Source organism: Idiomarina sp. HB, from assembly GCF_048059115.1.
GTDB classification, from domain to species: Bacteria; Pseudomonadota; Gammaproteobacteria; order Enterobacterales; family Alteromonadaceae; genus Idiomarina; species Idiomarina abyssalis.
On the sequence record NZ_JAYLVU010000002.1, the window covers coordinates 1 to 754,974 of the forward strand.

700 protein-coding genes, 7 tRNA genes, 1 rRNA gene, 1 other RNA gene and 1 riboswitch are annotated in these 754,974 nt (G+C 47.8%); of the genes, 446 read left to right on the plus strand and 263 right to left on the minus strand.

The features are described from left to right. Positions 1-70: ribosomal RNA gene (locus tag VBY75_RS05740) — 16S ribosomal RNA — on the minus strand; the annotation flags it as partial. A gap of 476 nt (positions 71-546) precedes the next feature. Between VBY75_RS05740 and VBY75_RS05745 the strand changes: the two genes are divergently transcribed. Then, positions 547-1,095, plus strand: coding sequence for a gamma carbonic anhydrase family protein (locus tag VBY75_RS05745; protein WP_054489059.1), 549 nt, complete (start codon positions 547-549; stop codon positions 1,093-1,095). A gap of 1 nt (position 1,096) precedes the next feature. Here the strand turns inward: VBY75_RS05745 and VBY75_RS05750 are convergent, their stop codons facing one another. The 3 genes from VBY75_RS05750 to VBY75_RS05760 are packed head-to-tail and all read right to left on the minus strand — an operon-like array spanning position 1,097 to position 6,202. Next, complete coding sequence (locus tag VBY75_RS05750; RefSeq protein WP_416512170.1) at positions 1,097-4,198, minus strand: error-prone DNA polymerase; 3,102 nt, start codon at positions 4,196-4,198, stop codon at positions 1,097-1,099. 1 nt (position 4,199) lies between these two features. Next, complete coding sequence (locus tag VBY75_RS05755; protein ID WP_416511492.1) at positions 4,200-5,603, minus strand: Y-family DNA polymerase; 1,404 nt, start codon at positions 5,601-5,603, stop codon at positions 4,200-4,202. Then, positions 5,603-6,202 carry an ImuA family protein gene (locus VBY75_RS05760; RefSeq protein WP_416511494.1) on the minus strand — a complete coding sequence of 200 codons (600 nt, stop codon included), beginning with the start codon at positions 6,200-6,202 and terminating at the stop codon, positions 5,603-5,605. The genes VBY75_RS05755 and VBY75_RS05760 overlap by 1 nt, the downstream gene beginning before the upstream one ends. A 116-nt stretch (positions 6,203-6,318) precedes the next feature. On the opposite strand from VBY75_RS05760, the gene VBY75_RS05765 reads away from it, so the two are divergent. Together VBY75_RS05765 and VBY75_RS05770 are read left to right on the plus strand one after the other, a co-directional pair. Continuing rightward, positions 6,319-7,230 (plus strand): acyltransferase, encoded by a 912-nt coding sequence (locus VBY75_RS05765; protein WP_199493884.1) that lies wholly within the window; start codon positions 6,319-6,321, stop codon positions 7,228-7,230. A gap of 12 nt (positions 7,231-7,242) precedes the next feature. Further along, complete coding sequence (locus VBY75_RS05770) at positions 7,243-8,478, plus strand: mechanosensitive ion channel family protein (protein WP_054489049.1); 1,236 nt, start codon at positions 7,243-7,245, stop codon at positions 8,476-8,478. 1 nt (position 8,479) lies between these two features. Here VBY75_RS05770 and VBY75_RS05775 read toward each other — a convergent pair whose 3' ends face one another. The 6 genes from VBY75_RS05775 to VBY75_RS05800 all read right to left on the minus strand — a co-directional run bounded on the left by VBY75_RS05775 (position 8,480) and on the right by VBY75_RS05800 (position 14,124). Further along, entirely contained in the window at positions 8,480-9,097 is a 618-nt protein-coding gene (locus VBY75_RS05775; protein WP_199493885.1) for a thiol:disulfide interchange protein DsbA/DsbL, read from the minus strand. 12 nt (positions 9,098-9,109) lie between these two features. Next, positions 9,110-10,114, minus strand: coding sequence for a serine/threonine protein kinase (locus VBY75_RS05780; protein WP_054489045.1), 1,005 nt, complete (start codon positions 10,112-10,114; stop codon positions 9,110-9,112). Beyond that, the gene (ccoG, locus tag VBY75_RS05785; RefSeq protein WP_278356492.1) at positions 10,107-11,537 is read right to left on the minus strand and encodes a cytochrome c oxidase accessory protein CcoG; all 1,431 of its coding nucleotides are present in this window, start codon (positions 11,535-11,537) and stop codon (positions 10,107-10,109) included. The genes VBY75_RS05780 and ccoG overlap by 8 nt, the downstream gene beginning before the upstream one ends. A gap of 66 nt (positions 11,538-11,603) precedes the next feature. Beyond that, on the minus strand, positions 11,604-12,836 hold the full coding sequence (locus VBY75_RS05790) for a Zn-dependent hydrolase (protein ID WP_278358106.1): 1,233 nt from the start codon (positions 12,834-12,836) through the stop codon (positions 11,604-11,606). Between the two features lie 130 nt (positions 12,837-12,966). Next, a complete protein-coding gene (locus VBY75_RS05795; RefSeq protein WP_199493889.1) occupies positions 12,967-13,494 on the minus strand; it encodes a carboxymuconolactone decarboxylase family protein in 528 nt (175 codons plus the stop codon). Positions 13,495-13,578: 84 nt separating this feature from the next. Beyond that, on the minus strand, positions 13,579-14,124 hold the full coding sequence (locus VBY75_RS05800; protein WP_011235799.1) for a peroxiredoxin: 546 nt from the start codon (positions 14,122-14,124) through the stop codon (positions 13,579-13,581). Between the two features lie 144 nt (positions 14,125-14,268). On the opposite strand from VBY75_RS05800, the gene VBY75_RS05805 reads away from it, so the two are divergent. After that, the gene (locus tag VBY75_RS05805; protein WP_199493890.1) at positions 14,269-15,183 is read left to right on the plus strand and encodes a hydrogen peroxide-inducible genes activator; all 915 of its coding nucleotides are present in this window, start codon (positions 14,269-14,271) and stop codon (positions 15,181-15,183) included. Here VBY75_RS05805 and VBY75_RS05810 read toward each other — a convergent pair. Beyond that, on the minus strand, positions 15,180-16,691 hold the full coding sequence (locus VBY75_RS05810) for an FMN-binding glutamate synthase family protein (protein ID WP_199493891.1): 1,512 nt from the start codon (positions 16,689-16,691) through the stop codon (positions 15,180-15,182). The genes VBY75_RS05805 and VBY75_RS05810 overlap by 4 nt on opposite strands. 130 nt (positions 16,692-16,821) lie before the next feature. Here VBY75_RS05810 and VBY75_RS05815 point away from each other — a divergent pair, with 130 nt between their 5' ends. Both VBY75_RS05815 and VBY75_RS05820 read left to right on the plus strand, forming a co-directional pair. Continuing rightward, the gene (locus tag VBY75_RS05815; protein WP_416511500.1) at positions 16,822-17,955 is read left to right on the plus strand and encodes a PQQ-dependent sugar dehydrogenase; all 1,134 of its coding nucleotides are present in this window, start codon (positions 16,822-16,824) and stop codon (positions 17,953-17,955) included. A gap of 2 nt (positions 17,956-17,957) precedes the next feature. Continuing rightward, a complete protein-coding gene (locus VBY75_RS05820; RefSeq protein ID WP_416511502.1) occupies positions 17,958-19,991 on the plus strand; it encodes a TonB-dependent receptor family protein in 2,034 nt (677 codons plus the stop codon). Positions 19,992-19,997: 6 nt separating this feature from the next. Here the strand turns inward: VBY75_RS05820 and VBY75_RS05825 are convergent, their stop codons facing one another. The 3 genes from VBY75_RS05825 to VBY75_RS05835 form a co-directional block, all read right to left on the minus strand. After that, a complete protein-coding gene (locus tag VBY75_RS05825; protein WP_054489027.1) occupies positions 19,998-20,684 on the minus strand; it encodes a type 1 glutamine amidotransferase domain-containing protein in 687 nt (228 codons plus the stop codon). Between the two features lie 63 nt (positions 20,685-20,747). Then, positions 20,748-22,088 (minus strand): sigma-54-dependent transcriptional regulator, encoded by a 1,341-nt coding sequence (locus VBY75_RS05830; RefSeq protein WP_416511504.1) that lies wholly within the window; start codon positions 22,086-22,088, stop codon positions 20,748-20,750. Then, a complete protein-coding gene (locus tag VBY75_RS05835) occupies positions 22,085-23,572 on the minus strand; it encodes a sensor histidine kinase (RefSeq protein WP_273023608.1) in 1,488 nt (495 codons plus the stop codon). The genes VBY75_RS05830 and VBY75_RS05835 overlap by 4 nt, the downstream gene beginning before the upstream one ends. Before the next feature lie 169 nt (positions 23,573-23,741). Between VBY75_RS05835 and VBY75_RS05840 the strand changes: the two genes are divergently transcribed. From VBY75_RS05840 to VBY75_RS05850, 3 genes are all read left to right on the plus strand, one after another. Further along, on the plus strand, positions 23,742-24,116 hold the full coding sequence (locus VBY75_RS05840) for a DUF4168 domain-containing protein (protein ID WP_416511507.1): 375 nt from the start codon (positions 23,742-23,744) through the stop codon (positions 24,114-24,116). A gap of 228 nt (positions 24,117-24,344) precedes the next feature. Continuing rightward, positions 24,345-26,915 carry a TonB-dependent receptor gene (locus VBY75_RS05845; protein ID WP_416511509.1) on the plus strand — a complete coding sequence of 857 codons (2,571 nt, stop codon included), beginning with the start codon at positions 24,345-24,347 and terminating at the stop codon, positions 26,913-26,915. A gap of 126 nt (positions 26,916-27,041) precedes the next feature. Continuing rightward, positions 27,042-28,700: an acetolactate synthase large subunit gene (locus VBY75_RS05850; protein ID WP_054489018.1), complete on the plus strand. Its 1,659-nt coding sequence runs from the start codon at positions 27,042-27,044 to the stop codon at positions 28,698-28,700. Here the strand turns inward: VBY75_RS05850 and VBY75_RS05855 are convergent. Continuing rightward, positions 28,697-29,269 carry a glutathione S-transferase family protein gene (locus tag VBY75_RS05855; protein ID WP_199493896.1) on the minus strand — a complete coding sequence of 191 codons (573 nt, stop codon included), beginning with the start codon at positions 29,267-29,269 and terminating at the stop codon, positions 28,697-28,699. The genes VBY75_RS05850 and VBY75_RS05855 overlap by 4 nt on opposite strands. Before the next feature lie 12 nt (positions 29,270-29,281). Continuing rightward, a complete protein-coding gene (locus tag VBY75_RS05860; RefSeq protein ID WP_416511512.1) occupies positions 29,282-30,160 on the minus strand; it encodes a cation diffusion facilitator family transporter in 879 nt (292 codons plus the stop codon). 190 nt (positions 30,161-30,350) lie between these two features. Here VBY75_RS05860 and VBY75_RS05865 point away from each other — a divergent pair, with 190 nt between their 5' ends. Continuing rightward, complete coding sequence (locus VBY75_RS05865; protein ID WP_199493897.1) at positions 30,351-31,487, plus strand: hypothetical protein; 1,137 nt, start codon at positions 30,351-30,353, stop codon at positions 31,485-31,487. A 6-nt stretch (positions 31,488-31,493) separates the two neighbouring features. Then, the gene (locus tag VBY75_RS05870; RefSeq protein ID WP_199493898.1) at positions 31,494-31,892 is read left to right on the plus strand and encodes a phosphate ABC transporter substrate-binding protein; all 399 of its coding nucleotides are present in this window, start codon (positions 31,494-31,496) and stop codon (positions 31,890-31,892) included. A 38-nt stretch (positions 31,893-31,930) separates the two neighbouring features. Here VBY75_RS05870 and VBY75_RS05875 read toward each other — a convergent pair whose 3' ends face one another. From VBY75_RS05875 to VBY75_RS05895, 5 genes are all read right to left on the minus strand, one after another. Continuing rightward, complete coding sequence (locus tag VBY75_RS05875; protein ID WP_199493899.1) at positions 31,931-32,872, minus strand: GGDEF domain-containing protein; 942 nt, start codon at positions 32,870-32,872, stop codon at positions 31,931-31,933. Continuing rightward, complete coding sequence (locus VBY75_RS05880; protein ID WP_416511515.1) at positions 32,865-33,857, minus strand: response regulator; 993 nt, start codon at positions 33,855-33,857, stop codon at positions 32,865-32,867. Before VBY75_RS05880 ends, VBY75_RS05875 begins: the two co-directional genes overlap by 8 nt. A gap of 41 nt (positions 33,858-33,898) precedes the next feature. Further along, the gene (locus VBY75_RS05885; protein WP_278358496.1) at positions 33,899-35,113 is read right to left on the minus strand and encodes a permease; all 1,215 of its coding nucleotides are present in this window, start codon (positions 35,111-35,113) and stop codon (positions 33,899-33,901) included. 514 nt (positions 35,114-35,627) lie between these two features. Further along, complete coding sequence (locus VBY75_RS05890; protein ID WP_416511517.1) at positions 35,628-36,197, minus strand: DUF4377 domain-containing protein; 570 nt, start codon at positions 36,195-36,197, stop codon at positions 35,628-35,630. A 52-nt stretch (positions 36,198-36,249) separates the two neighbouring features. Further along, a complete protein-coding gene (locus VBY75_RS05895; protein WP_271332015.1) occupies positions 36,250-36,762 on the minus strand; it encodes a DUF6174 domain-containing protein in 513 nt (170 codons plus the stop codon). 163 nt (positions 36,763-36,925) lie between these two features. Between VBY75_RS05895 and VBY75_RS05900 the strand changes: the two genes are divergently transcribed. Next, positions 36,926-37,666 carry a hypothetical protein gene (locus VBY75_RS05900; protein ID WP_271332016.1) on the plus strand — a complete coding sequence of 247 codons (741 nt, stop codon included), beginning with the start codon at positions 36,926-36,928 and terminating at the stop codon, positions 37,664-37,666. A gap of 517 nt (positions 37,667-38,183) precedes the next feature. After that, positions 38,184-38,438, plus strand: coding sequence for a hypothetical protein (locus tag VBY75_RS05905; protein ID WP_271332017.1), 255 nt, complete (start codon positions 38,184-38,186; stop codon positions 38,436-38,438). 58 nt (positions 38,439-38,496) lie between these two features. On the opposite strand, the gene glmS is transcribed toward VBY75_RS05905, so the two are convergent. The 16 genes from glmS to VBY75_RS05985 all read right to left on the minus strand — a co-directional run bounded on the left by glmS (position 38,497) and on the right by VBY75_RS05985 (position 54,012). Next, positions 38,497-40,329, minus strand: coding sequence for a glutamine--fructose-6-phosphate transaminase (isomerizing) (gene glmS, locus VBY75_RS05910; RefSeq protein WP_224798513.1), 1,833 nt, complete (start codon positions 40,327-40,329; stop codon positions 38,497-38,499). Positions 40,330-40,332: 3 nt separating this feature from the next. Beyond that, positions 40,333-41,703, minus strand: a complete 1,371-nt coding sequence (gene glmU, locus VBY75_RS05915; protein ID WP_224798514.1) for a bifunctional UDP-N-acetylglucosamine diphosphorylase/glucosamine-1-phosphate N-acetyltransferase GlmU — start codon at positions 41,701-41,703, stop codon at positions 40,333-40,335. A gap of 122 nt (positions 41,704-41,825) precedes the next feature. Further along, positions 41,826-42,242 (minus strand): F0F1 ATP synthase subunit epsilon, encoded by a 417-nt coding sequence (locus VBY75_RS05920; protein ID WP_271332019.1) that lies wholly within the window; start codon positions 42,240-42,242, stop codon positions 41,826-41,828. A gap of 17 nt (positions 42,243-42,259) precedes the next feature. Beyond that, positions 42,260-43,645, minus strand: a complete 1,386-nt coding sequence (gene atpD / locus VBY75_RS05925) for a F0F1 ATP synthase subunit beta (protein ID WP_054488985.1) — start codon at positions 43,643-43,645, stop codon at positions 42,260-42,262. A gap of 42 nt (positions 43,646-43,687) precedes the next feature. Then, on the minus strand, positions 43,688-44,551 hold the full coding sequence (gene atpG / locus VBY75_RS05930) for a F0F1 ATP synthase subunit gamma (RefSeq protein WP_054488982.1): 864 nt from the start codon (positions 44,549-44,551) through the stop codon (positions 43,688-43,690). Positions 44,552-44,605: 54 nt separating this feature from the next. Next, entirely contained in the window at positions 44,606-46,147 is a 1,542-nt protein-coding gene (atpA, locus tag VBY75_RS05935) for a F0F1 ATP synthase subunit alpha (RefSeq protein WP_054488980.1), read from the minus strand. Between the two features lie 14 nt (positions 46,148-46,161). Continuing rightward, on the minus strand, positions 46,162-46,695 hold the full coding sequence (gene atpH, locus VBY75_RS05940) for a F0F1 ATP synthase subunit delta (protein ID WP_054488978.1): 534 nt from the start codon (positions 46,693-46,695) through the stop codon (positions 46,162-46,164). A gap of 17 nt (positions 46,696-46,712) precedes the next feature. Beyond that, positions 46,713-47,183, minus strand: coding sequence for a F0F1 ATP synthase subunit B (atpF, locus tag VBY75_RS05945; RefSeq protein ID WP_054488976.1), 471 nt, complete (start codon positions 47,181-47,183; stop codon positions 46,713-46,715). Positions 47,184-47,220: 37 nt separating this feature from the next. After that, on the minus strand, positions 47,221-47,478 hold the full coding sequence (gene atpE, locus VBY75_RS05950; protein ID WP_011235847.1) for a F0F1 ATP synthase subunit C: 258 nt from the start codon (positions 47,476-47,478) through the stop codon (positions 47,221-47,223). Positions 47,479-47,543: 65 nt separating this feature from the next. After that, a complete protein-coding gene (atpB, locus tag VBY75_RS05955) occupies positions 47,544-48,341 on the minus strand; it encodes a F0F1 ATP synthase subunit A (protein WP_222236057.1) in 798 nt (265 codons plus the stop codon). A 12-nt stretch (positions 48,342-48,353) separates the two neighbouring features. Then, on the minus strand, positions 48,354-48,740 hold the full coding sequence (locus VBY75_RS05960) for an ATP synthase subunit I (protein ID WP_054488972.1): 387 nt from the start codon (positions 48,738-48,740) through the stop codon (positions 48,354-48,356). A 168-nt stretch (positions 48,741-48,908) separates the two neighbouring features. Beyond that, a complete protein-coding gene (locus tag VBY75_RS05965) occupies positions 48,909-49,784 on the minus strand; it encodes a ParB/RepB/Spo0J family partition protein (RefSeq protein ID WP_054488970.1) in 876 nt (291 codons plus the stop codon). Between the two features lie 19 nt (positions 49,785-49,803). Then, positions 49,804-50,595, minus strand: coding sequence for a ParA family protein (locus VBY75_RS05970; protein ID WP_054488968.1), 792 nt, complete (start codon positions 50,593-50,595; stop codon positions 49,804-49,806). Between the two features lie 48 nt (positions 50,596-50,643). Then, entirely contained in the window at positions 50,644-51,264 is a 621-nt protein-coding gene (rsmG, locus tag VBY75_RS05975) for a 16S rRNA (guanine(527)-N(7))-methyltransferase RsmG (RefSeq protein ID WP_222236058.1), read from the minus strand. 9 nt (positions 51,265-51,273) lie between these two features. After that, entirely contained in the window at positions 51,274-53,169 is a 1,896-nt protein-coding gene (gene mnmG / locus VBY75_RS05980) for a tRNA uridine-5-carboxymethylaminomethyl(34) synthesis enzyme MnmG (RefSeq protein ID WP_054488964.1), read from the minus strand. Positions 53,170-53,562: 393 nt separating this feature from the next. Then, complete coding sequence (locus tag VBY75_RS05985) at positions 53,563-54,012, minus strand: flavodoxin domain-containing protein (RefSeq protein WP_054488962.1); 450 nt, start codon at positions 54,010-54,012, stop codon at positions 53,563-53,565. 58 nt (positions 54,013-54,070) lie between these two features. On the opposite strand from VBY75_RS05985, the gene VBY75_RS05990 reads away from it, so the two are divergent. After that, a complete protein-coding gene (locus tag VBY75_RS05990) occupies positions 54,071-54,565 on the plus strand; it encodes a beta-lactamase hydrolase domain-containing protein (protein ID WP_222236060.1) in 495 nt (164 codons plus the stop codon). Between the two features lie 41 nt (positions 54,566-54,606). Here the strand turns inward: VBY75_RS05990 and gloA are convergent, their stop codons facing one another. Continuing rightward, positions 54,607-55,161, minus strand: a complete 555-nt coding sequence (gloA, locus tag VBY75_RS05995; RefSeq protein ID WP_222236062.1) for a lactoylglutathione lyase — start codon at positions 55,159-55,161, stop codon at positions 54,607-54,609. Between the two features lie 75 nt (positions 55,162-55,236). Here gloA and VBY75_RS06000 point away from each other — a divergent pair, with 75 nt between their 5' ends. Continuing rightward, positions 55,237-55,482: a GIY-YIG nuclease family protein gene (locus VBY75_RS06000; RefSeq protein ID WP_222236064.1), complete on the plus strand. Its 246-nt coding sequence runs from the start codon at positions 55,237-55,239 to the stop codon at positions 55,480-55,482. On the opposite strand, the gene VBY75_RS06005 is transcribed toward VBY75_RS06000, so the two are convergent. The 6 genes from VBY75_RS06005 to rpmH are packed head-to-tail and all read right to left on the minus strand — an operon-like array spanning position 55,471 to position 61,048. Beyond that, the gene (locus tag VBY75_RS06005; RefSeq protein WP_416511528.1) at positions 55,471-57,150 is read right to left on the minus strand and encodes an FUSC family protein; all 1,680 of its coding nucleotides are present in this window, start codon (positions 57,148-57,150) and stop codon (positions 55,471-55,473) included. The genes VBY75_RS06000 and VBY75_RS06005 overlap by 12 nt on opposite strands. Before the next feature lie 36 nt (positions 57,151-57,186). Then, positions 57,187-58,563 (minus strand): tRNA uridine-5-carboxymethylaminomethyl(34) synthesis GTPase MnmE, encoded by a 1,377-nt coding sequence (gene mnmE / locus VBY75_RS06010; protein WP_222237034.1) that lies wholly within the window; start codon positions 58,561-58,563, stop codon positions 57,187-57,189. Between the two features lie 56 nt (positions 58,564-58,619). Continuing rightward, positions 58,620-60,284 (minus strand): membrane protein insertase YidC, encoded by a 1,665-nt coding sequence (yidC, locus tag VBY75_RS06015; RefSeq protein WP_416511530.1) that lies wholly within the window; start codon positions 60,282-60,284, stop codon positions 58,620-58,622. Then, positions 60,281-60,592, minus strand: a complete 312-nt coding sequence (gene yidD, locus VBY75_RS06020) for a membrane protein insertion efficiency factor YidD (protein ID WP_278358502.1) — start codon at positions 60,590-60,592, stop codon at positions 60,281-60,283. Before yidD ends, yidC begins: the two co-directional genes overlap by 4 nt. After that, entirely contained in the window at positions 60,544-60,921 is a 378-nt protein-coding gene (gene rnpA / locus VBY75_RS06025; protein ID WP_011235862.1) for a ribonuclease P protein component, read from the minus strand. The genes yidD and rnpA overlap by 49 nt, the downstream gene beginning before the upstream one ends. Further along, positions 60,914-61,048 carry a 50S ribosomal protein L34 gene (rpmH, locus tag VBY75_RS06030; protein ID WP_054488948.1) on the minus strand — a complete coding sequence of 45 codons (135 nt, stop codon included), beginning with the start codon at positions 61,046-61,048 and terminating at the stop codon, positions 60,914-60,916. Before rpmH ends, rnpA begins: the two co-directional genes overlap by 8 nt. Before the next feature lie 404 nt (positions 61,049-61,452). On the opposite strand from rpmH, the gene dnaA reads away from it, so the two are divergent. The 4 genes from dnaA to gyrB are packed head-to-tail and all read left to right on the plus strand — an operon-like array spanning position 61,453 to position 67,462. Continuing rightward, positions 61,453-62,817, plus strand: coding sequence for a chromosomal replication initiator protein DnaA (gene dnaA, locus VBY75_RS06035; RefSeq protein WP_199493922.1), 1,365 nt, complete (start codon positions 61,453-61,455; stop codon positions 62,815-62,817). A gap of 30 nt (positions 62,818-62,847) precedes the next feature. Next, positions 62,848-63,951, plus strand: a complete 1,104-nt coding sequence (gene dnaN / locus VBY75_RS06040; RefSeq protein WP_199493923.1) for a DNA polymerase III subunit beta — start codon at positions 62,848-62,850, stop codon at positions 63,949-63,951. A 13-nt stretch (positions 63,952-63,964) separates the two neighbouring features. After that, the gene (gene recF / locus VBY75_RS06045) at positions 63,965-65,029 is read left to right on the plus strand and encodes a DNA replication/repair protein RecF (RefSeq protein ID WP_222236073.1); all 1,065 of its coding nucleotides are present in this window, start codon (positions 63,965-63,967) and stop codon (positions 65,027-65,029) included. A 15-nt stretch (positions 65,030-65,044) separates the two neighbouring features. Continuing rightward, entirely contained in the window at positions 65,045-67,462 is a 2,418-nt protein-coding gene (gyrB, locus tag VBY75_RS06050) for a DNA topoisomerase (ATP-hydrolyzing) subunit B (protein ID WP_054488940.1), read from the plus strand. A gap of 81 nt (positions 67,463-67,543) precedes the next feature. Here the strand turns inward: gyrB and glyS are convergent, their stop codons facing one another. Next, a complete protein-coding gene (gene glyS / locus VBY75_RS06055) occupies positions 67,544-69,610 on the minus strand; it encodes a glycine--tRNA ligase subunit beta (protein WP_416511535.1) in 2,067 nt (688 codons plus the stop codon). 13 nt (positions 69,611-69,623) lie between these two features. Further along, positions 69,624-70,544 (minus strand): glycine--tRNA ligase subunit alpha, encoded by a 921-nt coding sequence (glyQ, locus tag VBY75_RS06060; RefSeq protein WP_416511537.1) that lies wholly within the window; start codon positions 70,542-70,544, stop codon positions 69,624-69,626. A gap of 93 nt (positions 70,545-70,637) precedes the next feature. Here glyQ and VBY75_RS06065 point away from each other — a divergent pair, with 93 nt between their 5' ends. Together VBY75_RS06065 and VBY75_RS06070 are read left to right on the plus strand one after the other, a co-directional pair. Further along, entirely contained in the window at positions 70,638-71,237 is a 600-nt protein-coding gene (locus tag VBY75_RS06065) for a DNA-3-methyladenine glycosylase I (RefSeq protein ID WP_054488936.1), read from the plus strand. Positions 71,238-71,253: 16 nt separating this feature from the next. Next, entirely contained in the window at positions 71,254-71,745 is a 492-nt protein-coding gene (locus VBY75_RS06070; RefSeq protein WP_222236075.1) for a GNAT family N-acetyltransferase, read from the plus strand. A gap of 18 nt (positions 71,746-71,763) precedes the next feature. On the opposite strand, the gene tusA is transcribed toward VBY75_RS06070, so the two are convergent. From tusA to fadB, 3 genes are all read right to left on the minus strand, one after another. Beyond that, positions 71,764-72,003: a sulfurtransferase TusA gene (gene tusA / locus VBY75_RS06075; protein WP_416511540.1), complete on the minus strand. Its 240-nt coding sequence runs from the start codon at positions 72,001-72,003 to the stop codon at positions 71,764-71,766. 270 nt (positions 72,004-72,273) lie between these two features. Next, the gene (fadA, locus tag VBY75_RS06080) at positions 72,274-73,437 is read right to left on the minus strand and encodes an acetyl-CoA C-acyltransferase FadA (RefSeq protein WP_222236079.1); all 1,164 of its coding nucleotides are present in this window, start codon (positions 73,435-73,437) and stop codon (positions 72,274-72,276) included. Between the two features lie 20 nt (positions 73,438-73,457). Then, complete coding sequence (gene fadB, locus VBY75_RS06085; RefSeq protein WP_416511542.1) at positions 73,458-75,614, minus strand: fatty acid oxidation complex subunit alpha FadB; 2,157 nt, start codon at positions 75,612-75,614, stop codon at positions 73,458-73,460. Positions 75,615-75,749: 135 nt separating this feature from the next. Here fadB and VBY75_RS06090 point away from each other — a divergent pair, with 135 nt between their 5' ends. Genes VBY75_RS06090 through VBY75_RS06100 form a run of 3 tightly spaced genes read left to right on the plus strand, consistent with a single transcriptional unit; the run spans position 75,750 to position 79,679 of the window. Beyond that, the gene (locus VBY75_RS06090) at positions 75,750-77,699 is read left to right on the plus strand and encodes a transglycosylase SLT domain-containing protein (RefSeq protein WP_271332029.1); all 1,950 of its coding nucleotides are present in this window, start codon (positions 75,750-75,752) and stop codon (positions 77,697-77,699) included. 11 nt (positions 77,700-77,710) lie between these two features. Then, positions 77,711-79,069: a Xaa-Pro dipeptidase gene (pepQ, locus tag VBY75_RS06095; protein ID WP_416511545.1), complete on the plus strand. Its 1,359-nt coding sequence runs from the start codon at positions 77,711-77,713 to the stop codon at positions 79,067-79,069. Then, positions 79,062-79,679 carry a YigZ family protein gene (locus tag VBY75_RS06100; protein ID WP_416511547.1) on the plus strand — a complete coding sequence of 206 codons (618 nt, stop codon included), beginning with the start codon at positions 79,062-79,064 and terminating at the stop codon, positions 79,677-79,679. The genes pepQ and VBY75_RS06100 overlap by 8 nt, the downstream gene beginning before the upstream one ends. On the opposite strand, the gene trkA is transcribed toward VBY75_RS06100, so the two are convergent. The 4 genes from trkA to def are packed head-to-tail and all read right to left on the minus strand — an operon-like array spanning position 79,676 to position 83,848. Beyond that, the gene (gene trkA, locus VBY75_RS06105; RefSeq protein ID WP_054488924.1) at positions 79,676-81,052 is read right to left on the minus strand and encodes a Trk system potassium transporter TrkA; all 1,377 of its coding nucleotides are present in this window, start codon (positions 81,050-81,052) and stop codon (positions 79,676-79,678) included. The genes VBY75_RS06100 and trkA overlap by 4 nt on opposite strands. Next, positions 81,049-82,377, minus strand: coding sequence for a 16S rRNA (cytosine(967)-C(5))-methyltransferase RsmB (gene rsmB, locus VBY75_RS06110; RefSeq protein WP_416511549.1), 1,329 nt, complete (start codon positions 82,375-82,377; stop codon positions 81,049-81,051). Before rsmB ends, trkA begins: the two co-directional genes overlap by 4 nt. Then, the gene (gene fmt, locus VBY75_RS06115; protein WP_287817110.1) at positions 82,374-83,324 is read right to left on the minus strand and encodes a methionyl-tRNA formyltransferase; all 951 of its coding nucleotides are present in this window, start codon (positions 83,322-83,324) and stop codon (positions 82,374-82,376) included. The genes rsmB and fmt overlap by 4 nt, the downstream gene beginning before the upstream one ends. Further along, positions 83,324-83,848: a peptide deformylase gene (gene def, locus VBY75_RS06120; protein ID WP_054488917.1), complete on the minus strand. Its 525-nt coding sequence runs from the start codon at positions 83,846-83,848 to the stop codon at positions 83,324-83,326. Before def ends, fmt begins: the two co-directional genes overlap by 1 nt. A 62-nt stretch (positions 83,849-83,910) precedes the next feature. Between def and dprA the strand changes: the two genes are divergently transcribed. The 7 genes from dprA to polA all read left to right on the plus strand — a co-directional run bounded on the left by dprA (position 83,911) and on the right by polA (position 91,433). Beyond that, entirely contained in the window at positions 83,911-84,948 is a 1,038-nt protein-coding gene (gene dprA / locus VBY75_RS06125; RefSeq protein WP_416511551.1) for a DNA-processing protein DprA, read from the plus strand. A 3-nt stretch (positions 84,949-84,951) separates the two neighbouring features. Continuing rightward, positions 84,952-85,425: a DUF494 family protein gene (locus VBY75_RS06130; RefSeq protein WP_054488912.1), complete on the plus strand. Its 474-nt coding sequence runs from the start codon at positions 84,952-84,954 to the stop codon at positions 85,423-85,425. Then, positions 85,425-85,937 carry a type I DNA topoisomerase gene (locus tag VBY75_RS06135; protein WP_278358511.1) on the plus strand — a complete coding sequence of 171 codons (513 nt, stop codon included), beginning with the start codon at positions 85,425-85,427 and terminating at the stop codon, positions 85,935-85,937. Before VBY75_RS06130 ends, VBY75_RS06135 begins: the two co-directional genes overlap by 1 nt. 27 nt (positions 85,938-85,964) lie before the next feature. Then, positions 85,965-86,525: a Sua5/YciO/YrdC/YwlC family protein gene (locus VBY75_RS06140; protein ID WP_224797616.1), complete on the plus strand. Its 561-nt coding sequence runs from the start codon at positions 85,965-85,967 to the stop codon at positions 86,523-86,525. After that, positions 86,518-87,432 (plus strand): oxygen-dependent coproporphyrinogen oxidase, encoded by a 915-nt coding sequence (gene hemF, locus VBY75_RS06145; RefSeq protein ID WP_222236087.1) that lies wholly within the window; start codon positions 86,518-86,520, stop codon positions 87,430-87,432. Before VBY75_RS06140 ends, hemF begins: the two co-directional genes overlap by 8 nt. Further along, the gene (aroE, locus tag VBY75_RS06150; RefSeq protein ID WP_416511555.1) at positions 87,429-88,268 is read left to right on the plus strand and encodes a shikimate dehydrogenase; all 840 of its coding nucleotides are present in this window, start codon (positions 87,429-87,431) and stop codon (positions 88,266-88,268) included. The genes hemF and aroE overlap by 4 nt, the downstream gene beginning before the upstream one ends. 399 nt (positions 88,269-88,667) lie before the next feature. Continuing rightward, positions 88,668-91,433, plus strand: coding sequence for a DNA polymerase I (gene polA / locus VBY75_RS06155; RefSeq protein ID WP_416511557.1), 2,766 nt, complete (start codon positions 88,668-88,670; stop codon positions 91,431-91,433). Between the two features lie 121 nt (positions 91,434-91,554). On the opposite strand, the gene VBY75_RS06160 is transcribed toward polA, so the two are convergent. Together VBY75_RS06160 and yihA are read right to left on the minus strand one after the other, a co-directional pair. Further along, entirely contained in the window at positions 91,555-92,472 is a 918-nt protein-coding gene (locus VBY75_RS06160; protein ID WP_416511559.1) for a DMT family transporter, read from the minus strand. Continuing rightward, entirely contained in the window at positions 92,459-93,079 is a 621-nt protein-coding gene (gene yihA / locus VBY75_RS06165) for a ribosome biogenesis GTP-binding protein YihA/YsxC (RefSeq protein ID WP_054488899.1), read from the minus strand. Before yihA ends, VBY75_RS06160 begins: the two co-directional genes overlap by 14 nt. Before the next feature lie 195 nt (positions 93,080-93,274). Between yihA and VBY75_RS06170 the strand changes: the two genes are divergently transcribed. The 4 genes from VBY75_RS06170 (at position 93,275) to cysE (ending at position 96,229) form a co-directional block, all read left to right on the plus strand. Further along, entirely contained in the window at positions 93,275-93,901 is a 627-nt protein-coding gene (locus VBY75_RS06170) for a c-type cytochrome (RefSeq protein WP_199493941.1), read from the plus strand. A 619-nt stretch (positions 93,902-94,520) separates the two neighbouring features. Further along, positions 94,521-94,934: a GTPase-activating protein gene (locus tag VBY75_RS06175; RefSeq protein ID WP_054488895.1), complete on the plus strand. Its 414-nt coding sequence runs from the start codon at positions 94,521-94,523 to the stop codon at positions 94,932-94,934. Continuing rightward, a complete protein-coding gene (locus VBY75_RS06180; RefSeq protein WP_054488893.1) occupies positions 94,934-95,392 on the plus strand; it encodes a DUF2489 domain-containing protein in 459 nt (152 codons plus the stop codon). The genes VBY75_RS06175 and VBY75_RS06180 overlap by 1 nt, the downstream gene beginning before the upstream one ends. 9 nt (positions 95,393-95,401) lie before the next feature. After that, complete coding sequence (cysE, locus tag VBY75_RS06185; protein ID WP_271332035.1) at positions 95,402-96,229, plus strand: serine O-acetyltransferase; 828 nt, start codon at positions 95,402-95,404, stop codon at positions 96,227-96,229. On the opposite strand, the gene VBY75_RS06190 is transcribed toward cysE, so the two are convergent. The 3 genes from VBY75_RS06190 to VBY75_RS06200 all read right to left on the minus strand — a co-directional run bounded on the left by VBY75_RS06190 (position 96,226) and on the right by VBY75_RS06200 (position 98,900). Beyond that, positions 96,226-97,797 carry a PAS domain-containing methyl-accepting chemotaxis protein gene (locus tag VBY75_RS06190; protein WP_416511563.1) on the minus strand — a complete coding sequence of 524 codons (1,572 nt, stop codon included), beginning with the start codon at positions 97,795-97,797 and terminating at the stop codon, positions 96,226-96,228. The genes cysE and VBY75_RS06190 overlap by 4 nt on opposite strands. A gap of 167 nt (positions 97,798-97,964) precedes the next feature. Next, on the minus strand, positions 97,965-98,171 hold the full coding sequence (locus tag VBY75_RS06195; protein WP_011233297.1) for a cold-shock protein: 207 nt from the start codon (positions 98,169-98,171) through the stop codon (positions 97,965-97,967). 183 nt (positions 98,172-98,354) lie between these two features. After that, entirely contained in the window at positions 98,355-98,900 is a 546-nt protein-coding gene (locus VBY75_RS06200; protein WP_199493944.1) for a hydrolase, read from the minus strand. A 187-nt stretch (positions 98,901-99,087) separates the two neighbouring features. On the opposite strand from VBY75_RS06200, the gene purE reads away from it, so the two are divergent. Both purE and VBY75_RS06210 read left to right on the plus strand, forming a co-directional pair. Next, positions 99,088-99,579 (plus strand): 5-(carboxyamino)imidazole ribonucleotide mutase, encoded by a 492-nt coding sequence (purE, locus tag VBY75_RS06205; RefSeq protein ID WP_053954128.1) that lies wholly within the window; start codon positions 99,088-99,090, stop codon positions 99,577-99,579. Beyond that, a complete protein-coding gene (locus VBY75_RS06210; protein WP_416511567.1) occupies positions 99,576-100,664 on the plus strand; it encodes an ATP-grasp domain-containing protein in 1,089 nt (362 codons plus the stop codon). The genes purE and VBY75_RS06210 overlap by 4 nt, the downstream gene beginning before the upstream one ends. 19 nt (positions 100,665-100,683) lie before the next feature. Here the strand turns inward: VBY75_RS06210 and VBY75_RS06215 are convergent, their stop codons facing one another. The 3 genes from VBY75_RS06215 to VBY75_RS06225 are packed head-to-tail and all read right to left on the minus strand — an operon-like array spanning position 100,684 to position 104,191. Beyond that, positions 100,684-101,334 (minus strand): alpha/beta hydrolase, encoded by a 651-nt coding sequence (locus VBY75_RS06215; RefSeq protein ID WP_199493947.1) that lies wholly within the window; start codon positions 101,332-101,334, stop codon positions 100,684-100,686. After that, entirely contained in the window at positions 101,334-102,155 is an 822-nt protein-coding gene (locus tag VBY75_RS06220; protein WP_416511569.1) for a prephenate dehydratase, read from the minus strand. The genes VBY75_RS06215 and VBY75_RS06220 overlap by 1 nt, the downstream gene beginning before the upstream one ends. Beyond that, positions 102,152-104,191, minus strand: coding sequence for an alpha/beta hydrolase family protein (locus tag VBY75_RS06225; protein WP_278356444.1), 2,040 nt, complete (start codon positions 104,189-104,191; stop codon positions 102,152-102,154). The genes VBY75_RS06220 and VBY75_RS06225 overlap by 4 nt, the downstream gene beginning before the upstream one ends. Before the next feature lie 138 nt (positions 104,192-104,329). Between VBY75_RS06225 and alr the strand changes: the two genes are divergently transcribed. From alr to VBY75_RS06245, 4 genes are all read left to right on the plus strand, one after another. Next, positions 104,330-105,421: an alanine racemase gene (gene alr, locus VBY75_RS06230; RefSeq protein WP_416511572.1), complete on the plus strand. Its 1,092-nt coding sequence runs from the start codon at positions 104,330-104,332 to the stop codon at positions 105,419-105,421. 139 nt (positions 105,422-105,560) lie between these two features. Next, positions 105,561-106,949 (plus strand): cytochrome ubiquinol oxidase subunit I, encoded by a 1,389-nt coding sequence (locus tag VBY75_RS06235; protein ID WP_287817353.1) that lies wholly within the window; start codon positions 105,561-105,563, stop codon positions 106,947-106,949. 3 nt (positions 106,950-106,952) lie between these two features. Beyond that, positions 106,953-107,954 carry a cytochrome d ubiquinol oxidase subunit II gene (gene cydB, locus VBY75_RS06240; protein WP_222236103.1) on the plus strand — a complete coding sequence of 334 codons (1,002 nt, stop codon included), beginning with the start codon at positions 106,953-106,955 and terminating at the stop codon, positions 107,952-107,954. Positions 107,955-108,103: 149 nt separating this feature from the next. After that, complete coding sequence (locus tag VBY75_RS06245) at positions 108,104-109,462, plus strand: amidohydrolase family protein (RefSeq protein ID WP_222236104.1); 1,359 nt, start codon at positions 108,104-108,106, stop codon at positions 109,460-109,462. Positions 109,463-109,516: 54 nt separating this feature from the next. On the opposite strand, the gene VBY75_RS06250 is transcribed toward VBY75_RS06245, so the two are convergent. The 3 genes from VBY75_RS06250 to VBY75_RS06260 are packed head-to-tail and all read right to left on the minus strand — an operon-like array spanning position 109,517 to position 114,205. Next, positions 109,517-111,052 carry a leucyl aminopeptidase family protein gene (locus VBY75_RS06250; protein WP_416511575.1) on the minus strand — a complete coding sequence of 512 codons (1,536 nt, stop codon included), beginning with the start codon at positions 111,050-111,052 and terminating at the stop codon, positions 109,517-109,519. A gap of 15 nt (positions 111,053-111,067) precedes the next feature. After that, positions 111,068-112,111 carry a PepSY-associated TM helix domain-containing protein gene (locus VBY75_RS06255; protein WP_416511577.1) on the minus strand — a complete coding sequence of 348 codons (1,044 nt, stop codon included), beginning with the start codon at positions 112,109-112,111 and terminating at the stop codon, positions 111,068-111,070. A gap of 3 nt (positions 112,112-112,114) precedes the next feature. Next, positions 112,115-114,205 carry a TonB-dependent receptor gene (locus VBY75_RS06260; RefSeq protein ID WP_416511579.1) on the minus strand — a complete coding sequence of 697 codons (2,091 nt, stop codon included), beginning with the start codon at positions 114,203-114,205 and terminating at the stop codon, positions 112,115-112,117. A 156-nt stretch (positions 114,206-114,361) separates the two neighbouring features. Here VBY75_RS06260 and VBY75_RS06265 point away from each other — a divergent pair, with 156 nt between their 5' ends. The 3 genes from VBY75_RS06265 to VBY75_RS06275 all read left to right on the plus strand — a co-directional run bounded on the left by VBY75_RS06265 (position 114,362) and on the right by VBY75_RS06275 (position 117,134). Continuing rightward, a complete protein-coding gene (locus VBY75_RS06265) occupies positions 114,362-115,924 on the plus strand; it encodes a serine hydrolase (RefSeq protein ID WP_416511581.1) in 1,563 nt (520 codons plus the stop codon). Between the two features lie 63 nt (positions 115,925-115,987). Continuing rightward, a tRNA-Arg gene (locus tag VBY75_RS06270) sits at positions 115,988-116,064 on the plus strand. Between the two features lie 257 nt (positions 116,065-116,321). Beyond that, positions 116,322-117,134: a hypothetical protein gene (locus VBY75_RS06275; RefSeq protein ID WP_416511583.1), complete on the plus strand. Its 813-nt coding sequence runs from the start codon at positions 116,322-116,324 to the stop codon at positions 117,132-117,134. A gap of 175 nt (positions 117,135-117,309) precedes the next feature. On the opposite strand, the gene VBY75_RS06280 is transcribed toward VBY75_RS06275, so the two are convergent. Next, the gene (locus VBY75_RS06280) at positions 117,310-117,654 is read right to left on the minus strand and encodes a deaminase (RefSeq protein ID WP_416511585.1); all 345 of its coding nucleotides are present in this window, start codon (positions 117,652-117,654) and stop codon (positions 117,310-117,312) included. A gap of 108 nt (positions 117,655-117,762) precedes the next feature. Here VBY75_RS06280 and VBY75_RS06285 point away from each other — a divergent pair, with 108 nt between their 5' ends. The 3 genes from VBY75_RS06285 to VBY75_RS06295 all read left to right on the plus strand — a co-directional run bounded on the left by VBY75_RS06285 (position 117,763) and on the right by VBY75_RS06295 (position 119,975). Continuing rightward, the gene (locus VBY75_RS06285) at positions 117,763-118,536 is read left to right on the plus strand and encodes a type IV toxin-antitoxin system AbiEi family antitoxin domain-containing protein (protein WP_271332053.1); all 774 of its coding nucleotides are present in this window, start codon (positions 117,763-117,765) and stop codon (positions 118,534-118,536) included. A gap of 80 nt (positions 118,537-118,616) precedes the next feature. Then, positions 118,617-119,111, plus strand: coding sequence for a nucleotidyl transferase AbiEii/AbiGii toxin family protein (locus VBY75_RS06290; protein WP_416512172.1), 495 nt, complete (start codon positions 118,617-118,619; stop codon positions 119,109-119,111). Between the two features lie 126 nt (positions 119,112-119,237). Next, entirely contained in the window at positions 119,238-119,975 is a 738-nt protein-coding gene (locus VBY75_RS06295) for an endonuclease/exonuclease/phosphatase family protein (protein ID WP_416511588.1), read from the plus strand. Between the two features lie 59 nt (positions 119,976-120,034). Here the strand turns inward: VBY75_RS06295 and VBY75_RS06300 are convergent, their stop codons facing one another. The 3 genes from VBY75_RS06300 to VBY75_RS06310 all read right to left on the minus strand — a co-directional run bounded on the left by VBY75_RS06300 (position 120,035) and on the right by VBY75_RS06310 (position 122,379). Further along, the gene (locus VBY75_RS06300; protein ID WP_416511590.1) at positions 120,035-120,862 is read right to left on the minus strand and encodes a MipA/OmpV family protein; all 828 of its coding nucleotides are present in this window, start codon (positions 120,860-120,862) and stop codon (positions 120,035-120,037) included. A 111-nt stretch (positions 120,863-120,973) separates the two neighbouring features. Next, complete coding sequence (locus VBY75_RS06305; RefSeq protein WP_054488831.1) at positions 120,974-121,390, minus strand: YqaA family protein; 417 nt, start codon at positions 121,388-121,390, stop codon at positions 120,974-120,976. Positions 121,391-121,536: 146 nt separating this feature from the next. Next, positions 121,537-122,379, minus strand: coding sequence for a bifunctional transcriptional activator/DNA repair enzyme AdaA (locus VBY75_RS06310; RefSeq protein ID WP_199493964.1), 843 nt, complete (start codon positions 122,377-122,379; stop codon positions 121,537-121,539). A 237-nt stretch (positions 122,380-122,616) separates the two neighbouring features. Between VBY75_RS06310 and VBY75_RS06315 the strand changes: the two genes are divergently transcribed. Both VBY75_RS06315 and VBY75_RS06320 read left to right on the plus strand, forming a co-directional pair. After that, positions 122,617-122,967, plus strand: coding sequence for a PadR family transcriptional regulator (locus VBY75_RS06315; protein ID WP_054488828.1), 351 nt, complete (start codon positions 122,617-122,619; stop codon positions 122,965-122,967). Then, entirely contained in the window at positions 122,967-123,908 is a 942-nt protein-coding gene (locus tag VBY75_RS06320; protein ID WP_416511593.1) for a hypothetical protein, read from the plus strand. The genes VBY75_RS06315 and VBY75_RS06320 overlap by 1 nt, the downstream gene beginning before the upstream one ends. Positions 123,909-123,981: 73 nt before the next feature. On the opposite strand, the gene VBY75_RS06325 is transcribed toward VBY75_RS06320, so the two are convergent. Next, positions 123,982-125,085: a DUF2891 domain-containing protein gene (locus VBY75_RS06325; RefSeq protein ID WP_416511595.1), complete on the minus strand. Its 1,104-nt coding sequence runs from the start codon at positions 125,083-125,085 to the stop codon at positions 123,982-123,984. 254 nt (positions 125,086-125,339) lie between these two features. Here VBY75_RS06325 and egtB point away from each other — a divergent pair, with 254 nt between their 5' ends. From egtB to VBY75_RS06350, 5 genes are all read left to right on the plus strand, one after another. Then, the gene (gene egtB / locus VBY75_RS06330) at positions 125,340-126,620 is read left to right on the plus strand and encodes an ergothioneine biosynthesis protein EgtB (protein WP_416511597.1); all 1,281 of its coding nucleotides are present in this window, start codon (positions 125,340-125,342) and stop codon (positions 126,618-126,620) included. A gap of 21 nt (positions 126,621-126,641) precedes the next feature. Continuing rightward, entirely contained in the window at positions 126,642-127,586 is a 945-nt protein-coding gene (egtD, locus tag VBY75_RS06335; protein ID WP_416511599.1) for an L-histidine N(alpha)-methyltransferase, read from the plus strand. 12 nt (positions 127,587-127,598) lie between these two features. Continuing rightward, entirely contained in the window at positions 127,599-128,405 is an 807-nt protein-coding gene (locus VBY75_RS06340) for a PhzF family phenazine biosynthesis protein (protein WP_416511601.1), read from the plus strand. 31 nt (positions 128,406-128,436) lie between these two features. After that, positions 128,437-128,793, plus strand: a complete 357-nt coding sequence (locus tag VBY75_RS06345) for a zinc ribbon domain-containing protein (RefSeq protein WP_416511602.1) — start codon at positions 128,437-128,439, stop codon at positions 128,791-128,793. A 130-nt stretch (positions 128,794-128,923) separates the two neighbouring features. Beyond that, positions 128,924-129,214 (plus strand): hypothetical protein, encoded by a 291-nt coding sequence (locus VBY75_RS06350; RefSeq protein WP_054488814.1) that lies wholly within the window; start codon positions 128,924-128,926, stop codon positions 129,212-129,214. Between the two features lie 41 nt (positions 129,215-129,255). On the opposite strand, the gene VBY75_RS06355 is transcribed toward VBY75_RS06350, so the two are convergent. Continuing rightward, entirely contained in the window at positions 129,256-129,627 is a 372-nt protein-coding gene (locus VBY75_RS06355; protein WP_271332062.1) for a DUF6768 family protein, read from the minus strand. Between the two features lie 281 nt (positions 129,628-129,908). Here VBY75_RS06355 and VBY75_RS06360 point away from each other — a divergent pair, with 281 nt between their 5' ends. Beyond that, positions 129,909-130,157: a hypothetical protein gene (locus VBY75_RS06360; protein ID WP_199493973.1), complete on the plus strand. Its 249-nt coding sequence runs from the start codon at positions 129,909-129,911 to the stop codon at positions 130,155-130,157. 144 nt (positions 130,158-130,301) lie between these two features. On the opposite strand, the gene VBY75_RS06365 is transcribed toward VBY75_RS06360, so the two are convergent. Together VBY75_RS06365 and VBY75_RS06370 are read right to left on the minus strand one after the other, a co-directional pair. Beyond that, complete coding sequence (locus VBY75_RS06365; protein ID WP_222236137.1) at positions 130,302-130,805, minus strand: macro domain-containing protein; 504 nt, start codon at positions 130,803-130,805, stop codon at positions 130,302-130,304. A 15-nt stretch (positions 130,806-130,820) separates the two neighbouring features. Next, positions 130,821-131,372: a class I SAM-dependent methyltransferase gene (locus VBY75_RS06370; RefSeq protein WP_416511604.1), complete on the minus strand. Its 552-nt coding sequence runs from the start codon at positions 131,370-131,372 to the stop codon at positions 130,821-130,823. A 125-nt stretch (positions 131,373-131,497) separates the two neighbouring features. On the opposite strand from VBY75_RS06370, the gene VBY75_RS06375 reads away from it, so the two are divergent. From VBY75_RS06375 to VBY75_RS06395, 5 genes are all read left to right on the plus strand, one after another. Next, positions 131,498-132,739 (plus strand): DUF418 domain-containing protein, encoded by a 1,242-nt coding sequence (locus tag VBY75_RS06375; protein WP_054488802.1) that lies wholly within the window; start codon positions 131,498-131,500, stop codon positions 132,737-132,739. A gap of 178 nt (positions 132,740-132,917) precedes the next feature. After that, positions 132,918-135,098 carry a catalase/peroxidase HPI gene (gene katG / locus VBY75_RS06380; protein ID WP_416511606.1) on the plus strand — a complete coding sequence of 727 codons (2,181 nt, stop codon included), beginning with the start codon at positions 132,918-132,920 and terminating at the stop codon, positions 135,096-135,098. Positions 135,099-135,107: 9 nt separating this feature from the next. Continuing rightward, positions 135,108-135,782 carry an SDR family oxidoreductase gene (locus VBY75_RS06385; RefSeq protein WP_054488798.1) on the plus strand — a complete coding sequence of 225 codons (675 nt, stop codon included), beginning with the start codon at positions 135,108-135,110 and terminating at the stop codon, positions 135,780-135,782. A 225-nt stretch (positions 135,783-136,007) separates the two neighbouring features. Next, positions 136,008-137,072: a lysylphosphatidylglycerol synthase transmembrane domain-containing protein gene (locus tag VBY75_RS06390; RefSeq protein ID WP_278356624.1), complete on the plus strand. Its 1,065-nt coding sequence runs from the start codon at positions 136,008-136,010 to the stop codon at positions 137,070-137,072. Next, entirely contained in the window at positions 137,069-139,288 is a 2,220-nt protein-coding gene (locus tag VBY75_RS06395) for a glycosyltransferase (protein WP_416511609.1), read from the plus strand. The genes VBY75_RS06390 and VBY75_RS06395 overlap by 4 nt, the downstream gene beginning before the upstream one ends. Positions 139,289-139,290: 2 nt before the next feature. Here VBY75_RS06395 and VBY75_RS06400 read toward each other — a convergent pair whose 3' ends face one another. Then, the gene (locus VBY75_RS06400; RefSeq protein WP_199493980.1) at positions 139,291-139,746 is read right to left on the minus strand and encodes a DUF3429 domain-containing protein; all 456 of its coding nucleotides are present in this window, start codon (positions 139,744-139,746) and stop codon (positions 139,291-139,293) included. A gap of 239 nt (positions 139,747-139,985) precedes the next feature. On the opposite strand from VBY75_RS06400, the gene galE (VBY75_RS06405) reads away from it, so the two are divergent. Further along, a complete protein-coding gene (galE, locus tag VBY75_RS06405; protein WP_416511611.1) occupies positions 139,986-140,993 on the plus strand; it encodes a UDP-glucose 4-epimerase GalE in 1,008 nt (335 codons plus the stop codon). Here galE (VBY75_RS06405) and VBY75_RS06410 read toward each other — a convergent pair. Beyond that, on the minus strand, positions 140,963-141,520 hold the full coding sequence (locus VBY75_RS06410) for a 4'-phosphopantetheinyl transferase family protein (RefSeq protein ID WP_416511613.1): 558 nt from the start codon (positions 141,518-141,520) through the stop codon (positions 140,963-140,965). The genes galE (VBY75_RS06405) and VBY75_RS06410 overlap by 31 nt on opposite strands. Positions 141,521-141,598: 78 nt before the next feature. Between VBY75_RS06410 and VBY75_RS06415 the strand changes: the two genes are divergently transcribed. The 23 genes from VBY75_RS06415 (at position 141,599) to VBY75_RS06525 (ending at position 162,483) form a co-directional block, all read left to right on the plus strand. After that, on the plus strand, positions 141,599-142,267 hold the full coding sequence (locus VBY75_RS06415; protein ID WP_416511615.1) for a beta-ketoacyl synthase chain length factor: 669 nt from the start codon (positions 141,599-141,601) through the stop codon (positions 142,265-142,267). Then, positions 142,257-143,093 (plus strand): lysophospholipid acyltransferase family protein, encoded by an 837-nt coding sequence (locus VBY75_RS06420; RefSeq protein WP_416511617.1) that lies wholly within the window; start codon positions 142,257-142,259, stop codon positions 143,091-143,093. Before VBY75_RS06415 ends, VBY75_RS06420 begins: the two co-directional genes overlap by 11 nt. Then, positions 143,035-143,307, plus strand: a complete 273-nt coding sequence (locus tag VBY75_RS06425) for a phosphopantetheine-binding protein (protein WP_054488782.1) — start codon at positions 143,035-143,037, stop codon at positions 143,305-143,307. Before VBY75_RS06420 ends, VBY75_RS06425 begins: the two co-directional genes overlap by 59 nt. Before the next feature lie 11 nt (positions 143,308-143,318). After that, a complete protein-coding gene (locus VBY75_RS06430; RefSeq protein WP_054488780.1) occupies positions 143,319-143,570 on the plus strand; it encodes an acyl carrier protein in 252 nt (83 codons plus the stop codon). Then, positions 143,570-144,118 (plus strand): hypothetical protein, encoded by a 549-nt coding sequence (locus tag VBY75_RS06435; RefSeq protein ID WP_416511620.1) that lies wholly within the window; start codon positions 143,570-143,572, stop codon positions 144,116-144,118. Before VBY75_RS06430 ends, VBY75_RS06435 begins: the two co-directional genes overlap by 1 nt. Beyond that, a complete protein-coding gene (locus VBY75_RS06440; RefSeq protein ID WP_416511622.1) occupies positions 144,096-145,448 on the plus strand; it encodes an AMP-binding protein in 1,353 nt (450 codons plus the stop codon). Before VBY75_RS06435 ends, VBY75_RS06440 begins: the two co-directional genes overlap by 23 nt. A gap of 7 nt (positions 145,449-145,455) precedes the next feature. Beyond that, positions 145,456-145,812, plus strand: coding sequence for a hydroxymyristoyl-ACP dehydratase (locus tag VBY75_RS06445; RefSeq protein ID WP_054488775.1), 357 nt, complete (start codon positions 145,456-145,458; stop codon positions 145,810-145,812). A gap of 1 nt (position 145,813) precedes the next feature. Further along, complete coding sequence (locus VBY75_RS06450; protein ID WP_416511625.1) at positions 145,814-146,554, plus strand: glycosyltransferase family 2 protein; 741 nt, start codon at positions 145,814-145,816, stop codon at positions 146,552-146,554. A 2-nt stretch (positions 146,555-146,556) separates the two neighbouring features. After that, positions 146,557-147,501, plus strand: a complete 945-nt coding sequence (locus tag VBY75_RS06455) for an acetyltransferase (RefSeq protein WP_416511627.1) — start codon at positions 146,557-146,559, stop codon at positions 147,499-147,501. Position 147,502: 1 nt separating this feature from the next. Beyond that, the gene (locus VBY75_RS06460; RefSeq protein WP_222236159.1) at positions 147,503-149,050 is read left to right on the plus strand and encodes an HAL/PAL/TAL family ammonia-lyase; all 1,548 of its coding nucleotides are present in this window, start codon (positions 147,503-147,505) and stop codon (positions 149,048-149,050) included. Then, positions 149,047-149,457 carry an acyl-CoA thioesterase gene (locus VBY75_RS06465; protein ID WP_222236161.1) on the plus strand — a complete coding sequence of 137 codons (411 nt, stop codon included), beginning with the start codon at positions 149,047-149,049 and terminating at the stop codon, positions 149,455-149,457. Before VBY75_RS06460 ends, VBY75_RS06465 begins: the two co-directional genes overlap by 4 nt. Beyond that, positions 149,454-149,984 (plus strand): LolA family protein, encoded by a 531-nt coding sequence (locus VBY75_RS06470; protein WP_199493988.1) that lies wholly within the window; start codon positions 149,454-149,456, stop codon positions 149,982-149,984. The genes VBY75_RS06465 and VBY75_RS06470 overlap by 4 nt, the downstream gene beginning before the upstream one ends. A gap of 6 nt (positions 149,985-149,990) precedes the next feature. After that, complete coding sequence (locus VBY75_RS06475; protein WP_416511630.1) at positions 149,991-152,219, plus strand: MMPL family transporter; 2,229 nt, start codon at positions 149,991-149,993, stop codon at positions 152,217-152,219. 10 nt (positions 152,220-152,229) lie between these two features. Next, on the plus strand, positions 152,230-153,465 hold the full coding sequence (locus tag VBY75_RS06480) for an NAD(P)/FAD-dependent oxidoreductase (RefSeq protein WP_416511632.1): 1,236 nt from the start codon (positions 152,230-152,232) through the stop codon (positions 153,463-153,465). After that, complete coding sequence (locus VBY75_RS06485) at positions 153,456-154,049, plus strand: DUF3261 domain-containing protein (RefSeq protein ID WP_416511634.1); 594 nt, start codon at positions 153,456-153,458, stop codon at positions 154,047-154,049. The genes VBY75_RS06480 and VBY75_RS06485 overlap by 10 nt, the downstream gene beginning before the upstream one ends. After that, positions 154,030-155,235, plus strand: a complete 1,206-nt coding sequence (locus VBY75_RS06490) for a beta-ketoacyl-ACP synthase (RefSeq protein WP_416511636.1) — start codon at positions 154,030-154,032, stop codon at positions 155,233-155,235. Before VBY75_RS06485 ends, VBY75_RS06490 begins: the two co-directional genes overlap by 20 nt. Continuing rightward, positions 155,225-155,680, plus strand: coding sequence for a hotdog family protein (locus VBY75_RS06495; RefSeq protein WP_199493993.1), 456 nt, complete (start codon positions 155,225-155,227; stop codon positions 155,678-155,680). Before VBY75_RS06490 ends, VBY75_RS06495 begins: the two co-directional genes overlap by 11 nt. 4 nt (positions 155,681-155,684) lie before the next feature. Beyond that, positions 155,685-156,413, plus strand: coding sequence for a 3-oxoacyl-ACP reductase FabG (gene fabG / locus VBY75_RS06500; RefSeq protein ID WP_054489067.1), 729 nt, complete (start codon positions 155,685-155,687; stop codon positions 156,411-156,413). Beyond that, complete coding sequence (locus VBY75_RS06505; RefSeq protein WP_416511638.1) at positions 156,413-157,651, plus strand: beta-ketoacyl-ACP synthase; 1,239 nt, start codon at positions 156,413-156,415, stop codon at positions 157,649-157,651. Before fabG ends, VBY75_RS06505 begins: the two co-directional genes overlap by 1 nt. Before the next feature lie 16 nt (positions 157,652-157,667). Further along, positions 157,668-158,105: an excinuclease ABC subunit A gene (locus VBY75_RS06510; RefSeq protein WP_416511640.1), complete on the plus strand. Its 438-nt coding sequence runs from the start codon at positions 157,668-157,670 to the stop codon at positions 158,103-158,105. Positions 158,106-158,116: 11 nt separating this feature from the next. Further along, positions 158,117-160,255: a prolyl oligopeptidase family serine peptidase gene (locus VBY75_RS06515; RefSeq protein WP_416511642.1), complete on the plus strand. Its 2,139-nt coding sequence runs from the start codon at positions 158,117-158,119 to the stop codon at positions 160,253-160,255. A gap of 118 nt (positions 160,256-160,373) precedes the next feature. Next, on the plus strand, positions 160,374-161,288 hold the full coding sequence (locus tag VBY75_RS06520) for an SPFH domain-containing protein (protein WP_054488749.1): 915 nt from the start codon (positions 160,374-160,376) through the stop codon (positions 161,286-161,288). Further along, complete coding sequence (locus VBY75_RS06525; RefSeq protein ID WP_224797655.1) at positions 161,281-162,483, plus strand: EAL and HDOD domain-containing protein; 1,203 nt, start codon at positions 161,281-161,283, stop codon at positions 162,481-162,483. Before VBY75_RS06520 ends, VBY75_RS06525 begins: the two co-directional genes overlap by 8 nt. Here VBY75_RS06525 and VBY75_RS06530 read toward each other — a convergent pair. The 7 genes from VBY75_RS06530 to sufB are packed head-to-tail and all read right to left on the minus strand — an operon-like array spanning position 162,480 to position 168,524. Continuing rightward, positions 162,480-162,893 carry a SufE family protein gene (locus tag VBY75_RS06530; protein ID WP_054488745.1) on the minus strand — a complete coding sequence of 138 codons (414 nt, stop codon included), beginning with the start codon at positions 162,891-162,893 and terminating at the stop codon, positions 162,480-162,482. The two genes, VBY75_RS06525 and VBY75_RS06530, sit on opposite strands and share 4 nt — an antisense overlap. A gap of 44 nt (positions 162,894-162,937) precedes the next feature. After that, positions 162,938-163,471: a putative Fe-S cluster assembly protein SufT gene (sufT, locus tag VBY75_RS06535; protein WP_222236189.1), complete on the minus strand. Its 534-nt coding sequence runs from the start codon at positions 163,469-163,471 to the stop codon at positions 162,938-162,940. A 14-nt stretch (positions 163,472-163,485) separates the two neighbouring features. Next, on the minus strand, positions 163,486-163,842 hold the full coding sequence (locus VBY75_RS06540; RefSeq protein ID WP_054488741.1) for a HesB/IscA family protein: 357 nt from the start codon (positions 163,840-163,842) through the stop codon (positions 163,486-163,488). 16 nt (positions 163,843-163,858) lie between these two features. Further along, entirely contained in the window at positions 163,859-165,076 is a 1,218-nt protein-coding gene (locus tag VBY75_RS06545; RefSeq protein WP_416511647.1) for an aminotransferase class V-fold PLP-dependent enzyme, read from the minus strand. Further along, complete coding sequence (gene sufD, locus VBY75_RS06550) at positions 165,073-166,323, minus strand: Fe-S cluster assembly protein SufD (protein ID WP_416511649.1); 1,251 nt, start codon at positions 166,321-166,323, stop codon at positions 165,073-165,075. The genes VBY75_RS06545 and sufD overlap by 4 nt, the downstream gene beginning before the upstream one ends. Continuing rightward, entirely contained in the window at positions 166,320-167,084 is a 765-nt protein-coding gene (gene sufC / locus VBY75_RS06555; protein WP_054488736.1) for a Fe-S cluster assembly ATPase SufC, read from the minus strand. The genes sufD and sufC overlap by 4 nt, the downstream gene beginning before the upstream one ends. 3 nt (positions 167,085-167,087) lie before the next feature. After that, positions 167,088-168,524 (minus strand): Fe-S cluster assembly protein SufB, encoded by a 1,437-nt coding sequence (gene sufB, locus VBY75_RS06560; RefSeq protein WP_054488734.1) that lies wholly within the window; start codon positions 168,522-168,524, stop codon positions 167,088-167,090. Positions 168,525-168,874: 350 nt separating this feature from the next. Between sufB and VBY75_RS06565 the strand changes: the two genes are divergently transcribed. Beyond that, positions 168,875-169,522, plus strand: coding sequence for a response regulator transcription factor (locus VBY75_RS06565; protein ID WP_054488731.1), 648 nt, complete (start codon positions 168,875-168,877; stop codon positions 169,520-169,522). Between the two features lie 20 nt (positions 169,523-169,542). Here VBY75_RS06565 and VBY75_RS06570 read toward each other — a convergent pair whose 3' ends face one another. Genes VBY75_RS06570 through VBY75_RS06590 form a run of 5 tightly spaced genes read right to left on the minus strand, consistent with a single transcriptional unit; the run spans position 169,543 to position 173,076 of the window. After that, on the minus strand, positions 169,543-170,304 hold the full coding sequence (locus VBY75_RS06570; RefSeq protein ID WP_054488729.1) for a CsgG/HfaB family protein: 762 nt from the start codon (positions 170,302-170,304) through the stop codon (positions 169,543-169,545). Positions 170,305-170,314: 10 nt separating this feature from the next. After that, entirely contained in the window at positions 170,315-170,704 is a 390-nt protein-coding gene (locus VBY75_RS06575; RefSeq protein ID WP_054488727.1) for a curli assembly protein CsgF, read from the minus strand. 13 nt (positions 170,705-170,717) lie between these two features. Further along, positions 170,718-171,095, minus strand: coding sequence for a curli production assembly/transport protein CsgE (locus tag VBY75_RS06580; RefSeq protein WP_054488725.1), 378 nt, complete (start codon positions 171,093-171,095; stop codon positions 170,718-170,720). A gap of 59 nt (positions 171,096-171,154) precedes the next feature. Beyond that, complete coding sequence (locus tag VBY75_RS06585) at positions 171,155-172,642, minus strand: hypothetical protein (protein WP_416511653.1); 1,488 nt, start codon at positions 172,640-172,642, stop codon at positions 171,155-171,157. Between the two features lie 23 nt (positions 172,643-172,665). Then, entirely contained in the window at positions 172,666-173,076 is a 411-nt protein-coding gene (locus VBY75_RS06590; protein WP_416511655.1) for a curlin subunit CsgB, read from the minus strand. Positions 173,077-173,387: 311 nt separating this feature from the next. Between VBY75_RS06590 and VBY75_RS06595 the strand changes: the two genes are divergently transcribed. Together VBY75_RS06595 and VBY75_RS06600 are read left to right on the plus strand one after the other, a co-directional pair. Continuing rightward, a complete protein-coding gene (locus VBY75_RS06595) occupies positions 173,388-175,919 on the plus strand; it encodes a S8 family serine peptidase (RefSeq protein ID WP_416511657.1) in 2,532 nt (843 codons plus the stop codon). Positions 175,920-175,995: 76 nt separating this feature from the next. Beyond that, positions 175,996-176,469 (plus strand): prepilin-type N-terminal cleavage/methylation domain-containing protein, encoded by a 474-nt coding sequence (locus VBY75_RS06600; protein ID WP_054488717.1) that lies wholly within the window; start codon positions 175,996-175,998, stop codon positions 176,467-176,469. A 23-nt stretch (positions 176,470-176,492) separates the two neighbouring features. Here VBY75_RS06600 and VBY75_RS06605 read toward each other — a convergent pair whose 3' ends face one another. After that, the gene (locus VBY75_RS06605; protein ID WP_416511659.1) at positions 176,493-177,503 is read right to left on the minus strand and encodes an isopenicillin N synthase family dioxygenase; all 1,011 of its coding nucleotides are present in this window, start codon (positions 177,501-177,503) and stop codon (positions 176,493-176,495) included. Positions 177,504-177,705: 202 nt separating this feature from the next. Between VBY75_RS06605 and VBY75_RS06610 the strand changes: the two genes are divergently transcribed. Both VBY75_RS06610 and VBY75_RS06615 read left to right on the plus strand, forming a co-directional pair. After that, entirely contained in the window at positions 177,706-178,422 is a 717-nt protein-coding gene (locus tag VBY75_RS06610; RefSeq protein ID WP_416511661.1) for a YebC/PmpR family DNA-binding transcriptional regulator, read from the plus strand. 73 nt (positions 178,423-178,495) lie between these two features. After that, positions 178,496-179,194, plus strand: a complete 699-nt coding sequence (locus tag VBY75_RS06615; protein WP_416511663.1) for an OmpW/AlkL family protein — start codon at positions 178,496-178,498, stop codon at positions 179,192-179,194. 37 nt (positions 179,195-179,231) lie between these two features. On the opposite strand, the gene VBY75_RS06620 is transcribed toward VBY75_RS06615, so the two are convergent. From VBY75_RS06620 to VBY75_RS06640, 5 genes are read right to left on the minus strand one after another with little or no spacing between them, the layout of a single operon-like run. Further along, complete coding sequence (locus VBY75_RS06620; protein ID WP_054488709.1) at positions 179,232-179,543, minus strand: ArsR/SmtB family transcription factor; 312 nt, start codon at positions 179,541-179,543, stop codon at positions 179,232-179,234. Positions 179,544-179,550: 7 nt separating this feature from the next. Then, on the minus strand, positions 179,551-179,769 hold the full coding sequence (locus tag VBY75_RS06625) for a DUF2892 domain-containing protein (protein WP_054488707.1): 219 nt from the start codon (positions 179,767-179,769) through the stop codon (positions 179,551-179,553). 22 nt (positions 179,770-179,791) lie between these two features. Continuing rightward, positions 179,792-180,997 carry a hypothetical protein gene (locus VBY75_RS06630; RefSeq protein ID WP_416511665.1) on the minus strand — a complete coding sequence of 402 codons (1,206 nt, stop codon included), beginning with the start codon at positions 180,995-180,997 and terminating at the stop codon, positions 179,792-179,794. A gap of 2 nt (positions 180,998-180,999) precedes the next feature. Further along, positions 181,000-181,800: an outer membrane lipoprotein-sorting protein gene (locus tag VBY75_RS06635; protein ID WP_278356645.1), complete on the minus strand. Its 801-nt coding sequence runs from the start codon at positions 181,798-181,800 to the stop codon at positions 181,000-181,002. Further along, positions 181,797-184,313 carry an efflux RND transporter permease subunit gene (locus VBY75_RS06640; protein WP_416511667.1) on the minus strand — a complete coding sequence of 839 codons (2,517 nt, stop codon included), beginning with the start codon at positions 184,311-184,313 and terminating at the stop codon, positions 181,797-181,799. The genes VBY75_RS06635 and VBY75_RS06640 overlap by 4 nt, the downstream gene beginning before the upstream one ends. A 97-nt stretch (positions 184,314-184,410) precedes the next feature. Here VBY75_RS06640 and deoD point away from each other — a divergent pair, with 97 nt between their 5' ends. Both deoD and VBY75_RS06650 read left to right on the plus strand, forming a co-directional pair. After that, positions 184,411-185,121 (plus strand): purine-nucleoside phosphorylase, encoded by a 711-nt coding sequence (deoD, locus tag VBY75_RS06645; protein WP_416511669.1) that lies wholly within the window; start codon positions 184,411-184,413, stop codon positions 185,119-185,121. 118 nt (positions 185,122-185,239) lie between these two features. Further along, positions 185,240-187,666, plus strand: coding sequence for a bacteriohemerythrin (locus tag VBY75_RS06650; RefSeq protein WP_416511671.1), 2,427 nt, complete (start codon positions 185,240-185,242; stop codon positions 187,664-187,666). A 3-nt stretch (positions 187,667-187,669) separates the two neighbouring features. On the opposite strand, the gene VBY75_RS06655 is transcribed toward VBY75_RS06650, so the two are convergent. The 6 genes from VBY75_RS06655 to VBY75_RS06680 all read right to left on the minus strand — a co-directional run bounded on the left by VBY75_RS06655 (position 187,670) and on the right by VBY75_RS06680 (position 194,329). Beyond that, a complete protein-coding gene (locus tag VBY75_RS06655) occupies positions 187,670-188,671 on the minus strand; it encodes a malonyl CoA-ACP transacylase (RefSeq protein ID WP_416511673.1) in 1,002 nt (333 codons plus the stop codon). Then, positions 188,668-190,854, minus strand: a complete 2,187-nt coding sequence (locus VBY75_RS06660) for a thiamine pyrophosphate-dependent enzyme (protein ID WP_416511675.1) — start codon at positions 190,852-190,854, stop codon at positions 188,668-188,670. Before VBY75_RS06660 ends, VBY75_RS06655 begins: the two co-directional genes overlap by 4 nt. A 14-nt stretch (positions 190,855-190,868) precedes the next feature. Then, positions 190,869-192,041, minus strand: a complete 1,173-nt coding sequence (locus VBY75_RS06665) for an acyl-CoA dehydrogenase (RefSeq protein WP_222236219.1) — start codon at positions 192,039-192,041, stop codon at positions 190,869-190,871. 19 nt (positions 192,042-192,060) lie between these two features. Continuing rightward, the gene (locus tag VBY75_RS06670; protein ID WP_233399468.1) at positions 192,061-192,717 is read right to left on the minus strand and encodes a helix-turn-helix domain-containing protein; all 657 of its coding nucleotides are present in this window, start codon (positions 192,715-192,717) and stop codon (positions 192,061-192,063) included. Between the two features lie 119 nt (positions 192,718-192,836). Further along, positions 192,837-193,034, minus strand: coding sequence for a 4Fe-4S binding protein (locus VBY75_RS06675; protein ID WP_222236220.1), 198 nt, complete (start codon positions 193,032-193,034; stop codon positions 192,837-192,839). Continuing rightward, positions 193,031-194,329, minus strand: coding sequence for a peptidase U32 family protein (locus tag VBY75_RS06680; protein ID WP_416511678.1), 1,299 nt, complete (start codon positions 194,327-194,329; stop codon positions 193,031-193,033). The genes VBY75_RS06675 and VBY75_RS06680 overlap by 4 nt, the downstream gene beginning before the upstream one ends. Positions 194,330-194,484: 155 nt before the next feature. Next, a riboswitch (molybdenum cofactor riboswitch) is annotated at positions 194,485-194,624 on the plus strand. Here VBY75_RS06680 and moaA point away from each other — a divergent pair. The 9 genes from moaA (at position 194,613) to modC (ending at position 200,405) form a co-directional block, all read left to right on the plus strand. Continuing rightward, positions 194,613-195,590 (plus strand): GTP 3',8-cyclase MoaA, encoded by a 978-nt coding sequence (gene moaA / locus VBY75_RS06685; RefSeq protein ID WP_199494007.1) that lies wholly within the window; start codon positions 194,613-194,615, stop codon positions 195,588-195,590. Its footprint overlaps the riboswitch before it by 12 nt. Position 195,591: 1 nt before the next feature. Next, positions 195,592-196,176, plus strand: a complete 585-nt coding sequence (mobA, locus tag VBY75_RS06690; RefSeq protein WP_278357851.1) for a molybdenum cofactor guanylyltransferase — start codon at positions 195,592-195,594, stop codon at positions 196,174-196,176. Beyond that, complete coding sequence (locus VBY75_RS06695; RefSeq protein WP_054488680.1) at positions 196,166-196,672, plus strand: molybdenum cofactor synthesis domain-containing protein; 507 nt, start codon at positions 196,166-196,168, stop codon at positions 196,670-196,672. The genes mobA and VBY75_RS06695 overlap by 11 nt, the downstream gene beginning before the upstream one ends. A gap of 9 nt (positions 196,673-196,681) precedes the next feature. Further along, positions 196,682-197,170: a cyclic pyranopterin monophosphate synthase MoaC gene (gene moaC / locus VBY75_RS06700; RefSeq protein WP_278356656.1), complete on the plus strand. Its 489-nt coding sequence runs from the start codon at positions 196,682-196,684 to the stop codon at positions 197,168-197,170. Continuing rightward, positions 197,167-197,412, plus strand: a complete 246-nt coding sequence (moaD, locus tag VBY75_RS06705; RefSeq protein ID WP_054488676.1) for a molybdopterin converting factor subunit 1 — start codon at positions 197,167-197,169, stop codon at positions 197,410-197,412. Before moaC ends, moaD begins: the two co-directional genes overlap by 4 nt. A 9-nt stretch (positions 197,413-197,421) precedes the next feature. After that, positions 197,422-197,877, plus strand: a complete 456-nt coding sequence (gene moaE / locus VBY75_RS06710) for a molybdopterin synthase catalytic subunit MoaE (protein WP_222236228.1) — start codon at positions 197,422-197,424, stop codon at positions 197,875-197,877. Then, a complete protein-coding gene (gene modA / locus VBY75_RS06715; protein WP_416511682.1) occupies positions 197,877-198,635 on the plus strand; it encodes a molybdate ABC transporter substrate-binding protein in 759 nt (252 codons plus the stop codon). The genes moaE and modA overlap by 1 nt, the downstream gene beginning before the upstream one ends. Beyond that, positions 198,628-199,311, plus strand: coding sequence for a molybdate ABC transporter permease subunit (modB, locus tag VBY75_RS06720; RefSeq protein WP_416511684.1), 684 nt, complete (start codon positions 198,628-198,630; stop codon positions 199,309-199,311). The genes modA and modB overlap by 8 nt, the downstream gene beginning before the upstream one ends. After that, on the plus strand, positions 199,305-200,405 hold the full coding sequence (gene modC, locus VBY75_RS06725) for a molybdenum ABC transporter ATP-binding protein (RefSeq protein WP_416511686.1): 1,101 nt from the start codon (positions 199,305-199,307) through the stop codon (positions 200,403-200,405). The genes modB and modC overlap by 7 nt, the downstream gene beginning before the upstream one ends. Here the strand turns inward: modC and VBY75_RS06730 are convergent. From VBY75_RS06730 to narL, 3 genes are all read right to left on the minus strand, one after another. Next, a complete protein-coding gene (locus VBY75_RS06730) occupies positions 200,395-201,993 on the minus strand; it encodes a thiamine pyrophosphate-dependent enzyme (protein WP_416511688.1) in 1,599 nt (532 codons plus the stop codon). The genes modC and VBY75_RS06730 overlap by 11 nt on opposite strands. A 65-nt stretch (positions 201,994-202,058) precedes the next feature. After that, positions 202,059-203,288, minus strand: a complete 1,230-nt coding sequence (gene glp, locus VBY75_RS06735; protein WP_278357853.1) for a gephyrin-like molybdotransferase Glp — start codon at positions 203,286-203,288, stop codon at positions 202,059-202,061. Positions 203,289-203,290: 2 nt separating this feature from the next. Further along, the gene (gene narL / locus VBY75_RS06740; RefSeq protein WP_054488662.1) at positions 203,291-203,938 is read right to left on the minus strand and encodes a two-component system response regulator NarL; all 648 of its coding nucleotides are present in this window, start codon (positions 203,936-203,938) and stop codon (positions 203,291-203,293) included. A 222-nt stretch (positions 203,939-204,160) separates the two neighbouring features. Here narL and VBY75_RS06745 point away from each other — a divergent pair, with 222 nt between their 5' ends. Next, complete coding sequence (locus tag VBY75_RS06745; protein WP_416511691.1) at positions 204,161-205,492, plus strand: MFS transporter; 1,332 nt, start codon at positions 204,161-204,163, stop codon at positions 205,490-205,492. Between the two features lie 9 nt (positions 205,493-205,501). Here the strand turns inward: VBY75_RS06745 and VBY75_RS06750 are convergent, their stop codons facing one another. Next, positions 205,502-207,298 (minus strand): ATP-binding protein, encoded by a 1,797-nt coding sequence (locus tag VBY75_RS06750; RefSeq protein WP_416511693.1) that lies wholly within the window; start codon positions 207,296-207,298, stop codon positions 205,502-205,504. A 313-nt stretch (positions 207,299-207,611) separates the two neighbouring features. Here VBY75_RS06750 and VBY75_RS06755 point away from each other — a divergent pair, with 313 nt between their 5' ends. From VBY75_RS06755 to tmpT, 6 genes are all read left to right on the plus strand, one after another. Beyond that, positions 207,612-211,331, plus strand: coding sequence for a nitrate reductase subunit alpha (locus tag VBY75_RS06755; protein ID WP_054488656.1), 3,720 nt, complete (start codon positions 207,612-207,614; stop codon positions 211,329-211,331). Positions 211,332-211,351: 20 nt separating this feature from the next. Next, complete coding sequence (gene narH / locus VBY75_RS06760) at positions 211,352-212,887, plus strand: nitrate reductase subunit beta (protein ID WP_054488654.1); 1,536 nt, start codon at positions 211,352-211,354, stop codon at positions 212,885-212,887. A 5-nt stretch (positions 212,888-212,892) separates the two neighbouring features. Beyond that, positions 212,893-213,621 (plus strand): nitrate reductase molybdenum cofactor assembly chaperone, encoded by a 729-nt coding sequence (gene narJ, locus VBY75_RS06765; protein WP_273024031.1) that lies wholly within the window; start codon positions 212,893-212,895, stop codon positions 213,619-213,621. Positions 213,622-213,631: 10 nt separating this feature from the next. Then, positions 213,632-214,348: a respiratory nitrate reductase subunit gamma gene (narI, locus tag VBY75_RS06770; RefSeq protein ID WP_054488650.1), complete on the plus strand. Its 717-nt coding sequence runs from the start codon at positions 213,632-213,634 to the stop codon at positions 214,346-214,348. Positions 214,349-214,392: 44 nt separating this feature from the next. Further along, positions 214,393-215,160 carry a peptidylprolyl isomerase gene (locus VBY75_RS06775; RefSeq protein WP_054488647.1) on the plus strand — a complete coding sequence of 256 codons (768 nt, stop codon included), beginning with the start codon at positions 214,393-214,395 and terminating at the stop codon, positions 215,158-215,160. Between the two features lie 64 nt (positions 215,161-215,224). Next, a complete protein-coding gene (gene tmpT / locus VBY75_RS06780; RefSeq protein ID WP_222236246.1) occupies positions 215,225-215,863 on the plus strand; it encodes a thiopurine S-methyltransferase in 639 nt (212 codons plus the stop codon). On the opposite strand, the gene VBY75_RS06785 is transcribed toward tmpT, so the two are convergent. Together VBY75_RS06785 and VBY75_RS06790 are read right to left on the minus strand one after the other, a co-directional pair. Continuing rightward, positions 215,860-216,135 carry a hypothetical protein gene (locus VBY75_RS06785; protein ID WP_222236248.1) on the minus strand — a complete coding sequence of 92 codons (276 nt, stop codon included), beginning with the start codon at positions 216,133-216,135 and terminating at the stop codon, positions 215,860-215,862. The two genes, tmpT and VBY75_RS06785, sit on opposite strands and share 4 nt — an antisense overlap. Positions 216,136-216,209: 74 nt before the next feature. Beyond that, a complete protein-coding gene (locus VBY75_RS06790; RefSeq protein ID WP_222236249.1) occupies positions 216,210-218,450 on the minus strand; it encodes a nitric-oxide reductase large subunit in 2,241 nt (746 codons plus the stop codon). A 374-nt stretch (positions 218,451-218,824) separates the two neighbouring features. Here VBY75_RS06790 and nrdG point away from each other — a divergent pair, with 374 nt between their 5' ends. The 4 genes from nrdG to nhaD all read left to right on the plus strand — a co-directional run bounded on the left by nrdG (position 218,825) and on the right by nhaD (position 223,112). Continuing rightward, a complete protein-coding gene (nrdG, locus tag VBY75_RS06795; protein WP_199494022.1) occupies positions 218,825-219,298 on the plus strand; it encodes an anaerobic ribonucleoside-triphosphate reductase activating protein in 474 nt (157 codons plus the stop codon). 2 nt (positions 219,299-219,300) lie between these two features. Further along, positions 219,301-221,139 carry an anaerobic ribonucleoside-triphosphate reductase gene (gene nrdD / locus VBY75_RS06800; protein ID WP_054488636.1) on the plus strand — a complete coding sequence of 613 codons (1,839 nt, stop codon included), beginning with the start codon at positions 219,301-219,303 and terminating at the stop codon, positions 221,137-221,139. A 110-nt stretch (positions 221,140-221,249) separates the two neighbouring features. Next, positions 221,250-221,654, plus strand: a complete 405-nt coding sequence (locus tag VBY75_RS06805) for a hypothetical protein (RefSeq protein ID WP_054488633.1) — start codon at positions 221,250-221,252, stop codon at positions 221,652-221,654. A gap of 24 nt (positions 221,655-221,678) precedes the next feature. Next, positions 221,679-223,112: a sodium:proton antiporter NhaD gene (gene nhaD, locus VBY75_RS06810; RefSeq protein ID WP_054488631.1), complete on the plus strand. Its 1,434-nt coding sequence runs from the start codon at positions 221,679-221,681 to the stop codon at positions 223,110-223,112. A gap of 187 nt (positions 223,113-223,299) precedes the next feature. Here nhaD and hemN read toward each other — a convergent pair whose 3' ends face one another. Both hemN and ubiT read right to left on the minus strand, forming a co-directional pair. Continuing rightward, complete coding sequence (hemN, locus tag VBY75_RS06815) at positions 223,300-224,661, minus strand: oxygen-independent coproporphyrinogen III oxidase (RefSeq protein WP_287817998.1); 1,362 nt, start codon at positions 224,659-224,661, stop codon at positions 223,300-223,302. Positions 224,662-224,695: 34 nt separating this feature from the next. Beyond that, positions 224,696-225,193 carry a ubiquinone anaerobic biosynthesis accessory factor UbiT gene (gene ubiT, locus VBY75_RS06820; protein ID WP_416511700.1) on the minus strand — a complete coding sequence of 166 codons (498 nt, stop codon included), beginning with the start codon at positions 225,191-225,193 and terminating at the stop codon, positions 224,696-224,698. 94 nt (positions 225,194-225,287) lie between these two features. On the opposite strand from ubiT, the gene ubiU reads away from it, so the two are divergent. Genes ubiU through mog form a run of 3 tightly spaced genes read left to right on the plus strand, consistent with a single transcriptional unit; the run spans position 225,288 to position 227,731 of the window. Then, a complete protein-coding gene (gene ubiU, locus VBY75_RS06825; RefSeq protein WP_054488625.1) occupies positions 225,288-226,280 on the plus strand; it encodes a ubiquinone anaerobic biosynthesis protein UbiU in 993 nt (330 codons plus the stop codon). A 5-nt stretch (positions 226,281-226,285) separates the two neighbouring features. Then, complete coding sequence (locus tag VBY75_RS06830) at positions 226,286-227,158, plus strand: U32 family peptidase (RefSeq protein ID WP_054489065.1); 873 nt, start codon at positions 226,286-226,288, stop codon at positions 227,156-227,158. A gap of 33 nt (positions 227,159-227,191) precedes the next feature. Then, the gene (gene mog / locus VBY75_RS06835; RefSeq protein ID WP_416511703.1) at positions 227,192-227,731 is read left to right on the plus strand and encodes a molybdopterin adenylyltransferase; all 540 of its coding nucleotides are present in this window, start codon (positions 227,192-227,194) and stop codon (positions 227,729-227,731) included. On the opposite strand, the gene VBY75_RS06840 is transcribed toward mog, so the two are convergent. Together VBY75_RS06840 and VBY75_RS06845 are read right to left on the minus strand one after the other, a co-directional pair. Further along, positions 227,732-227,923, minus strand: a complete 192-nt coding sequence (locus tag VBY75_RS06840) for a hypothetical protein (protein WP_416511705.1) — start codon at positions 227,921-227,923, stop codon at positions 227,732-227,734. It lies immediately after the preceding gene. A 26-nt stretch (positions 227,924-227,949) separates the two neighbouring features. Continuing rightward, positions 227,950-230,619 carry a nitrate/nitrite transporter gene (locus tag VBY75_RS06845; protein ID WP_416511707.1) on the minus strand — a complete coding sequence of 890 codons (2,670 nt, stop codon included), beginning with the start codon at positions 230,617-230,619 and terminating at the stop codon, positions 227,950-227,952. A 311-nt stretch (positions 230,620-230,930) separates the two neighbouring features. Here VBY75_RS06845 and VBY75_RS06850 point away from each other — a divergent pair, with 311 nt between their 5' ends. After that, positions 230,931-232,133, plus strand: a complete 1,203-nt coding sequence (locus VBY75_RS06850) for an NnrS family protein (protein ID WP_416512175.1) — start codon at positions 230,931-230,933, stop codon at positions 232,131-232,133. Here VBY75_RS06850 and VBY75_RS06855 read toward each other — a convergent pair. The 3 genes from VBY75_RS06855 to norR are packed head-to-tail and all read right to left on the minus strand — an operon-like array spanning position 232,130 to position 234,827. Further along, entirely contained in the window at positions 232,130-232,885 is a 756-nt protein-coding gene (locus VBY75_RS06855; protein ID WP_054488618.1) for a HesA/MoeB/ThiF family protein, read from the minus strand. The two genes, VBY75_RS06850 and VBY75_RS06855, sit on opposite strands and share 4 nt — an antisense overlap. After that, positions 232,882-233,286 carry a YbaN family protein gene (locus VBY75_RS06860; RefSeq protein ID WP_054488616.1) on the minus strand — a complete coding sequence of 135 codons (405 nt, stop codon included), beginning with the start codon at positions 233,284-233,286 and terminating at the stop codon, positions 232,882-232,884. Before VBY75_RS06860 ends, VBY75_RS06855 begins: the two co-directional genes overlap by 4 nt. After that, positions 233,283-234,827: a nitric oxide reductase transcriptional regulator NorR gene (gene norR / locus VBY75_RS06865; RefSeq protein ID WP_416511710.1), complete on the minus strand. Its 1,545-nt coding sequence runs from the start codon at positions 234,825-234,827 to the stop codon at positions 233,283-233,285. The genes VBY75_RS06860 and norR overlap by 4 nt, the downstream gene beginning before the upstream one ends. A 187-nt stretch (positions 234,828-235,014) precedes the next feature. Here norR and VBY75_RS06870 point away from each other — a divergent pair, with 187 nt between their 5' ends. Then, the gene (locus VBY75_RS06870) at positions 235,015-235,554 is read left to right on the plus strand and encodes a hemerythrin domain-containing protein (RefSeq protein WP_054488612.1); all 540 of its coding nucleotides are present in this window, start codon (positions 235,015-235,017) and stop codon (positions 235,552-235,554) included. Here VBY75_RS06870 and VBY75_RS06875 read toward each other — a convergent pair. Further along, positions 235,548-236,738, minus strand: coding sequence for a murein transglycosylase domain-containing protein (locus VBY75_RS06875; RefSeq protein WP_054488610.1), 1,191 nt, complete (start codon positions 236,736-236,738; stop codon positions 235,548-235,550). The two genes, VBY75_RS06870 and VBY75_RS06875, sit on opposite strands and share 7 nt — an antisense overlap. 108 nt (positions 236,739-236,846) lie before the next feature. On the opposite strand from VBY75_RS06875, the gene VBY75_RS06880 reads away from it, so the two are divergent. From VBY75_RS06880 to VBY75_RS06900, 5 genes are all read left to right on the plus strand, one after another. Next, positions 236,847-239,510, plus strand: a complete 2,664-nt coding sequence (locus VBY75_RS06880) for a M14 family zinc carboxypeptidase (protein ID WP_416511713.1) — start codon at positions 236,847-236,849, stop codon at positions 239,508-239,510. 9 nt (positions 239,511-239,519) lie between these two features. After that, positions 239,520-240,182 (plus strand): potassium channel family protein, encoded by a 663-nt coding sequence (locus VBY75_RS06885; RefSeq protein ID WP_222236270.1) that lies wholly within the window; start codon positions 239,520-239,522, stop codon positions 240,180-240,182. Further along, a complete protein-coding gene (locus VBY75_RS06890; RefSeq protein ID WP_222236271.1) occupies positions 240,179-241,549 on the plus strand; it encodes a TrkH family potassium uptake protein in 1,371 nt (456 codons plus the stop codon). Before VBY75_RS06885 ends, VBY75_RS06890 begins: the two co-directional genes overlap by 4 nt. A 65-nt stretch (positions 241,550-241,614) precedes the next feature. After that, positions 241,615-243,507 (plus strand): methyl-accepting chemotaxis protein, encoded by a 1,893-nt coding sequence (locus tag VBY75_RS06895; protein WP_416511715.1) that lies wholly within the window; start codon positions 241,615-241,617, stop codon positions 243,505-243,507. Between the two features lie 25 nt (positions 243,508-243,532). Next, a complete protein-coding gene (locus VBY75_RS06900; protein ID WP_416511717.1) occupies positions 243,533-243,970 on the plus strand; it encodes a DUF4399 domain-containing protein in 438 nt (145 codons plus the stop codon). Here VBY75_RS06900 and dinB read toward each other — a convergent pair. Then, the gene (gene dinB / locus VBY75_RS06905) at positions 243,967-245,037 is read right to left on the minus strand and encodes a DNA polymerase IV (protein ID WP_199494493.1); all 1,071 of its coding nucleotides are present in this window, start codon (positions 245,035-245,037) and stop codon (positions 243,967-243,969) included. The two genes, VBY75_RS06900 and dinB, sit on opposite strands and share 4 nt — an antisense overlap. A gap of 84 nt (positions 245,038-245,121) precedes the next feature. Here dinB and VBY75_RS06910 point away from each other — a divergent pair, with 84 nt between their 5' ends. Beyond that, on the plus strand, positions 245,122-245,547 hold the full coding sequence (locus tag VBY75_RS06910; protein WP_244994802.1) for a c-type cytochrome: 426 nt from the start codon (positions 245,122-245,124) through the stop codon (positions 245,545-245,547). A 225-nt stretch (positions 245,548-245,772) separates the two neighbouring features. Continuing rightward, positions 245,773-248,373, plus strand: coding sequence for a diguanylate cyclase domain-containing protein (locus VBY75_RS06915; RefSeq protein ID WP_416511721.1), 2,601 nt, complete (start codon positions 245,773-245,775; stop codon positions 248,371-248,373). Positions 248,374-248,382: 9 nt separating this feature from the next. On the opposite strand, the gene rep is transcribed toward VBY75_RS06915, so the two are convergent. After that, entirely contained in the window at positions 248,383-250,389 is a 2,007-nt protein-coding gene (gene rep / locus VBY75_RS06920; protein WP_278355817.1) for a DNA helicase Rep, read from the minus strand. Positions 250,390-250,499: 110 nt separating this feature from the next. On the opposite strand from rep, the gene VBY75_RS06925 reads away from it, so the two are divergent. Together VBY75_RS06925 and VBY75_RS06930 are read left to right on the plus strand one after the other, a co-directional pair. Next, positions 250,500-250,745: an accessory factor UbiK family protein gene (locus VBY75_RS06925; RefSeq protein WP_011233471.1), complete on the plus strand. Its 246-nt coding sequence runs from the start codon at positions 250,500-250,502 to the stop codon at positions 250,743-250,745. A 9-nt stretch (positions 250,746-250,754) separates the two neighbouring features. Then, on the plus strand, positions 250,755-251,495 hold the full coding sequence (locus VBY75_RS06930) for a ferredoxin--NADP reductase (RefSeq protein ID WP_199494490.1): 741 nt from the start codon (positions 250,755-250,757) through the stop codon (positions 251,493-251,495). 5 nt (positions 251,496-251,500) lie between these two features. On the opposite strand, the gene VBY75_RS06935 is transcribed toward VBY75_RS06930, so the two are convergent. From VBY75_RS06935 to VBY75_RS06955, 5 genes are all read right to left on the minus strand, one after another. Beyond that, complete coding sequence (locus VBY75_RS06935) at positions 251,501-251,779, minus strand: type II toxin-antitoxin system RelE/ParE family toxin (RefSeq protein WP_199494489.1); 279 nt, start codon at positions 251,777-251,779, stop codon at positions 251,501-251,503. 9 nt (positions 251,780-251,788) lie between these two features. Then, positions 251,789-252,061, minus strand: coding sequence for a type II toxin-antitoxin system RelB/DinJ family antitoxin (locus tag VBY75_RS06940; RefSeq protein WP_199494488.1), 273 nt, complete (start codon positions 252,059-252,061; stop codon positions 251,789-251,791). A gap of 110 nt (positions 252,062-252,171) precedes the next feature. Beyond that, on the minus strand, positions 252,172-252,903 hold the full coding sequence (locus tag VBY75_RS06945) for a DsbA family protein (protein ID WP_054488584.1): 732 nt from the start codon (positions 252,901-252,903) through the stop codon (positions 252,172-252,174). A 14-nt stretch (positions 252,904-252,917) separates the two neighbouring features. Beyond that, a complete protein-coding gene (locus VBY75_RS06950; RefSeq protein ID WP_416511725.1) occupies positions 252,918-253,442 on the minus strand; it encodes a protein disulfide oxidoreductase in 525 nt (174 codons plus the stop codon). After that, complete coding sequence (locus VBY75_RS06955) at positions 253,432-255,516, minus strand: protein-disulfide reductase DsbD family protein (RefSeq protein WP_416511727.1); 2,085 nt, start codon at positions 255,514-255,516, stop codon at positions 253,432-253,434. Before VBY75_RS06955 ends, VBY75_RS06950 begins: the two co-directional genes overlap by 11 nt. 610 nt (positions 255,517-256,126) lie before the next feature. On the opposite strand from VBY75_RS06955, the gene VBY75_RS06960 reads away from it, so the two are divergent. Next, the gene (locus VBY75_RS06960; protein WP_271332135.1) at positions 256,127-257,674 is read left to right on the plus strand and encodes a YifB family Mg chelatase-like AAA ATPase; all 1,548 of its coding nucleotides are present in this window, start codon (positions 256,127-256,129) and stop codon (positions 257,672-257,674) included. A 14-nt stretch (positions 257,675-257,688) separates the two neighbouring features. Here the strand turns inward: VBY75_RS06960 and ltaE are convergent, their stop codons facing one another. After that, the gene (ltaE, locus tag VBY75_RS06965) at positions 257,689-258,711 is read right to left on the minus strand and encodes a low-specificity L-threonine aldolase (protein ID WP_416511730.1); all 1,023 of its coding nucleotides are present in this window, start codon (positions 258,709-258,711) and stop codon (positions 257,689-257,691) included. Between the two features lie 128 nt (positions 258,712-258,839). Here ltaE and VBY75_RS06970 point away from each other — a divergent pair, with 128 nt between their 5' ends. The 4 genes from VBY75_RS06970 (at position 258,840) to VBY75_RS06985 (ending at position 261,902) form a co-directional block, all read left to right on the plus strand. Next, positions 258,840-259,805, plus strand: a complete 966-nt coding sequence (locus tag VBY75_RS06970) for a PLP-dependent cysteine synthase family protein (protein ID WP_416511731.1) — start codon at positions 258,840-258,842, stop codon at positions 259,803-259,805. A gap of 29 nt (positions 259,806-259,834) precedes the next feature. Beyond that, positions 259,835-261,007, plus strand: a complete 1,173-nt coding sequence (locus tag VBY75_RS06975) for a cystathionine gamma-synthase (protein WP_416511733.1) — start codon at positions 259,835-259,837, stop codon at positions 261,005-261,007. 199 nt (positions 261,008-261,206) lie between these two features. After that, on the plus strand, positions 261,207-261,437 hold the full coding sequence (locus VBY75_RS06980; RefSeq protein WP_054490906.1) for a hypothetical protein: 231 nt from the start codon (positions 261,207-261,209) through the stop codon (positions 261,435-261,437). Between the two features lie 33 nt (positions 261,438-261,470). Further along, positions 261,471-261,902, plus strand: a complete 432-nt coding sequence (locus VBY75_RS06985; protein WP_199494480.1) for a VOC family protein — start codon at positions 261,471-261,473, stop codon at positions 261,900-261,902. Positions 261,903-261,920: 18 nt separating this feature from the next. Here the strand turns inward: VBY75_RS06985 and VBY75_RS06990 are convergent, their stop codons facing one another. Continuing rightward, a complete protein-coding gene (locus VBY75_RS06990) occupies positions 261,921-262,880 on the minus strand; it encodes a threonine ammonia-lyase (RefSeq protein WP_416511736.1) in 960 nt (319 codons plus the stop codon). Positions 262,881-262,942: 62 nt separating this feature from the next. On the opposite strand from VBY75_RS06990, the gene VBY75_RS06995 reads away from it, so the two are divergent. Continuing rightward, complete coding sequence (locus tag VBY75_RS06995) at positions 262,943-263,551, plus strand: YjaG family protein (protein ID WP_199494478.1); 609 nt, start codon at positions 262,943-262,945, stop codon at positions 263,549-263,551. Here the strand turns inward: VBY75_RS06995 and VBY75_RS07000 are convergent. Together VBY75_RS07000 and rsmD are read right to left on the minus strand one after the other, a co-directional pair. Beyond that, the gene (locus VBY75_RS07000) at positions 263,499-263,801 is read right to left on the minus strand and encodes a DUF1145 domain-containing protein (RefSeq protein ID WP_416511738.1); all 303 of its coding nucleotides are present in this window, start codon (positions 263,799-263,801) and stop codon (positions 263,499-263,501) included. The two genes, VBY75_RS06995 and VBY75_RS07000, sit on opposite strands and share 53 nt — an antisense overlap. After that, positions 263,798-264,379 (minus strand): 16S rRNA (guanine(966)-N(2))-methyltransferase RsmD, encoded by a 582-nt coding sequence (gene rsmD, locus VBY75_RS07005; protein ID WP_224797720.1) that lies wholly within the window; start codon positions 264,377-264,379, stop codon positions 263,798-263,800. The genes VBY75_RS07000 and rsmD overlap by 4 nt, the downstream gene beginning before the upstream one ends. 103 nt (positions 264,380-264,482) lie before the next feature. On the opposite strand from rsmD, the gene ftsY reads away from it, so the two are divergent. From ftsY to VBY75_RS07030, 5 genes are all read left to right on the plus strand, one after another. Next, positions 264,483-265,832: a signal recognition particle-docking protein FtsY gene (gene ftsY, locus VBY75_RS07010; RefSeq protein ID WP_416511740.1), complete on the plus strand. Its 1,350-nt coding sequence runs from the start codon at positions 264,483-264,485 to the stop codon at positions 265,830-265,832. A gap of 2 nt (positions 265,833-265,834) precedes the next feature. Then, positions 265,835-266,512: a cell division ATP-binding protein FtsE gene (gene ftsE, locus VBY75_RS07015; RefSeq protein WP_054490892.1), complete on the plus strand. Its 678-nt coding sequence runs from the start codon at positions 265,835-265,837 to the stop codon at positions 266,510-266,512. Then, the gene (gene ftsX / locus VBY75_RS07020; RefSeq protein WP_199494474.1) at positions 266,509-267,498 is read left to right on the plus strand and encodes a permease-like cell division protein FtsX; all 990 of its coding nucleotides are present in this window, start codon (positions 266,509-266,511) and stop codon (positions 267,496-267,498) included. The genes ftsE and ftsX overlap by 4 nt, the downstream gene beginning before the upstream one ends. A gap of 145 nt (positions 267,499-267,643) precedes the next feature. After that, positions 267,644-268,504, plus strand: coding sequence for an RNA polymerase sigma factor RpoH (rpoH, locus tag VBY75_RS07025; protein WP_416511743.1), 861 nt, complete (start codon positions 267,644-267,646; stop codon positions 268,502-268,504). Continuing rightward, positions 268,505-268,762 carry a YkgJ family cysteine cluster protein gene (locus tag VBY75_RS07030; RefSeq protein ID WP_074930797.1) on the plus strand — a complete coding sequence of 86 codons (258 nt, stop codon included), beginning with the start codon at positions 268,505-268,507 and terminating at the stop codon, positions 268,760-268,762. Here the strand turns inward: VBY75_RS07030 and VBY75_RS07035 are convergent. From VBY75_RS07035 to gpmI, 3 genes are read right to left on the minus strand one after another with little or no spacing between them, the layout of a single operon-like run. Next, a complete protein-coding gene (locus VBY75_RS07035) occupies positions 268,719-269,474 on the minus strand; it encodes a divergent polysaccharide deacetylase family protein (protein WP_416511745.1) in 756 nt (251 codons plus the stop codon). The two genes, VBY75_RS07030 and VBY75_RS07035, sit on opposite strands and share 44 nt — an antisense overlap. After that, the gene (locus tag VBY75_RS07040) at positions 269,474-270,616 is read right to left on the minus strand and encodes a murein hydrolase activator EnvC family protein (protein ID WP_416511747.1); all 1,143 of its coding nucleotides are present in this window, start codon (positions 270,614-270,616) and stop codon (positions 269,474-269,476) included. Before VBY75_RS07040 ends, VBY75_RS07035 begins: the two co-directional genes overlap by 1 nt. A gap of 9 nt (positions 270,617-270,625) precedes the next feature. Next, the gene (gene gpmI, locus VBY75_RS07045; RefSeq protein ID WP_416511749.1) at positions 270,626-272,161 is read right to left on the minus strand and encodes a 2,3-bisphosphoglycerate-independent phosphoglycerate mutase; all 1,536 of its coding nucleotides are present in this window, start codon (positions 272,159-272,161) and stop codon (positions 270,626-270,628) included. A gap of 165 nt (positions 272,162-272,326) precedes the next feature. Between gpmI and VBY75_RS07050 the strand changes: the two genes are divergently transcribed. From VBY75_RS07050 to gpsA, 3 genes are read left to right on the plus strand one after another with little or no spacing between them, the layout of a single operon-like run. Next, positions 272,327-272,758 (plus strand): rhodanese-like domain-containing protein, encoded by a 432-nt coding sequence (locus tag VBY75_RS07050; protein WP_054490879.1) that lies wholly within the window; start codon positions 272,327-272,329, stop codon positions 272,756-272,758. Between the two features lie 41 nt (positions 272,759-272,799). Continuing rightward, complete coding sequence (secB, locus tag VBY75_RS07055) at positions 272,800-273,303, plus strand: protein-export chaperone SecB (RefSeq protein ID WP_054490876.1); 504 nt, start codon at positions 272,800-272,802, stop codon at positions 273,301-273,303. A gap of 11 nt (positions 273,304-273,314) precedes the next feature. Further along, positions 273,315-274,316, plus strand: coding sequence for an NAD(P)H-dependent glycerol-3-phosphate dehydrogenase (gene gpsA / locus VBY75_RS07060; protein ID WP_054490874.1), 1,002 nt, complete (start codon positions 273,315-273,317; stop codon positions 274,314-274,316). A 23-nt stretch (positions 274,317-274,339) separates the two neighbouring features. On the opposite strand, the gene slmA is transcribed toward gpsA, so the two are convergent. The 3 genes from slmA to coaBC are packed head-to-tail and all read right to left on the minus strand — an operon-like array spanning position 274,340 to position 276,687. After that, entirely contained in the window at positions 274,340-274,930 is a 591-nt protein-coding gene (gene slmA / locus VBY75_RS07065; protein WP_416511752.1) for a nucleoid occlusion factor SlmA, read from the minus strand. 48 nt (positions 274,931-274,978) lie between these two features. After that, entirely contained in the window at positions 274,979-275,434 is a 456-nt protein-coding gene (gene dut / locus VBY75_RS07070) for a dUTP diphosphatase (protein ID WP_054490870.1), read from the minus strand. 17 nt (positions 275,435-275,451) lie between these two features. Then, entirely contained in the window at positions 275,452-276,687 is a 1,236-nt protein-coding gene (gene coaBC / locus VBY75_RS07075) for a bifunctional phosphopantothenoylcysteine decarboxylase/phosphopantothenate--cysteine ligase CoaBC (RefSeq protein ID WP_416511755.1), read from the minus strand. 98 nt (positions 276,688-276,785) lie between these two features. Here coaBC and radC point away from each other — a divergent pair, with 98 nt between their 5' ends. From radC to rpmG, 3 genes are all read left to right on the plus strand, one after another. Further along, positions 276,786-277,460, plus strand: coding sequence for a RadC family protein (gene radC / locus VBY75_RS07080; RefSeq protein WP_416511757.1), 675 nt, complete (start codon positions 276,786-276,788; stop codon positions 277,458-277,460). A 182-nt stretch (positions 277,461-277,642) separates the two neighbouring features. Beyond that, positions 277,643-277,879 (plus strand): 50S ribosomal protein L28, encoded by a 237-nt coding sequence (gene rpmB / locus VBY75_RS07085; protein WP_054490864.1) that lies wholly within the window; start codon positions 277,643-277,645, stop codon positions 277,877-277,879. Positions 277,880-277,890: 11 nt separating this feature from the next. Further along, complete coding sequence (gene rpmG / locus VBY75_RS07090) at positions 277,891-278,046, plus strand: 50S ribosomal protein L33 (RefSeq protein WP_006953863.1); 156 nt, start codon at positions 277,891-277,893, stop codon at positions 278,044-278,046. Between the two features lie 63 nt (positions 278,047-278,109). Here rpmG and VBY75_RS07095 read toward each other — a convergent pair whose 3' ends face one another. After that, on the minus strand, positions 278,110-278,727 hold the full coding sequence (locus VBY75_RS07095) for a 2OG-Fe(II) oxygenase (RefSeq protein ID WP_199494466.1): 618 nt from the start codon (positions 278,725-278,727) through the stop codon (positions 278,110-278,112). A 119-nt stretch (positions 278,728-278,846) separates the two neighbouring features. On the opposite strand from VBY75_RS07095, the gene VBY75_RS07100 reads away from it, so the two are divergent. Next, positions 278,847-279,353: a hypothetical protein gene (locus VBY75_RS07100; RefSeq protein WP_416511760.1), complete on the plus strand. Its 507-nt coding sequence runs from the start codon at positions 278,847-278,849 to the stop codon at positions 279,351-279,353. A gap of 15 nt (positions 279,354-279,368) precedes the next feature. Beyond that, positions 279,369-280,181, plus strand: coding sequence for a bifunctional DNA-formamidopyrimidine glycosylase/DNA-(apurinic or apyrimidinic site) lyase (mutM, locus tag VBY75_RS07105; protein WP_416511762.1), 813 nt, complete (start codon positions 279,369-279,371; stop codon positions 280,179-280,181). 1 nt (position 280,182) lies between these two features. Here mutM and bioH read toward each other — a convergent pair whose 3' ends face one another. Continuing rightward, on the minus strand, positions 280,183-280,950 hold the full coding sequence (gene bioH, locus VBY75_RS07110) for a pimeloyl-ACP methyl ester esterase BioH (RefSeq protein ID WP_416511764.1): 768 nt from the start codon (positions 280,948-280,950) through the stop codon (positions 280,183-280,185). A gap of 36 nt (positions 280,951-280,986) precedes the next feature. Between bioH and VBY75_RS07115 the strand changes: the two genes are divergently transcribed. From VBY75_RS07115 to VBY75_RS07125, 3 genes are all read left to right on the plus strand, one after another. After that, entirely contained in the window at positions 280,987-281,676 is a 690-nt protein-coding gene (locus VBY75_RS07115; RefSeq protein ID WP_222236316.1) for a ComF family protein, read from the plus strand. Positions 281,677-281,747: 71 nt separating this feature from the next. Further along, the gene (gene nfuA, locus VBY75_RS07120; protein ID WP_054490854.1) at positions 281,748-282,326 is read left to right on the plus strand and encodes a Fe-S biogenesis protein NfuA; all 579 of its coding nucleotides are present in this window, start codon (positions 281,748-281,750) and stop codon (positions 282,324-282,326) included. A gap of 115 nt (positions 282,327-282,441) precedes the next feature. Next, the gene (locus VBY75_RS07125; RefSeq protein WP_278358614.1) at positions 282,442-283,827 is read left to right on the plus strand and encodes a DUF4397 domain-containing protein; all 1,386 of its coding nucleotides are present in this window, start codon (positions 282,442-282,444) and stop codon (positions 283,825-283,827) included. Here the strand turns inward: VBY75_RS07125 and VBY75_RS07130 are convergent. After that, a complete protein-coding gene (locus VBY75_RS07130) occupies positions 283,799-285,121 on the minus strand; it encodes an MATE family efflux transporter (protein WP_416511768.1) in 1,323 nt (440 codons plus the stop codon). The two genes, VBY75_RS07125 and VBY75_RS07130, sit on opposite strands and share 29 nt — an antisense overlap. A gap of 57 nt (positions 285,122-285,178) precedes the next feature. Between VBY75_RS07130 and VBY75_RS07135 the strand changes: the two genes are divergently transcribed. Continuing rightward, complete coding sequence (locus VBY75_RS07135; protein ID WP_416511770.1) at positions 285,179-286,264, plus strand: polysaccharide deacetylase family protein; 1,086 nt, start codon at positions 285,179-285,181, stop codon at positions 286,262-286,264. On the opposite strand, the gene VBY75_RS07140 is transcribed toward VBY75_RS07135, so the two are convergent. The 5 genes from VBY75_RS07140 to VBY75_RS07160 are packed head-to-tail and all read right to left on the minus strand — an operon-like array spanning position 286,261 to position 290,094. Next, the gene (locus VBY75_RS07140) at positions 286,261-286,875 is read right to left on the minus strand and encodes an SCO family protein (RefSeq protein ID WP_199494461.1); all 615 of its coding nucleotides are present in this window, start codon (positions 286,873-286,875) and stop codon (positions 286,261-286,263) included. The genes VBY75_RS07135 and VBY75_RS07140 overlap by 4 nt on opposite strands. Before the next feature lie 12 nt (positions 286,876-286,887). Then, positions 286,888-287,784: a heme o synthase gene (gene cyoE, locus VBY75_RS07145; RefSeq protein WP_273023899.1), complete on the minus strand. Its 897-nt coding sequence runs from the start codon at positions 287,782-287,784 to the stop codon at positions 286,888-286,890. A 13-nt stretch (positions 287,785-287,797) separates the two neighbouring features. Beyond that, entirely contained in the window at positions 287,798-288,787 is a 990-nt protein-coding gene (locus tag VBY75_RS07150) for a COX15/CtaA family protein (RefSeq protein ID WP_199494459.1), read from the minus strand. 9 nt (positions 288,788-288,796) lie between these two features. After that, positions 288,797-289,342 carry a hypothetical protein gene (locus VBY75_RS07155; RefSeq protein WP_222236323.1) on the minus strand — a complete coding sequence of 182 codons (546 nt, stop codon included), beginning with the start codon at positions 289,340-289,342 and terminating at the stop codon, positions 288,797-288,799. Beyond that, a complete protein-coding gene (locus VBY75_RS07160) occupies positions 289,339-290,094 on the minus strand; it encodes an SURF1 family protein (RefSeq protein WP_287817305.1) in 756 nt (251 codons plus the stop codon). The genes VBY75_RS07155 and VBY75_RS07160 overlap by 4 nt, the downstream gene beginning before the upstream one ends. Here VBY75_RS07160 and VBY75_RS07165 point away from each other — a divergent pair. Then, positions 290,072-290,287 (plus strand): DUF2909 domain-containing protein, encoded by a 216-nt coding sequence (locus VBY75_RS07165; RefSeq protein WP_054490835.1) that lies wholly within the window; start codon positions 290,072-290,074, stop codon positions 290,285-290,287. The genes VBY75_RS07160 and VBY75_RS07165 overlap by 23 nt on opposite strands. An 18-nt stretch (positions 290,288-290,305) precedes the next feature. On the opposite strand, the gene VBY75_RS07170 is transcribed toward VBY75_RS07165, so the two are convergent. The 6 genes from VBY75_RS07170 to lexA all read right to left on the minus strand — a co-directional run bounded on the left by VBY75_RS07170 (position 290,306) and on the right by lexA (position 295,842). Further along, positions 290,306-291,181: a cytochrome c oxidase subunit 3 gene (locus tag VBY75_RS07170; RefSeq protein ID WP_199494456.1), complete on the minus strand. Its 876-nt coding sequence runs from the start codon at positions 291,179-291,181 to the stop codon at positions 290,306-290,308. 12 nt (positions 291,182-291,193) lie between these two features. Further along, positions 291,194-291,763 (minus strand): cytochrome c oxidase assembly protein, encoded by a 570-nt coding sequence (locus VBY75_RS07175; protein WP_054490830.1) that lies wholly within the window; start codon positions 291,761-291,763, stop codon positions 291,194-291,196. Positions 291,764-291,769: 6 nt separating this feature from the next. Beyond that, positions 291,770-293,356, minus strand: coding sequence for a cytochrome c oxidase subunit I (gene ctaD / locus VBY75_RS07180; protein ID WP_054490828.1), 1,587 nt, complete (start codon positions 293,354-293,356; stop codon positions 291,770-291,772). 10 nt (positions 293,357-293,366) lie between these two features. After that, entirely contained in the window at positions 293,367-294,488 is a 1,122-nt protein-coding gene (coxB, locus tag VBY75_RS07185) for a cytochrome c oxidase subunit II (protein ID WP_199494502.1), read from the minus strand. Between the two features lie 302 nt (positions 294,489-294,790). Beyond that, positions 294,791-295,228, minus strand: coding sequence for an SOS-response cell division inhibitor (locus VBY75_RS07190; RefSeq protein ID WP_416511775.1), 438 nt, complete (start codon positions 295,226-295,228; stop codon positions 294,791-294,793). Further along, on the minus strand, positions 295,225-295,842 hold the full coding sequence (gene lexA / locus VBY75_RS07195; RefSeq protein ID WP_054490824.1) for a transcriptional repressor LexA: 618 nt from the start codon (positions 295,840-295,842) through the stop codon (positions 295,225-295,227). The genes VBY75_RS07190 and lexA overlap by 4 nt, the downstream gene beginning before the upstream one ends. A gap of 131 nt (positions 295,843-295,973) precedes the next feature. Between lexA and plsB the strand changes: the two genes are divergently transcribed. Then, a complete protein-coding gene (plsB, locus tag VBY75_RS07200) occupies positions 295,974-298,457 on the plus strand; it encodes a glycerol-3-phosphate 1-O-acyltransferase PlsB (RefSeq protein WP_278358616.1) in 2,484 nt (827 codons plus the stop codon). On the opposite strand, the gene ubiA is transcribed toward plsB, so the two are convergent. Continuing rightward, positions 298,454-299,305 (minus strand): 4-hydroxybenzoate octaprenyltransferase, encoded by an 852-nt coding sequence (ubiA, locus tag VBY75_RS07205; RefSeq protein ID WP_416511778.1) that lies wholly within the window; start codon positions 299,303-299,305, stop codon positions 298,454-298,456. The two genes, plsB and ubiA, sit on opposite strands and share 4 nt — an antisense overlap. Position 299,306: 1 nt before the next feature. Beyond that, complete coding sequence (locus VBY75_RS07210; RefSeq protein WP_416511780.1) at positions 299,307-299,903, minus strand: chorismate--pyruvate lyase family protein; 597 nt, start codon at positions 299,901-299,903, stop codon at positions 299,307-299,309. Positions 299,904-299,981: 78 nt separating this feature from the next. On the opposite strand from VBY75_RS07210, the gene VBY75_RS07215 reads away from it, so the two are divergent. After that, positions 299,982-300,380: a flagellar basal body-associated protein FliL gene (locus tag VBY75_RS07215; protein ID WP_054490815.1), complete on the plus strand. Its 399-nt coding sequence runs from the start codon at positions 299,982-299,984 to the stop codon at positions 300,378-300,380. Here the strand turns inward: VBY75_RS07215 and VBY75_RS07220 are convergent. The 4 genes from VBY75_RS07220 to VBY75_RS07235 are packed head-to-tail and all read right to left on the minus strand — an operon-like array spanning position 300,374 to position 303,759. Further along, positions 300,374-301,198, minus strand: coding sequence for a rhomboid family intramembrane serine protease (locus tag VBY75_RS07220; RefSeq protein ID WP_416511783.1), 825 nt, complete (start codon positions 301,196-301,198; stop codon positions 300,374-300,376). The two genes, VBY75_RS07215 and VBY75_RS07220, sit on opposite strands and share 7 nt — an antisense overlap. 3 nt (positions 301,199-301,201) lie before the next feature. Further along, on the minus strand, positions 301,202-301,525 hold the full coding sequence (gene glpE / locus VBY75_RS07225; RefSeq protein ID WP_199494451.1) for a thiosulfate sulfurtransferase GlpE: 324 nt from the start codon (positions 301,523-301,525) through the stop codon (positions 301,202-301,204). Between the two features lie 7 nt (positions 301,526-301,532). Beyond that, positions 301,533-302,558, minus strand: a complete 1,026-nt coding sequence (gene tdh / locus VBY75_RS07230; RefSeq protein WP_199494450.1) for an L-threonine 3-dehydrogenase — start codon at positions 302,556-302,558, stop codon at positions 301,533-301,535. A gap of 10 nt (positions 302,559-302,568) precedes the next feature. After that, positions 302,569-303,759, minus strand: coding sequence for a glycine C-acetyltransferase (locus VBY75_RS07235; RefSeq protein ID WP_054490807.1), 1,191 nt, complete (start codon positions 303,757-303,759; stop codon positions 302,569-302,571). 161 nt (positions 303,760-303,920) lie between these two features. Between VBY75_RS07235 and coaD the strand changes: the two genes are divergently transcribed. After that, complete coding sequence (gene coaD / locus VBY75_RS07240) at positions 303,921-304,421, plus strand: pantetheine-phosphate adenylyltransferase (protein ID WP_199494448.1); 501 nt, start codon at positions 303,921-303,923, stop codon at positions 304,419-304,421. Between the two features lie 6 nt (positions 304,422-304,427). On the opposite strand, the gene VBY75_RS07245 is transcribed toward coaD, so the two are convergent. Then, positions 304,428-305,747 carry a sodium-dependent transporter gene (locus VBY75_RS07245; RefSeq protein ID WP_054490802.1) on the minus strand — a complete coding sequence of 440 codons (1,320 nt, stop codon included), beginning with the start codon at positions 305,745-305,747 and terminating at the stop codon, positions 304,428-304,430. Between the two features lie 209 nt (positions 305,748-305,956). Here VBY75_RS07245 and pckA point away from each other — a divergent pair, with 209 nt between their 5' ends. From pckA to VBY75_RS07260, 3 genes are all read left to right on the plus strand, one after another. Beyond that, positions 305,957-307,558, plus strand: coding sequence for a phosphoenolpyruvate carboxykinase (ATP) (gene pckA / locus VBY75_RS07250; RefSeq protein ID WP_416511787.1), 1,602 nt, complete (start codon positions 305,957-305,959; stop codon positions 307,556-307,558). Between the two features lie 97 nt (positions 307,559-307,655). Beyond that, positions 307,656-308,582, plus strand: a complete 927-nt coding sequence (locus VBY75_RS07255) for an ABC transporter ATP-binding protein (RefSeq protein WP_222236335.1) — start codon at positions 307,656-307,658, stop codon at positions 308,580-308,582. Continuing rightward, on the plus strand, positions 308,579-309,775 hold the full coding sequence (locus VBY75_RS07260) for an ABC transporter permease (RefSeq protein WP_054490795.1): 1,197 nt from the start codon (positions 308,579-308,581) through the stop codon (positions 309,773-309,775). Before VBY75_RS07255 ends, VBY75_RS07260 begins: the two co-directional genes overlap by 4 nt. 64 nt (positions 309,776-309,839) lie before the next feature. Here VBY75_RS07260 and VBY75_RS07265 read toward each other — a convergent pair whose 3' ends face one another. Next, positions 309,840-311,858, minus strand: coding sequence for a S9 family peptidase (locus tag VBY75_RS07265; RefSeq protein ID WP_416511790.1), 2,019 nt, complete (start codon positions 311,856-311,858; stop codon positions 309,840-309,842). A gap of 38 nt (positions 311,859-311,896) precedes the next feature. Then, positions 311,897-312,517, minus strand: coding sequence for an HTH-type transcriptional repressor FabR (gene fabR, locus VBY75_RS07270; RefSeq protein ID WP_054490791.1), 621 nt, complete (start codon positions 312,515-312,517; stop codon positions 311,897-311,899). Between the two features lie 153 nt (positions 312,518-312,670). Here fabR and VBY75_RS07275 point away from each other — a divergent pair, with 153 nt between their 5' ends. The 3 genes from VBY75_RS07275 to VBY75_RS07285 all read left to right on the plus strand — a co-directional run bounded on the left by VBY75_RS07275 (position 312,671) and on the right by VBY75_RS07285 (position 315,093). After that, positions 312,671-313,810, plus strand: a complete 1,140-nt coding sequence (locus VBY75_RS07275; protein WP_416511792.1) for a fatty acid desaturase — start codon at positions 312,671-312,673, stop codon at positions 313,808-313,810. A 116-nt stretch (positions 313,811-313,926) separates the two neighbouring features. After that, positions 313,927-314,244 carry a flagellar basal body rod C-terminal domain-containing protein gene (locus tag VBY75_RS07280; RefSeq protein WP_416511794.1) on the plus strand — a complete coding sequence of 106 codons (318 nt, stop codon included), beginning with the start codon at positions 313,927-313,929 and terminating at the stop codon, positions 314,242-314,244. Positions 314,245-314,253: 9 nt separating this feature from the next. Next, complete coding sequence (locus VBY75_RS07285) at positions 314,254-315,093, plus strand: putative metalloprotease CJM1_0395 family protein (protein WP_416511796.1); 840 nt, start codon at positions 314,254-314,256, stop codon at positions 315,091-315,093. Positions 315,094-315,110: 17 nt separating this feature from the next. Here VBY75_RS07285 and VBY75_RS07290 read toward each other — a convergent pair whose 3' ends face one another. Then, the gene (locus tag VBY75_RS07290; RefSeq protein ID WP_416511798.1) at positions 315,111-317,438 is read right to left on the minus strand and encodes a Tex family protein; all 2,328 of its coding nucleotides are present in this window, start codon (positions 317,436-317,438) and stop codon (positions 315,111-315,113) included. Positions 317,439-317,501: 63 nt separating this feature from the next. Continuing rightward, positions 317,502-317,981 carry a transcription elongation factor GreB gene (gene greB, locus VBY75_RS07295; protein ID WP_222236339.1) on the minus strand — a complete coding sequence of 160 codons (480 nt, stop codon included), beginning with the start codon at positions 317,979-317,981 and terminating at the stop codon, positions 317,502-317,504. A 233-nt stretch (positions 317,982-318,214) separates the two neighbouring features. Here greB and VBY75_RS07300 point away from each other — a divergent pair, with 233 nt between their 5' ends. From VBY75_RS07300 to VBY75_RS07350, 11 genes are all read left to right on the plus strand, one after another. After that, on the plus strand, positions 318,215-318,586 hold the full coding sequence (locus VBY75_RS07300) for a hypothetical protein (protein ID WP_222236341.1): 372 nt from the start codon (positions 318,215-318,217) through the stop codon (positions 318,584-318,586). A gap of 235 nt (positions 318,587-318,821) precedes the next feature. Continuing rightward, positions 318,822-319,721 (plus strand): lipid kinase, encoded by a 900-nt coding sequence (locus tag VBY75_RS07305; RefSeq protein WP_416511801.1) that lies wholly within the window; start codon positions 318,822-318,824, stop codon positions 319,719-319,721. A gap of 1 nt (position 319,722) precedes the next feature. After that, positions 319,723-320,163: a hypothetical protein gene (locus VBY75_RS07310; protein WP_416511803.1), complete on the plus strand. Its 441-nt coding sequence runs from the start codon at positions 319,723-319,725 to the stop codon at positions 320,161-320,163. 76 nt (positions 320,164-320,239) lie between these two features. Next, positions 320,240-320,452: a hypothetical protein gene (locus tag VBY75_RS07315; RefSeq protein ID WP_199494033.1), complete on the plus strand. Its 213-nt coding sequence runs from the start codon at positions 320,240-320,242 to the stop codon at positions 320,450-320,452. Between the two features lie 82 nt (positions 320,453-320,534). After that, positions 320,535-321,719, plus strand: coding sequence for a GGDEF domain-containing protein (locus VBY75_RS07320; RefSeq protein WP_416511805.1), 1,185 nt, complete (start codon positions 320,535-320,537; stop codon positions 321,717-321,719). 110 nt (positions 321,720-321,829) lie between these two features. Next, positions 321,830-322,282, plus strand: coding sequence for a hypothetical protein (locus tag VBY75_RS07325; RefSeq protein WP_224797763.1), 453 nt, complete (start codon positions 321,830-321,832; stop codon positions 322,280-322,282). 34 nt (positions 322,283-322,316) lie between these two features. Continuing rightward, positions 322,317-322,637 carry a hypothetical protein gene (locus VBY75_RS07330; protein ID WP_054490744.1) on the plus strand — a complete coding sequence of 107 codons (321 nt, stop codon included), beginning with the start codon at positions 322,317-322,319 and terminating at the stop codon, positions 322,635-322,637. Between the two features lie 48 nt (positions 322,638-322,685). Continuing rightward, a complete protein-coding gene (locus VBY75_RS07335; protein ID WP_054490741.1) occupies positions 322,686-323,036 on the plus strand; it encodes a hypothetical protein in 351 nt (116 codons plus the stop codon). A gap of 227 nt (positions 323,037-323,263) precedes the next feature. Further along, positions 323,264-323,566 carry a hypothetical protein gene (locus tag VBY75_RS07340; RefSeq protein WP_200795865.1) on the plus strand — a complete coding sequence of 101 codons (303 nt, stop codon included), beginning with the start codon at positions 323,264-323,266 and terminating at the stop codon, positions 323,564-323,566. A gap of 22 nt (positions 323,567-323,588) precedes the next feature. Beyond that, positions 323,589-324,038 carry an MBOAT family O-acyltransferase gene (locus VBY75_RS07345; protein WP_054490740.1) on the plus strand — a complete coding sequence of 150 codons (450 nt, stop codon included), beginning with the start codon at positions 323,589-323,591 and terminating at the stop codon, positions 324,036-324,038. 25 nt (positions 324,039-324,063) lie between these two features. Beyond that, positions 324,064-325,026, plus strand: a complete 963-nt coding sequence (locus tag VBY75_RS07350) for a calcium/sodium antiporter (protein ID WP_054490738.1) — start codon at positions 324,064-324,066, stop codon at positions 325,024-325,026. Between the two features lie 42 nt (positions 325,027-325,068). On the opposite strand, the gene VBY75_RS07355 is transcribed toward VBY75_RS07350, so the two are convergent. Next, positions 325,069-326,067, minus strand: a complete 999-nt coding sequence (locus VBY75_RS07355; RefSeq protein WP_416511810.1) for an NADP-dependent oxidoreductase — start codon at positions 326,065-326,067, stop codon at positions 325,069-325,071. Positions 326,068-326,206: 139 nt separating this feature from the next. On the opposite strand from VBY75_RS07355, the gene VBY75_RS07360 reads away from it, so the two are divergent. The 6 genes from VBY75_RS07360 to envZ all read left to right on the plus strand — a co-directional run bounded on the left by VBY75_RS07360 (position 326,207) and on the right by envZ (position 333,039). Further along, positions 326,207-326,980, plus strand: coding sequence for an SDR family NAD(P)-dependent oxidoreductase (locus VBY75_RS07360; protein ID WP_416511812.1), 774 nt, complete (start codon positions 326,207-326,209; stop codon positions 326,978-326,980). Between the two features lie 96 nt (positions 326,981-327,076). Continuing rightward, positions 327,077-327,829 carry a hypothetical protein gene (locus VBY75_RS07365; RefSeq protein ID WP_416511814.1) on the plus strand — a complete coding sequence of 251 codons (753 nt, stop codon included), beginning with the start codon at positions 327,077-327,079 and terminating at the stop codon, positions 327,827-327,829. A 100-nt stretch (positions 327,830-327,929) separates the two neighbouring features. Further along, entirely contained in the window at positions 327,930-330,485 is a 2,556-nt protein-coding gene (locus VBY75_RS07370) for an EAL domain-containing protein (RefSeq protein ID WP_416511816.1), read from the plus strand. A 3-nt stretch (positions 330,486-330,488) separates the two neighbouring features. Beyond that, the gene (locus tag VBY75_RS07375) at positions 330,489-330,911 is read left to right on the plus strand and encodes a potassium channel family protein (RefSeq protein ID WP_054490728.1); all 423 of its coding nucleotides are present in this window, start codon (positions 330,489-330,491) and stop codon (positions 330,909-330,911) included. Positions 330,912-331,003: 92 nt separating this feature from the next. Next, a complete protein-coding gene (gene ompR / locus VBY75_RS07380) occupies positions 331,004-331,729 on the plus strand; it encodes a two-component system response regulator OmpR (RefSeq protein ID WP_143441135.1) in 726 nt (241 codons plus the stop codon). Continuing rightward, entirely contained in the window at positions 331,729-333,039 is a 1,311-nt protein-coding gene (gene envZ, locus VBY75_RS07385; protein WP_416511818.1) for a two-component system sensor histidine kinase EnvZ, read from the plus strand. The genes ompR and envZ overlap by 1 nt, the downstream gene beginning before the upstream one ends. Before the next feature lie 6 nt (positions 333,040-333,045). Here envZ and sthA read toward each other — a convergent pair whose 3' ends face one another. Then, positions 333,046-334,464 carry a Si-specific NAD(P)(+) transhydrogenase gene (gene sthA, locus VBY75_RS07390; RefSeq protein WP_054490725.1) on the minus strand — a complete coding sequence of 473 codons (1,419 nt, stop codon included), beginning with the start codon at positions 334,462-334,464 and terminating at the stop codon, positions 333,046-333,048. Between the two features lie 109 nt (positions 334,465-334,573). On the opposite strand from sthA, the gene nudE reads away from it, so the two are divergent. Both nudE and cysQ (VBY75_RS07400) read left to right on the plus strand, forming a co-directional pair. Continuing rightward, the gene (nudE, locus tag VBY75_RS07395; RefSeq protein ID WP_404813266.1) at positions 334,574-335,149 is read left to right on the plus strand and encodes an ADP compounds hydrolase NudE; all 576 of its coding nucleotides are present in this window, start codon (positions 334,574-334,576) and stop codon (positions 335,147-335,149) included. An 11-nt stretch (positions 335,150-335,160) separates the two neighbouring features. Next, a complete protein-coding gene (gene cysQ / locus VBY75_RS07400; protein ID WP_199494046.1) occupies positions 335,161-335,973 on the plus strand; it encodes a 3'(2'),5'-bisphosphate nucleotidase CysQ in 813 nt (270 codons plus the stop codon). Here the strand turns inward: cysQ (VBY75_RS07400) and VBY75_RS07405 are convergent. Then, positions 335,945-336,181 carry a YheU family protein gene (locus VBY75_RS07405; protein WP_222236367.1) on the minus strand — a complete coding sequence of 79 codons (237 nt, stop codon included), beginning with the start codon at positions 336,179-336,181 and terminating at the stop codon, positions 335,945-335,947. The two genes, cysQ (VBY75_RS07400) and VBY75_RS07405, sit on opposite strands and share 29 nt — an antisense overlap. After that, positions 336,178-338,091 (minus strand): ATP-binding cassette domain-containing protein, encoded by a 1,914-nt coding sequence (locus tag VBY75_RS07410; protein WP_416511822.1) that lies wholly within the window; start codon positions 338,089-338,091, stop codon positions 336,178-336,180. Before VBY75_RS07410 ends, VBY75_RS07405 begins: the two co-directional genes overlap by 4 nt. A gap of 81 nt (positions 338,092-338,172) precedes the next feature. On the opposite strand from VBY75_RS07410, the gene VBY75_RS07415 reads away from it, so the two are divergent. The 30 genes from VBY75_RS07415 to VBY75_RS07560 all read left to right on the plus strand — a co-directional run bounded on the left by VBY75_RS07415 (position 338,173) and on the right by VBY75_RS07560 (position 369,082). After that, positions 338,173-338,376, plus strand: coding sequence for a YheV family putative zinc ribbon protein (locus VBY75_RS07415; RefSeq protein WP_054490719.1), 204 nt, complete (start codon positions 338,173-338,175; stop codon positions 338,374-338,376). A 20-nt stretch (positions 338,377-338,396) separates the two neighbouring features. Continuing rightward, complete coding sequence (locus tag VBY75_RS07420) at positions 338,397-339,917, plus strand: NAD(P)H-hydrate dehydratase (protein ID WP_416511824.1); 1,521 nt, start codon at positions 338,397-338,399, stop codon at positions 339,915-339,917. Beyond that, complete coding sequence (gene tsaE, locus VBY75_RS07425) at positions 339,910-340,368, plus strand: tRNA (adenosine(37)-N6)-threonylcarbamoyltransferase complex ATPase subunit type 1 TsaE (RefSeq protein ID WP_054490714.1); 459 nt, start codon at positions 339,910-339,912, stop codon at positions 340,366-340,368. Before VBY75_RS07420 ends, tsaE begins: the two co-directional genes overlap by 8 nt. Beyond that, a complete protein-coding gene (locus tag VBY75_RS07430) occupies positions 340,365-341,675 on the plus strand; it encodes an N-acetylmuramoyl-L-alanine amidase (protein WP_222236374.1) in 1,311 nt (436 codons plus the stop codon). Before tsaE ends, VBY75_RS07430 begins: the two co-directional genes overlap by 4 nt. Then, the gene (mutL, locus tag VBY75_RS07435) at positions 341,675-343,408 is read left to right on the plus strand and encodes a DNA mismatch repair endonuclease MutL (protein ID WP_278358630.1); all 1,734 of its coding nucleotides are present in this window, start codon (positions 341,675-341,677) and stop codon (positions 343,406-343,408) included. Before VBY75_RS07430 ends, mutL begins: the two co-directional genes overlap by 1 nt. Then, complete coding sequence (gene miaA, locus VBY75_RS07440) at positions 343,398-344,348, plus strand: tRNA (adenosine(37)-N6)-dimethylallyltransferase MiaA (protein ID WP_416511827.1); 951 nt, start codon at positions 343,398-343,400, stop codon at positions 344,346-344,348. Before mutL ends, miaA begins: the two co-directional genes overlap by 11 nt. A 177-nt stretch (positions 344,349-344,525) precedes the next feature. Then, complete coding sequence (gene hfq, locus VBY75_RS07445) at positions 344,526-344,783, plus strand: RNA chaperone Hfq (RefSeq protein WP_054490705.1); 258 nt, start codon at positions 344,526-344,528, stop codon at positions 344,781-344,783. A 24-nt stretch (positions 344,784-344,807) separates the two neighbouring features. After that, complete coding sequence (gene hflX, locus VBY75_RS07450) at positions 344,808-346,097, plus strand: ribosome rescue GTPase HflX (RefSeq protein ID WP_199495209.1); 1,290 nt, start codon at positions 344,808-344,810, stop codon at positions 346,095-346,097. 41 nt (positions 346,098-346,138) lie between these two features. Then, positions 346,139-347,293, plus strand: coding sequence for an FtsH protease activity modulator HflK (gene hflK, locus VBY75_RS07455; protein ID WP_054490701.1), 1,155 nt, complete (start codon positions 346,139-346,141; stop codon positions 347,291-347,293). Next, on the plus strand, positions 347,293-348,186 hold the full coding sequence (gene hflC, locus VBY75_RS07460; RefSeq protein WP_054490699.1) for a protease modulator HflC: 894 nt from the start codon (positions 347,293-347,295) through the stop codon (positions 348,184-348,186). The genes hflK and hflC overlap by 1 nt, the downstream gene beginning before the upstream one ends. Positions 348,187-348,288: 102 nt before the next feature. Further along, positions 348,289-349,587 carry an adenylosuccinate synthase gene (locus VBY75_RS07465; RefSeq protein WP_271332182.1) on the plus strand — a complete coding sequence of 433 codons (1,299 nt, stop codon included), beginning with the start codon at positions 348,289-348,291 and terminating at the stop codon, positions 349,585-349,587. 150 nt (positions 349,588-349,737) lie between these two features. Then, positions 349,738-349,813: transfer RNA gene (locus VBY75_RS07470), tRNA-Thr, on the plus strand. A 19-nt stretch (positions 349,814-349,832) separates the two neighbouring features. After that, positions 349,833-349,917 (plus strand) — tRNA-Tyr (locus VBY75_RS07475). Between the two features lie 45 nt (positions 349,918-349,962). After that, positions 349,963-350,037: transfer RNA gene (locus VBY75_RS07480), tRNA-Gly, on the plus strand. 12 nt (positions 350,038-350,049) lie between these two features. Then, positions 350,050-350,125: transfer RNA gene (locus tag VBY75_RS07485), tRNA-Thr, on the plus strand. An 83-nt stretch (positions 350,126-350,208) separates the two neighbouring features. Continuing rightward, the gene (tuf, locus tag VBY75_RS07490) at positions 350,209-351,393 is read left to right on the plus strand and encodes an elongation factor Tu (protein ID WP_199495133.1); all 1,185 of its coding nucleotides are present in this window, start codon (positions 350,209-350,211) and stop codon (positions 351,391-351,393) included. Between the two features lie 150 nt (positions 351,394-351,543). Then, positions 351,544-351,620 (plus strand) — tRNA-Trp (locus VBY75_RS07495). 47 nt (positions 351,621-351,667) lie between these two features. Next, positions 351,668-352,048 (plus strand): preprotein translocase subunit SecE, encoded by a 381-nt coding sequence (gene secE, locus VBY75_RS07500; protein WP_054491338.1) that lies wholly within the window; start codon positions 351,668-351,670, stop codon positions 352,046-352,048. A gap of 2 nt (positions 352,049-352,050) precedes the next feature. Further along, positions 352,051-352,590: a transcription termination/antitermination protein NusG gene (gene nusG / locus VBY75_RS07505; RefSeq protein ID WP_054491337.1), complete on the plus strand. Its 540-nt coding sequence runs from the start codon at positions 352,051-352,053 to the stop codon at positions 352,588-352,590. A 138-nt stretch (positions 352,591-352,728) separates the two neighbouring features. After that, the gene (rplK, locus tag VBY75_RS07510) at positions 352,729-353,157 is read left to right on the plus strand and encodes a 50S ribosomal protein L11 (protein ID WP_011233603.1); all 429 of its coding nucleotides are present in this window, start codon (positions 352,729-352,731) and stop codon (positions 353,155-353,157) included. Between the two features lie 3 nt (positions 353,158-353,160). Further along, positions 353,161-353,856 carry a 50S ribosomal protein L1 gene (rplA, locus tag VBY75_RS07515; RefSeq protein ID WP_054491336.1) on the plus strand — a complete coding sequence of 232 codons (696 nt, stop codon included), beginning with the start codon at positions 353,161-353,163 and terminating at the stop codon, positions 353,854-353,856. 265 nt (positions 353,857-354,121) lie between these two features. Beyond that, the gene (rplJ, locus tag VBY75_RS07520; protein WP_054491335.1) at positions 354,122-354,640 is read left to right on the plus strand and encodes a 50S ribosomal protein L10; all 519 of its coding nucleotides are present in this window, start codon (positions 354,122-354,124) and stop codon (positions 354,638-354,640) included. Positions 354,641-354,694: 54 nt separating this feature from the next. Further along, positions 354,695-355,069, plus strand: coding sequence for a 50S ribosomal protein L7/L12 (rplL, locus tag VBY75_RS07525; protein WP_054491334.1), 375 nt, complete (start codon positions 354,695-354,697; stop codon positions 355,067-355,069). A 218-nt stretch (positions 355,070-355,287) separates the two neighbouring features. Then, positions 355,288-359,316, plus strand: a complete 4,029-nt coding sequence (rpoB, locus tag VBY75_RS07530) for a DNA-directed RNA polymerase subunit beta (protein ID WP_054491333.1) — start codon at positions 355,288-355,290, stop codon at positions 359,314-359,316. Positions 359,317-359,388: 72 nt separating this feature from the next. Continuing rightward, a complete protein-coding gene (gene rpoC / locus VBY75_RS07535) occupies positions 359,389-363,624 on the plus strand; it encodes a DNA-directed RNA polymerase subunit beta' (RefSeq protein WP_199495183.1) in 4,236 nt (1,411 codons plus the stop codon). Positions 363,625-363,830: 206 nt separating this feature from the next. After that, positions 363,831-364,205, plus strand: coding sequence for a 30S ribosomal protein S12 (gene rpsL, locus VBY75_RS07540; RefSeq protein WP_006956845.1), 375 nt, complete (start codon positions 363,831-363,833; stop codon positions 364,203-364,205). A gap of 74 nt (positions 364,206-364,279) precedes the next feature. Then, entirely contained in the window at positions 364,280-364,750 is a 471-nt protein-coding gene (gene rpsG, locus VBY75_RS07545; protein ID WP_054491331.1) for a 30S ribosomal protein S7, read from the plus strand. A gap of 28 nt (positions 364,751-364,778) precedes the next feature. Beyond that, the gene (gene fusA / locus VBY75_RS07550) at positions 364,779-366,902 is read left to right on the plus strand and encodes an elongation factor G (protein ID WP_199495182.1); all 2,124 of its coding nucleotides are present in this window, start codon (positions 364,779-364,781) and stop codon (positions 366,900-366,902) included. Between the two features lie 59 nt (positions 366,903-366,961). Next, positions 366,962-368,146, plus strand: coding sequence for an elongation factor Tu (tuf, locus tag VBY75_RS07555; RefSeq protein WP_199495133.1), 1,185 nt, complete (start codon positions 366,962-366,964; stop codon positions 368,144-368,146). 216 nt (positions 368,147-368,362) lie between these two features. Further along, complete coding sequence (locus tag VBY75_RS07560; protein ID WP_416511836.1) at positions 368,363-369,082, plus strand: substrate-binding periplasmic protein; 720 nt, start codon at positions 368,363-368,365, stop codon at positions 369,080-369,082. Here VBY75_RS07560 and glsA read toward each other — a convergent pair. The 3 genes from glsA to uvrA are packed head-to-tail and all read right to left on the minus strand — an operon-like array spanning position 369,079 to position 373,270. Then, positions 369,079-370,035, minus strand: coding sequence for a glutaminase A (gene glsA / locus VBY75_RS07565; protein ID WP_222236382.1), 957 nt, complete (start codon positions 370,033-370,035; stop codon positions 369,079-369,081). The genes VBY75_RS07560 and glsA overlap by 4 nt on opposite strands. After that, positions 370,025-370,432: an acyl-CoA thioesterase gene (locus tag VBY75_RS07570; protein ID WP_199494793.1), complete on the minus strand. Its 408-nt coding sequence runs from the start codon at positions 370,430-370,432 to the stop codon at positions 370,025-370,027. The genes glsA and VBY75_RS07570 overlap by 11 nt, the downstream gene beginning before the upstream one ends. Positions 370,433-370,444: 12 nt before the next feature. Continuing rightward, positions 370,445-373,270: an excinuclease ABC subunit UvrA gene (uvrA, locus tag VBY75_RS07575; protein WP_271331820.1), complete on the minus strand. Its 2,826-nt coding sequence runs from the start codon at positions 373,268-373,270 to the stop codon at positions 370,445-370,447. Between the two features lie 116 nt (positions 373,271-373,386). On the opposite strand from uvrA, the gene VBY75_RS07580 reads away from it, so the two are divergent. The 3 genes from VBY75_RS07580 to VBY75_RS07590 all read left to right on the plus strand — a co-directional run bounded on the left by VBY75_RS07580 (position 373,387) and on the right by VBY75_RS07590 (position 377,461). Further along, the gene (locus tag VBY75_RS07580) at positions 373,387-374,766 is read left to right on the plus strand and encodes an MFS transporter (RefSeq protein ID WP_224797786.1); all 1,380 of its coding nucleotides are present in this window, start codon (positions 373,387-373,389) and stop codon (positions 374,764-374,766) included. Positions 374,767-374,807: 41 nt separating this feature from the next. After that, complete coding sequence (ssb, locus tag VBY75_RS07585) at positions 374,808-375,368, plus strand: single-stranded DNA-binding protein (RefSeq protein WP_054489702.1); 561 nt, start codon at positions 374,808-374,810, stop codon at positions 375,366-375,368. 107 nt (positions 375,369-375,475) lie between these two features. Further along, on the plus strand, positions 375,476-377,461 hold the full coding sequence (locus VBY75_RS07590) for a sensor domain-containing diguanylate cyclase (protein ID WP_222236385.1): 1,986 nt from the start codon (positions 375,476-375,478) through the stop codon (positions 377,459-377,461). Positions 377,462-377,495: 34 nt separating this feature from the next. Here the strand turns inward: VBY75_RS07590 and VBY75_RS07595 are convergent, their stop codons facing one another. Then, positions 377,496-378,716, minus strand: coding sequence for an adenosine deaminase family protein (locus tag VBY75_RS07595; protein WP_416511841.1), 1,221 nt, complete (start codon positions 378,714-378,716; stop codon positions 377,496-377,498). A gap of 100 nt (positions 378,717-378,816) precedes the next feature. Between VBY75_RS07595 and VBY75_RS07600 the strand changes: the two genes are divergently transcribed. From VBY75_RS07600 to tldD, 28 genes are all read left to right on the plus strand, one after another. Next, positions 378,817-379,398, plus strand: coding sequence for a thymidine kinase (locus VBY75_RS07600; RefSeq protein WP_199494788.1), 582 nt, complete (start codon positions 378,817-378,819; stop codon positions 379,396-379,398). Between the two features lie 86 nt (positions 379,399-379,484). Next, complete coding sequence (gene pyrC / locus VBY75_RS07605; RefSeq protein WP_416511845.1) at positions 379,485-380,519, plus strand: dihydroorotase; 1,035 nt, start codon at positions 379,485-379,487, stop codon at positions 380,517-380,519. A 129-nt stretch (positions 380,520-380,648) separates the two neighbouring features. After that, positions 380,649-381,560, plus strand: a complete 912-nt coding sequence (locus VBY75_RS07610; RefSeq protein WP_416511847.1) for a Type II secretory pathway component — start codon at positions 380,649-380,651, stop codon at positions 381,558-381,560. After that, entirely contained in the window at positions 381,557-382,153 is a 597-nt protein-coding gene (locus VBY75_RS07615; RefSeq protein WP_222236391.1) for a PilN domain-containing protein, read from the plus strand. Before VBY75_RS07610 ends, VBY75_RS07615 begins: the two co-directional genes overlap by 4 nt. A 2-nt stretch (positions 382,154-382,155) precedes the next feature. Beyond that, positions 382,156-382,791: a Type II secretory pathway component gene (locus VBY75_RS07620; protein ID WP_222236393.1), complete on the plus strand. Its 636-nt coding sequence runs from the start codon at positions 382,156-382,158 to the stop codon at positions 382,789-382,791. Then, complete coding sequence (locus tag VBY75_RS07625; protein ID WP_222236394.1) at positions 382,784-383,125, plus strand: DUF3160 domain-containing protein; 342 nt, start codon at positions 382,784-382,786, stop codon at positions 383,123-383,125. Before VBY75_RS07620 ends, VBY75_RS07625 begins: the two co-directional genes overlap by 8 nt. Continuing rightward, entirely contained in the window at positions 383,122-384,792 is a 1,671-nt protein-coding gene (mshL, locus tag VBY75_RS07630; protein ID WP_416511850.1) for a pilus (MSHA type) biogenesis protein MshL, read from the plus strand. Before VBY75_RS07625 ends, mshL begins: the two co-directional genes overlap by 4 nt. 5 nt (positions 384,793-384,797) lie before the next feature. After that, on the plus strand, positions 384,798-385,706 hold the full coding sequence (locus VBY75_RS07635; protein ID WP_278356671.1) for an ExeA family protein: 909 nt from the start codon (positions 384,798-384,800) through the stop codon (positions 385,704-385,706). After that, complete coding sequence (locus VBY75_RS07640; protein ID WP_416511852.1) at positions 385,703-386,800, plus strand: tetratricopeptide repeat protein; 1,098 nt, start codon at positions 385,703-385,705, stop codon at positions 386,798-386,800. Before VBY75_RS07635 ends, VBY75_RS07640 begins: the two co-directional genes overlap by 4 nt. After that, entirely contained in the window at positions 386,797-388,512 is a 1,716-nt protein-coding gene (locus VBY75_RS07645) for a GspE/PulE family protein (protein WP_199494779.1), read from the plus strand. The genes VBY75_RS07640 and VBY75_RS07645 overlap by 4 nt, the downstream gene beginning before the upstream one ends. Then, the gene (locus VBY75_RS07650) at positions 388,512-389,750 is read left to right on the plus strand and encodes a type II secretion system F family protein (RefSeq protein ID WP_199494778.1); all 1,239 of its coding nucleotides are present in this window, start codon (positions 388,512-388,514) and stop codon (positions 389,748-389,750) included. Before VBY75_RS07645 ends, VBY75_RS07650 begins: the two co-directional genes overlap by 1 nt. Further along, on the plus strand, positions 389,750-390,199 hold the full coding sequence (locus tag VBY75_RS07655) for a Type II secretory pathway component (protein WP_287816220.1): 450 nt from the start codon (positions 389,750-389,752) through the stop codon (positions 390,197-390,199). The genes VBY75_RS07650 and VBY75_RS07655 overlap by 1 nt, the downstream gene beginning before the upstream one ends. A 62-nt stretch (positions 390,200-390,261) precedes the next feature. Beyond that, a complete protein-coding gene (locus tag VBY75_RS07660) occupies positions 390,262-390,864 on the plus strand; it encodes a prepilin-type N-terminal cleavage/methylation domain-containing protein (protein ID WP_054489747.1) in 603 nt (200 codons plus the stop codon). Positions 390,865-390,909: 45 nt separating this feature from the next. Further along, positions 390,910-391,422, plus strand: a complete 513-nt coding sequence (locus VBY75_RS07665; RefSeq protein ID WP_222236401.1) for a prepilin-type N-terminal cleavage/methylation domain-containing protein — start codon at positions 390,910-390,912, stop codon at positions 391,420-391,422. Between the two features lie 54 nt (positions 391,423-391,476). Continuing rightward, a complete protein-coding gene (locus VBY75_RS07670) occupies positions 391,477-391,902 on the plus strand; it encodes a prepilin-type N-terminal cleavage/methylation domain-containing protein (RefSeq protein WP_054489752.1) in 426 nt (141 codons plus the stop codon). After that, the gene (locus VBY75_RS07675; RefSeq protein WP_271331826.1) at positions 391,892-392,407 is read left to right on the plus strand and encodes a type IV pilus modification PilV family protein; all 516 of its coding nucleotides are present in this window, start codon (positions 391,892-391,894) and stop codon (positions 392,405-392,407) included. The genes VBY75_RS07670 and VBY75_RS07675 overlap by 11 nt, the downstream gene beginning before the upstream one ends. Beyond that, positions 392,407-393,207, plus strand: a complete 801-nt coding sequence (locus VBY75_RS07680) for a PilW family protein (RefSeq protein WP_222236402.1) — start codon at positions 392,407-392,409, stop codon at positions 393,205-393,207. The genes VBY75_RS07675 and VBY75_RS07680 overlap by 1 nt, the downstream gene beginning before the upstream one ends. After that, positions 393,197-393,643, plus strand: coding sequence for a Type II secretory pathway component (locus tag VBY75_RS07685; RefSeq protein ID WP_416511856.1), 447 nt, complete (start codon positions 393,197-393,199; stop codon positions 393,641-393,643). Before VBY75_RS07680 ends, VBY75_RS07685 begins: the two co-directional genes overlap by 11 nt. A gap of 2 nt (positions 393,644-393,645) precedes the next feature. Continuing rightward, positions 393,646-397,473 (plus strand): DUF6701 domain-containing protein, encoded by a 3,828-nt coding sequence (locus VBY75_RS07690; protein ID WP_416511858.1) that lies wholly within the window; start codon positions 393,646-393,648, stop codon positions 397,471-397,473. Positions 397,474-397,671: 198 nt separating this feature from the next. Then, positions 397,672-399,531, plus strand: coding sequence for a formylglycine-generating enzyme family protein (locus VBY75_RS07695; RefSeq protein WP_199494771.1), 1,860 nt, complete (start codon positions 397,672-397,674; stop codon positions 399,529-399,531). Positions 399,532-399,590: 59 nt separating this feature from the next. After that, positions 399,591-400,634, plus strand: a complete 1,044-nt coding sequence (locus VBY75_RS07700; RefSeq protein ID WP_126780974.1) for a rod shape-determining protein — start codon at positions 399,591-399,593, stop codon at positions 400,632-400,634. Between the two features lie 3 nt (positions 400,635-400,637). Next, on the plus strand, positions 400,638-401,495 hold the full coding sequence (mreC, locus tag VBY75_RS07705) for a rod shape-determining protein MreC (RefSeq protein ID WP_199494770.1): 858 nt from the start codon (positions 400,638-400,640) through the stop codon (positions 401,493-401,495). After that, on the plus strand, positions 401,492-401,977 hold the full coding sequence (gene mreD, locus VBY75_RS07710) for a rod shape-determining protein MreD (protein ID WP_054489771.1): 486 nt from the start codon (positions 401,492-401,494) through the stop codon (positions 401,975-401,977). The genes mreC and mreD overlap by 4 nt, the downstream gene beginning before the upstream one ends. After that, positions 401,977-402,573 (plus strand): Maf family protein, encoded by a 597-nt coding sequence (locus VBY75_RS07715; protein ID WP_222236404.1) that lies wholly within the window; start codon positions 401,977-401,979, stop codon positions 402,571-402,573. The genes mreD and VBY75_RS07715 overlap by 1 nt, the downstream gene beginning before the upstream one ends. Next, positions 402,563-404,032, plus strand: a complete 1,470-nt coding sequence (gene rng, locus VBY75_RS07720; RefSeq protein ID WP_222236406.1) for a ribonuclease G — start codon at positions 402,563-402,565, stop codon at positions 404,030-404,032. The genes VBY75_RS07715 and rng overlap by 11 nt, the downstream gene beginning before the upstream one ends. A 5-nt stretch (positions 404,033-404,037) precedes the next feature. Beyond that, a complete protein-coding gene (locus tag VBY75_RS07725) occupies positions 404,038-407,916 on the plus strand; it encodes a YhdP family protein (protein WP_416511862.1) in 3,879 nt (1,292 codons plus the stop codon). After that, on the plus strand, positions 407,888-408,685 hold the full coding sequence (locus VBY75_RS07730) for a carbon-nitrogen hydrolase family protein (RefSeq protein ID WP_416511864.1): 798 nt from the start codon (positions 407,888-407,890) through the stop codon (positions 408,683-408,685). Before VBY75_RS07725 ends, VBY75_RS07730 begins: the two co-directional genes overlap by 29 nt. Then, entirely contained in the window at positions 408,682-410,103 is a 1,422-nt protein-coding gene (gene tldD, locus VBY75_RS07735; protein ID WP_199494765.1) for a metalloprotease TldD, read from the plus strand. The genes VBY75_RS07730 and tldD overlap by 4 nt, the downstream gene beginning before the upstream one ends. Positions 410,104-410,118: 15 nt before the next feature. Here tldD and yjgA read toward each other — a convergent pair whose 3' ends face one another. Further along, a complete protein-coding gene (gene yjgA, locus VBY75_RS07740) occupies positions 410,119-410,634 on the minus strand; it encodes a ribosome biogenesis factor YjgA (protein WP_054489784.1) in 516 nt (171 codons plus the stop codon). Between the two features lie 54 nt (positions 410,635-410,688). On the opposite strand from yjgA, the gene pmbA reads away from it, so the two are divergent. Continuing rightward, on the plus strand, positions 410,689-412,035 hold the full coding sequence (gene pmbA / locus VBY75_RS07745) for a metalloprotease PmbA (protein ID WP_082332155.1): 1,347 nt from the start codon (positions 410,689-410,691) through the stop codon (positions 412,033-412,035). An 11-nt stretch (positions 412,036-412,046) separates the two neighbouring features. On the opposite strand, the gene mgtE is transcribed toward pmbA, so the two are convergent. The 11 genes from mgtE to VBY75_RS07800 are packed head-to-tail and all read right to left on the minus strand — an operon-like array spanning position 412,047 to position 420,122. Then, positions 412,047-413,408 (minus strand): magnesium transporter, encoded by a 1,362-nt coding sequence (mgtE, locus tag VBY75_RS07750; protein ID WP_054489786.1) that lies wholly within the window; start codon positions 413,406-413,408, stop codon positions 412,047-412,049. 2 nt (positions 413,409-413,410) lie between these two features. Then, entirely contained in the window at positions 413,411-413,686 is a 276-nt protein-coding gene (locus tag VBY75_RS07755) for an HPr family phosphocarrier protein (protein WP_199494764.1), read from the minus strand. Continuing rightward, positions 413,679-414,530, minus strand: a complete 852-nt coding sequence (gene rapZ / locus VBY75_RS07760; RefSeq protein ID WP_199496400.1) for an RNase adapter RapZ — start codon at positions 414,528-414,530, stop codon at positions 413,679-413,681. The genes VBY75_RS07755 and rapZ overlap by 8 nt, the downstream gene beginning before the upstream one ends. Then, positions 414,521-414,991: a PTS IIA-like nitrogen regulatory protein PtsN gene (gene ptsN / locus VBY75_RS07765; protein ID WP_054489794.1), complete on the minus strand. Its 471-nt coding sequence runs from the start codon at positions 414,989-414,991 to the stop codon at positions 414,521-414,523. The genes rapZ and ptsN overlap by 10 nt, the downstream gene beginning before the upstream one ends. A 3-nt stretch (positions 414,992-414,994) precedes the next feature. Further along, positions 414,995-415,282, minus strand: a complete 288-nt coding sequence (gene hpf, locus VBY75_RS07770) for a ribosome hibernation promoting factor (protein ID WP_054489797.1) — start codon at positions 415,280-415,282, stop codon at positions 414,995-414,997. Positions 415,283-415,310: 28 nt separating this feature from the next. Continuing rightward, positions 415,311-416,771 (minus strand): RNA polymerase factor sigma-54, encoded by a 1,461-nt coding sequence (locus tag VBY75_RS07775; protein WP_416511869.1) that lies wholly within the window; start codon positions 416,769-416,771, stop codon positions 415,311-415,313. Positions 416,772-416,792: 21 nt separating this feature from the next. Beyond that, positions 416,793-417,518: an LPS export ABC transporter ATP-binding protein gene (lptB, locus tag VBY75_RS07780; RefSeq protein WP_054489801.1), complete on the minus strand. Its 726-nt coding sequence runs from the start codon at positions 417,516-417,518 to the stop codon at positions 416,793-416,795. A 1-nt stretch (position 417,519) separates the two neighbouring features. Then, positions 417,520-418,062 (minus strand): lipopolysaccharide transport periplasmic protein LptA, encoded by a 543-nt coding sequence (gene lptA / locus VBY75_RS07785; protein ID WP_199494263.1) that lies wholly within the window; start codon positions 418,060-418,062, stop codon positions 417,520-417,522. Further along, positions 418,031-418,594 carry an LPS export ABC transporter periplasmic protein LptC gene (gene lptC, locus VBY75_RS07790; RefSeq protein ID WP_199494262.1) on the minus strand — a complete coding sequence of 188 codons (564 nt, stop codon included), beginning with the start codon at positions 418,592-418,594 and terminating at the stop codon, positions 418,031-418,033. Before lptC ends, lptA begins: the two co-directional genes overlap by 32 nt. Continuing rightward, the gene (gene kdsC, locus VBY75_RS07795) at positions 418,591-419,145 is read right to left on the minus strand and encodes a 3-deoxy-manno-octulosonate-8-phosphatase KdsC (protein WP_199494261.1); all 555 of its coding nucleotides are present in this window, start codon (positions 419,143-419,145) and stop codon (positions 418,591-418,593) included. The genes lptC and kdsC overlap by 4 nt, the downstream gene beginning before the upstream one ends. After that, positions 419,145-420,122, minus strand: a complete 978-nt coding sequence (locus VBY75_RS07800; protein ID WP_199494260.1) for a KpsF/GutQ family sugar-phosphate isomerase — start codon at positions 420,120-420,122, stop codon at positions 419,145-419,147. Before VBY75_RS07800 ends, kdsC begins: the two co-directional genes overlap by 1 nt. 156 nt (positions 420,123-420,278) lie before the next feature. Between VBY75_RS07800 and VBY75_RS07805 the strand changes: the two genes are divergently transcribed. From VBY75_RS07805 to murA, 8 genes are all read left to right on the plus strand, one after another. After that, a complete protein-coding gene (locus VBY75_RS07805; protein WP_199494259.1) occupies positions 420,279-420,854 on the plus strand; it encodes a TetR/AcrR family transcriptional regulator in 576 nt (191 codons plus the stop codon). Positions 420,855-420,938: 84 nt separating this feature from the next. Continuing rightward, positions 420,939-421,739, plus strand: a complete 801-nt coding sequence (locus VBY75_RS07810) for an ATP-binding cassette domain-containing protein (protein WP_054489813.1) — start codon at positions 420,939-420,941, stop codon at positions 421,737-421,739. Beyond that, positions 421,739-422,515: a lipid asymmetry maintenance ABC transporter permease subunit MlaE gene (gene mlaE, locus VBY75_RS07815; RefSeq protein ID WP_054489966.1), complete on the plus strand. Its 777-nt coding sequence runs from the start codon at positions 421,739-421,741 to the stop codon at positions 422,513-422,515. The genes VBY75_RS07810 and mlaE overlap by 1 nt, the downstream gene beginning before the upstream one ends. Before the next feature lie 2 nt (positions 422,516-422,517). Continuing rightward, a complete protein-coding gene (gene mlaD / locus VBY75_RS07820; RefSeq protein ID WP_199494258.1) occupies positions 422,518-422,985 on the plus strand; it encodes an outer membrane lipid asymmetry maintenance protein MlaD in 468 nt (155 codons plus the stop codon). 17 nt (positions 422,986-423,002) lie between these two features. Continuing rightward, the gene (locus VBY75_RS07825; protein WP_199494257.1) at positions 423,003-423,674 is read left to right on the plus strand and encodes an MlaC/ttg2D family ABC transporter substrate-binding protein; all 672 of its coding nucleotides are present in this window, start codon (positions 423,003-423,005) and stop codon (positions 423,672-423,674) included. Next, positions 423,674-423,985, plus strand: coding sequence for an STAS domain-containing protein (locus VBY75_RS07830; RefSeq protein ID WP_199494256.1), 312 nt, complete (start codon positions 423,674-423,676; stop codon positions 423,983-423,985). The genes VBY75_RS07825 and VBY75_RS07830 overlap by 1 nt, the downstream gene beginning before the upstream one ends. Before the next feature lie 37 nt (positions 423,986-424,022). Then, positions 424,023-424,277 carry a BolA family protein gene (locus VBY75_RS07835; protein WP_199494255.1) on the plus strand — a complete coding sequence of 85 codons (255 nt, stop codon included), beginning with the start codon at positions 424,023-424,025 and terminating at the stop codon, positions 424,275-424,277. 16 nt (positions 424,278-424,293) lie between these two features. Beyond that, positions 424,294-425,553, plus strand: coding sequence for a UDP-N-acetylglucosamine 1-carboxyvinyltransferase (gene murA, locus VBY75_RS07840; protein WP_278358275.1), 1,260 nt, complete (start codon positions 424,294-424,296; stop codon positions 425,551-425,553). 13 nt (positions 425,554-425,566) lie between these two features. Here murA and VBY75_RS07845 read toward each other — a convergent pair whose 3' ends face one another. The 3 genes from VBY75_RS07845 to VBY75_RS07855 all read right to left on the minus strand — a co-directional run bounded on the left by VBY75_RS07845 (position 425,567) and on the right by VBY75_RS07855 (position 428,588). After that, complete coding sequence (locus VBY75_RS07845; RefSeq protein ID WP_416511875.1) at positions 425,567-426,616, minus strand: trypsin-like peptidase domain-containing protein; 1,050 nt, start codon at positions 426,614-426,616, stop codon at positions 425,567-425,569. A gap of 63 nt (positions 426,617-426,679) precedes the next feature. Further along, positions 426,680-428,038: a DegQ family serine endoprotease gene (locus VBY75_RS07850; protein ID WP_416511877.1), complete on the minus strand. Its 1,359-nt coding sequence runs from the start codon at positions 428,036-428,038 to the stop codon at positions 426,680-426,682. Positions 428,039-428,126: 88 nt separating this feature from the next. After that, positions 428,127-428,588 carry a YhcB family protein gene (locus tag VBY75_RS07855; RefSeq protein WP_199494251.1) on the minus strand — a complete coding sequence of 154 codons (462 nt, stop codon included), beginning with the start codon at positions 428,586-428,588 and terminating at the stop codon, positions 428,127-428,129. Positions 428,589-428,707: 119 nt separating this feature from the next. Here VBY75_RS07855 and zapE point away from each other — a divergent pair, with 119 nt between their 5' ends. The 8 genes from zapE (at position 428,708) to VBY75_RS07895 (ending at position 434,798) form a co-directional block, all read left to right on the plus strand. Further along, entirely contained in the window at positions 428,708-429,802 is a 1,095-nt protein-coding gene (gene zapE, locus VBY75_RS07860; protein ID WP_416512178.1) for a cell division protein ZapE, read from the plus strand. A 197-nt stretch (positions 429,803-429,999) separates the two neighbouring features. After that, positions 430,000-430,428, plus strand: a complete 429-nt coding sequence (rplM, locus tag VBY75_RS07865; protein ID WP_054489830.1) for a 50S ribosomal protein L13 — start codon at positions 430,000-430,002, stop codon at positions 430,426-430,428. Between the two features lie 17 nt (positions 430,429-430,445). Further along, positions 430,446-430,838, plus strand: a complete 393-nt coding sequence (rpsI, locus tag VBY75_RS07870) for a 30S ribosomal protein S9 (RefSeq protein WP_199494250.1) — start codon at positions 430,446-430,448, stop codon at positions 430,836-430,838. Positions 430,839-431,063: 225 nt separating this feature from the next. After that, positions 431,064-431,654 (plus strand): ubiquinol-cytochrome c reductase iron-sulfur subunit, encoded by a 591-nt coding sequence (gene petA, locus VBY75_RS07875; protein WP_222236423.1) that lies wholly within the window; start codon positions 431,064-431,066, stop codon positions 431,652-431,654. Further along, positions 431,654-432,922: a cytochrome b gene (locus VBY75_RS07880; RefSeq protein WP_199494249.1), complete on the plus strand. Its 1,269-nt coding sequence runs from the start codon at positions 431,654-431,656 to the stop codon at positions 432,920-432,922. Before petA ends, VBY75_RS07880 begins: the two co-directional genes overlap by 1 nt. After that, entirely contained in the window at positions 432,919-433,653 is a 735-nt protein-coding gene (locus VBY75_RS07885) for a cytochrome c1 (RefSeq protein WP_054489839.1), read from the plus strand. The genes VBY75_RS07880 and VBY75_RS07885 overlap by 4 nt, the downstream gene beginning before the upstream one ends. Positions 433,654-433,737: 84 nt before the next feature. Beyond that, a complete protein-coding gene (gene sspA, locus VBY75_RS07890; protein WP_054489841.1) occupies positions 433,738-434,361 on the plus strand; it encodes a stringent starvation protein SspA in 624 nt (207 codons plus the stop codon). Positions 434,362-434,387: 26 nt separating this feature from the next. Then, a complete protein-coding gene (locus tag VBY75_RS07895) occupies positions 434,388-434,798 on the plus strand; it encodes a ClpXP protease specificity-enhancing factor (RefSeq protein WP_222236424.1) in 411 nt (136 codons plus the stop codon). Between the two features lie 12 nt (positions 434,799-434,810). On the opposite strand, the gene dolP is transcribed toward VBY75_RS07895, so the two are convergent. Genes dolP through VBY75_RS07915 form a run of 4 tightly spaced genes read right to left on the minus strand, consistent with a single transcriptional unit; the run spans position 434,811 to position 438,130 of the window. Beyond that, complete coding sequence (gene dolP / locus VBY75_RS07900; RefSeq protein ID WP_199494247.1) at positions 434,811-435,386, minus strand: division/outer membrane stress-associated lipid-binding lipoprotein; 576 nt, start codon at positions 435,384-435,386, stop codon at positions 434,811-434,813. Between the two features lie 5 nt (positions 435,387-435,391). Further along, positions 435,392-435,934, minus strand: coding sequence for an SIS domain-containing protein (locus tag VBY75_RS07905; protein WP_199494246.1), 543 nt, complete (start codon positions 435,932-435,934; stop codon positions 435,392-435,394). A gap of 2 nt (positions 435,935-435,936) precedes the next feature. Next, positions 435,937-436,287 carry a YraN family protein gene (locus tag VBY75_RS07910; protein ID WP_416511883.1) on the minus strand — a complete coding sequence of 117 codons (351 nt, stop codon included), beginning with the start codon at positions 436,285-436,287 and terminating at the stop codon, positions 435,937-435,939. Continuing rightward, positions 436,265-438,130 carry a penicillin-binding protein activator gene (locus VBY75_RS07915; protein WP_416511885.1) on the minus strand — a complete coding sequence of 622 codons (1,866 nt, stop codon included), beginning with the start codon at positions 438,128-438,130 and terminating at the stop codon, positions 436,265-436,267. The genes VBY75_RS07910 and VBY75_RS07915 overlap by 23 nt, the downstream gene beginning before the upstream one ends. A 75-nt stretch (positions 438,131-438,205) precedes the next feature. On the opposite strand from VBY75_RS07915, the gene rsmI reads away from it, so the two are divergent. Continuing rightward, positions 438,206-439,060: a 16S rRNA (cytidine(1402)-2'-O)-methyltransferase gene (gene rsmI, locus VBY75_RS07920; RefSeq protein ID WP_222236429.1), complete on the plus strand. Its 855-nt coding sequence runs from the start codon at positions 438,206-438,208 to the stop codon at positions 439,058-439,060. 34 nt (positions 439,061-439,094) lie between these two features. Continuing rightward, positions 439,095-439,444: RNase P RNA component class A (gene rnpB, locus VBY75_RS07925), an RNA gene on the plus strand. Between the two features lie 19 nt (positions 439,445-439,463). Here rnpB and VBY75_RS07930 read toward each other — a convergent pair. Further along, complete coding sequence (locus tag VBY75_RS07930; protein ID WP_416511887.1) at positions 439,464-441,599, minus strand: putative bifunctional diguanylate cyclase/phosphodiesterase; 2,136 nt, start codon at positions 441,597-441,599, stop codon at positions 439,464-439,466. Positions 441,600-441,822: 223 nt separating this feature from the next. Between VBY75_RS07930 and mraZ the strand changes: the two genes are divergently transcribed. From mraZ to lpxC, 16 genes are all read left to right on the plus strand, one after another. After that, on the plus strand, positions 441,823-442,281 hold the full coding sequence (mraZ, locus tag VBY75_RS07935) for a division/cell wall cluster transcriptional repressor MraZ (protein WP_199494241.1): 459 nt from the start codon (positions 441,823-441,825) through the stop codon (positions 442,279-442,281). Continuing rightward, the gene (rsmH, locus tag VBY75_RS07940) at positions 442,281-443,228 is read left to right on the plus strand and encodes a 16S rRNA (cytosine(1402)-N(4))-methyltransferase RsmH (RefSeq protein WP_416511890.1); all 948 of its coding nucleotides are present in this window, start codon (positions 442,281-442,283) and stop codon (positions 443,226-443,228) included. Before mraZ ends, rsmH begins: the two co-directional genes overlap by 1 nt. Next, the gene (gene ftsL, locus VBY75_RS07945; protein ID WP_199494239.1) at positions 443,221-443,538 is read left to right on the plus strand and encodes a cell division protein FtsL; all 318 of its coding nucleotides are present in this window, start codon (positions 443,221-443,223) and stop codon (positions 443,536-443,538) included. Before rsmH ends, ftsL begins: the two co-directional genes overlap by 8 nt. Continuing rightward, entirely contained in the window at positions 443,529-445,262 is a 1,734-nt protein-coding gene (locus VBY75_RS07950; protein WP_416511892.1) for a peptidoglycan D,D-transpeptidase FtsI family protein, read from the plus strand. The genes ftsL and VBY75_RS07950 overlap by 10 nt, the downstream gene beginning before the upstream one ends. Then, entirely contained in the window at positions 445,259-446,725 is a 1,467-nt protein-coding gene (gene murE / locus VBY75_RS07955; RefSeq protein ID WP_224797834.1) for a UDP-N-acetylmuramoyl-L-alanyl-D-glutamate--2,6-diaminopimelate ligase, read from the plus strand. Before VBY75_RS07950 ends, murE begins: the two co-directional genes overlap by 4 nt. After that, the gene (locus tag VBY75_RS07960; protein ID WP_416511894.1) at positions 446,722-448,125 is read left to right on the plus strand and encodes a UDP-N-acetylmuramoyl-tripeptide--D-alanyl-D-alanine ligase; all 1,404 of its coding nucleotides are present in this window, start codon (positions 446,722-446,724) and stop codon (positions 448,123-448,125) included. The genes murE and VBY75_RS07960 overlap by 4 nt, the downstream gene beginning before the upstream one ends. Further along, positions 448,119-449,201 (plus strand): phospho-N-acetylmuramoyl-pentapeptide-transferase, encoded by a 1,083-nt coding sequence (mraY, locus tag VBY75_RS07965; protein ID WP_278358265.1) that lies wholly within the window; start codon positions 448,119-448,121, stop codon positions 449,199-449,201. Before VBY75_RS07960 ends, mraY begins: the two co-directional genes overlap by 7 nt. A 6-nt stretch (positions 449,202-449,207) precedes the next feature. Continuing rightward, positions 449,208-450,599, plus strand: a complete 1,392-nt coding sequence (gene murD / locus VBY75_RS07970; RefSeq protein ID WP_416511897.1) for a UDP-N-acetylmuramoyl-L-alanine--D-glutamate ligase — start codon at positions 449,208-449,210, stop codon at positions 450,597-450,599. Further along, positions 450,583-451,812 (plus strand): putative lipid II flippase FtsW, encoded by a 1,230-nt coding sequence (gene ftsW / locus VBY75_RS07975; protein WP_199494235.1) that lies wholly within the window; start codon positions 450,583-450,585, stop codon positions 451,810-451,812. The genes murD and ftsW overlap by 17 nt, the downstream gene beginning before the upstream one ends. Next, positions 451,809-452,897: an undecaprenyldiphospho-muramoylpentapeptide beta-N-acetylglucosaminyltransferase gene (gene murG, locus VBY75_RS07980; protein ID WP_271331847.1), complete on the plus strand. Its 1,089-nt coding sequence runs from the start codon at positions 451,809-451,811 to the stop codon at positions 452,895-452,897. The genes ftsW and murG overlap by 4 nt, the downstream gene beginning before the upstream one ends. Further along, positions 452,890-454,350 (plus strand): UDP-N-acetylmuramate--L-alanine ligase, encoded by a 1,461-nt coding sequence (gene murC, locus VBY75_RS07985; RefSeq protein WP_416511899.1) that lies wholly within the window; start codon positions 452,890-452,892, stop codon positions 454,348-454,350. Before murG ends, murC begins: the two co-directional genes overlap by 8 nt. After that, positions 454,340-455,269: a D-alanine--D-alanine ligase gene (locus VBY75_RS07990; RefSeq protein WP_416511901.1), complete on the plus strand. Its 930-nt coding sequence runs from the start codon at positions 454,340-454,342 to the stop codon at positions 455,267-455,269. The genes murC and VBY75_RS07990 overlap by 11 nt, the downstream gene beginning before the upstream one ends. Next, on the plus strand, positions 455,269-456,018 hold the full coding sequence (locus tag VBY75_RS07995; RefSeq protein WP_224797842.1) for an FtsQ-type POTRA domain-containing protein: 750 nt from the start codon (positions 455,269-455,271) through the stop codon (positions 456,016-456,018). Before VBY75_RS07990 ends, VBY75_RS07995 begins: the two co-directional genes overlap by 1 nt. Before the next feature lie 6 nt (positions 456,019-456,024). Then, positions 456,025-457,257: a cell division protein FtsA gene (gene ftsA / locus VBY75_RS08000; RefSeq protein ID WP_054489880.1), complete on the plus strand. Its 1,233-nt coding sequence runs from the start codon at positions 456,025-456,027 to the stop codon at positions 457,255-457,257. Between the two features lie 39 nt (positions 457,258-457,296). Beyond that, complete coding sequence (ftsZ, locus tag VBY75_RS08005; RefSeq protein WP_054489882.1) at positions 457,297-458,496, plus strand: cell division protein FtsZ; 1,200 nt, start codon at positions 457,297-457,299, stop codon at positions 458,494-458,496. Between the two features lie 124 nt (positions 458,497-458,620). Continuing rightward, positions 458,621-459,541, plus strand: coding sequence for a UDP-3-O-acyl-N-acetylglucosamine deacetylase (gene lpxC / locus VBY75_RS08010; RefSeq protein WP_054489884.1), 921 nt, complete (start codon positions 458,621-458,623; stop codon positions 459,539-459,541). Here the strand turns inward: lpxC and VBY75_RS08015 are convergent. Next, positions 459,538-459,942 (minus strand): DUF721 domain-containing protein, encoded by a 405-nt coding sequence (locus VBY75_RS08015; protein WP_224797845.1) that lies wholly within the window; start codon positions 459,940-459,942, stop codon positions 459,538-459,540. The genes lpxC and VBY75_RS08015 overlap by 4 nt on opposite strands. An 88-nt stretch (positions 459,943-460,030) precedes the next feature. Between VBY75_RS08015 and VBY75_RS08020 the strand changes: the two genes are divergently transcribed. The 3 genes from VBY75_RS08020 (at position 460,031) to mutT (ending at position 464,190) form a co-directional block, all read left to right on the plus strand. Further along, positions 460,031-460,963, plus strand: coding sequence for a M23 family metallopeptidase (locus tag VBY75_RS08020; protein WP_222236438.1), 933 nt, complete (start codon positions 460,031-460,033; stop codon positions 460,961-460,963). Positions 460,964-461,046: 83 nt separating this feature from the next. Continuing rightward, the gene (secA, locus tag VBY75_RS08025) at positions 461,047-463,767 is read left to right on the plus strand and encodes a preprotein translocase subunit SecA (RefSeq protein WP_416511906.1); all 2,721 of its coding nucleotides are present in this window, start codon (positions 461,047-461,049) and stop codon (positions 463,765-463,767) included. 6 nt (positions 463,768-463,773) lie between these two features. After that, on the plus strand, positions 463,774-464,190 hold the full coding sequence (gene mutT, locus VBY75_RS08030) for an 8-oxo-dGTP diphosphatase MutT (protein WP_199494228.1): 417 nt from the start codon (positions 463,774-463,776) through the stop codon (positions 464,188-464,190). Here the strand turns inward: mutT and yacG are convergent. The 8 genes from yacG to nadC all read right to left on the minus strand — a co-directional run bounded on the left by yacG (position 464,187) and on the right by nadC (position 470,531). Beyond that, positions 464,187-464,381, minus strand: a complete 195-nt coding sequence (gene yacG, locus VBY75_RS08035) for a DNA gyrase inhibitor YacG (RefSeq protein WP_199494227.1) — start codon at positions 464,379-464,381, stop codon at positions 464,187-464,189. The two genes, mutT and yacG, sit on opposite strands and share 4 nt — an antisense overlap. Beyond that, positions 464,378-465,142: a cell division protein ZapD gene (gene zapD, locus VBY75_RS08040; RefSeq protein ID WP_416511908.1), complete on the minus strand. Its 765-nt coding sequence runs from the start codon at positions 465,140-465,142 to the stop codon at positions 464,378-464,380. Before zapD ends, yacG begins: the two co-directional genes overlap by 4 nt. Before the next feature lie 40 nt (positions 465,143-465,182). Further along, positions 465,183-465,791, minus strand: a complete 609-nt coding sequence (gene coaE / locus VBY75_RS08045) for a dephospho-CoA kinase (protein WP_222236442.1) — start codon at positions 465,789-465,791, stop codon at positions 465,183-465,185. Position 465,792: 1 nt separating this feature from the next. Further along, positions 465,793-466,653, minus strand: a complete 861-nt coding sequence (locus tag VBY75_RS08050) for a prepilin peptidase (RefSeq protein ID WP_416511911.1) — start codon at positions 466,651-466,653, stop codon at positions 465,793-465,795. A gap of 18 nt (positions 466,654-466,671) precedes the next feature. After that, on the minus strand, positions 466,672-467,847 hold the full coding sequence (locus tag VBY75_RS08055) for a type II secretion system F family protein (protein WP_416511913.1): 1,176 nt from the start codon (positions 467,845-467,847) through the stop codon (positions 466,672-466,674). Continuing rightward, complete coding sequence (locus tag VBY75_RS08060; RefSeq protein WP_222236446.1) at positions 467,834-469,117, minus strand: GspE/PulE family protein; 1,284 nt, start codon at positions 469,115-469,117, stop codon at positions 467,834-467,836. The genes VBY75_RS08055 and VBY75_RS08060 overlap by 14 nt, the downstream gene beginning before the upstream one ends. Then, complete coding sequence (locus VBY75_RS08065) at positions 469,117-469,584, minus strand: pilin (protein ID WP_222236447.1); 468 nt, start codon at positions 469,582-469,584, stop codon at positions 469,117-469,119. Before VBY75_RS08065 ends, VBY75_RS08060 begins: the two co-directional genes overlap by 1 nt. Positions 469,585-469,658: 74 nt before the next feature. After that, positions 469,659-470,531, minus strand: coding sequence for a carboxylating nicotinate-nucleotide diphosphorylase (gene nadC, locus VBY75_RS08070; RefSeq protein ID WP_222236448.1), 873 nt, complete (start codon positions 470,529-470,531; stop codon positions 469,659-469,661). Positions 470,532-470,598: 67 nt separating this feature from the next. On the opposite strand from nadC, the gene ampD reads away from it, so the two are divergent. The 10 genes from ampD to VBY75_RS08120 all read left to right on the plus strand — a co-directional run bounded on the left by ampD (position 470,599) and on the right by VBY75_RS08120 (position 485,775). Then, positions 470,599-471,147 carry a 1,6-anhydro-N-acetylmuramyl-L-alanine amidase AmpD gene (ampD, locus tag VBY75_RS08075; RefSeq protein ID WP_222236451.1) on the plus strand — a complete coding sequence of 183 codons (549 nt, stop codon included), beginning with the start codon at positions 470,599-470,601 and terminating at the stop codon, positions 471,145-471,147. 10 nt (positions 471,148-471,157) lie between these two features. Next, a complete protein-coding gene (gene ampE / locus VBY75_RS08080; RefSeq protein ID WP_416511917.1) occupies positions 471,158-471,982 on the plus strand; it encodes a beta-lactamase regulator AmpE in 825 nt (274 codons plus the stop codon). 85 nt (positions 471,983-472,067) lie between these two features. Then, positions 472,068-472,814, plus strand: a complete 747-nt coding sequence (pdhR, locus tag VBY75_RS08085) for a pyruvate dehydrogenase complex transcriptional repressor PdhR (protein WP_222236454.1) — start codon at positions 472,068-472,070, stop codon at positions 472,812-472,814. 25 nt (positions 472,815-472,839) lie between these two features. Beyond that, positions 472,840-475,512 carry a pyruvate dehydrogenase (acetyl-transferring), homodimeric type gene (gene aceE, locus VBY75_RS08090; RefSeq protein ID WP_222236455.1) on the plus strand — a complete coding sequence of 891 codons (2,673 nt, stop codon included), beginning with the start codon at positions 472,840-472,842 and terminating at the stop codon, positions 475,510-475,512. Between the two features lie 12 nt (positions 475,513-475,524). Next, positions 475,525-477,288, plus strand: coding sequence for a dihydrolipoyllysine-residue acetyltransferase (gene aceF / locus VBY75_RS08095; RefSeq protein WP_416511920.1), 1,764 nt, complete (start codon positions 475,525-475,527; stop codon positions 477,286-477,288). A gap of 111 nt (positions 477,289-477,399) precedes the next feature. Beyond that, a complete protein-coding gene (gene lpdA / locus VBY75_RS08100) occupies positions 477,400-478,827 on the plus strand; it encodes a dihydrolipoyl dehydrogenase (RefSeq protein WP_054489921.1) in 1,428 nt (475 codons plus the stop codon). 135 nt (positions 478,828-478,962) lie between these two features. Next, positions 478,963-481,032 carry a M13 family metallopeptidase gene (locus tag VBY75_RS08105; RefSeq protein ID WP_416511922.1) on the plus strand — a complete coding sequence of 690 codons (2,070 nt, stop codon included), beginning with the start codon at positions 478,963-478,965 and terminating at the stop codon, positions 481,030-481,032. A 9-nt stretch (positions 481,033-481,041) separates the two neighbouring features. Next, the gene (locus VBY75_RS08110; RefSeq protein WP_278358258.1) at positions 481,042-481,386 is read left to right on the plus strand and encodes a hypothetical protein; all 345 of its coding nucleotides are present in this window, start codon (positions 481,042-481,044) and stop codon (positions 481,384-481,386) included. Between the two features lie 43 nt (positions 481,387-481,429). Further along, entirely contained in the window at positions 481,430-482,665 is a 1,236-nt protein-coding gene (locus VBY75_RS08115) for an efflux RND transporter periplasmic adaptor subunit (protein WP_278358257.1), read from the plus strand. Positions 482,666-482,673: 8 nt separating this feature from the next. Further along, the gene (locus tag VBY75_RS08120) at positions 482,674-485,775 is read left to right on the plus strand and encodes an efflux RND transporter permease subunit (protein WP_416511925.1); all 3,102 of its coding nucleotides are present in this window, start codon (positions 482,674-482,676) and stop codon (positions 485,773-485,775) included. A 290-nt stretch (positions 485,776-486,065) separates the two neighbouring features. Here the strand turns inward: VBY75_RS08120 and VBY75_RS08125 are convergent, their stop codons facing one another. After that, entirely contained in the window at positions 486,066-486,944 is an 879-nt protein-coding gene (locus VBY75_RS08125; RefSeq protein ID WP_416511927.1) for a LysR family transcriptional regulator, read from the minus strand. Positions 486,945-487,049: 105 nt separating this feature from the next. Here VBY75_RS08125 and VBY75_RS08130 point away from each other — a divergent pair, with 105 nt between their 5' ends. The 5 genes from VBY75_RS08130 to VBY75_RS08150 all read left to right on the plus strand — a co-directional run bounded on the left by VBY75_RS08130 (position 487,050) and on the right by VBY75_RS08150 (position 494,769). Further along, positions 487,050-488,117, plus strand: a complete 1,068-nt coding sequence (locus tag VBY75_RS08130; protein ID WP_416511929.1) for an efflux RND transporter periplasmic adaptor subunit — start codon at positions 487,050-487,052, stop codon at positions 488,115-488,117. After that, positions 488,117-491,170 (plus strand): efflux RND transporter permease subunit, encoded by a 3,054-nt coding sequence (locus VBY75_RS08135; protein WP_416512180.1) that lies wholly within the window; start codon positions 488,117-488,119, stop codon positions 491,168-491,170. Before VBY75_RS08130 ends, VBY75_RS08135 begins: the two co-directional genes overlap by 1 nt. 141 nt (positions 491,171-491,311) lie before the next feature. Beyond that, positions 491,312-493,900, plus strand: coding sequence for a bifunctional aconitate hydratase 2/2-methylisocitrate dehydratase (acnB, locus tag VBY75_RS08140; protein WP_416511930.1), 2,589 nt, complete (start codon positions 491,312-491,314; stop codon positions 493,898-493,900). Positions 493,901-494,166: 266 nt separating this feature from the next. Next, positions 494,167-494,427, plus strand: coding sequence for a type II toxin-antitoxin system Phd/YefM family antitoxin (locus VBY75_RS08145; RefSeq protein ID WP_054489935.1), 261 nt, complete (start codon positions 494,167-494,169; stop codon positions 494,425-494,427). Positions 494,428-494,436: 9 nt separating this feature from the next. Then, positions 494,437-494,769 (plus strand): type II toxin-antitoxin system RelE/ParE family toxin, encoded by a 333-nt coding sequence (locus tag VBY75_RS08150; RefSeq protein ID WP_222236469.1) that lies wholly within the window; start codon positions 494,437-494,439, stop codon positions 494,767-494,769. A 255-nt stretch (positions 494,770-495,024) separates the two neighbouring features. Here the strand turns inward: VBY75_RS08150 and VBY75_RS08155 are convergent, their stop codons facing one another. Further along, the gene (locus tag VBY75_RS08155; RefSeq protein ID WP_416511933.1) at positions 495,025-496,767 is read right to left on the minus strand and encodes a DUF885 domain-containing protein; all 1,743 of its coding nucleotides are present in this window, start codon (positions 496,765-496,767) and stop codon (positions 495,025-495,027) included. Positions 496,768-496,883: 116 nt separating this feature from the next. On the opposite strand from VBY75_RS08155, the gene VBY75_RS08160 reads away from it, so the two are divergent. Beyond that, the gene (locus VBY75_RS08160; RefSeq protein WP_054489941.1) at positions 496,884-497,837 is read left to right on the plus strand and encodes a Dyp-type peroxidase; all 954 of its coding nucleotides are present in this window, start codon (positions 496,884-496,886) and stop codon (positions 497,835-497,837) included. Here VBY75_RS08160 and argR read toward each other — a convergent pair. Beyond that, on the minus strand, positions 497,813-498,286 hold the full coding sequence (gene argR / locus VBY75_RS08165) for a transcriptional regulator ArgR (RefSeq protein WP_054489943.1): 474 nt from the start codon (positions 498,284-498,286) through the stop codon (positions 497,813-497,815). The genes VBY75_RS08160 and argR overlap by 25 nt on opposite strands. 187 nt (positions 498,287-498,473) lie before the next feature. Between argR and mdh the strand changes: the two genes are divergently transcribed. Beyond that, on the plus strand, positions 498,474-499,406 hold the full coding sequence (gene mdh, locus VBY75_RS08170; RefSeq protein WP_054489946.1) for a malate dehydrogenase: 933 nt from the start codon (positions 498,474-498,476) through the stop codon (positions 499,404-499,406). 569 nt (positions 499,407-499,975) lie between these two features. Here mdh and ispB read toward each other — a convergent pair. Beyond that, positions 499,976-500,947: an octaprenyl diphosphate synthase gene (gene ispB / locus VBY75_RS08175; protein ID WP_222236972.1), complete on the minus strand. Its 972-nt coding sequence runs from the start codon at positions 500,945-500,947 to the stop codon at positions 499,976-499,978. Positions 500,948-501,139: 192 nt separating this feature from the next. Here ispB and rplU point away from each other — a divergent pair, with 192 nt between their 5' ends. From rplU to VBY75_RS08215, 8 genes are all read left to right on the plus strand, one after another. After that, positions 501,140-501,451, plus strand: a complete 312-nt coding sequence (rplU, locus tag VBY75_RS08180) for a 50S ribosomal protein L21 (protein WP_011233736.1) — start codon at positions 501,140-501,142, stop codon at positions 501,449-501,451. A gap of 15 nt (positions 501,452-501,466) precedes the next feature. After that, positions 501,467-501,724, plus strand: coding sequence for a 50S ribosomal protein L27 (gene rpmA / locus VBY75_RS08185; protein WP_054489947.1), 258 nt, complete (start codon positions 501,467-501,469; stop codon positions 501,722-501,724). Between the two features lie 116 nt (positions 501,725-501,840). Continuing rightward, entirely contained in the window at positions 501,841-502,995 is a 1,155-nt protein-coding gene (gene cgtA / locus VBY75_RS08190; protein WP_222236473.1) for an Obg family GTPase CgtA, read from the plus strand. 72 nt (positions 502,996-503,067) lie between these two features. After that, positions 503,068-503,568 carry a type 3 dihydrofolate reductase gene (folA, locus tag VBY75_RS08195; protein ID WP_222236474.1) on the plus strand — a complete coding sequence of 167 codons (501 nt, stop codon included), beginning with the start codon at positions 503,068-503,070 and terminating at the stop codon, positions 503,566-503,568. Between the two features lie 111 nt (positions 503,569-503,679). Continuing rightward, entirely contained in the window at positions 503,680-504,054 is a 375-nt protein-coding gene (locus VBY75_RS08200; protein ID WP_199493701.1) for a DUF3718 domain-containing protein, read from the plus strand. A 148-nt stretch (positions 504,055-504,202) separates the two neighbouring features. Further along, positions 504,203-505,654, plus strand: coding sequence for an alpha/beta hydrolase (locus VBY75_RS08205; RefSeq protein ID WP_271331869.1), 1,452 nt, complete (start codon positions 504,203-504,205; stop codon positions 505,652-505,654). A 3-nt stretch (positions 505,655-505,657) separates the two neighbouring features. Then, complete coding sequence (locus VBY75_RS08210; RefSeq protein ID WP_416511939.1) at positions 505,658-506,392, plus strand: ATP-binding cassette domain-containing protein; 735 nt, start codon at positions 505,658-505,660, stop codon at positions 506,390-506,392. Then, a complete protein-coding gene (locus VBY75_RS08215; protein ID WP_416511941.1) occupies positions 506,392-507,537 on the plus strand; it encodes an ABC transporter permease in 1,146 nt (381 codons plus the stop codon). The genes VBY75_RS08210 and VBY75_RS08215 overlap by 1 nt, the downstream gene beginning before the upstream one ends. A gap of 358 nt (positions 507,538-507,895) precedes the next feature. On the opposite strand, the gene VBY75_RS08220 is transcribed toward VBY75_RS08215, so the two are convergent. The 7 genes from VBY75_RS08220 to folE2 all read right to left on the minus strand — a co-directional run bounded on the left by VBY75_RS08220 (position 507,896) and on the right by folE2 (position 515,192). Further along, entirely contained in the window at positions 507,896-509,215 is a 1,320-nt protein-coding gene (locus VBY75_RS08220; RefSeq protein WP_416511943.1) for an NAD(P)/FAD-dependent oxidoreductase, read from the minus strand. Positions 509,216-509,585: 370 nt separating this feature from the next. Beyond that, positions 509,586-510,155, minus strand: a complete 570-nt coding sequence (locus VBY75_RS08225; RefSeq protein WP_199493704.1) for a GNAT family N-acetyltransferase — start codon at positions 510,153-510,155, stop codon at positions 509,586-509,588. Then, positions 510,155-511,534 carry an adenosylhomocysteinase gene (ahcY, locus tag VBY75_RS08230; RefSeq protein ID WP_224797873.1) on the minus strand — a complete coding sequence of 460 codons (1,380 nt, stop codon included), beginning with the start codon at positions 511,532-511,534 and terminating at the stop codon, positions 510,155-510,157. Before ahcY ends, VBY75_RS08225 begins: the two co-directional genes overlap by 1 nt. A gap of 46 nt (positions 511,535-511,580) precedes the next feature. Beyond that, entirely contained in the window at positions 511,581-512,591 is a 1,011-nt protein-coding gene (locus tag VBY75_RS08235) for an adenosine kinase (RefSeq protein WP_273023692.1), read from the minus strand. Positions 512,592-512,641: 50 nt separating this feature from the next. Next, positions 512,642-513,598 carry a cobalamin biosynthesis protein CobD/CbiB gene (locus VBY75_RS08240; protein WP_416511946.1) on the minus strand — a complete coding sequence of 319 codons (957 nt, stop codon included), beginning with the start codon at positions 513,596-513,598 and terminating at the stop codon, positions 512,642-512,644. 24 nt (positions 513,599-513,622) lie between these two features. Beyond that, positions 513,623-514,174 (minus strand): DUF2726 domain-containing protein, encoded by a 552-nt coding sequence (locus tag VBY75_RS08245; protein WP_054491174.1) that lies wholly within the window; start codon positions 514,172-514,174, stop codon positions 513,623-513,625. 91 nt (positions 514,175-514,265) lie between these two features. Next, entirely contained in the window at positions 514,266-515,192 is a 927-nt protein-coding gene (folE2, locus tag VBY75_RS08250; RefSeq protein ID WP_278355551.1) for a GTP cyclohydrolase FolE2, read from the minus strand. A 208-nt stretch (positions 515,193-515,400) separates the two neighbouring features. Between folE2 and VBY75_RS08255 the strand changes: the two genes are divergently transcribed. Next, positions 515,401-515,751, plus strand: coding sequence for an Hpt domain-containing protein (locus VBY75_RS08255; protein ID WP_054491172.1), 351 nt, complete (start codon positions 515,401-515,403; stop codon positions 515,749-515,751). Here VBY75_RS08255 and arcA read toward each other — a convergent pair. The 8 genes from arcA to VBY75_RS08295 all read right to left on the minus strand — a co-directional run bounded on the left by arcA (position 515,745) and on the right by VBY75_RS08295 (position 523,780). Next, positions 515,745-516,467: a two-component system response regulator ArcA gene (arcA, locus tag VBY75_RS08260; RefSeq protein ID WP_054491171.1), complete on the minus strand. Its 723-nt coding sequence runs from the start codon at positions 516,465-516,467 to the stop codon at positions 515,745-515,747. The two genes, VBY75_RS08255 and arcA, sit on opposite strands and share 7 nt — an antisense overlap. A 100-nt stretch (positions 516,468-516,567) precedes the next feature. Then, complete coding sequence (locus VBY75_RS08265; RefSeq protein ID WP_199493710.1) at positions 516,568-518,187, minus strand: ATP-binding protein; 1,620 nt, start codon at positions 518,185-518,187, stop codon at positions 516,568-516,570. 96 nt (positions 518,188-518,283) lie between these two features. Next, positions 518,284-519,288: a methyltransferase gene (locus VBY75_RS08270; protein ID WP_416511950.1), complete on the minus strand. Its 1,005-nt coding sequence runs from the start codon at positions 519,286-519,288 to the stop codon at positions 518,284-518,286. Positions 519,289-519,300: 12 nt separating this feature from the next. Further along, the gene (locus tag VBY75_RS08275; RefSeq protein WP_416511952.1) at positions 519,301-521,007 is read right to left on the minus strand and encodes a DUF342 domain-containing protein; all 1,707 of its coding nucleotides are present in this window, start codon (positions 521,005-521,007) and stop codon (positions 519,301-519,303) included. 78 nt (positions 521,008-521,085) lie between these two features. Further along, positions 521,086-521,442 (minus strand): Hpt domain-containing protein, encoded by a 357-nt coding sequence (locus tag VBY75_RS08280; RefSeq protein ID WP_416511954.1) that lies wholly within the window; start codon positions 521,440-521,442, stop codon positions 521,086-521,088. Continuing rightward, complete coding sequence (locus VBY75_RS08285; RefSeq protein ID WP_222236487.1) at positions 521,432-522,454, minus strand: succinylglutamate desuccinylase/aspartoacylase family protein; 1,023 nt, start codon at positions 522,452-522,454, stop codon at positions 521,432-521,434. Before VBY75_RS08285 ends, VBY75_RS08280 begins: the two co-directional genes overlap by 11 nt. Position 522,455: 1 nt before the next feature. Then, positions 522,456-523,361, minus strand: coding sequence for a 30S ribosomal protein S6--L-glutamate ligase (rimK, locus tag VBY75_RS08290; RefSeq protein WP_222236488.1), 906 nt, complete (start codon positions 523,359-523,361; stop codon positions 522,456-522,458). After that, entirely contained in the window at positions 523,358-523,780 is a 423-nt protein-coding gene (locus VBY75_RS08295) for an ATP-dependent zinc protease (protein ID WP_222236490.1), read from the minus strand. Before VBY75_RS08295 ends, rimK begins: the two co-directional genes overlap by 4 nt. Positions 523,781-523,930: 150 nt before the next feature. Between VBY75_RS08295 and VBY75_RS08300 the strand changes: the two genes are divergently transcribed. Further along, a complete protein-coding gene (locus tag VBY75_RS08300; protein WP_271331878.1) occupies positions 523,931-524,665 on the plus strand; it encodes an EAL domain-containing protein in 735 nt (244 codons plus the stop codon). Here the strand turns inward: VBY75_RS08300 and VBY75_RS08305 are convergent, their stop codons facing one another. After that, entirely contained in the window at positions 524,666-525,343 is a 678-nt protein-coding gene (locus VBY75_RS08305) for a DUF2982 domain-containing protein (RefSeq protein ID WP_224797882.1), read from the minus strand. Positions 525,344-525,401: 58 nt separating this feature from the next. Next, the gene (gene mutH, locus VBY75_RS08310; protein ID WP_416511958.1) at positions 525,402-526,076 is read right to left on the minus strand and encodes a DNA mismatch repair endonuclease MutH; all 675 of its coding nucleotides are present in this window, start codon (positions 526,074-526,076) and stop codon (positions 525,402-525,404) included. A 94-nt stretch (positions 526,077-526,170) separates the two neighbouring features. On the opposite strand from mutH, the gene rppH reads away from it, so the two are divergent. The 4 genes from rppH to lgt are packed head-to-tail and all read left to right on the plus strand — an operon-like array spanning position 526,171 to position 530,565. Continuing rightward, complete coding sequence (rppH, locus tag VBY75_RS08315) at positions 526,171-526,683, plus strand: RNA pyrophosphohydrolase (RefSeq protein ID WP_054491160.1); 513 nt, start codon at positions 526,171-526,173, stop codon at positions 526,681-526,683. Positions 526,684-526,688: 5 nt separating this feature from the next. Continuing rightward, positions 526,689-528,959: a phosphoenolpyruvate--protein phosphotransferase gene (ptsP, locus tag VBY75_RS08320; protein WP_054491182.1), complete on the plus strand. Its 2,271-nt coding sequence runs from the start codon at positions 526,689-526,691 to the stop codon at positions 528,957-528,959. A 2-nt stretch (positions 528,960-528,961) separates the two neighbouring features. Next, positions 528,962-529,753 (plus strand): sulfite exporter TauE/SafE family protein, encoded by a 792-nt coding sequence (locus VBY75_RS08325; RefSeq protein WP_199493649.1) that lies wholly within the window; start codon positions 528,962-528,964, stop codon positions 529,751-529,753. A 23-nt stretch (positions 529,754-529,776) separates the two neighbouring features. Then, on the plus strand, positions 529,777-530,565 hold the full coding sequence (gene lgt, locus VBY75_RS08330; protein WP_416511961.1) for a prolipoprotein diacylglyceryl transferase: 789 nt from the start codon (positions 529,777-529,779) through the stop codon (positions 530,563-530,565). 215 nt (positions 530,566-530,780) lie between these two features. Here lgt and VBY75_RS08335 read toward each other — a convergent pair whose 3' ends face one another. The 3 genes from VBY75_RS08335 to VBY75_RS08345 all read right to left on the minus strand — a co-directional run bounded on the left by VBY75_RS08335 (position 530,781) and on the right by VBY75_RS08345 (position 533,297). Then, a complete protein-coding gene (locus tag VBY75_RS08335) occupies positions 530,781-531,632 on the minus strand; it encodes a thymidylate synthase (protein WP_222236497.1) in 852 nt (283 codons plus the stop codon). A 62-nt stretch (positions 531,633-531,694) separates the two neighbouring features. After that, positions 531,695-531,973, minus strand: coding sequence for a helix-turn-helix transcriptional regulator (locus tag VBY75_RS08340; RefSeq protein WP_287817851.1), 279 nt, complete (start codon positions 531,971-531,973; stop codon positions 531,695-531,697). Continuing rightward, positions 531,966-533,297: a HipA domain-containing protein gene (locus VBY75_RS08345; RefSeq protein ID WP_416511964.1), complete on the minus strand. Its 1,332-nt coding sequence runs from the start codon at positions 533,295-533,297 to the stop codon at positions 531,966-531,968. The genes VBY75_RS08340 and VBY75_RS08345 overlap by 8 nt, the downstream gene beginning before the upstream one ends. Positions 533,298-533,488: 191 nt before the next feature. Between VBY75_RS08345 and VBY75_RS08350 the strand changes: the two genes are divergently transcribed. From VBY75_RS08350 to tcdA, 3 genes are read left to right on the plus strand one after another with little or no spacing between them, the layout of a single operon-like run. Beyond that, positions 533,489-534,517, plus strand: a complete 1,029-nt coding sequence (locus VBY75_RS08350) for a response regulator (RefSeq protein ID WP_416511966.1) — start codon at positions 533,489-533,491, stop codon at positions 534,515-534,517. Next, on the plus strand, positions 534,514-534,933 hold the full coding sequence (locus VBY75_RS08355) for a PAS domain-containing protein (RefSeq protein WP_088768828.1): 420 nt from the start codon (positions 534,514-534,516) through the stop codon (positions 534,931-534,933). Before VBY75_RS08350 ends, VBY75_RS08355 begins: the two co-directional genes overlap by 4 nt. Then, positions 534,926-535,702, plus strand: a complete 777-nt coding sequence (gene tcdA, locus VBY75_RS08360; RefSeq protein WP_416511969.1) for a tRNA cyclic N6-threonylcarbamoyladenosine(37) synthase TcdA — start codon at positions 534,926-534,928, stop codon at positions 535,700-535,702. The genes VBY75_RS08355 and tcdA overlap by 8 nt, the downstream gene beginning before the upstream one ends. A gap of 135 nt (positions 535,703-535,837) precedes the next feature. On the opposite strand, the gene VBY75_RS08365 is transcribed toward tcdA, so the two are convergent. After that, the gene (locus VBY75_RS08365) at positions 535,838-536,203 is read right to left on the minus strand and encodes a SufE family protein (RefSeq protein WP_054491151.1); all 366 of its coding nucleotides are present in this window, start codon (positions 536,201-536,203) and stop codon (positions 535,838-535,840) included. 124 nt (positions 536,204-536,327) lie between these two features. On the opposite strand from VBY75_RS08365, the gene VBY75_RS08370 reads away from it, so the two are divergent. The 4 genes from VBY75_RS08370 to VBY75_RS08385 all read left to right on the plus strand — a co-directional run bounded on the left by VBY75_RS08370 (position 536,328) and on the right by VBY75_RS08385 (position 542,124). Beyond that, a complete protein-coding gene (locus VBY75_RS08370) occupies positions 536,328-537,077 on the plus strand; it encodes an electron transfer flavoprotein subunit beta/FixA family protein (RefSeq protein ID WP_053954537.1) in 750 nt (249 codons plus the stop codon). Next, complete coding sequence (locus VBY75_RS08375) at positions 537,074-538,003, plus strand: electron transfer flavoprotein subunit alpha/FixB family protein (protein WP_222236509.1); 930 nt, start codon at positions 537,074-537,076, stop codon at positions 538,001-538,003. Before VBY75_RS08370 ends, VBY75_RS08375 begins: the two co-directional genes overlap by 4 nt. Before the next feature lie 191 nt (positions 538,004-538,194). Then, on the plus strand, positions 538,195-540,039 hold the full coding sequence (locus VBY75_RS08380; RefSeq protein WP_416511972.1) for a DUF1302 domain-containing protein: 1,845 nt from the start codon (positions 538,195-538,197) through the stop codon (positions 540,037-540,039). Positions 540,040-540,114: 75 nt separating this feature from the next. After that, on the plus strand, positions 540,115-542,124 hold the full coding sequence (locus tag VBY75_RS08385; RefSeq protein ID WP_416511974.1) for a S9 family peptidase: 2,010 nt from the start codon (positions 540,115-540,117) through the stop codon (positions 542,122-542,124). Positions 542,125-542,127: 3 nt separating this feature from the next. Here the strand turns inward: VBY75_RS08385 and VBY75_RS08390 are convergent, their stop codons facing one another. Next, positions 542,128-542,922 (minus strand): glycosyltransferase family 2 protein, encoded by a 795-nt coding sequence (locus VBY75_RS08390; RefSeq protein ID WP_271331887.1) that lies wholly within the window; start codon positions 542,920-542,922, stop codon positions 542,128-542,130. Between the two features lie 81 nt (positions 542,923-543,003). On the opposite strand from VBY75_RS08390, the gene ung reads away from it, so the two are divergent. Continuing rightward, positions 543,004-543,654: a uracil-DNA glycosylase gene (gene ung, locus VBY75_RS08395; RefSeq protein WP_416511977.1), complete on the plus strand. Its 651-nt coding sequence runs from the start codon at positions 543,004-543,006 to the stop codon at positions 543,652-543,654. On the opposite strand, the gene VBY75_RS08400 is transcribed toward ung, so the two are convergent. Next, complete coding sequence (locus VBY75_RS08400) at positions 543,641-545,038, minus strand: MBL fold metallo-hydrolase RNA specificity domain-containing protein (protein ID WP_416511979.1); 1,398 nt, start codon at positions 545,036-545,038, stop codon at positions 543,641-543,643. The genes ung and VBY75_RS08400 overlap by 14 nt on opposite strands. A gap of 361 nt (positions 545,039-545,399) precedes the next feature. Here VBY75_RS08400 and VBY75_RS08405 point away from each other — a divergent pair, with 361 nt between their 5' ends. The 37 genes from VBY75_RS08405 (at position 545,400) to cysQ (VBY75_RS08585) (ending at position 593,062) form a co-directional block, all read left to right on the plus strand. After that, entirely contained in the window at positions 545,400-546,566 is a 1,167-nt protein-coding gene (locus VBY75_RS08405) for a nucleotide sugar dehydrogenase (protein WP_416511981.1), read from the plus strand. Positions 546,567-546,593: 27 nt separating this feature from the next. Next, a complete protein-coding gene (locus VBY75_RS08410; RefSeq protein WP_416511983.1) occupies positions 546,594-547,601 on the plus strand; it encodes a Wzz/FepE/Etk N-terminal domain-containing protein in 1,008 nt (335 codons plus the stop codon). Positions 547,602-547,666: 65 nt separating this feature from the next. Further along, a complete protein-coding gene (locus VBY75_RS08415) occupies positions 547,667-549,469 on the plus strand; it encodes an ABC transporter ATP-binding protein (RefSeq protein WP_416511985.1) in 1,803 nt (600 codons plus the stop codon). Between the two features lie 44 nt (positions 549,470-549,513). Further along, entirely contained in the window at positions 549,514-550,461 is a 948-nt protein-coding gene (locus tag VBY75_RS08420) for a hypothetical protein (protein ID WP_416511987.1), read from the plus strand. Continuing rightward, the gene (locus VBY75_RS08425; protein WP_416511989.1) at positions 550,451-551,383 is read left to right on the plus strand and encodes a hypothetical protein; all 933 of its coding nucleotides are present in this window, start codon (positions 550,451-550,453) and stop codon (positions 551,381-551,383) included. Before VBY75_RS08420 ends, VBY75_RS08425 begins: the two co-directional genes overlap by 11 nt. Positions 551,384-551,388: 5 nt before the next feature. Further along, positions 551,389-552,387 (plus strand): UDP-N-acetylglucosamine 4,6-dehydratase (inverting), encoded by a 999-nt coding sequence (gene pseB, locus VBY75_RS08430; RefSeq protein WP_416511991.1) that lies wholly within the window; start codon positions 551,389-551,391, stop codon positions 552,385-552,387. Further along, complete coding sequence (gene pseC, locus VBY75_RS08435; RefSeq protein WP_416511993.1) at positions 552,387-553,547, plus strand: UDP-4-amino-4,6-dideoxy-N-acetyl-beta-L-altrosamine transaminase; 1,161 nt, start codon at positions 552,387-552,389, stop codon at positions 553,545-553,547. Before pseB ends, pseC begins: the two co-directional genes overlap by 1 nt. Beyond that, entirely contained in the window at positions 553,544-554,233 is a 690-nt protein-coding gene (pseF, locus tag VBY75_RS08440; protein WP_416511995.1) for a pseudaminic acid cytidylyltransferase, read from the plus strand. Before pseC ends, pseF begins: the two co-directional genes overlap by 4 nt. Then, complete coding sequence (gene pseG, locus VBY75_RS08445; protein ID WP_416511997.1) at positions 554,233-555,312, plus strand: UDP-2,4-diacetamido-2,4,6-trideoxy-beta-L-altropyranose hydrolase; 1,080 nt, start codon at positions 554,233-554,235, stop codon at positions 555,310-555,312. The genes pseF and pseG overlap by 1 nt, the downstream gene beginning before the upstream one ends. After that, positions 555,309-555,947, plus strand: coding sequence for a formyltransferase family protein (locus VBY75_RS08450; protein WP_416511999.1), 639 nt, complete (start codon positions 555,309-555,311; stop codon positions 555,945-555,947). Before pseG ends, VBY75_RS08450 begins: the two co-directional genes overlap by 4 nt. Beyond that, positions 555,940-556,992, plus strand: a complete 1,053-nt coding sequence (gene pseI / locus VBY75_RS08455) for a pseudaminic acid synthase (protein WP_416512001.1) — start codon at positions 555,940-555,942, stop codon at positions 556,990-556,992. The genes VBY75_RS08450 and pseI overlap by 8 nt, the downstream gene beginning before the upstream one ends. Before the next feature lies 1 nt (position 556,993). Beyond that, on the plus strand, positions 556,994-558,361 hold the full coding sequence (locus VBY75_RS08460) for a hypothetical protein (RefSeq protein WP_416512003.1): 1,368 nt from the start codon (positions 556,994-556,996) through the stop codon (positions 558,359-558,361). Positions 558,362-558,464: 103 nt separating this feature from the next. Beyond that, positions 558,465-559,415, plus strand: coding sequence for a glycosyltransferase family 2 protein (locus VBY75_RS08465; RefSeq protein ID WP_416512005.1), 951 nt, complete (start codon positions 558,465-558,467; stop codon positions 559,413-559,415). 9 nt (positions 559,416-559,424) lie between these two features. Next, positions 559,425-560,522, plus strand: coding sequence for an EpsG family protein (locus VBY75_RS08470; RefSeq protein ID WP_416512007.1), 1,098 nt, complete (start codon positions 559,425-559,427; stop codon positions 560,520-560,522). A 54-nt stretch (positions 560,523-560,576) separates the two neighbouring features. Beyond that, positions 560,577-561,401, plus strand: a complete 825-nt coding sequence (locus VBY75_RS08475; RefSeq protein WP_416512009.1) for a glycosyltransferase — start codon at positions 560,577-560,579, stop codon at positions 561,399-561,401. A gap of 124 nt (positions 561,402-561,525) precedes the next feature. Then, complete coding sequence (gene galE, locus VBY75_RS08480) at positions 561,526-562,539, plus strand: UDP-glucose 4-epimerase GalE (protein WP_416512011.1); 1,014 nt, start codon at positions 561,526-561,528, stop codon at positions 562,537-562,539. A gap of 72 nt (positions 562,540-562,611) precedes the next feature. Then, the gene (locus tag VBY75_RS08485) at positions 562,612-563,832 is read left to right on the plus strand and encodes a glycosyltransferase family 4 protein (RefSeq protein ID WP_416512013.1); all 1,221 of its coding nucleotides are present in this window, start codon (positions 562,612-562,614) and stop codon (positions 563,830-563,832) included. Next, positions 563,832-564,680, plus strand: a complete 849-nt coding sequence (locus VBY75_RS08490) for a hypothetical protein (protein ID WP_416512015.1) — start codon at positions 563,832-563,834, stop codon at positions 564,678-564,680. Before VBY75_RS08485 ends, VBY75_RS08490 begins: the two co-directional genes overlap by 1 nt. Continuing rightward, positions 564,677-565,657, plus strand: a complete 981-nt coding sequence (locus tag VBY75_RS08495; RefSeq protein WP_416512017.1) for a sulfotransferase — start codon at positions 564,677-564,679, stop codon at positions 565,655-565,657. Before VBY75_RS08490 ends, VBY75_RS08495 begins: the two co-directional genes overlap by 4 nt. Positions 565,658-565,674: 17 nt before the next feature. Continuing rightward, a complete protein-coding gene (locus VBY75_RS08500) occupies positions 565,675-566,274 on the plus strand; it encodes a sugar transferase (protein ID WP_416512019.1) in 600 nt (199 codons plus the stop codon). A 6-nt stretch (positions 566,275-566,280) separates the two neighbouring features. Beyond that, a complete protein-coding gene (locus tag VBY75_RS08505; protein WP_416512021.1) occupies positions 566,281-567,462 on the plus strand; it encodes a DegT/DnrJ/EryC1/StrS family aminotransferase in 1,182 nt (393 codons plus the stop codon). 140 nt (positions 567,463-567,602) lie between these two features. Then, the gene (locus VBY75_RS08510) at positions 567,603-570,272 is read left to right on the plus strand and encodes an SLBB domain-containing protein (protein WP_416512023.1); all 2,670 of its coding nucleotides are present in this window, start codon (positions 567,603-567,605) and stop codon (positions 570,270-570,272) included. A gap of 127 nt (positions 570,273-570,399) precedes the next feature. Next, entirely contained in the window at positions 570,400-570,693 is a 294-nt protein-coding gene (locus VBY75_RS08515; RefSeq protein ID WP_271331910.1) for a hypothetical protein, read from the plus strand. A gap of 124 nt (positions 570,694-570,817) precedes the next feature. Next, on the plus strand, positions 570,818-571,501 hold the full coding sequence (locus tag VBY75_RS08520; protein WP_416512025.1) for a YjbF family lipoprotein: 684 nt from the start codon (positions 570,818-570,820) through the stop codon (positions 571,499-571,501). After that, positions 571,498-574,377: a YjbH domain-containing protein gene (locus VBY75_RS08525; RefSeq protein ID WP_416512027.1), complete on the plus strand. Its 2,880-nt coding sequence runs from the start codon at positions 571,498-571,500 to the stop codon at positions 574,375-574,377. Before VBY75_RS08520 ends, VBY75_RS08525 begins: the two co-directional genes overlap by 4 nt. A gap of 64 nt (positions 574,378-574,441) precedes the next feature. Beyond that, positions 574,442-576,346 carry a polysaccharide biosynthesis protein gene (locus tag VBY75_RS08530; protein ID WP_416512183.1) on the plus strand — a complete coding sequence of 635 codons (1,905 nt, stop codon included), beginning with the start codon at positions 574,442-574,444 and terminating at the stop codon, positions 576,344-576,346. Positions 576,347-576,364: 18 nt separating this feature from the next. After that, positions 576,365-577,837, plus strand: coding sequence for a glucose-6-phosphate isomerase (gene pgi, locus VBY75_RS08535; RefSeq protein WP_416512029.1), 1,473 nt, complete (start codon positions 576,365-576,367; stop codon positions 577,835-577,837). A gap of 140 nt (positions 577,838-577,977) precedes the next feature. Next, a complete protein-coding gene (locus VBY75_RS08540) occupies positions 577,978-579,954 on the plus strand; it encodes an acyltransferase family protein (RefSeq protein WP_416512031.1) in 1,977 nt (658 codons plus the stop codon). Positions 579,955-580,003: 49 nt separating this feature from the next. Continuing rightward, positions 580,004-580,915 carry a sulfate adenylyltransferase subunit CysD gene (gene cysD, locus VBY75_RS08545; RefSeq protein WP_416512033.1) on the plus strand — a complete coding sequence of 304 codons (912 nt, stop codon included), beginning with the start codon at positions 580,004-580,006 and terminating at the stop codon, positions 580,913-580,915. Between the two features lie 14 nt (positions 580,916-580,929). Beyond that, positions 580,930-582,348: a sulfate adenylyltransferase subunit CysN gene (cysN, locus tag VBY75_RS08550; protein ID WP_416512035.1), complete on the plus strand. Its 1,419-nt coding sequence runs from the start codon at positions 580,930-580,932 to the stop codon at positions 582,346-582,348. A gap of 4 nt (positions 582,349-582,352) precedes the next feature. Then, a complete protein-coding gene (locus tag VBY75_RS08555; RefSeq protein WP_416512037.1) occupies positions 582,353-584,080 on the plus strand; it encodes an SLC13 family permease in 1,728 nt (575 codons plus the stop codon). Between the two features lie 119 nt (positions 584,081-584,199). Then, on the plus strand, positions 584,200-586,470 hold the full coding sequence (locus VBY75_RS08560; RefSeq protein WP_416512039.1) for a S8 family serine peptidase: 2,271 nt from the start codon (positions 584,200-584,202) through the stop codon (positions 586,468-586,470). 24 nt (positions 586,471-586,494) lie between these two features. Next, positions 586,495-586,986 (plus strand): hypothetical protein, encoded by a 492-nt coding sequence (locus VBY75_RS08565; RefSeq protein WP_416512041.1) that lies wholly within the window; start codon positions 586,495-586,497, stop codon positions 586,984-586,986. 184 nt (positions 586,987-587,170) lie between these two features. Next, the gene (locus VBY75_RS08570; protein ID WP_416512043.1) at positions 587,171-589,612 is read left to right on the plus strand and encodes a TonB-dependent receptor; all 2,442 of its coding nucleotides are present in this window, start codon (positions 587,171-587,173) and stop codon (positions 589,610-589,612) included. A 67-nt stretch (positions 589,613-589,679) separates the two neighbouring features. Then, the gene (locus VBY75_RS08575; protein ID WP_416512045.1) at positions 589,680-591,665 is read left to right on the plus strand and encodes a tetratricopeptide repeat-containing sulfotransferase family protein; all 1,986 of its coding nucleotides are present in this window, start codon (positions 589,680-589,682) and stop codon (positions 591,663-591,665) included. 73 nt (positions 591,666-591,738) lie between these two features. Next, positions 591,739-592,335, plus strand: coding sequence for an adenylyl-sulfate kinase (cysC, locus tag VBY75_RS08580; RefSeq protein ID WP_416512047.1), 597 nt, complete (start codon positions 591,739-591,741; stop codon positions 592,333-592,335). Continuing rightward, a complete protein-coding gene (gene cysQ / locus VBY75_RS08585) occupies positions 592,328-593,062 on the plus strand; it encodes a 3'(2'),5'-bisphosphate nucleotidase CysQ (protein WP_416512049.1) in 735 nt (244 codons plus the stop codon). The genes cysC and cysQ (VBY75_RS08585) overlap by 8 nt, the downstream gene beginning before the upstream one ends. Positions 593,063-593,064: 2 nt before the next feature. Here cysQ (VBY75_RS08585) and VBY75_RS08590 read toward each other — a convergent pair whose 3' ends face one another. From VBY75_RS08590 to VBY75_RS08600, 3 genes are all read right to left on the minus strand, one after another. Further along, positions 593,065-594,825, minus strand: a complete 1,761-nt coding sequence (locus VBY75_RS08590) for a DUF5666 domain-containing protein (RefSeq protein ID WP_416512051.1) — start codon at positions 594,823-594,825, stop codon at positions 593,065-593,067. Between the two features lie 204 nt (positions 594,826-595,029). Further along, on the minus strand, positions 595,030-596,340 hold the full coding sequence (locus VBY75_RS08595) for a HipA domain-containing protein (RefSeq protein ID WP_416512053.1): 1,311 nt from the start codon (positions 596,338-596,340) through the stop codon (positions 595,030-595,032). Next, positions 596,341-596,610 carry a helix-turn-helix domain-containing protein gene (locus tag VBY75_RS08600; protein ID WP_416512055.1) on the minus strand — a complete coding sequence of 90 codons (270 nt, stop codon included), beginning with the start codon at positions 596,608-596,610 and terminating at the stop codon, positions 596,341-596,343. A gap of 292 nt (positions 596,611-596,902) precedes the next feature. Here VBY75_RS08600 and brnA point away from each other — a divergent pair, with 292 nt between their 5' ends. The 4 genes from brnA to guaA all read left to right on the plus strand — a co-directional run bounded on the left by brnA (position 596,903) and on the right by guaA (position 600,750). Further along, positions 596,903-597,136, plus strand: coding sequence for a type II toxin-antitoxin system BrnA family antitoxin (gene brnA / locus VBY75_RS08605; protein WP_416512057.1), 234 nt, complete (start codon positions 596,903-596,905; stop codon positions 597,134-597,136). A gap of 9 nt (positions 597,137-597,145) precedes the next feature. Beyond that, positions 597,146-597,499 carry a hypothetical protein gene (locus tag VBY75_RS08610; protein ID WP_416512059.1) on the plus strand — a complete coding sequence of 118 codons (354 nt, stop codon included), beginning with the start codon at positions 597,146-597,148 and terminating at the stop codon, positions 597,497-597,499. 192 nt (positions 597,500-597,691) lie between these two features. Next, entirely contained in the window at positions 597,692-599,161 is a 1,470-nt protein-coding gene (gene guaB, locus VBY75_RS08615; RefSeq protein ID WP_222236568.1) for an IMP dehydrogenase, read from the plus strand. An 11-nt stretch (positions 599,162-599,172) separates the two neighbouring features. Continuing rightward, complete coding sequence (gene guaA / locus VBY75_RS08620) at positions 599,173-600,750, plus strand: glutamine-hydrolyzing GMP synthase (protein ID WP_054491260.1); 1,578 nt, start codon at positions 599,173-599,175, stop codon at positions 600,748-600,750. A 158-nt stretch (positions 600,751-600,908) separates the two neighbouring features. Here guaA and VBY75_RS08625 read toward each other — a convergent pair whose 3' ends face one another. Next, positions 600,909-601,433 (minus strand): hypothetical protein, encoded by a 525-nt coding sequence (locus tag VBY75_RS08625; protein WP_054491259.1) that lies wholly within the window; start codon positions 601,431-601,433, stop codon positions 600,909-600,911. A gap of 110 nt (positions 601,434-601,543) precedes the next feature. Next, on the minus strand, positions 601,544-602,707 hold the full coding sequence (locus VBY75_RS08630) for an endonuclease/exonuclease/phosphatase family protein (RefSeq protein ID WP_416512063.1): 1,164 nt from the start codon (positions 602,705-602,707) through the stop codon (positions 601,544-601,546). 439 nt (positions 602,708-603,146) lie between these two features. Between VBY75_RS08630 and VBY75_RS08635 the strand changes: the two genes are divergently transcribed. From VBY75_RS08635 to VBY75_RS08645, 3 genes are all read left to right on the plus strand, one after another. Next, positions 603,147-606,278 carry a TonB-dependent receptor gene (locus VBY75_RS08635; protein WP_271331929.1) on the plus strand — a complete coding sequence of 1,044 codons (3,132 nt, stop codon included), beginning with the start codon at positions 603,147-603,149 and terminating at the stop codon, positions 606,276-606,278. Positions 606,279-606,423: 145 nt separating this feature from the next. Next, positions 606,424-609,576 (plus strand): TonB-dependent receptor, encoded by a 3,153-nt coding sequence (locus tag VBY75_RS08640; RefSeq protein WP_416512065.1) that lies wholly within the window; start codon positions 606,424-606,426, stop codon positions 609,574-609,576. A gap of 94 nt (positions 609,577-609,670) precedes the next feature. After that, the gene (locus VBY75_RS08645) at positions 609,671-611,059 is read left to right on the plus strand and encodes a Na+/H+ antiporter NhaC family protein (RefSeq protein ID WP_278358203.1); all 1,389 of its coding nucleotides are present in this window, start codon (positions 609,671-609,673) and stop codon (positions 611,057-611,059) included. Here the strand turns inward: VBY75_RS08645 and tadA are convergent. Next, positions 611,052-611,525: a tRNA adenosine(34) deaminase TadA gene (tadA, locus tag VBY75_RS08650; RefSeq protein WP_199494149.1), complete on the minus strand. Its 474-nt coding sequence runs from the start codon at positions 611,523-611,525 to the stop codon at positions 611,052-611,054. The genes VBY75_RS08645 and tadA overlap by 8 nt on opposite strands. Before the next feature lie 69 nt (positions 611,526-611,594). Between tadA and VBY75_RS08655 the strand changes: the two genes are divergently transcribed. The 3 genes from VBY75_RS08655 (at position 611,595) to VBY75_RS08665 (ending at position 616,904) form a co-directional block, all read left to right on the plus strand. Next, positions 611,595-612,878, plus strand: a complete 1,284-nt coding sequence (locus tag VBY75_RS08655) for an amidohydrolase (RefSeq protein WP_199494086.1) — start codon at positions 611,595-611,597, stop codon at positions 612,876-612,878. A 1-nt stretch (position 612,879) separates the two neighbouring features. Further along, positions 612,880-614,247, plus strand: a complete 1,368-nt coding sequence (gene mltF / locus VBY75_RS08660) for a membrane-bound lytic murein transglycosylase MltF (protein ID WP_416512068.1) — start codon at positions 612,880-612,882, stop codon at positions 614,245-614,247. 86 nt (positions 614,248-614,333) lie between these two features. Continuing rightward, positions 614,334-616,904 carry a zinc-dependent metalloprotease family protein gene (locus VBY75_RS08665; RefSeq protein ID WP_416512070.1) on the plus strand — a complete coding sequence of 857 codons (2,571 nt, stop codon included), beginning with the start codon at positions 614,334-614,336 and terminating at the stop codon, positions 616,902-616,904. Between the two features lie 2 nt (positions 616,905-616,906). Here the strand turns inward: VBY75_RS08665 and rfaH are convergent, their stop codons facing one another. Further along, positions 616,907-617,404 carry a transcription/translation regulatory transformer protein RfaH gene (gene rfaH, locus VBY75_RS08670; protein ID WP_054491340.1) on the minus strand — a complete coding sequence of 166 codons (498 nt, stop codon included), beginning with the start codon at positions 617,402-617,404 and terminating at the stop codon, positions 616,907-616,909. A 133-nt stretch (positions 617,405-617,537) separates the two neighbouring features. Between rfaH and VBY75_RS08675 the strand changes: the two genes are divergently transcribed. The 3 genes from VBY75_RS08675 to purL all read left to right on the plus strand — a co-directional run bounded on the left by VBY75_RS08675 (position 617,538) and on the right by purL (position 622,184). Then, complete coding sequence (locus tag VBY75_RS08675; RefSeq protein WP_416512072.1) at positions 617,538-617,990, plus strand: RDD family protein; 453 nt, start codon at positions 617,538-617,540, stop codon at positions 617,988-617,990. A gap of 70 nt (positions 617,991-618,060) precedes the next feature. After that, on the plus strand, positions 618,061-618,198 hold the full coding sequence (locus tag VBY75_RS08680) for a hypothetical protein (protein WP_155826283.1): 138 nt from the start codon (positions 618,061-618,063) through the stop codon (positions 618,196-618,198). Between the two features lie 98 nt (positions 618,199-618,296). Next, positions 618,297-622,184 (plus strand): phosphoribosylformylglycinamidine synthase, encoded by a 3,888-nt coding sequence (gene purL, locus VBY75_RS08685; RefSeq protein WP_416512074.1) that lies wholly within the window; start codon positions 618,297-618,299, stop codon positions 622,182-622,184. A 232-nt stretch (positions 622,185-622,416) separates the two neighbouring features. Here the strand turns inward: purL and VBY75_RS08690 are convergent, their stop codons facing one another. Continuing rightward, entirely contained in the window at positions 622,417-623,166 is a 750-nt protein-coding gene (locus VBY75_RS08690) for a 3',5'-cyclic-nucleotide phosphodiesterase (protein ID WP_416512076.1), read from the minus strand. A 67-nt stretch (positions 623,167-623,233) separates the two neighbouring features. Between VBY75_RS08690 and VBY75_RS08695 the strand changes: the two genes are divergently transcribed. From VBY75_RS08695 to VBY75_RS08710, 4 genes are all read left to right on the plus strand, one after another. Beyond that, a complete protein-coding gene (locus tag VBY75_RS08695; protein WP_199494092.1) occupies positions 623,234-623,866 on the plus strand; it encodes a DUF998 domain-containing protein in 633 nt (210 codons plus the stop codon). Next, positions 623,859-626,108 carry a heavy metal translocating P-type ATPase gene (locus VBY75_RS08700; RefSeq protein ID WP_416512079.1) on the plus strand — a complete coding sequence of 750 codons (2,250 nt, stop codon included), beginning with the start codon at positions 623,859-623,861 and terminating at the stop codon, positions 626,106-626,108. The genes VBY75_RS08695 and VBY75_RS08700 overlap by 8 nt, the downstream gene beginning before the upstream one ends. Positions 626,109-626,113: 5 nt before the next feature. Next, positions 626,114-626,860: a glutamate racemase gene (murI, locus tag VBY75_RS08705; RefSeq protein WP_054490523.1), complete on the plus strand. Its 747-nt coding sequence runs from the start codon at positions 626,114-626,116 to the stop codon at positions 626,858-626,860. A 441-nt stretch (positions 626,861-627,301) separates the two neighbouring features. After that, positions 627,302-628,990, plus strand: coding sequence for an NAD-dependent malic enzyme (locus VBY75_RS08710; RefSeq protein ID WP_416512081.1), 1,689 nt, complete (start codon positions 627,302-627,304; stop codon positions 628,988-628,990). On the opposite strand, the gene VBY75_RS08715 is transcribed toward VBY75_RS08710, so the two are convergent. After that, positions 628,987-630,138, minus strand: coding sequence for a trans-sulfuration enzyme family protein (locus VBY75_RS08715; RefSeq protein WP_416512083.1), 1,152 nt, complete (start codon positions 630,136-630,138; stop codon positions 628,987-628,989). The two genes, VBY75_RS08710 and VBY75_RS08715, sit on opposite strands and share 4 nt — an antisense overlap. An 83-nt stretch (positions 630,139-630,221) precedes the next feature. Between VBY75_RS08715 and azu the strand changes: the two genes are divergently transcribed. From azu to VBY75_RS08730, 3 genes are all read left to right on the plus strand, one after another. Beyond that, complete coding sequence (gene azu / locus VBY75_RS08720) at positions 630,222-630,671, plus strand: azurin (protein ID WP_054490527.1); 450 nt, start codon at positions 630,222-630,224, stop codon at positions 630,669-630,671. A gap of 87 nt (positions 630,672-630,758) precedes the next feature. Beyond that, a complete protein-coding gene (locus tag VBY75_RS08725; RefSeq protein WP_054490684.1) occupies positions 630,759-631,802 on the plus strand; it encodes an efflux RND transporter periplasmic adaptor subunit in 1,044 nt (347 codons plus the stop codon). Further along, a complete protein-coding gene (locus VBY75_RS08730) occupies positions 631,802-634,909 on the plus strand; it encodes an efflux RND transporter permease subunit (RefSeq protein ID WP_416512086.1) in 3,108 nt (1,035 codons plus the stop codon). The genes VBY75_RS08725 and VBY75_RS08730 overlap by 1 nt, the downstream gene beginning before the upstream one ends. Here VBY75_RS08730 and VBY75_RS08735 read toward each other — a convergent pair. The 3 genes from VBY75_RS08735 to VBY75_RS08745 are packed head-to-tail and all read right to left on the minus strand — an operon-like array spanning position 634,906 to position 637,551. Next, positions 634,906-635,661, minus strand: coding sequence for a transporter substrate-binding domain-containing protein (locus tag VBY75_RS08735; RefSeq protein WP_416512089.1), 756 nt, complete (start codon positions 635,659-635,661; stop codon positions 634,906-634,908). The genes VBY75_RS08730 and VBY75_RS08735 overlap by 4 nt on opposite strands. Beyond that, the gene (locus VBY75_RS08740; RefSeq protein WP_416512091.1) at positions 635,662-636,117 is read right to left on the minus strand and encodes a TerB family tellurite resistance protein; all 456 of its coding nucleotides are present in this window, start codon (positions 636,115-636,117) and stop codon (positions 635,662-635,664) included. Between the two features lie 9 nt (positions 636,118-636,126). Beyond that, a complete protein-coding gene (locus tag VBY75_RS08745; RefSeq protein ID WP_416512093.1) occupies positions 636,127-637,551 on the minus strand; it encodes an ATP-binding protein in 1,425 nt (474 codons plus the stop codon). A 92-nt stretch (positions 637,552-637,643) separates the two neighbouring features. Between VBY75_RS08745 and VBY75_RS08750 the strand changes: the two genes are divergently transcribed. Further along, entirely contained in the window at positions 637,644-640,820 is a 3,177-nt protein-coding gene (locus VBY75_RS08750; protein WP_416512095.1) for an amidohydrolase family protein, read from the plus strand. 16 nt (positions 640,821-640,836) lie between these two features. Here the strand turns inward: VBY75_RS08750 and VBY75_RS08755 are convergent, their stop codons facing one another. Beyond that, entirely contained in the window at positions 640,837-641,772 is a 936-nt protein-coding gene (locus VBY75_RS08755) for a LysR family transcriptional regulator (RefSeq protein WP_054490537.1), read from the minus strand. A gap of 146 nt (positions 641,773-641,918) precedes the next feature. Between VBY75_RS08755 and aceK the strand changes: the two genes are divergently transcribed. Continuing rightward, complete coding sequence (gene aceK / locus VBY75_RS08760; RefSeq protein ID WP_271331946.1) at positions 641,919-643,613, plus strand: bifunctional isocitrate dehydrogenase kinase/phosphatase; 1,695 nt, start codon at positions 641,919-641,921, stop codon at positions 643,611-643,613. On the opposite strand, the gene aceA is transcribed toward aceK, so the two are convergent. From aceA to argE, 4 genes are all read right to left on the minus strand, one after another. Further along, on the minus strand, positions 643,597-644,934 hold the full coding sequence (aceA, locus tag VBY75_RS08765) for an isocitrate lyase (protein ID WP_416512098.1): 1,338 nt from the start codon (positions 644,932-644,934) through the stop codon (positions 643,597-643,599). The two genes, aceK and aceA, sit on opposite strands and share 17 nt — an antisense overlap. 42 nt (positions 644,935-644,976) lie before the next feature. Continuing rightward, positions 644,977-646,560 (minus strand): malate synthase A, encoded by a 1,584-nt coding sequence (gene aceB, locus VBY75_RS08770; protein WP_416512100.1) that lies wholly within the window; start codon positions 646,558-646,560, stop codon positions 644,977-644,979. A 183-nt stretch (positions 646,561-646,743) separates the two neighbouring features. Continuing rightward, the gene (locus tag VBY75_RS08775; protein ID WP_416512102.1) at positions 646,744-648,369 is read right to left on the minus strand and encodes a methyl-accepting chemotaxis protein; all 1,626 of its coding nucleotides are present in this window, start codon (positions 648,367-648,369) and stop codon (positions 646,744-646,746) included. A 90-nt stretch (positions 648,370-648,459) separates the two neighbouring features. Further along, complete coding sequence (gene argE, locus VBY75_RS08780) at positions 648,460-649,623, minus strand: acetylornithine deacetylase (RefSeq protein WP_416512104.1); 1,164 nt, start codon at positions 649,621-649,623, stop codon at positions 648,460-648,462. A 95-nt stretch (positions 649,624-649,718) separates the two neighbouring features. Between argE and argC the strand changes: the two genes are divergently transcribed. The 5 genes from argC to argH are packed head-to-tail and all read left to right on the plus strand — an operon-like array spanning position 649,719 to position 655,511. Next, on the plus strand, positions 649,719-650,744 hold the full coding sequence (gene argC / locus VBY75_RS08785; protein WP_416512106.1) for an N-acetyl-gamma-glutamyl-phosphate reductase: 1,026 nt from the start codon (positions 649,719-649,721) through the stop codon (positions 650,742-650,744). After that, positions 650,741-651,484: an acetylglutamate kinase gene (gene argB, locus VBY75_RS08790; protein ID WP_416512108.1), complete on the plus strand. Its 744-nt coding sequence runs from the start codon at positions 650,741-650,743 to the stop codon at positions 651,482-651,484. Before argC ends, argB begins: the two co-directional genes overlap by 4 nt. Before the next feature lie 2 nt (positions 651,485-651,486). After that, entirely contained in the window at positions 651,487-652,437 is a 951-nt protein-coding gene (locus tag VBY75_RS08795) for an ornithine carbamoyltransferase (protein ID WP_271331950.1), read from the plus strand. Next, a complete protein-coding gene (locus tag VBY75_RS08800; RefSeq protein WP_416512110.1) occupies positions 652,434-653,645 on the plus strand; it encodes an argininosuccinate synthase in 1,212 nt (403 codons plus the stop codon). The genes VBY75_RS08795 and VBY75_RS08800 overlap by 4 nt, the downstream gene beginning before the upstream one ends. 3 nt (positions 653,646-653,648) lie before the next feature. Further along, a complete protein-coding gene (gene argH / locus VBY75_RS08805) occupies positions 653,649-655,511 on the plus strand; it encodes an argininosuccinate lyase (RefSeq protein WP_416512112.1) in 1,863 nt (620 codons plus the stop codon). Positions 655,512-655,520: 9 nt separating this feature from the next. Here argH and VBY75_RS08810 read toward each other — a convergent pair whose 3' ends face one another. Beyond that, positions 655,521-656,363 (minus strand): MBL fold metallo-hydrolase, encoded by an 843-nt coding sequence (locus VBY75_RS08810; RefSeq protein WP_416512114.1) that lies wholly within the window; start codon positions 656,361-656,363, stop codon positions 655,521-655,523. A gap of 200 nt (positions 656,364-656,563) precedes the next feature. On the opposite strand from VBY75_RS08810, the gene VBY75_RS08815 reads away from it, so the two are divergent. Then, a complete protein-coding gene (locus tag VBY75_RS08815) occupies positions 656,564-658,144 on the plus strand; it encodes a hypothetical protein (protein ID WP_416512116.1) in 1,581 nt (526 codons plus the stop codon). A 73-nt stretch (positions 658,145-658,217) separates the two neighbouring features. After that, positions 658,218-660,923: a TonB-dependent receptor domain-containing protein gene (locus tag VBY75_RS08820; protein ID WP_416512118.1), complete on the plus strand. Its 2,706-nt coding sequence runs from the start codon at positions 658,218-658,220 to the stop codon at positions 660,921-660,923. 178 nt (positions 660,924-661,101) lie between these two features. Here the strand turns inward: VBY75_RS08820 and VBY75_RS08825 are convergent, their stop codons facing one another. Next, entirely contained in the window at positions 661,102-661,989 is an 888-nt protein-coding gene (locus tag VBY75_RS08825) for a mechanosensitive ion channel family protein (RefSeq protein ID WP_416512120.1), read from the minus strand. 99 nt (positions 661,990-662,088) lie between these two features. Between VBY75_RS08825 and VBY75_RS08830 the strand changes: the two genes are divergently transcribed. Continuing rightward, positions 662,089-663,681 (plus strand): ABC-F family ATPase, encoded by a 1,593-nt coding sequence (locus VBY75_RS08830; protein ID WP_416512122.1) that lies wholly within the window; start codon positions 662,089-662,091, stop codon positions 663,679-663,681. Here the strand turns inward: VBY75_RS08830 and VBY75_RS08835 are convergent. From VBY75_RS08835 to VBY75_RS08845, 3 genes are read right to left on the minus strand one after another with little or no spacing between them, the layout of a single operon-like run. Next, the gene (locus VBY75_RS08835; protein WP_416512124.1) at positions 663,678-664,343 is read right to left on the minus strand and encodes a glutathione S-transferase family protein; all 666 of its coding nucleotides are present in this window, start codon (positions 664,341-664,343) and stop codon (positions 663,678-663,680) included. The genes VBY75_RS08830 and VBY75_RS08835 overlap by 4 nt on opposite strands. A 9-nt stretch (positions 664,344-664,352) precedes the next feature. Beyond that, positions 664,353-664,970: a glutathione S-transferase family protein gene (locus VBY75_RS08840; RefSeq protein WP_416512126.1), complete on the minus strand. Its 618-nt coding sequence runs from the start codon at positions 664,968-664,970 to the stop codon at positions 664,353-664,355. 49 nt (positions 664,971-665,019) lie between these two features. Beyond that, on the minus strand, positions 665,020-665,670 hold the full coding sequence (locus VBY75_RS08845) for a DUF1707 SHOCT-like domain-containing protein (RefSeq protein WP_416512129.1): 651 nt from the start codon (positions 665,668-665,670) through the stop codon (positions 665,020-665,022). Positions 665,671-665,900: 230 nt separating this feature from the next. Between VBY75_RS08845 and VBY75_RS08850 the strand changes: the two genes are divergently transcribed. From VBY75_RS08850 to VBY75_RS08865, 4 genes are all read left to right on the plus strand, one after another. Next, positions 665,901-667,490 carry an amidohydrolase family protein gene (locus tag VBY75_RS08850; protein ID WP_271331959.1) on the plus strand — a complete coding sequence of 530 codons (1,590 nt, stop codon included), beginning with the start codon at positions 665,901-665,903 and terminating at the stop codon, positions 667,488-667,490. A gap of 180 nt (positions 667,491-667,670) precedes the next feature. Further along, the gene (locus VBY75_RS08855) at positions 667,671-668,075 is read left to right on the plus strand and encodes a GreA/GreB family elongation factor (protein WP_271331960.1); all 405 of its coding nucleotides are present in this window, start codon (positions 667,671-667,673) and stop codon (positions 668,073-668,075) included. A 219-nt stretch (positions 668,076-668,294) separates the two neighbouring features. Beyond that, positions 668,295-668,669, plus strand: a complete 375-nt coding sequence (locus VBY75_RS08860; RefSeq protein WP_271331962.1) for a GreA/GreB family elongation factor — start codon at positions 668,295-668,297, stop codon at positions 668,667-668,669. A gap of 56 nt (positions 668,670-668,725) precedes the next feature. Beyond that, positions 668,726-669,940: a M24 family metallopeptidase gene (locus tag VBY75_RS08865; protein WP_278358178.1), complete on the plus strand. Its 1,215-nt coding sequence runs from the start codon at positions 668,726-668,728 to the stop codon at positions 669,938-669,940. Between the two features lie 199 nt (positions 669,941-670,139). Here VBY75_RS08865 and VBY75_RS08870 read toward each other — a convergent pair whose 3' ends face one another. Genes VBY75_RS08870 through VBY75_RS08880 form a run of 3 tightly spaced genes read right to left on the minus strand, consistent with a single transcriptional unit; the run spans position 670,140 to position 672,725 of the window. Next, complete coding sequence (locus VBY75_RS08870; protein ID WP_273023181.1) at positions 670,140-671,120, minus strand: MDR family oxidoreductase; 981 nt, start codon at positions 671,118-671,120, stop codon at positions 670,140-670,142. Between the two features lie 46 nt (positions 671,121-671,166). Next, complete coding sequence (locus tag VBY75_RS08875; RefSeq protein ID WP_271331965.1) at positions 671,167-671,802, minus strand: TetR/AcrR family transcriptional regulator; 636 nt, start codon at positions 671,800-671,802, stop codon at positions 671,167-671,169. Between the two features lie 53 nt (positions 671,803-671,855). Then, positions 671,856-672,725: a LysR family transcriptional regulator gene (locus VBY75_RS08880; protein WP_273023184.1), complete on the minus strand. Its 870-nt coding sequence runs from the start codon at positions 672,723-672,725 to the stop codon at positions 671,856-671,858. A gap of 102 nt (positions 672,726-672,827) precedes the next feature. Between VBY75_RS08880 and VBY75_RS08885 the strand changes: the two genes are divergently transcribed. Next, positions 672,828-673,328, plus strand: coding sequence for a lactoylglutathione lyase family protein (locus VBY75_RS08885; protein WP_273023185.1), 501 nt, complete (start codon positions 672,828-672,830; stop codon positions 673,326-673,328). Between the two features lie 70 nt (positions 673,329-673,398). Here VBY75_RS08885 and VBY75_RS08890 read toward each other — a convergent pair whose 3' ends face one another. Then, the gene (locus VBY75_RS08890; protein ID WP_273023186.1) at positions 673,399-674,760 is read right to left on the minus strand and encodes a diguanylate cyclase; all 1,362 of its coding nucleotides are present in this window, start codon (positions 674,758-674,760) and stop codon (positions 673,399-673,401) included. Positions 674,761-675,396: 636 nt separating this feature from the next. Beyond that, positions 675,397-675,597 (minus strand): hypothetical protein, encoded by a 201-nt coding sequence (locus VBY75_RS08895; protein ID WP_271331968.1) that lies wholly within the window; start codon positions 675,595-675,597, stop codon positions 675,397-675,399. A gap of 75 nt (positions 675,598-675,672) precedes the next feature. Between VBY75_RS08895 and VBY75_RS08900 the strand changes: the two genes are divergently transcribed. The 9 genes from VBY75_RS08900 (at position 675,673) to VBY75_RS08940 (ending at position 682,302) form a co-directional block, all read left to right on the plus strand. Then, complete coding sequence (locus VBY75_RS08900; protein WP_271331969.1) at positions 675,673-676,017, plus strand: hypothetical protein; 345 nt, start codon at positions 675,673-675,675, stop codon at positions 676,015-676,017. Positions 676,018-676,083: 66 nt separating this feature from the next. Next, the gene (locus VBY75_RS08905) at positions 676,084-676,572 is read left to right on the plus strand and encodes a DUF411 domain-containing protein (protein WP_199494126.1); all 489 of its coding nucleotides are present in this window, start codon (positions 676,084-676,086) and stop codon (positions 676,570-676,572) included. 2 nt (positions 676,573-676,574) lie between these two features. Next, entirely contained in the window at positions 676,575-676,799 is a 225-nt protein-coding gene (locus VBY75_RS08910) for a twin-arginine translocase TatA/TatE family subunit (protein ID WP_414653609.1), read from the plus strand. Next, a complete protein-coding gene (locus VBY75_RS08915) occupies positions 676,783-678,540 on the plus strand; it encodes a copper resistance system multicopper oxidase (RefSeq protein ID WP_271331970.1) in 1,758 nt (585 codons plus the stop codon). Before VBY75_RS08910 ends, VBY75_RS08915 begins: the two co-directional genes overlap by 17 nt. Positions 678,541-678,551: 11 nt before the next feature. Continuing rightward, a complete protein-coding gene (locus VBY75_RS08920; protein WP_271331971.1) occupies positions 678,552-679,295 on the plus strand; it encodes a copper resistance protein B in 744 nt (247 codons plus the stop codon). A gap of 27 nt (positions 679,296-679,322) precedes the next feature. Beyond that, on the plus strand, positions 679,323-679,673 hold the full coding sequence (locus tag VBY75_RS08925; protein ID WP_126785262.1) for a copper resistance CopC family protein: 351 nt from the start codon (positions 679,323-679,325) through the stop codon (positions 679,671-679,673). After that, a complete protein-coding gene (locus VBY75_RS08930) occupies positions 679,670-680,518 on the plus strand; it encodes a copper resistance D family protein (RefSeq protein ID WP_241970420.1) in 849 nt (282 codons plus the stop codon). The genes VBY75_RS08925 and VBY75_RS08930 overlap by 4 nt, the downstream gene beginning before the upstream one ends. A 17-nt stretch (positions 680,519-680,535) precedes the next feature. Beyond that, complete coding sequence (locus tag VBY75_RS08935; RefSeq protein WP_006956244.1) at positions 680,536-680,970, plus strand: YybH family protein; 435 nt, start codon at positions 680,536-680,538, stop codon at positions 680,968-680,970. A 21-nt stretch (positions 680,971-680,991) separates the two neighbouring features. Then, the gene (locus tag VBY75_RS08940; RefSeq protein WP_071464068.1) at positions 680,992-682,302 is read left to right on the plus strand and encodes an APC family permease; all 1,311 of its coding nucleotides are present in this window, start codon (positions 680,992-680,994) and stop codon (positions 682,300-682,302) included. 26 nt (positions 682,303-682,328) lie between these two features. On the opposite strand, the gene VBY75_RS08945 is transcribed toward VBY75_RS08940, so the two are convergent. Beyond that, the gene (locus VBY75_RS08945) at positions 682,329-683,075 is read right to left on the minus strand and encodes a MauE/DoxX family redox-associated membrane protein (RefSeq protein WP_126785264.1); all 747 of its coding nucleotides are present in this window, start codon (positions 683,073-683,075) and stop codon (positions 682,329-682,331) included. Positions 683,076-683,463: 388 nt separating this feature from the next. Here VBY75_RS08945 and VBY75_RS08950 point away from each other — a divergent pair, with 388 nt between their 5' ends. The 15 genes from VBY75_RS08950 (at position 683,464) to VBY75_RS09020 (ending at position 700,969) form a co-directional block, all read left to right on the plus strand. Beyond that, on the plus strand, positions 683,464-686,169 hold the full coding sequence (locus tag VBY75_RS08950; protein WP_271331974.1) for a TonB-dependent receptor: 2,706 nt from the start codon (positions 683,464-683,466) through the stop codon (positions 686,167-686,169). Positions 686,170-686,238: 69 nt separating this feature from the next. Beyond that, positions 686,239-686,970 (plus strand): PepSY domain-containing protein, encoded by a 732-nt coding sequence (locus VBY75_RS08955; protein ID WP_271331975.1) that lies wholly within the window; start codon positions 686,239-686,241, stop codon positions 686,968-686,970. Beyond that, on the plus strand, positions 686,967-688,613 hold the full coding sequence (locus tag VBY75_RS08960) for a 2Fe-2S iron-sulfur cluster-binding protein (RefSeq protein ID WP_271331976.1): 1,647 nt from the start codon (positions 686,967-686,969) through the stop codon (positions 688,611-688,613). Before VBY75_RS08955 ends, VBY75_RS08960 begins: the two co-directional genes overlap by 4 nt. Before the next feature lie 659 nt (positions 688,614-689,272). Continuing rightward, positions 689,273-690,562, plus strand: a complete 1,290-nt coding sequence (locus VBY75_RS08965; protein WP_228757987.1) for a TolC family protein — start codon at positions 689,273-689,275, stop codon at positions 690,560-690,562. Position 690,563: 1 nt separating this feature from the next. After that, the gene (locus VBY75_RS08970) at positions 690,564-692,090 is read left to right on the plus strand and encodes an efflux RND transporter periplasmic adaptor subunit (protein WP_416512140.1); all 1,527 of its coding nucleotides are present in this window, start codon (positions 690,564-690,566) and stop codon (positions 692,088-692,090) included. Continuing rightward, complete coding sequence (locus VBY75_RS08975) at positions 692,083-695,208, plus strand: efflux RND transporter permease subunit (RefSeq protein WP_271331978.1); 3,126 nt, start codon at positions 692,083-692,085, stop codon at positions 695,206-695,208. The genes VBY75_RS08970 and VBY75_RS08975 overlap by 8 nt, the downstream gene beginning before the upstream one ends. Before the next feature lie 99 nt (positions 695,209-695,307). Beyond that, positions 695,308-695,676: a hypothetical protein gene (locus VBY75_RS08980; RefSeq protein WP_034732787.1), complete on the plus strand. Its 369-nt coding sequence runs from the start codon at positions 695,308-695,310 to the stop codon at positions 695,674-695,676. 96 nt (positions 695,677-695,772) lie between these two features. Next, positions 695,773-696,111, plus strand: a complete 339-nt coding sequence (locus tag VBY75_RS08985; protein ID WP_006956222.1) for a P-II family nitrogen regulator — start codon at positions 695,773-695,775, stop codon at positions 696,109-696,111. Positions 696,112-696,168: 57 nt separating this feature from the next. Then, on the plus strand, positions 696,169-696,540 hold the full coding sequence (locus VBY75_RS08990; RefSeq protein ID WP_011234471.1) for a cation transporter: 372 nt from the start codon (positions 696,169-696,171) through the stop codon (positions 696,538-696,540). Positions 696,541-696,567: 27 nt separating this feature from the next. Continuing rightward, positions 696,568-697,026, plus strand: coding sequence for a hypothetical protein (locus VBY75_RS08995; RefSeq protein WP_011234470.1), 459 nt, complete (start codon positions 696,568-696,570; stop codon positions 697,024-697,026). A gap of 79 nt (positions 697,027-697,105) precedes the next feature. Further along, positions 697,106-699,367, plus strand: a complete 2,262-nt coding sequence (locus VBY75_RS09000) for a heavy metal translocating P-type ATPase (protein WP_011234469.1) — start codon at positions 697,106-697,108, stop codon at positions 699,365-699,367. Between the two features lie 37 nt (positions 699,368-699,404). Continuing rightward, positions 699,405-699,758 (plus strand): cupredoxin domain-containing protein, encoded by a 354-nt coding sequence (locus VBY75_RS09005; protein ID WP_011234468.1) that lies wholly within the window; start codon positions 699,405-699,407, stop codon positions 699,756-699,758. Between the two features lie 214 nt (positions 699,759-699,972). After that, positions 699,973-700,413 (plus strand): hypothetical protein, encoded by a 441-nt coding sequence (locus tag VBY75_RS09010; RefSeq protein WP_271331979.1) that lies wholly within the window; start codon positions 699,973-699,975, stop codon positions 700,411-700,413. Between the two features lie 103 nt (positions 700,414-700,516). After that, positions 700,517-700,783 carry a DUF5676 family membrane protein gene (locus VBY75_RS09015; protein ID WP_034818180.1) on the plus strand — a complete coding sequence of 89 codons (267 nt, stop codon included), beginning with the start codon at positions 700,517-700,519 and terminating at the stop codon, positions 700,781-700,783. A gap of 45 nt (positions 700,784-700,828) precedes the next feature. After that, positions 700,829-700,969, plus strand: a complete 141-nt coding sequence (locus tag VBY75_RS09020; RefSeq protein ID WP_153849795.1) for a cupredoxin domain-containing protein — start codon at positions 700,829-700,831, stop codon at positions 700,967-700,969. Positions 700,970-701,111: 142 nt separating this feature from the next. On the opposite strand, the gene merA is transcribed toward VBY75_RS09020, so the two are convergent. From merA to merT, 3 genes are read right to left on the minus strand one after another with little or no spacing between them, the layout of a single operon-like run. Continuing rightward, positions 701,112-702,515, minus strand: coding sequence for a mercury(II) reductase (gene merA, locus VBY75_RS09025; RefSeq protein ID WP_034818177.1), 1,404 nt, complete (start codon positions 702,513-702,515; stop codon positions 701,112-701,114). Between the two features lie 55 nt (positions 702,516-702,570). After that, positions 702,571-702,870, minus strand: a complete 300-nt coding sequence (merP, locus tag VBY75_RS09030; RefSeq protein ID WP_034818174.1) for a mercury resistance system periplasmic binding protein MerP — start codon at positions 702,868-702,870, stop codon at positions 702,571-702,573. Between the two features lie 13 nt (positions 702,871-702,883). After that, on the minus strand, positions 702,884-703,234 hold the full coding sequence (merT, locus tag VBY75_RS09035) for a mercuric ion transporter MerT (RefSeq protein WP_011234881.1): 351 nt from the start codon (positions 703,232-703,234) through the stop codon (positions 702,884-702,886). A 74-nt stretch (positions 703,235-703,308) separates the two neighbouring features. Between merT and merR the strand changes: the two genes are divergently transcribed. Then, a complete protein-coding gene (merR, locus tag VBY75_RS09040) occupies positions 703,309-703,752 on the plus strand; it encodes an Hg(II)-responsive transcriptional regulator (protein WP_011234880.1) in 444 nt (147 codons plus the stop codon). Between the two features lie 51 nt (positions 703,753-703,803). Here the strand turns inward: merR and VBY75_RS09045 are convergent, their stop codons facing one another. The 5 genes from VBY75_RS09045 to VBY75_RS09065 form a co-directional block, all read right to left on the minus strand. Next, positions 703,804-704,139 (minus strand): YnfA family protein, encoded by a 336-nt coding sequence (locus tag VBY75_RS09045; RefSeq protein WP_011234879.1) that lies wholly within the window; start codon positions 704,137-704,139, stop codon positions 703,804-703,806. Between the two features lie 2 nt (positions 704,140-704,141). After that, on the minus strand, positions 704,142-705,029 hold the full coding sequence (locus VBY75_RS09050; RefSeq protein ID WP_011234878.1) for a cation diffusion facilitator family transporter: 888 nt from the start codon (positions 705,027-705,029) through the stop codon (positions 704,142-704,144). Positions 705,030-705,091: 62 nt separating this feature from the next. Further along, positions 705,092-708,289: an efflux RND transporter permease subunit gene (locus tag VBY75_RS09055; RefSeq protein WP_011234877.1), complete on the minus strand. Its 3,198-nt coding sequence runs from the start codon at positions 708,287-708,289 to the stop codon at positions 705,092-705,094. Between the two features lie 11 nt (positions 708,290-708,300). Then, positions 708,301-709,446 (minus strand): efflux RND transporter periplasmic adaptor subunit, encoded by a 1,146-nt coding sequence (locus tag VBY75_RS09060; RefSeq protein ID WP_011234876.1) that lies wholly within the window; start codon positions 709,444-709,446, stop codon positions 708,301-708,303. 3 nt (positions 709,447-709,449) lie between these two features. Continuing rightward, positions 709,450-710,700, minus strand: coding sequence for a TolC family protein (locus VBY75_RS09065; protein WP_271331980.1), 1,251 nt, complete (start codon positions 710,698-710,700; stop codon positions 709,450-709,452). Positions 710,701-710,911: 211 nt separating this feature from the next. Here VBY75_RS09065 and VBY75_RS09070 point away from each other — a divergent pair, with 211 nt between their 5' ends. Next, positions 710,912-711,097: a hypothetical protein gene (locus VBY75_RS09070; protein ID WP_271331981.1), complete on the plus strand. Its 186-nt coding sequence runs from the start codon at positions 710,912-710,914 to the stop codon at positions 711,095-711,097. Positions 711,098-711,283: 186 nt separating this feature from the next. Here the strand turns inward: VBY75_RS09070 and cadR are convergent, their stop codons facing one another. Next, positions 711,284-711,703, minus strand: coding sequence for a Cd(II)/Pb(II)-responsive transcriptional regulator (gene cadR / locus VBY75_RS09075; RefSeq protein WP_011234874.1), 420 nt, complete (start codon positions 711,701-711,703; stop codon positions 711,284-711,286). Between the two features lie 94 nt (positions 711,704-711,797). Between cadR and VBY75_RS09080 the strand changes: the two genes are divergently transcribed. The 6 genes from VBY75_RS09080 to VBY75_RS09105 all read left to right on the plus strand — a co-directional run bounded on the left by VBY75_RS09080 (position 711,798) and on the right by VBY75_RS09105 (position 718,917). Further along, positions 711,798-712,676, plus strand: coding sequence for a cation transporter (locus tag VBY75_RS09080; RefSeq protein ID WP_034818152.1), 879 nt, complete (start codon positions 711,798-711,800; stop codon positions 712,674-712,676). Then, positions 712,677-713,180, plus strand: a complete 504-nt coding sequence (gene lspA / locus VBY75_RS09085) for a signal peptidase II (protein ID WP_011234872.1) — start codon at positions 712,677-712,679, stop codon at positions 713,178-713,180. Between the two features lie 75 nt (positions 713,181-713,255). Continuing rightward, positions 713,256-713,579 (plus strand): hypothetical protein, encoded by a 324-nt coding sequence (locus VBY75_RS09090; protein ID WP_006955685.1) that lies wholly within the window; start codon positions 713,256-713,258, stop codon positions 713,577-713,579. Between the two features lie 47 nt (positions 713,580-713,626). Further along, positions 713,627-714,874: a TolC family protein gene (locus tag VBY75_RS09095; protein ID WP_271331982.1), complete on the plus strand. Its 1,248-nt coding sequence runs from the start codon at positions 713,627-713,629 to the stop codon at positions 714,872-714,874. Further along, positions 714,871-715,773, plus strand: a complete 903-nt coding sequence (locus VBY75_RS09100) for an efflux RND transporter periplasmic adaptor subunit (protein ID WP_271331983.1) — start codon at positions 714,871-714,873, stop codon at positions 715,771-715,773. Before VBY75_RS09095 ends, VBY75_RS09100 begins: the two co-directional genes overlap by 4 nt. A 12-nt stretch (positions 715,774-715,785) precedes the next feature. Further along, complete coding sequence (locus VBY75_RS09105; protein ID WP_271331984.1) at positions 715,786-718,917, plus strand: efflux RND transporter permease subunit; 3,132 nt, start codon at positions 715,786-715,788, stop codon at positions 718,915-718,917. Positions 718,918-719,052: 135 nt separating this feature from the next. Here VBY75_RS09105 and VBY75_RS09110 read toward each other — a convergent pair. The 4 genes from VBY75_RS09110 to VBY75_RS09125 form a co-directional block, all read right to left on the minus strand. Next, a tRNA-Phe gene (locus VBY75_RS09110) sits at positions 719,053-719,128 on the minus strand. 103 nt (positions 719,129-719,231) lie between these two features. Continuing rightward, positions 719,232-721,142: a biosynthetic arginine decarboxylase gene (speA, locus tag VBY75_RS09115; RefSeq protein ID WP_054490620.1), complete on the minus strand. Its 1,911-nt coding sequence runs from the start codon at positions 721,140-721,142 to the stop codon at positions 719,232-719,234. Position 721,143: 1 nt separating this feature from the next. Then, the gene (gene speB, locus VBY75_RS09120; RefSeq protein WP_034818139.1) at positions 721,144-722,070 is read right to left on the minus strand and encodes an agmatinase; all 927 of its coding nucleotides are present in this window, start codon (positions 722,068-722,070) and stop codon (positions 721,144-721,146) included. 18 nt (positions 722,071-722,088) lie between these two features. Continuing rightward, positions 722,089-723,123, minus strand: a complete 1,035-nt coding sequence (locus VBY75_RS09125; RefSeq protein ID WP_224798568.1) for a 6-phosphofructokinase — start codon at positions 723,121-723,123, stop codon at positions 722,089-722,091. A 71-nt stretch (positions 723,124-723,194) separates the two neighbouring features. Between VBY75_RS09125 and VBY75_RS09130 the strand changes: the two genes are divergently transcribed. Next, the gene (locus tag VBY75_RS09130; RefSeq protein WP_271331985.1) at positions 723,195-724,265 is read left to right on the plus strand and encodes an Ldh family oxidoreductase; all 1,071 of its coding nucleotides are present in this window, start codon (positions 723,195-723,197) and stop codon (positions 724,263-724,265) included. Here the strand turns inward: VBY75_RS09130 and pdxH are convergent. Genes pdxH through VBY75_RS09145 form a run of 3 tightly spaced genes read right to left on the minus strand, consistent with a single transcriptional unit; the run spans position 724,246 to position 728,158 of the window. Next, positions 724,246-724,884 carry a pyridoxamine 5'-phosphate oxidase gene (pdxH, locus tag VBY75_RS09135; protein ID WP_271331986.1) on the minus strand — a complete coding sequence of 213 codons (639 nt, stop codon included), beginning with the start codon at positions 724,882-724,884 and terminating at the stop codon, positions 724,246-724,248. The two genes, VBY75_RS09130 and pdxH, sit on opposite strands and share 20 nt — an antisense overlap. 58 nt (positions 724,885-724,942) lie before the next feature. Next, positions 724,943-726,490 (minus strand): response regulator, encoded by a 1,548-nt coding sequence (locus VBY75_RS09140; RefSeq protein ID WP_054490629.1) that lies wholly within the window; start codon positions 726,488-726,490, stop codon positions 724,943-724,945. Between the two features lie 15 nt (positions 726,491-726,505). Beyond that, positions 726,506-728,158: an amidohydrolase gene (locus VBY75_RS09145; RefSeq protein WP_271331987.1), complete on the minus strand. Its 1,653-nt coding sequence runs from the start codon at positions 728,156-728,158 to the stop codon at positions 726,506-726,508. 201 nt (positions 728,159-728,359) lie between these two features. Here VBY75_RS09145 and VBY75_RS09150 point away from each other — a divergent pair, with 201 nt between their 5' ends. The 22 genes from VBY75_RS09150 (at position 728,360) to glnB (ending at position 748,676) form a co-directional block, all read left to right on the plus strand. After that, positions 728,360-728,983 (plus strand): LuxR C-terminal-related transcriptional regulator, encoded by a 624-nt coding sequence (locus tag VBY75_RS09150; protein WP_054490632.1) that lies wholly within the window; start codon positions 728,360-728,362, stop codon positions 728,981-728,983. Positions 728,984-728,993: 10 nt separating this feature from the next. Next, positions 728,994-729,521, plus strand: a complete 528-nt coding sequence (locus tag VBY75_RS09155) for a DUF1285 domain-containing protein (RefSeq protein WP_271331989.1) — start codon at positions 728,994-728,996, stop codon at positions 729,519-729,521. A gap of 21 nt (positions 729,522-729,542) precedes the next feature. After that, positions 729,543-730,985 carry a sigma-54 dependent transcriptional regulator gene (locus tag VBY75_RS09160; protein WP_224798562.1) on the plus strand — a complete coding sequence of 481 codons (1,443 nt, stop codon included), beginning with the start codon at positions 729,543-729,545 and terminating at the stop codon, positions 730,983-730,985. Between the two features lie 117 nt (positions 730,986-731,102). Beyond that, positions 731,103-732,110 carry a sensor histidine kinase gene (locus VBY75_RS09165; protein WP_416512158.1) on the plus strand — a complete coding sequence of 336 codons (1,008 nt, stop codon included), beginning with the start codon at positions 731,103-731,105 and terminating at the stop codon, positions 732,108-732,110. Further along, a complete protein-coding gene (locus VBY75_RS09170) occupies positions 732,103-733,464 on the plus strand; it encodes a sigma-54-dependent transcriptional regulator (protein WP_224798560.1) in 1,362 nt (453 codons plus the stop codon). The genes VBY75_RS09165 and VBY75_RS09170 overlap by 8 nt, the downstream gene beginning before the upstream one ends. A gap of 138 nt (positions 733,465-733,602) precedes the next feature. Continuing rightward, a complete protein-coding gene (gene fliE, locus VBY75_RS09175) occupies positions 733,603-733,935 on the plus strand; it encodes a flagellar hook-basal body complex protein FliE (RefSeq protein ID WP_199495143.1) in 333 nt (110 codons plus the stop codon). A gap of 47 nt (positions 733,936-733,982) precedes the next feature. Then, positions 733,983-735,674, plus strand: coding sequence for a flagellar basal-body MS-ring/collar protein FliF (gene fliF, locus VBY75_RS09180; protein ID WP_233399410.1), 1,692 nt, complete (start codon positions 733,983-733,985; stop codon positions 735,672-735,674). Beyond that, positions 735,667-736,713 (plus strand): flagellar motor switch protein FliG, encoded by a 1,047-nt coding sequence (gene fliG, locus VBY75_RS09185; RefSeq protein WP_199495141.1) that lies wholly within the window; start codon positions 735,667-735,669, stop codon positions 736,711-736,713. The genes fliF and fliG overlap by 8 nt, the downstream gene beginning before the upstream one ends. 14 nt (positions 736,714-736,727) lie before the next feature. Then, entirely contained in the window at positions 736,728-737,477 is a 750-nt protein-coding gene (gene fliH, locus VBY75_RS09190; RefSeq protein ID WP_271331992.1) for a flagellar assembly protein FliH, read from the plus strand. A gap of 3 nt (positions 737,478-737,480) precedes the next feature. Beyond that, positions 737,481-738,836, plus strand: a complete 1,356-nt coding sequence (gene fliI, locus VBY75_RS09195) for a flagellar protein export ATPase FliI (protein WP_054490652.1) — start codon at positions 737,481-737,483, stop codon at positions 738,834-738,836. Positions 738,837-738,839: 3 nt separating this feature from the next. Next, complete coding sequence (gene fliJ, locus VBY75_RS09200; protein WP_054490654.1) at positions 738,840-739,283, plus strand: flagellar export protein FliJ; 444 nt, start codon at positions 738,840-738,842, stop codon at positions 739,281-739,283. A gap of 77 nt (positions 739,284-739,360) precedes the next feature. Beyond that, positions 739,361-741,139, plus strand: a complete 1,779-nt coding sequence (locus VBY75_RS09205) for a flagellar hook-length control protein FliK (protein WP_416512163.1) — start codon at positions 739,361-739,363, stop codon at positions 741,137-741,139. A 68-nt stretch (positions 741,140-741,207) separates the two neighbouring features. Then, positions 741,208-741,744, plus strand: a complete 537-nt coding sequence (gene fliL / locus VBY75_RS09210) for a flagellar basal body-associated protein FliL (protein ID WP_222236639.1) — start codon at positions 741,208-741,210, stop codon at positions 741,742-741,744. Positions 741,745-741,760: 16 nt separating this feature from the next. Further along, positions 741,761-742,825, plus strand: a complete 1,065-nt coding sequence (fliM, locus tag VBY75_RS09215) for a flagellar motor switch protein FliM (RefSeq protein WP_054490690.1) — start codon at positions 741,761-741,763, stop codon at positions 742,823-742,825. Between the two features lie 31 nt (positions 742,826-742,856). Further along, positions 742,857-743,312: a flagellar motor switch protein FliN gene (gene fliN / locus VBY75_RS09220; RefSeq protein WP_054490660.1), complete on the plus strand. Its 456-nt coding sequence runs from the start codon at positions 742,857-742,859 to the stop codon at positions 743,310-743,312. Then, positions 743,272-743,643, plus strand: coding sequence for a flagellar biosynthetic protein FliO (gene fliO / locus VBY75_RS09225; RefSeq protein WP_287816562.1), 372 nt, complete (start codon positions 743,272-743,274; stop codon positions 743,641-743,643). The genes fliN and fliO overlap by 41 nt, the downstream gene beginning before the upstream one ends. Next, complete coding sequence (fliP, locus tag VBY75_RS09230; RefSeq protein WP_271331994.1) at positions 743,640-744,386, plus strand: flagellar type III secretion system pore protein FliP; 747 nt, start codon at positions 743,640-743,642, stop codon at positions 744,384-744,386. The genes fliO and fliP overlap by 4 nt, the downstream gene beginning before the upstream one ends. An 8-nt stretch (positions 744,387-744,394) precedes the next feature. Then, positions 744,395-744,664, plus strand: coding sequence for a flagellar biosynthesis protein FliQ (gene fliQ, locus VBY75_RS09235; protein ID WP_054490666.1), 270 nt, complete (start codon positions 744,395-744,397; stop codon positions 744,662-744,664). After that, on the plus strand, positions 744,664-745,449 hold the full coding sequence (gene fliR / locus VBY75_RS09240; RefSeq protein ID WP_271331995.1) for a flagellar biosynthetic protein FliR: 786 nt from the start codon (positions 744,664-744,666) through the stop codon (positions 745,447-745,449). The genes fliQ and fliR overlap by 1 nt, the downstream gene beginning before the upstream one ends. 30 nt (positions 745,450-745,479) lie before the next feature. After that, the gene (flhB, locus tag VBY75_RS09245; RefSeq protein ID WP_271331996.1) at positions 745,480-746,607 is read left to right on the plus strand and encodes a flagellar biosynthesis protein FlhB; all 1,128 of its coding nucleotides are present in this window, start codon (positions 745,480-745,482) and stop codon (positions 746,605-746,607) included. 88 nt (positions 746,608-746,695) lie between these two features. After that, complete coding sequence (locus VBY75_RS09250; RefSeq protein ID WP_222236641.1) at positions 746,696-748,327, plus strand: NAD+ synthase; 1,632 nt, start codon at positions 746,696-746,698, stop codon at positions 748,325-748,327. A 10-nt stretch (positions 748,328-748,337) separates the two neighbouring features. Further along, positions 748,338-748,676, plus strand: coding sequence for a nitrogen regulatory protein P-II (gene glnB / locus VBY75_RS09255; RefSeq protein WP_054490674.1), 339 nt, complete (start codon positions 748,338-748,340; stop codon positions 748,674-748,676). A 27-nt stretch (positions 748,677-748,703) separates the two neighbouring features. On the opposite strand, the gene VBY75_RS09260 is transcribed toward glnB, so the two are convergent. Beyond that, positions 748,704-749,474 (minus strand): outer membrane protein assembly factor BamD, encoded by a 771-nt coding sequence (locus VBY75_RS09260; protein WP_199496408.1) that lies wholly within the window; start codon positions 749,472-749,474, stop codon positions 748,704-748,706. A 111-nt stretch (positions 749,475-749,585) separates the two neighbouring features. Here VBY75_RS09260 and rluD point away from each other — a divergent pair, with 111 nt between their 5' ends. From rluD to pssA, 4 genes are all read left to right on the plus strand, one after another. Continuing rightward, on the plus strand, positions 749,586-750,554 hold the full coding sequence (gene rluD, locus VBY75_RS09265) for a 23S rRNA pseudouridine(1911/1915/1917) synthase RluD (RefSeq protein ID WP_199495206.1): 969 nt from the start codon (positions 749,586-749,588) through the stop codon (positions 750,552-750,554). Further along, entirely contained in the window at positions 750,526-751,248 is a 723-nt protein-coding gene (gene pgeF, locus VBY75_RS09270) for a peptidoglycan editing factor PgeF (protein ID WP_271331997.1), read from the plus strand. Before rluD ends, pgeF begins: the two co-directional genes overlap by 29 nt. Positions 751,249-751,320: 72 nt before the next feature. After that, entirely contained in the window at positions 751,321-753,894 is a 2,574-nt protein-coding gene (gene clpB / locus VBY75_RS09275) for an ATP-dependent chaperone ClpB (protein WP_271331998.1), read from the plus strand. An 88-nt stretch (positions 753,895-753,982) separates the two neighbouring features. After that, a complete protein-coding gene (gene pssA, locus VBY75_RS09280) occupies positions 753,983-754,810 on the plus strand; it encodes a CDP-diacylglycerol--serine O-phosphatidyltransferase (protein WP_199495125.1) in 828 nt (275 codons plus the stop codon). Positions 754,811-754,974: the final 164 nt, after the last annotated feature.

The following is a 754,974-nucleotide window of genomic DNA, read 5'->3' on the forward strand; positions in this document are numbered from 1 at the left end:
ACCGCTCGACTTGCATGTGTTAGGCCTGCCGCCAGCGTTCAATCTGAGCCATGATCAAACTCTTCAATTAAAAGTAGTTCAATCAACTCAATGAATTACGCGTTTTTGCTTAGCTTCATTTATGAAACCTTGCTGAACACTCATTCAAAAGTTGCAATACAAATATTTCTGTTTGCTTACTTCTGCAAGTGCCCACACAGTTTGCTTGGCTTGATAGTATTGTTAAAGAGCGTTTCTCAGCAGCCTTGGCTGCGAGAGGTGCGTATTCTACACACCGTGTGTTTTCCGTCAATACTTTTTTGAAAAAAGTTTTTTTAGAAAACTTAGGTTTTCGGCGGCTTCGTTGCCTGCCTCGAACGTGGAGCGCATTTTAGAGATTTAACTCGCCCCGTCAAGCGCTTTTTATGCCTTTATAACTGTTTTTTTGCTGACTGCGTAAAGTTTCGGCAACACGCTGCTTTTCTCACCAAAGCAAGGCCAAACATGACCTATTATTCTCTATCTGCTATAAAGGTCTTAATAGCTTTTTAACTTAGGAGCACACTTATGGCAGATATCCGCAGTTACCATGAATATGAACCAGTTATTGGGGAGCGGGTTTATTTGGATCCCAGCTCCGTTATTGTCGGCAATATCACCATTGGTGATGACAGTAGTGTCTGGCCTATGGTTTCCGCGCGTGGTGACGTCAACAGCATGACCATTGGTAAGCGTACAAATATTCAGGATGGCACGGTATTACATGTCACTCGTAAATCGAACTCGAACCCAGAAGGGCATCCTCTGGTCATTGGTGACGATGTCACAGTAGGCCACCACTGTATGCTGCACGGATGCCGCCTGGGCAATCGCATTCTGGTGGGTATGTCCGCAGTTATTATGGATGACGTTGTCGTAGAAGATGATGTCATTATTGGTGCCGGCAGCTTAGTCCCTCCGGGAAAACGCTTAGAAAGCGGTTATTTATATGTTGGCAGTCCGGCTGAGAAGAAACGCCGCTTAAATAGTAGTGAAAGTAACTTTTTAAGCCAGTCGGCGCAAAATTACGTTGACCTTAAAGATGACTACCTTTTACAGGTGAGCCCGGTTTCTTAATTTAATGGAAGCGTCGGCTTTCAAGCCGGGAAAAACTCAGCAGACTGGATAAGTCCTTTAGCCGGCCTGCAATAACATGCACCACACCTTCGTGAATTTCGACAATACCTTTTACCCAAAGCAGGTTGCTGGTCAGGAAACACTGCCGAAATTGACGAGCGGTGTGCGCCCACACCACCACATTACTGTTTCCGCTTTCATCTTCCAGCGTTAAAAAGGTGACCCCGCTACGGGTTCCGGGCCTTTGTCGGCAGGTCACTAAGCCAGCCAGTGTGAGCACCTGGCCAGAACGGCAAGTTATCAGGTTTTTGGCCATGACACAGTTTTTTAATTCCGGAGAGTTTCTCAGTAAAGCTAATGGATGCCGGCCTAAAGTCAGACCCGTTGATTCGTAATCGGCTTTTATGTTCTCTGACTCATGGGGCGCAGGCAGTTCCCGGGCGGGCTGATCTTTTACATTCGCAAATAGCGGCATTTGTTGATCACTTATGGAAACACTTTGCCAGTGCGCCTGATGTCGATGGCCTGCGATACTCTGCAAAGCATCGGCACGGGCTAGGGCGCTGATATCGGAGTCCCTCAGCCCACTTTGCCTTAACTCATGAATACTGGCGAAGCCACTTTCCGGTCTTTCATTCAGTGCCTGTATGATTCTTGTTTCAGATACCCCCTGAATTTGCCTTAACCCCATACGCACGGTTTCAACAGAGCTCGTATCTTCTTTAGGTAACCAATGGTAATCCCAGTGGCTCAAATTAATATCTGCCGATAGAAACTCAACGCCGTGGCGCTGTGCATCCTGTACCAATTGCGAGGCCGAATAGAAGCCCATTGGTAAACTATTAAGCAAGCCCACATAAAAAGCCGCCGGATGATAGGTTTTAAACCAGGACGACACATAAGCCAGGTTGGCAAAGCTGGCAGAATGAGACTCAGGGAAACCATACTGTCCAAAACCGCAAATTTGCTTGAAAAGTCGTTCGGCAAACTCTTGTTTATAGCCGCGCGCCAACATGCCATTGATAAGCTTGTCTTCAAAGCAGGTTAAGTGGCCGTTTTGTCCCCATGAGGCCATCGCGCGTCGAAGCTGATCTGCCTCTCCACCGCTAAAACCAGCGGCAACCATAGCCAACTTAATTACCTGCTCTTGAAAAATAGGAACACCCAGGGTTCTTTCTAATACCGACTTTACTTCATCGCTGGGGTAGTTCACGGCTTCCAGACCGGCCCGACGTCGCAAAAAAGGGTGTACCATGTCACCCTGAATAGGGCCAGGCCGGACAATCGCAATTTGAATGACCAAGTCATAAAAAGTCTTTGGCTTTAATCGCGGTAACATGTTCATTTGCGCCCGGGATTCTATCTGGAAAATCCCCATAGAGTCGGCCGTTTGCAACTGTTGATAAACCCGACTGTCTTCCTGCGGAATGGTTGCCATGGTGAATTGCTGGTCATAGCGCAAGTTAATAAGCGCCAGCATTTTTCGTAACGCAGTGAGCATGCCCAGCGCCAGTACATCCACTTTTAACAGCCCGAGACTTTCAAGGTCTGTTTTGTCCCACTGAATAACCGTTCGCTCCGTCATGGAAGCATTTTCTACCGGAACCAGCCGTGATAAGTCATCGGCAGCAATGACAAACCCACCGACATGCTGAGACAAATGTCGGGGAGTGCCCATAAGTTGCTCGGTAAAATGTAAAAGGTGTCGGCCCCGCACCGAATTTGCTACTTCAGGGTGCTGTTGCGCGAGCTGTTGCTGCCAGCTTTGCTCTTTATCGCGCGTATCCAAATGACTTCGATAATACTGCAGCTGTTGCTCACTAAACCCCAGCGCTTTGCCAACATCCCGAAAAGCACTTTTAAAGCGATAGGTAATAACGGTCGCCGCAAGGGCAGCTCGCTGTCGACCGTATTTTCGGTAAATGTACTGAATAATCTCTTCGCGGCGCTCGTGCTCAAAGTCGACATCAATGTCCGGCGGCTCGTTCCGCTCCTTAGAAATGAAGCGCTCAAACAATACCTGAATTTGCGCAGGGTTAACCGCGGTAATACCCAGACAATAACAAACGACGGAGTTTGCCGCCGAACCACGCCCCTGAAACAGAATACCCTGCTTACGGGCAAAGCGAACTAAGTCGTGAATGGTTAAAAAGAAAGGCTCGTAGCTCTGCTCTTTTATCAGACTAAGCTCTTTCAAATAAAGTGCCTTTACTGATGGAGGCACGCCTTCGGGGTAGCGCCAACGCGCGCCGTCCTCGGTTAACTGCTTTAAGTGTTCTGCAGCACTCATTCCATCAGGTACCAGTTCAGCAGGGTATTCGTAGCGAAGCTCTGATAAACAAAACTGACACTGGTCGGCAATAGCTACGCTTTCTGCCAGCCACTTTTCTGGGTAGCATTGCTGCAGCTCACTTAAGCTACGTAAACGATGTTCTGCGTTATTGCTGGCTAAACCCGGCTGTTCTGCCAGCGAACTTCCCTGCGCAATAGCGTTCAGAATATCGTATAACGGTTGCTGTTCTGTCGTTGCCATACGGGCGCCTCCCGCACAGGTTACTTTCACCTTAAGTGCTCGTTGCAGCTCAGTCATAGCGTGAAAGTTCTTTTCATCGTCAGCCTGATAATGACGCTCGTACAATAACCAAAACCGTTGCTTCCATACCGATTTAAGCTTTTCGCCAATAGCAATTAGTTGAGCCTGTCTGAAGTCAGGTTGCCAGAGCAGAAAACATAAAGAGAGCCCGTTAAAAAAATCGTCAATATTGGCCTGGTAATGACCTTTCTCGCTGCGACTACGAAACAACGTGATTTTTTTACAAAGCTGAGCATAAGCTTCGCGAGTAGGGGCGAGCAATATTATGGTCCCCAGCTCAGGCAGCCGGAACTCACTGCCAACAATGAATTTAATGCGACGTTCCTTTGACGTCTGATAGGCTTTAACAATGCCTGCCACCGAGCATTCGTCGGTTATTGCTATGGCGGTGTAACCCAATTCGTCGGCCCGAATGACTAAATCTTCCGGAGCCGCTGCAGATTGTAAAAAGCTGTAGTGACTCAGGCTGTGTAATTCCGCAAATTTATTAAGCACAGAAGGCGATGACATTTCAGCTAAACCAACCCTGTAAATACCACTGGTCAGACTCAAAATAGATCCAACCCAAACGCCCTAATTTGTCTTTCGCGATCCAGTAGTCCCGTGCAACTTCATCTGCGTCCCACCAGCCGCAATGTTTCCGTTCAGGCCCATGCTGTAATTGCCACAAATCTATCGAGGTTACTTGTGCTGGTCGCAACATCCAAAGAGGGCGTTTCGGTGCATTCAATAAAGCTTGCGGTTTTTCCCCGGGCGGACGAGCAACCTCACTGTAGCCAGGACGAGGATCATCATTCACTGCCGGAGAAAATACGGCATTTTTGCCTAACTTTGCCTGTAGCCGGCTAATGAGCTGCAGAGTTTCATGCCGATGCTGTTGCGCTCCGAAAAATTGCTCATTGTGTTGCTCAGCACGCAATAATTCATTCGCCACCAGCCTAATTTCTATAACCGGCTCCGGCAAAGGGATGGATTCCATTTTCAACTGCAGTAAAGACAAGAAATTAGACCCTCGCCAACCCGGCTCAGCTAAAGCGACCGGAACAACTGAAGGAGGCTCATTGCGATGCTGCAGTTCAACTTTTACCTGCTGTACCACTTTCTGCCGTTGATAAAGAAAGTTCTCCAGCTCCCCAAATAGCCTTTTTAGCGGGAACAGTAACCCTTGCCAATGAGGGATCTCAGTCACCAGGTCTAAGCTTTGCTGAAAACTTTCCGGGGGCATAAAAAAGTGATGACTTTGTTGCTTCAGCCCTTGCAGCTGCTCCAGATGCAATAACGTTTCCAACCCTAATTGGCGGCCAACTTCCCCTCCGGGCAGTTGCATAAGCTCCCCCAGCAAACGAAACCCCGCAGCTTTGCTGTGCTTCTGCGCTTTCAGGCTTAAACCGGCATTCTGAATGGGTAACTCTGCCAGCAGATTAGCTTGCTTTTCAGCCAAAAGAGAAACAGGAGAGCCAGATTCGGCTAACAATTGCGCAGCTAATGAATTCTCTGCAACAGCCAACTGCGAAGTAACCGGTAATTCCTGAACTTTTTGCGCCAAGACATTAAATGCGCCATTACGCCCACCATACAATTGTTCCAGGCTGTTCAACTCAATTGCCAGCCCTTGCGGTGGGTACAACACCAGCTTGGCTGCCCACTGATACAAGTGGGTGGCCAACTGCTGCAGGGCTTGCTCTTCACGCTCTGACGAATACTCCATGAGCTGCAGCTGCTCACAAAGCGATATTGCCATAACAGTCTGAAGTTGTGGCCTTACACCACATTCCAATGCCCGCGCATTGCACTGCACAATAACAGACTGACTGCCCTGTAACTGATGAAACGCCAGAGGCAGTGTGTTGCTCTCAGGCTGTAACCGAACCCGGTTATCCAGCAGCAACTGAGGGAAATGACAATACAGCCACATTACTGAAGCGCTACGTTTTCCAATGGCCAGCCAGCTTTACGCTTTAACAAGTCCAGCGTGACGCCTGTTGTGGTCATCTTTACACGTAACCGATTAGAGTAAGCCCGGGCTTCTTCATTAACCGCTGGCTCACTCAGGACCACACCCATCTGTCCTGTTTGCGACGCTTTATACCAACGTCGGACACACTGAGCTGTCGTTGTTTTTTGCTCAAACCAACCCAGTGCCAAGGCATTTTTTGTTTGCAGTACCTGTTCAAAAGCCCAGGCTGCTTTTTCTGCATTCGTTTGAATGACTATCTGCATCGACTTGCTTAAGCCATAATAATGCAACCCCGCCGCCGACAGCCAGGCTGGAGGGTTTATCCAGAAAACGGGCTGATGCTGCTGCACGGCCTGCTTTACCAGCGGCAATAGCAAAGCCTGCTCAGAGAAGGGCGCTTGTAGCTGCCACTCATGCAAACCCGGGTATTGCCACCCGCCACCAAGCACTTTGTCCAGCTGCTTAAACCCCGTGCTTAGCGTTGCTGCCTGAGTGTCTGTCGTCTGGCCATGCCAGATAAGCCCCTGTTGGATAAGGGTCTGAATCTTTGTCTGCATAACGCCTCCAATACTGTACGTATATACAGTATCATTAATTTTTACTGGTTAGCAACAGACATCATTCCTGGCTTCAGTTATCATTTGCTCATTGTTTATGGTTAGGGCTGGGCGATATGCTGACATCAATACTTATTCCCTTCAGAGTGGTTATTAACTTTTTATGGGGATTAATCACCACCGCTATTATTGGTGTTTCAATTATTGGTATTGGTGTTTTTAAAGTGTTACTGCCATTTAAAACCCCTCAACGCATTTGTTCGCAGCTAGGAAACGGCTTATTCAGAGTCTGGGCATACTGTATGTCGATGATGTTTCAGCTGACCCAACGCATGGACTGGCACATTAAAGGTGACCTGGAACTCCATGAAAAGGGTTGGTATATGGTTATGGCAAACCACCGTAGCTGGGTCGATGTACTGGTATTAATGCACCTGACCCGCCGCCATATGCCAATGCCACGCTTTTTCCTAAAGTCACAGCTTATGTGGGTACCTATTATTGGCTGGGGCTGCTGGGTACTCGATATGCCCTTTATGAAGCGCTATTCAAAAGAGTTGCTAAAGAAAAAGCCCCATTTAAAAGGCAAAGACATCGCAACAACAACGCGTTCTTGCGCTAAATTCCGTCACATTCCCACAACAGTGGTGAATTTCTGCGAAGGCACACGGTTTACTCCGGAAAAGCACAAGAAAAAACAAAGCCCTTTTCGTAATTTGCTCCCTCCCAAAGCAGGTGGTACCGCCTTCTCACTGCAAATTATGGGCGGTCAGTTTGAAGCCATTCTGGACATTACCATTGTTTATCCGGGGAACGATAAGCGCCCGGTAGTCTGGCATCTATTAAGCGGACAGCTGAAAAACGTCTATGTTGATATACAGACATTGCCTATTACTAAAGACTTAATTGGTGATTACGCCAGTGACGAAGCTTTTAGGGCTCACTTTCAACAGTGGCTGAATAAACGTTGGCAGCAAAAAGACCAAACCATTGACGAAATGCGTAAGGAAATTCACAGCACCCGCTAAGGGAGTTTTATAATGGACTTTGAGTTTATAAAAGAGTGGCTTCAAAAATTCGGAATTGACAGTAACCTACAAGAGCTGAGTCTTGTTATCAGCTCATTACTCGTTTTAATAGGTTGTTACATTGCTTATGCCTTAGCCCGTTGGATTATTGATCACGCCATTGATCGGTTACTCAGCAAAGCACCTGAGCGTTGGTATAAAGCTTTAGTTAACAGTGGCTTTTTCAAGCGCTGTGCAAACCTGGCTCCTATTGTCGTAATACACAGCTTTATACCTATTCTGTTTATTGATGACTTCGAAAGCTGGCAGTCGCCGCTACGTACCGTTGTAGGGGTTTACCTCACCTGGGTTATCACCAGTATTCTTACCGCCTTAGCTAACGTTATTTCAATTGCCTATGACTACACCTATAAAGCAAGAGAAGTCCCAATTACGGGGGTTATACAGGTAGCCAAGCTCGTTTTGGTGCTGATGGCTATCATTATTACCATTGCCATTATTATGAACAAGTCGCCCATGTACCTACTAAGTGGCTTCGGTGCAATGACCGCTATTTTGATGGTGGTTTTCAGAGATACCTTAATGGGCTTTGTTGCCGGAGTACAATTGGCGACTAACCGCATGGTTGCCATAGGGGACTGGATAGAGCTGACTGACCACGGTGTTGATGGCACAGTGCAAGAAGTTGGGCTTATTTCAGTAAAAGTCGAAAACTGGGATAAAACCATTGTTTATTTACCGACTTATGTTTTGATTCACGAATCCTTTAAAAACTGGCAGGGAATGGTTAATACCGGAGGTCGTCGCATGCGCCGATCACTGATGATTGACCTCGACAGTTCCAAAATTCTTTCCGACGAGCAACTGGATGAGTTGGCTAAAAAGCACTTCAAACAGTCCGCAGAAGACTGGTTAGAGGCTAATGAACTGGAAAAGCCGGTCAGTAATTTAACCGTCTTTAGAGTGTTTACTGATAATTACCTTAGAAACCATAAACAAGTCCGAGAAGACCTCACACTCATGGCTCGATTAATGCAGCCGACGGCTGCCGGTATCCCTTTAGAAATTTATGCTTTTTGTAAGCAAATCGACTGGATGAAATACGAGGCAGTACAAAGTTCTATTGTGGAATACTTGTACAGTGTTATGCCGGACTTTGGACTGAAGAACTATCAGTTTTTAAACAATAATCAGGCCTTCTCGCAGAATGGAGAAGGCGCTTATTGTCAGTACAAACCGGAGTCCTGAATTATTTTTCCAGCAGATAACCGGCCAGGCTAGAAAAATCTTCAAGGAAGTTGTCGCTGTCACGGAAACCCTGTGGCAGCATTTGATACTTACCGTTGACGATAAAGGTCGGTGTTGCGTTAACCCCTAAGTTACTGGCGCGGCGGTCCATTTTAGCGGCTGCAGCACGAACACTAAAACTCGCTATGGCTTTATCAAATTCGTCACCAGAAACACCATTGACCACAAAAACATTACGAATGTCTTGTTTACTGGTCAGCATATTGTTTTTATTGAAGTTATAGTCAAATATAGCAGCGGACAGTTCTTCTTCTTTATCCAGCTTTTGTGCAACCACAAAAGCCTGAGTCATGGTTTCACCCACATTGCCCCGTGGGCTGATGAACGACACATGCGCCTTTTTAAAAGCTTCCGGATATTCAGACTTCATTTCTTTTGCTATGGGTTCAAACCGGTAGCAATGAACACAGTAAAAAGAAAAGAACTCGGTAATTTCCGGTTTACTGGTCGCTTCATCGGCTATCACCTCATAGTGAACACCTTCCTCAAAATCCTGAGCCTGAGCAAAACCTGCTGCTACCATTAATGCTCCGGCAAAACCCATTAACCACTTTTTCATTGTCATTTCCTGTTATCCGTTAAAACCAAGGTTCAGCGGCGCTTCATCCAGCCCCGCTAATTGTTCTTTCAATGCCAGAATCTGCTGTTCCCAATAACGGCTTTCTGCAAACCAGGGGAACGCTCTCTGAAAAGCACTATCTTGCCACCTGCGCGATAACCATGCCATATATTGAATGATTCTGAAACTGCGCAAAGGTTCAATTAATATCAACTGCGCGGTATCAAATTCGCAAAAATCTTCATAACCAGTAAGCAGCGCATCCATCTGCAGAGTCTGCTCCTGATGCGGGCCATTAAGCATCATCCATAAGTCCTGGACCGCAGGTCCTGAGCGACAATCGTCAAAATCGACAAAGGTCAGTTTTTCCTCATACTGCAGAATATTACCAATATGGCAGTCGCCATGCAGACGCTGATAATCAAAGTCTTGCAGAGGTGTAGAACGTAAGCGCTCACTTAAGGGATCAAGAATGGCAAAAAAGGCGTCTTTTAGCTCTGCGGGTAATAAAGCGGATTGCCGTAACTCCGCCACGGACTGCTCCACAAAACCTTCATAGTCGATAGTTTCCCGCACTTTAAACTTGCCCGCCTGAGCCACTGCATGCATGCGTCCAATTTGACGCCCCAGGCGTTCAAGCTCATCCAGGTCATTAGGCTCAAATGCCCGCCCTCCAATGCTTGAGTAAACACAAAAGCGATAGCCTTCGAACTCATGCAGGCGCTTATTCTGCAGCAGTAAAGCGGATACGGCCGGAACCTCTGCTTGCGCCAGCTCCTCGACAAACGCCAGCTCTTCTTCTATTTGCTCAGTGCGCCAGCGCTGAGGTCTATAGAACTTTGCCACATAGCGTTTGCGATCATCATCAGCAAACTGATAGACCCGGTTTTCATAGCTATTCAGCGCCAGCAAGCCCGAAGCAGGATACAAACCGACACTTTCTAACGCATTAACAACAAGATCCGGCGTCAGCCCCTGAAAAGCAAAGTCAGACGCGTTCTCTGTAAGATTACTCATATAAAAAGCGGCTCTGATGCGTATTAGTTATATCCGCATTATCAACCGCTGTTACCACGAAGTAAAACTCTGTGACCTGTTCTTTCAATAAAGAGGGTGGAACCGCTACCGTTACCGGCAATGTGCCAACCTCACCGGCCGAAACCTGTTTAGTGGAGTCACCAATCAGTTCGAACTGTTCAAAACCTTTGACCTCTATGCGGTAAGTCATGTCCTGCTGAGATTTATTAACCAGTTTTAAGGTGAAGACGTTTTCAATCTGGCCTTCAATATTTTCTCTGAAAAGCTGGTTCCTGTCTCGCAATACATCAACTTCCAGTGGGACTCGGCTGGCAATATCCCAGACCAATACCGCGCTCACCGCCAGAACCATAATAAAGTAGCCAATACTTTTCATTCGCCACGGATTGGTCTTCTGCTTTTTGTCTTTGGCCGCCAGGTTACGCTCTGTGGTAAAGCGGATAAGCCCTTTCGGATAGTTCATTTTATCCATAACGTCATTACAGGCATCAATACAGGCACCGCAGTCAATGCACTCGTATTGCAGCCCATTTCGAATATCAATACCTGTCGGGCAAACCTGAACGCACATATAACAGTCGATGCAGTGTCCTAAGCCTTTCTCCGCCGGGTCGGCTTTACGTGACCGAGGACCACGCGGCTCTCCGCGTTCTGCATCATACGACACGGTGTAGGTGTCTTTATCAAACATAGCTGACTGGAAACGCGCGTAAGGACACATGTGCGTGCACATAATCTCGCGCATGTACCCGGCGTTGCCATAAGTGCAGAAAGTAAAGAACAGAACGCTGAATGTTGCCCAGAAGCCAGCATCCAGAGTAAAGAAATTGAGGAAGAGTTCGCGTATATCGGTAAAATAGCCGACAAAGGTCATGGATGTTAATAGAGCCACCAGAATCCAGCCAGTTTGTTTACCGGCTTTACGCCAGAACTTATCAAAGTCCATTTTGCGCTCATCCAGCTTAATACGCTTATTGCGGGGGCCTTCAAACTTTTTCTCAAACCACATAAATATGAAGGTCCAGGTTGTTTGAGGGCACATAAAGCCACACCAGACACGCCCAAATATAGTGGTCACAAAAAACAGCGCAACGGCGGCCACAATGGCAAACCAGGCGACAACGGTAAAGTCCTGTGGCCAAAGCGTTAAACCATAAATACGAAAGCGCTGCTCCATAATGTCGAGCAGAACCGCCTGTTCGCCCTGGTAGGTGAGCCAGGGAATAATGGCAAAAACTGCCAGTAGCAGGAAGCCAAAGCTACGGCGGAAGTACTCCATCGCACCTTTAATGTCGCGCACATAAATGCGGCTACGAGGGGAATAGTTATTGTTGTGCTTTTGCCCGTCCGGACGTTGAATTTTAACTTTATCGGCGGACTGAACCGTTATCTTTTGTTCCATGAACAATACCACTTAGTATCACGGCGAGGTGCGCACAGTATAACGGATCCTAACTGTTTGCGCAGCTCACTGAGCTGAATCAATAATACAATCAAAAAGTATGTTACAACCAGCTTCCACATCATGCCAGTGCGACCACTCATCGGGCGCGTGACTGACACCGTTTACAGACGGAATGAAAATAAGCCCTGACTCTGTAATTTCAGTAAAAAACTGTGCATCGTGTCCAGCCCCACTGGGCATTTTCAGGCACGAATACTTTCTTGCTTTTGCCTTCTCTTCTATCTGCTTTGTCAGTTTCTCTGAACATGCTTGAGGATTCAGCCAGCTTACCTGTTCATACTCAAATTTTAAGCGGTGTTTACGGGCAATGGCTGACAACGCCTTATTACAAGAATCCGCGAGCTCTTTCATCACATCCGGGCTCATATCACGACCGACAATAGTAAATACGGCTTCTCCGGGTACGGTATGCGGGCTGCCCGGCTTTAAGTCCACTTTACCCACAGTAATGCGCGTTTTGTCCGTACCGTCTTCTGCAATAATGCGCTCAATTTCATGAGCAAAGTCAGCCAACCCCATGAAGGCGTCGCTGCGCATGTTCATCGGTGCTGTACCGGCATGGTCAGCTTTACCTTTTAAGTGCACTATCCATTTGAAAACACCGGATATGCCCTCCACGGCACCAATGGTAATTTCTTTTTGAAAAAGTACCGGCCCTTGCTCAATGTGTAATTCGTAAAAGGCTTTCAGGCGCTCCGGTGGCCATGCGGCGTCCAGAGCATCCATCACATTCATTCCATGAGCGGCCATGGCGTCTTTTAGGTACACATTGTCAGCATCATGAGCGGACATAAGCCAGTCAGGGTTTAATACACCGGCAATAGCCTGTGACCCCATCATACCGCCAAAGCGTCCTTCTTCTTCGGCAGTGCCGACCACCCATACAGGATGCTTCAATTTAATGTCATTTTCTTTGATCGAGCGCAAAACTTCGAATCCGGCCAACACGCCCAGAGCGCCGTCAAAAATACCGCCGGCCGGAACCGTATCTAAATGCGAACCGGTAAGAACGGCAGGTTTTTTAAGATAGTCACCAATACCGAAGAACACATTACCGGCACCATCCATAAAGGTTTCAAACCCTTCGGCTTTTGCCTGGTTCATCATCCACTGGCGCGCCTCCATGTCGGCATCAGTAAAACCCCAACGATACACGCCGTGGTCAGTTTCGTTATAACCAATATTGGACAGTTCAAGCACGGATTTTTTTAAGCGGTCTGAATTAATACTCAGCATAGTACCTCCTTAGCTTCTGTTATAAGCGTAGGACATAAACTACGGAGCAACAAAAAGGCACCCATAAAAAAGCCCGCACCAAAAGGTACGGGCAAAGGTTGCACGGGGCAAAGGGGAGCCCCTAGAGGGTTTACGACAGTTTGCGTGCAGTTAAGGCTGCATTAAGTACCGCCGCCAACTTAATTGACGATTGAATTGCTTGTGCTGAAACGTCGTGCTTCAGCAAGGTTTGTACGTGCGAATCAATACACATACCACAACCATTCAGTGCCGATACCGCCAGTGAGAACAACTCAAAGTCGGCTTTATCCACACCCGGGTTCGCCATTGCGTTCATGCGGAGCCCCGCAGGAAGCTTAGAAAACTGTTTATCGCTCGATAAATGCAGGAAGCGATAATAGACGTTATTCATTGCCATTAATGACGCTGCTGTTTTTGCCGCCGTCTTAACGTTTTCTTCAATTTTGCCTTCGGCTTCTTCTTCCACGGCCTGAGTCAGCTCGTCGTTCGACAAGGTGTAAACCAGCGAAAGTGCTGTGCCGTAGAACTGGTCATTTGTTAAACCTGACTGCTCAACATTTGAGAACAAGCTCGACAGGTTTAGTTTGGTGTCTTTACTGTGATCACCCAATAATTGTTTGTAGTCTGCAATTGCCATGCTTAACTCCTGAAATACTGTAAAAGTGCCTAGCGAGCGCCGATGGCAATGCCATCAGCGCTTAGGTTTGGGAATTAACACCGATTAAAGGGTGTCGCCGCCCAGTGCACGGTTACAAGGGCAGAGTTCATCGGTCTGTAAACCGTCTAAAATACGCACGATTTCTGCCGGGTTACGACCCACGTTCAGGTTGTTCACCGATACGTGCTGGATAACGTTGTGCGGGTCAACAATGAAAGTAGCACGCAAAGCAACATTCTCAGCTTTGTCACGAACGCCCAGGCCATCAACCAATGAGCCATCATCAGCAAAAGAATACTGGTTCAGGCGGTCAAGGTCAGGGTGCTCACGGCGCCATGCCAGTTTTACAAATTCATTATCCGTGCTACCGCCCATAACAACGGCGTCGCGGTCAGCGAAGTCTTCATTCAGTTTAGCGAACTCAACAATTTCAGTTGGGCAAACAAAAGTGAAGTCTTTTGGGTAGAAGAAAATGATTTTCCACTTACCTTCAAAGCTGTTGTTGTCGATAGTTTCAAAAGCGCTTTCGCCATTCTCTTCCGGCATGTTGAACTTAGGTTTTGCCGCAATGACGCTGAATTCTGGTAGTTTATCGCCTACTGTTAACATAAATTGTCTCCGTGATTGGGATTTAAAGTGTATTCGTTCCTTAACGAGTCGAGAGCTAGTGTACGGACGGAGACAGATTGGATAAAACGAATAAAACGGATTATGATAATCGGAAATACCAATTAAAAACGCGACGGGTATCCCATGAGTAAATTACCAAGTCTGAAAAACCTAAGTTACCTGCTGGCGCTGCACCAGGAGCAAAACTTTAACCGCGCGGCGGCCGAGTGCAATGTTAGCCAGTCGACGTTAAGCAGTGGCATTCAAAACCTGGAAGAGCAACTGGACTGCCAGCTTATTGAGCGTGACCATAAGTCCTTTCTCTTTACCGCCTTAGGCGAAGAAGTTGTGGAAAAAGCACGGGACATCATTAGCGCGTCGGAAGAGTTACTGCATTATGCGCAAGGGCAGGGCAATATTATGGAAGGCCCGTTAAGACTCGGCATTATTCCTACCATAGCCCCCTTTGTTATTGGCGAACTGAGTAAAAATTTACAAGACAAGTTCCCTAAGCTACTGCTGCAACTTTCTGAAGATACCACACAAAATTTACTGCACCGGCTGCGTAACGGCGAACTGGATATTCTCTTACTGGCCCTGCCGATGGACATTCAGGGCAACCAAAAATGGATACTGGGTCGTGACCCTTTCAAACTGGTGGTGCATAAGGAGCTGGCGGAAACAGTCGGGGAACCGGTTGACTACGACAAACTGCCTGATCGCAGTATTTTTCTGCTGGAAAAAGAGCACTGCATGACCGGTCACGCCGTCGCGGCCTGTCAGCTTACCGATTCCATTAAAATGAATCCTTTTACGGCGACTAGCCTACACAGCCTGGTGCAAATGGCAGACGCCCGCTTAGGTGCTACCTTTGTTCCGCAAATGGCCATTGACCGGGGAATTTTAGAAAACACCGATTTGGTTTCATTAAAGCCAACCGGTCAGGAAGCTTCTCGTGATATCGGCCTGGTATACCGTCCGACCACCAGTCGTCGGCAAACCTTCCGCAAAATCGCGGAAGAAATTGCGCGCCTGTTGCCGGTCAATACACTCAACTAACGACGTCTGGCCGGTGGTAACGGATAACGTTCCGCCAGGCTGATGCTCTCACCATCGGGCTTAATAACCCGGGCATGGCGGCGGTTTAACCGGCGTGGATCGGTTACACCGCAGGAGTGCGCAATGATATTGACGCCATACTCCATATATTTGTGATAGTTAGCCGCACGTACCGACTTATTCTCAGGATCCAGCCCCCTCATCAGCTTAGGATCATCCGTTGTTACGCCAGTTGGACAAGTATTTTTGTTGCACTGCATAGCCTGAATACAGCCTAATGAAAACATAAAACCCCGGGCCGAGGTCACGAAATCGGCACCGATAGCAATAGCCCAGGCCACATCAGCCGGTGTAATCATTTTGCCGGAAACTACCACTCGGACACGCTCGTGCAAGCCCGCTTCTGTCAGTTTATCGATGAGTATCGGCAAGCTTTCCGTGACTCTTAAACCAACGTAGTCCATTAGCGGCTGGGGTGCCGCTCCGGTTCCGCCATCGGCGCTATCCAGAGTGATAAAGTCAGGTGCGGCTTCTTCGCCGCGAGTTAAAATGCAATCTATCAGTTCGTCGATCCATGAAGGGTCGCCCATCACAAATTTAAAACCCGTTGGCTTGCCGGTAATATTACGAACCTTTTCGATAAAATCGAGTAACTCTTCATTATTGCTTATTTCCGGATGACGGTTTGGGCTGATTGCGTCTTCGCCTTCAACAATTCCCCGAATTCTGGCTATTTCACTGTTAACTTTAACACCCGGGAGGATGCCGCCTTTACCTGGTTTAGCGCCCTGGCTCAGTTTAATTTCAAACATTTTCACATTATCGTGACGACCGAGTTCTGCCAGACGGTCCTCGTCGAGTCGACCTTCTTTATCGCGAACACCAAACTTCGCAGTTCCCATTTGAAACACAATGTCGCAATGACCCATTAAATGATAAGGCGACAAGCCACCTTCACCCGTATTCAACCAACAGCCGGCTTTTGCAGCCCCCTGCGACAATGACTTAACCGCAACCGGCGACAACGCACCGTAACTCATTCCTGAAATATGAAAGTACGACACCGGAGAATAAGGCGTCTCGCAGTAAGGACCAATGGTAATGGGTTCTGGCGATGTAGCCTGCTCAGCCATAGGCGGGTAGGGAGCGTTGCTGAAAATAATAGTTCCGGTACGACTTAAGTCACGTGTTGAACCAAAGGCAACGTTACGATCAGCGTTCTTGGCAGCCCGGTACACCCAGCTGCGCTGCGCCCGGTTAAATGGCATTTCCTCACGATCCATTGCAAAGAAATACTGACGCATAAACTCACCCATACGCTCAAACATGTAGCGAAAGCGGCCAATAACAGGGTAGTTATGTCTTATGGTGTGTCGGTTCTGCGTCCTGTCAACAACGTACATGATGCCAACAGAAACGACTAACCCAATAATAACCAGAACAAAAGCAGCGGCTAACCACTGCGCTAAAATCAGTAACGAGTCGGTACTAAACACCTTGCTGCTCATGAAGTTCCAATACCTTTTTACAATTGATAACAGTATTAACGGCCAAAGCGACGAACAGATCAAGCACAGTGTCATCAAAATTCCGATGAATGACGTATACTGAAGATAATTCAATAAGAAGGAGAGACCGATGTTCAATCCAAAAGTTGTTTTAACCGCAATACTAGCGGCTTCTTTCAGTACTGCTGCAACCGCTGAAGATGTCGAAACGGAACGTCATAAAGTCAGTGTCAGCACACTTGCTGACGGCTTCACCAACCCCTGGGGCATGACATTTCTTCCGGATAAAAGCATTTTAGTAACAGAACGAACCGGAGATATCTACTGGGTATCAGCTAATGGTAGCTACCGCGAAAAAATCAGCGGCACCCCGGAAGTCGTTGCTAAAAGTCAGGGTGGTATGCTGGATATAACCGTTGACCCGGATTTTGAAGAAAACAATTGGGTTTACATTAGCTACTCCGAAGCGGCCCAGGACGACGGTAAAGGCAACAGTACGGCCGTTATGCGTGCCAAACTTAATGACAAAGAATTTACGGATAAAGAAGTTATCTTTCGCCAGGCACCAAAATATGAGAGCAATGCTCACTTTGGTTCACGGTTAGTCTTTTCTCCTGAGGGACACTTGTACATTACCTTAGGTGACCGTTACTCACGTATGGATGATGCACAAACGCTGGATAACCATCACGGTAAAATCGTACGTATTTGGCCGGATGGCAGCATACCGGAAGACAACCCCTTTGTTAGCAACGACAACGCACTTGACGAAATTTGGTCCTACGGTCACCGCAATGTGCAGGGCGCTGATATTCATCCTGAAACCGGAAAGTTATGGTCGGTTGAACACGGCCCACAAGGTGGCGACGAAGTGAATATTCCTGAAGCCGGTAAAAACTATGGCTGGCCGGAAGTGACTTACGGCGTTGACTACGGTGGTGGTACCATCAGCGAGGACGCCGTAAAAGAAGGCACTGAACAGCCGTTTTATTATTGGGTTCCGTCTATTGCAACTGCTGGCGCCACCTTTTACACGGGAGATGCTTTCCCTGAATGGAAAGGCGACTTCTTCGTTGCTGCCCTGAAAAGCTCCCTGGTAGCCCGCCTGGACTTATATGAAGGCCGCATGATGCATGAAGAGCGCTTGTTTGAAGACGCCGTTGATGCACGTATTCGTGACATAAACCAAGGGCCCGACGGTTACCTATACTTACTGACCGATGAGTCTGACGGTGCCATTATTCAGATAAAACCAGCGGATTAACCATGTCATATTCAGCAGTTTTAAAAAAACTCACTTACACGGGGCTGCCTTTATTGGCGGCCTCTTTCGTTGTTCATTCAACTGAAGTCGACGAAACCGTCGTGGTGACAGCCACTCAGAGCGAAACACCCTGGCTAACCACTGCGGCCAGTATTGACCGTGTTAACGTTGAAAACACCTTACCCTCCATGAAGATTGATGCCGGTGACGCCTTAGCCGGCGTTGCAGGAATTCAGGCCGACAGCCGTTATAACTACGCACAGGATACACGCCTGGTGGTTCGCGGCTTCGGCTCACGAGCCGCGTTTGGAGTAAGAGGTTTGCAACTTAATGTCGACGGTATTCCTTTGTCTATGCCCGATGGTCAGGCGCAAACTTCGAGTATTTTTCTCGACAGCATTGATTCGCTGGAAGTTTTACGCGGTCCGTTAGCTACCTTGTACGGCAATTCTGGTGGCGGTGTGGTTGAATGGTTCAGCCGCAAGCCGACTGAAACCGCACTGGAGTGGGGTGGCCAGTTCAGCGAAAACGACACACAGCGGTATAACGTCAATGCCCAATGGGCAACCGACAATAAACAACTGCAAGTTCTGGCGTCGGATTTTCAGACTGACGGTCCGCGCCGGCATAACTCCGCCGAGCGCCAGCAACAGGCTGTGCGCTGGTATCATCAATGGGATGATCAGAATCGCTTTATTATCCGCTACGATAATAACGATGCGCCACTATTGCAGGACCCCAGCGCATTAACCCCAGAAGACTGGCGTTATGACCCCACCCAGACAGTACAACGGGCAGTTGACTTCAATACCCGCAAAGACATTCATCATCGTCAGGGTTCATTTAGCTGGTTTCATGAACGCGACAATGGCGAGGGCTTACTGTCACTGTGGCAGGGCGACCGCCATATTGAGCAGTTCCTGCCGTTTGCCGGTGATGGTGACACAAGCTCGGGTGCGGTTATCGATGTTTCCCGCCAGTTTGAGGGAGCACATGCACGTTGGCGCCAGCGCGGAGTCAACTGGTCGGCGACCCTCGGCGCGCAAATAGAACGCCAGCAGGATCACCGCTTTGGTTTTGTGAATAACAGCGGTGAAAAGGGCGAGCTGCGTCGCGACGAATTCAACTGGATTGAAAATGCTTCAGCTTATTTGCGCTTTCAGTGGCAGTTGTCTGAAGAGTGGTCTGCAACTGGTGGGGTTCGTTACAGTGACATCAATTATGAGGTAAAAGACTATTTTACTGAACTGGATAACTCCGATGACAGTGGTAGCAGTGACTTTAGTGAAACCACAGCCGCTATTTCGCTTACCTGGCAGTTTCTCCCAACCTCAGCAACTTATCTGAGTTTAGGACAAGGTTTTGAAACCCCGACACTGACAGAACTTGCCTACCGAAATGAAGGCTCGGGCCTGAACCGCGAGTTGGGTCCATCCACCAATGATCAGTGGGAATGGGGTATTAAACATCAACTCGATAACGACTGGCGTCTGCATTTCGCTTTCTTTGGTATTGAAAGCGAAGACGAAATTCTCGTAGACCAGTCAAACGATGGGCGTACTACCTACCGTAATGCCTCAGAAACAACGCGCGAAGGGGCTGAACTGAGCATTAATGGCGAACTAACGCGGCAGCTCAACTTGCTGCTGTCATACAGCTATATAGACGCTAGCTTTGATGATGGCTCGTTACAGGGGAATCAATTACCCGGCGTAGCGAAAAGCCAGGGGTATTTACGTCTTAACTGGCAGCCCGCAGAGCAATGGCTGGTTCAGTTAGCGGGGCAGTATAGAAATGAAACGCCGGTTAATGATCAAAACGATACCTTTGCACCGTCTTATACGACATGGGATATAGCAATAAGCCGCGACTGGCAGTGGGCAAAAAGCGAGCTGGACGTGTGGGCCCGGGTCGACAATATTACGGACAAAGACTACGTCGGTGCTGTTGTTGTTAACCAGGGAAGCGGACGTTCATTTGAGCCTGCAGTAGGAAGGCAGGCTAGCGTCGGCATCAGTTGGCGCCGACGCTTTTAAGGCAAATTACAGGCTGGCTCTGAGTACATCGAGCAGGCGCTGTGCCGTCTGCTCCGATGACGCAGGGTTCTGACCTGTAATTAACATGCCGTCCTGAACGGCATAGGCCTGCCAGTCATCAACTTTGCGGTAATGACCGCCTTTAGCTGTCAGTTCGTCCTCAAGTAAGAAAGGGACCACATCGGTAAGCTCTACCGCAGCCTCTTCGCTGTTACTAAAGCCCGTTACTGTGCGGCCCTGAACAATTGGGTCGCCACACGGCGTTTTTGCATTCAGTAATACCGCAGGAGCATGGCAAACAGCGGAAACCGGCTTACCTTTACTCCAGAAGTGCTCAATGAGCTTAATTGAATGCTCGTCGTTCGTTAAATCCCATAAAGGTCCGTGACCACCAGGATAGAAAATCGCATCAAAACTTTCCGGATCAACTTCATCCAGCTTGCAGGTTGTCTCTAATTTCTGCTGTGCTGTTGTGTCGTTGTCAAAGCGCTTCGTCGCTTCCGTTTGAGCGTCAGGGGAAGTGCTGTTTGGATCGATGGGTGGCTTACCACCTTTTGGCGATGCCAAAGTAACATCCACTCCCGCGTCTGCAAAAACGTAGTACGGGGCCGCAAATTCTTCTACCCAGAAACCTGTCTTATGGTCTGTGTCACCGAGTTTATCGTGTGAGGTTAATACCATTAATACTTTCACTTAGCACTCCCGTTAAATGAGTCAAAAACTTATTATAGACTACGCAGTAAAACGCCAGTTTGATCACTCACCATGCTGCTCAAGCCAGCGGTACAAGGTACGCCGGGTTACCCCAAGAATTTCAGCCGCTTTCGATTTATTACCCTCTGCGTGCACCAGCACTTTGCGTATGTATTGGTTTTGATACTCGTCCAGAGTTGGCCACTCTGCGGCATACTCCACTTCGGGTTCATGCTCACTCTCCAGAATTCTTTGCGGTAAATCTTCAACCGCTATTTTGTCGTCTCTGGAAAAGGTAAAAGCACGCTCTATCGCATTTTGCAGTTCGCGGACATTACCAGGAAAGCGATAGCGATAAAGCTGTTCGAGCGCAGCCGGTGAAATACTCTGAACCGCTTTGTCGCTGCTCTTCTGCAACTGTTGTAAAAAGTGGTTGGCAAGACGTTCAATGTCTTCACCGCGCTCGCGTAAAGGCGGCACTCGCAGACTAAAGGTTTCCAGCCGATAAAATAAGTCCTGCCGGAAGCGCCCGTCTTCAACCTGCTTTTCTAAGTCCTGGTGAGTCGCAGCCAATATGCGGACATTCACCGTTTCTTCTTCGTCGCTGCCCACCGCGCGGATGGTACCTTCCTGCAACACACGTAATAGTTTCGCCTGCAAAGCCATTGGCATTTCGCCAATTTCATCCAGTAGCAAAGTGCCGCCGTCTGCCTGTTTCAATAAACCTTGCCGTTTTTTCTGCGCGCCGGTAAAAGCCCCGGCTGCATGGCCGAAAAATTCACTTTCCATTAAATCGGCCGGAATGCCGGCGCAGTTTACCGCCTGAAAGCTTTGTTCAGCGCGGTCACTTAACTGATGCAGCGCCTTCGCCACCAGCTCTTTACCGGTCCCACTTTCGCCGGTGATCAGAACGCTTCCGTCCGCTGGCGCAATACGTTCTATTTGATCATAAAGCTTGCGCATTGACGGACTCTGCCCGACCAAACCACCCGGTCCTTTTTGCTGCTGACGGTAGCGCTTTAGCTCCCGCTGCAACGAGCGATGCTCAAGAATACGTTGTACACTTAGCAATAAATGTTCAACATCTAAAGGCTTGGTCAGAAAGTCATCCGCGCCCTGCTTTAACGCATCAACCGCCTGATCAACCGTGCCAAAAGCCGTAATTAATAACAGTGCCGGAGCGTTGTCTTCATTTTTCAGGCTGTCTAAAAGTGACAGCCCGGACTGACCCGGCAAGCGAATATCACTAATGATCAAGTCCAGAGTTGCAGCGGCTTTTTTAAAGCCTTCAACACTGCCCCAGGCGGTTACCTTATAGCCTTCAGCCTCAAGCTCTTCAACAAGCAGTTCCTGTAGAGCCGGATCATCCTCAATTACACCTATCATGGCTTTTGCTGCTGTCATTTACTGCCTCCGTTTTTAACCGCTTGCCGAACGCATTGTGCCGGTAAACTCAAAATAACCCGACAACCGCCATTTGGGTTATTGGTCAAAGACAATTCACCACCATGATCATTCAATACGTGCTTAACTATGGTCAAACCCAGACCCGTCCCTTTACCTTGTGGCTTATTGGTTTCGAACGGCTGTAATGCTTTATCTTTCATTGCATCAGGTAAACCTTCTCCGTCATCATCTATGGTAATGACGACTCCGTCATTAGCGTACTCAGCCGCGACAGCAACCTCAGATTCAGCGGCCTGCAAGCCATTGCGCAGTACGTTTACTAAGGCCAGTTCCAGTCGCTTTATGTCAACTTTAAGAATGACATCGACAAGCTCTTTAACTACCACTCTGGCAGAACCTTTATCCTGCTCAAACTCAATGCTGGTCATTGCCGTTGTTATCAGATCTCGCAGGGAAATGCTTTCTCTTTGCTGCACCGGCGTTCTTGAAAATGCCAGCAATTGATTCACCAGTCCGGTAAGCCTTTGTACCTGGCCTCTGACGGCCTTAAGTTGTCGCTGGCTGTCATCGTCTTTATGGTTACGTAATAATCGACTGGCGCGTCCATCAATAACAGTAAGCGGCGCTCCTAACTCATGGGCAACACCGCTGGCTACACTGCCAATAGCTGCCATTTTTTCCTGTTCCCGCAACGCTCGCTGCAACGACGCTTCGTGCTCACGTCGCTGTTCTAACTCCTGCTCCGCTTCAGTAATGCTATCCAGCATCCGGTTAAACCCCAGGGCAACATCCTGAAGCTCCGAAGGCCCGGCGGGTGTCACTCGAGTGCTTCGATTTCCTTTTGCGACTTGCAGCATTGCGTCTTTTAGTGCCACCACATGTCGCCCAACACCGCGATAATGCCCAAATACCAATACCGCAATAGTGATCAGGCCAAATGCAGCCCAGCTCAGCCAGGCATACTGACTCAGCGTTTCAAAAGACTCATCGAAGTCACTGGCCCGCCGGTTTATTTGTAGTAAGCCAATAATTCGGCCGCCACGATCAACAATAGGAAGAAATTGAGAGAAAACATCGCGGCCTTCAACACGGCGGTAGTCGTCTTGCTTCACCCCCGTCTGAACAGTTTCCAGTGCGAGCTGGCTGTTGCTCAAGTCAGTTTCGGTGATACCGGCTTCAGCAACTTGCTGACCATACACATTGTATACCGATGCCCCGTATACCCGGCCAATATTGAAGACTGAATCCAGGTTAGCCTGAACCGTTGCTAAGTCGTTATTAAGTAGCGCATCGCTTATGGGTAAGCTAATGGCCCGTCCCAGCAGCTCTAAGTCACTTTTTAAACGCTCATTGGCTTCGTCAGATGCAACCTGCAGTCCAACACTTATCGCCACGCCCGAAATCAATAACATAGGCACAACGACATACATTAAAAGCCTTCGTTGCAGGCTGGATAGTGGCCAACTGTATCTTTTTGTCACACTGCCTCCTTTGACTGTGTACTAAGGATACACATTTTTGGGCTGACTTTCTGAGCGCTAACTGAAAAATACTAAAAGTACATTAAAATCAACAAATTAAAAAGTTGGCACAGTCTTCGCTTTAGTTAGAGTGTTAATAAAAACTGATAAATTCAATTAGGAGATTATCATGCAAAAGACAATTATCGCATTAGCAACTGTATTCGCACTGGGTAGTACTGCGGCAATGGCTCAACAGCAGCAATCGCAGGATCCTATGGCTCAGCAGCAAACTCAGGAAATCACTGAAGGTATGCTGGTTAAATTTGTAACCGCTATGGAAGACGTTCAGGGTGTTACTGAAAAATACCGTGATCAGTTCCAGGAAGCTGAGAACCAGGAAGAGGCTCGTGAAATTCAGCAGTCTGCACAGGAAGAAATGATTGCAGCCGTTGAAGATGCAGGCCTTACTCCGCAAGAATACAACATGATTATTCAGCAAGCACAAAACGACGAAGAGTTACGTGCACGCTTAGAAGAAATGACAGGTGAAGAAAACTCTTAATCGTTAGTTCCATTTAATACAAAGCCCGCGGCTCCTTCTGAGTCGCGGGCTTTTTTATTTAAAGTATAAAAACTCCCCTCTCTCTAAACCTACTTAGCATCAAACTTTCGATTTTTTCAAACTTTTACACTATATTGTCTTGATCACATGTTGATTTAATGTAACAAAAGATGCTGTGTTGTTGATTTAACACACAAAATCGATAAAACTCCCGGGGGGAACATAATAATGAAAACAAACTTTAAATACTCGCTATGTGCATTAGCAATAGGAGCCGCATTCGCGTCACCGGTCAGCTTTGCGCAGGATCAAGAGAATCAGGCAGAAGATGACGCTCTTGAACGCATTCAGGTCACAGGCTCCAGAATCTCACGAACCGATATGGAAGGCGCTTCTCCTGTCGAAGTTATTGACAGAGAAAGCATTGAAGCCTCAGGTTTTAACAACCTTCAGCAACTCTTAGAGCGCTTACCTTCGGCTGGTGTGGGAACCTTCTCAACTCAGGGCAATAGCCAGGACACTACCGCGAACGGCGCTGCTGCAATTAGCTTGCGTGGCTTTGGTGCCGACTCAACACTGGTCTTGCTTAACGGCCGTCGTGTAGCGGTTTCTTCCTTTGCCGAGGGCGTAGCAAATTCATTTGTCGACATTAACTCAATACCTGTCGCGGCTATTGAACGCATCGATATTCTGAAAGACGGTGCTTCCGCTATTTACGGTTCTGACGCGGTAGCTGGTGTCGTTAATATTATTTTAAGAGATGACTTTGTCGGTACAGAATTAACCGCCAGCCACGGTGGAACAACCGGCGATGCTAACTATGAAGAAACCAGTATGAGTCTGGTCTGGGGCACGGGTGGAGACGACAGCAATACCACCATGATTCTGGATTACTGGAAAAACACCTCTATCACCGGCGCCGAATTTGGCAGAAACGGTACAGCTGACCAAAGTCCTTGGGGTGGTAACGACTTCCGTTCATCACGCGGTTTTCCGGGAAGTTTTATTGTTGACGGTGAAGAGCAGCCCGATCCGGACTGCCCGGAAGATTCACTGGTTGGAACACGCTGTGTATTTGACTATGGTCCGTATGCGCAAATTTTCCCGGAAGCTGAACGTGTAGGTGCCATTATTCAGTCTCGTAAAGAGTTCTCACGAGACGTTGAGGGCTATATTGAAGTTGCCGCTCAGCATAACCGTTCAAAAGCCGGCGGCGCACCGACTCCGTTAGACGCCGATGCCGGACTCTATGTACCGGCTGACCACCCTAACAACCCTTGGGGCGAGCGTGTCGATATCAACTTTTTCCGGACAGTGGATGCCGGTCCCCGTATTTGGGATGTTGAATCCGACACTTTACGTTTTATTGCAGGCTTACGCGGAGACTTAGACGGCTGGGTCTGGGATGTCTCTTACCAAAAAGGCCGCAGCGAAGGCATGCAAACGGGTTCACGTGAGCAAGGATGGGTACGTACTGACTTTTTGCAGGAGCAAATTAACGCTGGCAACTACAATCCATTTGGCGGCACCATCAACGACCCTGAAGTCATTAATGACATTACGACGTCACTGGTACGCCGGGGGGAATCCCACCTGACCGCAGTTGATGCCAGTATCGCCGGCGAAGCGTTCCAGTTGGGTGAGCATTGGGTCTCCATGGCAGCGGGTCTTGAATACCGTGAAGAAGACGTATTTGACCAACCGGATGATCAGTTCCAGCGTGGTCTTATCTTTGGTACCGAATCGGTGCAGGCCGAAGCTGAGCGCGACCAGTGGGCTGCTTATGTCGAATTCCTCATTCCAATTACTGATCAGTTAGAAGCAACTGTTGCCGGTCGTTACGATGACTACAGTGACTTTGGCTCAACCTTCAATCCGCAGTTTAAATTGCAATGGCGTCCGACTGAAGATGTGACTTTACGTGCATCCTACGGCGAAGGTTTCCGTGCTCCGTCACTGGCACAAATTGGTCTGGGTCCATCGCAGGTTTCAACTTTCTTTGTTGATGAGTATCGTTGCGAAACCGATGGCGAAAGCTGTGTACCACTGGATTACACCATTGTATTCTCCGGCTCTGAAGACCTGCAGCCAGAAGAGTCATCAAGCTATAATATTGGTGGTATCTGGCAGGTCACTGACGCGTTTGATATCTCTGCTGATTACTGGTCAATTGAACAAGATAACAAAATTGTTCAAAACGACTTTGAGAACGTTTACAACGAGCACTGTAACGACCAGGACAGCGAGGTCTGTGAGCGCCGCGACCCACTACCAGGAGATGAGCTGGGTGAGTTGGCTGTTCTTTACAACACCTACGTTAACCTTTCCAGTCAGGAAGCTGCAGGGGTTGATTTTTCAGCAAACTATAACTGGCAACTACAAGACATTGGCGATGTTCGTTTAGGTCTTGATTGGTCTTACATGAGCAAGTTCGAGAAAGACGGTATCGACTATGCCGGCGAGTACGAGTATCCGGAGCACCGCTGGACAGCCCGTGCAGAATGGGGACGTGATGCTTTAGGTGTTAACCTCAATCTGAACTACATTGGTGAGTTTGAAGATTATCAGGCACCGGCAAACGTCGAATCCAGCGAAGCGCGTATGGTTGATAAGCAGCTACTGGTTGATTTACAAGCATACTACGATGTCACCTCGGAACTTCGTTTGACGATAGGTACCACCAACCTGTTCGACGAAGAGCCACCGGAAGCGTTTAACAATGACCTTTACGGGTATGCACCAAGCGTTCACAACCCTCGTGGCCGCTTTGTTTACTCAAAAGTCAGTTACTCGTTCTAAGAACTCAGTTTTAAAAAACTGTAAAATCCGCAATCAGTTAGTGCTGATTGCGGATTTTTTTGATCATCTCTCCTATGCTTTACGTAGGCCTAACTAGAAGATTCTTTAACGCAAGGAGAAAGCGAAGTGAAAGCATCCGATTTATTCGTAAAAGCACTTGAAAACGAGGGTGTGAAGTACATTTTCGGCATTCCCGGCGAAGAAAACCTGGACTTACTTGAGTCCCTATCAAAGTCTGATATCGAACTTATTTTAACCCGGCATGAACAGGGCGCTGGCTTTATGGCTGCCACATACGGTCGCCTGACCGGAAAGCCCGGCGTGTGTCTATCAACCCTGGGGCCGGGTGCAACGAATCTGGTTACCCCTGTGGCCTATGCTCAGCTTGGCGCTATGCCCATGGTTGTGGTTACCGGACAAAAACCCATAAAGGAGCGTCATCAGGGTCAATTCCAAATCATTGATGTGGTCGACATGATGACCCCCATTACCAAATACACCCAGGCGATTATTAGCGCCAGCAGCATTCCGGCGCACATACGCGAAGCTTTCCGTCGCGCTGAGGACGAACGCCCAGGCGCTTCTCATCTGGAGTTATCGGATGACATCAGCCGCGAGGAAGTCAGCAGCCTTCCAATACAGGCCAGTCATTCGCGCCGCCCCATTACTGAGCATAAGTCGGTACGCCACGTGCTGGAACTGCTGCGAGAAGCAAAACACCCGGTGTTGCTGATAGGTGCCGCTGCCAACCGTAAAATTACGGCAAAAATGTTACGCGCCTTTGTCGATAAAACCGGCATTCCTTTTATTACCACCCAAATGGGTAAAGGCGTTATCAATGAGGATCATCCTCGCTGGCTGGGTAACGCGGCCGTTTCCGATGGCGACTACCCGCACCGGGCGATAGAGAAAGCGGATTTAATCCTTAATGTGGGCCACGATGTGGTAGAGAAGCCCCCATTTATGATGAAAACCGGCGATAACGACAAGCGTAAAGTGGTACACATTAACTTTCAGGGCGCAGAAGTCGACTCAGTTTACTTCCCGCACGCCAGCATGATTGGTGATATTGGCAACAGCATCTGGCAATTGAAAGAGGGAACTGAGCCACAAGACCACTGGGACTTCGACTTTATGCTGAAGGTTCGCGACCATATGCGTGACCATACCGATGAAGGTGCCGACGACGGTAGCTTCCCGGTTTTACCGCAGCGTCTGGTGGAGGATGTCCGTGAAGTGATGCCGGATGACGGTGTCATTGCACTGGACAACGGCATCTACAAAATTTGGTTTGCCCGTAATTACCCGGCGCGTCAGCCAAATACTGTACTGCTGGATAATGCACTGGCTTCAATGGGTGCTGGCTTACCTTCTGCAATGGCTGCTAAGCTGGTTAACCCGGAAAAGAAAGTTATGGCAATATGCGGTGACGGCGGCTTTATGATGAACTCGCAGGAGCTTGAAACCGCGGTGCGCATGGGGCTGGATATTGTTGTCGTTATCCTTAATGACAGCGGTTACGGCATGATCAAATGGAAACAGCAACACATGAAACTCAGCGACTATGGCTTAGATTTCAATAACCCGGATTTTGTGAAATATGCAGAGTCTTATGGTGCGAAGGGCTATCGTTTAGACAAAACTGAGAATCTGATACCGCTGCTAAAAGACTGCTTAGATAAGCCCGGGGTTCACCTTATTGATGTTCCGGTGGACTATTCACAAAATGACCGGCTGCTGAATGAGGAAATTCCCCAGCGCAGCCGTGCCATTAAAGCCGATTAATCACGGTTAGGATCAGTATCCGCGAAGTAAGGATAGTCGTTTAATTTATCGACAAAGGCCTGAAGTCGCGGATACTTATCCAGATTAAAGCGCTCACGGAATAAGCCCCAGCTTAAGAAACAACCTAAACGTAGCTCTCCGTCACTAAAGGGGTGAGGCCCTTCATAAGCAACCGCATGCTCTTTGTCTTCCATGAGTTGAAGTATGTCATCAATACGCTGCTGCTGGCGCTTAAGGTAAGGTACCTTATCTGGTGTTACACCCGCTTTTTCTAACAAGAACAAATTAATGGCAGCATCCATAGCCGTGTTTACCAGGCAGTACTGATCAAAATCTTTTGTGTCCGCAAAAAAACGCTCATCGGCTTTTTCCCGAACGTATTTTAGTATGCTGCTTGAGTCATGAAGGCGCAGATCATTGTGGTGCAAAAACGGCACCTTTTTAGCCGGGGTTAATTTAGCGCTGGTTTCAAAGTCCGTTTCGGTAAATGAGAATTTTGTCTTTGTCTCCAGTAAAGCAATGCGACAATGCCTAACGAACGGCGAGGTATAACTTCCGAACAATTCCATGATCTTCTCCTGTTAATGATCTCGACAAGCTTCGTCTGGGTACTCCAGCTCTATGGTTGTATGAGCCAACTCAAACACAGCTAACTGTTCTGATATTTGTTGTTTTAAAAGCGCTCTTTCCGCGCATTCCAGTTCTTTTGATACCACAATATGCGCCGTTAATACATGGCGCTCACCATCCAAAGACCAGAAATGTAAGTGGTGGGCATCATTCACGAGTTCTAACGAGGTTAATTGTTCGCGTATTTGCCGATAAACTTCCGGGTCGGGGGACGCCTGTACAAAGAGTTTAACCGTAGAACCCAGGTGACGAATAACGTTCACCAAAATAAACAGGGTAAAAGCAATGGATAAAAGGGGGTCTAAAATAGGCCAGTCGACAAACATAAGAATGATCGACACAATTAGCACCGCTACCCAGCCCAATACGTCTTCAAGCAGATGCCAGTTAAGCACGCGTTCATTCAGCGACTTGCCATGAGAAAGCTTAAATGCCGCATAGCCATTCACAATGATACCGAACACGGCCAATAGCGCCATACCTTCGGCCATTGGCATTACCGGGTTCCATAAACGAGGAATAGCTTCGAATAAAATCCAGATAGAACCTGCCGTCAGTACAACAGCATTAATAAAAGCACCCACCAGAGAAAGCCGCTGGTAGCCATAGGTAAAGGTGTGGGTTGCGTCTTTTCGACTGAACTTATCCAACAGCCAGGCCATACCAATAGAGATGCTGTCGCCGAGATCATGCACTGCGTCAGCTAAAATAGCGGTACTGTTAGTCAACACTCCGCCAATAAACTCAATAATGGTAAAACACAGGTTAAGGAAAAACGCCCAGCCAATGCGCTCTGACGAGCTTTCGTGGTGATGATGGTGATGGTGCATAGCATCCTTAACTGTTAATCAAATGTACTTTTCAGGCGATAAAAAGCGCATAAAAATGAGCCATATTGTTAATTTAACACTCTTTTGTACGGCAAATGAAGTATTGCTTACGCATCTTTAACAGTGCAAAATTTCGCCAAATTTAGATCCCTCTAAATTAAGATGATGTAACTTTTCTCAGGAGCTTTAAATGAAGTACTCTCTAGCAGCTTGTTTCGGTGCTGCAGCACTGGTCATGAGCCTGCCTTCTCAGGCACAAGATAAAATTCAGTGGAGCGGTTTTGGTAATATCGCAGCAGGTATGACAACTGGCAGCGACGACGAACTGTTTGGCTACGATAACGACGTAGACTTTAATCCGGAGAGCTTATTTGCACTACAAGCAAAAGCCAACTTATCTGACAAACTCAGTGTCACCGCACAGATTATGTCTCGTGGCTCAGAGGACTTCGACTTAGGTGTTGAATGGGCCTACTTACAGTACCAACTAACCGACGCGGCAAGCATTAACGTGGGTAAATTGCGCCTGCCTTTCTATATGTATTCAGACTCTCTGGATGTAGGTTACAGCTACCACTGGCTACGCACACCTCAAAGTGTCTATCGTGTCGCTTTCGATAATTACACTGGTGTGAGCTTCCAGCACAACGCCTTTGTCGGTAATTTTATCTTCAATACGCAAGTTATTGCCGGCAACATGCAAGACGATATTGAAGCAGGTGGCAGCGAAGCGGCAGAAGCAGAAATGAATAATCTGATAGGTTTTAATACCAGCGCCATCTACAACAACCTGACCATGCGTATTGCGTATTACCAGACCAACGATACCAACATTCATCTTAATGAGATTGACGGCTTGCTGGCAACGCTAAGAGAAGCGGGAGCTGCACAGGTCGCTTCAGAGCTGGAAGTTTCTGAAGACAAAGGGACTTTCGCTGGTGTCGGTTTTATGTACGACAATTTCAACTGGTTTGTAGGTGGAGAATATACCGAGCTTGAAGTTGATGGCAGCTATATTCCTGAACAGCGCTCTAGTTATCTTACTGCAGGTAAGCGTTTTGAAGACTGGACATTACACGCTACCGTTGGCCAAACCGACGATAAAGTCATTGATGCCGAGCGTTTCAGCGTTCCTGTTCCTCAGTTACAAGCTGTTATTAACCAAGTAGCAACTCAGGTTATTAGCGAGAACACTTACACCTCTGTAGGCGCCAACTTTAACATCGCGCCAAGCGCTGTACTGAAGTTTGACGTTACCCATTCTGACGACAAGTTAATCGATGAGTCTGACGTACTGGTTTCCGCTGCAGTTCAATTTGTATTTTAAGGAATTATGATGAAAAAGTTTGCTGTATTTCTCATCGTTATAGCGACAAGCCTGCTGAGCTTTTCAGCTCTTGCACAAAATGGCGTAGTCGTTTCACAAACTGAGATTAATGAAGAGTCAGTTTCTCGAATATTCCTGGGGCAGTCGCGAGTTTTAACCGGGGTAAACTTACCTGAAGACTCAGCAACCCGAAAGGCTTTCGAAGAAACCTTATTAGGGCAGTCTGGTGAGCAGCTTAAACGCCACTGGGCAAAGTTGAAGTTCACCGGCCGTGCAACGCCGCTAGATACTTTGGCAAATGATGATGCGGTTATTGAGTTTTTGAAGAGCAACCCGCAAGGCATTGGGTATGTTTCTGATAAAAGCAAAGTGTCAGGTGATTTGAAGGTAATTGCTACTTTCTAAACCATAAGAATAAAACCTCCGGTTGTTTGCCGGAGGTTTTACTTCGATACCTGGTTTCGGCCCTTCTCCTTCGATTCATATAACGCAGCATCCGCTTTTTCTAACCAGCTCTCAGCAATTGAAAATTCATTAGAAAACTCAGCAACGCCTGCGCTTACTGTCAATTTTAGCTGCTCATCGTTATATTCTTTGCCTAAGGGCAGGGGCGTTTCTTCTATCTGCTTTCTCAGGCGTTCGGCCACTAACACAGCATCATTTAATGACGTTTTAGGTAAGAGTATGACAAACTCTTCTCCACCGTAACGACCACAGGCATCCGTTTCTCGCTGACTTTCCAATATAATATCCGCTATTAGCTGAATAGCCCGGTCACCAATTTGGTGCCCATAAGTGTCATTAACCTGCTTAAAGTGATCAATATCCATCATAATAACTGAAGCGGTATCTTCGTAACGCTTACAACGAAGAAACTCCTGCTCAAACAGCGTTTGCCAATGGCCGCGATTAAACAGCTGGGTTAAGGCGTCGGTCTGGCTGATGGTTTTTAGCTTTAATAAGTTATTCGCTTCCTCACTGACGTCATAAACCAACGCACAAATATGGTGAATTTGCTTGTCCGTAGAAAATAGAGGAAATAACGTCACGTTCTGGAACATCAAATCAGATTCAGCCGTAAACGGTCGGGTGTTTTCGAAGTTCAGAATATGGGGCTCTTGCTGCCAGTTACAGTGAGCCTGAATACCCAACTTTAAAACGGACTCAGTTTTATATTGGAACCAGCTTTTAGGTAAGGTTGGCAATAGCGTAAACAAATTTTCATCTTTAGCGACAACGCTACTGATACCGCTATGGTTTTCCATAAAGCCATTCCACACTTTAACGTCGTAATCGCGGTCAAAAACAATCAACCCAACCTCAATGTTCTGAAGAATTTGCAGTACCCAGTGTAGGTTGGTGATGTCTAGTTCCTCTTTATTCATCGATAAAGTACCCGGCTCGTTCTTCAAGTGCAGCAATTGAAGCTTCAGTGAAAATAACGTAGAGATCGCAATTTAAATGGTAATCAGGGATCTCATAATCGATGGTAATGATTAAAACTTCTTTATCTTTCACATCCTCTTTAAAAACATTATTGACGGTTTCGCTCATTCCCAAGAAAGCTGGCTGGCTAATATTTAACTCTAAATCCAGTTGCGATGAGAACCGCTTTAAAAAAGCGGCAATAAGCGTTGAGGCAACATCTAAAAGGACACTTCGGCTGTCGTCCTTAAATTCATAACCGTGATAGTCCGACAACTTAGACGGTAAGTCGTTTAGGGTCCGGTTATCAACACAGAGAATGGCTTCTCCGGCTATAGCGTTACCAACAAAACCTTCAGACACCATGTTTACCCGTATGTTGTCATTATGAAGTTCGTTAATCAGAGTATTGTATGGGCGCTTAGCAACATCGGGCACAGGTAGCTGAATAAAGGAACTCAGCATACCACCAAGCAGTTTTGCCGCATCACCAAGAGCAATATTGCTCACTTCCTTTAAAATATCGGTAGGTTCAATATGCTCCGTTTTTGTCTTCTTACGCTGGTGGTTCCCGGGCAATAACTCTCTGATAAGGCCGTAGCGCTCAAGTACATCGTGCAACTCTTCAGAAACAATGGGTTTCTTTATAAAACCCAAAGCTCCGAGCTTTTCAACCCGGCGCTGAGACTCTTCCTGTATGTCACCGGAAACAACAATAGTCAGGCAGTCTAACTGCTTTTCCTTAATGTTCTGTAATACCTCAAAACCATCCATAACCGGCATAGTTAAATCCAGAAACAGCAGCTCAACAAGACCTTGCTCTACAAGATCTAAAGCTTCTTGCCCGTTTTCAGCAAAGCGCACCTCAATGTCCCAACTCTTGGGTAAGGCATGCTCAATGCTTTTTCGAGCAACTTTTGAGTCATCACATATCAGAACTTTCATAGTCTAAACATGGCATAACAAAGCCTGTCCGTTAAGATACTTTACAAAATATAGACGGTCATTCCGCCCAGTAACCAGAATACACTCACACCACAAAGGCCAGTCATAACCTTTTCACTTACCGAGGACGAACCGCCATGGTCATGGTGGTGGTGATGGTCGTGCTCTTTTTGTTTCTTACGCCAAAGAACAATCATGACCACGCTTAGTAGTAAGAAAATAAGGTTCAGAACAAAGCCATAATCAAGTTTGAAATGTTTCTGCTCGGCCGGTGACGACCATTGTGATGCGTCCGGCAGTAAATCAAAGGCGAACAGTCCATAGTGCATAACCAAGGATGCTGCCACCAGACAAGTGAAAAGCATTAAGGCAATATACAGCGCCATTTTCCAGCCATAGTAACGTGCATTAATTTTTAGTACCGGCAGTACAATTAAGTCGGAGAAGATGAACGCCATAACACCGGCAAAGGCCACACCCTCGCCGAACAAGACGGCAGCCAATGGAATGTTACCCATAGAGCCAATAAAGGTGAAAAATGCGGCTACCGGGCCCACTACCGCTTGTTGCAATAACGACCAGAAACCCGGGTCACCCTCAGTACCTACGCCAATAAACAGCCATTCAAAAAACGCACTCGGCACAAAAGCGGAAATAACACCGGCAACGGTAAAACCAATAAGCACGTCTTTCCAGACCATCTGCCATTCCATAACGTACTTTTGACCAACTTTTTTCCAGGTATCTGAGCTAAAGAGATCAGACAACGTGCTCTCATGTTGATGCTCGTCGTCTTCTTCGTCTTCTTCTCGGGCGTTTTTGATGAGGTTTTTGGGGTTAGTTACCGTAATAAAAAGCCAGACGAATAAAATTAGCAGCAACCCGCCAACGTATTCACCAACCACAAACTGCCAACCGAGGAAAATAGAAATAACAAAACCCAGTTCAATAACCAGGTTGGTGGAAGCCAGCATAAAGGCCATTGAAGCACTAAAGGCCGCCCCTTTATTGAACAATGCCCGCGTAGTTGAAAGTGCAGCAAAACTGCAGGAACTGGAGATAAAGCCAAAAAAGGTGCCCAGCGACACGGATTTGAGATCATTGCCGCCCATAGCCTTGCGCATTCGCCGCTTAGTGATAAGCACTTGAATTAGGCTACTGATCAAATAACCTAATACAAACGCCCATAAAGCCATCCAGAAAAAGCCCAGGCTGGTGTACGCCGATTCGCCCCATAGTGATAAGAAATTTTCCATGATAGCTCCTTTTACTTGAAGCCCACCTTCATTTCCTGCTCATGTCCATGATGGGCATTTTCTGGTTACTATTTACAACCTACGTTATTCTCCGAAATTTGATCTCTACCTGAATGGACTTCTGTATCCGCTTTAAGTTCTAACATTGAGCGTTTAAGTAAATAATTAAGTAGTCTAAAAAGACGACTAAAGTGCAGCAAAGCAAGTGAGAAGCGACAAAGTTAAGTTTCAGAAAAAACTTACAAAAAACGGCGGTTATTACGACGTTAAGTAAAGCGATAAAGTTAACAAACAGATAGAAAAACCAAATGAAAAGGCTGTCACCATAGGACTCGAACCAGCCCTTAGTACCCTCGAGTGACTCCGTTTCACAACTTGAAGCCACTATGATTGGGCCCGCAAAATTATCTAGTAAAGGGCTCAGTAGAGCCCCGAGAGTAACTTGGAAAAGCAGATTCAGCAGTACAAAACTTACTGATTCTCGGTAGTCTTTCATGAGGTTCACACAGTGTTACTAATTCCATCGAACCAAAGTAACAGGTATTTCACCACCGGTGTACTCGAACTCGACTTCAACAAGACCACCGCTATCGGCAATAGCTACCAAGGCATCGCAATCCGCGTTTTCAGCACAGAGGAACTCATATTGATAAAAGCTATAAACTCCCTCTTCTTTATCAGTAAAAGGGTTTCCGCTAAGTTCTACTTCGCTGTAAACATAGCTGGTGCCAACGGAATCGGCCTGCGAGCTAATAACTTCGACCAGCTCAATTGATATTGAACTGCCATCGGCAACACCTTCAGTATCAACGTTTTTCTCAAGTACACGTAACTCATAAGAGGTTCCGAACTCATGTTCAAAGCCCTCAATACTAGTGGTGAAAATTTCTTGTCCACTTTGAGTAGTTCCATGTCCAGTTATTGGCGGGGTAAATTGAATACCTAAACCGTAATACACGGGTTCAGACGCCACTGTGACGGTATATTCAGTTCCCTCATCAGAATCATTTGAGCCGCCGCAACCAAACAAATATGCGGTCATAAATGTGAGTAACAAAGAACGTGACAGGGTTTTAGATTCCATTTATTCGTACTCCTGATGATAGGTAAGGTGAATAGTAGCGAGCATAAAACCTTTATCTGAATCTGCTTACTGTAATCTGAGTAGATCGGCACCCGTTACTGTTGTTAAACTCAAGGTAAAACTGTTTTGGGTAACCCATAGCGTCATCAAATTTAGGAAGTTCATTTTGAGCTGAAAAGGATTGGGCTACGACTTGAGGTTCCTTCGTTAATTCTTGCTCCAGGTAGCCAAATATTTTGTCTATAGTTCCAAAGTACTCAGACGCTGGAATGTCTAGAGGTTCGCCCGTAGAGGAGTTTGTTACCGAAACGACTTCATTATCCTCAACAGTAACGGTTTGAGGAGGAAGCTCGTCAGCAACTGGGCCATCGGATGGGCAAGCACGATCCAGTCTGGCATTGAAATTGAAGATATAATCAATAAGCCCATTATCCTGCCAGATTTGTCTTGCTGTCTTGAGCTCTTCTTTTACGTCACTAATTCTTGGGTCTGGTTTGCTAGAGTCTGAACCTCCACAGGCTGATATAAATATTGTAGAGATAATTACTAAGAATAATCTAATCATTGACTGCTTACTCCGTTACATACTATTTTTTAACATCTCTATAAGAACTTAGGCTTTAAGCAATGTAAACTAACATGATAAACTGGTAATTCAATATTGTTTTTAACAAAAATTATTCTGCGAAATAGTTGTAGAAACAGGAAGTTGCATTTAGGGAATGATAATGAATTATAAATTTTGGGCGTTGTTCTTTTCGGTTCTATTTCTTGCTTCCTGTGGTTCGGGGGAGAGTTCTACACCACCTCCGCCATCAGACAAACAATCTGTTAACTTATCGTTCGACTTTTCGGAAAGTTCTCAGGAATTCGAGATTAGTGTTGCAGACTATGCTGTTGAGCATGAAAGAAATGATGAAATCGTTTCAACGCTGTCTCAACTTCCTGAACCCTATGAGTATCGTAAGGGGGTTGAGTTTAGCTGGTACAACTACTCAAGCGATATGAAAGGATATATAAAGAAAAACATTTCAGACTTAAAGCCCGATACGACGTATAACGTCGACTTTCAAGTGAATGTTTTAACCGTTGAATCAGAACAGTGCATTGGCGGAGGAGGCAGCCCCGGCTCTTCTGTTAATGTAAAAGCCTCCCTCTTGCCGCAGGAGCCTACCCGCTTTGTATCCTATGAAAGCGCTCCAGAAGGCATTTATAGAATCAATATTGATGATGGGCAATCAGGAGGCGATGATGTCGCGTTGTTAGGACATATTGGCCTGCCAATATCTTGCGAAACTTCTAAAGAGTCGCCCGTGTGGGAGGTTAAACCTTTAGTTAACGATGAAAGCTTTGTAATGACCACGGGAGAGTCTGGAGAAGCCTGGGTATATGTCTCGATTGACTCCGGCTTTGAAGGTGAAACTACAGTGTATATAACTGATGTGGAGACGGAAATTTTAGAGCAATGAAATTTTGGAAGATAGTAACTACTGATTGTTACATGTGCCGCCATCTAACACATTACAGCTCTCGTTACCTCGATCGCACCATGATGAATTGCCGCAATACTCTTGAGCTACAGAGTGAAATAATTATCACGGAATCGCCATAGTATTAGCGGTTCCGTGATAATTCTAAATAGGCCACTACCACCCTCGATATAGATTTAATCACGTGATTTTTTTCTAGACTTAAAAACAGACTCGCCTAAAGCAAAGCCAACACTTGCGGCAATAACTATATAATAATTACGCTTAAAATCTTCTAAACCTAGAAATTCCGAAGTAATTCCAAGAAAATATAAAATATAGCTTACGCTGTGGAATAACGTGACAAGAACAACAAAAACAATAAAAACGAGTATGATAAATTTAATAAACCGAATCATAAAGTTCATGATAATCAAGGTGAGCCAATACCATCAGCATAGCTTGGAAAGCCATCTTTATCGACATACCATGTATTATTATCCTGGGAGGTTTTGAAATGAGAAACCGACATAATTGGATCACCATGAGAGAAGAACAAGTGACTAGAGGAGTTTTTTCGTTTATTACTAACTTTAGTCTTTATTTTATAGCATTATCCTTGGCTATATTTTGTATAGGGTATGTGGCTTATATCGTAGATCTTTTAGACAAGCCGTTAGGCCTTACCGACTTTAAAGATAAGTATTATATTATCATCGCAGGAAGCGTTGGTATTGCCGCTAAACCTTTCATCAAAAAGCTACTCCGTTAGCTCAAGGATAAGAACTTTAATGTACGCCGAAAAAAAGGGCCTTTCGGCCCTTTCTGATTTATTCGACCGTTACACTTTTTGCTAAATTGCGTGGCTGGTCCACATCGGTACCTTTTATCAAGGCGACGTAATAAGACAATAGCTGTAATGGCACGGTGTAGACAATAGGCGCTATTACTTCGTCGCAATGGCAGACGTTAAGCACATTTAACGACTCATCGCCTTTGAAGCGGGCGTTTTTGTCGGCAAAAACGTACATCAAACCGCCACGAGCGCGAACCTCTTCCACGTTCGATTTCAGCTTTTCCAGCAAATCGTTGTTCGGTGCTACGACAATAACCGGCATTTCTTCGTCAATAAGTGCCAGTGGGCCGTGTTTTAGTTCACCAGCGGCGTACGCTTCGGCATGAATGTATGAAATTTCTTTCAGTTTTAACGCACCTTCCATAGCAATAGGGTACTGATTACCACGCCCCAGGAAGAGGCTATGCTCTTTGTTGGCAAAATCCTGCGCTAACTCTTCAATTTCATCCGCTAATGACACCGCTTCTTCCAGCTTGGCCGGCAAGGCCTGCAACGCGTGGACAACAGCTTCTTGCTGTTGCTCTGGCATGCCGCGGTATTTGCCAATACCTAAGGTCAGCATAAGCAGGCCGGTCAACTGGGTCGTAAAGGCTTTAGTCGATGCCACGCCAATTTCAGCACCAGCGCGGGTTAGAAAGGCCAGGTCAGATTCGCGTACCATAGACGAGGAGCCCACGTTACAAATGGTTAGGCTGCCTTTATAACCAAGTTCTTTCGACAAACGCAGTGCTGCTAAGGTGTCTGCCGTTTCACCACTTTGAGAAATGGTGACTAACAAGCTGTTCGGATGAACATAAGACTTTCGGTAGCGGAATTCTGAGGCAATTTCGATATTACATGAAACATTCGCCATGGACTCGAGCCAGTAGCGAGCCACCATACCTGCGTGGTAACTCGTTCCACAGGCAACAATTTGAACGTGCTCGATACCTTTTAAAATATCGGCGGCGTTTTCGCCAAAAGCATTATCCAGCACGCTGGTTTCGGACAAGCGGCCTTCCAGTGTGTTACGAACGGCAATAGGCTGCTCGTAAATTTCTTTTAGCATGAAGTGGCGATACTCGCCTTTCCCGCCTGCGTCATAGCTGACATCAGACTCAATAATTTCGCGCTCTACAGCGTTGCCTTCGGCGTCATAAATGTCTATTTCAGTGCGGTTAATGTCGGCTACATCGCCTTCTTCCAGGTAGATAAACTGACGGGTCACCGGCAATAAAGCTAACTGGTCAGAAGCCACAAAGTTCTCGCCAATACCCACACCAATAACCAGAGGGCTACCAGAACGGGCGACCACTAAACGCTCAGGGTATTGGGTATCCATAACCACGGTACCGTAAGCGCCTTCCAACTGACGTACTGCCGACTTAACGGCAGCCAGTAGATCACCATGCGTTTTGCGTTCGTGATGAATTAAGTGAGCGATTACTTCGGTGTCAGTCTGCGAGTTAAAGACATAACCTTCGGCTTTTAGCTCTTCGCGCAGGCGTTCGTGGTTTTCAATAATGCCGTTATGCACAACAGCAATTTGATCCTCAGAGCGGTGAGGGTGGGCATTAGCTTCAGTCACACCACCGTGCGTTGCCCAACGCGTATGCGCAATACCAATAGTCCCGTCTAACGGGTTCTGGTCTATAGCATCTTTAAGTTCCTGTACTTTACCGGTACGGCGCACGCTTTTTAAATGCTTATCGGCGTCAATAACAGCCACACCAGCCGAATCGTAACCCCGGTACTCCAGTCGTTTTAAGCCTTCCAGCAAAATACCTGTTACTCGACGTTCAGACGTCGCGCCTACAATACCGCACATAAGTTAACTTCCTTTTTTCGACTGTGGACGTTGCCATCCGCTGATATTACGCTGCTTGCCCCGGGCTACAGCCAGTTCGTCATCTGCTACCGCCCGGGTTATGACCGAGCCGGCACCGACGGTTGCATTTTTACCAATGGAGACAGGCGCAACCAAAGAGCTGTTTGAACCAATAAAAGCGCCGTCACCAATTTCAGTAAGCGCTTTATTCACACCATCGTAATTGCAGGTAATGGTACCTGCACCAATGTTTGCGTATTCACCCACTTGAGTGTCACCAAGGTAGGTTAAATGACTGGCCTTTGAGCCTTTACCTAAACGGCTTTTCTTCATCTCGACAAAGTTTCCGACCTGCGCTTCATCCGCAAGTTCCGCTCCGGGGCGCAACCGCGCAAAAGGACCGACTTTGCAGCCTTTTGCCACTTTTGCATCTTCTATATGAGAGTTCGCGCGAATAACCGTGTCGTCGCCAATAACGGAGTTTCTAATGACACAGTTTGGCTCTATAACAACGCGGTCGCCCAGAACCACATTACCTTCAAAAACCGCATTAATATCAATAGTGACGTCGCTGCCGGCACTCAATTTACCGCGGCAATCAAAACGAGCAGGGTCAATTAAGGTCACGCCCTGAGTCATCAGCTCTTCGGCCTGACGCTGCTGCAATGCGCGCTCTAGCGAAGCTAACTGCTGGCGGTTGTTGGCACCTTCCACTTCCTGCGCGTTGTCAGGCTGTGCAGTAGCAATATTTACGCCTTCCTGGGCGGCCATTTCCACAATGTCAGTCAGGTAATATTCTTTCTGCGCGTTGTCATTGCTGAGTTGCTCAAGCCAACCTTTTAGCTTGTCGCTGTCAGCTATCATAATACCGGTGTTTACTTCGTCTATAGCTAACTGCTGCGCATTTGCGTCTTTTTGCTCAACAATGCCGGTTACGCTGCGGCGTTCGTTACGCACAATACGACCATAACCTGTTGGTTCCGCTAACGTCATAGTCAGCAAGCCAAGCGAGGTATTAGCACTGGCAGTTACCAGCTTAATTAAAGTGGACTCGGTTAACAGGGGCACGTCACCATACAAAATAATGACTTTTTCATTGCTTTTAAGGTGCGGGATAACCTGTTGAACGGCATGACCGGTACCCAATTGTTCACGTTGCTCGACCCAGGTTAAGTCGTCGCCGGCAATAGCTTGCTGCAGCTGATCGCCACCATGACCATAAATTAAATTAATGGCATCTGGCTTTAATGACCTGGCAGTATCTATGACGTGTTCTACCATCGGTTTATTCGCCACTTTATGCAGCACTTTGGGTAAGTCTGAACGCATGCGGGTTCCTTTCCCTGCGGCCAGAATAACAACGCGTAACTTCATATTAATGAGATCCTTAATTCAGTATCGCTTGCAGCAGCTTTATTACGTACACCTATTGTAACGACAAAAAAGGCCCTGTTGCACTAACAACAAGGCCTTTTACGTATTTTAACGCAGAAGTTTTAGCGCTTAAGCTTACGAATAACCTCAAGCTGAGCCAATGCGCGCGATAACTCGGCGATTGCCTCTGCATAGGTCACATCTGCACTTGAGTCAGCAATGGCTTCTTCAGCGCGTTTCTTCGCCGCTTCAGCTTCTTTCTCATCGAGATCGTCACCACGAACAGCAACGTCTGCTAGTACAATGACATGACCAGGCTGTACTTCTAACACTCCACCGGCGACATACAGAAGCTCTTCGTCGCCCGCTTCGCTGACATACCGAACCATACCTGGTTTGATTTTTGTCAGCAGGGGCGCGTGACCTGGGTAAATACCCAGCTCACCTTCGCTACCAGTGACCTGAACCGTTTGTACAACGCCTGAGAACAATTTGTCTTCAGCGCTAACAATGTCCAGATTTAATGTTTGTGTTGCCATTCAAACCTCCCGGTCGGTTACAGGTTTTTGGCTTTTTCTACCGCTTCTTCGATGGTACCAACCATGTAGAAGGCCTGCTCTGGCATATCGTCGTAATCACCATCCAAAATGCCTTTAAAGCCGGCAATAGTATCTTTCAAAGATACATATTTACCTGGAGCACCAGTGAATACTTCGGCTACGAAGAAAGGCTGCGACAAGAAGCGCTGAATTTTACGAGCACGAGATACAGACAGTTTGTCTTCTTCAGACAGCTCGTCCATACCCAGAATCGCAATGATGTCTTTCAGCTCTTTATAGCGTTGCAGTACTTCCTGAACACCCATTGCTGTGTCGTAGTGCTCATCACCGATAACCTGTGGGTCCAACTGACGTGACGTTGAATCCAACGGGTCAACCGCAGGGTAGATACCCAATGACGCGATGTCACGGTTAAGTACAACGGTTGCATCCAAGTGAGCAAAGGTTGTTGCCGGAGATGGGTCAGTCAAGTCATCCGCTGGTACGTAAACCGCCTGTACCGACGTGATTGAACCCGTCTTAGTAGAGGTGATACGTTCCTGCAGAACACCCATTTCTTCGGCCAGGGTAGGCTGATAACCAACCGCTGAAGGCATACGGCCTAACAGTGCTGATACCTCAGTACCGGCCAGAGTGTAACGGTAGATGTTATCAACGAAGAAAAGTACGTCGCGACCTTCGTCACGGAATTTCTCAGCGATAGTCAAACCCGTCAAAGCAACACGTAAACGGTTACCCGGTGGCTCGTTCATCTGACCATAAACCAGTGATACTTTATCCAGAACGTTTGAATCGTTCATCTCGTGATAGAAGTCGTTACCTTCACGAGTACGCTCACCAACACCAGCGAATACTGAGTAACCGCTGTGCTCGATTGCGATGTTACGGATAAGCTCCATCATGTTAACGGTTTTACCAACACCAGCACCACCGAACAGACCAACTTTACCACCTTTAGCAAACGGGCAAATCAAGTCGATGACTTTAATACCTGTTTCTAACAGTTCGTTAGTGTTTGACTGTTCTTCGTAGCTTGGTGCCGCACGGTGAATAGACATCTTCTCGTCTTCACCGATAGGGCCCGCTTCATCAATTGGGTTACCCAATACATCCATAATACGGCCCAGGGTCTTCTTACCCACTGGAACCATGATTGATTCACCGGTGTTTTCAGCGGTGATACCACGACGCAGACCGTCAGTTGTACCCATTGCGATGGCACGTACGATTCCGCCGCCCAGCTGCTGCTGAACTTCAAGAACCAAACCTTCTAAGCCACCTTCGGTCACTTTCAGTGCGTCGTATACTTTTGGTACAGCGTCTTGTGGAAATTCTAAATCCACAACGGCGCCGATAATTTGTACGACCTTACCTTGACTCATGACGTTTCCTCTAACTCTTCAATTCTGTTAACCGTTGCCGCGTTATACCGCTTCGGCGCCGGACACGATTTCCGAAATTTCTTGCGTAATTGCTGCCTGACGCGCCTTGTTATACTGCAATTGCAGTTGATCGATAATATCTTCGGCGTTGTCGGTTGCAGCTTTCATCGCAATCATCCGAGCGGCTTGCTCACTAGCAAAGTTATCTACGACACCTTGATACACTTGCATTTCTACAAAGCGACGAATTAGCGTATCTAGAATACTTTCCGGATTCGGCTCATACAGGTAATCCCAGCTACCTGTCTGTACTTCTTCTTCCGATCCTGCTTGCGGCAATGGCAACAATTGATGAATGGTCGGCTCCTGGGTCATCGTATTCACAAACTTGTTGAATACAACGTACAAGCGATCGATTTTACCTTCTTCAAAGGCATCCAGCATAACCTGGATAGAACCGGTGATTTCTTTCAGTTCTGGCTTATCGCCCATACCTGAAACTTGCGCTTTCAACTTACCAAAACGCTTGAAGAAACCGGTTGCTTTGCTGCCTATTGCGGCAAAATCCGCTTCAACATCTTGCTCTTTCCATTCGTTAGCGTGCTTAACGACTTTCTTGAACTCATTACCGTTCAAGCCGCCACACAAACCACGGTCGGTAGAAACAATGATGTAACCCACACGCTTAACCTGACGTTCTTCCATAAATGGATGACGATATTCAAGGTTACCGCGCGCCACATGACCAATCACCTTGCGAATGGTGTCCGCATAGGGGCGACTAGCCTCCATACGTTCCTGCGCCTTTTTCATTTTCGACGCAGCGACCATTTCCATAGCACTGGTGATCTTCTGAGTATTACCGATACTCGAGATCTGAGTTTTTATCTCTTTACCGCTGGCCATGACGATTCTCCTGTTAACTCAACGACAAATGGCCGCTATTGCGGCCAGGTGCGATTACCATGATTGCGTTTGCTTGAATTTCTCAAGCGCGGCTTTCAATTGCGCATCGATGTCGTCGTTATAGTTGCCAGTTTTATCAATCTCAGCCATTAGCTCGGCGTATTCGCTCGCCATGAAAGATTGCAGCGATTCTTCAAAATCCATGATTTTGTCGATTTCTACGTCTTTCAAGAAGCCTTTTTCAACGGCATAAATTGATACAGCCATTTGAGACACGCTCATAGGCTTGTACTGTTTCTGTTTCATCAGTTCGGTTACACGCTGACCGTGCTCCAACTGTGAACGAGTCGATTCATCAAGGTCAGATGCAAACTGAGCGAACGCCGCCAATTCACGGTACTGAGCCAGGGCAAGACGGATACCGCCACCCAATTTCTTGATGATTTTCGTTTGTGCTGAACCACCAACACGAGAAACCGAGACACCGGCGTTAACCGCAGGACGAATACCTGAGTTAAACAAGTCAGTTTCCAGGAAGATCTGACCATCGGTGATTGAGATAACGTTAGTCGGTACGAACGCCGATACGTCACCTGCCTGAGTTTCAATGATAGGTAAGGCAGTTAAAGAACCTGTCTGGCCTTTTACTTTACCGTCAGTGAATTTTTCTACGTAGTCAGCGTTAACACGCGCTGCACGCTCAAGTAAGCGAGAGTGGAGGTAGAAAACGTCACCAGGGAATGCTTCACGACCTGGCGGACGGCGCAGCAACAGTGAAATTTGACGGTATGCAACAGCCTGCTTAGAGAGGTCATCGTATACGATCAAAGCGTCTTCACCACGGTCACGGAAGTATTCACCCATAGTACAGCCAGAATAAGCTGCTAAGTATTGCAGTGCTGCAGATTCAGAAGCAGAAGCCGCAACCACAATGGTGTTTTCCAATGCGCCGTGCTCTTCCAGCTTACGTACAACAGCAGAGATGGTTGAGTTCTTCTGACCAATGGCTACGTAAACACACTTAATACCAGAGTCTTTCTGGTTGATAATAGCGTCTACGGCTAAAGCTGTTTTACCTGTCTGACGGTCACCGATGATAAGCTCACGCTGACCACGACCAACTGGAATCATCGAGTCAATTGACTTGTAACCAGTTTGTACTGGCTGATCAACCGACTGACGTTCGATAACGCCCGGGGCGATTTTCTCAACTGGCTCATAGCCGTCAGCTTCAATTGGACCTTTACCGTCGATAGGCTGACCTAGTGTGTTTACCACACGGCCCAACAGTTTTTCGCCGACCGGAACTTCAAGGATACGGCCAGTAGATTTTACTTTGGTGCCTTCCTGCAAATCTGCATAAGGACCCATAACAACCGCACCAACAGAATCACGTTCAAGGTTCAGTGCGATAGCGTAACGATTACCAGGTAGCTCGACCATTTCACCTTGCAGACAGTCTGCAAGTCCGTGAATGCGAATGATACCGTCTTGTACAGACATGATGGTACCTTCGTTGCGGGCTTCGCTGGTGACTTCGAACTTCTCAATTCGCTGTTTGATCAGTTCTGCGATTTCATTTGAATTCAATTGCATGCTCAAGTCCCCAATTAGGATTGCAGTGCGTAAGCAAGTCTGTCGAGCTTGCCGCGCAAGGTGCCGTCAATAACGGTATCACCAGCTTCTATAACAAGTCCGCCAATAATGGACTTGTCGACACTGCAGTTCAGCTTAATTTTGCGTTGCAGGCGCTTCTCAAGTGCTTTACTTAAAGCCGTTTGTTGTGCTTTCAGCAGTTTAACCGCTGACTTAACATCTACAGTGACTTCTTTGTCGTGTTCAGCACGAAGCGTCTGATAGAGCTCACTAACCGCTGGAAGTACTGGCAAACGTTCATTTTCAGCCAGTACTTTAACGAAGTTCTTAGCGTTATCGTCGAGCTCGTCGCCGCAAACACCCAAGAAAACATCTGTCGTTTTTCCAACAGTCGAAGAGCTGCTCAAAAATGAGGCAATAGTCTCATCTTGCGCTACCGCAGCAGCGAAGCTAAGCATTTCTGCCCACTTATCGAGCGCTCCCTGTTCTAAAGCAAAATCAAAAGCTGCTTTTGCGTAAGGGCGAGCGACCGTAGTCAGTTCTGACATAAGCTCAAACCCCTTTATTAAAGTTCAGCGACCAGTTTTTCAACAATGTCGCTATGAGCGTCTTTATCAATTTCACGCTCAATGATTTTCTGAGCCCCAGAAACCGCCAATACGGCGACTTGCTTACGCAACTCTTCGCGAACGCGGTTACGCTCAGCTGTCACTTCTTCATGTCCAGACGCAACGATTTTTTCACGTTCTTCGTGGCCACGTTGAGTTTCTTCCTCAACAATTTTAGCGCCACGTTTTTTCGACTGTTCAATGATTTCAGCGGCTTGCTGTTTCGCTTCTTTGAGCTGCTCGGCAATTTCTTGCTGGGCTTTCTCTAAATCTTTTTGAGCACGTTCACCGGCATTAAGGCCGTCAGCAATTTTCTTCTGACGTTCCTCAATAGCCTTGATGATCGGTGGCCATACAAATTTCATGCAGAACCACACGAACACGGCAAACGCGATCGATTGTCCAATTAGAGTAGCGTTGATATTCACAACGGACCTCCTTCAGTTGGTGACCGTCGAATAACGATTAGCCTGCTACCTGGGTTAAGAATGGGTTCGCAAACGTGAACAGCAATGCAACAGCAACGCCGATCATTGCGATAGCATCGATAAGACCAGCTACGATGAACATCTTAACTTGCAGCTGTGGTGCCAATTCTGGTTGACGAGCAGCAGCTTCCAGGAATTTACCACCCAGAATACCAAAGCCCAGTGCTGTACCCAGTGCAGCCAGACCGATCATGATTGATACAGCGATAGCAGTAAAAGCAACTACAGTTTCCATTGATTTCTCCAGTTTTTCAGTAGATTAAAGTTAAAAGTAAAGCTAAAAACTTTTTGTTTAGAACACTAGTGTTCAGATGAAGCCATGCTTAAGTAAACAATGGTCAGCATCATGAAAATAAACGCTTGCAATGTAATGACCAGAATATGGAACACAGCCCAGGCAAAGTGCGCTGGTAGCTGGAATAATCCAATCATTGCAATCAGAATAAATATCAATTCACCCGCATACAGGTTACCGAACAAACGCAGTGCCAGTGACGCTGGTTTTGCCAGTAACGTGATACTTTCAAGCACAAAGTTTACCGGCATTAACGCCCAGTGATTAAACGGGGTTAATGTCATTTCTTTGGCAAAGCCTTTCACGCCTTTGTACTTAATTGAGTAGATAATAATGAGCGCAAAGACGCTGATACTCAGAGCAAAAGTTGTGTTCAGGTCAGTTGTTGGTACAACTTTCATGTAGACGTCATGCGGATCGTCAACAAAGCCCAAATGGTATCCAATTTGTTGAGATGCCCAAGGCAACCAATCAACTGGAATTAAGTCCATCAGGTTCATCAGGAATATCCAGACAAAGATGGTTAATGCCAGAGGCGCAATCAGTTTATCTTTACCGTGAAAGGACTCTTTGACGCTGTTGTCGACAAACTCGACAATCATTTCGACAAAGCATTGCCATTTACCAGGTACCCCAGCAGAGGATTTTTTGGCTACTCTGCGGAAACTCCACAGAAACAGCACACCCAGTAACACGGACCAGAAGATAGTATCGACGTTCACCGCCCAGAACCCTTCACCAACCGTCCAATTTTGGAGGTGATGCTGGATATACTGAGTCGGAGTTTGTTCTCCACTTACCATGTTGTTTCCCAGTTAGGTTGATTTTAAAAATAAAACCGGTGCTATCCACTGCATGGTGACGGCAATAACGAAGCCGATCAGTAACCACACAGGATATAAATTTGTTATCAGCAGTGCGAGCATGAGCAGCAATGCTGTTAGCAGAAGCTTAACGCCTTCGCCTAAAAAGAAGCTTTGTACAACTTTCTGATTAGCGCGTGCACCTGCATGTTTAAAAGCAATAAGTGCAAATAGTGCGTTGGGTATTACAGCGGTTAATCCGCCACAAAGAATACCTAAAGCCGACTGCGTATTCGAAACCAATATCGTGACAAGTGCAGCAACTAAGACCACAATAAATTGTGTGCCTACTATTCTTCCTGCCAGTTTTTTACCTACCGCATTGAGTGCCTGTGTCACGACCAAAACCTTTTAACTGGCGGCTATCTTTATGTGGCTTTCAACCAGCCACAATGAAACTCGCGCTAGTATAAAGATCTGCCATGTAATTGCAAACAAATTTGCCTGTAGGCAACGGTTTCTATGCCATTTAACAAAAGTTCTACAACAATCAATACATTGGAATAATTATTTGATGTGGGTCAGAATTCCATCCAGTTCGTCCAGGTTGGTGTAACTGATAACCAGTTTTCCTTTTCCTTTACGACCATGATTGATGGAAACTTTCGCGCCCAGAGTCTCAGACAATTTCGTTTCTAAATGTTCAATATTCGCGTCTGGTTCGGGCTTTTCAGTTTGTTTCGGGGGGTCGATAGTACGTCTGACCAGTTTTTCAGCGTCACGTACGGTCATATCTTTTGCGACAATTTGTTGTGCTACATCGGCTTGTTGTTCACCTTCTAATGCCAGCAACAACTTAGCGTGACCCAGTTCAATGTCACCACGTTCAAGCAAGACTTTCACGCCGTCCTGTAAATTATTTAAACGCAGTAAATTCGTTACAGTAGTACGCGATTTACCGACAGCCTGGGCAACATCCTGGTGGGTCATCTGAAACTCATCCAATAAGCGTTGCAACGCTGTCGCTTCTTCCATTGCATTGAGGTCTTCACGCTGGATGTTTTCAATTAATGCAATAGCAACGGCCGCTTCATCCGGCACGTCTTTAATTAGGCAGGGAACCAGCTCCAGTTTCGCAAGCTGAGCTGCACGCCAACGACGCTCCCCGGCAATAATTTCGTATTCGTCTTTGCCAACAGGGCGAACCACAATAGGCTGAATAATACCCTGAGCTTTCACTGAAGCGGCTAAATCTTCCAAAGCTTCGGGTGACATGTCTTTACGAGGCTGATAACGACCGGGTTTTAACTGTTCAACCGGCAGTTTCTGTAATTCGCCTTTAACTTCTTCCGTCACTTGTTCAGATTGACGATCAGAGTTTTGCTGATTACTGGTCAGTAAGGCATCCAGACCACGACCTAAACCTCGTTTTTTTGCCGACATGATTCGCTAAATTCCCTTGTTATGATTCTTCTGCTACTTCGTTACGATTTTCAGAACGTCGGATAAGTTCACCCGCTAAGGACAAATAAGCCTTTGAACCCGTTGATGATTTATCGTAATACATAGCCGGTGCACCAAATGAAGGCGCTTCAGCTAAACGCACGTTACGCGGAATGACTGTTCGGTAGACTTTGTCACCAAAGTGGTTTTTTAGTTGTTCTGAAACATCGTTAGCCAAACGGTTACGCGGATCGTACATAGTCCGCAAAATGCCTTCTATCTCTAGCCCGGGGTTAACCACATCGGCCAGCTGGCGAATGGTTTCCATTAACGCTGTCAAACCTTCCAGCGCATAATACTCACACTGCATTGGCACCAGAATAGAATCAGCGGCGGCCATACCATTAACCGTCAGCATGTTCAGCGACGGTGGGCAATCAATAAAAATGTAATCGTAGGTGTCCTGGACAGCTTTTAGCGCGTTGCGCAAGCGTAATTCCCGCGCAAAAACTTCCATTAATTTAATTTCAGCGGCAGTTGCATCAGCATTTGCCGCAATTAAATGATACTTACCGTTAGTGTCTGTTACCGCAACGTCTTTAACCGGCTTTTCTTCAATCAACAATTCATAAATGCTGTTTTCAACGTCGTACTTGTCAACGCCGCTACCCATGGTTGCATTACCTTGAGGATCTAAATCGATCAACAATACTTTGCGACGGGTAGCAGCCATCGAAGCAGCCAGGTTAACTGCTGTGGTTGTTTTTCCAACTCCGCCTTTTTGATTTGCAATAGCAATGGTTGTAGCCACGGGTTTTATAACCTCTTGTTGTTGTCGGATAATCGACTGTCGGTTGTTTTATGACCGTTTGCTTATAATGACGATATGTCGGCTCGCGTCAATGCCGGGAACGTTAATTTGCTCAATACTTTCAGTTTTATAGTTTGCTGACAGTTCGTCCAGTTCTTCTTGTGGGTATAAACCTTTAAGAGCGTAAAACCGTCCTTTATCTGAAGGTAAATGCTCACACCAGGAAAGCATATCATTAAGCGAGGCAAAGGCTCTACTGATTACACCATCAAACTTTTTTTCGTCCTGATAATCTTCAACCCGGGCCTGTACCGGCGTCACATTGGTTAATTTTAACTCGTGACAAACCTGACGAATAAAACGAATACGCTTACCTAAACTATCGAGCAAAACAAATTCTTTATCAGGTTCTGCTATGGCCAAAGGTAACCCAGGTAAACCCGGGCCTGTTCCAACGTCAATAAAACGTTGTCCCTGTAAATACTGACGAACCGCCAGACTGTCCATAATATGTCTTGTGAGCATATCCTTTGGATTTCTTACGCTGGTCAGATTATAGGCTTTGTTCCACTTGTCCAATAAACCCACTAACGCCAGTTGCTGGTCAATTTGGGACTCTGACAAGGTTAGTTGCGCTTGCTCCAATAATTCCTTTAACTGCTCTTTCACATCCCTTCCTTAAGCACTTTTACGCAATAAACCCTGTTTTTTCAGGTGCACCAGAAGCATAGAAATGGCCGCAGGTGTTATACCAGAAATACGGGCCGCTTTGCCTACTGTTTCTGGCTGGTGGTCATTTAGCTTAGCAATAACCTCATTCGATAAGCCTTTAATCTTAGCGTAATCGAAAGGTGAAGGAAGCAAAGTATTTTCGTGACGCTGCTGTTTCGCAATTTCATCGTGCTGACGCGAAATATAACCTGCATATTTAATCTGAATTTCAACTTGTTCAGCGGCTAATGGATCTTCTAATCCCGGAGCAAAAAAATCCGTCTTGGCAAGATCCTGATAATGGATCTCCGGACGTCTCAATAACTCTTCGCCACTGACTTCTTTGGTTACAGGGCTTTTTACCAAGGCATTAATTTGCTCCACAGAAGCGTGGTCTTTATGCACCCAGGTGGTTTTTAACCGTTGTTTTTCCTGCTCAACAGCTTCCATTTTCTTATTAAATGCAGCCCAGCGTTCATCATCGACTAAACCAAGGTTACGACCAATTTCGGTTAAGCGAATATCGGCGTTATCTTCACGCAGAAGCAAACGATACTCCGCACGCGAAGTGAACATACGGTACGGTTCCTGAGTACCCAAGGTTGACAGATCATCGATCAACACGCCCATGTAGGCTTGATCACGTCGTGGTGACCAGGAATCTTTATCCTGTGCCTGCAATGCGGCATTTAAGCCAGCAACAAGGCCTTGTGCTCCGGCTTCTTCATAGCCGGTTGTGCCGTTAATTTGGCCGGCAAAGAACAAGCCGTTAATGACTTTGGTTTCCAGCGATTGTTTAAGATCTCTGGGATCAAAATAATCGTACTCTATGGCGTAGCCCGGACGCGTAATATGAGCGTTCTCGAAGCCTTTAATTGACTGAACCAGACGCTGCTGAACATCAAACGGCAGACTGGTTGAAATACCATTAGGGTAAACTTCAAAGGTATCTAAACCTTCAGGTTCTACGAATATTTGATGTGAACCTTTTTCAGCAAAACGAACAATTTTATCTTCGATAGAAGGGCAATAACGTGGCCCGACACCCTCAATCACACCTGAATACATGGGCGAACGATCAAGCCCTGAACGAATAATTTCGTGAGTGTTTTCATTGGTGTGCGTAATGTAACAGGGGATTTGCTGTGGATGATCAGCACGCGAACCCATATAGGAAAATACCGGAGTTGGGTTATCGCCTGGTTGTTCCTGCATGACTGAAAAATCGACGCTTTGGCTGGCTATACGCGGTGGTGTGCCGGTTTTTAACCGCTCTACTCGTAACGGCAATGAACGTAAGCGTTTAGCTAAAGCATTTGCAGGAGGATCGCCTGCGCGGCCGCCTTGATAGTTATCCAGACCAATATGAATTTGTCCGCCAAGGAAGGTTCCTACCGTTAAAACAACGGTTTTAGCGGTAAATTTAAGACCCATTTGGGTAACAACGCCGGTAACGCGATCGTTTTCAACAATAAGATCATCACAACCTTGTTGGAATATCGACAAATTAGGCTGTGTTTCTAATGCGTAGCGGATCGCTTGTTTATACAGTTGGCGATCGGCCTGAGCTCTTGTCGCTCTTACCGCAGGACCTTTTGAAGAATTCAGTGTTCTGAACTGAATTCCGGCTTTATCTGCAGCTTTTGCCATGAAGCCACCAAGGGCATCAATTTCCTTAACTAAATGACCTTTTCCTATTCCACCAATGGCTGGGTTACAGGACATTTGCCCTAAAGTATCAATATTATGCGTAAGCAATAGGGTTTTAACACCTAAACGAGCGGCGGCTAAAGCTGCTTCTGTTCCGGCGTGTCCTCCACCGACAACAATAACATCAAAGTGTTGTTGGCTCTGTTCTGACATTCAATGTGACCTTTCGTTGAAGAATAGGAAAATAGCCGATTATTTTAACGCGATTTTGTATAAATCTAAATGGTTAAATTTCGTTCAGTGTTATTAAAGATCTTAAAGAAGATCAGTAAAGGATCTTATTTAGATCTTTTATTGTTATTACTACTAGTCAGCGGTTTTCTGTGAATAGATCGCTACAGCCCTTTTTTTATATAGCTCATATTAAGATCACTCTCTGTAGATAACCGGGGTTGAACTGGGATCATAGATCGTGGATAAGTGGGGTAGTTATACACAGATCAGTTTATCCCCAGTGTTATACCCACTCCATTGACAGTGCTTAAGTGATCTTATGCCAGCTTTAATCACAGGCTAAAATAGCTGTGTATAAGCATGTGGGTATGATCACAGAGCCTTTACAGAATCAGTGATCGCGGGCAACCAGGTTAATGTTTTTTCTTCCGGATCGTCTTCCAGCATGTCTATTTCTAAACGATCAGCCAGTTTAATGGCACCGAGTTCCTGCAAACGGCTATCGCAATGACGACCCGCCTCGCAGAAGGTGTCGTAGCAGGACTCACCAATAGCGACAACTGCGTAGTTTAGTCCTGTTAAATCAGGGCTTTGGGGATCATTTATTTCATCATAGAAATCCAGCATAGAGTCGGCATAGTCGCCGGCGCCGTGACTGGCTAGAAAAACTAACCAGGGTTGATCGGTCGGGAGTTTTTCAAATTCTGGCTCGTAGTGAAGCTCGGTTTCGATACCTTGTTCGTTGAGTTTTTCGCTGACAGTATCGGCTAAAAACTCGGTATTACCGGAGGTTGTACCCACTAAAAGATGTAAAACGGTCATAAACTTTTTTGCTCATTTGCTACTATTAGAAAAACACGAATCATACAGGAGAACCCAAATGGTAAAAGGTCTTATAAAGGTATTAGTGGCTTTAAGTGCCGTAATAGTTTCATTCAATGTTTCAGCTGGTATAGAGTCGCCTAAACAAGTGTCTGAAAACCTTTGGGTTATGGGCACGCCTTCAGATGAACAGTTAGCGGAATTTGCGGATAACGGCGGTGATGTTGTTATTAATTTGCTTTCACAAAAAGAAATGACCGAAAGCGAGGAAGCTGCTGTTGTGACCCGTAATGGTATGGCTTATTACCATGTACCGGTTAATGGCGCAGACGGTGTTACCTTTGAGAACGCACGTATGGTTGATCGTATTCTATTAGAAAATAGCGATAAAACCATTCTGGTGCATTGCGCTTCGAGTAACCGCGTAGGCGCACTGATGGCTTTGCGCGCGGGCTGGTTAGACGGAATGCCGGTGGAAAAAGCGTTAGAAGTTGGTCGTGAACATGGCATGACGTCGCTGGAAGAGAAAGTGAAGACGATGCTTTCTGAGTGACGAGTCAAAAAAGGCCAGCTCTTATGAACTGGCCTTTTCCTTTATTTTAAATGCTCTTTTAATAGCCCTGGCTGACGTTCTGGTGTAAATATCTCAATCCAATAGCCGTCCGGGTCTTTAATAAAAGCAATGCCTTTCATTTTTCCATCGTTAGGGCGTTTTTGAAATTCCACGCCCATTTTTTCGAAACGCTCACAGGCGGCATCAATATCGGGCACAGCGAATCCAATGTGACCAAAGCCTTTCGGTTCTTCATTGCCACTGTGATAGGACACTGAATCGTCGTTTTCGTCCCCCCAGTTGTGCGTGAGCTCCAACATAGCCGGACGACCAAAGGTTTGTTCAATACGTTTATCGTGGTCGGTTGACCAGTCTTTACGTTGCTCCGGTGAAATAGCAGCCATGAAATAAAGCGTGAATTCCATTTCGGGAAAGTCCAGGCGTTTTACCAGAGTCATTCCCAACACCTCACTGTAGAACTTTAAGGTGCGTTCCGGATCTTTTATGCGGAACATGGTCTGGTTAAAAACAAAGTCGTGCGTTGCTGGGTCATGTTGTTCCGATAACCCCTTGGCTTCATCAAAATGTCTGCTCATAATGGCTTCCTTAGTCGGTTCAGTAATTAACTGCTGTTACACTGTTTATTGGGTTTATTACGAGAGAGTTCAAGCGTGGCCTGGTCGGTTTATTTAGTGAAGTGTGCTGATAATACGTTTTATACCGGTGTGACAACTGACGTTGAGCGCCGCGTTAATGAGCACAATGTGGATGATAAAAAAGGGGCTAAATACACACGAGCGCGTCGTCCGGTTGAGCTTGTCTGGAGCGAGGTGCACCCTAATAGGTCAAAAGCGTGCCAACGGGAATATGAAATAAAACGTTGGTCTCGCGTTAGAAAAGCCGAATTAACCGGTTGAGTTGAGTCTTTTTTGTCCGGTTAAAAGGTGTTCAATTATGGAGTCTTTTTCTTTTAAGCCGAGCTTATCACTAATTTGGGTTAGCTTTATGACTCGATGGTAAAATCGTGCTTTGCGCCTTTTGTATTGGCTTTCGGTGAGTTTCTCGGTGTCCAGCTGGTCAATTTCTTCTGTCAGTGTTTGCAATAAAGTTTGGTACCGAGCTTTTAAGCTTGTCGGATAAATTAGACGATAAGCAACTAATGCAAGTAATGGTGCGGCGACCACGGCCAAAGCAATGGTAATAGAGTGACCAAGATGGAACGAATAAGCTACTGAAGGCTGCATTAGTAGCAAGAAAACCAGATTAAAATCCATGCTGCCGTTGGCAGTTTTTTGATGAGACATAGGAAACCCGGCCAACAAAATAACGGGCATTAACGCCACTAACATCCAAAAAATGGCATCCTGATATTGCCAGACAGCGGCCTGTATTAGTATGGCAGTTAAAGCTCCTGCACACTGCCCAAAAAACACAAACTTCATCGTCAGAGCGGGGTTATCAGCGGTTGAAAATAGAGTCAGCATAACCGAGGCGCCTAACATTAAATAAGCCAGCTGAAACCATTCGGTATACCACCAGGCTGCGCCAATTAGGCTCATTATAACCAAGGTTCTTATAGCTGCCTGACGAGCGCCTCTCCAGTCGCGGTGTAAAATAGTTTTGGTCAGCAGGGTTGAGCTGGCCGTTTTGCCTGAATCGCGAAAAGATAAACGGTCGTTGGTGGCTTCAACAAATTCACTGAACCGTCTTTTTAATGCATCGTTTTTAATCAGTTTCAGGGCTTTTCTGAGAGGTTCAATAATTTCTGAGCGTTTAGCGGAAGCATTTAGTTTGTTGGAAGATTCAAGTAAGTGATTACTTACTTCTTTATTGTTTTCTGGTTCCTGAATGTTGAGTTCGGTGAAAAAGCCAAGCTGACTGTTAATGACTAAACGTAAGGTTTTGGCTGACTCATGAGCGCTGACAGAACCGGTACCATGATCGAGTAATTGAGCTTCTATGGCCGCTAACTGCGACAGCTTTTCAGACAGGTTAAGCGAAACCTTATCCGGTTCAGCAAAATAATGACTGATATCCTGTAAATTAGCGGCGGTTAGTCGGCGAAGTTGGTTAATTAAAGTTTGTTCCGCGCGTTTATAAGTAAAAGCCCAACCAATAACTAACGAGGTCATAATACCGACAAATACTGTAAGCAAACGGTCGATACCCAGTGGCATCAAAGCATCTGGGCTTTGTGTCAGAAGAACGACCATTGAGGCAGAGTACCCGGCCAAAATTGTGCCGTAGGAAATAAGACCGTGCAGTAAATTGCCGGTGTAAACACAGAGGGTTACCCAGAGTGATAAACCGACTACCAACCATATGATCTCGCCGCCGGCAGAAACAACTAGTATCATTCCAAACATGGTGCCCAGCAAAGTGCCTAAAGCACGATAGGCGGCTTTTTCTACGAGAAGACCACGGGTTGGTTGCGAAACTGCCCAGACGGTCATAGCAGCCCATTGAGGGTGTTCTAATCCGAGTGCCCAGGCAATAACAAGTGACAAGCAGGCAGCAATGCCGGTTCTGAACCCAAACCGAAGCCGGACGTAGTCAAACCCCCATTGCGCTAACTTGTCTTTCACTGTTGCTCCTTAGCTTTTGGTGACTAAGAAATCGCGTTATTTGCCGATACAGAACGAACCGAAAATTTGGCCGAGAAGATCGTCAGAAGTGAACTCACCAGTAATTTCATTGAGGTGCTGTTGGGTCAGACGTAGCTCTTCAGCTAGTATTTCGCCGGCCATGTTGGCTTCGAGTTGCTCCTGACCCTGCAGTAAATGGGTTTTTGCTTTAGCCAGAGCCTCTAAGTGCCTGCGTCTGGCCATAAAGCTTCCTTCTGCAGTTGTGTTGTATCCAACACAATGCTTTAAGTGCTCGCGCAGTAATTCAATGCCGTGGCCAGTTTTGGCGGATAAATGAATAACCGGAATGCCGTTGTGTTCATCAATGCCGGTAGGCTCTTCCGATAAGTCGACTTTATTGCGGATAACGGTGTAGGGCATGTCTTCAGGTAACTGAGCGAAAAATTCCGGCCATATGTCATCAGGATGAATGGCAGAAGTCTCCTGACTGTCGACCATAAATAAAACGCGATCTGCCTGACGAATTTCATCCCAGGCGCGTTCAATACCTATTTTCTCAACGTGGTCCGGGCTTTCGCGTAAACCGGCGGTATCAATAATATGCAGCGGCATGCCGTCTATTTGAATGTGTTCTCGCAGAACATCACGGGTGGTTCCGGCTATTTCGGTAACAATGGCGGACTCGCGACCTGCCAGAGCATTAAGCAAGCTGGACTTACCCGCATTAGGACGTCCGGCAATTACAATGCGCATACCTTCACGCATAAGCGTTCCTTGCCGGGCCTCCTGTTCTATATGGAACAGGTGGTCAATAATTTCAGCTAAATCGCCGGAGACTTTACCGTCGGAAAGAAAGTCGATTTCTTCATCCGGAAAGTCGATGGCTGCCTCAACGTACATGCGTAGGTGAATAACGGCATCCACCAACTGATCAATTTTGTGAGAAAACTCACCTTTTAGGCTTTGTAATGCGGCTTTAGCGGCTTGCTCCGAATTGGTATCAATTAAGTCGGCAATAGCTTCTGCCTGGGTGAGGTCAAGCTTGTCGTTCAAAAACGCTCGTTCACTAAATTCACCAGGTCGTGCAGGACGAATACCGGGAATTTCCAGAATGGCCTTAATGATCATGTCGATAAGAACGGGTCCGCCGTGACCTTGCAGCTCTAAGACATCTTCGCCGGTAAAGGAGTTAGGACCAGGGAAATAAAGCGCAATGCCTTCGTCCAGCAGTTGTTTTTGTAAATCGTAAAAAGGTAAGTATTCGGCTTTACGAGGTTTGGGGCAATGGCCTAACAGTTTTTCAGCAACATCTTTACAGGCTTTGCCACTAACGCGAACAATACCAACACCACCGCGTCCGGGTGGCGTGGCCTGAGCAACAATGGTGTCGTCAAAGTCTGTTTCAGTTGTCATTTTTCATTGCTCCCAAAAGGACTAAAGCCCGGCATAAGCCGGGCCTTAATGCTTGATTACTTCTTCTTGTTCCTAACGTCTATTCCTTTCTTCTCTAACCCACGGTAAATGATCAGCATTTGTGCAATGGTAATCAAGTTACTGACCAGCCAGTACAGTACCAGACCTGATGGGAACCACAGGAAGAAGACGGTAAATATAACCGGCATATACTGGAACAGCTTCTGCTGCATTGGGTCAGCCGTTGGTGTTGGCTGCAGCCGCTGCATCAGAAACATACTGGCACCCATTAATATTGGCAGGATGTAGTATGGGTCCTTGGTCGATAAGTCCTGAATCCAGAATACAAATTCTGAATGACGCAGTTCGACACTTTCCAACAGCACCCAGTAAAGCGCCAGGAAGATTGGAAGCTGCAACAGCATTGGCAGACAACCGCCCAGAGGATTTACTTTTTCTTCTTTATAAAGCTTCATCATGGCGCTCGACATTTTCTGTCGGTCGTCGCCATAGCGTTCACGAAGTGCGGTCATTTTAGGCTGCAGCATACGCATTTTAGCCATTGATACGTATTGCGCTTTGGTCAATGGGAACAGCAATGCTTTGACAATAACGGTGGTCAGAATAATGGCCAGACCCCAGTTAATGACAAGGCTTTGTAAAAATTGAAGCAGCTTAAATATTGGCTGAGCTAACCACCAAAGGAAACCGTAGTCGACGGTTAAGTCCAGGTGCTCAACTATTTGTGCCATAGCGTCCTGATCTTTAGGACCCAGATAAAGCTGTGACTCAATGACTTTTGAGCTGCCGGCCTGAATTTCGGTCATCGGGTAAATGACACCAATAATTGCCTGGCTGCCATTCGCAACACGTGAGAATAAGCGGTTAGGCTGGCCCTGTTCAGGTATCCATGCCGAAACAAAGTAGTGCTCAAGCATACTGACCCAACCGGTCTGCGAGGTGACGTTCAGCTTTTTATCCAGCATGTCGTCAAAGTCATACTTTTCAAACTTGTCATCGTCATGCGAGTACGCTGCACCAAAGTAGGTTGGCATAATCATGCTGCCACTTTCGCCAGTACCCATGGAGCGCTTAAGTTGTCCGTAGAACTGGGTATTCAGCGCGTTAGCAGTATTGTTCTCAATCTCAAAACGAACGTCGACGTTGTACTTTCCGGGAGTGAAAGTAAATACCTTACGATAGATTGCGCCGCTTTCCGTGGTGTAGGTTAACGGAACTTCGATAACGTCAGTTTCGGACTGATAGCTTTCTTTTTCGTAGTTATAAGACGGACGACCGTCACCGCTTGCATCGATACCATCCGGACCAATTAAACCAGACTGTGCGACGTAGACGCTATTTGATCTATTCTGTAATAGCTGGAAACGCTCTTCGGTTCCTAAGTCCTTGGCGAACTTAAGTAACTCTGTTGAAACAACGTCACCACCGTGAGTATCAATTTCGACATCAAGCACGTCGGTGCGGACGCGAATGGTTGTTTCTGATTGTTGGCTAACAACGGGCTGATCACCTTCCGGTACATCTGCCGCAGCTGAACCACTTGAAGGCACATCGCTGTTTTCAGTGTTATTGCTCGATTGCGTTACTGTCACGGTTTCGTTTGCTTTTGTTCCGGGTGCGGTCTCCACCATCCAATTTTGGTATAGGAAGAATGACACCACTAAAAAGGCAATAAATAATATCGTGCGTGGCGAATTCATAGTGATTTCGTCTCTGTTGGCTGTTTTAGTAAAGATTCGGATTCGTTGCTATTTTCTGGCTTAATTTCTTGCTTACTGGGCGGAACCGGGTCATAACCGCCTTCGTGAGCGGGATGACATTTACCAATTCTTACGGCAGCAAGGCCAATACCACGGATTGTACCGTGTTTTTGTATAGCCTCACAGGCATAATGCGAGCAAGATGGATAAAATCGACAACGCGGGCCTAACAACGGGCTAATAAACCATTGGTAAACCTTTATGAACGCGATTGGTATTGTTCGCAACGCTTTGCTAATTTTCGCCATAAATAATTCAACGTATCCCGTAATGCGGCGTTATCCTGCTCGACAATACCCTGCTTAGCAATAATTACAATGTCAAAAGCGGGGATTTTGTGCTGTCTTAAACGGAATGTTTCACGTATCTGGCGTTTTATACGGTTTCGGTCAACAGCGCGCTTCGCTCGCTTTTTACTGACAGTAACACCTATACGTGGATGCCCTAACTCATTGGGGGTTGCCAACATAGTGACATGAGCAGTAACGGCTTTTACAGGAGGGTTTGAGAATACAGTCTGGAAATGAGAGGGAGTTAACAGACGTAACTCCCTTCCATATGAGATACTTTTATGCACTCAGTACTTTGCGACCACGAGCACGGCGACGAGCCAATACTTTACGGCCGTTTTTACTTGCCATGCGAGCACGGAAGCCGTGAGCACGTTTGCGTTTTAATACGCTTGGTTGAAATGTTCTTTTCATAACTAATATTCCATCGGTCAGTTTGCTATTTCCCACGCTGGCCGAAAAAGTTGAAACCAAACGTGAACGGAATTTTTTAGAGCGCGGATCTTACCGATCTTTTCGCATTGAGTCAATGATAAGAGGCGGTTTTAGGCAATAAAACCTAAATTAATCTCATCCACAATCTGTAGCAATTATAACATTAATAATGTGGATAAAATAACAGTTATTCACTTTTTAGATGATTTTTCTGTTTTGGTAAAGTGGCTGGTTACAAGCAAGTTATGCGCCAGTTCTGCCATCAGTGACTATTTTTTATCTCCTTTATTCATGCCGTTTTCAGGCAGTTTATACTAGCGAAGATTAACTGAGTGAAGTACAATCTTTGGTTATGATAATAAAAAACGATCCAGGAGAAGAGTGTGAATAATTCGCTTTGGCAACAATGTGCAGAGCGACTGCAATCGGAGTTACCGTTACAGCAGTTCAACACGTGGATCAGACCTCTTCAAGCCAAACTTAATGGCGAGACTTTGACCTTATTTGCGCCGAATATCTATTCGGTCGATTGGGTGCGCGATAAATACCTGAAAACCATTAATGCGTATTTGGAGTCCATGTGCGATGACAAAGTACCGAATGTTGTTTTAAAGGTTGGGGAAGCGTCGCCAACACAAAAAGATAACGGTTCGCAACAACGCGCTGCTGCAACGCGCAGAAAGACGCCGAACTTTTCCTCAAGTAATGCCGATACTGAAGTACCGTTTGAGAGCAATATTCATCCTGAATACACTTTTGATAATTTTGTTGAAGGTAAGTCAAACCAACTAGCCCGTGCGGCGGCTATTCAGGTAGCTGAGAATCCAGGCGGTGTTTACAACCCACTTTTTGTCTATGGTGGTACGGGTTTAGGTAAAACACACTTATTGCACGCAGTTGGCAATGGCATTATGGCGCACAAGAAGGACGCCAAGGTGTTTTATATTCGGGCAGAACGTTTTGTTCAGGACATGGTTAACTCAATTCGCAACAGTTCGACTAATGAATTTAAACGTTACTACCGTTCAGTTGATGCTTTGCTAATAGATGACATCCATTTCTTTGCAAATAAAAAGGGCTCTCAGGAAGAATTCTTTCATACTTTCAACGCACTGTTGGAAGGTAATCAGCAAATTATTATGACCAGCGATCTTTATCCGAAAGAAATAGATGGAGTAGAAGATCGTCTGAAATCCCGTTTTGGCTGGGGTTTGACCATTGCTATAGAGCCGCCGGAATTAGAAACGCGAGTTGCTATTTTAATGCGGAAAGCCGACGAACGTGGGTTACATATGCCACACGAAGTCGCCTTTTTCATTGCCAAAAGATTACGCTCAAACGTACGTGAACTTGAAGGTGCACTGAACCGGGTTGTCGCGAATGTTCAACTTACCGGCCGACCCATTACTATCGATTTTGTGCGCGAAGCACTGCGTGACCTAATTGCCGCTCAGGAAAAGTTGGTCACTATTGATAACATCCAAAAGACAGTCGCAGAATATTATAATATTAAGTTAGCTGACATTTTGTCTAAGCGCCGGAGTCGTTCCGTAGCGCGTCCACGACAGTTGGCCATGGCGTTGGCGAAAGAATTAACCAACCACAGTTTACCGGAAATTGGTGACGCTTTTGGCGGGCGTGACCACACGACGGTTTTACATGCTTGTCGAAAAATACAAGAATTAAAAGATGCGCAGCACGACATAAAAGAAGACTATAGAAATCTTATTCGAACGTTGTCGTCATAAGGTATGTCGTTATAAACAGGGGACTCAGTCATGAAATTTTCAATTAACCGCGATGCTTTTCTCAAGCCACTGCAGGTTGTGAGTGGTGCTGTTGAAAGGCGGCATACGTTACCAATTTTGTCGAATTTGTTATTACAGGTAGATAACGGCCAGCTTAAATTGACCGGAACAGACCTGGAAGTTGAACTGGTCTCCTCGGTACCGCTGGAATCTGCAGATATGGATGCAGCTGTTACTGTACCAGCTAAGAAACTTCTGGATATTGTGCGGAGCTTACCGGAAGGTTCAACAATTGAGTTCACTTCACAGGAAGACAGCGCAACCGTTAAATCGGGTCGCAGTAAGTTTAAGCTTAGCACTCTGTCGTCAGACGACTTCCCAAATATCGATGACTGGAAAAGTGACATCCATTTGGTGACTGAGCAGGCCATATTGAAGGACTTAATGGAGAAAACCCATTTCTCAATGGCGAACCAGGACGTCCGTTATTATTTAAATGGTATGTTGTTTGAAACGGATAATGGCATGTTGCGCTCTGTTGCAACTGACGGTCACCGTTTGGCCATGAGCACTTGTGCTATAGACCAACCAGGCCTTGCACAACGACAGGTTATTGTTCCTCGTAAAGGGGTGGTTGAGTTACTTCGTCTCTTGGGCGATGACGATCAGGAAGTGTCGGTTTCTATCGGAAACAACCATATTCGCGTTGAAACACCAGAGCTGGTGTTTACCAGTAAATTGGTAGATGGTCGTTTTCCTGACTATCGTCGTGTTTTACCAAGTGGCGGTGATAAAGTTGTGGTCGCGCATCGTGATGCTTTACGTCAGTCTTTTGGCCGTGCTTCAATTTTATCAAATGAAAAATTTCGCGGTGTGCGCTTGAATTTAAGCAGTGGTGAGCTTTGTATTACTGCGACAAACCCTGAACAAGAACAAGCGGAAGAAGTTATTGAAGTCGATTACCAAGGCGATGATCTTGAGATAGGCTTCAACGTTAGCTATTTGCTAGATGTCTTAAATAACATTGATGACGAACAGGTTTCTTTTACTCTGTCTGACTCAAACAGCAGTGCACTAATTGAACCTCAGCATGACGAGTCTTGCTGTTACGTTATTATGCCCATGCGTTTGTAACCCTGCCTTATAAATGTTCATTGAGACATTGAGTTTAAGCCACTTCAGAAATTTTTCGGAAGTGGCTTTGTCCCCCAGTCCCCAAATTAACCTAATTACTGGAGACAACGGTTCCGGTAAAACGAGCCTGCTTGAAGCTATTTATTTACTCGGTTTCGGTCGTTCTTTTCGTCCCGGCGGGTTTCGTCAGTTAATTAAAGAGGGTAATAGCGGCTTTACCGTATTTTGTCGCTCTAAAGATTACTCTATTGGCGTTCGACGCAGCGGTGATGGAGAGCAGTCGTTAAGATTAAATGGTGCGAATGTTCAGCGGATGTCAGATGTTGCCCGTTTAGTGCCGGTACAGTTGTTAACCCCTGAGTCTGTAGATATTCTTTTAGAGGGACCAGGTCAGAGAAGACAGTTTATTGATTGGGGAGTGTTCCACGTGGAACATTCTTTTTATTCGGACTGGGTTGCTTACACCCAATTACTTAAACAAAGAAACAGTTTACTCAAACAACGCTCGCTTCCCGTGCGGGAAGATAAATACTGGAAAGAACAGTTGGCCTATTATGGTGAACGCATTAGTAAAAGTCGCGAAAAATACCTAGAAGAACTTAATGATTATATACAAGAACTAGCGAAATCTTTTCTCTCCGATGTTACAATGGAGGTTCGATTAAAATCGGGCTGGGATACTAGCCAAAGTTTATTTGACGCCTTAGAAAGCCATACAGAGAAAGATAAGAAATACGGCTTCACCTCAGTTGGGGCACATAAGGCAGATATCAAAGTGATAGCAGATGGTGTGGAAGTAAAGCATCGCTTATCTCGCGGGCAGCTAAAAACCGCGATAACCGCTTTGAAATTAGCGCAAGGGAAGCATTATCAAAAAATTAAAAAGCAACCCTGCATCTATTTGGTCGATGATTTAACGTCAGAGCTTGATTCAAGAAACCAGGCGTTACTTTGTCGTGAGTTAGAAAATCTAGACGCACAAGTGTTTATCACCGCAATTACTGGAAAGCAGTTGTCGGATAAATTTCAAAAATCACCTCGAATGTTCCACGTGGAACATGGGGTAATAAACGAATGATATCGAGATAATACTATGGAAGAAAATAATTACGGTTCATCGAGTATCAAGGTTCTCAAAGGGTTGGATGCGGTTCGTAAACGCCCAGGTATGTACATTGGTGACACAGATGATGGAACGGGTCTGCACCACATGGTTTTTGAAGTTGTCGATAACTCTATTGACGAAGCCTTAGCGGGCCATTGTTCAGAAATTATGGTTACCATTCATTCTGATGGTTCAGTCAGTGTGAAAGATGATGGTCGCGGAATTCCCGTTGATATACACGAAGAAGAGGGCGTTTCAGCTGCTCAGGTTATCATGACCGTATTGCACGCTGGTGGTAAGTTTGACGACAACTCTTATAAAGTGTCTGGTGGTTTGCACGGTGTTGGTATCTCTGTTGTAAACGCGCTGTCTGAAAAGCTGCAGTTGACCATTCGTCGACAAGGCCAGGTTTACGAGCAAACTTATCATATGGGTGAGCCTGACAGTGACGTAAAACCTGTAGGTGAAACGGATACAACAGGGACTGAGCTTCGTTTTTGGCCTAGTCACGAAACCTTCACGAATACTGAATTTCACTACGATATTTTGGCGAAACGCCTGAGAGAACTTTCATTTTTGAATTCGGGTGTTGGCATACGGTTGCGAGATGAACGTGACGACCGTGAAGATGTTTTTAAATACGAAGGTGGTATTGCCGCTTTTGTTAACTACTTAAACCAGAACAAAACCCCCATTCATCAAAAAGCTTTCTACTTTACGCTTCAAAGAGAAGACGGTATTGGTGTAGAGGTAAGCATGCAGTGGAACGATTCCTTCCAGGAAAATATTTACTGCTTTACCAACAATATCCCACAGCGTGACGGTGGTACTCACCTGGCGGGTTTTCGTGCAGCATTAACTCGTACGTTAAACACCTATATGGAAAAAGAAGGCTTTACTAAGAAAGCAAAAACCTCAGCAACCGGTGATGATGCCCGTGAAGGTTTAACTGCAATTATTTCAGTTAAAGTACCAGACCCTAAGTTTTCTTCTCAGACAAAAGATAAACTCGTTTCTTCTGAAGTGAAGTCGGCTGTAGAGCAGTCAATGAATGAACAGTTAGCCGATTATCTGTTAGAAAACCCAGGTGAAGCCAAGCTTATCATCAATAAAATTATTGATGCGGCTCGGGCGCGTGAAGCGGCTCGTAAAGCTCGTGAAATGACTCGCCGTAAAGGTGCTTTAGATATAGCGGGGCTTCCCGGTAAGCTGGCCGATTGTCAGGAAAAAGATCCTGCACTGTCTGAACTCTACATTGTGGAGGGTGACTCTGCAGGCGGTTCAGCGAAGCAGGGGCGTAATCGCAAAAACCAAGCGATACTGCCGTTAAAAGGTAAAATCCTTAACGTTGAAAAAGCACGTTTTGATAAAATGTTGTCATCGGTTGAAGTCGGAACTTTAATCACAGCAATGGGCTGTGGTATTGGTCGTGATGAGTACAACCCGGATAAAACACGTTATCACCGTATTATTATAATGACGGATGCTGACGTTGATGGTTCTCACATTCGTACCTTGTTGCTAACCTTCTTCTATCGCCAAATGCCGGAGATTATTGAGCGTGGTTACATCTACATTGCTCAGCCTCCTTTGTATAAGGTGAAAAAAGGTAAGCAAGAAGTCTATATTAAAGACGATCCGTCATTGATTCGTTACCTGACCAGTTTGGCGTTGGACAACGCGTCGTTACACGTTAACGAAACTGCTCCGGGTATTGCGGGTGAAAAGCTGGAAGAGCTGGTTAACGGCTACCAAATGGCGCAGGAAAATATAAAACGCCTGAGCCGTCGTATGCCGGAACGTTTTCTGCAGCGCCTGTTCTACGCGCCTCGTCTAACTGATGAACGGTTGAAAGACAAAGATTATATGGCCAAGTGGGTCAAGACACTAAACGATGACCTAACAGCCAGAGAAGTCGATTCAGCAACCTATACTGTCTCTTTGCATGAAGATACTGAACGCAGAATGTGGTTGCCGACAACAACAATTCGTCAGCATGGGGTTGATACCGATTACCCACTTAACTACGAGTTCTTAATGTCGAAAGACTATGAACAGATAGTGACGCTTGGCGAAAAAATCGACTCGCTGGTAGAAGAAGGTGGCTATGTTCTCCGTGGAGAGAAAAAGCAACCAATTAACCATTTTGTTGACGCTGTTGAATGGCTTATCAATGAGTCTAAGCGTGGACTTTATGTTCAACGCTATAAAGGTTTGGGAGAAATGAACCCTGACCAACTGTGGGAAACGACCATGGACCCTGAAACCCGTCGTATGCTTCAGGTTACTATTGAAGATGCTATTGGCGCGGATCAGTTATTCACCACCTTAATGGGTGATGAGGTCGAGCCTCGTAGAGCATTTATAGAGTCTAACGCGCTTAAGGTTGCTAACCTCGATGTCTAGTTAATAGACATAAAGAATGTCAGCATAAAAAAAGCCGGTTCATGCAAAATGAACCGGCTTTTTATTTTTTAAATCAAAGACTTACTGAAGAAGAGATATGTCTGCTATTTCCAGGAACAGCTGACGCAATCTGAACAGTAAGTTAAGTCGGTTCACACGAACTGTATCGTCTTCCGCATTAACCATTACATGTTCGAAAAACGCATCGACAGGCTCTTTAAGCTCTGATAACTGTGTAAGGGCGTCACTATAGTCACCGTTAGCAATAAGCGGCTTAATAGCGCTTTCAGTTTGCGTTACTAAACGATAAAGGGCTGTTTCGGACTCTTCTTGTAAAACAGACTCATCAACTTTTCCTGATATTTCTTCTTTAGACTTTGCGAGAATATTCCCAACCCGCTTATTGGCGGCTGCTAAACTTTCGGCAGAGTCCAGAGATTTAAATGACTGAACAGCCTTAACGCGTTGGTCGAAGTCGGTTGGCTTTGACGGCGACCGTGCCAGTACTGACTGAATAACATCAACCGAAATACCTTGATCCTGATACCAAGGGCGGAAGCGGCCAAGCAGGAATTCAAATACGTCGGCAGCTACTGTTTTATTGGATAACTTGTCACCAAAGCCTTCTACTGAGGCTGCCAGTAACTCGTTTAAATCTAGTGCGAGATCGCGCTCCACCAGTGTACGTAATAAACCTAAAGCTGCGCGGCGAAGAGCAAAGGGGTCACGATCCCCTTTGGGTACCTGGCCAATACCAAATATTCCGACCAGCGTATCCAGTTTGTCGGCTAACGCGACGGCACAGGCCTCTTTGGTTTGAGGTAATTCATCACCGGAAAAGCGAGGCCAGTAGTGTTGCTCAATTGCCTGTGCGATAGTTTCACTTTCACCGTCGTTAAGTGCATAGTGCTTACCCATAACACCTTGAGTTTCAGGAAACTCTGAAACCATATCGGATACCAGGTCAGCTTTGCACAGCAGGCCGGCTCTTTGTGAAGCTTTTACGTCAGCGTTTAACTGGTTGGCAATTTTACCGGCTAACACGGAAATGCGACGTGCTTTGTCACCAATACTTCCGAGTTGCTTCTGGAAAAGTACAGAATCCAGTGCTGAAAGGCGAGACTCCAGTGTCTTTTTCTTATCGGACTCAAAGAAAAACTGTGCATCCGCCAGGCGAGGGCGAACAACCTTTTCATTACCTTTAACAATTTGTTGCGGGTCGCGACTTTCAATATTGGTGATGAAAATGAATTGAGATAATAAATTACCTTTGCCATCTTCAACCGGGAAGTAACGCTGGTCGTCTTTCATGGTGACAATGAGCGGTTCCTTTGGCACAGCCAGAAAACCCTGATCGAAACTTGCGGTTAAAGCTACGGGCCATTCCACCAGTGCAGCAACTTCCTCAACTAACTCGTCATCCTGAATAACCTGGCCGCCGAGTTCCGAAGCAAGACGTGAGATCTCCGATTGAATTGTTTCAATACGCTCTTCGAAGTTAGCGGTTACTTTCGCTTGACGCAGCTTTTCAAGGTAGTTGTCGACATGATCAAGCTCAAAACCTTCAGGAGAATGAAAACGATGACCCTGAATAAAACGAGCGCTCTTAGTTTCCAGAATTTCAGCTTCGATGAGCTCGCTACCCAGCATAACCGTCAGTGTATGAACCGGGCGAATGAACTGTGCGGTGCTGTCACCCCAGCGCATAGGCTTAGGAATAGGTAGTGTTTTAATGGCGGCTTCCAGCATACCCTGAACTAATTCAGCGAGCGCCTGGCCTTTTACTGTTGCCTTATGCAGCAGCCATTCGCCCTTGTCTGTCTTTAGACGGTCAGCCTGCTCAACGGTAATACCATTAGAACGAGCCCAGCCTTCGGCGGCTTTTGTCGGATTACCTGAATCATCAAAAGCCACATTAACAGCGGGACCGCGTTTCTCTACTTCTTTATCCTGCTGCTCGGTCTCTACCTGTTTAACCAGGACAGCTAATCGACGAGGAGTGGCATAAGCTTCAATACTATCAAAACTCAGTTCAGCGCTTTTTAAACCAGACTCAATACCCGACTTTAAGCTGTCGCGCAGTGACTTTAAGGCTTTTGGAGGAAGCTCTTCGGTACCTAGCTCAATTAATAAGTTTTCTTTTTGCACGGCTTGGCTCTCCTTAGTTCGCTGCTGGGTTGGTTTTATTGTCGGCTAAAGGGAAGCCCAGAGCTTCGCGCGCCTGGTAATAAACTTCGGCAACGGCTTTTGCCATGGTTCTGACACGAAGTATGTAGCGCTGCCTTTCGGTCACAGAGATAGCATGCCGGGCATCCAGCAGGTTAAACGCGTGAGACGCTCGCATCACTTGCTCATACGCAGGCAAAGCCAAAGATTTTTCTATGAGCAGTTCGCACTCTTTTTCACAGTCGTCGAAGCGACGGAAAAGCACATCAACGTCAGCGTATTCAAAGTTGTAAGTTGATTGCTCAACTTCATTCTGATGAAAAACGTCGCGATACAAGATCTTACCGCGAGGGCCGTCGGTCCAGACCAGGTCGTAGATGCTGTCCACACCCTGAATGTACATGGCCAAACGCTCCAGGCCGTAGGTAATTTCTCCGGCCACGGGGCGGCACTCTAAACCACCGACTTGCTGGAAGTAAGTAAACTGAGTGACTTCCATACCGTTAAGCCAGACTTCCCAGCCCAGACCCCAGGCGCCCAGAGTAGGCGATTCCCAGTTGTCTTCTACAAAGCGTATGTCGTGAGTCAGTGTGTCAAAGCCAAGCATTTCTAAAGAGCCCAGGTAAAGTTCCTGAATGTCTTTAGGTGAAGGCTTCATAATGACCTGAAACTGATAGTAGTGCTGTAATCGGTTTGGGTTCTCGCCATAACGACCATCAGTAGGACGGCGGCAAGGCTGAACATAAGCAAAACTGGCTGGCTCGGGGCCTAATGAGCGTAAAAACGTCATTGGGTGAAAAGTGCCTGCACCCACTTCCATATCTAATGGCTGAACCACGGCACAGCCTTGCTGAGCCCAGTAGTCCTGAAGAGCAAGAATAAGCCCCTGAAAGGTTTTCACATCGTATTTCGACATACGCATTCTCTGCTTTTTTATTTGTGGTTGACCAATGGTCGAAAAATATGCGTAGATTATACCCTCTGACGCGCCTTGGTTATAGGGGAAGGCATGACAAATAATGAACCAGAACGTTGTTCCTGGTGTGAATCTGCTGACGATTACCGTGCGTATCACGACAATGTCTGGGGAAGGCCGGTACGTGACCCGATAGAACTCTTCGCCAAACTGTGTCTGGACGGGCAGCAGGCGGGTCTTAGCTGGTTAACCATATTGCGCAAACAAGCGGGCTACGAGAAAGCCTTTTTGGGTTTTGATCCGAAAGCTATTGTGGCAATGAGTGATGCTGATCGCGAACGGTTGTACAGCAACCGTGATATTATTCGTAGCAAGGCGAAAATTGATGCGATTTTCACCAACGCCGAAGCCTTTTTAAAGCTAGAAGAGAAAGGTGTTAGATTTGAGCAATGGCTATGGGCGTTTGTTGGCGGCTCACCGATTATTAATGCGTATCGGACGCAAAGTGAGATTCCAACCGAAACTGAGGCTTCCCAAAGCATGGCAAAAGCGTTAAAAAAGGAAGGCTTTAAGTTTGTCGGGCCGACCATTTGCTATGCTTTTATGGAAGCAGTTGGTATGGTGAACGACCATGTTACCAGCTGTCATTGCTACCAGCCTGTTGCTGAGCAAATGAAACAGTTTACGTTGTAAAATGAGCGAAGGACGAATGATAGAAATTACACTTGCGGATTATAGTAACCCCAAACACCGTAATGCCGTTATAGCTATGTTGGATGCTTACGCTAAAGACCCAATGGGTGGTGGTGAAGGCATATCAGATGAAGTTAAAGAAAGTCTGATAGATGAAATGGCAAAAAGAGACCATGTCTTTTCTTTGCTGGCCTACGATGGTGACACCCCGGTTGGCGTTGCAAACTGTGTAGAAGGCTTCTCAACCTTCGCTGCAAAACCATTAATGAATATTCACGACATAGCGGTTATTCCGGAATATCGAGGCCAGGGCGTTGCGCGTAAACTTCTGGAAGAAGTGAAAACACTGGCAGAATTCCGTGGTTGCGTGAAGCTGACTCTAGAAGTGTTGGAAAACAATGACCGTGCCAAGCAGGCCTACAAAAACTTTGGCTTCGAACCCTACGAACTGGGTGAAGTTGGTCAGGCTGAGTTCTGGGAAATGTATTTAAATAAAAATAAAGCCTGATACTTGAATGTCAGGCTCTTATTGGGACTTCCTAACCCAGTAGCGGTAAGGCATCTCTTCGGTTTCAGAAGCAACCAGCTCATGCTCCATAAATTCGCAAAAGCCCGGAATATCCCGGGTTGTTGCGGGATCATCCGCAATAATCAGCAATACCTCACCAACCTTCATTTTACGAATAGCCGCACGAACTAACATTACGGGCTCCGGGCATTTAAGGCCAAGGGTATCGAGTTCTTTGTCGCAGTTAATCTGGGTCATGACTTCTTTAAAAGACGTTAGGTGAAATTGGCGAGTAGTTTAACACTTTCGCGACTAAGAGGTGAGGGGGGAGTGATGGATTGCACCGCTGTTTGTTGGCGGGAAATACTCAGAAACTGTCTGCAGCCATGGATGGCTGCAGTCAAGCCCCCAGGGATGGGTTCACGGCGTGTTTCTGAGTATTTCCTGACAATAAAAAGGGGCGAGCCTTCGCTCCCCCCTTCCTCAGAGCAGTTAAAGTGTTAAACCGCTCTAGTTTTGCTGTTTCTTTTAAACGCGTTCAAATACCGTCGCAATACCCTGGCCAAGGCCAATGCACATGGTGGCTAAGCCAAGCTTCGCGTTTTTCTCTTCCATTAAGTTGATTAGCGTCGTTGAGATACGTGCGCCAGAGCAGCCTAATGGGTGACCTAAAGCGATAGCACCACCGTTCAGGTTCACTTTCTCTTCCATCTTGTCGAACAGTTTTAAACCTTTAAGTACAGGCAGTGACTGTGCGGCAAAGGCTTCGTTCAGTTCAACAACGTCGATGTCGTCAATAGACACACCAGCACGTTTAAGTGCTTTCTCCGTTGCCGGAACGGGGCCGTAACCCATAATGGAAGGATCGCAGCCTGCAACGGCCATTGAGCGAATCTTAACGCGTGGCGTCAGACCCAGTTCTTTGGCTTTATCAGCAGACATAACCAACATGGCAGCTGCGCCGTCAGACAAGGCTGACGATGTACCTGCGGTTACCGTACCGTTGGCCGGGTCAAACACCGGGCGAAGCTGTGACAGGCCTTCTGCGGTGGTTTCCGGACGAATAACTTCGTCTTCAGTCACGCGTACCAGTTCGCCGTCGGCATTGTGGCCGTTAATTGGGTAAATCTCTTTAGCAAAGCGGCCTTCAACTGTCGCTTCGTGCGCTTTCTTATGAGAGCGCGCGCCGAATTCGTCTTGTTGTTCACGGGTAATACCGAACTTGCGAGACAACAATTCAGCGGTCATACCCATGCTGCCCGAAGCTTTTGCTACAGACTTATTCATGCCCGGATGAAAGTCGATACCGTGAGTCATTGGTACGTGACCCATGTGCTCAACACCACCGGCCATAAAGATTTCGCCGTCGCCGTTCATAATAGCGCGGGTAGCGTCGTGCAATGCCTGCATGGATGAGCCACACAGACGGTTAACGGTAACGCCGGCCACTTTATGAGGAATGCCGGCAATTAACGCTGAGTTACGTGCAATGTTGAAACCTTGTTCTAAGGTTTGCTGTACACAACCCCAGTAAATGTCCTCCAGTTCTTCAACATCCACTTCCGGGTTACGCTCAAGTAAGCCCTTCATCAGCGCAGCTGAGAGGTCTTCGGCACGAGTATGGCGGAAAACACCATTTTTTGAACGCCCCATTGGCGTACGAATACAATCTACAATGACGATGTCTTTCATTTTAATAACCTCCTCAAGCCTTACTTCGCGCTGGTTGTGTCAAAGTAAGATTTACCGGCTTTAGCCATTTCGCGCATGCCGTCGGTAACCTGATAAATTTCACCCAGGTGCGCGTACTTGTCTGCCAGTTGAATAAAGTTGTCCATGCCAAGCGTTTCCAAATAACGGAAAGGGCCGCCTCGGAATGGAGGGAAGCCTAAGCCATAAAGCAACGCCATGTCTGCTTCGGCAGCAGAGCCCACAATGTCTTCTTCCAGACAGCGAACCGCTTCGTTCACCATTGGGATCATGCAGCGAGCAATGACTTCATCTGCGTCCAGCTTTTTGCCTTGTTCACAGCCTAGTAACTCATAAGTCGCCGGATCAGCTTCTTTGGTTGGCTTACCTTTTTTGTCGGTGCCGTAAACATAGAAGCCTTTACCGTTTTTCTGACCGTAACGCTCAGCGGCTGCCAGCTTAGCAATGGCGCTGGACTCGTCGCGTTTCATGCGGGTCGGGAAGCCTGCTTCCATAACAACGGTACAATGATCCGCCGTGTCGATGCCGACAACGTCGCTCAAGTACGCAGGACCCATAGGCCAGCCGAACTGCTTCTCCATAACCTTGTCGATGCCGACGAAATCAACGCCTTCATCAACCATACCGGCAAAGCCTGCCAGGTAAGGGAACAATACGCGGTTCACTAAGAAGCCCGGGCAGTCGTTAACAACGATAGGGGTTTTGCCCAGTTTCAATGCATAGGCTACTACGGCATTAACAGTGTCATCTGAAGTTTTCTCGCCACGAATAATCTCAACCAGCGGCATTTTATGTACCGGGTTAAAGAAGTGCATCCCGCAGAATTTTTCAGGACGCTTCAGGTTTTTAGCGAGCTCTGTAATAGAAATGGTCGAGGTGTTTGACGTTAAAATAGCATCATCACTGATAACGCCTTCAATTTCAGCCAGCACCGAACCTTTAACTTTCGGGTTTTCAACAACGGCTTCAACAACAATATCGACGTCTTTAACGGCATCGTTCAGCAGCGTAGGTGTAATAGAAGATAAGATTTTAATCATCTTCTCGTTATTCACCTTACCGCGCTCTACGCCTTTTTTCAGGATCTTGCCAGCTTCTTTCATGCCCAAATCTAAAGCGTCTTGCTTAATGTCTTTCATGACAGCCGGTACGCCTTTAAGGGCAGACTGATAAGCGATACCGCCGCCCATAATGCCTGCGCCTAACACACCCGCAGTTTTGATTTCTTTGGTTGCTGCTTTGGCGTACTTCTTAGACTTACCTTTAACGGCCTGATCGGCCAGGAAGATACCAACCTGCGCCTGGCATGCGTCAGTTTGAGTTAGGTCGAAAAACGCGTTATTTTCAGCTTTTAATGCGCCTTCACGGTGTTCGCGAGCGCCGTTTTCAATGGCTTCTAAAGCCTTGTGCGGTGCCGGGTAGTGTTTACCAGCTTTGGCTGCAATTAAACCTTTAGCGGTAACCAGAGTCATCATTAACTCGGTGTCGTTGGCTTTTAACGGCTCTAACTTAGGCTGACGCTTGGCTTTCCAGTCTTGTTCGCCGGCAGCGGCAGCTTTCGCTAAATTCAACGCCGCTTTTGTTAGGTTCTCTGGCTCAACAATCGCATCAATTGCGCCAACTTTAAGCGCGTCTTCTGCTTTGTTGTTTTTACCTGTGGTGATCCACTCTAAAGCGTTATCAGGACCAATAACGCGAGGTAAACGCATAGTACCGCCAAAGCCCGGGATAAGACCCAGTTTAACTTCAGGCAGGCCGATAGTTGCTGTGGTATCCGCTACACGGTAGTCACAGGCTAATAGTGCCTCACAGCCGCCGCCTAACGCGAAGCCTTTAACCGCACCAACGGTGGGTACCGGCAGGTCTTCCAGTTGGTCAAATACGCGTGATGCTTTTGCTACCCAGCTGCGGGTTTTTTCCTGATCAGAGAATAGTGTCAGGAACTCAGTAATGTCAGCGCCTACAATAAAGGTCGACTTGCTACTGGTGACAATGACGCCACGTAAATCGTCAGTGTTTTGTAATTTTGTCAGTGCTTCACTGAATTCTTCTAATGTTGCCTGGTCGAATTTATTAACCGAGCCTTTCGCATCAAATTGTAATTCTGCGAAACCTGGTTCGATAAAATCGACCCGAATGCTTTCACCTTGATAGATCATCTTGGGTCTCCCACGACTTCCATTAATTTGTTGCTATAAAGAAACTGATTCTGCTATAGCTTTGGGTTAAGGTAGAGAGAGTTTGGCGCGAATACGCCAATTTTTCAACGGTTATTTAAACATGCGTTTGAATTAATGAAAAAGCAGTCGTTTATCATACGTTACAGTGCACCATTGTTTTTCGCGTTATCGCTGTTTAGTAGTGGTGCAGCCCAATCTGAACCTGTTGATAGTGAACAACGGGAGCAGCAGCGTGAGCTATTCAAAAAAGCAGAATACGCCGCTAAGCGTGGTCGTCTGAATGAATACCGTCAGTTATTACAGAAGCTGGAGGGCTACCCGCTCGTTCCGTATCTGGAACTGACAAGGCTGGAGCAAGTAGGCTATTTGGCTAATGAAGACCGGGTTTTGGCTTTTCTGGAAAAGTATGACAACACACCACTCGACTGGCAGCTAAGGCAGCCGTGGCTTACTTACCTGGCAGGGCAAGAAGAGCATGCACGCTTTATTCGCGACTTTCGGCATCCGGGCACTTTGACTCACCGTTGTCAGTTTATTGAAGCGCAACGAGAAAAAGGTTTGGGGGACGGGCCTTTCCGTCGCCAGGTTGATGCTATTTGGGAACACGGTTTTTCACTTCCTTCAGCCTGTGATCCCATTTTGAAGGAATGGGAAAGCCTTGACGGACGTACTGATGAGAAAGTTTGGAATAGACTGAAGATGGCAGCTGAACGCGGTAACCCAACGTTACTGCCTTACCTCACAGGGTTATTACCGGAGTTACAGCAATATCTGGGTGAGTTTTATCATAAAGTGCGCTATTCACCGGCGGCCATTGAAGACGGTTCCTGGTTTAAGGGACGTTACCCTGAAAAAGAAGCCCAGATAACGACTTTTGCACTGACAAAGCTTATTTGGCGAGATGAAAATATTGCCCTGCGCAGTTATAAAAAACTGAAGCCCGAGCTACCCTTTTCAGAGGCGCAGGAAGAACGCATAGCAGAAGAGTTTGCGGTTGCGCTAAGTTTGAAGTCTCATCCGGAAGCGCGCGTCTGGCATGACCGTGTTCCGGTTAATGCGCTCAATGAGCGAGTTCTTCAGTGGCGTTTAGCTATTTACCTTAAAGACAAAGATTACGAAGGTCTGCGTGATGCTATTCAAAGTCTCCCCGTTGCTATTCGGCAAGGGAATCAGTGGCGTTACTGGCTTGCGCGTACGCAGGAAATTACCGGGAATGCGTTAGTTGCTCAGCAACTCTACGAAGACTTATCCGACGAACGCCATTATTACGGCTTTCTAGCCTCTGCAAGGTTACAGAAACCGGTTAGCCTTGAGCACGAAAAGCTTGAGGTGAGTGTGGTTCAGCTTGAACAGATCCGGAACCATCCGAGTGTCCAGCGTGCATACGAGCTTATTCAGCTTGAGCGCTGGGTGGACGCAAGGAGAGAGTGGAATCACTTATTAACTCAACTCGATGGCGAAGAGCAAAAGGTCGCAGCGTATCTTGCCAGCGAGTGGGGGTGGCATGATCAAGCCATATGGACATTAGCGCAAATTGGTCATTTTGACGCCGTGGGCATTCGTTTCCCATTAGCTTATAAAGACATATTAGGAAGGGCATCACAGGCCGCAGGAATAGATGAAAACTGGGCTTTAGCCATTACCCGGCGAGAAAGCAACTTCCGGCATGATGCTTATTCCAGCGCGGGCGCCAGAGGCTTAATGCAAATACTGCCCGGCACTGCCAAGCAACTGGATACCAAAAACAACAGTTGGCGTCGTTTAAATGACCCGTCGGTCAATGTGCGATTAGGAACTCATTACTTGAGTCGCCTGAAACATCGGTTTGAGAATAACTGGCTATTAGCTACGGCAAGCTATAATGCAGGATACTACCGTGTGAGAGAGTGGCTACCGGAAGAGCCTGTTTATGCCGATGAGTGGGTTGAAACCATCCCTTACCATGAAACCCGAGATTATGTAAAAGCGGTATTGAGTTACCAACAAATTTATAGGATGTTAGGTGGTAACGAGGATAATTTGTTTGAGCAAGTTGTTGATATGACCATTGTTGAGACTGAATAAGGCGATTCAATATGACTGCGACAGCAGATTTGTGGCCGTTATTTCCTGACCATATAAAGCAGCTTCAAACCCGTGCGGAGCGACTCTGCAAACGAGAAAATTTAGATTTACTCGCAATACATTCAGGACAGCAAAAGCGCTGGTTTCTGGATGACATGAATTATCCTTTTCGTGCGAATCCTCATTTCAAGGCTTGGTGTCCGGAAACGCAGCTTCCTAATGCCTGGGTCATTATAAAGCCAGAGACTCGTCCAACGCTTGTTTTGCTTAATGCTCCGGACTTTTGGCATACAACCGCAAATTTAGAAAGTGAACCCTGGCTAGAAGAGTTCCACGTGGAACACATCAGTTCGCCTGAGGCTATAGAAAAGCTCTTACCTTATGATAAGAAAAACGCCGCCTACCTGGGTGAACATATTGAAGTAGCAAAAGCGCTAGGCTTTGAGAACATCAACCCAGACCCGGTTCTTCACTTCTTTCATTATCACCGTTTGTTCAAAACAGACTATGAAATAGCCTGCTTAGCGCAAGCCAACCATATTGCCGCAGAAGGACATATTGCAGCGGCGGAGGCCTTTTTTAAAGGCGACTCCGAGTTTGATTGTCTTTTGAATTATATGGCGGCGACACGGCAAGGGCAGAATGAAGTACCGTACAATCATATTATTGGGCAAAATAGGAACGCGAGTGTTTTACACCATTGGTTACCGGATAAAAAGCCACAAGTGTCGTTAAAGTCTATGTTGGTTGATGCCGGCGCGGAGGTTTGCGGTTACGCTGCCGATATTAGCCGGACTTGGTCGGCAGAGCATAATGAGTATGAAGAGCTGATAGCGGCTCTTGACCAAATTACGTTAGCGCTTATTGATAAAATGAAGCCCGGTATGGAGTTTCCTGTATTGCATCAGTTGGCTCACGAGCAAATTGCTAACGTGCTTTTTGCCTTTGGTTTTGTCAGTTGCAGTCCCGAGCAAATGATTGAAGACGGCATAACGACGGTCTTTTTCCCGCATGGCCTGGGCCACCCTCTAGGACTGCAAGTGCACGACGTTGGCGCTGCTCAGGCTGACGAGCGGGGAACCCCCATACCGTCGCCAACAGGCCACCTTACATTAAAAACAACCCGCACTGTCGAGCCGCGCCAGGTGTATACCATTGAGCCCGGTATTTACTTTATTGAACCTTTACTGCAAAAGCTGGCGAGTTCTCGCAATAAGCATGTTATTAATTGGAAAAGGGTGGATGAGTTTCGCCCATTTGGCGGTGTGCGGATTGAAGATAACATTGTTATCTATCGGGAACGAAATGATAACCTTACGCGACAAACGTCTTTGGATGCTTACGTGAAAAAGGTTACCCGTCTTGCATGATCAAGATTACGATATTCCGATCTCTGAAGCCGAAGTTGAAATAGAGATAAAAGGCAGTCGTTTTATCGCCTGCCTTGCGCATACCGACCATGAAGCCAGTGCCGCTGAATTCTTAACTGAAGTACAAAGAAGGTGGCCAAAAGCTTCGCACTATTGTTCAGCCTCCGTATTTTCTGCTCCGAATAATAGCCAACGTTTAGCCTCCAGTGATGACGGAGAGCCTTCCGGAACGGCAGGAAGGCCTATGCTTATGGCGCTGCAAAGCAGTGGTGTAGGGGAGGTTACGGCAATAGTGGTGCGCTACTTTGGCGGCGTAAAGTTAGGGACTGGTGGCCTTCAACGAGCCTATACGGAAGCGACCGTCACTGCGTTAGCGGAGCTTGAAAAAGAACGTCGGGTTTTCAAACAGGGGTTTCAGTTGCACTTTGCCTATACCGACCAGGGCGATGTAGAGCCGATTTTATTTGAAGCTGGCGTTGAAACTGCGTCGTCGGAATATGGAGAGAGTGTGTTGCTGACTGTGTTATTAAGACCCATAGAGGTAGAGACGCTGCAGAAAAAACTACAGGCCGCTACCCGAGGCCGGGTTCAGCTAAAGCCTCTTAATTAGAAGAACATTGCGCTGGGCTGGAAGACTTTCTCAACCTGATCAATGTACTTTTTATCCAGCAAGAACAGAATAACGTGGTCGTCCGAGTGAATAATGGTTTCGCTGTGCGCCATGAGTACTTCATGTCCCCGAACAACGGCGCCAATAGTGGTACCCGGCGGAAGTTTAATGTCTTTAATGGCCTTTCCGACGACCTTAGAGGTGTCTTCATCACCATGTGCAATGGCTTCAATGGCTTCAGCAGCGCCTTTACGCAGCGAGTACACATTCACAATATCCCCACGGCGTACGTGGGTGAGTAACGCTGAAACGGTGGCGCGTTGTGGCGATATAGCAATATCAATTTCACCGCCCTGAACCAGGTCAACGTAAGCACTGCGCTGAATCAGTACCATGGTTTTGCGGGCACCCATGCGCTTAGCCAACATAGCCGACATGATATTTGCTTCGTCGTCGTTGGTTACCGCAATGAAAACATCAATATCCTCAACGTGCTCTTCTTCCAGAAGTTTTTGATCGGAGGCGTCACCGCGGAAAATTAATGTATGCTCAAGGCTTTGTGACAACTCTTCTGCGCGCGCTTCAGATCGCTCTATCAGTTTGACCCTGTGGTCAACTTCCAGCTGCTTAGCCAGGCCTGCGCCAATATTGCCACCACCGACAATCATGATGCGTCGGTATTTGTCTTCAAGCTTCTGCAGCTCCTGCATTACCGTGCTGATATGACGAGTATCTGCAATAAAGAAAACTTCGTCATCGGCTTCAATAATAGTGGTTCCTGTCGGGCGGATAGGCTTGCCCTGACGATAAATGGCCGCGACTCGAGTGTCGATATTGGGGATGTGCTCTCGCAGAGTAGAAATTGCGTGCCCGACGAGCTTGCCGCCATAGTAAGCCCGGACCGCAACCAAACTGGCACGACCGTTAGCAAACTCCATAACCTGCAAAGCGCCGGGGTAGTCAATTAACCGTCTGATGTAGTTAGTAACTAACTGTTCCGGAGAAATGATGTGATCGACCGGCGCGTCCTGGTTATGAAATAGCTGATCTTTATAACGGATATACTCTTCGGAGCGGATTCGGGCTATCTTTTTCGGTGTATTAAAAATGGAATAAGCAACCTGGCAGGCAATCATATTGGTTTCATCGCTGCTGGTTACGGCAATCAGCAAATCTGCGTCGTCTGCACCAGCTTTACGCAATACGTCCGGATGAGCGCCGTTACCGACGACAACACGCAAGTCATATTTGTCCTGCAAGTCGTCCAGTAAGTCGTTATTGGTATCAACTATGGTGATGTCGTTGCGCTCACCAACCAGGTTTTCTGCCAATGTGCCGCCGACCTGGCCAACACCGAGTATGATTATTTTCATTGGGCTTTCTTCAGTCTCGCGTAAAAGAAACCATCCCCGCCATATTGTCCGGGAAGCAATTGCAGTGTGTCATGCTCTGCTGTTATAGGTATCAGACTAGCACCAGACTGCTGCTGTAGAAAAGACTCAATTTGAGTTTGGTTTTCCTGACGCAGAATAGAGCAGGTTGCATACAGCAGTTCTCCGCCTGGCTTAAGTAGTGGCCAAAGTGAGCTGAGTATCTGCTTCTGTAACTTTGCCAGTTCGCTGATGTCTTCAGCGCGGCGTAACCATTTAATATCCGGGTGTCGGCGTATCACACCGGTTGCGGAGCAGGGGGCATCCAGCAGTATGCGGTCGAATTGCTCGCCGTCCCACCAGTCATTGGTCGTGGCGACATCTGCACAGTGAATAACAGCGCTTAAACCAGCACGCTCTAGGTTTTCATCCACTCGCTCAAGGCGCTTGGGGTCGATATCAATAGCCTGAACCGGTTGTTCAAAGCTGTGCCGTTCCAATAAATGGAGTAATTTACCGCCGGGAGCGGCGCAGCAGTCGAGTACACGATGCGCAGCATTTACATTTAGAAAGTCTGCTGCCAGCTGAGCGGATCTGTCCTGTACAGACACATGGCCACGGGCAAAGCCGGGGAGTTTCTCTACCGGACAGGGCGCATGCAATTGAATTGCATTGATTGCGCTGGCATCAGCCGTTGCTGCAATGTCACTATCCTGAAGCTGCCGTAAGTAGTCATCGCGAGTGGAAAATCGCTCATTCACACGTAACCACATAGGCGGGTGAGTGTTGTTTTCCGCCAGAATGTTATCGGCATGCTCGGGGTGGTCATTGTTAATGGCATCAAATAACCAGCGAGGATGATTCTGCATTGAATCACAGGGTAACTCACGTTGGTGTGAGTCATCGGCTGAAGGAGCTTCGCGCAATAACTGACGCAGTATACCGTTCACTAAGCCTTTATGGTTTCTTTTACCCAGTATACGAGCGGCTTCTACGGTTGCACTTACGGCAGCGTGATCTTTAATTCGTTGGCAATATAATTGATAAGCACCAACCAGTAACAGGTAATGCAATACTTTTAACTTACCTTTGAGGGGCTTATCCAATTTTGCGCCAACCAAGCGATTAAGGCTGGGCAGAACGCGCAAAACACCGTAACTAATCGCACTGGCAAGACGTTTATCTGCGTCGGGTAATTTGCTGGTTGCATAAGGCAGGGCCGCCGAAAGCGACTCGCCTTTCTCTAAAACCTGAAACAGGGCACTCGCAGCCGCCGCCCGGCTTTTTGCGCCGTGACCGCTGTCTTCGGATTTCTTCTGCTGACTCATTGTAATTCCAGTCCGGGACTAAATACGTTGCTGTAGCCGTTAACCAGCGTACTGGCCGGCTGCACCTTTTTGCCCGGCATTTGTGCCTGGGTAATACGCAAAAGACCATCGCCAGTGACAATGTCTATACCTTGGTGCGTGCTGCTAATAATAGTTCCGGGCCTTTTGTTACTGGCGCCCTGAACTAATTCAGCAGCATGAATTTTAATCGTATTCTGTTGAGCCTTTAAATTGTCTGACTGACACCAGCTCATGGGCCAGGGGTTAAATGCCCTTACGCAGCGTTCAATAAATGCGGCCGGCTGCGTCCAGTCTATTTTGCCTTCCTGCTTAGTCAGCTTTTTTGCATAGGTGGCTTCGCTGTCACTTTGCGGTTTGGCCTGGCGTTGATAACTTTCAAGGTCTGCTAATACTGTGATTAACGCTTTTGGACCAAGGCTTTCAAGTTTATGATAAAGCGAAGCGGAGGTCTCCTGCGGGCTAATAGCGCATCGTTCTTCATGCAGTACCGGACCAGTATCCAGGCCTGCTTCCATCTGCATAATGCAAACGCCTGACTCTGAATCTCCTGCCCATATGGCGCGTTGAATAGGAGCTGCACCCCGCCATCTAGGCAACAAAGAGCCATGAACATTCAGACAACCTTTGGCCGGGATATCCAACACCGCTTGCGGCAGCAATAAACCATAAGCAACAACGACCATTACATCGGGTTTGAGCTCTGCTAAAGCCGACTGAGCTTCTTCCGATTTTAACGACTCTGGCTGGTAAACGGGTAGTTGGTGTTCAACTGCCAGTTTCTTAACGGCGCTCGGTTGCGGCTTTTTGCCGCGTCCTGCAGGGCGGTCGGGTTGGGTGTAAACACCGACTATCTGATGAGATTCATCAAGCAATTGCTGTAAGTGTTGTGCGGCAAAATCGGGCGTGCCTGCAAAGACTATCCGCATTACTGTGCTTCCGCCGCATACTTTTCAGCTAAACGCTGTTCTTTCTCTAATTTCTTACGAATACGCTCGCGTTTCAGTGGCGATAAATAATCGACAAAGAGTTTGCCCTCTAAATGATCAATTTCGTGCTGAATACAAATAGCTAAAAGGCCTTCTGCCGAGCGACTGAAACGCTCACCGTTTTTGTCTAAAGCTGTAACCGTAATTTTTTCCGCACGTTCTACTTTTGCGTAAACGCCGGGAAATGACAGGCAACCTTCGTCATTCTTGAAATGACCTTCGGCTTCGGTAATCTCCGGGTTAATAAACACCAGCGGTTCGTTCTGATCTTCGCTGCAGTCAGCAACAAACAAACGCTTGTGCACATCCACCTGAGTTGCCGCAAGGCCAACGCCTTGCTCTTCATACATAGTTTCGAACATATCATCGATAACCGAGCGGATGCTGTCATCCACTTTGTCAATCGGCTGTGCGACTTTGCGTAACCGTTCGTCTGGATATTTCAGAACCGTCATTTTTGCCATTAGAACCTCCAAATCTTCATCTACCCTTAGTTTACCTTAAATCGGTAGGTCAAGGACAGTCTGTGAACACACAGGAATTATGTGTATTAATGGGGATGACACGCGCATCAAACAAGGTACAGAAAGCGGCACGGGAGTGTGACAGCTGGCAAATGCTGTTTGAGCGATGGGGGCAATCGCTAAAACCGGTAGACTCGCGCTGGTTGAAAGCCGCTGAGAGCTGGTGTCTAAGTGATTATCAGGGCGTTATATCTTACTTCAGCGACGATTACCCGGCATCGTTAAAAGCAATCAGCAATCCGCCCTGGTTACTCTACTACAGAGGTCGGAAAGAGTTGCTTAAAGGGGTCTGTGTGGCGGTTGTAGGCAGCCGCAAAGCGAGCCATAGCGGGCTGCAGGTTGCTGACTGGATCAGTGAAAAACTGGTCGCGTCGGGTATTGTTGTGGTGAGCGGCCTGGCAATGGGCATTGATGCCCAGGCGCACAAAACTGCCGCAGACAAAGGCAAAACCATTGCCGTTTTGGGTACCGGAATTGATCAATACTACCCTCGACGAAACAAAGCCTTGCAGAATTTCATTGCCCATCAGGGCTTGTTAATTTCTGAGTTTCCGCCCGGACAAACCGCAAGGACAGATCATTTTCCCCGGCGTAACCGTATTATTAGTGGTATTAGTCAGGCGGTTGTTGTGGTTGAAGCCGCCCGTAAAAGTGGTTCGCTCTCGACGGCAATACACGCGTTGAATGAAGGGCGTGAAGTCGGTGCTGTTCCCGGGTCGGTTTTGTTGCCGGAGCATCAGGGGTGTCATTGGCTGATACAGCAGGGGGCAAAGTTAATCAACACACCACAGGATATTCTAGAGTGGTTTTCGATTAACCCCGCTCAAGCACCGGTTTCAGAAGAGCGACAATATCTTGATGAAAGCTTGGCAAACAATCGATTGTTCGCTAGTCTGAGTTCAGAGCCACGAACAATTGATGACATGGTACAATTGTCCGGACTCGAGGTTGCTGAAGTCATGGAGAAAGTAGTGTTACTCGAATTAGAAGGGCTAGTGGCAGCCGTACCAGGCGGTTATATCAAAGTGGGGAGGCGCTAAAGTATGTTTGATATCCTCATGTACTTGTTTGAAAACTACATTCATTCCGAAATGGAAGTTGTGGTTGATCACGATGAGTTAACCAATGAACTTACACGGGCTGGTTTTCGTCACCAGGAAATCCAGAAGGCTTTGGCGTGGTTAGAGCGCCTGGCCGACTTACAAGAAATGGAAACCAAGTCTTACCTGGATGTTGCCCCGCAGCAGTCTACCCGTATTTATACAACGGCGGAGATGTCGCGGTTAGATAGTCAGAGTCGTGGTTTCTTAATGTATTTAGAAAATCTGGGTGTGTTAGATTTCGCGACCCGCGAAGTGGTTATTGATCGCGTAATGGAACTTGAAACAGCGAACTTCACTCTGGATGACCTGAAATGGGTTGTGCTGATGGTTCTGTTTAATGTTCCCGGTCAGGAAGCCGCCTACGACCAAATGGAAGGTTTGTTGTTTGAGGAAGCTGAAGGGCCCTTGCATTAATGTCATCAGATGAGCGCTGCCCGCGTTGTGAGCGACCGCTGGTCATTAAACATGTTGGACATAACAGCTTTCTTGGCTGCACAGGGTACCCTGACTGCGACTATAAACGAGGTCTTCGCGAGCAATCTGAAATTGAACCCGAGGGCCTTGGTGTTGCTTGTCCGGAGTGTGGTAAAGAGCTGCAATTAAAAAGTGGCCGTTATGGTTTATTTGTTGGTTGTAGCGGGTTTCCCGACTGTGAGTTTGTGACCGAGCCCAATGCTGACGAAGAGAACGCTATTACCTGTCCGGAATGCGGCAGTGGTCAGCTGCATCAAAAAACATCACGACGCGGCACCGTATTCTACGCCTGCGATCAGTATCCCAAATGCCAGTTTACGGTGAATCAACCACCGGTTGATGAAACCTGCCCTAAATGCCAATACCCACTGCTGGTGAAAAAGAAGTCCGCTGCAGGAATTCGGAAAGTCTGCCCGCAAAAGCAATGCGACTATAAGTCGGACGCGCTATAATCTGACTCCTTAAGAGGAGGGTATATTATGGCAGATAAGTGGGAAGCAGCGCATAACGCAGTAAGAACAGGCGTTATTGCCTACCCGACAGAAGCAGTATTCGGACTGGGCTGTGACCCAACCAATGAAGTTGCTATTCAAAAGTTGCTAAGCCTGAAACAGCGGCCAGCTGAAAAAGGGCTCATTTTAATAGCTGCGGACTACAGCCAACTACTCCCTTTTGTTGAAGACTCCGCTATTCCGCAGGACAAACGTTTCAGTGTTTTGTCTCATTGGCCGGGCCCCGTCACCTTAATTCTTCCGGTAAGAAAAAGTGTATCGCCATTATTAACTGGCGGCAGAGACACCATAGCCGTGCGGGTTAGTGCGCATGAACCTGTCAGAGAGCTTTGCCGCGCACTTGGTCATGCTTTGGTATCTACCAGTGCCAACTTAACAGGCCAGGAGCCGGCAAGAACGGCAGCGGAAGTGCGCCTGCAATTTGGTGACAGCGTGGACTGGATCATGGATGAAGCGACTGGTGGAGCTGCTAATCCAACTCGTATCATTAATCCATTTAATAATCAGGTTGTCAGAGACGATGCATAGTGACTATTTAAAGCAGGTAAAAAGCTACCTGATGTCGTTGCAGGACGCTATTTGTGAGCAGTTAGCGCAAGCTGATGGTCAGCAAGGCTTTCAGGAAGACAGCTGGGATCGGCCCGGCGGCGGAGGCGGTCGTTCCAGAATCATAAAAAACGGCGAGGTTTTTGAGCAGGGCGGCGTCGGTTTTTCGCACGTTTACGGTGAGAAAATGCCTGCGTCGGCAACAGCGCACCGCCCTGAGCTGGAAGGTCGAGACTTCAATGCCTGTGGTGTTTCTCTGGTAATGCACCCCAAAAACCCCATGGTACCTACGGTACATATGAATGTGCGGTTTTTCATTGCGCAAAAAGAAGGCGAAGAGCCGGTCTGGTGGTTTGGCGGTGGCTTTGATTTAACACCCTTTTATCCATTTGAAGAAGACATCGTCGAATGGCACCAACAGGCAAAAGACGCTCTGGACTGCATTGATGAAAAGCTTTATCCGGAATATAAAGCCTGGTGTGACGATTACTTCTATCTTAAACATCGCGATGAAGCTCGTGGCGTGGGCGGTATTTTCTTTGACGACCTTAATGACCGCTCTTTTGACGAGTGCTTTGCTGTAATAAAAGCGGTGGGCGATGCATTTACCAAAGCATACTTACCGATTGTTGAGCGTCGCAAAGCCCTGACGTACACACAGCAGCAGCGCGATTTCCAGCTCTATCGCCGTGGACGTTATGTTGAGTTTAACCTTGTCTGGGACCGCGGAACCTTGTTCGGGCTACAAACGGGTGGCAGAACCGAATCTATTTTGATGTCGATGCCACCGCTGGCTCGTTGGGAATATGACTGGCATCCGGATCCGGACTCGGCCGAGGAAAAGCTTACCAGCTACTATCTGAAACCACGAAACTGGTTAGCCCTATGAAGCCAGTTATTCATCTGGGGGTTTTTGGAAACCCAATTGAGCACAGTTTGTCTCCGCGTATTCACTCGTTGTTCGCGAAAGCGCAACAGCATCCGGTTGAGTACCGTCGTTACTTGTCGACTCCCGGGCGATTTTCCCGAAACATAGCGCAATTTTTTCGCAGTGGCGGGAAAGGGTTAAATGTCACGCTACCTTTTAAACAGCAGGCCGCGGAATTCGCAACTGAATTAACGAAGCGAGCGCAAGAGGCTGGCGCGGTCAACACTCTGGTTGCAACGGGAAATGGTCAATTACTGGGTGACAATACCGACGGTGAAGGCCTAATTAAAGACTTGAAAGAAAAAGGTTTCAAAGTAAGTGAGCGCTCACTTGTTGTTTTCGGTTCGGGGGGCTCAGCCCGGGGAGTATTGCCTTTGCTGTTGCAGCAGCAGCCTCGCCGTATCTATTTAGTGAACCGGACTGTCGATAAAGCACTGATGCTGAAGTCTCAGCTGGAAAACTTGGGTGTGTTAGCTGCTGATCGTATTCAGGTGCTTGCATCGGCTTTGGAAATTAATGAACCGATTGACCTGATGGTTAATGCCACCAGCAGCAGTTTAATGGGACAGCGTTTAGCTTTGCCTCCCCAACTCGCTGAGGGAGCCTCAGGTTATGACTTAATGTACTCTGATGAGCCGACGTTATTTATGCAGCAGCTGAGTCAGGCTGGCTGTGAAAATGTTAGCGATGGGCTTGGTATGTTAGTTGAGCAAGCCGCCTCATCTTATCAACTCTGGATGGGGGGAGAACGCCCCGATACCGCATTTGTTATGGCGCATTTGCGAGCTCGTAGTTAGTTGATTAAAAAAGGTTTTTCTTTGCTTTTTATAAGTAAAGAGAAATGAGGAACAAAAGGTTATAAAAAAACGGAATTTGGCAGTAGATCATTACTGATTTTGTGGTAATCTGTTTGACCTGTTTGCGATGTACTTCCTTCCATTTCAGGGCGTAAACAGAATAGTTTCCACAGTGAAGCATAATAATAAAAAGTACTAGGCATTTAGGGATGCCTGCCGTTTTAAATCCCACACTATCAATAACTTAAGTAAACTTTAGACACGGGGAAATTTTAATTTCCGGCTGTGGAATCGGTCGTTGTTAACAGACTTATTAACAGGTTATACACACTCTACTCAGTGGCCTGAATTACCGTTCTGTGGCATCCTATAGGTAACGCTTAATTTAGGTTTTTAACTATGGCCACATCTGTTCCCGAAAATCCGTTTATTCTCGTCGATGGTTCCTCTTATTTGTTTCGCGCCTTTCATGCGCCACCGCACTTAACCAATTCCAAAGGCGAGCCAACCGGCGCTGTTTATGGCGTTGTTAATATGCTGAGAAGCTTATTGAAACGCTATAAACCCAGCCATATGGCGGTGGTTTTCGATGCGAAAGGTAAAACCTTCCGTAGCGATATTTACCAGGAGTACAAAGCAAACCGTCCGCCAATGCCCGATGACTTACGCACACAAATTGAACCTCTGCATGAAATTGTGAAAGCAATGGGGCTGCCGCTGTTATGCATTGACGATGTTGAAGCGGATGATGTTATTGGCACTTTAGCCCGACAGGCCGGAGAAAAAGGGCGGTTTACGTTAATTAGTACCGGTGACAAGGACATGGCACAGCTGGTTAACGAACATGTCATGCTAATTAACACAATGACTGACACCTTGCTGGATCCTGAAGGCGTAGAGAAAAAATTCGGCGTGAAGCCGGAGCAGATCATTGATTATTTAGCGCTAATGGGCGATAGCTCCGATAATATTCCGGGGCTGCCAAAAGTTGGCGAAAAGACGGCACAGGCAATGTTGCAACAAATTCCAAGCATTGATGCCATTTATGAAAATGTCGATGCGGTAAGCGAACTGTCCTTTCGTGGCGCGAAAACCATGCCGGCGAAACTGAACGAGTATAAAGATCAGTTGCTTATGTCCCGGGAGTTGGCAACCATTAAGCTTGATGTGGCTATGGAGTTGCAGCCGGAAGAGTTGACCATACAAACGGCAGACAGCGAAAAACTGGCTGAGTTATATAGCCGGTGTGAATTTCGCCGTTGGCTTGGTGAGCTTATGGAAAGTGGGGCAGCAACTGACCAGGCTTTGGGTAAAGCTGAAGTTGAAAAGCCCGTCAGCGACATTAACCGGGACGCTTACCGTGTTTTAATGACGGAAGAGGAAGTGAGTGATTATTTAACCTCACTTAAGAAATGTGACTACTTTGCTTTTGATACCGAAACGACGAGCCTGAATTATATGCAGGCCGAGCTTGTCGGCGTGTCGTTAGCTGCCGCTCCGGGTGAAGCGGTCTATATTCCGGTTGGCCATGATTATATGGAAGCCCCTGAGCAAGTCGGTCGCGACTGGCTGCTGGAGCAGTTGAAGCCTCTACTCGAAGCGGACAAGCCGCAGAAGGTTGGGCAAAACCTGAAGTACGATGCCCATATTTTGCGCCGTTATAAAATTCGTTTAGGCGGTATTTTAAATGACACCATGCTGGCATCTTACGTATTTAATAGTGTCGGCTCCCGTCATGACATGGACACCTTGAGCCTGCATTACCTGAACCACAAGACGATCAGTTTCGAAGAGATCGCCGGTAAAGGTGCTAAGCAGCTGACCTTTAATCAAATCGATCTTGAGCAGGCGGGTCCCTACGCGGCCGAAGATGCAGACATTACGTTCCGATTGCATGATGTATTGTGGAACAAGGTAAAAGATGTTGGCAGCGAACTGCACAGTGTACTGACTGATATTGAAGTACCCCTAGTTCCCGTATTATGCGATATGGAACAATATGGTGTTCGTATAGATGCTAACTTACTGGGTAAACAAAGTCAGGAAATTACCGAGAAGCTTGACGCTTTAGAGAAAAAAGCGTTTGAGATTGCCGGTGAGGAGTTCAACTTAGGTTCGACCAAGCAGTTGCAACGCATTTTCTTCGAGAAGCTGGAACTTCCGGTTGTGAAAAAGACCCCGAAGGGGGCACCGTCAACGGCGGAGGAAGTTCTGCATGAGCTGGCGCATGACTACCCTTTACCAGATGTTATTTTACAGCACCGAAGCTTGTCGAAGCTAAAATCCACTTATACCGATAAGCTGCCGAAGATGATCAACCCGGACACCGGCCGGGTACACACCTCTTATCAGCAGGCGGTCACAGCAACCGGACGTTTGTCTTCCACTGATCCGAATTTGCAGAATATTCCTATTCGCACAGCTGAGGGGCGTCGGGTGCGTCAGGCCTTTGTTCCTGAGCAAGGTTATAAGATTGTCGCTATCGACTATAGCCAGATTGAACTGCGCATTATGGCGCATTTATCCCAGGACGCGTCGTTGCTAAAAGCTTTTGCTGAAGGCTTGGACATTCACCGGGCAACAGCCGGGGAAGTGTTCGGCTGCAAAGCCGATGAGGTAACGGATGACCAACGCCGTCAGGCTAAAGCGGTCAACTTTGGCTTAATTTACGGTATGTCTGCGTTTGGTCTTGCGCGCCAGCTGGGTATTGCCCGCCATGAAGCGCAACACTATATGGATAAGTACTTTGAACGTTTCCCCGGTGTGCTGCGCTACATGGAAGATACCCGTAAACAGGCAAAAGAGCAGGGGTACGTGAAAACCCTGTTTGGCCGCCGCTTGCCTTTGCCGGATATTAAAGCCAGCAACGGAGCTCGCAGGAAAGGTGCGGAACGGGCTGCCATTAATGCGCCGATGCAAGGAACCGCGGCGGATATCATTAAAAAAGCAATGCTGAAAGTCGCCGACTGGATTGATAGCAATAAATGTCAGGATGACGTACGTATGTTAATGCAGGTTCACGATGAGTTGGTCTTTGAGATAAAAGAGGCCAAGCTGGATGACTATATTGCACAATTAACCGATGTCATGGAAAAAGCCGCAAGCCTTGATGTGCCGCTAATTGCAGAGGCGGGTAAAGGCAATAATTGGGATGAAGCGCATTAATTTTGCGATTTTTGTGAACTTTATAAAAAGGGTCTAGTCACAATAAGTGAGGGGATTAATCCTCCCTCACAAAATTGTTCTCCCTGGATTACTTTTGGCCCGGCTTTTTAGTCGGGCTTTTTTATTGCTCTTTCTGCGGAATACCGGCCAGGCCGGGGCGACCCTTGCGGTTGGCAAACCATACACCAACAAGAATCGCTAACATACCAACACCCTGTTGCAGCCAGAATGCTTCCCCGTCAAGTACTCCAAGCAAAACGGCAACCACCGGAATAAGATAAGTGACTGAACTGGTGAAAACCGTATTGGTTAACTGCACAACGTGGTTAAAAATAACCAAAGCACCAGCCGTTCCTGCTATACCTAACGCCAAAACAGAGAACAGCGATAGCACAGCGCCGGGTTGTTGAACCTGGGCTATAAATTCTGTGCCAGCGAACAAATAGACAGTGGCAGGAACTGCGGCCATAAGTAGCGAGATACCGGTGATGGTTAACGGTGATAAGTCACTGATTTTGTGTTTAATCAGGTTCAGGTTGAGGCCGTAACAAACCGTTGCTGCCATGACTAACAACGCATAAAGGTTGAAGTCCCAACTGCCATTCGCCGAAGCGGTTACCAAAAGCAGGGTGCCAAAGAGGCCTATACCGACACCGATAACCTGTGCTACCCGCGCCTTTTGATGGAAGAATAAAGAGCCGATAACCAAAGTGGCAATGGGTGTTAAGGCATTCAGAACCCCGGTGACGCCACTGGCTAATTGAGTCTGTGCTATGGCGAACATAAAGGCAGGGATTAGACTTCCCACCAGGCCAACACTTGCTAATTTTAGCCAATGCTTACGGGTGATTTTATTCAGGCGACGCGCAATAAAAGGGGCTAGCACGATACCGGCTGAACTGATCCTAAGCGCACCAACTTCCATCGGACCAAAAGCAATTAGCCCTTTTTTAATCAACAAAAAAGAGCTACCCCAAATTAATGCGAGTAACCCTAATAATAACCAGGCACTAAGTGGTGGTGTGTTATTCGTCGTCATACTCTTTGCTATACCACTGGTTGAGTTTTTCTTCGACTTGCTCGACGCCGAAGCGTTTTAGTGAGGAAAATGCTTCGACCTGAACGTCACCATTAAAGGCAATTGCAGCTTGTCTTGCTTTTAACACCGTTGACTTACGAGCGCCTTGTTTAAGCTTGTCGGCTTTGGTGAGCAATACCAGTACCGGTAGCTCGCAATCAACAGCCCAGTAAATGAGTTCCTGGTCGGTTTCGCGGAAAGGGTGGCGGATGTCCATTAGTACGACAATACCTTTGAGGCTGTCTCTCTGCTGCAGGTACTCGCTTAAAGAGCGCTGCCATTTTTCTTTGACGGCCAGCGGTACTTTAGCAAAGCCATACCCTGGTAAGTCGATAAGGCGTTGACCGCTGTCGAGTTCGAACACATTAATTAGCTGTGTGCGCCCCGGAGTTTTACTGGTACGAGCCAGTGATTTCTGCCGCGTTAGTGTATTCAGAGCACTGGATTTACCGGCATTAGAACGGCCGGCGAACGCAATCTCGATGCCTGTGTCCGGAGGCAGTTTGCTGATATCCGGTGCACTGGTCACAAATTTTGCCGATGCGTAATCTAATTGCTGATCTGCCACTATTAAGGTCACTTTTATTGATAAAACGGAACGTCTACGTGCATTATGAAGTATCCGGACAGTATCTCCAATGATCATTTAGCAATTGATTCGGTTTTAATCGTTTAATCCACACAAGTTTTGTGTAAAATAGCAACCTGCTTAAGGTGATTTATTGGGGCGCGTGGCGCCATCCAGAACAGAAGAGAAGCAAACATGAAAAAATTCGCAATCTTTTTGGGACTTTTCTTCGGTACCGCCGGTATCGCAGTAGCACAAAGCGGCGACGCTGAAGCCGGAAAAGAGAAATCGCAAGTTTGTGCGGCTTGCCATGGACCCAATGGTGAATCTCCGTCCGATATGTATCCGCATTTGGCCGGTCAGCACGAAAAATACCTGCTTAAACAGCTGAAAGATTACAAACGGGCGTCAGAAACCGGTGGTGAAGAAGGGCGTAATAACCCGATTATGATGGGCCAGGTTGCGTCATTATCTGAGCAAGATATGGCTGATTTAGCGGCTTTCTTTGCATCACAGGAAGAGCCTAAAGGCGAAACGCCTGAAGATATTATTGCACAAGGGCGTGACCTTTACCGTCGCGGCAACCCTGAAACCAATATGCCGTCTTGTGCCGGCTGCCATGGCCCTCGGGGAAATGGTCTGGGGCTAGCGGCGTTTCCGGATATTTCTGGTCAGCACGCGGCTTACACTAAGTCTCAGCTAGAAATGTTCCGTAGCGGCGAACGCGCTAACGATCCAAACGGCATGATGCAGGGCGTGACAGAGAAAATGACAGACGACGAAATCGAGTTGCTGTCTAAGTTCCTGAGCGGCTTGTATTAAACAGAGCGTAATCAAATAGAAAGCGGCTTAGGCCGCTTTTTTTTATGTCTATAATAAATGAGATACTAGACGCCTGTTTTTGGGTGTTGTTAACGAAAAGTAATAAGAAAGTTGTTTTTTAGATCAATAAAATCATTGAATTAATATTTGGTTCAAGTAGTCTTAACAACGCTCCGGGGCCGTACGGACAGAAAAAAACAAAAAAAAGATGTTAAAAGCCCTTGAGGAAATAATAAAAAGACTGTAAAAATACAGCTAACTCGACACAAAAAAATAACAAGAGGTCGGGAGATTATCGAAAAGTCAGATTCCATCTTATTTCTCGATAATCCAGGGAGTAAAGCCAATAGGCTAGTGGTTGCTCCATTTTATAATAACAATAATAAAAGACAGGTTACGGAAAACCGCAATAACAAGTCGGAAGCAGTGACAACCATTCTCATAGTTGCAGTGCGCTGCCGATAATATGAGAGAAGCAGGCGATGTGTAAAAGCATCGCCTTTTTTCTTATTTGGGCTCAGCCTTTCTTAAACGTACAAGCTTTTCCTTTACCCTCCACTGACGTCATCCCCGTTAATGAGTTACAATAGGTCATATTAGTTTTTATTTAGGAGCGACCATGACTCGCCGCAAGAAAACACGTAAGGCAGGGCCGTTGGCGCCATCTAAAGCGCCAAAAGAAAGACAAGCATCAGATGCTGCTTCAAAAGGTAAAAAGAAGGGTAAGGGTCAACCGTCAGGCCAACGACATTCATCCACTAAGGTTCTGCAGCAAAGTAGAACAAAAGGCGATGAAAAAGATCCCCGACACGGCAGTCGCCGTAAAGTAGCTTTGGTGATGACACCTGAGCAGGAACTAAAACAGTTACAGGAAGACACAAAGCTTCAGTTACTGGTTGAACGTTTCGAAAATGATGAGTCTCTGACAGCAGAAGAGCAGCGCTACCTCGATGAAAAATCTGAGCGTTATGAACAGCTGGTTGCCAAACTGGGTTATGAACTCGATGAAGAATGGGATGATGAGGAGTACTAATGTCCAGCGAACTCTATTGGATTATCGCCATTGTTGGCGTCTTAATTATTGTCGCTCTGGGGTGGTACGCCACCAACTTACTGCTACGCCTGCGTTGGCAGACCAGAATTCGGGACGCAGCTGTACAGAAGCGTGTTGATCGCATTGATGAGAGTATTATTACTATTGCAAAAGCCATGCAGCAAGAGCAGTGTCCTTTGTCTGAAGGATGCTTACGTATTGTGGTATTGCTTGATCATCGCCCGGAAGCTGTAGAGTATGACTATTCTAAAGATTACCCGGCAATGCATGAAATGTATGAAAAGATAAAACATATGCCAACGCACGAGTCACGTAAGAAATTTCCGAAAAAGAAAGTGCGGGAAATGGATGACGAGCGTGAGGGCTATGAAAAGTCGATGCGGGACATTATTCTTGCAGACGTTGATAAGTTATTGAAGCAATTTCCAGCGGCCTGAGGAGGCGGCATGCCGTTTTTTAAAGGTATAAAAGAAGATATCGCCAGCGTTTTCGACAGAGATCCGGCTGCGCGGAACACAATGGAAGTGTTGTTTCACTATCCTGGACTGCATGCCACCTGGTTCCATCGTATAAGCCATAAACTTTGGGGCTGGAAGTTATATTGGCTTGCTCGTTTTGTTTCTAATGTTTCACGCTGGCTAACGGGCATAGAAATTCATCCGGGTGCTAAAATAGGTCGTCGTTTCTTTATTGATCACGGTATGGGTGTGGTCATTGGTGAAACCGCAGAGATCGGCGATGACGTTACTTTGTATCATGGCGTGACTCTTGGCGGTACTAGCTGGAACAAAGGTAAACGGCACCCGACCTTGAAAGACGGTGTGGTGATTGGTGCAGGAGCAAAGGTACTGGGGCCAATTACTGTCGGAAAATCTGCACGCATTGGCTCTAACGCCGTGGTGGTGCGAGATGTGCCGGAGCTAACCACTGTGGTCGGCATTCCGGCCAGGGTAGCTCAGTCGGCAGTCGATGCGGAAACAGCGGAACGCCGCAGAAAAATGGCAAAGGAGTATGGCTTCGATGCCTATGCTATCTCAGCCGATAACCCAGACCCGGTTGCAACAGCAATTGGGCGCATGCTCGATCATGTACAGGTTTTAGATAATAAAGTCTCTGACCTTTGTCAGGCTGTTAATAAGCTCGGTGGCGATGTCTGTGGTGAGATCCCGGAAGTCGATATGGACGATGTCGAGTTTCTTGAAGAAAGTGAGCGCGCCGCAAAACGACGCGCCGATAAAGATGATACTTCAGCCTCGGGTAAACAAGACTCTTAACTTTTTAAATTAAAGCGCTCAATCAGTGAGTAAAGCTGCTGACTGGTGTTTTGCAGCTCGTTGCTTGAGCGTTGAGTCTGCTCTGCGGTTTGTTGGGTATGACGTGCAGTGTCCGCAATTTCAGTAATTTGCTCGCTGATATGCTCCGCAACGCCGCTTTGCTCTTCAACAGCGGACGCCATTTGCGTCGACATATCTGAAATGTCCTGAATAGCCACTGATATCTCACCCAGAGCAGTGTCTGCCAGACGAACTTTCTCAACACCCTCTGATGCCGCCTCTTCACCTTGTTTTGAAACCTCGACGGCATTACGTGCGCGCTCTCGCAACTGTTGAATGACTTTGTGAATACCCTCAGTAGACTGGGTTGTTCTTGAAGCCAGTGAGCGAACCTCATCTGCGACCACTGAGAAACCACGGCCATGCTCGCCGGCACGAGCCGCTTCAATGGCAGCATTCAGAGCGAGCAGGTTGGTTTGGTCGGCAATGGAGGATATTAAATCGGCAGCCTCGCCAATAGCCCCGGTCGATTCATCCAGGTCTTTAACGGTTGCGGCTATTTGCCGAACGGCATCGTGAAGCTGGACAATGACCTCGCTTGCTTCTCTTGCCAGCCCTACGCTTTCATCCACATTGGTTTTCGCTGACTCCGCCTGCTGCGCATTACGTTCAACCGTATCTGCCACTTCCTGAATGGCGGACGCCATCTCATTCATAGCCGTCGCCGTCTGTTCAGTCGCAGCCGTCTGTTTATCGACATATTGTTTACTAAGCTGAGCTTGATCGTAAGTATCGTTGGTTACTTTTAGCAGGCTTCCAACTGCGTCCTTCATGCGGCTAAGTGCGGTACGGTTACGGGCGCCCTCGCTGACAAGCTGCATAGCAAGCTTTGCTTCGCGTCCTTGCTTATCAAAGTAGGTCATGCCAACCAGTTCAGAATCAAAAGCCTCTGGGCGTAACTCAAGTAACCCTTGCAGCATGCGACCAATATAGGCGGCGTACGAGAAAGTGGTAATGGCGGTTGCTGCTAATGCAATTAATGCAGCGACAGGCTCACCAAGCAATGCTATGGCGGCACTGGCTATTAAACCAGGTATAACAACCGGCATTAAATCTTTGCAGCCCAGCCATAACCGTTTTCCTAAGGGAATAGCATGTTTCCCCGCATTTAATCGGTCATAAACGCCCTGAGCCCGCTTTTTACGGTGATCTGATGCGGCAACACGGACGGATTCAAAACCAATTGGCTTGCTATTTTCCATTATGGGGGTGACATAAGCACTGACCCAGTAATGGTCACCGTTTTTACAACGGTTTTTAACTAAGCCCATCCAGGGCTTTCCGCGCTTGATGGTTTTCCACATTTGCTCAAAGACCCCGCCCGGCATATCGGGATGGCGCAGAAGGTTATGTGGAGACCCAATCAATTCGTCTCGTGTGTAACCACTGACATTAACGAAGTCTTCGTTGCAATGTGTGATAACCCCTTTAAGGTCAGTTGAGGAAATCAGTCGATAGTGGTCTGGAAAGCGGTTTTCCTTTCCTGTAACCGGACCATTATTTTTCATAAGCGCCTTTAGGAAGTTTGATTTACATCAATATAGTAAGGTTATCGTATTTTGGCGGGAAAAGTTTAACGGTTTAGGCTTTTGGCCATAAAAAAACGCCGCTAAGAGCGACGTTTTTGAAATTCTTTGTGTAAACGTTCGGCACCCGAAAGGGTACTGAAGGTTCCTTACATAGGAACTACGTTTTCAGCTTGTGGACCTTTAGGGCCTTGAGCTACGGTGAAAGAAACTTGCTGGCCTTCTGCCAGAGTTTTGAAACCGTCAGACTGAATAGCGCTGAAATGTACGAAAACGTCTGCGCCGTTTTCTTGTTCGATGAAACCGAAGCCTTTAGCTTCGTTAAAGAATTTTACTTTACCAGTAGTAGTAGACATGCTGATATTCCTCGTAGTGCATGTTGAAATCAATGTATTGCTAAAAAAAACTTGGTATTACTTGGACTTACAAAACGAGGTACAGCAAAAAGGACTTCGTAAAAAATCTCAAATCAATAGCCGAAATTTTCTCAGCGGTTTCGAGTATACGCTTAATATAGCCCGAGTCAACAACAGGTTGCGTTATTTTAACCAATTGCGGCTTATATGGCGGAAGGTATCGCCGCCCGCTTTTTCAAGCCACTCAAATGCGGCCATTTCAGAAGTGATAATTTCTACACCAGCGGTTCGCATACGTTCAATGGCGCTGTCTTTATCGGTGGGGCGACGGGAACCAACAGTATCGGCCGGTAGAAACACTTGATAACCGGATTCCTGAAGCTCTATTGCGGTTTGCAGAACGCACACATGGGTCTCCATACCCATAATAACCACATGTTTTTTATTGTACTCCGACAGAACATCGCGGAAGGTATCGTCACGCAGTGCACTGAAATGTGTCTTCTCGACAACGCGGGCGGCCTCAATAATCTCTTGCAGACTGTCAACGGTATAGCCTAAACCTTTAGGGTATTGTTCGGTAATAAGAATAGGCAAGTCCAACTGCATAGCAATTTCACCCAGCCAACGCATTCGCGAGGTGACAACGTCTCGTTGATGAATTGCAGGCAACAGTCGCTCCTGAGCATCGACAATGAGTAATAGAGAATCTTTAGCGCTAAGCAGCATTGTTCATTCCTGTTGGTAGAAAGTCGGTTCACATACTAACCTTAGCCCATTAATCTATCTATCAGCAAAAAGTCTTAATTTGGTCAATAATCACCCATGAAATTTGCAGTTAAGGCGGCCAATGGCTACAATCCTCGCCTTTCCAAATGCAGATGCACATCCAAAACAGTAAATAAAAGGTGACACCATGGCTCCGGTATTGATTCTAATGGGTTCCCAGTCCGATTGGCCGGTAATGCAAAAAGCAGCAGAAATGCTGGAATCGCTGAACGTAAAGTGGCAGGCGAAGGTCGTTTCTGCGCATCGTACGCCGGACTTACTTAAGTCGACGATGGAACAAGCCGAGCAAGACGGAGTGCCTGTGGTTATTGCCGGCGCTGGTGGCGCTGCTCACTTACCGGGTATGCTGGCGGCTTATACGGCTATTCCTGTGTTTGGTGTGCCGGTTCCAAGCAAGCAATTAAAAGGTTTAGACAGTTTATTGTCTATTGTGCAAATGCCTAAAGGTGTGGCTGTTGGTACTCTGGCGATTGGTGATGCCGGTGCGGCCAATGCGGGCTTGTTGGCTGCTCAGGTTATTGGCAGCTTTGACAGCGAAGTGCGTAAACGCGTACACGAATTCCGCAAAGCGCAGAAAGAGAAAGTGATGGCGAACTCAGATTTGGAGCTGCCAAAATGAAAATTTTGATCCTTGGCAACGGGCAGTTAGGTCAAATGCTGGGTAAAGCCGTTATTCAGCAGGGGCATGAATGTGTCTTATACAGTGACCGACTGGATAAGGTGATGGCTTTAGGTAGCCAACAACCTTTGGCAATGACGTTAGCCGAGGCGAATGACTGGGCAGATGTAACCACCTGGGAGCACGAGCATTTAGGCGAAGAGCTGGTTGCTAAAACGGCCGATAAGTTCTTATTAAAAGCAGAGCGTTTCAACGGCTTAGTTGATCGTCGTACGCAAAAAGCGCTTTGTGATGAACTCGATATTCCCACTTCCGCCTGGAAAGCCTATGAGAATGTGGATGAACTGACGGCCATTTTAGAAAGCTGTGACCATGCGGTTGTCATTAAGTCGGCGAAAGGCGGCTACGACGGCAAGGGCCAGTGGCGCTGGAAGCCGGGTGATGACATCGCCGCTGTCGCTGAAGAGGCAGGGCAACGCCCGGGTATTGTTGAAGACATGATTAACTTTACCGACGAGGTTTCTGTTGTGGGAGCTCGCTCACACAAGGGAGAGCAGCGCTGTTTCCCGCTGACATTAAACGTCCATACTCAGGGTATTCTGTCTTACAGTCTGGCTGGCGCAGAGCATTTTTCTAAAGCGCTTGAAGCTTTAGCCAAAGAGCATCATAAGAAGCTGACCGACGCGCTGGATTACGTGGGTGTATTAGCGATTGAGTTCTTTGTCGTTGGTGAAGGCGATAACCAACATTTGCTGGTGAACGAAGTGGCTCCGCGGGTTCACAACTCCGGGCACTGGACGATGAGTGGCGCTAATTGTGACCAGTTCAACCTGCACATTCGCGCTATTACCGGTTTACCGCTGCCCGACTTACTGATAGCCCCCACCTTAATGGTGAACGTAATTGGCGTTGCGGGTATTCCGGAAGCTTTATGGGAAGCGGCGGCCGCTGAATGTCATTGGTATGGCAAGGATGCGCGACCCGGTCGTAAAGTGGGCCATGTGAATATTATGATCGACTCGTTTGAGCGGGGCGAGAATTTAGCCTCGACATGGGCGGATAAACTGCAACTGTTAGCGAGTTAATACCTGCTTAGATGAGCGGTTAAAACCGCTCATCCAGCCATTTCTGCATATCCTGAACCTGCTCTAAGCACAGCGAGTGCGGCATTGGGTAGGTTTGATACGTCACTGAAAACCCTTTCTCTTTCAAAATTGCACAAGCTTTCTGGCCAAGAACTTCCGGAACCACAGGGTCCTGAGTACCGTGTTGAACCAAAATGGGCAGTTGTGCATTGGCTTCATTAACCTGAATGTCGTCGGCTGTAGCAAAGTACGTAGAATGCGCCATTAAACCCGCCAGCGGTTTCGGGTAGGTTAAAGCGGCTTCATAACCCACGGCGCCGCCTTGTGAGAACCCGGCAATAATAATGCGTTTACTGTCGATGCCCTGAGCAATTTGCTCGTCTATCATGGCATGCACTTTGGCCGCTGACTCGCGCAATTGTTCGCTGTCTATCTGGCGGTCGATGCTCATGTCGGTAATGTCGTACCAGGCAGGCATGACCATACCCTGGTTTATGGTGACCGGCATTTGTGGTGCGTGAGGAAACAAAAAGCGAACCTGCGCGTTGGCAAATTTTAAGTGTTCGGTCATAGGGACAAAGTCATTGCCCGAGGCTCCCAGGCCATGTAACCAAATGATAACGGCGTCGGCTGTGCCTGCCGGCTCGTGTTTTATGACTTCCAGAGACATTACTGCTTTCCTATTTCTGCGGCAGGGTAAGAACCCAGCCAGTGAATGTTGTTCATAGCGGCCAATTCTTCAAGAGCCGAAGCGACACCGGGTTCGCTGCGGTGGCCATCAAAGTCGATAAAGAAATGATAGTCACCAAACTGACTACCCGCCGGCCGCGACACTATGGAGGTTAAGTTAATTTGCTGCTTTGCAAACACCTGCAAACTGTCGACCAGCAAGCCGGGATGGTCGTTGTCATCAATGAGCAGCAAGCTGCTTTTCCAGTGTTCATCCTTTCTGTATTCCGGCTCTTCAGACGCTGCGGATAATACCACGAAGCGTGTTTCGTTGCGTGGGTTGTCAGCGATATTGTTACTCAATATCTGCAACGTCTCCGGGTAACTAATGTGTTGGGGAACTATGGCTGCAGACGCCTCTTCAGCCGCCAGCAGAGCTTGAAGCGACGCGGCGTTGCTGGCCGTATGAATAATGGGCAGCCCGAGCTTGTGTAAGTACGAATTACATTGTCCTGCTGCGACAAACTGTGCCCATATCTGGGTAGGCTTCGTACTATTACTGAGACATTGGAAGCCAACAGGAATACGGATTTCCGCCTGAATGCGTAAGGGCCTTTGCACCAAGTAGTCGACGACCGGAGAGACGAAGCCTTCGGTCAAATTTTCAATAGGAACAACGGCAGCGTCGCATTCTCGTCCAACCGACGCCAGGCAGCTGACCAGGTTATCCAGTAACTGAATGTCGTGATTTTGTTCCGGCTGGTAAAGTCCTGCGGCAACCTCCGAAAAGGTGCCGGCAGGGCCTAAAGTGGCTAGCTTCATTTCTTATATTGCTCGAACCAGGCCAGTGCATGCTCAATTTTGGCAATCATGTTGGAAGGTCGAGCCGTAACTCCGTGAAAAGCGCCCGGAACACGAACCATAGCTGTATCAACTTTTTGCAGTTTCAATGCCTGATAGAACTGCTCGGTTTCCGATATCGGTGTGCGACGATCCTTCTCGCCGGTGAACAGCATGACCGGTGTTTCGACGTCACCGACCATAGACAGTGGCGAGCGCTGCCAGTAGTGCTCTAGCTCTTCCCATGGCATCCCCGGGAATTGGTTGGTAATTTGACCAATTGAGCTGTCAGCCGTCAGTACTTTGCTGACCCAGTTAATAACCGGGTTAGTGGCGGCGGCAGCGTTGAAGCGATTGGTTAGTCCTACCGCATAGGCTGTGGCGATGCCACCTGCAGAACCGCCGGCAATAAACAGGTTGTCTGAGTCGGCAATGCCTTTATCAATGAGTAAATCAATGCCAGTCATGTGATCAGCAAAGTCATAAGGTGACGAGTAGTTGCCGTCCAGCAGCATGGCAAAGTCTTTACCGTATGAAGTACTGCCGCGATGGTTTACATAAAGCACCACATAGCCTTCGGCTGCATAGCGCTGGTGTTCTGCGGCAAAATGCGGACCGTAAGACAGGTGAGGACCGCCATGTATTTCTAATAGTAACGGGTACTCTTTGTTTTCATCGTAGTTTGGCGGAGTAATGTACCAGCCATGAATCTCTTCGCCGTCATAGCGCGACTCATAGCGAATTTCGTGAACTTCACCCAACTCACGGTGACCAAGCAGGTCTTCATTAAGCTGAGTAAACTGAACCGCTTCGCCATCTTGTGGCTGATAACCGACATCGGCGGGGCGATATTCGGACCCCTTGGTGTAGGCAATAGCGCCATTTTTTGAGGCCGTAAACGAGCCCATGGTATAAGGGCGGCTGACATAAACACCGGAAACGTCATCCACTCGGTTTGTCAGTTCATTGCTCAATGTGACATCAGCAACAACGGTTTTGCCCTGGTCGGCGTATGAAACCGCCAGTGATTCATTGCCAGTCCACTGTGGCGAGCTGAAAGAACGGTCAAAGTCAGCTTGAAGTTCTGTCTCTGAGCGTTCGCTCCAGTCCATGACCCACAATTGTGACTTATGGTAAGGCACCGGCTCGTTAGAGCTGTGTAAGTAAGCCAGACGCTCGCCGTCAGGAGAGAACTGCGGCGACGACTCGCGGCCGGGCTTGTCAGTGACCTGCGCCACTTCTTTTGAGCTCAGGCTGACGCTGTAAAGGTCGCTTTCATTCACCTGGTAAGCCCAGTCTTCCGAGCGGTTGCCGGAAAATACGATATGGCTGTCGCCTTCTGTCCAGGCCAGTGGGCCGCCATGTCGGTAAGGACCATCGGTCAGCTGGCGTGCACTGCCACCCTCAGCCGGAACCACGAAGAGTTGTGTGTGCGCCGGTTCCAGAACACCTTTACCGTCGCGCTGATAATAAGCTTCTTCAACAATAATAGGCGACTTGGACCACTTCGCGCCTTTGGGTTTAGCTGGCTTTTTTACGCTTTTAGCAAAGGGCGTAGGTTCAGATTTAACCGACATGGTAAATGCCAGTTGAGTATCGTCGTTAGACCAACTAATGCTGCCCGGACTCTCGCTTACGTGAGTGACTTTAGCGGTGCGCTGTTCTTTAATCCAGTGCACATGAATTTGGTTCTTTTCCGAGCGATTAGACGCAAAGGCAAGACGAGTGCCGTCGTTTGACCAGGCCAGACTGCCGTAGTTGTATTTATCATCAAAAATCGGTAAATGTTGACCGGTTTCGGTATCAATCAGCCATAATGAGCGACGAGTATTGTCTTTCATATCATCGAAGCTGTTGCGTATGTACGCAATGTATTTACCGTCAGGAGAGATACTGACTTGGTTGGCGTACTCGAGCTGGAAAATGTCTTCAGCCTTAAATGTATCGTCTGATAACGCTGGAGCGGAAGTAAAAAGTAGCATTAAGCTACCGGCAATGACGGATTGTTTTAACCACATTGTTGTTCTCCTTTTAAGTATAGCTTTACGTTACTGAAGCTGACGAGGTGATGCAAAGAGTTCCGTTCAAGTTGGCAGAAAATACGGTAAACTGAAAACCTTTTCCGAATGTTGTCAAAAAATTTAGAAGGAAAGCCCATGCACTACCGCCAAACTCGCGCAGAAATATCGCCCGCTGCAATAGCGCATAACGCTAAGTGGGTGCGTAAGACGATGGCTGGCGGGAAATTGCTGGGAGTTGTTAAAGCCGATGGCTACGGGAATGGTGTTGAGCCCGCAGTAAAGGCGTTAGAACCGCATGTGGACGGCATGGCTGCTGGGTTCATGGAAGAAGCGCTAGCCGTTCGGGAATGCGGATACAAAGGGCCGTTGGTTATTTTAGAGGGTTGCTTTTCCTCGTCTGAACTTAGGGTTTGTGCAGAAAACAACTTAAGCCCGGTGGTGCATTGCGAGCAGCAATTACTAGACATAGAGGCGGGAGCTTTAAGTAAACCATTGTGGGTGTGGTTAAAGGTCGATACCGGCATGCACCGATTGGGCTGGTCTGAAGAGCAAGCCCTGCAAGCATTGCAGCGCTTAAATGCCAGTAACAATGTGGCTGGCGTAACGCTCATGTCACACTTGGCTAACGCTGATGCGAACCATCGGCTGAATGCAGAGCAAAAACAACAGTTCTGTCAGTTATCGGGTACACTTAAAGGCTTTCAAGCCCGTAGTCTCCACAATTCGGCCGGCTTACTGAACCCTGATACAAAGTGGTCACTTCAGGAAAATGACTGGGCCCGTGCAGGTTTATTGCTTTACGGTGTAAACCCCTCGAATGTGACCGAAGTACAGCCGGAGCTTAAACCCTCGATGCGGCTGGTCGCCCCGGTCATTGCATTGCATCAGCTAGAAAAGGGTGAGTCGGTCGGCTATGGCAGCGCCTGGAGTGCTGAGCGACCAACTGTCATTGCAACGGTGGCTATGGGCTATGCGGACGGTTATCCGCGACAGGCGAAAAATGGCACACCAGCAATGATCCGAGGCAAACGTGTCACTTTAGCCGGGCGAGTCTCTATGGACATGTTGACGATAGATGTCACGGGCATTGAGGGTGTGCAGTTGGGTGATGATGTTGAGCTTTGGGGACCGAACGTTGATGTGCGACAGGTTGCGGCCTGCGCAGATACTATTTCCTGGCATTTACTGACCGGCGTCAGCGGACGTGTTCCGCGGGTCGTTGTTTAACAGGTTCAACTTCTGAGTATTAGCCATACAAAAAGTATGGCAATTATTAGTATTTATCCTACAAGCTTTACATCTTTGACCCTGATCTTTGTCAACAAAGGCGTATACTTAAGACAAACCTCAGTTAAGGGTGTTTGCTATGTTCGAAAGTTTTGACGCATTGTTTCTGGCGCGCTTTCAGTTCGCTTTTACGATAGCGTTCCACATTATTTTTCCTGCGTTCACCATCGGTGTGGCCAGCTATCTGGCGGTACTGGAAGGCCTTTTCTTAAAAACACGAAATCCGGTTTATCAGAAACTATTCCGTTACTGGGTCAAAATATTTGCCGTTGCTTTTGGTATGGGCGTGGTGTCGGGCATTGTGATGAGTTACCAGTTTGGTACTAACTGGTCGGTATTCTCGGACAAAGCAGGGCCGGTTATCGGACCGTTAATGGGTTACGAAGTACTGACTGCCTTCTTCCTTGAGGCCGGGTTCCTTGGTGTCATGCTGTTTGGTATGAACAAAGTGGGTGAAAAGCTGCACTTCTTTGCTACCTTGATGGTTGCAGTCGGTACAGCCATTTCCGCTTTCTGGATACTATCGGTAAACAGCTGGATGCAGACCCCGGCAGGCTACGCCATGAATGACGTTGGTCAGTTTGTGGTGACCGATTGGTTTGAAGTGGTATTTAACCCTTCTTTTCCCTATCGACTGGCGCATATGTTGTTAGCGGCTTACCTGACAGTGGCTTTTGTGGTGGGTGCAGTCGGTGCCTGGCACTTGTTAAAAGACAAAACTAACGCCGCGGCACGCAAAATGTTTTCCATGGCTATGTGGATGGCGTTAATTGTTGCGCCATTGCAGGTGCTGGTCGGCGACTTCCATGGGCTGAATACTCAGGAATATCAACCTGCAAAAGTAGCTGCAATGGAAGGGCACTTTGACACCGAAGCCCGGGCGCCACTGTATTTATTCGGATTGCCCAACGAAGAAACGGCGGAAGTCGACTACGCGTTGAAGGTACCGGGGCTTGCCAGTCTTATTCTGAAGCATGACATTAATGCCGAAGTGACCGGGCTGGATCAGTTTCCGCGCGAAGACTGGCCACCAGTGGCAACCGTATTTTGGTCATTCCGAATCATGGTCGGAATAGGGCTATTGATGGTACTGGCGGGGTTATGGTCCGGTTTACAACGGTTACGAGGCAAGCTTTATGATAACAGCCTGCTACTGCGCTTTAGTTTGTTTATGGGCCCCATGGGTTTTGTAGCTGTAATTGCCGGCTGGATAGTCACCGAAGTGGGGCGTCAGCCCTGGGTTATTCAGGGCTTGCTACGAACCGCCGATGCGGCGTCTCCTATTGATAAAGCCGGTGTCGCAGGCAGTCTGATAGCCTTTATTGTGGTTTACTTCCTCGTTTTTGGTGCCGGTACGTTTTATATTCTGCGAAAAATGGCAGCGGATCCTGAAAAAGTGACGATTCCCGACTATGCCAAACATAAGCCGACAATGGCGGCTGAGCGCATTTACGATGAGGAGGCCTAAGCTATGGATTACGCACTGATTTGGGCAATATTAATTTCGGTCGCCGTATTTGCTTATGTTGCGCTGGACGGCTTTGACCTGGGAATTGCATTGCTTTTCCCCTGGTTTAAAAAGGAAGAAGACCGCGATGTAATGATGAACACCGTGGCGCCCGTCTGGGACGGAAATGAGACCTGGCTGGTACTGGGCGGTGGTGGTTTGCTGGCGGTGTTCCCGCTGGCCTATTCGGTGCTCATGCCGGCACTTTATATGCCGGTTATTGCTATGCTGCTGGGGCTGATTTTCCGCGGCGTGGCTTTTGAGTATCGTTTTAAAACCAAACGAGCAAAAGGTATCTGGGACTTATCCTTTATTGTTGGTTCGCTGATAGCGGCTTTGAGTCAGGGCATTATGCTGGGCGCAATGCTACAGGGTATTCAGGTAACAGACCGAGCCTATTCCGGCGGCTGGTTTGACTGGTTAACCCCGTTTAGCTTTTTCTGCGGTGTTGCTGTGGTTATTGGTTATATGATGCTGGGTGCCACCTGGCTGGTGATGAAAACAAACGGTGACTTGCAACGCCAAAGCTATAGGGCGGGCTGGTACAGCGCTCTTCTATTGGTAGCCTGCATTGCTTTTGTGAGTCTTTATTTGCCCTATGTAGACCCATTTATTGCGGAACGTTGGTTTACTTATCCGGCCTCGGTTGGCTTGTGGGTGCTACCAATTCTGCTGGTAGGCATTACGCTTGGGTTACTGCGCTCGCTGCATAAAAAGCAGGAAGGCAGACCCTATTTGTGGGGCCTGGGACTGTTTCTTTTGTCTTTTGCCGGGTTTGCAGTCAGTATTTTCCCTTACCTGGTTCCGCGCAGCATTACCTTGTGGCAGGCAGCCGCGCCGGATAATAGCCTGAAGTTTTTACTTATTGGCGCTGTGGTACTTCTGCCTATTATCTTCGCTTACACTGGTTATACCTACTGGGTGTTCCGCGGCAAGGTGGATTCAGACAGTGGATATCACGACTGATGAAGCCTGTATTTAAAAAATGGTTGTGGTTTGTCGGACTGTGGTGTCTGGGTGTGCTGGCTGTCACTTTAGTTGGCGGCCTTATCCGCTGGGCTTTATTGTAAGCTTGCGCTAGGCTAAAGGCAGATTTTACGCCGGAGGCAACCAACATGAAATTGACTCACCTTCTGGCCGCAGCGGTTGCGGCCTTATTTTTATCGGCTTGTAACAACGCCGAACCTCAGAGTAATGAGACTCGCAGCGCAGACTACGTCATTAAGAACGTCACCCTTGTTGACTGGCTTAAAGGCGAGCCCAATGTCATTGATCAACAAACACTGGTGGTGAATAACGGCTATATTAGCGGTGTGTTCTCCAATGCTGAAGCTCCGGCTTTTGATGACAACACGCAAATCATTGATGCTGAGGGGCAATACGTTTTACCGGGTATGGCAGAAATGCACGGTCATGTGCCGCCGGCAACAGACTTTGGTGACTTCCCTAAACGCTACGCTGACGACATGTTGTTTTTGTACATTGCCAATGGCGTAACAACGGTGCGTGGCATGCTGGGCTATCCGCACCAGCTGCAGCTGAAATCAGACATTGAATCGGGTAAGCGCCTGGGTCCAACGTTATATTTGGCCGGGCCCAGCTTCAGTGGCAATACCATAGAGTCGGTTGAACAGGTTACGGAGCGGGTTATTGCACAACGCGATGAAGGGTGGGATTTACTCAAAGTGCATCCGGGGTTAACCCTTGAAGAATATGAGGCCATGGCAAGCACGGCTCGACAGGCGGACATGGACTTTGCCGGACATGTGCCGGCAGAGGTCGGATTAAAACGAGCCATGGAAGCAGGCCAGAGAACCATTGATCACCTGGATGGTTACCTGGCTTACGTTGATGCCATGAACAGAGAAATAACGCAGGACGAACTTGATTTGCTGGTGGCTATGACACTGGAGCACGACGTTGCGGTAGTCCCCACCCAGGCCTTATGGAAAACCCTGATAGGTGCGGCTGATCCCGACAAACTGAAAGACTACCCGGAAATTCAGTTGGTACCAACGGCTGTTCGGGAAGGCTGGCTAAACTACTACAATAACCCCAGCAGCTACTTCAATCAGGAACAAGCACAAGTGCAGCAGGAAAATCGTCAAAAGCTATTACACGCTCTGCACGAAGGCGGCGCGGAAATTATTTTTGGAACCGACGCGCCACAGTTGTTCAGTGTTCCGGGTTATTCGGTACACCACGAAATACGTCTGATGTCAGAAGCGGGTATACCTATGGCTGATATTCTGCGTTCCGCCACGGTAGCGGCAGGAGACTACTTTTCTGAGCAGGACACCTTTGGGCGAGTTGCTGCCGGGCATCGTGCTGACTTTATTCTGTTAAAGGATAACCCTTTGGAGAATCCAGACACCTTGCGTGAGAACCTGGGGGTTATGGTGCGTGGGCAATGGCTTAGCCGTGAAGCTATTGATAAGAAAGTTGAGGAAATTCGCGCTGCTTATGCGCAGTAGCCAGAGATAAAGGCACCCATTGGCGGGTGCCTTTAATGAGAAGCATGGCGTTGCTTATTGTTCTAACTGATGAACCCACTTAGTTAACAAGCGCACACCAAAGCCGGTTGGCCCTGCCGGATGAATACCGGTATCTGAACTGACCATCGCGTCAGCGGCCATATCGATATGGATCCAAGGCGTGTCACCGGCAAAGTGCTTAAGAAACGCTGCACCGGCCTGTGTGCCCGGAGAGCCAATGTTACGAATATCGGCCAGCGGACTGTCGATAATACCGTCATAGCCTTCTAATGGCAGTTCCCAGACTTTCTCACCAGTGACATTGCCAGCCTCGATAATGGCTGAGCGTAAGTCGTCCTCGGATGCAAATAAAGCTGCGTAGCCGGTACCCAATGCACCAACTTTCGAACCGGTTAAGGTCGCAATATTGGCAATGGCACGAGGTTTGAACTTGTCGTTGGCATACCAGTTACCGTCGCCAAGAATCAGACGGCCTTCGGCGTCGGTGTTGGCAATTTCTACCAAAGTACCGTCACCGGCTTTAACCACGTCTCCCGGTAACGTTGCTGAACCAGAAATAAGGTTGTGCGACAGCGGTGCTACAGCAACCACATTGACCGGTGCTTCTTGTGCTGCCAGCGCCATAACCGCGCCGATAACGGCTCCAGCGCCAGCTTTGTCGGTTTGCATGCGCAAAATAGACGAAGAACTGGTTTTTAAGTTATAGCCACCGGTGTCAAAGGTATTGCCTTTACCAACCAATGCGATTGGATCAGCGTTACTGCCTTTATAGTGTGCAGCCAGCAGGTAAGAGCCGTGTTGGCTGCCCTGGCTAACGCTTTTTAATAAACCCATACCCATTTTGTCGACTTGCTCAGGCGTGACGATAGTCAGCTCAATGTTTAAGTCTTTCATGGCTTCCTGAGCTAACTTCACAATGGCTTCAGGGTATCCGTCGCTGCCGGGCAGGGCGGTAATGTCGCGGGCAACAAACACGCCTTCAGCAATGGCGCGCGAGGCCAGATATTTTTTCTCTGCCATGTCAGGGCTTTTCACTAACCAATGGTAAGCCGTTTGTGGACGCTCTTTTGGCTCGGACTGATAACGGTCAAAACGATAGTTGCGCAAATCGATGCCATGAGCCATGTGCGAACTCAGTTCGGCGGCAATGCCCGGGTTGCTGATTAGGCGTGTGTCGAAAACAACGCTTTCTAGCTCAGGCTTTAAAGCAGCCGCAATAGACGCGCCTAACTTCTCCGCTTCAAAACGGGAAAGTTCAGCCGGGTTACCGACGCCCGCCAGAAGCAGATGATTGGCTTTGGTGCCTTCCGGGGCAATAACCGTGGTTAACTGTGACGCCTCGCCTTTAAATTCCTCAATCTCTGCAGCACGACTAACGGCATTTACATCAGAGCCTGACCATTCTGGTAGCTCAACTGCCGTACCTTCCGGCACAAAAATAACGCGAGTTTTGGTGTGTTTGTTTTCATCAGAAAAGCTCGTGGACGTGTCCAGGTAGTCACTTGCCAACGCAGGCAGCGACAAAACCGAAGAAACAGCCAGAGCACTCATGACCTGTTTTAACGACATAGTGTTTTCCTTGAATTAGGTTTTCTTGAGTTGTCTGCGTTTACTATAAAACCATAACCCACTGACAGGCAAAGCGATTAAGGCCAAACCCGATAAAAGCACGATGAACAAATAAAAAGCTCCGCCAACCGAGGCCACGTGAGTCGGGTAAATCATATTCGAAACTTGATTACCGAGAGCGGTTTCTCGCTCATCAATAACCTGACTCACCGCTCCGGTTTCAGAGAACTCAATATAATTGCGGCCGTTCGGGTGCCATTCGTTTGCGTGCTTAGCTCTAATTCGCGGATCTTCCAGATAAAGCAAACGAGCCTCCGCCGTTGGGAGAGCTTGTTTTGCCAGCTCTAGCCGTTGTTGCCAGTTATCAGCAGTTATAGAAGGCGGTACAGGCGTTTCAATTGACTGAGTGAACGGGAGTAGCAAAATTAGTGCAGATTTTACCGGAGCGGCGTACATGATGGCGGTACCGGTGATTAGCACGATAGCGACAGGAAGGAAAAGTACAGCTCCGATGAACCGGTGCAACTGCCATAAGGTTTGGCTACCGCGCTTAGTGAACGGATTAAAAAACCGTACTGACAAAGCGCGCCGGAAACTGCCTCTACGTGGCCACCAGCGGATTAAGCCTGTGCCGATAAGAACTAAGCTTAACAGGCCGAGAATTCCCAGAATGTCCTTACCCAGGTCGTTGAGTGCCAAGTGATGGTGCAGCTCAACAAGCCAACTGATGAGATCCCCTAGATATTCTCGCTCAAGCAGCAGATTGCCGCTGGCGTCATAGTAAAAGTGTGTTTTGTCCGCATTAACCACTTCAAGCCAGGGGCGGTCAGTGGTGGGCATGAGGGCGTAGCCGTTGTCGAACTGGTCTAAAGCGGCGGCAGCGTCTGTCGTTTCAACGGGCTGTGCTAAATTGAGCTGTGGATAAAAAAGCTGCAGCAGGTCATTTTTGTAGAGTAGCAGCGAACCGCTTATTGCCATCAATAAAAGCCAAAGGCTGAGCGTTAAGCCCAGCCATCGGTGCCATTGCGTTAATGTCGGCAGCTTGCGCTTAAGCGACATGGCTTACCATTGGTAATTCCAGGTCACGCTTAAAGTGCGACCACGGCCGGTGAAGTTGCGGTTATCACCACCAACGGTTTGCGCATAATAGGTGAAGTAGTATTTATCGAATAAGTTCTCAATACCCAGCGAGAACTGACCCATATCGCGAGTCTCAACCAATAAGGTGGCATCAACGGTGTTGTAGCCGTCGAAGTTGTTGATGGCGTCTTCGCCGGTGTAAATGTCGCGATCGAACAATTTATTCCATTGTACCCGGCTGCTTATCATGCCTGTCCACTGCTGTGACCAGAACAGGTTGGCGCGCTTCGGTGCAATGTTACGGCCGCCTAGCTTAGTATCGACCGAACCATCATCATTGCTGTCATACTCGCCATTGGTGTCAGCGTAGTTCAGTCCTAGAGCGGTGTCATTGGATAGCGCGTACTCGGCACTAAACTCAATACCGTCAATTTCAGTCTTTTCACGCTGAACACTGTAAAAACCGTCAGCATCGGCTTGTAGGCGGGCGCCCAGATCAGAGCTTGAACGGAAATAGCTCAGTGAGGCATTCCATGCATTGCCCTGATACTCAATACCCACTTCCTCGTTGTCAGCGATAACCGGTTGTAGATCCAGGAAGCTGCTGACGCTTAAGTCAGGTGTTGAAATCCCGCGCAACACACGGCCAACGTCGGGCATGCTGAAGCCTTCAGAATAACTTGCGAAGACACGCCATTCGTCGTTCAGAGCATAAACAGCGCCCAAATTACCCAGTAACTCGTTAAAGCTTGGTTCACCGCCTTCAACGAAGACAGACCCGTAAGATGCCAAAGTAGTGAAGTCATCGGCTTTTAATTTTCCGTATTCATAGCGTAAACCGCCGCTTAAAGTCAGACCGTTTGCCTGATAGCGCAGTTGCGCATACGGAGCCCAGTTTACAAATTCAGTCTCAGGTACCCATTTGCGACCCGTTTGAGCCAGCTCCTGGAAAGTTTCGTCAGCTAAAAAGTCCAGTCCTGCGCTAACCGATACAGGCGACTGCTGAACATTGTTCCAGTTTAGCGTTAAGCGCGAACCATATTTACGAGAGTCGTTACGTGACTGGTCAAAAATTTCGTCGCCGTATACAGGATCCTGAAACGTTGCATAGGTACCGCCACCGTAAAGTGCGGAAAAGTCCTGGAAGAATAGCTGCCAGTTTACGTCTGCCATTAAAAAGTCACTGTTGCTGTATGTCAGACTTGAAGTGGTGACTTCGTTTTCAGGAGCATCGCCAGGATACTGACCTTCGAGTGATAAGGTCGGTACATTCGCCGAGCGATCGCCGTTTACTGAGTAATAGTCGCCGTTACCAGCCATATCAAAGCGGTTGAGCATAAACTCAAGGCGTTGTTCGTTATCAATGTCGTAGCCGACTTTTGTGAATAAGTCGTAGCTTTTTGAGTCCATGGTGTCGCCTTGTGCAACGTCAACACCAATGAGCTGACCTTTGCCATCAACGTACATGCCGGTGTCACGGTACTGAGCACCGAAAACAATGTCCCATTTGCCGCTTCCATGGCGCAGAAGGTATCCGGCTTGGTAGCTTAAGCCTTCTGAAATTTCAGAATCCGGTGCGCTAAAGCCAGCGTTAACCTCGTGGCTGGTTCCTTCTTCGGCTTTCTTTGTGACGATGTTAATGATACCACCGCTAGCGCCCATACCTTGAATAGCGCTGGCGCCGTGAATCACCTCTACACGCTCAATCATGAAAGGATCGATGGTGTAGGCGGCACGCGAACCGTTACGCAGAGGGTTGGATTGAGGTACGCCATCAATTAGGTAAAGCGGCTGACGGCCTCTTAAGGTTTCACCTGAGCTTGTTAGCTTTTGGCGAGACGGGGAATAGGCGGGAATCAGGTTTCCAAGAATATCTGACAAGGACTCGGCCACACTTAATTGCTGGCGCAACTCTTCACCCTCAATAACCGAAACGGTAGCGGGAATAGCGCTTTGTGGAATACTGGTACGGGTTGCTTTAATTTCGATGGTTTCATCCACTTTTGCTTGTTGTGCAAGCGCAGAACCAGAAATTGCGGCGAGGATTGCAAGGGCAAGAGACTTCTTAAACATGAGAATCCTTATCATTTAAATAATTTGGCGCCAATGATAACGATTCGCATTTTAGTGTCAATAAAAACTTAACTCAGTTTCCGCTATAGTTGATATCGGTAAAAACGAAACAGGTTGTGGTAGTCTGAGAGAAAACAAGAAAAAGGTCATACCATCATGAAAACACTATCTAAAATCTTGTGTGTTAGCGCAGCTGCTGTTGCGTTATTGGCGTGCTCTGACAGTGCAAAGGTTGAGCAGAAAGAGGGCGTTCCACTGGAGCAGAAAATTCGTCAGACCGCCGAACAGTCTCTTGATGCTTTTAACATTCCGGGCCTGGCGGTTGTTGCCGTAAAAGACGGAGAAGTGGTTTTAGCCGAGGGCTTCGGCGTCCGGGATATTGAGTCGCAGCAACCCGTTACGCCCACAACTTTGTTTGGTATTGCCTCTCATACCAAGGCATTCACAGCTGCGGCTATGGCCACCTTGGTTGAGCAGGGGAAAGTGGGCTGGGACGATAAAGTCATTGAGCACTTGCCGGGTTTTAAACTGGCTAACCCTTATATAACTCGGGAGCTGACCATTCGTGATTTACTGAGCCACCGCTCTGGCCTCGGGTTAGGCGCAGGCGATCTGATGATTTGGCCGAACACCGACAAAACCACCAACGAAGTCATTGCCGGGTTGGCGAATGTGCCTATTGAGCATGGTTTTCGGGAGCGCTTTGACTACAACAACCTAATGTTTGTGACAGCAGGTGAGGTGATTAGCGAAGTGTCGGGTGTGCCGTACCACCAGTACGTTGAGCAAACGTTGTTTGAGCCCATGCAAATGGACGAAAGCACCATTGGCTTTTCTCGCATTGATGCCAGTTACGACAATGTGGCGGTAGGCACCATTGAAATGGACGGCGAACTACACCGTTTCCCGCTCGACTTTTTGGAAGACTTTTCTGCCGCTGGCGCAACAGCAGCGAGTGTTGATGATATGAGTCGTTGGTTACTGACTTTGCTGAATGAAGGCGAAACACCGACCGACAAACGTCTATTTAAGAAAAAGTCGCTGCACGATATGTGGCAGCTGACCACGCCACTGCCGGTGTCGGCTGATGCGGCAGAGCAAGGCACATATTTTCGTGGCTATGGTCTTGGCTGGTTTGTGAAGGACTATTACGGCGTTAAGCATGTGTCGCACAGTGGCGGTATTCTGGGAATGTTGTCCTTTACTACCGTTATTCCTGAGGAAGAATTCGCCATTACTGTTATGAGTAATCAGCAGGCGTTTGGTGCGTTGACCGCAATAGTGCAAGAGTCTCTGGAAGTCGTTCTGGATGTGCCGGACCAGGACTGGATCGCAAAGGAAAGTAAGAAATATCATGAGTTCATTCAGAAAAAAGCGGATTTTAAAGTAGAAGCCGTTGATGATCCGCAGCCGTCGCTGGCGTTATCGAAATATGCGGGAACTTATACCGACGCCTGGTACGGCGATGTCGTTATTTCTGAGAAGAGCGACGCTCTGCACATAGATTTCACCCATACCGATATGCTGAAAGGTTCGCTGGAGCATTACAACGGCAATACCTTTATTGTGCGCTGGGATGAACCCTTGTTAGAAGCCGATGCTTTTATCGAATTCGATGTGAGTCGGAGTAATCAGGTAGAAGCGGCAACCATGGAAGCCGTAGCTGACTTTACCGACTTTAGCTTTGACTTTCATAACCTCAAACTGGAAAAGCAATAGCGGCGCAAACTCTGGACATAGCGGGGGCTAATCCCTATAATGCCCTCGCTTTCCAAAGCACGTGCACCCGTAGCTCAGCTGGATAGAGCGCTGCCCTCCGGAGGCAGAGGTCATAGGTTCGACTCCTATCGGGTGCGCCATTTCTGCAAGACTTTCCTTGATAGTAATCACTTACAAAATCAACAGCGTGTCCAGCAAAGTCCAGTCGTCGATAGAACTTAACCCTTGGTTGACAAAAGGTTTATTGATATGAATATTCTAACGCTAATGGCAACTGAAACTGACGGCGGTTCTCAAGCTTCTAACATTTAGAAATAGAAACGCGTATCGGGACGTCAGATGTTGACCGATGAAATAAAGGCATATGCGCGGTGAATACGGAAAGGACTTCTAATATATGAAATTATCAAAACGTTTGTTTCTCTCAACAATGTTGGTTTCACTTTTCTCAGCAACTGCTACTGCTGCAAATGATCAAAACAATACTGATGACAATACTATCTTTAATATTGACGGTTACCACCTAGACGCAGAGCGCGCAGTTTTGGGCCACTGGCTCGGAGAGCCAATTCTGAAGAGCGTTGAGAGCTACGGTATTAATAAAGTGGATACGGCAATTGTATTTGCTGAAGAGACCGATTTAATGAAGCTTACTCAACAGGTCACTGACTCTACCATTGATACTAACCATGACGTTCAGGCAATTCATATCTATGGCGAAGGCTTTAATAATGGGGTCGTAGATAAAGTCACTGGGTATAGCATACTTGTCAAAGATGACAGCTCTGCCGAGGGCTTCCGTATGGATACTTATAAAGTCAAACATGACGGCTCTTATAAACTATTTAAACCTCTTTCAGGAAGCGTCGTAGGCGCAATGGATTGCAACTCTGCTGCTACAGCCGCAGTCGTTTTTGGTCGAGCCAATAAAGATTTGGTTGCGATGACAGTCGGCAAAACTCATTATGATGAAAAGCCCGTTTCTGAATCTAAGTTCTCCAGCTATCTGTTAAATACCAGTATCGGCTTTGCAATGCAACGCAGCCAAGGGAGCCCCGTTTTCGAAAACACGGAAGTCGGTACCAGCTCTGTCGGGGGAGGAGCTGTAGAGCCTCAGATGCTACCACAAGAGTATTGCGGCAATTCATCGTCGTGTGACCGAGGCGATGACAGTTGTAATGTATTAGATGGCGGCACATGTAACGATTAGTCGGTTACAGCTTAGCCAGCCTGGCAAAGTAGGCTGGCTAACAGATCCCCGTTAATTTTGCGAGGTCGCGGTGAATTTCCAAGACGCATCTTTGACTCTTGAGGCAGAGGTTATAGATTCGACCCCTACCGGGTGCGCCACTTTACAGATCTCAAATTGAGGGCACTTAAGCTGTTTACGACTTTCCTAAATAAGGAGTTAAAAATCCAGCCACTATTTTGGCACAAAGGCCAACCTCAACTCTTACGCCGCCCGCTTTTAGTATTTCAGCGCCTTTACCATTATTTCTGATATCCGGGTCAAGCATTGCGATAACCACATGCTTGATGCCCGAAGCGAGAAGTGTGCTTGCGCAAGCAGCAGTCCGGCCGACAAAAGAACAAGGTTCTAAAGTAACGTATGCAGTAACGCCGCTTAGGTCCCCTGAATGAGCATTTAAAGCCTCTACTTCTGCATGACTTCCACCAATGGCTTGCGTAAAGCCCAAGAAAAGGTTTATAAAAATATAATAATACGTCAATAATTAACGTATTAAGGTGTTTTTGCAAACTCAATGGTTTGACTAATGTATTATACACGTCAATAATCAACGTGTTTTAATAGTATTATAAACTTCAAAGAGCATCACATGTTAAATCATGAAGCAGCTAGAACGCTAAAGCAAAAACTTCCTCTCAGTATGGTAGCAACGAAACGTTGGCTACAAGAGCAGGGGTTGAGTTTGCACTACATCGACAACTCCGTCCGACGAGGAGCCTTAGCTGTAGCCGCTCCTGGAGTTTATTACCGAGAGGAAACTCCTCCGACTTGGCTGGGTGTTGTGGCTTCACTGCAGCGAATGGTCAGGTCCCCTGTCCATATGGGAGGGCTAAGTGCGCTAGCGTTACATGGTGTAAGCCATTACGTAAATAGAAGTGGTAAGCCTATAGTTGACTTATACTCTCCCGACAAGCTTCCAGCATGGATCAACAAAGTAGATGTGGATGCTAGTTTTGAATGGCATGGAACGAAGCGATTGTGGCCTGAATCACTCATGCGCGACCAGCGCGTTCTCCGTCCTTATGAATGGTCAAAAGGTCTGCCGGAAGTAACGTATTCGTGTGTTGAAAAAGCCTATCTGGAAGTACTCAACGAGGTGCCTAAACATATCAGTTTTGAGCATGCTGATGCTCTGCTTCAGGGGTTGCATAACTTATCACCCCGGAAGTTAGATACGCTGCTAACGTACTGCCTTAATGTAAAAGTGAAACGGTTATTCTTTTGGCTAGCCGAGCGCAATCAACAGCCCTGGTTTAAACATTTAGTGCCAACAGACTACGATCTAGGCTCAGGTAAAAGAGCTATCGCGGTAAATGGTCGCCTGGAAAGTAAATGGCAAATTACGGTTCCCAAGGAGATGTAAATTATCATGGATAGAAATAGCGTTTATTATCGCCAGGTTCAGCTGCTTATGCAGGTGCTACCATTTGTTGCGGCTCATGACTGTTTTGCGCCGCGCTCGATCTGCAACACCCTAGGGACTTGTTTGATGTCAAACTACTCTTGGATAATGAAGGACTTACTGATGATATTCGTAAAGCGTTAATTGTTTATATGATCAGCCACCCGCGTCCTATTTCTGAATTACTACAACCCAATTTCAAAGATATTGCTGCCCTTTATGAGGGGGAATTTAAGTCGATGGCGGACATTGATGTCCCGCTGGTGGAGCTTATGGCTGCGCGTGAGGAAATTGTAAAACGTATGCATGCGACATTTACTGACGAGGAAAGGTCGTTTCTTTTGACGTTTAAGTCAGGCAAACCGGATTGGTCATTACTCGGAATTGCGAATGTTGATGAGCTGCCAGCTGTTCGTTGGAAACTGAATAACCTTGAAAAAATGAGTGAGGAAAGGCACCGGATAGCTTATAACAAACTTAAGGAAGCTCTCACTCGGCCACTAAATTTGGATTCGACTGCCTGTAAGTTTGATTAAGAAAGGCGTTAGCAGCCCAGTCGCAAAAAGGGTGAGCTTTAACCCCATAATAGTTTAGGGATGTCAGTATAGAACCATCGATGCCAAGATAACGTAATAAAGGTTGGTTATTAACGAGGCGAGCGTGTGCTTAAACCCAAAGTTTTGTTTCCTCAGCAGTTTATTCACAAACACCCTATTCATCATGGGGAAGAGTTTGGCGTGCTGTGTTGGAATACGCAAAAACTGACCGAGAAGCCAGATTTTCAGAATACCTTAGCACGCGTTTTAACAGACTATCCGAGTTTGTTTTTGTTGCTCCAGGAGGTGAAGCTGAGTGCAAAAAATAATTGGCTGCTGCCGAGCTGGTCTTATGCGGTAGCGCCGAATATGCAAACCCGGCGCTCTGTGTATGGTGTTCTCACGGCAAGCGGTTATGCGTTTAAAGAAGCTCAGGCTCGACTGAGCAGCAAGCGGGAAGGCATGTTCGCAACCCATAAAAGTTACATGCTCTCTCATCATTCGCTGGCAGAGGGCGGCTCACTGCTGGTCGTCAATGTCCACGCGATTAACTTTGTTCGTGCGCGCCAGTTTTCACAAGAAATAGAGCTTATCAAAGAAGAAATACTAGAACATAAAGGACCGCTGATTGTGGCCGGTGATTTTAACGTGTGGAGTCGCCAGCGCCGGCTAAGCTTGCTGCGGTTCTGTCGCAGTGTGGGTCTTCGGCAAGCAATTATGGTCGACCCACATCATGTTAAGACTTACCGACAGCATCCTCTTGATTTCATCTTTTATAGGGATCTCAAACTGCAAGAAACACTAGCGATCGATACCAGTAAAGTGTCTGATCACAACCCGCTTTATGCGCGATTTAAACTATAGCGACTCAGGGTTGGTGTTTTGCTACAACGAAGTGAGCCCTGTTATAGAGCTCACTTTCCTTAGAATATGTAGATAAATCCGACGCCTATTTCAGCTTCGTAATTACTACGAGCAATGGGGCTTTCGCGAACTTCACTGCTGTAATATTCAAACAACGCTTCGCCATAGATCTGCCAATTATCATTAACGTAATGGCGATAGTTATAATCGATGCCAACTGAGCGTAATCCACCACTCACTGACGTTTGCGGTAAGCCCGATGCAGCAGCTTGGCCTGCGTCAATACCGAAGCCTTTGTTGGCGTATTCGCTGTCGTGAAAGGTCGCAACGACATTAATTTCAGAGCCGGTACCGTCGAGCTGGTCACCAAAGCGGCGGCCTACGCCAAATAGACCCAGGTTGCCTTCATCACTTGCTACGATACGACTGACCAGCCAGTAGCGCCAATCGGCATCGAGGGCACGACGGGCCTGGAATACGAACTCTGCGCCTTCGTCTTGATCACCAAGTCCGTCCAGGTGGCCGTCGTCTGAATCGCTCTCTTCGCGACCTTCATCGAAACCAATGGTGGCCTCCAACAGCCAGTTTTCAGAGCGAACGCCACGCCAGCCGATTGCTTCACCGGCAAAATAGAATATATTGTCACCGCTACGCCATTGCACGGCGCCAGCAGGTTGAATTTCCAATCCAAATTCGTCCGAACCTTCGTAGGCGGTTTCATACTCAACACCTAAACCCAGACCGAAACTCCAGCCATCTTCGCCTTTGGAAAAGTCATCGAGTGATGGCAAAGGCACCATCGCTGTTTTTTCGTCTTGGGCTAATGCAGTTTGAACGGTTAACCCATTGATGCACAAAGCCAACAGTAAGCCAGTAAACTTTTTCATATAGAACTCACTTAAGTAGGTGTTGGTAAATATTAATTCTGGTTCCGAAACCTCAAAACGTAAAGGTTTCGTGGTTAGATCACAGGCAGTCAAATTATGGTTGGGCGTGGATTAAAACAACTGGGTAATGCCCAGCAAAATAGCGTAGCGACCAGACTTACTTATAAAAACCAGAATTAAAAACTGCCAGAAGGTTAACCGCAGCATACCGGCTATAAAGGTGAGAGGGTCGCCAATGAATGGCGCCCAGGCCATCAACAGCGACCACTTACCGAAGCGTTCAAACCAGCGATGACCACGGGCGAGAGATTTTGGTTTGAACGGAAACCAGCGGCGATCCTGATACTGCACCAAAAAGCGGCCTAAAACGTAATTAACCACAGACCCCAGCGTATTACCAATTGACGCCAGCCACCATATTGCCCAGACGTCATAACCCATCTGCTGAGCGCCGACGACCACAAACTCCGACTGAGCGGGTAGTATTGTGGCGGCCAGAAACGCTGTTAGAAATATACTTAAGTACATAGACCCATAGCGGTTTTCATCAGCGCATTGGAAATAGTTGGTTCATAAATTGGTTTCACTTGTTATTGATTTTGCGAATAAACATTCTAGTTTGAATTATATTGTCACTGTTAAAAGTGCTTAGCAAAGCCAGAAAGTACACTTAATTACAATTCTATCGGTTCTTCGCGCAGAAACTCCCATGCCTGAATCATCTCTTTCTTCGTCGAGCCCCAGCGATAACCGCCTAAAGCGCCGCTTTTCTGAATAACACGGTGACACGGAATTAGCATGGCAACAGGGTTTGAGCCTACAGCATTGCCAACCGCCCGAGATGCTTTCGGGTAACCTAATGCATTGGCAATTTGGGAGTAACTGGCCAGTTGTCCCGGTGGTATTCTCAATAAAGCTCGCCACACAGCGACTTGAAAATTGGTGCCCATTACGTGCAATGACAAGGGGTTAGACTCTCCGTCTTTTAATCGGCTGAACAGCACGTTAGCAACATAGTTCGTGGCGTTGTTATTTTGCACGAGTGAAGCTTTAGGCCAGTCTTTACCTATATCTACAAGTATCTCATCAGCGGATCTGGAGCCCAAAAACTCGATGCGGCATACGCCTCGTGGAGTAATTGCGACAAATATCTTACCAAAAGGAGTTTCATTTACGCCGTATTGGATAGTAACCCCATGGCCTCCGTTCCTGTGTTCACCTGGCGTTACGGCCTCTAGCTTCACAAAGTGGTCATACAGTCGTGAACCTCCGCTTAAGCCCATGCTGAGAGAAACATCCATAAGAGAGTCTTCTTTTTTCAGCATTCGCTTGCTTCGTTCCAGCGTTAAAGCCTGCAAGAAACGTTTCGGTGTGGTGCCTGCCCATTTACAAAACATTCTATGAAAATGGAAGGGGCTGAGATGAACATGGGCAGCAACGTCCTCCAGCGAGGGCTGGCTTGATACATGCTCTGACATATAGGCCATAGCTTTTTCAATACGGATATAGTCGGACATAACCATCACCCTTACAAGCGATTAATTGAGATACCACCATCATAAAAAACAGTTTATCCGACAACGACCCGAAGCTTGCTCTTTTTTTTAATCACGCTGCTAGATACGAATGCTTGCATCAAGCACTGACTATATCCCGAGTGACATTATTATTTGCATTGTTACTGTATGTCACCTAGTATCCATTTTACTGTGTTTCACACAGTGTGCGTAATACAGTATAGATAAGGACTCACTATGGCTACTGCACCACTCGATAAACTCAAGCTAGAACTGCGCCGTGGCGTTTTGGTTTTAGCGGTACTCGCTTCTCTGCGTGAGCCTCATTATGGCTATTCGTTACGTAAGCAACTGCAAGGTGCCGGCGTAGATATTGATGAAGGTACGTTATACCCACTTATTAGAAGACTGGCCGATCAAGGGTTGCTCGATAGTGAATGGAAGCAGGGAGAAGGGCGTGAACGACGTTATTACCAGTTATCAACGCTGGGTGTAGAGCTATTAGAACAATTAACCCAGGAGTGGACCTCGCTCAACAGCGCGATTGGCCCCCTACTGTTGCGGAACACCAATGAGGAGCAACACTAATGGATATGGTAGAACGTTATATTGCCGCTGTTCAGCGAGAGCTGCCAGAAAAGAAACGCGATGATATTAGCCGCGAGTTAAAGGCGAATATTCTTGATCAGATAGACGCATTAGAATCGCAGCAAGGGAGTGTGTCTGACGCTGAGGTAGCAGGACTGTTAAAAGCGATGGGGCATCCGCGCAAGGTGGCGCTTCAGTTTTGTCCACCCACGCCACTGGTAACCGCGGAGCTTATGCCTTTGTATTTGCACACGCTGTATATGGTGCTCGGCGTGTTGTTTGTGATTTCAACCGTTGAAATTACGGGCCGCTGGCTTGGTGGTGCTGAAATGAGCTTGCTGCTATTCATGAAGGGCATAGCAATCGATTTTCTGGCCAGTGGTTACTTTGCGTTTACGACAATTACCATTGGTTTTGCAGTTATGAGCCGCTCTCGGACGAAGGAAACTGCAGAGGTTGCAGGCACCTGCAAATGGAGCCCTGAGAAGCTCCCGGCCGCAGGTAAAAGTTGGCAGCATATTAGTTTACAGAATATATTTTCCGATCTTGCCACATTACTATTTTTAGTGATGTTGATTTGGTATCCGTTATGGCAACCCGACAGTGGTACGCAGAGTATTTTTACTGAGCAAGCGCTGACTATTTTACGCTGGTTTACGCCGGTTATTGCAATTGCTATGGCACATAGTTTGTGGCAGTTACGGACAAGGCTATGGACCCGCAATATGTTGATGCTTAACATTGCCGTTAGTGCTGCGTTCTTGCTGGTTTCGGTAGGGTTGCTGATGTTATCGCCTGTGTTACAAATTAATGTCGAAGTTTTGAGGGAAGAACTGGGCATAGCCATTATCGAACGAAGTGCTCAGACAGTTCTGGTGGCAGCTGCATTAATCGCAACCTATGAAATTGTCCGCGATGCACGCCGGTTGATCCGCAGTTGATGGGGTGAGACAGACAAGCAGCCGCGCTTTATTGCGCGGCTAGGTTGGTTGCAGCCAAGGATTTTTCTGACAACTACTGCTGCGCCTGATTCAACGCCTGAATAGCAAAGCTGCCCAGCCAGTGACCACCTTCGTAGCTATCTCCAATTAGGTTCGGGTAGGATTGCGCCATATGTTTATCGGCAACTTCGCGTAAATGCTCATACTGTGGGTATTGGTTAGCCAGCGCATACAGGTTCCAGGCGCGGCTGAAGTTTAAACCGTCCAGATGCACCAGTTTGCCGTCGGTTCTGTCGCTGACTTTACCGACTGCCAGGCTGTAGCCCGGATCAGCGAGTTGTGGCATAAAATCATCTAACCAGGTTAAAAACTGCTGTTTTGGCAGGACGCGTTGCATTAAGCCTATTTCTTCCAGACAGGGTGACAGAAAGTCGTAGCCACTTGGCTCCCAGGCTATTGGACATTTTTTATCTTCTGAAAAATAATCTTTAGCGCGCTGAGCGATTAATTGCTGCAACTCAGTGTGTTCACGATTAACAGCATAGTCATAGGCGAAACTTAAGCCAAAGGCTGTGTTGGTATGCTCGCCCACTCGCACTGGGTAGACCAGCCGGGGTAAGAAGTTGATATAGCGTTCAATGATTAAATCGGCTAATGGTTGTAAGTTAGCGGCCAGTTCTTTGGCCATAGGATCTTCCCATGAGTGAAGCTCGTCAGACAGTTTTAACAACCAGGCCCAACCATAAGTGCGCTCAAACGAGTCATTAATGTCTTTGCTGAAAAAATCCACTTCACGTGCCACGTTTTCTGCAGTTAAGTTGCGTTTAAGAACGGTTCTTACCTCGTCAGCCTGTTCCAGATCGGGGTACTGCTGTAACAGAGTGACCATAGACCAGTAGCCATGAACGGCACTGTGCCAGTCAAAACAGCCGTAAAAAACGGGATGAAGAACGGAAGGCTCTTTTAAATCGTCAGCACTGCCCAGTACCGCTCCGGTTTTGTATGGGTAAGGTGTTTCGACGCAGTGCAGAGGTAACTCCACTAGCTTATTTGCTTCAGAGAGAGTCAGGCTGTGTGATGATGTGCTATCCATGTTGGTGTTTTGATTCGTTGGGAAGCAGGCCTGCAATAATGCAGCACTTAATAAAGCGATAAAAAGGGGGCGAAGTGTTTGCATATTGGGCTCTCATTATAATTATTCGTAATTCAAATGATATTAACAAAGTTATAACTTGCTAGCTAATTGCGTACATTAACCAACTTTTGAGCTCACCCGATGCTGATTCGATAGGAGTAAGAAACTGCTCTAGTTCGACTGCGCCCTATCAATTCAAGTCGTACTGGCAACCGAAATCAAAAGTGCCATACTGAAATTCATAGCACAGAGGTCGACACCTATCGAACCTATTTGAAGTACAGGAGGCCAGACTAATGCCGAGTATTGCGCAGCCTTTCGACAATGAGAGTTTGCCGAAAGACAAGTTAATAGCGGAGTATGAGCGGGTGCGTGCGCAAACAATGAGGTTGACGGAAGCCTTAAGTGCAGAAGATATGATGCTGCAATCGATGCCCGATGCCAGCCCGGCGAAATGGCATCTCGCGCATACCACCTGGTTTTTTGAAACCTTTTTACTGCAACCGCATTTAGCGGGTTATCGAACGTACAACAATGCCTATCAATACTTATTCAATTCTTATTATGAAACGGTAGGCGAGCGCCATCCGCGGCCGCAACGGGGCTTATTGTCACGGCCGCCGTTAGAAGAAGTGGTGAATTATCGGAAGCATGTTGATGACGCCATGAAGGTGTTACTGGAGTCATACTCCGCTGAAATTGAGGCGGCGGTTACCATTGGCTTGCACCACGAGATGCAGCATCAGGAACTGATACAAACCGATATTAAACATGCGTTGTCACTTAATCCGTATGCTCTGGGGCCGGATACCTATGCGGTAGAATCTTCCCCGGGCTCCGTTAGCACAAAAAGTCCTGAGTTTATGCATTTTAAAGGTGGCTTATCTTTTATCGGTACCGATGCGGAGTCATCCTTTGCCTACGACTGCGAACAACCCCGGCACCAGGTTTTTGTGCCGGAATTCAGCTTGTGTGAGCGCTTGGTGACTAACGCAGAATGGTTAGAGTTTATGGCTGACGACGGCTATAAGCGGCCAAAACTCTGGCTTTCGGACGGCTGGGCAACAGCGCAACAGGAAGGTTGGCAAGCGCCTTTATACTGGCATCGTGAAGGTGAGCAGTGGTTTACTGTGACGGGCCGTAACCGTGTGCCTTTAGATCTAAATGCTCCGGTTTGCCATATTAGCTATTACGAAGCAGACGCTTTTGCACGCTGGTGCGGTTGCCGTTTACCAACAGAGTTTGAATGGGAGTATGCGGCTCAGTCGGTTGAGTGTTGCGGTAACTTTCTGGAGCAAAACCAGTTATTGCCGCAGCCGGTAGTCGCCGATAATAAAGGCCTCAAGCAAATGTTCGGCGATGCCTGGGAGTGGACGCAAAGTCCGTTTATTCCTTATCCGGGATTCAAAACGCCGGAAGGGGCGCTGGCTGAGTACAACGGGAAGTTCATGGCTAACCAGTGGGTTTTGCGTGGTGGGTCATGCGCTACTGCCGAGCAACAAATACGCTCAACCTACCGGAACTTTTTTTATGCGCATCAGCGTTGGCAATTTAGCAGTCTGCGTCTGGCCAAATAAAATCAAAAATCGGGATGTTTTATGAACCATGGGTTTTTGCAGGATGTTCTGGCGGGGCTACGCTTGCCTCAAAAAACGCTACCACCCAAGTATTTCTATGACGCAAAGGGGTCAGAGTATTTTGACCAAATTTGTCAGTTGGATGAATACTACCCCTACCGTACTGAGCTCGGAATGTTGCCCGACGTTGCCGGGGAATTAAAACAGTACTTTTCGGGAAAGTCTCTCGATAACATTCAACTGGTTGAGTTTGGGGCGGGGTCGCTGCATAAAGTAAAACCATTGCTAAAAAAGTTACCTGTGATAACGGAGTTTGTCGCGATTGATATTTCGGGTGAACACCTCAAAAACGCCTCAGCCGACCTTGCCGATTCCTTCCCCAAATTACAGATTAAAGTTGCTCAAGGGGATTTTACCCAACCAATAGAGCTGGCGCTTTCTCAGGCGACTTCAATGGGCTTTTTTCCAGGCTCTACCATAGGCAACTTTGAGCCTGAAGAGGCCTGCGAGTTTCTGCGTAGCGCTCGCACAACCCTTGGTAAAGAAAGCTATATGCTGATGGGAGTAGACACCAAAAAAGACGAGCAAATGCTTGAGCGTGCATACAACGACAGCAAAGACATTACCGCACGTTTTAATAAGAATATTCTGACCCGAATGAACCGAGAACTTGATGCTAACTTTCATCCCGATCAGTTTGAGCACCTAGCCATTTATAATCAGGAACTGGGCCGTATAGAAATGCATTTGCGCAGTTGTATCCGGCAGGAGGTTGAAGTTGCCGGTGAAAGCTTCCAGTTTAAGGAGGGTGAAACCATTCACACCGAAAACTCCTATAAATATTACCCCGAAGAGTTTGACCGGTTAGCAAGCTCGGCAGGCTGGAAGCGCGAAAAGATATGGCTGGCGCCTGACGGAATCTTCGCGATTATGCTATTACACAATGCTGACAAAGTTCGGGACTAATCGGTGTCTGCTATGCCAAAACTTTGTACTGTCGATGTCTTTTATGGTCCGCAGGCGTTGGGCAATCAGCATCATATAGCTTATCGCCCGGCACCCGCCTGGTCCGAAACGCCTTCGCAATATCAAAGAGTTCCAAATCTAATTCTGATGAGTGGCGGCTCGGGAGCGTTTCAGGCTCAGTTTTTAAATTATGGCAGACAGGTACGTCGCTGTGGGTCGGGTAACCTCGCGGTTGCTGCGTACATAAACGAGAAACTAAAGACGAAACCCACCAACGAGCTTTTATTGACGCCCTCAGGTGAAATACAGCTAGGGTTTGACCATAAATCGGCTTACTACCTTGATAAACCTTTAACGCAGAGACCGTTGCGTAACTTTAGGTTTTGGCGACGACTTATAAGTCAGCCAGTTATTAATGGCTGCTACTGTGGTGGTCGTAACGATTATGTGTTGCTGGAACTTAGCCAGCCGTTGACACAATTGAGTGTAAATAGCGGTGCATTATGCCAGTTTAGCCGGCGAGCTCTAATTGTCATTTACCGGTTGCTGTCAGGTGCGGTACAACTGCGTTACTTTGCGCCGCAGTACGGAGAGGCTGAAGATGCAGCTACAGGCTCGGCCTGTGTGCAGGCTGCCGCTTACCTCAGAAACCAATACCCAAAGAGTTACGCACATCAGCCGATTGAAATTAAACAATGTTCACCCGCAGGAGGGTGTCTTTATCTGAAAAATTATCAGCAACAGGTTTTGGTCAGGGGGCGAACAGCGATGCGAGATAGTACCGCTGTTTTCTCGTCTTTTGACTACACTGAAGAGTGAATATTCCGCAAGAAAACAGAGAGGTGCTTCAATGGCATTTGAGAAATGTCCAAAGTGTGAAGATGAGGTTCTGGATAATAAATACAGCTGTCCGGCTTGTGGCTACGTGAAGCCCGAAAAATCAGAACAAAAAGAGCAACCGGGTGAAAGCGATCAGCCTGGAGAAAGCAAAATTACCACTGAAAACACATCGAAAAGCCTGCAGGTACAAGGGGTACTGGCAATCGTTATTCTGATTGTTGGTGTGCTCTGGTTTTTCCTAACTTCTGACGATTACCAGCAGAGCGAAGAAGTTAATATTGTTCCTCTTATCATGTTTATCGGTGGTCTTGCCTGGTACATAGTGACGCGCTTTCGGATCTGGCGCGAGCATTCCCGGAAGAAATAAGCGGCCGTCAGGAATGTAAGCAATATCGTTCATACATTGCTCTAGAACACAGAGGACTTTGATCGTTTTGGCTTTTTAAACCATACCCATTAGTAAGCAAGTGACTAAAAAGGAAGACCTGGAGGTGGAAATGGACAATAAAGAAGCATTTGAAAAGAAGCACGAAGCGAAAATTGAAGAGATGAAAGCTGAGATTGATCGTCTGAAGGCCAAAGCGAAACAGTCGGAGGCTGACTCTCAAATCAAGTATGAAGAGAAGATTAACGAGCTTGAAGCGCTGAAAGACAAGGCCGAAGATAAGTTGGAAGGTTTGAAAAAGTCCAGCGAGGACGCATGGTCTGACATTAGTACCGGCCTTGAATCAGCAACTCAGTCGCTGGCAACGGCAATAAAAGCCGCCAGTCAGGACTTTAAAAAGTAACCTATTATGGGGTGGTGGTTAGCCACCCCGCTTATTACCCGTTACTTACTTGCAGATTTCAAACGTAACTCAAGTAAGCGTATCTCACGTGCGGTATGGTTACGGTTTGTTTGCATGTAAATCCATAGCTTTGTAGCAACCTGAGCGTTAAAACTTAATATGAGAAGCACGCCCCAGAACAATTCGTTGTCCGGTGTTGCTGTAAAAAACTGATACCCGCAAAACAATAGTAATACCGTAAATATAGCGCCTAGCCCATAAGCAACCTTCACAACCCAGCCTATGTCGTACTTAAACCCTTGCTTTAAGTAGCCGGTAAGGCCTTCGCCAGTGCCCATTAACTTATCCAGTTCCTGTGCTTGCGCGGACAGATCTTTTTCTATTTGTTCGTTAACTTCTTTGTTTGTGCTCATGGCTTATCACCCTCGTTTAAGTATCTATGACGCAATTCTTCTCGTGCGCTATAGAGAGTACTAACGCTGTTTCGTTAATCGACAATTCACCCATGTAGAACGAATACCTCTACTTGCTCTATCTTCATGAGTTGATGCCTTATTAGTCATTGTTTTATTGCCTGTAACTCAGTAGAGAGACGAAGCGAAGTATAGATTGGTTCAGAAAAAATGCGTGATGAGTTGATATCTCCCCCAACTCAATGTAGTTTTCAACCCACTCTCATTAAACAAAAGCCATTATGTCCTCTTTATTAAACTGGATGAAAACCCTGGGCACCATACCTTTAGCCCTTTGTGTTCTTTTCGTCGTATTTTTGCCTTCTATCTTATTTGCGGCATTTATTGTCTGGATTTTCGATTTACTGTTTCTTGATCTTACCTGGATGTCCTGGCCGACCTTTTGGTGGATATTGGGAACCTGGGCTGTGACTATGATCATTGCTTTAGCTAACAACGCCGACAAAATTATGTTTGGTACGCCGAAGTAGCCCGCTTAGACAATCCTGATTAGTAACTACATAAACCCGTTTATCTTGTCTAGACTCTATGACAAAGGCACCAAATAGAGGGAAGCTATGACAGATACTGAGCGGTAAGAGCTCAAAGATGCCGGTGTGATTTTCAAATAATGACTACTTTCTCAGCGCACGTTGATAATGGGCAAACTCTTCGTCACTGAATAGCACAAAGCGCACAAGCTTCAGATGGCTCAGCTTTTCAACGTGCTGCCTAATTGTGTCCAGAGCCACTTTAGTTGCTGCCTCAAAAGGGTAACCGAAGGCTCCGGCTGACAGCGCCGGGAAAGCAATAGACTCTATTTGATGCTTATCGGTTAAATCCAGTGCATTACGATAGCAATTTGCCAGCAGCTTATCTGAGGGTGTGTCGACGCCATAAACGGGCCCCAGGCAATGGATAATGTAGCGATTAGGAAGATTGAACCCGTCGGTGATGACGGCTTCACCGGGTTCAATGGGAGCCAGTGAGCGAGTTGCTTTTTCCAGTTCAGGGCCCGCTGCCCGGTGAATCGCACCGGCAACGCCACCACCGGGTTTGAGCTCTGCATTAGCGGCGTTAACTACGGCATCAATATCGGTTTGCTGGCTAATGTCCGCGTGTACGCATTCGTAGTTCATAGTCGCCCTCCGTTGTTAGTCCCTTCTAAATAAAATGGCCTGTTCGCTGATAATTTCAAGTTTCAGTTGAAAATGTTGTGCTATCCACTGCATGGTTTCAGGCGTGTAAAAGCTGACATGGGTCGAGTCACCTTTGTAGCTCCACTGGTTAAATTGCTCAGCTGTTTTCTTTGTAAACATCCAGGTCATCACGCCTATGTACCCTTGAGGTTTTACTAAGCTTATTAACTGTGGCCATGTCTTGCCCGGCTCATTAAAGTGCTCAACAACTTCGCTGCAGGTGACAAAGTCATACTGACGGCTCAACTGTCCGCTGTCCGGCGCGTAGAAGATGTCGTAAATAGACATCTTCATGCCGTGCTCCTCAAGCATCAAACTAAGTGTAGGCCCCGGCCCGGAGCCAAAATCAAGACCAGTCATGCCAGTTGATAGCTTTTCTAATAAAGGAATTGAAAGTTGGCTTAAGAACTCCCGGTAGCGGGTGTCGTGAGAGTCATTTTGATGAAAGTCGTAAATGGCTTTTTCTTCGTCCTGCGGCAAGTGAGCCTGCGGGTCTGCAAAAATCATGTCGCAGACAGTGCACCGGAAGTACTGGCGTTTTTTATCTTCACAGAAGGGTTCTGAGGCCGAGGAGCATAAGGTACATAGCATGAGGGTATGCTACCTCAGGAATTTCGAGTAAGCTAGTTTTGATGACGGTAACCGACCAGAGAAATATGACAGCGTGTTCTATAAATTCCAGTCAGCGCATTGAACTACTCGACATTCTCAGAGGCTTCTCTTTGCTGGGCATCTTGCTGATGAACATGGCGTTTTTTCAAAGCCCTCTAACAACGACTTCATTAGGCGTTGAAGGTAACGAAAGTGGTATTGATTACGCGATAGCCTGGAGCCTTTTTGTTTTTGCCGAAGGTAAATTCTACACCATGTTTTCCTTATTATTCGGTATTGGTTTTGTCATTTTTTATGACAGAGCTAAGCAAAAAATCGATACACCGAAGTGGCTGTTTCTGCGTCGGTTAATAGTACTTGGTATTATTGGTGTAGCTCATGCTGTCTTTGTCTGGGCTGGCGATATCCTGTTTATTTACGCTGTTTCGGGATTATTTTTGTTGTTTTTTGTCAGAACGTCAGCAAGCAGGCTTTGGAAATGGGGATTATTTTTTATGAGTCTCCCGGTTGCGCTTTTATGGCTTTCAACCGTTTCAGTTAATGCTTCGGATCAATCATCGGAGAGAGCACAGCAATACCAGACAGACACTAACGAAATGAAGAATACGCTGTCTGAGGTGGCAAATTTCGCCGATGAAGCATACTCCTCCGGTTCTTATAGAGCTGTCACTGAAGCTCGTATTGACGAGTTTGGCTTACTTTGGAGTGGGGAGATTCTCTTCACCATATCCACCTTCTTAGGCATATTTCTTCTGGGTGCTGCTTTTAGTCGAAATGGTATTTTCACAAGCCCCGAGACTCAAATTAAAGTTTATAAGAAGCTCCTCATTTGGGGAGGAATACCGGGGATTTTCGCTGCACTATACGCAAGTGCTTTACCGGCTACTGAAATGGTTTTTCCGACAATCAATGCTGCTTTGCTTTATTCACTAATGCAAATTTCGGCTTTAGGGTTGTGCATTGCTTATATGGCTTTTATTGCTTTAATGCTTGGTCGTAGCAAAAACCAGAAAAGTATTTTAGAGAACATGGCTCCGGCTGGGCGCATGGCTTTGACAAATTACTTGCTGCAATCCCTGTGTTTCACCACTTTATTCTATGGCTACGGATTTGGCTTATATGGCGAGCTTGGGAGGCTTGAAATGATATTGCTAGCTCTCGCTTTTTGGCTGTGTCAGTTAAAATTAAGCCAGTGGTGGCTGCAGCACTTTAATTACGGCCCTTGTGAGTGGCTATGGCGTTTGGCTACCTATGGCCGTTAGCAAGCATTCAAAAAAGTGACAAGTTGAATGTTAACCGCATTCCGATCTTTCCCGCCATTTTTTCTGTATCTATAAAACCTATCAAAGCAAACGGTATCTTGCCTTTGAGTAAGTCAGCGGTCGTTGCTATAACATATAACAAGTATTCAAATTGGACACATAAGATAAGGAAAGCTAAATGACTCAATCAAATGGTGGCGGTAAATGCCCAATCATGCACGGTAGCATGACATCTGAGAAAAAAACGAACACGCACTGGTGGCCAAACTCCTTAAAGCTGGAAATTCTGCGCCAGCACGACACCAAAGCGAATCCAATGGATGATGACTTTAATTACGCGGAAGAATTCAAAAAAATCAATTTAGAAGAGTTAAAGCAGGACCTGAAAGATCTCATGACCGACAGCCAGGACTGGTGGCCGGCTGACTGGGGTCACTATGGTGGCTTAATGATTCGTATGGCGTGGCACTCTGCGGGCTCTTATCGTTTAGCCGATGGTCGCGGTGGCGGCGGTACGGGTAACCAACGCTTTGCGCCGTTAAACAGCTGGCCGGATAACGTAAGCTTAGACAAAGCACGTCGTTTATTGTGGCCAATTAAGAAAAAGCACGGCAACAAACTGTCCTGGGCCGATCTCTTTATTCTGGCTGGTAATATGGCTTACGAATCGATGGGTCTTAAAACCTTTGGTTTTGCCGGTGGCCGTGAGGACATCTGGCACCCTGAAGAAGATACTTACTGGGGTAGCGAGAAAGAATGGCTGGCGGAAACGAAGAACCGCTATAGCTCTGATGACGAGCGTGAGTCGCTTGAGAACCCACTGGCTGCAGTGCAAATGGGTTTGATTTATGTGAACCCGGAAGGCGTTGACGGTAATCCTGATCCGCTTCGTACCGCAAAAGACGTACGCGAAACCTTTAAGCGCATGGCAATGAATGACGAAGAAACCTGTGCGCTAACCGCGGGTGGTCACACGGTTGGTAAATGTCATGGTAATGGCAAAGAAGAAAACCTAGGCCCTGAGCCGGAAGCGGCAGATGTTGAAGAGCAGGGCATGGGCTGGCGCAACAGCGGTGGTAAAGGCGTTGGTCGCGATACTGTGACCAGTGGTATTGAAGGCGCCTGGACTACTGAACCGACTAAGTGGGACAACGGCTACTTCTACCTGTTGTTTAACTACGAGTGGGAGCTGAAGAAAAGCCCGGCTGGCGCCTGGCAGTGGGAGCCTGTCGACATTAAAGAGGAAGATAAACCGGTCGATGTGGAAGATCCGTCTATTCGTCATAACCCGATTATGACCGATGCCGATATGGCCATGAAAATGGATCCGGACTATCGCAAAATTGCTGAGAAGTTCTACAAAGATCCTGAGTACTTCGCCGACGTATTCGCTCGTGCCTGGTTTAAACTGACGCACCGTGATTTAGGTCCTAAAGACCGTTATTTAGGCGCAGATGTACCGGAAGAAGACCTGATTTGGCAGGACCCGATCCCGAAAGTGGACTACACCTTAAGCGAACAAGAAGTTGCTGACTTAAAAGAGAAGTTACTGAACACAGAGTTAACGTCTTACGAGCTGATTTCTACCGCATGGGACAGTGCACGTAACTTCCGTTGTTCGGACTTCCGCGGTGGCGCAAATGGCGCACGCATTCGCTTAGCACCGCAAAAAGACTGGCATGGTAACGAGCCGGAAAAACTGCATAAAGTCCTTCGCGTACTGGAAGAGTTGCAGTCTACCCTGGATAAAAAAGTCAGCCTGGCCGACTTGATTGTACTTGGCGGCACGGCAGCGGTTGAAAAAGCGGTAAAAGATGCCGGTTATAACCTAACGGTTCCGTTTGCGCCGGGCCGTGGTGATGCAACCGACGAACAGACTGATGTGGAAAGCTTTGAGCCGTTAGAACCATTGCATGACGGTTACCGTAACTATCTGAAAAAAGATTACGCGGTACCGGCCGAGGAACTGATGCTGGATCGCACCCATTTGATGGGCTTAACGGCACCTGAAATGACGGTTCTTGTGGGTGGTATGCGTGCTTTAGGTGCGAACTACGGTGAGTCTAAGCACGGCGTATTTACTGACCGGGCTGGTACGTTAACTAACGACTTTTTCGTTAATTTGACTGACATGAACAATGTCTGGAAAAAAGCGGATGATCACTACGAAGTTCGTGACCGCAAAACCGACGAACTGAAGTGGACAGCAAGCCGCATTGACTTAGTCTTTGGCTCAAACTCAATCCTGCGTTCGTATTCAGAGCTGTATGCTCAGGATGACAACCAGGAGAAGTTTGTAAAAGACTTCGTGAAAGCCTGGACTAAGGTTATGAATGCTGACCGCTTTGATTTAGCTTAAGGAGGAAGCATGTCGAAAGTACTATTAATTACCGGTGCCTCAAGCGGCATCGGTGAAGCCACGGCGCGCAAAGCGGCAAAAGAAGGGTTAAAGCTAATATTAACGGCGCGACGGAAAGACAAGTTGGATGCGCTGGTTGAAGAGTTTGGCTCTGATAACGCCATTGGTGTTGCCGCCGATGCGGGTAACTTTGACGAGCTTGAGCAGGCCGTAAAGCAGGGCGTTGATAAGTTTGGTCAGTTGGACGCTGTGTTCGCAAATGCAGGAACCGGTGTGTCAACACCAGGTACTGAAGAAGGCGACGCGGAAGAATGGAAGCAAATGGTTGATGTGAATATCAACGGGCTTCTGTATACCGCGAAACTGACCTTACCGCACTTGCGCAAAACTACCGGTCATTTTCTAATGACAGGATCAGCTGCCGGGCGCATTACGCTTAAAGGTTCTGTTTATGGTGCCACCAAATGGTTTGTGCACGGTTTCGCTCAGAACTTAGCTGAAGAAATGAAAGAGTGGAATGGTCGCTGCACAACAATAGCACCTGGTATGGTCAATACGCCGTTCTTTGATGAGCCAAAGCCGGATAAGCTGGACCCCGATGATGTTGCCGATGCAGTACTTTACGCAATAAACGCTAACCCGCGTAACTGCGTGCGTGAAGTGTTCTTAATGCCAGCTTATTAAGAGGAAAAAGTAGCTGTCATCGAAATAAAACAGGGAAATCTAAAAACTGTCATATTGGGTAAGTAAGCTACAGCACAACTTAACAAATGATTGGTTGTAACTCCCTGGTTAAGTTTTCAGCCCCCGCTTTGGGGGCTTTTTTATGGACTCAACGGTTTTGACATCCCACCGGGACAACTCCATAATCCTTAAGCATTAGGCTTTGTAGGGAGTAGACAGCAGAAAATGACCGCTTCAGTGGAAGAAGAAAAGCAATACAAAGCCTCCTGGAAACGTTTAGCGCTGTTTTGTGTGCTGTTTGTTTTGCTTACGGTTGCTGGCTTTTATGCCATTTATGATCATTTCTCCGGTCGTAGTTTAACCTTTGATTTTCGTCTGTTCGCCCCGGAAGTACTCAGCGTTACTGTCTTACTTTTGCTTATTTATTTTTCCGCCGATGGCTTGCGTCTATACTACACACTGCGGGCTCTGGGTTACCGGATACCTAAGAAAGCCATGGCAAAACTGGTTTTTATCAATATTTTCTTTTCCAATATTACGCCTATGGCGACCGGCGGCGGCTTTGCTCAAGTTTGGTTTCTGCACGAACACGGCGTGCCTATTGGTAAGGCAACAGCGGCCACGACGATTCGCACGGTACTGGCTATTTTCTTTATTTTCTCACTGACGCCGGTATTTTTGTTAACGCTGGAACCTTTGCAGGACAAAGCGATTATTAGCGATATTGGTACTGCACTAGCGGTATTTATTGTACTGTACCTGCTTTTTTTCGCCGTCGTTTTACTCAGAGCGCATTGGCTTATTGGACCCTTAAGTTTCCTTTGTAAGGGCATACATAAATTGCAACTGATTAGCCCGGAGCGTCATCTGCGTTGGCAGTATAAAACTCGACGCGAGATGTTGCGCTTTTCCCATAGTTTTTCCGAATATTGTCGTGGCTCGAAAGTCGCTATTTTACTGTCCGTGTTATTTACCTTTATTTTCCTGCTCAGTCTGTTCAGTTTTCCGGCATTATTGATGTGGGGGCTGGGATACGATGTAAATTATTTGATAAGCCTGGGACTGTTGGTTGTCACAACTTTTATAATGTATTTTGCGCCAACCCCGGGGGCATCCGGTATTTCTGAAGGCGTTTTCGGTAGCTTTTTCAGTGACATCTTAGCTAAAAATCATTTGCTGTTGGTTACCTTCAGCTGGCGCTTTTTAACCATCTATTTGGGCATGCTGTTGGGGCTGTTTATTTTACAACGATACTTAGTTAACTCCGCCAAAACACAGGGCATACAATGAATAAAAAGAAATTATTAAAAGCCCTGTTCTACTTAAATATAGCCATAGTTGTCAGTCTTATTGGCTATAAAATTTATTTGAACCTGGTGACTTCTGAATTCGAGGCAGAGCATACTGATCAACTTGCAGCCATCAGCGCCAGGCTGGAAGGACAAGACAGCTACAGTTTTGCGGTAGTTGGTAACATCAATAATTCGGTTGGCATTTTTGAACGTCGCATTATTCCAATGCTGAACGATGCCAATGTCGACTTTCTCGTATCTGCAGGAAATGCTGTTAGCAGCGGCGGAGAGGACAAATACCGGGCGATACGGGGTACTCTGTCCCGTTTGGATATGCCTTATTTATTGACCTTTGGTAACAACGAATACGAAGAGTTTGGCAGCTTTCGTTTTTATGATCACTATGGGCCTCATTTTTTCAGCTTTACCGCCGGTGACAGCCGTTTTATCTTCCTCGACAGTACTGAAAAAACCCCCTGGCAGTGGCAGCTAAGGTGGCTAACCGACACTCTTAAGGCGGATGCATCGGCGCATCGGTTTGTTTTTATTGGCCACCCACCCCTGGAGCCGGAAGAAGAGTTTTTCCTGGCCGAAGATGACGACTTTTTACAACCCGTTGAATTCAGAAGCGCGTTGCTGCAGACGCTGGAAAACTTTGGTGTCGACCGGGTGTTTTCATCAAACATTTCAATTTATTCCGAACAAGAGCATAACGGCATACCCTATATAACAACCGGTGGTGCAGGTGGTCTGGTACTGAACCAGGATGAAAGCTTTTATCACTATGTGAAAGTGACCGTGAGCGCCGATGGTTCCGTCGAGCATTCGGTTGAAGAGCTGGAAGTTGGTCAGCACCCCATTTTGAAGCAACTGGAAAGTCTGTGGTTCTTTATTCACTCCCTGTTTTATGTGGGTTACCTCAACTTTATTCTCTTAGTCAGTTTGTTCCTGGTTATTAGCACCAAGCTCTATAACGCTGTGTTTGTCGGAAAAGAGTACTATCCGGACTACGATATTGACCCAGAGCCCTGGCTTAAGAAAACCATGCGGGTGGCTATGTTTACCAACAATTACTTGCCCTTTATTGGTGGCGTACCTATTTCTATCGAACGCTTACGAAGCGGACTGGTGCAGCTTAAGGACAAAGTTCTGGTTGTTGCACCGCGTTATCAACGTGCAGCAGAAAAAGAAGAGAATGTGGTGCGTATGCCTTCGTTATTCTCTTTTGGTGAAAAAAGCGAGTTTCGATTTGCCAATATTTTTTCAGGCGCCGTACGTAAAAAGGTCAAAGCGTTTAAGCCGGATATTATTCATGTACACCACCCGTTCTGGATAGGGTCGCTCGGGGTTTTTGTGGCTCGCAGACTTAAAGTTCCTGTGGTTTATACGTATCACACCCGGCTAGAGCACTATGCTCACTTTGTGTTTTTGCCCGGCTCGCTGTTTCGTAACATTATTGCGCACTTTTTGGTTCGTCGCTTTGCAAACAAATGCGATGGTGTGATTGTGCCTACGCAGTCGACTGAAGAGTACTTACGCATGATAGGCGTAAAACGTCCGACCTTTGTACAGCCAACCGGCATTGAGTTTGATCGCTTTCAGCAGGTTGACGCGAAACAGGTCGAGGACTTGCGTAAACAGCAGAATATTGGCGACGAAACCGTTTTTGTCAGCGTTTCCCGGCTTTCTAATGAAAAGAATATCGACTTCATGATAGACGCCATGGCGCAATTGAAGGAGCAGACGGATAAAGCATTCCGGTTGTTGATAGTGGGTGACGGCCATCAGCGTCGCAGATTACAGGGGCGCATTGACGACATGAACCTGCAGCAGCACATTACCCTGGTGGGTGCTGTGCCTCCTGAGCAGATGGCCGCCTGGTACCGACTCGGTGACGCATTTTTATTTGCGTCTCAGTCGGAGACTCAGGGTATGGTTATTCTGGAAGCGATGGCTGCCGGTCTGCCGGTGGTTGCGGTGCGCTCAAGCGGTATTGATGATGTCGTTGAAGATGGGCATAACGGTTACAAAACACCGGCTAAGCAGTCGTTATGGTGCGAACGGGTTAAACAAATTCTGGATGATACGGATTTGCGCCAGAGCCTTTCAGACAATGCTCTGGCGTTTGCTCGTGACTATTCGGTTGAAAAGTTCAGTAAGGACGTGCGCCTTATTTACGCCGAAACTCTGGCTCGTTACCACCAGACTAAGTAGCGTTACAAAATATGGTTGCCGAATACCAGCAACTGACAGACAACAACGGCTGTTGTTAATAAAACGCGAATACGATAGTAGCCCATATAAGAAGTCATGGCGGAGCTGCGGGCGAGCTTTTGTTCAAAGAAAAGGACTAAAACAAAACCGAGCATTTGCAGACCCAGAGACCAGGCGGGTAGGTTAATGAGTATTGTGAACCAGGCTAAAAGAGCAAAAACATTGCTTAGTAGTAGTAAGCCTGCGGTTTTTTCGCTTTCAGCACGATGTAAAGCCCGCCCCCATAAGGTGCCACCTAAAAAGGTTAATATAATAGCGCCGTAGGTGATTAAGAACTCCAGCGGTTGTATGCCCCAAAATGCGCCCGTCCCCATTAATGCAGCAAGAGACGATGCTAAAAAGGGGATTAGCCCGAGAAAGCCCAGTGTGTGTATAAGCCAGTTTTTGCCTTTATTCATAAGCAAATCAGTCCACCAGATGTGAGTTATAGTTGTTTTTACGGTAATTGTTCTCTTTACGTTTAGTCTAACTTTAAATAACTTGCGTAATAAACGATAACAACAATGTCTTTTTTCTCTCGTCGACTTTCCCCTACAGGCCTGTTGTTTACGAGTTTCAGTTGCTTTAGTAAAAGTCAGCCGATACTATTTCGGCCCTTTGACTTTTAGTGACGCTAACGTTGCTGGGCGCAAGATCTATGAATAAACGGATACTGGTTACCGGAGGCTGCGGTTTTATTGGCTCGCATACCGTGGTTGAGTTAATACTCAACGGTTACCAAGTGGTTGTTGTTGATAACCTGAGCAACAGCAGTGCGTCGGTCATTGATAAAATACAGAAGGTTACAGGCAAGCGGCCAGACTTTCATCAAGTCGATATTTGCGACATCGACGCATTAACCGGTGTCTTTCGGCAGTACTCTATTGATGGCGTTATCCATTTTGCGGCGCTAAAGAATCCCCAGGAAAGTTATCAGTTAAGAGACCAGTATTTTACGACTAATGTGGACGGTACGCGTAAACTGCTATCGGTAATGAAAGCATTTTCTGTTACCCGGCTAGTGTTTTCGTCTTCTGCTGTCGTATATGGAAACCCGTCAACAGTACCAATTCCTGAATCGGCCCCAGCGGGAGACGTCACTAACCCGTATGGCGAGACTAAATTTCAGTCTGAATGCGATTTAAGTCATTACTGTAACAGCAATGCCAATTTTTCTGCGGTCAGTTTGCGTTATTTTAACCCGGCGGGAGCCCATCCTTCTGGGGGCCTCGGCGAAAAACCGCTTAAGCCAGCGGCAAACCTGGTTCCGGCTATTGGTGATGTCATTACTGGCAAAGTCGGCTCAGTTCATGTTTACGGCCATGACTATTTGACCGATGACGGCACAGCGATACGCGATTACATTCATGTCTGTGACATTGCAAAAGGCCATGTTGCTGCACTGGAAGTGGGGTTTGCACAAACCGGGCATCAGGTCTTTAATCTGGGAACGGGCAAAGGCGAGTCGGTGCTTGAGGTTATACGTGCCTTTGAAAAGGCGAGTGGGCGCACCATCCCTGTTCAGTTTTCAGGCAGGCGGCAGGGCGACGTAGAGAGTTGCTACGCCCAGGTAGACAAAGCCCATAGAGAGCTAAACTGGCGAGCAGAGTCGGATTTGAGTGTTATAGCCCGGGACTACTGCCACTGGTTATCGCTGTCGAGCTGATACAGTGAGATATCGCTGACTTTATCCGCTGTCACAGCCTGGTAAGCACACAGCAAAAAAGAGTTTATCCGGAAGTGTTTTGCAGCGTGTTGTTGCCTTTCAAGTGGCTGCTCCAGAACTTTAAGCAAGGGTTCACCTGAGGCTTTGGCTACCGCTTCGGCTAAGGTCCACTGCCGGAAAAATGCTTGCTTAGTCAAAGAGCTACCTGCCAGAAATCCATCTTTATAATAGTCACGAATGCGCTGGTAGTTTTTGCTGGTACGCAAGTTCTCAACGTCTATGCCGATACTACAGGTTGTTGAGTAGGCGGCGGCGATGAATCCCGATTTATGAGAAAGTGAGCAATAAACGGGCTGATCGTTTACGCTCAGTAGTGGGGCACCGGAAGGCGTTTTGTCTATAGTGACGTGAACAGGTCCGGAAACCAGCCAGTACTTTCTGACAAGCTGTATCAGCAAGTCCCGCGTTGCTTCCGACACTTGCCGGGGTGATGCGGTGTCGTTGTAGAGCCTATATCCGATAACCATATGCGCTGTTATATTTTTGAAATGTAGAGTGAGATTCTGTACTATTCCGCTTCTTTTTTGAGTATCTGTCCAAACCCTATGCGAGCCTTTGTAGCTGATAGTACATTAGTCCAGAACGAATGTCGTGAACGGCTGAAGCAAATTCCGGCTTCGACCCGACGGCGGCTGAGCTCGTATGCGAAAGTGCTGATAACTGCCATGCTGGAATTGAGTGAAAGGCACCCTCAGTTGCAAGAGACACCGGTGGTATTGGCAACGCGGCATGGCGACTTACACCGCACCGAGAAGTTACTGCGGGAACTGGTGCGGGGGGAAGTTTTGTCGCCAACCCAGTTTGCGCTTTCTGTGAATAATGCCGTACTGGGGCAGTACAGCATGGCCGCTGACAACAGGGAGTCTATGACAACCTTGTCGGCGGGTGAGCAAACCTACCCTTTAGGGTGGTTAGAGGCGTTAAGCCAGCTACAAAGCGAAGCTGAGCAGGTATTGCTGGTGTATGCTGATGAAGTGCCTCCTGCGGTGTACTCCGGGCAGGTTAAATCGCCGGTAACCGGTTTTTCTCATGCGGTTTTACTCCATAGAAAAAACGGACAAGAATTGATTTTGGATCGTCGGGTTGGAAAAGAAAGTCAATTACAGGAAGACGTCTGGTCGGTCGCAAACAGCGTGCAGAAAATACTGGATGCCGGCGGCGGTAAGGTGGTTCAAGACTATAACAAGGTAAGGTGGAGCTGGCATGTTGCTTAGTCTCTGGCAGGTCATTAATCGCACCTGGCGACGTTTCGCCACAGGGCTTTGCTTTGCCATTTTTGGTTTAGGCGGCCTGTTGCTGTCGGTGACTGCGCTGCCCTTACTGGCCATACTATCTAACGGGAATGAGCAGCAGCGCCAGGCCCGGGCCCGGCGTTTAGTGCAACTGACGTTTAAGTGGTTTATCGGCGTAATGAAGTGGACCGGAGTGTTCAACTTTGACTTTAAGGCAATTGAGAAGCTACGAAGCGTTCGGGGTCATGTCATTATTGCGAATCACCCTTGCTTAATTGATGTCGTGGCATTGATTTCTTTTGTGCCGAATCCAGACTGTGTGGTTAAGTCACACCTGTGGAAGAACCCCTTTATGCGGGGCGTTATCCGTTCAACGGGTTATTTAAGCAATGACGATCCGGAAGATTTGGTCAACGACTGTGAGCGCTCGCTGGCGCAGGGGAATAACCTCATTATATTCCCTGAAGGTACGCGCACGACACCAGGAGAAGTGGTCAAATTCCAACGTGGCGCAGCGCATTTGGCGTTGCGTACACGGGCTAAAATTACGGCACTACGCGTGGATTGCGTACCTGTAACTTTGATTAAAAATGAGGCCTGGTATTGTGCACCGCTACAAAAGCCGACCTTGTCGGTGCATTATTTAGGCGAAATAGATTCAGCCGTATATTGCAATGCTGAAAAGCTCAGCATTGCCGCGCGTCAACTGACTCGCGACTTACAGAATTACTATGAAAAGGTGTTAGAAGATGACGGAAAACCTGAAGCAAGAGATCAAAGCCTTGATTATCGAGTCGCTGGATCTTGAGGATGTTGAGGTATCAGATATCAATGATTCAGCCGCGTTATTCGGAGACGATGACGATGGCCTGAACCTCGATTCCATTGACGCATTGGAACTGGGTTTGGCAATAAAGAAAAAGTACGACGTAAAGCTGGACGCAAACTCAGCGGAAACAAAAAAGCACTTTTACAGTGTTGATACGTTAGCGGACTTTGTCGCTAATAATCGCGGCGAATAAACGAGGGAACGATGAAAACGAAAGACGAAGTGTATGCGCGATTAGTTCAAATTCTTGAAGAAGACTTCGAGATAGAATCTGATGATATTTCTTTAGACGCAAACCTGTATCAGGACTTGGATCTTGATTCGATTGATGCGGTAGATTTAGTGGTTAAATTACGCGAAATCACTGGTAAAAAAATCAGCCCGGATGCGTTTAAAGCGGTGCGTACTGTCGAGGATGTTGTCGAAGAAGTTTATAAACTCGTTCACAGCAATTAATGAAAACCGCTCTGCGTTTATTAATCAGTGGCTTACTGATTGCCTACCCTCTGATGGTTTGGTGGTTTGCGCAGAACGGCCTGACAAACTGGCTGCTACTGGCACTGATTACCTTACTGAGTTTAAGCATTGTTGCCCAGGGTATTGGTCATCCCAGAAGCTGGCTTTCAATGGCCGTGTTATTGGTCGTTTCCGTAACGGCTATTTTTGCTGACCAGCTGACAGGTGTGTTGTTCTATCCGGTCTGGATGAATGCGGCATTGCTGCTGGTTTTTGTTGCGTCCTTATGGCGCAAACCGTCGGTAATAACCCGCTTAGCGACGCTGATGGAAGGCTCATTGTCTGAGAAGGCCGTTGCTTACACTGAAAAAGTGACCATGGTCTGGGTCGTATTTTTCCTTATGAATGGTGCTATTGCGCTGGCGACGGCAGTTCATGGTGACATTGAGCTTTGGACGCTATACAACGGTTTTATATCCTACGTGCTGATTGGGTTACTTTTTGTGGTTGAGTGGAGTGTGCGGCGTGTTGTTAAAAACAAGCACTGAGCAATGGGAGCTGCAATGGCTGCGCCCGGATGCAAAACTAGCCTCAATTAACGGCAAACCCATTAGTGTGTCAACCTGGCTTCAGGATGTGGCTGCCGCTACCCATTGGCTTAATGAGCAGAAAGGCGATGCGTTACTTTATCAGCGTGACTGGTATCGTTTTAGTGTTTGGTTCTTCGCGCTGCTAGAGAGTAAAAAGCGAATTATTCTGCCAGCTAATGATAAGCCTGCGACCCTGTCAGAGCTATCATCTCAGTATGCATTCAGAGTACCGGAAGAATTACCTTCCAAAGGGCGTTCTGATGCGTCTTCTTTGATCTTAAAAGGTGACTTGGACTCCCCTCTGACCTTTTTCACCTCCGGTAGCAGTGGCAAACCTAAAGCAGTAGAAAAAACGCTAAGACAGTTATGGCTGGAAGTAGAGACGCTGGAGCAGACCTTTGCAGATAAACTCGGCCAGACGGATATTCTGGCCACGGTGACTCATCAGCACATTTACGGGCTTTTGTTTACAGTTCTATGGCCTCTTGCAGCCGGGCGTTCGGTAACATTACCTTTAGTCGATTACCCTGAGCAATTGCAGCAACTATTGGCGAAAGCTGACGGTCGGCGTTACGCTTTGGTAAGCAGTCCTGCACATTTGCAGCGTTTGGATAACTTGCCACAGCTGTCGCAGCATAAAAACGCTTTGACCATGGTCTTTTCGTCAGGTGGACCGTTGCCGGGCTCAGTTCCTAACAACTTCGCTGACAATGAACTGCAGGCCCCCATTGAAGTGTACGGCAGTACGGAAACCGGAGGTATAGCCTGGCGGCAGCGTAATCCGGGTGCTTCAGATAGTTTCAAGCCTCTGGCCGGCATAGAGGTGAGCTGCGACAACAACGATATACTGGTTATTCAGTCACCGTATCTTAAAGAGCCACAAAGGCCGTATACTACAGAAGATAAAGTTCAGCTTCAGGGGCAGGGGTGTTTTCTGTTACTCGGACGCCAGGACAGAGTCACTAAAATTGCTGAAAAGCGAGTATCGCTGAACGAAGTCGAGCAGTTTATTCAGCAGCACGAATGGGTCGAGTCAGCCAAAGCTTGTGTGTTGCATAGCCCTCGTGTTGAGTTGGGTTTGGTGTTAGTGCTGAACTCCGCCGGAAATGCAGAACTTAATGCCCAGGGGCGGTTTAAAGTGCGTCAGGAGTTGCGTCATCATTTACAGCAGCGTTTTGAAAAAGTCGTTGTACCTAAACGTTTTCGCTATGTGGCGCAGCTACCTTATAACGGCGCCGGCAAAGTCACTCAGGCTGACCTACAGGCGTTGTTCGAAGAGGAAAAGTAGAGAGATTATGCAGACTCAACTACCTAAGTTTATTCGCTTCTCTGAAAGCGCCGGCGAGAATGAAAAGCCGGCACTTAATGGACAGTTTCAATTAGAAGCAGATTGTATTTATTTGCAGGGACATTTTCCTTCAGCGCCCATTTTACCCGGGGTCGCACAACTTGACTGGGTGGTGCAGCTTGCCGCTGAGCATTGGTCAACACCCACCTCAATTCAACGCATTGAAGTCCTCAAGTTTAACGACATGATTTTACCCGGGGCGACGGTTGACTTGTTCATTGAGAGAAAACGCGAAGACTGCGTTACCTTTAAATATTCTGACGGTGATAAAGCGCTGTCTTCCGGACGCCTGGTGTTTAATTAATATGTCTCAGTATTGCTTTCTTATTCCTATTTATAATCACGATAAAACCATTACGGCAACGGTTGAGCGACTGCTGCCTTACGAGTTGCCAATTATTATTGTTGATGACGGCTCAAATGTTCATACCAAAGAAGTTCTGGCAACTTTAGCGGAAGAGCATAAGTCACTTGTACTACTGCACACGCTTCCCGAAAATAGTGGAAAAGGCGGGGCGGTTATGGCCGGCTTCCATTTGGCGGCTGAAGAAGGTTTTACTCACGCGTTGCAAATAGACGCTGATGGCCAACATGAGAGTAATGATATTCCTGAGTTTTTAGCTTTGTCGAAACAGAACCCCGGCGCGCTGATAAGCGGGTTTCCGCAGTATGATGACAGCATGCCGACCAGCCGACGCATTGGGCGCAAGATCACTCACTTTTGGGTGCACATCGAAACTTTATCGATGCAGATAAAGGATACTATGTGTGGTTTTCGGGTATATCCCTTGTACCAGACAGTGGGCTTAATAAAGCGTTGCGATATTGGCACACGCATGGACTTCGATATTGAAATTATGGTGCGCCTATACTGGGCGGGTACACCAGTTTTGTTTATTCCAACCAAGGTGATTTACCCACAAGGCGGACAGTCACACTTCAGAGCACTGCAGGATAACCTGAAAATTTCCTGGCTGCATACTCGCTTGTTTTTTGGCATGTTGCCACGCATTCCGCTTTTATTACTGCGTAGGTTTAAACGTTAATTATGGTGGAGAAGCATTGGGCGAAAAAGAAAGAGCGCGGCAGCTACTGGGGCATCGTTATTGTTCTTCGAGCCTATCAGTACGGCGGCCACTGGTTAATGCGGCTGATTTTAGCGCCAGTGATCACTTACTTCTTTTTGACCGGAGGCGCTCCTCGCAGGGCGTCTCTGGACTTCCTTCGTCGTGTGCATTCATTTGCTGGTGAACAGTCTCCTTTTTTTGCCGAGCCGGGATGGCGCCAAAGTTGGTACCATTTTTGGCAGTTTGGCCTGCACGCTCTGGCAAAAATTGATGCCTGGGTTGGTAAGGTTTCTAAGAACCAGGTGCGCAACTGTGGTGACACCCATTTTGACGATTTAGAAAAACAACCAAAGGGCGGTATTCTAATTGGTAGTCACCTGGGTAACCTGGAGGTTGCGCGAGCGCTGGCTTCAAAAAAGTATACCCGGCGCATGAATGTACTGGTGTTTACCCAACATGCGCAGTCGTTTAACCGTGCATTAAAAAACGTTAACCCGAAAGTTGATATTGACCTTATTCAGGTGACCGACATTGATATGGGACTGACCATATTACTGAAAGAGCGCATTGAACAAGGTGAGTTTGTGGTCATTGTAGGGGACAGAACCTCGGTGACTCAGCCCGGGCAGACCATAGATCAGGAGTTTTTAGGTAAGCCCGCTGCATTTGCCTTAGGGCCCTGGATATTGGCCAGTGTGTTAGAATGCCCCGTGTATTTTTTGTTCTGCTTAAAGAACTCCGATGACGGACATTACGATTTATATCTCAACCATGCGTGTGACCAACTGAAGCTACCGCGAAAAAGCAGGCGGGAGGCTTTGCAGCCAGTTCTGAAAGCTTACAGTGAAACACTGGAGAAATTAGCGATACGCTACCCTTATCAGTGGTTTAATTTTTTTGATTTCTGGAAGAAGGACAGTCAGTAGTATGACGACATCGATTATAGCCTTTGGTGGCCGCCCGTTGACCATTAAAGACGTGGTAGAAATAGCCAATGGCAAAGCGCAGGCCGCATTAAGCGATGCGCCGGAGTTTGTCGAAAAAGTCGATGCCGGTGTCCGTTTTCTGGATGAATTACTTGAGCAGGACGGTGTTATTTACGGCGTAACAACGGGGTATGGCGACAGCTGCACCGTAACGGTACCGGAGAACTTAGTTAATGAATTGCCCATTCACCTTACGCGTTTTCATGGTTGCGGCCTGGGGGATACCTTCGATGAGCAGGAAACCCGTGCCATTCTGGCAGCGCGCTTAAGTTCGCTGGCTCAAGGTTATTCCGGTGTCAGCTGGGAGTTGCTGGAGCGCCTGGTGGTGATGCTGAACGAAAACATGCTACCGCTTATTCCAAAAGAAGGTAGCGTAGGTGCCAGCGGCGATCTAACGCCTTTGTCGTACATTGCCGGTGCGCTTATTGGTGAGCGAGACGTGCGTTTTCGCGACAAAGTGATGAACAGTGCAGAAGCTTTTAAAGAGCTTGGCATGTCGGTTCACAAACTGCGGCCTAAAGAAGGCCTGGCCATTATGAACGGTACTGCTGTAATGACTGCATTGGCTTGCCTGGCCTGGGACAGAGCGGAGTATATAACCCGGTTATCCAGCCGTATTACTTCTTTGGCGAGCATAGCCCTGGAAGGAAACAGTAACCATTTTGATGACCTGCTTTTTGCTGTAAAACCTCATAAAGGGCAGCAACAAGTAGCCAGCTGGATCCAGCAAGACCTGAACCATGTGGAGCACCCGAGAAATTCATCGCGCCTGCAGGACCGTTATTCCATTCGCTGCGCGCCTCATGTTATCGGCGTATTGAAGGACAGTTTACCCTGGTTTCAAGAAACCATAGAAAATGAATTAAACAGCGCCAATGACAACCCCATTATTGACGGTCTGGGAGAGCACGTTCTGCATGGTGGGCATTTCTATGGCGGTCATATTGCTATGGTAATGGACTCGATGAAAACGGCTGTGGCGAACCTGGCGGACCTGCATGATCGGCAAATGGCGCTGCTGATGGACACGAAAATGAACCACGGCTTGCCCTCTAATTTGTCCGCGGCAGAAGGCGAGAGAACATCCATTAACCATGGCTTTAAAGCGGTGCAAATTGGCTGCTCAGCCTGGACCGCCGAGGCATTGAAATTAACCATGCCCGCCAGTGTCTTTTCGCGTTCAACTGAGTGTCATAACCAGGACAAAGTGAGCATGGGTACTATTGCTGCCCGTGACTGTATTCGTATTCTGGAGCTGACCGAACAGGTGGTTATCGCAACCTTGCTGGCAGCTTATCAAGGCGTTGAGTTGCGCAAGCGCATAGCAGAGAAGCCTGTGAGCCCATCGTCTGGTGTTGTTGAAATGCTTGAAAGCCTGGCCAGCCAGTTTGACCTACTGACGGAAGACCGTCAGTTAGAGCCGGAGTTACGCTATTGGCTGACCCAGTTACGATTAAAAGTCTGGAACTTGTATCAGGAGCCAGCATGAAACAAGCCAGTTTGACTATTGATGTTCCCTTTTTCGATGTCGACGCCATGCACGTTGTCTGGCACGGGCATTACATAAAATACATTGAAATGGCGCGCAGCGAGTTGTTGCGTACCTTCAATTATGACTATCCGGATATGGAAGCCAATGGTCATTTGTGGCCAATTGTCGACTTACGCTTAAAGTACGTTGCGTCGGCTACTTACGGGCAGCACATTCGGGTGACGGCCACTTTGGTGGAGTGGGAGCATCGACTGAAAATGAATTATGAAATTCGCTGCGTTGAAAGTAACGAGCTTTTAACCAAAGCCACCAGTGTGCAGGTAGCCGTGTGTAAAAAAACGCGCGAAATGCTGTTTGAATCCCCTGACATTGTGTTTGAAAAGCTGGGGGTTGAGCGCTCATGATGCGTTTATTGGTGGCAACGGTGTTCTTTATGGTCTCAGCAGTTACTTCTGCCGAGGACGATAACTCGTTAAAGGCGCTGTCGGCATTAGAGAAGCAATCAGAGCCGTTGCCGCTGTCGCTGGACTTCCATCAGAAAAAACAGTTGTCAGGGCTGCCTAGGCCTTTGGTGAGTTCGGGGCAACTGGATATTAGTACGGATGAAATTATCTGGACAACCGAGCAACCTCAACAGCAGGAATTGACCATAAACCGTCAGGGTATTTTTGAGCAGGGCGGTGCGGAGTCGATAAGTGGCAGTGACACCATTGCGCAGTTGTTATTGGCTATTTTGCAACAGGATGAAGCGGTGCTTAAGCAGCAATTCAACCTGTCGGTAGAGCAAGAGTGTGTGGTGATGGTGCCAAAAGCAGACGCGCTGGCCAGTGTGATTGAAAAAATCCACAGCTGTGGAGATGATCGCGTTGAACTTGTGGAGTTGTTTGAGCAAAACGGTAACACCACCCGTATTGAACTGAGCCAAAGGTAACATGGAATGAAAGGCGCACGCGCCGCTAGGGCGCCTCGATTACTGCTGCTGTTTGCTTTCATTGCTATTGTGGTATCGGGGCTTGTTATGCAGTTGCCGAATACGCAATGGAGCAGCAGTCTGGCAGATGCTCTGCCTAATGAAGTCTCTGATCTGCAGCGCAGTTATTTAAAAAGCCAGCAACCTAACTCGCAGCAATTGTTGCTGGGGTTTGAATCGAAGCAGCATTCCAAAACTGAGATTCTTAAGGTTGTGCAGGAGCAGTTACGTCAGCTGTTCCACGTAGAACCCACCCTACAGCTGGCTGAGATGACAAACCCAAAAGCGGTATTGTCATTTTATCAACAGCAGGCAGGACGACTAGCAACGTTTCGTGACAGGCAAATGCTTGCAAGTGGTGACTATGAAGCGTTGGTTGCTCGCGCCCAAAAAACCTTACAAAGTCCCGCCCCAGTTTTAACACCGCTGCGAAGCGATCCGCTATTACTGACACAGCGCTTTATACAGCAATTACCAGACTTAATGCCGGGGTATGAGAGCCACGGCGGGCTTTATACTCGTTCGTCAGAATCAACCCGGCAGGTATTGGTACCGCTGCGTATTGCAGGCGATGCGTTAAGCGTGAACCAGTCCGGGCAGTCCGTTAAGGCAATAAATGACTTTACCAGTAAAGTTACTGAGCAGTTGCCCGGTATTCAGCTCTATAAAAGTGGATTGCTGTTTCATTCCGATGCGGCAGCAAAACAGGCCAAAAAAGAAATGACCTGGTTTGGTGGGCTGTCTCTTCTGGTGGTACTGGCTCTGTTACTCTGGGTTTTCCGTTCGGGGCAGCAGTTGTTCTATACGCTGCTGTTGCTGGGTGTGTCGGCAGCGACGGGTCTATTGGTCACTTTGTTACTAAGCTCCCGGCCGCATGTGCTGATGCTGGTGTTTGCGACCAGCTTTATCGGCTTGTGCATTGACTACGTTATTCATGGCTTTATTGCCCGCAGTCATGGGAAAACGGCCTGGTCAGCACTGAAGCCGGCTTTATGGCTCAGCGGTTTAACCACTGTTTTAGGTTATGTCTTACTTCTGCTGCTGCCTTTACCTTTATTGCAGCAATTAGGCATTTTTATGGCAGTGGCTTTAATCACTGCTATGACTCTGGTGGTGACGACGTTGCCATGGTTGCCGGAGCCAAAAGAGCCTGCCCCACGCTGGCAGCAGTTCTGCCTCAATATGACCAAGCTTTACCGGCAGATGCGTAACAAAACCACAACACATTGGTTAAGTGCTATGGCTCTGACCACCCTGGGCTTGCTGGTGTGGTCATTTACCGCTAATGATAACGTCCGGTTACTGGCCAGTTCTCCGGAGTCGTTGCTGCAGCAGGAAAACCATTTGCGGGAAACCACCGACTTTTATTTTCAGCCCGATGTACTGTTGGTGGCTGGCGAAACGAAGCAGCAAGCGCTAGAGCGTACCGGCGACTTGGCCAACTTGAACGGCAGCGTCAGTCTTTACGATTACGTGTTGCCGGTGTCAGAACAGCAACAAGTGGTGGAAGGTCAGCAAAGCCTTTTTAAAAGCCAGGCCGGCGAAGGCTATCTGCAATGGTTGGGTATCGACACGCCTGCATTCAACGGCGCCCCCCAGAAACACCCTTTAGAAAACCAGTTCTTATACCCAGCCGAAGCAGGCTGGATGAGCGTTGTCCGGCTAAAACAGCCATTTAGTTCGGGTGATATTAAAGAGATACCAGGCAGACTGGAGCATTTTAACCCCATTGAGCATGCATCAGACGCATTGACCGAGTATCGGCATTCCATGCAGCTATGGCTCATTGCTTTACTGATCGTTTCTTTACCCATACTGGCGCTATTTTTACGCTCACAACAGAGTCATAAGCAGCGTGTTCAGGCGGCATGGCAGGTTACCTGTGTTATGACGCTGTCGGTCGCAACAGCGTTGCTGCTGGCTCAGCTAATACAACCTCTGAACTTGTTTCATTGTATTGGCGCTATGTTCGTATTGGTGCTCAGTATCGACTACGGCGTTTTCTGCGCAGGGCGTTTAAAGCGACAGCATGCGCTGCAGGCCATTTATCTGTCAGCTTTCACTACCATGGTGGCTTTTGGTGCATTAAGTTTCAGCTCAACGCCAGCCATTGCTGCTTTCGGTATTATTGTTTTAATTGGGGTCTTTATGAGTGCCCTGTTCAGTCCGTTGATAATAGAGTCGCCTGATAGCTAAGGAAAGAATCATGCAGGAATCGGTTTATGATGTGGCAATTATTGGTGCAGGGCCCGCAGGGGCAACTGCTGCTGCCATGTTGGCAAAGGCTGGAAAGAATGTGTTGGTGGTTGAGAAGCAGGAGTTTCCGCGATTTTCTATTGGCGAAAGCCTGCTGCCCCAGTGCATGACCTTTATTGAAGAAGCCGGGTTGCTGGACACGGTGCTGGAAAACGCAGAGCGGCTGGGGTTCCAGTACAAGGAAGGTGCCGCTTTTTATTATAACGGCAATAAAGTGGACTTTGACTTCCGCAAAAAATCCAGTGAAGGGCCGGGCACCACTTATCAGGTTAAACGTGAGCATTTTGATCAGTTACTGGCGCAGGGCGCGGCAGAGAAAGGTGCTGAAGTCAGACACGGCATTGCGCTGGAAGCCATTGATTTTAGTGGCCCGGATGCGGTTAAATTGAGCCTATCCAGCACCACCGGGAAGACGGAAGCAAAAGCTCGTTTTGTGCTGGATGCCAGTGGTTTTGGTCGAGTGCTGCCGCGCTTATTGTCGTTAGAGTCGCCGTCGGACTTTCCAGTGCGCCAGGCCGTTTTCTGTCATGTGAAATCTGAACTTACCGGCGGACACTTCGACCGAACTAAAATTCTCATCACGGTGCACCCACGGAACCCTGAAGTTTGGTACTGGCTCATTCCTTTTGCAGATGGTACCGCCAGTATTGGTGTTGTTGGTGCCAGTGAGTACTTTGCAGAAAATGACAGCGAAAAAGAAGCGCTGTGGAAATTGGTGGCAGACGAGCCTTACCTGCTTGAAGTGTTAGGCGAATACAAGGTAGTTCGTGCTGAACAGCGTATTACTGGCTATTCAGCCAATGTGGATCGTCTCTATGGCGACCGGTTTGCGTTGCTCGGTAACGCCGGTGAATTTTTAGACCCGGTTTTTTCTTCGGGGGTGACCATTGCAATGCAGTCTTCATCGCTGGCGGTGCCGTTGGTGTTAAAAGAGCTGAATAACGAACCCCAGGACTGGCAGAAGCAATACAGTGACCCTTTGCGTGTGGGTATTACAACCTTTCGCACTTTTGTAAAGGGTTGGTATGATACCCGCTTTCAGGATGTCATTTTTTATCCTGACCAGCAGCAACAGGTGAAAGCGATGATTTGCTCAATTCTGGCTGGCTACGCATGGGATACCAACAACCCTTATGTTCGCGATAGCGAGCGGCGCTTGAACGTATTGGCGGAGCTATGCAGCTAGTATCTTTTAAAGGCGTTTTCTTACTACTGGTAATGACCATCCTTGCCGGTTGCCAGTCGTTGAGTGGGCATTCCGTTCAGGTGCCTGTTGCCGACGGGAGTTACCAACTGCAGCACAGCTGGCCGGAAAAGCCTGTGCAGCTATGGCAGAAAGTAGAGTGGCAAAAAGGGCAGCAGCAACGCACTTTTATGGTTTCGGCTGTTTTTGGTAATGAGCGACTGTTGTTGGTTGCGTTGTCTCCACTTGGACATGAATTATTTCGCAGCGAGATTACTCAAGCGAACGGACTGAGCTTTAAGGGCAGTGAAGCTTTTGACGATGCGCGCCTGGCTCTGCAGGTATGGGCAGATTTGCAAATGGCGCTGTGGCCGCTCGATTTTGTTAATTCAAATTTAGACGGTATGAGCTTACAGACCACCCAGACAAAACGTGAACTTTGGCATAACGGCCAGTTGCTATGGTCAGCAGCTAATGACGATGCCAGTCTGCAACGGGTTATTCAGAATAAATCCATGGGTTATCAATTGGTGATAACAACCCTAGAGTATGAGCTATTAGAAACTGATGACAGTAACACTGAGTGAACCGGGCGCTATTTGTGCGTCGGGCCACAATTGCGAGACCATTTGGCAGGCTGCGCTAACGGGCGAGCAGGCCGGCTTGAGGGCGTCTGCTTTCGTTACCAACGATGGCACCTCGCTATTTGCCGGGCAGGTAGCGGATGACAAACTGCCAAATATAGACAGCCTGCCGCCGGCAATGCGAACCCGGAATAATCAGTTGGTTGCGGCGGCCTTACAGCAAATTAAAGAGCCACTGCAGGCGCTGATAAATAAGCTGGGCTCTGATCGAGTAGGCGTGATTCTGGGCACCAGTACATCGGGCATAGCTTCGGGTGAAGAAGCGTTAGCACATGACGAAACAAAAGGTGGCCTGCCTGACTCGTTTTATTACGCAATGCAGGAAATGCTCGCACCGGCAGAATGTGTTGCTGAATTAATGGGTATTACCGGTCCGGTTTACAGCCTTTCTACGGCCTGTTCGTCCAGTGCACGTGCTTTTATGAGTGGCCGCTCTTTATTGCGCTCAGGTATGGTCGATGCAGTGGTTGTTGGCGGTGTTGATTCTCTTTGTCAGCTGACTTTAAATGGTTTTAAAGCGCTGGAGTCGACGTCGACGGGGCGCTGTAACCCCTTTAGCGCGAATCGCGATGGTATTACTATTGGTGAAGCTGCCGGGTTATTTATAGCAACTCGTACAGAAGACAATTTACAACCGTCCTTGGTAACTTTAACTGGTGCCTGCGCTACGTCCGATGCTCATCATATGTCCGCACCACACCCTGAAGGGCGTGGCGCTCTAGCGGCTATGCAGGGGGCGTTGTCAGATGCTGAACTGAGTGCCGAGCAGCTTAGCTACATCAACCTGCATGGCACGGCGACACCACTGAACGACAAAATGGAAGCTTTTGCAGTGAATGAACTGGGTGCTTCGCAGGTTCCGGCCAGTTCTACAAAGGCGCTGACCGGGCATACCTTAGGTGCCGCCGGTGCTATTGAAGCGGTGTTCTGCTGGCTGGCGCTGACTCAACAAAACGGGCTGCCAAAGCATGCCTGGGACGGCGTCAAAGATTCGGATATAACGGATATCAATTTATACCAGGGTGACTCATGGCAGACCCCTGTTGAGCATTGTCTGAGTAACTCCTTTGCCTTTGGCGGAAACAATGTGTCTCTCGTGTTTAGCAGAGGAAAGCAACATGGCGCATAATTTAGACGAGCTGATTAAGCACCAACCCCCCATGCGGCTGATTGATGAGCTGTGCTGGGCTGAACCCGGCAAGGGACAGTGTCGGCTAACGGTCAGTAGCGATAATTTGTTTTACAGCGAATCTCTTCAGGGCTTGCCAGCACATGTGGGCATTGAACTTATGGCGCAAAGCATCGCCGCTGTTGCGGGATACCAGCATAAAGAAGCCGGTGGTGAAATTAAGCTGGGCTTTCTACTGGGAAGCCGAAAATATCAGTGCGATATTGCCAGTTTCAAACTGGGCGAACGATACGATGTGTTCGTTGAAGAGTTGCATGTTGAGTCGTCAGGGCTGAGTGTTTTTGAGTGTGCCATTCGCCATGGCGATAAGGTGATTGCACAAGCCCGGCTGAATGTTTATCAGCCACCAGATGAAAACGCATTTATAGAGGAAAATTATGGTTGAAGGTATGGCTGAACGAGTGCTTGTCACGGGTTCCGGTAAAGGAATTGGTCGGGCAATTGCGCTGCAACTGGCTAAAGATGGCTTTGATCTGGCCATTCATTGTCGCTCAGACAAAACATCGGCGGAACAGGTTGTAGAAGAAGTTAAAGCACTGGGTCAACAGGCGTCTTTACTGGTGTTTGATGTTAGTGACCGCGAAGCTGCCCGACAGGCGATAGAACAGGATATTGCAGATAATGGCGCTTATTATGGTGCGGTGTGTAATGCCGGCATCACCCGCGACGGCGCTTTCCCTTCACTAACGGAAGATGACTGGGACAGCGTGCTGCAAACTAACCTGGGCGGTTTTTATAATGTGCTGCACCCGTTAATTATGCCCATGATCCAGCAGCGCCGGGGCGGCCGTGTGGTCACTATTGCTTCGGTTTCCGGTATTGCCGGTAATCGTGGGCAGGTTAACTATAGCGCTTCTAAGGGCGGGGTTATTGCGGCGACTAAAGCCTTATCGCTGGAGCTGGCTAAGCGCAAAATTACCGTTAATTGTGTAGCTCCGGGACTGATTGAAACAGACATGACCGGTGAGCTCGAGCATGAGAAAGACATTTTATCCATGATACCCATGCGCCGTGCGGGTAAGCCGGAAGAAGTCGCGGGTTTGGTTGGCTATCTGTTCCAGCCGTCAGCCGCTTACATTACGCGCCAGGTTTTCTCGGTTAATGGTGGGTTAGTTTAATGAAACGTGTGGTCGTAACCGGTATGGGCTGTCTGACAGCTTTTGGTGACAACTGGTCAAGCTTTCGGGGTCGTCTGGAAAGCGGTAAAAATGCCGTGGTTAATATGCCCGAGTGGGAACGTTTTGAAGGGTTGAACACACGCCTGGCAGCACCGATTCAGCCAGCGTTTAAAAAGCCTTTGCATTACTCCCGTAAAGCGGTGCGCTCCATGAGCGGCGTTAGCTTAATGGCCACCCGGGCAACCGAGTTAGCATTAACCGATGCCGGGCTACTGGAGCACCCTTGTATTAGTGACGGAAGCTGCGGTGTTGCTTATGGCTCTTCGACCGGCGATACCGAGCAGATGAAAATCTTCGGTAATATGCTGGAAAACGGTGATATGACCGGTCTGAATGCAACGACCTATATAAAGAGCATGGCTCATACCACGGCGGTTAATCTGGGTGTATTTTACGGCGTCAAAGGGCGGGTACATACCACAAGTTCAGCCTGTACATCCGCTTCTCAAGGTCTGGGCTATGCCTATGAAGCCATTCTTTACGGTCACCAGAAAGTCATGATAGCCGGTGGCGCAGAAGCCTTGTGCCCTTCTGAAGCTGTGGTGTTTGACACCTTATACGCGACCAGCACCCGCAATGAAGCACCAGAGCAGACGCCCCGACCTTTTGACAAAAATCGTGATGGACTGGTTATTGGTGAAGGTGCGGGAACCTTTATTCTTGAAGAGCTGGACCATGCTCTGGAGCGTGGAGCGACTATTTACGCTGAGCTGGTTGGCTTTGGAACTAACTCGGATGGCGCCCATGTTACTCAGCCTACGGCGGAGACCATGGCGGTGGCAATGCAACTTGCGTTACAGCAAGCAAGCTTAGAACCGGAGCAGGTCGGTTATGTAAATGCGCACGGTACTGCTACCGATCGCGGCGATGTTGCTGAATCTAATGCCACCGCAAAGGTATTTAAACGCCCGGTTCCTATCAGTTCGCTGAAGAGCTACTTAGGCCACACTTTGGGAGCTTGTGGCACCATAGAAGCCTGGGCCAGCATCCATATGATGCGGGAGAACTGGTTCGCACCAACAGTGAACCTGACCGATATTGATTCGGAATGTGGCGACCTGGATTACATTACCGGACAAGCCCGAGAGATCGAGACAGACTATGTCATGACCAATAATTTTGCCTTTGGCGGCATTAATACCTCATTAATTTTTAAACGTTGGAATAACTCAAAATAATATAAGGAAATAGATAATGAAAAAGCTGTTTGTAGTTGCCGTTGTGGTATTGAGTTCATTGTTGTCATTGCAGGCGGAGGCTCGCAATGACTTAGTAACACTGGAGCTTAAGCCCGTAATGGAAAGTAATAAAGCGAAAGAGGCTTTGCTTGATATTCCGGTCTACTTTGCTGGTCAGTCGCACCCGGAAGTAGCTCAGTCAATGGGTGTTGTCACAACCAGCCGTAAGACGAATGCGCTGAATAAATCTGACCGTGAAGCTTGTGAATGGGTTTTGTTGTCGGCATTGAAAGTGCTGCAAGACAACGCGCGTGATAACGGTTACGATGCAGTCATTAACATTAAATCAAATTATGAGCATAATGAGTTCAGCAGTGCCGAGGAGTTTCAGTGCGGCGCTGGCTTTTTAATGGCTGGTGTAGCCTTAAAAGGTGAAGTGGTTAAATTCAAATAAGGATAATAACAATGAAATACCTACTGGGAGCAGTGGCAGTCAGTTTGCTGACAGCCTGCTCACAAAATGTTGAAACAGAACAAGAGGCGAATACGCAATCTATGTCGTATCCGGACACGCGTAAAGGCGATGTGGTTGATACCTACTTTGGAACCGAAGTAGCAGACCCGTATCGTTGGTTAGAAGATGACCGTAGCGAAGAGACAGAAAACTGGGTTAAAGCTCAGAATGAAGTGACTTTCGCACACCTGGAGTCCATCCCATATCGCGAAACGATAGAAAAGCGTCTGACCGAATTGTGGAACTACGAGAAAATCAGCGCACCGTTTAAAGAAGGTGATTACACTTACTTTTACAAAAACGACGGCCTGCAAAACCAGTATGTGGTGTATCGCCAAAAAGGTGATGAAGAGCCGGAAGTGTTTCTGGACCCGAATACTTTCAGTGAAGATGGCACGACTTCGCTGGCGCAATTAACCTTCTCTGACGACGGTTCGCTAGCGGCTTACTCAATTTCTGAAGGTGGTAGCGACTGGCGTAAAATTATCGTCATTGATGCCGAAACCAAGGAGCAGCTGGAAGATCCTTTAGTGGATATTAAATTCAGCGGTATTTCCTGGGTAGGCAATGAAGGTTTCTACTACTCCAGTTATGACAAGCCAGAAGGCAGTGAGCTTTCGGCAAAAACCGATCAGCATAAACTTTATTACCATGAGTTGGGCACGGACCAGTCTGACGACAAGTTGGTGTTTGGTGGAACGGATGCTGAGAAACACCGCTATGTCGGTGGCTCAGTAACCGATGATGATCGTTATCTACTCATTTCAGCGGCTAACTCAACCTCGGGTAATAAACTGTTTTTAAAAGACCTGACCGATGAAGACAGTGAACTGGTCATCGTTCTGGACAATACTGATTCGGATACTCGTGTATTAGATAACGACGGCTCAAAGCTGTACTTGGTGACTAACTTAGATGCGCCAAACCAGCGCGTTGTGACCGTTGATGCTAGTAATCCAACGCCTGAAAACTGGGAAAACTTTATTCCAGAAACGGAAAACGTGTTGAGCGTATCAATCGGTGCGGGCTATATCTTTGCCGAGTACATGGTCGATGCCGTGGCCCAGGTTAAGCAATATGCCTATAACGGCGATATGGTTCGCGAAGTGCAGCTTCCGGGTGTGGGCAGTATTGGTGGCTTCTCAGGTAAAAAAGAAGTGGATGAGTTGTACTACACCTTTACCAACTACAGCACACCGTCAACGATTTATAAATTCGACCCTGATCAGGGCGGCTCTGAAGTTTATGCTGAATCCGGTGCTGATTTTGATTCTGCCAACTACGAATCAAAGCAGGTCTTTTATACTTCCAAAGATGGTACCGAAGTACCTATGATCATCACCTACAAAAAGGGAACAGAGCTGGATGGCTCTAACCCAACAATTTTGTACGGTTATGGTGGTTTTAATATTAGCCTGACACCTTCATTCAGTATTGCTAACGCAGCCTGGTTAGAAATGGGCGGTGTTTACGCTGTCGCTAACCTGCGTGGCGGTGGTGAATACGGTAAAGACTGGCATAAAGCGGGTACTAAGCTGCAGAAGCAAAACGTTTTTGACGACTTTATTGCAGCAGCTGAGTACTTGATTGATGAGAAATACACATCGTCTGAGCAATTGGCGGTTCGTGGCGGCTCTAATGGTGGCTTGCTAGTCGGCGCGGTTATGACTCAGCGGCCGGAACTTTTTGCCGTTGCATTGCCTGCAGTAGGTGTTCTGGACATGCTTCGCTATCACACCTTTACTGCCGGCGCTGGCTGGGCGTATGACTACGGTACAGCGAACGACAGCGAAGAAATGTTTGAGTATTTGCTGGGTTACTCGCCGGTTCACAACGTGGAAGAAGGCGTGGCTTATCCGGCAACGCTGATCACTACGGGTGACCATGATGACCGCGTGGTTCCTGCGCATTCATTTAAGTTTGCTGCAGAGCTTCAGGACAAAGCGGGCGGCGAAAATCCTCAGCTTATCCGTATTGAAACCAATGCCGGGCATGGTGCTGGTACACCGGTGTCAAAAACCATTGAACAGTATTCAGACATATTCGGCTTTACTCTGTATCACATGGGGTTTGAACAACTTCCTGAATAACCACTGACTCGCAAAGGTTTCGTTGTAATTGACGGAACCTTTGCGTCATTCTTTCGCTATTTTTCACACTTTCCGTTAATCTCTTCCCTTATCATTCTCGTATAATGAGGATTCAATAATGACGAGCGATTTTAATATTATGTGGGTAGTTGGCGCACTGATTGTCGTACTGTTGCTGATCGCTTCAGTGCGCATTGTTCCGCAGCAAAGCGTTTACCTGGTCGAATTGTTCGGTCGTTACCGCCGTATGCTGACGCCCGGTCTTAACTTTATCATTCCGTTGATTGAGCAAGTTGCTCATAAACAGTCAATGAGAACACGTCAGTTGGACGTTGATGTTGAAACTAAAACCAATGACAACGTATTTGTTATTGTCCGGGTGTCCGTGCAGTATCGCGTGAGTAATGAAACCTCAGTTTATAATGCCTTTTATCAACTGGAAAACCCCGAGTGGCAAATGCAGTCGTATGTGTTTGATACGGTGCGCGCGCAAATTCCTAAGCAGAACCTGGATGCGGTGTTCGATAATAAAGACTCTATTTCTAAAGATGTAAAAGAGCAGTTGCGCGATACCATGGAAGAGTATGGGTTTGAAATTATTGCGTCGCTAGTGACCGACATTGACCCGGATCAGTCCGTTAAAGATTCAATGAACCAAATTAACGCCGCAGAACGAGAGCGTCGTGCAGCGGAGCATAAAGCGGAAGCTGAAAAAATTATGCTGGTGAAGCAGGCCGAAGCGGATAAAGAGTCTAAAATATTGCAGGGGCAGGGCATCGCCGGTCAGCGTTTAGCCATAGCCGAAGGCTTACGTGACTCTATTGCCATGGTCACTGATCAGGCAAACGATATTACTTCTAAGGACGTTATTGATTTGCTCAAATTTACTAACTACGTCGATGTACTGGGCTCTTTCGATACAGCTGCCAGTAAAGTGATAATGTTGCCGCAGCCGACAGGCCAGCTGGACTCTTTATCGTCGGATATTTTAAGCGCAATGGAAGCGGCTAAAGACAGTAAAAAAGATGGCTGAAACTTTTCCGTTACTGGCAGCTCAACCCATTTATGACAATAAAAACCGCTTTTATGCGGTAGAGCTGCTTTATCGTAGTGCGCTAAACTTAACCGCCGAGACGGTCGGCGATACAGCGGCTACCAGCGAGGTTGTCTTTAACCTTTGTGCGGGCATAACCACCCAAACTGAGCAGTACGATGCTACAGCATTTATCAACGTTTCCAGTGAGTTTTTAGTCTCCCAAAGCTTTCTTCCCATTGAGCCGGACAAAGTGGTTATTGAGCTGGTGGAGCGAATCAAGCCGACCAGAGCCGTCGTTAATGCGGTGGCGCGTTGGTACGAAAAAGGTTTTCGCTTTGCGTTGGATGACTTCGAATTCGACCCTGCCTGGGAGCCTCTGCTGAAGTATGCGTCTTACATCAAAGTGGACGTTTCGACTCTAACGCTGGCACAGGCTAAAGCTTTTAAACAAAAGCTTTCCGGATTCAAAGGAAAGTGGCTGGCTGAGCGGGTGGAAGACGAAGCGACCAAGCAAGCTTATGAAGCCCTGGGTTTTGAGCTGTTTCAGGGCTACTATTTTGCGAAACCAACCGTGGTTTACGGAACTCGGTTAGAGCCTTCCTCTTTGCAACTGGCAAAAATACTATCGCTTTGCTTTGAAAAAGAACCCGATTTAACCGAACTTTCTCAGGTCATTTCAGAAGATCCTAAGTTGTCAGTAAGTCTGCTTAAAATCGTTAACAGCCCTTTATACCCAACAGCGAGCCCTATTACCCGGGTCAAAGACGTTATTATGCGCCTGGGTATTGAGAAACTAAGGCGCTGGATAGCCCTCATTGGCTCGGTAACCGCAAGTAGCCCCGAGGCCTCCCGCATGGTCTTAGTTCGGGCCCAGATGTGTTATGAGCTGGCTAAACGGCAAAATTCGCCGGATATCGACCCGGATCAATGCTATTTCGTCGGGTTATTATCGGGTATCGATATTATGCTTGGGGTCGATAAGGCGTGTTTCTTTGAAAAGTTACCGCTGTCTGAACAAACAAAAATGGCGGTTGATGATTGTGCCGGACCAATGGGGCATTGCTTGCGTATTGCACTTAAGCTAGAGCAGCTGGTTCAGATGAAACAACAGCTCCATAAAGTCGATATCCGCTTATTAACCAGTTACAGAACGGTGTCGGCAAAAGTTCAGGAGCTGTTTAATACAATTTAAGCCTGGCTTTGTTTCGCTAATTGCTGAATTTTTCCGACAATTGCACGTAAACCGTTACCACGGGTTGGTGTAATGTGGTTTTCTAAATCCAGTTGCGCAAAGTAATGGTCGATATCAAATGCCAGAATTTGCTCAGGGGTTTTATTGTGGTAAGCCGCCATGACTAAGGTCAGCAGGCCTTGCACAATGACCGCGTCACTATCTACGTGCAGCAACAGCTTGCCGTCTTTTTCTTCGCTGATAAGCCAGACATTACTTTGGCAGCCACGCACCAGATACTCTTCTTTATGCTGACTTTCCGGTAAACCGGGCAGAGCTTTACCTAAATCAATGATGTACTGGTAGCGTTGCTCCCAGTCATCTAAAAACTCTAAGTCATCAATGATTTCATCTGTGCTGGGTAAATTCATGCTGACCAATAACCTTCACTTATAAGTTAAAAGAGTAACTAATGTTAAAAGAAGACGCCGGCTTCAAGCTGAGCTTCTTCGCTCATCATGTCGCGTGACCAGGGTGGGTCAAAGACCAAATCAACTTTCACATTTTTAACGTGCGGTACCAAAGAAACGCGGTATTCCACATCACCCACAAGTACAGGCCCCATGCCGCAGCCCGGCGCAGTTAAAGTCATATCAATGGTGATGGTATGGGTGTCCTGATCAATGTCGACCTTATAAATAAGGCCCAGAGAAACCAGATTAATTGGAATTTCAGGGTCATAAATGGTTTCCAGAGCATCCCACACTTGTTGCTCCGATATTTTGCCGTCGTCTGGTACCGGAAAATCGAGCTTTTCGGGTTTGCGCCCAATAGCATCCGCGTCAGTACCGTCTATACGCAGCATATTGCCCTGAAAGGTGACAGTATAATTACCGCCTAAATCCTGAGTAATGTTAACAAATTCACCCTTAGGAATTACTTTCGGTTCACCCGTTGGCACACGACGTGCCTTAACTTCACGGGTGGTGGACACCATTTTCTGCTGCATAATTTAAACTTCCGTTACTGCACGTTGAAGCTTTCGCCACAACCACATTCGTTGACCACATTCGGGTTGTTGAACTTAACCACGCCGTTAATGCCTTCTTTTACGTAATCAATTTCGGTATTACGCACCAGTTCGAGTGCATTAGAGGCTATCGCGACCTTCAGGTTATCGTTAATATCGACAACTTCATCACCGTCTTCCAGTGCATCGGCCGAACTGAGTACATAGGCATAACCTGTGCAGCCACTCTGTTTGGTGGACAGCCGAATGAACTTACCTGGCTCGTCTTTTAAGCGCGACTCGAAATAACGTACGGCACTTTCTGTCATCGAAATTAAGGACGATGATGGTACAAATGTTTCTACAGACATGAGTCTCCTCCTGCCATCAGGCTAGCATTAGACGAGCTTTTTTGATGCCTTCAAACAGCATTTCAACCTCGTCGAGCGTATTGTAAATGGAAAACGATGCGCGCGCAGTGCCCGGCACGTTCAGGCGCTTCATTAACGGCTGAGCGCAGTGATCACCCGTACGAATGGCAATCCCCTGCTTGTCGAGCAAAAAGCCAATATCGGCCGGATGTGCACCGTCTAAAATAAAGCTTAGCACGCCAATTTTCTTTGCGGCATGCCCAACAATGGTTAAGCCATCGGTTTGCTCGGCTAATTGTGTTGCTCGTGCCAGTAAAGCGGTTTCGTGAGCCAGAATGTCGGCTGCTTCATATTGCCGAAGCCAGTTAATTGCTGCCGCCAGACCAATAGCACCGGCAATATTCGGCGTGCCGGCTTCCAGGCGGTTAGGTAATTCGCCCCAGGTGGCATCCTGGTAACTGACTGTCGCTATCATTTCGCCACCGACTAACCATATGGGCCAGTCTTTTAAAACTTCGTAGCAACCCCAAAGTACGCCGATACCGGTTGGTCCGAATACTTTGTGTCCGGAAAATGCGTAAAAGTCACAGCCAATGTCCTGCACATCAATAGCGCCATGTGCAACGCCCTGAGCGCCATCAATCATTACCAGTGCGTCTTTCGCCTTGGCGGCTGCAGTGAGCTCTTTAATTGGGTTAATGGTGCCAAGTGCATTTGAAATGTGCGGCATTGAAACGAAAGCCGTGTTCTCGCTCAACAGAGCATGAAACTGCTCGGTATTCAGCGAGCCGTCTTCGTTAATGGGTACTACTTTCAATGTTGCGCCCGAGCGTTTACAGGCTTGCTGCCAGGTCACCAAATTCGCATGGTGTTCCATCTCGGTAACCAGCACTTCATCACCGGTTTTTAGTCGTTGGGCAACGCCATTAGCGACTAAGTTAATGCCTTCGGTGGTACCGCTGGTCCAGATAACCTCTTCCTGGCGGCTGGCATTTATATACTCAGCAACGGTTTTACGCGCTGCTTCATAACGCCGGGTCGCTTCATCGGACAGGTAGTGAGCACCACGATGAACGTTGGCATTGCACTGAGTGTAGTAATCTGTCAGCGCGTTGATGACCGCCTGCGGCTTCTGGGTGGTTGCAGCGTTGTCCAGATAAACTAAAGGTTTACCATGAACCTGGCGGTGCAGTATCGGAAACTGCTCACGAATTTGCGCAACGTTCAGGCTCATTGCTGCTCCATCATACTTTCAAATCGTGTTTTCAATATGGGCTGTAACCAGTCAGCCAACGCTTTATTCGGCATTTGGAAAACCATCTCCTGCACGAAACCAAAGTTCAGCATCACCAAAGCCTGTTGCTTGTCGATGCCGCGCGTCAGCATGTAGTACAACGCTTCTTCATCAATCTCAGCCACTGTCGCACCGTGTGCGCACTGTACGTCGTCTGCGTAGATTTCCAGTTCCGGCTTGGTATTTATTTGAGCACCGCGGGTCAGCAGCAGGTTACGGTTATTCAATTCTGCCAGGGTTTTCTGCGCATGGCGGTGAATATGAATGCGTCCGTTAAATACCGCTTTTGCCCTATCACCAATAATGCCCCGGGCATTTTCTTCGGTAGTCCCGTTTGGTGATGCGTGCTCAATGGTGCTGTGTAAGTCGAAATGTTCACGCGGAGCCAGTAAATACACGTTATTAAATTTAGCAAACGCGTGCTCGCCAGCGTGTTCGATGTCTACGTCCAGGCGTGTCAGCTGACTGCCGTAGCCAATTAAGGTACTGTTCATTTTGGCATGGTCGTGCAGTTTAAAATGACTGCCGCCAATATGAATAGACTCACCTTCGTGCAGAGCAAAACGGTAGTGCTCTAAATTCGCTTTTTCGGCAATATCGTACTCCGCAAACGCTGTATTCAAGCTATTACCTGAACCGCTGCCATGCTCAATAATCGTTGCCTGAGCATTTGCACCAACACGTACCAGAGTGCGCTGGTGAGATTCGATACCGGCTGAAGCAAAGTTAACGATACGAATGGGCTGCTTGATTTTAGCGCCGGCGGCAATATCAATAACAACACCTTGCTGCGCCAATACATCATTAACCAGACCAAACAAATGATGGCTGGGTTTTACTTGCGCAAAAATCGCTTCTGCTGGCTCGCTTGGCGCGGAAAGCTCACTTATAGTAACGCCTTCCGGCAGCTGAAGCTTGCTGATGTCAGTACTCAGTTGGCCATCAACAAAAACCAGATCAAGGCTGTTCAGCCCCTCGATGAAAGGTGCTTCGGCGGTGTTATTGCTTGTGCCTGTCTGCAACTGCAAATCAGCAACCGGGTGCAGCGAGGTATAACGCCAGGCTTCAGTACGGCGTGTTGGCCATTGCTGCTGCTTTAAAGTGTCCAAGGCTTGTGCCCGGACCGGAGATAGCCAATCGTCAACGGTCGAGGCACGCTCTAGAACGTGGTTTAACCATTGACTCATGCATCTGCTCCTTCTGCTTCAGCTTCTGCTAACCAAGCGTAACCTGAAGCTTCAACTTCTTTAGCCAGTTCAGGACCGCCACTTTTCACAATTTTGCCTTTAGACAGAATGTGGACGTAGTCCGGCTGAATGTAATCCAGCAGGCGCTGATAATGCGTGACAACAATAAAGCTGCGTTTGCCGTCGCGCTGGCTGTTGACGCCTTTTGCAACAACTTGCAGAGCGTCAACGTCCAGGCCGGAATCGGATTCATCAAGAATAGCGATTTTAGGTTCCAGCATAATCAGCTGCATAATCTCGTTACGTTTTTTCTCGCCGCCTGAGAAACCTTCATTCACACCGCGTTTTAAGAAATCGAGCGGTAACTCAACCTGTTTGCAGGCTTCTTTGGCTTTTTTCAAAAATTCTGCAGAGCTTAACGCTTTCTCGCCACGCGCTTCGCGTAGGGCGTTAACCGATTCTTTCATGAATTCCATGTTGCTCACGCCGGGTATTTCAACCGGGTACTGGAATGCCAGGAATAATCCGGCTTGAGCGCGTTCTTCAACTTCCATGTCCAGCAAGTCTTTGCCGTCCATCTCAACGCTGCCGCTTTCCACTTCGTAGCCGTCGCGGCCGGATAAAACGTAGCCTAAAGTACTTTTCCCGGCACCGTTAGGACCCATAATAGCGTGTACTTCGCCGGGTTTTATTTCCAGATTCAGGCCTTTCAAAATTGTTGTTTCTTCTACACGTGCGTGCAGATCTTTAATAGATAGCATGTTTTACCCCACTGAACCTTCAAGACTGATTTCAAGCAACTTACCGGCTTCAACTGCGAACTCCATTGGTAGCTCGCGGAATACTTCTTTACAGAAGCCATTTACAATCATTGAGACTGCTTTTTCAGGGTCCAGGCCTCGTTGCCGACATAAGAATAATTGATCGTCACTCACCTTAGAGGTGGTGGCTTCGTGTTCAACAATCGCGGTTGGATTGCTGCTTTCAATATACGGGAATGTGTGTGCGCCGCACTGGTCGCCAATAAGCAGCGAATCACATTCGGTAAAGTTACGCGCGCCCTCGGCACCCGGGCCCATACGCACCAGACCGCGGTAAGCGTTATTACTGCGACCGGCGGAAATGCCTTTAGAAATGATGGTCGACTTGGTGTTTTTACCTAAGTGAATCATTTTGGTGCCGGTATCGGCTTGTTGTCTGCCGCGGGTTAACGCTACTGAATAGAATTCACCAACGCTGTTGTCACCTTTGAGAATACAGCTTGGATATTTCCAGGTAACGGCTGAACCGGTTTCTACCTGAGTCCAGGATATTTTCGCGTTTTTCTCGCACAGGCCGCGTTTAGTGACAAAGTTGTAGATACCGCCTTTGCCGTTTTCATCGCCTGGGTACCAGTTTTGAACCGTTGAGTATTTGATCTCGGCATCATCCAGTGCGACCAGCTCAACCACGGCTGCGTGTAATTGGTTTTCGTCACGTTGTGGAGCGGTACAACCTTCCAGATAACTGACATGGCTGCCTTCTTCGGCAACAATTAAGGTACGCTCAAACTGACCCGTGTTCTGTTCGTTTATGCGGAAGTAGGTTGATAGTTCCATAGGGCAGCGAACGCCTTTTGGAATATAAACAAACGACCCGTCAGTGAATACGGCACTGTTAAGCGCAGCGAAGAAATTGTCGCCACGGGGAACTACGGTACCTAAATACTTTTTAACTAAGTCAGGGTACTTGTGAAGAGCTTCAGAGATAGGGCAGAAGATCACGCCAGCCTCTTCCAGTTTCTCCCGGAACGTAGTGACGACGGAAACCGAGTCGAAGACCGCATCGACGGCTACACCGGCCAGCATCTCCTGCTCGTGCAGAGGAATACCGAGTTTTTCATAGGTGCGCAGCAATTCAGGATCAACCTCGTCTAACGACTTAGGTTTATCTTTCATGCTTTTAGGCGCTGAGTAGTATGAAATAGACTGGTAATCCACTTTGGGATAATCGACGTGTGCCCAGTCCGGCTCTTCCATTTTTAACCAGGTGCGATAAGCCTTCAGACGCCATTCCAGCATCCATTCAGGTTCACCTTTAATGGCGGATAGACGGGCAATGACGTCTTCATCCAAGCCAATTGGAAAAGTTTCTGACTCTATTTCTGAAACGAAGCCTGCATCGTATTTACGTGCAAGCGCCTGATCAATCTGTTCACTCATGATTTACCCACTCTAAAAGCTGCGGATGGGAATTTCGCCCGTTACTGGCCAATAGTATAAAATACCTGACTAAAACACTCAACTTTATCTGTTGACCCACATTATACGGGATTGCAGCCCTTTTGTCGCTTATTTCGCCTACCGTGAGTGAGGTTATCTTACCTTTATGTCCGTCATTATGTTTTATTGGAAATAGAGCGCTTGTTACATTTTGTAACATGTTCTAAGGTGCATAAACTTTCAGCATAAAAAATAATCGTATATTATAAAGGGTCACATAGTTCGTTAGAAAAATGTAATTCAAATTATAAGCGAAGTAACGAATATGTGTTTTAACTTTAAGGGATGTTATGGCGCGTTTTACTCAGTTAGCTTTAATTGAACATCAAAAGCGTACACAGAACTTGGGGTTGCTTGCTGAATCTTTAGAAATATCGGTTGTCCATCGTACCTTCTCTGAACTGGTTGAAAGTTCGCCGCTGGAAAATACGATGGTAGCTTACTCGTTAGGTTCAGAGCAGCTTTCGAGGTCTCATACCACCAATGAAATTGCAGCTCTAACCAGAACTTACCCCTTGTTTTTAGTTAACGCCAGAAAAGATGAGGTACGTCCGAACCAGGCGCTAAACCTCGGTGCGCGTGGTATTATTTATGAAAACGACCATTTAGATCGCGTGCTTACTGCAATCAAAGTGATAGGTCAGGGTGAGTTGTATTACCCGCGTTCACTGCTTTCCGGTAAAATTGAAGAAATGATGTTGCGGCGTCAGGCCGATGACGACTCTTTTACTACTGCGTCACAAGTAAATTCTCTGACTCCTCAAGAATTAAAGATTATTGAGCTGGTGGCAACTGGCGCACGTAATAAAGAAATTGCAGAACAGTTAAATATAAGTGCTCACACGGTAAAAACACACTTGTCTTCAATTTTTAGAAAAACCGGAGCGCGCAATCGGGTTGAGCTTTTAAAGTGGTCGAATTACGCAACGTCCGGTTAAATAAAATAGCGAATCATCGGTTAGCTATCCGCTCGCCAAAAGCCTCTCTCTTGTCCCTTTTCAATTAATTCAAATAATGCCTTTTCCATTGCTTGCTTAACAGAAAGCTGAACCGGTTCGTTCGTCGAATAGCCACCTTCAAATTCAGCCAGACGATTTAAGGAAACGTAACGAAACAGGCCTGCTCTTAGCTCTTGTGAAAAGACTTTTTTGTTTGCCGAAACAGAGAGAAGAACCTGCCCTGTGTATACATCGACAGCACGTATATAAACGGATACCTGATCTTCCCGGTATAACTCCGATGCTCCGATACCAAAATATTCGGCTCCAATACCACCGGTACTGACATTTGTGTCGTAGCTAATAATGCCGCCTTCCAGCAGTAATCGAGCCTCTCGCAACGGAGGTAAGTCAGAGCTCTTGCTCGAGTTGTGGATTTTGCGCTCAGTAAGCAGGTTCTGTAAGTTTTCTCTTTCCATGGGTAAGAACCAGCCAGACTCAAGTAACATCTGAGTCAGTATCGACGTAGCACCCTGAGTTACGGCAGTGGAAAAACTTGAGACATTAGCTTGTGGTTTGTATTGCCCGGTTTGATCCCGAAAAGCATAAACCGAGACGGGAATGCGATTTTTAGGTAAAGGGCTTTCTTTTAAGGTCAGCATCATTGAGCTGGGCGCATCAATTTCAGCTGGTTGGATATTCAGGCTTGTCGGCTTGGGCATCATAGCGCAACCGGACATTGCGACTGACAAGACCAATAAAATGATAGTACGAATATTCATGGTAACTCTCTTAAATCGAAGGCATTGTTATAACGGTTTGCTCACCGGTTTCGTTATGCGTGATATAAACGAGCACGCTGCCGTCAGGCTGACCAATGACTTCCACTGTGTACTCACCAGTGTCATAAAGGCCTTCAACGATCTCACCGTCCGCTATTCGGCGAGTAAGCGAGTTGATAATGTTTCTTTCAAGTGCATCTCTGAAGCGATCGACGAATGAGCGTCCTTCATCAGGAGCTGTATGCGCGTTTTGGCTCTGAGCTTTTTGTAACAGAAAGCTGCCATTCATTGGGTTTCCGCCAAAGCTGGGGTTAATTGGTTGATAGACAATTTCTGTCGCAGCAACCAATGGGGATGATAAAGCCAAAGCTAAACTGATAATTGATAGTCTTTTTTTCATAGTTAACGCCTTTTTAGAATTGATTATTTTCTGGCGAATCAAAAACTGAGTCTGCTTTTATACGGGCGACCTCGTTAATGCTTATAAGGATGGCCTGTTCAGCCAGCTTCTTTACGTCATTTTGGCGACGGCCAAAATAGGTTTCGAAGACTTTTTGTTGTTCCATTTCCACCCACAGGTAAGTTCCTGCTTGTGGGTACACTCGCTCGTTAACGACGACTGTAATTCCATTAGTCGATGGTATATCTCGCCAGTAGCTGGTGTAGTAAAAGAAAAAGTCTTTGCCAAAACGAGATATCGTTCTGTCAAGAACCATTCCTCCAAGCTCTATTTCATCCGCCTGGCTAAAAGGAGTCATTAAAATGAGAGCAAAAATGAGTTTCTTTAACATAAGCGCCTAAAAAGCGGCTACTAAAAGCAGCCGCTTTATATTATTGAGCTAATACTGAATTAGTATTGAACTACGGTTGCTACGTTATAGTCGCCTTGCTGATAAACACTCATGGTGTTGGTATCGCTAAATTGACCACCAGTCACAACGTTGTTGTCACCAACCTGCTGAATGTCAACGCTGCCACCATTACCGCCGACAATAAATGACCCTTCGTCGCCAGCAATAATGTTGTTGTTACCTTCCTGAACGAAAGCGATAAGGTTGTCATTGCCACCGATAATGGTATCGATAAGGTTAATGTCGCCAGTTTGCTCTGATTGAAGGTCGTTGCCAGAGGTTGTGCCTGCGTCGTATGAGTATGCCAACAAGGTATTGCTGTCTCCGTCCTGGCGTGAGTCAACTTCGTTGTCGTCACCTGCAATAACGATTTCAGCAGTGTTAGCATCTCCGTATTGGCGGCTAGATGCTTCGTTGTCTGCACCAATTAAAGCAACACCGTTGAAGTTATTGTCACCACGGCTTTGGATGTGGATGTCGTTGTATGCGCCATAAGACTCCGCAACAGCGATGTTGTCGTCACCACGTTGACTCATTGAAATAATGTGGTCATCACCTTCGGTTGCGAAAACTGCGTAGTTGTTATCACCGTTTTGGTGCGCATCAACTGTGTTGTAGTTACCTACCATGCCAGTTGCGGCTTCTACTACGTTTGTATTACCTTCTTGCTGAACAGCGATTTCGTTTAAATCACCTTGGATTGGCTGAATCAAGAATTCATTGCTAGCGCCGTCCTGATATACGTCTACCAGGTTTTCGTCACCCGCCAGGTTCTCTGCAATGAAGATGTTCGCTGAACCAAACTGCTGAACGTAAACCTCGTTCATGTCGCCATTAGCGCCGACTACACCACCTACGTTGCCATCGCCTTCTTGATCAGCAATAAATACGTTGGCATCACCCGTTGCATTAAAGTAACCGGCTTCATTAAGTGAACCTGACTGATAGGCTGAAAACTCGTTGTCACTACCTTCAATTTGGAAGCTAGCCCAGTTAGAGTCACCGAACTGTGAAATATCGGCAGCGTTGTAGTCTCCAGTCAAATCGATAGAGGCAGTGTTTCCAGCACCTGCTTGCTCTACGTAAGCAGAGTTACCATTGCCCGTCAGGAAGACTTCAGATGAGTTCATGTCGCCTTCTTGAAGACTCGTTAACATGTTGTCATTACCGGTCGCTTCTGAGTCGAAGATATTCCAGAAACCAGACTGCTCACCCTCAACAAAGTTAAAGTCGCCGGTCACATAAGTATAAGCTTCCTGCCAGTCGTCAAACTGAAGAAGTGACGTATCGTTACCTTCTCCGTACTGATCAGCATAAGCCCAGCTAAAGACACCGCTTTGCTCGATGTACATGTTGTTGCCGAATTCAACGGCTTCTGATGAATCTTGGTTAACAACCGCAATGTGTGTTTCTGCAGCAGCATAACCTGAAAATGCCAGACCTAAGGCTAAAGCTACTGCACTTTTTTTAAGAATTGTATTAGACATGTTTTGTTCTCCATTGATTGTTCTTATTTGAACTGCGTGATGGACATTTCAGCGGCAGCGCCTGTCTGCTGAATGGTTATAGAGTTTCCATCACCAAGTTGTTGAAGCTGAATGACATTGCTTTGCCCAACTTGAAGAATGGTCGCTGAATTACTGCGTCCAGACTGCTCTGCAGTGACAGAATTATTGAACCCTTGCTGCTCGATAGTCAGGGTGTTTTCCAACCCGGACTGAACGAGATATGCGTAATTTTGCTCTCCTGCCTGCGCTACTGAAGTGAGGTTGTATGAGCCTAGTTGAGCAATTTCGGCATGGTTTGCAAGGGACTGCCGCTCCAGTAACCCTGCTAATGCAACAGATAACTCGTCAGCATTTCCTGAAAAGGAGATGAGCATGACAGCTGTTGCTACTAAAAGTTGTTTAATGAAAGTCAAAGCGGAACACCTTTTGTTAATAATTCCGCTAACAAGAATAGAGGTTCAAATGTGCGCGACAATCGTATGAATGGTGTATTTTTTTAATGGTACTTGAATGTGAATTTCTTTAATTAACAGTTTGTTATGTGCCGCCGTACTAGAAAGCAACCTGAATGTCCTAGTCCCTTTTTCGTATTTTTCGTAAAGAACATTAAATATTTAACTTTTGGCGTAAATCAGTGTGAAAAATATGCTACTTCTTTTTTAGTGCTGAAAAAGCAGTTCGCACAGGTAAATGATATTCCTACAACAATAATGAGGAAGGAAGCATGACGAATTTGAAAAAATTGGTCGTTGGCGTATCTATGGCACTTGCTGCAGGAACAGCTGCTGCCAATAGTAAACAAGCGGACGACGACTCTCTGTTGGTGGTTTTTAAAGCCTCGGCAACGAAAGAGCAGCGCCTGGACCTGATAAGTAATGCAGGTGGTACTTTGCGTGCACTTGATAACCGCGGTCGGGACATGGCAATGCGGAACATTGCTGATGGACGTATTGCAAAAGTAAACGTACGTAATGCTAAGCAGCGTGATGCATTAATTAAGCGGCTCTCAAACCACCCTTTAGTTGATGTAGCTGAACCGAACTACATCATTTCAATTAACGATACGAAGAGCTCAGACTTCAATATCCTGGCGACGCCGGACGACCCAGCTTTTGGCGACATGTGGGCTTTGGAAAATACCGGGCAAAGCGGCGGTACGCCGGGTGTTGATATCGATGCGCGTCCAGCGTGGGATATTACAACGGGTGAGTCGACCATAGTCATTGGTGTTATCGACTCTGGTGTTGACTATACGCACCCGGATTTAGCCGGAAACATGTGGGTTAACCCAGGTGAAGTTTGTGACAACGGTCAGGACGATGACGGTAACGGCGTTGTTGATGACTGCTACGGTTACTCTGCAGTTAATTCAAACGGCGATCCAATGGATGAAAACGGTCATGGTACGCATGTTGCCGGTACTATCGGCGCTAGTTCAAACAATGGCGAAGGTGTAACGGGCGTTAACTGGGACGTTGAAATTGTTGGTTGTCAGTTCCTGGATGCATCAGGTTCAGGTAGTACCGCTGCGGCCATCGAATGTATTGACTACATGACTAACCTGAAGGTAAATCATGGCGTTAACTTAGTTGCGACGAACAACTCCTGGGGTGGCGGTGCATACTCTGAATCACTACGAACGGCTATCAGTGACAGTATTGATGAAGGTATTATGTTTGTTTCTGCGGCCGGTAACGATGGTATCGATTCGGACGTTACTGCAAGTTACCCGGGTGGTTACGACTTAGACGGTATTGTTAACGTCGCAAATACCACGCGCACTGACTCAATGGCTGCCTCTTCAACTTATGGTGCTGTGTCTGTTGACTTAGGTGCACCAGGCACTGAAATTCTGTCAACTTATCTAAATGGTGGTTACGCAACAGCCTCTGGCACCTCAATGGCAAGCCCTCACGTAGCTGGTGTTGCAGGTTTAGTGTGGTCTATTGCTCCGCATTTGACGGTTGCTGAAGTTAAGCAAATTCTGATGGACTCTGGGGAAAGCAACCCAGCTTTAGCCGGTAAAACAGTGTCTGGTAACCGTTTAAATGCATTGAGTGCTCTCGAAGCTGCGGATCCCGACCCAGCTTATCGCCTAACACTTTCTCCGGTATCTCAGGAAATTGTTGCTGGCGATAACGCTACATTAACTCTGGATGTGGGCAGTATTGCTGACTGGTCAGGAACTGTTGATTTAACGGTTTCTTCTGAACCTCAGCTTGATGTCTCTTTGTCTTCAGACCAGGCACAAAATGGCGAATCGGTTGATGTGCAAGTAGCAACAACTGAAGACACCGCTTGGGGCGAATACGCCATAACGGTTAATGGTACCGATGTAGAAACTGGTGAAATGACCCGCGATGTTAGCGCAAGTGTTTATGTGCTGCCACAGGGCTTATCTGAGTTTTATTACGATGATGCTGCCGGTGTTGATATCCCGGATGACGACAGCAACGGTATTACTCGAGTGATCAACGTGCCTGATACAGGCGTTGTCTTCGGTGCTGATGTCAGTGTTGATATTACTCATACATGGCGTGGTGATTTAATCGTTACTTTAACATCGCCGGAAGGTACAGAGCATGTACTGCATGACCGTACTGGCGGCAGCGAAGATGATTTGGTTCAGAGCTGGTCGCTGGATAGCTTTAACGGTGAAGATATGACCGGTGACTGGACGCTGAATGTATCAGACAACGCTGGTGCAGATACCGGTGTATTGAACCATTGGTCCTTAACTCTAACCGCTGTTGAAGAAGACGATGGCTTACCAGATGCTCCTGTTGCAGGTTTTGAAGCAGACGCGGCTGACTTAACGGTAAGCTTTACGAATACATCAACAGACAGCGATGGTGACATTGAGAGTTATTTCTGGGAGTTTGGTGACGGTAGCACTTCGACAGAAGCAAACCCTGTGTATGCGTACTCTCAAGAAGGAACCTACGATGTTACTTTAACAGTGACTGATGCAACTGAGCTGTCGGATACGGTAACTCAGTCTGTGACGGTTAGCCTTACCGATATCGAGTTAGACGTTTATCGTTCACGCTTACTGCGTAGCGGAACCGCTTTGGTTGACCTGCGTTGGTCAGGCGCTGCGGGCGACGTCGACTTGTATCGTAACGGTGAGTTTGTTGAAACATTATCAAACTCAGGCCGAGTACGTGACCGCTTTGACTCGGATGGTAGCGATGTTGTCTACAAACTGTGTGAAGCGGGTACAGAAGCTTGTGATTCAGTAACAGTTAGTTTTTAATAACATTGAATTAACAATTTAATCTGTATTACAATAGGGGCTCTTGTGGCCCCTATTTTATTTTTGGATGTTTTTCATGCGACGTAGTAAAGGATTTACGCTGGTCGAACTTATTACTGTTGTTGTTGTGCTTGGCGTTCTGGCCGTTACTGCACTTCCACAGTTCATTAACTTTTCTAGTGACGCTGAAAAAAGTCGCCTTAAAGGGCTTGAGGCTTCGTTGAAAGCTGCTCTCGATATCACCTACAGCAAAGCCGCAGTTCAAGGTCTGGAAAGTGCAGACTCTGCCTGTCTTGGCGGTAAGTTTGATGAGACAAGCGTCAGTTGCCCGGACGGAGGCACACTAATTTTCTATGGTTACCCTGCGGCGAAAGAAAGTGTTCTTAACCAGGTCGTTGAATTGAGTGACTGGGCTGTTTCCGAAGTTGGGATAGGTAATGTTGTCGGAATAGCAGCGACTGAGGATGATCTCATGCAGTGTTATGTGACCTATTCAGCCGCCACCTCTGTCAGCGAACCTCAAATTCGGGTTTATGCCGATAATTGTTAAGTGAAAATGGTTCACAAAACTGATTAGCAGGAAGTGCACTCTAAAGGTTGTGGGTAAAAACGCATCGAGACATCAGGGTGCGAACGCTTTCTGCCTTTCATTACATTCTCGCCCACATTATTTAGTAATGGATTATTCGGGTCGCTGGTTGGCCCTTTTGCTTGTTTAGCTAAATGAGGTGGCAGATTTAGCACGGGCACTGACGCATCAAGCTGTGCGGCCATGAAAAAAGCAGAAGAGTATCGGGTCACTCCTTTTTTAGGACTGGTCACACGGTGGTTGGTCGCTTTTAAATAGCCGTTAGATGCCAGCTCCAGTAGCTCACCAATATTGACGACAAAAGCTCCGGGACGGGGTGCGACTTTATACCACTGTTGCTCAAACTCGACTTCCAGTCCGCTGTTTTCGTCCTGCATGACTAATGTCAGGTAGCCGGGGTCTTTATGTGCGCCCACCCCTTGCTCGGAACCTTCTGAAGTTCCCGGGTATTTTATGAGCTTAGTGTGGCGATAGGGCCCTTTGCGAACCGTCTCTGAAAGGGCATCAGAAGGTTGCTCCAGGCTTTCGCAGAGCGCTTCTAACAATTGCAGAGACACCTCGGTGAGTTTGTCCTGCCATTTGAGAAGCTGGGTTTTCATTTCCGGTAATTGTTTTGGCCATTGGTTAGGGCCAATTAATTTTTGCCACTCATGATGAATGTCTGCATCTGAAAAAGCCATCAGCTCATCCATAATGTCGAATTGCTCCCGGCGGTCGCGACGACCAGCGGTCAACTCGGAATAGTTTGCAGAATATCCGCGGAAATGGGGTGAGTGAATCATCTGAATCTCTTTCTTCGCGGTATTACTAAGCGCGAAAAACGATTTAGCAATATCCAGTACCTTTACTTGCTCTGTCAGTGAAATACCGTGATCTTCCAGGTAGAAGAAGCCAACCTCGCGAGCTGCCTTACCGATCTCAGCAATAAACTCCTGGCGACTAGAGGCACTAGAGTAAAGTTTTCGCATGGATAAAACGGGTACTGGGTTTTGCATAACGGACTCAACTGGTTATTTCTGCGCCTGAGTTTACGCTGGCCGATAGTGGTAACTGAAGAATCAAAATGTTCTATGGTAGACGGGTTGGCTATATCAACAATATGAACGGATGCCGCTACTTATTCCTGGTATTGCTCGACCAGTACCTGCTGCCTGTGTAAAATCTTTGGGTCTTTAATTAACCAGTGAGATATTCAGAATGGGTCGCGCCTATCAAAACCGAAAAGAGTCTATGGCTAAAACCGCCAATGCAAAAAGCAAAGTTTACAGCCGCTACGGCCGTGAAATTTATGTTTGTGCTAAACAGGGCGGTACCGATCCGGATGGTAATCTGGCACTACGTGGTCTGATAGACCGGGCAAAGAAAGACCAGGTGCCCGCGCACGTTATTGAAAAAGCTATTGATAAGGCTCAGGGCGGCGCTGGCGAAGATTTTTCTCCTGCACGCTATGAAGGTTATGGCCCGGGAAACTGCATGGTCATAGTTGATTGCCTGACTGATAACCCGAACCGAACCTTTGGCGATGTGCGTAACTGTTTTACCAAAAGTAAGTCAAAAATCGGTGCTCAGGGCAGTGTTGCTCACTCCTTTGATCATTGTGCGATTTTTGCTTTTAAGCACGACAGTGAAGATGAAGTACTTGAAGCCTTAATGGAAGCTGACGTTGATGTTACCGATGTTGAGTATGAGGAAGGGCTGGTTACAGTATTTGCACCTCATACAGAATATGCTGCTGCTCGTCAGGCCTTAACCGGCGCTTTCCCAGAGGTTGATTTTGAGGCTGATGAAATTCAGTTCCTGCCACAGGTAAACACCAGTATCAGTGAAGATGATCAGCCAATGTTTGAGCGTTTAATGGATATGCTCAACGACCTGGATGATGTTCAAAACATTTACCATAACGCAGAACAATAAATTGATGCAGATCAATTCAGTTAAGCAATAAACCTTATAAGCTTTATGGGTATTCATTAACAAGGAGTTACCCATGAAGCTTAACGCATTGTATTGTGGTGTATTGTTAGGGTTGTTAAGCACTTCTGCTTTAGCAAATGATTTTTCAATTAATGTTGGTGCTATCTCCGTCATGCCGGATGACAGTAGCAGTAACCTTAATGTTGTTGAAACCGTAGCGGGTCTGCCAGAGAACTCGACCGGTGTCGGCGTTAACACCAATACGCAATTGGGTTTAACTTTTGATTACGCATTAACAAACAACTGGACGGTAGAGTTGGTTGCAGCAACACCTTTTAGCCACGATATTACTGCAACAGGCGCACTAGCCGGACTGAAAGTAGGTAAAACAAAACATTTACCGCCCACCTTGCTGGCGCAGTATCACTTTGACCTGAACAACGACATGTTCAAACCTTTCATTGGTGTCGGTGTTAACTACACCGCGTTTTTCGACGAGCAGGTTGATCCTCAGCTGCGTTCAACTTTAGGTGATCTTGGCGTTGTGACTGCTGACGATTCCGTTTCACTGGCGCTTAAAAACAGCTGGGGCTATGCCTTGCAGGCTGGTGTCAATGTGGAACTGACTAAAGACTGGGGCCTGCATTTTATGGTCAGTCGCATGGACATTGATACAACGGGTGACGTGCGAGTCAACGATGCAACCATTCAAAGCGTTGACGTTGATATTGACCCTTATGTTGCTATGGCCGGTATTCGTTATTCCTTCTAGAGCCTTTGCGTCGCCCATCTACAGGGCGGCGCCTTTTTTAAAGCGAAGGGCAAAACTTGTCTTTTAATAGCTTCATAAAAGCTTCGGTGTCCGGGTCTTTTATCGAGTAGTAGACGGTTTGAGATTCTTTTCGAATGGTGACCAGCTTTTGCTCCCGAAGCACCGCCAGGTGCTGTGAAAAAGCCGATGCACTTAAATCAAAATGCTGGTGCAACTCACCCACACTTTGTTCTCCTAATGCCAACCGGCATAAAATTTGTAAGCGGTGAGGGTTGCCTAAAGAGCGCAGAAAGTTTGCGGCGTTCTGCGCTTCTTCCTGAAGCATCTCTTGTGATTCAGTTGCACTCATGGTGTCTTTATTTTCCTGCTTTTTCTAACTCTCGCTCAGTTTTTAATCCTAAAGCTTTTTTCATAAAAATGCTTGCCGGACAAAAGCCAGTGAAAGACTGTTGAAATAGGTTGGCGCCAACAAATACGGTTAGCCATACCCAATTGGGATGAACCCAATAAGTTAAGGCTACGGATAACAATATCATAAAGCCGGCAAATGCAGTTAAAGCTCTTTCGACGCTCATTATAAAACTCCTTTACTTGATATTAAAACGCGTACCTGACTCGAAGGTAAGCATTGTTGTTTTCAGTAAACTGTCCGAAAAAGGTATTCGGACGTTCGCGGAAAAACAGGTTAAAACCACCGCTGAATGACCAATTGTCGTCAATGCGGTAGTCAAAAGTGGGGCGTAAGTAGCCGTCGTTTTGATTCGGTGAGACAAAAGCAAACAGCGACAGGTTCAGATCATCACGCTCGTCGCGCCAGGTTAAACGGGTGGTGAATACGGTGCGTGTTTGGGTGTCGCCTTTCTCAATGTAGGCCTGAAAACCGCCGGTAAAGCGCGTCCACAGCTCTTGCTCATAGCCAATCAGTGCGCGCCAGTGGTCTGCTGCGTCGTGACGGTTGTAATTGGCCACCTCGGTGTTAACCAGACCTGGGCCAAAGGTCATTCGCACTGACGCCCCAACCACAGTTAAACGGCCGAAGGTAGGATGAAAGTTTTGAGTGACGGCTTCGGGGCTTTTGGTGAAGCCGTCGTAACCATAGACAGCGTATTCCACACCATCGTAGTTACGAAACAGACGCATTGCGAACTCGTCGCGCGTAGGCTCTATAAACTGAATAGAGGGGTCGTCACCGGTTAACTGCCCGGAGAGTGGGTTAAAATAGGAGATGCGCTCGCCACGAACGTAGTTATCGTGATCAAACTCCGGCGTCCAGACAAAATCAACGTTAAACCAATCAAAATAGCTGGTCACCCTAAGCGCGTCAGAAGGCGCTTTTAAGTATTCCTGGTCGCGACCAACAAAAAACGACTGCCAGTCTTTCGGAAACAGGTCATTCAGAAAAAGGAAGTCACCGGTGCCCCAGGTGAGCACCTGACGGCCAACTTTTATATCGGTATTATCGAAAACCGTGAACTGTGCATTCAGTTCGCGAATTTGGCCATGCCAGGTTTCATCGAAACCGTCGTACCAGCCGTCGGCTTTCGCGGTCCAGGTAATGTCCTGCCAACGCTTGTCGAAACCAAGCTGTAGTCGAGGCTCGGCAATAGACAAACGCTTGTGATAGGGGTAGGGTTCGAGCCGTCCGCCTATTGCCGCCTCAACGAAACCATAGACATTAATTCCCTGATCTTGTTCCGTTCCCCAACCAGAGTCCCACTGCTCATCGTCCCAGGAGTCCTGTGCCGATGCGGCTTGAGCCAAAGTGAAAAGAACGGTAAACGTTAAAATTTTCCGGTATGGCATAGTTAGTCTCTCAGTTGTAACCATTCTGCCGGCGGGTTACGTAAGCTACGCTCGCTGAAAATGCTGTCCGGCAAACCGATGTTGTACTTCATAAAGCGAAACTGCATTTCTGTTTGTCCGCCATTGGTTAAGTCCGACATGCGTGAATGAGTCACGGTTGGGTAGCCCTGAACCGTTTCGATTTTTAGTACTTCCATTTTTCGGTAGGCTTCGCCGCTGTCGTTATAGAAGGTGCTTTCAACCGGCAGCATGTGTTCTTTATCAATAACCACTTCGTAGTAGCTGAACTCAACGTTGCCAGGGTCTTTAGCTGTGCCTTTTAACACGTAACTGTCTTTGTTTTCAGAAATCAGCTCGTAACTATCCAGCTCAGTATTACGGCCGGAAACGTCTTCATAGAAAAAGTGCGAACCCACAAAAGAGGTGCGCTTATCGCCGGCAGATATGCGTTTCACCAAATCGAGATCAGGTAAATACAACCAGCGGTCATCGTCGTCGTTGACTTGTTTGACCACACGGAACACCGTGTCGCGCACGTCAGCAGGGCGTGAGAAAAATATCATCATGTCTTGTACGCCACCATCTTGTTGGTCTTTACGCAAAATGGTGAACTGCCGCATTTGTTGGCGACCCTGATTATCGGTAATAATCATCCGCGCTGCACTGCGCCCATCATCGCCGGAATAATAGGCGTTCAATTCAGCTTGCTCGACAATTTCACGCGCGCTTTTCTCAGCACCAATGGCCTGGCCGCTAATAAATAAAACGGCGGCGGATAAAGCGGTTAAAAATAGGGTTTTCATGATTGACCTCCACGGAATATAAGGCGGCTAAAGGCAGTCATCACCGCCGGGAGCATAATAAGTGTCACTATGGCCGATATCGCCATAATGCTGGCTAAGAACACACCCACCGTGATGTACGGGACTAGTGGTGCGAACAGCAGTGGCGTAAAACCAATGGCAATGACAATGGCATTGCGGGAAATGGCACGTGCAGGTTCGTCAAACATAACCGCTAAAGTGTCTTTCCAGTTACCGGTTTGTTTGAAGGTAGCGCGCGTACGTTCAATAAAGTGAATGGCAAAGTCCACCGACAGTCCAAGCGTCAGCGACGACAACACCGCAATAGGCATGTCGTAGTCTTTACCGACCCAGCCGATAAGTCCGTAAATAAAGGCAATGGTCAGGCTGAGCGGTAGCATAGCCAACACACCGAAGACCACCGAGCGGAACAGTAGCACCATCATAATAAACACCACCACAAAGGCGCTGATTAGGCTGTCGAGCATGCCTTCGACCATGGCTTCCTGCCACACCACGTTAAGGTAAGCTTTACCGGCCCAGTCCATTTCAATGTTAGCAGGCAGTGGGTTGTCTTCAATGTAGCTGTCAACAGTCTTGACGACCTGGGTTACGTGCTGGTTGTCACCGCTGGTTAACTGCAACCACATTAAGCTGCGTTTGTAGTCCGGCGTAACAAAGTGCCAGAGGTCTTGCGGACGGTGCGACGACTGATACTGCAACAGGGTTTGCGCAACACCGGCGGCATTGTCCGGCAGCTCGTAGTCTCTTTCTTCGCCCGAGCGTAATTCGCGGTTCACCGTCTTCACCACGTCGGACAGACTGTTTGACTTGCCCACCAAGCCTGTCGTTTGCAAGTACGCTTGCATCTCGCTCATGTAAGCCAGTAATTCCGGGCTTTGGAACGCTTTGCTGGCGCTATTTAGCTGTTCGAGCTCAGTCATTAAGCGCTCTAACGGCTCTAATTGGTTAGAACCGACGCTGAAGAGCAGATCATCAATAGCGATAATCCACTGGTTAAAGTTCACTTGCTGTTGCTCAAGAATAGCGCTTAAAGCATCCCGCGATTCTTCAGACAGCGCGTCGTTATTCAGGGCGTCACGAACCGCTGAGCGAGCTTTTTCGGTCGCATCTAGGGTATTTTCAAATACTACATACGCGTTGTACGTCCCGGCAAAGTGGTCGTTTAATACTTCGTCAGCAATACGAACCTCGTGGTCAGGTTTAAACCAACGCACCGGGTTGTCGTTAATGTTTATTTGCTGAATACCGAACCAGGCAAAAGCCAAAACTGCCAGGAAAAAGGCTATCCATAGTTTAGCGTGGCGAGCAGCGACAGCGCCCAGCTTTTGAAGCCAGCCATCCTTGTGTTCTTCATGAGTGGCTTTAGCAAAGCCTTCTAACGTTGATGGCTTCAACGCACAGATATAGGCCGGTACGAAAATCACGGTAATTAAGAAGGCCAGTAAAATACCTGAACCAACAAAAGCACCAAATACCTGCACCGGAGGAATAGGTGTCAGCATTAATGAATAAAAACCAATCGCTGAGGTGACAGATGTGAACAACATTGGCCTGAATAAGTGCCCAAGGACGTTCTTAATCGTGTCTTTTGCGTTACTTGTTTCACGGTATCGATCCGAAAACTCCGACATAATATGCACTGAGTCGACTACGGCAATGGGCATCAGGAAAATGGCTATCATTGATGACATAATGTGTACAGTGAAGCCCAGAGCAATAAGAGAACCCATGGTAATCAGCACGGTCGACATAGCGACTATCATGGCGGCACTTATAAAGCGCATATTGCGGAAGAAGAACCAAAGCAGCGCGAAAATAACAGCGGCAGCTAACGGCGCGGAAATCCCCATTTGCACAAACATTTCATACCCAAACTGGTCTTCAGCCACCGGCAAACCGGTAATATGCCAGTCGTCGTTGCTCTCTAAGGTATTGATTTTGTCACGCAGTTGCTCCGCCAGCGCATAGCTCTCGTCTTTACTTTCAATAGGCACATAAATAGCGGCGGCTTTGTTATCGCCCGAGACAATGGTGTTATAAAGCAGTGGAAGGTCTTCAACCTGCTGTTGAATGTAGTGAGCTTCAGCGTCATTTTCCGGAGGTTGCTTCATCATCCATTCAAAACGAATGGTGCCGGGCTCTTTTTGAGTAATATTGTCGACATTAGCCAGTGACATCAGGTCGTCACTGATAACTCCGTTCAGTGACTCCGCATAATTCGACATGGTATGCAGGTCGGTTAAAGTCTTTTGGTTGTAGACGGTGTTCTCATTCACTACGCCAACGACAATCATGTCATGCATAGCAAAAGTTTCTTTGACCTCATTATGGAAAACACGCTGCGGGTTATCGTCCGGCAGCATGTTCTCCGGATCGGTATCAATGGTGATAGAAGGAATGAAGGCAGCAACAGCAATAGTGATCAGTGTCAACATCCAGAAGACGCTTCTGCGGTACCCTGTCGCCAATTTCATAATGGCATTGATCATATTAATTCCGAATTAGCTAATTTAGATAAATACGAAATATAGTCGATAATTTCTGATTTGTCATCTATCTTGGTTAAAAAATAACAGGGCGAACCCTATGACCACTCCCCATATTTCGGCTAAGGCCGGCGATTTTGCAGAGCTTTGCTTGTTTCCAGGCGATCCTTTGCGGGCAAAACATATTGCTGAAACGCATTTAGATAACGCTGAACTCATAAGTGACACTCGAAATATGCTGGCATTCACCGGTCAATTTCGTGGCACGCCGGTTTCCGTTATGGGGTCTGGCATGGGTATGCCGTCCTGTACGCTTTACGCGCAGGAGTTATTTCAGCACTTCGGAGTAGAGCGGCTGGTTCGGGTGGGCAGTTGCGGTGCGGTATCGCCAGAGCTTAATTTACGAGACTTAGTGGTAGCCCAGGGAGCTTGCACCGATTCGGCGATGAACCGGCAGCTGTTCGGTGGTTACGACTTTGCTCCTATTGCAGATTATAAGTTGTTGAGTGAATTTGTCGGCTATTGTCAGAAAAAGAATCAGCCGGTGGCGGTGGGGAATGTGTTTTCAACCGATAGCTTTTATCACCCTGATAAAAAGCTGGAATGCCGACTGGAGGCTATGAATGTGCTGGCATTAGATATGGAAGCTGCTGCACTGTACGCCATTGCCGCTATACACAAGAAACAGGCGTTAGCCGTTATGACAGTCTCCGATGAAATAAGAACGGGCAATGGTTTATCGGCGAATGAAAGGCAGACGGCTTTTAGTGAAATGACAGAGATGACTCTGGAGAGCTTACTGGTTTATTGATCCTGATCAAGTAACAGCTACCTAATAAGTAATAACCCTACATTTCATGTGACTAATGCCGATGAATAGGCAAAATAGCCCGTTTGTGGTTGCAGATTTTGCCTGTAGTGGAGTGGTTATGAAGTGGCTCGATTGGTTAACTCGCCCTGTCCAGAAGTTGTTTAATTTATTAAGCTTTCGACGAAAATTCAGCTTAATCGGCTTTTTGTTGTTTATTCCGGTTATTGTACTCAGTTCGCTGATGGTAACTGACTCCTTAAATAAGAGTCAGCAAGTGGCAGAAAAGCAAACGGCAGCCCAGTACTGGCCTGAGTTCAGAGGGTTACTGGAGCATATTGCTAAACACCGGGGAATGACCGGAAGTGATGCGCAAAAGCGTGAGTTTTCCGGAGAAATAAACCGCTCTGTGCAAGCCATTAATAGTCACTTCGATAAGCTTGAGGCGTTACAAAGCCAGCAGGCGTTTTTCTCCACACGGGCGTTGTCCCAACTGCGGCGTCAATGGCAAAGTCTTAACGGTTCTACCGGCCAGTTTAAGCAGCACACTCAGCTATTGAAAGATCTCCAAAGCCTTTTAGCAAAACTTAGTGCCGGCTCGCAACAGCTGTTGGAGAACGAGCTGGCCAGCCTTCTGCTGGCACGTCTTGCGGTTGAAGAACTGCCGCAGTTAGTTGAGCAGAGCGGGCGCTTAAGGGGTCTCGGAGCACAATGGTTAAACGGCCAGGAAAGCAAAGAGCTGCAGCAAGATATCACCACAATAAACTACGTACTGGAAAACCAGGTTTCGAACTTTGTTGAGGCGGTTAAGAATCTATCCGATGAAACCAATGAGATTGGGTTGCTGAAACAGGCGGAAGCGGCCGAGCAACAATTAACACTATTTAGTGAGACGGCATCGCGTAGGCTGCTGAAGCGACAAATGTCAGCCGGGGATTTTTTCCGTGAAGGCACTGCGGCAATTGGCGCTTTGTTTGGTTTTTATGACAGTGTCATTCCAGCGTATCAGTCCAGATTAGAACAGCGGGCTGCAAAGCTAGACACCGTAGTCTGGACCAATATTGCCTTAATGTTGGGCGTGCTGCTATTGCAGCTATTGCTTTTTACCAGCCTGTACTTAGGCATTTATCGCGCTGTGTCAGCCAACATTCGTATGGCAAAACAGTTAGCTAATGGTGACTTAAACAGCTTAGGCACAACAGAGGGCAAAGATGAACTGTCGAAAATAACCCATTACTTAAACTCTGTCGCCATAGAAACCAGCTATTCAGTCGATGCCATCCGAAAATCGAGCGACGGTATGGACAGCCTGGGTGATGGAAACTATCAGGCCATAAAAGAACTTGCCGAGCGCGCTAAAGCTCAGGCAACGCAAATGCAAAGTGCAGCCGCGGCGGTGGAACAAATGACAGCCGCAATTAGTGAGGTATCTGAGTCAACGCAAAAAGCGGCGACGGAAGCTGACAACACCTTAGTGTCAGCGCAAAATGGTCAGCAGGTTGTTAATACCATGGTCGTCGCTATTCAAAAGCTTGAGCAGGAAGTATCTGAGTCTCAACAAGTGATAAAAACCCTGTCGGAAGACAGCCAGGCTATCTCTAAAATACTACTGACCATTAATGATATTGCCGACCAAACTAACTTGCTGGCGCTGAATGCGGCAATTGAAGCCGCCCGGGCCGGTGAGTCGGGCCGCGGCTTCGCTGTGGTGGCAGACGAAGTCAGGCAACTGGCGCAGCGCGTGCAGGCATCAACGGGTGAAATACAAAATGTGATTGGCCGGCTTGAAACCAACACCAGCAACGCGGTTCATTCTATGGAGCGCAACAAGACTCTGGCTGGCGAGAATGTCGAGCAGGCAAATAAAGCGTCAAACTCGCTGACTGACATTGTTGAAAACGTCGGTGTTATTAATGACCTGAATATTCAGATAGCGTCCGCAGCCGAAGAGCAGTCGGCGGTTACTATGAACATTCAGGAGAATATTAATTCGCTGTCAGAAAGTGCCCGAATTGTGGATGCGCGGTCGCAGGAGGCATTAGAGAGCTCGGCGCAATTAACCACCTTAGGCGGCGAGATAAAATCTCTTGGCGACCGGTATTACATTGAGAAAGACGTGATAGAGCAGCGTCTTGCGGAGCAAGACGTACTCATTGAATGGTCGTCGAAACTGGATGTAGGCATTGAAGAAATTAACCGTCAGCACCAGCGCTTAATTTACATTGCTAATGAGCTTTACCGCCTGAAGCTTCGCGATGGCGACCAGCATGCATTGCAGCGCTTGGTGGATTCGTTAATTAACTACACGGCAACGCACTTTAACTACGAAGAGTTGTTAATGGAGCGTAATGGCTACCCGGACTTAGAAAATCATAAGCTTAAACACCGCGACTTAGTGCAGGACGTAATGCGCTTCAAACACCGGGTTGATAACCACGAAGACGTGATTGATGAACTACTGGACTTCGTAAAAGCCTGGTTAATGAATCACATTATGAAGAGTGATATGGCTTACAAAGGACACCTTAACAGTAAAGGTATCCGCTAAATATTACAGCCCCAGGCTAATAACCGGGGCTTTTTCACTTTCTTGTCGCTGAGTAAAGTCATCTTTACCGGAAAGATTGCGCCAGTTGGCTGCGACCAGGCTTTGTCCGGTGGCACCACCCAGGCTATTGCCAGGCCCCAGCAGCAATAGCTTATCCGGCGCAAATTCTCTTAAGGCGACTGTAATGGCTTTGGTGTAGTCGTAATATTCGGTTACCTGATGCCCAAAAGTATAGCGTTGCAGGGCGTCCAAATGGCAGCCGGGCGGCTCCCAGATAACACCACGGCCGTCTATCAGTGGCAGTTCAGGCTGTCTGAAATGACTGCTGTCCCACACGGAAAGAGCCTGATCTGACGCCTCTTTCATTAACGGCGAATGAAATGCCGCATGGCCGGGTAAAATCATAGGGAAGCGGTTATCAACAGGAGCCAGGGTTTTGCTGGCAGCGTTAATCGCATTCTGTGTACCTGCCAGCAGAACATAGCCGCCGTAACGAATGGATAAAAACAGCTCTCCCGCGTGTTGTTCTAACAGTTGACTGACGGCCTTTTCACGAGCTTTGTCCGGTTGCCACTGCTCGTTCATAATGGGGTAAATAAGCTGCGCACCCTCGGCTGTGGCAGTTCGCTTTGCCATGTCGGTGACAATAGACATCGCTTTTTCCGGCTGCCATGCACCGGCACAGGCCAGGGCGGTATACCAGCCCATAGAGTTTCCGGTTACGGCTACTATGTCATACTGCTCCGGGTCAACCGCTTTGAAGTCGGCGTAACCGGCGGCAAAAATTAAGGCTGCGGAATTTTCCGGTTTTAAATGTAGGCGGTGATCGAACTTATCTTTCTGGTCCAGCTCCGAAACGCCGATAAAACCTTCGTTTTCGCGGACTTTATCTAACCGGCTAATGAGTTCGCTTTGCTTTGGCAAATGGCGCTCAGTGATAGAGCCTAATTCAGGTTTGTTGTAACCACCACGACCGGGGCAGACGATAACGGCAGTTTGTTTCATTGGCCTAAATGCTCCTGTAAATACTGGCGAATGTCTTCTTTTCCGGGCAGAACCTTATAGGCGGCTGACCCCAGAGGAATAAAGCTGTCTTTGGCGGTAATGCGGTCAACACGTTGCCAGTCACGGCGGTGCTCGTACAAAGCCGTTATCAGCTCTTCACTTAGCGAACCGCGGTTACGACACTCATCGACAACCAGAATGTGGTTAGCAGAGCCAATGGCCTCTACGATCTTTTCAATATCCAGCGGTACTAAGTAGCGTAAATCAAGAATACGGATGCGCTGTTCAAGGTTGAGTTCACTACACGCTTGCCGGCTTAAGTAGTAACCATTGCCGTAGGTGATAATGACCAACTCGTCGCCGTCACCATAACGGGAAGGCTCGCCTAAAGCTGGCAGCGGTGCGTCAGCTGATGGAAACTCATGCAGCCAGCATTGATCGCCTTCTTCAAGCAAGTAACGAGTCATGTAAAGCGCAATAGGTTCAAGAAAAATGACTAAGCGCTTCTGGCAGTGGGCAAGCTGAACCGCTTGCCTCATCATGAGTACCGCGTCGTGCCCATTCGACGGACACATAACGATAACCCCTGGAATATCGCGGAATACGGCGAAGGAATTGTCGTTATGGAAATGGCCGCCAAAGCCTTTTTGGTAGGCAAGGCCCGCAATACGAATGACCATACCGTTGTGGTACTGACCATTAGAGAAAAAGGGCAGAGTGGCGGCTTCGCCCCGAATTTGGTCTTCGGCATTATGTACGTAAGCCAGGAACTGAATTTCCGGTATGGGAAGAAAGCCCTGTTGTGCCATGCCCATGGCTAAGCCAAGAATGCTTTGCTCATCCAGTAAGGTATTTACGACACGGTTAGCACCAAAATGATCAAAAAGGTGGTGAGTCACATGGTACACCCCGCCTTTTTTGCCGACATCCTCACCAAACACAACGGTGTTCTGGTACCGCGCCAGTATTTCGTGCAGCGCCCAGTTAATCATTTTGCCTAAGGGCTGGGGCTTCTTAAAGTTACGCTTATCAAACGCGAATACCGCCTGTTGCTGTGTGCTGGTTAGTGGCTGAGTATCGTCGGCCAGTGTTTTTGGCACAATGGAAGCCATGACCGACTCCGCGCACTCGAGTCTGGGCCGGGTGGAGGCTTCAGCCCCCACCCTCTGAATACGCTGCAACCAGCACTGCGCTTTTTCCGAAAGTTGAGAGCCGGTGCAAAGGCCCCGTTCGACAACTTGTGCTGCGGTTTGCAACAACACATCGGTTTCAAAGCCTTGTGCAATTGATTCACTGCTGCGGTAGGCAACTTCAGCATCGGCACCGGCGTGACCAAAAAAACGCTGCGTTTTCAAATGCAGAATCGCGGGTTTTCGCGTGCGCCTTATATAATCGGCTGCCTGACTGGCAACAGCGTAGATTTCACTGACATTAGCGCCGTCTGCATAGTAGTAACGTATTGACGGATAATTCTGAAGCTGCCGAGCGGTCCATCCTCGGGGTGTTGAGGTAGAAATGCCAATACCGTTGTCTTCACACACGTAGAGAATGGGCATCGGCATGCCCTGGTACGCACTCCAGCCGGTGGCATTGAGAGCCCCTACTGCCGTAGAGTGGTTTGCTGAGGCGTCGCCAAAGTTACAAAGCACAATGGCATCATCCGGCCACTGGCCAGCTTGTTTTAAGCGTTTACTGAGTCCAATGGCGTAGGCGGTACCCATGGCTTTGGGTAAGTGCGAAGCAATGGTCGAAGTTTGCGGTGGTATATTAAGCGCCAGGCTGCCCAGTACCTTGTGGCGGCCGCCGGATATGGGGTCGTCACTGGAGGCACAAAAAGACAGCATGAGGTCGTACAGGGAGTGCGACCCCTCAAGTTGCCTGGCACGCTGCAAGAAAAAAGCGCCGCTGCGATAGTGCAGAAAAGCCGGGTCGGTGACCCGCAGCGCTGCGGCAATAGCTGCGTTACCTTCGTGTCCCGCGCTGCCAATAGTGTAAAAGCTTTTGCCCTGACGCTGCAGGCGTCGCGATTCGATATCGGTGAAGCGACTCAGAACCTGACTGTGAAAGAGTGCAAATAAGTCAGTATCGCTCAAGTTCGAGTGCTGCGATTGAGGCGCAGGCAAATCTTCCTGCGCCAGTCGCTCAATAAAGTCCTGTTGCCAGCCCTCAATATCGCAACGCATGATAACCCTCGCTATTAAAACGCAGGAATGTCGGTCTGTGAACGACCCAGAATTAATGCATGAATGTCGTGTGTACCCTCGTAAGTATTCACCGCTTCTAAATTCATCACATGGCGGATTACGTGGTATTCATCGGCAATACCGTTGCCGCCGTGCATGTCGCGCGCCTGACGGGCAATATCCAGCGCCTTACCACAGCTGTTACGTTTAATGAGCGAAATAGCTATGGGGTTAAGCGTGCCGTTATCGAGTTCGCGCCCGGCTTGCAGACAGCCTAATAAACCCAGGCTGATTTCGGTCTGCATGTCAGCCAGTTTTTTCTGTATCAACTGATTTGCTGCCAGTGGACGGCCAAATTGACTGCGTTCCAGCGTATATTGTCGTGCTGCGTGCCAGCAGAATTCAGCGGCACCAAGCGAACCCCAGGCAATGCCATAGCGCGCTTTATTGAGACAGCTAAACGGACCTTTTAAACCTTTAACTTCAGGGAAAATATGGTCTTCGGATACTTCAACGCCATCCATAACAATTTCGCCGGTGATAGACGCTCGAAGCGAGAACTTACCGTCAATTTTAGGGGCGCTCAGACCTTTCATACCTTTTTCCAGTACAAAACCGCGAATTTCGCCGTCAAGTTTTGCCCAGACCACAAAAACATCAGCGATAGGCGAGTTTGTTATCCACATTTTAGAGCCGGACAACACATAACCGTTGTCGGTGCGCTTAGCTGTGGTACGCATGCTGGCCGGATCTGAGCCGGAATCTGGCTCGGTCAGGCCAAAGCAACCCACCCATTCACCGCTGGCTAATTTAGGTAAGTATTTTTTGCGCTGCGCCTCGGTACCAAAGGTGTAAATAGGGTGCATCACCAACGATGACTGTACACTCATGGCACTGCGATAGCCGCTGTCGACACGCTCAATTTCACGGGCAATAAGGCCGTAGCTGACATGGTTAACACCGCTGCCGCCGTATTCTTCCGGTAAGGTGGCGCCCAGTAGCCCCATCTCACCCAGCTCGTTCATAATCTGGCGATCAAAGTTCTCATTGCGGTTGGCATCCAGCACGCGGGGCATCAGCTTTTCCTGAGCGTACTGATGAGCACTTTCCTGAATCATCTTCTCTTCATCGGACAAAGCGTTTTGCCAGTTGAGGGGATCGGACCAATTAAAACCAGCGGATGACATGTAACCTCCTAAAGTAGCGTTATGCGACGCGGCGCTCTAAGGCGTTTAAATTGTTTATGGTCAGAATAGACTGCTTGGTATCGATAAGGGATTCTTCCTTTAACGATGTAAAAATACGGCTGACGGTTTCAACGGCTAAGCCTAAATAGTTGGCTATGTCGGTGCGCGTCATGGGCAGTCGATATTCGTTGCGTGAAAGACCATGTTGATGCATGTGCGTGCTGATTGAAAGCAAAAAAGCGATGACTTTTTGTTCAGCACTGGTATTCACTATGTTTAAGTAGTGTTTGCTGCAATTGGCTAAACGGCGGCTCATTAGCTGCAAAAGGTTGTTTTCAACTTTGGGCAGCTCCTGCGCGAACAGTTTATTTAGCTTAATTTCGCAGAGCATGGAGGTCTCTAAGGTTTCGCAATAAGTTGCGGCTTTACCGTTGGCTAATGCCTCAAGGCCTACAATATCGCCCACCAGATGGAAGCTGGTAATCTGCTGCTTACCATTACTGTCAATGGTATAGCATTTGACCGATCCGCTTTTAATCGCGAACACAGAAGTTAACGGGCGGTCCTCGCTGAAAACCACGCTGCGTTTATTATAAAGATGCGGTTCGCGGCTGCTTTTATCGAGAATCTCGACGTCGCTTGGAACCAGGCCAGCGGGGACGCAAATCGATTGCATGCTGCATTGGCTACATTGAATTGGGGTACGCATAGTCATCTCATCTACCGAATTATTGATCTGGTTCACTATACAAAACCCTCCGAATGATTTATCTACCTCTAAAGAGAGGGGGGTATTTACCCCTTTGCTTGTAGAATATCGACCGCTTCAACCGGGCAGACGACATAGCAGTTAGGCGTATCGTAATAGCCTTCACACTCTACGCACTTATCCTGATTTATTTCGTAAATGCTGTCGCCCATCGAAATCGCTTCGGTTGGGCACTCGGGTTCACAAATATCGCAGTTAATGCAACCATCGTTAATAACAATCATGCTACTTTCCTCACTGCTGCTTCTTTTATGAGAAAACAATAGGGAATGTCCTGTTTGTCTATGGCGACAGGTGTTTGAATTTTGACCTGATAACCAGACCCCGGCGCGCGGATCATAGCTTCATCTTTAAGTGACTCCATACGTGCCAGCTGAAATGGATAGTTACCTTTCGGAGTCATCAGTAGCAAGTCATCGCCAATAGAGAAGCCATTTTTTACCGCGACCTCATAGACAGAGCTGCTGTTTGCCGCCCCAGTTAGCTGACCTACCAGAATATGTTCGCCTTCACTGTGTGAACGTTCGTAGTTTTGTAAGTCCTGTGGGGTGTGACGCTGCAGAAAGCCCGGGGTAAACCCGCGGTTTGCCATACCGTTTAACTCATTAAGAAGCTCGGTATTAAAAGGTTTGCCGGCAACAGCGTCATCAATTGCCCGACGATAGACCTGAGCTGTGCGGGCAATGTAGTAGTCTGATTTGGTGCGGCCTTCAATTTTTAGTGAGTGCACACCCATTTCTACTAAGTCATTGACATATTCCACGGCGCGCAGGTCTTTGGAGTTCATAATGTAGGAGCCGTGCTGATCTTCATCGAGCAACATTAAGTCTTGTGGACGCTTGGGGTCACCAAGCAATACCGGCTCGTACTGACCTACCGCGTTCTCTTTGGCTTCGTGAACTTCGTAGCCCCAGCGGCAGGCATTGGTGCAGGCGCCCTGATTTGGGTCGCGCTTGTTCATATAACCGGACAGCAGGCAGCGCCCGGAGTAGGCCATACACAAAGCGCCATGTACAAAAACTTCAATTTCAATGTCCGGCACCTGCTGGCGCATTTCTGCAATTTCTTTTAAGCCCAGCTCGCGCGACAAAATAACGCGTTCAATACCTTGTTGCTGCCAGAACTTCAGCGCTGCCCAGTTAATGGTGTTGGCCTGCACCGATAAGTGCAGGGGCTGCTCAGGGAAGTTTTCCTGCAGCAGCATCACCACTCCGGGGTCGGAAACAATTAAGGCATCCGGTTTCATGTCGACAATAGCGCGAATGTGTTCAACAAACTTTGCCAATTTCGCATTATGTGGAGCAATGTTGACTACCACATAAAAGCGCTTTCCCTGTTGGTGCGCTTCGTCAATGCATTCACCCAAGTTATCCAGAGTGAAGCTGTTATTGCGTACGCGCAGGCTGTAGCGAGGCTCTCCAGCGTAGACCGCATCGGCACCATAGGCAAAGGCCATACGCATGGCTTCCGGGCTACCGGCAGGGCAAAGCAATTCAGGGCGGAAATGAGCGGCTGACATAGAACACCTGTATGACCAACGTGGCGGCAAAGATTAGCAGAAATTTCACCGGCAAAACTTGATGTATATCAAGGCTTATAGCGCGCAAATACCCCCTAAGTGGTAGTTCACCCCTCCCTTCAAGGGAATTTCGCTCTATAGCTTGCTCTACTAAGCTGTGCACACTACGCCGAGCTACCGGCTCTAAGCTCTTTTATTAGGGTATGAACGGTATGCCGTGGCAATTCAGCCACCAGGGTGCTTTTGGAAACGAAAGTACCTCCCGAACTTGGAAAGGTGTGATATGCAACAATTACAAGATCGCTTCGCGCGGCGCTTTACCTATTTGCGCCTGTCACTGACCGAAAGTTGTAACTTTCGCTGTGACTATTGCCTTCCCGACGGCCCTGACTGCAGCTCCCGTAAGTATGAAATTACTTTGCCTGAAGTGCGCCGTCTGGTAACGGCTTTTGCTAAACTGGGCACCACCAAAATACGCTTAACCGGCGGTGAGCCTTGTCTGCGTAAAGACCTGACGGAAATTATTGCTACCTGTAAGTCGGTTCCCGGCATTGAGAAAGTGGCTATGACCACCAATGGCTACCGCATGAAGCGCGACTTGCCCGCCTGGCGTGACGCCGGTCTGGACGCAATTAATGTCAGTATCGACAGCCTGGATCCCAGTACTTTTCATCTGGTGACCGGGCAAAATAAACTTCCGGAAATTATTGAAGGTATCGACCAGGCGGTTGATATGGACTTTGCAACGGTCAAGGTCAATACCGTGCTGCTAAAGCAATACAATGGCGGTGAGCTGCCTGAGTTTCTCAAGTTTATTAAAGACCGCAATGTGGCGTTGCGATTCATTGAGCTAATGCGTACTACGGACAATACAGAATACTATCAACGCCATCATGTCAGTGGAGAAAGCATAAAACAGCAGCTTCAGTCCGAAGGCTGGTCGCTTACTTCAAGAGCGGACAACGCTGGCCCTGCGCAGGAGTTTACGCACCCTGACTACCAAGGGAAAATGGGGCTTATTATGCCTTACAGCAAAGACTTCTGTGACGACTGCAATAGGCTGCGGGTTTCCAGCCTGGGCCAGCTGTTCTTATGCCTGTTTACCGAACAGCATCAGGATATTCGCAAGTACTTACAAAGCGATGATCCGGAACCGCTAATGAACGCACTGCGTGACAATATTATGCTGAAAGAAGCGACTCACGGCTTGCACGAGGGTAACAGCGGAGCAACGCGCCATCTGGCGATGATTGGAGGCTAACATGGTCGGCTCTAACGTAAGCTCTTCTTTCAGTAGCATACTGCTGGCTGGCGGGCGTTCTTCCCGTATGGGTAAGGACAAGGCTTTACTGCGTTTTGGTTCTGAGAACCTACTGGATTATATGCAGGCAAAGTTATCTGAGCTTGGCTGCCACGATATTATTGTCAGCCGCAATCAGCCAGGGTTTGTATCGGACACTATCCCGGACCAGGGGCCTCTATCAGGCTTGCATGCCTGTCTGCCGCATTGCCAATTTACTAAAGTATTGGTAGTACCGGTAGACATGCCGGCATTGACGGCTGAAACTTTGTTACCGCTGCTCAATAACCAGGCTTCAGCGAGTTACTATCAGGATTGTGCTCTACCTTGCGTGTTGACCAACAGCAAGGAGCTTCAGACAGATATTGAACAGCAATTGTCGGGCCCCAATGGTCGGCGATCAGTTTTTGCACTGCTGCAACGATTTAACGCGCAAGCCTTATCCTGCCAGAACGAATCACAACTGGTGAATACCAATACCCCGGAACAATGGTCGCAACTCTGTCAAATTCACGGCCAGACTCAGGAGTGGATGCATGAAAGCTAATAAATCCTTTAAGCCATTAAACATTGCTGTGGTGACTTTTTCAGATAAACGCACCCGGGCGGACGACAGCACCGGCGACCTGCTGCAGAAGCTCATGGAAAACGACGGCCACAAGGTCGTGGAACGCGAAGTACTCAGTCACGACAAATACCAGATTAGAGCATTGGTCAGTCAGTGGATAGCGCGTGAAGATATTCAAGTTGTGGTGACCAATGGCGGCACCGGTTTCGCGCTGGATAACGTCACTCAGGACGCACTAATGCCGCTACTGGACAGTCATATTGATGGCTTTGGTGAGTTATTCAGGCAACTGTCTTTTGCTGATATCGGTACCTCCAGCGTTCAGTCACGGGCGTTTGCCGGATTAGCAAACCGTACCTTAGTTGCAGCAGTACCAGGCTCCGGCGGCGCTGCACAGCTGGCCTGGGACAGCTTGCTGGGCCCACAGTTGGATTCACGTCAGGGCCCCTGTAATTTCGTCGGCCATCTGTCATAAGGAAAACACATGAGTGAATTAACCCATCTGAATCAGCACGGCGAAGCCCATATGGTGGATGTTGCTGATAAAGCCACCACTACGCGCATAGCAGTGGCACAAAGCAGGCTACGTAGCCGCACAGACGTGATTGAGCTGCTGGAAGCCGCCGCGGCTAAAAAGGGCGATGTCCTGGCCACAGCACGCATTGCCGGCATTATGTCTGCCAAAAAATGCAGCGAGCTGATTCCTCTTTGCCACCCGTTAGCCCTAACCAAAGTCACTATCGACTTCGAACTTGACCATGAAAAAGGCGAAGTTCGCATTCAGAGTCTCTGCAAGGTAACCGGTAGTACAGGCGTGGAAATGGAAGCTTTGACGGCGGCATCGGTCGCGGCCTTAACGGTGTACGACATGTGCAAAGCGGTTGATCCGGCCATGGTCATAACCGACACCTGTCTGCTTGAGAAAGAAGGTGGCAAAAGAGGTCACTGGACACGAGGAGGTACGCCGTTGTGATCACCGTAAAATTTTTTGCTGTATTGCGAGAGCGGTTAGGGTTAGCAGAAACGCAGGTGGATGCTGACGTCAGTACAGTACAAGAGCTGGTTCAGGTATTAAAACAACAGTCTGAGCGCTACGCTAAAGAGCTGGATCGCTATCAGTTGCTGTGTGCGGTTAATCAAAACTTATTGCCGCTAACAACGGAAGTTAAAGACGGTGATGAAGTGGCGCTGTTCCCGCCGGTTACCGGTGGTTAGGAGTTACTCATGAGTATCAGCGTTCGGGTTCAGCAAGAAGACTTTGATTTAGCCACAGAATATCAACGCCTCGCACAGAATAAGCAGTGCGGTGCGGTGGTGACTTTTACGGGTTTGGTGCGGGACTCGGTTGAGGGTGGTTTACGCGGTCTCGAGCTTGAGCATTACCCGGGAATGACTGAAAAGGCACTAGCCTCTATCGTTGAAGAGGCTCAGAAACGCTGGGACCTGCATGGCGTGACGGTTATCCATCGGGTAGGTTATCTGGCGCTGAATGAACAAATTGTTATGGTGGCCGTTGCCAGTGGCCATCGGCAGGCAGCTTTCTCGGCTGCCAGCTTTATTATGGATTACTTAAAAACACAGGCGCCTTTCTGGAAGAAAGAACATACAGAAAAAGGCGAGCATTGGGTAGAAGCAAAGCAAAGTGATCAGCAAGCGGCAGAGCAGTGGAGTCAGCAGTAGTGAAGCTTTGGAGTTTGTTGTTACTGCTTTTTTCATCGTCGGTATGGGCTACAGACTTAACCATAGCGGCAGCATCCAGCTACCGGTCTTTGTTGACCGAGCTGGCAGATGAGTTTGAGCAGCGCGAGAATGTTTCTGTACGCTTGGTTTTCGGCTCCTCCGGCAAGCTGGCTACTCAAATTCAGCACGGTGCGCCGTACGACCTCTATTTTTCGGCCGACGTTAGCTACCTTCAGCATCTGCAAACATCGGGCTATTTAAGCGGAAAAATCATCACCGATGGCTATGGGCAACTGGTGTTGTGGAGCGCGAAAGCGGGCTTACTGCCTGAGTCGATTGAACAGCTGAGCGAGATGAAATCCGTTACTCTGGCGATTGCCCAGCCGCGCCATGCTCCTTTTGGCAAGGCGGCTATGCGCGTTTTAGAGAACCACCAGCTTGCTGATGCAGTTGAGGGGCAGTTGGTTTACGCAGAAAATGTCGCTCAGACAGCCCAAATGGCCTTGTCAGGGGCAGCCGATATGGCCTTTGTTGCGCTCTCGGTACTGCCGGTCGATGCTCGCGACGACAATCAGTTGCTAGTATTGCCTCTGAGTGATGAGCGCTTATTGAAGCAGTCACATGCGGTGTTAAGGCGCGCTGATGATTTGAACTTAGCAATACAGTTCAGTCAGTTTACACAGAGAGAGGAGTTTAACCCTCTTAAATGCAAGCATGGGTTAATGCCGGGTAACAGAGCGGGGGCCAGCAATGAGTAGCACAGACTGGCAAGCGGTAGTACTGACATTGCAGTTAGGCGCTTACAGTACGCTTATTCTGTTACTGCTGGCGACGCCTATTGCCTGGTGGCTGGCGAATCAGCGCAGCTGGCTGGCAGCTCCGGTTCAGGCCATTGTGGCCTTGCCGTTGGTGTTACCGCCAACAGTACTCGGTTTTTACCTACTCATTTGGCTAGGTCCTAACGGTTTTATTGGATCTACGCTGGAGTCCTGGGGGCTGAACCATCTGGCGTTTAGTTTCGAAGGTATTCTCATCGGCTCGGTTATTTATTCCTTACCCTTTGCGGTGCAGCCACTGGTGGAGTCTTTTCGGCAATTGGGTAAAGAGCAACTGGATGTTGCAGCAACTCTGGGTGCCGGCTGGTGGCGTCGGTTCTGGACCATTGTATTGCCCTCTTGTCAGGGCGGGTTCCTCATTGCGGCAACTCTGAGCTTTGCCCATACCTTAGGCGAGTTTGGTGTCATTTTAATGCTTGGTGGCAGTATACCGGGAGAAACCCAGGTTTTGTCGGTACTTATTTACGACCATGCCGAAGCCATGAACTACGGCGCGGCTGAGCGGTTGTCGCTGGGTCTGTTGTTATTTGCCTTTACCGTGCTGGTCTCAGTTTATGCCTGGCAGAGGCGCGCTCAGCGTGGAGGGCGGTTATGTTAACGGTCAATATAGAACAACAACAGGGCGACTTCTGTCTGCAGTTGGCGCACAGTTTTGCCGATGACCGTGTGACCGCCATTTTTGGCCCGTCGGGCTGCGGTAAAAGTACTTTATTACGAGCTATCGCCGGATTAACTCCGGGCCTGAAAGGCAGTGTCCGCTGGCGGGATGCACTCTGGCATTCGCGCAAACCGCGCATGAAAACGGAGCAACGTGGACTGGCACTGGTATTTCAACAGGCTCACTTGTTTGCCACTATGTCGGTCGAAAATAATCTAAGATACGGCATGCCGAAAAACATCAATGACAGTGAATTGGCTATCGGCTTTGCTGAGGTCGTTGATATGTTGTCGCTTAGAGAGCTGCTGCAGCGTAAGCCGGGCCAGCTTTCCGGAGGGCAGCAGCAGCGCGTAGCCATAGGTCGTGCATTGTTGTCACAGCCGCAGTTATTATTGCTCGATGAGCCCATGAATGGCCTGGATGCAACCGCGAAAAAGCAAATTCTTACCGATTTACGACGAATACAGAATCGCTTCCGATTACCTATGTTGCTGGTGTCGCATCATGTTGAGGAAGTGGTGCAGCTGGCCGATGACGTAGTAATCATGGCGAATGGTAAGCTGGTTTCCAGCGGTACTTTGCAGACCCAGGTCGATTCTCTGGCCGGCCACAGCGAAGGGCCGCTGTCGGTGTTATCGGTAACGCCACCGAGCCAACCGGCCGGGCGTGTTAATGCCACCGATGAACTGCTTGCATGGCAACTGGCGGAGCAGCGACTCTGGCTACCGGTCAATGCCGCTGTCGATGTGACAGGTGTGGGCGAGGCAAGAATACGCCCGGCGGGGCGGTTACTTGTCTGGGCGAGAGACGTCAGTATTGCGACAGAATATTTACCTAATACTTCACTGACGAACCAGGTAGTCGCGCGTATTATCGACTTTGAACCTGCTAAGCATGTTGCTGAGACTGTTGTTGTTTTAACCGTTGGCGACCAGATACTCCGGGCATTGGTAACCAATGCCTCGGTTAAACGTCTGAACTTAAAGCTTCAACAACAGGTTTATGCGTCATTTAAAGCAGCCGCTATGCATTAAGAAAGCGATAAGCAAAGCGGTTCAACCTTTCAGTTCGGGTATTGGCTGCCAGCTCAACCTCAATAAAAGACACTTTCTTTGTCTGCATTAACGCCTGCTGAACGGCGTCTTCAAGTTGTGCACTTTGGCTGACGCGATAATATTCACAGTTCATGCTCTGGCTTAACTGCTGATAGTCCCAGCCATTGAGATTGGTGCATTCAAGTTGAGGTGCAAAAGCCTGGATCATGTCCCAGCAACGGTTATTAAAGAGCACAATAATTGGGGCATAATCATGTCGTTGAAAATGTCCAAGCTCCAGTCCGGTCATCAGGAAAGCGCCATCGCCTACCAACACCATGGGCCGCATGCCCGTAGCGGCCTGAATACCATAGGCTGCGGGTATGGAGTAGCCCATCGAGGCATAGTAGGCGGGGGCCAGACAAAGACTGGGTTCGGCCTGTAACGAGGCAAACAGGCAATCGCCGACATCGGTCACAAAAGGAACCACCTGCTCACTGCGTGCCAGTTGCTGATGAATGGTGCGCATCACGTTGTCGGCATTAAAGGTATCATCAGGTATAGAGCAACTGCCGGTCGCGGCTATAGAGTAGTGGTAGTCTGGGAGGTTACCTTGCTCTAACTTGCGGAATAGCTTATCCAGCTGCACATGGTGGTAAGCACTTTTTTCTATCTGACAGTGGTTCTGCTGAATATCCACCAGCTTCTCATTATTAAAGAGTGGATTATGGGCGGCAAAGTTACTGTCTGTGCGGATAACCCCCACCGCCAGAATTAAGTCGGTCTGCTCCAGTAACTGGTAGGCCCGGGTATCAGCATCATCAAGAAATACGCCGGCAAAGTTAGGGTGTGTGTGATCAACCACAGCCCGGCCAAGAAAGGTAGTGATAATGGGAATGCCAGCTTTCTTGCTGAAACTTTCCAGCTCAGCAGAGGCGTTAAAGCGGCGCACATCGATACCTGCCAGAATTATGGGGTTTTTTGCTTTTTCCAGACGTTTTTTTAGCTGTGAGGTCAGGCTGGACAGCTCTGTATCTGGCATTTCCGGTACGGCTAAGGCCTTAGGTGGTTCAACGGGGTAATCGTAAGCATCCCGCGCAACTTCAATTAATACCGGGCGAGAATACTTACGGCAGGCAGCTAGCGCTTTTTGCAGTTGTTCGGTAGCCGTTAGCGGTGAATTTATTCGTACCTGACAGCAGGTGACTTGTTCATAAATAAGGCGCTGCGAGTCAACCTGCTTGGCCTGGTGATGAATGCTTAACCCACGATCAATTTCTTTTTGCGCCGGAAATCCTGCAACGATAATGAGCGGAACGTGCTCTTCATAGGCTTGAGCAACGGAATTCACTGCATTGAGTGCACCAGCGCCATAGGTGAGAAACACCGCCGATGGGCGGTTACAAATACGGGCCGCAGCATCTGCGCAGAAGGTAATAGCGGGCTCATGGCTCAGGTAATGAAAAGGCATGCGCTGGCGACTTTGAATGTCTGCCAGTAGCGGCAGAATAAAGTCGCCCGGAATGCCGAACAGTTCGTTTATGCCAAGTTCTTCAAATTGTTCTAATAGTACGTCTGTAAATTTCATGGACACCCTCCCGGAAGGAACAGTGTCCATGTTTTGCGTCAGGCTGAATTGATTTTGGTCAACATTTACCGCAACAGTGAAGAAAAAGGCAGAATGGTGACTTCTTCGCCCGCACTCACAGGGCCGCGGTCCTGCTCTAGTCGGATAAAGCAGTTGGCACGTTTCAGTGTGCTTAACACGGCGGAGCTTTGCGAACCGGCACTGCTGACTTTAAGCTGACCATTGTTGTCCTGCTCAAACCAGCCACGCTGAAAGTCGGCCCGGCCCGGTCGCTTTTTCAAATATTCCGCCGCCGTTGCCTGATAAGATTCACTACTGATGTGTTTTTCACCGGAGAGATGCTTCAACACCGGCTGTGTCAGTTGATCCATGGTCACGGCTGCTGCAACCGGGTTGCCGGGTAAACCAAAGAACCAGGTGTCTTTAAGTTTGCCAAAGGCAAAAGGTTTACCGGGCTTCATAGCGACCTTCCAGAATGAAACCGAGCCCAATTGTTCTAAAGCGGTTTTGGTAAAATCGGCGTCACCGACGGAGACACCCCCACTGGTTATCACTGCGTCGCAATTTTGTGTTGCGTCTTGTAATGCCTGACTTATAGCTTCTAAGTCATCATTCAGCCGGCCAAGGTTCACAGCCTCGACGCCCATTTTCTCCAGCATAGCCAATAACAGATAACGGTTGCTGTCAAAAATTTGCCCGCTTTTTAGTTTTCCGCCGGGGGCTACTAATTCATCACCGGTTGAGAACACCGCAATTTTCGGTTTACGGTAAACGGCCACTTCCTCAATACCCAGCGATGCCAGCAAGCCAATATCAACAGGGCTTAAGCGTGTACTCGTTGCTATCACTTCTTCACCCAAAGCAATATCGCTGCCCCGGCGGCGAATATTATCGCTTTCAGCGACATCCTGTAGCACGGTAATTTCACTTTTATCCTGATTAGCTTCCGTATTTTCCTGAATGATAACGGCGTCTACTGAATCAGGTATGGGGGCGCCGGTCATAATACGAACGCACCCGTTCTCTGGGATAGAATCGTTATAAGGGTGCCCCGCAGCGGCAACTCCGACAACTTTCAAGCGAGAACCTTTCTTCGCTTCACTACTGCGGACAGCGTATCCGTCCATGGCCGAATTATCATAACCGGGAACATCCAACGTTGAATTTACCGGCCGGTTGAGGATACGCCCCAGCGCTTCCGATAATTCAACCGTCTCTTTGTCAGTTATGGTTGAAACGGTATTGAGCATGTTCTCTAGTGCCTGCTCAACAGGCATTAGTGACGGGTTACTCATACTTATTCACCTTGTTGATTAACCATCCAGACTGCGGCCTCAACACGAGAGCGCAAGCCCAGCTTTTTCAGTAAGTGTTTAACATGCACCTTAACGGTGCCATCGGATATATCCAGCTCGCGGGCAATGACTTTGTTACTCATGCCTTTAGCAATTAAGCTTAAAATTTCATGCTCGCGGTTGGTTAAAGTGCTCAATTGCGAGGTGGCTGACTGAGTTGGCTGGCGCAAAGCCGTAGCCAGTATTTCGGTGATGGCTTCGCTTAACACCATTTTTCCGGTCACTGCGCGGTGAATTTGTTCTAACAGAAGCTCGGGTTCCATATCTTTTAGCAAGTAACCGTCAGCGCCATTAGTAATAGCTGCCACCACGTCGTCGTCGGCGTCACTAACCGTGAGCATGATAATGCGCGATGTCACCCCGGAATCCCGAAGCTTTTTCAGAGTTTCTATGCCATCCATACCATGCATGTTGAGATCCAGAACAATCAGATCAGGATCGTGTTCAGCAGCTAACTCCAGTGCGTCCGGGCCGTTACTGGCTTCGGCGACAACAGTCATGTCGTCTTCCATGGCAATCAGCTGTTTTAGTCCTTTTCGCAGTAGTGGATGATCGTCCACTAACATAATGCTGGCTGCTTCGGTTGTCATAGTCTTCTCCCTTGTGTACTTAACTCAGTTAGTTTGACATAGCTGGTGTTTAAATACACCGCACATAGCCAGAACTTACACTTTTGAATAACGTTTTTACCCATAATTAGGTAAAGCATTACCCCATAATAACCCTAAAAGTAACTCTTGATGTGAGTTGTATCTAACCGGCCTTAGTAGCAAAGTCTTTAGTCATAAAATAAAACGAATAATTGCGACGATATGAATAAAGCTTCGGCGACAAATACACTCAGCGACGTGCAGGGAAACCTTGGTTCTCATGCCGTTTTGCGCTGGCTGACGCTCAGTGTATTGTTACTTGGCGTTACCTTTTGGGCAAGCTGGAGTGTTATTGTCGTTCTGTTGGCAAAATCCAATGCCAATTTAACCTCCAGCCAGCTTATGTCATTAGTCGCTATAGCTGGCGCCAGTGGCGCTTTGTCACGACTATTAGGTACTTTGGTTGTTAACCAGCTAGGGCGCTGGATGCCAGCTGTTATTGCAACCATTATGTTGCTGGTCAGTATTGACAGTTTTGTACAGTTTTCAGCAACTCACATTACTTATCCTGTGCTCGCATTATTAGCTGCGCTATCGGGTATTGGTTGCACGATGTTTGCGCCGGCATTTGATCTAACCCGCCAGTTTAAGGGCTCCTTGAGTTTGCCTTTGTCTATGAGTGTGGTTATTGGAATGACCATATTCTCTTTATTTCTGGCACAGCTGGCGGTACCGCTACTGGCAACCTGGCAGCCTGACGGAATGGAATCTTCTTTAGTACTGCAACGCAGTAGCGGGAACTTTTTCGCGCGTGTTGATGCCGGTGAGCCTATTCTGTTAAACAGTTTCAGTTGTGTCTGGGCTGTTTTATTTACCTTTACCGCTATTGTGAGTGTTGGTGCTGCATTATTTGCTCCGAAAAAGCAGTCGTTGCCTAAGGTAACCATACGAAAGCTCCTTACCCAAAACGGTCATGTCTGGTACTGCAGTATTCTCTATAACATGACGTTTGGCAGTTTTATTGGTTTTGCCATGGCGTTGCCATTGTTGCTTGAGTTTGTATTTGGTTACAGCACGTTAATTTTGGTCTGGATGGGTCCTTTTGTGGCTTTACTGGCCCGTCCTTTTGGCCGTTGGTTGGCCGGAATTTTTGGTGGTGCTCTGGTAACACAAATCAGTTTATTGTTAATGATGGTTTTTGGTGCGGTAGCCGGGCGTTATATGTATTTTGCCCAGCACGGTCCAACAGAGATTTACTTTGAACCCTTTTTTATCAGTATGCTGGGTCTAATTTTTACCAGTGCCTTAGGGAACGGGTCGGTAGTGGTGACTATGAGAAAGGTGTTTCCAGGAACTTACACTCATAGGGTATTAATTTGGGCGGGTACCATCGCAATGTTGGGGGCGGTCTATTTGCCACTGCGCTTTGCCTGGGCGCTAAAATCTCAAAGCATCGATACCGTTTACATCGATTTTATTGTGTTCTACGTGATTGGTTTACTGCTGAACGGTTTTATCTACTTGCGCCGGCACGGCCAGTTCTATAACCCCTAGGCAGACCGGTTATTGCAACAGGTAGTCCGGGGTAAAGGAAAAGAGCACTTCTGTGCCTCCTGCAGCAAGCCGCGACATATTAATTTCACCACCTAAGTTACGGCTGCGCTCCTGCATAATGGCCAGTCCATAATGGTTAACCTTCTCTGCATTTTCCGGTAAACCGACACCGTCATCAGTAATTCTGAGTTCGACATCCTGCCCGCCGGGTTGCGAAAGGCTGATGTGAACCTGAGTTCCCTGGCTGTGGTTGACCGCGTTTTGGCTGGCTTCACGAATAATCTGCAGCAAATGAATTTCTTCATGCGGAGCCAGCGGTATGTTATTCAGACGGTAGTCCAGATTAATGGCCATGTCGCTTTGCTCAGTTAATTGCTTAACCGTAGTTTGCAGTGCGTTATAAAGGCCGGAACCGTCTACTTTCAGGCGGAAGGTAGTCAGTAGTTCACGCAGTTGACGATAGGCTGAATTTAAACCTTCACGAAGTTCGCTACTGACATCGTCAATAGTTGCGCGGTCGTTCTTTTCAATGCCTTTGTGCAAACGTGTCACCTGTATTTTGAGGTAGGACAGCGCTTGTGCCAGAGAGTCATGCAATTCACGGGCAATAACGGTACGCTCGTGCATCAGAGCCAGCCTGCGTACTTGTTCTTCTTCGGATTTGAGGCTTTGTGATAAGGCCAGTTGATCGGCGGTTGAACTCATCAGTTGTTGCTGCCAGGTAGCCAGCGGCTGGTTTTGCTCGCAACGTACAATGAGCACACCGTAATCTTGATCTTCTCTTTTTAAAACAAAACGATAAACAAGTTTGTCCTGCATAACCGATGCGCCTGGTCCCGCCTTAATACAGGTAGCACAATCGCCGGCATCACAAGGGTCATGTGAATTCGGGCGAGGTTGTAACTGTAGGAATGGGCGGCTGCCTTCCTCGGTTAAAAGGCAAAGTTCTATGTCTTCCACTTCGCCAACTTCATAGAGCTTTTCTACAACTTGCTGATAATTGTTGTAGTCGTAGCTGTGAACAATAATGGAGCGGGCGGTATCGTACAGAAAGGATAAAACTTTGTTCTTACGCGACAGTTCCTGGGTTTGTTGTTCCACCCGGCGCTCAAGACCGCCGTAAAAATAACTGACGGTTTCTGACATTTTATTCATGGTGCGTGAAAGCTGACCAATTTCATCTTCGTTATTGAGCTTAGATTTAGCGGTGAAGTCGCCTTGGCCTAACCGCTTAGAGACCGACAGTAAATGCATGAGCGGCTGATCAATTTTGCGTTTTAGCACGGTCAGCAGGAAGAAAAAGATAGCGACAATGACAAAGGATGCCAGGGCCAGAGCGCTGCGGACCGTCTCCATGCGCTGTTCTGAATGTTCCTGCAGTTGGCCTACCAGAGTATCCAGTTGGTTAACGTAGTTATCGATGGCTTCATTTTGCTCTTGAGAGAAACTGACGAAGCCCTGTTCGGCAATACCCGTTTGAACACGCTCCCACTCTGTCCGGGCTTCCTCGGCCAACTGTTGAATGCTGCCACCAGCCTTAACGAAATGGCGATTAAGCAGAGGCTTTTCCCACAAGGTTCCAATGTCCTGAGCTGTTTGATTTGCCTGCTGGGTTTCACCGTTAGATAACTGAAACGCAAACTTATAGGCTTTCATGCGGTGCGAGCCGGCTACGTTGATAAGCTCAGCATCTTGTTCGGACTTCTCTAAAAGCCAAAATGCCGATAAAGAGGAGGCGCTGGCCACGATCACGATAAGCGCAAGCGAAATTCTAAAAACGTTAATAATAGATGCGTTGCGTATCATTCCGGGCCACATTCAGAGTAAAAATTCAGCTACATGATATAGCATTTCCAAAGGGGGAGACAACAACCGATAACTTTGGGCTACCTCTTTTTTACCACCTTTAGGGCTAATTAATAATCACTCTCAATTAGAACGAGAAAACTTCTTAAAAATCAGTCTATGCAAGCTAAACTCATGTACCACCTTAGTGGTAGTTTTTAATGTATATCAATGAGTTAGCTAATTTTTTGAACTGGCAAGTCGACTCAGGATCACGCACACTTCTCCCACATATCTATTTAGTTACTGTTAGACGTGGACTGGGAGTCTAATTATGAGTCGTCTGCTTGAAAAACTGCGTTTCTTTAAAACGCAAAAGCAACCATTTTCGGATGGACATGGTGTTACTACCGATGAAGACAGAACGTGGGAAAAAGGGTATCGCCAGCGCTGGCAGCACGATAAAGTCGTGCGTTCAACGCACGGTGTGAACTGTACCGGTTCCTGCAGCTGGAAAATTTACGTTAAAGATGGACTGGTTACCTGGGAAACCCAGCAGACCGATTACCCTCGGACACGTCCTGATTTACCAAACCATGAACCGCGTGGCTGCCCAAGGGGCGCCAGCTATTCCTGGTATATCTACAGCGCTAACCGCCTGAAGTACCCTAAAGTACGCCAGCAGTTAATGACGCTGTGGCGCGAAGCCAAGGAACAGCATAAAGACCCGGTGAAAGCCTGGGAATCAATTGTGACTGATCCTAAAAAAGCGAAAAGCTATAAAGAAGCGCGCGGTATGGGCGGCTTTATCCGTGCAGACTGGAAAGAAGTAAACGAAATTATCGCAGCTTCCAACGTTTACACCGCGAAGGAATATGGGCCAGACCGTATTAGTGGTTTTTCACCCATTCCGGCAATGTCGATGGTTTCCTATGCTGCCGGCGCACGTTATTTGTCATTAATTGGCGCAAACTGCCTGAGCTTCTACGACTGGTACTGTGACTTGCCGCCGTCATCACCACAGGTATGGGGTGAACAAACAGACGTGCCGGAGTCAGCTGACTGGTATAACTCCAACTACATCATTGCCTGGGGGTCTAACGTACCGCAAACGCGTACACCAGACGCTCACTTCTTTACCGAGGTGCGTTACAAAGGAACGAAAACCTGCGTTATTACTCCGGATTACTCCGAAGCCTCTAAGTTTGGTGATACCTGGTTAGCGCCACGTCAGGGTACTGACTCGGCTCTGGCTATGGCATTTGGCCACGTTATTCTGAAAGAATTCTACGTCAACAAACAAAGCCAGTACTTCCACGACTATGTCACTCGTTACACCGACATGCCAATGCTGGTTATGCTGGAGCCAGGTGAAAAAGTACTGAACCAGGGCCGCTTCTTACGCGCTGCCGATTTGGTGGACAATCTGGGTGAAGAGAATAATCCAGACTGGAAAACCATTGCAATTAATGAAAAAAATAACAGCCTGACCAGCCCGAACGGCTCTATTGGTTATCGCTGGGGACAATCCGGTAAGTGGAACCTGGAACAGAAAGATAAAGATGGCGATGTCGAGCTGCAACTGTCGCTTAAAGACAACAACGACGAAATTGTTGAGGTAGGCTTCCCTTACTTTGGTAGTGCTCCACACGAATACGAGTACTTCCAGCACACTGAGCACGACGAAATTCAGATTCGCAAAGTTCCGGCTAAGAAAGTCGAATTAGCGAACGGCGAAACGGCTTATGTGGCCACCGTTTTTGACTTAATGCTTGCGCAGTATGGCGTCGACAACGGCGTTAACGATGAAAACCGTGCTAAAGACTACAACGACGATGTGCCTTACACGCCTGCATGGCAGGAACACATTACCGGCGTAAAACCTGCGGATGTGATTCGTGTTGCAACTGAGTTTGGTCGTAATGCCGATAAGACCAAAGGTCGTTCCATGATCATCGTTGGCGCTGGTGTTAACCACTGGTACCACATGGACATGAGTTATCGCGGCATGATCAACATGCTGATGATGTGTGGCTGTATTGGTCAGTCCGGTGGTGGCTGGGCCCACTACGTTGGGCAGGAAAAACTGCGTCCGCAGACTGGCTGGACTCCTTTAGCCTTTGGTCTGGACTGGCAGCGTCCGCCACGTCATATGAATGGTACTTCGTTCTTCTACAACCATTCCGACCAGTGGCGCTACGAAAAGCTGGATATGAGCGAAATTGTCTCGCCGTTGGCAAACAAAGATAAATGGCAGAGTACGATTTTGGATTACAACACCCGTGCTGAGCGTATGGGCTGGTTACCGTCCGCACCGCAGCTGGGTCAGAACCCATTGCGCGTTGTTGAAGCTGCTAAAGCTGCCGGTAAGGATGTTAAAGAGTATTTGGTTGAGCAGCTAAAAAGCGGTGATATTCGCTTTGCCTGTGAGCAGCCGGATGACCCTAAAAACTTCCCACGCAATATGTTCATCTGGCGTTCGAACCTGCTGGGTTCCTCAGGTAAAGGTCACGAATACATGCTGAAGCACCTGTTGGGTACTAAGCATGGCCTGCTAGGTAAAGACCTGGGCGACTTTGGCGGTAAAAAACCAGAAGACGTGGAATGGGTTGATGAGGCGCCGGAAGGAAAAATTGACCTGCTGACCACACTGGATTTCCGTATGTCGACAACTTGTCTGTATTCAGACATCGTTTTGCCGACCGCTACCTGGTATGAAAAAGATGATATGAATACCTCGGATATGCATCCGTTTATTCACCCGTTAACCGCAGCCGTCGACCCGGTTTGGGAAGCGCGCAGTGACTGGGATATCTTCAAAGGTATAGCGAAAGAGTTCTCCCGTGCAAGTGAAGGGCACCTGGGTGTTGAACAAGACGTGGTTACCGTACCACTACAGCACGACTCCCCCGGAGAGCTGGCGCAGCCATACGGTGGTAAAGCCTGGTGGAAAGGCGAGTGTGAAGCTATTCCGGGCAAGACTATGCCGAACATTACCGTGGTTGAGCGTGACTACCCGAATACCTACAACCGCTTCACTTCGCTTGGTCCATTAATGGATGAGCTGGGTAACGGCGGTAAGGGTATCAACTGGGATACCAAGGAAGAGGTTGAATTCCTCGGTAAGTTAAACCGCAAGCACGTTGAAGAAGGCATTAACAAAGGACGTCCTAAGATTGAGTCAGCCATAGATGCCTGTGAGGTTATTTTGTCACTGGCACCAGAAACTAACGGTCATGTTGCCGTTAAAGCCTGGGCTGCGCTGGGTAAACTGACGGGTCGCGAGCATACCCATTTGGCGAAGCCGAAAGAGGAAGAGAAAATCCGCTTCCGCGATATCGTTGCGCAACCGCGTAAGATCATTTCTTCGCCAACCTGGTCAGGTCTGGAAGATGAGCACGTGTCTTACAACGCAGGTTACACCAACGTTCATGAGCTGATTCCATGGCGCACCATTACCGGTCGTCAGCAGTTCTATCAGGACCATGAATGGATGCGTGACTTTGGCGAAACCTTATGTGCCTACAAGCCGCCGATTAACCTGAAAACCGTTGCGCCGGTACTGAACAAACGTCAGAACGGTAACAAAGAGATCGTACTGAACTGGATCACACCGCACCAGAAGTGGGGTATCCATAGTACCTACTCCGACAACCTGTTAATGCAGACCCTGTCGCGTGGCGGACCTATTGTTTGGCTTAGCGAAGTTGACGCAAAAGCGGCCGGCATTGAAGACAACGACTGGCTGGACATTTTCAACGTCAACGGTGCGATTTGTGCGCGTGCGGTGGTGTCACAGCGAGTACCGGAAGGTATGAGCATGATGTATCACGCTCAGGAACGTATTTTGAACATGCCGGGCTCTGAGTTAACCGGTACCCGTGGTGGTATCCATAACTCAGTAACGCGTGTGGTTATGAAGCCGACTCATATGATCGGCGGCTACGCACAACAAGCCTATGGCTTTAACTATTACGGGACAGTTGGCTGTAACCGCGATGAATTCGTGGTGGTCCGCAAGATGGACAAAGTCGACTTCCTGGACACTGAATAATTCGGAGTGGGGACAACACGATGAAAGTAAGAGCTCAAATTGGCATGGTGCTGAATTTGGACAAGTGTATCGGCTGTCATACTTGCTCCATCACCTGCAAAAACGTATGGACCTCGCGTGAAGGGGTTGAATATGCCTGGTTTAACAACGTAGAAACCAAGCCAGGCATTGGTTTCCCGAAAGAATGGGAAAACCAGGACAAATGGAACGGCGGTTGGTCGCGCAATAAAAAGGGCAACCTGGAACTAAAAATTGGTAGTAAGCGCCGCGTGCTTGCCAATATTTTTGGTAACCCGGATTTGCCTGAAATTGACGACTACTACGAGCCGTTCGACTTTGATTACCAGCACTTGCATACGGCGAAGCCGAGCAAGCACCAACCAACTGCGCGTCCACGCTCACTGATTACCGGTAAGCGGATGCAGAAAGTTGAGTGGGGTCCGAACTGGGAAGAAATTCTGGGTACGGAATTCGAAAAACGTAAGAAAGACAAGAACTTCGACGACGTGGTGCAAAAAGACATGTACGGTCAGTTTGAAAAGACCTTCATGATGTATTTGCCACGCTTGTGTGAACACTGTCTGAACCCGGCCTGTGTGGCGGCTTGCCCTTCCGGCGCAATTTATAAGCGTGAAGAAGACGGCATTGTTCTGATTGACCAGGACAAATGTCGCGGCTGGCGTATGTGTGTATCGGGTTGCCCGTACAAGAAAATTTACTACAACTGGAAGACCGGTAAATCTGAAAAATGTACGTTCTGCTATCCGCGCATTGAAGCCGGTCAGCCAACCACATGTTCAGAAACTTGTGTGGGTCGTATCCGTTACTTAGGTGTGTTGCTTTATGATGCGGACCGCATTGAAGAAGCGGCAAATACACCAAACGAGCAGGATCTGTACGAAGAACAGTTAGGTATCTTCCTTGACCCACATGACCCTGAAGTTCAGGAAGCGGCGCGTAAAGAAGGCATTGCTGAAAACTGGATCACGGCTGCACAGCGCTCACCGGTTTACATGATGGCAATGCAGTGGAAAGTAGCACTGCCGCTGCACCCTGAGTACCGTACGCTGCCAATGGTTTGGTATGTGCCACCGCTGTCGCCAATTCAAAGCGCGGTCGAAGCAGGCCACGTGGGTATGGACGGTGAAATTCCGGATCTTAAATCGCTGCGTATTCCGCTGCGTTATCTGGCTAACCTACTGACTGCCGGTGACGAGAAACCCATTGTTCGCGCACTGGAGCGAATGATAGCCATGCGCTCGTACAAGCGTTCAGAGCATGTTGACGGCGTTGAAGACTTAGCGGTTCTGGAGCAGGTTGGCCTGACCAAGAATCAGGTAGAGGAAATGTACCGTTACATGGCGTTGGCGGATTATGAAGACCGCTTCGTTATTCCGACCAGCCATCGCGCTTATGCTGAAAACGCATACGACGTTAAAGGCGGCTGTGGCTTTACCTTTGGTAATGGCTGTAGCGACGGAAACAACGGTGTGAATCTGTTCGGCGCTAAGAAAGAGTCGGTTCGTCAAGTCATTCCTGTGACCATGAAGGAGTAATCAGCATGCAGGTATTACAAGTTATTTCGTTATTGCTGGATTACCCCAAACCCGAGCTTGTAGAAGCTCGGGCGGAGTTAGAGCAAATGATTCAGCAGTCGTCTTTAAGTGCTGACGATAAAGCAGCGCTGGAGGCCTTTATTGAGCACCGCACCAACATGTCGTTGATGGACTGGCAGTCGGAGTACGACGGGCTGTTTGAGCGTGGCCGTGCTTTGTCACTACTGTTGTTCGAGCACGTACATGGAGAGTCGCGTGACCGTGGCCAGGCGATGGTTGATTTAATGAACCAATATAAAACTGCTGGTCTTGATTTAGGTGTGAAAGAACTGCCGGATTACATTCCGCTGTATCTGGAATTCTTGTCCACCCAGGGCGATGAAAATGCCCGCCTGGGCTTAGAAGAAGTTGCGCATATTCTGGCACTGCTTACAGCAAGGCTTGAACAACGCGGCAGTAACTACTCACTTTTATTCCAGACACTGTTGAGTATCTCTGGTGTACAGATTGACCTTGACGATGTGCGTCAGCAAATTGCTAATGAGAAGCGCGATGACACCAGCAAAGAACTGGACAAAGTGTGGGAAGAAGAAGCGGTGACCTTTGCCGGCAATGACCAAATGCAGGGTTGTCCAACGGCGCAGAACCGGCCTTCGGAAGGTCAGCGTCGGGATCAGTACGTGCCATTGAACACCGACGATTTATCACAGCCGCGTAAAGTGTCGGGTATTTAAGGAGATTACCATGAGCTATCTAAATATGTTGGCCTTCGGCGTATACCCTTTTATTGCCTTGGCTGTCTTTTTCATCGGAGCCTGGATCCGTTATGACCGTGAGCCATACACCTGGAAAACGGCGTCCAGTCAGATGCTGGAAAGTAAGCAACTGCGCAAAGGTAGTTTGCCGTTTCACGTTGGTATTCTGGGGATCTTCTTTGGTCACCTGGTGGGATTGCTAATGCCAAAGCCTGTTTGGCACATACTGGGTGTGAGTAATGAGGCGAAACAGTGGCTGGCAATTATTGCCGGCGGTATCTTCGGCTTAATTTGTTTATATGGGTTGGCTATTCTCATTAACCGCCGCATGAACAACGTTCGTGTGCGGGCTACCAGCACCAGAATGGACATACTATTGCTGTGGCTATTGTTAGCACAATTAGTTTTAGGGTTAATTTCAATTTATTACTCGGTAAACCATGTGGTGCATGGTGCAGAAGGGGAGAAGGCGGGCGTTATGCTGATGCTGATGACCTGGGCACAGAACATTGTGACGCTTGACCCGGTAGAGGCAGTAGCGGCTATCAGCAACCCTCAAATTGAGTGGGTATTTAAACTGCATGTATTCCTCGGAATGACCATTTTCTTAGTCTTTCCATTTACCCGACTCGTGCATATGTTCAGCGCGCCTGTTCAGTATCTTACTCGTCAGCACCAGGTTGTCCGTAAAAAATTCGCTCGCTAGTTGTAGAGTTATCGAGAGGGGCACCCCTCTCAGGGAAGGTTGTTATGATACAAGTGAATCAAGTGGAAATTGCGGAAAAGGAGATACTGGCTGAAATGCAGTATCACCCCGCTGACACGCAGGAAGAAGCCATGAGTATGGCAGCGGAAGCACTGGTAATCGGTGAGCTGTTCAAACAAAGGGCAAAAGATTTAGGCATTGAGGTACTGGATGACACCGCGCAGGGCGGCGAAGATGACTTCATTGAAATTCTGATTGAACGTGAAGTAGCTCGCCCGAAAGCGGACGAGCAAGCTTGCAAACAGTACTTTGAGCAAAACCCGGAACGCTTTAAAACGTCGCCGATTGTTGAGGCTCGCCATATTTTGTTAGCGGCAGCGCCGGATGATGATCTTGAGCGGGTGAATGCAAAGCGTATGTCGGAGCAGCTTATTCAGCAGTTGCAGGAAGGCGACGACTTTAGTCAGCTTGCACGCCAGTATTCCTCGTGTCCGTCAAAGGAGACCGACGGGAACCTGGGACAGTTGAGTAAGGGGCAAACCGTTCCTGAGTTTGAACGTCAGTTGTTCACCGCTGAAGAAGGGCTAATGAAATACCCGGTAGAAACTCGTTATGGGTTTCATGTGGTGTCTGTTGACCATAAAATTGATGGTAAGCCGTTACCGTACGAGGCGGTTAAAGACAAAATTGCGGAATATCTGGAAGAGAAAGTGCACCGTAAAGCGGTTTCTCAATACATACAGGCATTGGCGAATGAAGCTGATATCAAAGGGTTCGATTTTGTTGATACCGGTTCACCGTTACTGCAGTAACTCGTCCTATTTCTGCTAGGATAGGCACCCAAAGGGGTGCCTTTTTTATTTTTGGAGTCAAGTTATGGAATCTGCCTTCTGGCATGAGCGTTGGGAAAATCAGCAAATTGGTTTTCATCAGCCGCACACACATGAGCTATTGCTGAAGTACTTTTCTGGTGTGGTAAAGCCCGGAGCAAAAGTGTTTGTGCCTTTGTGTGGTAAATCAAATGACATGTTGTGGCTGCTGGAAAAAGGCTACCGTGTTTTTGGGGTAGAGCTGAGTGAGCTGGCAGCCAGGCAGTTTTTCGAAGAGAACCAATTAAAGCCCAAAATAACCCAGCGTGGTGACTTTAAAGAGTATGCTCTGGATGAGCTGGTTATATGGGTTGGCGATTTCTTTAAGCTGGTTAAAAGTGACCTGGCCGATATTGATGCCTGGTACGATCGCGCCGCCATGATTGCGCTACCACCTGAAATGCGTCAACGCTACGTTCAACAGCTATGCGAGCAATTACCCGAGCAGGCAAAAGGTTTACTGATTACGTTGCAGTACCCGAATGGGTACCGTGAAGGGCCGCCGTTTTCGGTATTGGAAGGAGAAGTCGAAGTGGGTTATGGTCAGCGTTTTAGCATTGATCAACTGGAGTCAGCTGAAACCACGGTTAACGGGAAAGAAGCGGACGACAACCCGGTTACCGAGCAAGTGTATAAGCTGGATTAGCTCATTAATTTATTGCGCCGTAGAATCTTTTCAGTGCGGCGTGCCAATTTTTCCATAAAAACCAGGTCCGCTAACGTTGGTTCTGCCAACTCATTATCCAGGTCGGCCTGCCATTGGCTGACCTCAGCATCCAGCATTTCCATCATTTTCTTAGAACAGCCACGACAAATACCCTGGCACATATCCGCTTCTTTTAAGCCAAAAGGAATGTGTTCGCGAATAACATCCAGCAGCTGATACATCGCGGTTTTGGTATCGGGTTTGCGGCTCATATATCCTCCGATTAACTCGTCCAAAAAGAAAAACCAGGCTTCCACAAAGTTGTAGAAGCCTGGTTTATTAAGGGTTAAGCAGATTTATGCTTTAAGCCTTTTACAACTTGCCAGCTGATGCCTAGTGCACCGACGATGAAGACCATATCGCCGACGGTACGGAACCAACGTAGGTTCTGAAGCAGAGGCTGTTGCATGAAGGCTTCACTACGTGCGTACCATAAACCTTCAGTCGCAGCGGCGTAGAACTGAATGAAACCGACTGGCAGCAAGCTGGTGAAGAGCATTAGCACTAAGCCAATGTTCATTGTCCAGAAGGCCATTTTCATCAGTTTCTCGTCGAACTGCAGGTTCGGACGAATGTAGCGCAGTATCAGCAATACAAAGCCCAGTGCCAGGAATCCGTACACACCGAATAGTGCTGCGTGTGCGTGAGTAGGCGTAGTGTTCAGACCTTGTACATAGTACAGCGAGATAGGCGGGTTGATCATGAAGCCTAATACGCCGGCGCCTAACATATTCCAGAACGCAACGGCAACGAAGCACAGTAGTGGCCATTTAAGGCGTTGCATCCAGTCAGCACGTTTTTGCAGGCTGTAGTTTTCCCAGGCTTCATAGCCCAGCACAATTAGCGGTACCACTTCTAACGCTGAGAAAGTAGCGCCCACGGCCATAACCGGTGTGGTTGTGCCTGAGAAGTACAAGTGGTGGAAGGTACCCGGGACACCGCCCAGCATAAACAATGACGCTGAGGCCAGTGCTGCAACGGTTGCCATACGGCGGGAAACCAAACCCATGCTGTGGAAAATGAACGCCAGTGAGGCAGTGGCAAATACTTCGAAGAAGCCTTCTACCCACAGGTGAACAATCCACCAGCGCCAGTATTCCATGATAGAAATGTGAGTACGCTCGCCGTAGAAGAAGCCGGCACCGTAGAACAGGCCAATGGCAACGACTGAGGCGGTGAAGAGTGCCAGTAAGTTCTTGTCGCCTTTCTCTTTGAAGGCACCAACAACACAGCGCATCATCAGTACTAACCAGAAGACGATACCCAGGAACTTACCAATTTGCCATAAGCGACCTAAATCGACGTACTCATAGCCCTGGTGACCTAACCAGAAGTTCAGGTGTTCAGGCATGATTTGCGCAATGGCTAACCAGTTACCGATAAAGGTACCCGCGACAACCAGGACCAGTGCCCAGAACAGGATGTCGACACCCAGTTTCTGATACTTAGGATCTTTACCACCGTTAATAATCGGGGCAAGGAAGAGTCCTGCAGACAAGAACCCGGTCGCTATCCAGAACATGGCGGCCTGAATATGCCAGGTACGAGTTAGTGAGTAGGGGAACCACTCTGAAATATTAATACCGTAGAACTCTTGCCCTTCTACTGTGTAGTGCGCGGTTAGACCACCCATTAACACCTGGAAAGTGAACAGAGCAACAACGATAAACAAATATTTGCCCAAAGCTTTTTGCGATGGAGTCAGCTTAACCTTAGCAATAGGATCATGCTCTGGCGCAACCAGTTCCTCTTCTTCTTTGTCGCGTAAGAATGCCCACGCCCAAATTAAGAAACCAATACCGGCGATCAATAGGATAACACTGACAATGGACCAGATAATGTTTTCTGCGCTAGGCACGTTATCTATCAAGGTTTCATGTGGCCAGTTGTTGGTATAGGTGATGTCTGCACCTGGACGTTCAGTAGCAGCTGCCCATGCGGTCCAGAAGAAAAAGTCGTTCATTACTGCACGACGCTCAGCTGAAGGCAGAGTGTTTTCCTTCATTGCATAGCTTACGCGAGTAGGGCGAAGCTCCGGGTCATCGCTGAACAGTTTTGAGTAGTACTCACCCGTTTGCTCAATAGCCTGAATGCGTCGCTCACTAAGAGTAACGGTGTCTGAGGCTTTATCGTAGGTGTTGGTGCGATACTCTTCCTTAAGTTCGTACTCAAGTTGGTTCTGTTGTACACCAGTAAGCTGTTCATAAGGCTTATCGAAGACTTCGTGGGCACGAATGTCTAACCAGGCCAGCAACTCACGGTGTAGCCAGTCAGCTGTCCAGTCCGGAGCCTGGTAAGCACCATGTCCCCAAATTGAGCCAAGCTGCATGCCGCCAACCGACTGCCAGGCTGTCTGCCCGTCTAAAACCGATTCCTCGGTTGCAACGACGTTACCATTGGTACTCATGAACTTATCCGGAATAGGCGGAGCCTCCCGGTAAACTTCCGTTCCAAAATACCCTAAAACGCCAAAGGTAATTGCAAGAACTGCAATTAATGTCCACCAAAGCTTACGATACCCGGCCATTATTGACCTCCTTGATGCTGAACAGCTTCATGTTGTTACTCCATAGGTTTATGAACAGAGAATTTTGATTAATTCACTATGCGTTTACCTAATTGCAATATTGAGGCCACTTTTTAAAGTGTTGATTATTATAGTTTTTATTTTAAATAGGGTTTTTATGACTGAGTTTTATTAGGTTGTTTTAACTGGCGTGGTTAAAAGTACCCTAAAGGTCATTTCTACCCTAAAAGAGGTATCTCTTCAGGCGAGTTGGCAGCTTTATTCCTTTCTGCTTAAACCTTGAGCAGGATCAATGCATTCGCATCAGACTCTCCTATGCTAGAAACACAATATGTAGTGTTAAATTTTAAATAACTAACGATATATGGTGTTTTATGCCGGTTTACCCCACAAGACTGCATTACAGCGCGGAACAGATTGTCTGGCAGGAAGTTCCGGGAGAAGTGGCGTTAGCTTACACCATTACCGGCTGCCCGGTTGGGTGCAAAGGTTGCCATAGTGTGGATAGCTGGCCGGTCGGAAGTGGGGAGCCGCTGACGGAGGAGCACCTTCAGCAGCAGTTGCAAAAATATCGCGGATTAATTAGCTGCGTTTTATTTTTGGGGGGCGAGTGGCAGCCAACGGCACTACTGAAACTATTAAAGCAAATAAAAAATGAAGGGCTGGAGACTTGTCTGTATACCGGCTATGAAAACGTCTCACTAGCGCTTCGTGAACAACTGACTTATCTAAAAACCGGACCGTGGATAGCTGCCCGGGGCGGCTTGGAAAGTCCAACGACCAACCAACGATTCTATGACTTACGGACACAGCAGTTATTGAACTGCGAGTTTCAAACAGGAGAATAATTATGTTGCGCTTAAACGAAGAACAAGTCACTGGCAAAGTCGATTTCATCCACGAGTATTTACATGCTCAAAATGCAGCCGATGGCTCAAAAATGGATGCAAACGCCAACGTCACACAAAAGAACATAGCAACACTTGAAGCCGAGTTAATGAAAGACTTTTTTGTGCAGGTTAACCGCAAACAGGTCAGCAATAAAATCAGTGAACTTTTTGGTAATGACCTGGCAAAAGAATACGTTCGTCAAATTGAGGACCATGAAATTTACGTGCATGACGAAACCAGCCTGAAGCCTTACTGTGTTTCAGTCACTATGTACCCGTTTTTACGTGACGGCTTAACGAAGCTGGGCGGCGAATCTCAGGCACCTAAACATTTAGAGTCGTTCTGCGGCACCTTTGTTAACTTTGTTTTTGCTGTAAGCTCCCAGTTTGCCGGAGCGGTTGCTACGGTCGAGTTCTTAACCTACTTCGACTACTTTGCCCGTAAAGACTACGGCGACGATTACTTAAACACCCATCGCCACCAAATTGAAAACCACTTGCAGCACGTGGTGTATGCTCTGAATCAGCCAGCGGCGGCTCGCGGCTACCAAAGTGTGTTCTGGAATATCTCTATTTACGACCAGCATTACTTTGACAGTATGTTTGGTGAGTTTGTTTTCCCTGCGGACTTCACTAAGCCGGAATGGAGTTCGGTGAGCGCGCTGCAGGACTTCTTCCTGGACTGGTTTAATAAGGAACGCGAAAAAACGATTCTAACCTTCCCGGTGGTGACGGTTGCCATGTTAACCGACGACGGTCAGTGCAAAGATCAGTTATTTGCAGAGAAAATCGCCGGAGAAATGGCTAATGGTAATTCTTTCTTTGTCTACTTATCCGACAATGCCGACTCGTTAGCTTCATGTTGCCGACTACGCAGCGAAATTAGCGACAATACCTTTTCTTATACCCTGGGTGCCGGTGGTGTCGCTACAGGCTCTATTAATGTCATCACCATGAACATGAACCGCTTGGTTCAGGATGGCAGAGATTTAGAGGAGGAAGTCAGCAAAATTCACAAATATCAGGTGGCTTACAGAAAGTTGATGGAAGAATATAAAGAAGCGGGTCTGTTAACCGTTTATGATGCCGGCTTTATTACTCTGGACAAGCAGTTCCTGACTATAGGCATTAACGGCATGGTTGAAGCGGCTGAGTCGCAGGGGATTACCGCAGGTAACAACCAGGCTTATAAAGACTTTGTGCAAAGCCATTTAAAAGTGATTTACGACGCTAATAAAGCCGCGAAAAAAGAATACGGCTATATGTTCAATACCGAGTTCGTGCCAGCAGAAAACCTGGGTGTGAAAAACGCTAAGTGGGACAGAGCTGACGGCTACAAAGTGAGCCGTGACTGCTACAACTCCTATTTTTATGCGGTAGAAGACGACGACGCCAATGCATTGGATAAGCTTGTTCTTCATGGAAAAGAGTTGATTGAATACCTGGACGGCGGTTCGGCTCTGCACTTAAACCTTGATGAAAAGCTCAATACCTCAGGGTATTTGTCGTTACTGAATATTGCTGCAAAAACCGGCTGTAACTACTTCTGCATTAACGTCAAAATTACCATTTGTAATGCCTGCGAACAGATTGATAAACGCACCTTAAGCGAATGTTCCAGCTGTGGCTCTGCAGACATAGACTACGGTACACGGGTTATTGGCTACCTGAAACGTGTATCGGCATTTAGCGCAGGTCGACGCAAAGAGCATCATTTGCGTCATTATCACCGTAAACAGCCGTCAGAGGTTGCTGTTGGCGCAGCGCAAGCCAATATTGGGCTGCGAAAAGCCAGCTAAAATTTGAAAACTACCCATAAAGAGGGAGCCCGCCTCCCTCTTTTTTCATGCCTTAAAATTGCGCTTTTATGGTATTCTCCGCGCGCACTTCCGGAAATTCAGGTGAAGCCATGGAAATCAATAGTTATCAAGACTTTATAAAAGCAGCAAAACAACAACACGAACCTCAGCGTTTGCTGTTTGTGTTGGCAAAAGCGCAACTCCCCGAGCAACCGACAGACAGTCAGAAGCAGCAATTCGAAACACAGGAAGGCGGCACATTAGAGCCGGTACTTTGTGTCGATAAACTGCCCGAAGAAGTCGAAGACTTTTCTGCGTTGGTTGAAGAGTCTAAACGCACCGACATTGACTGGGATATTGCGTTTATCAGCGCAATGGACGGCCGCGGCGGTCATCCCATTTCAAGCGACGAAGCCAGCCAGCCACTGGAAATGATGGTGCAACAAATTCAGGCCGGCATGATCAAACATTTTTTAACCATTAACCGACAAGGAGAGTTGGTGCAGTTACTGTAGAGGTACGCTGCGCCCTATGTGGCCATGACAAAATTTCTGATTACCGTTATTACCCTGTTTTTTTCGGTATCGGCACTGGCGGCAGAGCCCGCCATCTCTCCTTTTGATTTAACCCAGTCTACTGTTGGCTACACCGCCATTATCATCTTTGTTCTCGCCTACATTTTGGTGATGGGCGAAGAAAAGCTCCATATGCGTAAGTCAAAACCGGTATTGGTTGCCGCCGGCCTCATCTGGATTTTAATTGGCTGGGTGTATACCGGTGATCAGGCCGCTATGGCCGAATCCGCATTTCGCCATAACCTGCTTGAGTTTGCGGAATTGATGCTTTTCCTGTTGGTGGCCATGACCTATATAAACGCCATGGAAGAGCGCCGTTTGTTCGATGCACTGCGAGCCTGGTTACTGAAAAAAGGCTTTAGTTATAAGCAGCTGTTTTGGATAACCGGCTTACTGGCCTTCTTTATTTCTCCGGTGGCGGATAACTTAACGACTGCCTTATTGATGTGTGCCGTGGTCATGAAAGTTGCCCAGGACGATAAGAAATTTGTCGCCTTATGTTGTGTCAGTATTGTGGTTGCGGCCAACGCGGGTGGTGCCTTCAGCCCCTTTGGTGATATCACCACGTTAATGGTATGGCAGGCAGGACAGGTCACTTTTACTGAGTTTCTTCGTTTGTTCTTGCCATCGGTTGCTAACTATTTAGTACCGGCAATTGTGATGAGCTTTTTCATTGAAAATAAAAAGCCTACAACACTGCACACCGAGGTGGAACTAAAACGTGGTGCGCTGCGAATTACCGCCTTATTCTTACTGACGGTAGCTACAGCGGTAACTTGTCATATTGTACTGCACCTGCCGCCTGTGCTGGGCATGATGATGGGCTTAGGTTATCTACAGTTCTTCGGTTACTTCTTACGTATGACACTACCAGGCTCTCTAGCTCGTAAACGAGCGATGGCAGAGCGCGTAGGCGACCAAAAGCGCCTGGAACAATTAGGTGGTGTGGTGCCCTTTGATGTTTTCAGCCGGGTTTCGCGAGCGGAGTGGGACACCCTGTTGTTCTTCTACGGAATCGTTTTATGCGTTGGCGGTCTTGGCTTTATGGGGTATCTGAGCCTGCTTTCTGAAACGCTTTACGGCGGTATGAGTGCGACAATGGCGAATACCATTCTGGGTGTCGTTTCGGCGGTCATTGACAACATTCCGGTCATGTTTGCTGTACTGTCGATGGAACCCGATATGTCACATGGTCAGTGGTTGCTCATTACCCTAACCGCAGGTACCGGTGGTAGCTTACTCTCCATTGGGTCAGCAGCCGGTGTCGCTCTAATGGGGCAGGCCAGAGGCTACTACACCTTTGCCTCCCACCTGAAATGGACCCCGGTCATAGCACTAGGTTACATAGCCAGCATATTACTGCACCTGTGGCTTAACGAAACAACGTTTCATATTTAGTTAGTGGGAAGGGAAGAGCTCTCTCAGGGCAGGGCTTCTGTTCTCAGAGAGACGCCGTAAACCCACCCCTGGGGGCTTGAGTGGCGCCATCCTTGGCGCTACTCACTCTCTGAGTTGGAAGCTCTAACCACGTGAACGTCCTTTCCTGATCGCCCCAAGCGTATGAAGACCGGTTTACCTCTTTCTACTAAACCACTTTGGAGTAGCGGTTCTGGCCGTGGTCCAGGTATTCGTCAAAGCATGCGCAGATGCTGCGAACCCACAGGCGACCTAATTCTGTGACACGCAGCTTTTTATCCGATACATCAACTAAGCCGTCTTCGATAAATGGCTTCAATAGCGGTATGGCTTCGGCGAAATGTGCCCAGAAGTCATCGATATTCCACTCGGCTTTAAAGGCCTCAATATCCAGCTCAAAGTGGCAGATAACCTGAGAAATCAGAGCGGCGCGAATTTTATCCTCGTCCGTTAATGCCATGCCTTTGATAATGGGCTTTTGTCCGCTATCTATCATTTTGTAGTAAGCCGGTAGCTCTTTTTCATGTTGCCAGAGCACACCGTTTACCTGGCTAATGGATGATACGCCCAGGCCCAGTAATGCATCCTGCCCGTCGGTCGTATAGCCCTGGAAGTTACGTTGCAAACGACCTTCGCGCTGAGCAATTGCCAGACCGTCGTCTTTCTTCGCAAAGTGGTCCATGCCAATAAACTGATAACCAGCCTCGCTAAGCTGAGTAATGGCTTGTTCCAGCAGGCTTAACTTAACCGAAGGTTGTGGAATGGACTCTTCTGGTATTTTCTTCTGCCCGGCAAAGCGTTCGGGCAAATGCGCATAGCTGAATACCGAAATACGGTCAGGGTCCATTTCAATTACTTGCTCAATGGACTTCCTAAAGGTTTCCGGACGTTGGTAGGGCAGTCCGTAAATCAAGTCTAAGTTGATTGAGTCAAAACCCAGCTCTTTACTCAGCTTCAGCTGGTGAGCAATTAAATCGACATCCTGTACGCGGTTGATAGCAATCTGAACTTTTTTGTCAAAGTCTTGTACGCCGTAGCTGACACGGTTGAAGCCTAATTCGCGCAAATGGCGAAGTTTTTCATCACTGCAACTGCGTGGGTCAATCTCAATACTGACTTCGGGGTTACTGGCAAAAGTAAAGTTCTCGTGAACCAAGTCCATCAACCGGGTCAACTGCTGTTCAGTCAAAAAGGTTGGAGTACCGCCGCCCAAATGAATTTGGCGGATTTTCTTGTCCTTTACCATGGGTTGGTACATCGCCATTTCTTTGGCCAGGTAATCCAAATATTTATCGGCCTTGTGCTGATGGCGGGTGATCACCTTATTGCAACCACAGTAGTAGCAAAGCTTATGGCAAAACGGTAAGTGCAAATACAAACAGAGTCCGTCACCTGCATTTTTTAGTGCGGCTTCAATGCGGTTTTCTGAAAATTGTTCGGAAAGCATCAACGCCGTGGGATAAGACGTATAACGAGGTCCATTAATGTTGTATTTTTCGATTAATTCTTTATCCCAGGTAACTGTACTCATAACCACCTCTTGACCTCGGTCAAAACTTATTTAATTAACTTATCTGTATTGTTTCACCTTTTTCTTTATAAATAAAACCGCTAAAGCGGTCGCCTATTAAAAATAAGGCCTTGGGAAGCTTTTGATTTACCTCAATAGTGTCTAAGAAGTTTTTTAAATGTAACCCTAATTCGGTATTGCCTTTTACCATTAACTTTCGGTTAAAAAATAAAGTGTCAGGATCAACCTTGCCATAAATCAATAAAAGCAGGGTGTCACCATCTGCTGAGAGCTGAACGTCAGCCTTGGCGGGGCTATTGAGGGTCTTTAGCTGGTTCTCTTTTAAGGTTAAAAAGAGTGATAAATCAATATCTTTTACTTTTATCTCAATAACTCTTTCAGAAATAAAGTCAAGATAACCCGATATTATTTCTTCTTTAAATAAGCGGTTTAATAATTGTTCAGATCCAAAGTTAATAATGCGCTCTGGTATTAATTTATTTATTGGCTGAATTATTTTAGGTATAGAAGATACCCAATTGGTGGTATTCATTTTTTGCTCCATAGATAACAACAAAATAAAAGACTTGGGCACTATAATAAATAAACAAATAAGGCGCTACAAAATAGTTAAATAGAGGTTTCAGATGGAATTGTTATGTCCAGCCGGAAGTATCCCTGCATTAAAAGCGGCTATAGAAAATGGTGCCGATGCGGTTTATGTGGGGCTAAAAGATGAAACCAATGCGCGTCATTTTGCAGGTTTGAATTTAAACCAGATGAAGTTATCGGAAGCAGCGGACTACGTGCATAAGCATGGCCGTAAACTGCATGTTGCTATTAACACCTTTGCCCATGCCAACAGTTGGGAAAAATGGCGGCAAGCGGTCGATGATGCCGTACTGGCCGGTGCCGATGTGCTGATTATTGCTGACTTAGCGGTTTTGGCTTATGCGGCGGAAAGGTACCCGAGAGTTGAGCGGCACTTATCGGTGCAGGCTTCTGCAACCAACGCAGGTGCCATTCGATTTTACCAGCAGTTTGGTGTTTCCAGGGTCGTTTTACCCCGGGTTCTGTCTATGCAGCAGGTACGGGCGCTGGCGCGCACAACCGACGTTGAGCTGGAGGTGTTTGCCTTCGGTAGTCTCTGCATTATGGCGGAAGGGCGCTGCTACTTAAGTTCTTACCTGACCGGTGAATCACCTAATACCGCAGGAGCCTGCTCGCCCGCCGCTTTTGTGGAGTGGGACGAACAGGACAACAAGCTGGAATCTCGGCTTAACGGTGTGCTCATTGATCGTTTTGATGAAAACGAAAAAGCCGGTTACCCCACTTTGTGTAAGGGACGCTTTTCGGTCGATGACGAAATTTACAACGTGCTGGAAGAGCCTACCAGCCTGAACACCTTGAGCCTGTTGCCGCAACTTTATAAAGAAGGCATTGCCTCCTTAAAAATTGAAGGGCGACAGCGCAGTCCGGCTTATGTATCACAAATTACCAGAGTGTGGCGTCAGGCTATAGACACGGTTATGGCCGACCCCGACAACTTTGAAGTGGCAGATAACTGGAACTCAGTTCTGTCCTCGCTTTCTGAGGGCAGTCAAACGACGCTCGGCGCGTACCACCGGAAATGGAAGTAACCAACATGAAGTTTTCTTTAGGACCTAACCTGTACTTTTGGCCAAAACAACAGGTCTTTGATTTTTACCAGCAGGCTGCCGAGTCGGATGTTGAACATGTGTATCTTGGTGAAACTGTCTGTAGCAAGCGGCGTGAGTTGAAGCTGGATGACTACCTGACAATAGCGCACATGCTAAGAGAAGCGGGTAAGAAAGTGACGCTGTCGACCATGACCTTACTAGAGGCACCTGCTGAATTAAGAGAGCTGGGTAAGTATTGTGACAATGGTGAATTTGATGTTGAAGCTAATGATGTCAGCGCCATTGGTATATTGCAGGAACAGGGGCTTAACTTTACCGCCGGGCCGGCTATTAATATTTATAATCATCAGAGCCTGCGCCGCTTAATTGATATGGGCATGACGCGTTGGGTTGCGCCTTTTGAACTCTCGCGTGACTGGCTGCAGGATATTTTACAGCAAAACCTGATTAATACGGTGAGAGACTGTTTTGAGGTGGAGGTGTTTTCTTTCGGTCATATGCCACTGGCCTGGTCTGGACGCTGCTTTACTGCGCGGTCAGAAAACCGCCCGAAGGATCAGTGCGAACTGTGTTGCATAAAGTATCCGGAAGGCCGCGAAGTTAAAAGCCAGGAAGGGCAGCAGGTGTTTGTGCTTAATGGCATTCAGACGCAATCGGGTACCCGCTATAATCTTATAAATCAATTACCCAGTATGAAAGATCTGGTTGATATTGTACGCATAAGCCCGCAGCCGGAAGGGACTTTTGACTGGCTAGGGCGTTTCCGTAACAATGTCGATGGTGAGCAACCCGTAAAACTAAATAGTAAAGAAAGTAACGGCTATTGGTTACAGCTTGCGGGTTTGGCAACGGCGTAACGGAACAAAGCATTTATAGCGAAAAGGATAACTATGTCAGAGAAAATAGCTCGAATTGGTGTACTAACCGTTAGTGACAGGGCCAGTGCCGGAGTGTATGAAGACATTTCCGGGCAGGCGATAAAAGATACACTAAAAGACTACCTAACCTCTGAATGGCAGGCGGAGTACCGGGTTATAGCCGATGAGCAGCCGCTTATTGAGTCCACCATTAAAGACTTAGTGGATAAAGAAGGGTGCTGTCTGGTCGTAACTACCGGAGGAACCGGCCCGGCCAAACGCGATGTCACACCTGAAGCGACAGAGGCCGTTTGCGACCGGATGATGCCGGGTTTCGGTGAATTAATGCGACAGGAGTCTTTAAAGTACGTTCCTACCGCCATTTTGTCGCGGCAAACAGCAGGGCTAAGAGGCTCGTCATTGATTATTAACTTACCGGGTAAACCTAAGGCCATTCGGCAATGTCTGGATGCTGTATTTCCGGCAGTGCCGTATTGCATTGATCTTATGGATGGGCCTTACCTTGAGTGTGATGAATCGGTCATTAAGCCCTTTCGTCCCAAAAGTAAGTAGTTACTTCTGCTGCTGGAGCCGCAACAGGCTTCGGCACAACCCCGTAAAAGTTATTCCCCAAGCCAGCAGTGCAATGTAAAAGAAGGCTGAAGGCCATTGCTGCTGGTGGGCAGCAATGGCGATGATTCCTGTTGCCATCACCAGCCCAAAGTAGGCTGGTGACAGCTCTTTTGCTTTACTCATTAGACTCATAGTTTGCATACCTGAGCCCAGACAGTTTAGCAGGGGTCTGGTGCGTTTTTACGAGAGTAGAACCACCAGGTTATCACGCTGCATATAGCGTAGAAGACAATAAAGCTCACTAAGGCAGCGGATACGCTTCCTGTCAGACTAATGGATGAACCATAAGCTTTCGGGATAAAGAAGCCGCCGTAGGCTGCGAATGCCGAGATAAAACCAATAACCGCAGCCGATTCTTTATTGCCCTGCTTAATGGCTTCGTCGGTATCGCCCAGTTCGCGTTTGCGCTGGTTCAGGAAAATGACCGGAACCATACGGAAAGTGGAGCCGTTGCCAATACCCGTTGCAATAAACAGCACCATAAAGGCAGCGAAGAAGCCCCAGAAGTTGCCTTCAGTACCCGCTATTGGCAGGAAGTACATGACACCCGCTACGCCGGCAATCATCAGCAGGAAGTTCCAGAAGGTTACCCTTGCACCGCCTAGCTTGTCAGCGACAATACCACCGACGGGACGAGCCAAAGCACCGACTAACGGACCAAGGAAAGCGTAAGCGGTTGGGTCAACTTCAGGGAACAGCATACCCGACAGCAGAGGGAAGCCAGCCGCGAAGCCGATAAAGCTTCCGAACGTTCCCAAATAAAGGATACACATGATCCAATTATGACTGCGTTTGAAGATAACGGCTTGATCACTGAACGAAGCTTTCGCTGAGGAAATGTCGTTCATACCAAACCAGGCTGCGACAGAGCCAATAACAATTAACGGAACCCACAAGAACGCAGCGTTTTGCAGCCAGACCTCCTGACCCGCATTCGCACCTTCCTGGATCACCAGTGGGTCACCTCCCATACCACCAAACACACTGGCGGCAATAACCAGCGGCGCCAGTAACTGCATACCCGACACACCCAGGTTACCCAGACCAGCATTCATGCCCAAGGCACCGCCTTTTTCCTTCTGTGGATAGAAAAAGCTGATGTTGGACATACTGGACGAGAAGTTACCGCCACCAAAGCCGCACAACAATGCAAGAATCAGCATGATCATGTATGGCGTATCGGTATTTTGAACGGCAAAGCCAATCCAAATACACGGCAGTAGTAAGGACGCTGTGGATATTGCTGTCCAGCGACGGCCACCAAATATCGGCACCATGAAGCTATAGAAGATCCGTAAGGTCGCACCCGACAAGGCAGGTAAGGCCGCTAACCAGAACAGTTCGTTTTGGCTGTAAGGGAAGCCGAGAGCCGGCATTTTGACTACCAGAATACTCCAGATAGTCCAGACTGCGAACGCCAAGAACAGGTTCGGTATGGAAATCCACAGGTTACGGGTGGCAATGCGTTTGCCTTTTTCTTCCCAGAAGGTTTTATCTTCCGGACGCCAGTCATCCAGCACCATAGAGTTCGGAGTGGACAACTCGGGCAGGTCGCGTTCTTCGCGGTCTTCGCGATACTCAACACGCTCTGCGCGAAGAATAGCAAAATGCATCCACGCCAGTGCGGCTGCTGCAATAACGAATAACAGCATAAAGCTGCTCTGCCATACACCAATCACATCGTTCAGCATGCCGAAGGTTAATGGCAGCAGGAAGCCACCTAAACCACCAATCATACCGACCACACCACCAACAGCACCAACGCTTTTCGGGTAATAAACCGGAATATGCTTGAATACAGCGGCTTTACCCAGCGACATAAAGAAGCCGAGTGCAAAAGTAAGGAAAACAAAGCCAAGTAAAGTGATTTCGAAGTGGAAGTTATAAGTCTGGTTTACCCCTTTAACCGCGTATTCGGTGCTGGGATAACTCAGTAAGAAAGTACAAATTACCGATGCAATGAATGTCCAGTACATGACTCGACGAGCCCCGTATTTGTCAGACATCCAACCGCCCAGAATACGAAACAACGAAGCAGGGATAGTGTAAAGTGCCGCTATCATACCGGCCGTTTTTATATCCAGCTCGTAAACACCAATAAGGTAGTGCGGCAACCATAAGGCTAACGCGACAAAAGCACCAAAAACAAAGAAGTAGTAAAGCGAGAAGCGCCAGACACGAAGATCACCAAGGGGCGACAGCTGCTCCCAAAAACCTTTTTGCTGAAGTTCCTGACGAGTTTCTTTTAGCGGATCGTCTTTTGCGAGGAAAAGGAAAACAACACCGGCAATCGCTAGTACCGTTGCATAAATTTGCGCAGTACCCTGCCAACCAAGGGCTATTAGCAGAAACGGAGCACCAAAGTTAGTTACCGCCGAGCCAACATTACCGGCTCCGAAAATCCCTAGTGCGGTGCCTTGCTTTTCTTTTACGTCGTTAAACCAGGCCGCCGTATAAGTTACACCAACAATGAATGAGCCACCGGCCAGGCCAACACCTAGCGCTGCAACTAACAGCATAATATAGCTGTTAGCAAAAGTGAGTAAGTAAACACAGGCTGCGGTCAGTAGCATTAGGATACTGAAGACCTTTCGGCCACCGTAGCGGTCGGTCCATATCCCCAGGAACATACGACTGATAGATCCCGTTAGTACGGGGGTCGCCATTAGTAAGCCCAACTGAGTGTCAGTTAAGTTGAAGTCGGCCTTTATCTGAATGCCGATGATTGAAAAAATGGTCCAGACCGCAAAACAAAGCGTGAACGCCAGCGTTGAAATCGCGAGCGCCCTATTGCGTTGACCACCTGTGACTGACAGGGATTGGTTCATGAAAGACCTCCAGTTAGATCCATTAAGTCAGATGGCTAAACTTTACTGTTAACTGCAATAAAATGCTTTAGTATCAAAAGACTAGGACGAAGCGGTAGGTTCTGGTAATGCTACTTTAAGGGTAGTTTCAAGTGTCTTGGGAAAGCCTGTTAAAAGCGAGGAGGCTACCCCTTAATGGGTAATTTTTACTTGCCATAAAGAAACGAAATCAACTAAGGGGTACTAACTTATTTTCGCGAGTAAGCAGTCGATTTTCCGATAAATAAAAGATATATTACAAATGTACCTTTAAAAATTAAGCGGTGACAATGATGCAGATCACAGACAAACAAAAAGAAGAGCAGTTAATTCCAATTCTGCGCCAGGCATTTCGACCGCTGTTCCTGCTGGGAGCAGGGTTTAGCGCCATCGCTATGCTGTTGTGGGGGCTGGCACTTGGTGGAAAGGTCGATTTGCCCGTGTATGGCAACATCATGTTCTGGCACTCCCATGAAATGATGTTCGGCTTTGTTATCGCTATTGTGCTTGGTTTCTTGTTAACCGCGGTGCAGAACTGGACGGGGCTTAGGGCACCTCACGGCAATACCTTGCTTATTCTGACGGTATTATGGGCAGCAGCGCGGCTGGGTCTTTTGTTTGGGAGTGAGTTGCCCTGGTGGCTGGTTGCGGCTGTCGATGTCAGCCTTTTACCTGTTGCTGCATTTTTGTTCGGGCGCATGGTGATCAAGGTGAATCAGACCCGAAATCTGTTTTTTGTCCCCATTCTGTTGTTGCTGACTGTTTGTAATTTGCTTATGCATTATGGCTTGCACTTTGGTCAGTACCATATTCAAATTCTTGGTGCCTACAATGCGGTGTTCCTGGTGACCTTGCTTATGGCAATTATTGGCGGCCGGGTACTGCCCATGTTTACCGCCAACGGCACCATGACACCGAAAGTACAGCCGATTGTCTGGCTTGATCGCATTGCGCTGGGCAGCTTGTGGCTTATTTTTGCGGTTCACTTTTTGAATCTGCACACCATTTTACCCAGTCAGGTGATGGTCTTCTTATTTACCGTTTCAGCTGTTGCTACAGCGATACGGGTAGCGCGCTGGAAAATCTGGATGACCTGGCGGGTGCCGTTATTGTGGTCGCTGCATTTGGCCTACTGGTTTATTCCGGTTGGGTTGGCGCTATTTGCACTGCGCTATGCCGGTTTTGAGCTGACTCAGAGCCTGGCTATGCACGCACTGACCGCCGGTGCTATGGGTAATATGATCTTGAGCATGATAGCGCGGGTATCCCTGGGGCACAGTGGTCGTCCATTGCAGCCCAAACTGATTATGACCGGCGCATTCTTATTGGTGCTAATTGCGGCACTGACCCGCGTCTTTCTAATGTGGCTGGCGCCAGAGTTAACCAGCCAGTGGCTCATGTTCAGCACTTTAGCCTGGGCTTTGGCTTACGGTATTTACGTTGTGGTTTACTTTAAAGTACTGACTACGCCGCGTGCTGATGGTAACCCGGGTTAAAGGTCTGCACAGTGTGGGCACTGCGGGTGCTTCTGAATATTGAGCCGCTGCCAGTCACTGTGCAGCGCATCAAAAAGCAATACCGATGAATACAGCGGCTGGCCAATACCAGCCGCTATTTTTATTGCTTCGACAGCCTGCATGGTACCTACCACCCCCACCAAAGGAGACAAAACACCGGCTTCTGTACAACTGAGTTGCTGCTCACCAAAAAACTGGCTATAACAGGCGTAGCAGGGCGAACTGTTTTGCATAGAAAAGCTGGCAATCTGACCTTCAAAACGAATGGCAGAGCCGGAAACCAACGGCGTTTTACTTTTGAGGCACGCTTTATTAACGCTGTTACGTGTCGCCAGGTTGTCGCAGCAATCGACAATTAGCGTGGCATCTTCTGCTAAGTTCATCAGCAAAGCGTCGTCTGCCCGTACCGGCAGTACTCTAATGTCAGTTTCGCTATTCAGCTGCATCAGGTGCTGGCGAGCTTGCTCTGCTTTGTTATTCCCTACGCTGCTTTCGGTGAACAGAATTTGGCGTTGCAGGTTATGACGGTCAATTACATCGTCATCGACTAAGGTGATCTTTCCAACGCCAGCGGCGGTTAAATAAGGCGCAACGGCGCAGCCTAATCCGCCCAGGCCAATGATGACCAGATGGGCGTTTAGTAACCTTTCCTGGCCTTCTAAGTCCATAGCCGGTAGGGCAATGTGCCGGTTGTACTTCAGCATCTGCTGATGAGAAAGGGTTTTACTCATAACGAGTTTCCATTATTTTCAGGTACAAATTCAGGGCGAGTGGCCAGCCAGTAACCCACGGTGAGTAAGACCACACCCACCAGCCCTTTTAACCACACGGGAACCTGTGGAACCAATAACCATAACACCAAATAACCTGTTGCCATCATAATCAGGGCTATGACTTTGGAACGGCGTTTTATGACGCGATTATCGCGCCAGGCTCTAATATCCGGACCGTATTTTGGGTGGTTAATCAGCCAGGCCTCCAAACGAGGCCAACCCTTGCTGGCAGCCCAGAGCGCGGCAATAAGAAACGGAACAGTCGGCATTACCGGCAGGGCAATACCAATCAGCCCCAGTAGCACAAAAAATAGAGCCAGAGCGCGCCAGAGCAACCGAATCAACAACTCCCGGGTCATGACTTCATTCCCAACCGGCCTGCCATTTTGTGCAGGTTACTGGCGTCCAGTTGCAGGTCTTTAGCAGCTTGACTCCAGCTGTTGTTATGCCGACTCAAAGCCGCTTCAATCATTTTTCTTTGGGTGTAGCTAACCGCCTCCTTCATGGAAACGCTATGCACTGGCAACTCGGCTCCGCCGCTGTTTTTATCCGAATCCAGAGCGGTCGACATGGGTAACTGAACGTCGAGATCCAACATTTCCGGCTCAATGGTCGCAATATCGGTTTTCTCAACACCATGGCTCAGCAGCTTAATGGCTGCGCGACTTATTACGTGCTCCAGTTCGCGCACATTCCCCGGCCACTGATACTGCTGTATGGCCAGTTCGGCTTCCGGTGACAGCCGCAAAGCACGAAGCCCCAGGCGTGCGCGGTTTAACTCAAGAAAGTGACCGGCCAGAATCGACACATCGTCATCGCGCTCACGCAAAGGCGGTATGGGTAAAGGGTAAACCGACAAACGGTGGTATAGATCCGCGCGGAAAGTTTCATTACTGACTTGCTGGCGCAGGTTACGGTTGGTGGCTGCTATCAGGCGCACGTCCACCTTGCGATATTTGTCCGAGCCCAGCCGCTGAATTTCACCATTTTGCAAAACACGCAGCAGTTTGGCCTGTATCGACAGTGGCAACTCGCCCACTTCATCCAGAAATAAGGTACCTCCATGAGCGGCCTCAAAGCGTCCAGAACGGTCGCTGGTGGCGCCGGAGAAAGCGCCTTTAACATGACCAAAGAGCTCACTTTCAGCTAAGGATTCTGGCAGCGCAGCACAGTTAACATAAATAAGCGGCATATCGCTGCGCTGCGACAATAAGTGAAGTTCGCGTGCGAAGAGCTCTTTACCGACGCCGGTTTCCCCTAAAAGCAGTACCGGTAAGTCAGCACCGGCGACAACTCTAAGCTCTTTCAGAACACCTTCAATGGCTTTGCTCTGACCAATAATTTCAGAGTCGTTGGTTTCTGTCGCTCCGGCTTGCGGCATGGCGCGTTGTTGCCCCTGACGCAAGGCTCTGACGTTTTGCTCAAGCTGGCCAATACGCACCGCTGTTTCAACGAATAAACTGAACTTTTGCAGCTCGAGTATGGAATCATCGGTAAAGGTGCCTGGCTGCAGGGCATCTAATGTCAGCACCCCCCAGCATTTGTTTTCCAGGTACAAGCTGATTCCCATGCAGTCGTGTACGGGCAGTGCATTACCCGGCTGCTCGGCTAATAAACCGTCGTAAGGGTCTGGTAACGATGAGTCATGCTCAAACCTTACCGGGCTGCGGGAAGCCAGCAGTGCCGCCAGCCGTGGGTGTTGCGCAACCACGAAGCGACGACCCAGAGCTTCGCGCACCAGGCCCTGAATAGCGACGGGCTGAAGTACCTCGTTATCCAGTTTCAGTAACACCACCGCCCCACAGTTGAAATGACGGCGTAAGGTATTGACCAAATTTTGTAAACGAACGGCGGCAGGCTGCTCGGTCAGCAGGTCTGCTAATAGACTTTCTTGTAACATGGTTAAATTGACTGCTTAGGTTAAAAAGACCCTTATTGGTTGGGTTGATAGTACCTTGGCACCCCGGAGAGTCAATAATCACAATGGGGTAGAAGCTGGCCTGTTTGTTGCAATCAACAGCCATAGCGAAAGTTTAGACCGTTAAGTAACGGCTGAAAATTTTAATTTAGCAAACAGGAGTTACCCCATGAATACTTTAAATGAACGTTTACAAGCTGCTGAACAGAAATGGCAGGACGCGAGCCCTCAGGAATTAATCGAGCACATCTATTTGCGCTTTCACCAGTGTCATCGTGACCAGCTGCCAGAACTAAAGCAGTTAGCTATGCGCGTGGAAGAGGTTCACGGTGATCATGCCGAAGCGCCTAATGGTCTGGCTGAGCACTTAGACAATATGTTGCAGGAGCTGGAAAGCCACATGATGAAAGAAGAACAAATCCTGTTCCCAATGTTGTCGCGTGGAGTCTATCCAAGCGGCCCAATTTCAGTCATGGAAGAAGAACACGTGCAGCACGAAGACGAAATCAATAAAATTAATGAACTGACCAACAACCTGACTTTGCCTGAAGGCGCCTGTGGCACCTGGACTGCGCTTTATAACGGCCTGAAAGAGTTGCAGGACGACTTACGCGAGCATATTTACCTGGAAAACAACGTACTTTTTGTCGAGAAGAAAGCGGCAGCACCGGTACACGGTAAAGATTTTTGCTGTGGGTCTTGTCAGTAATTTTGCTTAAAGTACATCACCTTTTCCAGGTACCGGCGGCTTTCAGCCAAAGGATGTTTTGAAGTTAAGTCCCGGTAAATGACACCGGGCTGACTTCGGTTCATTATTTGAATGGCCCGGTTGCGGTTGGATGAAAAGGTTTTCAGTACATTACCCGCACCGCCGTTATATGCGGATACTATAGCGTACTCACGGCTGCTTGGGTTTTGCACGCCTTTTAAATACTGGGTATTGAGAATGTATAAGTAGGCACTGCCTATATCAATGTTCTGGGCGGGGTCAAATAACTGCTCAGAGGTTGGCTGGCCGGGAACTTCGCGTACCCGCTCAAAGACATCTCGCCCGGCGGTAGCTGCCACCACCTGCATTAAGCCATAAGCATTGGCATGGCTTACCGCATAAGGGTTGAAGCTGCTTTCGGTTTCAATAATGGCGTAAATAAGCTCAGGTTCAATGTCGTAGCGCTTCGCGGCGGCAATCACGTAATCGGAATATTGATGTTTGCGTAGCGCTTTATGGTCGTCCACCAGCGCAATTTGTACTTCATAAACGTCGTTGTCTTTGGCACGGCGAGTGCGAAGCTCGTTGTTAACTAAATACTTGGCAAAACGGTTGGCTCGCCACTGGTATTCGACCACGACATTGTCCTGGTCAACAACCTGGCCTCGCAAAAAGGGCTTTCCTGAACCTTCTGGCTCTTTATCGGTAAATATATCAACGGCGGTGAGATCGGCGGGTGTCAGCAGCGTGCGTACAATTGCCGCCTGCAATTTTTGCCGGGTTTCGGCGGGATCGCCGCTGTCATGTAAAGTGGCTACGGTCAGCAGGCCTTGCTCAAAATCAACCACGGCTTTGGCATGAAAGTTATCGCTGTATTTAACGTACTTTTTCTCGCTGGGAACCGTGTCTTTTTCTTCACCCCAAATGGCTTCGGCAACGGTACGAAGGTCGCGCAGTGCTTTGCGCAGATCTTCAATATCGCTAATAAGCTGACGGGGGTTACTGCGGTAGCTATTGAGACGCTCACGAGCTAACGATTCAACAACCGCTGTGGGGTCATTTCCGCTGAGGATGCCAGAAGTAACTACTCGCCTGACGTTATTCGGTGTCACTTCACAGCCGGCCAGAATTATTGTGGTAGTTAAAGCCACCATTAGTGTGATTATTTGAGTCTTTTTATTCATAGCGCCTAAATTGAGCTTCACTTCCCTTGTTCAAGCTTTTACATTAGGGAGACATAAAAATAAACCCAAAGCATTGTTTCGGCAGTGTGTAAAACAACAGGAATGAAGATGCGCAGTCTCAAATTAGCGGCGCTGGTAGCCGCCTCGTGGTTCGTGATACCCACCCATGCACAGCAGTTGTCCGGCGAAAGCTCCTTACTCCCTGAAGCCAGTTACAGCGACTCCGAAGTGACCGTCGAGCAGGTTCTGGGTTACCCCATGGGTACCAAAATTACCAGCCCGGCGGATATGAGCCGATACTTTGAAGCACTGAAGCAGGCCTATCCGAAACAGGTGAAACTGCTGGAGTACGGCAAAAGCTGGGAAGGACGCACGCTTTATTATGCGGTTATTTCCAGTGAAAGGAACATGGCCGACTTTGACGGCTTCATGCAGGGAATGCAGTCCTTGGCTGACCCGCGTAAAACCGACAGCGATGACGCCGAGCAGTTAATTGACCAATTGCCCGGTAGCATCTGGCTGTCCTATGGCGTTCACGGCAATGAAATCTCCTCGCCCGAAGCGGCTATGATGACGGCTTATCATTTACTGCATGACCAGCGTGAGCAGACTCAGCAGTGGCTGGACAACACCATGGTGTTTATTGACCCATTGCAAAACCCCGATGGTCGGGCTCGTTTTGTGGATCGTTACTACATGAGTGTTGGGCTTGAGCACTCAGGCGATCGTCGCAGTGCAGAGCATAACGAACCCTGGCCGAACGGGCGCACTAACCATTACCTGTTTGATATGAACCGCGACTGGATTGCGTTGACGCAGCCTGAAATAAGCGGACAAATTGACGCCTTACTAAAATATTATCCGCTGGTGTTTGTTGACCTGCACGAAATGAGCGGTGATTCCACATACTATTTCACCCCCGAGGCGCGGCCTTATAACCCACTGATAACCGAAGCGCAGCGGGAAACGCTGAACTGGATTGGTAAGAATAATGGTCAGTGGTTTGATGAAAAAGGCTTTGATTACTTTACCCGTGAAATTTTTGATGCCTTTTACCCGGGGTATGGCGCCAGTTGGCCGCTTTATCAGGGCTCAGTTGCTATGACTTATGAAATGGCTTCGGCGCGTGGACATTTGTTTGAGCGCGAAGACGGCGACGTGCTGACCTACGCCGATGGTGTTCAACAGCATTTTATAGCGTCTATTTCGACAATTCAGACGGTTTCCGAGCGTCGAGAAGCCTTGTTGCAGAAGTTCTGGGAATACCGTAAGTCTGCGGTTGAAGCCGGTGAAGACGGCGATGTCCGCTCTATTATTCTGCCCGCTAAAGATGATCCGGCTGCTGCGCGCAAGCTGGCGTCCTTGTTGGTTGAGCAGGGTGCTGATGTGAACCAGGCGGAGGAAGCCTTTGATGTGTGCGGATCCGATTATGAAGCCGGCGCTTACATCATTGATATGGCACAACCTGCACACCGCATGATACGTACCTTAATGGATAAGCAAGTGGACATGGCGGATGACTTTTTGGCGGAGCAGGAACAACGCCGAAACAACAACCTGCCGGACCAAATTTATGATGTAACCGGCTGGTCACTGCCATTAATGTTTAACGTTGACAGTCATCAGTGTGATGACCTGCCGGATGTTGCCACGGCCTCGGTTGAAGAAGGGCGCATTGAACCCGGTAAGGTCATTAACCCGGACGCCAAGGTGGCCTTTTTGGTTCGTTGGGGTGACATGAATGCGGGTCGCTTCCTTACTGCCGCCTTGCGGGAAGGCCTGGAAGTTCGCCAAAGCGAATTAGCCTTTACTCATGAAAGCGCCGGCGACTTTCCAAGTGGTTCGCTCATTTTAACCCGCGCAGACAACCAGGGTGGCTTACAGGCAAAACTGCAGGAACTGGCTAAAGCCTCGGGCGCAACCGTTGAAGGCGTCGATTCAAGCTGGATGACCGCCGGTCCGAACTTCGGTTCACATAATGTGAGTAAGCTGGAAGCGCCAAACATTGCTATTGCCTGGGACGAACCCGTCAGTGCCTATAATGCGGGCCATACACGATTTGTTATTGAGCGTCAGATGGGCTATCCGGTAACAGCTATTCGTACTATGCAGTTGCTTCGTTCTGATTTGGACGGTCTTGATGTTCTGATCCTGCCGGAGGGGCGCTACGCAGACGTCTTAAATGACAAAGCGGTTGAAAAAATTAAGCAGTGGGTGTCAGACGGTGGTGTTTTATTAACCTTAGGCAGCGCCTCTGCCTGGGCCGTTGAAGCCGGCGTGTTAAACACTAAACTTGAGCGCAAAGTCCCCGAAGAAGGCGTTACTAAGCCGGAAGACGAAGCTAAAGTGGACGGTAAAGTCATTGAAAGCCGCGAGCAGTTCTTAACGGAAATAAAGCCGCACGGCGCTGATCCGGACTGGGTGCCCGGTGCGTTGCTAAATGCTGAAGTGGATACCGACCACTGGTTAAGTGCCGGTGTAAAGCCACAGGTTATCAGTATTTATAACGGCAACGATGTGTTTACGCCGATTGATATCAACCAGGGTAGAAATATTGCCTGGTTCGCTGGTGCGGACGATATGCTGGCTAGCGGCTTTTTGTGGGATGACATTGCACAGCAACTGCCTTACAAACCGCTATTGATGTGGCAGCCAACGGGTAATGGTATGGTTATCAGCTTTACTCAGGAACCCACTTACCGCGCTTACATGGACGGTTTAAACACTTTGCTGATGAATGCGCTGTTCCTGGCGCCGGCAAAAGCACAATAGGAGTCTGACATGGCAGAATTTGGCGTCATTGGTTTAGGGCGCTTTGGTGCCCGAACCTCGAAGGAACTGCTGGATATGGGACATCGTGTTATTGGTGTCGACTCGGATGAGAAAGCTGTAGAGGCAATGGCCGACGTGCTAACGCACTCCGCCATTGCTGATGTGACTGATGAAAAAGCGTTAGAGGAACTGGACTTAACCAACTGCGAAGTGGTCTTGGTGGCTATTGGAGAAGATTTACAAGCCAGTTTGTTATGTGTTTTGCACCTGAAAAGTATTGGTGTAAAACAGATTTGGGCAAAAGCAACGTCAAAATCGCATCATCAAATTCTGTCGAAGTTGGGCGTAAACCGTATTATCCATCCGGAAGAGGAAATGGGAATACGGGTGGCTCAGTCTTTGAACTACCCAATGGTCAATGAATATATGTCGCTTGGACATAATTGGTTCTGTGTCGAAATTGGCATTGGCGACTACCTCAAAGGCAAAACTCTGAAAGATATCATGCCCGATGATAGTGAGTTTTTTCATGTTTTATTATTGAAGAGACGGGATGATGTAACGGTAACCCCTTCATTATCTGTAACTCTGGAAGGGAACGAAACCTTGGTTATGGCCGGTAGTTTAAAGGCATTGAAGTCTGTGGCTCCTAAGTTAAAAGAGGATTCATGAAGCAGTGGGTCCCTTCAATAGCCTGGCTATACCGTCGCCCTGGACGTAAAAGACGAAAAGCTTTTAGTGCCAGCCCGCCGGTTATTCTGTCGGGGGGCTTTGCCTGCTTAATTCTATTGGGCACCTTATTGTTGAAGTTGCCTTTTGCGACCGAACAACCGATAACCTGGTTAGAAAGTTTATTCACGGCTACTTCAGCTGTGACCGTAACCGGACTGGTTGTTGTGGACACCGGGGCGACTTACACCCCATTTGGAATGGGGATTCTGGCTTTGCTTATCCAGGCGGGTGGCTTAGGCTTCATGACCTTTGCGGTTTTGGCCGCCATTTCAATCGGCGGGCACGTCGGTATGCAACATCAGGTGCTGGCAAAAGAGGCCATGCAGCAAACCAGTCTCGCCAGTATTGGGCGCACGGCAAAAGCAGTTGTCTCTTTGGCGTTGATCGTTGAAGCCATTGCAATAATAGGCCTGACGCTCACCTGGTGGCAGGAAAAGGGCTTTATTGATGCCTTTGCTGAAAGCATTTTTTACGCTATTTCTGCCTTTAACAGCGCCGGGTTTGTTTTGTCTCCTAACGGTATTGTGGATTATGCCAGTAGTGTACCGGTGAACCTTATTATCAGCATTTTGTTTGTTATTGGTGGTTTGGGCTTTTCAGTTATTACCAATATCTACGAAAAACGCCGTTGGTATAAATTTTCGGTGTATACCCGGGCCATTTTATGGGCGACCTTAATTATTAATGTATTGTCGGTAGCTATTATTTGGCTGCTGGAAATGAATAACCCGGCAACATTCGCTAACTTAAGTTTCGGGGACCAGGCTATGGCTGCCTGGTTTCAGGCAACCACCCCTCGTTCGGCAGGTTTCAATACGGTTGATACCGGAGCAATGACAGACGCCAGTGCCGTGTATACCATGTTGTTAATGCTTATTGGTGGCGGTTCAATGAGTACTGCAGGTGGCATAAAGTTAGGGACTTTTATTGTTTTGCTGGTCGCTACTTATGCTTTTCTTCGTCGCCGTGAACATGTCACTTTATTGAACCGTACCGTGCCCCAGGAACTGGTGATGAAAGCACTTGCAGTCACCTTGGTTACCTTAACTTTGATGTTTCTGGGTATATTTATCCTAATGATTTTGAATCCGCTGCCGTTTATAGATATAACCTTTGAAGTTTTATCGGCTTCGGCAACTGTTGGATTGTCCAGGGGAATTACCGCAGAAGTAACGGCGGCAAGCCAATTGGTGTTGGTGTTCCTGATGTTTGCCGGACGTGTCGGGCCATTAACATTGGCTTATTTTCTGGCAACGCCAAGGAAACGACACATCCGCTTCCCGGAAACGGACATTCAAGTGGGATAGCCCGATAAAGCGACTGACCGCCTAAGAATGCTCATAATAGAACGATAATAAGAGATGCTTTTAAGATGCTGAAAAAATTAAAGTTTACACAAAAAGTGACGGCTGTTGCATCGCTAATACTGGTGTTAGTGCTGGGTGTTTTTACGCTCACTAACTTTTTGCAGATGTCGACTCAGACCCGTAGTAACTTGCAGCATCAAATGCAGGCGTTATCGGACTCTGTATCAAGCAATATCTCGCAGTGGTTCAATGACCGCATGAGCATTGTTCAGGCAACGGCTGACGCCTATGACGTTGATGATTCCACTGCCCGTTCATTGGAACGCGTGCAACAGTCAAAAGCGGCCGGGAAGTTTAAAAATGTTTACTATGGCTTAATTGACGGGACCTTCCTGCTGGATGATCCGAGCATTGATTTGCCCGATGATTACGATGCCCGCAGCCGCCCCTGGTACCAATTAGCGGTTGATGAAGGGCAACCAACCTATACCGCGCCGTATATCGACGTTACAACCAATGAATTGACTATTACCGCAGTCGTTCCTATGCGTCGGGATAACCAGCTGGTCGGTGTTGCCGGCGGAGACATGATGCTGGATGAAATTTCAAACATTGTAAACGACATCGACTTTATGGGTCTCGGTTTTGCTTTTCTGGTAAGTGGTAATCGTAATATTCTGGTTCACCCGGATGAAGACTGGATTGAAAAATCCGTGAATGACTACGCCGGGCAGTCGGTGTCGTTGAGCCCGGACTTTTCTGAATACCGCATTAATGACACGGAGCGCTTGGTTTCTTTTCATAAAATAAAGGGCATTCAGGGCGTCGAGTGGTATCTGGGTGTGGTTATTGATCGTGATAAGGCCTACAGCAATGTGTCGACCTTCGCCTGGACCGCTGTTATCTATCTGATTATTGGTATTGTCGCGGTTGTTGTATCACTCACCTGGCTACTGCGTTTACTGCTGAAGCCTTTGCGCAGACTCAATGAAGCCGTTACTGATATGGCCCGTGGTGAGGGTGATTTAACTCAACGGCTGCCGGTTGAATCAGATGACGAGTTTGGTTTGGTTTCACGACGCATGAATGAGTTTATTGAAAAAATTCAGCAAGCCTTACTTGAGGTAAATGCAGCTGCCGAACAGGTGGAAAGTAACATTCGCAGTATGGTCAAAGCGAATGATGACTCTATGGATATTGGTAGTGAGCAGGCAGGTAAAGCCAGCTCTGTCGCAACCGCAATTAATGAGCTTGGCGCCAGTGCGCACGAAATTGCGGAAAATGCTGCAAAAGCCTCTGAGCAGGCCAGTTCAGGTACTGCAAAAGCATCATCGGCAAGAGATTCGCTGCAACACAACCGACAGCAAATTCAGCACTTGTCCGAGCGCATGGATGCCTCCAGCCAGGCCATTCATACCCTGGATGAAGATACGCAGAATATTGGAAATATTATTGAAGTGATTAAAGGCATTACCGAGCAAACCAACTTGCTGGCACTTAACGCGGCAATTGAAGCGGCAAGGGCTGGTGAAGCTGGTCGTGGTTTTGCGGTCGTTGCCGACGAAGTGCGTAACCTGGCGCAGCGGACATCGTCATCGGCTACCGAAGTAGAGTCAATGATTGAACGGGTCAGGGCTGGTACGCGCAGTGTCGTTGAAGTTATCAAAGAAAGTCAGGAAATAAGCAGTGCCTGTGTGCTAAGCGCAGAGGAATCGGCTGAACACATGTCAGAGATTAACGGCATTATCGTCAATATCGATGATGTGAATCATTCGGTGGCTTCAGCAACGGAACAACAGACTTCAGTGATCCAAACACTGGATCGTGACATTATGGATATCAGTAGTATGAACGATCAGAGTGTCAGCAATCTAAATAATACCAAGCAGGCGTGTCGTGAACTGAATACGGCATTTGAACGCTTGGAACAATTGGTGACACAGTTTAAACTGAATTGATTGATATCAATAACTGGAGAAACTTATGAATAAAGCATGGATGATTGGCGCTTTAGCCATGTTAGGCGGCCCGGCACTTGCAACTGCACAGGCAGCAGAAGCAGAACGTACGGAAGCATCACAAGAAGCCCAGGCTTACATTATCTCTCCGCAAAACGGTGAGACCGTGGGCAAAACCTTTAAAGTGAAGTTTGGTTTAAGCGGTATGGGTGTGGCACCAGCGGGTGTTGACGTAAAGCATACCGGGCATCACCACTTGCTAATAGATAAAGATGAATTGCCGGCTATGGATAAGCCGATGGGCGGCGATGTTATTCACTTTGGTGGCGGTCAGACGGAAACCACGGTGACTTTAGAGCCGGGTGAACATACGTTGCAGCTCATTTTAGGTGATAAAAACCACGTGCCGCATAACCCTGCTGTTGTTTCAGAAAAAATCACCGTTATCGTCAAAGACGATTAATCCAGCTCAAGTTCGAGTTGTAATTGCTCGTTGGGGTCAGGCAATGTTGCGCTGATCCCCAACAGCCTCACACCTTTCCCTTTACCGCGCTGCCAGGCTTCATCTAAGAGCTGATAAAACAAGCTGGGCGAAATAAACTGAGAACTGCGCGAGACCGTTGTTTGAGTAAAGTCCGAGAACTTCAGTTTAAGGGTTTGACTGCGAATAGGTTGTTCCCGCCAATGTGATATCTTCATCCGTTGCCGCAGCTTAGGTAATAAGTTGTCCTGAACATAAGCCTGTGCCGTCGACTCCAGCCGCATGTCTGTCGTTAAGGTTTGCTCAACGCCCACGCTTTTTCGAATGCGCTCAGTCACCACTTCCCGGCGGTCACGACCATGACAACGCTCAAATAAAACATACCCGGCCTTTTCCCCAAGAATAGCCTGCAGTTGTTGTAGCTCAATTTGTTGTATGTCTTGACCTGTGGTCAGGCCATGATTTGTCAGTACCTGCTGGCTTTTCGGGCCTACACCGGGGATCTGTTTGAGGTTTAAGGCAGCAATGTAATCCAGTACCTCGGAAGGATGAACAACAAATTGGCCGTCGGGCTTACGCTCTTCGCTGGCTATTTTCGCAACCATTTTCTGATTGGAAATGCCGGCAGAACCTGTTATTCCAAGCGTTTTTATCCGCTCGCGAACATGGTTCATAGCCAGGGTTGCGCTGCCTTTAAAGCCCTCAAGGTGGGTTAAGTCTAAATAAAACTCATCGATAGAAGCGGGTTCAATGCGTGGCGTCAGTTCCTGCAGAACATCCAGGACCTTGTTGGAGAGTTCCCGGTAATAATTGCCATCGGGCCGTATAAAAGTTAATTGTGGGCATAGGCGCCGAGCATGACTGCCCGGCATGGCACTTTTTACGCCGTACTGACGAGCGAGGTAATTCGCAGTTGCCACCACGCCTCGCTCACCGCCGCCGCCAACAGCAAACGGACGTGTTTTCAGGCTGGGATCACGCAATTCTTCGGCCGAAGCAAAGAAAGCATCCAGATCCAGCAAAGCTATTTTGCGAGCAATTTCAGCCAAGTGTTTATCCTTTGCGCATTTGTGGTTATAATCGCATCCACTAACTGGGCGTGCAAGAACACCAGCCATTTGTAGGAGAAACCAGTGAAAGTTATGAATTCATTTTTCGTTAAGAGCGTTTTGGGCACTATTTCCATGCTGTTTGCGCTAAGCATCAGTGCGTCTTCGGTGCAGGATGACATGTCACGCGAAGCAATAGCAGAGCGTATTAAGCCGGCAGGTAAGCACTATGTGGCTGGTGAAAGCAGCGCAGCTGAAGAAAGCAGCGGTCCACGTTCAGGCCAGCAAGTTTACGATAAATTTTGTACAGCCTGTCACACTAGCGGTGTTATGGGTGCGCCTAAAATTAACGAAGCCTCTGACTGGAAAGAGCGGTTAGACCAAGGTATGGAAACCGTATTAAAGCACGCCGTTGAAGGCTACAACGCTATGCCCCCTATGGGAACTTGTAGCGACTGTTCTGAAGACGAAATTCAGGCCGCTATCGACTATATGATTGAAGACATCTAAAACACATGAGTTTTAAGATGTTCTGAAAAGGCTGCCAACTTGGCAGCCTTTTTTCGTGTCAATTGACGTTAACTGCTCTCTGGAACTCCCTCGCTCCAATTATTTCTTTACAAATCTTTTCTATTTTTTGACAGAGGTCTATACTGTACGACTGTTATTAAATACAACAAGTGTTAAAAAAGTGTGTTTGCGGCAAGGAGTGTCAGTGTTTAAAGGTGAACCTGAATGACAGACCGTAAGGTAAGCAAGGAGCAGCTTCAGGGGTTACAAACTGAAAATGAACGCTTGCGAAAGGTCATTACCCGTTTAAAGGGGTTGACCCAAAAATACCGATCGGCTGAGGTCGTACAAAAGGCGCTGTTTCGAATTTCGGAACTGGCGGCTTCCGCACGCCAAATGGACAACTTTTACCAGTCACTGCATGAAATCATCGGCGAACTGATGTATGCCCGCAATTTCTACATCTGTCTTTATGAACCTCAGGAAGAGCTTGTCGATTTTGTCTACTTTGTTGATGAAATTGATCAGGACACCTTGTTCGAACGCATTCCAATTGAGCAACTCAGTAAAGGTTTAACTGGCTACGTTTTAAGAAAGGGCCAGTCGCTTTTATGCCCACCTGAAGTCTACCAACGACTTATTGATAACAATGAAATTGAAGGTTTGGGAGCCGAACACCAGGACTGGCTGGGTGTCCCTCTTAAACGTGGTGATATTACTATTGGCGTTATGGTTGTGCAGAGCTACAGTGCCGATGTCCGCTACGATACCTCTGACGAAGACCTGTTGACCTTTGTTTCGCAACACGTAGTGAATGCACTTGAACGCTTAAAACAACGCGATTTAATGCAAAGCGAAATAGAGCACCAGACTGCCGAACTTCGCCATGCCAATGAAAGCCTGATGAGCGAAATCACCATTCGGGAAAGGGCTGAGCAGCAGACTTCGGTGCTGTTCGCAATTTCAGAGTTGACCAATACCTCTGATGACATGAATGCGTTTTACCGACAATTGCACCGGCAAATTGGCAAACTCATTCATGCCGATAACTTTTATGTGGCGTTGCTGTCGGATGATAAAAAGTTTCTGCATTTTCCCTATCACGTAGACGAGACGGGCGCAAAAGCAGAACGTCGTCGCGTAGGTAAAGGTTTGACTGAGTACGTCATTAAAAAGCAGGAGCCGGCTTTTGTGAATGCGGCTGTCAGGCAGAAGTTACTGAAAAAGAATGAAATTGAATTAGGTTATGGCGGCATGAAGCTGGCGAAGCAATGGCTGGGCAGTCCGCTAATGATGAATGGTCAGGTGTTTGGTGTTATTGCGGTGCAGACTTATGACGGTGACTTCCTTTATCAAAATGATGATTTGGAGCTGCTGAACTTTGTTTCGCAGCATGTTGCCGTTGCTATCGACAGAAAACGTTCCGCTGAAGAAATTCAACGAGTGAACCAGTTTCTGGAGAAGAAGGTGGCAGAGCGCACCGAAGAGCTTGTATCAGAAATTGAGCGTCGAAAGAAAACAGAGTCCAACTTATTCCACGCTGCACATCACGATAACCTGACCGGGTTACCCAACCGGATTTTGTTTAATGAGCGCCTGCAGCAGGCTGTAGCGCATAAGCGCCGCCATCCTGAACATCATTTTGCGGTATTGTTTGTCGACCTTGACCGTTTTAAAAACATTAACGATACCCTTGGTCACTCTGCTGGTGACGAATTTTTGCTGGAAGTGAGTAAGCGTATTGGCGACTGTGTGCGTGACAACGACATGGTTGCGCGTTTGGGCGGTGATGAGTTCGTTATCTTACTGGATACCATTACCAGCATTGATGACGCGAAAGACGTTGCCAAGCGAATGATCCAACAAATGAGTGAGCCGTTTCAGCTGAATGGGCAGGAACATTACTCCGGTGCCAGTATTGGTATTGCCGAGTGTCTTGAAGAGACGGACTCGGCTGAACGTCTCCTGCGTGACGCAGACGCTGCTATGTATCAGGCTAAAGGCATGGGACGGGGCCGTTACGTATTATTCGACGACAGTATGCATGAAACGCTTGTCGACAGTGTACGCAAAGAAACGGCGTTGAGACACGCGAAAGTCGACAAGGACTTTGCTGTTAGCTATCAACCAATCGTTGATTTAAAAACAGGCGATGTCCAAGCGGTAGAAGCAAAGTTAGTGTGGGATGATCCCCGTTACAGTTTCGACAGCGAGGAGCTTCTACCTCTTGCTGAGCGGACGGGGCTTATTGTTAAGCTCGACAGGTTTGTTTTACGTACCGCCAGTCGCTGGCTGGTTGAAAATAAGGTCAGCAATGAAACGTCGTTACATCTTAATTTATCGGTTAGGCACCTGTTGAAAACCAGTCACCTGAATGAGCTGGTTAATATCGTTATGGACAGCGGCGCCAAGCCGGAAAATATTGCGCTAGAGTTTGATGAAACTGATCTGGTGAAAGATGGCCGGCGGGTGCTCGCGAGTCTCAGACGGCTGTCGGAATTTGGCTTTACACTGGTTATCGATAATTTTGGTAGTGGCTCCGGGCCGTTGCAGTTCTTGTATAACTTCCCGTTTACGGTATTAAAGCTGGATCATCATTATATTGCCCGGCTAAGCAGCAATAACCGTGCTCAGGCCATGCTTAAGCACATAGTTACGCTGTGTCATGAACTGAATATTGAAGTTTATGCAGACGGTCTGGAAACTGAAACACAAAAGGACGACGTTGAAAAGCAGGGCGTCACTATTGGTCAGGGGAGTTTTATTGACCAAAACTATGAAAGCCGTATCGTTAAAGACGACGACTCCAGTTTCGTGTGCGCGTGACTGCTGGCGCTACTTCAGCGCATTCTTCAACATCTCCAGCCCCTGACTTCTTTGTTCTTCCCGCTCTTCATCTGATTTCTGCTTGCGGTGTTCCCACTCTAAGTCATCCTGAGGGAGCTCTAGCAGGAAACGACTGGGCTGCGGCTCAAGCTTTTCCCCAAACTGGCGGCGCTCTTTCGCCATAGTGAAGACTAACTTATGCTGTGCCCGGGTTATGCCCACGTAAGCCAGCCGACGCTCTTCTTCAATATTGTTTTCATCAATACTGCTTTGGTGCGGCAGTAAGCCTTCTTCCATTCCCACCAAAAACACGTAAGGAAATTCCAGACCTTTGGACGCATGCAGAGTCATTAACTGCACCTGCTCAAACTGCTCGTCATCTTCGTTGCGGGACATCATATCGCGCAGGGATAAACGGCTGACGACCTGATCCAGTTCCATAGGCTCATGGTCGGCATCGCCTTTTAGCATATCGGACACCCAGCGATGCAGTTCGTACACATTCTTAATGCGCATTTCCGCAGCTTTTGCACTGGGGCTTTGTTCAAACAACCAGTCCTCGTAACCAATTTCGCTGAGCAACTGTCGCACCGCATCGCTGGCATCTTCCTGATGATTAGCCTGACGAGCGAGGGTATCTATCATATTACGGAATACGTCCACATGCTGAAAAACACCGGTGCTGAGCTGCGTTTTTAAGTGGGGTGACTGGCAGGCTTCAAATAAGCTGCAGCCTAACTCCTGCGACAAACGACCAATGCGCTCCACGGTTTGCGGACCAATGCCACGGCGCGGCGTGTTAATAATACGCAGAAAGGCGGTGTCGTCGGTTGGGTTCACCAATAACCGCAGGTAAGCCATAATGTCTTTGACTTCCGCACGGGCAAAAAATGACTGACCACCGGTAATTTTGTACGGAATACGGTTGTTCATTAGAGCTTTTTCAAACAAGCGCGACTGATGGTTACCCCGGTATAAAATGGCAAAATGATGATACGGCGTTTTACGCAGGAACCGCTGCTTCACAATTTCAGCTATGACCCTTTCGGCTTCATGTTCTTCATTTCGGCCAAAGATAACACTCAGCGGTTCACCGTATTCCATCTCAGAAAACAGCTTCTTCTCAAAGACGTGTGGGTTATTTTCAATGAGAATGTTCGCCGCTTTCAGAATACGGCCGTGCGAACGGTAATTCTGCTCCAGTTTTACTACTTCCAGACTAGGAAAGTCCTGCTTTAACAGTGCGAGGTTCTTCGGTTGCGCACCGCGCCAGGAGTAAATGGACTGGTCATCGTCGCCCACCACGGTAAAACGGGCACGCTCGCCCACCAGTAATTTAACCAACTGGTACTGACTGGTGTTGGTGTCCTGATACTCGTCCACCAATAGGTATTGAAACTTCTTTTGCCAGCGAGCGCGGGCGTTTTCATTGGTTGCCAGCAGTAAGGTTGGCAGACGAATCAGGTCGTCAAAGTCAACCGCATTGCAGGCACTCAGGTTATTTTGGTACTGCTGATAAACCTGCGCGAAAGCATTTTCCTGATCGTTTCCGGCTTTTTCTAAGGCTTGCTCAGGGGAAAGCATGGCGTTCTTCCAGTGGCCTATCTGGTGCTGACAGGCTTGAATCAGCGCTTTATCGCCCTCAAATACATCTTCAGTAAGAGCGTTTAGCAGGGCGTAGGTGTCCTGGTCGTCAAACAATGAAAAACCGGGCTTAAACCCCAGAGTGCTGAGTTCGCGCCGGATAATATTCAGCCCCAGAGTATGAAAGGTACACACGGTTAAACCGCGCAGCTGCGCTTTCGGCAAGGTTTGCGCAATACGCTCTTTCATCTCTTTGGCGGCTTTGTTGGTGAAAGTGACCGCGCCAATTTGGCGTGCCGTGTAAATTTGCTGACGAATAAGGTAGGCAATTTTCTCGGTAATAACCCGCGTTTTACCGCTACCGGCACCGGCCAGCACCAATAAAGGACCCTGAATATAATGTACAGCCTGGTTCTGGCGATCGTTCAGCATGGGCGCCGCGGAGTTCCTGATTCGTGAAAAAGCCGATAAGAAGCTCGGATTTTACCTGAATCTCCTGCTAAGCTAAATGAATAAGCAACGATTTACACAAAGAGAGACTTATGGACAACAAAACAATAGAGAATATTGCTCGCCAAATTAACGACAGCATGCCAGCCGGCGTAAAAGAGCTGGCGGGCAATATGGAGCAGCGTGTTAAACAAACACTGCAGTCACAGCTGTCTAAACTCGATTTAGTGACCCGTGAAGAGCTGGATGTACAGCAGCAAATGTTACTGCGCCTGCGTGAGCGCGTTGAGCTGTTAGAAAAAGAACTGGAAGCGACCAAGAACCAAAACAAGGACTAAGTCAGCCGTATGATCCAATGGATTAGTGGAAAAGTTGTCGAGAATTACCGTTGGAGTTCTGGCGTTTTCAGTTTGAGAGTTGTGGCCGAGCCGTTTGACTTTAAGGCAGGGCAGTTTGTCCGTTTAGGCCTGAATGTAGGTGGTGAGCAGCTATTGCGTGCCTACTCGCTGGCCAGTGCGCCGGGCGAAGCCATACTGGATTTTGTCATAGCCGAAGTGGAAGACGGCGAGGTCAGCACCAAGCTAGCTCAGTTGCAGCCGGGCGACAGTGTGGACATTACCCAGCCCGCCGGTGGCTTTTTCACACTGGACGAAGTACCGGACGGCGACAGCTTGTGGATGCTCTCAACCGGTACCGGCATTGGTCCGTTTATTTCTATGCTGAGAACCGAAAAGCCATGGGAACGATTCAAACGCATTAACCTGGTACACGGTGTTCGTGTGGCAGAAGACCTGGTTTATCAGGGGCAAATAGAGCAGTGGCAACAAGAATACCCCGGGCAGCTGGGTTATCAGCCGGTGATTACCCGTGAAAACATTCCCGGAGCTCTATCTGCACGGATTCCAGAACTGATTAGCTCGGGTCAATTAAGTGATGCACTCGACACACCGTTGGATACCCGCGCGCAGGTGATGCTTTGCGGTAACCCTGACATGATAAAAGAGTCACGTGCCGCGCTGGCGGAACTGGGGCTTGCTAAGAACACCCGCCGCAAGCCCGGTAATGTGACTTCGGAAAACTATTGGTAAGACGCCTACGTAAATGGAAACTGCTGCTTCTCATGCAGCACGCGCAAAACTCGTATGTTGGTTCCGTCGATATAGTAAGGGACAAGCATTGAAATATCGGGGAGGATTAAAAGCCTTCCCTTTATATTCTCGCGTTTAACGCCAATATAGGGCTGCTCAAGCAATGTTTCGACTTTGCTTTGTATCAGTGAATCGGTTTGTTCTGCCACTATAGGGTTAAAATTGTAAAGAAACTCGAAAATCCTTTCTCTGTCTTTCAGGGCATCCTCTTCCCAATAAATCATTTGCACGCCTTATTTTCGAAATTGAGCTTTAAATTTTTCCATGCGGCTTTTTGCCTGTTCGTTATCCATGAACTCAGACTGGCCAGATTCCAATTTCTGGAATGCCTGATTCACTTGTTCTGTAAGCCAGCTGTTCTGCGATAGCTGTTTTCGACGCTCCGATGCTAGCTGCTCGGCAAGTTGCCGACACGCGTCACTCAAAGTCCGACCTTCACTCTCAGCCTGCTGCTGCGCTAAGTGCTTTGTTTGTTCATCGATACGAAACTGAATTCTTGTTTCCATGATGGTTCTCTTTTAAATGTGTGCTCACAAATGTTAGTACGAGCCGAAGCCTTTATCAAGTAATCCTTTAAAGAAGGGAGCTTGTAGCAAGCTCCCTATCTATTTCTCAGTTAATCTAGTTCAAACTGCTCGGTAGCTATGGTTTCCAGCTTGTCATAAGGAATATAACCAGGCGTTACCTGCTGACCAATGATGATGGTCGGTGTGCCGCGAAAGCCTAGTTCGCGAAATGCTGACATATTTTTGCGAATAACCGCTTCGCTTTCGCTGGACGGTGACAAAAAGGCCTCGGTACCCGTGACTTGCGCAACGCTTTGCAGTGAGTCAGCGGTATGCATGCCCGACTTTTTCATCATTAGGTTATGAGATTCAAAGAACGCCTTAGGGTCATTGCGCCACAGGTTCAGTCCATAAAGTGCGGAATTGGTTTTGAGCCCATCAACCTGCTGTTGGCGTAAAGGCACGAAAATGTTCACGACCTGAATAGACGGGTATTCCTCAATCAGTTTATGAAGGCCAGGCTCTAACTTCTTGCAAAACGGGCAGTTGTAGTCGGTAAATACAACGATTTTATGCGGCGCATCTTTGTCACCTAAAATTGGATGTGCCGCCGACTGATACAGCCACCCCTGATGGTTAGCGAAGGCGTTTTTTTGCTCACTTTGCTGTTCTAAAAAGCGTTGCAAGCCTCGGTGAATGTTTGAAATTAGCTGCGGGTTTTCACGCAATAGCTGTTCGACTTTTTCCAAGTCTTCTTCTTGTTGCGGGTTTAAATCTTGCGCAAATACGTTGCTGCTAAAGATAAAAGCAACGATGAAAAACGTTTTATAGATAAAATTCATACTACTTTCCTACTTCAAAAAAACTGGTGAAACCAAAGGCGAATAAACAAACCCGGAGGCGTTGTGACCCCCGTTGTCGCTGAAACAATGTCACCGTTTTCAATAATGATGATGGTTGGCGTGGCAGATACCTGCCAGCCGTTTGATACGCGGTTGAGGTTGTCGTTAACAATAGGAAACTCATACCCTTTCGCCTGCGCGTAGCGCGTCAGTTTGTCGTTGTCGCCAGAGCGCAATGCCACGCTAATGGTCGGGTAGTGGCTACCAACGTAATCAACCGTAGGCGAGACCGCCGGGCAAACAGGACACCAGGTTGCCCAAAAATACAGTACAACGGGGCTGTCCTTGCTCATTTCGCGTAAGTTATATTGCTCGCCGTTTATGTCCGTTAGTGACGACAGCTCCGCTGGAACAGACTCCGGCACGTCACTATTACGAAAGGCATCGACTATGAAAGCGACGACCGAGAACAGCACAATATAAAGCGCTGCGGTTCGAAGCCGCTTTGCCCACGACGGTTTCGCTTTGTTATTGTTCACGAGCATCCTCCAGCGCGTCCATGACTTTATCTTTACTGAGCACTACGGGCAGGGTTATACCGTCCGGAGCGCCGGGTCCGTAGACTTTGTTAAAGGGCACACCAAAGGTATTGTTGGCCTTTAAGTATTGGGTAATGCTCTCGTTGGCTTTGGTCCAGTCGCCACGCAGGCGGGTGACGTGCTCCTTACCTAAGGCTGTAAATACCGGATCTTGCAGTAACACGCCCACTTTGTTGGCCTGGCAGGTGATACACCAGTCTGCGGTCACATCCACAAACACGGTTTGGTCATTGGCCACGGCTTCATCAATACGCTCTTGTGTTAACGGTTGCCACTGGTGGTCCTGCGGCAGTTTGTTGACCCAACGGTCTGCGGTAAGAATTAACGTCGTACCGACAACGGCAGCTAATACCAAAAAGCCACCAATGGATAAAAACAGCGCCTTACGGCCATGCACTTTACCAATAATCACCAATGTCAGAACCGATAAACCGACAGTTAGCGCCAGGAATAACTCGTTGCTGATAAAGTTTTTCAGCAAGGTTGTCAGCCAGACCGTGGTTGCCAGCATCATAATGGCGAAAACGGGTTTCACCCATTGCATCCAGCGACCGGGCTTGGGCAGTAACTTGGCGGTTTTCGGGAACACGGCTATGAGTAACCAGGGCAGCGCCATGCCAATGCCAAGAGCGGCAAAAATCAGCAGAATAACCGAGGATTCGGCGGCTAATGCAAAGGCTACCGCGGTACCTAAAAAGGGCGCTGTACAAGGTGTAGCCAATACCGTGGCCAGCATGCCTTGCAGGAAATTCCCTTTGTAGCTGTCATCGCCGGCGGTTACAGCACTGGTACTCAAAGAAGACGGCAATTTAAACTCAAAGGCGCCCATTAAGTTCAATGCGAATAGCCAGGTAATAGCTACTAATGCAGCAATGAAGTAAGGGTTTTGAAACTGAATTCCCCAGCCGACAGAACCGCCTGACCAGCGAAGAACCATCAGCCCCAGGGCAATGATCAGAAACGAGCTGATAATACCCAGTGATGACGCAAAAAACTGCTTACGCACTACCTTCGGCTGTTGTGCACCAGACAAAATAAGGCTTTGAACTTTCAGGCCTAATACCGGCAACACGCAGGGCATAATGTTCAAAATAAGCCCGCCAGCTAACGCCATCAATAAAATGGCCCACAGCGGAGGTGCGTTATTTGCAATAGTGCCTGCGGTTAGCTGAACGTTATATTCAGCGGCAAACTTTTCATCACTGACCGTAGTGATGAGTTCAGCGCCGCTAAGGTCCGGTAGTTCCAGCCAGTGGCTAACCTCAATATTCGCCGTGAGCGTATTTCCTTCCACCTGAATATTCGGTGATGAAAACTCTGCATCGGCCAGAGCTTCGTCGTTGCTGTGTATAAACAGTTGAGGTTCTTGCCAGCCGCTGTCACGCTCTATGGTCAGTTGAACACGCTGGTTGGCGTCGGACCAAATAGCCCGCTTCACGTTATTGCTGTCGTATTCCCTGGGTACTTTGCCCATGGCCTGATTAAAGGCAAAGGCACGATCACTGTCGACGGTCAGGGTGTCCAGGTCAACGTGCAAGTCAATTGGGTAGTCCGTTAACACACAAACGGTGGTACAGGACGACATAGTCAGCGTACCGCTAATGTGTGCCTGCCTGGCATCCGGGCTTAGCTGTATCATTAACGGAAAGGTCAACGACCCCTGATACCCCACGGTATCAATGCCCTGAATGCTGTAGCGCGAGGGCACCGGCCAGTGCCACTCGATATTTTTAATATTGGCTGACTTCGACCCGTCGAAAGTTGGCGGTATGCCGCCTTCCCCCGGCGAACGCCAGTAGGTTTTCCAGCCCTCATCCAGCTCAACATGCAGCAGAGCGGGTAGTAGGTTGCGCTCTGCCTCATAGTGACCAGTCAGTTCCAGCTTTACCGACACCGGCGGGTGGTCTTCATGACTGAGCCAGCCAGTAGACGGTGTTTCCGCTAAGCTTTGTGCACTATAAAGTAGCAGCGTAGCAATAAGCGATACGAGCCATAACGGTAAAATTTTATTCATACATTACTCCTGAAGTTAGTATTCCAACGATGAGAATCCGTTGGAAGCGCTACTCCAGAAAGCAACAAAATACGGCGTGGGGTCGCCTTTTACAGGAAAAAAGAAAAAGTGTTGGGGCTACGTGCTTTTGAGCTGTAGCTTTCAACGCCAAAGTTAAAAGAATAAAGAAAGACAGCGCCGCGTAGGTTATGTCGGACTGAAATTGTTGTAATAAATGCGCCGTTTTGTCGCAGTCGGCTTTGGCGCTTTCGTGTTTTGCTCCCAGGTCCGCATGGCTTCCTGCGAGCTGCTCAGCCGCTGGCGCGCCCTGATGCTTAGGACAGCCTTCCAGCCATCCAAAGTTTTGCCCCCAACACAGCATAAAAACCAGTAATAGCAATGGTGCTATATACCGACCTTTTCGACACTGTTGGTTCAGTTGGTGGAACATGCTTTTTACTGACCTTTGGTTATTCGGTTTTTTCTTAATTAGGGCAAGATGATGACAGAAGTGGGTATAAAAGCAAGTGAGAGAAGGAATGATATCGGTCATTGCTTGAAGTGTTTAGCTTACAGACAAGGACTTACCCGCTGCTTATAGTTAGGTCGTTGTTCAGTCATGGAGAGACAGATGGCGTTAGCGCGAGTGTACACCCGGGCACTGATAGGTATTCATGCGCCGGAAATTCGGGTTGAAGTGGATCTGGCGAGGGGAATGCCTGGATTCACTATGGTCGGCATGCCTGCAACCACGGTTAAGGAGGCTCGCGACCGGGTCAAAACCGCCTTAATGAACGCAGGGTTTGAGTACCCTCCGGCCACACGTATTACGGTGAATTTGGCTCCGGCCGATATACCCAAAACCGGTGCCCGGTATGACTTGGCTATAGCCGTGGGTATATTGGCTGCGTCAGGACAAATACCGGATACTCTTCTGGAGCAGGCGGAGTTTTACGGGGAGTTAGCCTTGACGGGGGAACTGCGAGCTGTGAATGGACTCATTCCCGCACTGTTAGCTTGCCGTAAGAAAAAACGACAGGCCTTTGTGCCTATAGCTAACGAGCAGGAGGCGGGGTTAGTACGCGAACAAAAAAGCTGGTTAGCGGCGGACTTGGTCAGTGTGTATGAGCACCTACATGAGCATGAACCGCTCAGAGAATCCAAACCAATAGACTGGACTCAGCAGAGTGCGATTGATGAAGGTGACTTAGCTGACGTCGTGGGGCAGGAGCAGGCAAAACGAGCTTTGCTGTTGTCAGCGGCGGGTAAACATCACTTGTTGTTCGTCGGGCCACCGGGAACGGGCAAAACTATGTTGGCGCAGAGGCTTAATGGCATATTACCGCCACTGACCGAGCAGGAAGCTATGGAAATTGCAGCGGTTAAGTCAGTGTCTTTTGACTATCATCATGCGGAATCTTTGACCCGACGAGAGCTGCGGAGCCCACACCATACCTGCACTTCGGCGGCATTGGTCGGTGGGGGAACAGGTAATTCTGTTCGCCCCGGAGAGATATCATTAGCAAATAATGCTTTGCTTTTTCTTGATGAATTTTCTGAGTTCAGCCGGCATGTACTGGATTGCTTACGAGAGCCACTCGAAAGTGGTGAAATAACGATTAGTCGAGCGGGCTACAACGTCAAATTCCCGGCTAATTTTCAGCTGGTCTGCGCTTTGAACCCATCGCCCTGTGGTCAGTTTGATGGCTCACTGGCTAATTGTCGTTCCACCCCGGACCAAATCTTAAAATACTTAAGCAAGCTGTCCGGACCGTTGCTTGATCGCATCGATATCCAGGTGATGGTGCCCCGAGAAACAGAGTCTATGAGTTTAAACGGCGCTACTAAGCAGAACAACCAACCCATGACCACATCACAAGCAAAAAACTTAGTCGAAAAAGCCCGGCTGCGCCAAATTAGGCGACAGGGCTGCCTGAACAGCGAGATAAAACCCAAAGCGTTGAAGCAAATATGTGAGCTGTCAGAGAAAACGGAAGCGTTTTTAGCAACAGCCTCAGAAAAAATGAAGTTGTCCCACCGGGCCTATCACCGAACCCTTCGTTTAGCCCGAACCATCGCTGACTTAGCCGACAGCGAAGTCATAGAACAGCAACATCTGGCCGAAGCCCTCAACTACCGAGCACTCGACCGGCTCATAGACCAAGTGCAGAGTTTGTAGCGCCGTAGGCAACCTCAGCGCCCGTCGTTCAGCCACCGCTTAAACAGTTCAATAAAGTGCTCCAGCTGTTCACGGCTAACATCCAAATGGCAGACAAGGCGCAGCTTCTGGCCGCCGGGCAGCTTTATATCATGTTGCGCCATAAGCGCGCGTAAGCCGTCTGCATTCAAAGACTCAGGTAAATCAACAAAGGTCATATTGGTGCAGGAATAGCGAACTTTAGCCTCGGTGTTTGCCAGCAACTCAGAAAGCTGCTCGAACAGCCACTCTGCATTGTCGTGGTCGTCCTGAATGCGCTCAAACTGATGCGTTAATGCGTAATCAATGGCTACGGCAACAAACCCTGCCTGGCGCATACCGCCACCGACCATTTTGCGCCAACGACGTGCGCGGGCAATCAGTTCTTTTGAACCGGCCAGCAACGAACCGATAGGTGCGCCTAACCCTTTTGAACAGCACAGAGACACGCTGTCGAACGGTGAAGCCAGTTCCGCCATACTGCGGCCGCTGGCAATGGCAGCATTTGGTAAACGCGCGCCGTCTAAATGCATCGACAAACCATTCTGGTCCGCCAGAATTCGGGCTTTATCAAAATAAGCCTGGTCAATCAGTTGCCCGCCGTGGGTATTTTCAAAAGCCAGCAACCGGGTAATAGGAAAGTGCGGATCGTTAGGTTTTATCCGTTGTTTAATGGTGTCGAGTGACAAGGTTCCGTCGGCTTCTACCTCAATGGTTTGTGGCACTATGCTGCCTAAAACTGCAGCACCGCCAGCTTCGTACCGGTAAGTGTGATATTCCTGACCCACAATGTACTCTTCGCCATTACGGCAGTGGCTCATTAACCCCAGTAAGTTACTTTGGGTACCTGAGCTGCACAGCAAAGCGTCTTCTTTACCCAGCAACTCTGCTACTCGCTTTTCCAGTGCGTTAATTGACGGGTCTTCACCATAAACATCATCACCGACTTTGGCATCGGCAATTGCGGCGCGCATTGCGGTGCTTGGAAGGGTTACGGTATCACTGCGTAAATCCAGCATAACAGCCTCATTTTGGGGTTAGTTATAACAACTATCATCCGGTTCTAAGCGCAAGGTTGTTTAGCGAGCTCAGTCAAGGGATAATGACCCGATATTGAACCAGACACTCGACAACAAAGCGAGCCCATATGAAAGTTTTTAATAATGTAATAGAAATGGTCGGTAACACGCCAATGGTGAAAGTCACCAATATGGATACCGGCCCGTGTGAGCTGTATTTGAAACTCGAGCTGCAGAATCCTGGCGGCTCCATTAAAGACCGTATTGCGGTAGAGATGGTTGAGCAAGCAGAAAAGCAAGGCAAGCTGAAGCCGGGCGACACCATTATTGAAGCAACGGCTGGTAATACGGGGTTGGGTCTGGCGTTAGTGGCGGCTGGCAAAGGCTATCCGTTGAAAATTGTTATGCCGGACAAAATGAGCCAGGAAAAAGTGAACAACCTGCGCGCTATGGGTGCTGAAGTGGTACAGACTCGCTCAGATGTGCAAAAAGGCCACCCTGAGTATTATCAGGACATGGCAGCACGTATGGCTGAAGAAAACGGTTACTACTATGTAAACCAATTTGAAAATCCGGCAAATGTCGATGCACATTACAAAACGACCGGTCCGGAAATCTGGAAACAAATGGACGGTAAACTGGATGCGTTTGTCTGTGGTGTTGGTTCAGGTGGTACCTTGACCGGTGTTGGTCGTTATTTACGCGAGCAAAACAGCGGAGTGGACCTGGTGCTTGCTGACCCGGCAGGATCAATTTTAGAGCCTTTGGTTAACCGTAACGAAGAAGTGGAAGCGGGTAGTTGGCTTGCCGAAGGTATTGGGGAAGACTTTATCCCAACTATTTGTGATCTGAACTTGGCTAATACGGCGTTTGCTATCTCTGATAAAGAAGGTATGCAAACCGCGCGTAAGGTACTGGAAAAAGAAGGTGTGATGGTCGGTTCATCCAGTGGCTATTTAATTGCCGCGGCGCTGCGCTATTGCCAACAACAAACCGAACCAAAGCGCGTTGTGACTTTAGCTTGTGATACAGGTAATCGTTATCTGTCCAAGCTGTTCAACGACGACTGGATGCGTTCTCAAAACTTGCTGTAACCCTTGTTGTAAATTAAGGAACCTGAATCATGGCAAATGAAAAAACAATGAAATTCGCGACGCGCGCCATTCATGGCGGGCAGTCTCCTGAGCCTGTAACAGGCGCGGTTATGCCGCCAATTTTCACCAGCTCAACCTACGCACAGGAAAGCCCGGGTCAGCACAAAGGTTTTGAATATTCACGCTCACATAATCCAACGCGTTTCGCCTGGGAGCGTTCTGTTGCTTCTTTAGAGGGCGGTAAGCAAGGTCTGGCTTTTGCGTCTGGTATGGCGGCAACCTCGACTATTCTTGAACTGCTGGACAGTGGCGATCACATCGTTGCTATGGACGACTTATACGGTGGCAGCTTCCGCTTATTCGATAAAGTACGCGGACGCTCTGCTGGCCTGAAGTTTTCTTATGTCGATTTAGCTGACTTAAGCGCAGTGGAAGCCAGCATTCAGGAAAACACCCGCATGATCTGGGTGGAAACGCCAAGCAACCCGATGCTGAAGTTGGTCGATATAGAAGCCATCGTTAAACTGGCGAAGAAAAAGAACCCGGACATTATTGTGGTGGTGGACAACACCTTCGCTACGCCATTTAACCAGCGTCCGCTGGAAATGGGCGCAGACATGGTTATGCATTCGGCCACCAAATACTTAAATGGTCATTCAGACATGGTTGGCGGTATTGCCGTTGTTGGCGACAATGACGACCTGGTTGAGCGCATGCTGTTCTTACAGAACTCTGCAGGTGCTATTGCCGGTCCGTTTGACTCTTACCTGGCGTTGCGAGGCGTGAAAACGCTGGCATTGCGTATGCGTCACCACAACGAAGCGGCAATGGAACTGGCCAAGTGGCTTGAGCAGCACCCTAAAGTGGAAAAAGTGATTTACCCGGGGCTTGAAAGCCACCCGCAGCACGAGTTGGCTAAAAAGCAGATGCAGGGCTTTGGCGGCATGATTTCTATTCTGCTGAAAGGCGATTTAGAAGCGGCGCGCAAATTCCTGGAGTCGGTAGAAGTGTTCGCCTTGGCGGAAAGCTTAGGTGGCGTTGAGTCGCTCATTGAGCATCCGGCTATTATGACGCACGCGTCAGTGCCAAAAGAAAACCGCGAGAAGTTAGGCATTCTGGATAACTTTGTTCGCGTATCGGTTGGTATTGAAGATCTTGATGATCTGAAAGCCGATTTAGACAAGGCGCTAAACGCATTTTAATCGCCACCAACGATTAAAAATATAACGCTTAATATAAAAAACCGGCCTTTTGGTCGGTTTTTTGTTTTTAAATTCAAAGATTTATACAAAGTTTTACACTTTCGTCATAATTCAGTAGTCTTTACCTATCAGTAAAAACTGATCGAAAACAAAAATAAAAACGCAAAAGCGTTGCATAAATAACGAGAAGGAAAGACTTATGCTATTGAGCCTCATGGTACTCCAAGGACTCGTAGCCGCTCTATTGTTTTACACTTTAGTGGGCCAGCATCAGAAAAAGCCACTGTGGAATTTGTTGGCGGTTTTAACCGCGGGTTTTATTCCTCCGGTAAACTGGGCGCTTTTAGTGTTCGCTATTGGTGTCAGAATGTGGCGCCGTTCGCCGCAAACCAGCTCACCACAAAACATTGCGGCAAAACTCAGTCATTAATTTAGTCATTAAGAGTGAAGGCAAATTAGCAGTATGTCAGATACAACCAATGTACGGCCCTTTCATTTAGCCATTCCTGTCAGCTCTCTCGATAATGCACGGTCGTTTTACGGTGATGTGCTAGGGCTGTCACAGGGACGCAGCAGTGACGAATGGATAGACTGGAACTTCTTTGGTCACCAGTTTGTGACTCATGTAGCGCCCGATGTTGCTGGTGTAAAAAATCACAGTGGCGTTGATGGTCACTCCGTTCCCGTTCCGCACTTTGGCGTCGTCTTATTGCGCGATGACTGGGAAGCACTGGCTGAACGTGTAAAAGCCGCGAATATTGAGTTTGTTATAGAGCCCTATATTCGGTTTAAAGGCAAACCGGGTGAGCAGGGCACCATGTTCTTCTACGATTATTGCGGTAACGCGCTGGAATTCAAAACCTTCAACGACGACAGTCAAATTTTCGCAACCTAAGTTGTGAAATAGCATCGACTATTGGCGCAGCTTTGTATCTTCCGGCTGTGCCGCAACGTTACCGCCACTCAGCACCAAGCCAACTCGTTTGCCTTCAAACAGCGCTTTATTTTGTATAACCGCAGCTAAGGCAATAGCAGAAGACGGTTCGACGATAATTTTCAGATGATGCCAAATCAGCTGCATGGCGCTTAGAGTGTCTTCATCCTTCAAGACTAATATATCGCTGATACGTTGCTGAATAATGGCAAAAGGCAATTCGCCAACTTGAGTCAGTAGGCCATCGCACAGGCTTTTCGCAGGTAATGCCGACTGCCGCTCTCCGGCTTTCAATGACAAGAAAGCGTCATTTGCTAATTCCGGCTCCGCTCCGAACACTTGTATTTCGGTACCGTCACAGGCAAGACAGGCGCCTGAAAGCAGACCTCCGCCGCCCAGTGGCGTTATTACCGCGTCCAGTGCGTCCGTTTGCTCCAGTAACTCAAGTGTTGCTGTGCCCTGACCAGCAATAATGTCGGCATGATCATAAGGCGGTATAAAGTGACTTTCGCCTTCTTTTTGCCACTTGGCAACAATAGCTTCACGCGCGGCCATACCCGGTTCAATATCAGTAATTTCAGCACCACCGGCTTCAATATTTTGCCGTTTTATTGTGGGAGCATTAGTGGGTACGCCGACTTTTACTTTTACACCCAAAGCTTTACCTGCATGAGCTAATGCCGCACCATGATTGCCCGAAGACACCGTAATAACCCCTTGCTGGCGCTGCTCCGGGCTAAGTTTAAGTAGCGCGTTAGTGGCACCACGGAACTTAAAAGCCCCGGTACGTTGTAAATTTTCACATTTGAAAAATAATTCGCAGCCTAATTGCTGATTTAAAGCAGGGTTAGTCAGTACAGGCGTCTTGACGGTGTAGCTATTGATTCTCTGACGGGCTTGCACAACATCGGCATGGCAGGGGAGCGATAACTTCGGCATAATACGGACCCTTAACGAATAAAACGACACAGTGATAAGCATACACTGTCTGGAGCCGGAACGTGAGTCAACTCGATACCTTTCAGCGCATACGCGAACTGCCGCGTGAACAGCAAATTGTTATGGCGTTATATTTGTGCGAACGCATGGTTCCTAATTACGACTTCTTTCATCAGTTAACCGGCTTTGGTGACAGCAAACCCTTGCATGGCACCTTAAATGCCTGCTGGGATTGGGTGGCCAACCCGAAGAAAACCAAAGTGAATTTTGCCCGCTGGCAGGAAAAAGTCGACGAGCAAACCCCGAGTGAATACGGACACGATATGTTGGGTGTCTACCCGGCAATGGATGCCTGCACAGCGTTGAGTACGTTGTTGCAAGGGCTGCTGGACGATAACGCGTCTAATTTTCTGGATGTGGCAAAAATATCGCAAGCCAGCGTGGCGAAGTTTATCGAACTCAATGACGCCGAAGAAGTGGGAACCGAGCAATTAAAAGAACACGTTCAGAACCATGAATTAATGGAATACGAAGTTGCTATTCAGCAGGCTATGCTCAACTTTCTTGAACAACAGCCTGCGGTAAACAAGGCTTTGGTAAGCCAGTTAAAAATGATGCTCAAGGACGAGGGGGTGTCGAACCTTGGTCTGGCTTTGGACGCTGAAGAATAGACAGCCAGGCGAAAATGCCAAAGGCCAGAATTTGCCAGCTGTCGCCTTTGCGCCAGGGAAAGACCTCTTTCATGGTGGCAACAAAAATACCAAGCAGCAGCAGGTGAGTAATAACCATAACGGCTAATAACAAGCTCAGCAAACCAATGGACTGGGTGCTGAGTTCGCCGTTTGCCCCTGCAAGCAGAGCAAAAAGACCCAGCCAAATAGCGGCAAAAACCACTTTGCCGGCAACAATAATAACTTTCATGCTATGTCCTTAGTCAGTAAGCGAAAGCAAACTTGCCCGTGAGTTTTCTCCTTGGTCACACGCCAGTTTGCGGGTAATTTCAATGGCCATTCCTTTTCTGTTTCCAGATACACCTGATTGTCGGCGGCCAGCCATTTACCTTCATCCAGCAGTTTCAGCGTTTTATCGGCCAGTCCTTCACGAAACGGCGGATCGATAAAAACGATGTCGTATGCTTCAGCGGATTGAGTTTGCAGCCAGTCGAGCGCGTTATGAGTAATAACATCAATGTTTTCGCTGCTTAACAAGGTGACATTATTCTGTAACTGCTGGCTGACGGACTTTACCGCTTCTATCAAAGTAACCTGAGCCGCTCCGCGCGATGCCGCTTCGAAACCTAAGCTGCCACTGCCGGCAAATAAGTCCAGCACCCGGGCGTCTGTAATGTCCCACTGTAGCCAGTTAAACAGAGTTTCGCGTACTCGGTCTGTGGTGGGTCGTAAACCGGGGCTGTCGGCAACAGGTAAACGCCTGCCGCGCCATTGTCCGCCAATAATCCGATAGTCGCCGCTGGCGCTTGTCTGGCGTTTTTGTCTCACTCTTTGGCTTCCTTCATTCAGACCGTCGTCAGTTTGTTAACAGCATGGTAAACTAAAGCCTATAGTTTAACGATTCCTGCGTGTCAGTTCCAAGGAAACCAATATGTCGATGTTTTCGCTGTTTAAGAAAAAGCGTAATGAAAAGGCACCTGAGGCCGAAGAGAAAAAAGAAGATGCGGTAGTAGAAGAACAGGAGCAGCCAGAGCCTGAATCAGAGTCTGAGCCTGAATCTAAGCCTCATGACGAGCCGGAACCAGAAAGAACCGAGACACGCGAAGAGTTGCCCAGCGCGGCGGAAGACTGCGCGCAAGTTACCGCTGAATCACACGCGTCGAAATACGCACCAGAAGCGAGGGAAGCCGCTCAGCCTGAGTCGGTTACCGAACCTGAGCCCGCAGTTGAACCAGAGCCAGAGTCAGAAACTAAACCAGAAGCTAAACCAGAAGCTAAACCTGAACATAAACCTGAACCAACCGAAGTCGCGCCGAAAGAGAAGGGTGAGAAGAAAGGTTTCTGGGCACGCCTGACTCAGGGTTTACGCAGAACTTCCGGGTCTATCGGTTCAGGTCTTATTGGCGTATTCCGCGGTAAGAAAATTGACGATGACCTGTTCGAAGAGCTCGAAACTCAGTTACTCATGGCGGACCTCGGCGTCGCGACCACCACCAAAATTATCGATAACCTGACTAAACAGGCCGACCGCAAACAACTAAAAGATGCGGAAGCTTTGTACGAGTTATTACAAGAGCAGTTAGCTGAAATTTTAAAGCCCGTCGATAAACGTCTGGAAATACCTGAGTCCGGCTCACCTTTTGTTATTTTAATGACCGGCGTCAATGGCGTGGGTAAAACCACCACTATTGGTAAGCTGGCTAAGCAATTTAAAGCTGAAGGTAAGTCGGTAATGCTGGCCGCCGGTGATACCTTCCGTGCGGCGGCGGTAGAACAGCTGCAGGTGTGGGGCGAGCGTAACGACATTCCGGTTATTGCTCAGCATACCGGTGCTGATAGTGCATCGGTTCTTTATGATGCGCTGCAGGCCGCCAAGGCACGCGATGTTGATGTGCTTATTGCGGATACAGCCGGGCGCCTGCAGAATAAAGCCAACTTAATGGAAGAGCTGAAAAAGCTGGTTCGGGTCATGAAAAAACTTGACCCGCAAGCGCCTCACGAAGTGATGCTGACGCTAGATGCCGGTACCGGTCAGAATGCTATTAGTCAGGCGAAGCTTTTTACCGAGGCCGTAGGCGTTTCGGGTATTGTGATGACCAAGCTCGACGGTACCGCAAAAGGTGGGGTGATTTTCGCGGTCGCAGATCAATTCGCCATTCCTATTCGCTATATTGGGGTGGGTGAAAGTTTAGAAGATTTACGGCCTTTTGTGGCAAAAGACTTTATCGCGGCGCTATTTGACCGTAACGTAGACGAATCAGAAGAAACAACAGCGAGTTAAAGATGATCCGCTTTGAGCAAGTCAGTAAAACCTACCGTGGAGGCCATCAGGCACTGAGCCATGTCGACTTTCACGTAGAACCGGGTGAGATGGCCTTTTTAACCGGTCATTCCGGAGCGGGTAAAAGTACGCTGCTCAAACTGATCAGTCTAATGGAAAGGCCAACCGCAGGCCGGGTACTGATTAACGGGCACGATTTGCGAAAGATTAAGCCTTCGCAAGTGCCTTATGTGCGTCGTGACATTGGTATGATTTTCCAGGATCACCGTTTGTTAATGGATAAAACGGTGTTCGATAACGTTGCGCTGCCACTTATTATCGAAGGCTACAGTGTTCAGGAAGCGCGCAAACGTGTTGTTGCCGCGCTGGAAAAAGTCGGTATAGCCGACAAGGTGAAGCATTATCCACAGATGTTGTCCGGCGGTGAGCAGCAACGAGTAGGTATTGCCCGCGCTATTGTCACCAAGCCACCCTTGCTATTGGCTGATGAGCCCACCGGTAACCTTGATCCTAAGCTGTCGATGGAGATTATCCGGCTGTTTGAAGAGTTCAATAAAGTGGGTGTTGCTGTGCTCATAGCGACCCACGACCTGGGCCTCATCGCACGTTTACGCTACCGTACTTTAACCTTAAAAGACGGGCGTATGATTAACGATGGCCTGGAGGACAGTGAACTATGAGTTTATTGTTCCGTAACCGCAGTATAGAAAAGGGCGCAAGTAGCCGCGGACGTTTGCCCTGGTGGCGACGTTTAATCATGGTGCCGGTGCATCATGCTCAACAAGCCATCGCCAGTTTAGGCGAGTTGTGGCGCAATCCGTTTGCTTCGTTTATGACCATGGCGGTGTTGGGGCTGAGCCTGACTTTGCCGTCATCACTGTATGTTTTAGTGAAAAACACCACCAGTATTGCTGACAACTGGCAGGAAGCCTCGGAAGTCACCCTGTTCTTAAAAAAGGATCTGCAGCAATCCGAGGTCGACACATTAAAAACGCAAACCGAACTCTCAGAAGGCGTTGAATCGGTTCGCTTAATTCCTAAAGAGCAGGGCTTGCAAGACTTTAAAGAGCAATCAGGCTTTGGTGAAACCCTGGATTACCTTTCGTCGAATCCGCTGCCGGATGTGCTGGTGGTTATTCCGGCTGAGTCACATCGCTCGCCGCAGCGGGCAAAGGAGCTGTTAAACCGGCTGGAAAAACAGCGAGAAGTGGCTTACGCGAAAATGGATCTGGAGTGGCTTAACAGGCTGGAGGGTATTCTCAATTTAATTGAAGATATTCTTGGAGCCCTGGCAGTGGTGCTTTGCCTGTCGGTTGTTCTTATTGTTGGTAACACCATTCGACTGAACATTTTGTCTAAGCGTGACGAAATTATGGTGATGAAGCTGGTGGGAGCTACTAACGCCTTTATTCAGCGCCCTTTTTTATACACGGGCGTTTGGTACGGAATTATCGGCGGGTTGGTGGCCTGGTTGGCAACCGCCTTATTGATCTGGTGGGTTGAAAGTGCCGTAGTAGATTTAACCGAACTTTACGAAACGCCGTTTCAATTAAACGGTCTGACGTTAGGCGAATTATTGATTATATGGTTGATTGCCGTTGGCCTGGGTTTAGCCGGTTCTTACTTGGCTGTAAGACGTCATATACAGAGTATTGAGCCTGAATAAAATAGGGTTGCGAAAGCCATAGGCTTAGTTATACTAAATCACCTGATCGACAACGATCATAATGGAACTTTTAGACTCTAAAAGGGTCTTAGAAGCTGACTGAAAGGCAGTAATTTAAGTCGGTATTTTAAGTAGAGGTTGTTAAATGAGCACTGAATTAAACACCATGGCATTATCGGTTCCCCAAGGGAGAGGACTGGACGGGTATATTCAGTCAGTCAACCGTATTCCTATGCTCACCGCCGAAAAAGAAAAGGCGTTGGCAACAAGACTTTATGAGAACAGTGACCTCGATGCTGCGAAAGAGCTCATCATGTCGCATCTCCGCTTTGTGGTGCACGTAGCCCGTAGTTATTCAGGTTATGGTCTGCCGCAAGCCGATTTAATTCAGGAAGGCAATATTGGCCTGATGAAAGCCGTTAAACGCTTTGACCCATCTGTGGGCGTGCGTTTGGTGTCATTTGCTGTTCACTGGATTAAAGCAGAAATTCATGAATACGTGCTGCGTAACTGGCGCGTTGTAAAAGTGGCAACCACAAAAGCACAGCGTAAGTTGTTCTTTAACCTGCGTAAAATGAAAAAACGTTTAGGTTGGTTTAGCCAGAAAGAAGTTGAAACTGTTGCCGATGAGCTGGGTGTCAGCACGAAAGAAGTGCTGGAAATGGAATCCCGCATGAGTGCTCACGACCAGGCCTTTGAGCTAAGCTCCGACGACGATGACTCGAAAGAAGGCAGTGCCTACTCTCCAGCGATGTATCTGGAAGACAAGCGTTCCGATTTAGCGGCAGAAATTGAAGCCGAAGACTACGAAAGTCATACACAGCAGAAACTACTGGGTGCTATGAGTCACCTGGATGAGCGTAGTCAGGATATCGTTCAGTCGCGTTGGCTGTCTGAAGATAAAACCACGCTGCATGACTTAGCAGCAAAATACGAAGTATCGGCAGAGCGCGTTCGTCAGCTTGAACAGAACGCGATGAAGAAACTTCGTCTCGCAATGAGCTAAATGAAGTGCCGCATTGGTTGCGGTGCTTGCTGCATAGCTCCTTCTATTAGTTCTCCTATCCCCGGCATGCCAAATGGCAAGCCGGCGGGTGTGCGCTGTGTCCAACTCGACGATGATAATTTATGCCGGCTGTTTGGTAAGCCGGAACGGCCCGCCGTGTGTGGTGAGTTTTCAGCGGATAGAGAGATTTGCGGTGAAAGCCGCGAGCAGGCAATTATTTTGCTGACGTCACTGGAAGAAGATACCCGTTCTGGTTAGTCGCCTGAGTTAGCTCAGAAACGAACACCAACTCAATTCCCTGCTTTTGCAATTCAGGTAAATGCTGCTTAAGAAAGCTCAAGGTTTCTGGGTAGGGGTGACCAATGCCAATGGCCTGACCGTCTCGCTTGGCTAAACGAAGCAACTGGTCAAACTGCTGTTGCAGATAATCTTGGTCAACTTCGTTATCAAGAAAGACATGGCGGCGAGAGGTCCTGACTCCAAACTGTCCGGCAATTTGTTCAGCCACACTAAATTCCGACGTCCGACTATCAATAAAAAAGAGTTTGCGGGCTGCTAATGTTTCCATAACAGCTTGCATGGGCATGGGTAGCTGAGTCAGTTTACTGCCCATATGGTTATTCACTCCGGTCACGTAAGGAATCGAGTCGAGAGCGTTAACCAGCTGCAGCTTTATTTGCGCGTTGCTCATGTCGGCGGTGACCACACCCGGACCGGGCCGGTCGTTTTCTATTGCTTCCATTGGCATGTGTAAAAGCACTTGCTTTTGCTGGTGGTGTGCACGTAATGCAAAAGCCCGGGCGTAGGGGGTGTATGGCAGCACGGCAAAACTGACATTGCCCGGTAAAAGCGCCGCTTTTAAGTCATTCTTGTGATTACCTATGTCGTCAATAACAATAGCTATCTTGCCGGCAGAAACCGGAGCTGCCAAGCAAGTAAGTAAAGCCAGAGTCGCAAGAAGGCGTAGCATCAGCGTATCCAGTTACTTGGGTTTTGCGGACGCCCCTGGTGGCGTATTTCGAAGTATAACGTAGGGCTGTTACGCGAGCCGGACTGCCCCATAAGTGCAATTTCCTCGTCTTTGCGAACTTTGTCACCAACGGCTTTCGTTAATGTCTGGTTGTGACCATAAAGGCTCATGTAACTTTGCCCATGATCAACCACAATGACTAAACCAAATCCGCGTAGCCAGTCTGCGTATACCACCCGGCCATTAGCAATTGAGCGAACGGGCTGTCCGTTACTGCCTTCTATTAGAACGCCTTTCCAGTCAACCGGACCTTCTCGGCGTTGACCGAACACCCGCTTTACATCGCCGTCACTTGGCCAGCGTAATTGGTTTTTGACTGACTGTAAGCCAACCAGTTGCACGTCTTTTTGTTGGGCCAGAGCGTTTTCTATGGCGCTCAATACCTGCTCCAACTGATCCCGGCTTTGTTCCAGTTGTCCCACGCGTGAACGGTCTTTACGTTGTTGCTGTTGCAGCTCCGCTAACTTTTCTTCCTGACGATGTTGTTGTTGCTCAAGCTGAGAACGCTGTTCTTCCTGTTGCTGCCGTAAAGCGGCTAATTGGTTTTGCTGCTGTTTTAACTCTTCGGTAAGCGCGACAATTTCCTGCTGGGTACTCTTAATGACCTTAATTTCTTCAACTCTCGCGGTGTTGAAGTACTGGTAATAACTCAGCATTCTTTCGAATTGACCGGGATCCTGCTGGTTTAACAGCATTTTTAGGAAGTCATGGTCGCCGTTCATATAGGCGGAAACGAGCTGATCTTCTAATAACGCCATTTGTTGCTTCTGCTTTTGCTGAAGTTCTTTGCGCTTACGCTCTGACTCAGCAATTTCAGCATTGACGCTATCGAGCTTAGTTTGGGTTTTACGCAGTGAGCCGGCGACTTCTGCTGTTCTTATTTCCAGGTCGCGGAGCTGTTGCTCGGTTGAGCTTAGTTCCGCGTTACGCTCTTCTATGGCCTGCAGGCGTTCTGCCAGTTCTTCTTTGACAGCAGCTATTTCGGCCTCCGTAGAGGCTTTGTCGTCTTCACTGTAGTCCTGAGCTACTGCCGGGTTGACCAATAACCCCAGAACAATCAGCAAGAACACCGGTAGCTGCATAAGTTTGTCCTATTCCTGCTCTAACAACATGAGCGGGGTGCCGGTCATTTCGTCAGGCTGCTCCATGCCCATTAAATGCAAAATTGTGGGTGCGACATCGGATAAACGCCCATTTTGTGCCTTAGCGGGACGACCAACATAGATGAAAGGAACCAGCTCATTAGTGTGAGCTGTGTGCGCCTGGCCGGTTGTTGCATCACTCATTTGCTCAGCGTTGCCATGGTCTGCAGTTATCAGGCATTCACCACCAACAGCCTCTAAAGCCGATACCACACGGCCAACGCTGTGGTCGACAGCTTCACAAGCCTTAACGGCCGCATCGAAGTTGCCTGTATGGCCAACCATGTCGCCATTAGGGTAGTTGCAAATAACCACATCAAAGGCTTGAGACTCAATGGCTTCAACCAGCTCATCAGTGAGCTGTTCCGAGCTCATTTCTGGCTGTAAGTCGTAAGTTTTCACCTTAGGAGATGGTATCAGAACGCGTTTTTCTCCTTCAAACTCCTGTTCGCGGCCGCCGCTGAAAAAGAAGGTGACGTGTGCGTACTTTTCCGTTTCTGAGATGCGTAATTGTGTTTTGTCATGTTTAGATAACCACTCACCCAGCACGTTATTCAATGGTTCCGGCGGGAAAGCACAAGGTGTTTTTAATGTGTCGGCGTACTGAGTCAGCATGACAAAGTCGCTGAGTTCGATCCGTGATCCGCGGTCAAAACCGTCGAAATCATTATCAATAAAAGCCTGAGTCATTTCGCGGGCGCGGTCGGCACGGAAGTTCATAAAGAAAACAGAGTCACCGTTTTTCAATGGTGCAGGTTGGCCAATGACGACCGGAGTAACGAATTCATCGGTTTCTCCGCGCTCGTATGCGTCTTCTAATGCGTCTGTGGCATTCGGTGAAGTAACCCCGGAGAGGCCGTGGTAAATTGCTTTGTAAGACTGTTCAATGCGTTCCCAGCGTTTATCTCTGTCCATGGCAAAGAAACGACCGTTTAAGGTGGCGAAACGGCCTTTACCCAAACGGGCAAATAAAGCTTCAAAGCGCTCAATAGACGCCAGGGCGGATTTTGGCGGCGTGTCCCGGCCATCTAAAAACGCGTGCAAGTAGACATCATCTGCACCTTGTTCGATAGCCATTTCTACCATAGCGACCAGGTGGTCTTCGTGGCTGTGTACGCCGCCCGGAGACAACAGACCCATAATATGAACGGCACCATTAGCTGTTCCGGTCTTATTTAATGCGTCACACAGTACAGTGTTGCTGAAAAAGCTGCGGTCAGAAATAGCTTTACTGATGCGGGTAAAATCCTGGTAAACGATGCGACCAGCGCCCAAATTAACATGACCAACCTCGGAGTTGCCCATTTGGCCGTCCGGCAAACCAACTGCGCCCCCTGAACCATCGACTAAACAATGAGGGTATTGCTTCCATAAACGATCCATAACCGGTGTATTGGCTTTTGCAATGGCGTTATCCGGTGCATCTTCACGGTAACCCCAGCCGTCAAGAATCAACAATACCAAAGGTTTTATCGTAGGAGTCATAATGGGCCTCATTGCTCGGTGTTTTCGATGATGAAATTAGTCAACATTCTACTCGATTTCCGGAGCTTACGCATCCACCCAAGATTTTTCTGGCAACTGAGATTTGTACAGGTATACTCTTTGACCGCTATTTTTTTCTGTTACCCACGATTACTGGTAGGTCTTATGCAAGAACTTTTTGAATTTGTCAGCCGCAACCCAATGATGAGTGGCGTGTGGGTTGTTCTGTTAATCGCACTAATAGTGACGACGATTCGCTCTGCTATGTCGCCGATGAAAAGCCTGCAGCCGCAAGAAGCAACGGTTTGGGTCAACCGGGGTGATGGCGTATTCGTCGATATCCGTAATAAAGACGAATTTAAGAAAGGCCACATTCACGGATCGGTGTCATTACCGGCTGAAAAAATCAAACAAAAAGAACTTTCAACTATTGAAAAGTTCAAAGAAGCCCCCATTGTGATAGTCTGTGCAACAGGAATGACGGCAAAATCGGCTGCCAGCCAATTAATCGCTGAAGGCTTTAGTCAGGTGGCTGTGCTGCAAGGTGGTATTAACACATGGCGCAGTGCTAAATTGCCGGTTTCGCAGAAAAAATAATAAAATTCGTCTAAAACTTAAAATGAATAGGAAGTAAAATCATGGCTGAAGAACAGCAAGCAAACGGCGCGGCCGCTGAAAACCAACAACAGCAACCACAATTCGCAATTCAGCGCATTTACGCGAAAGACATTTCTTTTGAAACTCCAAGCTCTCCTGCTATTTTCCGCAAAGAGTGGAAGCCAGAACTGAAGCTGGACTTAAACGTAAAACACGAAAAAATTGAAGACGGTGTTTACGAAGTGGTGCTCACTCTGACTGCAACCAACAAGGTTGAAGACGATGTAGCATTCCTGTGTGAAGTACATCAGGCAGGTATTTTCACTATCGGTGATGAAATCCAGGAAGGTCAGTTGGCACACATGCTGGGTTCTTTCTGCCCGAACATTTTGTTCCCTTACGCTCGTGAGTGTGTTTCAAACCTTGTTAACCGTGCGACTTTCCCACAGTTGAACCTGGCTCCTGTTAACTTTGATGCTATTTTCCAGCGTCACATGCAGCAGCAAGCTGAACAGGCTCAAGGCCAGCAAACTGCTGACGCGTAAGCGATACGATAATGCAGACACCTCAGGTGACAGTGTTAGGGGCGGGCTCTTACGGGACCGCCCTTGCTATTTGTTTCGCCCGTAAAGGCATAGCGACTACGCTGTGGGGCCGGGACGCCGATAAAGTGGCGATAATGCAGGCTGCGCATGAAAACGAAGAGTATCTTCCTGCCTGCCCTTTTCCTGAGTCCTTAAGTGTAACGGCAGATTTAAGCGAAGCATTGCATGACGTAAAAAACGTCGTCGTTGTGGTTCCCAGCCATTCTTTCTCGTCTATGTTAGAGCAGGCGAAACCTTTGTTAGCGAAGCACGCTCGCGTAGCCTGGGCAACTAAAGGGTTGGAGCCCGATACAGGGCGTTTACTGTATGAAGTAGCAGAAGACATTCTCGGCGAAGAGCATCCATTGGCGGTATTGTCAGGTCCTACCTTCGCGATTGAAATGGCAAAAGGGTTACCAACGGCTATTTCAATGTCATCGACCAACAAAGCTTTTGTCGATGAGCTTTCGGAGCTTCTGCATTGTGACCGTTCCTTCCGTGTTTACACCAATAATGACTTTATTGGGGTACAGCTGGGCGGGGTGGTGAAGAATGTGATTGCCATTGGTGCCGGCATGGCAGATGGCATTGGCTTTGGTGCAAACGCACGAACGGCATTAATTACCCGTGGTTTAGCGGAATTGACCCGACTGGGTCTGACATTAGGTGCTAAAAGCGATACTTTTACCGGTATGGCCGGGCTGGGGGATTTAATCCTGACTTGTACCGACAATCAGTCGAGAAACCGTCGTTTTGGTCTGGCTTTAGGTCAGGGGAAAGGCGTTGAGCAGGCTCTAAAAAGTATTGGTCAGTCGGTTGAAGGTTATCGGAATACCCGTGAAGTGGTTGCTCTGGCCAAACGTTATGACGTTGAAATGCCAATTTGTGAGCAGATATATGCGGTCCTTTATGAAGGTAAAGAACCGCAGCAGGCAGCTATTGATTTATTGAGTCGTGAGCGTAAAACGGAGTGACCTGTTTCACACAGTAACCCGTTTTACGCACTTATTAGCTGTTGTTCCATGACTTGCCATTGAGCCGATAAATGTTCTGTTGGCAAACGTTTGAAATTAGAGCGCACGAACTGACTGATTTTTCCATCGGCGTAGCTTAGCAATAAACTCGCCAACACGGCTTCATCAACAATAAAGCGTTGCTGTTCCCGCATCGCTTTTTCCCGCAATACCTGCTTTATTGAGCTTTCTATACGATTAAAAAGGTCTTCCATACGACCTCTTAAGCGGTCGTGTTCGCCCATAAGTGCATCACCCGTCATTACTCGTGTGATACCAGGGTTACGCTCAGCGAAGGTTAATAAGAGCTGCAAAATAGCGTAGCAACGGGAGAGCGTATTCTTCTCCTCGTTCATGATCATGTTAATGCGGGTGAGCAGGGTGTCTTCAACAAACTCAATAAGCCCTTCAAACATGCGCGCCTTTGATGGAAAGTGACGGTATAAAGCCGCCTCCGAAACACCTAAGTTAGCCGCCAGTTTTGCTGTTGTAATACGCTGACCCGGGCTGGTTTCCAACATTGCCGCCAAAGCCTGTAAAATTTCCTCACGACGGTTACGTTTTTGTTCTGCCATGCTTGTAACTTTCCTTATTTGAGAGGCCGGAATTTATTGTAATTCGGTTTATGAGCGGCCAGAGTGACCGAAACCACCTTCACCGCGGTCGGTTTCGTGAAACTCGTCGACAACGGTCATTTGCGCCTGTACAACGGGTAAAATCACCAATTGCGCAATGCGGTCGCCAGGTTCTATGGTGTAGGCCTTGTCGCTGCGATTCCAGCACGAAACTTTAAGCTCGCCCTGGTAGTCTGAGTCGATAAGTCCAACTAAATTACCCAGTACCAGGCCGTGTTTATGGCCCAGGCCTGAGCGAGGCAGAATAGTTGCTGCGTAGTTCGGGTCACCAATATACATAGCAATACCGGTGCCAATTAACTGGGTTTGTCCCGGTTCTATGGTTAATGGCTGATCCAAACAGGCGCGCAGATCCATTCCGGCAGAACCCTGGGTGGCATATTCAGGAAGCGGAATAGACTGGCCAATACGTTCATCTAAAATTTTTACTTCGACTTGCGTCATGGAGTTCTCACTTTCTTTTAATTAGCCCTGATTTCAGGATTTGTATTATCAAAATAGCGTTTGGCTATCGCATCAATAATTGCAACGGCCATGTCATGCTTGCTCATCGTCGGAAGTGACTGCTCACTATCCTGACTGAAAATAATGGCGTTATTACTGTCGCTGTTAAAACCCAGACCGGTCTGGCTAACATCGTTAGCGACAATCATTTTTAATTGTTTTCGTTCCAGTTTACGCAGCGCGTTAGCCTTTAAATTTTCGGTTTCGGCTGCAAAACCAACGGTAAACGGCGGTTTCTCTGAACTGGCTACTTGTTGCAGGATATCCGGGTTTTGCACCAGCTTAAGTTGCGGAGGCTCGTCATTCTGCTCTTTTTTGATTTTTTGTGAGGCAACTTCGGCAATCCGATAGTCCGACACGGCAGCACAGCCAATAAAGACATCGCACTGCTGCAGTTGCTGCTGTACCGCGTTAAGCATTTGCTCGGCAGTTTCTACGTCAATTCGCTGAACGCCGGCAGGAGTCGCCAACTGCGTCGGTCCGGAAACCAGAATAACGTTAGCGCCGGCATGAGCGGCAGCCTCTGCTAACGCATAACCCATTTTGCCGGAGCTGTGGTTACTGATATAACGCACAGGATCAATGGCTTCGCGAGTTGGGCCAGCAGTAATAACAAAGGTTTTTCCTTGCCAGGTTTGTGGCGTTTTAGGCTGCTTCTCAATTAACGCCTGTACAATCTGGGTTGGATCGCTCATGCGGCCATAACCGACATCGCCGCAGGCTTGTTCACCACTTTCAGGGCCTATCATTTGTACGCCCCGGCTTAGCAGAGTTTCAATATTCTTCTGCACGGACGTTGCCGCCCACATCTGTTGATTCATTGCCGGAGCAATGACAACAGGTGCCTTGCTGGCAAGCACCAATGTACTGAGTAAGTCGTCAGCAAATCCGTGCGTTATGCGGGCAATGGTATTCGCTGTGGCTGGCGCAACGAGAATGATATCGGACCAGCGAGCTAGCTCAATATGGCCCATAGCGGCTTCTGCTGTCGGATCTAACAAATCATCGCTGACCGTAAAACCTGACACGGCTTGTAAGCTAAGTGGGGTTACAAAAGCTTTGGCACTGTCAGTCATTACCACACGAACTTCTGCGCCCTGCTCACGCAAACGGCGCACCAGGTCAGGTGCTTTATAGGCGGCAATACCACCGGTAATACCTAAAAGTATGTGTTTGTTCTGCAACTGTGCCATGCGAACCCCTCTGTGTTAATTCGTGTAAAGATAACATGAGACCCCGTTACAGGGTAGATGGTCGTTATACTTCTCTCTTTAGAATTAAGGAGAGAGTAATGAGCGTCAAGGAATGGCCTGTTTCGGAACGACCCAGAGAAAAACTGCAAAATCAGGGAGCAGAATACCTGAGTGATGCGGAATTATTAGCCATTTTACTCGGTAGTGGCAGCCAGGGACAGGACGTTGTCGCTTTTGCTCGGCATTTATTGAATCAGTTTAACGGAATAGGGGCGTTGCTTACGGCAAAGCCGGAGCAACTTTTAGCCTGTAGTGGCATTGGACCTGCACGAGTGAATCAGTTGCAGGTTGTCATGGAGCTATCAAGAAGGTATCTGAAGTGGCAGCTGGAACGTTCGGATGGTTTTACCGACCCGTCTATGGTGAAAGATTATTTAGCCGCGCAGCTTCGTCATCAGGGCCGCGAAGTCTTTGCTATTTTACTGCTGGACAGTCAGCATAGGCTATTACGTTATGAAGAATTGTTTCAGGGTACAATTAACGCTGCTCCGGTTTATCCGCGTGAAGTCATTAAGTTGGTCATGCAGTACAATGCCGCCGCAGTAATTCTGGCTCATAACCACCCATCGGGTGTGGCAGAGCCCAGCCAGGCAGACCAGCGGGTGACTGAGCGGGTAAAAAAAGCCCTGACTTTAATCGATGTGGCGCTGCTGGATCATTTCGTTGTTGGCGCTGGCGATCCAATTTCTTTTGCGGAGCGCGGATTGTTGTAGTTTTGTACTGGCAGTTTGATTAAAAATCACGTAAAATCCGCCCCGAACGATCGATAAGGATCATATTTCCGTCGTATTAGCTTGATTAGAAGGGCAGTTTGCTGTATAAAATGCGCCCTCGGATTTATAGGCAAGGTCACGTTGGGCGACAGGCGAGCTTGCAGCAATTTTGGAGTAGAGACATGTCACAAGTATGCCAAATTACAGGTAAGCGTCCGGTAGTCGGTAACAACCGCTCGCACGCACGCAATGCGACTAAGCGTCGCTTCCTGCCGAACCTACAATCGCACCGCTTTTGGGTAGAAAGCGAGAAGCGTTGGGTTAAGTTACGCATTTCTACTAAAGGTATGCGTATTATTGATAAAAACGGTATTGATGCGGTATTAGCGGATCTCCGCGGCCGTGGTGTTAAGGTTTAAGGAACTCAATTATGCGCGATAAGATTCGTTTAGTGTCATCTGCTGGTACGGGTTACTTCTATACCACAGATAAGAACAAACGCACCATGCCAGAAAAAATGGAGATCAAAAAATTCGATCCAGTGGTTCGTAAGCACGTGATCTTCAAAGAAGCTAAAATCAAGTAATTGGTTCTAAAGCTTACAAAAAACCCAGCTTCGGCTGGGTTTTTTATTGCCTGACTTTTACGGTTAGCGCGGAGGGTCCACAATGCCGGAAATACTGGCATTGATGCGGAACCAACCGGTAATGCTGAAGCGGTCTCTTTCTGAACGTAGTACTTCATGCACAAAACGGTCACTTAAAAATACCACCAGGCGTCCTTGTTTGGGCAGTACGGTTTCCAGCACTTGACCTTTATTGCCATAAATAACCAGTTGCCCGCCATCGGCTTCTTCCCATTCGGGGTTCAGGTAAAACACCGTGGTCAACACGCGGTTACTTCGGCCTTTAAATGCATCCAGATGTTTTTTATAGAAAGCCCCTTTCGGGTAATGAGCCAGGTGGCACTCGTAATCGAACAAGCCAAGAAACAACTCGCGGTTAAATTCATTGCGCAATTGTTCCATAATGGCCAGGTAATCTTTGTGGCGGGGCTCTTCCTGAGTTAACCAGTAAATGCGGTCGTTGCGTACCATGGTATTAATGGTTTGGTTCTGTTGACGGCCAATGCCGGCCAGATTCCAGTGCTGGGCCGGTAGTTGCTGAGCGTAGTGGTACAGTGCCCCAGAGCGCTCCGGCTGGAGAAAATCATCGATAATGCAGTAGCCGTGATCGGCGACTTTGTCGATAATATCAGATAGCACCATAATGCAATAAAGTCCCGTATTTTGTTGTCGCGCGAGAATATAGGGTATTCTGTTTCTAGTAACAAGAAGTACAGCAACAAGAAAATTATTCGTCAGGTTATCACATAGAGCGAAAGCCAATGAAAGTGAATGAGAAGCGAAAAATATTTGGGCTGACTATGACCCGCAGAGCGTGGAACAACGTTCTGGTTTACGCCTTATTAATTATTATGGTGGTGTTCTGGTATGTCGCGCCGCCAGTTAAAGAAGAAGCAGAGAAAGATATTAAGGATGAAGCCTCACCGGGTGAGGTTATTGGTTTGATACCCGATGATGGCAATTTAAGAGAGATACAAATTGATGAACTTCGGCTGGTTTTTGAGGAACAGAAATGGCAGTGCCAGACTCCATGCCGCCTGTCCGAAAAAGCCGCTGAAAGTGTGGTAGAGAACTGGCTGGCGTTGACTATGGAGCCAACCAACCAGACAGCAGAAAATTTAATCACTGACGTTTATTTTCGTTTTGCCGGGGGAGAGGAAGCGCGTGTCGAGCTGTACGCCGACCCTGAGTTGATAATTCGTCTGCCGAACCAACAGCAGAATTTTCGCGTAAAAGAATTCACTGCCAGTCAATTACTGGGTCATTAAGGAAGTCTGAAGTTTATGCCGGAATTACCCGAAGTTGAAGTCAGCCGATTAGGCATATCTCCGCACATCGAAGGTCATAAAATCACGACCGTTCAGGTTCACGATAAGCGTCTTCGCTGGCCGGTACCGGAAACAGTGCATCAGGTAGAAGGCCATGTTTTGCGCTCGGTAAGTCGCCGTTCAAAGTATTTATTGCTGCAGACGGATAACGGGTGCCTGATACTCCATTTGGGCATGTCGGGAAAGCTAAGAGTGGTGCCGGCTGAAACCCCGCATTACAAACACGACCACATTGATATCGAGTTTGCTAACGGACAGACGCTCCGGTTAAACGACCCGCGCCGCTTTGGCGCTTTGCTTTACAGTGAAACCGATGTGACCGGACATGAATTGCTCAAACAGCTAGGTCCGGAGCCGCTAACAGAAGCCTTCCATGTTGACTATTTATTTGAGTGCTCGCGGGGGCGAACGCAGTCGGTAAAAACTTTTATTATGGACAATAAAGTTGTGGTTGGTGTCGGTAATATTTACGCCAATGAAGCCTTATTTAAAGCCGGTATCAACCCCAAACGCGCGGCTGGTAAAATCAGTAAAGCACGCTACCAAAAATTAGTGCCACTCATAAAAGAAACTCTGGCAGGCGCTATAGAAATGGGCGGAACGACGCTAAAAGATTTTACTCAAGTAGACGGTAACCCCGGTTATTTCGCGCAAAAACTTCAGGTTTACGGACGTGGTGGCAAGCTTTGTATGGTATGCAGTAAACGGCTGAAGGAAATTCGTCTGGGTCAGCGCAGCACAGTGTACTGCACCCATTGCCAGCGCTAGTTTAACTTTTCACTGCCCTTAATAACTCGCTGACAAAGCGTTCCGGTTCTGAAATAAACGGAGCGTGTGAGCTTTTATTGAATATTACCGCGTCTGAGTCAGGTGCCAATGCTGAGATATCCGCAATAGCGCGCTCAGGAACCAGACTGTCCAGGCGTCCGTAAAAACGGGTAAAGGGCACTTCAATATTCTTCAATTGCTGGCGCAGATCGGCGGTTTGCAAAATGGATAACGCCTGTTTAAGCACACCCGGGTTAGGCATGGGTTTGGCAAATATCAGTTGCTTTACCTGCTTCACTTGCTCACGTGCATCGTCACTTCCCATAGCCTGAATGGCCAAAAAGCGTTCAATGGTCTTTTTAAAGTTTGTCTCCAGCTGCTGCTGAAACTGCTCCAGAATATCTGGTTTGATGCCCGACCAGCTATCACTTTCCACAAAGTGAGGCGATGAGGCCACGGTATTTAATGAAATGACCCGTTCGGGGTAACTAAGAGCCGCCTGCTTAGCAATAAGCCCACCTAAAGACCACCCCAGAAGATGAAAACGCTCGGGCAGGACGGGCATAATTTGTTCTACAAAGCCTTCGAGCGAAACTTCGCTCATCGGCGACCATTCGGAAAGTCCAAAGCCGGGTAAGTCAACACAGTGAAGTTGGAAGTTTTCGCTTAAAGCAGGCACCACCGGCTGCCAGATATTCCCGTTCATGCCCCAGCCATGGAGTACAACAAAAGGCGTTCCTGTGCCACTGCATGTTACCGATAGGCTCACTATACTCACTTTCCCAAATTTGTTATTTAGGTGACTATGCTAGCGTTTTTCCGAAGCCTCGCCAATGCTTTTGAATTAGGTACTTGCTGGAGTTGTGGTTGCGCGAGTGTTACAGCTACGGCTTTGTGCTCATACTGCGACGAGGCGTTACCACGTTGGTATCCACGTTGTTGTCAGCACCTGTCCGATATTGAGCAGCATCTCACCGCAGATCAAAAGCGGTGCCGCTATTGGTATGGTGCGTTGCGATGGGAGCCGCAAGTGCAACAATTGATGACTCTGTTTAAATTCCGCAATAAGGCTGAGCTTGCTCCTCTACTGGCTACTCAGCTGGCGGCTCATTTGCGACTTTGCTACCAGGGGCAGCCCATGCCGGACTGTATTGTTGCGGTGCCAATGACGCAGCACGCCTGGCGCCAACGCGGGTTTCACCAAACTGCATTATTGGCGCGCTATTTGTCTGCTGTACTACAGGTGCCTTACATTGCGGGTGGCTTACGTAAAATACGCTCGGTGCCTATGCAGCATATGGCATCGCAGTCCGCTCGCTGGGAAAACAGCAAGCGAAGTCAGTTAGCCCTTCACGATTTTAGTGGTAGTACGGTGGCTGTTGTTGATGATGTACTCAGTACCGGAGCCACCATGATGGCCGCCGCCGATGCCCTCTACAAAAAAGGGGCCGCAGCCGTGGATGCCTGGGCGGTTGTCTATAACCAACACGACTAGAAACTGAAGGGTATCTCGGTTACACTATACCTTAGTAATTTACTCAGGTATAAGCCGTGAGGTCAGTATTTATGATTCGTATTTCAGAAGCAGCGCAGTCCCACTTTCAGAAGCTATTAGCGGACCAGCCAGACGGCACGTGTATTCGTGTTTTTGTGGTTAATCCGGGAATGGCAAATGCCGAGTGTGGTGTTTCTTATTGTCCGCCAGATTCCGTTGAGCCTGACGACGAACGTTTACCGTTTAACGGCTTTGATGCCGTCGTAGATTCCGGTAGCGCTCCGTTTTTGGAAGACGCAGCCATTGACTTTGAAGAGCAGGAAATGGGGTCTCAGTTAACTCTGAAAGCACCAAACGCGAAAGCCCGTAAGGTTGCTGATGACGCACCGTTAATTGAGCGTGTAGAGTATGTGATTCAGGCTGAGATAAACCCGCAGTTAGCGAGTCACGGTGGTCAGGTTATGATTGCCGAAATTACCGATGACGGCGTGGCTATTTTGCAATTTGGCGGTGGCTGTAACGGCTGCAGCATGATCGATGTCACGTTGAAAAACGGCATTGAAAAAGAATTGCTTGAACGCTTCCCGGAAGAAGTGACCGGAGTTCGTGATATAACTGATCATGAGCACGGAGAGCACTCGTACTACTAGACCTTTCGACTATACAACTTTGTATTGTTCGATTTTTTAGTGTTAAAAATATGTGATCCCTTGCACGATCTTCACTCGTAACGATATTTGCCTAATCAATACGAGGAAATTAATCATGCAAGGGATCAAAAAGTTTGGTGTCCTGGCGACATCTTTATTATTAATAACGGGTTGTGACTGGTTCGACAGCGACAATGACGATGCTACCACAACTCCACCTGAAGCTGAATCAAGCTTTGTCCGTGTCCATCATACCTCAGCCGACTCACCTAACGTTAATGTATTAGCAGGTGACGCAGCGCTATTAGAAAATGTGCCTTATCACACCTCTTCTGCGGTTTTAGAAGTTGATGCCGGTGACTATGACATTACGGTTCAGGGTATTCTGCCTGATGAGACTACCGTCGATGCCATTGGGCCTGCCTCTTTAACTTTCGCTGCCGATACGCGTTATGAAGTTTTCGCCGTTGGTCAATTAGCGGATGAGTCTCTGGAGCCGTTAATTATCTCTAACCCGGTATCTGATGTAGCAGGCGGGGAGAGTCGTATTCAGGTTGTGCATGCCGCCTATGGTGCGCCGACAGTTGATGTTTATTTAACGGCTCCGGATGCAGACTTAAGTGCCGCATCACCTGCCCTGACACTTGCTTACGGTGAAGACAGCGGCCAGGTCGACGTTGAAGCCGGTGACTACCGCATTCGCTTAACCGGTGCGGGTGACGATGCGGTTGTCTATGACTCAGGAACCGTTAGTCTTGCAGATGGCGGTGATTACATCATTGCGGCAACCAACAATGTGGCGGCCAATTCGGATAATTCACCGGTTACTCTGCAGATAAGCGACGGTGAGTCTACCACTTTAGTACATGACGCCGACGTTGGTGCCGATGTTCGTGTTGTGCATGCCGTGGCGGATGCACCGAACGTTGATGTCACATTAAATGATGCAGCAGAAGCCCAAGTGCAAGACCTGCCTTTCCAAAGTGCAACTGGGTACTTAAACCTGGAAGCCGCTGAGTACAGTGTTGATGTTGCTGCTGCGGGCGGTGATCCGGTTGTTATTGAAGATGCCGCTCTTGCTGTAGAAAACGCAATGAGCTATTCGGTTTATGCGGTTGGTGAGCTGAGCACTATTGGCTTACAAGTACTGACTGAAGAGCGTCGTCGGGTCACGACTGAAGCGAAGGTACAACTGGTTCATGCCGCACCCAGTGCCGGTAATGTTGATATCTACGTAACCGCAACAGACGACATTAGTGGCGCAGACGCTGCCTTTACCGATGTTCCGTTTGACGCAGAAGGTCTGGTGAGCACAGGTAATGTTGCTTTAACACCAGGTGACTACGTGGTTACTGTAACGGCAACAGGTACGCAGGACATTGCTATTCAGACGCCTGTACTGACATTAGAAGGCGGTGGCATCTATACGGCAGTTGCGGTTGATGCAACTGACGGAGGTTTGCCACCACAGCTTATCCTGATGGATGATCTGGCGAACTAAGGTATTTGAACCAGATTGCCTGGGTAATACCACGCATGAATAAAAAGCCGCTGAGAGCTAACCACAAACCGTGGTTCTCCAGCGGCAATCCTGCCCACCACAACGGTAAAAAGCCAATGACAGCACTGAGTATCATGGTGTTGCGCATACCACGGCTTAACGACAAACCGATAAATACACCGTCAAACCAGTAACTCCAGTGAGCCAGTAGCGGCAGCACTATTATCCAGGGTAAATAATCTTCAGCAACCCGGATAATTTCAGGAATATCGGTAATCAGACGAATAATTGCACTGCCTGCCAGAGCGAAAACGAGCGTATAAACCACAGCAAAGAGTGACGACCAGAGCAAAGTAATTTTGCACCAGTAACGGATTTTATCGTAACGTCTTTGACCTTTTGCGGCTCCGGCAAGAGCTTCCACGGCATAGGCAATGCCGTCTAACCCCAAAGAGATTAGCATCAGGAACTGCATGAGTACGGCGTTAACTGCCACCATGGTACTGCCGTAGCGCGTCGCGTAGCCTGTCATTGTGGCCATACACAGCTGCAACACCAGGCTGCGAATAAAAATATTACCGTTAACGCCTAAAAACTGACGCAGCTGCTGAAATTTGAGCTGCCAGTGACGTAAGTGCCAACCCAGTGCACGGGCGGTCCAGTAGAAACCGACAATGGCGGTCACCCACTCGGCACTTAACGATGCCCAGGCGGCGCCTTTTACATTCAGTCCAAAGCCAAGAATGAGTATCACATCCATAACCACATTCACGGCGTTGGTAATGATTACCAGGAGCATGGCTTTGCGGCTGTTTTGCCGGCCTAACAATACGCCCAGAGCAACCAGCGTTATCAGCGAAGCCGGTGCTGACCATAAGCGAATTTCGATGTAATCGCGGGCGTAGCCTTCGAGCTCTGCAGAAGGGGCGATAACCCACATGGCTAAGTCATTAATTAACGGGCTGGCAACCGCTATTAAAACACCTAAACCCAGCGCAATAATAATGCCGTTATTAAAGTGCTGGCGCTGAGCATGTATGTCATCGGCTCCGTAGGACTGGGCTATATAGCCGGTTGTCGCCATGCGCAAAAATACCGCCAGCAGATAAATAAAACTGACTACCATGGCACCAACGGCAACGGCGGATAAGTAGATAGCGTCCGGCAAATGACCTATGATGGCAGTATCGACCAGACCGAGAAGCGGCGCAGCAATATTGGAAATGATCATTGGCAGGGCAATCGCAAAAACGCGGCTGTGATCAGACAATGAAAATCCAAACAGCTTGTGCATAACTATCCTTAAGTAAACTCGGTTAATAACGGCTTTTATACTTTATCAGGAGTCAGTATGAAGATGTTGAACAAAATGACGTTGAGTGCCGCATCGGGTTTATTGCTGGGGTGCTCACCATTGGCTCAGGCTGGCAGCGCCGATAGCGTGGTGGTGCTGCAGTACCACCACGTCAGTGACTCAACTCCCGCCGTAACGTCAATTGACCCGGAGACGTTTCGAGAGCATCTGCAATACCTGCAGGATAACAACTTTAACGTTATTGATATTACCGTCGCGCGCGATGCCATTGAAAAAGGCGAAGAACTTCCTGAAAAAGCCGTTGTTATTACCTTCGACGACGGCTACCAAAACGTCTATGAAAACGCTGTAAAGGTTCTGGAAGAGTTTGAGATGCCTTATACGGTGTTCGTTAACCCTGAACTCATGCGTAAGCACAGCGGCCATTACATGGGCTGGGAAGAACTTAAAGAAATTCAGCAGAACGGCGCTACCATTGCTAATCATGGACAGACTCACGCACACCTTATTCGTAAGCAAGAAGGTGAAAGCGATGAAGAGTGGCAGGAGCGTATGCGTTACGATGTAATTACGGCACAAGAAGCCATTGATGAGAACTTAGGCGCACAGCAGAAGTACTTTGCCTACCCTTACGGTGAGTATAACAATGAGTTGAAAGCTTTATTGGATGAATGGGGCTTCCTGGCCTTTGCTCAGCATTCAGGCCCATGGTCCAAATGGAGCGAAGATACGGTCATTACGCGTTTTCCGGCCTCGGGTATCTATGCGAACTTAAATACGCTGAAAGCCAAGTTGAATTCTAAAGCCATGCCGGTAAGTGCTTATCAACCGGAAGAGCCTTTAGTCGCACATGATAATAAGCGCCCGACTATTAGTGTGACGCTGGAAGCGGGCGATACACTGGACGATGTGCGCACCGATGCGTTGCAATGTTTTGCTGGTGGTTCAGTACTAAAGCCTGAATGGGAAAGTGATACAAAGTTTCGTGTAAGCTTAGAGCAGGACATCAATATTGGACGCTCACGCGTTAACTGTACCGCGCCCAGTGCTTCAGAATCGCGCTACTACTGGTATTCCGTAGCGCTTATCCGTCCGAACGAGTCAGGTAGTTGGCCTGATTAATCGGCGATAATGGCAAAATCTTTTTTGAGTTTATCCATGCTGACCACCGGTATCTCTCCGCGTTGGTGGTCGGCATTGAAAATCGCTTTCCGATTACCGTCCGGGTTCACCAAAATAATAGCGGCGCTGTGGTTCACCAGATAATTTTCCTCGCCTTCATCGGGAATGGAATACATTAAGCCTAAATCGCGCACGAAAGGGAACAGCTCTTTGTGCTCGGCGCGCACACCGACAAAGTCGTCACCAAAATAGTTAACGTATTGAGTTAAACGCTCAATATCATCGCGTTTAGGGTCAACTGAAATCAACCAAACTTTAACCGGTTCGGAAACCTCTCTCTGCAACTCAGGGATCACGCCCTTCAAGTCTGACATAGTGGTTGGGCAAATATCGGGACAAAAGGTATAACCGGTAAAGAGCAGGGTCCACTGACCTTTAAGCGCATCGTTTTCCACTGTGCCGGCTGCTGTGCTTTCTAAAGTAAAGGGCTTTAACGCACGAGGCGGTTCATAAACTAAGGCTTCCGGCTTTTCTTCCGGCCAAAAGTTGTAAACCGCAAAACCCGCTGCAAGGGCAATAAGAGCGGCCAGCAGTGTAACGATACGACTCATCTATTACTCCATTTATACGTAGTGATCGACCAGTAAAATGACAAACAGCAGCATGAGGTGCCAGATAGAAAAAGCAAACATGTTAAAGGCTGTCTTTTTGCTGGGCGCGTACTTCAGCTTCCAGGCGTAAGCCAGGAAAATGGCGTTAAGTAAACTGACTCCTACCAAGTAAATCATGCCGGTCATGCCAATTAAGAAAGGCATAAGGCAAACTACGGTCAATAAAACGGTGTACAAGAAAATACAGGTTTTGGTGAAGTCGATACCGTGAGTAACCGGCAGCATCGGAATTTCAGCTCGTGCGTAGTCTTTTGCGCGGTGTACGGCAAGCGCCCAGAAGTGGGGCGGTGTCCAGGTAAAAATGATCATAACCAGCAGTACCGCTGGGGCGTTAATTTCATTGGTGACTGCTGTCCAGCCCAGTAGCGGCGGTGCTGCACCTGCCAGGCCACCAATAACAATGTTCTGCGGCGTTGCGCGTTTTAAGAACATGGTATAAACCACAGCGTAACCCACCATACTGGCAAAGGTTAACCAGGCGGTTAAGGGGTTAACCCAGGCATACAGGGTCACAAAACCAATGGCGCCAATAGTTGCCGCAAATATCGTGACTTTGGTCGGTGATAAATTTCCCTGAGGCAGTGGCCGACGCAGCGTACGGGCCATTTTCGCGTCGATATGACGGTCAACCAGATGATTAATAGCAGCCGCAGCAGCGGACATCAGACCAATACCGGCTAAGGCCGGGACCAGGACATTCATCGAAACAAGCTCTTCAGTGGCCAGACACATGCCAACCACTGCAGTGAGCAACAACAAGGCGACGACACGAGGCTTGGTCAGCTCCAGATAGTCCCGCCAGTGAGCGTTGCGCGTTTTTGTTATATTTTTTGTGGCAACGGATTCCATAATTACAACTCCTCTACGCTTTTCTGGACAGGTTGTAATTCAACCCAACCATCGACAGTAACAACAAAGCCCCAACAGCATTGTGCGCTACTGCATTCCAAAGCGGTAATTGAAAGACTACGTTACTAATACCGAGCAGAATTTGCAAAGACAATAACAAGCCAATAACAATTAATGAGCGGCGGAAAAACTGCGACTTTGCTTTTCTCCAACATTTAAAGAGTAAAGCACAGACCACTAAAAAGGTAATAATGGCGCCAACTCGATGCATGACATGCATGGTCATGCGGTCGTTGTAGTCATGGGCACCGTACTGATAGGTATCGGCCTCTGGTATGCTAAAAGCGCCGGCAAAGTCCAGTTGTGCGGTCCAGTTACCTTCGCAAAAAGGCAGGTCAGTACAGGCGACGGCGGCGTAATTGGCTGCAACCCAGCCCCCCAGAGCTATTTGCCCAATAACAACTAATAAGGTGAAGAAAGCCAGCCCTCTGTAGCGCCTTAACTCTGAATCTCCCCCCGCAAGCCGGAACGACGACAGACGCAAGGACAACAGGTACAGCAGTGATATCACTGAAAAGCCCCCTAACAGATGTCCCATCACTATAAGTGGCTGCAAATTCATGGTCACTGTCCACATGCCCAGAGCTGCCTGGAATATGACCAGCCCCAGCAACAGGGTGGGTAATTTTACCGGCGTAGGGTAATGGCTATAACGGCGGCCTTTAATCCAGGCGATGATAGCAATAGCCAGAATCAGTAAGCCTAAGGTGCCGGCAAAGTAGCGGTGCACCATTTCATTCCAGGCTTTGCCCTGCTCAACCGGGGCATCTGGAAATCGAAGTTGAGCCTCCTGAATGTGTTCTGCCTGAGAGGGAACACCCAAAAAGCCGTAGCACCCCGGCCAGTCCGGACAACCCAGGCCAGCCTCAGTCAGCCGGGTAAATGCGCCAAGAACAATAACGACAAAAGCAAAAAAAACGCTAATTTTTACCAGTAAACGCATGTGATTTTCCTACCCAATTCTGGACAATTTAAGCAGTTTACGAAGATCTGCCAGCACGTTTTTACCTTCCGTTATCATCTGCTCTTTATCCGAGTGAGTTGGGTAATAAAGCATAACGTTGTGCATAGGATCGATTATAAAGACGGTGTTTTCCGGCAGTTCGCTTAATTGTTCAATGAGCTGCGGTGTTACCAGTTGCGTAATGTGAGGTGCGCTGTGATTAAACTCTGACTGTGCATTTTCGCTTTGGTGAAGCACCACTGGAGTCAGGCGTTCGGTGTCTTTACCAATGGCCACGTCGACCTGATTCATAACGTACAAGGTATTTTCACAGGTTGTGCCGCAGTTTTTGGGCGCCACATAACCCAATTGCCAGCCTTCCGGTAGTTGGTCGGTTTGTTTATCTAGGGTAATAGGCGGCTGCAGCAGGGTGCCTTTATTGGTACCCGCTTCATACCAGTTCTGTGACAAAATCAGCCAGGCCGCTAGTAACGGGACAATAAAGGCAACGAAAACAATAATAATGGCGCGTCGAGAGCGATTCAGGGAGCTCATCGGGTCTCCTCTTTTTTTGGTTGTTTATTCAGTTTTATAACAGCAAATAGGAAAATCACCAAGCAGGCAATTGCCAGTGAGAACCATTGAATGGCGTAACCCTGGTGTTTTTCCGGTGACATTACCTGAGGTTTCCAGTCGCGGCTCCAACCCATAGTTTCTGGCGACTCAAGTAAAAAGGTATAATCGGTTAATGACATATCGAGTTGTTTTGCTATGGCGTTCGGCTGAAACTCCTGCACCCGAATTTTGCTATCAGCTAAGTCGGTCTCGTAAGTGTTATTTACAAATTGATTGTTGGAAGGAAAGTACAGAAAACCGGTCAGCCTATGCTGACCTGAAGGCATATTCACGTCCGGTAATGACTGTCTGGAAGCCGGTGCTGGTAGCCACCCCATATTAACCGGAACATAATTTTCAGACATTGCCTGTGGCTGGAACAGCGCAATTACCTGATAACCAACGGTGCCGTCTTGAATTTGGTTATCGAGAAGGAAAATGGGTTGTGGAACAAATTCACCATTCATTTCCACATAGCGAAAGCGATCGTTTTCAGGTGACACCTCAGCCAGACGGTCGAGTTTGGTCGCTTCACCGCTTGAGAGTTGTTGCTCATAGTCGCTAAACAGCTGGCGTTTTTGTTCAGCTCGTTCAAGCTGCCAAAAACCTAACTTGACCAATAACGCAATTGCCAGCAGAGTAACTAACGTAGCGACAAGAGGAAAACGTATGTTGGTCTTTTTTAAAATCATTATTGTACTGCTGTTAGCATATATGGTGGTGAATCTGTTCAGGGCGTTATTTAGTATGCTGCGGAACGACCCGGACAAACCACCTATGTCCCATTATTTGGGAAAGCGAGTGGGAGTAGCCGCCGTTATCTTTGTCATACTGATAGCGGCGACCGCCAGTGGTTTCTTACCGTTAAATCCACGCCCCTATTAACCGGGGCGTTTTCTTTTTTTACAGAACGTACACCACGACAAAAAGGCATAGCCAGACGACATCGACAAAGTGCCAGTACCAACTGGTTGCCTGAAATGCAAAGTGGTTATCCGGTGTAAAGTGACCTTTCAGAACCCGCAGGAACATGACAATAAGCATGACGGTACCCAGGGTGACGTGCATACCGTGGAATCCGGTCAGCATGTAAAAGGTATTACCGTATATACCTGAGTCAAGTGCCAAGCCAAGCTCTTCGTAGGCGTGAACGTACTCTGCACCTTGTAAGTACAGGAAGATACAACCCAGGATAATGGTAATGCCCAGCATGGCTGTCAGCTGTTTGCGTTTATTTTGTTCCAAACCCGTATGGGCAAAGTGACAGGTTACCGAGCTAATTAGCAGGATAATGGTGTTAATAGCAGGCAGGCCGTACCAACCCATTGCCTGAGTCTCAGTGCCACCCGGGGTGTTAACCAAAGGCCAGTGAGCGACAAACTCCGGCCATAGGACCTCATTGGTCATAGCGTTGTTGCTGTCACCGCCCAGCCATTGAACGGCTATAACACGAGCGTAAAACAGAGCACCGAAGAAGGCCGCAAAGAACATCACCTCGGAGAAAATAAACCAACTCATGCCCTGTTTATAAGAAACACCTAACTGGTCGCTGTACTTGCCACTCATGGACTCGTTAATTTGGTCGCGAAACCAACCAAAGAGCATGACGGCTATAACGATTAAACCAATGGTTAATACGGTACTGCCGTAACCATCCTGCTCTTTACTCATATCGATAACGGTGTGTCCCGCGCCCCAGGCAATTAAGCCTAACCCAACTGCGCCAACAATTGGCCAGGGGCTGGAAGCAGGAACATAATAACTCTGTTGTTCTGCCATAACGTCGTTTCCTTATTCTGTTTTTAACAGCTGAGCCATTTGCTCAGCCGACGTATTGGCTGTCATATCGTACAGCGTGTATGACAGGGTTAATGTGTTGATGTGGTCCGGAATATCCGGATCCAGATAAAATTGCATTGGCATTTCTGTATCAGCACCCGCAGCTAAAGGCTGTTGGTTAAAGCAAAAGCACTCCACTTTATTGAGGTAAAGCGAGGCTTCAGCCGGTGCAACCGATGGGATAGCCTGTGCGACCATATTGGAAGAGGTCGGGTTAGACGCTAGAAAGTTAACGACTTTAACCTCACCCGGATGAATTTTGACTTGTTTGGTTGAGGGCTCAAATTTCCACGGAATGCCCTTAGCATTCCGCGTAATAAATTGAACGTTAACCGTACGTGATTCATCGACTTCTACCTCTTGATAAACCGCGGCTTCATTGCTGGTACGGCCGTTAAAGCCTGTCACTTCACAAAATACATCGTAAAGCGGTACCAGCGCGAAGCCGAAGGCAAACATCCCGGCGACTGTCAGTAACAGTCGCTTAACCAGAATGCTGTTGTCGGGGCGCTGATCAGACATGAGTCATCACTCCACTTTCGGTGGTTTTTCGAAGGTGTGATAAGGCGCTGGTGATGGAACGGTCCACTCCAGTCCCTCTGCACCATCCCATGGCTTAGCTTCTGCTTTCTCGCCGCCTTTGACACATTTGATAACTACCCAAAGGAAGATCAATTGTGACAAACCGAAGGCAAAACCACCGATACTTGCTATCTGGTTAATATCCGCAAACTGCGTAGCGTAATCCGGGATACGCCGCGGCATACCGGCCAGCCCCGCAAAGTGCATTGGGAAGAACAGCACGTTAACGGAAATAAGCGATGTCCAGAAGTGGGTCTTCGCCAGTGTGGTGTCGTACATATGACCTGTCCATTTCGGTAGCCAGTAATAAGAGGCCGCCATGATGGAGAAAATCGCACCTGTCACCAGAACATAATGAAAATGAGCCACTACGAAATATGTGTCGTGGTACTGGAAATCGACTGGCGTAATCGCCAGCATCAAGCCGGAGAAACCTCCAATGGTAAACAGAATAACGAACGCCAGGGCGAACAGCATGGGGGTTTCAAAGGTCATTGAGCCACGCCACATGGTGGCAACCCAGTTAAAGATTTTGACCCCGGTCGGCACCGCAATGAGCATCGTACAGTACATGAAGAAGAGCTCAGCAAATACTGGCATACCGGTAGTGAACATATGGTGAGCCCACACCAGGAAAGACAGTAAGGCAATGGCTGCCGTGGCGTAAACCATGGATGCGTAGCCAAAGAGTCGTTTTCGGGTAAAGGCCGGAATAATGGCGGAGATAATACCGAAGGACGGCAAAATCATAATGTAGACTTCCGGGTGCCCGAAGAACCAGAAAATATGCTGGAACATAACTGGGTCACCACCGCCTGCAGCGTCAAAGAAACTGGTGCCAAAGTACTTATCGGTCAGTACCATGGTAACCGCACCGGCCAATACTGGCATAACCGCAATAAGCAGGAAGGCGGTAATCAGCCAGGTCCACACAAACAATGGCATTTTCATGTAATTCATACCCGGTGCGCGCATGTTCATGATAGTGACTATCACGTTAATGGCACCCATGATGGATGAAATACCCATAATGTGTATTGAGAACACGAACAACGCGGTTGAGTCCGAGCTGTAGGTGGTTGAAAGCGGTGCATAGAATGTCCAGCCGAAGGCAGGGCCACCACCCTCCATAAATAACGAGCCCAATAAGATAATGAAAGCGAATGGCAGAATCCAGAAGCTCCAGTTATTCATACGTGGCAACGCCATATCGGGCGCACCAATCATCATCGGGATCATCCAGTTAGCAAGCCCGGTAAAAGCAGGCATGACCGCACCAAAAACCATTATAAGGCCATGGACCGTGGTCATCTGATTAAAGAAATGCGGCTCGACCAACTGTAAGCCTGGTTGAAATAGTTCAGCACGAATGACCATGGCCATGGCGCCACCGGTCAAAAACATAATGAAGCTAAACCACAAGTACATTGAGCCAATGTCTTTGTGGTTCGTTGTAAATAGCCAGCGACCAATACCCGACGGCTTATGATCGTGGTGTGTGTCGTGATGTGTCTCTTCCACTGTAGTGCTCATCACCGTCTCCTTATTGATTCATGACTTCGTTAATATCGGCGGCCTGAATCAGCTGTCCGGTATCATTACCCCAAGCGTTACGCTCGTAGGTGATTACCGCAGCTAATTCGCGCATGGACAGCTGGCTTCCAAAGGCCTGCATAGCTGTGCCGGTTACGCCATTAACAACGATGTCTATGTGCTGATCTTTGGCTTCGGGATCCACAGAAACGCCGGAGCCCGCTAATGCAGGGAATACTCCGTTGACGCCCTGGCCGTTGGCCTGGTGACAAGCAGCACAGGTGCTGTTGTAAATTTTTTCACCGAGATCCATCAGTTCATCTTCCGACATCTCCATAGCAAGCAATTCTTGTTCACGTTCCCGTGCCGCCTTTTGCTCAGCTTCTTTCTCGGTAATCCATTTTTCATATTCAGCAGGTTCTTTTGCTATAACAACGACAGGCATGAAGCCGTGATCTTTACCGCAAAGCTCTGCACACTGACCGCGGTAAATACCGGGTTCGTCGACTTTAGTCCAGGTTTCATTAATAAAGCCCGGGTTAGCGTCTTTCTTAACGGCAAAGTCAGGAACCCACCAACTGTGAATAACGTCGTCTGAAGTGACCAGGAAGCGAACTTTTCTATCGGTTGGAATAACCAATGGACGGTCCACTTCTAACAAGTAGTTTTCGCCTTTCTCAAATTTATTATCAATTTGTTCTTGTTGAGTGGCTAAACGACTGAAGAATTCCACGTCGTTCTCAAAGTACTTGTAGTGCCATTTCCACTGCGAACCTGTTACCTGGACAGTAACGTCAGCATCGGAAGTGTCTTCCATGGCAATTAAGGTCGTTGTTGCAGGAATGGCCATGCCTACCAGTATAAGTAAAGGCACAATAGTCCAGGCAATTTCGACTTTAACGTTCTCGTGGAAATTTGCAGGGTTAGGGTTTTTAGACTTCCGGTGTCGGATCATCGAAATAAACATGAGACCGAATACGACCACACCAATTACACAGCAAATGTAAAAGATGGTCATGTGGAGATCGTAAACCCGGTTACTCACTTCAGTGACACCTTGGGTCAAATTGAGACGCGACTGAGCAGCAGCCGGTAGACTCGTTAGCGCCAATAGTGCCCACAAAGGCTTCATTTTCACGTGGCTTCTCCTCTTATTCTTCAATGAGACAGCAAATAATTTCGCTAGCCTGAAATAGAAGAACAAAGAGGTAAGCAGAAAAAGGTACAGCTTCTCCCCAGAAATCGCTTTCTCTACTGACTCTTTGTTGTAGTTATCGTTGTTATATTATTTTTATAGTCGGGTAGTGCATTTATTAACGAATTTACAACCAAAGATCCAGATCAAATCAAACAAATGCACAAAAAATAGACGGATCTGTTAAAAAAAGGCTGCAAAAGCAGCCTTGGGGGATAAAACACACAAACAAAGTGGGATTAGTGCAGGTGGGATGTCAGTGTGTTTTTATCAAACAGAAAATATTGTGTTTCACTCAATTTACTGGCCATACGGGCACGCTGCCAGGTACGGTTAGAAACTGAGTCCAAATAACCGATAACCATACTGCTGGTACCGGCCAGTAGAGCCTGTTCCAGCGCCCACTCGCAGCGTTCAGCTGAGTGGCTGCGCAACCAGCGAATTTGCGATTCAGCAACACCACAAGCAATAAGCTGTTGAATCACGTCTTTGTCGCCGCCAATAACCGTTACCCATTGGCTTGGCTTTTGTTGCAAAGCCTGCTGAACAACAGGGGACAGCTTGTCGACGTCAATTGCGTCCTGCGTGTTTTTAGTATCTAACTGGAACGATGGCGCTGTATTTTCGGCAGTCCAAAGACCTGGGTGATGTAATTTGTGCTGATGTTGAGTTTTCATAAGGTCGCTCCGTTTCTGATAACACCGACGGCAAGTCCTTCAATGGCAAAAACCTGCTCTGCCAGATTGACAGTAATGGTCGAGAAATCTTCATTTTCAGGATGAAGCAAAATAGTTTTTCCACGCTGTTCAAAACGCTTTACAGTGACATCGTCTTCTACGCGGGCAACGACTATCTGGCCGTTACGAGCTTGCTCGGTTTTATGCACAGCCAGTAAGTCGCCGTCTAAAATACCAATGTCTTTCATGCTCATGCCGTTTACTTTCAGTAAGAAGCTGGCAGCAGGATGAAATAGAGACTCGTCAATTTTGTAATGACCTTCAACGTGCTGTTCGGCCAGCAAGGGCTCCCCGGCTGCAACCTGGCCAATCAACGGTAGGCCATCAGCGATGTCGTAGTCATCGGCTACAAGACGAATACCGCGCGACATACCGGGTAAAATTTCAATAACCCCTTTGCGTGCCAGAGCTTTTAAATGCTCTTCTGCGGAGTTGGCAGAACGAAAGCCCAGCTTATGAGCTATTTCTGCACGCGTTGGCGGCATACCGGTGGCGTGTAGGTTATCCTTAATAAGTTCAAGGATTTCAGATTGTCTTGGTGTTAACGGGCGCATAATGTACCTGTTTATTTGTACAGTGATACTGTGAGTATATACAGGTAAATTCATTTCGCAAGTAATTTCTTGAACGACAAATTTAAACGAAGTTGGTATCCTATCTTTCTGTTTAAAACAGAGGTCTAAGTATGAAAGGAATAAGTCGCTTTTACCCAGTCTTTAAGTACCCGTTGCGTTGGTTAACACGCTTTCAGGAAATTTGGGACGGTACTGAAGAAGAGCATGAAACCACAATTGCTAAGCCCATTGTGTATGTCATGCGCTCAACGTCTAAAGCAGACTTATCCATTTTACAAAGAGCTGCAGCAAAACGAGGCCTGCCTGACCCGACCGAGCCTTTAGTGGTTGACGGTAAAAGCTATGACCGAATTATGTTCCTCGAAGAGTTTGCTGAAGAAACCTCCGAGCAGACCGTTTCAGAATTTCATCAATTGCTGACCTTACACAAAGACAATGCAGAGCTCGACGTGCAGCTTGTTCCTGCAGGTGTGTTCTGGGGACGTCAGGCCGGGCAGGAAGCCAATGCCGGTAACGCTATGACAGGTGACCTTGATAACCCGGGCCACTGGCGCAAGTTTTGGTTGGTGTTGTTTTCTGGTCGCCAGGTTTTACTTCGTTTCTCGCGAGCTGTCAGTCTGGGCACAATGGCACATGACCATGGTACCGATATGCGCATCGCCCATAAATTGGCGCGAGTTGCACGGGTGCACTTTGTGCGTATGCGTCACGCTGTTGCCGGTCCTAAGTTAAGTCACAGAAAAGAACTAATGGCAGCACTGATTGATACCCCTGCCTTAAAAAAGGCTGTAGCAGATGAAGCCCGGGGCAAGAAAATCAGCGAAGAAGCAGCTCGTAAGCGTGCTTTATCTTACATTGATGAAATTGCAGCGAATTACAGTTCGACCTTAGTTCGTGTACTTGACCGCTTTATGACCTGGATGTGGAACCGTATTTATAATGGTATCCATGTCAAAGGTGGCGATACTATCCGAAGGTTGGCGCAACAAGGGCATGAAATTATTTATGTCCCTTGCCACCGCAGTCACATGGATTACTTACTGCTGAGTTATGTGATTTATAAAGAGGGACTGGTACCGCCGCATATTGCCGCAGGAGTGAACCTTAACTTCTTTCCTGTTGGTGGGATTTTCCGCCGTGGTGGCGCGTTCTTTATTCGCCGCAGCTTCCGGGGTAACAAACTGTATTCAGCCGTTTTTCGTGAATATTTGTGTTGGTTGTTTCAAAAAGGCTACCCGGTGGAATACTTCAGCGAAGGTGGCCGCTCCAGAACCGGCCGCTTATTACCGCCTAAAACCGGTATGCTGGCAATGACCGTTCAGGGCATGCTGCGAGACCAGCAGCGTCCTGTGTCGCTGGTACCCGTGTACCTTGGCTATGAGCACATTATGGAAGTGTCGACTTACCTGAAAGAGCTGAAAGGTAAGGACAAAGAGAAAGAGTCGGTATTTCAAATTCTGAAAACCGTGACAAAACTAAAGAACTTTGGACAGGGTTTTGTAACTTTTGGGCAGCCCATCAACCTGAAACACCATTTAGACAAAAAGGCACCCACCTGGCATCAGTCTGTTACCCGTGGCGCGCAGGAGCCTGAGCGACCTAACTGGCTTAACCCGGTGGTAAATGGTTTAGCAGAGCAAGTAATGCAGGGTATCAACGATTCAGCGGCCGCCAACAGCGTTAACCTGACCGCTTTGGCGTTATTAAGCTCTGAGCACCATGCGTTATTAAAAGAAGAGCTTTTAGCGCAGTTAGAAGTGTATCTGGGGGTTCTGCGTGAAGTGCCCTACAGCAATTTAGTGAGTGTTCCTGAAGAAACGCCGGAAGAATTATGGCAGCAGGCTCTCAGGACAGACAAGTTCACCGTCACTAGTGACACCATGGGTGAGGTAATTTCACTGGAGCGGATGTCGGCCATTGCGATGACTTACTATCGCAATAATATACTGCATATGATGGTTGTGCCGGGCATTGTGGCTTCCATTATTATGGCGAAAAAGAAAGTCAGCGTAGCGGAGATAGCGGCACGCACTCAGGCAATTTATCCTTCGCTCAAGGCGGAGTTATACCTAAGCCACAATGCGGATGACCTGCCTTTGTGGACAGAAGCCTTAGCAGAGGAACTGGCGCGGCAAAATCTGATCACACTGGAAGACGGTATCTGTACTATTGCGCAGCGCGAGAGTGCCGAGTGGTATCGTTTACGCTTATTAGCTAACAGTGCCAGTGAAACTCTGCAACGTTACTGTATCGTGCTGGAGCTGTTGCAACAGGCGCAGCCAATTATGCGTGCCGACCTGGAGAAGCAATCAATTACACTGGCTGAGCGTTTAAGCTCAATTCACGGTATTGATGCGCCGGAATTTTACGACAAGAAAGTCATGTCGACTTTGATTGCCAGTTTAAAACAGCAAGGCCTGGTGGAAATTGACGATGACGGTCAGCAAATTGCTGCGCAACCGGTAGGTGAGTTAAGCGATCAGGTAGATGAGCTTATCGATGGTCCGGTACTGCAGACCATTCGCCAGTCGGTTGAGCACTTTGTTCAACAGTTAAAAGCACCAACCGATGACGAACAAAAACAGAGTGACTAGAACCAGTAGTGCAGCGCTAAACCTATAGCGAACACCATGCCAACATAGTGGTTATGCAGAAAAGCCTGGAAGCATTTTCCGGGCTCTCTGTGCCGTATCAGCCAATGTTGGTATCCGAACAGAAGCAATACCACGGCTAAACCCAGCCAGGCCCATATTTCGGCGGATAATAAATAAAGCACCCAGGCCAGCAGCGCCAGAGAGACTAACTGCATAAGGCCAATGGACAGGCGATCAAACCGGCCGAATAAAATAGCGGTGCTCTGCAGCCCAATTTTTAGGTCGTCCTCGCGGTCAGCCATGGCGTACTCGGTATCATAGGCTACGGTCCAGATAACATTGGTCAGGAATAATAGCCCGGCGATTAACCACTGCTCAGATTCCAGTGCAGTAAAGGCCATTAAAATACCAAAACTGAAGGCAATACCGAGAACCACTTGTGGCAGATGAGTCCAGCGTTTACAAAATGGATACAGCGCAGCGACACCAGCGGCAAAAAAGCTGAGCATAACGGTCTGGGTATTAAGCTGCATGACCAGACCAAAGGCAATTGCTAATAGAGCAATAAAGCCTATCATGGCCTCCGTTGCCGATATTTTACCGGCCGGAATAGGTCGTTGACGAGTGCGGCGAACATGGCCGTCGAAGTTACGATCAGCAAAGTCATTAATAACGCAGCCGGCTGACCGCATAACAAAAGTTCCCAGCAGGAAGATAACCACAATACGCATGGGCGGGTTGCCGGCACCGGCTATCATCAGTGCCCAAATAGTGGGCCAGGCAAGTAGATAGGTGCCAATAGGACGGGCTGCTCTCATTAACTGCCAAAATGCGGCTAACTTTTGCATGCTAACTCCTTTTATTGCGACGAAAAGTTTCAGACGCTGAATACAGTGAGGACGGCTCAAGGAATATCTCACTAACCAGCAGCTGTTCGCCCGCGGTTGAAAACATTCTTCGTCTGCCAAGCAGCGCGTGGTCCTTTTGAAACCATCGCTGGTTCAATTGTGCGACAGGGTGATCACCATCAACTACTGCAACTTCTATATCGCCGCAGTGTAAATCGCTGCGGGCAAACAAGGACTCACCCAGTGACTGATTGCCAAGCTGCTGTAAGTTCAGCGTACCGGCTTGCTCCGCGCTTGGCGAAAACAGACTTCGGGCAAAAACCCACGGCTGTTTATCACAGTATAGTAGAACTTCACGAACTACCACGTTGCAGTTAAGGTTAAGTCGTTGCTTTTCTTCAGGGGTAGGTTCCAATACCTGCTGCCCCAGTAATTTTACCGAAAAATTTCCACCGACTTCTTTCAGACGTTGCGTTAACGAACCTTCGTAAAGCAGCCAGTCGGCCTGCTCAGCTGTTAACTCGAATTGTTGTGGGGGCGACCACTGCAGCGCTTCGCTAACCGGAAAAGCGGGTGTTGGATAAAACTCTGTTGTCATTTGTGTTGGCGTTATTAAGCTCTGTCGCTATGATAGCAGAGAGAATTTAATTGAACAGCAATCGGGCCGGGTAGGGCTATGAAACTTCTGATAACAGTAGTAGCAAGTATTTTTCTTTGGTGCAGCAGTGTTTCTTCTGCCTCAGCACAGGATGTCTCTTACTATGGTTTTGAACCGGACATCACCACGAATTACCTGAAAGAAGGTAATGATTACCGGCTTGGGTTTATTCGAGTAGCCATTGAAGTGATGGTGCCAGACCCCAGCTACATTAGTGTGGTTGAGCATCATGCGCCGTTATTGCGCAATGCCTTTGTCTCAATTTTAAGTACCGCAACCGAACGTCAGGTCAGGACGATGACAGGCCGTGATCAGTTGCGCTTAAAGTGTGTGGAGCGAGCGCAGGAACTCATGCAGCAGGAAACGGGTAACCCGGTTATCCGCGATGTTATTTTCACTAAATACATTTATCAGTAGAGTTGCCGCATTTTAGGGTTTAACCAACGCACCACAAAGCCGGCAAAGCAGCCGGAAATGAGTCCGGCTAAGTGCGCTTCGTTGGCCACATTGACCCACAACATATCGGTGTAGCCAATGACCAGCCAAAGCAGCATAAAGATAATAAGCCCCGGTGGCAGATAAAGCGGGGTTGGGCGGTTAAAGCTGTATACCCAGCAAAAGCCAAGCAAGCCATAAACCACCCCTGACAGGCCGCCAAAGTTAGGTCCATTAAATAAATACTGAATAACGTTGGCTGTAATGCCACAAAATAACAGCAGAGCCAGTAACCAGGAGAACCCGAGAGAGCGCTCAACTCGTCCACCCAGATACCACCACCAGAACAAGTTAAACACCAGGTGCAGCGCCGTAAAGTGCATGAGTACGGGGGTAATAAAGCGCCACGGCTGCTCATAAGGCAGAGCTGAAAAGTAGATGCTGATTTTTAGCGTATCCAGAATGGTTTCCGGGTACATCTGAATGGCTGCAAATACCAGCAACGTCAATACCGCAACAATACGCGTTAACCAGCCACTTTGTTTCAGTAAACTAAAAGACAAAGAGGTTGAATGCGATGCCGTGGCAGGCTTCTGCTGTACCGGTTCAGCGGCTAGCTCCGGGTTATTTTTAAACTGTTGAATTAATGTCTTAGCAGCGGCTTCATAGCTGCTTTGGTGTAACCACAATTCCAATTGCTCACCGCGTTCAGTAACGCTGACTGGCATGCCTTGCTGACGTAGATACTGATACAGCTTGTGCATCCAGTCTGAGTCGCGGCTACTGAGCAATCGTCGCATGGTTTAGGCCCTTTCAGTGTGTTCAGGAAAAGACATGGACCAGGCCGTATAGCCGCCGTCCATGCTGTGCACATCGGTGAAACCGTTGCCTGCTATGTAGTCAGCGGCGCCCTGACTGCTAATGCCGTGATAGCAAACCACAATCACTTTTTGGTTTTTATCAACTGAGTTCAGGAATTGCGGCAGGTTGCTGTTATCCAGGTGTTGAGAACCCGGAATATGCCCCGCAGCAAAAGACTGCGGGTCACGGATATCAACAAAAACCGCTTCGTTATTTTGCCAATGCTCAACGGCGATGGGTAATTCCATTAGCTGATAATTGCTCATTTACCTATTAGTCCCAGTTCAGTATGACTTTGCCAGACTGGCCTGAAATCATGGTTTCAAAGCCTTTTTCAAAGTCATCTATGGGCATTTCGTGCGTCAAGATAGGTGAAATATCCAGTCCAGACTGCAGTAAACTGGCCATTTTGTACCAGGTTTCGAACATTTCACGACCGTAAATACCTTTAATGACCAGGCCTTTGAAAATGACCTGATTCCAGTCAATGGCGACGTTCTCTGGCGGAATGCCCAGCATGGCAACCTTGCCGCCGTGGTTCATAGCTTCCAGCATTTGTGAAAACGCTGACGGTACGCCTGACATTTCCAGACCCACGTCAAAGCCTTCCTTCATGCCGAGCTCAGTCATGACGTCAGACAGTTTTTCTTTGCTAACGTCCACTGCGCGGGTAACGCCCATTTTACGAGCTAAGTCTAGACGGTATTCATTTACGTCAGTAATAACCACATGGCGTGCGCCCACATGACGGGCAACGGCTGCTGCCATAATGCCGATAGGGCCGGCGCCAGTAATCAGTACGTCTTCGCCCACCAGGTCAAAAGCCAGAGCGGTGTGAACGGCATTGCCGAATGGGTCGAATACCGCCGCCATTTCGTCAGTGACGTCATCTGGCAGTTTGAAGGCGTTTTCAGCCGGTAGTGCTAAGTATTCTGCGAAAGCGCCAGGGCGATTTACGCCAACGCCATAGGTGTTACGGCACAAATGACGACGGCCGGCACGACAATTACGGCAGTGACCACAAGTAATGTGGCCTTCGCCGGAAACGCGGTCACCAATCTCAAAGCCGCGAACACCGTCACCCATAGCGGCAACTTCACCCACGTATTCGTGACCCACTACCATAGGCACCGGAATGGTTTTCTGCGACCAGTCGTCCCATTTGTAAATGTGAACGTCGGTTCCGCAAATGGCGGTTTTCTTAATTTTAATCAGCAAATCGTTGTAGCCACACTCGGGCTTTTCAACGTCGGTCATCCAGATGCCCGGTTTTGCGTGCAATTTTGACAAAGCTTTCATTCTTTACTCCTTAAATCACACCCAGCTCTTTACCAATGCGGGTAAAAGCTTCAATGGTGCGATCCAGTTGTTCGCGTGTGTGAGCCGCCGACATTTGTGTGCGGATACGGGCTTTGCCTTTAGGAACGACAGGGAACGAAAAGCCGATCACATAAATATCTTCTTCTAACAGGCGGTCTGACATTTCTGAGGCCAGTTTAGCGTCGCCTACCATGACCGGAATAATAGCGTGGTCCGCGCCGCTCAAAGTAAAGCCGGCTTTAGTCATTTGCTCACGGAAGTAGCTGGCATTTTCCCACAGTTGGCTGCGCAGCTCATGGCCTTCGGCCAGCATATCCAGTACACGAATCGATGCCTGCACAATGGCTGGCGCTACTGAGTTAGAAAATAAATAAGGGCGTGAGCGCTGGCGTAACCAGTCAATCACTTCTTTCTTGCCTGAAGTGTAACCACCAGATGCACCGCCCAGAGCTTTACCTAAGGTGCCGGTGATAATGTCGACACGACCCATCACGTCGCAGTATTCATGCGTACCTTTACCGTTCTCACCTAAGAAGCCAGTGGCATGGCAGTCGTCCATCATCACCAGCGCGTCGTATTTGTCGGCCAGGTCGCAAATGCCTTTTAAGTTGGCAATAACGCCGTCCATAGAGAACACACCGTCGGTAGCAATTAATTTGTGGCGTGCGCCGTCCGCGTCAGCTTGTTTAAGCTGTGCTTCCAAGTCTTCCAGGTTGTTGTTTTTGTAGCGGTAACGCTTGGACTTACTCAGACGAATACCGTCAATGATGCTGGCGTGGTTAAGCTCGTCACTAATAATAGCGTCTTCCGGGCCCATTAGGGTTTCGAATAAGCCACCGTTCGCATCAAAACATGATGAGTACAAAATGGTGTCTTCAGTGCCCAAAAACTCGCTCAGTTTTTGTTCCAGCGTTTTGTGAATGTCCTGAGTGCCGCAAATAAAACGGACAGAAGCCGTACCAAAGCCATGCTCGTCCAGGCCCTGTTTGGCGGCTTTAATTAAGTCCGGGTGGTTTGCCAGCCCTAAGTAGTTGTTGGCGCAGAAGTTGAGTACCTTGCGGTCATTAACCGTAATTTCCGAGCTTTGGTCCGAACTGATAATACGTTCTTTCTTGTAAAGGCCTTCGGCTTTGGTTTCGGCCAGTTGGTCGGCCAATTGCTGATAAAAGGCTGAGCTCATCTTTTTACTCCACTATTTGAAAACGTAAATTACCCTCTAGTTTACTGATGTTAGTCGTAACTCGCATCCTTAATTTGAATATCGGGCTTTTGTTTAGTGTGCACTTGCGTGTACTCTTTATTGAAAATTAAGAATGGCTCAATCACGGTTTAGGAGACGCTATGCACCGCCGAGCAATTTATCCGGGGACTTTTGATCCTATTACAAACGGCCACGCCGACTTAATTGAGCGTGCTTCAACTCTGTTTAGTGAAATTGTGGTGGGTATTGCAGAAAGCCCGAGCAAGAAGCCACTATTCAGTCTGGAAGAACGCGTTTTATTAGCGCAGCAGGTCACTGAAGACCTCGATAATGTCACCGTCGTAGGCTTTTCCGGGTTATTGGTGGACTTTGCGCATGAGTACGATGCAACGGTGCTGATTCGAGGGTTACGGGCGGTTTCAGACTTTGAATATGAGTTCCAGTTAGCCAACATGAACCGGCGTTTAGACCCGAACCTGGAAAGTGTCTTTTTAACACCGGCAGAGGAAAACTCGTTTATTTCTTCGTCGCTGGTGAAAGAGGTCGCTTTACACGGCGGCGACGTTTCCGGATTCACTGACGCCCGGGTGGCGTCAGCATTAGGGCAAAAATTTTCCGGAAAACGTCCCGGTAAAAGTTAACTTGGTTTAACTAAAAGCGACGTGATAAAACACAATGCTCATTAGCACCGGGCATAAATAACGAATATGCCAGCGTAATAAAGTTAAACCGAGACTTCCCGCAGCAATAGCTTTTAAGTGGTTGCTGCGGTGCCATAACCAACCGACCACCAGCAAGTAGAATAACCCTGACAGCGGCAACTGAAACTGAGTAACTGCCGTGACAACCCAGCCAAACAGCGGCTCAAAAAACAAGATTAATAACAGCGAGAAGGTTGCGATAACCCCCAGTGATAAAGCCGTTGCCGCAGGGCGTTTTAGCTCACGTTCTTCAATGCAGTAAGAGACCGGGACTTCGGCCTGAGCAATGGTTGAAGTCAAAGCGGCGATACTGAGTAAGATAAAGAATGCGAAAGCAACGAAAGGTCCGGCTACGCCCATGCTGTTAAAGAGCTCTGGCAATACCGCAAAAATGAGCTGGCCTTCGCCAATAAGCTGGGAACCTTCACCGACATTAACGCCCAGATGAATACCAGCGTATAAAGCGGGAATAATGAGCAGGCCAGCTAAGAACGCAATAAAGGTGTCCAGCGCAGCTACGGATAAACTTAAGCGGCCTAAATTAGCACCAGGCTTCAGGTAAGAGCCGTAAATCATCATGCCGCCCAGGCCAATAGAAAGCGAGAAGAAGGCCTGGCCCATAGCCGCAACCAAAATGCTGGTGTCGGTCATGAGGCTGAAGTCGGGCACTAAGTATTTCTGCAGCCCTTCGTCAGCCCCGGGTAACGTCAGCATGTAAGCAATAAGGGCAACCAGTAAAACAACCAGGGTTGGCATCAGCCGTTTCGACCAGCGTTCAATGCCTTTTTCCACCCCCTGAAAAACCACATAAGCTGTGGCCAGCAAAAATACAGCGGTAAAAATTAAGTCGCGGGTTAGTGAGCTATTAAGCAAAAATTCGGCGGCAACTTCAATGCCAAAACCGCGTGCCAAAAAGCCCAGAGCGTGAACCAACATCCAGCCGGCAACCACGTGGTAAAAGCTCAGCATTAAGCACGAGCCCAGTACATTCAGGTAACCCATTAGGCGACCAATGGGGCGGGCGCGACCTTCAGATAGCTGCGTTAATGAGCGAACCGGATTCGCCTGAGCGCTGTGCCCAATAAGCATTTCACTGTATAAGGCGGGTATGGCAAGTATAAAGATTACGCAAAGATAGACCAGCAGGAAGGCGCCGCCACCGTGGTTTGCCACTTGTGTCGGAAAGCCCCAAATGTTGCCCAGACCAACGGCCGAGCCCGCGGCTGCTAGTATAAAGCCAATTCGGCTGTGAAAAGAATCACGCATAAATGATCAGAAACCCACTGCTGCTTGCTTAAGTCAGGCGGGCATTCTATCGAACTGACAAAATTTTGCTCTATCTTTTTTACCTGAATCGGGTTAACATTCGCGGCCTGAAAATTGACCAGTAAACCAGCAGCAAAACAGGATGCTTTGCGCGGTGCTACTGCTGTTAACGTTAACGAACAAGACCGTAATCTCAGGAGCCTTACGTCATGCCAAATCTGGATCTGAGCCGCTACGGCATCACCGATGTCGAAGAAATCGTCCATAATCCGTCCTATGACCTGCTGTTCAAAGAAGAAACTCGCGATGACCTGCAAGGTTATGAAAAAGGAACGGTAACGGACCTTGGAGCGGTTGCTGTTGATACAGGAATTTTTACCGGACGTTCCCCCAAAGACAAATACATTGTTCGCGACGACACGACTCGCGATACCGTCTGGTGGGCTGACCAGGGCAAGAACGACAACAAACCATTGTCGACTGAAACCTGGAATGAACTGAAAGGTTTGGTTACTGAGCAGTTGTCGCACAAACGTCTGTTTGTGGTTGACACCTATTGCGGTGCTAACGAAGATACACGTCTTGCGGTTCGCTTCATTACTGAAGTGGCATGGCAGGCACATTTTGTAAAAAACATGTTCATTCGCCCAAGCGAAGAAGAGCTGGAAAATTTTGAACCAGACTTCGTGGTCATGAATGGCGCAAAGTGCATTAATCCTAAGTGGCAAGAACAAGAGCTGAATTCTGAAAACTTTGTGGCGTTTAACTTAACTGAAAAAATTCAGTTGATTGGCGGCACCTGGTATGGCGGCGAAATGAAGAAAGGTATGTTCTCAATGATGAACTACTTCCTGCCGCTTAAAGGTATTGCTTCTATGCACTGCTCTGCCAACGTCGATGAAAAAGGCGATGTGGCTATTTTCTTTGGCTTGTCAGGCACAGGTAAAACGACGTTGTCGACTGACCCGAAACGCGCACTGATTGGTGACGACGAGCACGGTTGGGACGACGACGGTGTCTTCAACTTTGAAGGTGGTTGTTACGCGAAAACCATTAACCTGTCGAAAGAAGCTGAACCGGATATTTATAACGCCATTCGCCGTGACGCTCTGCTGGAAAATGTTGCTGTTGATGAAAATGGTGTTGTTGATTTCGACGACAACTCAAAAACAGAAAACACGCGTGTTTCTTACCCAATTCATCACATAGAAAACATTGTGAAGCCGGTGTCTAAAGCGGGTCACGCGAAAAAGGTGATTTTCCTGACGGCTGACGCCTTTGGCGTATTGCCTCCGGTGTCTAAGCTGACTAAAGAGCAGGCGCAGTACCATTTCTTATCTGGCTTTACCGCCAAATTAGCAGGCACCGAGCGCGGTGTAACCGAGCCTACGCCAACGTTCTCCAGTTGTTTTGGCGCGGCGTTCTTAAGTCTGCACCCAACTCAGTACGCGGAAGTATTAGTGAAGCGTATGGAAGCGGCTGGCGCAGAAGCTTACCTGGTTAACACTGGCTGGAACGGTACCGGCAAGCGTATCTCTATTAAAGCGACCCGCGCTATCATCGACTCTATTTTAGACGGCTCGATTGAAGACGCGGAATTTGTCGAACTGCCATACTTCAACTTAGCGATGCCAACTCAGTTAGCCGGCGTTGAAGACAGCAGCATCTTAGACCCGCGTAACACCTACGAAGACGCAGGTGAGTGGGATGTGCGAGCCAAAGACCTGGCTGAGCGTTTCGTTGCTAACTTCGAGAAGTTTACCGACACCGATAACGGTAAAGCGCTGGTAGCGGCAGGCCCGCAACTGTAAAGTCACAGTTTGAAACAAATTAAAGGGCTCGTAACACTTGTTACGGGCCCTTTGTGTTTCTAAGATAGGCGCCACATTCTAATAACAGAAAAACAACATGCGCCTTTCAGTTAATAATGTCACTAAGCGCTATCGCACGGTTACGGCGGTAGATGCAATATCACTCGATATTCAACCCGGAAAAATTCAGGCTCTGCTTGGTCCCAATGGTGCCGGTAAATCCTCTTTAGTTCGTATGCTGGTTGGTTTGACGCACCCCGACCAAGGCGAAATTGTGGTTGAGAACAACGGTCAAACCATAGACCTGACTTACCACGACTTTGCTTACTTACCCGAAGACCGTGGCTTGTATCAGGACCGCTCCATTCTCGATAACCTTAATTACATTGCCAGTCTGCGCGGACTGAAGCTGAGCGACATACGTGGCGATATTGACAGCTGGCTGGCACGGTTTGAACTGACGGATCGTAAAGACGAGCCGTTGCGTCAGATGTCTAAAGGTAACCAGCAAAAAGTGCAGCTTATAGCCACCTTGCTGCATGACCCACAGTTGGTGATTCTTGACGAGCCGTTTTCAGGTTTGGATCCGGTGAATCAGGAACATGTGCTGACGGTACTTAGTGAGCTGCGCGAGCGCGGCAAAACCGTGGTGCTGAGTGCGCACCAGATGGCATTGGTAGAACGTTTAGCCGATACCATGCTGTTAATGAATAAAGGCCAGGCTGTTGCGCAGGGAAGCCTTCAGGAAATTCGCAATACTTTACTACCGGAACCGGTTTACCGGGTGACCACCAATGCCCAGCTTGCAATGGAAAACTGGGCGGCAGTGGAACAGGTCGATTCAGTTCATAAAGTAAACGACGAGCAGGTTGAACTGACGTTTAACAAGGACGCCGATATTGAGCAGTTGTGGCCGCAGCTAGCACAGCAGGTGCCGATAAAGGCTTTTGCACCTATTCAGCCGGGGTTACATGACTTGTACCTGGACACGATACGTAAGCAAACCGGGGAGGTGCAGTCATGAAAGTCAGTTACTTACAACAGTTAAAAGCTATTGCCTGGTGGGAATTCAAACGCTTTTTTAAGTGGAAGCAGGAGCTGTTTTCCATTGCGCTTTTAGTGGTGATTTTTGCGGTGAGTGCTGGTTGGGGAGCTATTACCCAAATTTTTTCCGATGAATACCAGGGCGCTATTTTCTATCAGGAAGGTAAGCCGCAGGCGTGGGAATTCAAGGCGCCAAAAGACTTAACCCTTCGTAGCGCCGGCACCATGGAAGTGGAAAAGTGGCAAACGCAGCTACCGGAAGACTTAGACACCTTGATTGTGATTACACCCGAGTTAACCGCTAAGGTTTGGGTGAAGAAGTCCCAAAGCTGGCAGCAGGAGTTACGCAGCGAGCTGCAGGAGCAGTTGCAGACTCTTCGTATTCAACAACTGTCACTGACGCCGGAAGAGCGCACAGTCATTAATGAGAAACCCGACATAACCTTTGCTATTGAAGAAAGCGAAGACGCTTCGATAGACGATGCCAGCGACGCTTCCGCCACCATGTTGCTGATGGTGATCATGGTCGGTGTTTTCACCGGTTTTGGATTGATGATGATGTCGATTACTGCCGAGAAGCAGCAACGTGTGACGGAACAGTTGCTGACGATTGTGACGCCTACGCAGTGGATGGACGGAAAAATCATAGGTATTACGCTGCACAGTATTAAATCCATGACCTTTATTGGATTAATGATTCTGGGCGTGAGCATGGTGATTGCCGCCTTTTCAGAAGACGGTGGTTCGGGCCTGGATTGGGGCGTGGGAACGACTCTGCTCAGTATTATCTTTGTGGTGCTGGGAACAGTTTTAATCAACGCCATGCTGGCTGGCTTTTCGGCAACCATTGATGACCCGAATCACTCGTCCCGCAGTACCGTAATGCTGGTACCGCTGTTGCCGGTGTTTTTAAGCTTCAGTGTGATTGGTGAGCCAGACTCCACCATCGCAACGGTGATGAGCATTATTCCGATCAGTTCATTCGCAATGATGCCTGCGCGCTTGCTGCAAACAGACGTTGCAGTATGGGAGTGGTTGCTGAGCCTGGTATTGCTGGCGGCCTTCGTATATTGGATGCGTAGTGTTGCCGGGCGTTTATTCGCCATGGGCATTCAGTACTATGGTAAAGAACCAGGCTGGAAAGAAATCTGGCGAGCTGTCGCCGGTAAATAAAGAAGTTGAAGGAACAAAAAAGCCGGGACGCTTCATAGCTCCCGGCTTTTTATTAGAGGTATTCTTACTTCAGCTGCTCAGCGTGTGGCAGCTCAAACGATGGTTTCTCTTCGGCTTTCTCAACCAGGAAGCTATCCATCCAGCGCATTAGGCGCATGCTGTAGTCCAGCTGTGCTGCAACTTTACGGTTACCGTGGCCTTCGCCGGGGTAAAGCACTAAGCGAACCGGCACGTTACCGTGAGTCTTGAGGTAACGGTAAAGCTCCATTGACTGAGAAGGGTGTACACGGGTGTCTTCTTTACCGTGCATGATAAGAATTGGCGTGCGGGCCTTTTCTGCGTGGAAAATTGGGCTGCGCTCTAAGTACCATTCCCACTTGTCCCATGGGTAGCTGCGCGCGTGTACCGCGTGCATTTCTTTCGCAATGTCAGTGGTACCAAACTTAGATAAGTTGTTGCTGATACCGACAAACATGACGCTGGCAGCAAAGTGTTCGGTTTGCGCTGTTGCCCCCCAGGCTGATGCAAAGCCGCCATAAGAGCCGCCGGTAATACCGACGCTTGACTCATCCGCCAAGCCGATATCAACGAGGTGTTTTTTAGCATCGACAATGTCATCGAACTCTTTACCTGCGTAGTCGTTCTGACCCAGTTTGGAGAATTCAACACCGCGTCCGGTGCTGCCGCGGTAGTTCGGGAAGAACAGCGCATAACCTTTGGCGGCAGCGTGCTTAACCGGCGAACCATAACGGTCTAACCAGCCGTTGCTGTAGTGCGACTCAGGACCACCGTGAATCACCATCATTAACGGATAGCGTTTGCCTTCTTCGTAGTCTGTCGGATAAACCACAATGCCTTCCAGCTTCAGCCCGTCACGAGCTTCGTAGGTCATGGTTTCCTGACGCGGCATTTCAACATCTGCCAACCAGGGGTTAGAATCCGTTAAACGCTCCAGGCGGCCATTGCTGTACTTAAAGGCTTCGTTTGGATGGCTGGGGCGATGACCCGTCAGCACAAATTCTGATTTGCCCGCTTCGCCGTCCAGGCTGGTGAAAATGGCTTCGCCAGTTTCTAACAGGCTACGGCTTTCCAGGAATTTAAGCGTCAACGCCTGAACTTCTGACTCCGTGCCGCGATGGCCTAACCAGACAATTTCTTCATCCGTCCGCCAGCTAAAGTCCTTGATAGAGCCTTTGTAGTCCGGCAGAACATTGCGGTGCTCTTGTTCGCGGGTGTCATAAACAAATAAAGTGCCGGCAGACGGGTCGTTGTAGTCCGCCGCGCGGATCATAGCCAGATAACGACCATCCGGCGAAAATTCAGCACGCCCCAGTTTGCCTTCGCTTTCGAACGAATTAACAACTTCGCCATCCAGACCAATCAAATGATACTGGCTGCTCATGTAGTTGTCGTCAATAAGCGAAGTTGGTGCGGTACGAACCAGTAACTGTTCGTTATTCGGGTGGAAGCTAACCGAAAGCGCGTGCTGGTCTTCGGCGGTAACCGCTTTGGCTTCTGCCTCTTCGTCACCCAGAGAAACATGGTAAACCTGAGTGTAGGTTAAATCTTCTTCGTACACTTCAGCTTTAAAGCCCTTTTTCGAAAGCTTTTTCTTGTCACTGTCCTTTGCGCCTGAAGATAAAAAGACCAGTTGCTCACCGTCATCGCTCAGTGCGTAGCTGCCAATGTTACCTTCAAATTCAAAGACTGACTGAACACCGCCTCCGCGTACTGGCATGCGATATAATTCCTGGTACTCGTCACCTTCTTCTTTAGCGGTAAAGTACAGGTACTCGCTTTGTGGCCCAAAACTGACCCGGCTGAACTTTTTATCTTTGCTCAGGTAAGAAGTTTCTTCGCCATCAGCGTTAATAAGTACTAACTCACGGTAGCTGGAACCGTCGTCGTCTTCGTACGGAGTACGGGGCGTAGAGCGGATAACAGCCGTGAATTGCCCATCCGGCGATAATTGAGCTGAACGAATGGCTTTGGTGGTTACGGTATCTATTAGCGACATTTCGCGGGCGTCTAAATTAACCGCCCAAACTGCCAATGCCATACCGCTTACAGCACGTAAAAGCATATAAGTCTCCAGTGTTCTGTCTGTTTAAAGTTGTTTTTCTATGACTCTCGTTTTAATAATCGGCGAGTCGCTTCGGCGCCTCTGGCAACCAGGCGAACTTGCTGAATTGTTTTCTCGGTAATAATTTCGCGTTCTTCTTCATCAACATCGAAGCAGTCGGCCCCGGCGCTGAATACAATTTTAGCTATGGTATCGGATTGCAGTTCGGCCAGCTCTCGGGTAAAGGACTGCTCATTTACTAAGTAGTCCTCCAGCTCTGCTTTAAAGTGATCAATTTCGCGCACTACGGCTAAACGGAAACTGCGCGAGCGGCCGGAACGTTCCTGCAACAACAGCCGGAAGGTCGCAGTATTGTCCGCCACAAATTGCATAAAGGTTTCAATGGATACCCTAATAATGGAACCGCCGGACTCGATTCTCTGGCGCGCCTGACGAAGCAACTGACGTAATGCCAGACCGCACTCATCAACCAAAGTGAGTCCTAACTCATCCATGTCACGAAAGTGTCTGTAGAAAGACGTAGGGGCAATACCGGCTTCGCGTGCCACTTCGCGTAAGCTTAAGCTGGAGAACCCGTTTTCGGCGCTTAATTGGTTCATTGCCGCGTTAATTAACGCCTGTCGGGTTTTCTCTTTCTGCTTTGCGCGAATTCCGGCCATAGTGTTCGTTTATTTATGCGTGTGTGTAAAGAATGATAACACAGCTTTTTACACTTTTACCGCTTGTAATTTGACCGAGAAACACGTACATTCAGCGAACAGGTGTACGCTGTTTTGTCACCTGCCTTTATTTGATTGTTTTAGGTTATATGCATGCAACAGATTTCTGAAAAGCCCCCCATTATCTGGTTAAACACCTTAGTTTTTGCCATTACTTTTATCGTCGCCCTTGTTGGCGTGCCTTTATACGCGTACAGCGTAGGTATTGGCGCCGCATTTTGGTGGGTTATGTTAGGCACGGCGTGTTTCGCCGGGCTATCGATTACCGCGGGCTACCACCGCTTATGGGCGCACCGTACTTACGATGCCAACCCCGTAATTCGCTTTATTTTTGCTATTGGTGGTGCTGTCGCACTGCAAAACAGTGCGCTTCACTGGTCTTCTGATCATCGTGAACATCACAAACATGTTGATGACAACGACAAAGACCCGTATTCCGCTAAGCGAGGGTTCTGGTACTCGCACATAGGCTGGATGATCCGTGAATATCAGGCCAGTCGTTATACCGACTACGACAATGTTCAGGACTTACAGAAAGACCCAATTGTTATGTGGCAGCACAAGTATTACCTGCCGCTGACCTTATTTGTGAACTTTGGCTGGCCAATTGCCGCTGGCTTTATGCTGGGCGACGTATGGGCCGGGTTACTGGTTATCGGCGTACTGCGCCTGGTGCTGAACCACCACACTACCTTCTTTATTAACTCGCTGGCGCACATTTGGGGTAAACAACCTTATACCGACAAAAATACCGCACGCGACAACGGCGTGCTGGCTTTTTTAACCTTTGGCGAGGGCTACCATAATTATCACCACATTTTTGCTGCGGACTATCGTAACGGCATTCGCTGGTGGCATTTTGACCCGACCAAATGGCTGATTGTTGCCAGTAAATGGCTGGGTCTGGCGAAAAACTTAAAGCGTAGCTCGCCGTATCAGGTAGAGCGGGCGAAACTGCAAATGCAGTTAAAACGCGCTCAGCAGAAAGCTAAAGCAGCACCGGATTCGCTGTTTGAAAGGGCTCAGGAGCACTATGATCAAATGGGTCAGCATTTGAAGGCTTACTATCAGGCTCGTAAAAAGCTTTTGGACACGAAAACACAAGCGTTAAAAGAGCATGTGAACCATGATATTGACGTGCTGAAAAAGCAGGTCGATGAAATGAAAGAAGCCTTAGAAGTGCAGAAACGCTCATGGAAAGCCTTGCTGAACCAGATTCAGCAACACGCATAAAGCCGGCTGAAAATTGCGATGAACGGTACTTGTCAGTACTTGAAAATGTTTAAAATATGACCGATACTGACAAGTACATTCGCAGTAACACGCGCAGCGCGTGATTAGGAGTGACTATGGAAATTGGTGCAGCAATGAATTCAGGCTTGCAAGGTGTGCAACGTGCAAACCAGCAAGTTTCTCAGGCTAGCCAGGAAATTGCTTCAGCTTCTGCATCTGGGCGTAATGACGTTCAGCAGCAGGACAATGCCAATGTTAATGGTGCTCAGACAGCGACAGAATCCGCATCTGAAACGAGCCAAAGCGTAACGGCTACAAGCACAACGGACTCTCTTGTTTCTCTGAATCAGGGGCAGACCAATTTTGAAGCAAACACTCGTACAGTAGAAACTGCTGACGAAGTGTTGGGCACAATGATCGATACCAACGCTTAATGTTCTAACATGAATATCTCACCAGCGTTACCGCCTATTCCTGTAACGTCGGCTCCACCTGCGGAGTCGATGAACAGGGATAATTTCGAGCGGCCGCTGGTGAAAGAACCTGCCAAATCTGACCAATCCAGTAATAAACCGAATACTCAGGCCGACCGAAAAGCCGACGGCAAGAGTGATGGCAAAGGTGACGACAAAACAGCCACCGACAAAGCCAGCAAGGAAGTCACCGATGAAGCTGAAAAAAATCAGCAAAAACTCAGTGAAGAAGAAATTGAGAAAGTCGATGAACTGAAAAGCCGTGACCAGGAAGTTCGTGTGCACGAACAAGCTCACGCTGCCGTTGGTGGTCAGTATGCCAGCTCACCTTCGTACGAATATGAGCGAGGACCCGATGGCAAGTCTTATGCTGTTGGCGGTGAAGTTCAGATAGACGTTAGCCCGGTTAATGGTGACCCACAAGCCACTATCCAGAAAATGCAGGTGGTTCGTCGTGCAGCTATGGCACCGGCGCAACCTTCACCGGCAGACAGAGCAATAGCGTCTGAAGCAACCAATAAAGCAACTCAGGCGCGGGCTGAGTTAGCTCAGATGCAAATTGAGTCCGGCCAGGATGGTGAAGAGGGCGAAGAGCCAAACCCGGACATTAGTATTAATGCGCCGTTTAACAAAAGTCTGGAAGGTGCAAACAAAGGCGAAGGTGATAGCCAGTCAAATGGCGTCGACGCCGCAGCACCTGCCGAACAGAGCAAAAAGACTCTGTCATCGCCGGAGCGTGGCGAGATGATAGCCTCTTTCTACGATAAGCGTGTTCGTCCATCCGTGGACTCATTCAGCGCTACTGCTTAACGCCTCTCTATCCCGTTTTAATTTTTCTTCGCTTTTGCAAAGGCATCTGCCAATGCGCTACCCATAGCCGAGTTTTGTGGCTGTGGCGCACGACCACTACTACCGGAAGGTTTTTTCTTAGGTCCGTTACCGGCTTTCGTTTTAGGCTTGTCAGCTGAGGTGTTGGCCGGCGCTTCATCGCTTAAACGCATGGTTAAACCAATACGCTTACGCTCAATATCCACTTCCAGCACTTTTACCTTAACAATGTCGCCGGCTTTAACCACTTCGCGGGGGTCGCTGACAAACTTATCGGCCAGTGCTGAAATGTGAACCAGGCCGTCCTGATGCACGCCAACATCCACAAAGGCGCCAAAGTTCGCCACGTTAGTTACCACACCTTCCAGTAACATGCCGGGCTTCAGATCACTGACTTTCTCAACGCCTTCTTTAAATTCCGCGGTTTTAAACTCAGGGCGAGGGTCGCGGCCCGGTTTTTCCAGTTCAGCCAAAATGTCCGTTACTGTTGGCAGACCGAAGCGCTCGTCGGTGTAGTCGGCGGCATTGAGGCTTTTAACCAATGAATGGTTGCCAATCAGCTCTTGTACCGGCAGCTCATTCGCTTTTGCCATGCGTTCTACCACCGAATAGGCTTCCGGGTGAACCGCCGAGGCATCTAACGGCTGTTCGCCATTATTAATGCGCATAAAACCTGCCGCCTGTTCAAAGGCTTTTGGTCCCATGCGCGGCACATCGAGTAACTGTTTACGGTTAGCAAAGGCACCGTTGGCGTCGCGGTAATCGACAATGTTTTTCGCTAGCGTTTTCGACAAACCTGAAACGCGCTGAAGCAAAGCCGCAGAAGCCATGTTGGCATCCACACCTACCGCGTTTACACAGTCCTCAACCACTGCATCCAGGCTATGAGCCAGTTGTGACTGGCTAACGTCGTGCTGGTACTGGCCCACACCAATCGATTTAGGCTCAATTTTAACCAGCTCGGCTAGCGGATCTTGTAAGCGGCGGGCGATAGACACCGCGCCACGCAGTGATACGTCCATATCCGGAAATTCCTGCGCCGCCTGCTCAGACGCTGAGTAAACCGACGCACCAGCCTCGTTCACTATAACCTTTGTGGCTTTAATGTCGCTGTGCTGCTTGAGCATGTCACCGACCATTTTGTCGGTCTCGCGCGAGTGAGTGCCGTTACCAATACTAATGAGCTCGACCTTGTACTGTTTGCACAAGGTGGCCAGCGTACGCATGGCTTTATCCATTTGGTTTTGCGGCTGAAACGGAAAAACTGTATTGGTAGCGACTGCTTTACCGGTTTCATCCACTACCGCAACTTTAACACCCGTACGAACGCCCGGGTCTAAGCCCATAGTGGTTTTCGCACCGGCAGGCGCCGCCATCAGTAAGTCTTTTAAGTTGCTGGCAAATACCTGAATGGCCGCTTCCTCGGCACGCTCACGCACACGAGCCATAAGTTCAGTTTCCATATGCAGCGACAGCTTCACCCGCCATGTCCATTGAATAACCTGACGCAGCCAGTCATCGGCAGCACGACCTTTGTGCTCAAAGTTCAGGAAGTCAGCAATAATGACTTCGCAGTGCGAGCCGGAGGTTTTGTCTTCACTGCCCGGGTCAGCGTCCATAGAAAGCTGCAAAAAACCTTCATTACGACCGCGCAGCAACGCCAACGTGCGGTGCGAAGGAATGGTCTTAAACAGTTCAGAAAACTCAAAGTAGTCGCGGAATTTAGCGCCTTCTTTCTCTTTACCCGCAGCAACTGTGCTGGTTAAGTGCGCGTTCTGCCACAAGTGTGAACGCAAACGCTTCAGCAACTCCGCCTGTTCGGCAAAGCGCTCCATTAAAATGGCGCGGGCACCGTCTAATACCGCTTTAGCGTCAGCAAAGCCTTTGTCAGCGTCAACGTAGTCAGCGGCCGCTTGTTCAGGGCTCTGAGTTGGGTCTTTCCACAGTAAATCCGCCAGCGGCTCAATGCCCGCTTCAATAGCAATTTGGCCTTTAGTGCGGCGCTTAGGCTTGTAGGGCAGGTATAAATCTTCCAGCTCGGTTTTCGAATCGGCGGTTTTAATACTCTGAGCCAGTTCGTCGGTTAATTTGCCTTGCTCGTCAATCGACTTCAGTATTACCTGACGGCGGTCGTCCAGCTCGCGCAGGTAGTTCAGACGCTGGTGCAGCTGACGTAATTGCGTGTCGTCTAAACCGCCGGTGACCTCTTTACGGTAACGGGCAATAAAAGGCACCGTCGAGCCTTCGTCCAGCAACTGGATAACAGCGGCAATCTGACGCTCGTCGACCTTCAGTTCATTAGCAAGTAATTGCGGTATCTGGCTCATAGTACATCTCTTGGTTTTAAAACGTTACGACAAATAATGGGGACGAATACTATCACGAATTGACTACGCGGGCTGTTGGTAACTTATCTTATTAATAAACCAAGTCTTGGTGCCCTGCGGCGTGTTAACCTCCGCCTCATCGTCCACCTGCTTTTTCAGCAGAGCGCGCGCCATGGGCGAGTCGATAGACACTGCGTCTTTGCGATCATAAATCTCGTCCGGGCCAACAATTTGAAAGGCGCGAACGTTCTCGTCTTCGTCCTCAATTTCCACCCAGGCACCAAAAAACACCTTACCGTCCTGTTGCGGCGAATAATACACAACCTTCACCTGCTCCAGACGCTTGGTTAAATAGCGAATACGACCATCAATTTTACGCAGCTTCTGCTTATTGTATTTATAGTCTGCGTTCTCTGACCTATCACCAAGACTCGCCGCCCACGACACCTTCTCCACGGTTTCACGCCGCTCCACCCGCCAAAGGTGCTCGAGTTCCTGCTGCAACTTTTCATAACCGCCAAGGGTAATTAAATTGGTTTTCATACGCTGATTCGTTAATTCCTGCGTTGAATGATTAGGGGATTTTACTGGGTTATTAGTTTGAGGGAAATGGGGGATTAGTAAGGGAGTGTAAGTAGTTGTACATGGCCTTTTGTTGTACTCAGCGTGTAACTCATTTAATGTGAATTACATAACAACAACCAGATATTGCGCATCCGCTAGAGTGAAAAGGAGCAGACGCAGTATACAAATGTAAACCCTCAGGGGAGAGATTAATGAATAGGTATTTCGTCCCTGCTTTGCTACTTTTATTAACTGGATGTGTTGAGCACCCTGATACAACCGCTTTTAATATACCAGGCATAGAGCAAGCAGTTAAGTCGTTAGATATTGAATCTGAAGAGGTTGTCGTAATACCCAAAGAAGAATTACCGGAGACTCTAAAAGAAATAAATCCAGAGGAGGTGAGGGGGACTAAATTTGGGACTTTTATTATTTTGCAGAGTAGCTTCAATAATGAGAGTGGCCTATTTGTATCTCCGTACTTCGGTAGCATGACGTCTTTCGGGGGAGTCGATGGAGGAAATGGGTTTCCTGGGGAATTTAAAAAAGTAGAAAGTCATACTTTCACATTTAAGAGAACGTAAAGAAATATAGTAAATGTATATCGATGGGTAAGTTTTTGCTTTTTAAGGAGAGAGCACGAGTTCCCCCCAGAGACTTTCTGAGTCCCGGTAAGGAACTCACAACTAATTCTTGTGTGACTTTTTGCTTAACACATCTGTCACCCTGCCCAGCAACGTAAATATTCCGTCAGTGCTTTGAAGCCTTGGAATAAACCTCTTATATTTAACGCAGTGCATAACACGAAGAGGTAAAGCATTGCAGCATGCGTTGTTAGTTATCAACCCGAAGAGCCGTAATGGTCATTCCGAGGAGTTAACTGAAGCCACCGACTTGCTCAGAAACTCCGGCATTGAGGTTGAGGTTTGCGTCACTGAAAGTCCGTCTCATATGGCCTCATGCATTGAAAATTACCGTGAGAAAAAAGGAGTGGTGATTGTTGCCGGGGGCGATGGAACCATCAGTTCAGCGTTGGAGTCAATCTATAAAAGCGAGCAAACCTTGGCCATTTTACCGATGGGAACAGCTAACGACTTGGCGCGCTCGCTTGGTATTTCGCATGACGTTGTTGCAGCCGCTCAGGCTATTGTTAATGACAAGCGAGAACGCATAAACTTGGCAAAGGTGAATAATAGCTATTTTGTGAATGTTGCTCATGTTGGTTTAGGCGTAGAGGTAACCCGCGAGCTGACGTCAGAAATGAAGAAGTACTTTGGCGTGTTTGCGTATTTGGGCGCATTTACCAGTGTCATGAAGCGCAACAAGAGTTTTAAAGTTCAAATAGAAGCTGATGGCTGGAAGGCGTCTGTAAGGGCAATTCACCTAGCGGTAGGTAACGGTCGTTACTACGGTGGCGGAAATATTGTCGATGATGACTCTACACTGCTGGATGGGCAGTTGAACTTATTTTGCTTGAAACCAATACGGTGGTGGCGGTTGTTATTACTGGGAGTCAATTTTCGTAACGGCAGTTTGCAAAAGGCAGAGCGGGTGGTCTGTAAAAAAGCCCAAAATATTAGCATTAAAACCTCCAGGCCGAAGCGCATTCAGGCCGACGGCGAATTTAAAACCGATACACCGGCCAACTTCGAGGTAATACCTAAGGCTATTGAAGCTGTTGTAGGTGATATGCCACTGCTTAACGAAAACAAGGATTAAAATGTCGATATTACGCACAGATAATCAGGCCGATAGTATAGAAATTCTGAAGTTAGTCATTGAGACAACGGATTACTACCGGGAGATAGCGGAAGTGGTTGGGGATGATAGCCTCGCCAGTAAGCTTAATGATATTGCCAACGAGAGATCTTCCTATATTGAGCCATTTGAGAATGTAGTTAAAGACTTAGGCGAGCTACCGGCTAAACCTGACCCTGATAAAGAACTCCTGCACAAAATAGAAGGGGAACTTACTCAGTTTTTCTCTGCGAATTCTAGAAACGCCATTTTAGATAAGTGTCTGCAGGAAGATGAAGAACTGGCAACTGTGGTAAAACGCACTGAGCTGGGTGAGAAGTCGGCGGAGTATCAAAAATTACTCGATGCCTTGGCTGAAAACCTAAGTAAGACTCAAAAATCTATTCAGGCATTGAAAGACTAGACTTTATAGAGTTAGCAATAGAGTATTATTTTTATAGGATAAATATTAAAAGGTTGAATCAAAGGAGACTAACTCTATGGAAGACACGCTTTTCGCTGGCATCGGTATTATAGGTGGGTTGGCCTACTTAGCTATTGCTTTGTTATGGATACTAGTACCAATATTTATTTTTCTTATTTCAAAGCGCGTTAAGGACATGCGAGATATAGCACGGGAGTCTCGATTGGAAGTTAAAGAGCTTAACGCCAACCTCAAGGCTTTAAAAAGGAAGCTCAACGAGGAAGAGTGAGAAAAATACTGCAAAACGGTGGAGAAAAGGTCAGAATTAACACTTATTGTCTGGAATAAAAACCGTTTTAACAGGTAAGACTTTGTCACAACAACAAAAGCAAAATAATATCCACTGGCTGACCGGTCAGTTTCTTGACGCTGGTAAAGAGTTAAAATACCGCCACTCTATTGAATCTAATGTTAGGTCTGACTCCCGCCTTGCGCTGCTTTTAGTATCTATTATTTTTGCCATGTTCGGCATTACCGATTACAACCTTCTGGGACTAACGCAAGAGTATTACTCGCTGCTGACTATGCGTGTTGCGGTAGTGGGCTCCTGCCTGGTGTTAGCCTTTGTTATTGGTCACCGGGGTGGTTATGCTGAAAAAGCTTGGTTGCACGCGTTACCATTATGGATTCTGGCAACGGGGATTATTCTCATTGTTCCTTTGCGCCCGGAAAGCCTTCTTACGCAGATCACCGCAGTGGTGGTCGCTATTATGGCTTTTTATCTGCTTATTCCAAATTTGTTGACGGTTGCAGCGCTGGCTAGCCTGTTCTTAAGTATTACTTTTTTAGCGGCGAGTATGTTGTACGCAGGAGTAACTCCCACAGGCGCAATCCGGTTGGGTCTGTTACTTATCATGGCCAATATTGTTGGGTACACGGCGCTGCGGCGGTTAGAGCGTTTGCAGCGTCAGCAGTACTCCTTGCTTAACGAAGAGCGCGATCAAAACCGCGAGTTACTGCAGGAAATAAAACACCGAAAGTCATTAGAGGCGCAGTTGCGCATGGTCGCTGAGAATGATGCTCTCACGGGTGTTGATAGCCGCAGTCATTTTATGAAACGAGCTGAAGCTTTGCTGCAAAGATCTCGACTGGAAGATACTCCGTTCTGCTTGTTTATGATTGACGTTGACCACTTCAAGCGTATTAACGACACTTGGGGCCACACCCGTGGTGATGTCATTCTGACGAAGATAGCCGAAGTGTGTCAGCACTCACTTCGGCCAACCGACATTATAGGTCGTTTTGGTGGCGAAGAGTTCGTGGTGGGGCTGCCTCATACGAGTCCTGCAGACGCTAAGGCGGTGGCCGAGCGTCTTAAGCAAAATGTAGAAGCCTTGTCATCAACTGACGAATTAAATGATCTGGAGCTGAGTGTGACCATTGGCGTTGCTGTTGCCAAGGCCGAAGACGATTTGGATATGCTGATTACCCGAGCCGATAACCTACTTTATGAAGGTAAGCGTGACGGAAGAAATCAGGTTGTGATGAAGGATTAAGGGTATTATTCGGCACTAACTATATATGATACATGGCATATTATACCGTTGCCTTTTGTTTCCTTCTCATTTAGTGTTAGCCAATTGTTAACAAACAAAAAAGGAATGAGATGAAATACCTTCTTGCAATAGCTGCTCTGCTTCCTGTGACTCTGCACGCCGCTGAGCCTGACGAGACTCAGTTAGGTGTTGCTTTAGGTACGCCGGGAGGCGTTAACCTGGTTATGAAAAAAGAGATTGCCGGGCACCCAATTCAGTTAGCCGTTGGATACACGGGAAAAGCCTACGGAATTGAGGCCGGTTACAGTTTTTACTATAACCGTGACAGCGCAATGCGTTCTTGGCAGGTAATAGTCGGAAGCTCCACAATAAAAGATAACGCCCTTACTTATTACTCAACTCAAGATGTTGTCTATAGGGTCTATGAAGACGAAGATTGGAACTACGCCGGTGTCAGTGGCACTTTCCAATATGGGGGATTCTATATTGAACCTGGAATAACAGCGGGTAGCGGCGACTTCTCGAGCCCTCAGTTAACCATACAGGTAGGTTGGCTCTGGTAGGCAGAAGGCCAGGTTAACTCAAAAGGATGTGAGCATGTTTACCTCCAACCGCTTTTTTAGGCGCTTTTTAATCGTTGCTTTAGTGCTTAATCTTCCCCCGCTTGTTACACCCGTATTTATACAGCTGGGCCTCGAACCTGTCTTTCTCATTGCGTTATTAGCCGCCTGGGTGAATGCGCCGTTTTGGCTGGGGTTAGAACACTTTTTTAGCGACCAGGCAGTGGCTTTTAGTGCGTTTGGGGTTCAAGATGCTTCAATGATGGTGTGGTTATCTATTGTTGCCTTCTGGCTTTTGTGTGCAGGAGTGCTCGCAGCTATTAGTCTGGCATTCTCCAGAAAACGCTGCGTTGAATAGCCACTATGAGGAAAATCACTATGGCCTACCCGACAAAGGGAAACTGAAATGAAAACAAGGCTTTATTTGCTGTCGGTATCACTGTTGGCATCGTTGCCATGCTTAGCCGCAGATACTTTTCGGGTCTCAAGCTCAGTATTTAAAAGTGGTGAACTCGTTGAGTCGCCAGTGATGATCGTGGAAGAAGGTAAAATGGCTTACATGACGGTTGGTGATGACTTTCGCTATGAATTAACCGTGTCACCAACGCAAGGCGAGACGGTTGAGGTTCAGGCGGCCGTTGAAGTTGGGAAGAGTGTTATTAATCCTACTCTGACTGTGTTTTACGATAAAGAAGCATCAGTAGAAATCGACCAGACTAAGCTAATGGTGTTAGTAAGCAAGCTTGAGCGTAAATAACGGGAACATCAGAATGGCTCGGCAAGCGATAGCTATGACTCAGTTTCTTAAGCTCCTTAACAAGATTCCGCGGATTTCACCGCCTTACATGCAAAGCCCGAAATAATATTTAACATCATTTTTATAGCTTTAGATTTGTTTTTTGTGGTTTTATAAGCTTTAGGGGCAGCCTGCACAGGCGCCTTAAACAGAACGCTGAGCTATTAACCAATAAGAGTTAATTCAACATGAAAAACAAAACCACTAACTTAATAATGCGCAATGACGTCTTTATCTGGATTGCAGTAGCTACAGGGTGCATTTTGCTTGTGCCGTTTGTTGCCATGCAGTTCACGACAAGCGTTAATTGGGAGCTTAACGACTTTGTTGTTATGGGAGCTCTGCTGCTTTCAATAAGCAGCTTGTTTGTGCTGGTGGCAAGAAAAGTACCTGGCAAGTATTGGTTGCTTTGGGCGGGGTTATGCGTTGTAGCGCTACTGTATGTTTGGGCCGAGCTCGCGGTTGGTATTTTTACCCAGCTGGGCAGCTAAGCGCTAACCATACGGAGTCTATATGCAAAAAGCAGTATCCTTGGCTAAGTACGTAAAGAAGAGAAATGGTGTCGCCATAGGCGCGTCGGGCTCTATGAAGAATATGTTTCAGCGAGCTTTGGGTGCGGGCTCTTTTACGCAGTTTTGGCATTATTGGAATCCTATTTGGGGCTACTATCTGTCGCGTAACGTCATGAAACCTGCGAGTTCTTTTTTGCCGGTTTGGCTCGCGGTTTTAATAACTTTTGCAGTCAGTGGTGGTCTGCATGACATAGCGGTTAGTGTTGTTAAGTGGCAATTCATTCTCTTTTTTACACCGTGGTTTGTATTTATGGGTCTTATGGTTGTGGTAACTAAGTATTTGGACCTTACCTACGGTGGTCTCCCGTGGGGAGTTAGGGCTGTTATTAATAGTGCTTTTATTGGCGTTTGTTTGGCCGCCACCTATCTATTGGAAAGTTTTTATATGTAACGTGTCTGGCCGGGAGCTTAAAGCTATGCTGAGTGCGTTGTTCGTCATTATTGGGGTTTTGTTGTTGACCACGGGTGGTGAAGCCCTTATTCGAGGGTCGCTGGCCGCTGCGAAGCGTATGGGTGTTTCGCCTTTGCTTAGCGGTTTACTGATTGTCGGGTTTGGTACTTCGGCCCCTGAGTTAGTGGTTTCAATTGATGCCGCTATAAACGAGCGGCCGGACATAGCTGTTGGTAACGTTGTTGGCAGTAATATCGGCAATATTCTGCTTATTTTGGGACTGTGTGCTGTAATCGCGCCCCTTGCAGTGAAGCCGCTGGTACTGCGCCGTGACGGTATTACCGTAGTTGCCGGAACAGTCTTGTTTCTGGTGCTTGTCGGGGGAAGTGCGCTGGCAAGGTTTGATGCCGCTATTTTGTTGCTGGCGCTGGTAAGTTATTTGATCTGGGCATACAGAACCGAGCGTTTCGGAAATGCACCATCTGCAGATTTGCATAAAGCAGAGGCGCAGGAAGTGACCTCTTTGCCCACAACCAAGCTCCGTATAGCAGCAGCCATTGTGTTTGGTCTGGCGTTGTTAATTGTCGGTTCTCAGGTGCTTTTGAAAGGTGCGGTCGATATTGCCGAGTCGTTGGGTGTTTCTGAAGCCGTTATTGGGCTGACTCTTGTGGCGGTTGGCACTTCTTTACCTGAGCTCACCGTTTCAGTTATTGCGGCATTTAGGCGACACGCTGACGTGGCTATTGGCAACATTCTGGGCAGTAATATTTTTAACGTTTTGGGCATACTCGGCATTTCGGCGTTGTTACAGCCACTGCCCGTGCATGAGCGAATACTGCAGTTTGATCAGTGGGTTATGCTGGGCGCGTCACTCGTTTTGCTACTTTTTCTTTATACCGGGCGTAGGCTAAGCAGATTTGAAGGCGGTCTGCTTCTGTTAGGATACGCAGCTTACGTAGGGCTGAGTTTTACCGTATTTGGAGGATAACCCGAATACGGTAAAACTGGCGTGAGAAGAGTTTCCAGTGGTTTACAGCTTAACAATCAATTTGCCTTTGTTTTTACCCGTGAAGAACAGGTTCAAGCCTTCAATGGCGGACTCCAGCCCCTCAAGAATATGAGAACGGTGTTTGATTTTTCCAGACATAACGTAAGGCGTTAGTTTGCTTAGCAAACTGGGAATCTCCTCAAAATGGTCCGGCATAGTAAAGCCCTGAATGGTCAGGCGCTTTTTAATAACCGGTATCCAGCTTGGACCAGGGTTTGGTACTTCTTTGTCGTAGTCGGCTATCATGCCGCAAACCACGACACGCCCATGAGCGTTCATGCGCTCAACGACCAGGTTCTGAATGGGGCCACCGGTGTTTTCAAAGTACAAGTCTATGCCCTCAGGGGTTAGCTTGATTAGCTGGTCGCGCAAGTCACTGGTTTTGTAATTAATGGCACCGTCAAATCCCAGTTCGTTGACAATCCAGTTGGCTTTTTCATCGCTGCCGACAACGCCAATCACTTTCAGTCCTTCGGCTTTGGCCAACTGCCCGACAATTGATCCAACCGAACCTGCGGCGCCGGTTACCACCAGAGTTTCACCATTCTTAGGTTTACCAACATTAAACAGTCCTTGTGTGGCCGTCAGACCCGGTAATGCAAACACTGACAGCACGGTTTCGTCGGGCACATCGGCCTGCACTTTATTAATACCCTGGCCATTACTGAGCGCGTACTCCTGCCAACCCATCATACCCATGACGCGGTCACCTTCGTTAAAGTCAGGGTGGTTACTCTCAATGACTTTGCCGACACCAGAGCTGCGCATTACGCTGCCTAGTTCAACAGGGGGAATATAGCTTTCAGTATCAGGGCTCATCCAACCGAACATGGCAGGGTCTAGAGACATTTGTGTTTGCTTAATCAGAATTTCACCGGAACCAGCTTTGGGTAGCTCTTTCTCTACAACATCAAATATGTCGGTTGTGACAGGGCCAGGCTCAGGGCGTTTAATCAGGTTAATGGCTTTATAGGTGGTCATAACGGTTCCTTGTTAACTTATAGATATTGTGCTTTTTTTACGGATTAAGGTTGCTTTAGATCACTATAACTTTGATTCCTGTCTATATGCCGATTTGTAACCCATACTAGACTCAGGAAAAGATCTCAAAGAGGACACAATGATGAAAAGAGTCGAAGGTAAAGTTGCCATTGTTACTGGTGGCGCATTAGGTATTGGCCGGGCGGTTTGTCTTGAGCTGGCGAAAGAAGGAGCCAAGGTTGCCGTAACCGATATTGCGGATAGCGAAGGACAAAAAGTTGTCGATGAAATTAAAGGCTTTGGCGGTACAGCCAAATATTGGCATATCGATACGGCCAATGAAGACGAAGTAGGCCAAACGTTTTCCGACATTGCGAAAGAGTTCGGGTCAATCGATGTTTTAGTCAATAACGCCGGCATTGCTGGGGTTAATAAGCCGACGCACGAAATTACCAAAGACGAATGGGATAAGGTGATTAACGTTAATGTCAGTGGTGTTTTTTACTGTACTAAACACGCCATCCCGGCAATGCAAAAAGCAGGAGCTGGAAGCATTATTAATTTGTCATCAATTTACGGAATGATAGGCGCTGCCGATTTACCGCCTTACCATGCCTCTAAAGGCGCCGTCAGGTTAATGAGCAAAAATGACGCACTTATTTACGCAAAAGACAAAATTCGGGTCAATTCAGTGCACCCGGGCTTTATCTGGACGCCACTGGTGGAGCAGCTAGGGAAAGAGTCTGATGAAGGCGTGGATGCGTTCAGAAAGCAGCTGGATAGCCTGCACCCCATTGGTCATGTTGGTGAGTCTGAAGACATTGCTTACGGCGTGCTGTATTTGGCGTCGGATGAATCTAAATTTGTGACCGGAACCGAGTTAGTGATTGATGGGGGCTATACCGCGCAGTAAAGTTCCCTTACTTATGGTGGCAAGTAATAGGTGAACAAGACTTACAATTAAAAAAAAGGTATAGTTTTCAAAAAAATATAAGGAACTTACCTGCTAATGATTGCTATGCATTTTACTTTAACCCGTCAAATGCCACCAGCGGCCGGAATGATGGCTCTGTTAGGCCTTGCTGTTGTTGTCGGCGCCGTATCACAAATTTACCTGGCGAATATTCTGACCTACCCCATGGAGTGGTTTGATGCAATTGCCTACGAACTGGAGGTTATGCTGGCCAGTGTATTGCATCTGGTTGGTTTTTATTCTGAGCTACCCTGGCCGTCACCGTCGCGCATAGCACGATCGATTGACGTGGGCGTGTTTGGTGGCCTTCTCTATATTGCATCCGAAGTGTTGTACGTTATTGCCGTGGTGGTTGTCGCGACCCGACAGGCAACTCAGAGTGGCTCAGCGCCGAGCGCGAAAGTGCCGAAGAAGCTGATTTCCTTTTACCTTGTCATGGGTCTAATTTATACATTCAGTTTCTTTTACCTTGGTATGTTCATTGCTGGCATAGCGAGTACCTATGAAATGGCGTTTTCAATGATTTTGAACGCCGATAGTATACAGAAGGTGATTTTGTACGGTTTGCCCTGGAAACTGGTGCTTTTTGTACCGCTTCAGTTGGCTTTGTTGGTTGGACTCTGGACAAAGCAAAGCTGGTTCAAACGCGCTTTTCTGGCATACCTTCTGTTAGACGTTCTTTACTACGCCGCGTTTACTCTGTCGGCCTTAAGTTACGGGATTTATGTCGGGCTTATTGTCAGTCTACTTGCGTTGCTTCTATTTTTACCTTACTTCCTTAGAAAGTGAGCTATTGATAACTAAATGTCCGCAGCAGTAACAGGGCTTTTCACAGCGTGGAAATAGGCCTATTCTAGGCCTATACAACTTATTAACTTAAGGTATCTTTTTGCGAAACCTTCTTGTTATTATTTTTCTGTTATTAGCTGCGGCGCCTTTAATGGCACAGGATAAAACACTCAAAGTGGGTGTGTATCATAATCCGCCGAAAATTATGTTCGATGAATACGGAAAGTTAAGCGGTATTCATGGTGAGCTATTAATGGTTGTTGCCGAGCGCCACAATTGGCAACTTCTGCCTGTTGAATGCGATTGGGAGCAATGCCTGACGTTTTTGCAGCAGGGGAAAATCGATATTCTTCCGGATGTTGCCAAAAATGATGCCCGGGCTCAATGGGCAGAGTTTCATGAGGAAGCCGCGTTGCTTAGCTGGTCGCAACTGTATGCCGCTAAGAATGAAAAAATTACCAGCCTGCTGGACTTAAACAATAAACGTGTCGCGGTTTTGAAAGGGTCTGTACAGGAAAGCTACTTACAACAACTGATTGAAAGCTTTGAATTAAAAAGTGAGCTTTATCCGGTGGAAAGTTTTAGCGAAGGTTTTGACGCTGTGCTCACTGGGAAAGCGAACGCAGTTGCAACCAATCAGTTTTTCGGGAACCAGCAAGTGGTTGACCGAAGCGTTCAAATGACGCCTATCATGTTCCTGCCAAGTGAACTCTTTTTTGCCGTATCTCAACAGTCAAGTTCAGACATTCTAACCACAATAGATAACGAGCTTAAGCGCTTAAAGGCCGACGAGAACTCAGTTTATTACCAAATAATTGAACGCTGGAGTTCTCAACAAAAAGCAGTCAGTGTTCCTTTCTATGTGTGGTGGATAATAGCAGCACTGGTGTTACTTGCTGTGGGCGTGCTGTTCTTTAATCAGCTGTTAAGACGCAAGGTTGCAGACAAAACAAAAGCTCTGGCGCAAAGTAAATACCGTTTAAATACCATTCTGGATAGCGTTGAAGCCTACATTTACATTAAAGATAAAGACCTAAGATATCAGTATGCGAACTGGCAGGTGTTAAAGCTGTTTAAGCTGGAGCTTGAAGATATTATTGGCAAAACCGATTATGATTTGTTCGATAAGACCACGGCCGACCAGCTTAAGAGTTATGACAGCAAAGTGCTGGAGAGTGGACACCGGTTAGCTCAGGGTGAGGTGAATAATCTGCCCGGTGAGAAAGAGATCCATCAATTTTGGTCAGTTAAAGTTCCGCTATTTGATTCAACGAACCAAGTGATCGGACTGTGCGGTATTTCCACAGATATTTCCGAATACCAGAATATGAAGGAAGAAATCCAGTCTCTTGCCTACTTTGATCCCTTAACCGGGTTAGCAAACCGACGTTTTATGCTTGAACGCTTAAACGAAGAGTTTGACCTTTACCAGAGTGGCGGCGGAGACGGCGTATTGGTTATGCTCGATATTGATCACTTCAAAAAGATTAACGATAGCTTTAGCCATGACACCGGAGACGAACTGCTCATTTTATTTGGTCAGAGGTTGGAGTCTGAACTACGCCAGGCTGACAATGCCGGGCGTTTAGGCTCGGACGAGTTCATGGTGTTGTTGAAAAGTGAAAAAGGCCAAAGTTTACGTGACGACAGTAATTTACGTCAGCGATTACAAGTACTTTTAGAGCGGCTGGGGGAGCCTTATAAGCTGGGCGGCAGTCTTGAATCAGTGTCAGTGAGTATGGGCATTACCTTGTTTTCCGATGCACAAAGTCCGGGTGACTTAATGCAAGCTGCAGATTTGGCGTTATCGCAGGCAAAAGATGTCAACGCATCGAAGCTGCAATTCTTTAATACCGGAATACAGCGGGAGTTTAATTATCGACAGCAGCTCATTGCAGCTTTGCGAAAAGCGATAAAATCTGAATCACTGGAAATCTATTTACAGCCGCAATACCAACAATTATCACCCGATTCGGCTTTAAACTGTTTAGGTTTTGAGGCCTTATTGCGTTGGTGCGATGAGGAGCTTGGCTGGGTCTCTCCCGCTGAGTTTATTCCATTAGCAGAGAGTCAGGGGCTCATGCCCGACCTGCACAGACTGGTGCTTGATCAGGTGTTGTCTAGCATCCCGAGGTTGCAGCGTTCCGCTCTTGAGTGTGGTGTGCGGGTTGCTATAAATGTCAGTGCCAGTCAGTTTAAAACCGAAGGTTTTGTTGAAGATATTGAACAACGGTTGCTGGCAACAGGCATACCGGGTGAGTTGCTGGAATTAGAAGTCACAGAAAGTATGTTGATTGACGATATTGAGCATACTGCGAACAACATGGAGCGGCTTAAAGCTCTGGGTGTCACGTTCGCTTTAGATGACTTTGGTACGGGATATGCCTCGTTAGGTTATTTAAAACGCTTGCCGCTGAACTCACTGAAGATAGACCAGTCTTTTATTCGGGATTTGCACACCAACAATAGTGACGAAGCCATTGTGCGCACTGTAATCGCTTTAGGAAACAGCCTGGATTTAGACATTATTGCTGAGGGCGTGGAAACCGAAGAGCATTTGCTTAAGCTTCAGGAAATGGGCTGTTTTCGTTTTCAGGGGTATTATTTTGCAAAGCCAGAACCGGTCAGCTTTTGGACCTCCAGTGAGAAAGATTAAGTTATGCTGATATCCTTTTTGTGTAATTCTATTGTGGTTGGCTTGGCGGTTATTTTTCATTATGAAGCGCTAAACCGGATAGGCTGGCTTATTACCCACATGAGAATGTTTAGCCAAATTCGACTCATGTTTGGGGTCATACTTGCTATTATCGCTCACACTGTCGAAGTTGCCATTTTTGCTGTTGCCTATTACCTCATGCACCACGAACAAGGGTTCGGCACCTTAGTAGGAAACTTTGACGGCAGCTTTTTAGATGCCTTGTACTTTTCTTTTACGGTTTTTACTACGGTGGGTTTTGGTGATATTGAGCCATCAGGCACCTTAAGGTTCTTAACCGGTGTTGAGGGCCTAACAGGACTGGTTTTAATTACCTGGACGGCTTCTTTCCTGTATGTCGAAATGCAGCGTTATTGGCACCGGTAGTTGAAACATTTGCTAACAGAAGCCTGCTTCTATAACGCCGCTAAGCAGTGTATCTTTATGGTTAAGGCACGGCAGCTTGGAAAACAAAACTGATGATGCAGGAAACATTAAAAATTTTGGTAGTGGATGACGATGCGCGGCTTCGAAGCTTGTTGGAACGTTATCTTACTGAGCAGAACTTTCAGGTACGAGTCGCGCAAGACTCGGAGCAAATGGACCGTTTGCTGACCCGTGAGAATTTTAATTTACTGGTATTAGATCTGATGCTGCCGGGTGAAGACGGGCTGTCTATTTGTAAACGTCTACGCAGCGAAGGTAATAACCTGCCGGTTATTATGCTGACTGCCAAAGGCGATGAAGTTGACCGTATTATTGGCCTGGAGTTGGGGGCTGACGATTATCTGGCAAAACCCTTTAACCCCCGCGAGTTGCTGGCGCGGATAAGGGCGGTATTGCGTCGCCGCGGTACCGAAGTACCTGGTGCACCTTCGCAGGAAGATCAGGAAGTCACTTTTGGTGAGTTCAGACTGAACCTGGGAACTCGTGAAATGTTTCGTGGCGACACACCAATGCCGCTGACCAGTGGTGAGTTTGCTGTTTTGAAGGCCTTAGTCAGCAATGCTCGTCAGCCGCTTTCCCGCGATAAACTAATGCACCTTGCACGCGGGCGTGACTACAGCGCACTGGAACGCTCTATAGATGTTCAGGTGTCACGCTTACGTCGTATGCTTGAAGTTGACCCCACTAAGCCGCGTTATATTCAAACGGTCTGGGGCTTAGGTTATGTGTTTGTACCGGATGGTCAGCTGAAGTCCTGATGAAGTTATTTCCCAAGTCAGCGTTTGCCCGCACGGTTGCGCTGCTGGCTCTTGTATTGCTTATTAACCAGCTCGTCTCTTACGTGATGGTGAGTAACTATGTTGTCCGGCCTTCCATTGAGCAAATTAATGAGTTGGTGGCTAAACATATCCGCACTATGTTCATTCCTCGTCAGCATTCAGCTGAAACCGAACGTGAATTGATGTCTTATTACACTGAAGCAACTGGTATAGAAGTGTTTAATGACACTGAAGCCGAGCAGCAGGGCTTGGGCAACTCCACCTATTACGGCTATTTATCGGATGACATGAGCGACATGCTGGGCGGGGAGTCACAGGTTCGGGTTGCTCAGGGGCAAAAGTTTTACCTTTGGGTAAAGCCCCCCCGGGCGCCCGACTTCTGGATACGTGTTCCTTTGGATAGCATGCAGCGCGGACAATTCTCACCGCTGGTGATGTACTTGGTGTTAATTGGTCTTTTGAGTGTATTCGGCGGTATGCTGTTTGCTAATTGGTTGAACAGGCCACTTAAAGCACTGGAAGAATCGGCGCGCAGAGTAGGGCGGGGAGAATTCCCTGAGCAACTGCCTGAAAAAGGCGCAAACGAAATTATGGCGGTAACCCGGGCTTTTAACCAAATGTCGCGGGGTATTCGTGAGCTTGAAAACGACCGTAACCTGTTAATGGCAGGGGTTTCTCATGACTTAAGAACGCCACTAACGCGCATTCGCCTGGCCGCTGAAATGATGCCGCAGGAAGACGGTTCTCTGGCTCAGGGGATCGTTGAAGATATCGATGACATGAATGACATTATCGATCAGTTTATTGATTATGTCCGCCTTGATCAGCAGGAGTGCAGCAGCAAAGAGTCTCTTAATGAACTCATTGAGCAAACGGTGGCGAATGTACCGGACAACTGGACAAAGCAATTTGAACTTGATTTAGGGACGTTGCCTTTGGTTTGGTTGCGCCCGTTATCGATGAAGCGCGTCATTATTAATTTGCTGGAAAACGCTGAGCGTTACGGTAAGCAGCGGGTTGTGGTCAGCTCTGGTCACGATAAAAAGCAAAAACGGGTCTGGTTCCGGATAACCGACGACGGCCCTGGCATTCCCGAGGAACAACAAGAGAAACTCTTTGAGCCTTTCACTCAGGGTGATAAAGCGCGTGGTGGTGTAGGCTCAGGGCTTGGGTTGGCAATTATTAAGCGTATTGTTGATCGTCACGACGGCGATATAAAACTGCAAAACCGCCCGGAAGGCGGTTTGTGTGTTCGAATTGAGCTGCCGCTGTACCAGAAACGGCAGTAACCTGGCTTATTGCAGCAGGCGGTTAATGCCATTTAATGCGGCAACGCGGTACGCTTCTGCCATAGTCGGATAGTTAAAGGTGGTGTTGACAAAGTAATCGATGGTATTACCACCGTTTTTCTGCTCCATAATAGCCTGACCAATGTGTACTATTTCTGAAGCCCTTTCACCAAAGCAATGAAGACCCAGAAGCTCTCTGGTTTCGCGGTGGAATAACAGTTTCAGGCAACCCACATCGGCACCCGATATTTGCGCCCGGGCAAGATGCTTGAACTGAGCTCGGCCAACTTCATAAGGCACTTTCATTTCGGTGAGCTCTTCTTCGGTTTTACCCACTGAACTGATTTCCGGAATGGTATAAATACCGGTCGGTATGTCACTCACCAGAACTTTGTCACAGTCGCCGTTAATAATGGCTGAAGCACAGATGCGGCCCTGATCGTAAGCGGCACTGGCTAAGCTGGGGTACCCAATAATGTCACCCACTGCATAGATATTTTCCACGGCTGTCTGGTAGTTGTCATTCACCTCCAGTTGCCCGCGGTAGTTGGGCTCAAGGCCTACAGACTGACAGTTTAGCTCTTCTATGTTACCGGAACGGCCATTAGCAAAAAGCAGGCAGTCGGCAGCCATGGTCTTGCCGGACTTGGTTTTCAGAACGACTTTATCGTCATAGCCAGTAATGGTGTCATATTCTTCGTTATGGCGGATGACCACGCCGCTGTTGCGTAAGTGGTAGCTGAGCGCATCGGAAATTTCAGCGTCCAGAAAAGACAGCAAACGTTCGCGTTGATTAATGAGATCCACTTTAACGCCCATTCCACGGAAAATACTGGCGTATTCACTTCCGACCACACCTGCACCATAAATTAAAATGGTTTTAGGCTCGTGTGACAATGACAGAACCTTGTCTGAGTCGTAAATGCGGGGGTGCGAAAAATCGACGTCTTCGGGATTATACGGCCGGGAGCCGGTCGCGATAACAACGTGCTTTGTAATCAGGTCATCCACCGAACCATCTAGCTTAGTTACCCGAATACGGTTTTTGTCTAAAAATGATGCCTTACCGTGTACGACGGTGACATCATTGCGGTCGTAAAACGAACTGCGCAGCTTGACCTGTTTGCGGATAACCGACTCGGCGTAGTGCAATATGTGGCTGAAAGTCATGCCGCTTTGCCAGCCTGGCCCAGAGAACAGTGGGTTGTTATTGTACTCAATTAAACGACTGACCGAGTGGCGCAGGGCTTTTGATGGAATGGTCCCCCAATGCGTGCAGCCGCCGCCAAGAGCTTTATGTTTTTCTACAATGGCAACGTTGTAGCCGCTTTTGGCCAGTTGCATAGCAGCGCCTTCGCCGCCGGGGCCAGTACCGATGACAACCACATCGTATTCAGTTTCGGTTTCAGGCTTTATTGCAGTCATATTACTCGCTTCACTACCGGTGGACGGGTTTTAGATAGTAGCACTCTATAAGAAAAGCGTAAATTGACACTGTTTTCTGTGCGCAGACTCGTTATAGTAAAGAGAGACAATGACTTGGACCTGTCGTATGAGTAAAGAAAAACAAGTCCCGCAAATTTTATCCCGTCGCGTTGTTGCGCAAAGCAGGCTAATGCGTGTAGAAGCGGTTGATCTTAAGTTCAGCAATGGTGAGCAGCGCCAGTTTGAGCGTATGAAAGGCAGCGGCCGTGGCGCGGTAATGATTGTTCCCTGTATTGACGATGACACCTTATTGCTTATTCGCGAGTATGCAGCAGGTCTGCATGACTATCAGCTAGGCTTTCCCAAAGGGCTTATCGATCCGGGCGAAACACCAGAAGAAGCAGCACAGCGCGAGTTGAAAGAAGAAGTTGGCTACGGTAGTCACCAGCTTGAGTTTCTAATGGAATTGAGTCTCGCGCCTCAGTTCTTTTCCGCGAAAATGAGTGTTTTTGTCGCTCGTGACTTATACCCTGAGAGCTTGCCGGGAGATGAGCCTGAACCTCTGGAAAAAGTTACCTGGTCTATCAGTGACATTAATAACCTGTTTGCTCAGCCCGACTTTTCAGAAGCTCGCAGCGTTGCTGCGCTGTTAATGTTGTTGCGTAATCAGGGTGAGGGCCGCTAGTGGCAGAAACCATGCTGAATAGACTGAAAGAGATTGCGACAGAAGCTGGTGGCGTTATTTTGTCCATGTACGAAAGACGTGACTACAGTACGGCAGAAAAGACCGATGACTCCCCCGTAACGACCGCCGATATTGTCGCCAGTGAGTTGATTGAAGACCGGCTTAAACAATCCTTTCCGGGCATTCCTGTGATTTCTGAAGAAAGTGAGCACCAGGACTATAACGAGCGCCGTCAGTGGAAGGCCTATTTCATTATCGACCCTATTGACGGAACTCAGGAGTTTATTGCCCGCTCGGGTGACTTTGCCGTAAACATTGCTTATGTGGAACACAATGAACCGGTTATTGGTGTTATTTTCTGGCCGGTAGGTGAAGCGCTTTATTACGCACAAAAAGGGTTGGGAGCTTTTAAAAAGGACGCCACAGAAAGTCGGTCTATTAATGTCCGTAAGTTTAATGACCCCAAGACCGACCCCATTATTATTGCCATTAGCCGTCGCCAGGCCCGGGAACCGGTGCTAAACCGCCTTCAAACTGAGCGAGATGTACAGCCTCTGCCAACCGGAAGCTGTTCGCTAAAAGCTTGCTTCATTGCCGAAGGCAAAGCCGATTGCTTTTTACGGCTGGGGCCAACCGGCGAATGGGATACAGCCGCGTCTCAGGTAATTGTAGGCGAAGCCGGGGGGCGTATCGTTAATGAAAACTTTGAGCCAATTACCTACAATCGAACGGTCAGTTTGCTGAACCCTAACTTTCTGGTTTTGGGTGACCAAAGCGTCCCCTGGGACGAGATCTTCATTGCTCGCCAGGCTCGCTTCCGGTAACACTGTCTTTATCGACAATATCGACGCTTTCGTGTAATTCGGAGAAAACAATAACGGCCTCGCCGGACTTCAATCGTTGCTTCAGTTGCTCGACTTTTGTGTCGAAACTGAGTTCCTGACTGCCGTAATCTGTTCCTTCTCTCAGTACTACGGATTCGAGTAAATTATTCAGTGTCTCCTGATCCACTTCCTGCCAGGGAATAATCATTTGTCCTCCGTTTGCTGTAGTTCTTCGGTTAGCTCTGCCAGCTCTTCTTCCGCTGTCATCCAGACGCTCTCTTGTTGTTGTAAGTCTTTCTGCGCTTGCGCCTGTTGGTCTAATAGTTTCTGTAACTTAGCTTTGTTGGCATCCTCATAGAGGCTGCTGTCGCTGAGTTGCTCATGAATATCGGCCAACTTCAGTTCCAGTGTGTGAATGCTTTTTTCTGCCTTTTCGATTTGTTGGCGCAAAGGTTTTGTCTTTTGTCGTGCTTCGGCTTCTTTGCGTTTTTGCTGTTTACGATCGTCGCGTTGACGCGTGGCAGGTTGTTCGCTGCGTCTGTCATTCGCTGCCTGTTGCTGCAGCCAGTCATGGTAGGCCTCTAAATCGCCGTCGAAGGTTTCTGCTTTACCATCGGCAACCAGGCAGAACTCATCAACAGTAGTGCGTAGCAAGTGTCTATCGTGCGAAACCACAATCAGCGCGCCTTCGTATTCCTGCAAAGCGGCAACCAGAGCATCGCGCAGACCTAAATCGAGGTGGTTGGTTGGCTCATCTAAAAGTAACAGGTTAGGGCGTTGATAAATAATCAATGCCAGAGCTAAACGTGCTTTTTCACCGCCTGACATGGGTTCAACCGAGCGGGTTGCCTGATCTCCGGAAAAGCCAAAGTTACCTAAAAAGTCACGCAGCTTCTGTTCACTGGCTTGCTTGTCTATGCGCTGTAAATGCAACAGCGCCGATGCTGCCAGGTCCAGAGTTTCCAACTGATGCTGAGCAAAATAACCAATACTGAGCCCCGGGTTAACCAGCCGCTCTCCGGCCATAGGTTTTAATTCCCCCGCCAGCAGTTTAATCAGCGTTGATTTACCAGCACCATTACGGCCAAGCAACCCTAAGCGGGTCCCCGGCACTAGGTTGAGCTTAATTTTCTCTAGTATGGTGGTGTCACCATAGCCCGCTTTGGCGTCACGAAGCGTCAGCAGTGGGTTAGGTAACTTTTCTGGTGTCAGAAAGTGAAAATCGATACCGCTTTCGGCGCGAAGTGGCGCCTGGTTGGGCAACTTTTCAATGGCTTTTAAGCGGCTTTGTGCCTGTTTGGCTTTGCTGGCCTTATAGCGAAACCGATCAACGTAGGCTTGCAAGTGTTGCCGCATAACCTGTGCTTTTTCGTACTCACTCTGTTGTTGAGCCATATGCTCTGCACGCTGGCGCTCAAACTGAGAGTAATTACCGCGGTAACTGTTCAGCTTCTTATGCTCAATGTGAATAATATCGGTGGTTACAGAGTCGAGAAAATCACGGTCGTGCGATATCAGTAACAGCGTTCCATCGTATTGCTTTAGCCAGCTTTCCAGCCAGAAAATCGCATCAACGTCTAAGTGGTTGGTTGGCTCATCCAGCAGCATTAAATCGGCACGGGCAATCAGTACCTGTGCCAAATTAAGACGCATACGCCAACCACCGGAAAAGGCTTTCACCGGTTGTTGCAGCTGCTGCTGAGTAAAACCAAGGCCGGCCATTAAACTGGCCGTTCTGGGCTGAATGTCGTAGGCACCAATTGCAGCGAGTTTGTCGTGACAGTGCGCAATGGCTTCGCCATTATTGTCGGCCTCGGCTTTGGTAAGTTGCGCTTCTAGCTGACGGAACTCGGCGTCACCGTCCATTACATAGTCGATAGCGGACTTATCCAGTGCCGGAGTGTCCTGTGCTACGCTGGCTATGCGCCAGTCGGCGGGTAAATGTATGTTTCCGCTGTCGGCACTAAGCTCACCACGCAGCAAGGCAAACAGCGATGACTTGCCGCAGCCATTGCGGCCTACCAGGCCAACGCGGTGTCCCGGGAATACTTGTAAGTCACTGTCTTCAAATAAAACATCACCGCCACGCAACAAGGTGATAGCTTCAGCACGGATCATAAACTACTCTTCATTTTGTACAGCTGTTCAGCTGCGGTATCATAGACATGTTCTGCTCACAATTCTAACACAGGAGCTGTTGTGGCTAGAGAAAAGAAGCGATTTATTGCCGGGGCGGTTTGTCCCAAATGCGATGCCATGGACACGCTCATGCTTTTTATCGAAAACGATATCGAACAAGTTGAGTGCGTGCAATGTAAGCACCGGTTTAGTGAGCCCAAGGAGCAGGGTGGTGGTAGCGAGCGTCAGTTTGACCAGGTCATTGGCGTATTTAAGCCAGACTAACGCACTATTGGGGAGGCACTATGACAAACACCGACGGTAGCCGTTATGAAAACTGCCTTTATCGTGTTGAGCAATTGCAGAAAGGCGAAAAAAAGGCAGCTGAAGCCAGCGCAATGAATATGATGCAGCTGATGTCAGCCGCTGGTAAAGCCGTTTTCAAGCAGTTACAAAGACGCTTCCCGGCACCGGCGCGTATTGCTGTATGTTGCGGTGAGGGCAATAACGGGGGCGATGGTTACATTATTGCCCGACTGGCTCATGAGGCGGGGTATCAGGTGCAAGTATTTGCTCTAAAGCCCAATGCAGAGCTTTCAAACCCCTTAGAATCTGATGCGCACCGGGCTCGCTCAGCCTGGCGCGAGCAGGGGGGCAACGAAAAAGCCCTGCTCGATTGTGTACCTGATCAGTTTGACCTTGTGGTAGATGCGTTGTTTGGTGTTGGACTGAATAGAGCCCTCGAGGGAGACCCCGTGACCTGGGTACAACATGTCAATGCGAGTTCTACGCCCGTGATCTCAGTCGATGTGCCTTCTGGTTTAAATGCCGATAACGGCCATGTTCCCGGTGCTGCCGTGCGCGCCCACCTAACGGTAAGTCTGGTGGCATTAAAGCGCGGTTTACTCACAGGTAAAGCTCAGAATCATACGGGTGAGCTTGTTTTAGAGGACTTAGGCATTGGTGAGACTTTTAAGCAGCAAAATGAAGCCGACTGGTTTCGGGTCGATGCCGGAGGTTTAGGTAATTGGCTACCGGCCCGGGCGCGCTGCACTCATAAAGGCGAACAAGGCCATGTACTTATCGTGGGTGGGCAACCGGGTATGTCAGGGGCGGTGATACTGGCTATGAAGTCCGCCTTGCGAGCAGGTGCCGGTAAAGTTTCAGTGGCCTGCCACCCCGACGTACAAGCAATTGTTGCAGCGGCTCAGCCAGAAGCTATGGTGCATTCTATTAAAGACGAAGATACGTTAAAGCCGTTGTTACGTGAGGCCTCGGCGATTGCTCTTGGTCCCGGGTTAGGGCAAAGCCGTTGGAGTCACGATGTGTTTTCACAAGTGATGAAGGCGGATGCGTTGAAAGTGATAGACGCCGATGGGTTGAATTTACTGGCAAGTTATCCAGCCCGGTCGTCAAAGTTACTGCTGACGCCACACCCGGGAGAGGCGGCCAGGTTACTGCAAACGACAGCTGATGAAGTGGAAGCCGATAGGTTTTTAGCGGTAACACAACTACGCGAAAAGTACGGTGCTCAAGTTCTACTTAAAGGCGCCGGCTCGCTGCTGGTCACCGATCGCGGGAGATGCTTGATTGACAGAGGTTCACCGGCAATGGCGTCGGGTGGTATGGGTGATTTATTAACGGGCTTGATAAGCGGCCTGTTAGCGCAAAGAATGGCACCGGCACAGGCATTAATTGCTGGCGCCTTATGGCATGCCATGGCTGGCGAAGAAGCAGGAAAAGATGGCGAGCGGGGAACCTTAGCCTCTGATTTGTTGCCCTATATACGGCGGTTGGTGAATGGATATGGAAGGGACGATGACTGAGGTACACCACTGTAAATTAGCAAATGAAGCTGAGACGCTGGCGCTTGCGAAGAAATTTTCAGAAGTTTTACAAGCTCCTTTGGTGGTCTATTTGAAAGGGGAATTAGGTGCCGGTAAGACAGCATTTTGTCGTGGTGTTATTCAGGCTTTAGGCCATTGTGGCGCGGTAAAAAGTCCCACCTACACCCTTGTAGAGCCTTATCAGCTGCAGGGATGGCGCATTCACCATTTTGATTTGTATCGGCTGGCTGATCCGGAAGAGCTTGAGTACATGGGAATTCGTGATTATTTTGCCGAAGATACGCTAAACTTTATAGAATGGCCTGATAAAGGCTATGGCTGGCTACCGGGAGCGGACATAGAAATCCGAATCGAGTATGCTGGTGAAGGACGTAAAATAACTTTCAGTGCGCTAACTGAAGCCGGACAAAGAATAATTAAAACATTATGATGCAGCGATTTTGGGTGTTTTTGTTTGCTTGTGTTCCTCTGTGGGCATGGGCTGACAATAGTGTAGACAGTGTAAGGGTGTGGCCATCTCCGGATAAAACGCGGGTGGTTTTTGACTTGTCTGATACACCGGACTATTCCTATTTCACGCTTTATCAGCAAAAGCCTTATCGGCTGGTTATTGATTTCAACAATACGTCGCTAAAAGCTGATTTGAATAATTTGGGTAAAGACTCTCTGCTGGTGGATAAAATTCGCACCAGTTCGCCCAAAAACTCCCGTAGCACTCGCATCGTTATTGAACTGGACTCAAAAAGTGACGCGAACCTGTTCACCCTTCCGGCCAACGACTCTTATAAAGATCGCTTAGTGGTGGACTTACCGGGTAAGTCGATTGAGCGCAGCGGACCGGCAAAGTCCGTTTCCGAACTGAAAGACAGGCGCGTAACCGTTGCCATTGACGCTGGTCATGGTGGTGATGATCCCGGCTCTATTGGTCCACGCGGCACCTACGAGAAGCACGTCGTTATTCGTATCGCGCGGGCGCTGGCTAAGCTGATTAATGATGACCCGGGTATGCAGGCTTATTTGATTCGTACTGGTGATTACTACGTAGGCCTTAATGAACGCCCGCAGAAAGCCTGGGATGCTAAAGCGGACTTCTTTGTTTCGATTCACGCTGATGCCTTTCATTCACCTCAGCCCAATGGAGGGTCTGTGTGGGTGCTATCAAAACGCCGGGCGGATTCCGAAGTGGGTCGTTGGCTGGAAAACCGCGAACAGCAATCGGAGTTGCTGGGTGGGGTAACGGACATCCTCAGTAAAAATGGACACGAGCCTTATTTGGCTGAAACTCTACTGGACATGTCAATGGACAGTTCTATTGCCGGTGCCTATAGTGCGGCAAAACACATTATTGATGAAATGTCAGCAGTAACCAAAATGCATAAGCGCACGCCACAGGCTGCTAGCCTGGCCGTGCTAAAATCACCAGATAAACCGTCATTACTGGTAGAAACAGGGTTTATTTCTAACCCCAGAGAAGAGCAACTGCTAACCAGTAATGCTCACCAGCAAAAACTGGCGCGAGCGCTTTATAATGGTATCCGGCGCTATTTTGTCAGTAATCCAATCGACAATACTTACTTGGCCAATCAAAGTAGTTTTACCTATACCGTGAAGTCGGGTGATTCTTTGTCTGTTCTCGCACAGCGTTATAACACTACCGTCAAAGCTATTAAATCTGAAAATAGCCTGGCCAGTAATACGCTCAAAATTGGCCAGAAGCTGACGATCCCGAGTCGCTGATGGCTATTCAGCAGTTACCCATTGAGCTGGCGAACCAAATTGCTGCGGGTGAAGTGGTTGAGCGCCCTTCGTCGGTGGTTAAAGAGTTAGTTGAAAATGCGCTGGACGCTGGAGCAACTCAGTTAGTACTGGATATAGAGCAGGGCGGCAGCAAGCGAATAAGAATTCGTGATAACGGCTGCGGTATCGTTAAGCAGGAACTAACGCTGGCGTTAAGCCGGCATGCCACCAGTAAAATCAAAAGCCTGGATGATTTGGAACATATTGGCAGCCTTGGCTTTCGTGGTGAGGCTTTGGCCAGTATTAGTTCGGTTTCTCGTTTACGTTTAATATCAAAACCGCCGGAGCAAGAAGAAGCCTGGCAGGCCTGGGCCGAAGGCCGGGACATGCAGGTTAATATTGAGCCGGCTGCTCACCCCGACGGCACCACGGTTGATATTCAGGACCTATTTTTTAACACGCCGGCAAGACGTAAGTTTCTGCGTACAGAAAAAACTGAATTCACTCATATTGATGAAGTGATAAAGCGTATTGCGCTCAGTCGTTTTGAAGTTGGTTTCCAACTGAATCATAACGGCAAATCAGTCCGTATGTTTCCGCAGGCGCTGAGCGAAAAACAACAGTTGCAGCGGTTGGCAAAAATTTGTGGTGGTGGCTTTGCTGAACAAGCTTCGACTATCGATGCGGTGGACGGAGATTTTCATTTAACGGGCTGGCTCGTTCCCCCTGAGCATTGCCGGCACCAGGGTGATATTCAATATTTTTTCGTAAATGGTCGCATGATGCGGGACAAGCTGTTGTCGCATGCGGTACGCCAGGCGTATGAAAAGTATTTGCCAAACGAGCGGGTCCCTACCTTTGTGCTCTATTTTGAATTGCCGTCAGAGCAGGTGGATGTGAATGTGCATCCGGCCAAACATGAAGTGCGGTTCCATCGCCAGCGGCAAGTGCACGACTTTATTCTGACGCGTATTGAGCAAGCTTTGATGCAGTTGGTTGCAACAGATAGCCCGCAATCTGCTGTGACTCACCAGCATCATTATGGTTCACAAGAACGCCCGTCAGGACCAACGTCGTTTCCTTCCGGCAGAGCTTCAGGCGGAAGTGTCTTAGGTGAAAGAAAAGCATCAGGTTCGTTGTTGCCAAATGCCGCCCGAGTTCAAAATAGTATCAGTAGCGGACAACCCCAGACAGAGCCAGGAGCGGTAAAATCGGAAGAAAACTGGCGGGTCCTTACGGTTTTTAATGGTGTTTACGCGCTTATTAGAAATGAACAAAACCTGGCCTGGCTAAACCTGGCAAAAGTGCATACCGAATGCGTTGCTCAAAAGCTGATTCAACAACTGCAGGACGGGCTCAATGGCCAGCCGCTGCTAGTACCTGTGGCAGTTAATTTAGCGAATTTACCGGGCCCGGCAAGTCAGTGGCCGCAACAGGAGTTGAATCAGTGTGGCGTAGTGTATCAGTGTCAGCGCGAACAGGTCATTATTGAGCAAATGCCTGAAATGCTGCGTCAGGGGAATGTGGTTAGTGGTTTTACCGAGTTATTAAAGTTATTAACAGAAGGTGCTGAAACTGAGGCGTTGGCGAGTTGGCTTGCGCAGTTTGCGGGTCTTGAGTCATACAGCATCACTCAGGCTGAACATTGGCTTATTCAGTGGCGTTCACAGCTTTTTGAAGCACCGGATGTACTGCAGCGATTGCCGCTACCCGGAGAACGTCATGCACAGTAAGGATGCCGTAATTGCTATTTATGGGCCGACAGCATCGGGCAAAACGGCGTTGTCACTGGCTCTATGCAAGCAACTGGATTGCGAAATTATTTCTGTAGATTCAGCACTGATATACCGCGGTATGGATATTGGTACAGCTAAGCCCAGTGCCGAGGAACAAGCTCAAGTTCCTCATCATTTACTGGATATTCGTGACCCGGCTGAAACCTATTCCGCGGCCGACTTTCAAAAAGACGCTTTGGCATTAATTGAAGACATTCAGCAACGTGGCAAAGTACCTTTGTTGGTTGGCGGCACCATGTTGTATTTTAAAGCCTTGCTGGAAGGACTCTCGCACTTACCTGAGTCGGATGCGAGCGTACGAGAAAGGCTTTCGGCTGATTGGCATGACAAAGGGTTAGCTGAGTTACACAAGCAGCTGCAGGAAGTGGATCCGGTAAGCGCTGAACGCATTCACCCAAATGACCCTCAGCGGATTATACGTGCTCTGGAAGTGTATGAACTCGCCGGTAAAAGCCTGACGGAGCTTACGCGGGAACGCTATGGTCAGTTGGATAAACCTATTTATCAATTTGCGGTGGTCCCGGCAGAACGGGAAGTTTTACACCAGCGTATCGAACAGCGCTTTGATCAGATGTTGGCACAACCTTTTGAAGACGAAGTTAAAAAGCTGTTTGACCGCGATGATCTGCATCCGGATCTTCCGTCCGTACGCAGTGTGGGTTATCGTCAAATGTGGCAGTACCTTGCCGGTGAACTTAGCTATGATGAAATGCGCGAGCGCGGCATTATAGCAACACGGCAGTTGGCAAAGCGGCAAATGACATGGCTACGGGGCTGGCCCGGCGTTCATTGGCTGACCACTGGCGATACCGACATGGAGGCCAAAGTATTAAGGGTAATGCAGCAGCCGGCAAAGAAATTTGACCGTCAGGATTGAAATACGACGTTTAAGCCCGCAGATCCAATTTCTGACTAAATGAGTAATTCTTAACGTTTTTCTTATTGCAAAAATTCTTTACTGGTCTAGTGTGTCTTTACAGGTGACTGCAAATTGGCAGTCCTGTGGCTTACTATTTACACATTGGATATTAATAACGATAAAAAGGAATCCAAGATGGCTAAGGGGCAAACTTTACAAGACCCATTCTTAAATGCGTTACGTCGTGAGCGCATACCAGTATCTATATACTTAGTTAATGGCATTAAATTACAAGGGCAAATTGAGTCTTTTGATCAATTCGTTGTCTTATTAAAGAATACGGTTAGCCAAATGGTGTACAAGCATGCAATCTCAACGGTTGTGCCTGCGCGTATCCCGCAAAATTATTTGCCGCAGCAAGCTGCAGAAGATATGGCTGAATTAGAAGATTGATAATGAAAGAGAGGTCTGAACAACTTGTTCGATAGGTATGAAGGTGGCGACTACGCAATATTGGTTCATGTGGATTTACCCGCAGAAGTTGACCGAGAAGATCTCTCAGAATTACAACTCTTAGCTGATTCTTCGGGCGTGAAAACGATGGGAGTGATGACATCCAGTCGTAGCTCCCCAACTCCCCGATATTTTGTTGGTAGTGGTAAGGCAGAAGAAATTGCCGAACAGGTGAAGCTGTTAGACGCCAACATTGTTATCTTTAATCACGCGCTGTCACCTACCCAAGAGCGAAACCTTGAGGCTGTTTGTAAATGCCGGGTTTTAGATCGTACAGGTCTTATTCTGGATATTTTCGCGCAGCGTGCGCGTACTCACGAGGGTAAGCTGCAAGTTGAGCTTGCACAGTTGCGTCATATATCAACTCGTTTGGTACGAGGCTGGACCCACCTTGAAAGACAAAAAGGTGGTATAGGTTTACGTGGACCGGGTGAAACCCAGCTTGAGACCGACAGACGTTTAATTCGCGGACGTATTAAAAACATTTTAAAGCGTCTGGAAAAAGTACAAAAGCAGCGAGAACAGGGTCGTCGGGCACGTAAGAAAGCAGATATTCCGACGGTATCGCTGGTGGGTTATACCAACGCTGGTAAGTCGACGTTGTTTAATCGCCTGACTGAGGCGGGTGTTTATGCGGCGGATCAACTATTCGCTACGCTTGACCCAACCCTCAGAAAACTTGCAGTAGAAGATATTGGCGACGTTATTCTGGCCGATACCGTTGGTTTCATTCGTCACTTACCGCATGACCTGGTCGCTGCTTTTAAGGCAACGCTTCAGGAAACTCAAGAAGCCGACTTATTATTACATGTGGTTGATGTCAGCGACGAACAGCAGCAAAATAATATGGATCAGGTTGCTGAGGTTTTAGAAGAAATTGATGCGGGTGATGTACCTCAGTTAATTATTTGTAATAAAATAGATCAAGTAGATGGTGCCGAACCCAGAATCGATTACGATGATAACGAAAAGCCAATAAGAGTATGGGTTTCAGCTCAACAGGGGCTTGGTATTGAGCATGTGCTGGAAGCGTTGCGGCAGATACTTGGTCCACAGATGGTTGAGCTGTCCCTTAAAATCCCGCACTCAATGGGTAAATTACGTGGTACATTATACCGTTGGAATTGCGTAACATCAGAAGATGTTAACGAAAATGGCGAACTTGCGTTGCAAGTGCGAATGTCATCGGTAGACTGGCAGCGTTTACATAAGGCCTACGGCAATCAACTGGATGACTTGGTCATCCCTGAATAAAAATTATTAGCAACAGTTTTATTAAAAACTTGGAGCACTCAATGGCTTGGAATCAACCGGGAAACGGTAATAACAACGACCGTGACCCATGGAAAAATCAAGGTGGCCGGGATCAGGGGCCACCTGATCTCGACGAAGCAGTTCGTAAACTGTTTTCCAAATTCGGTTTTGGTGGCAAGAAAGGCGGCGGCTCGGGGGGCAGTTCAGGTATCCCGAGTAAAGGCATCGGTATTATCGCAATTATTGCGTTAATTGTTTGGTTTATCGCTGGCTTCTACACAGTAAAAGAAGCTGACCGCGGTGTTGTACTGCGTTTCGGTCAATTCCATTCACTGGTTGAGTCGGGACTTCACTGGCGTCCGGTATTTATTGACTCGGTAGAGCATGTTGACGTTAACAACATTCGCTCAGATAAAACCGACGGTTATATGCTGACTCAGGACGAAAACGTGGTGCGTGTTGAACTTGATGTTCAGTATCGTGTTGTTGATCCGCGTTCTTACCTATTTAATGTCGAAGATGCTGACGGCGTATTATCCAGAGCGACCGATAGCGCATTGCGTTATGTGGTTGGTCACACAACCATGGACGAAGTTTTGACCCGTGGTCGTGAAGAGGTCAGAGCCAACACGCTGGAAATGCTGGAAAAAACGATGAATCCGTACACCGTTGGTTTACAGATCGTCGATATTAACTTACTGCCAGCTCGTCCGCCGGAAGCGGTTAAAGACGCATTTGATGATGCCATCTCAGCACAGGAAGATGAAGAACGCTTCATCCGTGAAGCTGAGGCTTATGCTCGTGAAGTAGAGCCATTGGCACGTGGTCAGGTACGTCGTATGTTGCAGGAAGCACAGGCTTACCGTGAACAAATTATCCTGGAAGCTCAGGGTGAGGTTGCTCGCTTTGAAGAGCTGTTACCTCAATATCAAAATGCGCCAGAAGTCACTCGCGAGCGTATTTACTTAGATACGTTACAAGACCTTTATGCAAAAACGCCTAAAGTATTGGTTGACGTTGAAGGTGGTAATAACATGATGTATTTACCGCTTGAAAAGCTTCTGGAAAAGCAAGGTCGAAATACGAATACATTCTCTCCGACGCGTGTTCCTGAAAATGTTTCAGGTGGCTCTTCAAACAGTGGTTCAGAGTCACAAAATACGCGCAGCAGTAACCGTAGCGGAGGTCGAAACTAATGAAAAACCTAATCGCAATTATTGTTGTGGTCCTGGTCGTTCTGGGTCTGTCCTCCGTTTATGTGGTTAAAGAGGGCGAACGTGCCATCTTAATCCAGTTCGGTAAGGTAGAACGTGACGCTCAGACGGGTGAAGCCATGGTTTTCGAACCAGGTCTGCATCTTAAAATTCCTTTCATTGAGCAGGTTAAAAAGCTTGATGCGCGTCTACAGACGCTGGACGGAGATCCGGATCGCTTTGTAACAAGTGAGAAGAAAGACTTGATTGTTGATACCTATGTCATGTGGCGTATTAATGACTTTTCGACCTTTTACTTGAGTACTAATGGCGGTAACTATCTCCAGGCCGAAGCACTGCTGACACGTCGTATTAACAGTGGCTTACGCAGTGAGTTTGGTAACCGCACTATTTCAGACATCGTCTCCGGCGAGCGTGATGAGTTAATGCGCGAAGCTCTGATTCAGGGCTCAGAAAGTGCTTCCGACTTAGGTGTTGAAGTGCTGGATGTTCGGGTTATGCAAATCAACTTACCGAACGAAGTGAGTCAGTCGATTTACCAGCGTATGCGTGCAGAACGTAATGCGGTGGCGACAGAGCACCGTTCAGAAGGTCGTGAGCAGGCTGAGTTTATTCGTGCTGATGTTGACGCCCGTGTAACGGTAATGCTTGCTGATGCTAAGCGTCAGTCACGTGAATTACGTGGTGAAGGTGATGCGGAAGCAGCGAGAATTTATGCTGAGGCGTATCAAAAAGATGCTGAGTTCTTTGCCTTTATTCGCAGCATGGAAGCTTACAGTAGCTCATTCGGTACCGGCAATGACATGTTAGTGCTGGATGCGAACAGTGACTTCTTCCGTTATTTACAAAATATGATGGGAAAATCTGAAGAGTAATCAAGAATGAGCGTCTGATGTGATCATCAGGCGCTCTCCTCCGATGTACAAACCCTCCGATAAAAGGTAAGATCGCTCCGATTTTTTTTACGCGGGGCAATCATGAGTCAGAACGTTGTAATTCTAGGCACCCAATGGGGTGATGAAGGCAAAGGTAAAATTGTCGACCTGTTAACCGATAAAGCCACAATGGTTGTGCGGTATCAGGGTGGACATAACGCTGGACACACATTGGTTATTGACGGTGAAAAGACCGTTCTGCATTTAATTCCTTCAGGTATTCTACGCACCAACGTTCAGTGCGTTATTGGCAACGGCGTTGTCTTGTCACCTGAAGCGCTGATGGAAGAAATGGCCATGTTGGAAGCACGTAATGTTCCTGTTGCTGACCGTCTTCGAATTAGCAAAGCCTGCCCTCTAATTTTACCATTCCATATTGCTCTTGATCAGGCACGAGAGCGTGCCCGAGGTAAAGAGGCGATTGGAACAACCGGTCGTGGTATTGGTCCTGCGTATGAAGATAAGGTTGCCCGCCGCGGTCTGCGCGTTGGCGACCTGTTCGATATGAAACGCTTCGGTGAAAAGCTAAAAGAACTGGTCGACTACCACAACTTCTCTTTGGTTGAATACTACAAAGCTGATGCGATTGACTTTGAAACTGTTCTGAAGCAATGCGAAGAATTCGCTGAAGTATTAAAACCAATGGTAGCCGATGTACCATCGTTACTGGATAAGGCTCGCAAAAACGGCGAGTCAATAATGTTTGAAGGTGCGCAGGGCACTTTACTGGACATTGATCACGGTACTTATCCCTACGTCACCTCTTCAAATACGACTGCCGGTGGCGTTGCTACAGGCGCTGGTTTTGGTCCTCGTTATATTGACTATGTGTTAGGTATTGTAAAAGCCTATACCACTCGTGTCGGTAGTGGGCCTTTCCCGACAGAACTCGATTGTGAAGTGGGGCAGTATTTAGGTGAAAAAGGCCATGAATTTGGTGCAACAACGGGACGTAAACGTCGTACTGGCTGGATAGACGCCGTTGCCATGCGCCGGGCTGTACAAATCAACTCTATCAGTGGCTTCTGCTTAACTAAGTTAGACGTATTAGACGGCCTTAAAGAATTGAAAATTTGTACCGGCTACCAACTTGCTGACGGCAGTGTGACCGATCACCCGCCGTTATCTGCAGAAGATTACGAAGTTGTTGAGCCTATTTACGAAAGCATGCCTGGCTGGCAACAAAGCACAGTGGGTGTAACAAAGCACAATGAGTTACCTCCTGAAGCGCTGGCTTATATTGCCCGTATTGAAGCCTTAACAGGTGTTCCGGTAGACATCATTTCAACCGGTCCTGATCGTAAAGAAACCATCGTTTTACGGCACCCTTTTGGCAAGTAAACGACTATAGTATATGTTACTAAAAGACGGTCAGTTTTCATCCGATGTAGATAAAAACTGACCAGTCAGAACAAAAAAATCAAAAAAATTGCACGCATCTATTGCACTATCAAATTTAGTACCATAGAATGCGCTCCACCTAACCGGGGTGCCGGCATAGCTCAGCTGGTAGAGCAACTGACTTGTAATCAGTAGGTCGGGAGTTCGACTCTCTCTGCCGGCACCAATTCAAATTGCAAAATGCGGGAGGGGTTCCCGAGTGGCCAAAGGGATCAGACTGTAAATCTGACGGCTCAGCCTTCGCAGGTTCGAATCCTGCCCCCTCCACCACGCAATTTCCTTGGTTTTGAGGTGGCCTCACAAAATTGTGAATTTGCGGGTGTCGTATAGTGGCTATTACCTCAGCCTTCCAAGCTGATGACGCGGGTTCGATTCCCGCCACCCGCTCCAAATTCCGTTAGTGCTGATATAGCTCAGTTGGTAGAGCGCACCCTTGGTAAGGGTGAGGTCGGCGGTTCGAATCCGCCTATCAGCACCATTTCACTTTAGGCCCCTAATAAACCTCGGTCTTGCTTTTTAGCTTAGGTAACACACCGAAAGAATTTTGTTAGAGAGGCTGCAATGTCTAAAGAAAAATTTGAACGTTCGAAGCCGCACGTAAACGTCGGCACCATTGGTCACGTTGACCACGGTAAAACTACACTGACTGCTGCTATCACAACAGTTTTGGCAAAAGTTTATGGTGGTGCGGCGAAAGACTTCGCAGCCATCGATAACGCGCCAGAAGAGAAAGAGCGTGGTATTACTATTTCAACGTCACACGTTGAATATGACACGCCAACTCGCCACTACGCGCACGTAGACTGCCCGGGGCACGCTGACTATGTTAAAAACATGATCACCGGTGCTGCACAGATGGACGGCGCAATCCTGGTAGTAGCGGCAACAGACGGCCCAATGCCACAGACTCGTGAGCACATCCTGCTTTCACGTCAGGTAGGCGTTCCTTACATCGTAGTATTCATGAACAAATGTGACATGGTAGACGATGAAGAGCTGTTAGAGCTGGTAGAAATGGAAGTTCGTGAGTTGTTGTCAGAGTATGACTTCCCGGGCGACGACCTGCCAGTAATTCAGGGCTCAGCACTGAAAGCGCTGGAAGGCGACGAAGACTGGGCGAAGAAAATTGTTGAGTTAGCGGATGCGCTGGATTCATACATCCCAGAGCCAGAGCGTGACATCGACAAGCCGTTCATCATGCCAATCGAAGACGTATTCTCGATTTCAGGTCGTGGTACGGTAGTAACCGGTCGTGTAGAGCGCGGTATCGTGCGTACAGGCGACGAGTGTGAAATCGTTGGTATGAAAGACACCACGAAGACGACTGTTACTGGTGTTGAAATGTTCCGTAAGCTGCTTGACGAAGGTCGTGCAGGTGAGAACATCGGTGCCTTGTTGCGTGGTACGAAGCGTGACGAAGTAGAGCGTGGTCAGGTATTGGCGAAGCCAGGTACTATCACTCCGCATACTAAGTTCGAAGCAGAAGTTTACGTACTGAGCAAAGACGAAGGTGGCCGTCATACGCCATTCTTTAAAGGCTACCGTCCACAGTTCTACTTCCGTACAACGGACGTAACTGGTGCTGTAGAATTGCCAGAAGGCGTAGAAATGGTTATGCCTGGTGATAACCTGAAGTTTGTTGTGGAGCTGATTGCTCCAATCGCAATGGACGAAGGTCTGCGTTTCGCTATCCGTGAGGGTGGCCGTACCGTAGGTGCAGGCGTCGTATCAAAAATCATGGACTAATGCTGTCCTGTTGATTTTAAGAGCCCGGCTTTGGCCGGGCTTTTTTATGCCTGTAAAAGCCGACATGCGCGTCGGCTGGGCTTGCGTCAAAAACCATAATAGGTATAATACCGCGTCCAATCCTGCACCAATTGTAGGGTAGGCAAATTTAGGGGCGTAGTTCCAATTGGTAGAACAGCGGTCTCCAAAACCGACGGTTGGGGGTTCGAATCCCTCCGCCCCTGCCAGATTTTATTGATTCAAAGCGAAGACCGGTCGCAACTAGGATTAAAGAATGAGCGCAAATAACGAGACGCAGAGCAGTTCGTTGAACAGTTTGAAATGGATAATCGCAATCGCCCTTTTAGTTGTTGCTATTGGCGGTAATCACTATTACACAGAAGAAGTGTCGGTTTTATATCGCGCTATTGCTGTGGTTGTTTTAGTGGCCTTAGCAGGTTTCTTTGCAAGCACGACGACGAAAGGAAGAACCTTCCTGTCGTTTGCTAAAGAAAGCCGCACCGAAGTAAGAAAGGTTGTTTGGCCATCGCGTCAGGAAGCAACTCAGACCACGCTTATAGTTATTGTTGCCACTGTTATTGTTGCACTTATTCTTTGGGGCCTTGATGGTATCCTGGTTCGTGTGGTTGGCTTCTTAACCGGATTGGAGATTTAACCATGAGCGATAAGAAACGTTGGTACGTCGTACAAGCTTTTTCCGGTTATGAGGCACGTGTTGCCGAGTCTCTGAAAGAACATATCAAAATGCATGGTATGGAAGACAAGTTCGGCGAAATTCTTGTACCGAAAGAAGAAGTGGTTGAAATGCGCGGTGGCGTTCGTCGCAAAAGCGAGCGTAAATTCTTCCCAGGTTACGTTTTGGTCGAAATGGACATGGACGAAGATGCATGGCACTTAATTAAAAGCGTGCCCCGCGTACTTGGTTTTATCGGTGGCAGCAGTGACCGCCCAACCCCTATCTCCAAGAAAGAAGCTGACGCTATTCTGGATCGCTTACAAGATTCTGCAGACAAGCCTAAGCCTAAGACCTTGTTTGAGCCAGGCGAAGTGGTTCGCGTAAACGACGGACCTTTTGCTGACTTCAACGGTACGGTTGAAGAGGTTGATTACGAGAAAAGCCGTGTAACGGTTTCTGTTTCAATCTTTGGCCGCGCAACGCCAGTTGAGCTTGAGTTTGGTCAGATAGAGAAAGCTTGATCAAAAAAGCAGCAAGACAATGATTGATCTATGGCGCGAAGTCACTTATAATTCGCGTCCTTTTTTAACGGGAAGCCGTTAGAGTAACTTTCCTCTGAAAAGTTACGAGGCGTTAAACCCACAACAGAGGTAATTATCATGGCGAAGAAAGTATCGGCCATTATCAAATTACAGGTAGCTGCTGGTTCAGCTAACCCGTCACCGCCAGTTGGTCCTGCATTGGGTCAGCACGGTGTGAACATCATGGAATTCTGTAAAGCGTTCAACGCGCAAACCGATAGCCTTGAAAAAGGTGCTCCGGTTCCTGTTGAAATCACAGTCTTCGAAGACCGTTCATTCACATTTATTACTAAAACACCTCCTGCGTCTTTCTTATTGAAGAAAGCGGCTGGTATCAAAAGTGGTTCAGGCGAGCCAAACACCAAGAAAGTTGGTACGGTAACTCGCGCGCAATTAGAAGAAATTGCTAAGACTAAAGAACCTGACTTGACTGCTGCCGACATGGACGCAGCTGTACGCACTATCGCCGGCTCTGCTCGTGCGATGGGCTTGAACGTGGAGGGCTAATCAATGGCTAAATTAACAAAACGCGCTCGTATGATCGCAGAGAAAGTTGAAGCCCGTGATTACGATGTGAATGAAGCTATCACTCTGTTAAAAGAGTTAGCAACAGCAAAGTTCACTGAAAGTGTTGATGTCGCAGTAAACTTAGGCATCGATGCTCGTAAATCTGACCAAAACGTTCGTGGTGCTACTGTACTGCCAAACGGTACTGGTCGTGACGTTCGCGTCGCTGTATTCACTTCAGGTGACAATGCAGAGAAAGCGAAAGAAGCCGGTGCAGACATCGTTGGTATGGAAGACCTGGCAGAGCAAGTTAAGAAAGGCGAGATGAACTTCGACGTAGTCGTGGCTTCGCCTGACGCAATGCGTGTTGTCGGTCAATTAGGTCAAATCTTAGGTCCACGCGGCCTGATGCCTAACCCGAAAACAGGTACTGTAACACCTGACGTAGCAACAGCGGTTAAAAACGCTAAAGCAGGTCAGGTTCGCTATCGTAACGACAAAAACGGTATTGTTCACGCAACAATCGGCCGTGTAGATTTCGATAACGACAAATTGAAAGAAAACCTTGAAGCCTTGTTGGCCGCTCTTAAGAAAGCGAAGCCTTCATCAGCTAAAGGTGTTTACTTAAAACGCATCAGCTTGTCTACAACGATGGGTGCTGGTGTAAGCATTGACCAGGCAACTGTAGCAGCGGTTTAATTCGCTCAGTTCGGTTAATGTAATGGTTTATGGGTTGGAGCTGCCGCGGCGTTGCTAAGTCGCAACAAAGCAAGGCTCCCGTCCAAGACCGTAGGTGTACCGCGAGTATCCCGGAATATTGGGTAGTGGCACTTAATTTCCTACGCAGATGGTGATATCCGACTCAGGCTCTCTGGGTAGAGAATCACCGTGACAACGCGGTGGGTTTATCCCACCTAATTGTAACGAGGGACTTCGGTCCCAAATTGAAAACGAGGTGATATCAGTGGCAATTGGTTTAGCCGGAAAGAAAGCCATCGTTAAGGAAGTTAACGAAGTTGCTTCAAATGCGCTAGCCGTCACCGTTGCTGAATATCGAGGCATCGAAGTAGCCGATATGACTGCGCTGCGCAAGAAAGCTCGTGAGCAGGGTATTTTCGTTAAAGTTGTACGAAATACACTAGCAAAACGCGCTTTTGAAGGCACACAGTTTGAAGACATGGGCGATGCACTTAAAGGACCTCTTGTTTATGGGTTTTCAATGGACGCACCGGGCACATCAGCTCGTTTGTTCAAAGACTTCTCAAAAGAAAACAAGAACTTGCAAGTGACAGCTCTGTCAATCGGTAATGGCATCATGGGTCCAGAAAAACTGGATGCAGTTGCTTCACTTCCGACTCGTGACGAAGCATTGGCTAAATTGCTCGCCACCTTCAAAGAACCTGTTAGCAAATTCGTTAAAACTGTTAACGAAGTACCTAGCAAGTTCGTTAGAACGTTGGCTGCAATTAAAGACGCTAAATAATACGTTGGTTTTTTTAACCATTTTTTGTAATTATCAACCCAGGAGTTTAGAGTAATGGCTCTGACTAAAGACGACATCTTAAACGCGATCGCTGAAATGCCAGTAATGGAACTGGTTGAATTGATCGAAGCAGCTGAAGAGAAATTCGGCGTTGACGCATCTGCAGCAGTAGCAGTAGCTGCTCCAGCAGCAGGCGGCGAAGCAGCAGCTGAAGAGAAAACTGAATTTGACGTAATGCTGAAAGCAGCTGGCGCTAACAAAGTTGCCGCTATCAAAGCTGTTCGCGGCGCAACTGGCCTTGGCTTGAAAGAAGCTAAAGCTATGGTTGAGTCTGCACCAGTAGCAGTCAAAGAAGGTGTAAGCAAAGACGAAGCTGAAGAGCTGAAAAAGCAGCTTGAAGAAGCTGGTGCGGAAGTTGAAGTTAAGTAATTTCACTTTTGTACGACATATGGCCTTTTAGGCCTTGGGCTGGTGGTTAATTAACCACCAGCCTTTTTGCGCTGTATCGCTTGTATCATTTTGCCCGACGTTGGATACAGATAAGCGAAAAAAGATAACAACGGGATCGACAGATAAAAGATTAATCTGTTTTTAACCATCGAACCACTCGTTGGTTAGGGTCATCAATCAGCTAGCTGAGGAACCCCATGGCGTACTCCTACTCTGAAAAAAAACGTATTCGTAAGGATTTCGGTAAACGACCTCAGGTCTTAGAAGTTCCTTATTTGCTGTCTATGCAGCTTGATTCATTTAAGAAATTTATTGAAGTCGATCCAGAAGCCAATAATGGTCTGGAAGCGGCTTTTCGTTCGGTTTTTCCTATTGCCAGTTATTCTGGTAATGCGGAACTGCAGTACGTCAGTTATCACATGGGTGAGCCGGCGTTTGACGTTGAAGAATGTCAAATCCGTGGCATTACCTACTCAGCACCATTGCGTGTGAAACTGCGTCTGGTGCTGTTTGATAAAGAAGCAGCTGCCGGTACAGTTAAAGACATTAAAGAACAAGAAGTGTACATGGGCGAAATTCCGTTAATGACAGAAAACGGAACCTTCGTTATCAATGGCACAGAGCGAGTTATCGTTTCTCAGCTCCACCGTTCACCTGGTGTGTTCTTTGATCACGATAAAGGTAAATCTCACTCGTCAGGTAAAGTCCTGTATAACGCGCGTGTTATTCCTTACCGTGGCTCTTGGTTGGATTTTGAATTTGATCCTAAAGACAACGTTTTTGTACGTATCGACCGTCGTCGTAAATTACCGGCGTCTATTATTCTTCGTGCATTGGAATACAGCACTGAAGAAATCCTCGATATGTTCTTCGACACTACTTACTTCGAGATCCTTAAAACTAAGGTGAAGATGCAGTTAGTGCCTGAGCGTCTGCGTGGCGAAACCGCCAAGTTTGACATTAAAGGCGCTGAAGGCGAAGTTTTGGTCGAAAAAGGCCGTCGTATCACCGCACGCCATATTCGCCAGCTTGAACAGCTGGGTATTAAAGAAATGGAAGTGCCGGCTGAATACATGGTTGGAAAAGTATTAGCGAAAGACTATGCCGACAAGAAAACCGGCGAAGTTGTTGGCCATGCTAACGATGTGCTGACTCTTGAGCTTATCGCTGAGCTTAGCGAAGCTGGTATTAAGAAAATTGAAACGCTGTTCGTCAATGATTTGGACCATGGTCCATACATGAGCGAAACCTTGCGTGTAGATTCAAGTAACAATCGCTTAGAAGCCTTAGTTGAAATCTACCGCATGATGCGCCCGGGCGAGCCACCAACGCGTGAAGCTGCAGAAACTCTGTTTGATAACTTGTTCTTCAGTGAAGAACGCTACGATTTATCAACAGTCGGTCGCATGAAGTTTAATCGTCGTTTAGGTCGTGATGACTTAAGTGGTGATAATACGTTATCCAGAGAAGACATCGTTGATGTCATGAAAAAGCTCATCGAAATCCGTAACGGTTTAGATGAAGTTGATGACATTGACCACTTGGGTAACCGCCGTATCCGTTCAGTCGGTGAAATGGCAGAAAACCAATTCCGTGTTGGTTTGGTACGTGTAGAACGTGCAGTAAAAGAACGCTTGTCGCTGGGTGATTTAGATAACACCATGCCACAGGATCTTATCAACGCGAAGCCAATTAGTGCCGCGGTTAAAGAGTTCTTTGGCTCAAGCCAGCTGTCGCAATTCATGGACCAAAACAACCCATTGTCAGAAGTGACGCACAAACGTCGTATCTCTGCGTTAGGTCCGGGTGGTTTGACTCGTGAACGTGCAGGCTTCGAAGTTCGTGACGTACACCCAACGCACTATGGTCGTTTGTGCCCAATCGAAACGCCGGAAGGACCGAACATCGGTCTGATTAACTCGCTGTCTACGTTCTCGCGTACCAACGAATATGGCTTTTTAGAAACGCCTTATCGTCGTATAGAGAATGGTGTTGTAACAGACGATGTTAATTACTTGTCGGCTATTGAAGAAGGCAACTATGTTATCGCTCAGGCGAACGTAGGGCTGAACGACAAAGGCGAATTGACAGAAGATTTAGTGCCATGCCGTCATAAAAACGAATTTACGCTGATGAGTAAAGAGCAGGTCCAGTACATGGATGTTGCACCACAGCAGATCGTTTCTATTGCAGCAAGCATGATTCCGTTCCTGGAACACGATGATGCTAACCGAGCTTTGATGGGCTCGAACATGCAACGTCAGGCTGTACCGACTTTACGCGCTGATAAGCCGTTAGTTGGTACTGGTATCGAACGCACAATCGCAGTTGACTCCGGTGTTACCGTTGTTGCTAAGCGTGGCGGTGTGGTCGACTACGTAGATGCCAGTCGTATCGTTGTTAAGGTTAACGAAGAAGAGATGGTTCCGGGTGAAGCGGGCATCGACATTTATAACCTGACCAAATACACGCGTTCTAACCAGAACACTTGTATTAACCAGAAACCGACTGTGAATCCAGGCGAACCTGTGACTCGCGGTGACGTTTTAGCTGACGGTCCGTCAACTGACTTAGGTGAATTAGCACTGGGTCAGAACATGCGCGTGGCCTTCATGCCTTGGAACGGTTATAACTTCGAGGATTCGATTCTGATTTCTGAGCGCGTAGCGCAAGAAGATCGGATGACAACCATCCATATTCAAGAATTAAACTGTGTCGCTCGTGATACCAAGTTGGGTGCTGAGGAAATTACCTCTGATATACCAAACGTTGGTGAATCTGCATTAGGCAAGCTGGATGAGTCCGGTGTTGTTTATGTCGGTGCAGAAGTTAACGGCGGCGACATTCTGGTTGGTAAAGTAACGCCTAAAGGTGAAACTCAGTTAACGCCTGAAGAGAAGCTTTTGAGAGCAATCTTCGGTGAGAAAGCGTCTGATGTTAAAGACAGCTCACTGCGTGTTCCAAATGGTGTTAACGGTACTGTTATTGACGTGCAAGTATTCACTCGTGACGGCGTAGAAAAAGACAAGCGTGCGGTAGCGATTGAAGAAATGCAGCTGGCTAAGGTTAAGAAAGACCTGACAGAAGAATTTAAGATTCTTGAAGAAGGTATTTACAACCGTGCTCGTAACCTGTTGCTAAGTAATGGCTTTGATGAAGCCAAGCTGGCAAGTGTGGATCGTGCAAGCTGGTTAACTCAAGACTTAGGTAACGAAGACGCTCAGGCTCAACTTGAGCAAATTGCTGAGCAATATCAGCAAATTCGCGATGACTTCGACACTAAGTTTGAGACTAAACGTCGCAAGATCACTCAAGGCGATGATTTAGCGCCGGGTGTTCTGAAAATCGTTAAAGTTTACTTAGCAGTCCGTCGTAGCATTCAGCCTGGTGATAAACTGGCTGGCCGTCACGGTAACAAAGGTGTTATCTCAACTATCATCCCTGTGGAAGACATGCCGCACGATGATGAAGGTAACCCAGTAGATATCGTATTGAACCCGTTGGGTGTACCTTCGCGGATGAACATCGGTCAGATTCTGGAAACCCACTTAGGTATGGCTGCGCGCGGTATCGGTAGCAAGATTGATAAGATGCTGAAACAGCAGCGTGCTATCAAAGAACTGCGTGATTTCTTACAGCAAGTGTATGACTTAGGCGAATGTCGCCAGAAAGTCGACATTAGTGAGTTCTCTGATGATGAAGTCATGCGCTTAGCCGGTAACTTGAAAGCGGGTCTGCCTACTGCTACACCAGTATTTGATGGTGCAGTGGAAGAAGAGATTAAAGCGTTGTTGAAGCTGGCAGACTTACCTGAATCAGGTCAGATTCCGTTATTTGACGGTCGTACCGGTGATAAATTTGAACGTGACGTAACTGTCGGTTACATGTACATGCTCAAATTGAACCACTTGGTTGACGATAAGATGCACGCACGTTCAACTGGCTCGTACAGCTTGGTTACTCAACAACCACTGGGTGGTAAAGCTCAGTTCGGTGGTCAGCGCTTCGGTGAGATGGAAGTGTGGGCACTGGAAGCATATGGTGCGGCTTATACCTTGCAAGAAATGTTGACAGTTAAGTCGGACGACGTGAACGGTCGTACGAAGATGTACAAAAACATTGTCGACAACAACTTGCAGATGGAAGCGGGCATGCCGGAATCCTTCAACGTATTGTTGAAAGAAATCCGCTCGCTGGGCATCAATATCGAGCTAGAACAGAACTAAGACGCTGTTGCTGGAATAAATTGGGGGAGTGCTTGCGCTCCCCGTAGGTTGAACTCCGACAGGAGATAAATCGTGAAAGACTTGCTGAAGCTTTTAAAGCCGACGAATCAGGCAGAAGAGTTTGATGGTATTCGCATCGCTCTTTCGTCTCCAGATATGATCCGTAGTTGGTCATATGGTGAGGTGAAAAAACCTGAGACTATTAATTACCGTACCTTCAAACCTGAACGTGATGGTTTGTTCTGTGCTCGTATTTTTGGTCCGGTAAAAGACTATGAGTGCTTGTGTGGTAAATACAAGCGCCTGAAACACCGTGGTGTTATTTGTGAAAAGTGTGGCGTAGAAGTCACCTTGACCAAAGTACGCCGTGAGCGCATGGGTCACATTGAGCTGGCGAGCCCAGTTGCCCATATCTGGTTCCTTAAATCATTACCTTCGCGTATTGGTTTAATGCTGGATATGACGCTGCGTGACATCGAGCGTGTACTTTACTTCGAATCTTACGTTGTAACTGAAGGTGGCTTAACGTCTCTGGAGCAGGGTCAAATTCTGACAGAAGACGAATACTTAGACGCACTTGAAGAACACGGTGATGAATTTGACGCTAAAATGGGTGCAGAAGCTGTTCTGGATCTATTACGTGCTGTGGATATCGACGGCGATATTCAGAAGTTGCGCGAAGAGTTACCTGAGACTAATTCAGAAACTAAACGTAAGAAAATCAGCAAACGACTGAAGTTACTAGAGGCTTTCCAGGTATCAGGCAATAAGCCTGAGTGGATGATCTTAAAAGTACTTCCAATCCTGCCACCAGACTTGCGTCCGTTGGTACCTTTGGATGGTGGTCGTTTTGCGACATCGGATCTTAACGACTTATATCGTCGCGTTATTAACCGTAACAACCGTTTGAAGCGTTTATTAGACCTTGCTGCACCAGATATTATTGTGCGCAACGAAAAACGTATGCTTCAGGAAGCGGTTGATGCGTTGTTAGATAACGGTCGTCGTGGTCGTGCTATTACTGGTTCTAACAAGCGTCCTCTGAAATCTTTGGCAGACATGATCAAAGGTAAACAGGGTCGTTTCCGTCAGAACTTGCTGGGTAAACGTGTTGACTACTCAGGCCGTTCGGTTATTACCGTTGGTCCTAAGTTACGCCTGCACCAGTGTGGTTTACCTAAGAAGATGGCTCTGGAACTGTTCAAGCCGTTCATCTACGGTAAATTAGAGCGTCGTGGTTTAGCGACAACCATTAAAGCAGCGAAGAAAATGGTTGAGCGCGAAACGGCAGAAGTTTGGGACGTACTTGATGAAGTCATCAAAGAACACCCAGTACTGCTTAACCGTGCACCGACACTTCACCGTTTGGGTATCCAGGCGTTTGAACCGGTACTGATTGAAGGTAAAGCCATTCAGTTGCACCCATTGGTCTGTGCGGCTTATAACGCCGACTTTGACGGTGACCAAATGGCTGTGCACTTGCCGCTGACGCTAGAAGCGCAGTTAGAAGCACGTGCGTTGATGATGTCTACCAACAACGTACTGTCACCAGCAAGTGGCGATCCAATCATCGTTCCTTCGCAGGACGTTGTACTTGGTCTTTATTACATGACCAAAGAAAAAATCAACGGTAAAGGCGAAGGCATGATTTTCAAAGATCCGAACGAGGTTGAAAAAGCCTATCGTACGGGTCAAGTCGAGTTACACAGTCGCGTTAAAGTGCGTATCACCGATACCACCATTGATGAAGACGGTAACCGCACAACGAAAACAGAATTGCGCGATACCACCTGTGGCCGTGCCATTTTGTCACTGATTATGCCAGAAGGTCTGCCGTTTGAGCTGATCAATCAGGCTATGGGTAAAAAGCCAATTGGTCGTATGCTGAACCAGGCATACCGTGACCTTGGTTTGAAAGATACGGTTATTTTTGCTGACCAAATTATGTATACCGGTTTCCATTATGCAATGGTCTCAGGTGCATCTGTCGGTATTAATGACATGGTTATCCCTGAAGCGAAGAAAGAAATTGTTTCTGCAGCAGAAGATGAAGTTGCTGAAATTCAGGAACAGTTCGAGTCAGGCCTGGTAACTGCGGGTGAGAAATACAACAAAGTTATCGATATTTGGTCAACTGCTAACGAGAAAGTCTCGAAAGCAATGATGGATAACCTGTCGAAAGAAATCGTTAAAAATAAAGACGGTGAAGACGAAGAGCAAGCGTCATTCAACTCGGTCTTTATGATGGCGGATTCCGGCGCTCGTGGTAGCCCCGCACAGATTCGTCAGTTGGCTGGTATGCGTGGTTTGATGGCTAAGCCAGATGGCTCAATCATCGAGACGCCAATCGTGGCTAACTTCCGTGAAGGTTTGAACGTACTTCAGTACTTCATCTCTACGCACGGTGCGCGTAAAGGTTTGGCCGATACGGCACTGAAGACAGCGAACTCAGGTTACCTGACGCGTCGTCTGGTTGACGTATCGCAAGACGTTGTGATCATGGAAGAAGACTGTGGCACATACGAAGGTCTTTACATGAAACCGTTGATTGAAGGCGGAGACGTGGTAGAGCCATTGCGTGAACGTGTACTGGGTCGAGTACTTTGTGAGCCGGTAATGAAGCCTGGCAGCGAAGAAGAGTTGCTTCCAAGAAACACATTACTTGATGAGAAAATGTGTGACTTGTTAGAAGAGAACTCTATCGACGAAGTTAAAGTTCGTTCGGTTATCACCTGTGATACAGACTTTGGTGTTTGTTCGCACTGTTACGGTCGTGACCTGGCTCGTGGCCACATGGTTAACCAGGGTGAAGCGGTTGGTGTTATTGCAGCACAGTCAATCGGTGAGCCGGGTACACAGTTAACCATGCGTACCTTCCACATTGGTGGTGCGGCATCTCGTGCAACAGCTGAAAACAACATTCAGGTGAAAAACCCTGGCTCTATCAAGCTGCACAACGCCAAGTGGGTTGTAAACAGCGATAAAGCACACGTTATTACATCACGTTCAACCGAGCTAACGCTGATTGACGAGTATGGTCGTGAGCGTGAACGTTACAAAGTACCTTACGGTGCGGTTCTGAAGAAAGGTGAAGGCGACTCAGTAGACGGCGGCGAAACTGTTGCTAACTGGGACCCGCACACGCACCCAATCATTACCGAGGTAGAAGGTCGCATTAAGTTTGTTGATTTGATTGATGGCGTCACTATGACACGTCAAACGGATGAGCTGACTGGCCTTTCAAGCATCGTTGTACTGGAAACTGGTCAACGTACCAGTGCCGGTAAAGACATGCGTCCAATGGTTAAGTTGGTTGATGCTAAAGGCAACGACGTAAACATCGCAGGTACTGACATTCCGGCGCAATACTTCTTGCCGGGTAACGCTATCATTAACCTGGAAGATAATTCCGAGGTTAGAATTGGTGATACCTTAGCGCGTATTCCACAGGAAGGTTCTAAGACTCGCGATATTACCGGTGGTCTGCCACGAGTTGCTGACTTGTTCGAAGCGCGTAAGCCAAAAGAACCAGCAATTCTTGCAGAGAAAACAGGTACAGTTTCCTTCGGTAAAGAAACCAAAGGTAAACGCCGTTTATTGATCACCCCAACAGACGGTGGCGATCAGCACGAAGAGATGATTCCGAAGTGGCGTCAGCTGAACGTGTTCGAAGGTGAGCAAGTGACTAAAGGTGAAGTTATCGCCGATGGTCCTGAAGCACCTCACGATATTCTCCGCCTACGTGGCGTTAGTGCTGTGGCTAACTACATCGTTAATGAAGTGCAGGAAGTTTATCGCCTGCAAGGTGTAAAAATTAACGATAAGCACATTGAAACTATTGTTCGTCAAATGCTGCGTAAAGCCCTTATTTTACGTGCTGGCGATACTAACTTGCTGGAAGGCGAGATGGTTGAAATGTCAGAAGTGTTAGCCGCTAACGCAAAAGCGGAAGCGGATGGTAAGAAACCAGCAACGTTTGAACGTCAGTTGTTGGGTATTACCAAGGCATCGTTGTCGACTGAATCGTTTATTTCAGCGGCTTCGTTCCAGGAAACAACGCGTGTTCTTACCGAAGCAGCAGTTGGCGGTAAGAAAGACAGCTTACGTGGACTGAAAGAAAACGTAATTGTTGGTCGTCTGATTCCTGCGGGTACAGGTTACTCATATCACAAAGAGCGCATGCAGCGTCGACTGGATGAACTGAATGTTGATATCGAGCCAACCATGACTGCAGAGCAGGCAGAGCAACAACTTGCGGATGCCTTAAATGCTGGAAATAGTTCTGCAGGTGATGATTCTGCAGAATAATTAGCGAACGTTTTTAACGTTCGTGTACAGAAGCCGGTACTGTAAAAGTGCCGGCTTCTTTTGTATAGCCTTGACAGGCGAAAATATGACCATTAGAATTTCCGCTCCCGATTTTCGGGATCCGACTTTCAGTGGTCGGAAGAAAGCGATTTTTCACGCTCTATACACGTGGTAAAAAGCGACATCAACTAAACTAGGAGTAATGAATGGCAACAGTTAATCAGCTGGTGCGTAAAGGCCGTCAAAAGCCCGTTGTGAAAAGCAACGTTCCGGCTCTTGAAGCGTGCCCTCAAAAACGCGGTGTATGTACCCGTGTTTACACAACTACGCCAAAGAAACCGAACTCAGCAATGCGTAAAGTTTGCCGTGTTCGTTTAACGAACGGTTACGAAGTTTCTTCGTACATCGGTGGCGAAGGTCACAACTTACAAGAACACTCAGTCGTACTAATTCGTGGCGGTCGTGTAAAAGACTTGCCAGGTGTGCGTTATCACACAGTACGCGGAGCACTTGACTGCTCTGGTGTTAATGACCGTAAGCAAGGTCGTTCTAAGTACGGCGCGAAGCGGCCTAAATCTTAACGGTTCTCCGTTAGTAAGGCCAAACTGTCGTATACGTTTTGGGTAATACCCTGAATTAATCGGAGAATATTGAGATGCCAAGAAGACGCGTCATAGGTCAACGTAAAATCCTTCCAGATCCTAAGTTCGGATCAGAATTGTTGGCCAAATTTATCAATGTCGTCATGGTTGACGGCAAGAAAGCAGTCGCTGAAAAAATTATTTACGGTGCATTGGACATCCTGGCAGACAAGTCAGGTAAAGATCATCTGGAAGTTTTTGATACAGCATTAGAAAACGTTCGCCCTACAGTCGAGGTTAAATCTCGTCGTGTTGGCGGTTCTACGTATCAGGTTCCGGTTGAAGTTCGTCCAGTTCGTCGTAACGCACTGGCTATGCGCTGGTTAGTTGATGCAGCGCGCACCCGTGGTGAAAAATCTATGTCGCAGCGTCTGGCAGCTGAAATGCTAGATGCATCGGAAAACAAAGGGTCAGCTGTGAAGAAACGTGAAGACGTTCACCGCATGGCAGAAGCAAACAAAGCGTTTGCTCACTATCGCTGGTAATTCACAGTTAACCTAGAAGGAGTTTATTGTGGCTCGTAAGACTTCCATTGAGCGCTATCGTAATATCGGTATCTGTGCTCACGTAGACGCCGGTAAAACAACCACAACTGAACGTGTGTTGTTTTATACAGGCTTGTCTCACAAAATTGGTGAGGTGCACGATGGTGCAGCCACCATGGACTGGATGGAGCAAGAACAAGAGCGTGGTATCACTATCACGTCGGCAGCTACCACCTGTTTCTGGCAGGGTATGGACAAGCAGTTCCCTGAGCATCGTGTAAACATCATCGATACTCCTGGACACGTTGACTTCACTATCGAAGTTGAACGTTCTCTGCGTGTTCTTGACGGTGCTGTTGTTGTACTTTGTGCATCATCTGGTGTCCAGCCTCAAACTGAAACAGTTTGGCGTCAGGCAAACAAATATGAAGTACCGCGCATGGTATTCGTCAACAAGATGGACCGTGCAGGCGCAGACTTCTTATCTGTTGTTCACCAAATGAAAACGCGTTTGGCGGCTCAGGCTGTTCCGATGCAGTTACCAGTAGGCGCAGAAGACAACTTCCGCGGCGTAGTGGACTTAGTTAAAATGAAGTTCATCAACTGGAGCGAAGAAGACATGGGTACTTCATTCACTTATGAAGATATCCCTGCCGAGATGGTTGATGACTGTGAAAAATATCACGCTGAGTTAGTAGAAGCTGCGGCTGAAGCTAACGAAGAGCTGATGAACAAATACCTGGAAGAAGGTGAGTTAACAGAAGCGGAAATCAAGCAAGGCTTGCGTATTCGTACTCTGGCTAACGACATCTGCTTGGTAGCTTGTGGTTCTGCGTTCAAAAACAAAGGTGTTCAGGCTGTGCTTGACGCTGTTATTGAATACTTGCCGTCACCAACTGAAGTTAAGCCTATTACTGGTATTTTGGATGACGAATCTGAAGGCGTACGTAAGTCGTCTGATGAAGAGCCATTCTCAGCTCTGGCATTTAAAATTGCGACTGACCCATTCGTTGGTACGTTAACGTTCGTTCGTGTTTACTCTGGTGTATTGAACCAGGGCGACGGTGTTGTTAACCCTGTTAAGAACAAGAAAGAACGTGTTGGCCGTATGGTGCAGATGCACTCAAACAGCCGTGAAGAGATCAAAGAAGTTCGCGCTGGTGACATCGCGGCACTAATTGGTCTTAAAGACGTTACTACTGGTGACACGCTGTGTGATCCAGCTCATAAAATCACACTTGAGCGTATGGAATTCCCTGAACCAGTTATCTCGGTTGCAGTAGAGCCGAAAACTAAAGCTGACCAAGAGAAAATGGGTATTGCTTTAGGTAAATTGGCTGCAGAAGATCCATCGTTCCGTGTTAAAACCGATGAAGAATCTGGCCAGACAATTATCTCTGGTATGGGTGAGCTTCACCTGGACATCATCGTTGACCGTATGAAGCGTGAATTCAAGGTTGAATGTAACGTAGGTCAGCCTCAGGTTGCTTACCGTGAAGCGATTCGTAACTCGGTTGAAATCGAAGGCAAATTCGTACGTCAATCAGGTGGTCGTGGTCAGTTCGGTCACGTTTGGTTGAAACTTGAACCAATGACTATCGAAGAAGACGATAACGGCGATGATGTTACTTACAAATTCGTTAACGAAATTGTTGGTGGTGTTGTACCGAAAGAATACATCCCTGCAGTAGACAAGGGTATCCAAGAACAGATGCAGCAAGGCGTCTTGGCTGGCTATCCTGTACTGGGTGTTAAAGCGACGTTGTATGATGGTTCATACCACGATGTCGACTCTTCTGAAATGGCATTTAAAATTGCTGGTAGCATGGCCTTCAAAAAAGGTGCATTACAAGCTAACCCAGCTCTGTTAGAGCCAATGATGAAGGTTGAAGTTATCACTCCGGAAGAATCTATGGGTGATGTCGTTGGTGACTTAAACCGTCGTCGCGGTCTTATCGAAGGTATGGAAGAAGCTCCAGGTGGCTTGAAAGCAGTTAATGCTCAAGTACCACTGTCAGAAATGTTCGGTTATGCGACAGACTTGCGTTCACAGACGCAGGGTCGTGCATCGTACTCTATGGAGTTCCTGAAGTACGCTGAAGCACCAAACAACATTGCTGAAAAAGTAATGGCTGAGCGTAACGCTAAATAAGTAAGGTCTGGTCCGGTTCTTTCGAGGCCGGGCTTTTAACTTAAGTTTGAGGATATATCATGTCTAAAGAAAAATTTGAACGTTCGAAGCCGCACGTAAACGTCGGCACCATTGGTCACGTTGACCACGGTAAAACTACACTGACTGCTGCTATCACAACAGTTTTGGCAAAAGTTTATGGTGGTGCGGCGAAAGACTTCGCAGCCATCGATAACGCGCCAGAAGAGAAAGAGCGTGGTATTACTATTTCAACGTCACACGTTGAATATGACACGCCAACTCGCCACTACGCGCACGTAGACTGCCCGGGGCACGCTGACTATGTTAAAAACATGATCACCGGTGCTGCACAGATGGACGGCGCAATCCTGGTAGTAGCGGCAACAGACGGCCCAATGCCACAGACTCGTGAGCACATCCTGCTTTCACGTCAGGTAGGCGTTCCTTACATCGTAGTATTCATGAACAAATGTGACATGGTAGACGATGAAGAGCTGTTAGAGCTGGTAGAAATGGAAGTTCGTGAGTTGTTGTCAGAGTATGACTTCCCGGGCGACGACCTGCCAGTAATTCAGGGCTCAGCACTGAAAGCGCTGGAAGGCGACGAAGACTGGGCGAAGAAAATTGTTGAGTTAGCGGATGCGCTGGATTCATACATCCCAGAGCCAGAGCGTGACATCGACAAGCCGTTCATCATGCCAATCGAAGACGTATTCTCGATTTCAGGTCGTGGTACGGTAGTAACCGGTCGTGTAGAGCGCGGTATCGTGCGTACAGGCGACGAGTGTGAAATCGTTGGTATGAAAGACACCACGAAGACGACTGTTACTGGTGTTGAAATGTTCCGTAAGCTGCTTGACGAAGGTCGTGCAGGTGAGAACATCGGTGCCTTGTTGCGTGGTACGAAGCGTGACGAAGTAGAGCGTGGTCAGGTATTGGCGAAGCCAGGTACTATCACTCCGCATACTAAGTTCGAAGCAGAAGTTTACGTACTGAGCAAAGACGAAGGTGGCCGTCATACGCCATTCTTTAAAGGCTACCGTCCACAGTTCTACTTCCGTACAACGGACGTAACTGGTGCTGTAGAATTGCCAGAAGGCGTAGAAATGGTTATGCCTGGTGATAACCTGAAGTTTGTTGTGGAGCTGATTGCTCCAATCGCAATGGACGAAGGTCTGCGTTTCGCTATCCGTGAGGGTGGCCGTACCGTAGGTGCAGGCGTCGTATCAAAAATCATGGACTAATGCTGTCCTGTTGATTTTAAGAGCCCGGCTTTGGCCGGGCTTTTTTATGCCTGTCAATAATTAAGCGAAGGGTCGCTCAACTATTGACATTTGGGGCCGGAAAATTAACTATGGATGCAGATACTTAACCGATTAGTCAGTCTATTGAGAATACTCAGATACCTTTCTGTAATCGTTTTAGCTGCGATAAGTGGTACTGCCGCAGCAAAGATACCAGTGAAAGTAGCTGCTTACGATTACCCTCCTTATTTTTCAGACGTTCTTGAGACGGATCTCACACGAGAGCTCGTTACGCTATTGAATGAGCACCAGGATAGTTATGAGTTTCAAATTCAGATTATCCCACCTACGAGTCGCTATGAGGCGCTTAGCGAAGCAGGGTGTTGCGACGTGATATTCTTTGAATCGCCGCTGTGGGGTTGGGATAGACGGAACATTAAGTACGAAAAGACAATTCCTCTGGTGAGTGGTAAAGAGCGTTTAGTCACTGCAAAAAAAGAGGGACGAACTCAGTCTTTCTTCGATGATTTTGAGGGAAAGATTCTGGGCGGCGTAAAAGGCTACCACTACTTGCTTGGTGGTGAGTTAATTGCCTCAGATGAAGTCAAAGAAAAGTACACCGTTTACTTAGCTGACTCACGAATTATTAACGTACGCATGGTGCTAGGTGGACGGGTTGACCTCACTATAGTGAATGATGAGTTACTATCGGCGCTTGAGGGTTCACAACAAATTAAAGTCGAAAATCTATTACTCGCTGAAAAAGCCAGCTTTGCCTATAACTTGCATATACTTGTCGGCGAAAATAAGAGTATTACAGCAGGAAGTATCCAAAGGCACTTAAGAGAGTTGGGACGAAAGGGCGAGATAGATAGCTTATTTAGACGATTTAATATGGAACGTTTTCAGACTTACCGGCCCTCGACAATTCGTTAATAAACACTTAGACCCAAACGATTAGCAAGTTCCCTGACCATATACATGCCACGCGCACTGTTACCAAAGCTGTTTAATCTTGGGCTCCATGAGCAGATAACGCCAAAGTCAGGCACAACAGCAATCATGCCGCCGCCAACCCCACTTTTTGCAGGAACGCCTACCGTAAAAGCAAACTCACCGCTTTGGTCGTACATGCCGCTGGTAGATAGCAACGCATTAATACGCTGAGAGTCCCGTTTAGACATAATTTCCTTTTTGGAAAAAGGGCAAACTCCGTCATTTGCGAGAAAAGTAAAAGAGCGAGCGAGGTTTTCGCAGGACATGGTTAATGCACATTGCCAAAAGTAATGATCAAGCAGTTCCTCAACGTCTGCATCAATATTACCAAAACTTTTCATTAAGTGAGCCAGTGCCGCATTGCGATGGCCGTGTTCTTTTTCTGACTGGTGTACAATGTTATCGGCATACACATTGTCGTTGCCGCATAAGGTACGGACTAAGCTTAAAACCGCGTTCTTACTGGCTGAATAACGACTCACCAGCACATCACTAACGACAATAGCGCCGGCATTTATCATAGGGTTACGAGGAATGCCTTTTTCCCATTCTAACTGCACGATAGAGTTAAATGCCTGGCCAGAGGGCTCCATTTTGACTCTGTCCCATAAATCTTCGCCCAAGCGCTCCATTGCCAGCATTAGGCCGAAAATTTTTGAAATGGACTGGATGGAAAACTGCTCGTGAGTATCACCCACGTTAAATACCTCGCCATCAAGGGTGGCAAGGGTAAGTCCGCAGAGCTCCGGGTTGACCTCTGCTAATGCCGGAATGTAGTTGGCAACATGTCCTTCTGTGATCTTCATCGCTTGCTGGTGAATTTCCTCCAGCAAGCTTTTGAGATCATCGGGGGCATGTATCTGTTGCCCACCACTGACGAGATCACGCGTCAAGAGGGTGCTCCGGATGCGTTATAGTCGCCAGACGTTCTTTTAATTCATCGGATAGCTTCACAGAACGCTCCTGTTGGTAATCGAAGTAGACCAAGACTGTTTTCCCTTTAGCGCAGAGTTTATCTTTTTGCCAAATTTCGCTGGTAATATCAAACGAGCTACCACCTAAACGGCTAACATAAGTCTTAACTGTGACATGGCCACCAAAATAAATTGGAAATAAGTAGTCAACCTCAAGCCGGGCAACAATTAAGCTCTGCGTTTCGGGCGACATTTCCCCGAAGAATTCAAAAATAGGCAACCGCCCGGTTTCGATCCAGCCGGGAATGACGGTGTTATTGACGTGCCCAAGGGCATCGGTCTCATAAAATCTTACCTTAAAGTCTTCCGTTAACATACTGCGTCCTTTTTATGACTGCTTTAGCATCGGTTTCAAGAATCGCGCCGTGTGAGAGCGCTCGTTTTCACAGACGTCTTCTGGTGTGCCTTCACACAATATTTCGCCGCCGCCGGAACCGCCTTCCGGGCCTAAGTCAACAATCCAGTCAGCAGTTTTTATCACATCCAGGTTGTGCTCAATGACAACGACTGTGTTGCCGTGGTCACGCAGACGGTGGATAACTGCCAGTAACTGCTTAATATCATGGAAATGCAGGCCTGTCGTTGGCTCATCCAGAATGTACAAGGTCTTACCCGTATCTCGCTTGGAGAGTTCACGTGATAATTTAACCCGCTGCGCCTCACCACCTGAGAGTGTGGTAGCAGACTGACCCAGACGGACATAAGATAAACCAACATCCATTAAGGTTTGAAGTTTACGGGCAATGGCCGGAACCGGATCGAAGAACTCACGTGCGTCTTCTATGGTCATATCCAATACTTCGTGGATATTCTTGCCCTTGTATTTTACTTCCAGCGTTTCGCGGTTGTAGCGCTGGCCTTTACAAATGTCACAAGGGACATAAACGTCCGGTAAAAAGTGCATCTCAACCTTAATAACACCGTCGCCCTGGCAGGCTTCGCAACGTCCGCCGCGAACGTTAAAGCTGAAGCGGCCCGGCTTGTAACCGCGAGCCCGTGACTCCGGAACGCCTGCGAACAGTTCACGAATGGGTGTGAAAATTCCGGTGTAAGTTGCCGGGTTAGAACGCGGTGTCCGGCCTATCGGGCTCTGGTCAATATCCACCACTTTATCCAGCAACTGCATCCCTTCAACACTTTTGTAGGGGGCTGGTTCACCGGTTGTTGCACCATTGAGTTCGTGATGCGCAATATGGAATAAAGTATTATTTATCAGCGTCGATTTGCCGGAGCCAGATACACCGGTGACACAGGTCAGTACGCCCAGCGGTAGGTTAAAATCAACGTTCTTCAAGTTATTACCACTAGCGCCACGAATGGTGAGCCGGCGTTCATCGGGCTTGTGGCGTTGCTGCGGAACTTCTATTTCTTTTCTGCCGGACAGGTAGTCGCCGGTTAGTGAGTCTTCACTGCCAACAATGTCGTCGACTTGCCCCTGAGCAATAATCTCACCACCATGGACACCCGCACCAGGACCAATATCAATAACGTGGTCTGCCTGGCGAATCGCGTCTTCATCGTGTTCAACTACAATCACTGTATTGCCCAGGTCTCGTAAATGCGTGAGCGTATTCAATAGGCGTTCATTATCGCGCTGATGCAAGCCAATGCTGGGCTCATCCAGTACATACATTACGCCGACTAACCCAGCACCAATTTGGCTGGCCAGGCGAATACGCTGTGCTTCACCACCGGACAAGGTTTCTGCGCTACGCGAAAGGCTTAAATAGTTAAGCCCCACGTTCACCAAAAAACGCAGCCGGTCGTTAATTTCTTTCAGAATTTTTTCTGCTATTTGGGCGCGTTGGCCTTCCATATGCAGTTGCTGGAAAAACTCCAGTGCGTCGCCAATAGACTGTTCTACAATTTCAGGTAACGTGGTGCCCTGAATAAACACATGACGAGCTTCTGTGCGTAAGCGCGTGCCGCCACAGCTTTTACAAGGCTGGGTCGCCACATACTTTGATAACTCGTCTCTCACTGCTTGTGACTCAGTCTCGCGATAACGGCGCTGCATATTTGGGATAATACCTTCAAAAGCGTGCGCTCTTACGACCTTGTCACCGCGGTCATTCATGTAGGTAAATTTAATTTCTTCTTTACCACTGCCGAACAGAATTTTCTCACGAATGTCGTCAGGCAATTGGTTAAAAGGCTGCGACAGTTTAAAGTCGTAGTGCTTCGCCAGCGACTGCAGCATTTGATAATAGTAGAAATTCCGTTTGTCCCAGCCGCGAATTGCGCCACCCGTTAGTGATAATTCGGCGTTAACTATGACTTTTTCCGGGTCGAAAAACTGCTCAACTCCGAGTCCGTCACAGGTTGTACAGGCACCCGCCGGGTTATTGAATGAGAACAGACGAGGTTCCAGTTCCTGCATGCTGTAGCCACAGTGAGGGCAGGCGAAATTTGCTGAGAATACATCGGCCTCGCCGTCACCTTCCATTGGCACAACCAATGCCGTTCCGCCACTGAGGTCCAACGCCGTTTCGAATGACTCGGCCAGGCGTTGTTCCATACCTTCACGAACTTTAAAGCGGTCAACCACCACCTCAATGGTGTGCTTCTTTTGCAGTTCCAGTGTTGGAGGATCGCTCAGGTCACAAATCTCACCGTCAATGCGCGCACGGATAAAACCCTGAAGAGCCAGATTTTCCAGAACCTTCAAATGCTCGCCTTTACGGTTCTGAATAATAGGTGCCAGTAACATGCGTTTCTCACCTTCCGGCGCGGCCAGCACGTTGTCGACCATTTGCGAGATGGTCTGAGCTGCCAGCGGCACATCATGTGTCGGGCAGCGTGGCTCGCCCACTCGCGCAAACATCAGGCGCAGGTAGTCATAAATTTCTGTAATGGTACCAACGGTTGAGCGTGGGTTATGTGAGGTCGACTTCTGCTCTATTGAAATTGCAGGTGACAAGCCCTCGATGCTGTCTACATCGGGTTTTTCCATCAGCGATAAAAACTGACGAGCGTAGGCGGATAAGGACTCAACGTAGCGTCGCTGGCCTTCGGCATACAGCGTATCGAAAGCCAGTGACGACTTACCCGAACCGGACAACCCGGTAATCACAATAAGCTTATTGCGAGGAATCGTCAGGTTGAAATTTTTTAAGTTGTGCGTGCGTGCACCGCGTACTTCAATAGTATCCATAATTCCCGTCTGTTGTTCAGTAAATGACTGACGACAAAACGCTATTATCGCACAGTGTTAGGCATCTGGTACAATAGCAGCATCATTTATCATATTACTGACTATGAAGCAGTGAAATGACACCGCAAAAACTGAATAAAACTGAAAAAAAAGCCGCTTTAGCGCTCGCGTCTGTCTTTGGTATACGGATGCTGGGCCTGTTTTTGATCATGCCCGTGCTGGCAGTTTATGCACAGGAGTATCCAGACTATTCGCCATTGTGGGTGGGTATTGCTCTTGGTGCATACGGACTGACTCAGGCGCTTTTGCAAATTCCTTTGGGTATGTTGTCAGACCGGCTGGGTCGTAAGCCCGTTATTGTTGGCGGGCTGCTGGTTTTTGTTGCCGGAAGCGTGGTCGCGGCGCAGGCTGATACTTTATTCGGCGTGTCTGTTGGTCGAGCTCTGCAAGGCCTTGGCGCCATAGCCGCCGCAATATTAGCCCTGGCGGCTGACCTGTCACGTGACGAGCAACGGCCGAAGGTTATGGCTACCATTGGTATGTGTATTGGCTTAGCGTTTGCGGTGTCATTGGTTGCAGGACCTCTGCTGGGTGACGTTATTGGTCTTTCAGGGTTGTTTTGGTTTACGGCTGCCAGCGGTGTTCTGGGCATTTTCGTGCTACTGCTCAGTGTGCCGAAAGTTGTTACTACCTCTGCCCGGCGGGAATCCTTGCCGGTTTTGTCCGAGCTGGGAGACTTACTTAAACATAAACAATTGTGGTGTCTGAACAGCGGTATTTTTGTGTTGCACGCTATATTGACCGCCTGGTTTGTGACCTTGCCAACCCAGTTGCAAAATGCAGGCTTTGAAAGTCAGACCCATGCCTGGTTCTATCTACCAACCCTGGCCGCCTCAATCTTGTTTATGGTGCCGATGATCATTCACAGCTCCCGCAATAATAATTCAGTGCAGTGGCTGCGGTTTTCGATTGTGACCTTAATTGTATCTCTGCTAATTATTGGTGTGGCCGGGCAGTCCGGATGGTTGCTAGTCGCTGCCTTGGTGATTTTTTTCACCGGTTTTAATTTTATTGAGGCCAGTTTACCGTCATTACTGACCCGTATTGCGCCCGCCGGGAGTAAGGGCAGTGCCAGCGGTATCTATTCAACCGGACAGTTTTTAGGTGCCTTTGTTGGCGGTGTTGCAGGCGGTTGGGTCTTACAGAATTATCAGATATCTGGCGTTGTTGTTTTCTGTCTGATCTTGCTAGTATGTTGGTTACTCATCAGCTTAGTTATGGTTAATCCTGCAGGCGTTACCAGTGTATCGTTATCATTACCCGGACTATCTGAGGACAAGGCGACGAAACTAAGTGAGCGGTTACTTACTGTAGCCGGGGTAACGGAAGCAAGGTGGGTTGAAGAAGATCAGGCAACCTATTTAAAAGTTGATAAAAAACATTATGATGAAAAGGCGGTTAATCAGTTGCTTGAAAAGGCATCGGTCGCCCAATAAATTGAAGCAGTTGTAACGCGCATAAGGAACAGGAGAAAATAATGGCCAGTCGCGGTGTAAATAAAGTCATATTAATTGGTAACCTGGGAGCTGACCCAGAGGTACGTTATACTCAAAACAGCACAGCGATAGCCAACCTGTCGATTGCTACCAGTGAAACCTGGAAAGATAAGCAAACCGGTGAACCGCGCGAACAAACAGAGTGGCATCGCTGCGTGGCGTATCGCCGCCTGGCAGAAATTGCTGGTGAGTACCTGAAGAAGGGCTCAAAAGTGTATGTTGAAGGTCGTTTGCAAACTCGTAAATGGACAGGGCAGGACAACGTAGAGCGTTACACGACGGAAGTTGTGATTAACGAAATGCAGATGCTGGATTCTCGTGGCGGCCCTCAGGGTGGACCACAAGGCGCAGCGCCGCAAGGTCAAGGCTTTGGTGGTCAGCAGAGCGGCGGTTATGGTGGCGGGCAATCGCAGCCGTCGCAGCAGCAACAACGTCCGGCACCTCAGCCAGCACAGCAGCAAAATCAACAGCCTCAACAGAAACCGGCAGAACCTGCACCGTTTTCACCGGACAACGATTTTGATGACGACATTCCCTTCTAGTTTTCCGACTGTCTAAGTGTGATTTATTATCATTGACCCCCTTCTTTAAGGGGGTCTTTGCTTTCTATTTGCTTGTCATTTTCTTGTATAGGCTCTAAATTGAAGCTATGCGACTGAATACAATGCAATTGCTTATTAGTTTGGTTTTCGTTGTTTCCTTTTTAGCTGATGCTCAAGAGGAGAATGAAGTTACCGTAGAAAAACTCGAGCAGCTTCCTCCTTTAGCCGAGGAGTTCGAGTCGCTTTCCTATCTAGAGCGAATTAATTATTTAACGGAGCATCTGGAACAAGCCGAGGGACCCGCTGATGAGTATCGTCTTCAGCGAGAGTTAGCTTATCAACACTACTTCTATTACGAGACTGAGTTAACTGCACAAGCCTGCCAACTCCATCCTCCCAAGGACTTCGATATTTTTTATCGGCATTTATGCGTCTCGGTAAAGGATGCGGAATATGAAGAAAAACTAGCCGAGCTTATCGCCCTGCATGAAGATGCTCTTGAGTTAGGTGGGACTGAATATGCAACTGAGCTGCTATCAGAAATCGGCTGGATACAGTCAAGTAACGGTCATATTGGACTGGCATTTAATAGCTTTGAACGTGCACTGGAGCTTGCTAAAGACCCAGCAGTAAACTGGCCTGTGTTGAATACCGTCATGCAGAATACCGCAACGCTGTATATTATGTATGGTGACAAAGAATATATGGAAAATGGTGTTGAGCTGCACCAGCAAGTGCTTCGACGCACTAAAGAGTTAATGGAAGAAGGACAGATTGATGAGCGTATGGCTCAAAATACTATCAGTCTGACCTATTTTAATCTGGGGGTAGCTAATACACTGCACCTGGAAGATTATGATGCTGCGCTTGAGTGGTTCGATAAGGTTCAGTCTGATGATGCAGGACTGTTGAAATCCACCCTGGTTTTCTCCGCCTTGTCTGCGGTGTTATTGGGTAAAAATGAGTTAGGCGCGAACTTTTTAGATCAGTCATTACAAACCACCGCACCGGATGAGATTACCGCTCGTTACCTAAAATGCTATCAGCAACTGATACAGCTTAAGTTAAAGCAAACGGACTCAATAAGCGCATGCAATAATTTGCATCCCGATACCCAACTCGAAGTGAAACTGGATGTTTACAAGCGGATGTCGGAGCTTGAGCAAGACGGGTTACAGTTTCAGGGGCTTAAGAAATTTTACGCCTTATATCTTGAGACCCTGGAGCCGCAATTAAAGCAAAGCGCCAGTGCCGTTGCGTCCAGCGCGGAGCTTAGTCGCTTAAAGCTGGAGTCTCAGTTGCAGGACGAGCTGCTGGAAAAAGAACAGTTATTAAAAGAAGCTGAGAGCAAGCGCCGGGAAACCCAAACTCGGTTAACCTATGCATTGGCCAGTATCTTTGTTCTAGTGATTATTTTTGGTCTGCTTCAGCTGCGTCAAAAGTTCCGCCAGGCTAAACGTTTTGAAAAACTGAGCAAGACCGACATGTTAACCGGGCTGAATAACCGTTCTTATCTTGAACACAACATTAGCAAGTACATCGACTCTGCTGTGCTTTCTAATCGAAGTGAAGATACTAACAAAGTCGCTATTTATCTTTTTGATATCGACAAATTTAAAATGATTAACGACACCTATGGGCATGAGGTCGGTGATCAGGTACTTGTGGAATTTAGTAGACGAGTTAAATCTGTACGACGAGAAAGCGACATACTTGCCCGTTGGGGTGGAGAAGAGTTTCTGTTGGTTGCAAAACTGGATGATCTTGATGACTACCATGGTTTAGCGGAGCGAATACGGACCGTTGTCAGTGAAGAAGAGTTTGATTTGCCGTCGGGACTCAAAGTTAAGGTCTCCTGCTCTATTGGTGGGGCTATATATCCGTACAGCCCATACGGCGATGCGGGAGTGCATTGGAACAAGCTAATACAACTGGCAGATTTGGCGATGTACTACGGAAAGCAGCATGGACGGAATTGCTGGGCTTGCATTGACGAAGTCACCAACCCTGAGCAGCTTGAAACTGTTCTGCAGCAAACTCTGGACGATTCACTTAAGCAGAACAGTGTCAAAATTAGCAGTTCTATCAAATAAGGGCCGGTAACCTTATAAACTCAGTAGTCGTTGATTAAAGCCCAAACTTCTCAACCACTTTGTCAAAGTACTTCAGGTTCTGTTTGGCATAGTCGCGCTTATCCACATAGCGGCCCGGGAAGAAATTTTTCTTAAAGCCGTAAGCAACAATATCTTTCAGGCGTTTCAGTGATACATCAAAGTTATCGACAGCCAATTGGTACTCGTTGCTAACCGTTGTGCGCGACACCAAACGGTTGTCGGTACAAATGATAGTGGCCAGACGATGGTCCAGCATGTGCTGGAAGTTATGGTTCTTAATGTCGCCGATATCCGGGTTGGTTTGCAGGTTGCTGGTCAGGCAGACTTCAACGGCAATACGGCGGTCAGCAATATAAGAGGCCAGGCTTTCACCATAAGCTTTCGGGTCTTCTATTGACGGATCCTGAGTCATTTCAGGCGAGAATAACGAATAGCCATGGCCTAAGCGGTCGGCATGGCATTTGGTTAAGGCTTCAAAAATGCTCTCAGCACCATAAGCTTCGCCCGCGTGCACGGTTTTGAGTAGAAAGTTTTCGTGAGCGTATTCATACACTTCTTTAAACTCACCTGCCGGGTAGCCAATTTCTTGCCCTGCAATATCCAGCCCCACAATAGGCATGCTTTCTTCGTCGCGCATACGAACGCTGGCGCGGACTAAATCCATTGCCGCTGTTTTAATCACCTGCATGGATTCAAAGTCACGCATTAGCTGGAACATTTGCGTGTAATAGGGTGAGAATCCTTTTTTACCAAACATGCGCATTGCGCAGTTGATAATGCCGTATTCAAATGGCGGTTTATCGCCATTCTTTACGTCGGCGCTGCTATTGTATTCATTCTTCGCCCGTAAAAGACCGTCGTTAACGACGTGCATAATGGTATCGAAGGTCACGCCTTTGCTCGGATCCATTAGCAGTTGCGGTGCAAAGCGCACTTCGATGTAGTTAACCCCTTCATTTTGGTTGTCGACGGCTAACTCATAAGAGGCTTGCTCCAGGTTTTCTAAGTCACGCAAGGCTGCACAGGTGTACTGAAAACCATTGAGATACTCACCCAAATTGTTGTAGTGAGACTTAAAAACTAAATCAAATAAACCTTCCTCGGTATAGCTAGGGAGTTCGATATCAGCGCGTTTAGCCATATCAATTAAACTGCTGGCACGGAGGCTGCCGTCCAGGTGCAGGTGTAAGTCAGCTTTAGGAATGGCTTTAATAAATTCGGGGGAATATTGCATAGAGAACTCCTGCCTTAAGGTTGCTTTGTCCCATAATGCCATAAAATCGTGGTAATCTCTGCCAGGATCTAACCACAATAACCTAAAAAAATAGAACAAAATGGCTTCTCTATATTTTACGTATTCGGCAATGAATGCGGGGAAAAGTACCTCGCTGTTGCAAGTGGCTCATAATTACGAAGAGCGCGACCAGCATGTGTTATTAATGACGCCGGCGTTAGATGACCGGGCCGGCAAAGGGCGCATTGCGTCGCGTTTAGGTATTGGCCGTGACGCGGTGTCTTTTACTCACCGAACCGATTTAGCGGCAGTTGTGCGTGCCCGCTACATGCAACAGGCAATTGACTGCGTATTAATTGATGAAGCTCAGTTTCTAAGTGAAGAGCAAGTCTGGCAGTTATCCAGCCTGGCTGATACCGACAATATTCCGGTGATGTGTTACGGCATTCGGACCGATGCCTTTGGTAATGCCTTTCCGGGAAGTGCGGTGTTGCTGGCTATAGCGGACAAATTGGTGGAAATGAAAACCATATGTCACTGCGGGCGCAAGGCAACCATGTCTTTGCGGGTTGATGAAAAAGGCAACGCCATTCGCATGGGGCAGCAAATTGCGATTGGTGGTAACGATAGGTACGTTTCATGCTGTCGCAAGCACTGGAAAGAAGCCATGGGGTTGCGCTAAAACGCTCAAATAGAATACAGATTAAAGGTTTTTGCGAAGGAACTTAATGGTATACTGGCTTTATCATTTTTTAGCCAGAAGTGACTATGCAAAGCTTAACCATTCCAAGACCAGATGACTGGCACCTGCACTTGCGTGACGGGGCTATGTTGAAAACAACTGTACCTGCGTCGGCAACTGTTTTTCATCGCACCGTTGTTATGCCAAACCTTGTTCCGCCGGTTACCACCGTAAAAGCGGCTTTAGAGTATCGGGCAAGGATTATGGAAGAGGTGCCCGAAGGCGCTAGCTTTAACCCGTTAATGGCTTTGTATCTCACGGCTGAAACCACACCTGAGCAAGTTGCCGAAGCCGCTGCTAATGACCAAATTATCGGTTTCAAACTCTACCCCTCGGGGGCAACCACAAACTCCGCTGCGGGGGTTAAGTCAGTTGAAGCATTAGAGCCGGTGTTAGCTGCTATGCAGGAACACGGTGTGCCACTGCTTGTGCATGGCGAAGTGACCGACAGCGATATTGATATTTTTGACCGTGAGCGCGTATTTATAGAGCGCCATTTAATTCCAATAACTGAGCGTTTCCCTAACTTAAAGCTTGTGCTGGAACACATCACAACCGCGGACGCCGTTGAGTTTGTGACAAACGCCAATAGTAATGTCGCAGCAACGATGACGCCGCAGCACTTGCTGATGAACCGGAATGATTTACTCGTTGGTGGTATTCGCCCACATAATTATTGTCTGCCAATTTTAAAGCGCCGCACACATCAACAGGCACTGCAACAGGCTGCACTGTCCGGAAGCCCGAAGTTTTTTCTGGGAACGGACTCTGCTCCGCACGTGCAGGCGAGTAAAGAAACGGCTTGTGGTTGTGCCGGATGTTACTCGGCACCTGCGGCTATAGAGCTCTATGCTGAGTTTTTTAGCCAGCATAATGCATTGGATAAATTGGCTAACTTTGCCAGTGGCTATGGTGCTGACTTTTATCAATTGCCGCGTAATACAGATACCATTGAACTTGTTCAGCAGGAATGGACTGTGGCTGATACGGTAGATACGGCAACAGGACCCATGGTGCCTTACTGGGCTGGCTCGAGCTTGCAATGGAAGCTCAAGTGCTAGTATTACAGTTAAAGCACGACAAATGGGCTATGATGAAAGATATAAACTGCTCGAACCGTATTCTTTTTGTAATGAGCGGTGCAAAGTTTCTGTTAACATACATGAAAAAATAATAAAGGATGCTGCTGGGTGTTAGGATTTTCGAAGCAGAAACAAAATGGTCACCGTATTTGCTTTCAGATAACGCAAACCAGCGTCCGTCTCCTTATTGCTAAAGGACTCGCCGAGTCACCTGAACTGATTGTGAACGATCATGAGCAAGTAAAGCGTGGCTCACTGGTTAAAGAAGCGGGCGCGTTGCTGAGCAAATATTCGCGTATGTCTCTAAAGCATGCGCAGGTGATTTTAGTCTTAGGTACTGACTTATATGAATCGGTTCAAGTAGATAGACCCATGCTTGACTCCGATGAAATCGCTGAGAGTTTAAAATACAGCTTAAGCGACTTAGTTTCCCTATCTGGCAATGAGATTATCGCCGATTACTATGAGTTTCCTGAACAACCTTCGGGGCAGGATAAGGTAGTTGCAGTTGCAGCGAACCGGCACGAATTAAAACCCTGGGTCGATTTTTTTAGCGAACATGATCTGCAGCTAACGGACATTGGTATTGCGGAGTTAGCCTTGCCCCGGTTGGCCGAAATTCAAAACCATGCTGAGTTAACCTTGTACCAGAACCCAAATGGCAATTATATCGCGCAAATTAACACGCCAAAAGGGTTGATGTTTACGCGTTTGCTACGTGGTGTCACCGATATTTCGAGCTATACCGCTGAAGAAATACAGACGGGAGCTTTGGAGCCGCTGGCAACCGAGCTCCAGCGTTCGGTTGACTATTTTGAAAGTCATTTACGGCAGGCACCCATTAGCCGCATTATTTTAGCGGTTGAGCACAGACAGCTATCGGCAGTGCAGAGCAGTCTGTCAGAGCTTTTAGCTGTTGAGTGCAGCGTTTATTCGTACCCACAGTGGGCAATTGAATTACGCGAAGACGACTATTCCGATTTGGCAGGCCTGGGCGCATTGTTAGAGGTGTCCTCATGAAGCAGTGGGTAAACCTTTATCGTCGTGACTTGCAGCCAATTAAACAGCGCCTGACCTTAGCTCGTTTAAGCGCTGTTTTAGGTGTTTGGCTGGCGCTGCTCATAGCTGTAGTTGTGGTTACTCAATGGCAAAATTCAGCAGTTACCCATGAAAATGAAAAATTATCGAATGCTTTACAGGCGGTTAACGATGACCTGACTCGTGCCCGGGAACGACTTGAACGGCGAGAGCCTAGCCTGCAGTTACGTGAAGAAAAAGAAGAGCTCATACAACAACTTCAGGATACGCAAAGTTTCAGTCGCAGAATTAGCGAGTTCCAACAAGGTCAGTCGTCTTCGGTTAGCGGCTTTTTAAGTGAATTGGCACAAATAACGCCGGAAGCTATTTGGCTTACGGATTTTTCAATTGCGGGCGAGAATATTCGTTTGCATGGGCAGGCGTTAAATAGTGAAGCACTCGTTTTGTGGATGGATAAATTCGGTCAGTCTGACTTGCTGGCAGACAAGCGCTTTGCTGTTGTTGAGCTTAAGCGAAGCGAACAGGGCTACCAACAGTTTCTGTTGCAAAGCGTCAGGACCGACGAGGACAAATAGAGATGATGAACTGGTGGCTAAACTTACAAGAAAACTTTGACGCTATGCCTGCTCGCCAGCGTACGTTGATGGCCTTGGCAGCTTTTCTTGTTGTGACACTGCCTCTTATCAGTTACTTAATTGTTCCAACTGTTGAAGAGAACAAAAGTACGCAGGCTGATAACCGTCGTATTGAGTCGCAACTGGAACAGCTGAAGCAATTGCAGCAAGAGTTAAGAACTCAGTTAAGTAAAGATGTGAACGCGCCGGTTAAAGCAGAGATTAAACAACTACAGCAGCGCTTGGTTGTGGCCAAAGAAGATTTCTCAGGAAACACTGTGCTATTACCTGCCGACCAGCGTAAACAGTTTTTGCAAGGGGTATTACGACACGCTTCTGAGTTGGAAATGCAAAGCCTGGAAGCGCAGGAGCCGTCAGTGGTGTTTGAAACCGGTTCAATTAAGCTCTATCAACATGCTATTCAGGCGGAGTTCAGCGGACGTTTTTTTGCTGTATCGAAATTTGTCGATAAACTGCAAACGGAGTATCCAAGTGTGCGGTGGGCGAACTTTGAGTACCAAGTGACGAATTATCCGACAGCAACAGTGACTATTGTCTGGTATTTACTGAGTACTGATAAGGAGTTTATCAGTGCGTAACTTAATTTTATGGCTATTTGTTTTATTGCCGTTGTCGACGTTAGCGCAAGAGCGTGACCCGACTCGGCCTCCGGTCAATGAAACGGAAACAATAGCTAACCTGGAGAGCTGGGCGGAAGAATTGAAATTGACGCAAATTTTGTATTCTGAGCAGAGCCAGTCAGCTCGGTTAAATGGCCAGTGGGTCAAGCCGGGAGAGCGGGTTGATGGTGTGGAAGTAATGTCAATAAAACCAAACAGTGTGGTTGTTGAAAAAAGTAATGAAGTGGTCGAGATTACTTTATTTGAGCCGATAAAACAGAATAAGAAAGGCATCCCGGGGGCAGTACAATGATAAAAGTTGCGACAGGCGCATTATTACTGGCAGTAATAGCGGGTTGTGCTTATCAACCGAGCTATTCACCAGACGAAGCAAATGAGGCAATGAAGCCAGAAGCTGCCGAGAAAAAAGCGTCTGCTACAAAGTCGGCTGTGCCTGCGGAAGTCAGTAACTTTCTCAGTCAAAGCGCGAGCGGGCAACAAGAAGACGGCTTAGCATTGCTGGAAGAGCCCCGCTTTGTTTTACAGGCCGATGAAGTTGATGCAAAAGCTTTCTTTTACGGTCTGGCTGCCGACTCCCCTTATAATATTCTGGTGCATCCGAATGTCAGCGGCGAAATTTCAATGAGCCTTAAAGATGTCACGCTGGATGAAACGCTGGACGCAGTGCAGGATATGTACGGTTTTGAAGTGCGTCGCTCCGGCCGTACAATTCAAATATTCCCTTCCGGGGTGCGCACCCAAACGTTTTCGCTCGACTACCTGTCACTGCGGCGTTTTGGCATGTCACAAACTGAAATCTCCGGCGGTGGCGTCAGTGATGAGCGTAATAACAATAACCAGTCTAATCGCGGAAATACGAATAACACGAACGTTTCCGGAGCGACTCCTTTTACCGGTAGTGGTGAGTACAGCCGCGACTCACGTCAAAACTCCATGCAAGGCAATGGTTCCAGTATTACCACGCAATCGGAAACCAACCTGTGGGGCGACTTAAAAGAAGTTATTGAAGGCATCATAGGTAACGGTAATGTAGTCTTGTCGCCGCAGGCCGGGGTGGTTAGTGTGACTGCGTCAGCCGACAAGCTTCGCGCTGTTGGCGATTTCATAGAAACCCTGGAGTCGCGTTTACAACGCCAGGTGATTCTGGAAGCACGCATTATTGAAGTAACGCTGAACGACAGTTATCAGCAGGGTATTAACTGGAGTGATATTTATTCCGGCAATGCGGGCTTTGGTGTGGAGTTCAACGGTGTAACCCCAGCTAACACGACGTCTGCGGCTATTGGTGGGTTATTCGGTCTTACTTACACCGACGAAGGTAATAACTTCAGTGGCATGATAGAAATGCTGCAAACCCAAGGCACCGTGCAGGTTCTGTCGAACCCTCGTGTCAGTGCGTCGAATAATCAAAAAGCGGTCATTAAAATTGGTGAAGACGAGTATTTTGTTACCGACGTGACCAGCCGCACTTCGCTTGATTCCGGCGGTATTTCGTCGTCAGACTCTGATATCGAGTTCACACCGTTTTTCTCCGGTATCTCTCTGGATGTTACACCACAAATTAGCGATGACGGCGAAGTCATTTTGCATGTTCATCCGTCAGTGGTCGAAACCAGCGAACAGGAAAAAGTCATCACCGTGTCAGGAAAAGAGTCGGTACTGCCGCTGGCGCGCAGCAACATTCGCGAGTCTGATACCATAGTAAAAGCCCGCAACGGTGAAATTGTTGTGTTGGGTGGTTTAATGCAAACCACAAATTCTGAAGAAGTGGGTAAGGTTCCGTTACTAGGCGACATTCCGTTGCTCGGTGAGCTTTTCACGAATCGCCGTAATCGTCAGGAAAAGAAAGAGTTGGTTATATTACTGAAGCCCACGGTAGTCGGTGTTGATACCTGGCGCGATGAACTGAAACGATCACGCGAACTGCTGCAGGAATGGTTCCCGGACATTGAGCAATAGGTAGTATGTATTTATACCATTACGGCTTACGCGAACTGCCTTTTACGATAACGCCGAACACGCAGTTCTACTACGACTTGAAAAGCCACCACGAGGCTTTCGAGGTGGTTCTGACTGCGCTGAAAACCGGCGAGGGCTTTATTAAAATTACCGGAGAAGTGGGAACCGGTAAAACTCTGCTATGCCGGCGGTTACTGAACGATATTCCTGACTTTTTTAAAACGGCCTATATTCCTGACTCCTATCTGGATCCGGCGGAGCTGAGGCTGGCCATTGCTCAGGAATTGTCCGTTGAAACCGAGCAGTTAACTAACCAGCAACAATTGGCGCGAGCTCTTCAGCAACGTTTGCTGGATGTTAATAAAAGCGGGCAGGCGGTCGTTATTTTGATTGATGAGGCGCAGGCGTTACCAGAGGAAAGTCTGGAAGCTTTGCGTTTATTGTCCAATCTGGAAACTGAGCGACGCAAATTGGTGCATATTATTTTACTCGGGCAGCCAGAGCTCGATGAGCGCTTATCTCAAAAAGCTTTCCGGCAGTTGCGTCAGCGCATTAGTTTTGCGCATAAACTGACGGCCATGAACGTCGATGAGACAGCAGAATACATAGCTCACCGAATGGATGTGGCCGGTTATAAAGGTGCGCCAATTTTTGACTGGAAACTGATAAAAGGCCTGCACCGGAGCAGCCGCGGCGTACCAAGGTTGGTTAATATGCTCTGCCATAAAATGCTGCTATTAGCTTACGGAGAAGGTCGGCGCCAACTGTCTTCAAAAGATTTGAAGCTGGCGGTTAAGGATACCGAAGATACTGAGTCAACTCGCTCTGTTTGGCTACCTGTTACTGTGTCAGTCGGCTTTGTTTTCCTGGCTGCTGCCGCTGTTAGTTATTGGAAAATGGGTGGTTCTTTATGAGCGTAATCAATAAAGTCTTGAAGGATCTTGATCGCCGTGGCCAGCAACCGTTTTCAAAAAATGCTGCCAGTAGCGCGGTGGAGCGCCGAGGTAGTCATCGTTTTGGGTTATGGCTGTTAGCGTCACTCATTGTTATTACGCTTGCTCTGGTGTTTTTTTGGTGGCAGTCCTCAGATGATGACGTGATGACGGTAACTGAAAGCGAAGCTGCGGACATGCCGTTAGTGCAGGAGCGCGTTGAGCCATTAGTTGATTCATCTGCATTTACGGTACCCACTGAACGTGCCGATGCACAAGAGACTGGCTCGCGGGAACAAACTGTCATTGACCAGAATAACCTCGCATCAGTGGCGGTGTCTGAGCCTATAAGTGAGGCAAAACCCGAGCCCGAAAGTAAAAAGGTTGAGCCTAAAGCAGTTGAAGAAGAGCCTGAATCGACCGCGGATAAAAGCAGCGACGAAGCTGAGCCGAGCGGTGAGTTTAGTAAGCAGCCTGTACAACTTTCACCGGCTGAAATTGCTGAACAACATATTGAGAAAGCGCAGAAAGCGCAGCAACAGGGGCGGTTAACTTCAGCTGAAGAGCATTGGCGTAAAGCGTTGGCTGTAACTCCGGACAATAAAAATGTCCGAAAAAAACTGGCAGCGCTTCAGTTTGGGCGCAACAAGGTATCTCAAGCTCTGACGACATTAGAGGCAGGTTTTAAACGTGACCCGTCTGACTTTGAGTTTCGGTTATTAAGCGCTCGCATTTTAGAAAAAGAAGCCCGTCCGGCGGCAGCCCTAAGTTTGCTGAAGCAAGCGACACCGAATGCAGCAGACTACCCGGACTACGTTCAGAAACAAGCATTGTTAGCTCAGGAAGTGGGTGACTATCAGACGGCTGCCAATACTTATCAGCGCCTTATTGTGGCGGAACCGGCGCAGGGCCGTTGGTATTTGGGTAAAGCCTTAGCTCAGCAGGAATTTGCACCGCAAACAGCTTTAGCCTCTTATGAAGAAGCATTAACGCGAATTACGCATCGCCCCACGGTCGACTTTATTCATCAGCAAATTGCTTTGTTAGAGGCAAATGAACCGGCAGGTGAACAATGAAGCGCCCACGTCTTAAAATGCGACTGGGTGATTTGCTTGTTCATGAGCAAATCATCACAGAAGATCAACTGCATAAGGCTTTGGAAGAGCAGCACCTCAGCGGACGCAAGCTAGGGGCAACGTTAACTGATCTCGGTTACATTTCAGAACAGCAGTTACTGGAGTTTTTGGCGCAGCAACTGAAACTTCCGCTCATTAGTATTTCTGAGCGAAAAATCCCACCGGAGGCTTTCAAGTTACTGCCTGAGGTTCAGGCTCGCCGGCATCGCGCTTTGGTCATTGAAGCCAATGACAAGAAAGCCCTGGTTGGCATGAGCGACCCGGCCGATTTATCCTCAATTGATGCGATAAACCAGTTGTTGGCTCCACGTCAGGTTGAATTGGCGGTTGTGCCTGAGGGTGAGTTGATGCAGGCCTTCGACAACCTGTACCGACGCACGAAGGAAATTGAAACCTTTGCCAGCCAGTTACAAGACGAATACGAAGACACCAGTGAATTTGAACTGGGCCAACTCAGCCTTGATGACGATACGGACGAAGCAACTGTCGCCAAGTTACTGCAGTCAATCTTTGAAGATGCAGTGCAAGTTCGCGCGTCTGACATTCATATTGAGCCGGATGATCGTAAGCTCCGTATCCGTCAGCGGGTTGATGGTGTGCTGCAGGAAAATGTTCTGGATGAAACCAATATTGCCAATGCGCTGGTATTGCGCCTTAAGCTGATGGCCGGACTGGATATCTCCGAGCGTCGCTTGCCTCAGGACGGGCGTTTTAATATGAAGGTCCGCAAGCACAGTATTGATGTTCGTGTATCGACTATGCCGGTGCAGTATGGTGAGTCGTGCGTACTGCGTCTGCTGGACCAGTCAGCTGGCTTATTGTCTTTAGAGCAAACCGGTATGCCGGACTCAATTCTTAAACGCGTACGTAACCTGATAAAACGACCGCACGGTATGCTATTGGTAACGGGCCCGACGGGTTCCGGTAAAACGACAACCTTGTATGGCGCACTGAGTGAATTAAACACCGAAGGCAAAAAGGTCATTACGGTTGAAGACCCGGTGGAGTATCGCCTGCCGCGTATATCTCAAGTGCAGGTAAACAGCAAAATCGGCCTGGATTTCTCACGCGTGTTGCGTACCACCTTACGTCAGGACCCTGACATTATTATGGTCGGTGAGATGCGTGACCACGAAACCGTAGAAATAGGTTTGCGCGGCTCCATCACTGGTCACCTGGTTTTATCCACCTTGCACACCAACGATGCTATTACCAGCGCCATGCGCCTAATTGATATGGGCGCGCCGCCGTATTTGGTTGCTGCGGCACTACGCGGTATTTTAGCTCAGCGCTTGGTGCGCAGGGTGTGTGACAAGTGCACTGAAGATTATCAGCCTGATGAACCGGAAAGCCAGTGGCTGGAACATTTGAAAGAAGGTAGCTCTCAGTATTCTTTCAAACGCGGAGCTGGCTGTCAGAGCTGTAACCATACCGGATACCGGGGACGTATCGGTGTGTTTGAACTGCTTGAAATGAACACGCCCATGATGGATGCCTTACGTGACGGTAACACTCGTGAATTTGCTGCGGCTGCTAAAGCGCATCCGGGCTATCAGTCCATGGCGACGGTTGCGCTGGATTATGCGCGGCAGGGCGTTACCAGTGTGGATGAAGTGTTATTCCTGGCTGAAAGTGTTGAGGACAGCATCTGATGCAGTTTCGTTATCGTGCCCGGGACAAATCAGGCCAACTGCAGCGCGGCTCAGTTGATGCCAGCGATGAGCGTAATGCCGCTGACGTGCTCATGCGGCGCGGGTTGGTTCCTTTGTCCATTAACCCGGCCGGAGGACAGAGCTTTTCGTTACTTAACAGCAGCTTTGGTGAAAGTTTAAAGTCGGCTTTTCAGCAGAAAGTCTCATTAGACGAACTGATTATTTTCTGTCGGCAGATGTACTCGCTGACACATGCCGGCATTCCTATGCTAAGAGCCATTGAAGGGCTTGCTGATACCACGCAAAACAAGCGTCTGCGGACAACCCTGAAAGATGTGCATGATCAACTGGAGCGGGGGCGGAATTTATCCACCGCTATGTCTCAGCACCGAGGCGTTTTTCCCCGGTTGGTTATTGCTATTGTGCATGTGGGAGAAAACACCGGTCAACTGGAGGAATCCTTTCAGCAGCTATCGGTGTACTTGGAAAAAGAGCAGGACACCCGTAAGCGAATAAAAGCGGCCACACGTTACCCGAGTTTTGTGCTGATAGCTCTGGTTGTCGCCATTTTTGTGCTGAACATTTTTGTTATTCCAACTTTTGCGTCCATGTTCAGCCGGTTTAATGTTGAGCTCCCCTGGGCAACGCGGGCGTTACTCGGGTCCTCTGAGTTCTTTGTCGGCTACTGGCATGTTCTGCTGCTAGCCATGGTGGGCGGTTTTTTCGGTATTCGTTACTACGTGGGAACGGACAATGGGCGGTTGAAGTGGGACAGCCTTAAATTAAAAATTCCTATTATTGGCTCTATTTTAATGCGTTCCATGTTAGGCCGCTTTGCGCGCAGTTTTTCGGTGATGATTGGCGCCGGTGTTCCATTGACTCAGGCTTTATCTTTAGTGGCCGAGGCCGTTGATAACGCCTGGATGGAAAAACGCATTATAGAAATGCGTCGGGGTATTGAACGAGGTGAAAATTTGTCACGAGTTGCCCGCCAGTCGGAACTCTTTACGCCGCTGATTCTGCAAATGATATCCGTTGGTGAAGAAACCGGTCGAGTCGATGTGCTGTTACTGGAAGTGGCTGAATATTATGAGCGCGAAACCGATTACGATCTGAAAACTTTAACCGCGCGTATTGAGCCGATAATGATAGCTGTGGTCGCGGTGATGGTACTGATTCTCGCGCTGGGAATATTTACCCCAATGTGGGACATGATGAGCGCATACCAGGGACGCTAATGACACGGGAAACAACGGATGAACGTAAGGGCATTCAACGTTTTCAGAACATTCTGGTGGTATTGCTTTTGTTGATACTGGCTGCGGTGGCCGCCAGAATGGTACTTATTAACGAGCCGCAAAAGTGGCGTCAAACCGAGTTAGACATTGCAGTATCGCGTTTTATTGACTCGCTTTGGCTGGCACGCACCGAATGGATGCGCCGCGGCAAGCCGAAAGAAGTGGCCTTGCTGAATGAAAGCAGAAAGCAGCAAGTGAAAATAGTCATGAATAGTCAGGGCTGGCCTTCGGTTGAACAAGGCTGCCTGCGCTTATGGCAGCAATTGGGCGGTGAAATACCAGCCAGTGCTTTGCAGGCTAAGGGGGAGCTAAACAGCTGTTATTACGAAGTTAACCAACGGGCCTGGTTTAGCTATCACGATAAGCAGGGTCAGGTCGTTCGAAAATAAAGAGAAAGCTGGTGTTAAGTGTTAAGGAAATGTCATAAAATGGATTCCACTGGAGTTTTAGTATGAGAACTAAAATGAGAAAGCAGCAAGGCTTCACTATTATAGAGCTGATTATCGTGGTGGTTATTCTTGGGTTATTAGCTGCTGCGGCTATTCCCCGGTTTACCGATGTATCATCAGACGCAGAAGACGCAGCTCTTGAAGGCGTAGCTGGCGGTTTTGCCAGTGCTGTAGGCATTGTTCGGGGTGAGTGGGAGCTTAGCGGACGCCCGAAAGGTGATAGCAGCACGGGTTCCGGGGCTGAAGTATCGCTGGACCAAATTCTGCTTTATGTGGATGGCAATACCGGATACCCGGTTAGTGGTGACAACGACGCAGCGCACGACGAAAATCTGGTAGCTGAGGACTGTGTAAGTGTTATGCAGTCTATTTTGCAAGGAGCACCAACGGTTACAACCGATTTTAGTAACCTTGAGCAGACCCGTTATTTTACTTACGTGACACAGGACAGTGCGGCAGGTAACGATATGTGTGTTTATTATTTAACAAACACCATAAAAAATGAAGCAACAGCGCCATCGGGTGATGATTATCTGACAGTGGGCAATGCTTTCGTTTATAATCCACGCAATGGCGGCGTGAGTATTCACAGCAATAACCAATAATTTCTATATAGAAATATTTTTAAACAACAATTGAGAGTTTTAATTATGCGCAATCAAAAAGGTTTTACTCTGATCGAACTGATCATTGTCATCGTAGTTTTGGGGATTTTGGCTGTAACTGCTGCGCCTCAGTTTATTAACTTTTCTAGTGATGCTCGTACTTCGACTGTGAAAGGTCTTAAAGGGGCAATGCAGGGCGCGACTCAGACAGTATATGCAAGAGCTGCGATTGATGATGACTTGGATGGCACTTCGGCTGCTCCGGTGACTGTTAATGGTGTAGCTACTGTGAACGGTTATCCAGCAGCGACACAGGCAGGCATTGTTACTGCTGCCAATTTAGATGCAACAAATGTTGATCCTGCTACTACAGTAACAACAGATTGGGCGTTTTTTGCAGATAGCGGTACCATTTCAATTGCTCCAGGTGATCAAGTAGTAGATCCTACAACGGCAGCGGTAGGGGATATTACCGACACGAACTGTTACGCGACATATTCAGATGCGGCTGATTCTAATACCCCTCCAGTAATTACTATTGTAACGACTGGCTGTTAAATCCGACTTTAGGAGCCTGCAGCCATTCAGCTGTGGGCTTTTTAAAGGCTAGCTATGAAGTCCCGAGGCTTCACTCTTATAGAACTCATCATCATACTGGTCATCATCGGTATCTTAGCCGTATCGGCTAGCCCCTTATTTATTAGTGATTCTGGCACAAAAAGCCAAACAGCCCGCTTACAAGCGATGGGTATTTTGCGAGCCGTTCAGCAGCAAGCAATGCAAGATACTGTGAATGATTATAGTATTTCGGTAACAGAAAGCACTTTGGGTAACCCGCCTTACAGCGAAGACAATAGCCTTCAGCTCAGCAATTTAGATGACATCACGTTTTCACCTTCAGACCTAACTATTGGCTTCAATGCACTAGGGCAGCCAACACACGGTTGTACTGGCGGTTGCACAATAACGATTACCGAAAATTTAGGCGTAAGCCGAACCATTAGCATTAATAAAGAAGGCTTTATTGATGCGCAATAAACAGACAGGTTTCACACTCATTGAGCTTATTGCCGGCATTGTGGTTATTGCTATTGTTACTTTGGTGGTGACAACCGGGTTGGGCCAGCTCTTTCGTCAAAGTGTGGACCCCTGGCAGCAGATTAGGGCAACGGAAGTTGGGCAAAGTCTCATGAATGAAATAATGGCCCGGCGGTTTGATGAAAATTCTAATATCGGTAATCAGTATGAACGCTGCTCTGAAGGTTCGGGGAGCTGCACAACACCGGCTCCGTGTCCTGGTGACGGTAGCACCCCAAATGCCGAAGAAGCTCAGCGAGAACAGTTTGATGATGTGGACGACTATAACGGCTTGAGGCTAAGTGGAGATGAATTGAGTGGCTCCTCACCGAATCGTTACAATGGTTTTGAGGCATTTGTTTGTGTCACAGAAAAAAATGCAAATGAACTTAAAAGAATAACGGTCACAGTTATTACTCCTCAAGACGAGCGCGTAGAGTTCAGCTCCATAAAAGGGAACTGGTGATGAGAGCGCAACGGGGCTTTACCTTAATAGAACTCATTATTGTTATTGTGTTGCTGGCCATAGTGGCGGGTTTTAGTTTTCAGTTTATTGGCATTGGCGCGCAAATGTTTTCGACCGGTGCTGAGCGGTTGCAGACCATAGAGAAAAGCCGTTTTGCCATTGAGCGTTTGACCCGGGAAGTGCGGGGGGCGGTTCCAAATAGTGTACGGGTTAGTGGTCAATGCCTTGAGTTTGTGCCGGCAAAAGTCGCCGGGGTTTATTATGATACTCCAATACGACCCAGTTCTGCCGACGAAATGACCTTTGTGACTTTTGCCGGGAGCTCAGATGAAGACAATATAAGCTGGAGCCTAAGCGGAGATGAGCGTATTTTTATTTATGCCACCAGGGCAAACTTTATCTACTCAGATAACCCACAACGTTATGCAGAGCTAGCAAGTGGCTATGTGTCTACCAGCTTTGAGAATACTCTGCCTTTAGAGTCATCAAGTCAGTTCGCGAAGGAGTCGCCACTGCAAAGAGCTTATATTGGCAGCCCTCCGGTCAGCTTCTGTTTAAATGCGGGTAACTTATATAGGGTGAGCGGCTATGGTTGGCAGCAAACGCAACCAATACCCTCAGGTGGTTTTGCACCTGAAAACCTAATTGCGCAAGACATTAACATGAGTACCGCTGTTTTTGACGTAGAAGCGAATAACCAGCAAAGTAATAATATCATTACTCTGCAACTTCAATTCGGCGAAGCCGCTGAAGAACAAGTATTTTATTACCGTGAGGTGCACATCCCTAATGCGCCATAACAGACAGCAACGACAACTCGGTAAACAGCGAGGGAATACCTTAGTTATTGCGGTGTTCGTTATTGTTGTGCTCGGAGGTCTGGTAGCTGTGTTATCCAGTCTGCTGAGGACGACCTCAGAAAGTGTGGTTACCGAAGTGCTGGGAGCGCGTAGTTATTTAGCTGCGCAGTCGGGGCTGGAGCAAGCGATGTTGGAAGTCTATCCATTAAATAATGACCCTGTTACCAACTGCAGCTTTGATGGTGCCAGTTACAGCTTCGCAGGTAACCAGAGCCTTCAGCAGTGTAACGCAGCCATAAGTTGCGATAGTCAGAATTACACAGATGCTGATAGCGAGACCTTTACTCATCTTGTGGTGACATCAACCGCGGTTTGTGAAGCTGGCTTGCAACGAGCATCAAGGCAGCTGCAAATAGAAACGCGAGTGGGGAATTAAAAATGAAAGCTCGCTATTTATTTTTACTAGCCGTTGCGTGTCTTCTGGTCACGGTAAGTGCCGACGCCAAAAAGTACAACTTGCCGAACCAAAGTCTGCCGGGCTGTACGCAAAATGGAACGACTTACACCTGCGGAACCTTAACCCTCAACAGTGGCGATCAAATTGAAATCACCGGCAATGAAGGCGTTGTTATTATCGTTGAGGCCATTGACTTCGCTGACGGAGTTCAAATTAACAGTAAAGGCCCGTCTCTGGATATGCAGTTTTTATCGGGAGGGCAAACTACTATTGGTGAAAACAGTTCGGTGAATGCGTCCTTCGACAGTGACGGTGACATCGTCATAAGCGACGGCACCACGGTGACCGGAGATATTAGTTCAAGTGGGGATATAACGTTAGGGGACAACGTAACGGTTGAAGGTGACCTTAGTAGCGCAGGGACGGTAACAATAGGTTCCGGAAGTACAGTAACGGGTGATGTGAACGCGCCGGTAATTAATAATAGCGGTACGATTGAAGGCGAAACTTGCAATACCCCCGGTAACGTAGGCGACTGCCAGCAGACCCTACCCGATCCAATAGGTTACTGGCAGTTTGATGAATTACAGTGGGGTGGTACATCCGGAGAAGTTGCCGATAGCTCACCGTACTCTTATGACGGTATTGCGTTAAGCAATGCGTTTACGTCAGGTTTTAACCCCGCGAGAACCTTAAACGATGAGAGTACTTGCCGTTATGGTCGCTTCAATGGCGACAACCGGGTGCGCGTTCCGGGTGTCGACCAGACACTGGAGTCAAATACCATTTCCGTTGCTTTTTGGTTTAAAGGTGACTCGGAGTTACAAAACCCGAGCGACAGCTACCAGACGTTGTTACTGCTCGGGGAAGGCACGACAGAGACAGATGCTGGGCGTTTTGAAGTCTACCGGCAGGATGATAGCGACGGCGGCGGATTATACTTTGAAGTACGTAAAAGAAATGGTGACCTGCTGACAATTGAAGCGGGAAATGCCTTTAATGGTCAGAGTAATTTATTTGATGACCAGTGGCATCATATAGCGGCGAGCTACAATGCCGACAATAACGTTCTTTATTTGTATATTGACGGTGAACTGTTCGATACCAACTCTTACTCTGGTGATACAAGACTTAACGACAGAGTAACGCCCACACTTTATATTGGTGGTCAGGGCAGTTCACAAAATAGTTTTCGTGGAGAAATTGATGAAGTCTACTTGAGTGACGGAGTTTTCACGCCGACAACTGCTGCAGTTCTGTTTTACCAAACACGGCCATGTGCGAACACCCGCCCTCAATGTTCGGCAGTATGGCCTCAAGGGTTCAGCCCGGCCAATAGCGTACCTTTGCCTTTTGACTTGCCAGACCGAGATTTGAACTCTCAATTGCCGGGAACGCTACAGCCTATAGATTATTTGCGAGTTGGTGATTTTAGTGATGTTGGCGCAAACTACTCAACAAACGGGCAGACGTCGCGGGTTTATATTGATGGTGATTTAACCATACAGTCCGGCCGTCGGATTAATATCGGTGGCAGCGCAGATGAACTGATTCTGGTTGTGACGGGTGATTTATATTTAGAAAAAGACGTAGAAATTAACGGTTATATTTATGTTCAGGGTAATTTGTATTTCGAAGAAAGTATTTTCCCCTGGAACAGAAGTGAGGTTAGCGGGGCGCTGAGTTTGGCAGGCCAGGCCAGTTCTTTTGGTTTTCCGGGTTTTTTCTCGCCAACAATAGCGTATGGAGCCCCTGATGAACCTCTGGATGGCGGCAATTTTTGTGAAGCTGGCAATACAGAGCCTCCGGTTGTAGTGCCTGATCATTATCGGTTGTCCTATACAAGCCCGGCATTAACTTGTGAAGCTACGGAAGTGACTATCGAAGCTTGTGCGGATGAGTCATGTTCAAGTTATTCACCTGTTAGCAGCACAGTCTACCTTTCTCAGAGTGCAGGGCAGTGGAGTCCGAACCCAGTTGTAGTAGCACCTACGGCAAATGTTGAGTTAAGCCAGTTAGAAGCGGGTGACTACACGCTAGCCGTTGATGATATTCAAACAACGCCAGGAGCTTTGAACCCGACGCAGTGTTACGTTAATGGTAATTTAACTTCAAATTGTGAGATAACCTTTAGTGATACCGGTCTTAAGTTTGGAGCGATTCCAAATCAGGTTTCGGGAGTGCCATTCTCCAGTACGCTTTCCGTTGTTCGACTTAATGATGAAACTAAGGCCTGTGAAGTCGTGGCCGAACAGGTAAATGAAGTCGATATGGGAATGTATTGCGTAAATCCAGGCAGCTGTAGCGACTTTACTCAGTTTCCTTATGCACAAATGACAGTTAATAACACTCAAATCGACGAACTAGAAGAGAATGGCAGCGGTGTTGTTGAAGGATGGACAGCTGTTGTAACAGACTTTGTTGATGGAGAGGATCTGTTTACGGTTCAATACGGTGATGCTGGCCAGGTGAAGTTACACGCAAAAGCTCAACTGCCTAATGGCAAAGTGATTGAAGGTGTGTCGAACGACTTTGTCTATAAACCGGCTGAAATCTCGCTACAAACCGTGAGCAATTATAGTGGTGACATTCTGGCGAAGGCGGGCGAGGCGTTCTCGATGTCGTTGCAAGCGGTTAATGCGGGTGGCGAGGTAACGCCGAATTTTGGTCGTGAAACTCCACAGGAGACACTGAGTATAGCGAGTATCGCAGACGCAGTTTTGCCTTCAGAGAATGATGGTAATATAGAGAATGCCGGCAACTTCATAGCGCAGGATATCGGATCGATTCGCTTTGATAATACGACAGTGGCTTATACCGAAGTCGGCAATGCTAGAGTTACTGCTCAAATTGCGGACCAAGATTATCTTGGCACAGGAACGGTTACCACTGATCATAACATTGGTCGCTTCATTCCTTTTGCGTTTGAGGCATTGACCGCGGAATTTGCCGGCACTTGCACAGACTTTTATTACATGGGGCAACCGCAGTTGATTGAACTGTCAGCAAGAGCGGTTAATGCTGGCGGCGCAGTAACGGCAAATTATGATGGCTCGCTCGCGAAGGCCATACCTCTGTTTTATGCCTATGATGACCAGAGTGGTCTGGCAGAGCCGTTATCTGAACATTCAGTATCTGAAAACCCGGCAAATGACTGGCAATGGGACAATGGCATCGGCCAATTTATAGGCTCCGCTAGTGTGACTGTGTCCCGGTTATTGTCACAGCAGCCCGATGGTCCATATGAAAATTACATACTGGGATGGCAACTCGACGATCAAGAAGATGGTAACTTCTACTCGGTACTCGAAAATAGTGAGCTACCTGCAATGAACGGGGCCGCCCGGTTGGATAGTTCCTCTCTATATTATGGTCGTGTTAACCTGCAAGACACATACGCGGCTATGGGCGATGTCATGCCAGTTGCCGGAGCTGTTGAATATTGGCAGGGCGAAAGTTTTGTTACAAATGAAAAGGATGCTTGCTCGACATTTTCTCGCGCAGACATTCAATTGCGCGACGACCTAACAGCCGGACCGTACCCGGCGTTAGAAACAACGCCGGCCGAACTTAGCGTCAGGGATGGGTTACTGAACCCCTCAGATGTTGATATTAACGAGTTATTCCGTTGGGTATCGGAGCAAGAAAGTGAGCCCTACTCGTTTCTTTTTGAGGCTCAAGTGCCTGCATATTTACAGTATGACTGGTCAGGAGATGGCGACTTTGATGAAAACCCGCAAGCCGAGGGCACATTCGGTATTTATCGCGGTCGCGATCGCCAAATTTACTGGCGTGAAGTGGGCTGGTAGAGTCATTTATGATGAATAATCGACAATTCGATGACAATGCCTCTTGCTCTTTTGTTGACAAGCAAATAGCATAAAGCAGAGTTTAAACGAAAAATGCGCGACGTTGACGAACGTTCAATATTATTACAATAACTATAGCGCGATTACAGCTTTGGCTTTTACGCCGCTTTGTTATTTTTTCAAGCTTGGAATGGGAACATGATGCGATTGGCTCGACTGGCCCTAGTAATGGCCTCTACATTGACATTCGCCTCGACGGCTCTTGCTCAGCAGGAGATGACTGTCGAAGAAATTGCTAACCAAATTTCGACTCTAGAGAGCGACTTTGAGAACTTTTCTGGCACCGTTAATACGCTTCAACAAGAAGAGCGTGAGCTGCGTGAAAAGCTACAAAACTTGCGTGAACGCAATAGCGAGCTGGAGTCAAAGCGCGAATCGGCTTTAGCGGAAATGAATGACCGCTATCAGCGTTTGGTAGAAGACCCCACAATTGATATTGCTGGCGCTCAGGAAGCATACAAGCAAGCGGTCATGGCTCACCAGCAAAATAAAGCGGACATTAAGCAGCAGGTTAGCCTGGTGAATGAAAAGGCGCGTGAAGTTGAAGAAGCGCGTGTTAGTAAGCACAGCCTAATTAATGAAATTGAAACCTTAAAAGAGCAGCGTAACTTAGCTCGGGTCGACCGGTTAGAGAACGAGTTTAACCGCACGGGTGAACTGGAAGTGAGCCAGTCCATTAGCTGTGATCGTCAGGAAACGTTGGCGCAGTGTGAGAACCGCGGTAAGTTGATGGCGAAGCAAAAGGCCTCAAAACAGTATCTCAATACAATTTTAGATGGCTTAAGTGAATCGTCGCTGGCACGTGAAAATATTGAAAAAGCGAGCCCGAACGTTCAAATCTTAGGTTCAAAAACCGTTAGCAATGGCTTCAGTGGTGCTGGTAATTATGGCGTCAAACTTGCTGTGGAACTGAGAGGGCAGCTGCCGCAAAGTCAGGCATGTACTCTGCTGAATGTTGATATGCGCTACTGCGCGGCGGAGCAACGGCCGGGGGAGCTGCAAGCGGGTGATGAGGAAACGGTTGATAGCTCCGTCATGCACCCGTTAACCATACGCTCGAACGTGTATGATGATGAAGTTGTTATCGATGGAGTAAGTTATGGCTCAACACCGTTAGAAGTGATGTTGCCAGGTGGTGAACACCAAATTGAAGTTCTTAAGTACGGATACTCTGCTTATGCAGAGAAAATAGTATTAAAAGATGCAACCTCTATTCGAGCTGATTTAGAGAAGTCAGAGTATTCTTTTACTCGTGGCGAGAAAATTCAGGACATTCTATTCCGTGACGTTCGTGGCCCGGAATTAGTCGTTGTCCCTGCCGGGAAATTTAAAATGGGTGATCTAGTAGGCAATGGTTTGCCTAATGAACGCCCTGCTGAAACACGTGAAATTCCAACGGCTTTAGGTATTTCAGACACTGAAATAACCGTTGAGCAATTTAGTAATTTCGTAAAAGATACTGCGTACGTCACTGATGCCGAGAAACGAGGCACATGTGCAAGCCTTAGCAATGGCCGCCCTCAGTTTAACGACAATCTAAGCTGGAAAAATCCGGGCTTTAAGCAGTCAGATAGCTCGCCGGTTGTTTGTGTGAGTTATAATGATGCTAAAGCATACGCCGACTGGTTAACTCAAAAGAGCGGTTTTAAATACAGCATTCCAACAGAAGCCGAGTGGGAATACGCTGCGCGCGCCGGCTCTGAAACAGATTTTTGGTGGGGAAATGATGTTGGTTATGGTAAAGCAAACTGCCGTAACTGCGGTACAGATTGGTCAAACACACGTCCGGCTCCAGTCGCCAGCTTCCATCGTAACCCTTGGGGACTGTACGATACAGTCGGTAATGTCTGGGAGTGGACTGAAACCGATAACGGTGTGGTAGTGAAGGGCGGCGCCTGGAACTTTACGCCAAGTTTGGCAAGAGTTTCTACAAAAATGGAACTTCCGTCAGATTTTAACTCCAACTACATTGGATTCCGTGTTGTAAGAGCTCAGTAAGTACTTACTGAGCTCTTTGCTGTCACTCTGTTAGCTTATAAGTAGGGATATACCGCTTCATGTTTAAAAAAATTCGCGGCCTTTTTTCAAACGATCTTTCAATTGACCTTGGAACAGCGAATACGCTTATCTACGTCAAAGACGAAGGTATTGTGCTGAACGAGCCGTCTGTTGTTGCCATTCGTCAGGAACGCTCTGGTGGGCCAAAATCGATTGCCGCCGTTGGTGCAGCAGCAAAGCAAATGCTGGGTCGTACGCCAGGGAACATTCGTGCTATCCGTCCTATGAAAGACGGCGTCATTGCAGACTTTTATGTGTGCGAGAAAATGCTGCAGTTTTTCATTAAGCAGGTGCACGACAGCCATTACTTCCGCCCAAGCCCGCGAGTTTTAGTTTGTGTTCCTTGTGGCTCAACTCAGGTTGAGCGTCGCGCCATTCGTGAATCGGCACTGGGTGCAGGAGCACGCGAGGTTTACCTGATTGACGAGCCTATGGCGGCCGCTATTGGTGCTGGCTTACCGGTATCCGAAGCGACTGGTTCAATGGTCGTTGATATTGGTGGCGGTACAACTGAAGTTGCCATCATTTCATTAAACGGTGTGGTCTACTCGTCATCGGTACGTATTGGTGGTGACAAATTTGATGAAGCAATTATCAATTATGTCCGCCGTAACTTTGGCGCGTTAATTGGTGATGCAACAGCAGAGCGTATTAAACATTCAATTGGCTCAGCCTTCCCGGGTGAAGAGTTGAAAGAAATTGAAGTACGTGGACGCAACCTGGCTGAAGGGGTTCCGCGCTCATTTACGTTAAACAGCAATGAAATACTGGAAGCTCTGCAAGAGCCGCTAATGGGTATTGTCAGTGCCGTCATGGTTGCACTGGAACAGTCGCCACCGGAGTTGGCATCCGATATTTCAGAGCGCGGTATGGTTCTGACAGGTGGTGGTGCGTTACTGAAAGACCTTGATCGCCTGTTGGTTGAAGAAACCGGTATTCCGGTCATTATTGCTGATGATCCGCTCACCTGTGTTGCACGCGGTGGCGGTAAAGCCTTAGAGATGATTGATATGCATGGTGGTGATTTATTCAGTTATGAGTAATTCATGAAAACTCTGTTTGCCCGAGGTCCATCCTTACTCTCCAGGCTAGTGCTCGCACTAGCCTGTTCGTTTCTACTGATTTTTATTGATCATCGCCTACAAGCGATGAAGCCTGTCCGTCTATTTCTCAATTCGTTAGTGGCTCCAGTGCAGTACCTGGCTATTTTGCCTGAACAGATACTGGACGGCTTGTCGGAGTCGGTAAAAACAACCTCTCAGCTCAGCGAAGAGAACAAACGCCTGAAGCAGGCGATTCTTGAGTTGCAGGGTGAGCAACAGCAGCTTCGCTTTCTTCAGAATGAAAATAAACGGCTGCGGGAATTGCTGGGGTCCGATGCACGCGACTCCGCTCGTCGTATGGTAGCGGAAGTTATTGCGGTTGCATCAGAGCCGTTTTCACAACAGTTGGTCATCAATAAGGGTACCCTGAGTGGCGTCTATGAAGGACAGCCGGTGCTCGACAGCAATGGTATTATTGGTCAGGTGCAGGATGTTGGCGGAAATACAGCCCGCGTTTTATTGTTGTCTGACCAAAGCCATGCCATATCTTTGCGCTCAGAGCGCAATGACATTCGGGTATTGGCACAGGGAACCGGTGATATTGGTCGCCTTGAGCTCATGTTTATCCCACACAGCAGTGATTTACAAAAAGGTGACTTACTGATGTCCTCAGGCTTGGGTGGCGTATTTCCTGAAGGCTATCCCGTCGCGCGAATCAGCAGTATTGTTAGAGATGAGTCGTTGCCTTTTGCGACGGTATTTGCTGACCCTGTCAGCGCTCTGGATCGCGTTCGCAATGTGCTTTTACTATGGCCTAGTGAAGGTGAGCAACAACCGATTTTCGATGAGGACGAGGAATGATTGTGGTTAAACCCGGGTTTATCACCTTGCTGGTTACATACGTCATTGCACTTACGCTTATGGTGATGCCGATGCCTGCCGCATTCGACACCTTCCGTCCGGACTGGCCGACTCTGGTCATGTTGTATTGGATAATAGCTCTGCCACATCGGGTTAATATGGGCACAGCGTTAGCTCTTGGGGTTTTAAGTGACATTTTATTAGGCTCTATTGTGGGTGTTCACGCGTTAGGCATGGTGGTGGTTACCTATTTTGCGGCGCGCCACTTTCAGCGTATTCGCAACTTTGCCTTAATTCAGCAGGCGCTGGTCATTGCTTTACTTATATTTATTAAACGCTTTGTGGTCTTTGAGGCGAATGTGTTTTTGCATGACGCTGAATTTACACTGTCCTATTTCTGGCCGGTACTAACATCGGCTGTATTCTGGCTTTGGGTGTTTCCGTTATTACGAAAAGTCCGTCGTCAGTTTGGGGTAGTTTGATGCGTCTTTTGCTTGCCTCGTCGTCGCCAAGGCGCAGAGAACTGCTGACCTTACTGCATCGGCCTTTCGACTGTTATGTTCCTGAAATTGAAGAGCGCCGAGCTCAGAATGAGACTGCTATGGCCTATGTGACCCGGCTGGCTGAAGAAAAAGCTCAGGCTGTAGCGAAAAGGCAAAACGAAGCCTGTCTGGTTATAGGCTCTGATACCTTAATCAGTTTTCAGGGGCAGGTTATGGAAAAACCTGAAAACTACGAGCATTTCAGCCAAATGATGAAGCAGCTGTCAGGGCAGACGCACCAGGTTTTAACGTCCGTCAGTGTCTGCTACTGGAATGGTCGTAGTATTCAGGAGCAGGAAACCGCCGTGGTAACAACTCAGGTTGAGTTTGCGGCGCTTACCAATGAAGAAATAGAAGCCTACTGGGAAACCGGAGAGCCGCACGATAAAGCTGCTGGCTATGGTATTCAGGGCTATGGCGGTAAGTTTGTAAAGCGCATCGACGGTAGCTACTTTGCGGTTGTTGGCTTACCTTTATATGAAACGGAGCAACTATTGCGGATGTTCGAAATGGAAGGTGAAGTCGATGAGCGTTGAAGTCTTAATGAATGTGACCCCCACAGAGACTCGTGTTGTGCTTGTTGAAAATGGCATCTTGCAGGAAGTCCATATTGAACGCCAGGCAAAGCGTGGGCTAGTCGGTAATATCTACATGGGTAAGGTGTCCAGAGTGCTGCCGGGTATGCAGGCGGCCTTTATTGATATTGGCCTGGACAAAGCCGCATTTTTACACGCTTCCGACATTGTTGTTCAGGTGGACGGCGATGACCTGCCTCAACCGGATGAAAAGCCTCAGCAAAAGATTACCGAGTTGGTCCACCAGGGGCAGCACATTATGGTGCAGGTGGTAAAAGACCCCCTGGGAACCAAGGGAGCGCGTTTAACAACCGATATAACCCTACCTTCAAGGTATTTGGTCTTTATGCCCAAGAGCGACCATGTGGGTGTCTCTCAGCGCATTGAAGAGGGTGATGAGCGTGAACGCTTACGTCAATTGGCTGAAGAAGTTAGTAAGGTTGACGGGAAATTCATTGTACGAACAGCGGCAGAAGGCGCTTCTGAGCAGTCTTTAAGGGGTGATGCAGATTTTCTTTTCCGGTTGTGGGATAAAATCAAAGCCCGCAAAAAATCACAGCGCAAAGTGGGCATGTTGTACGAAGATCTCAATCTTTCCTGTCGCGTATTGAGAGACTTTGTCGGAGAAGAAATAGAGCGTATTCGAGTGGATTCAAAGGTGACTTTTGACACCTTAAAAACGTTCACCCAGGACTTTATTCCGGAATTGACCAGCGTACTTGAGTATTATACCGGTGACCGCCCCATTTTCGACTTGTTCGACGTGGAAAATGAAATGCAGCGCGCGTTAGACCGCAGGGTCGATTTGAAGTCAGGTGGATCGTTGATTATTGATCAGACCGAAGCCATGACAACGGTAGACATTAATACCGGTGCTTTTGTTGGTCACCGTAATCTGGAAGAAACCATCTTTAATACCAACATCGAAGCAACACAGTCTATTGCCCGACAATTACGCTTGCGAAACCTGGGTGGCATTATCATTATCGACTTCATTGATATGCAGGATGAAGAGCATAAGCGTCGGGTTCTCCATAGTCTGGAGCAGGCATTGGCTAAAGACCGTGCAAAGACGACCATTAATGGGTTTACTTCTCTGGGCCTGGTTGAGATGACCCGTAAACGCATCAGAGAGAGTCTGGAGCATGTTTTGTGTTCCGAATGCCCGGTTTGTCTTGGACGCGGCAGTATGAAAACCGTGGAAACGGTCTGCTATGAAATTATGCGAGAAATTGTCCGGGTACACAAAGCCTACGAAGCGGATAAGTTCGTTGTTTACGCCTCCGCTCAGGTAAGTGAAGCCTTACTTAATGAAGAATCTCATGCTCTGGCTGAACTTGAGCTCTTTGTTTCGCGTCAAATAAAGATACAAACCGAACCTTTGTATAATCAGGAACAATTCGACGTTGTCATGATGTAAGGCTAATGCGTACTCTGTCGTGGATTTTAAACAAACTCTGGCTAACGCTGGCTATTGTGCTGGTGCTGGTTGCGGTCGGCCTGAGTTTATTGCGCTACAGCCTGCCTTACCTGCCCGATTTAACTGAACCTCTCGAAGAGCAGCTGGAAGCCCGTTTTCAGCAACCCGTGAGTATCAGCGACCTGTCTATGACCTGGACCAGAGAAGGCCCTTCTGTTGTCCTCGATAATCTTGTTTTACTGGAGCGTGAGAAGTCACCTCTGCAAGTGCGCGTCGGTGAAGTTCATGTTGTACTGGATTTTTGGAATACGCTGTTGGACAGACAGTTGATTGCTGAGCAGTTTATTCTGGAAGATGCACGAATAGCTTTGGATCTGAGGAAATTTTCCGGTCTTGATGAAACCGAAGAATTAAATATCGACTACATTAACCGTTTGTTTTTGCAGCAGTTAGAGAAGTTTTCACTGAATAATGGCGAATTATTACTGACCAATCTGCGTGGAGTGACCCGTAAAATTGATATTGATCGCCTGTCCTGGACAAATGAAGGCAAAAAACACCAGGGGATAGGTCAGTTCAGAATGGAAGACTTTGCCACCAACAGCCTTAATTTTATTATTGATTTACGAGGTGATCGTTGGTCAGAGTTTAATGGTCAATTTTACGTCGATTCTCAAAATGTCGACATTAGTCCCTGGTTAGAAGAACAATTGGGGGATATTGATGTACAAGCTTCGAATGTTAACTTCACCGGCTGGCTAGATGTTCGTAACGGTCAGTTGTTTGAGGGGTTACTTAAACTAAGAGATAACCGCATCACCTGGCTGGATGCCGGAGCCGATGAGCTTAAATGGCTTCAGCTCCCGGAGGGCGAAATTATTCTGAGGCCGGAAGCTGAAGGGTGGCTTATCAACAGCTTACCTATGACAGTGAACACCTCTGTTGGTCAGTTAGACATCCCCCGTATTGCCTGGCAGCAATTGACTGATGTTCATGATATTAGCATCGACGATATGGATATCGGTGAAGTCATTGGTCTGCTTCCTTTAATTCCGGTCGACTTTGATACCAACGGATTGATGGCCCTGGGTCTTAATGGCAAAGCAAGTTTTCGGTATCGGATGCACCCGGTTTCTGGCCGGCAGTGGTCGTTGAAAAGTGAAAATTTATCTGCCGATGGTAACGATAGTTTGCCAAGTTTTAATGGCCTGGATTTAGTGGTAAATAGCACCGCAAACCAGGGGTATTGGCGTATCGATGGTCGTAATGTTCGGCTTGCAGGCAATAGCCTGTCTCCAACGCAGGCATGGGATATTGATACTTTGAGCTTATCCGGTTCGTGGCTAGTGCAACCCAAACACTGGAAAGTCCGGTTAGAACAGATGGAATTAGCCAAGGACGATTTTCTTCTTGCTGGAAGTGGACAGCTTACTGGTAACGGAGCGGATACCCCTCAAGTTGATGCGCTACTGTCAACCCAACAACCTTTTTCTGTCTCAACAGCGCGGACATTGCTCCCCTCAGTTATGGGGCAGCGCGTCAAAGATTACCTCACTAATGCTTTAGTATCCGGTGAGGCCAAAGGTCTTGAAGTACTATGGCGTGGGCCGGTCAATGAGTTTCCGGGGGAAAAACAGAATGGCGTTTTCAACGCGCGTGTTGACTTCGATGCTCTGACCTACCAGTTTCAACCGAATTGGTTGCCGTTAGAAAACGCCCCCATAAAATTAGATTTCTATAATAAAGCCTTGCGGATGTCAGCAAATGCCGGCCACATTAACGAAGTACAGGTGAAGCAGGTTGATGCCCAAATTCCTGATTTAACGGATGCGGAGCAGGGCTTGCAAGTACAGGCGAATGTGAGTGGTAAGGCTGAATCTTTACTTCCTGTTTTTGAACAGTCTCCGCTTGATAGCGTGACTGAAACCCTATTGCAGCTTAACCCTAAAGGTGAGGTTGAGGGGGCGTTTGAATTAGACATTCCGTTTAATGGTTCTCGTGAAGTGGCGGTAGAAGTCAGCACGCCGCTGCAAGGGGTTTCAATTACCGTTGAGGCATTACAGCAGACCTTTGACATAACGAACGGGCAATTAACGGTAGAGAACAGTAGCGTCAGCACCGAGGGTTTACGTTTAAACTGGTATGGAATGCCAATAGATACTCAGGTGTCTGGTGAGTTAAGTGATGAGGAGTACCTGCTCGATATCACTACGGCAATAGACTGGCAAAGCGAGCCTTTGTTTGAACAACTCCCTTACCCGCAATGGGAACCGTTTTTCTATGGTGCGGTTAACGGTGAAGCGGACTTAGTTTTGCGCCTTAGTAACGAAGATGTTGGTGTTGAACTCGAGTCACAGTTTGATTTGACGGGTCTGGAAACCTCACTGCCCGAACCTTTGCAAAAGGACTTTGGAGAGGGGTGGCAGCTCTCAGTTCGTCTCAATGGAAACGGTGACCAACTGCGACTGCGCGCCGATATCGATGATCGTCTTAGCTGGGACAGCCTTTGGCAGCCTGGTAGTAACGGATGGCAGCAAGCCGTATTGAATGTCGGAGAAGTATCTTCAGCAGATGAGCCGGGCAATTTTACCGGGTTTGCTGTGAATGCGGAGTTACCTCAAGCGGATATTGGACAGTGGTACTCAGTTATCTATGCTCTGGCAGAGGGAGCCGGTGTTGATAGTGAACAGCAGAGCAGTGGTGATGGGTGGTTGCCGGACTCTATTAGTATTGAAACACCTCAGTTGCGTTGGGGACAGCAGAAATTTAATCAGGCCGATATCCAGGTATGGCCTGGTGAGTCAGGCTGGCAGGCCCGGGTAGATGCAAGTAACGCTGTGCTAAGCGCGACAATCCCCGAGAACTTTGTGCAGCAAGGTATCAGCATTAGAGCGGATTATTTAGCCTTAAGCACGGGTTTTGAATTACCGGAGGAATCGGATGAAACGAACTGGAGCTGGCTTGAAAAAGTCCCACCATTGAATTTTCTGTGCCGTAGTTGCCGTATCGATGAAAAAGACTTAGGTGAAGTAGAGTTGATTCTTAGTCCGCTTGATGACGGCTTCAGTATTGAAAAAATGACGCTTAAAAAGGACAATGACGAGCTGACACTGACAGGGTTCTGGCGGCATTCAGAAGAGCGGGGATTCAGCGCTTTGTCCGGTAGCCTAAGTAGCGAAGATTTGGGCGATTTATTACGCGATTATGGTTTGGAAACCGCAATAAGGGACAGCGCGGCGGTTATTGATTTTGATTTGAATTGGCAAGACCATCTACATCAGTTCGAGTGGGAGTCACTCAATGGTGAAATTAAATGGGATTTAGAGAAAGGTTATTTGGCCGAAGTCAGTGATGGTGGTGCGCGTTTGTTTTCTATGCTGAGTCTGGACAGCATTCTACGTAAGTTGACACTGGATTTCCGTGACATCTTCTCTCAGGGAATGTTCTTTACTGACTTAACGGGGAGCGTTCAGGTTGAAGACGGCGTGGCCAACACCAATGACGCGCAACTATTAGGCTCCGCCGGCGATATGGAAATTCGCGGGTGGACAGACATGAACACCGGCGAATTAAACTATAATCTGACTTATGCACCTAAAGTGACTTCCAGCCTTCCTATTATCCTGGCCTGGATGGTTAACCCGCCCAGCGGCCTTGCCGCCTTGTTTATTGACAAGGTACTGCATGACGCTAAAGTCATTTCTCGCTTGCGGTATCAGGTGACAGGAACCATTGATGATCCGGTAGTTGAAGAAATAGAACGTGACAGCCGCCCTGTTGATTTGCCAGAATTGGAAGAGAACTCAACCGATTCCGAGGCAGATGATGACACAAGTGCAACTGACGGCGCTGCAGATGAGCAGTCGCCCGGATCCGCAAGATAATCTGACCACCGTTGCTAAGTTATTAGAGCGACTTCCCGCTGCGCGTCCGCAACTGGTGGTGTTGCCGGAAGCGTTTTGTTGCTTCGGTGCTGGCGATCGTGCGCAGTTGGACATGGCTGAAACCTATCAGGACGGTGAAATACAGCGACAGTTGGCTTCGCTGGTAAAAGCGCATGGTATTTATCTGGTTGCCGGCACCATACCCATAGCGGCAGGCGAGCGTTTCTCTGCGGCATCGTTACTCTTCGGGCCTGACGGTTCTATTGTCAATCGCTACGATAAAATTCATTTATTTGATGTCGATGTTGCAGATAACACCAAAAAATACCGGGAGTCAAAATGGACGAAACCCGGCACTGAAGTAGTAACAGCCGCAACCGACTTAGGTGTGGTTGGTATGTCAGTGTGTTATGATCTGCGCTTTCCAGAGTTATTTAGAGCATTGCGTCAGGCGGGCTCCGATATCATTGTTTTACCCTCCGGATTCACCCAGGTTACAGGGAAGGCTCACTGGCATGCGTTAGTTCGGGCCAGAGCTATTGAGCAGCAGGTGTTTATTGTAGCGCCGAACCAAGTCGGACAGCATGATAATGGCCGCGAAACCTATGGGCACTCGATTATTGTTAGCTCCTGGGGTGAAATACTGGTCGAGCAGGAGCAAGGCGAAGGCATTATTTCAGCCAGCGTTGACTTAGCGGATGTAGAATCCATTCGAAAGCAAATGCCGGTGGCGCAACAGAATCAATTTGAGGTTGTACAAAAGACATGACACTAACTGACTACGAACTATCACAAGACGAAATAAGCAACGCGTTATCAACCCTTTATAGCGGCGATATCGACTTTGCTGATATTTATTTACAACACAGTGTCAATGAGTCCTGGGTGCTGGAAGATGGCATTATTAAGGACGGAGCGTTTCATATAGAAACCGGTATGGGCGTGCGCGCGGTGCAAGGCGAAAAAACCGGTTTTGCGTACGCCGATGAAATTACTTTGAATGCGCTTAAACGTACCAGCGAAGCTGCCCGGGGTATAGCCCGTCAGGGACAAAGTAAAAAAGTCCAGGCGCTGAAATCGGTGCAGGCAAAGTCGCGCTATGAAGCGCTTAACCCGCTGGATACCTTATCTGAAGATGAAAAAATCGAATTACTAAAAAAAGTAGATGCCCACGCACGTGCGCAGGACTCAAGAGTGAGTCAGGTCGTTGTGAGCCTTAGTGGCAGTTACGATGAAGTTCTGGTCGCTGCAACAGACGGTACTCTGGGAACCGATAAACGCCCCTTAATTCGTCTAAATTGCTCTGTCATCACCGAGCAAAACGGCCGCCGCGAGCGCGGCAGTGCCGGTGGTGGAGCGCGTGTAGGATATGAGTTTTTCCTGGAAGAAAAAAGCGGTAACGCGCGTTGGCAGCGTTTTGCTGAAGAAGCTGTACGTCAGGGGCTGGTTAATTTAGAAGCAAAGCCGGCACCTGCGGGCAATATGCCGGTGGTTCTGGGATCGGGTTGGCCGGGTGTGCTGTTGCATGAAGCGGTTGGCCATGGTTTAGAAGGTGACTTTAATCGTAAAGGGTCATCCGCTTATTCCGGTAAAATTGGCGAGCAAGTGGCTTCACCACTTTGCACTATTGTCGATGACGGCACACTGAGTGATCGCCGTGGCTCAATGAGTATTGATGACGAAGGCACGCCGAGTGGTTACAACGTATTGATTGAGAATGGCGTGCTGCGCGGTTACATGCAGGACAAAATGAATGCGCGTTTAATGGGTCAGGCAACGACCGGAAACGGACGCCGCGAAAGCTTTGCTCATCTGCCGATGCCGCGAATGACCAATACCTATATGCTCGCCGGCGAGCACAGTCCGGAAGAGATTATCGGTAGTGTGAAAAAAGGGATTTACGCCCCCCAGTTTGCGGGTGGCCAGGTCGATATTACTTCAGGGCAGTTCGTTTTTTCTGCGTCTGAAGCTTATTTAATTGAAGACGGGAAAATCACCACACCATTAAAAGGTGCAACACTTATTGGTAACGGACCAGAAGCCATGGCACAAGTGTCTATGGTTGGGAATGATTTATCGCTGGACGAAGGTGTGGGCGTTTGCGGTAAAGATGGGCAAAGTTTACCCGTAGGCGTTGGTCAGCCAACCCTGAAACTGGATTCAATGACCGTAGGTGGTACGGAATAACCGAACTGCCTGCGGCTAGGCAAGCAGTTCACGTAAATAGACGAAGAGTTGACGAGCGGCAACAGGCGGTTTTTGTTCCGCTTTTTGCTTCTCTGCAAGGCGGATTAACTGACGCAGTTTTTGGCGGTCAGCATGAGGATGCTCCTCAATAAATGCTTGCAGAGCGTCGTCGCCTTCATGCAGCAGCTTATCGCGAGTGGTTTCAATCTCGTGGAAGATAGAAGTCTGTTGCTGATGCGCATTTTTTAGATTATTTAAAGCTTGCTCAATAGGCGCAATATCACGTAAGCGCATGAGCTTGCCAATAAATTGAAGCTGGCGTCGGTAGCCTTCGTGCTTGTTGCGAATTTTATGGGCAAGTAAAACGGCATCGCGCAGCTCATCATCCAGTGGCATTTTTGCTAACTGGCTGTCGGTTAAATTGACAAGTTGAGTCCCAAGCTCCTGGCGTTCAGCCATTTCGCGTTTTTTTTGGGACTTGCTGACGAAGTCGTCAGATTGTTCAGGATTTTCGGCTGGGCGTTTAGGCATAAGTTCGATTCATTAGCGCTACAAAGCCGTCAGTTTAGCAGTGAGGAGAGTTTTTTGATAGTACAACTGAGTGACTTACAGGTTCAAATGAAGCAGGTAGAGACTGCGGTAAAAGAAGCGCTGCGTCTGGCTGAGGCCAAAGGTGTCAGTTCTGCCGAGTGCTCAATAAGCCACAGTTCAGGTATTTCAGTGGGCACACGCCTGGGAGAAGTTGAAACCGTAGAGTTTAATCAGGACGGTGCGCTGGGTATTAGCGTTTACCGTGGACACCAGAAAGGTTCGGCATCAACCACTGACCTGTCTGAGCAAGCAATTAGTGCGGCAGTTGATAAAGCCTGTGATATTGCTCGGTTCACTTCTCCGGATCCATACAATGGCTTGGCTCCGGCAGAATTAATGGCTACCGATGTGCCCGATCTGGACTTGTGCCACCCGGGTGATCAAAGTGCTGAGTACGCTATAAAGCAGGCTCTGGCTTGTGAGAAACATGCTTTGAATCTGGATGAGCGCATTGTTAATTCAGACGGCGCGCATTACGGCAGCCATACCGGCTTTCGGGTTTACGGTAATAGTCATGGTTTTATCGGTGGCTATTTACAGTCCCGGCATAACCTCAGTTGCGTTTTAATCGCCAAAGAGGGCGACAAAATGCAGAGAGACATGAGTTATTCTGTTGCGCGTAAGATGCAGGAACTTAAATCTGCCGAAAGCGTTGCCGAAGAAGCCGCTGCAGAAACCTTGTCCCGCTTAGGTGCACGCAAAGTACCAACCGCTAAAGTGCCGGTCATTTTCCGGGCAGACATTGCCGGAAGTTTGTTCGGACACTTGGTGAGCGCAATCAGCGGTGGCAATTTGTATCGTAAATCCAGCTTCCTGCTTGATCAGCTCGGTAAACAGGTACTGCCCGAGTGGCTTAATATTCAGGAAAAACCACACATTATTGGTGGCCTGGCGAGCTCGCCATTCGATGCAGAAGGTCTGGCGACAAAAGAGCAGAATATTATTACCGACGGTGTTTTGCAGACTTACCTGTTAGCCAGTTACGCCGCGCGTAAATTGGGTATGCAGCCAACCGGGCACGCTGGAGGTATTCACAATTGGCGAGTTACACAGCAGGATAATTCTTTAGCACAATTGTGCAAGAAAATGGGTACTGGTTTGCTGGTAACTGAGCTAATGGGCCAGGGCGTGAATATGGTCAACGGTGACTACTCACGTGGCGCCGCCGGCTTCTGGGTTGAAAACGGAGAAATTCAATATCCGGTAGAAGAAGTAACTATTGCCGGTAACTTAAAAGACATGCTGGCGAACATTGTTGCCATAGGTAATGACACCGATGAGCGCCATGCGCTGCATACCGGCTCTGTGTTGTTAGAGCAAATGAGTGTTGCCGGTAATTAAACTAAAAAGATTTAAGACAGTAATAAGGTTGCTGAGCCAAGGAAGGCAAAGATACCGACAACGTCAGTCACGGTTGTGAGGATAACCCCGCCCGCCAGAGCCGGATCAATATTAAAGCGCTTAAGAACAAGTGGTATGGTCGCACCGGCCAACGCGGCAGCTACCAGGTTCATCATCATTGCAAAGGCGATAATCCCACCGACTAACCAGTCTTGCTTCCACAGCGCGACGACAGCCGCAATCAGCACCGACCAAATAATGCCGTTTAAGAAACCAATAGCCAACTCTTTACCGATAAGCCATCGGGAGTTACTGGTTCCTATATGGCCCAGAGCCATACCTCGTATCACCAGCGTCAGTGTCTGACTACCAGCGATACCACCCATACTGGGCACAATGGTGTTCAGAATAGCCAGTACCGCCATTTGCGCTAAAATATCTTCAAATAAGGAACTGACCATAGCGGCGAGTAACGCCGTAACTAAGTTCACCGCCAGCCAGACTGTCCGGCGTCGGGTACTTTTTAATACGGGGGCGAAGGTATCTTCGTCATCTTCCAGACCCGCCATACTCAACATAGAGTGCTGGGCTTCTTCGCGAATAATATCGACCACGTCATCGATGGTAATACGACCGACAAGCTGCTGGTCACTGTCGACAACCGGCGCGGATACCCAGTCATGGCGTTCGAATAGCTTCGCGACCTCGGTTTCTTCCATATCGACGGGTATGGTCGTAATGTCAGACGACATAATCTCATCAATACGGCGGCTCGGGTCAACGGTCAGTAGTTGAGTCAGAGATATCTCACCGGTGACTTTTTCATTGCGGTCGACAACATAGAGTTTGTCTGTCGCTTCGGGCAGTTCGCCTTTAAGACGCAAGTAACGCAGGACAACGTCTATGGTGACGTCTGAGCGCAGGGTAATAGTATCGGTGTTCATGATACCACCAGCGCTGTCTTCGGCGTATGAGAGCGCTGTTTCCGCACGTTCACGGTCGCTCTCGTCCATGGACTTCAGAACTTCCTGATAGACTGGCTCAGGTAAGCCACGCAAAACGTAGGCCAGGTCATCGGTGTCCATGCCTTCGGTGGCAGCGGCAAGGTTCTCCGGTGCCATTTGGCGAATAATGTCTTTCTGAACTTCTTCGTTCAGTTCTTCAAGAATTTCACCGTGTTCTTCAACATCGACCAGTTTCCAGACAATGGAACGGCTTTTCGGTGGTGAAGACTCCAACAACAGTGCCACGTCACATGCCGGCATATTATGCAGCATACGGCGGGCAGCAACGAACATGCCATCGGACAGCGCGGAGTTAACCTCCTGGATGCGCTGCATGGCATATTCTTTGTCGGACAGTTCCGCAATCATGTTTATTCGTCTTCCTCGAAGCGATCTTCAAATAACGTACTAACAGCATCCAGCGCCGCTTGTGCATCTTTTCCTTCAGCACACACTTCAACAGATTTGCCCTGTTGACTGGCCAGTAGCATGAGACACATTACACTGGCGGCATTCACGCATTGTTCGCCTTGTCGCACCGTTATGGTTGAATCAAATTCTTGTGTTAATTGAGCCAACTTGGTTGCGGCGCGAGCATGCAGACCCAGTTTATTGCGAATAATCAGGTCTCTGCAAACTTTATCCATTTTGCTTTAACTCCCGGTGTCTGACCTGAACCTTTAGGTCTTTTTGTTCAAAGCGCTCGGCTAGCTGCTGAGAGATATAAACTGAACGGTGCTGACCACCAGTGCAGCCGGTGGCAATAGTCAGATAACTTCGGTTGCTGCGCTGAAAATGCGGTAACCAGGTGTCGAGAAAGTTTTCCAGCTGATAGATAAACTTAGTGACTAAAGGTTGTTGGCGGAAGAAGAGTTGTACATCGGTATCCAACCCCGTTAACAACTTTAGCTCAGGTTGCCAGTGTGGGTTCGGTAAAATTCGTGCGTCAAAAACAAAGTCGGCATCTTTGGGTAAGCCATATTTAAAGCCAAATGACTGAAAAACAATAATGAGTTTTTTATCTGCGCGGCCAAGCACACGCTCAGTAACCTGTTCGCTCAGCTGGTGCAGTGACAAGTCGCTACTGTCGAGACGCCAGGTGGCACGCTCCATAATAGGCTCAAGCATCTTATGCTCGGTTTGCAGCGCTTCCAGTAAAGGCAGTTCTTTTTGCGAGAGCGGGTGTAGTCGCCGGGTTTCACCGAAACGTTTTAATAAGGTGTTGTCGTCTGCATCAATGAACAGAATTTCGGGCTCTACGCCTTTAGGCAAAAAGTTGAGTGAGTCCAGCAGTTCTTCGGAGTGCTCGGGTAAGTTACGAACATCAATGCTAATGGCAATTTTCTGGTATTGCTCGATAACAGCATGGACTAACGTGGGTAGCAGGCTAATGGGTAAATTATCAACGCAGTAAAAACCTAAATCCTCAAGGACCCGCAACGCGATGGTTTTACCTGAACCGGAACGACCACTAACAATGATCAGTTGCATGGCGACTGCTCACCTTCGCCAATAAATAATTGGTATAAGTCTTTGTCGGAGTCAGCCTGGCGTAATGCACGTGTGCAGTCTTTGTCATTCATACGGCGAGCGACAGAAGCTAAAGTCTGCAGATGGTTTTCGTGTTCGGATTCTGGTACCAGAAGCGCGAATATAATATCGACGGGTTGGTTGTCGATAGAGTCAAACTCAATCGGCTCATCTAGCGTGAGTAATACCGCAACCGGGTGGTTAGCATTGGGTAATCGGCCATGAGGAATTGCGATACCTAAGCCAATTCCCGTACTGCCCAAACGCTCACGGTTCAATAGGCTCTCAAAAATGTCATGGCGGGTAATGCCGGACAACTTAGGAGCTACGATTTGACTAATGGTTTCAAGCAGTCTTTTTTTACTTGCGCCCTCGACTGCACACTTGGTGCAGTCGGGGCTTAACAATTCACTCAGTTGCATGGATTAATGTTGTTTCATTTTTTCTTTGTGTTTAATCACCTGACGGTCCAGCTTATTGATTAAACCGTCGATGGCCGCGTACATATCGTCGTGTTTTGCGTCGGCAAAAATTTCACCGCCATTCACGTGCAGCGTAGCTTCCGCTTTTTGAATCGTTTTTTCAACATTTAGGATGACGTGAACATTAGTAATGTGGTCAAAATGTCGTTCCAGCTTGGCAAATTTTGTGTCTACGTAGTCACGTAAAGCTTCGGTAATATCGATGTGGTGACCGGTCAAATTAATTTGCATAACGTCTTCCTTCTTGCAGTTAACAAAGTTACAAAAGACTTTTGCGTTGGCTCGATGATGGAATGTTTAACGATTCCCGATACTTCGCAATTGTCCTCCTTGCTACTTGGATACCTTGTTCAGCTATCAGTTCAGCAATTTTGCTGTCACTTAACGGTTTACTGCGGTTTTCTGCAGCGACCATCTTCTTAATTAAAGCACGTATTGCAGTGCTTGAACACTCACCACCGCCCTCAGTACTGACATGACTTGAGAAAAAGTATTTTAACTCAAACACGCCCCGCGGACAGTGTAAGTATTTCTGTGTTGTCACCCGCGAAATGGTGCTTTCGTGCATATCCACTGCTTCGGCGACATCGTTTAAAACCATAGGCTTCATGGCTTCTTCGCCATGCTCAAAAAAGCCCTGTTGGCGTTGCACTATGCAGTTGGCAACTTTTAGCAACGTGTCATTGCGACTTTCCAGGCTTTTTATAAACCAACGCGCTTCCTGCGTGTGGTTTTTTATGTACTGGCTGTCGGCTACTGACTTAGCTGCTTTACTCAAGGCCGCGTATTCTTCATTGACCTTTAATTTAGGTACGCTGTCGGGGTTCAATTCGACCATCCAACGCCCATTTTTTTTTGCCACAGCAACATCCGGAATGACATATTCAACGGGTTGTTGTGCAACTTGCTCACCCGGGTGGGGATGCAACTGCTGAATCAAGCGCATGGTTTGACGCAAGTCGTCTTCCGAGAGCTTTAACTTACGCTGAATGGTGCGAAAATCCCGGCTGCCCAGTAAATCCATATGTTCCGTCACTAAGCATAGAGCAACCTCTTTGTATTCAGTGTCGTCATTTAACTGTCGCAACTGAATGGCAAGACATTCGCTGACGCTACGCGCTCCAACTCCTATTGGGTCGAAATGCTGAATGCGTTTAAGCACCATGCAAACTTCTTCTGCTTCTACCTCTGGCAGGCGCACCGCTTCAATAATTTCATCAACATCGACCATTAGATAGCCGTTGTCGTCTATAGCTTCGATAATGGCTTCAGCTATGGCCGTGTCTTCGTCAGAAAAGTGGGAAAGCTGCATTTGCCAAAGTAAGTGATCTTGCAACGACTCACTGGTCGAGCCCTGGTAAACTTCAAAGTCACCGTCAAAAGACTTACCAGAGGACGCGGCCCCATTAACCGGTGTCTGGCTGGAGTAGGTGTCATCCCAACTGCTGTCTACCGGTAACTCGTCCGGCATTTCCTGAGTTTTTATAACGTCCGAGGTTTCTCGCTGACTGTCATCCCGCTCTTCGATATTTCGGGTTTCGGAGTTGTCAGCTTCGTTGCTGGCATCGCCTTCAACTTCTAATAGAGGATTACTGTCCAGTGCATCCTGAATTTCAGCCTGAAGATCGAGTGAGGAAAGCTGCAGCAGGCGAATGGCCTGTTGAAGTTGTGGCGTCATGGTCAGATGCTGACCAATTTTTAGCTGCAGACTTTGCTTCATAATGACTGTCCCGGTTTCACGTTATAAGGTGAACTGCTCACCGAGGTAAACGTCTTTAACCTGTTGATTCGATAATATACTTTCTGCATCCCCACTGGCAATAAGTTCGCCATGACTAACGATATAGGCGTGTTCACAAACCGATAGGGTTTCACGAACATTATGGTCGGTAATCAATACGCCAATACCGCGTTGCTTTAAATGCTCAATGATTTTTTTGATATCAATGACGGATATGGGGTCGACACCAGCGAAAGGCTCATCTAAAAGAATAAAAGTGGGCTCTGCTGCCAGGGCCCTGGCTATTTCAACCCGTCGGCGCTCACCGCCTGACAGACTCATTCCTTGGCTGTTGGCAATGTGCCCAATATTAAACTCTTCGAGTAAGGCATCGAGCTGTTCTTCTCTGTCGTTGTCTGATAACGCTTTGCGGGTTTCTAAAATGGCCATTAGGTTGTCACGTACCGTTAGCTTTCTGAAAATAGAAGCTTCCTGTGGCAGGTAACCAATACCTCTGCGTGCCCGCTCATGCATTGGCAGTAAAGTGAGGTCGTTATCATCCAGTAAAATCTGGCCTTTATCGCTGTTAACCAGTCCGACAATCATATAAAAGGTGGTTGTTTTACCGGCTCCATTAGGCCCTAGTAACCCAATAACCTGTCCCTGACTCACCTCCAGGCTAACGTCTTTAACAACCTGGCGACTTTTATAGCTTTTGGCTAAGTGTTTAACTCGTAAGGTTGCCATATTAAGGGTTCTCGTTATTTTTCTCGTTGGAGTCAGTTTTTGCCTTTGGCGTAAAAATGGTGATGACGCGACTGTCTTCTTCACCGGAACTGGTCGCGGTTATGGTTTGTTTGTCTAAATCATAGGTGATGAGATCACCACTGGAACTGCTGCTACCCTGAGAAATACGGGCTTTTCCGCTAAGCTCCAGGCGCTGTTCCGATTGAAAATAGGTAATTTTGTTGGCCTCTGCGTTTATCTTATTGCCATCATCCAGAGTCTGGCTGTAAGTAGCAGGAGTGCCTTCTGCAACAAAAGTATCGGCTTGTTCTGCATTCTCGCTGGCCGAGGCTTCAAGTCTGTCTGCTCTGATTAATAACGATCCCTGACGAATAATGACATTGTCCGTTAAAACTAGCCGGTTGTTTTTAATGTCCAGCTCTTCCTGGCTCGACTCTACCTCCATAGGCTGACTAAAGTCGGACTTACCCTGAGCCATAACTGCACAAGGCACTAAGGCAATAAGAGTAAAACTACTCAGCAGGCTGGAAAATCGTTTTAACATGTCTTTTTAGCTCCATTCGTTCAGCTTTCAGGTCAGCACTCATTCCGTTACCACGAATTAATAGCCGGGGTCCGTGAATGCTCACCGGGTGTTCGGTACTCATTGATTGATTTTTCAAATCAACAATCAGGTACTCGGTTAACACTTGTTTAATTCGAGTATCAGGCTCTAACGCAAGGATTTCAACATCGCGCTCTAAAATAAGAGTTTGGTCATCGTAGAAAGTCCCTTGTGCAGAGCTAACCTCCCAAATTTCGTCACCTTGTTCTGAGAAGACAGTGTACGTAGGCTGCTCGAGTTCGGTTAAGCCTATTTGATTATAATGCGACATCTTCTCTGACTTGATTTTATGTGCGAGTAAGCCGTCACTCTCAAAAATGCGGGTTTCCAGACCAAAAGCAGTGAAATCCGGTCGCATCATGCGGGTTGCGGTGGCATTATTGTCGTCTGCATCATCACCAAAAGGGCGCCAGACAAGCAAAAGCCCGGCACCGAATAGCAGAATAAGAATGACAGTAACTCGTCGGCTCACACACTGGCTCCTGTTGCCAGGTGCAGTTGGCCCTGACTGAGCATGATGAGATCGCAGACTTCGCGTACCGCTCCGTATCCACCGTGACAACGGGTAATATAATCGGCTTGCTGCTGCACCGAAGCGTGAGCATCCTGTACTGCAATACCCAGGCCGGCTACCTTAATCAGAGCTAAGTCGGGGGTATCATCGCCCACATAGGCGACTTGGTCGGTGCTCAAATTCAATTTCTTCAGCAGCTCATTAAAAGCAGCTGTTTTGTCGTTCTGGCCCTGATAAATGTGACCAACATCTAAATGTTCCATGCGGTGTTCGACAATGCGTGAGGTTCTGCCGGTTATGACCGCGGTCTCAACACCGGACTTTTTTAACGCTTTCATGCCAAATCCATCACGGGTGTGAAATGCCTTGAGTTCCTCACCGTCGTTGCCTAAATAGATTCGACCGTCAGAAAAAACGCCGTCCACATCCAGTACCAGTAACTTAATTTCGGAAAAACGGCTAAACAGGCTTTTATCAATATCACCGTACCAAGTATTAACACACTCCATTAGAGTACTCCCGCCTGTAGTAAGTCATGCATGTTCATCGCTCCACACGGCTGACCATCATCATTCGTGATGATAAGCCCGTTAATTTTGCGGTCCTGCATCAGTTTTAATGCTTCTGCGGCCAGCATATCTGCATTAGCGGTCGTACAGGAGCGGGTCATAACATCAGCTATTGGTGTTTTGTGGACATCCACCCGGTTATCCAGAATGCGGCGTAAGTCACCGTCGGTGAAGATACCGGCCAGGCGATTATTTTCGTCCACTACAGCGGTCATGCCCAGGCCTTTGCGCGACATTTCTAACAAGGCATCACTGATAATGGCGTCAGCCGGAATCATCGGAACTCTGTCGCCTGTGTGCATGACATCGTGCAGGCGAAGCAACAATCGTTTGCCTAAAGAGCCACCAGGGTGAGACAAGGCAAAATCATCGGCGGTAAAGCCGCGGGCGTTTAGCAGAGCGACGGCAAATGCATCACCCATAACCAAAGTTGCTGTGGTAGAGGCTGTTGGCGCCAAGCCCAGTGGGCACGCCTCTTGCTCAACCGCAATACAAACATGGGTGTCGGCAAGTCTTGCCAGAGTGGAGTCCGGTTTGCCTGTCATTGATATTAAGGGAACACCAAGGCGTTTTATGACCGGAATAATGTTCAGTACTTCGGCTGTTTCGCCGCTGTTTGATATGGCAATAACCACGTCCTGGGCTGCCACCATGCCGAGGTCACCGTGACTGGCTTCGCCCGGATGAACAAAAAAAGCAGGCGTGCCGGTAGAGGCAAGTGTTGCGGCTATTTTCCCGCCAATATGGCCGGACTTTCCCATGCCGGTAACGATAACCCGACCTTTGCAGTTAAACAGCGTTTGGCAGGCAGCATCAAAGTTATCATCTAAATATTGATATAAACCTTCAATCGCTTTCTTTTCGATATCCAGTACCTGTTCGCCCAGCAGCCGAAAATTCTGGGTTACTTGCTTCATTGTCATGCCTCTGGCGTTGTGCTTTTGCCTTGTATAATACGTCATTCAATACAACTCTGCCTACCGTACTCAGGTAAATCTTGTATTTTATTGTAAAAATAATTACTATACCAACCAGACGGTTAACAAAGTGACTACAGGTAAAGTGAAGACGTTATGGTAGAGAAAAAAGGAGCAGGACGACCCAGTAACAGGGAAGTCATTCTGGATGCGGCAGACCAGCTGGTCGCGGCAGAAGGGGCTGCACACCTGACGTTTGATGCTTTAAGCCAGGTGACAGGAATAAGTAAAGGCGGGTTGCTCTACCATTTCAACAGTAAAGACTGTTTATTACAGGCTATGCTCAAACGACGAGTTGAAAGGTATGAAGCTTTACGCGAATCCTATCATCAACAATTTAGCGATGACCCAAAAGGGGAGTTAAAAAGTATCTTACTAGCAGCTCTTGATACTGACGCCGAATGTTCACGCCTGGGTAGTGGCATGCTGGCGGCAGCTGCAACCAACCCTGAGCTGCTGGGGCCGTTAAAAGAGCATGTTGCTGTTACTTTGCAGCGACTTGAACGTATCGCCGGCAAAAAAGTCGGTAAGACCCTGTTCTATGCTGTTCATGGTGCTCGTTTGTTTGAACAGCTAAACTTATGCGATGCCTGCGTACATGAACGTGAGGACTTTGCACAATATTTACTGAAACTTGTCGATGAATTGACAGAAATTGAATCGATTCGCTGATAAGATTTGCAACACTTTATCGGTATCAGGTTATGCCGAATGCCGCTAAAATAATGGCATGGAAACTCCTAACAGGAAATTGTCGTGACAAATTTGGTAGAACTTAAGGATCTAACTTTCGCGCATGGAAGCCACCGGGTTTATGACGGCTTGTCGCTTACTGTTCCCAAAGGCAAAATGGTTGCTGTAATGGGTCCCAGCGGAATCGGCAAGACCACGTTGCTGCGTCTGATTGGCGGGCAGCTTAAGCCTGACAGTGGCAGCATTAAAGTCGCCGGTGAAGAAGTTCCTAAGTTAAAACGCGATGCACTGTACCAATTGCGAAAGCGTATGAGCATGTTGTTTCAAAGTGGCGCTCTTTTTACCGACATGTCGGTTTACGAAAATGTGGCGTTTCCGCTGCGCGAACATACGGACTTACCGGAAGAGCTCATTCGTAGCGTTGTATTAATGAAACTTGAGGCCGTAGGCCTGCGTGGTGCCCGTCACTTAATGCCTTCGGAGTTATCCGGGGGTATGGCTCGCCGAGCGGCTTTAGCAAGGGCTATAGCATTGGATCCGGATCTGATTCTTTACGATGAGCCGTTTGCGGGCCAGGATCCTATTTCTATGGCCGTGATTGTAAAACTCATTAAATCTCTGAATGAATCACTGGGGCTTACATCTATTGTTGTGTCCCATGACGTAAAAGAAGTGTTGTCTATCGCTGATTATGCCTACGTCATTGCTGATAAAAAGGTGGTCGGTCAGGGTACGCCAGACGAGTTGCGGGAGAACGACACCGCAATTATCCAGCAGTTTTTAAAAGGTGCGCCAGACGGCCCGGTCGCATTTCATTATTCGGACGATGATTTTACGACAGACTTGTTAAGGGGCGAGGCATGATCCAGTTTTTACAGTCTATCGGGCGACAAGTCTTAGACAGTCTGGCGGGCATTGGATACGCATTGGCCATGTTAATGAGCGCGATTATTGGCAAGCCTCAACCGAGCAAGTCCTGGCCGTTGTTTGTGAAGCAAATGTACGTTGTCGGCGTACTATCAATGCTCATTGTTATTGTCAGCGGCTTGTTTATAGGAATGGTTCTAGGCCTTCAGGGCTATACTATTTTGGTTGATTATGGCGCTGAGCAGAGTCTTGGCCCCATGGTGGCTTTGTCGTTATTGCGTGAATTGGGGCCTGTTGTCACCGGTCTGCTTTTTGCCGGCCGTGCCGGTTCTGCTTTAACAGCAGAAATCGGCTTGATGAAAGCAACTGAGCAATTGTCCAGTCTGGAGATGATGGCGGTTGATCCGCTGCGTCGTGTTGTTGCTCCGCGCTTTTGGGCCGGCTTAGTCAGTATGCCATTGCTGGCGCTGATGTTTTCAGCTGTTGGTATTTATGGTGGCTACCTGGTTGGTTCTGGCTGGCTGGGCGTTGATGAAGGCGCTTTTTGGTCAGTAATGCAGTCAGCGGTTGATTGGCAGGACGACTTACTCAACGGCATTATTAAGTCAATCGTATTTGCTTTTGTTGTTACCTGGATAGCCTTGTATAAGGGCTATCGTGCAGTGCCAACCTCGGCGGGAATCAGTGCCGCGACAACGTCAACTGTAGTGACGGCATCGCTGGCAATCTTAGGACTCGATTTTATTCTTACAGCTATCATGTTTGGTGGATAACCATGGAATCAAGAAAAACACAGTTATGGGTAGGCGTTTTCGTCGTCGTCGGAATTTTAGCTTTGTTCTTTATCGCATTAAGAGCTGCGAGCGGCACCATGACGACATCGGGTGATACTTACACCCTGTACGCAAAGTTTGACAATGTTGGTAGCCTGAAAGTCCGCTCTCCGGTCAAGGTTGGGGGCGTTGTTGTTGGTCGTGTTACCGATATTTCTCTATCGGGCGACTACTATGAACCGCGCGTTGAAATGACTATCAGTAAAGAGTATGACCAGTTTTCTGAAACCAGCACCTTGTCGGTACTAACCTCTGGTCTATTAGGTGAGCAATATCTCGGACTGGAACCCGGCTTTATTGATGACAGCGTTGATATGCTGGAAGACGGGGACATGATTACAGACACGAAATCTGCACTTGTACTGGAGAATTTAATAGGCCAGTTCTTGTTTAGTCAGGGTAACGATTAGGTTGTAAGGAGAGCAACATGGCAGTAAATAAATGGGTAACAGCAACGTTGGCGATGCTCCTGTTTGTAGCATCGGCATCGGCTGATTTAATACGAAACGAGAATCCACATGAACTACTAAAAGAAGTTGCTGAAACAACTTTTGACCGTATCGCATCCGATAGGGACAAAATTGATGAGGATCCTAACTATCTGAAGGAAATCGTCGAAGATGAGATGATGCCTTATGTCGATAGTTTGTATGCTTCTAAGAAAGTATTGGGTCGTTATCTGCGTGATACCACGAAGGAGCAACGAGAACGTTTCTACCGTGCATTTTACGATTATTTAGTAGCGACTTATGCGCGCGCATTCACACAGTACGATGAGAGTAAGCACAGCGTCAGCTTTGAGCCCAGCAATGATTTAGCCGACGATGCGCGCACTGCAATTGTGCGCACCCGGGTAAAAGAAGAAGGGCGTCCTGAAATTCGTCTGGATTTTCGTATTCGCTATGACTCGGATGAAGAAATTTGGAAAGCTTATGACTTGGTTGTGGAAGGTGTGAGTCTGCTTAACAGTAAGCAAAGCGAAATTTCATCGGTTATTCGGGCTAATGGCATAGATAAGACAATAGAGCTGATTGAGAAGAAAGCTTCTGAACCTATCAAGGCCGATGACGAAGTTGAAAATCCGACAGAGGGAATTTAATGAGCGCTCAGCAGACAGGCCTGACATCAGTTAAAGTGAGTAGTGATAAAACGCTGGTTTTTAGCGGCTCATTGACTCGCCATAGTGTTGCCAAACTCTGGTCTCAGCGAAAAGGTTGGTCCATAGGCCCGGAAACGAAAGTTGATTTAACGGATGTGGATGTGATCGATACAGCCGGGGTTGCCTTCTTACTTGAGATTCTTAAGTTAGTAGGTGATGGTAAAGGGCCTCTGACGTGTATTGGTGCTTCTGAACAGTTGAAACAAATTGCCCGCGTTAGTGGCGTCGAGTCGTTGCTTTCGTTAAGCTAGGCGGCATTACTCACTTTTAAGCTAACGGCAGATAAAAATGAATACTGAAGAATTGAAAACTTTGCTTAACGAGGCACTTTCACTGGAAGAGTTACTGGTCAAAGCCGAAGGTGCTAATGTTGAAATTATCGCTGTCAGTGAAGACTTTAAAGACATGAGTCGGGTTAAGCGTCAGCAAGCTGTTTATGGCCCACTAAACCCCTTAATTGCGGATGGCTCTATTCACGCAGTTTCAATTAAAGCTTACACGCCTGAAGACTGGGCGCGTGATAAAAAATTAATGATGCCATAAGGTTGTTGGTTAGTTGATGGATAAATTTAAAATACGGGGTGGGCAGCCTTTGTCCGGTTCGGTCAAAATCTCCGGTGCAAAAAACGCGGCTTTGCCTATCCTAATGGCGTCGCTTTTGCCTTCTGATAAAGTCATGTTATCCAATGTTCCCGATTTACATGACGTTGATACAACCTTAGAGTTGTTAGACTGCCTTGGCATTTGTCACAGTAGCCTGAACGATAACAGTGTGACTATCGACCCAACCACACTGAATCATTTTAAAGCGCCTTATGACTTAGTAAAAACGATGCGGGCGTCTATTCTGGTTTTGGGGCCACTATTGGCGAAAACCGGAAAAGCCGAAGTCTCGCTTCCGGGTGGCTGCGCGATAGGAGCCCGCCCCGTTAATCTTCATATTGAAGGTTTACGCAAAATGGGGGCACACATTGATGTTGAAAATGGCTACATTAAGGCATCTGTCGAAGGCCGTTTGAAGGGCGCGGAAATTTTATTAGATACCGTCAGTGTTACTGGTACTGAAAATCTGATGATGGCGGCGGTATTGGCAGAAGGTGAAACGGTAATTGAAAACGCGGCTCGCGAGCCTGAGGTTATCGACTTAGCAAACTTTCTGAACAGCCTGGGTGCGAATGTGCGCGACGCTGGTTGCGATACCATTCATATTACTGGCGTGGAAAAACTGCATGGCGGAGAATACAGCGTCATGCCCGACCGTATCGAAACCGGTACCTTTTTGGTTGCTGCATTGGCAACGGGCGGTTCTATACGGTGCGAAAAAACTGACCCGGCCAGTCTGGATGCTGTACTGAAAAAACTAGAAGAAGCTGGCGCTGAGGTCGAAAAAGGTGAAGACTGGATCACGCTAAAAAGTCAGGGACGCCCCAAAGCGGTGAATATTATTACCGCGCCTCACCCGGCTTTTCCGACTGACATGCAAGCCCAGTTTTGTGCATTAAATGCAATTGCAGAGGGCACCGCAGGTATTCGTGAAACGATTTTTGAAAACCGGTTTATGCACATTCCTGAGCTAAGGCGTATGGGTGCAAATGTAGAGTCGGAAGGCAATACCGCCTTATGCCATGGTGTAGAAGAACTAACCGGCGCTGAAGTTATGTGTACTGATTTACGCGCTTCGGCATCGTTAGTTATCGCAGGCCTGGTAGCTACGGGAGAAACGGTCGTCGAGCGTATTTATCATATCGACCGTGGTTATGAGTGCATTGAAAAGAAACTACAAGGTTTAGGTGCTGATATTGAGCGAGTGACGGCTTAATCGCCGTCCGCTTTTAACGAGGTAACTCGGCAACGGTTACCGTGGTTGTCATGCGTTTGTTGCCACGGTAAAACTCTACTTCCAATTCGGTACCGGGTTCGCTATTGGCTACTCTGTCCAGCCCTTCGGAAGCAGTACGAACAGGCTCTCCGTCAATAGCGACCAAAAAATCATTACGTTGCAGACCGGCAGCCGCTGCCGGGCCGCCCGCTTCAACGTCTGTAATTAAGATCCCTGATAAAGACTGTTCTTCACTGAAATTTGGGTTAACACTAATACCAATGTAGCCACGAACCACTTTGCCTTCTTGAATGAGTGTTTTCATCACTTTGCGTGCATTTTCATAGGGCACGGCAAAATAGATCCCTTCACCACCATCGCCAAAAGCGGAGTTGTATCGGGCGTTATTAATTCCTATTAGCTCGCCGGCGGTATTTACCAATGCCCCCCCAGATGCGCCTTGGTTGATAACCGCATCCATTTGAATTAAGTCAGAGTAGGAGTTACTGACGCCTACACGTCCGCCGCTGGCACTGATGATTCCTTGAGTTATTGTCTGACCAATGTTGTAGGGGTTACCTATAGCAAGAACAATATCACCAACCTGAATGCGGCGTGTCGACTGAACTGGAATAACAGGAAGGTTGTCGGCATCAATTTTAAGTACGGCCAGGTCAGTGTAACGGTCGCTGCCAATTAACTGAGCGGCGTAACGACGCCCGTCCTGTAAAGCGACCTCAATTTGATCGACATTATCTACGACATGGTGAGCGGTCAAAATGTAACCCTGAGAGTCCATAATAACGCCGGAGCCCAAGCGCAAGACCCGAGATGACTGTGGTTGGTAGTATGAACCTTGTATCTCGCCCATACTGTATATATTAACCACTGCAGGGGCGGCTTTACGAACGGCCTGGTTAAAAGAAATAACTTCGGAATTGGTTTGTCTTAAAGACTCAGACTGCCCCCAGAACGGCTGACTGATAATCACAATGGCCGCAACAACCAAGCCTAAACCGACTGACTGAAACAAGAATCGTAGGGTTGAAGAGAGTCGCTGCATACCTGTTTCCGATTGAATTAAGTGGTATCAGCATAGCACTGATACCACCTGTCTGTCACAATCTCAGTTAGCGTTGCGCAATACAATAAAGAGTGAGCTGCTGTCGCGTTTTATATTTAACGCAATGACGCCGGCCTTATCTTCAATGGCGGCTCTGAGTTCAGCGATGGAACTGACTGCCTGCCGATTCACACCCTGAATAATATCGCCTTTTTCAAGGCCAATTCGGGCTGCAGGTGAGCGTTCTTCGAGCTCAGATACTTCTATACCTTTGCCTGAATCAGCTGCGGCGAGAGTTGCTCCTTCCAGAGCCGGGTGGATAGAGGCTGCGGTTACTGAGGTGTCTTGCGCTCCTAAAGTGACGTTGATTGACTGCTCCTCGCCGTCGCGAATAATACCAAGTTCGATTGACTTACCGGAGCCTATCGAGCCAACCATAGCTCCAAGCTCGGAGAATGAGCGAATGGTCTGGTTATTTACCGATATGATGACATCGCCAGACTCAATACCTGCCTCAGCTGCCGAGCTACCGGGTACTACCTGAGAAACAAAGGCCCCGCGATTAACGGGAATATTCAGTGCCTGAGCCACATCATGGGTCAGGTCGTTGCCTCGCACACCCAGAACGCCTCTGCGAACTTCACCGAATTCAATAAGCTGTTGAACCAGGTTATTCATCATGTCCGACGGAATGGCAAAACCGATACCGATATTACCGCCATTGGGGCCAAGTATTGCGGTGTTTATGCCAATTAACTTGCCGTCTAAGGTGACCAGTGCGCCGCCTGAGTTACCACTGTTGATCGCTGCATCGGTTTGTATAAAGTTTTCTAATTCTTCGATACCTAACCCGCCACGGCCTAATGCACTCACAATACCCGAGGTGACCGTTTGTCCAAGACCAAAGGGGTTGCCAATAGCAACCACGAAGTCGCCGACACGCAGGTCTGAAGACTGGCCGAGTTCGATAGCGGTAAGGTTGTCACCATTTTCAATTTTCAGCAGTGCAACGTCACTGCGTTTGTCGGTGCCGATAACCTTGGCGTCAAACTCGCGGCCATCTTTTAGGGTAACCAGAATTTCAGTTGCATCGTCAATGACATGGTTATTTGTGACGACATAACCGTTCTTGGCATCAATAATCACGCCAGAACCCAGCCCCTGAAATGGATGCTCGCGAACTTGTTCGCGCGGTGCATTAGGTCCGAAGAAAAAACGAAGCGCATCCGGTAGTCGTTGTCTGACCTCGCGCTTTCCTTTTACGGAAATGTTGACAACAGCAGGTGTAACCTCTTCCAGCATAGGTGCCAGAGTAGGTTGTTCGTCGTCATTGCCAAAAAATGGGATACCGGCCTGAGCCGAAGTAATAGGGGTAAAACTAAAAACAAAGAGTAAACTGAATAAAGCTAATACTCGTTTCATGGTTTGAGTGACTCCTTAATAAAGCACTAACAAGCGGTCTGCGAGTTAAGACCGCTTGTTAGTTATATGAGTTCACTCTAAAAGTGTTTCAAGATGTTTTTGAGGACTCTTTTTCCGATTTTTCTTCGTAACTATTTGAGAATAAGCCGCTGGAACCTTCGGTGTAGTCGCGAGGCATATCGTTAGCACTATAACTGTCACGACCAGAGCGGTGGTCTTTGTTCAGAGAGTTGGCTACGCGCAACTGCTTAAGGGTATCTTCAGCGAAAAAAGGTAAGTCGCTTTGAACATCTCCTTTTTCAAGCAATTCGGCACTTTGGCTCAAATAGCTTTGCAGACGCTGTTGTGTGTCGGCCAGTTGTTCTACCATGGCATTGGCCGTTGCAAAGTGTTCGGCAACTTCTCGCTGGTAGTCGGTTAAACGCTGTTGGCTTTGCTGAACTTGCTCTTCAAGGTCGCCTGACTGACCTTTTGACTGACTGTAACGAGCTGCGAAAAAGCCAATGATTGCACCGGCAATGACCAACAGAACTCCAATAATCCAACTCATAATTAACTCCTGAACAAGCTGCTACAGCTTCGAATGATTGCTGCGCTTCACCTTCATGGTAACATATTACCTATTAGGATAATCCCAACTGAGGTGAAGTGGTAGTGTCCAAACAGCAAATGTCTCCATTAGAACGTTATCAGTATGATATCGAACACAATGGCTTCTCGGAAGATGAAGCCCAGCTTAATGCCGTTAAACATTTGCAAAGACTGCATGATGAGCTTATCGACTGGCACCATTACCACACCTTATCGGCCTGGCGAAAGCTTCTAAGCAAAGAGCCGGAGAGGCCTCAGGGAATTTATTTCTGGGGTGGTGTAGGCCGTGGTAAAACCTATTTGGTTGATACTTTTTTTGAGAGCTTGCCAGTTGAACGTAAATGGCGCATTCATTTCCATCGTTTTATGCATCGAGTTCATAACGAACTAAAAATGCTGGATAAGCAAAGTGACCCGTTACGTATTGTGGCGGACAAGATCGCCGATGAAGCACTAATTGTCTGTTTTGACGAGTTTTTCGTACAGGACATTACCGATGCTATGTTGCTGGGTAAGCTGTTTGAGTATTTATTTGAGAGGGGTGTGGTGTTGGTTGCCACGTCGAATATTATTCCGGACGATCTTTATAAAAATGGCCTGCAACGAGCGCGTTTTATTCCGGCGATTAAACTTATCAAGCGGCACTGTGAAGTGGTGAATGTTGACAGTGGTATCGACTACCGCTTAAGAACACTGACACGAGCTGAAATTTTTCACTCACCGCTGGATGACCAGGCTGATAAAAACTTATGGCAGTATTTCAAAGAGCTGGCACCGGAGTGCAAAGACCGGTACGAATCAGACTGTATTGATATCGAAGGTCGGGATATTGACGTAAGAGCCGAGTGTGACGACGTTGTGTTCTTTGATTTTACTTCTATTTGTAAAACCGCACGCAGCCAAAACGACTACATGGAGATAGCGCGAGTTTATCACGCTGTCCTGATCAGTAATGTCGAACAAATGGGCGCGGGAAAAGACGATACCGCCAGACGTTTCATCGCGTTAGTGGATGAATTTTATGAGCGTCGGGTGAAGCTGATTTTATCTGCAGAAGTGGATATCGAATCGTTATATACCGAAGGCCAGTTAACTTTTGAGTTCCGTCGCTGCGTCAGCCGTTTGCAGGAAATGCAGAGTCAGGAATATCTTGCTATGGCACATAAAGCATAAATTTCAGAAAATGCGTGATCTTTAACCGCATTTTTCCTATAATCCGCGCAGCCCACGTTACAGTCCGTTGTGTTACCTAACGTAATGCAGCGGTCGCAGCAGATAACTAAATGATTTTTATCATTTTTTTATTGTTGTGATTCGCGGGGAAGCCCGGAATTACTGTCCGTGAACTTTTAAAATGTAGGTTTTATACAATGAAAACATTTGTAGCCAAGCCAGAAACGGTAAAACGCGACTGGTACGTAGTAGACGCTGAAGGCAAAACTTTAGGTCGTTTAGCTACTGAAATCGCTCGTCGTTTACGCGGCAAGCATAAGCCTGAGTACACGCCTCACGTTGATACCGGCGACTACATCGTCGTCATTAACGCTGAGAAAGTTGCCGTTACCGGTAACAAAGCTCAGGACAAGATGTACTACTCGCACACTGGATTTCCGGGTGGTATCAAATCAATCAGCTTTGAAAAACTGATTGCTAAGAAACCAGAGATGGTCATTCAGAAAGCGGTGAAAGGTATGTTACCCCGTGGTCCATTGGGTCGTGCCATGTTCCGTAAACTGAAAGTGTACGCAGGTACTGAGCATAACCATATTGCTCAACAACCTAAACAACTGGATATATAATACGGAGCAAGAACACTATGGCAGATAATCAATACTACGGTACTGGTCGTCGCAAAAACTCCACGGCTCGCGTATTTTTGCGTCCTGGTAGCGGCAACATCAAAATTAACAACCGTGAACTGAACGAATACTTCGGTCGTGAAACGGCTCAAATGGTTGTTCGTCAGCCGTTAGAGTTAGTTGAAATGACTGAAAAGTTTGACTTGTACATCACTGTAAATGGCGGTGGTACTACGGGTCAGGCTGGTGCAATTCGTCACGGTATTACCCGTGCATTAATGCAGTACGACGAAGCTCTACGTAGTCCGCTACGTAAAGAAGGTTACGTTACTCGTGACGCTCGTCAGGTTGAACGTAAGAAAATCGGCTTGCATAAAGCACGTAAACGTCCACAGTTCTCGAAGCGTTAATTCGTCTTCATTTATTGTGGCAAAACCCAGCTTCGGCTGGGTTTTTTTATGTCTGATCGAAATAGAAATACCGCGATAATAGCGGCTATTAAGCTTGTAAAAAGTGTGTCTTTTCATTATCATCTCAAAGCATTTTCTGTAATCCGCATAAGCGGACAAAGCAGCAGCTAATTCCCGACTTCGCGACAAAGTATCGTGGAGCGTCCAAAACTGGAGAGTAGATGGATGAGCAATGCGCCTGTAGATAAAGGCCGCCGTCGTTTTTTGACTGTCGCAACCTCTGTGGTAGGTGGTGCCGGAGCGCTAACAGTAGCCGTTCCCTTCATAAGATCATGGAACCCAAGTGCGAAAGCGAAAAACGCGGGTGCGCCCGTAGAAGTGAATATACGCAAGGCTGAACCTGGCCAGCTAGTCCGTGTGAAATGGCGCGGAAAGCCAGTCTGGGTGGTGCGTCGTACCCCCGATATGCTGGAAGGGTTGTCTAAAGTTGAAGATCGGCTTCGCGACCCTAATTCGGAAGAACCACAGCAGCCTGAGTACGCACAGAACCAACACCGTTCAATCAAGGAAGAATTCTTTGTCGCCGTTGGTATCTGTACCCATTTAGGTTGTTCCCCGTCCTATCTCGAAAAGGGAATGGGAGACCATGTTGATGGCGTTGAATCTGGTTTCTTCTGCCCGTGTCACGGTTCGAAGTTTGATATTGCAGGTCGTGTTTTTGAAAGCGTTCCAGCACCTCTGAACTTAGTCGTGCCGCCGCATTATTTTATCGACGAGAACACCATTTTGGTGGGTGAAGATAAGGGGCAAGCATAATGTTTAAGCGATTTGTAGAGTGGATGGATGCCCGCATCCCCATGACAAAAACCTGGAACATCCACCTGGCACAGTATCCAGCTCCGAAAAACTTCAACATGTGGTATGTTTTCGGTTTCTTGGCAACTATTGTATTAATTAACCAAATTCTGACCGGTATTTGGCTTACCATGAACTACGTACCCAGTGCCGAAGGCGCATTTGCTTCGGTCGAGTACATCATGCGTGACGTTGAATACGGTTGGCTGTTGCGTTACATGCACTCCACTGGGGCATCAGCGTTTTTCGTGGTGGTGTATCTGCATATGTTCCGCGGCATGATGTACGGTTCTTACCAAAAACCACGGGAATTAATCTGGTTGTTTGGTATGTTCATCTTCCTGGTATTAATGGCGGAAGCCTTCATGGGCTACTTGCTACCATGGGGACAAATGTCATACTGGGGTGCTCAGGTTATTATCTCCTTGTTCGGTGCAATTCCGGTTATTGGTGATGATTTAACTTTGTGGATCCGCGGTGACTACGTTATTTCGGGCGCTACGTTAAACCGTTTCTTTGCACTGCATGTCATTGCTTTACCATTAGTGCTGGTTATTTTGGTCTTCTTGCACATCGTCGCTTTGCACGAGGTCGGTTCTAACAACCCCGATGGTGTTGATACGAAGAAGCCTAAAGGCTCGGTTCCTGACGAAGAGAAGCCGAAATTTAAGTTCCATGAGCGCTTCACGAACAAGAAAGACATTGTTGATTCCATCCCGTTTTATCCTTATTACATCCTTAAGGACATGTTCGGTTTTGGTATCTTCTTGTTCTTCTTCTGTTACGTTATTTTCTTCAATCCGGAAATGGGCGGCTTTTTCCTTGAGCCACCGAACTTCGAACCAGCGAACCCGCTGAAGACACCAGAGCACATAGCTCCGGTATGGTACTTCACTCCGTTCTACGCTATTTTACGTGCGGTTCCGGATAAGCTATTTGGCGTCATTCTCATGTTTGCTGCCATTGCCTTCCTGGCCTTATTGCCTTGGTTAGACCGTGGTCGAGTACGCTCAATTCGTTATCGTAGCCTATTGCATAAGCTGAACTTAACCGTATTCGCGATCAGCTTCGTTGTACTGGGTTATCTGGGAACTCAGCCTGCAACTCCTGTTGCAACCGTGTTCGCACAGATATTTACGTTCCTGTACTTTGCATTCTTCGGGCTGCTCTGGTTCTACAGTAAGCGCGAGAAGACTAAACCGGTACCAGAAAGGGTGACGTCGAAATGAAAAAACTGTTAATCGCTCTTATAACTTTGATTCCGTCGCTGGTTTTTGCGGCGGGTCCTGAAGTTCCATTAGATAAGGCCGAAGTCGATTTACACGACAAGGCCTCGTTGCAACGCGGTGCGCAGTTATATATGAACTACTGTCTGGGTTGTCATCAGCTGGAGTATCATCGCTATAACCGCACCTTTGAAGATCTTGGTATCCCACAAGAGCTGGGTGAGAAGCACTTACAGTTTACTGGCAATAAAGCCGGTGATCTTATTACCAATAATATGAATTCAGATTCCGCTGCGAATTGGTTTGGTACAGCTGTACCGGACTTAACCAATGTTGCTCGTGTACGTGGTGCGGACTGGATTTATACTTATTTACGCTCATTTTATAAAGACGAAAGTCGCCCATTTGGGGTTAACAACGCAGTATTCCCTAACGTGGGTATGCCGCATGTGCTGGAAGAACTTCAGGGGCTTCCTGAAAAAACCTACGAAGAGCGTATGATAGACGGCGAAATGAAAGACGTTTACGTTGGTATTAAAACCGATGGAAACGGTCGCCTGTCTGAAAGCGAGTACGACCAAGCGATGCTAGATTTAACCGCGTTCCTGGTATACACCGGTGAGCCTATGTTGTTAGAGCAGCGTCGAATGGGTTGGTTTGTCTTTGGTTTCCTGCTGGTATTCACTATTTTGGCATGGTTACTTAAGAAAGAGTTTTGGAAAGACCTCAAATAATCGAGGCTTATCAGTCTGTTAGACAACGACTTAGTAAAGGGTGGCTTGCCACCCTTTTGCCGTTGATATTATCTGGAGAAAGGAATGGCTGTTGCAGCAAATAAACGCTCAGTAATGACGTTATATTCAGGAAAGGATGACTTAAAGAGTCATCAGGTACGTCTGGTGTTAGCTGAGAAAGGTGTTGGTGTCGAAATTACGTATGTGACCGACGAAAGTACGCCGGAGGATCTGTTACAGCTTAACCCGTACCCAGAGGCTACGCCGACTCTTGTTGACCGTGAACTGGTGTTATATAACGCACAAATTATCATGGAGTATCTTGATGAGCGTTTCCCGCACCCGCCACTGATGCCGGTGTACCCGGTTGCCCGTGGTACAAGTCGTCTTATGATGTACCGTATTGAGCGTGACTGGTACAGTCTGGCTGAAAAAATTCAGCAAGGCGATGCACAGGCAAGGCAGGAACTGAAAGAAGGCATACTTTCTTTGGCTCCTATATTTGCCGACACGCCTTATTTCATGAGTGAAGAGTTCAGCTTAGTCGATTGTTATTTGGCACCTCTGCTATGGCGTTTACCAGCTTACGGCATTGACCTGGAAGGGCAAGGTGCAAAAGAGATCAAGCAATATATGGTACGTTTATTTGAACGCAAAACGTTCCAGGACTCTTTAACGGAAGAAGAGAAAGAGCTCGCCCGTCATTAATTTCATCGACGTCGAGGAGTAGTGCTATGACGCCGAAAAGACCTTATCTACTTCGTGGACTGTACGAATGGATTGTTGATAACGATCTGACTCCGCACTTGGTTGTTGACGCAACCATTGTCGGCACGGTTGTGCCACAAAACTTTGTGAGTGAAGGCCAGATAGTTCTTAATATTTCACCAACAGCAGTTCAGAACTTACAGTTGGCGGACCATGAGGTGCGTTTTAACGCACGTTTTGGTGGGCAGCCCATGCAGGTTGTTGTTCCTATGACGGCGGCATTAGCCATATACGCCCGTGAAAATGGAGCTGGTGCTATGTTTGAGGCCGAGCCCGAGTTGGATAAAATGCCCGAGCTTGACGAAGAAGAGCAGAGCAACACCGAAACTGAGCAAAAGTCAGCGAAGAAAAAGCCCAACTTAAAAGTTGTTAAGTAAGAATTTAAAGCACTAACGCTTAATGGTTAGTGCTTTAATGACTCGTCCTACACCATCAACATTTCTTGCAACTTCAACAGCAGCCTCTGCTTCCGCCTGACTAACATGGCCTAGCAGAAATACCTCGCCGTTTTCTGTTACCACTTTTATGTTGGTGGCATCTATGGACTTATTATTCGCAAACTTAAGTTTCACTTTACTGGTTATCCAGCTGTCGCCTGCGCGAACCGTTGCAGAAGCTTTTGAGCCAATACGCAGTTGATTGAAAATTTTATTAATGCCATTAGTATCTCTAATGACATCTTCTGCTCTTCTTTTCAAACTCTCGCTGGGCACCTGGCCAATCAACAGCACGTTGGTATCGTAGCTCACCGCAATGACGCGAGAATCCTCAAGCTGCTCATCGTTCCCCAGTTTGGCATTCGTTTTCATTTCAATAGTTTGATCGTCTACCTGCGTGCCTATGGTACGTGGGTCTGTTGCAGACGAGATACCAACTGCGGCAGCGCCAACTGCGACAGCAGCGCATCCTTGTAAGGCTAACAAGCTGATAAAAATGACGGGTAAAGCGAGTTTAGATAAAGTCATACGCGTCAGTGCTCCTGAGGGAAGATAGTATTTTCTATTTGTTCACATAGACCATGGACAATAAATAACTGGGTTTCCAGTATACGAGCGGGATTTAAACTTGGCACACGCAGTTCTATGTCATTAGCCCCTAATAAACCGGAAACAGAGTCATTACCTTCTCCGGTTAGGGCAATGATTAACATGTCGCGGCTAATTGCTGTTTCCATAACGGAGGTTAGTTCTTCATTTTCCTGATTATCGGCTATAACTATCAAAATGTCGCTAGCCTGACCTAAGGCAGCCAGTTGCTTTTGCTTGCCCGAATTGAGGGCCAGCACTGGAAAAGGAGGCCGTTCGAGCTTCATCCCCTCTGTCATGAGATTGGAAAAATGCTGTGCAACCACTCCTGTGGTTCGGTCTCCGCAGCAAAAAACGCGTTGACCATTGAGCAGGTTAGCCACTAACAACTCCACTGTGGTTGCCATGTCATCGGTCAGGCTCTCAACTGCGGAGATCTGTGTCTGTATGCTCTCTGTGAAAAGCGCTTTAATTAGCTCGTCATTCATAATTAGAATGCGTCCTTAAACCATTCAATTTTTGTTGGGTGACCGACTACTGCAATAACGTCAAAACGTATTGCTGCGGTATGTTCGTCTATATTATTACTGACTAAATAGTAACGAGCAGTATGCCTTACACGCCTACATTGTTGCGGCTTAATTTGCTCAAGTACTGAAGCGAAGTGCTCATGTTGCCGATACTTAACCTCGCAAAAGACCCAGTAATCTCCGTCTCGGGCTATAATATCAATTTCACCGCCGTCAATGCGGTAATTTTTGCAAATAATTGTAAGACTATTCTTTTCCAGAAATTCTGCCGACAGTAACTCCGCGTGCTTACCTGTTGCTACTTCCTGCATTATTTGACTCCTTAGCTAAGGCTATTTTCCCCTTAGTAAAGGTAGCCCAGGTTAGTTCACGTTGAACCACTGAGTCATTGATGTGGAGGTTGCCACTAAGTCCGCTCCAGGTAAGCCCCGGCATACGGTTCATCATTTCTAATCGTTGTATTAATGACACACTGTCATATCCCATTGCGGCTAACCTTGCTAGTGAAAGTCCCCAACCATTGCGTAGCTCAAGCCACTGAGTTAAAAGCAAATTATTACCGGCATCTGAAGCTAACCAGGGAATGTCAGAAAAGATAATACCGTTAAGATCAGAATCCCCTAAGCGGTTTTTAAGTTCGTGAGTCGCAGAACTGGCGTACACCTGAATGGGTGCGGCAAAAGGTGAAACACTGACATCAATAAAAGGTTTTAACAGACGAGTTTGTTGTAAGTTTCCCGGCAGATAAATAGCGCTGATATCTCTCCGGCTTCGTTCCTGCTCATCAACAATGATCTTTCCAGCGGCTATTTTCACTGCCCGAATGCGCTGCTGACTGTCAGTTAGCCCCAGAGAGCTTTCCACCGTTGCTTTCATGTCCGCGCGTTCCGAAAAGTAAGAAACTTTGGGGTCTCCCGCCTGCTCATTATCCCAACTCGATTTAAAGGCATCGACCATTCTACGTCCGTTGGACGTATCGGCGGCGATGATCATGGCACTTTTAGCTCCTGGAAGTTTCTGATTGATGCGCTGTGCAGCTTGCCGGGCTTCTGTATCAGGAGTTAAGGCGAAAAATGCGCTATTAGCAGAGGAGTCCGCTGATTCTCTTTCAATCTGGTTTAGAAAAATCTGAGGTACATCACTGGGTTGCTGCTCAGCCCAAAGCGCAACATTCTCTTTTAAAAGGGGACCGATAATACCAACCGGGTTCAGTGACTTTATCTGCTCTTTATGTGCCGCAATGTCACCTTGTTCGCTATCAATAAAAACCACTTGTACTTCTTTTAATTCTCCTGTGCGGGCAATAATGCCATCGCGTACGGCCTGACCTTGTTGTTGGTATTTTCCAGATAAGGGTAATAGGACCGCAATGACGGGTTTGGATGTCTTCTCGTTATCATTCCTGATTTCTGTTTCCTGCCATCTTTCTACCATCTCGACTGCAGCGTGCTCGCTATAGCCTTGCAACCATTGGCTTAGGTAAGCAGACAGTTGTTCCGGGTTGGTCATGGCCTGATGATGGTAGTCAACTAAACGCCACCAACCCGCTAGAGCTAAATCAGTCGGACGTTGCTGTGGGAGCTCAGATTGGGTGACCCGGCTGGCAACAGACCATATGGTTTCTGCGCTGGATTGTTCAGCAAAACGCTGAGCGTCGACCTGCCACACCAAAGCTTGCCAGTAGTTTTTTTGCTGGTAAGCGGCTTGAGACAGCAATTGTAAGCTCAAAGCGCGAAATTCGCGTTGGTTAAACTGTGTATAAACGCTCTCAAGTTCATCAATAACCTGGGGCCATTGTTCTTGTTCTGCTGCCCAACGAGCTTTAGCCAGGTGATAGTACTTTTGACTATGCCGGGTAATTTTTTGAGGGCTTAATTGAGACAACACGGCTACAGCCTGCTGCCATTTTTGTTCATTCTGAAACGCATTAGCTGCGCGTATTAAAGCGGAGTGCTGTTCAATATCGTTGGCGGCAGCGCGGGCTTCATCTAACCAGTCCTGAGCCGATTTTTCTTCAGTTAAACTCAAGTCCTGGTCGGCGACATCTGCGGTTTTGTCGGGCGTTTCAGTTTTCCGGTCAGGGGCAGAGGTACACTGAGTGAGTACCATGAGTGCCAGTAGAGCTAAAAATACAAATGACTGAGTTCTAAACACTGTAAGGTTCCGCTTTGGTGCCTGTTCGGTGATACTATAAACGGCATTGACGTTGGAAACAAACTGAGACTCACTATGACAAACCCGGGGACCCTTTATATTGTACCCACGCCTATCGGGAATTTAGGCGATATGACCGAGCGGGCAATAAAAACATTAGCCGATGTAGCAGCCATAGCTGCAGAAGATACGCGGCATACGCGGAAGTTAATGCAGCATTATGGCATACAAAACGACGTGTTTGCGCTGCATGAGCATAACGAGACTCAGCGCGCGGATGCGGTTATTGAGCGCCTGCAGCAAGGCGATTCCCTGGCATTAGTCAGCGACGCGGGTACGCCACTTATTAATGACCCGGGTTATGTGCTGGTACAACGGTGTCGTCAGCACGGCCTCAAAGTAGTTGCACTGCCGGGTGCCTGTGCCGTAACCGTAGCACTGTCTGCGGCTGGCTTGCCTACCGACCGCTTTGCCTTTGAAGGTTTTTTGCCTTCTAAGCCGCAGCAACGCCGGGCAAAATTAGAAGCCTTAAAAACAGAACCAAGAACCGTTGTTGTTTATGAAAGCCCACACAGAATTCTGCATACCCTGGCCGATATGAATGCCGTGCTGGGGACAGAAAGGCAGCTGGTACTGGCGCGTGAACTGACGAAGCAGTTTGAAACCTATTTAAATGGCAGTGCTGCAGAGTTATTGCAGATTTTAACAGACGACAGCAACCAGCAGCGGGGAGAAATGGTGTTACTGATATCACCCTTGCAGCAAGAAACGGAAGCCAGTGACGGCCCTGGAGAGGCGGCTAAGCGCACCTTGCTGTTGTTACTGGAGGAGTTGCCATTAAAGAAAGCGGCTGCTGTCACTGCGAAAATTCATGATGAACGTAAAAACGTGTTGTATCAGTGGGGGCTGGAGAATAAAAACAAAGATTGAGTTAAAGCCTGGCGCAGCGTAGAATCCTCCGCGGAGAGCTGGCCAGACAATCGCCGCCTGTTTACAGGGGGAGGAAAGTCCGGGCTCCATAGGGCAGGGTGCCAGGTAACGCCTGGGCGGCGTAAGCCGACGACTAGTGCAGCAGAGAGTAAACCGCCGATGGCTGCTTGCAGCACAGGTAAGGGTGAAAGGGTGCGGTAAGAGCGCACCGCGCAACTGGTAACAGTTTGCGGCACGGTAAACTCCACCCGGAGCAAGGTCAAATAGGGGTTCTTTGGCGCGGCCCGCGTTGAACCCGGGTAGACTGCTTGAGGGTCAGGGCAACCTGATCACTAGATGAATGATTGTCCACGACAGAACCCGGCTTATCGGCCGGCTCTCCACCTTATTCCTCTTTTCGACTTCAGAACTGCCATTTTCGCAAAAAGTCTAATAGCTTATCTAAAGTCAGGGGTTCACTAATAAAGTAGCCTTGAGCAAAGTCACATTGTTGTTGCTGCAATAACTCCCATTGCCGCTTAGTTTCCACGCCTTCAGCAATAACGTCGATATCAAGGGCTCTGGCCACCCTAAGTAAAGCGTCTAATAAAGCAACCTGCACGCGGTCATCAGGTGCCTGGTTCAAAAAGCTTCTGTCTATTTTTATATAGTCGACAGGGTAACGCTGCAGGTAATTAATGCTTGAGTAACCGGTACCAAAATCATCAATGGCCAGTTGTACTCCTTGCGAGCGCAGGTAATGCAAAATTTGTAATTGCCGCTGCTTATTACTCATTAACAATGATTCAGTAATTTCGAAAGTGATGCTTTCAGTTGGTATACCGTGTTGCTTGATGCAAGACAGCCACTGTTTAGCGACTTCCATATCGTTCAGCTCTCGCTCTGAGCGGTTAATTGAAACCTCAATAGGGTACCCGGACTTATGGACGGTAACCCAGTCAATACAAGCTTGCTCCAGAACAAATTGCCCCAGCTCGTGAATTAACCCCGTGCGTTCAGCAACCGGAATGAACTCAGCGGGAGAAATGACGTTTCCATCTTCATCTTTCCAACGAAGTAAGGCTTCACATTTGGTGACTTTGCCGGAACTAAAATCAACAATAGGCTGATAAACCAGCGAGAATTCATGTCGCTTTAGGCCGTCCCGCATTCGGTTGTGAATGGTATTCTGGCGTTCGGTTTGCGCTCTTAGTTCGTCATTAAAGAAGTAGTGGGTGCGACGCCCTGCGGTTTTTGCGGCGTACATGGCCAAGTCTGCATTTTTGAGAAGCTCGGCAGCTTTCATGCCATCGTCAGGGTACAACGCAATACCAATGCTGCAGGTGGTTTGTATTTGGTTCTGACGTAATGTAAAAGGTTCGCTTAAATGACGATTAATTTGGGTTGCCAAATCATTAATGACTTCATGTGACTTGAAGCGATTAATCACCACAACAAATTCATCGCCGCCAATACGGGCGATAAAGTCAGAACCCCGCAGTTGACTCCTTAAACGTTCCGCAACTGACACCAGTAACTCATCGCCGGCGTCGTGTCCCAGGCTGTCGTTAACTTCTTTAAAATGGTCAAGGTCGATAAACAAAATAGCAAAATGCTGATCATTGCCGCTCTGAGTTAATTGATTGAGATAGTCAACAAAGGCTCGACGATTAGGCAAGTCGGTGATTGAATCGAAGTTGGCCTGCCGGTCAATCGTTGTCAGAGCTGTCCGTAAACGACTCTGGGTTGCGACCAAATTATACATAAAGGCAATCATTAAGAATGAGAGTGTCCAGCCGGCAATTATGATGATCCAATAAATACTATCGCGTTTAGCCCAGCCATTATCTTTCGGCGCAAGAGCCAGTATCCATTGACCGGAGGATACATCGATTTCAATGGCAACATAGTCTTTTTGCCATACGGATGGATCGCCTCGTTCAAATAAATCGTTGTTATTTGCATTCTTCTTCTGTACCGAAAAGAGGTAATCATCAACCGAGGTCAGGCCGCTACTGATCATTAACTGGTCAATATCAATAACAATCGCAATAACGCCCCACAGCGAGTTATCGATAAAAACCGGAGCCCGTGCAATTAGCGCCCAGCCGCCTTGCACTAATTTGACAGGGCCGTCAATAATGATGCTTTTGCGTTGAATGGCTTCCTGAACACTCTTGAACTGTTCGGGTGAAGCTCGGTAATCAAAACCTAGCGCGTCCTGGTTTGGAACTAAAGGATAGAGAAACTCGATAATAAGATCAGGGGCCAGAGCCACATGACGAACAGGGAGGTCATTGTCTATTAGCTCTTGCACCAGTAAACGATAACGTTCTGCGGAAATGTCAGGGGAAAGTTTTATTTCAGCCTGCAGCGCACGAGCGGTGGTCAGCGAGGAATTAATCTGGCCTTCGAGTGCGGCGCGTAACCTGCCTAAGCGTTCGGTAGCCACACGCTTACGTGACTCTATCACTTGCGAGTGTTGATTCTCCGCAAACCAGATAACGCCGGTCACCAGCACGCAAAAGCTTACCAATATGACAAATAAGTAGCGCTTCATTGAGTATCACAGCTAGCTAAAACTCAGTCGAGTATCGCATAAAAATCGCACAACCCATAGCGGAAAAACTATTTTGCACGTTGCATCAAGCGCTTAATGTAAATTTCTGTGAAGCCCTGACAAATAAAGAGGTTTTTTCTTGACAGTGGGAAACAGTGACACCTAGACTGTAACATTGTGGGGATTTGTGGATAATAGTGGATCACAATGATCAGGTGGGATCATGTTCCGAGGTGCAACAACATTAAGTCTGGATAGCAAAGGACGTTTGGCCATACCGGCCAAGTACCGTCATGCGTTGTCATTAGACTGTGAAGGCAAAATGGTCTGCACGATTGATATTAAGCAACCGTGCCTTTTGCTGTACCCGCTTCCTGAGTGGCAAATCATAGAACAAAAACTCACTCGATTATCCAGTATGAACCCCGCAGAACGTCGCTTACAGCGGCTTCTGTTAGGCCATGCCGACGACTGTGAAATGGATAAAAACGGTCGTCTGTTATTGTCAGCTCCATTGAGACAACACGCCGGTTTAGAAAAAAAACTGATGCTTGTCGGGCAGCTGAATAAATTTGAAGTTTGGGATGAAGACGCCTGGCATGAACAAGTGGCGCAAGATATGGATGTTGAACGCGAAGGTGACTTTACTCTCAACGAACGACTAGAAGACTTTTCATTATAATGATAACAACGTCACCGCAACACGTTTCGGTGCTACTGGAAGAGTCGATACAAGCATTAGCGACTGATCCGCAAGGCACATATATTGACGCCACATTTGGTCGTGGCGGACATACACGTGCGCTTCTTAATCAGTTAGGTGACAAGGCCCGGGTAATTGCTCTTGACCAGGACCCTGAGGCCATTGCTGCGGCAAAATCCTTCGAAGACGACCCCCGTTTTCAAATTATCCACACTCCTTTCTCAAACCTGCAACAGGTGCTTGATGACTTGCAACTGAACCAGCAAGTGACGGGTATTTTATTTGACCTTGGTGTCTCCTCCCCACAATTGGACGATGCTGAGCGAGGCTTTAGCTTTATGCGTGACGGTCCGCTGGATATGCGGATGAACACCACTAGCGGCGAAACAGCGGCTGAATGGCTTAATCGTGCAGAAAAAGACGACATTAGTTGGGTTCTTAAAGAGTATGGTGAGGAACGTTTTGCTCGCCGTATCGCCAGTGCCATAGTTATGGACCGCGAGAAAAAGCCTTTCACCCGCACGAAGCAGCTTGCGGAAATGATTGCCCGTGTGAGCCCGGTAAAAGAAAAGCAGAAACACCCGGCAACGCGCACATTTCAGGCCATACGAATTCATATCAACCGCGAGTTAGAGCAAATAGAACAAGCTCTCGAAGCGTCACTTTCTGGTTTGAAAGAAGACGGGCGGTTGGTGGTTATTAGCTTCCATAGCCTGGAAGATCGCTTAGTTAAACGCTTTATCCGTAAACACAGCGAGGGCAAGCAGTTGCCGCCGGGCTTACCAGTAACTGAAGCCGAACGGAATAAAGACAAAACATTGGAAAAAGTGGGTAAAGCGATTAAACCGGGCAAGGCAGAAGTCCAGGAAAATCCGCGTTCACGTAGCTCTGTGCTGCGTATTGCCAGGAGGGTTCGCAATGACTAAACAGCGTTACCCAAGCCTGACCAAAATGTTACTTCAAGATCTGCTACAACATAAGTGGATAGTGTTGCTGAGCGTGGTGGTTATTGTTAATGCACTAAGCATTGTTTATATCGCGCATTTGAATCGGCAATTAACTGCTGAGCGCGACGACTTACTCTCGTATCGCGACACTCTGGACAGAGAGTGGCGGCACCTTGTGATTGAGCAGAACTCGCTGACTGAACACAGTCGAGTGGAGCGTATCGCGCAGGAACAGCTTGGTATGCGTGACGTTGCGCCAGAGCAGGAGGTACTTGTCTCATGGCAGTGACTCGTCGCAAAAAACGTGCAGAGCCAGCTGGCACTCGCTGGCGTTTTTATACCGCAGTGTTTTTACTGTTCGGTGTTTTTTCCGTACTCATTGCACGTGCTGCCTATATTCAGGTCATTAGTCCCGATGCGTTTTCGCTGCAGGGCGATATGCGCAGTTTAAGGTCAGCCAGTGTTGCGGTTGAACGAGGAACCATTGTTGATCGCAATGGCAGAGAACTGGCGGTCAGCGTTCCGGTAGAAACCGTGTGGGCAGATCCCAAGCGAATTGCAGAAAAAGATGCGTTGGCAGACGAGCGTCGCTGGCAGGCTCTCGCGGAAACCTTCCGCATGAATCGCAATGAGCTGGTGAGCAAAGTGGACGATGAGTCAAAACGCTTTGTTTATCTACAGCGAAAAGTGACGCCGTCAGAAGCGGATTACGTGAAACAATTGAAAATACCGGGTGTGTATTTAAAAACTGAGTCTCGGCGCTATTATCCAACAGGTGAAATCAGCGCTCATTTAATTGGGCTGACCGATATCGACGGTGCAGGCCAAGAAGGCCTCGAATTATTGTACGACGAACACTTAACCGGCACACCGGGCAAACGAGTTTATCGCAAGGACGCGCAAGGGCGGGTTGTTGAAGAAATTAGTCAGACAGACGCACAACAACCAAAACAGCTGACACTGAGTATCGACCAACGTGTTCAGGCAACTGCTTACACCGAACTGAAAAAAACCGTGCGCTACAATCAGGCAACTTCAGGCTCGGCAGTAGTGCTTAATGTCGAAACCGGTGAAGTTCTGGCTATGGTCAATAGCCCGTCCTTTAACCCAAACAACCGTGCGGAATTGCAGTCTTTCAGAATGCGTAACCGTGCGGTAACTGACAGCTACGAACCAGGCTCAACGATGAAACCTCTGGTGATTCTCAGTGCGCTAGAGAATGGCCGACACAAAGCGGGCGATAGCATTGATACCAGCCCGGGCTGGTTGAGAATTGGCGGACGTCGCGTCAGTGACCCTCGCAACTATGGCGAACTGTCGTTGACCGAGGTGCTGAAACATTCCTCCAATGTTGGGGTGACCAAAATAGCTCTGGATTTGGGCATTGAACCACTATTGCAAACCTATGCCGACGCAGGCTTTGGTAACGATACCGGCATTGCTCTATTGGGGGAAAGTATCGGCATTTTAGGCGATCGTCGCCGCTGGTCTGAATTTGAAATTGCGACGCTTTCATACGGCTACGGGCTGTCAGCAACGACTCTGCAGCTGGCGAATGCCTATAACATTATTGCAAACGGTGGTTTGAAACGGCCGCTTACAATATTCCGTCAGGAGTCACCGTTACCCGCTGAGCAGGTGTTTAATCCGGATAACACGAGAGCTGTTATGCATATGATGGAAGAGGTGGTGCGAGACGGCACGGCCAAAGCAGCTCAGGTTCCGGGGTATCGTGTAGCGGGCAAAACCGGGACAACAAGAAAAACGAAGACCGGTGGTGGTTACGGCGACGAGTATGTTGCTTTATTTGCTGGCATTGCGCCGGTCAGCGACCCGAAAATTGTTGTTGTGGTCACCATAAATGAGCCGGGTACCGATGACTACTATGGCGGTACAGCGGCGGCACCCGTATTCTCAAAAATTGTGTCTCAGACCATGCGTCTGCTGAATGTCGCGCCAGATAACATTGAAGACACTCGAGTTCGTGCTGCTGGCTTCGGGAGTGATGAATGATGAAACTGGCTGAGTTATTAACCATGCTACCCGCTTCATTCGCTATTCCGGATGTTACTGTCAGTGGAATAAAATTAGATAGCAGGCAGGTTGCAAACGGCGACGTATTTGTTGCGATCCCTGGTTATGAAACCGATGGACGGGCTTATATTGATGCCGCTATAGATGCCGGCGCGGTAGCGGTTATTGCTGAAGCGCCCGGACTTGCGCTGGAACACCGCCGAGGTGCTGTGGTGGTCGGCTTTAGCGGTGTGCGCGAGCACTTGTCACATATTGCAGGCACCTTTTTTGGTCACCCGTCAGAGAAAATGCAGCTGGTTGGTGTTACCGGAACTAACGGGAAAACATCGGTCACTCATATTATGGCTCAGTTGGCAAAAGCTCTGGGCATGGAAGCGGCGGTTATTGGTACCACAGGTAGTGGGCTTATCGGACGTTTGTTGCCTGAACGGCATACGACTCCAGATGCAGTTACCGTGCAACACCGACTGGCGACATTACTTGCAGAAGGCGCAGAGCTTGTGGCTATGGAAGTGTCTTCGCACGCTTTGATTCAGCGCCGTGTCGAAGCACTGCACTTTTCCGCGGCCGCTATTACCAACATCAGCCGTGACCATCTGGATTACCATGGCACCATGGAAAATTACGTTGCAGCGAAACAACGACTATTCGCCGACTTTGGTGTGCAAAACCGAATAGTTAATGCCGATGACGACACCCTGAGTCAGTGGCATAAAGACAACTTAGCGGATCTATGGATAAGCCTTAATGATAGCTCGGTAGAACCGTGCTTGCGTGCAACGGGGCTTCAGTTCCATGAGCAAGGCTCAGTATTTCAGATCAATTGGCAGGGCGAATCCTGCACCGTTGAGACACCTCTACTGGGGCGCTTTAATGTTTATAACCTGCTGTGTGCTGTAGCGGTTTTATTGAAGTTCAATAAGCCTCTGGCGGAAATTGGCCAGGCTTGCCGCAATTTGCTACCGGTTCCCGGGCGCATGGAAGCTTTTCATAACAAGCAGTCGCCATTAGTGGTGGTTGACTATGCGCACACACCAGACGCTTTACACCAGGTATTAAGTGCTTTGCGGCTGCACTGCAAAGGTCGTTTATGGTGCGTGTTTGGCTGCGGTGGCGACCGTGACCGGGGTAAACGCCCACAAATGGGCAAAGTCGCTGCAGACTACGCCGACGTCGTGGTTGTTACAGACGACAATCCAAGAACTGAGCCAGCGCAACAGATTATCGAAGACATTCTGACAGGTATTGCGGATAAAGAGCGGGTTAAAGTCTGGCCCGGCCGCCGCGAAGCAGTGATAAAAGCCATGCAGGAAGCAGCGCAAGACGATGTTGTTCTGCTGGCAGGCAAGGGACATGAAGACTATCAGGTTATCGGCACCCAACGTGTGGATTACAACGAAAGAGCAGTCGTGAGTGAATGGCTGCAAGGAGACTGCGCATGATTTCAGTATCACTGGAGTGGATCGCGGAACAGGTGGAAGGCCGCCTGGTTGGCTCTGATTGTAAAATAGACAAAGTATCAACGGATACGCGTGCGGATCTGCAGGACGCACTTTTCATTGCCTTAAAAGGAAAGAACTTTGATGCGCACGACTTCGTTGAGCAAGCTATAGCCAAAGGTGCTGCTGCCGTTATTTGCGAAAAGCAGCAGGACATTGACTGTCGGCAAATTATTGTCGAGAACAGCCGCCATGCACTAGGACGCCTGGGCGCAGCGGTGAAAGCCAGGGTTGCTCCGAGAACCATCGCGGTTACCGGCAGTAATGGTAAAACCACAGTAAAAGAAATGCTGGCGGCCATTTTATCAATTCGTCATCCGGTATTGGCGACTCAGGGCAACTTTAATAACGACATTGGTGTTCCTTTGACTCTGCTGCGACTGGAAGAACAACATAAATACGCGGTGGTTGAGCTGGGAGCGAATCACCCCGGAGAAATAGGCTACACCACTAATCTGGTCAAGCCCGACGTCGCTATTCTAAATAACGTAAGTGCTGCACACGTTGAAGGTTTTGGCAGTTTACACGGCGTAGCTCGTGCGAAAACTGAAATTTTCCGTGGAGTGGGGAGCCAGGGAACGGCTGTTACCCCCCGCGATTCCGAGTTTTACCCATGCTGGGAGCGCGCTTGCACTAATATGAACTGGAAAACCTTTGGTTTAACCGACAGTTCGGACGTGTTTGCCACAGATATCACTCTTAATGGAGAAGGACACCCGTCATTTACGCTTCATTTAAATGGGGAAGCCCGACAACTGACTTTAAAATTGAGCGGTCAGCACAACGTCTTAAATGCGCTTTCTGCGTCGGCTGCGGCCAGCGAATTGGGGATATCTCTGGATGATATTGTTACCGGTTTAGAGAAGGTTCAACCGGCAAAAGGGCGTTTAACTAGCATAAAAGTGAGTGATCACTTACGTATCATTGACGACACATACAACGCCAGCGTTGCTTCCACCAAAGCCGCTCTCGATTTGCTTGGAAGCTACAAGGGTTATCGAATTTTTGTCCTTGGAGACATGGGCGAACTAGGAGCTGATGCAAGAGCCTATCACGAAGAAATTGGTGAGCATGCTATTGGCTCCGGTATCAACAATTTATATAGCCTGGGCGTACTCAGCCAAAGTGCCAGCGAAGTCTTTAACGGCAATGGCGGCAAGCACTTTGGAAGCTTGCAGTCCCTGGTTGACTCTGTTTTACAAAGACTTACAGAACAGACAGGTAAACAGCCTGTCACAGTGCTGGTTAAAGGCTCACGCTCTGCACATATGGAGCGCGTTGTTGCAGCAATACAGCAGGCTGTCACAGTTGATGACAGCACAGAGGAAAAGCACGCATGTTAGTTTGGTTGGCGGAGTACCTAACCCAGTTTGAAAGCGCGTTTAACGTGTTTTCCTACTTGACCTTACGGGCAATACTGAGCGTTTTAACCGCTTTAGTTTTGTCATTGTGGTTAGGACCAACATTAATTCGCCGTTTGCAACGTCTGCAGATAGGACAAACGGTACGGGACGATGGCCCCGAAAGCCATCTAAGTAAAAGCGGTACACCGACCATGGGCGGTGTCTTGATACTAGCGGCGGTGCTGGGTTCATCACTACTCTGGGCCGACCTGGAGAATCGCTATGTATGGGTTGTGTTATTAGTAATCACCGGCTTTGGCATTGTGGGTTTTGTTGATGACTACCGCAAAGTAGTGCGCAAAGATCCGAAAGGTTTAATCGCCAAATGGAAGTACTTCTGGCAGTCGGTTATTGCCAGTATCGCAGCGGTCTACCTTTACTGGAGCAGCACTCAGGGCGCCGAGACGGCACTGATTGTTCCTTTCTTTAAAGACGTTATGCCGCAACTGGGCATGCTTTATTTGTTGATGGCCTATTTTGTCATTGTCGGTACCAGCAATGCGGTGAACCTCACTGATGGCTTAGATGGGCTGGCGATTATGCCGACCATTATGGTTGCCGCAGCATTGGGCATTTTTGCTTATGTTTCCGGCAACGTGAACTTTGCTGAATATCTGCAAATTCCTTATTTACCCTTAACCGCCGAATTGTTGGTGGTCTGCACCGCTATTGTTGGTGCTGGGCTGGGGTTTCTATGGTTCAACACTTATCCGGCACTGGTATTTATGGGCGATGTAGGCTCTCTGGCCTTAGGCGCTGCACTTGGCATTATCGCGATACTGGTCCGCCAGGAGTTGGTACTGTTTATTATGGGCGGCGTATTTGTCATGGAAACGGTTTCCGTGATGCTGCAGGTGGGCTCTTACAAACTGCGGGGCAAACGTGTTTTCCGCATGGCGCCAATTCACCACCACTACGAATTAAAAGGTTGGCCTGAGCCACGAGTCATTGTGCGTTTCTGGATATTGTCGTTAATTTTTGTACTGATAGGACTCGCAACCTTGAAGTTGCGTTAAAAAATAATGAAAAAGATAGCCTGGCAGAATATGAAACACATTGTTGTCCTCGGTCTTGGAAAGACCGGGGTTTCTGTGCTGCGCTATTTACAAAATAAAAAGCAACAGGACAAAAAACTGGCAAATGTTCAGATTCGGGTATTCGATTCGCGCAGTAATCCTCCTGGTCTCGACGAAGCCAAACAAATATTGGGCGATACTGAATTCCTGAATCGTCGCTGGGAGTTGGAAGACACGCTGGCGGCTGACTTAATTATTACAAGTCCGGGCATTGATCTGCGCGAAGAACCTATCGTTTTAGCCCGGGATGCAAATATTCCGGTGGTTGGCGACGTCGAACTTTTTGCTCAAGAGTCGAATTTACCCGTCATTGCAGTAACCGGTTCTAACGGTAAATCCACTGTTACCCGAATGGTTGAGTTTATTGCTCAGAAATGCGGTAAGAATGTGGTTGCAGCCGGCAATATTGGTCTGCCGGTGCTGGAATTACTGCAACAAAAAGAGCAGCCTGACGCTGTCATGCTGGAACTGTCCAGCTTTCAACTGGAGTCTGTAAGTAGTTTAAATCTAAAAGCTGCGGCACTTCTGAATATTAGTGCCGATCACATGGATCGCTACGGCACCATAGAAGAGTATGTTAAAGCCAAACAGCGCATTTTTACTAACGCGAAGACCTGGGTATTAAACCGACAGCAGCAGGACACCTGGCCACATCCAATTACCGGTAATTTAATGAGTTTTGGCGATGACGCTCATCCCCAGCATTTTGGGCTATTGTCCGGCAATGTTGATCGCTCCAGTGGTCCGGTGGCAGTTACTTACCGCGGTAATGTTGTGCTCCGCGCCGATCAGTTAAAACTGCAGGGCATTCATAACTTAATCAATGTGCAGGCTGCTCTTGCGTTGTGTGAGGGCATTTCAATTGATGTCGAGCAAGCAGCCCGCGCAGTGAAAGAATTTAGCGGCTTGCCTCACCGTTGTGAACTCGTCAGCAGTGACGGTGATGTATTATGGGTTAATGACTCAAAAGCAACCAATATTGGGGCAACGGCAGCGGCCGTCGAAGGCCTTCGGCCAACGGTTAATGGACGTCTATTGCTTATTGCCGGAGGCCATGGCAAAGGTGCGGACTTCCGGGAGCTACAGTCAACTCTGGAGCGCGTCGATATTTTGCTGACTATAGGCGAAGACGGTCCTCGTTTGGGGCAGCTGTTCAACGGCTCGCGTCAGGTTAAGAGTCTGCAGCAGGCTGTTGAGCTGGCATCCTCTCTCGTTCAGGCAGGGGATATGGTTCTGCTGTCTCCGGCCTGTGCCAGTTTCGATCAGTTTGATAATTTCGAGCATCGTGGCGAGAGTTTCCGTCAGGCAGTGGAGGCGCTTTATGTCGACAGTGCGTGAAGAACAACTGAATCTCGAAATACCTGAGAGCCAAGCCAATACTCGGTTACAACAGCTATTCGACTGGTTCCGGGGAACAACCAGTGAGCCTCTTTACGACCGGGTGCTGTTTGTTCTTGCCATGTCGTTACTGGCTTTTGGCTTTATTATGGTGACATCAGCCTCGCTACCAACAGCCGAGCGGCTAACCGGTAACCCTTTTCATTTTGCGATACGTCACGGCGTTTATATTGTTATCAGCTTAGTGATTATGCTGGCGACCTTGAGGGTTCCTACGCAAAGCTGGAATTTGCACAGCGGTAAGCTACTACTTATTGGCTTGATGATGTTATTGCTGGTGTTGATTATCGGCCACGAGGTGAATGGCTCACAGCGTTGGATAAAAGTGGGGCCTATCACTATTCAGTCTGCAGAAATGGCTAAATTATTTTTCTGTATTTACATGGCCAGTTATTTGTCCCGTCGTGAAGACGAAGTGCGCGAAGCCGCCAAAGGCTTTATTAAGCCATTATTCCTGCTGTTTATTGCGGCAGTGCTGCTGTTGATGCAGCCAGACTTCGGTACTGTTGTGGTTCTGTCGGCGACCACTGTCGCTATGCTGTTCCTGGCCGGTGCCCGATTATGGCAGTTCTTCGCGGTATTTCTTACCTGCGTGTTGGCGCTCATTCTTTTGATTATTGTTGAGCCCTACCGAATGCAGCGACTATTAACGTTCTTAGAACCGGAAAAAGACCCTTTTGGTGCCGGTTATCAGTTAATGCAGTCGCTTATTGCCTTTGGACAAGGGCAGTTTAGTGGTGCAGGCCTGGGTAACAGTATTCAGAAACTTCAGTATCTGCCTGAAGCTCATACCGATTTTATTATGGCAGTTATTGCCGAGGAACTTGGTTTCTTAGGTGTTCTGGCTGTCATTGCTACTGTACTTATGCTGGTTTGGCGGGCATTAGTTATTGGTCGTCGCTGTTTAATGCTGGAACAGCGCTATGGTGGATACCTCGCATACGGTATCAGCGTTTGGTTCAGTATTCAGGCCTTCGTGAATATTGGCGTTGCTTCTGGTGCGCTGCCAACGAAAGGGTTAACCCTGCCCATGGTCAGTTATGGCGGTAACAGCCTGATTGTGTCGGCGTTAGCCGTTGGTTTGTTATTACGGATTGACCACGAGCGCCGCATGACGGGTCGCAAAGTTGCGCCGCGCGGAGGTGCTGAATGAACCGCGTTCTAATCGCAGCCGCAGGTACCGGCGGACATATCTTCCCGGCTTTAGCCGTGGCTGAAGAAATGCGGAATAACGGCTGGCAAGTTGACTGGCTTGGTACTCAGGAAGGGCGTTTGGAAAGCCGTGTTATTCCGGCGGCGGGCTTTGCTTTACACAGTATTAGTATGACCGGGGTGCGCGGTCATGGCCTGAAAAGAAAGCTGTTAATGCCATTTACTTTAGCGAAAGCAGTTTTGCAGTGTCGACGTTTACTTAAAACGCTTCAGCCGCAGGTGGTCGCCACCTTTGGTGGTTACGTTTGTGCCCCAATGGGCTTAGCAGCAAAACTCTGCGGTGTGCCATTAGTGGTGCATGAACAAAATGCCATTCCGGGTATGACCACGCGTTTGCTGGCGCCAAAAGCCGACAAAGTCCTGCTTGGCCTGCCTGTTGCTTTGCCGCAGTGGAAACGCTATCCGGTGGTGGGTAACCCTTTGCGCAGCGGTTTATTGAAGCAAGCAGCTGAACAGCCCGACAACTCAAAAATGACCGATGAATTAAATTTATTGGTGGTTGGTGGCAGTTTAGGGGCGCAGGTATTGAACGAAGCGGTACCGGAAGCCGTCAAAGCATTAGATGGTGTAGAGCTAAATGTGGTGCATCAGTGCGGTGTGGGCCGTGAAGATGCCACAGAAAAAGCGTACGGGAATGCGCCGGCTCTAAAAGCGCTTACCGTAGCTGAATTTATTGATGATATGGGCGAAGCCTTTAGCCGGGCCGATCTGGTGATATGTCGTGCGGGAGCTTTAACCATTTCTGAACTGGCTGTTATGGGCGTCGCGTCCATTCTGGTACCTCTGCCTCACGCGGTAGATGACCACCAAACGGCAAATGCGAAAGTCCTGGAAAGCCGTGGTGCGGCAGTTTTAGTACCGCAAACTGAAGTTACCAAAGGTGCATTGCAGCAACAATTAAAACGTTTATTGCATGACAGGCAACAACTGTGGACAATGGCGCGTTTCGCTCGTCAGTGCGCTATGCCAGAGGCAACGCAACGACTAGCAAATGAATGTATGGAATATAAAAAGAGCGATGACTAGCATGACCGCAACCAACGCACAGCCATTTACAATTGTGAACGTACCGGAAATGCGCCGGGTACAGCGAATACACTTCGTTGGTATCGGCGGCGCCGGTATGGCGGGTATTGCGGAAGTTCTGTTGAACCAGGGGTACCAGATATCGGGCTCCGACATCGCTGAGAATACCAATACCGAGCGTCTGCGCAGTCTGGGTGCGACGGTCGTGTTAGGCCATATGGCCGAAAATATTGAAGGTGCCAGTGTGGTTGTGGTGTCCAGCGCTATTAAAACGGATAACGCGGAGCTCATTGCCGCTCACCAGTTACGTGTGCCGGTTGTCCGCCGTGCAGAGATGCTGGCCGAGCTCATGCGCTTCCGTCACGGTATTGCAGTAGCCGGAACACACGGTAAAACTACAACCACCTCATTGGTGGCCAGTATTTTTGCTGAAGCGGATCGCGATCCAACTTTTGTTATCGGAGGTTTGCTGAACAGTGCCGGCTCTAATGCCCGGTTAGGTAACAGTAAGTACCTGATTGCTGAGGCCGACGAGAGCGACGCGTCGTTCCTGCATTTACAGCCGATGGTCGCCATAGTGACCAACATTGAAGCGGACCATATGGACACCTACGAAGGTGACTTTAATAAGTTATTGGACACCTACGTTGAGTTTCTGCATAACCTGCCATTTTATGGTTTAGCGGTTATGTGTGTGGATGATCCTGTGGTAGCCGACTTAATTCCGCGCCTGGGTCGTCAGACCATGACTTACGGCTTTAGTGAAGCCGCAGATATTCGGGCTATTAACTATAAGCAAACCGCCAGTGAGAGCTGCTTTACCATTTTACGGAAAGGCCTGCAGCCATTAGATGTCTGCCTTAATCTGCCGGGCAAGCACAATGTACTGAATGCACTGGCAGCGGTAGCAGTAGCTACGGACGAAGGCATTAATGACCAGGCAATTCAGTCGGCGTTAAATAAATTTGAAGGTATTGGACGGCGTTTTCAGCATTACGGAAACTTTCCTGTACCGGGTAAAAACGAAGGTGAAGTCATGTTGGTGGATGACTACGGGCATCATCCGTCTGAGGTTGCGGCGACCATACAGGCCGCTCGCGAAGGCTGGCCTGAGCGTCGTCTGGTAATGGCATTTCAGCCACACCGATATTCACGGACACGTGACTTATATGAGGACTTCGTCAACGTGCTTTCGCAAGTTGATGTGCTGCTGATGCTGGAAGTTTATAGCGCAGGAGAGACCCCGGTTAGTGGAGCGGACAGTCGTTCTTTATGTCGCTCGATACGACAGCGAGGTCAAATAGACCCTATCTATGTCGCCACAGTAGATGATATGCCTGAGGTGCTGGAGTCGGTTTTGGCCGCTGGTGACCTGCTGTTAACTCAGGGAGCCGGAAACATTGGTGCGCTGGCAAAAAACATAGCGACGGAGGTGCTGAGCAATGAACGCTGAGACCTTTGGTAAAGTCGCTGTCATGCTGGGCGGAAGCTCGGCCGAGCGAGATGTCTCGCTAAAATCGGGAATGGCCGTATTAAAAGGCTTAGTGGCTAAAGGTATTGATGCGCACGCGTTTGATCCGGCAGCACACAGCCTGCAAGAACTGGTTGATGATGGCTACGAACGTGTATTTATCGCGCTGCATGGGCGTGGTGGCGAAGATGGCGCTATGCAGGGTGCACTGCAAGTGCTGGGAATCCCTTATACCGGTAGTGACGTTCTTGGCTGTGCTCTGGGTATGGATAAGGTGCGTTGCAAACAAATTTGGCACGCTTTGGGGTTACCGACAGCCAGCTGGCGGGTCATTACCCAAGATGAAATAGAACAAGTGAACGCCGAGGCCCTGTTGTTGGAGCTTGGTGGGCGCGTCATCGTTAAGCCGGCTCGCGAAGGCTCATCCATTGGTATGAGCAGTGCCGATAGCGCACCGCGACTGGCGGCAGCTTTAAAGCACGCGGCACAGTTTGATGACGACATTCTGGTTGAGCAGTGGATTGAAGGCCCTGAGTACACCATCGGCCTGCTAGACGGAAATGCTTTACCTGTTATTCGTCTGCAGACACCGCATGAGTTTTACGACTTTGAGGCGAAGTACCAGGCGAATGACACGCAGTATCACTGTCCTGCCGGGTTAAGTGATGAAGACGAAGCGAAACTTCGTAGCTTGGCTGAGCGGGCATTTTCAGCGATTGGAGCGAGTGGTTGGGGGCGTATCGATGTTATGCGCAGCGGCAATGGCGACTGGTTCTTACTCGAAGCCAATACCGTTCCGGGCATGACCGAAAAGAGCCTGGTACCTATGGCTGCAAAAGCCGCCGGATTAAGTTTTAACGATTTAGTGGAGCGCATTTTAGCGCAAACACTGGAGCGCTGATGATGGCAGCTGAACAGCGCCTGCGTTCTGTGAACTTTTGGTCGGGTGTGACAGTGCTATGCCTGACTATAGCAGGTGCCTTGGTTGGTATTTATCAGTTAAACCAGGTGCTGACTGACGAACAGCAAGTACCTTTAGCTGAATTAAATGTACAAGGCGAGTTGCAGTATACCGCCAACGAAGAGGTCAGAAAGGCCTTAACGGCAGAACCGTTGGGAAGTTTTTTTACGGCAGATGTGAACGAATTAAGGCGCCGGGTAGAGCAGTTGCCCTGGATACAAAAAGTCTCGATTCGCAAAGTCTGGCCTGACAAATTGTCGGTTTATGTGACGGAACACAAACCGGTAGCCATGTGGAACGGTGATCGCCTGATAAATGAGCAAAGTGATGTTTTTCGGGCAAATATAGAACAAGTGGATACGGCTTTGCCGCAGTTGTTTGGGCCGGAAAACGCCGTAGAGGAAACCTGGAAAGAATTTAACCGGGTGCAGCAAATGTTGGCAGTGAATGGCTTTCAGGTAAGGGCACTAAGGTTAACAGAGCGATTTGCCGTGAGCGTAGTTTTAGCTCAGGGAATTGAAGTGAAATTGGGGCGCGAAGCAACGCTAGAGAGAATAAAACGGTTTATCGATGTGTTTCCCAGCATCGTTGAACATGAAAAAAGTAAAAACAACGAAATCGATACTGTGGATTTACGATATGACACCGGGGCTGCAGTGGCCTGGCGTGAAGCAAAAAGTGAGAGTTAGACGGTTATGTCGAAAACATCGGAACACAATATGGTTGTAGGTCTGGATATAGGTACCAGCAAAGTGACGGCGCTTATTGGCGAATTGCTGCCAGATAATGAGATCAGCGTTGTTGGCGTTGGTACAGCGACCTCGCGTGGTATGGACAAAGGCGGCGTTAACGACCTTAACCTGGTTGTTCAGTCGGTCCAGCGTGCTGTTGATGAAGCCGAACTGATGGCTGACTGTCGCGTGGCATCGGTGTACCTGAACATTTCCGGCCGTCATATTTCCTGCCAGAACGAAAGTGGCATGGTACCGATTAACGAAGCTGAAGTGACACAGGACGATGTCGACAGCGTGATTCACGCCGCACAGTCAGTACCTATTGCAAAAGAGCGTCGTATTTTGCATGTGTTACCGCAGGAGTACGTCATTGACTCCCAGGAAAGCATTCGCAGCCCAATTGGCATGTCGGGTGTTCGCATGGAGTCTAAAGTGCACATTATTACCTGTGCGAATGACATGGCGAAAAACATCATAAAAGCGGTTGAGCGCTGCGGGTTGTCGGTGGACAAACTCATTTTCTCAGCGCTGGCATCCAGCATCTCGGTACTGACCGATGACGAAAAAGATTTAGGTGTAGCGCTGGTCGATTTAGGCGGCGGGACCATTGATATTTGTATATATGCGGGCGGTGTATTGCGTCATACCGCAGTTATTCCTGCGGCGGGCAATCAGGTCACCAGTGACATTGCCAAAATTTTCCGTACACCGACCAACCACGCGGAAGAAATTAAGACCAAGCACGCTTGTGCGCTGCGGCAAATGGTCAGTATGGAAGACACCATTGAAGTGCCGTCGGTGGGTGGGCGTCCGTCACGGGTGATGTCACGTCATACCTTGTCGGAAGTGGTAGAGCCACGTTATCAGGAATTGTTTGAGCTGGTCAGGGACGAGATCCAGCAAAGCGGGTTAGATGAGCAAATAGCAGCCGGCGTAGTTATCACAGGCGGTAGCGCCAAAATGGAAGGCTGCGTCGATTTTGCTGAAGAAATTTTTCAAATGCCGGTTCGTATCGGCGTTCCTCTGGGCATGAAAGGCCTGCGGGATTACGTCGAAGATCCGGTTTATGCCACAGCGGTGGGACTGTTACGGTATGGGCAGGAAGATGCCGCTGTGTCACAAAAAGAAAGCTCTAAAACTGACGTGATCGGACTCTGGCAAAAAGTGCAGAGTTGGTTCAAAGGTGAGTTTTAACTTGGGGTAGCACGTTAAAAGCAGGTAGGGAGAATTATTATGTTCGAACTGATGGACAATTATGAAAGCGAAGCCGTCATTAAGGTGATTGGCGTCGGTGGTGGCGGCGGAAACGCTGTTCAGCACATGGTAAAAGAATCAATTGAAGGTGTGCAGTTTATTGCAGCCAATACCGATGCGCAGGCTCTGCGTAATCATACGGCAGATGTCACCATTCAATTAGGGCAGGACATTACTAAAGGTCTTGGCGCTGGCGCCAACCCTGAAGTGGGTCGCCAGTCGGCAGAAGAGGACCGCGAGAACATCAAAGTCCACTTAGAAGGCGCTGATATGGTCTTTATTGCAGCTGGCATGGGCGGTGGTACCGGAACCGGTGCAGCACCTGTGGTTGCTGAAGTTGCCAAAGAACTGGGCATTCTGACTGTTGCCGTTGTGACCAAGCCTTTCCCGTTTGAAGGGAAAAAGCGCATGGCTGTAGCCGACGAAGGTATTAACGCACTGGCACAAAGTGTCGACTCGTTAATTACCATTCCAAACGAGAAATTGCTTAAAGTTATGGGTCGTGGAACCAGCTTGCTGGATGCCTTCAGCGCAGCAAACAACGTATTGTTGGGTGCGGTTCAGGGTATTGCCGAGCTGATTACTCGTCCGGGTCTTATCAACGTTGACTTTGCCGACGTTCGCGCGGTTATGAAGGAAATGGGTACGGCCATGATGGGTACCGGTGTTGCCAGCGGTGAAGACCGTGCGCAGGAAGCGGCCGAAATGGCAATTAACAGCCCGTTACTGGAAGACATCGACTTGTCTGGTGCTCGTGGCGTATTAATTAACGTTACTGCTGGTATGGATATGAGCATTGAAGAGCTCGATACCGTCGGTAATACGGTTAAAGCCTTCGCCTCAGATAACGCTACAGTGATAGTTGGTACCGTTATCGATACCGAAATGTCCGACGAACTGCGCGTTACTGTTGTTGCAACCGGCATCGGGGCTGAGCGTAAACCGGATATTTCTCTGGTGAACAATACCAGCCAGGCTGCGCCTAAGCGCGAACCTCAGCCGGCATATCGTAGCAGTGATATAGACCGTGGTGCGGCGGCTCCTCGTTACGAAGAGCAGGAAGAAGTTCAAGCGGAAGCAAAAGCTGAACCAAAACGTCAGCCTGCTGCCAAAGCTAAACAGGATAAAGAACTCGATTACCTGGATATTCCGGCATTTTTACGAAAACAGGTCGACTAATTTGGCGTAACTCTGTGTAAGTATGCGTAAAATTTGATCGAACCATGACAAATGTCGTATAATATGCGGCCGCTTTGGCGTCAGCCAGGGCGAACCGAATAGAAAAGGTAGGTGAACAAGTACCATGATTAAGCAACGTACATTACAGCAAGCAATATCAACCACGGGTGTTGGGCTGCACAAAGGCAATAAAGTAAACCTTACTTTACGTCCTGCGCCGGCTAATACCGGTTTGATATTCCGTCGTGTGGACCTTGATCCTGTGGTGGATATTCCAGCACGGGCCGACTGGGTGCGTGATACGCAGCTGTGTACCTGTCTTATCAACGAAGAAAACGTTCGCATCTCTACCGTCGAGCATTTGCTCGCTGCGCTGGCCGGCGTTGGAATTGATAACGCGATAATCGAAGTCGACTCGCATGAAATTCCAATTATGGACGGCAGCTCGCACCCGTTTGTTTACCTGCTACAAAGCGCGGGTATTGAAGAGCAGTCAGCAGCGAAAAAGTTCATCCGGATCAAACAGCCGGTACGTGTCGAAGACGGTGATAAGTGGGCGGAACTGCTACCCCACGATGGTTTCCGTATCGACTTTGCTATCGACTTTGAACACCCGGCTATTGCAGACACAGGGCAAACAGTCAGCATCGATTTTAGTGCTAATGCCTTTATAAAAGAAATTAGTCGTGCCCGTACCTTTGGCTTCATGAAAGACATTGAATTTTTACGGGAAAACAACCTGGCACTGGGCGGCAGTTTTGATAACGCCGTTGTGCTGGATGAATTCCGCATTCTCAACAGTGACGGCTTACGTTACGACGATGAGTTCGTAAAACATAAAATGTTGGACGCTATTGGTGACTTGTACATGGGGGGACACAGTATTCTGGGTCACCTGCGTGCTTATAAGTCAGGGCATGCACTGAATAACCAGTTACTTCAGGCTTTATTAGCGCAAGAATCTGCGTGGGAATTTGTGACCTTTGACGGTGAGCAGGAAAAAGCGCCTATCGCCTTTTGGTCACCAGCAACAACCACAGCTTAGTCTTTATCGTTGGCGGTAAACTTTGCCGCCAACGCTTTTAACTCCGATTTCAACGGCTCGTCGCAGCCTTCCGCCATTGCCAGCAAACGCTCCGCACTGCTTGAATCTTTCTGATTTTTAATCGTTTTCTGAAAACTGTTCATTGACGGAGACACCTTAATAGAAAGGCTCTGTACCGGGACCGTCGCATTGTCACGAAAATGCGTTATAATGGCCGCTTGCTGAAGTTTTAGCCGGGTTGCCCAACTACCGTTATCCACCTGAATGATCATTTGACCATCACGGATATTCAGCAATTGGCAGTGTTGGTTGGTGTTTTTATCAACGCATTGTTGAAACAATTGTTGCCAATGCGAAAGTTGGGCGGCAAACTGTGCATAGTGTCGTAATGTTGTCGACAAAGTCCGTTGTCCGGAACGGAGCCATTCTGATGGGGTTTTCGGATGTCGTGACATAATTGCGTAGTAGGCAAATAATAAGAGAGTTCAGATGAGTTTATCAGTCTTTTATCGAGGCTCCAAAGTACGTTTTCGTATTCGGTTAAGTCGACGTCGGTTTTTGTCCTATGTTGGCATTGCTGCTTTTATCGGACTTGCCAGTTGGCAGCCATGGCAGTATCAGGGAATCGATCCTGAACTGGCGCAATCAAAAATTTCTGCAGAGCAGAAAAAGCTTGTCTTACAAGAGCAAGCATTAAAAGACCTGAAAGAGGATACCCAAAAGCGTTTGGGTGCAATGACGGTATACCTGGGTGAATTAAGAGCTCAAATGCGTCGTCTGGATGCTCTGGGTGAACGTTTAGCTGGCGTTGCCAATTTGGATAACGGCGAGTTTAATTTTAATCAGGAACTGCCCATAGGTGGTCCGGAAATTGAAGTTGCCGAGTTGCCGCAAAGCTCAGGTACAGACGTTATTCGCGAAATTGAAGATATGCTGTCGCAAATCTCTGACAAACAAAAACAGCTATCACTACTTGAATCTGTGATGATGAATCACCAACTTAATAATGATGCTTATATTGCGGGACGCCCAATCTCAGATGGTTGGTTGTCGTCGCAATATGGTGTGCGTAAGGACCCTTTTAATGGCACACCAGCCATGCACAAAGGGTTAGACTTTGCCAGTTATAATGAAGAAGTGAAGATTATTGCTACCGGCGCAGGTGTAGTGACCTGGGCGGGTGACCGATACGGTTATGGTATGTTGGTTGAAATTGACCATGGCGGTGGCTTAAAAACGCGCTACGGACATAATGATAAGCTATCGGTATCAGTAGGGGATGTTGTCACCCGTGGCCAGCAAATTGCTGAAATGGGTAGTAGCGGTCGTTCTACCGGCCCGCACGTTCATTACGAAGTTTTGCGTAATGGTCGTCAAATTGACCCGAACCAATTTGTGTATCGCAAAGCTGACTCAAAATAACTCGGTAAATTAATTTAGAACGTAGGCGGTACTTCGGTACCGCTTTTGTTGTTCAGGAAAGTAACACAGGATAAATCAATCTCATGCTAGGCAGTCTGTTTCGAAAAGTATTTGGTAGTCGCAACGATCGCATTCTAAAAACCATGAAGAAAGACGTTGAGCGAATCAACTCGCTGGAACCCGAGTTTGAAGCGTTAAGTGATGCCGAGCTAAAAGAGAAAACAACGGAGTTTCGAAAGCGCCTGAATGACGGTGAGCGTTTAGATCAAATTTTACCAGAAGCTTTTGCAACGGTTCGTGAAGCCAGCAAGCGCGTCTTTGGTATGCGTCATTTTGACGTGCAGCTTATTGGCGGCATGGTACTGAATGATAATCGTATTGCTGAGATGAAAACCGGTGAAGGTAAAACCTTAACTGCAACCCTGCCAGCTTATTTAAATGCGTTGCCTGGTAAAGGTGTTCATATCATTACGGTGAACGACTATCTGGCAAAGCGTGACGCTGAGTTCAACCAGCCATTATTCGACTTTCTGGGGCTGACAGTTGCCTTTAATATTCCGGGCATGGCACCGGAAGATAAAAAAGCGGCTTATCAGGCAGACATTACCTACGGTACCAACAACGAGTTTGGCTTCGACTATCTTCGTGACAACATGGCTTTTGCTCCACAGGACAGAGTCCAGCGCGAATTAAACTACGCTCTGGTCGATGAAGTTGACTCAATTCTAATTGATGAAGCCCGTACACCGCTTATTATTTCCGGGCCAGCCGAAGACAGCTCGGAAATGTACCGTAAAATGAATGAACTGGTTCCCAATTTGGTGCGCCAGGAAAAAGAAGATACGGAAGAAGAAAAAGGCGACGGCGACTTCACTATCGATGAAAAAGCTAAGCAGCTGCATTTGACCGAACACGGACAAGAGCATATTGAAGAGCTGTTGAAAGAAAAAGGCATGCTGGAAGCGGACGATTCGCTGTATTCGGCGGCCAACATCAGCTTACTGCACCACATTAATGCGGCATTACGTGCACATCACCTGTTCCAGAAAGACGTTGATTACATCATTAAAGACGACAAAATCGTTATTGTTGATGAACATACAGGTCGTACTATGGAAGGCCGCCGCTGGTCCGAAGGTCTGCATCAGGCCGTCGAGGCCAAAGAAGGCGTTCCAATTCAAAATGAAAACCAGACCTTAGCTTCTATTACTTTCCAGAATTACTTCCGTTTGTATAACAAACTGGCGGGTATGACAGGTACAGCTGATACTGAAGCTTTTGAGTTCCAGTCTATTTACGGCTTGGAAACTATCGTACTGCCAACCAACCAACCTATGATCCGCGATGACAGAGCAGACCTTATCTATCTGACTACGTTGGAGAAATACGAAGCGATAGCGGAAGATATAGAAGAATGCCGTAAGCAGAAACGACCGGTATTGGTGGGTACGGTATCTATCGAAAACTCTGAACTGCTGTCGAACCTGTTGAAGAAGAAGAAAATTCCTCACGCGGTATTAAACGCCAAGTTCCACGAAAAAGAAGCCGATATCATCGCTCAGGCAGGTCGTCCGGGTACGGTGACTATCGCAACCAACATGGCCGGTCGCGGTACCGATATCGTGTTAGGTGGTAGCTGGATGGCTGAAGTTGAAAAGCTGGATGAGCCTACCAACGAGAAAATTGAAAAGATAAAGCAAGAATGGCAAAAACTGCATGATGCTGTTATTGAAGCCGGTGGTTTGCATATTATCGGTACTGAGCGTCACGAATCACGTCGTATCGATAACCAGCTGCGCGGTCGTGCCGGTCGCCAGGGTGACCCGGGTTCGTCGCGTTTCTATCTGTCGTTAGAAGATTCGCTCATGCGCATTTTCGCTTCAGAGCGAATGGCTACCATGATGAAGCGTTTAGGCATGAAAGAAGGCGAAGCAATTGAACACCCTTGGGTAACTCGTGCCATTGAAAATGCTCAACGTAAAGTGGAAGGCCGTAACTTTGACGTGCGTAAGCAGTTGTTGGAGTACGATGACGTTGCCAATGATCAGCGCAGCGTTGTCTATGAACAGCGCAATGAATTACTGGATGAAGGCGATATTTCTGAGACCATCGTTGCTATTCGCGAAGATGTTATCAACAGTGTCATTAGCGAGTATGTTCCGCCTCAGTCTTTAGCCGAGTTATGGGACTTAAAAGGTCTGGAAGAGCGCCTGCGCGGTGACTTCCACATAGACGTACCCTTACAAAAATGGCTGGAAGAGGAAGAGCATTTCCACGAAGAAGTTCTGCGTGAACGCGTTCTGGAAAAGCTGGTTGAGTCCTATCAGGAAAAAGAAGAGATGGTCGGGCCGGAAGTTTTACGCCGTTTCGAAAAGTCTATTATGCTGCAAAGCCTCGACCAACACTGGAAAGAGCACCTGGCGGCAATGGATCACCTGCGTCAGGGGATTCACCTGCGTGGCTATGCGCAGAAAAACCCTCAGCAAGAATACAAGAAAGAAGCCTTTGCGCTCTTTACCGATATGCTGGAGGCATTGAAGCTCGACGTGGTAACCATTTTAAGTAAGGTTAAGGTTCGGGCTCCGGAAGACGTCGATGCGGTTGATGAACAACGTAAGGCAGCGGATAGTGCTCCTCGTGAGTTCCGCCATGAGCAAAGCGGTCCCGCTGCAGAAGAGCCAACTCAGCAAAACAATGCTGACGCACAGGGGCAACCTGTTCGTAAAGGTGCCAAAGTGGGTCGTAATGAACCTTGCCCTTGTGGTTCTGGTAAAAAGTACAAACATTGTCACGGTAAACTGTAGGTTACTATGAAAACCGAAGCATCGCCTGCTGTACATGTTGCAGTGGGCGTTATTGAGAATGAACAGGGTGAAATTTTTATAGCCCAACGTCATCCTGAACAACATCAGGGTGGGAAATGGGAATTCCCGGGCGGTAAAGTCGAAGCTGCCGAGAATGTCCAGCAAGCGCTGCAACGCGAACTAAAAGAAGAGTGCGGTATTGATGTGACCGATATGGCACCACTAACAGTTATCGAGCATCAGTATAAAGATAAACGGGTCTTACTCGATGTCTGGTGGGTACTTGCTTACGACGGTGAAGTGCGTCAGTTAGAAGGTCAGGACTGGTGTTGGGTTGATAAAAACCAACTTGACGCATTTCAGTTTCCCGAAGCGAACCAGCCCATTGTTGAATGCATTATGCAGTCTTTAAACGCCTATTAATAATCCTGTTCGTCGTTGTTGTAATCATCATTAGCAATGACAACAGGCTCGCCAGGAATACTTTTCTCTTCGTTAGCCCATTCACCTAAATCAATCAGTTTACAACGCTCACTGCAAAAGGGGCGGGCGGGTGATTTTTCTGACCATTCAACTTGTTTTTGGCAGGTTGGGCAGTTAACGCTAACACTCATGGACTACACCTTGCGATTTCGAATTCAATGTCTTGAAGGGAGGTTTCATTACTCTCCCCCGGTAAGGGCATGAATCGTACCGTAAAACGTTGTCTGTGCCCACTAATGACGGGGTAAATATTGGCTGAGCGAGGAACTTTAATGCGCAACATTGCCAATAGTTGATCCGAACTTTCCTGTAAGAAACCATTTTGTAGCTGCATGGGAACAAAAACAGATTGCTCGCGTAACAGTGTCAGCTTCAGTGTGATAGCTAACTCCACAAAAGCTAAGGTCTTGCGCCACTCTTCGCATTGTTTGGCTTTATCTTCAGCGGACTGGCTTAACCAAAGCTGCAGTTGTGGTAATTCAAATAAACCACTCATACCGGGTTGGCTAAAACGTTGTCTGATACTGGCTAGCAGGGCATCGTCCTTAAGTTGTCGCAGGTATTTTGGAATATCCTGTAACTGGTTAAGACACTGCTCAATTTCCTGAATGGTATTGCGCAACGCTTCGCGGTCAACGTCAGGATGCGCTTCCCATTTTTGCAAACGTTGTTTATCGAGATCTAAATCTTTACTGAGTTCGGTCCGAATATCAAAGCGTTCCAGTAGCTCGGTAACGGCGAATAACGCGTTAAAGAAGGGTTCCGCTTGTTCTTCAAAACAAAGTTGACTGGCTTTTAGCTGCTCAAAGCCGTGCTCCAATCGCAAATAGGTTCGCATGCGCTCCTGAAGAGGGTATTCGTAGAGAATGTTGTCTTTATCAGTCGATGCCATGCGATTGCCGATTGGTGAACTCTGTTCCTATAATAGCGTATTACTTTTCCTGTGCAACGGTTGCCGCCAGGTAGCGCTGATGTAACTGAAGTACCTGCTGTTTCAGCTGTTCCAGACTGCCATCATTGTTTAGCACATCATTTGCTTTTTCTAGCCGCTCGCTGCGGCTTAGCTGTGCCTTCATAATAGCTTCCACTTCTTTTTTAGGACTGTCATCGCGCTGGATAGTTCGCGATATTTGCAAAGATTCAGGAACATCAACCACCAGCACTCGCTGGCAGTATTTTTCCAGACCGTTTTCCAACAACAAGGGAGCTGACAAAATCACGTAGGGAGAGTCGGCTTGTTCAAGCTGAGAGATGAGCTCTTGTCTTATCGCGGGGTGGAGCAACTTATTCAGCCATTCCTTTTCCCGGGGGTTAGAGAAGACCCTTTGGCGTAACGCCTTGCGGTTAAGCTCACCACCTTCAGTCAATAACTGGTTTCCAAAGTGCTCTGCAATAGCCTGCAGGCAGGGAGTTCCCGGCATAACAACCTGACGGGCCACGACATCGGCATCGACGACGGTAATACCCAGCTTTTCGAATTCAGCAGTAGCTGCAGATTTGCCGCTACCAATACCTCCTGTTACACCGACAACATAGGTCATTTTAAACGCCTCCTAACCAGCGCCAGTAACTAAAGAGTAAATCTGTTCCAAAGAAGTAGCTGAGTATGCCGCCGCCAATTAAAAACGGGCCAAAGGGTATTGGCTGTGACCGGCCTTTGCCGCGTATCATGACTAAGCCCACTATGGCACCACAAACTGAACTGGCAAGAATGGTAACCGGCAACAAAGTTGCACCGGTAAAAGCGGTAATGGCCGCCAGCAGTTTAAAATCGCCGTAACCCATTCCTTCCTTCCCGGTAACAAGTTTGAACGCCCAGTAAATGCTCCATAGACTCAGGTATCCTGCTACCGCGCCTATAATGGCGGAGTCAGGTGAGAGTTCACTGGTAGGTGACAATGACCAGAGCAAGGCAATCCAAAGCAGCGGATAGGTTAACTGATCGGGCAATAGCTGATGATTCCAGTCAATAACAAACAGGCAGATGAGCAGCGAAAATACCGCAACATAAACCAGGGCTGTAAGACTAAAACCAAAGTACCAGGCAACCAGTCCAAAGGCCACACAACTGATAAGCTCAACCAGCCAGTAGGTTAGCGGAATATGAGTCTGGCAGTGGCGACACCGGGCACGTAATACCAAATAGCTCAGCAGCGGTATATTGTCGTACCAGGCTATAGAGGTTTTACACTCAGGGCAGTGTGAGCCGGGAACCGCAATAGAAAAGTGATCCAGTTCTTTTAATGGAGTGCCGTTCATTTCAGCACATTCACGCTGCCACTGTCGCTGTAACTGAATGGGTAACCGGCTAATAACAACATTTAAAAAGCTGCCAATAACAGCGCCAAGTATCAGCGCCAACACCAGGGTTGGTATCGATTCAGCAGCGAGCAAGTGTTCCATACTTGTGTTCCTTCGTGGTTAAAATTGCTGCCCCATAGAAAACAGCGGTAAATACATTGCGACCAGCAGAGTGCCTATAATGCCGCCTAAAATCACCATCAGCAAGGGCTCCGCCAGACCAATCAAGCGTTCACAGTTTTGTTCAAAGCGTTGCTGGCGAATATCGGCAAGCGTGGAAAAGGCCTGATCGACGTTGCCGTTTTGTTCGGCAACTTTGAGAAAGCTCAGTGTACGAGGCTCACTTAAAGGGCTTGCTCTGAAACTGTCTACCCAGCCGTTTCCCTGCTCGACACTTTGTTGAACAGAGCGTAAAGCATGGCGGTGAGGTAGCCAGGTCAGGGAATGCGCGGTGCTGTTAAGAGCCTGACGCGTTTCAATGCCAGCCTTCAGGGCAACAGCCAGACGGTGAAAAAGCTGTTGGAGTTTAATGTCCTCCAACAATTTCCCGATAAAAGGCAGTTGGGACAGGGCTCGTTGCCAGAATAAAGGCGCCTTTTTCCTGACCATATACAACGATGCTGAGAAGAACAAAATAAGGCCAAGAAGCGACACGGTTTGCTCTCGTAGGAAATCCGAAGTATTAAGTAAAGTCCGGGTCAGCCACGGGAGTTCCCCTTCACTAAATAACGGTGCGAAACTTGGCAGTACCCAACCCATCATCATGAAGCAAACGGCGCCCGCAACTAAAAGTACTATAACCGGATAGCGAAGCGCTTTGCTCATTTGCTTTTTGAGCCGCAGTTGGCGTTTGGCAACCTGATGCAACTGGTGCAGGGTGTGAGCAAGCTGGCCGGTTTGCTCCGCCCAGGCTATGGCGGTGATGTCTTCTTCCGGCAACCAGTTTTTATAGAGCTGCAACGCCCGGCTAAAAGCAAGACCGCGCTCAATACAACGGATGCAGTCTTCAACCATCCAGCGCAACCCTCTGGATGGGCTCTCGCAGACACTGTGTCGTAATGCTTCAGCAAGCGGTAACCCGCTGCTGAGTAGGTCAGATACTTGCTGCAGCAACTCATACCACAGCGATAAGCGGGGTTTATAGCCTTTTAGTTTGTGGGCCGACAAAGGTTTTACTGCCGCACTGTTTATTTTGTGCTGCGCTAACAGTTGTTTTGCCTGAAGTGCCGAGTCGGCATGAACAAACCCGCACTGCTTACCCACTTGCCAGTACCAGCAATGATTAATCGGCATCATAGGTGAACCGTTCTTTTTCTTTGCGGTTGATCTGACCTGCGTCTATGTAGTTTTGCAAAGCTTGAGAGAAATCAGGCAGCTGCAATGACTCCAGATAACGACGCAGATCCGCTGTATTTGTCTTAAGGTCGATGAATTTCTCCGCCTGCTCCTGCCAGGGGACGACCTCAAACACTGCTTGACGCTTATTTTCAGCAGTTGCGGGTACCGGAAATAGCCGTTGACTGACAATAAGACTGAGTGAACTGCGGATGTCCAGCGGGTTGATGCCAAGAGACTGTAAGCGTTTCAAGCTGTCGAGACAGCTGTTCGTATGCATCGAGGTCAGAACCAGGTGCCCGGTCTGCGCTGCCTGCACTGCAATTTTTGCTGTTTCAGAGTCCCGAATCTCTCCAATCAGCATGACATCCGGGTCCTGCCTTAGCAGAGCGCGGAGCACAGAGGCAAAGGTGAGCCCTTGTCGATGATTGACCATCACCTGGCTGCAACCGGGCAGGGGGACTTCAACCGGGTCCTCAACACTGCAGATATTGCATCGCTCTGCGTCTAACTGACTTATGGCGCTGTATAAGGTCGAGGTTTTGCCGCTACCGGTCGGGCCGGTAACCAAAATTAACCCTTGTGGCTGACTCAGGCAATGGGCAAACCATCGGTATTGCGCGTCCAGTAACCCTGTTTGCTGCAGGGGCGTAATACTCTGCGTTGGCTGCAGGCATCTCAGCACCAGCTTTTCACCCCCAATGACGGGGCAACAACTTAAGCGAAACTCGTGTTGGCGGCTATTCTCAGCACGCACCGACAAACGACCGTCTTGCGGTTGACGTAGTTCAGTGAGATCGAGATTAGCCAGTACCTTAATTCGGGAGTAAATCTGCTGCCCAAAGTCTGCGGGCAGCACATCTAAGCGAGAGAGCTCGCCGGCTATGCGGCCTCGCACAGTAATGCCACTTTCCTGAGGTTGTATATGAATATCTGACAGGCCTTCCGCCGCGCAGTACAGCAACAGCTGGTCAACATAATCGACGACGGAGTCATGGCTTATCTGAACTCCCGGAAGTTGACCTTCCCCGCGAAGTACCATCACTTTTTTATTGCTGTAAAAGCTCAAAAGCACGGCATCTACCGGTGGAAAACCGGGTTGTTGTATTAATAGCTCCCAGTGTTGAGTACTGGCAAAAGGCTGCAACCCGTGTTGCTTAAGAAACGGATCGTCTGTACTACCTGATACCTGCTTCAGATGAGCCAGTGAACAGCGACCGATAACAGACATTAGTAACTTACCTGACGTTCACAGTTTTGCACGACACTGCGAGACTCACCATAGTCTGAGCAGGCGATACTCCAGTCTAAGTGCGTATTAGCCGCATTGGGTGTCAGTTCAATTTGCAGAGGTTGGTTATTAATACTGACAGAGTTCAGGGTCAGTCGCACGGCAGCCGCCTGTGTCAGGCTCAAATCACTGAGTTCATCAGGTAGTGGTGCCGGGACTGCAGGAATGCCCTGGCTTCCGGCCTGATTGCACTGGTTTAACTGTCCCTCAATTTGCCAGCATAGGGCAATACCCAGTTGCAATGGTTGAGCATGAGCCAGCGCCTTACTGACTTTAGCCTGCTGCGTATAGTAGGTATATGACGGAACCGCAATAGCGGAGAGAATGGCAATGATGGCCACCACGACCATCATTTCAATTAAGCTAAAACCGGCTCCGGGTAAACGGTAAGAATGTGCATCCTGCATTAGACAGCTCCCTGTTAAAAACAGTGAAACTGTGGCTTACCCTGGCCAATTAGTAAATTCTATTTCTCTGTAAGTTATTCACTATCTTGGGAAATTCTCATTGATAAATCAATGGCTTGAATGTTTTTAGTCAAAGCGCCGGAAGAAATGAAATCCACACCGGTAGCCGCTAATTCTTGCAAACGCTCATCGGTGACATTACCGGAAACTTCTAATTTAGCCTGGTGTGACGAGTTGTTTTTGTTCTGCTGCACGGCCTGCTCGATATCAGCGATACTGAAGTTATCCAGCATAATGATGTCGGCTTCTGCGGCTAACGCCTGCGAGAATTCATCCAGGTTTTCAACTTCAACTTCCACCGTTTTACCCGGATTCAGTTGTTTTGCTGCTTTAACGGCCTGAGCTATGCCACCACAGGCAAAAATGTGATTCTCTTTAATCAGGTAGGCGTCAAACAAACCGATACGATGGTTCACGCCGCCGCCGCAACGCACCGCGTATTTCTGTGCTAATCGCATACCCGGCAAGGTCTTACGCGTATCCAGCAGCTGCGTTTTGTAGTCATTCAGAAGTTGACTGTACTGGTATGTGGTGGTGGCGGTTGCAGACAAGGTCTGCAAAAAATTAAGTGCAGTGCGCTCTCCGGTCAGCAAAATGCGACTTGGTCCTTTCAGACGACACAGCTCCGTATTCGCTGCCACCTTATCACCGTCTTTCACCAGCCATTCAATTTCCACTTTTTGCCCAAGCTGGCGGAATACTTGATCGACCCAGCCACACCCACAAACCACCGCTTCTTCCCGGGTGATAATGCTGGCACGGGACTGACTCTGCTCAAGAATCAATTGCGCAGTAATATCATAACTGGCGTCTTCGCCGGATAAATCTTCCTTCAGTGCGGCGCTTACGCCGTCCTGAATGGCAAGTTGCAGCTCGGGCTGACTCATAGATGGCTTTACCTTTTAGCAGACAATACGGATACTAGGGGGCAAACTTTACCGTTTTGTTGAGCCTGTGAAAAGCGACCCGATAAAAAATCATAAAATAACAACGGCAGTTCAATACCCGTCGCCGCACTGCGATGAGCGTCCACAGACAGACGAGATCAGTCTGTTGGTTATTCATTGCATCAGCCTGCCCGAGGGGGAATACGGTACGCCATACGTGCGTCAATTGTTTATGGGTGAGCTGGAAACCGACGCACACCCGGACTTTTCTATACTGCAGGGACTTCGAGTGTCCGCGCATTGTGTTATCCGCCGCGACGGCACGCTGGAACAATACGTTCCTTTTGATAAGCGTGCGTGGCATGCTGGCCAGTCAAGGTATTGCGGGCGTCGGCGGTGCAACGATTTCAGTATAGGTATTGAACTCGAAGGAACCGATCACACCGCCTATACTGAACAACAGTATCAACAATTAATCCAGGTAACCGAGGCGCTTATCGCCACATACCCAAAATTAAACCGTCGTCGTATTGTCGGTCATCAGGATATCGCTCCGGGCCGCAAGACCGACCCGGGCAGTGAATTTGACTGGCAAACCTATTTAAATGCCCTATAAGGAGTCATGAATGGTCCTCATTGCGTTGCTGATAGCACTAAGCGTTGAGCGTTTGTACCACAGCCCTGCATTCTTGCACTGGGCTTTCTATATGGAACGTTGGCAACGTTGGAGCTCAGCCCGTCTGCAGGATGAAAAATGGGAGAGCGAGCCCTTACAGTTTGTGCGTTTGTTGATACCGGCAGTGGCTGTTGGCCTGTTGGTGGTGCTACTGGACAATCTGATGGTGACTTTTATTGTCAGTATTTTTGCGCTGCTGTTGGCTTTTAACTGTGAACCGGCCCGGCAAAACTACAAAGAATATTTAAAAGCAGCTAACAGAGGAGACGAGCCAAGTATTATTGAACATCAACAGGCTCTGACTGAATTTGCCGGGCGTCATCAGCCTCACCAAATTAGCGACTCTTTAATCTGGATCAATTACCGACAATATATTGCCGTGATGTTTTACTTCGTGTTGTTTGGCAGCTTTGGTGCCTTGGTTTATGCCACTCTGCGCTACGCTGAAACCCAGCAGCGCGAGGAAGAATCCGTTAGCCTCTGGCAGCAACTGTTGTGGTTTGCTGACTGGGTTCCGGTAAGGCTGGCAGCTTTTGGTTTATTGATAGTTGGTCACTTCTCACGGGCGCTTCCCGAGTGGTTGCAACAAAGCCTGAATCCACAGGCCGATCCGGATAAGCTTCTGTTTAATGTTGCCAGTAAAGCAGAAGACAACCCGCAACACCCGGATGACCGAACCGAACATGCTGCCTGCCAGTTGCGCCTGATGCGCCGACAACAGATATTCTGGGTTTGTGCTATTGCCGTGCTGACATTGACAGGCTGGGTCAGCTAGAGGTAGTACCAGCTGAGAAAAATTTGGGCTCAGCCGTTAAATGATTTAGAATAACCGCATCTTTTGGTCTGACCAATTTACCGTTATGCCAGATTTACCCATAAAACAGACGAAGCTTTCCGACACTATCGTGGCGCATCTGGAACAGATGATCGTCGATGGTCGGCTTAGTGCCGGGCAAAAACTGCCGGCAGAGCGGCAACTGGCTCAGCAATTTAATGTTTCACGCCCATCGCTGCGCGAAGCCATTCAAAAATTGGAAGCCAAAGGTGTGGTAGAACGTCGCCAGGGCGGCGGAACTTACGTTGTGAATAGCATCAATGAGCAACTAACAGAGCCACTGTTTGAGCTCTTGGCCAAGCACCCTGAGTCGCAGTTTGATTTGCTTGAGTTTCGTCATGCGCTGGAGGGCATATCCTCCTTTTATGCTGCGTTAAGAGGAACCGATGCCGATCTGGATCGTATTTCAGAGAGTATAAAAGGCTTAGGCCATAGCCAAAATAGCACTATCGATGAGCAGGTTAATGCCATCGTCGAGTTTTATCACCGTATTGCAGAAGCATCACACAATGTTATTTTGTTGCATGTCATTCAGGGCATGCAGGAATTATTGGCCGAGAATATTCGGCAGAACCTGGAAATATTAGCGGGTCGCGACGACCTGCTGGAAAAACTGAATCAACACCGGCAGCAACTGGTTAGCGCTATTGTTGCAGGTCAACCGGAGCAAGCGCGGGATGCGTGTCACCAACATTTGGCCTATATTGAACAGACATTGTTGGAATTAGGCAAAGAACAGTCACGTATTCAACGTTCGCTACGACGTTCCTGAATTGATAAAAAGGTAAGGAATAGCTATGAGTGAAGAATTAAACAAAGATGTCGATCAGCAGGAAACTCAGGAGTGGCTAGACGCTCTTGAAGGTGTGCTTGAGGCAGAAGGCCCGGAGCGCGCGCATTACCTGTTAGAACAACTGGTCGACAAAGCCCGTCGTAACGGTGCATATTTACCTTACAAGCCAACTACTGCGTATTTGAATACCATTCCGGCTAGTCAGGAACCAACCATGCCGGGCAACCAGACGCTGGAATCGCGGATTCGCTCAGCTATTCGCTGGAATGCTGCCATGATGGTGTTGCGTGCATCAAAAAAAGGCGAAGAGCTGGGCGGCCACCTTGCCAGTTTCGCTTCTTCTGCCATGTTGTACGATGTTGGTTTCAACCACTTCTTCCGCGCACCAAGTGAAGGTGACGGGGGAGACTTCCTGTTTATCCAGGGTCATGTGTCACCTGGTATTTACGGTCGCGCTTTCATTGAAGGACGCTTAACCGAAGAACAACTTAATAATTTCCGTCAGGAAGTGGATGGTAAAGGTCTACCTTCCTATCCGCATCCACATTTAATGCCTGACTTCTGGCAGTTCCCGACGGTTTCTATGGGCTTAGGTCCAATTCAGGCAATTTATTTAGCCCGCTTCCTGAAGTACCTGACTGACCGTGGTATTAAAGACTGCTCAAAACAGCGTGTTTATTGCTTCTTAGGCGACGGTGAAACCGATGAGCCGGAAAGCTTGGGTGCTATTGGTCTGGCCGCTCGTGAAGAACTCGACAACCTGACCTTTGTTATCAACTGTAACCTGCAGCGTTTAGACGGCCCGGTTCGTGGTAACGGCAAAATTATTCAGGAACTGGAAGGTAACTTCCACGGTGCTGGCTGGGAAGTGATTAAAGTTATCTGGGGCCGCTACTGGGATCCGCTGTTGTATCGTGATACCGAAGGTAAATTACAGCAGTTGATGGAAGAAACCGTTGACGGTGACTACCAGAACTTTAAAGCCAAAGGCGGTAAGTTCACGCGTGAGAACTTCTTTGGTAAGTACCCTGAAACTGAAGAAATGGTTGCCAACTTGTCAGACGAAGACATCTGGCGCTTAAACCGCGGTGGTCACGATCCGGTAAAAGTTTACTCGGCGTATCACAAAGCGGTGAACACCAAAGGTCGCCCACAGGTTATTTTAGCGAAAACCGTTAAAGGTTATGGCATGGGCGCTGCCGGTGAAGGTAAGAACATCGCGCACCAGGTTAAGAAGATGGATCTGGATGCGGTTAAGCATATGCGTGACCGTTTCAACATTCCGTTTAAAGACGACGAACTGGAAGACTTGCCGTACTACAAGTTTGAAGAAGACAGCGATGAAATGAAGTACCTGAACGAGCGTCGCGAAAAGCTTGGTGGCTATATGCCAGTACGAAACCCGGAAACGGATGTGGAACTGGAGTTGCCGGCATTGAAGGCGTTTGATGCGGTATTGAAAGGTTCAGGAGACCGGGAAATTTCATCGACTATGGCCTTTGTCCGTGTTTTAACAGCATTGTTGAAAGACAAGAAAATTGGCAAACGTATTGTGCCAATTATTCCGGACGAAGCCCGTACTTTTGGTATGGAAGGTCTGTTCCGTCAAGTGGGTATTTATTCTCACCATGGCCAGAAATACACACCACAAGATAAAGATCAGGTCGCCTATTATCGTGAAGACCAAAAAGGTCAGGTTATTCAGGAAGGCATTAACGAACTGGGTGCTATGGCGTCCTGGGTGGCAGCGGGTACCAGCTACTCGCTGAACAACGAACCCATGATTCCGTTCTACATTTATTACTCTATGTTCGGTTTCCAGCGTGTGGGCGATTTAGTCTGGGCAGCAGGCGACAGCCAGACACGTGGCTTCCTGGTCGGTGGTACTGCCGGTCGAACAACGCTCAATGGTGAAGGTCTGCAACACCAGGACGGACAGAGCCTGGTTCACTTCGGCACAGTGCCAAACTGCATTAGCTATGACCCGACTTATGGTTATGAAATTGCGGTTATTGTGCACGATGGCCTGAAGCGCATGTTTGGCGATCAGGAAAACGTTTTCTATTACCTCACCGTAATGAATGAAAACTATCATCAGCCAGAAATGCCGGAAGGCGTCGAAGAGGGCATCGTAAAAGGTATTTACGAGCTGGATAAAGTAAAAGCGAAGAAAAAAGCCAAAGGCGATGTGCAGTTGCTTGGTAGTGGTACTATTTTGCAGCAAGTGCGCGAAGCGGCGAAAATTCTGTCGGAAGACTACGACATTAACTCAACGGTTTACAGTGTGACCTCGTTCAACGAGCTGGCGCGTGACGGTCTGGATACCGACCGCTGGAACATGCTGCATCCGGAGAAGAAAGAAAAAGAAGCTTATATCACACAAGCCATGAAGAAAGCGAAAGGACCTGCTGTAGCAGCAACCGACTACATCAAGTTGTATGCTGATCAGGTTCGTGCCTGGGTTCCAACCTCTTACCGTGTACTGGGTACCGACGGTTTTGGACGCTCGGACAGCCGCGCTAACTTGCGTAAGCATTTTGAGATTAATCCGCAATACATTGTGGTTGCTGCGCTAAAAGAGTTAGCGGATCAAGGTGATATCGATAAGAAAGTGGTAGCGAAAGCTATCAAAGACTACGATATCGACACTGACAAACTCAACCCACGTTTGGCGTAAGGAGGTACTGAGATGGCCGATCAAATCGAACTCAAAGTCCCCGACGTGGGCGGAGAAGAAGTAGAAGTCATTGAAATTCTCGTCAGTAAAGGCGATACCGTTGAACAAGAAGACGGTATTGTGACGGTTGAGAGTGACAAAGCGTCAATGGATATTCCGGCATCTTCAGGCGGTAAAATTGTTGAGCTGAAGGTAAAAGTTGGCGATACCATCAGCGAAGGCGATGTACTGGCTATTGTTGAAGCTGCCGGCGACTCTGACTCTTCGGATGACGAAGAAGAGAAAGAAGACGAAAAGTCAGAGGAAAAAGAAGACAAGTCTGACGATAAAGACGAAGAAAAAGCGTCTGAGTCGAAAGATGAGGACAAAGAAGAGAAGAAAGAATCTTCTGAGCCGAAGAAGTCCTCAGGCGAGAGTAAAGTCATTGATGTGGAAGTCCCGGACATTGGTGATGAAGAAGACGTCGAAATTATTGAGATTTTGGTCTCTAAAGGCGACTCAGTCTCTGCCGAAGACGGCTTAATTACACTGGAAACCGACAAAGCCACTATGGATGTGCCTTGCCCGGAAGACGGTGAAATTGAAGAAATGCTGGTCAATGTCGGCGATAAAGTGTCGCAGGGTTCTGTCATTGCGAAACTGAAAGTATCCGGTGGCGCTGACGATTCCGAAGCAGAAGAAGACGATTCTGCGAAGGAAGAGAAGTCAGAGTCTGGCAAGGAGTCGGATAAGAAATCTGATGACAAAGATCAGGACAAAGGAAAAGACAGCGGCAGCAGTGCTAAGCCAAGTAGCGAACGCCAGCCGCCGGTACCTGATCACCCAAGTCAGCGTAGCGACCGAAAAGAAGGTATTTTGCATGCGTCGCCTGCGGTACGCCGTGTTGCGCGTGAGTTTGGTGTCGACTTGTCACAAGTCAAAGGCAGCGGACCTAAAGACCGTATACTGAAAGAAGACGTACAGGATTTCGTTAAATACGAACTCTCTCGTCCGAAAGCCGTTGCGGGCGCAACTGGTCAGGGCGGTGGTGGACTGCAGGTGATTGATCCACCTAAGGTCGACTTCAGCAAGTTTGGTGAAGTGGAAGAGGTTCAACTGTCACGCATTCAGCGTAAGTCAGGACCTAACCTGCACCGCAACTGGGTGACCATACCGCACGTTACGCAATTCGACGAAGCGGATATCACCGAGCTGGAAAACTTCCGTAAATCAGAAAACGAAGTGGCTAAGAAAAAAGACCTTGGCTTCAAGATCACGCCATTGGTGTTTATTCTTAAGGCTTGTGCCAAAGCACTGCGCGAGTTCCCGACCTTCAACTCCTCGTTGTCGGAATCAGGCGAATCCTTGTACATGAAAAAGTATGTGCACATTGGTATTGCTGTAGATACACCAAATGGTCTGGTTGTTCCGGTTATTCGCGATGTTGACCAAAAAGGCATTTACGAGCTGTCAGAAGAGCTGGTCGAAATTAGCACGAAAGCACGTGACGGTAAGTTGAAAGCTACTGATATGCAGGGTGGCTGTTTCTCAATTTCCAGTCTTGGCGGTATTGGTGGTACAGCCTTTACACCAATAGTAAACGCACCGGATGTTGCCATATTGGGTGTTTCTCGTAACGAGATGAAGCCAAAATGGAACGGTAAAGAGTTTGAGCCGCGTCTGACATTGCCTCTGTCGTTGTCTTATGACCATAGGGTGATAGACGGTGCAGAAGCAGCTCGCTTTACGGCTTACTTAAGCGGTGTACTGGGAGATATCCGCAAATTGGTGCTTTAAGCACCAATTTGGACGGGAAATACGAATTAATTCGCGCTACAATAGCGCCACATTTAGCGTTGACTGACCGCGGCCGGTGGCTCAACTGGTCGTGACAAAAAAGGGGTTAACATGAGCGACAAAATTACAACACAGGTAGTAGTGTTAGGTTCGGGCCCAGGTGGATATTCAGCAGCTTTCCGCGCAGCTGATTTGGGTCTGGATGTTGTTTTGATTGAGCGTTACAGCACCTTAGGCGGTGTTTGCCTTAATGTTGGCTGTATCCCGTCAAAAGCACTGCTGCACATGACCAAGCACATTGAAGAAGCACAACACCTGGCTGCAGAAGGCATTGAGTTTGGTGAGCCGAAGATTGACCTGGACAAGCTGCGTAAGCACAAAGAAAAAGTGGTTGGTCAGTTAACCGGCGGCCTTGGTCAGATGTCGAAAATGCGTAAGGTAAAAATCGTCAACGGTTACGGTAAATTTACCGGTAGCAACACCATTAAAGTTGAAGGCGACGACGGCGAAACCGAAGTTAAATTTGATAACGCCATTATAGCGGCAGGTTCTCAGGCCATTAAATTGCCGTTCATTCCACACGACGACGACCGCGTATGGGACTCAACTGACGCACTGGAATTGAAAGAAATTCCGAAGAAAATGCTGTTGTTAGGTGGCGGTATTATCGCTCTGGAAATGGGTCAGGTTTACGCGTCATTAGGCTCTAAAGTTGATGTGGTTGAAATGACTGATCAGCTGGTGCCACCAGCAGACGCTGACATTATTAAGAGCTTCAACAAGCAAATTAAAGGTCGCTTTGAAAACGTGATGTTAAGCACCAAAGCAACCAACGTTGAGGCGAAAAAGGACGGAGTTTACGTCACCTTTGAAGGTGATAAAGCGCCAAAAGATCCGGTGAAATACGACGCGGTTCTGGTTGCTGTAGGTCGCGCGCCAAACGGTAATAAAATTGATGCGGACAAAGCAGGCGTTAAGGTTGACGACCGTGGCTTCATCAATGTTGACAGCCAAATGCGTACTAACGTTGATCACATCTTCGCTATCGGCGATATCGTTGGTCAGCCAATGCTGGCGCATAAAGCGGTACACGAATCGCATGTTGCAGCCGAAGTTATTGCCGGTAAGAAGCACTTCTTCGAACCTAAAGTCATTCCTTCTATCATGTACACCAACCCGGAAGTTGCATGGGCCGGCGTTACTGAAAAAGAAGCGAAAGATCAGGGTATTGAGTACGATGCAGTAACCTTCCCATGGTCAGCTTCAGGCCGTGCTATTGCGTCAAACGCGCAGCAAGGCATGACTAAGCTTATTTTTGATAAGAACAACCGGATTATTGGTGGTGCTATGTGTGGTACCAACGCCGGTGAGCTGCTTGGCGAAATTTGCCTGGCTATTGAAATGGGCTGTGACGCAGAAGACATCGCTCTGACCGTTCATGCACACCCAACCTTACATGAGTCAGTCGGCTTAGCTGCAGAACTTCATGAAGGTTCCATTACCGATATGCCGAATCCTAAGGCGAAAAAGAAGAAGTAACATTTTGTTACGATAAATCATCGGTAAAACGGCTGCATTCATCGCGAATGTGGCCGTTTTTTTTGCGCTGAATTTAACAATGCGCTAGTTTAGAGTGGTTAAAATAATGAACACTCAAAGAAAGGGTAACAATCGATGAAAAAATTGACCGCTGTAGCGCTAGGCGTTTCTATGGCATTAACGCTGGGTGCATGTTCACCACAGCAGGAAGAGTCTAAGCAACAAACCCAGCAGGCTGAAAAAGCAAAACAAGAACTGAGCTCTGGTGTTGTCTTAGAAAACTTTGATCACAGCGTAAAGCCAGAGAACGATCTGTATCAGTACGTTAATGGCACCTGGATTGATAAAACAGAAATTCCATCTGATCGTTCATCTGTCGGATCATTCTTCGATTTACGCCAGCAAAACCAGAAACGTTTACGCGATATCATTGAAAAAGCCGCAGCGGAAAACCCGGAGCCGGGCACTAATGAGCGTAAGATTGGTGACTTTTTCAATGCGTTCATGGACGTGGAAACCTTGAATGAACTGGGCGCTAAGCCTATTCAGAATGACTTAGCGGCCATTCAGGCGTTGGAAAACCACGATTCTGTTTCTGAGCATATGGCACGCATGTTCCGTGGTGGTGTATCAATTCCATTTGGTTTTTATGTCTACCCAGACGCGAAAGATCCACAAACTAACGCTATGTATGTTTCTCAGTCAGGTTTAGGCCTGCCTGACCGTGACTACTACCTAAAAGACGACGAGAAGTTTGAAGAATTCCGTAACGCTTACGTCGAATACGCAGAAGACATTTTGAGCATGGTTGGCGTGGAAAACGCCGGCGAAGCGGCACAGCGTATCCTGGATTTAGAAACTCAGCTGGCTGAAGTTCAGTGGAGTCGTGTAGAAAGCCGTAATGCGGACAAAACTTATAATAAAAAATCCGCAGATGAAGTGTCCGACATGCTGGCAAACTTCAACTTTAAGCGCTTCATTGAGACGTCTGATTTATCGCACGTTGAAAACATGATCATCCGTCAGCCCTCGTACTTTGAAGACTTTGGGCAGCTGTTTAGTGAAGTCGACGTACAGGCGTGGAGAGACTACTTAAGTTTCCGTCTGGTTAACGAGTATGCCTCTGCACTTAGCGAAGACATCAGTAAGCGTCGCTTTGACTTCTACGGTACTACTTTACGTGGAACACCAGAGCAAGAGCCGCGTTGGAAACGTGCAGTAGATGCAACCAACAGTGTGTTAGGTGAAGTTTTAGGCCAGGTGTACGTTAAAGAATACTTCCCGCCAGAAGCGAAAGAAAAAATGGAAGGTTTGATTGAGAATCTTCGCGACGCTTATGGTCAGTCAATACGTAACCTGGAGTGGATGACTGAAGAGACCAAAGAAAAAGCCTTAGAAAAGCTGGAAAAATTTGATCCTAAAGTTGGTTACCCAAGCGAATGGCGCGACTACAGTAAGTTGGAAATTTCTGCCACAGACTTAGTTGCAAACTATAAAGCCTATGCTGAATTCAACTATCAGGAAGAAATTGCCAAGATTGGCGGTCCTGTTGACGAAGAAGACTGGGGTATGACACCACAGACGGTTAATGCTTATTACAGTCCTGTGCGTAACGAAATCGTATTCCCGGCCGGTATTTTGCAGCCTCCATTCTTTGATATGGACGCAGAAATGGCGGTGAACTACGGTGGTATTGGTGCGGTAATCGGCCATGAAATGGGCCACGGCTTTGATGACCAGGGTTCTAAATACGATGGTGACGGTAACCTGCAAAGCTGGTGGACCGACGCAGACCGTCAAGCCTTTGATGAGCGCGGCCAAAAACTGTCTGACCAGTTCAGTGAGTATGAGCCAATTGAAGGTCTTAATATCAATGGTGATCTGACTCTGGGTGAGAACATTGGTGACCTGGCCGGCCTGACCATTGCGTACGAAGCCTACAAAATGTCATTAGAAGGTGAAGAAGCACCGGTTCTTGACGGCTTTACCGGCGAACAGCGTGTGTTCATCGGCTGGGCACAGGTATGGCGTGGTAAATACCGTGAAGACGCCGTTCGTGAGCAGGTCATGAGCGACCCGCATTCACCAGCAGAGTATCGTGTGAACGGCACCGTAGTTAACGTTCCGGCGTTCTACGAAGCCTTTGATGTTGAAGAAGGTGATGAGTTGTACGTCGCACCTGAAAACCGCGTTATTATCTGGTAAGATGCGTATATGAAGAAACTTTGGGCAGTTATAGCAATTACAATGACACTTTTGGTGGGGTCCATGACCTCACCAATGGTGCATGCTATGCCTGCCCAAATGTCTGACTCTACTATGCAATCAGAACAAATGAGTGAGAGTCACGACTGTTGCGAGGAAGAAGCAACCCCCTGCAGTGATATGGAAGACAGTTTTTGCCAGCAGTGCGAACAACATTGCGCTGGTCAACTGGGACTGATGAATCCATTCAAACAACTTTCGCCAGCAGCCTCCACTCACGCTGCCGAGCCTATCTATTCAAACCTCCCGGTTATTACTGAAACGCTGATACGTCCGCCGAAACACGCAGTTTAAGCTCAGTTTTTACGTCTTAAACCGTTGTTTTCGAGGAAATACCATGCGTTATTGGATAGCTATATTAATCCTGATCCCATTTTTAACTTTGGCTCAGGAACACAATCATTCAGAAGATCAAAACCCGTTCGGGCAGAGCACCGAATATGTGTGCCCTATGCACAGCCAGGTGGTTCGTGACGAGCCGGGAACCTGCCCAATTTGCGGTATGGACTTGGTCAAGAAAGAACCTGAACAGGACCATTCTGAGCATGAAGCTGAAAAAAGCTTCACCGTCCCAGAGTCCAGTCAGCAGGCCATTCGGGTAACCACGGCCAGGGCCCAGCGCAAAGACTTGCAGCCTCAGTTAATGGCGCAGGCTCAGGTACGCTGGCAGGAATCTGCACAACGGCATATCCACAGCCGCGCGGAAGGCTGGGTAGAGGAATTACATGCTGACGTTGAAGGTCAGTGGGTAGAAAAGGGCGATAAACTCTACAGTCTGTATGCACCCGACCTGGTCGTGGCACAGGACGACTATCTGCAACTGCTTGATTCACTCTCGGATATCCGCAACGGTGACAACCAGCAAAGCTTTAAACGCCGCGGGCAGCAACGTTTGCGTTTGCTGGGTATGAGCGAAGCGCAGATTAAAGCGCTTGAGCAAGGTGGCGAAACCGAATATGTGGTCGATTACTACGCACCTGAGTCGGGCTATATTACCAGTCTGGATATTCAGGAAGGCATGTATGTGTCTCCCGGGCTTAAATTACTGACGCTGACGCAGGACAATCAGCTGTGGTTCTTTGCCGATGTTCCGGCGCGTTACAGTAAACAGTTAAAAACCGGGCAAATGGCTCATATTTCTTCTGAGCACTTCCCTGGCGCCCACTGGATGAACACCATTGACTACATTTATCCGCAAGTTGATCCGGTAACCCAGACCATCAAAGTCCGTATTCCGGTTAATGACTCCATTGATCGGCTGCGTGAAGGACTCTGGGCGACGGCTCATATTGAACTGGAGCCAGTAAGAGATGCTGTGGTTGTGCCGGTTGCCAGCTTAATTGTCACCGGCGCCAATAACCGCGTGGTGGTAAAATCCGGAGCGCGCGAATTTGAAGTGCGCGAAGTCACGACCGGACTGCGTGTTGGTAATGAAATTGCCATTGAAGAAGGCCTGCAGGAAGGTGAGTTAGTGGTCACTTCGGGTCAGTTCCTTCTGGACTCAGAGGCCAGCTTGCAAGGTCTGGGTCTGGATAGCAGCGATGATGCCCCTGCGCCACAACATAACCACTAGGAGGTTTTATGTTAGCTCGTATTATTGAAGCCTCCATACGTAACTCGTGGATGGTGTTACTGCTGTTCTTAGGTTTGGCTTTCTGGGCCTGGCAGTCGCTGCAGCAAACCAAACTGGACGCAATACCGGACTTGTCAGAAGTTCAGGTTATCGTCAAAACCAATTACCCGGGACAAGCGCCGGCGGTAGTGGAGGAGCAGGTGACCTATCCGCTCTCGAGTGTGATGCTGTCCGTACCTAAAGCCACCTCAGTACGCGGGTTTTCGTTCTTTGGCGACTCGTACGTTTACGTTATTTTTGAAGACGGCACTGACCCTTACTGGGCCCGAAGCCGGGTGAACGAATACCTGGATCAGGCGCAAAACCAGCTTCCTGACCAAGTTCGGCCGGAGTTAGGTCCCGATGCATCCGGCATTGGCTGGGTGTATCAATACGCACTGGTTGATGAGACCAACCAGCGTAACCTGGGTGAACTAACCCGCCTGCAAAACTGGTTCCTAAAACAGGAGCTGCAAAGTGTGCAGGGGGTAGCAGAAATTGCCACGGTTGGCGGTATGGTCGAAACCTATCAGGTGGTACTTCAGCCGGAAGCCTTGCATCGTTATAACCTTACCCTGAATCAGGTAAAGCAAACCATTCAGCAGGCCAATAACGAAGTAGGTGGCTCTGTGGTTGAAATGGGCGAAGCTGAATACATGGTTCGTGGCCTGGGGTATTTGAAAAGTGTCGAAGACATTCGCAAAATTCCGTTGCCGCTCACCTCAGAGCAGCAGGGTACGGTGCTGCTGGAAGAAGTGGCTGATATTCGCATTGGGCCCCAGGTACGCCGAGGCATTACCGAGCTGAACGGCGACGGCGAAGTCGTGGGCGGTATTGTGGTTATGCGCCATGGCGAAAATGCCCTACAAACTATTGCCGCCGTTAAAGAGAAACTGGAAGAGCTGAAGCAGGGCCTGCCCGAGGGCGTTAAGGTAGTTCCGACCTATGACCGCTCAAGCCTGATCCAGGCATCGACAGACAACCTCACCACCAAGCTCATTGAAGAAATGTTCTTTGTCGCTGTGGTGTGTATTTTGTTTCTCTGGCATGCGCGCTCGGCGGTGGTGGCCATTATCAGCTTACCGCTGTCGGTACTGTTCGCGGTGTGGATCATGAACATGCTGGGTATCAGCGCCAATATTATGAGCCTGGGGGGAATTGCTATTGCTATTGGGGCACTGGTAGATGCCGCCATTGTCATGATAGAGAACACCCACAAGCATCTGCAGAACTATCAGGAACGGCATCAGATAGTCGCAAAAGGTGCTGCGCGGTTGAAAATTGTTAATGAAGCCTGTCGCGAAGTGGGGCCTTCATTGTTCTTCTCGCTACTGGTCATTACCGTCAGTTTTGTTCCGGTGTTTGTGCTGCAAGGCCAACAGGGGCGTCTGTTTGAACCTTTAGCCTATACCAAAACTCTGGCCATGGCCGCGGCAGCTATTATTGCTGTAACACTGATACCGGTGCTTATTGCGTTATTGGTGCGTGGGAAAATACCTGCCGAAGAAAAGAACTGGCTGTCGCGCGGTTTAATTGCGCTTTACCGACCTCTGCTGGCTTTCACACTTAAGTTTCCTAAAACCATTATTGTGCTGGCCCTTCTGATCACTGCATCTGCCTGGCACCCGTATAAAGAGCTCAATTACGAGCTGATGCCGCCGCTACATGAGGGGGACCTCATGTACATGCCGACGACATTGCCGGGTATCAGTGTTGAAAGTGCCGGTGAGTTGCTACAGCAAACCGATAAGCTCATTGCAGAACAACCTGAAGTTGAGCGTGTTTTTGGTAAAGTTGGTCGTGCTGACACGGCTACCGATCCGGCACCAATGACCATGATAGAAACCAGCATTACCCTAAAGCCTGAAAGTGAGTGGCGTGATGGCATAACCGTGGACGACATTATTGCTGAGCTGGATGAGCGGGTGCAGATACCCGGTGTGACCAACGCCTGGGTACAACCTATCCGTACCCGCATTGAAATGCTGGCTACCGGTGTTAAAACCCCGTTAGCGATTAAAGTCAGCGGTAGTGACTTTCGTGAAATAGAAAAGCTGGCTACCCGTATTGAAGAGACGCTTTCTGAAGAGGGGGCGACAGGTTCGGTCATTGCAGAACGCTCTGGTGGCGGTCGTTATATTGAAATAGAGCCGAAGCTGCGTGAAGCCGCCCGTTATGGCATTAGCCAAAGCGACATTCACGATCATATTCAGTACGCCATTGGTGGAGCGAATATTGCGACATCGGTGCAGGGCAATGAGCGTTTTCCTATTAATCTGCGTTATCCCCGGGAGCAACGCGACCATATAGAGAAGCTGCAAACCCTGCCGGTGAAATCTGCCTCCGGACAATGGCTTACTCTGTCCGATGTTGCTGACATTCGGGTGACTCAGGGACCCGCCATGCTGAAAAGCGAAGACGCCCGCTTAAGCAGTTGGGTTTTTATTGAACCAGCGAAAGGCATCACGGTTAGCGACTACATTAATCAAGTCAGCGGTGCTATGGCTAAAATGGAAATTCCAGTTGGTTACAACTGGAGCTGGACCGGGCAATACAAAGCCATGCAACAGGTGGAAAGTGATTTAAAAGAGATCATTCCGCTGACGCTGTTGGTTATTCTGTTGTTGCTGTATATGACCTTCCGCTCGTTACCTCAGGCACTGCTGGTCATTGGCACTTTGCCTTTGGCTTTAACCGGCAGCCTGTGGTTGATTTACTTGCTGGATTACAACCTGTCACTGGCGGTTATTGTCGGCATGATAGCTCTTGCCGGTGTCGCCGCGGAATTCGGCGTGGTTATGTTGTTGTACCTGAACAATGCCTGGAAAGCCGTGGCTTACAATAAAAACCAGTTAAAGACAGCGGTAGAAGAAGGCGCGTTGCTACGCGTACGACCTAAAGCCATGACAGTGCTGACCATTATTGTTGGTCTACTGCCGATAATGCTGGGCGGGGGTGTTGGTAACGAAGTTATGCAGCGCATTGCCGCTCCCATGGTAGGAGGTATGGTTTTAGCCCCGCTGATCTCTATGCTGGTTATCCCTGCCGTGTTCTACCTGGCCCGGAAATAATGCGGCGTAGCCTGACGTTCACGTCAGGTGAGGTGGCAGATAGCGAGCGCTGGAGGTTGCAGGAACCATTGAGGAGGACGCCCGTAAATACATCCCTGTAGGGCTTGGGCAGCGCCATCCATGGCGCTGCACACCTCCTCAATGGTTCGCAGCAACCGTCAGACGCGCCCACTATCTGCTATCGCACCTAACGCAATTTTGCATCGTGCTTCCCATCCAGCATTTCACCTGACATAAATGTCAGGCTACAGGGTGCACGTAGCCTGATGTTCACATCAGGAGCAATAGCGTTACGCAAACCGCTGCCATATTGCATTGGCAGCAGGACCCAGCGTTCTGTTTGCAGAGCGCACCAAATGAATTTCCAAGCGCACCTGCTGGACGAATCCGGGGATACTGACTTCAACCAACTTGCCTTCTTTAAGTGCATTACTGGCAATGTGTTTTGGAATAATACCCCAGCCAAAACCGGCCATCAGCAGTTCAAACTGGGTGTTAACCTCATTCACTCTTATGCGCTGCTGGCTGGGCAGCCGCAATACCGAGTCTAAGTTAATGCCAATTTCCAGGTTCTGCGGAACCAGCATTGGCAACTCTAATAAATCCTGGCGGCTTTGCGGCATACGACCAAACTCCTTCATCAGCGCGGCTGACATAACCACCGTTAATTCAAACGGCGCCACCGGTAAGGTTTCAAAGTCACCGTACTGACGAAACAAAGGCAGCCAGGGGCACAGGGCTAAATCGGCGGTACCGTTATCAATGCGCTTAAGGGCACGCATTTGTGATTCTCCATCCACGTGCAGCTCGGTAGCAGGGTATTGTTGCTGAATGTGTTGAATGCTGGGCATCCAGAGTTTGCTGTCACAGGTATGGTCATAGCACAGTGTCAGCAAAGGTTCTGCACCGTGTTTCAGTTGGTTAGCCAATGACTGTAGGCGCTGCTGCTGGCGCACCACTTCTTCTGCCTGACGTAAAAAATGGTGGCCCTGTTCGGTAAGCTCCAGACGATAACCATCACGGTTAAACAAGGCAAAACCCGCGTTCTCTTCCAGCTTCTTTAATGCCATGCTCACAGCCGATTGTGTGCGGCCGAGCTGTTCAGCTGTTTTCTGCAGGCTGCCAAGCCGGGCAACGGTGATCATCATGTGAAGGTGAGATAAATTCATTAAGTTTTACTGATGGTCTTTTTAATTTTAATTCAATATAACTGTAACTATACTTGCGGTAAACTTATTGCCATCAAACATCCCGGAAAAAACGGAATTTAAGTCATGCGCTGGTTTAAAATATTCTTAACTGTCGTTGCCGCTGCCACTGTCGTGGCTTGCAGCGAAAAAGCCGAAGTGGGTGAAGAACAGCAAGCGCGACCTGCCAGGTTAATGCAGGTAAGTGAAGCCAATGGTCCTCGTCTGCGAGAGTTTCCGGCTGTGGTCGAAGCGGCGAAAGTGGCTCAACTGACTTTTCGTGTAGCGGGTGAAGTTATTGAACTGCCGGCGCGGCCTGGTACTGAAGTAAAACAAGGGGAGCTTATTGCCCGTCTGGACCCGACCGACTATCAACTGGCGGTGGACCAGGCGAAAGCCCAGTATGAACTTGCGCTATCACAATACGAACGCAATAAAGTTCTGGTGAGCGAAGGGGTTATGTCCGAAGGACAATTTGACCAAATTGAGTCAGAGCTTGCAGTTGCAAAATCAAACTACGAAACCGCTAAAGCTAACCTGCGCTATACCGAACTGACCGCGCCTTTTGACGGTGTCATTGCTAATCTGGCGGTGGAAGCTTATGAAAACATCCAGGCTAAGCAGCCCATTGTTACTTTGCAAATCAGCAACGCCATTGATATCAGTATTAATGTGCCGGAAAAGCTTTTTGCCAAGGTGAAAAAGCAGACCGACTATCAACCGGAAGTGCGCTTCGACGCAGCGCCGGGTTTTACCTACCCGGCTCATTTAAAAGAGTGGGACTCGCAATCCGACGGCGCAACCAACACCTATGAGGTGGTGTTCACGCTACCTAAACCGCAGGACATCAATGTGCTGCCGGGCATGACGGCAACAGTTATTGTCGATATTAATGAGGTGTTGCGCTCTTCTCAAATTGGTATTGTTGTGCCGGCTAAAGCCGTCTTTACCGAAAGCCGGGACGCTTCTTATGTGTGGGTGGTTAGCGACGACATGCGTGTACAAAAGCGCAAGGTGAATGTCGGACCAATGACCAACGATGGGCTCACTGTACTGGATGGGCTCGAAGCCGGTGAAATCATAGTGGTGGCCGGTGTCCATCAGCTGAAGGAAAATCAGCAAGTTCGTGAATGGCAACGCGAACGGGGGCTGTAATGAATATTGCGAAGTACAGTATGGAGCGGAAAACCACCAGTTGGATGTTTTTCCTGGTTCTGTTAATTGGTGGTCTGGTTGCTCTTACTCAGCTTGGTCGGCTGGAAGACCCTAAGTTCACCATTAAGCAGGCTATGGTCATTACGCCGTACTCCGGAGCCTCGGCGCAGCAGGTGGAAGAAGAGGTAACGTACCGGCTGGAAAACGCTATTCAGGAACTCAGCTACGTCGACCATGTACGGTCCATTTCTAAGCCTGGTTTATCGCAAATAACGGTCGAGATGAAAAGCATCTACCGGGCTGAACACCTGCGTCAAATTTGGGATGAACTGCGGCGCAAAATTAACGACGCCAAAACTCAGCTTCCCCCCGGAACCGGCGAGCCTATTATTCGTGACGACTTTGCCGACGTGTACGGCGTGATGATGGCCATTACCGGGCCAGACTATTCCTATAAAGACATTGAGCATTACGCGGACTTCCTGCGTCGCGAACTGGTGCTGATTGACGGGGTTGGAAAGGTCATGTTGGCCGGCGAGCAACAGGAACAGGTGGTGGTTGAAGTTTCTCGTTCACGGCTGGCTAACTTTGGTATTCCACCCAGCCGCATTGCCGGTTTACTGCAAACGCAAAATGCCGTAGCAAATGCCGGGCGGGTAACCGTTGACCAGGAAGCTTTGCGCATTGCCACCAGTGGCGAATTTGCCGACGTTGAAGATATGGAAAAGCTGGTTATCAGTAACCCTGGGGCCGAGCAGCGCATCTACTTGCATGATGTAGCGAACATCTACCGGGAGACCAAAGAGATTCCGGATCATGTGGTTCGTTATAACGGGCAGGCGTCGCTGTGGCTGGCGCTGTCTTTTGCGGACAACGTCAACGTGGTTGAAGTTGGTGAGCGTATCCAGAAACGGCTGGATGAACTGGATTATGCCAAACCAATAGGAATGTCGGTAGACCGTATTTATGATCAACCGCATCAGGTCGAAAACTCGGTAAATGACTTTCTGCTTAACCTGGTTGAAGCCGTTGCTATTGTCATTATTGCATTGCTGCTGACCATGGGTTTTCGCAGTGGGTTACTTATTGGAACCGTATTATTGTTAACGGTTCTTGGCACCTTTATTTTCATGCGACTGGGCGACATTAACCTGCAACGAGTATCGCTGGGAGCGCTCATTATTGCTCTGGGTATGCTGGTGGACAACGCCATTGTCATTGCCGATGGCATTATGGTTGGTATGCGGCGGGGCATGAGTAAAGTAGAAGCCGCTGTTAGTGTGGTGAAGCAAAATCAGTGGCCGCTACTGGGTGCAACCATTATTGGTATTATTGCCTTCGCCCCAATTGGTTTGTCATCAGACGCTACCGGTGAGTTTGCCGGAAGCTTATTCTGGGTGCTGCTCATTTCTTTACTATTGAGCTGGGTAACAGCTCTGACCCTCATTCCGTTTTTAGCCGACCGTTTATACTCCGCGAAGGACATTGGTAATGGCGATGATCAGGACGATGTTTTCTCTCATCCGGTATACCGCGGCTACAAAAAAATGCTGGCGGTTTGTCTGCGGCATCGCATTATCAGCATGGCGGTGATGCTGGCAATGCTGGTTGCTGCTGTGGCCGGATTCGGTCAGGTGAAACAGGCGTTCTTTCCGCCTTCGACAACGCCGCTTTTCTATGTGGATCTCTGGTATCCACAGGGCACCGATATTCGTCATACCGAACAGGATTCAAAGCGCCTGGAAGACTACCTGCTGGATAAAAGCGAAGTGACCTCGGTCTCCACCACCATAGGCCAGGGTGCGCCCCGTTTTACCCTGACCTATCTGGTGGAAAAAAGTTACGAGAGCTACGCACAGTTGCTGGTGCGGGTAGAGGACAAAGACAGCATGGATGCGTTAATGAAGGACATTCGCCAGCGTATTCGTGAAGAGCATCCGGATGTTGAGGACAAACTGATACGGGTTGAAATTGGTCCGGCTACTCCGGCAAAAATTGAAGCGCGTTTCTCTGGACCTGATATTGACGTATTGCGCCAATTAAGTAAGAAAGCGCAGAGTATTTTGGCCGAGGACGAAGGGGCGGTGAATATTCGCTCCGACTGGCGCCACCCAACCAAGCTGCTGCGACCACAATACGACGAAGCGGCGGGTCGTCGCGCCGGTATCACTAAAGAAGACGTTAACAATCTTCTGTTAGCTAACTTTGTTGGCCGACAAATCGGTGTTTACCGCGATGGAACTGACTTGCTGCCAATAGTACAGCGTGCCCCGGCTGCCGAACGTGTTGATCTGGACAACTGGCAGGAATTACAAATTTACAGCCCGGTGTTTGACCGCTTTGTACCACTGGCGCAAGTAGCGCGCTCGATAGATGTAACCTGGGAAGACCCGCTCATATTGCGACGAGACCGTAAGCGAACGCTTACTGTTATGGCTGACCATGATCTACTGACCGATGAAACGGCGGCCCAGGTATTTGAGCGTGTCCGACCTGAACTGGAAGCTATTGAGTTGCCGCTGGGCTATGAGCTTACCTGGGGCGGAGAACACGAAGCTTCGGGCAAGGCTGAAAAAGCACTGTTTGGCGCACTGCCAATGGGTTTCCTGGTTATGTTTATCATTACCGTGCTGTTATTTAACAGTATCCGCCAGGCGGCGGTGCTTTGGACAACAGTCCCGCTGTCTATTATTGGCGTGACTGTCGGGCTGCTGTTGCTGGATAAACCTTTTGGTTTTATGGCATTACTCGGTTTTCTGAGCTTGTCCGGCATGCTGATTAAAAACGGCGTGGTGTTGCTGGAGCAGGTCAATACAGAACTGGACGCCGGTAAAGAAGCGGTTCAAGCCTTAAGCGATGCCGCCGTCAGTCGTGTTCGTCCCGTTGGAATGGCGGCAGCCACCACCATTTTAGGCATGATACCGCTGCTGTTTGATGACTTCTTTGCCAGCATGGCAACAGTCATTATGTTTGGGTTGGGTTTTGCTACCGTACTAACCCTGTTTGTTGTTCCGGTTATGTACGCCATAGTCCAAAGAGTACCGCGCCCGTAACCCGGGCGCATTCATCCCGTTTATACCCTGAATTATCTGATTTATAGCCCTGCGTCATGGGAATTTAACAGCAAAATCCGTATAATGCGCCGCACTAGTGAACCGTCTAGAATTCATGCAAGCAAATGAGAGGTAATATCAGTGCTTAAAGAATATCGTCAGCACGTGGAAGAGCGCGCCGCAGAAGGCATCCCTCCGAAGCCATTAAACGCCGAGCAAGTAGCCGATTTAGTGGAATTACTGAAAAATCCGCCAGCAGGCGAGGAAGAATTCCTGGTTGAGCTTCTGGCCGAGCGTGTACCGCCGGGTGTGGATGAAGCTGCCTATGTTAAAGCAGGCTTTTTAAGCGCCGTTGTAAAAGGTGAAATTGAAAGCCCGGTTGTCAGCAAAGAATACGCAGTAAAATTGCTGGGCAATATGCACGGTGGCTACAACATCGTCACTTTGGTGGAATTGCTGGACGACTCTCAGCTGGCTGAACTGGCCGCTAAAGAGCTGAAAGAAACCATCTTAATGTTCGACGCCTTCCACGACGTGGAAGAGAAAATGAAAGCCGGTAATGCGCTGGCGAAAGAAGTGGTTGAATCCTGGGCAAATGCTGAATGGTTCACCGACAGCGACGAGCTGCCTAAATCAATTAAAGCAACCGTCTTTAAAGTGACAGGCGAAACGAATACCGATGACCTGTCGCCGGCACCCGATGCCTGGTCTCGTCCGGACATTCCTTTGCACGCCAAAGCTATGTACAAAATGCCACGCGAAGGCATTACTGATGCAGGCAAGCAAATTGAAGAATTAAAAGAAAAAGGTCACCCGGTTGCCTTCGTTGGTGACGTAGTGGGTACTGGTTCTTCACGTAAATCAGCGACCAACTCAGTATTGTGGAACATTGGCGAAGACATGCCTGGCACACCAAACAAGCGTGCTGGCGGTATCTGCATTGGCTCTAAAGTCGCACCAATTTTCTTCAACACCATGAAAGACGCAGGTGCGTTGGTGTTTGAAGCCGACGTTGAAAAAATGAACATGGGTGATGTCATCACTATCTACCCATACGAAGGCAAAATCGAGAACGAAGTCGGCGACGTTATCGCTGAGTACGATTATGCGTCTCGCGTTATTTTAGATGAAGTCCGTGCCGGTGGCCGTATTAACCTGATTATTGGCCGTGGCCTGACAGAAAAAGCACGTGAATCTCTGGGCATGGGTCCATCTGACTTATTCCGTAAGCCAGAGCAACCGGCAGACAGCGGTAAAGGTTTCTCGCTGGCGCAGAAGCTGGTCGGTAAAGCTTGTGGCATGGAAGGTGTTCGCCCGGGCGCATACTGTGAACCTAAGATGACTACCGTTGGTTCTCAGGACACTACCGGTCCTATGACCCGTGACGAGTTAAAAGACCTGGCCTGCCTTGGCTTTAACTCAGACCTGGTTATGCAGTCTTTCTGTCACACCGCTGCTTATCCTAAGCCGGTTGACGTTGAAACTCAGCACACCTTGCCTGACTTTATTATGAACCGTGGCGGCGTAAGCTTACGTCCGGGCGACGGTATCATCCACAGCTGGCTGAACCGTATGTTGTTGCCAGATACCGTTGGTACCGGTGGTGACTCGCACACCCGTTTCCCGTTGGGTATTTCATTCCCGGCAGGCTCTGGTCTGGTTGCGTTCGCCGCAGCTACCGGCGTAATGCCACTGGATATGCCTGAGTCAGTATTGGTGCGTTTCAAAGGTGAAATGCAGCCGGGTATTACTTTACGTGATCTGGTTCATGCCATTCCTGCGTTTGCTATCAAAGAAGGTCACCTGACCGTTGATAAGCGCGGCAAGAAAAACATCTTCTCGGGTCGTATCTTAGAAATTGAAGGTCTTGATCACTTAACCGTAGAGCAGGCATTTGAATTGTCTGACGCTTCTGCTGAGCGTTCAGCGGCCGGTTGTACCATCGACCTGTCAGAAGAGTCGGTTGCCGAGTACCTGCGCTCTAACATCACCATGCTGCGTTGGATGATCAACGAAGGCTACGGCGATGCGCGTACGCTGGAACGTCGTGCCCGTAAGATGGAAGAATGGTTAGAAAACCCAGAGCTGACGCGTGCGGACAAAGACGCTGATTACTCTACGGTTATCGAAATTGACCTGAACGAGATAAAAGAGCCTATCGTTTGTTGCCCGAACGACCCGGACGACGCGAAGTTCTTAAGCGAAGTTGCCGGCGACAACGTCGATGAAGTTTTCATCGGTTCGTGCATGACCAACATTGGTCACTTCCGCGCAGCGGGTAAATTGTTAGAGAAGAACTCTGACCCATTAAATACCCGTCTGTGGATTGCACCACCAACGAAAATGGACAAAACCCAGCTGGAAGCCGAAGGTTATTACGACATTTATGAGCGTAACGGTGTTCGCACTGAAATGCCGGGCTGTTCATTGTGTATGGGTAACCAGGCACGGGTAGAGCCGGGTGCAACCGTGCTGTCTACTTCAACCCGTAACTTCCCGAACCGCTTAGGTGATGGCGCAAACGTTTACCTGACTTCTGCAGAATTGGCAGCGGTTGGTGCTATCGTAGGTCGCTTACCAACGCCGGAAGAATACCTGGAGTACGCACAGGACATTAACTCAATGGCTGGCGAAGTTTATAAATACCTGAACTTCGACCAGATGGATGCCTTCCGCGACGCAGAGAAAGCGGCCAAGGAAAACATCATCCCAACCATTAACGTGGCTTAATGAGTGCTTAGGTTGCAAGAACTCTTTACGAGGACGCCCGCAAGTACTTCCCTGTAGGGCTTGTGCAGCGCCATCCATGGCGCTGCAAACCTCGTTAAGAGTCCTCGCAACCGTTGAGCGCACTCATTAGCAACTTATAAAACCGCTTCGGCGGTTTTTTTTGTGTCCGATATTCAGTAGCCTGATGTTCACATCAGGTGAGATATCCTGGCTTGCAGGTGGTCTGTTTATAGTCTATATTTAGACTGTTCAGTCGGGAGAGATCTATGCAGATAAAAACCATTAGTTACATTAAGCAAAATGCGGCGTCACTGAATGTCGAAGAGCCTATTGTTGTCACTCAGGGTGGAAATCCGGTATACCGTATTGAGTCAGAAGCCAGCGCTCGACAGAGAGACGAAGCTATCGCGACACTTAAATTGATGAATCTGGCTGAACGGGATATTCGAAATCAGAATCTTCTATCTCTTAGCGAAGCAAGAGAAAGGCTAGAGCGTGAACTCAGTACAAAGAAGTTTGAGCTTTAGTCCTCAGTTATGAACTACGATGTTCATTTTACGGAGCTCAGTTATAAGACTCTGGCTGTTTTAACCCGCTATATGGAATCTTTTCTGGGCCAGGAAGAAGCTATTAGATTAGGTCATCAACTTCTTGATTTCGCCACCAATAAACTCGGCGATAACCCTTTGCAATTCCCCATTTCTCATGAACTTGAGACGTTAGGTATCACTGACTATCGAGTAATGCTAGTAGATAATTATAAGATCTTGTTTCGTCTGGATGAGAAAGATAAAACGAGTTACGTCATGGCCTTTCTGCGACAGAAACAGAATACCCAAGAGCTGGTTTACCAGATAACGATTTTGTAGTGAGATCTCTGCGCAATAAAACTGATACGTCATTGTTCTGTGTTGGTCAGCGGTGTGTTCGTAAGTCGATAGGGCAGGTTTTTCACTTGTGAGCGTTATGAGTGTTGAGTACTTCTGTGGCGGAGTGTCGAAGGCCATGGATGGCCTTCGTCAAGCCCTCATGGATGAGCTCGTAGCGTCTCCGTCACAGAAGTACTCAATGCTCAAGCGAAATAAGTGAAAAACCTGCCCCTACCTGATAGCGGGGGTTCTGTTCTATTTCTGTTCAGCAATCCAGTCGTTGATGTGTTGCTCGAGTACTTTCAGTGGCACGCTGCCGTTTTCCAGTACTGCATCGTGGAATTCACGAATGTCGAACTTATCAGCCAACTGCTGTTCTGCTTCGTTGCGTAAACGCTTAATAGTCAGTTCGCCAAGCTTGTACGAAAGTGCCTGCGCAGGCCAGGTAATGTAACGGTCAATTTCGGTTTTCACGTTATGCAGTGACAACGCGGTGTTGTTGGCCATAAAGTCCATTGCGCGTTCACGACTCCAGCCTTTGGCATGCATACCCGTATCCACCACTAAGCGTGCCGCCCGCCACATTTCATAGCTTAAACGTCCAAAGTTGCTGTAAGGGTCTTCATAAAAACCCGCTTCCAGCCCTAAGTACTCAGAATACAGACCCCAGCCTTCACCGAAAGCTGAAATGTAGGTCTGCTGACGGTATTCCGGCAAGTCTTCTAACTCACCCGCAATCGCGTTTTGTAAATGATGACCCGGTACCGCTTCGTGCAGCGTCAGCGCTTCCATCTGGTAAAGCGGACGGCGGTCTAACGCGTAGGTATTCACCCAATAAAAACCAGCGCGGTCATCGCGGTTGGTACCTGAATAGCGGCCGGTTGTGTATTTCGGTGCTATCTCAGCCGGAACCGGAGCTATGCCATAAGGTTTACGCGGCAGGGTTTTGAAAAGCTTAGGCAGTTCACCGTCCATTTTCTTCGCTATCCAGGCGGCGTACTGTAGCAACTCTTCTGCTGTTTCCGGATAGAACTGGTCGTCGGTACGTAAAAACTCAACAAACTCGTCAAAGTCACCATCGAAGCCGGTTGCTTCAATGGCTTCCAGCATTTCACCGCGAATGCGAGCAACTTCCTGCAGACCAATTTCATGAATTTCGTCAGCGGTCATATTCAGCGTGGTGTAATGCTTAATACGGTTCTGATAAAAGTCGTCCCCATTGGGTAGCTCGCTGGCACCAATGCTTTCACGTGCACTCGGCAAGTACTCGGTAACCATAAAGGTAAAGTAGTCGTCGTAAGCTGGCATCACCTGGTCATCAATAGCGGTTAATGCATCGCTTTTAAGTTGCTCCCATTGTTCGCTATCAACAAAGCCCGGCTGGTGTGTAAAAGGAGAGAAGTAAACGCTGTCTTTAGCATCCTGCACAATGTAAGCCAGTATACTTTCTTCAAAACCGGCCATAGCGGCTGCAGGCTGGGTGTAACCTTCTTCAATCGCTTTACGCAACCAATGAGTCTGCTGCTCCATGTAACGAGGAATTGAACGCAGTTTTGCTATGTAATTCTGGTAGTCTTCCGCCGATGAAAACGACGTATAAGAAGGCATGAAAGCTAAAGAGCTGTGAAAGCTACCTTCTGCGGTTAATGGCATATAGTGCGCATTAAAGCGGTACTCATCGACCTTGTTCTTTAAGGTGTAGTGAATCATTGCATGGTTTATCTGGTCATCCCGGCTTAGCTCGTTAAGGTTAACGGCGTTCAGCTGTTCAAGCCACTCAGAGCGTTGTTGGTAACGTTGTTCTAAGGCTTCCGGTGACATATCGGTCAGCTCGGTTTCGCTGGACTCATTCAGTCCTTCCCAGATAGTGTCAGCCAACTGATGAAACTCAGCAGCCGGAGTCTGTTGTTGAGCACTGCTACGCTGAGTTTGATTGTCTGCCGTGCTCGCACAGGCAGTCAGTCCAAGCAAACCAAAAATAAGTATCAGATTGCGCATGATTTTTCCTTGCGGTGTCATAACGAATACAGGCATTCTATAATGCCTCGTGCGCTATTTAATGTAAAAGCGAATAGAACGAACACACAAAAATAACAGTTAAACGGGAGAATAGGGTGGATAAAGCTCAGTCAGGAGTCTACGCGGAACCTAATCTGCATGGTCTGACGTTGTTTTGTCATGTCATGAGCGACGACGTTGAAAGTTTACGCCGTAAACTGGCTCGCTTTCCAGCCATTTTACGCGATCTTGACGCCCGCTTCTCAGAAGCCATGTTAACAGGCTTTGTCGGCATAGGCGCCGATTACTGGGACATTCTTTACCCACACAAGAAGCCACTTCACTTGCAGGCTTTCCCCGAACTTTCCGACGGCGACCGGGAAGCACCAAGACACCCTTATGATCTCATCATTCAAATTCGTTGTGACCGCTTCGACGCTAACTACCTTGCCGGGCGCACATTAATTGAATGGTTTGGTTATGACATTGAAGTGGTCGAGCAAATTCGTTCCTTCCGTTATCTCGACGGCCGCGACTTGACCGGTTTTATCGATGCGCCTGACAACCCCAGGGGCATGAGCAAACGTAAGGTGGCATTAGTAGAAGAAAAAGACGATGCCGACTTTGTGGATGGCAGTTATTTGTTCGTACAAAAGTTTCGTCACGACTTACGCCGCTGGGACTACCTGGGCCCGGAAAAACAAGAGCAACTCATGGGGCGTGAAAAAGTCTCAGGCGAACGTTTATCCGAAGCTAAAATTGAAGGCGTTACACATGCAGCCAAAAGTCGTCTAGTGGACGGCAATGAACAACCCATTCCTTTACTGCGGCAGAATATGCCCTGGGGTGACCTGCGCGAACAGGGGCTGCTCGCTATGTATTTTAGTCACACACCGAAAATGGTGGTGCAGTGGCTAAAAAATCGATATTACGCCGACGAACAAGGGGCCTACGATCCGTTACTGGATTATTCGCAAGCGGTATCCAACTGCGGCTTTTTTGTGCCTTCAATGCGTTTTATGGAAGACAACAAAGAAGTAGCGGATCAGGAAGAAGGTAATACCGCCTGACTGGCAAACAACTCCCGGACCTTTTTCAGAGTAAAGTCGATATCAGCAACTTTGAGCGGCGCGATAAAAATAGTGTCGTCGCCGGCTATCGTACCAAGCACACCTTCTTTTTTACCGACAGAGTCAAGCAAGCGGGCAATCAACTGAGCCGCCCCCGGGCTGGTGCGAATAATCACCATGACATCATTGTGCTGAATATCCAGTACAAGCTGGCTTAATGGTGCCTTAGTGGAAGGTACCGCTAAGTCGGGCGGTAAGCAGTAGACCATTTCCTGCTTTGCATTGCGGGTACGAACCGCGCCTTGCTTACTCAACATGCGCGAGACTTTAGACTGGCTAATGTTATCAAAGCCCTCGGCTTTCAAGGCATTAACAATTTCTCCCTGTGAGCCATAACGCTCTTCGCGAAGAAGGGTTTTAAAAGCTTCGAGTAACGTGTCTTGCACCATGAGAGAGTTCAATTCCTATACTGGTTACATGCTATAATAACCCCCAGTGTACTGCATATAGATGCGCTATTCGAGTGCTGAATGTGTACCGCGCAAAGTTGTATTTTTAGTGATATTGGAGTACAGTTTTGCGCCAAATTCTGCATTTTTATGCAGTTAAAATTGACTAACAAAAACGGAGTCTGAGATGAAAGTAGCCGTATTAGGTGCGGCCGGTGGTATCGGCCAGGCATTGTCATTACTTCTGAAAACCCAGTTACCAGCAGGTTCAGAATTATCGCTGTATGACGTTGCGCCAGTAGTTCCAGGTGTAGCGGTTGACTTAAGTCACATCCCTACCGACGTGAAAGTAACAGGCTTCGGTAAAGATGATCTTGCGTCAGCATTAGTTGGCAGCGACATCGTATTAATTCCTGCCGGCGTACCTCGTAAGCCAGGTATGGATCGCTCTGACCTGTTCAACATGAACGCCGGCATCGTTAAAAACTTAGTACAAGGCGTTGCAGACAACTGCCCTGACGCCTGTGTTGGTATCATCACCAACCCGGTAAACACCACAGTACCAATTGCTGCCGAAGTCCTGAAAAAAGCAGGTTGCTACGACAAGCGTAAACTGTTTGGTGTAACGACTCTGGACGTTATCCGTTCAGAAGCATTCGTTGGCGAGCTACGTGGTCTGAACCCTGAAAACGTAAACGTGCCAGTTATTGGTGGCCACAGCGGCACAACCATTCTGCCATTGCTGTCACAAGTTGAAGGCGTTGAGTTTACTGAGCAAGAAATCAAAGACTTAACTCACCGTATCCAGAACGCAGGTACTGAAGTCGTTGAAGCAAAAGCCGGCGGCGGTTCAGCAACCCTTTCTATGGGTCAGGCAGCAGCACGCTTTGCATTGTCATTGCTGAAAGGCCTGCAAGGTCAGGACACTATTGAGTGCACTTACGTAGAAGGCCCAGGCGACAACGCTAAGTTCTTCGCACAGCCAGTACGCTTAGGCAAAAATGGCGCCGAAGAAATTCTGTCTTACGGCAAGCTTAGTGCCTTCGAACAGAAATGCATGGACGAAATGCTCGACGGCCTGAAAGGCGACATCCAAAAAGGCATCGACTTCGCCAGCTAAGCTTTCAGTAATCCGCTCTTGAAAATATTGGGGCAGGCCAGCATTGGCTGGCCATTGCAGGTTATCTTTCGAAAGACGCCTGCAAGTACGTCCCTGTAAGGCTTGGGCAGCGCCATCCTTGGCGCTGCACACTTTCTCCAGATAACCCACAATGGCATATCGCCAATACTGACCAACCCCAATATCTGCATGCTACTTGCTGAAAGGTATGTAGTCAGGAGCTATGTTTGGACTTTCCACCTGATGTGAATATCAGGCTACCTCCAGATAACCCGCAATGACTTTTCGCCAATACTGATCTTCCCCAATATTTTTCCAGCTAGATGTACGCTCAAATGTTCCAATTGATACACAGTGTTAGCTTTTTAATTATCAGGCTAGAAGATGGTTAAAAGGGGCAGGCTGTTGGATTGTGAGCGTTACGAGTGTTGAAGGTTTCTATGGCGGAGTGTCGAAGGCCATGGATGGCCTTCGTCAAGCCCTCATGGATGAGCTCGTAGCGTCTCCGCCATAGAAACCTTCAATGCTCAAGCGAAGCAAGCCAACAGCCTGCCCCCCCAAGACATTTCTTACGCCACCCGGTCCACTGCCAGGTGGGTTAGGGTGAGAAGGGCTTGTTTGTAGTCGGAGTCCGGGAGATCGCTTAATGACTGGCGCGCTTGTTCGGCGGCTTCTAAAGCTTTATCGCGGGTGTATTGCAAAGCTCCCGTTCGTTCCATAGCCGTAAGCACGGTTTGTAAGTGCTCACGTCCGTCGCCTTGTTCAATGGCTTCGCGAATCAGCTTTTGCTCGGTTTCGTTGCCGTGCCACATGGCGTATAACAACGGCAGTGTGGGCTTACCTTCTGCTAAGTCATCACCGGCATTTTTGCCCATAGATTCGCTGTCGGCGGTGTAATCCAGTAAATCGTCCACCAACTGAAACGCGGTACCCAGGTAACGACCGTAATCGGCCAGTTGCTGCGTTACTTTTTCGTCCTGTGCGGTTAATACGCCGGCCAGCTCAGTTGCGGCTTCAAACAGCTTAGCAGTTTTTCCGTAAATGACATTGAAGTAGCTGGCTTCTGAGGTATCCGGGTCGTTACAGTTCATTAACTGCAGTACTTCACCTTCAGAAATAACGTTGGTGGCATCCGCTAAAATCCGCAGAATCCGCAGGGAGTCTAAATCGACCATTAGCTGAAAAGCGCGGGTATAAAGGAAGTCACCCACCAGCACGCTGGCTTCATTACCGAATACTGCATTAGCGGTTTTACGTCCACGGCGAAGCTCCGACTCGTCGACGACATCGTCGTGCAGCAGGGTCGCGGTATGAATAAACTCGATAATTGTCGCTAGTTTGCGGTGGTCGTTACCTTCATAACCCAGGGCTCGGCAAGCTAATATGGCAAGCAGTGGGCGTAAGCGTTTACCACCACTGTTGACAATATAGAGGCCTAACTGGTTAATTAAGGCAACATCCGATTGAAGTTGTTCACCTATTAAAGCATTTACGCCAAGCATATCGTCTTTGGCTAATGCGTTAATGGACTGCATATCCATCATAGATATCTGTTTATTTACAAAATTTAACGGAAAAGGGATGGTACACTATTTAAGGCGGCGCGGAAACTCAAAGCGCGGCAGATGGCGTAGCCTTTAAGTTCAAATAAAGGGTTGCGATCGCTGGCGGGATTACGTACAATTCGCGCCCTGATTTGAATTTGGATGCCCAATAGGGTTGTGGAGAATAATATGTACGCAGTATTCCAAAGTGGCGGTAAGCAGCACCGTGTGTCTGAAGGCCAAATCGTCCGCCTGGAAAAACTGGAAGCAGCTACCGGTGATGTAGTTGAATTCGACCAGGTTTTGATGGTTTCTGACGGCAACGATGTAAACATCGGTGCTCCGTTCGTATCCGGTGGTAAAGTGAAAGCGGAAGTGATTGATCACGGTCGTGGCGATAAAATTAAAATCGTTAAGTTCCGTCGTCGTAAGCACTCTCGTCGTCAACAAGGCCATCGTCAGTGGTTCACGGAAGTGAAAATCACTGGTATCAACAGCTAATTAAGGAGTAACGACATGGCACATAAAAAGGCTGGTGGTTCTACTAAAAACGGTCGCGACTCAGAGAGTAAACGTCTCGGTGTTAAGCGCTTCGGTGGTGAGTCTGTATTAGCAGGCAACATCCTGGTTCGTCAACGTGGTACTAAGTTCCACGCGGGAGCGAACGTAGGTATTGGTAAAGACCATACATTGTTTGCAACCTCAGAAGGCAAAGTGTCTTTTGAAGTGAAGGGCAGCAAAAACCGTAAATTTGTGAGCGTTATTACTGACTAATAACGTGAACATAAACTGAAAAGTTTCGGTTCTGAAAGCCCTGCCTTACGGCGGGGCTTTTTCATATGTGCTAGAATTTTGCACAGTATTCTCTAAGTGATAAGTAGCAAATTGCGATGAAATTCGTTGATGAAGTAGAAGTCCGCGTAGATGCGGGTGACGGCGGTAATGGTTGTATCAGTTTCCGTCGCGAGAAGTACATTCCCAAAGGTGGTCCCGACGGTGGTGACGGCGGCGATGGTGGCGATGTCTACCTGCAAGCCGATGAAAACCTGAATACCCTTATCGACTATCGTTTTGAGCGCTTCCATAAAGCGGAGCGTGGGCAAAATGGTATGGGTAAAAACTGTACGGGTAAACGCGGTAGCGATATTGTGCTGCCGGTTCCTCCGGGTACTCGCGCTACCGACGTCGACACCGGCGAAGTTCTTGGCGATTTGACGCAACATGGTCAGCGGTTAATGGTCGCCAAAGGCGGCTTCCATGGTTTAGGTAATACACGTTTTAAAAGCAGTGTGAACCGTGCTCCTCGGCAGAAAACCGATGGTACTCCGGGTGAAGTGCGCTCATTAAAACTTGAACTCATGTTGCTGGCCGACGTGGGCTTACTGGGTATGCCAAACGCCGGTAAATCGACCTTTATTCGTTCGGTTTCAGCGGCGCGTCCTAAAGTAGCGGACTACCCCTTTACCACGTTAATACCTAATTTGGGGGTTGTGCGTCCGGCACCACATCAAAGTTTCGTTATTGCCGATATCCCGGGTCTTATCGAAGGTGCCGCTGAAGGCGCTGGCCTGGGTATTCGCTTCCTGAAACACCTGGAGCGTTGTCGTTTACTGCTGCATTTGGTGGACTTAGCACCTTTTGATGAGACCGACCCTGCAGAGCAGGCACGTATCATCATCAATGAACTGGAAAAATACAGTCCTAAACTGGCAGAAAAACCGCGCTGGCTGGTCATCAATAAAGTCGACTTACTGCTGGACGAAGAAGTTCAGGAAAAAGTTGATGAGCTGGTTAAAGCGCTGGACTGGGACGGCCCGGTATTCCAAATTGCGGCGTTAGAAGGACGCGGCAGTGATGCTCTTTGTCGTGAGGTTATCTCGTACCTTGAGACCTTACCTGCACCTAGCACGGAACAACAGGAAGAAGCCGATCCAGTTGAGTTTATGTGGGATACCTACCACGAAGAAGTGCTGGAAGAAGAGCAGGATGACGAAGACGACGACGATGATGACGATCACGACGTCGAAGTCATTTATCAGAAGTAGCCTGACATTTATGTCAGGTGGGATATTGTTTCCTGGCGTAAACGTCAGGCTACGTATTAAGGGTATCGCCGAATGAAAATCTCACTAGTGGTTGCAATGGCAGATAACCGGGTTATCGGCAAAGACAATAAAATGCCATGGCATCTTCCGGATGAGTTGCAGTATTTCAAAAAAATTACTTTGGGTAAGCCAATTGTTATGGGTCGACGAACCTTTGAATCAATTGGCCGACCTTTACCCGGGCGCAAAAATATCGTTCTAAGCCGTCGAACGGATCGTTCGGAAAATCAGGACAGTCAGGTCATCTGGGTATCTGGTGTGCAACAAGCTATTGCGGCTGCAGGGCCGGTTGATGAACTTATGGTCATTGGTGGAGGAAAAATTTATGAAAAATTTTTACCGCTCGCAGACCGCCTATATGTTACTAAAATAGATCTAAATGTTGAGGGCGATACCTATTTTCCCGACTATCTCCAAGTCGCTGATTGGCAAGAGGTAGAGCGGCAAAACTTTGCCGCCGACGAGCGTAATTCACATAACTTCAGTACCCTTATTTTCGACAGGAAACGTTAATAAGAAGTTATAAATTCAGTAACTTACAACAATTTTAGGCCATTGCAGCAGGCTTGAGTTCGTAGTATCATCCCTGATGAATTTTTGAACAATCTTGTGATGGGGTTTTACATGAAAGCGATTGTATTAGGCACCTTGATGGCTGCTGTTGCAGCGACAGGCGCAACATTCTCAAAAAGCGCAGAAGCAAATGAATTAGCTTTGAGCTTGTGCACATACGTACAAGGTGACGACACCATGCGTATGCGTAAGAAACTGCGTGACTCTCGTGTCCGTGTACGTGATATCTACAGCGGCATCCAGTGTAATGGACAAAGCTTACTGCAATTCGCAATGGCGAACGGCTCACAAGAAATTGGTAGCTTCATCGTTGGTCGTCTGTCAGTAGATGAACTGCAAAGCTCAGGCGACTACGAGTGGGCTCAGTCTAACGGTCATGGCGACACCGCCATCGCTCAGGCAATTAAAGAACGCGCTGGCTTTTAATTAAAAGACTTATTGCGTATTTCAAGAGCCCGCAAACGCTGTTTGCGGGCTTTTTTACATCTTCTAACAATTCAATCAGTAACTTACCTTGTAATTCTTCCCCGTTCTCTACGACAATAGATCCGTTACGCAAACAAACGGAATCGTTATGAAACAATGGATGGCACGAGCTTTGCCGGTACTGTTATTGGGGTTAGCTCCGCTGAGCAGTTTGGCACAGACAAAAACAACCGAAGCTGCAAGCTGTTATCTTCCCGGCGTGCAGGAACAATTGCATTGTGGAACGGTGTCAGTTCCGGAAAATTATGACCAGCCTGAAGGCAAGCATATCGGCATTTATTACGCCGTACTGCCGGCAGTTCAGGAAGGCGCCAAGGCTGATCCAATGCTTATTCTCGCAGGCGGGCCCGGGCAGGCGGCGACAGAGCTTGCGCCAATGATAGCGCGAATGTTTGAGGGAGTGCGCCAGAAGCGGGATATTCTCTTAATCGATCAACGCGGCACAGGGAAAAGTCATCCGTTGAAATGCGATATCGAGCGGCCAGATGAACTCATTCGCGCTGACGATGAGCAAGACCTTGCAGAGTTGAGCCGTGAATGCCTGAAGCAATACCCTAATACTGATACAACGCAATATCACACCGTTAATGCGGTAAAAGACTTCGAACGGGTACGTGAACATTTAGGAATTGAGCAACTGAATTTGTATGGCGGATCATACGGCACCCGGGTAGGGCTGACTTATTTGCGTGAAGCTCCAGGCTCAGTTCGTACCGCTACTTTAGATGCAATTGCACCACCTCAGGTTGTTATTGGTCCTTTTGGTCAACATGGTGCTGACGCATTTGACGCCATGTTAGAAGACTGCACAGAACAAACTGCGTGCCGTGAGAAATTTCCAAAGCTTGAACAAGAATATTATGAGGTGATGGCTGAACTCGAAGCTCAGAATATCTTATTGGAAACACGTGATCCTTTGTCCTTCGAGCCTCTCGAAATTAAACTGACACCAGGGCGTTTCAGCTCCATTATGCGAGTGGCTTTATACCACCCGAACACTCGTCAGCTTTTACCTTATGCTATCCACTCTGCCGCGGCAGGAGACTACCATGCCATTCTTGGACTCATGGGTGGCACCATGTCTCAAAGCAGTATCTATTTGGGGTTGATGTTGTCGGTCGTCTGTTCTGAAGACCTACCACGAGCCACACCAGAGCTGCTTGAGCAAGACGGCGACAATCAATTTATTGGCAGTCGCACCGGCGACGCCTTTGTTGATATGTGTGCGGGTTGGCGCTCATCGAGTGTACCTGGTTACTGGTCTGATCCTGTCGTTAGCGACAAACCGGTATTGTTATTATCCGGTGAGTTAGATCCGGTAACACCGCCTGAATGGGGAGAGATTGCACACCGGACTTTGCCCAACAGTAAGCACTTAGTTGCGCCAAACGCAGGCCATACCATTGCCAGCCATACATGTGCGAATCAACTTGTTGCGGATTTTATTGAGCAGGGCTCAATCGAAAATATAGATGGCAGTTGCTTAACTAAGCAGAGTCTTAAGCCTTTCGTACTGAACCAAAATGCAGCGGGGCTATAAGGGATGATAAACGTAGATGCACTAACAAAAACATTTAAAAATGTGCAAGCGCTGGATTCGCTCTCGTTTCAGGCAAAAGACGGTGAAATTACCGGGCTCCTTGGCCCTAATGGCGCCGGTAAAACCACTTGTTTGCGTATTATTTACGGATTACTGCAGGCCGATACCGGTAAAGCTGAAATTGAAGGTGTCGATGCGAATCAGAACCCCATTGATGCCCGCCGTAATCTGGGCATATTTCCCGACAAATTCGGTCTTTACGAGCGTTTGACGGTACGTGAGCAAGTGGCTTACTTCGCCGGACTTCACGGTCTTACCGGTAGCAAGCAAAAGCAAGCTGTCGAACAAGTGATAGAAAAGCTCGACATCAAAGAGTTGGCCGACAGACGTACAGCCGGTTTTTCGCAAGGCCAGAGAATGAAAGTAGCGTTGGCACAGGCACTGGTGCATAACCCTAAGCACTTGATTCTTGATGAGCCCAGCCGCGGACTGGACGTAATGAGTACCCGTATTTTACGAGACGTGCTGCGCGAGCAGCGTGCGCAGGGTACCTGCATTCTGTTTTCCAGCCACGTAATGCAGGAAGTTGCAGCACTTTGTGACCGGGTGGTGGTTATGGCAAACGGCAAAGTTGCCGCAGAAGGAACCCCACAAGAGCTGTGCGACATGACAGGCGAGCCACAACTGGAAGATGCCTTCGTGAAGATAATTGGTACTGACGAGGGGATAGCAGCCTGATGAGTGCATTAACCTCTGTATGGAAAAAAGAATTTCGTGATGCAATTCGAGACAAGCGTTCCGTTCTGGCAGCTATGTCTTATGCTTTTTTCGGACCACTGTTAATGGCCGTGGCATTCTTTTTTCTGATTACGCAACTGACCGATAAAGCCGACATTGAAATTACTATTGAAGGTGAAGAAAACGCACCACAACTGGTTGATTTTCTTAATGAACGAGGCGTCGTCCAGAAGCAGGGTGAATGGGCAAAAACCGAAACGCCTATAGTCCTTACTTTGCCTGAAAACTGGCAGGAAAGCGTTCGTAAAGCAGAACCAGTAGAAGTGACTTTACGGGCAGACTGGTCCGCACAAAAACAGCAAACCGATATTAAGCGAATAGAGCAGGCAGTGCAGGCTTATTCAAGCCAAATAGCCGCATACCGTTTAACACTGCGCGGCGTCGACCCACGCGTGATTCAGCCGGTACAACTGCAGAAACAGGACCTGGCAACCCGTGGCTCAAAGGCGGCTCTGATCATGGGCAGTGTGCTGGTCTTTATTATTCTGTCCGTGTTCTGGTCCGGCATGAACGTCGCCATAGACATTAGTGCAGGTGAACGCGAGCGTAACTCACTGGAGTTTCTGCTGAGTCAGCCACTAAGTACCTGGGATATCGTGACCGGTAAAGCACTGACTGCAACAACCTTCTCATTGTTCGGGGCAATACTGTCACTGGTACTTATTCCCATTATTTTTGCCTACGTGCCATTGCATGAAATTGGCATGAACGTGAACTTCAGTGTCGGTATGATGGCGTTGATGTTCATACTGCTGGTGCCGTTAGCTCTCTTTGCTACCGCCTTGCAGTTGTTCGTGTCCTTCCGGGCGAAGAACTTCAAAGAAGCACAAACCTACATCAGCTTCTTGCTGATCATTCCAATGGCAGCTTCTTTTGGTGTGGAATTCGCACGCCTTAAAAACCCAATCCTTTACTATCTCCCGCTAACCGGTCAGCATCAGGCATTTCTGTCACTGATACGAGGCGAAAACGTAAACGTCATGGGAACGGTCATCAGCGCAATTGCCACCCTGGCAGCCGCATTGCTGCTCATGAAATACATAGCCCGAATGCTCAAAAGCGAAAAAATCGTCTTCGGCCTGTAGCTGAGGAGAATAGCGAGCGCTGAGGTTACAAGGGCTATTGTGGAGGACGCCCGTGAATACATCCCTGTAGGGCTTGGGCAGCGCCATCCATGGCGCTGCACACCTCCACAATAGCCCTGTGTAACCGTTGGGCGCGCTCGCTATCTTCCGCTTCAGATAAGAAGCGACTTAAGCCGTTATGAGAGAGTCTAAAGGGGCAGGTTGTTCACTTGTGAGCGCTACGAGTGTTGAAGGCTTCTGTGGCGGAGTGTCGAAGGCCATGGATGGCCTTCGTCAAGCCCTCATGGATGAGCTCGTCGCGTCTCCGCCACAGAAGCCTTCAATGCTCAAGCGAAACAAGTGAATAGCCTGTCCCGTCTCAGTCGAGTAGGCGGCCGTAGTGGTAGTAAAGCCATTGGCCCAGGCGGCGGAAGCGCGGCAGTGGGAAGGGCTTTAGTTGTGACTGGTAGTACGGTAGCTCGGGCAGGGGTTGTTCCATGGCGGCTTCTGCCAGTCGCTGGCCTGCTAAGGCGGTAAAGCTAACACCGGCGCCGCAGTAACCCATGCTGGCGTAGATATTGTCTTTTACTTTGCCTATTCGCGGGTAATCGTCCAGTGATACACTAACCCAGCCACTCCAGAAGTGTTCCCATTTGTTGATATCCCGCAGTTGCGGAAAGGTCTGGTGCAGAGCCGTTAGCAGACGTTTGGCATAAACAGCATCGGCGGCATTTTTCCCCTGTATGGCACCGCGGCCGCCAAACAATAAGCGGTTATCCGGCAGTAAGCGGAAGTAGTACTTCAGTATGCGAGTATCCATTATGGCGTACTGGGGTGACAGCTTAATGCTTTCAACTTGTTCTTTACTCAGAGGTGGGGTGGTAATAATGCTCGACAGTACCGGTAGCGAGCGACTGGCAAGCTCCGGAAGTAATTGCCCTGAGGTATAGCCGTTAGAACAAACTAACAGCTTACGGGCGCGTACAGCGCCTTTAGCGGTTTGCAAATACACGCCTTTGCCGCCAAGCGACACCGCCTTTGTTACCGGGCAATGCTCAACTAACTGCGCACCGGCTGCAACGGCCCGTCGGGCGGTGGCGGCAGCTAATAACATAGGGTTCAGAGCAAAGCAGTCGGTGAAGCGTAAAGCCGCATGAGCCTGCGGGCTGGAAACCAGGTTGCTCAATTGCTCTTGCGTCAGCCATTCCACCGGCTGGTTAAATTGTTTGAGCTGGTCATACTGTTTCTTTAACGGATCAATGGCGCCGGGTTTATGCGCTATTTTCAGATAACCACCGTTTTGGCGCTGACAATGCTGAGGGCACTCCTGTACCGTTTCCTCAACCAGCTTCAGCGCTTTCTGGTGTTCGGCGGCAATGCCTTGCGCAACTTCGTTGCCCAGGCGTTCAGCCCAGGCTGACAAGCCCAGTCGACCGGTACTTTTCATTACAAAGCCAGCATTACGGGAGGAACACCCCCAGGCTAATTGGTTAGCCTCAAACACCGCAACAGAGTGCCCGTTTTCAGCCAGAACCCGGGCTGCATTTAAACCAGTATACCCAGCTCCAATAACAGCAAACTCTACTTCCTCCGGCGCATCAACACACTCCGGAAAATTGGCCTGCGTATGCTGCTGCCAATAACTAGGCTCAGGAGCATCATGAGGCCCCGGAGGCGCATTAACCAAAGAATCATACATAATCACCACCTATTAAAGCAGAGAAGGACAGGTCATTCACTTGCTTCGCTTGAGCATTGAAGGCCTCTGTGGCGGAGACGCGACGAGCTCATCCATGAGGGCTTGACGAAGGCCATCCATGGCCTTCGACACTCCGCCACAGAGGCCTTCAACACTCGTAACGCTCTCAAGTGAATGACCTGTCCTTCTAGCATATCCATGTTTACGATAAATTGCTGCGATTACGTGAGATGCCGGGTAGAGAGCGCGCCCGACGGTTGCAATGGGCTATTGTGGAGGTGTGCAGCGGCATGGATGGCGCTGCCCAAGCCCTACAGGGATGTATTCACGGGCGTCCTCCACAATAGCCCATGCAACCTCAGCGCTCGACTTACGTATCGAACTTCAGCAGCATTTCGCCGGCGTCGCAGTAGCAGGTGCCGTCGCACACAGGGCAATAGTAGCCGTCTTCTACTGAGGCTTTGTACCAGCGTTTTTCGTGTTGTTTAATCATTTCACCGCCGCAGCGGGTGAAATATTCATAGGCGCTGTTTTTGGGGCTTTGCATCCAAATATGCGCTAAGCCACCCTGGCAGCCCAGCTCTTTGGCTGAAGCTATGCTGCGATACAGCAACTCTTTGCCTATGCCTAAGCCACGTGCCTTTTCCGATACGGCGGCGCATTTAAAGTAGCACAGTTTGTCGGCCGGAATTGGCCAGGCGTCAGGGGTGCAAAAATCATCAATGGGCCATTGTCCGGGGGCCAGGGTAATTCTTATACCTAAAGGTGTATCGCCGCGCAGGGCTATCCAGTTCAACTGTACGTTACCAGCGGTACCGCCGGCTAAATACTGCTGAAAACTGTCTTCGTTCAGGTAGTTGTCACCATGAACTTCGTTGGCCAGATCAATAACGGCCGCCATATCGGCAGCCGTTATTTCACGATAAATGATATCGCTCATTAGTAGCGGTACTCGTCTGTCTTAAACGGACCTTCTGCATCAACGTGAATGTAGTTGGCCTGATCCGCTGTCAGCTTGGTGATAACGCCACCAAAACCCTGCACCATGTAACGTGCCACTTCTTCGTCCAGTTGCTTCGGCAGAACTTCTACGCGCAGGTATTCTTCCTGCTGCTTTTTGTCCATGTCGGCAAACTTTTGTCCAAACAAGTGAATCTGCGCCAGTACCTGGTTAGCAAAAGAGCCATCCATAATACGACTTGGGTGACCGGTTGCGTTACCCAGGTTCACCAAGCGGCCTTCGGCCAGCAGAATCAGGTAGTCGTTATCATCGTCTGAGCGATAAATTTTGTGTACCTGTGGCTTAATTTCTTCCCAGCGCCAGTTTTTGCGCATAAAGGCCGTGTCAATTTCGTTGTCAAAGTGGCCAATGTTGCAAACCAGAGCGGTAGGCTTAAGTGCTGCCAGCATATAACGGTCACACACGTCCATATTACCGGTTGTGGTGACAATCAGGTCGGTATTGCCCAACAAGTCTTTGTTAATGTTCTCGCCATTACCTTTGTTGTTACCGTCAATGTAAGGAGAAACCACTTCAAAGCCGTCCATGCAAGCCTGCATAGCACAAATTGGGTCAATTTCGCTGATCTTAACAATCATGCCTTCCTGACGCAGACTTGCGGCAGAACCTTTACCCACATCACCGTAACCAACAACCAGAGCCTTTTTACCTGACAATAAGTGGTCAGTTGAACGCTTAATAGCGTCGTTCAGCGAGTGGCGGCAACCGTATTTGTTGTCATTTTTTGACTTAGTTACGGCGTCGTTCACGTTAATGGCCGGAACTTTCAAAGTGCCTTTTTCCAGCATATCCAGCAGGCGGTGAACGCCGGTAGTGGTTTCTTCGGTAATGCCGTGTACTTTGTCCAGCATTTGTGGGAATTCGTCGTGGATCATCAGGGTTAAATCACCGCCGTCATCCAGAATCATGTTGGCATCCCACAGCTCGCCGTCTTTGTGGCAAGTTTGCTTTAAGCACCAGTCATACTCTTCTTCAGTTTCGCCTTTCCAGGCAAATACCGGAACACCGGCAGCGGCCATAGCGGCAGCAGCGTGGTCCTGAGTAGAGAAAATATTACACGACGACCAGCGTACTTCTGCGCCCAGCTCAAGCAAGGTTTCAATCAGCACGGCTGTTTGAATGGTCATATGGATACAACCAATAATGCGGGCTCCGGCCAGTGGTTTGCTGTCAGCGTATTTACGGCGGATAGTCATCAGCGCCGGCATTTCGGACTCAGCAATCGCAATTTCCTTGCGACCCCATTCTGCCAGGCTAATATCTGCAACTTTGTAGTCTTGCGAATTTTCTACACTCATAGCGACTCTCTTTTTCAGTGATCTTGTCGGTGAACTTGTAATGAGTTCAGGCGGTTTGAGCCTTCATAACACGCTCAATTAACTGCTGTTGACGCTCTTTATCCAGTCGAGCACCAAATTCGGTAACCAGTTCAGCGGCCGCGTGGCTGGCCAGACGGCCTGCGTCTTCTAACGGCATATTACGGGTTAAACCGTACAGCATAGCACCTGCGAACATATCGCCGGCACCGTTGGTATCAATAGCTTTAACCGGCACCCCAGGAACATGAACCTGACGCTCACGGTTAGCAATTAAGGCGCCATCTTTGCCCAGAGTAATTGCAACCGTGTCGGCTTGCTTTAGTAATACGCTTAAAGCCGCCTGAGGATCGTCCTTACCGGTTAATAATTCTGCTTCCTCACGGTTACAGAACATTAAATCGACACCACCCTCAAGAATTTCATCAATGCCGTCGCGGAAAAATTTCACCATTGCCGGGTCAGAGCAGGTCATAACCAGTTTGGTGTTGTTATCGCGCGCCACTTTTTTAGCATGCTGAATAGCACCACGGGCAATTTCCGAGGTAATTAAATAACCTTCAATATAAAGGTAATTTGCTGCTGCAATCGCATGGTCATCAATTTCAACGGTGGACAAGTCAGCGGTAATGCCCAGGTGTGTACGCATAGTGCGTTCAGCATCCGGGGTAACCATGACCAGGCAACGACCGGTGATACCCGGGTTCTGCTGCTTTTTAAGGCTGGTTTCAATACCCACTTGTTCTAAGTCCTGACGGTAAAACATACCCGCTTCATCGTCTGCAACTTTACAACAATAATAGGCTTTTCCGCCAAACTGAGCAAAAGCCACCAGCGAGTTAGCGGCTGAGCCACCCCCACACTGCTTTTTTAATTCACCCAGTTCGCTGAGTTCGGCAATCAGAGTATTTTGAGCGTCTTCGTCAATCAGCTCCATCATGCCTTTTTTCAAATTGTGCTTTTGGAGGAAGTCATCAGTGACCTCAAACTCCTGATCCACCAGCGCATTGCCAATGCCGATTACATCAATGGTTTTCATAGTATTAAATGGTTGCCTTATTAGGGCGCGTAGTATACCCGATGAGTCGGTCAGGGTCGATAAATGAACAGAGCAAAAAGTGCAATAACCAGACAAGCAATGAAAAAGATCTGCCATTGCCTTTGCCAGCGCTGCGCCCGGGGCAATAACAACTCTGCCGGACGGCCGTCAAAACGCTGTCGCGCAATACGAATTCCCTGAACTTGTATAGGCCCGCCCAGGCTTACCCGGTGACAATAACTGAAACTCTGTAACCAACTGAGCAGCACAGTCGGGAACAGTGGGTTACGGTTTAGCGACTGCAGTTTGGGCTTGTTGGGCTGAAACAACGCCATAAAACGCGCTGCCAGCGACAGTAAAAACGAAGGGAAAAAGTGGCTTATGGTGTACAGCCAGTGAGTTGCCAGGCCAAAATGGCGGTAACGGGCCTGAGCAATGGGCCATATCTGAGTCAATTCATAGACAGTACGTACGCCAAGCGCTGCTAAAGGGCCGCCAATAAACCAAAAGAATAAAGGGGTGAAGCGGTGCTCTAAAATACTGGCGGCACGTAATTCCAGACTGGTTTTTGCAATGCCGTGTTCGCTGAGTAAGTCACAGTCGCGCCAGGTGACGCGGCTTAGCCAGGCGCGGGCGGCATTTTTACGACCCCGCTGTAAGTGGCTGTCCGCCAGGCGCACCGCATGAGTAACGGGTTGCTGACGTAAACTGACCAATAGAATAAGCCAGCCAATGGCAAGTTCCACTTCGGCACCGGCAAAGACAATAGCCGCCGGCAGCAGCACCAGCAGTGACATGGTTAACCAGGCCAGAAAACCGGCAATACGTTGTTGGCTGACCGGGCGTCCGGGTTTGTTCACCTTGCCGCTCATGTAGGAAGCCATTAGCCGGAAAACGGCAAGTGGATGCCATTGTTCCGGCCACGGAAACCAGCGCTCTGCCAGCAATGCCAGCAGAGCGAGAGTCACAGGGGATAACAGAATGTCGTTTAAAAGCTCCGTGTTCATGCAGCTATACTGCCACGGACATGGTTAAGCGGCAATCGGCTGGTTATCTTTGTCTCTATTGGTTGGTACGGCTGCGCGAACGTGCTCGGCCTGACGAATTTTGCCATGAATGTAGTCGTGTAGCTCAGCTACACGGTAACCCGGCTTGGCTTTAAAGCGCAGGAACGGCAAGCCGGCTGCGGCTAACGTATTTTTCAAAAACAAGTTACGTTTTTGCTGATTCAGCGAAGACTGTCCGGGTTCCAGCTCAATGGCAGCTTTTACCTGCATGGTGTGAATGTCGCACAGTACATAGTCAAGGATACGCTGGCTGGCTTTGTTGTGCGCGTCTTTACGGGCAGTTGCCGACAAGCCGGAACGCACGGTAACAATATCGCTTAAGCGGACTTTAGTGAAAATACGGAAATCATCGCCGACCGACTTTTCCAGCAGTGTCAAAAATTGGTCTTCCTGAGCCGTGCACAGGGTCGTATCTTTTAGTCTATAAGGGTAGGGGACGTAGTTTTCGGACATTCGGCTGGCAATAACGGCCACCGCAATTAATACAACAACAAACAACAACAAGATAATTTCCATTTTCACACCTCATCAGAAAATTGACGCTCTGTGAGGTGTGAAGCAAAAGCTGTGCCACTAATGGCTGCTTATGGAATTAATTTAAGCCGGGTTAGGCTGAATAACCACCCGGAATACCTTTGGTGGTGACACTGACAGCATCGTGTGCGTGCAACGACTCGTAGTGGTTCACTCGTAACCAGAAGTCACGGAAGTGTGACATTTGGTTCAACTGGTGCTGTAAGCGGCGCGATGCGTCTTCACAGAACATTAGGTTTTGTCCGTTCAAACGGGCAAACTCTTGCTCATCTTCACGTTTCACTGCAGCCTGAACCGGCGTCTTCAGCGCATCTTCAACAGCGTCAATCAGTTCCACAATAGGAAAGTCAGTAACGCTTTCGCTCAATGCCACTTTAACTTCAGCAATTGAACGCTGGCTGTGTGGTGTAGCGACAATACCTTCGGTCGAACCTAACCATTCGTGCATGGTGGCTGCATCAACTTGTTCCTGACCGGCAAACTGGGCACTAAAGGCGTCCTGAATTAACTGACGCGCTAACGCTGCAGAGCACGGGCAAGTTGACGAGTAAGGCACATCAACAGACAGCTCCAGCTTTAGTTTTCCGGCATCGTAGCGACCGGTTAAGGTCACCGGGTAAGCTTTCCAGCCCTGTTTTTTGCTTATCAGCGACTTGCGGCGTAAGTGGTAGTCAAAATCAAACTTAATAAAGGCCTGATCACTGATGTCTTTATGACTTTCAATAAAGTCATTCAGCAGCTGCTTCAAAGTATCATGACTGAGTTCACCTTCGGTCGAGAGTTTGTCCAGCAATAAATACAAGCGAGACATATGGATACCCTTGGTTTTCGGGTTCTTCAGGTTGACGAAAGCTTCCACTTTAGCGGCCACAGGGCGCTCTGGTACGCCGGCGGCGGCTACCATAAGTGGAACTTCAATGTTGCTCATGCCAACCCAATCGAGGGCTCCCTCTGTCTGGGCCTGCGTTTGGTTGGCTACGTCGGGCATAACTGTTGGCATTCGTTGTGAACTCCAAGTCTCGTGAATATTGTCCGGCCAGATTGATCTTGATCAAGTTGGCTCAGTCTAAAGGTGGGCATTATATCGCAGAATTTAACCAGGTGACACCGATTGCCCTAATCGATTCTATCTGTGCACTGTGCACAGTGGTTGACTCAAAACAGGAATACGCCGAGGATAGGGTTTTGGATTGATGGAGCACACAAAGATGGCAGAAAAATCGGATATCGATACCGAACTGTTGCAACAATACCTGGATACTCTGGGTGCCGAGGGCATAAAAGCAACCCTTACAACCTTTGACGGTATTATTCAAAGCTACGCTAAGCTACTGCATCAGGCAGCTAAAGAACGCAACGAAGACGAGTTACGCAAGCAGGCACATAAAGTGAAAGGTGCTTGTAGTTCGGTCGGTTTAACGGCTCTGTCAAAAAACATGGAAAGAGTAGAGAAAGAAGACTGGGAATGGCCAGTGGCAGAACGCCTGTTAATAGAATGGGCCGATGCGGTCATTCCGCACCGGCAGCAAATTGACGCCTGGTTAGCGAAGCATCACTGAGCTTGCTGATCAACCTCACCAATAAAACGATAACCTTCACCATGGATGGTGGTAATCAGGTTTGGCGTTTCCGGGTGTGACTCGAAATGACGACGAATACGGCGAATGGCAACGTCAACTGTACGGTCATTTGGACGAAGTTCGCGGTCCAGCATACGTTTAACCAGTGTTTCGCGGTCAAGGATACGGCCCGGGTTTGACAAAAACAGCTCTAACGCGCGGTATTCACTTTTCGGCAGACGGAACATCTGGTTTTCCGGTGAGTACAGGCAGCGACTGTCGCTGTTTAAACGCCAACCGTGGAACTGGAACTCAACACTGTTGTTTTCAACCGGATTGCTTGAGCGTGAAGCTTCAATGCGACGGCACAGGTTGCGTACGCGAATAGTCAGCTCTTTCGGGTTGTAAGGCTTAATGAGGTAATCATCAGCACCCAGTTCCAGAGCCAATAAGCGGTCGTCTTCGCTGTCGCGCCCGGTTAAGAAAATTAAGCCAATGTTGTCGCTTTCGCGTAATGACTCGGCAAGTTCCAGACCATTTTTGCCTGGCAGGTTAACGTCCATGATTACGACATCAACACGTTCCTGACGCATGATGTTTTCCATTTGCAGGCCATCAGCTGCATCAAAAACTTCGTAGCCTTCTTGTTGGAATAGACGGGTAAGAGTCTGGCGAGTAACAACTTCGTCTTCAACAATCAATATTCTGGCATTCATAAGCGTTGATTTTCCCGGAAAGTTCGTCGCTGTGCGTACGGTGTTGAACTTATATTTATAAAAGTTATGACGTTACATTATGACTTTTGTTTGAGATTTTTCAAGCATTGCTGACTAAAGTGACGGGAAAACGAACAATAAACTCCACCCCGTTCTTTTCCTCACTAAAGAAGTGAATGTTACCGCCTAATACCTGAGTCACCAGGTTATAAACTAAATGCAGACCCAAACCACTGCCGCCGGAACCTCGTTTGGTGGTGACAAAGGGATCAAATATTTTACGGCTGATATCGCTCGGCACGCCTTTGCCGTTATCGGCGTAAACCATTTCCAGCTCAGAGTCGTTCTGCATGCTAAAACTAATATCAATTTGCCCGTGGTCGTAGCCGTCAAAAGCGTGGATCATGGAGTTCACAATAAGATTTATCAGCACCTGGTTCAGCGGTCCTGCCTTAGCGCGTACCGTCAGGTTGTCCGGACAAGAAATTCGAATTGGGAATTTTTCCGGGTCAAGGCGTCGCGGTTTAACCGAAATAAGAACATCGTTCATAAAAGACGGAATATGAATGTCGCGATCCACTTCCGATGACTGGTCAACGGCCACTTGCTTAAAGCTAGTCACTAAGTCGGCGGCGCGGCCTAAGTTGCGGTAAATAATTTGCAGGTTTTCGTCACAGTCACTCAAAAAGCGCTCAAATTCAGACGTTGAAATGCGTTTCTCGTCAAACTTTTCCTGCATAACGGTCAGTTTGTCCTGCAATAAGGTCGAAGCCGTTACTGACAAACCAATGGGTGTGTTAACTTCGTGCGCTATGCCGGCAACCATGTCGCCCAGCGACGCCATTTTCTCCGACTCAACCAGTTGCCCCTGATACTGGTGCAACTGCTCCAGCGTTTTTAACAGCTCACTGTTCGATTCTTTCAGCGCTTGAGTGCGCTGCGTTACCTGCCGCTCCAGCTCGGTATTTAACTGACTGGCTTCTTCTTCGGCACGGCGCTGACGACTGATATGCTGCTGCACTCTGTCCAGCATGGTATTAAAGGCGTGTGCCATCATGTCAAACTCTACCAGCTGCGAGGGTGCCAGGCGCAGCGAGTAATTCTTGTCCCGCGCTACCTGAGAAATGACATCCACGACTGAGTCGAGCGGTGTCACAATGGTTTTTCTTAAACGCAGAGTCACTAACCAACAAAGCAGCAGTGTCAGCACAAATACCACAGCGGCTATGCCAATAGAGCGCCACATAAATAAACGGGCCTGCTCCAGTGAGCCACGTAAGTAAACATAACCGATTACTTCGCTATCCAGCACTACAGGCTGCGACACTTCAATGTAGTTGTCCTGAATTTGCGGCGAGGTCAGTCGGTCGAGTTTTGAAAAGCGCGCCGGAATAGGAGCCAGTCCCTGTTTGTTGTAGCTGGAGAAAAAGGTCAACTCGTTACTGGTTTCATCCAGTTTGTAGACATGAACGTGCTGAATAAAGTCAGTGTTTTGCAGTGAGTTTAGCCGTTGCTTTTCGGTTGCGTTGTCATTAAACACCAGACTACTGGCTGCATTACCGGCAACTATGCGGGCGTACGAAAGCGACTGCTCATGCAGAGACTTCTCGTACTGAGCAACCTGGCTAACAATATTGACGGTAAAACCGACAAGAAGCGCGAAGCTGGTGACCAACAACACGATATAAATCAGTATGCGCTTCAGTGAAATAGTATGCATTCAGTCTACGGCTCAGTCTCTGAAAAAATTATTTGTATATTGATGTTAGCAAAGCGTTAACAAAAAAGGCATTGGTTAAACAGAAAAATCGGTTATTTATCGATAAGTTGCATGGTAAACGCGGTAGCGACCATCATCGGCAATGGTATCACAGTGCGTAAAAGCCGATTCAATAACCTCGGGCCAGGGCAAGAAGCGGTTTGCCACAATTCTCAAAACGCCTTGTTTATTAAGGTGTTGCTTTGCATCTTTGATAAATTTCCGGGCAATTTCATAATCGGTTTTCTGCCCGGTATGAAACGGCGGATTACTAATAATAAAATCGAACTGTCCGGCGTCTTCTGGTATCCCGTCGGCTAAACGCAACTCCGCATTTATTGCTTCTTTTTCCAACGTCATTCTGCTGGCAGCAATGGCAATAGGACTCACGTCACACGCCATAAGTTCAGTGGTCAGTGGCGAAACTTGCTGAGCAATAACACCGGCTCCGCAGGCAAAGTCCAGGCCCCGGCCCTTGGGCAAATCATTAATATGCTGCAACAGCAGCAGAGTGGCAGGGTCAATATGCTCACGGCTGAAAACACCCGGTAAAGTGACAAAAGACTTCTGCTGGTTATACAGCTCATAAGTCAGAGTTTTAGCATAACTGGCCAAAGGAGCCGGTTCATGTACCTGATGGTTTCTTGCGCTGGCAAACAGTAAACAGTGGTTAGCTGAAGCCAGCTTCTGAGGCGGTTGCAACCAGTCAGGTAACTTTTTCATTAACGGCTGAATGCCGGAGCGTTTTTCACCAGCAAACCAAACAGGGGTATTGGCCGGCAATAGTGCCAGTTGCTCTAATAAGTAATGGTTAAGTTCTTTTTCTTTGGCTACCAGCATTAACACGCCGTCGTAAGCGGTTAAATCGGGTGCCTGTGCCTGACAAAAAGCGTTGTGTCCGGCCGCTTTCCAGGCATCGGCATGGCCGGCATGAAAACACCAGGCCGAACTATTGCTCAGGCCTGCCAGTTCTGCTCCGCCCGGGTGAATCACTAACAACGAACCATAAGTCCAGGGTTGAGAGGATTGCCTCCCAAGCATAGAAAGAATTGCAGATGACATAGTAGTTACCGCTTAGACCAGACTGTCTACTCGTAGTTGTTTGTCCTGAAGTAAGAACATTGTACCATTGCGATGTTCTTTTATGCGCAGGCTTTTTTCTTTAAAAATAAACAAAATGCCGGGGAACACTTCTTTACTGACCATAGTACGCAGTACCGGATGGTTCTCAAACGCTTCCAGTACAGAGTCGATGCTGATGCGGGTAGTAACAATACGCGCTTTGAGCTTACGCAGCTCACCTTTTAATTTGGTCTCGTACTCAAGCTTTTTAGGACCGTCTTCCAAGGTTTTGCAACGGTCCAGCCCCTGTTGTACAACTTTTATTCGTGCCAGAGTTTTAGCCAACACACTGCGCATATTTTTTAAGTGTTCCAGTGACTGTGGGTCAACCGGAGGCAATGACCAGTATATTCGTGTTTTGGTTCCGGCAGGTGCGCCTAACTGGCCACAATAAATGTGATCACAGGTTTCAATGGTGCCGCCTATCAATTTACCGCGGGCGTTGCGACCCTCACCACCAATAGCCAACTGACCTTTGGTTATGACATGACAATGAGTCAGCTGCTTGTCGGTATGTACGCCATTTTGCGAGTCTAAACAGGAATATTGGGCATAGGCGCACCAAATTGAGCCACCCGCTACCAGTTTGGTGGAAACGTCGGGTATCCAGTCATCGGCGTCTTCGTCATGCTCTGCGGTTTCGCCGGAATTCAGCAGGCGACCAATGCAGCCTTTGCGTACTGTTATATTGCCGTCGGCGTAAAGTTCAGCTGAGTCGACATAACCACCTACGGTGATATCACCCGAGCAGGTGACTTTCATGCCTTCGCTGACGTTACCACTAACAATGACGCTGCCTTTAAATTTCACGTGCCCGGTGGAGACATCGACATTATTTAGTTGCATGACATCGTCAACTTGCACGCTGTTATCGTTAAAGCTGGGCATGCCGGTACGGTCGGCAACAATTAAATTGCTGTCGGTTTCACTGACACGGGTACCTTCCCCGGGTTTAAAGTCGCGATCCTCGCCGTCATGGGCCTCTAACTCCTGGCCAAAAACCGTAAAACCTGGTCGGCCTTTGCTGGGAGGGATCTTTTGCAGTAACGGCTGTTCCGGGTCAACAGTAACCTGAGCGCCTAAGTCGCGCATGTCGGCGGTACCGTCTTCGCGAAGCTGTGGTCTGAGTACGCGCTTGCGGGCATCATCTGCCAGCGGCTTAAACTTGGCATTACTGCCGTTTATGGGGTATTTGCCTTTGGCCACGGTTACTGATAATTCCGCACCCGGAGGGGCTTCGTTGGTGTGTTCAACCAAAGCATCAATGGCTTTGCGCTGAATACCGGAAGTTACCTTCTTCTCTTTCAGCTTCGCTATTATTGCTTCCTGAGTTAGCGCCTTACCGCCAAAGCCAACAATACCGCTGGCGGTTACTTTCATGTCATCGTCGCTGACCTGCAAGTTCAGATCGGCGTCAAAAATTTCGGCAATAATAACCTGAAAAGAAATGCTGCTGTTGCTGTCTTTACTGAAGTGCTGGGCATATTTTGTGGCGGTTTGCGCCATCATTTGAGGGTCCAGCAATTTTGCAGCCGAATAGTCAGAAGCCTGCCACGCTTTCTGTAACTGCTCTGCTTTGACTTCTGAAGGACGTGTACCGGCATCAATAATGATGTAAACATCTCTTTCAGAAACCCGGAAACTGACCGGACTGGACATAAGGCGCCTGTTTTTTAATCGCTGTTGTTATTTTTATCGGGCCATTTTAACGAATATTAAGTAACTTTTGTATTAATTTTAATCGGCCAAATTAACGTTGTTGCAATAGTTCTCTATTTGGCCATTAACTAAAGCCAGGTTGGTGTTAACTTGTCTAATCGCTTCTGCGCGTTGTTGTTCATCTTGTTGCTGCCATTTAGCAAAAAGTTGTGCTGCCAATTTGCTTAAAGGTGCGGCGCCTATCGTTGCACTCAAACTTTTTAACGTATGGAGTTGTAAGCGCGCTGCCTCAGAGTCTGTTAGTAGTGTGTTCGCGTCAAGCAGAGGACGGAACTGGTCCAGATAACAGACCAGCACTTCCCGGTATAAACTGTCCTGACCATCGCAATGGCGCAGGCCCTGACTAAAATCAATGTCTGCTAAATTACTGCTCATACGGCTTGTTTTCATACACCTCAGTAAAGGATCCCACACTTTCGGTCGCATCCGACATAGTATCTTTATCAAATTGCGCTACGTTGAATAAGGCTTCGCCTTCATTCGCTACCGGAATATTACTGCAGCCTATGATAATACCGCGCACCGGAGATTCAACCTCATCACCTTCGCCACCGTGAGGGCTTACACTTAACGCTAATACTTGCTGCTTCTGAATGGTTTGACCCAGCTCAACTTTTGGAATGATAAGACCATCCCGCTCTGCCCGAACCCAGGTGGAACGGCGTGCAATAACGGGGGTAACGCGGCGCCCGCGGCGTCGGCCCTTCATTATCTTCAGGTGCTTCATAACGTTCTGTACGCCAATAACACCGGCACTTATCGAGGCTTCATCAAAGCGCAGTGCTTCGCCGGCTTCGTATAAAATCAACGGAATGTTGAGCTCGTTGGCGAAAGACCGTAATGAACCATCGCGCTCTTTCGAGTGGAGAATAACAGGGGTACTAAAAGCCTTTGCCATTGCCAGCGCTTTCTCGTTTTCAACATCAACACGAATTTGTGGCAGGTTGCTGCGGTTAATGGCGCCGGTATGTAAATCCACTATGTGAGTGGACTTTTTTACCAGCTCTTCACTGAATAAATAGGCCATACGACTGCCCATTGCACCGCGCTCTGAGCCCGGAAAGCAACGGTTCAAGTCGCGTCGGTCAGGCAGGTAGCGCGACTGCTGAATAAAGCCAAATAAGTTCACAATAGGCACTACCACCAGCGTACCGCTGAGTTCGCGCGCATCCACGGTGTTGATCAAACGCCGGCAAACTTCAATGCCATTCAGTTCATCGCCGTGAATGGCAGCACTGACCAGTAATACTGGGCCAGGCTTAGTGCCATGAAACACATCAATACGTAGATCCAGCGGCGCGTCGTTGTATAAACGCAGCGCCGGCAGCGTAATGTGCTGATGCGAACCGGGCTCTACACATTGACCGCCAATTTCAAAACGCTTCATTCTAGCCGCGCCCTTTGGTACGGGTTTTATGGGCTTTGGCATTTTTCTCAAGGAAGCTGATAATTTGCCCGGCAACGTCTTTATCCGTTGCTTGCTCTATGCCTTCAAGGCCGGGTGACGAATTCACTTCCATGACTAATGGCCCGTGGTTCGAGCGCAGGATATCCACACCAGCCACATTCAGACCCATAGTCTTAGCTGCTTTAACGGCCGTTGCCCGCTCTGCGGGTGTCAGTTTTACCAGCGAAGCACTGCCGCCGCGGTGCAGGTTAGAACGAAACTCACCAGCTTTCGCCTGGCGCTTCATAGCCGCAATAACTTTGTCACCAATAACCAGACAGCGAATGTCAGCCCCACCGGCTTCTTTAATGTACTCCTGCACCATAAAGTTCGACTTCAGGCCCATGAAAGCTTCAATCACGCTTTCCGCAGCCTGACGAGTTTCAGCCAAAACAACGCCAATACCCTGAGTGCCTTCCAGCAACTTGATAACCAGCGGCGCACCGCCGACCATGTCAATTAAGTCCGGAATGTCCTGCGGCTGACTGGCAAAGCCTGTGGTTGGAAGGCCAATACCTTTGCGCGATAAAAGCTGCAGCGAGCGCAATTTGTCGCGGCTACGGGAAATGGCGACAGACTCATTTAATGGGTAACTGCCAATCATCTCAAACTGGCGCAGCACTGCTGTGCCGTAAAAAGTAACAGACGCGCCAATACGGGGGATCACGCAGTCATAAACGGGCAGTTCTTTACCGTGTTTGTGAATCGACGACTCGCGTGCGTTGATGTCCATGTAACACCGCAATGGGTTAAGTACGTCAACCTCATGGCCACGCTGTTCAGCGGCTTCCACCAAACGGCGTGTTGAATAAAGCGCTGAGTTACGCGACAAAATCGCAATTCTCATGGTTGTTCTCCTAATAAGTGAGAGGCCTGTGGGTCGACGATGAAATGTCCACGCATGGCTTGTCGGCCTAATAACATCCGAAATTTCATAGTGTCTCTGTTAGTTAACGTCAGTTCCACCAGCTCGTCAAATGTACCCAGTTGTAAACGTGTTCGGATCACATACCGGGTCTCGGTGTGACCGCCGGAATCGGTCACTTCACGTTTATCAAATACCGGTGCTTCGCAAATTTGCTCGCGCAGTGAACCTTGCTCCGGGTGCATATAAATGCGCAGCCACTCTTTATTGTCACGCTCAAATGGCTCTAATTTAAATGCATGCAAACACGAAGTTTTCGCGCCAGTATCAACTTTCATATGAATTGGGTTAATATGGAGCTCAGGAAGTACGCCCCACTCTTGCCAGCCAATTGTTGTCATTGTGCTACCTTGTAATAACTGTTGAATGCTTAATACAGTATTCTGATAAAAACGCAATTTTTATTGATCGATAGTCCCAGTTTTTACGTTTTTTCTCAAACCTGATACTTTAGTCCGGTATGAGCTATACAACTTCTTTGAGGATAGTCTATGTCTGCTTGCCCAACCTGTAACTGCCGCAAACCTCTTGGGTTTGGCATTAAAATGGCGTTTCAGCCAATTGTAGACATCTCCAGTAAAACGGTGTTCGCTTACGAGGCTTTGGTACGTGGCGAAAATGGTGAAGGCGCAGGCCGCATACTGGGGCAAGTGACTGAAGACAATAAATACACTTTTGACCAAAGTTGTCGGGTGAAAGCTATTGAAACGGCTTCGCGCATTAAATTGCCGGGTAATTTAAGCATTAACTTTATGCCCAATGCCATTTACGAGCCCGAAACCTGTCTGGCAAAAACCCTGGAAACGGCGACGAGAACCAACTTTGATCGTAATAACATCATTTTTGAGGTCACTGAGCAGGAGCAAGTAGTCAGCCAGCAGTTTTTAGTTGAAGTATTTGAAGCTTACCGCAAAGAAGGTTTCAAGACAGCCATTGACGACTTTGGTGCCGGTTATGCCGGACTGAATTTGTTAGCCGACTTTCAGCCCGACATTCTGAAAATTGACATGAAACTGATTCGTGATATTTGCCAGAATAAAGTCAAACAAACCCTGGTTCGCTCTATTCAACAAATTGGTGAAGAGCTTGGCATTCAGCTTATTGCCGAGGGCATTGAAACCGACGACGAATACAAATACCTGCGCGACAACGGCATTACTTTAATGCAGGGGTATTACTTTCAAAAGCCTATGCTGGAAGCTATTCAGGACGTTAATTTCCCGTAATTACGCATCCGTATCACCGTTTCGGCTCGCCTGTAACTTCTGCAAATGCGCTTTAAAGTCGTAAATGTCGCGGTCCAGCGCCGCAGAGCTTACGTATAAGTCGTAGCCAAGCAGCTCCCGCATTTGTTCCATGCGTTTACCAAATACGCCAATAAGCCCTTTGTAAACCTTGCCGCCGGGGCTTATGTAGCTGTCCGGAATATCGAAGTAAGGCGTGTAGTCTTCCCGGTCCGGAGCCTGGTGCCGCAGCGCCATGGTCAGTAACTGGCGTTGTTCAAACAGCAGGGCAGAGGCTAAGCGGGGTGAAATGTCGTCCAGAACTTCCTCTACGTGGTAAAGCCGAAAGCCAATAAATGGCGCGTCTTCTAGCTCCATAACCCGGTTCACCCTTGGTACGTCATAGCGAATAATGTTTTCCCAGCGGATCTCCCACTGGCCACGGCGGTGCAAATAGCGAATGCCCTCGGGGGTTATGACCAACGACACCGGCGGTTCTATCAATTTGCCGATGCCCAGCAGCATCAGAATGCCGGACGCCGCTCCCAATACCACCGATAAACCAACCGGAATGTCGTTGCGGATCAGATGTAAAAATACCAGCAAGGCAAAGAGTAAAAGCGCTAAGCCACAAAAAGTCAGGGCGTTGCGTCGGGCCTGAGGGCTGACATCAAATTGCATAGTTCCTCCTAAGCTGACGATCATCTCACCTGACATCAATGTCAGGCTACGTCATTGTTTATGCAAACATCCGCTGCAATATTCTGCGGGTGAACTCTTTTTTCAAATAAAAACCCCGGGGGCGTACTTCAATGATAGTCCCCTCCGGGCCAATAGCCTCGGTCAGCGCTGAACCGTCTGCCGCTTTAGGGCGAATTTGCATGGCTTCACCCTGGCGCGCGGTAATACTCTCAACCTGTCCCAGCGCAATACGGTCCATGTGCTCTTCCCAGTCGTTGCGCAGCAGGGCTTCTTCCCCGGCGCTGGGTATCCATAAAAAAGCACTGCCCACCACGCGTTCCGCCAAAGGAACCTCCCGGCGGCCATCAATGGGCAGCCACAACACCTGTTGTAATTTATTTCGTACGTTAGAAGTGGCCCATTGGACGCCCTGAATATTCACCAGCGGAGCCGTGCATACAAAGGTAGTTTCTAAAGGCTCACCTTCGGGGGTTACCGGCAGGGTTTTGAGCTCCACACCAAGTTCGGGGAAGTCCTGTGTCGGCTTAGAGCCCGCAGTAGCACCCAGTTGCAGCTCTAACAGTTGCCCAACCCAGCCTTTGTCGCGGCGCAAATCTTTAGGTACCTGTAACCCGGTTTCTGCAGCCAGTTCAGCAAAAGAACGGCCGGCTAAAGCGGCGGCGCGCTGGAACAGTTCGTCGATAGATTGAGGGCGTTGTGGCTTGTGGGTCATGACTTAATTCTTCGTAAATAGTGAATCAGCATTTGCCCGCAACCGGGCTTTATGGAAGAATCCACTGTAACAGAGAATAATTGAGGATGCTCGCGTGATAGATGCAGAAGGATTCCGGGCAAACGTAGGAATCGTCATCTGTAACGGGCATGGGCAGGTATTTTGGGCTCGTCGAATCAACCAGCAGAGCTGGCAGTTTCCGCAAGGCGGAATTCATGAAGGCGAGACCCCTGAGCAGGCAATGTACCGCGAACTCTATGAAGAGGTCGGGTTAAAGCCGGAGCAGGTTGAAATTCTGTACACCAGCCGTCAATGGTTGCGTTATCGCTTACCAAAGCGCTTGATTCGACGTGAACAACGGCCCATGTGTGTTGGACAAAAGCAAAAGTGGTTTTTGTTACGACTAAAATGTCGTGAAGAAGACGTAGATGTTTTACATTCAGGTCATCCTGAATTTGATGGCTGGCGCTGGGTCAGTTATTGGTATCCGGTGCGGCAGGTCGTATCCTTCAAGCGCGATGTTTATCGTCGGGTGATGAAAGAGTTTGCCTCACACGCTATGCCATTTCGTGCTTCGGGAGGGCGTCAGCACAGGCGCAAACGATAAACATGATGCTGGTCACACTGCAAAGGATAGTAGAGGGCGTAAACAAAGCACCTGATTTCAGCATGGCGTTAAACACCATGGTGGGGCAGGTGCGCGAAGCCTTAGAAACCGACAGTTGCAGTGTGTTTTTGGCCGACAACGACCAAAAGCAGTTTGTTATGGCCGCCAGCGACGGTCTGCGCGCTGAAGACGGCAAGCCTGTTCGGGTCGACTTTGGTGAAGGTATCATCAGTTTAGCGGCGCAACGGGAAGAGCCCCTGAACATTGCCGATGCCAGCAATCATCCCGCCAACAAAAAACTCAGCGACACCAACGAAAGCATTTACCGGGGCTTGTTAGCCGCGCCCATTATCCACCGCCGTAAAGTGCTGGGTATTGTTGTGGTTCATCAAAGTGTGGCCCGCAGCTTCAGCCGCGAAGAAGAAGCTTTCATTGTTACCCTGGCGGCTCAGCTGGCCGCAGTTATCGCCCACGCCGACGCCAAAGGTTTACTGGTCAGTGAACACTCACCCTGGATACACAGTCTGCGTGGTCTGCCCGGCTCAGCAGGTGTTGCTGTGGGCGAGGCTTATGTCTCACGACCCGAAGCAAGGCTAGACGAAGTAACGCCGCGTCGTTCGGACAAACCCATTCATGAAATTCGTAAGTTTCGCCAGGCCGTAGCCCGTACCCGTGCCGACTTAAAAGAATTGTCCATGCGTATGGCCGGGCAAGTGCCGGACGACACCCTGGCCATATTCGATGTGTATCAGGGCATGTTAGACGCCGCCAGTATGGGCGACGCCGTTGAAAACATGATCAAAGAAGGCTGGCGCGCGCAAACCGCATTAAAATACGTGGTTGAACAGTTTGTGGCGCAGTTCGAGGCGTTAGAAGACTCTTACCTGCAGGAGCGCGCAACCGACGTACGCGACATAGGCCAACGGGTGCTGATGCACCTGCAAAACCGACAACGCAGACGTAAACCCCTGCCGGACAGTTTCATTTTGGTGGCGGACGAAGTCACGGCGTCCATGTTGGCGGAGCTGCCACGCGAGCAAATTGCCGGCATTATTTCGTTAAACGGTTCCAGTAACTCGCACGCCGCTATTATGGCGCGTAGCATGAACATTCCTGCAGTGCTGGGCGTTGATGACATAGAGCTGCACTTTTTCTCCGACAAACTGCTGGCGGTAGACGGCTACACCGGTGAAATTTATATTGATCCACCAGCGCAAGTTTTAGCCGAGTTCCATCAGCTGGCGGAAGAAGAACAAGAGTTGCGCGACATTGTTGCCGAGCACAGTCACTTACCGGCGGAAACTCAGGACGGCCAGCGCATTAGTCTGCACCTGAACCTGGGGCTGGACGTTACCCACGACTACTTAAAAACGCTGAATATAGACGGTGTAGGCCTGTATCGCTCTGAGATACCGTTCATGATGCGAGACCAGCTGCCCACCGAGGACGAGCAAACCGAAATGTATCAGGAAGTGCTGGAGCAGTTTCCTGACCAGCCGGTGGTTATGCGCACATTGGATGTGGGCGGCGACAAGCCGTTGCCTTACTTTCCGCTAAAAGAGGATAACCCTTTTCTGGGCTGGCGTGGCATACGGTTAACGCTGGACCATCCGGAAATTTTCCTGATTCAAATTCGTGCCATGCTGCGCGCCAGTATCGGCAAAAGCAATTTGCGCATATTACTGCCCATGATAACCAGTACCAGCGAAGTGGACGAAGCCTCACGGCTTATCAAGCAGGCGTATTTTGAAGTGGCCGAGGAGCAAGGCTGCGAAGTGGGCGTCAATCTGTTCCAACCGCAGTTGGGCGTCATGATAGAAGTGCCGGCGGCTATTTATCAGTTACCGGCCATGGCCAGTAAAGTCGACTTTTTCTCAGTAGGCAGCAACGACTTAACCCAGTACTTGCTGGCAGTGGATAGAAACAACCGTCGGGTTGCTAACCTTTATGACGCGTATCATCCGGCGGTATTAGCCAGCCTGGATGAAATAGCCCGGCGCTGCGAAGAAATTGGCAAGCCCGTAAGTGTCTGCGGCGAACTGGCCGGTGACCCGGGGGGGGCGCTACTGCTGGTTGCTATGGGCTACCGGCAGCTCAGTATGAACAGTTACAACGTGGATCGGGTACGCTGGATCTTGCGCAATGTGCGCTCCAGCACGCTGAATGTCATGCTGGCAAAAGCATTACAGGCGCGTAATCCGGACCAAATTCGTAAAATGATAGCCGACAAGATGGAAAGCATCGGACTTGGCGGCTTTGTCAGGGCGGGTAAATAACTATGCTACTGACGACCTGGCTCTGGTGTATTGGCGGTGGCGCAGTCGCTGGCTTGTTAGCCGGTATGCTCGGCATTGGTGGCGGTTTAATCATTGTGCCACTGCTTATTTACTTGCTGCCGCTTATTGGTGTACCGCCCGAGCTTGTTGTGCCCAGCGCCATTGCTACCAGTCTGGCAACCATTTGTATGACAACTGCCAGTGCTTCCCGCGCTCATGCAAAGCACGGGTTAATGGAAAACTTCTGGCTTATTCGGGTGCTTCCGGGGTTATCTTTAGGCGCTATGACCGGCGCGTTTTTGGTGACCATTATTGACCCCGACTGGTTAAAGCGCATTTTCTCCATTGTATTAATTGCGCTGGCCATTCGTATGCTGTTTCCGCAGAAAACCGGCGAGCCATTAACCTCGGTATCTAAGCGTTTAGTGGCTTTAGGCAGTTACATTATTGGTACCATTTCTGGCTTGGTGGGTATTGGTGGCGGCGCGCTTACCGTGCCCTTTTTAAGCCGTATGCGGCTACCGGTACGCCAGGCTATTGCCATTTCATCGCTGGGCAGTTTTATCATAGGCTGCAGCTCGGTGGTTATGTTTATTTTAAACGGCTGGTTGTCAGGCCGTGAAACCGGTGCCTTTGGGTTAATCAACATACCGGCCTGGGTAGGCATTTCCGTAGCCTCGGTGTTATTCGCTCCGCTGGGTGCTAAACTGGCGCACAAATTACCGGTAAAACAGCTGCAGCGCGTATTTGCAGCCTTTCTTATTCTGGTTGCCATACAACTTATTTTTAATTAACCATAAAGCAGGGAGTACACGCAGTGCCGTCAAATGACTATTGGCAGTTTCCCGCCATTGATCCTGTTATTTTCAGTATTGGGTTTATCGACATTCGCTGGTACGGCCTGGCGTACTTAGCCGCTTTTGCCTTTGCCTATTTCTGGGGCATGCGTCAAACCGAAAAAGACCCAAACTGGAGCAAAGAACAATTCAGTGACTTGCTGTTCTGGGGCTTTATTGGCGTTATTGTGGGCGGCCGTGTCGGTTATACATTCTTTTATCAGTTCGAACGCTTTGTTGATAACCCATTGTACCTGTTTTACATACACGAAGGCGGCATGTCCTTCCACGGCGGTTTACTGGGTGTTATTGCCGCTATGTACCTTTATGCCCGCAAAAAACAACGTTCGTTCCTGCAGGTGGGCGACTTTGTCGCTCCATTAGTGCCTATGGGGCTGTTCTTCGGACGCATTGGTAACTTTATTAACGGCGAGCTCTGGGGCCGTGCCGCCGAAGTGCCGTGGGCAATGTACTTCCCCAGCGGCGGTCCGGTACCGCGGCATCCGTCGCAGTTATACGAAGCCTTGTTAGAAGGGTTGCTGTTGTTTGCCGTTATTATCTGGTTTCAGCGCAAACCGCGCGGCGTTGGTGCAGTAAGTGGCTTATTCCTGCTAGGCTACGGAGTTGCACGTTTTATTGTCGAATTCTTCCGCGAACCCGACGCTCACTTAGGCCTGCTGTCTCTGGGTATGTCTATGGGCCAATGGCTGACCCTGCCAATGATCATTCTGGGTATCATTCTGATGGCTCGTGCCAAGCCCCGCGCTTAAAACGGGGCTTGGGGACACGGCTGTTGGGTCAGATGTTTCGCTTGAGCGTTAAGGGGCGCTATGCCAGAGACGCTGCAAGTTCATCCATGAACGCTTGACGAAGGCCATCCATGGCCTTCGACACTCTGACATAGCGCCCCTCAACACTCATAACGCTTACATGCGCCCCAACAGCCGTTTATCAGCCCCAGCTCTGTTCTAATCTCTTAATTGGGTTATACCGCAAATGGGTACTTTATTGGTTCGTGGCACTGATAGCCACTGACGGTGAAGTCGTCTTTGCTGACCCAGGTTTCAATATCTTCAAGAGACTTAATTTCAGGGTTAATGTGTAACTGAGGCGACGGAAAAGGCTCGCGCTTAAGCTGAACGTCGCGCATGAGTTCCAACTGGTTTTCATAAATGTGAGCGTTCACTATCTTGTGATACGCCTTGCCCGGCTTGTGCCCGGTAATCTGTGCCACCAAAGCCAGCAGAACAAAGCACTGAATTTGGTTAAAGTTAAGCCCCAGCGGTACATCGCAACTGCGTTGGTATGAGGTTAGGTAAAGCGTGTCGCCTAACAGCGAAAAGTTGTGGGTATGCATGCACGGGCGCAAACAACCCAATTCAAATTCGCCGGGGTTATAGAAGGTCACTATTTCACCGCGGTCATCAATGCCTTTTGACAGGTTATTAACTACTTTTTTCAACTGATCTAAGTGGCTGCCGTCCGGTTTTTGCCATGAACGTCCCTGTACTCCGTAAACGCGACCCATGTCATCTTCGCCTTGGCGGTTAGGGTTATTCAGCCATGCCTGGTTTTCATTGGCATTGGCGTCCCAGGTTTTGCAGCCAATATCGCGAAACTGAGCCGCGCTGTCGTAGCCACGCAAATAGCCCAAAAGCTCAGCAATAGCTGACTTGTAATAGCTCTTTCGGGTGGTAATGAGTGGGAATTGGTTGTTGGCAACGTCGTACTCTAAGTCGGCGTTTATAACCGTTAGGCAGTTAATGCCTGTACGTTCGTTTTTAACCCAAACACCTTCGTCGACAATGCGTTGGCACAGCTCTAAGTATTGTTTCATTTTTTATATAAAATTGTGTTGTGCGTAATGTTTTATATCGTACCTGATGCAATGGCATCAGGCTACAGCTTATGGTTAACAGCCTTGGCACTGAGCCGAAGTCCGGCGGGAGCAAGCAGTTTTTCAACGATAGATAAACGCGGATCGGTCTTGCCTTTTTCAATGTCGCGCAATGTTCTATCGGCCACCCCAAGAAATTTTGCGTAATGAGCCTGATTCATCCCATATAATTCCGTTCTGATTCTCTTAATTGCAGCTCCGAGAGAGATATCGCCACTAGCCAATGCCTCTTCTATATCTTTTATTATCGCTCTGCGCTCTTCTATTGATAAATTATCCATTGTGTACACCGAAATTTGCTAATTTACTTTCAAGGTTGTTAAAACCAATGGCAGGGAACTCCAGTATTTCGCGAGGACAACCATGCTGCTCTAATAAAACAGGAACACCAATTAACTTTTCCGCTAAGCTGTTCAGGAACGCCATCAACTCATCAGGTTTGCAATACTCTGTAAGCTCTTTAACCACGTTATCAAAGCGAACTATGCCGCCTTCTTCACAATCTTTTCCCCACTTAAATAAACGGGTTACCATTTCAGGGTCGGCTTTCATCGGCGCAAAGTCGTAAATAGGGGCAAATTGAATATCACCCTCTAATTTTAAAAATGAGATATTACGCCCGTGGTTGTCTGAATTTCCGAAAGCTAAATTCAATAAATCTCTTGCCAGATACTGTTTAGCAAACTCCTGGCTCGACATCTGGGTGGTGGTTTTTATCTTATTCCAGATGTTCTCCATGACAAAAAAGTGATCCTGGTAACTGCCGGGTCCCGCATTAATCATCGAATAGATACTTTCAACGCCAACCCTGGTTGCTATTGAGTTGTCAACTTGAACGTCAAACCGTGGAAGCCAAAGGCTTACTTGAGATTCATGCTCCAGCGTCATCATGCCAGACACATTAATTGTCTCAATGCTGGTACCTTCCAGTATCTTGCTCAGCACCTGATAAAAGACACCTTCCGCGCGGAGAATATTATTGTCTCTGGCAGAGCGAGTATTCCGGGCAAACTTGGTCAGGTAGGGTGTTGCAGAAAGCCGTTTACCGGCAAAGTCACCATCAATATAAACCTCATTATTTTCAACCATAAGCAGCAGTTTGGGAGCAACACCACCGGCCCCCGTAGCACCGCCTACTGCAGTCCCCTGTTCATTTGCGTACTCCAGAAAACCGTGTTGTAACTGTGCAACATCATTAATGGAAAAGCGCTGCGTGTTATGAGCGTTCAGTTGCGAAGTGGCTTCTTTAATACGCAGGTTACCAATGGGGGACATACAGGCGTGGGTCAGTAACGCATAATTCTGCTCAAACTCGCTACGTCTACTGACATTGAGGTAATTAAGCCACCAGTCCCGAGACTTCCCTACCGGCAGCAAATCGTCAAGTAATGCAGGCCAGCTTTCGTAATCGATCGGTGTCATCGTGACGGGGGCGTTAACACTACAAGCCCAGCAGTCTGTCATGCCGTAGCTGCGCACGTCCTTAATGTATTGTGGAAGATAAGCTAAAGTAACACCACTTGCCATCTGTTCACCGGCAAAGCTGATGTTGGCAGTGTCCCACCATTTTCCTTCGTTAAATAGTTGAAGTGTTACGTTTTTCATTAATATCCGGCAGTTTGTTGCTGTAATTTGGTAAGAATAGCTTATAAATCGGAATCAATCTACCGTAATTTTATTGTTTATCGATCTTTTTCGGAATCAAACTGCTGTAGTCTGAGGTTCACATACATGGCGTCAGACTGCACCATAGGTTAAACTAGGGGCATGTTTTTAAAGGCCGGGAATTTCAATCTATGACGCTAAAAGTCACCCTGTGCGATGACTCGAAAATGGCGCGGAAACAGCTATTGCGCACGCTGCCGGATGACTGGGACGCTGAGGTGCACCAGGCAGAGCAAGGTGAGCAAGCGCTTACTTGTGTGCGTGAAGGGCGTGCTGAAATCCTGTTTCTGGATTTGAATATGCCGGTAAAAGACGGCTACGAAACTCTGCAGGCCATCAAAGACGAGCAGTTAGAAACTCTGGTTATTGTGGTGTCGGGTGACATACAGCCTGAGGCGCAAAAGCGCGTGCAGTCATTAGGTGCCATGGCCTTTGTGAAAAAGCCGATGAAAGCCGAAGACGTGCAAACCCTGTTGCAGCAGTTCGGCCTTTACCAGCCGGCCGGTGGTCAGCTTAAAGTTGCCGACCAACAAACTCAGGCGCCGTCTAACCCGCTCGATGTATACCGCGAGGTTTCAAACGTTGCCATGGGTCAGGCGGGCGATCACTTAGCCCGGGTGCTGGACACCTTTATTGAACTACCGGTGCCTAACGTTAACTTCATTGCGCCTTCAGAACTGCACATGGCCATAGAGTCCATCGACGCCAAACAGCAAGTGGCGGCGGTGAGTCAGGGGTTTTCCGGCAGCGGTATTTTAGGTGAGGCCCTAACGCTCTTTAATGAGGCGGCTATTGACGACATTGGTAAGCTGTTAGGTGCAAAACTGGGCGAAAGCGGCTCGGTGAAGCAGCAACGCATTGAGTCGTTAATGGACGTGGCGTCTATTTTATCCTCTGCCTGTTTGAACGGTTTGGGTCAGCAGTTGCACGTGGAGTTTGCGGCGTCGCAGCCGGTATTACTCGGTGAGAACCAGCCCATGCAAGAATTACTGAAGCATGGTGAAAAACGCTGGCAGAAAATTCTGGCCATAGAAATTGGCTATCAGTTGCCGGAACATAAGCTGGCGTTTGACCTTTTACTGCTGTTCCCGGCGGACGCTGTGAAAATTCTCGACCAGCAGCTGGCGCATTGGCTGCAAAGCGAAGAGGATGACCAATGATAGACGATATGGACGAGCTGCACAGCAAGCTGAGCATTCTGGGCGCCATTGATGTGGGCATTGTGGTGGTCGATAACGACAACAACATCCAGATGTGGAATGAGTTTATGCAGAACCACAGCGGTCTGCGGCCCAGCGAAGTGCGCGACAAGAATTTATTCCGCTGTTGTCCGGGGATCGACCAAGCCTGGTTCCAGCGTAAAATAGACCGCGTGCGGCAATTAAACTCGCGGGTGTTTATTACCTGGCAGCAACGTCCTTACGTGTTTCGTTTTCGCCATAGCCGGCCCATAAGTGGGCAGAGCGAATGGATGTATCAAAACGTGACCCTAATTCCGCTTAAGAACCCGCGTGGTGAAGTTCATCAGGTGGGCATTATTATCTACGATGTGAGTGAACAACCCAGTCATGAGTGAAGTCCCCGATCCGCGTTTTGGTGGTGTGAGCCGTGTTTACGGACAACAAACGCTTAACCATTTTCAGCAGTTACACATAGTGATCGCCGGGCTTGGCGGCGTTGGCTCCTGGGCGGTGGAAGCACTGGCGCGCACCGGCATTGGCAAGCTCACACTCATTGACTTAGACGATGTCTGTACCACCAATATCAACCGTCAGTTACCGGCTACCGATGACACCATTGGCCAGCTCAAAACTGAGGTGCTGGCTCAACGGGTGAAAAGCATTAACCCAAACTGCGAAGTTAAGGTTATTGATGACTTTTTATTGCCCGAGAACTTCGAAGAGTATTTAACCGGCGCCGATGCGGTGCTGGACGCCATAGATAGTGTGAACACCAAGGCTGCGCTAGTGGCCTGGTGTAAACGGCGCAAGCTACGCCTGGTGGTGTGCGGCGGTGCTGGTGGGCAAATAGACCCGGGCATGATCCGCGTCGGTGACTTAGCCAAAGCCAAGCAGGACCCGCTACTGGCGAAAGTCCGCTCACAACTGCGTCGCGACTACGGCTTTTCCAAGAACCCCAAGCGTAAATGGGGCGTCGACTGCGTGTATTCTGAAGAGCAATTGCGCTACCCGGTTATTTCCGGTGAGCTGGAAGGTGAAGTCACACTTCAAAAACCAGGCTCCGGCTCCATGCGCATGGACTGCAGCTCCGGCTTTGGCGCCGCCATGGTTGTTACCTGTAGCTTTGCAATGCAAGCCACCGCTGTTTTGCTGAAAAAAGTGTAGTTTGGCGATTAGCGCGCCCGATGGTTATGGGAACTACTGCGGAGGTGTGCAGCGCCAAGGATGGCGCTGCCCAAGCCCTACAGGGATGTATTCACGGGCGTCCTCCGCAGTAGCTCCTATAACCTCAGCGCTCACTCACGCCTCAATAACCCTTAGCTTCAGGGTTTTGGCGACCTGATACAGGCCGTTGCTGCGCGAGGGGCTTAGGGCGTTGTCCAGGCCTTCGGCGCGGTAAAAGGCGTCAATGTCAAAGGCAGCTATTTCCGCTACTGAGCAGCCGTCCAGCCGTTGTTGCAGTAGTGCCAGTAGCCCGCGCACAATGCGAGACTCAGAATCAAAGCGAATCACTACCGCCTCCACGTCAGAAGTATCCAGCCACAGCCACACCTTTGCCTCGCAGCCACCCACCAGATGATCGTCATCACGACATTCTGCCGGATATTCTGGTAGACTTTTGGCTTGTTGAACTAAGTGACGAAAAAGCTGTTCCCAGCTGGTCATGTAAACTCTCCCTTACGGCAATAGAGTTTTATTCTCCCATAACTTGTGAGATCGACGCCAGTCTAGGATAATGACAGCACAATAAAGACCAACATTCAGAACATTCCAGAAAAAGGAAGACAACATGAAGATACTTGTCGCGGTTAAGCGCGTCATTGACTACAACGTCAAGGTGCGTGTTAAACCAGATCAGTCCGATGTCGATTTGGCGAACGTCAAAATGGCACTTAACCCATTCTGCGAAATTGCCGTAGAAGAAGCTGTACGCTTAAAAGAAGCCGGCACAGCAGACGAAGTCGTTGTAGTTTCTATTGGCCCTAAAGCGGTACAGGAGCAGTTACGTACTGCGCTGGCATTAGGTGCAGACCGTGCTATTCAGGTTGAAACCGACGACATGCCGGACTCTTTATCTGCCGCCAAAATTCTAAAAGGTGTGGTAGAGAAAGAAGGGCCGGACATGGTTATTCTGGGTAAACAGTCTATCGACTCAGACAACAACCAAACTGGCCAGATGCTGGGTGCCTTAACCGGTATGCCACAGGGTACTTTCGCGTCTAAAGTGGAAGTAGGCGACGGCTTTGTGAACGTCACCCGTGAAATTGACGGTGGTCTGCAAACCGTTAAATTGAACCTGCCGGCTATTGTCACTACCGACCTGCGTCTGAACGAACCGCGTTACGCGTCGCTGCCAAACATCATGAAAGCCAAGCGTAAGCCGCTGGAAACCACAAGCCCGGACGAACTGGGTGTGGAAGTTAAGCGCACTATTAAGCTGCTGAAAGTTGAAACGCCTGCGGAACGTAGCGCTGGCGTGAAAGTAGCTGACGTAGATGAGCTGGTCGACAAACTGAAAAACGAGGCGAAAGTATTATGAGCATCTTAGTGGTAGCAGAACACGACAATAACGCGGTTGACCCTTCAACGCTGAAAACGTTAGCCGCTGCACAGAAAATCGGTGGCGACATCGAGGTACTGGTTGCCGGTAAAGGGTGCTCAACCGTTGCTGAGAATGTGGCAAAAGCCGACGGCGTGAAAAAAGTCATGCTGGCAGATAACGAAGCTTACGAGCATCAGCTGGCTGAAAACATCAGTGAACTGGTTGCTGACTTAGGCAAAAACTACAGCCACATTCTGGCTCCGGCCACAACCACCGGCAAAAACTTCATGCCACGCGTTGCTGCGTTGTTAGACGTGGCACAGGTATCTGACATTATCTCGGTAGAAAGCGACGACACCTTTAAGCGTCCTATCTATGCAGGTAACGCCATTGCCACTGTGCAGTCAGAAGACAAAATTAAAGTCATTACCGTTCGTGCAACAGCGTTCGATGCTGTCGCAGAAGAAGGCGGTAGCGGCGAAGTTGAAAACATCGACTCCGTATTTAACAACGACAAATCGGAGTTTGTTGAAGAACAACTGGCAGAGTCTGAACGTCCTGACCTGACCTCAGCAGAAATCGTTATTTCTGGTGGTCGTGGTATGCAGAACGGCGAAAACTTCCACCTGCTGGAAGACGTAGCTGACAAACTGGGCGCTGCAGTGGGTGCATCACGCGCCGCGGTAGACGCTGGTTTCGTACCAAACGACATGCAGGTGGGTCAAACCGGTAAAATTGTTGCTCCGCAGCTTTATATTGCGGTCGGCATTAGTGGTGCTATCCAGCACTTAGCCGGTATGAAAGACTCTAAAGTCATTGTTGCCATCAACAAAGACGAAGAAGCCCCAATCTTCCAGGTGGCGGACTACGGTTTAGTGGCCGATTTGTTCGACGTATTACCTGAATTAAACAGCAAACTGTAATATTTGCTGAGTCTTTGTAACATTCTAGATTCGCTGCTGGCGCTCCATTTTTAGCGTCAGTAGCGACATTTTCCCGCATTTTTTCCAACAACTTGTTATATTTTCGTGTTCATACACTTGCATATTTTTAACTCATCGGACATGATTCAGACATAACCGCCAAACAAGTTTAAAGGATTAGGTGGCTCACAATGAAAAGAAGAACAACTATGCTAAAAAAACTTCCTCTGGCTACGGCCATTGCACTGAGCTTTGCGGCATCAGGCCAGGCTGCTGACTTCGAAGTCGGCGATTACGAAATTAAATTCGACTCTATTCTGTCTTACGGCGCTGCATGGCGTATGGAAGATCAGGCTAACCACCTGATGCATCCGGGCAACCGCCAGGGCGGAACGGCACAGTCAAGCGTGGGTGACGACGGTAACCTGAACTTTGATAAAGGTGATTTAGTATCATCCGTAGTCAAAGGCGTACACGATTTAAGCATTGATGGCGGAAGCCACGGTGCCTTTATTCGTTTCAACTATTGGTACGATCACGTCGTTTCTGAAGAGAACATGGCGCACGGTCACCCGGGTAACAACTACTACCCGGACACCAAACTGAACGACAGCGTATTCGACGACTACTCTCAAGGTAAAGGCGTTGAATTACTGGATGCCTTTGTCTACGCCAACTTTGACTTAGGCGATATGCCAGCCAGCGTTCGTTTAGGACGCCAGGTATTAAGCTGGGGTGAAAGTACCTTCGTTTTCAACGGTATTAACGACATTAACCCGCTGGATGTAAACGCGGCACGTCGTCCGGGCGCAGAAATTAAAGAAGCTCTGTTACCTGTCGGCATGTTGAGCACCAGCATTGGCTTAACCAATACCTTAAACTTAGAAGCTTTCTACCAGTACGAGTGGGACAACACTAAACTGGACGGCTGTGGTACTTATTTCTCAAGTGTCGATATCATCGGCGGCCCTGGCTGCGGTAAAGTCACACTGAACCCACAGTTAGTACCAGGTGACCCAGACAGCTACCTAAGTGACTTCGAGTCAGTACAAGCAGGCGCTTATATTGGCAGCAACCCTACGCTGGAAGCTTCAGACAGCGGCCAATGGGGTGCTAACCTGCGTTACTACTCAATGGACTTAGACACAGAATTTGGTGTTTACTACCTGAACCTGCACAACAACACGCCAATTATTTCGGCGTACAACTGGACAGTGGACCCGCGTCCATTCCAGCAAGCGGCAGGCGCAGCGGGTCAGCAACTTGGCTATACCTGGTCAACGCCTAACGGCTATCCGGTAGACGGACCTCGTCTGGTTATTGAATACCCAGAAGACACCAGTGTCATCGGTTTAAGCTTCAGCACTAATTTAGGCCTTTGGTCTGTTGGTGGTGAGTACAGCTACCGCGACGGTGTGCCGGTACAAATTAACACCACCGAAATTTTAACCGCTGGTTTGCGTCCAAACGTGCCAAGCACCTTTGCTGACCGTGTTAACAACTCTGAACTGGGTGAGTTAGCTCACGGCTACGACCGTATGGACGTTAGTCAGGCGCAGGTAAGTTTTGTGCGCTTTGTTGACCGTCTGTGGGGTTCTGACCGCATGACCTTTGTGGGTGAAATTGCCACTAACCAAGTACATGACTTACCGGGTCTGAACGAACAACGCTACGGTCGTTTGCCACTTTATGGTAAGTGCTTAAGTGCAGAAGACACTGGTGCACCGGCCGACATGAACTGCGACGGCTTTGTCACTTCAAACTCGTGGGGCTACCGTACCCGCTTCCAGTTTGAATACAAAGACATTTGGCAGGGCTGGGGTTTAACGCCTGTGGTTCAGTTTAACCACGACGTTAATGGTTACTCACCAAACAGCAACTTTATTGAAGACCGTAAGTCGCTGGGCGTTAACTTAGTAGCGGACTACCTGTCTACTTACAAAGTGAGCCTGGGTTACACCACCTTCACCGGCGGTGACTACGATGCGACCACTGACCGTGACTATGCGTCAGTCAGCTTCTCTTACGCGTTCTAATACATTGATTCACACCGTGAATCACGATAAAACCGTCTCTACCGAGGCGGTTTTTTATTTTCCGGGGGAACAACAATGAAAAAATGGATAATTGCGGCAGCCGCACTGGCCTTGTCAGGCACAGTAGCAGCCCAGGAAAAGTTTGAATTAGAAGACGTATTCACGCTGGAATACGCATCTTCGCCGACTATTCACCCCAGCGGTGAATGGACCGTGTTTGTGCGTCAGTCCATGGACATTAACAACGACCGTAAAGTAGGGCGTTTATGGGCCAGCCTGCCCGACGGCGATATTCGTCCGTTAACCGGTGAGCAGGGCAGCGAAAGCCAGCCGGTGTGGTCACCAAATGGTGATCGCTTAGCTTATGTCTCTACTGAAACCGGTTCACCGCAGGTGCATATCTACTGGGTAGACTCTGGCGACAGTGCGGCAGTAACGCAGCTGACACAAGCGCCGTCGAACCTTAGCTGGTCACCCGATGGCAGCCAAATTGCTTTTTCCATGTTCACACCAAAATCAAAGCCGGCTCCGGTCAGCTTACCGGGCAAACCCGAAGGAGCTAACTGGACCGAAGCGCCTAAGTACGTCGACAAAGACAATTACCGCTTCGACGGCGGTGGCTACGCAAAAGACGGTCATCAGCAAATTTATGTTATGCCCGCAACCGGTGGTTCGCCACGTCAGCTAACCGACGACGAATTCAACCATGGCGGTCAGCTGGCCTGGTCACCCGACAGCAAGCACATTTTCTTTTCGGCGAACCGTCGCGACGACGCTTTTCGCCAGCCTGTTAACAGTGAAATTTACCGTCTGACCTTAAGCAGTAAAGAAATTTCAGCGGTTACCGACCGTAATGGCCCGGACAGCTCGCCAAAAGTGTCGCCAGACGGCGAAAAAATTGCTTTTACCGGTTACGACGACACCAAAATGAGCTTTCAGGCAGCTAAACTCTATGTCATGGCGTTGGACGGTTCAAATGTGCAAGTACTGGCTGACGATTTAGACCGCAGCGTTACCGGGTTTTCCTGGGATACCGACAGCCAAGGCATCTATTTCACCTACGACAACAATGGCGTTGGCCAGCTGGCACGTACCAACTTAAACGGCGAATACAAGAACCTGACCGACCGCGTTGGTGGATTGTCGTACAGTCGGCCATACGGCGGTGGTGACTTCAGCGTTGCCAAGGGTGATCGCATTGCCTTTACCATCTCTAACCCCATGCGTCCGGCAGAGCTGGCGTTATGGGACAGCGGTGACGTTCAGAAGCTAACGCGTTTGAACGAAGACGCCTTAGGCCACAAACAATTAGCCAAAGTCGAAGAGATTAACTACAAATCCAGTGTTGACGGTATCGACTTACAAGGCTGGATTGCTTACCCGCCGGGCTTCGACAAAGACAAAGAGTACCCGTTAATGCTGGAAATTCACGGTGGCCCGCATACCAATTATGGTCCGCGTTTTGCTGCTGAAATTCAGTTATTTGCGGCGGCAGGCTACGTGGTGCTGTACACCAACCCGCGCGGCAGCACCAGCTACGGTTCCGACTTTGCTAATGAAATTCACCATAACTACCCAAGCCACGACTACAACGACTTAATGGACGGCGTAGACGCGGTTATCGACAAAGGCTTTATTAACGAAGACGAGCTGTTTGTCACCGGTGGTAGTGGTGGTGGTGTGTTAACCGCCTGGATAGTCGGTCATACCGACCGTTTTAAAGCTGCGGTTGTGGCTAAGCCGGTGATTAACTGGTACAGCTTTGTGTTAACGGCTGATATGTACAACTTCTTCTATCAGTACTGGTTCCCGGGCATGCCATGGGACAACCTGGAACATTACATGAAGTATTCGCCTATTAGCTACGTGGGTAATGTGACTACGCCAACCATGCTGCTGACCGGTGAAAACGACTACAGAACACCCATGTCAGAAACCGAGCAGTATTATCAGGCACTGAAACTGGAAGGCGTGGACACCGCTATGGTGCGCATTCAGGATTCAGGCCACGGTATTTACGCGCGGCCCAGCAACTTAATGAACAAAGTTGCTTATATCCTGCATTGGTTTGATAAATATCGTTAGGGGCTAATGCTCTGACTTCTCAACATCGTCGCCGCGCTTACGTCGGTAAGCGCGTTCATATAGCTTGGCTTCGGTCAGGAAAAAATGAAACGCGTCGATGTTGGCTTTAATAAAGCCGCGCCATCCGGCTAAAAACATGCGGCGAATAAAGTAAAACTTAATGAACATCAGCGGGAATATCAGCAGCACGCGCGCCAGGCTGCAGTGCCTGCCGCGCTCTTCCCGTTGCTTAGCCTTTAGCAACGAGTATTTGTTCAGCTTGTCCATATAACCATGAGCCGAATCATAACCGTAGTGTTTAACGTCAATAGGCAAGTGTGCTAGTGGCGGCTCTACCTCAATGTGCTCATGCACTTTGGTGGACGTATTCCACTGCGACTTCGACTTACGATACACCCTGCGGAAACGGTGATGCCGATGGTAAGGCAGTGAGTGCCCCATAAAAATGTCGTCGTGCGCCAGGTAAATGCCATTAATATCGCCTTTGGCAATACGCTGCTGTATTTGCTCAAAAGCGCCTTCCGGCAATACTTCATCGCCGTCCAGGTTAATTACCCAGTCGTTACGGCACTGCTCCAAAGCAAAAGCCTTTTGTCTGGCGTAACCTAACCAGTCCTGATGAATAATGCGGGCACCGTGCTTTTCGGCAATGCTGAGTGTGTCATCGGTTGAGCCCGAATCCACCAGCACAATTTCATCAGCGCCTTTTACACTGGCCAATACTTCATCCAGGTGGCGACCTTCGTTTAACGTAATTAAATAAACACTGACTTTAGGTAACTGACTTTGCTCAGACATGGGTAACCTTGCGCATCTTTAGTTGAGAATCAGGATCATATCGTTTTATCATACAAAAACAATAACAACGGAAACATCCATATGCCCTGGAGCGATCTCCTAGCCGAAGAAAAACAAAAGCCCTACTTTCAAGAACTGTGGCAGCGCGTTGAACAGGCGCGTCAGCAAAGCGTGGTGTACCCACCAAAAGAAGATGTATTCAACGCACTGAAGCTGACCGAGCCCGAAAACATTAAAGTGGTTATTTTAGGGCAGGACCCATACCACGGCCCCGGGCAGGCGCATGGGTTAAGCTTTTCAGTGCCCGAAGGCGTTAAGTTTCCGCCCTCGCTGCGCAATATGTTCAAAGCCATAGCTATGGACTACCCCGACACCGTACTGCCAAAACACGGTGATTTAACCAGCTGGGCAGAGCAGGGTGTGTTGCTGCTGAATACCGTACTGACCGTAGAGCAGGGCAAAGCACACAGTCACGCCAGTTGGGGCTGGGAAGCCTTTACCGATACCGTTATTAGCAAAGTGTCTGAGGCCACCGAGCATGTGGTCTTTTTACTGTGGGGCTCGCACGCACAAAAGAAAATCCCCTTAATAGACGGCAACAAGCATTGCATACTAACGGCACCACACCCGTCGCCGTTGTCAGCGCACCGCGGCTTTTTCGACGCCAACCATTTTCGTAAAGCCAACGATTATCTGCAGGAGCATGGTCGGCAGCCAATTAAGTGGGCGTGATCACATCCCCGTATCGCTCTTTTATCTTTGCTGCCAATGCCGCACGCGCATCGGGCTCCCCATGAATTAACCGTATACGCTTTACCGGTTCTTCGGTGGCGTCAATAAAGTCCAGCAGCTCTTGTTGGTCGGCGTGAGCGGAGTAGCCGCCTAAGGTATAAATGCCCGCTTTAATCCAAATGCGCTGATGGTCTAATTCTACATAGCCGCCTTTAGGGCCGTAAGTCTGAATGTCACGCCCCGGCGTACCGGCCGCCTGATACCCCACAAACAGCACATCGGTGCGCGGGTCGGGCAGTAAGGCTTTTAAATAGTTGAGCATACGCCCGCCGGTACACATACCACTGGCAGCAATGACAATGCAGGGGTCACCACTGCTTTGCAGGTAGTTCACTATGCGCTCGTGTTCGCTGTGCTCATCCACAGTCAGCAGGCGGTCAAAATTAAGCGGGTGGCGGTCTTCATCTAGGCGTTTGTGGGCGTCCTCGTCCCATAAATCCTTCATTGCGCGGTACTGCTTAGTAAACTGCGCTGCCAGAGGGGAATCGAGAATTACCGTCATTTTATGCCAGACAGGATTTTTCGTGCCGGTTTTCGCTTCTTCTTCACGCGCCTGGTGGATAATATCTTCCAGCTCATATAAAAGCTCCTGCGTACGGCCAATACTAAAGGCCGGAATTAAAATGGTGCCTTTATTTTCAACACAGCGCTCAACTACCGATTTTAACCGCTGCGCACGGTCAGCGCGGGATTCATGGTTTTTGTCGCCGTAGGTACTTTCCAGCAACAGAAAGTCCGCACGCTCTAGTGGCGTAGGGTCGGGAAGCAGAGGCGTGTTTTTACAACCTAAGTCACCAGAGAACACAACACGGTAGTGAGTCTTCACATTTTCAATTTCAACATAAGAAGAACCGAGAATATGGCCAGCCTGACGAAAGCGCAGTTTAAAAGTCTCTGCAGCAAATTCGGCGGGCAATTCAAGCCATTGATGATAAGCAACAGGGTTTAGCTGGCGCCGCAGCCGGGCAATTACCGCGTCGATAATTTCAGCGTTACGGGTTAAGCCTATTTTTAAGGCGTCTTCAATAACCAGCGGTAGTAACAGCGCTGTAGCTTTGGTGCAATAAATAGGACCGTTGAAACCCGCAATGAGTAACCATGGTATGCGACCTACGTGGTCAATGTGGCAGTGGGTTACTACCAATGCCTGTACCTTGCTGATATCAAAGTCTATTTCCTGGGCGCTGGCGTCGGCACGCGAGCCCGAGGTTTCAGCCCCCTGAAACAAACCGCAGTCAATTAACAGTGAGTGGTTACTGTCTAACAAAAGCTCGTGGCACGAGCCGGTAACCCCTTCAAAAGCGCCGTGGTGAATTACATCCATGTTTTTGGTTCCTTGTGTTGCTATTTTCTGTGCCTGCCTAATACCTGTAGCCTGACATTTATGTCAGGTGAGATACTGTTCCTGACGTAAATGCCAGGCCACAAATTGAGATTACATAAACGAGCGAGAAACCGCCATAGGACAAAAGGGTGAAAAACAAAAGGAACCAACCGCTTAAAATATCGTCAAAACTTTGCAATAAAGCCTTTGTAGGCCAAGGGCTGCATGCGGTATCATACGCGCTTGATCTAAATTTAGTGAAGCATAAATTACAACAAAAACAGCAGCACCATCGGTCTGTGGGAACCGCACACTCACGGGCGGTAGCGTGCCCAATCGTTGCATTTAGGGTTAAAAGCTAATGAAAATTGCAGTAGCAGGTACAGGATACGTAGGTTTATCCAATGCGGTTCTCCTTGCACAAAAAAATAGTGTTGTCGCCGTAGATATAGACGACGAAAGAATTAAAAAAATTAATAATAAACAGTCACCTATTGTCGACAAAGAAATTCAGCACTTTTTACAGGAAAAGCCCCTTAACCTCACTGCAACCACCGACGCACATTCTGCCTACCAAAGTGCCGAGTTTGTGGTTATCGCCACCCCCACCGACTACGACCCGCAAACTAATTACTTCAACACCAAAACCGTTGAAAGCGTAATAAGCCAGGTTATGGAAGCGAACCCTAATGCCGTTATGGTTATTAAATCGACCATTCCGGTTGGGTATACGCAGTCGCTAAAAGAAAAGTTCGGCACCAAGAACATTCTATTTTCGCCAGAATTCCTGCGCGAAGGCAAAGCTTTATACGACAACCTGCATCCGTCACGCATTATTGTCGGTGAGCGTTCAGAGCGCGCAGAAACTTTTGCCAATTTGCTTAAGCAAGGCGCAGAAAAGCAAGACATTGAAACACTCTTTACCGACAGTACTGAAGCCGAAGCCATTAAGCTGTTCGCCAATACTTATCTGGCCATGCGCGTGGCTTATTTTAATGAACTGGACACCTACGCAGAAGTGCACGGTTTAGACACCAAGCAAATTATTGAAGGTGTGTGTTTGGATCCGCGCATCGGTTCGCATTACAACAACCCCAGTTTTGGTTACGGTGGCTATTGCCTGCCAAAAGACACCAAGCAACTCCTTGCTAACTACGACGACGTACCACAAACCATGATTAAATCGATTGTGGATGCCAACCGTACCCGTAAGGACTTCATTGCTGAGCAAATTATAGAAAAACAACCTAAAGTAGTGGGTGTGTACCGTTTGGTCATGAAGTCGGGGTCAGATAACTTCAGGGCATCGGCCATTCAAGGTGTTATGAAGCGCATTAAAGCTAAAGGCATAGAAGTTGTGGTTTACGAACCTGAGCTAAAAGAAGAACGCTTCTATAACTCGCGGGTTATTAATAACTTGACAGAATTTAAAGCTGCGTCGGAAATTATACTCAGTAACCGGCTGGCCGATGACTTAAAAGACGTGCAAGCGAAGGTGTATACGCGCGATATTTTTAATAATGATTAGCCAAACAACGATTAGATAAGAAAAAACATGACACAAGATAATCAAAGCTCGAATAATAATCAGCAGTCCTCGGTGCCTTACGGGCCAGGACAATACCCGCCGAATTACTATGTGCCACCTCACTCGCAAGAAGATGAAATAGACTTGCGCGAATTGTTTGGCATTATCTGGGAAGGAAAGTGGTGGATTATTGCCATTACCTTTGTATTTGCAGTGGCGTCTGTATTTTATTCGTTAAGCTTACCAAATATTTATAAAGCCGAGGCGACATTAGCGCCAACCGAAGAGGCGCAAGGCCAGGGGTTTGGTGAAGAACTTGGCGGCTTGGCAAGTTTGGCAGGCATTAGTATGGGTAAGCAGCAGGTTGATAAAGTGACAATGGCAATGGAAATATTGCAGTCTCGGCAATTCATTAAAAACTTTGTTGAGAAACATGATGTTTTACCAAAAGTAATGGCGGTAAGAAAATGGGATCAACAAAGTGGTGAGCTAATTTATAATGAAGAAGTCTATAACCCGAAAACGAATGAATGGGTGAGAGAAGTTGCTCCCTCTAAAGATCCTGCGCCTAGCAGCTGGGAGTACGTAAGGATTTTCCAAAATAATATGCTTAGTGTTGAAAAGGATAATTCTGCTACAGGATTGATTAATTTAGCGGTATACCATCGTTCTCCTGATGTTGCTAAAGAATGGGTCGATTGGCTTATTGAAGACGTTAACAATCACATGCGTAGTCGTGATATTAATGAGGCCAAGCGCAGCATGGCTTATCTAGAAAAAGAGTTAGCAGCTACCAACTTAAACAGTATGCAACAGGTGTTTTATAAGCTAATAGAGCAGCAAACTCAAACTATCATGCTAGCAAATGCTCGACCGGAGTATATTTTTCAAGTTTTAGATCCAGCTGTAGTTCCTGAGCAAAAAGATGCCCCATCTCGAGCTTTGATCTGTATTATTGGAACTTTTTTGGGGGCACTTTTATCTTTATTGATAGTTTTCATACGACGCTTAGCTATAACAAATAAAAAATCTTAGTTAGCTTTATATAATGATTTTCCCGTGCCAGAAACAAAAAAATCCCCAAGGCAAAAATAAAAAATATGCTTAAACGCTTAAGAAGACTTTTTAATTTATTAACGGCGGAACAAAGAAAGCGCTTAATAAGGCTGCAGGTGCTTGTAGTCCTTATGGCTTTTGCAGAGGTTGCGGGGGTTGCAGCTATAGGTCCCTTTATGGCTTTAGTTGGAGATATTAGCTTGCTAGAGGGGGATGGTAGGCTAGCACAGTTCTATACTTTAAGTGGCTTTGAAGATCCGAGAGACTTCCTATTTTGGATAGGGATTGGGGTGCTTGTTATACTATCGTGCGCGACTATTGTTTCAATGTTTACTACGTGGCGGCTGTCTATATACGGAGCCCAAGTTGGGGCTGAAATTTCAACTCGATTATACAAACACTACATGTGTCAGCCTTGGTTGTTTCATGCAAGCGGAAGTAGTAGTCAGTTAACAAATCGTATCGCACAGGAAGCCACTCGGATAACAAATCAAGTTATCCAGCCTTTAATGTTGATGAATGCTAAAGGTACACTGGCTATAGTAATGGCTTCAGCTATCTTAATTTTTAATCCTTTGGTAGCTCTTGCTGGATTGTTAATTTTCGGCACAGCCTATTTAATTCTTTATAAAACTGTACGTAGGCGTCTAAGCAAAAATGGTCGTAATATATCTAGGGCGAATCAGCAACGCTTTAAATTAATGAATGAAGGGTTTGGTGGTATTAAAGATACCTTATTATTAGGGCGACAAGGTGACTTTAATAAGCGCTTTGAAAAAGCCTGTATACAGTTTGGTCGAGCACAAGGCGTTACACGAGGTTTGTCGCAGACACCCCGCTACGCAATGGAACTTATTGCTTTTGGTTCCGTAATTTTTCTGATTCTTTACTTACTATCAGCTTACGATGGAAACCTTGGTGATATTTTGCCTGTTTTATCATTCTATGCTTTAGCTGGCTTTAAGCTGCTACCTGCATTCCAGCAAGTTTATACTAGTTTAGCACAGGTCAAGGGGAACATTTCTTCTTTTGATAGTATAGAGCCTGACTTGTTGGCTAGTAAGAATCAAGCAAATATTAATTTAACTAAAGAGAAGAAAAAGCTTAAACCAAAGAAAGTTATCAGTTTGGAGAATATAAGCTTTAAATATCCAGAGAAAGAAGATAAAGCACTCGATAGATTAACTTTAAACTTACCCGTGAATAAAGTCGTCGGTTTAGTAGGAGCTTCCGGTTCAGGAAAATCAACAGCCATAGATGTTTTATTGGGATTGATAGAACCGGAGGACGGGAAGTTACTGGTTGATGGACAAATTATAGAGGGTGATAGAAAAAGAGCTTGGCAAAACTCTGTTGGTTTTGTACCGCAGTCCATCTTTTTGGCTGACTCTAGCATACGAGAGAACATTGGGTTTGGTATCCCTCCGAATGAAATTAACGAAAGTCGAGTGAATGAGGCTGTTCGTCTAGCACATTTGGAAGAGCTTGTAGAGCAACTTCCAGAAGGGTTAGATACTCGAGTAGGGGAGCGAGGCGTTCAACTTTCTGGTGGTCAGAGACAGCGAATAGGAATTGCTAGAGCACTTTACGACGACGCTGAAGTTTTAGTTCTAGATGAAGCTACAAGTGCTCTTGATGGTATAACAGAGAAGTTAGTTATGGATGCAATTTATGATTTTTCTGGAAAAAAGACGATTATTATGATTGCTCACCGACTTTCAACTGTGAAGAACTGCGATTTGATTTATCTAATGGAGAATGGACGAGTAAAATCTTCAGGGACATTTTCTAGTTTAATTGAATCAGATAGTTTCTTTTATGAGCAAGCAAAATTAGCAGAACAATAGAACTTATTTTTATAAATAAAACTTATATTTTAAGAAGCAAAGTTATGAAAAAAATTTTTTTGCATTTAGGATTCCCTAAAACTGGCACAACTGCTCTCCAGCAAAATGTATTGAGAAAATTGCATTCACATGAATTTTTTTTTGCTGGAACTCCAAATCAATCGGATGACTTTAAATATTCTTCAGAGCAATTAGATGTAAACCAAGCTTTCTTTGATTATGTTGCTCTGGGTAAACCGTTCGATAAAGTTAAAATTAAAAAAATACTAGATGGGTATAAAGGTGTTCTTATCTCAAGAGAAGGAGTCTTATCGTCTTCAGTGAAGTCATTGGGAGATGATGAGCCAGTTCCTATTGGAAAGATTTTTAAGAGAGCTAAAGAGTTTGCCTTGTTGATTGATGGTGAGGCAATAGTAAAACCTATTGTAATTTTAAGAAAGCAGGATGAATTACTTCACTCACTGTTTTGCCAGCGAACACGTTTTTCTAGTACATCAGATTTTAATATGTACATTGACAAATTCATTTCTGAACCTTCTCATTATGAACAACTGAATTACTTTAAGTTATTAGGTGAACTTCGGAATGTTTTTGGCCAAGAAGTCGTTTATTACGATTTTTACGAGCGCTTTGAGTCTAATGCGGAGATGTTTCTTAAAGATTTCTTAAGCTTTCTGAATGCTAAGGAATTGCGCATTGAAAGCGTGGAGAAATCTAACGTAAGAAGAGTGTCTAGCAAAAAGCGCTTAGGTCGAGATTACTCACTGGTTAGTATCTTGGGTTACTACAAAAGAAAGCTAGGAATTAAGAAAAGCTTTAAGCTAAATATCTTACGAAGTGTACTTAATAGAATTAAATTAAAAGGTAGATCTATCGTCTTGGAAGACGACGTTAGCAGGCGAATAAGAGAAGTTTATTCCAAATCAAACTCAGACTTGCTTTCAAATATTGATTACGACTTCAGTGTAGTAGGGTATAAAGATGAAGTTTAATGCATTTGGATTATGTTTAGAGCTAAAGAAGGGAAAGATTGATAATAGTGAGAAAGTCGATGCTGATTTAATCAGGTCTCACATAACTAAGTTAAATAATCAACACATTGAGTATCTTAGAAAATTGTCCTTAGAAGAGATCTCGTCAAGATTGACGAGTATATCTTATGAAAAAGTCGATAGCTTAAATGCAGAACGGTGTTTAAAAGAAAATGGAATTGTTGCTTTCCCATCGGTTTTTGAAGAACAAGTAAGAAATACTGATTTAGCTATTAGCCAAGTACTTGATATAGTCTCTAATTTTAATAAGTCAGAGAAGGTTTGGGATGAAACTCAAAAGTATTTAATCCAAAAAGGTTCATCAAGGATAAGAGGCTATAACGCTTTAGCTAGTTATGCTAAGCCAGTAATTTTCATTCGCGATGGTTCAGACGAAGGAATGATCGATGTCTTTAATGCCGATATATTATTTCCAGATTTTTTTAATGAAGTAAAAAACTCCTTGTCAGAAGATAGCGTTACTCATTTATTAAGCGAGTCAGGAAAGAGACTCAAGCCTAAGAATTTCAACTTATATGTGAATAAGGGAGTAGTGAATACAAGAGGCTTCCATGTTGACTCTTATAGTTCACAAGTTAAAGGGTTTGTTTATTTGAGTGATGTGTTTTCGTTAGAACAAGGGCCTTACACTTATGTAAAAGAATCATCGGACGATTCGACCTTACACAGTTTAAATCAAGCTATTTCAGGTTTGGATAAAGTAAAAACAGAAGCTCCTATAATTTTTCAAAAGAATATTGTTCCTATGTTTGGTGGTAAAGGTTCTTTTATAGTCTCTGATCAAAGTGGAATTCATAGAGGATTTCCGCAGTGCTCAGATGCTTTTAGAGCAGTTGCAGTTATGAATTACACTCAGGTTTAATCGAAATGTTTAAAAACAAAACAATTTTAGTTACAGGTGGTACGGGCTCTTTTGGACATAAGTTTATTCCAATGACGCTCAAGAAGTACAATCCCAAAAAAATCATAATTTTCTCCCGCGATGAAATGAAGCAATGGGAAATGGCTAAACTTTTTCCTAACGATGATCGGCTTAGATTCTTCATCGGTGATGTTCGAGACCGAGATCGACTCTACCGTGCTCTTGATGGGGTGGATTACGTAGTTCATGCAGCGGCGACTAAAATCGTTCCAACGGCTGAATACAATCCGTTTGAGTGCGTTAAAACTAATATCCATGGTGCAATGAACGTGATTGATGCAGCCATTGATAAAGGTGTGAAAGGGGTAGTGGCGTTATCGACGGATAAAGCTAGCAGTCCAGTTAACTTGTACGGCGCTACAAAACTTGCATCGGACAAATTATTTGTCGCTGGTAATTCATACGCAGGTGGTCACAAGACCAAGTTTTCAGTGGTACGTTACGGCAATGTTATGGGATCTCGTGGTTCGGTGATTCCATTCTTTATGTCCATTCGCGATAAAGGCGTTTTACCGATTACAGATGAGCGCATGACCCGATTTATGATTTCCTTAGAGCAGGGGGTTGAGCTTGTGTGGCATGCATTTGAGGATATGATCGGCGGCGAAATTTATGTAAAGAAAATCCCGTCAATGAAAGTGACGGATGTTGCTCGTGTGGTTGCTCCAGAAGCCGAGCAGGAAGTGGTCGGCATTCGTCCGGGCGAGAAGCTGCATGAGCAGATGATTGGCTTTGAAGATGCGCCGTATACGTATGAATACCCAGAGCACTTTAAAATCTTGCCTGCTATCCACAACTGGGATAAAGACGCAAACCGTATAAAAGACGGACAAAAGGTTCCTGAAGGCTTTATCTACTCCAGCGATAATAACAGTGAGTGGATGAACGATGAGCAGCTTAAAAGCTGGCTGAACCAAAATTACGAACAGATCGGTAAAATCTGATGATCCCATACGGAAAGCAAGATATTCAACAGTCGGATATTGATGCGGTTGTTGAGGTTTTAACCTCAGATTTTTTAACGCAGGGACCAAAGGTCCCTGCTTTTGAGTCAGCAGTAGCCGACAAAGTAGGAGCGGGGCACGCGCTTGCTGTTAATAGTGCGACCTCAGCATTGCATATAGCCTGTCTGGCTCTCGGCCTCAGAGAAGGTGACTGGCTGTGGACCACGCCGATTACTTTTGTGGCTTCAGCCAATTGTGGGTTGTATTGCGGTGCCCAAGTTGATTTTGTTGATATAGATCCGAAAACTTATAACATTAGTGTCAGTGGATTGAAAGAAAAGCTGGAACAAGCCAATTCTGAAAACCGGCTACCCAAAGTACTGGTAGTGGTTCACCTGTGTGGTCAGCCTTGTGAGATGCAGGAGATAAAGGCTCTAGCAGATGAATATGGCGTGAAAATCATTGAAGATGCTTCGCATGCGATTGGTGGTAAATATAAAAATAATTACATCGGTAATAGTTGTTACAGTGACATTACTGTTTTCAGTTTTCATCCAGTCAAAATTATTACCTCTGCGGAAGGCGGCATGGCGCTGACTAACAGTGATAAACTGGCCTGGCGGATGAGCCTGCTCCGTAGTCATGGTATTACCCGGGATCCGTCGCAAATGACACAGGATCCGGATGGCCCTTGGTACTATCAGCAAGTTGATCTGGGTTTTAACTACCGGATGACTGAGCTTCAGGCTGCATTGGGGTTGAGTCAGCTTGAGCGGCTTGATGAGTACGTAACAAAGCGACATGCATTAGCAAAGCGATACGATGAATTATTAAAAGACTTACCGATTACTCGTCCGTACCAACACGTAGACAGCTATTCTGGCCTTCACTTGTACGTTATTCGTTTAAAGCGTAATGAGCTTTCTGTTAGTCATGGAGAGGTATTTGAGTCATTGAGAGCGCAAGGTATTGGTGTCAACTTGCATTACATTCCGGTTCATACACAACCGTATTATCGGCAGTTTGGTTTTAAGGCAGAGGACTTCCCCGAAGCTATATCTTATTATCAGGAAGCAATTAGCTTGCCAATGTACCCGACACTGAGCAAGGGCGAACAAAACGAAGTGGTGGAATCGCTGAGAAAGGCCCTGAGACTATGAATATCGCGGTTATACCAGCCCGTGGTGGAAGCAAACGGATTCCGCGTAAGAACCTCAAGGAATTCTGTGGTAAGCCTATGATAGCTTGGGCGATTGAAGCGGCCAAAGCCAGCGGATGTTTTGATGATATTATTGTGTCGACGGACGATGATGAGATTTCAACGATTGCGCAAGCTTATGGCGCATCAGCGCCGTTTAAGAGACCGGGAAATTTGTCTGATGATTACACCGGCACTACTCCCGTTATTAAGCATGCCGTTGAGTGGTATGAAATGCATGTTAAACCAGTCAGCTATGTCTGTTGTATTTATGCAACAGCCCCGTTTTTGCAACCAGAAGATATCCGGCAGGGATTAGCATCGGTTAAAGATACCGGTGTCGATTATGCATTTTCGGCAACTAGCTATGCGTTTCCTATTCAACGTGCTCTGCGTCTTTCTGAGGGGGGCAGAGTCAGCATGTTTCAGCCGCAGCACTTTAATACCCGCTCGCAGGATTTGGAAGAAGCTTGGCACGATGCAGGCCAGTTTTATTGGGGAGAAGTGGGTGCCTGGACTAATGAAAAAACATTATTTTCAGAGCGCTCTGTAGCGGTAATGCTTCCTCGCCACCGCGTGCAAGACATTGATACGCTGGAAGATTGGACGCGTGCCGAGTGGCTGTTTAAAGCTATGCAGGAAGTCTAATGAAAGCTGTATTTCGTGTGGATGCCTCGCTTGAAATGGGTTCCGGTCATGTTATGCGATGTTTAACGTTAGCTGGTGAGCTCAGTCGTCGAGGCTTCGAGTGCTCTTTTATTTCAAGAAGGCAATCTGGTGACCTAACTGACACAATAAAAGCGCACGGTTATGTTGTTCATGAGTTGCCGGAAAGCGAGATAACGACTGATACCTACTTAACTCACGGGCATTGGTTAAAAGGTGGGCAGCAAAGAGATGCACGGGAAACGGAAGCTGTTTTAGAAAACCTGATACCAGATTGGTTGGTGGTTGATCATTACGGTATTGATGAAGTTTGGGAGAGGCAGTTAAGAGGCTATGTTAAAAAGATTCTAGTTATTGATGATTTAGCCGACCGTAAACACGACTGTGACGTTCTTATAGACCAGAATTTAGGCCAGGAAAGTACAATGTATCGTCCTTTGGTATCTAAAGGCTGTCTGATTTTAACAGGCTGTCTATACGCTCTGTTGCGTTCTGAGTTTATTGATTATAGGCAGAGTAGTCTTGAGTATCGTAAAGGGAAGACTCAAATTGACCGGGTTCTGGTAACTATGGGCGGGGTTGATAAAGATAACCATACCGAAAAAGCGTTAAACGCTCTGACCCTCAGCACTCTTGATGATAAGACTGAAGTTAAGGTCGTATTAGGAAAAGAAGCTCCTTGGTTTGCTGAGGTGAAAAAGCAAGCTGAAAAAAGTCGCCTTAATGTTCAGGTGAAAAGCAACGTATCCAATATGGCGGAATTAATGAGTCAGTCGGACTTTGCTATTGGTGCAGCAGGAAGTACTTCTTGGGAGCGTTGCTGTCTGGGGTTACCGACGCTGATGTGTGTGCTAGCGGATAACCAGCGCGGAATAGCTGAGGCTTTGATGCAGTCAGGTGCGGCTGTTTTTGTTGCTGAAGACGTCGAAAATTTGCGTTTAGAAATTAATCGTTTTAAACAATCTTCTCAGAAGTTAGAGCTTATATCAGCGCAGGCGGCATCTTTGGTTGACGGTCTCGGTACGGAGCGAGTAGCAACTGAAATGGAAAAAATATTATGAAGATCAGTGTGTTGTGTAGTAGCCCAGAGCACCCTATCGTTGGAAAGATAAAAGCGTGGTGCGAAGAGCAGCCGCATGATGTTGAGTTACTGCATTCTAAATCTGAACTTAGTAATGGCGATATTTTGTTTTTAGTTTCCTGCTCGGAGCTTATAGCTGAATCTGAACGGCATAACTATCAACACACGCTGGTACTGCACGCCAGTGATTTACCCAAAGGCCGTGGATGGAGTCCTTATATCTGGGAGCTCCTTAAAGGAGCCGAAACCATTACGGTTAGCCTGTTAGAAGCTGCGGAGCCAGTGGATTCTGGACGTGTTTGGGCGAAAGAGTCATTTCATGTCGGTAAAGACTGGCTTTGGGATGAAATTAATGAGGCTTTGTTTGAGGCTGAATTGGCTCTGATGAGCTATGCAATAGAGAATAGAGAGCATATCAAGCCAAAAGTGCAGGACGACAGCGAGGGAAGCAGTTATTACCCTAAACGCACTCCAAAAGACAGTGAGCTTGACGTAGACAAATCGTTAAGAGAGCAATTTGATTTAATCAGAGTGTGTGATCCGCGGCGTTATCCCGCGAAATTTAAGCTCTATGGGCACACCTATAAAGTTACAGTGGAGAAGACCGATGACTAAACAGTTTATCACTATTGACGGTCGTGAAATATCTCAAGAGACAAGCCCTTATATTATTGCTGAAATGTCAGCTAATCATAATGGCGACATCGAAAACGCTTTCAAAATTATATCGGAAGCCAAGAAGGCTGGTGCCGATGCGCTGAAAATTCAAACTTATCGTCCAGATACGATAACGCTTAATTCAGATAATCCGGATTTTTTAATTAATGAGGGATTATGGGAGGGTCGTACGCTTTACGAACTGTATGAATGGGCGCATACCCCCTGGGAGTGGCATAAACCGTTGTTTGACCATGCTCGAAAGGAAGGTATTACCATATTTAGTTCTCCTTTTGATAACACCGCGGTTGATTTATTGGAAGATTTAAATGCTCCTGCTTATAAAATAGCGTCATTTGAAGCTGTTGATTTAGCGTTAATTAAGTATGTCGCCAGCACTGGAAAACCGATGATAATTTCTACTGGCATGGCAGATGCAGAGGAAATACAAGAAGCGATAGACGCTGCACGTGGAGCAGGCTGCAAGGAGCTGGCGATTTTACATTGTGTGAGCGGTTATCCGGCACCTGCAGAAGATTATAATTTAAGAACTTTGGAGGATATGCGGAAGCGCTTTAATGTGTTGACTGGGTTATCTGACCACACACTGGATAATACCACGGCGATAGTGAGTGCTAGTCTAGGGGCTTCCATTATCGAAAAACACTTTACTCTGGATAGAAATGGTGGCGGTCCGGATGATAGTTTTTCATTGGAACCTGCTGAACTTTCCGCTTTGTGTCGAGACAGCAAAACAGCAAGAAAAGCGCTGGGGCAGATTGACTACGGACGAAAATCGAGTGAACAAGGAAATGTCAAATTCCGCCGTTCCTTATACTTTGTGAAGGACTTAAAAGCTGGCGATGTTATTACTAAAGATTGTATTCGGAGTGTGCGGCCTGGGTATGGGCTCTCACCAAAATACTTAGACGAATTGCTTGGGAAGAAGGTAAAAGTTGATATTGCTGCTAACGTTGCTGTAAGTAAAGAGTTTTTTTTCTAGGATGAGTTGGCTTAGACGCATCAATAGTGTTTTGAAAAAAGAGCCGGAAACTTGGCTTGCGTATCTGCATGGGCAAAAATTTGATAGTTTGCAGCATTTGAAGGAAGCTCAAACCAAACACAAAGGCAGATTCATACGGATATTGGTTTGGTTCTTGGTCTCGATAAAAAAAACAAGACTCAAATATAGTCCCCAGAAAATTCACTGCGAATATTTGGCTTATGCAGGTACTAGAAATCAAAAGAACTCATTAGATAAAACGATAGAGTACTTGCGTTGTAAAGGTCATAAAGTATCTGTTATTGCACCTGAAGAAATATTGACAGAAGAAGAAACGATTGAAAAGGGATATTTTGCAATACATCATAGCCCTCTAGAATTACTTAAATCATTATTACTTTTATTTTTACGGTTCAGGAAACTTCGAGCACAATTGAAAAATAAAAATAGAAAACTGATTAGTGAACGGTTAGATAATTTTCTAAAAGTTTATAATTATTTAGTATATTTCGATAGGTTATTAAGTGATACTGACGTAAAAATGGTTATCGTATCTAATGACCATAACCTTCAAAATAGATCATTTTTGGCTCTTGCGCGTAGTTATAATATCAAGACGATATATATGCAGCATGCATCTGTTAGTAATTTATTTCCTGCGCTAAACGTAGACTATGCTTTCCTAGATGGCTTATCCGCATTAGAGACCTACCGTGAATGTGAAAAGAATTATCCATCGACTGATCCGCCGAAGGCGAAGCGGCAAGTATATTTATCAGGTCAAAAGAAATACTTGAAGTTATCCACTATAAGTGATGTTGATAGAGTTGGGTTAGCACTTAATAGTTTAGATTCGCTAGATGATGCTCAGAAGTTAATCTCTTTCTTAGCCGCAAAAAATTATGAAATTAAATTAAGGTGGCATCCAAGTCTGTCAGGTAATGCAATAGAAAGAATGTACAGCAGGTTTGAAGGCTTTGAAATTATGTACAGTAATCCTAGAGAAGAATCGTTAATTGAATTCTTTTCTAGCGTTAGTTGTTTAATAGCTGGGAACAGTAGCATTCATTTAGAAGCTGCTTTATGTAATCTTCTTCCAATTTATTATGAAATAACAGATTCAGAAATTCCTGACTACTATAGTTATGTGAAAAATGGAATTGCTATTCGAGCAAATGACTTTATCGATATTTATAATATAATTAAGAAATTTTGTATAAGTGGAAGTCCAATAGATAATAAGAAAATACAGTATTATAGTTCAACATTTGGCACAGAGTGGGAAAACCGTGAGGGGGAGTTAGTGGCTGAAGTTATAAGTAATATAACAAATAATTTGACACCGCCAATTAAAGCTAATTCAATATAGTTTCCGTTATTAATTAACTCCTACCAAAAAATATTTTAGATACTAATCCTTTACCTAATTCATAAAACTTATTCTGTATTTAGTTAAAATATTGAGATTCAATATGTCTTTTTCAGTTGTTGTATCATTTCTAGATCGATCTTCCTTTTTTACGCGTTTGCTCGAATCGGTTCAAAAACAGACTGCTCAAGTTAACGAGTTACTTATCATCGATAACGGTTCTAAGTTGAGTGAAATAGATTCAGTGGTTAAGAAAATAAGGAATTCCAACTTAACTAATATTGAAGAGGTGACAGTTGTTTCGACAGTTAGAAAATTTAATGCAAATACAGCAAGGAATCTTGGACTTGAACTATCTAAGCAAAAGTATGTAGCCTTTTTAGACTCTGATGACTGGTGGGAGCCAGATCACTTAGAGAATGCTCTTAACTTGCTAGAAGCTACTGGTAAAGCTGCCTGTTATTGCGGAGCTAATGTAATTTCATCGAATAGTGTTAATCGTCGTATCATATCTAGAGATGTTAATAAGTTTTCCAATCCTTTAGAGTTTTTATCTTCCGTAGGTAGTATTGCTCAAACATCTAGCTACGTAGTAGAAAGAAACAAAATTTTAGATGCCGTAACTTGGGATGAAAACCTATTAAGGCATCAAGATTACGATTTTTTTCTAAGTGTCTTTGTATCAACCGAAGGTTGGGCTTTCGGTAAAAATATTACTACTAATATTGATTGGAATGATTGGTCCATAAAAAATAAAAAAATAGACTTTAAATCTATAGGGTATTTTTACGAAAAGTGGGAGCGGTATGCCAAAGAGTCATACTCTTCAAAATTAAAAATTTATAAATTAATAGTTAATGCTGTTAGTTACGATGTTATATCAAAAGAGGATAGAATGTACTTGGAACAAGTGTTAATCGATCTTTCCTTAAATAGAAGAACATTCAAGAAAACTTTCAGAAATATCTTAAGTGCAGCCGTTAGTATTTCTTCTGTTTTGTTACTTATGAGAAGGTCTATTAAGAGTTTTCTTTCCGATCATTCTAAATACTAATTTAATTAAATGTATTTTTTAATTTTTTCCGTCTTTCTGATATTCTACGCAAAGACCTATGAGATTTCTAGCGATAGGTTTTCAAGTTTAATACTATTCCTTTTGTTAGTTTCTTTGTATTCTTTCTTACCTGCATTGCAGTATGAAGTAGGAACGGATTATAATTCTTATTATCAATCAGTTTACAAAGATAGCAAGTCTTCTGTTTTTTTTAATAAAGGTGAATTCTTATTTCACTATTTAATTGAATTTATCGAAGCCTTATCGCTTCATCAACAGTTTATATTTGTCTTTTCCGGAATAATTCAAGGCGCTCTTTTCGTAAACATACTTAGAGTCTTTCGCCGTCAAGGTTATTCTATTTCTCTAATTGCGTTTCTGTTTATTGTAGTTACAGGAATTTATCATAACCAATTGAATGGATTAAGAAATTATATAGCAATACTGTCGTTTGTTAATTTATGCCTTTATTCTGCTGAAAATAAATACATTAAATCAATTATTATAGCTATATTTGGAGCTCTATTTCATCAATCCTTTCTTCTTGCTGTAATTTGTACTCTCCCAATAATCTTATTTAAACATAAAATATATAAGAATATTTTTTTGGTTTATCTTTTATCATTTTTGGTTTTTGCATCAGGCACGCCTATGTTAATTCTTGAGAATCTGATTAACATTTTTGCTCCTTTCTATGCACATTACTTAAACTATGAAAGTTCAGTTTCAGCACTGAATATCGCTACTAGAGCTATATACGTTCCTATAGCTCTGGTGTTTTTTTGGTATTTTTATAAGGTTTTAAAGAAAAAAGGCCTTTCTGATTTTGATAAAGCTATACTATCAATATGGGCAGTCTCGGCTAATTTGTTTTTTCTTTTAATTTATTGGGGGCCTTTCTTTAGACTCATAGGGTATTTTTCTTTCTTTTCAATAGTCCCGATCTATTTTGTTTTAAGATCTAAAGAGATTAACAAAGAAATGAGATATATAATTTTGCTTCTATTGATAGCTTCTTATATTCCGAAAGTTACATTTTTTGCGGAGGGTGAATATAGTTATAGCTCTATTATCCAATCAAGTTTGAAAAGTCATGATCCTCCTTAGCTTCAGACTTTGTATAGACTATGAAAATTAAACTCCCCGTTTTGGTTGAATTATATGAATGATAAAACGTTATGCGTCGCAATCTCAACAATTGGTGATTTAAGCTCGGAGCTATTAGAAAAGCTAGAGGGTTATACTTCTCGGTTGAACTCCGGTATAGATTTTTTGGTGATTTCGCAAAAAGCAAGGAGAAATCACTTTTTAGATATTAACCCTAGGTTAAGAATAATTTTTTCTACTGATATTGGATTAAGTAAAAGTCGTAACTTGGCTATAAATGAATCGAAATGTAGTTGGATTTGGTTTCAAGATGATGATATCGACCTTAATATACCTTCGGTAAATCGCCTTTATTTTGAGTTAACTAAATTCGATCCAGACTTTTGTTGTTTGAAGATTGCTTCATCCGAAGATCACAGCAAGCCATTTAAGAATTATTCTTTCTTAAATTGGTCAACTCCATTAAAGGCAATGAAAATATCTTCTATAGAGTTAGTTGTTAGAAAGTGTCTTATTCAGGGTGAACGTTATAATTTTGATCCGAATTTAGGACTCGGAACATCATTGCCAAGTTGTGAGGAGAACTTATTTTTCTATAATTTTTTGTTGAAAGGAAATGGGAAAATAAATCAACACAAATTTGATGAATACGTTGCTTACCATACTACAGATCTTGATGTTAGAAATTTAGATCATACTCAAAGGGTGAAAGCAAGGGGCTTTTTTCTATCAAAAATAAAGTTTATACATGCGTTTCCACTGCTTCTATATTGGTCCCTTAGGAAGGAGCGGAAAGGTATAACTAATAGGTTAAAAAGGTCAAAGGCTCTATTAGAGGGTTATAGGCAAGGCCTTGATAAGGAGTCTACCCGTTTGTGAGTGGCCTATAGGAATAAGTTATAGAGTCCAAGGTTTAATTTCTTGTTCCGAGTTGAAGGCAATTAGTAGAATGATGCTTTTAATCGCAAGTTGTTAGAAGCTTCTCGTTAAGGAAATGGTACCTATGATTTTAGTTACAGGCGGTGCTGGGTATATCGGTTCTCACACAGTTTTAGAGCTCTTGAACTTCGGATATGAAGTTTTGGTGCTTGATAGCTTAGAGAATGCTTCCCATGAGAGCTTAAAGCGAGTTGAGCAAATTACAGGGAAGAAACTCACTTTTTTACAAGGTGATGTTCGTGATGAACTGCTACTGGAGCGTATATTTGATGAGTACTCGATATTTTCGGTACTACATTTTGCTGGATATAAATCAGTCGGGGAAAGCGTGAAGAATCCCTTAAAATATTATGATAATAATTTTAAGGGAACGTTAACCTTGTTAACCGTAATGGAGAAGTACTCAGTAAGAAATTTAGTTTTTTCGTCTTCAGCTACAATCTATGGATCCACTTCCGATGTTCCCATAATGGAAGATTCTCCCATAGGAAAGACAGCTAATCCTTATGGAACTTCTAAGTATATAGTCGAGCGAATGTTGGCTGAGCTGTCTATATCTAATGATAGCTGGTCGATTTTTTCGTTGAGGTATTTTAACCCTGTAGGAGCCCACAGCTCTGGAATGATTGGAGAGGATCCTAAAGGTACCCCGAATAATCTATTGCCATATATCAGTCAGGTTGCGATTGGGCGGATGCCGCACCTTAGTATATTTGGTAGAGATTACCCTACTAAAGATGGTACTGGTGTTAGAGACTATATTCATGTCGTTGATCTTGCTTTAGGCCATATCGCGGCTTTACAGAAAATTGAGTCAGTGAAGGGTTTTGAAACTATTAATTTAGGGACGGGTAATGGGTATTCTGTTTTAGAAGTTATTGATATGTTTGAAGAGGTTACGGGTAAAAGAGTTCCTTATGAAGTCGTTGCTCGACGCCCAGGTGATTCAGCTATATCTTTCGCATGTTCTAAAAACGCAGAAGTGAAACTCCAGTGGAAGGCGAAGTATAATCTAAGAGACATGATACGCGATACCTGGAACTGGCAAATTAAAAACCCAAATGGTTATTCCAATTGAAAGGTTGTGAAATTTTAGTATGAAATTTTTACCTTATGTATCTATCAATCCATTCAATAAGAAGTTTTATTAATGAAAGTTCTATATTTACATCAATACTTTAATACGCCAGACATGAAGGGCGGTACACGTTCTTACGAAATGGCAAAACGAATGGTAGAGCAAGGGCATGAAGTTCACATAATTACATCGCGACGTGACAGTGGTTTGGAGACAGAGTTTTGGTCTAAAGAGGTTGTAGACGGAATTATAGTGCATTGGTTACCGGTCGCTTATAACAATACTATGTCTTATCGGCAAAGAGTGAAGTCTTTTTTTAGATTTGCTCTAAAAGCGGGAAAGAAGGCTATTTCGATTGGTGGTGACATAATTTTTGCTACAAGTACTCCTCTAACAATTGCTATTCCGGCCGTTAAAGCAAAGAAAAGGTTAGGCGTCCCTATGGTTTTTGAAGTGAGGGATTTATGGCCCGAACTTCCAATTGCAATGGGTGCATTGAAGCTACCTTTCTCTAAGTACTTCGCTCGTAAACTTGAGCGATACGCTTATTTCAATGCTGATCATATTATTGGTTTATCTCCTGGAATGACTCAAGGAGTTCTAGCTGCTGGCTATCCATCAGAGAGGGTTTCTACAATCCCGAACAGCTGCGATTTAGATGTGTTTGGAATCCCTCGGTCAGCAGCTAAATGCTTTAGAGAAGAACGTCAGTGGTTGGGCGATAGACCATTAGTTCTATACGCAGGAACGCTAGGAAAAATTAATGGAGTATCCTGGCTCGCTGACTTGGCCTCTAATGTTCTATTTAGAAATGAAGAGGTACGTTTTCTTGTTTTAGGTGAGGGTGGAGATGAGTCGGGGGTCCGCCGACGAGCAGAGGAGTTAGGGGTTTTAGGAAGGAACTTTTTTATGGAGAAACGAATATCTAAAAAAGATGTTCCGAAAGCACTTCAGGCTGCTGATATTTGTATGTCACTCTTTGTTCCTTTAAAAGCTATGGAGGCGAATAGTGCTAACAAATTTTTTGATGCTCTCGCGGCTGGGCGACCCATAGCTATTAATTATCAGGGCTGGCAAAAAGATTTGATCCTCAATAATAGTATAGGCTTAGTTCTTGATCAAAATGACGTCGCCCTAAGTGCGGAGAAATTGGTTTCTTTGATTGGAGATGAAAGAAGAAAAAAAATCTTCGGAGAGAATGCAAGAAAGCTCGGAGAGCGTGAATTTTCTCGAGATATATTAGCAAACAAATTAATTAAAACTTTAACTGATGTGTCGAGAAAGAGTAGCTAATGATTGGTTATAAAAGCTTTAATTTTAATGGCCTTAAATGGCGTTTTAACCAGGGCGCTATAGTCCCTTTGAGTATGCCTCATTCGCTCGAAGGTTTTTCAGAAACAGAGGCGAAAAAGCTATTAAGAAGAAAAAATTCGCTTTTAGTTAGATGGGAATCGGCGTTCGATTGCGAAAGTGGAAAAGAATGGTGGCACATTATAAAAGATGTACCTGAAGACCTCTCAAAATTACCTAAAAAAACTAGGTACAACATACGAAAAGCAGAAAAATCATTTGAGTGCAAAAGGGTGAGTCTAACCCAAGTTTTAGAGCACGGATATAGTACGTACTTAAATGCTTCGTCTAGGTATGAGACTCATGAAAAGACGATTTCTCAAAAGAATTTTCAACATGCAATTAATACCTTACCAAGTGAAACAGAGTTTTGGGCCGCCTACAGTAAAGAATCAGGAAGAATGGCTGCATTTGCTGAAAACTATGTATCTGAAGATGCTTGCTTTTACTTAAGCTTGTGGATTGAACCTAAAGCTCTTAAAGAGTTAGTAGGCTACATGCTATTTCATGAAATGAATAAACACTATTTGAATGATCGAGGTATGAGCTATGTTTCCGACGGTGCTAGGTCGATAAGTCATGATACAAATATACATGATTTTTTAATCAGTAAGTTTAAATTCAGAAAAGCTTATGCAAACTTGAATGTTGTTTATAGCCCACTTGTAAAAATAGTGACGTCGTCTTTGTACCCTTTCAAAAGATTAATAAAGAAAATGCCATTAAATTTTGCAAAGAAGCTACATGTATTATTAGAACAAGAGCGCATCCGTAGAGCTTGTAAAAAATGACGCGGAAAAATTTACGAGAGAGCTTCTCTGTTAAACTAGCGCGATTTCTTCAGAAGCTTCCATTAAAGGTGTTTCGTTTTCTTGAATGGCCTTGGGTTGCTAACTGTGAGCCAAGTAACGCAAAGATCTTTGTTCTATTGGCACTACCTAGAAGTGGTTCAACCTTAACTTATCAAACGTTGATTCATAGGTATAACTTTCAGTATTTAAGTAATTTAGGCAACTTGCTTTATCAGCTTCCTCTAATTAGCGGGTTGGTATCACGAGTTAAGTGCAAAGGCCATTACTCAAACTTTCGTTCTCAAAGAGGTTTCATACCCGGTCTCTGCGGGCCTTCGGAAGGACTGATGTTCTGGCATTACTGGGCTGGAATTGGTCTGAAGGAGCAAGAGATAGAAGCACTAGGTATGCGGCAAAAGAGCCGCATACTCTTCTTAGCGAAAGTCTATGCTAAGTTGACTAATAATAAGGCACCTTTAGTAACCGGGTACCTGGGCCACTCCCTTGGGCTTGAAAGAATAAAAGAGGCCTTTCCAAATGCTGTACCAATACGGCTAGTCAGAAACCCGATTGATAATGCATTATCTATTCTAAACTGCATGGGATCTGACACCAACTGGTTCTCAGTAATACCCCTCGAGTGTACTGCCTATGATACATGTAACAAGCTAGAGAGAGTTGCGGCTCAGGTCTATTGGCTAAATAGGAAGCTTGATATCTCTCTCGATGACAGTGCGGTAGTTGTTCACTACGAAGCGCTTTGTGAGTCGCCGAACGAGGCTTTAGAGCTTGTGAAATTAGAGTGCAAAAAGCTTGGGTGGGATATTGGAAACGGACATCTGCTTCCAGCTACTTTTAACCTAAAGTCAACGAATGTAGAACAAAGCGAGGTCATTAAAACGCTTCACTCGCTGCTGTGTAAGCTTGAAGAAAAGCACGGGCGCTTGAAACATAACTCAGTATTAAATAATGAATAAGTTGTAAGGAAAATAACGTGTTAAGCCCGGTACAATCATTGCTAAAAAGAACATTTGATCTAGTATTCGCTTTTTTAGGGATTATCATATTTAGTTGGTTAATTTTATTAGCTTGGCTTGCAGCATCTATTGACACTCGGTCGAATGGTTTTTTTATACAGACTCGTATTGGTCAGTTTGGTCGGTTGTTCAAAGTCGTAAAAATTAAAACTATGCGACCGGTTAAGGGTACGGATACTACTGTTACAAAGCGGGGAGATCCGAGAATTACTAAGCTAGGCGCCTTTTTTAGGAAGACTAAAATTGATGAACTACCTCAACTTTGGAATGTGCTAATTGGGCAAATGAGTTTTGTGGGCCCAAGACCTGACGTACCGGGCTATGCCGATCAGTTAGATGGTGAGCAACGTAAAGTGTTGCAGTTAAAACCCGGAATTACCGGCCCTGCAACCCTAAAATATCGCAATGAAGAGGATTTGCTGGCACAGGCAGAAGATCCTCAGAAGTTTAATGATGAAGTCATATTTCCTGATAAAGTCCGAGTGAATATTGAGTATATGGAGTCCTGGAGCTTCTCTAAGGATTTAAAGTACATTGTTGAAACTGTTGTTGGATAAAATTTTATGCTGAATACTGCCTTTTCGCCCTGGCCAAGTTTTACTGAAGAAGAAGCTGAAAAAGTAAAGCAGATCTTGTTGTCTAATAAAGTGAATTACTGGACAGGCCAGGAGTGCAGAGAGTTTGAAAAAGAATTTGCTAACTGGACAGGTACTTCTCGTGCCATTGCTTTGGCTAATGGCACCCTGGCCTTGGACTTGGCGCTGAATGCACTGGATATTGGTGAAGGTGATGAAGTAGTGGTGACTCCTCGGACTTTTTTGGCGTCGGTGTCTTCAGTGGTAAATGCAGGCGCAACTCCAGTTTTTGCAGATGTGGACTTAGACAGCCAAAATATTGAAGCTGATACAATATCTAAGGTTGTTACTCCGAAAACCAAAGCTGTGGTCGTTGTGCATTTGGCAGGTCGCCCTGCCGATATGGACCCTATTATGGCGTTAGCAGAAGAACACGGTTTTTATGTCATAGAAGACTGTGCTCAAGCCCATGGTGCTCATTATAAAGGCCAATCTGTTGGAGCAATTGGGCATATTGGTTGCTGGTCATTCTGCCAGGACAAAATAATGACAACCGGTGGTGAAGGCGGGATGGTTACTACCAATGATGAAAACCTATGGCGAAAAATGTGGTCCTATAAAGACCATGGCAAGAGCTATGAAGCGGTTTATGAGCGGGAGCACCCACCGGGTTTTCGTTGGTTACACGAAAGCTTTGGTACCAACTGGCGCATGACAGAAATGCAGGGGGCTATAGGCCGTATTCAGCTAAGGCGGTTAACTGACTGGAATGCGAAACGCGAAAACAATGCTGAAGCTATTATTAAAACATGTAGTCAGTTTAGTTTAGTACGTACGCCTAAGTTACCTGTTTACATGCAGAATGCTTATTATAAGCATTATTGCTTTATAAAGCCGGAAGAGTTAGCAGAAGGGTGGACCCGTGACCGTATAGTTGAGGAAATAACCTTACTAGGTGTCCCTTGTATGCAAGGCTCTTGTTCTGAGGTATACCTGGAAAACGCCTTTGAAGGCACTGGTTTTGCACCTACTGAACGGCTGCCAAACGCCATTGAGCTGGGAGAAACTAGCTTAATGTTTTTGGTGCATCCAACCTTAACAGAAAGTGAAATACAGAAAACTTGTGACGCAATACATAAGGTGCTGTCGCAAGCAGAAAAAAGCTTATAGAATACTCGACATAAAATTAGGAAAGGGGAAGCGCTTTGTTCTTGCACAAGCTACAACGGGTTAAGTCGATATCGACATTTAAATTTGGATTCAGTCTTTTTCTAATGTTGCTACTTTGGGGATTAGTTGTGTCTGAGTCTATGGCCCAACAAACAATGCCGAGCCAACAGCAGCTAGAACAGTTGAAGAACTTACCCCGTGCGCAACAGGAACAAATAGCGCGCCAGTTTGGTATTGATGTTTCTATGTTGGATCAGTTGAATGGGAATAGCGAGAGTTCCTCAGGCGAAAATGCAGCTCAAGAAGAAAACATAGTATTTCCCCGTGGCACCCGTTTTGATGAAAATGGCGATCCGATAATTCCTGAAGATGTGGAAAAACAATTTACCCGCGGCGATAAAGAATTAAAACCTTTCGGTTATGAGCTATTTGCCGGTGAACCAAAAACTTTTGCTCCTACGTCTCATGCGCCGGTACCTGCGAATTATCTGATGGGAGTAGGCGATAGCATTAAAGTGCAGCTGTTTGGTAAAGAAAACTTAACCTACAACTTGACCATTGACCGTGAAGGGAAAGTCGTTATTCCAAAGTTAGGTGCAATATCAGTAGCAGGCCTAACCTATACTTTAATGCAAGAGCTTATTCAAAGCCAAGTTGATGAGCGTTTAATTGGCTATGACGCCGCTGTTTCTATGGGGGAACTGCGTTCTATTCAGGTATTTATTGTCGGCGAGGCTTATAAACCCGGGGCTTACACGGTTAGTTCGCTTTCGACCATTAGTCAGGCTTTGTATGTTGCTGGGGGCGTGTCTGATATTGCGTCATTACGTTCAGTGCGTTTAATGCGTGGTGGTGAAGTGGCGGCAGAGTTTGACCTGTATGATTTATTACTGAACGGCGATGCTTCTGACGACAAAATGTTGCAAAGTGGCGATGTTGTCTTTATTCCTGCCAGAGGCGACATGATTACAGTTAAAGGGCAAGTGAAACGCCCTGCGCTTTACGAGTTAAAAGGCGATGAGACTCTGAAAGATGCCCTGCGTTATGCCGGAGGAGCAGAGGACGACGCTTACCTTTCATCTGCGCAGTTGCAACGCATTGTTAATGGTAAGCGGCTTATTAGCACCGTTGATTTAACCAGTAACTCAGACCTTAAGCGCAACATGGCTGGGGGCGATGTGCTTACTCTACGTCAGGTCTCGGACTCCTTAGACAGTAGCCTCATGTTGATCGGTGCTGTGAGCAGGCCGGGCCACTACGAGTGGCAAGAAGGCATAAAAGTTAATGATATTTTACGGGATAGCCGACATGACCTGCTGGAACAGGCTGATTTGGGTTATGGCCTTGTTATTCGTGAGCATGGAGCTCGCAGGAATATACAGGTACATCAATTTGAGGTTGGCGCTGCTATTAGAGGTGACGCAGAGGAAAACCTGACTCTGCAAGAGCGTGACCAGATACTCGTTTTTAGCCGCTACCAGACCAAAGATGAAGAAGAACAAAAGCTGTCGCGCTTCACCTTAACTGAGCAGGAAAAAGAAGAAAAGGACCGCAAACAGCTGTTAAAAGAATATCGCATGGCTTTTTTGCAGGACTTAGTGAAAGAGAAGAAGTCTTCCGAGGAAGAACTAGACGACGAACTGAAAGAAGCAAACCGCTTTGTTCCTTTACGCGAGATGTTTGGCTCTTCTGAAGAAGATGAAATGAGCGTAGAGAAAGAAGAGTTGGCACTGTATTCACGCGAGAACTTACTTGAACCAGTTATGCAGCGCTTACAGCGGCAGCGTACCGAGAATGGTAACACTCCGTTTGTCTACGTAGCTGGTGAAGTCAACCACCCGGGAGTTTACCCATTAGTTGAAAATGCTTCAGCTGAAAAACTGCTGGATGCGGCTGGTGGGCTAAAAGACAGCGCTTACCTTGAGCGTGCTGAAATAACTCGGGTTAATATTGGGCGCAGTGCTGCACAAACTGACTATTTAAGTGTAGAGCTGGATAAAGTACTGAATGGCAAAGTAGATGTTCAGCTACAGGGTCGTGACCGTTTAAACGTATTGAGTATTCCTGAATGGCAGAATACTTACGAAGTGACTTTGCGTGGCGAGGTTAACTTTCCGGGAACTTATGCTATAAAGCGTGGTGAATCTTTAACCGACTTAATTAAGCGGGCCGGGGGCTTCACCGACCACGCCTTTATTGAGGGCGCTGTATTTACCCGCGAAGAACTGCGCGAGCGCGAAAAAGAGCGTATGCAACTTCTGGCGGAGGAACTCCAGCGAGAAATAGCCAGTAATATGATTACCGGCACCGGTGACAGCCGTGCCTCTTATAGTCAAATGCGTACTTTATTAGCTGACTTAATGTCGACAGAGCCTGTAGGCCGCCTAATTCTTGATTTGCCGAAAATATTATCAATGAATGGTGAGCGTGACATTCAGCTTAAAGACGGTGATACGCTACATGTGCCCTCTAAAGCCGATTCTGTAAGCATTATGGGTGAAGTTCAGATGGCAACCTCGTATCGCTTTGATCCCGAGCTTGATGTTAACGACTATATTTCACGCAGTGGCGGTACCAAAGAAAAGGCTGACGAAGGCCGTATTTATGTCGTGAAAGCTAACGGCTCAATAGTGCCGTTTAAAGACGGCAGCAGTTGGTTCAGCTTCGGCAGCGGCACACAATTATCCCCTGGCGATACCATTGTCGTACCGTTAGACACAACCTACAGTGAGAGTTTAGAGTTATGGTCTAAAGTGACTGGTATTATTTATAATTCAGCCGTGGCGATAGCGGCAATTAACGGTATTTAATTGAAAATTGATGTAAATGTCGTTTGCATTTTGGTGCTCAGCGGCATAGTATGAAAGTTGCTGTTAACTGGAATGTTTTCAGTCACAGCGATACATGTATCTATATCTCTGGAGTGAGGTGAATATTATGAAAACTTTAGCATTAGCAATTGCTGCAGCTTTAGGCTTAGCAGTAACGCCAGTAATGGCACAGCAAGGTGCTGCTGGCGCAGAAGCATCTGAAAGCGGCTCTGGCGGCTTATCAACTGAAGCATGGGTATTTGCAGGTGTTGCAGCGGCAGCTACTGTAGCTGTTATCTCTGACAGTTCATCTAACGCTATCAACGACGATGACGACGATGACGATGATGATGACGAAACACCGCCAACTACTACATCAACATCTACTACTACATCGACTGTTACTACTACAGGTATGTAACATGTAGAGGTGTTAGTGAAGCGCTTCAGTAACACCGATAAGATGAATAGTGATAAAATACCGCCGTTGGGCGGTATTTTTTTATCCACCAAAAATAAACTTTGGCTAAACAAGAGATTCACAAATGTTAATTCGTTACTGCCTGCTGACTTTTTTTGTTGCCATAAGCTATGGCTGTACTGCGGTGACCAATGAAGTACGTAAAACGGTTGAATATGCCTTTTCTGAACCGCAAGACGCTAAGTTGACACCGGAAAAAATAAAGACATTTCCTTATACTTCTTTATATGTGCAATGGCAGGGTGAACCAAGAATATTGGTAGTACTTGGATTTGTGGATAAGCCAGATGACTGGCACTTTGTTACTGCCGAAAAAGAGACGCTTGTTTTGAGAAACGGGCGAGTTATTCGGACACAAGACTTAAAGTATAATTTATTGGCCATATCGAAACTCAGCGAAGACCCCCTGAAGTGTGTTGTTACTGAGCCGACGAACTGTCAAAAAAGCTGGCAGCGTGAATATGATTACCAACTAGATGGTAAATCGGTAAGCCGGAAAGTGGCCTCTAAATTTTATGTAAAAGAAAAACAAGTACTTGAGCTGCCTTTTGGCAAAGTTGAAGCTACTTTGGTAGAAGAAGAAGGTTATTACGAATTAACGGGCCAGGCTTTTACCAATCGCTTTTGGGTTGAGGAAGACGGGCACGTGGTAAAAAGCCAGCAGCAAGTATTTGCCGACAGAGATCCGCTAACATTAACTCAGGTGACCTGGATAGGTCGTGATTACTCTAATAACGAAGCTGAATGAGCCAATCCATGAAAAATACCTTGCTAATTTTTTCCGCATTAACTTTGCTTTTGATGTCTATAGTGCCAGTTAAGGCCGAAACAAGAAAAATTGCATTTGAAGGCCCGGTTCGTTTGCAGCAAGCGTTATCTGACATGCAAGAGCAGGGACTGTTGGAGAATGTTTATTGGCCAGCGGCTCGGCTAGTTAAAACAGATCAACAGAATGATGTGAGCCTGCAGAAAAGAGAGGTGCTGGCACAACTGGCTGAACTTGAGCGTTATTGGCAAAGTCGCAGAGAAACGAGCAAAGCAGAGGCCGCTGCTATGCTGTCAGGGCAAATAAGAGGTTGGCAACTAGGTAAGCAACTTTGGGGAAAAATAAGCATTGAGCAGGCAAGGCAGCGCTTGGCAGATAACCCTTTGCTGCCAGAGGGCAATTACGAATTAGTGGTGTCTGAGAGGCCTAATTCAATTTACATATTCGGTTTGGTTTCAAAGCCCGGGAGTTATCAGTTCCATTCGGGGAAAACTGTCGGCAACTGGCTCGATAGCATTGACGAACAAGCTCCTTTACTTGATGTATATAATAAAGAAACAGCGGTAAAGGTATCTGTTGCTGAGCAAAAGGAAAGTAACTGGAGTTATTATAAACAGGATGATACAGAGCTGTTACCGGGCGACATTTTGTGGTTGGGTTTTGAAAAGAATCAGCTGCCTCCTAAATTCAAAAATTTAAATAGGAAAGTTCGTGATTTATTAACGCACTTTGTGACAGATGAGTCTGTAAGAGCTAAAACGAATGCTCCCTTACATAAAGTGCGCTCTGCTCCTACGTCGAAAAGACACTGGTCGCGTCTGGATTTAGAGCCGAGTTACAACAACTACGGTTCAGTCGGTTTAATGCAAAACCCGACAGCCCGTATGGCAAAAGAGGGTGAATTAGCGATTACCTATTCAGATATGGAAGAGTACCGCCGTTATACTGTTAATCTGCAACTTTTGCCTTGGCTGGAAACCACCGCATTTTACACTCGCTTTCCTAATCGCTTGTATAGTGAATTTCCGGGCTTTAGTGGGGATAATATATTGACGGACAAGGGCTTTGATGTAAAAGCGAGGCTTTGGAAAGAAAGCTATTGGTTACCTGAAGTTAGTGTTGGTTTTCGTGACTTAGCGGGAACAGGGCTGTTCGATGCCGAGTATATTGTTGGAAGTAAGCGCTTTGGTCCTGTTGATATCAGCGTGGGGCTAGGGTTTGGTCGTTTAGGGACTTACGATGATATAACAAACCCATTTTGTGAGTTAGCTGATGATTACTGCCGCAGAGAGTCCGGTTTTAGTGGGCGAGGTGGACAGGTCGAGTATGACCAATGGTTCACTGGAACGGCTTCGTTTTTTGGTGGTATAGAGTACCAGACACCTTGGGAGTCTCTGAGTTTAAAAGCCGAATATGAAGGTAATGACTACAGTGATGACCAGGCTGGTGTTCCCATTAAACCGGACAGTCGTTGGAATTTTGGTGCGAATTACCAGGTAACCGATTACTTCGATGTGCAGCTAAGCTACGAGCGTGGCGATACGTTAATGTTTAACTTTAGTCTGAGAACAAACTTTAACGAGTTGAATCAGGTTAAAACTATGCCGGATAAAACTCCGCCACAAAAGCCAAAAGCAGACAAGCTGAGCGATGTAAGTTGGACAGCGCTTCGCAGTGAGCTGCGTAAGCAGGGGGCTTTTAGTGGAGCACGCTTTGCAGCAACAGATGATGAAGTTACGATGTATGCATACCACCATCGTTTCCGTAATAGTAATGAGGCTTATGATCGCGCCGCCAGGGTTTTGTCTGCTGAATTGCCGGACTCAGTAAAGACATACAATATTGTGGATCAGGTCCTGTTTGAGCCTAACGTTAACACTCAAGTTCAGGCGGAAGATTTTAAACGCCGTATTCTTAACGAGGACCCGGGTAAAACCGTTGATGAAACCGCTGAGCTGTTCACTCGCGTTTACCCAGAAGAAAAGCCTGATAAAAACAGTGAAGAATGGAAATTGAATCCAGATTACCGCTTTGGCAATAGTTACGGCTTAAAGCCCTTTTTCCAGCAGGACTTCGGTAGTCCTGAAAATTTTCATACCTACCAGTTAGGCGTTTATGCTTTTGGTAAGCGTTGGCTAACAGAAAACTTGGAAGTGTTTGCTGAAGCTGGGATCAACCTCGCGAATAACTATGACGAGTTTAACTTCTTAGGAGGGGGGCCATCTCAGCTACCAGAAGTGCGTACGCAGGTACGTCGCTATGTTCAAAACAATGTTTGGCTAGACTCTGCTCAGGTTACTTACCATAAACGTCTTGGGCAGGACTGGTTTGCTATGGCCTATGCAGGTTACCTGGAGCGTATGTTTGGTGGTGCGGGCGGTGAGGTGCTTTACCGTCCTATAGATAGCCCATGGGCTTTCGGCGCCCACGTTAACCGAGTGCGTCAGCGAAACTTTACTGGTGGTAGCGGTTTCTTAGATTATGAGGTGACGACTGGTTTCGTCAGTGCCTACTACCAAATGCCCTGGTTGTCAGATACCTTGCTACAGTTAGACTTTGGGCAATTCTTAGCGGGTGACAAAGGGGTTAATGTAACCTTACAGAAGCGTTTTGAAAGCGGTGTGGTAGCCGGAGCTTTTGCTGCCTTTACCGATGTGTCGTCGGAAGAATACGGCGAAGGCAGCTTTACTAAAGGCTTCTTCATTAGTATTCCGTTTGACTTAATGAGTGTACGGAATACCCGTGAGCGTGTTGGTTTCAGTTGGATTCCATTGTCACGTAATGGTGGCCAACAGTTGCAACGCAGGGCTCGCTTATACGACTATACCGATGACAGATCACCTTTTTATAACCGTTAATGTGGTATGATCTTTTCAGGCTTTTAAAGGAAGGGAGCACTTTTTGAAAGCATTAAAAGTGTTAATGCAGTTACCGCGTAATGTAAAACGTGGCATTGGCCTGGTAATTGACATAGCGTCAATTACCATAGCCATGCTTGCCGCGTATCTACTCAGCTTTGATGCCATTATGCCGTTGCGCTGGTCACAGTGGTTAATTCTGGCTGGTTTGGTAATGGGCATTACCTTGTTGGCCTTTATTCGCTTTGGACTTTACCGCGCGGTGGTGCGTTACGTTGGCTTTAAAGTGTTGAGCCTGGTGTTTTTTACGGTCATATTAAGCGGTGCCTTGTTAGTATTAGGCGGGCTATGGATGGGCATTGCTTTGCCGGTTTCCGCCGTAGTGAACTATGTACTGATAGCCTTCTTGTTAACTGGCGGCAGTCGCTTAATTGTCCGTGAAGCCTACCAAAGAGTCATGAGCCGCCAAAAAGACCGCGTTGCCATTTACGGTGCAGGTTCTGCCGGACGCCAGTTGGCCCAGGCACTGTCAAATGGTGACGAGTTTCACCCTGTATTATTTGTGGATGACGACAGCGGCTTACAGGGCACCTCAGTATTGGGCCTAAAAGTTATTGCGCCAAAGGATATAGAGTGCGCTATTCGTGATTTAGACATTCAGCGTATTCTGCTTGCGTTACCCAGTACCTTGCGTTCACGTAGGCGCCAAATACTAGACGCCTTAGAAACTCTGCCGGTAAAAGTACAAACCGTGCCGGGTATGGCCGATATGGTGAATGGGGATTTATCCATTGACCAGTTGCAGGATGTTAAAGTTGAAGACTTATTAGGCCGCGACCCTGTGACTCCCGCACCACAGTTAATGGAAAAGCACATTACCGGGCAAACCGTATTGGTAACCGGTGCTGGCGGCTCTATTGGTTCTGAGCTTTGCCGACAGATACTAAAACAGCGGCCAAAAGCCCTGGTTCTGTATGAGCTTTCAGAGTTTGCTTTATACGCCATTGAACGTGAGTTAACTCAAACATGCCGACACCAGGGCATAGGTGCCGAAATTATCCCGGTAATAGGCACAGTACAGCGACGTAACCGCATAGAAACGGTTCTGAAAACTTTTGCGGTCGACACCGTTTACCATGCAGCGGCTTATAAACACGTACCTTTGGTCGAATACAACATGGTCGAAGGCGTGCGCAATAACGTGTTTGGTACCTGGCATACGGCAGAAGCGGCTATTTCTGCAGGTGTTAAACAGTTCGTATTAATTTCTACCGATAAGGCTGTTCGGCCAACCAATGTAATGGGGACAACTAAACGTTTGTCTGAGCTGGTACTTCAGGGGCTGGCTCAGCGGCAGCCTAAAACGCGTTTTTCTATGGTGCGCTTTGGTAATGTACTTGGCTCTTCCGGCTCGGTGGTTCCTTTATTCAAAGAACAAATAGAACATGGTGGCCCGGTAACCGTTACCCACCCGGACATTACCCGCTTTTTTATGACCATACCCGAAGCCGCGCAACTAGTGATTCAGGCAGGTACCATGGGGCATTCCGGTTCGGTATTTGTGCTGGATATGGGCGACTCAGTCAAAATTGTGGATTTAGCCCGTAAGATGATCCGCCTGTCAGGCCTTGAAGAGAAGACTGAGAAAAATCCGCACGGTGACATTGCTATTGAGTTTACCGGTTTACGCCCTGGCGAGAAGCTCTATGAAGAACTTTTAATTGGTGACAACGTCGAAGCCAGCGACCATCCGCGTATTTTGCGGGCTAATGAACAGTTCTTAAGCTGGGATGAAATGGAGAAACTGCTGACGCTGCTGGATGACTCCTGCCAGCGCTTTGCTATTGATGAATTGCGGCAGTTACTGTTGGATGCCCCTACAGGCTATAAACCCCTGGATGACCATATTTGTGATGTTATCTGGAATAAACACCGCACGTGCAGTGATGATGAGACCGATGTTGCGTGATGGAAAATGGATGAAACAATGATAAAAAACGGACCTTTTTTAGCCTTAGACACCAGTTATCAAAAACTTTCAGTCAATGAACTTATAGACGTTGTCGGTAAACGCTTACCAAAAAACTTTGATGAATACCGTCAGCAATTATGCCGGGGTGAGTACCGAAACCCAAGTGAAGATCGCCCGGTAACTCACGTTCTGAGCCGATCGGTTCATGCTGTGGCCAAACAAAGTAACCGCAAAACCCGCTTTGTCGATACCGTGCAAAAGCTGCGTTCTGGTCGCTGGTTAGGCAGTACCGGGAAACCCATTACCGATGTGGTAAACATTGGCGTGGGCGGCTCTGACTTAGGGCCGCAAATGGGAGCCTTTGCCTTACGCGAATTCGCGAATGATGCTGCATTGCATGACTTACAGGTACACTTTGTGTCTTCTATGGACGGTGGACAGTTATACGCCGTTTTGCCCATTGTTGACCCGGAGACCACCTTGTTTATTGTGTCTTCTAAGTCATTTAGTACGGTTGACACTTTTGCCAATGTAGACACCGTACGTAAGTGGATAGAGCCCACGCTTACACAAGAACAGTGGCTGGAAAAGCATGTGATTGGTGTGTCGGCTAATGCACAGGCTATGACTGACTACGGCATACCACCGTCTCAGCAGTTTACCTTTGGTGAAGGGGTTGGCGGGCGTTTTTCCTTGTGGTCTGCGCTTGGTTTAAGCATTGCTTTAACCACCGGCATTCGACCTTTTGAGCGTATGCTTGAAGGTGCCAAAGCTCTGGATGAGCACTTCTTAGAAACGCCACTGGAAGACAATTTACCGGTATTGCTGGCGCTTTATGGCGTGTATAATCGCGAACAACTGGGCATAAACAATTTAGCAATTCTGCCGTACGATGGCCGCTTACGTATGTTACCGAATTACCTGCAACAGCTGGACATGGAAAGTAATGGCAAGCAGTCAACGGCCGATAATAAAGCTATTGATTACCCGACCGGCCCTATTATTTGGGGCGGTTTTGGACCCAACGGGCAACATGCGTTTTTTCAGCATTTGCACCAGGGCTATGATGAATTCACTGCGGATTTTGTGGCGGTACTAAAACGGGAAGCGCCGGGTTTTGAGAAAATAGTTCAGAGTGGATTGGCGGAGCAGCAACGACTGGCAGTAGCCAACTGCTTGGCTCACCGTCGCTTAATGTGGGAAGGCAGTGAAAATAAATACTCACCACGTGACCATTACCCGGGCGGGCATCCGTCTAACTTATTAATAATGGATGAACTAACGCCCGAAAGCTTCGGCGCGTTAATAGCTACCTACGAACATAAAGTATTCACACAGGGCGTTATCTGGAATCTGAACAGTTTCGATCAACCCGGCGTGGAAAAAGGTAAGAAAATTGCCATGGACGTACTGCGCGTACTCGATGGCGAAAGTGATGGGTCCTTTGATGAAAGCACTAATGCAGTAATCAAAAGGATAGTTGGCTAACTTATTGTATTATATGGAAAATTATTCATATGAAAGAAGTGGTAAACTTAGTGGTTTAAATCGCTTCTTATATATTTAGATGCTTTAGATAAAGCGAATCGATGCTAGAAAGGACATTATGAACTATAGGTTATTGAGAAATGAAATATAGGCGTGAGATCGACGGACTAAGAGCTTTAGCAGTAATTCCGGTAATACTTTTTCATGCTGGATTTTCTCAGTTTTCGGGTGGGTATGTAGGTGTTGACGTATTCTTTGTCATTAGTGGCTATTTAATTACCTCTATATTAATTAATGACCTAAGTAAAAAAGATTTTTCTATCGCGCGTTTTTACGAGAAGCGAGCTAAACGTATACTCCCTGCACTGTTCTTTGTCATGCTTTTATGTGTTCCGTTCGCCTGGCTTTGGATGGTTCCTGAACAATTTAAAGAGTTTTCTCAAGCTTTTGTAGCAATCTCATTTTTCGTATCGAATATACTCTTTTGGAAAAAAGAGGATTACTTTTCTCCTGCTGCTGAAGAGAATCCGTTGCTTCATACGTGGAGTTTAGGCGTTGAAGAGCAGTTTTATTTATTTTTTCCACTTTTTCTTTTTTGTTTCTGGCGACTTGGTCAGAGAAGAGTTTTTTACGTACTGCTTGGATTAACTTTTTTAAGTCTATTACTCTCTGAATGGGGGTGGAGGAATGTACCTAGTGCAAACTTCTATTTACTTCCGTTTAGAGCTTGGGAGCTAGGTGTGGGCTCATTGTGCGCATTTCTTCTTTACAAACGTGAAGTGCAAAGTAGTCAATTTTTATCCTTCACTGGGCTATTTTTAATTATCTTCTCGATTTTCTTTTTTGACAAGGAAACTCCATTTCCCTCTTTATATGCATTAGTTCCAGTCATCGGCTCAGCACTTATTGTTCTTTATTGTTCTAAGAGCACTATGATAGGCCAAGTACTATCTACGAAAGTTTTGGTAGGTATTGGACTCGTAAGTTTTAGTGCCTATTTATGGCATCAACCACTATTTGCATTCGCTAGAATCCGACTTCTTTCTGAACCGTCATTTGGGATGATGCTTATTCTCTCTTTTTTGTCTATTGTTTTAGCAGCTTTTAGTTGGAAATTTATAGAACAACCTTTTAGGAAAGGAGGCCGGTTGCTCGGTAGCCGGAATAATATTTTTATATTATCTGGTTTAACAACAGCTCTTTTTGTAATTTTTGGGCTATATGGGCATTTTACTGGTGGGGTAAAAGAAAGACTGGTAGTTCCTGAAACGATTACTAAGGATTTGCATGTTCGGGGTTTCCAAGATAAATGTTTCGACTTTTCAATGGAAAAGATAGAGGGAGAAGGCTTTTTCTGTGAAGTTGGCAGCAATACTGAAGCTCCTCTAGTAGCTATAGTTGGTGATAGTCATTCGTTATCTTTTTTAGCTCCATTAGCCGAACGCTTTGAAAATCGTGGTGAATCTCTTTTATATTCAGGGATTTCTGGTTGTCCGCCAATAATTAACACGTACGTTCTAAGGAATGATTCTCAAAGAGAAACGTGTGCTTTGAGGAACCAACGTGTGTATACCGAGATAAAAGAGCGTAAAATAAAGACTGTTTATCTAATAGCTAGATGGACGACGTATAGCACAGGTGATGTTTCTGGCGCTTATACATATATCGGTGATGAATACGAAGTAGAAGCAAAAAAAGAAAAGTCGCTAAAAGTTTTTGAAGAAAATTTGAAAAGCACCTTGGCCTTTTTGAATGAACTGGATATTGAAGTAGTTCTATTTCACCAACCACCGGTTCAGGAAATTGATGCTCGCAGCTTTTATAATTGGGTAAGTATGTTTGGTGAGGGAGAGTTTAGTAGTTATTTAAAGAAGAAAAGTGTTAAGAGTTCTGAACACTACAAACGTTACTTAAAAGCACATGATATTCTTGAGAATAACGCCCAACTATTTCAATCGGTAAAAACAGTTAATTTTAATGGCTTTTTATGTGAACACGAAGACCGATGTGTGATTGGTACTGTCAACAACTCATACTATTTAGATGATGATCACCTTTCTAATTTTGGTGCGTCAGTTTTGATTGATACGTACTCGGAGAATATTTTTAATTTTTAATTTCTACGAAAGTTAAAGTTACCTGATAGCAGAAAACAGTGGGAAACCAATGATTAGCGAAGAGAAGTTAACGCATTTAAAGGCGTTGGAGTACGAATCGATTCACATTTTCCGCGAAGTGGCGGCGGAATTTGATAACCCGGTTATGCTTTACTCGGTGGGCAAAGACTCATCGGTGCTATTGCACCTGGCACGTAAGGCCTTTGCTCCGGGAAAAATTCCGTTCCCGCTCATGCACGTGAATACCACGTGGAAGTTTCGCGAAATGATTGAGTTTCGCAACCGCATGGCGGAAAAACACGGCTTTGAGCTGTTAGAGCACATTAACCCCGAAGGCGTTGAAAAGGGCATTGGTCCGTTCAGCCACGGCAGTGCTTTGCATACCGACGTAATGAAAACCCAGGCACTAAAACAGGCACTGAACAAATATCAGTTTGACGCCGCTTTTGGTGGTGCCCGCCGTGACGAAGAAAAGTCGCGCGCCAAAGAGCGTGTGTATTCCTTCCGCGATAAAAACCACCGTTGGGACCCAAAAAACCAGCGCCCTGAATTGTGGAATATTTTTAACGGTAAAGTGAATAAAGGCGAAAGCATTCGTGTATTCCCGCTGTCTAACTGGACTGAGCTGGATATTTGGCAGTACATATACCTGGAAAACATTGATATTCCAGAACTGTACTTTGCTAAAGAACGCCCTGTGGTTAAGCGTGACGGCACCTTAATTATGGTGGACGATGACCGCATGCCATTAGAAGAAGGCGAAACGCCGGAAATGAGAATGGTGCGCTTCCGTACCCTGGGTTGCTACCCGCTAACTGGCGCTATTGAGTCTGAGGCGGCAACTTTGCCGGAAATTATTCAGGAAATGCTGCTAACAACCACGTCTGAACGTCAGGGCCGTGTGATTGATCACGACAGTGCCGGGTCTATGGAAAAGAAAAAAATGGAGGGCTACTTTTAAGTAGTAAAAATGTAATGAGCCATGCTAGTCCTTTAATTGAACAAGATATTTTAGCTTACCTTAAGCAGCACGAGAACAAAGAGCTGTTGCGCTTTATTACCTGCGGCAGCGTCGATGACGGCAAAAGCACCTTAATTGGCCGTTTGCTGCACGACAGTAAAATGATTTTTGAAGACCAGTTAGCGGCCATTACCGAAGACTCGAAAAAGTCCGGTACTCAGGGCGATGAAGTTGACCTGGCGCTGTTGGTTGACGGTCTGCAGTCTGAGCGTGAGCAGGGCATTACCATTGACGTGGCCTACCGCTACTTCTCGACCGATAAGCGTAAGTTTATTATTGCTGACACCCCGGGCCACGAGCAGTACACGCGTAATATGGCAACCGGCGCTTCAACCTGTGATGTTGCGGTTATTCTTGTCGATGCCAGCAAAGGTGTTCAGACCCAAACGCGTCGCCACAGCTTTATCTGCTCATTGCTTGGCATAAAGCATGTGATAGTCGCCGTTAACAAGATGGACCTGGTGGACTATTCGCAGGACACCTACAAGCAAATTCAGGCCGATTACCTGGAAATGGCCGGTTCTCTGGATATTCCGGACATTCGTTTTGTGCCAATTTCGGCGCTACGCGGCGACAACGTGGTAAACCCGAGTGAAAAGCTCAGTTGGTTCCGCGGTTCTCCGTTAATGGAATATCTGGAAAGCATGTCTATTGAGCGCGAAGCCGACAGTGCAGAGTTCCGCTTTCCGGTACAGTATGTGAACCGTCCGAATTCCGACTTCCGCGGTTTTGCAGGTACTATTACCTCGGGGGAAATTGCGGTTGGCGATACCATTCGGGTTCTGCCTTCCGGAAAAATTTCGACCATTAAGTCCATTGTGACCTTTGAAGGTGAGCACGAAAAAGCCTTGGCACCTGCAGCGGTAACGCTGACGCTGAACGACGAAATTGATATCAGCCGCGGCGACATGATCGTGAAGAAAGATTCGCTGCCAAATGTATCCAGTCGCTTCCGCGCTAAGTTGGTGTGGATGAATGAAGACGCACTGCAGACGCATCGCGAGTACTATCTGAAGTTCAACAGCAAGTTGACCACGGGTGAGTTCGAGGAAGTACAGCATCGCATTGATGTGAATACCTTTGCTGAGCACAAAGCCGGGAAGCTGGAACTGAACGAAATTGGCGAAGTAGACGTTCGCGTTACTGAAAAAGTGATGTTTGACGATTACCAAAGCAACCCGAAAACAGGCGCCTTTATTGTCATTGATCGTATGACCAATATGACGGTTGGTGCGGGCATGATTGAACAGGCGCTATCGGATTCTGCTGAAGGTGAAACTCAAAAACACGAATACAGTGAGTTTGAGTTAGAGCTGAATGCGTTAGTTCGTAAGCACTTCCCGCATTGGGAAGCGAAGGATCTGTTGAAATAACTTTATGACACTTGCCGGTGTGGGGCTTATAGCGTTAATGCTACTGATGGTGGGTCTGTTGATCCGCTATCAGGAACATTCTGCAATGATTTTTGCCGGCGCCATGTTAGTTTGCCTGGCGACAGGTTGGGTAGGTCAGGATGCGCTGCTGGATAACGCAGCCAACCCTGGCTTAGCCACCTTGGTTATGCTGGTGCTTATTTCCTACGCTCTGGAAAAAACCAGCTTACTGCGAACCCTGTCGCGGTATTTATTTAGCCCGTCGGTTGCCGGCACCACCTGGCGAGTGATGGGCTTTAGTGCGTTAGCCTCTTCGTTATTAAACAATACAGCGGTGGTTGCGGCCTTACTGAACTCGGTGCGACGCAACCGTTTTGTTGCTGCTTCTAAATTGCTGATACCGCTTTCCTACGCTGCCATTATGGGTGGCACGCTCACCTTAATAGGTACGTCCACAAACCTAATCGTCAACAGCTTATTTACCGAAACCGGCCACAGCGGCTTTGCTTTTTTTGATTTTACGCTGGTAGGCGCGGGTGTACTGGGTGCTGGATTATTGGTGCTGTACGTAGTGAGTTGGTTCTTGCCCAATATTAAAGAGGAAACTTCAGCCGGTGCTGACTACTTTGTCGAAGCCGAGCTGGCGGACGACTCCCCTTTGGTTGGCAAAACGGTAGAAGGGGCAGGTTTACGCCATTTGGAAGAGTTATTCCTGGCAGAGCTACACCGGGGCGATCAAACCCTGCGACCAGTAGCCCGTTACGATGTGCTGCAGGCAGGTGATAAGCTCATTTTTACCGGTGATGTCAGCAAGGTGAAAGTGCTGAAGCAGTTTCCCGGGCTTGAGTTATTTGCTGAACAAAAAGGCCTGGAAACCCACGAGCTGACCGAAGTGGTTATTAAGTCAGAGTCGGTACTTTGTGGTTTAACCTTGCGGGATACCGGGTTCCGGGCTCGCTTTGATGCGGCGGTTGTAGCGGTGCGCCGTGAAGGTGAACGCATTAGCGGACGTTTAGGTTATGTGCGGCTGCATGCGGGTGACATTTTGTTGCTGGCAACCGGACCGGACTTTTCCGCCCGTACCAACTTAACAAAAAACTTTTATCTGTTAAGCGGGGTCAAGCCCGAAAACATGCTGAGCGGTTGGCGCGAGAAACTGACCCTTTGGGGCTTTGTCGGCATGATTGCGGCTACTGTACTTAGTGGCTCCTCATTGTTTATGGGCGTGTTGTTTCTATTGGCCGTCTTACTGGCAACCGGTTGCCTGCGGTTAAATGAAATAAAACGCCGTTTTCCGGTAGAAATATGGCTGATAGTCACCAGTGCGCTGTGTCTGGCAACCGCGATGCAATCGACCGGGCTTTCGTCTGCTGTCAGCGACTTTGCCTCAACAACCTTAGCCGGGCAGGGCGTTTTTCTGACCTTTGCCGGTGTGTTTTTAATTACTTACCTGTTGACCGAACTGGTCACCAACAACGCGGCTGCGGCGTTAATGTTCCCCGTGGCCTATTCGCTTTCCTTAGGTATGGGCGTAGATCCCTTTCCAATGATTATGGGAGTGGCCTTTGCCGCCTCTGCCAGTTTTATAACTCCCTATGGCTACCAAACCAATTTAATGGTTTTCAACGCCACCCATTACCGGCTGAAACACTTTATTCTTGCCGGCCTGCCAGTAGCCATTACCTACATTGCCATGAGTTTGTGGCTTATCCCCTTAGTGTTTCCTTTTTGATTTAAGTTAATGATCTGCAACAAGGGTTAATACTTTGTTACAAATTGCGTTAACGGTAATTTAACAATGTCGTTATAGTGTCGTTCCTTTTTAGGGGAACAATAAATAACGAGGTAAAAATGCCAGTAAAACAATTTAAATTAACGGCATTATCAGCTGCTGTTGTAATGGGTTTAGCAGCCTGTGGCGGCAGTGATGATAATTACGAGCCAACGGTTTCGGCGGAAGTTGCCGCTGAAGGTATGCAGTGGATGCCAGTTCATGGGCAAGTAACTGCAACGGATCCAAACGGCGACGAATTAACTTATTCAGCTAGCGTTGTAACACCTGAAGGTGAAGATACACCTCCGGGCTCTGTTGAAATAAACAGCGACGGTAGCTTTGTTTACACTCCTATTCGTGCAGAAGCGGCAGTGATTAACATTGACGTGAGCGATGGCGAACTAACCACTTCAACGCAGGTAACGGTTGAAAATGTACAAGGTGACCCGCTGGCTGACCAACAATGGCACTTGCGCAACACCGGACAAACCGGTTTTGCTATGGCCGACTCAGTATTTGAAGCATGGCGCGAACTGCGTATTGCTCAGGGCTGGACGGAAGAACAAGCGGAAGCGGTTTACTTTTTTGACGAAAGTATCCTGGTTCCAGGCGAAGATCTAAACGTTATTGGTGCATACCAGCAAGGTATTACTGGTGAAGGCTCTATTTCTGTTGTGGTTGACCAGGGGTTAGCTGTTGACCATGAAGACTTACAAATGAACGTTCTGCCAGGTCGTTCTATTAACTTTATTGACGGCGCAAGAGACCGCACTGATCCAACTGTATTAGGCGACGGCGGCGACCACGGAACCTCGGTTTCTGGTTTGATTGCAGCGAAAGGCTGGAACGGTTTAGGTGGACGCGGTGTTTCTCCTAACGCAAGCTTGATTGGTATGAACTACTTGGGCGGCGGAGGTACGCAGACGGACCGTAACCTCATGATGGCTCATGGTATGGCGGGCTCTGGTATCGGCGTAAACGATAACGTTGTAACCTTTAACCGTAGCTATGGCTCAACAGCGCCTCTTATTTTTGCAACTGACGAAATTGATGAAACGATTGTTAGCTACCCGACTAAAGAGCTGCGTAATGGTTTGGGTGCGCTGAACATCAAGTCAGCCGGTAACTCATTTGTCAGCTCTGGCAACTGGCCGGAAGCATCACAAATGTGTAATGCACAGCAAGCTGGCGTAGTTGAAGGCGCAAGCCGCGTGTTCAGTTGTTTTGACGGTAACTGGGACTCAAGCAATGCCAGCTTCTATACTATCTCTATTGGTGCAGTAAACTCTGATGGTAACCACACCAGTTACTCTACTGCTGGCTCAAACTTGTTCGTTTCGGCACCCGCTGGTGAATATGGCGACACAGAGCCTGCAATGGTAACCACTGACCAGACAACTTGTACTCGCGGTTACGCTGGTTGGGCGGCTTATGACAGCTTTATGGCAACCAATGGTTCATTCCTTGCTAGCTTAGGTCTTGATGACTTCCATGAGCGTGTTTATCCGTTTAATAACCCAATGGGTGATTACAGCGAGAGCAACTTAAGCTGTAACTACACCAACACCTTTAATGGTACTTCATCTGCCGCGCCTAACACATCTGGTGTGGTTAACCTGATTGCCGAAGCGAATCCTGAATTAAGCTGGCGCGAAATTCGCCATATTCTGGCCGCGACTGCTACTCAGGTTGATGCTGATGATGCACCAATTGAACTGACGGTTGGCGACGGTACTTTCGTTGCGCACCAGGGTTGGGTAGAGAACGCAGCTGGCTTCAGCTTTAACAACTTATACGGCTTTGGTCGTCCTGATGCAGGTGCCGCAGTTGAACTTGCGATGTCTGGTTCGGTCGAATTACCAGAGTTAGTTGAAACTGAATGGTTAGAAACCGTATTAGAAACGCCGGTTGCAGTACCAGATAACAATGCAGAAGGCGCTTCAATTGAAATTACCGTTGAAGAGGACGTGACCATTGAAGGTATGCAGCTTGGTTTGTCAGTACGCAACATGGCAATGGCTGATGCTTACATGGGTAACATTTCTGGAACGACAGCAGGTTCTGATATTGCGATTGAAGTGACGTCTCCGGCTGGCACTAAATCGGTAATTGCTACCTCACGTACGTCGTTAGGTGCTTATTTTGGTTTAGGCGCATTAGGTGGTGATTTGGATCATATTTATCACCCAAGCAGCCCATTACTGACTAACGCGTTTTTAGGCGAGTCTTCTGCCGGAACTTGGACGGTTCGTGTTGTTGATACGAATGGTCAAGATCGTGGTACGTACTTGAATAATACGGAAAACAGCCTTGTTGATCAGGTTAATGTCCGTCTGTTTGGTCATTAATAACAAGGCAAAGGAGAAGAAGTTATGAAATTAACAATGATGGCTTTAGCTGCATCAGGTTTATTGATGACAGGCTCTGTTGTCGCTCAGGATCAGGCTGTTGATGACCGCCTGACTAATGACAGTCAAAAGAGTGTCGCCAAAGCAGAACTTCCGGCAACGGTATCTGACGCACGTGCGTTCGGCACTTACCGCATGATGGAAAAGAGCTCTGACGTTAAAGCACCTAAGTTAACGGGTGGCGTTGAAGTGTATAACGAAGTAACCCGTAACGTTGCTACTATTAGTGGTAACCTGACGGTTTTAGCCGGCGAGCAAGGTTTAGCTGCCATTGCGCAAGAATTTGGACTGGATATTGTTAGTCAGGATTCGCGTGTTGGTCTGGGCTTATTAAAGGCACCAGAAGGCGCTGACCTGAACGAACTGGTTGAGAAACTGCGCGGTAGCGATTTAGTTCGCGCTGCACGTATTGAGGTGATTGAACCTCGCAACGAGCTGCACGTTATTAAGCGTTAATTCTTGTTGTAGTAATGAAAACCGCATTTGGGTGCTGCCTGAATGCGGTTTTTCTTTTTAGGGCTTTGCTGTTTTTGGATCTGAGCTCCAGAACCTATATAATTGTAAAGATTCGTAAGATTAGACGCAGTGACGGTTCACTGCTTTTTTGAAGGAGATTTTTACACTCAAACTGGGAGAACCCATGTTTAAATATAATAAGTTGAGCTCAGCTATCTTTATAGCATTAGCTGCTTCTTCGTCAGCAGTTGCGCAAGAACAGGACACGCAACAAGAAGAGGCAGAAACATCGAAGCAAATTGAAACCATTAATGTTACCGCTACCAAGCGCACGACAAATATCCAACAAACTCCAACCGCTGTGCAGGCGTTAAGTTCCCGCGATTTAAAAGAACAAAACATCGGAAACTTTGACGACTACGCACAATATGTACCGAATGTTACTTCCAGTGGCCGTGGGCCCGGGCAGAACGACGTGTTTATTCGCGGTATGTCCATTCAGCCTATTACGGTGATGCTGTCAGGTGCCCAGGGAACCATGCCAAACGTGGCTCTGTACGTTGACGAGCAGCCGGTGACCGCTCCCGGGCGTAACCTCGATGTTTACGCAACTGACTTGCAGCGCATAGAGGTGTTACCCGGACCGCAAGGCACACTATTTGGCGCAAGCTCGCAAGCAGGTACCATTCGCTACATCACTAAAAAGCCGGTTTTAGGCGCGTTCGAAGCCGGTTTTACCACTGGCTTTGAAACCATGGCTGAAGGCGAAATGAGCAGTTCCGCCGAGGGTTATATTAATATTCCGGTGACCAACGACTTAGCTGTGCGCGGTGCGTTTTATAACGTCAACCGTGGTGGTTATATCGATAACGTGGCGGGTGAGTTCTCTATCGACCCCAACAACCCGAACTACCGCTCAATGGATCCGTCCATGGAAGCTTTGATGGACGACGGCACCGAATTCACCAGTGCATTTAACACGCACCTTGCGGAAGAAGACTTTAACGACAGTTACTACAAAGGTTTCCGTCTGAGTGCTAAGTACCTGATTAACAGCAACTGGGAATTGTTGTTGCAACATCAGGCGCAGGATTTAGGCGCTGATGGTGTGTTTGACTACGACCCGGAGGTGGGTGATTTAGACGTTGAACGCTATTACCCCGATGAACTGGAAGACAGCTTTGATTTGACCACCTGGACACTCGACGGGCGCTTAGGCGCACTGGAAGTGCTGTACACTGGTGGTTACTTGAACCGCGAAATTGAACAGTCAGTTGACTACACGGGGTACAACACTTCGGGTACCTTCATCGTTTATTACACCTGTAACTATGGCGATGATGGCATGGCGGAAAACTGTGTCGATCCGACCAAGGGCTTTAAAGGCTACCAGGAACACAATCGTTTTACGCAGGAAGCTCGTATCAACTATGACTTCACTGACAACGCGCGTATTACAGCCGGTGTGTTCTACGATGACTTTGAAATTAACACCCAGGACGATTACGTTTACTTCTCTAACCCTGAAGAGTTAGGTTTTGTGCCAAACGCACCAATGGAAGGCGTGTATGCCAATAACCCGAATACTCGTCCGCCGCGTGTTGGCTTCTTTAATGACATTACGCGTACCGAAGAGCAAATTGCGGCCTTTGGTGAGTTTACTTATGACTTTACTGAGCAGTGGGCTGCCACAGTCGGTTTACGTTGGTACGACATGGAGTCGGACTTTTACGGCCAGTCCAGCTTTGCCTCAAAAGGCACCGATGGCGATGCCGGGCGTGACTACAATTCAACCGCTGGCCATACTGACGAGCCGCTTGAACAGGATGACGTGATTCCTAAGTTCACCTTGAGCTATCAGTACACACCGAACACCTTGTTCTTCGCCACGTATTCCGAAGGTTTCCGCCCGGGCGGCTTTAACCGCGCTGGTGGTCAGGGTACGGAAGAAACGGGTGTCGTTAACACGGTTTATGAGTCGGATGAAGTGGTCAACTACGAGTTTGGTTGGAAGTCACTGATGCTGGATAACTCATTGCGCTGGAACGGTAATGCGTACTTTGTTGAGTGGAACGACATGCAAATTACGCGTCTGGATACCGACATTTCAATTCTGACCTTTGTGGATAACGCCGCAGACTCAGAAATTCGTGGTCTGGAAACCGACTTCACCTGGCGTATGACCGACAACTTTACCTTCAGTGGTGCCTTGTCGTACAACGATACCGAGTTGACTCGTACCGGTCAGGGCATTGTTCGTACCTTGCCAATTGGCTCAGAGTTGCCACTGACACCAAAAGTACAGGGTAACCTCCGTGGTCGTTATACCTGGACACTTGAGAATAACTGGGATGCCTTTGCTCAAGTGGGCTGGATTTATGCGGGCGAGACTTACCCGTCGCTGGTTGCTGCTGAAGTTGAACAGGCAGGCGGTAAGCAGGACTCGTACAATATCGGCAATGCCTCAATTGGTGTGATGAAAGATCAGTGGAGCGCTAAGCTTTACATCAAAAACATCACCGATGAGCGTGCTGAGTTGTATACCAATACGCAAGACGATATCTTGAGAACGACAACCAATCGTCCTCGGTCAATCGGCTTGTCAGTATCTTACTCATTCTATTGATAAGATAATTTGAGTACAGGGGGCCTTCACTGGCCCCTTTTTTCATTGTGAGGGAATAACGGTCGTTATGGATCACATAAAAAAACTCCTGGCGCAGAGTCAGTTTGAACAGGCGCTTAAGCTTTTGCAGCAAGAGCGTGATGGCTTGGCAGGCGATGCAGAAAAAGAGTCGCTGTATTTTGAAGCGGTGGCTTATCGTTATTTAGGTCAATTGCAGCAAGCGCAACAAACCTTGCATGCATTGCTTACCAAATGGCCTGAATACGGCCGAGCATTGCAAGAGCTGGCGCACACCCTGAAAGCTCAGGGAAAAGACGAAGATGCGTTAAACCACTATTATCAGGCCATTCGATTAAACCCGGCCTTACATGCCAGTTGGGCAGCGGCTGCAAAGTTGGAAGCTAAGAGCGGTAATGCCGAACAAGCCGAGCGTAACCAACAACAGGCGAATTTTCTGCTGAGACAGCCGAAAGAGGTGTTAGCGGCACTGAACCTTTACCATGAAGCGAAATACTATAAAGCTGAGAAAATCTGCCGCGCGTTTTTGCAACGTAACCCACACCATATTGAAGCAATGCGAACCCTCGCGAATATTGGTGCTCAGCTGGACGTAATGAACGACGCCGAGTTTTTGTTAGAAAGCGTACTGGTATTAGAGCCGGACTATGACTTAGCCAAGTTTGATTACATTAAAGTGCTGCAGCGTCGTCAGAAGCACAGCGATGCTTATAAACATGCGAAAGAGCTGTTTGAAAAAGAGCCGGATAACCCTCTGTATAAGGCGTTGTTTGCGAATTTATCGGCCGCATTAGACTACGATGAACAAGCACTGAAGCTATACGACGAGCTGATTAACGAACAGAAGAACGAAGACATTGCGGGAATTTATGTGGCGAAAGGGCATTTACTGAAAGCCATTGGCCGACAGCAGGACGCGGTAAAGAGTTATCAGAGTGCGTATAAGGAACGTGCTGATTTTGGTGATGCCTATTGGAGCCTGGCCAACCTGAAAACTTATGAATTTAGTGACAGTGAAGTTGATTTGATGGAGCGTGCGGCAGAGGATTCTAAGACGCATTTAAATGACCGTATTCACTTTTGTTTTGCCTTGGGTAAAGCCTTTGAGCAGCGGAACAATTATGCAAAGAGCTTTGATTTTTATAAGCAGGGTAATGACTTAAAGCGCGACTCCAGTAACTTTAAACCCGAAGTTTTGTCGCAGCGTATTGAGGCCCAGCGAGATTACTTTGCCGAAGAAAAAGTGAAGCAGCTGCCAACTGTGTCACTTAAGGCAGAGGCGACGCCCATATTCATCGTTGGCTTGCCGCGCGCCGGCTCGACTTTGGTTGAGCAGATACTGGCAGCACATTCTAAAATTGAAGGTACGTTAGAGTTACCGAACATTCCGGCAATTGCACACGGCCTGAACGGACGTCAGGTACAGTCAGAAAAGCCCAAATACCCTTACGTGCTGGATGATTTAACACCCGAAAAGCTTGAGCAGTTAGGGCTACGCTATTTGAGCGAGACAGAAGTGTACCGAACCGATGCCCCTTTCTTTACCGATAAAATGCCCAATAACTTCCGTCATATTGGACTGATTAAAACCTTGCTTCCTGACGCGAAGATTATTGATGCTCGCCGAAACCCGATGGACTGCTGCTTTAGTGCCTACAAGCAGTTATTTGCCGAAGGGCAGGAGTTCAGTTATGGCCTGGATATGCTGGCGGATTACTACCGAGATTACGTAGAGCTTATGGCGCATTGGCAGCGTGTGTACCCCGGTGCGATTCATACGGTGGTTCATGAGCAGTTGGTGGATGACCCGGAAGCTGAAATTAAAGCGCTGTTTGAATACCTGGAGTTACCGCTGGAGCCTCAGTGCCTGCAGTCGCACAAAGCTGAGCGCCGGGTTAAAACGGCCAGTTCTGAGCAGGTGCGGCAACCGATTAATGCAAAAGGTATTGGCCAGTGGCGGAAGTTTGAAGCGCAGTTGAAGCCGCTGCAGGATGCTCTGGGGCAGTCGCTTATGGAGCAATGGGATAAAGCCTGACGTGAAGGTCAGGCTACGCAAGGGCTATTATTTACGGTACAATTCGGGCATCACTTTTTGAATGAAACTACCAATGGCCGATAACATTGTCTGGCATGACGCCGCTGTGTCGCATGAAGACCGTATAAAACAGAAAAAACACCAACCGGCACTGCTTTGGTACACGGGCTTAAGTGGTTCGGGTAAGTCGACTATTGCTAACGCGGTAGACCGTAAGTTGTTTGAACTCGGCTGTCATACCTACCTGCTGGACGGCGATAACGTACGTCACGGCCTGAATAAAGATCTGGGTTTTAATGACACCGACCGAGTGGAAAACATTCGCCGTATTACTGAAGTCAGCCGCCTGTTTCTGGATGCGGGATTGATTGTGGGTACCGCCTTTATTTCGCCTTTTATTGCAGACCGTGCACAGGCTCGTGAGTTAACAGGCGAAGGTTTTATTGAAGTGTTTGTGGATACCCCTTTGGAGATTTGCGAACAGCGCGACCCTAAAGGTTTGTATAAAAAGGCTCGTGCAGGTGATATTCCGCACTTTACCGGTATATCGTCACCTTATGAGGCACCTGAACAGCCTGAAGTGCATTTAAAAACCGATGAAATGGACATTGAAAAAGCCGCTGAACAAGTGGTGCAGTATTTAAAGGATAACGGGATTATTTATGCTTAACGAATTGAAGAACATTGCCTGCGACGCTGGCGCGGCCATTATGGAAGTGTACGAAAGTGACGACTTTGATGTGCAGCAAAAGGGTGACGACAGCCCGCTGACTAAAGCGGACTTAGCCGCGCACAATGTGATTTGTGATGGCCTGCGTGCGCTTGAAACTCAGTACCCTATTATATCTGAAGAGTCGTCAGACATTAGCTGGGAGCAGCGTAAGCATTGGTGCCGTTATTGGTTGGTTGATCCGTTAGATGGCACCAAAGAATTTATTAAGCGCAATGGCGAGTTTACGGTGAACATTGCCTTAATTGAAAAAGGCGTGCCCATTATGGGTGTGGTTTACGCGCCAGTGCTGGATGCCATGTACACAGGTGAGCGCGACCGCGGTGCGTTTTTAAACGACAAAGCCATTTCGGTAGCAACAAAAGAACCAGACACTTTGCGTGTTGTGGGCTCTCGATCTCACCCTTCGCAGGAAACTATTGACTGGCTGGATGCCCAGGGCAAGCCTTATGAAATGGTGCCTATGGGCAGTTCACTGAAAATTTGCCTGGTAGCTGAGGGTAAAGCGGATATCTACCCGCGCTTAGGCCCAACGTGCGAATGGGATACAGCTGCAGCCCATGCGGTATTAAGCGCGGCGGGCGGCCAGGTAACAACTGTTACCGGCGACCCGCTGCTGTATAACCAAAAAGAGGATTATCTAAACCCACATTTTATTGCGCGGTGATGTTATTCCTCGTCATTGGTTTCAAGTTCGGCCTCAGTTACCTTGATGTAACTTTGGTCGACCCAGACGCCTTCTATTTCTACAACAACGCCCACTTCAAGAGCATCGTAGAAAGTTTGTAAATCAACCTCTTCGTCGTTGAGTTCAAACTCCGTGTCCTGGCTAAAGCGCAGCTCATTGCCATTGACGAAAACGCTGTCGCCTTCGATTGACTCTATTTCGCCTTCAAACTCAGCTTTGCCGCTACTGTCATCGTCATCGTTGTCGTTGCCATCATCGTCGCCGTCTTGGCCACCTACGGTTTCAACTTCTACTTCTGCAGCAATTAGCGTGTCGCCGTCGTACTCGCCTTCGACTTCAACGATAACAGCCGGGTTGCTTTGAACCAGCTCGATAAAACGTTCAATGCTGATGCTGTCGTCTTCACCTTCAAACTCAGTGTTCTCGTTAAATCCGACAGCCACGTTCGCTATGGTCATACCTTCTGCGCTGACATCAGATACACGACCTTTGACTTCACCTTCGCGGTCTTCCTGGTCGATGCGTTTTACCTTAAGTGCAATGGTAGTGCCCTGGTCGTCCTGACGTGAAATGACTTTTAGCCAGTCGTTCACGGCAATGTCGTCGAAGGTAAAGCTGCGTTCGTCTAAACCGGACTCGTCTTCGTATTGCGTTTCAGGTGTTACGCTGAACGTGGTGTTGTCAATAACAAAGGTTTCGTTGTCGGCGTTGAGGTCAGTCACCTGGCCTTCGGTTTTGCTGCGGGCGTCAGTGGCCTTGAACTCAATTTCTTCGGCAATTAACTGTTCGCTTTCAAAGCGACCTTCAACTTTTACGATAACGCCATTGGCAAGTGTGTCTAAACTGCCGTCATCAAACTCGGTGTCGTCGCTAAGGGTGAACTCGTAACGGTTAACGCTAAATACGCCGCTTTCACTGTCGTAATCTTTAACGATACCCGCAATGGTGACTTCTTCGGCGTCGTTATCTATGTCGTTTTCTTCTTTGTTTTCGATACTGCTGGCTGTGAGTGTCAGAGTGTCGCCGTCGAAATCATCGCCTTCTACTTTTACGAACAGGCCGTCGGCCAGGTCGTCCGCGGTCATGTCTTCATATTCCGCCGCAGAGTAGTCGATAGTCAGCTCCGCTAAAGAAAAGGTTTGAGCATCGGTATCCAGATTGGCGATTTCGCCTTTTAACTTAATTTCAGTTTCTTCGGTTTCCAGCTCAACAAGCGTCGCGTAAAAGCTGCCTTCGTCGTTGATGTAGCCGCTGACTTCAATGAAATCACCCACCGACAAAGTCTCTATATCGGTTTCATCAAACTCGGTCAGGTCATCAAAGAGAATGGTCTGGCCCAGCACTTCAATTTGTTCTGCTTCACGGTCAATGAATGAGACCGGGCCTTGCAGGTGTTCCTCGTAGCGAATTTGCTGCGCGTCCGGGTCTTCGCCATCGTCTGACGCAGAAGCAGCAACGGTAACAACCATACCCACTTTTAACTGGGCTTCATCTGCCGCAGGGGAGTTACCTACAGCAATTTCAGCATTTTCTGATCGATACCGTTGTCCATTGACATACACACTGCCAAAACCTGTGATCACACCCTCACTAACTACCGTTGTTGTAGTGGTTGCAGTGCCGTCGTCGGTATTGTTGCCTCCACCGCTTGTATTGTCGTTGGGAGAGTCGCTTGAGCTTCCGCCGCACGCCGTAAGCGCGCCCGATATTGCTAAGACTAAAAGAGACTGTTTAAAACGCATGGCTGTACCTCTTGTTGTTTCTAAAACACCTTATTTAAGTGTCGGTATTTTCAACCTTAGCGGATGGTTTTAGCCGATGCCAGAGGAATTTTTGAATATTTTGAATGCTTGTTACGTTAGGTTTTTGTTATAAAAATTCTAACCTTAGTTGTGTAGCCTGACGTTTACGTCAGGTACGATATCTCATCTAGCACAAGTGCCAGGCTACAGGGTTACATCGGCGATATCATTGGCACACTTCTGTAAATGCAATGTGCGAGCTTTGATGTGTTCAATTAGCTGCGCGATATAGTCTTTTTCTTCTGCCGAAATAAGCTTTTGTTGCTCAAGCTCTTTTGACAGGTCCTGGGTGCTGATTACATGAAGGACTTTAGCCGATAATTCACGCAGTAACTCGATCACCAGTGGGCGTTTTAAGCCACAACTCTCTGCAAAATCTGCAAGCTGGTAGGCGTGTATATGGTCAGGCTCAAACTCATCACCTACTGCCATAGCCAGCGCTTGTTTAAACTGGGGGAACATGGCGACGTTAACTAAATCGTAGCCTGGCGTGAAGCTACAACTGTTGCGACTCCAGAAAAATGATACGTTTTTAGCGTGGCTGTCGTAGTTACTAATCATCAGGTTAAATAGCTGCCACTGCAAAAGTTGCATGGTATTTTGAGCCGGGCTGGTTGAGGCCTGGCAAAAGCTAAAAAGCCCTGTGAGGCTGGCGCCATCGCGAATATGTTTTACGTCGCGACTGTCACCAAAATTGCGTTCGTATTTATAGTCGCGTGGAAGATCCAGTGCCTGGCATCCGTCGATAATATGACGCCGCAATACTTTTTCCGCGTTAGTGTGGTAATGCCTGTCAAAGCGCTTGACCAGAAGAGCGGGAAATTTGTCAAAGCGTTTAAATTCTGTTTCTGCGGTTGGCAAGCCCGAAAGCCTAGCCAGCTGCATGCAAATGAATTCGTTTAGCACTAAATGTGGCAAATTTGCTTTTTCAAACTTAAGAATGTGGGTTGATGATAAGGTCCCGTCGCCAAAACCCATCTGACCATCACGGCTGATATAAACATTAAGTTTGTCCTGCACACCAGCAACACTTAAGCGCGGTTTGTCGTCCCAGTGCAGCAGTCCAAAGTCTTCCTTTTGCTCAAGACGCTCTATGAGTTCGCTGTGTGGAACTTCACGGAATATGGGCTGGGTAGGAGTTTCCTGATTAGTGAATGCAAAGGCTCCGGATACATCCTGACCCAGAGCTAAAGCCTGAGCAAAGACATTCTTTTCGCTGACGCCAAGGTTTTGTGCGAGTAGCTCCCTGGCTTTTCCTTCGGGGAGTAAGTTATCCAGGTAGTTATAGACACTAGCTGGTGTATGAGAGCCCTCTAGGGAAAGTGAAGGCGAGATAGGGAAGCCGTTTTCTTTCCAGTGTTGTTGGTACTCTATAACCGGAAGTTTGGTTACTTCACTAAGACCGATATGACCAACAACTTTTTCTCCGTAGCGGATATTAACGGAATGCAGCATTTACACCCACTCCTCGGCTGAAGTGTCTGACTTTACTGTTAATTGAATACCCAGGCCTTGTAGCACAGAAAAGGCTGCGGCCAGAGTGGTGTTGGGGTTGCCACGCTCAAGACGCGACAAGGTATTGACGCCAACACCACACAATGCAGCACAGTCACGAAGTTTAAGCTTCATTCCTGTGCGCTTAGCTTTAATCAGCTGACCTAAGAGTTCTGGGCAGGTAATTGCAGATACATTGGGCGCTTCCGTTGCTTTAACGCGTTTAGGCATACCACCCTCCTTTTATTCACCGACTTAAGTGATTATAGGTAGTTTTTGGTGTTTATCAATATAAATTAACTGGTATCGGGTATTAATTGGTTTTGGGTGTAACTGAACCTGTATATTACTCAGTATCGAAGATTTTTATGTTTCTACCGTTGATGCAATATCTGATCATCAAATACGCTTTCGTTAGATGATTTGATAATGATGTTTTAATACCATTTAAGCTTAATTTTTATTTATATATGGTATATATTTGATGTTAGCTTTTGAATTTGATGGAGCGAGGTGAAGCTTTATGAAAGCGAGTGAATTTGACAAAAAGTTTGACTTGGATGAAGACGTCATTGATGAGCTTGAACTGGAAAAGTCGAAAAGACCCATGCGTAAACAAAAGCGAGTAAATGTCGACTTTCCTGAATGGATGCTAGACTCTTTAGATGAAGAGGCTGCTCGAATTGGTGTAACGAGACAATCTATTATTAAAGTTTGGTTAGCAGAGCGGCTTGAACAAATTCAAAGGAATGCCTAGGAGAGGTCTATGAAATTATTCGCAGCTTTTATTACAACGCTGTTTTTGGCCGGTTGCAGCAGCGCCCAGTCAGCGTCGGATGAGCCGGTGACCATGGCCGACATAAAGAGCTTAATTGGCACACCAACAGCGCAGAGCATAGAAAGCTGTAAAGTTTTACCTGTGGGCAAAAAGGCTTGCGGTGGCCCGGAAGGCTATGTGGTTTACAGCAGCGAAACCGTAACGGATGAAAGAGCGCTGCTGGACGCTATTCACCGTTATAACGAAAAAGCCAAAGAAGAGGCAAAAACGGGCTATTCAACCTGCGAGCATATACCTGAGCCGGAACCGCAGTTGAAAGGTGGCGTTTGCTGGATACCGTAACGCAGGAGAATTAGTGAATGCGATTCAGGGTATGTATTGCGGAGCAGGCCGGTATGTAACGCCATGGATGGGTTTACGGCGTCCGGCCAGATCCGCAATACATACCCAAGCATTCATTAATTTTCCTTGCGCTCGGTAGCAAAAACGGGTAAAATCCACCCGCAACATGAATCCAGTCACGGAGTGTTGCACATGCTGCGAATTGCCCAAGAAGCCTTGACCTTTGACGACGTTTTGCTCGTTCCCGGTCATTCCGAAGTTCTCCCCCATACCGCTGATTTACGCACGCAATTAACGCGTGGAATTACCCTGAATGTCCCGCTGGTTTCGGCCGCGATGGATACCGTTACTGAATCGGCACTGGCTATTGCATTGGCGCAGGAAGGCGGCCTTGGCTTTATCCACAAAAACATGACCGCAGAGCAACAAGCCGCGCACGTTCGTAAAGTGAAAAAATACGAAAGTGGCATGGTCTCTGATCCGGTTACTGTGCAACCCACAACCACCATTGGTGAAATTAAACAACTGACTGCCGAGCATGGTTTTCAGGGTTTTCCTGTGGTTGAAGGTAATGGCGATTTAGTGGGTATTGTTACCGGCCGTGACACACGTTTTGAAGACGATGACAACAAAGAGATCCGCCACGTAATGACGGGCAATGACCGCCTGGTCACTGTGCATGAAACCGCAGAAAGCGAAGAAATACTGCAGCTTATGCACAAACACCGCATTGAAAAGATCTTAGTTGTGGATGACGCACACAAGCTGAAGGGTATGATCACCCTGAAAGACTTTGAAAAAGCCGAAAACAAACCGAATGCCTGTAAAGACGAGCTGGGTTCACTGCGCGTAGGTGCAGCTGTAGGCGTTGGCGCCGGTACGGAAGAGCGTATTCAGTTGTTGGTTGAAGCGGGCGTTGATGTATTGCTTATTGATACCTCGCATGGACATTCGCAGGGGGTACTGGACCGGGTTAAGAAAACTCGTAAAGACTACCCTGATTTACAAATTATTGCCGGTAACGTAGCAACGGCCGCAGGCGCTAAGGCGCTGGTTGAAGCGGGCGTTGACGCAGTGAAAGTGGGCATTGGCCCGGGTTCAATTTGTACCACACGTATTGTTACTGGTTGTGGTGTGCCGCAAATTAGCGCTATTAGTGACGCCGTTGATGCCATTAAAGGCTCTGGCGTACCGATTATTGCCGATGGTGGTATTCGTTTCTCAGGAGACATTGCTAAAGCTCTGGCCGCCGGCGCGCACTGCGTTATGGTGGGTAGCATGCTGGCAGGTACTGAAGAGTCGCCGGGTGAAGTTGAGCTTTACCAGGGCCGTTATTACAAATCATACCGTGGTATGGGCAGCCTGGGCGCAATGAACCAGCGCAATGGCTCGTCTGACCGTTACTTCCAGAAAAGTGATGAAGCTGACAAGTTGGTGCCGGAAGGTATTGAAGGACGCATAGCTTATAAAGGACCTATTTCTGCGATTATCCATCAGCAAATGGGCGGGTTGCGTTCAGCTATGGGCTTAACCGGTTGTCCGACAATTGAAGATATGCGCACCAAGCCGCAGTTTGTGAAAGTAACCGCCGCCGGCATGGGCGAATCACACGTACACGATGTGCACATTACCAAAGAAGCACCGAATTACCGTAGCTCGTAACAGGATGACTAATGACTAGAGATATCCACGATCACCGAATATTGATTTTAGATTTCGGCTCTCAGTACACGCAGCTGATTGCCCGCCGTATTCGCGAAATTGGCGTTTACTGTGAGCTTTGGGCATGGGACGTTGATGAAGCCGATATTCGGGACTTCGCGCCTAAAGGCATTATTTTATCCGGTGGTCCGGAAAGCGTTGCAGAAGAAGGTTCACCACGTGCGCCGGAATATGTGTTTAATGCTGGCGTACCGGTATTTGGTATTTGTTACGGCATGCAAACTATGGCCCATCAGCTGGGGGGCTCTGTGCAGTGCTCGCTGGAGCGTGAGTTTGGTTACGCACAAATTGAGCTGGTAGAGCAAAGCCCGCTGTTTAAAGCCATTGAAGACGCTGTGTCTGAGTCTGGCGCGCCGTTGCTGGATGTCTGGATGAGCCACGGTGACAAAGTGGAAATGATTCCGGAAGGCTTCCACACCGTAGCGAAAACCTCTTATTGCCCTTATGCCGCAATGGCTGACGAAGAACGTCAGTTTTACGGTGTTCAGTTCCACCCGGAAGTGACTCATACGCGTCAGGGCATGCGTATGCTGGAACATTTTGTCAGCGATATCTGCGGTTGTGAGAAGCAATGGACGCCGGAAAAGATCATTGATGACGCCATTGAACGCATTCGTGAACAAGTGGGTACTGATAAGGTCATTTTAGGTTTGTCGGGCGGGGTCGATTCGTCGGTAACGGCCATGCTGCTGCACCGTGCCATTGGTGATCAGCTGACCTGTGTGTTTGTGGATAACGGCTTGTTGCGTCTGAACGAAGCGGAGCAGGTAATGGAAATGTTCGGCGACCACTATGGTCTGAACATTTTGCCGGTACGTGCGGAAGACCGCTTTTTAGATGCTTTGGCGGGTGAGAACGACCCGGAGAAGAAGCGTAAAATTATTGGTAATACCTTCATTGAAATTTTTGATGAAGAAGCCGGCAAGCTGACCGAAGTAGACTGGCTGGCGCAGGGCACCATTTACCCGGACGTAATTGAGTCTGCAGGCTCTAAAACCGGTAAAGCGCACGTGATTAAATCGCACCACAATGTTGGTGGCCTGCCGGAAGACATGAAGTTAGGTTTGGTTGAGCCATTGCGCGAGTTGTTTAAAGACGAGGTGCGTAAAATTGGGCTTGAGTTAGGCTTACCTTACAACATGCTTTACCGTCATCCGTTCCCGGGGCCAGGTCTTGGTGTTCGTGTTCTGGGTGAAATTAAGAAAGAATACTGTGACTTACTGCGCCGTGCCGATGCAATTTTCATTGAAGAGCTGCATAACGCGGACTGGTATAACAAAGTTAGCCAGGCTTTCGCGGTATTCCTGCCGGTACGTTCGGTTGGGGTTATGGGTGATCAGCGTAAATACGACTGGGTTATTGCCATTCGTGCCGTAGAAACCATCGACTTTATGACTGCGCGCTGGGCACATTTGCCGTATGAGTTATTAGAGAAGGTATCGAACCGGATTATTAATGAAGTGAACGGAATTTCCCGTGTCACTTATGATATTTCGGGCAAGCCACCCGCCACCATTGAGTGGGAATAAGCCGGTAAATATTGGCTGGCCGTTGCAGGAAATCTTCCGAAAGACGCCAGCAAGTACCTCCCTGTAAGGCTTGGGCAGCGCCATCCATGGCGCTGCACACTTTCTCCAGATTTTCCTGCAACGGCGTAACGCCAATATCTACCTGTTATTTGATGAACTTAGAAGTTGTAAGTCACGCCGAGGTGAACTTCGTTGTCGATGCTGTTGAAGTTGCCGCGGAAACCGGCGTCAGCAGAGAACTGTTCAGTGAAGGCGTAGCGTAAACGTGCGCCTACTGATGCGAAGCCGTCTAAGCCCCAGTCATAGCCTGCGTCCACAATAGCTGTCGTTTGCTGGCTGAGTTTGGTCATAGCACCAATACCGGCATAAGCGCTGGTGTCGTCGCCGTATTCAAAGTCATAGTGGCTAACACCGCCTTTTAAGAAGGTGTTGAACTGTTTGCCAGCACCCATGTCCAGGAAGTACTTAGCGCCAGCGCGAAGTGAGTAGTCACCCATGTCGGTTAGCTGAACTTCACCGACCCAGTTAGGGGCGATGGTGGTGGAGCCTTCGACGTAGAAGTCGGAGTCGTAGAAATCGGAAAAGCCACCGCTGATGTAGTTCAGATTGTCAGCCTGAGTGGCTGCTGAAAACACAAACGAACTGCTTGCGAGTAACGCTGTTGATAGTATGAGCTTTTTCATAGTTTACCTCCTTGGATACAATAACTTCATTATGGCACCTAAGGAGGATTTCAACAGCCCTTCAACTGTAAAGGTTCAGTAAAATAAAGGGCTGCAGAGGTGTTTGGTGTTTATTTAACGATATCTAACCAAACCAAACGGTGGTCGGAAGAGGCGCTGCGCTTATTCATTAGCTGGCTGCCGGGTTCATCATCGACAGGCCAGAACACGCCGGCGTCTTTTACAATTAAGTCGTCCGAGGGCAGCACGTAGTCAACGCGCTTACGCCAGGCGGCGGTATGGTACTGCGAGTTGCCGTTATTGGGAGAGTGCTGCTGTCCGCCCTGGCTTTGTGGCTTTACGTCATTAACCCGGGGGTGGTCCAGTAGCTGCTCAATGGCACCGTCGACGCCACCGGAACCGGCTTCAGCGTTCATGTCCCCCAGAATAACAAAGCTTTCATTCTCGCTAAGTCCGCCACGCACGCCATTGTCGTCGTAAAGGTAGTTGTCACTGCCAGGCGTGAGGTAATCGGCAAGTAAGCGGATTTCATCGAAGTTACGCATACCATTGCTGTTTTCCGGACCATCGAAAGCCGGTGGTACAGGGTGCGCTGCTAACAGGTGAATAACCCGGTCGCCCACTTTTACCGGGATATCCCAGTGTGATTTAGAGCTTAACGGGTACTGCGCCATGATTTCATCGGAGTACCACTGCTCGTTGGTCGGCTGTTTCTGTTCATTCATAACGTAAGGAATGTGACGTCCGGGCATGTCTTTCCACAAAAAGTGCTGAAAGGTACGTGCCTTATCGGTTAACAACGGGTACTTCGACAGTATGACCATACCGTACTGACCGGGATACCAGCCAAAGCCCCAGGCATCTATGCCAGTACCCTCTGCTTTACCGTCACGGTTTAAATCAAACGGTGAGGGCACGCCGGTGTTAACGGGGGCGGTATAAGCGTAGGGGTACTCAATAGCTTGTTGACCATTTTGTGAAACCGCTAAATAGTCTTTCTGAAAAACATTAACGCCAACTTCAGGATCAAGGTAATCAAACTCGTTCAGCAGCACAATGTCAGGGCGCACGCGTTGGAGAATCTCGGCAATGCCGCGTATTTGGTCGTGACCCTGCTGCAGTATTTCCGGCACTGGCGAGCTGTCTAATGTCGGTAGTTCATTTTCACTGAGGTAATTAGACGCATCCATACTGACATTAAAGGTCGCAACCCTTATTGTCTCAGGTTCATTTTTACCGGAACCTGCTGTGGCATAAAAAGAGGTAGGAATCATAAAGACAACGAATGTTAAAAATACAAAAAACCGCATAAAGCCCATGGAATAACCGTTAGAGAGCAGCCTAAGACAATTGAAGAGAATAAAGGTTCCCGAATGACTAGGCAAGGGCAAAGATTTTGATTAAAATATGTCACATATCTGACACACAAATGTCTTAGAAGCGTAATGAATTCAGCCGCACCCCATACAGCTCCGACCTCTTGCCGTACTTCTGACTCTTATCAGGTCATGAGCTTTCCGGTAATGAATCAGCTATTGTGCCGCGGCTCGTCATCGAATACTCAGCGAACGACCCACTTTTCTCTCCTGTCTTCGCAAAAAAGTTCCCTCGCTTCTTCTGTTTTTTTTCAAACCTTTCACGAAATTGTCACAAATGAGCCTTACCCTCATTCGTGCTTAAAAACCCAAAACCAAAACCGGGAAGAACAAAACTATGTTTAACTCCACTTTCAAGCGTACAGCTGTCGCAGCTGCTATCGCTTTTGGCCTTAGCGGTGTAGCTATTGCACAAGATACATCGTCAGTTGTCCGTGGTAACGTTGTTACTGCATCTGGCGACGTTGCGGCAAACGCACGTGTTGAAATTATTCACATTCCAACAGGAACTCGTTCCGTTGCGACAACCAACGAGTCTGGAGCTTTCGCAAACTCTGGTCTGCGAGTCGGTGGCCCTTACCTTATCGTTATTGAAGGTGAAAATGGCCGCAAAGTATACGAAGACGTATACTTAACGCTGGGCGAATCTTACCGTATTAATGCTGAGCTTGAATCAACCGACATGGAACGTATTCAAGTTTCCGGTGCGGCGATTTTAGGTGGTGAAAACCGCGGTAGCAGCAGTTTCTTCGGCGAAGATGACATTGCAAATACGCCTACCTTTAACCGTGACTTAAAAGAAGTAGCACGTTTAAACCCATACGTTAACTTGTTGTCAGGTAGCGAAGCACCAATGAGTATTGGTGGTTCTAACCCGCGTTTCAACTCTATCTCAATTGATGGTGTTGGTGTAAACGATGACTTTGGTCTGAACGGTAATGGTTACCCAACCCAGCGCTCACCTATTTCAATTGATGCGGTAGAGCAGGTTGCTGTTGATATGGCACCGTTTGACGCTTCTCAGGGCGGTTTCTCTGGTGGCCGTATTAATGCGGTGACTAAATCAGGTTCTAACGAATTTGAAGGCTCGCTTACATACGAGCGCATGAGCGACGCGTGGGCAGGTGACCCGGAAAACCCTGAAAGTGGTCAGGAAGTTCCATTGGATTACGAACGTGATACGTACAGTATTGCGGTTGGCGGTCCAATCATTAAAGACAAGCTTTTCTTCTTCGTTAACTACGAAAATGCACAAGAACCGGCACAAATTGAGTACGGTCCTGCAGGCGCTGGTGCACCGAACGACAGCAACGTGACTCAGGAAGAGTACAACCGTGTTCGCGAAATTGCACAAACTCAGTACGGCTTCGATATTGGTAACTGGGACACTGTCCGTGATACCGAAAATGACAACTTGTTGGTTAAGCTGGACTGGAACGTCAACTACGATCACCGTGTTGCGTTAACTTATAACCGCACTGAAGGTAACAACCTGCGCGGCGTTAGCAGTAGCCAGAACTCTTTAAACCTGGACACTAACTGGTATGACTACCAGCAAAACATGGATCTGTTCCGTTTGTCCTGGTTTGCTGACTGGAGTGGTGACCTTTCAAGTGAAATTTATGCCAGCCACAAAGCGGTTGAAGCAATTTCTGGTTTGGTAACCAAAGACTTTGGTGACGTGAGTGTCCGTACTGAAAATGGCACTCTTAACTTTGGTCCTGATTCAAACCGCCACGCTAACCAGTTAGAAAACGATAATTTCAAAATTGGCGCGAAATTCGATTACCTGGTCGGCGACCACGAAATTGAGTTCGGTGGTGAGTATGACAGCGTTGATGTTTACAACGTGTTTGTACGTAACTCTTTAGGTTCCTGGTCTTACGAGTCAATTGATGACTTTGAAGCCGGTACTGCCGATGAGTTCTTCTACGAGAACGCATACACCAACAACGCGACTGACGCAGCCGCTAACTTTGAGTTAGGCATGCTGAACTTGTACGTACAGGACAACTGGTACCTGAACGATACAATGGAATTAGGCCTGGGTGTTCGTTACGAAACTTACATGGTTGACGACAAGCCAACGCTGAACGAAAACTTTGTTGATCGTTACGGTTACAGCAACCAGGAAAACTTAGACGGTAAAGGCATTTTCTTACCGCGCGTTGACTTCAAATGGTTCGCTACTGACGACATGGTCGTTCGTGCCGGATTCGGTCGTTTCTCTGGCGGTCGTCCAAATGTTTGGATCTCAAACTCGTTCTCTAACGACGGCTATACTTTGGTACAGTTTGACCGTGACCAGGTATCAGAAGATCAGTATCTGGAAAACCAAAACCCTGCACAAATTCCGCAAGCGGTATTGGACAGCATGGAAGCCGGTGACGGTGACACTAACAGCATCGATCCTAACTACGACATTCCGTCTGACTGGATTGCTCGTGTAGGTGTTGACTACCGTTTCGACATTCCTAGTGTTGGCGATAACTTCCAGGCAACGGCTGAAGTTACTCGTAAGTGGATGACAGACAACAGCCAGTGGATTGATATCTCACGCTGTGTTGCTGATGAAACTGCAGCAGGCATCAACATTTATGAGCCGTGTGACCCAACTGCACCAAGTGGTCACTATGACCTGCAGCTGACTAACGAAGACAAAACCGGTAAAGCATGGTTGTTAACAACTTCATTGTCTAAAGCCTGGGATAGCGGCTTTAACGCATACGCTGCTTACACCTTCCAGGACATCGAAGAAGGTAACCCGGGTACGTCGTCTACTGCGACTTCAAACTACCAGTACAACATTGTTCGTGACCGTAACCAGGCATTGCTTGGTACTGCTGACTATCAGGTTGAGCACAGCCTGAAAATTGCATTAGGTTACAGCACTGAGTTTGTTAGCGGTTACGCGTCTAAGTTTAACTTATTCTTCAACCGTCGCTCGGGTACTGCGTTCAGTTACACCATGGGTATGTATAACGATGGTGACTTCGGTGACCAGCCATACTTCCAGGGTGGCGGTTCTTACCTGCCATACATCCCGACTGGCGCGGATGACCCAGCATTCAGCCCTGAAAGCCCGTTGTCGTACGAAGAAGCCATGGCTTACTTCCGTGACGCTGGTTTAGAGCAGTACGCGGGTGGCTTTGCACCGAAAGGTACAGGTCGTTCACCTTGGGTTACCAACCTGGACTTCCAGTTCCAGCAAGAAGTACCTGGCTTCGCAGAAGACCATAAAGGTATTTTCTACATTACCGTTAATAACCTGTTGAACCTTATCGACAGTTCAAAAGGTGAAGTATTGCGTCAGCAGTACACTAACCAGTCGGTTGTAGACTTTGCCGGTCTTGATGACCAGGGTCGTTACATGTATGCCGAGTCATTCTTTGGTTATAACGACTGGAGTATCTTCGAAGCTGAAGAGTCTACCTGGCGCCTGAAGCTGGGTGTTAAATACACCTTCTAATTTCGCTTTGAGTGAAACAGCTAAAGAATAACGAAAGCCGCACCTTAAGTGCGGCTTTTTTTTGAGCAAAGTTCACAGAGTTGTCACAAATAAGCTATACCCTTATTTGTAGTAAAACCAAAACAAAACCGGGAAGAACAAAACTATGTTTAACACGACTTTTAAGCGCACTGCTGTAGCTGCCGCCATAGCAATGGGGTTAGCAGGTTCAGCCGTGGCGCAGGAAACCTCTTCAAGCTTGCGCGGTGTTGTTACCACTGAGTCAGGGCAGGTGGTTTCAAATGCAACCATCCAGTTACGTGATGAGCGTACTGGCAGTGTCAAAACCTTACGCTCTAACGAGCAGGGAACATTCTCTTCACGTGGTTTGCCGGTTGGCGGGCCATACACTTTGGTGGTGGAAGGTCCTGAAGGGCGCACCCAGGTTGTCGAAGATGTTTATCTAACTTTAGGCGACTCACAAAATGTGAACGTGATGCTGGAGCGCCAGGCGGACATGGAGCGTTTAAGTGTAACCGGCTCTATGACCAGTAACGCTTTGTATGGCAGTAACAGTCCGGCTGCGAACTTCAATTTAGAAGATTTGGAAAATGCACCGGCTGCAAACCGTGACTTAAAAGATGTGGTGCGCATTGACCCGCGTATTTACATTAACGAAACCAATGCCGGCGACATTCAGTGCGGTGGTGCTAACCCACGTTTTAACAGTCTAACGGTTGATGGCGTTCGTATGAACGACAACTTTGGCCTTAACAGCAGTGGCTACCCGACAGAACGCATGCCGTTCTCTTACGATTCGATTGAGCAGGTAGCGGTTGAGTTTGCACCATTTGACGTGCAATACGGCGGCTTTACCGCCTGTAACATTAATGCTGTGACCAAAACCGGTGACAACGAAATGTTCGGTGGTGTGTTCTATGATTACACCAACGACTCTTTGCAGGGCGACGAGTTAGAAGGCGACGCCATTAATATTGGTGACTTTAGCGAGAAACGTTATGGCTTTAATGTTGGTGGTGCCTTCATTGAAGATAAACTGTTCTTCTTTACTTCTTATGAGAAGCTGGAAGGCTCTGACACTTTTGATCGCGGTCCGGAAGGTTCTGGTGCAGCGACCGAAGTTGCCGGTGTGACTCAGGCCGACGTTGAGCGTATTGCCGATATTGCACAGAATATTTATGGCTATAACCCGGGCGGGTTCCCGTCGAGCTTACCGGTAGAAGACGAAAAATTCCTGGCCAAGTTGGACTGGTACATTAGCGATGCTCACCGTGCGTCATTAACCTACAACTACAACGATGGCTACTCTATTGCAGAGTCAGACGGCGACTCCGACGAGCTGGAGTTCTCTAACCACTTTTACGAGCGTGGCTCTAAGTTCACCTCTTATGTGGGTGAATTATACTCGGACTGGAATGATAACTTCTCGACAGAAGCTCGCGTGGGTTATTCGGAGCTGGATGCCCGTGTAAGTCCTTTGGGTGGTACCGACTTTGGTGAAGTTCAGATTGGTGTTAACGACGCGACTGTGTATTTAGGCGCGGATGACTCTCGTCACGCCAACAAACTGAAATACGACACCACTTTCTTTAAATTGAAAGGTACTTATCTGCTGGGTGACCACGTTATTTCTGCCGGTATTGAGCGGGAAGAATACGACGTGTTTAACCTCTTTGTGCAGGAAGCTGAGGGCGAGTATCGCTTCGGTTCTATCGATGACTTTGAAGCCGGCACACCGTACGCGGCTATCTATGAAAGTGCCGCGGGTACCAACAACCCTCAGGACGCTGCTGCTGAATTTGCCTACGCGGTTAACACGGCATACGTTCAGGACGAATATTACTACGCGTCAATGGATATTACCTTCACCTACGGTTTGCGTTATGACTGGTATACCAGCGATGACTACCCGGTGAACAACCCGTTAACTCAGGAACTTTATGGGTTCTCTAACCAGCAGAACATGGACGGGCAGGACTTACTGCAACCACGCTTTGGCTTCAACTGGTTTGTTAATCCTGAATTAGAAGTTCGTGGTGGTGTTGGCCTGTACTCCGGTGGTAACCCCAATGTGTGGATCTCTAACAACTACTCGAATAATGGCGTGACGCAGTACGAGGCCTTCCGTGATTTTTCTGGCGAGTCTTTGTTTGGTGTTCCGCACACAGGTGGCGGCAACCCAATTTTTGACATTCCTCAGGAAATGTACGACGAAGTGGCTAACGCCAGTGGTCAGGGCCCGATTAACACTATGGACCCTAACTTCGAACTACCGAAAGAGTGGAAGTACGCATTAGGCGCAACTTACACCTTGCCGGATGACTACATTTTGATGGCGGACTTCTTATACACCGATAAGAAAGATGCGGCGATTATTTATAATCTGGGCTTGGAACAGGTTGATACGGCGCCGGATGGACGTCCAATTTTTGATGAGATGTCTACTGACGGACGTGACCAGGGCGATGACTTTCTGTTGACGAATGTTGACGGCGATTCTGGTTCGCAAACCACGGTTTCACTGGCGTTAAGTAAGTCGCATGACTTTGGTCTGGATTGGACTTTCGGTTACGCCTATAACAAGGCGGAAGACGTTAACCCAATGACCAGTTCGGTGTCGTTCTCTAACTACACCAACCTGGCAACGGCTAACGCTCAGAACCCGGGTGTTGCGACTTCTAACTACGAGATCCCGCACCGTTTTACGTTCAAAGCTAACTACACCAAAGAGTTCTTCGATGGTTACAACACAGTAGTGACCTTATTCGGTACACGCAACAAAGGTCGTCCGTTCTCCTATACCATGACTGACGGTGCCTTTGGTGATATAGCTTACCAGGGCCGTAGCTTGCTGTACGTACCGACAGGTCTGGATGATCCGAACTTTGCGATTGGTACTGACGGTGATGGTAACCCGTTTGAAACGGCTGCATTCTTCGACTTTCTGGAAGAGTCAGGTTTGAGCAAGTACGCGGGTGGTATTGCGCCTCGTAACGAGTTCAACAGCAAATGGTGGACCAAAGTTGATTTGCGCATTGAGCAGGAGCTTCCGGGCTTTATGGATGACCACAAAGCGTCTGCGTTCTTCGTCATTGAAAACTTAGGTAATATGCTGAACGATGACTGGGGCGTGCTTTACGAAGCGAGCTTCCCACGTGCGGTGACTGTGGCTGACGTTGAAATTAACGATGCCGGTCAGTATCAGTACAACTCGTTCCGGGACATCAGCAATGTTCAGTCTCGCGCCGGTGCACCTTCGCTCTGGTCTGTACGTTTAGGCGTAGAATATAAGTTCTGATTGTTTCACGTCGAATGAATAAACCGCCGCTGGTATTGCCCGCGGCGGTTTATTATTTTAATCTCCCTTTATCAAACACTAATTAGCTGACCCAATGGAACTGAGCTGGACCAGTCTTTTACCTTCCTTGCTGGCAATTGTATTTGCCATTGTTACCCGAAAAGTTCTGCTGGCGCTTATTGGCGGCATTATTCTGGCCAATATTCTGTTGTTCTGGCCGGCTCCGGAAAATATCGCCTACGGCACGCTGAACAGCACCTGGGACACCCTTGTTGACCCCAGTAATATGCTGGTGTGGTTTTTTACGCTGGGCATTGGTGCTTTATTCGGGGTGCTGGAAAACGGCGGCACCTTCAAACAGTTTGTATTAAAGCTAGAGCGTAAACAGTGGATTGAAAGCAAACGCCGGGCCCGCTTAATGACCTGGGTTCTGGGCGTTATAGTGTTTATTGAGTCTAACGTGACCATTATGATTTCGGGCACAACCTCACGACCTATTTATGACCGCCTGGGCATAGCGCGTGAAAAGCTGGCGTATATTGTGGATTCAACCTGTGCAGCCATTTGTATTCTGATCCCTTTAAATGCCTGGGGGGCGTTTAATTTAACGCTAATTTCAAACCAGGGTGTTGAACAACCGCTACTGGTGTTCATTCAGTCTATAGCCTTTAACTTTTATGCCATTTTTGCAGTATTGCTGGCGCTGTTTGTGGCTTTGTTCGACTGGAATATTGGCCCAATGAAAGCGTTTGAGAAGAATGCGGTGCCCGATCAGGTGTCACAAAACACCTGGGGCGACGGGCCCGATGAAGAGGCCAGCTTTGGTAAAGGCACTGCGGTGGTGATGACCAGCCTGATATCTTTAGTGGTGATGGTACCTGTCATGTTGTTGATAACCGGAAACGGTGTATTGGTGGACGGTAACGGCACCTTAAGTGTGTTCATTGCTATATATGTGGCATTGGGCCTTGCGGTGGCGGGTACGTTAATGACGCAACCGGTAAGCCTTATGGATGTTGGCCGCTACCTGTTAAAAGGGGCGTGGAATATTCTGCCGTTGGCGGTTATTTTGTGGTTGTCGATTGCGCTGGGTGGTTTAACTCGTGACTTAGGTACCGGCGAGTTTCTGGCTGCTGCGCTGGACGGCTCAGTGCAACTTTGGATGTTGTTACCGCTGATTTTTGTGTTGTCCGCTATTACCGGGTTTTCTATTGGCTCCAGCTGGGGCACCTTTGCCATCATGCTGCCACTGGCTATTCCGCTGGCAATGACACTGGGCTTACCGGCTGCGCCTTTTATTGCGGCGGCAATTTCCGGCGGAATTTTTGGTGACCATGCATCACCCATTTCAGATACCACCATTATTGCGTCTATGGCCTCGGGCGTTGAACATATTGACCATGTTCGCACCCAGTTGCCTTATGCGTTGCTGGCCGGGTTAGGCGCAACCGTGGCTTATGCAATAACGGGTATGCTTATTTAGCGTTAACTTTGGCAGACTTGCGGCGGGCGCGGAAAAAGCGTCGTAAAATATCGCCGCATTCTTCTGCCAGTACGCCGCTTTGAACCTCAACTTTGTGGTTCATCGATGCGTGATTAATGACATCAATGGCGGTGCCGGTAGCGCCGGTACGAGGGTCGGTGGCGCCAAAGACTAAACGCTTAACACGGGCATGGGTTATCAGACCGGCACACATGGCGCAGGGCTCTAAAGTGACGTACAGCGTAGAGTTGACCAACCGATAGTTATCGATAGCCTGACCTGCTGCGCGAATAGCCTGAGCTTCGGCATGGGCAGAAGGGTCGGACAAAGAAATTACCTGATTGTAACCTTCGCCAACAATTCTTCCGTCCATGACCAACACCGCGCCAACGGGCACTTCGTCGGCTTTTTGCGCTTGTTCAGCAAGCTCTAATGCTCGCTGCATGTAGATTTCATCGGTTGTCATGGCGGCGATTTTAGCGCAGGATATTACCCAGTACCAGAACAACAATCCGCACCTATGCAGGAGAGAATAATGAAAAAGCTCGTTATTAGCTTAATGCTGGCCAGCAGCTTTGGTTTTAGCGCACAAGCGGCGGCGCAACAGTCGCCGGTAAAAGTCAGCAGTGATTTAGAAGCTCAGGTTATTGAATGGCGCCGGCATATTCATGCTAACCCTGAACTGAGTAACCGTGAGTTCGAAACCGCAAAAATGGTGGCTGAGCATTTACGCTCTCTGGGCATGGAAGTGGAAACGGGTGTGGCGCATACCGGTGTTGTGGGCCTGCTTAAAGGCGGTAAACCCGGCCCTACCATTGCGCTGCGCGCCGATATGGATGCACTGCCGGTCACTGAACAAACCGACGTGCCGTTTAAGTCGACGGTAAAGTCTGAGTATCGCGGTAACGAAGTGGGTGTCATGCACGCCTGCGGACACGATACCCACGTAGCTATGTTAATGGGTGCGGCTGAAAAGCTGGCTGAAATGAAAGACGAGTTAGCTGGTAATGTGATGTTTATTTTCCAGCCGGCAGAAGAAGGTGCGCCTGAAGGTGAAGAGGGCGGTGCTGAACTGATGCTGGAAGAAGGTCTGTTTGCCGACAACAAGCCAGAAAAAGTTTTTGGTATTCATGTTTGGGCAGGCTTTCCGACAGGGCATGTGGGTTATCGTAAGGGCCCATTGATGGCTTCTTCTGACCAGTTTGAAATTAAAGTCAAAGGTAAGCAGACACATGGTTCAACCCCCTGGGGTGGCGTGGATCCTATTGTGACTTCAGCGCAAATTATTAATAACGCACAAACTATTATTAGTCGCCAGACCAATATTACTAAGGCACCGGCGGTATTGTCCTTTGGTATTGTTGAAGGTGGTGTGCGTAACAACATCATTCCCGATGAAGTCACCTTAATTGGTACTATCCGCAACTTTGACATGGATATTCGTTCGGATATTCACGATAAACTGAAGCTGACTGCAGAAAAAACCGCAGAAGCTAATGGCGCTGAAGCCCATGTGCACGTTGACCTGGGTTACCCGGTAACCAGCAACGACGCAGACTTAGTTGAGCAGATGCTGCCAGTGACTAAAGCGGTTGCCGGTGCCGATAAAGTGCAGGAAGTGCCGTTAGTAACCGGCGCGGAAGACTTCTCTTATTATGCACTGGAAGTACCGGGCATGTTTGTATTCTTAGGTGTTACGCCTCCGGAGCGTGATATGGCCAACGAGCCCAGTAACCATTCGCCGCACTTCTATGCCGACGAAGACGCACTGAAAACCGGTACTGAGCTTTATGTGAATTGGGCGCTGGAATCACTCTAATATGCCGAAGTCTGCAGTATCGCTGTTTGTTTTATTGCTGCTTGCCGTTAGCTTAGTAACGGCCTGCAGTCCTCAAACCCGCCCCGATGCCATGACCGTTGTTAAAGAACGTCAGGTATTACGGGTGGGAACCTTAATGAACCCCACCAGCTACTATTTTGACCATGACCGTGAGCAAGGTTTTGAATACGACTTAGCAAAACGCTTTGCTGATCGCTTAGGTGTTGAGCTGGAAATGGTGCCGCGGTTTGATGTGAATGATCTCTTCACTATGCTGCGCCGGGGGGAAATTGATATTGTCGCGGCCGGAATTGACCGCACCTCAACACGGGCGCGTCTGTTTCGTTTTGGCCCTCCGTACGATGTGATTAGCCAGAAAGTGGTGTTTAAGCAGGGCTCGCGGCAGCGTCCACGTGACTTGCAGCAAATTACCGATGGCGAAATTGTGGTGGTGGAAGGCAGCTCTCACCACGAGTTTCTGAAAAGTTTAGGCGATAGCATTCCTACCCTGAACTGGCGCGCAACTCGCGACCATGATGCGGTAGAGTTGCTGCAAATGGTGATTAATGAAGAGATTGACTACACCATAACCGACAGTACGGCGCTGGATATTCAGCGGCGTTTCCATCCGGATTTAAGCGTGGCCTTTACCGTAAAGCATGATCAGGATATTGCCTGGGCTCTGCCGCAGGGCGACGATGATTCGTTGTTTTCTGCCGTGGTGGAATATTTTGGTGAAATTCGTGCAAGCGGTCGGCTGGCGCACATTAAAGAGCAGCACTTTGGCCACGTAAAACAATTTAATTATGTGACCACCAGCTTATTTATTGAGGCGGTAGATAAAATATTACCGATTTACCAGGAAACCTTTAAAGAACATTCTGGTTCGCTTGACTGGCGCCTGCTGGCGGCAATTTCTTATCAGGAGTCATTGTGGAACCCGCGTGCTGTATCGCCCACTGGCGTTAGGGGCATGATGATGCTAACCCTGCCTACCGCCAAGGCTATGGGGGTTAAGAGCCGATTGAACGCAGAGCAGAGTATTCGCGGTGGTGCCCGTTATTTGGAACGCATGCTGAACCGGGTTCCGGCAAGAATTCCGCAACCGGACAGGACATGGTTCGCATTAGCTGCGTATAATATCGGATTCGGGCATTTAGAAGATGCGCGAATAATAACGGAGCGTCAGGGTGGCAACCCGGACCGTTGGGTTGATGTGAAGAAGCGTTTACCCCTGCTTCGGCAAAAACAATTTTACCGTCATACCCGCTATGGCTTTGCGCGTGGCGATGAGCCGGTAACTTATGTTGGAAACATTCGTCGTTTTTACGACACACTAAAATATCTTGATGAGCAAGGACGGCTTTAGCCTTATGCCCGGTGATGTAGCCTGACATTCATGTCAGGTGAGATCCTCACGTCAGGAAAGCAGTAAACGTATAGGAACGAAAATAAATGTACAAGAAGACAATAGCTGCGGCAGTAATGGTGCTCACGCCGATGTTTGCCGCCGCTCAAAGTTTGGGTGACAGTATTGAACTGTCTGTAGAGAACCAGATTATAGAAGCGACGCTTGCCGAGCGTTTGTCGTCCGCTAACAGTTATCGGCTGACCTTTGAGAACGCGTCGGGTGACACTCAGCATTTAGGCTTTTTACATCAACGTGGTGACAATCAGCTTATCTCAATTACTCATCCGCAACTTGGCTCTGTCATTATTCGCCGAGTGGATGGTAAAACCGTTACAGAGAACACGAATCTGCCGCCGGCTGAGCCTAAGCGCCGGTTCACCGAGCATCAGAAGGCATTAAGTCTTGATGCCAGAGCTTTACCTGTACCTTCAAAATCGAACTCTGTTGCGCTTTCACCTGAAAAGCCAGAAGAAGTACAAGAATTTGATGACTCACTCGACGTGTTGTTTGTGTATGACGACCGTTTAGTCAGTTATGCCGAAGAGAACGATTACGATTTGGAACTGGCTATTCAAGGTGCAGTAGACACCAGCAATAGTATATTTCAACGCTCTGGTGTCCCGGTAACCATGACTGTTGCCGGAATGGAGCCGTTTCGCCCCGAAAGCACTACCGACTTCCCTAATGAAAACCCGGATCCCTTATTGGATGAGCTTATCGACGACCAAAGAATGGTTCGTTTAATAGACCGATATCAAGCCGATGTGGTGCATTTTATCGGGGCTGATAACCCGGACGTATGCGGAATTGCATTTAGAGCTTCTGACTTTAGTACCAGTAACAACCGGGTGAGCTTTGTCAGCGGTGGTGCCAATGCCGGTTATACGGCATTAAGTTGTATGGGAACAGGGACGGTTGCGCACGAAGTGGGTCATAACTTCGGCCTGCGTCACGATCGTTACACATTGGCTGATAACGCCAGCGGTGGCGAAGGTGACCAGGAAGACTTTCATATTCCTTATGGTTTTATCGACGGGCAGGGACGTTTTTATACGACCATGTCTTATGGTTCTGTGTGTCGTAGCGAATTCAGTGAAGGCGAGTGTGTCAGTGAAGCTGCCTACTCAAGCCCGGACTTAGTTGATGGAAACTATGGTGTGCCACTGGGTAAAGCGGCTTCTGAAATTGATGCAGCCGATGCCAGCCTGGCGGCTCAGCGCAGCAGTATTATTTGGGCAAATAACAGTTCACGCACCAATATTGACAGTATGCAGGTTGAGCGTATTGGGAATGATTCTCTGACGTTCAGTTGGCCGCGCGTTGAGAACTCTGATAAGTATGTTATTGGCGCCGGAGCTTGTGAAGGGTATACCGGTATATCACAACAAGCGTTGTTAGATGACGCAGGTGTTTCCGATAATACCGTTAGCTACGCGGCGAGCTCTCTTCCTGACAGCATTTGTGTTATTGCCGTTGAAGAAGTTAACGCTAATGCGGCACGTTGGCGCTTTGTGAGTAACGCGAGTTTTAGCGGGGACTATACGGACGCCTCGGCTGATTACTTATTAGTTGATGAAAATGTATTAAGCCTTGCAGAGGCAGGTGATGAAGCTGTTATAGCTGTTAATTTGTCCGATCCAGAAACCGCAAATGAATCAATTCAGCTGGCTCGGCCCGTGACAGCCAGCGGCACAGACGTTAGTCAACAAATTGGTATCGACAATGCGGCTGAGTGGTTCAGTTGGGAAGTGATCGGTGATAGTAGCGTCAGAATTATGACCATAACGTTAAAACAGTCGCTTGCTGATATTAGCGCAGGATTAGACAAAAACAATGTGCATAATCCGTATCATCTTCCTTTGAAAGTGGTGAATACCGATGCACCTGATTTTTCTGTTTCTACTGGGGTTTGGATAGATCCATCCAGAACGCTTGGCGGATCTGCACAGGTATTTGTTAGTCAGGGAGAAAGCATTGGCGAACTGTTAGCTGTGAATTCTGCGGTGAGTGTTTATAATGTCCCTAACGACGTTGTTATCAGCGTGGAAGAACCCGAAGGCTTCATTTCAAACTTTAGCGCTACGGAAGTTGACCCTGAAGTTGAAGGTGAGCGTCGAATTCAGCTGTCGGGTGATACACCGATGGTAGATGAAGCGTTATCTGTGCCACTGCGTGTCGACTTTAGTGACGGCAGTGAGAGCGTCACGGTCTCACTAACTGTTGAGCCAAGAGCAATAGCTCCTAGTATTAGCGGTTTCCGGGCCAGCAATACTGTAGAGGGTCAGACAGTGACGTTAACCGCTACTGTAACTGACGAGGACGAGAATTTGGACACATCCAGCATTGAGATTGTCCGGGTAAATAGCGATGGCAGCGAAACCGAAGTTTCTAATGTCAGCCTATCCGGCGATACGGTTACTGCGTCTGTTGGAAGCTTATCTGCCGGTCAATACCAGTATCGACTGAGTGCAAGCGACACCGAAGGTAACAGCGAGAGTGACAGCGTTAACTTCACGGTAAGTGCAGCGCCGTCAGAAAGCAGTAGCGGCGGACACGCCGGCTGGTTGGTTTTATTGGGGCTTATCGCTCTGGGGCTACGCAAACGCGTAGCCTGATACTACTGGAATTGCAGCTCTTTGTAACTGAAGTTAGCTTTAACTTCTTTTTGCATCCATTCCAGCATAACAAAGCAGCGTGATTCACCATCCAGCTTGACAATTTTGGCAAGGAACCCACGGAAGGGACCTTGCTGAATTTCGACGGTGTCGCCCACTTGGGGGGCTTGCTCGTCGGTTAGTTGATCTACGCCCCGCATTTGGTCTATCCAGCTTTGAGGGACTTTTGGAATGTTATCGCCAAAACGTAATACTCCGGCGACACCATAGGTACTGCGAAGTTTGTAAAATTGCTCGATAATGTCATCGGGTTTCACAAAGACATAGCCCGGAAACATACGCTCAACCACCGATGTACGTACACCTCTGCGCACTTTTTTCACTGTTAACTCCGGCGCAAACACCTCAAACCCCTGGTTTTCTAAGTTTAAAATGGCGCGCTCTTCCTGCTTTGGCTTGGTTCTTACTATGTACCAAACGTCGGATTGGAGTTCATTCATAACAGGTCCTTTTACTGATAGGCGGCTGATCTTTCCACATTCAGTTGAGTTACGCAAATTAAGCCGATAAGCCAATTGACAGAGCCAGCCTTATCAGGCACTTTAACGTAAAAATAACAACATGGAGAAACAAATGGAATTTCGTCACGGTGGTTTTTGGTTACGTTTTGTTGCCGCAATTATAGATGCGATTATTACCCAGGTTGGGTTGATGCTTATTGGTGCCATTGTTGGCATTTTTATTGGTATTTTTATGGGCGCGGCTGGCTCCTCAATGCAGAGTATTGAAATGGCGGCCGGCGGTGTTGGTTATGCGATTGGCCTTATCGGGCAGTGGTTGTACTTTACCATTTTTGAAATTTCAGGCTGGCAGGCAACGCCGGGTAAGAAAGTGCTGGGTCTGAAAGTAACGAATATGGAAGGTCAGCAAATTGGTTTTGGTCAGGCAAACATTCGTTACTGGTCTAAGATTATTTCTGCGCTGATTCTGTTAATTGGTTTTATCATGATTGCCTTTACCGAGAAGAAACAGGGCTTACACGATATTTTTGCTAAAACCTTAGTCATTAAAGATAAGCCTGCATAAAGTCATTGCATAAAACTGAGGCGGCAAGGTAAGCTGAACAGGTCTTTCAACGCAATAAAGGCCAAAGTCTATGCGAGCCAACCGCCTCAGACGTGAGAATAATTCCCGCCGCCGCGCTGTTATCCGTAAGCGCAGACAACGCATCATCGATAGACGCGAAAAGTGGTTTCGCATAGTGAACCGCGAAGGTACAGCCAAAGTCGAGTAGCCGGACGTTCACGTCAGGTTCGATATTCCACCTGACATAAATGTCAGGCTACTGTATAATCTGCCAGCAAAAATCGCCCAGCTTTGGAGACCTTGCTTGTGGAAATCTACCGCGGTGCACCTGCCTTATCAGCCTTCAAAACAACGAAGCAACTTGAACAACTGAAACAGGCAGGAATTCCTGTCAAAGAGCTTTATGCCGAGTATCAGCACTTTGTTGATTTGCATAATGAACTGAGCGACGAACACCGTTCCGTATTGGTTCAGTTACTGAAGTACGGCCCTGAAATGCCGGCACACGAGCCTCACGGTGCTCTGGTATTGGTTACTCCCCGCATTGGTACTATTTCTCCCTGGGCTTCAAAGGCCACTGACATTGCCCACAACTGTGGCTTGAAAAGTATTCATCGTGTTGAGCGTGGTGTGGCTTTCTATCTACAGGGTGACTTGTCGGCTGAAGAGCTGAAGCAAGCGGCGTTACTGTTGCATGATCGTATGACCGAAAGTGTTTTGTACGACATGAATGACGCGCAGCAGCTATTCCGCTCGCAGGAACCGCAGCCATTGTCTTCGGTGGATATTCTGGCAGGCGGCCGTGAAGCTCTGGCACAGGCAAATATCAGCTTAGGTCTGGCTCTGGCCGATGACGAAATTGATTATCTGGTAGAAAATTTCCGCAAGCTGAACCGTAACCCTAACGACATTGAGCTTTATATGTTTGCCCAGGCAAACTCTGAGCATTGTCGCCACAAGATTTTTAACGCCGACTGGACCATAGACGGCGCGGAACAGCCTAAGTCGCTGTTCAAAATGATTAAAAACACCTTTGAAACCACACCGGACTACGTGTTGTCGGCCTACAAAGACAACGCTGCTGTTATGGAAGGCCATGAAGCCGGGCGTTTCTACCCGCAGCCGGACAGTATGAGCTATGGCTACAGCCACGAACCGGTGCATATTTTGATGAAGGTGGAAACGCATAACCACCCAACCGCGATTTCTCCTTACCCGGGTGCCGCAACCGGCTCCGGCGGTGAAATTCGCGATGAAGGCGCTACCGGTGTGGGCTCCAAACCCAAAGCGGGTCTGGTTGGTTTCAGTGTGTCTAACCTGAACATTCCTGGCTTTAAGCAGCCGTGGGAAGAAAACTACGGCAAACCAGCGCGTATTGTTTCGGCGCTGGATATTATGCTGGAAGGTCCATTAGGCGGCGCAGCCTTTAACAATGAATTTGGTCGTCCCGCGCTGACCGGCTACTTCCGTACTTACGAGCAAACGGTCGACAGCCACAATGGGCGCGAGCCCCGTGGTTACCATAAGCCAATTATGATTGCCGGTGGTTTAGGCAATATTCGTGAAGCCCATGTACAAAAAGGTGATATTCCGGTTGGCGCTAAGCTGGTTGTACTAGGTGGCCCGGCAATGAACATTGGTTTAGGTGGCGGCGCGGCGTCTTCTATGGCGTCGGGTGAGTCGACAGAAGATTTAGATTTTGCTTCAGTACAGCGTGAAAACCCGGAAATGGAACGCCGCTGTCAGGAAGTGATTGACCGTTGCTGGCAGCTAGGGGCCGATAACCCTATTGCCTTTATTCACGACGTAGGGGCTGGTGGCCTGTCGAATGCGATGCCGGAACTGGTTAGTGATGGTGGTCGTGGTGGTCGCTTTGAACTGCGCGAAATACCAAACGATGAGCCCGGCATGACCCCGCTGGAAATTTGGTGCAATGAGTCGCAGGAACGTTACGTTATTGCTATTGCACCGGAGAATATGGCGCGTTTTGAAGCTTTGTGTGAGCGCGAGCGTGCAGAATACGCGGTTATTGGTGAAGCGACTGAAGAGCTCACCATTTTACTGAACGATGCCAAGTTCTTGAATCAGCCCATTGATTTGTCACTAGACGTATTGTTAGGCAAGCCGCCGAAGATGCACCGCGACGTAGCCCGCTTGCAGGCCGAAGGTACGCCATTGCATCTGGAAGCGGCTGACTTGAATGACGCCGCTGATCGCTTATTGCGCTTACCGGCCATTGCTGAGAAAACCTTCTTAATTACCATTGGTGATCGCAGTGTTACCGGTTTGGTTGCCAGAGACCAAATGGTTGGTCCGTGGCAGATACCGGTGGCTGATGTTGCGGTAACCGCGTCCAGTTATGACAGCTACCACGGTGAAGCTATGGCCATGGGCGAGCGCACACCGTTGGCGCTATTGAACTTTGGCGCTTCGGCCCGTATGGCGGTAGCTGAATCTCTGACTAATATTGCCGCTGCGGACATTGGCGACTTAAAACGCATTAAATTATCGGCTAACTGGATGTGCGCAGCTGGTCACCCGGGCGAAGACGCCGGCTTGTACGAGGCTGTTAAAGCGGTAGGTGAAGAGCTGTGTCCGGAACTGGGTATTACCATCCCGGTGGGTAAAGACTCCATGTCGATGAAAACTCAGTGGCAGGAAGACGGCGAAGACAAAGCCGTGACTGCGCCAATGAGTTTGGTGATTACGGCGTTTGGCCGGGTGAATGACATTCGCGCAACCTTAACGCCGCAATTGCGTACCGACAAAGGCCAGTCGCATCTGGTATTAATTGATTTAGGTAAAGGTCAGAACCGCTTAGGCGGTTCAGCGCTGGCGCAGGTATACCAGCAGTTGGGGCAACACACGCCAGACTTAGACGATACCGAAGCCTTTAAAGCCTTCTTTAACACCACACAGCAGTTGGTTACCGAAGGGCGTTTACTGGCCTACCATGACCGTTCAGACGGCGGACTGTTCACCACCGTAGCGGAAATGGCGTTTGCCGGAAACTGCGGTGCTAAAGTGGCACTGGATGAATTAGGCGAAGACAATTTAGCGGTTCTGTTTAATGAAGAGCTGGGCGCTGTTATTCAGGTCAGCGACGAGCAGTATCAGCAAGTGATGGAAGCTTACAGCGAGGCTGGCTTAGGCGACTGTGTTAAACGCATTGGTGAGCCAACACATGAAGACGCCATTATTTTTACCCGTAATGGAAATGAGGTTCTGGCGCAGAGTCGCACGCACTGGCGTACGGTGTGGGGCGAAACCACGCATCATATGCAGCGCCTGCGTGACAACCCGGTGTGTGCTGATGAAGAGTTTCGCCTGAAACAGCGTGCCGACAACCCGGGTTTACAGGCCGATTTAACCTTTGACCCGTCTGAAGACATTGCGGCACCTTATATTGCCAAAGGTGTGGCGCCTAAAGTCGCGATTCTGCGTGAACAGGGCGTCAACTCGCATTACGAAATGGCAGCTGCCTTTGACCGTGCGGGTTTTGAAGCGGTTGATGTTCACATGAGCGACATTTTAGCCGGTCGTGTGTCGTTACAAGACATGCAGGCACTGGCGGCTTGTGGAGGCTTCTCTTACGGTGACGTTTTAGGTGCCGGTGAGGGCTGGGCTAAGTCTATTTTATTTAACGACCGTGCTCGTGAGCAGTTTGAAGCTTTCTTTAACCGTAATGACACGCTGGCACTGGGTGTGTGTAACGGCTGTCAGATGCTATCCACGCTGAAGCAGCTCATTCCGGGAACCGAGCACTGGCCACGTTTTGTAACTAACCGCAGCGAGCGTTTTGAAGCGCGCTTTAGCCTGGTGGAAGTGCAGGAATCTCAGTCGGTTTTCTTAGGTGACATGGCGGGATCGCGTATGCCAATTGCGGTGTCTCATGGTGAAGGCCGCGCTGAATTTGCTAACCCTCAGCAACAGTCGCAGCTAGAACAAAGTGGCCAGGTTGCGTTGCGTTACATTGATAACTGGGGTGAAGTGGCTAAGCAGTATCCGGCTAACCCGAATGGTTCACCCAAAGGTATTACTGCGGTAACCAGTGACGATGGTCGTGTGACCGCAATGATGCCGCACCCTGAGCGCGTGTTCCGTACCGTAGCCAACAGTTGGCACCCTGATGAATGGGGCGAAGACAGCCCGTGGATGCGCATGTTCCGCAACGCCCGTAAGCACCTCGGGTAGCTGGGCGGCGCGAACTGCAATTCGGCTACCCCGTGGGCTTTCTGCTTACGGAGACGCTGCAAGTTCATCCCTGAACGCTTGACGAAGGCCATCCATGGCCTTCGACACTCCTACAGCAGAAAGCCCACGGGTTTGATGCCTCTTGCAGCTCGCGCTGCACACCTCCTCAATAGTCCCTGCAACCGTTGGGGCGCTCGCTATCCATGGTATCTCACCTGATATAAATGTCAGATTACAACACCACCGTATTTTTATGCGGTGGGTTGGTTGCTAAGGTTTTGCGCAGGGCAATTTCGTAGCTGGGTTTCAGGTGAGTTACCCAAAGCTCAACGGGTTGTTGCTCTAAGCTTTTCAGGGCGCTTTCAAGTAAGCCAGGGGTCATGTGTTTGGTTTTCTCTGCAACCTGCAGTAACTCGTCGGGAAAAGCGCATTCCAGCATTAGGGTGTCGATATGGCCTAAGCGGTTAAGCTGTTCGGTCAGTTGCTTGCCGGCAATGGTATCGGCAGGGAAGACAAAGTGTTTGCCGTGGCTTTTTACGCTGTAACCGACTGTTGGCACGCTGTGCTCGACGGCAAAAGCTTTAATTTCCATACCTTCAAGCTCTATGCATTCACCCGGGTGAATTTCTTTAAAGGTTAGTATCGGCTCCGGTCCTTCGGTCATGCTGCTGAGTTCAGGCCAGATATCGCCGTTAAAAATGTTATTCTTCAGCTTCTCCAGGGTATGAGCCTGTGCGTATACGGTGACGGGTAAGTGCTCACTTCCGTACTGGTTACTTAAAAAGGTAGGAAGCGCCGCTATGTGGTCCATGTGTGAATGGGTTAAAAACACATGCCGAACTTGGTGCATTTGTGCCAGGCTGAGTTGATTCAGACCGGTGCCTGCGTCAATCACAATGTTATGATTGAGCTGAATACAGGTTGAACCGCCTTTGTTGTCGCCGCTGAGTCCACCGCTGCAGCCAAGCACTTGAATATTCACAATCTGTTCCCATCTTGGTTTACACTGTAGTGAAAGATTATCACATTAATACAGCCGAGGAGGCTACATGCAAAACGCACCGACGAAAAGCTCTCCAGTGATGCCGCAACTCATTATTCTGACCTTGTTTTGGGTTGGGCTGCAGTTGGTGGCAACCTGGGTAAAAGACGACTTTTCACATGTCAGCCAGTACATCAGTGAAATTAATGCCACCGGCAGTACCGCGGCGGGCGCTTTTGGCTGGGTGGGTTTTATTCCTCTGGCGATGATTTCCTTCGGCGTTTTGTTAACAGCCCGGCCGCATTTGCGGGTGCAAGGCATCAGTCATTTAGGCTGGGCGTTACTGTTTTTCTATCCGGTTGCTTATCTCGGTGCGGCTATAGCGCCCTGTGACCTGGGCTGTCCGACGGATGGTTCCAGCTCTCAAGCGTTACATAATATTATCAGCATAGTCAGTTACTTTGGCTTCGCGCTGGGCACCTTGCTGCTGACCTTTACACCAAGAACTACCTGGCCGGTGCGTTGCGCGTTTGTCCTGCTGTCAGTGATTATTGCTTTAGGCTTTGTATTGATGATTAATCCAGAGCTGGCAGAGGTGCGCGGTGCCATGCAACGTTATGTTGAGCTGGCGCAGTTGGTCGTGTTTTGGCTGCTGCTGTGGTTGAAACCTGCAGAGGCCGACGGAGGTAGTGATGAGTAATTCCGTTCGTTTAAGTATTGAAGGTATGAGTTGTGCGTCCTGCGTTGGACGTGTCGATAAGGCGCTTAATGGTCTGGATGGTGTTGAAGATGCCTCGGTGAATCTGGCGTCGGACAGTGCCGAAGTAACTTACTCTGACAACGTTTCTGTCAATGATCTGATTAAGGCGGTGAAAGGTGCGGGCTATGATGCCCACGAAGTGCTTGATCGCGATAAGCAAATGCGTGAGCAACGTGAGCAACAGGCAAAGGAGATGCGAACGTTAAAAGGCCAGTTATGGCTTTCAGCTCTGTTGACGTTACCGGTGTTTATCCTTGCTATGGGCAACCATATGGTGCCGGTATTTTCCGAGTGGGTGCATAACTCACTGGGCTTACAAACCAGCTGGTGGATACAGTTAGTGCTTACTACCGTCGTACTGGCGGTTCCTGGGTCGCGCTTTTATAAACTAGGTATTCCTGCGCTATTCCGTGGGGCGCCGGACATGAATTCTCTGGTGGCTTTGGGTGCTACCGCAGCCTGGGGTTACTCGGTAGTAGCCACGGTGTTTCCGTCCTGGCTGCCGAGCGAGTCAGTGAACGTTTACTTCGAAGCTTCGGCGGTTATTGTCACGCTGATTCTGGCCGGGCGCTTTATGGAAGCGCGTGCCAAAAGCCATACGTCCGATGCTATTCAGCGACTGATGAGTCTGCAAAGTAAAACCGCACGAGTCGTGCGGGACGGTGAGGTGACTGAAGTCGATATTGCTGAACTGGGTAAAGGTGATGAAATTGAAGTGCGTCCGGGCGAGCGTATTGCACTGGATGGCGAAGTGTCTTCCGGTGACAGCTATGTGAACGAAGCCATGATAACCGGCGAACCCGAGCCGGTGCATAAAGAGAAAGGCGACAAAGTGGTCGGCGGTACCCTGAACGAAAAAGGGACGCTGCGGTTTAAAGTGACGGCGACCGGCGAAGGCACAGTGCTGGCGCAGATCATCCGTATGGTCGAGCAGGCTCAGGGCAGTAAACTGCCGATTCAGGATACCGTGAACCGTATAACGTTATGGTTTGTGCCGGCTGTCATGCTGGTGGCGCTGCTGACCTTTGTGGTGTGGTACTTTGCGGCCAGTGAGTCAGCACTCACATTCGCTTTGGTAAACGCGGTGGCCGTGTTAATAATTGCCTGCCCCTGCGCGATGGGGCTGGCAACGCCTACGTCTATTATGGTGGGTACAGGTCGCGGTGCTGAAATGGGCGTACTGTTCCGTCAGGGCAGTGCTCTGCAGGCGTTGCAGCAGTCGAAAGGCGTTATTTTTGATAAAACCGGTACACTGACAGAAGGCAAACCAACCATTACCGACTGGCTTACCCTGAGTGACTTTGATGAAAAAGAGGTGCTGACATTAGCTGCCTCGGTTGAAGCTAAGTCAGAACACCCCACTGCAGAAGCTCTGGTCAACTATGCCAAAGATGAGGGCGTTAATATCAGCGAACCCGACAGCTTTGAAGCCATTTCCGGCTTGGGTGCTACGGGTAAAGTCGATGGTAAAACACTTTATATTGGTACCAGCGAGTTGATGCAGGACAACAATATTTCGCTGGATAACGAACCCGATGACGCGAAAAACTGGTCTGAAAGTGGCCGTACGCCCATTTATGTGTCGGTCGATGGAAAGCTGGCTGCGGTATTTACTCAGGATGATCCGATTAAATCCAGCGCCAAAGAGCTGATTAAGCGCTTGCATGATGACGGCCTGAAAACGGCAATGGTCACAGGAGATGCCGAGTCCACTGCAAAACGCATTGCCAAAGAACTGGGCATTGACGAAGTGGTGGCTAACGTTAAACCCGATGGCAAAGTGGATGCCGTAAAGCGCCTTAAGAAGGAGTGGGGTCAAGTCATATTTGTAGGTGACGGTATTAACGATGCGCCGGCATTGGCCTCTGCTGATGTGGGTTTTGCTATTGGTACCGGCACCGACGTGGCGATTGAATCCGCCGATGTGGTACTGATGTCAGACAACCTGACCGTGGTGCAGCAGTCCTTCGCCTTGTCGGAAGCAACCATGCGTAATATTCATCAGAATTTATTCTGGGCGTTTGCCTATAATACCGCACTGATTCCTGTTGCCGCCGGCGTACTGTATCCGTTTTTTGGTATTTTGCTGTCGCCTATGCTGGCGGCAGGTGCTATGGCGCTGTCCAGTGTCTTTGTCATAACCAACGCGCTGCGTCTTAAAACGGTAAGCCTGGAGAAATAGTAAGCATGAAAGTTGGAGTTTTTGATAGCGGTGTGGGTGGTTTAACAGTGGCGCGGTCACTGCAGCAAAGCGGTTGTTTCAGCGAGTTGCTGTATTACGGAGACACCGCCCGGGTGCCGTACGGTAGCAAGGACAGCAATACGGTCACGCGCTACGCGCTGGAAGCGGTGGAGTTCTTTAACGGCGCCGATGTAGATTGCCTGGTAGTGGCTTGTAACACCGTGAGTGTGACTGCATTAGAGCAAATGCAGAAGTTCTCTAACAAGCCAGTTTACGGGGTGCTGGAGCCGGGTGTTATGGCACTGCAGCAACTGCAGGGTATTGATACCAGCGCCCGGGTACTGGTTATTGCTACGCGGTCGACCATAAACTCCGGTGCCTACCAGCAGCAAATACAAGCGTTGGGCTACAACCAGGTAGACGCCATGCCTACGCCCTTGTTTGTGCCTATTGTCGAAGAAGAGCTTTACGACGGACCGATACTGCAGGAAACCTTTAAGCATTATTTCAGCAAGCTTGAAAAGCCGGACGTGGTGCTGCTGGGCTGCACGCACTTTCCGCTGATAGCCGAGAGCATTTCCGACTACTTCAGCGGCGCCAAAACCATCCATTCCGGCGAGGCCATGCTGTCCTGGTTAAAGCAACATCTGGACTTAAGCGCCCAGTTCGAAAGCACACCGCTGCACATTATAGCCACTGAAAACGTCGACGCCGTCAAGCGCACCGCCACCCGCTGGGGCCTGAAACTTTAATCCCAGGGGCAGGCTTCGCCGGCAATTCGGCTGAGAAAAGAACTCGTGGCTTGAGGAGACGCTGCAAGTTCATCCATGAACGCTTGACGAAGGCCATCCATGGCCTTCGACACTCCTCAAGCCACGAGTTCTTTCCTTTATCGCCTTTTGCCGCCAAAGCCTGCCCCTGGGATTAACTTCCTATCTAAGATATTTGTGCCAGATGAAAATGCGAGATAGCGAGTGCGCAAAAGGATTAGCAGTGGGACTTTGGAGGTGTGCAGCGCCATGGATGGCGCTGCCCAAGCCCTACAGGGATGTATTCACGGGCGTCCTCCAAAGTCCCACTGATAACCTCAGCACTCGCGTTTTCCTCGGTATTCCAATCCAGCGAAACATGTGAATCGCAGCCGCGTTTTGCTATGATATTCGTATTACTTTGGCTTTCAGGAGTTTGTACTTATGCCGCAGACGCAGCGTCCGCTTTATATTCCCTATTCTGGCCCTAATTTGTTGGAAACCCCGCTACTGAATAAGGGCAGTGCGTTCAGTAAGGAAGAGCGTGCCGCGTTTAACCTGACCGGTTTGTTGCCGCCTCGCTATGAGAGCATTGAAGAGCAGGCTGAGCGTGCTTATATGCAGTACCGGAGCTTTGAAACGCCCATTAACAAGCATATTTACCTGCGTGCTATTCAGGACAACAATGAAACCCTGTTTTATCGCTTATTAACGGATCATCTGGAAGAGATGATGCCAATCATCTACACCCCGACCGTGGGTGATGCCTGTGAGAAGTTCTCGGATATTTACCGCAGCTCACGCGGCTTGTTCATTTCGTATTCGGAGCGTGATCAGCTGGACGATATTCTGCGCAATGCTACTAAACAAAAAGTGAAAGTGATTGTCGTCACCGACGGCGAGCGCATTCTGGGCTTAGGTGACCAGGGCATTGGTGGCATGGGTATTCCGATTGGTAAGCTGTCGTTATATACCGCCTGCGGCGGCATTAGCCCGGCGTATACGCTGCCGGTTATGCTGGATGTCGGCACCAATAATGAAAAGCTTCTGGAAGACCCAATGTACATGGGTGCCCGGCATAAGCGCATTGGTCAGGAAGAGTACGACGAGTTTCTCGATAAATTCATCAAAGCGGTTACCAAACGCTGGCCTGGTGTGATGCTGCAGTTTGAGGACTTTGCTCAGCCTAATGCTATGCCGTTGCTGCGACGCTACCGCGATGAAGTCTGCTGTTTTAATGATGACATTCAGGGCACGGCCTCTGTGACTGTGGGTACCTTACTGGCGGCCTGTCGCCAAAAAGGCAAAAAGCTCAGCGAGCAGAAAGTGGTATTCGTTGGGGCCGGTTCAGCTGGTTGTGGTATCGCCGAGCAAGTCATGATTCAAATGACTGCTGAGGGCTTAACCGAGGAGCAGGCGAAGAAACAGATATTTATGGTCGATCGCTTCGGTCTGGTGATGGACACTATGGACGGGCTGCGCGATTTCCAGCAGGCATTAGCGCAAAAAAACGCCGACCTGAATGACTGGGAATACAGTGGTGATTATCCGTCGTTGCTGGACGTGATGCATTGTGCTGAGCCGGATATCTTAATTGGTGTTTCGGGTAAAGCCGGATTGTTCACGGAGCAGGTTGTGTCGACCATGGCCAAAAACGTCGAGCGTCCCATTATTTTCCCATTGAGTAACCCGTCAAAACATGTGGAAGCGCACCCGGCCGATGTTCTGAAGTGGGCAAAGGGCAAGGCGATTGTGGCTACCGGAAGTCCGTTTGGAGAAGTTGAGTACGATGGCAAAATTTATCCGGTAGCTCAGTGTAACAACAGTTATATTTTCCCGGGTATTGGCCTTGGTGTGCTGTCGGTTAAGTCGCAACGGGTCAGTGATGAAATGCTGCGTGTGGCAAGTAAGACGTTAGCAGCAGCTTCGCCCAGCGCTAATGGTAAAGGCGAGGAATTACTGCCGGCTTTTAAAGACTTGACGCAGTTGAGTAAAGACATTGCTTTTGCGGTGGGTAAAGTGGCTCAGCAGGAAGGTCTGGCACTGGAAATTGATGACGATACGCTGCGTGAGCGCATCGACAACAATTTCTGGAAGCCGGAATACCGCTTCTATAAGCGCGTCAGCATTTAAGCGTGCGCGCTGTCGATGGCCTGCTGTAAATCTGCCAGCAGGTCATCGGCGTTTTCAATTCCTACCGACAAACGCAATAGGTCTAAGGGTACCGGGGTATCCGGCCCTTCAATGCTGGCGCGGTGTTCGATCAGGCTCTCTACACCACCTAATGACGTAGCGCGATGCCAAAGCTGAGTTTTTGCGGCAACGGCAATAGCGGCTTTCTCACCACCCGCCAGACGGATAGACAACATACCGCCAAAACCGCCCTGCATTTGCTTAACCGCAATATCATGGCCCTCAAAGCTTTTTAAACCCGGGTACAGCACTTCAGTGACTTTTGGGTGTTGCTCTAATTGCTCCGCAATGTACAACGCATTTTGGCAGCTTTCGCGTACTCGTAAGAACAAGGTTCGCATGCCGCGTAGTAGCTGAGCTGCATCTTGTGGCCCCGGAACTGCACCGTATTGCGCACGAATGGCAACCAGGCGTTTCCAGAAGTCGTTATCTTCGCGGGCAGCGAGAGCGCCAGAGATAACGTCGGAGTGACCGTTAAGATATTTTGTGGCGGAATGCATGACAACATCGGCACCGAGATCCAGCGGTTTAGTCAGCAAAGGTGTGGCTACTGTAGAGTCTACCGCCAACAAAGCGTCGCAGCTGCGAGCTATATCAGCTACCGCAGCAATGTCGGTGACTGTCCACAAAGGGTTGCCTGGAGTTTCCAGCCAAATGAGCGTAGGAGCCTTTTCTGAAATGGCATGGCGCAACTCGTCCAGGTTCGACGTATCGACAAAACGAACGTCCAGTCCGCTATCGACCCCGAAGGTCTGCAGCCATTTGCGCAACGCCCAGTACATGACTTTAGGGGCTATGACTGAGTCTCCGGGTTTTAACGCTTGAAAAACCGTGGTTGCAGCAGCCATGCCGGAGGCAAATAGACGCGCGTCGGCCGCATTCTCCAGTTCTGCTAATAGTTTTTCTGCGGGACGGTAAGTGGGGTTATCAGCTCGCGAGTACACACGACCAGTACGATATTGATTATCCTCATCGCGCAGGTAAGTCGTTGATGTGTATACTGGAGGGATAATTACGCCATTCTCGTTGTCAGAGTGGGTACCTCCCTGAGCAAGGAGCGATTGTGGCGAAAATGGATGTTTCGTCATATAAATTCTCGTTAAAGTAATCTCAATGCGAGATTTTACGTATAAGGAAGGAATCATTTCATACTAACCGAAGAGGTATTGCAATGCGTTACATAATTTCTGCACTACTGGGTTCGATGTTGTTTGTCGCAAACGCCGCACAAGCTAACGAATGTGAACTCACTATAGATAGCAATGACAACATGAGGTTTGATACAAAAGAGATGTCCGTGCCAGCGAGCTGTGACGAAGTGACTGTAACTTTGACTCACTCAGGTAAGCTGGATAAGAAAGTCATGGGCCATAACTGGGTTCTGAGTGAAGCTGGCGATATGCAATCAGTTGTTCAGCAAGGTATGTCAGCTGGTATGGAAAGCCAGTATGTACCGGACTCAGATGCCGTTATTGCGGCAACCGATGTGATTGGCGGTGGTGAAGAAACCTCAGTGACTTTCTCTACTGAAGGTATGAGTGCAGACACTGATTATAAATTCTACTGCACCTTCCCTGGTCATTCAGCCATTATGCAAGGCAGCTTTGCGATTAAAGAATAGTTGTAGCAAACCTGCGTTATTGCTTATTGATTAATACAAACTGCAGCCCCCGTGGCTGCAGTTTTTTTGGAGCACTAATTGACCGTTATGAAGTCTTTACTCATTGCTTTATTGTTCGTTCTGTCACTGCCAGGTGGATACAGTCAGGCTCAGCAATTTGGACCTCGCGAAGCTTTGGTCATTGTCCAGCCTGTATCTTTTGAGCGTGAACGTAATCGGGTTGAAGCCGTTGGCACGGCTGAGGCGGTTCGCTCTATTACCATTTATCCGGCGGTAGGTGACCGAGTGGTTGCGGTGAATTTCAAGCCGGGCGATAAAGTTGAAAAAGACCAGTTGCTGGTTGAACTCGATGCCCGCCGACAGCAAGTTGCGGTGGAGCAGGCACAGATTAATTTACGCGATGCAGAGCGTACGGTAGAGCGTTTACGAGCCAGCCGTGAACAAGGCGCTGTGCCCCAGTCAGAGCTTGATAACGCGATATTATTAAGAGATTTAGCCCGCGTCGAATTAGATAACGCCAAAATTGAATTAGAAGACCGTTTTATTCGTGCACCCTTTGAGGGAATTATCGGTATTACCGATGTTGAAGTGGGCGACCGCATTGACCAACAAACCGCTATTGCTACTTTAGATGATCGTTCGACCTTATTAATTGATTTTCGTATTCCTGAAGCGGCGGTTTCGTTACTGCAGGATGGCGCTGAATTGCAGGTTCAGCCATGGCGATACTCAGGCACACCCGTTACAGCTGAAATTATCGAGCTGGACTCACGCATTAACGCAACGACCCGTATGTACCGGGCACGCGCAAAAATCAGTAATGATAATGACGACTTTTTACCCGGCACCAGTTTCAGAACCGCAATAGAGTTGGCAGGTGAAGAGTTTGCTTCGGTTCCTGAAGCCGCTTTGTCCTGGGGTGTGAATAACCCTTTTGTCTGGGTTGTGGAAGACGGTAAAGCTGCGCGTATTGAGGTACAGATTGAACAACGCCTGGCCGGGCGAGTGCTGGTATCAGGTAATATTCAACGTGATGACTTGCTCATCGTTGAAGGCGTACAAAGCCTTCGTGAAGGGCAGCCTGTTGTGTTTGATCGGGCCACCCTCGATACGCAAGAGGTCACCGAATAATGTCAGACCAGCAGATAAATAACCAACAGGACGCGAACGACTTACCATCGGTGTCGATTCGTCGCCCGGTACTGATTGTTGTTCTTAACGTGCTTATCGCCATAGCGGGTATTGCGGCCTTAATGGGCGTTGAAGTGCGTGAGCTGCCTGACGTTGACCGACCGGTTGTCGGGGTGAGCGCAACCTTGCCCGGCGGCGCGCCAGAAACCGTTGATGCTGAAGTGACCAGTATATTAGAAGGTGCTGCTGCGCGAGTTTCTGGCGTGGAGTCCATTCGTTCGTCGAGTGAAGAGAACAGTGCCCGTATTTCTATCGAATTCCGACCCGGTGTGGATTTAGACGTTGTAGCCGCGGAAGTACGCGAAGCGGTTAACCAGATACGTCGTGAACTGCCGGATGATGTCGAACAAATAAACGTTCGTAAAGCTGACAACGATGCGCGCTCGGTACTGGATATAGCCGTTAGCAGCGACTCCTTAACACTGGAAGAACTGACCCGTCGGTTGGAAACCGATTTATCGCCTGAATTTCTGGCTATTAATGGCGTAGCCGATGTCCGTTTAAATGGTGACCGCGAACGAGTATTGCGCGTTGACCTTGATCCTCTGAAGCTGGTGAGCTTTGGTTTGTCGGTCACGGATGTCGCCGATGCCTTGCGTCAGGCACCTTTTGATGTGCCAGCCGGTAGCCTGCGCTCAACTGACCAGCGCTTGATTATTCGAGCCGATGCAACGGCCATTACTGAAGAGCAAGTTGAAAACATTATTGTCCGCGATGACACTCGTGTGGGTGATGTCGCCCAGGCTTATTTCGCACCCGCCGATGCTAACAGCTTTGTCCGCTTAGATGGTAAGCCAGTGGTTGGGTTAGGGGTTATACGTCAGGCGGGCTCCAACACGATTGAAATTTCTGATAAAGCCCTGGCGGTACTGGAAAGGTTACGCGAGCGCTTCCCCGACATGGAAATGAGCATCACTAACGACGATGCGCAGTTTATTCGTAAGTCCGTTGCTGAAGTTGTCACGACTCTGGCAATTACTATTGCTTTGGTTGTCGCCACTTTATGGGTGTTTATTGGTTCATTCCGGGCAACAATTATTCCTGCCTTTTCAATTCCTGTTGCGCTATTTGGTGCCGTAGCCGCTATATGGTTGATGGGCTTTTCCATTAATATTCTGACGTTGTTGGCGCTGGTTCTGGCTACCGGGCTCATTGTCGATGACGCTATTGTTGTTACTGAGAATATTCAGCGACGCCGCAGTATGGGACTTGGAAGTCGTGCGGCTGCGGTATTGGGAACACGTGAGGTTTTCTTCGCGGTGGTTGCGACTACGGCGGTATTGGTGGCGGTGTTTGTGCCCATAGCCTTTTTACCGTCAACGGCGGGTCGACTGTTCCGTGAGTTTGGTGGTGTGCTGGCGGCGGCTGTGGTTATTTCTTCTTTTGTTGCCTTGTCTTTGGTACCCGCATTTACTGCGCGTTTGCCAAAGTCTGCCGGGCAGAGTAACCGTTTTGCCAAAATTGGTAATGTGTTTAAACGCTTCTATAAGCGAACGCTGCACAAAGCGCTCGATTTTAGCTGGGTAATCGTGATTTTATCACTGCTGTCTGCTGGCGGTGGCGCTTTGTTGTACAACCAGATTAACAGTGAACTGATGCCCAACGAAGACCGTGGCTCGGTCAGAGTATTCTCTCGCGGACCCGATGGTGTTGGCCTTAAATTCATGGACAGGCAGGCGCGTAAGTTAGAAGAGATTTTGCTTGAATACAAAGAAAGCGGCGATATCGAATCAATTTACACCGTGGTGGGTCAGTGGGACCCCAACCTGGTGTTCATTACTGCTAATCTGAAACCCTGGGAAGAAAGGGATATTAGTCAGCAGGAGATCATTAATAACATCCGGGAGCCGCTGAGCCAGGTACCGGGCGCGCCGGGACGTGCTTTTGGTGATAACAGTCTGAATTTACGAGGTCAGGGCGGCGGCCTTGAAATGGCGATTACCGGCGAGAACTACGATGATATATTCAGAGCCGCCCGTGAATTTACTGCGGTTATAAAAGAGCGTATGCCGGAGCTTGGTGAGCCTAATGTCTCTTATCAGCCGACACAGCCTCAGTTGCGGGTGAAAATTGACAGGCGCCGGGCTGCTGAGCTGGGCGTTTCATTAAGCGATATATCTTCAACGTTACGCGCGGCGATTAACGGTGATGATGTTGCTGATTTGAACGTGGGTGACCAACAAATTCCGGTAATGCTGCGTACACGGAACAACCTGATACAGTCACCTCAGGATATGCAAAATCTGTATGTCTCCTCCAGTAGCGGCGAGCTTGTGCCAATATCCAGCATTTCCGAAATAGTCGAAGAGGGCGTGTCTGCAGAGTTAGAGCGACAGGCTCAGCGGCGCGCGATAGAAGTCGATGCGGATTTACCGGAAGATCTGCCTATGTCGGAGGCTGTAGAGCAACTGCGCGCTATTGCTGACGAGGTGCTGCCCGATAGCATGGGGCTGGTATTCCTGGGTGAAGCTGCAACCTTTGAGGATACCTCGCAAGAAATTGCCATGACCTATATTCTGGCATTTTTGATTGTGCTGTTGGTTCTTGCTGCGCAGTTTGAGTCATTAAACAGTGCGGTAGTGGTTATGCTGACGGTTCCGTTTGGTATTGCTGCAGCTATTTACGCCTTGTTCCTGACCGGCACATCAATGAACATCTATTCGCAGATTGGTCTGGTCATGTTAATAGGCTTGCTAGCGAAGAACTCGGTGTTGTTGGTTGAGTTCGCCGATCAGCTGCGAGACAGGGGAATGGAAGTGCGCGAAGCAATAGAAGAAGCTGCATTGATTCGTCTGCGCCCCATTATGATGACTCTGGTTTCGACCATACTTGGCGGACTGCCGTTAATTCTGTCTTCTGGTGCCGGTGCAGAGGCACGTAACTCTATTGGTTGGGTGGTCTTTGGCGGTCTAGGCTTGGCGACATTGTTTACGCTGTACCTGACTCCGGTGCTTTACCTTTGGTTAGCCCGCTTTACCAAGCCGCGTGCCGATGAGTCTGCTCGTCTGGAAAATGAAATGCAGCAGGCCAGAGAAAACGGCCATTAATGTGGAATGTGAGAAGTAACCCAGCGCTGGATATTCCAGCGCTGGCGTATATCATCAAGCTCTCCGCTGTCTTCAAGGTGTTGTAGAGCTCGGTTTATATGGCCTAAAAGCTCAGTGTTGTTGGTTTTGACAGCAAAACTGACGGGAACTCTGATTTGAGGCTGCCATAAAATACGCACGTTAACGCCTATTTCATCAGCAAGGTACCGACCGACTTTTTCGGGCATAATAACGGCCTCAACTTCACCAATAGCAAGCTGAGTCATGGCTTCTTTTTTTGAGTCGGCCTGCTGAATTCTGATGGCATTGTGCAGGCCTATCTTTGCCAAATGTTGCTCCAGTACCGAGTGACGATCACCACTAATACGTTTGCCCACTAGCTTGCGAACCGATTCCGGACTGCTTTCCTGATCAAGTACAAATAAAGTCGCCAGCCGGTGGTAATAAGGTTGGCTAAAATCAAAGTAAGCCTGTCGAGCTTCGGTAGACTCCATACCAATAGCTAAGTCCAGCTCGCCATAGCGAAGCAGGCTGACCACATTGTCCCAGTCGTACTGATGAAGGCTTAAATCTTTTTCCAGATAGTTAAAAATGGCACGAACAATGTCAACATCAAAACCCGCGGGCTCTCCGTCCTGGCTAAACTGAAAAGGCGGGTAGCCGGTTGCCATGCCCGCTTCTTCAGCCAGGCTGTCAGCCACAAGGGTGAAACTTAATGACGCGGCAGCAAAGAAGGTGGGTAGCAGCCGCATTTAAGAGTCGATAACCCTAAGTTTGCTACGAATGTAGTCAGCGTGACTGATATAAAGTAAGTCAGCAAGTTTGCGCAACATACTTTCCTCATGTGGATCAAGTGCACTATCAGCGTAGGCAACAGCCCACAAATTTTCCAGTAATTCAACGCGTTGCTCGTAGCTAATGGCTTTTAACTGTGCTGTGAAATCGTGCAGCGATGAGGCTTCCTGTACTGCCTGCACGGCTTCTTTAATTGCGTTGTCAGCCTGGTCACCGGTAATACCGTATTCGCGCTCTAGCTCATCCAATAAGTGCTCACGCTCTTCATCGGATAGCTTGCCATCGGCCAGACTAATTTCTGTCATTAGAACCAGCGACAGAAAAGCGTCGTTTGAAAGACCCTCTACCTGGTGCATGTTGGCCTGTTCAGCCGGTGTTGTTTGTTGGAAAAAGTTTTGCAGAGCTTTGAGCATACAACAATCCTATTTGGGTAAATCGGGTAAGAAAAAGGAAAACTCGGTGCCTTTACCAGGCGTTGATTGGACAGAAATTTCGCCGTTGAGTTTCCGGGTCACCAGATTATAAACAATGGATAAGCCTAACCCTGAACCACCCGTCTGGCGCGATGTGGTGAAAAAGGGCTCGAAGATATTTTTAATGGTCTCGCTGTCCATACCTTTACCGTTGTCGCGAAAGCGAAAATGAACACCTTCGTCTTTTTGTTCCGTTTGTATCTCTATTTGATGCTTTTCATCGGGTTCGACAAAAGCGTGGTCGTTAGTATTACTGACCAGATTCGTCACAATTTGTGCCAACGCGCCCTGGTAAGTACTTAAAACAATGTCGTCGTCGCAGTCGATAGTGATGCTGACGTGCTTCTTTTTTACCACAGGCTTTAGACTTAAAATTAACGCGTGCAGGTAGTCGTTAAGCTGGCAGTTAACCAGCTCAAAACTGGATTGATCAACCGCGGTTTTCTTAAAGTTCTGAATCAGGGTTGCGGCCCGCTCAAGATTACTGGTGAGTAACTGGTACGCTTCGTAAGTATCACTGATAAAAGTCTGCAGTTGCTTGCGTGAAATTGAACCGTTACTGAAACCTTGGTCCAGTTTTTTAAGACGATGTTCACAGTGAGTTACAGCGGTAACGGAAACGCCTAAGGGTGTATTAACCTCGTGCGCGACGCCGGCGACTAACTTACCCAGAGCGGCCATTTTTTCGGTTTCAATTAACCGTTCCTGAGCCTGCTTAAAGTTGTCCAGCGCTTTGGTTAATGATTCTGTTCGCTCCGCTACCATGCTTTCCAGCTGTTCATTCTGACGAATAAGGAGTGCTTCGAATCGTTCGCGTTCGGACGCACTGACGGCGCGGCCATAAATGTCAGCAAGCACGCCAACAAAGGCGACTTCATCGGAAGTCCAGCGGCGTGAGGGTTTACGGCTTTCGCAGCACATTACGCCTATCATTTGACCTTTATGGCGTAAAGGAACGTCGAGCATACCGTATACGCCGGTTTCCTCCAGGTAGCCGTTGCTGAGTTCAACGGTTGCCGGGTGGTTGCGGGCATCGTTAGCGATAATGGTCCGCTCAGTCATTAATACCCGAAAATAAGAAGGAAGTTCGGACTTACGCAGCACAGGCAATTCTGTGTCTTGCTGTTTTTCATCAATTAACCTGGCAGCAGTCATGCTCTGCTTGTCCGGCTGCAATAACCAAATACTGACGCGACTAATATCCAGCCCTTTTAGCGCTGACATCAGGATCAGTTCAGACGCTTTCTCCAGGTCGCCGCCGTCAATATCCGGTGACTTAGATACATCGAGAAGGATATTTTCTAAGGCTTCGTTCATATTCAACCCGTCTTCTGAATATTTACTCACTATAACCCACTGACTTTTAATGTCCATTAACCGACCATAACTCCCCATTTAACGTTAGCCACTGGACTTTTGGATCTTAACTGCCTACAAAGGGAAGACATTTTTAATGAGGCAATACCATGAAAAAGACAACATTAACCTTAGCGGTCGCATCGCTTTTAAGCTTAGCGCCGGTGAGCATGGCACAAGAACAGACCCAGGGCTGGGATGTCAGTAACCCGCAGGGCGAGTTTAAAGAAATTGATATATCGGTGAATTCCGGCACCTGGATGAATGTGGACGTCAGCCCGGATGGTGACTACATCGTATTTGATTTGCTGGGTGACATTTATCGCATGCCGTTTGGCGGCGGCGAAGCGGAAAAACTTATGGGTGGCATAGCCTGGCATATGCAGCCGGTTTACTCGCCCAATGGACGTTACATTGCCTTTACCTCGGATCAGGGCGGTGGCGATAATATCTGGGTGATGGATGCCGATGGCAGCAATGTGCGTGCCGTTACCGAAGAAACTTTCCGTTTATTAAACAGCCCGGCATGGAGTCCGGACAGCGAGTTTTTGGTTGCGCGTAAGCACTATACCGCCAGCCGTTCCTTAGGAGCCGGTGAAGTCTGGATGTACCACCGCAGTGGTGGCTCGGGTGTGCAGTTAACGGAGCGCCCGAATGACCAGAAAGACTTAGGCGAGCCGGCGTTTTCACCGGACGGTAAATACATCTATTTTTCGCAGGATGACACACCGGGCAAAACTTTCCATTACAGCAAAGACTCGCTGGAAGGCATTTACACCATTAAGCGTTTTGAGCGCGAGAGCGGTGAAATTGAAACTTTGATAAGTGGTGCCGGTGGCGCAATTCGTCCGACACCATCACCGGACGGGCGTTATCTGGCCTACATTAAGCGTGAAGACTTTGACAGCGTGCTGTACCTGCTGGACCTGAAGACCGGCGAACACAAGCGGGTTTACGGGAAAATGGAACGCGACATGCAGGAAACCTGGGCCATTCATGGCGTTTACCCGACCATGGACTGGACACCGGATTCTAAGCAGTTAGTGTTCTGGGCCGGTGGTCATATTCAGAAGCTGAATATTGATGACGGCAACGCGCGCATTATTCCGTTTAAAGTCGAAACGGAGAAGAAAGTACAGCATGCACTGCGCTTTAAGCAAAATGTTGAAGCTGACCAGTTTGACGTGAAAATGCTGCGTATGGCGCAAGTTTCACCGCAGGGTGATGCGGTGATTTACGAAGCTTTGGGTAGCTTGTATCAGCGTTCATTACCAAATGGTGAGCCGCAGCGTTTAACCAATAGCGAAGACTTTGAGCTGTACCCACAATACTCGCGCGACGGTGAAAGCGTAGTATTTGTTCGCTGGAATGACGAAGAGCAGGCACAGGTTATTGTTCGCGATATTAGCTCGGGTAATGAACGGGTGCTGAATACCGGACAGGGCAACTTTGTTGAACCCACATTCTCTCCGGACGGCAAGCATGTGGTTTACCGCAAAATACGTGGGGGTTACTTAATTTCCGATAAGTTTGGTCTGGAAAACGGTATCTATCGCGTTGCAGTGTCAGCCAATGCTGAACCAGAGCAAATAGCAGAACGTGGACGTTTACCTCAGTACGGTGCCCGTAACGACCGGGTTTATCTGATGACTCCGGGCGAAAAACCAACGTTAAGCGCTATCGACTTACGCACATTGGAGCAGCGCGAGTTGTATCAGTCCGAGTTAGCCACTGAATTCCGCGTGTCTCCGGACGGCAAGCAACTGGCTTTTGCAGAGCGCTTTAAAGTGTTTGTTACGCCTTTAGTCGAGCGCGGCAGCGTTATCAATGTAGGGCCGGGAGATAAACAAATGCCGGTGCATCAGCTGTCTGTTCGTGCCGGTGAAAATCTATCCTGGACGGCAAACAGTGACCAGATTTACTGGACATTGGGGCCGGAGCTTTACCATACGTCGGTGGCTGAAGCCTTTAATGCTGACACTGAAAGCGACACCCTGAAAGTAGAAAATGGCCAGAACATTGGTTTTGAACATGACGCCATGGTACCGGATACAACCGTTGCCTTTGTGGGCGGCCAGGTTATTACCATGAATGGCGATACGGTTTATGAGCAGGGCACTGTGGTCGTGCGCAATAATAAAATTGTGGCGGTTGGCCCTGAAGCTGAAGTTAATGTGCCTTCCGGCGCTGAGGTTATTGATACCAGTGGCAAAACCGTTATGCCGGGGTTATTCGATGCGCACGCGCACGGTGGTCAGGGCCAGGCAGAAATTATCCCGCAGCAGAACTGGGGACAATACGCGAATCTGGCATTTGGGGTGACCTCAATTCACGATCCGTCTAACGATACGACCGAGTTCTTTGCCGCATCCGAATTGCAAAAAGCAGGCAGAATTGCCGCGCCACGACTGTTCTCAACCGGTACCATTTTATACGGTGCCAATGGACCGGGATACACCTCGCATGTGGACAGTTTAGAAGACGCCAAATTTCATTTAGAGCGCCTGAAGAAAGTGGGGGCGTTTTCTGTTAAGAGTTATAACCAGCCGCGTCGTAACCAGCGCCAACAAGTGGTTGAAGCTGGTCGAGAACTGGAAATGATGGTGGTACCTGAAGGTGGTTCGCTACTGCAGCACAACTTGAGCATGATCATGGACGGGCACACCACGGTTGAGCACTCGCTGCCGGTTGCCAATATTTACGCTGACATTCGTCAGTTATGGCAGCAAAGTGACGTAGCTTATACACCAACCCTGGGTGTGGCTTATGGCGGTATCTGGGGTGAGAACTACTGGTATGCGGAAACCGATGTATGGAAGCACCCCAAGCTGACTCAATATGTGCCCATGGACTTTTTAGTGGGTAAGGCGATGCGTCGTGAAAAAGCGCCGCATAACCACTACAACCACTTTAATAATGCGGAAGTGGCTACTGAGCTGCAGGACTTAGGTGTTGAAGTGCTCTCTGGTGCTCATGGGCAGCGTGAGGGGTTAGCGCAACACTGGGAAATCTGGATGATGGCTCAGGGTGGTATGGAACCGCTGGAAGCCCTCCGTACAACGACCATTGATCCGGCTAAAGTCTTTGGTATGGACCACGCTCTGGGCTCACTGGAAGAAGGTAAACTGGCGGATATTATTGTTATTGACGGTAACCCGCTGGAGAACATCCGTGACACCGACAAAGTGACTCACACTATGGTTAATGGCGTGTTGTATGATGCCACCACCATGGATCGCTTGTTGCCGGAACCACGCAAACGTAAGGGCTTTTTCTGGGAAGAATAAGCCCCTGGTAACAAAGCTATGAAGCTGCCGCGGTTTCGGCGACAACTTGTCGGAACCAGCGGTGGCCCGCATCGTGCTGTAGTAGCGGCGACCAGATCATGGTCAGAGTTAACCCCGGTATTTCAAACGGCGGGGCTTTCATAACCAATTGACTGTCCTGTGAATACAGTTCGGCGGCCCGTGTTGGCAAGGTAGCAACCAGCCCCTGACGTGCCAGATACATAGCAACATGATAATTACGGGTAAACACTTTAATTTTTCGGCGTTTGCCCAGTTTATCTAAAGCGTCGTCGACCCAGCCGAGTTTTTGTACGTCGTGCGGATCCATCCCTACGCCCACACCAAAGCCCGTTTTACTCACCCAGACGTGCTGCGCCTTTAAGTAATTGTCCAGCGTGTAGTCTTCCAGTAAAGGGTGATCTTTGCGGATCAAACAGGAAAACTCGTCGCTCCATAAATTCTTTTGATGAAACGACTGTGGCAGTTGTTCAAAGCGGTTAATGGCCAGATCCACTTTGCCGTTTTCCACATCATGAAAGCTGATGTCGCTGGGGGTCATGATATCCAGTGAGACATTGGGTGCCTGCTCATCAAGTTTTTCCAGCAGTTTAGGCATAAGCGTGGAAGCGGCATAGTCGGACGCCATAATCCGAAAAACCTGATCACTGGTGGGGGCGTCAAACTCACGCACTGGCTGGATCATTTCTTCAACCGAGTACAATACACCGCGCAGGGCTTCCTGCATGTCCAGCGCGCGTTGAGTCGGCACCATACCTTCGCTGGTGCGCACTAAAATAGGGTCGTTTAACAGGTTACGCAAACGCTTCAGGCCGTTACTCATGGCCGGTTGGGTGATATTTAGCTGTGCTGCGGCACGGGTCACGTTTTTTTCCCGCAGCAGAACATCCAGGTAAACCAGCAGGTTCAGATCAATGTCTTTGATGGTATTCATAGCTATCCAGAATAAGTGGAATATGAAAAATCTATCGGGATTATAAATAGGGTGAATGTATAACGCCAGTCTTGTTTCTGTCATTATTGATGATTAACTTGATTCAAATAGAGAGTCGTTGTGACCGGTTTGGTGGATGAAAGAGCATGACAATTAGCCCCGAGACCCTGGCAAAAAGTATTCTGGATGGCTTTCATAGCCACTACCGGCGTTTTCAGGCGCTGACTCAGGGTGCACGAGAACGTTTCTTACGACGCGACTGGACTGCGGTTGTGTCGGCGGCCTCAGAGCGCATTCATTATTACGACCATCAGGTGGGTACAACGGCGAAAAAAGTCGAGCGTCGCGTGGGTAATGCGCTTGATGAAAACCTGTGGCGTGCAACCCGGCAACGTTACCAGCAATTACTGAAGTTTCATCCGCAGGCGGAGCTTGCAGAGACTTTTTACAACTCGGTATTTTGCCGGGTGTTTGACCGTGCCTACTTTAATAACGACTATATTTTTGTAGAAACTGTGCTGGCGAACCACATTCCGGTGCCGGTGGAAAACGAATGCCACTCTTATTTTCCGGTGGTTGACGGGCTGGAGGGGACACTGACGCGGGTGTTTGAGGATATTGGCCTGGGCGGTGAATTTGAAAGCTTTGAAAATGATATTGAACAACTGCGCGATAAGTTTTTTGAGCGCGCAACTGAAACCGATATTGAAGCCCACAACCTGCGCATAGATGTTTTGAAGTCCCCGTTTTACCGCAATAAAGCCGCGTATATTGTCGGACGGGTAGTGACTGAAAATAACCATTACCCTTTTATTGTACCTGTGCTGATTAATTCGCAGGGCAAGCTTTATGTCGATGCTTTTATTACCCGTTCGGACCGCATGGCTACTATTTTTGGCTTTGCCCGTTCGTATTTTATGGTCGAAACCGAGGCGCCTTCTGCCTTGGTGCGGTTTTTGAAAGATTTAATGCCACACAAAACCCTGGCTGAACTTTATTCGTCGGTGGGCTTTCATAAGCAGGGCAAAACCGAGTTTTATCGCGAGTTTTTGCACCATTTGCGCCGCACAGATGACCAGCTTTCTGCTGCTCCCGGTGTCAAAGGTATGGTTATGACCGTATTTACGCTGCCGTCTTTTCCTTATGTATTTAAAGTCATTAAAGACCGGCTGGGCGGTACTAAGGAGTTTGGCCGGCAGACGGTAATTGATCGTTACCGCATGGTTAAGCGGCATGACCGGGTAGGGCGTATGGCCGATACGCTGGAATTTGTCGATGTGGCGTTGCCGCTGAAACGTATCTCTGCCGACTTACTGGAAGAGTTTAAGCAAACCATTAGCAATTCTATTTCGATAGAGGGTGACACTTTGGTGATTCACCAGTTGTTTGTTGAACGCCGAATGACGCCACTGAATTTGTACTTAGAATACGCCAATGACGAAGAAATAGACGCGGCGATGGATGACTACGGCCGTGCCTTAAAAGAAATGATGGCGGCGAATATTTTCCCCGGCGACATGCTGCTGAAAAACTTTGGCGTCACCCGGCATAAACGGGTGGTATTCTATGACTACGACGAAGTACGGTATTTAACGGACATGAGCTTTCGACGCTTGCCGGATAACGACTGGGAAGTGTCTATTGCCCCGGACGATGTTTTCCCGCAGCAGCTGGCGCAATTTGCGGTGCCGCAGGCGAAGTACCGTGACAAATTATTGAAGCGTCATCCTGAATTGATTGACCCGGCGTACTGGTGCCGGGTACAAAAAAACATCCGCAAGGGTGAGCTTACGGATGTCTTTCCTTATGATGCCGACTTGCGCTTTACGCGGAGGTTTTAAACTGGTCTTCCTCGGTTGAGCCTTTCAGTGCAGTAACTGAGGAAAGCCCGCCCTGAATCACGTTGGTCAGCTCGTCAAAGTAACCGGTACCGACTTCCTGCTGGTGCGCCACAAAGGTGTAGCCTTTGTCTGCTGCGTCAAACTCTTGCTGCTGCAGTTTAACGTAGGCAGACATGTCGTTGCGGGCATAGTCATGGGCCAGTTCAAACATGTGATACCACATGTTGTGCACACCGGCCAAGGTAATAAACTGGAATTTGTAACCCATTGCGGCAAGCTCGCGCTGGAACTTAGCTATGGTGTCGTCGTCCAGGTTGCGTTTCCAGTTAAACGACGGTGAACAGTTATAGGCCAGCAGTTTGCCGGGGTATTTGGCATGAACGGCTTCAGCAAACTGACGCGCTTCGTCTAAGTCTGGTTTGGCGGTTTCACACCAGATAAGATCCGCAAACGGAGCATAAGCTAAGCCGCGTGAAATAGCCTGTTCAATGCCCGGCTTAACCCGATAGAAACCTTCGGCAGTGCGCTCGCCGGTAATGAAAGGCTTGTCATTCGGGTCGAAGTCAGAAGTCAGCAGGTCAGCGGCGTTGGCGTCAGTACGGGCCACAATCAGTGTTGGTGTCCCGGCAACGTCTGCAGCTAAACGTGCAGCTGAAAGCTTCTGCACCGCTTCTTGTGTTGGCACCAGTACTTTTCCGCCCATATGGCCGCATTTTTTCACTGAAGCCAGCTGGTCTTCAAAATGCACACCTGCAGCCCCGGACTGGATCATGCGTTTCATTAGTTCGTACGCATTGAGCACGCCACCAAAGCCGGCTTCAGCGTCAGCAACAATCGGCGCAAAGTAGTCTACGTAATTGTCGTCTTCCGGCGTAACGCCTTTTGACCACTGAATTTGATCAGCACGGGCAAAGGAGTTGTTAATGCGCTCAACCACCGTCGGTACAGAGTCGACCGGATATAACGACTGATCCGGGTACATGCTGCAGGCCGAGTTGTTGTCAGCCGCCACCTGCCAGCCGGAAAGGTAAATGGCCTGCAAGCCTGCTTTGACTTGCTGTACCGCCTGGCCACCGGTTAGCGCACCCAAAGCGTTTACATAGTCTTTGCCAAATTTTTCCTGTGCTTTGCCGTGAATCAGTTGCCAGAGTTTATCGGCACCATTGCGGGCATAGGTGTATTCCGGCTGAACGGTACCACGCAGGCGCACTACGTCTTCGGTACTGTAGGGGCGCTCAACGCCTTTCCAGCGCGGGTCGGTGTCCCATTGCTTTTGTAATTCTTTAACCTGTTGTGCGAATGAAAGGTTCTGGGTTGTCATAAATAATTCCTTGTTGTTCTTTAATTGTTGCGAATTTTATTGTTATTTCAGTTGTTGGTAGCCGGGCAGAGTCAGAAAATCGACCAGCTCGTCGGCTGTGGTAATTTCTTCCAGCAGGCTCAGGGCCTGGGAAAAGGGTTCGCCCTTCCAGCGCTGTTCACCGACCTCGTTTTTCACCACTTCTGCTTCTTCTTGCAGGTACTGTCGGAACAGCTCTTTGGTGACCGGGGTGTTGTCGGAAAGCGTTTTGCCGTGGCGGATCCACTGCCAGATTGAGGTCCGTGAAATTTCAGCGGTGGCGGCGTCTTCCATCAGGCCGTAGATAGGCACGCAGCCTTTGCCGTTCAGCCAGGAGGCAATGTATTGCAGCGACACCCGAATGTTGGTGCGCATGCCAGCTTCGGTACGCTCGCCGTCACAGGGTTGTAAGAGTAGAGCCTGATCAATTGGCGTGTCGTTTTCACGCAGTACGTGAAGCTGGTTGTCGCCTTCGATACCATCGACAAAAATTTCGCGTACGGTATCCGCAAGCCCGGGGTGAGCAATCCAGGTGCCGTCGTGGCCATTGTCGCGCTCCATAGTTTTGTCGGCGTGAACTTTAGCGAGTATTTTCTCATTCTCGGCTGGATCTTTGCTGGGAATAAAGGCTGCCATACCGCCCATAGCCAGGGCACCGCGCTGATGACAAGTTTTCACTAACAAGCGTGAGTAGGCGTTAAGAAAAGGTTTGTCCATACTCACCACCTGGCGGTCGGGAAGAACCCGCTCCGGATGCTCTTTCAGGGTTTTGATGTAACTGAAAATGTAGTCCCAGCGGCCACAGTTAAGTGCAGCAATATGGTCTTTCATGGCATGCAGTATTTCGTGCATTTGAAAAACCGCCGGCAGGGTTTCAATCAGTATGGTGGCGCGAATGGTGCTGGTTTTTAAGCTGAACTTTTTCTCGGTGAAATGAAAAACGTCAGCCCACCATTTAGCTTCGTCGCTGTGCTCCAGCTTGGGCAGGTAGTAATACACCCCGGAGCCTTGTTGCAGGCGTTGCTGATAATTCAGTAAAAAGTACAGAGCAAAGTCCATTAAGGCACCGGGAATTGGCTTGCCGTTACGCTGTACGTGTTTTTCCGGTAAGTGCAGGCCGCGAACCCGGGCAATGAGTAATGCCGGATCAGGCCCGACTTCATAGTGCTTGCCGCTGTCCGGGTCGGTGTAGGTCATGCCGCCAATGTTGGCATCGCGCAGGTTAATTTGACCGTTTACCATGCCCTCCCAGGTAGGTGACTGGGAATCTTCAAAGTCCGCCATGTAACAGTCGACATTGGCATTCAGGGCATTGATGACCATTTTTCGATCCACCGGCCCGGTAATTTCCAGACGGCGTTTTTTTAAATCGGCCGGCAGTTCGGCAATGCGCCAGTTCCCTTCACGGATGTTCTGAGTTGCAGGGTCAAAATTGGGTAACTGACCCTGGTCAAATTGCGCCTGACGTTGCTGGCGTTTCTTCAACAGGGACTCTAATTGTGGTTGAAAGGTATCGACTAACTCAGCGAGAAAAGACTGATTCTCGTCGTTGAATAATGCTTTCGCATCGTTATCAAGCGGTTGACTGAAGTTAAATAGATTATTCATTTTTGAATCCGTTGTTATTAGTTTGTTAACACGGATTTAGATTAGTTGCTGGTCGCACCATTAGTCTAATTTATGCGGTTGATTAGCAGTATTCAGAAGAGTTATTTTGGTTGGGAGAGGTTCTGTGGCTAAAATTCGAACGGAGCCATTGCGGCCCCGTTCATCTTTAATGGTGAAATGTGGTTACAGTCTGAAAGCTCTAACCAGTTCACTGAGGTCAACGGCAAGTCGTGACAACTCTTTGCTTGATGCGCTGGTTTGTTCAGCGCCTGATGCTGTCGAGTTGGATAAGTCACGAATACTTACCAGGTTCTTATCAACGTCACGGGACACATTGGCCTGCTCTTCTGAAGCACTGGCTATCGAGGTGTTGTGATTGTTAATTTCATCGACCGCGGTTGCAATAAGCTGTAAGGCTTCGCCGGCTTCGCGAGCTACGTCCAGAGTTTTCGTTGCGCGCTCCAGGCTTCTGTCCATAGTTGCTACTGAACGGTCGCTGGACTCGTTAATGGCTTTGACCATGTCTTCAATTTCAACGGTAGACTGTTGAGTTTTGTGCGCCAATGAACGAACTTCATCGGCTACCACTGCGAAGCCACGGCCAGATTCTCCGGCACGGGCAGCCTCAATAGCGGCGTTAAGTGCCAGTAAGTTGGTTTGCTCTGCAATACCGCGAATAACTTCAAGCACCTTGGTAATATTTTTCACCTTGTCGGCCAGTTCAGTTACGCTACCGGAAGAGTCGCCAATTTCCTGAGAGAGCTCCTCTATAGCGCGAACGGTTTGACGGACACGATCATCACCGTGTTGCGCTTGTCTGTTTGCTTCTTCAGAAGCCTCGGATGCGTTTTGAGCGTCTTGTGCAACGGTTTCGACCGCAGTGGTCAATTCGGTAACTGCCGTTGCTGCCTGCTCCAGCTCTTCTGACTGCTGCTGAATGGTGCGGGTTGACTCGTCGGTAACCGAACTTAACTCTTCAGATGTGGAAGCCAGCTGTTCTGAGGACTCCGAAATAGTACTCATGGACTCACGCAATTGGTTGCGCATCGTTTTTAACTGCTGCAGCAATTGTGCAGGCTCGTCCTTGCCTTCAATTTCAATGGTCTGACTTAAATCACGTGATGCAATGATTTTTGCAAAATCTACGGCATCCCCAATGGGTTTAACGATGCTTCTGGTAAGCGTTACAGCAAATAACGCGAGTAAAGCGACCACAACCACTAAAGCAATAATCATCATGACTTTTGCGTTACTGGACACGGCATCGGCTTCGTCGGAAGCTGCGTCTATTAATGACATCTCTCTGTTTAAAAGCTCATCGAGTTTCGCTGAAATTTTGTTGGTCAGCGGTAGAATACTATTTTCCCGAATGGAGTCTATGGCATCGGAAAGCCCGGCATTAACCAGTTTTTCGAACTGGTTATTTAGCTTCCAGTACTCGTCATCAAGGGCCATGTATTCTGCAAATAGCTTTTGCGCTTCAGGGTCATCAAGCGTTTTCTTATATTCATTTTGATTACGCTTAAGATCACTGATCGAATCATTTAAACTCTTTTGATACCTTTCCAGACGCGCAGGATCGTTAATGTAGGCTGCGACGTTAGCTGAGTGAATACGTACGCGCAGAAACTCTCTGTCTAAATCATTGACGTTATCAACGGAAGGAACCTGCTTGTCACTAATGATGTTTAGCTGAGTTTCAATCGCCCCCATTCGGTTGAGTGCGAAAATGCCCAAAATGAGCGTCAGTATTCCAATCAGTCCGAAAGCCGCACTTGCGCGAGCACCTATGGAGAGCTGTCGTATCATGTGATAATCCTTTGTTGTACCAAAACTCATGGTCTACTACTGGCAGATTTGATGTGACTCAAATCTAAGACATAGTTTTGTTATCGGCAGCTACTGCGAAAAACAAACCTCTTTTAATAAACTTTTTAGTTTTTCTTGAGTGGGCTTTATAGAATCTACCGACAAATATTCATCCGGCTGGTGTGCCTGTTTTATTGAGCCTGGGCCCAAAACCAACGTTTCGCAGCCCAGTTCCTGCAGAAAAGGCGCTTCAGTGCAGTAGTTTACCGCCTGCGCTTTGCTTTGTGATATTTTTTCGGCCAGTTGCACCAAAGCTGAGTCGGTTGTTTGCCGGAAAGCCGGTACCGGGTGGTGAAGTGAGATTAATTCAACACAACCGGGGTAACGTGCCTGAACACTCTCGGTTGCTTTATGCAGGTGGGCATAAAGTTCGTCGACCGATAAACCCGGCAGCGGCCTAATGTCCAGATGCAATTCGCAACAACCACAAATACGATTAGCATTGTCACCGCCGTGTATGTGGCCAAAGTTCATGGTTGGCTGTGGCACTGTAAAGCCTGAATCTGAATATTTATGCTTAAACTCTTCTTTTAATTTCAGTAGTTCAGAAATGACTTCGTGCATCAGTTCTATGGCATTAATTCCCAGTGCTGGATCGGAGCTGTGACCAGAGCGCCCGGTAATGCGAATAACCTCACTCATGTGGCCTTTATGGGCATATACAGGTCGCATATCGGTGGGTTCGCCTATAACGCAGTAGTCGGGCTTGAGGTTTGCAAAGCGGCTCACTTCACGGGCGCCGTTCATGGTGGTTTCTTCGTCGGCGGTTGCCAGAACCATAATAGGTTTGTTTTGTTGGCTGGTATCCAGTTCACTCAAAGCTTGCATAACAAAGGCAAAAAAGCCTTTCATATCAATGCTGCCGAGCCCGTACCAGCGGTTATCCTGTTCGGTTAATTTAAAGGGGTCAAAGTTCCAGCGACTGGCATCATAGGGAACGGTGTCGGTATGACCGGACAGCAGTAAACCGCCGCTTCCGGTGCCCCGCCGGGCCAGTAAATTGTACTTTCCTTGTTGGCTATTCAGCTCGTTTATTTCGCAGTCAAACCCAAGCAACTCCAGCCATTCAGCCAATAAATAAATGACACTTCGGTTACTCTGATCCCACTTTGGGTCGGTGGCACTGATGGATGGCTGAGCAATGAGCTGCTGATACATAGCAAAAAAAGACGGCAAAGAATGAGCGGTTACCATAGTTTATCCTTAATATAATTATTCACTATTATTGCATAAATATATCTATTCAGTTATTCTGCATTTTTACTCAGGAACAGCAACAGGTTTTTCGCATGCAGTATCAACCAGCGTCGTCACACTCAGTGGCTATTATCGGAGCCAGCGGTTACGTTGGCGCTGAGCTTAGCCGTTTAGTGCAGCAACACCCGGCGCTTAGCCTTTTCGGTTGCTATGTGTCTGAGCATAGCAGCGATGCCGGTACCTTGTTGAGTGATTTGTATCCACAATACGCACATTGTTTAAAAATCCCTTTGCAAGGTCTGACGGATAACGAGAAGTCCAGCATTAAGCACCAGGCAGACACCGTGTTTTTATGCACGGAGCATAGTATCAGTGTTGCACTGGCACCTGAGTTTCTTGAGGCGGGCTTAAAAGTCATAGACTTGTCCGGTGGTTTTCGCTTAGACGCAATTGAAGACTATCCCCAGTTTTATGGGTTCGAACATAAGCAGGCTCACTGGCTTCGCCAGGCTGTTTATGGTCTTGCTGAGTGGTATCCGCAAGAGATAGCGGAAGCTCAGTTAGTTGCGGTTCCTGGCTGTTACCCAACAGCCAGCTTAATGGCATTACTTCCGCTTAAAAAGGCCGGTTTACTTAAAAGCAGCAAAGTTATTATTAATGCGGTGTCAGGAGTGACCGGGGCAGGGCGTAAAGCGTCTCTTGCTACTCAGGGTGCAGAGCTTTCTTTACAGGCGTACGGCCTGTTTGAGCATCGGCATACGCCGGAAATTGCACAGCAATTACAACATGAAGTGCTGTTCACTCCCCACTTGGCGCAATTCCCACGTGGCATTTTGGCCACTTTGTACGCCGAGCTTAATGACGATACCAGCGATGATGACTTAACCGGCGCGTACCAGTGCTATGCGAAGCAACCCTTAGTGCGCTTTAAGAAGCTTGCGCGGCCGTCCATTAAGGATGTGGTTCAGCAGCCGTTTGTGGATATTGGCTGGCACCGGCAGGGTAACCAACTGATTGTGCTGTCGGCTATTGATAACTTACTGAAAGGTGCGGCGAGTCAGGCTATTCAGTGCATTAACCTGCAACTGGGGTTGCCTGTTGAAGAGGGCTTGCTATGAAAGTCATAAAGCTCGGTGGCAGCTTGCTGGAACAACCAGAAGATCTAAATGCGCTGTTTCAGTCGCTGAAACAAAGCGAGGATGAAATCGTGTTGGTTCACGGTGGCGGCTCGCTGGTCCAACAGTGGCTGAGCACCGCTGGTTTGCACAGTGAAAAACAAAGCGGCTTACGGGTCAGTCCGGAGCCGCACATGCCCTATATAGTGGGTGGCCTGGCAGGCGCGGCCAACAAAATCTTAATGAAACAGGCGATTGCCTCAGGCTTAAAACCGATTGGACTGACGCTTTATGAAGCGGGGGTTAACTGTGTTCGACAGTCTGAAAGCTTAGGTCAGGTTGGTCTTTGCCAGGTTTCAAGTACGGAGCCGGTGCCTGCGTTGTTGGCCGACTTACTGATGCATGGTTACCTACCTATTATCAGCTCTATCGGCTTTGGCGAAAACGGCGAGTGGTTCAATGTCAATGCGGATGATGCCGCTGTGGCCGTCGCTGCCACCTACAATGCCGATTTGTTGTTGATAACCGATGTTGAAGCGGTGCTGGACGGCAGTGGAACCCCTTTAAGCTATCTCAATTCAGAGTCTATTCAGGAACTCACCCAGGCGGGTGTTATTAAAGACGGTATGGAGGTGAAAGTTCGCGGGGCGTTGAGCGCCGCAAAACGCTTACGACGATGTGTGCGAATTGGCAGTTGGAATGTAATGAATAACCCCTTTTCAGGCACACAGATTAGTGAGTAAGTATGATGAAACATTGTTTATCCGGGCTGGAGTTTTCTCCGGCTGACACTTTACAGTTATTGGCGTTAGCGCAAGCGCAAAAAGCCTACCCCGAAAAATACCAACACACGCTGTCAGGCAAGAGCGTGGTCACCTTATTTGAAAAACCAAGCCTGCGCACGCGGCTGTCTTTTGACATTGGTTTGCAGAAGCTGGGCGGTCATGCGGTTTACCTGAACGAGCAGGGGCAGGGCATGGGCGTGCGTGAAAGCATCGCCGACTACGCCCGAAACCTCTCCTGCTGGGCCGATGCCATTGTCGCCCGGGTGATGTCGCACAGTACTTTAGAAGAATTAGCGCAGCATGCTTCGGTACCTGTGGTGAATAGTCTGTGCGACTTGTTTCACCCCTGTCAGGCACTGGCGGACTTTTTAACGCTACAGGAGCAGTACGGCAGTGTGGAGGGACTAAAGCTGGTGTACTTAGGCGACGGTAATAACGTGTCGCATTCGCTGATGCTAACCGCTGCCGCAGTCGGCACCGATTGCTCTATTATTTGCCCGAAAGGCTATGAACCCAATGCGGACCTTGTGAAAAAAGCGAAGGCTTTGGCGAAGAAGAGCGGCGCCAACATTGTGGTGACGCACGATATTGCTGCGGTGGCAGATGCCGATGCGCTCTACACCGACACTTGGGTGTCTATGGGCGATGATCAACCTCTGGATGCGGTACGCGAGATTTTCCATCCCTATCAAATTAACGCGCAGCTGGTTGAGCACAGTGGTGCCACTTCGGTGCTGCACTGTCAGCCCGCACACCGTGGTTATGAAATTACCTCCGATGTTATGGACGGCCCGCTATCGCGCTGTTTCCAGCAGGCCGAGAACCGTCTTTATGCGCAAAACGCCTTATTAACCTTGTTATTAAACCCAACGGCAGCAGTACTGCCAGAATCTATGGAGAAAGCCTCATGAGTCATGTGAAGAAAGTTGTATTGGCCTATTCTGGTGGTCTGGATACCTCGGCCATTGTGCCCTGGTTAAAAGAAAATTATGGCTGTGAAGTGGTGGCTTTTGTGGCTGACGTGGGGCAGGGCGCGGAAGAGCTGGAAGGCGTGGAAGAAAAAGCCAAAGCGTCCGGTGCATCCGAATGCCACGTGGTTGATTTAAAAGACGAGTTTGTGAAGAGCTACGTGTACCCAACGCTCAAAACCGGCGCCATTTACGAAGGCACCTATTTGCTGGGTACGGCCATGGCGCGTCCGATTATTGCCAAAGCTCAGGTGGAAGTGGCTCGTAAAGTGGGTGCGGATGCGCTGGCGCACGGTTGTACCGGTAAAGGTAATGATCAGGTACGGTTTGAGTCCTGCTACGCGGCGTTAGCACCTGACTTACAAGTGATAGCTCCGTGGCGCGAATGGGAGCTGAGCAGCAGGGAGTCTCTGCTCGATTATTTGGCCGAGCGGAATATCCCGTGCTCGGCGTCGGCGACCAAAATCTACAGCCGGGACGCTAACGCCTGGCATATTTCGCACGAAGGTGGCGAACTGGAAGACCCCTGGTGTGAGCCGACGGATAAAGTCTGGACCATGACGGCATCGCCAGAACAGGCTCCGGATAAACCGGAATATGTTTCTGTTAAGGTCGAAAATGGCGAAATTACGGCGGTGAATGACAAGGCGATGTCGCCTTTTGAAAGCCTGAATGTGTTGAATGACATTGCCGCTAAGCATGGCGTCGGGCGGGTGGATATTGTCGAAAACCGTTTAGTGGGCATGAAAAGCCGCGGGTGCTATGAAACCCCGGGCGGTACGGTCATGATGGCGGCGTTGCAGGCTATTGACGAGCTGGTATTGGATAAAACCAGCCGCAGCTGGAAAGCGCAGTTGAGCGAGCAGTTTGCCCAATTATTGTATGACGGACGCTGGTTTACGCCATTGCAGCAATCGGTCATGTCAGCGGCGCAATCACTGTGTTCGACCGCCAGCGGTGACGTGGTGCTGAAGCTTTATAAAGGCTCAGCGACTGCGGTTCAGAAGCGCTCACCGAATAGCTTATACAGCGAAGACTTTGCGACCTTTGGTGCGGACGAAGTCTATAACCAGGCGCACGCCGAAGGTTTTATTCGGTTGTTCTCCCTTCCCAGCCGGATAGCGGCGTTACAGAAGCAGCAAAAGGGGTAGATTATGGCGCTATGGGGTGGACGTTTTGCGGCAGGACCCGATGCCGCGTTTCAGCAGTTTAATGATTCGCTGCCTTTTGACTATGTGCTGGCTGAGCAGGACATTACCGGCTCTAAAGCCTGGGCGAATGCGTTGCACAAGGTTAGCGTACTGCACCGTGATGAATGTCAGCAGTTACAGCAGGCATTGAATGAACTGCTCAGCGAAGTGCGCGAAGACCCGACGGCAGTTGCTGTTGGTGGCGACGAGGATATTCATTCTTTTGTGGAAGCGGCACTAATAGCTAAGGTGGGTGACTTAGCCAAAAAGCTGCATACCGGGCGTAGCCGTAATGATCAGGTAGCTACCGATTTACGCTTGTGGTGCCGTGAGCAGGCCGGAGTTCTGCAACAGTCGTTAAAGCAGACTCAGCAGGCATTACTGGACCTTGCGCAACGTGAAAAAGACACGGTCATACCCGGTTACACACACCTGCAACGGGCGCAACCGGTTTTGCTGGCGCACTGGTGCCTGGCCTATGTGGAAATGCTGCAGCGCGATAGTGAGCGCTTACAAGACGCTACTGATCGGCTCGATAAAAGCCCCTTAGGTTGCGGTGCACTGGCGGGGACGGCGTATGCAGTCGACCGCGAAGCCATTGCCAGCGAGTTGGGGTTTAGCGAAGCAACGCGTAACAGTCTGGATTCAGTATCTGATCGTGATTTTGTGGTGGAGCTGTTAAGCACCGCGTCGCTGTCGATGCTGCATTTGTCGCGCTTAGCGGAAGACTTAATTTTCTACAACTCCGGCGAAGCTGGTTTTATTGAGCTGGCAGACAACGTGACCTCGGGGTCTTCGCTCATGCCGCAGAAGAAAAACCCGGACGCGCTGGAGTTGGTGCGCGGTAAAAGCGGCCGGGTGGTGGGCTCATTAACCGGCTTAATGATGACCTTAAAAGCGCTGCCATTGGCTTACAACAAAGACATGCAGGAAGATAAAGAAGGTCTGTTCGATGCTTTTACCACCTGGCAGGCGTCATTGGCCATGGTGACCTCAAGTTTGAGTGGATTAACAGTGGACCATGAGATCTGCCGTCAGGCGGCGCAGGGCGGTTACGCGAACGCGACGGAATTAGCGGACTATATGGTGTCCAAAGGTATTCCTTTCCGGCAGGCGCATCACAACGTCGGTGAACTGGTGCAACAAGCCATCCAGGCGAAAAAGCCATTAGAGGATATGCCGCTGGAGGCGTTTCAGGCGGTGGCTCCGGTGATTGAGCAGGACGTTTATGGCTGGCTGACTCTGGATGCTCTGCTGGAAAAACGCTGTGCGCTGGGCGGTACCTCGCCGCAACGGGTGAATGAAGCTTTAAAAGCGGCACAGCAGCAACAGCAGATTCAGGTGCGTGACGCTAATCTGGGGGATATTGGTGCCATTTTAGACTTAGTTCAGCATTGGGCCGGAGCCGGCGAGAACCTGCCGCGGGCTAAAGACGACATCGTGCATTCTATTAACGAATTTGCGGTGACCGAAGTGAACGGCAAGGTTATGGGCTGTGCGTCTTTGTATATCTACACCACAGGCTTAGCGGAAATTCGTTCGCTGGGCGTTAATCCAAAAACCGAGGTACGTGGTCAGGGGCGTATGTTAGTGGCGTATATACTGAAAAAAGCCCGTTTGTTGCAGCTAAACCGAGTGATAGTACTGACCCGGGTGCCGGACTTTTTTGAGCAGCAGGGTTTTAGTCATTGCTCAAAAGACACCTTGCCGGAAAAGGTCATGAAAGACTGTGAGATTTGCCCAAGGCTGGCCAACTGCGACGAGCTGGCCATGGAATACCACCTTGAGCAACCGAATGAACAGTTAATCTTCCGTTCGAGTTGCTAACAACAGCCCCTAGTAGAGTGTTGTTATCCAGCGCTCTTCATTAATAAACGACCAACTCCAGTCTTTCCATTTGTCGCTCAGACCCTTGGTTTTCACTTCATCAAGGGTCATGCCCTGCTGCTTCATGGTGTCAACTTCCGCTTTAGTTTCTTTCATCATGGCAAGAAAAGCACGATAGTCTTCTTTACTGGCTAAAGGTCCGTGACCGGGAATAATAATCGTGTCGTCAGTAATGCGGTCCAGTAAGTTTTCGACATTAGCAATATAGCCGTCAACATCGCCGCCACTTTTTAAGTCAATAAAGGGGAAGCGCTCATTGAAAAATAAGTCGCCGGGGTGAAGTACGTTGGCGTCTTTAAACCATACGGCACTGTCGCCGTCAGTGTGTCCGGCGGGTAAGTGGAACACGTAAATGGTGTCATCATTAAAGTGGAAGGTGATACCTGAATCAAAAGTAACCGCAGGCAGTCCCATTTCGTTAAAGCTGTCGTCGTTACTTAAGCGCTCACGCACATGGTCATGGGCAAAAATGGTCGAGCTTTGGTTGTTCGCGAACCACATATTGGAGCCGACATGGTCGCCGTGGAAGTGCGTGTTCAGAATATAATGAACTTCTTCACCGCTTAACTCCTGAATTTTTTCCGCAATACGCTCTGCTACCTGAGTGTATTGGTCATCGACCAGAAACACGCCATCGTCACCTGATGACATCAGCATATTGCCGCCGGCTCCGGTCAGCATGTAAATATTGTCGGCTACTTCATTGTGTTCAATGGTTACATCTTCGAAACGGTCAGCCGCAGCGGGTAAAGCAAAGGCTGCCATTAAACCGCTGATTAAAAGTTTACGCATGGGGTCTTTCCTCGTTTGTGTTTTTATTACTGATATAGGTTACTTATTCAACAAGCGCAAAGATCAAAAGAGAAAACTTAGGTTACCGAATGGTGAATATTTTGTGACACTTTTGTGTTGTCACAATCCTGTCATGCAGGCGTCTTAGTCTGCTCCCGACTTAAATCATAACTGGACAACATCCAAGTCGGGAGAACCCAATGAAATTTAATACTTTATTCAAAATCTCTGCAGTTACAGCAGCCTTATTTTTAGCTGGTTGCGGCGGCGATATTAATGTTACCCCAACGGTGAATAACAATGGCGGATCTGATGCTGGCGGCGATACGGGCGGTGGCGACAGCGGCTCATCAAACCCTTGTGCAAGCTATGCAGACATTCAGGGTGAGTACGACGGTCAGGACTGTTCTTATGATACAGATTTTGCCAGTGCAACCATTGAAATAGCTGAGGACATTACTTTTGAAGAGTTGCCTGACGGCGGTGTTCATGTGTTTGATGGTGCTCTGCAAATTGGTGAGGACTGCGATACCACAACCGATTGTGAAATTAATCAAAATGGCCCGGTCATGACGGTTGAACCTGGCGCGGTGCTGGCATTCACTTCTGGCGAAGCCATTATTCAGGTTGCTCGTGGCGCTCAGTTGAACGCTATCGGTACTTTCGACAAGCCGATTAAGTTCACCTCGGCTAACGAGTTTGACCGTTTAAACGTATCAGGCGACGCTCCACGTTACGCAGACTGGGGTGGGATCATCGTTAACGGTAACGGTATTACCAATGAGTGTACTGATGCAGAGCGCGACGGTGGTACCTGTAACCGTGAATCGGAAGGTATTGTCAGCTTCTACGGTGGTAACGACAACACTGACGACAGCGGCTCAATGAAGTACGCACAAATTTGGTACGCAGGCTCGGGCCCTCGTGATGGCGGTGACGGTGATGACTTGAACTCACTAACGCTAAACGCAGTAGGTTCAGGCTCTTCTTATGAGTTTATTCACATTCACCAGGGCTTTGATGATGGCATTGAGTTCTTCGGTGGCGCTGCTGACTTAAGAAACATTGTCGTAACGGATACCCAGGATGACTCGCTGGATATGGACGCTGGTTGGCAGGGACGTGCGCAATTTGTGTTTATTAAACATGGCACAGTGACAGTAGACGGTCAGACCAACTACATGGGTAACGGTGGTTTTGAGGCAGACGGTGAGAAAAACAACGGACCGGACTACTCGCAGGCACCAACATCAGCACCAACTATTGCTAACGTGACCATTATCACTACCGACGGCACATCCGTACGTGATAACGACCCGTCAATCGCTACGAAATTTGACGACAACTTCCAGGGGCAGATGTACAACGTACTGAAAATTAAAGAGAACGGTACGGCAGATGACGGTTGTGTCTTCTTTACTTCAGACGGTGAAGCGGGCGTTGATAATGGCGAACTCGATTTCTACAGCTCGGTTATGGCGTGTACCAATAACTTTGTGAACACCGGTGACAATACCTTTGGTGACGGCGAAACCTACAGCCAATGGTATGACAACGGTGGTGAAAATGAAGTGTTAGACGGTTCAGCAATGGTTCTGAATGACGATGGTATTTCGACCGATATGTCTTCTTCAATCACTATTGCTGCGAATGACTTAACCGCATTGAATGATGACTTCTTTACTCCGGTTGATTTTATCGGCGCACTTTCTGACGACGATACAAGCTCTGAATGGTACCAGTGGGTTGAAACTGCTGTAGCTGCTTCTGAGCAGGACTAATTAGAGTTGGAATGCGAATAAATAGGCGCACCACAGTTGCGCCTATTTTCCGATTTTATTGCAGGAGTTGGTTATGAAAAATCAATACAAACTCAAACCTGTTGCTTTAGCGGTTGGTTTGGGCCTGTTTGCCACGGCTCCGACAGCTTTGGCACAGCAAGCTGACGAAACTGAAGTTGAACGCGAGTCGACCATTGAAGAAGTGGTTACTACCGGTAGTCGTTTACAGGGAAGTGCGGCTGCAGTGGTTGAAGAGCGCAAGAACCAGGCCTTTGTGGCAGATATCCTGGGTGCAGAGCAGCTGTCCCGTTCCGGTGACAGCGACGCGGCTTCAGCGTTGCGCCGGGTGACCGGTTTGACCCTGGTGGACGGCAAATTTATTTACGTGCGTGGTTTAGGTGAGCGCTACTCAAGTGCCCGCATTAACGGTGCCAGTATTCCCAGCCCGGACTTAACCCGTAACGTGGTACCGCTGGACATTATTCCATCGACCATTATTGAAAGCATGGCGGTACAAAAGGTGTTTTCACCTTCCATGCCAGCGGCTTTTGGCGGTGGTAACATCGATATCCGCACGCGCTCGCTGCCGGATGACTTTATCTTTAATGTTGAGGCCGGAGTCGGTCTTAACAGCAATGCGGATGACGGCTACACCTATAACCGCAACGATGACGGCATTCCTGACGGGATCCGCGATGCGATTGGTCGTTATCAGGGTGACTTTAGCTTACGCAACATTATTAATACCGATGGACTGAGCGGTAGCGGGAACAGTGCCGGTGATCAGGCGCGGGCGATTAATGCGTCACTGGCGAAACAATTACCTCGTGACATGGTGCTAAAGGAAGAGTCTCTGGATCCTAACTTTGATTTAAAAGCGACCTTAGGTAACAGTTTTGATGAGTCCTGGTTGGGCGGCACTATCGGAGTGTTGGCTGCTGCGTCTTATGACAATGACTGGGATGTCTCAGAGCGTCGTAATGCGGTTATCAGTAACAATGCTGAAGCGGGCTGCTCAACTTCGCTGGAAACTGCCGAGGATGTCTCTAACTCGTGTTACAACACCTTGTCTGAAACTACGGTGACACAGGAAACAGAACGTCTTAACGGCTTTTTTACCGCAGGCTATGAATTAGACACACACAGCGTTAGCTACACCAAAATTTACCTGGAAGACTCAGAGGACGAGTCAGAATTTGGTATTAAGCAAAGCCCCAACGGCAGTAACCTGAAAACCATTGCCGGAACCGGTATTGCTAACCGCGAACATGAGTTCAAATACGAAGAGCGGGTACTAAACGTGGACCAATTCCGCGGCCAGCACACCTTTATGGACTATTGGGGTATTGGTTTTGACTGGCAGTACACGGAGTCAAAAGCGGAGACGGAAATTCCGACCGAAGTGTCTTACCGTTTTGATGACATTTACAACACTGACCGTAGCTTCTCTGAGACTCGGGTAACGGGTGATGACAACCGCGCTATTTTCCAGTTCGTAGATATGGAAGACAACGTGAAGTCATACGGTGGTAATTTCTCGCTGCCATTAATGTTTTCCGAGTTAGAGCTGGAATTGAAAGCGGGCTACGACTTTGTTGATAAAGCACGTTACTACAACACCAGTCGTTTTAGTCTGGATAACGCTTCTGGATCACGTTTGTCAGTGCTGGATGATTTAGACAACGTACTGGGAGTTACCGGGTATCTGACCGATGAGGTCATCGACGAAAATGACTTCCGTATTACCTTCCGTGAACCGGGTGCGCCAAATGCGGATGATTACCTGGCTGCTCAGAAAATCGATGCGTATTACGGTGAGTTCGATGCCATATTCGACAATACCTGGCGTGTCAGTGGTGGTGTTCGTTACGAAGACTTTAAGCAAGTGTCATTGGCGACCTCGAGCTTAATTTTTGACGAGCAGGACCTGAATAACTACTTCAACCCTCAGCGCGTTATCGATAGCTCGATTTCAGAAGACGATGTTTACACCGCTTTGTCACTGACCTATATGGCTAATGACAATTATCAGCTTCGCTTTGGTTACGGTGAAACCGTGGTTCGTCCGGACTTGCGCGAGACGGTTCCGGTAGCTTACTACGATCCGACTACGGATATTCGCACTTTTGGTACGGCCGGTTTGCAAAGCAGTGACTTACGTAACTACGATGCACGCTTTGAGTACTACGCGGATAATGGCGATAACTACACCGTTGCAGCCTTCTATAAGGACATAGAAAACCCAATTGAGTCGGTGCTGCGCGTGGGTGATGAAGATTACACACTGACCTATGTGAACGGTGAATCAGCCGAAGTGTACGGTGTTGAGTTTGAATGGCTGCACGACTTAGGGTACTTGGCGAACGGCTTCTTCACCTCAGGTAACTTAACCTGGAGTGACTCAGAAGCGTCGATTGACCCTGCGTTGGCGGGTAACTTAACTAACCCGACGAAGCGCATGACCGGACACTCAGAATACGTGGCTAACTTTCAGTTAAACTACGACTCTGCCAACGGCGAGCACTCCACCTCGTTAGTTTACAACGTGTTTGGTGAACGCATTCTGGCAGCAGGTGTTGGTGGACGTGAAGACGCTTACGAACAGCCTTTCCACTCGCTGGATTTGGTGTACAACTACTATCCGAGCTTTAGTTCAAAAATCGGCTTCAAGGTAAAGAACATTCTTGGAGAAGATCAGGAAGTGACGCAATCGGATATTTTAGTTCGTAGCAAAGAAGTCGGAACCGTTGTTAGCTTAAGTTACAGCTACGAGTTCTAGGTAGCCTGATGTTTACATCAGGTGAGGTGGATGTAGCGGGCGCTGAGGTCGCAGGAACTATTGAGGAGGACGCCCGTAAATACATCCATGTAGGGCTTGGGCAGCGCCATCCATGGCGCTGCACACCTCCTCAATAGTCCACTGCAACCGTCGGTCGCGCCCTCTATCACCAGCATCATTAGGTCATCTTTATCTCTAGTGGTTTCAACGTATCTAAATGCACATCGCGCTGCGGGAAGGCGATGGTGATGTCATTCTCGGCGAATATCTTATCGATTTTAAAGCGTATGTCGGACTGTACTCGACGAATGTCCATCGGGGCTTCAACTTCTGTCCAGAACAGTAAATTGAAGGTTAAGCTGTTGTCACCAAAGTCATCGAAAAAGACTTCAAAAGGCAGGCGCTGAACAATTTTTTCGTGTTGGCTGGCAGCTTCCAGCATGAGTTCGCGAACTTTCTCGATAGGCGAGCCATAGGCCACCCCAACGGTGACTGTGCTGCGTATTTCCGTCGAAACCAGTGTCCAGTTCACTACCCGCTGTTCCAAGAAGTAACTATTAGGCACCAACACATGCACGCCGTCGAAGCGTTTGATGCGAACACAGCGGTTGCCAATTTCTTCAATTTTGCCCCGTTCATTCTCGAGCTCAACAATGTCGCCAATGCGAATAGGGCGCTCTGCAACCAATATCATTCCGGAAATTAGATTGTTTAACAGGTTCTGCGCACCAAAACCGACACCAATGGCTAACGCACCACCTAATACAGCAAATATGGTAATAGGGATGCCGGCAACGGGCAGGGCTATTAAGACAATGAGGACGTAAGCCAGGAATGAGAACAGTTTTCTAAAGGCATAAATGGTGTTCTGAGAGGCATGGCCCGATTTTAGAGCCCGTTTGACCAGACTGGAGCCAACCCAGCGTATAACAATAACGCCAACAATAATCAGTGTAATGGCAATAATTACCTGACTGAGGTATATCTGGGCGTCGCCGGTCTTCCAAAGCTCGGTATTCCAAATTTTACTTAAATTCGTGGAGACATCATTCCAGGACATTTGCATAGTCTATTTACCCATTAGTGAATCTTTCTTTGTAATTTACGCGAAAAACACGTACATTGCGCGCTCAATTTTTACCCTATAGTCCTGGATGTTGAATACGTGATTTCTGCTGCAAATATCACCATGCAATTTGGTGCGAAGCCTCTTTTTGAAAATATTTCTGTTAAATTCGGCAACGGTAACCGTTATGGCCTGATAGGCGCTAACGGCTGCGGTAAGTCGACCTTTATGCGCATACTAAGTGGTGAGCAGGAGCCGTCGGCTGGCAATGTGTCGCTGGAGCCCAATATTCGCATTGGTAAATTGCGTCAGGACCAGTTTGCTTACGAAGACTACAGCGTGGTTGATGCCGTTATTATGGGGCATGAAGAGCTGTGGGCTGTAAAAGAAGAGCGCGACCGTATTTACGGCAGTGGCGAAATGAGTGAAGAAGACGGCATGCGTGTTGCCGATTTGGAAACCGAATTTGCCGAAATGGACGGTTATACGGCGGAGTCTCGTGCGGGCGAATTGTTGCTGGGGCTGGGTATACCGGTAGAGCAGCATTTTGGTCTGATGTCGGCGCTGGCGCCGGGTGTGAAAATTCGGGTGTTACTGGCGCAGGTTCTGTTTTCTGAGCCGGACATTATGTTGCTGGACGAACCGACCAACAACCTGGACATTAATACCATTCGTTGGTTGGAAGACGTGTTGGCCGAAAAACAAAGCACGATGATCATTATCTCGCACGACCGTCACTTTCTGAATACGGTTTGTACGCACATGGCCGATATTGATTACGGTGAGTTGCGCGTATATCCGGGTAACTACGACGAATACATGTTTGCCGCCACTCAGGCGCGTGAACAGCTGATGAGCGATAACGCCAAGAAGAAAGAGAAAATAGCGGAGCTGCAGAGCTTTGTCAGCCGTTTCTCTGCGAATGCATCGAAAGCCAAGCAGGCAACCTCACGTCAGCGCCAAATGGAAAAAATTCAGTTGGACGAGGTTAAAGCGTCCAGTCGGGTTAATCCGTACATTCGCTTTACTCAGGAAAAGAAACTTTACCGATTAGCGCTTGAAACCGAAAATGTGCGTAAGAGCTTCGAAGACGAGGCGGTATTAAAAGGTCTGAGTACCTCGGTTGAAGTGGGCGAAAAAGTCGCCATTATCGGTGCCAATGGTATTGGTAAAACGACGTTGCTGAAATGCTTGATGGGCGAATACACGCCGGATTCCGGTAGCATCAAATGGTCGGAAAATGCGGCGATAGGTTACTACGCGCAGGACCACGTCCACTGGTTTAAGCAGGAAATGACCGTATACGAGTGGATGTATCAGTGGAAGAAGCCGGGCGACGACGAGCAGGCCATACGCGGTGTACTGGGTCGTATGTTGTTTTCTTCAGACGACATTCAAAAGCCGGTATCGATTTTATCCGGTGGTGAAAAAGGGCGGATGATCTTCGGTAAGCTGATTTTGCAGCGCCCGAACATTCTGGTGATGGATGAACCGACAAACCACTTGGATATGGAATCGATAGAGTCGTTAAACCTGGCGCTGGAGCAGTTTGAAGGTACCTTGTTGTTTGTTAGCCATGACCGCGAGTTCGTGTCGACTCTGGCTACGCGTATTATCGAAATTACCGACAAAGGCTTACGTGACTTTGCCGGTAGTTACGATGAGTATCTGGCGCAGCTGGCTGCTGCTTAACGTTGCACCATTTTCTGGGCGCTCTTGACCAGCTCGTCAGGGTCGCCCATACGCTCTGGCTTTGATACACCACGTTGGCAGGCAGGGCGCTCGCTAATGGTGTTCATCCAGCGTTTTAAGTTTTCCAGACCATCGAGACTGACACCAGACCAGTCGTGAGTGCGTACCCAGCACCAGTTGGCAATATCCGCTAACGAGAAGTTTTCACCGGCTAAGTATTCAGACTCTCCTAAACGCTTATTCAGCACTTCGAACAGACGACGGCTTTCATTCTGATAGCGTTCAATGGCTGATGGCAGCTTCTCCGGAAAGTACCGATAGAAGACATTAGCTTGTCCCATCATGGGGCCAATGCCACCCATTTGAAACATCAGCCATTGGATCATACGTGAACGTTCTTTCGGATCTTTAGGGTTCAACTTGTCGTAGGTTTCCGCCAGATACAGCATAATGGCACCGGACTCAAACACCGCGAAATCATCGTTATTTTTATCGACAATTACCGGAATGCGCCCGTTAGGGTTCATTTTCAGAAAGTCAGGACGTTTTTGCTCGTTGTCCTGTAACTGAACGTGATGCAGTTTATAGTCCAGCCCCATTTCTTCTAATGTGACTGTCGCTTTATAACCGTTGGGTGTGGCAGCCGTGTAGAGTTCAATCATTTGTATCCCTTAAACCTTTGATGAGTCGCGCTCTTTCATACGCTCGTACCAGGCTTTTAGATGAGGCCAGCGGTCATCGACTCGCAGTTGAATCACCTTGGCAAAGTCGACCGTGCAAAAGGCGTTAATATCTGCAATGGTAAAACGTTCCAGCGCAATAAACTGATGATCGGCCAGGTGCTTTTCCAGAAAGTCGAAGAAGGTCAGGGTTGCTGCGTGGTTTGCCTCACCCCACTCTTTTATGGGTGTCATTTTGTGTTTGAAGTAGTCGGTGGTGTGCTGAAAACACATGCCAATTGGGGTAAATAAATAGAAGTCTATCCAGCGTGTCCATTGTTCGATAATGGCCTGCTCTTCGGCGGTATTGCCTAGTAAGACTTCAGATTCCGGGAAGGCGGCTTCAAAGTAGCGGCAAATGGCCATGGTTTCGCCAATGCAGGTGCCGTTGTCGAGTTCCAGTACCGGCACTTTTTTCATTGGGTTTTTGCGTTCAAATTCCGGCGTTAAGTTCTCGCCTTTGGCCAGATCGAGCTCAACGCAGTCGACCTTGTTCAGGAGCCCTTTTTCAGCGAGAAACATCCGCACCCGCCGAGGATTGGGCGCTTTTGCCATTTCATAGAGTTTCATGGAGCTAACTCTCCGTTAAATTGAGTGTTAGCTCCAATTTACTCCGACACTAACGAGATTGAAAGGTGCCTTTTAAGCTATTTGCAAAGGCAACAAACTTCTCTTTTATGGTGCGCTTCACTTTTACCTCAACAGAACCCAGTACCTGGAAGCCCTCTATACGTATATGTGGTGCCTGTTTTAAGTTGCCCATAGACGGGGCTTTATTCTCTGTGGAACCAAGAATGCTAAAGACGTTGGTGCTGATAGTAATTTCTTCAGGCACGAAAATTTCCAGGCTTGAAAGGCCGCCTACAATTTTTATAGTAACGTCAGGGTGCTGGAATACGGCATCGGTAAAGTCCAGTTCTACTGAGCCTAACAGGGAATAGATGGTGATTTCGCGTGGAACCGTCCATACACCACAGCGCTCATTAGAGGACAGTATGGAGACCACGTTTTCTGTTGGCAGCACTCGGCCCTCACCGTAATGTGGCGAGAATTGCTGTTCTTTCATGCTGTCGTATGAGGTATCGGGCTTCAGCTCCAGGTCTTCTACCAGTTCCGCCAGCTGGCTATGTGCCGTCGCGTCCATGGCTTGATCAAGCCGGCGTTCAAAGGCTTGCGCTGAGAGCTCACCGTGGCTGTAATTCATGACCAGTTGGTCGATGGTTTCTTCCCGAACTTTTTCTATTGGGCGATCTTCAAACTTTACACTCATGATGGTTCCTTGTTGTTCTTATCTTCTTATTATGGACAACAAAGCAATTCTTAGGCCAGAAATAATTTCTTTAATAATCAGATGTTTATAATTTCACCGAAAACCGAGATTTGTGCTTGTGACCAAATATTGGGAAGAACGACCAATTTACACGAGAGCAGTTGACCTTCTGCGAGTTATTAACTTAACTAAAACTCAGGAAAATCAGGCTATTTCAAATGGATACGACCATGAATAAACTCCCTTTTGTTGTTGATGCCCATACCCACCTCTTTAATGCCCGTTATGTGCCTTTGCAGGGAATTCTCGAGAGCTGGGGTATTTGGAAGTTACCGGCAAAGTTAATTAGCAAACTGGCGTATTCACTGACCGCCAGCTCTACATTACAAGAGCGGCTGGCGTCATTTTCAGTCACCACTCAAAAAGGTGCCACAGAAAAAATCTGCAACGAATTTGCCCATCTGGTTTGTGTTGAAATAGAGCATTACTTACCGGGAGAATTAAGTGAAGAGGGCAGTAGCAATCCGGAGTTAGCGAAAGCCTACCAGGAGAAATTCATTAATAGTGAGTTGTACTCGGTTCTGAGAGAAATACATCAGTATTGCGGTGACAGCGAATCGGCCCGGGAGTTGGAGTTAGATTACATAGAAACAAAATTAACCTTCAAAGCAGAAACTCACCCTCAGGATAAAATATCGGGCTGGTTTTCCGGCATTCACAAAATGATAGAGCGTATGTTGCGCAAGTCACTGGAGTTTTTAGAGAACGCCGCGGACAAAATAGATTTTGTTTTAAATATGCTGCGCAGTGAAGTAGGGATACTTAAACGGTTAAAAGGCTATTACGGCAACTTTGCGGAAAATTATGTGCTTTTTCATTACATGATGGATATGGCTCATCCGTTTGACGATGACCCTAAATACGAGTTTTATGATCAGCAGTTAGAGCGCATGACTGCGTTGGAGAATTATTCAGAAGGCATAGTGCTGGGGTTCTCTGCCTTTGACCCTTTGCGATTTGTTTCTCGGTCTGCATCTGATCGCGCGCTTCGTGACGCTATAGAAACCTCATTGGAACATGGCAAGGCGGGGTTTAAGTTTTACCCTCCCATGGGTTACAAGCCGGCAGGCAACGAACCTCCTGTTGAACGGGTTGTTGATTATTTTCTGGATTTTTGTGTGGAGTATTCCATTCCGGTTTTCACTCACTGCACGCCGGAAGGCTTTCAGGCTTATAAAGGGTCAGGGTTAAATTCAGACCCGGATTACTGGGAGCAGGCGCTGACAAAAACAGAGCAAAGGAAAACAATGAGGCTCTGCTTTGGCCATGCCGGTGGCGGAAAGCGAAAAGTGAACGGGCGCTGGGTTAAAGGTTGGCTGGCAGAGACAGAAGAAGAGTGGAGTGATCCGAACAACTACGCCCGTAAGGTTGTCGAGCTGTGTCGGCGTTACCCGCATGTTTATTGCGACTTGTCGTACTTACATGAAATTGTCGGCAGTAAGAAAGCACAGGCAAGCCTGGCCCGGCGGCTTGAAATTGAGCTAACGCGTGAAGCGACCGCAGACAAACCTTTTAAGCTGGCTGATAAAATAATGTACGGTAGCGACTGGCATATGGTGTCTATGGTTAACGACATTGAAGCCTATTTTGGGCAAATAAAGGACATTTTTGAAAAGCAGAAAATGCAGCCTTTTGCCGATAGGTTCTATTTTAAAAATGCACTGAGGTATGTTGATTTAGAGGCTTATATTAAACGTGCGGAAAATGTGTTTAGTTCGAATTACGTTGCTCGGCTAGAGAATATCGCCGGCTTGCTTTAAATTTCTAACGGGCTATGATGGATTCAGTTGTTAAGAGGACATCATGTTTAAGTCTAACTATTCAATACAGAGTACCGCTCTCACCTTTCCAAATTAAGCCGGACGCGCCTTAAGCGTCCGGCCAGTCTGTCTGTTATTCCCTTTAAATAATTTATGTTCAGTTCGGTTGGAGATAAAGCCGTGCTTAAGCGTGCATTCAGGTTCTGTAAAACCTCGGTTTGTCCGTCAAACCCAATTTTTCAGGAAGCGGGGCAGCAAATGCTGATAGACCCCGTAGAGCTCAGTATTTTGTTGAATAGACTTGAGTTCAGTGAATCAAAAGAAGCCTTAATTGAAAAACGCATTCGAGTTGGAGCTTCGGTTGTCCTGCGTAATCTAAAAACAATGGAACAGGTAAGGGTTAGGTTGGTTCCGCCAGAGTTAGCGGATACTGATAACTACCTGGTGTCTTTTATTTCCCCCTTAGGATCGACGTTGCTTGGTCTTCGCGTAGGCGATATAGCAACAGTCATTGTTAAAGGTATATCAATAAAGTGGGCGGTTCTAACGGTAAATCAGAATCGACTCGCATCTGTTGATGCTTAGCCAGAATTCAAAGGAGGGTAGTGCCTTGGAGTAACTTAGTTGTGCAATGTGTCGATTAACTTAAACATTTGAACAGATAAGGTGAATCCAATGAGTAAAGAAAAGCAGAAGAAAAAACCGCAGTTAACGTTGAAAGAAAAACGAAAAGAAAAGAAGAAAAAGAAACTTGAAGAGTAAACTTAAAGGGCTCTCCGGAGCCCTTTTTTATGAGAGAGAATTATGAATACTAGACCTAACATTGTTATTTCGTGTGTCGATATGGCCGTAATTGAACATCATTTAGATGAGACCAGTTTACCCCGGGAGTTTTTGGATGAGTTAGAGGTTGAGCTGGCCCGTGCTAAAATTGTTGAGCCGAATGTCATGCCCGCCGACGTTGCTTGTCTGAATCGGCAAGTGACCTTTAAGGTTTTAGAAACGGGGAAAGTTTTTACAAAAACTTTGACTGCGCCTGATCAGGTGGATAAATATGAAGACAGCTTATCGGTTTTTGCTCCTTTGGGAGCAGCGCTTATTGGTCTTTCCGTAGGGCAGTCTATTCAATGGAAAACCAACCGCGGTCTACAGTCAGTTGAGATTATTCATGTAGCCTGACGTTCACGTCAGGTTCAACCCAGCCATGGTGGCTGAATTATTAAAAGGAGTGTTTTATGACGCATGGTGTGGGAGTTGCGCGGGCTGAAGAGGCTCTCAGCGCTTTGGAAAATATGACCGCAGGTGTTCAGCCTATTGCGTTGGAAGAATACCAACAGCGCGTTGCCAGAGCGCAGGCACTGATGCAGGAGCAAGGCATTAGCGCTATGTACTTAAACGCAGGAACCAACTTAGAATATTTTACTGGTTTAAAGTGGTACCCCAGTGAGCGCCTGGTTGGCGCTGTTCTCCCGGTTGAAGGGGATGTCACCCTGATAGCGCCGGCGTTTGAAGTCGGCTCCTTAACTCAGGCAATGATACTGCCCATGGATACGGTTTTGTGGGACGAGCACGAATCACCCTACGAACGGTTGTTGGCGTTCTTAACTGAGCATTTTTCTGATGGTTATAAGCTGGCATTAGATGAATCCACACCCTACAGCGTGGTGGCAAAGCTGGAGGAGCGTAAACCCGCCGAAACAATGTGCGACGCAAAAGCCATTACCGCTACCTGCCGAATGCATAAATCCCCTGCAGAACTGGTGTTAATTCAGACCGCAATGGATATGACCATGGCTGTGCACAGAGCCACCGGTGCTATGCTTCACGAAGGCATCACAGCGTCGGAAGTCAGAGCTTTTATTGATAAAGCACATCGTAAGGTGGGAGCGTCCGGTTCGTTTTTCTGTATTGTGTTATTTGGCAAGGGCACCAGCTACCCACATGGCGTTAATTACGAACAGCACTTAGAAAAAGACGACTGGGTGCTGATAGATACCGGCTGCAAGTTGCACGGCTATCATTCTGATATTACCCGTACTTATGCTTTTGGCACTGCAACTGAAGAGCAGCAGAAATTTTGGCAGTACGAACGAGATTTGCAACAAGCCGCCTTTGATGCCGCTGTACTGGGTAAGACTTGTGAGTCTGTGGATGACGCCGTGCGTGTTAAATTAAAAGAACAGGGCCTGGAGGCCGACTATCAATTACCGGGTGTGCCGCATAGAACCGGGCATGGGATTGGTATGGATTTGCACGAGTGGCCGTACTTAGTGGGCGGCGATAAAACCGAGTTAGCGCCCGGTATGTGCTTTAGCAATGAGCCTATGGTGATTAACCCGGAGAAGTTCGGCGTGCGCCTGGAAGACCATTTTTATATGAGCGAAGAGGGGGCTTTTTGGTTTACCGAGCCGTCGCGCTCAGTGGATGACCCTTTCAACCTGGTTGGTTGAAGTTGTTAAATCATTCGCAGATAGGCGTTGACGAAATGTTTACTGCTCATTTCGCCAACGTCAAAGTAAAAACTCGGCTCAATCAATTTCATTTTTATGATGGATAGTGGATTCATCAATATTTGCTAAAGCTATTGAAAAGCGTTAAGTAAAAGAACATAACCTCAACTTCAATATCGCTAGTCTTTATATATCTAGATTAGTCATTCACATCAACTACCGTACGGCCGCGCACTTGGCCTTTGAGCAATTGTGGCGCAAGCTCCTGAACTTCGTTAAGACCGACAGTTTGTGTCATGCTATCCAGCATTGATAAGTCTAAATCTTTTGTTAACCGGTCCCACGCTGCTAATCGGTCTTGCATGGGAGCCATAACGCTGTCGATACCTATTAGTTTTACGCCACGCAAAATAAATGGCGCCACACTTGTGGGTAAGTCCATACCGGCAGCTAATCCACACGCAGTGACAACGCCCCCGTATTGCGTTTGCGAAATCGCGTTGGCCAATATATTCGACCCGGCGACATCGATAACGCCTGCAAATCGTTCTTTTGCCAGAGGCTTGGCGGAGCTTTCAAAGTCACTGCGTGGCAGAACTTCAGAAGCACCGAGTGTTTTGAGGTAACTTGTTTGTTCAGAGCGGCCTGATACTGCAATGACTGTGTAACCAAGTTTGCTGAGCAAGGATGTGGCTATTGAGCCCACACCGCCCGCAGCGCCGGTGACTAAAATGTCACCAGAGCTTGGCGTAACACCTTGCTGTTCCAGTGCTAATACGGATAGCATGGCAGTGTAGCCGGCAGTACCAATAGCCATGGATTGTTTAAGACTGATAGCCTTTGGTAAGGGGACTAGCCATTCGCTTTTTACGCGGGCTATTTGTGCTAACCCTCCGGTATGCACCTCGCCAACGCCGTAGCCATTTAATAATACCTTGTCGCCGGCTGCAAAACGGTCGCTGGAGGACTCTATCACTGTTCCGGCTAAATCAATGCCGGGGATCATGGGCCACTGACGCACGACTCCGGGCTTTTGGCAAATAGCCAGCGCATCTTTATAGTTCAAAGTTGAATAAGCGACATCGACGGTCACATCGCCGTCATTCAGTATCGATTTATCTATCGACGTTAATTCAGTGAGTTGCTCATCGTGTTTGGTGATAACAATGGCGTTAAACATAAAATTCTCCAAAAGTAGACTGATCGTCTATAAAAAGATAAAAAACTCATCGATTGAGTGTGTTTACAAAATAGTCTGCAAATAATTGAATGGGTTGTGAGCTTTTTTGCAACTTACCGTGGAGAACGGCACCTTCCCAGCCAATCCAAAATAGCTCGCTTTGTTGGGCGCAATTTAACGAGTTTGCGATGTGGCCATAGGCTTGCTCCTCTCGCAGATAGTCGGCAAGCAGATCACTCCATTGTGAGAAAACACCGGCCAATTGGCTACGAAAGCTAGGCGGCAGGGTGTTCAATTCTTGTCCAAGATTACCGATTAAACAACCGCGCTGAAATTGATATTTCTCAATACCGCTAATGGCGTCGGCAACGAAAGCATGGAAGCCTGATAGCGGCTGTTGGCGGCTCGGCTGCAAGCATTTAACCAGTTTGTTTTTAAAGAACTGATTGTAGCTTTCAATGATTTCCTGACCGAATGTCTCCTTACTGCTGAAATAATAGTAAAAAGAACCTTTAGGGATACCCTCTCGCTTTAGAATAGAGTCTAATCCTATGCTTGAATACCCAGACTCGGTGAGCGATTCAATTCCTGCACGCAGTAAGCGCTGTCGAGTTTGATTGTGACCTTCGACATTCTTTTTAGGGCGGCCGCGAGTTCGCTTGTTTTTATTCTCAGTTTCCATTCTTAAAAAAATAGACTAACCGTCTATAAAAATCAAGTGTCACTATGTTGAGTTCAAATTCGTTGCTTAATATCAGCGATGACGGTTTTAATCCGGTTCGGGGGTTGAGTGTTTCGTCGGGTACAAAGGTAAAGCGTTTCGCTCACCGGATGGTTTAAGTGATGAGACTTTATTTTATCAGACTTTGGAAAGGCATCGACTGCGTAGGCAGGCAGTATGGTAAAGCCCAGTCCCATGCTAACTGGGGTGAGAATTAGACTGATCTGATTAGAGAACCCTCGCTGAATAAATAAATTGCTGTGTTGGAATTCCGGGTAGTTGGGGCTTAATAAGAGATCTGCATGGTGACTGCCGTCTGGGTGATCGATGAAACCAAGAGTCTTCAATGAATCCCAACTGGGAGTCTCAACGTGAGCGGGGGTGACCAAAAGTAGTGGCTCACTTCCAATTGCCTCACAATTGACATCCGGTAGTGACGGCTTTGACGACATAATACCGATATCCACACTTGATTCTACAATGGCACTTTCTATGTCTGCATTTGGAGCAAATCGATAATTCATTACTAGTTTAGGATGCTCTTTTTGCAGAGACAGCAAATAGGGGTACAGTTTAAGTCCAACACTGCCAGGCGACATTATCTTAACTAAGCCTTCAAAGGCTGGGTCAGACGTAACAATGTTTGCAAGGTTTGAAAATTCAGCGAGTAAGCGGTTAGCTTCATCGTATAAACGCTGACCCGCTTCCGTAAGACGAAATTGTTTCTTTTCTCTAGTTAGCAGAGTTCGGCCTAACTGCGCTTCTAGTTTTTGCACATGCTGGCTTACGCCCGATTGTGTCATGTGAAGCGTCTCTGCGGTGCGAGTGAAATGACCGATTTCGACAAGGGTACAAAAAGTGCGTAGCCACGTTGTATTTAGCATTTAAATATGATTATAAAATATGATGATTTTAATGATAAATCATAATTTAAAATTATGTAATAGGTCAGTTAACCTTCTTTTATCTTAAAGAGAGGAGGTTTTATGAGTAATGTATATCCAAGAACTTTTTCGCATATCGGTATTTCCGTCCCAAATTTGGAACAAGCCGTTGAGTTTTATACTCAGGTTATGGGCTGGTATTTGATTATGAAACCAACCGATATAGAGGAAGACGACAGTGCGATAGGTGAAATGTGTACCGATGTTTTCGGAGCCGGCTGGAATCGCTTTCGGATTGCGCACCTGTCGACAGGTGACAGAATTGGCATAGAGCTATTTGAGTTCGAGAATCAACAGAACCCTGATGATAACTTTGAATACTGGAAAACCGGAATTTTCCACTTTTGTGTGCAAGATCCCAATGTTGAAGAATTGGCTGAGCGTATTGAAGCTGCGGGTGGTAAGAGACGCATGGAAAAGCCTCGTTATTATTACCCTGGCGAAAAGCCTTACCGTATGATTTACATGGAAGACCCATTTGGGAATATTTTAGAAATTTACAGTCATAGCTATGAGCTGATTTATAGCGAAGGCGCTTATTGATATTTCGTCTGAGACAGAATGAGAAGAGGTCCTGCAGATACACAGGGCTTCTTCTAAATGCTTTGTAGCTTTATTCGTAATGCCAAGTCAGCCTGTTCCTGCCTTGTTTTTTACTTTGGTAAAGTGCGATATCAGCTTTTTTATATGCGGTATTAAATAGATCATCTACCGCGAGCTCCGTAGCGCCTATGGATACCGTTACGTGGACGCCGCTTTTATTTCCCAATAATATCTCATTACCAGCAACTTTTTTACGAATATTTTCTAAAATTGACTGAGCATTTTTACGTGGAATATTCATCAATATGATGACGAACTCTTCACCACCAACTCGGGATACGCAGTCACTCGCTCGAACTTGTTCGGCTATTTTTCGGGCTGTCTGTTGGAGCACTTCGTCACCTGCGTCATGACCATAACTATCGTTTACCACTTTGAAATGATCTATATCAATTATGGCAAAGCAGGTTATATTTAACGTCTGATTATCGTTTGGCTGTAACTCTTCAAAACGCTCAGTTATGAACAGACGATTTGAAAGGCCGGTTAGAAAGTCGGTATAAGCCAGCTTTTCCAATTTTTTTGTTTTAGAAGAATTGATAATAATATTCTCGATAGCAGAACATATTAGGCTCATTAGCTCTATATCAAGTTCGGTAAATGGTGTAAGACGTGTTTCTGGACTCGTAAAGTTGAGTGTTCCCCACGTTTGCCCATTAATTTTAATGGGTAAGCCCAGGTAAGTCTCTAGTTGGAACTTTTCAAAACAGGGGTGCCCAGCGTACTCACGACTCTCCGAGGCGTGAGTGGTAGCGACAACCTCATTAGATTCTAGTGTCACGGAGCAGTATGTTTCACCCAACGAAAACGTTGTGTCTGCAGGAATATCTTCCGCTTCGGAGTAGGCGTATTTGACGACGTAGTCGTCATCAGTAACATGGCTGACAAGCCCTGTTTGTGCATGTAAGTAATGGCAACCAAGTTTAAGAAGCTTGGCAATACGATCAGTGGACAGTGTTTTTGACTGTCGATTGACGACATCGTGTACAGCACGTAAAACCTCAGCTGCGCTGGCATACTCGGTCACATCATTGATTATTGCAAAAAAGCCATTAACCCGTTTGCTGAGAGTTTCGACATTGGGTATATAGTTTATCTCGAGTTGAATGCTACGTCCGTCATTCAGCTCTACCCTCTCGGACAGCTCAAGCTCTTCGCCCTGTAGAACGCGGTCGTGAATTTTAGAAATTTTTTTGTAGGACTCATCACCCACAATTTCAGCGATTGTTTTGCTTTTTATATTCTTTAGTTTTACACCAAAAAAATTCTCATACGCTGTATTTACGAACTTGTAGCGTCGCTTGTTATCTACAAAAGCGAGCATGTAAGGAAGAGTATTGGCGAGCTTTTTGAATGAGCGATCTATTTTCATGATGCAGCAACATTATTATAGCAACTTTAGAATAAGCATATAACGGAAGTGAGTGAATGTATATGTTCAAAGGGTCTAGCAAGGTTTGGGAAGTCCATATATCATGCTGATGAACAAGATATAAATTCTACTTCTCAAGCTTTGTTCCCAAAATGCAATAACGGGAACAAGCAAACCCACTAAAAACGGTCTATTTCCCCCTTTATACCTTTTTAAGTACTCAAAATCATGTTTTACAGCAAAAAAGGAACTCCACCATGGCCGAAGTACAAGCGGTTAAAGATCTGGATATCGTTGAGCTCATCAGTAAATTTCTTATATAATTATTTCGAACAGATTACTGCTTCATTTGAATCTTATAGGGACCAACCCAAGGATTTGGATGAACTCGAGTAAGTCGCAGTTATGTTTTTCGGACATTTCCAGTGACAGGGGCAGAAGATTGGAATGACCTGGAAAATGTTGCTCGCGACTTTGTCGAGCTAGAGCTGCAGGAGTCTTAAACCCCTATTTATTTTTTTATATACGGTGATTGTAAAGTCATTCACCTATGGCGGTGAGGGTAAAGCTATTGGCCCAAAGCCTCACCAAAGAGGTGAAAAAACTATATTTGTTGCTTTGACTATGGTGACCTTGCTATTTATCAACATTTTTCCATGGACCGAACGCGATAAAGTAAAGAAGGATGATATTGGCGATAGGGATAACAATCAGAAGACCCAATGGAGCAGGGTAGCCAACTCGTTGGCAGATACGCCATGCAGGAACAATAAAAATAGCTCCCACGATCAGCATCCATAGAAACCCCATACCGGCGAACATTTCGTGATTCATCATTATCTTCTCCTTATTTGACATGCGTTAAAATGACGTTAGACTGGAATTTATTAAATTGCAAAAAGCAGGTAGCTAGTGCAAGTCCGAATTCTGTTATTAATGACAGTGTTATTAGTGTCGATGTCGTTTTCGCAAACGGCAGAGGCTCACGCATGTCATGGTAAAGGACAAATGCAGCACAGCATGATGCAAAAAGCAGACGTAAGCGACTGCGAACATGAGAAGCAAAAGCACAACTCGTGCTGTGCTGACATGACAATTCGGCATTGCTCCGGCAGCTCAGTTTTATTTGTCGGACAGTCTTCTTCAGTTAATACCGCTACGATCAATCTTTCTTCTAAAGTCGATTCTCCGATTGACACTTCAATTCGGGCTAAACACGCGTCTAATCTATTTCGTCCTCCAATAATTATCGCTTAATAAGTTTGTAGAAATTTAGTACACGCCCGACGTGTCCCTTTAAAACTTATGAGTCGGTGGATAATTATGTCTATCAAACGTAATTGCGCTGTTTTAGCGATGCTTTTCTCTGTGTCTATGTCAGTTGCTGGCGCAGAAGAGCAACTGAGAGTTCTAAAAGACCCCAACTGTGGCTGCTGCGAAAAGTGGTTGAAAGCTTTACCCGAAAGCTTAAATGTTTCTGTTGAGCACCCAATAGACTTGACGCAGCAAAAGCGTCAAGCAGGTATCAGTGCTGACATCCAGTCCTGTCATACTGCCATCTCCGATAGCGGCTTTGTATTCGAGGGGCATGTTCCCCCTGCACTCGTTTCCCGCTATTTGGAGGGAGACAAGTCAACTAACGGAATCGGTTTAACTGTTCCGGGAATGCCTGTCGGTTCTGTCGGTATGGAAATGGGAAGTCGATTCCAGCCCTATACAGTTTATGAAGTGAAAAAGGATGGCTCTATAGCACCTTATCAGCAGGTAGCAAGTATTAAGCAGCAAAAGAAACTATCAGGTGGAGGCGATTAATTATGGGCTTCGGTGGTATGAGTCTGGTTCAACTGGGAATTCTGTTAGCTATCGTCATTCTTCTTTTTGGCAGCCGAAAGTTAAGGACTTTCGGCTCTGATCTTGGAAGTGCGATTAAAGGGTTTAAATCGTCAATATCAGATGGTGGTGCTGAAAATAATTACGATAGTTGTGACGGACAAAAATCAACCTCAAAAGAGGAGAATGAAAATGAGCACCGAGTTTAATAAAGGGCGTCGAAAATTCATTAAATCTGCATTTACTGTGGCGTCCGCGTTAGCAATTGCCAAAGTAGCCCCAACATGGGCAACACCTCAAGGGCGTAAATTTAAAGATCAAGTTTTGACGAAAGATGAAATTGATTTGACCATCGCGAAGTCTCCTTTGTTAGTAGGGAATAAGGTTGGCACACCTATAACGATTAACGGTCAAATGCCTGGTCCTCTAATTCGTTTGAAAGAAGGTCAACGAGCCAAGCTAAATGTGACCAATAGACTATCTGAAGACACGTCAATCCACTGGCATGGGATTATTTTGCCTGAAAATATGGATGGCGTACCCGGGGTTTCATTTGAAGGTATAAAGCCGGGGCGAACTTATAAGTATCGCTACGACGTTGAGCAAAATGGCACTTATTGGTATCACAGCCACTCGGGTTTACAGGAGCAACTGGGGCACTTAGGTCCGCTGATTATCGACCCAAAAGACGGAGATATAGGCGCTGATCGTGAACACACAATTATTCTAAGTGACTGGACATTCGAAGATCCAAATGAGGTTTTTCGTAATTTGAAAGTAGCGGAAGGCTACTATAACTACCAAAAGCGTACGATATTTGAGACGTTCGAGGACGTGCGCCAGCATGGGTTAGAGAAAACCTGGAAGCAAAGAGAAATGTGGGGACAAATGCGGATGAGTCCTCGCGATATCGCTGATGTGACAGGGAGTACATACACCTACCTGATGAATGGTCGCGATTCAGCAATGAACTGGTCAGCATTATTTAAACCAGGTGAGAAAGTGCGACTTCGTATTATCAACGGCTCTGCGATGAGCTTTTTCGATGTACGTATTCCTGGTCTAGAGATGACTGTAGTGGCGGCAGATGGTCAACCGGTGAAGCCTGTGTCTATTGATGAGTTTCGTATCGGAGTGGCTGAAACCTATGATGTCATTGTTCAGCCAAAGCATAACAAGGCTTATACGATTTTTGCGGAGAGCTTTGACCGTAGTGGCTATGTCAGAGGCACATTAACACCAGAAATTGGCCTTGAAGCAGAAGTTCCTGAGTTACGCGCGGTGCCTGAACGTGGTATGGCCGCGATGGGAATGGGGGCCATGGCGATGTCAGGAAATAAGGAAGAGAAAGGTATGATGAATATGAGCGGCACAGACGGTCATATGAATCATGAAATGATGCATAAAAAAGAGCTTCCTGTGGAAAACATTAAAATTGAGCACAGTGAAGGTGGTCACGGAGCTGCTGCCGCCATGATAGCTATGAATCCGACCAGTCGTCTCCATGAACCGGGCATAGGTTTGGATAATGTTGACCATAGAGTCTTAGTGTATAGCGATCTTATTGGCGCCCAAGAATGGCCAGATAAGCGGGAACCAGAGCGCCAGATTGAACTGCATTTGACCGGTAATATGGAACGGTATATGTGGTCGTTTGACGGGAAGAAATACACCGAAGTTGACGGCCCTGTGCAGTTCCGTCACGGCGAGCGCTTAAGGTTGGTGATGGTTAATGACACCATGATGGATCATCCAATCCACTTACACGGTATGTGGATGGAACTTGAAAATGGACAGTATCCTCGTCCTCGTAAGCACACCATTAGTTTAAAACCAAGCGAGAAAGTATCACTACTGATATCCGCTGATGCACCGGGAAGCTGGGCATTTCATTGTCATCTGCTTTATCACATGAAAGCGGGCATGTTTCGTGTGGTAAATGTGGCATAAGGAGGAAGGCTATGTACGCTAAATCATTGTTGTTCACTACAGCACTTTTACCCGCAGTGGCAATGGCGGGACATGCAGAGGAAGGCTGGCCAGAGCCCGTTAAAGAATATTACACCGGGCAGGTATTATTTGACCGGCTGGAATTAACGCGAACAGACGAGGAAGAGAACGTTGCCGTTTGGGACATGATGGCTTGGTACGGTGGTGATTATCATCGGTTTGTCTTCAAAAGTGAGGGGGAAAATATTCAAGATGACGGAGAGCCCACTGACTTGGAAAGTGCTGAGTTGTTATACGGCTACCTGATGTCTCCGTTTTGGTCGTTTCAGGCCGGTGTCGGTACGCGAGGCTCCTTATCGTCCGATGCCTCTATGGAAAATTATGCCGTTGTTAGCTTCATGGGGCTGGCTCCGTATTGGTTTGAAATGGACAACTCGGTGATGGTGAACGAAGAAGGTGATGTCCAGTTTGTCAGCGAAACTGAATATGAGTGGCAGTTAACGCAAACATCGTACTTGCAGCCTCGTATTGAGTTAACAGCTAACCTAACAGATTCAGACAAATATGAGCGGGAGAGCGGGTTGAGTAATTTGCGCGTGGGTTTGCGTTATCGACACGAGGTGAGTCGTGAATTTGCTCCTTATATCGGTATTTACTGGAACGGTGCGTTAGGAAACACGGCGGACCAGCTGAAACGTATGGGTGAAGATACGACTGAAACAGGCGTGGTCTTAGGGGCCAGAGTTTGGTTTTAATGGATGATAAAACAAAGAGGAAACAACATGAGAAACTTATTTAAATTAGCATTCGCCACCGCTTTATTTTTTAGTGCATGGGCCAACGCCCATGTCGGCATGACATCCAGTAGCCCGGAAGACGGTGCGACTTTGTCGGAGTCACCGGCGGAAATTACGATGAATTTTTCCGGTGATGTTCGCCTGGCTAAAATTATGCTGCACTCAGACGACGGTAAGATGCACCCGTTGGACTTTTCTATGAGTATGACACCTAAAGCAGCGTACGAAATTACTGTTAAAAACAACCTGCCGTCAGGTGGTTACACGGTTTACTGGACAGCTATGGGTGGGGACAGTCATAAAATCTCGGGTGATTTTAGCTTTGAGGTGAAATGATGACCTTTTGGAGTGTGGCCAGTGTTTTAACGCTGGCCTTCATATTCTGGCTCAATGCGGTGATGACGGCCTCGCCTTATATCGTTTATTTGTCCGGTTTAAAAAAGCAGTCTGAACGAAAGAATAGCGTTGCTGCGTTGCTTTTATTGCTAGCAAGCCTTCTGTATTTTTTTCTAAAAGTTGGTAGTTTTGCTGCAGAAGGGCTTGCTGGAATGGCCGACTCGACATATATGCAATTTATATGGGCTGGTCCTGTTGGGTTGTTCATGCAACTTCAGATAGCGGTTGCTATTGCTTGGATTGTTTACTCCGTTGTTAAGCTAAAACGTATAAAGTGGGTGCTATATGTTGTCGCCATTGGACTCATGGGATGGAGCTTTTTAAGTATTGGTCACGGCAGTGACGCCGTCTGGTGGGGAAAGCTAGCGCTTTTAACACACTTGTTAGTCGCTTGGGTTTGGTTCGGCAGTCTTAACTCATTGCGAAAGCTGGCAACGTCGGTACCGCTTGCTAAAGCGAAAGCCATTATGGAGCGTTTTGGTGTGCATATGTCTGCAGCGGTTCCAATACTCCTTATTGCGGGCTTGGTTATGTATCGTAGTGCAACAGGGCGATGGATGCCAGAGCTGCCGCTTACGTCGTATGACACGGTACTACTAGCGAAACTTGTGTTTGTGGCGCTGATTCTCCTTGTTGCCGCATTGCATAAATTAAAGTTCGTACCGCAATTAAATGATAACGCGGCCGCCAAGCGACTCAAAAACTCCATAACGGCGGAAATGGTATTGGCTGTCACTATTTTTACCCTGGCCTCTGCGCTAAGCAGCGCGTTTTCCCCTAGTTAATGTAAGGAATAATAAGAATGAAATTATTCATGAGTGTTTTTATGGTTTCGGTGCTGTTTATTTCAGCGCCTAGTAGTGCCGAGGAAGTATCTGAACCGACAGTTGTGCTTGATAGGTTTCGAACGGCTTTGACTGAAGGTGACACGGAAGTCGTTAAAGATGTGCTTTCCAATGATGTGTTTATCTTTGAAGGTGGTGGTGTTGAACGATCCTTGGCCGAGTACAGTGCTCATCACCTTAAGTCAGATATTAAGTTTAGCCAGGCGGTTCCTTCACAGTTGCTTGAAAGGACAGTACAAGAAGCCGATGGCCTTGCTGTGATCACTTCTCGGTATAGCGTTTCCGGGGAGTATAACGGGCGTGAGGTTGATTTAACGATGAATGAAACCGTAACCGTATCAAATACGACTGAGTCTGGCTGGAAAATTATCCGGATCCATTGGTCCAACTGAGTTCAATCACAGGAGCTGATTATGGCAGAACACGATCATGAACACGGACATCAGGATTATCAGAAAAGCAGCCTGAGTCTTTGGGGGGCGGTGTCGCTGGGGACTGGTGTGATGATTGGCGCTGGTATTTTTGCACTGACCGGACAAGTTGCTCAGCTGGCAAGAGAGTGGTTTGTCCTGGCGTTTGTGTGCGGCGGTATCATTGCCGGCTTTAGCGCTTACTCTTACGTTAAGTTGGCGAAAGCCTATCCGTCAGCGGGCGGTATTGCGATGTTCCTCAGTAAAGCTTATGGAAAAGGAAGTGTGACGGCGATATTCGCACTCTTGATGTACTTTTCTATGGTCATTAATGAAAGTCTAGTCGCTCGCACATTTGCGTCCTATACAAGCCAGTTAATTTCTTTTGAAGCGCAGTGGCTTATTCCGTTGTTGGCGGTTGGGTTGCTGCTCTTCGCATTTTTTATCAATATTTTGAGTAATCAGTTTATTCAAACGTTCTCGTTCTTTATGGCCTTTGTGAAGGCTTTAGGATTGGTGATTTTAGCCGCTGGTGGTTTGTGGGCTTCAGGCATTCAGTTTGAATCGATATCTGCTATTCCAGAAGAAGCTTCGGGTGGCGGTATTTTAGCGGGTATTGCTTTAAGCATACTTGCATACAAAGGGTTTACAACAATAACGAATAGTGGCGGTGAAATTGTTGAGCCTAAGAAGAACGTCGGGCGTGCCATTATTATTTCGCTGGTTATCTGCGCGCTAATATATGTGCTAGTCACCCTGGCCGTTGGTTCGAGCTTGTCGATTGATGAGATTGTGACAGCGAAAGACTATGCGCTTGCTGAAGCAGCCAGACCCGTCTACGGTGAAACTGGACTCTGGGTGACGGTTGCGTTTGCAATTGTAGCAACGGTATCAGGAGTGATTGCCAGCGCGTTTGCCGTTTCAAGAATGTTAGCCATGTTGACCAATATGAAGCTTGTTCCACACAGTCATTTTGGCATGCCAGGTTCCATTCAGAAGCATACGCTGGTTTACACCATTGTTATGGCTATGATCTTAGCGGCATTCTTCGATTTGAGTCGAATTGCGTCACTGGGCGCTATTTTTTATATCGTGATGGACATTGCGATCCACTGGGGCGTATTACGGCATCTAAGGCAAAAGGTGAATGCCAATATTTACATACTTGTCAGCGCAATCACGCTAGACGTCATCGTTTTAGTCGCTTTTATATGGGTGAAATGGACGAGCGATCCGCTGGTGATTTGGGCGTCTCTTATCGGTATGGCATTGATTGCCGCTGGTGAGATTTTGTTTTTACGTAAAAAGCGTTAAGAAAAAGAGCGCATAGCGCTCTTTTTCTAGTTCATTGTAAAAAACATCCAGACAGCCATAGCGACCATCATGAGGTTTTCAGTGAGCGAAATGAAGCCTAACGGCACATTACTGGAGCCACCGACACAGGCACATTTTAGCTCGCGTTTGTCGACATAAACGGCTTTAAACACCGATATAGAGCCTACGATGCCGATGAATAATGCGACGGGTATGGATATGACATGGGCGAATTCGGCTGCCATTAACAGACCCGCCAAGCCTTCGGCATAGGGATAAATACGGCCATAAGGCACCCATTTTTTGGCGAGAAGATCGTAATTGAGAAACATGGTAGAGAACTTCTCTACGTCCTGGAGTTTGAGCAAGGCCAGAACCACCATAGAGAAACTGATGAACCACTCGATGGTTTGTACGGTAAATACGCGACCAAAAGACAACCACGACGTGGCTACAGAGAGGAGTGCCGTCATAGTAAATAATGCAATAACGGGTCGGTAACTGGTTGCGTCAGGGTCAGGAAGAGGCTTTCCAAGAAAGGCTCGAACCTCCTCGTACCCACCGATACGTTTATCACCAATAAACACTTGTGGAGTGGTATCGACGTCGTGCTTTTCCTTGAATTTGTCGGTTTTTTGACGACTCTCTAACAGATTGTCGTCTACTTCGAAGCCATTGGCTTTAAGTAAGTGCCGGGTTTTTAGCCCAAAAGGGCACTGGTGATCAGGCGTTGACATTCTGTAAAGCGTAGCTTTTTGAGTTGACTGACTCATAGCCAAGTTCCTTACGTAAAAGTTATGTATTCATGTACGCATTATAGTCGGCAAAAGATTAAAAGCATCAATAATCAGAAGAGGGTAAAAATTCATTAAAAATGAAAAATTATTTTTATTTTGAAAAAAGTGGACAACTTTTTTTATTGCTTTTCTAGCTATCTTGAAGAGCTTATTTTAAAAGATTATTGATACATGAGGATAACTTAAAGTTGAATATACAACCTCTATAAGCTTTGCTATTAAAGGGGTTTTTATACAACTTTAATCGTTTTTAGCTTGACTAAAATCCTAAGGTTTCTATTCTGAAGGTTGTATAAACAACTTAGATGGCAGTACGAAGTCTAATCGGAAAGTAAAATAATTATAATTTAATCGAGGTGACAAAATGCAAAAGTTACTTAAGTCTGCTGTCGCTATAGGCGTATCTGCGGCACTCTTTAATACAACAACCGTTTGGGCTCAGTCAGGGCCTGGTGATACTGAAGCCGAAAACGTTGAGAAAATCACGGTGACCGGTTCGCGAATTCAGCGAATCGAAGCCGAAAGTGCTGCTCCTGTTCAGGTTTTTACGGCGGAAGATATTGAAGTATCGGGAATGACCTCGGTAGAAATGATTTTACAGAGAATGTCAGCCTCCGCTGGTTTTGCTGGCAGTCAGAGCAATGCTTATTGGACAGGTAATGGCTATGGTACCGCTCAAGTTAATTTGCGTGGACTGGGCATTAACCGAACACTTGTGCTTCTGAATGGCCGCCGTGTTGTAAATGGTGGGACCGGTGCTAATAGTTCAGTCGACTTAAATATGATACCTGTCGAAATGATCCAACGTATCGAAGTACTGAAAGACGGCGCTTCAGCGATATACGGTGCGGATGCTGTAGCAGGTGTGGTCAACATCATCACTCGTAAAAGTTATGACGGCTTTACTATAGAAGGGCGCTTGGGCTCGACAGATGACGGTGAGGGCCAAGACCGTAAAGTTAACATGATCTTTGGCGCCAGCAGCGACAAAGGTCGCATAATGGCGACTCTAGGCTACCGTTCTTCCGATGAGGTCAATATGGCTGATCAAGCCGGCTGTGCTTTGGGTGAATTAACACCAGGCCAACTGGATTGCTTCGGGAGTTCAAGTACCATTGGGGGTAGAGCAACCATATTGACGGGGCCAAATGCTGGCGAACGGATTAATTTCAGTCAAGATGCGGACGGTAACGGGGACTTTTATGAACCCTACAGCTCTGAAAAACACAACTTTGCATTTTTTCCTTACCTAAATTCGGTTAACCCAATTACAAACTGGAATTTCTCCGCTTTCGGGGATTATCAACTGTCGCCAGATACGACGGTATTTACTGAAGTTTTATACAACAATCGAACATCCGATCAATTAGCGACACCCGGAACATTAAGAGGTATTGAATTTGATGCCAGCCACCCAACAAACCCAACGGGTGAAACAATTCGACTTGAAGGTCGTCGCTTATTAGAAGGTGGACCAAGAACGTTCTTTCAAGATGTTAATACGTTCAGAACGGTCGTCGGCATGAATGGTGTTATTGGCTCAGGTTGGAACTGGGAAGTTGCTTATAACTATGGCCGTAATACAGCCATTGACGGCATGACCAATATAGTCAACATGCAGCGTCTATCTGCGGGTTTAGATCCGAATACTTGTGGCTCCAACGGCATTCCTTGTATTGACTTGCTGGGGTACGGTGACCTGTCTCAAGAAGCTTTGGACTACATTATGTTTCGGACGACTGACAACGGTGGTAATGAGCAGCGTTCATTGACAGCAAATATTTCCGGAGACTTATTCGAAATGCCTTCTGGATGGGTTCCTGTCGCTTTTGGTGTTGAACACCGTAAAGAGAAAGGTTGGCGAAACCCGGACTCATCAATTGTCGCTGGTATTATGAATACTAACCAAGCAGATCCTATTGAGGGAAGCTATACGGTCGATGAGGTGTATGGTGAAACTTCGTTACCTTTATTAGCTGACTTACCGTTGGTTCAATCTTTAAACTTAGATTTAGCATACCGTTATAGTGACTATGACACCTTTGGTAGTGATGGGAACTACAAAGCGAGTGTTCACTGGCGTGTATCTGATGCTTTGAAAGTGCGTGCGACTCAGTCAACTGCTTTTCGGATCCCGAACATACCTGAACTCTTTGGTGGTGTTGCTGAAGGAAACCTGACAACAACGGATCCGTGTGACGGATGGGATCAAGCCGGTGCTAATCCAACTGTGGCGGCAAATTGCCAAGCAGATGGTGTCCCTGCAGGGTATGAACAATTTGGTGCAACCGTGCTTACCACTGTTGGCGGGAACCCTGATTTAAAACCGGAAGACGCAGATACTTTTACTGCTGGTTTTGTATGGGATATTGGTTCGGCGGACAATTTACAATTGACGGTTGATTACTACGATATTGATATTGAGAATGCTATCCAAAGGATTCCCGGTTCAACGAAGCTGTCTGTCTGCTATAACTCAGAAAATTTATCGCACCCATTTTGCAGTCCAGAGCACTTTACGAGAGACTCTTTAACTGGCGATATTGACTTTTTGTCTGCTCAACCCACCAATGCCGCAACTGAAAATGTATCGGGTATCGATACCGCTTTATTTTATAACACCGAGCTACTGGGTTGGAAAAGTGACTTCAGTTGGAATGTCAGTTACTTAAATGAGTATACATTTGCGCCTTTTGTTGGTGCGGATGAAATTGAGTATGCCGGGTTCATCACCGGAGGCAGAGGAAGTTATACGCATTGGCGTTCAAATGCTTCGGGAACCTTTATGAAGCAGGATTGGCGCATACATTATTCAGTGCAATATATAGGGGCTGCTGACGACATTAATGCCGCTCCAGAAGATATTGGAGCCCGCGCACCGAGCGTCTTTTACCATAATGTTCAAGGCACTTATTTCATAAATTCCGATTTGAGTGTGACGGGTGGCGTTAATAATCTTTTCGACAAAGAGCCGCCTTATATTCAAAGCTGGACGGACGCAAATACTGACACTATGACTTACGACTTATTAGGTCGTCAGTTGTACTTGAAGGTACGTTACAGCTTTTGATTAGTGAACTGGCTGTCGCTTTTCCCTGGGAGTGGCAGCCTTTTTATATGAAATTTGAGGTAGGACGACATGTCGGAAAAAAAACGTTCGAGTCAATGGAGAGTCTGGCACCGCTGGTTATCTTTGGTTTTTGGCTTGCAAATGGTCATTTGGACAATAAGTGGTGCTTACATGGTGTTCTTCGACTTGGATTATATTCACGGAGATCACTTAGTTCAGGATGTTAGTCAGCCTTTACCTGAAGGTACTGAGGTATCAGATTTAGATAAGTTATTAACGCGTTATCCTGAAACTGAAAAAGCCTCACTAGAGGCTCGCGGACTAGATGGTAAGCTACAGCCAGTATACAAGTTAAAAAGTGATAAAGGTGAGTTTTTGGTTAATGCAAAATCGTTAGAGCGCATTGAAATAACTCAGCATCATATTGAAGACTTGGCCAACCGATACTACGCACAAGAGAGTGCAGACATTGAATCCGTTGTTTATATGACGGATAACCCACCAACTGAAATTAGTGAAACTTTGTTGCCAGTATGGCAAGTGAACTACGATGACTTTGGTAATACCAGCCTTTACTTGTCTGAAACAACGGGTGATTTGCTCGTAAAACGACACACTTTCTGGCGTGGTTTCGACATTGTCTGGATGCTACACATAATGGACTACGATGAACGTGTGGATATAGAAACGTGGTGGTTAAAAGCCTTTATTATCGGTACATTTATTTTAATGATAACGGGCATTGTTTTGCTCCTTTATACCATAACGTTTAAAAGAAGACCGATCGGAGGTGCCCAATGATAAGGTTTATACAATGGCTTCATCGTTGGGTGAGTTTAATTTTAGTTATTCAGGTCGCTTTGTGGCTAGTGAGTGGTTTCTTTTTCAGTATAACTGGCCATCATGGAATGTCGGGTCATCAATACATGGTCTCCGAAAACTCTAAGCCGCCTCTTAAAAAATTAGCAACTCAGGTCGACTTTACTGAAATGTACCAAAGGTTTCCATCAGCACATTTAATTGAACTGGTAAGTGTTGCTGGGGTTGGTCAGTATCAAGTGACATTGGCAGATGGAAGTGTCCTGTATTTCAACGCTAACACAAACGAAAACTGGTCTACCGGTGAGGCTTTGGCAACCCAATTAGCGCTCAGTAGCTATAATGGTCCGGGTCACGTCGAAGCGGTTGAAAGAGTCATGGGAAGCGATGAAGTGAATGGCTGGGAAGCTTCGGGGTTTCGCATTGATATTAAAGATGATCTTAATACTCGGATATACATCGATGAAGCCTCATCTCAGGTAGTGGAGCATCGCAATACACCATGGACAATAGCTGACTGGGCATTTCGTCTGCATTTTATGGATTACACTGGTGGCCGAAGCTTTAATCATTTATTGATTTGGAGTGCCGGGTTATTCGCTCTTTGGTTTTCGTTATCCGGGCTAATTCTTTTAGGCCGAAATATTACTAACGGTGACTTTAATCCAAATCGGAAAAAAACATGGCTAGAATACTTTCAACAGAAAGGGAAACCAATTGCCAGCAGCTGTGGTGGAGGTGGAACTTGTGGATTATGTAAAGTAACACTACAAGGCAGCGATATACCTAGTCCTAAAGCCGCTGAAAAAGCGTTATTGAGCGCCAATGAATTAGACGCGGGGATGCGGTTATCTTGCCAACACAGAACCTCAACAAATTATGAAGTAAAGTTACATAATGAGGGGGTTAGTGATATAGCTTTAACACTCGATTCAAAGCGTCAACTGACTCCATCCATTATGGAGCTTACCTTTGTGAGTTCAGAGCCCGTTAATTATGAAGCCGGGCAGTTTATGCAGTTTCGTATTCCACACTTAAACGAAATATTGTCACGACATTACTCTGTTGCCACGCGGCCTCACCCGACTCGATTTGTGTTTAACATAAGGCAGCTGCCATCGCCAAGCGAAGGGGTACCGCCGGGGGTGGGATCAAATCACTTATGTAATTTAGAAGCTGGCGCTCGTGTCGATGCCGTTGGGCCATTTGGAGACTTCCAACTGACAAAGCAAAACTCTCATACACAAGTCTTTATCGGGGGCGGCGCGGGTATTGCACCGTTGAGAGCGTTAATACAAAGTGAATTAGCAGCAGGCTCTCCTCGTCGCTGTATCTTTTTTTACGGCGCACGATATGAAAAAGAGCTCTGTTATAGGGATGAGTTCGAAAGAGATGAGCGGTTAAATTATATACCGGTACTTTCAGAGGTTGCTAAATCAGATGCGTGGGCCGGGCACACTGGCTTTGTGCACGAAACTGCAATGAAATGGTTAGCAGATGAAAACAAAGACACATTGGACGTTTACGTGTGTGGTCCTCCACCAATGCTGAAAGCGACGTTAGAGTCTCTTGCTGACTTTGGCGTTCCGCGAGAACAAGTAAGGTTCGATGACTTTGGTATTTAGAGCTTGAAAGCGCCTGAGTTAGCAATAAATCGGGGTGGTGATGTAGAAGTTGTATCACCACCTGGGTTGACTACCTCGTTATGGGTACTTCCTTTAATTGATTGATCTTTATCAGCCAAAAGAGATACACTCCAAGCATGTTTTTATAGTAAAGCTTCGCATGTATCGTTTAATCATTGCCCTACTGTTATTAGCAGTAACAACAATGTCATTTTCACAAACTATCAGTACGGAAAAGGCATGTATGCACGATTCTACTGAGCAAGTTTGCGATCTTGCGGGTTGCGAAGTGTCACATTCTCTTACCGATAACTGTTGCTCTGATTCAATGATGCGTCATTGTTACAGCCCGTCAATTACTGTCGTTTATTCTGAGCAATCCAGCGTTCCGCCTATTGAGAAGCTGGTTTTTAACGCTTCCTCATTCTTAGATACGAATATTAAAGAAAAGCACTCTCTCTCGCTATTTCGGCCCCCAATCTACTCTTAAAAAGTACTAAATTTCTCGACCTGGCGCGTTTATCGTCCAGGTAAAAGCACAGCTATAAGCTTTGGCTCGGTCATTGTAGTTATGATTTCGCTAGTAACCCTAGTTACGCTCTAACTCATAGCCTGGTCTGTGTTTAATTTAAAAATTTACAGTTTTTGAGAGTAACAATATGAAACTTTTAAGAGAAATGGCTTATTTAAGTGTTCTGACTGTAGTGGTGCCAAATTTTGCAAATGCGCAAGAGCCGCCTTTGAATTTGCAAGACGCAGTGAGTATCGCTGTACAAGAAGACCCTTGGCTAACAGCAAGTAAGCAAACCCAAGAGGCATTCGCGAGTGAAGCTATAGCCTCTTCCAGCTTGCCTGACCCTAAAATATCGCTCACGGCAGCCAGTTTCCCTGTTGACAGTTTTAGTTCACGACAGGAAGGAATGACCCAATTGATCGTAGGTGTTTCACAAACTTTTCCTAGAGGAAACACGCTATCGTTGTCTCGTAAGCAAAAAAATCAATTGGCCCAAAAACAACCCCTTTTGAGGGCTGATCGTATTGCTAAGGTCAAAACAACGGTAACGAAGTTGTGGTTAGATGTTTTTTTCTCTCAGCAAAGTATCCGTTTGATTGAATCCGATAGAGCGCTTTTTGAACAGTTAGTGTCGACCGCCAAGGCAAGTTATACCAGTACCGAAGGAAAAGCACGGCAGCAGGATGTTATTAGGGCCCAGCTTGAGCTCACACGACTGGATGACAGATTGACTTCATTAAGACAGAAAGAGGAGCGATTTCAAAGCAAACTGTCGGAGTGGATAGGTGCTATAGCGAAATCAAAGTTACCAGATGACGTTCCTAACCTTACGCTACAGGAAGCATTGAGTTCGCCTTCAACAATGCCTAAACAAGCCTTGTACGAATTAATAAAAGGGCACCCAGTTTTGCAAGCTACCGATCAAGACATTTCGGCGTCGGAAACTTCTGTAGAGCTTGCTCAACAAGGTTATAAACCACAATGGTCAACCAACCTTAAATATGGTCATAGAAACGATGCTCCAAGCGGTAATGACCGTGCCGACTTGTTTTCAGCCGGAGTTACGTTCGATATACCACTGTTTACTGATAACAAGCAGGATGAACAGGTGCGTTCGGCAAAGTATAAAACTGAAGCAAAAAGAACTGAAAAACTGCTGATTGCCAGACAGTTAATAGCCAATTTACGCAGTACCTTTGTACAACTGAATCGTTTGAATGAACGCGCTGCTCTTTATCGTGAAGAGCTACTTCCACAAATGTCCGCCCAGTCTGAAGCTGCATTGACAGCTTACAACAATGATGATGGCGACTTTGCAGAGGCGGTGCGTTCACAGATTGCTGAAGTTAACGCAAAAATTGATGCATTAGCGATCGCCATCAACCGCCAAAAGCTGATTGCCGAAGCAAACTACTTATTATTCTCAGGAGTTTAAAATGAAAACAGTCACTAAATCTCTTATAAGTTTAGCTGTAGGGTTTGCGGTTGGCGCTGGTGCTATTGGCTACTTAATGCAGTCAACTGCGGGCTCCGATGTTTCATCGGATAATGCCAAAAAAGAGCCGTTATATTGGGTGGCTCCGATGGATCCCAATTATCGCCGAGACAAACCAGGAAAGTCTCCAATGGGGATGGACCTTATTCCTTACTATGGCGATGATGCAGAAGAGAGTTCACCTGGTACGGTGAGAATTGATCCCGACGTTATTAATAACCTTGGGGTTACAACTGCAACCGTCACGTCCTCGAGACTCAACCTAGATATCGAAACAGTTGGCTATGTTCAGTTTGATGAGGACCGAGTATTAACAGTAAGTCCTCGTGTTGAAGGTTGGATTGAAAACCTTTTTGTAAAAGCGGTCGGTAACTCTGTTAAAGCAGGCCAACCGTTATACAGTATTTACTCACCGGAAATGGTTAATGCTCAAGAGGAGCTTGTACTAGCCTCGCAGCGAGGTAATCAGGTTCTACTAGATGCTGCTGAAGAACGCTTAAGAGCTCTGCAAGTCTCTGAATCTGAGATTAAGAAGTTAAAAGAAACTCGTAAAATTCAGAAAACAATCACGGTAAAAGCAAAGCAGTCCGGGGTATTGGATAGACTGACTGTGCGTGAAGGTGCGTTTGTAACGCCGAGTATGAATTTAATGACCATTGCTCAACTGGATAAAATTTGGGTTATTGCAGAAGTCTTTGAGCGGCAATTGAACCAGGTTGAGGTAGGCAATGACGTTCAAATGAACCTTGAGTATGCTCCAGGTAAAGAGTGGCAAGGAAAGGTTGATTATGTCTATCCGTCACTTAACCCTAAAACTCGGACGGGACAAGTTCGAATTCACTTCGACAACCCAGATGGTTTTTTAAAACCGGGCATGTTTGCGAATCTTAACATTAAGGCTGGTTTAGGCGACAAAAACTTAATCATCCCTAAAGAAGCGCTTATCCGAATGGGTGGTTCGAACCGAGTTGTACTGGCACTGGGTGATGGGAAATTTAAATCAGTTAATGTTGACGTTGGGCGGTTAGGGAGCTCGCGAGTTGAAATTTTATCGGGTCTTATGGCAGGTGATGACATCGTTACTTCAGCTCAGTTTTTGATTGATTCTGAGTCCAGTAAATCCTCTGACTTTAAGCGCATGCAACATGACACTGATGCTGATAACGAGAGCCATGGCAGTATGTCAAGTGACGCAGCAGCTCAAGCTGTCTGGGTTGAAGCAACCGTTAAAAATGTTATGCCTCAGCACTCGATGGTTACGCTGGAGCACGGTGAGATTTCTGAATGGGACTGGCCTGCAATGACGATGGACTTCGATGTTGCTTCGGATGTTGAACTTTCTCAGCTTAGCACGGGGTTATCCTTGCATGCGGAAATAACGCAAGTCGGGAAGCAACAGTACCAGCTCACATCGATTCATATTCCTGAGCAAAAACAAGTGACAGAGCAGGAGCATAACCATGATTAAGTCAGTCATTCGATGGTCAGTGAGTAACCGTTTTTTCGTTCTTCTGGCGACATTAATCCTCGTGGGTGTTGGTGCTTTTGCGGTTAAGAATACGCCCGTAGACGCACTGCCGGACTTGTCGGATGTCCAGGTGATCATTAAAACCAGCTATCCGGGTCAAGCGCCGCAGGTGGTAGAAGATCAAGTAACCTATCCATTAACAACCGCTATGCTGTCTGTCCCCGGCGCTAAAACCGTCCGTGGATATTCGTTTTTCGGCGACTCCTATGTGTATGTCATTTTTGACGAAGATACAGACGCTTACTGGGCGCGTTCGCGAGTACTGGAATATTTGTCTCAGGTTGCTCCGACACTGCCTTCTAATGCAAGACCGCAATTAGGCCCTGATGCAACAGGGGTTGGTTGGGTGTATTTGTATGCCTTGGTTGATCGTACGGGTAACCACAATTTGAGTGAGTTACGCAGTATGCAGGATTGGTTTTTAAAGTATGAACTGCAAACGGTCGAGGGGGTTTCGGAAGTTGCCGCCCTCGGCGGGATGGTAAAGCAGTACCAGGTGAAAGTGGATCCGGAGAAGCTGCGCGCATTCGATATTCCTCTTGCTCACATACAAAATGCTATCCAGCGAGGTAATCAGGAAGTGGGGGCGTCGGTGGTTGAAATGGCGGAAGCTGAGTATATGGTCCGGGCCTCAGGCTATATTGATGGTGTGTCAGACTTAGAGAGTATCCCGCTTGGCGTTGATGAAAATGGCACGCCATTATTGCTTAAAGACGTTGCTGATGTGGGTGTGGGCCCCCAAATGAGACGCGGTATCGCCGAACTCAACGGTGAGGGAGAAGCCGTGGGTGGTATTGTGGTAATGCGTTTCGGAGAAAATGCCCAAAAAACGATTGATGGCGTTAAACAAAAGTTGGAAGAATTAAAGTCTGGGCTACCAGAAGGTGTCGATATAGTCACTGTCTATGATCGTTCGGGGCTTATCTCGGATGCCGTGGAAAGTCTCTGGAAAAGTTTAATAGAAGAACTCGCTATTGTCGCGTTTATCTGTGTGATATTTCTCTTCCATGTCCGCTCCTCGCTGGTTGCCGTTATCAGCTTGCCTTTGGGTATTTTAACCGCGTTTATTGTCATGTATTGGCAAGGAATTAACGCGAATATTATGTCACTTGGAGGGATCGCAATCGCTATTGGCGCTATGCTCGATGGTGCCATCGTCATGATTGAAAATATGCATAAGCATATGGAAAAAACGCCACTGACAGCAGAGAACCGCTGGCGGGTGGTTGCCGCCTCTGCTTCAGAGGTGGGCCCTGCTCTTTTCTTTAGCTTGCTCATTATTACCGTCAGCTTTATGCCGGTATTTACCTTAGAAGCCCAGGAAGGGCGGATGTTTTCTCCGCTTGCTTTCACGAAAACTTACGCAATGGCAGCCAGTGCAGCCTTAGCGGTTACCGTTATCCCCGTGTTGATGGGATATTTTATCAGAGGAAAGGTAACACCTGAGGGGAAAAACCCGCTTAATCGGTTATTGATCGCCGGGTATAAACCGCTTTTAAAAGGCATTTTGAAATACCCCAAGACAGCAGTTGTCGGAGCGCTTGTTATCCTGGCCGTTGGTGTCTGGCCGATTGACAAAATTGGTAGTGAATTTATTCCAGATTTGGATGAGGGCGATTTGATGTATATGCCCACTACCTATCCCGGATTATCAATTGGTAAAGCAAGGGAGCTGTTGCAGCAAACCGACAAGCTCATAAAAACGGTACCGGAAGTGAAGACGGTTTTTGGCAAAATTGGTCGAGCGGATACCGCCACTGATCCGGCACCCCTAACGATGATTGAAACCTTTATTCAACTGAAACCGAAAGATCAGTGGAGAGACGGTATGACCACTGAGAAGTTGAAAAAAGAACTGGATGCGCTTGTAAAGTTTCCGGGGCTGACCAATGCGTGGGTTTACCCCATTAAAACTCGCATTGATATGCTATCGACAGGTATCAAAACGCCGGTAGGTATAAAAGTTGCCGGAGCCGATCTTAATGAAATTCAGACGATAGGGCAGCAGCTTGAAGCAATACTTGATGATGTCGATGGTACGGCTTCTGTTTATTCAGAGCGAGTGGCAGGTGGACGCTATGTCAAAGTTGACATAGAAAGAGAGCAGGCTGCACGTTATGGCTTGAACATTGAGGATGTGCAGCAGGTCGTTGCCACGGCTATTGGTGGAATGAATGTTTCAGAGACCATTGAAGGGCTTGAACGTTACCCAATAAACTTGCGCTACCCTCAAGATTACCGTGATTCGCCGGAAGAATTAAAGAAGCTACCTTTAGTTACGCCAAACGGGCAGCGTATTAGTTTGGCGGATGTGGCTGATGTCTACGTTGAACTTGGACCGCCGGCAATTAAAAGCGAAAACGCAAGACTTAATGGCTGGACTTTTGTCGACATTGAGGGAGTTGATGTCGGCACTTATGTTGAAAAAGCAATGAAGGTTGTAGAACAAGAACTCGAGTTGCCAGCAGGGTATTCAGTTACCTGGTCCGGGCAGTACGAATATATGGAAAGGGCAAAGGAAAAACTGACTTACGTGATTCCGTTAACGCTCGCGATTATTATCGTTCTTTTATATATGAACTTTCGAAACGCTACAGAAATAGCCATTATATTGGGAACTTTGCCTCTCGCATTGGTGGGGTCAATCTGGCTAATGTATCTTTTAGATTATAATTTCTCAGTTGCTGTAGCGGTTGGTTTTATAGCTCTAGCAGGTGTCACTGTAGAAATAGGAATACTAATGCTGACTTACCTAAACCAGTCCTATAATGAATATGAAAAAAGTCAGTTAGAGCATGGTAAAGCATTAACGAAAGACGGTCTCTCTCTTGCCGTAATGGAAGGGGCTGGACTTCGTGTTCGCCCCGTCATGATGACGGCCGTTTCTACAATTGCTGGTTTATTGCCTATAATGTTTAGTACAGGGACTGGGGCTGAGGTGGTTAGTAGAATAGCGGCGCCAATGGTTGGAGGAATGATCAGCGCTGTTATCTTAACCTTGCTCGTATTACCTGCTGTTTACTATTTGTGGCGAAAGAAAGACGTTAAGGTTAGATGATACCTTACTCTGTAAATATCACCTGCGCACCTTTGATCTCGATCAATGATGTGCAGGTGGTAGTATGCTAATTTATAGCATGGCAATAGGAGCGCACATATGTTTCAAGCAAAATTTTTAGTTGTGCTTATGTTAGGAATAGTGATACAGCTATCCTTCCCAGCCGCTCCTGCTTATAACAATGCTTCCAATGTACAGCACGAAAAAAGTGTTAGCCATATGGATGTTAGCAACGAAAGCAAAGATAACTTTCATTGCGATGAAAGTGAGCAATCTATCATTGACGACTGCTATTGCTGCGTAGTTGATAAATGCTCTATGGATGAAGAGTGTAACTCTGCGAACTCACCTCTAGTATTTATTCAATTCGACACTTCGATAAACTCTCCTAGCAACTTGCCACATCCCGTGTCTTATAAAGGTGATGTGAAGCAAATACTCTTCGATATTTACTACCCTCCGAAATAGCACTACTAAATTACAACTCTAGATTTTCTCGAAATTTAAGTAACTAGGCTAAACACAGTCCATAAGCTATATGCTTTAGGGCTTTTAGGGGGGTATATGAACCTATCTAAAATTACCGCTATTTTTGATCAACTTCGACAAGACTCAGTGGAAGAGGCTCTCATCGGCCGTGGCGTTAGCGGCTTTACGCTGTTTCCTGTGCGAGGACGGGGTTACTACTTCGATAGCTATAACGATGATCACTTAGTTGATCACGTACAGCTTGAAGTTTATGTGAACAGTGATGATGCGCGTGATGTTGCCCTCTTGGTAGTTGAAGCGGCCCATACTGGGGTATCTAACGAGGGATTAGTTTCTATCTCGCCAATCGATGAATTGTTCTGGGTTCACGATAAACGAGCAGCCACTAATAAAGAGCTTTCGTTACAAAGTTAACACCGAGCAAATGTTGCCTGAAACGTATTGGTAGTTTTAATTAACAGGACAGTATTGATGTCAAATAACGATCATAGAGCAGGAGTGCGGGGAATTAACTTAGTAAACCGCACTTTAAAGCTAAACGCAGAGAGTGTGAAAGAAGTTCGCAAAGCTATCAAAGAAATTGACTTGTTGGTTGGTCTCGATAGCGTTGCCTATGACTCTGAGCGTAACTTGTTATTGGTAGCTTATGATGCCTCTAAAGTGGATCTCAATGTTATAGAGGAAAAGCTCAGGAAGTTTGGTGTTGAAATAAATAGTGGGTGGTGGACTCATCTGAAAGAAGAGTACTACAAGTTTATTGACCAAAATATTAAAGATAATTCGGAACATACACCGTGGAGTTGTCATAGAAGTCCGCCAGTTAACAAAAGCAAACGAAAGTAACGATTAATTATAGGTAAGGAGTAAAAAATGCAAATAGAAACAATCAAAGATGTGCTGAGTTGGACCGTTGATTTCCACAAAAACCTGAAGGAGTGTGTTACTCACTGCTCTAAACAAAACCAAGATGAACGAGCTCGGATGATTCTAAACTACGTGTCGGGTCATGAGGCTAGCTTAGAGCGAATGGTCGAAGGTTTTTTGAGTACAGCAAACCGAAATGCATTAGACACTTGGTGTTATGACTATATTGGGAAACATCCCATCGTTGAGCATGGACACTGTGATTCGCCTTTTAAAGAGTTAGATACTGATCACATTATGGAGAACATTGTAAACCATCATGAGCAAGTCATTGAGTTGTATGAACACCTATATTCCCGTGTTGATATAGACAGCGCAAAAGAGCTGTTAGAAACAGTAAAAAACGTTGAAGAAAATGAAATTAAACGAATGGTGCAAACTGCGAACCGATTTTCGGATATGTAGTTAGTGAAAATTTTATCGTTGGTACTTTGTGGGAAAGAGCCCTGATTTGGTTAATTTTCCATAAATAAGGAGCACTTGTATGGGTGTGAAAACTGAGGACGTTAGTAGTAGTTCCATTGAGGAACTCATTATCGAGGGAGCCGGTTGCGCGAGTTGTGTTGGCAAAATCGAGAGTGCATTAAAGTCTGTATCCGGTGTGGAAAATGCAGAGATGAACTTTGCGCAGCGAACAGTCAGTGTGACAGGAACAGCAAGTCCGAGCGCTTTAGTGAAAGCAGTAGAGAGGGCGGGGTATAGCGCTAAAGTAGCCACGTCCGAAAGTGACGGTGATGCGTTGGCAGAAAAAGAGCAAGCCGACTGGGCTTATTACAAGCGGCTGATGCGGGAGATGACCGTTGCGCTGTCGTTAGGTGTACCTCTCATGATTTATAGCCTTTTTGTTGGTGAAATGACGGTGACCACTGCCACAGAGCGTGTGACATGGTTAGTCGTAGGTATTCTAACGTTAGGTGTACTTTACTTTTCGGGCAAACACTTCTTCGTCGGTGCCTGGCAATCTTTGAAAAATCATTCCGCTAATATGGATACGCTGATCGCACTTGGTACTGGTACCGCCTGGTTGTATTCCATGGTGGTTGTATTGGTTCCGCACCTGGTTCCGGAAATGGCGCGTCACGTATACTTTGAAGCGACCGCAATGATTATCGGTTTGATCAATTTGGGGCTGGCACTTGAACTGAAAGCTCGTGGGCGCACGTCCGAAGCCATAAAACGTCTCATTGGTTTGCAGGCGAAAACCGCAAGGGTGATTCGTGACGATAAACAATTGGATATCGCTATCGAAGACGTACTCGAGGAGGACGTAGTACGTGTTCGTCCCGGAGAAAAAATCCCTGTTGATGGAAAAGTTATAGAGGGAAGTACCACCGTTGATGAATCTATGCTAACGGGTGAACCCATGCCCGTGGAAAAATCAGTTGGTGATGACGTTGTGGCGGGCACGATAAATAAAAGTGGTTCCTTTTTGTTTCAAGCGACAAGAGTCGGAAAAGATACAGCACTTGCTCAAATTATTAACATGGTGAAACGGGCGCAAAACTCTAAGCCCCCAATCGGTCGTCTTGCCGATATTATTTCAGCTTACTTTGTGCCAGTCGTTATGATTATCGCTGTTATCAGTGCTCTAGCTTGGCTTAACTTTGGGCCTGAGCCGGCACTGGCCTTTGCTGTGGTATCAGCGACCACTGTCTTGATTATTGCTTGCCCTTGCGCATTAGGCCTGGCGACGCCTATGTCGGTAATGGTGGGTGTAGGAAAAGCCGCAGAGGCAGGTGTGCTGATTCGCAATGGCGAAGCATTGCAAACAGCGTCGAAAGTATCGGCTATGATCCTGGATAAAACGGGCACCATTACACTTGGTTCTCCTAAAGTCACCGACGTATTAGTAGCGAGTGAGTACGATGAGCAAACCGTACTGCAACTTGCAGCGACACTTGAGTCTGGCTCTGAACATCCGCTAGCACAGGCGATAGTTGAGTCAGCCAGGGAAAGAGGGATTAAGACAAGTAAGGTCTCGAACTTCAACGCCATCGCTGGTCATGGCGTGGAGGCAGAAGTTGACGGGAAGTCCCTCCTTTTCGGTAATGAAAAGCTGTTGCGTGAACGTCAAGTTGAGCTCGGTAACTTTGTTGAAAAAGCCCAAGGCTTAGCTGCTGAAGCTAAGACGCCTATGTACTTTGCCGTTGATAATGAGTTAGCTGCAATTATTGCAGTTGCCGACCCGATAAAAGACGACTCCGTAGCCGCCATTAAACGTTTGCAAGATAACGGTGTGCGAGTAGTGATGCTTACTGGTGATAATCGCGCGACAGCAGAAGCAGTTGCTGAAAAAGTAGGAATTAAAGAATTTTTCGCTGAAGTTCTGCCGGAAGAAAAATCAAAAAAGGTTCAGGAGCTGCAGATGGAAGGCGAAATCGTTGGCATGACGGGAGATGGTATTAATGATGCGCCAGCACTAGCTATTGCCAATGTAGGCTTCGCGATTGGCACGGGAACGGACGTCGCTATTGAAAGTGCTGATATTACATTGATGCGCGGGTCGTTGCACGGGCTTGCCGATGCGGTCGCGGTGAGCAAGGCCACACTGAGCAACATTAAACAAAACTTATTTGGTGCTTTTATTTACAACGTAGCAGGTATTCCTTTTGCCGCAGGCGTTCTGTATCCATTTTTTGGAATGCTGTTGAGTCCGGTTATTGCAGGTGCAGCAATGGCTTTTTCTTCGCTTACGGTAGTGAGCAACGCTAACCGGTTACGCTTTTTCAAAGCCAAGAAACATTAATGCACCTTTTAACATTGGCGCATTCAGGAGAATAAATATGTTATTTATTAATATTGCTGGTATCGCTCTGATCGCACTGATCGTCTGGTGGTTTTGGCTTTACACGCCCAAGCAGATGAAGCTGGGAGAAGGTGATTGGGTGATTGCCGTCGAAAACGGCACCTACTCGCCTTCGAGAATAAACGTACCTGAAGGTAAGCCGGTTGAACTCAGGTTTCTGCGGAAGGATCAATCGCCTTGCTCTGAAACTCTGCTTATCCCTGACCTGGAAATCAGTGAAACGTTGCCTTTTAACAAATTAAAGCCAATTCAAATACCAGCACTGGAACCCGGAGAGTATGACTTTCATTGCCAGATGCAAATGTATCGGGGAAAAATCGTTGCTGGTTAAATGGCTTAAAACGTCCAGGTCACAATGAGAATTTTAAAAGTTTTCCGCTAGATTCAATGAAATTCAATTTCATCGAAGGCATTGAAGGATTCGGCAATAAATATCGCCGTTATATGAGGTCTACGTCAGCGTGGGCTCCAAGATTTAACGATAGTGAAACAAAGTAAAATTAATGAGACCAATACAATTTGGTCATAGTCAAGAGGGTAATAAAATGAAAAAAGTACTTTCAGCTTTAACTATCACAGCTTTAATGGCCTCTCCTGTCTTTGCTGATGCACAGCATAAACATGGTGATGATAAAACAGGTTCAATGAGTGGAATGATGCACCATGAAAAAATGACATCAATGCATGAGCACATGCAGGAAATGCGCGATGCTATGAAAGAAATAAAAAGCGAATCTGACCCCAAGAAGCGTAAAGAACTCATGCAAAAACATATGAAGTCAATGCAGAAGGGCATGCAAATGATGAACCATGGGATGGATAAAGGCATGAACAAAGGAGAACATAAAAAGGGAGACAAAGCAGAGCAAATGGGCAAAGAGAATATGATGAATAAAATGAAAATGATGGAGCATCGAATGGATATGATGCAAAAGATGATGGAGCAAATGATGGAACACCAGAGTGAAGAAAAAAAGGAAATGTAGTAGAGATTAAGCTCTCCGTTGGAAATGCCGCTACTTGCAGTGTGCAAGTAGCGGTACTTTTTCAATATATCTAATTTACAACGGTATTTTTAAGGAGGAAGTTATGAAACTTAATGCAAAGAAATTTGGCTTAGCAGCTGGCGGTGCTTTCGCAGTTTTATGGGGAGTTTGTAGCTTGCTAGTGCTTATTATGCCCTCTAGCATGATGGCTTTAACAGAAGGCATGGTTCACGGAAAACTCTCTGGTTTCGAGTGGCATTTGAGTTTTAGTGGATTTGTTACGGGATTATTCGGGTGGTCCTTGGGAGCTATGATTACTGGCTGGCTAATTGTAACGTTATATAATAAACAAATGAAAACGGCTAAATGAGATTGTTGTCAAACTGGAAGCCTTTAAATCTGTTGCTCTGAAACTTTGCTTATTCCTGATCTGGGGATCAGCGATACTTTACCGACCAATAAGTTAAAGTTGATCGAATTGCCAGTATTAAAGACCGGAGAATACGATTTTCATTGTCAGATGCAAAGGTATCTAGGAAAACTTATTGTCAAATAAGTGAGACAAATAAGAGCTAATATGAATGAAAAAAAAGTGCTTATAACAACTATTATCACTCCTGAACTAGCTTAACCTATCACCAACCAGCAGCTAAACCCGAAATATTGGTAACTGTCCAGTGAAGTTAAGCTAGGTTATCTCACCCAGCGCAGCAAGATAATTGGCTAACATCTTTAGTAAACGTTTGAGCGCATAATTTTAAGCCTTCTACCATCGTAAGGTATGGGAAGAGCTCATCAGCCAACTCATTGACTGTCATTCCTGCTCTTATCGCCATTACAGCAGCTTGAATCAACTCACCAGCTTCTCCTGCGACGACTTGAACACCGAGCAGCCGGCCGCTGCCACTTTCTGCGACAATTTTTATAAACCCTTGGGTATCGAAGTTAACCAATGCCCGTGGGACATTTTCAAGGCCCAACGTGCGGCTTTCGGTGACGTAACCACCAGTTTTAGCATCAGCTTCTGATAAACCCACCGTGGCGACTTGTGGATCAGTAAAGATAACCTCGGGCATGGCACTGAGATCAAGATGCGCATCACCGCCCGTCATGTTAATAGCGGCTCGGCTGCCGCCTGCGGCGGCGACATAGACAAACTTCGGCTGATTCGTACAGTCGCCTGCCGCATATACTCTTGAGTTAGAGGTTTGCATGCGATCGTTAATCGTTATGGCACCGCGCTCGGTTTGTACGGCGATGGTTTCTAAATCGAGGTTTTCCGTATTGGGCGTGCGGCCTGTGGCCACGAGCAGTTGTTCTGCTTTTAATGTTCCGGCATTGGTTTTGAGAATGAAGTGTTGTCCGTCGTAACGCACTTCGCTGGCTTCTGTATGCTCAAGCACATTGATGCCTTCGTGATAAAAAACAGTGGCTATTGCCTCACCAATGGCAGGCTCGTCTTGGGATAACACCCGACTGCGAGCCAAAACAGTAACTTCACTACCGAGACGCGCGAAGGCCTGTGCTAATTCAAGAGCAACGACCGAGGCTCCAATAATAGCGAGGCGCTTAGGAATGTTACTTAGCCCTAATGCGCTTGTCGAAGTAAGGTAAGGGGTTTCAGCTAAGCCGGGGATGGGTGGTTGTGCGGGTCGGGCCCCGGTGCCGATAAAAGCACGGTCAAAGTGAACCGTTTGCTCACCGCCATCGCAAAGTGATACGGAAAGAGTTTCATCGTTTATAAAGCGGGCTTCGCCGTTAATAACGGTAATGGCGGAATTCTCTCTAAGAATACTCTGGTATTTGGATTCACGGAGTTCTTCTACCCGAGCCTGTTGTTGCTCGAGGAGAGCTGATCGATTTACCTTAAGAGTATGGGTACTTAAGCCTTTATCAAAAGGGCTTTCTCGCCGCAGTTGGGCGATATGAGCCGCTCGGATCATGATTTTAGACGGGACACAGCCAATATTGACACAAGTTCCGCCAATAGTACCTCTCTCAATGAGCGTCACTCGGGCACCTCCCTCGGTCGCTTTGAGTGCCGCAGCCATCGCACTGCCGCCGCTACCAATGACAGCAATGTGTAAATTGTTATTACTCATAACGGTTACTCCTTGGTCTTTCAGTTTTACAGCAGCTATAAGGCATTGTGATGTTTCATGACTGATTTTTTGGTGCCGTTGCTTTCAGTGTTGATGGGTATCCTGCATTTGTCGTTGCTTCAGTGAGCTGCTTAACTGACGTTTTTTCGTCGTCGAATGTCACGGTTGCATCCCGCTCTTCAAAACGGACATCGACGGCGCTCACACCTGCAACTTGGCCAAGTGCAGCTTTGACAGTAATTGGGCAGGTGACGCATGTCATACCGGGTACTGATAGCGTAACCGTTTTCTCAACCGCCAATGCGGGCATGCTAAACAGTAAAAATAAAATGGTTGTTATCATTGTTTTTTTCATCGTGTATTGCCTCCTAGTAAAACAAAGGAACAACATAGGGGTAAGCCAATGCTGTTAAAGTAAGCACCGCAACGAGCCAAAACATCACTTTGTAGCTCTTACGAGCATTTGGCGTTGCGCAGGTGTTATCAGGGTTGCAGTCATCAGCACGCCGGTATATTCGACGCCAGGCAAAGAATATGGCAATCAATGCAATGGTAATAAAAATGGGTCGATAAGGCTCAAGTGCTGTGAGGCTCCCAATCCAGGCCCCGGATACACCGAGTGCAAGTAATATGAGGGGACCCAGACAACACGCAGATGCCAGAGTCGCTGCGATCCCTCCCGCGAGAAGAGAGCCCCGACCAGATTTTGAATTTGACATAAGAGTAACTCCTTCGGGCATTTTGCTTTAATGTGTTAATCTTAAACCCGTACCTCACTACGGAAGCAATAGCTATGTTAAAAAAACGCAACGTAATGACAATTGGCACGCTGGCCAAAACAGCCGGCGTGGGCGTGGAAACGGTGCGCTATTATCAGCGCCGAGGGCTAATGAGCGAGCCGGAAAAGCCGTATGGGGGGATCCGACATTACGATGAACAAGCGCTTGCTCGGCTTCATTTTATTCGCGCGTCTCAATGGCTTGGATTTAGTCTGGATGAAATTGGTGAGCTATTAACTCTGCAAGATGGCGCTCATTGCGATGAGGCACGGGAGCTTGGGGAGCAAAAGCTCACCAGTGTTCGTCGAAAGATATCGCACTTACAGCAAATTGAACGAGCGTTGAATGAGCTGGTGCAAAAATGCAGCGCCGGACACGGAGATGTCTATTGTCCACTGATGGCCTCGCTTAATGACGGGGTTGAGGACGCTACCACGGACAAACATAAGGTGCGTTAGTCTGTGTAGTAAAACTTTTGAGCGGAGTTCTTTAACTGAATTGCTTTATAGCTAACGCCAGCCATACACAAGAATCCCCATACCGGTTAGCACAAACGCCGTGCCAATCAGGTCGAAATTGGATAGTGGCGATTTATCGACAATTCGCAGCCAGACTATGGCAGTTAACACGTAAATACCACCATAAGCTGCGTAGACCCGCCCGCTTTCCGCCGGATGAAGTGTTAACAAGTAAGCAAATAAGGCTAAGCTCACTGCCGCCGGAATGAGCAACCAAACCGAATGGCCCTCTTTGAGCCATAGGTAGGGTAAATAGCATCCGACAATTTCAGCAATTGCGGTGGCAATAAATAAGCCCAATGTTTTCATTAAAAATAATGCACTCATTATCAGTTGTCCCTACAGGCTTCATCAGGATCTTCTAGTTCTACCGTTGTATGGCTTAAAGCATAGGGCGCAAGGACGTCATCGATGCGCTGTTTTAAATCGCTACGGGCCTCGATATCAAGGTTTTTAGATAACACCAAATGAACGGTTAATACATGCTCCTCGCCATCTAGTGACCAAAAATGCAGATGGTGTAGGTCAGCAACATGAGGTAGCTCCAGCAAAGTGTCAGCGACTTGTCTGTAGGTTTCTTTGTCCGGAGTTGCTTGTATGAAGAGTTTCAGCGTTGCCCACAGGTTGCGCAGCACATTCACTAAAATAAATAGAGTAAAACCAATCGACAGTAGCGGATCGAGAATTGGCCAATCCACAAACAGCAAAACAATACCAACGATAAGTACAGCGACCCAGCCGAGAACATCCTCCAGCAAGTGCCAGTTAATAACGCGTTCGTTTAACGTTTTGCCCTCTGACAATTTGTAAGCAGCAAATCCATTAACTGTAATGCCAACGACGGCTAAAGCAATCATGCCATCAGCGACGGGCATCTGAGGGTTCCAGAGTCTGGGAATTGCTTCCACAAGTACCCAGGCAGAGCCTGCGATTAACACAACGGCATTAATAAATGCACCGGCAAGATTCAGTCTTTTATAACCGTAGGTAAAGTGTTGGTTAGCCTGTTTTTTGCCAAGTTTATTTAGTATCCACGCGAGACCTAACGACAGGCTATCGCCAAGATCATGAACGGCATCAGCTAAAATGGCGGTACTGTTGGTAAGAAAACCACCAATGAACTCAATAATGGTAAAAACAAAGTTAAGCAGGAATGCCCAACCTAATCGGTTGGACGGCATGTCCTTTGAGTGATCATGGTTATGGTGATGTCCCATAATACGTTCCTCTTTTAATAAAAGGGGGCGACAATAACCGCCCCCTTAAATGCTATTGAACCCTAACGGCTCAGATCCTTAATTTTTTGTTTCGAAAACCAAGGATAGAGCACGGGTAAGATAACCAATGTCAGCAGAGTAGCTGATACCAAACCACCAACAATGACGGTAGCCAGTGGGCGTTGAATTTCAGCCCCTGCACCGGTTGCAAACAGCATGGGAATGAGTCCTAACGCTGAGGTTATTGCTGTCATTAATACCGGGCGTAGTCGCGACCACGCGCCATCAAACACGGCATCATTAACCGCATGCCCATCGGTTATTCTCTGGTTAATACTCTCGACCAGAACCACACCGTTTAGTACCGCCACACCAAACAGTGTGATGAAACCCACGGCGCTGGGCACCGATAAGTACTGTCCTGACACATAGAGTGCCACAATACCGCCGATGACTGCCAATGGTACATTCACCAAAATCAACATGGCTTGACCCATGGTGCCGAAAGCAAAATAAAGCAGCAGGGCGATGAGTGCCAGCGATATGGGAACGACAATGGACAAGCGCTCCTGTGCTCGTTGTTGACTTTCGAACTGGCCACCAATGTCGACTGAGTAACCGGTTGGTAAATCCACCTTCTCGTCAATCGCCTTCCTAATATCGGCAACCACGCTACCCATGTCACGACCCTGAACGTTCGATTGAATCACAACGCGACGCTGTACGTCATCACGACGGATTTGCGGTGGTCCTGATTCAATTGCGACGTGGGCGACTTCGCCTAAGGTTACCCAGGCCCCTGAGGGAGTTAACAGGCGTAACGAACGAATAGACTCCGGCGTATCGCGGAATTGCTTGGCCAGCCGCACGTAAATATCATAGCGCTCATTACCGCGAATGATCTGGCCTGCCGAAGCGCCACCCAAGCCATTGTCGACAACGCTCAGTACATCGGTGACATTTAAGCCGTAGCGTGAGAGTTGCTGGCGTTTCGGCGAAACCACGAGTTGTGCTTCACCTTTTATTTGCTCCATCGCTACAGCAACCGCCCCGTCAACTTGCTTGACGGCACCTTCTATTTCCTGGCCTTTACGGGCCAACACGTCAAGCTCGGGTCCAAATAGTTTGATGGCTAGCTGCGATTTTACACCTGAGAGCAGTTCATCAACCCGTGTTGCAATAGGTTGTGAAAAATTAAACAACAAGCCTGGGTGAGCATCTAGTTTTGCCTCCATTTTTTCTTGTAAGGCGTAGCGATCGGATGCCGTTGTCCATTCGGATTGCGGCTTAAGGCCCACATATATCTCGATGTTGCTGATAGGCTCTGGATCACCGCCCACTTCAGCTCGTCCAATGCGGCTGAGTGCGTAGGTGGTTTCCGGGAACGACATCAGGATTTTTTCAAGCTTCGGAGCCACCTCTAAGGCCGTTTCAAGGTTAGAGGAGGGGGCTAATGTCACGCGAATATTAATCGTGCCTTCTTCCAATTCGGGCGCAAATTCTGTGCCGAGACGAGGCACTAACACCAAAGCGCCGACAAACAGCACACCGGCCAGGGTAATAACAGCCTTTTTACTGCGTAACGCCACCGATAATAGTCTTTTATAACCATTATCTAGTGGTTTAAGCAGTTTATTTTCACGAGGCTTAATACCCCGACTGAAAAAGTAACTGGCTAATGCCGGTACAACCATGATGGCCACAAAAACCGCGGAGATAATGGCCAACATAATACTGATAGCCATGGGCTCAAATAATTTAGCTTCAACACCCTGAAAACTAAACAGTGGCATAAAGACCACCAAGATAATCATGGCGGCAAAGAATACCGGTCGTGCCACTTCGTTCGCCGCTTCCTTAACTCGCAGCTTGATACCATGGCTATCGAGTTTGGCTGCCTGAGGATCTGGGTCGCGGTGCTCTGTGCGTTGCTCGGCGTCGTCTTGGTGTTCACTATCCGGACGACTTAAGTGCTTAAAGATGTTTTCAACCATCACCACGGAGCCGTCGACCAGCATACCAATGGCAACAGCAATCCCGCCCAGCGACATCAGGTTAGCTGACATGCCCATCGCGGACATTACCATCAGGGCAATGGCGATAGAAACGGGAATGGACAGTAACACTAAAAAAGTAGCGCGTATGTTGAGCAAAAACAGTGCTAATACTGCGATAATAAAGACAAAGGCAATGAGCAGTGAATACGCGACCGTAGATACGGCTTTTTGTATTAAATCGGCCTGATCATAATACGGCTCAAAGGTGACACCCTCGGGTAATGCTTGCTGAATAAGCGGAATGCGCTTTTTAATACCGTCGATAGTGGCTTTGGTATTCGAGCCCATGCGTTTGAGCACAATACCCGATACCACTTCGCCCAGCTGGTTGACCTCGCCGTCGACTTTACGCGACATTGAGACCGCCCCCTGGCGAATTTCACTACCGATTTCGACGTCGGCAACCTGGCCCAGTGTTACGGAAACGCCGTCAACGGTTTTGAGCGGTATTTGTCGTATTTGTTGCAGGCCTTTTTTACCGCTATCCAACCAACCGGTGCCGCGAATAACCAACTGCTCCTGACCGCGGGGCATATACCAACCACCAACGTTACCGTTATTCTTGTTGACCGCGCCCATTACGTCTTGCTGGGTAAGGTCGTAAGACAACAGCTTAGCGGGATTGAGGTTAACCTGATATTGCTTAACTTCGCCGCCAAAGGACAAGACTTCGGTAATTCCCTCAACGGGCATTAGTAGCAGTTTAACCACATAGTCGTTTAGACTGCGTAACTCCATACTGCTGACACCGGAGCCCGGTTCGGCAAGTAGCAGATACTGATAAACCTGGCCTAGGCCGGAGGAGTTAGGACCCATTTCGGGTGTACCTACGCCTTCGGGTATCAACTCCTTTGCCGCCTGCAGTCGTTCAAACACCAGTTGCCGGGCAAAGTAGATATCGACACTCTCGTCAAACACCACTGTAATGCCCGATAAACCTGTTTTTGAGATTGACCGAACCTCTTTGACGTCGGGCAGAGCATACATCACCGACTCTATCGGATAGGTAATCAGCTGCTCGACTTCGGTCGCTGCTAACCCGGGGGCCTCCGTATTTACCGTTACCTGAACGTTGGTAACATCGGGGAAGGCATCCAGATTAAGTTTGGGAATAACAAAAAATGACGCAATGCTGATGCTGAATAAAGCCAATACCAATAACAGGCGATTAGCGACAGCAAACTGAATAATGCGCTGAAACATACAACCTCCTGTTAGTGGTTATGTGGGTCAAAACCGCCTTTAGCGATTTGAGAGCGAACGAAAAACGCGCCGTTATCGACGTACTCTGTGCCTTCCTTAACGCCTCGAATGACTTTCCACGGACCTTTTTCATCAACCAATTCGACTTTCTTCGGTTCAAACTTTCCGGGTTCGTGCTCAATGAATATCTGCCAGTCACCATCAGATGCCCGCATTAAGGCTGAGTCCTTAACTGCAAGCACCGGTCCATCCGACTTGACTGAGAAATAAACATCCGCAAATAAACCAGGGTGTAATTGGTCCTTTTCGTTATTTACCGCAAGTCGTACCGTTCGGGTGCGGGTTTTATGGTCTATTGTGTGGCCTTCCTGAATGACTTTTGCCGCAAAGCGCTGATTGTCGACACTCACTGTAACAGGATCACCAAACTGCACATTAAGGTCAGCTGAGCCCGGTAGCCGAGCATTCACCCACAAGGTTTCTTCTTGCAGAACTTCAACCAAGTGGTTACCGGCATTGACTGGCTGACCCTGCTTGAAGTTATCGCTAACCACAATCCCGCCAATTTCTGAGGTCAGTTGGTATTCGCCGATAGGGTAGTCAGGTTTACTTAAACGCTTAATATCACTGGCTGACATACCAAATGCTTTGAGTTGCGCTTGCGCTGAGGTAAAGGCGTTTTTCGCTTCAACAAAGCGTTTTTCACCAACCGTTGACTCACCGAGTGACTGCACGCGTTGCCATTCGTTAAGTGTGACCAAATACTGACTTTGCGCCTCCGCCATGGTGGCGCTGAAGAGGGTGGCTAGTGGTTCACCTTTTTCGACGTGGTCGCCAATACTGACAAAACGTTTGAGAACGGTCGAATCGATGCGCGGACTCACGATATAGCTATTAAAGTCGTTAGCAACCACCTCGCCCGGAGCATAAACCGGGTATTCAATAACTTGAGTTTGCAAGGTTCGCGTGGTGATATCCGCCATGGACAGCTGCTTGCTGGATAGCTCCACGCCTGCACTTTCCTTATGTTCACCTTGCTCGTGTTTGCCTTTTTCCTTGTGGGTATCTTCTTTTTCGTCGTGTCCGTGTTCATCCTGCGCCATAACCGAAAAGCTCAGCGCAAGTGCTATTGCTGCGTATAAAGGTTTTACTGACATCGTTTACTCTCCAATCTCTGCGTTTGTTGGCTGGCTTAACGGCGATAACGTCAGCGCTTTACTGAGTTCGCCCGAACGGTACAACCATTCAATGGCGGCCAACCGATATTGTGTTTGCAGCGCTATCCCTGCAAATTGGCTATCGAGCTGCTGTTGCACAGCGGTGAGGTAGTCTGTGGTGGATAGGTCACCGGCGAGCCAGGACTGCTCAATCACCTGCATCGACTCATCCTGCCGAGATTGAAAGTCTTTTTGCCAGCTTTGCCACTGTTTTTTCACAAAACGATAATTGTTAAGAGATGATTTCAGTGCTGCTTGCCATTGTTGCCTTAGTGCAATCAAACGTTTTTCTTCAGCAACAGCTTCGCTATTGGCTGCGCGTACCGCATCGCTGTAGTTATTGCGAATCTGTAGTGGAATGCTGAATGATAAGCCAACTACTGTTTCGTTATCGCTCTCGCCCGCTTCGACGCCTATGGTTGGGTTGGCGGTGGTTAACGAGCGTTTCCAGTCGACATCGGCGCGCTTTAATTGCCATTGCAGGTAAGCGGCTTTTAACGCTGGATGTTGTTGCCAACGAGTCGTTAACGCAGGTTCAACGTTAAATAGCTCCTCATTAATGGAGAGTTGACCGACATCAGACGTTGTTAGCAGAGCGTTTAACTCTGCTTCAGCGGATTGCAGTTGTTGATAAGCCGCTGCCGTTTGTTGCAGTTGCCGACTTAGTGCGAGTACCGTCAGTTGTTCGTCGACGGCACCTAAGTCACCGGCTTTACGTCGTTCGGCAACCAGGCTTATCGCCTGTTTAACGATTTTCTCTTGCTGCTTGGCCAGTGCGTAACGCTGTTTTGCATCCAGCCATTGCACATAGGCATTCAACAGAGTTTTAGCATGCGATGTCGCCGACTGGCGATAAATACTCACTGCCATAGCCGTCATGGCGTCACTCTGACTGGCTCGTGCTTCATTGCGAGTGCTCCAGTCCAGCGTTTGGCTTAGGCCAACAGTGTAATTATTGATGTCACCCTCGCGCTCTAAGCGTGACGATAAGCTAGGGTTGTACAAAGGCTGATTTAATTGCTTGCCCTGTTGAATGAGAGCTTCAGCCTGCTGTTGAGCTGCTTCAACACTGGGGTGTTGCTGAACAGTTTGTTGCCATCGCTCGGGCAACTGTTGTGCATTGGCGTAGCTTGAACTTATTGCCAGACTAACGGCAATAAACAAGCGTTTGCTATGTGTCGAAAACGGACCCATAGATAGACTCCTCAGTCATATTACTGCGTAAAATAATGATTTTTTTGCGCTGCTAAAGCAGCTTATTAGGCAGTTATGAGGAGATAGGAGGCCGGAACAGCGGCGATGATAGAGGGTTAGTGTAAAACTCAGTATACCCAGGACGTATTGTGCCCATTCGTGGTAAAGCGAGAGTTTTTTCAGCCTTCATAGCATATAAATGAAATGAACCATGGCAGTGACAGCAATGATGGCAGTCAAAGCTGACTTCGCCACTTTTAGGGAGGTTTCGCTTATCGATGTGCGATTCGTCATGCTCAAAATTGAGGTGTTGCTCAGAAGAGGACTGGTGAGATTGATGCACATCAGCAACCGCCTGACTGATTTGAGTCAGAACAGCAACAAGCACCAGTATTAAAAATCCGAGTCTAAGCATCATTACCTACAGTTCTAAATAAGCAGCTTAACGGTACATTAATTAAAAATAGTTCTCAACTAGTGCATTCTGAATCGCCACTAGTTCACTAGACACTCAGTAGCCTAACGAAGCTCCGCTGGACAACCTTAAAAAATTGTGTAAGTACGTTGTGTAACCTCCGGAAATTTAGACGTCTCGGTTACAACTAACAGATTCTATTTCATCAATTTTATTAAGAACTGTACACGCAATAACTTTGCTTTGGCCAGTACAACTTGTTCTAATTGAAGTGAGTTGCTTCTCAAGATCTTGCAAAGAAGTAATTTGAGAGCGTATGTGCATTATGTGTTCATCAATCAGGGTATTAACGGCTGAGCAAGGTTGATGTGGATTGTCTTGATAATCTTGTAATCTGCGGGTTTCAGATAATGAAAGGCCTATAGCTCTGCAGCTACATACAAACTTAAGTCTTTTGTAATGTTTTTCAGTGTATACTCGATATCCGTTATAACTACGAGCTGGTAAAGGTAACAAACCCTTTTTTTCATAGAACCTTATTGTCTGGGTTTGAATTCCTAATAAGTCTGCTAGTTGACCAATACGCATAAGAAAATTTCCTATCTAGTTAAGTAATTTCTTGACCTTATAGTAACTTTATAGTTTTTAATTGTGAAACTATATATTTAAGGTAAGTAATACGATGGCTAGTTCCTTTGATACGGTTCGAACAAATGGCGACTCAAAAAATGCCTACGAAGAGTCAGGTAAACGGCTCATCGTTTACTCTGTAGCAAAAATGGATTGCCCATCAGAAGAACGAATGATTCGCTTGGCACTGAATGGGTTTGAGGAAATTCATTCATTATCCTTCGACTTGTCAAACCGTCGGCTGAAGGTATTACATGATGGTGAGACAGCCTTTATTACTTCTAAATTAGAGACTCTAGGTTTGGGTGCCTCGCTTGAAAGAGACACTGCTGCGGACTCCGAGGCAATCAAAGCTGAGGAGTTTTCGGCAAGTTCGGATAAGCAGGAGTCCCGCACCTTGTGTTGGTTGCTCACCATCAATACTCTTCTGTTCTTGGTGGAAATGACTGCCGGACTGCTTTGGCAGTCTGCTGGTTTGATTGGGGAATCTTTAGATAATTTTGCCGATGCGGCAGTTTACGGGCTTTCTCTTTATGCCGTAGCGCGTAGTGTTAATATGCAAATACGTGCTGCGCACCTAGCTGGCGTACTACAACTGGTTTTGGCTCTGGGTGTACTTGCAGAAGTTGTGAGACGCTTCGTATTCGGGAGTGAACCTGAGTCACTTGCGATGATGGGGATTGCATTTGTCGCGTTGATTGGCAATACCATCTGTCTTCTACTTATCTCCAAACATAGAGGAGGTGGTGCGCATATGAAAGCAAGTTGGATTTTTTCAGCTAATGATGTAGTGATTAACCTTGGCGTAATCATCGCTGGCATCCTCGTTGCGTTGACCGGGTCGAATTACCCAGATCTTATTATAGGTAGCATAGCAGGTTTAATCGTGCTTAACGGGTCAAGACGCATTTTTGCACTGAAGGGGAACTGAATGTCCTGCGTTGATAAAGGATTTTCGCCCTATATTTCTCTGTTAATTTCTGGTTTAACTGTAGTCTTTGACCAAGTGATCAAGTGGCAGACGCAGCAATCAATAGCTTACGGTGATTCGATTTCATTGACCCCTTTTTTCAATTGGGTACACACTTGGAACACTGGTGCGGCATTTGGCCTGCTTTCAAATGGTGGAGGTTGGCAGCGCTATTTTTTTATTGGGGTTGCTCTGCTAATGTCTGTGGCTTTAACGAGGTTGATCTTTAATAAAGTAAGTAAACGGGATGGCATTAGCTACGGGCTGATTCTTGGGGGGGCGGTTGGGAACCTCATTGACCGACTGTTTCGTGGCTATGTTGTCGACTCCCTTCATCTAGGTTGGCAAACGTGGCAATTGCCAGTTTTTAATATTGCCGATATTGCAATTACCCTAGGAGTTATCCTATTACTGTTAAGCAACTTGCAGGTCTCAATGATACCGAATCTACCGGGTTCTAAGTAAATAGTAAGTATAATAATTAATATGGCCGAGCTTATTTTGGATGGATTAGGAATTTATATTGAGTGGGGTAATTGAATGAAAATATCTTGGTTTTTAATACTGACTGTGCTCATTCATAGCTCTTTTGCCTGTGCTCCTGTGGCTGGTACTTTCAGTCAGTCTTCAATAAAGAGTGCAGGAGTTGCGTATGACTTAGTCTTAGAAATTGAGCGTGAAAATCAAGACTTAAATAAATCAATATATGATAGTAAACAACAAACACAACCTCATATTAGTTGCATTACTGGTTATAACCTCTTAATTTCAGCCGTGCCTGTTATTTTGGCACCCAACTCAAACTCGGTAGGTTTTGACCAAAGCCTGACTCACCAACCCCCTGTACCTCCACCAAACGCGTAACCGTTAACTTAGACTTTTTAAAACCTATAAGTTAATGGAGAAGCAACATGAAGTATTTATACTTCGTGGCAGCCTTTTGCTTAGGTGCGCTAGTGCCTGTGGCGACGGCTGCGACGACAGATTTAAAGCTGAAAGAAGCGTTACAAAAAACGATCAAGAATAACCCTGAGTTACTGGAGTATGATTATAAAATACGAGCTGCAGGAGCACTGATAGAGCAGGCTGAGTTTTCAGCGAACCCAAGGGTATCTGCGGAAATAGAAAACTTTGCCGGCTCAGGACGGCTAGAAGGTATCAGTAACTCACAATTGACCGTATCCTTTTCTCAGCTCATAGAGTTAGGGGACAAACGGCAGTTACGAGTTAAAGCTGCAACCGAAAAAGAGAAAGCTCAGCGAGCAGAGTTTGAGTATCGTCAAATTGAGGTTTTGGCAGAAACCACACAGCGTTTCTATGACATTTTAAAACTTCAGCAAGTCGCGCATACCAGCGAGCGTCAAATTCAGCGAACTGAGCGACTGATAAAAGTGGCACAGGAGCGTGTAGAAGCTGGCGCGGTGCCTAAATCCGAGGTTATTCGCATTAAATTACAGTTAGAGCGCCAATACGCTTTCTCTGACGAGTTGAACGGTAAACTGAAAAAGCAACAAGCTGAACTGGCTTCAATGTGGGCAGGCGAGCTCAATTTTACGCGCGTCTCTGGAGACTTTACTTTTCCGCTAAGCCTCCCGGAAAAAGCCAACGTGTTATCGGCTGTTAATCGGGCGCCGGAGTATTTGCGTTTACTGGACTCTGAGCAACTTCTACAAGCGCAAGCCAGAGCGTTAGCAGCGGACTCAAAGTCGGATATTACCGTTGGTGTCGGGGCTCGCTACAATAATGAGTTCGATGATGTAGGTTTAATCGTCCAGGCATCGATGCCATTGCAGTTCACTGACCCTAACGTCGGTCGCATAAAACAAAGCCGATTACTGCATCAGTCTATCCTGGCGCAGCAAAAACAGGTTCGGCAGCAACTAAAATCACTGGCTTTATCGCTAGTGCACAGTTTGCAAACTCACCAAAGTTATCTGCAAAAGATAAATCAGCGACTGATGCCATTATCTGAGCAATTACTTGAACAGACTCAACAGGGTTACGCACGCGGAACGCACTCTTTGTTGCAAGTGTTAGACGCGCAAACGGAGTTAGCCAAACTCGAGTACGAAAAAGTTTCTCGGAAACATGCGATTTACAGCGACATCATCGAATTAGAGCGCATGACCGGACAGCCGTTTTTAGGAGTACAACAATGAAACTCAACACATTGATTACAATTATCTGCATTGCCAGTTTTTCACTGCCCGCATTGGCTTATGAGAAAGAACACGAAGAGCATGAAGCACCCCATACCAATTTAAGTGATGCAGCAATAGAAAACGCGAAATTAACGTTGGCAACAGCGAGCGCTCAAAGCATTCGAGTAAAGCAAACAATTTTCGGTGTAATAGCCCCCAATAATAACAATATTGTGCATATCGGAGCGAAGTACAAAGGTATTGTTACGGCACTAAAGGCCAATATCGGCGATGCCATAAAAGCCGGGCAAACTCTGGCTGTTGTTGAGAATGTTACGACAGGCACGGCATTTGAAGTCATCAGCCCAATTAGCGGAGAGGTAACTGCACGTTTTACCAATGTTGGTGAAGTGGTTGAGCAAAAGCCATTATTTGAAGTCCTGGATCCATCATCGGTCTGGGTAGAGCTTTCAGCGTTCCCGGAGAACATTGAGTCGTTAGAAGAAGAGCAAACGACCTATGTGTACGACTTGCATCATCATAAAACCGTCGAAGGAACTGTGTCTTATATCTCGCCACAAATGACTGGCGGACATATTGCACGCGCACTTATCGAGTTGCACAATCAGTCGGGGCATTGGCGACCGGGAATGCACGTAAAAGCGGATGTCGTTACAGACAGCTTTAACGCGAGCTTGGCGATAAACAATGATGCTGTTCAACGTTTAGAAAATAACCCCGTTGTTTTTATTAAAGAGGGTAATCGTTTCGAAGCCAGGGAAGTTGAGTTAGGCCGAACTGACGGTGAATACACCGAGGTGTTATCGGGTATTGAGAATGGCGAAAGTTATGTCGTTGAAAACAGCTACTTGATAAAGGCTGACATTCTAAAACAAGGCGCAGGCCACAGCCATTAGGGAGACTAAACAATGATAGATGCACTCATTCGCTTTGCGGTTGATCGTCGATGGCTGGTGCTTGCCGCAACCTTGTTAGTAGCAGCTGCGGGCGTTTATAGCACATTAAAGCTACCCATCGATGCTGTGCCGGATATTACCAATGTTCAGGTACAGATAAATTCAGAAGCGCCAGGCTATTCGCCATTAGAAACCGAACAACGTATTTCTTATCCGGTGGAAACCGCGATGGCAGGTTTACCAAAGCTGGACTACACCCGCTCGATCTCACGCTATGGGTTGTCGCAAGTTACCGTGGTGTTTGAAGAGGGCACCGATATTTACTGGGCTAGACAGCAAATCAGTGAGCGATTGCAAAAGGTAAGGGGAGAAGTACCCGACGGTATCGAGCCGACGATGGGGCCAATAGCCTCCGGCCTTGGTGAAATTGTTAATTATGTAGTACGCGCGAAAGAGGGGGCTACCAATGCCGATGGCGAGGCGTATACGCCCGAGCAGTTGCGTACCATCCAGGATTGGATCATTAAGCCGCAACTGGTCAAGGTGCCCGGTGTTACCGAGATTAATAGTGTGGGGGGTTATGAAAAGCAATACCAGGTGGCTCCCATCCCCGGTCGTATGCTGGCCTATAAAGTGACCATGCAGGACCTTTTGGCAGCATTGGATCTTAACAATAGAAACGCTGGTGCCGGTTATATCGAGAAAAATGGTGAGCAATGGTTGGTGCGTTCGCCTGGACAGCTTAAGACACTTGACGATATTCGTGATGTGGTCGTGACAAAACGTGATGATGCACCGGTGCGCGTGAGTGACGTAGCTGAGGTCAAACTGGGAGAACAATTACGCACTGGCGCTTCAACCTCGGGCGAGAGCGAGGTGGTATTGGGCACGGCCATGATGCTTATTGGCGAAAACAGTCGCATCGTTGCACAGAATGTCGCCAATAAAATTGAGGAGGTGCAACGAAGCTTGCCAGACGGGGTGGTGATTGAAACGGTGTATAACCGTACTTCTCTCGTTGATAAAACTATTGCAACGGTCGAGAAAAACCTGTTTGAAGGTGCGGTGCTGGTTATTGTGGTGCTTTTCATTCTGCTTGGAAATGTCCGTGCAGCACTGATTACGGCGTGCGTTATTCCCTTGAGTATGCTGTTTGCGGTAAGCGGCATGGTCGCCAACAAGGTGTCTGGTAATTTAATGAGCCTGGGCGCAATTGATTTTGGTATTATCGTCGATGGTGCGGTCATTGTGGTTGAAAACGCTTTGCGACGGCTTGGAATTGCACAGCAACGCTTAGGCCGGGTACTTACCACTAAAGAGCGCTTAATTGAAGTAACCCATAGTACTCGTGAGGTATTTAACCCTGCGGTATTTGGTGTGCTTATTATTATGCTGGTGTACTTGCCCATATTTGCGTTAAGTGGTGTTGAAGGCAAAATGTTTCATCCCATGGCGTTTACTGTCGTAGCCGCGCTTTTAGGGGCTCTGATTTTCAGCGTTACCTTTGTACCCGCTGCTATTGCAATATTTGTCCGTGGCAATATTAAGCACGGTGAAAACCGAATAATGCGAGCCGCCCGCAAAGTGTATCAGCCGGTTTTACGGCAAACACTGAAGCTTCCAGTTGTCATTATTTTGCTTGGCTTTGGGCTGTTTGCGGTATCAATGTTTCAGGCGAGTCGCATGGGAACTGAGTTTTTGCCACAGCTTGATGAAGGCGATATTGCCATGCAAGCCTTGCGCATTCCGGGGACTGGCTTGCAGCAGTCTATAGCAATGCAAAAAGATGTCGAGTCTGTGGTGTCACGCTTTGACGAAGTTAAACTGGTCTTCTCAAAAATTGGTACCCCGGATGTTGCGACCGACCCTATGCCACCGAGCGTCGCTGATACCATTATTATTTTAAAGGAGCGTGAGGACTGGCTAAACCCAGAAAAAACCAAAGAGCAACTGGTTGCTGAAATACGAACTGCTGTGCAAGAGCTTCCCGGTAATAAGTACGAGTTCACTCAACCGATTGAAATGCGGTTTAACGAACTTATTGCAGGCGTTCGAGCTGACTTGGGGGTTCGTATTTATGGCGATGACTTGCAAACGCTTAAACGGTTAGGCGACTCAGCCGCGGCAGTCATTCGCACCGTTGATGGCGCTGCTGATGTTCGGGTTGAACAAATGACCGGTTTATCGACACTCTCAGTGATACCTAAGCGTGATCATTTAGCGTTATTAGGCCTAACAGTCGCTGATGTACAGCGAGCAGTTCAAGCTGCGGTTGGTGGAGTTCAGTCAGGGATTATTTACGAGGGGGATAAACGCTTCAAGCTAATGGTACGTCTCGACAAAGAATGGCGTAAGAGCATTGAACAGCTTAAATCACTGCCTATTGATCTGCCTGCCGGCAACCCTGAGCTGCGCTATGTGCCGTTGGGAGAGGTCGCCGAATTGAGTTTGGAAAGTGGACCGAACCAAATTAACCGAGAAAGCAGCAAACGCAATGTTATTGTGAGTGCGAATGTTGAAGATCGTGATTTGGGCTCTTTTGTGGCAGATGTTCAGGATGCGCTAACGACTGAGGTTGATTTGCCAGCAGGTTATTGGGTTAACTACGACGGTACCTTTGAACAGCTGCAATCAGCTTCCCAACGGTTGAGTTTGGTTGTGCCATTAGCGCTGCTATTAATTATTGGCCTGCTATACAGTGCGTTTAATTCGCTGAGCAGTGCACTCGTCATATTCACAGGCGTTCCCTTAGGGCTGACCGGCGGGATATTCGCATTAGCGCTGCGTGATATGCCGCTATCAATTTCCGCTGCAGTCGGCTTCATTGCACTGTCGGGCGTGGCGGTTTTGAACGGCGTGGTCATGCTGACATTCATACGGCAACTGCTGCGCGACGGACTGCCATTGAAAGATGCGGTGTTTGAAGGCGCGCAACAGCGGTTAAGACCTGTACTGATGACTGCCCTCGTAGCTAGCCTGGGCTTTGTCCCTATGGCATTTAATACCGGTGTCGGCGCTGAGGTACAGCGACCACTGGCTACTGTGGTAATCGGCGGCATTGTCTCGTCGACATTATTGACTTTGGTGGTGCTGCCAGCGTTGTATTACTTAGTACAACGTTTTAAAGGAACCCATGTAGAATAAGTTGAAGTATTTAAGCACGCTCGTTCTTGGGCGTGCTTTTTTATCTTTGCATTGATGAAGGCTTGGTTGGTACAAAATTGGCACAATGCCTAAAACAAAAAAGCCCCGCTGTTTCCAGCGAGGCCTTGCAATATGTGGTGCCCGGAGGCGGAATCGAACCACCGACACGAGGATTTTCAATCCTCTGCTCTACCGACTGAGCTATCCGGGCAACGGCGTGTATTAAACGTTTTTTTCGGTTTCGAGTCAACCGCTTTTCGTGCCTTTTTTACTGTTTGCTCAGTAATTGCACATTAAGCGGTTGTTTTGGTGAATTATTCAACGCGTAAGTAGGTGCTGCCGGCTAAACAGTGCTCGTAAAAATTTGTCCAGCGAACACCTTCACGTGGCGCCAGTGAGCCTTTACGTACCTGACGGTCAATTTGTTTCTTCACTGTTTTGGCCATGTACTCGGTATTGTACTGCATGGTTTGTAGTACTTTTTCGGCCGATGTTCCCGGTACCACTTCTTCAATATAAAAGTCGCCGGGTTCATCGTCGTGACAGTAAACATGCACTTCGGTCAGGCGGCCAAACAGGTTGTGCATATCGCCCATAACGTCCTGGTAGGCGCCGGTGAGGAATAAACCTACGTGGTAGTCCTCGCCTTTGCGCAGGCTATGCATCGGAATATTATCGCTAATTTCAGTACCTTCAATGTATTTGCTGAGCTTACCGTCACTATCGCAGGTAATATCGACAATTGAGCAGCGTACTTCGGGCTGTTCGTTCAGGCGCGAGATAGGCACCACTGGCAGTACTTGCCCGATGGCCCAGGTATCGGCGGCTGACTGAAATACCGAAAAGTTACACAGGTACTGACTGGCGAGCATGTCTTCTAACTCTTCCAGCTCCTGAATAACGTAACTGTCTTTATCCAGCGAATGGTGAATGTCGGTAAGTATTTGCCAGTACATGGTGTCCAGCTTGGCCATTTCACTGAGTGATAATATACCCAGTTTAAAGGCTTCGTAGGCATTTTGCTTATAGCCGGCGGCGTCGTTATAACGTTCCTGCGGGTGGAACTGGTCGCCGGAGCTGTGCAGTTCGCGCATGTTCTTAACTAAAATGTGTTCGTTCTCGCTGGCGCTGATATCGAATTGGGTACCCGCTGGTTTCATTTCGCCCACAATATTAGTGACCACGCAGCTGTGGTGCGCAGTCATCGCACGACCACTTTCACTGACTAAATTAGGGTGGGGCACCTGTTCCAGGTCACAAATTTGCTTCACACCCCAGACAACGTCAGCTACGTATTCTTCAGTTGAGTAGTTACGTGAGGAGTCGCTGGTGGTGCTGGTACCGTCGTAGTCGATGCCTAGACCGCCGCCGATATCCAGGTATTCTAAAGGCACACCTTCCTGAACTAATTTGGCGTACAGACGCGCGCCTTCGTTGACGGCTTCTTTAATTTTACGAATATCGGACAACTGGCTGCCAATGTGAAAATGCAGCAGCTTGGCACAGTGCAGCATGTCTTCTTCGCGCAGGCGTTCAATAACATTCAAAATTTCGGCAATACTTAAACCAAACTTGGCGCGGTCGCCACTGGAGCTGGCCCACTTACCGGAGCTTTTCACCATCATTTTTGAGCGCAGGCCAATCATAGGCTCAACACCCATTTGTTTCGCCAACGGGATCAGCATTTCCAGCTCGCTGAACTTTTCAATAACGATGATCATTTTGCGTTTAAGCTGGCGGCCAAGCAGTGCCAGAGTCAGGTAGTCTTTGTCTTTGTAACCGTTGAGAATCGTCAGCGCATCGGGATTGTCGTTGTACGCCATTACTGCCATCAGCTCCGGCTTAGAGCCGGCCTCAAGGCCATAGTTATAAGGTTCACCGGCGTCCATGATCTCTTCAACCACTTCGCGCATTTGGTTCACTTTAATGGGAAATACACCGCAATACTGCCCTTGATAATTGGCGTCAGCTATCAGTTTACCGAAAGTCTCGTTAATGATTTCAACCTGCGAGCGCAAAATGTCATGAAAACGGATAACAGCCGGAAACTGAATACCCTCCGAAATAATTTCATCCACGACTTCTTTCATATCAATGGTGACATCTGGCAGGCGGTGGTTGGGGCGAATTTGAATATTGCCGTTTTCGCCAATGGAGAAATAGCCCGCGCCCCAGCGGTTAACACCGTACAGTTCTTCTGCTTGATCAATATTCCAGTCTGACATCTCAGGCTCCCGACTGTTGTAAAACGAGTAATAATTCGCGCACAATTTTAGCGGCGAACACGTCGGAGTTACCGGTTGGGTCTATTTGTGGTGACAATTCAACCACGTCAGCACCCACCAGATTTTTCTGGCGCAGGAGTTTCATCAGGCTGACAAAGGAATGGAAATCTTCACCGCCCGGCTCCGGAGTTCCTGTGCCAGGTAAAAAAGAAGGATCGAAATAATCGAGATCCAGCGTCAGGTAAACCGGACGGTCTTTAGCAATAGCTTCCACACTGTCGAGAAAGTCTTTACGCGAACTGCGAATGGTTTTGTGTTCTTTCATCCATTGGTACTCGTCGCGTGTCCCGGAGCGAATGCCGTATTGAATGAGCTCATGGCCGGGACCAAAGTGATCGACTGAACGACGAATAATAGATGCATGCGAATAATGGTAGCCGAGGAAGCCATCGCGTAAATCAGCGTGAGCATCCAGATGCAGCAACACCATATCGGGGTATTGTCGCAAGTACTTCACAATAGGCGCATAAGAAATAGAATGCTCACCGCCTAAGGTCAGCAGTTTAATTTTTTGCTGAGCCAGGTCGACGGAATCAAATATCGCGTTAAAGTCGTGAACCGCGTGATGCCATTGCTTTTCTTCATCGTCATCGAAGCCCAGACGCAGGTTGCCTAAGTCGTAGAAGCTTTGATCTTCTAAGTCGGCGTCAAGGTACGGCGAGTAAGATTCAATGTCCTCAGAAACCGCGCGTAAACCGTCGGGCCCTTCTCGGGTGCCTTTACGAAAACAGGCGGTACCATCAAAACCAAACCCAAGAATATGGGTATGTCCCGGGTGTAAATCGGTGCTGTGCTCGGCGCCGAAAAACGGGCGGCTCGGGTCATTTAATGGTACGGGTAGTGGCACCGTTAGTGGCGTTAGGGGCATTGTCGTTGCAGACCTCTCTTACTTTGTCGATTTGCTGCGATCTTTTTTGATCGGATTAAACAGACTTTGTTGAATATTAATTAACTCTTCGCTCAATTTTTTACGTTGAGTCCAAGTGTCAGCGAACGGTGTTTCGCTGAGTTCGTTCGCGGTAACACCAGCCATAACGCCAGTTTTCTGTTGCCGGGCTAACTCAACAGCGTGCACACCCAGACGAGTACCTAAAATACGATCCATTGCCGTAGGGCGTCCGCCGCGTTGAACGTGGCCGAGTAAACACGGACGACAGGGTAAGTTAAGACGATCTTCTAACTGTTCCGCAAGTCGAACTGCACCACCAGGCCATTGATTTTCACATAACACCATAACGTAGCTGGAGTCTCCGCGTACGCGCTGTACTGACTCAATGTGCTTAACCAAAGCCGCTACGGTTAAGGGTTTATCTTTTTGTAGCTCTGGCAGAATCATTCGCTCGGCACCACTTGCCATAGCGCTGCTAATACCAATATAACCGGCATTGCGGCCCATAACCTCGACAATGAATACGCGATCCATGGCCTCGGCGGTATCCCGAATTTTATCCAGCGCATCCATGGCTGTTTCTACTGCCGTGTCATAGCCAATAGTGTTATCCGTGCCAAAGAGATCATTATCGATGGTGCCGGGTATGCCTATAATGGGACCTTCCCAAAAGTTGGCTAAATGCTCAGCGCCGCGAAATGAACCGTCGCCGCCAATAACGATAAAGGCATCAATTTGATGCGCGTCTAAATTTGTTGCTGCTTCGCGCGCACCTTCCTCGGTTCTGAAACGCTCACTGCGGGCACTTTTAATAATAGTGCCCGAATACTGCAATATGTGTTCAACGTCTTTGCGATCTAACTTTACAAAGTCGTTATTTAAGAGTCCTTCATAGCCATGACGAAAGCCCATGACCTCGATACCATAGTTCTCCGCGGCCAGAACAACGGCTCGGATAGCGGCATTCATGCCCGGGGCATCGCCACCACTGGTTATAACGGCAATGCGGTTTATTGTGTTAGCTGATGACACAATCTCTACTCCTTGATAATGTCGTATGCGTAGCTTAAACGACCTGCAGGCCGTGACCAAGAGGAAATTTCATGAGCACTGATGTTGTACGTTTTGATTATTCAGAATTATCGGACTGGGCGCGAACTTGTCTGACCGAGGCGGGGGCTTCGGGGGAGGTCGCGCGCAATGTGAGTTATTACCTGTTGGAAGGCGATTTACTGGGTTTTAGTACCCATGGTTTAATTCGCCTGCTGAACAATTGCCAATGGCTGCGTGAGGGTAAAAGCCTGGCAAAAGGGCAGCCTGTGGTATTAAGTGAGCGTGCTGCGGCTGCGAACTGGGACGCCCAATTTTTACCGGGTCCCTACGTGGTGCCGCAGGCTATTGATGCCGCCTGCAAAATGGCGCAACAAGCCGGTACCGGAACCGTGGTTGTAAGACGCAGTCAGCATGTAGCCTCATTAGCCGCTTATTTGACTATAGCGACTGAGCAGGGGTTGGTCGTCAGTCTGATGTGCTCAACGCCCGGCCAACGTGCTGTGGCACCTTTTGGTGGTAAGGAAGCGGTATTTTCTCCCAACCCTTTTGCGGTGGGCGTGCCCAGCTCCGGCAATCCACTGCTATTTGATATTAGCTTTTCTATGACTGCCGCGGGGAAAGTGCGTCAGGCAAAAGCCAACGGCACTAAGTTGCCATACAAAGCATTGATTAAACCCGATGGCGAATGGACCGACGACCCGTTAACGTTTTTCGACTCGCCGGGTAGCGCGATAGCGCCGCTGGGTGGAGAACAGCTCGGCTATAAAGGTTATGGTCTGACACTGTTCAGCGAAATTTGGTCCATGGCGTTAAGTCAGTATGGTCGCCGGCAGGGTGCTGATGACGGTGACGCGAACTCGGTATGGATACAAGTGATTGATCCGGAAGCGTTTGGGGATAAACAGGCGTTTTTACAGCAGGTTGATGATTTGTTGGAAGATAGCCGAAAAAGTGCGGCAGCCGATCCACAACAACCGGTGCGTATTCCCGGAGAAGCCGCTCAGCAACGCAAACGTGAGCAATTGCAGCAGGGTGTTTACTACAGCCGCGCAACGTTAAAAGTTCTGCAACGCTGCGCTGAGTTTTGTGGGGTTGAATTACCTAAGGCTGTAAGCGGGTAATACGCCAGTAAGCGCCATCTTTGCTGTACAGGTAGCGGTCATGCAAACGATGCTGGCCGCCTTGCCAGAACTCAAATTGCTGAGGCTCGATGCAATAACCACCCCAGTGTTCAGGGCGTGGCACTTCGGTATTCTCATATTCACGCAGTAGCGACTTATAGTGGCTTTCCAGTACGTCGCGGCTTTCTACCGGGCGGCTTTGCTGCGAAGCAAGGGCGGCTACCTGGCTTTCTTTGGGACGAGAATGGAAGTAGCGGTCGTTATCTTCACTGTCCAGCGGGATAGCGCTGCCGGTAATGCTAATTTGTCGTTCCAGCGGAAGCCAGGCAAAGTGCAGATTAACCTGCGAGTTAGTGCTTATATCCTGGCCTTTTTGACTGTTTTTATTGGTGTAAAAACGGAAGCCTTTATGGTCATAGCCTTTCAATAAAACAATACGCTGGCTTGGGACACGTTCATTATTGACCGTTGCCACTGTCATCGCGGTAGGATCGCTCAATAAGCCGCTGTCTATGGCTTGTTGCATCCAGAGTTCAAATTGTTTGACCGGGTCTGAATTCAACTGCTCCCGGTGCAAACTGCCTAAACCGTACTCTCTGCGCATTGCTTGTAAATCCATGACCGCTCCTTATGGACTTGGGGAAGGCCCCGTTTTCAGTTTCCAGTCGCCTATTATATTATTTTTTATCCAGATAACGCTGTCGTATTTTTTCCATCGCATCCAGATTGTCCAGCATAAGCCCGACCAGCTCAGGGTCGAAGAACCTGCCGCTGTGTTGCAATAGATAATCGGCAGCGTCTTTAGATTCTTTGGCGTCACGATAATTGCGCTGCGTGCGCAGTGCATCAAAATGGCTGCTAATAGTCATTATACGGGCATTAAGGTCAATGTCTTTGCCTGACTTCTGGCTTGGAAAACCTGAACCATTCCAGCGTTCATGAATATCCTGCGCAATAGCTGCGGCGATTTTCGCCACAGCGGTATCAGTTTGACGTAAGTAATCATGACCCTGAATCACCTTCTGCATGATCTCTTCATAGTCGTGAATGCTTAAGACATCGGCACGCTGAGCGAGCTCCATTTGTACCGATACTTTACCTATATCGTAGACTGATGCAGCTTGCTTTAAAGCTTCCGCCTGTTCATGAGTTGCACCGGCAAAAATGGCCAGTTGCCCGGCCATTTCGGCTGATCGTTTAACATGATGGCTGATTTCATCGATGGAGTGCTTTTCAATAGCCTCTCCAACGCAATAAAGCAATTCACGCTGAGCCTCTCGTTCGTTCTCAGTGGCCTGCAGGTTATCAATAGCAATGGAGCTATTATTCACAAAAAGGCCAAGTAAGTTTTGATCAAGCTCAGATAAGTCACGGACACCGCGAATGAAGAGCAAATACTGGCGTGAGCTGCTGGTTTTATAAAGGCCGTAGTAATTATTGTCTACTATCCGGAAGTCGACATTTTGCGAACTTTGTTGCATTGGGCGAACGATATCCCAGTCAATTTCACTTTTTATCGGTTGTCCTGCCGCACCTTCGTATTCTCCGGTGCCACCAATAATTTCAAAGGGTTCACTGGTATTCGAGCTGGCGGTTAGTGCGTCAATTCGGCAGTACATAGCGTCGTCAGACAAGGTGATTAGGGCAACAAGCTGTTCCAGTATCCCCTGACATAAGCCGTGCATTGAGCGGGCCGAAAACACCTCTGCCGATGCGTTAATGACTTTTTCTAAGCCTCGTTTGTTGCGTTCAATAGCTTTTAAGTCTCGGTAAGCGCGAAGGCACGAGTACATAAGAGTGACCAGTTTGCGATAAGTCAGCTCGGTTTTTTCTTTGTAATCATCAATGTCGTAACGCGCAATTACGTCTTCCTCTGGTGCCTGACCAGGTTGCCCGGTACGCAGAACAATTCGGATTAACCGGTTTTTCCGGGTTTCTCTCACCCATTGCGCGACATCTAAGCCCGCGTGGTCAGTTTCCATAACCACATCCAGCAGCATCATGGCGATGTCGGTGTTTTCCTGCAAAAACGCAATAGCGTCTTTTCCCGAGTAAACCGAATGGAACTCCAGCGGACGCCCATCAAGCTTAAATTCACCCAGTGCCATTTTGGTGATGGTATGAATTTCCTCATCGTCATCGACAATCAACACATGATAAGGCTCGCAAACCTCTTCAACGGCCACATCGGGCTCGTCCTCAGAAAACAGAAAGTCATCGTTCATGATGCTGCTACTCCATTAGTAAACGCGTTCGCCGGCAACATAGGTCTGTTCAACTTGAGTCTGCCAAATTTGGCTGGCATCAACGGCAAAAGGGTCCTGCTCCAGTACAATAAAGTCAGCCCATTTACCGGGTTCAAGCGAACCGAGTGACTTTTCCTGCCAGGCACTGTAAGCGGCATCAATGGTAAATGAACGCAAAGCCTGTTCAAGGCTCATTTTCTCTTCGGCGTACCAGCCACCCGAAGGCATATTATCGCGGTCCTGACGAGTAACGGCTGCGTGCAGCCCGTAGAAAGGGTTCGCTAATTCAACCGGAAAGTCAGACCCTGCGGCGATAACGGTACCCTCATCCAGCAATGTTTGCCATGCATAGGCTCCGGCCATACGTTCAGAACCCAGACGATCTTCCGCCATATTTTTGTCGCTGGTAGCGTGAGTTGGTTGCATCGAGGCAATTAGGTTAAGCTCGGTAAAACGTTTCAGGTCATCCGGGTGCACAATTTGTGCGTGTTCAATACGATTACGTAAGTTGCGACCGCCCAGCTCATCATAGACTTCGGCCAGATTATCCAGAACGACACGGTTAGCCCGGTCGCCAATGGCGTGGGTATTTATCTGAAAACCGTGCGGGATGATCAGTTTATAGAGATCCTGGATTTTCTCTTCTGAAGTTACCATTAACCCGTGGTTGTCATGGTCATCGCTGTAAGGCTCTATTAAGGCGGCTCCGCGGCTTCCAAGCGCACCATCGGCATATATTTTAACGCTGCGAATAGCCAGTTTCTGGTCCCGGGTTTCGTAAGGCCCCTCAGCCAGAAGTTGAGCGAGTTTCGGCTCTGTTGCTGCGATCATGCCGTAAACCCGAAGCGGCATACGCCCTTGGTTATGCAAACCTTTGTATATAGAAATTTCGTCAGAATTAATGCCTGCGTCGTGGACGCTGGTAATGCCAAGTTTAACCAGGTGCTGAAAAGCCAACTCATATGCGGCCCGTTGCTGTTGAAGCGAAGGTTCGGGAATAATGTCTTCAACCAGCTGCATTGCATTATCGACCAGAACACCGGTGGGGTTACCCTGTTCGTCACGGACAATCTCACCACCTTCCGGAGAGACGGTATCTTTATCAATACCCGCACGGCGCAGTGCTTCGCTGTTTGCCCAGCCTGCGTGCGCGTCGACGCGCATCAGCCAGACAGGACGGTCACTGACAACTTCATCAAGGTTGGCTGCGCTGGGGAAGACTTTTTTCTTCCATTGTTCCTGGTTCCAGCCGCGGCCGGTAATCCATTCTATTTCCTGCTGCTCTTTGGCGTAGTTGTGAACTTTTTGGACTGCATCAGAAACCGATTCAGTGTCGCGCAAATCGACCTGTAAAAGACTGTTGCCTAAACTTTGGATATGGCCGTGGGCGTCAGTTAACCCCGGGAGTACGGTTTTGCCATTCATATCGACCGTACTGTCTATATCAGCAAAGCGTTGGGCAAGAGTCTCGCCGCCTATAGCCTGAATTTTTCCGTTTTCCACCAGCATGGTGGAGAACTCCTGTAATACCGCGTTTTCTCCGGCAGGGCTGGTCAGGGTGTATCCCTTCATGTTGGTATATAAGGTGTCGGCGATGGCTGAAGCGGATAAGCCCAGGCTTATAACTAAGCAGGTAATGCGTCGCATTGTAATTTAACTCCGTGGCAAATAATTTAGACAACACTATAGCGTTTTTACTGTACAACCGCCTAGGTGTTGCCGGAAGTTTTTGTTAACTAAGTTAACATGACATTCAGGAAGCTGTTAGATAACCGTAAAAAACTTGCTGTCTGTTATAATTTAGGTATGCTAAAAGTTAATTGAATAGGCATTATTTTGGATTTCAGGATGAAAGTTCTAATTATTGATCCGCAATTTTTTATGCGTGCTGGTCTTATACAAATTCTTACCAACTATGCGAATCAACCCTCAATTTATGAGGCTGATTCGTTTGAGATTGCGGAAAGTTATTTAGCAGCTGATGATTACGATCTGATTTTTTTAGAGATGGATTTGCCAGATGCTGAAATCCGTCCAGCTCTGCAACGTTTAAAGAAAGTTGCTCCGCGTACGCATATCGTTTTGTTTACGCGACCACGTTCCATCTCTGAAGTACGCCAGGTACTGGCTGCAGGGGTTCGTAGCTACTTGCCGAAAGACAGTTCAGCGGAGCAGGCTAAACTGGCTATTCGCGCCTTGCTAAATGGTGACCGTCATATTCCTGATGACCCGCATCTGAATGAACCTCGTGATAAATCCAGCGGTGCGGAAAGTTTCCTGTCGCCACGGCAATTAGAGATTATGCAATTATTGGCGCAGGGCTTATCAAATAAAGAGATAGCCAATATTCTGGGTATTACCGAAGGCACCATTCGTGTGCACTTATCGGCAATATTTAAGGCCATAAAAGTATCAAACCGTACAGAAGCAACGCTTTGGTATTTATTAAGACAGAAGAAGTTAGTCGACTAAGCTTTGATTTATGTCACTGAACCGTTTGATCTCTGAACTGGAAAAACATCAACACGCGCCAACCGAATTGTGGGATCCGCCTTATTGTGGCGAGATTCCCATTCACATTGCCGCTAATGGTGATTGGTTTTATCAGGGGAGTCAGATAAAGCGTCAAGCGCTGGTTAAGCTGTTTGCCTCGGTTCTGGTGGTCGAGGAAGGCGACTATTTTTTAGTAACACCTGCTGAACAAGTTAAAATTACTGTTGAAGATACGCCTTTTGTTGTCGTCGACTGGGAACAAAGGGAAGAAGATGGTGAGCAATTATTGCTGTTAACCACCAATATCGGTGATACTCTGGTATTAAGTTCTGAACATCCGCTCACAATGAAAGAAGGCATCCCTTATATTGTGATGCAAAGAGGATTGACAGCAAGAGTACATCGCAATGTATTCTATCAGTGGGTTTCACACGCAGAGTCACGAACTGTCGATGGGCAGGAGCAGTGGTATCTCTCGAGTGCGGGTGAAACGTTTGTGTTAGGAAATGTGAAATAGGACGTTGCGGTAAACTCGTCTATGACAAAAACAAGAACAGTCTACCTGGTTGAACAGCAACCAGAGCGTCGTCAGCATTTTGAAACGGTATTAACCTTTATTGGTGAAACCGTTGAAGTCATATCTCCTTCGGACACTCTTAAACTCTCTGCAACTGATGCTCTGTGTGTCATTGCCGGCAATGGTATTGATAACCTGATGGAGCTGGCCGGCGATTCGCCACACCTTCCTTTTATTTGTGCGAACACGCAACAGCATCAGGCGCTACAAAAAGCCAATGTCATTGGTCCTTTGGAGGACTCTTTTGACTACGCCAGTTTGTCCAATATGCTGCATTACTGTCAGGCGTATCATCAGCAAATGCCAATTAAGCCCGCAAGAACGCGGCATCCCGGCAGTGGTAAACTGGAGCAGACGTTAATTGGTAATGGCCGCACCATGAAACATGTGCGGCAGTTAATCGAGCAAGTAGCGGTTACCGACGCCAACGTTCTTGTTCTGGGAGAGTCCGGAACCGGTAAAGAAGTTGTCGCCCGCGGTATCCATGATTTATCAGAACGCAACAAAGGGCCTTTTGTGCCGGTGAACTGCGGTGCCATTCCTGGAGACTTATTAGAAAGTGAATTGTTCGGCCATGAGAAAGGGGCATTTACCGGGGCAATAGGCGCGCGCAAAGGGCGTTTTGAACTGGCTCAGGGGGGAACCCTCTTTCTGGATGAAATTGGTGATATGCCAATGCCAATGCAGGTGAAACTGCTACGGGTTTTACAGGAACGCACTTTTGAGCGCGTAGGTGGCAATAAAAGTATTGTTGCCGACGTACGAGTTGTTGCAGCAACCCACCGTGAGCTGGAGCAGATGATCATTGACGGTAAATTCCGCGAGGACTTGTATTACCGTTTGAACGTTTTCCCGATTGAAATGCCTGCATTGAGAGAGCGTCAGGAAGATGTACCACTGTTATTACAGGAGCTGACCCAGCGTTTCAAAAAGGAGCGTGGTGTGGGCGTGCGCTTTACGGAAAGGGCACTGGAGTCGCTTTCTTATCATCGTTGGCCGGGTAACGTGCGTGAACTGACGAACCTGATTGAGCGCTTGACCATTATGCACCCTGACAGCCTGGTGGATGTTCCTGACTTGCCGCCTAAATATCAGCATGTTGAGCACAGTGCTCCCAGCCCCGACTACCCGGAAGAAATGCTGGAGCGTGAAGCGCTTAGTGCCATTTTTAATGAGTCGGACGATGACAGCGATGATGCGCAAGTCGGACCCGCTAATGACAGCTCTGAATTACCGGACGATGGCGTTAATTTAAAAGACATGCTGACAGAAATAGAAACCGGAATGATTGCTCAGGCACTGGAAAAGTCGGACTGGGTGGTGGCTAAGGCCGCGGAATTACTTAGCATGCGGCGCACGACTCTGGTTGAGAAGATGAAAAAGTACGGAATCCAGAAAGACTAAAGGTAAGTGTCAGTCTTTTGACAACAAATAATAACCCAACCGATTGAAAAATATAGAAATTATACTGGCATCTATTTTGCATTAACCTCTCCATAGTCGTTAATTGGAGATGTCAGTATGGCCACTTATCATCAAATTATTGATGCCATGCCAAATGCCGTAATTTTACTGGACAGTCATGGGCTTGTGGATTATTGCAATGACAACGCAACGGGGCTTTTGGGTCATCCGTTGAAAGGTTACCTCTGGCGCGAGTTAGTCAGCGAGCTGTTTGCTCCTAAAGCTGATGACTGGCACGAAGTGTCTCTGCGTAACGGGCGCCGGGTCAGGCTGGATACCTCGGTGGTTAATGAAAAACCAGGGCAGCTTATTGTCTTAACGGACTTAACTGAAACCCGTCGCCTGCAAAACCGCATTAGTCATCTGCAGCGTTTATCGTCCATGGGAAAGATGGTTGCGTCTCTGGCACATCAAATAAGAACGCCTCTTTCTGCCGCGATTCTTTACGCGCAGAACCTTAAACAGGGCACGATTTCCCCGGTGAAGCAGCAGCGCTTTTCTGCAAAACTGCTTTCCCGATTGCATTCATTAGAGCAGCAGGTCAATGACATGTTGTTGTTTGCTAAAAGTGGTGAGCAACCCATGTTGGATGATCTCAGCACTCACAGCCTGATTGAGCAAGTTCTTGCCAATACCGAAAACTATGCTGAGCAGCACCAGGTAAAAATTAATTGCATTGATTCAGCTTCCGGAGCTGTGTTGCGGGCAAATCAAACCGCATTAGTCGGGGCGATACAAAACCTGATTAACAATGCTGTTGATGCCAGTCAGCCGGGACAAGAGGTCTTAGTGAAGACCGATGCCGATAATGACAGCTGGCGAGTTTCCGTTATTGATGCGGGCTGCGGCATTCCTGAAGAAAGACTGGACAATATCTTCACCCCATTTTTTACAGAAAAGTCCAACGGTACCGGTTTAGGACTAGCGGTTGTGCAAACGGTAGTTAAGGCACATAACGGGAGTATTGACTGGGAAAGCCAGCCAGCTAAAGGCAGTCGTTTCACCTTGTCTTTGCCGGTGCACCAGTGGTCAGAAAACCGACTGAATGAGGTGTGTTATGGCTGAGCGACAAGTACTGGTTGTTGAAGACGATGTTTCTTTGCGTGAGGCAATTATCGATACTTTGGAGTTGGCGGACTGCCAGTGTCTGGAAGCTGCAAATGGTGAAGAGGCTTTGTTAATACTGAAAAAAGAGCCGGTAGCTTTAGTGATTAGTGACGTTCAAATGCCGGGTATTGATGGTTTGCAATTATTGCGCAGTATGAACAATCAGCAATATGACATTCCGGTTATTATGATGACCGCCTTTGCTAAGGTGGATGATGCTGTTGTAGCAATGCGCGAAGGGGCTGTCGACTACCTGACGAAGCCTTTTTCAATAGAAAAACTGCAGACTTTGGTACAAAGGTATTTGCCGGACGGTGCCATTAACGACATTGAACCGGTTGCCGAGGAAGAGTCGAGCCAGGCTATTCTGAATATGGCACGCAAGGTAGCTGCCAGCGAAGCCAGCGTAATGGTTACCGGGCCCAGTGGCACGGGTAAAGAAGTGTTGGCACGTTATATTCATCAGCATTCTGAGCGTGCAAATGGCCCCTTTGTCGCGATTAATTGTGCAGCCATACCCGAAAACATGCTTGAGTCTATGTTATTTGGCTATGAAAAAGGAGCTTTTACTGGTGCGAATCAGTCGTCTCCCGGTAAGTTTGAGCTCGCTCAGGGTGGTACCTTGTTGCTGGACGAAGTCACCGAAATGGCTATGCATTTGCAGGCAAAACTATTACGGGTTATTCAGGAACGTCAGGTAGAACGGCTGGGCTCACGTAAAACCATTCAACTCGACGTCCGTTTAATTGCGACCTCTAACCGTGACCTTCAACAAGCGGTGCGTGAGGGACAGTTGCGCGAAGACCTCATGTATCGGCTGAACGTGTTCCCGTTGCACTGGAAGTCTTTGTGCGAACGCCCTGCGGATATTGTGCCTTTAGCTGAAAACTTATTGCAGCGACACAAGCAGCGTTCCGGTATTAAAACACCTGTCATTTTTTCGGCAGCTGCTATAAAGCAATTACAGTCGTATTCCTGGCCGGGTAATGTTCGTGAACTGGAAAATGTCGTACAACGTGCGCTGGTTCTGCATCGTGGTGATGAAATTCAGCCCGATGATTTAATGCTGGAACTTAATGATATCGCTGAACCGGCGAGTGTGTTTCCGGAGCAAGTGAGCGCGTCTGATGATAAATCGGAAAATCTGGATGAGTCGCTTTTTCATCAGGAATACCAAATTATCAAAGAAGCTCTGCAACGCCATCAGGGTAAACGGCAACCTGTTGCGGATGAATTAGGAATTAGTCCGCGTACGCTGCGTTACAAACTAGCGAAGATTCGTGAGCAGGGACTTACTCTGACAGGCTCTTAAAGGCGACTTAAAATACTCCTGTCTATACTATTAGCCCTGTATCTCAGGGCTTTTCTTTACACAATCTTATAAGTTGGCATTTTGCTTGCATAGTTAACTTTAAATAGAGTCAGTGATGAATTTTTGACGGGGTTAATTATGAAAGTGGAAGCAAACGCACTTTACCAACAGTTACAATCGATGGCCACGCAGGCTTCTCAGCGTGACCAGCCTACGAATGTGAACGCCCTGCAAGGTAATACTGCTCAAGCAGATTTTTCCAATATGCTGAAAAACGCAATGGATAACGTTAACGAATTGCAACAAACCTCAGGCGATTTAAAAACACGCATGGAGCTTGGTGACCCAAATGTCACGCTGGAGCAAACTATGATCGCCAGCCAAAAAGCGGGTATTGCGTTTGAGGCAACTGTTCAGGTACGCAACAAAGTGGTTGATGCGTACAAAGAAATTATGTCAATGCCGGTATAACCGCAGCAGCACTGGAGATATGAGTCGTGGCTGAATCAACAGATTTAATGGTACAAGATACCGACTTACCTGACAGCAACCGAACAAGCAATGAAGACGGCGGCGAGAAGACCGGTATTATGACAATGCTGGGTAACTTTGACATGCTTCGTCAGGTCATTGTGGTTTTAGCCCTGGCTATCTGTGTCGCCATTGCTGTTTTTATTATGCTGTGGGCACAAGAATCAACTTACCGTCCACTAGGTAATTTAGAAACCCAGGAGTTGATCAGTACGCTCGACTATATGGATGCTAATGGTATTGAGTACCAGGTTGATGGCAATACGGTGTCAGTTCCGGAAGAGAATTATGAAGCAATCAAGCTGCAGTTAACTCGTGCGGGAGTAGACTACGGCAACTCGACCAATAATGGTTCTGAAATATTAATGAGCGAACCGGGTTTTGGCGTTAGCCAACGTCTGGAGCGAGAGCGACTCATTCATTCCCGTGAAGTCCAGCTTGCGCGCGCTATTGAAGAAATAAAAAAAGTGGCCGGGGCTAGAGTACTTCTGGCCGTACCGAAGGAAAATGTTTTTGCCCGTCGTGAAAAGCAGCCGAAAGCGTCGGTTATGCTGAATGTTCGCGGTGGTACGTCGTTAAGTGAAGAAGAAGTTGCTTCGATTGTTGACATGGTTGCGTCTTCGGTAACCGGTTTAAATACTGAACACGTTACTGTCACTGATCAGGCCGGGCGTTTGCTTAACTCAGGTTCACAAAGTGCCCTGGCGGCAAAAAGTTCGCGCGAATATCAGATTGAACAAAAGCGCGAAGAAGAATACCTGAAGAAAATAGACAGTATTTTGATTCCTGTGCTGGGCTATGACAATTATACCGCGCAGGTTGATGTCACTATGGACTTCACCCAGCGTGAACAAACTCAGCGTCAGTTTAATCCTGATATGCCGGCAATTCGCAGTGAAATGACGGTCGAAAACCGCTCTGTCGGCAGCGCAATTGGTGGTATCCCTGGTGCATTAACGAATCAGCCGCCACTTGATTCTGATATTCCGGAAGAGGCCGGTGCAGGAAGTGCTGGTGGCGGGACTAACGGCAGCACTCATCGCGAGGCGACACGCAATTACGAGCTTGATAACTCGGTAACTTATACCCGCAGCCAAACGGGCACGGTTGAACGTTTGAGTGTATCCGTTGCGGTTAACCAGAAAACAATAACGAATGAGGCAGGTGAAAATCAGCCTCAGGCAGCCAGTGCCGAAGAGATGGCGAATATTCGTCGCTTGCTTCAAGGTGGTTTGGGTTTTGATATTAACCGTGGCGACAGTATTGAAGTTGTTTCAGTGCCTTTTGCACAACTGCCTGACTTAGGCGCCGGAGAAACACCGGTATGGGAAGAGCCATGGTTCTGGCGTGCTTTCCGTCTGGTCATGGGTGCTTTGGTTATTATGGTATTGATTCTGGCAGTGGTTCGTCCAATGCTTAAGAAACTGATGAATCCAGAATCTGGTGTTGAAGACGATGCTGAAGCATTCCTTGATGAGGAATCGATGGGCGATGAAACCATTGATCTGTTATCCTCACAATTTGATGAGAGTGCGGTAGGGTTCGGTGCGGATGGCAGCCTGCAATTACCGGATCTGCACAAAGATGAAGACTTGCTGAAAGCAGTAAGGGCGTTGGTTGCCAATGAGCCTGAACTGTCCTCACAAGTGGTTAAAGCGTGGTTGAACGAAGATGCCTAATCAAGAAATGAAAACCAAGCGCGGTAAGGTCGAGTTTGACGTCGATACTTTAGAAGGTGTCGAGAAAGCCGCGATTTTGCTGCTGAGCTTGTCGGAAGAAGACGCTGCCCAGATATTGAAGCACCTGGAACCTAAGCAGGTTCAGAAAGTGGGTATGGCCATGGCAAGCCTGGAGGACTTTAACCAGGACAAGGTTAATGCCGTGCATCATCTCTTCCTGGAAGAAATTCAGAAGTTCACCAATATTGGCTTCAAGAGTGAAGAGTTTGTGCGTAAAGCACTGACCTCGGCTCTGGGTGAAGACAAAGCCGGTAACCTGATTGAGCAGATTGTCATGGGCGGTGGCTCAAAAGGCCTGGACTCATTGAAGTGGATGGATTCCAAACAGGTTGCAACGATTATTCGTAATGAGCACCCGCAAATTCAGACCATTGTTCTGTCTTATCTTGACCCAGAGCAAAGTGCCGAAATTATGGCGCAGTTCCCGGACAAAGTACGTCTGGACTTAATGATGCGTATTGCCAACTTAGAAGAAGTTCAGCCGGCGGCATTGCAGGAACTGAACGAAATTATGGAAAAACAGTTTGCCGGTCAGGCTGGTGCTCAGGCTGCGAAGATGGGCGGCCTGAAGGCAGCTGCAAATATCATGAACTACCTGGATACCAATATCGAAGGCCAGTTGATGGACTCTATCCGCGAGCAAGACGAAGAAATGAGCCAGAACATTCAGGACCTGATGTTTGTGTTCGAGAACCTGGTCGATGTCGACGACCGTGGTATTCAGACCTTGCTGCGTGAAGTTGAAGGCGAAGTTCTGCAAAAAGCAATGAAAGGCGCAGACGAAGCGGTTCAGGAAAAAATCTTTAAGAACATGTCAAAACGTGCCGGCGACATGCTGCGTGATGACCTTGAAGCTATGGGCCCCATTCGTATTAGCGATGTAGAAGCGGCGCAGAAAGACATTCTTGCTGCGGCCCGTCGTCTGGCTGACGCAGGTGAAATTATGCTTGGCGGCGGTGGCGGTGACGAATTCTTATAAGGGCTTAACGCATAATGACCGATGATAAAGACGTAACACATCGTTGGGATTTACCTGACATGACATCTGAGGAGCTCAAGCAGGGCTCTCAGGTGAATGCGTTAAATAAACCCCGCCGCTGGCAATATGAGCCCCCCGAAGCCGACGACGAGCAAGAGGAAGAGCTCAAGCCTCTTACTGCTGAGCAATTGGAAGAAATTCGTCAGGCAGCGCGCGAAGAGGGTCACAAAGAAGGTTTTGATGAAGGCCGCAGTGAAGGCCTGAAGAAAGGCTATGACGAAGGCTACGAAGCTGGCAAAAAAGAAGGCTTTGAAGCGGGTCATGAGCAGGGCGTTGAAGCTGGCAAAGAAGCCATGAACGAGCAGCAGCAACAGCTGGAAACTCTTTTACAAAGCTTATCCCACCCCAACGAGCGTATTACCGAAGCGGTGCAGGATGAACTGATTGAAATGGTCACCGAGCTGACACGAGTGATCTGTCTGAATGTTGCCGAGAACTCTAAGGAGTTGGTTGTTAACGCGGTACGAGAGGCAATTGCGGTTCTGCCGGTCACGGATCAGCGTGTCATTATTCACTTAAATGAAGAAGACTTAGCGCTACTGCAGAACGTCTACAGCGAAGACGAGCTGAAGGAAAAAGGCTGGTTACTGAATAAAGATGAGTTACTGGAGCGTGGCGGTTGCCGCGTGACAACCGAAAGCTCCACTATTGATTACACTCTGAGCAGTCGTATGGAAGATGTCTTCTCCAAAGTAAAAGGTTAACCCATGAGTGCTTCTGAACGCCTGGTTGAACAGTTACGCAAAAAGCGGGAGCGCATTCAGAAACCGTCCGTTGCGGTATCGGGCTATTTAACTCGTGTTGTTGGTTTGATGTTCGAAGCTGTCGGTTGCCGCGCTCCGGTCGGTTCGAGTGTTGCCGTAGAAGCTGACAGCGGTGATATTGAAGCCGAAGTTGTTGGTTTTGAAGGTAATATCAGTTACCTGATGCCAACCGAAGATGCCCATGGCGTCATACCCGGCGCCAGAGTCCGTCCGTTAAACCGAAAAAACCAATTACCCTTGGGTATGGAGCTGTTGGGACGAGTTATCGATGCCCGCGGTGAACCTCTGGATGGCAAAGGCCCTATATTTTCTGACGGTAAAACTTACCGCAGCAAACCAATGAATCCGTTAAATCGTCGTCAGGTTAAACAACCCCTGGATGTGGGGGTTACCGCAATCAATGCTTGTTTAACCGTGGGCCAGGGGCAGCGAATGGGCTTATTTGCCGGTAGTGGTGTTGGTAAGAGTGTGCTGCTGGGCATGATGACGCGGGGAACCACGGCCGACGTCATTGTTGTTGGTCTGATTGGTGAACGTGGCCGCGAAGTAAAAGAGTTTATTGAAGAAATTTTAGGTGAAGAAGGCCGTGAGAAAGCTGTGGTTATTGCGGCACCGGCTGACCAGTCGCCTCTGATTCGTTTGCGAGGGTGCGAAACCGCGTCTCAGGTTGCGGAATATTTCCGTGATCAGGGCTTGAACGTTTTGCTGTTGATGGATTCGTTGACCCGTTACGCCATGGCACAGCGTGAAATTGCATTAGCTGTTGGCGAACCACCGGCGACAAAAGGTTATCCGCCTTCTGTTTTCGCTAAGTTGCCGGCACTGGTTGAACGAGCGGGTAATGGCGGTGACGGGCAGGGTTCGGTTACTGCCTTTTATACGGTCTTAACCGAAGGTGATGACTTACAGGATCCAATTGCGGATTCTGCACGGGCCATACTGGACGGACACATTGTGTTAAACCGCGAATTGGCGGACAGCGGTCACTATCCGGCAATAGATGTTGAAGCCTCTATTAGTCGTGTTATGCCGCAAGTGGTTTCAGAAGAGCATATGCAACAGGCCATTAAGGTCAGGCAGTGGTATTCGCATTATCGGCGCAATCGTGACTTGATCTCTATTGGCGCTTATACGCGCGGAAGCGACCCGGCTATTGATCAGGCTATTGCTATGCAGCCGCGCGTGAATCAGTTTTTACAACAAAAGATGCAACAGGTTGTCAGCTACGATGAGAGCTTGTTGTTGCTTAACCAATTAGTAAATCCAAATCAAAAGCAGCAGTCAGCCGGAGGCGCTTAAATTATGGCCGAGTTGGCGCAGTTGCAGATGCTACTGGAGTTAGAACAAAGACGCGAAGATAAGGCTGCTCAGGATTTTGCACAGGTTCAGCAACAGGTGCAGGAACAACAGATGCGCCTGGATGGTATGTCAAAATACCGACTCGACTATTTAAATCAACTGCAAGAGCGTGGGCAAGGCGGTATTGCTTCTATCCAGGTGGGTCAGTACCACGCCTTTGTCGGCAAGCTGGATGAAGGTGTTGAACAGTTGCATCACGAGGTCGTGAAGCTGCAACAGGTACTGCAACAACGAAAAGAACGTTGGCTGGCGCAACGGCGTAAGCGAGAGTCAGTTGATTTTTTAATTAAGGAACGCAGAAAGCGCGAACAAATAGCCCAGGCGCGGAAAGAGCAGAAAAACCTGGATGATTTCAGTAGTCAGCGTTTTATCCGTGACAGAAAATAGTTGGAACAAAAATTGCTTGGTTATTGATGAGAAAATTAAGCAAAGCGTGAATAAGCACTTAATTCAGGAAAAATACTATGCAACAGCTGCTCAACTTAACCGAATCTGCCGATAACTTTGCCCGTATGGGTAAAGGGAACGAGCTATCAGTGAAAAACGCTGAAGGCGAAAGCAGTGAGTTCTCTCGTTTGATGATCAAGCAAAATTCCGGCGATAAAGAGCTGCAACAATTGGCCGCCAAAATAGAAGCCCACCAGGCTGCCAACGGCGACTCTAAAGGTCGTGAAATTGACCGTAAAAATGTCGGTGAGCCAGTTACCCGAAACCTATGGGAACTGTTGCAACAAATGCAGCAGGAAACCGCGGATATTAAAGTTGAAGGCAAGGCGGCTGTCGTTGGTGAAATTGACGTTGAGCCCGACAGCGGCGAACTGGAATTAAGTGATGAAGAACTGTCAAAAATGTTGCAGTCTTTGCTAGCCAAGCTTGATAAAGCGAGTGCTGACGGTGAAAGTAGCGAGACAGTAATGACGGACGCGGAGCGGCAGAAGTTTGCCGATCAATTGCTGGCCGGCATGACGGATAAAGACAAGCAAGCGTTACAGTCAAAATTGCAGCAGATGATACAAGCCGTTGAACAGGGTGAAAATGCCGGTGAAGCGGTAGAAGATGCGGGTAAGTTCATTGTTAACTTAATGGAGCCTATGTTACCGAAAGCCGATGCGGATAAGTTATTGGTCGGTAATGAAAAGGCGCTGACTCAGGCGTTGAACCAGGCGGCCGAGCAAGCTATTGCACAGCAGTCTGTGGATAAGGGAGCAACCAAGCCGCAGAGCTCGGAAGAATTGCTCGCCCTATTGAAGCAGTTAGAGCAGCAGGTTTCGGCACAAAAGTCGAAAGGCGAAAATAGTGAACTGAGCCTGGCGGAACAGAAAAAATTACAGCAATTTACCGCTGAGCTACGTCAGCTTTTAGCTGGTCAGAATAATGACACTGATAAGTCCCAGCTGTTGAGCAAAGAGCAGGCGGCCAAAGCAGAACAGCTTTTGGCAGAAATACGACAATTATTAAAAGGCCGCACCGGACATAGTGAAAAAGCGGCGGAGCCAATAAAGGTAGCCGAACAGTCAAAAGGTACAGAGCCTGTTATAACTGCCACTAACGCTAAGTCTGGTAAAGAAAAAGCTGAGGCTGGCGATACTGCTATTAAGGGTAGTGACAGCAAACAGTCTGCAAGCAAAGCCGAAGGCTTAGCCAACGCGGTGGATGTCGATACTAAGTTGCCTGATTCAGCACAACAGAATCAGGTGTTCAGAAACAACACTGATGCCCTGGCTGATGCTAACGCGGCTCGCGCAATACAAGGTCAGATGGTGTCTACGACACAAGGTACTGTAGCGGCTAACGAATCGGGTCAAACTAATACTTTGCAGGCTCTGCAGCGTCCTCTGGACTTGCAGCAGACAGAAGCATCGCAAAAATTGCAGGAGCGCATCAACATTATGATGAGCCGCAATATTCAGCGAGCGGATATACGTCTGGATCCGCCTGAACTTGGTAGCGTTCAGATTCGGGTTAATATGAGTGGTGAACAGGCTTCGGTGCAGTTTCAGGTGCAAAGTGCACAAGCCAAAGATGCAATAGAAACGGCAATGCCGCGTCTGCGTGAGATGTTAGAACAACAGGGCATCGACTTAGCCGACACTCAGGTGGGTGAACAAAGTAAAGAAGGCGAACGCACTGCCGGTGGCCAGGGTGGCTCAGCTGAAGAGTCAGAAGACTGGGCCGTAGAAGGCGAAATTGCTTTGGATGAAGGTAGAGTTCTTGCCGACGGGCAGGTCGATTTCTATGTTTGAAACGGTATAACTAAAGTAACGATCAAGCTATAGTAACTGTTATTAGACAGTGATACAGGACATAACGCATGGCAGAAGATAAAAACGATAACGAAGAAGAACAAACCGAAGAAAAAGCTGGCGGCAAAAAGAAGAAGCTTATTCTGTCCGGTATTATCGGTATTGTTTTAATCGTGACTGTCGTACTCGTTCTTTGGTTATTTGGCGGTTCGTCGTCTTCGGATGAACCGGCGACAACTGGAAGTGGCTCGCCAGCTCCGTCTTCGTCGTCGCGACCGGAAGTCGGTAATGCGCTCTATGTGGGGATGCCCCGGGCGTTTGTCTTTATTGTTCCGGGCGACTCACGTGAACGAACCGTGCAGATTAAAGCACAACTTATGGTTCGCGGTGAGGAAAATGAAGAACTGGCGAAAAAGCATATTCCGCTCATTGAAGGAACCTTACACGAGGTATTTTCTTCGTCAACAGCGGACAGATTAAAGACAGCTGAGGGTAAAGGTCAGCTGCGTGAGTTAGCACTCACAGAAGTGCGCTCTGCGCTAGAAGAAGTGACCGGGAAGCCGGTTGTGGAACAGGTTTTATTTACCAGCTTGGTAATGCAATAAGTGAGCTATTATGGCGGTGAGTGACTTACTATCTCAAGACGAAATTGACGCGCTGTTGCATGGCGTCGATGACGTTGAGGAAGAGGATACAGAGAAACAGTCCGCTTCTGCGGATGCGCTCGATTATGACTTTTCATCGCAAGATAGAATTGTCCGTGGTCGTATGCCAACGCTGGAAATTGTTAATGAGCGTTTTGCCCGTCATATGCGGGTCAGCTTATTTAACATGATGCGGCGCACAGCAGAAGTGTCGATTAACGGCGTCCAGATGATTAAATTTGGTGAGTACGTGCATACCTTGTTCGTACCAACCAGTTTAAACATGGTGCGTTTTCGTCCATTAAAAGGGACGGCGCTAATTACCATGGAAGCGCGTTTAGTCTTTATTCTGGTGGATAACTTTTTTGGTGGTGACGGACGTTACCACGCAAAAATTGAAGGACGTGAATTTACGCCTACGGAACGCCGCATTATTCAAATGTTGCTTAAGCTTGTCTTTGAAGACTACAAAGAAGCCTGGGCTCCGGTTATGGATGTGGGCTTTGAGTATTTAGACTCTGAAGTGAACCCGGCCATGGCGAACATTGTGAGTCCGACTGAGGTTATTGTCATTAGCTCTTTCCACATTGAGCTGGACGGCGGCGGTGGTGACTTTCATATTGCTTTGCCTTATTCAATGCTGGAACCCATTCGCGAGTTGTTGGATGCTGGTGTGCAGTCGGATAAAGAAGATACCGATATGCGCTGGAGTAAGGCGCTGCGTGACGAAATTATGGATGTTCCGGTAGAAATGATTGCCAAACTGGCGCAAACCGAAATGTCCTTGCGAGAAGTGATGGAGCTGCGGGAAGGGGATGTTATTCCACTTGAGTTACCGGATGATTTAACCGTGCTCATTGAGGACTTACCGACCTTCCACGCAAAAATGGGGCGTTCAAGAGACAACGTTGCTCTGAAAATTTCAGAGAAAATTAAACGTCCTGAAACCGTTAAGTCTGATATTCATATGTTGACGCGTGGTGGTCGCCGTATAGGTGGTGACGCCGAGCTGCAACAGTTAGAAGAAGACATTGATTTATAATAATTGCTGCTTGAGAAAGTGAGGTTGCAACATGAGTAACGATGATAAAGATATGGATGACTGGGAAGCAGCAATGGCTGAACAGGCAGCTGCTGAAGACGAAGAAGGCGGCGAATCTGAAGCGAGTGAAGATGGCGGAAAAGCGTCAAGTCATTCGGGTATGGATAACGTGCAAACCGCCGAGTTGGAAGAGCTTAGTGAAGATAAGCCTGTAACCGAAGAAGAAAAACGCAAGCTGGATGCGATTCTTGATATTCCGGTCACGATTTCAATGGAAGTTGGCCGTAGCCAAATCAGCATTCGTAATTTGCTGCAATTGAACCAGGGCTCTGTGGTTGAGCTGGAACGTGTTGCAGGTGAACCATTAGACGTACTAGTTAATGGCACCTTGATAGCACACGGCGAGGTGGTTGTTGTTAATGATAAATTCGGGATACGCTTAACCGATGTTATTAGTCAGATTGAACGTATTCGTAAGCTTCGCTAGTTTGCTGCTTATTCCTTCTGCAGCATACGCTCAGACAGAAGAGAAAGCTGGCATTATCTCGGGCAATGACATAGGCGCCATGGTTTTGGCGCTTTTTGCCGTTTTAGCGGTGATAGTTGTGTTGGCTTCGCTTTTAAAGCGTTTTAACCTGAAGTTTCAGGGCGCGTCTGGCATGAAAGTATTGAGTAGCGTATCTTTAGGAACAAAAGAGCGGTTAGTGATTGTTGAAGTGGGTGGACAAAAACTGTTGCTTGGTGTTACCCAACAACGCATCGACTGTTTAAAAGAACTCCCGAGCGATATCAACCTGGAAGGAAAAGAAGAACAATGAACCGCTGGTTGTGGCTTAGTATTTTAACCCTTTTGTGTTTGCTGCCGGAACAGGCATATGCCTGGCAGGATATTTCCGCCGTTACGGTGAAAACAAATCCGGATGGAAGTGAAGAGTATTCCGTAACCTTGCAAATTCTGGCAATAATGACGGCACTGACCTTCATTCCTGCCATGGTCATCATGATGACGTCGTTTACCCGAATTATTATTGTTCTGGCTATTTTGCGTCAGGCAATTGGTCTGCAGCAGTCGCCTTCTAATCAGGTGTTGCTGGGTATCGCGTTATTTCTCAGCTTTTTTATTATGACGCCGGTACTGAACGAAATAAATGACAAAGCGCTGCAACCGTACTTAAATGAAGAGATACAGTCGATGGAGGCTGTCGACAGAGCGAAGGCTCCAGTCAAGGCCTTTATGCTGGCGCAGACGCGGTTAACGGACTTAGAAACTTTTGTAGAAATTTCGGGCACAGAAGGTGTGGAAGAGCCGGAGGATGTGCCGATGTCGGTGCTTATTCCGTCTTTTATTACCTCCGAGCTCAAAACGGCCTTTCAAATAGGTTTCATGCTCTTTATTCCGTTTTTGATTATTGACCTGGTGGTTGCCAGTGTTCTCATGGCCATGGGTATGATGATGTTGTCCCCCATGATTGTTTCGCTACCCTTCAAGCTCATGTTGTTTGTGCTGGTTGATGGCTGGAGTTTAACCATGAGTACCCTGGCCGGAAGTTTCGGGGTCTAGGAGGCACTATGTCACCAGAAATGTTTCTCGACATTTTCCAGGAAGCCTTAAAGACAATTGTCATTATGGTGGCTTTTATTATCGTGCCGGGCCTGTTGGTTGGTCTGGTGGTCGCCGTTTTCCAGGCGGCTACGTCAATTAACGAACAAACATTAAGTTTTTTACCGCGCCTATTAGTCACTCTTGCGGTTATTGGCCTTGGTGGGCATTTTCTGACAGAGACGGTGATGGACTTCACCATAGAGATGTTTAACCGGATACCCGAAGTGGTCGGCTGATGGATCTGGTAACTTCCGTTGTGCTCGAGTGGTTGGAGCAACACCTGTGGCCTTTGACCCGGGTGTCTTCAATGATAATGAGCATGGCACTTTTTTCCGGCACCATCGTTAACTCCCGTATTAAGATCTTCTTATCTTTAGCTATTATTCTTGCTGTATCGCCGGCACTGCCGGAGATTGATGCCGGTGTTGAAATGATGTCGGTCGGCGGCTTTGTGGTAACGGCTCAACAAGTTGTTATTGGTGTTGCGCTGGGCTTACTTTCTATTTTATTTCTGCAAACGTTCGTTTTAGGTGGGCAGATCATAGCGATGCAGATTGGTCTCGGTTTTGCGTCTATGGTCGACCCCACCAACGGCCAGCAGGTACCGGTTATTGCGCAGTTCTTTTTAATGTTGGCCAGTTTGGTTTTTCTGGCATTCGACGGCCATTTGCTAATGATTCATATGGTGGTTGCCAGCTTTGATGCGATACCCGTTGGTATGACGGGGCTTGATGCCGATGCTTTATATGCGGTTGCTGACTGGGCGGTGTATATGTTCTCTGCGGCATTAACCGCAATGTTGTCCGGGGTCATTGCTTTACTGCTTATCAATTTGAGCTTCGGTGTTATGACTCGTGCTGCCCCCCAGTTGAACATATTTGCGATTGGTTTCCCTATTACCATGGTCAGTGGGCTTGTGGTGATTTGGCTGACCATGGGCGGCTTTATTTTTCATTTCGAGAATCAGTGGGCACGTGTGGTACAGACCATGTGTGAAATACTGGGTAGTCAATGCGCTTAAATGGACCCTCTCTGACAAAGGCTAATAGGTATGGCTGAGACCGATCAGGAACGTACTGAAGACCCCACGGAGCGACGAAAACAGCAGGCCCGTGAAAAAGGGCAAATTGCTCGTTCTAAGGAGATGGGAACTGCCTTTGTGCTGGTAAGCGCAGCGGTTGCTTTCTTTTGGTTTGGCGGTGCACTGTATCGCGGCGTGCGGAATGTCTTTGAGACTATGTTCACCATTGACCGACAACAGGCCTTTGATACCACCAAAATTTATGAAGCCTTTGCGATAGCTTTTGGTGAGGTGATGTGGCCGATATTGACCATTTTCGCTTTCATTGTTGTTTTTACCTTTCTCGGCAATAGTTGGCTTGGAGGCATCAACTTCTCAACCCAGGCGATGGCTCCCAAGGCTAACCGAATGAGTCCGCTTAATGGTTTTAAGCGCATGTTTGGTGTTCAGGCGTTGGTGGAGTTAGTCAAAGCTATTGCTAAGTTTATGGTGGTCGCGGTTTCGGCATACTTCTTGTTGAAATGGCAGTTTGTCGACATATTGCAGATGTCTATGGGCCAGATGCCAACGATGATAGGCAATGCCTTGGATACGCTGCTCTGGATGTTTTTACTGCTGAGTTGCTCAATGTTTTTAATTGTCGTTATTGATGCGCCGTTCCAACTTTGGAAGCACAATAAAGACTTAAGAATGAGCAAGCAGGAAGTGAAAGACGAACATAAAGACACGGAAGGGAGTCCTGAAGTTAAAGGCCGTATTCGTCGTTTGCAGATGGAGATGGCTAATCGCCGAATGATGCAGGAAGTGCCGAAAGCTGATGTTGTGGTAACCAACCCGACGCATTACGCGGTCGCGTTAAAATATGAAGACGGAGGCGCTCAGGCGCCTGTCTTGCTGGCAAAAGGAACCGATGAAACGGCAGCGAAAATCCGGGAGATTGCGCTGGAATATGAAATTCCTCTGGTTGCTTCACCGGGACTTGCCCGATCAATTTATCACACCACAGAACTTGAGAAAGAAATTCCCAAAGGCCTGTTTGTGGCAGTGGCGCAAATTCTGGCTTATGTCTATCAGTTGCGTATGTTTAAGCAAGGTCAGGCTAAGCGGCCTAAGAAGCCACCGACCGATAAAGACATTCCGGATGACCTGCGCTATTAATCCATCATTTGCGCGTTGGGGCGGGCTGCTATATCATTCCGCCCCATTCGGGCCGATATCGGCAATGGCAAATTTGGACTGAGCAGTTATGGCAAAACTTTCATTGTGCATGGCACAGCTGGACTTTACGGTTGGCGCCATTCACAACAACACCGCCTTAATTCTTAAAACCTTACGTGAACAGGGCGCACAACACGATATTATTGTCTTTCCTGAGCTGGCTATTACGGGTTATCCGCCAGAGGATCTCTTGTTCCGCGAAGACTTACATCAGGCGGTCGATAATGCGGTTGAGCAGATCAGTGCGGCGGCGTCTGAATGCGTTGTCATTGTTGGTCATCCTCAGGCTATAGGCGGTGAGTTATTTAATGCGATGTCGGTTTTACATCGTGGTGAATGCTTGTTGCGCTATTTTAAACAACGCCTGCCAAACTATGGTGTTTTCGATGAGCAGCGCTACTTTATTCCGGGGCATCAGAGTCAAGTGTTTGAATGGCAGGGTGTTCGTATCGGCCTACAAATTTGTGAAGATCTATGGCATCCACAACCGCTACAGCAATTGTTGGATGACGATATCGATCTTGTGCTGTCAATTAATGCTTCGCCTTACGAGCTTAACAAGCACGAACAACGTCTGGGTGTACTGAAACAGCGTGTTGCCGAAGCCGGCAAGCCCATTTTATACCTGAATAACTGCGGCGCTCAGGATGAGCTCGTCTTTGATGGGCACTCTTTGGTTATCGACGCAGAAGGTAAGTTGGTGGCTGAGTTGCCACATTGCCAAATGACTACAGCAACCGTGGTTTACGAAGATAACCAGGTTGTATGTAACGGATTTGAAGCTCAGGCTGAGCAGAACGACCTGGCTCATGTATACGATGCGTTGGTATTAGCTGTGCGTGATTACGTCACTAAAAATGGCTTTTCCGGAGTGGCTCTGGGCTTGTCGGGCGGCATTGATTCAGCACTAACCCTGGCAATTGCCAGTGACGCTTTAGGTGCCGATAAAGTTCATGCCGTAATGATGCCGTTTCGTTATACCTCGGATATGAGTCTGGAAGACGCAGAACAGCAGGCGAAAACGCTGGGTGTTCGTTATGATGTGGTGCCGATTGAACCTATGTTTGACGAGTTTATGAATCAACTGTCGCCATTATTCGGTGAAACTGAAACCGACACGACAGAAGAAAACTTACAGTCGCGTTGCCGCGGCGTATTGCTTATGGCCTTGTCGAATAAGACCGGTTCGCTTGTGTTAGCAACGGGCAATAAAAGTGAAATGGCTGTCGGTTATGCCACTTTATACGGCGATATGTGCGGCGGGTTTGCGCCAATTAAAGACATTCCGAAATTACTGGTTTATCAATTGGCTGAGTTCAGAAATAGTCGTGGTTCGTGCATCCCGCAACGTGTCATCGACAGGCCTCCTTCGGCTGAGTTAGCACCAGACCAGGTCGATTCTGATTCTCTACCCGACTATAGCGATTTAGATCGCATTCTGGCATTGTATGTAGAGAGGGACTGGTCGGTAACCGATATTGTTGCGGCAGGGTTTGCAGAAGATGATGTGCGTCGGGTTATTCGTTTAGTGGATCTGAATGAATATAAACGCAGACAATCTGCAGTTGGCCCTAAAGTAACGCCTCGTAATTTTGGTAAAGATCGTCGTTACCCTATTACCAGTCACTATCGCCATGAATTACAGCGACAAGGTCAATAGGACAACACTGATGAAAAAAGTTGAAGCCATTATTAAACCGTTTAAATTAGACGATGTGCGTGAAGCGCTGTCTGAGGTTGGAATTGCTGGTATGACGGTATCAGAGGTAAAAGGCTTTGGTCGTCAAAAAGGTCACACCGAGCTTTATCGGGGCGCTGAGTATATGGTCGATTTCCTGCCCAAAGTGAAACTGGAAGTTGTGGTTGCTGACAGCGAAGTTGAGCGTTGTATTGAGGCGATAATGGAAACGGCTCAGACCGGTAAAATTGGTGATGGCAAAATTTTTATTACCGATATTGAACGGGTTATTCGTATTCGTACCGGAGAGGAAAACGAAGACGCGGTATAAATTACCGCGTCTAATGAATAGTTAAAACTAGCGAGCTGAAACTAACTGATTATTCGGAAAGTTAGCTCGCAATACCTTCATTGCGTCTTCACGTAATTCAGGCAATTCAAGCTGATCGTAACTTTCTACCATAATGGCTAATGCGTTTTCTACTTCCGGGGTGTCCGAGAAGTGTTCTAATACATAACGTCCACGGTTAGCTGCTGCTAAATAAGCCTGGCGCTCCATATAGTATTGCGCAATAGCCAATTCTTTCTTAGCTAAACGGCTTTTCAATGCAATTAAACGTTGTTTAGCGTCTGCTGCGTACTCACTATCCGGATACTTGCGGATGAGTTCAGCAAAATCTTTAAACGCTTCCTGAGCCATCGAAGAGTCACGATCGGAACGATCAACACCTGCGAGTTCGTGTATCGCATTATGTTCCGCTCTCTGGTTTACCAGTCCGCGCATGTAAAGCGCGTAATCCACATCTTTATGGTTTGGATTGAGGCTAATAAAGCGATCGATAGCGGCCAGAGCTTCATCAGTATTATCTAACTTGTAGTGTAGATAGATAAGGTCTAACTGAATTTGATGAGCGAAAGGACCAAAAGGATAACGGCGGTTAAGGTTCGACAATTGTTCTTGTGCCAAATTTAAGTTGCCGTTAGACATGCTCTCCTGAGCCTGGTCATACATAGCTTCTATTTGTGTTTTTGACACCTGTTCTTCTTCTGATTGACTTGAGCAACCAGCTAACATTAACCCCAGAACCGATGATAAAACGACGCTTCGGCCTAACTTATTACTAAACATATTATGAAGGATTCCCTTTATTTTTTTGGCGCTGCACCGGCAAACCGTTACACTAGCATATTCTTGCATTCTAACGCAGCCGTAAAGGCTTTGACAGTCGAAACCCAATATATGAACAAAAGCATTGAATTAGAAGCCATTGTTACCGAGTCTCTGGCTGGAAAAAGATTAGACCAGGCACTTGCAGAGTTGTTCCCCGACTACTCCCGGTCAAGGCTAAAAAGCTGGATAACTGATGGAAAAGTGACCGTTGATACTAAAGTTGTCGAAAAACCACGAGAAAAAGTGGTGGCCGGAACTTTAGTTGCTGTTGACGCTGAAATTGAAAGTGAAGAGCGGCACGAAGCGCAACCGGTAGAACTGGATATCGTTTATGAAGACGAGGATATACTGGTTATTAACAAACCGGCAGGGCTCGTTGTTCACCCCGGAGCCGGTGCACCAGACAGAACCTTATTAAACGGTTTGCTGCACTATGATCCACAACTCGACTTAGTGCCACGGGCGGGAATTATTCATCGTTTAGACAAAGATACCACCGGATTAATGGTGGTAGCGCGTAATGTACCGGCGCAGACTCAATTAGTGTCAATGATGCAGGCGCGGGAAATCACTCGTGAGTACGAGGCTGTTTGTAACGGCGTTATGACGGCGGGTGGTATGGTTGATGAACCTATTGGACGACATCCGACGAAGCGCACACATATGGCAGTTGTGCAGTCTGGGAAACCGGCGGTTACTCATTATCGTGTGTTGGACCGTTATAGGGCACATACGTTATTGCGTTTGCGCTTAGAGTCCGGTCGAACTCACCAGATCCGCGTACATATGGCGCATATTCGCCACCCGTTGGTCGGTGATTTAACTTATGGTGGCCGGCCGCGTCCGCCGAAGCAGGCCGAAGATCGTCTATTACAAACTTTGCGAGGATTTAACCGCCAGGCTTTGCATGCGGCATCGCTGGGCTTGCACCACCCCATTACCGGGGACTGGCTGGAGTTTAATGTTCCGCGCCCCACAGATTTTCAATATTTGATTGAAGAGTTGCGAATTGATAACGAACGCTTTAAATCGGCATGAAGCCATTTTAACGCCGGACTGGGAACTGCCGCCGAACGTTCATGCGGCAGTGACAACCAGAGAGTTTGGCAATTTAGCGGTTCATGTGGGAGACGACCCGGCTGCTGTTCTGCTACGTCGCCGACAACTGCAGCGTTCACTCAAACTGCCAACCGCGGTTACCTGGTTGCAACAACAACATACGAATAGGGTTTTGCGTTGGCCTTTTAAATCAGCGGTTGCTGATGCAGCTTACAGCAATTCACCTAAGAGCGTCTGCGCTGTGCTAACCGCAGACTGTCTGCCTATTCTTTGTTGTTCAGATGACGGAAAGGAGATTGCAGCAGTGCATGCCGGCTGGCGTGGTTTAGCCGACGGAGTATTACAAAATGCGTTGGCAAATTTTAAAACGCCAGCGGCTAACATTCGCATTTGGATAGGACCGTCTATCGGCGCTTCGGCTTTTGAAGTAGGTGATGACGTAAGAGATGCGTTCGTTGCACGTCATTCATTTAATGCGGGATATTTTCTTTCTCAACCTAGCAATAAATGGTTGGCTGATCTAGCCTCAATTGCAGCGGACGAATGTTTGCGTTCGGGAGTCAAGGGTATTACCAAAAGCGGCGAATGTACGGTCGGCAATAACACAAGCTGGTATTCGTGGCGTAAAGAAAAAGCTGTAGCAAGATTTGCGTCAATTATTTGGCGAAATTAATTTTAGTAACTTGAAAATGCGCAAAAAGTACCCACATCTAACTTAACGAAAGAATTAAGTGAGGAAGTACCGATGCGACACGATAAATTTACCAGTAAGTTTCAGATGGCAATTGCTGATGCTCAGTCAATTGCTCTGGGACGTGACCATCAATTCATAGAACCCATCCATTTAATGCAGGCACTGTTGGATCAAAATGGTGGCTCAGTTCGCCCTTTATTCACGATGCTGAGCGTGGATATCCCCCAGTTCAGAGCAAACCTGTCGAAAGCTCTGGATGCGTTACCTCAGGTTGAGGGTACAGGCGGTGATGTTCAGCTGTCACAGAACACAGCTCAACTTTTAAACCTGTGTGATAAGTACGCGCAGAAACGAAATGACTCGTACATTTCGTCCGAACTGTTTTTACTGGCTGCAACGGAAGATAAAGGTAAGCTGGGGGATATTTTTCGTCAGCAGGGCATAAAACGTGATGCGCTGGAAAAAGCCATTAACGATATTCGCGATGGTGAAAAAGTGGATGACCCTAATGCCGAAGATAAACGCCAGGCGCTGGACAAGTACACTATAGATTTAACGGAACGTGCGGAGCAGGGCAAGCTAGACCCCGTTATTGGCCGTGATGAAGAAATTCGTCGGACGATTCAGGTATTGCAGCGTCGCACAAAAAACAACCCGGTTCTTATTGGTGAGCCGGGTGTTGGTAAAACCGCCATTGTTGAAGGACTGGCACAGCGCATCGTCAACGGCGAAGTGCCTGAAGGCTTAAAGCATAAACGAGTATTGTCTCTGGATTTAGGGGCTTTATTAGCGGGAGCGAAATTCCGCGGTGAATTTGAGGAGCGGCTCAAAGCTGTATTAACCGAGCTTTCTAAAGAAGAAGGCCGCATCATTTTGTTCATTGACGAGATGCACACCATGGTTGGTGCTGGTAAAGCGGACGGTGCGATGGATGCCGGCAACATGTTGAAGCCTGCCCTGGCGCGTGGCGAACTGCACTGTGTCGGTGCTACTACGCTGGATGAATACCGTCAGTATATTGAAAAAGATGCAGCACTTGAACGACGCTTCCAGAAAGTTCTGGTGGAAGAACCGAACGTGGAAGACACCATTGCTATTTTACGTGGTTTGAAAGAGCGCTACGAACTACACCATTCGGTGGAAATTACAGACCCGGCCATTGTGGCCGCGGCGTCTTTATCGCACCGTTATATCAGTGACCGTAAACTGCCGGATAAGGCCATCGACTTAATTGACGAGGCGGCATCAAGTATTCGTATGCAAATCGACTCTAAGCCGGAAGATTTAGATCGTCTGGAGCGCCGGATTATTCAATTGAAGCTTGAACGTCAGGCGTTACAGAAAGAAAAAGATGATGCCAGCAAGAAACGCCTGGAAATTCTGCACGACGAGCTTGATGAACAAGAACGTAAATACGAAGAACTGGAAGAGGTCTGGAATACAGAGAAAGCGGCCGTACAAGGTACCCAGCATATTAAAGCTCAGTTAGAACAGGCTCGTACCGATATGGATATTGCTCGTCGCGCCGGTGACTTAAATCGTATGTCTGAACTTCAGTATGGTCGTATTCCTGAACTCGAACGCCAGCTGGATTTAGCCTTGCAGGCTGAAATGCAGGATATGAGCTTGCTCAAAAACCGTGTTACCGAAGAAGAAATTGCTGACGTATTGTCACGCTGGACGGGTATTCCGGTTAACAGAATGCTCGAAGGCGAGCGCGAAAAGTTGTTGCAGATGGAAGAGCAAATCCACAGTCGGGTAGTGGGTCAAAATGAGGCGGTTGATGCGGTTTCGAATGCTATTCGTCGTTCACGCGCGGGGCTTGGGGATCCAAACCGTCCTATTGGTTCATTCTTATTCCTTGGTCCAACCGGTGTGGGTAAAACTGAATTATCTAAGGCTTTAGCGAACTTCATGTTTGATACTGACCATGCGATGGTACGTATTGATATGTCCGAGTTCATGGAGAAGCACTCGGTTGCTCGTCTGGTTGGTGCGCCTCCTGGCTATGTTGGCTATGAAGAAGGTGGTTACTTAACCGAAGCCGTGCGGCGTAAACCCTATTCGGTAATTTTGCTCGACGAAATTGAGAAGGCTCACCCAGATGTCTTTAATATCTTATTGCAGGTATTGGACGATGGCCGCTTAACCGATGGGCAAGGGCGCACGGTCGATTTCAAAAACACCGTTATTATTATGACCTCTAACCTTGGCTCCGATTTAATTCAGGAGCATGCCAAAGAGCATACTTATGAGCAGATGAAGGCTGAGGTAATGGAAGTGCTGGCGCATCATTTCCGTCCGGAGTTCATTAACCGTGTGGATGAAACCGTTGTTTTCCATCCTCTTGGAGAAAGTGAAATTCGTTCTATTGCGCAGTTCCAGTTGCAGCTTCTTTATAAGCGCCTGGAAGAAAAAGAGTATCAGCTTGAGTTGGATGATGACGCTTTATCTCACCTTGCAAGAACTGGGTTCGATCCTGTGTTCGGGGCGCGGCCTCTGAAACGTGCAATTCAGCATGAACTGGAAAACCCGTTAGCGCAAAAAATCTTGTCAGGGGAACTTGAGCCTGCTAAACCGATCAAAGTAAGTGTTGAAAATGAGCGGTTAGTGATCACTCAATAACCACACAGGGCTTCGGGCATTTCCTGTTCGAAGCCCTAATGTGATAACCTGACTACTTTCATATTAGTGACTAAAGAGTGTTTTATACATGAGTAATGACAGCTCAAATGCCAGTGGTAAGAGCCGCGGTATCTATTTATTGCCAAACTTGTTTACAACTGCAGGCCTGTTTTCGGGCTTCTATGCCATAGTTGCGTCAATGAACGATCGCTTTATTGAGGCGGCTGTAGCAATTTTTATCGCAATGGTTTTTGATGGGCTGGACGGTCGGGTTGCAAGAATGACCAATACAGAGAGCGATTTCGGTGCTGAATTCGACAGTATGGCTGATATTGTATCCTTTGGTATGGCACCTGCTTTGGTCATGTACAACTATGCCTTGGCTGATCTCGGAAAAATTGGCTGGTTAGCGGCATTTATTTTTGTGGCTGGTGGTGCATTACGCCTGGCGCGCTTTAATACAAACTTAGGTTCTTCCGATAAAAAGTTCTTTCAGGGACTGGCGATACCCAGCGCTGCAGCAATCGTTGCCGGTTTAGTCTGGGTTGGTTCTGAATACGGTGTTGAAGGAAGCGATATAGCTGGCTTCGCTGCTGTTGTTACCATTTGTGCCGGCCTATTGATGGTAACCAATTTCCGTTACCACTCTTTTAAAGACGTTGACTGGAAAGGTAAAGTTTCATTTTTAGTCATACTGGTCATTGTACTGGCTTTCGTGATTGTTGCGACACAACCATCATTAGTGCTGTTCTCTATATTCTTTTTATATGCTTTGTCAGGCCCGGTATTAACTATAAAGAATGTGAAGAAATTGAAGTTGGGCCATGTTGTTGGTGATGACGACGACGATGACGCAGACTTTAATGACAATAAAGAGACCAAAAAAGAAGCAGAAAAGACAGAGAAAGAAGATTAAAACACCAAATTGGTGAAGTTCTGAGCAAACGATCAATGTGGTCCGAAAAAGATCTTGAAAGGCTCAGAGAGATCACTATAATTCGCCGCCGTTGTCATGAGTTATCCGGAAGGGATTCAGGCAACGGCGTTTTGTTTCAACCGGGCTGAAAAAAGCCGCTAAAA

Coding starts and splice junctions, on each gene's coding strand:
- VBY75_RS05745 (WP_054489059.1), top strand. CDS start 547: ATGGCAGATATCCGCAGTTACCATGAATATGAACCAGTTATTGGGGAG.
- VBY75_RS05750 (WP_416512170.1), bottom strand. CDS start 4,198: ATGTCATCGCCTTCTGTGCTTAATAAATTTGCGGAATTACACAGCCTG.
- VBY75_RS05755 (WP_416511492.1), bottom strand. CDS start 5,603: ATGTGGCTGTATTGTCATTTCCCTCAGTTGCTGCTGGATAACCGGGTT.
- VBY75_RS05760 (WP_416511494.1), bottom strand. CDS start 6,202: ATGCAGACAAAGATTCAGACCCTTATCCAACAGGGGCTTATCTGGCAT.
- VBY75_RS05765 (WP_199493884.1), top strand. CDS start 6,319: ATGCTGACATCAATACTTATTCCCTTCAGAGTGGTTATTAACTTTTTA.
- VBY75_RS05770 (WP_054489049.1), top strand. CDS start 7,243: ATGGACTTTGAGTTTATAAAAGAGTGGCTTCAAAAATTCGGAATTGAC.
- VBY75_RS05775 (WP_199493885.1), bottom strand. CDS start 9,097: ATGAAAAAGTGGTTAATGGGTTTTGCCGGAGCATTAATGGTAGCAGCA.
- VBY75_RS05780 (WP_054489045.1), bottom strand. CDS start 10,114: ATGAGTAATCTTACAGAGAACGCGTCTGACTTTGCTTTTCAGGGGCTG.
- ccoG (WP_278356492.1), bottom strand. CDS start 11,537: ATGGAACAAAAGATAACGGTTCAGTCCGCCGATAAAGTTAAAATTCAA.
- VBY75_RS05790 (WP_278358106.1), bottom strand. CDS start 12,836: ATGCTGAGTATTAATTCAGACCGCTTAAAAAAATCCGTGCTTGAACTG.
- VBY75_RS05795 (WP_199493889.1), bottom strand. CDS start 13,494: ATGGCAATTGCAGACTACAAACAATTATTGGGTGATCACAGTAAAGAC.
- VBY75_RS05800 (WP_011235799.1), bottom strand. CDS start 14,124: ATGTTAACAGTAGGCGATAAACTACCAGAATTCAGCGTCATTGCGGCA.
- VBY75_RS05805 (WP_199493890.1), top strand. CDS start 14,269: ATGAGTAAATTACCAAGTCTGAAAAACCTAAGTTACCTGCTGGCGCTG.
- VBY75_RS05810 (WP_199493891.1), bottom strand. CDS start 16,691: ATGAGCAGCAAGGTGTTTAGTACCGACTCGTTACTGATTTTAGCGCAG.
- VBY75_RS05815 (WP_416511500.1), top strand. CDS start 16,822: ATGTTCAATCCAAAAGTTGTTTTAACCGCAATACTAGCGGCTTCTTTC.
- VBY75_RS05820 (WP_416511502.1), top strand. CDS start 17,958: ATGTCATATTCAGCAGTTTTAAAAAAACTCACTTACACGGGGCTGCCT.
- VBY75_RS05830 (WP_416511504.1), bottom strand. CDS start 22,088: ATGACAGCAGCAAAAGCCATGATAGGTGTAATTGAGGATGATCCGGCT.
- VBY75_RS05840 (WP_416511507.1), top strand. CDS start 23,742: ATGCAAAAGACAATTATCGCATTAGCAACTGTATTCGCACTGGGTAGT.
- VBY75_RS05845 (WP_416511509.1), top strand. CDS start 24,345: ATGAAAACAAACTTTAAATACTCGCTATGTGCATTAGCAATAGGAGCC.
- VBY75_RS05855 (WP_199493896.1), bottom strand. CDS start 29,269: ATGGAATTGTTCGGAAGTTATACCTCGCCGTTCGTTAGGCATTGTCGC.
- VBY75_RS05860 (WP_416511512.1), bottom strand. CDS start 30,160: ATGCACCATCACCATCATCACCACGAAAGCTCGTCAGAGCGCATTGGC.
- VBY75_RS05865 (WP_199493897.1), top strand. CDS start 30,351: ATGAAGTACTCTCTAGCAGCTTGTTTCGGTGCTGCAGCACTGGTCATG.
- VBY75_RS05870 (WP_199493898.1), top strand. CDS start 31,494: ATGATGAAAAAGTTTGCTGTATTTCTCATCGTTATAGCGACAAGCCTG.
- VBY75_RS05875 (WP_199493899.1), bottom strand. CDS start 32,872: ATGAATAAAGAGGAACTAGACATCACCAACCTACACTGGGTACTGCAA.
- VBY75_RS05880 (WP_416511515.1), bottom strand. CDS start 33,857: ATGAAAGTTCTGATATGTGATGACTCAAAAGTTGCTCGAAAAAGCATT.
- VBY75_RS05885 (WP_278358496.1), bottom strand. CDS start 35,113: ATGGAAAATTTCTTATCACTATGGGGCGAATCGGCGTACACCAGCCTG.
- VBY75_RS05890 (WP_416511517.1), bottom strand. CDS start 36,197: ATGGAATCTAAAACCCTGTCACGTTCTTTGTTACTCACATTTATGACC.
- VBY75_RS05895 (WP_271332015.1), bottom strand. CDS start 36,762: ATGATTAGATTATTCTTAGTAATTATCTCTACAATATTTATATCAGCC.
- VBY75_RS05900 (WP_271332016.1), top strand. CDS start 36,926: ATGAATTATAAATTTTGGGCGTTGTTCTTTTCGGTTCTATTTCTTGCT.
- VBY75_RS05905 (WP_271332017.1), top strand. CDS start 38,184: ATGAGAAACCGACATAATTGGATCACCATGAGAGAAGAACAAGTGACT.
- glmS (WP_224798513.1), bottom strand. CDS start 40,329: ATGTGCGGTATTGTAGGCGCGACGTCTGAACGTCGAGTAACAGGTATT.
- glmU (WP_224798514.1), bottom strand. CDS start 41,703: ATGAAGTTACGCGTTGTTATTCTGGCCGCAGGGAAAGGAACCCGCATG.
- VBY75_RS05920 (WP_271332019.1), bottom strand. CDS start 42,242: ATGGCAACACAAACATTAAATCTGGACATTGTTAGCGCTGAAGACAAA.
- atpD (WP_054488985.1), bottom strand. CDS start 43,645: ATGAGTCAAGGTAAGGTCGTACAAATTATCGGCGCCGTTGTGGATTTA.
- atpG (WP_054488982.1), bottom strand. CDS start 44,551: ATGGCCAGCGGTAAAGAGATAAAAACTCAGATCTCGAGTATCGGTAAT.
- atpA (WP_054488980.1), bottom strand. CDS start 46,147: ATGCAATTGAATTCAAATGAAATCGCAGAACTGATCAAACAGCGAATT.
- atpH (WP_054488978.1), bottom strand. CDS start 46,695: ATGTCAGAACTGACTACGGTCGCTCGCCCTTACGCAAAAGCAGCTTTT.
- atpE (WP_011235847.1), bottom strand. CDS start 47,478: ATGGAAACTGTAGTTGCTTTTACTGCTATCGCTGTATCAATCATGATC.
- atpB (WP_222236057.1), bottom strand. CDS start 48,341: ATGGTAAGTGGAGAACAAACTCCGACTCAGTATATCCAGCATCACCTC.
- VBY75_RS05965 (WP_054488970.1), bottom strand. CDS start 49,784: ATGTCGGCAAAAAAACGAGGTTTAGGTCGTGGTCTGGATGCCTTACTG.
- mnmG (WP_054488964.1), bottom strand. CDS start 53,169: ATGTCAGAACAGAGCCAACAACACTTTGATGTTATTGTTGTCGGTGGA.
- VBY75_RS05985 (WP_054488962.1), bottom strand. CDS start 54,012: ATGACCGTTTTACATCTTTTAGTGGGTACAACCTCCGGTAATACCGAG.
- VBY75_RS05990 (WP_222236060.1), top strand. CDS start 54,071: ATGGTAAAAGGTCTTATAAAGGTATTAGTGGCTTTAAGTGCCGTAATA.
- gloA (WP_222236062.1), bottom strand. CDS start 55,161: ATGAGCAGACATTTTGATGAAGCCAAGGGGTTATCGGAACAACATGAC.
- mnmE (WP_222237034.1), bottom strand. CDS start 58,563: ATGACAACTGAAACAGACTTTGACGACACCATTGTTGCTCAGGCCACG.
- yidC (WP_416511530.1), bottom strand. CDS start 60,284: ATGAATTCGCCACGCACGATATTATTTATTGCCTTTTTAGTGGTGTCA.
- yidD (WP_278358502.1), bottom strand. CDS start 60,592: ATGGCGAAAATTAGCAAAGCGTTGCGAACAATACCAATCGCGTTCATA.
- rpmH (WP_054488948.1), bottom strand. CDS start 61,048: ATGAAAAGAACATTTCAACCAAGCGTATTAAAACGCAAACGTGCTCAC.
- dnaN (WP_199493923.1), top strand. CDS start 62,848: ATGAAATTTTCAATTAACCGCGATGCTTTTCTCAAGCCACTGCAGGTT.
- recF (WP_222236073.1), top strand. CDS start 63,965: ATGTTCATTGAGACATTGAGTTTAAGCCACTTCAGAAATTTTTCGGAA.
- gyrB (WP_054488940.1), top strand. CDS start 65,045: ATGGAAGAAAATAATTACGGTTCATCGAGTATCAAGGTTCTCAAAGGG.
- glyQ (WP_416511537.1), bottom strand. CDS start 70,544: ATGTCGAAATACGATGTGAAAACCTTTCAGGGGCTTATTCTTGCTCTT.
- VBY75_RS06065 (WP_054488936.1), top strand. CDS start 70,638: ATGACAAATAATGAACCAGAACGTTGTTCCTGGTGTGAATCTGCTGAC.
- VBY75_RS06070 (WP_222236075.1), top strand. CDS start 71,254: ATGATAGAAATTACACTTGCGGATTATAGTAACCCCAAACACCGTAAT.
- tusA (WP_416511540.1), bottom strand. CDS start 72,003: ATGACCCAGATTAACTGCGACAAAGAACTCGATACCCTTGGCCTTAAA.
- fadA (WP_222236079.1), bottom strand. CDS start 73,437: ATGAAAGACATCGTCATTGTAGATTGTATTCGTACGCCAATGGGGCGT.
- fadB (WP_416511542.1), bottom strand. CDS start 75,614: ATGATCTATCAAGGTGAAAGCATTCGGGTCGATTTTATCGAACCAGGT.
- VBY75_RS06090 (WP_271332029.1), top strand. CDS start 75,750: ATGAAAAAGCAGTCGTTTATCATACGTTACAGTGCACCATTGTTTTTC.
- pepQ (WP_416511545.1), top strand. CDS start 77,711: ATGACTGCGACAGCAGATTTGTGGCCGTTATTTCCTGACCATATAAAG.
- trkA (WP_054488924.1), bottom strand. CDS start 81,052: ATGAAAATAATCATACTCGGTGTTGGCCAGGTCGGCGGCACATTGGCA.
- rsmB (WP_416511549.1), bottom strand. CDS start 82,377: ATGAGTCAGCAGAAGAAATCCGAAGACAGCGGTCACGGCGCAAAAAGC.
- fmt (WP_287817110.1), bottom strand. CDS start 83,324: ATGCGGATAGTCTTTGCAGGCACGCCCGATTTTGCCGCACAACACTTA.
- def (WP_054488917.1), bottom strand. CDS start 83,848: ATGGCAAAAATGACGGTTCTGAAATATCCAGACGAACGGTTACGCAAA.
- VBY75_RS06130 (WP_054488912.1), top strand. CDS start 84,952: ATGTTTGATATCCTCATGTACTTGTTTGAAAACTACATTCATTCCGAA.
- VBY75_RS06135 (WP_278358511.1), top strand. CDS start 85,425: ATGTCATCAGATGAGCGCTGCCCGCGTTGTGAGCGACCGCTGGTCATT.
- VBY75_RS06140 (WP_224797616.1), top strand. CDS start 85,965: ATGGCAGATAAGTGGGAAGCAGCGCATAACGCAGTAAGAACAGGCGTT.
- hemF (WP_222236087.1), top strand. CDS start 86,518: ATGCATAGTGACTATTTAAAGCAGGTAAAAAGCTACCTGATGTCGTTG.
- aroE (WP_416511555.1), top strand. CDS start 87,429: ATGAAGCCAGTTATTCATCTGGGGGTTTTTGGAAACCCAATTGAGCAC.
- polA (WP_416511557.1), top strand. CDS start 88,668: ATGGCCACATCTGTTCCCGAAAATCCGTTTATTCTCGTCGATGGTTCC.
- VBY75_RS06160 (WP_416511559.1), bottom strand. CDS start 92,472: ATGACGACGAATAACACACCACCACTTAGTGCCTGGTTATTATTAGGG.
- VBY75_RS06170 (WP_199493941.1), top strand. CDS start 93,275: ATGAAAAAATTCGCAATCTTTTTGGGACTTTTCTTCGGTACCGCCGGT.
- VBY75_RS06175 (WP_054488895.1), top strand. CDS start 94,521: ATGACTCGCCGCAAGAAAACACGTAAGGCAGGGCCGTTGGCGCCATCT.
- VBY75_RS06180 (WP_054488893.1), top strand. CDS start 94,934: ATGTCCAGCGAACTCTATTGGATTATCGCCATTGTTGGCGTCTTAATT.
- cysE (WP_271332035.1), top strand. CDS start 95,402: ATGCCGTTTTTTAAAGGTATAAAAGAAGATATCGCCAGCGTTTTCGAC.
- VBY75_RS06190 (WP_416511563.1), bottom strand. CDS start 97,797: ATGAAAAATAATGGTCCGGTTACAGGAAAGGAAAACCGCTTTCCAGAC.
- VBY75_RS06195 (WP_011233297.1), bottom strand. CDS start 98,171: ATGTCTACTACTACTGGTAAAGTAAAATTCTTTAACGAAGCTAAAGGC.
- VBY75_RS06200 (WP_199493944.1), bottom strand. CDS start 98,900: ATGCTGCTTAGCGCTAAAGATTCTCTATTACTCATTGTCGATGCTCAG.
- purE (WP_053954128.1), top strand. CDS start 99,088: ATGGCTCCGGTATTGATTCTAATGGGTTCCCAGTCCGATTGGCCGGTA.
- VBY75_RS06210 (WP_416511567.1), top strand. CDS start 99,576: ATGAAAATTTTGATCCTTGGCAACGGGCAGTTAGGTCAAATGCTGGGT.
- VBY75_RS06215 (WP_199493947.1), bottom strand. CDS start 101,334: ATGTCTCTGGAAGTCATAAAACACGAGCCGGCAGGCACAGCCGACGCC.
- VBY75_RS06220 (WP_416511569.1), bottom strand. CDS start 102,155: ATGAAGCTAGCCACTTTAGGCCCTGCCGGCACCTTTTCGGAGGTTGCC.
- VBY75_RS06225 (WP_278356444.1), bottom strand. CDS start 104,191: ATGTGGTTAAAACAATCCGTCATTGCCGGTAGCTTAATGCTACTTTTT.
- alr (WP_416511572.1), top strand. CDS start 104,330: ATGCACTACCGCCAAACTCGCGCAGAAATATCGCCCGCTGCAATAGCG.
- VBY75_RS06235 (WP_287817353.1), top strand. CDS start 105,561: ATGTTCGAAAGTTTTGACGCATTGTTTCTGGCGCGCTTTCAGTTCGCT.
- cydB (WP_222236103.1), top strand. CDS start 106,953: ATGGATTACGCACTGATTTGGGCAATATTAATTTCGGTCGCCGTATTT.
- VBY75_RS06245 (WP_222236104.1), top strand. CDS start 108,104: ATGAAATTGACTCACCTTCTGGCCGCAGCGGTTGCGGCCTTATTTTTA.
- VBY75_RS06250 (WP_416511575.1), bottom strand. CDS start 111,052: ATGTCGTTAAAACAGGTCATGAGTGCTCTGGCTGTTTCTTCGGTTTTG.
- VBY75_RS06255 (WP_416511577.1), bottom strand. CDS start 112,111: ATGTCGCTTAAGCGCAAGCTGCCGACATTAACGCAATGGCACCGATGG.
- VBY75_RS06260 (WP_416511579.1), bottom strand. CDS start 114,205: ATGTTTAAGAAGTCTCTTGCCCTTGCAATCCTCGCCGCAATTTCTGGT.
- VBY75_RS06265 (WP_416511581.1), top strand. CDS start 114,362: ATGAAAACACTATCTAAAATCTTGTGTGTTAGCGCAGCTGCTGTTGCG.
- VBY75_RS06275 (WP_416511583.1), top strand. CDS start 116,322: ATGAAATTATCAAAACGTTTGTTTCTCTCAACAATGTTGGTTTCACTT.
- VBY75_RS06285 (WP_271332053.1), top strand. CDS start 117,763: ATGTTAAATCATGAAGCAGCTAGAACGCTAAAGCAAAAACTTCCTCTC.
- VBY75_RS06300 (WP_416511590.1), bottom strand. CDS start 120,862: ATGAAAAAGTTTACTGGCTTACTGTTGGCTTTGTGCATCAATGGGTTA.
- VBY75_RS06305 (WP_054488831.1), bottom strand. CDS start 121,390: ATGTACTTAAGTATATTTCTAACAGCGTTTCTGGCCGCCACAATACTA.
- VBY75_RS06310 (WP_199493964.1), bottom strand. CDS start 122,379: ATGTCCGACTATATCCGTATTGAAAAAGCTATGGCCTATATGTCAGAG.
- VBY75_RS06315 (WP_054488828.1), top strand. CDS start 122,617: ATGGCTACTGCACCACTCGATAAACTCAAGCTAGAACTGCGCCGTGGC.
- VBY75_RS06320 (WP_416511593.1), top strand. CDS start 122,967: ATGGATATGGTAGAACGTTATATTGCCGCTGTTCAGCGAGAGCTGCCA.
- VBY75_RS06325 (WP_416511595.1), bottom strand. CDS start 125,085: ATGCAAACACTTCGCCCCCTTTTTATCGCTTTATTAAGTGCTGCATTA.
- egtB (WP_416511597.1), top strand. CDS start 125,340: ATGCCGAGTATTGCGCAGCCTTTCGACAATGAGAGTTTGCCGAAAGAC.
- egtD (WP_416511599.1), top strand. CDS start 126,642: ATGAACCATGGGTTTTTGCAGGATGTTCTGGCGGGGCTACGCTTGCCT.
- VBY75_RS06340 (WP_416511601.1), top strand. CDS start 127,599: ATGCCAAAACTTTGTACTGTCGATGTCTTTTATGGTCCGCAGGCGTTG.
- VBY75_RS06345 (WP_416511602.1), top strand. CDS start 128,437: ATGGCATTTGAGAAATGTCCAAAGTGTGAAGATGAGGTTCTGGATAAT.
- VBY75_RS06350 (WP_054488814.1), top strand. CDS start 128,924: ATGGACAATAAAGAAGCATTTGAAAAGAAGCACGAAGCGAAAATTGAA.
- VBY75_RS06355 (WP_271332062.1), bottom strand. CDS start 129,627: ATGAGCACAAACAAAGAAGTTAACGAACAAATAGAAAAAGATCTGTCC.
- VBY75_RS06360 (WP_199493973.1), top strand. CDS start 129,909: ATGTCCTCTTTATTAAACTGGATGAAAACCCTGGGCACCATACCTTTA.
- VBY75_RS06365 (WP_222236137.1), bottom strand. CDS start 130,805: ATGAACTACGAATGCGTACACGCGGACATTAGCCAGCAAACCGATATT.
- VBY75_RS06370 (WP_416511604.1), bottom strand. CDS start 131,372: ATGATTTTTGCAGACCCGCAGGCTCACTTGCCGCAGGACGAAGAAAAA.
- VBY75_RS06375 (WP_054488802.1), top strand. CDS start 131,498: ATGACGGTAACCGACCAGAGAAATATGACAGCGTGTTCTATAAATTCC.
- katG (WP_416511606.1), top strand. CDS start 132,918: ATGACTCAATCAAATGGTGGCGGTAAATGCCCAATCATGCACGGTAGC.
- VBY75_RS06385 (WP_054488798.1), top strand. CDS start 135,108: ATGTCGAAAGTACTATTAATTACCGGTGCCTCAAGCGGCATCGGTGAA.
- VBY75_RS06390 (WP_278356624.1), top strand. CDS start 136,008: ATGACCGCTTCAGTGGAAGAAGAAAAGCAATACAAAGCCTCCTGGAAA.
- VBY75_RS06395 (WP_416511609.1), top strand. CDS start 137,069: ATGAATAAAAAGAAATTATTAAAAGCCCTGTTCTACTTAAATATAGCC.
- VBY75_RS06400 (WP_199493980.1), bottom strand. CDS start 139,746: ATGAATAAAGGCAAAAACTGGCTTATACACACACTGGGCTTTCTCGGG.
- galE (WP_416511611.1), top strand. CDS start 139,986: ATGAATAAACGGATACTGGTTACCGGAGGCTGCGGTTTTATTGGCTCG.
- VBY75_RS06410 (WP_416511613.1), bottom strand. CDS start 141,520: ATGGTTATCGGATATAGGCTCTACAACGACACCGCATCACCCCGGCAA.
- VBY75_RS06415 (WP_416511615.1), top strand. CDS start 141,599: ATGCGAGCCTTTGTAGCTGATAGTACATTAGTCCAGAACGAATGTCGT.
- VBY75_RS06420 (WP_416511617.1), top strand. CDS start 142,257: ATGTTGCTTAGTCTCTGGCAGGTCATTAATCGCACCTGGCGACGTTTC.
- VBY75_RS06425 (WP_054488782.1), top strand. CDS start 143,035: ATGACGGAAAACCTGAAGCAAGAGATCAAAGCCTTGATTATCGAGTCG.
- VBY75_RS06430 (WP_054488780.1), top strand. CDS start 143,319: ATGAAAACGAAAGACGAAGTGTATGCGCGATTAGTTCAAATTCTTGAA.
- VBY75_RS06435 (WP_416511620.1), top strand. CDS start 143,570: ATGAAAACCGCTCTGCGTTTATTAATCAGTGGCTTACTGATTGCCTAC.
- VBY75_RS06445 (WP_054488775.1), top strand. CDS start 145,456: ATGCAGACTCAACTACCTAAGTTTATTCGCTTCTCTGAAAGCGCCGGC.
- VBY75_RS06450 (WP_416511625.1), top strand. CDS start 145,814: ATGTCTCAGTATTGCTTTCTTATTCCTATTTATAATCACGATAAAACC.
- VBY75_RS06455 (WP_416511627.1), top strand. CDS start 146,557: ATGGTGGAGAAGCATTGGGCGAAAAAGAAAGAGCGCGGCAGCTACTGG.
- VBY75_RS06460 (WP_222236159.1), top strand. CDS start 147,503: ATGACGACATCGATTATAGCCTTTGGTGGCCGCCCGTTGACCATTAAA.
- VBY75_RS06465 (WP_222236161.1), top strand. CDS start 149,047: ATGAAACAAGCCAGTTTGACTATTGATGTTCCCTTTTTCGATGTCGAC.
- VBY75_RS06470 (WP_199493988.1), top strand. CDS start 149,454: ATGATGCGTTTATTGGTGGCAACGGTGTTCTTTATGGTCTCAGCAGTT.
- VBY75_RS06475 (WP_416511630.1), top strand. CDS start 149,991: ATGAAAGGCGCACGCGCCGCTAGGGCGCCTCGATTACTGCTGCTGTTT.
- VBY75_RS06480 (WP_416511632.1), top strand. CDS start 152,230: ATGCAGGAATCGGTTTATGATGTGGCAATTATTGGTGCAGGGCCCGCA.
- VBY75_RS06485 (WP_416511634.1), top strand. CDS start 153,456: ATGCAGCTAGTATCTTTTAAAGGCGTTTTCTTACTACTGGTAATGACC.
- VBY75_RS06490 (WP_416511636.1), top strand. CDS start 154,030: ATGACAGTAACACTGAGTGAACCGGGCGCTATTTGTGCGTCGGGCCAC.
- VBY75_RS06495 (WP_199493993.1), top strand. CDS start 155,225: ATGGCGCATAATTTAGACGAGCTGATTAAGCACCAACCCCCCATGCGG.
- fabG (WP_054489067.1), top strand. CDS start 155,685: ATGGCTGAACGAGTGCTTGTCACGGGTTCCGGTAAAGGAATTGGTCGG.
- VBY75_RS06505 (WP_416511638.1), top strand. CDS start 156,413: ATGAAACGTGTGGTCGTAACCGGTATGGGCTGTCTGACAGCTTTTGGT.
- VBY75_RS06510 (WP_416511640.1), top strand. CDS start 157,668: ATGAAAAAGCTGTTTGTAGTTGCCGTTGTGGTATTGAGTTCATTGTTG.
- VBY75_RS06515 (WP_416511642.1), top strand. CDS start 158,117: ATGAAATACCTACTGGGAGCAGTGGCAGTCAGTTTGCTGACAGCCTGC.
- VBY75_RS06520 (WP_054488749.1), top strand. CDS start 160,374: ATGACGAGCGATTTTAATATTATGTGGGTAGTTGGCGCACTGATTGTC.
- VBY75_RS06525 (WP_224797655.1), top strand. CDS start 161,281: ATGGCTGAAACTTTTCCGTTACTGGCAGCTCAACCCATTTATGACAAT.
- VBY75_RS06530 (WP_054488745.1), bottom strand. CDS start 162,893: ATGAATTTACCCAGCACAGATGAAATCATTGATGACTTAGAGTTTTTA.
- sufT (WP_222236189.1), bottom strand. CDS start 163,471: ATGCAGCAGAAAATGGTGTCCACCACCCGTGAAGTTAAGGCACGTCGT.
- VBY75_RS06540 (WP_054488741.1), bottom strand. CDS start 163,842: ATGTCTGTAGAAACATTTGTACCATCATCGTCCTTAATTTCGATGACA.
- VBY75_RS06545 (WP_416511647.1), bottom strand. CDS start 165,076: ATGAGCCTGAACGTTGCGCAAATTCGTGAGCAGTTTCCGATACTGCAC.
- sufD (WP_416511649.1), bottom strand. CDS start 166,323: ATGAGTCAATGGTTAAACCACGTTCTAGAGCGTGCCTCGACCGTTGAC.
- sufC (WP_054488736.1), bottom strand. CDS start 167,084: ATGCTATCTATTAAAGATCTGCACGCACGTGTAGAAGAAACAACAATT.
- sufB (WP_054488734.1), bottom strand. CDS start 168,524: ATGAGTGAACAGATTGATCAGGCGCTTGCACGTAAATACGATGCAGGC.
- VBY75_RS06565 (WP_054488731.1), top strand. CDS start 168,875: ATGGCGCGTTTTACTCAGTTAGCTTTAATTGAACATCAAAAGCGTACA.
- VBY75_RS06570 (WP_054488729.1), bottom strand. CDS start 170,304: ATGAATATTCGTACTATCATTTTATTGGTCTTGTCAGTCGCAATGTCC.
- VBY75_RS06575 (WP_054488727.1), bottom strand. CDS start 170,704: ATGAAAAAAAGACTATCAATTATCAGTTTAGCTTTGGCTTTATCATCC.
- VBY75_RS06580 (WP_054488725.1), bottom strand. CDS start 171,095: ATGTTAAAGAAACTCATTTTTGCTCTCATTTTAATGACTCCTTTTAGC.
- VBY75_RS06585 (WP_416511653.1), bottom strand. CDS start 172,642: ATGTCTAATACAATTCTTAAAAAAAGTGCAGTAGCTTTAGCCTTAGGT.
- VBY75_RS06595 (WP_416511657.1), top strand. CDS start 173,388: ATGACGAATTTGAAAAAATTGGTCGTTGGCGTATCTATGGCACTTGCT.
- VBY75_RS06600 (WP_054488717.1), top strand. CDS start 175,996: ATGCGACGTAGTAAAGGATTTACGCTGGTCGAACTTATTACTGTTGTT.
- VBY75_RS06605 (WP_416511659.1), bottom strand. CDS start 177,503: ATGCAAAACCCAGTACCCGTTTTATCCATGCGAAAACTTTACTCTAGT.
- VBY75_RS06610 (WP_416511661.1), top strand. CDS start 177,706: ATGGGTCGCGCCTATCAAAACCGAAAAGAGTCTATGGCTAAAACCGCC.
- VBY75_RS06615 (WP_416511663.1), top strand. CDS start 178,496: ATGAAGCTTAACGCATTGTATTGTGGTGTATTGTTAGGGTTGTTAAGC.
- VBY75_RS06620 (WP_054488709.1), bottom strand. CDS start 179,543: ATGAGTGCAACTGAATCACAAGAGATGCTTCAGGAAGAAGCGCAGAAC.
- VBY75_RS06625 (WP_054488707.1), bottom strand. CDS start 179,769: ATGAGCGTCGAAAGAGCTTTAACTGCATTTGCCGGCTTTATGATATTG.
- VBY75_RS06630 (WP_416511665.1), bottom strand. CDS start 180,997: ATGCCATACCGGAAAATTTTAACGTTTACCGTTCTTTTCACTTTGGCT.
- VBY75_RS06635 (WP_278356645.1), bottom strand. CDS start 181,800: ATGAAAACCCTATTTTTAACCGCTTTATCCGCCGCCGTTTTATTTATT.
- VBY75_RS06640 (WP_416511667.1), bottom strand. CDS start 184,313: ATGATCAATGCCATTATGAAATTGGCGACAGGGTACCGCAGAAGCGTC.
- deoD (WP_416511669.1), top strand. CDS start 184,411: ATGACCACTCCCCATATTTCGGCTAAGGCCGGCGATTTTGCAGAGCTT.
- VBY75_RS06650 (WP_416511671.1), top strand. CDS start 185,240: ATGAAGTGGCTCGATTGGTTAACTCGCCCTGTCCAGAAGTTGTTTAAT.
- VBY75_RS06655 (WP_416511673.1), bottom strand. CDS start 188,671: ATGAAACAAACTGCCGTTATCGTCTGCCCCGGTCGTGGTGGTTACAAC.
- VBY75_RS06660 (WP_416511675.1), bottom strand. CDS start 190,854: ATGCGTTGCGATATTGAGGGCTGGCAACAGGACTTTATTGAGCGACTG.
- VBY75_RS06665 (WP_222236219.1), bottom strand. CDS start 192,041: ATGTCATCCGCTGGTTTTAATTGGTCCGATCCCCTCAACTGGCAAAAC.
- VBY75_RS06670 (WP_233399468.1), bottom strand. CDS start 192,717: ATGCAATCGATTTGCGTCCCCGCTGGCCTGGTTCCAAGCGACGTCGAG.
- VBY75_RS06675 (WP_222236220.1), bottom strand. CDS start 193,034: ATGATTGTTATTAACGATGGTTGCATTAACTGCGATATTTGTGAACCC.
- VBY75_RS06680 (WP_416511678.1), bottom strand. CDS start 194,329: ATGTCAGCCGCTCATTTCCGCCCTGAATTGCTTTGCCCTGCCGGTAGC.
- moaA (WP_199494007.1), top strand. CDS start 194,613: ATGCAACAATTACAAGATCGCTTCGCGCGGCGCTTTACCTATTTGCGC.
- mobA (WP_278357851.1), top strand. CDS start 195,592: ATGGTCGGCTCTAACGTAAGCTCTTCTTTCAGTAGCATACTGCTGGCT.
- VBY75_RS06695 (WP_054488680.1), top strand. CDS start 196,166: ATGAAAGCTAATAAATCCTTTAAGCCATTAAACATTGCTGTGGTGACT.
- moaC (WP_278356656.1), top strand. CDS start 196,682: ATGAGTGAATTAACCCATCTGAATCAGCACGGCGAAGCCCATATGGTG.
- moaE (WP_222236228.1), top strand. CDS start 197,422: ATGAGTATCAGCGTTCGGGTTCAGCAAGAAGACTTTGATTTAGCCACA.
- modB (WP_416511684.1), top strand. CDS start 198,628: ATGAGTAGCACAGACTGGCAAGCGGTAGTACTGACATTGCAGTTAGGC.
- modC (WP_416511686.1), top strand. CDS start 199,305: ATGTTAACGGTCAATATAGAACAACAACAGGGCGACTTCTGTCTGCAG.
- VBY75_RS06730 (WP_416511688.1), bottom strand. CDS start 201,993: ATGAAATTTACAGACGTACTATTAGAACAATTTGAAGAACTTGGCATA.
- glp (WP_278357853.1), bottom strand. CDS start 203,288: ATGAGTAACCCGTCACTAATGCCTGTTGAGCAGGCACTAGAGAACATG.
- narL (WP_054488662.1), bottom strand. CDS start 203,938: ATGACAACCGAAGCAGCCAGCATTATGTTAGTGGACGATCATCCACTA.
- VBY75_RS06745 (WP_416511691.1), top strand. CDS start 204,161: ATGAATAAAGCTTCGGCGACAAATACACTCAGCGACGTGCAGGGAAAC.
- VBY75_RS06750 (WP_416511693.1), bottom strand. CDS start 207,298: ATGATACGCAACGCATCTATTATTAACGTTTTTAGAATTTCGCTTGCG.
- VBY75_RS06755 (WP_054488656.1), top strand. CDS start 207,612: ATGAGTCGTCTGCTTGAAAAACTGCGTTTCTTTAAAACGCAAAAGCAA.
- narH (WP_054488654.1), top strand. CDS start 211,352: ATGAAAGTAAGAGCTCAAATTGGCATGGTGCTGAATTTGGACAAGTGT.
- narJ (WP_273024031.1), top strand. CDS start 212,893: ATGCAGGTATTACAAGTTATTTCGTTATTGCTGGATTACCCCAAACCC.
- narI (WP_054488650.1), top strand. CDS start 213,632: ATGAGCTATCTAAATATGTTGGCCTTCGGCGTATACCCTTTTATTGCC.
- VBY75_RS06775 (WP_054488647.1), top strand. CDS start 214,393: ATGATACAAGTGAATCAAGTGGAAATTGCGGAAAAGGAGATACTGGCT.
- tmpT (WP_222236246.1), top strand. CDS start 215,225: ATGGAATCTGCCTTCTGGCATGAGCGTTGGGAAAATCAGCAAATTGGT.
- VBY75_RS06785 (WP_222236248.1), bottom strand. CDS start 216,135: ATGAGCCGCAAACCCGATACCAAAACCGCGATGTATCAGCTGCTGGAT.
- VBY75_RS06790 (WP_222236249.1), bottom strand. CDS start 218,450: ATGGCCGGGTATCGTAAGCTTTGGTGGACATTAATTGCAGTTCTTGCA.
- nrdG (WP_199494022.1), top strand. CDS start 218,825: ATGCCGGTTTACCCCACAAGACTGCATTACAGCGCGGAACAGATTGTC.
- nrdD (WP_054488636.1), top strand. CDS start 219,301: ATGTTGCGCTTAAACGAAGAACAAGTCACTGGCAAAGTCGATTTCATC.
- VBY75_RS06805 (WP_054488633.1), top strand. CDS start 221,250: ATGGAAATCAATAGTTATCAAGACTTTATAAAAGCAGCAAAACAACAA.
- nhaD (WP_054488631.1), top strand. CDS start 221,679: ATGACAAAATTTCTGATTACCGTTATTACCCTGTTTTTTTCGGTATCG.
- hemN (WP_287817998.1), bottom strand. CDS start 224,661: ATGAGTACAGTTACCTGGGATAAAGAATTAATCGAAAAATACAACATT.
- ubiT (WP_416511700.1), bottom strand. CDS start 225,193: ATGAATACCACCAATTGGGTATCTTCTATACCTAAAATAATTCAGCCA.
- ubiU (WP_054488625.1), top strand. CDS start 225,288: ATGGAATTGTTATGTCCAGCCGGAAGTATCCCTGCATTAAAAGCGGCT.
- VBY75_RS06830 (WP_054489065.1), top strand. CDS start 226,286: ATGAAGTTTTCTTTAGGACCTAACCTGTACTTTTGGCCAAAACAACAG.
- mog (WP_416511703.1), top strand. CDS start 227,192: ATGTCAGAGAAAATAGCTCGAATTGGTGTACTAACCGTTAGTGACAGG.
- VBY75_RS06840 (WP_416511705.1), bottom strand. CDS start 227,923: ATGAGTCTAATGAGTAAAGCAAAAGAGCTGTCACCAGCCTACTTTGGG.
- VBY75_RS06845 (WP_416511707.1), bottom strand. CDS start 230,619: ATGAACCAATCCCTGTCAGTCACAGGTGGTCAACGCAATAGGGCGCTC.
- VBY75_RS06850 (WP_416512175.1), top strand. CDS start 230,931: ATGCAGATCACAGACAAACAAAAAGAAGAGCAGTTAATTCCAATTCTG.
- VBY75_RS06855 (WP_054488618.1), bottom strand. CDS start 232,885: ATGAGTAAAACCCTTTCTCATCAGCAGATGCTGAAGTACAACCGGCAC.
- VBY75_RS06860 (WP_054488616.1), bottom strand. CDS start 233,286: ATGACCCGGGAGTTGTTGATTCGGTTGCTCTGGCGCGCTCTGGCTCTA.
- norR (WP_416511710.1), bottom strand. CDS start 234,827: ATGTTACAAGAAAGTCTATTAGCAGACCTGCTGACCGAGCAGCCTGCC.
- VBY75_RS06870 (WP_054488612.1), top strand. CDS start 235,015: ATGAATACTTTAAATGAACGTTTACAAGCTGCTGAACAGAAATGGCAG.
- VBY75_RS06875 (WP_054488610.1), bottom strand. CDS start 236,738: ATGAATAAAAAGACTCAAATAATCACACTAATGGTGGCTTTAACTACC.
- VBY75_RS06880 (WP_416511713.1), top strand. CDS start 236,847: ATGCGCAGTCTCAAATTAGCGGCGCTGGTAGCCGCCTCGTGGTTCGTG.
- VBY75_RS06885 (WP_222236270.1), top strand. CDS start 239,520: ATGGCAGAATTTGGCGTCATTGGTTTAGGGCGCTTTGGTGCCCGAACC.
- VBY75_RS06890 (WP_222236271.1), top strand. CDS start 240,179: ATGAAGCAGTGGGTCCCTTCAATAGCCTGGCTATACCGTCGCCCTGGA.
- VBY75_RS06895 (WP_416511715.1), top strand. CDS start 241,615: ATGCTGAAAAAATTAAAGTTTACACAAAAAGTGACGGCTGTTGCATCG.
- VBY75_RS06900 (WP_416511717.1), top strand. CDS start 243,533: ATGAATAAAGCATGGATGATTGGCGCTTTAGCCATGTTAGGCGGCCCG.
- VBY75_RS06915 (WP_416511721.1), top strand. CDS start 245,773: ATGACAGACCGTAAGGTAAGCAAGGAGCAGCTTCAGGGGTTACAAACT.
- rep (WP_278355817.1), bottom strand. CDS start 250,389: ATGCTGAACGATCGCCAGAACCAGGCTGTACATTATATTCAGGGTCCT.
- VBY75_RS06925 (WP_011233471.1), top strand. CDS start 250,500: ATGGACAACAAAACAATAGAGAATATTGCTCGCCAAATTAACGACAGC.
- VBY75_RS06930 (WP_199494490.1), top strand. CDS start 250,755: ATGATCCAATGGATTAGTGGAAAAGTTGTCGAGAATTACCGTTGGAGT.
- VBY75_RS06935 (WP_199494489.1), bottom strand. CDS start 251,779: ATGATTTATTGGGAAGAGGATGCCCTGAAAGACAGAGAAAGGATTTTC.
- VBY75_RS06940 (WP_199494488.1), bottom strand. CDS start 252,061: ATGGAAACAAGAATTCAGTTTCGTATCGATGAACAAACAAAGCACTTA.
- VBY75_RS06945 (WP_054488584.1), bottom strand. CDS start 252,903: ATGAATTTTATCTATAAAACGTTTTTCATCGTTGCTTTTATCTTTAGC.
- VBY75_RS06955 (WP_416511727.1), bottom strand. CDS start 255,516: ATGAATAAAATTTTACCGTTATGGCTCGTATCGCTTATTGCTACGCTG.
- VBY75_RS06960 (WP_271332135.1), top strand. CDS start 256,127: ATGGCGTTAGCGCGAGTGTACACCCGGGCACTGATAGGTATTCATGCG.
- ltaE (WP_416511730.1), bottom strand. CDS start 258,711: ATGCTGGATTTACGCAGTGATACCGTAACCCTTCCAAGCACCGCAATG.
- VBY75_RS06970 (WP_416511731.1), top strand. CDS start 258,840: ATGAAAGTTTTTAATAATGTAATAGAAATGGTCGGTAACACGCCAATG.
- VBY75_RS06975 (WP_416511733.1), top strand. CDS start 259,835: ATGGCAAATGAAAAAACAATGAAATTCGCGACGCGCGCCATTCATGGC.
- VBY75_RS06980 (WP_054490906.1), top strand. CDS start 261,207: ATGCTATTGAGCCTCATGGTACTCCAAGGACTCGTAGCCGCTCTATTG.
- VBY75_RS06985 (WP_199494480.1), top strand. CDS start 261,471: ATGTCAGATACAACCAATGTACGGCCCTTTCATTTAGCCATTCCTGTC.
- VBY75_RS06990 (WP_416511736.1), bottom strand. CDS start 262,880: ATGCCGAAGTTATCGCTCCCCTGCCATGCCGATGTTGTGCAAGCCCGT.
- VBY75_RS07000 (WP_416511738.1), bottom strand. CDS start 263,801: ATGAAAGTTATTATTGTTGCCGGCAAAGTGGTTTTTGCCGCTATTTGG.
- ftsY (WP_416511740.1), top strand. CDS start 264,483: ATGTCGATGTTTTCGCTGTTTAAGAAAAAGCGTAATGAAAAGGCACCT.
- ftsE (WP_054490892.1), top strand. CDS start 265,835: ATGATCCGCTTTGAGCAAGTCAGTAAAACCTACCGTGGAGGCCATCAG.
- ftsX (WP_199494474.1), top strand. CDS start 266,509: ATGAGTTTATTGTTCCGTAACCGCAGTATAGAAAAGGGCGCAAGTAGC.
- rpoH (WP_416511743.1), top strand. CDS start 267,644: ATGAGCACTGAATTAAACACCATGGCATTATCGGTTCCCCAAGGGAGA.
- VBY75_RS07030 (WP_074930797.1), top strand. CDS start 268,505: ATGAAGTGCCGCATTGGTTGCGGTGCTTGCTGCATAGCTCCTTCTATT.
- VBY75_RS07035 (WP_416511745.1), bottom strand. CDS start 269,474: ATGCTACGCCTTCTTGCGACTCTGGCTTTACTTACTTGCTTGGCAGCT.
- VBY75_RS07040 (WP_416511747.1), bottom strand. CDS start 270,616: ATGCAGCTACCGGTGTTCTTGCTGATTGTTCTGGGGTTATTGGTCAAC.
- gpmI (WP_416511749.1), bottom strand. CDS start 272,161: ATGACTCCTACGATAAAACCTTTGGTATTGTTGATTCTTGACGGCTGG.
- VBY75_RS07050 (WP_054490879.1), top strand. CDS start 272,327: ATGCAAGAACTTTTTGAATTTGTCAGCCGCAACCCAATGATGAGTGGC.
- secB (WP_054490876.1), top strand. CDS start 272,800: ATGGCTGAAGAACAGCAAGCAAACGGCGCGGCCGCTGAAAACCAACAA.
- gpsA (WP_054490874.1), top strand. CDS start 273,315: ATGCAGACACCTCAGGTGACAGTGTTAGGGGCGGGCTCTTACGGGACC.
- slmA (WP_416511752.1), bottom strand. CDS start 274,930: ATGGCAGAACAAAAACGTAACCGTCGTGAGGAAATTTTACAGGCTTTG.
- dut (WP_054490870.1), bottom strand. CDS start 275,434: ATGACGCAAGTCGAAGTAAAAATTTTAGATGAACGTATTGGCCAGTCT.
- coaBC (WP_416511755.1), bottom strand. CDS start 276,687: ATGGCACAGTTGCAGAACAAACACATACTTTTAGGTATTACCGGTGGT.
- radC (WP_416511757.1), top strand. CDS start 276,786: ATGAGCGTCAAGGAATGGCCTGTTTCGGAACGACCCAGAGAAAAACTG.
- rpmB (WP_054490864.1), top strand. CDS start 277,643: ATGTCACAAGTATGCCAAATTACAGGTAAGCGTCCGGTAGTCGGTAAC.
- rpmG (WP_006953863.1), top strand. CDS start 277,891: ATGCGCGATAAGATTCGTTTAGTGTCATCTGCTGGTACGGGTTACTTC.
- VBY75_RS07095 (WP_199494466.1), bottom strand. CDS start 278,727: ATGGTGCTATCTGATATTATCGACAAAGTCGCCGATCACGGCTACTGC.
- VBY75_RS07100 (WP_416511760.1), top strand. CDS start 278,847: ATGAAAGTGAATGAGAAGCGAAAAATATTTGGGCTGACTATGACCCGC.
- mutM (WP_416511762.1), top strand. CDS start 279,369: ATGCCGGAATTACCCGAAGTTGAAGTCAGCCGATTAGGCATATCTCCG.
- VBY75_RS07115 (WP_222236316.1), top strand. CDS start 280,987: ATGCTAGCGTTTTTCCGAAGCCTCGCCAATGCTTTTGAATTAGGTACT.
- nfuA (WP_054490854.1), top strand. CDS start 281,748: ATGATTCGTATTTCAGAAGCAGCGCAGTCCCACTTTCAGAAGCTATTA.
- VBY75_RS07125 (WP_278358614.1), top strand. CDS start 282,442: ATGCAAGGGATCAAAAAGTTTGGTGTCCTGGCGACATCTTTATTATTA.
- VBY75_RS07130 (WP_416511768.1), bottom strand. CDS start 285,121: ATGCACAAGCTGTTTGGATTTTCATTGTCTGATCACAGCCGCGTTTTT.
- VBY75_RS07135 (WP_416511770.1), top strand. CDS start 285,179: ATGAAGATGTTGAACAAAATGACGTTGAGTGCCGCATCGGGTTTATTG.
- VBY75_RS07140 (WP_199494461.1), bottom strand. CDS start 286,875: ATGAGTCGTATCGTTACACTGCTGGCCGCTCTTATTGCCCTTGCAGCG.
- cyoE (WP_273023899.1), bottom strand. CDS start 287,784: ATGGAATCCGTTGCCACAAAAAATATAACAAAAACGCGCAACGCTCAC.
- VBY75_RS07150 (WP_199494459.1), bottom strand. CDS start 288,787: ATGCGTTTACTGGTAAAAATTAGCGTTTTTTTTGCTTTTGTCGTTATT.
- VBY75_RS07155 (WP_222236323.1), bottom strand. CDS start 289,342: ATGAGCTCCCTGAATCGCTCTCGACGCGCCATTATTATTGTTTTCGTT.
- VBY75_RS07165 (WP_054490835.1), top strand. CDS start 290,072: ATGTTGGTCTTTTTTAAAATCATTATTGTACTGCTGTTAGCATATATG.
- VBY75_RS07160 (WP_287817305.1), bottom strand. CDS start 290,094: ATGATTTTAAAAAAGACCAACATACGTTTTCCTCTTGTCGCTACGTTA.
- VBY75_RS07170 (WP_199494456.1), bottom strand. CDS start 291,181: ATGGCAGAACAACAGAGTTATTATGTTCCTGCTTCCAGCCCCTGGCCA.
- VBY75_RS07175 (WP_054490830.1), bottom strand. CDS start 291,763: ATGTCTGATCAGCGCCCCGACAACAGCATTCTGGTTAAGCGACTGTTA.
- ctaD (WP_054490828.1), bottom strand. CDS start 293,356: ATGAGCACTACAGTGGAAGAGACACATCACGACACACACCACGATCAT.
- coxB (WP_199494502.1), bottom strand. CDS start 294,488: ATGAAGCCTTTGTGGGCACTATTGGCGCTAACGAGTCTACCGGCTGCT.
- VBY75_RS07190 (WP_416511775.1), bottom strand. CDS start 295,228: ATGAAAACTCAACATCAGCACAAATTACATCACCCAGGTCTTTGGACT.
- lexA (WP_054490824.1), bottom strand. CDS start 295,842: ATGCGCCCGTTAACACCAAGACAATCTGAAATCCTTGAACTTATTAAG.
- plsB (WP_278358616.1), top strand. CDS start 295,974: ATGAAAGGAATAAGTCGCTTTTACCCAGTCTTTAAGTACCCGTTGCGT.
- ubiA (WP_416511778.1), bottom strand. CDS start 299,305: ATGCAAAAGTTAGCCGCATTTTGGCAGTTAATGAGAGCAGCCCGTCCT.
- VBY75_RS07210 (WP_416511780.1), bottom strand. CDS start 299,903: ATGACAACAGAGTTTTATCCAACACCCGCTTTTCCGGTTAGCGAAGCG.
- VBY75_RS07215 (WP_054490815.1), top strand. CDS start 299,982: ATGAAACTTCTGATAACAGTAGTAGCAAGTATTTTTCTTTGGTGCAGC.
- VBY75_RS07220 (WP_416511783.1), bottom strand. CDS start 301,198: ATGCGACGATTGCTCAGTAGCCGCGACTCAGACTGGATGCACAAGCTG.
- glpE (WP_199494451.1), bottom strand. CDS start 301,525: ATGAGCAATTATCAGCTAATGGAATTACCCATCGCCGTTGAGCATTGG.
- tdh (WP_199494450.1), bottom strand. CDS start 302,558: ATGAAAGCTTTGTCAAAATTGCACGCAAAACCGGGCATCTGGATGACC.
- VBY75_RS07235 (WP_054490807.1), bottom strand. CDS start 303,759: ATGAGCTCAGCCTTTTATCAGCAATTGGCCGACCAACTGGCCGAAACC.
- coaD (WP_199494448.1), top strand. CDS start 303,921: ATGCACCGCCGAGCAATTTATCCGGGGACTTTTGATCCTATTACAAAC.
- VBY75_RS07245 (WP_054490802.1), bottom strand. CDS start 305,747: ATGCGTGATTCTTTTCACAGCCGAATTGGCTTTATACTAGCAGCCGCG.
- pckA (WP_416511787.1), top strand. CDS start 305,957: ATGCCAAATCTGGATCTGAGCCGCTACGGCATCACCGATGTCGAAGAA.
- VBY75_RS07255 (WP_222236335.1), top strand. CDS start 307,656: ATGCGCCTTTCAGTTAATAATGTCACTAAGCGCTATCGCACGGTTACG.
- VBY75_RS07260 (WP_054490795.1), top strand. CDS start 308,579: ATGAAAGTCAGTTACTTACAACAGTTAAAAGCTATTGCCTGGTGGGAA.
- VBY75_RS07265 (WP_416511790.1), bottom strand. CDS start 311,858: ATGCTTTTACGTGCTGTAAGCGGTATGGCATTGGCAGTTTGGGCGGTT.
- fabR (WP_054490791.1), bottom strand. CDS start 312,517: ATGGCCGGAATTCGCGCAAAGCAGAAAGAGAAAACCCGACAGGCGTTA.
- VBY75_RS07275 (WP_416511792.1), top strand. CDS start 312,671: ATGCAACAGATTTCTGAAAAGCCCCCCATTATCTGGTTAAACACCTTA.
- VBY75_RS07280 (WP_416511794.1), top strand. CDS start 313,927: ATGGAAATTGGTGCAGCAATGAATTCAGGCTTGCAAGGTGTGCAACGT.
- VBY75_RS07285 (WP_416511796.1), top strand. CDS start 314,254: ATGAATATCTCACCAGCGTTACCGCCTATTCCTGTAACGTCGGCTCCA.
- VBY75_RS07290 (WP_416511798.1), bottom strand. CDS start 317,438: ATGAGCCAGATACCGCAATTACTTGCTAATGAACTGAAGGTCGACGAG.
- greB (WP_222236339.1), bottom strand. CDS start 317,981: ATGAAAACCAATTTAATTACCCTTGGCGGTTATGAAAAGTTGCAGCAG.
- VBY75_RS07300 (WP_222236341.1), top strand. CDS start 318,215: ATGAATAGGTATTTCGTCCCTGCTTTGCTACTTTTATTAACTGGATGT.
- VBY75_RS07310 (WP_416511803.1), top strand. CDS start 319,723: ATGTCGATATTACGCACAGATAATCAGGCCGATAGTATAGAAATTCTG.
- VBY75_RS07315 (WP_199494033.1), top strand. CDS start 320,240: ATGGAAGACACGCTTTTCGCTGGCATCGGTATTATAGGTGGGTTGGCC.
- VBY75_RS07325 (WP_224797763.1), top strand. CDS start 321,830: ATGAAATACCTTCTTGCAATAGCTGCTCTGCTTCCTGTGACTCTGCAC.
- VBY75_RS07330 (WP_054490744.1), top strand. CDS start 322,317: ATGTTTACCTCCAACCGCTTTTTTAGGCGCTTTTTAATCGTTGCTTTA.
- VBY75_RS07335 (WP_054490741.1), top strand. CDS start 322,686: ATGAAAACAAGGCTTTATTTGCTGTCGGTATCACTGTTGGCATCGTTG.
- VBY75_RS07340 (WP_200795865.1), top strand. CDS start 323,264: ATGAAAAACAAAACCACTAACTTAATAATGCGCAATGACGTCTTTATC.
- VBY75_RS07345 (WP_054490740.1), top strand. CDS start 323,589: ATGCAAAAAGCAGTATCCTTGGCTAAGTACGTAAAGAAGAGAAATGGT.
- VBY75_RS07350 (WP_054490738.1), top strand. CDS start 324,064: ATGCTGAGTGCGTTGTTCGTCATTATTGGGGTTTTGTTGTTGACCACG.
- VBY75_RS07355 (WP_416511810.1), bottom strand. CDS start 326,067: ATGACCACCTATAAAGCCATTAACCTGATTAAACGCCCTGAGCCTGGC.
- VBY75_RS07360 (WP_416511812.1), top strand. CDS start 326,207: ATGATGAAAAGAGTCGAAGGTAAAGTTGCCATTGTTACTGGTGGCGCA.
- VBY75_RS07365 (WP_416511814.1), top strand. CDS start 327,077: ATGATTGCTATGCATTTTACTTTAACCCGTCAAATGCCACCAGCGGCC.
- VBY75_RS07375 (WP_054490728.1), top strand. CDS start 330,489: ATGCTGATATCCTTTTTGTGTAATTCTATTGTGGTTGGCTTGGCGGTT.
- ompR (WP_143441135.1), top strand. CDS start 331,004: ATGATGCAGGAAACATTAAAAATTTTGGTAGTGGATGACGATGCGCGG.
- envZ (WP_416511818.1), top strand. CDS start 331,729: ATGAAGTTATTTCCCAAGTCAGCGTTTGCCCGCACGGTTGCGCTGCTG.
- sthA (WP_054490725.1), bottom strand. CDS start 334,464: ATGACTGCAATAAAGCCTGAAACCGAAACTGAATACGATGTGGTTGTC.
- nudE (WP_404813266.1), top strand. CDS start 334,574: ATGACTTGGACCTGTCGTATGAGTAAAGAAAAACAAGTCCCGCAAATT.
- cysQ (WP_199494046.1), top strand. CDS start 335,161: ATGCTGAATAGACTGAAAGAGATTGCGACAGAAGCTGGTGGCGTTATT.
- VBY75_RS07405 (WP_222236367.1), bottom strand. CDS start 336,181: ATGATTATTCCCTGGCAGGAAGTGGATCAGGAGACACTGAATAATTTA.
- VBY75_RS07410 (WP_416511822.1), bottom strand. CDS start 338,091: ATGATCCGTGCTGAAGCTATCACCTTGTTGCGTGGCGGTGATGTTTTA.
- VBY75_RS07420 (WP_416511824.1), top strand. CDS start 338,397: ATGACAAACACCGACGGTAGCCGTTATGAAAACTGCCTTTATCGTGTT.
- tsaE (WP_054490714.1), top strand. CDS start 339,910: ATGACTGAGGTACACCACTGTAAATTAGCAAATGAAGCTGAGACGCTG.
- VBY75_RS07430 (WP_222236374.1), top strand. CDS start 340,365: ATGATGCAGCGATTTTGGGTGTTTTTGTTTGCTTGTGTTCCTCTGTGG.
- mutL (WP_278358630.1), top strand. CDS start 341,675: ATGGCTATTCAGCAGTTACCCATTGAGCTGGCGAACCAAATTGCTGCG.
- miaA (WP_416511827.1), top strand. CDS start 343,398: ATGCACAGTAAGGATGCCGTAATTGCTATTTATGGGCCGACAGCATCG.
- hfq (WP_054490705.1), top strand. CDS start 344,526: ATGGCTAAGGGGCAAACTTTACAAGACCCATTCTTAAATGCGTTACGT.
- hflK (WP_054490701.1), top strand. CDS start 346,139: ATGGCTTGGAATCAACCGGGAAACGGTAATAACAACGACCGTGACCCA.
- hflC (WP_054490699.1), top strand. CDS start 347,293: ATGAAAAACCTAATCGCAATTATTGTTGTGGTCCTGGTCGTTCTGGGT.
- VBY75_RS07465 (WP_271332182.1), top strand. CDS start 348,289: ATGAGTCAGAACGTTGTAATTCTAGGCACCCAATGGGGTGATGAAGGC.
- tuf (WP_199495133.1), top strand. CDS start 350,209: ATGTCTAAAGAAAAATTTGAACGTTCGAAGCCGCACGTAAACGTCGGC.
- secE (WP_054491338.1), top strand. CDS start 351,668: ATGAGCGCAAATAACGAGACGCAGAGCAGTTCGTTGAACAGTTTGAAA.
- nusG (WP_054491337.1), top strand. CDS start 352,051: ATGAGCGATAAGAAACGTTGGTACGTCGTACAAGCTTTTTCCGGTTAT.
- rplK (WP_011233603.1), top strand. CDS start 352,729: ATGGCGAAGAAAGTATCGGCCATTATCAAATTACAGGTAGCTGCTGGT.
- rplA (WP_054491336.1), top strand. CDS start 353,161: ATGGCTAAATTAACAAAACGCGCTCGTATGATCGCAGAGAAAGTTGAA.
- rplL (WP_054491334.1), top strand. CDS start 354,695: ATGGCTCTGACTAAAGACGACATCTTAAACGCGATCGCTGAAATGCCA.
- rpoB (WP_054491333.1), top strand. CDS start 355,288: ATGGCGTACTCCTACTCTGAAAAAAAACGTATTCGTAAGGATTTCGGT.
- rpsL (WP_006956845.1), top strand. CDS start 363,831: ATGGCAACAGTTAATCAGCTGGTGCGTAAAGGCCGTCAAAAGCCCGTT.
- rpsG (WP_054491331.1), top strand. CDS start 364,280: ATGCCAAGAAGACGCGTCATAGGTCAACGTAAAATCCTTCCAGATCCT.
- tuf (WP_199495133.1), top strand. CDS start 366,962: ATGTCTAAAGAAAAATTTGAACGTTCGAAGCCGCACGTAAACGTCGGC.
- VBY75_RS07570 (WP_199494793.1), bottom strand. CDS start 370,432: ATGTTAACGGAAGACTTTAAGGTAAGATTTTATGAGACCGATGCCCTT.
- uvrA (WP_271331820.1), bottom strand. CDS start 373,270: ATGGATACTATTGAAGTACGCGGTGCACGCACGCACAACTTAAAAAAT.
- VBY75_RS07580 (WP_224797786.1), top strand. CDS start 373,387: ATGACACCGCAAAAACTGAATAAAACTGAAAAAAAAGCCGCTTTAGCG.
- ssb (WP_054489702.1), top strand. CDS start 374,808: ATGGCCAGTCGCGGTGTAAATAAAGTCATATTAATTGGTAACCTGGGA.
- VBY75_RS07590 (WP_222236385.1), top strand. CDS start 375,476: ATGCGACTGAATACAATGCAATTGCTTATTAGTTTGGTTTTCGTTGTT.
- VBY75_RS07595 (WP_416511841.1), bottom strand. CDS start 378,716: ATGCAATATTCCCCCGAATTTATTAAAGCCATTCCTAAAGCTGACTTA.
- VBY75_RS07600 (WP_199494788.1), top strand. CDS start 378,817: ATGGCTTCTCTATATTTTACGTATTCGGCAATGAATGCGGGGAAAAGT.
- pyrC (WP_416511845.1), top strand. CDS start 379,485: ATGCAAAGCTTAACCATTCCAAGACCAGATGACTGGCACCTGCACTTG.
- VBY75_RS07615 (WP_222236391.1), top strand. CDS start 381,557: ATGAAGCAGTGGGTAAACCTTTATCGTCGTGACTTGCAGCCAATTAAA.
- VBY75_RS07620 (WP_222236393.1), top strand. CDS start 382,156: ATGATGAACTGGTGGCTAAACTTACAAGAAAACTTTGACGCTATGCCT.
- mshL (WP_416511850.1), top strand. CDS start 383,122: ATGATAAAAGTTGCGACAGGCGCATTATTACTGGCAGTAATAGCGGGT.
- VBY75_RS07635 (WP_278356671.1), top strand. CDS start 384,798: ATGTATTTATACCATTACGGCTTACGCGAACTGCCTTTTACGATAACG.
- VBY75_RS07640 (WP_416511852.1), top strand. CDS start 385,703: ATGAGCGTAATCAATAAAGTCTTGAAGGATCTTGATCGCCGTGGCCAG.
- VBY75_RS07645 (WP_199494779.1), top strand. CDS start 386,797: ATGAAGCGCCCACGTCTTAAAATGCGACTGGGTGATTTGCTTGTTCAT.
- VBY75_RS07650 (WP_199494778.1), top strand. CDS start 388,512: ATGCAGTTTCGTTATCGTGCCCGGGACAAATCAGGCCAACTGCAGCGC.
- VBY75_RS07655 (WP_287816220.1), top strand. CDS start 389,750: ATGACACGGGAAACAACGGATGAACGTAAGGGCATTCAACGTTTTCAG.
- VBY75_RS07660 (WP_054489747.1), top strand. CDS start 390,262: ATGAGAACTAAAATGAGAAAGCAGCAAGGCTTCACTATTATAGAGCTG.
- VBY75_RS07665 (WP_222236401.1), top strand. CDS start 390,910: ATGCGCAATCAAAAAGGTTTTACTCTGATCGAACTGATCATTGTCATC.
- VBY75_RS07670 (WP_054489752.1), top strand. CDS start 391,477: ATGAAGTCCCGAGGCTTCACTCTTATAGAACTCATCATCATACTGGTC.
- VBY75_RS07675 (WP_271331826.1), top strand. CDS start 391,892: ATGCGCAATAAACAGACAGGTTTCACACTCATTGAGCTTATTGCCGGC.
- VBY75_RS07680 (WP_222236402.1), top strand. CDS start 392,407: ATGAGAGCGCAACGGGGCTTTACCTTAATAGAACTCATTATTGTTATT.
- VBY75_RS07685 (WP_416511856.1), top strand. CDS start 393,197: ATGCGCCATAACAGACAGCAACGACAACTCGGTAAACAGCGAGGGAAT.
- VBY75_RS07690 (WP_416511858.1), top strand. CDS start 393,646: ATGAAAGCTCGCTATTTATTTTTACTAGCCGTTGCGTGTCTTCTGGTC.
- VBY75_RS07695 (WP_199494771.1), top strand. CDS start 397,672: ATGATGCGATTGGCTCGACTGGCCCTAGTAATGGCCTCTACATTGACA.
- VBY75_RS07700 (WP_126780974.1), top strand. CDS start 399,591: ATGTTTAAAAAAATTCGCGGCCTTTTTTCAAACGATCTTTCAATTGAC.
- mreC (WP_199494770.1), top strand. CDS start 400,638: ATGAAAACTCTGTTTGCCCGAGGTCCATCCTTACTCTCCAGGCTAGTG.
- mreD (WP_054489771.1), top strand. CDS start 401,492: ATGATTGTGGTTAAACCCGGGTTTATCACCTTGCTGGTTACATACGTC.
- VBY75_RS07715 (WP_222236404.1), top strand. CDS start 401,977: ATGCGTCTTTTGCTTGCCTCGTCGTCGCCAAGGCGCAGAGAACTGCTG.
- rng (WP_222236406.1), top strand. CDS start 402,563: ATGAGCGTTGAAGTCTTAATGAATGTGACCCCCACAGAGACTCGTGTT.
- VBY75_RS07725 (WP_416511862.1), top strand. CDS start 404,038: ATGCGTACTCTGTCGTGGATTTTAAACAAACTCTGGCTAACGCTGGCT.
- VBY75_RS07730 (WP_416511864.1), top strand. CDS start 407,888: ATGAGCAGTCGCCCGGATCCGCAAGATAATCTGACCACCGTTGCTAAG.
- tldD (WP_199494765.1), top strand. CDS start 408,682: ATGACACTAACTGACTACGAACTATCACAAGACGAAATAAGCAACGCG.
- yjgA (WP_054489784.1), bottom strand. CDS start 410,634: ATGCCTAAACGCCCAGCCGAAAATCCTGAACAATCTGACGACTTCGTC.
- mgtE (WP_054489786.1), bottom strand. CDS start 413,408: ATGATTGCGGAACTGTCCGACAAAGAATATGCCATGCAGCGCATCCAG.
- VBY75_RS07755 (WP_199494764.1), bottom strand. CDS start 413,686: ATGGATAAAGTTTGCAGAGACCTGATTATTCGCAATAAACTGGGTCTG.
- rapZ (WP_199496400.1), bottom strand. CDS start 414,530: ATGCAACTGATCATTGTTAGTGGTCGTTCCGGTTCAGGTAAAACCATC.
- ptsN (WP_054489794.1), bottom strand. CDS start 414,991: ATGCAACTGAGTGAATTGTTAAGCCCCGACTGCACCAAGTGTGCAGTC.
- hpf (WP_054489797.1), bottom strand. CDS start 415,282: ATGCAAATTAATTTGACCGGTCACCACATCGATATTACCGAAGCTTTA.
- VBY75_RS07775 (WP_416511869.1), bottom strand. CDS start 416,771: ATGAAGCAAAGTCTGCAGCTAAAAATTGGTCAGCATCTGACCATGACG.
- lptB (WP_054489801.1), bottom strand. CDS start 417,518: ATGGCAACCTTACGAGTTAAACACTTAGCCAAAAGCTATAAAAGTCGC.
- lptA (WP_199494263.1), bottom strand. CDS start 418,062: ATGTTAAAACGATTTTCCAGCCTGCTGAGTAGTTTTACTCTTATTGCC.
- kdsC (WP_199494261.1), bottom strand. CDS start 419,145: ATGGAGTGTGTTAATACTTGGTACGGTGATATTGATAAAAGCCTGTTT.
- VBY75_RS07800 (WP_199494260.1), bottom strand. CDS start 420,122: ATGAAGCAAGTAACCCAGAATTTTCGGCTGCTGGGCGAACAGGTACTG.
- VBY75_RS07805 (WP_199494259.1), top strand. CDS start 420,279: ATGGTAGAGAAAAAAGGAGCAGGACGACCCAGTAACAGGGAAGTCATT.
- mlaD (WP_199494258.1), top strand. CDS start 422,518: ATGGAATCAAGAAAAACACAGTTATGGGTAGGCGTTTTCGTCGTCGTC.
- VBY75_RS07825 (WP_199494257.1), top strand. CDS start 423,003: ATGGCAGTAAATAAATGGGTAACAGCAACGTTGGCGATGCTCCTGTTT.
- VBY75_RS07830 (WP_199494256.1), top strand. CDS start 423,674: ATGAGCGCTCAGCAGACAGGCCTGACATCAGTTAAAGTGAGTAGTGAT.
- VBY75_RS07835 (WP_199494255.1), top strand. CDS start 424,023: ATGAATACTGAAGAATTGAAAACTTTGCTTAACGAGGCACTTTCACTG.
- murA (WP_278358275.1), top strand. CDS start 424,294: ATGGATAAATTTAAAATACGGGGTGGGCAGCCTTTGTCCGGTTCGGTC.
- VBY75_RS07845 (WP_416511875.1), bottom strand. CDS start 426,616: ATGCAGCGACTCTCTTCAACCCTACGATTCTTGTTTCAGTCAGTCGGT.
- VBY75_RS07850 (WP_416511877.1), bottom strand. CDS start 428,038: ATGAAACGAGTATTAGCTTTATTCAGTTTACTCTTTGTTTTTAGTTTT.
- VBY75_RS07855 (WP_199494251.1), bottom strand. CDS start 428,588: ATGAGTTGGATTATTGGAGTTCTGTTGGTCATTGCCGGTGCAATCATT.
- zapE (WP_416512178.1), top strand. CDS start 428,708: ATGTCTCCATTAGAACGTTATCAGTATGATATCGAACACAATGGCTTC.
- rplM (WP_054489830.1), top strand. CDS start 430,000: ATGAAAACATTTGTAGCCAAGCCAGAAACGGTAAAACGCGACTGGTAC.
- rpsI (WP_199494250.1), top strand. CDS start 430,446: ATGGCAGATAATCAATACTACGGTACTGGTCGTCGCAAAAACTCCACG.
- petA (WP_222236423.1), top strand. CDS start 431,064: ATGAGCAATGCGCCTGTAGATAAAGGCCGCCGTCGTTTTTTGACTGTC.
- VBY75_RS07880 (WP_199494249.1), top strand. CDS start 431,654: ATGTTTAAGCGATTTGTAGAGTGGATGGATGCCCGCATCCCCATGACA.
- VBY75_RS07885 (WP_054489839.1), top strand. CDS start 432,919: ATGAAAAAACTGTTAATCGCTCTTATAACTTTGATTCCGTCGCTGGTT.
- sspA (WP_054489841.1), top strand. CDS start 433,738: ATGGCTGTTGCAGCAAATAAACGCTCAGTAATGACGTTATATTCAGGA.
- VBY75_RS07895 (WP_222236424.1), top strand. CDS start 434,388: ATGACGCCGAAAAGACCTTATCTACTTCGTGGACTGTACGAATGGATT.
- dolP (WP_199494247.1), bottom strand. CDS start 435,386: ATGACTTTATCTAAACTCGCTTTACCCGTCATTTTTATCAGCTTGTTA.
- VBY75_RS07905 (WP_199494246.1), bottom strand. CDS start 435,934: ATGAATGACGAGCTAATTAAAGCGCTTTTCACAGAGAGCATACAGACA.
- VBY75_RS07910 (WP_416511883.1), bottom strand. CDS start 436,287: ATGCAGGAAGTAGCAACAGGTAAGCACGCGGAGTTACTGTCGGCAGAA.
- rsmI (WP_222236429.1), top strand. CDS start 438,206: ATGACAAACCCGGGGACCCTTTATATTGTACCCACGCCTATCGGGAAT.
- VBY75_RS07930 (WP_416511887.1), bottom strand. CDS start 441,599: ATGAAGCGCTACTTATTTGTCATATTGGTAAGCTTTTGCGTGCTGGTG.
- mraZ (WP_199494241.1), top strand. CDS start 441,823: ATGTTCCGAGGTGCAACAACATTAAGTCTGGATAGCAAAGGACGTTTG.
- rsmH (WP_416511890.1), top strand. CDS start 442,281: ATGATAACAACGTCACCGCAACACGTTTCGGTGCTACTGGAAGAGTCG.
- ftsL (WP_199494239.1), top strand. CDS start 443,221: ATGACTAAACAGCGTTACCCAAGCCTGACCAAAATGTTACTTCAAGAT.
- VBY75_RS07950 (WP_416511892.1), top strand. CDS start 443,529: ATGGCAGTGACTCGTCGCAAAAAACGTGCAGAGCCAGCTGGCACTCGC.
- murE (WP_224797834.1), top strand. CDS start 445,259: ATGATGAAACTGGCTGAGTTATTAACCATGCTACCCGCTTCATTCGCT.
- VBY75_RS07960 (WP_416511894.1), top strand. CDS start 446,722: ATGATTTCAGTATCACTGGAGTGGATCGCGGAACAGGTGGAAGGCCGC.
- mraY (WP_278358265.1), top strand. CDS start 448,119: ATGTTAGTTTGGTTGGCGGAGTACCTAACCCAGTTTGAAAGCGCGTTT.
- murD (WP_416511897.1), top strand. CDS start 449,208: ATGAAAAAGATAGCCTGGCAGAATATGAAACACATTGTTGTCCTCGGT.
- ftsW (WP_199494235.1), top strand. CDS start 450,583: ATGTCGACAGTGCGTGAAGAACAACTGAATCTCGAAATACCTGAGAGC.
- murG (WP_271331847.1), top strand. CDS start 451,809: ATGAACCGCGTTCTAATCGCAGCCGCAGGTACCGGCGGACATATCTTC.
- murC (WP_416511899.1), top strand. CDS start 452,890: ATGACTAGCATGACCGCAACCAACGCACAGCCATTTACAATTGTGAAC.
- VBY75_RS07990 (WP_416511901.1), top strand. CDS start 454,340: ATGAACGCTGAGACCTTTGGTAAAGTCGCTGTCATGCTGGGCGGAAGC.
- VBY75_RS07995 (WP_224797842.1), top strand. CDS start 455,269: ATGATGGCAGCTGAACAGCGCCTGCGTTCTGTGAACTTTTGGTCGGGT.
- ftsA (WP_054489880.1), top strand. CDS start 456,025: ATGTCGAAAACATCGGAACACAATATGGTTGTAGGTCTGGATATAGGT.
- ftsZ (WP_054489882.1), top strand. CDS start 457,297: ATGTTCGAACTGATGGACAATTATGAAAGCGAAGCCGTCATTAAGGTG.
- lpxC (WP_054489884.1), top strand. CDS start 458,621: ATGATTAAGCAACGTACATTACAGCAAGCAATATCAACCACGGGTGTT.
- VBY75_RS08020 (WP_222236438.1), top strand. CDS start 460,031: ATGAGTTTATCAGTCTTTTATCGAGGCTCCAAAGTACGTTTTCGTATT.
- secA (WP_416511906.1), top strand. CDS start 461,047: ATGCTAGGCAGTCTGTTTCGAAAAGTATTTGGTAGTCGCAACGATCGC.
- mutT (WP_199494228.1), top strand. CDS start 463,774: ATGAAAACCGAAGCATCGCCTGCTGTACATGTTGCAGTGGGCGTTATT.
- yacG (WP_199494227.1), bottom strand. CDS start 464,381: ATGAGTGTTAGCGTTAACTGCCCAACCTGCCAAAAACAAGTTGAATGG.
- zapD (WP_416511908.1), bottom strand. CDS start 465,142: ATGGCATCGACTGATAAAGACAACATTCTCTACGAATACCCTCTTCAG.
- coaE (WP_222236442.1), bottom strand. CDS start 465,791: ATGACCTATGTTGTCGGTGTAACAGGAGGTATTGGTAGCGGCAAATCT.
- VBY75_RS08050 (WP_416511911.1), bottom strand. CDS start 466,653: ATGGAACACTTGCTCGCTGCTGAATCGATACCAACCCTGGTGTTGGCG.
- VBY75_RS08055 (WP_416511913.1), bottom strand. CDS start 467,847: ATGATGCCGATTAATCATTGCTGGTACTGGCAAGTGGGTAAGCAGTGC.
- VBY75_RS08060 (WP_222236446.1), bottom strand. CDS start 469,117: ATGTCTGTTATCGGTCGCTGTTCACTGGCTCATCTGAAGCAGGTATCA.
- VBY75_RS08065 (WP_222236447.1), bottom strand. CDS start 469,584: ATGCAGGATGCACATTCTTACCGTTTACCCGGAGCCGGTTTTAGCTTA.
- nadC (WP_222236448.1), bottom strand. CDS start 470,531: ATGAGTCAGCCCGAGCTGCAACTTGCCATTCAGGACGGCGTAAGCGCC.
- ampE (WP_416511917.1), top strand. CDS start 471,158: ATGGTCCTCATTGCGTTGCTGATAGCACTAAGCGTTGAGCGTTTGTAC.
- pdhR (WP_222236454.1), top strand. CDS start 472,068: ATGCCAGATTTACCCATAAAACAGACGAAGCTTTCCGACACTATCGTG.
- aceE (WP_222236455.1), top strand. CDS start 472,840: ATGAGTGAAGAATTAAACAAAGATGTCGATCAGCAGGAAACTCAGGAG.
- aceF (WP_416511920.1), top strand. CDS start 475,525: ATGGCCGATCAAATCGAACTCAAAGTCCCCGACGTGGGCGGAGAAGAA.
- lpdA (WP_054489921.1), top strand. CDS start 477,400: ATGAGCGACAAAATTACAACACAGGTAGTAGTGTTAGGTTCGGGCCCA.
- VBY75_RS08105 (WP_416511922.1), top strand. CDS start 478,963: ATGAAAAAATTGACCGCTGTAGCGCTAGGCGTTTCTATGGCATTAACG.
- VBY75_RS08110 (WP_278358258.1), top strand. CDS start 481,042: ATGAAGAAACTTTGGGCAGTTATAGCAATTACAATGACACTTTTGGTG.
- VBY75_RS08115 (WP_278358257.1), top strand. CDS start 481,430: ATGCGTTATTGGATAGCTATATTAATCCTGATCCCATTTTTAACTTTG.
- VBY75_RS08120 (WP_416511925.1), top strand. CDS start 482,674: ATGTTAGCTCGTATTATTGAAGCCTCCATACGTAACTCGTGGATGGTG.
- VBY75_RS08125 (WP_416511927.1), bottom strand. CDS start 486,944: ATGAATTTATCTCACCTTCACATGATGATCACCGTTGCCCGGCTTGGC.
- VBY75_RS08130 (WP_416511929.1), top strand. CDS start 487,050: ATGCGCTGGTTTAAAATATTCTTAACTGTCGTTGCCGCTGCCACTGTC.
- VBY75_RS08135 (WP_416512180.1), top strand. CDS start 488,117: ATGAATATTGCGAAGTACAGTATGGAGCGGAAAACCACCAGTTGGATG.
- VBY75_RS08145 (WP_054489935.1), top strand. CDS start 494,167: ATGCAGATAAAAACCATTAGTTACATTAAGCAAAATGCGGCGTCACTG.
- VBY75_RS08150 (WP_222236469.1), top strand. CDS start 494,437: ATGAACTACGATGTTCATTTTACGGAGCTCAGTTATAAGACTCTGGCT.
- VBY75_RS08155 (WP_416511933.1), bottom strand. CDS start 496,767: ATGCGCAATCTGATACTTATTTTTGGTTTGCTTGGACTGACTGCCTGT.
- argR (WP_054489943.1), bottom strand. CDS start 498,286: ATGGTGCAAGACACGTTACTCGAAGCTTTTAAAACCCTTCTTCGCGAA.
- mdh (WP_054489946.1), top strand. CDS start 498,474: ATGAAAGTAGCCGTATTAGGTGCGGCCGGTGGTATCGGCCAGGCATTG.
- ispB (WP_222236972.1), bottom strand. CDS start 500,947: ATGGATATGCAGTCCATTAACGCATTAGCCAAAGACGATATGCTTGGC.
- rplU (WP_011233736.1), top strand. CDS start 501,140: ATGTACGCAGTATTCCAAAGTGGCGGTAAGCAGCACCGTGTGTCTGAA.
- rpmA (WP_054489947.1), top strand. CDS start 501,467: ATGGCACATAAAAAGGCTGGTGGTTCTACTAAAAACGGTCGCGACTCA.
- cgtA (WP_222236473.1), top strand. CDS start 501,841: ATGAAATTCGTTGATGAAGTAGAAGTCCGCGTAGATGCGGGTGACGGC.
- folA (WP_222236474.1), top strand. CDS start 503,068: ATGAAAATCTCACTAGTGGTTGCAATGGCAGATAACCGGGTTATCGGC.
- VBY75_RS08200 (WP_199493701.1), top strand. CDS start 503,680: ATGAAAGCGATTGTATTAGGCACCTTGATGGCTGCTGTTGCAGCGACA.
- VBY75_RS08205 (WP_271331869.1), top strand. CDS start 504,203: ATGAAACAATGGATGGCACGAGCTTTGCCGGTACTGTTATTGGGGTTA.
- VBY75_RS08210 (WP_416511939.1), top strand. CDS start 505,658: ATGATAAACGTAGATGCACTAACAAAAACATTTAAAAATGTGCAAGCG.
- VBY75_RS08215 (WP_416511941.1), top strand. CDS start 506,392: ATGAGTGCATTAACCTCTGTATGGAAAAAAGAATTTCGTGATGCAATT.
- VBY75_RS08220 (WP_416511943.1), bottom strand. CDS start 509,215: ATGTATGATTCTTTGGTTAATGCGCCTCCGGGGCCTCATGATGCTCCT.
- VBY75_RS08225 (WP_199493704.1), bottom strand. CDS start 510,155: ATGAGCGATATCATTTATCGTGAAATAACGGCTGCCGATATGGCGGCC.
- ahcY (WP_224797873.1), bottom strand. CDS start 511,534: ATGAGTGTAGAAAATTCGCAAGACTACAAAGTTGCAGATATTAGCCTG.
- VBY75_RS08235 (WP_273023692.1), bottom strand. CDS start 512,591: ATGAAAACCATTGATGTAATCGGCATTGGCAATGCGCTGGTGGATCAG.
- VBY75_RS08240 (WP_416511946.1), bottom strand. CDS start 513,598: ATGAACACGGAGCTTTTAAACGACATTCTGTTATCCCCTGTGACTCTC.
- VBY75_RS08245 (WP_054491174.1), bottom strand. CDS start 514,174: ATGGAAATTATCTTGTTGTTGTTTGTTGTTGTATTAATTGCGGTGGCC.
- folE2 (WP_278355551.1), bottom strand. CDS start 515,192: ATGCCAACAGTTATGCCCGACGTAGCCAACCAAACGCAGGCCCAGACA.
- VBY75_RS08255 (WP_054491172.1), top strand. CDS start 515,401: ATGGCAGAAAAATCGGATATCGATACCGAACTGTTGCAACAATACCTG.
- arcA (WP_054491171.1), bottom strand. CDS start 516,467: ATGAATGCCAGAATATTGATTGTTGAAGACGAAGTTGTTACTCGCCAG.
- VBY75_RS08265 (WP_199493710.1), bottom strand. CDS start 518,187: ATGCATACTATTTCACTGAAGCGCATACTGATTTATATCGTGTTGTTG.
- VBY75_RS08270 (WP_416511950.1), bottom strand. CDS start 519,288: ATGTCATCTGCAATTCTTTCTATGCTTGGGAGGCAATCCTCTCAACCC.
- VBY75_RS08275 (WP_416511952.1), bottom strand. CDS start 521,007: ATGTCCAGTCCGGTCAGTTTCCGGGTTTCTGAAAGAGATGTTTACATC.
- VBY75_RS08280 (WP_416511954.1), bottom strand. CDS start 521,442: ATGAGCAGTAATTTAGCAGACATTGATTTTAGTCAGGGCCTGCGCCAT.
- VBY75_RS08285 (WP_222236487.1), bottom strand. CDS start 522,454: ATGAAGCGTTTTGAAATTGGCGGTCAATGTGTAGAGCCCGGTTCGCAT.
- rimK (WP_222236488.1), bottom strand. CDS start 523,361: ATGAGAATTGCGATTTTGTCGCGTAACTCAGCGCTTTATTCAACACGC.
- VBY75_RS08295 (WP_222236490.1), bottom strand. CDS start 523,780: ATGACAACAATTGGCTGGCAAGAGTGGGGCGTACTTCCTGAGCTCCAT.
- VBY75_RS08300 (WP_271331878.1), top strand. CDS start 523,931: ATGTCTGCTTGCCCAACCTGTAACTGCCGCAAACCTCTTGGGTTTGGC.
- VBY75_RS08305 (WP_224797882.1), bottom strand. CDS start 525,343: ATGCAATTTGATGTCAGCCCTCAGGCCCGACGCAACGCCCTGACTTTT.
- mutH (WP_416511958.1), bottom strand. CDS start 526,076: ATGACCCACAAGCCACAACGCCCTCAATCTATCGACGAACTGTTCCAG.
- ptsP (WP_054491182.1), top strand. CDS start 526,689: ATGCTGGTCACACTGCAAAGGATAGTAGAGGGCGTAAACAAAGCACCT.
- VBY75_RS08325 (WP_199493649.1), top strand. CDS start 528,962: ATGCTACTGACGACCTGGCTCTGGTGTATTGGCGGTGGCGCAGTCGCT.
- VBY75_RS08335 (WP_222236497.1), bottom strand. CDS start 531,632: ATGAAACAATACTTAGAGCTGTGCCAACGCATTGTCGACGAAGGTGTT.
- VBY75_RS08340 (WP_287817851.1), bottom strand. CDS start 531,973: ATGGATAATTTATCAATAGAAGAGCGCAGAGCGATAATAAAAGATATA.
- VBY75_RS08345 (WP_416511964.1), bottom strand. CDS start 533,297: ATGAAAAACGTAACACTTCAACTATTTAACGAAGGAAAATGGTGGGAC.
- VBY75_RS08350 (WP_416511966.1), top strand. CDS start 533,489: ATGACGCTAAAAGTCACCCTGTGCGATGACTCGAAAATGGCGCGGAAA.
- VBY75_RS08355 (WP_088768828.1), top strand. CDS start 534,514: ATGATAGACGATATGGACGAGCTGCACAGCAAGCTGAGCATTCTGGGC.
- tcdA (WP_416511969.1), top strand. CDS start 534,926: ATGAGTGAAGTCCCCGATCCGCGTTTTGGTGGTGTGAGCCGTGTTTAC.
- VBY75_RS08365 (WP_054491151.1), bottom strand. CDS start 536,203: ATGACCAGCTGGGAACAGCTTTTTCGTCACTTAGTTCAACAAGCCAAA.
- VBY75_RS08370 (WP_053954537.1), top strand. CDS start 536,328: ATGAAGATACTTGTCGCGGTTAAGCGCGTCATTGACTACAACGTCAAG.
- VBY75_RS08375 (WP_222236509.1), top strand. CDS start 537,074: ATGAGCATCTTAGTGGTAGCAGAACACGACAATAACGCGGTTGACCCT.
- VBY75_RS08380 (WP_416511972.1), top strand. CDS start 538,195: ATGAAAAGAAGAACAACTATGCTAAAAAAACTTCCTCTGGCTACGGCC.
- VBY75_RS08385 (WP_416511974.1), top strand. CDS start 540,115: ATGAAAAAATGGATAATTGCGGCAGCCGCACTGGCCTTGTCAGGCACA.
- VBY75_RS08390 (WP_271331887.1), bottom strand. CDS start 542,922: ATGTCTGAGCAAAGTCAGTTACCTAAAGTCAGTGTTTATTTAATTACG.
- ung (WP_416511977.1), top strand. CDS start 543,004: ATGCCCTGGAGCGATCTCCTAGCCGAAGAAAAACAAAAGCCCTACTTT.
- VBY75_RS08400 (WP_416511979.1), bottom strand. CDS start 545,038: ATGGATGTAATTCACCACGGCGCTTTTGAAGGGGTTACCGGCTCGTGC.
- VBY75_RS08405 (WP_416511981.1), top strand. CDS start 545,400: ATGAAAATTGCAGTAGCAGGTACAGGATACGTAGGTTTATCCAATGCG.
- VBY75_RS08410 (WP_416511983.1), top strand. CDS start 546,594: ATGACACAAGATAATCAAAGCTCGAATAATAATCAGCAGTCCTCGGTG.
- VBY75_RS08415 (WP_416511985.1), top strand. CDS start 547,667: ATGCTTAAACGCTTAAGAAGACTTTTTAATTTATTAACGGCGGAACAA.
- VBY75_RS08420 (WP_416511987.1), top strand. CDS start 549,514: ATGAAAAAAATTTTTTTGCATTTAGGATTCCCTAAAACTGGCACAACT.
- VBY75_RS08425 (WP_416511989.1), top strand. CDS start 550,451: ATGAAGTTTAATGCATTTGGATTATGTTTAGAGCTAAAGAAGGGAAAG.
- pseB (WP_416511991.1), top strand. CDS start 551,389: ATGTTTAAAAACAAAACAATTTTAGTTACAGGTGGTACGGGCTCTTTT.
- pseC (WP_416511993.1), top strand. CDS start 552,387: ATGATCCCATACGGAAAGCAAGATATTCAACAGTCGGATATTGATGCG.
- pseF (WP_416511995.1), top strand. CDS start 553,544: ATGAATATCGCGGTTATACCAGCCCGTGGTGGAAGCAAACGGATTCCG.
- pseG (WP_416511997.1), top strand. CDS start 554,233: ATGAAAGCTGTATTTCGTGTGGATGCCTCGCTTGAAATGGGTTCCGGT.
- VBY75_RS08450 (WP_416511999.1), top strand. CDS start 555,309: ATGAAGATCAGTGTGTTGTGTAGTAGCCCAGAGCACCCTATCGTTGGA.
- pseI (WP_416512001.1), top strand. CDS start 555,940: ATGACTAAACAGTTTATCACTATTGACGGTCGTGAAATATCTCAAGAG.
- VBY75_RS08460 (WP_416512003.1), top strand. CDS start 556,994: ATGAGTTGGCTTAGACGCATCAATAGTGTTTTGAAAAAAGAGCCGGAA.
- VBY75_RS08465 (WP_416512005.1), top strand. CDS start 558,465: ATGTCTTTTTCAGTTGTTGTATCATTTCTAGATCGATCTTCCTTTTTT.
- VBY75_RS08470 (WP_416512007.1), top strand. CDS start 559,425: ATGTATTTTTTAATTTTTTCCGTCTTTCTGATATTCTACGCAAAGACC.
- VBY75_RS08475 (WP_416512009.1), top strand. CDS start 560,577: ATGAATGATAAAACGTTATGCGTCGCAATCTCAACAATTGGTGATTTA.
- galE (WP_416512011.1), top strand. CDS start 561,526: ATGATTTTAGTTACAGGCGGTGCTGGGTATATCGGTTCTCACACAGTT.
- VBY75_RS08485 (WP_416512013.1), top strand. CDS start 562,612: ATGAAAGTTCTATATTTACATCAATACTTTAATACGCCAGACATGAAG.
- VBY75_RS08490 (WP_416512015.1), top strand. CDS start 563,832: ATGATTGGTTATAAAAGCTTTAATTTTAATGGCCTTAAATGGCGTTTT.
- VBY75_RS08495 (WP_416512017.1), top strand. CDS start 564,677: ATGACGCGGAAAAATTTACGAGAGAGCTTCTCTGTTAAACTAGCGCGA.
- VBY75_RS08505 (WP_416512021.1), top strand. CDS start 566,281: ATGCTGAATACTGCCTTTTCGCCCTGGCCAAGTTTTACTGAAGAAGAA.
- VBY75_RS08510 (WP_416512023.1), top strand. CDS start 567,603: ATGGCCCAACAAACAATGCCGAGCCAACAGCAGCTAGAACAGTTGAAG.
- VBY75_RS08515 (WP_271331910.1), top strand. CDS start 570,400: ATGAAAACTTTAGCATTAGCAATTGCTGCAGCTTTAGGCTTAGCAGTA.
- VBY75_RS08520 (WP_416512025.1), top strand. CDS start 570,818: ATGTTAATTCGTTACTGCCTGCTGACTTTTTTTGTTGCCATAAGCTAT.
- VBY75_RS08525 (WP_416512027.1), top strand. CDS start 571,498: ATGAGCCAATCCATGAAAAATACCTTGCTAATTTTTTCCGCATTAACT.
- VBY75_RS08530 (WP_416512183.1), top strand. CDS start 574,442: ATGCAGTTACCGCGTAATGTAAAACGTGGCATTGGCCTGGTAATTGAC.
- pgi (WP_416512029.1), top strand. CDS start 576,365: ATGATAAAAAACGGACCTTTTTTAGCCTTAGACACCAGTTATCAAAAA.
- VBY75_RS08540 (WP_416512031.1), top strand. CDS start 577,978: ATGAAATATAGGCGTGAGATCGACGGACTAAGAGCTTTAGCAGTAATT.
- cysD (WP_416512033.1), top strand. CDS start 580,004: ATGATTAGCGAAGAGAAGTTAACGCATTTAAAGGCGTTGGAGTACGAA.
- cysN (WP_416512035.1), top strand. CDS start 580,930: ATGAGCCATGCTAGTCCTTTAATTGAACAAGATATTTTAGCTTACCTT.
- VBY75_RS08555 (WP_416512037.1), top strand. CDS start 582,353: ATGACACTTGCCGGTGTGGGGCTTATAGCGTTAATGCTACTGATGGTG.
- VBY75_RS08560 (WP_416512039.1), top strand. CDS start 584,200: ATGCCAGTAAAACAATTTAAATTAACGGCATTATCAGCTGCTGTTGTA.
- VBY75_RS08565 (WP_416512041.1), top strand. CDS start 586,495: ATGAAATTAACAATGATGGCTTTAGCTGCATCAGGTTTATTGATGACA.
- VBY75_RS08570 (WP_416512043.1), top strand. CDS start 587,171: ATGTTTAAATATAATAAGTTGAGCTCAGCTATCTTTATAGCATTAGCT.
- VBY75_RS08575 (WP_416512045.1), top strand. CDS start 589,680: ATGGATCACATAAAAAAACTCCTGGCGCAGAGTCAGTTTGAACAGGCG.
- cysC (WP_416512047.1), top strand. CDS start 591,739: ATGGCCGATAACATTGTCTGGCATGACGCCGCTGTGTCGCATGAAGAC.
- cysQ (WP_416512049.1), top strand. CDS start 592,328: ATGCTTAACGAATTGAAGAACATTGCCTGCGACGCTGGCGCGGCCATT.
- VBY75_RS08590 (WP_416512051.1), bottom strand. CDS start 594,825: ATGCGTTTTAAACAGTCTCTTTTAGTCTTAGCAATATCGGGCGCGCTT.
- VBY75_RS08595 (WP_416512053.1), bottom strand. CDS start 596,340: ATGCTGCATTCCGTTAATATCCGCTACGGAGAAAAAGTTGTTGGTCAT.
- VBY75_RS08600 (WP_416512055.1), bottom strand. CDS start 596,610: ATGCCTAAACGCGTTAAAGCAACGGAAGCGCCCAATGTATCTGCAATT.
- brnA (WP_416512057.1), top strand. CDS start 596,903: ATGAAAGCGAGTGAATTTGACAAAAAGTTTGACTTGGATGAAGACGTC.
- VBY75_RS08610 (WP_416512059.1), top strand. CDS start 597,146: ATGAAATTATTCGCAGCTTTTATTACAACGCTGTTTTTGGCCGGTTGC.
- guaB (WP_222236568.1), top strand. CDS start 597,692: ATGCTGCGAATTGCCCAAGAAGCCTTGACCTTTGACGACGTTTTGCTC.
- guaA (WP_054491260.1), top strand. CDS start 599,173: ATGACTAGAGATATCCACGATCACCGAATATTGATTTTAGATTTCGGC.
- VBY75_RS08625 (WP_054491259.1), bottom strand. CDS start 601,433: ATGAAAAAGCTCATACTATCAACAGCGTTACTCGCAAGCAGTTCGTTT.
- VBY75_RS08630 (WP_416512063.1), bottom strand. CDS start 602,707: ATGATTCCTACCTCTTTTTATGCCACAGCAGGTTCCGGTAAAAATGAA.
- VBY75_RS08635 (WP_271331929.1), top strand. CDS start 603,147: ATGTTTAACTCCACTTTCAAGCGTACAGCTGTCGCAGCTGCTATCGCT.
- VBY75_RS08640 (WP_416512065.1), top strand. CDS start 606,424: ATGTTTAACACGACTTTTAAGCGCACTGCTGTAGCTGCCGCCATAGCA.
- VBY75_RS08645 (WP_278358203.1), top strand. CDS start 609,671: ATGGAACTGAGCTGGACCAGTCTTTTACCTTCCTTGCTGGCAATTGTA.
- tadA (WP_199494149.1), bottom strand. CDS start 611,525: ATGACAACCGATGAAATCTACATGCAGCGAGCATTAGAGCTTGCTGAA.
- VBY75_RS08655 (WP_199494086.1), top strand. CDS start 611,595: ATGAAAAAGCTCGTTATTAGCTTAATGCTGGCCAGCAGCTTTGGTTTT.
- mltF (WP_416512068.1), top strand. CDS start 612,880: ATGCCGAAGTCTGCAGTATCGCTGTTTGTTTTATTGCTGCTTGCCGTT.
- VBY75_RS08665 (WP_416512070.1), top strand. CDS start 614,334: ATGTACAAGAAGACAATAGCTGCGGCAGTAATGGTGCTCACGCCGATG.
- rfaH (WP_054491340.1), bottom strand. CDS start 617,404: ATGAATGAACTCCAATCCGACGTTTGGTACATAGTAAGAACCAAGCCA.
- VBY75_RS08675 (WP_416512072.1), top strand. CDS start 617,538: ATGGAATTTCGTCACGGTGGTTTTTGGTTACGTTTTGTTGCCGCAATT.
- VBY75_RS08680 (WP_155826283.1), top strand. CDS start 618,061: ATGCGAGCCAACCGCCTCAGACGTGAGAATAATTCCCGCCGCCGCGCT.
- VBY75_RS08695 (WP_199494092.1), top strand. CDS start 623,234: ATGCAAAACGCACCGACGAAAAGCTCTCCAGTGATGCCGCAACTCATT.
- VBY75_RS08700 (WP_416512079.1), top strand. CDS start 623,859: ATGAGTAATTCCGTTCGTTTAAGTATTGAAGGTATGAGTTGTGCGTCC.
- murI (WP_054490523.1), top strand. CDS start 626,114: ATGAAAGTTGGAGTTTTTGATAGCGGTGTGGGTGGTTTAACAGTGGCG.
- VBY75_RS08710 (WP_416512081.1), top strand. CDS start 627,302: ATGCCGCAGACGCAGCGTCCGCTTTATATTCCCTATTCTGGCCCTAAT.
- VBY75_RS08715 (WP_416512083.1), bottom strand. CDS start 630,138: ATGACGAAACATCCATTTTCGCCACAATCGCTCCTTGCTCAGGGAGGT.
- azu (WP_054490527.1), top strand. CDS start 630,222: ATGCGTTACATAATTTCTGCACTACTGGGTTCGATGTTGTTTGTCGCA.
- VBY75_RS08725 (WP_054490684.1), top strand. CDS start 630,759: ATGAAGTCTTTACTCATTGCTTTATTGTTCGTTCTGTCACTGCCAGGT.
- VBY75_RS08730 (WP_416512086.1), top strand. CDS start 631,802: ATGTCAGACCAGCAGATAAATAACCAACAGGACGCGAACGACTTACCA.
- VBY75_RS08735 (WP_416512089.1), bottom strand. CDS start 635,661: ATGCGGCTGCTACCCACCTTCTTTGCTGCCGCGTCATTAAGTTTCACC.
- VBY75_RS08740 (WP_416512091.1), bottom strand. CDS start 636,117: ATGCTCAAAGCTCTGCAAAACTTTTTCCAACAAACAACACCGGCTGAA.
- VBY75_RS08745 (WP_416512093.1), bottom strand. CDS start 637,551: ATGGACATTAAAAGTCAGTGGGTTATAGTGAGTAAATATTCAGAAGAC.
- VBY75_RS08750 (WP_416512095.1), top strand. CDS start 637,644: ATGAAAAAGACAACATTAACCTTAGCGGTCGCATCGCTTTTAAGCTTA.
- VBY75_RS08755 (WP_054490537.1), bottom strand. CDS start 641,772: ATGAATACCATCAAAGACATTGATCTGAACCTGCTGGTTTACCTGGAT.
- aceK (WP_271331946.1), top strand. CDS start 641,919: ATGACAATTAGCCCCGAGACCCTGGCAAAAAGTATTCTGGATGGCTTT.
- aceA (WP_416512098.1), bottom strand. CDS start 644,934: ATGACAACCCAGAACCTTTCATTCGCACAACAGGTTAAAGAATTACAA.
- aceB (WP_416512100.1), bottom strand. CDS start 646,560: ATGAATAATCTATTTAACTTCAGTCAACCGCTTGATAACGATGCGAAA.
- VBY75_RS08775 (WP_416512102.1), bottom strand. CDS start 648,369: ATGATACGACAGCTCTCCATAGGTGCTCGCGCAAGTGCGGCTTTCGGA.
- argE (WP_416512104.1), bottom strand. CDS start 649,623: ATGGTAACCGCTCATTCTTTGCCGTCTTTTTTTGCTATGTATCAGCAG.
- argC (WP_416512106.1), top strand. CDS start 649,719: ATGCAGTATCAACCAGCGTCGTCACACTCAGTGGCTATTATCGGAGCC.
- argB (WP_416512108.1), top strand. CDS start 650,741: ATGAAAGTCATAAAGCTCGGTGGCAGCTTGCTGGAACAACCAGAAGAT.
- VBY75_RS08795 (WP_271331950.1), top strand. CDS start 651,487: ATGATGAAACATTGTTTATCCGGGCTGGAGTTTTCTCCGGCTGACACT.
- VBY75_RS08800 (WP_416512110.1), top strand. CDS start 652,434: ATGAGTCATGTGAAGAAAGTTGTATTGGCCTATTCTGGTGGTCTGGAT.
- argH (WP_416512112.1), top strand. CDS start 653,649: ATGGCGCTATGGGGTGGACGTTTTGCGGCAGGACCCGATGCCGCGTTT.
- VBY75_RS08810 (WP_416512114.1), bottom strand. CDS start 656,363: ATGCGTAAACTTTTAATCAGCGGTTTAATGGCAGCCTTTGCTTTACCC.
- VBY75_RS08815 (WP_416512116.1), top strand. CDS start 656,564: ATGAAATTTAATACTTTATTCAAAATCTCTGCAGTTACAGCAGCCTTA.
- VBY75_RS08820 (WP_416512118.1), top strand. CDS start 658,218: ATGAAAAATCAATACAAACTCAAACCTGTTGCTTTAGCGGTTGGTTTG.
- VBY75_RS08825 (WP_416512120.1), bottom strand. CDS start 661,989: ATGCAAATGTCCTGGAATGATGTCTCCACGAATTTAAGTAAAATTTGG.
- VBY75_RS08835 (WP_416512124.1), bottom strand. CDS start 664,343: ATGATTGAACTCTACACGGCTGCCACACCCAACGGTTATAAAGCGACA.
- VBY75_RS08840 (WP_416512126.1), bottom strand. CDS start 664,970: ATGAAACTCTATGAAATGGCAAAAGCGCCCAATCCTCGGCGGGTGCGG.
- VBY75_RS08845 (WP_416512129.1), bottom strand. CDS start 665,670: ATGAGTGTAAAGTTTGAAGATCGCCCAATAGAAAAAGTTCGGGAAGAA.
- VBY75_RS08850 (WP_271331959.1), top strand. CDS start 665,901: ATGAATAAACTCCCTTTTGTTGTTGATGCCCATACCCACCTCTTTAAT.
- VBY75_RS08860 (WP_271331962.1), top strand. CDS start 668,295: ATGAATACTAGACCTAACATTGTTATTTCGTGTGTCGATATGGCCGTA.
- VBY75_RS08865 (WP_278358178.1), top strand. CDS start 668,726: ATGACGCATGGTGTGGGAGTTGCGCGGGCTGAAGAGGCTCTCAGCGCT.
- VBY75_RS08870 (WP_273023181.1), bottom strand. CDS start 671,120: ATGTTTAACGCCATTGTTATCACCAAACACGATGAGCAACTCACTGAA.
- VBY75_RS08875 (WP_271331965.1), bottom strand. CDS start 671,802: ATGGAAACTGAGAATAAAAACAAGCGAACTCGCGGCCGCCCTAAAAAG.
- VBY75_RS08880 (WP_273023184.1), bottom strand. CDS start 672,725: ATGCTAAATACAACGTGGCTACGCACTTTTTGTACCCTTGTCGAAATC.
- VBY75_RS08885 (WP_273023185.1), top strand. CDS start 672,828: ATGAGTAATGTATATCCAAGAACTTTTTCGCATATCGGTATTTCCGTC.
- VBY75_RS08890 (WP_273023186.1), bottom strand. CDS start 674,760: ATGAAAATAGATCGCTCATTCAAAAAGCTCGCCAATACTCTTCCTTAC.
- VBY75_RS08895 (WP_271331968.1), bottom strand. CDS start 675,597: ATGATGAATCACGAAATGTTCGCCGGTATGGGGTTTCTATGGATGCTG.
- VBY75_RS08905 (WP_199494126.1), top strand. CDS start 676,084: ATGTCTATCAAACGTAATTGCGCTGTTTTAGCGATGCTTTTCTCTGTG.
- VBY75_RS08910 (WP_414653609.1), top strand. CDS start 676,575: ATGGGCTTCGGTGGTATGAGTCTGGTTCAACTGGGAATTCTGTTAGCT.
- VBY75_RS08915 (WP_271331970.1), top strand. CDS start 676,783: ATGAGCACCGAGTTTAATAAAGGGCGTCGAAAATTCATTAAATCTGCA.
- VBY75_RS08920 (WP_271331971.1), top strand. CDS start 678,552: ATGTACGCTAAATCATTGTTGTTCACTACAGCACTTTTACCCGCAGTG.
- VBY75_RS08925 (WP_126785262.1), top strand. CDS start 679,323: ATGAGAAACTTATTTAAATTAGCATTCGCCACCGCTTTATTTTTTAGT.
- VBY75_RS08930 (WP_241970420.1), top strand. CDS start 679,670: ATGATGACCTTTTGGAGTGTGGCCAGTGTTTTAACGCTGGCCTTCATA.
- VBY75_RS08935 (WP_006956244.1), top strand. CDS start 680,536: ATGAAATTATTCATGAGTGTTTTTATGGTTTCGGTGCTGTTTATTTCA.
- VBY75_RS08940 (WP_071464068.1), top strand. CDS start 680,992: ATGGCAGAACACGATCATGAACACGGACATCAGGATTATCAGAAAAGC.
- VBY75_RS08945 (WP_126785264.1), bottom strand. CDS start 683,075: ATGAGTCAGTCAACTCAAAAAGCTACGCTTTACAGAATGTCAACGCCT.
- VBY75_RS08950 (WP_271331974.1), top strand. CDS start 683,464: ATGCAAAAGTTACTTAAGTCTGCTGTCGCTATAGGCGTATCTGCGGCA.
- VBY75_RS08955 (WP_271331975.1), top strand. CDS start 686,239: ATGTCGGAAAAAAAACGTTCGAGTCAATGGAGAGTCTGGCACCGCTGG.
- VBY75_RS08960 (WP_271331976.1), top strand. CDS start 686,967: ATGATAAGGTTTATACAATGGCTTCATCGTTGGGTGAGTTTAATTTTA.
- VBY75_RS08965 (WP_228757987.1), top strand. CDS start 689,273: ATGAAACTTTTAAGAGAAATGGCTTATTTAAGTGTTCTGACTGTAGTG.
- VBY75_RS08970 (WP_416512140.1), top strand. CDS start 690,564: ATGAAAACAGTCACTAAATCTCTTATAAGTTTAGCTGTAGGGTTTGCG.
- VBY75_RS08975 (WP_271331978.1), top strand. CDS start 692,083: ATGATTAAGTCAGTCATTCGATGGTCAGTGAGTAACCGTTTTTTCGTT.
- VBY75_RS08980 (WP_034732787.1), top strand. CDS start 695,308: ATGTTTCAAGCAAAATTTTTAGTTGTGCTTATGTTAGGAATAGTGATA.
- VBY75_RS08985 (WP_006956222.1), top strand. CDS start 695,773: ATGAACCTATCTAAAATTACCGCTATTTTTGATCAACTTCGACAAGAC.
- VBY75_RS08990 (WP_011234471.1), top strand. CDS start 696,169: ATGTCAAATAACGATCATAGAGCAGGAGTGCGGGGAATTAACTTAGTA.
- VBY75_RS08995 (WP_011234470.1), top strand. CDS start 696,568: ATGCAAATAGAAACAATCAAAGATGTGCTGAGTTGGACCGTTGATTTC.
- VBY75_RS09000 (WP_011234469.1), top strand. CDS start 697,106: ATGGGTGTGAAAACTGAGGACGTTAGTAGTAGTTCCATTGAGGAACTC.
- VBY75_RS09005 (WP_011234468.1), top strand. CDS start 699,405: ATGTTATTTATTAATATTGCTGGTATCGCTCTGATCGCACTGATCGTC.
- VBY75_RS09010 (WP_271331979.1), top strand. CDS start 699,973: ATGAAAAAAGTACTTTCAGCTTTAACTATCACAGCTTTAATGGCCTCT.
- VBY75_RS09015 (WP_034818180.1), top strand. CDS start 700,517: ATGAAACTTAATGCAAAGAAATTTGGCTTAGCAGCTGGCGGTGCTTTC.
- merA (WP_034818177.1), bottom strand. CDS start 702,515: ATGAGTAATAACAATTTACACATTGCTGTCATTGGTAGCGGCGGCAGT.
- merP (WP_034818174.1), bottom strand. CDS start 702,870: ATGAAAAAAACAATGATAACAACCATTTTATTTTTACTGTTTAGCATG.
- merT (WP_011234881.1), bottom strand. CDS start 703,234: ATGTCAAATTCAAAATCTGGTCGGGGCTCTCTTCTCGCGGGAGGGATC.
- merR (WP_011234880.1), top strand. CDS start 703,309: ATGTTAAAAAAACGCAACGTAATGACAATTGGCACGCTGGCCAAAACA.
- VBY75_RS09045 (WP_011234879.1), bottom strand. CDS start 704,139: ATGAGTGCATTATTTTTAATGAAAACATTGGGCTTATTTATTGCCACC.
- VBY75_RS09050 (WP_011234878.1), bottom strand. CDS start 705,029: ATGGGACATCACCATAACCATGATCACTCAAAGGACATGCCGTCCAAC.
- VBY75_RS09055 (WP_011234877.1), bottom strand. CDS start 708,289: ATGTTTCAGCGCATTATTCAGTTTGCTGTCGCTAATCGCCTGTTATTG.
- VBY75_RS09060 (WP_011234876.1), bottom strand. CDS start 709,446: ATGTCAGTAAAACCTTTATACGCAGCAATAGCACTTGCGCTGAGCTTT.
- VBY75_RS09065 (WP_271331980.1), bottom strand. CDS start 710,700: ATGGGTCCGTTTTCGACACATAGCAAACGCTTGTTTATTGCCGTTAGT.
- VBY75_RS09070 (WP_271331981.1), top strand. CDS start 710,912: ATGGCAGTGACAGCAATGATGGCAGTCAAAGCTGACTTCGCCACTTTT.
- cadR (WP_011234874.1), bottom strand. CDS start 711,703: ATGCGTATTGGTCAACTAGCAGACTTATTAGGAATTCAAACCCAGACA.
- VBY75_RS09080 (WP_034818152.1), top strand. CDS start 711,798: ATGGCTAGTTCCTTTGATACGGTTCGAACAAATGGCGACTCAAAAAAT.
- lspA (WP_011234872.1), top strand. CDS start 712,677: ATGTCCTGCGTTGATAAAGGATTTTCGCCCTATATTTCTCTGTTAATT.
- VBY75_RS09090 (WP_006955685.1), top strand. CDS start 713,256: ATGAAAATATCTTGGTTTTTAATACTGACTGTGCTCATTCATAGCTCT.
- VBY75_RS09095 (WP_271331982.1), top strand. CDS start 713,627: ATGAAGTATTTATACTTCGTGGCAGCCTTTTGCTTAGGTGCGCTAGTG.
- VBY75_RS09100 (WP_271331983.1), top strand. CDS start 714,871: ATGAAACTCAACACATTGATTACAATTATCTGCATTGCCAGTTTTTCA.
- VBY75_RS09105 (WP_271331984.1), top strand. CDS start 715,786: ATGATAGATGCACTCATTCGCTTTGCGGTTGATCGTCGATGGCTGGTG.
- speA (WP_054490620.1), bottom strand. CDS start 721,142: ATGTCAGACTGGAATATTGATCAAGCAGAAGAACTGTACGGTGTTAAC.
- speB (WP_034818139.1), bottom strand. CDS start 722,070: ATGCCCCTAACGCCACTAACGGTGCCACTACCCGTACCATTAAATGAC.
- VBY75_RS09130 (WP_271331985.1), top strand. CDS start 723,195: ATGAGCACTGATGTTGTACGTTTTGATTATTCAGAATTATCGGACTGG.
- pdxH (WP_271331986.1), bottom strand. CDS start 724,884: ATGGATTTACAAGCAATGCGCAGAGAGTACGGTTTAGGCAGTTTGCAC.
- VBY75_RS09140 (WP_054490629.1), bottom strand. CDS start 726,490: ATGAACGATGACTTTCTGTTTTCTGAGGACGAGCCCGATGTGGCCGTT.
- VBY75_RS09145 (WP_271331987.1), bottom strand. CDS start 728,158: ATGCGACGCATTACCTGCTTAGTTATAAGCCTGGGCTTATCCGCTTCA.
- VBY75_RS09150 (WP_054490632.1), top strand. CDS start 728,360: ATGAAAGTTCTAATTATTGATCCGCAATTTTTTATGCGTGCTGGTCTT.
- VBY75_RS09155 (WP_271331989.1), top strand. CDS start 728,994: ATGTCACTGAACCGTTTGATCTCTGAACTGGAAAAACATCAACACGCG.
- VBY75_RS09160 (WP_224798562.1), top strand. CDS start 729,543: ATGACAAAAACAAGAACAGTCTACCTGGTTGAACAGCAACCAGAGCGT.
- VBY75_RS09165 (WP_416512158.1), top strand. CDS start 731,103: ATGGCCACTTATCATCAAATTATTGATGCCATGCCAAATGCCGTAATT.
- VBY75_RS09170 (WP_224798560.1), top strand. CDS start 732,103: ATGGCTGAGCGACAAGTACTGGTTGTTGAAGACGATGTTTCTTTGCGT.
- fliE (WP_199495143.1), top strand. CDS start 733,603: ATGAAAGTGGAAGCAAACGCACTTTACCAACAGTTACAATCGATGGCC.
- fliF (WP_233399410.1), top strand. CDS start 733,983: ATGGTACAAGATACCGACTTACCTGACAGCAACCGAACAAGCAATGAA.
- fliG (WP_199495141.1), top strand. CDS start 735,667: ATGCCTAATCAAGAAATGAAAACCAAGCGCGGTAAGGTCGAGTTTGAC.
- fliH (WP_271331992.1), top strand. CDS start 736,728: ATGACCGATGATAAAGACGTAACACATCGTTGGGATTTACCTGACATG.
- fliI (WP_054490652.1), top strand. CDS start 737,481: ATGAGTGCTTCTGAACGCCTGGTTGAACAGTTACGCAAAAAGCGGGAG.
- fliJ (WP_054490654.1), top strand. CDS start 738,840: ATGGCCGAGTTGGCGCAGTTGCAGATGCTACTGGAGTTAGAACAAAGA.
- VBY75_RS09205 (WP_416512163.1), top strand. CDS start 739,361: ATGCAACAGCTGCTCAACTTAACCGAATCTGCCGATAACTTTGCCCGT.
- fliL (WP_222236639.1), top strand. CDS start 741,208: ATGGCAGAAGATAAAAACGATAACGAAGAAGAACAAACCGAAGAAAAA.
- fliN (WP_054490660.1), top strand. CDS start 742,857: ATGAGTAACGATGATAAAGATATGGATGACTGGGAAGCAGCAATGGCT.
- fliO (WP_287816562.1), top strand. CDS start 743,272: ATGTTATTAGTCAGATTGAACGTATTCGTAAGCTTCGCTAGTTTGCTG.
- fliP (WP_271331994.1), top strand. CDS start 743,640: ATGAACCGCTGGTTGTGGCTTAGTATTTTAACCCTTTTGTGTTTGCTG.
- fliQ (WP_054490666.1), top strand. CDS start 744,395: ATGTCACCAGAAATGTTTCTCGACATTTTCCAGGAAGCCTTAAAGACA.
- fliR (WP_271331995.1), top strand. CDS start 744,664: ATGGATCTGGTAACTTCCGTTGTGCTCGAGTGGTTGGAGCAACACCTG.
- flhB (WP_271331996.1), top strand. CDS start 745,480: ATGGCTGAGACCGATCAGGAACGTACTGAAGACCCCACGGAGCGACGA.
- VBY75_RS09250 (WP_222236641.1), top strand. CDS start 746,696: ATGGCAAAACTTTCATTGTGCATGGCACAGCTGGACTTTACGGTTGGC.
- glnB (WP_054490674.1), top strand. CDS start 748,338: ATGAAAAAAGTTGAAGCCATTATTAAACCGTTTAAATTAGACGATGTG.
- VBY75_RS09260 (WP_199496408.1), bottom strand. CDS start 749,474: ATGTTTAGTAATAAGTTAGGCCGAAGCGTCGTTTTATCATCGGTTCTG.
- rluD (WP_199495206.1), top strand. CDS start 749,586: ATGAACAAAAGCATTGAATTAGAAGCCATTGTTACCGAGTCTCTGGCT.
- clpB (WP_271331998.1), top strand. CDS start 751,321: ATGCGACACGATAAATTTACCAGTAAGTTTCAGATGGCAATTGCTGAT.
- pssA (WP_199495125.1), top strand. CDS start 753,983: ATGAGTAATGACAGCTCAAATGCCAGTGGTAAGAGCCGCGGTATCTAT.